The 922,746-nt window shown below is 72.2% G+C and carries 760 protein-coding genes, 11 tRNA genes, 3 rRNA genes, 1 other RNA gene, 23 pseudogenes and 3 riboswitches (2 of these 801 cut by a window edge); of the genes and pseudogenes, 362 read left to right on the top strand and 436 right to left on the bottom strand.

What is annotated here, in order from left to right; genetic code table 11:
* On the top strand, positions 1-2,644 hold the 3' portion of the coding sequence (locus KME66_RS23430; RefSeq protein WP_216325605.1) for an ABC transporter permease. 224 nt of this gene lie to the left of the window's left edge; 2,644 of the gene's 2,868 nt are visible here — the last part of the coding sequence; the start codon falls outside the window, past its left edge; it ends in the stop codon at positions 2,642-2,644.
* Positions 2,641-3,684: an ABC transporter ATP-binding protein gene (locus tag KME66_RS23425; RefSeq protein ID WP_216325602.1), complete on the top strand. Its 1,044-nt coding sequence runs from the start codon at positions 2,641-2,643 to the stop codon at positions 3,682-3,684. Before KME66_RS23430 ends, KME66_RS23425 begins: the two co-directional genes overlap by 4 nt.
* Before the next feature lie 271 nt (positions 3,685-3,955).
* Here the strand turns inward: KME66_RS23425 and KME66_RS23420 are convergent, their stop codons facing one another.
* Genes KME66_RS23420 through ettA form a run of 3 tightly spaced genes read right to left on the bottom strand, consistent with a single transcriptional unit; the run spans position 3,956 to position 6,773 of the window.
* Positions 3,956-4,684 (bottom strand): hypothetical protein, encoded by a 729-nt coding sequence (locus KME66_RS23420; RefSeq protein WP_216325599.1) that lies wholly within the window; start codon positions 4,682-4,684, stop codon positions 3,956-3,958.
* Positions 4,681-5,103, bottom strand: a complete 423-nt coding sequence (locus KME66_RS23415) for a thioesterase family protein (protein WP_073216559.1) — start codon at positions 5,101-5,103, stop codon at positions 4,681-4,683. The genes KME66_RS23420 and KME66_RS23415 overlap by 4 nt, the downstream gene beginning before the upstream one ends.
* A 5-nt stretch (positions 5,104-5,108) precedes the next feature.
* On the bottom strand, positions 5,109-6,773 hold the full coding sequence (ettA, locus tag KME66_RS23410) for an energy-dependent translational throttle protein EttA (protein WP_216325596.1): 1,665 nt from the start codon (positions 6,771-6,773) through the stop codon (positions 5,109-5,111).
* A 211-nt stretch (positions 6,774-6,984) separates the two neighbouring features.
* Here ettA and KME66_RS23405 point away from each other — a divergent pair, with 211 nt between their 5' ends.
* The gene (locus tag KME66_RS23405) at positions 6,985-7,611 is read left to right on the top strand and encodes a hypothetical protein (RefSeq protein ID WP_216325593.1); all 627 of its coding nucleotides are present in this window, start codon (positions 6,985-6,987) and stop codon (positions 7,609-7,611) included.
* Positions 7,612-7,646: 35 nt separating this feature from the next.
* Here the strand turns inward: KME66_RS23405 and KME66_RS23400 are convergent, their stop codons facing one another.
* From KME66_RS23400 to KME66_RS23385, 4 genes are all read right to left on the bottom strand, one after another.
* A complete protein-coding gene (locus KME66_RS23400) occupies positions 7,647-9,137 on the bottom strand; it encodes a Cys-Gln thioester bond-forming surface protein (RefSeq protein WP_216325590.1) in 1,491 nt (496 codons plus the stop codon).
* 197 nt (positions 9,138-9,334) lie between these two features.
* Complete coding sequence (locus KME66_RS23395; protein ID WP_073216550.1) at positions 9,335-9,796, bottom strand: single-stranded DNA-binding protein; 462 nt, start codon at positions 9,794-9,796, stop codon at positions 9,335-9,337.
* Between the two features lie 152 nt (positions 9,797-9,948).
* A complete protein-coding gene (locus KME66_RS23390) occupies positions 9,949-11,808 on the bottom strand; it encodes a GTPase (protein WP_216325587.1) in 1,860 nt (619 codons plus the stop codon).
* Positions 11,805-13,448: an ATP-binding protein gene (locus tag KME66_RS23385; protein ID WP_216329577.1), complete on the bottom strand. Its 1,644-nt coding sequence runs from the start codon at positions 13,446-13,448 to the stop codon at positions 11,805-11,807. Before KME66_RS23385 ends, KME66_RS23390 begins: the two co-directional genes overlap by 4 nt.
* 306 nt (positions 13,449-13,754) lie before the next feature.
* Here KME66_RS23385 and KME66_RS23380 point away from each other — a divergent pair.
* A tRNA-Arg gene (locus tag KME66_RS23380) sits at positions 13,755-13,827 on the top strand.
* A 105-nt stretch (positions 13,828-13,932) separates the two neighbouring features.
* On the opposite strand, the gene KME66_RS23375 is transcribed toward KME66_RS23380, so the two are convergent.
* From KME66_RS23375 to KME66_RS23360, 4 genes are all read right to left on the bottom strand, one after another.
* Entirely contained in the window at positions 13,933-14,691 is a 759-nt protein-coding gene (locus KME66_RS23375; RefSeq protein ID WP_073216543.1) for an ABC transporter permease subunit, read from the bottom strand.
* Positions 14,688-15,680, bottom strand: coding sequence for an ABC transporter ATP-binding protein (locus KME66_RS23370; RefSeq protein ID WP_073216541.1), 993 nt, complete (start codon positions 15,678-15,680; stop codon positions 14,688-14,690). The genes KME66_RS23375 and KME66_RS23370 overlap by 4 nt, the downstream gene beginning before the upstream one ends.
* Positions 15,681-15,767: 87 nt before the next feature.
* Positions 15,768-16,436 (bottom strand): response regulator transcription factor, encoded by a 669-nt coding sequence (locus tag KME66_RS23365; protein WP_216325582.1) that lies wholly within the window; start codon positions 16,434-16,436, stop codon positions 15,768-15,770.
* A 115-nt stretch (positions 16,437-16,551) separates the two neighbouring features.
* Positions 16,552-17,892, bottom strand: coding sequence for a sensor histidine kinase (locus KME66_RS23360; protein ID WP_253208616.1), 1,341 nt, complete (start codon positions 17,890-17,892; stop codon positions 16,552-16,554).
* 353 nt (positions 17,893-18,245) lie between these two features.
* Between KME66_RS23360 and KME66_RS23355 the strand changes: the two genes are divergently transcribed.
* Positions 18,246-19,118: a peptidoglycan-binding protein gene (locus KME66_RS23355; protein ID WP_216325579.1), complete on the top strand. Its 873-nt coding sequence runs from the start codon at positions 18,246-18,248 to the stop codon at positions 19,116-19,118.
* Between the two features lie 82 nt (positions 19,119-19,200).
* On the opposite strand, the gene KME66_RS23350 is transcribed toward KME66_RS23355, so the two are convergent.
* Positions 19,201-20,673 (bottom strand): FG-GAP-like repeat-containing protein, encoded by a 1,473-nt coding sequence (locus tag KME66_RS23350; protein ID WP_216325577.1) that lies wholly within the window; start codon positions 20,671-20,673, stop codon positions 19,201-19,203.
* A 263-nt stretch (positions 20,674-20,936) separates the two neighbouring features.
* Between KME66_RS23350 and KME66_RS23345 the strand changes: the two genes are divergently transcribed.
* Complete coding sequence (locus KME66_RS23345) at positions 20,937-21,602, top strand: GNAT family N-acetyltransferase (protein WP_216325574.1); 666 nt, start codon at positions 20,937-20,939, stop codon at positions 21,600-21,602.
* A 168-nt stretch (positions 21,603-21,770) separates the two neighbouring features.
* Here the strand turns inward: KME66_RS23345 and KME66_RS23340 are convergent, their stop codons facing one another.
* From KME66_RS23340 to KME66_RS23330, 3 genes are all read right to left on the bottom strand, one after another.
* Complete coding sequence (locus KME66_RS23340) at positions 21,771-23,477, bottom strand: von Willebrand factor type A domain-containing protein (RefSeq protein WP_253208455.1); 1,707 nt, start codon at positions 23,475-23,477, stop codon at positions 21,771-21,773.
* Between the two features lie 138 nt (positions 23,478-23,615).
* Entirely contained in the window at positions 23,616-24,524 is a 909-nt protein-coding gene (locus KME66_RS23335; protein WP_216325573.1) for an ABC transporter permease, read from the bottom strand.
* Positions 24,521-27,175, bottom strand: coding sequence for an alpha/beta fold hydrolase (locus KME66_RS23330; RefSeq protein ID WP_216325570.1), 2,655 nt, complete (start codon positions 27,173-27,175; stop codon positions 24,521-24,523). Before KME66_RS23330 ends, KME66_RS23335 begins: the two co-directional genes overlap by 4 nt.
* A 132-nt stretch (positions 27,176-27,307) precedes the next feature.
* Between KME66_RS23330 and KME66_RS23325 the strand changes: the two genes are divergently transcribed.
* Positions 27,308-27,784, top strand: a complete 477-nt coding sequence (locus KME66_RS23325; protein WP_216329573.1) for a GNAT family N-acetyltransferase — start codon at positions 27,308-27,310, stop codon at positions 27,782-27,784.
* A gap of 268 nt (positions 27,785-28,052) precedes the next feature.
* Here the strand turns inward: KME66_RS23325 and KME66_RS23320 are convergent, their stop codons facing one another.
* From KME66_RS23320 to iolC, 6 genes are all read right to left on the bottom strand, one after another.
* Positions 28,053-28,673: a DUF4291 domain-containing protein gene (locus KME66_RS23320; RefSeq protein WP_216325568.1), complete on the bottom strand. Its 621-nt coding sequence runs from the start codon at positions 28,671-28,673 to the stop codon at positions 28,053-28,055.
* Positions 28,674-28,750: 77 nt separating this feature from the next.
* Positions 28,751-30,253 carry a CoA-acylating methylmalonate-semialdehyde dehydrogenase gene (gene mmsA / locus KME66_RS23315; RefSeq protein ID WP_216325565.1) on the bottom strand — a complete coding sequence of 501 codons (1,503 nt, stop codon included), beginning with the start codon at positions 30,251-30,253 and terminating at the stop codon, positions 28,751-28,753.
* Positions 30,254-30,366: 113 nt separating this feature from the next.
* Positions 30,367-32,322, bottom strand: coding sequence for a 3D-(3,5/4)-trihydroxycyclohexane-1,2-dione acylhydrolase (decyclizing) (gene iolD, locus KME66_RS23310; RefSeq protein WP_216325562.1), 1,956 nt, complete (start codon positions 32,320-32,322; stop codon positions 30,367-30,369).
* Positions 32,319-33,392, bottom strand: coding sequence for a 5-deoxy-glucuronate isomerase (gene iolB / locus KME66_RS23305; protein WP_216325559.1), 1,074 nt, complete (start codon positions 33,390-33,392; stop codon positions 32,319-32,321). Before iolB ends, iolD begins: the two co-directional genes overlap by 4 nt.
* Positions 33,389-34,300 (bottom strand): deoxyribose-phosphate aldolase, encoded by a 912-nt coding sequence (locus KME66_RS23300; protein ID WP_216325556.1) that lies wholly within the window; start codon positions 34,298-34,300, stop codon positions 33,389-33,391. Before KME66_RS23300 ends, iolB begins: the two co-directional genes overlap by 4 nt.
* On the bottom strand, positions 34,297-35,598 hold the full coding sequence (gene iolC, locus KME66_RS23295) for a 5-dehydro-2-deoxygluconokinase (RefSeq protein ID WP_216325554.1): 1,302 nt from the start codon (positions 35,596-35,598) through the stop codon (positions 34,297-34,299). Before iolC ends, KME66_RS23300 begins: the two co-directional genes overlap by 4 nt.
* A 159-nt stretch (positions 35,599-35,757) precedes the next feature.
* On the opposite strand from iolC, the gene KME66_RS23290 reads away from it, so the two are divergent.
* Positions 35,758-36,684, top strand: coding sequence for a sugar phosphate isomerase/epimerase (locus tag KME66_RS23290; RefSeq protein WP_073216510.1), 927 nt, complete (start codon positions 35,758-35,760; stop codon positions 36,682-36,684).
* Positions 36,685-36,752: 68 nt separating this feature from the next.
* Here the strand turns inward: KME66_RS23290 and KME66_RS23285 are convergent, their stop codons facing one another.
* A complete protein-coding gene (locus tag KME66_RS23285; protein WP_178378919.1) occupies positions 36,753-37,277 on the bottom strand; it encodes a DinB family protein in 525 nt (174 codons plus the stop codon).
* A 238-nt stretch (positions 37,278-37,515) separates the two neighbouring features.
* Here KME66_RS23285 and KME66_RS23280 point away from each other — a divergent pair, with 238 nt between their 5' ends.
* Entirely contained in the window at positions 37,516-37,707 is a 192-nt protein-coding gene (locus KME66_RS23280) for a MerR family transcriptional regulator (protein ID WP_010064909.1), read from the top strand.
* 45 nt (positions 37,708-37,752) lie between these two features.
* Here the strand turns inward: KME66_RS23280 and KME66_RS23275 are convergent, their stop codons facing one another.
* Together KME66_RS23275 and KME66_RS23270 are read right to left on the bottom strand one after the other, a co-directional pair.
* On the bottom strand, positions 37,753-38,508 hold the full coding sequence (locus KME66_RS23275) for a class I SAM-dependent methyltransferase (RefSeq protein WP_216325551.1): 756 nt from the start codon (positions 38,506-38,508) through the stop codon (positions 37,753-37,755).
* A gap of 230 nt (positions 38,509-38,738) precedes the next feature.
* Entirely contained in the window at positions 38,739-41,117 is a 2,379-nt protein-coding gene (locus tag KME66_RS23270; RefSeq protein ID WP_216325548.1) for an MMPL family transporter, read from the bottom strand.
* 152 nt (positions 41,118-41,269) lie between these two features.
* Here KME66_RS23270 and KME66_RS23265 point away from each other — a divergent pair, with 152 nt between their 5' ends.
* From KME66_RS23265 to KME66_RS23255, 3 genes are all read left to right on the top strand, one after another.
* A complete protein-coding gene (locus KME66_RS23265; RefSeq protein ID WP_216325544.1) occupies positions 41,270-42,025 on the top strand; it encodes a TetR/AcrR family transcriptional regulator in 756 nt (251 codons plus the stop codon).
* 98 nt (positions 42,026-42,123) lie between these two features.
* On the top strand, positions 42,124-42,441 hold the full coding sequence (locus KME66_RS23260; RefSeq protein ID WP_216325542.1) for a heavy-metal-associated domain-containing protein: 318 nt from the start codon (positions 42,124-42,126) through the stop codon (positions 42,439-42,441).
* Positions 42,442-42,542: 101 nt separating this feature from the next.
* A complete protein-coding gene (locus tag KME66_RS23255; RefSeq protein ID WP_216325539.1) occupies positions 42,543-44,975 on the top strand; it encodes a heavy metal translocating P-type ATPase in 2,433 nt (810 codons plus the stop codon).
* Positions 44,976-45,629: 654 nt separating this feature from the next.
* On the opposite strand, the gene KME66_RS23250 is transcribed toward KME66_RS23255, so the two are convergent.
* From KME66_RS23250 to KME66_RS23235, 4 genes are all read right to left on the bottom strand, one after another.
* Positions 45,630-46,928: a citrate synthase gene (locus KME66_RS23250; protein ID WP_010056523.1), complete on the bottom strand. Its 1,299-nt coding sequence runs from the start codon at positions 46,926-46,928 to the stop codon at positions 45,630-45,632.
* A gap of 215 nt (positions 46,929-47,143) precedes the next feature.
* Positions 47,144-49,369 (bottom strand): ATP-dependent RecD-like DNA helicase, encoded by a 2,226-nt coding sequence (locus KME66_RS23245; RefSeq protein WP_216325536.1) that lies wholly within the window; start codon positions 49,367-49,369, stop codon positions 47,144-47,146.
* A 119-nt stretch (positions 49,370-49,488) separates the two neighbouring features.
* A complete protein-coding gene (locus KME66_RS23240) occupies positions 49,489-50,178 on the bottom strand; it encodes a response regulator transcription factor (RefSeq protein WP_216325533.1) in 690 nt (229 codons plus the stop codon).
* 42 nt (positions 50,179-50,220) lie between these two features.
* A complete protein-coding gene (locus KME66_RS23235; RefSeq protein WP_253208454.1) occupies positions 50,221-51,327 on the bottom strand; it encodes a sensor histidine kinase in 1,107 nt (368 codons plus the stop codon).
* A 196-nt stretch (positions 51,328-51,523) separates the two neighbouring features.
* Between KME66_RS23235 and KME66_RS23230 the strand changes: the two genes are divergently transcribed.
* Positions 51,524-52,108, top strand: a complete 585-nt coding sequence (locus KME66_RS23230) for a hypothetical protein (RefSeq protein WP_216325530.1) — start codon at positions 51,524-51,526, stop codon at positions 52,106-52,108.
* Here the strand turns inward: KME66_RS23230 and KME66_RS23225 are convergent.
* Positions 52,068-52,703: an ABATE domain-containing protein gene (locus tag KME66_RS23225; RefSeq protein WP_253208453.1), complete on the bottom strand. Its 636-nt coding sequence runs from the start codon at positions 52,701-52,703 to the stop codon at positions 52,068-52,070. The two genes, KME66_RS23230 and KME66_RS23225, sit on opposite strands and share 41 nt — an antisense overlap.
* 106 nt (positions 52,704-52,809) lie before the next feature.
* Between KME66_RS23225 and KME66_RS23220 the strand changes: the two genes are divergently transcribed.
* On the top strand, positions 52,810-54,006 hold the full coding sequence (locus KME66_RS23220; RefSeq protein ID WP_073216486.1) for an epoxide hydrolase family protein: 1,197 nt from the start codon (positions 52,810-52,812) through the stop codon (positions 54,004-54,006).
* Between the two features lie 100 nt (positions 54,007-54,106).
* Here the strand turns inward: KME66_RS23220 and KME66_RS23215 are convergent, their stop codons facing one another.
* The 3 genes from KME66_RS23215 to KME66_RS23205 all read right to left on the bottom strand — a co-directional run bounded on the left by KME66_RS23215 (position 54,107) and on the right by KME66_RS23205 (position 56,521).
* The gene (locus KME66_RS23215) at positions 54,107-55,576 is read right to left on the bottom strand and encodes a DUF4157 domain-containing protein (RefSeq protein ID WP_216325527.1); all 1,470 of its coding nucleotides are present in this window, start codon (positions 55,574-55,576) and stop codon (positions 54,107-54,109) included.
* A 268-nt stretch (positions 55,577-55,844) separates the two neighbouring features.
* Positions 55,845-56,168 carry a hypothetical protein gene (locus tag KME66_RS23210; protein ID WP_216325524.1) on the bottom strand — a complete coding sequence of 108 codons (324 nt, stop codon included), beginning with the start codon at positions 56,166-56,168 and terminating at the stop codon, positions 55,845-55,847.
* 32 nt (positions 56,169-56,200) lie between these two features.
* The gene (locus KME66_RS23205) at positions 56,201-56,521 is read right to left on the bottom strand and encodes a hypothetical protein (RefSeq protein WP_216325521.1); all 321 of its coding nucleotides are present in this window, start codon (positions 56,519-56,521) and stop codon (positions 56,201-56,203) included.
* 191 nt (positions 56,522-56,712) lie between these two features.
* Here KME66_RS23205 and KME66_RS23200 point away from each other — a divergent pair, with 191 nt between their 5' ends.
* Together KME66_RS23200 and KME66_RS23195 are read left to right on the top strand one after the other, a co-directional pair.
* A complete protein-coding gene (locus KME66_RS23200) occupies positions 56,713-57,537 on the top strand; it encodes a helix-turn-helix transcriptional regulator (protein ID WP_073216478.1) in 825 nt (274 codons plus the stop codon).
* Positions 57,524-57,748 carry a DUF397 domain-containing protein gene (locus KME66_RS23195; protein WP_216325518.1) on the top strand — a complete coding sequence of 75 codons (225 nt, stop codon included), beginning with the start codon at positions 57,524-57,526 and terminating at the stop codon, positions 57,746-57,748. The genes KME66_RS23200 and KME66_RS23195 overlap by 14 nt, the downstream gene beginning before the upstream one ends.
* Here KME66_RS23195 and KME66_RS23190 read toward each other — a convergent pair.
* Together KME66_RS23190 and KME66_RS23185 are read right to left on the bottom strand one after the other, a co-directional pair.
* The gene (locus KME66_RS23190) at positions 57,723-58,931 is read right to left on the bottom strand and encodes an aminotransferase class V-fold PLP-dependent enzyme (protein ID WP_253208452.1); all 1,209 of its coding nucleotides are present in this window, start codon (positions 58,929-58,931) and stop codon (positions 57,723-57,725) included. The two genes, KME66_RS23195 and KME66_RS23190, sit on opposite strands and share 26 nt — an antisense overlap.
* A 116-nt stretch (positions 58,932-59,047) precedes the next feature.
* A complete protein-coding gene (locus KME66_RS23185; protein ID WP_073216469.1) occupies positions 59,048-59,743 on the bottom strand; it encodes a haloacid dehalogenase type II in 696 nt (231 codons plus the stop codon).
* Positions 59,744-60,062: 319 nt separating this feature from the next.
* Between KME66_RS23185 and KME66_RS23180 the strand changes: the two genes are divergently transcribed.
* Complete coding sequence (locus tag KME66_RS23180) at positions 60,063-60,608, top strand: TetR/AcrR family transcriptional regulator (RefSeq protein WP_073216467.1); 546 nt, start codon at positions 60,063-60,065, stop codon at positions 60,606-60,608.
* Positions 60,609-60,631: 23 nt separating this feature from the next.
* On the opposite strand, the gene KME66_RS23175 is transcribed toward KME66_RS23180, so the two are convergent.
* The 3 genes from KME66_RS23175 to KME66_RS23165 form a co-directional block, all read right to left on the bottom strand.
* On the bottom strand, positions 60,632-62,095 hold the full coding sequence (locus KME66_RS23175; protein ID WP_079185526.1) for a helix-turn-helix domain-containing protein: 1,464 nt from the start codon (positions 62,093-62,095) through the stop codon (positions 60,632-60,634).
* 72 nt (positions 62,096-62,167) lie between these two features.
* On the bottom strand, positions 62,168-62,743 hold the full coding sequence (locus tag KME66_RS23170) for a hypothetical protein (protein ID WP_073216463.1): 576 nt from the start codon (positions 62,741-62,743) through the stop codon (positions 62,168-62,170).
* Positions 62,744-62,754: 11 nt separating this feature from the next.
* Entirely contained in the window at positions 62,755-63,366 is a 612-nt protein-coding gene (locus tag KME66_RS23165) for a class II aldolase/adducin family protein (RefSeq protein ID WP_216325514.1), read from the bottom strand.
* Between the two features lie 518 nt (positions 63,367-63,884).
* Here KME66_RS23165 and KME66_RS23160 point away from each other — a divergent pair.
* The 7 genes from KME66_RS23160 to KME66_RS34450 all read left to right on the top strand — a co-directional run bounded on the left by KME66_RS23160 (position 63,885) and on the right by KME66_RS34450 (position 70,257).
* Complete coding sequence (locus KME66_RS23160) at positions 63,885-64,871, top strand: class I SAM-dependent methyltransferase (protein ID WP_216325511.1); 987 nt, start codon at positions 63,885-63,887, stop codon at positions 64,869-64,871.
* A 78-nt stretch (positions 64,872-64,949) separates the two neighbouring features.
* Positions 64,950-65,948 (top strand): PLP-dependent cysteine synthase family protein, encoded by a 999-nt coding sequence (locus KME66_RS23155; RefSeq protein WP_073216453.1) that lies wholly within the window; start codon positions 64,950-64,952, stop codon positions 65,946-65,948.
* Positions 65,948-66,955 carry a DMT family transporter gene (locus KME66_RS23150; RefSeq protein WP_216325508.1) on the top strand — a complete coding sequence of 336 codons (1,008 nt, stop codon included), beginning with the start codon at positions 65,948-65,950 and terminating at the stop codon, positions 66,953-66,955. Before KME66_RS23155 ends, KME66_RS23150 begins: the two co-directional genes overlap by 1 nt.
* Before the next feature lie 67 nt (positions 66,956-67,022).
* The gene (locus KME66_RS23145; protein ID WP_216325504.1) at positions 67,023-67,670 is read left to right on the top strand and encodes a class I SAM-dependent methyltransferase; all 648 of its coding nucleotides are present in this window, start codon (positions 67,023-67,025) and stop codon (positions 67,668-67,670) included.
* Positions 67,671-67,714: 44 nt separating this feature from the next.
* Positions 67,715-68,926, top strand: a complete 1,212-nt coding sequence (metK, locus tag KME66_RS23140; protein WP_073216443.1) for a methionine adenosyltransferase — start codon at positions 67,715-67,717, stop codon at positions 68,924-68,926.
* 136 nt (positions 68,927-69,062) lie between these two features.
* Positions 69,063-70,037: a carbohydrate kinase family protein gene (locus KME66_RS23135; protein ID WP_216325501.1), complete on the top strand. Its 975-nt coding sequence runs from the start codon at positions 69,063-69,065 to the stop codon at positions 70,035-70,037.
* Positions 70,038-70,131: 94 nt separating this feature from the next.
* Entirely contained in the window at positions 70,132-70,257 is a 126-nt protein-coding gene (locus KME66_RS34450; protein WP_301184502.1) for a hypothetical protein, read from the top strand.
* Between the two features lie 93 nt (positions 70,258-70,350).
* Here KME66_RS34450 and KME66_RS23130 read toward each other — a convergent pair whose 3' ends face one another.
* Together KME66_RS23130 and KME66_RS23125 are read right to left on the bottom strand one after the other, a co-directional pair.
* The gene (locus tag KME66_RS23130; protein ID WP_216325498.1) at positions 70,351-71,004 is read right to left on the bottom strand and encodes a peptidoglycan recognition family protein; all 654 of its coding nucleotides are present in this window, start codon (positions 71,002-71,004) and stop codon (positions 70,351-70,353) included.
* Between the two features lie 95 nt (positions 71,005-71,099).
* Positions 71,100-71,981 carry a lysozyme gene (locus tag KME66_RS23125; RefSeq protein WP_216329570.1) on the bottom strand — a complete coding sequence of 294 codons (882 nt, stop codon included), beginning with the start codon at positions 71,979-71,981 and terminating at the stop codon, positions 71,100-71,102.
* Positions 71,982-72,227: 246 nt separating this feature from the next.
* On the opposite strand from KME66_RS23125, the pseudogene KME66_RS34115 reads away from it, so the two are divergent.
* A pseudogene (locus tag KME66_RS34115) lies at positions 72,228-72,531 on the top strand (VOC family protein); the annotation flags it as partial.
* Positions 72,532-72,585: 54 nt separating this feature from the next.
* On the opposite strand, the gene KME66_RS23120 reads toward KME66_RS34115, so the two are convergent.
* Entirely contained in the window at positions 72,586-72,852 is a 267-nt protein-coding gene (locus tag KME66_RS23120; protein WP_216325494.1) for a hypothetical protein, read from the bottom strand.
* Between the two features lie 428 nt (positions 72,853-73,280).
* Between KME66_RS23120 and KME66_RS23115 the strand changes: the two genes are divergently transcribed.
* Both KME66_RS23115 and KME66_RS23110 read left to right on the top strand, forming a co-directional pair.
* A complete protein-coding gene (locus KME66_RS23115) occupies positions 73,281-73,622 on the top strand; it encodes an RNHCP domain-containing protein (RefSeq protein ID WP_032765128.1) in 342 nt (113 codons plus the stop codon).
* A gap of 22 nt (positions 73,623-73,644) precedes the next feature.
* Positions 73,645-74,064 carry an RNHCP domain-containing protein gene (locus KME66_RS23110; protein ID WP_216325491.1) on the top strand — a complete coding sequence of 140 codons (420 nt, stop codon included), beginning with the start codon at positions 73,645-73,647 and terminating at the stop codon, positions 74,062-74,064.
* Positions 74,065-74,144: 80 nt separating this feature from the next.
* On the opposite strand, the pseudogene KME66_RS23105 reads toward KME66_RS23110, so the two are convergent.
* The 5 genes and pseudogenes from KME66_RS23105 to KME66_RS23085 form a co-directional block, all read right to left on the bottom strand.
* Positions 74,145-74,225, bottom strand: a pseudogene (locus KME66_RS23105) (DUF664 domain-containing protein); the annotation flags it as partial.
* Between the two features lie 195 nt (positions 74,226-74,420).
* A complete protein-coding gene (locus tag KME66_RS23100; protein ID WP_216325488.1) occupies positions 74,421-75,257 on the bottom strand; it encodes a sugar phosphate isomerase/epimerase in 837 nt (278 codons plus the stop codon).
* Positions 75,254-76,411: a dihydrodipicolinate synthase family protein gene (locus KME66_RS23095; RefSeq protein ID WP_216325485.1), complete on the bottom strand. Its 1,158-nt coding sequence runs from the start codon at positions 76,409-76,411 to the stop codon at positions 75,254-75,256. Before KME66_RS23095 ends, KME66_RS23100 begins: the two co-directional genes overlap by 4 nt.
* Positions 76,408-76,692, bottom strand: a complete 285-nt coding sequence (locus tag KME66_RS23090) for a hypothetical protein (protein ID WP_216325470.1) — start codon at positions 76,690-76,692, stop codon at positions 76,408-76,410. The genes KME66_RS23095 and KME66_RS23090 overlap by 4 nt, the downstream gene beginning before the upstream one ends.
* A complete protein-coding gene (locus KME66_RS23085; RefSeq protein ID WP_216325467.1) occupies positions 76,689-77,840 on the bottom strand; it encodes a Gfo/Idh/MocA family protein in 1,152 nt (383 codons plus the stop codon). Before KME66_RS23085 ends, KME66_RS23090 begins: the two co-directional genes overlap by 4 nt.
* Before the next feature lie 112 nt (positions 77,841-77,952).
* On the opposite strand from KME66_RS23085, the gene KME66_RS23080 reads away from it, so the two are divergent.
* The 5 genes from KME66_RS23080 (at position 77,953) to KME66_RS23060 (ending at position 88,561) form a co-directional block, all read left to right on the top strand.
* Entirely contained in the window at positions 77,953-79,068 is a 1,116-nt protein-coding gene (locus KME66_RS23080; RefSeq protein ID WP_073216416.1) for a LacI family DNA-binding transcriptional regulator, read from the top strand.
* Between the two features lie 560 nt (positions 79,069-79,628).
* A complete protein-coding gene (locus KME66_RS23075) occupies positions 79,629-82,817 on the top strand; it encodes a type 2 lanthipeptide synthetase LanM family protein (RefSeq protein WP_216325465.1) in 3,189 nt (1,062 codons plus the stop codon).
* Between the two features lie 184 nt (positions 82,818-83,001).
* Entirely contained in the window at positions 83,002-83,199 is a 198-nt protein-coding gene (locus KME66_RS23070; RefSeq protein ID WP_073216411.1) for a hypothetical protein, read from the top strand.
* A gap of 79 nt (positions 83,200-83,278) precedes the next feature.
* The gene (locus tag KME66_RS23065) at positions 83,279-86,209 is read left to right on the top strand and encodes a LuxR family transcriptional regulator (RefSeq protein ID WP_216325462.1); all 2,931 of its coding nucleotides are present in this window, start codon (positions 83,279-83,281) and stop codon (positions 86,207-86,209) included.
* Positions 86,210-86,629: 420 nt separating this feature from the next.
* Positions 86,630-88,561 (top strand): AfsR/SARP family transcriptional regulator, encoded by a 1,932-nt coding sequence (locus KME66_RS23060; protein WP_253208451.1) that lies wholly within the window; start codon positions 86,630-86,632, stop codon positions 88,559-88,561.
* A 380-nt stretch (positions 88,562-88,941) separates the two neighbouring features.
* Here the strand turns inward: KME66_RS23060 and lanKC are convergent, their stop codons facing one another.
* From lanKC to KME66_RS23045, 3 genes are all read right to left on the bottom strand, one after another.
* Positions 88,942-91,563, bottom strand: coding sequence for a class III lanthionine synthetase LanKC (gene lanKC, locus KME66_RS23055; protein ID WP_216325459.1), 2,622 nt, complete (start codon positions 91,561-91,563; stop codon positions 88,942-88,944).
* Between the two features lie 10 nt (positions 91,564-91,573).
* Complete coding sequence (locus KME66_RS23050) at positions 91,574-92,977, bottom strand: MFS transporter (RefSeq protein WP_216325457.1); 1,404 nt, start codon at positions 92,975-92,977, stop codon at positions 91,574-91,576.
* 139 nt (positions 92,978-93,116) lie between these two features.
* Entirely contained in the window at positions 93,117-93,272 is a 156-nt protein-coding gene (locus KME66_RS23045) for a hypothetical protein (protein ID WP_178378912.1), read from the bottom strand.
* 320 nt (positions 93,273-93,592) lie between these two features.
* Between KME66_RS23045 and KME66_RS23040 the strand changes: the two genes are divergently transcribed.
* From KME66_RS23040 to KME66_RS23010, 7 genes are all read left to right on the top strand, one after another.
* On the top strand, positions 93,593-94,765 hold the full coding sequence (locus KME66_RS23040) for a radical SAM protein (RefSeq protein ID WP_216325455.1): 1,173 nt from the start codon (positions 93,593-93,595) through the stop codon (positions 94,763-94,765).
* Positions 94,762-95,487, top strand: coding sequence for an iron-containing redox enzyme family protein (locus KME66_RS23035; RefSeq protein ID WP_216325452.1), 726 nt, complete (start codon positions 94,762-94,764; stop codon positions 95,485-95,487). Before KME66_RS23040 ends, KME66_RS23035 begins: the two co-directional genes overlap by 4 nt.
* Entirely contained in the window at positions 95,484-95,702 is a 219-nt protein-coding gene (locus tag KME66_RS23030; protein WP_216325450.1) for an aroma-sacti cluster domain-containing protein, read from the top strand. Before KME66_RS23035 ends, KME66_RS23030 begins: the two co-directional genes overlap by 4 nt.
* A 153-nt stretch (positions 95,703-95,855) precedes the next feature.
* Positions 95,856-99,512, top strand: a complete 3,657-nt coding sequence (locus KME66_RS23025; protein ID WP_216325447.1) for an adenylate/guanylate cyclase domain-containing protein — start codon at positions 95,856-95,858, stop codon at positions 99,510-99,512.
* Between the two features lie 3 nt (positions 99,513-99,515).
* Positions 99,516-100,439, top strand: a complete 924-nt coding sequence (locus KME66_RS23020; protein WP_073216392.1) for a S8 family serine peptidase — start codon at positions 99,516-99,518, stop codon at positions 100,437-100,439.
* A complete protein-coding gene (locus tag KME66_RS23015; protein WP_216325444.1) occupies positions 100,423-101,040 on the top strand; it encodes a GAF domain-containing protein in 618 nt (205 codons plus the stop codon). Before KME66_RS23020 ends, KME66_RS23015 begins: the two co-directional genes overlap by 17 nt.
* A 190-nt stretch (positions 101,041-101,230) precedes the next feature.
* Positions 101,231-102,019 carry a sugar phosphate isomerase/epimerase gene (locus KME66_RS23010; protein WP_216325441.1) on the top strand — a complete coding sequence of 263 codons (789 nt, stop codon included), beginning with the start codon at positions 101,231-101,233 and terminating at the stop codon, positions 102,017-102,019.
* A 115-nt stretch (positions 102,020-102,134) separates the two neighbouring features.
* Here the strand turns inward: KME66_RS23010 and KME66_RS34575 are convergent.
* The 3 genes and pseudogenes from KME66_RS34575 to KME66_RS23000 all read right to left on the bottom strand — a co-directional run.
* A pseudogene (locus KME66_RS34575) lies at positions 102,135-102,461 on the bottom strand (EamA family transporter); the annotation flags it as partial.
* A 57-nt stretch (positions 102,462-102,518) separates the two neighbouring features.
* Complete coding sequence (locus KME66_RS23005; RefSeq protein ID WP_216325439.1) at positions 102,519-103,853, bottom strand: 4-hydroxy-3-methylbut-2-enyl diphosphate reductase; 1,335 nt, start codon at positions 103,851-103,853, stop codon at positions 102,519-102,521.
* Positions 103,854-104,028: 175 nt separating this feature from the next.
* Positions 104,029-105,522, bottom strand: a complete 1,494-nt coding sequence (locus KME66_RS23000; protein WP_216325437.1) for a hypothetical protein — start codon at positions 105,520-105,522, stop codon at positions 104,029-104,031.
* A gap of 245 nt (positions 105,523-105,767) precedes the next feature.
* On the opposite strand from KME66_RS23000, the gene KME66_RS22995 reads away from it, so the two are divergent.
* The 9 genes from KME66_RS22995 to KME66_RS22955 all read left to right on the top strand — a co-directional run bounded on the left by KME66_RS22995 (position 105,768) and on the right by KME66_RS22955 (position 116,279).
* Positions 105,768-106,889 carry an acyltransferase domain-containing protein gene (locus tag KME66_RS22995; protein ID WP_216325434.1) on the top strand — a complete coding sequence of 374 codons (1,122 nt, stop codon included), beginning with the start codon at positions 105,768-105,770 and terminating at the stop codon, positions 106,887-106,889.
* 88 nt (positions 106,890-106,977) lie between these two features.
* The gene (locus KME66_RS22990) at positions 106,978-108,831 is read left to right on the top strand and encodes an acyl-CoA oxidase (RefSeq protein WP_216325418.1); all 1,854 of its coding nucleotides are present in this window, start codon (positions 106,978-106,980) and stop codon (positions 108,829-108,831) included.
* Positions 108,828-109,907: a 3-oxoacyl-ACP synthase III family protein gene (locus tag KME66_RS22985; protein ID WP_073216365.1), complete on the top strand. Its 1,080-nt coding sequence runs from the start codon at positions 108,828-108,830 to the stop codon at positions 109,905-109,907. Before KME66_RS22990 ends, KME66_RS22985 begins: the two co-directional genes overlap by 4 nt.
* Positions 109,904-110,749 carry an SDR family NAD(P)-dependent oxidoreductase gene (locus KME66_RS22980; RefSeq protein ID WP_216325416.1) on the top strand — a complete coding sequence of 282 codons (846 nt, stop codon included), beginning with the start codon at positions 109,904-109,906 and terminating at the stop codon, positions 110,747-110,749. The genes KME66_RS22985 and KME66_RS22980 overlap by 4 nt, the downstream gene beginning before the upstream one ends.
* Positions 110,750-110,751: 2 nt before the next feature.
* Positions 110,752-111,846, top strand: a complete 1,095-nt coding sequence (locus KME66_RS22975; RefSeq protein WP_216325413.1) for a beta-ketoacyl-ACP synthase 3 — start codon at positions 110,752-110,754, stop codon at positions 111,844-111,846.
* Between the two features lie 10 nt (positions 111,847-111,856).
* Positions 111,857-112,138: an acyl carrier protein gene (locus KME66_RS22970; protein ID WP_216325410.1), complete on the top strand. Its 282-nt coding sequence runs from the start codon at positions 111,857-111,859 to the stop codon at positions 112,136-112,138.
* Complete coding sequence (locus KME66_RS22965; protein ID WP_216325407.1) at positions 112,135-113,376, top strand: beta-ketoacyl-[acyl-carrier-protein] synthase family protein; 1,242 nt, start codon at positions 112,135-112,137, stop codon at positions 113,374-113,376. The genes KME66_RS22970 and KME66_RS22965 overlap by 4 nt, the downstream gene beginning before the upstream one ends.
* Before the next feature lie 133 nt (positions 113,377-113,509).
* Complete coding sequence (locus tag KME66_RS22960) at positions 113,510-115,372, top strand: glycoside hydrolase family 3 protein (protein WP_216325404.1); 1,863 nt, start codon at positions 113,510-113,512, stop codon at positions 115,370-115,372.
* 310 nt (positions 115,373-115,682) lie between these two features.
* Positions 115,683-116,279, top strand: a complete 597-nt coding sequence (locus KME66_RS22955) for a hypothetical protein (protein WP_073217081.1) — start codon at positions 115,683-115,685, stop codon at positions 116,277-116,279.
* Between the two features lie 57 nt (positions 116,280-116,336).
* On the opposite strand, the gene KME66_RS22950 is transcribed toward KME66_RS22955, so the two are convergent.
* From KME66_RS22950 to KME66_RS22925, 6 genes are all read right to left on the bottom strand, one after another.
* Complete coding sequence (locus KME66_RS22950; protein WP_216325401.1) at positions 116,337-117,821, bottom strand: S28 family serine protease; 1,485 nt, start codon at positions 117,819-117,821, stop codon at positions 116,337-116,339.
* A 92-nt stretch (positions 117,822-117,913) separates the two neighbouring features.
* Complete coding sequence (locus KME66_RS22945) at positions 117,914-118,258, bottom strand: hypothetical protein (protein WP_236726260.1); 345 nt, start codon at positions 118,256-118,258, stop codon at positions 117,914-117,916.
* A gap of 250 nt (positions 118,259-118,508) precedes the next feature.
* Positions 118,509-122,282 carry an ABC transporter ATP-binding protein gene (locus tag KME66_RS22940; RefSeq protein ID WP_216325398.1) on the bottom strand — a complete coding sequence of 1,258 codons (3,774 nt, stop codon included), beginning with the start codon at positions 122,280-122,282 and terminating at the stop codon, positions 118,509-118,511.
* 331 nt (positions 122,283-122,613) lie between these two features.
* A complete protein-coding gene (locus KME66_RS22935) occupies positions 122,614-124,296 on the bottom strand; it encodes a thiamine pyrophosphate-binding protein (protein ID WP_216325395.1) in 1,683 nt (560 codons plus the stop codon).
* A complete protein-coding gene (gene speB, locus KME66_RS22930) occupies positions 124,293-125,282 on the bottom strand; it encodes an agmatinase (RefSeq protein WP_073216335.1) in 990 nt (329 codons plus the stop codon). The genes KME66_RS22935 and speB overlap by 4 nt, the downstream gene beginning before the upstream one ends.
* Positions 125,283-125,437: 155 nt before the next feature.
* On the bottom strand, positions 125,438-126,931 hold the full coding sequence (locus KME66_RS22925; RefSeq protein ID WP_216325392.1) for a sodium:solute symporter: 1,494 nt from the start codon (positions 126,929-126,931) through the stop codon (positions 125,438-125,440).
* Between the two features lie 119 nt (positions 126,932-127,050).
* Here KME66_RS22925 and KME66_RS22920 point away from each other — a divergent pair, with 119 nt between their 5' ends.
* Positions 127,051-128,589, top strand: coding sequence for a PucR family transcriptional regulator (locus tag KME66_RS22920; RefSeq protein WP_216325389.1), 1,539 nt, complete (start codon positions 127,051-127,053; stop codon positions 128,587-128,589).
* A gap of 238 nt (positions 128,590-128,827) precedes the next feature.
* On the opposite strand, the gene KME66_RS22915 is transcribed toward KME66_RS22920, so the two are convergent.
* Positions 128,828-129,406, bottom strand: a complete 579-nt coding sequence (locus KME66_RS22915; RefSeq protein ID WP_216325386.1) for a helix-turn-helix domain-containing protein — start codon at positions 129,404-129,406, stop codon at positions 128,828-128,830.
* Between KME66_RS22915 and KME66_RS22910 the strand changes: the two genes are divergently transcribed.
* From KME66_RS22910 to KME66_RS22885, 6 genes are all read left to right on the top strand, one after another.
* On the top strand, positions 129,405-130,502 hold the full coding sequence (locus tag KME66_RS22910) for an NAD(P)/FAD-dependent oxidoreductase (protein ID WP_253208450.1): 1,098 nt from the start codon (positions 129,405-129,407) through the stop codon (positions 130,500-130,502). The two genes, KME66_RS22915 and KME66_RS22910, sit on opposite strands and share 2 nt — an antisense overlap.
* Complete coding sequence (locus KME66_RS22905; RefSeq protein WP_216325383.1) at positions 130,499-131,713, top strand: MFS transporter; 1,215 nt, start codon at positions 130,499-130,501, stop codon at positions 131,711-131,713. Before KME66_RS22910 ends, KME66_RS22905 begins: the two co-directional genes overlap by 4 nt.
* A 339-nt stretch (positions 131,714-132,052) precedes the next feature.
* Positions 132,053-132,973 carry a trans-aconitate 2-methyltransferase gene (locus KME66_RS22900; RefSeq protein ID WP_216325380.1) on the top strand — a complete coding sequence of 307 codons (921 nt, stop codon included), beginning with the start codon at positions 132,053-132,055 and terminating at the stop codon, positions 132,971-132,973.
* Positions 132,970-133,275, top strand: coding sequence for a hypothetical protein (locus KME66_RS22895; protein WP_216325378.1), 306 nt, complete (start codon positions 132,970-132,972; stop codon positions 133,273-133,275). The genes KME66_RS22900 and KME66_RS22895 overlap by 4 nt, the downstream gene beginning before the upstream one ends.
* Before the next feature lie 55 nt (positions 133,276-133,330).
* Positions 133,331-134,017 (top strand): cytidylate kinase family protein, encoded by a 687-nt coding sequence (locus KME66_RS22890; protein ID WP_216325375.1) that lies wholly within the window; start codon positions 133,331-133,333, stop codon positions 134,015-134,017.
* A 390-nt stretch (positions 134,018-134,407) separates the two neighbouring features.
* Positions 134,408-135,325, top strand: a complete 918-nt coding sequence (locus tag KME66_RS22885) for an alpha/beta hydrolase (RefSeq protein ID WP_216325372.1) — start codon at positions 134,408-134,410, stop codon at positions 135,323-135,325.
* Positions 135,326-135,334: 9 nt separating this feature from the next.
* Here KME66_RS22885 and KME66_RS22880 read toward each other — a convergent pair whose 3' ends face one another.
* Together KME66_RS22880 and KME66_RS22875 are read right to left on the bottom strand one after the other, a co-directional pair.
* On the bottom strand, positions 135,335-135,919 hold the full coding sequence (locus KME66_RS22880; RefSeq protein WP_216325368.1) for a GNAT family N-acetyltransferase: 585 nt from the start codon (positions 135,917-135,919) through the stop codon (positions 135,335-135,337).
* A 196-nt stretch (positions 135,920-136,115) separates the two neighbouring features.
* The gene (locus tag KME66_RS22875; RefSeq protein WP_216325365.1) at positions 136,116-136,460 is read right to left on the bottom strand and encodes a hypothetical protein; all 345 of its coding nucleotides are present in this window, start codon (positions 136,458-136,460) and stop codon (positions 136,116-136,118) included.
* 133 nt (positions 136,461-136,593) lie between these two features.
* Between KME66_RS22875 and KME66_RS22870 the strand changes: the two genes are divergently transcribed.
* Both KME66_RS22870 and KME66_RS22865 read left to right on the top strand, forming a co-directional pair.
* The gene (locus tag KME66_RS22870; protein ID WP_216325362.1) at positions 136,594-137,454 is read left to right on the top strand and encodes a helix-turn-helix transcriptional regulator; all 861 of its coding nucleotides are present in this window, start codon (positions 136,594-136,596) and stop codon (positions 137,452-137,454) included.
* The gene (locus tag KME66_RS22865) at positions 137,387-137,608 is read left to right on the top strand and encodes a DUF397 domain-containing protein (protein WP_216325359.1); all 222 of its coding nucleotides are present in this window, start codon (positions 137,387-137,389) and stop codon (positions 137,606-137,608) included. Before KME66_RS22870 ends, KME66_RS22865 begins: the two co-directional genes overlap by 68 nt.
* Before the next feature lie 31 nt (positions 137,609-137,639).
* On the opposite strand, the gene KME66_RS22860 is transcribed toward KME66_RS22865, so the two are convergent.
* The 3 genes from KME66_RS22860 to KME66_RS22850 form a co-directional block, all read right to left on the bottom strand.
* Positions 137,640-140,030 (bottom strand): excinuclease ABC subunit UvrA, encoded by a 2,391-nt coding sequence (locus KME66_RS22860; protein WP_073216300.1) that lies wholly within the window; start codon positions 140,028-140,030, stop codon positions 137,640-137,642.
* A gap of 132 nt (positions 140,031-140,162) precedes the next feature.
* Positions 140,163-140,576, bottom strand: coding sequence for a VOC family protein (locus KME66_RS22855; RefSeq protein ID WP_073217072.1), 414 nt, complete (start codon positions 140,574-140,576; stop codon positions 140,163-140,165).
* A gap of 10 nt (positions 140,577-140,586) precedes the next feature.
* Positions 140,587-141,006, bottom strand: a complete 420-nt coding sequence (locus KME66_RS22850; RefSeq protein WP_073216299.1) for a helix-turn-helix transcriptional regulator — start codon at positions 141,004-141,006, stop codon at positions 140,587-140,589.
* A gap of 216 nt (positions 141,007-141,222) precedes the next feature.
* Here KME66_RS22850 and KME66_RS22845 point away from each other — a divergent pair, with 216 nt between their 5' ends.
* From KME66_RS22845 to KME66_RS22835, 3 genes are all read left to right on the top strand, one after another.
* Positions 141,223-142,380: an acyl-CoA dehydrogenase family protein gene (locus KME66_RS22845; protein ID WP_006124701.1), complete on the top strand. Its 1,158-nt coding sequence runs from the start codon at positions 141,223-141,225 to the stop codon at positions 142,378-142,380.
* 17 nt (positions 142,381-142,397) lie between these two features.
* A complete protein-coding gene (locus KME66_RS22840; RefSeq protein WP_073216293.1) occupies positions 142,398-143,282 on the top strand; it encodes an acyl-CoA thioesterase II in 885 nt (294 codons plus the stop codon).
* 115 nt (positions 143,283-143,397) lie between these two features.
* Positions 143,398-144,375, top strand: coding sequence for a cation diffusion facilitator family transporter (locus tag KME66_RS22835; RefSeq protein WP_216325356.1), 978 nt, complete (start codon positions 143,398-143,400; stop codon positions 144,373-144,375).
* 22 nt (positions 144,376-144,397) lie between these two features.
* Here the strand turns inward: KME66_RS22835 and KME66_RS22830 are convergent, their stop codons facing one another.
* Complete coding sequence (locus KME66_RS22830) at positions 144,398-145,219, bottom strand: phosphatase (protein WP_073216287.1); 822 nt, start codon at positions 145,217-145,219, stop codon at positions 144,398-144,400.
* Between the two features lie 396 nt (positions 145,220-145,615).
* Here KME66_RS22830 and KME66_RS22825 point away from each other — a divergent pair, with 396 nt between their 5' ends.
* From KME66_RS22825 to KME66_RS22810, 4 genes and pseudogenes are all read left to right on the top strand, one after another.
* A complete protein-coding gene (locus tag KME66_RS22825; protein ID WP_216325354.1) occupies positions 145,616-147,334 on the top strand; it encodes a glycosyltransferase family 2 protein in 1,719 nt (572 codons plus the stop codon).
* Between the two features lie 23 nt (positions 147,335-147,357).
* A pseudogene (locus KME66_RS22820) lies at positions 147,358-149,746 on the top strand (acyltransferase family protein).
* Positions 149,728-149,931 carry a cold-shock protein gene (locus tag KME66_RS22815; protein ID WP_073216282.1) on the top strand — a complete coding sequence of 68 codons (204 nt, stop codon included), beginning with the start codon at positions 149,728-149,730 and terminating at the stop codon, positions 149,929-149,931. The pseudogene KME66_RS22820 and the gene KME66_RS22815 overlap by 19 nt, the downstream one beginning before the upstream one ends.
* 212 nt (positions 149,932-150,143) lie before the next feature.
* Positions 150,144-151,241, top strand: a complete 1,098-nt coding sequence (locus KME66_RS22810) for a PP2C family protein-serine/threonine phosphatase (protein ID WP_216325348.1) — start codon at positions 150,144-150,146, stop codon at positions 151,239-151,241.
* Positions 151,242-151,323: 82 nt separating this feature from the next.
* Here KME66_RS22810 and KME66_RS22805 read toward each other — a convergent pair whose 3' ends face one another.
* A complete protein-coding gene (locus KME66_RS22805; RefSeq protein WP_073216280.1) occupies positions 151,324-151,941 on the bottom strand; it encodes a TetR/AcrR family transcriptional regulator in 618 nt (205 codons plus the stop codon).
* A 118-nt stretch (positions 151,942-152,059) separates the two neighbouring features.
* Between KME66_RS22805 and KME66_RS22800 the strand changes: the two genes are divergently transcribed.
* The 11 genes from KME66_RS22800 (at position 152,060) to glmS (ending at position 166,766) form a co-directional block, all read left to right on the top strand.
* Positions 152,060-153,682, top strand: coding sequence for a carboxyl transferase domain-containing protein (locus tag KME66_RS22800; RefSeq protein WP_216325345.1), 1,623 nt, complete (start codon positions 152,060-152,062; stop codon positions 153,680-153,682).
* Between the two features lie 7 nt (positions 153,683-153,689).
* Positions 153,690-155,648 carry a biotin carboxylase N-terminal domain-containing protein gene (locus tag KME66_RS22795; RefSeq protein ID WP_216325342.1) on the top strand — a complete coding sequence of 653 codons (1,959 nt, stop codon included), beginning with the start codon at positions 153,690-153,692 and terminating at the stop codon, positions 155,646-155,648.
* Positions 155,645-156,616: a hydroxymethylglutaryl-CoA lyase gene (locus KME66_RS22790; RefSeq protein WP_216325338.1), complete on the top strand. Its 972-nt coding sequence runs from the start codon at positions 155,645-155,647 to the stop codon at positions 156,614-156,616. Before KME66_RS22795 ends, KME66_RS22790 begins: the two co-directional genes overlap by 4 nt.
* 8 nt (positions 156,617-156,624) lie before the next feature.
* Positions 156,625-157,791, top strand: coding sequence for an acyl-CoA dehydrogenase family protein (locus KME66_RS22785; RefSeq protein WP_216325335.1), 1,167 nt, complete (start codon positions 156,625-156,627; stop codon positions 157,789-157,791).
* 637 nt (positions 157,792-158,428) lie between these two features.
* The gene (locus KME66_RS22780; protein ID WP_216325331.1) at positions 158,429-159,877 is read left to right on the top strand and encodes an aspartate aminotransferase family protein; all 1,449 of its coding nucleotides are present in this window, start codon (positions 158,429-158,431) and stop codon (positions 159,875-159,877) included.
* Positions 159,861-161,138 (top strand): lysine N(6)-hydroxylase/L-ornithine N(5)-oxygenase family protein, encoded by a 1,278-nt coding sequence (locus KME66_RS22775; protein WP_216325328.1) that lies wholly within the window; start codon positions 159,861-159,863, stop codon positions 161,136-161,138. The genes KME66_RS22780 and KME66_RS22775 overlap by 17 nt, the downstream gene beginning before the upstream one ends.
* A complete protein-coding gene (locus KME66_RS22770) occupies positions 161,135-161,743 on the top strand; it encodes a GNAT family N-acetyltransferase (protein WP_073216271.1) in 609 nt (202 codons plus the stop codon). Before KME66_RS22775 ends, KME66_RS22770 begins: the two co-directional genes overlap by 4 nt.
* Positions 161,740-163,518, top strand: a complete 1,779-nt coding sequence (locus KME66_RS22765; protein ID WP_216325324.1) for an IucA/IucC family siderophore biosynthesis protein — start codon at positions 161,740-161,742, stop codon at positions 163,516-163,518. The genes KME66_RS22770 and KME66_RS22765 overlap by 4 nt, the downstream gene beginning before the upstream one ends.
* A 98-nt stretch (positions 163,519-163,616) precedes the next feature.
* The gene (locus tag KME66_RS22760) at positions 163,617-164,501 is read left to right on the top strand and encodes a DUF4429 domain-containing protein (RefSeq protein WP_216325321.1); all 885 of its coding nucleotides are present in this window, start codon (positions 163,617-163,619) and stop codon (positions 164,499-164,501) included.
* Between the two features lie 86 nt (positions 164,502-164,587).
* On the top strand, positions 164,588-164,863 hold the full coding sequence (locus KME66_RS22755; protein ID WP_003968990.1) for a hypothetical protein: 276 nt from the start codon (positions 164,588-164,590) through the stop codon (positions 164,861-164,863).
* Between the two features lie 73 nt (positions 164,864-164,936).
* On the top strand, positions 164,937-166,766 hold the full coding sequence (gene glmS, locus KME66_RS22750; protein ID WP_216325318.1) for a glutamine--fructose-6-phosphate transaminase (isomerizing): 1,830 nt from the start codon (positions 164,937-164,939) through the stop codon (positions 166,764-166,766).
* Positions 166,767-166,872: 106 nt separating this feature from the next.
* Here glmS and KME66_RS22745 read toward each other — a convergent pair whose 3' ends face one another.
* Positions 166,873-167,394: a universal stress protein gene (locus tag KME66_RS22745; RefSeq protein WP_073216260.1), complete on the bottom strand. Its 522-nt coding sequence runs from the start codon at positions 167,392-167,394 to the stop codon at positions 166,873-166,875.
* A gap of 919 nt (positions 167,395-168,313) precedes the next feature.
* Between KME66_RS22745 and KME66_RS22740 the strand changes: the two genes are divergently transcribed.
* The 3 genes from KME66_RS22740 to KME66_RS22730 all read left to right on the top strand — a co-directional run bounded on the left by KME66_RS22740 (position 168,314) and on the right by KME66_RS22730 (position 170,340).
* On the top strand, positions 168,314-169,531 hold the full coding sequence (locus KME66_RS22740) for a helix-turn-helix domain-containing protein (protein ID WP_073216257.1): 1,218 nt from the start codon (positions 168,314-168,316) through the stop codon (positions 169,529-169,531).
* Between the two features lie 10 nt (positions 169,532-169,541).
* Positions 169,542-170,147: an oligoribonuclease gene (gene orn / locus KME66_RS22735; protein ID WP_216325315.1), complete on the top strand. Its 606-nt coding sequence runs from the start codon at positions 169,542-169,544 to the stop codon at positions 170,145-170,147.
* A gap of 120 nt (positions 170,148-170,267) precedes the next feature.
* A tRNA-His gene (locus KME66_RS22730) sits at positions 170,268-170,340 on the top strand.
* A gap of 128 nt (positions 170,341-170,468) precedes the next feature.
* Here KME66_RS22730 and KME66_RS22725 read toward each other — a convergent pair.
* From KME66_RS22725 to KME66_RS22705, 5 genes are all read right to left on the bottom strand, one after another.
* On the bottom strand, positions 170,469-171,506 hold the full coding sequence (locus KME66_RS22725; RefSeq protein WP_073216253.1) for a LacI family DNA-binding transcriptional regulator: 1,038 nt from the start codon (positions 171,504-171,506) through the stop codon (positions 170,469-170,471).
* A gap of 208 nt (positions 171,507-171,714) precedes the next feature.
* On the bottom strand, positions 171,715-173,172 hold the full coding sequence (locus KME66_RS22720; protein WP_073216234.1) for a GH1 family beta-glucosidase: 1,458 nt from the start codon (positions 173,170-173,172) through the stop codon (positions 171,715-171,717).
* Positions 173,173-173,440: 268 nt separating this feature from the next.
* The gene (locus KME66_RS22715; protein ID WP_073216232.1) at positions 173,441-174,361 is read right to left on the bottom strand and encodes a carbohydrate ABC transporter permease; all 921 of its coding nucleotides are present in this window, start codon (positions 174,359-174,361) and stop codon (positions 173,441-173,443) included.
* The gene (locus tag KME66_RS22710; protein WP_073216229.1) at positions 174,358-175,374 is read right to left on the bottom strand and encodes a carbohydrate ABC transporter permease; all 1,017 of its coding nucleotides are present in this window, start codon (positions 175,372-175,374) and stop codon (positions 174,358-174,360) included. Before KME66_RS22710 ends, KME66_RS22715 begins: the two co-directional genes overlap by 4 nt.
* A gap of 92 nt (positions 175,375-175,466) precedes the next feature.
* The gene (locus KME66_RS22705; RefSeq protein ID WP_073216226.1) at positions 175,467-176,789 is read right to left on the bottom strand and encodes an ABC transporter substrate-binding protein; all 1,323 of its coding nucleotides are present in this window, start codon (positions 176,787-176,789) and stop codon (positions 175,467-175,469) included.
* Between the two features lie 340 nt (positions 176,790-177,129).
* On the opposite strand from KME66_RS22705, the gene aspT (KME66_RS22700) reads away from it, so the two are divergent.
* The 3 genes from aspT (KME66_RS22700) to KME66_RS22690 are packed head-to-tail and all read left to right on the top strand — an operon-like array spanning position 177,130 to position 182,205.
* Positions 177,130-178,806, top strand: a complete 1,677-nt coding sequence (gene aspT / locus KME66_RS22700; RefSeq protein ID WP_216325312.1) for an aspartate-alanine antiporter — start codon at positions 177,130-177,132, stop codon at positions 178,804-178,806.
* Position 178,807: 1 nt separating this feature from the next.
* Positions 178,808-180,511, top strand: coding sequence for an aspartate-alanine antiporter (gene aspT, locus KME66_RS22695; RefSeq protein ID WP_216325308.1), 1,704 nt, complete (start codon positions 178,808-178,810; stop codon positions 180,509-180,511).
* 23 nt (positions 180,512-180,534) lie between these two features.
* Positions 180,535-182,205 carry a bifunctional aspartate transaminase/aspartate 4-decarboxylase gene (locus KME66_RS22690; protein ID WP_073216217.1) on the top strand — a complete coding sequence of 557 codons (1,671 nt, stop codon included), beginning with the start codon at positions 180,535-180,537 and terminating at the stop codon, positions 182,203-182,205.
* A 326-nt stretch (positions 182,206-182,531) separates the two neighbouring features.
* On the opposite strand, the gene KME66_RS22685 is transcribed toward KME66_RS22690, so the two are convergent.
* Both KME66_RS22685 and KME66_RS22680 read right to left on the bottom strand, forming a co-directional pair.
* Positions 182,532-183,998, bottom strand: coding sequence for a HAMP domain-containing sensor histidine kinase (locus KME66_RS22685; protein WP_216325305.1), 1,467 nt, complete (start codon positions 183,996-183,998; stop codon positions 182,532-182,534).
* Entirely contained in the window at positions 183,995-184,711 is a 717-nt protein-coding gene (locus tag KME66_RS22680; RefSeq protein ID WP_073216211.1) for a response regulator transcription factor, read from the bottom strand. The genes KME66_RS22685 and KME66_RS22680 overlap by 4 nt, the downstream gene beginning before the upstream one ends.
* A gap of 247 nt (positions 184,712-184,958) precedes the next feature.
* On the opposite strand from KME66_RS22680, the gene KME66_RS22675 reads away from it, so the two are divergent.
* Complete coding sequence (locus tag KME66_RS22675) at positions 184,959-185,525, top strand: hypothetical protein (protein ID WP_216325302.1); 567 nt, start codon at positions 184,959-184,961, stop codon at positions 185,523-185,525.
* A gap of 81 nt (positions 185,526-185,606) precedes the next feature.
* Here the strand turns inward: KME66_RS22675 and KME66_RS22670 are convergent, their stop codons facing one another.
* Positions 185,607-186,557: a spermidine synthase gene (locus tag KME66_RS22670; protein WP_216325299.1), complete on the bottom strand. Its 951-nt coding sequence runs from the start codon at positions 186,555-186,557 to the stop codon at positions 185,607-185,609.
* An 87-nt stretch (positions 186,558-186,644) separates the two neighbouring features.
* The gene (locus KME66_RS22665) at positions 186,645-187,052 is read right to left on the bottom strand and encodes a hypothetical protein (protein ID WP_073216202.1); all 408 of its coding nucleotides are present in this window, start codon (positions 187,050-187,052) and stop codon (positions 186,645-186,647) included.
* Between the two features lie 283 nt (positions 187,053-187,335).
* On the opposite strand from KME66_RS22665, the gene KME66_RS22660 reads away from it, so the two are divergent.
* Positions 187,336-188,733, top strand: coding sequence for a tetratricopeptide repeat protein (locus KME66_RS22660; protein ID WP_216325297.1), 1,398 nt, complete (start codon positions 187,336-187,338; stop codon positions 188,731-188,733).
* 237 nt (positions 188,734-188,970) lie between these two features.
* Here the strand turns inward: KME66_RS22660 and KME66_RS22655 are convergent, their stop codons facing one another.
* The gene (locus tag KME66_RS22655; RefSeq protein WP_073216197.1) at positions 188,971-189,567 is read right to left on the bottom strand and encodes a histidine phosphatase family protein; all 597 of its coding nucleotides are present in this window, start codon (positions 189,565-189,567) and stop codon (positions 188,971-188,973) included.
* A gap of 240 nt (positions 189,568-189,807) precedes the next feature.
* On the opposite strand from KME66_RS22655, the gene KME66_RS22650 reads away from it, so the two are divergent.
* From KME66_RS22650 to KME66_RS22620, 7 genes are all read left to right on the top strand, one after another.
* A complete protein-coding gene (locus KME66_RS22650) occupies positions 189,808-190,812 on the top strand; it encodes a phosphatase PAP2 family protein (RefSeq protein ID WP_216325294.1) in 1,005 nt (334 codons plus the stop codon).
* Positions 190,724-192,070, top strand: a complete 1,347-nt coding sequence (locus KME66_RS22645) for a hypothetical protein (protein WP_253208614.1) — start codon at positions 190,724-190,726, stop codon at positions 192,068-192,070. Before KME66_RS22650 ends, KME66_RS22645 begins: the two co-directional genes overlap by 89 nt.
* Positions 191,958-193,556 (top strand): hypothetical protein, encoded by a 1,599-nt coding sequence (locus KME66_RS22640; protein WP_253208613.1) that lies wholly within the window; start codon positions 191,958-191,960, stop codon positions 193,554-193,556. Before KME66_RS22645 ends, KME66_RS22640 begins: the two co-directional genes overlap by 113 nt.
* Positions 193,557-193,581: 25 nt before the next feature.
* Positions 193,582-194,916 (top strand): AAA domain-containing protein, encoded by a 1,335-nt coding sequence (locus KME66_RS22635; RefSeq protein WP_216325287.1) that lies wholly within the window; start codon positions 193,582-193,584, stop codon positions 194,914-194,916.
* Positions 194,917-195,015: 99 nt separating this feature from the next.
* Entirely contained in the window at positions 195,016-195,357 is a 342-nt protein-coding gene (locus KME66_RS22630) for a hypothetical protein (RefSeq protein WP_073216185.1), read from the top strand.
* 196 nt (positions 195,358-195,553) lie between these two features.
* On the top strand, positions 195,554-196,252 hold the full coding sequence (locus tag KME66_RS22625) for a bifunctional DNA primase/polymerase (protein WP_216325282.1): 699 nt from the start codon (positions 195,554-195,556) through the stop codon (positions 196,250-196,252).
* Positions 196,243-196,316: transfer RNA gene (locus tag KME66_RS22620), tRNA-Lys, on the top strand. The genes KME66_RS22625 and KME66_RS22620 overlap by 10 nt, the downstream gene beginning before the upstream one ends.
* A gap of 68 nt (positions 196,317-196,384) precedes the next feature.
* Here the strand turns inward: KME66_RS22620 and KME66_RS22615 are convergent.
* Entirely contained in the window at positions 196,385-197,626 is a 1,242-nt protein-coding gene (locus tag KME66_RS22615; RefSeq protein WP_216325279.1) for a M6 family metalloprotease domain-containing protein, read from the bottom strand.
* Positions 197,627-198,012: 386 nt separating this feature from the next.
* Between KME66_RS22615 and KME66_RS22610 the strand changes: the two genes are divergently transcribed.
* Positions 198,013-199,977, top strand: coding sequence for a bifunctional diguanylate cyclase/phosphodiesterase (locus tag KME66_RS22610; RefSeq protein ID WP_216325276.1), 1,965 nt, complete (start codon positions 198,013-198,015; stop codon positions 199,975-199,977).
* A gap of 221 nt (positions 199,978-200,198) precedes the next feature.
* Here KME66_RS22610 and KME66_RS22605 read toward each other — a convergent pair whose 3' ends face one another.
* Together KME66_RS22605 and KME66_RS22600 are read right to left on the bottom strand one after the other, a co-directional pair.
* Positions 200,199-201,341, bottom strand: a complete 1,143-nt coding sequence (locus KME66_RS22605) for an LLM class flavin-dependent oxidoreductase (protein ID WP_216325274.1) — start codon at positions 201,339-201,341, stop codon at positions 200,199-200,201.
* 107 nt (positions 201,342-201,448) lie between these two features.
* A complete protein-coding gene (locus tag KME66_RS22600; protein ID WP_216325273.1) occupies positions 201,449-202,213 on the bottom strand; it encodes a decarboxylase in 765 nt (254 codons plus the stop codon).
* 280 nt (positions 202,214-202,493) lie between these two features.
* Between KME66_RS22600 and KME66_RS22595 the strand changes: the two genes are divergently transcribed.
* Positions 202,494-203,501, top strand: a complete 1,008-nt coding sequence (locus KME66_RS22595; protein ID WP_216325271.1) for a D-2-hydroxyacid dehydrogenase — start codon at positions 202,494-202,496, stop codon at positions 203,499-203,501.
* Here the strand turns inward: KME66_RS22595 and KME66_RS22590 are convergent.
* Positions 203,491-203,958, bottom strand: a complete 468-nt coding sequence (locus KME66_RS22590) for a hypothetical protein (RefSeq protein ID WP_216325270.1) — start codon at positions 203,956-203,958, stop codon at positions 203,491-203,493. The two genes, KME66_RS22595 and KME66_RS22590, sit on opposite strands and share 11 nt — an antisense overlap.
* Before the next feature lie 224 nt (positions 203,959-204,182).
* Here KME66_RS22590 and ehuB point away from each other — a divergent pair, with 224 nt between their 5' ends.
* The 5 genes from ehuB (at position 204,183) to KME66_RS22565 (ending at position 208,250) form a co-directional block, all read left to right on the top strand.
* Positions 204,183-205,085: an ectoine/hydroxyectoine ABC transporter substrate-binding protein EhuB gene (gene ehuB, locus KME66_RS22585; RefSeq protein WP_073216163.1), complete on the top strand. Its 903-nt coding sequence runs from the start codon at positions 204,183-204,185 to the stop codon at positions 205,083-205,085.
* 22 nt (positions 205,086-205,107) lie between these two features.
* Complete coding sequence (gene ehuC, locus KME66_RS22580) at positions 205,108-205,839, top strand: ectoine/hydroxyectoine ABC transporter permease subunit EhuC (protein ID WP_073216160.1); 732 nt, start codon at positions 205,108-205,110, stop codon at positions 205,837-205,839.
* Complete coding sequence (gene ehuD, locus KME66_RS22575; protein WP_216325268.1) at positions 205,836-206,477, top strand: ectoine/hydroxyectoine ABC transporter permease subunit EhuD; 642 nt, start codon at positions 205,836-205,838, stop codon at positions 206,475-206,477. Before ehuC ends, ehuD begins: the two co-directional genes overlap by 4 nt.
* Entirely contained in the window at positions 206,467-207,324 is an 858-nt protein-coding gene (gene ehuA / locus KME66_RS22570) for an ectoine/hydroxyectoine ABC transporter ATP-binding protein EhuA (protein WP_216325266.1), read from the top strand. Before ehuD ends, ehuA begins: the two co-directional genes overlap by 11 nt.
* A gap of 167 nt (positions 207,325-207,491) precedes the next feature.
* A complete protein-coding gene (locus KME66_RS22565) occupies positions 207,492-208,250 on the top strand; it encodes an IclR family transcriptional regulator (protein WP_073216151.1) in 759 nt (252 codons plus the stop codon).
* A gap of 335 nt (positions 208,251-208,585) precedes the next feature.
* Here KME66_RS22565 and KME66_RS34105 read toward each other — a convergent pair whose 3' ends face one another.
* On the bottom strand, positions 208,586-208,948 hold the full coding sequence (locus KME66_RS34105) for a transposase family protein (protein WP_253208449.1): 363 nt from the start codon (positions 208,946-208,948) through the stop codon (positions 208,586-208,588).
* A 254-nt stretch (positions 208,949-209,202) separates the two neighbouring features.
* On the opposite strand from KME66_RS34105, the gene KME66_RS22555 reads away from it, so the two are divergent.
* Together KME66_RS22555 and KME66_RS22550 are read left to right on the top strand one after the other, a co-directional pair.
* A complete protein-coding gene (locus KME66_RS22555) occupies positions 209,203-210,117 on the top strand; it encodes a hypothetical protein (RefSeq protein WP_216325264.1) in 915 nt (304 codons plus the stop codon).
* 17 nt (positions 210,118-210,134) lie between these two features.
* Complete coding sequence (locus KME66_RS22550) at positions 210,135-210,311, top strand: hypothetical protein (RefSeq protein ID WP_178378916.1); 177 nt, start codon at positions 210,135-210,137, stop codon at positions 210,309-210,311.
* Between the two features lie 215 nt (positions 210,312-210,526).
* Here KME66_RS22550 and KME66_RS22545 read toward each other — a convergent pair whose 3' ends face one another.
* A complete protein-coding gene (locus tag KME66_RS22545) occupies positions 210,527-211,144 on the bottom strand; it encodes an SMI1/KNR4 family protein (RefSeq protein ID WP_216325262.1) in 618 nt (205 codons plus the stop codon).
* A gap of 732 nt (positions 211,145-211,876) precedes the next feature.
* Here KME66_RS22545 and KME66_RS22540 point away from each other — a divergent pair.
* Positions 211,877-211,950, top strand: a tRNA-Lys gene (locus KME66_RS22540).
* A gap of 129 nt (positions 211,951-212,079) precedes the next feature.
* Here KME66_RS22540 and KME66_RS22535 read toward each other — a convergent pair.
* The 4 genes and pseudogenes from KME66_RS22535 to KME66_RS22520 form a co-directional block, all read right to left on the bottom strand.
* Complete coding sequence (locus KME66_RS22535; RefSeq protein WP_216325260.1) at positions 212,080-213,732, bottom strand: AMP-binding protein; 1,653 nt, start codon at positions 213,730-213,732, stop codon at positions 212,080-212,082.
* A 26-nt stretch (positions 213,733-213,758) separates the two neighbouring features.
* A complete protein-coding gene (locus tag KME66_RS22530; RefSeq protein ID WP_073216136.1) occupies positions 213,759-214,349 on the bottom strand; it encodes a lytic polysaccharide monooxygenase in 591 nt (196 codons plus the stop codon).
* A gap of 201 nt (positions 214,350-214,550) precedes the next feature.
* Positions 214,551-216,417: pseudogene (locus KME66_RS34445) on the bottom strand (SPFH domain-containing protein).
* 929 nt (positions 216,418-217,346) lie between these two features.
* Positions 217,347-218,645, bottom strand: coding sequence for a peptidoglycan-binding protein (locus KME66_RS22520; RefSeq protein ID WP_216325258.1), 1,299 nt, complete (start codon positions 218,643-218,645; stop codon positions 217,347-217,349).
* Between the two features lie 192 nt (positions 218,646-218,837).
* On the opposite strand from KME66_RS22520, the gene KME66_RS22515 reads away from it, so the two are divergent.
* From KME66_RS22515 to KME66_RS22505, 3 genes are all read left to right on the top strand, one after another.
* A tRNA-Lys gene (locus KME66_RS22515) sits at positions 218,838-218,911 on the top strand.
* A 452-nt stretch (positions 218,912-219,363) separates the two neighbouring features.
* On the top strand, positions 219,364-221,289 hold the full coding sequence (locus KME66_RS22510; RefSeq protein ID WP_216325255.1) for a glycosyltransferase family 2 protein: 1,926 nt from the start codon (positions 219,364-219,366) through the stop codon (positions 221,287-221,289).
* Positions 221,286-223,223: a galactose oxidase-like domain-containing protein gene (locus KME66_RS22505; protein ID WP_216325253.1), complete on the top strand. Its 1,938-nt coding sequence runs from the start codon at positions 221,286-221,288 to the stop codon at positions 223,221-223,223. The genes KME66_RS22510 and KME66_RS22505 overlap by 4 nt, the downstream gene beginning before the upstream one ends.
* A gap of 96 nt (positions 223,224-223,319) precedes the next feature.
* On the opposite strand, the gene KME66_RS22500 is transcribed toward KME66_RS22505, so the two are convergent.
* The 14 genes from KME66_RS22500 to KME66_RS22435 all read right to left on the bottom strand — a co-directional run bounded on the left by KME66_RS22500 (position 223,320) and on the right by KME66_RS22435 (position 238,471).
* Positions 223,320-224,366: a glycoside hydrolase family 6 protein gene (locus tag KME66_RS22500; protein ID WP_216329560.1), complete on the bottom strand. Its 1,047-nt coding sequence runs from the start codon at positions 224,364-224,366 to the stop codon at positions 223,320-223,322.
* A gap of 411 nt (positions 224,367-224,777) precedes the next feature.
* Positions 224,778-225,500, bottom strand: coding sequence for a class F sortase (locus tag KME66_RS22495; protein WP_216325251.1), 723 nt, complete (start codon positions 225,498-225,500; stop codon positions 224,778-224,780).
* A 1-nt stretch (position 225,501) separates the two neighbouring features.
* A complete protein-coding gene (locus tag KME66_RS22490) occupies positions 225,502-226,062 on the bottom strand; it encodes a hypothetical protein (RefSeq protein ID WP_216325249.1) in 561 nt (186 codons plus the stop codon).
* 132 nt (positions 226,063-226,194) lie between these two features.
* On the bottom strand, positions 226,195-227,028 hold the full coding sequence (locus KME66_RS22485) for an HAD-IIA family hydrolase (protein ID WP_073216116.1): 834 nt from the start codon (positions 227,026-227,028) through the stop codon (positions 226,195-226,197).
* Between the two features lie 74 nt (positions 227,029-227,102).
* On the bottom strand, positions 227,103-228,680 hold the full coding sequence (locus tag KME66_RS22480; protein ID WP_253208448.1) for an alkaline phosphatase family protein: 1,578 nt from the start codon (positions 228,678-228,680) through the stop codon (positions 227,103-227,105).
* 137 nt (positions 228,681-228,817) lie between these two features.
* Positions 228,818-229,873: a 2-aminoethylphosphonate ABC transporter substrate-binding protein gene (locus KME66_RS22475; protein ID WP_073216113.1), complete on the bottom strand. Its 1,056-nt coding sequence runs from the start codon at positions 229,871-229,873 to the stop codon at positions 228,818-228,820.
* A gap of 29 nt (positions 229,874-229,902) precedes the next feature.
* Positions 229,903-230,700, bottom strand: coding sequence for an ABC transporter permease (locus KME66_RS22470; protein ID WP_216325247.1), 798 nt, complete (start codon positions 230,698-230,700; stop codon positions 229,903-229,905).
* Positions 230,687-231,646 carry a 2-aminoethylphosphonate ABC transporter permease subunit gene (locus KME66_RS22465; protein WP_216325245.1) on the bottom strand — a complete coding sequence of 320 codons (960 nt, stop codon included), beginning with the start codon at positions 231,644-231,646 and terminating at the stop codon, positions 230,687-230,689. Before KME66_RS22465 ends, KME66_RS22470 begins: the two co-directional genes overlap by 14 nt.
* A complete protein-coding gene (locus KME66_RS22460; protein ID WP_216329556.1) occupies positions 231,643-232,737 on the bottom strand; it encodes an ABC transporter ATP-binding protein in 1,095 nt (364 codons plus the stop codon). Before KME66_RS22460 ends, KME66_RS22465 begins: the two co-directional genes overlap by 4 nt.
* Before the next feature lie 124 nt (positions 232,738-232,861).
* Positions 232,862-233,611 carry a phosphonatase-like hydrolase gene (locus KME66_RS22455; RefSeq protein WP_216325242.1) on the bottom strand — a complete coding sequence of 250 codons (750 nt, stop codon included), beginning with the start codon at positions 233,609-233,611 and terminating at the stop codon, positions 232,862-232,864.
* A gap of 5 nt (positions 233,612-233,616) precedes the next feature.
* Positions 233,617-234,741, bottom strand: coding sequence for a TIGR03364 family FAD-dependent oxidoreductase (locus KME66_RS22450; RefSeq protein ID WP_216325240.1), 1,125 nt, complete (start codon positions 234,739-234,741; stop codon positions 233,617-233,619).
* A gap of 154 nt (positions 234,742-234,895) precedes the next feature.
* A complete protein-coding gene (locus KME66_RS22445; protein WP_216325238.1) occupies positions 234,896-235,666 on the bottom strand; it encodes a GntR family transcriptional regulator in 771 nt (256 codons plus the stop codon).
* Between the two features lie 359 nt (positions 235,667-236,025).
* Positions 236,026-237,114, bottom strand: a complete 1,089-nt coding sequence (locus KME66_RS22440) for a peptidase (RefSeq protein ID WP_216325236.1) — start codon at positions 237,112-237,114, stop codon at positions 236,026-236,028.
* Between the two features lie 202 nt (positions 237,115-237,316).
* Positions 237,317-238,471: an ROK family transcriptional regulator gene (locus KME66_RS22435; RefSeq protein WP_216325234.1), complete on the bottom strand. Its 1,155-nt coding sequence runs from the start codon at positions 238,469-238,471 to the stop codon at positions 237,317-237,319.
* A gap of 72 nt (positions 238,472-238,543) precedes the next feature.
* Between KME66_RS22435 and KME66_RS22430 the strand changes: the two genes are divergently transcribed.
* Both KME66_RS22430 and KME66_RS22425 read left to right on the top strand, forming a co-directional pair.
* Entirely contained in the window at positions 238,544-239,767 is a 1,224-nt protein-coding gene (locus tag KME66_RS22430; RefSeq protein ID WP_253208446.1) for a Gfo/Idh/MocA family oxidoreductase, read from the top strand.
* Positions 239,764-240,243 carry a heme-degrading domain-containing protein gene (locus KME66_RS22425; RefSeq protein ID WP_073216090.1) on the top strand — a complete coding sequence of 160 codons (480 nt, stop codon included), beginning with the start codon at positions 239,764-239,766 and terminating at the stop codon, positions 240,241-240,243. Before KME66_RS22430 ends, KME66_RS22425 begins: the two co-directional genes overlap by 4 nt.
* 210 nt (positions 240,244-240,453) lie before the next feature.
* On the opposite strand, the gene KME66_RS22420 is transcribed toward KME66_RS22425, so the two are convergent.
* The 4 genes from KME66_RS22420 to KME66_RS22405 form a co-directional block, all read right to left on the bottom strand.
* On the bottom strand, positions 240,454-241,314 hold the full coding sequence (locus tag KME66_RS22420; protein WP_216325232.1) for a fumarylacetoacetate hydrolase family protein: 861 nt from the start codon (positions 241,312-241,314) through the stop codon (positions 240,454-240,456).
* Positions 241,315-241,452: 138 nt separating this feature from the next.
* Positions 241,453-242,223, bottom strand: a complete 771-nt coding sequence (locus KME66_RS22415; RefSeq protein ID WP_073216086.1) for a YidC/Oxa1 family membrane protein insertase — start codon at positions 242,221-242,223, stop codon at positions 241,453-241,455.
* Between the two features lie 182 nt (positions 242,224-242,405).
* Positions 242,406-242,738 (bottom strand): DUF6412 domain-containing protein, encoded by a 333-nt coding sequence (locus KME66_RS22410; protein ID WP_073217056.1) that lies wholly within the window; start codon positions 242,736-242,738, stop codon positions 242,406-242,408.
* 207 nt (positions 242,739-242,945) lie between these two features.
* On the bottom strand, positions 242,946-243,683 hold the full coding sequence (locus KME66_RS22405) for a class E sortase (RefSeq protein ID WP_253208445.1): 738 nt from the start codon (positions 243,681-243,683) through the stop codon (positions 242,946-242,948).
* A 435-nt stretch (positions 243,684-244,118) separates the two neighbouring features.
* On the opposite strand from KME66_RS22405, the gene KME66_RS22400 reads away from it, so the two are divergent.
* The gene (locus KME66_RS22400; protein WP_216325228.1) at positions 244,119-245,123 is read left to right on the top strand and encodes an SEC-C domain-containing protein; all 1,005 of its coding nucleotides are present in this window, start codon (positions 244,119-244,121) and stop codon (positions 245,121-245,123) included.
* 152 nt (positions 245,124-245,275) lie between these two features.
* Positions 245,276-248,413, top strand: coding sequence for a DUF3427 domain-containing protein (locus KME66_RS22395; RefSeq protein ID WP_216325225.1), 3,138 nt, complete (start codon positions 245,276-245,278; stop codon positions 248,411-248,413).
* Between the two features lie 140 nt (positions 248,414-248,553).
* On the opposite strand, the gene KME66_RS22390 is transcribed toward KME66_RS22395, so the two are convergent.
* Positions 248,554-248,760: a DUF397 domain-containing protein gene (locus KME66_RS22390; protein WP_216325222.1), complete on the bottom strand. Its 207-nt coding sequence runs from the start codon at positions 248,758-248,760 to the stop codon at positions 248,554-248,556.
* 10 nt (positions 248,761-248,770) lie between these two features.
* Positions 248,771-249,634: a helix-turn-helix transcriptional regulator gene (locus KME66_RS22385; RefSeq protein WP_216325219.1), complete on the bottom strand. Its 864-nt coding sequence runs from the start codon at positions 249,632-249,634 to the stop codon at positions 248,771-248,773.
* Between the two features lie 1,099 nt (positions 249,635-250,733).
* On the opposite strand from KME66_RS22385, the gene KME66_RS22380 reads away from it, so the two are divergent.
* Positions 250,734-250,976, top strand: coding sequence for a DUF397 domain-containing protein (locus KME66_RS22380; protein ID WP_216325216.1), 243 nt, complete (start codon positions 250,734-250,736; stop codon positions 250,974-250,976).
* A 90-nt stretch (positions 250,977-251,066) separates the two neighbouring features.
* The gene (locus KME66_RS22375; RefSeq protein WP_216325213.1) at positions 251,067-251,516 is read left to right on the top strand and encodes a hypothetical protein; all 450 of its coding nucleotides are present in this window, start codon (positions 251,067-251,069) and stop codon (positions 251,514-251,516) included.
* Between the two features lie 353 nt (positions 251,517-251,869).
* On the opposite strand, the gene KME66_RS22370 is transcribed toward KME66_RS22375, so the two are convergent.
* From KME66_RS22370 to KME66_RS22360, 3 genes are all read right to left on the bottom strand, one after another.
* Positions 251,870-252,145 (bottom strand): helix-turn-helix transcriptional regulator, encoded by a 276-nt coding sequence (locus KME66_RS22370; protein ID WP_073216027.1) that lies wholly within the window; start codon positions 252,143-252,145, stop codon positions 251,870-251,872.
* The gene (locus KME66_RS22365) at positions 252,145-252,636 is read right to left on the bottom strand and encodes a DUF2975 domain-containing protein (protein WP_073216024.1); all 492 of its coding nucleotides are present in this window, start codon (positions 252,634-252,636) and stop codon (positions 252,145-252,147) included. The genes KME66_RS22370 and KME66_RS22365 overlap by 1 nt, the downstream gene beginning before the upstream one ends.
* A 93-nt stretch (positions 252,637-252,729) precedes the next feature.
* Entirely contained in the window at positions 252,730-254,235 is a 1,506-nt protein-coding gene (locus KME66_RS22360; protein ID WP_216325209.1) for a hypothetical protein, read from the bottom strand.
* Positions 254,236-254,745: 510 nt separating this feature from the next.
* Between KME66_RS22360 and KME66_RS22355 the strand changes: the two genes are divergently transcribed.
* The 4 genes from KME66_RS22355 (at position 254,746) to KME66_RS22335 (ending at position 259,885) form a co-directional block, all read left to right on the top strand.
* The gene (locus KME66_RS22355; protein WP_216325206.1) at positions 254,746-255,108 is read left to right on the top strand and encodes a CU044_2847 family protein; all 363 of its coding nucleotides are present in this window, start codon (positions 254,746-254,748) and stop codon (positions 255,106-255,108) included.
* On the top strand, positions 255,109-256,524 hold the full coding sequence (locus tag KME66_RS22350; protein ID WP_216325205.1) for a serine protease: 1,416 nt from the start codon (positions 255,109-255,111) through the stop codon (positions 256,522-256,524).
* Positions 256,525-256,734: 210 nt separating this feature from the next.
* Entirely contained in the window at positions 256,735-257,640 is a 906-nt protein-coding gene (locus KME66_RS22345) for an endonuclease/exonuclease/phosphatase family protein (RefSeq protein WP_216329554.1), read from the top strand.
* Between the two features lie 1,822 nt (positions 257,641-259,462).
* Positions 259,463-259,885, top strand: a complete 423-nt coding sequence (locus KME66_RS22335; protein ID WP_253208443.1) for an Ig-like domain-containing protein — start codon at positions 259,463-259,465, stop codon at positions 259,883-259,885.
* Positions 259,886-260,123: 238 nt separating this feature from the next.
* On the opposite strand, the gene KME66_RS22330 is transcribed toward KME66_RS22335, so the two are convergent.
* The 7 genes from KME66_RS22330 to KME66_RS22300 all read right to left on the bottom strand — a co-directional run bounded on the left by KME66_RS22330 (position 260,124) and on the right by KME66_RS22300 (position 269,051).
* Positions 260,124-261,398 carry a benzoate/H(+) symporter BenE family transporter gene (locus tag KME66_RS22330; protein ID WP_216325202.1) on the bottom strand — a complete coding sequence of 425 codons (1,275 nt, stop codon included), beginning with the start codon at positions 261,396-261,398 and terminating at the stop codon, positions 260,124-260,126.
* Between the two features lie 45 nt (positions 261,399-261,443).
* A complete protein-coding gene (locus KME66_RS22325; RefSeq protein ID WP_073217046.1) occupies positions 261,444-262,568 on the bottom strand; it encodes a PLP-dependent aminotransferase family protein in 1,125 nt (374 codons plus the stop codon).
* Positions 262,569-262,681: 113 nt separating this feature from the next.
* Complete coding sequence (locus tag KME66_RS22320; protein ID WP_253208442.1) at positions 262,682-263,779, bottom strand: alpha-hydroxy acid oxidase; 1,098 nt, start codon at positions 263,777-263,779, stop codon at positions 262,682-262,684.
* Between the two features lie 251 nt (positions 263,780-264,030).
* Positions 264,031-264,798, bottom strand: coding sequence for a TSUP family transporter (locus KME66_RS22315; protein WP_073216002.1), 768 nt, complete (start codon positions 264,796-264,798; stop codon positions 264,031-264,033).
* A gap of 61 nt (positions 264,799-264,859) precedes the next feature.
* On the bottom strand, positions 264,860-265,789 hold the full coding sequence (locus KME66_RS22310; RefSeq protein WP_079185513.1) for a TauD/TfdA family dioxygenase: 930 nt from the start codon (positions 265,787-265,789) through the stop codon (positions 264,860-264,862).
* Between the two features lie 478 nt (positions 265,790-266,267).
* Complete coding sequence (locus KME66_RS22305) at positions 266,268-267,140, bottom strand: alpha/beta hydrolase (protein WP_216329548.1); 873 nt, start codon at positions 267,138-267,140, stop codon at positions 266,268-266,270.
* Positions 267,141-267,575: 435 nt separating this feature from the next.
* Positions 267,576-269,051 (bottom strand): DUF445 domain-containing protein, encoded by a 1,476-nt coding sequence (locus KME66_RS22300; RefSeq protein ID WP_253208441.1) that lies wholly within the window; start codon positions 269,049-269,051, stop codon positions 267,576-267,578.
* 142 nt (positions 269,052-269,193) lie between these two features.
* Between KME66_RS22300 and KME66_RS22295 the strand changes: the two genes are divergently transcribed.
* Positions 269,194-270,441, top strand: coding sequence for an SGNH/GDSL hydrolase family protein (locus tag KME66_RS22295; protein WP_216325193.1), 1,248 nt, complete (start codon positions 269,194-269,196; stop codon positions 270,439-270,441).
* 198 nt (positions 270,442-270,639) lie between these two features.
* Here KME66_RS22295 and KME66_RS22290 read toward each other — a convergent pair whose 3' ends face one another.
* From KME66_RS22290 to KME66_RS22275, 4 genes are all read right to left on the bottom strand, one after another.
* Positions 270,640-271,362, bottom strand: a complete 723-nt coding sequence (locus tag KME66_RS22290) for a DUF1707 domain-containing protein (protein WP_216329547.1) — start codon at positions 271,360-271,362, stop codon at positions 270,640-270,642.
* A 188-nt stretch (positions 271,363-271,550) separates the two neighbouring features.
* Positions 271,551-272,537 carry an ATP-binding cassette domain-containing protein gene (locus KME66_RS22285; RefSeq protein ID WP_216325190.1) on the bottom strand — a complete coding sequence of 329 codons (987 nt, stop codon included), beginning with the start codon at positions 272,535-272,537 and terminating at the stop codon, positions 271,551-271,553.
* Positions 272,538-272,698: 161 nt separating this feature from the next.
* Positions 272,699-273,586 carry an ABC transporter permease gene (locus KME66_RS22280; RefSeq protein WP_216325187.1) on the bottom strand — a complete coding sequence of 296 codons (888 nt, stop codon included), beginning with the start codon at positions 273,584-273,586 and terminating at the stop codon, positions 272,699-272,701.
* Entirely contained in the window at positions 273,579-274,379 is an 801-nt protein-coding gene (locus KME66_RS22275) for an ABC-2 family transporter protein (RefSeq protein ID WP_216325185.1), read from the bottom strand. Before KME66_RS22275 ends, KME66_RS22280 begins: the two co-directional genes overlap by 8 nt.
* A gap of 187 nt (positions 274,380-274,566) precedes the next feature.
* Between KME66_RS22275 and KME66_RS22270 the strand changes: the two genes are divergently transcribed.
* Positions 274,567-276,924: a transglycosylase domain-containing protein gene (locus tag KME66_RS22270; RefSeq protein ID WP_216325182.1), complete on the top strand. Its 2,358-nt coding sequence runs from the start codon at positions 274,567-274,569 to the stop codon at positions 276,922-276,924.
* Between the two features lie 54 nt (positions 276,925-276,978).
* On the opposite strand, the gene KME66_RS22265 is transcribed toward KME66_RS22270, so the two are convergent.
* The 3 genes from KME66_RS22265 to KME66_RS22255 form a co-directional block, all read right to left on the bottom strand.
* Entirely contained in the window at positions 276,979-277,299 is a 321-nt protein-coding gene (locus tag KME66_RS22265; RefSeq protein WP_006124859.1) for a multidrug efflux SMR transporter, read from the bottom strand.
* 37 nt (positions 277,300-277,336) lie between these two features.
* A riboswitch (guanidine-III (ykkC-III) riboswitch) is annotated at positions 277,337-277,403 on the bottom strand.
* Positions 277,404-277,500: 97 nt separating this feature from the next.
* Entirely contained in the window at positions 277,501-277,803 is a 303-nt protein-coding gene (locus tag KME66_RS22260) for a co-chaperone GroES (protein WP_042498713.1), read from the bottom strand.
* Between the two features lie 130 nt (positions 277,804-277,933).
* Positions 277,934-278,254, bottom strand: a complete 321-nt coding sequence (locus KME66_RS22255) for a DUF3618 domain-containing protein (protein WP_073215974.1) — start codon at positions 278,252-278,254, stop codon at positions 277,934-277,936.
* 143 nt (positions 278,255-278,397) lie between these two features.
* On the opposite strand from KME66_RS22255, the gene bcp reads away from it, so the two are divergent.
* The 3 genes from bcp (at position 278,398) to KME66_RS22240 (ending at position 280,971) form a co-directional block, all read left to right on the top strand.
* Complete coding sequence (gene bcp / locus KME66_RS22250) at positions 278,398-278,865, top strand: thioredoxin-dependent thiol peroxidase (RefSeq protein ID WP_073215972.1); 468 nt, start codon at positions 278,398-278,400, stop codon at positions 278,863-278,865.
* Positions 278,866-279,047: 182 nt separating this feature from the next.
* Entirely contained in the window at positions 279,048-280,544 is a 1,497-nt protein-coding gene (proP, locus tag KME66_RS22245; protein WP_073215969.1) for a glycine betaine/L-proline transporter ProP, read from the top strand.
* Positions 280,545-280,886: 342 nt separating this feature from the next.
* Positions 280,887-280,971 (top strand) — tRNA-Leu (locus tag KME66_RS22240).
* Positions 280,972-281,031: 60 nt separating this feature from the next.
* Here KME66_RS22240 and rdgB read toward each other — a convergent pair.
* The 4 genes from rdgB to KME66_RS22220 form a co-directional block, all read right to left on the bottom strand.
* The gene (gene rdgB, locus KME66_RS22235; protein ID WP_073215966.1) at positions 281,032-281,634 is read right to left on the bottom strand and encodes an RdgB/HAM1 family non-canonical purine NTP pyrophosphatase; all 603 of its coding nucleotides are present in this window, start codon (positions 281,632-281,634) and stop codon (positions 281,032-281,034) included.
* Positions 281,635-281,715: 81 nt separating this feature from the next.
* Positions 281,716-282,105: a hypothetical protein gene (locus KME66_RS22230; protein WP_073215963.1), complete on the bottom strand. Its 390-nt coding sequence runs from the start codon at positions 282,103-282,105 to the stop codon at positions 281,716-281,718.
* Between the two features lie 124 nt (positions 282,106-282,229).
* Positions 282,230-282,967, bottom strand: a complete 738-nt coding sequence (rph, locus tag KME66_RS22225; protein ID WP_216325179.1) for a ribonuclease PH — start codon at positions 282,965-282,967, stop codon at positions 282,230-282,232.
* Between the two features lie 140 nt (positions 282,968-283,107).
* Positions 283,108-283,341: a glucose PTS transporter subunit EIIB gene (locus KME66_RS22220; RefSeq protein ID WP_003968866.1), complete on the bottom strand. Its 234-nt coding sequence runs from the start codon at positions 283,339-283,341 to the stop codon at positions 283,108-283,110.
* A 220-nt stretch (positions 283,342-283,561) separates the two neighbouring features.
* Between KME66_RS22220 and KME66_RS22215 the strand changes: the two genes are divergently transcribed.
* Both KME66_RS22215 and KME66_RS22210 read left to right on the top strand, forming a co-directional pair.
* The gene (locus KME66_RS22215; RefSeq protein ID WP_073215957.1) at positions 283,562-284,821 is read left to right on the top strand and encodes a PTS transporter subunit EIIC; all 1,260 of its coding nucleotides are present in this window, start codon (positions 283,562-283,564) and stop codon (positions 284,819-284,821) included.
* 261 nt (positions 284,822-285,082) lie between these two features.
* Positions 285,083-286,348 (top strand): PTS transporter subunit EIIC, encoded by a 1,266-nt coding sequence (locus KME66_RS22210; protein WP_073215954.1) that lies wholly within the window; start codon positions 285,083-285,085, stop codon positions 286,346-286,348.
* Between the two features lie 68 nt (positions 286,349-286,416).
* Here the strand turns inward: KME66_RS22210 and KME66_RS22205 are convergent, their stop codons facing one another.
* Positions 286,417-287,169 carry an MBL fold metallo-hydrolase gene (locus tag KME66_RS22205; RefSeq protein WP_073215951.1) on the bottom strand — a complete coding sequence of 251 codons (753 nt, stop codon included), beginning with the start codon at positions 287,167-287,169 and terminating at the stop codon, positions 286,417-286,419.
* 238 nt (positions 287,170-287,407) lie between these two features.
* Between KME66_RS22205 and KME66_RS22200 the strand changes: the two genes are divergently transcribed.
* Positions 287,408-287,920, top strand: a complete 513-nt coding sequence (locus KME66_RS22200) for a type II toxin-antitoxin system PemK/MazF family toxin (protein WP_216325178.1) — start codon at positions 287,408-287,410, stop codon at positions 287,918-287,920.
* 79 nt (positions 287,921-287,999) lie between these two features.
* Here KME66_RS22200 and KME66_RS22195 read toward each other — a convergent pair whose 3' ends face one another.
* From KME66_RS22195 to clpS, 10 genes are all read right to left on the bottom strand, one after another.
* Positions 288,000-288,950, bottom strand: a complete 951-nt coding sequence (locus tag KME66_RS22195) for a PLP-dependent cysteine synthase family protein (protein WP_073215946.1) — start codon at positions 288,948-288,950, stop codon at positions 288,000-288,002.
* Positions 288,950-289,237 carry a MoaD/ThiS family protein gene (locus KME66_RS22190; protein WP_073215943.1) on the bottom strand — a complete coding sequence of 96 codons (288 nt, stop codon included), beginning with the start codon at positions 289,235-289,237 and terminating at the stop codon, positions 288,950-288,952. The genes KME66_RS22195 and KME66_RS22190 overlap by 1 nt, the downstream gene beginning before the upstream one ends.
* 99 nt (positions 289,238-289,336) lie before the next feature.
* Positions 289,337-289,465 carry a putative leader peptide gene (locus KME66_RS34440; protein ID WP_269086412.1) on the bottom strand — a complete coding sequence of 43 codons (129 nt, stop codon included), beginning with the start codon at positions 289,463-289,465 and terminating at the stop codon, positions 289,337-289,339.
* A 69-nt stretch (positions 289,466-289,534) separates the two neighbouring features.
* On the bottom strand, positions 289,535-290,332 hold the full coding sequence (locus KME66_RS22185) for an ABC transporter ATP-binding protein (RefSeq protein ID WP_216325176.1): 798 nt from the start codon (positions 290,330-290,332) through the stop codon (positions 289,535-289,537).
* 251 nt (positions 290,333-290,583) lie between these two features.
* Positions 290,584-291,624 carry an iron ABC transporter permease gene (locus KME66_RS22180; RefSeq protein ID WP_216325173.1) on the bottom strand — a complete coding sequence of 347 codons (1,041 nt, stop codon included), beginning with the start codon at positions 291,622-291,624 and terminating at the stop codon, positions 290,584-290,586.
* Positions 291,621-292,625, bottom strand: a complete 1,005-nt coding sequence (locus KME66_RS22175; protein ID WP_216325170.1) for an ABC transporter substrate-binding protein — start codon at positions 292,623-292,625, stop codon at positions 291,621-291,623. Before KME66_RS22175 ends, KME66_RS22180 begins: the two co-directional genes overlap by 4 nt.
* Before the next feature lie 58 nt (positions 292,626-292,683).
* A riboswitch (cobalamin riboswitch) is annotated at positions 292,684-292,801 on the bottom strand.
* Between the two features lie 70 nt (positions 292,802-292,871).
* The gene (locus tag KME66_RS22170; RefSeq protein WP_073215936.1) at positions 292,872-293,294 is read right to left on the bottom strand and encodes a Mov34/MPN/PAD-1 family protein; all 423 of its coding nucleotides are present in this window, start codon (positions 293,292-293,294) and stop codon (positions 292,872-292,874) included.
* 204 nt (positions 293,295-293,498) lie between these two features.
* Complete coding sequence (locus tag KME66_RS22165; protein WP_073215933.1) at positions 293,499-294,950, bottom strand: amino acid permease; 1,452 nt, start codon at positions 294,948-294,950, stop codon at positions 293,499-293,501.
* 381 nt (positions 294,951-295,331) lie between these two features.
* Positions 295,332-295,949 (bottom strand): DUF2017 domain-containing protein, encoded by a 618-nt coding sequence (locus tag KME66_RS22160; protein ID WP_216325167.1) that lies wholly within the window; start codon positions 295,947-295,949, stop codon positions 295,332-295,334.
* Between the two features lie 71 nt (positions 295,950-296,020).
* Entirely contained in the window at positions 296,021-296,338 is a 318-nt protein-coding gene (gene clpS, locus KME66_RS22155; RefSeq protein ID WP_073215927.1) for an ATP-dependent Clp protease adapter ClpS, read from the bottom strand.
* A gap of 79 nt (positions 296,339-296,417) precedes the next feature.
* Between clpS and KME66_RS22150 the strand changes: the two genes are divergently transcribed.
* A complete protein-coding gene (locus KME66_RS22150; protein WP_216325164.1) occupies positions 296,418-297,746 on the top strand; it encodes a nicotinate phosphoribosyltransferase in 1,329 nt (442 codons plus the stop codon).
* A 423-nt stretch (positions 297,747-298,169) separates the two neighbouring features.
* A complete protein-coding gene (locus KME66_RS22145) occupies positions 298,170-298,760 on the top strand; it encodes an isochorismatase family protein (RefSeq protein WP_073215921.1) in 591 nt (196 codons plus the stop codon).
* A 34-nt stretch (positions 298,761-298,794) separates the two neighbouring features.
* Here the strand turns inward: KME66_RS22145 and KME66_RS22140 are convergent, their stop codons facing one another.
* Both KME66_RS22140 and KME66_RS22135 read right to left on the bottom strand, forming a co-directional pair.
* On the bottom strand, positions 298,795-299,220 hold the full coding sequence (locus KME66_RS22140; RefSeq protein ID WP_216325161.1) for a hypothetical protein: 426 nt from the start codon (positions 299,218-299,220) through the stop codon (positions 298,795-298,797).
* 124 nt (positions 299,221-299,344) lie between these two features.
* Positions 299,345-301,747: an immune inhibitor A domain-containing protein gene (locus KME66_RS22135; RefSeq protein WP_216325158.1), complete on the bottom strand. Its 2,403-nt coding sequence runs from the start codon at positions 301,745-301,747 to the stop codon at positions 299,345-299,347.
* Between the two features lie 427 nt (positions 301,748-302,174).
* On the opposite strand from KME66_RS22135, the gene KME66_RS22130 reads away from it, so the two are divergent.
* Positions 302,175-302,498, top strand: coding sequence for a hypothetical protein (locus KME66_RS22130; RefSeq protein WP_216325155.1), 324 nt, complete (start codon positions 302,175-302,177; stop codon positions 302,496-302,498).
* 92 nt (positions 302,499-302,590) lie between these two features.
* Here the strand turns inward: KME66_RS22130 and KME66_RS22125 are convergent, their stop codons facing one another.
* Entirely contained in the window at positions 302,591-303,259 is a 669-nt protein-coding gene (locus KME66_RS22125; protein WP_073215910.1) for an RDD family protein, read from the bottom strand.
* Positions 303,260-303,523: 264 nt separating this feature from the next.
* Positions 303,524-305,191 (bottom strand): RDD family protein, encoded by a 1,668-nt coding sequence (locus KME66_RS22120; RefSeq protein ID WP_216325152.1) that lies wholly within the window; start codon positions 305,189-305,191, stop codon positions 303,524-303,526.
* Positions 305,192-305,449: 258 nt separating this feature from the next.
* On the opposite strand from KME66_RS22120, the gene KME66_RS22115 reads away from it, so the two are divergent.
* Positions 305,450-305,932: an SsgA family sporulation/cell division regulator gene (locus KME66_RS22115; RefSeq protein WP_073215903.1), complete on the top strand. Its 483-nt coding sequence runs from the start codon at positions 305,450-305,452 to the stop codon at positions 305,930-305,932.
* Between the two features lie 22 nt (positions 305,933-305,954).
* On the opposite strand, the gene KME66_RS22110 is transcribed toward KME66_RS22115, so the two are convergent.
* The gene (locus KME66_RS22110) at positions 305,955-307,322 is read right to left on the bottom strand and encodes an FAD-binding oxidoreductase (protein ID WP_216325149.1); all 1,368 of its coding nucleotides are present in this window, start codon (positions 307,320-307,322) and stop codon (positions 305,955-305,957) included.
* Positions 307,323-307,419: 97 nt separating this feature from the next.
* On the opposite strand from KME66_RS22110, the gene KME66_RS22105 reads away from it, so the two are divergent.
* Positions 307,420-309,138 carry a tetratricopeptide repeat protein gene (locus KME66_RS22105; RefSeq protein WP_216325133.1) on the top strand — a complete coding sequence of 573 codons (1,719 nt, stop codon included), beginning with the start codon at positions 307,420-307,422 and terminating at the stop codon, positions 309,136-309,138.
* 54 nt (positions 309,139-309,192) lie between these two features.
* On the opposite strand, the gene hppD is transcribed toward KME66_RS22105, so the two are convergent.
* Complete coding sequence (gene hppD / locus KME66_RS22100) at positions 309,193-310,338, bottom strand: 4-hydroxyphenylpyruvate dioxygenase (protein WP_216325130.1); 1,146 nt, start codon at positions 310,336-310,338, stop codon at positions 309,193-309,195.
* A 121-nt stretch (positions 310,339-310,459) separates the two neighbouring features.
* On the opposite strand from hppD, the gene KME66_RS22095 reads away from it, so the two are divergent.
* From KME66_RS22095 to KME66_RS22060, 8 genes are all read left to right on the top strand, one after another.
* Positions 310,460-310,933, top strand: coding sequence for an Lrp/AsnC family transcriptional regulator (locus KME66_RS22095; protein ID WP_032785294.1), 474 nt, complete (start codon positions 310,460-310,462; stop codon positions 310,931-310,933).
* A 43-nt stretch (positions 310,934-310,976) separates the two neighbouring features.
* Positions 310,977-311,624, top strand: coding sequence for an ABC transporter permease (locus KME66_RS22090; RefSeq protein WP_073215892.1), 648 nt, complete (start codon positions 310,977-310,979; stop codon positions 311,622-311,624).
* Positions 311,617-312,888, top strand: coding sequence for a betaine/proline/choline family ABC transporter ATP-binding protein (locus KME66_RS22085; RefSeq protein ID WP_216325127.1), 1,272 nt, complete (start codon positions 311,617-311,619; stop codon positions 312,886-312,888). The genes KME66_RS22090 and KME66_RS22085 overlap by 8 nt, the downstream gene beginning before the upstream one ends.
* On the top strand, positions 312,885-313,754 hold the full coding sequence (locus KME66_RS22080; RefSeq protein ID WP_073215884.1) for an ABC transporter permease: 870 nt from the start codon (positions 312,885-312,887) through the stop codon (positions 313,752-313,754). Before KME66_RS22085 ends, KME66_RS22080 begins: the two co-directional genes overlap by 4 nt.
* A 47-nt stretch (positions 313,755-313,801) precedes the next feature.
* Complete coding sequence (locus tag KME66_RS22075) at positions 313,802-314,734, top strand: glycine betaine ABC transporter substrate-binding protein (protein WP_216329545.1); 933 nt, start codon at positions 313,802-313,804, stop codon at positions 314,732-314,734.
* 91 nt (positions 314,735-314,825) lie between these two features.
* A complete protein-coding gene (locus KME66_RS22070; protein WP_073215881.1) occupies positions 314,826-315,440 on the top strand; it encodes a transcriptional regulator in 615 nt (204 codons plus the stop codon).
* 46 nt (positions 315,441-315,486) lie between these two features.
* Entirely contained in the window at positions 315,487-315,687 is a 201-nt protein-coding gene (locus KME66_RS22065) for a hypothetical protein (protein WP_073215879.1), read from the top strand.
* A 26-nt stretch (positions 315,688-315,713) separates the two neighbouring features.
* Positions 315,714-317,222, top strand: a complete 1,509-nt coding sequence (locus KME66_RS22060; protein ID WP_253208440.1) for an MFS transporter — start codon at positions 315,714-315,716, stop codon at positions 317,220-317,222.
* 190 nt (positions 317,223-317,412) lie between these two features.
* Here the strand turns inward: KME66_RS22060 and KME66_RS22055 are convergent, their stop codons facing one another.
* Positions 317,413-318,201: a S16 family serine protease gene (locus KME66_RS22055; protein WP_216325124.1), complete on the bottom strand. Its 789-nt coding sequence runs from the start codon at positions 318,199-318,201 to the stop codon at positions 317,413-317,415.
* A 232-nt stretch (positions 318,202-318,433) separates the two neighbouring features.
* The gene (locus KME66_RS22050; protein WP_073215868.1) at positions 318,434-319,078 is read right to left on the bottom strand and encodes an IclR family transcriptional regulator; all 645 of its coding nucleotides are present in this window, start codon (positions 319,076-319,078) and stop codon (positions 318,434-318,436) included.
* A gap of 534 nt (positions 319,079-319,612) precedes the next feature.
* On the opposite strand from KME66_RS22050, the gene KME66_RS22045 reads away from it, so the two are divergent.
* Genes KME66_RS22045 through KME66_RS22035 form a run of 3 tightly spaced genes read left to right on the top strand, consistent with a single transcriptional unit; the run spans position 319,613 to position 323,065 of the window.
* Complete coding sequence (locus KME66_RS22045) at positions 319,613-320,065, top strand: hypothetical protein (RefSeq protein ID WP_216325122.1); 453 nt, start codon at positions 319,613-319,615, stop codon at positions 320,063-320,065.
* Positions 320,065-322,365, top strand: coding sequence for a DUF6571 family protein (locus tag KME66_RS22040; RefSeq protein ID WP_216325119.1), 2,301 nt, complete (start codon positions 320,065-320,067; stop codon positions 322,363-322,365). The genes KME66_RS22045 and KME66_RS22040 overlap by 1 nt, the downstream gene beginning before the upstream one ends.
* Before the next feature lie 40 nt (positions 322,366-322,405).
* Positions 322,406-323,065, top strand: coding sequence for a hypothetical protein (locus KME66_RS22035; RefSeq protein WP_216325118.1), 660 nt, complete (start codon positions 322,406-322,408; stop codon positions 323,063-323,065).
* Between the two features lie 89 nt (positions 323,066-323,154).
* Here the strand turns inward: KME66_RS22035 and KME66_RS22030 are convergent, their stop codons facing one another.
* The 4 genes and pseudogenes from KME66_RS22030 to KME66_RS22015 form a co-directional block, all read right to left on the bottom strand.
* Entirely contained in the window at positions 323,155-324,939 is a 1,785-nt protein-coding gene (locus tag KME66_RS22030; RefSeq protein ID WP_073215865.1) for a DEAD/DEAH box helicase, read from the bottom strand.
* A 169-nt stretch (positions 324,940-325,108) separates the two neighbouring features.
* A pseudogene (locus tag KME66_RS22025) lies at positions 325,109-325,476 on the bottom strand (type II toxin-antitoxin system death-on-curing family toxin).
* A complete protein-coding gene (locus KME66_RS22020) occupies positions 325,476-325,673 on the bottom strand; it encodes a hypothetical protein (protein ID WP_216325108.1) in 198 nt (65 codons plus the stop codon). The pseudogene KME66_RS22025 and the gene KME66_RS22020 overlap by 1 nt, the downstream one beginning before the upstream one ends.
* Positions 325,674-325,718: 45 nt before the next feature.
* A complete protein-coding gene (locus tag KME66_RS22015; RefSeq protein ID WP_216325106.1) occupies positions 325,719-327,224 on the bottom strand; it encodes an MFS transporter in 1,506 nt (501 codons plus the stop codon).
* 229 nt (positions 327,225-327,453) lie between these two features.
* On the opposite strand from KME66_RS22015, the gene KME66_RS22010 reads away from it, so the two are divergent.
* Positions 327,454-327,525 (top strand) — tRNA-Cys (locus KME66_RS22010).
* A 77-nt stretch (positions 327,526-327,602) separates the two neighbouring features.
* On the opposite strand, the gene KME66_RS22005 is transcribed toward KME66_RS22010, so the two are convergent.
* The 14 genes from KME66_RS22005 to KME66_RS21940 form a co-directional block, all read right to left on the bottom strand.
* Positions 327,603-328,367: a hypothetical protein gene (locus tag KME66_RS22005; protein ID WP_216325103.1), complete on the bottom strand. Its 765-nt coding sequence runs from the start codon at positions 328,365-328,367 to the stop codon at positions 327,603-327,605.
* A gap of 64 nt (positions 328,368-328,431) precedes the next feature.
* Positions 328,432-328,590 carry a hypothetical protein gene (locus KME66_RS34085; protein ID WP_253208439.1) on the bottom strand — a complete coding sequence of 53 codons (159 nt, stop codon included), beginning with the start codon at positions 328,588-328,590 and terminating at the stop codon, positions 328,432-328,434.
* Between the two features lie 515 nt (positions 328,591-329,105).
* A complete protein-coding gene (locus KME66_RS21995) occupies positions 329,106-329,795 on the bottom strand; it encodes a hypothetical protein (RefSeq protein WP_216325101.1) in 690 nt (229 codons plus the stop codon).
* Positions 329,796-329,821: 26 nt separating this feature from the next.
* A complete protein-coding gene (locus KME66_RS21990; protein ID WP_216325098.1) occupies positions 329,822-332,164 on the bottom strand; it encodes a hypothetical protein in 2,343 nt (780 codons plus the stop codon).
* Positions 332,165-332,186: 22 nt separating this feature from the next.
* Positions 332,187-332,615 carry a hypothetical protein gene (locus KME66_RS21985; RefSeq protein ID WP_216325094.1) on the bottom strand — a complete coding sequence of 143 codons (429 nt, stop codon included), beginning with the start codon at positions 332,613-332,615 and terminating at the stop codon, positions 332,187-332,189.
* A gap of 386 nt (positions 332,616-333,001) precedes the next feature.
* Positions 333,002-335,356: a xanthine dehydrogenase family protein molybdopterin-binding subunit gene (locus tag KME66_RS21980; protein WP_216325091.1), complete on the bottom strand. Its 2,355-nt coding sequence runs from the start codon at positions 335,354-335,356 to the stop codon at positions 333,002-333,004.
* 58 nt (positions 335,357-335,414) lie between these two features.
* Positions 335,415-337,103, bottom strand: a complete 1,689-nt coding sequence (locus KME66_RS21975; protein WP_216325073.1) for a (2Fe-2S)-binding protein — start codon at positions 337,101-337,103, stop codon at positions 335,415-335,417.
* Entirely contained in the window at positions 337,100-337,996 is an 897-nt protein-coding gene (locus tag KME66_RS21970) for a xanthine dehydrogenase family protein subunit M (protein WP_073215843.1), read from the bottom strand. Before KME66_RS21970 ends, KME66_RS21975 begins: the two co-directional genes overlap by 4 nt.
* 498 nt (positions 337,997-338,494) lie before the next feature.
* The gene (locus KME66_RS21965; protein ID WP_216325070.1) at positions 338,495-340,204 is read right to left on the bottom strand and encodes a beta-N-acetylhexosaminidase; all 1,710 of its coding nucleotides are present in this window, start codon (positions 340,202-340,204) and stop codon (positions 338,495-338,497) included.
* A gap of 4 nt (positions 340,205-340,208) precedes the next feature.
* A complete protein-coding gene (locus KME66_RS21960; RefSeq protein WP_073215836.1) occupies positions 340,209-341,057 on the bottom strand; it encodes a carbohydrate ABC transporter permease in 849 nt (282 codons plus the stop codon).
* Complete coding sequence (locus KME66_RS21955) at positions 341,054-342,040, bottom strand: carbohydrate ABC transporter permease (protein WP_073215833.1); 987 nt, start codon at positions 342,038-342,040, stop codon at positions 341,054-341,056. Before KME66_RS21955 ends, KME66_RS21960 begins: the two co-directional genes overlap by 4 nt.
* A 2-nt stretch (positions 342,041-342,042) precedes the next feature.
* The gene (locus KME66_RS21950) at positions 342,043-343,347 is read right to left on the bottom strand and encodes an extracellular solute-binding protein (protein WP_073215831.1); all 1,305 of its coding nucleotides are present in this window, start codon (positions 343,345-343,347) and stop codon (positions 342,043-342,045) included.
* Positions 343,348-343,586: 239 nt separating this feature from the next.
* Entirely contained in the window at positions 343,587-343,883 is a 297-nt protein-coding gene (locus tag KME66_RS21945; RefSeq protein WP_006124925.1) for a DUF3039 domain-containing protein, read from the bottom strand.
* A 30-nt stretch (positions 343,884-343,913) separates the two neighbouring features.
* Positions 343,914-344,474 carry a YqgE/AlgH family protein gene (locus KME66_RS21940; RefSeq protein ID WP_073215828.1) on the bottom strand — a complete coding sequence of 187 codons (561 nt, stop codon included), beginning with the start codon at positions 344,472-344,474 and terminating at the stop codon, positions 343,914-343,916.
* A 287-nt stretch (positions 344,475-344,761) separates the two neighbouring features.
* On the opposite strand from KME66_RS21940, the gene murA reads away from it, so the two are divergent.
* The gene (murA, locus tag KME66_RS21935) at positions 344,762-346,102 is read left to right on the top strand and encodes a UDP-N-acetylglucosamine 1-carboxyvinyltransferase (protein WP_006124927.1); all 1,341 of its coding nucleotides are present in this window, start codon (positions 344,762-344,764) and stop codon (positions 346,100-346,102) included.
* 84 nt (positions 346,103-346,186) lie between these two features.
* Here murA and KME66_RS21930 read toward each other — a convergent pair whose 3' ends face one another.
* Positions 346,187-347,008: an AraC family transcriptional regulator gene (locus tag KME66_RS21930; protein WP_216325067.1), complete on the bottom strand. Its 822-nt coding sequence runs from the start codon at positions 347,006-347,008 to the stop codon at positions 346,187-346,189.
* Between the two features lie 49 nt (positions 347,009-347,057).
* On the opposite strand from KME66_RS21930, the gene KME66_RS21925 reads away from it, so the two are divergent.
* Positions 347,058-347,513 carry a DUF2000 domain-containing protein gene (locus tag KME66_RS21925; RefSeq protein ID WP_073215823.1) on the top strand — a complete coding sequence of 152 codons (456 nt, stop codon included), beginning with the start codon at positions 347,058-347,060 and terminating at the stop codon, positions 347,511-347,513.
* Positions 347,514-347,638: 125 nt separating this feature from the next.
* Here the strand turns inward: KME66_RS21925 and KME66_RS21920 are convergent, their stop codons facing one another.
* The 6 genes and pseudogenes from KME66_RS21920 to KME66_RS21895 form a co-directional block, all read right to left on the bottom strand.
* Positions 347,639-347,920, bottom strand: coding sequence for an HU family DNA-binding protein (locus tag KME66_RS21920; RefSeq protein ID WP_017237029.1), 282 nt, complete (start codon positions 347,918-347,920; stop codon positions 347,639-347,641).
* A gap of 376 nt (positions 347,921-348,296) precedes the next feature.
* On the bottom strand, positions 348,297-349,733 hold the full coding sequence (locus tag KME66_RS21915; RefSeq protein ID WP_216325064.1) for an NAD-dependent malic enzyme: 1,437 nt from the start codon (positions 349,731-349,733) through the stop codon (positions 348,297-348,299).
* 509 nt (positions 349,734-350,242) lie between these two features.
* The gene (locus KME66_RS21910; protein ID WP_073217035.1) at positions 350,243-352,615 is read right to left on the bottom strand and encodes a UvrD-helicase domain-containing protein; all 2,373 of its coding nucleotides are present in this window, start codon (positions 352,613-352,615) and stop codon (positions 350,243-350,245) included.
* A 101-nt stretch (positions 352,616-352,716) separates the two neighbouring features.
* Entirely contained in the window at positions 352,717-353,715 is a 999-nt protein-coding gene (locus tag KME66_RS21905; protein ID WP_073215817.1) for an anti-sigma factor, read from the bottom strand.
* A complete protein-coding gene (locus tag KME66_RS21900) occupies positions 353,712-354,299 on the bottom strand; it encodes a sigma-70 family RNA polymerase sigma factor (protein ID WP_073215814.1) in 588 nt (195 codons plus the stop codon). Before KME66_RS21900 ends, KME66_RS21905 begins: the two co-directional genes overlap by 4 nt.
* A gap of 288 nt (positions 354,300-354,587) precedes the next feature.
* A pseudogene (locus KME66_RS21895) lies at positions 354,588-355,169 on the bottom strand (ABATE domain-containing protein); the annotation flags it as partial.
* A 92-nt stretch (positions 355,170-355,261) separates the two neighbouring features.
* On the opposite strand from KME66_RS21895, the gene KME66_RS21890 reads away from it, so the two are divergent.
* The gene (locus KME66_RS21890) at positions 355,262-355,903 is read left to right on the top strand and encodes a GNAT family N-acetyltransferase (RefSeq protein WP_216325061.1); all 642 of its coding nucleotides are present in this window, start codon (positions 355,262-355,264) and stop codon (positions 355,901-355,903) included.
* Here the strand turns inward: KME66_RS21890 and KME66_RS21885 are convergent.
* The 7 genes from KME66_RS21885 to KME66_RS21855 form a co-directional block, all read right to left on the bottom strand.
* Positions 355,836-356,399, bottom strand: a complete 564-nt coding sequence (locus KME66_RS21885; RefSeq protein WP_216325058.1) for a GNAT family protein — start codon at positions 356,397-356,399, stop codon at positions 355,836-355,838. The two genes, KME66_RS21890 and KME66_RS21885, sit on opposite strands and share 68 nt — an antisense overlap.
* 283 nt (positions 356,400-356,682) lie before the next feature.
* A complete protein-coding gene (locus tag KME66_RS21880; protein ID WP_216325055.1) occupies positions 356,683-357,825 on the bottom strand; it encodes a uroporphyrinogen-III synthase in 1,143 nt (380 codons plus the stop codon).
* Positions 357,826-358,159: 334 nt separating this feature from the next.
* Positions 358,160-359,491 (bottom strand): NarK/NasA family nitrate transporter, encoded by a 1,332-nt coding sequence (locus KME66_RS21875; RefSeq protein WP_216325052.1) that lies wholly within the window; start codon positions 359,489-359,491, stop codon positions 358,160-358,162.
* Between the two features lie 187 nt (positions 359,492-359,678).
* The gene (locus tag KME66_RS21870) at positions 359,679-360,839 is read right to left on the bottom strand and encodes an acyltransferase (protein ID WP_216325036.1); all 1,161 of its coding nucleotides are present in this window, start codon (positions 360,837-360,839) and stop codon (positions 359,679-359,681) included.
* A complete protein-coding gene (locus KME66_RS21865; RefSeq protein WP_216325033.1) occupies positions 360,836-363,043 on the bottom strand; it encodes a glycosyltransferase in 2,208 nt (735 codons plus the stop codon). Before KME66_RS21865 ends, KME66_RS21870 begins: the two co-directional genes overlap by 4 nt.
* On the bottom strand, positions 363,044-363,742 hold the full coding sequence (locus KME66_RS21860) for a hypothetical protein (protein WP_216325030.1): 699 nt from the start codon (positions 363,740-363,742) through the stop codon (positions 363,044-363,046). It lies immediately after the preceding gene.
* 163 nt (positions 363,743-363,905) lie between these two features.
* A complete protein-coding gene (locus KME66_RS21855) occupies positions 363,906-364,877 on the bottom strand; it encodes a LysR family transcriptional regulator (protein ID WP_073215794.1) in 972 nt (323 codons plus the stop codon).
* 103 nt (positions 364,878-364,980) lie between these two features.
* Between KME66_RS21855 and KME66_RS21850 the strand changes: the two genes are divergently transcribed.
* Positions 364,981-366,417 carry an MFS transporter gene (locus tag KME66_RS21850; RefSeq protein ID WP_253208438.1) on the top strand — a complete coding sequence of 479 codons (1,437 nt, stop codon included), beginning with the start codon at positions 364,981-364,983 and terminating at the stop codon, positions 366,415-366,417.
* A gap of 51 nt (positions 366,418-366,468) precedes the next feature.
* Here the strand turns inward: KME66_RS21850 and ssrA are convergent.
* From ssrA to ftsE, 5 genes are all read right to left on the bottom strand, one after another.
* Positions 366,469-366,855: a transfer-messenger RNA gene (gene ssrA / locus KME66_RS21845) on the bottom strand.
* Positions 366,856-366,952: 97 nt separating this feature from the next.
* Complete coding sequence (smpB, locus tag KME66_RS21840; protein ID WP_073215791.1) at positions 366,953-367,441, bottom strand: SsrA-binding protein SmpB; 489 nt, start codon at positions 367,439-367,441, stop codon at positions 366,953-366,955.
* Between the two features lie 18 nt (positions 367,442-367,459).
* Positions 367,460-368,647 (bottom strand): S41 family peptidase, encoded by a 1,188-nt coding sequence (locus tag KME66_RS21835; protein ID WP_216325027.1) that lies wholly within the window; start codon positions 368,645-368,647, stop codon positions 367,460-367,462.
* A gap of 68 nt (positions 368,648-368,715) precedes the next feature.
* A complete protein-coding gene (gene ftsX, locus KME66_RS21830; RefSeq protein WP_073215785.1) occupies positions 368,716-369,633 on the bottom strand; it encodes a permease-like cell division protein FtsX in 918 nt (305 codons plus the stop codon).
* Positions 369,634-369,688: 55 nt separating this feature from the next.
* The gene (ftsE, locus tag KME66_RS21825) at positions 369,689-370,378 is read right to left on the bottom strand and encodes a cell division ATP-binding protein FtsE (RefSeq protein WP_073215782.1); all 690 of its coding nucleotides are present in this window, start codon (positions 370,376-370,378) and stop codon (positions 369,689-369,691) included.
* A gap of 260 nt (positions 370,379-370,638) precedes the next feature.
* On the opposite strand from ftsE, the gene KME66_RS21820 reads away from it, so the two are divergent.
* A complete protein-coding gene (locus KME66_RS21820; protein ID WP_216325024.1) occupies positions 370,639-370,839 on the top strand; it encodes a hypothetical protein in 201 nt (66 codons plus the stop codon).
* Positions 370,840-371,076: 237 nt separating this feature from the next.
* Here KME66_RS21820 and KME66_RS21815 read toward each other — a convergent pair whose 3' ends face one another.
* The 4 genes from KME66_RS21815 to KME66_RS21800 form a co-directional block, all read right to left on the bottom strand.
* Positions 371,077-372,009 carry a hypothetical protein gene (locus KME66_RS21815; protein WP_216325021.1) on the bottom strand — a complete coding sequence of 311 codons (933 nt, stop codon included), beginning with the start codon at positions 372,007-372,009 and terminating at the stop codon, positions 371,077-371,079.
* Between the two features lie 330 nt (positions 372,010-372,339).
* Positions 372,340-373,446, bottom strand: a complete 1,107-nt coding sequence (gene prfB, locus KME66_RS21810) for a peptide chain release factor 2 (protein WP_032775042.1) — start codon at positions 373,444-373,446, stop codon at positions 372,340-372,342.
* An 81-nt stretch (positions 373,447-373,527) separates the two neighbouring features.
* Positions 373,528-374,772 carry a serine/threonine-protein kinase gene (locus KME66_RS21805; RefSeq protein ID WP_073215768.1) on the bottom strand — a complete coding sequence of 415 codons (1,245 nt, stop codon included), beginning with the start codon at positions 374,770-374,772 and terminating at the stop codon, positions 373,528-373,530.
* Between the two features lie 186 nt (positions 374,773-374,958).
* On the bottom strand, positions 374,959-376,644 hold the full coding sequence (locus KME66_RS21800) for a serine/threonine-protein kinase (protein WP_073215765.1): 1,686 nt from the start codon (positions 376,642-376,644) through the stop codon (positions 374,959-374,961).
* Between the two features lie 474 nt (positions 376,645-377,118).
* Here KME66_RS21800 and KME66_RS21795 point away from each other — a divergent pair, with 474 nt between their 5' ends.
* From KME66_RS21795 to KME66_RS21775, 5 genes and pseudogenes are all read left to right on the top strand, one after another.
* On the top strand, positions 377,119-381,315 hold the full coding sequence (locus KME66_RS21795) for an FHA domain-containing protein (protein WP_216325018.1): 4,197 nt from the start codon (positions 377,119-377,121) through the stop codon (positions 381,313-381,315).
* A 580-nt stretch (positions 381,316-381,895) separates the two neighbouring features.
* On the top strand, positions 381,896-383,260 hold the full coding sequence (locus KME66_RS21790; protein ID WP_216325015.1) for an ABC transporter substrate-binding protein: 1,365 nt from the start codon (positions 381,896-381,898) through the stop codon (positions 383,258-383,260).
* Positions 383,261-383,360: 100 nt separating this feature from the next.
* The gene (locus KME66_RS21785) at positions 383,361-384,647 is read left to right on the top strand and encodes a carbohydrate ABC transporter permease (protein ID WP_216329538.1); all 1,287 of its coding nucleotides are present in this window, start codon (positions 383,361-383,363) and stop codon (positions 384,645-384,647) included.
* Entirely contained in the window at positions 384,644-385,588 is a 945-nt protein-coding gene (locus tag KME66_RS21780) for a carbohydrate ABC transporter permease (RefSeq protein WP_073215752.1), read from the top strand. Before KME66_RS21785 ends, KME66_RS21780 begins: the two co-directional genes overlap by 4 nt.
* A 200-nt stretch (positions 385,589-385,788) precedes the next feature.
* Positions 385,789-388,016 (top strand): annotated as a pseudogene (locus tag KME66_RS21775) (CDP-glycerol glycerophosphotransferase family protein).
* 13 nt (positions 388,017-388,029) lie between these two features.
* Here KME66_RS21775 and KME66_RS21770 read toward each other — a convergent pair.
* The 5 genes from KME66_RS21770 to KME66_RS21750 form a co-directional block, all read right to left on the bottom strand.
* Positions 388,030-389,172, bottom strand: a complete 1,143-nt coding sequence (locus KME66_RS21770) for a glycosyltransferase (protein ID WP_216325012.1) — start codon at positions 389,170-389,172, stop codon at positions 388,030-388,032.
* The gene (locus KME66_RS21765; RefSeq protein ID WP_216325010.1) at positions 389,169-392,030 is read right to left on the bottom strand and encodes a CDP-glycerol glycerophosphotransferase family protein; all 2,862 of its coding nucleotides are present in this window, start codon (positions 392,028-392,030) and stop codon (positions 389,169-389,171) included. The genes KME66_RS21770 and KME66_RS21765 overlap by 4 nt, the downstream gene beginning before the upstream one ends.
* Complete coding sequence (locus KME66_RS21760) at positions 392,027-395,476, bottom strand: bifunctional glycosyltransferase/CDP-glycerol:glycerophosphate glycerophosphotransferase (RefSeq protein ID WP_216325007.1); 3,450 nt, start codon at positions 395,474-395,476, stop codon at positions 392,027-392,029. Before KME66_RS21760 ends, KME66_RS21765 begins: the two co-directional genes overlap by 4 nt.
* Before the next feature lie 217 nt (positions 395,477-395,693).
* The gene (locus KME66_RS21755) at positions 395,694-396,563 is read right to left on the bottom strand and encodes a TylF/MycF/NovP-related O-methyltransferase (RefSeq protein ID WP_216325003.1); all 870 of its coding nucleotides are present in this window, start codon (positions 396,561-396,563) and stop codon (positions 395,694-395,696) included.
* 26 nt (positions 396,564-396,589) lie between these two features.
* Positions 396,590-397,879 carry a CDP-glycerol glycerophosphotransferase family protein gene (locus KME66_RS21750; RefSeq protein WP_216325000.1) on the bottom strand — a complete coding sequence of 430 codons (1,290 nt, stop codon included), beginning with the start codon at positions 397,877-397,879 and terminating at the stop codon, positions 396,590-396,592.
* Between the two features lie 101 nt (positions 397,880-397,980).
* Here KME66_RS21750 and KME66_RS21745 point away from each other — a divergent pair, with 101 nt between their 5' ends.
* Positions 397,981-402,024 (top strand): CDP-glycerol glycerophosphotransferase family protein, encoded by a 4,044-nt coding sequence (locus KME66_RS21745; RefSeq protein ID WP_216324997.1) that lies wholly within the window; start codon positions 397,981-397,983, stop codon positions 402,022-402,024.
* A 179-nt stretch (positions 402,025-402,203) separates the two neighbouring features.
* A complete protein-coding gene (locus tag KME66_RS21740; protein WP_073215733.1) occupies positions 402,204-403,427 on the top strand; it encodes a hypothetical protein in 1,224 nt (407 codons plus the stop codon).
* A gap of 241 nt (positions 403,428-403,668) precedes the next feature.
* Here the strand turns inward: KME66_RS21740 and KME66_RS21735 are convergent, their stop codons facing one another.
* Entirely contained in the window at positions 403,669-404,292 is a 624-nt protein-coding gene (locus KME66_RS21735; protein ID WP_073215730.1) for a TetR/AcrR family transcriptional regulator, read from the bottom strand.
* Between the two features lie 184 nt (positions 404,293-404,476).
* On the opposite strand from KME66_RS21735, the gene KME66_RS21730 reads away from it, so the two are divergent.
* Positions 404,477-405,397, top strand: a complete 921-nt coding sequence (locus tag KME66_RS21730) for an ABC transporter permease (RefSeq protein ID WP_216329535.1) — start codon at positions 404,477-404,479, stop codon at positions 405,395-405,397.
* On the top strand, positions 405,390-406,181 hold the full coding sequence (locus tag KME66_RS21725) for an ABC transporter ATP-binding protein (protein WP_073215724.1): 792 nt from the start codon (positions 405,390-405,392) through the stop codon (positions 406,179-406,181). Before KME66_RS21730 ends, KME66_RS21725 begins: the two co-directional genes overlap by 8 nt.
* A 107-nt stretch (positions 406,182-406,288) precedes the next feature.
* On the opposite strand, the gene KME66_RS21720 is transcribed toward KME66_RS21725, so the two are convergent.
* Positions 406,289-411,295 (bottom strand): NAD-glutamate dehydrogenase, encoded by a 5,007-nt coding sequence (locus KME66_RS21720; RefSeq protein ID WP_216324995.1) that lies wholly within the window; start codon positions 411,293-411,295, stop codon positions 406,289-406,291.
* A gap of 444 nt (positions 411,296-411,739) precedes the next feature.
* Between KME66_RS21720 and KME66_RS21715 the strand changes: the two genes are divergently transcribed.
* The gene (locus KME66_RS21715) at positions 411,740-412,327 is read left to right on the top strand and encodes a DJ-1/PfpI family protein (RefSeq protein WP_073215719.1); all 588 of its coding nucleotides are present in this window, start codon (positions 411,740-411,742) and stop codon (positions 412,325-412,327) included.
* Between the two features lie 149 nt (positions 412,328-412,476).
* On the opposite strand, the gene KME66_RS21710 is transcribed toward KME66_RS21715, so the two are convergent.
* Together KME66_RS21710 and KME66_RS21705 are read right to left on the bottom strand one after the other, a co-directional pair.
* Positions 412,477-413,163, bottom strand: coding sequence for an HAD family hydrolase (locus KME66_RS21710; RefSeq protein WP_216324993.1), 687 nt, complete (start codon positions 413,161-413,163; stop codon positions 412,477-412,479).
* A gap of 51 nt (positions 413,164-413,214) precedes the next feature.
* A complete protein-coding gene (locus tag KME66_RS21705) occupies positions 413,215-413,721 on the bottom strand; it encodes a hypothetical protein (RefSeq protein WP_216324991.1) in 507 nt (168 codons plus the stop codon).
* Between the two features lie 275 nt (positions 413,722-413,996).
* On the opposite strand from KME66_RS21705, the gene KME66_RS21700 reads away from it, so the two are divergent.
* Positions 413,997-414,485: an Rv3235 family protein gene (locus KME66_RS21700; RefSeq protein ID WP_216324989.1), complete on the top strand. Its 489-nt coding sequence runs from the start codon at positions 413,997-413,999 to the stop codon at positions 414,483-414,485.
* A gap of 77 nt (positions 414,486-414,562) precedes the next feature.
* Here the strand turns inward: KME66_RS21700 and secA are convergent, their stop codons facing one another.
* The gene (gene secA, locus KME66_RS21695; protein ID WP_073215706.1) at positions 414,563-417,379 is read right to left on the bottom strand and encodes a preprotein translocase subunit SecA; all 2,817 of its coding nucleotides are present in this window, start codon (positions 417,377-417,379) and stop codon (positions 414,563-414,565) included.
* Positions 417,380-417,618: 239 nt separating this feature from the next.
* Between secA and KME66_RS21690 the strand changes: the two genes are divergently transcribed.
* On the top strand, positions 417,619-418,239 hold the full coding sequence (locus KME66_RS21690; protein ID WP_073215703.1) for a GNAT family N-acetyltransferase: 621 nt from the start codon (positions 417,619-417,621) through the stop codon (positions 418,237-418,239).
* Between the two features lie 65 nt (positions 418,240-418,304).
* On the top strand, positions 418,305-419,492 hold the full coding sequence (locus tag KME66_RS21685) for a winged helix-turn-helix domain-containing protein (RefSeq protein WP_216324987.1): 1,188 nt from the start codon (positions 418,305-418,307) through the stop codon (positions 419,490-419,492).
* Positions 419,493-419,513: 21 nt separating this feature from the next.
* On the opposite strand, the gene KME66_RS21680 is transcribed toward KME66_RS21685, so the two are convergent.
* The 7 genes from KME66_RS21680 to mtnA all read right to left on the bottom strand — a co-directional run bounded on the left by KME66_RS21680 (position 419,514) and on the right by mtnA (position 428,135).
* Positions 419,514-420,269 (bottom strand): response regulator transcription factor, encoded by a 756-nt coding sequence (locus tag KME66_RS21680; protein WP_073215697.1) that lies wholly within the window; start codon positions 420,267-420,269, stop codon positions 419,514-419,516.
* A gap of 183 nt (positions 420,270-420,452) precedes the next feature.
* Entirely contained in the window at positions 420,453-421,142 is a 690-nt protein-coding gene (raiA, locus tag KME66_RS21675) for a ribosome-associated translation inhibitor RaiA (RefSeq protein WP_006124981.1), read from the bottom strand.
* 326 nt (positions 421,143-421,468) lie between these two features.
* On the bottom strand, positions 421,469-422,248 hold the full coding sequence (locus KME66_RS21670) for a ComF family protein (RefSeq protein WP_216324985.1): 780 nt from the start codon (positions 422,246-422,248) through the stop codon (positions 421,469-421,471).
* A gap of 148 nt (positions 422,249-422,396) precedes the next feature.
* Complete coding sequence (locus tag KME66_RS21665) at positions 422,397-424,235, bottom strand: LpqB family beta-propeller domain-containing protein (protein WP_073215691.1); 1,839 nt, start codon at positions 424,233-424,235, stop codon at positions 422,397-422,399.
* A gap of 34 nt (positions 424,236-424,269) precedes the next feature.
* Positions 424,270-426,297 (bottom strand): MtrAB system histidine kinase MtrB, encoded by a 2,028-nt coding sequence (mtrB, locus tag KME66_RS21660; RefSeq protein WP_216324982.1) that lies wholly within the window; start codon positions 426,295-426,297, stop codon positions 424,270-424,272.
* Between the two features lies 1 nt (position 426,298).
* The gene (gene mtrA, locus KME66_RS21655; RefSeq protein ID WP_007448372.1) at positions 426,299-426,988 is read right to left on the bottom strand and encodes a two-component system response regulator MtrA; all 690 of its coding nucleotides are present in this window, start codon (positions 426,986-426,988) and stop codon (positions 426,299-426,301) included.
* 4 nt (positions 426,989-426,992) lie between these two features.
* Positions 426,993-428,135 (bottom strand): S-methyl-5-thioribose-1-phosphate isomerase, encoded by a 1,143-nt coding sequence (gene mtnA, locus KME66_RS21650; RefSeq protein WP_216324979.1) that lies wholly within the window; start codon positions 428,133-428,135, stop codon positions 426,993-426,995.
* Positions 428,136-428,275: 140 nt separating this feature from the next.
* On the opposite strand from mtnA, the gene KME66_RS21645 reads away from it, so the two are divergent.
* The 5 genes from KME66_RS21645 to KME66_RS21625 are packed head-to-tail and all read left to right on the top strand — an operon-like array spanning position 428,276 to position 433,777.
* The gene (locus KME66_RS21645) at positions 428,276-429,487 is read left to right on the top strand and encodes a hypothetical protein (RefSeq protein WP_216324976.1); all 1,212 of its coding nucleotides are present in this window, start codon (positions 428,276-428,278) and stop codon (positions 429,485-429,487) included.
* Positions 429,488-429,491: 4 nt separating this feature from the next.
* On the top strand, positions 429,492-430,181 hold the full coding sequence (locus KME66_RS21640) for a DUF4129 domain-containing protein (RefSeq protein WP_216324974.1): 690 nt from the start codon (positions 429,492-429,494) through the stop codon (positions 430,179-430,181).
* Positions 430,178-431,428, top strand: a complete 1,251-nt coding sequence (locus KME66_RS21635) for a DUF4350 domain-containing protein (RefSeq protein WP_216324972.1) — start codon at positions 430,178-430,180, stop codon at positions 431,426-431,428. The genes KME66_RS21640 and KME66_RS21635 overlap by 4 nt, the downstream gene beginning before the upstream one ends.
* Positions 431,425-432,453: a MoxR family ATPase gene (locus KME66_RS21630; RefSeq protein WP_216324970.1), complete on the top strand. Its 1,029-nt coding sequence runs from the start codon at positions 431,425-431,427 to the stop codon at positions 432,451-432,453. Before KME66_RS21635 ends, KME66_RS21630 begins: the two co-directional genes overlap by 4 nt.
* Before the next feature lie 10 nt (positions 432,454-432,463).
* Entirely contained in the window at positions 432,464-433,777 is a 1,314-nt protein-coding gene (locus tag KME66_RS21625; RefSeq protein ID WP_216324968.1) for a DUF58 domain-containing protein, read from the top strand.
* Positions 433,778-433,916: 139 nt separating this feature from the next.
* Here the strand turns inward: KME66_RS21625 and rrf are convergent.
* From rrf to KME66_RS21605, 4 genes are all read right to left on the bottom strand, one after another.
* Positions 433,917-434,033 (bottom strand): 5S ribosomal RNA (rrf, locus tag KME66_RS21620).
* Positions 434,034-434,114: 81 nt separating this feature from the next.
* Positions 434,115-437,229 (bottom strand): 23S ribosomal RNA (locus KME66_RS21615).
* A gap of 295 nt (positions 437,230-437,524) precedes the next feature.
* Positions 437,525-439,052: ribosomal RNA gene (locus KME66_RS21610) — 16S ribosomal RNA — on the bottom strand.
* The 16S, 23S and 5S rRNA genes sit together here, the layout of an rRNA operon.
* Positions 439,053-439,749: 697 nt before the next feature.
* Positions 439,750-440,757, bottom strand: a complete 1,008-nt coding sequence (locus tag KME66_RS21605) for a stage II sporulation protein M (protein ID WP_216324966.1) — start codon at positions 440,755-440,757, stop codon at positions 439,750-439,752.
* A 119-nt stretch (positions 440,758-440,876) separates the two neighbouring features.
* Here KME66_RS21605 and KME66_RS21600 point away from each other — a divergent pair, with 119 nt between their 5' ends.
* The gene (locus tag KME66_RS21600; RefSeq protein ID WP_216324964.1) at positions 440,877-441,962 is read left to right on the top strand and encodes an RDD family protein; all 1,086 of its coding nucleotides are present in this window, start codon (positions 440,877-440,879) and stop codon (positions 441,960-441,962) included.
* Here the strand turns inward: KME66_RS21600 and KME66_RS21595 are convergent.
* The 8 genes from KME66_RS21595 to KME66_RS21560 form a co-directional block, all read right to left on the bottom strand.
* Positions 441,959-442,621 carry a hypothetical protein gene (locus tag KME66_RS21595; protein ID WP_216324962.1) on the bottom strand — a complete coding sequence of 221 codons (663 nt, stop codon included), beginning with the start codon at positions 442,619-442,621 and terminating at the stop codon, positions 441,959-441,961. The genes KME66_RS21600 and KME66_RS21595 overlap by 4 nt on opposite strands.
* A gap of 194 nt (positions 442,622-442,815) precedes the next feature.
* Positions 442,816-444,270 (bottom strand): adenosylhomocysteinase, encoded by a 1,455-nt coding sequence (gene ahcY, locus KME66_RS21590; RefSeq protein ID WP_216324960.1) that lies wholly within the window; start codon positions 444,268-444,270, stop codon positions 442,816-442,818.
* A 277-nt stretch (positions 444,271-444,547) separates the two neighbouring features.
* A complete protein-coding gene (locus KME66_RS21585; RefSeq protein ID WP_216324958.1) occupies positions 444,548-445,534 on the bottom strand; it encodes a cation diffusion facilitator family transporter in 987 nt (328 codons plus the stop codon).
* 90 nt (positions 445,535-445,624) lie between these two features.
* Positions 445,625-446,800, bottom strand: coding sequence for a mannose-6-phosphate isomerase, class I (manA, locus tag KME66_RS21580; RefSeq protein WP_216324956.1), 1,176 nt, complete (start codon positions 446,798-446,800; stop codon positions 445,625-445,627).
* A 370-nt stretch (positions 446,801-447,170) separates the two neighbouring features.
* Positions 447,171-448,307 carry an SIS domain-containing protein gene (locus KME66_RS21575; protein ID WP_216324954.1) on the bottom strand — a complete coding sequence of 379 codons (1,137 nt, stop codon included), beginning with the start codon at positions 448,305-448,307 and terminating at the stop codon, positions 447,171-447,173.
* Between the two features lie 150 nt (positions 448,308-448,457).
* Complete coding sequence (locus KME66_RS21570) at positions 448,458-448,640, bottom strand: Trm112 family protein (protein WP_216324952.1); 183 nt, start codon at positions 448,638-448,640, stop codon at positions 448,458-448,460.
* A 930-nt stretch (positions 448,641-449,570) separates the two neighbouring features.
* Positions 449,571-450,938 (bottom strand): phosphomannomutase/phosphoglucomutase, encoded by a 1,368-nt coding sequence (locus KME66_RS21565; RefSeq protein WP_216324950.1) that lies wholly within the window; start codon positions 450,936-450,938, stop codon positions 449,571-449,573.
* 70 nt (positions 450,939-451,008) lie between these two features.
* On the bottom strand, positions 451,009-451,386 hold the full coding sequence (locus KME66_RS21560) for a DUF3499 domain-containing protein (protein WP_201790473.1): 378 nt from the start codon (positions 451,384-451,386) through the stop codon (positions 451,009-451,011).
* A gap of 591 nt (positions 451,387-451,977) precedes the next feature.
* Here KME66_RS21560 and KME66_RS21555 point away from each other — a divergent pair.
* Positions 451,978-452,406: a metallopeptidase family protein gene (locus tag KME66_RS21555; RefSeq protein ID WP_073225608.1), complete on the top strand. Its 429-nt coding sequence runs from the start codon at positions 451,978-451,980 to the stop codon at positions 452,404-452,406.
* A 208-nt stretch (positions 452,407-452,614) separates the two neighbouring features.
* Here KME66_RS21555 and KME66_RS21550 read toward each other — a convergent pair whose 3' ends face one another.
* The 3 genes from KME66_RS21550 to KME66_RS21540 form a co-directional block, all read right to left on the bottom strand.
* Positions 452,615-454,153: a DUF5719 family protein gene (locus tag KME66_RS21550; RefSeq protein ID WP_216324947.1), complete on the bottom strand. Its 1,539-nt coding sequence runs from the start codon at positions 454,151-454,153 to the stop codon at positions 452,615-452,617.
* Positions 454,150-457,989 carry a glycosyltransferase gene (locus KME66_RS21545; RefSeq protein ID WP_216324944.1) on the bottom strand — a complete coding sequence of 1,280 codons (3,840 nt, stop codon included), beginning with the start codon at positions 457,987-457,989 and terminating at the stop codon, positions 454,150-454,152. Before KME66_RS21545 ends, KME66_RS21550 begins: the two co-directional genes overlap by 4 nt.
* Before the next feature lie 317 nt (positions 457,990-458,306).
* The gene (locus KME66_RS21540; protein ID WP_003968728.1) at positions 458,307-458,570 is read right to left on the bottom strand and encodes a WhiB family transcriptional regulator; all 264 of its coding nucleotides are present in this window, start codon (positions 458,568-458,570) and stop codon (positions 458,307-458,309) included.
* Between the two features lie 737 nt (positions 458,571-459,307).
* On the opposite strand from KME66_RS21540, the gene KME66_RS21535 reads away from it, so the two are divergent.
* From KME66_RS21535 to KME66_RS21525, 3 genes are all read left to right on the top strand, one after another.
* Entirely contained in the window at positions 459,308-459,808 is a 501-nt protein-coding gene (locus KME66_RS21535; RefSeq protein ID WP_216324941.1) for a cysteine dioxygenase family protein, read from the top strand.
* 13 nt (positions 459,809-459,821) lie between these two features.
* Entirely contained in the window at positions 459,822-460,778 is a 957-nt protein-coding gene (gene cofD, locus KME66_RS21530) for a 2-phospho-L-lactate transferase (protein WP_073225598.1), read from the top strand.
* A 65-nt stretch (positions 460,779-460,843) separates the two neighbouring features.
* Positions 460,844-462,160 (top strand): coenzyme F420-0:L-glutamate ligase, encoded by a 1,317-nt coding sequence (locus KME66_RS21525; protein ID WP_079185726.1) that lies wholly within the window; start codon positions 460,844-460,846, stop codon positions 462,158-462,160.
* 469 nt (positions 462,161-462,629) lie between these two features.
* Here the strand turns inward: KME66_RS21525 and KME66_RS21520 are convergent, their stop codons facing one another.
* The 3 genes from KME66_RS21520 to KME66_RS21510 form a co-directional block, all read right to left on the bottom strand.
* Positions 462,630-463,586, bottom strand: a complete 957-nt coding sequence (locus tag KME66_RS21520) for a DNA-3-methyladenine glycosylase (RefSeq protein ID WP_253208437.1) — start codon at positions 463,584-463,586, stop codon at positions 462,630-462,632.
* Positions 463,587-463,831: 245 nt separating this feature from the next.
* Complete coding sequence (locus tag KME66_RS21515) at positions 463,832-464,923, bottom strand: sugar phosphate nucleotidyltransferase (RefSeq protein WP_073225594.1); 1,092 nt, start codon at positions 464,921-464,923, stop codon at positions 463,832-463,834.
* 80 nt (positions 464,924-465,003) lie between these two features.
* Complete coding sequence (locus KME66_RS21510) at positions 465,004-466,515, bottom strand: peptidoglycan recognition protein (protein ID WP_216324936.1); 1,512 nt, start codon at positions 466,513-466,515, stop codon at positions 465,004-465,006.
* A gap of 137 nt (positions 466,516-466,652) precedes the next feature.
* Here KME66_RS21510 and KME66_RS21505 point away from each other — a divergent pair, with 137 nt between their 5' ends.
* From KME66_RS21505 to KME66_RS21490, 4 genes are all read left to right on the top strand, one after another.
* Positions 466,653-467,405, top strand: a complete 753-nt coding sequence (locus KME66_RS21505; RefSeq protein ID WP_216324933.1) for a TIGR03089 family protein — start codon at positions 466,653-466,655, stop codon at positions 467,403-467,405.
* 177 nt (positions 467,406-467,582) lie between these two features.
* The gene (locus KME66_RS21500; RefSeq protein ID WP_216324931.1) at positions 467,583-469,265 is read left to right on the top strand and encodes an LCP family protein; all 1,683 of its coding nucleotides are present in this window, start codon (positions 467,583-467,585) and stop codon (positions 469,263-469,265) included.
* 225 nt (positions 469,266-469,490) lie between these two features.
* Positions 469,491-471,293: an LCP family protein gene (locus KME66_RS21495; protein WP_216324929.1), complete on the top strand. Its 1,803-nt coding sequence runs from the start codon at positions 469,491-469,493 to the stop codon at positions 471,291-471,293.
* A 49-nt stretch (positions 471,294-471,342) separates the two neighbouring features.
* Positions 471,343-473,067: an LCP family protein gene (locus KME66_RS21490; RefSeq protein WP_367303631.1), complete on the top strand. Its 1,725-nt coding sequence runs from the start codon at positions 471,343-471,345 to the stop codon at positions 473,065-473,067.
* Between the two features lie 96 nt (positions 473,068-473,163).
* On the opposite strand, the gene KME66_RS21485 is transcribed toward KME66_RS21490, so the two are convergent.
* Positions 473,164-474,192 carry a glycosyltransferase family 2 protein gene (locus KME66_RS21485; protein WP_216324925.1) on the bottom strand — a complete coding sequence of 343 codons (1,029 nt, stop codon included), beginning with the start codon at positions 474,190-474,192 and terminating at the stop codon, positions 473,164-473,166.
* A 320-nt stretch (positions 474,193-474,512) separates the two neighbouring features.
* Here KME66_RS21485 and KME66_RS21480 point away from each other — a divergent pair, with 320 nt between their 5' ends.
* On the top strand, positions 474,513-475,901 hold the full coding sequence (locus tag KME66_RS21480; protein ID WP_216329533.1) for an LCP family protein: 1,389 nt from the start codon (positions 474,513-474,515) through the stop codon (positions 475,899-475,901).
* Positions 475,902-475,954: 53 nt separating this feature from the next.
* On the opposite strand, the gene KME66_RS21475 is transcribed toward KME66_RS21480, so the two are convergent.
* Entirely contained in the window at positions 475,955-476,524 is a 570-nt protein-coding gene (locus tag KME66_RS21475; RefSeq protein ID WP_073225579.1) for an acyl-CoA thioesterase, read from the bottom strand.
* Positions 476,525-476,641: 117 nt separating this feature from the next.
* Between KME66_RS21475 and KME66_RS21470 the strand changes: the two genes are divergently transcribed.
* Entirely contained in the window at positions 476,642-477,961 is a 1,320-nt protein-coding gene (locus KME66_RS21470; protein WP_216324923.1) for an LCP family protein, read from the top strand.
* A 79-nt stretch (positions 477,962-478,040) separates the two neighbouring features.
* Here the strand turns inward: KME66_RS21470 and KME66_RS21465 are convergent, their stop codons facing one another.
* Positions 478,041-479,087 carry a DUF5954 family protein gene (locus tag KME66_RS21465; RefSeq protein ID WP_216324921.1) on the bottom strand — a complete coding sequence of 349 codons (1,047 nt, stop codon included), beginning with the start codon at positions 479,085-479,087 and terminating at the stop codon, positions 478,041-478,043.
* A gap of 470 nt (positions 479,088-479,557) precedes the next feature.
* Here KME66_RS21465 and KME66_RS21460 point away from each other — a divergent pair, with 470 nt between their 5' ends.
* Together KME66_RS21460 and KME66_RS34080 are read left to right on the top strand one after the other, a co-directional pair.
* Positions 479,558-480,685, top strand: coding sequence for a hypothetical protein (locus tag KME66_RS21460; RefSeq protein WP_216324918.1), 1,128 nt, complete (start codon positions 479,558-479,560; stop codon positions 480,683-480,685).
* A 52-nt stretch (positions 480,686-480,737) separates the two neighbouring features.
* Positions 480,738-481,047: pseudogene (locus KME66_RS34080) on the top strand (hypothetical protein).
* A 3-nt stretch (positions 481,048-481,050) separates the two neighbouring features.
* On the opposite strand, the gene KME66_RS21455 reads toward KME66_RS34080, so the two are convergent.
* The 4 genes from KME66_RS21455 to KME66_RS21440 form a co-directional block, all read right to left on the bottom strand.
* Positions 481,051-481,653 carry a hypothetical protein gene (locus KME66_RS21455; RefSeq protein ID WP_216324914.1) on the bottom strand — a complete coding sequence of 201 codons (603 nt, stop codon included), beginning with the start codon at positions 481,651-481,653 and terminating at the stop codon, positions 481,051-481,053.
* 154 nt (positions 481,654-481,807) lie between these two features.
* Positions 481,808-481,990, bottom strand: coding sequence for a hypothetical protein (locus KME66_RS21450; protein WP_236726461.1), 183 nt, complete (start codon positions 481,988-481,990; stop codon positions 481,808-481,810).
* Positions 481,991-482,086: 96 nt separating this feature from the next.
* Positions 482,087-482,932 carry a class I SAM-dependent methyltransferase gene (locus tag KME66_RS21445; RefSeq protein ID WP_216324911.1) on the bottom strand — a complete coding sequence of 282 codons (846 nt, stop codon included), beginning with the start codon at positions 482,930-482,932 and terminating at the stop codon, positions 482,087-482,089.
* On the bottom strand, positions 482,929-483,399 hold the full coding sequence (locus KME66_RS21440) for a hypothetical protein (RefSeq protein WP_216324908.1): 471 nt from the start codon (positions 483,397-483,399) through the stop codon (positions 482,929-482,931). Before KME66_RS21440 ends, KME66_RS21445 begins: the two co-directional genes overlap by 4 nt.
* Before the next feature lie 188 nt (positions 483,400-483,587).
* Here KME66_RS21440 and KME66_RS21435 point away from each other — a divergent pair, with 188 nt between their 5' ends.
* Positions 483,588-484,160, top strand: coding sequence for a dihydrofolate reductase family protein (locus tag KME66_RS21435; RefSeq protein ID WP_073225566.1), 573 nt, complete (start codon positions 483,588-483,590; stop codon positions 484,158-484,160).
* Positions 484,161-484,191: 31 nt separating this feature from the next.
* On the opposite strand, the gene KME66_RS21430 is transcribed toward KME66_RS21435, so the two are convergent.
* The gene (locus tag KME66_RS21430) at positions 484,192-484,719 is read right to left on the bottom strand and encodes an AAA family ATPase (protein WP_216324905.1); all 528 of its coding nucleotides are present in this window, start codon (positions 484,717-484,719) and stop codon (positions 484,192-484,194) included.
* Complete coding sequence (locus KME66_RS21425) at positions 484,716-485,402, bottom strand: bifunctional 2-polyprenyl-6-hydroxyphenol methylase/3-demethylubiquinol 3-O-methyltransferase UbiG (RefSeq protein WP_216324902.1); 687 nt, start codon at positions 485,400-485,402, stop codon at positions 484,716-484,718. The genes KME66_RS21430 and KME66_RS21425 overlap by 4 nt, the downstream gene beginning before the upstream one ends.
* Before the next feature lie 95 nt (positions 485,403-485,497).
* Between KME66_RS21425 and KME66_RS21420 the strand changes: the two genes are divergently transcribed.
* Entirely contained in the window at positions 485,498-486,076 is a 579-nt protein-coding gene (locus KME66_RS21420) for a 1,4-alpha-glucan branching protein (protein ID WP_216324900.1), read from the top strand.
* 68 nt (positions 486,077-486,144) lie between these two features.
* Here KME66_RS21420 and KME66_RS21415 read toward each other — a convergent pair whose 3' ends face one another.
* Positions 486,145-487,302: an acyl-CoA dehydrogenase gene (locus KME66_RS21415; protein ID WP_073225560.1), complete on the bottom strand. Its 1,158-nt coding sequence runs from the start codon at positions 487,300-487,302 to the stop codon at positions 486,145-486,147.
* Between the two features lie 207 nt (positions 487,303-487,509).
* Between KME66_RS21415 and KME66_RS21410 the strand changes: the two genes are divergently transcribed.
* Together KME66_RS21410 and KME66_RS21405 are read left to right on the top strand one after the other, a co-directional pair.
* Positions 487,510-488,853 (top strand): UDP-glucose/GDP-mannose dehydrogenase family protein, encoded by a 1,344-nt coding sequence (locus KME66_RS21410; RefSeq protein WP_216324898.1) that lies wholly within the window; start codon positions 487,510-487,512, stop codon positions 488,851-488,853.
* A 326-nt stretch (positions 488,854-489,179) separates the two neighbouring features.
* Positions 489,180-490,367, top strand: a complete 1,188-nt coding sequence (locus KME66_RS21405) for a GDSL-type esterase/lipase family protein (protein WP_216324896.1) — start codon at positions 489,180-489,182, stop codon at positions 490,365-490,367.
* Between the two features lie 270 nt (positions 490,368-490,637).
* On the opposite strand, the gene KME66_RS21400 is transcribed toward KME66_RS21405, so the two are convergent.
* From KME66_RS21400 to KME66_RS21385, 4 genes are all read right to left on the bottom strand, one after another.
* On the bottom strand, positions 490,638-490,964 hold the full coding sequence (locus KME66_RS21400) for a pentapeptide repeat-containing protein (RefSeq protein ID WP_073225555.1): 327 nt from the start codon (positions 490,962-490,964) through the stop codon (positions 490,638-490,640).
* Between the two features lie 249 nt (positions 490,965-491,213).
* Positions 491,214-492,398 carry a dipeptidase gene (locus KME66_RS21395; RefSeq protein WP_216324895.1) on the bottom strand — a complete coding sequence of 395 codons (1,185 nt, stop codon included), beginning with the start codon at positions 492,396-492,398 and terminating at the stop codon, positions 491,214-491,216.
* 10 nt (positions 492,399-492,408) lie between these two features.
* Positions 492,409-492,948, bottom strand: coding sequence for a 5-(carboxyamino)imidazole ribonucleotide mutase (purE, locus tag KME66_RS21390; protein WP_216324893.1), 540 nt, complete (start codon positions 492,946-492,948; stop codon positions 492,409-492,411).
* On the bottom strand, positions 492,945-494,084 hold the full coding sequence (locus KME66_RS21385; RefSeq protein ID WP_216324891.1) for a 5-(carboxyamino)imidazole ribonucleotide synthase: 1,140 nt from the start codon (positions 494,082-494,084) through the stop codon (positions 492,945-492,947). The genes purE and KME66_RS21385 overlap by 4 nt, the downstream gene beginning before the upstream one ends.
* Positions 494,085-494,246: 162 nt before the next feature.
* On the opposite strand from KME66_RS21385, the gene KME66_RS21380 reads away from it, so the two are divergent.
* Entirely contained in the window at positions 494,247-494,780 is a 534-nt protein-coding gene (locus KME66_RS21380; RefSeq protein WP_073225546.1) for a GtrA family protein, read from the top strand.
* Positions 494,781-494,868: 88 nt separating this feature from the next.
* On the opposite strand, the gene KME66_RS21375 is transcribed toward KME66_RS21380, so the two are convergent.
* Both KME66_RS21375 and KME66_RS21370 read right to left on the bottom strand, forming a co-directional pair.
* Entirely contained in the window at positions 494,869-496,134 is a 1,266-nt protein-coding gene (locus tag KME66_RS21375) for an ATP-binding protein (RefSeq protein ID WP_073225544.1), read from the bottom strand.
* A 58-nt stretch (positions 496,135-496,192) separates the two neighbouring features.
* Positions 496,193-496,870, bottom strand: coding sequence for a response regulator transcription factor (locus tag KME66_RS21370; protein ID WP_216324889.1), 678 nt, complete (start codon positions 496,868-496,870; stop codon positions 496,193-496,195).
* 489 nt (positions 496,871-497,359) lie between these two features.
* Between KME66_RS21370 and KME66_RS21365 the strand changes: the two genes are divergently transcribed.
* Complete coding sequence (locus KME66_RS21365; protein ID WP_216324887.1) at positions 497,360-498,859, top strand: peptide MFS transporter; 1,500 nt, start codon at positions 497,360-497,362, stop codon at positions 498,857-498,859.
* Positions 498,860-498,957: 98 nt separating this feature from the next.
* Here the strand turns inward: KME66_RS21365 and KME66_RS21360 are convergent, their stop codons facing one another.
* The 7 genes from KME66_RS21360 to KME66_RS21330 all read right to left on the bottom strand — a co-directional run bounded on the left by KME66_RS21360 (position 498,958) and on the right by KME66_RS21330 (position 505,434).
* A complete protein-coding gene (locus KME66_RS21360; RefSeq protein WP_216324885.1) occupies positions 498,958-499,323 on the bottom strand; it encodes a hypothetical protein in 366 nt (121 codons plus the stop codon).
* A 207-nt stretch (positions 499,324-499,530) separates the two neighbouring features.
* Positions 499,531-500,985 (bottom strand): hypothetical protein, encoded by a 1,455-nt coding sequence (locus KME66_RS21355; protein WP_216324883.1) that lies wholly within the window; start codon positions 500,983-500,985, stop codon positions 499,531-499,533.
* A gap of 14 nt (positions 500,986-500,999) precedes the next feature.
* On the bottom strand, positions 501,000-502,106 hold the full coding sequence (locus KME66_RS21350; RefSeq protein ID WP_216329530.1) for a hypothetical protein: 1,107 nt from the start codon (positions 502,104-502,106) through the stop codon (positions 501,000-501,002).
* A gap of 74 nt (positions 502,107-502,180) precedes the next feature.
* Positions 502,181-503,257, bottom strand: coding sequence for a hypothetical protein (locus KME66_RS21345; RefSeq protein ID WP_216324881.1), 1,077 nt, complete (start codon positions 503,255-503,257; stop codon positions 502,181-502,183).
* A 150-nt stretch (positions 503,258-503,407) separates the two neighbouring features.
* Positions 503,408-504,139, bottom strand: a complete 732-nt coding sequence (locus KME66_RS21340; protein WP_216324880.1) for a peptidase — start codon at positions 504,137-504,139, stop codon at positions 503,408-503,410.
* A 232-nt stretch (positions 504,140-504,371) separates the two neighbouring features.
* A complete protein-coding gene (locus tag KME66_RS21335) occupies positions 504,372-504,863 on the bottom strand; it encodes an ATP-binding protein (RefSeq protein ID WP_073225534.1) in 492 nt (163 codons plus the stop codon).
* A 202-nt stretch (positions 504,864-505,065) separates the two neighbouring features.
* Positions 505,066-505,434: an STAS domain-containing protein gene (locus tag KME66_RS21330; RefSeq protein ID WP_073225532.1), complete on the bottom strand. Its 369-nt coding sequence runs from the start codon at positions 505,432-505,434 to the stop codon at positions 505,066-505,068.
* A 285-nt stretch (positions 505,435-505,719) separates the two neighbouring features.
* Here KME66_RS21330 and KME66_RS21325 point away from each other — a divergent pair, with 285 nt between their 5' ends.
* A complete protein-coding gene (locus tag KME66_RS21325; protein ID WP_216324878.1) occupies positions 505,720-506,688 on the top strand; it encodes an RNA polymerase sigma factor SigF in 969 nt (322 codons plus the stop codon).
* Between the two features lie 146 nt (positions 506,689-506,834).
* Here the strand turns inward: KME66_RS21325 and hutI are convergent, their stop codons facing one another.
* The 4 genes from hutI to hutU form a co-directional block, all read right to left on the bottom strand.
* Positions 506,835-508,007 (bottom strand): imidazolonepropionase, encoded by a 1,173-nt coding sequence (gene hutI, locus KME66_RS21320; protein ID WP_216324875.1) that lies wholly within the window; start codon positions 508,005-508,007, stop codon positions 506,835-506,837.
* Positions 508,008-508,156: 149 nt separating this feature from the next.
* Entirely contained in the window at positions 508,157-509,524 is a 1,368-nt protein-coding gene (locus KME66_RS21315) for a formimidoylglutamate deiminase (RefSeq protein ID WP_216324873.1), read from the bottom strand.
* Complete coding sequence (locus KME66_RS21310) at positions 509,515-510,723, bottom strand: allantoate amidohydrolase (protein WP_216329528.1); 1,209 nt, start codon at positions 510,721-510,723, stop codon at positions 509,515-509,517. Before KME66_RS21310 ends, KME66_RS21315 begins: the two co-directional genes overlap by 10 nt.
* A 131-nt stretch (positions 510,724-510,854) precedes the next feature.
* Positions 510,855-512,513, bottom strand: coding sequence for a urocanate hydratase (gene hutU / locus KME66_RS21305; protein WP_216324871.1), 1,659 nt, complete (start codon positions 512,511-512,513; stop codon positions 510,855-510,857).
* Between the two features lie 136 nt (positions 512,514-512,649).
* Here hutU and KME66_RS21300 point away from each other — a divergent pair, with 136 nt between their 5' ends.
* From KME66_RS21300 to KME66_RS21280, 5 genes are all read left to right on the top strand, one after another.
* Positions 512,650-514,035, top strand: a complete 1,386-nt coding sequence (locus KME66_RS21300) for an APC family permease (RefSeq protein WP_216324869.1) — start codon at positions 512,650-512,652, stop codon at positions 514,033-514,035.
* A 158-nt stretch (positions 514,036-514,193) separates the two neighbouring features.
* The gene (locus tag KME66_RS21295; RefSeq protein WP_216324866.1) at positions 514,194-514,601 is read left to right on the top strand and encodes a hypothetical protein; all 408 of its coding nucleotides are present in this window, start codon (positions 514,194-514,196) and stop codon (positions 514,599-514,601) included.
* Positions 514,598-515,404, top strand: coding sequence for a helix-turn-helix domain-containing protein (locus tag KME66_RS21290; protein WP_216324863.1), 807 nt, complete (start codon positions 514,598-514,600; stop codon positions 515,402-515,404). Before KME66_RS21295 ends, KME66_RS21290 begins: the two co-directional genes overlap by 4 nt.
* A gap of 38 nt (positions 515,405-515,442) precedes the next feature.
* A complete protein-coding gene (locus KME66_RS21285) occupies positions 515,443-515,916 on the top strand; it encodes a roadblock/LC7 domain-containing protein (protein WP_073225513.1) in 474 nt (157 codons plus the stop codon).
* 166 nt (positions 515,917-516,082) lie between these two features.
* Positions 516,083-516,457 (top strand): hypothetical protein, encoded by a 375-nt coding sequence (locus KME66_RS21280; protein ID WP_010059861.1) that lies wholly within the window; start codon positions 516,083-516,085, stop codon positions 516,455-516,457.
* Positions 516,458-516,488: 31 nt separating this feature from the next.
* Here KME66_RS21280 and KME66_RS21275 read toward each other — a convergent pair whose 3' ends face one another.
* On the bottom strand, positions 516,489-517,334 hold the full coding sequence (locus tag KME66_RS21275; RefSeq protein ID WP_216324861.1) for a MurR/RpiR family transcriptional regulator: 846 nt from the start codon (positions 517,332-517,334) through the stop codon (positions 516,489-516,491).
* Positions 517,335-518,236: 902 nt separating this feature from the next.
* Here KME66_RS21275 and KME66_RS21270 point away from each other — a divergent pair.
* Positions 518,237-518,653, top strand: coding sequence for a UbiA family prenyltransferase (locus KME66_RS21270; RefSeq protein ID WP_216324859.1), 417 nt, complete (start codon positions 518,237-518,239; stop codon positions 518,651-518,653).
* Positions 518,654-519,161: 508 nt separating this feature from the next.
* Here KME66_RS21270 and KME66_RS21265 read toward each other — a convergent pair.
* Positions 519,162-520,568, bottom strand: a complete 1,407-nt coding sequence (locus KME66_RS21265; protein ID WP_216324857.1) for a cystathionine beta-synthase — start codon at positions 520,566-520,568, stop codon at positions 519,162-519,164.
* Positions 520,569-520,727: 159 nt separating this feature from the next.
* On the opposite strand from KME66_RS21265, the gene KME66_RS21260 reads away from it, so the two are divergent.
* The 3 genes from KME66_RS21260 to KME66_RS21250 all read left to right on the top strand — a co-directional run bounded on the left by KME66_RS21260 (position 520,728) and on the right by KME66_RS21250 (position 524,327).
* Positions 520,728-521,729: an SGNH/GDSL hydrolase family protein gene (locus KME66_RS21260; RefSeq protein ID WP_216329526.1), complete on the top strand. Its 1,002-nt coding sequence runs from the start codon at positions 520,728-520,730 to the stop codon at positions 521,727-521,729.
* A gap of 220 nt (positions 521,730-521,949) precedes the next feature.
* Positions 521,950-523,170, top strand: coding sequence for an acetyl-CoA C-acetyltransferase (locus KME66_RS21255; protein WP_073225503.1), 1,221 nt, complete (start codon positions 521,950-521,952; stop codon positions 523,168-523,170).
* A 239-nt stretch (positions 523,171-523,409) separates the two neighbouring features.
* Positions 523,410-524,327, top strand: a complete 918-nt coding sequence (locus KME66_RS21250) for a hypothetical protein (protein WP_253208435.1) — start codon at positions 523,410-523,412, stop codon at positions 524,325-524,327.
* Positions 524,328-524,366: 39 nt separating this feature from the next.
* Here KME66_RS21250 and KME66_RS21245 read toward each other — a convergent pair whose 3' ends face one another.
* From KME66_RS21245 to KME66_RS21235, 3 genes are all read right to left on the bottom strand, one after another.
* Positions 524,367-524,684 (bottom strand): hypothetical protein, encoded by a 318-nt coding sequence (locus KME66_RS21245; RefSeq protein ID WP_073225498.1) that lies wholly within the window; start codon positions 524,682-524,684, stop codon positions 524,367-524,369.
* 153 nt (positions 524,685-524,837) lie between these two features.
* Complete coding sequence (locus KME66_RS21240; RefSeq protein WP_073225496.1) at positions 524,838-525,719, bottom strand: Bax inhibitor-1/YccA family protein; 882 nt, start codon at positions 525,717-525,719, stop codon at positions 524,838-524,840.
* A 188-nt stretch (positions 525,720-525,907) separates the two neighbouring features.
* Positions 525,908-525,993 (bottom strand) — tRNA-Leu (locus KME66_RS21235).
* Positions 525,994-526,571: 578 nt separating this feature from the next.
* Here KME66_RS21235 and KME66_RS21230 point away from each other — a divergent pair.
* Complete coding sequence (locus tag KME66_RS21230; protein ID WP_073225494.1) at positions 526,572-527,342, top strand: ABC transporter ATP-binding protein; 771 nt, start codon at positions 526,572-526,574, stop codon at positions 527,340-527,342.
* 115 nt (positions 527,343-527,457) lie between these two features.
* The gene (locus KME66_RS21225) at positions 527,458-529,989 is read left to right on the top strand and encodes an ABC transporter permease (RefSeq protein WP_216324854.1); all 2,532 of its coding nucleotides are present in this window, start codon (positions 527,458-527,460) and stop codon (positions 529,987-529,989) included.
* Positions 529,990-530,085: 96 nt separating this feature from the next.
* Here the strand turns inward: KME66_RS21225 and KME66_RS21220 are convergent, their stop codons facing one another.
* The 14 genes and pseudogenes from KME66_RS21220 to KME66_RS21155 all read right to left on the bottom strand — a co-directional run bounded on the left by KME66_RS21220 (position 530,086) and on the right by KME66_RS21155 (position 547,880).
* Positions 530,086-531,390, bottom strand: coding sequence for a cyclopropane-fatty-acyl-phospholipid synthase family protein (locus KME66_RS21220; RefSeq protein WP_216324852.1), 1,305 nt, complete (start codon positions 531,388-531,390; stop codon positions 530,086-530,088).
* Positions 531,391-531,734: 344 nt separating this feature from the next.
* The gene (locus KME66_RS21215) at positions 531,735-533,120 is read right to left on the bottom strand and encodes an NAD(P)/FAD-dependent oxidoreductase (RefSeq protein ID WP_073225488.1); all 1,386 of its coding nucleotides are present in this window, start codon (positions 533,118-533,120) and stop codon (positions 531,735-531,737) included.
* A 431-nt stretch (positions 533,121-533,551) separates the two neighbouring features.
* Positions 533,552-534,496 (bottom strand): Ppx/GppA phosphatase family protein, encoded by a 945-nt coding sequence (locus KME66_RS21210; RefSeq protein ID WP_216324850.1) that lies wholly within the window; start codon positions 534,494-534,496, stop codon positions 533,552-533,554.
* Positions 534,493-535,107 (bottom strand): DUF501 domain-containing protein, encoded by a 615-nt coding sequence (locus tag KME66_RS21205; protein ID WP_073225484.1) that lies wholly within the window; start codon positions 535,105-535,107, stop codon positions 534,493-534,495. The genes KME66_RS21210 and KME66_RS21205 overlap by 4 nt, the downstream gene beginning before the upstream one ends.
* Before the next feature lie 48 nt (positions 535,108-535,155).
* Positions 535,156-535,635, bottom strand: a complete 480-nt coding sequence (locus KME66_RS21200; RefSeq protein WP_073225482.1) for a septum formation initiator family protein — start codon at positions 535,633-535,635, stop codon at positions 535,156-535,158.
* 94 nt (positions 535,636-535,729) lie between these two features.
* Positions 535,730-537,010 (bottom strand): phosphopyruvate hydratase, encoded by a 1,281-nt coding sequence (gene eno / locus KME66_RS21195; RefSeq protein ID WP_073225480.1) that lies wholly within the window; start codon positions 537,008-537,010, stop codon positions 535,730-535,732.
* A gap of 323 nt (positions 537,011-537,333) precedes the next feature.
* Complete coding sequence (locus tag KME66_RS21190) at positions 537,334-538,041, bottom strand: transglycosylase family protein (RefSeq protein WP_073225478.1); 708 nt, start codon at positions 538,039-538,041, stop codon at positions 537,334-537,336.
* Positions 538,042-538,046: 5 nt separating this feature from the next.
* A riboswitch (cyclic di-AMP (ydaO/yuaA leader) is annotated at positions 538,047-538,225 on the bottom strand.
* Positions 538,226-538,513: 288 nt separating this feature from the next.
* On the bottom strand, positions 538,514-539,587 hold the full coding sequence (locus KME66_RS21185) for a transglycosylase family protein (protein WP_216324847.1): 1,074 nt from the start codon (positions 539,585-539,587) through the stop codon (positions 538,514-538,516).
* A 176-nt stretch (positions 539,588-539,763) separates the two neighbouring features.
* A complete protein-coding gene (locus KME66_RS21180; protein ID WP_253208611.1) occupies positions 539,764-541,044 on the bottom strand; it encodes a cytochrome P450 in 1,281 nt (426 codons plus the stop codon).
* A 56-nt stretch (positions 541,045-541,100) separates the two neighbouring features.
* Positions 541,101-542,105: a nucleoside triphosphate pyrophosphohydrolase gene (locus tag KME66_RS21175; protein WP_216324841.1), complete on the bottom strand. Its 1,005-nt coding sequence runs from the start codon at positions 542,103-542,105 to the stop codon at positions 541,101-541,103.
* Between the two features lie 253 nt (positions 542,106-542,358).
* Positions 542,359-543,012, bottom strand: a complete 654-nt coding sequence (locus KME66_RS21170) for a SurA N-terminal domain-containing protein (protein WP_073225468.1) — start codon at positions 543,010-543,012, stop codon at positions 542,359-542,361.
* A gap of 151 nt (positions 543,013-543,163) precedes the next feature.
* Positions 543,164-544,808: pseudogene (locus KME66_RS21165) on the bottom strand (protein kinase).
* Positions 544,805-545,392 (bottom strand): hypothetical protein, encoded by a 588-nt coding sequence (locus KME66_RS21160; protein ID WP_216324839.1) that lies wholly within the window; start codon positions 545,390-545,392, stop codon positions 544,805-544,807. Before KME66_RS21160 ends, KME66_RS21165 begins: the two are co-directional and overlap by 4 nt.
* Positions 545,393-545,549: 157 nt before the next feature.
* On the bottom strand, positions 545,550-547,880 hold the full coding sequence (locus tag KME66_RS21155; RefSeq protein ID WP_216324836.1) for an N-6 DNA methylase: 2,331 nt from the start codon (positions 547,878-547,880) through the stop codon (positions 545,550-545,552).
* A gap of 242 nt (positions 547,881-548,122) precedes the next feature.
* Between KME66_RS21155 and KME66_RS21150 the strand changes: the two genes are divergently transcribed.
* Positions 548,123-548,851, top strand: a complete 729-nt coding sequence (locus KME66_RS21150; protein ID WP_216324833.1) for a hypothetical protein — start codon at positions 548,123-548,125, stop codon at positions 548,849-548,851.
* 119 nt (positions 548,852-548,970) lie between these two features.
* Here KME66_RS21150 and KME66_RS21145 read toward each other — a convergent pair whose 3' ends face one another.
* On the bottom strand, positions 548,971-549,717 hold the full coding sequence (locus tag KME66_RS21145; protein ID WP_216324830.1) for a GNAT family N-acetyltransferase: 747 nt from the start codon (positions 549,715-549,717) through the stop codon (positions 548,971-548,973).
* Positions 549,718-549,819: 102 nt separating this feature from the next.
* On the opposite strand from KME66_RS21145, the gene KME66_RS21140 reads away from it, so the two are divergent.
* Positions 549,820-550,389 carry a GNAT family N-acetyltransferase gene (locus tag KME66_RS21140; RefSeq protein WP_216324827.1) on the top strand — a complete coding sequence of 190 codons (570 nt, stop codon included), beginning with the start codon at positions 549,820-549,822 and terminating at the stop codon, positions 550,387-550,389.
* 1 nt (position 550,390) lies between these two features.
* Here KME66_RS21140 and KME66_RS21135 read toward each other — a convergent pair whose 3' ends face one another.
* Both KME66_RS21135 and KME66_RS21130 read right to left on the bottom strand, forming a co-directional pair.
* Entirely contained in the window at positions 550,391-551,206 is an 816-nt protein-coding gene (locus tag KME66_RS21135) for an HNH endonuclease family protein (protein ID WP_178379104.1), read from the bottom strand.
* A gap of 189 nt (positions 551,207-551,395) precedes the next feature.
* Entirely contained in the window at positions 551,396-552,265 is an 870-nt protein-coding gene (locus tag KME66_RS21130) for a hypothetical protein (RefSeq protein ID WP_216324824.1), read from the bottom strand.
* A 125-nt stretch (positions 552,266-552,390) separates the two neighbouring features.
* Between KME66_RS21130 and KME66_RS21125 the strand changes: the two genes are divergently transcribed.
* A complete protein-coding gene (locus KME66_RS21125) occupies positions 552,391-552,972 on the top strand; it encodes a TetR/AcrR family transcriptional regulator (RefSeq protein ID WP_216324821.1) in 582 nt (193 codons plus the stop codon).
* A 130-nt stretch (positions 552,973-553,102) separates the two neighbouring features.
* Here the strand turns inward: KME66_RS21125 and KME66_RS21120 are convergent, their stop codons facing one another.
* From KME66_RS21120 to KME66_RS21110, 3 genes are read right to left on the bottom strand one after another with little or no spacing between them, the layout of a single operon-like run.
* Complete coding sequence (locus KME66_RS21120; RefSeq protein ID WP_253208610.1) at positions 553,103-555,163, bottom strand: NACHT domain-containing protein; 2,061 nt, start codon at positions 555,161-555,163, stop codon at positions 553,103-553,105.
* 52 nt (positions 555,164-555,215) lie between these two features.
* Entirely contained in the window at positions 555,216-555,995 is a 780-nt protein-coding gene (locus KME66_RS21115) for a GntR family transcriptional regulator (RefSeq protein WP_216324815.1), read from the bottom strand.
* Positions 555,992-556,534: a GntR family transcriptional regulator gene (locus KME66_RS21110; protein WP_216329522.1), complete on the bottom strand. Its 543-nt coding sequence runs from the start codon at positions 556,532-556,534 to the stop codon at positions 555,992-555,994. Before KME66_RS21110 ends, KME66_RS21115 begins: the two co-directional genes overlap by 4 nt.
* 143 nt (positions 556,535-556,677) lie before the next feature.
* On the opposite strand from KME66_RS21110, the gene KME66_RS21105 reads away from it, so the two are divergent.
* Complete coding sequence (locus tag KME66_RS21105; protein ID WP_216324812.1) at positions 556,678-557,070, top strand: ATP-binding protein; 393 nt, start codon at positions 556,678-556,680, stop codon at positions 557,068-557,070.
* A 78-nt stretch (positions 557,071-557,148) separates the two neighbouring features.
* Here KME66_RS21105 and mfd read toward each other — a convergent pair whose 3' ends face one another.
* Positions 557,149-560,682 carry a transcription-repair coupling factor gene (gene mfd, locus KME66_RS21100; protein ID WP_216324810.1) on the bottom strand — a complete coding sequence of 1,178 codons (3,534 nt, stop codon included), beginning with the start codon at positions 560,680-560,682 and terminating at the stop codon, positions 557,149-557,151.
* Positions 560,683-561,119: 437 nt separating this feature from the next.
* On the opposite strand from mfd, the gene KME66_RS21095 reads away from it, so the two are divergent.
* Positions 561,120-562,127 carry a helix-turn-helix transcriptional regulator gene (locus tag KME66_RS21095; protein WP_216324806.1) on the top strand — a complete coding sequence of 336 codons (1,008 nt, stop codon included), beginning with the start codon at positions 561,120-561,122 and terminating at the stop codon, positions 562,125-562,127.
* Positions 562,128-562,257: 130 nt separating this feature from the next.
* On the opposite strand, the gene KME66_RS21090 is transcribed toward KME66_RS21095, so the two are convergent.
* Together KME66_RS21090 and KME66_RS21085 are read right to left on the bottom strand one after the other, a co-directional pair.
* Positions 562,258-562,536: a hypothetical protein gene (locus KME66_RS21090; protein ID WP_073225430.1), complete on the bottom strand. Its 279-nt coding sequence runs from the start codon at positions 562,534-562,536 to the stop codon at positions 562,258-562,260.
* On the bottom strand, positions 562,533-564,053 hold the full coding sequence (locus KME66_RS21085) for an amidohydrolase (protein ID WP_253208434.1): 1,521 nt from the start codon (positions 564,051-564,053) through the stop codon (positions 562,533-562,535). The genes KME66_RS21090 and KME66_RS21085 overlap by 4 nt, the downstream gene beginning before the upstream one ends.
* A 184-nt stretch (positions 564,054-564,237) precedes the next feature.
* On the opposite strand from KME66_RS21085, the gene KME66_RS21080 reads away from it, so the two are divergent.
* A complete protein-coding gene (locus KME66_RS21080; RefSeq protein ID WP_010059803.1) occupies positions 564,238-564,414 on the top strand; it encodes a thiazolylpeptide-type bacteriocin in 177 nt (58 codons plus the stop codon).
* Positions 564,415-564,491: 77 nt separating this feature from the next.
* Here KME66_RS21080 and KME66_RS21075 read toward each other — a convergent pair whose 3' ends face one another.
* From KME66_RS21075 to KME66_RS21010, 14 genes and pseudogenes are all read right to left on the bottom strand, one after another.
* A complete protein-coding gene (locus KME66_RS21075; RefSeq protein WP_216324803.1) occupies positions 564,492-566,474 on the bottom strand; it encodes a TOMM precursor leader peptide-binding protein in 1,983 nt (660 codons plus the stop codon).
* Complete coding sequence (locus KME66_RS21070; RefSeq protein WP_073225425.1) at positions 566,471-567,226, bottom strand: ABC transporter permease; 756 nt, start codon at positions 567,224-567,226, stop codon at positions 566,471-566,473. The genes KME66_RS21075 and KME66_RS21070 overlap by 4 nt, the downstream gene beginning before the upstream one ends.
* 86 nt (positions 567,227-567,312) lie before the next feature.
* Positions 567,313-568,389: an ABC transporter ATP-binding protein gene (locus KME66_RS21065; protein ID WP_253208433.1), complete on the bottom strand. Its 1,077-nt coding sequence runs from the start codon at positions 568,387-568,389 to the stop codon at positions 567,313-567,315.
* A gap of 43 nt (positions 568,390-568,432) precedes the next feature.
* The gene (locus KME66_RS21060) at positions 568,433-569,650 is read right to left on the bottom strand and encodes a M50 family metallopeptidase (RefSeq protein WP_216324800.1); all 1,218 of its coding nucleotides are present in this window, start codon (positions 569,648-569,650) and stop codon (positions 568,433-568,435) included.
* Positions 569,647-570,699, bottom strand: coding sequence for a lantibiotic dehydratase C-terminal domain-containing protein (locus KME66_RS21055; protein WP_216324797.1), 1,053 nt, complete (start codon positions 570,697-570,699; stop codon positions 569,647-569,649). Before KME66_RS21055 ends, KME66_RS21060 begins: the two co-directional genes overlap by 4 nt.
* A pseudogene (locus tag KME66_RS21050) lies at positions 570,696-572,057 on the bottom strand (lantibiotic dehydratase); the annotation flags it as partial. The gene KME66_RS21055 and the pseudogene KME66_RS21050, both read right to left, overlap by 4 nt.
* 323 nt (positions 572,058-572,380) lie before the next feature.
* Positions 572,381-573,718 (bottom strand): annotated as a pseudogene (locus KME66_RS21045) (lantibiotic dehydratase); the annotation flags it as partial.
* A 14-nt stretch (positions 573,719-573,732) separates the two neighbouring features.
* A complete protein-coding gene (locus KME66_RS21040; protein WP_216324794.1) occupies positions 573,733-575,319 on the bottom strand; it encodes a SagB family peptide dehydrogenase in 1,587 nt (528 codons plus the stop codon).
* Between the two features lie 182 nt (positions 575,320-575,501).
* Complete coding sequence (locus tag KME66_RS21035) at positions 575,502-577,565, bottom strand: TOMM precursor leader peptide-binding protein (RefSeq protein WP_216324791.1); 2,064 nt, start codon at positions 577,563-577,565, stop codon at positions 575,502-575,504.
* On the bottom strand, positions 577,555-580,122 hold the full coding sequence (locus KME66_RS21030; RefSeq protein ID WP_216324789.1) for a TOMM precursor leader peptide-binding protein: 2,568 nt from the start codon (positions 580,120-580,122) through the stop codon (positions 577,555-577,557). The genes KME66_RS21035 and KME66_RS21030 overlap by 11 nt, the downstream gene beginning before the upstream one ends.
* Before the next feature lie 5 nt (positions 580,123-580,127).
* Positions 580,128-582,191, bottom strand: a complete 2,064-nt coding sequence (locus tag KME66_RS21025) for a BTAD domain-containing putative transcriptional regulator (protein ID WP_216329521.1) — start codon at positions 582,189-582,191, stop codon at positions 580,128-580,130.
* An 89-nt stretch (positions 582,192-582,280) separates the two neighbouring features.
* Positions 582,281-582,529, bottom strand: coding sequence for a hypothetical protein (locus KME66_RS21020; protein ID WP_073225413.1), 249 nt, complete (start codon positions 582,527-582,529; stop codon positions 582,281-582,283).
* Positions 582,530-582,799: 270 nt separating this feature from the next.
* A complete protein-coding gene (locus KME66_RS21015; protein WP_216324786.1) occupies positions 582,800-585,385 on the bottom strand; it encodes an ABC transporter permease in 2,586 nt (861 codons plus the stop codon).
* The gene (locus tag KME66_RS21010) at positions 585,382-586,170 is read right to left on the bottom strand and encodes an ABC transporter ATP-binding protein (protein ID WP_216324783.1); all 789 of its coding nucleotides are present in this window, start codon (positions 586,168-586,170) and stop codon (positions 585,382-585,384) included. The genes KME66_RS21015 and KME66_RS21010 overlap by 4 nt, the downstream gene beginning before the upstream one ends.
* Before the next feature lie 587 nt (positions 586,171-586,757).
* Between KME66_RS21010 and KME66_RS21005 the strand changes: the two genes are divergently transcribed.
* The 4 genes and pseudogenes from KME66_RS21005 (at position 586,758) to KME66_RS20990 (ending at position 589,809) form a co-directional block, all read left to right on the top strand.
* On the top strand, positions 586,758-588,260 hold the full coding sequence (locus KME66_RS21005) for an MFS transporter (protein WP_253208609.1): 1,503 nt from the start codon (positions 586,758-586,760) through the stop codon (positions 588,258-588,260).
* 126 nt (positions 588,261-588,386) lie between these two features.
* A pseudogene (locus KME66_RS21000) lies at positions 588,387-588,683 on the top strand (ArsR/SmtB family transcription factor); the annotation flags it as partial.
* A gap of 107 nt (positions 588,684-588,790) precedes the next feature.
* Positions 588,791-589,183, top strand: coding sequence for a VOC family protein (locus KME66_RS20995; protein ID WP_216324778.1), 393 nt, complete (start codon positions 588,791-588,793; stop codon positions 589,181-589,183).
* 71 nt (positions 589,184-589,254) lie between these two features.
* Entirely contained in the window at positions 589,255-589,809 is a 555-nt protein-coding gene (locus KME66_RS20990; protein WP_216324774.1) for an AAA family ATPase, read from the top strand.
* Between the two features lie 3 nt (positions 589,810-589,812).
* On the opposite strand, the gene KME66_RS20985 is transcribed toward KME66_RS20990, so the two are convergent.
* Positions 589,813-590,349, bottom strand: a complete 537-nt coding sequence (locus tag KME66_RS20985) for an ATP-binding protein (RefSeq protein ID WP_216324771.1) — start codon at positions 590,347-590,349, stop codon at positions 589,813-589,815.
* Positions 590,350-590,486: 137 nt separating this feature from the next.
* Here KME66_RS20985 and KME66_RS20980 point away from each other — a divergent pair, with 137 nt between their 5' ends.
* The 7 genes from KME66_RS20980 (at position 590,487) to KME66_RS20950 (ending at position 596,943) form a co-directional block, all read left to right on the top strand.
* A complete protein-coding gene (locus KME66_RS20980) occupies positions 590,487-591,431 on the top strand; it encodes a helix-turn-helix transcriptional regulator (protein WP_216324768.1) in 945 nt (314 codons plus the stop codon).
* Positions 591,394-591,513: a DUF397 domain-containing protein gene (locus KME66_RS20975; RefSeq protein WP_216324765.1), complete on the top strand. Its 120-nt coding sequence runs from the start codon at positions 591,394-591,396 to the stop codon at positions 591,511-591,513. Before KME66_RS20980 ends, KME66_RS20975 begins: the two co-directional genes overlap by 38 nt.
* A gap of 499 nt (positions 591,514-592,012) precedes the next feature.
* On the top strand, positions 592,013-594,133 hold the full coding sequence (locus tag KME66_RS20970) for an ATP-binding protein (RefSeq protein ID WP_216324762.1): 2,121 nt from the start codon (positions 592,013-592,015) through the stop codon (positions 594,131-594,133).
* A gap of 114 nt (positions 594,134-594,247) precedes the next feature.
* Positions 594,248-594,694: a roadblock/LC7 domain-containing protein gene (locus KME66_RS20965; RefSeq protein WP_032767351.1), complete on the top strand. Its 447-nt coding sequence runs from the start codon at positions 594,248-594,250 to the stop codon at positions 594,692-594,694.
* Positions 594,691-595,050, top strand: coding sequence for a DUF742 domain-containing protein (locus tag KME66_RS20960; RefSeq protein WP_073225393.1), 360 nt, complete (start codon positions 594,691-594,693; stop codon positions 595,048-595,050). Before KME66_RS20965 ends, KME66_RS20960 begins: the two co-directional genes overlap by 4 nt.
* Positions 595,031-595,645, top strand: a complete 615-nt coding sequence (locus KME66_RS20955) for an ATP/GTP-binding protein (protein WP_073225391.1) — start codon at positions 595,031-595,033, stop codon at positions 595,643-595,645. Before KME66_RS20960 ends, KME66_RS20955 begins: the two co-directional genes overlap by 20 nt.
* Complete coding sequence (locus KME66_RS20950; protein WP_216324759.1) at positions 595,642-596,943, top strand: cytochrome P450; 1,302 nt, start codon at positions 595,642-595,644, stop codon at positions 596,941-596,943. Before KME66_RS20955 ends, KME66_RS20950 begins: the two co-directional genes overlap by 4 nt.
* A 112-nt stretch (positions 596,944-597,055) precedes the next feature.
* On the opposite strand, the gene KME66_RS20945 is transcribed toward KME66_RS20950, so the two are convergent.
* On the bottom strand, positions 597,056-598,207 hold the full coding sequence (locus tag KME66_RS20945; protein WP_253208608.1) for a cytochrome P450: 1,152 nt from the start codon (positions 598,205-598,207) through the stop codon (positions 597,056-597,058).
* Positions 598,208-598,414: 207 nt separating this feature from the next.
* Here KME66_RS20945 and KME66_RS20940 point away from each other — a divergent pair, with 207 nt between their 5' ends.
* On the top strand, positions 598,415-599,983 hold the full coding sequence (locus KME66_RS20940; protein WP_253208432.1) for a PLP-dependent aminotransferase family protein: 1,569 nt from the start codon (positions 598,415-598,417) through the stop codon (positions 599,981-599,983).
* A gap of 4 nt (positions 599,984-599,987) precedes the next feature.
* Here the strand turns inward: KME66_RS20940 and KME66_RS20930 are convergent, their stop codons facing one another.
* From KME66_RS20930 to KME66_RS20920, 3 genes and pseudogenes are all read right to left on the bottom strand, one after another.
* On the bottom strand, positions 599,988-600,974 hold the full coding sequence (locus tag KME66_RS20930; RefSeq protein WP_216324753.1) for an aldo/keto reductase: 987 nt from the start codon (positions 600,972-600,974) through the stop codon (positions 599,988-599,990).
* 434 nt (positions 600,975-601,408) lie between these two features.
* The gene (locus tag KME66_RS20925) at positions 601,409-602,311 is read right to left on the bottom strand and encodes a cellulose-binding protein (RefSeq protein WP_216324750.1); all 903 of its coding nucleotides are present in this window, start codon (positions 602,309-602,311) and stop codon (positions 601,409-601,411) included.
* 244 nt (positions 602,312-602,555) lie between these two features.
* Positions 602,556-604,855 (bottom strand): annotated as a pseudogene (locus KME66_RS20920) (SUKH-4 family immunity protein).
* Here KME66_RS20920 and KME66_RS34065 point away from each other — a divergent pair.
* The gene (locus KME66_RS34065) at positions 604,791-604,997 is read left to right on the top strand and encodes a hypothetical protein (protein WP_253208633.1); all 207 of its coding nucleotides are present in this window, start codon (positions 604,791-604,793) and stop codon (positions 604,995-604,997) included. The pseudogene KME66_RS20920 and the gene KME66_RS34065 overlap by 65 nt on opposite strands.
* A gap of 163 nt (positions 604,998-605,160) precedes the next feature.
* On the opposite strand, the gene KME66_RS20915 is transcribed toward KME66_RS34065, so the two are convergent.
* The gene (locus KME66_RS20915; protein ID WP_216324747.1) at positions 605,161-606,138 is read right to left on the bottom strand and encodes an SMI1/KNR4 family protein; all 978 of its coding nucleotides are present in this window, start codon (positions 606,136-606,138) and stop codon (positions 605,161-605,163) included.
* A 235-nt stretch (positions 606,139-606,373) separates the two neighbouring features.
* Here KME66_RS20915 and KME66_RS20910 point away from each other — a divergent pair, with 235 nt between their 5' ends.
* Together KME66_RS20910 and KME66_RS20905 are read left to right on the top strand one after the other, a co-directional pair.
* Positions 606,374-606,898 (top strand): YwqJ-related putative deaminase, encoded by a 525-nt coding sequence (locus KME66_RS20910; protein WP_073225373.1) that lies wholly within the window; start codon positions 606,374-606,376, stop codon positions 606,896-606,898.
* A gap of 10 nt (positions 606,899-606,908) precedes the next feature.
* Positions 606,909-607,409, top strand: coding sequence for an SUKH-3 domain-containing protein (locus KME66_RS20905; protein ID WP_073225371.1), 501 nt, complete (start codon positions 606,909-606,911; stop codon positions 607,407-607,409).
* Positions 607,410-607,659: 250 nt separating this feature from the next.
* Here the strand turns inward: KME66_RS20905 and KME66_RS20900 are convergent, their stop codons facing one another.
* On the bottom strand, positions 607,660-608,988 hold the full coding sequence (locus KME66_RS20900; RefSeq protein WP_216324744.1) for a sensor histidine kinase: 1,329 nt from the start codon (positions 608,986-608,988) through the stop codon (positions 607,660-607,662).
* A 156-nt stretch (positions 608,989-609,144) separates the two neighbouring features.
* Between KME66_RS20900 and KME66_RS20895 the strand changes: the two genes are divergently transcribed.
* The 7 genes from KME66_RS20895 to KME66_RS20865 all read left to right on the top strand — a co-directional run bounded on the left by KME66_RS20895 (position 609,145) and on the right by KME66_RS20865 (position 614,829).
* Complete coding sequence (locus KME66_RS20895; protein WP_216324741.1) at positions 609,145-610,017, top strand: hypothetical protein; 873 nt, start codon at positions 609,145-609,147, stop codon at positions 610,015-610,017.
* Positions 610,018-610,028: 11 nt separating this feature from the next.
* A tRNA-Gln gene (locus KME66_RS20890) sits at positions 610,029-610,099 on the top strand.
* A 109-nt stretch (positions 610,100-610,208) separates the two neighbouring features.
* A complete protein-coding gene (gene glmU / locus KME66_RS20885; RefSeq protein WP_216324737.1) occupies positions 610,209-611,657 on the top strand; it encodes a bifunctional UDP-N-acetylglucosamine diphosphorylase/glucosamine-1-phosphate N-acetyltransferase GlmU in 1,449 nt (482 codons plus the stop codon).
* Positions 611,658-611,777: 120 nt separating this feature from the next.
* On the top strand, positions 611,778-612,755 hold the full coding sequence (locus KME66_RS20880; protein ID WP_032767236.1) for a ribose-phosphate diphosphokinase: 978 nt from the start codon (positions 611,778-611,780) through the stop codon (positions 612,753-612,755).
* 220 nt (positions 612,756-612,975) lie between these two features.
* Positions 612,976-613,563, top strand: a complete 588-nt coding sequence (locus KME66_RS20875) for a 50S ribosomal protein L25/general stress protein Ctc (RefSeq protein WP_073225362.1) — start codon at positions 612,976-612,978, stop codon at positions 613,561-613,563.
* A 126-nt stretch (positions 613,564-613,689) separates the two neighbouring features.
* Positions 613,690-614,283, top strand: coding sequence for an aminoacyl-tRNA hydrolase (pth, locus tag KME66_RS20870; RefSeq protein WP_073225360.1), 594 nt, complete (start codon positions 613,690-613,692; stop codon positions 614,281-614,283).
* 75 nt (positions 614,284-614,358) lie between these two features.
* Positions 614,359-614,829 (top strand): hypothetical protein, encoded by a 471-nt coding sequence (locus KME66_RS20865; protein ID WP_216324735.1) that lies wholly within the window; start codon positions 614,359-614,361, stop codon positions 614,827-614,829.
* A gap of 79 nt (positions 614,830-614,908) precedes the next feature.
* On the opposite strand, the gene ppc is transcribed toward KME66_RS20865, so the two are convergent.
* Entirely contained in the window at positions 614,909-617,638 is a 2,730-nt protein-coding gene (gene ppc / locus KME66_RS20860; protein ID WP_216324731.1) for a phosphoenolpyruvate carboxylase, read from the bottom strand.
* 395 nt (positions 617,639-618,033) lie between these two features.
* On the opposite strand from ppc, the gene KME66_RS20855 reads away from it, so the two are divergent.
* The 3 genes from KME66_RS20855 to KME66_RS20845 all read left to right on the top strand — a co-directional run bounded on the left by KME66_RS20855 (position 618,034) and on the right by KME66_RS20845 (position 620,419).
* Positions 618,034-619,020, top strand: coding sequence for a fatty acid desaturase (locus KME66_RS20855; protein WP_216324728.1), 987 nt, complete (start codon positions 618,034-618,036; stop codon positions 619,018-619,020).
* Positions 619,017-619,703 (top strand): TetR/AcrR family transcriptional regulator, encoded by a 687-nt coding sequence (locus KME66_RS20850; protein ID WP_073225350.1) that lies wholly within the window; start codon positions 619,017-619,019, stop codon positions 619,701-619,703. The genes KME66_RS20855 and KME66_RS20850 overlap by 4 nt, the downstream gene beginning before the upstream one ends.
* Before the next feature lie 113 nt (positions 619,704-619,816).
* On the top strand, positions 619,817-620,419 hold the full coding sequence (locus tag KME66_RS20845; RefSeq protein WP_216324725.1) for a Uma2 family endonuclease: 603 nt from the start codon (positions 619,817-619,819) through the stop codon (positions 620,417-620,419).
* Positions 620,420-620,429: 10 nt separating this feature from the next.
* On the opposite strand, the gene KME66_RS20840 is transcribed toward KME66_RS20845, so the two are convergent.
* Together KME66_RS20840 and KME66_RS20835 are read right to left on the bottom strand one after the other, a co-directional pair.
* Positions 620,430-620,810, bottom strand: a complete 381-nt coding sequence (locus KME66_RS20840; RefSeq protein WP_073225348.1) for a VOC family protein — start codon at positions 620,808-620,810, stop codon at positions 620,430-620,432.
* Positions 620,810-621,622: a trans-aconitate 2-methyltransferase gene (locus tag KME66_RS20835; protein ID WP_216324708.1), complete on the bottom strand. Its 813-nt coding sequence runs from the start codon at positions 621,620-621,622 to the stop codon at positions 620,810-620,812. The genes KME66_RS20840 and KME66_RS20835 overlap by 1 nt, the downstream gene beginning before the upstream one ends.
* Positions 621,623-621,710: 88 nt before the next feature.
* Here KME66_RS20835 and KME66_RS20830 point away from each other — a divergent pair, with 88 nt between their 5' ends.
* The gene (locus KME66_RS20830; protein WP_073225344.1) at positions 621,711-622,208 is read left to right on the top strand and encodes a MarR family winged helix-turn-helix transcriptional regulator; all 498 of its coding nucleotides are present in this window, start codon (positions 621,711-621,713) and stop codon (positions 622,206-622,208) included.
* Here KME66_RS20830 and KME66_RS20825 read toward each other — a convergent pair.
* The gene (locus KME66_RS20825) at positions 622,164-622,949 is read right to left on the bottom strand and encodes a response regulator transcription factor (RefSeq protein WP_073225342.1); all 786 of its coding nucleotides are present in this window, start codon (positions 622,947-622,949) and stop codon (positions 622,164-622,166) included. The genes KME66_RS20830 and KME66_RS20825 overlap by 45 nt on opposite strands.
* A gap of 248 nt (positions 622,950-623,197) precedes the next feature.
* Between KME66_RS20825 and KME66_RS20820 the strand changes: the two genes are divergently transcribed.
* Entirely contained in the window at positions 623,198-623,638 is a 441-nt protein-coding gene (locus KME66_RS20820) for a GNAT family N-acetyltransferase (protein WP_073225340.1), read from the top strand.
* A gap of 87 nt (positions 623,639-623,725) precedes the next feature.
* On the opposite strand, the gene galK is transcribed toward KME66_RS20820, so the two are convergent.
* The 3 genes from galK to galT are packed head-to-tail and all read right to left on the bottom strand — an operon-like array spanning position 623,726 to position 626,963.
* The gene (gene galK / locus KME66_RS20815) at positions 623,726-624,928 is read right to left on the bottom strand and encodes a galactokinase (RefSeq protein WP_216324706.1); all 1,203 of its coding nucleotides are present in this window, start codon (positions 624,926-624,928) and stop codon (positions 623,726-623,728) included.
* On the bottom strand, positions 624,925-625,923 hold the full coding sequence (gene galE / locus KME66_RS20810) for a UDP-glucose 4-epimerase GalE (RefSeq protein WP_216324703.1): 999 nt from the start codon (positions 625,921-625,923) through the stop codon (positions 624,925-624,927). Before galE ends, galK begins: the two co-directional genes overlap by 4 nt.
* Complete coding sequence (gene galT / locus KME66_RS20805) at positions 625,920-626,963, bottom strand: galactose-1-phosphate uridylyltransferase (protein WP_216324700.1); 1,044 nt, start codon at positions 626,961-626,963, stop codon at positions 625,920-625,922. The genes galE and galT overlap by 4 nt, the downstream gene beginning before the upstream one ends.
* 224 nt (positions 626,964-627,187) lie before the next feature.
* On the opposite strand from galT, the gene KME66_RS20800 reads away from it, so the two are divergent.
* A complete protein-coding gene (locus KME66_RS20800) occupies positions 627,188-628,858 on the top strand; it encodes a sodium:solute symporter family protein (RefSeq protein WP_073225333.1) in 1,671 nt (556 codons plus the stop codon).
* A gap of 15 nt (positions 628,859-628,873) precedes the next feature.
* Entirely contained in the window at positions 628,874-629,182 is a 309-nt protein-coding gene (locus KME66_RS20795) for a hypothetical protein (RefSeq protein WP_216324697.1), read from the top strand.
* 33 nt (positions 629,183-629,215) lie between these two features.
* Here the strand turns inward: KME66_RS20795 and KME66_RS20790 are convergent, their stop codons facing one another.
* The 5 genes and pseudogenes from KME66_RS20790 to KME66_RS20770 form a co-directional block, all read right to left on the bottom strand.
* Positions 629,216-629,986 (bottom strand): LuxR C-terminal-related transcriptional regulator, encoded by a 771-nt coding sequence (locus tag KME66_RS20790; RefSeq protein WP_073225328.1) that lies wholly within the window; start codon positions 629,984-629,986, stop codon positions 629,216-629,218.
* 252 nt (positions 629,987-630,238) lie between these two features.
* Positions 630,239-632,164: a PQQ-binding-like beta-propeller repeat protein gene (locus KME66_RS20785; protein ID WP_216324694.1), complete on the bottom strand. Its 1,926-nt coding sequence runs from the start codon at positions 632,162-632,164 to the stop codon at positions 630,239-630,241.
* 229 nt (positions 632,165-632,393) lie between these two features.
* Positions 632,394-634,357, bottom strand: a pseudogene (locus tag KME66_RS20780) (PQQ-binding-like beta-propeller repeat protein).
* A 237-nt stretch (positions 634,358-634,594) separates the two neighbouring features.
* On the bottom strand, positions 634,595-636,256 hold the full coding sequence (locus KME66_RS20775) for a PQQ-binding-like beta-propeller repeat protein (protein ID WP_216324691.1): 1,662 nt from the start codon (positions 636,254-636,256) through the stop codon (positions 634,595-634,597).
* A 67-nt stretch (positions 636,257-636,323) separates the two neighbouring features.
* Positions 636,324-638,141 carry an ABC-F family ATP-binding cassette domain-containing protein gene (locus KME66_RS20770; protein WP_073225319.1) on the bottom strand — a complete coding sequence of 606 codons (1,818 nt, stop codon included), beginning with the start codon at positions 638,139-638,141 and terminating at the stop codon, positions 636,324-636,326.
* 147 nt (positions 638,142-638,288) lie between these two features.
* Between KME66_RS20770 and KME66_RS20765 the strand changes: the two genes are divergently transcribed.
* The 5 genes and pseudogenes from KME66_RS20765 to KME66_RS20745 all read left to right on the top strand — a co-directional run.
* Entirely contained in the window at positions 638,289-638,975 is a 687-nt protein-coding gene (locus KME66_RS20765) for a response regulator transcription factor (RefSeq protein ID WP_216324688.1), read from the top strand.
* Entirely contained in the window at positions 638,972-640,201 is a 1,230-nt protein-coding gene (locus KME66_RS34435) for a sensor histidine kinase (protein ID WP_301184501.1), read from the top strand. Before KME66_RS20765 ends, KME66_RS34435 begins: the two co-directional genes overlap by 4 nt.
* A gap of 210 nt (positions 640,202-640,411) precedes the next feature.
* Complete coding sequence (locus KME66_RS20755) at positions 640,412-640,987, top strand: hypothetical protein (RefSeq protein WP_216324684.1); 576 nt, start codon at positions 640,412-640,414, stop codon at positions 640,985-640,987.
* Positions 640,988-641,022: 35 nt separating this feature from the next.
* Positions 641,023-641,442 (top strand): hypothetical protein, encoded by a 420-nt coding sequence (locus KME66_RS20750; RefSeq protein WP_216324681.1) that lies wholly within the window; start codon positions 641,023-641,025, stop codon positions 641,440-641,442.
* Between the two features lie 70 nt (positions 641,443-641,512).
* Positions 641,513-641,671 (top strand): annotated as a pseudogene (locus KME66_RS20745) (Txe/YoeB family addiction module toxin); the annotation flags it as partial.
* Positions 641,672-641,674: 3 nt separating this feature from the next.
* Here KME66_RS20745 and KME66_RS20740 read toward each other — a convergent pair.
* Complete coding sequence (locus tag KME66_RS20740) at positions 641,675-643,111, bottom strand: acyltransferase (protein WP_216324678.1); 1,437 nt, start codon at positions 643,109-643,111, stop codon at positions 641,675-641,677.
* Positions 643,112-643,430: 319 nt separating this feature from the next.
* Here KME66_RS20740 and KME66_RS20735 point away from each other — a divergent pair, with 319 nt between their 5' ends.
* The gene (locus tag KME66_RS20735; RefSeq protein ID WP_216324675.1) at positions 643,431-644,150 is read left to right on the top strand and encodes a hypothetical protein; all 720 of its coding nucleotides are present in this window, start codon (positions 643,431-643,433) and stop codon (positions 644,148-644,150) included.
* Here KME66_RS20735 and KME66_RS20730 read toward each other — a convergent pair.
* From KME66_RS20730 to KME66_RS20715, 4 genes are all read right to left on the bottom strand, one after another.
* Positions 644,128-645,054: a 4-(cytidine 5'-diphospho)-2-C-methyl-D-erythritol kinase gene (locus KME66_RS20730; RefSeq protein ID WP_216324672.1), complete on the bottom strand. Its 927-nt coding sequence runs from the start codon at positions 645,052-645,054 to the stop codon at positions 644,128-644,130. The genes KME66_RS20735 and KME66_RS20730 overlap by 23 nt on opposite strands.
* A gap of 122 nt (positions 645,055-645,176) precedes the next feature.
* Positions 645,177-646,049, bottom strand: coding sequence for a 16S rRNA (adenine(1518)-N(6)/adenine(1519)-N(6))-dimethyltransferase RsmA (gene rsmA, locus KME66_RS20725; protein ID WP_073225305.1), 873 nt, complete (start codon positions 646,047-646,049; stop codon positions 645,177-645,179).
* Positions 646,050-646,275: 226 nt separating this feature from the next.
* Positions 646,276-647,142 (bottom strand): TatD family hydrolase, encoded by an 867-nt coding sequence (locus KME66_RS20720; RefSeq protein WP_073225661.1) that lies wholly within the window; start codon positions 647,140-647,142, stop codon positions 646,276-646,278.
* A 363-nt stretch (positions 647,143-647,505) separates the two neighbouring features.
* The gene (locus KME66_RS20715) at positions 647,506-647,877 is read right to left on the bottom strand and encodes a hypothetical protein (protein WP_073225302.1); all 372 of its coding nucleotides are present in this window, start codon (positions 647,875-647,877) and stop codon (positions 647,506-647,508) included.
* Positions 647,878-648,329: 452 nt separating this feature from the next.
* On the opposite strand from KME66_RS20715, the gene KME66_RS20710 reads away from it, so the two are divergent.
* The 5 genes from KME66_RS20710 to KME66_RS20690 are packed head-to-tail and all read left to right on the top strand — an operon-like array spanning position 648,330 to position 652,503.
* A complete protein-coding gene (locus tag KME66_RS20710) occupies positions 648,330-648,506 on the top strand; it encodes a hypothetical protein (RefSeq protein WP_178379102.1) in 177 nt (58 codons plus the stop codon).
* 10 nt (positions 648,507-648,516) lie between these two features.
* Positions 648,517-649,224 (top strand): hypothetical protein, encoded by a 708-nt coding sequence (locus KME66_RS20705; protein WP_216324669.1) that lies wholly within the window; start codon positions 648,517-648,519, stop codon positions 649,222-649,224.
* Positions 649,221-650,363, top strand: coding sequence for a hypothetical protein (locus tag KME66_RS20700; protein ID WP_216324666.1), 1,143 nt, complete (start codon positions 649,221-649,223; stop codon positions 650,361-650,363). Before KME66_RS20705 ends, KME66_RS20700 begins: the two co-directional genes overlap by 4 nt.
* Positions 650,360-651,301, top strand: a complete 942-nt coding sequence (locus KME66_RS20695) for a hypothetical protein (RefSeq protein WP_216324663.1) — start codon at positions 650,360-650,362, stop codon at positions 651,299-651,301. Before KME66_RS20700 ends, KME66_RS20695 begins: the two co-directional genes overlap by 4 nt.
* On the top strand, positions 651,298-652,503 hold the full coding sequence (locus tag KME66_RS20690) for a serine hydrolase (RefSeq protein WP_216324660.1): 1,206 nt from the start codon (positions 651,298-651,300) through the stop codon (positions 652,501-652,503). The genes KME66_RS20695 and KME66_RS20690 overlap by 4 nt, the downstream gene beginning before the upstream one ends.
* A gap of 342 nt (positions 652,504-652,845) precedes the next feature.
* On the opposite strand, the gene rsmI is transcribed toward KME66_RS20690, so the two are convergent.
* Positions 652,846-653,760, bottom strand: a complete 915-nt coding sequence (gene rsmI / locus KME66_RS20685; protein ID WP_216324657.1) for a 16S rRNA (cytidine(1402)-2'-O)-methyltransferase — start codon at positions 653,758-653,760, stop codon at positions 652,846-652,848.
* Positions 653,761-653,813: 53 nt separating this feature from the next.
* Between rsmI and KME66_RS20680 the strand changes: the two genes are divergently transcribed.
* Together KME66_RS20680 and KME66_RS20675 are read left to right on the top strand one after the other, a co-directional pair.
* Positions 653,814-655,583 carry a phospholipid carrier-dependent glycosyltransferase gene (locus KME66_RS20680; protein WP_216324654.1) on the top strand — a complete coding sequence of 590 codons (1,770 nt, stop codon included), beginning with the start codon at positions 653,814-653,816 and terminating at the stop codon, positions 655,581-655,583.
* 231 nt (positions 655,584-655,814) lie between these two features.
* Positions 655,815-656,378: a hypothetical protein gene (locus tag KME66_RS20675; protein ID WP_216324640.1), complete on the top strand. Its 564-nt coding sequence runs from the start codon at positions 655,815-655,817 to the stop codon at positions 656,376-656,378.
* Positions 656,379-656,684: 306 nt separating this feature from the next.
* Here the strand turns inward: KME66_RS20675 and KME66_RS20670 are convergent, their stop codons facing one another.
* Entirely contained in the window at positions 656,685-656,840 is a 156-nt protein-coding gene (locus KME66_RS20670) for a hypothetical protein (RefSeq protein WP_010059700.1), read from the bottom strand.
* Positions 656,841-657,232: 392 nt separating this feature from the next.
* On the opposite strand from KME66_RS20670, the gene KME66_RS20665 reads away from it, so the two are divergent.
* Positions 657,233-658,873, top strand: coding sequence for a penicillin-binding transpeptidase domain-containing protein (locus KME66_RS20665; RefSeq protein ID WP_216324637.1), 1,641 nt, complete (start codon positions 657,233-657,235; stop codon positions 658,871-658,873).
* A gap of 260 nt (positions 658,874-659,133) precedes the next feature.
* Here the strand turns inward: KME66_RS20665 and KME66_RS20660 are convergent, their stop codons facing one another.
* Positions 659,134-659,790: a response regulator transcription factor gene (locus KME66_RS20660; protein WP_073225279.1), complete on the bottom strand. Its 657-nt coding sequence runs from the start codon at positions 659,788-659,790 to the stop codon at positions 659,134-659,136.
* Positions 659,787-662,174 (bottom strand): ATP-binding protein, encoded by a 2,388-nt coding sequence (locus KME66_RS20655; protein ID WP_253208431.1) that lies wholly within the window; start codon positions 662,172-662,174, stop codon positions 659,787-659,789. Before KME66_RS20655 ends, KME66_RS20660 begins: the two co-directional genes overlap by 4 nt.
* Positions 662,175-662,307: 133 nt before the next feature.
* Here KME66_RS20655 and KME66_RS20650 point away from each other — a divergent pair, with 133 nt between their 5' ends.
* The 3 genes from KME66_RS20650 (at position 662,308) to KME66_RS20640 (ending at position 664,510) form a co-directional block, all read left to right on the top strand.
* Entirely contained in the window at positions 662,308-663,180 is an 873-nt protein-coding gene (locus KME66_RS20650) for a hypothetical protein (RefSeq protein WP_253208430.1), read from the top strand.
* A 329-nt stretch (positions 663,181-663,509) separates the two neighbouring features.
* Positions 663,510-663,662 (top strand): hypothetical protein, encoded by a 153-nt coding sequence (locus KME66_RS34055; protein ID WP_253208429.1) that lies wholly within the window; start codon positions 663,510-663,512, stop codon positions 663,660-663,662.
* Positions 663,659-664,510, top strand: a complete 852-nt coding sequence (locus KME66_RS20640; protein WP_216324634.1) for an EamA family transporter — start codon at positions 663,659-663,661, stop codon at positions 664,508-664,510. The genes KME66_RS34055 and KME66_RS20640 overlap by 4 nt, the downstream gene beginning before the upstream one ends.
* Positions 664,511-664,564: 54 nt before the next feature.
* Here the strand turns inward: KME66_RS20640 and KME66_RS20635 are convergent, their stop codons facing one another.
* The 3 genes from KME66_RS20635 to KME66_RS20625 form a co-directional block, all read right to left on the bottom strand.
* Positions 664,565-666,106 carry a sodium:alanine symporter family protein gene (locus KME66_RS20635; protein WP_073225272.1) on the bottom strand — a complete coding sequence of 514 codons (1,542 nt, stop codon included), beginning with the start codon at positions 666,104-666,106 and terminating at the stop codon, positions 664,565-664,567.
* A 397-nt stretch (positions 666,107-666,503) separates the two neighbouring features.
* Positions 666,504-667,124 (bottom strand): alpha/beta hydrolase, encoded by a 621-nt coding sequence (locus KME66_RS20630; RefSeq protein ID WP_253208606.1) that lies wholly within the window; start codon positions 667,122-667,124, stop codon positions 666,504-666,506.
* A 58-nt stretch (positions 667,125-667,182) separates the two neighbouring features.
* A complete protein-coding gene (locus KME66_RS20625) occupies positions 667,183-667,509 on the bottom strand; it encodes a hypothetical protein (RefSeq protein ID WP_216324631.1) in 327 nt (108 codons plus the stop codon).
* Between the two features lie 542 nt (positions 667,510-668,051).
* On the opposite strand from KME66_RS20625, the gene KME66_RS20620 reads away from it, so the two are divergent.
* Entirely contained in the window at positions 668,052-669,212 is a 1,161-nt protein-coding gene (locus KME66_RS20620; protein ID WP_216324628.1) for a helix-turn-helix domain-containing protein, read from the top strand.
* Between the two features lie 64 nt (positions 669,213-669,276).
* On the opposite strand, the gene KME66_RS20615 is transcribed toward KME66_RS20620, so the two are convergent.
* From KME66_RS20615 to KME66_RS20585, 7 genes are all read right to left on the bottom strand, one after another.
* On the bottom strand, positions 669,277-669,837 hold the full coding sequence (locus KME66_RS20615; protein ID WP_216324625.1) for a GNAT family protein: 561 nt from the start codon (positions 669,835-669,837) through the stop codon (positions 669,277-669,279).
* A 118-nt stretch (positions 669,838-669,955) separates the two neighbouring features.
* On the bottom strand, positions 669,956-670,426 hold the full coding sequence (locus tag KME66_RS20610) for a GNAT family N-acetyltransferase (RefSeq protein ID WP_216324622.1): 471 nt from the start codon (positions 670,424-670,426) through the stop codon (positions 669,956-669,958).
* 41 nt (positions 670,427-670,467) lie between these two features.
* Positions 670,468-671,253 carry an SDR family NAD(P)-dependent oxidoreductase gene (locus tag KME66_RS20605; RefSeq protein ID WP_216324619.1) on the bottom strand — a complete coding sequence of 262 codons (786 nt, stop codon included), beginning with the start codon at positions 671,251-671,253 and terminating at the stop codon, positions 670,468-670,470.
* Entirely contained in the window at positions 671,250-672,413 is a 1,164-nt protein-coding gene (locus KME66_RS20600) for a serine hydrolase domain-containing protein (RefSeq protein ID WP_216329510.1), read from the bottom strand. The genes KME66_RS20605 and KME66_RS20600 overlap by 4 nt, the downstream gene beginning before the upstream one ends.
* Positions 672,414-672,585: 172 nt before the next feature.
* Complete coding sequence (locus tag KME66_RS20595; RefSeq protein WP_178379101.1) at positions 672,586-673,389, bottom strand: energy-coupling factor ABC transporter ATP-binding protein; 804 nt, start codon at positions 673,387-673,389, stop codon at positions 672,586-672,588.
* Positions 673,377-674,138: a cobalt ECF transporter T component CbiQ gene (cbiQ, locus tag KME66_RS20590; RefSeq protein WP_073225259.1), complete on the bottom strand. Its 762-nt coding sequence runs from the start codon at positions 674,136-674,138 to the stop codon at positions 673,377-673,379. Before cbiQ ends, KME66_RS20595 begins: the two co-directional genes overlap by 13 nt.
* A gap of 1 nt (position 674,139) precedes the next feature.
* Complete coding sequence (locus KME66_RS20585; RefSeq protein WP_216324615.1) at positions 674,140-675,213, bottom strand: energy-coupling factor ABC transporter permease; 1,074 nt, start codon at positions 675,211-675,213, stop codon at positions 674,140-674,142.
* A 231-nt stretch (positions 675,214-675,444) separates the two neighbouring features.
* On the opposite strand from KME66_RS20585, the gene KME66_RS20580 reads away from it, so the two are divergent.
* On the top strand, positions 675,445-675,939 hold the full coding sequence (locus KME66_RS20580) for an SsgA family sporulation/cell division regulator (RefSeq protein WP_073225254.1): 495 nt from the start codon (positions 675,445-675,447) through the stop codon (positions 675,937-675,939).
* A 320-nt stretch (positions 675,940-676,259) separates the two neighbouring features.
* Here the strand turns inward: KME66_RS20580 and KME66_RS20575 are convergent, their stop codons facing one another.
* Together KME66_RS20575 and KME66_RS20570 are read right to left on the bottom strand one after the other, a co-directional pair.
* Positions 676,260-678,488 carry an MMPL family transporter gene (locus KME66_RS20575; RefSeq protein WP_216324612.1) on the bottom strand — a complete coding sequence of 743 codons (2,229 nt, stop codon included), beginning with the start codon at positions 678,486-678,488 and terminating at the stop codon, positions 676,260-676,262.
* A gap of 160 nt (positions 678,489-678,648) precedes the next feature.
* Positions 678,649-679,221 (bottom strand): TetR/AcrR family transcriptional regulator, encoded by a 573-nt coding sequence (locus KME66_RS20570; protein ID WP_073225249.1) that lies wholly within the window; start codon positions 679,219-679,221, stop codon positions 678,649-678,651.
* A gap of 170 nt (positions 679,222-679,391) precedes the next feature.
* Between KME66_RS20570 and KME66_RS20565 the strand changes: the two genes are divergently transcribed.
* Complete coding sequence (locus KME66_RS20565; RefSeq protein ID WP_216324609.1) at positions 679,392-682,862, top strand: S41 family peptidase; 3,471 nt, start codon at positions 679,392-679,394, stop codon at positions 682,860-682,862.
* 127 nt (positions 682,863-682,989) lie between these two features.
* Positions 682,990-684,081, top strand: a complete 1,092-nt coding sequence (locus tag KME66_RS20560) for an aromatic ring-hydroxylating dioxygenase subunit alpha (protein WP_216324607.1) — start codon at positions 682,990-682,992, stop codon at positions 684,079-684,081.
* Positions 684,082-684,187: 106 nt separating this feature from the next.
* Here KME66_RS20560 and KME66_RS20555 read toward each other — a convergent pair whose 3' ends face one another.
* The 4 genes from KME66_RS20555 to KME66_RS20540 all read right to left on the bottom strand — a co-directional run bounded on the left by KME66_RS20555 (position 684,188) and on the right by KME66_RS20540 (position 687,930).
* Positions 684,188-684,382 carry a hypothetical protein gene (locus KME66_RS20555; protein ID WP_073225243.1) on the bottom strand — a complete coding sequence of 65 codons (195 nt, stop codon included), beginning with the start codon at positions 684,380-684,382 and terminating at the stop codon, positions 684,188-684,190.
* 142 nt (positions 684,383-684,524) lie between these two features.
* Positions 684,525-685,409: an SDR family oxidoreductase gene (locus KME66_RS20550; RefSeq protein ID WP_216324604.1), complete on the bottom strand. Its 885-nt coding sequence runs from the start codon at positions 685,407-685,409 to the stop codon at positions 684,525-684,527.
* The gene (locus KME66_RS20545) at positions 685,406-686,344 is read right to left on the bottom strand and encodes an alpha/beta fold hydrolase (protein WP_073225239.1); all 939 of its coding nucleotides are present in this window, start codon (positions 686,342-686,344) and stop codon (positions 685,406-685,408) included. Before KME66_RS20545 ends, KME66_RS20550 begins: the two co-directional genes overlap by 4 nt.
* Complete coding sequence (locus KME66_RS20540) at positions 686,341-687,930, bottom strand: NAD(P)/FAD-dependent oxidoreductase (protein WP_216324601.1); 1,590 nt, start codon at positions 687,928-687,930, stop codon at positions 686,341-686,343. The genes KME66_RS20545 and KME66_RS20540 overlap by 4 nt, the downstream gene beginning before the upstream one ends.
* A gap of 168 nt (positions 687,931-688,098) precedes the next feature.
* Between KME66_RS20540 and KME66_RS20535 the strand changes: the two genes are divergently transcribed.
* Entirely contained in the window at positions 688,099-688,740 is a 642-nt protein-coding gene (locus KME66_RS20535; protein WP_073225235.1) for a MerR family transcriptional regulator, read from the top strand.
* Between the two features lie 99 nt (positions 688,741-688,839).
* On the opposite strand, the gene KME66_RS20530 is transcribed toward KME66_RS20535, so the two are convergent.
* From KME66_RS20530 to KME66_RS20515, 4 genes are read right to left on the bottom strand one after another with little or no spacing between them, the layout of a single operon-like run.
* Positions 688,840-689,655: an exodeoxyribonuclease III gene (locus KME66_RS20530; RefSeq protein WP_216324598.1), complete on the bottom strand. Its 816-nt coding sequence runs from the start codon at positions 689,653-689,655 to the stop codon at positions 688,840-688,842.
* A gap of 36 nt (positions 689,656-689,691) precedes the next feature.
* Positions 689,692-691,314 carry a recombinase family protein gene (locus KME66_RS20525; RefSeq protein WP_216324595.1) on the bottom strand — a complete coding sequence of 541 codons (1,623 nt, stop codon included), beginning with the start codon at positions 691,312-691,314 and terminating at the stop codon, positions 689,692-689,694.
* Positions 691,311-691,520, bottom strand: a complete 210-nt coding sequence (locus KME66_RS20520) for a hypothetical protein (protein WP_216324592.1) — start codon at positions 691,518-691,520, stop codon at positions 691,311-691,313. Before KME66_RS20520 ends, KME66_RS20525 begins: the two co-directional genes overlap by 4 nt.
* A gap of 23 nt (positions 691,521-691,543) precedes the next feature.
* Positions 691,544-691,954, bottom strand: coding sequence for a helix-turn-helix domain-containing protein (locus KME66_RS20515; protein WP_216324589.1), 411 nt, complete (start codon positions 691,952-691,954; stop codon positions 691,544-691,546).
* A 244-nt stretch (positions 691,955-692,198) separates the two neighbouring features.
* On the opposite strand from KME66_RS20515, the gene KME66_RS20510 reads away from it, so the two are divergent.
* The 33 genes from KME66_RS20510 (at position 692,199) to KME66_RS20350 (ending at position 710,788) form a co-directional block, all read left to right on the top strand.
* The gene (locus KME66_RS20510; RefSeq protein WP_216324586.1) at positions 692,199-692,447 is read left to right on the top strand and encodes an XRE family transcriptional regulator; all 249 of its coding nucleotides are present in this window, start codon (positions 692,199-692,201) and stop codon (positions 692,445-692,447) included.
* The gene (locus tag KME66_RS20505; RefSeq protein WP_216324584.1) at positions 692,444-692,638 is read left to right on the top strand and encodes a hypothetical protein; all 195 of its coding nucleotides are present in this window, start codon (positions 692,444-692,446) and stop codon (positions 692,636-692,638) included. Before KME66_RS20510 ends, KME66_RS20505 begins: the two co-directional genes overlap by 4 nt.
* Positions 692,639-692,707: 69 nt before the next feature.
* Positions 692,708-693,088: a hypothetical protein gene (locus tag KME66_RS20500; RefSeq protein ID WP_216324568.1), complete on the top strand. Its 381-nt coding sequence runs from the start codon at positions 692,708-692,710 to the stop codon at positions 693,086-693,088.
* On the top strand, positions 693,085-693,462 hold the full coding sequence (locus KME66_RS20495; RefSeq protein ID WP_216324565.1) for a hypothetical protein: 378 nt from the start codon (positions 693,085-693,087) through the stop codon (positions 693,460-693,462). Before KME66_RS20500 ends, KME66_RS20495 begins: the two co-directional genes overlap by 4 nt.
* Positions 693,459-694,721, top strand: a complete 1,263-nt coding sequence (locus KME66_RS20490; RefSeq protein ID WP_216324562.1) for a recombinase RecT — start codon at positions 693,459-693,461, stop codon at positions 694,719-694,721. The genes KME66_RS20495 and KME66_RS20490 overlap by 4 nt, the downstream gene beginning before the upstream one ends.
* Complete coding sequence (locus tag KME66_RS20485; RefSeq protein ID WP_216324559.1) at positions 694,718-695,344, top strand: hypothetical protein; 627 nt, start codon at positions 694,718-694,720, stop codon at positions 695,342-695,344. The genes KME66_RS20490 and KME66_RS20485 overlap by 4 nt, the downstream gene beginning before the upstream one ends.
* Positions 695,345-695,397: 53 nt before the next feature.
* Complete coding sequence (locus tag KME66_RS20480; protein ID WP_216324556.1) at positions 695,398-695,982, top strand: helix-turn-helix domain-containing protein; 585 nt, start codon at positions 695,398-695,400, stop codon at positions 695,980-695,982.
* Positions 695,979-696,212, top strand: a complete 234-nt coding sequence (locus KME66_RS20475; RefSeq protein WP_216324552.1) for an aromatic ring-opening dioxygenase LigA — start codon at positions 695,979-695,981, stop codon at positions 696,210-696,212. Before KME66_RS20480 ends, KME66_RS20475 begins: the two co-directional genes overlap by 4 nt.
* On the top strand, positions 696,209-696,808 hold the full coding sequence (locus tag KME66_RS20470) for a hypothetical protein (RefSeq protein ID WP_216324547.1): 600 nt from the start codon (positions 696,209-696,211) through the stop codon (positions 696,806-696,808). Before KME66_RS20475 ends, KME66_RS20470 begins: the two co-directional genes overlap by 4 nt.
* 74 nt (positions 696,809-696,882) lie before the next feature.
* Positions 696,883-697,812 (top strand): mucin-2, encoded by a 930-nt coding sequence (locus KME66_RS20465; protein ID WP_216324545.1) that lies wholly within the window; start codon positions 696,883-696,885, stop codon positions 697,810-697,812.
* The gene (locus KME66_RS20460) at positions 697,809-698,495 is read left to right on the top strand and encodes a hypothetical protein (RefSeq protein ID WP_216324541.1); all 687 of its coding nucleotides are present in this window, start codon (positions 697,809-697,811) and stop codon (positions 698,493-698,495) included. The genes KME66_RS20465 and KME66_RS20460 overlap by 4 nt, the downstream gene beginning before the upstream one ends.
* Positions 698,492-698,971, top strand: a complete 480-nt coding sequence (locus KME66_RS20455; protein ID WP_216324538.1) for a hypothetical protein — start codon at positions 698,492-698,494, stop codon at positions 698,969-698,971. The genes KME66_RS20460 and KME66_RS20455 overlap by 4 nt, the downstream gene beginning before the upstream one ends.
* The gene (locus KME66_RS20450; protein ID WP_216324528.1) at positions 698,968-699,129 is read left to right on the top strand and encodes a hypothetical protein; all 162 of its coding nucleotides are present in this window, start codon (positions 698,968-698,970) and stop codon (positions 699,127-699,129) included. The genes KME66_RS20455 and KME66_RS20450 overlap by 4 nt, the downstream gene beginning before the upstream one ends.
* A 125-nt stretch (positions 699,130-699,254) precedes the next feature.
* On the top strand, positions 699,255-699,728 hold the full coding sequence (locus KME66_RS20445; protein ID WP_216324525.1) for an HNH endonuclease signature motif containing protein: 474 nt from the start codon (positions 699,255-699,257) through the stop codon (positions 699,726-699,728).
* Positions 699,728-700,228 (top strand): single-stranded DNA-binding protein, encoded by a 501-nt coding sequence (locus KME66_RS20440; protein ID WP_216324522.1) that lies wholly within the window; start codon positions 699,728-699,730, stop codon positions 700,226-700,228. Before KME66_RS20445 ends, KME66_RS20440 begins: the two co-directional genes overlap by 1 nt.
* Before the next feature lie 86 nt (positions 700,229-700,314).
* Positions 700,315-701,478 carry a hypothetical protein gene (locus KME66_RS20435; RefSeq protein ID WP_216324518.1) on the top strand — a complete coding sequence of 388 codons (1,164 nt, stop codon included), beginning with the start codon at positions 700,315-700,317 and terminating at the stop codon, positions 701,476-701,478.
* On the top strand, positions 701,475-701,657 hold the full coding sequence (locus KME66_RS20430) for a hypothetical protein (protein ID WP_216324516.1): 183 nt from the start codon (positions 701,475-701,477) through the stop codon (positions 701,655-701,657). The genes KME66_RS20435 and KME66_RS20430 overlap by 4 nt, the downstream gene beginning before the upstream one ends.
* Positions 701,654-701,941 (top strand): hypothetical protein, encoded by a 288-nt coding sequence (locus KME66_RS20425; protein WP_216324513.1) that lies wholly within the window; start codon positions 701,654-701,656, stop codon positions 701,939-701,941. Before KME66_RS20430 ends, KME66_RS20425 begins: the two co-directional genes overlap by 4 nt.
* Positions 701,938-702,159, top strand: a complete 222-nt coding sequence (locus KME66_RS20420; RefSeq protein WP_216324510.1) for a hypothetical protein — start codon at positions 701,938-701,940, stop codon at positions 702,157-702,159. The genes KME66_RS20425 and KME66_RS20420 overlap by 4 nt, the downstream gene beginning before the upstream one ends.
* A 120-nt stretch (positions 702,160-702,279) precedes the next feature.
* Positions 702,280-702,558, top strand: coding sequence for a hypothetical protein (locus KME66_RS20415; protein WP_216324507.1), 279 nt, complete (start codon positions 702,280-702,282; stop codon positions 702,556-702,558).
* Positions 702,558-703,121 carry a hypothetical protein gene (locus KME66_RS20410; protein WP_216324504.1) on the top strand — a complete coding sequence of 188 codons (564 nt, stop codon included), beginning with the start codon at positions 702,558-702,560 and terminating at the stop codon, positions 703,119-703,121. Before KME66_RS20415 ends, KME66_RS20410 begins: the two co-directional genes overlap by 1 nt.
* The gene (locus tag KME66_RS20405) at positions 703,118-703,948 is read left to right on the top strand and encodes a hypothetical protein (protein WP_216324501.1); all 831 of its coding nucleotides are present in this window, start codon (positions 703,118-703,120) and stop codon (positions 703,946-703,948) included. Before KME66_RS20410 ends, KME66_RS20405 begins: the two co-directional genes overlap by 4 nt.
* A 135-nt stretch (positions 703,949-704,083) precedes the next feature.
* The gene (locus tag KME66_RS20400; protein ID WP_216324497.1) at positions 704,084-704,470 is read left to right on the top strand and encodes a hypothetical protein; all 387 of its coding nucleotides are present in this window, start codon (positions 704,084-704,086) and stop codon (positions 704,468-704,470) included.
* Between the two features lie 236 nt (positions 704,471-704,706).
* Positions 704,707-705,057 carry a hypothetical protein gene (locus KME66_RS20395; RefSeq protein ID WP_216324482.1) on the top strand — a complete coding sequence of 117 codons (351 nt, stop codon included), beginning with the start codon at positions 704,707-704,709 and terminating at the stop codon, positions 705,055-705,057.
* A gap of 93 nt (positions 705,058-705,150) precedes the next feature.
* Entirely contained in the window at positions 705,151-705,720 is a 570-nt protein-coding gene (locus KME66_RS20390) for a hypothetical protein (protein ID WP_216324480.1), read from the top strand.
* 69 nt (positions 705,721-705,789) lie between these two features.
* Positions 705,790-706,062, top strand: a complete 273-nt coding sequence (locus tag KME66_RS20385) for a hypothetical protein (RefSeq protein ID WP_216324477.1) — start codon at positions 705,790-705,792, stop codon at positions 706,060-706,062.
* Between the two features lie 150 nt (positions 706,063-706,212).
* Positions 706,213-706,653 (top strand): hypothetical protein, encoded by a 441-nt coding sequence (locus KME66_RS20380; protein ID WP_216324474.1) that lies wholly within the window; start codon positions 706,213-706,215, stop codon positions 706,651-706,653.
* A gap of 205 nt (positions 706,654-706,858) precedes the next feature.
* On the top strand, positions 706,859-707,068 hold the full coding sequence (locus tag KME66_RS20375; RefSeq protein ID WP_216324471.1) for a hypothetical protein: 210 nt from the start codon (positions 706,859-706,861) through the stop codon (positions 707,066-707,068).
* 40 nt (positions 707,069-707,108) lie between these two features.
* Positions 707,109-707,657, top strand: a complete 549-nt coding sequence (locus KME66_RS20370) for a helix-turn-helix domain-containing protein (protein WP_216324468.1) — start codon at positions 707,109-707,111, stop codon at positions 707,655-707,657.
* Entirely contained in the window at positions 707,647-708,879 is a 1,233-nt protein-coding gene (locus KME66_RS20365) for a PBSX family phage terminase large subunit (RefSeq protein WP_216324465.1), read from the top strand. Before KME66_RS20370 ends, KME66_RS20365 begins: the two co-directional genes overlap by 11 nt.
* 12 nt (positions 708,880-708,891) lie before the next feature.
* Entirely contained in the window at positions 708,892-709,071 is a 180-nt protein-coding gene (locus KME66_RS20360) for a hypothetical protein (protein WP_216324462.1), read from the top strand.
* Positions 709,068-709,289 (top strand): hypothetical protein, encoded by a 222-nt coding sequence (locus KME66_RS20355; protein WP_216324459.1) that lies wholly within the window; start codon positions 709,068-709,070, stop codon positions 709,287-709,289. Before KME66_RS20360 ends, KME66_RS20355 begins: the two co-directional genes overlap by 4 nt.
* 2 nt (positions 709,290-709,291) lie before the next feature.
* On the top strand, positions 709,292-710,788 hold the full coding sequence (locus tag KME66_RS20350; RefSeq protein WP_253208605.1) for a phage capsid protein: 1,497 nt from the start codon (positions 709,292-709,294) through the stop codon (positions 710,786-710,788).
* A gap of 13 nt (positions 710,789-710,801) precedes the next feature.
* Here KME66_RS20350 and KME66_RS20345 read toward each other — a convergent pair whose 3' ends face one another.
* The gene (locus tag KME66_RS20345) at positions 710,802-711,056 is read right to left on the bottom strand and encodes a hypothetical protein (RefSeq protein WP_216324453.1); all 255 of its coding nucleotides are present in this window, start codon (positions 711,054-711,056) and stop codon (positions 710,802-710,804) included.
* A gap of 118 nt (positions 711,057-711,174) precedes the next feature.
* On the opposite strand from KME66_RS20345, the gene KME66_RS20340 reads away from it, so the two are divergent.
* The 17 genes from KME66_RS20340 (at position 711,175) to KME66_RS20260 (ending at position 725,809) form a co-directional block, all read left to right on the top strand.
* On the top strand, positions 711,175-712,983 hold the full coding sequence (locus KME66_RS20340) for a phage minor capsid protein (RefSeq protein ID WP_253208428.1): 1,809 nt from the start codon (positions 711,175-711,177) through the stop codon (positions 712,981-712,983).
* A 4-nt stretch (positions 712,984-712,987) separates the two neighbouring features.
* Positions 712,988-713,161 (top strand): Rmf/CrpP fold protein, encoded by a 174-nt coding sequence (locus tag KME66_RS20335; protein ID WP_216324451.1) that lies wholly within the window; start codon positions 712,988-712,990, stop codon positions 713,159-713,161.
* A 108-nt stretch (positions 713,162-713,269) separates the two neighbouring features.
* Positions 713,270-714,010, top strand: a complete 741-nt coding sequence (locus tag KME66_RS20330) for a hypothetical protein (protein ID WP_216324447.1) — start codon at positions 713,270-713,272, stop codon at positions 714,008-714,010.
* Positions 714,011-714,030: 20 nt separating this feature from the next.
* Positions 714,031-715,035 carry a major capsid protein gene (locus KME66_RS20325; protein WP_216324444.1) on the top strand — a complete coding sequence of 335 codons (1,005 nt, stop codon included), beginning with the start codon at positions 714,031-714,033 and terminating at the stop codon, positions 715,033-715,035.
* A gap of 7 nt (positions 715,036-715,042) precedes the next feature.
* On the top strand, positions 715,043-715,285 hold the full coding sequence (locus KME66_RS20320) for a hypothetical protein (RefSeq protein ID WP_216324440.1): 243 nt from the start codon (positions 715,043-715,045) through the stop codon (positions 715,283-715,285).
* A 13-nt stretch (positions 715,286-715,298) separates the two neighbouring features.
* Positions 715,299-715,679, top strand: coding sequence for a hypothetical protein (locus KME66_RS20315; RefSeq protein ID WP_253208427.1), 381 nt, complete (start codon positions 715,299-715,301; stop codon positions 715,677-715,679).
* Positions 715,676-715,993, top strand: a complete 318-nt coding sequence (locus KME66_RS20310) for a hypothetical protein (protein ID WP_216324434.1) — start codon at positions 715,676-715,678, stop codon at positions 715,991-715,993. Before KME66_RS20315 ends, KME66_RS20310 begins: the two co-directional genes overlap by 4 nt.
* Positions 715,990-716,337 (top strand): hypothetical protein, encoded by a 348-nt coding sequence (locus tag KME66_RS20305; RefSeq protein WP_216324431.1) that lies wholly within the window; start codon positions 715,990-715,992, stop codon positions 716,335-716,337. Before KME66_RS20310 ends, KME66_RS20305 begins: the two co-directional genes overlap by 4 nt.
* Positions 716,334-716,768, top strand: coding sequence for a minor capsid protein (locus tag KME66_RS20300; protein ID WP_216324428.1), 435 nt, complete (start codon positions 716,334-716,336; stop codon positions 716,766-716,768). Before KME66_RS20305 ends, KME66_RS20300 begins: the two co-directional genes overlap by 4 nt.
* Positions 716,769-716,776: 8 nt before the next feature.
* The gene (locus KME66_RS20295) at positions 716,777-717,259 is read left to right on the top strand and encodes a hypothetical protein (RefSeq protein WP_032769831.1); all 483 of its coding nucleotides are present in this window, start codon (positions 716,777-716,779) and stop codon (positions 717,257-717,259) included.
* Positions 717,256-717,777 (top strand): hypothetical protein, encoded by a 522-nt coding sequence (locus tag KME66_RS20290; protein WP_216324426.1) that lies wholly within the window; start codon positions 717,256-717,258, stop codon positions 717,775-717,777. The genes KME66_RS20295 and KME66_RS20290 overlap by 4 nt, the downstream gene beginning before the upstream one ends.
* 221 nt (positions 717,778-717,998) lie before the next feature.
* Positions 717,999-720,434 carry a phage tail tape measure protein gene (locus KME66_RS20285; protein ID WP_253208426.1) on the top strand — a complete coding sequence of 812 codons (2,436 nt, stop codon included), beginning with the start codon at positions 717,999-718,001 and terminating at the stop codon, positions 720,432-720,434.
* A gap of 12 nt (positions 720,435-720,446) precedes the next feature.
* On the top strand, positions 720,447-723,824 hold the full coding sequence (locus KME66_RS20280; protein WP_216324420.1) for a hypothetical protein: 3,378 nt from the start codon (positions 720,447-720,449) through the stop codon (positions 723,822-723,824).
* A gap of 15 nt (positions 723,825-723,839) precedes the next feature.
* On the top strand, positions 723,840-724,172 hold the full coding sequence (locus KME66_RS20275) for an H-type lectin domain-containing protein (RefSeq protein ID WP_216324417.1): 333 nt from the start codon (positions 723,840-723,842) through the stop codon (positions 724,170-724,172).
* A gap of 76 nt (positions 724,173-724,248) precedes the next feature.
* Entirely contained in the window at positions 724,249-725,319 is a 1,071-nt protein-coding gene (locus KME66_RS20270; protein WP_216324414.1) for a peptidoglycan-binding protein, read from the top strand.
* Between the two features lie 2 nt (positions 725,320-725,321).
* Positions 725,322-725,549: a hypothetical protein gene (locus KME66_RS20265; protein ID WP_216324411.1), complete on the top strand. Its 228-nt coding sequence runs from the start codon at positions 725,322-725,324 to the stop codon at positions 725,547-725,549.
* Positions 725,546-725,809 carry a hypothetical protein gene (locus KME66_RS20260; RefSeq protein ID WP_216324409.1) on the top strand — a complete coding sequence of 88 codons (264 nt, stop codon included), beginning with the start codon at positions 725,546-725,548 and terminating at the stop codon, positions 725,807-725,809. Before KME66_RS20265 ends, KME66_RS20260 begins: the two co-directional genes overlap by 4 nt.
* Before the next feature lie 53 nt (positions 725,810-725,862).
* Here KME66_RS20260 and KME66_RS20255 read toward each other — a convergent pair whose 3' ends face one another.
* Both KME66_RS20255 and KME66_RS20250 read right to left on the bottom strand, forming a co-directional pair.
* Complete coding sequence (locus tag KME66_RS20255) at positions 725,863-726,078, bottom strand: DUF397 domain-containing protein (RefSeq protein WP_216324407.1); 216 nt, start codon at positions 726,076-726,078, stop codon at positions 725,863-725,865.
* Complete coding sequence (locus KME66_RS20250; RefSeq protein WP_253208425.1) at positions 726,075-726,932, bottom strand: helix-turn-helix transcriptional regulator; 858 nt, start codon at positions 726,930-726,932, stop codon at positions 726,075-726,077. The genes KME66_RS20255 and KME66_RS20250 overlap by 4 nt, the downstream gene beginning before the upstream one ends.
* 312 nt (positions 726,933-727,244) lie before the next feature.
* Here KME66_RS20250 and KME66_RS20245 point away from each other — a divergent pair, with 312 nt between their 5' ends.
* Together KME66_RS20245 and KME66_RS20240 are read left to right on the top strand one after the other, a co-directional pair.
* Positions 727,245-727,607 carry an ATP-binding protein gene (locus KME66_RS20245; RefSeq protein WP_253208424.1) on the top strand — a complete coding sequence of 121 codons (363 nt, stop codon included), beginning with the start codon at positions 727,245-727,247 and terminating at the stop codon, positions 727,605-727,607.
* A gap of 555 nt (positions 727,608-728,162) precedes the next feature.
* A complete protein-coding gene (locus KME66_RS20240) occupies positions 728,163-728,651 on the top strand; it encodes a GNAT family N-acetyltransferase (protein ID WP_073225230.1) in 489 nt (162 codons plus the stop codon).
* Between the two features lie 234 nt (positions 728,652-728,885).
* On the opposite strand, the gene KME66_RS20235 is transcribed toward KME66_RS20240, so the two are convergent.
* Together KME66_RS20235 and KME66_RS20230 are read right to left on the bottom strand one after the other, a co-directional pair.
* Positions 728,886-729,347 (bottom strand): GNAT family N-acetyltransferase, encoded by a 462-nt coding sequence (locus KME66_RS20235; RefSeq protein WP_216324401.1) that lies wholly within the window; start codon positions 729,345-729,347, stop codon positions 728,886-728,888.
* Between the two features lie 44 nt (positions 729,348-729,391).
* Complete coding sequence (locus KME66_RS20230; protein ID WP_216329500.1) at positions 729,392-730,906, bottom strand: sigma-70 family RNA polymerase sigma factor; 1,515 nt, start codon at positions 730,904-730,906, stop codon at positions 729,392-729,394.
* Between the two features lie 139 nt (positions 730,907-731,045).
* Between KME66_RS20230 and KME66_RS20225 the strand changes: the two genes are divergently transcribed.
* Positions 731,046-732,323: an XRE family transcriptional regulator gene (locus tag KME66_RS20225; RefSeq protein WP_253208423.1), complete on the top strand. Its 1,278-nt coding sequence runs from the start codon at positions 731,046-731,048 to the stop codon at positions 732,321-732,323.
* A gap of 60 nt (positions 732,324-732,383) precedes the next feature.
* Here KME66_RS20225 and KME66_RS20220 read toward each other — a convergent pair whose 3' ends face one another.
* The gene (locus tag KME66_RS20220; protein ID WP_216324399.1) at positions 732,384-733,604 is read right to left on the bottom strand and encodes a S1 family peptidase; all 1,221 of its coding nucleotides are present in this window, start codon (positions 733,602-733,604) and stop codon (positions 732,384-732,386) included.
* Positions 733,605-734,125: 521 nt separating this feature from the next.
* On the opposite strand from KME66_RS20220, the gene KME66_RS20215 reads away from it, so the two are divergent.
* Positions 734,126-735,007, top strand: a complete 882-nt coding sequence (locus KME66_RS20215) for an alpha/beta hydrolase (protein WP_216324396.1) — start codon at positions 734,126-734,128, stop codon at positions 735,005-735,007.
* Between the two features lie 253 nt (positions 735,008-735,260).
* Here KME66_RS20215 and KME66_RS20210 read toward each other — a convergent pair.
* The 7 genes from KME66_RS20210 to galU form a co-directional block, all read right to left on the bottom strand.
* Positions 735,261-735,334: transfer RNA gene (locus KME66_RS20210), tRNA-Ala, on the bottom strand.
* A gap of 108 nt (positions 735,335-735,442) precedes the next feature.
* On the bottom strand, positions 735,443-736,669 hold the full coding sequence (glpR, locus tag KME66_RS20205; RefSeq protein WP_216324393.1) for a gephyrin-like molybdotransferase receptor GlpR: 1,227 nt from the start codon (positions 736,667-736,669) through the stop codon (positions 735,443-735,445).
* Positions 736,670-736,835: 166 nt separating this feature from the next.
* On the bottom strand, positions 736,836-737,456 hold the full coding sequence (locus tag KME66_RS20200) for a GNAT family protein (protein WP_073225220.1): 621 nt from the start codon (positions 737,454-737,456) through the stop codon (positions 736,836-736,838).
* A gap of 17 nt (positions 737,457-737,473) precedes the next feature.
* On the bottom strand, positions 737,474-738,046 hold the full coding sequence (locus KME66_RS20195; RefSeq protein WP_216324390.1) for a molybdenum cofactor biosynthesis protein B: 573 nt from the start codon (positions 738,044-738,046) through the stop codon (positions 737,474-737,476).
* Positions 738,043-738,552, bottom strand: a complete 510-nt coding sequence (gene moaC, locus KME66_RS20190) for a cyclic pyranopterin monophosphate synthase MoaC (RefSeq protein ID WP_073225215.1) — start codon at positions 738,550-738,552, stop codon at positions 738,043-738,045. Before moaC ends, KME66_RS20195 begins: the two co-directional genes overlap by 4 nt.
* A 99-nt stretch (positions 738,553-738,651) precedes the next feature.
* Entirely contained in the window at positions 738,652-739,962 is a 1,311-nt protein-coding gene (gene glp, locus KME66_RS20185) for a gephyrin-like molybdotransferase Glp (RefSeq protein ID WP_216324386.1), read from the bottom strand.
* A gap of 4 nt (positions 739,963-739,966) precedes the next feature.
* Positions 739,967-740,869 (bottom strand): UTP--glucose-1-phosphate uridylyltransferase GalU, encoded by a 903-nt coding sequence (gene galU, locus KME66_RS20180; RefSeq protein ID WP_216324384.1) that lies wholly within the window; start codon positions 740,867-740,869, stop codon positions 739,967-739,969.
* A gap of 93 nt (positions 740,870-740,962) precedes the next feature.
* Between galU and KME66_RS20175 the strand changes: the two genes are divergently transcribed.
* Positions 740,963-741,574 (top strand): 5-formyltetrahydrofolate cyclo-ligase, encoded by a 612-nt coding sequence (locus KME66_RS20175; RefSeq protein ID WP_216324381.1) that lies wholly within the window; start codon positions 740,963-740,965, stop codon positions 741,572-741,574.
* 3 nt (positions 741,575-741,577) lie between these two features.
* Here KME66_RS20175 and KME66_RS20170 read toward each other — a convergent pair whose 3' ends face one another.
* Positions 741,578-744,322 carry a penicillin acylase family protein gene (locus KME66_RS20170; protein ID WP_216324378.1) on the bottom strand — a complete coding sequence of 915 codons (2,745 nt, stop codon included), beginning with the start codon at positions 744,320-744,322 and terminating at the stop codon, positions 741,578-741,580.
* A gap of 278 nt (positions 744,323-744,600) precedes the next feature.
* On the opposite strand from KME66_RS20170, the gene KME66_RS20165 reads away from it, so the two are divergent.
* The 4 genes from KME66_RS20165 to KME66_RS20150 all read left to right on the top strand — a co-directional run bounded on the left by KME66_RS20165 (position 744,601) and on the right by KME66_RS20150 (position 749,439).
* Positions 744,601-746,184: a potassium/proton antiporter gene (locus KME66_RS20165; RefSeq protein ID WP_253208422.1), complete on the top strand. Its 1,584-nt coding sequence runs from the start codon at positions 744,601-744,603 to the stop codon at positions 746,182-746,184.
* 575 nt (positions 746,185-746,759) lie between these two features.
* Positions 746,760-748,040 (top strand): MFS transporter, encoded by a 1,281-nt coding sequence (locus KME66_RS20160; RefSeq protein ID WP_216324375.1) that lies wholly within the window; start codon positions 746,760-746,762, stop codon positions 748,038-748,040.
* A 66-nt stretch (positions 748,041-748,106) separates the two neighbouring features.
* Positions 748,107-748,448 carry an FmdB family zinc ribbon protein gene (locus tag KME66_RS20155; RefSeq protein WP_073225202.1) on the top strand — a complete coding sequence of 114 codons (342 nt, stop codon included), beginning with the start codon at positions 748,107-748,109 and terminating at the stop codon, positions 748,446-748,448.
* A gap of 106 nt (positions 748,449-748,554) precedes the next feature.
* Positions 748,555-749,439, top strand: a complete 885-nt coding sequence (locus tag KME66_RS20150; RefSeq protein ID WP_073225199.1) for an S-methyl-5'-thioadenosine phosphorylase — start codon at positions 748,555-748,557, stop codon at positions 749,437-749,439.
* On the opposite strand, the gene KME66_RS20145 is transcribed toward KME66_RS20150, so the two are convergent.
* Complete coding sequence (locus KME66_RS20145; protein ID WP_216324372.1) at positions 749,426-749,818, bottom strand: hypothetical protein; 393 nt, start codon at positions 749,816-749,818, stop codon at positions 749,426-749,428. The genes KME66_RS20150 and KME66_RS20145 overlap by 14 nt on opposite strands.
* On the opposite strand from KME66_RS20145, the gene KME66_RS20140 reads away from it, so the two are divergent.
* Together KME66_RS20140 and KME66_RS20135 are read left to right on the top strand one after the other, a co-directional pair.
* Complete coding sequence (locus tag KME66_RS20140) at positions 749,817-750,365, top strand: hypothetical protein (RefSeq protein WP_216324369.1); 549 nt, start codon at positions 749,817-749,819, stop codon at positions 750,363-750,365. The two genes, KME66_RS20145 and KME66_RS20140, sit on opposite strands and share 2 nt — an antisense overlap.
* A 113-nt stretch (positions 750,366-750,478) precedes the next feature.
* Positions 750,479-751,012, top strand: a complete 534-nt coding sequence (locus KME66_RS20135; protein ID WP_216324365.1) for an MscL family protein — start codon at positions 750,479-750,481, stop codon at positions 751,010-751,012.
* A gap of 16 nt (positions 751,013-751,028) precedes the next feature.
* Here KME66_RS20135 and KME66_RS20130 read toward each other — a convergent pair whose 3' ends face one another.
* Positions 751,029-751,253: a hypothetical protein gene (locus tag KME66_RS20130; protein ID WP_073225190.1), complete on the bottom strand. Its 225-nt coding sequence runs from the start codon at positions 751,251-751,253 to the stop codon at positions 751,029-751,031.
* A gap of 181 nt (positions 751,254-751,434) precedes the next feature.
* On the opposite strand from KME66_RS20130, the gene KME66_RS20125 reads away from it, so the two are divergent.
* A complete protein-coding gene (locus KME66_RS20125; protein WP_216324362.1) occupies positions 751,435-752,520 on the top strand; it encodes a P1 family peptidase in 1,086 nt (361 codons plus the stop codon).
* Between the two features lie 230 nt (positions 752,521-752,750).
* The gene (locus KME66_RS20120; RefSeq protein WP_073225186.1) at positions 752,751-753,506 is read left to right on the top strand and encodes a DUF6227 family protein; all 756 of its coding nucleotides are present in this window, start codon (positions 752,751-752,753) and stop codon (positions 753,504-753,506) included.
* A 27-nt stretch (positions 753,507-753,533) separates the two neighbouring features.
* Here the strand turns inward: KME66_RS20120 and KME66_RS20115 are convergent, their stop codons facing one another.
* On the bottom strand, positions 753,534-754,931 hold the full coding sequence (locus tag KME66_RS20115; protein ID WP_253208604.1) for an MFS transporter: 1,398 nt from the start codon (positions 754,929-754,931) through the stop codon (positions 753,534-753,536).
* Positions 754,932-755,211: 280 nt separating this feature from the next.
* On the opposite strand from KME66_RS20115, the gene KME66_RS20110 reads away from it, so the two are divergent.
* Entirely contained in the window at positions 755,212-756,255 is a 1,044-nt protein-coding gene (locus tag KME66_RS20110) for a YafY family protein (RefSeq protein ID WP_216324357.1), read from the top strand.
* 130 nt (positions 756,256-756,385) lie between these two features.
* Here KME66_RS20110 and KME66_RS20105 read toward each other — a convergent pair whose 3' ends face one another.
* Both KME66_RS20105 and KME66_RS20100 read right to left on the bottom strand, forming a co-directional pair.
* Positions 756,386-757,387 (bottom strand): sigma-70 family RNA polymerase sigma factor, encoded by a 1,002-nt coding sequence (locus KME66_RS20105; protein ID WP_073225180.1) that lies wholly within the window; start codon positions 757,385-757,387, stop codon positions 756,386-756,388.
* Positions 757,388-757,852: 465 nt separating this feature from the next.
* The gene (locus tag KME66_RS20100; protein ID WP_073225647.1) at positions 757,853-758,635 is read right to left on the bottom strand and encodes a dioxygenase; all 783 of its coding nucleotides are present in this window, start codon (positions 758,633-758,635) and stop codon (positions 757,853-757,855) included.
* A 265-nt stretch (positions 758,636-758,900) separates the two neighbouring features.
* On the opposite strand from KME66_RS20100, the gene KME66_RS20095 reads away from it, so the two are divergent.
* Complete coding sequence (locus tag KME66_RS20095) at positions 758,901-759,413, top strand: MarR family transcriptional regulator (protein WP_216324354.1); 513 nt, start codon at positions 758,901-758,903, stop codon at positions 759,411-759,413.
* Positions 759,414-759,623: 210 nt separating this feature from the next.
* On the opposite strand, the gene KME66_RS20090 is transcribed toward KME66_RS20095, so the two are convergent.
* On the bottom strand, positions 759,624-761,165 hold the full coding sequence (locus KME66_RS20090) for an MFS transporter (protein WP_216324339.1): 1,542 nt from the start codon (positions 761,163-761,165) through the stop codon (positions 759,624-759,626).
* A gap of 198 nt (positions 761,166-761,363) precedes the next feature.
* Positions 761,364-762,035 carry a TetR/AcrR family transcriptional regulator gene (locus KME66_RS20085; protein WP_216324336.1) on the bottom strand — a complete coding sequence of 224 codons (672 nt, stop codon included), beginning with the start codon at positions 762,033-762,035 and terminating at the stop codon, positions 761,364-761,366.
* 428 nt (positions 762,036-762,463) lie between these two features.
* Between KME66_RS20085 and KME66_RS20080 the strand changes: the two genes are divergently transcribed.
* Entirely contained in the window at positions 762,464-763,741 is a 1,278-nt protein-coding gene (locus KME66_RS20080) for a M6 family metalloprotease domain-containing protein (protein WP_073225176.1), read from the top strand.
* Here KME66_RS20080 and KME66_RS20075 read toward each other — a convergent pair.
* From KME66_RS20075 to KME66_RS20035, 10 genes are all read right to left on the bottom strand, one after another.
* Positions 763,728-764,996: a class I adenylate-forming enzyme family protein gene (locus KME66_RS20075; protein WP_216324333.1), complete on the bottom strand. Its 1,269-nt coding sequence runs from the start codon at positions 764,994-764,996 to the stop codon at positions 763,728-763,730. The genes KME66_RS20080 and KME66_RS20075 overlap by 14 nt on opposite strands.
* A gap of 258 nt (positions 764,997-765,254) precedes the next feature.
* Positions 765,255-766,448: a cytochrome P450 gene (locus tag KME66_RS20070; protein ID WP_216324330.1), complete on the bottom strand. Its 1,194-nt coding sequence runs from the start codon at positions 766,446-766,448 to the stop codon at positions 765,255-765,257.
* Entirely contained in the window at positions 766,445-770,158 is a 3,714-nt protein-coding gene (locus KME66_RS20065) for an AMP-binding protein (protein WP_216324327.1), read from the bottom strand. Before KME66_RS20065 ends, KME66_RS20070 begins: the two co-directional genes overlap by 4 nt.
* Positions 770,155-771,285, bottom strand: coding sequence for an aminotransferase class V-fold PLP-dependent enzyme (locus tag KME66_RS20060; RefSeq protein WP_216324325.1), 1,131 nt, complete (start codon positions 771,283-771,285; stop codon positions 770,155-770,157). Before KME66_RS20060 ends, KME66_RS20065 begins: the two co-directional genes overlap by 4 nt.
* A gap of 65 nt (positions 771,286-771,350) precedes the next feature.
* On the bottom strand, positions 771,351-772,346 hold the full coding sequence (locus KME66_RS20055; RefSeq protein ID WP_216324322.1) for a proline dehydrogenase family protein: 996 nt from the start codon (positions 772,344-772,346) through the stop codon (positions 771,351-771,353).
* A complete protein-coding gene (locus KME66_RS20050; protein WP_216324319.1) occupies positions 772,343-773,584 on the bottom strand; it encodes a fatty acid desaturase family protein in 1,242 nt (413 codons plus the stop codon). The genes KME66_RS20055 and KME66_RS20050 overlap by 4 nt, the downstream gene beginning before the upstream one ends.
* Before the next feature lie 90 nt (positions 773,585-773,674).
* The gene (locus tag KME66_RS34045) at positions 773,675-774,277 is read right to left on the bottom strand and encodes a prolyl oligopeptidase family serine peptidase (RefSeq protein ID WP_253208421.1); all 603 of its coding nucleotides are present in this window, start codon (positions 774,275-774,277) and stop codon (positions 773,675-773,677) included.
* A complete protein-coding gene (locus KME66_RS20045) occupies positions 774,160-775,749 on the bottom strand; it encodes a hypothetical protein (protein WP_253208420.1) in 1,590 nt (529 codons plus the stop codon). Before KME66_RS20045 ends, KME66_RS34045 begins: the two co-directional genes overlap by 118 nt.
* Positions 775,746-778,097, bottom strand: a complete 2,352-nt coding sequence (locus tag KME66_RS20040) for an ATP-grasp domain-containing protein (RefSeq protein ID WP_216324316.1) — start codon at positions 778,095-778,097, stop codon at positions 775,746-775,748. Before KME66_RS20040 ends, KME66_RS20045 begins: the two co-directional genes overlap by 4 nt.
* Positions 778,094-779,371 (bottom strand): ATP-grasp domain-containing protein, encoded by a 1,278-nt coding sequence (locus KME66_RS20035; protein WP_216324314.1) that lies wholly within the window; start codon positions 779,369-779,371, stop codon positions 778,094-778,096. Before KME66_RS20035 ends, KME66_RS20040 begins: the two co-directional genes overlap by 4 nt.
* Before the next feature lie 144 nt (positions 779,372-779,515).
* Here KME66_RS20035 and KME66_RS20030 point away from each other — a divergent pair, with 144 nt between their 5' ends.
* Positions 779,516-780,724, top strand: coding sequence for an MFS transporter (locus tag KME66_RS20030; protein WP_253208419.1), 1,209 nt, complete (start codon positions 779,516-779,518; stop codon positions 780,722-780,724).
* A 167-nt stretch (positions 780,725-780,891) separates the two neighbouring features.
* Here KME66_RS20030 and KME66_RS20025 read toward each other — a convergent pair whose 3' ends face one another.
* A complete protein-coding gene (locus tag KME66_RS20025; RefSeq protein ID WP_216324310.1) occupies positions 780,892-782,112 on the bottom strand; it encodes a helix-turn-helix domain-containing protein in 1,221 nt (406 codons plus the stop codon).
* Positions 782,113-782,406: 294 nt separating this feature from the next.
* Between KME66_RS20025 and KME66_RS20020 the strand changes: the two genes are divergently transcribed.
* The 11 genes and pseudogenes from KME66_RS20020 to KME66_RS19970 all read left to right on the top strand — a co-directional run bounded on the left by KME66_RS20020 (position 782,407) and on the right by KME66_RS19970 (position 799,084).
* Positions 782,407-782,634: a hypothetical protein gene (locus tag KME66_RS20020; protein ID WP_216324308.1), complete on the top strand. Its 228-nt coding sequence runs from the start codon at positions 782,407-782,409 to the stop codon at positions 782,632-782,634.
* A 44-nt stretch (positions 782,635-782,678) separates the two neighbouring features.
* Positions 782,679-785,270 (top strand): ATP-grasp domain-containing protein, encoded by a 2,592-nt coding sequence (locus tag KME66_RS20015; RefSeq protein ID WP_216324306.1) that lies wholly within the window; start codon positions 782,679-782,681, stop codon positions 785,268-785,270.
* Positions 785,261-786,538, top strand: a complete 1,278-nt coding sequence (locus tag KME66_RS20010) for an MFS transporter (RefSeq protein ID WP_216324304.1) — start codon at positions 785,261-785,263, stop codon at positions 786,536-786,538. Before KME66_RS20015 ends, KME66_RS20010 begins: the two co-directional genes overlap by 10 nt.
* A gap of 126 nt (positions 786,539-786,664) precedes the next feature.
* Positions 786,665-787,237, top strand: a complete 573-nt coding sequence (locus KME66_RS20005; protein WP_216324301.1) for a hypothetical protein — start codon at positions 786,665-786,667, stop codon at positions 787,235-787,237.
* Between the two features lie 41 nt (positions 787,238-787,278).
* Positions 787,279-789,159, top strand: a pseudogene (locus KME66_RS20000) (non-ribosomal peptide synthetase); the annotation flags it as partial.
* A 181-nt stretch (positions 789,160-789,340) separates the two neighbouring features.
* Positions 789,341-792,601: a type I polyketide synthase gene (locus KME66_RS19995; RefSeq protein ID WP_216324299.1), complete on the top strand. Its 3,261-nt coding sequence runs from the start codon at positions 789,341-789,343 to the stop codon at positions 792,599-792,601.
* Positions 792,598-793,344 carry a thioesterase II family protein gene (locus tag KME66_RS19990; RefSeq protein WP_216324296.1) on the top strand — a complete coding sequence of 249 codons (747 nt, stop codon included), beginning with the start codon at positions 792,598-792,600 and terminating at the stop codon, positions 793,342-793,344. The genes KME66_RS19995 and KME66_RS19990 overlap by 4 nt, the downstream gene beginning before the upstream one ends.
* A complete protein-coding gene (locus KME66_RS19985; RefSeq protein ID WP_216324293.1) occupies positions 793,334-794,734 on the top strand; it encodes an MFS transporter in 1,401 nt (466 codons plus the stop codon). Before KME66_RS19990 ends, KME66_RS19985 begins: the two co-directional genes overlap by 11 nt.
* A gap of 112 nt (positions 794,735-794,846) precedes the next feature.
* Positions 794,847-796,175: an acetyl-CoA carboxylase biotin carboxylase subunit family protein gene (locus KME66_RS19980; protein ID WP_216324290.1), complete on the top strand. Its 1,329-nt coding sequence runs from the start codon at positions 794,847-794,849 to the stop codon at positions 796,173-796,175.
* 401 nt (positions 796,176-796,576) lie between these two features.
* Positions 796,577-798,025 carry a sodium:alanine symporter family protein gene (locus tag KME66_RS19975; RefSeq protein ID WP_216324287.1) on the top strand — a complete coding sequence of 483 codons (1,449 nt, stop codon included), beginning with the start codon at positions 796,577-796,579 and terminating at the stop codon, positions 798,023-798,025.
* A 588-nt stretch (positions 798,026-798,613) separates the two neighbouring features.
* The gene (locus KME66_RS19970) at positions 798,614-799,084 is read left to right on the top strand and encodes a hypothetical protein (RefSeq protein WP_216324284.1); all 471 of its coding nucleotides are present in this window, start codon (positions 798,614-798,616) and stop codon (positions 799,082-799,084) included.
* A 143-nt stretch (positions 799,085-799,227) separates the two neighbouring features.
* Here the strand turns inward: KME66_RS19970 and KME66_RS19965 are convergent, their stop codons facing one another.
* The 3 genes from KME66_RS19965 to KME66_RS19955 all read right to left on the bottom strand — a co-directional run bounded on the left by KME66_RS19965 (position 799,228) and on the right by KME66_RS19955 (position 805,523).
* Positions 799,228-802,599 (bottom strand): ATP-binding domain-containing protein, encoded by a 3,372-nt coding sequence (locus tag KME66_RS19965; protein WP_216324281.1) that lies wholly within the window; start codon positions 802,597-802,599, stop codon positions 799,228-799,230.
* 93 nt (positions 802,600-802,692) lie between these two features.
* Positions 802,693-803,067, bottom strand: coding sequence for a hypothetical protein (locus tag KME66_RS19960; protein WP_216324277.1), 375 nt, complete (start codon positions 803,065-803,067; stop codon positions 802,693-802,695).
* Positions 803,064-805,523, bottom strand: coding sequence for an AAA family ATPase (locus tag KME66_RS19955; RefSeq protein ID WP_216324275.1), 2,460 nt, complete (start codon positions 805,521-805,523; stop codon positions 803,064-803,066). The genes KME66_RS19960 and KME66_RS19955 overlap by 4 nt, the downstream gene beginning before the upstream one ends.
* A gap of 301 nt (positions 805,524-805,824) precedes the next feature.
* Between KME66_RS19955 and KME66_RS19950 the strand changes: the two genes are divergently transcribed.
* The 6 genes from KME66_RS19950 to KME66_RS19925 all read left to right on the top strand — a co-directional run bounded on the left by KME66_RS19950 (position 805,825) and on the right by KME66_RS19925 (position 817,350).
* The gene (locus KME66_RS19950) at positions 805,825-808,038 is read left to right on the top strand and encodes an N-6 DNA methylase (protein ID WP_216329495.1); all 2,214 of its coding nucleotides are present in this window, start codon (positions 805,825-805,827) and stop codon (positions 808,036-808,038) included.
* Positions 808,039-808,129: 91 nt separating this feature from the next.
* Positions 808,130-810,139 (top strand): class I SAM-dependent DNA methyltransferase, encoded by a 2,010-nt coding sequence (locus tag KME66_RS19945; RefSeq protein WP_216324272.1) that lies wholly within the window; start codon positions 808,130-808,132, stop codon positions 810,137-810,139.
* A 227-nt stretch (positions 810,140-810,366) separates the two neighbouring features.
* On the top strand, positions 810,367-811,386 hold the full coding sequence (locus tag KME66_RS19940) for a restriction endonuclease subunit S (RefSeq protein WP_216324268.1): 1,020 nt from the start codon (positions 810,367-810,369) through the stop codon (positions 811,384-811,386).
* 2 nt (positions 811,387-811,388) lie between these two features.
* Positions 811,389-814,586, top strand: coding sequence for a type I restriction endonuclease (locus KME66_RS19935; protein ID WP_216324265.1), 3,198 nt, complete (start codon positions 811,389-811,391; stop codon positions 814,584-814,586).
* 119 nt (positions 814,587-814,705) lie between these two features.
* Positions 814,706-815,374: a hypothetical protein gene (locus KME66_RS19930; protein WP_089115549.1), complete on the top strand. Its 669-nt coding sequence runs from the start codon at positions 814,706-814,708 to the stop codon at positions 815,372-815,374.
* 386 nt (positions 815,375-815,760) lie between these two features.
* Entirely contained in the window at positions 815,761-817,350 is a 1,590-nt protein-coding gene (locus KME66_RS19925; RefSeq protein ID WP_216324262.1) for a serine/threonine-protein kinase, read from the top strand.
* Positions 817,351-817,539: 189 nt separating this feature from the next.
* Here the strand turns inward: KME66_RS19925 and KME66_RS19920 are convergent, their stop codons facing one another.
* Positions 817,540-817,863, bottom strand: coding sequence for a helix-turn-helix transcriptional regulator (locus tag KME66_RS19920; RefSeq protein ID WP_253208418.1), 324 nt, complete (start codon positions 817,861-817,863; stop codon positions 817,540-817,542).
* 578 nt (positions 817,864-818,441) lie between these two features.
* Between KME66_RS19920 and KME66_RS19915 the strand changes: the two genes are divergently transcribed.
* The 4 genes from KME66_RS19915 to KME66_RS19900 all read left to right on the top strand — a co-directional run bounded on the left by KME66_RS19915 (position 818,442) and on the right by KME66_RS19900 (position 822,363).
* The gene (locus tag KME66_RS19915) at positions 818,442-819,422 is read left to right on the top strand and encodes a hypothetical protein (RefSeq protein WP_216324259.1); all 981 of its coding nucleotides are present in this window, start codon (positions 818,442-818,444) and stop codon (positions 819,420-819,422) included.
* Between the two features lie 242 nt (positions 819,423-819,664).
* Positions 819,665-820,594: a hypothetical protein gene (locus KME66_RS19910; protein ID WP_216324256.1), complete on the top strand. Its 930-nt coding sequence runs from the start codon at positions 819,665-819,667 to the stop codon at positions 820,592-820,594.
* Complete coding sequence (locus KME66_RS34040; RefSeq protein WP_253208417.1) at positions 820,591-822,096, top strand: hypothetical protein; 1,506 nt, start codon at positions 820,591-820,593, stop codon at positions 822,094-822,096. Before KME66_RS19910 ends, KME66_RS34040 begins: the two co-directional genes overlap by 4 nt.
* Before the next feature lie 191 nt (positions 822,097-822,287).
* Positions 822,288-822,363 (top strand) — tRNA-Arg (locus tag KME66_RS19900).
* A 44-nt stretch (positions 822,364-822,407) separates the two neighbouring features.
* Here the strand turns inward: KME66_RS19900 and xerC are convergent.
* A pseudogene (gene xerC, locus KME66_RS19895) lies at positions 822,408-823,372 on the bottom strand (tyrosine recombinase XerC); the annotation flags it as partial.
* A gap of 89 nt (positions 823,373-823,461) precedes the next feature.
* Between xerC and KME66_RS19890 the strand changes: the two are divergent.
* Positions 823,462-823,632, top strand: coding sequence for a hypothetical protein (locus KME66_RS19890; RefSeq protein ID WP_216329826.1), 171 nt, complete (start codon positions 823,462-823,464; stop codon positions 823,630-823,632).
* Here the strand turns inward: KME66_RS19890 and KME66_RS34035 are convergent.
* From KME66_RS34035 to KME66_RS19870, 5 genes and pseudogenes are all read right to left on the bottom strand, one after another.
* A pseudogene (locus KME66_RS34035) lies at positions 823,559-823,954 on the bottom strand (mobilization protein); the annotation flags it as partial. The gene KME66_RS19890 and the pseudogene KME66_RS34035 sit on opposite strands and share 74 nt — an antisense overlap.
* Positions 823,849-824,349 (bottom strand): helix-turn-helix domain-containing protein, encoded by a 501-nt coding sequence (locus tag KME66_RS19885; RefSeq protein WP_301184500.1) that lies wholly within the window; start codon positions 824,347-824,349, stop codon positions 823,849-823,851. The pseudogene KME66_RS34035 and the gene KME66_RS19885, both read right to left, overlap by 106 nt.
* Before the next feature lie 122 nt (positions 824,350-824,471).
* Positions 824,472-825,125 (bottom strand): HAD-IA family hydrolase, encoded by a 654-nt coding sequence (locus tag KME66_RS19880; RefSeq protein ID WP_216324253.1) that lies wholly within the window; start codon positions 825,123-825,125, stop codon positions 824,472-824,474.
* 305 nt (positions 825,126-825,430) lie between these two features.
* Complete coding sequence (locus KME66_RS19875; protein ID WP_216324249.1) at positions 825,431-830,983, bottom strand: DUF4011 domain-containing protein; 5,553 nt, start codon at positions 830,981-830,983, stop codon at positions 825,431-825,433.
* 675 nt (positions 830,984-831,658) lie between these two features.
* The gene (locus tag KME66_RS19870) at positions 831,659-832,591 is read right to left on the bottom strand and encodes an aminoglycoside phosphotransferase family protein (RefSeq protein WP_253208415.1); all 933 of its coding nucleotides are present in this window, start codon (positions 832,589-832,591) and stop codon (positions 831,659-831,661) included.
* Between the two features lie 147 nt (positions 832,592-832,738).
* Between KME66_RS19870 and KME66_RS19865 the strand changes: the two genes are divergently transcribed.
* Positions 832,739-833,536, top strand: a complete 798-nt coding sequence (locus tag KME66_RS19865) for an ATP-grasp domain-containing protein (RefSeq protein WP_216324246.1) — start codon at positions 832,739-832,741, stop codon at positions 833,534-833,536.
* A 5-nt stretch (positions 833,537-833,541) separates the two neighbouring features.
* On the opposite strand, the gene KME66_RS19860 is transcribed toward KME66_RS19865, so the two are convergent.
* The 3 genes from KME66_RS19860 to KME66_RS19850 form a co-directional block, all read right to left on the bottom strand.
* A complete protein-coding gene (locus tag KME66_RS19860; protein WP_216329489.1) occupies positions 833,542-834,405 on the bottom strand; it encodes an adhesin in 864 nt (287 codons plus the stop codon).
* 174 nt (positions 834,406-834,579) lie between these two features.
* Positions 834,580-836,673, bottom strand: a complete 2,094-nt coding sequence (locus tag KME66_RS19855; protein ID WP_216324245.1) for an MFS transporter — start codon at positions 836,671-836,673, stop codon at positions 834,580-834,582.
* 304 nt (positions 836,674-836,977) lie between these two features.
* Entirely contained in the window at positions 836,978-839,686 is a 2,709-nt protein-coding gene (locus KME66_RS19850; protein ID WP_216324242.1) for a serine hydrolase, read from the bottom strand.
* Positions 839,687-839,878: 192 nt separating this feature from the next.
* Between KME66_RS19850 and KME66_RS19845 the strand changes: the two genes are divergently transcribed.
* The 3 genes from KME66_RS19845 (at position 839,879) to KME66_RS19835 (ending at position 842,148) form a co-directional block, all read left to right on the top strand.
* Complete coding sequence (locus KME66_RS19845) at positions 839,879-840,598, top strand: GPP34 family phosphoprotein (protein WP_216324239.1); 720 nt, start codon at positions 839,879-839,881, stop codon at positions 840,596-840,598.
* A gap of 298 nt (positions 840,599-840,896) precedes the next feature.
* Entirely contained in the window at positions 840,897-841,754 is an 858-nt protein-coding gene (locus KME66_RS19840; RefSeq protein ID WP_010064569.1) for a helix-turn-helix transcriptional regulator, read from the top strand.
* A gap of 187 nt (positions 841,755-841,941) precedes the next feature.
* Positions 841,942-842,148: a DUF397 domain-containing protein gene (locus KME66_RS19835; RefSeq protein ID WP_006125325.1), complete on the top strand. Its 207-nt coding sequence runs from the start codon at positions 841,942-841,944 to the stop codon at positions 842,146-842,148.
* A gap of 137 nt (positions 842,149-842,285) precedes the next feature.
* On the opposite strand, the gene KME66_RS19830 is transcribed toward KME66_RS19835, so the two are convergent.
* Complete coding sequence (locus KME66_RS19830) at positions 842,286-843,152, bottom strand: hypothetical protein (protein WP_216324237.1); 867 nt, start codon at positions 843,150-843,152, stop codon at positions 842,286-842,288.
* Between the two features lie 85 nt (positions 843,153-843,237).
* On the opposite strand from KME66_RS19830, the gene KME66_RS19825 reads away from it, so the two are divergent.
* Complete coding sequence (locus KME66_RS19825) at positions 843,238-844,020, top strand: SDR family oxidoreductase (protein WP_216324234.1); 783 nt, start codon at positions 843,238-843,240, stop codon at positions 844,018-844,020.
* 325 nt (positions 844,021-844,345) lie between these two features.
* Here KME66_RS19825 and KME66_RS19820 read toward each other — a convergent pair whose 3' ends face one another.
* The 5 genes from KME66_RS19820 to KME66_RS19800 form a co-directional block, all read right to left on the bottom strand.
* Positions 844,346-845,461, bottom strand: a complete 1,116-nt coding sequence (locus tag KME66_RS19820; RefSeq protein ID WP_073225160.1) for an ADP-ribosylglycohydrolase family protein — start codon at positions 845,459-845,461, stop codon at positions 844,346-844,348.
* Positions 845,462-845,646: 185 nt separating this feature from the next.
* Entirely contained in the window at positions 845,647-846,381 is a 735-nt protein-coding gene (locus KME66_RS19815) for a hypothetical protein (protein ID WP_216324231.1), read from the bottom strand.
* A gap of 175 nt (positions 846,382-846,556) precedes the next feature.
* A complete protein-coding gene (locus KME66_RS19810) occupies positions 846,557-848,980 on the bottom strand; it encodes a tetratricopeptide repeat protein (protein ID WP_216324228.1) in 2,424 nt (807 codons plus the stop codon).
* A gap of 81 nt (positions 848,981-849,061) precedes the next feature.
* A complete protein-coding gene (locus KME66_RS19805) occupies positions 849,062-849,886 on the bottom strand; it encodes an NPP1 family protein (RefSeq protein ID WP_073225154.1) in 825 nt (274 codons plus the stop codon).
* Between the two features lie 196 nt (positions 849,887-850,082).
* Positions 850,083-850,754 (bottom strand): trans-aconitate 2-methyltransferase, encoded by a 672-nt coding sequence (locus tag KME66_RS19800; RefSeq protein WP_216324225.1) that lies wholly within the window; start codon positions 850,752-850,754, stop codon positions 850,083-850,085.
* Positions 850,755-850,903: 149 nt separating this feature from the next.
* Between KME66_RS19800 and KME66_RS19795 the strand changes: the two genes are divergently transcribed.
* From KME66_RS19795 to KME66_RS19785, 3 genes are read left to right on the top strand one after another with little or no spacing between them, the layout of a single operon-like run.
* Positions 850,904-851,323, top strand: coding sequence for a hypothetical protein (locus KME66_RS19795; protein WP_216324222.1), 420 nt, complete (start codon positions 850,904-850,906; stop codon positions 851,321-851,323).
* A gap of 52 nt (positions 851,324-851,375) precedes the next feature.
* On the top strand, positions 851,376-853,547 hold the full coding sequence (locus KME66_RS19790; RefSeq protein ID WP_216324219.1) for a hypothetical protein: 2,172 nt from the start codon (positions 851,376-851,378) through the stop codon (positions 853,545-853,547).
* A 1-nt stretch (position 853,548) separates the two neighbouring features.
* Positions 853,549-854,181 carry a hypothetical protein gene (locus KME66_RS19785; RefSeq protein WP_216324216.1) on the top strand — a complete coding sequence of 211 codons (633 nt, stop codon included), beginning with the start codon at positions 853,549-853,551 and terminating at the stop codon, positions 854,179-854,181.
* A 92-nt stretch (positions 854,182-854,273) separates the two neighbouring features.
* Here the strand turns inward: KME66_RS19785 and KME66_RS19780 are convergent, their stop codons facing one another.
* Positions 854,274-856,868 carry a bifunctional FO biosynthesis protein CofGH gene (locus KME66_RS19780; RefSeq protein ID WP_216324212.1) on the bottom strand — a complete coding sequence of 865 codons (2,595 nt, stop codon included), beginning with the start codon at positions 856,866-856,868 and terminating at the stop codon, positions 854,274-854,276.
* Positions 856,869-857,018: 150 nt separating this feature from the next.
* Between KME66_RS19780 and KME66_RS19775 the strand changes: the two genes are divergently transcribed.
* Positions 857,019-857,843, top strand: coding sequence for an HAD family hydrolase (locus KME66_RS19775; RefSeq protein ID WP_216329487.1), 825 nt, complete (start codon positions 857,019-857,021; stop codon positions 857,841-857,843).
* A 146-nt stretch (positions 857,844-857,989) separates the two neighbouring features.
* Here the strand turns inward: KME66_RS19775 and KME66_RS19770 are convergent, their stop codons facing one another.
* From KME66_RS19770 to KME66_RS19750, 5 genes are read right to left on the bottom strand one after another with little or no spacing between them, the layout of a single operon-like run.
* Positions 857,990-858,364, bottom strand: a complete 375-nt coding sequence (locus tag KME66_RS19770; protein ID WP_216324209.1) for a hypothetical protein — start codon at positions 858,362-858,364, stop codon at positions 857,990-857,992.
* Positions 858,365-858,375: 11 nt separating this feature from the next.
* Complete coding sequence (locus KME66_RS19765) at positions 858,376-858,774, bottom strand: hypothetical protein (RefSeq protein ID WP_073228091.1); 399 nt, start codon at positions 858,772-858,774, stop codon at positions 858,376-858,378.
* A gap of 29 nt (positions 858,775-858,803) precedes the next feature.
* The gene (locus KME66_RS19760; RefSeq protein ID WP_216324206.1) at positions 858,804-859,187 is read right to left on the bottom strand and encodes a hypothetical protein; all 384 of its coding nucleotides are present in this window, start codon (positions 859,185-859,187) and stop codon (positions 858,804-858,806) included.
* Positions 859,184-859,390: a hypothetical protein gene (locus KME66_RS19755; protein WP_216324203.1), complete on the bottom strand. Its 207-nt coding sequence runs from the start codon at positions 859,388-859,390 to the stop codon at positions 859,184-859,186. Before KME66_RS19755 ends, KME66_RS19760 begins: the two co-directional genes overlap by 4 nt.
* The gene (locus tag KME66_RS19750; protein ID WP_216324200.1) at positions 859,387-859,647 is read right to left on the bottom strand and encodes a hypothetical protein; all 261 of its coding nucleotides are present in this window, start codon (positions 859,645-859,647) and stop codon (positions 859,387-859,389) included. The genes KME66_RS19755 and KME66_RS19750 overlap by 4 nt, the downstream gene beginning before the upstream one ends.
* 106 nt (positions 859,648-859,753) lie before the next feature.
* Between KME66_RS19750 and KME66_RS19745 the strand changes: the two genes are divergently transcribed.
* A complete protein-coding gene (locus tag KME66_RS19745) occupies positions 859,754-860,581 on the top strand; it encodes a helix-turn-helix transcriptional regulator (RefSeq protein ID WP_216324197.1) in 828 nt (275 codons plus the stop codon).
* Positions 860,578-860,787, top strand: a complete 210-nt coding sequence (locus tag KME66_RS19740) for a DUF397 domain-containing protein (RefSeq protein ID WP_216324195.1) — start codon at positions 860,578-860,580, stop codon at positions 860,785-860,787. The genes KME66_RS19745 and KME66_RS19740 overlap by 4 nt, the downstream gene beginning before the upstream one ends.
* Before the next feature lie 84 nt (positions 860,788-860,871).
* Here the strand turns inward: KME66_RS19740 and KME66_RS19735 are convergent, their stop codons facing one another.
* Both KME66_RS19735 and KME66_RS19730 read right to left on the bottom strand, forming a co-directional pair.
* A complete protein-coding gene (locus tag KME66_RS19735; protein WP_216324193.1) occupies positions 860,872-862,356 on the bottom strand; it encodes a penicillin-binding protein 2 in 1,485 nt (494 codons plus the stop codon).
* 108 nt (positions 862,357-862,464) lie between these two features.
* Positions 862,465-863,310: an LLM class F420-dependent oxidoreductase gene (locus tag KME66_RS19730; protein WP_216324191.1), complete on the bottom strand. Its 846-nt coding sequence runs from the start codon at positions 863,308-863,310 to the stop codon at positions 862,465-862,467.
* Between the two features lie 242 nt (positions 863,311-863,552).
* Here KME66_RS19730 and KME66_RS19725 point away from each other — a divergent pair, with 242 nt between their 5' ends.
* On the top strand, positions 863,553-865,112 hold the full coding sequence (locus tag KME66_RS19725; RefSeq protein ID WP_253208414.1) for a CehA/McbA family metallohydrolase: 1,560 nt from the start codon (positions 863,553-863,555) through the stop codon (positions 865,110-865,112).
* 56 nt (positions 865,113-865,168) lie between these two features.
* A complete protein-coding gene (locus tag KME66_RS19720) occupies positions 865,169-865,654 on the top strand; it encodes a sel1 repeat family protein (protein WP_073228067.1) in 486 nt (161 codons plus the stop codon).
* A 66-nt stretch (positions 865,655-865,720) separates the two neighbouring features.
* Here the strand turns inward: KME66_RS19720 and KME66_RS19715 are convergent, their stop codons facing one another.
* Complete coding sequence (locus KME66_RS19715) at positions 865,721-868,924, bottom strand: GNAT family N-acetyltransferase (protein ID WP_253208413.1); 3,204 nt, start codon at positions 868,922-868,924, stop codon at positions 865,721-865,723.
* Positions 868,925-869,050: 126 nt separating this feature from the next.
* Between KME66_RS19715 and KME66_RS19710 the strand changes: the two genes are divergently transcribed.
* On the top strand, positions 869,051-869,779 hold the full coding sequence (locus tag KME66_RS19710; protein ID WP_216329483.1) for a siderophore-interacting protein: 729 nt from the start codon (positions 869,051-869,053) through the stop codon (positions 869,777-869,779).
* Positions 869,780-869,807: 28 nt separating this feature from the next.
* On the opposite strand, the gene KME66_RS19705 is transcribed toward KME66_RS19710, so the two are convergent.
* The 6 genes from KME66_RS19705 to KME66_RS19680 all read right to left on the bottom strand — a co-directional run bounded on the left by KME66_RS19705 (position 869,808) and on the right by KME66_RS19680 (position 878,003).
* Positions 869,808-871,394 carry an APC family permease gene (locus KME66_RS19705; protein ID WP_073228055.1) on the bottom strand — a complete coding sequence of 529 codons (1,587 nt, stop codon included), beginning with the start codon at positions 871,392-871,394 and terminating at the stop codon, positions 869,808-869,810.
* A gap of 227 nt (positions 871,395-871,621) precedes the next feature.
* Positions 871,622-873,085 (bottom strand): aldehyde dehydrogenase family protein, encoded by a 1,464-nt coding sequence (locus tag KME66_RS19700; protein WP_216324187.1) that lies wholly within the window; start codon positions 873,083-873,085, stop codon positions 871,622-871,624.
* Positions 873,082-874,821, bottom strand: coding sequence for an amidohydrolase family protein (locus KME66_RS19695; RefSeq protein ID WP_073228116.1), 1,740 nt, complete (start codon positions 874,819-874,821; stop codon positions 873,082-873,084). Before KME66_RS19695 ends, KME66_RS19700 begins: the two co-directional genes overlap by 4 nt.
* Positions 874,822-875,049: 228 nt before the next feature.
* Positions 875,050-876,174, bottom strand: coding sequence for an LLM class flavin-dependent oxidoreductase (locus tag KME66_RS19690; RefSeq protein ID WP_073228048.1), 1,125 nt, complete (start codon positions 876,172-876,174; stop codon positions 875,050-875,052).
* A gap of 123 nt (positions 876,175-876,297) precedes the next feature.
* Positions 876,298-877,083: an SDR family NAD(P)-dependent oxidoreductase gene (locus KME66_RS19685; RefSeq protein WP_073228045.1), complete on the bottom strand. Its 786-nt coding sequence runs from the start codon at positions 877,081-877,083 to the stop codon at positions 876,298-876,300.
* Positions 877,084-877,094: 11 nt separating this feature from the next.
* On the bottom strand, positions 877,095-878,003 hold the full coding sequence (locus KME66_RS19680) for an LLM class F420-dependent oxidoreductase (RefSeq protein ID WP_216329481.1): 909 nt from the start codon (positions 878,001-878,003) through the stop codon (positions 877,095-877,097).
* A gap of 197 nt (positions 878,004-878,200) precedes the next feature.
* Here KME66_RS19680 and KME66_RS19675 point away from each other — a divergent pair.
* Together KME66_RS19675 and KME66_RS19670 are read left to right on the top strand one after the other, a co-directional pair.
* Positions 878,201-878,455: pseudogene (locus KME66_RS19675) on the top strand (aldo/keto reductase); the annotation flags it as partial.
* A gap of 217 nt (positions 878,456-878,672) precedes the next feature.
* A complete protein-coding gene (locus tag KME66_RS19670; RefSeq protein ID WP_253208412.1) occupies positions 878,673-879,446 on the top strand; it encodes a hypothetical protein in 774 nt (257 codons plus the stop codon).
* 61 nt (positions 879,447-879,507) lie between these two features.
* Here KME66_RS19670 and KME66_RS34430 read toward each other — a convergent pair whose 3' ends face one another.
* The 5 genes and pseudogenes from KME66_RS34430 to KME66_RS19650 form a co-directional block, all read right to left on the bottom strand.
* The gene (locus KME66_RS34430; protein ID WP_301184499.1) at positions 879,508-879,630 is read right to left on the bottom strand and encodes a hypothetical protein; all 123 of its coding nucleotides are present in this window, start codon (positions 879,628-879,630) and stop codon (positions 879,508-879,510) included.
* A complete protein-coding gene (locus tag KME66_RS19665; RefSeq protein ID WP_216324185.1) occupies positions 879,627-880,190 on the bottom strand; it encodes a hypothetical protein in 564 nt (187 codons plus the stop codon). The genes KME66_RS34430 and KME66_RS19665 overlap by 4 nt, the downstream gene beginning before the upstream one ends.
* Before the next feature lie 215 nt (positions 880,191-880,405).
* Positions 880,406-881,153, bottom strand: a pseudogene (locus tag KME66_RS19660) (phosphotransferase family protein).
* A gap of 65 nt (positions 881,154-881,218) precedes the next feature.
* Positions 881,219-881,440 carry a DUF397 domain-containing protein gene (locus tag KME66_RS34425; protein ID WP_216329477.1) on the bottom strand — a complete coding sequence of 74 codons (222 nt, stop codon included), beginning with the start codon at positions 881,438-881,440 and terminating at the stop codon, positions 881,219-881,221.
* Complete coding sequence (locus tag KME66_RS19650; RefSeq protein ID WP_216324181.1) at positions 881,403-881,921, bottom strand: YceI family protein; 519 nt, start codon at positions 881,919-881,921, stop codon at positions 881,403-881,405. Before KME66_RS19650 ends, KME66_RS34425 begins: the two co-directional genes overlap by 38 nt.
* Before the next feature lie 89 nt (positions 881,922-882,010).
* Here KME66_RS19650 and KME66_RS19645 point away from each other — a divergent pair, with 89 nt between their 5' ends.
* The gene (locus tag KME66_RS19645) at positions 882,011-882,250 is read left to right on the top strand and encodes a hypothetical protein (protein ID WP_143169146.1); all 240 of its coding nucleotides are present in this window, start codon (positions 882,011-882,013) and stop codon (positions 882,248-882,250) included.
* A 22-nt stretch (positions 882,251-882,272) separates the two neighbouring features.
* Here the strand turns inward: KME66_RS19645 and KME66_RS19640 are convergent, their stop codons facing one another.
* On the bottom strand, positions 882,273-882,527 hold the full coding sequence (locus tag KME66_RS19640; protein ID WP_078863092.1) for a DUF6332 family protein: 255 nt from the start codon (positions 882,525-882,527) through the stop codon (positions 882,273-882,275).
* 7 nt (positions 882,528-882,534) lie between these two features.
* Here KME66_RS19640 and KME66_RS34025 point away from each other — a divergent pair.
* A pseudogene (locus tag KME66_RS34025) lies at positions 882,535-882,790 on the top strand (hydrolase); the annotation flags it as partial.
* A 35-nt stretch (positions 882,791-882,825) separates the two neighbouring features.
* On the opposite strand, the gene KME66_RS19635 reads toward KME66_RS34025, so the two are convergent.
* Together KME66_RS19635 and KME66_RS19630 are read right to left on the bottom strand one after the other, a co-directional pair.
* Complete coding sequence (locus KME66_RS19635) at positions 882,826-883,092, bottom strand: hypothetical protein (RefSeq protein ID WP_216324178.1); 267 nt, start codon at positions 883,090-883,092, stop codon at positions 882,826-882,828.
* A gap of 275 nt (positions 883,093-883,367) precedes the next feature.
* On the bottom strand, positions 883,368-884,252 hold the full coding sequence (locus KME66_RS19630) for an MOSC N-terminal beta barrel domain-containing protein (RefSeq protein WP_216324176.1): 885 nt from the start codon (positions 884,250-884,252) through the stop codon (positions 883,368-883,370).
* 120 nt (positions 884,253-884,372) lie between these two features.
* Here KME66_RS19630 and KME66_RS34020 point away from each other — a divergent pair.
* Positions 884,373-884,492 (top strand): annotated as a pseudogene (locus tag KME66_RS34020) (VapC toxin family PIN domain ribonuclease); the annotation flags it as partial.
* A gap of 20 nt (positions 884,493-884,512) precedes the next feature.
* Here KME66_RS34020 and KME66_RS19625 read toward each other — a convergent pair.
* Together KME66_RS19625 and KME66_RS19620 are read right to left on the bottom strand one after the other, a co-directional pair.
* Positions 884,513-886,438, bottom strand: a complete 1,926-nt coding sequence (locus tag KME66_RS19625) for a long-chain fatty acid--CoA ligase (protein ID WP_216324173.1) — start codon at positions 886,436-886,438, stop codon at positions 884,513-884,515.
* Between the two features lie 200 nt (positions 886,439-886,638).
* Positions 886,639-887,925, bottom strand: coding sequence for an acetyl-CoA C-acetyltransferase (locus tag KME66_RS19620; protein WP_216324171.1), 1,287 nt, complete (start codon positions 887,923-887,925; stop codon positions 886,639-886,641).
* A 109-nt stretch (positions 887,926-888,034) separates the two neighbouring features.
* Between KME66_RS19620 and KME66_RS19615 the strand changes: the two genes are divergently transcribed.
* Positions 888,035-889,357, top strand: coding sequence for a 3-oxoacyl-ACP reductase (locus KME66_RS19615; protein ID WP_216324169.1), 1,323 nt, complete (start codon positions 888,035-888,037; stop codon positions 889,355-889,357).
* Positions 889,358-889,362: 5 nt separating this feature from the next.
* Entirely contained in the window at positions 889,363-890,196 is an 834-nt protein-coding gene (locus KME66_RS19610) for a MaoC/PaaZ C-terminal domain-containing protein (RefSeq protein ID WP_073228001.1), read from the top strand.
* Positions 890,197-890,221: 25 nt separating this feature from the next.
* On the opposite strand, the gene KME66_RS19605 is transcribed toward KME66_RS19610, so the two are convergent.
* The 15 genes from KME66_RS19605 to KME66_RS19530 all read right to left on the bottom strand — a co-directional run bounded on the left by KME66_RS19605 (position 890,222) and on the right by KME66_RS19530 (position 914,902).
* On the bottom strand, positions 890,222-890,878 hold the full coding sequence (locus KME66_RS19605; protein ID WP_073227998.1) for a TetR/AcrR family transcriptional regulator: 657 nt from the start codon (positions 890,876-890,878) through the stop codon (positions 890,222-890,224).
* An 80-nt stretch (positions 890,879-890,958) separates the two neighbouring features.
* The gene (locus tag KME66_RS19600; RefSeq protein ID WP_216324167.1) at positions 890,959-892,926 is read right to left on the bottom strand and encodes a N,N-dimethylformamidase beta subunit family domain-containing protein; all 1,968 of its coding nucleotides are present in this window, start codon (positions 892,924-892,926) and stop codon (positions 890,959-890,961) included.
* On the bottom strand, positions 892,923-894,656 hold the full coding sequence (locus tag KME66_RS19595) for a condensation domain-containing protein (protein ID WP_216324165.1): 1,734 nt from the start codon (positions 894,654-894,656) through the stop codon (positions 892,923-892,925). Before KME66_RS19595 ends, KME66_RS19600 begins: the two co-directional genes overlap by 4 nt.
* Positions 894,649-894,939, bottom strand: coding sequence for an acyl carrier protein (locus KME66_RS19590; RefSeq protein ID WP_073227988.1), 291 nt, complete (start codon positions 894,937-894,939; stop codon positions 894,649-894,651). Before KME66_RS19590 ends, KME66_RS19595 begins: the two co-directional genes overlap by 8 nt.
* Positions 894,936-895,139, bottom strand: coding sequence for an MbtH family NRPS accessory protein (locus KME66_RS19585; protein WP_073227985.1), 204 nt, complete (start codon positions 895,137-895,139; stop codon positions 894,936-894,938). The genes KME66_RS19590 and KME66_RS19585 overlap by 4 nt, the downstream gene beginning before the upstream one ends.
* Entirely contained in the window at positions 895,136-898,606 is a 3,471-nt protein-coding gene (locus tag KME66_RS19575) for an amino acid adenylation domain-containing protein (protein ID WP_253208411.1), read from the bottom strand. The genes KME66_RS19585 and KME66_RS19575 overlap by 4 nt, the downstream gene beginning before the upstream one ends.
* Positions 898,606-900,354 (bottom strand): class I adenylate-forming enzyme family protein, encoded by a 1,749-nt coding sequence (locus tag KME66_RS19570; RefSeq protein WP_253208410.1) that lies wholly within the window; start codon positions 900,352-900,354, stop codon positions 898,606-898,608. The genes KME66_RS19575 and KME66_RS19570 overlap by 1 nt, the downstream gene beginning before the upstream one ends.
* Positions 900,355-900,380: 26 nt before the next feature.
* Positions 900,381-906,158 carry a non-ribosomal peptide synthetase/MFS transporter gene (locus KME66_RS19560; protein ID WP_301184514.1) on the bottom strand — a complete coding sequence of 1,926 codons (5,778 nt, stop codon included), beginning with the start codon at positions 906,156-906,158 and terminating at the stop codon, positions 900,381-900,383.
* Between the two features lie 323 nt (positions 906,159-906,481).
* Positions 906,482-906,901: a phosphopantetheine-binding protein gene (locus tag KME66_RS34015; protein WP_253208408.1), complete on the bottom strand. Its 420-nt coding sequence runs from the start codon at positions 906,899-906,901 to the stop codon at positions 906,482-906,484.
* Complete coding sequence (locus KME66_RS19555) at positions 906,877-909,939, bottom strand: amino acid adenylation domain-containing protein (RefSeq protein ID WP_253208407.1); 3,063 nt, start codon at positions 909,937-909,939, stop codon at positions 906,877-906,879. Before KME66_RS19555 ends, KME66_RS34015 begins: the two co-directional genes overlap by 25 nt.
* Before the next feature lie 391 nt (positions 909,940-910,330).
* A complete protein-coding gene (locus KME66_RS19550; RefSeq protein WP_216324163.1) occupies positions 910,331-911,740 on the bottom strand; it encodes a dicarboxylate/amino acid:cation symporter in 1,410 nt (469 codons plus the stop codon).
* Between the two features lie 406 nt (positions 911,741-912,146).
* Positions 912,147-912,440 carry a DUF4229 domain-containing protein gene (locus tag KME66_RS19545; protein WP_073227977.1) on the bottom strand — a complete coding sequence of 98 codons (294 nt, stop codon included), beginning with the start codon at positions 912,438-912,440 and terminating at the stop codon, positions 912,147-912,149.
* 75 nt (positions 912,441-912,515) lie between these two features.
* Complete coding sequence (locus KME66_RS19540; protein ID WP_216324161.1) at positions 912,516-913,055, bottom strand: GNAT family N-acetyltransferase; 540 nt, start codon at positions 913,053-913,055, stop codon at positions 912,516-912,518.
* Positions 913,056-913,189: 134 nt separating this feature from the next.
* On the bottom strand, positions 913,190-914,353 hold the full coding sequence (mqnE, locus tag KME66_RS19535) for an aminofutalosine synthase MqnE (protein ID WP_216329470.1): 1,164 nt from the start codon (positions 914,351-914,353) through the stop codon (positions 913,190-913,192).
* Between the two features lie 93 nt (positions 914,354-914,446).
* The gene (locus KME66_RS19530) at positions 914,447-914,902 is read right to left on the bottom strand and encodes an Lrp/AsnC family transcriptional regulator (RefSeq protein ID WP_216324158.1); all 456 of its coding nucleotides are present in this window, start codon (positions 914,900-914,902) and stop codon (positions 914,447-914,449) included.
* A gap of 121 nt (positions 914,903-915,023) precedes the next feature.
* Between KME66_RS19530 and KME66_RS19525 the strand changes: the two genes are divergently transcribed.
* Entirely contained in the window at positions 915,024-915,170 is a 147-nt protein-coding gene (locus KME66_RS19525) for a hypothetical protein (RefSeq protein WP_164873450.1), read from the top strand.
* 10 nt (positions 915,171-915,180) lie between these two features.
* Here the strand turns inward: KME66_RS19525 and KME66_RS19520 are convergent, their stop codons facing one another.
* Positions 915,181-915,864 (bottom strand): UbiX family flavin prenyltransferase, encoded by a 684-nt coding sequence (locus KME66_RS19520; RefSeq protein ID WP_073227964.1) that lies wholly within the window; start codon positions 915,862-915,864, stop codon positions 915,181-915,183.
* A gap of 121 nt (positions 915,865-915,985) precedes the next feature.
* Here KME66_RS19520 and KME66_RS19515 point away from each other — a divergent pair, with 121 nt between their 5' ends.
* Positions 915,986-916,618, top strand: a complete 633-nt coding sequence (locus tag KME66_RS19515; RefSeq protein WP_216324155.1) for a rhomboid family intramembrane serine protease — start codon at positions 915,986-915,988, stop codon at positions 916,616-916,618.
* A 64-nt stretch (positions 916,619-916,682) separates the two neighbouring features.
* Here KME66_RS19515 and mqnP read toward each other — a convergent pair whose 3' ends face one another.
* Together mqnP and KME66_RS19505 are read right to left on the bottom strand one after the other, a co-directional pair.
* Positions 916,683-917,603 (bottom strand): menaquinone biosynthesis prenyltransferase MqnP, encoded by a 921-nt coding sequence (gene mqnP, locus KME66_RS19510; RefSeq protein WP_073227956.1) that lies wholly within the window; start codon positions 917,601-917,603, stop codon positions 916,683-916,685.
* Complete coding sequence (locus tag KME66_RS19505) at positions 917,600-919,057, bottom strand: menaquinone biosynthesis decarboxylase (protein WP_073227952.1); 1,458 nt, start codon at positions 919,055-919,057, stop codon at positions 917,600-917,602. The genes mqnP and KME66_RS19505 overlap by 4 nt, the downstream gene beginning before the upstream one ends.
* A 154-nt stretch (positions 919,058-919,211) precedes the next feature.
* On the opposite strand from KME66_RS19505, the gene KME66_RS19500 reads away from it, so the two are divergent.
* On the top strand, positions 919,212-919,574 hold the full coding sequence (locus KME66_RS19500; RefSeq protein ID WP_079185776.1) for a PLD nuclease N-terminal domain-containing protein: 363 nt from the start codon (positions 919,212-919,214) through the stop codon (positions 919,572-919,574).
* 77 nt (positions 919,575-919,651) lie between these two features.
* Here KME66_RS19500 and ccsB read toward each other — a convergent pair whose 3' ends face one another.
* The 3 genes in view from ccsB to KME66_RS19485 are tightly spaced (at most 4 nt apart) and all read right to left on the bottom strand, a layout consistent with a single transcriptional unit that may run on beyond the window.
* Positions 919,652-920,731 (bottom strand): c-type cytochrome biogenesis protein CcsB, encoded by a 1,080-nt coding sequence (gene ccsB / locus KME66_RS19495; RefSeq protein WP_073227944.1) that lies wholly within the window; start codon positions 920,729-920,731, stop codon positions 919,652-919,654.
* On the bottom strand, positions 920,728-922,524 hold the full coding sequence (locus KME66_RS19490) for a cytochrome c biogenesis protein ResB (RefSeq protein WP_073227942.1): 1,797 nt from the start codon (positions 922,522-922,524) through the stop codon (positions 920,728-920,730). Before KME66_RS19490 ends, ccsB begins: the two co-directional genes overlap by 4 nt.
* A gap of 4 nt (positions 922,525-922,528) precedes the next feature.
* On the bottom strand, positions 922,529-922,746 hold the end of the coding sequence (locus KME66_RS19485; protein WP_073227938.1) for a cytochrome c biogenesis CcdA family protein. The gene runs 565 nt beyond the window's last position; only the last 218 of its 783 coding nucleotides appear in the window; the start codon falls outside the window, past its right edge — the gene reads right to left on this strand; its stop codon occupies positions 922,529-922,531.

Here is a 922,746-nt window from a genome sequence, read left to right as displayed (position 1 = left end):
ACTCGAACTGTCGCGGGAGGAGCGGGAGGCCGGGGTGCGGAGCCCCGAGCTGAAGCGGATCGGGGGCGCGCTCGTCGAGGCGCTGCCCGCGCCGCTGCGCGTGGACACGTCGGACGTGGCGTACGGCGTGCGCACCACGAAGCCGGTGCTCGCGACCGAGCCGTGGCTGCCGAGGCCCGACGCGGTGCCGCCGCGGCTCTCGTACGCGGCGCAGACGGGGCTGGAGAAGCACGCCCGGCTGGTCTCGGGCGCCTGGCCGGTGACGCCCGCCGAGGTCACCTCCGCCTCGCGTGCGGTGCAGGGCACGGTCACCGAGGAGACCGCGGCCGCGCTGAACATGAAGACCGGCTCGGTCCTGCGGGTGCCCACCGCGGTCGGGGGCCCGCTGACGGTGACCATCACCGGTGTCGTCGCCCCCCGGGACCCGCTCGGCGGCTACTGGTCCGCCGATCCGCTGGTGCGCTCCCCGTCCCTGATCCCGGACCCGGAGAGCCCGTTCCCGCAGAACTACTGGACCGGGACCGTCCTGCTGGCCGAGGACGCCGGCCCCGCGCTCCTGACCACCGCCACCGACCCGTCGCTGTTCTGGCGGTTCCCGCCCGACGCCACGGCCCTCACCGGGCCGGACGGCTCCCGGCTGGCATCGGTCATCGACTCGCTGGAGAGCGGCCCCGGGCTGCTGGAGGTGCGGGCGATCGCCGGGGACACCGCGGCGGTCCTCACCGGGCTCGGCCACATCGTGGAGGCCAACGCGCGGATGCGGGACGCGATCGCGGCGGTGATCGCCGTCGCCGCCCTCGGTATCGGCTCCGTGGCCGCCGTCGTCCTGGTGATGGCGGGTGCGCTGATCGCCTCCCGCCGCAAGGACGAACTGGCGCTGATGCGTTCGCGCGGCGGCTCGCTGCGCGGCATCGGCGGCCGGCTGCTCGCGGAGACGGCGGTGACCGTGGTGCCCGCGAGCGCGCTCGGACTCCTCCTCGCGGTACTCGCCGTGGGCGAGGCCCGGTGGCTGCCGGCAGCGCTGGCAGCGGCGGGCGTGGGGCTTCTGGTGTGTGTCGCACTGCCTCTGCGGACGACGCTCCAGCACATCCGGCCGGCCCTGCACGGCGCTCGCGAGGACATGGTGGATGCCCGGCCCTCGCGTCGGCGGACCGTCGCCGAACTGACCCTGCTCGTCCTGGCGGTGGGCGCGGTGACGGCGCTGCGCCGTCGCGGCACGTCCGGCGGCACCGATCTGCTGGTCAGCGCGGCACCCGTGCTGGTGGCGCTGATCGCGGCGCTGGTGCTGGTCCGCCTCCATCCGCTGCCCCTGCGGCTCGCCGCGCGCCCCGTGGCCCGGCTGCGCGGGGCCATCGGCTTCCTGGCGCTGGCCCGGGCCGGCCGTTCCTCGGCCGGCGGCGCACTGCCGCTGCTGGCCCTGCTGCTGGCGCTGGCCACGGCGGCGTTCGGCGGCTCGGTCGTCGCCGGGATCGGGGACGCGCGGGACGACGCGGCGCTGACGACCGTCGGCGCGGACGCACGGGTCAGCGGCGCAAGCGAACGGGCGACGCTGCCCGACGCGTTGGTCCGTACGGTCCGGGACCTGGACGGGGTACGGAGCGCGGCCCCGCTGCGGGTCGAGTTCGGCGTGGCCCTGCCGACGGCGGCGGCCGGTGACGGCGGTGCGGACGGCAGGGGTACCGAGGGCGGGGGTGCGGTCACGGGTCCGGCCGCGGACCCCGGTGGCGGCACCGCCACCGGGGCGAGGGCGATGACCCTGGTGGGCGTCGACCCGGCCTCGTACACCCGGCTGGCCCGCACGACCGGGGTGCCGGCCTTCCCCGGCGGCCTGCTGAGGGCGACCGGCTCCGCGGCGGCGTCCGAGGGCGCGGAGTCCGGCCCGGAGCGTGTGCTGCCGGTCATCGCCTCCCCGGCGGTGGCGGCCCGGCTGGGCCGGCAGACGCACGCGCTCGACACGCTGTCCGGGAACTTCTCGGTCCGGGTGGTCGGGACCGTCGAGCGGGTGGCGTCGCTCACCACCTCGAACTTCCTGATCGTCGACTCCGCCTCGCTGGAGCAGCGGGCGCCCACCACGCTGCTGCTCACCGGCGCCCCCGACCCGAAGGAGCTGCGCGCGGCGGCCAACGGGGCGGGCGGGGAGTTCGACGTACAGCTGCGGTCCGAGGAGCGCGCGCGGTACGTCGACACCCCGATGCAGGCGGGGGCCCAGCGGATCTACCTGGCGGCCGTCGCGGCGGGTGCCGGATACGCGCTGCTGGCCGTTCTGCTGTCGCTGCTCCGGACCGCGCCTGAGCGCAGAACGCTGCTGGCGCGGCTGCGGACGATGGGGCTCACCACCGGGCAGGGGCGGCGGCTGCTGGCCTTCGAGGCGACACCGCAGGCGCTGCTGGCGGCGGGCGGCGGGCTGCTCACCGGCTGGGCGGCCATCGTCCTGCTCTCCCCCGGCGTCGACCTGGTGCCGCTGGCGCTCGCGGGCGTCGCCGGATCGGACACGAGCCCCGTCGCGGTCCGCGCCGACCTCTGGTCGCTGGTACTGCCGGCCGCCGGGGTGGTGGCACTCACCGCCGCGGTCGCGGGCGTTCAGGCGTGGTGGGCGAGCCGCCGCGGATCGATCACCGAACTCAGGGCAGGAGACTCCCGATGACCTCGTCCACCGAGACGGCAGGCACGGCCCGCGCGGCCGGGACGACACTCGCGGAGCTGGAGCGGCGGGCCGCGGCCCGCCGCGACCGCCCCTCCTACGGGCACGACGCGCTGATCGCCTGCGACCGGGTGGTGCGGATCTTCACCACGGACGGGGTGGAGGTCCAGGCCCTTCAGGGTCTCGATCTGCTCGTCACCGAAGGCGAGTTGATGGCCCTGGTGGGTGCGTCGGGCAGCGGCAAGTCGACGCTGATGAACATCCTGGCCGGGCTGGACGTCCCGACGGCGGGCTCGGCGAAGGTCGCGGGGTGCGATCTGCTGTCGATGGGCCCGAAGGAGCGGCTGCGCTACCGGCGCGACGTGGTCGGGTTCGTCTGGCAGCAGACCGCCCGCAACCTGCTGCCGTATCTCACCGCGATCCAGAACATCACCCTGCCCATGCAGTTGCGCGGCGGGGCCGGAAAGCGCGAACGGGCCTCCCGGGCCGAGTCGTTGCTCGCCATGCTCGACATCGCGGACTGCCGTGACCGGCGGCCCCAGCAGTTGTCCGGCGGGCAGCAGCAGCGGGTGGCCATCGCGGTGGCGCTGGCCAACGACCCGTCCGTGCTGCTGGCCGACGAGCCGACCGGCGAGCTGGACTCGGCCACCGGGGAGCAGGTCTTCGCCGCGTTCCGGCGCGCCAACGAGGAGCTGGGCACCTCGATCGTGATCGTCACCCATGACCAGGCGGTCGCGAACGAGGTCCGGCGTACGGTCGCCATCCGCGACGGCCGTACGTCCTCCGAGGTGCTGCGCCGCACGGAGGTCGACGCGGCGACGGGGCAGGAGTCGCAGGTGGCCCGGGAGTACGCGATGCTCGACCGAGCGGGACGGCTCCAGTTGCCCGCGGACTACACGCAGGCGCTGGGGATGGAGCACCGGGTGCTCCTGGAGCTGGAGCAGGACCACATCGGCGTCTGGCCGGACGCGCACGAGGCGTCGGAGGGCGGCCGGCCGGATGCGTCGGCGGCCGGGCGGGCGGGCGCAACGGAGAAGGAGTAGCGGGACGACACGGCCGACGGCCGACCGGACGGAACCGGCGCATCCGGGAGCCGACCGGTTCTGGCGCGTCCGAGATGCCGACCGGTTCCGGCGCGTCCGAGAACGGCGCGGCCGGGGCGTGGAGGCAGGGCGGTTCCGACGCGCCCGACGGCTCGGCCGGGCCGCCGTACCGCTCGATGGCCGGGGCACCGCCCGACGGTTCGGCCGGGCCGCACCACTCGATGGGCCGGGCGGCACCCGACGAATCGGCCGGGCCGCGCCGCTCGACCGCTCAGCCGCGTCCGACGGAGAGGCTGAGCCCGCCGGGCCCGCCCAGACCGCCGACCGGGTCGCGGCGCAGCGCGATGGAGCCGAAGGGGGTCCGCAGCCGCAGCCAGCCGCCGGCCGCGAGCAGCGACACGGGGAAGCCGGGGTCGGGGCGGAGGAAGCCGAGGGACTGGGCGGCGTGCACGGCGCGCAGCGGCAGGTCCGTCGTGCCGACCGGCCGGGACCAGATCTCGCGGCCGATCCGGTCGCGCTCGGCGCGGGTGCGGGACTCCTCGGGCAGCGCCTCGTCCCGCGTACGGAATTCCGCGACGGCCTCGTCGAGGGCGGCGCGCAGGGCGTCGGGGCCGGGCAGCCCCTCCTGCTCCCGCCAGGGCCCCCGGGGCGGCAGGACCCCGGTCCAGGGGGGCCCGGTGACCGGCGCGGGCAGCACACCGCCCCGCTCCCCCGGGCCCTCGCCGGGACCGTCGGCATCACCGGAAACGTGGAGGGACTCCAGCAGTTCCCCCGCCGACACCGTGACGTCGAGCGTCTCGGGGCGGGCCAGGCGGGCGGTGCGGATGGCGAGGACCTCGAAGGAGGGCGGGCGGCCGAACACAGCCAGCGCGTCGCCGCCGCCCGCCTGCAACCGGACCGCGGCGGCCCGGTCGTAGTGGAGCAGCCGACCGAGGAAGGCGGCGAGATCCGCCGCCTCCCTCGGGTCGGCGAACAGCAGCGACTGCACAGGCACGGTCATGCCGCGGCGGGCTCCTCTGCCAGGTACTGCTGGAGGAAGAGCTTCTCCTCGGCGGAGATCCGCCGGGGCCGCTCCGCCGCCAGGTCGTACGGCACGACGACGGTCGAGGCGCGTACGTACACCTGCTCGGCGTCCTTGATCTCGTAGGCGATCGTCAGGGACGCGGCGCCTATCCTCGTGACCCACGACTCGACGGTCACCGGCTCGTGCCGGTGGACCAGCGGCCGTACGTAGTCGATCTCGTGCCGGGCCACGACGGACCCGCCCGAGAACGAGGGGGAACCGTCCCCGGGCGCCAGCCGGAACATGAAGTCGATGCGCGCCTCCTCCAGGTAGCGGAGGAAGACCACGTTGTTGACGTGGCCGAAGGCGTCCATGTCCGACCAGCGCAGGGGGCAGCTGTAGAGGTGACGGGCCAAGACGATCAGCCTCGCGTGAGCTTCTTGTACGTGGCACGGTGCGGGCGGGCCGCGTCCGGGCCGAGGCGGTCGATCTTGTTCTTCTCGTACGACTCGAAGTTACCCTCGAACCAGTACCACTTGGAGTCACCCTCGTAGGCGAGGATGTGCGTGGCGACACGGTCCAGGAACCAGCGGTCGTGGGAGATGACCACCGCGGCACCGGGGAACTCCAGCAGCGCGTTCTCGAGCGAGGACAGGGTCTCCACGTCGAGGTCGTTGGTGGGCTCGTCGAGGAGCAGCAGGTTGCCGCCCTCCTTGAGCGTCAGCGCCAGGTTGAGGCGGTTGCGCTCACCACCGGAGAGGACCCCGGCCGGCTTCTGCTGGTCCGGGCCCTTGAAGCCGAACGCGGAGACGTAGGCGCGGGACGGCATCTCGACCTGGCCGACGTTGATGTAGTCCAGCTCGTCCGAGACGACGGCCCAGAGGGTCTTCTTCGGGTCGATGTTGGCGCGGGACTGGTCGACGTAGGAGATCTTGACCGTGTCACCGATCTTGACCGTGCCGCTGTCGGGGGTCTCCAGGCCCTGGATCATCTTGAACAGCGTGGTCTTGCCCGCGCCGTTCGGGCCGATGACGCCGACGATGCCGTTACGGGGCAGCGTGAACGACAGGTCGTCGATGAGGACCTTGTCGCCGAAGGCCTTCGAGAGGTTCTCGACCTCGACGACGATGGAACCGAGCCGGGGCCCCGGCGGGATCTGGATCTCCTCGAAGTCCAGCTTCCGCATCTTGTCGGCCTCGGCCGCCATCTCCTCGTAACGGGCGAGACGGGCCTTGGACTTGGTCTGGCGCCCCTTGGCGTTCGACCGCACCCACTCCAGCTCCTCCTTGAGGCGCTTCTGGCGCTTCTCGTCCTTGCGCCCCTCGACCTTGAGGCGGGCGGCCTTCTTGTCGAGGTAGGTGGAGTAGTTGCCCTCGTAGGGGATGGCGCGGCCGCGGTCGAGTTCGAGGATCCACTCGGCGACGTTGTTGAGGAAGTACCGGTCGTGGGTGACGGCGACGACGGCACCCGCGTACTTCGAGAGGTGCTGCTCCAGCCAGTTCACCGACTCGGCGTCCAGGTGGTTGGTGGGCTCGTCGAGGAGGAGCAGGTCCGGGGCCTCGATGAGGAGCTTGCAGAGCGCCACCCGGCGCTTCTCGCCACCGGAGAGGTTGGTGACCGGCCAGTCGCCGGGCGGGCAGCCCAGGGCGTCCATGGCCTGCTCCAGCTGGGCGTCCAGGTCCCACGCGTTCGCGTGGTCCAAGTCCTCCTGGAGCTTGCCCATCTCCTCCATCAGCGCGTCGGAGTAGTCGGTCGCCATGAGCTCGGCGACCTCGTTGAAGCGCTTCAGCTTGCCCATGGTCTCGGCGGCGCCGTCCTGGACGTTCTCCAGGACGGTCTTCGACTCGTCGAGCTTCGGCTCCTGCATGAGGATGCCGACGGTGAAGCCGGGCGACAGGAAGGCGTCACCGTTGGACGGCTGCTCCAGGCCCGCCATGATCTTCAGCACCGTGGACTTGCCGGCGCCGTTGGGGCCCACGACACCGATCTTCGCACCGGGCAGGAAGTTCAGATTGACGTCATCGAGAATCACCTTGTCGCCGTGCGCTTTGCGCGTCTTGCGCATGGTGTAGATGTACTCAGCCAAGAGAAACCGTCCGGCAGCAGTAGAGGTGTGGGCAGATACACCCCATCTTGCCTGACGTCCACCTCCGGAAGGAAACCCGTCCTCGCCGGAGGCCCCTGAGCAGCCAACCTCGCGGTACGGACTCCCAGCCGAATGTCACCGGTTGTAGCCGCCGCGTCGCGGGAAGAATGGCGACGACGTGGTTGTCCCAGCCGGCCCCGGGGGGAGCTCCATGGGAAGTGCTCTCATCGGTTTGGCTGCCGCGGTCGTCGGCGTCACCGGCACGCTCATCGCCTCCGTCCTGTCGCACCGCCTCCTGGCCCGCGTGCAGGCGGAGCAGTTCGATCGTCAGCAGCTGTCGGCGCAGGCGCAGTGGCGGCGCGAGCAGCAGGTGGCTGAACTGAGCCGCCGACGCGACGGGTACATGCAGGTCAACGCGTCGTTCCGGCGCTATCGAACGCACCTCATGGACCTCCTGTGGACCCTCCAGAAGGGGACGGTGACACCAGAGGTGCGGGAGCGGGTCGAGGAGGCCCGACGCGATCATCACGCGACCTTCGCACAGGCTCAGCTGATCGCCTCCGCGGCGGTTCTGGCCGAGCTGGACGGGATGACAGCGGCACTGTCGGAGGTGTACCGCCGGGTCATGTCCCTCGACGAGGGGACTCCCGACCCGGACGGGTCCTTCGAAGGCCTGCGGTCGGACTTCGATCACCTGTGGGAGCGATGGGAGAGGATGCGTGCCGCGATGCGCGCCGACCTCGGGGCGAGGAACGATGACGACGGAGGGCAGCGGATCGGCCCTCCGCCGCTTCCCTCTCTCCCGCCCGACGGCCCGGAGACCACCCCCGCCGCCTGACACGGCGAACGGAATCACCTTCCGCGCGGGCTCACTCACTCACCGTCGGCGCCCGGCTTCTTCCGGCGGAGGACGAAGACCGCGGCGCCTCCCACGACGAGCAGGCCGATGGCGACGGCGGCGAGCATCGGGGTGGCGCTGGAGCCCCCCGTGGCGGCGAGGTCGCCCTCCAGCCCCGAGGAGGCGGAGCCGGTCGTGGCCGGGACGGACCGCTCGGCGCTCCGCGTGCCGACGTCGTTGCCCGCGCCGCCCGCATCCTCTCCCTCCTCCAGGACACTGCCGCTGGTGGCGCAGTCCAGCACGCCGGTGAAAGTGCGGCTGAACCCGGCGGGGCCGGTGACGGTGACGTCGTACGCCTGGTCCTCGGCGACGGGGACGGTGACCGTGCCGGTCGCCCCCGCGGCGACGGTGTGCTCCTCGCCGGCCAGCTCGAAGGTGAACGGCTCGTCGCCCCGGTTGACGGCAGTGACGTCCACCCCGCCCTTCGCGCAGTTCTTCCGTGCGGTCACCGCCGGGGCGGCTCCGGACTCGGCCCAGGTGGAGGTGGCCCGCGCGGAGACGGTCGACTCGCTGGAACCGGCCAGGATCTGGGTCTGGGTGCGGCCCGTCCCGGCGAAGGCCCTGCCGACCGGCACGGAGGTGGTGGCCTGGGCCGCCAGGGACGCGGTGCCGTCGGCGGTGTCCTTCGGCACGGAGAAGAAGAGGCGGTCCCCGTCGGACGCCTCGGTGACCGGGGTGCCCTTCTTGTCGGTGACCTGGATCCCGCTGGCGGCCGCGTCCACCGGGGGCGACACCGAGACCTGGTCCGCGGCGGTGCGCACGGTCACCGGACCGAGCAGTTCCCCGGCCCGGCCGGAGACGGCGGCCGGCTCCAGGGTCAGCGAGGTGCGGGGCTCCTTCTCCCGGCGTGCGCTGCGCTGCAGCCAGTCGGCGAGCTTCTCCGCCTGCTTGTCGGACGCGGTGACGTCGGCGTCGTCCGAGTAGCGCCAGATGGCGACCTGGGTCCCCGCCGCGGCGGTCCGCTCCGTCAGCGGACCGGTGCCGGCCGCCTCGGCGAGCGCGGCCAGGTCGTCGACCTGGGGGTAGGAGTTCTGGAGGATCCAGCGGATCTTCCCGGCGTTCCGGTTGGTGCCGAGGGAGGTCTCGGCCCAGGGGGTCTCCAGGTACTTCGCCTGGTCCTGGGTGGGGTTGTGGAGGTCGATGCAGTAGGTCTTGAGCTTGCCGCCGCCGTCCACGGTCATCTCGAACAGTCCGGCGGGCAGTTCCTGGGTCCGGTCGGGCGCGCCGCCCTCCCCCGCGATGCGGAGCACGGCGCTGTCGAAGGTCTTCAGTCCGTCGAGCACCGCGGCCGCTCCGCCGTGGTGCCGGCTGGAGTCGTCGGCAGCCGCCGGTCCGGCGCCGACGAGCGCGGCGGCCGCGACGAGACCGGAGAGCAGCAGCGCGGCGACCGGGCGGAGGATCCCGCGGCCGGGGTCCGCTCCTGCCGTACTGGACGACGCGGCGGACGCTGAAGGCGCAGAAAACACAGAATTCCCCTCCGGGCGAGGCCCTTGCACATGGTGCGCGCGTGGGGAATGCCTCGCCAGCAGACTCAAGTGACCCGTGAGCACTGGGAATCCTAAGGAACGGGCGGAGGGCGATCCCCCGTACCGCCCTTCGCCAACCATTCCGAATCGGAATCGTTATCGCGGGCTGCCGTCCGGACGCGTCACGAACAGCCTCTTCAGGACACCGCGGCCATTGCGCCGACCTCTTCCCGCTCATTGGGCGGCTCCCCCGTGTCGCCTTCCGTGACGCGCTCCGGACGCTCCGTCAGCTGCGGTTCCATCCGGGGCATTCGGCGGAACGCGGCCGTGCCCCGGCCCAGGTCGTGGCCGACGGCGACCGCCTCGACGTCGACGAACGTCCGGCGCTGACCAGCCTGTTCCTCCTCACGGATTTTCAACCTGCCGTGCACGACCAGGGGTTCTCCGACCGAAACGGAGGCCGCGAGATTCGCGGCGAGCGTCCGCCAGGACCAGACGGTGTAGAAGCTGGTGCGGCCGTCGGCCCAGAGCTGTTTCCCGCGGTCCCAGCGGCGCGGTGTGACCGCGAAACGGAATCGCGCCATTCCTCCGGTGGCCGTCTCCCGGAAGTCCACCGCGGTCGCCGCGTTGCCCACCAGGGTCACCAGGGTCTCGTTCATTTCCCGCCCCGCTTTCCTTGTCTTCCTGTCTTCCTCGCCGTGCCGCATCTCGTGCCGCACCGCACCGCCCACACCCCGTCGTACGGAAGTACGGCGGTGCCGTACGCACTCCATGGTGGGCGCCGGAAAGGAATCGCGTCGGGGCCTGTGGACTACCGGCCGGTTGTGGAAAACTTCGTCACCGTCACGTACCGCTCACGCACTTCCCGGTAGCGCACCAGCTCGGCCGCGACCGGGTCCAGGACCCTGGCCCGGCCGCAGCCGGCCGCGGCCTCGCGCAGCCGCCGCTCGGCGTCCTGCCCGTACCGTCTGGCCGGTCCCCGGATGGCCGCGGCACAGGCCCACTCGACGAGCGGGCCGCCGACGACCCCGGCCAGCATGATGAGCGCGGGGGTGACGAGCCCCGGCTCCAGGACGCCGACGATCTGGCCGACCAGCCACAGGCCGCCGAAGACCTGCAGGAGCGTCATCGACGCCTGGGCCAGCACCGCCGCCGGCCACCACTTCGGCCGGGGCGGCCTGGGCGGCCGCCCGCCGAGCTGGGGGACCGCGCTCTTCCCCGTCTCCGTCCCGCCGCCCCGTTTGGACGCACCGGGGGCCCCGGCCTGGAGCGCCAGTTCGTCCAGCGCCTCGGGCAGCCCCTGCGCACCGGTGGACGCGGCTTCGCGCACCGCCTGCGCCCAGGGTCCGGGCAGCCCGTCCGCGGCGTCGTCCGCGACGATCCGGACCGCCTGCTCGACCCGCTGCCGGGCCGTCAGCTCCTCCTCGGGCGGGGTGAGCGCCTGGCTCATCCGGTCCAGGCTGCCGGGCAGGCCCCGGTTCTCGTACCAGCGCCAGAGCCGCAGCCACGGTGTCCCGCAGGCCCGGCTCGCGTTGCGGCGCCACTCCCGCTCGGCGGCCTGTCCGGCGGCGGCCGCGCCGACGGCCTCGGCCAGCCGGTCGGTGAACTCCTCCCGCGCCCGCTCCCCCAGACCGGGCCGCCCCTCGGCCACGTACACCGTGCGCAGCCGGGCCGCCGCCGCGTCCACGTCGGCGGAGAGACGGCGGGTGGCGGCGGTGCGGTCCGAGACGAACCGGCCGACCATCTCGCGGAGTTCGGGGACTCCGTCGCCGGTGAGCGCGGACAGGGACATGACGGTGGCGCCGGGCTCGCCGTGCTCGCCGAGCGCGATGCCGTCCTCGTCGAGGAGGCGGCGGAGGTCGTCGAGGACGAGGTCGGCGGCCTCGCCGGGCAGCCGGTCGGTCTGGTTGAGGACGACGAAGGTGACCTCCGCGTGTCCGGCCAGCGGGCGCAGGTAGCGCTCGTGGAGAGCGGCGTCGGCGTACTTCTCCGGGTCGACGACCCAGATCACCGCGTCGACCAGGGCCAGGACCCGGTCCACCTGGTCGCGGTGCTCGGTGGCCGCCGAGTCGTGGTCGGGCAGGTCGACCAGGACGAGCCCCTGGAGCGCCTCGTCGGACGCGGCGGGCCCCGGGTGGGGCCTGCGCCGCAGCCGCCCGGGGACGGCGAGCCGGTCCAGCAGTCCCGCCGCCCCGTCGGTCCAGCTGCACGCGATGGGCTGGGAGGTGGTGGGCCGACGCAGCCCGGTGTCGGAGATCGGGGCCCCGGCGAGCGCGTTGAACAGGGTCGACTTCCCGCTGCCGGTGGCTCCGGCGACGGCGATGACCGTGTGCCGGGAGGAGAGCCGCTGCCTGGCCGCCGCCTCGTCCAGGACGCGGCCCGCCTCGGCGAGCGTGTCCCGGTCGAGCCGGGCGCGGGAGAGTCCGACGAGTTCGCGCAGGGCGTCGAGCCGGGTGGGCAGCGGTCCCTCGGCGGCGGCGTACGCCTCGACCTGCGGCTCCGTGTCGTCGGCGGGGGCGTGCGGCGCGGTTTCCGCCGCTTCGCGTGCCTCGGCCGCCGCCGCGCGCCGGGCGATGAGCCCGTCGTCCCAGCGGCCGTTCTCGCGTCCGTCCGGCTTCGCCGCGCTGTCGGCCTTCCCCTTGCCGTGGTCCTCGTCCGTGACGGCAGTCATCGCTGCCACCTCTCCTTCTGCAGTACGGAAAGCGCGGCGATCAGTTCGGCCTGGGGTTCGGGGGCGACGTCGAGCGCGTCGAGCGGGGCGAGGCGGCGTTCACGCTCGGCGCCGAGGATCTGGTCGAGGGAGCTCGTCAGCAGCTCGCCGCCCTTGTCACGGAGGCGCAGGGCGCTCTGGGCTCCGATGCGTTCGGCGAGCTGCTCCCCCGCCGCACGGGCGCGCCGGCCGCCGAGCAGGGCGGCCGCGAGGAGCGCTGCGACGTTCTCGGGGGCGGGCGCCACACTGCGGTCGAGCTGGCGCACCTCCTCCTCGGCGAGCTCTTCGAGGACCCGGCGCCACCGGCGTACGGCGACGGCGATCCGCCCTTCGACGTCCTCGGCGGGCCCCCAGCCCCCGGCGTCCCGTCCGGCGTCCTGGAACCGGAAGAGCGCCCCGGCCGGTTCGCGGCGCCAGTGGGTGCGGATCTGCTCGTCGGCGGCGGAGACCGAGCACTGGAGCAGGGCCACCAGGCTGTCGACGAGGGCGTCGAGGAGTTCCTCGGGCGAGCTGTAGAGGGGGTAGCCGCGCCACCGGGTCCGCGCGTCCCCGGAGAGCACCGCCCCGTTCTTCAGCCGGCGGCGGACCCGGCCGGCTTCCTTGCCGTACGCCTCGTCGACCGCGGCGGTGAGGCGTACGGAGGCGGCGTACTGGGCGGCGACGGCGGAGGCCAGGGCGGGCATCCGCACGTTGAGCGACTCGATGACGCCGGAGGCGGTACGTCCCACCGCCTGCTGCCGCGCGGCGGGGTCCTGGGCGCGGTGGGCGAGCCAGGCACGCAGCGGGGCGACGGCGCTGGTGGGGAGCAGTCCGCTGCCACCGCCGGTGGACTCGGGCAGCTCGGGGATGGTGAAGCGGGGTACGTCCCCGAGTCCGGACCGGGTCAGCAGGGCCGCGTACTGCCGGGAGACCTCGGCGATCACCTGGTGGGGCACCCGGTCGAGCACGGTGACGAGGGCGGCGTCGTACTCCTTCGCGGTACGCAGCAGGTGCCAGGGCACGGCGTCGGCGTAGCGCGAGGCGGTGGTGACCATGACCCAGACGTCGGCGGCGCAGATGAGTTCGGCGGCGAGGACCCGGTTGCGGACGACGAGTGAGTCGATGTCGGGCGCGTCGAGGAGCGCGAGCCCGCGGGGCAGGCTGACGGCGGTCTCCACCCGCAGGGCCGCCTCTCCGTCCTCCCCGCTCGCGGCGAGCTCGTCGAGACCGTCGGGGTCGGGGGCCTGCCCCGGCGGCAGCCAGATCCGGGTGAGCTGCGGCAGTACCCGCACCCCGGCGAACCAGTGGTGGTCGTCCGGGTGGCAGACCAGCACCGGGGTCCGGGTGGTGGGCCGCAGCACCCCGGCCTCGCTGACCCGGCACCCCACCAGCGAGTTGACCAGGGTGGACTTCCCGGCCCCGGTGGATCCTCCGATGACGGCGAGGAGTGGCGCCTCGGGATCCTTGAGGCGTGGCAGGAGGTAGTCGTCGAGCTGGGCGAGGAGTTCGACCCTGGTCTGCCGGGCGCGTTCGGCCCCGGGCAGGGGCAGGGGGAGACGCACGGCGGCGACACGGTCGCGCAGGGCGGAAAGTGCGTCGATGAGCTGAGGCCGTACGTCCATGGTCACCACATGCGAAGAATGCCCAATTTTGAAGCCTTTTTGAAGCGTATAGACCCCTCTGCGCGGCGGTTCCACCCTCTGGACAGAGTCAGGACAGAGGGGACGAGTGGGGCAGGGGCATAACGACTGCACAACACCCGGCGCAGAGCGCGCGAAAAGCGCTGCGGGAATCGCACCTACCTGCGATTATCGGTTCGCTTCACTGAACCTCCACATCGTGCCACGCAGGTGAAGCAACCGGGTCCAGGGGATCGGAGCCCTATCCTTGTCCCGGCACGGCCACGGAACCACCGATCAGGACTCCCGGCCCCCGTAGCTCAGTGGATAGAGCAGGCGCCTTCTAAGCGCTTGGCCGCAGGTTCGAGTCCTGCCGGGGGCGCACCGAGCGCACGACCGTGAGGCCCTCCGCCCAGGAGGGCCTTTCGTCGGTCAGGGGGACGGTAGCGGGCCCGGCGTCATGACGGCGTAAGCGATGAGCCCGGCCTCACCGCACATCCCGGCGCCGGAGCAGCACGAGCGCCCCGAGCGTGAGCGCCGCGGTGTACGCGGCGACCAGGAGCAGGGAGGGCCAGGGGCCCAGGCTGCCCACCGCGTCGGCGGCGGCGTCCGAGGTCTGGGTGAGCTTCTCCAGAGCGGCTGTCGGGGAGAGGCCGGCGATCCAGCGCTCCGCGTCACCGAGCAGCGGGCCGAACAGAGACGGCAGGAGCAGCAGGCCGATCACCGTGGTGACCGCTCCGGCGGAATGGCGTACGAGGGTGCCGACGGCCAGGCCCAGCACGGCGGCCACCGCGAAGGACGCGGCGATCCCGAACAGGGCGGGCAGCGGCTCGCCCTGCGCGTAGCGGCCCTCGGGCAGCAGGGCGTCCCCGACGAGGTAGGCGAGCGTGCAGGAGGCCAGGGCGAGGACGTACATCACGCCCGCCACCAGCGCGGCCTTGGCGGCGAGGACCGTGGAGCGGCGGGGGCGGGCCGCGAACGTCGTCCGGATGGTGCCGCTGCTGTACTCCCCCGTCACCACCAGCACGCCCACCACCGCCGCGAGCATCTGGGCGACGACGGAGAGCGTGAGGCTGCCGCCCAGGACCGTGTCGTCGGGCTGGAGGCTCCCGGTCGTGGCGACGAACACCGCGCCCAGCACGGGGAGTACGGCGGTCGCCACCGTCGTCCACACCGTGGAGCGCACACTGCGGAATTTGATCCACTCGTAGGCAAGGGCCCGGGATCCGAGAGCGGAGGTCGTCATCGGGCTGTCTCCTTCCGGCGAGGCGTTGCGGGCTCATGGCCGGTGCGGTCCTCGCTCCGGCCCCCGGTTCGGCGCTCGGTTCGGCCCGCGCTCCGGTACTCGGCCGAGGACTGCGCGAGCGCCGTGTAGACCTCCTCCAAGGAGGAGCGGGCGGGGGTGAGTTCGTGGACGGCGACGCCGTGGTCGCGGGCCAGGTCGCCGATGGCGGCGGCGTCCGGCCCTTCGACCCGCCAGCCGCCCGTGGCCTCCAGCCGCACCTGGGCCCCCGCCCCTTCCAGCAGGGCCCTGAGCTTCTCCGGCTCTGGAGACCGTACGAGGGTGTGGGCGCGGGAGTTGGCCGCGATGAAGTCGCGCATGGCGGTGTCGGCGAGGAGCCGGCCCTGCCCGATCACGACGATGTGGTCGGCCGTCAGTTCCATCTCGCTCATGAGGTGACTGGAGAGGAACACCGTGCGGCCCTCCGCCGCCAGCGACCGCATCAGCCCCCGGATCCAGCGGATGCCCTCGGTGTCGAGGCCGTTGACCGGTTCGTCGAGGATCAGCACCTCCGGGTCCCCGATCAGCGCCGCCGCGATCCCGAGCCGCTGGGCCATGCCGAGCGAGAAGCCCCGGGTGCGCCGACGGGCCGTCTCCGGGGGCAGCCCGACCAGATCGAGGACCTCCTCGACGCGGCGGCGCGGGATGCCGTTGCTCGCGGCGAGTCCGGCCAGGTGGTGGTAGGCGGAACGGCCGCCGTGGACGCCCTCGGCGTCCAGCAGCGAGCCGACCGCCCGCAGGGGTACGGGCAGGTCCGCATAGTCCTTGCCGCCCACGGTGACCCGTCCCGCGGTAGCGGAGTCGAGGCCGAGGATCAGGCGCATGGTGGTCGACTTGCCCGCGCCGTTCGGGCCGAGGAAGCCGGTCACCCGGCCGGGGCGGACGGTGAACGACAGCCGGTCGACGGCGGTCCGGTCGCCGTAGCGTTTGGTGAGTTCCGTTGCTTCGATCATGCGGCCGACGCTACGAGCGGGCCCCCGGTGGCGAATCCTCCGGCGGGAGTCGGGCGCTGCTCCCGCCGGAGTACCCCCGCCCGCCACTCAGCGGTCGCCCGGTCTCACCAGGCCGGTTTCGTACGCCAGGACCACCAGCTGCGCCCGGTCGCGGGCTCCCAGCTTCGTCATGGTGCGGCTGACATGGGTCTTCGCGGTCAGCGGGCTCATGATCAGCGCCCGGCCGATCTCGTCGTTGGACAGTCCGGCTGCGACGAGCGCCATCACCTCGCGCTCCCGGCCGGTCAGCACGGCGAGCCGTTCGGCGCCCGCCGCCTCGGGGGCCTTCAGCCGGGCGAACTCCTCGATCACCTGGCGGGTGACGGCGGGGGCGAGCAGGCTCCGGCCCGCCGCGACCGTGCGGATCGCGGTGCGCAGGTCGTCCGGCTCGATGTCCTTGAGCAGGAAGCCCGCAGCGCCGTGGCGGAGTGCTTCGAAGACGTAGGCGTCGATCTCGTACGTGGTCAGCATGACCACGCGGACCTGGTCGAGGGAGCGGTCCCCGGCGATCCGGCGGGTGGCCTCCAGGCCGTCGACGCCGGGCATCCGGATGTCCATCAGGACGACGTCCGGGCGGGTCGTGCGGACCGCCTCGACGGCCCGGGCCCCGTCGGCCGCCTCCGAGACGACGACCAGGTCGTCGGTGAGGTCGAGGAGGGCGCGGAATCCGGCCCGTACGACGGTCTGGTCGTCGGCGAGGACCACACGGACGGTCATGGTCCGCTCCGTCCGTCGGTGATCCGGCCGCTTCCTCCGTCGGTGATCCGGCTGCTTCCTCCGTCGGTCATCAAGCCGCCTCCTCCGTCGGTCATCAGGTCGCTCCCTCCGTCGCTCACGGGGCCGTTCCTTCCGTCGGTGGTCCGGGCTCTGCCGGTGGTCCGGCCCTTTCCGTCGGTGATCCGGCTTTCATTGCTGGTCCGGGCTCCGTCGGCCGTCCGGCTTCCGTCGGTGATCCGGCCTCCGCCGGTCGTTCGGCCTCCGTCGGTGATCCGGCTTCCGTTGCTGGTCCGGGCTCCGTGGGCAGTTCGGCGCGGACGCGGAATCCGCCGCCCGGGACCGGACCGCAACGGACGCCTCCGCCCACCGCGACCGCCCGCTCCCGCATGCCGAGCAGCCCGAAGCCCCGCTCGGAGTCCGGGGCCGCGGGCGGCCGCGCCGGTGGGCCCTCGTCCACCACCTCGACGATCAGCCGGCCCCCCTCGCAGGTCACCGATACGGCGGCGTGCCGCGCCGCGGAGTGCTTCACCACGTTGGTCAGCGCCTCCTGCACGATCCGGTACGCCGTGGCCTCGACGACCGCCGGGAGAGCGGCGCCTCGCGTGTCCCGCCGCAGGTCGACCCGTACGCCGCCCGCCTCGGCCCCCGCCACCAGGCCGTCCAGCTGATCGAGGCGCGGAGCGGGGGCCGTGGACTCCGCCGCGCGCAGCACGGACAGCGTGGCGCGCAGTTCCCGTACGGCTTCCTTGCCCGAGGCGCGCACCTGGATCATCGCCCGCCGCGACACCTCCGGCGCGGCGTCCAGCGCGTCCAGGGCCACACCGGCCTGCACGGTCATCGCGCTCACCGTGTGCGCGAGGATGTCGTGGATCTCCCGGGCGACCCGCACCCGCTCCTGGCGGACCCGGCGGGCGGCCTCCCGTTCGCGGTCCTCCTCGGCCCGTGCGGCACGCGCCGCGTACTCCGCGAGCAGCTCCCGGCGGGTCCGTACCACCTCGCCCAGCAGCAGCGGGACGAGCGGCCAGACCATCTCCAGGACGGGCAGCCCCTGGGGGTTGACCACGTCCCGGCCGACCTTCAACGCCACGAGACCAAAGACCGCCGCGGCGATCGCCCCGGTCCACAGGGTGCGCCGACGGTCCCCCAGCACCGCGACCGTGTACAGCGCCACGATCACGGGGAGGTTCAGCAGCTCGCCGATGTGCCCGTGCAGCGCCCACCCGGCGCAGGCCGCCCCGGTCACGCAGACCACCGGAACGGGCCATCGGCGGCGGCCGGCGAGCGCCGCCAGGGAGACCACGAGGAGGGCCCAGGTCAGCGTGTCGGCCTGCCGGTGGCCGGGCTCGTCGGCGGCCGCGTCGGCGGCGGTCAACGCGCCCACCACCGCCACCACCAGCACGTCCGCGACGATCGGCGGCAGCGCCCGCATCCGGGCGGCCCAGCGCTCCAAGGTCATCACCCCCTCACGGTAGGAGGCACGGCGCCCGGCCGCATACGCCGACGGGAGCAGGGCGATACACCCGGGATCCACACCCTTCGAGCGGGAGTTCGGGCGCACTCGGACGGGAGTTCGGGTGCGATGAAACCTTCGGCCCGGCGGGACGTTCATCAGGGCATGGAAACGGGCAAATCGATCGTGTGGGCTCCGAAAGCGGAATCTCTTCCGCGGCACCGGACCCCGCTTCGCCCCGCCCCCTCACCCCCGGCCGGCCTCCGCGGCTCCCTGCCGCCGTCCGTCCGCCCCCTCCCGCCGTCACCCCACCCGAGCGCCTGCGTACAACACGCACCATCAGGGAAAGGAGCGCAGCGATGGCGACGCCGCTTTCCGCCGACAAGCTGCTCAAGGCCCTCCGCGCCGAAGGACTCCACGTCCTCGAACACCGGAGCTGGCGAACCAACAACCGGAATCACAAGGGCCCCTGGGGCCCCACGCACGGAGTGATGATCCATCACACCGTCACCTCGGGCACCGCATCCTCCGTCGAGCTCTGCTACGACGGCCACTCCGCCCTGCCGGGACCGCTCTGCCACGGCGTCATCGCCAAGGACGGGACCGTCCACCTCGTGGGGAACGGGCGGGCGAACCACGCCGGGCTCGGTGACGACGACGTCCTGCGCGCCGTCATCGCGGAGAAGGCGCTGCCCCCGGACAACGAGGCCAACACCGATGGCAACCGGCACTTCTACGGCTTCGAGTGCATCAACCTCGGGGACGGGAAGGACCCCTGGCCGGCGGCCCAGCTGCTGGCGATCGAGCGGGCCGCCGCAGCGGTCTGCCGGGCGCACGGCTGGTCGCAGCGCTCCGTGATCGGGCACCTGGAGTGGCAGCCGGGCAAGGTCGACCCGCGCGGCTTCACGATGAACTCGATGCGTACCCGGATCGGCAAGCGGCTGGGCGGCCCCCCGGACGGCCCCTCCCAGCCGCCGAAGCCCCGGTACGAGCCGTTTCCGGGCTCCGCGTTCTTCAGGGCCGGCCGGAACAGCGCCGTCATCACGGCGATGGGCAGGCGTCTGGTGGCCGTGGGCTGCGGCCGGTACGCGGTGGGCCCCGGCCCGTCCTGGTCCGAGGCCGACCGGAAGTCGTACGCCGCGTGGCAGCGCAAGCTGGGCTACACGGGCGGCGACGCGGACGGCATCCCCGGCAGGAGCAGTTGGGACCGGCTCAAGGTGCCCAACGTGTGACGGGGGCCGTCTCGCGGCGGCCCGGCCCGCACTCCTCCGGAGAGCCGAGCCGGGCTTCCGCACGCGGAACGGCGGTCAGCCGTCAGCGGTTGAAGGCGGCACCCAGGCCCGCCTTCGTGGCGACCGTGCCGAGCGTCCCGTGCCCGAAGCTGAACGAGCCCTTGGCCGCCGGGCCGGAGGCGGCGGCCGGGAACACCCACAGGGCGCCCGCGCCCGCGTTCTCACCCGGCGCACCCACGGCAAGCTCGGTCCGGCCGTCGCCGTTCAGGTCGCGCAGGGAGACCGCCCCGCCGAACCGGTCGTCCTTCTCCACGGCCCCCACGACCTCCGGGGTGCCCTGGTTGAAGCCGTAACTTCCCTTGCCCGCGGGGCCGGTGGCTGTGCCGGGGAGAACGACCGTGCCGCCCGCGTTCACCACCGTGCCCTGGTCCTCGCCGGGGACGCCCACCGCGATCTCGCCGTAGCCGTCGCCGTTGGTGTCCCCGATGGCCACGGACGCGCCGAATCCGTCGCCGTGCTCGGCGGCTCCGGGGACGCCGGGCGAGTCCTGGTTGAGGACGACGGCCCTGGTTCCCTGCGGTCCGGTCGCGCCGCCCGGTACGTAGGTGAGCATCCCGCCCTCGGCGAGCGGCAGGTCCAGATCGCTGTCGTACCCGTCGACGGCGCGCCCGACGGCGAGGTCGGCGTACTGGTCGTTGTTCACGTTGCCGACGGCGAGGTGTTCGCCGCCCTCCAGCGGGTAGCCGTCCTTCCCCTTGACGCGGGTGAGCTCCTGGCCGAGCCCGGCCGGGGTGCCGAGGCCGATGTGGATGCGGCGGGCGTCGAACTCGTCGCCGTCGTTGACGAGGACGGCGAGGTCGTCGCGCCCGTCACCGTTGACATCGCCCGCCGCCGCATCGAGGTAGCGCTCGTCGTCGAGGTTCGGGATCTCGCCCCCGGCCGCCGCCGCGCCGTCCCGGGTGAAGGGTCCGGTGAGCGTGCGCAGGGTGGCGCCGCCCCGGATCACGAGGTCGGGGGCGCCGTCGCCGTTGAAGTCTCCGACGGCCAGCCCGCGCCCGAGGTCGTCGTACTCCTCGCCGGAGAGCAGGGGCGCCCCGCCCGCCAGGCCGCCGGGCCCGCCCCACAGGACGGTGGCGGCGCCGCCCGCGAACTCGGCCGGTCCGATCTTCTCGCCGGGCGATCCGACGATCAGGTCCGCGTAACCGTCCCGGTCGAGGTCGGCTGAGGTGATGGAGCTGCCGAAGGCGTCGCCGGCCTCGGGAGTGCCGGGGACGCCGGCCGAGGCCTGCGTGAACACCTTCTTCGCGGAGTCCTTGACCCCGTTGCGGGAGCCGTACGCCACACCGACGTATCCGGCGCCCTTGAACCCCTTCACGGTCGCCCCGGGCGCGGCGAACGCCAGGTCCGGATAACCGTCGCCGTTGAAGTCGGCGCGGGGGCCCTGCGGGCCGGGGGCAGGGGCCGGGGCGGCGTGGGCGGTCGCAGGCCGTGCGATGACCGCGGTGGCGAGGGCGAGGGCCAGGACCACACCGGTACCGAGTGCTCGGGCTGTCACGGAGACTCCTTCTGTTGGAGCGTTGACTGCGACGGTGACGGGCGGGCGGACAGCGGGAAAGCGCCGTCCGCCCGTCACCGCGGCGTACTTGGCTGACACGGAATCGGGGGGAGTCGAGTGGCCGCTCGTACCCCTTCAGACGGGCTCATCCGACGAAGGGTTGTGCCGGGTACGGCAGTTCGCGCTCGCACCGCCCCCTAGGGTTTCCCCGCGGCGCCGGTGACCTGCCGGTGGTTCGCCGATGGGTGGGGAGGGACGGTGGCATGACGACCGAGGTTCGAACAGCGAGGGCCGGTGAGGTGATCCGGTACGCCGACGACATCCGCGACGTGTACGCGAGCGCCTTCTCCGCCCCGCCCTGGAACGAGGACCCGGCGGGAGCCGACGCCTACGCGGAACGGCTCGCCCGGGACGCGCTCCGGCCCGGGTTCACGGCGGCGGTGGCGACGGCCGGGGGGACGGTCACCGGTTTCGCCACGGCCTGGGTCACCCCGGAGGTCTTTCCGGCCGACCGGAGCTACGGGCAGGTCGCCGAAGCCCTCGGGCCGGCGCGCACGCGGGCGTGGCTCTGCGGGGCGCTGGAGGTGAACGAGCTGGCGGTCACGCCGGAGGCGCACGGCTGCGGGCTGGGCGCGGCACTGCTGGACGCGGTGACGGGGGCCGCTCCGGGCGGCCGTTGCTGGCTGCTGACCTCGGTGCGGGCCGAGGCGGCCCTGCGCCTGTACGAGCGGACCGGCTGGCGGCGGGTCGGCGCGCCCGTGCCGGGCAGGGCCGCCCTGGTGGTGCTGCTCGGCCCCCGGCATCCGGGGCGGGGCCCGGGGCCGGGGAGGAGTCGGGTAGGAGTCGGGGGCGGCGGGGGCGGGGACGAGACCGGGGGCGCGGCCGGGGGTGAAGCCCAAGGGCAGAACCGGGGACGAAGCCGGGGATGAAACCCGGGGACGCGGCCGGGGCTGAATGCCGAACGACGGGTACCGGGCTGAAAGCCGGGGGCAGGGCGGAGGCCGGGGTTGAAAGCCGGAGGGGGGCGGGGGCCGGGGTTGAAAGCCGGAGGGGTGCGGGGGCCGCAGCCCCGCCGCCCCCGGTACCGGTGATCCGCCTCAGCCGATCTCGCCCTCGCTCGGTTCCGGTGCGTCGTCCGGACCGGCTCCGCGCTGGAGCCGGTCCGCCTGTCCGATCGCCGTGGCCAGCTTCTCCACCGCGCTGTCCTCGGTCGCCTCCGCCAAGCCGGAGGCCCGGGAGGCGAGTTCGCCGAGGTTGGGCGCGCCCGGCAGGTCGCCTCCGCGCAGGTGGTCGGCGAAGTAGGCGGCCACGGCCGCGACCTGGAGCCGGTCGTTCCCGCCGCCCCAGAGGGTGCCGTCGAGCGCACCGGTCGTGACGGTTCCGCTCTCCTCCCGGGCCTTGCGGGTCTTGGGGTCGAGCCAGCGCACCGTCGCGCGGGCCACCGTGCCGGACGCGCCCTCGCGCAGCCGTACGGCGTACAGAGCGGTCACGGTGTGGCCGGGGCCGACCTCGCCGCCGTCGACACCGTCGTTGCGGAAGTCCTCGTCGGCGACCTTGCGGTTCTCGTAGCCGATCAGCCGGAACTGCTTCACGGTCTTCCGCTCGAACGCCACCTGGGCCTTGGCGTCGCGGGCCCGGATCTCCAGGTGGGCGGGGAGCTGGTCGACGAACACCTTGCGGGCCTGCGTCTCGTCACCGACGTACGTGGTGTTGCCGTCGCCCTTGTTGGTGAGCTGCTCCATGAACGCGTCGCCGTAGTCGCTGCCGACACCGACGCCGAAGAGGGTGATGCCGTACTCGCGACGGGCGGAGTCGATCCTCTCCAGGATGCCTTCGGCCTCGGTGTCGCCGGTGTTGGCGAGGGCGTCGGAGAGGAGCACCACGCGGTTGGTGGCGCCTTCGCGGTGGCCTTCGACCGATTCCTCGTAGCCGCGGGTGACGCCCGCCTCGACGTTGGTGGACCGGGCGGGCTCCATCTCCGCCACCACGTGCTTGATCCGGTTCCGGTTGCCCTTGACCCGGGTCATCGGAAGCCGGGTCTCGGCCTCGTTGCTGAAGGTGACCAGGGAGAGGGAGTCGTCGTCGCGCAGTTCCTCGGTGAGGAGGGTCAGGGACTTCCGGACCAGGTCGAGGCGGCCCGTCTCGGCCATGGAACCCGAGATGTCGACGACGAACGTGAGCGCGGCGGGCGGCCGTTCGGAGGCGGGCGGTGCGGTCCTCGTGGCCAGGCCGACCCGCACCAGCGACCAGTCGGAGGCTCCGGTTCCGCCGCCCCCGCCCGTCCCGGAGCCGATGCGCGCCCCGTCGACGTTGACCGAGAAGCCGTTGCCCTGGGGCCGTTCGTACCCCTGGCGGAAGCTGTTGACGAACTCCTCCGGCCGTACGTCCTGGGCGTCGGGCAGCCTGCCGTCCCCGAGGGTGCGGCGCGCGTAGCCGTAGCTGGCGGTGTCCACGTCCAGGGCGAAGGTGGAGAGGTAGTCGGGCGCCTTGACGTCCGGCTCGGCGAAGGCGCCGGACTCGGCGTCTCCCCCCGGTGGCGCCGAACGGCCGGTCCCGGGCGCCAGGGCATCGGGCGCGGGCTGTCCGCCGCCGGTCGGCCCCTGCCCCTTGCGCGAGCCGGAGCTGAGGTCGCGGGTACCGTCCGATCCGCTGCCGCCGCCGCAGGCGGTGAGCACCACGGCACCCGCCAGGAGGAGCGCCACGGCCCCCGCCCGGCCCGCCGCCCGGCTCCTCACCGGGTCCCCGGCCCCGCTCCTCAGCGTGCCTCCCGCCCGCGTCTGCCGTCGTCGGCCGGCCTGGTTCATGCGTAACCCCCCATGTCGTCACGGTGTCCTCGACACCTGTGAATGTGACGTACGGGGCGGCCGACCGGAGTCGACGAAAGCGTTGCGGAACCATCTCGATGCGGCAACAGCGGGCGGGACACCGTCGGAACATCAGGTTCAGGACACGATGTCCTTACGACTGAACCCGCGGAAGGCCAGCGCGAACAGGATCAGGGCATAGGTCACCGATACCGCCGCGCCCTTGATCATGCCGCCCCACTCCAGCTGGGGCTGGAGCGCGTCGGCCCAGGCGAACTGCCAGTGCGCGGGGAGGAAGTCGCGCCAGGAGCCGAGTGCGGTCACCGCGTCGAGGACATTGCCGACGATGGTGAGGAAGACCGCTCCGCCGACCGCTCCGAGCGGCGCGTCCGTCTTGGTGGAGAGCCAGAACGCCAGGCCCGCCGTGACCAGTTGGGAGACGAAGATGAACGCCACGACGATCGCCAGGCGTGGCACGGTGTCCCCGGCGGACAGGGCTCCCCCGGTCGGCAGCTTCAGCGGCCCCCACCCGTAGGCCGCCGTGCCCGCCGCCAGCGCGACGACCGGCAGCAGCACCATCGCGGCGAGGCTGAAGCCGAGCGCGACGACGAGCTTGGACCACAGCAGCCGGACGCGCGGCACCGGCGCGGCGAGCAGATAGCGCAGCGAGGACCAGCTCGCCTCGGAGGCCACGGTGTCCCCGCAGAACAGGGCCACCGGGATCACCAGCAGGAAGCCGGCGGAGACGAAGAGCGAGGTGGCGGCGAAGTTCGCGGCGGACTCGGTCGCCACGTCCATCAGGTTGATCCTGCCGCCGCCCCGGCCCCCGCCGCCGTCCTCGCCGTCCGGCGTGCCGCCGATGGCGAAGGCGATGATCAGGATGAACGGGAGGGCGGCGAGCACCCCGCCCATGAGCAGGGTGCGACGGCGGCGCAACTGCCGCATGGCCTCGACGCGGAGGGGCAGCGTGCGCCCGGCGCGGTAGCCCGCGGCCTCCGGGTGCTCGGTCTCCACCCGGGCCCCGGGCGGCTGGACGGGGGCGCTCATGCTGCTCCTTGGGAGATGAGGGTGAGGAAGGCGTCCTCCAGGCGGCGGTGCGGTCCGACACCGGTGACCGGGACGTCGAGCCGGACCAGGTCGGCGACGAGCCGCGAGGTGGCGGCCCCGTCCAGGCGGACCAGGAGCCCGCGCCCGTCCTCGGTGCGGACGGCGGAGCCGATGCCGGGCAGGGCGGCGACCTTCTCCGCCAGCGGCTCGGGCACCTCGTCGGCCGTGGTCACCAGGATCATGTCGCCGGAGCCGGTGATCTCGGCGACCGGACCGGCCTGCACGAGCCGGCCCCGGTCCATGACGACCAGGTGCGTGCAGGACTGCTCGACCTCCGAGAGGAGGTGGCTGGAGACGATGACGGTCCGGCCCCCGGCCGCGTACCGGATCATCACGTCCCGCATCTCGCGGATCTGCGGCGGGTCGAGGCCGTTGGTCGGCTCGTCGAGGATCAAGAGGTCCGGCATGCCGAGCATGGCCTGGGCGATGGCGAGCCGCTGCCGCATGCCCTGGGAGTACGTCCGTACGGCACGGGCGAGCGCGTCCCCGAGGCCCGCGATCTCCAGGGCCTCGTCGATGTGCGCGTCCTCGGCGGGGCGGCCGGTGGCCTGCCAGTACAGGTCGAGGTTGGCGCGCCCGGAGAGGTGGGGCAGGAAGCCGGCCCCCTCCACGAACGCCCCCACCCGGGACAGAACCGGAGCGCCGGGCCGGATGGCCTGCCCGAAGACGCGGATCTCGCCCTCGTCGGGGGTGATGAGCCCCATGAGCATGCGCAGTGTGGTCGTCTTGCCCGCGCCGTTGGGACCGAGGAGCCCGAGCACCTGGCCCTTCTCGACCTGGAAGGAGAGCTCGCGCACGGCGTACCGGTCGACGGACTTCGCGTACTTCTTGGAGAGCCCGGTGATCCGGAGCGGTACGTCGGCGAGCCCGGGGTCCGGGGCGGGCGTCGCGGTGCGCCGCCGGGCGGTGATCAGGAGCGCGGCCGCGATGACGAGCGCGGCGGCCGGGAGGCCCCAGGTCCACCACGGGAGGGCGGCGGCGGCGGTCGTCACGGCGGGGGCGGTGGGGACGGTCAGCGATCCGTCGAGGGTCACGGTGTACGTGGCGGGCTCGGCCGGGGACGCGTAACCGAGGTCCGTCGCGGAGAACACCAGGCGCATCCGGTGCCCGGCGTCGAACGCGTGGTCCACGGCGGGCAGCGCCAGCTCGATGGGCTTGCCCTGCTGGTCGGGGGTGATCCGGTAGGGGGCGACGAGCTGGTGGGGCAGGACCTGCTGCCTGCCGTCCGGCGCCACGTCGTACACCTTGCCGAAGAGCACCGCGTCCCGGTCGCCGTCGGCCTTCACGTTCACCGTGACGGTGGGCGTGCCGGTGACGCGCACGGAGCTGTCCAGCGGGGCGGACTCGAAGCGTCCGGACTGTCCGGGGAAGTCGAGCGAGAGCCCGACGCCGAGGGAGGAGAGCTGGGCGAGTCCGCCGCCGACGCCGGGCACGGCGGAGATGGCGGGCGGCACCGACCCGGCCGGGTTGCGAAAGGTCTGCGTCCCGCCGCGCAGCGCGATGTCCCGGCCGCCGCTGCGCAGCCCCGGGTAGGTGTCGCTGCTCGCCCCGCGCAGAAGGGCGGCGCCGTCGGTGGAGTCGACGCCTCCGGTACGGCTGACGCGGAAGGCGGGCCCGGTGTCGGTGCCGGTGTCCTGCCGGAGATACCGGTCGAACCAGTCCCCGACGCGCCCCTCGACCCGGCTCGTCTCGTTGTCGCCGCCGTCGTGGCCGCCGGAGATCCAGTCGACGGAGACGGGTGCGCCGTTGGCGCTGATGGCCTGCTGCATGGCGTCGGCCTGGCCGAGCGGGAAGAGGGAGTCGGACTGCCCCTGGAGGAGGAGCGAGGGGACCTTGATGCGGTCGGCGACGGCGGACGGCGAGCGCTCGGTGAGCAGCTTTACGGCCTCGGCGTCGGGCTTGCCGCTGACGGCGACCCGTTCGTACATCTCGCAGAGTCGCTGCTCGAACTGCTCGCAGCCGCCGCCGGTGGTGATGAAGATCCCGGCCCAGAGCTTCTTGAAGACCCCGTCCGGGAAGAGGGCGTCGGCGAGGTTCCAGTACGTGATGACGGGGGCGATGGCGTCGACCCGCTCGTCGTACCCGGCGGCCAGCAGGGAGACGGCGCCGCCGTAGGAGGCCCCGGTGAGGCCGACCCGGGGGTCGCCCTTTCCGTCCAGCTCCACCTCGGGCCGCTCCGCGAGCCAGTCGATGAGCCGGGAGACGTCCTCGACCTCGTGGTCCGGGTCGTTGAGCGAGATCTTCCCGCCGGACTTCCCGAAGCCGCGCGCGGACCAGGTCAGCACGGCGTATCCGTCGGCGGCCAGCTTCTCGGCCTGGGCCCGGACGTCGTTCTTGCTGCCGCCGAACCCGTGCCCGATGAGCACGGCGGGCCGCTTACCGGAACCCTCGGCGCGGAAGTACGAGGTGTCGATCGGCACCCCGTCCATGCGCAGGATCCGGTCCTCGCGCTGCACGGCGGGCGAGCCGTCGGCGGCGACGGCGGACCAGGTGCCGCCGCCCACGAGCACGGCGAGCGCGGCGCCGGCCGCGGCCCACCGGCCAGGTGTACGGGGCAGCAGGCGCCGCCATCGAACAGTAGGGGTCTCCATCCCTCGACCCTAAACGGAGGGCGCAAGCCGGTTGCGTGCCGTGAGGGTGACGTGCGCGGCCTCCCTGAGAGGTACGGTGCGCCTCGCCCGTACTCCGGACGCGGTACGGAATTCCTGCCCGAGGAGGCCATGGTGGACATTCGCCCCGCTACGACCGTTACGGAACTCCTGGCCGCCGGCCATCTCTTCGACGCCCCGCCCCGCGAGGAGTGGGCGGCCCGCTTCCTCGCGGCGGACGGCCATGTGCTGCTGATCGCGTACGTGGACGGCGTCCCGGCGGGCTTCGTCTCGGGCATCGAGATGCTGCACCCGGACAAGGGGACGGAGATGTGCCTGTACGAACTCGCCGTCGACGATCCGTTCCGCCGCCGGGGCATCGGCGGGGCCCTGACGCGGGCGCTGGTGGACCTCGCCCGGGAGCGGGGGTGCTACGACGTGTGGGTCGGCGTGGAGCCGGACAACGAGGCGGCGCTCGCCACGTACCGCTCGGCGGGGGCGGGTGACGACGGGCGGTTCGCGATGCTGGTGTGGGAGTTCGGGGGCGGGGCCGGGCAGGAGGAGCCCCCGAAGCCGAGGAAGGGCCGGCCAGACCCGGGGAGTCGGCCCTGACGTCCGAGGGGCGGCTCCCGCCGTTCGGCGGGCCCCCGCACCGGGTGGCGGTCGCCCCTCCGCACGTTCGCCGCGTGGGCACAGCGCGCACATCAACACCACCGGTCCGCCCGGCTGTTCGGAACGTCCGCCCGGCGGTGACGAGGACGGCCGGCGCCGAGTCCGCCGTTCCGGAGGCGGGGGCGTCTTCCGGCGCTGCGGAACGTCACATGGCCGGCTCCGAGTCCGCCGTTCCGGAGGCCTGGGCGTCTTCCGGCGCTGCGGAACGTCACATGGCCGGCTCCGAGGAGCCGTCGGGCACCGGCCGGGGCGCCGCCAGGTCCAACGGCGTCTCCACCGGCAGCAGGGCGGCGGCCCGCTCCCGGTCCCCCGCCCGGACCGCCGCGTGCACCTCGCGGGCGAGGGGGGTGACGTCGCGTACGGAGACGGTCCACTCGTCGGCGTAGCGCCGGGACGCCTCGCCGCTCAGTCCGAGCTGGAGCGAGCGGTACGGGAGCGGGTTCAGGTCTAGGTCGCGTTCGGGGTCCCACTGGACCCGGGCGGGGGCGGTGCGCAGGCTGCGCCGCCAGGCGGCCTGGTCCGCGTGCACACCGCTTGCGTAGTGGGAGAGTTCGGCGTTCGCGAGGGCCCATTCCAGGCCGCTGCAGGAGATCTCGACGGCGAGGACGACCTCCTGCCCCTCCTTGGTGCCCCAGCCGCAGCGGTACATCATCCACAGGAAGCTGGGCTTGATCCAGGTCATCCGGTCCCGCTTCCACTCGGCGGGGAACCGTCCGTCGCGGGCGGCGGGCAGGCCGATGGCCGGCCGGTACGCCTGGTAGACGGTGACCGTCGTGGCGGTGTGGAGCGCGCGGATCTGGTGGCGGGGAGGGACGGGCGGGGTGTTCATGGGTCCCAGGATGCGGGACACGGCCGCGCCCGGGCATCCGGATTTCGCCGGAGGCCCCGGGCGCGGCCGGGGGTGGGTCAGTGGTTGCGCGGGAAGCCGAGGTCGACGCCGGCGGGGGCGTCGGCCGGGTCGGGCCAGCGGGTGGTGGTGACCTTGCCGCGGGTGTAGAAGTGCACGCCGTCGTTGCCGTAGATGTGGTGGTCGCCGAAGAGCGAGTCCTTCCAGCCGCCGAAGGAGTGGTAGCCCACCGGGACCGGGATCGGCACGTTGACGCCGACCATGCCCGCCTGGATCTCCAGCTGGAAGCGGCGGGCCGCGCCGCCGTCGCGGGTGAAGATCGCGGTGCCGTTGCCGAACGGCGAGGCGTTCATGAGGGCGACGCCGTCCTCATACGACTCCACGCGCAGCACGCACAGCACCGGGCCGAAGATCTCGTCCTGGTAGGCGTCGGAGTCGGTGGAGACCTTGTCCAGGAGGGACAGGCCGATCCAGTGCCCGCCCTCGAAGCCCTCGACCGTGTGGCCCGTGCCGTCGAGGACGACCTCGGCGCCCTGGGCGGCGGCGCCCGTGACGTACGAGGCGACCTTGTCGCGGTGGGCGGCGGTGATCAGGGGGCCCATCTCGGAGGTCGGGTCGTTGCCGGGGCCGATCTTGATCTTCTCGGCGCGCTCGCGGATCTTGGCCACCAGCTCGTCGCCGATCGCGCCGACCGCGACGACCGCGGAGATCGCCATGCAGCGCTCACCCGCGGAGCCGTACGCCGCCGAGACCGCCGCGTCGGCCGCCGCGTCCAGGTCCGCGTCCGGGAGGACCAGCATGTGGTTCTTCGCGCCGCCGAGCGCCTGGACGCGCTTGCCGTTGGCGGAGGCGGTGGCGTGGATGTAGCGGGCGATGGGGGTGGAGCCGACGAAGGAGACCGCCGCCACGTCGGGGTGGTTCAGGAGGGCGTCCACCGCGACCTTGTCCCCGTGGACGACGTTCAGCACTCCGTCCGGAAGGCCCGCCTCGGCCGCCAGTTCGGCGAGCAGGTTGGCGGCCGACGGGTCCTTCTCGCTCGGCTTCAGCACGAACGTGTTGCCGCACGCGATGGCCAGCGGGAACATCCACATCGGCACCATGGCGGGGAAGTTGAACGGGGTGATGCCCGCGACCACGCCCAGCGACTGGCGGATCGAGGAGACGTCGACCCGGTTGGAGACCTGGGTGGACAGCTCGCCCTTGAGCTGGGTGGTGATCCCGCACGCCAGCTCGACGATCTCCAGACCCCGGGCGACCTCGCCCAGCGCGTCCGAGTGCACCTTGCCGTGCTCGGCGGTGATCAGCGCGGCGATGTCGTCGCGGTGGGCGTCGAGCAGCGCGCGGTAGCGGAAGAGGACGGCGGTGCGCTGGGCGAGCGAGGAGGTGCCCCAGGTCGCGTACGCGGCCTTCGCCGCCGCCACCGCCGCGCCCACCTCGTCCGCCGAGGCCAGCGCCACCTGCGTGGTGACCGCGCCGGTGGCCGGGTCGGTGACGGGACCGTACTGGCCCGACGTGCCCTCCACTGTCTTGCCGCCGATCCAGTGGTTGACGGTCTTCGTCATGACGTACTCCTTCAGACTTCGGGCAGGCGCGGGCGCAGACGCAGGTTCAGGCGTTCAGGCGTTCAGGCGTTCAGGCGTTCAGGCGTTCAGGCGTTCAGGCGTTCAGCAAGGCTTCACAGATGGCGGCGTCGGGCGGCGACCCGGCGGTCGTACTCCTCCCGGGCCTTCACCGCCGCCGGCCGGCTCGCGGTTTCGGCTACCGGAACATCCCACCACGCCTGCGCCGGAGGGGGGCCCGACACTGTGTCGGGCGTTTCGGTCTCGACGTAGACACAAGTGGGGCCCTCCGCGTCGCGGGCCTCGGAGAGGGCTTTGCGCAGGTCGTCGACGGTGGCGGCGCGCAGGACCCGCAGTCCGAGAGAGGCCGCGTTGGCGGCCAGGTCGACGGGGAGCGGCGGGCCGGTGAAACCACCGTCGGCGTCGCGGTGGCGGTAGGCGGTGCCGAAGCGTTCCGCGCCGACCGCCTCGGAGAGGCCGCCGATGGAGGCGTACCCGTGGTTCTGGAGGATCACCAGCTTCAGCGGCAGGTTCTCCTGGACGGCGGTGACGATCTCGGTGGGGTTCATCAGGTACGTGCCGTCACCGACCAGGGCCCAGACGGGCCGGGTCCGCCGTCGGCTTCCGGCGGCGAGCAGGACGCCGATCGCCGCCGGGATCTCGTAGCCCATGCAGGAGTAGCCGTACTCCACGTGGTACTGGTCGCGGGAGCGGGTCCGCCAGAGTTTGTGCAGGTCGCCGGGGAGGGAGCCGGCGGCGTTGATGAGGATGTCCTCCTCGGTGACCAGGTCGTCCAGGAGGCCGAGGACCTGGGTCTGGGTGGGGCGCGCGGTGGGGTCGGGGGTGGCGAAGGATGCGTCGACCCGTTCCTCCCACGCCTCCTTCGCGCCGGTGTACTCCGTCTCGTACGCCGGATCGACCCGGTAGCCACGTCCGGCGAGGGCCGTCGTGAGCGCCTCAAGGCCCGCGCGGGCGTCGGCGACCAGCGGGAGCGCGGCGAGCTTGTGGGCGTCGAAGGCGGTGATGTTGAGGTGGAGGAAGCGGACGGCCGGGTTCGAGAAGAGGGTGCCGGACGCGGTGGTGAAGTCGGAGAAGCGGGTGCCGATGCCGATGACCAGGTCGGCGGCGCGGGCGAGCTCGTCGGCGGTGGCGGTGCCGGTGTGGCCGATGCCGCCGACGTCGGCCGGATGGTCGTGGCGGAGCGCGCCCTTGCCCGCCTGGGTGGAGGCGACCGGGATGCGCGTCGCGGCGGTGAACGCGGCGAGCGTCTCCTCGGCGGCGCTGTGCCGCACCCCGCCGCCCGCGACGATCAGGGGGCGACGGGCGGAGCGGATCGCCCGTACCGCCGTCTCCAGCTCGTGCGTGTCGGGCGCGGGCCTGCGGACGTGCCAGTCGCGTTCGGCGAAGAACTCCTCCGGCCAGTCGTACGCCTCCGCCTGGACGTCCTGCGGCAGCGCGAGCGTGACTGCCCCGGTCTCGGCCGGGTCGGCAAGGACGCGCATCGCCTGGAGAGCGGCCGGAATCAGAGCCTCCGGCCGGGTGATCCGGTCGAAGTGGCGCGAGACCGGCCGCAGGCAGTCGTTGACGGACACGTCACCGGCGTACGGCACTTCGAGCTGTTGCAGTACGGGGTCGGCGGGCCGGGTCGCGAAGGTGTCGCCGGGCAGCAGCAGGACGGGCAGCCGGTTGATCGTGGCGAGGGCGGCCCCGGTGACGAGGTTGGTGGCCCCCGGCCCGATGGACGTGGTCACCGCGTGCGCGGAGAGCCGCCCCGACTGGCGGGCGTACCCGACGGCCGCGTGCACCATGGCCTGTTCGTTGCGGCCCTGGAGGTACGGCATGCGGTGCGCGGTGCCGTTCCCTCCGTGGCCCGCCTCCACGAGCGCCTGGCCGATGCCCGCGACGTTGCCGTGCCCGAAGATGCCCCAGGTGGCGCTGATCAGCCGCTGCCGGCGGCCGTCGCGCTCGGTGTACTGCCGGGCCAGGAAGGCGACCAGGGCCTGAGCGGTGGTCAGACGGCGGGTGGGGGCGGGGTGGTGCCTCTTCGGGCTCGCGGGGCTCTTCGGGCTCAAGGCGTTACCTCCGGGCCGGGCGACGGATGCGCCGTGTAGAGCGGAAGTCTGGCGTCGATCGGCTCGTCCGGCCAGGTGTCGCGGATCCACCGGTGGTCGGGATGGTCGCGGATCAGCCAGGCGCGCTCCTCCCCCGGCCCGGCCATCACGTTCAGGTAGTAGAGCGTCCGGCCGGGCGGTGCGATGGACGGGCCGTGCCAGCCGTCGGGGATGAGGACCACGTCGCCGCCCCGGACTTCGGCGAGGACGTCCGTACCGCCGTCGCGCGACGGGGAGACCCGGTGGTAGCCGAGCCCGCCGTCCCGCACCTCGAAGTAGTAGATCTCCTCCAGTTCGCACTCCTCGCCCGGCACGTGCTCGTCGTGTTTGTGGGGCGGGTAGGAGGACCAGTTGCCCCCGGGGGTGAGGACCTCGACGGCGATCAGCCGGTCGCAGTCGAAGGTGTCGGCGGCGGCGAAGTTGTTCACCTGGCGGGAGCAGGTCCCGGAGCCGCGCAGTTCGACGGGTACCTCCGGCGCGGGGCCGTAGCGAGCGGGGAGTCGTCGCTCGCACTTCGCTCCTGCCAGGGCGAAGCGGCCTCCTGCGCCGGAGGCGATCTGTGCGTGGGCGTCGCGCGGTAGGTAGGCGAAGTCGGAGACCCCGCTGAACACGCTCTCCCGGCCCCGCAGTTCAAAGGTCTCACCTGCGATACGCACCGTACAGGCACCGGCCAACGGCAGGACGATCCATTCGCTTTCTCCGGTGACGAGCGTGTGAACACCGCCCGGCCCCAGCTCCAGCACCCGCAACGCCGAACGGTCCCAGCCGGCTCGTCCGGGATCGATGTCGACGGCGTACGCCCCGCGCGCGGCACTGCCGGACGGGAGGTGGAACCGGCGCTGTTCCCGGTGCTGGTGCGGGTCCTGCCCCTGGTGCTGGTCGCGTACGTGATTCCGGTGCCGGTGCTGGGGCTGTTCCCGGTGCTGGCCCTGGTGCTGGTGCTGCTGCTGGCCCTGGTGCTGTTCCCGGTCCTGGTCCCGGTGCTGTTCCTGGTCGCGGTGCTGTTCCTGGTCGGGGTGGTCCGTCGTCATGGCCCTTCCCTACCCGGACCGAGCAGCGATACGGCGGTGTCGACGGCGAGCGTCACGTCCCCGTCGGCCGGGTAGAGCAGCGAGCGGCCCACGACCAGCCCCCGGACCGTGGGCAGCCGCAGCGCGTCGTGCCACTTGCCGTAGGCGGCGTCCTGGTCGTCGCCCACCTCGCCGCCGAGCAGGACGGCGGGGAGCGTGGACGCCTCCATCGCCCGCCCCATGGCGTCGGGGTCGTCGGTGACGGGCACCTTCAGCCAGGTGTACGCGGACGTCCCGGCGAGGCCCGACGCGATGGCGATGGAGGTCGCCACGGCGGCGGCCCCGAGGTCGTTGCGGAGGCGGCCGTCGACGCGGCGGCAGAGGAACGGTTCGACGAACACGGGCAGCCGGTGCGCGGCCATCGCGTCGATCGTCCGGGCGGCGGTGTGCAGGGTGTCCAGCGAACCGGGGTCGCCGTGGTCGATCCGCAGCAGCAGCTTCCCCGCGTCGAACCCCTGGCGGACCAGGTCGTCGGGACGGTGGCCGGTGAACCGGTCGTCGAGCTCGAAGGCCGCGCCCGCGAGACCGCCCCGGTTCATCGAGCCCATGACGACCTTGTCCTCCAGGGCGCCGAGCAGGAGGAGATCGTCCAGGACGTCGGCCGATGCGAGCACCCCGTCGACCCCGGGCCGGGAGAGGGCGAGGCAGAGCCGCTCCAGCAGCTCGAAGCGGTTGGCCATGGCGAGGGACCGGTCCCCCACGGCGAGCGCGCCGCGCGCGGGATGGTCGGCCGCGACGATCATCAACTGGTCGCCGGGGTGCCGGATCAGCCGCCGCCTCCGCCGTCGTGCGGCGGCCTCGGCAACGGCCTCGGGGCGCTCGGCGCGCAGCCGGACGAGCGCGGAGAGGGAGGGCGCGAGCGGCGTCACGAGCCGGCTCCGGTCCGGGGGGACGCAGGGACGTCGGGGCCGGGAGCGGGGTCAGGGCCGGGGAGGGCGTCCGGACCGGGACCGAAGTGGGGGCGGGTCCCGGGCCCGGGGTCGGGGTGGCCGTCGGGAACGGGGTGGGCGTCGGGGCTGGGGTGGGCGTCGGGGCCGCCGCGAGTGGCCGGGGGGACCGGATCGCCCGGGGCGGGACACGTGGCGGAGCCCGAGGCGGCACGCGTGGCGGAGCCCGGGGCGGCACGCGTGGCGAGGTCCGGGGCGGCACGCGTCGCGAGGTCCCGCGTTACGGCGCCGGACGCGAGGGCCTCCTCGACCTCGTCCGGGAACGGCATCGCGGACGAGCAGGCAATCCGGGAGGCGACGATGGCGCCGGCCGCGTTCGCGTACCGCACGACGCGGTCCAGCGGCCACCCGGCGAGCAGCCCGTGGCAGAGCGCGCCCCCGAACGCGTCCCCGGCGCCGAGGCCGTTGACCACGTCGACCGGCAGTGGCGGGCAGTCGGCGGTGGTGCCGTCACGGTGCACCGCGAGCACACCCTCCGGCCCCCGCTTGACGACGGCGAGCTCCACCCCGGCCGCGAGCAACGCCCGAGCCGCGGCGTACGGTTCGCGTTCACCGGTCGCGACGGCGCACTCGTCGACGTTGCCGACGGCGACCGTGGCATGGGCCAGCGCTTCGCGGTACCGGGCGGGCGCCTCCGGACTGTCGTCGCCCCCGTCCCAGAACATGGGCCGCCAGTCGAGATCGAAGACGGTCGCCGTGGGCCGTGGGTCTTCCGCCGGGCGGTCGGCCCGCGTGGCACTCTCGCTCCGGGCGCGGAGGGCCGCCAGCGTGGCGGACCGGCTCGGCTCGGCGCTGAGCCCGGTGCCCGTCATCCAGAAGATCCTGGCGTCGCGCACGGCGTCCAGGTCGAGGTCCGGTGCGTGGATCTCCAGATCGGGGGCCTTGGGCCGGCGGTAGAAGTAGAGCGGGAAGTCGTCCGGCGGGAAGATCTCGCAGAAGGTCACCGGGGTCGGGTACTCCGCGACGGCCGTGGCCCAGCGGGGGTCCACGCCGAACCGGTCCAGTTCCTGGCGGAGGTAGGCGCCGAAGGGATCCTCCCCGGTCCGGGTGATGAGGGCCGTGCGCCGCCCCTGCCGGGCCGCCGCCACCGCGACGTTCGCCGGGGAACCGCCGAGGAACCTGCCGAACGTCTCGACCCGGGCGAGCGGTACCCCGGCCTCCAACGGGTAGAGGTCGACGCCGATCCGCCCCATGGTGATCACGTCGTACGGCTCAGGCATGCCCATCCCTTCGCACCACCGGTCAGCACCACCGGTTCGCCCGGCCGATGGCCGGCTGGCCCCAGGTCTAGCCCTCCGCCCGGAACCCTGTCAACATTTTGTCCGGACATTCGGACGAACTCTTGACACTCTTCCGCGCGGGCCAGGAGGCTGGGCGTTATGACCCCTTCCGCCCCGTCCTCGGCCCGCATCCGTATCGGCTCGGCTCCCGACTCCTGGGGTGTGTGGTTCCCCGACGATCCGCAGCAAGTGCCCTGGCAGCGCTTCCTCGACGAGGTGGCCGAGGCCGGATACGCGTGGATCGAGCTCGGCCCGTACGGCTACCTGCCCACTGATCCGGCCCGGCTGGCCGACGAGACGCGCGGCCGGGGGCTCACGGTCTCCGCCGGAACCGTCTTCACCGGATTGCATCACGGACCGGACGTCTGGGACCGGACCTGGGCGCATGTCGCGGACATCGCCGCGCTGACCCGGGCCATGGGCGCCGAACATCTGGTCGTCATCCCCTCCTTCTGGCGTGACGACAAGACGGGCGAGGTGCTGGAGGACCGCACGCTCACCCCGGCGCAGTGGCGGGATCTGACCGCGCAGACGGAGCGGCTGGGCCGGGAGGTCCGGGAGCGGTTCGGGCTGCGGATCGTCGTCCACCCGCACGCCGACACCCACATCGACACCGAGGAGAACGTCAACCGCTTCCTCGACGCCACCGACCCCGACCTGGTCTCGCTCTGCCTGGACACCGGGCACTACGCCTACTGCGGCGGCGACAGCGTCAAGCTCATCGAGACGTACGGGGAACGCATCGGCTACCTCCATCTCAAGCAGGTCGACCCCCGGGTCCTGGCGGCGGTGGTGGCGGACGAGGTGCCGTTCGGCCCGGCGGTGGCCCGGGGCGTGATGTGCGAGCCGCCCGGCGGGGTCCCCGCCCTGGAACCGGTACTGGACGCGGCGCGCGCCCTGGACGTCGACCTGTTCGCGATCGTGGAGCAGGACATGTACCCGTGCCCGCCGGACAAGCCGCTCCCCATCGCACGCCGCACCCGGGAGTTCCTCCGCTCCTGCGGACGGCCCGGCTCACCCCTCTGAGACAGCCCCGGGGCCCGGATCCTGAACGCGGCAGGCGCCGGGCTCCGGAAACACGGTCCAGCAGCGGATCAGAGCCCCGTACGCCCGTCCACGCGTTCGCGGATCAGATCGGCGTGGCCGCAGTGCCGCGCGTACTCGCCGATCATGTGTGTGTAGATCCAGCGCAGCGTGACCCGCGCGCCCATGAACGGGCTGGTGTCGTCGAGCGCCCGCGCAGCGCAGTTCTTCCGGGCCGCCGCCACTTCTCCCTCCCAGCGCGCGAGCGCCTGCGCGTGGGTGGCGTCCTCGGCGAGCTCCCAGCCCCCGTCACGGCCCTGGCTTCCGTCGCCGTCTCCGGCCGGCGGGACGAAGAACGGCGGGGCGTCCTCCTGCGCGAGCACCCGGCGGAACCAGTTCCGCTCGACCTCGGCCAGATGCTGGAGCAGTCCGAGCAGAGTCATCGGGGAGGGCGCCGCCGACGCCTCGCGCAGCCCCTCCTCCGGCAGGTCGGCGCATTTCTGGGCGAGGGTGGCGCGGTAGAAGTCGAGCCAGCTCTCCAAGGTGGTGCGTTCGTCGGCGTCGAGCGGGGGCATCGGGCGTTCGGCAGTACTCATGCTCTTCATCGTGGCACCGGGGTCTGACAGCGGCCGCTCTCCTCGTCGCCCCTCTGTCACCACCAGCAACGCTTCATTCTTTCTGTCACTGCGGTAACCGTTTCGGCACACATATCTCCGTTACGCGGGTTTTCCGTCACAGCCGGGCGACAGCCCCACCCAGCCTGCTGCTCGGGGTCGTTCAACCGGGCACAGGCTGAGCGATCGTCAGCTTGGGACGTGCAGAGAGGTGTCATCGATGACGGACAGAACGCTCTGGTCCTACAAGGACATTGCCGCGCACATCCAGGTCCAGCCGGACACCGTCCGCTCCTATCGCAAGCACGGGCTCCTGCCCCCGCCCGACCAGGTGAAGAACGGCAAGCCGTACTGGTACGGAGACACCGTCCGCGCCTGGGTCGCCTCGCGCCCCCGCAACCGGGGGCGCTGACGCCCGGCCCGGACGCCACGGCGCCCCCGCCGCCCCAGCCTTCCGCTACCCCGGACCGGCGGCCCTGCGGAAGAGTGCCGTCCAGAGGAACGGCTCCCCGAAGAGCGGGGACTCGGGAGGCTCGTCGTTCATCCGGCGCAGTTCGATCTCCCTCAGCCCGGAGAAGACGCTGCGCAGCTCGTCGTCCGTGTAGGCGAGCCCGCCGTGCAGACCGCCCGTCAGATACAGCTCGGCGTCCGGCAACTCCGAGCCCATCCCGCCCTCCCCCGCGGCGAAGCAGGTGAGCGCGAAGTGGCCGCCGGGCGCGAGGCAGCGCTCCAGGAGGGCGAGATAGCTGATCCGCCGGTGGGGCGGCAGATGGTGGAAGCAACCCGAGTCGTAGATCAGGTCGTAGGGACCGGTCAGGGCGGCGCCCGCCGCCGTCAGGGCGAACGCGTCACCGTGGTGGAACCGGATGGAGTCGGCCCCTGCCTTCTCGGCCCGCTCCCGGGCCCACGCCAGCGCCGCCGGGGAGAGGTCGACCGCGTCGACCTCGAAGCCGAGCGAGGCCAGGTGGACCGCGTTGCGGCCGGGGCCACAGCCGAGTTCGAGCGCGCGCCCCGGGGCCGTCCGCCCTTGGCGGATCAGGGCGTCGAGGTTCTCGTCGGGCTTGTCCGCGAAGAACGGCACCTCCCGTGACCGGTCCGCGTAGAACGCGTCCCACCAGGACGCTCCGCCGACCGTCCACCGGTCCGCTTCCGGGGCGAACAGTCCGTCCATCAAAGCCAATACGTCATCCGTCGTACGGACGTTCCGGTCCATTCGGGCCCCCTTTTCCGTTGCGGGAATTCTAGGCCGGACGAGCACGAAAGCCCAGGTCAGAGCCGCTTTGGCGATGCCGTAGACGGGCTTGTGGAGCCTTCCTGGCGGGCGGCGGGGCCGGGCCCTCCGCCCGCCACCCGTTCGGCGGCGGGCGGGCCCGTCCTGTCGCGCCCAGAGGGCACTCCCGGCTTCCCCGGGAGCTCTTTCCGGGCGACTTCCTCTCGGAGGTATCAGCGCCGCGCCGGTTCGCCGAGCTCTCTGCTCGCGCCCGGTATCTCCTCGGTCTCCGCTGCCCGTTCCGCTCCTTCCGGTCCGCCGCTGCCACCCGGACCGCCCGGGGCCTGCGGAGCGGCGGATGCGACGGCCGGGGCGGCTTCCCCTTCGCTCAGGCCGAACCTGCGGTGGAAGGCCCTCAGAGGGGCGGGGGCCCACCAGGTGGAGCGGCCCATCAGCTTCATCACGGCGGGGACCAGCAGACTGCGCACCACCATGGCGTCCATCAGGACCGCGAGGGCGATGCCGAGCCCCAGCATCTTGGTGTTGGTGACCCGTGAGGTGCCGATGGCGACCATGACGACCGCGAGGATCACGGCGGCCGCGGTGATCAGTCCGCCGGTATGCCGGAGACCGAAGGTGACGGAGTGCTCGTGGTCGCCGGTGCGTTCGTACTCCTCCTTGATCCGGGATATCAGGAAGACCCCGTAGTCCATGGAGAGGCCGAAGGCCACGCAGAACATCAGGACGGGCAGCGTCGTCTCGATGTCGCCCGTACTGGTGAAGGAGAGCAGTCCGGAGAGATTCCCGTCCTGGAAGACCCAGACCACCGCTCCGAACATCGCGGTCAGGCTGAGGGCGTTGAGCACGACCGCCTGGAGCGGAATGAGGACGCTGCCGGTGAGCAGGAAGACCAGGAGCAGCGTCACGACCACGATGATCGCCAGGGCCCAGGGCAGCCGGTCGGCTATGGCGTCCTTGGAGTCGACGAGGACCGCCGCCGTACCCGTGACCGAGAGGTCGAGTGAGGAGGGGGACGGCATGGCTCTCAGGTCCCGTACGAGCTGCTGGGTCTCCTCACCGACGGCTTCGCCTTCGGGCAGCACGCTGTAGTAGGCGACGGGGCCGTCGGCGACCGGGCCGTCGACCCGCAGCACGCCGGGGAGCTGTTCGATCCGGTCCCTCAGGGCCGCGTGGTCGGCGGAGGAGGCCTGCCCCTCGGCGAGCACCTCCAGGCCTCCGCCGGGACTTCCGGGGAACCCCTCGCGGATGTGCTCCTGGACGACCCGCGACTCGGCGGTGGCCGGCAGCTGACGGTCGTCCGCCGTGCCGAACCTGACCCCGAGGAAGGGCAGTCCGAGGAGCAGGAGCCCGACGGTGGTGACGATGGCGAAGACGGGAGCCCTGCGCATCACCAGCGCACCCAGCCACGCCCAGCCCCGGCCGGGCGACGCGTCGGCGCCACCGGCGGAATGGGCCCGGAGGCCTCCGGCCACGGTGCCCGCGGCACCCGCCGTGTCGCCCCCGGCCGTCGCGGCCGCCTTCCGGCGGCGGAAAAGCCGGCGCAGGTCCAGCGAATTGATCCGGGGGCCGAGCAGCACGAACGCCGCGGGTAGCAGGATCAGCGCGGCAGCGGCGGCCAGGAGGACCACGGCGATCCCGGCGTAGGCGAAGGACCGCAGGAAGTACTGCGGGAAGACGAGCATGGCCGACAGGGACACCGCCACGGTCAGCGCCGAGAACAGCACCGTACGCCCGGCGGTCCGCAGCGTCGTGCCCACCGCCGTCCGGGTGTCCGCGCCGGCCGCCAGCTCCTCGCGGAACCGGCGGACGATGAACAGGGCGTAGTCGATGGCGAGTCCGAGGCCGAGGGCCGTGGTGAGGTTCATCGCGAAGACCGAGACGTCGGTGAACTCCGTCAGTCCCCGCAGCACGGCGTTGGTGCCGAGGATGGCGACGATGCCGACAGCGAGGGGCAGCATCGCGGCCACGGCGCTGCCGAAGACCATGACCAGCAGGACGAGTGTCACCGGCAGGGCGATCAGCTCGGCCCGCAGCAGATCCTCCTGGATGATCGTCTGCATCTCGTGCTGCACGGCGACGGGCCCGCCGAGGGAGACCGTCACCGGCCCCCGCTCCCCCGCGAAGTCCGGGGCCAGCCGGTCGAGGGTCTCACCCGCGGTCTTCTCGTCGCCGCCGATCCGGGCGGCGATGACGGCCTCCCGGCCGTCCTCGGAACGCAGAGCGGGCGACGCGGTCTCCCAGTAGGAACCGACCCCCGATATCCCCGGCTCGGCCTTCAGCCGCTCCGCCAGGCGGGCGGCCTCGGCGGCCACCGCCGGGTCGTCGACACCCGCGGAGCCGCTGTCCACCAGCAGGAGCAGATTGGGCTGCGAGGCGGGGAACTCCCGGGCCAGCACCTCCGTCGCGTACGTCGACTCGGCGTCGGGGGCCTGCCAGCCGCCGCTGCCCATCCGGTCCGCCACCCCGCTCCCGGCGAACACGGCGAGGGTGGTGATCACCAGCGCGGCCAGCAGCGCGAGCCGCGGTCGGGCGGTGACGAACCGGGTCCAGCCGCCGCCCGGGGGCGGCGCGGAACGGTTGACTTCGGACATGGTGCGGTGTCCCCTTCACCGAGACCCGGGCAGCGCAGGGCAGCATGGGTCGGTCGTTGCCATTCATCCTGGCAAACACGAGTAGTCGCTCGCGTTTCTCTAGAATGCGAGTGACTGCTCGCGTTTGTCAATCGCGTCATGAGAGCTGGGGATTGACCGTGCCGGAGGCCAAAGCCAACAAGACCGCCGCCGAGGCCGCCGTCGAAGCCGCCACCGAGGGAGCCGCGGGAGCCGAGGGAGCCGCGGACAGGACGGCGGGCCCCGCCCGCCCCCGCCGCCGCCAGGCCCGCGGCGAGGCCCGGATCGCGCAACTGCTCCGGGCGGCCGCCGACGTCTTCTGCACCAGCGGCTACACCGCGTCCAGCACCAACGCCATCGCCCGCGAGGCCGGGGTCTCCCCCGGCACGCTCTACCAGTTCTTCCCGAACAAGGAGGCCATCGCCGTCGAGCTCGGGGACCGGCTGCTGGACCGCTGGCGGGACACCTACGGGGCCGCCTTCGCACAGAGTCACACGGAGCTCCCGCTGGACCGGATGCTGGACGCGATCCTCGATCCGCTGATCGCCTTCAACTGCGAGAACCCGGCGTTCTTCGTCCTGATGCACGGCTCGGAGATCCCCGGCCGGATCACCGAGGCGCACGACACGCTGCACGCGACGATGCTGACGCGGGTCGAGTCAGTGCTCGCCGACTACCTCCCGGACCTGCCCGCCCCCGACATCCACCGCATCGCCGAGATGGCCTTCATGGTCTTCAAGGCCGGACTGGACCTGATCATGGCCACCGACGGCGAGGAGCGCACGGCCTACATCCAGGAGCTGAAGACGGTGATGTACCGCTACCTGGACCCCCTGGTCGGCGACGAGGCGGCATGCCCGGCGCCGACAGAGCGCATTGATACCCCCTAGGGGTATAGTGTGGCTGAGGCGGGGACGCCACGAGGGCCTCTGCGGTCCCACGTGCCCCGCCGTGCCGCCCGAAACGTGTTCGCGAAGAGGAGAACGTCATGACCGCCCAGACCGACACCACGCCGTCCACCGGTTCCTGCTGCTCGCCCGCCGGCTCCTGCCACGACGGCGCGGCCGACGTGCAGATCGAGCAGGCCGACTCGGTCACCGCCGTGTACCAGGTCAAGGGCATGACCTGCGGCCACTGCGAGGGGGCCGTGTCGGAGGAGATCTCCGGGATCGCGGGCGTCACCTCGGTCGCCGCCGTCGCCTCCACCGGCCTGGTCACCGTCGCGTCCAAGGCCCCGCTGGCCGAGGACGCCGTCCGCGCCGCCGTCGACGAGGCCGGATACGAGCTTCTCGGCCCGGCCGCCTGAGCGCCGGCCTCCACCGCACCACCCGCCCGCCGTCGGGCCGGGCCGCACCGGTCGATACTGGTGGGGTACGGCCCGATCTGCGTTTTCCAGGAGTTCCGGACATGGCCAGCACAGCAGCCGACTTCCCGGCCACCGGCGTCTCCCGCGCCGAGCTCATGATCGGCGGGATGACCTGCGCCTCGTGCGCCGCCCGGGTCGAGAAGAAGCTCAACCGGATGGAGGGCGTCACCGCCACGGTGAACTACGCGACCGAGAAGGCCCGCGTCACCTTCGGGGAGGGGCTGAAGCTGGGGGATCTCGTCGCCACGGTCGAGAAGACCGGCTACACGGCCCGCCCCGTCACCGTCCCGGCGCCCGCCCCTGAAGCCGCCCAGGACTCCGTCCCGGGCCCCGGACAGGAATGTCCGCCGGAATCCGCGTCGCAGCTCCCGTCGCGGCCCATGCCGCAGTCCACGCTGGAGCCCGGTCCGCAGTCCACGCTGGAGCCCGTGCCGGAACGCACGGCGGAGCCCGTGCCGGAGCCCGCCCCCGGCGTCGTCGCCCGGGACGCCGACGCGGAGCAGGACGCCTCCCTCACCGCGCTCCGGCAGCGCCTCGTCGTCTCCGCCGCGCTGGCCGCCCCGGTCGTCGTGCTCGCCATGGTTCCGGCGCTCCAGTTCGACTTCTGGCAGTGGCTGAGCCTCACCCTCACCGCGCCCGTCGTCGTCTGGGGCGGCCTGCCCTTCCACCGGGCCGCCTGGACCAACGCCAAGCACGGCGCGGCGACGATGGACACGCTGGTCTCGCTCGGCACGCTCGCCGCGTTCGGCTGGTCCCTGTGGGCCCTGTTCCTCGGCGACGCGGGCATGCCCGGTATGCGCCACGGCTTCGATCCGACCGTCTCGCGCGCCGACGCCGCCTCGACGATCTACCTGGAGGTGGCGGCCGGAGTCATCGCGTTCATCCTCCTGGGCCGCTACCTGGAAGCCCGCGCGAAGCGGAAGTCCGGCGCGGCGCTGCGGGCGCTGATGGAGCTGGGGGCGAAGGACGTCGCCGTGCTGAGGGGAGGCAGGGAGGTACGTGTCCCGGCGGACACGCTGGCCGTCGGCGACCGCTTCGTCGTGCGTCCCGGGGAGAAGATCGCGACGGACGGGACCGTGGTCGAGGGCTCCTCCGCCGTGGACGCCTCGATGCTCACCGGCGAGTCCGTACCCGTCGAGGTCACCACCGGCGACACCGTCACCGGCGCCACCCTCAACGCCGGAGGACGCCTCCTCGTCGAAGCCACCCGCATCGGCAACGACACCCAACTCGCCCGCATGGCCCGACTCGTCGAAGACGCCCAGAACGGCAAAGCCTCCGCACAACGCCTCGCCGACCGCATCTCCGCCGTCTTCGTCCCCGTCGTCATCACCCTCGCCCTGGCCACCCTCGGCTTCTGGCTCGGCAACGGCGCCGGACTCACCACCGCCTTCACCGCAGCCGTCGCCGTCCTCATCATCGCCTGCCCCTGCGCCCTCGGCCTCGCCACCCCCACCGCCCTCATGGTCGGCACCGGCCGCGGCGCCCAACTCGGCATCCTCATCAAAGGCCCCGAAGTCCTGGAAACCACCCGCCACGCCGACACCATCGTCCTCGACAAGACCGGCACCGTCACCACCGGCCGCATGACCCTCCACACCACCCACACCACCCACGAAACCGACAAGACCGAAGTCCTACGACTGGCAGGAGCCCTGGAGAACGCCTCCGAACACCCCATCGCCCAAGCCGTCGCCACCGCAGCCACCGACACCACCGGCCCCCTCCCCACCCCCGAGGACTTCACCAACATCCCCGGCCTCGGCGTCCAGGGCACCGTCGAGGGACACGCCGTCCTCGTCGGGCGGCCCCGCCTCGTCGCCGATGCCGGGATCCCCCTCCCGCCAGCGCTGGCGCGGGCCCTGGAGGAGAACGAGGCGCACGGGCGTACGGCGGTCGTCGTCGCCTGGGACTCAGTGGCCCGGGGCGTGTTCGGGGTGGCGGACACGGTCAAGGACAGCAGCGCGGCAGCCGTGGCCGAGCTGCGCGGCCTGGGTCTGGAGCCGATCCTGCTGACCGGCGACAACCGGGCCGTGGCGGAGGCCGTGGCGCGCGAGGTGGGCATCGGCACGGTCCTCGCGGAGGTGCTCCCCGAGGACAAGGTGAACGTCGTGAAGCGCCTTCAGGCCGAGGGCCGGGTCGTCGCCATGGTCGGCGACGGGGTCAACGACGCCGCCGCCCTGGCCACGGCATCCCTGGGGCTGGCGATGGGCACTGGGACGGATGCGGCGATCGAGGCGAGCGACATCACACTGGTTCGTGGAGATCTCAAGGTGACAGCTGACGCAATCCGCCTTTCCAGGCGTACGCTGGCCACCATCAGGGGCAACCTCTTCTGGCCCTTCGGGTACAACGTTGCGGCCTTGCCCCTGGCTGCAAGTGGCCTGCTCAACCCTATGATCGCGGGAGCCGCCATGGCGTTTTCGTCCGTGTTCGTCGTCACGAACAGCCTTCGGTTGCGTGCCTTCACGTAACTTCCACAAAGAGATTTAGATCACACCGATTCCAGGGTAACCATCCGGTGGGTTCGCGAGTCTTAGAGTGCGACTGCCAAGGATGTCTTGGGGGACGTCCGACGGAGTGTCTTGGGGGACGCTCCTGATGGCATGCGTTGGCCGGGGCACGTGCACCGGGGAGCTTTGAGCGGCCCTCCCGTACGTACCCCGGCAGATCGCGGCACAACAGAACAACGGGAGCTTCGGCTCCTGCAGACGCCCGGCCGGATCCCGTGGGGGGAATCCGCTCCGGGATATGGGAAGCGCCCCGTCCGTCGACCCGTGGGGGGATCGACGGCGGGGCGCTTCTCCCTTGGGAGGCCCGCCACAAGCCGCCGGGCCCCACCGGACCGACCGGAGACCACCGCAGGCCGCCAGGCCCGAGGGAGCCCGCCCGCAAGCCTCCAGACCCGACCGGGGCCCACTCCCATCGCGAGCCGTCCGGGCCCGACCGGGGCCGGTCGGGCCGCCAGGGGGACCCGCCCCGGACCGCCGCAGAGCCGTGGCGGTCCCGCCGGACCCCCGTAACGCCGAATCGCCCCGGACACCGCGCTCTGTGCGAAGCGCGGTACGCGGGGCGAAGGCAGTCGGCCGAAGAGGCCGGGGCACTACGGGGCGGTCACGAGGTCCGGGTCAGCGGCCCTCGACCGGGACGAAGTCGCGCAGGACCTCGCCGGTGTAGATCTGGCGCGGGCGGCCGATGCGGGAACCCGGCTCCTTGATCATCTCGTGCCACTGGGCGATCCAGCCGGGCAGCCGGCCGAGCGCGAAGAGCACGGTGAACATCTCGGTCGGGAAGCCCATGGCCCGGTAGATCAGACCGGTGTAGAAGTCCACGTTGGGGTAGAGGTTGCGCGAGACGAAGTAGTCGTCGGAGAGCGCGTGCTCCTCCAGCTTGAGCGCGATGTCGAGCAGCTCGTCGGACTTGCCGAGCGCGGACAGCACGTCGTGCGCGGCAGCCTTGATGATCTTGGCGCGCGGGTCGAAGGACTTGTACACCCGGTGGCCGAAGCCCATCAGGCGGACGCCGTCCTCCTTGTTCTTCACCTTGCGGATGAAGGAGTCGACGTCGCCGCCGTTGGCCTGGATGCCTTCCAGCATCTCCAGCACCGACTGGTTGGCGCCGCCGTGCAGCGGGCCCCACAGCGCCGAGATGCCAGCGGAGATCGAGGCGAACATGTTCGCCTGCGAGGAGCCGACCAGACGCACGGTGGAGGTCGAACAGTTCTGCTCGTGGTCCGCGTGCAGGATGAGCAGCTTGTCCAGGGCCGAGACGACGACCGGGTCCAGCTCGTACTCCTGGGCGGGGACCGAGAAGGTCATGCGCAGGAAGTTCTCGACGTACCCGAGGTCGTTGCGCGGGTAGACGAAGGGGTGGCCGATCGACTTCTTGTAGGCGTACGCCGCGATCGTCGGGAGCTTCGCCAGCAGGCGGATCGTCGACAGGTGGCGCTGCTGCTCGTCGAACGGGTTGTGGCTGTCCTGGTAGAACGTGGACAGCGCGCTGACGACCGAGGACAGCATGGCCATCGGGTGGGCGTCGCGCGGGAAGCCGTCGAAGAACCGCTTGACGTCCTCGTGCAGCAGCGTGTGCTGGGTGATCTCGTTCTTGAACGCCGCCAGCTCGTCGACCTTGGGCAGGTCACCGTTGATCAGCGTGTACGCGACCTCGAGGAACGATGAGCGCTCGGCGAGCTGCTCGATCGGGTATCCGCGGTAGCGCAGGATGCCCTGCTCGCCGTCGAGGTACGTGATGGCGGATTTATAGGCGGCGGTGTTGCCGTATCCGCTGTCCAGCGTCACCAGGCCGGTATTGGCCCGGAGCTTCCCGATGTCGAAGCCCTTGTCGCCGACGGTGCTGTCGATCACCGGGTAGGTGTACTCGTCATCGCCGTACCGCAGTACTACAGCGTTGTTGGTGTGCTCGCTCACGTCATCCCTCACCGACGTAGTGCCTCTTCTTCGAGGTGCCCTGACTGTCTTCCACCCTCCCCCATTCGGCTCAGGAGAGTGCACTCGGGGTCGTCCATTGGACCTACTGACGGCACTGAGTGCCGCCAACTTACTCATCCTGCCCCCTTGACTGCGGTTCCGGAAGGCCTCCGTGATGTTTCCCACCGATTTGATCGATCATTTTTGTGCACGGGTCACGAGAAGTCTGCGCCGGAGCCGCCCCGGAGCCGGAAATCCAGTGCCGTACAGCGCCGGCCTGCGGAAACCGTGCGGACCGCCTGGCCGATCGCCTTACGGGACCCGACGAGGACGACGAGCTTCCTGGCCCGCGTCACGGCGGTGTAGAGCAGGTTGCGCTGGAGCATCATCCAGGCACTGGTGGTGACGGGGATGACGACGGCGGGATACTCGCTGCCCTGGGAGCGGTGGATCGTCATGGCGTACGCGTGGGCCAGCTCGTCCAGCTCGTCGAAGTCGTAGCCGATCTCCTCGTCCTCGTCGGTGCGGACGGTGAGCTTCTGTTCGTCCGGGTCGAGGGCGGTGACGACGCCGACGGTGCCGTTGAAAACGCCGTTCTCGCCCTTGTCGTAGTTGTTGCGGATCTGGGTGACCTTGTCGCCGACCCTGAAAACCCGCCCGCCGAACCGCTTCTCGGGGAGGTCGGGGCGGCCGGGGGTGATGGCCTGCTGGAGCAGCCCGTTCAGATGGCCCGCGCCGGCCGGGCCCCGGTGCATCGGGGCGAGGACCTGCACGTCCCGGCGGGCGTCGAACCCGAATTTGGCCGGAACACGACGGGCCGCGACATCGACGGCGAGCCTGCCCGCGTCCTCCGTCTCGTCCTCGACGAAGAGGAAGAAGTCGCTCAGCCCCTCGGTGAGGGGCGGCTGTCCGGCGTTGATGCGGTGGGCGTTGGTGACCACTCCGGACTGCTGGGCCTGGCGGAAGATCCGGGTGAGCCGGACGGCGGGGACCGGTCCGCCCTCCGCGAGCAGATCGCTCAGCACCTCCCCCGCGCCGACCGAGGGCAGCTGGTCCACGTCGCCCACGAGGAGGAGGTGGGCACCGGGTGCCACCGCCTTCACGAGCTTGTTGGCGAGCAGCAGATCGAGCATCGACGCCTCGTCGACGACGACCAGATCGGCGTCCAGGGGGCGGTCCCGGTCGTACGCCGCGTCCCCGCCCGGCTTGAGCTCCAGCAGCCGGTGCACGGTGGACGCCTCGGCCCCGGTCAGCTCGGAGAGACGTTTGGCGGCGCGCCCGGTGGGGGCGGCGAGCACCACCTTGGCCTTCTTCGCCCGGGCCAGCTCGACGATCGACCGGACGGTGAACGACTTCCCGCAGCCGGGGCCGCCGGTCAGGACGGCCACCTTGCGGCTGAGCGCGAGACGCACGGCCTGCTCCTGCTCGGGCGCGAGATCGGCCCCCGTACGCGTGGCGAGCCAGGCCAGGGCCTTGCCCCAGTCGACGTCCCGGAAGGCGGGCATCCGGTCCTCGCCGGTGTTCAGCAGCCGCCGCACCTGCCCGGCGAGGGACAGCTCGGCCCGGTGGAACGGGACGAGGTAGACCGCCGTGACCGGCTCGCCGCCCTCGGGGGACGGCACCTTCTCCCGTACGACGCCCTCCGGGTCGGCGGCGAGCTCGGCCAGGCACTCGATGACCAGCCCGGTGTCGACCTGGAGCAGCTTGACGCCGTCCGCGATGAGCCGTTCCTCGGGGAGGTAGCAGTGCCCCTGGTCGGAGGACTGGGACAGCGCGTACTGCAGCCCGGCCTTGACCCGCTCGGGGCTGTCGTGCGGGATGCCGACGGCCTGGGCGATCTTGTCCGCGGTGAGGAAGCCGATGCCCCAGACGTCGGCGGCCAGCCGGTAGGGCTGGTTCCTCACGACGGAGATGGAGGCGTCCTCGTACTTCTTGTAGATGCGGACGGCGATGGAGGTGGAGACGCCGACACCCTGGAGGAAGACCATGACCTCCTTGATCGCCTTCTGTTCCTCCCAGGCCGCCGCGATCATCTTCGTGCGCTTGGGGCCGAGGCCGGGGACCTCGACGAGCCGCTTCGGTTCCTGCTCGATGACGTCGAGGGTGTCGACGCCGAAGTGGGTGGTGATCCGGTCGGCCATCACCGGCCCGATGCCCTTGATCAGCCCGGAGCCCAGATAGCGGCGGATGCCCTGGATGGTGGCGGGCAGCACGGTGGTGTAGTTCTCCACGGTGAACTGCTTGCCGTACTGCGCGTGCGAGCCCCAACGGCCCTCCATCCGCAGCGACTCGCCGACCTGCGCGCCGAGCAGCGCACCGACCACGGTGAGGAGGTCGCCGGCTCCGCGCCCGGTGTCGACGCGCGCCACCGTGTACCCGTTCTCCTCGTTGGCGTAGGTGATCCGCTCCAGGACCCCTTCGAGGACGGCCATGTTCGACATGACCCGACGCTACCGGGTGCCACTGACAGGCCGGTTCGGGGGTGCGTGGCGGCTCATCGCCGTCGCGTTGTGCGGGTACGGGACCGGCGTCGGAGTGACCGGAGTGACCGGGATCCGCGCTACTCCCGTGGGACCGGGCCGGCCAGTCCGTTCTCCCAGGACCAGGCGGCTATGCCCACCCGGTTGCGGACCTTCAACTTCGCCTGGATGTTGGCGATGTGGGTCTTGGCGGTGCCCGCCGTGATGAAGAGCTTCTCGCCGATCTCGGCGTTGGTGAGTCCCTCGGCGACCAGACGGGCGATCTCCCTCTCCCGGGTGGTGAGAGGCGACGGAGACGCGGACGCCACCTGGGCGGGGGCGAAGGCGGGGGCAAGGTTCCGGAGCAGCCGGACCGTGATCTGGGGGCTGATGAGCATGTCCCCCGCCATCGCCGCCCTGACCCCCTCGACCAGCAGCCCGGGGCCCGAGCGCTTGAGCAGGAATCCGCAGGCGCCGTCGCGCAGGGCCGTACGTACGTAGTCGTCGTGGTCAAAGGTGGTGACGACGAGGACGCGCATCGGGTCCGGTACGCCAGGGCCCGCGAGGCGTCGGGTCACTTCGAGGCCGTCCACGCCCGGCATCCGGATGTCGGCGAGGACCAGGTCGGGACGCAGGGTGCGGGCGAGGTCGACGGCGGCGAGGCCGTCCGCCGCCTCGCCGACCACCGTCATGTCGGGCTGCGAGCCGAGGATGAGGCGGAACCCGCTGCGGACGTCCTCCTGGTCGTCGGCGATCAGGATGCGGGTCGGGCCACCGGGGGGCGTTGTCATGGCGTCTTCTCCCGCGTCGTCATGGCGTCTTCTCCGGCGTCGTCATGGCGTCTTCTCCTTCGGGGGCGCGGCGGGCAGGACGGCGGTGAGCTGCCAGCCGCCGTCGCCGTGGGGCCCGGCGGTGAGGGTTCCGCCGAGGGCCTGGGCATGCTCGGTGAGTGCGGGGAGGCCGAGGCCGCCGCGCCGGGGGGCGCGGCGGGCGGAGGGGCCCGCGCCACGGTCGTTGGTGATGCGTAGCTCCACCGTGGTGGCCGTGGGGGTGAAGGCGACGGTGGCGCGGGAGGCGTCGGGGGCGTGCCGGCGGATGTTGGTCAGGCCCTCGACGACGATGCGGTACGCGGCGGAGCCGGCCTCGCGCGAGAGCCGCTCCGTGACCGGGTGAGGCAGGTCGAGATGGGCTTCGGTGGCTCCCGCGGCAGTGAAGTTCTCCACCAGGACATGGAGTTGGGACACGTCGGGGAGTGGCTCGGTGGCTGCCGGCTCCGGGCCGTGCAGCATGCGCACCGTCCGGTCCATCGCGGCGAGGGCGCTCAGGCCCGCCTTCTCGATGCGTTCCAGGGCGAGCACCGCGTGGGAGGGGTCGGTGGCGGCGACGAAGCGGGCGGCCTGGGCCTGGACGACGATGCCGCTGATGTCATGCGCGACGAAATCGTGCAGGTCGCGGGAGAGTTGAAGACGCTGGGCGCTTCGGGCCGCGGCCACCGCACGCCGACGCCGCAGTTCCTGGCGTCGGGGGTAGGCGCCAGCCGCCGCCGCGGCGGCCACGGGGAGAAGCCAGAAGGCGCCGATCCCGATGGATTCCGGGAAGGAGTCACCGGTGACCAGCGGCAGCGGCCAGAGAGTCACCGCGAGGGTGGCCGGCGGGAGGGCCCACGCGAGCTGGTCCCCCCGTGACCAGCGGGTGACCACGGCCACGAGGAGCGACAGGAGGGCGACCTCCGCCAGCTTCCAGCCGGAACCGGCCCGCAGCGGGGCGAAGCTGGTGATCAGGGAGAGGACCGCGCACACCGCGGTCGGACGGGCGAGGCGACCGAGCCGCCGCCGCACCTCGGTGCGGCGGCACGCGACGGCCCACAGCAGCGAGCCCGCCGCCGCGAGCGACGGCAAGGCGCCAAGCGCCATGGCGGCCGGGCCGGTTGATTCCCCCATGACGATCAGCGTACGAGGGTGGGGTGAGGCCGGACTCTCTGCCGTTCGGCAGAGAACGGCAGGCCGGCGGCGCGTTCGCGGTGCCGGCTCCGTGCCGATCGGCGGATGGGATCGGGGGGCGGCGGAGAACGAGGCTTGAGCCGTTCGACCGACCAAAGGGTCAACGTAATTCCCCGCCAGAACAAGGGAGTCCACCATGTCCGGCACCGTGAGCAGTCCGAGGCGGCGGGACGGGCGCCCCGGCGTCCCCGCCGCCGGGGCGCCCGTCCCGTCCGCACCCCGGGTCCCTCGCTCCATCCGCCTCGCGGCGCACGCCGCCGCACTGACCCTGGTGCCGTCCGGGCTGTGGCGGATCGCCATCGCCCTGGGCTGGGACTCCGGGTTCACCGACGAGCACCTTCGCCCGGAGAACTTTCCCGGCGCCGAGTCCTTCTACCTCATCGGCCTCAGCCTGCTGGCCGAGGCGGTCGGCCTGCTCACCCTGGGCCTGATCCACCGATGGGGCGAGCAACTCCCTTACTGGGTACCGTTCCTGGGCGGCCGGAGGATCCCCGTCCCGGCGGCGGTGATCCCCGCCTCGACCGGCGCGGCGCTCGTCACCCTCATCACGGTCTCCGGCGCGTTCAACTGGAACGACGCGGACAACATGGGCGCCCCCGGATCCCCCGAAGGCGTGCACTACTGGGTGATGACCGCCTGCTATCTCCCGCTGCTGGCCTGGGGCCCGCTGCTCGCGGTGGTCACGGCTGCGTACTACCGCCGCCGGCGCCGGGAGCGCTGAGGCGGGTGCGGGACGCGGACCGGGGTCGGCGTGGGCCCTCGCCCCCGCCCCGGCCGGCGTTGAAGCGCGCCTTCTTCTGGCGGTTGCCACAGGTGTTCATGTCGCACCACCTCCGCGTACGGCTCCGGCTCGTGTCGAAGAAGGCGGCCCGGCAGGTCGGTGAGGCGCACAGGGCGAGTTTTCCGTCCCGTTCGCCCGAGATGACGTCGACCGCGTCGGCGGCGATCACGCCGAGGGCGTCCTCCACGGAGGCGGAGCCGAGCCGCCAGCGCCGCTCCCCCTCCGGCGTCAGGATCGCCGCGGCCCGCCCTTCGACGCTGCGGTCGTCGATGATCTGGACCGCGGCGGCAGGCAGCGCCTCCCGGAGTGCGGCGGCCGTCGCGGCCGCGTGGATCGACTCCCGTAGCTCCCGGGCGAGTTCGAGCTGCTCGGGGGTGCAGGAGTCCACGGCGAGGCCGTACACCGCCAGCCAGTCGATGAGCCGGTGCGGAACGGGGATGCGCTCCACGGCGTGGCCGTGACGCTCCGACAGCGTCCCCGTGAAGCTCGTCGCCAGCACGTTGCCCAGGCGGAAATCAGGAAAGCCGGCACCCATGGAACCACCATAGCCGGTTGCGGGTGGTTCCGGAGGGCTGCTAGAACCGTCTAAGACGGTTCACGATGACGAGTCGGCTTCGACGCCCCGATCGCCAGGAGGTCCCATGCCCCGCCCGGCCACAGACGCACCCAGGATCAGCGGCCCGCGCGTTCACGCCTTCGAGAGCCGTACGACCGACGCCGACCTCGACGATCTGCGGGCCCGGCTGTCCACGGCCCGGCTGCCGGAGGCCGAGACCGTCCGGGGCGCCCCGCCCGGCCCCCGCCGATGGGACCAGGGCGTCCCGCTGGCCGACCTGGCGGATGTCGTTCAGTACTGGCGTACCGGATACGACTGGCGGGCGTGCGAGGAGCGCCTGAACCGCATGGGGCAGTTCCGTACGACCATCGACGGGCTGGGCATCCACTTCCTGCACCGCCCCTCCCGGCGCGCGGACGCCGTCCCGCTGCTCCTGACGCACGGCTGGCCGGGCAGTGTCGTCGAATTCCTGCACGTCATGGACGAGTTGGCCGATCCGAAGGATGAGGGGGCGCCGGCGTTCCATGTCGTGGCCCCGTCGCTGCCGGGCTTCGGTTATAGCGAGAAGCCGGCCACCACCGGGTGGGGTACGGAGAAGATCGCGGCGGCGTGGGCGGAGCTGATGGGGCGGCTCGGACACCGCCGGTTCCTGGCCCACGGCGGCGACTGGGGCGGCACCATCACCACGGTGCTGGGCGGCAGGTTCCCGGACCGCGTGCTCGGCGTCCACTCCACGTTCGCGCAGGCCCCGCCCGGCCTGACCACGGACGGGCTGACGGAGACCGAGCGCGGGTGGACCGAGGAGACCCGCGACTTCTGGAGCCGCCGCGCGGCGTACGCGAAGCAGCAGGCGACCCGGCCGCAGACCATCGGCTACGCGCTCGTCGACTCACCGGTCGGGCTGCTCGCCTGGATCCTGGACAAGTTCGCCGAGTGGTCGGACACCGAGGACAGCCCGTTCGAGACGATCTCCCGGGACCGCGTCCTCGACAACGTCACCCTGTACTGGCTGACGCGGACGGGCGCGTCGGCGGCCCGCATCTACTACGAGAGCCACGACTCGCTCGATCCCGGACTCCGGGTGGACGTCCCGTCGGCGGTCACCATGTATCCCCGCGACGTCGAGAAGACGCCACGCCCCTGGGCGCGGGAGCGGTACCGGAACATCGTCCGGTGGCGCTCGCCCGACGCCGGGGGCCATTTCCCGTCACTGGAGATGCCCGGCTTCTTCGTCGACGACCTGCGGGAGGGACTCGCGGCGGTGCTGGCGGCCCGGGAGTGAGGCGTGGGGGTGCACCCCGGGGATACGCCGGGGACGGCTGCCCGGGGGGTGAACCCCGTTCACACGCCGGTGGACGGCCCTCGTGGGAGCCGGGCGGTCGTCACCTGAAGGTCCGGCGGCCGGTCTCCCCTCGGAGGCCGCCCACGTTGATCGGCTGGAGGATGACCGTGATCGCCCCGGCGGAGAAGTGCCGCACCGGGCCGCCGGTGTTCCGCCCGTGGAAACTGTTCGGCAACGCCTGCCCGTTGGTCGGGTCCGTGCCCGACGTATACATGTCGACGATGCCCTCGTACCCCTGACGGGCCTTCGCGTCGTTGCCGTCCGCCGCCTGTTCCACGGTGATGCGGTCGTCGCCGTCCACCGCGACCACGGCCGCGACGTGGTAGGGCCAGCCGCTGGTGTTGGCGGGACGCTCGTAGTCCCCCTCCCACGCGGTCTCCACGATGGCGTACGCCTGGCCGGGTCCCGGCCGCTCCTCACCGTTCACGTGCGGGCCGTGCGGCCGGGCCGCCGCGTAGGCCTGGGCACCCTCCGCGTTCTCCCGGTCACCCAGGCCGAACTGTGCACCGCCCAAAGCGAATTCACTGGCATCCTGCCCGAGGGCCAGCCGCTGCTGATGCATGATCTCCTCGGCCGTGTGGGCACAGTCCGCGAGGAACGCCGTCGACGGCTCGTACTCCGCGTACGTACGCCCTCCGATGGCGCCGCTCTGCCCGGTCGGTGTGCAGTACCGGGGGGCGGGGGCACCCTCCGCGACCCAGATGACGGTGGTGTCCGCACCCGGCGTGAGCGGCATGAGGTAGAGGCCGTTCTCCGAGAGCCGCACGTTCCCCAACTCGTCGGTGGTGACCTCGGAGAAGCGCTGGACGGCCGTCGCGCCGGCACCGCGCGCCGCGTCCCGGACCGCCCCGTCCGCTTCCCGCTGTACGGGGGTGTCCCGGGAGCCCTGATCGCCCCGGTCGCCCTCCGCGCTCCGCTCGGGTGTCCTCCGCATCACCCGGACCGCGTTGGCCTCGGCCTCGCGCTCGAAGCGGTCGCCGGGGTCGGAGACGCTCAGCCCGGACCCGTTGTCCGTACCGGCGACCGGGCCCCGGCGCTGCTGGATGACGTGCGTCAGTTCGTGCGCGAGCGTGTGCTTGTCGCCGCCGCCGTCGCCGATGACGACGTGGTTGCCGGAGGTGTAGGCGCGGGCGCCGACCTCGGCGGCGGAGGCACGGGCGGCGGAGTCGGTGTGCAGGCGGACGTCGGAGAAGTCGGAGCCGAGCCGGGACTCCATCTCCTCGCGCAGCGGCGCGTCCAGCGGCCTGCCCGGCGCGCGCAGCACGTCGTGCACGGCGGAGCGCTGCACCGGTTCGCCCGTGGACTGTTGGTGACCGCAGTCGGGGCCGTGCCGGTGCCGGTCGCGCTGGAGCATGCGGAGGACGGCGGCGTTGCCGGTGGTGCGCTGGAGAGCGAGAAGCGCGTCGGGCACCCGGCCGCCCGGGGCCGCCTCCCCCGACTGCTGCTCGGCCGCACCCCTGGCGGTGCGGTGCGGCTCCTGCTCGTTCTCTCTCGACTCGTGCGCGCGCATGGACTTCCGCTCGTAGGGCTGTGCGACAGGACTGTGCTCCTCCTGCCTACCCGGTGCGACGGTTCCGGGTAAGGGCTGTACGGGACACGGCGCGGTGGCCCGCAGGGGCAACACGTCCGCCCGGCGGGCCCGGTGCATGCGCATCCGGGGCCCCCGTGCGGTCGGATGGCCACTCTCCCGCCGCGCCGAAGCGGGTCGACGGGCGCGAGGACGGTACGGGGGCCTCGGCCTGGGCTTCGGCTTCGGCTTCGGCGAGCCGACTACCGGCTCACGGAAGATCTCCGTCAGGTACACGCTCCTCGGTGCGCGGTTCGGGCCGGTCCGGCCGGAGCCCGTCGAGCCGCGAACCCCTGCTCTCCGCGACCCGCACGACCTGGTGCAGCGACTCGGTCAGCCGGCCGGCGAGGAAGCGGACCTGCTGCCCGGTGGACGCTTCGTCGGCCAGCAGGTCCGCTGCGTGGCCGAGCAGTTCGTCCGCCATGTCCAGTTGGATGCTCTCGACCTCGTCGGCCATCCGTGAGACGTAGCCGGTGCCGTCCCCGACGACGTAACAGGGCTTTCCGCCCGTGCCGGTCCACGGGAGCAGCCGCATCGCGGAAGCGTCGGTCCGGTCGCCGCCCAGCTTCACGCCGCGCCCCCGTTCACCCGGTTGAGGCGCACACCCTGGACGGCGATCAGCAGCGCCCCGCCCCGGATACGCCGCCGCCTCGCCTCGGCGTACTGCTCGGCCACACGCTTCTCGTGCGCCACGAAGTACGGGCGCACCAGAGGGCTGTCCTCACCGCGCGGCGGACGCTCACCGGTGCGGTGGGCGGTGGGCCCGCCGACGTAGGCGCAGGAGTAGGGGTAGAGGTACGGGTACGGGTCGAGCGGATGCCGTTGACGCCGTACAGCGGTCAGCAATCGCCGTACCGGCTTCAGGAGCCGGGCGATAGCGTGCTTCATGTCAGCCTGCTTTCTGGGGATGACCATGCCCCCGGGCCGGTTGCGTCGGCCGCGGGGGTCTCGCGGTTTCCTCGTTCGAGGGCGGCCACTTCTTTCCGTAGCGAACCCATCACAGAGTGGGGTCATCCGTCGCTACCCTGCCAGGGGGTCGGGGATGACAGCGCGTCCGTCAAGACGGGGAGTTGGAGCACATGGGCACGAGGCAGGGGCCGCGCACGCCGAGGCAGAAGTACGGCGAGGAACTGCGGCTGCGGCGCGTCGCGGCCGGGCTGACACAGGAGGCCCTGAGCGAGATGGTCGTCTGCTCGCCGACCCTCATCAGTCACTACGAGGCGGGGCGGCGGCTGCCGAGTCCGGAGGATGCACAGCGGATCGATCGGGCGTTGGGGACGGACGGGTTCTTCGAGCGTTGGCTGCGGGATCTGGAAACCAAGTTCAACGATCGCTTCGCAGCCGTGGCCGAGTTGGAGCAGCAGGCTGTACTCATCAAGCAGTTCGCACTGTCTCTCGTACCCGGCCTCTTGCAGACGGACGACTACGCCAGGGCTCTGTTCGAAGCGTATCGACCCAACTACCGCCGGGAAGAGATTGACAAAGACGTTGTCAGCCGAATCGAGCGTGCCCGCCTCCTCGATGGTCCGATGAATCCGGTGGTGTGGAGTCTGCTGGACGAGGCGGTACTACGGCGGCAGGTCGGTGGGCCTCTGGTGATGGCCGAGCAACTGAGGAAGGTTGCGGCTATGGCTGAGGCTGGACGGCTGAGGCTGCACGTGCTGCCGTTCGAGGCTGGGGCCCACTCCCTGCAAGAGAGTCTGCTGACACTGATGAGCTTCGAGGACTCAGCACCCGTCGCCTATGTGGAGGGCTTCCAGACGGGCAACCTCATGGACGATCCACGCTTGGTGGCGTCCAGCAGCGCAGCCTACGATCTCGCTCTGGGCAATGCGTTGTCCCATCAGGAGTCGGTGGCCCGCGTGCGGGCCGCAGCGGAGGAGCACGAACATGATCACCAGTAGGCGGAGCCTTGCGGACCCGTCCGCGCTCACGGGCTGGTTCAAGTCCAGCTACAGCGGCGGAAGCAACGGCGAGTGTCTTGAAGTCGCCCGCGGCCACGCCACCGTCCCCGTCCGCGACAGCAAGGCCGCCCATGGTCCGGCTGTGGTCTTCTCCGCCGACGGCTGGTCCTCGTTCGTCACCGCGCTCAAGAGCGGACGTCTCTCCGCCTGATCGCACGCGCGCCCGGGGCAAGTCCGGCGATGACCTCGACAGCACGGTCGATCTCGGCCTCGGTGTTGTAGTAATGCGGTGAGAGCCGCACCAGCGGGTGGACCCCCCGGTTCTCGGTGTCGAACTGGGACTGCACCGGGTTCGTGACGGTGACGTTGATGCCCTGCGCGGCCAGGGCGGCCGCGGTGTCGGCCGCGGCCATGCCGTCGACCTTGCAGGTGACGATGGCGCACCGCCGCGTGCCGAGATCGTGGGTGCTGACGCCGGGAACGGCGTCCAGTCCGTCGCGCAGACGGGCGCCGAGGGCGAAGGCGCGCCGCCCGATCTCGTCGATGCCGAGGTCCAGAGCCTGCTGGACGGCGGCGCCGAGACCCAGCGCGCCGGCGTAGCCGACCTCCCAGGTCTCGAAACGCCGGGCGCCGTCGTGCCAGGTGAATCCGCGCCCGCCGTCCCAGGTGGCCGAAGCCGTCTCCGCCACGTGCGGCTCCAGATCGCCGAGCATCTCCGGACGGACCCACAGGAAGCCCGTGCCGCGCGGGCCGCGCAGGAACTTGCGGCCCGTGGCGGTGAGCATGTCGCAGCCCACCTCCGCGACGTCCACCGGGAACTGCCCGACCGACTGGGTGGCGTCGAGGAGGAAGGGGACGCCTGCGGCACGCGTGACGCGTCCGATCTCGGCGACCGGGTTGACCAGACCGCCGCTGGTCGGCACGTGGGTGACGCCCACCAGCTTGCAGCGGTCGTCGATCAGGTCCGCCAGGGCGGTGGTGTCGAGCTGACCGGACGCGTCGTCGGGGACGACGACGATCTCGGCGCCGGTGCGCCGGGCCGTCTGGAGATAGGCCAGGACGTTGCTGCCGTACTCGGAGCGGCCGGTGAGGATGCGGTCGCCCGGCTTGAACTCCAACGAGTAGAACGCGGCGTTCCAGGCGTGGGTGGCGTTGTCGAAGAGCGCGATCTCGTCCGCCCGGCCGCCCACCAGCCGGGCGATGTGCTCGTGGACGGCATCGATCCGTTCGCGTTCCTGATCGGCGGCCTCGTAGCCGCCGATCGCGGCCTCCAGTTCCAGATGGGAGGTCATGGTCCGGAGCGTGCTCCGGGACAGCAGACCCGCGCCCGCGTTGTTGAGGTGGAGCCGGTTCGCGGTGCCCGGGGTGTCCCGGCGTAGCGTTTCGATGTCCATGCTCCCCATCCCGATTCCCCTCGGTGCGGCGCCCCGTCCGGTCTGCGGCCCCCGCGCGCCCTCCCAGTGGATCACGGCGCGGTCACCGCGGTCGAGGGCGCCGATCCGCCCACCCGCTACGCGAACGCGGCCATGTCGGCGGCGAGTTCCTCCAGGCTGTCCGCCCGCCAGTCGAAGGTGTCGGTGTCCTTCGGCGGGTCTCCCCCGGGGCGGTGCACATAGGCCGTGCGCATGCCCAGGGCCTGGGCGCCCCGGAGGTCCCAGGCGTGGGCGGCGATCATCACCGTACGGTCCGGCGGGCATGCCGCCGTGTCGAGGGCGAGCTGGTAGACCGCTTCCAGCGGCTTGAACGCGCGGGCGTCCTCCGCCGAGAGCGCCTGGTGCCAGCGCAGCCCGGTGTGGGCGTTGAGGCGGAGCAGATCCGCGCGGGCGGCGTTCGTGAGACCGATGACCGGGAAGAGGCGCGCGAGGGCGGCGAGGCCGGTGAGGGAGTCCTCCCAAGGGGCCAGGCGCTGGGAGGCCGTGGCGAGGCGCCGCAGGGCATCGGGGTCCGTGAGTCCGGCAGCACCGGCCATGCGCTCGACGGCCTCGCCGTCCAGGACCGTGGAGTTCGCGTAGGGCCGCTCGCCGTTCGCGATACGGCGCTGTTCACGGGCGACGTGCTCCTCCCAGTCGGCGAGGAGCCGGTCGGCGCCCGCCTCGTCCGCGGAGGGCAGCGCTTCGCGGATCGCGGCCCGCAGCCCGCCCGGCTGATCGACCATGGTGCCGAGGACGTCGAAGACGGCGACCTCGATCCTGCTTACGGGAGTCATCGACTCGCCCCTCCTCCGTACCGGGCGCCGCGCCGTGCGGTCACCCGTCCCCGGCAGGCTGGCCTGTCGACGGGCGCGGAGACGTGATAGGACCAGTCGAGGGCGTGTCGGCGGTGGAGGAGGCACGGCCGGGGCGTTCCGCTGCCCGGGGCCGGGTCCGCGAAGGGCCTGCGCCGAGGTACCCGCGTTCGATTTCCTGCCCTGCGGACGCTATCGCCTGTATACCGCTGGGTGTACCGTTGGGCGGGTGACCATCAGCAGTGAAACCGACGTGACAAGGACAAAACGCCGGGGTGCGAACCGTCTGACGCCCGCCGGTGTGAGGGTTCTCGAAACGGCCTCCCGGCTCTTCTACGACCTCGGGATCCGGGCCGTCGGCGTGGAGGCGATCGCGGAGCAGGCGGGTGTCACGAAGAAGACGCTCTACGACTGTTTCGGCTCCAAGGACGATCTCATCGTCGCTTACCTCCGGGCACGGGACGGCCTGTGGAGGTCCATGCTCGTGAAGTACGTCAACGGCCACGAGGGGCCGCCGGGGCAGCGGATTCTGGCCACTTTCGGCGCACTGCAGGAGTGGTCGGACGAGCGGAACAAGCGGGGCTGCGCGTTCATCAACGCGTCCGTGGAACTGGCTGAGGACCACCCGGCCCGGGATGTCGCGCGGCAGCAGAAGGCGTGGTTCCTCGGCTTCCTGGAGGACCTCGCGCGGGAAGGCGGCGCCCAGGCGCCCGCCGATCTGGCCGCCCAGGTGCTCATCCTGCACGAAGGGGCCTGCATCGCGGATCCGATGGGCTCGGTCGACCATGCCGTGCGCCGCGCGGAAGAGGTGGCGGCCGTTCTCATCGAGCGGTCGCTCGCCGCTTGACGCCAGGCACCGGGATGAGCGCTTCAGGCGACGAGAGCCGCCTCGGCTCTCGGGGGCGTCCTGGCGATCATCCCGGGCTCGCACGCTCTGGTGCCGCTCTCTGATCCGGCCTGATCGGTGAGACGCCCCCTGGCCCGGCCCTCCCGCCGCGCGGCCGGGGTTCCGCCGTCCAACCGCCGGGCGAGGTCCGCCGCGTAGGCGCGCAGGAGATCGTGCATCAGATAGTGCCGCTCGCCCTGCTGCCGGATCAGATGAGCGCTCGCCAGGTCGCTCAGCAGCCTCACGGCCTCGGCATCGCTGACCCCGGCGGTGACCGCGGTCGCCTCGACGTCGATCACCTGGCCGGGCAGCGCCCCCAGGAGCCGGAAGATCCGTGCGCTCGGCTCGTCGAGAGCCCGGTAGGACGTGTCGAACGTCCGGCGCAGGGTCACGTCCCCTTCGGCGAGGGCCAGCCGGGCCTCCTCCGCCTTGAGCTCCGCGGCCAGCCGGTCCGCGCTGGTGTGCTGGCAGCTCACGATGGTCTCCGCCGCCAGCACCAGGGCCAGGGGCAGCCGCCCGCACCGTTCCGCCAGCACCGACAGCGCGGCCGGGTCGGCGTCCGCGCGGGCGTCCCCGATCATGGCACGGAGCAGCGTGGCGGCCTCCGGGCGGCGGAGTTCCGTCACCGGCAGGGTGGCCGCGTCGACCCTGGACAGCAGACCGGGCAGCCGCGAACGGCTGGTCACCACGACGGCGCTGCCCGGCGATCCGGGCAGCAGGTGGTGTACCTGCTGCGCGTCGGCGGCGTTGTCCAGGACCAGGAGGACCTCGCGCCCGTGCAGATAGGAGCGGAAGGCGGCGGCCCGCTGATGCAGGTCGGACGGCAGCCTCTCGCCGGGCACGCCCACCGCGTGGAGCAGATGCCCCAGGACGTCGAACGGGTCGGCGGCCTCTCCCGGCTCGGGGCCTTCGAGGTCGACGAACAGCTGCCCGTCGGCGAAACGGCCCTCACAGACCGCCTGGTGTGCCCACTGGACGGCCAGGGCGGTCTTGCCGACGCCCGGCGGACCGTTGATCACCACGACGGGCACGGCGAGGGACTGTTCGCCCTCCAGCCACTGGCTCAGCTGCTTCAGATGACGCTGCCTCCCCGCGAAGAAGCGTTTGGCCGAAGGGAGCTGGGCCGGATGAACCCATCCGGCGCTCGGCCGGGAGGCGGCTTCGAGCGCCGTCGCGATGGCGGTGAATCTGCCCCCGGAGGCCAGCACCCGGTCGCAGGCGGCCCCGAGAGCCACCGACGGCGTGCGCTTGCCGTTCTCCACCTTGCTGAGGTGGCCCCGGTTGAAGTGCGCCAGGGTGGCGAACTGGGTGAGCGAGAGCCCGCGCCGCTCGCGGTGGGCCCGGAGCAGGTTGCCGAACGTCCCGGGCGAGGCGGTACCGCCCCAACGGTCCGGGCCGCTCGGTTCCGGCCGGCTTGCCGCTCCGTCCTGCACTGAATTCCGTAACACTGCGAACTCCCTGAAGTCGCGTGACCGCGCGGCGCTTCCGAGCGGCGCAGGTCGGCCGGGTGGTACTGCCGCTCAGGGCAGCTCCAGCAGATCGTCGAGCGTCGGGAACCGGGCGGCGATGTCGCCCGGCTGGAATCGGAGACCGGGCCGGTCGCGCGCCCGGAGGAAGCGGATGGACGTGTAGCGGGGGGCCGCTCCGGCATCGAACCAGTGGCCCGTACGGCTGGGCACCGAGAGGAGGTCCCCGGGCGTGCAGACCAGTGCGTACACCCGGCCCGCGGCGTGGAGGTAGTGACAGCCGATTCCCGCCACCAGGAAACGCACCATGTCCTCCTCGTGCAGATGCTGCCGACGGAACTTCTCGCGGTTCGCCGCCGCCCGTCGCAGCTCGGGACCGGCCGGGGCGGGGGTGAGCCGTCTGATGTCGACCGTCCGGTAGCCGTTCTCGGCGCTCACATGGCCGATATGGCTCCGGTAGGCGCTCAGGATGGTGGCGTCGTCCGCGTCGACGGGAATCCGGCGGGCGGCGCGCCATCGTGAGAAGCGCACCCCGATCCGCAGCAGTTGGACGCGCACGACCTCCGGGTCCTCCGACCGCAGCTGGACCTCGCCGGGGTCGCGGGCCGCCATGACCTGTAACAACGTCATGAGGCCTCCCCTCAGCGCCCGCGGCCCTCGGCCCCCTCCGGGCCGGAGGCGGGCGCCGGCGGCAGGGCGCGGCCGATCTCCCTGATCCGCTCCAGTCCCGACAGCGCCTCGTCCGTGCTCGGGCCCCACGTGAAGACGGCCGAGCCGCCGAGCAGCACGGCGGCCACGGGGGCTGAGGGGACGATGAGCTTCTCCAGGCCGGCCACCGCGTCACTCCCGGACGCGCTCCTCTCGCCGGGGGCGATCGTGAGCACGGCCGCATCGACGGAACGGGCCGCGCCGACCGCCTCCGCGAGCGCGACCGTGGCGGGTTCACGGGTGTGGATCACGGCGCCGCCGCCCGGAAGCTGCCGATGGATCGCGAGATGTACCGGGGTCTCGGGGGGCGGCCAGGCGATCTCCCCGAGCAGCGGCAGCCCCTCCTCCGGGTCGATCAGCACGGCGGTCCGGTCGGTCCCGGGCCCCTCGTCGCCGTCGGCCGAGATGACGACGGCCTCATCCGATCGGAGCGAGGCACAGCCGGAAGCCCGCCCCTGCGGATCGGACCGGTCCAGCAACCGACAGGCGAGCAACACCAGTTCACGGTGCCGTTCGACTTCCTCGTGGACCCGTACGGGCTTCACGGACTCTCCCTCGCTGTCATGGCGGTGATGTCCAGGGACCGTTCAGGCGCCTGGCCCGGGACCGTTCACGTGCCTGGCCCGGGACCGGGCCGGTACGCGTGTCTCCCCAGGAGCGGGGAGAGGAAGCTATACCGACCGGTATAGATACAGGCTAGGGAGTCGCTTCTCAACGTGTCAATGGCGCCCCGGGAGGTGGCCGGAAGGACCCCCTCCGGCCGATCCGCCCGAGCCCCGCGCCCTTGGCGCGCGGAAAGCGCAGATGCGGGCGCCCGGGACGAACAGCGCTCCGCAGCCACGGAATGGCTCTGCTTTCCGGCGGTTCGGTGATGCTGCTGTTGCCAGTCGAGTGGCAACAGCAGCGATCTGTACACGGATTCCGGTGCGGTGCAAAAGTGAACACGCCTTCTCGGGAGGAGCAACGTCTCGCAGGGGCGCTGTCCGGTGCACCGTCCAATTCTCCGGGTGCCGGCCGTAATTCTTTGTACCAGCAGAGATTTCGCCAGTCGCAGGAGGCTGAGATGGGTTCACGTACCACCACCACGGAACTGGTCGTTTCCCCGAGCGAGTTCTTCCAGATCGGAGAGACACAACGGATCAAGCCGTCCGTGGAGATCACGCTGTCGGATCATTCCTATCTTCCGAAGGCGGACGATCCGCGAGCGGACTGGGTCGCCAGCGTCGCCGTACCCGCCTTCAAGACCCTCGCCCAGATGGGCTTCCTCGCGCCGAAGTTCTGCACCGTCGGCACCGGGGCCGGCCTCGACGTCCTGGCCGCCGTGGAGATCCTCCGCTCGCGGTCGGTGGGCTTCACGGACCTGCACGAGGACGTGCTGGAGCACGCGCGGCGGAACATACGCGGCAACCTCCTCGCCCAGGACATCGAACTGACGGGGGCCGCCGGGGACATCCTCGCGCCGCTCGCCGGCAAGGTCGCCCAGGTGGACGTCGTCTACGAGAACCTTCCCAACATCCCCATGGCGGGCGCCGACGACCTCGACGACGGCCAGACGAGTTCGACGTTCATCGAGGAGCGGAGCGAGGAGGTCCCCGGCTTCGCCGAGAAGAACCTCGTCACCCTGCACTACCTCGCGCTGCAGCAGGCACACCCGATCCTCCGGGTCGGGGGCCGGGTCCTCTCGTCGATCGGGGCGCGCGTCCCGCTGTCGGAGATCCTGGCGCTGTCCAGTGCCGCCGGATACAACGGCAGCATCCTGACCTACACCTGGAAGATCCAGTCCGAACCCCTGGACGTCGTCGGCGGCTACGCCCGGTGGGAGCGTGAAGGGCTCGGGCCGTTCCACTTCTACCCGGTCGACGTCCTGCGCGAGGTCTTCGCCGGCCTCACGGCCGCGGCCGCAGGTGCGCAGGCCCTCCAGCTGGAGAAGGAACTCGCGCCTCACGCGATATCGGCGGCGGACGCCCTCGCCCGGGTGGAAAGGGGCGAGAAGGTCGGCCACACCGTGGCCATCCTCGACTCCGTGAAAATACCGGACTCCGCTCTCTGATCCCGGAGCGCAGCGACCGACCGCTCACCGGCCCGATATCCCGTCACCTTCCCGACGCCGCTGATGTAAGGAATCGGAATGCATGTTCAGTCGGTCATCGGCAGAACACCTCTGGTGGAACTGACCACATTCGACGTTCCCCCCGGCGTTCGCCTCTTCGCCAAGCTCGAATTCCTCAATCCGGGCGGCAGCATCAAGGACCGCATCGTCCGTCACATACTCGCCGACGCCGAGCGGCGCGGCCTGCTCCGACCGGGCGGGACGATCGTCGAGAACACCTCGGGGAACACCGGTGCGGCCATCGCGATGATGGCGGCCGCACGCGGATACCGCGCCGTCCTCACCATGCCGGACAAGGTCAGCGACGAGAAGCGGGACGCCCTGCGTGCCATGGGGGCCGAGGTCGTCGTCTGCCCGACCTCGGCCGCACCCGGCTCGGCGAAGCACTACGTGACCTGCGCCCGGCGCATCCACGCCGAGACACCGGGTTCGTTCATGCTGAACCAGTACGACAACCCGCTCAACTCCGAGGCCCACTTCCTTTCTACGGGTCCGGAGATCTGGGAGGCGCTCGGCGACTCCGTGACGGCGTTCGTGGCCTCGGGCAGCACCGGCGGGACGATCTCCGGGGTCTCCCGCTTCCTCAAGGAGCGGAAACCGGACATCACCTCGGTGCTGCTGGACCCGGTCGGCTCCGTCTACCACCGCTACTTCCACGACGGGGTGGTCGATCCCGGCGAGATCGCCCCGTACTTCGTCGAGGGCGTCGGCGAGGACCACCTGGCCGAGTGCATGGACTTCTCGCTCATCGACGACGTCATGCGGTTCACCGACGCCGACGCCTTCGCCGCATGCCATCACCTGGCGCGGCGCGAGGGCCTCGTCTGCGGTGGGACGGCCGGCGCCAACGTCTGGGGCGCCGTGCGCGTGGCCCGCTCGCTGGAGGGACCGGCCACCGTCGTCACCGTGCTCCCGGACAGCGGGAGCAAGTACATGTCGAAGATCTACAACCCGAACTGGCTGAAGGCGAACGGATTCAGCTCCGGGGACACATCCGAACGGAAAAGCGCTCTGTAATGGGAAGCACGCCGAAGAACGTCATCGCCGCACTGACGGCAGCACTCCTGTGGGCTTTCGCCTTCGTGGCCCCGGCCGCTGTGCAGCCCGCGAGTGAACTGCTCCTGGTCACGGGACGCTACTCCCTTTTCGGGCTGTGCGGACTCTACATCCTGTGGCGGGGCCGTAAACAGCTGAAACTGATGCCCCCGCGGAGGGTCTTCTTCGGGCTGTGGATCGGTTTCGTCGGCTACTTCATCTTCTACGTCTGCGTCTCGTACTCGGCGACCATGGACAGCGGATTCATCACGGCCGTCGTCGTCGGGTCGTCGCCGATCACCATCGCCGTGGCCGGGAACTTCGCGGAGAAGCGCATGCCCTGGCGCGAGCTCATCGCTCCCGTGGTCCTGATCGTCCTGGGTCTGGGACTGCTCAGTGTCTCCGACCTCATCTCGGGAAAGGACCTCGAAGCCGCCAACGACTCGTTCTTCGCGATTCTGCTCGCCATCGGCGCCATGCTGACCTGGTCCTACTTCGTGGTCCGCAACGCCCAGTCGCAGCGCACCTGGGAGACCAAGCCCGATCCCACCCTCTGGGCCGGACTCGTGGCCATGGGGGCCGGCGGCGCCTCGATGGTGCTGCTGCCCTTCGCCATCGCCTCGACCCCTCCGGAGACGTTCGAACCGTATCCGCTGTTCAAGATCGTCGCGTGGTGTGTGTTCCTCGGGGTCATCGCCTCGTGGTGGGGGACCCTGATCTGGGTGAAGGCCGCACAGGGGATTCCCGTCCCCCTCGTCGGCCCGCTGCTCGCCACGGAGACCATCTTCGGAGCCATCCTCAGCCTTCCCGTGGAAAACCGCCTGCCCACCTGGTCGGAAGTGACCGGAGCCCTGTTCGTCCTCGCGGGCATCGCCGTCTACATGCTCTTCGACGTGAAGAACTCCCGGCTCCGCGTCCAGGGCGGCGGGAACACGGAAGGCGGCGGCGAAAGAAAGGCGGACGCTTCAGAAGTACCTGCCCCTACCTGAAGGAATGCCGGCGGACGTGACCACCGTGCACACGTCCGCCGGCCCGGCCCGACAGAGAGGTAATTCCATGAGCAGCTCCTTCACGAACATCAAGCAGTCGCACGTCTTCTTCGAGGACGCCCCCGGGCTGAAGAACTACTACGAGAACTGGGCGGCGGGCTACGACGCCGACCTCGCCGACCAGAAGTGGATCGCGCCGAGGGTCGCCGCGAATTTCGTGCACCTGCTCGCCTCCGCCTACGGAACACCCCGGACCGAGATATTCGACGCCGGCTGCGGCACCGGGCTCGTCGGCAGCGTCCTCCAGACGCTGGGCACGTACGAGATCGACGGCGTCGACCTCTCCGAGAACATGGCCGCCGAGGCGCGCAAGACCAACGCCTACCGCAAGGTCTACGGCGGCGTGGACCTCTCCGTGCCGGAGCGGGACGAGCGGCTGTCCCAGTACGGCATCGTGGTCAGCAGCGGGGTCTTCACCCTCGGCCACGTCCGGCCGCCCGCGCTGCTCACCCTGATCGAGTACGCCACGCCCGGCGGGCTGATCCTGGTCTCCACGCGAGGCTCCTACGCCACGGAGACCGGCTTCGAGGAGTTCGCACGGTCCCCGGAGGTCACCGCGCGGGCCACGCTCCGGTTCACCATGCCGGACGCCGGTTACATCGCCGAAGAGGGGGCCGACTACTGGGTGTTCCGCAAGAACACCTCCACGTCGTAACGGCCGGCGCCACCACCCCCATCCGCCACACCTCTGGAGCGCCCATGTCCCGCACCCTCTTCACCTCGGAGTCCGTGACCGAGGGGCACCCTGACAAGATCGCCGACCAGATAAGCGACACCATCCTCGACGCACTGCTCAGCCGCGACCCCGCCGCCCGTGTCGCGGTGGAGACGCTGATCACCACCGGCCAGGTCCATGTCGCGGGCGAGGTGTCGACCACCGCCTACGTCGACATCGCGCACCTGGTGCGGCAGAAGATCCTCGACATCGGGTACGACTCGTCCGCCAAGGGCTTCGACGGGGCGTCCTGCGGTGTGTCGGTGTCGATCGGCGCCCAGTCGCCGGACATCGCGCAGGGCGTCGACACCGCGTACGAGAGGAGGGTGGGGGGCCAGGGGGACGCACTCGGTGATCAGGGCGCGGGCGACCAGGGCCTGATGTTCGGATACGCGACCGTCGAGACGCCCAGCCTCATGCCGCTCCCGATCGAACTGGCCCACCGCCTCTCCCGGAGGCTGACGGAGGTCCGCAAGAACGGCACCGTCTCCTACCTGAGACCGGACGGGAAGACCCAGGTCACCGTCGAGTACGTCGGGAGCCGCCCGGTCCGGCTCGACACCGTGGTGGTCTCCTCGCAGCACGCGGGCGACGTCGACCTGGACGGCCTGCTCGCCCCCGACATCCGCGAGCACGTCGTCGAGCACGTCCTGACCGGGCTGGCGCAGGACGGCATCAAGCTGGAGACGGACGAGTACCGTCTCCTGATCAACCCGACCGGCCGTTTCGAGACAGGGGGGCCGATGGGGGACGCGGGCCTCACCGGACGCAAGATCATCATCGATACGTACGGGGGCATGGCCCGTCACGGCGGCGGCGCGTTCTCCGGCAAGGACCCCTCCAAGGTGGACCGTTCAGCGGCCTACGCGACGCGCTGGGTCGCCAAGAACGTCGTCGCCGCAGGTCTCGCCGCGCGCTGCGAGGTCCAGGTCGCCTACGCCATCGGCAAGGCCGAGCCGGTGGGGCTGCTGGTCGAGACCTTCGGCACGAACACGGTCGCCGTGTCCAGGATCGAGTCGGCCGTCCGGCAGGTCTTCGACCTCCGTCCGGCCGCGATCATCCGGGATCTCGACCTGCTGCGGCCCATCTACGCCCGGACCGCCGCCTACGGCCACTTCGGCCGTGAGCTGGAGGAGTTCACCTGGGAACGCACCGACCGCGCCGACGCCCTGCGGGCCGCGGTCGCGGCGGGCTGAGGACCACCCGGACCAGGTCCCCGGGCGTTCGGCGGGCGGTGCGCGGCTTCCTCCGGGCCGCGCACCGCCCGCCGGCGCCGCACCCCCTCCCCCGTGCCGCGTCCACCACCGGCCACAGCTTCGAGGAGCGCCGTCCATGCGTATCGCCGTCACCGGGTCCATCGCGACCGACCATCTGCTGACCTTTCCCGGCCGCTTCGCCGAACAGCTGCTCAAGGAACAGCTGGAGCGGGTGTCCCTGTCGTTCCTCGCCGACGCCCTTGAGGTGCGCAGGGGTGGCGTCGGCGCCAACATCTGCTTCGGCCTGGGCCTGCTGGGACTGGAGCCGGCTCTCGTGGGCGCCGCGGGGGCGGACTTCGCGGAGTACGACGCCTGGCTGCGGTCGCACGGCGTGGACACCTCCGCCGTCCGGGTCAGCGAGTCCCTGCACACCGCGCGGTTCGTCTGCACCACCGACGAGGACCAGAACCAGATCGCCACGTTCTACGCGGGGGCCATGGCCGAAGCCCGCCGGATCGATCTGGCCGCTCTCCGGAACCGGCCCGACCTGGTGCTCGTCGGCGCCGACGACCCCGAGGCCATGCTCCGGCACACCGCCGCCGCGCACCGCCTGGGCATCCCGGTGGCGGCCGATCCCTCCCAGCAGCTGGCCCGCCTCGACCGCGACCAGGCCCGTCAACTGGTCGACGGGGCCCGGTGGCTGTTCACCAACGCATACGAGCAGGCCCTGCTCGTCGAACGCACCGGGTGGTCCAGGGCCGACCTCCTTCGCCGGGTCGGCACCTGGATCACGACCTTGGGCGCGGACGGGGTCGCCCTGGCCGGTGAAGGCGCACCCGCCCTCCGGGTCCCGGCCGTGCCCGCGGAGCGGATCGCCGATCCCACGGGGGCGGGAGACGCCTTCCGCTCCGGCTTCCTCGCCGGTACGGCCTGGGGGTGGCCGCAGGAACAGGCGGCGCGCCTGGGCTGCGCGCTGGCCACCACGGTGCTCGAAGCGATCGGCACCCAGGAGTACGAGCTGACCCCGGCCGAGCTGACAGCGCGTATGGAGCGCGCCTACGGCCCCGATGCGGCGCGCATCGCGGAACCACGGCTCGCCGGACTCGCCTGACGCCTCGCCAGAATGTTGCTATACAGGTATGTATAGTTGATGTCAGGAGCCTTCCCGTAGCCCGGACCGGGCCACAACCTCAGGGAGATGCCTGATGCGGACGCTGCTTCACAAGGCCTGGAACCTGTTGCGGGACATCGCGTACGGCGTCAACGCGGGGCATGCCATCAGACTGGGGCTGAAAGTCCCCGTCAACAGGCGGTGCGAGACGTCGTCCTGACGGGCCGACGCCATCGAGAGGCAGCACCGGAGGCACGGGCCGGCCGCACGGGACCGTGCGCACCCGGACGCGACGCGACGCGCTTCCCGCCGCTCACCCCATGCTCGCCGCGACCTCGCTCCGGAGCTGCGGCAGCCTGTCGTGCAGGACGCCCGGACAGAGGGTGTCACCGAAGTCCTTGTGCCCGTAGAGGCGGCTGGGCGCGATGCCGTACTGCTCGCAGACGTACGCGCAGAGGGTCACCAGGACCTCCCACTGGGCCCGGGGCGGCTGCGCGCCGTCGTGGTACGCGCCCTCGTTGGCGATGCCGATGGCCTGGTCGTTCTGGCCGGACGTGTGGGCGCCGAGGACGAAGTCGCCGCCGCCGCGCAGGGTGCTGAGGCTGCGGTGGCGGCCCTCGGTGATCCAGCCGCCCCGGCTGACGAGGAAGTGGTAGCCCGTGTCGGTCCACCCGTTCTCGTCCATGTGGAGGTCCTGGACCCAGTGGGCGTGACGGTGGGCCTGGGCGCGGGAGACGTCGGAGGTGTTCGCGCTGACCGTGTGGTGCACGATGATCTTCGTCGGCCGTTTCCCGACCAGGCTCACCGGGGTCCGCGGCGGGCGGGCCCGCCACTGCGCCGTACCGTCGATGTCGGGTTCGACGGCGTCGGCGCCGAGGGCGTGGGCCGCGCCCGGTAAGGCGGCTGCGGCCAGGCCGCCGGCACCGGCGAGCAGGATGCGGCGGCGGGACGGCTGCGGAAGGTTCACGGCGGGCTCCTGGTGTGAGGGGGTGGGCACACGGTGGGGGCGGTGGCCGGGTGGGCCGTCGCCGGGCTCACCCGGCCACCGCACGGGCGGGCAGGCTACGGCGTGTTGTTGGCGAGGGCCTGGAGCCGCGCGAAGCTGCCGTTGAACTTGTTGCGGTCCACGTCACCGGAGACTCCGGCGACCCGGCCGGTGGCCGTGTACTGCCAGATCGTCCAGGTGGGGAAGCCGGCGGGGACCGCCGGGCTGGCGGTGCCCCAGTGGGCCACCCAGAGCGGGGACTTGGCGGACATGCCGGTCCAGCCGCCGGTACAGGTGTTCCACCAGCCGGCCGTGGTGTAGATGACGACGTCCCGGGTGGTACGCGCCTTGTACGTGTTGTAGAAGTCGTTGATCCACGTCCGCATCTGGGTCGTGGAGAGGCCGTAGCACATGGCGCCGTACGGGTTGTGCTCGATGTCCAGCACACCGGGCAGGGTCCTGCCGTCCTTCGACCACCCTCCGCCGTTGCTCGCGAAGTAGCCCGCCTGCGTGGCCCCGTTGGAGACGTTCGGGCGGGCGAAGTGGTACGCGCCCCGGATCAGGCCGGCGTTGTAGGAGCCGGTGTAGTTGGCGTTGAACCGGCTGTCCTTGTAGGACGTGCCCTCGGTGGCCTTCATGTAGGCGAAGTCGATGCCCGCGGCCTTCACCGAACCCCAGTTGATCGCCCCCTGCCAGTGGGAGACGTCGATGCCCTGGACACCGCTGGTGTCCATCGGCGTGATCCCGGCGGCTGCCGAGGACGCGGGGCCCTGCTCGATGCGGGTGCCCACTCCCATCCACGCGTGTCCGGGCCGGACGGGCTCGTCGGGTGAGGGCGGCGCGGCGGCGGCCGTGCCGGTTCCGGTCAGGAGCAGCGCCACGGCGCTGACGAGCGCACCGGCCAGCAGGGCGCCTCTGGGTCTCTGGAGTCGGCGGGACGGAGAACGGTACGCGAGCACGGCCACCTCCGGGCACGTTGACGAGGACGGGATGCGCACGGCACGGCATCCGAGCGGCATCGCGTTGATGCCATGCACATGTCATGAGTAACGCACGGGCCCGGAAAGGCGTAAAGGGACCTTTTGGTCTAGACCTATGCCGCCGCCCTTCACCTGCGAAAACGTGCCGGAACGGCGAGAATTTTCATTTCTGAAGGCCGCGGGTGCCGCTGACCAAGGTATTCAAATTTGACTACAGTGCCGCGCATGACCGAGACGACGGTCCCGATGCTTCCCTGCCGGACCTCTCTGCTCGACTCCGTGATCGCCTTCTGCACCGCTCTCGGCTTCACCACGGTCCACCTGCAGAGAAGCCCGTACGCACGCCGTCGTCGAGCGAGGCTCGGTCCATCTCCAGCTGTACGGGATGGAGGAGTACGACCCCGCGTCCTCCCACTCCGGGTGCTCCATCCGCACCGAGGACGTGGACGGCCTGCACGCGGCGTTCCGCTCGGGGCTCAAGGCGGCCTACGGTCGCGTCCCGGCACGGGGGCTGCCGCGCATCGGGCCTCGGCCAAGGATGCGCCGGCCAGGCCGGCGGAGCTGCGGGGCTGAGCCGCCCGGCTCAGACGGTCCGCGTCAGCTTCTTCGCCGTGCTGCAGTGGACGCCCCGCCCATGCCGCCACAGCTGCACGGCCGTGAGGGCGAACAGGGCCGTGAACGCGAGCAGGAACAGGCCGGCGACCCCGGCCTGCCGACCGCCCGGATCCCCGTCGGCCTGGAGGACGAGAACCAGCAGGGAGATGAGCATCCCGCCGAGGTAGACCGGCCGGATCCGCCGCAACTGCCGTACGGCTCGGGGTGCGAGAGCGACACGCTTCGAGGTGGCCATGTGCGCCGGATACCCCACGTTCGGCCGGCCAGTCACCCGGGCACCCGTTCGCGCCGGCCGCCGCACGTAATTCGGTGGCCCGTCCCCCGGCCCCCTTGTTACGGTGCTCGCTCCTCGACCGCAGGTTCCGACCGCGGGTGACCTCTGGGCGTGAGCCCTGGAAAGCAGTTGACGTATGCCCCGGACCGTGACTCCGAGCCTCCCTCGCCGCACCTGTGGTGCCGGGGTGACCGGGCCCGGGTGTCCGCGGCCGCCGTACGCGACCGACTGCTGACCCCGCACGGCCGGCTGCCGTCGCGCAGCCGTCCGGCCCCGCTCCCCGTACGCCCCCGACGCGAGGGGTGCTCGGTACTTCCCTGCTGCTTCGTTCCTCATCTTCGGCAAGGAGTATCCGGGTGTCTCACGACAACCCCCAGCACCGCTCAGCCATGTCCTCCCTGGACACCTTCACCTGCGTCCGCTGCGGACTGACCGTCGCCGCGTACGCGCCCGACGGCAGCCGGCGCAACCACTGCCCCAGCTGCCTGCACTCGCAGCACCTCGTCGACCACGTCGAGGGCGGCCGCTCCGACTGCGAGGGCCGGATGACCCCGATCTCCATCGCGGTGCTGCGCACCGGCGACTGGATGGTCGTCCACCGCTGCACCCGGTGCGACGAGCTGACCTCGAACCCCGTCTGCGGGGACGACAACCAGCTGATCCTGATGCGGATGGCCGTACGTCCACTGGCCCAGCCGCCGTTCCCGCTCGAAGCCTTCGGTGACCTGTGAACCGGGCGGAAGGGAGGCTCCGATGACGCGACGCAAGCCCCGTCGGGGATCAGGCCGGCGTCCGCAGCGGGCGAAGGACGTGCTGCACGGACCGGCCGGGGCGCGTGGTGACGCGTTCCGGTGCGTCGGCTGCCGGCTCGACGTCCCGCTCGCGGCACCGGGCACCGCGCACCGCAATCACTGCCCGTCCTGCCTGGTCAGCCTGCATGTGGACGGGCGGGTGCCGGGTGACCGGGCGGCGGGGTGCCGTGGACGGATGGCGCCCCTGAGCCTGTCGGTGCGGCAGGACGGGGAGTGGATGCTCATCCACCACTGCCTCGCGTGCGGGCGGCTCAGCGCCAACCGCATCGCGGGCGACGACAACGCGCTGGCGCTCGTCCGGCTGGCGCTGCGGCCGCTCGCGGACGCGGAGATCCCCGTGCGGGCGATGCTCGCACTGTGATCCCGGGGGCCGTCCGGCAACCGCCGGGCGGCCCCCGTTCCGCCCTGCCCTTCAGGCCGCCCCGGGTCCGGCCCGCCAGGTCACCCCGGGTCCTCGCCCGTCAGGCCGTCGACCGACTCGCGGATGAGGTCGGCGTGGCCGACGTGGCGGGCGTACTCCTCGCCGTGCGATGCCGGCCGGGACAGCGAAATGGGGCCCGGCCTCGCGGCCGGACCCCCTCGCTTTCCCCTCCCGTCGGGCCTTCCCGTTCCCCCCGGACCCCTCCCCGGAAGTCCCGACGCCATGTGTGACCCGGGAGGGTACGCAAAGGTTGCAGCCCTTTACCATCTCTTTACCTACGGCCGCGTGCGGGGCTCTCAGCAGGCATGTCGCAGATAGCGTTCCACCACTTCCGCCAGGGCTTCTGCCCCGTCGCGGGCCCACAGCGCCTCGTTGAAGATCTCCACCTCGATCGGCCCCTCGAAGCCGGCGGACTCCACCTCGCGGCGGAACGCCCGGAAGTCCACACTTCCGTCGCCCAGTTGCCCCCGGCCCAGCAGGACGCCCGCCGGGAGCGGGGTGATCCAGTCAGCCAGCTGGAAGGAGTGGATGCGGCCGGCCCGGCCCGCGCGGGCGATCTGCGCGGGCGCCGCGTCGTCCCACCAGAGGTGGTAGGTGTCCACGACCACGCCGACCTGTCCGGCCGGGAAGCGTTCCGCGAGGTCCAGGGCCTGGGCGAGGGTGGAGACCACGCAGCGGTCGGCCGCGTACATCGGGTGGAGCGGCTCGATCGCCAGGCGCACGCCGCGTTCGGCGGCGTAGGGGGCGAGGACCGCCAGCGCCTCGGCCACCCGCTCACGGGCGCCGTGCAGATCGCGGCTGCCGGGCGGGAGGCCGCCGGAGACCAGGACCAGGGTGTCGGTGGACAGGGCGGCCGCCTCGTCGATCGCCGCCCGGTTGTCGTCCAGGGCGCGGGCGCGCTCCGCGGGGTCGAGGGCGGTGAAGAAGCCGCCCCGGCAGAGGCTGGTGACGGTGAGCCCGGCGCCGGCGAGGAGCCGTGCCGTGCGCTCGACGCCGTACGCCCGCACCGGGGCCCGCCACAGACCGACCTGGCCGACGCCCGCCGCGACGCAGCCCGCCGCCAGCTCCGGCAGCGACCACTGCTTGACGGTCTCCTGGTTGATGCTCAGACGTGCCAGGCCGTCGTCGGTCATCGTGCGCCTCCGTGGACCGCGAGCAGCGCGCGCATGCGGTGGGCGGCCAGGCCGGGATCGGGGAACAGACCGAGACCGTCGGCCAGTTCGTAGGCTCGCGCCAGATGCGGCAGCGAACGGGCCGACTGGAGTCCGCCCACCATCGTGAAGTGGTCCTGGTGGCCGGCCAGCCAGGCCAGGAACACCACACCCGTCTTGTAGAAGCGGGTGGGCCGCCGGAAGAGATGGCGGGACAGCTCGACCGTGGGATCGAGAAGGGCCCGGAAGCCGTCCGCATCCCCCGTGTCCAGCACCCGCACCGCGTGCGCCGCCAGCGGTCCCAGCGGATCGAAGATGCCCAACAGAGCATGACTGAAGCCGCGTTCGTCCCCCGCGATCAGCTCCGGATAGTTGAAGTCGTCGCCCGTGTAGCAGCGCACCCCGCCCGGGAGGCGGCGACGGACGTCGATCTCGCGGGCCGCGTCCAGGAGGGAGATCTTGATGCCGTCGACCTTGTCCGGGTGTTCGGCGACGACCTTGAGGAAGGTGTCCGTGGCCCCGTCGAGGCCGCTGTCGCCCCAGTAGCCCTCCAGAGCCGGGTCGAACATCGGGCCCAGCCAGTGCAGGATCACCGGTTCCGACGCCTGGCGCAGGAGATGGGCGTACGTGGCGAGGTAGTCCTCGGGCCCCCGGGCGGCGCGGGCCAGGGCGCGCGAGGCCATGAGGATCGGCTGCACGCCGTGCTCCTCGGCGAGCGCGAGCTGCTCCTCGTACGCTGCCGCGACCTCGGCCAGGGTGGGTGCGGGACCGTCGGGCAGCTGGTCGGTGCCGACGCCGCAGGCGATCCGGCCGCCCACCGCTTTCGCCTCGGCGGCCGAGCGGCGGATCAGTTCGGCCGCGCCCGGCCAGTCCAGGCCCATCCCGCGCTGGGCGGTGTCCATGGCCTCCGCGACGCCGAGGCCGTGCGCCCAGAGGTGGCGACGGAAGGCGAGCGTGGACTCCCAGTCGACGGCCGCCGGGTCGTCCGGGCCGATGTCCGCGTACGGGTCCGCGACCACGTGCGCCGCCGAGAAGACCGTACGGGAGGAGGGGGCCCCGGCGCCGGGCGGCAGATCGAGGGGAGTCGCGCGGGGGGTGTAGGGCCCCTGCGGGAGGTGGATCGTGGTGGTCGTCATGACAGCGGCTCCGGGGTGTCGCGCCGGGCGGTCGCGTACCGGAGTGGGTCCGCGTCGGTGCGCCGGGCGGTCGCGTACGGCAGTGGCTCCATGTCCGTGGGTCGGGCGGTCGCGTACGGCAGTGGCGGCGCGTTGGTGCGCCGGGCGGCCGCGCACCGGAGTGGCTCCATGTCCGTGGGTCGGGTGGTCGCGAACGGCAGTGGCTCCGCGCCCGTGCGCCGGGCGGTCGCGAACGGCAGTGGCTCCGCGTCGGTACGCCACGCCGTCGGGCGGTGCGTCACAGCGTCAGCTCCGGGATGCCGAGGCGGCGGCCCTCGGCGGACGACTTCAGCCCGAGTTCCGCCAGTTGGACGCCCCGGGCCCCGGCCAGCAGGTCCCAGGTGTACGGCGCGTCCTGGACCACGTGGCGCAGGAACAGCTCCCACTGGGCCTTGAAGCCGTTGTCGAACTCCTGGTTGTCCGGGATCTCCTGCCACTGGTCGCGGAACGACTCGGTGACCGGGAGGTCCGGGTTCCAGACCGGCTTCGGGGTCGACGAGCGGTGCTGGACACGGCAGTTGCGCAGGCCCGCGACGGCCGAGCCGTGCGTCCCGTCGACCTGGAACTCGACCAGCTCGTCGCGGTTGACCCGAACCGTCCAGGAGGAGTTGATCTGCGCGACGGCCCCGCCCGCCAGCTCGAAGATGCCGTACGCGGCGTCGTCGGCGGTCGCCTCGTACGGTGTGCCCCGCTCGTCCCAGCGCCGCGGAACATGCGTCCTGACCTGCGCCGTCACAGAGGTCACCCGGCCGAACAGCTCATGGAGCACATACTCCCAGTGCGGGAACATGTCGACGACGATGCCGCCGCCGTCCTCCGCCCGGTAGTTCCACGAGGGGCGCTGCGCCTCCTGCCAGTCGCCCTCGAAGACCCAGTAGCCGAACTCCCCCCGCACGGACAGGATCTCGCCGAAGAAGCCGCCGTCGATCAGGCGCTTCAGCTTGCGCAGGCCCGGCAGGAAGATCTTGTCCTGGACGACACCGTGCTTGATGCCGGCGTCGCGCGCGACCCGGGCCAGGTCGAGGGCCCCCTCGACGTCCGTGGCGGTCGGCTTCTCGGTGTAGACGTGCTTGCCCGCCGCGATCGCCTTCTTGACGGCCTCCACCCGGGCCGAGGTGACCTGGGCGTCGAAGTAGATCTCGACCGACTCGTCCGCCAGCACCGCGTCCAGGTCCGTCGACCACTCGGTCAGACCGTGGCGCTCGGCGAGTTCCTCCAGGGCGTGGGCGCGCCGGCCGACGAGCACGGGCTCGGGCCACACCACCTCGCCGTCGCCGAGATCCAGGCCCCCCTGTTCGCGGATCGCCAGGATCGAGCGCACCAGGTGCTGCCGGTACCCCATGCGTCCCGTGACGCCGTTCATGGCGATGCGCACTGTCCTGCGTGTCACGAAAGTCCCTCCGTAAAGTCGTAGCAAGCGCTTTCTATCGGCAAGGACGCTAGCCTGCCGACAGCGGCCGGACAAGAGGGGGCCGCACGTGACCTCACGGAGGACAGCAGCGATGACAGTCACCCTGGCGGATGTGGCGGCCCGCGCCCGGGTGTCCCCGGCCACCGTCTCCCGCGTGCTGAACGGCAACTACCCGGTGGCGGCGTCGACCCGGGAACGGGTGCTGCGTGCGGTGGACGACCTGGACTACGTGCTCAACGGGCCCGCCAGTTCGCTCGCGGCGGCCACGTCCGACCTGGTCGGCATCCTGGTCAACGACATCGCCGACCCCTTCTTCGGGATCATGGCGGGGGCGGCACAGACGCAGATCGGCGGCCCCGGGGACGGCTCGGGCCGGGCGGGCGGCGAGAAGCTGGCCGTCATCTGCAACACCGGCGGCTCCCCGGAACGCGAACTGACCTATCTCACCCTCCTCCAGCGCCAGCGCGCCGCCGCCGTCGTCCTCACCGGCGGCGCGGTCGAGCATCCGGAGCACCAGGCCGCGATGACGGTGAAGCTGGCGAAGCTGGCGGACGCGGGCACCCGCATCGTCTTCTGCGGGCGGCCCCCGCTGCCCGAGGGGGACGCACTCGTCGCCGCCCTCACGTTCGACAACCGGGGCGGCGGCCGACGCCTGACCGAGCACCTGCTCTCGCTGGGCCACCGCAGGATCGGTTACGTCGCCGGGCCCCCGGAACGCACCACCACCCGGCACCGCCTGGAGGGGCACCGGGAGGCGCTGCGCGCGGTGGGAGCGGATGGCCTTCCGGCGGGGGGCGCTCCGGCGGCCGGTTCCGGTGACCAGGGGGCCGACGACGAGGACCGGCTCGTCGTGCACGGGCCCTACGACCGGCGTTCCGGGTACGAGGCCACCCTCGAACTCCTGCGCAGGGCACCGGACGTGACGGCGATCGTGGCCGCCAACGACACGGTGGCGCTGGGCGCGTGCGCGGCGGTACGGGACCGGGGGATGCGGATCCCGCAGGACATCTCGGTGGCGGGCTTCGACGACCTGCCGTTCTCGGTGGACGCGGTCCCGGCCCTCACGACGGTCCGGCTGCCGCTGTTCGAGGCGGGCGCCCGAGCGGGACGGCTGGCGATGGGCAAGGAGAACCCGCCGCCCGGCGGCATCGCGACCATCGCGGCCGAGCTGATGATCCGGGGGTCCACCGCCGCCCCGAGGAGCTGAGCCGGTTCACCGGGCGGGCCCTCGGGGCGGTCCGGCCGCCACCGCCGCCACCGCCGCACCCGGTGGGCGTGCGCCTGTCGCGGGTCGTGAGCCTGCCGTGGGGCATGCACCTGTCGTCGGGCCTGCACCCGTTGTGGGGTGCGCCCGCCGTGGGGCGTGAGCCTGCCGTGAGGGGGCACCTGTCGTAGGGGCGGGCACCTGCTCGTAGCGGCGACTGCGGGCCGGAGGGCGTGCACCCGCCGTAGGGCTGCGCCTGCCTGGGGGTGCGCCCGCCCTGGGGCGTGAGCCTGCCGGGGGCACCTGTCGTAGCGGCGGCTGCGGGCCGCAGGGCGTGCACCTGCCGTGGGGGATGCGCCCGCCGAGGCGCGTGCGACTGCCGTGGCGCGTGCGCCCGCCGTGGCGCGTGCGACTGCCGTGGGGCTACGCCTTCCGTGGGGCGGCTGCGGGCCGGAGGGCGAAAGATGGGGGCGACTCCCCCATGCGCCCGGCCCCCGTCCCCCGCCACGATGGTCGCGGGCGGCCCGCACGGGGCCGGCCCGGGACCGGGGAGGTGCGGTGCGATGGCGGAGAAGAACCTGATCGACAGAGGTACGAACCGCCGCCTCGCCCCCGGTGACGCCGCGCCCACCCTCGGCCCCCTCGCCCCGTTCGGGCGGGCTGCCTCGGAACCGTGGTGGCTGCCCGGTGTCGTCGGGGGCAGCACCTCCGGCGAGCCCGCCTGGGCGGTCTTCGCCCGGGAGGCCGTCGCCGCCGCCCCGCGCGATGTGGTCGTCGCCGACCGCGCGTACCCGGGGCTCAGCGGCTTCGAGCCGATCGTCGCGCCCTTCGTCGAGGCGGCCGTGGCGCGGCTCCGGGACGCGCTGCGAGGGCCAGGGCACGCGGCGAACGGCCGGGCGGCATACGGACGAACGGATGGCGGGCCGGACGCCGGAGGCCGGGCGGGGCTCGGACGAACGGCAAGCGGGCCGGGCACTGACGGCCGGGCGGCAGGCTCCCCGGGCGGCGGCCCGGAGGTGGACGGCTCCTCCCCCGTACTGGCCGATTTCCGGCGGCACTTGACCCGGCGGCTGTCCCGGATCGCGGCGCGCACGCTCGTCACCGAACTGCACGAGGCCCGTCGGCTGGGCCGGCTGAACGGCGAGGGGCCCCAGGAGCGCTTCCGGGACTTCGTCGCGCTGACCGCCCGCCGGGACGGGCTGGACCGGCTCGTCACCAGCTACCCCGTGCTCGCCCGCCTCCTGGCGACGGCCTGTCTCACCAGCGCGGACGCCTTCGCGGAGCTGGTCACACGACTCGCCGCCGACCGGCATCTGCTGGCCCCGGCAGGGGTGTTCGGGGACCGGGCAGGCTCCCCGGACGGTGCGCTGCGCACGTACGCGGGGCCGGGCGCGCTCACCGGGGTCGAGGCCGGTGCGGGCGACAGCCATCGCGGCGGCCGGTCGGTGATGCTCCTCCGGTTCGCCGACGGCACGCGGCTGGTCTACAAGCCGCGTCCGCTCGCGGCCCACCGGCACTTCAACTCCCTGGTCGAATGGTTCGGTTCACTGCCGGGCGCCCCCGGACTCCGGGTGCTGCGCATCCTGGACCGGGGGGACTACGGCTGGGCCGAGTTCGTCGAGGAGCGGCCCTGCGCATCGGAGGCGGAGACCCGGCAGTTCTACCGGCGCCAGGGTGCGCTGCTGGCCCTGCTGCACACCCTGGACGGTACGGATCTGCATCACGAGAACCTGATCGCCTGCGGCCCGCACCCGGTCCTGGTCGATGTGGAGACCCTGTTCCACCCGCCGCTGGGGCCCGCCCGCTCCGCCGACCCCGCCGCCCGCGCCCTGCACGACTCGGTCCACCGGGTGGGCCTGCTCCCCCAGTTGCTCGTCGGGGACACCACCGCGCTCGACATGTCCGCCATCGGCGGGGGCCGGGCCTCCTCCTCGCCCATCGAGACCGCCGACTGGGCGGAGGCCGGCACCGACCGGATGCGGCTGGTACGACGGGCGGGCCGGTTCACCGAGTCCGCCAACCGGCCCCGGCTCGGCACCGAGGCCGCCGACCCCTCCGCGTACACCGAGGACCTCTGCGACGGGTTCCGCGCCGGTTACACCGTGATCCACGACCACCGCAACGAACTCCTTTCCGCAGAGGGGCCGTTGCGGCGATTCGCCGAGGACGAGGTGCGCGTCGTCCCCCGCCCCACCTGGACCTACACGACCCTGCTGGACGAGTCGACCCACCCCGACCTGATGCGGGACGCCGCCGAACGGCACCAGGTCCTGTCGCTGCTGCGCACCCCGCTCCTGGGCGTGCCCGCGCTGTCCGGCGTGGAGGACGAGGAGATCGCGGAGCTGTGGTGCGGCGACGTGCCGGTGTTCGCCACCCGGCCCGGCTCCACGGAGCTGTGGAGCGGCACCGGCCGTGCGGTCGCGGGGCCGGCCCCCGACGGAGCCGCGCCCGGGGCGGACGCCCCCTCCGGTCTCGCACGCGTCGAGGCGAAGGTGCGCGCGATGGACACCGTCGACCGCCAGGACCAGGAACGGATCATCCGGACCGCCATGGTGAGCACGTCTCCCCGGCTGCCGCACCGGCCCGGTCCGGGCGGCAGGCAGAGTGCGGCGACCGCACCGGAGCCGGAGCAACTGCTCTCCGCAGCACGGTCGGTGGGCGACCAGCTCGTCTCCCTCGCCTACCGGCACGCGGGCCGGACCAACTGGATCGGGCTCGAACTGCTCGGCGAGCGCTACTGGCGGCTCACCCCGATGGCGGCGGATCTCGCGGGCGGATACACCGGTCCCGCGCTCTTCCTGGCCCAACTGGCGGCGCTCACCGGCGTGTCCCGGTACGCCGAAGCGGCCCGTGAGGCACTCGCCCCCGTCCCGGGACTGCTGGACGCCCTGCACGGGCGGGCCGACGAGCTCGGGGCCCTGGGCTCCGGCGCCTACGCGGGCCTCGGCGGCATCGCGTACACGTTGACCGAGGTCGGCACGCTGCTGGGCGACCCGGAGGTGCTGGACCTGGCCGGTCCGGCCGTCCGGCTGAGCTGCGCGGCGAACGCGGCCGAGGACGGGTACGGGGTGCGCGGCGGAGCGGCGGGCGGGCTGGTCGCGCTGCTCGCGGTCTACCACGCCACCGGCCGCCCGCAGGCCTGGTGGGGCGCAGTGCGCTGCGCCGACCGGCTCGCCGACGCCCCGGTCCCCGACACCGGGGGCTTCGCCGACGGGGCGGCCGGGATCGGCTGGGCGTTGCTGCGCCTCGTCGCGGCCGGGGGCGACGCCCGCCACCGGAGCGCCGGACTGGCGGCCCTGCGCCGGGCGACCGTGCTGACGGACTCCACGACCGCCCACGGACCCGCCTGGTGCGAAGGGGCGGCCGGAGTGGCGCTGGCGATCGCGGACAGCCCCGCCGCGCGGGAGGACCCGGAGCTGTCCGGCTGGCTGACGGCGCGCTCCGGCGAGCTGGCCGGCACCGGGCCGCTCGCCGACGACAGCCTGTGCCACGGGGAGTCCGGGCTGCTCGAACTCCTCGCCCACAGCGCCCTGCCCGCCCTCCTGCCCGACATCCGGGCCACGTGGGTACGCCGGGCCGGGACGCTCCTGGCCTCCGCGGACCGGGCCGGGCCGCAGTGCGGGACGCCCGGTGGCGTACCGCACCCGGGGCTGCTCACCGGGCTCGCGGGCATCGGGCACGGTCTGCTGCGGGCGGGGTTCCCCGACCGGATCGGCTCCGCCCTGCTCCTGGACCCTTCCCGCGCCCCCTGATCACCTGCCTTCCGGCATCCGCCACCCGGCACCCGTCCCCCGCTCCCCACGCCCGTACCAGCACCCAGTGCCGAGTACCAGCACCAAAGCACGAAGGCACGAAGGCACCAAGGCACCAAGGCACCAAGGCACCAACAACGCAGTACCCCGCTCCCATCACCGATCAGCAGAGGATGAAGCAGAGATGAAGCAGTTCGGCGAATCGGCCCTGCAGGTTTCCGGCGACATCGCTCACGAGGGCGCCCCGGAGCACCCGGCCGGGCAGATCTCCCTCGGGTCCACCGGAGGACTCGGTGCCCGCAGCAGACTTCTCAGCGCCTCGGAGGGCGAGAGCGGCTTCAGCCACGATCTGCCCTGGACCACCATGACCGCCCCCTGGTAACCAGATTCGGCCAACTCGACGAGAAATGAGCCGAATTGGCACACTGCCTCGGCAGTTGCCACTCAAGTAATCTGCGGCCATGCGAGCCACTTCGCCGGTCATCGTCGGGCGGGACGAGGAAATCGGACTGCTGAGCAGCGCCCTGGACGCCGTGCAACGGCGTTCGGGGCGCGCGCTGTTCCTCCTCGGGGAAGCCGGGATCGGAAAGTCCCGGCTGGTGGGCGAGTGCGCCTACCGGGCCTACGGGCTCGGCATGCCGGTGCTGCGCGGCCGGGCCACCTCGACCGGCCTCGTCGTGCCGTTCCGCCCGCTGGCCGAGGCGCTGGCCTCCCGGTTCCGGGCGGCCGGCACCCCCACCGACCCGGAGCTCGCCCCCTACCATCCGGCACTGGCCCGGCTGGTCCCGGAGTGGCGCAGGGCCGGGTCGCCCGGGTATCCGGAGACGGTCGTGGAGCTGGCCGAGGCGCTGCTGCGGCTGCTGTCCGTGCTGGGCAGGGAGGCGGGCTGCACGATCCTGCTGGAGGACCTGCACGACTGCGACACGGAGACCGTCGCGGTCGTCGAGTACGTCATCGACAACCTCGCCGATCTCCCCATCCTGTTCCTCGGCACCCTGCGCCCCGAGCCGGGCGCCGCCCTGGACCTCGTACGCTCCGCGGAGCGCCGGCACGTGGCCGCGGTCCGCGAGCTGCGGCCGCTCCACGACGACCAGGTGCGGGCACTCACGAGCGCCTGCCTGGACGCGGGGCCGCAGGAGATACCGGAGGCGGTGCACCGGCGGCTGGCCGAGCGCGCCGCGGGCAACCCGTACCTGCTGGAAGTGCTCCTGGCCGACCTCCTCGACACCGGCAGGCTCCGGCAGGCCGACGGGGGCTGGGAGGCGGTCGAGCAGCCGGGCGGGTCCATCCCCTCGGACATCGTGCGCAGTTGGGCCCGGAGGCTGGAACGCCTCGACGAGCCGGTACGGGACCTGCTCCTGGCCTCGGCCACGCTGGGCAGCCAGTTCTCGGTCACCGTGCTCCAGACCGTCACCGGTTTCGAGGACCGGGCCCTGTTCACGCATCTGCGCTCGGCGGTGGAGGCCGGGGTCATCGCTCCCGACGGCGCGGCCCCCGACCGCTACGCCTTCCGCCACTCGCTCACCGCCGAGGCCCTGATCTCCTCGCTCGTCCCGGCCGAGCGCGCCTCCCTGGCCCGCCGGGCCGCCGCGGCCATCGAGCACTCCGGGGAGCCGCTGGACGAGGACGGGCGGCAGCTCGTGGCCTCGCTGCGGCTGGCGGCGGGCGACCGGGCGGGCGCGGCGCGCCAGTTCGCGGAGGCCGGAAGACGGATGCTCGCTTCGGGAGCGCACGGTTCCGCCGTGGTGCTGCTGGAGCGGGCGCACCCCCTGGCCGCCGAGTCCGACCGGGCCGCCGTGGCCGAGTCGCTGGCGGTCGCACGGGCCGAGGGCGGCGATCTCGACGGCGGGCTGGCGCTGGCGGACGCGCTGCCGCCGGTTCCGGCGCGTTCCGAAGCCGCGGCCCGGCGCGGACAGTTCCACATCGACCTGGCCTGGGCGGCGGTGATGGCGGAGCGCACCGCCGATGCCGTGCTCCAGGTCGAGGCGGCCCGCGCGCTCCTCGGCCCCGCGCCGCCCCCGGGCCGCCGGGCGGCGCTCGTGGTGGTCGACGGGTATCTGGCGCTGCTGCCCGAAGCGCCCGGGAACAGGCGGCCGTACCGGGATCCGGTGGAGACCGAGCAGGCCGTCCAGAAGGCCGCCGAGACCGCCGAGGCTGAGGGGCTGCCCGTGGTCGCCTGCCAGGCCTGGCAGTTGCTGGCGCTGCTGCGGCGTGAGGAGGGGTTCGACGCGGCGGACGCCGCACTGGAGCGCATGCTGTCGCTCTCCACCGAACACGCCCTGCCGGTCTGGCGGGTGGAGGCGCTGGTGCGGCTGGGCGCGAACGCGTTCATGCGGACCGGGGACGCGTCCCGGCTGCTCTCCGCCCGGTCGGCGGCCACCGACCTGGGGGCGCTGCTGCTGACCCGTACGGTCGACGGGCTGCTCGCGATGAACGCGGTGCTGTGCGCCCGGTGGGAGGAGGCGCAGGAGATCATCGACCGATCGGCCGATGCCAGTGCCCGGGTCGGCGACCTGTCCGCCCACCGCTATCTGCTGCTGGCCGGGGCGACGATGGCCGCGCACCGGGGGCGGCGGCGGGACATGGACCGGGCACTGGCCGCGTTCCGGCGGGCCGGGGGTGAGCAGTCGCTGCTGGTACCGCTGCGGTCGGGGCTCTGCCGGGCGTTCGGGGCGCTGCTGGAGGAGGACCGGGAACGGGCGACGGCCGAGCTGGACGAGGCGCTGGCCTGGGAGCTGGACCACCCGAGCTACTACTACCTGAGCGGGCGGTACGGGCTGCGCCCGCTGCTGCGGGTGCTGGCGGGGCAGGCGGACCGGGCCGAGCTGGAGGAGGCGCGGGCGGCTCCCGGGGGCTGCCTCGCCTGGAACCGGCAGTTCCTGGAGCTGGCCGACGCGGTGCTGCTGGGCCGCACGGGGGACCCGGCCGGGGCCGCCCGGCTGGTGGCGTCCTTCGCGCGGTGCTCCGCCCCGTTCCCGGTCGCCCACCACCTGGGGCTGCGGCTGGTCGCGGACGCGGCCCGGACGGACGGGTGGGGCGAGCCGGTGGCGTGGCTGCGGACCGCCGAGGAGTTCTTCTACGGGGCCGGGGTGCAACCGGTCTCCGCCGCGTGCCGGGCGGCGCTGCGGCAGGCCGGGGCGAGCGTGGGCCAGCACCGGGGCGGCTGGGACCGGATTCCGTCGCCGCTGCGGACCAGCGGGGTGACGCCGCGTGAGTACGAGGTGTTCGTGCTGCTGCCCGAGCGTCCGGGGAACCAGCAGATCGCCCGTCGGCTGTCGATCTCGCCGCGCACGGTGGAGAAGCACATGGCCAGCCTGCTGAACAAGACCGGTCGCGCGGACCGGGCGGCGCTGTGCGAGTTCGCCGCCGAGTGCGCAGCCGAGCCGGTCTGAGGGACGGCGGGCGGGACGTACCGCGTACCCGGATCGCGCCGTGGCGGGGAGGACCTGCCGCCGTACCCGGATCGCGCCGTGGGCGGGCGGGGCGTGGCGCGTACCGCGTGGTGGGTGGGCAGGGCGTGCCGCGTACCCGGATCGCGCCGTGGCGGGCAGGACCTACCGCCGTACCCGGATCGCGCCGTGGGCGGGCGGGGCGTGGCGCGTGGCGGGTCGGCAGGACGTGGCGGGTCGTGGGCGGGCGGGGCAGGGCGTATGGGGGCCGGGGCGGGCAACATGGGGGTGCGGGGCTGTTTCGGTCGGGTGTCCGGGCGGAAAATGCGGGCGGGGCCCCGATGTGCGGGGGCCGGGACGGCAGCAGGATCAGAACTGCGCACGGTCCAGTCCGCCGCCCGTCCCCCTCCCGGAGGCCCGCTGATGACCCGACCTCCCGTCCGTACCGGCACCGCCGGTGCCGTGCACTTCTCGCTGCTCGGCCCGCTGACCGCGCGGCGGGACGGCCGCGAACTCCCGCTCGGTCCGCGCAAACAGCGCCTGGTCCTCGCCACCCTGCTGGCCCGGCCCAACACCCCCGTCCCGGTGGACGTGCTGACCGACGCGGTGTGGCCGGACGACCCGCCGCGCACCGCCCGTAAGAACCTCCAGGTGTACATCAGTGCCGCCCGCTCCCTCCTGGGCCCCGCCGGAAGCGACGGGGCGGACCGGGTGGTGCACGGCTGCGGGGGCTACCTCCTGCGCATCGCCGAGGGCGAGCTGGACACCCTGCGCTTCGGGTCGCTGGCACGCGCCGGGCGGGCGGCGGTCGGGCGGGGCGATCTGCCCGGCGCGGCCCGGCTGCTGCGCGAGGCCCTCGACCTGTGGGAGGGGCCGCCGCTGCACGATCTGCGGGACTCGGCCGGGGTCGCCGAGGAGGCGGACCGGCTGGAGGCGCGCTGTCTGACGGTGTTCGAGGACTGGACGGAGGCCGAGATCGAGTTGGGCCGGGCCGCCGTCGCGGTGGACGGGCTGCGGGATCTGGTGGAGCGCCATCCGCTGCGGGAGCGGCTGCGGGCCGCCTGGATGAACGCCCTGCACCAGTCGGGCCGGCAGGCCGAGGCGCTGGCGGTGTACGACGACTACCGGCAGCTGATGGCCCGGGAACTGGGCCTGGAGCCGAGTCCGGCGATGACGGCGCTGTACCGGTCGATGCTCGGCCGGGGGCGTGAGGCGCGGCGGCCCGCCGCCCCCCGGGAGGCGGCGGGCCCGGTGGCGCTGCCCGCCGGTACGGGGGCGTTCACCGGCCGCCGCGAAGAGCTGCGGGACCTGCTCGACGTCCTGGGCGGCGGCGAGGAGCGCGTGGTCGTCGTGTCGGGTCCGGGCGGGTCGGGGAAGTCGGCGCTGGCGGTCCGGGCGGCGCAGCTGCTCGCCGACCCGTTCCCCGACGGCCGCTTGCACGTCCGGGTGCGCGGGGAGGACGGCACGGCGCGCAGCCGGGCGGAGATCCTCACCGAGCTGGGCCGGTGGTGCGGGGTGGCCCAGGCGCGCCCGGACGTCTCCTCGGCGGCGGGTGCGGAGGTCCCCGGGACGGCCCGGGGCCTCGCGGTCCTCGCGGAGGCCTGGCAGGAGTGGCAGGCCCGGCACCGGGCGCTGGTGGTCCTGGACGACGTGCCGGACGAGGCGTCCGTGCGGGGGCTGCTGCCCCGGTCGGGGAAGTGCGCCGTACTGGTCACCGCCCGGGGGCAGTTGCCCGGACTCGCCCCGGTGCACCGGATCGCGCTGCCCGCCCTGGCGGACGGCGAGGCGCTGGAGCTGCTCGGGAAGCTGATCGGGGCCGGGCGGCTGCGGACGGACCCGGGGGCGGCGCTGCGGATCGTCCGGGCCTGCGGGGGGCTGCCGCTGGCCGTGGAGGTGAGCGGGATGCGGCTGGCGGTCCTGCGGCATCTGCCGCTGGCGGAGTACGCGGACCGGCTCGACGACCCGTCGTCCGCGCTCGACGAACTGGTGGCCGGGGACGTCTCCGTACGGCACCGGATCGCGTCCGGCTGGCAGGACCTGACGGACCGCGACCGGTGGGTGCTGGGGCGGCTGGCCGGGCTCGCCGAGGACGGGTGCTTCACCCTGGACCGGGCCACGGCCGCGCTGGGGTGCGGTGAGCGGGCGGCGATCCGGGCCGTCGAGTCGCTGATCGACGCCGGTGCGGTGACCTCACCCGCCGGGGAGGTCACCGCCCACGCCGCGCTGTACGAGGTGCCGAGGCTGCTCGGCCTGTACGCCCGCGAGCGGGAGGTTCCCGCACACCCGGCCGAACCGACCGGGCGGGAGATCCACCGCCACCCGGGGGTCCAGGTGTCCGTCCTCAGCGCGGGGTGAGCGGTACCGGCCTCCGCCCGGGGGGGGAGCGGTAGCTGCCTCCGCCCGGGGGAGCGGTAGCTGCCTCCGCCCGGAATGAGCGGCACCGCGACCGGGGTGAGCGGCACCGCGACCGGGGTGAGCAGCACCGGCCTCCGCCCGGAGTGAGCAGCACCGCAACCAGAGTGAGCGGCACCGCGACCAGGGTGAGCGGCACCGGTTGAGCCGTGCCGGCCTCGCCCCGCCCCGCCCCGCCCGGGGTGAGCGCCGCCGGCGTCAGTCCGGCGTTCGCAGCTCCGGCGTCGCCCCGGGGCGACGCCACCGGCCTCCGCCCGGGGTGAGCCGTACCGGCCTCGCCCCGGGGTGAGCCGTACCCGCGCCCGGAACGAGCAGCCCCGGCCTCAGCCCAGCGTGAGCAGTTCCAGCAGGTCGTGCGGTCCGTCGCCGGCGGGAGTCCCGCGGGAGGGTCCGCCGGCCTCCGCGCCGGACAGGAAGTGCAGGGACATCAGCAGTCCCGCCGCTCCGGTGGCCAGGTCGGCGGAGCAGCGCAGCAGCCTCGCCCCCGGCACGAGCAGCCGGTCCTCGTCGGCGACCAGGTGCCAGGACAGGTTGCGTACGGAGGCGAGGACTCCGGGAGCCGTGCGGCCCTGCGGCAGCAGGGCCCCGGCGGCGGCCATCAGCCCGGCCCGGCCGGTGAACAGGCCCGGTTCGCGGACGAACTCGAACGCGCAGCCGCGGGCGACTCCGGGCAGCAGGGCGGCCAGCTCCGGGGAGTCGCGGCGGGCCAGGTACGTCCGGGCCACCAGGGCGAACCCCCCGCTCCCCTGGTCGAGGTAGAGCAGGTGCCGCCGGCCGTCCTTCACCTGGACGGTGCCGTCCGGCATGGTCACGCAGCGGGCCGCCTCCGCCGCCAGGGCCCGGCCCGCGGCCGCCAGGAACTGCTCGTCGCCGGTCAGGGCGTGCAGTTCGAGGTGGAGCAGCGCCGCGCCGCTCAGCCCGCGCAGCAGCCCCGCCGACGCGGGCGCGCGCAGCCCCGGCACGGACTCGCCCCGCGCCAGCCGGTCCAGGTCGTGGGCGGTTCGGGCTGCGGCGTCGACGAGGTCGTGGTCGATCTTGGCGTCGCCGCACGCGTCCCCCGCGCGGTCCGTCCGGGCCAGGCGCAGCGCGGCGAGCGCGACGCCCGCCCGGCCGTTCAGCAGGTCGGCCGAGGCGGACGGGGGCGCGGCGGCGGACCGTTCGTAGAGTTCCCGGCCCTCCTCCCGGCGGCCCAGCGCGGACAGCACCACCGCGGTGCCCGGCAGCCCGTCGTAGAGGCCGCCCGGCGCCGCGGGGTCCCGTCGGCGGGCGGCGTCGGCGAGCCAGTCGATCCAGCCGGCCGGCACCGGGGCCCCGGTGCGGTGCAGGGCGTGGAGCACCCCGGCCGCCCCGTGCGCGACGTCGCTCCCGCCGGTCGTGAAGACCTCGGGGTCCCCGGGGAAGAGCCGGTCGGCACGCTCGGGCGTCGCCCCCGCGTGGATGCCCCGCAGCAGCCGCCCCCGCAGCCCGGCCCAGTCCGGCTCGGGGCCTTCGAGCAGCGCGGCGGTCTCCTCCTCGTGGCCGGCGGCGTCTTCCGCGGCCCGCAGCGCCGCGGGCCGGCGCGGTCCCGCCGCGGCGTCGAGGCCGTACCGCCGTCGGGCCCACCGTTCCAGGGTGAGCGCCTTGGCCCGGTCGTGGCCGGCCATCTCCATGATGGGCATCAGCATGTAGAGCCAGGTGGCCCAGAGCGCGTAGGCGTCGGCCTCCATGCCGATGGTCCCGGCGGGCGCCTGGAGTCCCGGGGCTCCCGCCACCGGGGTGTCCGGGTCGTCGAGGGCGGTGGCGTACTCGAAGTCGATCAGGGCCACGCGGCCGTCCGGACGGATGATGATGTTGGAGGGGTGGAGGTCGCCGAAGCGCAGTCCGCGCCCGTGGACGGCGTCCAGCGCCTGCGTGAGCCGCTCGGTCACCGACTCCACCCAGGCGGTGTACGCGGCGAGTTCGGCTTTCGTGCCGGTGCTGTGGAGCAGGGCGAAGCGGCCGACGATCTCCTCCAGGAGGGTGACCCCCTCGATGTGCTCCTCGATCAGGAAGTGGTGCTCCCAGACCGTCCGTACTCCGTACACCTCGGGAACGCAGTCCAGCCCGGCCAGCGCGGTCAGGGCCCGGTGCTCGCGGTGCAGCCGCGTCACCGCGTCGTCGCCCGCCTCGTCCAGCCCGCTGTGCGGCCGGGCCTCGCGGAGCACCACCTGCCGGCCGGTCTCCCGGTGCCGGGCCAGGTAGATGCCGCCCGCGTTGGAGAACTGCAGGGACTCGGTCACCTCGTAGGGGAAGGCGGCGTCCCCGGCGGCGGCGCGGGCCGCCAGGTGCGGACGCAGCGCGTCGGGCACGGTGACCCACGGCGGGACCCGGAACACCACCCCGCGCTCGTCGGGCACCAGTTCGCCGGAGGAATCGCGCAGGGCCAGCACCCGTTCGCCGTTCTCGTCGGTGCACCAGAGGGAGACGAACGCCCCGTACCGGACGTACACCGGGGCGTCGCCGATCCGCAGGTCGCTGAGGATGTAGGGGCCGCGGCGGCCGGCGAGGGCGCGGGTCAGCTCGTCCAGCACCCGCAGGAAGACGCTCTCGTTGGGCGGGTAGACCGTGATGAACTTCCCGGCGCCGGAACGGGCCATGTACTTGCCGGACATCAGCAGGAGCGCCCGCTCGCTGCGGAGGAACTTGAACGGCACGCCGTGGGCCCGGCAGATCCGGGCGGTGTCGCGAAGGGTCTCCTCGGCCTCCTCCGGGACGGTGGAGACGTGGATCTTCCAGCCCTGCCCGGCCGGTTCGCGGCCCTCGGGCAGCAGGGAGGTCCACAGGCCGCCGGCGACCCGCCGCCAGCCGTCGCCGGGCGGTTCGGAGTCCAGCGGGTAGCGGGTACCGGCGTCCTGGAGCCGGGCGGGGGTGTCGTAGTACGTACGGTCGGCGAGGCAGTAGAGCTGGGTCTGCTGAAGACCGGGCACGGGTTCCTCCTCAGGGGGTGCCGGGACCCGCGGCGCCGGAGCCCGGCCCGGCCGTGGCCCGGCCCGGATCGGCTGCCGGGCGGGTGCGTGCGGTTGCGGCCGGCTCCGGGTCCGAGCCTTCGGGCGGCTGCGGCGCCACCGTCTCCTGCGCCGCCTCCGGTGCTCCGGTCCCCTTCGGCTCCCCGGCCGCCGCCTGCGGCTTCTCCCGCGACGCGCCCGCCCCGGCGCGGACGGAGGGGGCGAGCGTCACCACGGCGGCCGAGACGCCCAGCACGCAGCCGATCACGCCGAAGGCGGCGCTGCCGCCCAGCGTGGTCAGCAGGAGTCCGCCGGCGAGCGGTCCGAAGGGCTGGACGATCGAGGAGAGGAAGCCGGCGGCACTCTGCACCCGGCCGATCCGATCCTCGGGAGTGACGACCAGCAGGGTGGCGAGGAAGCCGATGCTGGCGACCGTCGAGAGGCACATGCAGAGCGCGCAGAGCAGTCCGGCGATCACCGGGCTGCTGAGCCAGGCCAGTACGGCGGCCGTCCCCACGCAGCTCCAGCAGGTGGTGACCACGAGCGCGCGGACGTGGCGCTCCGCCGCGAACCGGGGTGCGATCAGCGCGCCGACGAGGGCGCCCGCCGAGACGCAGGTGATGACGAAGCCGCCGCCCAGGCCGGAGCGCCCGCTGTCGGAGAAGACGGCGAGGGCCGTGAAGGTGAGGGCGCCGAACGAGAAATTCATGCCCAACCCGAACACGAGCAGCACGGTGCGCAGGTAGGGAAGCCGCCACAGGAAGGAGAGCCCCGCGGTGAGTTCCCGGCGGCTGAACACGGAACCCGCCCGGGACCTGGCCTGCGAGCGGGTGCGCACGAGCGCCACGCAGAGGGTGGAGAGGAACAGTCCGAGGAACTGGGCGGTGAAGGGCAGGGCCGGGTGCACGCCGAACAACGCGCCGCCGACGAGCGGGCCGACCAGCCGGGCGGTGGCGGTGCGCGCCTGGAGCCGGGCGGTCGCCGTGCTCATCTGGTCCGGCGGCACGACCGCGCGCATCAGGCCGAACGCCGCGGGGGCGTAGACGCTGTTGAGGACGGCGCCGGAGGTCGCGACGAGCAGGACGAGGGCCATCGGGGCGTGCCCGTTCCACACGGCGACGGCCAGAGCGGTGACGGCCGCCAGGCTGCCCGCGTCGCACAGCCGCATGAGCCGGCGGCGTTCGACCCGGTCGGCCATGACCCCGCCCGGCAGCATCGTGATGAGCACGGCGCAGACGGCCACCGTTCCCACCGCCCCGGCCCGCACGGCGGAGCCGGTCTCCTTGAGGATCAGCAGGGGCAGCGCGACGGCGGTCATCTGGCCGCCCAGGGCGGCGAAGAGGCCGCTCAGCCAGAGCAGCCGGAAATCCCGGTTGGAACGGAGCGGCTCGGCCATCGGGGCTCCTGTCGTGGCGTGCTCGTCGAGTACGTGGGACGGGGCGGCCTCCGTGGTGCGCGGAGGCCGCCCCGGCTTCGGCCGGCGTCACGGCCGGGCACGCCCGCCCGAGCCGGATCCGACCGCGTGGTCCGTCCGGTCAGCCCAGGACGAGGGACACGGTGCTGACGCAGTTCCCGGGGGGCTCGACGATGTCGTGGTTGTTGGCCGTCTCCTGGAGGTCCAGCACGGAGTGCGCCTCGACCTCGGCGTCCTCGTTGGTCCCGTCGTCGGCCGGCTTGGTGTTCTCGGACATGGTGGTCTCCATCCACGTGTCACTGCGGGACCGGAACGCCCGGGGGATTGCCTCCGGTGTCCGGTGCGACGGGCCGGTGCCTGCCGTTGCCGAGAACGTTAGGAAGCCGGGCCTGGCCATCGCTTCGCCGCCGGTATGACATCGGTATCGCCCCGGCTCGCGGCGGCCCGCACGCCCCCGGCGGGATCGGCCGGCCCCCCGGAACCTGCTGCGACCTGGGCCCATACCGCTGTCGAAGCGCCTTCGGACCGTCCTCGAACCGGCCGCCCGCAGCCTGGGTACGCGCCCGACGCGCCCCGGCCCCGAAGGAGGCGGCCCGCATGGAACTCGCCGAACTCGTCGCACGGCGGCCCTTCCCCGCCGCAGGTCTGCTGCTCGGTCTCACCCGGCGGTGCCCGCTGAGCTGCGCGCACTGCTCGACCGGGTCGGACCTGTTCACCCGCGAGGAGCCGGACGCCGGTCATCTGGAGCGCTTCGTGGGCTCGTTCACGACGGAGAACCGGCCGGACGTGGTCATGCTCACCGGCGGGGAGCCGCTGCTGCGGCCCGCGCTCGCCGAACGGCTGAGCACCCTGGCACGGGGCGCCGGATCGCGTACGGCACTGCTCAGCGGCATGTTCTTCGCCCGAAGCGGGGGCGGCCGGAGCGGGGGTGCACGCGGCGGCCGGAGCGGGGGTGTGCGCGGCGGCCGGGGCGGACGCCGTGGAGCGATTCCGCCCGCCGTCCTGCGCGCCATCCGCTCCGTCGACCACTTCTCGGCCTCCCTCGACGTCCACCACGAACGCGAGGTGTCGCGGGCCGACGTGTTCCGTGCCCTGCACCTCGTCCGGGAGGAGGGGGTGGCCGTGAGCCTCCACCTCACCGGGACGGGCGGGTCGGACCCGTATCTCGCCGATCTGACACGGGCGGTGGAGAAGGAGTTCGGCGGCCGGGTGCCGTGCCTGGTCAACGAGGTGCGGCCGTTCGGCCGGGCCGCTTCCTGGGCGCGGGCGGCCCGCACCGGCCCCGACCCCGAGGCGGCGTCCCCGTGCGCGATGGCGGCCTGGCCGGTGGTCGCCTTCGACGGCCGGGTGCTGGCCTGCTGCAACCAGGACGCCGTGGACCGCCGCCCCGCTCCGGCCCATCTGGACCTCGGCCACATCGCGGAGGACGACTGGGCGACCGTGCGCCGCCGGGCGCTGGAATCCCCGGTGCTGCGCATGCTCCGCACGGTCGGGCCGGCTCATCTGGCCGCCCGGTTCGGCTCCGGCCCCCGGCCGGGCTCCTACTGCGACGGGTGCCGGGCGCTGGGCGGTGACGCGGCGGTGGCGGCCGGGGCGCAGGCGGTCGCGGGCGGCGCGGCCGGGGAGCTGCTGGACCTGACGGCCGCGATGCGCGGTTCCCGGGAGGGGGCGCAGGGCGTCGTGCGCCGCCACGGCTGCGCGGCGTACGCGCCGTTGGTCGTCGCGGGCGGGCCGGCCCTGCCGGAGGCCGGCGAACGGGACATCCGGTGAGCGCCGGGACCTCTGCCCGGCTGCGGACCAAACTCCTCCTGCTGGAGCCGGAGTTCCGGGGCGCGACGCACCAGATGTGGCGTGCCGAGGGGCTGTTGCCGCGCTACCGGACGTATCTGTGCACCATGCACGCCGTCATCCGGGCCTCCGTCCCGCTCATGGAGCTGGCTCTCGACCGCCTCCGGCCCCGGGCCGCTGCCGGTGATCCGCTCGCGGCGCCGGTCGCCGCGTATCTGGCGGAGCACATCCGGGAGGAGGAGGGGCACGACGCCTGGCTGCTGGAGGACCTCCGGGCGGCGGGCGGCACGCCCGGGGACGCGCTCGGGCCGTTTCCCTCTCCGCTGGTCGCCTCGCTCGTCGGGTCCCAGTACTACTGGATCGAGCACCACCACCCGGTCGCCCTGCTGGGCTACATCGCCGTACTGGAGGGCTACGCGCCCGCCCCCGGCCTGACCGACCGCATCGCCCGGCGCACCGGGCTGCCCGCCGCGGCGCTGCGGACCGTACGGGAGCACGCCGCGCTCGACACGGAGCACCTGGACGAGTTGTACGCGCTGCTGGACCGGCTGCCGCTCGGCCGGGACCGGGAAGCGGCCGTGGCGGTCAGCGCCCTGCACTCCCTCGACGCGCTCACCCGGCTGTTCGTCCGGCTCGGGCGCTCCGCGCCGGCGCCGTCGCCGCGGGGAGCCGGACTCGTCTCACCGATGGGAGTCACATCATGACCGGACCACCCGAGTACGGCGAACGGCCTTCGCTGCCCGACGCGTTGTACGAGGCGGGCTTCCCCGTCGACCTGCTCACCGAGGAGCAGCGCGAGGTGCTGAGCGGGCTGACCGAGGAGGAACTGGCGCTGCTGCTCGATGTGAAAAGCCGGCTGGACGCCGTGGGGCCGGAGGTGCAGGCGCACGGCGAGATCGCCGGGGGCGCGCTGTTCTGACCCCGGACCGACCCGGTTCCGACCGGTCTGCGGTGCGGGCCCGGCGCGGCGATCACCGCCGCCGGGCCCGCACCCGCCCGACATCGCCAAGAGCCCGACCTCCCGGAGAGCCCAACGTCCCGGAGCCCGGCATCCCGGAGAGAAGGACCCGTCATGAACTGCCTCTCGTGCCAGCAGGACCTGCCGCCGACGGCCCGGTTCTGCTCGTCCTGCGGGACGCCGTGCGCGACCGCCCAGGAGGCGGCGGCCGGCCCCGCCGCCGCGGCCGGGCCGGGCGCCGACGCTCCCCCGCCCGGTGACGAACGCAAGCCGGTGACCGTGCTGTTCTGCGATCTCGTCGGGTCCACCGCCCTGTCCGGCGTGCTGGACCCGGAGACGCTGCGCACGGTGACCCTGCGGTACTTCGAGGCGATGAGCGCGGAGATCGTGGCACGGGGCGGCACCCCGGAGAAGTTCATCGGGGACGCGGTGATGGCGGTGTTCGGCGTCCCGGTGGTGCGGGACGACGACGCCCGCCGGGCGCTGGCGGCGGCGCTCGGGATGCGCCGGGCGCTGGCCCGGCTGAACGAGGAGCTGGCCGCCACCCTCGGTATCGAGCTGGCCATCCGGATCGGAGTCAACACCGGTCAGGTGGTGGCCGGTTCGGACCGGACCGCCCGGCAGGCGCTGGTCTCCGGGGAGACCGTGAACATCGCCGCCCGGCTGGAGCAGAACGCCGGCCGGGGCGAGATCCTGATCGGTCCCGGGACCCTGCTCGCCGCCGGTCCGACGGTGAAGGCCGAGCCGACCGGGCCGCTGCGGCTGAAGGGCAAGCGGGACAGCGTCGAGGCCCACCGGCTGCTCGCGCTGGGCGCGGACGACCCCGAACTGCTGCGCCGCTTCGACGTCCCCTTCGTCGGGCGGGACGCCGAGCGGCGGGCGCTGGACGCCGCACTGGCACGGGCGGTGCGCCGGGACGCGGCCGAACTGCTGCGGGTCACCGGGGAGGCGGGGATCGGCAAGACCCGGCTGGTACGGGAGTGGCTCGCGGGGCGTTCGGCGTCCGGCGGGCTCGCGTACGGCGCGGGGCGGTGCCGCAGTTACGGGGACCACGGCACCCTCGCGCCGCTGGCCGACGCGGTGCGTTCCCTGCTGGCCGCGACGGACCCCGCCGGGACAGGCGCCGAGGGCACGCGGGAGGCGGCCGAGGGGCTGGCGGTCGACGACGCGATGGCCTTGCTGTCCGGGGGTCTGCTGAGTGACGGTACGCCGAACGCTCCCTTCGAGGACATGTGCGCGGCGCTGGCGACGGTCCTGGAGCGGGTGGCCCGCGCCCGCCCGGCCGTCCTGGTGCTGGACGACTGGCACGCGGCGGCCCCCCTGCTGGTCCGCACGGTGCACCGGCTGACGGACGGCTCGGGGTGCGGGGGCGTGCTGGTGCTCTGCGCCGGGCGGCCGGACGGGCCGGGCGAGGACGGCGACCCGCCCGCCGGTGCGGGGCCGCTGCTCCAGCTCACCGGGCTGCCGTACGAGGAGGCGGCCCGGCTCGCCTCGCTTCTCGCCGGTCCTGGCGGCGGGCCGCCCCCGTCCGGCGACCGGCTCACGGCGCAGGGCGCTGCCGCACACCCCGACGACGGCGACCCGTCGGACGACGGCGACCCGTCGGACGACGGCTTCCGGTCGGACGGCGGCGGCCGGTCGGACGGCGGCGGCCGGTCGGGCGACCACGCTCCGACGGACGCTCACGCCCGGCCCGGCCACCCCACCCCTGCGGACGCTCATGCTCTGCCCGGCGACCACGCGCCTGTGGACGCTCACGCCCGGCCCGGCAGCGCCGTGCGCTCCGGCGACGACGTCCCGCCCCACGGCGACGCCCGCTCCCACGGCGACGCCCGCTCCCCCGGCGACGCTCCGGCTCAGCCCGGCGACACCCACGCTCGGCCCGGTGGGCACCTGCCGCCCGGCGACGACGTGCTCCTGGCGCGGGCCGGGGGCAACCCGCTCTACCTGGAGCAGCTCCTGGTCGGCGGCCGGGCGGAGCCCGGGGGCGGAGTGGCCGGCGAGGATCTGCCGCCCACGCTCCAGGCCCTCCTGGGCGCGCGGATCGGCGCGCTGGCCCGCGCGGAGCGCGAGGTGGTGGACCTGGCCGCCGTGATCGGCCGGGAGTTCACCGCATCGGAACTGATCCGGCTCCAGTCGTCCGTACGGGGCACGGAGGGCCACGGGAGCGCAGCGCCCGCCGGAACACACCCGGCCGCCCGCACCGGCACGCACGCGGGCGGCCCGGAGGCGCCGGCCCCCGACCAGCAGCGGCGCGTCACCGAGGCGTTGGCGGCCCTGGCCCGCCGCCGGCTGGTCGAGTCGGGCCCGTCGGGACAAGGGGCGGCAGCGGCGCACCGCTTCAGCAGCGGACTCGTGCACGAAGTCGCGTACGCCTCGCTCTCCAAACGGGCCAAGGCCGAACGCCACGCCTGGGCGGCCGAGTTGCCGAGCGTGCTGCGCAGCGGTGACGGTGCGGTCGGCGGCCACCTGGAGCGGGCCTACCGCTATCGTGCGGAGCTGGGCCTGCTGGACGACCGGGCCCGGCGGCTGCGCGACCGGGCCGCCGCGGCACTGGGCCGGGCCGGGGCGCAGGCCGCCTCCCGGTCCGACCTGCACTGGGCGCACGGCCTGCTGGAGCGGGCGGTGGACCTGCGCCCCGGTGACCCGGCGGCGACCCGGCGGCTGGGCGAACTGCGGGTGGCGCTCGGCCGCGCCGCCGAGGGCGCCGAACTGCTCCTCCAGGTACGGGACACGGCCGACGACCCGGTGGAGGCCGCGCACGCCCGCCTCGCGCTCGCGGTGCTGAACCCGGACGGGCCCGGACCCGGCCCCGCCGCCGTGGCCCGGACCGTGCTCCCGGTGTTCGAGGCGGCCGGGGACTCGGTCGGCCGGGCGCGGGCCCATCTGCGGCTCGCCCAGCAGTTCCAGCGGTCCGGACGGCACGAGGAGGCGGAGCGGGACCAGGCGCGGGCCCTGGAGCACGCCGTACTGGCCGGCGCGGAGCCGGAACGGGCCGGGGCGCTCGGCGCGATCGGCATCTCCCTGTGGCGCGGGCCGGTCCCGGTGCCCGCGGCGGTGATCCGCTGCCGGACCCTGCTGGCGACGCACGGCGCGGGCCGCCCCACGGTCCGGGTCACCCTCAACTGCCCCCTGGCGGTGCTGTACGCGCTCCAGGACGCGACCGAGGACGCGTACGGCTGCCTGGCCGAGGCGGAGCGGCTGGCCCGGAGGCTGGGGTTCGCCGAGGCGGAGGTCTTCCTGCCGATGTTCCGGGCGACGGTGGAGGCGCTGTCCGGCCGGAGTGCCGCAGCGCTGGACCTGCTCGGTCGGGCGGACGCGGCGGCCCGGCGTACGGGGGCGGCCGGGATGCGGACGGCAGTGGCGCTGGACGCGGCCCGTCTGGAGCTGGACGAGGGCCGGGAGGACCGGGCGGCCGAACGGCTGGCGGGCGTCGGTGACGCGCCGGGGCTGAGCCGGGCGGACGCGGTGGACCTGGCGGGGCTGCGGGCCCGCCTGACGGCACGGGACCGGCCCGAGGAGGCGGCCGGATACGCGGAGCAGGCCGTGCGGGCGTCGCTGCTCACCGATTCCCCGCTGGTGCAGGCGACGGCCGAGCTGGACCGGGCGCACACGCTCGCCGCCCTGGGCCGGCTTCCGGAGGCCACGGCGTCGGCCGGGGCGGCCGCAGTGCACTTCACCGGCAAGGGACATCTGCCGGGATTCCGCCGGGTCTCCGGGTTCCTCGCGCACCCGCCCCTGCCGATGGCCACGACGAGGGAGAGGAGCTGACCGATGACGACCACGGAACCGGCACAGGCGCCGGCGGATTCGGTGCGGCCCCGGGCGCGTACGGCCCCGGGTCAGGGGCTGACCTGGAGTCTGCGCGGGCGCGGCCCCGACGACGTACCGGTGCTGGCGGACGCGGGGCCGCCGCTCGGCCGGCCGGCCGGGCCCGCCACGGGGCGCGGCGTCCGCGTGTGCGTCGTGGACTCGGGGGTCGAGCGGGACCATCCGCTGGTCGGCCCGCCGGCCGGGTCCTGGGTGGCCGTCAAGGACGAGGAGACCGGCAGGATCACCGTCGAGCCGACCACGACCGGGGACACCTGCGGCCACGGCACCGCGTGTGCGGGCATCATCCGCCGGACCGCCCCGGAGTGCGAGATCCACAGCGTGCGGGTGCTCGGGGAGCGGTTCTCCGGCACCGGCGACATCCTGATGGCCGGGCTGCGCTGGGCGGTGGAGCAGCGGTTCGACGTGGTCAACCTCAGCCTGTCGACAACCCGTACGCGGTTCGCGCAGGAACTGCACAGCCTGGCGGACAGCGCCTACTTCGCCCGTACGGTGATCGTCGCCTCGGCGCACAACACCCCGGTGGAGAGCTTCCCGTGGCGGTTCGCCTCCGTGATCTCGGTGGGGAGCCACCAGGAGGACGACCCCGAACTGCACCTGTACAACCCCGATCCCCCGGTGGAGTTCTTCGGACCGGGCCAGAACGTGACCGTGCCCTGGCTGGGCGGCCGGACGATCCGCACCACGGGCAACAGCTTCGCCACGCCGTACGTCGCCGGGCTCTGCGCCCGGGTGCTGTCCGCGCATCCACGGATGACGGCCTTCCAGCTCAAGAACGCCCTCTATCTGTCCGCGGCCAACGTCCGTCACGCGCCGCGTCCTTCTTCCCTTCCGGCAGGAGATACCCGTGATGACTCCGAGAACTGATTCCGCCGCCGCCTTCTCCGCCACCGCCACGGTCGCCGACGCGCCGCGCAGCGAACTGCTCCAGTCGGTCGTCGACGTGGCCCGCGCCATCTTCGGGGCCGAGGCCAGCTCGGTGTTCCTGCTCGACGAGGAGGCGGACGAGCTGGTCTTCCAGGCCGTGTCCGGGCAGGGCGAGGAGTTCCTCGTGGGCCGCCGCTTCCCGGCCGGGCGCGGGATCGCCGGGTGGGTGGCGACCTCCGGCGAGCCGATGGTGGTCGACGACCTGAGCTCCGATCCGTCCTTCGACCGCTCGCTGGCGGAGTCGACCGCGTACGTGCCGAACGCCCTGATGGCGGCCCCGCTCATCAGCGACGCCCGGGTCCTGGGCGTCCTGGAGGTGCTGGACCCCTCCCCGCAGGCCCGTTCGGGGGTACGGGAGCTGGACCTGCTCGCGATGTTCGCCCGGCAGGCGGCCGCCGCGCTGCGGGTGATCACCCCGGAGCGGGTGCGGGAGGCCGAGGATCGCGCGGCCCTGGCCGGGCAGACACTGGCGGGCGCGGAACGCGAGGACGCGCTGCGTCTGCTGGGTAGCCTGGAGCGACTGCTGCGAGGCGTCGGCTGAGGCTCCGCGGTACCGGCCCGTGCAGGAGCCGACCGGCCCCCGCACGGGAGTAGCCACCGGCCCGGCGGGCAGGAGCGGGGCGACGGCACATCGGCACGGAACACCAGGCGCGGGACGTCGATCGCAGGGACAGGGCACCGGGCACAGCAGGCAGGGCGCAGGGCACGAAGCGCAAGGGAAGGACACGCACATGAAGCTCGCTTTCTCCACTCTCGGGGTGCCGGGGACGCCGGTCGCCGAGGTCGTCCGGCTCGCCGCCGGGAACGGCTACCAGGGGGTGGAGCTGCGGGTCCACCCCGAGGAGCCCGTGCACCTGGGGCTCTCGTCGCTGGAGCGGGCGGACGTGGTCGAGGCGTTCAAGGCGGGCGGGGTGGAGATCGCGGCCCTCGCCGGGTACGTCAAGGTGGCCGCCGAAGGGGACGACGAGCCGGTCCTGGCGGAGCTGTCCGAGCTGGTGAAGCTCGCCCGGGACCTGGGCGCGCCCTTCGTCCGGGTCTTCCCCGGCGGCGGCGACCAGGAGCAGGCGGAGGCGGACGCGACGGCCGCCCGGCGGCTCGGCGCGGCGGCCCCGGCCGCCGCCGACATGGGCGTGAGCATCCTGCTGGAGACGCACGACTCGCACCCCGCGGGCCTCGACGTCGCCCGGGTCGTCGCCACCGTCGGCCACCCCCGGGTCGGCGCGATCTGGGACGTGCTGCACACCTGGCGCGCCGGTGAGGAGCCGACGGCCGGCCGCGCGGTGCTCGCCCCGCACCTGGGCTACGTCCAGGTGAAGGACGTCGCCTCCGCGGACGACCTCACTCCGCTGCCGCTGGGCTCCGGGGCGCTGCCGCTGGCGGAGTGCCTGGACGGGCTGGGTCCGGACACCTGGGTGTGCTGGGAGTACGAGAAGCGCTGGCACCCGGGGGCGGCGGAGCTGCCGGGTCTGCTCGGCGCCGGACGCGAGCACCTGCTGCGACTGGCGGCCCCGAAGCAGTAGCGGGCGCGGGGGCCGTCGCGGGTTCCCCGGCGCCGGTCGCGACGGGCGCCGCGGCGGCCGCCTCCGGCCGGGACGCCCCGGTCCGCATCCCGACGCCCGAGGCCAGCGCCACCCCGCCCAGCAGCGGCAGCACGGGAACGGCCGAGACCCAGACCATGAAGGTCAGGGCGTCCCTCGGCACGGCCCGGCGGGTGAGCACGTTGGAGGCGCCCCAGCAGGCCGCCGCACCGACGACGAGGACGAACGCGAGGACCGGGCCGCCCGCTCCCTCGTCCACGGCCGGCCGCCCCACCAGGAACACGGCGGGCAGGGCGGCGGCCGGAAAGCGCAGGGCGGAGAAGAGCAGCAGGGGGAAGTGTCCGAGCCCGACCTCGCTCGCGACGAAGTTCACACCCCGGACCGCGACGATCAGCACCGTCAGGGCCGTGTGGAGAGGACGTATGCAGAGAGCGTCGATCAGAAGGACCGCGTAGCGCCAGCACCTGTCTTCAGGGTGCGCTCAAGCGTTGCTGACGAGTGGTGGGCCCTTGAGTTCGGAGGGCAGAGATGCCGAGCGGACCGTGCGGCAGACGTGGCCCGTGGGGCCCAGGCCGTCCAGGACCCGCGACACGTCCCCGCCGGCGCCCTCCTCCCGGTGGCCGGGGCCGTCGTCGGGCGCGCCCTCGCTGCGGTCGGGGGCCGGGGTGTGCAGTACGGTGATCGTCGCCCCGTCGACGTCCTGGGGACGGAGCCGGTCCAGGCTCGTGACCTTGCGGACCCGGAGCCCGGAACGGGCCGCCCGGGCCAGGGCGGTGCGCACCAGGGGGCTGTCGCCGTTCCCCGTGACCAGGAGGGCATCGGACTGGCCGAGGACGGAGCCGACCGCCGTGTCCAGGTCGTCCGTCGTATAGCACCACTCCCAGGGATGCTGGCCGCGCAGGCGCGGGAAGCGGCGGCGGAGCACGCGGAGGACCGCGGTCGCCTCGGAGACCGCGGCCCCGGGGGTGACCACGAAGGAGAGGCGCTCCGGGTCCAGGACCGCGATCTTCTTGGCCTCCGCCTCGCTCGCCGCCCGCTTCACCGCTCCGGCCGGTCTCCGCCGCAGCCATCCGCCGCCCGTCCCTGCCATCGGCGCGCCCACGATCACGACCTCGTCACCCCGGGCCAGCGACCGGTGCAGCGAGCGTTCCGCCGCTGCGGCGGACGGGCAGGCGGAGGCGCCCGGACAACCGCAGGGCAGCCAGGCCGCCCCCCGTGCTCCCGTTCCCTGGGGCGGTACCGCGGAGGAGCGGGGGTGGGACGGTGACGGTGTGGTGTGGTGTGAAGTCTCAGGGGTGGGGAGGTGGGGGGCCGACGTGTGCAGGCCCCCCGGGGCCCACGTTGTGGGGGCCCACGGGCCCTGTGCGTGGGGGGCCGGGGCGTGGCCTGCACGCGACGGGCCGTCGGGCGGGGCTCCCGGCAGGGACGTCTCCTCGCTCACGTACAGCACCCGCCGCGTCCGTAACACCGCCTGCCAGGACTCGATCTGCCGGTGGGCGAACGCCATCGCCGCGCTGTCCTCGCTGTGGGCCGCCAGCGCGATGCCTCGGTGTCCGCCCTCCGGGCGTTCGTACGAGACCGCGACGACGGTCGTGCCCCCCGGCCCCCGGTCGTCGCCGTTCACCGCGGACTCCTCCCACGGGCGGACGTCGACGGTGAAGCCGGCCTGCCGGGCGTGGGCGGTGAGCAGGGGGTGGGCGGGGCAGTCCATCGGCCCGCGCAGGGGGTGCCACCACCGGGTGGCGACCGCGACCGTGCCGGGTGGGACGGGGAGGGATGTGGAGAGGAACAGGTCGGAGCGTTTACTGCGGTTCATTCGTTCCTGCCGGTGGGTCCAACGAAGGGGTGGAGACGGGGACGGGGACCGGAAGTCCCCGTGGCAGGGCGTACAACCCTGTGGCCTGTGCCGTTCTTCCGGCCCCCTCCGCTCCTCACTCCGATGGCCCAATGCCCAGAATATCGGGGCCGCCTGACGCTCCGCCCCCGGCGGATCAGGCCCGGGGGCCCCGGGACGTCGGCGGGTGTCGCCGGTGCGTCTCGTGTACGCGGCCGAGCAGCGCGTTCACCGCAGGATTCCCGCTGTACGGGCGGGTCCTGGCGATCAGCAGGCGCAGCCGGTCGTCGGCGCGGGCGCTGTCGACCACCGGGTGCCCGTCGAGGAACTCGTGCCAGGTGCGGCAGGCCTGTTCCAGGTGTCCCATGGCCAGCTGGGTCTCCGCGAGTTCCGCCAGTGACAGGGCCCGGGATCGGCGCTCGTCGGCGGGGCGGTGGCGCAGGGAGAGGTCCAGGGCCCGGGCGGCGGCGTGCCGGTCACCCAGGCTCACCGCGACGGCCGCGCGCTGGAGGGCGAGCGAGCCGGGGTGGAAGGCGCCCACCGGGGTGCTCCCGCCCGACGACGACCGCTCCAGGCAGCGGTCCGCCAGCGAGAGGTGGCGGGCGTGCCCGGCGTCGCCTCGGCCCGCCAGTGTCACGGCCAACTGGCCGTGGAAGAAAGCCCTTTGGTGAGGCGGAACATGGCGCAGCGCAGCGCTCGCCGCCTGTTCCGCCAGGCGGAGCGCCTCGGCGAAGTGCCCCAGCGCGTGGGCCTGCACGCTCAGGCCGCGCAGGGCCAGGCCGCGGCCGACCCGGTCCCCCGCCTCCCCCGCCAGCTCGGCGCTGGTGAGGTAGAGGCGCTGGGCGGCGGCGTGCCGGTTCATGTCGAAGTGGGTGAAGGCGCAGAGATAGGTGAGGCGGGAGGCGACCGTGAGCAGTTCGCGCCGGACGGCCGGTCTCATGTCGTGCTTCAGCCAGGGGAGGACCGTGGCGGCCAGATACTGCCGCAGGGGCTCGTACACCGGCCCGCCCCCCAGGACCGCGTCCTCGCGGGAGAAGAGCGCCAGCAGTTCCTGCGCGGACGCCACATGGGCAGCGTTCACCCGCCCGGACGGAAGGGAGGGGTGTGTGGTGTGCGTCGTAAGCACGGGTGGGGCGTTCCTCGGGAACGGCGGGCCGTGCGCCCCCGCCGGCGCCCCGGACACTCCTGGCCGCGACGCGTGCGGCTTCGCCTGCGGCCCGTACGGCTGCGTCAGCGGTCCGCACGGGAGCGTCAGCGCGGCCAGCGAGTAGGCGCCGGCCAGGGTGACCCGGCGTCGGCCGGTCGTCCGCAGCGCCTCGTCCAGGCTCTCCACCGCGTCCCGTTCGCCCTGCGCCGTGCCGCGCCCGGGGCCGAACCCGGCGTCCCTCTCCCGCACCGGGCGGCCCAGACCGCGCGAGAGGGCCTCCGCGACCAGGGCGGGTGCGGGGCGGCGGGGGCGGCTGCCGGCCAGCCAGTGCGCCACCGCCGTGCGGTCGTAGGACAGGGGCGTCCCCTGCGCCGCGCCCAGGGCGTTGACCTCGCGGGCCAGGCGCGCACCGCTCCACCCCGCCTCCGTCAGGAGGAGCCGCAGGGCCTGGTTCGGGGTACGGCGGGCCCGGCCGGCTCCCGTACGGCCCGCTCTCCTTCCCATCACCCTCTCCCCCGTTTCTCCCTCTCCCCCTCGGTCCACTCCGTTCCCCCTTCTCCCTCTGGTTCGCGCCGCCGTTCAACATGCTTGCGTGTTCAACATGTCTGGAACCGGCCCACGGCGGTACCGGCCCGCATCCCGCACAGACTCAGAGTGAAGGCCCTCCCCCGGGCTCCCACAGTGCGCACGGCGTAGCGCGCCCCCCGCATGGCCTGCGCCCCCGCGCTCCCCCCCGACTGAGGAACATCATGTGCCCCGGTTCTGTCCCCCCGCCCGGTCCCGGAAGTCCCGCAGCCCCCGGAGACACCGTCACCCCGGCGGCTCCCGCAGCCCCCGGAGACCTCGTCCCTCCGGCAGCCCCCGAAAGCCCTGTAGTCCTCGAAAGCTCCGCGCGTCCGCTGTTCCTCTGGCGGCGGCCCGTCCATCTCTTCCCCGGCCAGGGCGACTTCTCCGTCAGCACCCTGGTCGCCTCGGCCCACACCCACCCCGGCCTGCGCAAGGCCGTCCGTGAGGTCTTCGAGCAGGTCGACACCGTGACCGCCGAACGCGGGCTGCCCCGGCTCGGGCCCTGGCTGCTGGGGCCCGAGCCGCCCAGCGGGCGCGCCCTCGCGAGCGCCACCACCGGGACCACCCAACTGGCCCTGTTCGGGGCGTCGACCGCCGTGCACCGGGCGCTGAGCGAGGCGTACGGGGTGCCCGCGGCAGCCGTCGGGGTGAGCTTCGGCGAACTCGCCGCGCTCACGGCCGCCGGAGTCTTCACCGTGGCGGACGGCGCACGCGCCGCGCACGATCTCGCCCTGGCGCTCACCTTCTGCCCCGGCGCACTGACCGCGCTCGCCTGCCCGGAGCGGTCGGCGCACGCACTGCTGGAGGAGGCGGGGGTGGCGGGGACGGGAGCGGCGGACACCGTCGTGGCCGTGGTCAACGACGAGCGGTCCGTGGTGGTCTCCGGGCCGGTGGCGGCGCTGGCCCTGGTCGAGAAGGCGGCAGCGGACCGGCGGGTGGCGGCGGTACGGCTCAGGCTGCCGTTCTCTTCCCACCACCCGGCCCTGGGCCACGCGGCCCGGGAGTTCGCCACCGCCGTACGCGCCTATCCGCGCGCCGCCGCCCGGTTCCCGGTCCACTCGGCCGTGGCGGGCCGCCGGTACGGGCCCGCCGACGACCTGGCCGCCCGGCTGGCCGACTGCCTGGTGCGGCCGGCCTCGGTGCCGCCCGTGCTGCGTCAGGTGCTGGCGTACCGGCCAGGGGTGCTCTTCGAGGCCGGTACGGGAAGCGCCCTGGCCTCCAGTGCCCGCACCGTGCTCGCCGCCGACATCGACCCGGCGCCTCCCGTCCACGCTCCGCTCGCGGACACCGCGTTCCCGTGGTGAACCGGCGCCTGCCGGCGCCTTCCTCCGCGACTCGCCTGCCCCCCCTTTCGCGAGCCATCCACCAACCCCTCCTCCACAAGGAGAACGTATGACGACCCTCGCCCCCACCCTCTCCGGGAACGCCCGTGCCGAGATGCTCCGGCTCCTCCACGGCCCCTGCGACCCTGCCGCCCTCGCCGCCCTCGCCTCGCTCCGCGAGGCCCTCGCGGACGGTGACTCCGGGCCGGTCCACGGCCCCGGCCGAGGGGTCGCTCTGCTGGGCCGACTGCGGTCGCTGGCCGACGCGTTGCCGCCCGGGGACGGAATACTCGACGACCCGGCACGGCTCGCCGCCGTCCACGCACATGCCGCCGCCGCCGACCCGTCCCTCTGCCTGGCGGGGCTCGTCCACCATCTGCTCTGCCTGGGCTCCCTCACCGAACTCTCGGACGATCAGAACGGGCTGGAGCCCCGGCTGTCGGCCCTGCGGGAAGGCCGGGCCAAGGGCGTCTACCTGATCACCGAGGTCGGGCAGGCCAACAGCCACCTCGACACCGGCACCCGCGCCGACTTCGACCCGGCCGACGGCTCGTTCGTCCTGCACACCCCCGGGCCGGGCGCCGCCAAGTTCGGGAGCGCCGGTACGCGAGGCGTCGAGCAGACGGGCGTGGTCCTGGCCCGGCTCTTCGTGGGCGGGGCCGACCGCGGGGTCTTCGCCTTCATGGTCGGCCTGACCGACGAGCAAGGGCCGCTTCCCGGAGTCGAGTTGTCGGACCCGATCGCGCTGGACGCCCTGCCGCTGGACTACGTGCAGGTGCGGTTCCACCGCGTCCGGGTGGCAGCCGCCCACTGGCTCTCCGACGGGGCCCGGATCGCCCCCGGCGGTGAAAGCAGTGGCACGGCGGCGATGTTCCACGACCCCGCCGGGTCCCCGGAGCAGCGCCTCCAGCGCACCCTGCGCGTGGGCCAGGGGCTGTGGGCGGCCATGCCCGCCGTCGCCGCCGCCACCTCCCGGCACACCGCCGTCCAGGCCGTCCACTACGCCCGGACGCGGCGTACGCAGAGCAGGCTCGCCCCCGGGGTGCCGCTGCTCGCCTACCGGAGCCAGCAGACCGTGGTGCTCGGCGCGCTGGCCGACGCCTTCGCCCTGACGTGCGCAGCCGACGGCGCCCTGGCCCTACGGACCGGGGTCCGGGCCGCCGTACCGGCCGGCCCGGAGCGCGAGGAGGCCATGGGGTTCACGCCCTGGGCGGCCGTCAGCCGGCCGCTCGCCGCCTACAAGGCCGTGACCGTCCGGATGGCCGCCCGGCTCACCGCCGAGTGCCAGCACCGGTGCGGCTTCTCCGGCCAGTTGACCTCCAACCGCCTTGCCGGATACCGGGACTTCCACCACGCCTTCGACACGGCGGGCGGCGACAGCCAGCTGATCTTCTACGACATAGGCCGCTCCCTCGTGGAGGAGGGGCTCGGCCGGGAGCCGGAGCTGCGGGAGCCCCTGGAGCCCACCTCCCCGTACTGGTGGCCCGCCCTTCTTCGACGCCATAAGGCGGCTCTCGTGAGGGAGTTGCTGTGGCTCGGCGGGGCCGACGCGTCCCGGGACCCGTTCGAGCGGTGGAACCCGCTGCTGGAGCGGGCCGGGCTGCTGGGCGAGGCGCACGCCACGCTGCTCATGGCCGATGACGTCGTCCGGGTCCTGGACGGGCTCCGCGACCCCGGTCTCGAACGGGCTCTGACTCCGCTGGCCGCCCTGCACGGCGCGCTCTCCGCCCGCCGCTGGGCCGGTTCGCTGCTCACCCTCGGCCCCTTGGAGGCAGCGGAGTCCGCGACTCTGTCCGCTGCCGTCGACCGGCTGTGCGATGCGGTGCTGGAGCAACTGCCGCTGCTGCTTGAACTGTTCGGGGATCCGGAGGACCACCGTGTCCAAGGCGCCACGCTCACCTGGACGCGCGGGGCCGCCTCATGACCGCCGTCCGCCGCATCGGAGTCCTCGGCCTCGGCACCCACCTCCCGGCCGGCGTCCGGGGCAACGAGGAGGTGGCCCGCGACACCGGGGTGACCGCCCAGTGGATCGGGGAGCGTACCGGCGTCCTGACCCGCCATGTCGCCGGCCCCGACGAGGCGGCTTCCGATCTCGCCGCCCACGCCGTCCGCTCGGCGGTCACGGCGGCGGGCGTCGACATCGCGGACGTCGGGCTGCTGGTCTGCGCCACCTCCACCCCCGACGAGCTGGGACCCTCCACCGCCTGCCGGGTCCAGGCCCTCGTGGGCGCCCACCGGGCCGTCGCGCTGGACGTCGGCGCGGCCTGCTCGGGCTGGCTCTTCGCCGCCAAGGTGGCCTACGACTGGCTGCGCGGGTCCGAGCGGGACGGCTGCGCGGTGGTCGTCGGCGTGGAGGCGTATTCCAAGTTCCTCGACCCCACCGACCGGGGCACCTCCGTCCTCTTCGCCGACGGGGCGGCGGCCACCGTCCTGGGGCCGGTGGCCGAGGAGCACGGGTTCGCGGACTTCCGGCTCGGCTCCGACGGGACGCAGGCCGGGCTCGTCCTGATCCCCGGCGGCGGCAGCCGGCTGCCCGCCGCCCCGGCCACACTCGCCGCCGGGAGCCACCGCATCCACATGGACGGGCGGAGCGTCAGCCGGTTCATCACCGACGTGCTGCCCCGGCTGATCACCGAGGCCCTGGACCGGGCCGGGCTCGGCGTTGAGGACATCGCGTCCTTCGTCTGCCACCAACCCAACCCCGTACTGCTGCGGCGGCTCGGCGGCGAACTCGGCATCCCGCCGGAGCGGCTGGTCGTCGTCGGTGACGAGGTCGGCAACATCGGGGCCGCCAGCGCCGCCTACGCGCTCGCCGCCGCTGCCGCCCGGCACGGGCTGCGCCCCGGGGACCGGGTGCTGCTGACCGTCTTCGGCGCCGGGATGACCTGGGGCAGCGCGCTCCTCACCTGGAGCGGGGCCGACGCCCTGATGCCCGTACCTGCCGCCGCCTCCGACCGATCCGCACCCCGACCCCGTACGCCGGAAAGGAACCTGTCATGAACGCTCTCGACCTCTTCCGCCTCGACGGTGCCCGCGCCCTGGTCACCGGCGGCTCCCGGGGCATCGGCCGGGCCGTCGCCGAAGCGCTCGCCGACGCCGGGTGCGACCTGGCCGTGACCGCCCGCACCCTGCCCGCGCTGGACGCCACCGTGCGGGCGGTGGCGGAGCGGGGGCGCAAGGCCGTGGCGCTCGACGGGGACCTGGCGGAGCCGGGGGTGGCGGCGACGCTCGTCGACCGGGCCGCCGCCGCGCTCGGCGGACTCGACGTCGTCGTGCACAACGCGGGGACCCTGCCCACAGCCGGGGACGGCAGCCCGCTGCTGGTGCCGCTCCAGCACGCCGAGCAGCGGGACTGGGAGACCGTCGTCTCGGTCAACCTCAACGCCACGGCCGCCGTCTGCCGGGCCGCCCACCCGTATCTGGTGGAGTCGGAGCGGGCCAGCCTGGTGCTGATGTCGTCGATCGCCGGAATCGTCGGCACCCCGATGATGGAGGCGTACGCGGCGACGAAGGCGGCCCAGTTGTCGCTGGCGCGGAGTCTGGCGGTCGGCTGGGCCCGGAGCGGGGTGCGGGTCAACGCGCTCTGCCCAGGGTGGACACGTACGGACATGACCGCGTTCGCCAGCGAGGCCGACGCCCTGTCGGAGTGGCTCACCAGCCATGTGCCGCTGGGACGTTGGGCCACGGTGGACGAGGTGGTCGGGGCGACGCTCTTCCTCGCCTCCCCCGCCTCCTCGTTCGTCACCGGGCACGCGCTGGTCGTCGACGGTGGCCTTGCCGTACCCGACGGTGGGCTGGCCGGGCACCCGAAGCCGCCCTCCCCCTTCGCGGCAGCGGTCTGAAGATGCCGCCCGACGACACCACTGCCGTCATCTCCGGCATCGGCTCCTGCCTCCCGCCGCGCGTGGTCGACAACGACGCCGTCATCGCGCGCGGCGCGCTGCTCACCGACCCCGGCTGGATCCGGGCCCGTACCGGCATCGAGCGCCGCCGCCACGTCTCCCACGGCACCAGCACCGGCGACCTGGCGGTCGGCGCGGGCCGGGCGGCGCTCGCGTCCGGAGGCGGCGTCCGCCCGGACCTCGTCCTGCTCGCAACCTCCACCCCCGACCACCCGTGTCCGGCCACCGCCCCGGAGGTGGCCCACCGGCTCGGGCTCGGGACGGTGGGCGCGTTCGACGTGTCGGCGGTCTGCTCGGGGTTCCTGTACGCCCTGGCCGTCGCGGCGGGGCTCGTACGGGGCGGGGTCTGCGGTGCGCCCCTGGTCATCGCGGCCGAGACCTACACCGCGATCGTCGACCCCGCAGACCGGACCACCGCCCCGATCTTCGGCGACGGGGCCGGGGCCGTGCTCCTGCGGCCCGGCGGGCGGGACGAGCCCGGGGCCGTCCTCGCCACCGACCTCGGCTCGGACGGCACCGGGCGGGGCGCGATCACGATCCCGGGCGGCGGCGCCCGACACCCACGCCGGCTGCCGCCGCCCGGCCCGGACGCACACTTCTTCCGTATGGAGGGCCGTGCCGTCTACGCCCACGCCGTACGCCGGATGACCCGGTCCTCCGAGGCCGTGCTGCGGCGGGCGGGCTGGGCGGCCCCTTCCGTACGGGCGTTCATCGGCCACCAGGCCAACCAGCGGATCCTGGACTCGGTCGGCGACCGGCTGGGCATCGCGCCCGCCCACCGGTACGGCAACATCCGCGAGCTGGGCAACACCGCTGCCGCCTCCGTCCCCCTGGTGCTGGCCGACCCGGCCGTGCACCGGGCGGTGGTGCCCGGCAAGCGCACCCTGCTCACCGCGTTCGGCGGCGGCTTCACCTGGGCGTCCACCGCCCTGACCTGGCCCGACGTCACGCCGCTGGCCGAGGAACCGGACGCCGCCCCTGCCTCCGCATCCGCCCCTGCCGCTTCCCCCGCGTTCGTACCGTCATCACCCCTGTGAGGAGCCCCCGATGGAACACGTCTACACCCACCTCGTGACCCTGCTCACCGACAAGTTCGAGGTCGCCGCCGATCTCATACGCCCCGACGCCACCCTCGGCGACCTGGAGCTGGACTCCCTGGCCGTGGTGGAGCTGTACGTCACCCTCCAGGAGGAGTGGGACGTCCCGCTCGGCGACTCCGAGGCCTCCGCCGAGCTGACCGTGGACGAGGTGGCCCGTTCGGTGACGGCTCTGCTCGATTCGGCCACAGCCGCGAGCACCACCACGAGCACGGCGAACGGCACACCGTGAGCGACGACATCGCCGTCACCGGCATCGGGCTGGTGACACCCGGCGGCACCGGCACCGAGGCCACCTGGGAGACGGTGTGCGCCGGGCGGGCGACCGCGCGTGTCGATCCCGTGCTCACGGAATCGGGTGCGCCGGTGCGGCTCGCCTGCCGAGTGGCGCCTCCGGCGGAGGAAGGGGTACGGGGGCGGCTGTGGCGGTTCGACCCCGCCACACGGTTCCTGCTCACCGCCGCCCGCGAGGCCCTCGCCTCCGCCGGGCTGGAGCCGGGGCGGTGGGACCCCGCGCGGGTCGCGGTGGTCGTGGGGACGGCGGCGGGCGGGGTCGCCACGCTGGAGGCGCAGCACCGCAAGCTGCTCGCCTCCGGCCCCCGCGCGCTCTCCCCCATGACGCTCCCGGCCTTCCTGCCGAACATGGCCGCCGGTCAGCTCGCCCTCGAACTCGGCGCCACCGGGTCCGCGTTGCAGACCTCCACGGCCTGCGCCTCCGGGGCGACGGCGATCATCACGGCGGCGCTGCTGTTACGGGCCGGGGTGTGCGATGTCGCCGTGGCGGGTGGTACGGATGCCATGGCCACGCCCCTGTGCGCCTCGGCCTTCGCCAAGCTGGGCGCGCTGTCGCGGCGGGAGGACGATCCGGGTGGCGCCTCGCGCCCGTTCGACCGGGACCGGGACGGGTTCGTCCTGAGCGAGGGGTGCGGGGTGCTCGTCCTGGAACGTACCGGCCGTACGGACCGGCCCCTGGCGTTCCTGGCCGGCTTCGGGGCCACCGGCGACGCCCACCACGCCACCGCCCCGCACCCGAAAGGCGCCGGCCTGCGGGCGGCGACGGCCCTGGCGCTGGCCGGGGCGGGCCGCACGCCGGGCGAGGTCGACCACATCAACGCGCACGGCACCTCCACCGCGCTCAACGACGCCGTGGAGGCCACGGCGATCCGCGAGCTGTACGAAACAGGCGGCGACGGCCCCGGCCCCGCCCCCGAAGGCCCCTCGATCACCTCGGCCAAAGGGGTCCTCGGGCACACCATGGGCGCGGCCGGGGCGATCGAGGCGGCGCTCACCGTGCTGACCGTCGTCCACGGGACCGTACCGCCCACCGCCGGGTTCACTGCCCCGGACGAGGCCACGGCGGGCATCGATCTCGTCCACGGGGCCGCCCGGCCGCAGCGCGTGCGGCTCGCGCTCAGCCACTCGCTCGGCTTCGGCGGGCACAACACGGTGCTGGCGTTCACAGCCGTCTGACACGGGCCGGGGGGAGGCCACTCCTTCGCGCGCGTGTCGCACCCGGTTCTCTCCCCACCCCTTGACCGAAAGTTACTTCCCCTATATCCGTATCATCTTGGAAGTTTCTTTCAGTCAAGGAAGGAGCTAACACGTGCCCCACCCCATCTCACGACGCACCCTCCTCACCGTCACCGCCGCCGCCACGGTGGCCGCGGCCACCGGTGCCCTGGCCTCCGCAGGCCCCGCCTCCGCACAAGCCGCTTCCGGACGCCACCCCGCGGCCGGCCGCCACGACGCCGCCACCGACCGCCGGCTGCGGCGGATCATCGCCGGAATGAGCCTGGAGGAGAAGGTCGGCCAGCTCTTCGTGATGCGGGTCTACGGGCACTCCGCCACCGACCCCGACCAGGCCGACGTCGACGCGAACCTCAGGGAGATCGGGGTCCGTACGGCGGCCGAGCTGATCTCCACGTACCACGTCGGCGGCATCATCTACTTCACCTGGGCGCACAACACCCGCGACCCGCACCAGATCGCCGACCTCTCCAACGGCATCCAGCGCGCCGCGCTCGCCGGGCGCCCCCGGGTGCCGCTGCTCGTCTCCACCGACCAGGAGCACGGCATCGTCTGCCGGGTCGGCGAACCCGCCACGCTGCTGCCGGGCGCGATGGCCCTCGGCGCGGGCGGCTCGCGCTCCGACACCCGGCGGGCGGCCTGGATCGCGGGCACGGAGCTGGCCGCGCTCGGCATCAACCAGAACTACGCGCCGGACGCCGACGTCAACGTCAACCCGGCCAACCCGGTCATCGGCGTACGGTCCTTCGGCTCCGACCCCGACGCGGTGGCCGGCCTGGTCGCGGCGCAGGTGAAGGGCTACCAGGGCGCGGGCGTCGCGTCGACCGCCAAGCACTTCCCGGGCCACGGCGACACGAACACCGACAGCCACACCGGGCTGCCCGTCATCCACCACACCCGTGCCCAGTGGGAGGAGCTGGACGCCCCGCCGTTCCGCGCCGCGATCCGGGCCGGGATCCACTCGGTCATGACCGCGCACATCGTGGTCCCCGCACTCGACCCGTCCGAGGACCCGGCCACGCTCTCCCGGCCGATCCTCACCGGCATCCTCCGCGAGGAGCTGGGCTACGACGGGGTGGTGGTCACCGACTCGCTCGGCATGGAGGGGGTGCGCACGAAGTACGGCGACGACCGCGTTCCGGTCCTCGCACTGCTGGCGGGCGTGGACCAGCTGCTCAACCCGCCGAACCTCTCCGTCGCCTGGAACGCCGTCCTGGAGGCGGTCCGCGGCGGCGAGATCGGCGAGGCGCGCATCGAGGAATCGGTCCTGCGGATCCTGCGGCTGAAGAGCCGGCTCGGCCTGTTCCAGGAACCGTTCGTGAGCCACCGGGGCGTCGAGCGCACGGTGGGCAGCCGCGCCCACCGGGCCACCGCCGACCGGATCGCCGAGCGCACGACGACCCTGCTGGCCGACCCGGGCTCGCTGCTGCCGCTCTCCCGGCGCAGCCACCGGAATCTGCTGGTGGTGGGGGCCGATCCGGCCTCCCCCTCCGGGACGACGGGCCCGCCGACCGGCACCCTGGCCGACACCTTCGGGGAACTCGGCTTCACCGCACAGGCGTTGTCCACGGGAACGGCTCCGAGCCGGGCGAAGATCGACGAAGCCGTCGCCGCCGCCGAGGGCATGGACGCGGTGGTCGTGGCGACGTACAACGTGACGGCGAGCAGCTCGCAACGCACGCTGGTGGCCGCGCTCGTGGCGACCGGGGTCCCCGTCGTCACCGTCGCGATCCGCAACCCGTACGACGTGGCGCACCTCACCGGGACCGGTGTCGCGGCGAGTCTGGCCGCGTACTCCTGGACCGATGTCGAACTGCGCGCCGCGGCCCGGGTGATCGCGGGCCACGCGGAGCCGGAGGGCACCCTGCCGGTCCCGGTGCAGCGGGCGGACGACCCGACGCGGGTGCTGTACCCGGTGGGACACGGACTGTCGTACTAGCCCTACGGCGGCCGGACGGCCCCGGCCTCCGGTCATCGGCGCAAAGCACCCCCGCACCTGGCGTGGCCCCCGCTCCGGAGGGCCACGCCGGGTGTACGTCTTCGGTGACGTATTGGGGGGTTTCATGGATGAACGCACGTCCTCGGGGGCCCGGACCAGGCGGCCCGCCCCGTTACCGGCCCGCGTCGCGGACCCGGTCCCGTCCGCCGTGCCGGCCCGCGCCGCTCCGACGGCCCGTGCGGTCCCTCCGGCCCGCCCCGCCCCGCCGGCCCGCCCCGCCCCGCCGGTCCGCGCGGTCCCCGCGGCCCGGGTGCTCCTGGCCGTCGCCGCCGTCGTGGTCGCGCTCGTGCTGACGGCCTGTGAGGCCCCGGGCCGTGCGGTCACCGACGACCGGGGGCCCGTCCCCGCCCCGCCCGGCCCGTCCCCGTACGGAGTGGTGTTCCTCGGCCCCGGGGACTGCAGTTCGCGGGGCCCGGTGATCCGGGAGGTGTTCTGCCGCAGCGAGAAGGCCGCGGCCACCGTCCTCACCCGGCATCTGGGCACCCCGTCGTCGGGCCCGCCGTGCCCGGACGCCACCGACTTCGTCCTGCACATCTCCGAGACGGGCACCGGGGCCCGCTCCCGCCTCACCACCGGCTACGCCTGCATGCGCAACCTGGAGCCCCCGCACCCGGGCGACCCGGGGCAGGGCGGCGGGCCGCTGACCGTCGTCGGCGACTGCGTCACCGCCTCCCGCGCGGGCGAGGTCACCGAGACCGCCTGTGCCGACGCGGGGGGCCGCGCCCCGCGCTACCGGGTGGAGTCGGCGGTGCGGCGGCGGGCCCAGTGCCCGGACGACACGGACCTGTTCGTCTCCCTGCGCGGGGAGCGCCCGGTGGGCTGCGCCCGGCGGTCCACCGGCTGGTGACGGTGGCCGACGGACGCAGCCCGGCCCGGACGGCCGTGTGCGGCTACGGGCGGGCGGCTACGGGCGCAGCGTGGCCCCGTCGCGCCCGACCTCGCCGTTGCGCTGGTCCAGCCGGGTGTCGAACTTCGCCAGCGGCTTCGCCTTCGCCGGGTCGTCCTCGACGGCCGCCGGGGCGACGCCGGCCCAGCGCAGGATGTCGGCGGTGGCCTTCGCCCTCTGGGCCTCGGGGAGACCGGAGACCTTGGCGCCGTGGTTGCCGCCGGGGACGGTGTAGACCGCGCTGTCCCTGGCACCCCGGCCGAGGCGGAACGGCTCCGCGCTCCACGGGTCGTTCTCGCCGTTGACGTACATCATCCGCCGGGCGTTGCGCTTGACCCAGCGGTCGATGTCCCGCATGGCGCCCCGGTCGAAGGTCATCGGGATGGAGCGGGGCACGAAGGTGCGCGGGGGCTGGTAGCCGTAGCGGCTCAGCTTGCCGAGCCAGGGCTGCTTGATGTCCGGCGAACCGAGCTGGGTGCCCGCCTGGTAGTAGTACGGGGTGTACCGCTCCAGGCCCTGGTCGACGTAGGCGGAGAAGCCGGAGATGGCGTCGACGGAGTTCCAGATGTCGTCGTCCGTGGCCTTCTTGGCGTCGGCCGGGATGTCCACGCAGTCGGCGACCAGGCTGTACTGCCAGAACGCCCACACGTAGTCCATGACCGTGGCCTCGTAGGCGCGGTCCAGGGAGCCGACGGTGTTGAAGGTCCAGCCGTTGGCGGCGGCCTGCTCCTTGTACTTCTTCTGGAGCGGGGCCCGCCGGATGAGCGCCTCGCGCTGCACCCCGGCCAGCTTGTCGCGGCACTCCTCGGTGCCGACGGTGCGGAAGAACCGGTCGTACGCCGAGTCCTCCTTGTCCTTGACGTCGTTGGGCGCGACGTAGGCGACGACGCCGTCCATGTCCTTCGGGTAGAAGCGCTCGAAGTAGGTGGCGGTCATGCCGCCCTTGGACCCGCCGGTGGCCAGCCACTTCCTGTCGTAGATCTTCTTCAGCGCGGTGAACACCCGGTGCTGGTCGCTGGCGGCCTGCCAGATGTCCAGCTTGGACCAGTCGGCCGGGGCGGGGCGGGACGGGGTGAAGAAGCGGTACTCCAGGGAGACCTGGTTGCCGTCGACGATCTGCGTCGGCTCGCTGCGGCTGGGGTTGGTCGAGACGTTGTAGCCGCTGGTGAAGAAGACCGTCGGGCGGCTCACGTCCTTGTGCAGCAGGGTCAGGCGCTGCTGGAACGTGCCCTTGGACGGGCGCCGGTGGTCGACCGGCTGGGTGTAGTTGAGGACGAAGTAGCGGTACCCCGCGTACGGCTTCTCCTCGATCAGGCTCATGCCCGGGATCGCCAGGATGCGGTTCCTGATGTCCTCGGTGCTCGCTTCGCCGCCGACGGCAGTTCCGCTGCTCCGCGTCGCGGCCGGCTCAGCGGCGGTGGCCGCACCGGCCGAGGCCCCCGTGGCTCCGACCGTGCCTATGAGCACGGCGAGCGAGAGAACCCCTGTGAGTGACTTGCGCATGCACGCTCCCCTTGATTCACGACAGTCGCCGTGAACTTATCGGGGGCAACACACGCCACGCCAGACCCGGTTGTGCGTGTCAGCACGGGATGTCAGCAGAGGATCCATCCGGTGGAGACGGACTTCCCGCCGATCGCGCCCGTGGCCCGGACGCAGCGGTTCAGCGCGTTGACCGTGACCGGGCCCGCCATCCTCGTGTACGAGCCCTTGTCGGAGACCGCGCGCCCGCCGCGCGCCTGGAGCGTGACGCTCATCGTCCGCCGCTTGCCGGGCTTCTTGGCGACGGTCACCGCACAGGCGTGGGCGCGGGTCTTGTAGACGCGCAGTTCTCCCGTGGAGAACGCGACCGTCTTCGCCGGGCGGCCGGAGCAGCCGGAGGCGGCCTGGGCGGTGCCGGGGGCGGCGAGGAGCGGGACGAGCCCGCCCAGCAGGGGCAGGACGAGGAGGCCGACGAGCGGCAGCCGCCGGCGCCGCGTCCGTATCGCCTCTCCGGCCGCTCGCCCGGCCCCGTCCGGCCCCGCAGTCCTGTCGAACACGTTCGCCCCCACCTGACCTCTGTACGCCCTGCGTCCCTGGCTACGACGCAGCAGGCGCCCGCGGGGTTGCACGGGCGCGTCAGGCCGCGGCCACAGGCCACCCGGGGCCGGGCCTGGGGACAGCCAGCCCCGGGTCGCCCGGAGCGGGCCCTCAGACGGCCGCCGGCTCGTCCTCCCCTATGCCCTCGCCTATGAACGTGCGCCACAGCCGGGCGTACAGCCCGTCCAGGGCGAGCAGCTCGTCGTGCGTCCCGTCCTCGGCGACGCGCCCGTGGTCCATCACCACGACCCGGTCGGCGCGGGCGGCCGTCGTCAGCCGGTGGGCGACCACCAGCGTGGTCCGGCGGCCGGTGAGCCGGTCGGTCGCCTGGTTCACGAGCGCCTCGGTGGCGAGGTCGAGAGCGGCGGTGGCCTCGTCCAGGAGCAGGACGTCCGGGTCGACCAGCTCGGCGCGGGCCAGGGCGATCAGCTGGCGCTGACCGGCGGAGAGGTTGCGGCCGCGCTCGGCGACCTCGTGGAGGTAGCCGCCCTCCAGCGTGGCGATCATCTCGTGCGCGCCCACCGCGCGGGCCGCGGCCTCCACCGAGGCGTCGGTGGCGTCGGGCAGCCCGTAGGCGATGGCGTCGCGGACCGTCCCGGCGAAGAGGTACGCCTCCTGCGGGACGACGCCGAGGCGGTGCCGGTAGGCGGTCAGGCCGAGCTCGCGGAGGTCGGTGCCGTCGGCGGTGACCCGGCCGTCGGTCGGGTCGTAGAACCGGGCGACCAGCTTGACCAGCGTCGACTTCCCGGCCCCCGTCTCCCCGACGAAGGCGACGGTCTGCCCGGCCGGGATGTGCAGGTCGATCCCGGTGAGGGCCTCCTCCTCGCCCCCGTACGCGAAGGAGACGTCCTCGAACGCGATCTCGCCGCGCAGCGAGAGCACGTCGAGCGGCTCGTCCGGATCGGCGGTCGAGGTGGGCTCGCGCAGCAGCTCCTGGATGCGGCCGAGGGAGACGGTGGCCTGCTGGTAGCCGTCGAAGACCTGGGAGAGCTGCTGGACGGGGGCGAAGAACAGGTCGATGTAGAGGAGGTAGGCGACCAGCGCGCCGACGGTCAGCGTGCCGTCGTCGATCCGGCCCGCGCCCACGATCATCACCGCGGCGGCGGCGACGGAGGCCAGCAGCTGGACGAAGGGGAAGTAGACGGAGATCAGCCACTGGCCGCGTACCCGGGCCTGCCGGTAGCTGTCGCTGCGCTCGGCGTAGCGGGCGGCCCCGTCGTGCTCGCGGCCGAAGGCCTGGACGATCCTGAGACCGGCGACGGACTCCTGGAGGTCGGCGTTGACGGCGCTGATGCGGGTCCGGGCCAGTTCGTACGCCTTGACGCTGCTGCGCCGGAAGAAGACGGTGCCGATGATCAGCACGGGCAGGGTGGCGAAGACGACCAGGGCGAGCTGGATGTCCAGGACGAGCAGCGCGACCATGATCCCGAAGAAGGTGACCACGGAGACGAACGCGGTGACGAGACCGGTCTGGAGGAACGTGGAGAGGGCGTCCACGTCCGTCGTCATCCGGGTCATGATCCGGCCGGTCAGCTCGCGCTCGTAGTAGTCCAGGCCCAGGCGCTGGAGCTGGGCGAAGATCTTCAGCCGGAGCGAGTAGAGCATCCGCTCACCGGTCCGGCCCGTCATCCGGGTCTCGCCGATCTGGGCGGCCCACTGGACGAGGACGACGACCAGCGCGAGGGCGGAGGCGGCCCACACCGCGCCGATGGAGATCCGGCTGACGCCCTCGTCGATGCCGTGCCGGATGAGGACCGGGAGCAGCAGGCCCATCCCGGCGTCGACGGCGACGAGCCCGAAGCTGAGGAGCAGGACCGCTCCGAAGCCGCGCAGCAGCCGGCGCAGCCCGTAGGACTCCTCCGGCCGCGCGGCGGCGGTCTCGTCGATCTCGGGGGTGTCGGTGGCGGGTGGCAGCGCCTCCACCTGGGCGAGGAGTTCGGGGGTGGCGGGCGTGCCGGCCACGGTGGTGTCCCGCTCCTCCTCCCGGCGGATCCACAGCTCGGGGGTGATGCCGCGCTCCGCGTCGAACTCGGCGTCCAGCTCCTCCAGGAGTGCGCGGTCGTCCTCGGGGGCGGCCTCGGGGCTCGGCGGCCGGTGGCCGGGCGAGGTGGCGCCCAGCTCGTCGGGGTCGGTGAGGAGGCGGCGGTAGAGGGCGGAGGTGCGCTCCAGCTCCGCGTGGGTGCCGACCGCGGCGACCTTCCCGCCGTCGAGGACGGCGATGCGGTCGGCGAGCTGGAGGGTGGAGCGGCGGTGGGCGATGAGGAGGGTGGTCCGCCCCGCCATGACCTGCTTGAGCGCCTCGTGGATCTCGTGCTCGACCCGGGCGTCGACGGCGGAGGTCGCGTCGTCGAGGAGGAGGAGCCGGGGGTCGGTGAGGATGGCGCGGGCGAGGGCGACGCGCTGGCGCTGGCCGCCGGAGAGGGTGAGCCCGTGCTCGCCGACGGTGGTGTCGTAGCCGTTCGGCAGGTCGGAGATGAACCCGTGGGCCTGGGCGGCGCGGGCGGCCGTCTCGATCTGCTCCTGGGTGGCGTCGGGGAGGCCGTAGGCGATGTTGGCGCGGACGGTGTCGGAGAAGAGGAAGCTGTCCTCGGGGACGAGCCCGATGGCGGCGCGCAGGGAGGCCTGGGTCAGCTCGCGGACGTCGTGGCCGCCGATGAGGACGGCCCCGTGGGAGACGTCGTAGAAGCGGGGCAGCAGGAGCGAGACGGTGGACTTGCCGCTGCCGGAGGCGCCGACGAGGGCGACGGTCTCGCCGGGTTCGACGGTGAGCGAGAACCCGTCGAGCACCGGGCGGTCCGCGGCGCCGCTGCCGCGATCCGCGTCCGCGTCCGAGCGGAGCGGGCCGTATCCGAACCGTACGTCGTCGAACTCGATCCCGGCCGGGGCGTCGGCGGGCAGTTCCTTGGTGCCGTCCCGCAGGGAGGGTTCGGTGTCGATCAGCTCCAGGACGCGCTCCACACCGGCGCGGGCCTGCTGGCCGACGGTGAGGACCATGGCGAGCATCCGGACGGGCCCGACGAGCTGGGCGAGGTAGGTGGAGAAGGCGACGAACGTGCCGAGGGTGATCTCGCCCCGGGTGGCCAGCCAGCCGCCGAGCGCGAGCATGGCGACCTGGCCGAGGGCGGGCACGGCCTGGAGGGCGGGGGTGTAGCGGGAGTTCATCCGGATGGTGCGCAGCCGCCCGGCGAAGAGCCGCCTGCTGACCTCGCGGAGCTTCCCGGTCTCCTGGTCCTCCTGCCCGAACCCCTTGACGACCCGGACGCCGGAGACGGCCCCGTCGACGACTCCGGCGACGGCGGCGGCCTGGCTCTGGGCGTACCAGGTGGCCGGGAAGAGCCGGGTCCTGGAGCGGCGGGCGATGAACCAGAGCGCGGGGGCCACGGCGAGGGCGACGAGGGTGAGCGGGAGGGAGAGCCACGCCATGATCACCAGGGAGATGAGGAAGAGCAGCACGTTCCCGATGGTCATCGGGAGCATGAACAGCAGCCCCTGGATCAGCTGGAGGTCACTGGTGGCCCGGCCGACGACCTGCCCGGTGGACAGCTCGTCCTGGCGTCTCCCGTCGAGCCGGGTGATCGTCGCGTACATGTCCGTACGCAGGTCGTGCTGGACGTCCAGGGCCAGTCGGCCGCCGTAGTAGCGGCGGATGTAGGTGGCGATGTAGACGAGGACGGCGGCGCCGATGAGCAGCCCGGTCCAGACGGCCAGGGAGCGGGTGTGATCGGTGACCACGTCGTCGATGATCACCTTGGTGATGAGCGGCACGAGGGCCATGACGGCCATGCCGCCGAGCGACGAGCCGAGGGCGAGCACGACGTTCCGCCGGTACCGCCACGCGTACCCGGTCAGCCGCCGGCCCCACCCCTGTCGCTCTGCGCCCGTCACGCGTTGCCTCCCCGTCCCGGTCGTTCCCGTCCCGATCGATCTTCCGGAAGGCTCCAACGCGCTGGGGGGCGGATTTCATCCCGCCGCAGCACAGGGGGGCACTTCGGGAACACGGCAACCGCCGAAAGGAGAGCACCCCTTCGGGTGAGACCGGCGGACCGCTCCCGGCGTCTCGCGGACCGGGCCGGCCCGGAACCGCCCGCCACGGAACGGGCGTCCGCGCCCGCCGCCGAAGCGACGACGGGCGCGGACCGGGACCCGGCATCGGCCCCAGGCTCGGGCCCGGGCCCGGAGAGGACGGCGGCCACCGGCTGAACCACCAGGCCCCGGCCTACAGATGCGTCGGCTCGAACATCCGCAGCAGCGCGGGAAGCACGACGACCGACGGCCCCGGGGTCGCCAGGGCCTTCGACAGGTCGGCGGCGAGCGAGTCCGGGCCGGTCCGGACCGCGGGGACGCCGAAGGACTCGGCCAGGGCGACGAAGTCCGGGCGGGCCAGCTCGGTGCCCGTGGACTCGCCGAAGGCTCCCGTCATGTACTCGCGGAGGATGCCGTAGCCGCCGTCGTCGACGATCAGCCAGGTCAGCGGCAGATCGTACTGGCGCGCGGTGGCCAGCTCCGCGATGGAGTACATCGCACCCCCGTCGCCGGAGACCGCGAGCACGGGCTTCGTCGGGTCGGCGGCGGCGGCTCCGATGGCGGCCGGGAAGCCGTAGCCGAGGCCGCCGGCGCCCTGGGCGGAGTGCATGGTGTTGGGGCGGCGGGCGTCGAACGCGGACCAGGCCCAGTACGCCAGGATCGTCATGTCCCAGAAGCTGGGCGCGGCGTCGGGCAGCGCCTCGCGGACGGCCGCGAGGACCTGCTGCTCCAGGGTGAGGTCCTGGGCCTCGATCCGGACCCGTACCTTCTCCAGCACCGTACGCACGCGCTCGGCGGCGCCCGGGTCCTCGCGGCGCTCGACGGCCTCCAGGAGGTCGGCCAGCGCCTCGCGGGCGTCGGAGTGGATGCCGAGGGCGGGGTGGTTGGACTCCAGCTTCCCGGCGTCCGCCTCGATCTGGATCACCCGGCCGCGCGGGCGGAAGGTGTGGTAGTTCGAGGAGAGCTCGCCGAGGCCGGAGCCGACGACGAGCAGGACGTCCGCGTCCTCCAGGAAGTCGGTGGTGTGCCGGTCCTCCAGCCAGGAGCGCAGGGACAGCGGGTGGTCCCAGGGGAACGCGCCCTTGCCGCCGAAGGTGGTGACGACCGGCGCGTCGATCTTCTCGGCCAGCGCCCGCAGCTTGCCCGACGCGTCGGAGCGCACGACGCCGCCGCCCGCGATGATCACGGGCCGCTCGGCTTCGGACAGCAGGTGCGCGGCGGCGATTGTCAGCTCGGGCCGCGGGTACAGCTCGCGCGGGGTGGCGTCCATGGCGCTGACGACGGGGAGCGTCGTCCCGGCCAGCAGCACGTCCTGCGGGATCTCCACCCAGACCGGCCCGTGCGGGGCGGTCAGCGCGGACTCCCAGGCGGCGGCGATCGCGGACGGGATCTGCGACGCGGTCCGCACGGTGTGCACGGATTTCACGATGTCCCGGACGGAGGCCTGCTGGTCGCGCAGCTCGTGCAGATAGCCGTGCCGCCCGCCGCCGAGCCCCGCCGTCGGGATCTGGCTGGAGATCGCGAGGACCGGCGCGGAGGCGGCGGCCGCCTCCTGGAGCGCGGCGAGCGAGGTGAGCGCGCCGGGCCCGGTCGACAGCAGCAGCGGGGCGACCTCGCCCGTGATCCGGCCGTACGCGTCGGCGGCGAACCCGGCGTTGTTCTCGACGCGGAGCCCGACGTACCGGAGCGAGGAGCGGCGCAGCGCGTCGAACATGCCGAGCGCGTGCTGACCGGGCAGGCCGAAGACGGTGGTCGCGCCGAGCCCCTGGAGGGACTCGACGACGAGGTCACCGCCGTTGCGGCCGGCCGGCGGGTTCAGCACGGCGGCGGCCTGGGCGGCGGCGAGCTGCGGCCGGTCGTCGTGGTCGTGGCTCACTGGGCGTCCCCGGCGCTCTCGGAGCTCCTGGAGGCCGCGATCTGGCGGGACATGATCGTCGTCAGCTCGTACGCGGCGTGGGAGGCGGCCACGGAGGTGATCTCGGCGTGGTCGTACGCGGGGGCGACCTCGACCAGGTCGGCGGAGACCAGGTGGCAGGAGGAGAGCCCGCGCAGGATCTCCAGCAGTTCGCGGGAGGTGAGACCGCCGGCCTCGGGGGTGCCGGTGCCCGGGGCGTGCGCGGGGTCGAGGACGTCGATGTCGATGGAGATGTACAGCGGCCGGTCGCCGATGCGCTGACGGAGCTGGTCGGCGACCTCGTCGACGCCGCGCCGCATGACGTCGGCGGAGGTGACGATGCCGAAGCCCATCTTCTCGTCGTCGGTCAGGTCCTGCTTGCCGTAGAGGGGGCCGCGGGTGCCGACGTGGGAGAGGGCGGAGGTGTCGAGGATGCCCTCCTCGACGGCCCGCCGGAACGGGGTGCCGTGGGTGTACTCGGCGCCGAAGTAGGTGTCCCAGGTGTCCAGGTGCGCGTCGAAGTGGAGCAGGGCGACGGGTCCGTGCTTCTTGGCGACGGAGCGCAGGAGGGGCAGGGCGATGGTGTGGTCGCCGCCGAGGGTCATCAGGCGGGCGCCGGTGCCCAGCAGGTCGTCGGCCGCGCCCTCGACGGTCTCGACGGCCTCGTTGATGTTGAACGGGTTCGCCGCGATGTCGCCGGCGTCGGCGACCTGGGCGAGGGCGAACGGGGAGGCGTCCTGGGCCGGGTTGTACGGGCGCAGCAGCCGGGAGGCCTCCCGGATGGCGTTGCCGCCGAAGCGGGCGCCGGGCCGGTAGGAGACCCCGGTGTCGAAGGGCACGCCGACCACGGCGACGTCGGTGCGCCCGACCTCGTCGAGGCGGGGCAGCCGGGCGAACGTCGCGGGCCCGGCGTACCGGGGGACGCGGGAGGAGTCGATGGGGCCGCGCGGCGTATCGGTGCTGCTCATGAGGGGGGTTTGCCTTTCCTTCGGTTTCGTACGGTGTCAAGTGTGCGGGCACTTCGGCCTGCCCGGCGACGTTCGGCCCGTGCGGCCGGTCTCGGCCCGTCCGGCGTTGGAGGACGTCCTGGAGGCCGGCCGGGACCGGCCCGAGGGTTCCGTCCTCACGCCCTCGCCGGGCTGGGGTGGGCCGGGTCCTGGTCCGGGGTCTCCGGGGCGGGCTCGCCGCGGCCCGCCAGCCGCTCGCGCCACTCGGCCAGCACGGCCGCGTCCGTCGGCGGCGTCGCCAGCGAGACGACGACGTACACGGCCAGCGACGCCAGCAGCCCGTAGTAGATCGGCTGGTTGGCGAGGATGCCGTAGTGCCACATCAGCCCGATCACCGCGACACCTCCCACGCACACCGCCGACAGCGCCCCGGCCGCGGTGCCGCGCCGCCACAGGAGTCCGCCGATGATCGGCACGAGCAGCCCGCCTACCAGCAGGTTGTAGGCCACGGTCAGGGCCTCGACCACGTCGTTGAGCGCGATGGCGATGACGATGACGGCGAGGCCCATGATGAGGATGAACGCCCGGTTCCCCCTGACCTCGTCGTGCGGCTCGTCGCCGCCGCTCTCGCCCCGGCCGACGACGCCCCGCAGCCGGGACCAGATGTCGTTGTTGGCGACCGTGGCGCAGGCGATCAGCGCGCCGGAGGAGGTCGACATCACGGCGGCCAGCGCGGCGGCCAGCACGAGCCCGCGCACCCCCATCGGCAGCTGGTCCTTGACGATCGTCGCGAAGGCGGTGTCCGCGCTCGCGAGGTTCGGGTACATCACCTTGGCGGCGGTGCCGATGACGGCCCCGGCGATGGCGTAGACGAGGCAGTACGTACCGGCGACCGTCCCGCCCCACCGCGCCGTCGAGTCGCTGCGCGCGGTGAAGACGCGCTGCCAGATGTCCTGCCCGATGAGCATGCCGAAGGTGTAGATCAGCACGTAGGTGAAGATCGTCTCGCCGCCGATGCCGAGCGGGTCGAAGTACTCGGTCGGCAGCTGGGCCTTCATCTCGCTGAAGCCGCCCGCCTTGACCACCGCGATGGGCAGCAGGAGCAGCAGCAGTCCGATGGTCTTGACGACGAACTGGACCATGTCGGTCAGGGTGATCGACCACATGCCGCCGAGCGTCGAGTACGCGACGACGATGGCGCCGCCGAGGACGATGGCGACGGTGCGGTTCACGTCGAACAGGACGTCGAAGATGGTGGCGTACGCGATGGTCGAGGTGACCGCGAGCATCAGGGTGTACGCCCACATCACGACGCCGGAGATGATTCCGGCCCGTCCGCCGTAGCGGAGGTCGAGCATCTCCGAGACGGTGTAGACCTTCAGCCGGGCGATCCGCGCCGAGAAGAAGACGGACAGCGCCAGGAGCCCCAGGCCGATGGTGAAGACCATCCACGCGCCGGAGAGCCCGTACTGGTAGCCCAGGCCGACGCCGCCGATGGTGGAGGCGCCGCCGAGGACGATGGCCGCGATGGTGCCGGAGTACATGGCGGGCCCGAGGCGGCGTCCGGCGACCAGGAACTCGCTCTTGGACTTGGCGCGGCGCATGCCCCACCAGCCCATGGCGAGCATGCCGGCCAGGTAGACGACGATCACGGCGTAGTCGACAGCCATGGGCTTTCCTCCGTCTCGGGCAAACAGATGTGCGTGCGAGGAAGACGGTAGGTGGCCGAAAGCCGACGCTGAAGTGTACGTTTCCTCCATTCTCGTCACACCGAATGGATGAACCGTCCATGCCGATCCCGCCCGCAGGCACCACTCCCCCACTGCCCCCGGCCCCGGGGACGCCGTCCCCGCCCCCCGGCCCGCCGACTCCGCCCATCCCCCTGGCGGAGCTGCTGGCGATCAAGGACCTGGGGCTGCGCCGGATCGCGGGCCCGGCCGAGGCCGAGCTGCTCTGGGTGCACACCTCGGAGATGGCGGACCCGTATCCGTACCTTCTCGGTGGCGAGCTGCTGCTGAGCGCCGGGGTGCTGCTGACGGACCCGGACCACTACGTCGGCCGACTGGTGGAGGCGGGGGCCGCGGCGCTGGGATTCGGGGTGCGCCCGGTGCACGAGACGGTGCCCGGGGCACTGACGGAGGCGTGCGACCGGCAGGGCCTGCCGCTGCTGGAGGTGCCGCCGGAGACCCCGTTCACGGCGATCGCGCGGGCGGTGTGGCGGCTGATGGCCGAGGCGCGCCACCGCGAGCTGCGCCGGGTGACCCGCGCCCAGCAGGCCCTGGCGACGGCGGCGGCCCGCCCCGACCCCGTACCGGCGGTCCTGCACCAGCTCGCGGCGCAGCTCGGCGGCCGGGCGGTCCTGCTGACGGCACGGGGCGAGGAGGTCCACGCGGCGGGCCGTCCCCTGCCCCCGGAGACGGCGGTAGCCCTGTCCCGCCTGACCCGTGTGGTGGCGCGCGAACGCCCCGGCTCCCCCGCGTCGGCCACCGACACCCACGGCGGCACGCATCTGTCGGCGTACGCGCTGGGCGGCGGAGAGGGCCTGGTCCTGGCTCTGGCGGCCGGGCAGCGGGAGTCGGGCGACCACACCGTGGCGGGCATCGCGGTGGTCCTGCTGTCGCTGCTGGCCGCCCCGCACCAGGGCGCGGACGCGGCGGGCCGTTCGGCGGCCCTGGTCCGCATGCTGCTGGGCGCCGACCCCGCCGCAGTGGCCCCGCTCCTCGGAGCGGCCGGCCCCTGGAGGGTGGTCCACGCCCGCCGCACGGACGGCACCCCGGCGGACGCGTTGACGGCCGGCGCCCTGGGCGCGTCGCTGGGCACGGCCCTGGTCGACGCGGGACGCGGGGGCCCCGAGGCCGTACGGCTGCTCCTGCCGGGCACGGGGGCGCAGGGCGAGGCGGTCCGGCCCCTGCCGGAGGCGGGCGGGATCACCCCGCAGCCCGGCTGGACGCTCGGCGTGTCCGCCCCTACCCCCGTCACCGCGCTCGACGCCGCCGACGCCCTGGCCGCCCGCGCCCTGACCCACGCACAGGCGACCCGCGCCCCCCTGGCGGTGGACGCCCCCGTGCGCGGCCTCGCCGCCCTGGTCCCGCCCGAACAGGCGGCCGCGCACGCCCGCGCCCTCCTCGCCCCCCTCACCGAGCCGCTGGCCGACACCCTGCGCTGCTGGCTCTCCCTGCACGGCAACTGGGACCGTACGGCGGTGGCGCTCGGCATCCACCGCAACACCGTGCGCCAACGCGTCGGGCGGTGCGGGAAGTTGCTCGACGCCGACCTGGACGACATGGACGTACGGGCGGAGCTGTGGTTCGCGCTGCGGCGGGGGTGAGCGGCGGAGGAGCAACCCGGCGCGTGCCCCAGGGCCCCCGGTCTGCCGCAGTGACCCGACATCCCGTCTCAGGACACCGGCGGCAGCCGGTTCCCCGAACCCGACGCACGTGACTTCGACGCGCCGGCTGCCGGGGTGAGCGTCGCCCCCTGCCCCTGCCGGACCGGAAAGCAACTCCTCGGCGAGGCTGCCCCGCGCCGCCCGCCGCCTCGGATCACGGCGCCCACGTGCTCCTGCGTCAGCGCCGGGGCGTGCGGAGGTGAATGCGTTCGCCCTGCTTTCCGAAAAGGCTGAGCACGTCCACGCTGCCGCGTCCGGCGGCACCGAACCAGTGCGGCAGCTGACAGTCGAACTCGGCGGCTTCGCCCTCGCCCATGACGAAGTCGCGGTCGCCCAGCTTCACACGAAGTCGCCCGCGCAGCACGTACAGCCACTCGTACCCTGCGTGGACCCGCAGGTGCGGCTCTTCGTCGTGTGCGGGGATGACCATCTTGTAGGCGCGCGGCTCTCCCTGATGGCGCGACAACGGAATCAGTTGCCGGCCGTCTCTCGTGGTGGGGCGCTGCGGCACACGGGGGTCATGGATGCGGGGTGCGGCGACGATCTCGTCGAGGGGGATGCCGAGCGCCGCGACGACCGGCAGAAGAAGCTCGAGGCTCGGCTTGCGCTGCGCCGACTCCAGCCGGGACAGGGTGCTGGTCGAGATGCCCGTGGCGCGTGCGAGGTCGGCCAGGCTGACGCCCTTCCTGTCGCGCGCGCTGCGCAGGCGGGGGGCGATCTGCTCGATCGCCGCATCGACACTCGGTTGACGGCCCATGGGAGGCAGCCTGCCCATGCGTCCCGGAATCGGCAAAAGTATTTGTCGAAACCGACAATCCGTTCCGATCCTGGCGATGGAGGTGATCCGAATGGACACAACAACGCAGCCGGGAAGCGGATCGGCGCCGGAGGGCCTGTGGGACGCCGTCGTCATCGGCGGTGGGGCCGCGGGCCTGACGGCAGCAGTCGTGCTGGCGAGGGCGCGGTTCGCCACGGTGGTCGTTGACCGTGGCGAACCGAGAAACCGCCTGGCCGACCACATGCACGGGTACCTGACCCGGGACGGCATGGCGCCCGGGGAGTTCGTGACACAGGGCAGGAAGGAGTTGGCTCGTTACGGCGGGACGATCCTGCCGGCCTCGGTGGCCGAAGCACACCGGATCCCGGACGGCACGTTCCGCCTGCGCCTGGACGACGGCCGCACCTTGCGTACCAGATCGGTACTCGTGGCGACCGGGCTGACCGACGACCTGCCTGCCATCCCGGGCCTTGCCGAACGGTGGGCCTCGCAGGTGCTCCACTGCCCCCATTGCCACGGCTGGGAGCTTCGGGGTCGCGCCGTCGCGGTGATCGGCGGTGCGGCGGGAGCCGTCTCCGCTCACCACGCGGCGCTGATGCGCCGGCACAGCTCGTCGGTGACGTTCTGCGTGAACGGCTCCGAGATCAGCGACGCCGCACGGCGACGCCTCACCGCGTACGGCGTGCGACTGGTCGACACACCCGTCACGCGGGTGTCGTCCGCCGCCGACCCCACGGGCGGGGAACCGATGACGATCGAGTTCGACGGCGGCGAGGCGTTGTCGTGCGGGGCCGTCTTCGTCGCACCACGCCCGGTCCCGCACGACGCGGTCCTGAAGATGGTGGGCGCGGGCGAGAATCCCGAGAACGGACTGGTTGCCGTCGACCAGCAAGGTGCCACGGATGTACCCGGGGTGTGGGCGGCGGGGAACGTCGTCCATCCGCGAGCCCAGGTCGTCGCCGCTGCGGGCGCGGGATCGACCGCCGGCATCGGCATGGCCGGCTGGCTTCTCGAACAAGAGCTGTCCGCCGCCGTCCCGGACCAGCACCGTGACGCCGGAGGGGTGCACCGATGACCAGTGGCACCGCGGTGACATCCCGAAAGCCGACGTCCGACGGCCTGCCCGCCGGTGTGTACGTGCTCGGCTTCAGCCTCTTCGCCATGGGCACCGCCGAGTTCCTGCTGGCCGGCATCCTGCCGGAGGTGGCGTCCGATCTGGACGTCACGCTCTCCTCGGCCGGCTTCCTGATCACAGCGTTCGCGCTGGGGGTCGTGATCGGCGGTCCGCTCTTCGCCATGGCCAGTCTGCACTGGCCCCGCCGCACCACGCTGATGGTGACCCAGGGTGTCTTCGCAGCCAGCATCGTCGTGGGACTCCTGGGCGACTACCAGGTCCTGCTGATGAGCAGAGTGGTTGCCGGCATCGCCTATGCGGGCTTCTTCGCCGTCGCGACGGTGACGGCGATCAGTCTGGTGACACCGGACCGGAACGCCCGGGCTTCGGGAGTCGTGGTCAGCGGGCTCAGTGCGGCCATGGTCGCCGGTGGTCCCGCAGGGACGCTGATCAGCCACTTGACCCAATGGCAGGTGGGCTTCTGGGTGGTCGTGGCCCTGACGCTCGCCGGGATCCTCGGGTGTCTCCTCCACCTGCCCGCGGCCGAGTCGGGCCACGCCCGGCTCACCGGACCGAACCTGTCGCGGGAGCTCTCCATCCTGCGGAGACCGATGCTCTGGGGCATGTTCGCGGTCACCATCCTGACCACCGCGGCCTACATGATCACCTTCAACTACCTGGCCGCCATGCTGGAAGAGATCACCGCCCTGCCCGAGGTCTGGATCCCGGCGATCCTCGCTCTCTTCGGGATCGGCGCCTTCATCGGCCTGTCCATCGGCGGCCGCATCTCCGACCAGCGCCCTCACCTCGCACTTCTGACCGGGGCGTCGGCGATCGTGATCCTCTCGGCCGTCATGGCCGTCGCGATCGAGCACGTCTGGGCGGTGGTTCCCACGGTCGTTCTGATCGGCATCGCCGCGTTCGTGGTGAACCCGGCCATCTACGGGCGCGTCTTCACCGTCGCGGCCGACGCACCGACCCTGGCCGGCGCCGCTACCGTGTCGGCGTTCCAGCTGGGCATCAGCATCACGCCCGCCCTGGCCGCCGTCTCCCTCACCCAGGGCGCGGCTCTCAACTCGGTGTGCCTGATCGGGGCCGCCCTCGGTGCGGCCGCCGTGCCGCTCATCCTCCTTGACCGGGCACGCCAGGCCCGACCGGCTGCCGGCGTCTGACCTGCTTCCTCAGCGAGGTCGGGGCCAGGAACAAGGAGTCCGTACGCGCGGGCCGTCCGGGAGCGCATCTCCAGGACGAGCCCCGGCCGGGACCGCCGTACCGGAGAGACCGGTGCGGCGGTCGCCGTGAGGGCGAGCGGGACGAAGCCGCCGGAGCGGTACGGAATCAAGAGGTGCGCAAGGGCCGTCCCCCGGATGCGCACGAGGCGGCCCGCCGGTTGCCCGGAGGCCGGCTGCGAGTCGGCCGCGCATTGCCTGCGCGGTCGGCTCCAGCGCCATCTTCTTGCGTTATCGGCAAGAAAGAATGCGCCAAACGCAGGAGGCCGTACGCTCGATCGCATGGCTCACGCACACCAGCACCAGCACCAGCACCAGCACCAGCACCAGCACGGAAAGCCTTCCGCGCATGCCCACGACCACACCCACGCCTCCGACACCACCCCGAACGGCCTTCCCGAGATCCTCGACCTCGACGCCGCCCTCTTCGCGCCTCACCTGACCGCGCTCACCGGGCGCATCGCCTGTCTGGCCGGTGACGACGTCCGGCACATCGTCGACCTCGGCTCGGGTACCGGGACGGGCACGTTCGCCCTGCTGGAGCAGTTCCCGACCGCCCGCGTGACCGCCGTCGACAGCTCCCCCGCGATGCTGGAGCGGCTCGCCTCGGCGGCCCGCGACCGGGGGCTGGGCGACCGTGTGCGCACGCTGGAGGCCGACGCCGGTGCCGGCCTGCCGGGAGTGGTCGGCGCCGACCTCGTCTGGGCGTCGGCCTCCCTGCACCATCTGGACGACCCCGGGACCGCCCTGGCCGGCATCCGCGCCGCACTGCGCCCCGGAGGGCTGCTGGCCGTCGCGGAGGTGGACGGGATGCCGTCCTTCCTGCCCGAGGACGGGGAACCGGGCAGGCTGGAGACCCGCTGCCGCGCCGCGCTCGACGGCCTGCACGCCGAGCGGTTGCCGCACCGGGGCGCCGACTGGGGCTCCCTGCTGACGGCCGCCGGCTTCTGCGTCGAGCAGGAGCGGGCCGAGCCGTGGGAGCTGCGCGCCCCGCTGCCCGAAGGGGCGGGCCGGTACGCCTTCCTGGTCTTCGAGCGGATCCGCGGCTCGCTCGACGGGCGCGTCGGCGCCGATGACCTGGCCGCGCTCGACCGGCTCATCGGCGGCGGGCCCGAGGACGTACGCCACCGCGACGACCTCGTCGTACGGTCCGTGCGCCGGACCTGGATGGCCCGCCCCGTCGAGGACGGTCCGAAGGCGTGAGGAGGCGGGCCGCCGAGATCTCCCCGGCTGCCCGGCACCCGCGGCGCCGGGTGCAGCTGCGGACAACGAACCCGGTCGAGCCGGCATGCTCCACGGTCGGACTGCGGACAGGGGGCACCCGCGGCGTCGGCAACCCCATCGTGGCCCTCGCGACGGTGTTCACGTTGGCCGAGTCCGCTCAGGAACACCGGCGCGCGATCGCCAGAGCCCACTTCGTCGCCCTCGTCCGCGCCGGTGCCAGGTGCGGAAAGGTGCGGAGAACGGGCTTCCTGATGGAGCGTGAGGAGGCCGCCGCAGGCTGACACACGTGACCGGCCGTAGTGTGTTCTCACATCACGGGACAGGAACGGTGGAGTCATGGACAACGGCCCGCGCAGTGAACTCCTCAGCCGCCTGGCCGAGTCGATCGAGGCCGTCCCGGTCGCGCACCCGGTGCGCGTCGCCATCGACGGGCCGCCTGCCGCCGGCAAGACGACACTGGCCGACGAACTGGCCGTTGTCCTGCGCGCACGGGGCCGCGACGTCATCCGCGCGACGATCGAGGGCTTCCTGTTCCCCCAGGCGCAGCGCTATCAGCGCGGCAAGTACTCGCCCGAGGGCTGCTACTTCGACAGCCACGACCACGACACGATGTGCCGGGTCCTGCTCGACCCACTGGGCCCAACCGGTGACCGAAGGTTCCAGCCGTCGGTCTACGACCGGGGGACCGACACCCCGCTGCGCCTCCCCGTGACCGAAGCACCCGCGGACGCCGTGCTGCTCTTCGACGGCGTCTTTCTCCTGCGCCCCGAGCTGGTTGACCGCTGGGACCTCAGCGTCTTCGTGTCTGCCGCGTTCGAGCGGACGCTGGACCGCGCCCGGACCCGAGGTGAGGCGCTGGCCGGATCCGCGGCCGACGCGTCCGAGATCGAGCGTGCCTGGCACCAGCGTTACATCCCGTCCCAGCAGCTCTACTTCGCAACGGCCGGCCCAACAGACCGCGCAGACATCGTCGTCAACAACGACGAACTCCAACGGCCGGCCTGGGACATCCGAACGCGCTGACCAGATCCACGGGATGGGGCCGTTGCTCTGCGCATGCCCCGGGAACGGCGGGAGGAGTCGGCGCGGCCCGACGGGACGGGAGCCATAGGACGGGGGCGACCACACGCACGGGACCCCGACCACCCCGGGCCGCACCTCACGGTGGACCGGGCCCTCACCGACGAGCACCACGAGACGATCTTCCGGCCCGACCGATCCGGGGAGCGCGTGATCCACCGGTCAGCATCCGCGTCACAGCGAACGGCGCCTCCGTCCCGGTGGGGAACCGCCGGCTCGCCGCGAACACCCGCGAACGCCGCGCCCACGCCCCGCGCTTGATCGTCCGAGCGCCTGCCCGGTCGGCGGCACCGATAGCATCCGGCGGAGACCCGAGCGGATGAGGAGCGGCCCATGCGATTCGCCCTGGAAGCACTGGTGGCGGACGTGCCCGCCGAACAGATCGCCGCGGCCCGGGACTTCTACCGGTCGCGGGCGCCGGGCCGGGGGCCCGCCGACTTCGCGGAGCTGGAGGAGGCACGGGCGAAGAAGCCCGCGCCCCGTTCCGTCGTTCCGCCGCCCCTCGAAGAGACGGTCGAGGCCGCCGGAGTAAGCGTCCCGGTCCGCATCTTCCTGCCGTCCGGCGGTCCACCCCGGGGTGTCCACCTGGACCTCCACGGCGGCGGCTTCTTCATGGACTCCGCCGCGCACAGCGACGTACGCAACCGGGCTCTCTCCGAGGCCCTGCACTCCGCCGTCGTCGCCGTCGACTACCGGCTCGCGCCCGAACGCCCCTGGCCGGCCGCCCCCGACGACTGCGAAGCGGTGGCGCTCCGGCTCGTCGAGCAGGCCGAGGCCCGCTTCGGGACCGCGCGGCTCACGATCGGCGGGAGCTCCGCCGGAGCCACCCTCGCCCTCGCGACCCTCGTCCGGCTGCGGGACCGGGGTGTCGCCGACCGGTTCGCCGGGGCCGCGCTGCGCTTCGGCACCTGGGACCTGAGCGCGCGGACCCCGAGCGGGCGCCTCATCGCGGACGAGTACTTCATCCAGGCGTACGTCGGCCACGTGCCTGACCACGACCGCACCCGTCCCGACATCTCACCTCTCTACGCCGACCTGAGCGGCCTTCCTCCGGCACTCCTGGTCGTCGGCAGCGAGGACATCCTGCTGGAGGACAACCTGACCATGGCGGGGCGGCTGTCGGCGGCCGGTAACGACGTCGAGCTGCGCGTCTACCCCGCCTCCCCCCACGGCTTCACCGGCCATCCCACCGCACTGGCCGCGACCGCGCTCGACGGGATCAACTCCTGGCTGAGCGAGCGGTTCGGCTGAGCGGACGCATCAACGGTCGCCCCTGACGCGGGCGTGCAGATGCATGTCGTGCCGTCCGTCGTCGTGCACGGCCGCGTTGCGCTTGGTGCCCTCCAGCCGGAAACCGGCCCTGGTCGCGACCCGGCAGGAGGCGTCGTTGCGCGTCGAGTGGTCCAACTCCAGCCGCTGGAAGCCGATGCCGTCCAGCGCCCACGCGCTGACCGCCGCCAGGGCACGGGAGGCGACCCCGGCCCCGCGTGCGGCCGGGAGCACCCAGTACGCCGCGTTCGCGGCGCCGTCGGCGAGGTCCACGCGACGCAAGGCCATCCGGCCGAGCACCTCTCCGCTGTCGCGCGCGACAGCCCAGTGGCAGCCCTTCTCCCGCTCCCAGTCCTGGCGATACCCGTCGAACCACTCCTCCACCTGGGCCACCGTCGTGGGGCGGTGCGTGTGCCAGCGGCGAGTCTCCTCGTACGCGGAGAGGAACGCCCGCGCGTCGGCCCGCTCCCACGGACGCAGCAGAAGCCCGTCACCGGCTACCGGGATCACGGGTTGCGGGGCTCCGGCGAGGCAGCCGGAGGCCAGGGTGGGTGGCGTCGACAACGTACGGGCCATGACCTCATGATCGCCTGCGGATGAACCCGTACGTCAAGGTCACGCCCGGCCCGGAGGACGCCGCGACGGCCTCGCGCGCACGCCACCGGGTGCTGGACCCGCTGCCGCATGGGGCGGAGTGCGTGTTGTGCGCGGCCGAGGTCCGGGGGTCCGTGTCCTGTGGCCTCTCTGCCAACTCTGCCGCCAACCAGCAGTTCTACAGCCGCAGCCGGACCAGCCCCGGGCCCGACGGATGGTCCGGCTCGAAGGCGTCGGGAATCCCCAGCCGCAGGCCACGGCTCCGGGCTACCCGGTGCACGTCCCGCAGCGAGTGCGCGAGGGCGGCGGCTACATGGCGGAGCTGGACGGCCGTGGACCCGTCGTCCGCGACCAGGTCGTCGGCGTGGTCGAGGAGGTCGTACGCCATGCCGAGCTGCATGGCCTCGACCTTGTCGGCCTCACGCGAGACCTTGCCGTCGCCGTTGCCGACGACGTAACAGGGCCTGCCGGCCGTGCCGGCCCAGGGGAGCAGGCGGACGGTGTTCATCGGCTGTTCTTTCATGGGGGCGTCAACTCCGTGAGCAGTGGGGGTGAATTCTTCGCTGCGTAGCGATCCACTCACAGCGTGCGAGCAGCGTGGCTAGGCTCGCCAGAGGGTTTGTGGTGACATCGCGTTCGTCGCACGGGAGTTAGCTGTGAGTAATACCTATGGCAAATGGTTGAAGGCGCAGCGGGAAGCGGCGGGCCTGACCCAGCAGCAGCTCGCGGAGCTGGCGTTGATGACGCGGTCGCACATCTCGCACATCGAGGCGGGGCGTCGCATGCCGAGCGAGGAGGATGCCCGGCGGTTGGATTTGGTACTGGGCACGGGCAATGTGCTCACGAGTTTCCGGCCGGGAGCGGAGGACGACGGCGTCCTCGCGGACTACTTCGGCGCGGCGCGGCATCTCGAACAACAGGCGACGATGATCCGCGAATTCGCCCTGTCATTTCTCCCGGGCATCCTCCAGACCGAGGCGTACGCACGCACCGTCCTCGGCATGGCGTTCCCACCGTTGAGCCCGACGGAGTGTGACAAGGCCGTCGTCGCACGGCTGAATCGCGCGAAGATCTTCCAAGGCGCCAAGCCACCTGTGGTCTGGGCGATCCTGGACGAAGCATCGCTCCGACGTCCGATCGGTGGACCGAAGGTCATGGCGGAGCAGCTGGAGCACATCGTCGAGCTCACCGAAGCGAAGCTCATCCGCACGCACGTGCTTCCCATGTCGACCGGGTTCCACTCGTTGCTGGAAAGCATGCTGACGTTGTTGTGGTTCGATGACCAGCCGCCGGTCGCCTACAGCGAAGGAGTGCGGGTAGGGAAGTTGCACGACTCGCCAGCCGTAGTCGAGGCACTTCAGAGCCGTTACGCTCTTGCCCTGAGCGACTCCCTGTCACGAGACGACTCTTTGGCAGTGGTGAAGGCAACAGCGAAGGGCTACAGAGAACATGGCCAGGCGGAACACCCCGACCGACTTCTCGCCCACCCGCTGGCGCAAGTCCTCCTACAGCGGTAGCGAGTCGGGCAGCTGCCTCGAAGTCCAGGACCACCACCCCACCGCCATCCCCGTCCGCGACTCCAAGGTCCCCGGCGGGCCCGCCCTGCTCATCCCCGCCGCAGGGTGGACCTCCTTCGTGGACGCGGTCAAGCGCGGGGCCCTCTCCGCCTGACCCGCGAGAGCAGGCGGAGAGGGCGCGGGCCTCACTCCCCCACGTACTCCGCCAGGTGCTCGCCCGTCAGGGTCGGGCGGGCGGCGACCAGGTCGGCCGGGGTGCCCTCGAAGACGACCTTGCCGCCGTCGTGGCCCGCGCCGGGGCCGAGGTCGATGATCCAGTCGGCGTGGGCCATGACCGCCTGGTGGTGCTCGATGACGATCACCGACTTTCCGGAGTCGACCAGGCGGTCCAGCAGGCCGAGGAGCTGCTCCACGTCCGCGAGGTGCAGGCCGGTGGTCGGCTCGTCGAGGACGTAGACGCCGCCCTTGTCGGTCATGTGCGTGGCCAGCTTCAGGCGCTGGCGTTCGCCGCCGGACAGGGTGGTGAGCGGCTGGCCGAGGCTCAGGTAGCCGAGGCCGACGTCCACGAGGCGGTCGAGGATCTTGTGCGCGGCCGGGAGGGCCGCCTCGCCGGAGGAGCCGAAGAACTCCTCGGCCTCCGTGACCGACATCGCCAGGACCTCGCTGATGTCGCGGCCGCCGAGGTGGTAGTCCAGGACCGAGGGCTGGAACCGCTTGCCCTCGCAGTCCTCGCAGGGGCTGGAGACACTCGCCATGACGCCGAGGTCGGTGAAGATGACGCCCGCGCCGTTGCAGGTGGGGCAGGCGCCCTCGGAGTTGGCGCTGAACAGGGCGGGCTTCACGCCGTTGGCCTTGGCGAAGGCCTTGCGGATCGGCTCCAGGAGGCCGGTGTACGTGGCCGGGTTGCTGCGGCGGGACCCCTTGATGGGGCTCTGGTCGACGGAGATGACGTTCTCGCCCGCCGGGATCGAGCCGTGGACCAGCGAGCTCTTTCCGGAGCCGGCGACGCCGGTGATGACGGTGAGGACGCCGAGCGGGATGTCGACGTCGACGTCCTGGAGGTTGTGCGCCGTCGCACCCCGGATCTCCAGCGCGCCGGCGGGCTCGCGGACCTCGTCCTTGAGGGCCGCCCGGTCGTCGAGGTGGCGGCCGGTGACGGTGTCGGAGGCGCGGAGCCCTTCCAGGGTGCCTTCGAAGCAGACGGTGCCGCCCGCCGTACCGGCCCCGGGGCCGAGGTCGACCACGTGGTCCGCGATCGCGATGGTCTCCGGCTTGTGCTCGACGACCAGGACCGTGTTGCCCTTGTCCCGCAGGCGCAGCAGCAGGTCGTTCATGCGCTGGATGTCGTGCGGGTGGAGGCCGATGGTCGGCTCGTCGAAGACGTACGTGACGTCGGTGAGCGAGGAGCCGAGGTGGCGGATCATCTTGACGCGCTGGGCCTCGCCGCCGGACAGGGTGCCGGCAGGCCGGTCCAGGGCGAGGTAGCCGAGGCCGATCTCCACGAAGGAGTCCAGGGTCTGCTGGAGGGCTTCGAGGAGCGGGGCGACCGAGGGTTCGTCCAGGCCGCGGACCCACTCCGCGAGGTCGCGGATCTCCATCGCGCAGGCGTCGGCGATGGAGATCTTGTTGATCTTCGAGGAACGGGCGCCCTCGGTGAGCCGGGTGCCCTCGCACTCGGGGCAGGTGGCGAAGGTGACCGCGCGGTCGACGAACTCCCGGATGTGGGGCTGCATCGCCTCGCGGTCCTTGGACAGGAACGACTTCTGGATCTTGGGGATCAGACCCTCGAAGGTGAGGGTGGAGCCCTCGACCTTCACCTTGGTCGGCTCCTTGTAGAGGAAGTCCTGCATCTCCCGCTTGGTGAACTTGGCGATCGGCTTCTTCGGGTCGAGGAAGCCGGACTCGGCGTAGATCCGGACGGTCCACCAGCTGTCCGACTTCCAGCCGGGGATGGTGAACGCGCCCTCGGAGATCGACTTGGAGTCGTCGTAGAGCTGGGTGAGGTCGATGTCGGAGACCGAGCCCCGGCCCTCGCAGCGGGGGCACATGCCGCCCGTGCGGCTGAAGGTCGCCTTCTCCGTCTTCTTGTTGCCGCGTTGGACGGTGATCGCGCCGCTGGCGGTCACCGAGGGGACGTTGAAGGCGAACGCGCCGGGCGGGCCGATGTGCGGCTTGCCGAGCCGGCTGAAGAGGATGCGCAGCATGGCGTTGGCGTCGGTGGCGGTACCGACCGTGGAACGGGGGTCGCTGCCCATGCGCTGCTGGTCGACGATGATCGCGGTCGTCAGTCCGTCGAGCACGTCGACGTCGGGGCGTGCCTGGGTGGGCATGAAGCCCTGGACGAAGGCGGGGTAGGTCTCGTTGATCAGCCGCTGGGACTCGGCGGCGATGGTGGCGAAGACCAGCGAGCTCTTGCCCGAACCGGAGACCCCGGTGAACACCGTCAGCCTGCGCTTCGGCAGCTCGATGCTGACGTCCTTGAGGTTGTTCTCCCGCGCGCCGTGCACGCGGATCAGGTCGTGGCTGTCGGCAGCGTGCGGCGCGGGCGGCTGCGGGGTCTTCGTTCTCGGAGCCATGCTCGTCGTCTCTCCATTACCGGATTGCTGGTGCGCACGGGACTACTGGATCACTGGTGCGGAGCCTACGGTCCGTGCGCCGGGGCCGGGGCCGGAATGCCTGGCTCCGGCCCCGGAGTCCGACGGCGGGTGCTACTTCTTGGCCTGGGTGATGCGCAGCATGTTGCCGGAGGGGTCACGGAAGGCGCAGTCGCGGACCCCGTACGGCTGGTCGATCGGCTCCTGGAGGACTTCGCCGCCTGCGGCGCGGACCTGTTCGAAGGCCGCGTCCACGTCCTCGGAGGAGAGGATGACGCCGCGCAGCATGCCCTTGGCGAGCAGCTCGGCCATGGTCTGCCGGTCGGCGGCCGGGGCGTTCGGGTCGGCGAGCGGGGGCTCCAGGACGATCTCCACGTCCGGCTGTGCGGGAGACGCGACGGTCACCCAGCGCATGCCTTCGAACCCGACGTCGTTGCGCACCTCCATTCCCAGGGCGTCGCGGTAGAAGGCGAGCGCCTTGTCGTGGTCGTCGACGGCGATGAAGCACTGCGAGAGCTTGATATCCATGGGACTCACGCTACGGGCGGGGCTTTCGATCCGCTTCTCCATTCCTGACAGGTCGCGTCAGCATCTTGGCGACGCACGCGGGAATGGCCTCGCCGGCTTCGTGGGGGCGGGCCCGGTAGGCGCTGGGGCTCTCCCCGACCAGCTCCGTGAAACGCGAGCTGAACGAGCCCAGCGACGTACAGCCGACGGCGAAGCAGACGTCCGTGACCGACAGGTCGCCCCGGCGCAGCAGTGCTTTGGCCCGCTCGATGCGGCGGGTCATGAGATAGCTGTACGGGGTCTCGCCGAAGGCGGCACGGAAGCTGCGGGAGAAGTGGCCGGCCGACATCAGGGCGTCGCGGGCCAGCGAGGGGACGTCGAGCGGTTCGGCGTACTCCCGGTCCATGCGGTCACGGGCCCGCCGCAGCCGGGCCAGGTCCTCCAGCCTCACTCCCACCATCCTCCCCGTCACCGCCTCGGTGCCTCGGTCTCCCTCCGATACTGCCCCACGCCACCGACATGAGGGCCGCCGCCCGGTCCGTCGCGTGCCGAGCGTCACCCTGGACAGCGGCCGCAACCGGCGGGTAACTTCGAAGGAAGTCTGAGCAAGCGCTTAGCCATGTTCCGCGAGTTTCCGCGAACCAACTGCCGACCTAGGAGGCATCCCGTGCGCCGTACGGTATTCAACGAGGACCACGAGGCGTTCCGGGAGACCATCCGCGCCTTCATCGCGGCCGAGGTCGTGCCGGTCTACGACGAGTGGTTCGCCGCGGGCCAGGCTCCGCGCGACTTCTACCTCAAGCTCGGTGAGCTGGGCGTCTTCGGCATCGAGGTCGACGAGGAGTACGGCGGCGCGGGCATCGACTCGCACAAGTACGAGGCCGTCATCTACGAGGAGACCGCTCGCGCGGGCGTCTCCTTCGGCGGCTCCGGCGTGCACACCCTGCTCGGCCTCCCCTACATCAAGATGCTCGCCACCGACGAGCAGAAGAAGCGCTGGCTGCCGAAGTTCGCGACCGGCGAGGAGATGTGGGCCCTCGCGATGACCGAGCCGGGCACCGGCTCCGACGTCGCGGGCATGAAGACCACCGCGAAGCTCTCCGAGGACGGCACGCACTACGTCCTCAACGGCGCGAAGACCTTCATCACCGGCGGTGTCCACGCCGACCGCGTCATCGTCTGCGCCCGCACCGCCGCCCCCCGCGAGGACGACCGCCGCTTCGGCATCTCCCTCTTCGCCGTCGACACGAAGTCCGAGGGCTACTCGGTCGGCCGCAAGCTCGACAAGCTCGGCCTGAAGGTCTCCGACACCGCCGAGCTGGCGTTCGTCGACGTCAAGGTCCCGGTCGAGGACCTCATGGGCGAGGAGAACAAGGGCTTCGGCTACCTCGGCACCAACCTGGCCTCCGAGCGCTGGGGCATCGCCTTCGGCGCGTACGCCCAGGCCGCGGCGGCCGTCCGGTTCGCCAAGGAGTACGTCCAGGACCGCACGGTGTTCGGCAAGACCGTCGCCTCGTTCCAGAACACCAAGTTCGAGCTGGCCGCCTGCCAGGCCGAGGTGGACGCGGCCCAGGCCGTCGCCGACCGTGCGCTGGAGGCCCTGGACGCCGGTGAGCTCACGGCGGCGGAGGCCGCCTCCGCGAAGCTGTTCTGCACCGAGGTCGCGCACCGCGTCATCGACCGCTGCCTCCAGCTGCACGGCGGCTACGGCTTCATGAACGAGTACCCGATCGCCCGCCTGTACGCGGACAACCGCGTCAACCGCATCTACGGCGGCACCAGCGAGGTCATGAAGTCGATCATCGCCAAGTCCATGGGCCTGTAAGGGATTACCTTCCCTCCATGAACGAGAGTCCCGATCCCCTGCTCGATCTGCTCCACCTGCTCGACCTGGAGCAGATCGAGCGGGACATCTTCCGGGGCGAGAGCCGCAGCGCCCTCGTCCCCCGGGTGTTCGGCGGCCAGGTCGCGGCCCAGGCGCTCGTCGCCGCGGGCCGCACCGTCCCCGCCGACCGGGGAGCCCACTCCCTGCACTCCTACTTCCTGCGGGCCGGCGACCCGGGCGCGCCCATCGTCTACACCGTCGACCGCATCCGCGACGGGAGGTCCTTCACCACCCGCCGTGTCGTCGCCGTCCAGCACGGGCAGCCGATCTTCCACCTCTCCGCGTCCTTCCAGACGCACGAGGAGGGCATGGAGCACCAGGCCCCCATGCCTGCGGCGCCGGACCCGGAGACGCTGCCGACGGCCGCCGAGATGCTGCCCCGCTACGCGGACCGCTTCAGCGATCCCCGTGTCGTGGACCGGCTGATCGAGGCGCGGCAGGCGGTGGACCTGCGGTATGCGGACGCGCCGCCGTTCGGCACGGTGGGCGAGCAGCGCGAGCCCCGTTCCCAGGTGTGGTTCCGGACCAACGGCAAGCTGGCCGACGATCCGCTGCTGCACGTCTGCATGGCGACGTACGTCTCGGACATGACCCTGCTCGACTCGGTGCTCCTCGCCCACGGGCGGGGCGGCTGGGCGGTCGGGGACGTGGTGGGGGCCAGCCTGGACCACGCGATGTGGTTCCACCGGCCGTTCCGGGCGGACGAGTGGCTGCTGTACGACCAGGAGTCGCCGTCGGCCTCCGGCGGCCGGGGGCTGGGCCAGGCCCGCATCTACACCGCCGACGGCAGCCTCGCGATCACGGTCATCCAGGAGGGCGTCGTCCGTATCCCGCGGGGATGACGCACACCTCGCGGGGATGGGCACCTCGCGGGGATGACGCGCATCCCGCCCGGATGACGCGCATCCCGCGGGGATGAACAGCCTCCGAAGCCATGATTCCGACATACTCCCCACCATGAGCGACGCGCAGGCGAGCGGGGAGACGGGCGGGGAATCCGGCGGCGGGGAGTCCGCCTTCACCGTGATCGTGGCGGCCCTCGCCAACCTCGGCATCGCCGTGGCCAAGACCGTCTCCGGTCTGGTCAGCGGCTCCAGCGCGATGCTCTCCGAGGCGGCGCACTCGGTGGCCGACACCGTCACGGAGCTCATGCTCCTCACCGCCCTCAAGCGGAGCGGGAAGCCGGCCGACGAGGACCACCCCCTCGGATACGGCCCCGAGCGCTACATCGGGGCGATGCTCGCCTCGATCGCCACCTTCGTCGGCGGGGCCGTCTTCTCGGTCTACGACGGGGTGCACACCCTGGTCGCGGGCGAGGAGCTGGGCGACCCGCTCCTCTCCTACATCGTCCTGGCCGTCGCCTTCCTGCTGGAGGGCTGGTCGCTGCGCACCGGGGCCAAGCAGGTGCGGCGCGAGGCGTCCCGGCTGCGGGTGCCGGACGCGTACTACCTGCGCCACACCCCCGACACGGCCGTGAAGGCCGTCGTGATGGAGGATTCGGCGGCCCTGATCGGGCTGCTGCTGGCGGCGGGGGGCCTGCTGGGCGGGCAGCTCTCCGGCTCGGGCGTCTGGGACGGCATCGCGTCCTGTCTGATCGGCCTGCTGCTCGTGTACGTCGCCTGGGTGCTCGGCCGGTCCAACGCCCAGCTGCTGATCGGGCGGCCGCTGCCTCCGGCGCTGCGGTCCGGGGTGCGCGAGGAGCTGCTGTCGGTGCCGCACGTCGTGGACGTCCTGGAGCTGACCACGCTGATCCAGGGGCCGGACGAGATCCTGATCGCCGCGAAGGTCGACTTCCGGGACACGGCCACCGCGGCCGAGGTCGAGGGGGCCTGCGAGGAGGCGGAGGACCGGTTGCGCGCGCGGTTCCCGTCCGTCCGGCGGGTGTATCTGGACCCGACGCCGGGGCGGGCGCGGCGGCGGCCTCCCGCGCCCTGACCGCCCGGCCCCCGGGCACCCCCTACGCCGTCGGCTCGGGCTCCCGCACCGGCGCGCCGTCGTCCTCCAGCAGCCCCGCCGCGTGCAGCAGGTAGTCCGTCATCGGGTCGTAGAAGCGCGGGTCGGTGACATGGTCGTCCAGCGGGACCGTGACCTGGAGGGTGCCCTCCGACTCGGCGAGGAAGAGGGCCGGGTCGTTGCAGTCGGCGTAACCGATCGCGTCCAGCCCCCGCTGCCCCGCGCAGCCCGCCCAGCCGTGGTCGGCGACGACCAGGTCGGGCAGCGGTCGGCCCAGATCGGCCATGGCGTCGAGGATGGCGGCCATCGGGGCCGGGGAGTGGGTGTGCCAGAGGGTCGCGCCGCGTTCCAGCATCGCGACGTCGGCGAACTGGAAGACCATGCCCTCGTCCGCGATCAGCCCGGACGGGATGCGGACGATCTCGCAGCCGGCCCGGCGCAGCGCGTCCGCCGTCTGCCGGTGCACGTCCAGCAGGCCGCCCGGGTGCCCGGTGGCGAACAGGACCCGCTCACGGCCGTCGGCGGCCTTGCGCAGGCGGGCCGCCATCCGCTCCAGGGCGTCCACCGTCAGCTCGGGGTCGATGGTGTCCTGGCCCTGCCGGTGTGCGGGATCGTCGATCACCCCGCAGCGCTCGGCCATCACGGCGAGGACGTCCTGCTCGTCGGTCCAGCGGTCGCCGAGCTCCAGGCCGAGCCAGTAGTGGCGGTCGCCGTTGGCGAGCTTGCGGTAGTGGGAGAGGTTGTTGTCGCGTGGCGTGGCGACGTCCCCCGCGATACGCGTACGGACGAGGTGGTCGACGAGGGCGGCGCGGCTGGGTATCGGCATGGACCCATTGTGCCGCCCGGTGTGCGGGGTGTGCCCGGTGTCCTGATCAACGGACGGGACCCACCGGGCGGACGGTCCGGCCGGCGGATCCGGCGGAACGCCCGGCGCAGGGGCGCCCTTCGGCGCGAAGCCCTCCTCCGACGGTCGGCCCGGGGCAGCCCCCGTAAGTCTTCCGGGACTGTTCACCCCCGCGTGACCTGGCCCTTCCTTCGCCGGGCGGGCGCCGGGCTCGAATGGAACCACCCAGAGGTCTGGACCAATCGAGTCGCGCCAATCCACTGTCCGATTCCCTTCGTCGCCGCACTCCAGGACAAGTGGTCTATACCTTTGGCACTAGGGTGGGTCACCGGAAACGGGAACCGAAAAACGGGCAGATACACAGCCGTGGGGGGCTTTATGACCGTGCATCACCTTCCGCAACCTCCGTCCGACGACGAGCTGTACTGGTACTTCGGGCCGCAGCGCCGATGGGTGCTGGTGAGCAGCTCCCTGGCCTTCGTCTTCACGGCGGCGACGATGCTCACCTTCGCCTTACGGACCCCGGCGCTCTGGGCGTTCCTCGCGGTGCTCGGGCTGAACGTGGTGGCGTTGCTGCTGTCCTCGCTGAACAGCCTGCGCCAGCGGCGGCTGACCCGGGCCTCGCACGACGTGCTGGTCCGCGCCTGGCGGCCGGCCGCGCTGCCGACCATCGACCTCTACCTGCCGACCTGCGGCGAACCCCTGCCCGTCCTCGCCAACGCCTACCGTGCCGTCGCCGCCCTCGACTGGCCCGACACGCTCACCGTCTGGGTGCTGGACGACGCCGACCGGGCCGAGGTGGCGGCCCTGGCGGCGGAGCACGGCTACCGGTACGTCGTGCGGCCCGACCGGGGCCGCCTGAAGAAGGCGGGGAACCTCAACCACGCCCTCACCCTGTCCGAAGCCGAGTTCATCGCGATCCTGGACGCGGACTTCGCGCCCCGGCCGGACTTCCTGCGCCATCTGGTCCCCTACCTCGCGGACCCCGCGGTCGGCATCGTGCAGAGCCCGCAGTGCTTCGACACCGACGCGGGCATGGACTGGATCCAGCGTGCCGCCGGGGCCGCGCAGGAGTGGTTCTTCCGCTGGATCCAGCCTTCCCGGGACGCCGCCGACGCCGCGATCTGCTGCGGCTCCAACGCCCTCTACCGGCGCTCCGCGATCGACCTGGCGGGCGGCTTCGCGCGGCTCGACCACAGCGAGGACCTGTACACCGGACTCGCCCTGCACGAGCGGGGGTTCCGCACGCAGTACGTCCCCGTCCTCGTCGCCAAGGGCACCTCGCCCGACACCGTCACCTCGTTCGTCAACCAGCAGTACCGGTGGGCGATGGGCAATCTGCACCTCCTGGGCACCCCGGTCCTGCAGCGGATGGGCGCGCCCTGGCGGATGCGGCTGTGCTTCTACGAGGGCGTCGTCGGCTACCTGACCACGGCCGTCAACACCTTCGCCGCACCCCTGCCGCCGCTGGTGATGATGTTCGGGTATCCGGACGACGTCCGCCCCTGGCACGTCCTGCCGCTGCTCGCCCCGCTGTGGCTGTGGCACGTGCTGATGCCCCGGATCAGCCGGACCCGGTGGCGTGTCGAGGTGATCCGCGCGAACGTCCTCACCAGCGTGGCCGCCGCCACCGCGTTCTGGCACACCCTGCGCGGCCGCAGCGCCGCCTGGGTGCCCACGGGGGCGCGGAGCAACGGGAGTTCCGGCTCGATGGCCCGCCGGGTCGTCGGCGTCTCGCTGGTCTGGCTGGTCCTGTCCAACGGGGCAGCCGCCGGCGGGCTCGCGCTGACCGTGGCCCGCAACGGCTGGCAGCCCGCCTGGGGGCTCGGCCTCTACCTGCTGGTCCAGCTGCACATCAACGTCCCCCTGATCCGGGACCTTCTGGTCGAGCTGCGTCCGTCCGGGCGCACAGCCGCCGGAGCCGGGGGCGGTGCCGGGGTCCGGGCCGGGAAGCGGCTCGCCGGTCTCCGTCAGCGGACCGGGGCGGGCGTGCTGCCCCGCCGCTGGCCCGAGGCCCTCGCCGCTTCCGCCGTCCTCCTGCTCACCGGCCTGCTCGCCTCCGGGTGGGTCGACCCGATGCTGCCGTGGCTGAGCTGAGCCGTCCCGAAAGGCGCCACCACATGTCCTTCCTCCTCGCACCCGGCCCCCGCCGCAAGCGGTCCGCCTCCCCGCCCGCCCCGCCGAGCCGCCCGGCCGGCGAGTCCGGGCCCAGCCCGCACCGGGCCGCGTTCCGCCCCGACATCGAGGGGCTGCGCGCGGTCGCCGTCCTCGCGGTCCTCGCCTTCCACGCCGGGATACCGGGGGCGGCGGGCGGCTTCGTCGGCGTGGACGTCTTCTTCGTCATCTCCGGCTACCTGATCACCGGGCTGCTGGTCCGGGAGGCGATCACCACCGGCCGCATCCGGCTCGGCGCGTTCTTCTCCCGGCGGGCCCGACGCCTGCTGCCCTCCGCCGCCGTCGTCCTCGCGGCGGTCGCCGTCGCCGGGGCGTGGCTGACCGTACCGCTGCTCCGCGCCGACCTGGAGCGCGACGTCCTCGCCGCCGCGCTCTCCGTCGCCAACTGGCGGTTCGTCTCCCAGCAGACCGACTACCTGGCCGCCGGACACGACCAGAGTCCGCTGCTGCACTTCTGGTCGCTCGCCGTCGAGGAGCAGTTCTATCTGGTGTGGGCCCCGCTGCTGGCGGTGATCGTCCTGGCCGCCGCCCGCGCGGTCCGCCGGGGCCGGGCCGTGCGCACGGTCGTGGCGCTGCTCACCGCGGGCGTGGCCGTCGCCTCGTTCGCGCTGTCCCTGCACTGGACGCGGGACTCGGTCTCGCTCGCGTACCTCGGAACGCCGTCGCGCATCTGGCAGTTCGCGGCCGGCGCGCTGCTCGCCCTGCTGCCCTGGCATCTGCTGCGCGGGCCGCGTCCGCTGCGGCTGGTGTGCGGATGGGCGGGGGCCGCGGCGATCGTCTGGTGCGTCACGGCGTACGACGCGTCGACCCCGTACCCCGGTTACGCGGCGCTCGTCCCGACCCTCGGCACGGCCGCGGTGATCCTGGCGGCGATACCCGGGCGGGGCGAGCGGAACGTCCAAGGCGCTTACGGAGTCGGCCGGTTGCTCGCCGCCGGGGCGCCCCGGGCCCTGGGGCGGCTCTCCTACACCCTCTATCTGTGGCACTGGCCGGTGCTCGTTCTCGCCGAGGCCCGGCTCGGGGCGCTCGGCTGGCCCGCGAAGACCGCGCTGACGCTGGCGGCGGTGCTGCCCGCCTTCGCCACGATGCGCTGGGTCGAGCGGCCGCTGCGCCGCAGCCGTACGGTCTCCGAACTCCCGCGCCGGGGGCTTGCGGTGGGGATATCCGCCGTGGTCCTGCCCGTCGTGCTGGCGCTGGTCGTCGGCACCACGACCCTTCAGCTGCTCGGCCCGGCCACCCCCGTCGACGTCCGCAGCCTCCCGACGGGCGCGGCCGCCGGGCCGTCGCTGCTGGCCCGCGCAGACGGCTCCGCGCTCGCGGACGGGCCCGTGGTGCCGGGGCCGGCCCAGGCCCGCGAGGACTTCCCGCCGGACGGCGGCTGCCAGGTGGCCCCGGCGGTGACGAGCAGCCCGCCGTGCCTCTTCGGGGCGGTGGACAGCCCGGACCGTGTGGTGCTGCTCGGCGACTCCCACGCCGGCCAGTGGTTCTCCCCGCTGCTCGCCCTGGCCTCCCGGCGCGGCTGGGCACTCCAGGAGCTGGTGAAGCAGGGCTGCCCGCTTCCGGAACTGACGGTGAAGAGCCCCCAGTTGGGCCGTACCTACCGGGAGTGCGACACCTGGCGGGACGACACCCTGGACCGCCTGCGTACGGGGCCGAAGCCTCGGCTCATCGTGGTCGCCTCGCTCAACCGGTACACCGCCGACCGCGAACTCCTCCTCGCCGCGTGGGAGAAGACGCTGAAGCGGCTGCGGGCGACCGGCGCGCCGATCGTGTACGTCGAGGGCACGCCCGTACCGGGGACGGACATCCCGGCGTGTGTCTCCGGCGCTCCGGACAAGACGGCGGCCTGCGCGTTCGACCGGAAGGACGCGCTTCCCCCGGACCCGCTGGCGCGGCGGATCGCGGCGGGCGCGGTGCCGGGCGTGCGGTCCGTCGGCGTCAACGCGGCGCTGTGCCCGGACGACGGCGCGACGTGCCCCGCCGTGCGGGACCGGATCCTGCTGTACCGGGACGACACCCACCTGACGAACGTGGCGGCCGTCGTCCTGGCCCCGAGGCTGGAGCGGCTGCTGACGGAGTCGGGCGCGCTGTCACCGCCGGGCGCGGCTCACGGCGCCTCCGCCCGCTGAGGGACACGCGGGAGCCCGCCCGGCAGCATGGCGGTTTCCGCCAGGATCTCCGCCTTGCCCTCGCCTTTCGGCCAGATGGGGACTTCGGGGGCGCGTACCGGGGGACAGTACGAGCGCTGGAGCGTCATCCGCCCCGGCGACCGGGGCGCGGCACCGTACGACGGACGGAAGCGAGGAGAGGCACGGATGGCTACAGGCACGGTGAAGTGGTTCAACACCGAGAAGGGCTTCGGATACATCGAGCCGGACGACGGCGGAAGCGATGTCTTCGTCCACTTCAACGCGATCACCGGCGATCAGTTCAGGGACCTCACCGAAGGGCAGCGGGTGAGCTTCGGGATCGAGGAGGGCAGCAGGGGCCCCATGGCGACCGAGGTCGTGAGGCTCTGACCGGTGTTCCGGGTGGGGAACGTGCCGCATCGGTCGTGCTGGTTCGGCCGGGCGCCGAGGGGGACGGCCGAAGGCCGGACCGGCGCCGACCGATGACGGGCGCGGGACGGCGCATCGCCGGGGCGCCGTCCCACCCGGAACCTTTCGCACTGTTTGTGCCATCCTGATCTGGATCGAGAGCTTCCCGAACCGGCGAGGTCGGAGGTGCGGCCATGGGACGTCGCTGGGTCAGGGCCGTCGCGGATTCGCCGAACACGCCGCCGCTGGCCACCATGCTGGGCATCGCGCTCGTGGACGTGTCGACGGGATCGGAGTACAACCTGCTCCCGGTCTACGCGGCCGGCCCCGCGATCGCCTCCGCACGGGGATCGGTGCGGAACGTCTTCGCGGTGGGAGCCGTCGCCGTCGCCCTCTGCCTCCTCTTCGCGTGGAAGGCCGACCGCTTCGGCGAACTGCGCATGACGGTGGCCTTGACCGCCATCTGCTACGTCACCCTGGCCGCGGCCTACGCGGCCCGGTCACGCCGGAAGGTCGAGCGCCGCCTCGTCGACGTCCGGGACGTCGCCCGCACCCTGGAGGACGTCCTCTTCACTCCCGTCCCGCCGGCCATCGGCCCCGTCCGCATCGGCGCCTCCTACGTGTCCGCGAGCCGTGCCACCCGCGTGGGAGGAGATCTCTACGAGGTCGAGCCGTGCCCCGTCGGCGTACGCCTGGTCATCGCGGACGTCCAGGGCAAAGGGCTCGAAACGGTCCAGTGCGCCTCCGTGGTCCTCACGGCCTTCAGGGAGGCCGCCCCGGATGCCGGGGAGCTGGCCGACGTGGGCCGCCGCATCGAAGCGGCTCTGGAGCGCAAGACGGACGGTCAGCGGTTCGTGACCGGTATCCTCGCGCAGATCACCCGGGACGGCAGCCTCCTGGCGTTCAACCACGGCCACCCCCCGCCCCTCCTGCTCGGCCACGACGGCACGGCCGCCTTCGTCGAGTCCGACGATCAGGTTCCCCCCTTCGGGCTCACGGCGCTGACCGGCCCCACCGACCTGCACGACAGTGTCACCCGCATCCCTCTGGGCGTCGGGGACCGCATCCTCTTCTACACCGACGGCCTGAGCGAGGCCCGCGACACGGAGGGAGCCTTCTACCCCGTGCTCCACCGGGCGGCACCCCTGCTGCGGGACGGCCGACCCGAAGACGCGCTCACCCGGCTCCGCGCGGACGTCGCCGTGTTCACCGGCAAGGCGCCCGACGACGACTCCGCGCTCCTCCTGATAGAGGTCCGCGGGCCGCTGGCGGCGCCCGCCGGCGGGGTGTGACCGACCGGCCGGGTATCGCACCGGAGACGGGCCCGCTCGTCCCTGGCCGCGACGAGCCGGTCACCTCACGGCGGGCAACGGCTCAGGAGGGCTCCGCCGCCGCGAAGGCGCCCCGGGCCAGCCGGTGCAGCAGGGCGGCGGTCGCCGCGCGGCCGGGCAGGGCGTCGGGGCGGGCCAGGTGCGGGGTGGAGTTCAGCAGGCCGAAGACGGCGTGCACGGTGACGCGGGCCCGGTTCTCGGCCAGCGACGGGTAGAGGGCGCGGACGACGCCGACCCAGACCTCGACGTACTCGCGCTGGAGCCGGCGCACCCGCTTGCGGTCCGTGTCGCGCAGACGGTCCAGCTCCCGGTCGTGGAGAGTGATCAGGGGACGGTCGTCGAGGGCGAAGTCGATGTGGCCCTCGATGAGCGCGTCCAGGAGCGCCTCCGGGGAGCCGCCGCCCCGGGCCGCGTCCTCCGCCACCCGCAGCCGCCCGCCCTCCAGCAGACGCTCGCTGATGCCCACCAGCAGTTCGGCGAGCATCGCGTCCTTGCCGGGGAAGTGGCGGTAGAGGCCGGGTCCGCTGATCCCGACGGCGGCGCCTATCTCGTCGACGCCGACTCCGTGGAAACCGCGCTCGGCGAAGAGGCGGGCGGCCTCCCGCAGGATCTGCTCGCGGCGAGTGGGGGCCGGCACGCGGGCGGCGGCATGGGTGCTCATGAGGATTCATTCTAGACAGGGTCGTTAGCGGTCGTTAACCTGAGGGAAACGCGTTAACGCTCATTAACAACACGTCAACGCTTTCACCACTGCGGTACGGGCAAGGGGGCTCGACACGATGCAGCAGGCACCGGTCCTGGCGAGCGCGGCCGATCCCGCCTCGGAGGCCTGGCAGGCCAACGAGGCGGCGCATCGCGCGCTCTCCGACGAGCTGGCGGAACGCCTCGCCACGGCACGGCTGGGCGGAGGTGAGAAGGCACGGGCCCGCCATGAGGCGCGCGGCAAGCTGCTCCCCCGGGACCGGGTGGACACCCTGCTCGACCCGGGCTCGCCCTTCCTGGAGCTGGCCCCCCTGGCGGCGAACGGGATGTACGGCGACCAGGCCCCGGCCGCGGGCGTCATCGCGGGCATCGGGCGGGTCTCCGGCCGGGAGTGCGTGATCGTCGCCAATGACGCGACCGTCAAGGGCGGCACGTACTACCCGATGACCGTCAAGAAGCACCTGCGCGCCCAGGAAGTGGCCCTGGAGAACCGTCTCCCCTGCCTCTACCTGGTCGACTCGGGGGGCGCGTTCCTGCCGATGCAGGACGAGGTCTTCCCCGACCGGGACCACTTCGGGCGGATCTTCTACAACCAGGCCCGGATGTCGGGGGCGGGCATCCCGCAGATCGCGGCGGTGCTGGGCTCCTGCACGGCGGGCGGGGCGTACGTCCCGGCGATGAGCGACGAGGCCGTCATCGTCCGCAACCAGGGCACGATCTTCCTCGGCGGCCCGCCCCTGGTGAAGGCCGCGACCGGCGAGGTCGTCACGGCGGAGGAGCTGGGCGGCGGCGAGGTCCACTCCCGTACGTCGGGGGTCACCGACCATCTCGCGGAGGACGACGCGCACGCGCTGCGGATCGTCCGCACCATCGTCGCGACCCTCCCGGACCGGTCCCCGCTCCCGTGGTCGGTGGAGCCGGCCGAGGAGCCGAAGGTGGACCCGGCCGGGCTGTACGGGGCGGTCCCGGTGGACTCCCGCACCCCCTACGACGTGCGCGAGGTGATCGCGCGCGTGGTGGACGGCTCCCGCTTCCAGGAGTTCAAGGCGGAGTACGGGCAGACCCTGATCACCGGCTTCGCCCGGATCCACGGCCATCCGGTCGGGATCGTCGCGAACAACGGCATCCTGTTCTCCGAGTCGGCCCAGAAGGGCGCGCACTTCATCGAGCTGTGCGACCAGCGCGGCATCCCGCTCGTCTTCCTCCAGAACATCTCCGGCTTCATGGTCGGCCGGGACTACGAGGCGGGCGGCATCGCCAAGCACGGCGCGAAGATGGTCACGGCGGTGGCGTGCACCCGGGTGCCGAAGCTGACGGTCGTCGTCGGCGGTTCGTACGGCGCGGGCAACTACTCCATGTGCGGCCGGGCCTACAGCCCGCGATTCCTGTGGATGTGGCCGAACGCCAAGATCTCCGTGATGGGCGGCGAGCAGGCCGCCTCGGTCCTCGCCACCGTCAAGCGCGACCAGCTGGGCGACGACTGGAGCGCCGAGGACGAGGAAGCGTTCAAGGCCCCGATCCGCGCCCAGTACGAGACCCAGGGCAACGCGTACTACGCCAGCGCCCGGCTCTGGGACGACGGCGTGATCGACCCCGTGGACACCCGGCAGGTCCTCGGCCTCGCCCTGACCGCCTGCGCCAACGCCCCGCTGCCCCAGAAGGACCCGGCCGGGCCCGGCTTCGGCGTCTTCCGGATGTGAGGAACAGATGACGACGATGTTCGACACCGTTCTGGTCGCCAACCGCGGCGAGATCGCGGTCCGGGTGATCCGGACCCTGCGGGAACAGGGCGTGCGCTCGGTCGCGGTCTTCAGCGACGCGGACGCGGACGCCCGGCATGTCCGGGAGGCGGACACGGCGGTACGGATCGGCCCGCCGCCGGCCACCGAGAGCTATCTGAACGTGCCGGCGCTGCTGGAGGCGGCCCGCCGCACGGGAGCCCAGGCGGTCCACCCCGGGTACGGATTCCTGGCGGAGAACGCGGAGTTCGCGCAGGCGTGCGCGGACGCCGGGCTGGTCTTCATCGGCCCGCCCGCCGCCGCCATCGCGCTCATGGGCGACAAGATCCGGGCCAAGGAGACGGTCGCGGCCTACGGCGTCCCGGTCGTGCCGGGCTCCTCCGGCAGCGGCCTCACCGACGCCCAACTGGAGGAAGCCGCCCGGGAGATCGGCACCCCGGTCCTGCTCAAGCCCTCGGCGGGCGGCGGCGGCAAGGGCATGCGCCTGGTCCGCGACGCGGCGGTGCTGGGCGAGGAGATCGCCGCGGCGCGGCGCGAGGCCCGCGCCTCCTTCGGCGACGACACGCTGCTCGTCGAGCGGTGGATCGACCGGCCGCGCCACATCGAGATCCAGGTGCTGGCCGACGCCCACGGCACCGTGCTCCACCTGGGCGAGCGCGAGTGCTCGCTCCAGCGCCGCCACCAGAAGATCATCGAGGAGGCGCCGAGCGTCCTGCTCGACGCGCAGACCCGGGCGGCGATGGGCGAGGCGGCCGCGCAGGCGGCCCGCAGCTGCGGCTATGTCGGGGCGGGGACGGTGGAGTTCATCGTCCCGGGCAACGACCCGTCCTCGTACTACTTCATGGAGATGAACACCCGCCTCCAGGTCGAGCACCCGGTGACCGAGCTGATCACCGGCCTGGACCTGGTGGAGTGGCAGGTGCGGGTGGCGTCGGGCGAGCGGCTCCCCTTCACGCAGCAGGACATCACGCTCACCGGCTGGGCGATCGAGGCCCGTGTCTGCGCCGAGGACCCGTCCCGCGGCTTCCTGCCCTCCGGGGGTACGGTGCTGGCGCTGCGCGAACCGCAGGGCGGCGGGGTGCGGACCGACTCGGGGCTCAGCGAGGGCGTGCCGGTGGGCAGCCTGTACGACCCGATGCTGTCGAAGGTCATCGCCTACGGCCCCGACCGCGCGACGGCCCTGCGCAAGCTGCGGGCGGCCCTGGCGGACACGGTCATCCTGGGCGTGCCGACCAACGCGGGTTTCCTGCGCCGGCTGCTGGCGCACCCGGACGTGGTCGCGGGCGACCTGGACACCGGTCTCGTGGAGCGCGAGGCGGAGGGCCTGGTGCCGGACGGCGTCCCGGACGAGGTGTACGCGGCGGGCGCGGCGGTCCGCCGGGAGGCGCTGGAGCCCCGGCCGGACGCGGGCGGCTGGACGGACCCGTTCTCCGTGCCGAACGGGTGGCGTACGGGGGGTGTGCGGGCGCCGCTGGTCTTCCCGCTGCGGGTGGCGGGACGTGAACCCGTCCAGCAGAGCGCCCCGGGTTCCGCGACGGTCGCACCCGACCGGGTCACGGTCGAGCTCGACGGTGTGGCCCACCACTTCCACCGCTCGGGCGACTGGCTCGGCCGGGACGGCGACACCTGGCACGTCCAGGACCACGACCCGGTGGAGGCGTCCCTGAGCGGGGCGGGCCGGAGCGGGGCGGACACGCTGGCGGCCCCGATGCCGGGCACGGTCACGGTGGTGAAGGTGGCCGTCGGGGACGAGGTCCTGGCGGGTCAGAGCCTGCTCGTGGTGGAGGCGATGAAGATGGAGCACGTGATCTCCGCCCCGCACGCGGGGACCGTGACGGAGCTGGACGTCGCGGCCGGCGCGACGGTGGCGATGGACCAGGTCCTGGCGGTCGTGGTCCCGGCGGCGACGGACGGGGAGGACGCATGAGCGCGCGAGGACTCCCCATGACGGTCCCGGCGCCGGGTCTGCCCTCCCGGGTCCGCATCCACGAGGTGGGCGCGCGGGACGGCCTGCAGAACGAGAAGGAGACCGTCCCGACCGAGGTGAAGGCGGAGTTCATCCGCCGCCTGGCGGTGGCGGGCCTGACCACCATTGAGGCGACGAGCTTCGTGCACCCGAAGTGGGTGCCCCAACTGGCCGACGCCGAGGAGCTGTTCCCGCTCCTCGGTGACATCGCGGACGTGGGCGACGTGGCCCTTCCGGTCCTCGTGCCGAACGAACGGGGCCTGGACCGGGCGCTGGCGCTCGGGGCGCGGTCGATCGCGGTGTTCGGCTCGGCGACGGAGACGTTCGCCGCGCGCAACCTGAACCGTACGGTCGACGCGTCGCTGGCGATGTTCGAGCCGGTGGTGGCCCGCGCGAAGACGGACGGGGTCCGGGTGCGCGGGTATCTGTCGATGTGCTTCGGCGACCCGTGGGAGGGCGCGGTCCCGGTCGCCCAGGTGGTGCGGGTGGCCAGGGCCCTGCTGGACCTGGGCTGCGACGAGCTCTCCCTGGGCGACACGATCGGGGTGGCGACGCCGGGCCATGTCACGGCGCTGCTGTCGGCCCTGAACGCAGCGGGCGTGCCGACACCCGCGATCGGCGTCCACTTCCACGACACCTACGGCCAGGCGCTGTCGAACACCCTGGCGGCTCTCCAGCACGGGGTGACCACCGTCGACGCCTCGGCGGGCGGCCTGGGCGGCTGCCCGTACGCGAAGAGCGCCACGGGGAACCTCGCCACCGAGGACCTGGTCTGGATGCTCGAAGGACTGGGCATCGAGACGGGCGTCGACCTGGCCGAACTGACCGCCACCAGCGTCTGGCTGGCCGGACACCTGGGCCGGCCGAGCCCGTCCCGGACGGTCCGCGCCCTGACCCCTCCCCCTTCTCCCGCCTCCCACAAGGAGTGAGTGACCCCATGTCCCTGGACCACCGGCTGACCGCCGAGCACGAGGAACTGCGCCGCACGGTCGAGGAGTTCGCGCACGACGTGATCGCGCCGAAGATCGGCGACCTCTACGAGCGCCATGAGTTCCCCTACGAGATCGTGCGGGAGATGGGCCGCATGGGCCTGTTCGGGCTGCCGTTCCCGGAGGAGTACGGCGGGATGGGCGGCGACTACCTGGCGCTCGGGATCGCCCTGGAGGAGCTGGCCCGGGTCGACTCCTCGGTGGCGATCACCCTGGAGGCCGGGGTCTCGCTGGGCGCGATGCCGCTGCACCTGTTCGGCACCGAGGAGCAGAAGCGCCGGTGGCTGCCGAAGCTGTGCGCGGGCGAGGCGCTGGGCGCGTTCGGCCTGACCGAGCCGGACGGCGGCTCGGACGCGGGCGGCACCCGGACGACGGCCGTGCTCGACGAGGCGACGAACGAGTGGGTGATCAACGGCTCGAAGTGCTTCATCACCAACTCGGGCACGGACATCACGGAGTTGGTGACCGTCACCGCGGTGACCGGCCGCAAGGAGGACGGCCGCCCGCTGATCTCGGCGATCATCGTCCCGTCGGGCACCCCCGGCTTCACGGTGGCCGCCCCGTACTCCAAGGTCGGCTGGAACGCCTCGGACACCCGCGAGCTGTCCTTCACGGACGTCCGCGTCCCGGCCGCGAACCTCCTGGGCGAACAGGGCCGGGGCTACGCCCAGTTCCTCCGCATCCTGGACGAGGGCCGGATCGCGATCTCGGCCCTGGCGACCGGCCTGGCCCAGGGCTGTGTGGACGAGTCGGTGAAGTACGCCGCCGAGCGCCACGCCTTCGGCAAGCCGATCGGCGCGAACCAGGCCATACAGTTCAAGATCGCCGACATGGAGATGCGCGCCCACATGGCCCGCATCGGCTGGCGCGACGCGGCCTCCCGCCTGGTCGCGGGCGAACCGTTCAAGAAGGAGGCCGCGATCGCGAAGCTGTACTCCTCGACGGTCGCGGTGGACAACGCCCGGGACGCCACACAGATCCACGGCGGCTACGGCTTCATGAACGAGTACCCGGTGGCCCGGATGTGGCGCGACTCCAAGATCCTGGAGATCGGCGAGGGCACGAGCGAGGTCCAGCGGATGCTGATCGCCCGGGAGCTGGGGCTGCCGGGCTGAGCCGGCCGACGCTTCGACCGCCGACCGGTCGCCGTGGAGCCCTTCCACGGCGACCGGATCGCGTCGGATACGCACCGCGGCCCACGGCCCACGGCCGAGGTCCCGCACCGTGCACCCGCCCCCTGCGCCCTGCGCCCTGCGCCCCAGCCTCCACTCCGTCAGAGCGTCCGCCGCCGGCGAGGCCGCGTGTGACTTCTCGCCCTCCGGTTTGTGGCATTCCCGTTCTTCTCCGGGCCGGACGGACTGGCCACCGAGGACGGGGTCCTGAACACGCGCCCGGCAGCGGCGGTGCCTCCCGGCCGCCCCGGCGAGCGCCGCCCACGAGCGCGATGCGCCCCGCAGCACGTGATCTCCACCACGTGTCGGACGCGCGGACCGGGCGAGCGGGAGGCGCGACAGGCGGAAGCAGGGGGACATAACCGCCAGAAACGGCTGAAGGGATCACCGTAAAGATGACCAGGTACCTCAAGTGACTCGATAAGGGCGGCAAAGCGGACAACCCGCACAGCCGCCAGGGGTGGAAGGGATGAGCGAATCCCGTTTAGGTTAGGCTCACCTTACTTCTAGATCGCGCCCCTCGTCCCCTCTTCCTGCCCGGAGGGACGCGATGACGTCCCCTCACCGGGAGGACCCCTTCATGCGTGCGCACCTGCTCAACAACACGACTGCGGAGCACTACAGGAGCACCGTCTCCGCAGGCGTGGAACGGGTCGCGGCCACTCTCGCCACCACCGAGCGCCCCTTCAGCGGGGTCGGGGTCGACGAACTCTCCCCCGTCGTCGACGCGATCGACCTCGACCGGCCGCTGGGCGACGCCGCCGCCGCCCTCGACGAGCTCGGCGAGGTCTACCTCCGCGACGCCGTCTACTTCCACCACCCCCGCTATCTGGGCCACCTCAACTGCCCGGTGGTCATACCCGCGGTGCTCGGCGAAGCCGTGCTCTCCGCGATCAACTCCTCCCTGGACACCTGGGACCAGAGCGCGGGCGGCACGCTCATCGAGCGCCGGCTGATCGACTGGACCACCGGACGGATCGGACTCGGCCCGGCAGCCGACGGGATCTTCACCAGCGGGGGGACGCAGTCCAACCTCCAGGCCCTGCTGCTGGCGCGCGAGGAGGCGAAGGTCCGGCCGGAGCACTTCACCCGGCTGCGGATCTTCACCTCCGAGTGCAGCCACTTCAGCGTGCAGAAGTCCGCCAAACTGCTCGGCCTCGGCCCGGACGCCGTCGTCTCCGTCCCGGTGGACCGCAATAAGCGCATGCAGACCGTGGCGCTCGCCCACGCGCTGGAGAGCTGCGTCGCCGAAGGAGCCGTCCCGATGGCCGTCGTCGCGACCTCCGGCACGACGGACTTCGGCTCCATCGACCCGTTGCCCGAGATCGCCGCGCTCTGCGAGCAGTTCGCCGTCTGGATGCACGTGGACGCCGCGTACGGCTGCGGGCTGCTGGCCTCCCGGAAGCGGCGCGGGCTGCTCGAAGGCATCGAGAAGGCCGACTCCGTGACCGTGGACTACCACAAGTCCTTCTTCCAGCCCGTGAGTTCGTCGGCCGTCCTGGTCCGCGACCGGGCCACCCTGCGCCATGCCACCTACCACGCGGAGTATCTGAACCCGCGCCGGATGGCCGAGGAGCGGATCCCCAACCAGGTCGACAAGTCCCTCCAGACGACCCGCCGGTTCGACGCGCTCAAGCTCTGGATGACGCTGCGCGTCATGGGCGCCGACGGCATCGGCGAGTTGTTCGACGAGGTCTGCGACCTGGCCGCCGAGGGCTGGAAGCTGCTCGCCGCCGACCCGCGCTTCGACGTGGTGGTCCAGCCGCAGCTCTCCACGCTCGTCTTCCGCTACGTCCCGGCCGGGGTCACCGCCCCGGACGAGATCGACCGCGCCAACCTGCACGCCCGCAAGGCGCTGTTCGCCTCCGGCGAGGCGATCGTCGCCGGCACCAAGGTGGGCGACCGCCAGTACCTGAAGTTCACCCTGCTCAACCCCGAAACGACCGCGCACGACATCGCCACGGTCCTCGACCTGATCTCCGGCCACGCCGAGAAGTACCTGGGAGACTCCCTTGACCGCGCTTCCTGAACCCCACGACTTCATCGGGATCGGCCTCGGCCCGTTCAATCTCGGCCTCGCCTGCCTCACCGAGCCGGTCGACGAACTGAACGGCGTCTTCCTGGAGTCCAAGCCGGACTTCGAGTGGCACGCCGGGATGTTCCTCGAAGGGGCGCATCTCCAGACGCCGTTCATGTCGGACCTGGTCACCATGGCAGACCCGACCTCGCCGTACTCCTTCCTCAACTACCTCAAAGAGCGCGGCAGGCTCTACTCGTTCTACATCCGGGAGAACTTCTACCCGCTGCGGACCGAGTACAACGACTACTGCCGCTGGGCCGCCGGGAAGCTGAGCAGCATCCGGTTCGGCGAGACCGTGGCGACGGTGACGTACGACGAGGGCACCGAGCTCTACACCGTGACCACCGTCTCCGGCGAGTCGTTCCGGTCCCGGCATCTCGTCCTCGGCACCGGCACGCCGCCGCACATCCCCGAGGCCTGCCAGGGGCTCGGCGGGGACTTCATCCACAACTCCCGCTACCTGGAGACGAAAGCCGAACTCCAGAAGAAGAAGTCGATCACCCTGGTCGGCAGCGGGCAGAGCGCGGCGGAGATCTACTACGACCTGCTCTCCGAGATCGACACCCACGGTTACCGGCTGAACTGGGTGACGCGCTCCCCGCGGTTCTTCCCGCTGGAGTACACGAAGCTGACGCTGGAGATGACCTCCCCGGAGTACGTCGACTACTTCCACGCGCTGCCCGAGGAGACCCGCTACCGGCTGGAGTCGGGGCAGAAGGGGCTGTTCAAGGGCATCGACGGGGAGCTGATCGACGCGATCTTCGACCTGCTCTACCAGAAGAACCTGCCGGGCCCCGTGCCGACCAGACTCCTCACCAACTCCGCCCTCGTCAGCGCGCGTTACGACGAGGAGGGCGGCGCGTACCGCCTGGGGCTGCGCCAGGAGGAACAGGGCAAGGACTACGAGCTGACCACCGAGGGGCTGATCCTCGCCACCGGGTACCGGTACGAGGCTCCCGCCTTCCTGGACCCGGTCCAGCACCGGCTGCGCCACGACAGCCGGGGGCGCTTCGACGTGGCCCGCAACTACAGCATCGACACCACCGGGCGCGGGGTCTTCCTCCAGAACGCCTCGGTGCACACCCACTCGATCACCTCGCCCGACCTCGGCATGGGCGCCTACCGCAACGCGTACATCATCGGCGAGCTGCTCGGCCGTGAGGTCTACCCGGTCGAGAAGTCCATCGCCTTCCAGGAGTTCGCCGTATGAGCCGCCCCGACACACCGCGCCCCGCCACCATCGGCACGTTCACCGTCCGGCCGCTCGATCCCTCCCCGAGCTCTCAGCTCCGGTCGAGCAGGGGAGGCCCCGTCTCCGACGTCGAGCTGGTGCACGGCTGGGTGACCCACCCCAAGGCCGCGTTCTGGCTGATGGGCGACGCCTCACTCGCCGACGTGGAGCGGGAGTACCGGTCCATCGCCGCCCACCCGCACCACGAGGCGTTCATCGGGCTGCACGACGGCGAACCCGCCTTCCTGATCGAGCGGTACGACCCCACCGAGGTCGAGCTGAAGGGGCTGTACGAGGCGGAGCCCGGCGATGTCGGGATGCACTTCCTGGTCGCCCCCACCGACACCCCGGTCCACGGCTTCACCCGGGCCGTGATCACCGCCGTGATGGACTTCCTGTTCGCCGACCCCACGGTGCGCCGGGTCGTCGTCGAGCCCGACGTGACCAACAGCGCCGTCCAGGCCCTCAACAAGGCCGTCGGGTTCGAGGTGCTCCGCGAGATCGCCAAACCGGAGAAGGACGCTCTGCTCAGCGCCTGCACCCGTGAGCAGTTCGAAGCAGCAACCGGAGGTAACGACCGATGACGACCGTCCTCACCGACAGCGTCGCCCACCTGTCCCCGGGGCGCTGGGCCACCGCAAACCGACTGCTGGTCCGCAAAGCACTGGCGGAATTCAGCCATGAGCGGCTGCTGACCCCCACGCCGGTCGGCGACGACCGCTACACCGTCCGCAGCGACGACGCCTCCACCGAGTACCGTTTCACCGCGCGCACCTTCGCCCTGGACCACTGGCAGGTCGAGGCGGACAGCATCACCCGGCACCGGCACGGATCCGAACTCCCTCTGGACGCGATGGAGTTCCTCACCGAGCTGCGGCACACACTGGGGCTCTCCGAGGAGATCCTGCCGGTGTACCTGGAGGAGATCTCCTCCACGCTGGCCGGAACCGCCTACAAACTCACCAAGGAACCGGCCACCTCGGGCCGGCTCGTCGCCGCCGGTTTCCAGGCCATCGAGACCGGGATGACCGAGGGCCACCCCTGCTTCGTCGCCAACAACGGGCGGCTCGGCTTCGGCGTGGACGAGTACCGGGCGTACGCCCCCGAGGCCGCCTCCCCGATCCGGCTGGTGTGGCTGGCCGCCCGCCGGGAGCGGGCCACCTTCACCTCGGGCGCCGGGCTCGACTACGAGGCACTGATCAAGGAGGAGCTGAGCGAGGCGACCCGGGGCCGGTTCGCCGACGCGCTGCGCGGGCTCGGCCTCGACCCGGACGACTACTTCCTGCTGCCCGTCCACCCCTGGCAGTGGTGGAACAAGCTCGCGGTCACCTTCGCCGGCGAGCTGGCCCAGCGCCACCTGGTGGTGCTCGGGGAGGGCGAGGACGGCTATCTCGCCCAGCAGTCGATCCGCACCTTCTTCAACACCGACCACCCCGAGAAGCACTACGTCAAAACGGCGCTGTCGGTCCTCAACATGGGCTTCATGCGCGGGCTCTCCGCCGCGTACATGGAGGCCACACCCGCGATCAACGACTGGCTGGCCGGTCTCGTCGAGCGCGACGACCTGCTGCGCGGGGCCCGGTTCTCGATCATCCGCGAGCGGGCCGCCATCGGCTACCACCACCGCGGTTACGAGGCCGCCACCGCCAAGGGCTCCCCGTACCGGAAGATGCTCGCCGCCCTGTGGCGCGAGAGCCCGGTGCCGGGCCTCCAGCCGGGCGAGCGGGTCGCGACGATGGCCTCGCTGCTCCACACCGACCACGAGGGCGGCTCGGTGGCCGGGGTGCTGATCGCCGAATCGGGCCTGGACCCGCAGGTGTGGCTGCGGCGCTACCTGGACGCCTACCTGGTGCCGGTGCTGCACAGCTTCTACGCGTACGACCTGGTCTACATGCCGCACGGCGAGAACGTGATCCTGGTGCTGGAGGACGGGGTCGTCACCCGCACGATCTTCAAGGACATCGCCGAGGAGATCGCGGTGATGGACGCGGAGGCGGTGCTGCCGCCGCAGGTCGAGCGGATCCGGGCCGAGGTGCCCGAGGACATGAAGCTGCTGTCGGTCTTCACCGACGTCTTCGACTGCTTCTTCCGCTTCCTGGCGGCGGGCCTGGCCACCGAAGGGCTGCTGGACGAGGACGACTTCTGGCGGACGGTCGCCGCCTGTGTGCGCGACTACCAGGGATCGGTCCCGTATCTCGCGGAGAAGTTCGCGCAGTACGACCTGTTCGAGCCGGAGTTCGCGCTCTCCTGCCTCAACCGCCTCCAGCTGCGCAACAACCAGCAGATGGTCGACCTCAACGACCCTGCCGGAGCGTTGCAGTTGGTGGGCAGCCTGCGGAACCCGATCGCCGGATTCTGAGCCCGGCCGCGCGGCGGCCGCCGGACGGTGAGCGCCCGAGGACGGTCCCTCGGGCGCTCACCCCTTCCCCGGGGCGGGCGGCTGGCAGAATCGGGGCCATGGCGGACATCATCCAGCGGGACGGAACGTGGACGTTCGACGGCGACACTGTGCGCATCGTGCCGGGTGGAAAGGCGCATCCGGTCCGGCAGGAGCTGGGTGAGGTCGCCGTCCCGCTGGAGGCGGTGGCGGGTGTCTCGTTCGAACCGGACCGCAGGGGCGGGCGGCTGCGGCTGCGGCTGCGCGGGGGCGCCTGCCCGGTGCTGCGGGCCGCCGACGGACGGCTCAAGGACGGCGCCGACCCCTATGTGCTGACCGTGGAGAAGGACCGTACGGGGGTCGCGGAGTACTTCGTCGACGAGGTCCGCAACGCGCTGCTGATCGAGCAGGTGCCGGACACCCCGGTGGACCGGTTCCTGCTGCCGGGGCCGGCCCTGCCGGTCTCCGGCGGCGGCGGCGACGGCACGGCGTCCTTCGACGGCGAGAGCGTCCGGCTGACCTGGAACTGGAAGGCCGAGGAGTCCAAGACCGCCGGGGGCGCGTCCACCTTCCCGCTGTCGCGGATCGCGGGGGTGCGGTGGCTGCCGGCGATCGGCCTGGAGAACGGCTACCTGCGCTTCGAGCCGGTGGAGGGGCCCGTCTCCGCGCCGCCGAAGTACGACCCGTACGCCCTGGACCTGTGGGGGATGTCCAAGAAGGAGCACACCGCGGTCCTGGTCGCGGCGGCGGTGCTGACGCGGCTGCCCGGGGCCCGTGCGGCCCTGGACGCCCCGCAGGCGCCCCCGGCGGCCCCGACCGAGGCGGCCGAGCCCGCCGCGGCGCCCGCGGGCGACCACGACGCGCTGCTGCGGCGGCTGCGGGAGCTGGGCGAGCTGCACCGGGCGGGGGTCCTCACCGATGAGGAGTTCAGCACCGCGAAGCAGGCCGTTCTGCGCAGCATGTGACGCGATCGGGCGACGTTCCCCACACTCCCTGCCCGATATCGGGCAGATTTCTTGCGTAAGCACGTCCCGGCACGCACTATCTACGGGTGCTTGAACGCCGCTCGTCGCACGACGACCTCATCGATCACCTCGTACGCTCCACCGCGCTCCAGCGCGGCGAGGCGGCCCGGGTGATCCTCGACGTGCTGGCGTACTTCGACGAGAGCACCGACGACTTCGTCCGGCGCCGCCACCGCGAACTGCAGTCCGGCGGCCTGGTCAACACGGAGATCTTCGAGCGGATCGCGGCCGAGCTGCCGCACCGCGCCGTGGCGCCGCCGGAGCTCTCGCTCCGCCAGCTGCGCCGCATCGTCTACGGCTGAGCGGGCCGGGCGCCCGTGCGCGGGGCGCCGTCACGCATGTGTACGTGTACGTCGATGGAGGGGCAGAGAACTCATGTGCGGGATCGTCGGATACATCGGGAAGCGTGACGTCGCTCCGCTGCTGCTGGAGGGCCTGCAGCGGCTGGAGTACCGGGGGTACGACTCCGCGGGCATCGTCATCACCGGCAAGGCGGCGGCGGGCAGGCCGGGCACGCTGAAGATGGTCAAGGCCAAGGGCCGGGTCCGGGAGCTGGAGGCCAAGGTCCCCAAGCGGTTCGCGGGCACCACCGGCATCGCCCACACCCGCTGGGCCACCCACGGCGCCCCGAGCGACGAGAACGCCCACCCGCACCTGGACGCGGAGAGCAAGGTCGCCGTCGTCCACAACGGGATCATCGACAACGCGGCCGAGCTGCGCACCCGGCTCACCGCGGACGGCGTCGTCTTCCTCTCGGAGACCGACACCGAGGTGCTGACCCACCTGATCGCCCGCGCCCAGGCCGACACCCTGGAGGAGAAGGTCCGCGAGGCGCTGCGCCACGTCGAGGGCACGTACGGCATCGCCGTGCTGCACGCCGACTTCAACGACCGCATCGTGGTCGCCCGCAACGGCTCGCCGGTCGTCCTCGGCATCGGCGAGAAGGAGATGTTCGTCGCCTCCGACGTCGCCGCCCTGGTCGCCCACACCCGCCAGGTCGTCACCCTCGACGACGGCGAGATGGCCACGCTGAAGGCCGACGACTTCCGTACGTACACCACGGAGGGCTCGACCACGACGGCCACGCCGACCACCGTGGAGTGGGAGGCCGAGTCGTACGACATGGGCGGCCACGACACGTACATGCACAAGGAGATCTCCGAGCAGGCCGACGCCGTGGACCGGGTGCTGCGCGGCCGGATCGACGACCGGTTCTCCACCGTGCACCTGGGCGGCCTCAACCTGGACGCCCGCGAGGCACGCGGGGTGCGCCGGATCAAGATCCTCGGCTGCGGCACCTCCTACCACGCGGGCCAGATCGGCGCCCAGCTGATCGAGGAGCTGGCGCGCATCCCCGCCGACGCCGAGCCGGCCTCCGAGTTCCGCTACCGCAACCCGGTCGTGGACCCCGACACCCTGTACGTCGCGGTCTCCCAGTCGGGCGAGACGTACGACGTGCTGGCCGCCGTCCAGGAGCTGAAGCGCAAGGGCGCCCGGGTCCTCGGCGTGGTCAACGTGGTCGGCTCCGCCATCGCCCGGGAGGCCGACGGCGGTACGTACGTCCACGCGGGCCCGGAGGTCTGCGTCGTCTCCACCAAGTGCTTCACCAACACGGTGGTCGCCTTCGCGCTGCTCGCGCTGCACCTGGGCCGCATCCGCGACCTGTCGGTCGCGGACGGCAAGCGGATCATCGACGGGCTGCGCCGGCTTCCCGAGCAGATCAGCGAGATCCTGGCGGGCGAGGACGAGATCAAGCGGCTCGCGGCGGAGTACGCGGACGCCAGGTCGATGATGTTCATCGGCCGGGTGCGCGGCTACCCGGTGGCCCGCGAGGCCTCGCTGAAGCTGAAGGAGGTCTCGTACATCCACGCCGAGGCCTACCCGGCCTCCGAGCTGAAGCACGGCCCGCTCGCGCTGATCGAGCCCGCGATGCCGACCGTGGCGATCGTGCCGGACGACGACCTGCTGGAGAAGAACCGCGCCGCGATGGAGGAGATCAAGGCCCGCAGCGGCCGCATCCTCGCGGTGGCCCACCAGATGCAGGAGAAGGCCGACCACACGATCGTCGTGCCGAAGAACGAGAACGAGCTGGACCCGATCCTCATGGGCATCCCGCTCCAGCTGTTCGCGTACCACACGGCCCTCGCGATGGGCCGGGACATCGACAAGCCGCGCAACCTGGCGAAGTCCGTGACGGTCGAGTAGCGAGACGGACGGCCGCACAGGCGCCGGAGACGGACGTTGGGCCCCGCACCGCGACGACGCGGTGCGGGGCCCAACGCGTGCTGCTGTGCGACCTTCTGGCGGCCTCTCAGGGAATGACGACGACGGGGCGTTGCGCGCGGCGGGCCAGGCGGCCGGCCACCGAGCCGAAGATCCGGCCGACGATGCCGTGCGTGGAGCCGACGACGATGGCGTCGGCGGCGTACTCCCGGCCGACCTCCTCCAGCTCGTGGCAGATGTCGCCACCGCGCTCGACGAGCACCCAGGGCACCTCGGAGAGGTAGTCGGCGCAGGCCAGCTCCAGACCGAGGACCTCGGTGCGGTGGTCGGGGACGTCGACGAAGACGGGGGGCTCGCAGCCGGCCCAGACGGTGGTCGGCAGCCGGTTGGCGACATGGACGATGATCAGGCCGGAACCCGACCTGCCGGCCATGCCGATGGCGTAGGCGAGGGCCCGCTCACTGGATGTGGAGCCGTCGAAACCGACCACGACTCCGTGCCGGAACGCGGGATCGCACGCGTGGCGTGATTCTTCGACCGTCCGCGGCTCCGACCCGGGGTCGGCGAGCGGCTTGCGGTCCTTGGGTTCAGGGATTTCGTGACCGGCCATCGGTGTCTCGGCGAAGAGAGTCCTCGTGAGGAGGGAACGGTTTCGATGTGCGTCGGGTGCGTCAGCTGGTGGTGAAGCTCTGTCCGGGAATCATCTTCCCAACCCCATACCCCCAAGGGTACGGCGTCACTCCTCCATCGCCCAGACCCCCGCAAAAGCGTGCGTGACGCTGGAGGGAGCATGCACGAGCCCGTCCGGTATGGCAATGCCGGTTGTGTTGTACACGGGACTTCGCGGGGGTGAACACCGTCGGGCGTCCTGTTTTTCGCGCGGCTTCGCGACACCCCGCCAGGGGCGGCGAGTGGAGCCGCACCCGGTCCCTGTTGGCCACGCACCGGAACGCCGCCCACAGCCCGTCGCTCGCACGTTCCCCGGCGCGGCGGCCGGTGACGCCGCGCCGGGGAGCCCTGGCCCCGTCCGCGCCGCAACGCCTGCCGTCACCGTCCTTCCTGACCCGAGCACGCCACACGCCCACCGCCGCGAGGGAGCGCATCGGCGCGGCGGTCTCACGGCGGTTGTGCGCCCGGCGTGACCGGATCCAGCACACACAACCGATGATTTTCAGCCAACTTCACCCAGGGGTCGGACCCTTCCCGGGATGGCCGGACAACCCACCGCCCACCAGGCAGGAACGGACCGCGCGGTACGCTTTCACCCGACGCGGACGGGCCACGTTGGCGAAGGGCACTTCCCTGTGCGCTTCGCGGGTGGAACGCTTCGTGATCGAACGCTTCACGCCACGTTTCCTTATCGACATTGAGCTGGTGGGGGAAGGTGTCACGGCGTAACCACGCGACGCAGTAGATTCGATCTTGAAAAATCGGGGGCTGGGGAACCGTGCGAAACCGAGGGGAAACGTGCAGGAGCGGCAGGCCCGTAAGGACCAGGGAGACGCGAACACCGAGGGGGGCTTAGCGTCATGAGCCAGGACTCCGCCACCGCGACGGAGGCCGCACGCAAGCTGACCGGGCGGCGACGCCGGGAAGTCGTTGCCGTGCTGCTGTTCAGCGGCGGCCCTATCTTCGAGAGCTCCATCCCGCTCTCCGTCTTCGGAATCGACCGGCAGGACGCGGGAGTTCCCCGCTACCGCCTGCTGGTCTGCGGGGGCGAGGAAGGACCGCTGCGCACCACAGGTGGGCTCGAACTCACCGCACCGTACGGCCTGGAGGCGATCAGCAGGGCCGGCACCGTGGTGGTGCCCGCCTGGCGGTCGATCACCTCGCCGCCGCCCGCCGAGGCACTGGACGCGCTGCGGCGCGCCCACGAGGAGGGCGCCCGCATCGTCGGTCTGTGCACGGGAGCCTTCGTGCTCGCGGCCGCCGGCCTGCTGGACGGGCGGCCGGCCACCACACACTGGATGTACGCGCCGACGCTGGCCAAGCGCTATCCGTCGGTGCACGTCGATCCGCGCGAGCTGTTCGTGGACGACGGGGACGTGCTCACCTCCGCCGGTACGGCGGCGGGTATCGATCTCTGCCTCCACATCGTCCGCACCGACCACGGCACGGAGGCGGCCGGGGCACTCGCCCGCCGGCTCGTCGTGCCGCCGCGGCGCAGTGGCGGGCAGGAGCGCTACCTGGACAGGTCTTTACCGGAGGAGATCGGGTCCGACCCGCTCGCCGAGGTCGTGGCCTGGGCCCTGGAGCATCTGCACGAGCAGTTCGACGTGGAGACGCTCGCGGCGCGTGCCTACATGAGCAGGCGGACCTTCGACCGCAGGTTCCGCTCGCTCACCGGCAGCGCTCCGCTCCAGTGGCTGATCACCCAGCGGGTGCTGCAGGCGCAGCGGCTGCTGGAGACCTCCGACTACTCGGTCGACGAGGTCGCGGGCCGCTGCGGCTTCCGCTCCCCGGTCGCGCTGCGCGGGCACTTCCGCCGCCAGCTCGGCTCCTCCCCCGCCGCGTACCGGGCCGCCTACCGGGCCCGCCGTCCGCAGGGGGTGGCGGAGACCGCCGCGACGGTGGTCGAGACGATGGTGCCCAGCCAGGGGCCGCCGTCCGGACGCCGGGGCTCCCCGATGCCCTCCGCACCGGTCGTCGTGGCGGCTTCGACGGGGCCCGGGGAGCACTCCCTGCCCGGCCCCGACGCGTTCGTTCCCGGACGCCCGGCCCTGCCGGGACAGCGGAGTGCCCCGTAGGGTGGGGCCCATGAACGACCGCATGGTGTGGATCGACTGCGAGATGACCGGGCTCTCGTTGACGGACGACGCACTCATCGAGGTGGCCGCCCTGGTCACCGACTCGGAGCTGAACGTGCTCGGCGAAGGGGTGGACATCGTGATCCGCCCGCCGGACGCGGCCCTGGAGACCATGCCCGAGGTGGTGCGGCAGATGCACACCGCCTCGGGCCTCCTCGACGAGCTGGCCGGGGGCACCACCCTGGCGGACGCCGAGGAACAGGTCCTGGCCTACGTCCGCGAGCATGTGAAGGAGCCCGGCAAGGCCCCGCTCTGCGGAAACTCGGTCGGTACCGACCGCGGCTTCCTGGCGCGGGACATGCGGGATCTGGAGAGCTACCTGCACTACCGGATCGTGGACGTGTCCTCGGTCAAGGAGCTGGCCCGGCGCTGGTTCCCCCGGGCGTACTTCAACAGCCCGGACAAGAACGGCAACCACCGGGCACTGGCGGACATCCGTGACTCGATCACGGAGCTCCGCTACTACCGGGAGGCGGTCTTCGTCCCGCAGCCCGGCCCGGACTCGGAGCGCGCCAAGGAGATCGCGGCGCGCCTGGCGGCCCCGGCCGCACCGTAGGAACCCGCTGTTCACGGGCGCGAGAGCGCCCGCGGACCGGCGCCCGGAAACGTGGGCGCGAGCACCCTCCCGGACCCTGTACACTTTTTCTCGGCCGGTCGGAAACGACCGGACGACATGGTGGGTATAGCTCAGATGGTAGAGCACCTGGTTGTGGTCCAGGATGTCGCGGGTTCAAGTCCCGTTACTCACCCTGAAGCAAGGGCCCCGGTCTTCGGACCGGGGCCCTTGCTGTTTCTCCGGGCGCTTCCGGTTCTCTCCCGGCCGCCTGGCCGGCCCTGTGCGGCAGGCGGCCGTGCGACGACGAGCCCCCGGGCCGTCTCACGACGAGTCGCGGACGACCAGTTCCGTGGGGAGGACCAGCGAGGGGCGCTCGCCGCCCGGGACCCGGCCCGCGATCTCGTCCAGGAGGAGGCGCGCCATACGGCGGCCCATCTCCTCTATGGGCTGGCGGACGCTGGTGAGGGGCGGGTGCATGTGGCGGGCGACGACCGAGTCGTCGAAGCCGACCAGGGCCACGTCCTCGGGGATCCGGCGGTCCGCCTCGCGCAGGACCTGGCGGGCCCCGGCGGCCATCACGTCGGAGGCGACGAAGACCGCGTCCAGGCCGGGGCGGCGGGCCAGGAGGTCGCGCATGGCCGCCGCGCCGCCCTCCTCGGTGAAGTCGGCGGGGGCGATGAGGCGCTCGTCGGGGGCCAGCCCGGCGGCGGAGACCGCGGCGCGGTAGCCGTCCAGGCGGCGCTGGGCGCCGTACACCTCCAGACGGCCGGTGATCGTGGCGATCCGGCGGCGGCCCCGGGAGACGAGGTGCTCGACGGCGGCCCGCGCGCCCTCGAAGTTGTCGGAGTCGACCGAGGGCAGCGTCTCGGCCGCGTGCCGGGCGCCGCTGATCACACACGGCATGCCGAGCTGCTCCAGCAGCTCCGGCAGCGGGTCGTCCGCGTGCACGGCGACCAGCAGGACCCCGTCGACGCGGTGGGCGGTGAGGTACTGGGCGAGGCGGCGGCGCTCGCGGTCGTTGCCGACGAGGGTGAGGAGCAGCTGCATCTCGGTGTCGGCGAGGGCCGCCCCGACGCCGCGCACTATGGCGGAGAAGTACGGCTCGGCGAAGAAGCGGGTCTCCGGCTCGGGCACCACCAGGGCGATGGCGTCGGTGCGGTTGCCCGCCAGGGCCCGGGCGGCACGGTTGGGGACGTATCCCAGCTCGGCCACGGCCGCCTCCACCGCCTGCCGGGTCGCTTCGCTGACCCGGGGCGAGCCGTTGATGACCCGCGAGGCGGTGCCCCGGCCGACACCGGCCCGTGCCGCCACCTCTTCGAGCGTGGGCCGCCCGCCGCTCCGTACTCGCGCTGCCGCCATGGCCGCCTCCCCGTTCCCGGTCAATTTCTCACAGCCGTTACGTCAATCCAAGTCCTGGATCGATCACCTCGACGAGCGTACGGACAGCCTAATGGGAGCGCTCCCAGAAGAGGTGACGCAACGGCGGTGGGCCCGGCCGGGGCAGCCGGGCCCACCGCTTCCGCGAGGTCAGGCCCACGGGGGGAGGCGGCGCGGGACGGCCGGTCCGTCAGGCCTCCGGGGGCAGCGCGTGACGGGCGATCACGTCGCCGTACCAGTGGGCGCTGGACTTCGGCGTGCGGCGCTGGGTCGCGTAGTCGACGTACACCGCGCCGAAGCGCTTCGCATAGCCGTAGCCCCATTCGAAGTTGTCCATCAGGGACCAGAGGAAGTAGCCCCGTACGTCGGCGCCGTCGGCCACCGCCCGGCGTACCGCCTCCAGGTGGCCGTGCAGATAGGCGATCCGCTCGGGGTCGTGGACCCGGCCGTCCGCGTCCGGGGCGTCCTCGAAGGCGGCCCCGTTCTCGGTGACCATCAGCGGCAGGCCGGGGTGCTCGCGCGCGACGTCCATGAGGAGGGCGTGCAGACCGTCCGGGTCGACCGACCAGTTCATGGCGGTGCGCGGCTTGCCCTCCGCCAGGTGGAAGGCCACGTGCTCGGAGCCGGGCCACGGGGAGTGGTCGCTGCTGCCGTGGCCGTCGTTGCGGGTGTCCCCGGCACCGTCGGCGGGGGTCGAGACGATGGTGGGCGTGTAGTAGTTGACGCCGAGGACGTCGATCGGGGCGGCGATGGCGGCGAGGTCTCCCTCGTGGATCAACTCCGCCCAGTTCACGATGCGTTCGGTATCGGCCAGCAGGTCTTCCGGGTACGCGCCCCTCAGCATCGGACCGGTGAAGATCCGGTTGCCCACCGCGTCGATCCGGCGGGCCGCGTCCGCGTCCTGCGCGCTGCCGGTCAGCGGGCGCACCTGGTGGAGGTTGAGGGTGACCGAGGTCTGCGCGGCGGCGGGGAGGTTCGCGCGCAGCGCCTCGGTCGCCCGGCCGTGGGCGAGGTTCAGGTGGTGGGCGGCCCGCAGCGCGGCGGCCGGTTCGGTGCGGCCGGGGGCGTGGACCCCGGAGCCGTATCCGAGGAAGGCCGAACACCAGGGCTCGTTCAGCGTCGTCCACGTCGAGACCCGGTCGCCGAGCGCGCGGGCCATGATCGCCGCGTAGTCGGCGAACCGTTCGGCCGTCGCCCGCTCGGGCCAGCCGCCCGCGTCCTCCAGCTCCTGCGGCAGGTCCCAGTGGTAGAGGGTGGCGACGGGCTGGATGCCGGCCGCGAGCAGTTCGTCGACGAGGGAGCGGTAGAAGTCCAGGCCGCGTTCGATCGCGGGGCCGCGGCCGGTGGGCTGGACCCGTGACCAGGAGACGGAGAAGCGGTACGCCTGGAGGCCGAGGCGCTTCATCAGGGCGACGTCGTCGCGGAAGCGGTGGAAGTGGTCGGCGGCGACGTCCCCGGTGTCGCCGCCCAGGACCTTGCCGGGGGTGTGGCTGAAGGTGTCCCAGATGGAGGGGGTGCGGCCCTGCTCGGAGGCCGCGCCCTCCACCTGGTACGCGGCGGTGGCCGCGCCCCACAGGAAGCCGGCCGGGAAGGGGGCCTGGGCTGCGGGTGCCTGCTGAGGGACCGTGTCGGGTCGGACGGCTGTCATGCGGAAGCGCTCCCTTGGAGGACGTGAGGGGTGAGGGGTGACACGTGAGGAAGAAGAGTCGGTGGCCGGCCTCGGCCGTGGAGGGTCGTCAGCACCGGCCGTGGAGGGCGGTCAGCCCCGGCCGTGGAGGCGGTCGGTCTACCGTGGAGGGTCGTCAGCCCCGGCCGTGGAGGGTGACCGGCCTCGGCGGTGGAGGGCGGTCGGCGTGACCGGCCGGGGCGGCCCCCTCGACCACGCCGGGCGGACCGCCCTCGACGGGGCGGGGCGCTCACCCCTTGACGGCGCCGGACATGATGCCGCCGACGATCCGCTTGCCGAAGAGGACGAACACCACCAGCAGCGGAAGCGTGCTGATCAGCGCGCCCGCCATCACGATGGACTGGTCGGGGGTGTACGAGGCGCTGAGCTGGCCGAGCGCCACCTGAAGGGTCGGGTTCTGCTGGTTGAGGGCCAGGTAGGGCCAGAAGAAGTCGTTCCACGCCTGGACGAAGGTGAGCATCCCGAGCACCATCATCGCGGGGCGCGCCACCGGCAGCACCACGCTGCGCACGATGCGGAAGTTGTTCGCCCCGTCGATCTTGGCCGCCTCGATCAGCTCGTACGGCAGGGCCTCGATGAGGTACTGGCGCATGAAGAACACCCCGAAGGCGCTCACCAGGGTCGGGAAGATCACCGATTCGAGCCGGCCGCCCCAGCCGAGGCCGGACATCATCATGAACAGGGGGACGACGCTGAGCTGCGGCGGGATGGTGAGGGTCGCGATGACCGCGGTCATCAGCCAGCCGCGGCCCCGGAAACGCATCTTGGCGAACGCGTAGCCGGCGAGCGTGCAGAAGAAGAGGGTGGCGAGGGTGATCGAGGACGAGACGATGACGCTGTTGACGATCGCCTTGCCGAGGTTCGCCTGTTCCCAGGCGCTCTGGACGTTCTCGATCAGCTTTCCGCCGGGGAGGAACGGCGGGGTGGAGTCGAGGACTTCGTCCTGGGTGCGGGAGGCCGCGACCAGGGTCCAGTAGAGCGGCAGCAGCGAGCCGAGGCCGACGACGGCGAGCGCCGCGTAGGCGAAGGGGCCGCCCTTCAGCTGTTGCCCGGCGCCCATCCGGAAGCGCCTGCGGCGCGCGGGGCCGTCGCCCGGCGGGGGCGGCGCGAGCTTGACGGGGGCGGTGGGAGTGGGGCTGGTCAGGGTCATGAAGGCGCTCCCGGTCGGACCGCGGACGTGCGGGCGAATCGGCCGACGATCCAGTTGGCCGCGGCGATGAGCAGCAGGAGGGCGAGCATCGCCCAGGCGACGGCGGCGGCCGGGCCGAGATGCCCGAGGTTCCAGCCGTAGTTGTAGAGGTAGATGCTGAGCGTCTCGTACTGGTTCTCGTTGCCGCCGGTGGCGCCCAGCGCACCGCCCTCCAGCAGCAGCGGTTCGCCGAAGAGCTGGAGGGAGCCGATGGTGGAGATGACGATCGTGAAGAGGATCGTGGGCCGCAGCGAGGGGATGGTGACCTTGCGGAACTGCTGCCAGCGCGAGGCGCCGTCCAGCGAGGCCGCTTCGTAGAGGTCGGCGGGGACGGCCTGCATCGCCGCGAGGTAGATCAGCGCGTTGTAGCCGGTCCACCGCCAGATGACGATGACCGAGATGGCGAGCTTCGACGTCCAGTGCCCGTTGGCCCAGTTGACCGGATCGAAGCCGACGAGGCCGAGCGTCCAGTTGAGCAGTCCGCCGTCGGCCCGGAACACCAGGGCGAAGACGAGGGCGGCGGAGGCCACGGAGGTGGCGTACGGGGTGAGGATGACCGTGCGCCAGAACGTGCTGGCTCGCAGGCGGTAGTTGAGGAGATGGGCGATGCCCAGGGCCATCAGGAGCTGCGGGACGGTCGAGATGACGCCGATGAGGAAGGTGTTGCTGACGGAGGTCCAGAACTCGGGGTCGTGCAGGATCGTGTCGAAGTTGTCCCAGCCCACCCACTCCGCCGAGTCCAGGCCGGTCATCTCCACCCGGTGCAGGGCGATCCAGCCGGTGTAGAGCAGCGGGTAGAGGCCGAAGGCCCCGAAGACGAGGAAGAACGGGGCGATGTAGGCGTACGGGGACGCCTGGTCGTCGAACCGCCACAGCCGGCTGCGCCACCACTGCCGTCGCTCGTCGGTCGGTTCCTTCTTCGGTGCGCGGGGCGCCTTCGCGTCCGCGTCCCGGGTGGGGGCAGAGGTTGCCACGGGCGGGGAGTCCTTCCCTGGGTGCGGCTGGGGAGTCGGGCGGGCCGGGGCGGGCGGACGGGTCGGCCGCCCGCCCCGGGGGCGGACCGAGGTCAGCCGATGGCCTTGTCGATCGTCCGGACGGCCGCGTCCCAGGCGTCGTCGGGGCTGGTGCCGCGCTGTTCCATGTTGTTGATCTGGGTGGAGATGGAGTCCTTGATCACGCCGTCCTTCGGGCCGAGGACCGCCTCGGGGATGGACTTCGCGCCGTCGGCGTAGATCTGGCCGATGGGGGCGTCGTTGAAGTACGGCAGGGTCGCGTTCTTCACGTCGGGCAGCTCGTAGGCGCCCTGGTTGGACGGGAAGACGCCGATCGCCTTGAAGACGGCGGCCTGCTGCTCGGGGGCGGTCAGCCACTTGACGAGCTTGGCGGCCTCGTCGACGTGCCGGCCGGACTTGGGGACGGCGAGGAAGGAACCGCCCCAGTTGGCGGAGGTGTTGCCGGGGGCGCTGGTGATGTCCCACGTGCCCTTGTTGGCGTCACCGGCGTACGTGGAGATCTGGCCGGCCATCCAGGCGGGACAGACGACGGTGGCCACCGTGCTCTTGCGCAGGGCCGCCTGCCACTGGTCCTCGAACTGGGCCAGGCCCTGCGTCAGCTTCCTGTCCGCGGCCCGGGCGGCGAGCTGCCAGCCCTTCTCGACACCGGCGCTCTCCCGGTAGACCGGCTTGCCGCTCGCGTCGTAGTACTGCTCGGGGCTGGAGCTGACCACGGCGTTGAACATGGCGCTCGCGGAGTCCATGAAGTACGTGCCGGAGGGGGCCTTCTTCTTGTACTGCTCGCCGAGGGCGAGGTAGGCATCCCAGCCGCCCTCGGTCAGCTTCGCCACCTCGTCCCGTTCGGTGGGCAGCCCGGCCTTCTCGAAGAGTTCGCGGTTGTAGCAGAGGGACATGGGGCCGATGTCGGTGCCCGCGCCGATGACCGCGCCGCTGGGGGCGGTGGCCTGCTTCGCCTTCCACGACACCCACTCGTCCACGGCGATGACCTCGGAGAGGTCGGCGAAGGAGTCCGCCTTCGTGTCGACGATCTCCTTGATCCGGCCGACCTCGATGCCCTGGACGTCGGCGAGACCGCTGCCGGAGTTCAGCTGCTGGAGGAGCTTGGGGTAGTAGTTCTTCTCCTCGGCGGTGGTGTCCTCCTTGACCGTGATCTTCGGGTTCAGCTCGTGGTACTTCTCGAAGAGCCCGGCCTCCTTGTAGCCGAACTGCCCGAAGTCCGCGACGGTCAGGGTGATGGCGCCGTCCGCGTCGGCCCCCTTGTCCGAGTCGGACGAGCCGCCGCATCCGGTGAGGAGGAGGGCGGCGAGCGTGAGGCCCGTGGTGGCCGTGGCGGCGGTTCTCGGGCGTCGGCGGGCGACGCTGCGGGTGATGCGCATTCCACTGCTCCTTGTTCCGGGGAGTCCTGGGGAAGGCAGGACGGAAAGACAGGAAGGAAGCGCGCGAGATCTCCTCCCATCCCTGTGGGAGCGCTCCCATGCGCCGATGCCGGAAGGTTCCTGCCTCAAGGGGGCAGGTGTCAAGAGTTGAAGACGATTCCGTTGCCGAGGGATGTCCGGCGCGTCACGGAGGGGTTCGGGGCGCCTCTCCCGTCGGAAGGTGAACGGGAGGCACCCCGGGCCGGGTGAGGTGCCGGTACACACCACCCCTGTTAATTTCTCCCTTATGCACCTTTTGATCACCCTGTTCGCCGACACCCGTCCCGGTGAGTGAGGCGGGATGGGCGTTCTGCGCGACCATCCCGAACTGGCCCTCTTCTTCTGCATCGCGGCCGGCTACCTCGTCGGCAAGCTCCGCGTCGGCCCGATCACGCTCGGCGGCATCTGCGGCACCCTGATCGTGTCGCTGCTGATCGGGACCCGGCAGGTGAGCGTCGACGACGACGTCAAGACGGTCTTCTTCGCGCTGTTCATCTTCTCGCTCGGCTACCTGGCCGGGCCGCAGTTCTTCGCCAACCTCAACCGCGGGAGCCTGCGCTTCTTCACGCTCTGCCTGATCGAACTGGTCTGTGTCCTCGGGATCGCCTTCGGACTGGCCAAGGCCTTCGACCTGGACGTGGGCACGGCCTCCGGGATCCTGGCCGGGGCCGCCACCGAGTCCGCCGTCGTGGGCACCGCCACCGAGGCGATCGGGAAGCTCGGCGACCTGACCCCCGAGCAGATCACCCAGTACCAGGGGCACGTGGCCACCGCCTACACGGTCTGCTATCTGTTCGGCCTGATCACCATCGTGCTGTTCACCAGCCAGATCATGCCGATGCTGCTGCGCATCAATCTGGCGGACGCCTCGCGCGAACTGTGGGAGAGGATGCGCGGCGGGCAGGCCGGGCTGGAGTCCGACGAGCGTGAGGCGCTGCCCGGCACGGTCGGCCGCACGTATCTGGTGACGCGTGCCGACGGCCGGACCGTCGCTGGTCTCCAGAGCGCCATGGGCGGGCGGATCACCGTCGAGGCGGTCAAGCGCGGCAGCAGGCTGCTGACGCCCTCCCCCGGTCTGGAGCTGACGCTCGGCGACCTGGTCCAGGTGGTCGGGGAGCGGGCGGCGATCATCGAGGCGGGCCGGGAGATCGGCCCGGAGACACCGGCCGTGCCGGGGCTGGACACCCCGCTGGCCACCAGCCAGGTCGCCGTCACCGAGAAGGAGACGATCGGCGCGAGCATCGACCGGCTGGAGAAGCGGCACCCGGAGTTCCGCAAGGACGGGGTGTACATCACCGATGTGCTGCGCAACGACCAGCATCTGCCGGCCAGCGGGGAGACGGTCCTCGCGCGCGGCGACGTCCTGACCCTGGTCGGCGCCCGGGGCGGGCTGACCCGGCTCGTCGCCAAGCTCGGCGCGGTGGTGAAGAACGACGCCACCGACTTCGTCTACCTGGGCTTCGGCATCGTGGCGGGCTCCCTGCTCGGCCAGATCGTGGTCGAGCTCGGGGACGTCCCGATGTCGCTCGGCACCGGCGGCGGCTGTCTGATCTCGGGGCTGGTCTTCGGCTGGTTCCGCTCCCGCAGCCAGACCTTCGGAGCGTTCCCGCCGCAGGCCGCGACCACGCTCAAGGACATGGGCCTGGCCGTCTTCATCGCCTGTACGGGACTGGCGGCGGGCCCGCAGGCCTGGCCGCTGCTGAAGGAGTACGGGGCGCTGCTGCCGTTCGCGGGCATCGCCATGGTGCTGGTCCCGGCGACGATCTCGCTGATCGTCGGCCGCAGGCTGCTGAAGATCGAGAAGCCGCTCCTGATCGGCGCGATCGCCGGCCAGCAGTGCTCGACCCCGGCGATCACCTCCATCACCCAGGTGGCCCAGAGCTCCGTCCCGCTTCTCGGCTACACGATCACGTACACGCTGTCCAACTTCCTGCTACCGCTGACCGGACCCGTCCTGGTCGGCGTCCTGGGGGCCTGACGTGGTCGACTTCCTGAACCGGAACATCTTCCAGCCCCATCCCGAGCTGCTCGTCTTCCTCGTGGTCGCGTTCGGCTTCCTGCTGGGCAGGATCCGCTACCGGGCGATCGCGCTGGGCGCGGTGACGGGCTGTCTGGTGGCGGGGCTCCTGCTCGGGGCCCAGTTCAAGGTCCAGATCGACGACACGGTGAAGAACCTGTTCTTCATCATGTTCCTGTTCGCCCTCGGCTACCGGGTGGGCCCGCAGTTCTTCCGGGGGCTCAAGAAGGACGGTCTGCCGCAGGTCGTCAACGCGGTGGTCGTCTGTGTGACCGGGCTGCTGGTCTCCTGGCTCTTCGCCCGGCTGCTCGGCTACGGGCCCGGTCTCGGCGCCGGACTGATGAGCGGGGCGCTGACCCAGTCGGCGGCGATCGGGGTCGCCCAGGACGCGATCGGCACGCTGCCGGGGCTGTCCGGCGACCAGGTGAAGACCGAGGAGAACCTGGTCGCCGTCGGCTACGCGGTGACGTATCCGCTGGGCACGATCCTGTGCGCGTTGCTCCTGGCCAACGTGCTGCCCCGGCTCTACCGCCGTGATCTGGCGCGGGAGAGCGCGGAGCTCGCGGCGGAGCTGGACGCGCCGGACGAGAGCCCGGACGAGGGCGAGGGCTACTACGAGGTGGTCCTGCGCGCGTACACCGTCCAGCGGCCGGATCTGGTGGGGCGCTCGGTGGCGGACTTCGAGGACCAGCAGAAGGCGCTGGGCCGCCGGGTCTACCTCACCGGGATCCGCCGCGACGGCACGGTGCTGGAGCACGACCAGTCCCGCACCCTCCAGCTCGGCGACACCGTCGCGGTCAGCGCCGTCCGGGGCGACCTGGTGGCCTTCGACGCCCGTACCCGCATCGGGGCGGAGGCCGACGACGTCGCGCTGCTGGGCTACCGTACCGAGACCCTGCACGTGGTCGTCGCGGAGAAGGCGCAGATCGGCCGGACCATCGAGGAGGTGCGGCGGGAGCCGTTCATGGTCGGGGTGTATGTCGACAAGCTCTACCGGGCCGGGGCCCTCTTCCCGTACCGGCTGTCCACGAAGCTGGAGCGGGGCGACACGCTGGTCCTGACCGGTCCCGAGCGGCTGGTCGGTCCGGCGGGGAAGGCCCTGGGCACGCCCGTTCCGACGAGCTTCGCGACGGACATGATCTGGGTCGGTCTCGGCATCTTCCTCGGCGGCTGCATCGGCATCCCGGCGCTGACGGCGGGCGGGGTGCCGATCTCGCTGTCGACCTCCGGCGGCGGACTGATCATGGGCCTGGTCTTCGGCTGGATCCGCGGCAAGTACCCGACGTACGGGAATGTGCCGCCGGGCGCCCAGTGGTTCATGGACACCCTCGGGCTGTGCCTCTTCGTCGCGGTCGTCGGGATCAACGCCGGGCCGGGCTTCACCAGCGGTCTGTCGTCGGCCGGCTGGGGTCTGCTGCTCCTGGGGGCCGTCGCCACCGTCGTTCCGCTGGTCGTGGGCTTCCTGGTCGGCCACCACGTGCAGAAGATCCGGTTCCCGGTCCTGATGGGCGTCCTGGCGGGCGGCCAGACCACCACGGCGGCCATCGGCGCCGTCAACGAGACCTCGAAGTCCCAGATCCCCACGCTCGGTTACACCATCCCGTACGCCGTCGGCAACGTGCTGCTGACGGTGTGGGGCGCCGTGATCGTCCTGCTCAACCACTGACCTGTTACGGAACGGACACCGCCATGCCGAAGACCAGCCTCAGCCGTGAAGAGATCCGGTCCTACGCCCAGCTCTCCCCCTTCGAGCTGAAGGACACCTTCATCCGCATCGCGACGGACGCGCAGAGCGGCCGGCCGGGCCAGAAGGGGAAGACGACCCGGGCCATGCTCAACGCCGGTCGTGGCAACCCGAACTGGGTCGCCACCGGCCCCCGCGAGGCGTACCACGCGCTCGGCTACTTCGCGATCTCGGAGTCCCGGCGGGTGTGGACGGCCGACAACCTGGGCGGCATGCCGGAGGAGGCCGGGTGCGCGGAGCGCTTCGACCACTTCGTCCGAACGCACCCGGAACTGCCGGGGATCGAGCTGCTGAAGGCGTGCGTGGACCTGGCGGTGAAGCGGTTCGGCTTCGACCGGGAGGCGTTCCTGCACGAGCTGACGGACTCCTCGATCGGGGACAACTACCCGGTGCCGGACCGGATCCTGCGCCACACCGAGGAGATCGTGCGCGGCTACGTCGCCGACGAGATGTTCGACCACCGGCCGCCGGAGGGACAGACGCTGAGCCTGTTCGCCACCGAGGGCGGCACGGCGGCGATGTGCTACATCTTCGACTCGCTGATGAAGAACGGGATCCTGGCCAAGGGCGACCGGATCGCCCTGATGGTGCCGGTGTTCACCCCGTACCTGGAGATCCCCGAGCTGGACACGTACGACTTCGACGTGGTGCACGTGGAGGCGAGCCTGTTCACCGAGACCGGGGTGCGGCAGTGGCGCTACCCGGAGGAGGAGATCGCCAAGCTCGCGGACCCCTCGATCAAGCTGGTCTGCTGCGTCAACCCGAGCAACCCGCCCTCGCTGGCGCTCTCCCCGCGGGTCTGCGAGCAGATCGTGTCCGTCGTCGGCGAGCGGAACCCGAACCTGATCATCGTCACGGACGACGTGTACGGGACGTTCGTGGAGGGCTTCCGCTCGCTCGCGGCCGACCTGCCGCGCAACACGCTCCTCGTCTACTCCTACTCCAAGCACTACGGGGCGACCGGCTGGCGGCTCGGGGTGATCGCGCTGCACGACGACAACGTGATCGACGCGATGCTGGCGGAGCAGGACCGGGCGCAGAAGGACCGGCTCGGCAGGCGTTACGGATCGCTGTCGCTGGAGCCGGAGAAGATGCGGTTCATCGACCGGCTGGTGGCGGACTCCCGGCAGGTGGCGCTGAACCACACGGCGGGGCTCTCGCTGCCGCAGCAGGTGATGATGGCGCTGTTCTCGCTGTTCGACATGCTGGACGAGGGGCAGGCGTACAAGCACCGGATCCGGGCGATCGTCCGGCAGCGGCTCGACCTCCTGCTGGAGGGCGCGCACATGAAGATCTCGGAGGATCCGAAGCGGGCGGCGTACTACATCGAACTGGACCTGCTGGCCGAGGCGGAGCGGACCCACGGAAAGCCGTTCGCCGACTTCCTGGAGCAGAACTACGAGCCGGTCGACCCGCTGTTCCGGCTGGCCGAGCAGACCTCGGTGGTCCTGCTCAACGGCGGTGGCTTCGACGGCCCCCAGTGGTCGGTCCGGGTGTCGCTGGCCAACCTGGACGACCTGGACTACCTGAAGATCGGCCACCATCTGCGGGCGATCTTCGACGCGTACGCCGAGGAGTGGCGGGCGGGTGGCGCTGCCGGCCCGTCCGGAGTCTGAGGACGTCCTTCGGGCGCGGGGCGGAACGCGCCCCGGCCGGAGGTGGGGTGGGGTCCGGCCGGGACGCGCGGCTGGGGGACGGTGCGCGGCCGGCACGGCGGTGGGGGGCGCCTGTGCCGCACGGAGGTCGGGAGCCGGTGTCCCCGCCGCCACCGGGGCGAACGGTGGCGGCGGGGGCCGACGTGGGGGCCCCGGGGGAGGTGGGGGTTCGACGACGTCCCCGGGTTGCTTCACGAGCACGCTATCGGCCGCACAACCGGCGAAAGGGGCGATCCGGACAGCGGGCGGTGTTCTTAGGTTCCGCTTAAGGAACGCATCGGAGCGGGTTAATGCGGCGACTCGGCGGCGGCCCGGTTCTGCTCGCGCCGCTGCCGGCCGACGCGGCGGCCCACCCGGCGGCCGTGGCCGCGCCGGCCGCGCTCGGGGCGGTCGCCGTGCAGCCCGATCCAGATCCGAACCTCGGTGCCGCCGAGGACGGACCGGCCGATGCGCAGGTCACCGCCGGTGGACTCGGCGACCCGGCGCACGATGTCCAGGCCGAGGCCGGTGGAGCCGACGGAGCCCCGCGCCCCGGCACGCCCGCTGGCGCCCCGGGCGAGGGCCGCCTCGGGGTCGTCGATCCCCGGGCCGGCGTCGGAGACGAGCACGATGACCGCGTCACCGCTGTGGTGGACGTCGACGGCGAAGGCCGTTCCCTCGGGGGTGTGGCGGAAGACGTTGCCGAGCAACGCGTCGAGCGCGGCCGCCAGTTCGGGCCGGGCAACGGGGATGCGGGCCGTACGGTCGACTCCCGCGAGGCGCACTTCGCGGCCCTCGTCCTCGGCGAGCGCCGACCAGAAGCCCATGCGTTCGCGGATCACCTCGGACACGTCGCAGCCCGCCTCCGCCTGTCCGCCCTGGGTCTGCGCCTGTTCGCGGGCCGTGCGGATGATCGTGTCGACCTCGTGCTCCAACTGCTCGACCGCAGCCCGGGTCTGCTCGGCCGCCGGGCCCTCGCCGAGGGACGCGGCGTTCAGCCGGAGCACGGTGAGCGGGGTGCGCAGCCGGTGCGAGAGGTCGGCGGCCAGCTCGCGTTCGTGGGCCAGCAGCTGGACGACCTGATCGGCCATGGAGTTGAACGCGACGGCGGCGGAACGCAGTTCGGTGGGCCCCTCCTCGGGGACCCGGGTACCGAGGCGCCCCTCCCCCAGGTCCTGGGCGGCCCCGGCGAGGCGCTGGGCGGGCTGCACCATCCGTACGCCGAGCCGGTCGGCGACCGCGACCGAGCCCACGATCAGGGCGAGGCCGACGCCCGCCAGCATCAGCCAGGCGGTGGCGACCCCGTTGGACACCTCTCCCTCGGGGACGAACACCTCGACGACGGCGATCTCCCCGGTGCTCAGCGCGGTCGGCTGGAGCAGCGCGAACCCGCCGGTGACCTCGGTGATCGAGGCCCGCCCGGCCTTGCGCACGGTCTCCACGTCCTCGGGTGCGGCGCGCCGGGTGCCGATGTCCAGGGGCCCGTCGGCGGCCCCTTCCGCGTCGGTGTCCTCGGACCGGGCCCGGTCGGGGGCCGGGACGTGGACGGCGAGGTGGCCCCGGTCGCCCGGTTCGGTGGACAGGACGGCGCGGGTGAGCTCCTCGCGGTCGGTGGTGATGGAGAGGGTCGGGGCGATGGTGCCGGCCTGGCGTTCGGCGTCGGAGAAGGCCCGGTCGCTGGCCATCTCCCGGATGACGAGTCCGAGCGGTACGGCGAAGGCGATGACGACCATCGCGGTGACCGCCAGGCAGACCTTGACCAGGGCCCATCTCATGCGGGCGGCTCCACCGCGGGCGCGTCGGCGGGCGGTTGGAGCTTCACACCGACGCCGCGCAGGGTGTGCAGGTAGCGCGGGCGGGCGGCGGTCTCGCCCAGCTTGCGGCGCAGCCAGGACAGATGGACGTCGATGGTCTGGTCGTCGCCGTAGGACTGCTGCCAGACCTCGGCCAGCAGCTCCCTGCGGGCGACGACCACCCCGGGCCGCCCGGCCAGGAAGGCGAGCAGGTCGAACTCGCGCCGGGTGAGGTCGAGTCCGGCCCCGTCCAGCTCGGCGCTGCGCCGCAGCGGGTCGATGGAGAGCCCACCGACGCGGATGACCCGGGGCGGGGGCGCCTCGCTCCCGGCGGCCCGCGAGCGGCGGAGGACGGCGGCCATCCGGGCGGAGAGGTGCTCGACGGAGAACGGTTTCGTCAGGTAGTCGTCGGCGCCGTCGTTGAGCAGCCGGACGATCTCGCTCTCGTCGTCCCGGGCGGTGGCGATGATGACGGGCACGTCGGTGATGGACCGCAGCATCTTCAGCGCCTCCGCGCCGTCCAGATCGGGCAGTCCGAGGTCGAGGATGACCACGTCGAAGCGGAAATGCGCGACCTCGCGCAGCGCTTCGAGCGCGGTGCCCACGCTCCGTACCGTGTGGGAGGCCTCACTGAGGTGCCGGATGAGGGCGGAACGTACGAACTGGTCGTCCTCGACCACGAGCACACTTGCCATGGGCGGCACCGTACGCCATGGCGGCGGGCCCGGTCCCGGCCCCGTCGGAATCCTCCGCAAAGGCCGGAGAAGGGCGTTGGCCCGGCCGGGCCGGGCGGAACGGGAGGCGGCCCGGGGCGGGGCGGGAGCCGGCGGGTCGGGGCGGGGCGGGAGCCGGCCGGGCGGGCGGGCGGGGCGGGAACGGGCCGCGTGGGCCGAGGGACCCGGGGCGGGGCGGGAGCGGGCCGCATGGGGCAGGATGTGCCCGATGCAACGAGGACTCGTACACGCGCTGGCGTGGACGCTCGCCACCGGCGCGGCGGTCACGCTCTCGTGGTGGGGTGTGCACACGGTCATGACGGGGACCGCGTACGCCCCGCCCCGGGCCGTACCGATCTCGGTGGGCGCGGGGGCTCCCCAGCGCATCGGGCAGAGCACCGAGGCGCCGCTCGTCTCCTCGACGCACCGGACATCGCCCTCCCCCTCCGCCTCGTCGGACACCGGTGACGCGCGCCCGTCGGCGTCGGCGCCGCGCCCCTCGCGTACGCCGTCGGCGACCCCGGAGAAACCGCCCGCACGGTCGGCTCCGGCGAAGGCTTCCGGGCAGGTGAAGAGCTATCGGACCGACGGTGGCCGGGTGGTGTTCGAGCTGGGCGCCGACTCGGCGAAGCTCGTCTCGGCGACGCCCGAGCCGGGCTGGTCGATGCAGGTGTGGAAGAACGACGCCTGGATCCGGGTGGACTTCAGCGACGGGGGCGGACAGGACGGCACGACGTTCTCGGTGTTCTGCACCTGGAACGGGACGCCGCCGATGGTGCAGATCGTCGAACCGTAGGCTGCGGCGGCCTCCTGATCAGGGGTTCCGGTCAGGCGTCCCGGCCACGCTCCGGTCGGGCCCTCCGGCCTCGGGGCCCGGTCACGGGTTCTCGAAGACCGACGGCGGGGGCGCGGGCGACGGCTTGGCCGCCGCGTCGGTGACGACGGCCGCACCGCCGGTGAAGTCGGTGAGCGCACGGCCGTGTTCGACGCGGCCGGGGTGCGGATCGCCCGCCACCCGCCGGGTGAACTCCGCGACCGGGAGCGGCAGGGCCGAGGCGAGCAGCACCGCGTTGCCGAAGCGGCGGCCCCGCCACACCACCGGGTCGGCGGCCAGCGCCAGTTCGGGGAAGACGGCGGCGGCCGTGGCGACCTGGCCGCGCAGATGGGCGAGCGGGGGCCCGTCGGCGAGGTTGGCGGCGTAGCGCCCCCCGGGCTTCAGCACCCGGCGTACCTCGCCGAGGAATTCGGCGGAGGTGAGGTGGGCGGGGGTACGGGCTCCGCCGAACACGTCGGCGATGACCAGGTCCGCCCAGCCGTCGGGGAATCTGCCGAGCCCTTCGCGGGCGTCGGCCGCCCGGACCCGGACACGGGCCTGGGGGTCCAGCGGGAGGTGGTCGCGGACGAACTGCACGAGGGGCGCGTCGAGCTCGACGATCTGCTGGGTGGAACGGGGGCGGGTCGCGGCGGTGTACCGGGCGAGGGTGAAGGCGCCGCCGCCCAGGTGCAGGACGTGCAGCGGCTGGAGCGGGGGTGCGGCGAGGTCGATGATGTGGCCGAGGCGGCGCTGGTAGGCGAACGCGAGGTGCGTGGGGTCGTCGAGGTCCACGTGGGACTGCGGGGCGTCGTCGATCAGCAGCGTCCAGCCGTGCGGGCGCTCGCGGTCGGGTATGAGCTCGGCCACGCCGCCGCCGACCGGCCGGGAGACGGCTTCGCGCTCGGCCCGGCCGCCGCGCCCGGAGCCCTGGCGGCCCTGCGGCGCGGCACCTTTTGCGGCGGCCTTGTCCGCGCCCTTCCCCTTGCCTCGGCCCGGCGTTCCTCGACGTGCCACGTTCGCTGGTCCTTGCTGCTGGGGGCCCGGGTTCGCCGGTCTGACGGAGCTGTGCGGAAAGGTTCCGCCCGTCCGGCCATTATGGGCTCAGCAGCAGCTGTCGGCCGCCTCGATCAGCCGGGCCGCCTGGTCGAGGGCGGCGCGGAGCACGGCCGGGTCGGTGACCGGGGCGTCCTCGGCCGGCGGGAGCAGCCAGCCGGATCCGGAGACCGGCGGCTCGGCGGGGATGCGCAGTCCGCGGCCGTCGGTCCGCGTGCAGGCGCTGCCGGGTACGTCCCAGCCGTCGGCGGTGCCCGGCGGCACGAGGAAGCCGAGGGTGTCGCAGGCCCCGTCGTGCAGGACCGGGCCGACGGCCTCCTGGTCGCCGCCGCGGCGGAGGATGTCCACGGCTTCCAGGCCCTGCCGCGCCGGGACCGTGACGAGGTCCAGGGGCGGGTCCGCCGGGGCGGGGGTCGTCGTGGTCGTCCCTGAGCCGGTCTCCCTGCCGAGGTGCAACAAGGGAACCCCTCCTCTCATCGCCGAACGGAGCCACGCTCCGTCTCCACGTGGACCAACGCCGGGGGCGCGTCAAGGGCTACGGCCCCACACCGCCGCAAAGGGTGGCAGTTCATGGCGGATCGCGGTCGGTATGCCCCCTTTCGCAACGAAACGCTGTGTGTGCGTGCCGTCACAGCAGGTACGTTCTTGCTCCGCCGGGACACCGGAACTCCGGGGCGACCGGGGAGGCCCGGGGGACGCCGGGTGGCACGAGCCCCGGCTGCACCAGAGAGGGGCCGGCATGGCGTCGACAGGGGCAGTTCCCAACCTCGCCTTCCGTCAGCTGCGCGGACAGCGCTCCGCCGGGGAGTTCGCGGCGGCCGTCCGCAGGGCGGCCCGGGAGATCGGCGAGCAGGTCGCGTGCGACGCCCGGTACATCGGGCGCGTGGAGTCCGGGGAGATCCGCTGCCCCAACTACGCCTACGAGCGCGTCTTCCGGCACATGTTCCCCGGGGCTTCCCTGACCGACCTGGGGTTCTCGGCCCGCGAGAGCGTACGGGGGCGGGGCGCCCGGGTCGTGTCCGAGCCCCCGCCCACGGACGCGTCCCGGGCCGTCCCACCGGGGCCCGCCCCCTCGCACCGCGACACCGATACCGACGACATCCCCGAGGAGAGCGACGTGCTGCGTCGCGTGTTCATGACGAGCGGAACCGCCACGGTGGCGGCCGCTTCCCTGGGTCTCGGCGGGGCGCCCGCCTCCGCCGCCCGGGTCTCCCTGCCCACGCAGCGCCGGGTCGGCGAGGCGGAGGTGAGCGCCGTCGAGAAGGCGGTGCGGCAGATCCGGCTGCTGGACGACCGGCACGGCGCCGACGGCCTCTACCGGCGGGCCGCGCAGCCGCTGCGCGCGGCGTACGAGCTGCTGGACGCCGGGAGCACCGCACGGCGATCCACCTCGGACCGGCTGCACACCGGCGCGGGCGAGCTGGCCATCTCGGTGGGATGGCTGGCCCATGACTCCGGCCGCTTCGACGACGCCCGCTCGCACTACGCGGAGGCGCTGGCCACGGCGCGGCTGGCGGGGGACGCGGGCCTGGAGGCGCACGCGTTCTGCAACACGTCGTTCCTGGCCCGGGACGCGGGACGGCCGCGCGAGGCGGTCCGGGCGGCGGAGGCCGGTCTGCGGGCCGCCCGCACGCTGGGGTCGCCCCGGCTGCTGGCGCTGCTGGCACTCCGGGAGGCGGGCGGCCGGGCGGGGCTCGGCGACCGTACGGGGTGCGACCGGGCGATCGGGCGGGCGCGGGCGGCGTTCGAGCGGGGGCCCGCGGCGGGCGATCCGGAGTGGATGAGCTTCTTCCGGGAGGCGGAGCTGGAACTGCTGGAGGCGCAGTGCTGGTCGGCGCTGGGCGACTGGTCCCGGGCGGCGCGGCACGGACGGCGGGCGGTCGTGCTCCAGGACGCGCACTTCACCCGCAACCTCGCGCTGTACCGGGCCCAGCTCACGGGTGACCTGGCCCGCGCGGGCCGGGCGGACGAGGCGGCGGTGACGGGGCACCAGGTGCTGGATCTGCTGACCCGGGTGCAGTCGTCGCGGATCCGGGGGATGCTGGCGGGCGCGGCCCGGGTGCTGGGCCCCCGGACGGGGGCGACGGAGGTGTCGTCCTTCCTGACCCGCCACGCGGCCGGCGCTTCCGGCGCGTAGGGGGGCGCCCCCTCCTTCAGCCCGTCCGGCGGCGACCGCCCGGCCCGGTGGGCCCGGGAGTCCGTGAGCGCCGGACGGCTGGGAGACCGCCCGGCGATCTTCCGAGTGCCGGACGGGCTGCAACGTGCCCGGGGATTCCCCGAGTGCCGGACGGGATGGATGCGGCGCGGGGAACCGTCCGGCCGACGCCCGCCGGCCGGACGGCTGCGTCCTCGGACGCCGGACGGGCCGGGGTGGTCAGCGGTCCAGGTGGCCCGTGTCGTTCCAGCGCTCCACGGCCGGCAGGCCGTACGCCCAGCCCAGGACCGACAACGACGTCGGCTCCAGGCGGATGCGCGCACCGAAGGACAGGTCCTCCCCCAGCCACCGCGCCCCCAGCGCCCGGAGGATGTGGCCGTGGGCGAAGACCAGCACGTCCCGGTCCGCCGACCGCGCCCAGGCGACGATCTCGTCCGCGCGGGCGGTGACGGCGGCGACGGACTCCCCGCCCGGCACCCCGTCGCGCCAGATCAGCCAGTCGGGCCGGTCCGCCTTGATCTCGGCCGGGGTCAGCCCCTCGTACGCCCCGTAGTCCCACTCCATCAGGGCGTCCCACGGCTCCGCCCGCTCCCCGAACCCGGCGAGTTCGCAGGTCTCGGCGGCCCGGACCAGCGGGCTGGTGCGGACCTCGACGCCGGGCAGCCCCGCCCAGGGCGCCCGGTGCAGCCGCTCGCCGAGCAGCTTCGCGCCCTCGCGCCCGCCGTCCAGCAGCGGGATGTCCGTCCTGCCGGTGTGGTTGCCCCGGACCGACCACTGGGTCTGGCCGTGCCGGGCGAGCAGGATGCGCGGTGCCATGAAGGCTCTCCCTGGAACGCTGGTGCTGGGTTCCTCCATCATCCCGCACCGGGCCGCCAGGCAACCTCCCGGCCCCGGCGGGCGTCCCCTCCTGCGCAGTCCCGGCCACGGAATCGGACCACGGCGGGACCGCTGCGTACGGGACGTCCGGAAGAGGACCCCCGGGGGATGCGGCGGCACGGCGCCGCCGTACGGTTGAACGTTCGTCGTCGGCCGCATGAACAAGGGGAGAGCTACCGGATGCCGCACGCCACCGCGCCGCCCGCGACCGGCCACCGGCCCCGCTGGTGGACGGAGCTGCCACTGATCGCGGTGGTGTACGCGCTGTACTCCGCGGGCCGCCTCCTGGTGCGCGGCGACGTGTCGACGGCGGTCGACCACGGACTGGCGATCCTCCGGCTCGAACAGGCGCTGTACCTCAACGCCGAGGAGCCGCTGAACCGTCTCTTCACGAGCACCCCGTCCCTCGGCATACCCGCCGACTTCGCCTACGCGTCCCTGCACTACCTGGTCACCCCGGCCGTCCTCGTCTGGATGTTCCGGCGCAGGTCGGCGGCGTACCGGGCGGCCCGGGTCTGGCTGATGAACTCCACGCTGCTGGGGCTCGTCGGCTTCACGCTGATGCCGACCTGCCCGCCCCGGCTGCTGGACGCGAGCCACGGCTTCGTCGACACGATGGCGCAGTACAGCGCCTACGGCTGGTGGGGCGAGGGGGCGAGCGCGCCGCGCGGCCTGAGCGGGATGACCAACCAGTACGCGGCGATGCCGAGCCTGCACGTCGGCTGGTCGCTGTGGTGCGGCATCCTGCTGTGGCGGCACGGCCGCCACCCCCTGATACGGGCGGCGGGGATCGCCTATCCGCTGATCACCACGATCGTCGTGATGGGCACCGCCAACCACTACTTCCTGGACGCCGTCGCGGGCGCGGCCGTGATGGGTCTCGGGGCCCTGCTGGTGAAGCCCGTCGTCCGGTTCGCCGACGGGGTCAAGGCACGGCTGGCCGGCGTCCTGCCGGGCCGCCTCCCCGGCGGCCGGAAGCGGGGCGGCGCGAGCACCGTCGCCGCGTCGATTCCGGCAACCGTGTCCCCGGATGTCAGTACCGGGTGCAAGACTTCCACGGGTGAGCGCATCCCCGGCCAGCGGACCACCTCCGCAGATCCCCCCGGCACGGCAGTCGGCGGCCCGGCAGTCGGAACCGCCGCCGACGCGGACGCGAGCGACGACGCTCCGGCAGCGGCTCTCTGAGCTGCGCGGCCCGTCCGTCGCACCGCACCCGCTGGACGCCAGAGCCCTGGCCGCCCTCGCCGCCAACCCGGGCTGCAAGCGGCGGGCCCTGCTCGACGGCGCCGGGGTGGACAAGGGCGTGCTGGCCACCGCGCTCGGCTCCCCCGCGCCCTTCGGGCAGTCCCAGTTCGCCTTCATGCGGGGCAACGCCTTCGAGGCGAAGGTCAAGGCCGACGGCGGCGCGGAGCTGCTCCGCCTGCTGTACGAGCGCCTGGGCGGCTCCTTCGCCCCGGGCCCGGACGTCGCCACGCCCGATCTGAGCGCCGCCGGGCCCGAGGGCCGTGCCGCACGCACCGCGCTCGCCCTGCGGGAGGCCACGGCGGCGGGCGGCTGGGCCCTGCTGGACCACCCGATGCTGGCCCTGGAGGTGGCGGGCTCCCCCGCCTATCTGGAACCGGACGCGGTGGTCGTGCACCCCGACGGCCGGTGGACCGTCGTCGAGATCAAGTCGTTTCCCATGATCGACGCCTCCGCCGACGCGTCGAAGGTCGGTGCCGCCGCGCGGCAGGCCGCGGTGTACGTGCTGGCGCTGGAGCGGGTCGCCGCGGTGACGGAGGGTGCGCACGTGGCGCAGCGGGTGCTGCTGGTCTGCCCCAAGGACTTCTCGAACCTGCCGACCGCCTCCGTCGTGGACGTCCGCAAGCAGCGTGCGGTGACCCGCCGTCAGCTGACCCGGCTGACCCGGATCGAGGACATCGCGGCGGAGCTGCCGGAGGGGACGACGTTCGACCCGGCGTGCTCGTCCGAGGAGCTGGACGCGGCCGTGGCGGCGGTGCCCCCGGCGTACGCCCCGGAGTGCCTGGCCGCGTGCGAGCTGGCCTTCCACTGCCGGGCGAAGTCCCGGGCCGAGGGGGCGGTGGAGGCGCTGGGCCGCGGTGTGCGCGGCGAGCTGGGCGGGCTGACCACGGTGGCCGGGGTGCTGGCCGCCGCCGCGGGCAAGGAGGGTGATCCCGCCGATCCGACGGTCGCGGCGCTGCGCCGCGCCGCCGCGCTGCGGGCCGAGGCCCTGAGAGCGCCGCCGTCCTGCGGGCCGGGGCGCGGGAAGCCTCCTCCGTCGCGGGCGCCGGGGCCCCGGAAGGGGCGGCCGCGTGTCGCTGATCACCACCCTGGCCCGGCTGGAGGCCGTCGACACCGGCCGCGCCCAGCCGCTCGCCACCGTCCGCCACCGCCATCTCACCGACCGGCCGCTGGTGCTGGTGCCGCTGACCACCGCCGGTGAGGCCGGGGCCCCGCTCGGGGCGCTGGTCGGCACGGACCGGGAGGCGCCCCGGCTGCTGGCCGTCGCGCAGCCGCGCGACCGGGACCTGCGGTTCGCGTTCCTGGCCGAGCTGGCGGAGGCGGTCCTTCCGCACATCGAGGCGTACGCGGACGTCGTCGAGCCCGCCGAGCGCAACGAGACCGATCCGGCGACGGGCAGGAAGACCAGGGTCGAGGTCGAGCTGTGCACGGACGCCGGCCAGCTGATCGTGCCGAGCCGGGCCGGCGTCGAGTTCGTCCGGCTGCTGGGCCGGTCCATGCGGTTCCGCCGTACCGCCGAGGACGATCCGGACACCCCGTATCCGGCCCCGGCCCGGGTGCCGCTGCTCGGCCGCTGGCTGACGCACTACGGGGAGCGGGCCCGGGTGCCCGGCTCCTCGCTCCTGCTGGCCGCCACCGATCTGCTGAACCGGCACTGGGCGACCGGGCAGAGCAGTCTGGAGGACCAGCACCTGGGCGCGCTGCTGTCCTGGATCGACCCGCCCGCCGGCTCCTCGGGGGCCGAGGCCGCGCTGCGGGCGGAGCTGGCGCGGGACGGGGAGGGCCAGTTGCTCTGCCCGCCGGCCGGTCCGGCCACCGACCCGGACTTCGACAACCGGCTGCTGGCCCCGGCGGTCGAGCGGTACGACCGGGCGCGCACGGCGCTCGCGTCCGCCGAGGACGGACTCGCCGCGGATGCGCGCCTGGGCGAGCTGAGCGCCGCCGAGCGGGAGATCCGTTCGCTGCTGGCTCGCGTCATGCTGCCGACCTGGGACACGGTCTGGCGCGGTCTCGACCTGCTGCGGGAGCTGCCCGAGGGGTCCCGGGCCGAGGACCGCTGGACCCGGGACCGCTGGTCGTTCACCGGGCACCGCGACCGGGTCCGCTCGGGCGAGCCGCCGCAGCCGCGGCGTGACGACGCGGTGACGGCGGCCCAGAAGCTGGCCTCCCGGGAGACCGCCCAGGCCCAGTTGGAGGCGCAGGAGGCACTCGACGATCCGCTGGTGCTGGCGGGGCGGCGGCTGGCGGGCGAAGCGTTCCTCGGCACGGTGACGGACGTGACGATGACGTACACCGAGTCGAAGCGGCCGTCACCGCGCCCGCTGGTCACCGTCCGCACGGACGAGCGGCCGCATCTGGGCGAGCGGACGAAGGTCTACCGCTCACTGGAGGGCAAGCCGCAGACGGCGGAGTTCGTGCGGGCCGAGGAGGAGACGGAGCCGGGCGGCGCGATCCTGCTGGTGCTGCGGATCCTGGACCGGATGGGCCGGGGCAAGGAGCCCGCGCCCGGTTCGGTGCCCGAGCCCGGGGAGCGGATCGCCTGGACCCTGTTCGAGCACGACCAGCGCGGCGGGCCGAAGCTGCCGGACCCGGAGGAGACGCCGTGGACCCACGGCGGGCCGCCGGGCGCGGACGCCGCGGCGCGTGCGGAGCAACCCGACCCCGTGACCCCGGAGGACCTGCTGTGACCATCGCCCGTCGGGAGGACCTTCCGTGAGCACCGTCTTCGACCCGGGCGCGGCGGCGGCCCGTGCGACCGGCGCGATCCTCGACGACACCCTGCACGGCGCCAGCCGGGGCGTCGTCGTGGACTCGCCCCCGGGCGCGGGCAAGTCGACGCTGGTGGTCCGGGCGGCGCTGGAGCTGGCCGCCGCAGGGCACCCGCTGATGGTGATCGCGCAGACGAACGCCCAGGTCGACGACCTGGTGGTCCGGCTCGCGGAGAAGGACCCGGAACTGCCCGTGGGGCGGCTCCACAGCAGTGACTCCGACCCGTACGACAAGGTGCTGGACGGCCTCGCCAACGTCACGAAGTCCGCGAAGGCCGCCGATCTGGCCGGGCTCGACGTGGTGATCTCGACGGCCGCCAAGTGGGCCCACGTGAAGAACGTGGAGCCGTGGGGGCACGCCATCGTCGACGAGGCGTACCAGATGCGGTCGGACGCGCTGCTGGCGGTGGCCGGGCTGTTCGAGCGGGCGCTGTTCGTCGGCGACCCGGGGCAGCTGGACCCGTTCTCGATCGTGGGCGCGGACCAGTGGGCGGGGCTGAGCTACGACCCGTCCGCGAGCGCGGTGTCCACGCTGCTCGCGCACAACCCGGAGCTGCCGCAGCACCGGCTGCCGGTCTCCTGGCGGCTGCCGGCGTCGGCGGCCCCGCTGGTGTCGGACGCGTTCTACCCGTACACGCCGTTCCGCAGCGGTACGGGCCACGGGGACCGGAAGCTCTCCTTCGGGGTGGCGTCGGACGGGTCGGGGCCCGACCGGGTGCTGGACGAGGCGGCGGAGTCCGGGTGGGGGCTGCTGGAGCTGCCCGCCCGGCACACCCCGCGCACCGACCCCGAGGCCGTGCGGGCGGTGGCCCTGGTGGTGCGGCGGCTGCTGGACCGGGGCGGCGTCGCCACCAGTGAGCGGGCCGAGCAGCCGGTGCCGGTGACGGCGGACCGGGTGGCGGTCGGCACGGCCCACCGGGACCAGGCGGCGGCGGTGCGGGCGGCGCTCGCGGAGCTGGGCGTCACGGGGGTCGCGGTCGACACGGCGAACCGGCTCCAGGGCCGCGAGTTCGACGTCACGGTGGTGCTGCACCCGCTGTCGGGCCGTCCCGACGCCACAGCCTTCCACCTGGAGACGGGCCGCCTGTGCGTGCTGGCGTCCCGGCACCGGCACGCGTGCGTCGTGGTGTGCCGGGAAGGGGTGGCGGACCTGCTGGACGAGCACCCGTCCACGGAGCCGGTCCAGCTGGGCGTCACGGTGAAGTTCCCCGACGGCTGGGAGGCCAACCACGCGGTGCTGGCCCGTCTCGCGGAGCACCGGGTGCGCTGGCGGCCGTAGCGGAGCCCGGGGTTCGGCCGCAGCGGAGCCCGGGGCCCTCTTGCGCGGGGTTGGACAATGGAGGGTGGCCGTCCCGGCCGTGCGAGGGAGGAACAGCACATGACAGAGTCCGAGCGGAACGAACGGCAGCGGCTGCGCCCCGCGCCGCTGCTCTTCGAGCCGTCTCAGGCCACGGCGGACCCGGAGCACTTCTTCGACCTGGAGTCGATGGAGGACCCCCGTGAGCTGCTGGCCCGGGCGACCGAGCTGACGCAGGCCTTCCGGGCGGCGACGGACCGGTCGGTGGAGTTCCAGGCGATGGCGGCGGCGCAGCTCGCGGACCCGCGCCGGTTCGACCGGCTGACCGCGGCGGACGTCGCGGAGCGTGCGGAGTGGACCGAGGACTACGCGAAGAAGATGATCGAGTTCGGCCGCTCGCTGCTGGACTCCCCGAGAGCCTGACGGACCTGACGGTCCCGCGGGGCCTCTGGGACAGGGGTGGTCCGTGGGGCGGCCGGGGCGGGTGCTGCGCCATCAGGCCCCGGGTCAGGTCCCGTGGCATATTCCGGCGGGCAAGATACCCCTCCCCCTCCCCACCTGTCCCGGTTTCCGGCAACTCTCGGAATCAGTTCCGTCACTCCCGGTAGACCTTTGCTTCATGAGCGCATGGCTGAAAGACGCAACGACCCTGCAGGCCGGTGCCGCCGTCGCGCACCACGGCGTCGACCTCTTCGCCCTGCTGCGCGACCAGTCCGGCTCCCAGGCCGCGCAGGTCACGGCGGCCGGTGCCGCCTGGCTGGCCGGGGCCTCCCCCTACCCGCGCAGCACGCTCGCCCAGTGGGAGGAGCACCCCACGGCCCCCGGGGTGCTGCCCTGCGGTTCCGCCTTCGACGTGGTGAACGTGCCGGCGCTGTTCGGGCGGCGGATGCTGGAGCGGCTCTGGGCGGAGGGGCCCGGCTCCGGGCCGGTCGCCACGCACCGGGGGCGGATGCTGCTGTTCGCGGCCCCGGGAACGGCCCAGCGGCTGCCCTCGCTGCTCGCCTGGGAGGAGTGGGGAACCGACGGTCGCGAGGGGGCCGGAGGCTCCGGGGACGCGCTCGGCCCGGTGCCGCCCCTGCTCTGCCACGGCACCGGGGACGCCGTGACCGTACCCCCGCTGACCTGCGCGTCGTCGGAGGGCGGGCCGCGCTGGCTGGTCGCGCCCGACACCCGCAACCCGTGGCTCCCGGGGCCCGATGTGCTGCTCTGGGCCTGTGTGCGGGTGAGCCGGTCCGCCTCCCCGCGGGCTGCCGCACCGTCGATTTTTCCTCGGGCGGATCAGGGTGCTAGTGTCTACGACGTCACCAGGCGCCGTTAGCTCAGTTGGTTAGAGCAGCTGACTCTTAATCAGCGGGTCCGGGGTTCGAGTCCCTGACGGCGCACAGACAGAAGAAGCCCTCCGCGACAGCGGGGGGCTTCTTCGTGTTGCGCCGGGACCGGCGGGGAGGTTTCAGACCCCGGCGGTGATCCGGACGGTCCAGGAGCCCGACGGGGTGCGGTCGGCGACCTCGACACGGGTCGCGTCGCCGGGGACGGTGAAGGTCTCGCCGACCCCGAGCGGGGCGTCGGCCAGCGGCGGGTAGACCGATCGGTCCCAGCACGCCCCGGTCTCCGGATGCGTGTCGACGACCTCGACGGGTCCGCCACCGGAGGCCGTCTCACTGCGGACGCGGTAGATCAGGATGCCCTCCGCGCAGGTGCCCCGGTCGTTGCCGGTGGCACTGCGGGCCTCGATGGCCAGGGCGCTGTCCGAGCCGGTACGGACGACGGCGAGCCGGGTCCCGATCGAGCCGCCGGGCACCGGGGCGGCGGCGACCGGTTCCAGGGTGAGGTCGGCCGAGCCCTGGACGCAGACGACCTGCCGGCCGCCGAGCCAGCCGAGCTTCCACTTGTGCCAGCCGAACAGGTCGGGGGCGAGGCCGAACTGGCTCCCCATGACGTCCCAGTCGCCGACGTAGGTGTCCCAGTCGCCCTCGCCGTCGGTGGGCCGGTGGTAGAGATCGGCCAGGTCGAAGACGTGGCCGGTCTCGTGGGCGAGGACGTTGCGGTCGGGCGGGTGCTGCTCGAAGACCGTGACGACGCGCCGGATGTCATGGCCGTCGGCGCGCAGCGGCCGGTCGAAGTTGACGACTTTCGTGGCGTCGGAGTCGACACCGGGGGCGTCCGGGTCGGCCACCAGGTAGACCACGTCGTACCGGGAGAAGTCCACGTCGTCGTCGGCGGCGGCGATGGCGTCCCGGAGGTAGGCGGTGCGCCGCTCGGCGTTCCAGTCCCGCTTTATGGCGTACCAGGTGGAGTCGCGCGGCATCCGCGTCCAGCTCCGCTGCGGGTGCGGGCGCAGGGTGAACCGGCCGTAGCTGGCGCGCTCGAAGAAGCGGGTGGTGGCGGGGAAGTGGTCGGCGGTGAGCACCTCGGGGGTGAGCACGGGTTCGGAGTCCGGGAAGGACAGGAAGATCATGACCGCGTCGAGGCTCTGATCCGGGCGCGGGTAGGCCGCGTTCCAGGTGTTCAGCCCGAGCGAGTGGTGGGCCGCCGTCCGGGGCAGGGCGCAGGAGGTGGCGTCACCCGTGGCGGCCGCGGCGGGGCCGGCGACGAGGGACATGGCGGCGAGCGCCAGCAGGGAGGTGGCGGCGGCGGCCAGACTGCGCAGGGGCGGCCGTTCCGCTCCCCCGGGCCCGCGACGGGACGGCACATCGACCTCCGGGTGGGGAAAAACGCTCCATCCCGTCCACCCTGTGCCGCTTCACCACGCCACGCCCTGTTGTGCTGCCCCACACGGGTCAGCGGTCAAAATCGCCACCCACACCTTCACGGAACGTCACCGTCAGTCAGTCCAGCCGCCCGATGAAACAGATCCGCGCAGAATTGACCAGGACCGGGCAAAGCGGAACGACTGATGCCGCTCACTTCCGGCCGCGCACGGTGGCCCGGACCGAACGGTGAGCTGGAACGGCCGACGCGGCACCCTCTATGCTTCACCACGCTTTCCCGCGTGGAACGGGCCCCTTCACGGGACCACCACCCGGCGGCCAGTCCGACCCCACCAGTTCACAACGACCTTCACAGCGGGAGCGAGCGGTGAGCGGAACCTCCGAAGGGCCGAGGGCCTCGGCAGGCACGGCCCCGGGCGCGCCCGCCGCGCCGGTCACGGAGCGTCATACGACGGCCGCGGCCGGGACCGGCCCCACCCGGACCGATCCCGCCGGCGCCGATCCCGCCGGGGCCGATTCCTCCCGGAGCGACGCCGCCCGGGCCCGTCCCGCCGGGGCCGGACCCGACTCCACCGCAGCCGAGCTGCGCGACTACCGGGCCGCGTTCAACGCCGCCACGCTCCCCATGGGCGTCGTCGACGGCCGGGGCCATGTCGTACGGGCCAACGAGGCGCTCGGCGGGCTCCTGGGGACCGCGGCGGCGGTCCTCGCCGGGCGGCAGGCGTGCGAACTGCTCGACCTCGCCGGCGACGAGCGCACCTGGCACGCCTACCGCGAGGTCCTCCTCGGCCGCCGTTCCCGGTTCCGCTGCACGCGTCGGCTCAAGCACCCCGACGGGCGCTTCCTGTGGGCCGAGATCACCGTCGTACCGATGACGGGAGCCTCGGCGGCGGAGTCCGCGCGGGTGCTCCTGACGGTCACGGACATCAGCGACCGGCGGGAGCTCCAGGAGCGGCTGCGCCATCTCCAGATGCACGACCCGGTGACCCGGCTGCCCAACCGGACGCTGTTCTTCGAGCGCCTCGCCTCGGCCCTGGAGACCCCGCCGTACCAGGACGACTCCCTGCCGTCCCGGCAGGGCGCCCGGATCGGCCTGTGCTACCTGGACCTGGACGGTTTCAAGGCCATCAACGACACCCTGGGCCACCGCACCGGGGACCGGCTGCTGGCCGCCGTCGCCGCGCGGCTCACCGACTGCGCCGAGAACGACGCCTCCCGCAACGCCGGGGGCAACCGGCTGGTGGCGCGGCTGGGCGGCGACGAGTTCGCGATCCTGGTCGAGGACTCGGCCGGCACCCGGGAGCTGACGGATCTGGCGCGCTCGGTCCTCGCCGCGCTCCAGCAGCCGTTCGACCTGGCGGGCCAGCGGCTCTCGGTCTCCGCGTCGATCGGGGTGGTCGAGCGGTCCGCCGCGGGCACCTCGCCCACCGGTCTGATGCAGGCCGCCGACACCACGCTGTACTGGGCGAAGGCGGACGGCCGGGCCCGCTGGACGGTGTTCGACCCCGAGCGCAACGCCCACCGCATGACCCGCCAGTCGCTGTCCTCCACGCTCCGGCCCGCCGTGGAGCGCGGCGAGTTCACGTTGGAGTACCAGCCGCTGGTCGGCATGGCGGACGGAGTGCTGCGCGGGGTCGAGGCGCTGGTGCGCTGGAACCACCCGCAGTTCGGCGTGCTGCCGCCGAATCGGTTCGTCCAGATCGCCGAGGAGGACGGCTCGATCGTCCAGCTCGGCCGGTGGGTGCTGCGCACCGCGTGCCGGCAGGCCCGCCGCTGGCAGCTGGACCATCCGGACGAGCCGCCGCTGTTCATCAGCGTCAACGTCGCCGTACGGCAGGTCTGGGACTCCGACCTGGTGTCCGACGTGGCGCAGATCCTGGCCGAGACCGGACTCGCCCCCGGGCTGCTTCAGCTGGAACTGACCGAGTCGGCGGTGATGGGCTCGGGGGGCCGCCCGCTGAGAGCGCTCCAGGCGTTGAGCGACATGGGCGTCCGGATCGCCATCGACGATTTCGGGACGGGGTATTCGAACCTCGCCTACCTCAGCCGGCTGCCCGTCTCCGTACTGAAGCTGGACGGGGCGTTCGTGAAGGGCTTCCGGTACGAGGACGGTACGCATCCGAGCCCCGCCGACGAAACGATTGTGGAGGCCATGGTGCAGCTGGCGCACCGCCTGGGCCTGACCGTCACCGCGGAGTGCGTGGAGACGGCCGGGCAGGCGGAGCGGCTGCGGCGGATCGGCTGCGACACCGGGCAGGGATGGCTGTACTCGCGGGCCGTGGCGCCGGAGCAGATCGCCGGACTGATCGGGTCCCGGCCGCTGGAGGGCTGAGGCCCGGGACGGCCGGTGCCACCCCGCGCGGCGGGGCTACCGGGGCCGTACCGCGCATCGGGGCGCCCCGGGGCCGTCCCGCGCCTCGGACCTACCGGGGCCGTCCCGCGCGTCAGGGCGCCCCGGGACCACCGCCGCAAGCCCGTGCCCCCGACGCCCCGGGACGCCCCCGGGACGGCCACCGCAAGCCGACGCCCCCGGGGCCCGTGCGACGGCCGGTCCTACGCGGCGTTCGGCAGGCCGTACGCGTCCGCGATCAGCCCGTAGCTGCGAAGCCGCGCGTCCCCGCCGTGCGCGTTGGCGGTGATCATCAGCTCGTCGGCGCCGGTGCGCTTGGCCAGGTCGTCCAGACCGGTGCGGACCTCGTCGGCGGTGCCGTGGATGACGTTGGCCAGCCAGCCGTCGACGAACTCCCGCTCCATCGGGGAGAAGTCGTAAGCCGCCGCCTCCTGGGGGCTCGGGATCAGCCCGGGGCGGCCGGTGCGCAGCCGGACCATGGACAGGGCCCCGGTGAGCACCTGGCGGCGGGCCTCGCGCTCGTCGTCGGCGGCCAGCGCCGAGACCCCGATCAGGGCGTACGGGGCGTCCAGAACGCCGGAGGGCCGGAAGGACTCGCGGTACAGGTCGAGCGCGGGGACGGTGTTCCGCGCCGAGAAGTGGTGCGCGAAGGCGAACGGCAGCCCCAGCGTCCCGGCCAGTTGCGCGCTGAAGCCGGAGGAGCCCAGCAGCCAGACGGGCGGCCGGTGCGCGGACTGCACGCCGCCGGGCGACGTCGCCTGGACCGGACCCGGTACGGCGTGGATGCGGGCGTACGGGTGCCCGTCGGGGAAGTCGTCGTCCAGGAAGCGGATCAGCTCCATGAGCTGCTGCGGGAAGTCATCCGCGCCCTCGTCGAGCCGGTCGCTGCGCCGCAGCGCCGCCGCCGTCGCGCCGTCCGTGCCGGGGGCCCGGCCGAGGCCGAGGTCGATCCGGCCCGGCGCCATCGCCTCCAGGGTGCCGAACTGCTCGGCGATCACCAGCGGGGCGTGGTTGGGCAGCATCACCCCGCCGGAGCCGAGGCGGATGCGCCCGGTGTGGGCGGCGATGTGCGCGAGGATCACGGCCGGGGAGGAGGAGGCGACCCCGGGCATCGAGTGGTGCTCGGCGACCCAGAAGCGGTGGAAGCCGCGGCTCTCGGTGAGCTTCGCGATCTCCACACTGGTGCGCAGGGCCTGGCTCGCGGTGCGGCCCTGGCCCACGGTGACCAGGTCGAGAACGGACAGCGGAACGGCGGCGGTTCCGGCTGCGGTGCCCCGGATCCCGTCGCCGTCGGCCGCCCGGCCGCTCGCGTCGCCGCTGGTCTCGTCGCCTCGGATGTCGTCCACGTGTCGGCCTCTCCCGGTGCTGCTGTCGTACGTCTGCGTATCGGAGAGCAACAACAGGAGGGCGGCTCCGTTTTATTCCCGCCGGGGTCCGGCACCGGTCCGGCGGGCTACTCCCGTACCTCGATGCCCTTCGGCTCCAGCTGCCGCAGCACCGGCTCGCGGCTGGCGAACAGGGTGCCGAGCGTGGGGGCCCAGGTCCGGCGGTCGGCGAGGCGCAGCCCCTCCCAGACCGTGACCTGGTTGGCGGTGAGCACCGGCTTGCCGAGCAGTTCCTCCAGCTCGGGGACGTACGCGGTGGTGTGCAGGGAGGTGTCCGGGACCAGCACCACCTCGGCGTCCGGGTGGTCCGCCTCCCGCACCAGCCGCTTCACCTCGTCCGGGCCCCAGGCTCCGGCCTCGGCCGACGAACCGGCCCCGCCGGACGCGGCGGCCACCACCTCGATACCCGCCGACGCCAGGAACGCGGCGAAGAGCCCGGTGACGTCGTCCGGGTAGGGCCCGGCGACGGCGACCCGGCGGGCCCCCAGCTCCCGTACCGCGTGGCCGAAGCCGATGGAGGTGCTGGAGGCGGGCAGCCCGGCCGTCCGGGCGAGCGTGGCGACCTGCTCGTGGGCGCCTTCCCAGCCCTGCCCGAAGCTGCCGCCGCTGGAGGCCCAGACGAGCGCTTCGGCCCCGGCCAGGCGCAGCTCGTCGATGCCCTCGGCGATCCGGCCGGGGGCGCCCTGCTCGCGCAGCGCGTCGGCGCGGTAGACATCCTCACCGGTCTCGGTGGAGAACAGGGGCAGCCGGATGTCGGTGTCGAGCAGGATCTCGGTCCGTGGGAAGTCGTCCTCGGCGGCGTGGCCCGGGTAGAGAAGTCCTACGGTCGTCATGTCCACCCTTCCTGTGCGTCGACGGCTCGCCGCGCGGCGGGCGGGCCCCTCGCCCGCTCGCGGCGGGCGGCCCGACACGGGGCTGCCCCGGGGCCGCCGCGGCCTTCCGGACGCTCCGGTGGCCGTGACCGCGCGACCGGTCACTCTTGCCCCGACTTGTTCCCAGTATTCCCCCGCCCGGCCGCCGGGGCGCGCGGCCGGGCGTCGTTGACGCGGCGGTGACCTGCTGCGAGCGTGGGCGGTCGATCTTGTCCGTTCCGTCGCGGAGGGCCGACCACCCATGCCGGATCCCGTGCTGCTCGTTCTCGACGCCGCCCCCTCCCCGCGGCTCGGCCGGCTGACCGGACGGGCGGACGTGCGGTACGCGGACGCCACCACGCTCGCCGAGCGGCTTCCGGCCGCCGACGTACTGCTGGTGTGGGACTTCGCGTCGGACGCCGTACGGGAGGCCTGGCCGGGGCCGGGGCGGCGGCCGCGCTGGGTGCACACGGCGAGCACGGGCGTGGACCGGCTGCTCTGCCCGGAGCTGGTCGCCTCCGACACCGTGGTCACCAACGCGCGGGGCGTCTTCGAGCGGCCGGTCGCGGAGTACGTGGCGGGGCTGGTGCTGGCGATGGCCAAGGACCTCCCGGGCACCCTCGCGCTCCAGCGGGAGCGGCGCTGGCACCACCGCGAGGGGCAGCAGGTGGCCGGTTCCCGGGCGGTGGTCGTCGGCGCGGGCCCCATCGGCCGGGAGATCACCCGGCTGCTGCACGGCCTGGGGGTCACGGTGGCCCTGGTGGGGAGGACCGCCCGGCGCACCATCCACGGGGCCGCGGATCTGGACCGGCTGGCGGCGCGCGCGGACTGGGTGGTCGCGGCGGTCCCGCTGACCGGCGCGACGCGCGGGATGTTCGACTCCCGCTTCTTCGGCCTGCTCCAGCCCTCGGCGCGTTTCATCAACGTGGGGCGGGGAGCGAGCGTGGTCCAGGCCGATCTGGTGGACGCGCTGGACCGCCGCTGGTTCGCGGGCGCGGCGCTCGATGTGTTCGAGGACGAACCGCTGGGCCCGGACAGCCCGTTGTGGGACGTACCGGGGCTGCTGGTCTCACCGCATCTGAGCGGGGACACGGTGGGGTGGCGCGACCGGCTGGGCGAGCAGTTCGTCGCGCTGTACGAACGCTGGGCGCGGAACGAGCCGTTGCCCAACGTGGTCGACAAGGCGCGCGGTTACGTCCCCTCCGCCGACCTCGACGCGTCCCCCGGTGCCGGCAAGTCCCCCGGCCGGCCCGGCCGGCTCAGCGGGTGAGCGGCGCGGCCCGGACGACGAACGCCTCGATGGCCTCCCTGGCCGCGGTGTCCAACGCGTCGTGCTCGGCCTGCTCCCGGGCGGTGGAGACGTCCCGCGTGCACCGGTAGGCCTCTTCCGCGGCGCCGACCACCTCCGGGTCGTCGGTGAGCAGTTTGACCCGGTAGAGCACCTGCCGGGTGGCGGTGCGCAGGCGGTGGGCCTCGTCGCGCGCCTCGACGAACTCGGCGTCCGTCCGGCCCCGCTCCTTGCGGTACCAGCGGCCCGCCTGCCCGTGCCGGTACTCCTCCGCCGCGGCGGCGAACGAACTGTAGGTGGCGGTGCGTTCCTGCCGCAGCGCCTCCGACCGGGCAAACCTCTCCGTGCGCGCGGCGGTGAGGCGTTGGAAGAGGTGCGTGACCACGGCTCCCAGGAGCGTGCCCCCGACCGCCACGACGCTTGTCCATAGGGGAACCATGGCACCAGCTGATCACAGAAGTGACGGACGTGGAGTCATGAACCGTCCACCGACGGGGAACACGCGCCGCACATCCCCGGTCGCGCTCCGCCCTCCCCCGGGCACGGGAAGGTCTCCTTCCGGCCACTGTTGGGTTACATGCCTCCGCCTGCCCGCATAGACGTACGGAATCGGGCAGGCGCTCACCCTGTCCGGACTGTTCGACCTCCAGGAGATTGCGAACCATGGCTGAATTCCCGAACCTGTCCCGCCGGGGTTTCCTCAACGGAACGGCGGCCGTGGGGGGCCTCCTCGTCGTTCCCGGCCTCCTCACCGCGTGCAGCAAGACCGACTCCGACTCCGCGACCGGCGAGGGCGCCCTGGACAAGCTCCGCAAGCAGGGCTTCGTGCGGGTCGCGTACGCCAACGAGGCCCCGTACGGCTACCTGGAGGGCGAAGAGCTCAAGGGCGAGGCGCCGACCCTGCACCGGGAGATCTTCAAGGCGCTCGGGGTGGACGAGCTGAAGCCGACGCTCTCCGAGTGGGACGGGCTGATCCCCGGGCTCCAGGCCGGGAAGTACGACGTGGTCAGCGCGGGCATGGCCATCACCCCGGAGCGCTGCGGCAACGCGATCTTCTCCGAGCCGGAGTTCATATCGCCGACCGCGCTGATGGTGAAGAAGGGCAACCCGAAGAAGCTCACCGACCTGGAGTCCGCGAAGGAGGCGGGGGTCACCATCGGCGTGATGTCCGGTGCGGTCGAGGGCAGTTACGCCAAGGGCGCCGGCATCTCCGAGGGCAGGATCAAGACGCTCCAGAAGCCGCAGGACGGGGCCGACGCGGTCAAGGGCGGCCGGATCGACGCGTTCCTCCTCACCGGCATCTCGCTGCGCTGGCTGGCGAAGACCAACCCGGACACCGAGGTCACCGAGGCGTTCGTGCCGAAGCTGGACGGCAAGGATCAGTTCTCCCCCGGCGGTGCGGTGTTCCGCAAGGGCAACGAGGACCTGCGGGACTCCTTCAACCGCGAGCTGAAGAAGATCGTCTCCGACCGCTCGCGCTATGTGCAGCTGCTGGAGCCGTACGGGTTCGGGGAGACGGAGATCCCGCCCGCCGACCTGAAGACGGCGGACCTGTGCAAGGGCTGACGGGGCGGGCGGGCGCGCACGCATGAACGACTTCTTCTCCCTCCTCGTCGAGGAGCTCCCCCGCGTCCGGTCCGGCCTGTGGGTGACGCTCCAGGCCACGGTCCTGGGCGCGCTGCTGGCCGGAGCACTGGCGTTCGCGCTCGGGCTGCTGGCGGGCAGCAGACTGCTCCTGGCCCGCGGGTTCTCCCGGGTGGTCGTGGAGTTCTTCCGGGGCACCTCCCTCTACGTCCAGCTGTTCTGGCTCTACTACGCGATGCCGCTGGTGACCGGCTACGAACTGACCCCGGTCATCTGCGGGGTGGTCGCGTTCGGCCTCAACTTCGGTGCGTACGGCGCCGAAGTGGTGCGGGGAGCCATCAACTCCGTTCCGCGTGGACAGTACGAGGCGGCGATCGCCCTCAACCTCAGCCCGGCCAGGCGGCTGTGGAAGGTGATCCTTCCGCAGGCGTGGGTGCAGATGATCCCCAGCTTCACCAACCTGCTGATCCAGCTGCTCAAGGCGACCCCGCTGCTGTGGCTGATCTCGGCGGCCGACCTGATGACGGTGGTGCAGCAGCTGCGCGACCGCACCGGCGAGACGGTGACCGCCTATCTGACCCTGCTGGCCGCCTACTTCGTGCTGGCGTACGCCCTGACGATGCTGATGAATCTGCTGGAGCGGAGCGCCAAGCGGCGGCTCGGCCTGGACACCGGAGCGAAGGGCCTGTTCAAGAGCCGTAGCGCGGCCACGACCGCTGTGGGAGGTACCCGGTGAACGGCTTCAACTGGAATGCCGTCGGGGAGTCCCTGCCCGAGCTGCTGAACGGGTTCAAGATCACCCTGCTCGCGACCTTGCTCGGCACCCTGGTGGCGGCCGTGCTGGGGCTCGCCGTCGCGATGGCCGGGCGCGCGCCCAGCAGGTTCGTCACGGTCCCGGTGCGCCTCGTCATGGAGTTCGTCCGCTCCACCCCGCTGCTGGTGCAGCTGGTCGGCGCGGCGGCCCTCTTCAACACGATCGAGCCGCTCTACATCGGCATCGCGGTGCTCGGCATCCACTACGCCGCGTACACCTCCGAGGTCTACCGGGCCGGGATCGACGGGGTGCCGAAGGGCCAGTGGGAGGCGTGCCGCGCGCTGTCGCTGTCACCGCGGCGCACCTGGCAGGCCGTGATCCTGCCGCAGGCGGTGCGCAACGTGCTGCCCGCGCTCGGGAACTACGCGATCTCGATGTTCAAGGAGACGCCGTTCCTCGCCGTGATCACCGTCCAGGAGATGGTCTTCGAGGCCCGGTTCTACGGGGCCGCACACTTCGCGTACACCGAGGTGTTCACCCTCGCCGGCCTGATCTTCCTGGTCGCGAGCTACCCCACGTCGCTGTTGATGAGAAAGCTGGAGAAGCGCCTTGGCCACTGAACCCCTCCCCCTGAAGAAGACGGATACGTCCGGGCCGGCCGACGCTCCCGAGGACGCCGTCCCCGCGTCCTCCCGCACCGGCGAGCCGCTGGTGCGGTTCGACAAGGTGGTGAAGCAGTACGGCGACCACGTGGTCCTGGACGAGCTGGACTTCACCGTCGACCGCGGCGAGCACGTGACCCTGATCGGGCCCAGCGGCTCGGGCAAGACCACGATCCTGCGGCTGCTGATGACGCTGGAGAAGGTCAGCGGCGGGGTGATCTGGGTCGACGGCGCACCCCTGACCCACATACGCACCCCGGACGGTTCGCTGAAGCCGGCGGGCGAGAAGCAGCTGCGCGAGTCCCGGAAGAAGATCGGGATGGTCTTCCAGCAGTTCAACCTCTTCCCGAACATGAAGGTGATCGAGAACATCACCGAGGCCCCGGTCAGCGTCCTCGGCAAGAGCCGCGAGGAAGCGGAGACCCGGGCCCGGGAGCTGCTGGACCTGGTCGGGCTCTCGGCGAAGGTCGACGCCCACCCCTCCCAGCTCTCCGGCGGCCAGCAGCAGCGGGTGGCGATCGCGCGGGCGCTGGCGATGGAGCCGGAGATCCTGCTGCTGGACGAGGTCACGTCGGCGCTCGACCCGGAGCTGGTCGCGGGTGTGCTGGAGCTGCTGGAGGACATCGCCCGGAACACCGACATCACCATGCTCTGCGTGACCCACGAGATGAACTTCGCCCGGGACGTCTCGGAGAAGGTTCTGATGTTCGACGCGGGACGGGTCGTGGAGTCCGGATCTCCGGAAAAAATCTTCTCCGATCCCTCGCACGAACGTACGCGCGAGTTCCTCAACGCGGTGCTGTGACCTCGCCGTTGGCGCAGGGCTCATGACAGTGGCATATGCCAGACGGGTGCGCCCCAGATGACAGCTCCGGGGCGCCCCTACTGACTCGTCAACTGCCGCCCCGCGAGGGCCTTGTGGGGGCTATCGTGGGGCGAAAGCTTGCGGTCACAACCTGGTAGGGGGACACCGTGGCGTTGAAGCCCGAGCCGACCGCGCCGTTCCACTCGGTGCAGTACGCCCTGCGCGTACTCGAATCGGTCTCCGAGCACGGCGACGGCGTGACCGATACCCAGCTCTCCCGCGAGACGGGGCTGCCGGCCGGCCACCTCGCCTCCCTCCTGCTCACACTGCGCCGCGAGGGGTATGTGGAGCAGGTCAGCGACGGCGCGTACGTCATCGGGGCCTCGCTGCTGCTGCTCGGCTCCGGAGCCGTCCGCCGCCGGGCCCTGGAGGACCGCCTCCAGCTCACCCTGTCCGAGCTGCGCGACTCCGTCGGCGCGGCCGTCTACCTCAGCCGGTATGTGGACGGCGAGGTCAGCGTGACCCAGGTCGCCGACGGGCCGCTCACCCCTGCGGTCAACGAGTGGGTGGACTTCCGCTCCTCGGCACACGCCAGCGCGGTCGGCAAGTGCCTGCTGGCCCAGCTCGACCACGACGGGCGGCGCGACCACATCTCCCGGCACCGGACGGCCCGGCTCACCTCGCGGACCATCACCGACGAGAAGATCCTCTTCTCGCAGCTGGACGCCCAGTCCGCCACCGTCCCGGTGCTGGATCTCCAGGAGTACGCGGTGGGCACCGTCTGCGCCGCCGTGCCGCTGACGGCCGGCTCCGCCGCGGGCTGCCTCGCCCTGTCACTGCCGATCGAGGAGGCGCACCGGCTGCGGTCGGCGGCCGAGACACTGAGCCGCCGGGCGGCGCCGGTACTGCTGTCGCTGGCGCTCTGAACCTGGCTGGAGCCGTGGCAGCCCACACCCGGGACAGAGCTGGAGCTACGTCAGACACTCGGAGCACCGAGGCCGGCCTCCCGAACTCCCTTTCCTCACGACGCCCAGGCGCTTCAGGAAAGACTCCTTCGCCCAGCAAGATCATCGCGCCGGAAGCCCACAGCCCTTGCAGCACCCGCAGATCGCGGGTGCTGAGAGCAGGTGCCTGCGGCCTGCGGACAGGCGGGCCGAACCTCTCAGCGACTTGCCGTCGACGGCGATCACCTGCCATGGCCCACAAGCCGTTCGCGAAGTTCCTGTCGGCCAGGTAGGCGCCGATGGCCCGGTCCAGGGCGTCACCGTCGACGGCCGCCGGCACAGGGCCGATCGTGGTCCGCGGGGGAGAGAGGCGCCACCGCACGGATACCTTCGGACCCGACGGCCGTCAGCACGGTGTCCGAGGCCCGCACCGCCCACTCGGCGATCTTGTCGAAGCTTCTCGCTCCCGGCACGAACGCGCAGGCACAGTCGAGGAGGGTCGCGGTCAGCGAGTGCCAGCGGCCCCGCGTCGCACGCGGGTCGGACACCAGGCCCAGGAAATTCCGCAAGTCGGCGACGTGACCGATGTCCAGCGGACCCAGCCTCACCAACACCGACGGAATGAGAATAGAGATACCGCGGCAGGCACAGGCCACTTCATGATCGTTGAGCTTCGACACCCCCATGACCACGAAGCCCGTGCCTGTTCTGCTTTGCACCCCGACCGGTCGCGGCCCGACCGACCGCCCACCCCCGGAACTCGCTCAAGCCCTGGCAGAACCCCCTTGTCCTGAGCACTCCTATCGGTCGATATGATCAACCGATTGCTGTCGCAACTGACCTAGACAGCAGTTGCACAATTCTTTGCCAGAAAAACGGGAGGGTGACAGTGCGTCACCAACGTAGGAAATTGTCGAGTGCGATAGTCGCGGCCGTGAGTAGCACAGTGCTACTTGCGGCTGCTGCTCCGGCGCCGGCTGAATCGACCGGGCCGCAGGAGGAAGTGGCACAGGCCATTGAGGCAGCTACGGGTACGGGAGATATCGCCCTGTCTGTCGCTGCCGGAGGAAAGGCCTCGGTCGCGGTGACGGAGACCGGGCAGGGCGCGACCCGTGTCGTTGTTCCGTCCGCTTCCTCGGAAGCGGTGGAGATTACGGCTCCTGGTGGCAAGACGCTCCGGCTGGGGTTGCCGGACGAGCAATCCGTCACGGGTGTGAAGTCGCCGAGCGGCACCGTCGTGTACACGGGGGCCGGGCGTTCCACCGATGTGGCGGTCCAGCCGACGGCTGACGGTGGAGCGCGTGCGCTGGTGGTGCTGAAGGACGGCTCCGCTCCGCAGGAGCACCGCTTCGAGCTCGGTCTTCCGGAAGGCTTCGGTCTGCGCGCCGCGGAGGACGGCGGCTACGACATCGGCTTCGTGTCGGAGGGTGTGGAGGCGATGGTCGGCCACATCGATCCGGCGTGGGCCAAGGACGCCAATGGGCGCGCTGTCGATACGAGTTACCGCGTTGACGGTGGCACTCTCGTGCAGTCTGTGGAATACGAGGACAGCACCGCGTTCCCCGTTGTCGCTGACCCCAAGGTCACCTGGGGTTGGGGGATCTACGTCAAGTACAACCGTGCTGAGACCAAGCGCATGGCCAAGGGCATGTCGAAGTCGAAGTACGCTGCGGCGCTCTGCGGCTTCTTGCCCGGTGTTGTCGGGGGCGGCTGTGCGTTGGTTGTGTACGACTCGCTGGGCAGCATCACCAACACATTCAAGAATGCCGGCAAGTCCGGCAAGTGCGTGAAGATGAAGTACTCGCTGCCGCCGCCCGTCCCGCTGCAGTGGAACACGACCAAGTGCTGACCAGGAGAGCCGAGCCCATGAATGACACGATCAAGAAACTCGCAGGCTTCGCGGCACTGGTGTGTGTGGTCTTCGCCGCCTGGGTGCTGATTTCCGGCAAGAGCTTCAGCGACTACTGGGTGCTGGGTGTACTGCTCATTGCTGTGCGTGGTGTGGTCCTAGCCATTTCTGCGGGTATCCACCGCGATCAGTAGGACCGAGGGAGCGGGGATTTTCCTCGCGCTTCGACCACGCGCGTGTTCCCGCTTCAAGGGCAGAGGCCTCCGGAAGCCGATTGCTTCCAGGGGCCTCTGCGTTGCTCCTGTTGGGCTCCTCCGCAAACGCCGTCACAGCCACGGCGTGTTCGCGTGCCATGGCCTCTCCCTGCCTTGCAGGCATTGGCTGAGAGGTCGTCTCAGTTGGTGCGGGATCACATTCCGCGGTCTGGGCCGTACGCCTCGCGAGTGGGCTGGCCTGGTCCTGCAGGCGGGTACTCCAGCCTCACGGGGCCGGGGTAGAAGACCGCGCTGTCCCAACCGGTCATCTCCTCACCGACGAGGTGGCGGTACAACCACTCGGCGAAGGTCATGGGGTGTCCGACCCAGTCGCCCTCTGCCCCTTGGACCACCACACCGTCGGAGAACCCGTGGACCGACGAGGCTACGAAGACCGCAGCTCCTTGATCGGTGGCGGCGATGGGTATGAGACCTGCGGTGGTTCCGAAGCTGAGCTGGGGAAGCTGGCAGAAGACGCGAGGATCGTCGTCCGGCCCAGTGATGCAGGACTGCCAATTGCTGTCAGCCCAGTCTTCTGATGCAGAGCGGATCTCCTCGCCCAGGTTCCACCAGCTTGACGCAGGGTGAGACAGGGTGAGGTGGCCGTTGATCTGCACTGGCGCATACGCGTCGACGATCTGTTTGTAGTCCCCCGGAAGCGTCCTGCCGAGTTCTTCCTCCAGGCTGAGCCAGGCCGCAGGGTCGGCGTAGCGTTCCTCTCCGGGCCCCAGCATCGCGAAGACGGCCTGCAGGTAGTCGGTCATGGCGGTCATGCCTCTCGAAGATGCTTGCCGGGAGTCGTTCGAGCCAGCATCGAGCACCATTCCTGGCGACGGCTGGCCGGGGTCCTCGTTGCCACATGGCATGGGGATGGGGCGGCAACTGGTGCCAGACAGGTTGTGGGAGCTTTTCCTTCGCGTGATGCCCGAGGCACCTGTGCGTCCGCAGGGCGGTGGTGGACGAGCAATGCCCGGAACCTGTGGATCGGCGCTGGGAGGAGCGCGGAGGGCATACCTTCCCGGTGATCCCTTGAAGGTCTCCGAGGAGGCCCGCGTTCGCAGCGCGGGTCGGTCACTCGAGGCGCCGGCAGCCCCGCCGTGGCCCTGGCCATGGTGTTCAAGCTCGTCGAATCCACCCTGGCCCGCCGGCGGGCGATCACCGGAGCCCACCCGGTCCAAGAACGCCCACGACATCGCCATGATCAAGCGCAACCAGCCCGCCGCCCTGCCCTGGCCCGTCGCCGCCGTCCGGCACACCGCCCCCTCCACCGGACACGGTCGCCACGAATCCCGCTCGACCAACACCTGCGGCAAGGCCCGCCCGGAAGGCTGCGCCACGGGGGGCAGACGGCACGTGCTGCCACGCCGAACACACACACGCTTCCGCCTGATGATCGCGAGGACCGCCGGTACTGCTGTCGCCGGCGCTGTAGCGGCCCCCCGCGGGCCCCGGCGGCGGTGGTCATCAGCACCCCTCGGGACCAGGTATTATTTTCGAGTCAGCAGGCGCCGTTAGCTCAGTTGGTTAGAGCAGCTGACTCTTAATCAGCGGGTCCGGGGTTCGAGTCCCTGACGGCGCACGACACGCAGTGGCGGTCTCCTTCGCGGAGGCCGCCACTGCGCTTTTCCCGGAAGCACCTCCGGGAAGGCGCTTCCTGTGAGCTTTCGCCGGGAAGCACGCGCGGGGTGGACGCCGACCGGGGACGGCCTCACAGCACCGTCCCCCGCTCCTCGTACCGGGCGAGCAGAGCCGCCAGCCCTGCGGCCTCCAGCGGTGCGTACGTCCCTTCGCCCGCCCGGTCCCACCAGACCGGGTCCGGGCAGCGAAAGCCCTCCCTGCGCAGGGCCACCCGGTGGATCTTGTTGGTCGCTGTGACCGGCATCCGGCCGAGGACCCGGACGAACCGGGGCGCCATCTTCGTCCCCAGGTCCGGCTGGGCCCGCAGGAACGCGGCGAAGGCCGCCGGGTCGAAGGCCGCGCCCGCCCGGAGCACGAGGGCGGCCATCACCTGGTCGCCCGTGACCGGGTCCGGGACCGCGTAGACGGCGGCGGCCGCTGCCTCCTCCCAGCGGGCCAGGATGTTCTCGATCGTCGCGGCGGCCAGGTTCTCGCTGTCGACGCGGAGCCGGTCGTCGGCGCGGCCCGCGAAGTAGAGGAAGCCCTCGGCGTCCCGGTAGAAGAGGTCCCCGGTCCAGTACCAGCCGCGCCGGGCCCGTTCCGCGTCCGCCGCCGGGTTGCGCCAGTAGCCCTCGAAGGGCGTCGGGCCCCGGTTGACCAGCTCGCCGATGGCCTCGTCCCCGTTGAGCAGCCGCCCGCCCGGGCCGAACCGGGCCGGGGGCCGCTCCTGGCCGCTCTCCGGGTCGACGACGGCGAGATCGTCGCCGGGGGCGGCCCGTCCGATCGCGCCCGGCGGGGTGCCCGGCGTGTGCTGAACGGCCGCGCCTCCCTCGGACGAGCCGTACCCCTCCACCAGCCGCACCCCGAACCGCTCCCGGAACCGGGCCGCGTCCACCGCCCCGGCCTCGGTGCCGAAGCCCAGGCGCAGCGGGTGGTCCCGGTCGTCGGGGCGTTCGGGGGTGGCCAGCAGGTACTGCACGGCGCGCCCCACGTAGGTGAAGTACGTCGCACCGTAGCCGCGTACGTCGTCGAGGAAGGCGGAGGCGGAGAAGCGCGGGCGGAGCGCTACGGCGGCTCCGGCGGCGAGGGCGGGGGCCCAGTCGGCGAGGACGGCGTTGCCGTGGAACATCGGCATGCAGATGTAGTGGGTGTCCGTGGGCCGTACGCCGAAGTGCGCGGCGAGCGACGCCCCCGCCCCGGCGAGCCGGCCCTGGGTGCAGATCGCGGCCTTGGGTGCGCCGGTGGAGCCGGAGGTGAAGTACAGGAGCATGCGGCTGCCGGGGCCGACCGGGGTCAGCACGGCGTCGCCGGGGCGCGCGCCCGTGTACGGGGCGAGCAGGGCGTCGTACGCCTCGGTGCCGGTGACCAGGACCCGTACGCCCGGGAGCTCCAGCTCCGCGAGGAGCGGCAGGTGGGCGCGCTCGGTGATCAGGAGTGGGGCTTCGGTGTGCAGGATGTCGCGGGCCAGCTCGGGGCCGCGCCGGGTCGGGTTGATCCCCGCGACGGCGGCCCCGGCCAGGGCCGCCGCGCTGAGCCACAGCGGGAACTCGGGGGTGTTGTCGAGCAGGACGCCGAGGTGCGGTTCGCCGCCGCGCGGCAGCAGATCCGCGAGGAGCGCCGCCCGTGCGGCGGCGCCCTCGACCACCTGGTGATGAGTGAGCACGGTGGGGCCGTGCTTCAGGGCGGGCCGGTGGTCACCCCATTGACGTCGTACGAGCTCCGCGACGGTGCCGGTACTCCTCATGGCGCCGCACGATAACTGATGAAGCGTCAGAACTTAACGTCGGAGCAGGCGTAGAACGCGTTGGTGGTGTCCGCGACGTTCCACACGGCGAGGATGATGTGCTTGCCGGTCTTCAGGGTGGGGATCGTGCCCTGGTGGGTCAGGGTGGACGGCGGCTGCTGGTTGCCGTAGGGCACGGTCATGAAGGGCTGCGATTCGAGCGCGGCCCGGGTGAGCGGCTTGGTGGGGTCCCAGCCGTTCTTGGTGATGTAGTAGCGGAAGTCGCTGGTCCGGTGGCGGGCGGTGAACTGCCAGCGGAAGCTGTAGCCCTGCCCGCCGGTGACCTGGGTGGCGGGCCAGTTGCCGCCGCGCGGGTCGTCGAGCTGGGCGAACTGTCCGTTGCCGCCGGAGCAGATCTTGCCGTCCGCCGGTCCTGCCGCCGGGAAGCCCTTGGGGCCCTCGACGCTCTGCGGCTCCCACTGGATGTTGCCGCAGCCGGTCACCGTGCCGTTGGCACAGAGCTTCTGACGGCTGATCGGGGAGTCCGTGTAGCCGTGGCTGCTGGCGCTGGGGACCGCGAGCACCGAAGCGCCCGCTATCGCCAGGCCGATCACGGCCGCGCTTGCCTTTTTCCGCATGGGCTGTCGCTCCTCTAGAACGTGGGGGAGGTTCCATGAGCATTGCTCGACTGCTGCGCGCTTGGTACGGAGTGCTGTGCGTGACACGGTGCTGCGGTCTAGACCAAGTCTTAGATTATTGACGCGGCGTGAACATGTCCAGACCAATGAGCGTCGTATTCCGGCGGCTCTCCGGGGCGCCCCGGAACCTCCCCCGGGCCCTCAGGCCCCGTCCCCTCCCCCGCTGCGTCCGGTGTAGAAGGCAACCGTCAAGTCCTTGACGAGCGCCTTGCGTTCGTAGTCGTCGAGCTCGACGATGCCGCGCGTGGTGAGCCGGTTGACCGTGTCGTCGACCGCGTCCACCACGGAGGTGAGCACGCTGTCGCGGTGCCGCGAGTCGATCGCGGCGATCCGCCGCCGCTGCATGGCCGCCGCGACCTCGGGGGCGTACTCGATGCCGGTCGGCTGCGCGGAGTAGACCTCGACGCCGACCGGTTCGCAGTCCGCCTTCAGCATCCGGGTCAGCGCGTCGCCGACGGCCTCCGCGTCACGCAGGGTCGGGGCGTCCTCGTGGAACGCGTCGGCGGGCAGTTGCGACAGGACCCGGGCCATCGCGGCCTCCACCTGGGCGCTGAGGTACGCCTCGTGGTCCTCGATGCCGAGGACGGCCCGGACGGAGTCCTTGATCCGCCACACCACGAGGACGACCACGCGCAGGGCGGTGCCGTTCGCGTCGACGGCGGGCAGCGGTTCGCTGCGCCAGTGCCGCAGCCGTACGTCGACACGGCGGCGCAGCAGGAGGGGCGAGACCCAGACGAGGCCGGTGCGCCGGACGCTGCCCCGGTAGTCGCCGAAGAGTGTCAGCACCCACGCGTATCCGACCCGGCCGCGGCCGAGGCCGCCGAGCGCCAGGAGCACGAGCGTGGACAGGAGCGCGAGGGCGGCCCCGGCGCCGACGCCGATGCCGAGGTCGGGCCGGGGGGTGAGGCCCACGCCGCTCTGCCAGCCGGCGGGCAGCACGCCGCGCCACCACAGGACGGCGAGCGCGCCCGCGGTCCCCGCCGCACCCGCGAGGAGGGCGGCGTAACCGGACAGGGCGGGCCCGGGGCGTTCCGTGAGGCGGGGTCGGCGTCCGGGGCGGGCCGGGTCGACGGCCGCACCCGGGTCTGCGGCGAGCGCGGCACGGGGGCCTGGTGGCGGGCGCGCGGTCGCCGCCGGGCCGCTGGACGACGGCCCCGGGTCCGGGCAGCGTCGCCGCCTCGGCCGGCTCCCGGTCGTCCCGGAAGAGGAGGTGGACGGGGATGGAGGCGGTGGTCTCGTTGGCGATGACGGAGTGGCGGCGGCCGGGGTTCGCGGAGGCCGTCGCGGTGGCGGGCGCGGGCACGGAGAAGGTGGCCGAGGCGGTCCGGCCGCCGGGGGCCAGGTCGAGCACGAGGTCCAGCTCGGTGTCGGGCCCCGTGTCGTCCACGGCCCCCTTGCCTGCGGCGCCCCGGGGCTCACGCTTCGGGCTTTCGGGCTCGGCACCGTAGGAGGGGTGCGGGGTCCACTCCGCCGCGGGTTCCGTCCTCGTCCGCCGGACGGGCTTGAGATACAGGTTCCCGTCGAGAGGGGCGGGCCGGGCCGATGCGGTGTCGTCTCCGGCGGTCCGGCCGGGGCCGAGGGCGGGCCCGTCGGCGCCGGTTCGCGCGGACACGGGAGCGGGCCCGGCGCCGCCGGGGCCGGCGGGGTGGGGCCGACGGGGTGGGGCCGACGGGGGTGGAGGAGGTGGCGGCCGGGCGGTCAGCGGCGGCGCGACCAGAGGCGGAGCCCCGGGCGTCGGCGGTCGAAGGCCCGCGTCAGGGGCGGGCCCCGCGGCGGCCGGGGACGCGGGCGAGGCGGCCGGACCGTCTCCGGTGGCACGGGTGGGGAGGGGACGACGATCGTCGGCGGGGCGCGCCGAGGTGGCCGCGCGGCCGGGGGCGGGGGCTGCGGCTGCTGTGCGCCCGGGGGTGGGGGCCGGGCGCCCGGGGGTGGCGGCCGTGTTCCCGGGGGTGGCGGCTGGGCGGTCGGTGTCCGGAGCCAGGCGGTCCGGGACCGGCCCCCCGGGCATGCTCACGCCCGGGGACTCCGGGGACTCCGGGGACTCCGGGGACTCCGGGGCAAGCGGCCGGGGCGCAACGGACGCAGCCTGGTCGCGCCCGGAAACCCGGGCCGGCTCGCTCTCCGACCCCCGTACGGGCCCGGCACCCGACACCCGGGTAGGCGTGCCCTCTGGCCCACGCACAGGCCCGGCATCCGACACCCGGGTCGGCGCGTCCTCCGGCCCACGCACAGGACCAATCCCGGACACCCGGGCCGGCGTGCCCTCCGCCCCCCGTACGGGCCCGACACCCGACACCCGGGCAGGCCCGTCCTCCGGCCCACGCACAGGACCGACCCCGGGCACCCGAGCAGGCGTGCCCTCCGACCCGCGCGCAGGCTCGGCCCCGGCCCCCCGGGCCGGCTCAGCCGACGGCGGGGTCTCGCCGCCCACCGGGCGGAACAGGGGCGGCGGAGTACGGCTCCCGCTGCCCTGCTGCGGCGCCACGGGCCCACGCCCGGCCTCCGGCAGCGGGGCCTCGTCAGCCACCGGGACCCTGTCAGCCACCGGTCGGAACAACGGCGGCGGAGTACCGGCCCCGCCGCCCCGCCCCGAACGCTCGGGCCCGGTCACCGCCTCGGGCGCGCGCCGTTCGGGCGCGGGCGCGGGCTCAGGCGCTCGTCCTTCGGACGTGGGCGTGGGCTCAGCCGCGCGGCGTTCGACCGCGGGCTCAGGCGCTCCCCCTTCGGGCACGGGCGCGGGCCCCGACGTGGGCTCGGGGTCCCGTCGTGCGGGCTTCTCCGCGACCGGGCCGAACAGCGGTGGCGGGGTTCCCCTGCCGGGTGGGGCGAAGAGGGACGGGGGGAGCTGGTCGTCCAGGGTGTCCGGGGAGTGGGGGGTGTGGTCGTTGTCGGTGGTCACCGGTTCCCGATTCCTTTCCGTCACGTCGTGCGCGTCCGTCACGCGAAGAGCCGGCGCCAGGTCTCCGGCCCCGGATAACCGTCGGCCGCACCGCCGCGCCAGCCCTGGGCCCGCTGGAACGCCTCGACGTTGCGGCGGTCGGCCTCGGTCCAGAGCGGACTGGGGCCCGACACGTAGTGCTTGCCGTATCCCTTCTTGACCAACTGCCTGCCGAGCCGGTCGACATGGCTGTTGGACTGACCCGGCTTGAAATAGCCGCGCCCGGGGAACGGGACGGCCGTATTCGGGCTGCCGCCCGCACCGGCGGCCGGAATGTTCCGGCCGCCGCCGGAGGTCAGCAGGCGCCAGGTGTGCGGGCCGGGGATGCCGTCGGCCTCCTTGCCCTTCCAGCCCTGGGCCTGCTGGAACGCCTGGGTCGCACGCTTGTCCGCCGTTCCCCACACGGGCCCGGGGCCGACCGCGTAGAACCGCCTGCCGCCCCGCTCCACCAGCATCCGGCCGAGCTGGGTGACGTATTTGTTGTTGGCGCCGGGGCCGAACTGCTTGGCCCCGGGGAAGGCCGTGGAGGACCCGGAACCGGGCGATCCGCTCGTGACCCCCTTGTAGCGGTACGCCACGTAGCGGTCGGAGTTGTTCCAGTACGCCAGGGGCGTCGACTGCTTCCGGGTCCTGGGGCGCGTCTGCTCGTAGGCGACGTACTGGGTGCGCGCGCCGGAGGTCCAGCCGCCGAAGATCGTGACGTGCGAGCCCTTGGCGGGGTCGGCGGGGTTGTGGAAGAGGAGGATGTCGCCGGGCTGGAGGTCGGCGCGCGCGATCCGGGTGCCGTACGCGGCGAGGCTGCCGGTCCACTCGTTGGTGCCGAGGTTCCAGGCCATCGACACATAGCCGGAGCAGTCCTGGCGGTACCCGTCCGACCAGTACTTCTCCATGCTGTACGGAACCTTCGCGGTCACCCACCTCTGCGCCCGGTCGATGATCGCGGCCCGGGTCGTTCTGGGCAGCGTCGCCGCTCCGTCCGACGGCGGACCCGAGGCGCCGGCCCCTTGCAGGGGCCCCTTCACGCCCTGCGGGTGGGGGGCGGGCTGCGGGTCGGATCCCCCGTCGGCCCGCGGGGCCCAGGGGCTGTGCCCCGCGGCGGCGGCCGCACCCGCGGCCCCGCAGGAGAGCACCACCCCGGCGGCCGTGGCCAGCACCAGGGCGCGGCGTGCGCCGTGCGCGGCGGGATGGCCACCGCGCCGCACCGGCAGGGCCCTCGCGGCGGAGCGCCGCCGCACCGCGCATCCCGCGCATCCGCAGTCAAGGGCGGGTTCGTACTCCTCGAAGACCGGAACAGACATGCGATTCCCCTCCGCACTCGTCATTCGTCAAGATCTTTGGGCGCAGCCGCAACGGACGTCGGCGTCTTAACTCTCCTGACATATCGCATTTTGACGGAACAAAGGAAAAAAACGACTATCTGACGGGGCGTGGCGTCCGGTAAATGGTTCGGAGCACCCCGGCGCGTCGGGTAGAGTTCTTCAGGTCAGCAGGCGCCGTTAGCTCAGTTGGTTAGAGCAGCTGACTCTTAATCAGCGGGTCCGGGGTTCGAGTCCCTGACGGCGCACGCACAGTCAAAGCCCTCTCACGGAACGTGAGGGGGCTTTGATCATTCCCCGTCCGGTATCCGGTGACACGCGGGGGCGCGAGCGCACATCCGTGCTTCGTCACACCCTCTCCACAACCTGGCACTAAATCGTTCATATGGTCGGTAAACCGGATATTTCACCCTTGCGATCGTGTTCGGTGTCGGACAATCTGTCTGGGGGCCGTCGGCCCAAGGGGGCCGCTCATCCGTACGGCTGGCGCGGCAGAGCGTGACGTTCCGGTTGTCCGTGCGCGGGGTGGGGGCCCGCTCGGCGGACACCGGGGGTGTCATGCAACCGGAAGGCTGCCGATCCGTGTCTGTGGGGACGGTGGCCTGCCACCGGGTGCGCGCCCGGTGACGAACGGGCCGACCGCGCACGACGAGAGAGACCGAACAGTCACGCACCAGCATGCGTGCGGGGGGATGTACCCATGACGTCGACGCCGCCAGGCGACCGGCAGGAGAACGACGCTTCCCGGACGACGCAGCTCCGGATACTGCCGCGGGCGGGCGCGGCACGGCGGCGTGCCGAGAAAGAGCTGCCCCGCTACGACTACGAGCACTACAGCCGGCTCGCCGGACCGCTGACGCAGCCCCCCGCGGGCAAGCCGTACAAGGTCCAGTACCGGTCGCTCATATCCCAGGAGCCGCACCGTGTGCGCGCGGCGCTCCTGCTCGGGGCGGCTCCCCTCGTCTCGCTCGGCCTCTTCGCCTGGCTGATGCAGCCCAGCCACTGGACGGACCGCGATCCGAACCTCGACGACGACCTCCTGCTCGTCCTCGACGTGATCATGCTCGTCTCGATCGGCCTGATCGAGCTGTTCCGCACGATGAACGTCCTCTCCAACGCGCACGCCACCCTCGTCGCCCGCGACCCGGTCCCCGTGGTCCCGGAGAGCGGCACCCGGGTCGCCTTCCTCACCTCCTTCGTGCCCGGCAAGGAGCCGCTGGAGATGGTGACGAAGACCCTGGAGGCGGCCGTGAAGATCCGCCACCGCGGAGTGATGCACGTCTGGCTGCTGGACGAGGGCGACGACCCGGCGGTCAAGGAGGTCTGCGCCCGGCTCGGCGTGCACCACTTCTCCCGCAAGGGCGTCGCCCACTGGAACCAGGCCAAGGGCCCGCACCGCGCCAAGACCAAGCACGGCAACTACAACGCCTGGCTGGACGCACACGGCGGCGACTACGACTTCTTCGCCTCGGTCGACACCGACCACATCCCGCTGCCGAACTACCTGGAGCGGATGCTCGGCTACTTCCGCGACCCGGACGTCGGTTTCGTCATCGGGCCGCAGGTCTACGGCAACTACGACACCTTCGTCACCAAGGCCGCCGAGTCGCAGCAGTTCCTCTTCCACGCGCTCATCCAGCGCGCGGGCAACCGCTACGGCGCCCCCATGTTCGTCGGCACGAGCAACGCGGTCCGCATCTCGGCGCTGAAGCAGATCGGCGGCCTGTACGACTCGATCACCGAGGACATGGCCACCGGCTTCGAGATCCACCGCCACCGCAACCCCTCCACGGGCAGGAAGTGGCGCTCCGTCTACACCCCGGACGTGCTGGCCGTCGGCGAGGGCCCGACCGCGTGGACGGACTTCTTCACCCAGCAGCTGCGCTGGTCGAGGGGGACGTACGAGACGATCATCGGGCAGTTCTGGAAGGGCTTCGGGACCATGCCGCCCGGCAAGCTCTTCAACTACACGATGATGATCATCTTCTATCCGATGTCGGCGCTGAACTGGATCCTCGCGGCGCTCAGCTGCGCGCTCTTCCTCGGCATGGGCGCCTCCGGCGTCCAGATCGACCCGACGATCTGGATGATGCTGTACGGCAATGCCTCCGCGCTCCAGATCGGCCTGTACATCTGGAACCGCCGCCACAACGTCTCGCCGCACGAGCCCGAGGGCTCCGGCGGCCTGGCCGGCATGGTGATGTCCGCGCTCTCCGCGCCGATCTACGCCCGCTCGCTGATGGACGCGGTACTGCGCCGCAAGAGCTCGTTCGTGGTGACCCCCAAGGGCGATTCGTCCAGCCCGGACACCCTCTTCGGCACCTTCCGCATCCACCTGTTCTTCATCGTCGTCTTCGGCGCCTCGATGATCTCCTCCTTCTTCCTCGGGCACAGCCACCCCGCGATGGTCACCTGGGCCTCGCTGGCACTGCTGATCACCGCGGCGCCGATCATCGGCTGGCGCTACACGATCCGTACGGAGAAGAAGAAACGCCGGTCGGGCGGGGGATCGCACCGCAGCGGCGGGCCGGCCCCCGAGCCGGCGCCCCAGCCCCCGCCCGGTGCGGCGGGCAACGACCAGACCATGCAGATCGCCCGGATCGCCCTTGGGGGACGTAAGAAATGAAGTACCGTCCGAGCCGCCGTACCCGCCGCCTGGCGATCAGTACGGCGGTGGTTCTCGCGCTCGCGGGGGCGAACGGGCCGTGGCTGTACCGTTTCAGCACCGAGCGCTACCACGAGTACAAGATCAACCAGCCGGAGTACAAGGCGGCCAACGGCCACTGGGACCTCCTGGACGTGCCCTCCGAGCACCGGATCAACACGATCCACGCGGCGCTGCTGCACACCGGCAAGGTGCTGCTCGTCGCGGGCTCCGGGAACAACCAGAAGAACTTCGACGCGAAGAGCTTCCGCTCGGTGCTGTGGGACCCGAAGACCAACGTCTTCAAGGACATCCCCACCCCCAAGGACATGTTCTGCGCCGGGCACACGCAGCTGCCCGACGGCAAGCTCCTCATCGCCGGCGGCACCAAGCGCTACGAGAAGCTCCAGGGCGATGTCACCAAGGCCGGCGGCCTGATGATCGTCCACAACGAGAACCCGGACAAGCCGATCACCCTGCCCGCCGGCACCCGGTTCACCGGCAAGGAGAACGGCAAGACGTTCGTCTCCAAGGACCCGGTCCTGGTCGAGAAGGCCACCAAGGTCTTCGACGAGGAGACCGGCGCGTTCCTGCGCAACGACCCCGGGCTCGGCCGGATCTACGTCGAGGCGCAGAAGACCGGCAAGGAGTACGAGACCGGCACCGAGGACAACTACCGGGTGGCGGGCCTCTCCGGCTCGGACACCCGCAACGTCTACGGCATCGCGCAGAAGCTGGCCCTGGACAAGAAGGACTTCCAGGGGATCAAGGAGGCCTTCGAGTTCGACCCGGTCGCGGAGAAGTACATACCCGTCGACCCGATGAACGAGGCCCGCTGGTACCCGACCCTGACGACGCTGGAGGACGGGAAGGTCCTCGCCCTGTCGGGTCTGGACGAGATCGGGCAGATCGTCCCCGGCAAGGACGAGATCTACGACCCGAAGACCAAGGAGTGGGAGTACACCGGCATCGAACGGCGCTTCCCCACCTACCCGGCGGTCTTCCTGCTGAACGACGGCAAGTTGTTCTACTCCGGCTCCAACGCGGGATACGGTCCGGCGGACGTGGGCCGCGACCCGGGTGTCTGGGACCTCGCGACGAACAAGTTCACGAAGATCCCCGGGCTCAGCGACCCGGACCAGTTGGAGACCTCGGCCACCGTGCGGCTGCCCCCGGCCCAGGACGAGAAGTTCATGGTGATCGGCGGCGGCGGGGTCGGCGAGTCGGAGAAGTCCAGCGAGAAGTCCCGGCTGGTCGACCTCCAGGAGAAGAACCCGGAGTTCACCGACGGCGCGTCCCTCTCCGAGGGCACCCGCTACCCCAGCGCCTCCCTGCTGCCCGACGACTCCCTGCTGGTCACCGGCGGCTCCAACGACTACCGGGGGCGCAGCGACTCCAACGTGCTCCAGGCCCGGCTGTACGACGCGAAGACCGACACCTACCGGCGGGTCGCGGACCCGGGGGTCGGCCGGAACTACCACTCGGGTTCGGTGCTGCTGCCGGACGGCCGGGTCATGATCTTCGGCTCGGACTCGCTCTTCTCCGACAAGGCCAACACCCGGCCCGGCGTCTTCGAGCAGCGCATCGAGATCTACACCCCGCCCTACCTCTACCGGGACTTCCGGCCGGAGCTGACGGCCGGGCCGAAGACGATCGAGCGCGGGGGCACAGGGCTGTTCACCACCCGGCACGCCGACCGGATCACCTCGGCGAAGCTGATGCGGCCCTCGGCGGTCACCCATGTCACCGACACCGACCAGCGCACGGTGGCGCTGGAGATGAAGAAGTCGAAGGACGGGATCACCGTCACGGTGCCGGAGAACCAGGCCCTGGTGCCGGCCGGCTGGTACATGCTGTTCGTCACCGACGACCAGGGCACCCCGTCCGAGGGCATGTGGGTGGAGGTGCCCGAGTAGGGGCTGTGCGGCGGGGCGCGTGGCGCGTACCCGCACGGCCGGAGGCCGCGCACCGGGAGAGCGGGGCTCCCGGTGCGCGGCCTCCGGCCGTTTCCGCTACCGCGTGGCGCCCGCCAGGCCCAACGCGTACTCCGGCCACCAGTCGCCGGCCTTCGGACCGCCCTTGCAGTCGCCGTCGGACTCGCCGGGGCGCTTGATCCACAGATAGGCGTCGACCCGTTCGTCACCGGTCTGCGTGGTCGGGACCTCCCCGAGCGCCCGGCCCGGGGGGTTGCACCAGGTCTCGGCGGGGTCGCCGCCGGTGTAGGGGCCGTTGCCGTTGCGGCTGGTGTCGATGACGAAGGGCTTGCCGCCGATCTTCTCCGACAGCTTCTTGCCGAACTCCGTGGAGACGGCCGTGGTCTGGAAGTTGGAGACGTTCAGCGAGAAGCCGTCGGCCTCGGCGATCCCGGCCCGCTGGAGCGGCTGGAACAGGGCGTCGGGCGACTGCCAGGCGGCGTTGCCCGCGTCGAGGTAGACCTTGGCGGCGGGCTGCTGCTTCAGCCGCTGGATGGCGCCCTTGAGGAGGTCGTAGCGCTCCTCGTGGAACTCCTGGGGCGTGCAGCCGTCGACCAGGTGGAGCAGGGCGTCCGGCTCCAGGACCACGGTCGCGCTGCGGTCCCCGATGCCCCGGGCGACGCCGTCCAGCCAGGCGCGGTAGGCGGCGCCGTCGGCGGCGCCGCCCTTGGAGAACTGGCCGCAGTCGCGGTGGGGGATGTTGTACAGGACCAGCAGGGCGTCCCGGTCGGCCGCGGCGGCGGCCTCGGTGATGCCCCGCACCTGGGACTCCGGATCGTCCGGGGTGACCCACTCGCCGACCGGCTGCCGCGCGATCTTCCGGATCAGCGCCGCCTTCTCGTCGTCGCCGGCCTCGGTGTACGCGGCGACCTGGCGGGCCGCGTTGCCGTCGGGGTTGACCCAGTACGGGTCCTTGTCCTTGGGCTGCTGTTCGACGGTCGGCGCGCTCTCCTTGTCACCGCCGTCCCCGTCACCGGAGCAGCCCGCCAGCAGCAGGGCCGCGCCGAGCGCCGCCGCCGTACCGGACGTCCGCAGGCCCGCCACGCGCCTGCGCGTCCGGGACAGGCCGGTGTAACTGCCGTACATCCACTCCCCCTTGGGTGCACTGCCTGCACTGTTCGTCATGGGTTGCACCGATGTGCTGCCGGTCCGGTCCATCCTGGCACAGCGGCCGGGGCGTCCACGCTTCACCCGTACAACGCGCCCACCCGGGCACCGGTTCCGGACATCCTGTTCGAAAGCCGGTCATCCGCCGGGCCGCTCCCCCTACGGTGGCGAGGACCGGAGCCGATGCCCGCACCGACCTCCCGTACCGCGCCGGGCGACTCCCGCGGCCGGGCGCACGCGGTCGAGGACCGGCCCGGCGGGCGCGCCCCGTGAGAGGCGGCCCGCCGGGCCGGGTGGCGGCAGGCGGTCGGGTCCTGGCTCCGGAGGGTTCCCGGGCGGCGGCAGGCGGTCAGTACGGGTTCCGGAGGGTTCCCGGGCGGCGGCAGGCGGTCAGCCGGGGCTCCGGATGGCCGCGGTCCGGGCGCGCTCCCCGCCGTCCCCGGCCGCCGCGCCCCGCGCGCCGGTGAGGTAGGCGGAGACGATGACGTTGGCCGTGTAGGAGCGGGTCTCCTGGTCGTACGTCCCCCCGCAGGTGATCAGCCGCAGTTCGGCCCGGCCGTCCTCGCGGGGCCCGTAGGCCTTCTGCGCGTCGAAGCGGGTCCGGGTGACGAGCTGGACGTCGTCCACGGTGAACTCCGCGACGCTGCCGTCGGCCCGGGTGACGTCGACGCGGGCGCCCGGCTTCACCGCGCTGAGCCCGTAGAAGACGGCGGGCCTGGTGTCGGTGTCGACATGGCCGACGAACAGGGCCGTGCCCTGCGCCCCGGGCCGGGTGCCGTCGCCGTACCAGCCGGCGGTCTTCGGCATCCCGTACGGGGGCGGGTCGATGGCCCCGTCGCCGTCGAGGCCGCGTGCGACGACGGGGGCGTCGATCCCGGCGGAGGGGACTTCCACCCGCTCGGGGGCCGCCCCGTCGAGGGGGTCGTGGGCGGGAGGCAGCGCGGCGCCGAAGGGGCGGCCCACCGCGGCCACGTCACCGGTGGTGGGTCCCGACAGGCCGCCGAGCCCGCCGCCGGCCTCCTTGCCCCAGAGCCACAGGGCGAGCAGCAGCACGGCCCAGGTCACTCCGGTGAGCAGTCGCCCGTTGCCCGCCGGGCGGTCCGTGGCTCCCACGTCAGCTGCCGGCCGCTTCGCGGCGCCGGCGCGAGGTGCGCAGGGCGACGGCGACGGCCGCGACGGCGGCGAGCACCAGACCGGTCACCGCGTGCCGGATGCCGGGGCCCTGGTCCTCGGCGGACCGTTCGGCGAGGGTGGCGGTGCCTCCGCCGCCCGCCTTGACGGGTGCGGCGGGCGAGGGCCGGCCGTGGTGGATGACGGTGAGGGTGCCGGTGGCCTTGCCGCCGCCGTCCTCGCACGTCACCCAGACGTCGTAGGAGCGGGGTTCGGCGTCGGACCGGATGCGGGCCTCGGCGAAGAGGCCGGCGGCGTCAGCCGGGCGGAAGTGGGCGGCCGAGGTGAAGGCGTCGGAGTTGCCCTTGGCCCGGCGGCCCTTGCCGCAGACGTCGACCCAGAGTTCGACCCGCCCGCCCGGGGCGATCGTGGACGGGGTGATCGAGACGGTGCCGGTGCGCCGGTCGTCTCTCCCGGCCGGGGCGGCCGGGGACGCGAGCGCGGCGGGCGCGGCGATGAGCGCCACCGCGGCCGCCGCACAGAACGTGAGGGATATGGAACGCATCGTGAACCTCCTACGGGAAGGTTCGCGGCTGCGGTGACGGCCCGCATCCGCAGTCCTCCGTTCGGGCGACGCCGAGGGGCGCCCGGAGTGCCGCGGATGCGGGCCGCGCGGGTCAGCGGCGGTCGGCCGGGGTCAGCCGCGCTCCGCCGGGGCGGGCTGGTCCGCCTGGTCGGCCTGGTCCGGCAGGTCGATGAGGTCGACCAGGTCGGCGATGGACTCGACGACGTGGGACGGGCCGAAGGGGTAGCGGTCGATGTCGGCGACGGTGGTGAGCCCGGTGAGCACCAGGAACGTCTGCATGCCCGCTTCCAGGCCCGCCAGGACGTCGGTGTCCATCCGGTCGCCGATCATGGCGCTGGTCTCGGAGTGCGCGCCGATGGCGTTCAGTCCGGTCCGCATCATCAGGGGGTTGGGCTTGCCCGCGAAGTACGGGTCCTTGCCGGTGGCCTTGGTGATGAGGGCGGCGACGGAGCCGGTGGCGGGCAGCGGGCCCTCGGCGGACGGGCCGGTCTCGTCGGGGTTGGTGCAGATGAACCGGGCCCCCGCGTTGATCAGCCGGATCGCCTTGGTCAGCGCCTCGAAGCTGTAGGTCCGGGTCTCGCCGAGCACCACGTAGTCGGGGTCGTGGTCGGTGAGGACGTACCCGATGTCGTGCAGGGCGGTGGTGAGTCCGGCCTCGCCGATGACGTACGCCGTACCGCCCGGACGCTGGTCGTCCAGGAACTGCGCGGTGGCGAGCGCGGAGGTCCAGATGTTCTCCACGGGCACGTCCAGGCCCATGCGCTTGAGCCGGGCGTGCAGGTCGCGCGCGGTGTAGATGGAGTTGTTGGTGAGGACGAGGAAGGGCAGCCCGGAATCCCGCAGCCGCTTGATGAAGGCATCGGCCCCGGGGATGGGGGTGCCCTCGTGGATGAGGACGCCGTCCATGTCGGTGAGCCAGGAAGTGATGGGCTTGCGCTCTGCCATGTGTCGGGACTCCTGCCGTACGCACTGCGTGCTGGGGGTGCCCGGACCACGCCGTCCCGGCACCCCCAGCATAATTAGCCGGTCGTGACCTTGACCCCGTCGATCACCCAGTACCAGTTGTTGCTGCCGGTGTAGTGGAACCGGAAGCTCACGTTGGCGGCCCCGGAGGGGACGTTCAGGGTCAGCGACTGGGGCTGCGAGACGACGTCGGAGGTGTAGCGCTTCACCTCGACGGGCGTCCCGCCGTTCCAGGAGGCGAGGATGCGGGCGCTCTGGCTGCCCTCCTGCCGGTAGAGGGTGGTGAGGCCGAGCGTCACGGTGGACTTGCCCGCGACGGCGTACGCCGGGGTCACCAGCGTGGAGTCGTACGGTCCGGAGGACGCCCTGTCGTCCCACTCGTCGGAGTCGGCGACCGCGAAGACGCCGCGCGAGCGGACGTTCAGTTCGCGGTGCTGGTCGCGCTGGGTGCGGCTCCAGAACTCGTCGGTGGCGAAGGCCCAGCCGCGCCACTCGGCGACGCCCCCGGTGCCCATCGCGGAGTTCACCACGGACCAGCCGCTGGGCGCGGTGTGCGTCCAGCCGAGGACGCCCGCCGGGATGCCGGTCTCGTCGGCGCGGCCGGCCAGGACGGGGTGGAGGGCTTCGAACGGGTCGGTGGAGCGCTCCTGGATCGGCTTGCCGTCCAGGCCCCAGGCCGGGTCGGGGACGATGCCGAGCTGCCGGAAGACGGTGGCGGCGACGTCCACGAGGCGGGTGTCGGCGGGGCGGGCGCCGGCCGCGATACCCGGGCCCTGGGCGAGGACGAAGGTGCGCCGTTCCTCGATCGCGCTGCCGCCGTGGCCGCCGGAGTCGGTGTGGCCGTGGTCGGTGGCGACGATGACGGTCCAGCGTTCGGCGGCGTACGAGGGACGGGCCCGGATCGCGGCGAGCAGGCGGCCGAGATGGCCGTCCTGGACCTCGATGGCGCGGCGGTAGGCGGCGCTGGCGGCACCGGAGTTGTGCCCGGCGATGTCGGTCTGGCCGAAGTAGACGAAGAGGACGTCCGGGTTCTGGTTCCGGAGGATGGACTCGGTCTCGGCGGCGATGGTGGCGTCGTGGCCGGTGTAGCCGTCGCGGTCGCCGTCGAGCACCAGCTTGGCGTCGGCGCCCGGGGTGACCGTGCCCTGGGTGTCCAGGGGCTTCCAGTCGACGGCGGCGTAGGTGGAGAGCTGGGGGCGGACCTGCGCGAGGCGGGCGAGGAAGCCGGGGTACCGCCCGTAGTTCTTCCCGGCGAAGGAGTTCTCCCGGACGCCGTGCTTGTCGGGCCAGACCCCGGTGGAGATGGTCGACCAGCCGGGGCCCGAGGAGGTGGCGGCCATCGGGTTGGCGTACAGCAGCGAGGTGCCGTACGTCCCGTTCGCCATCATCGACGTGAGGTGCGGGGCGTTCGCGGTGGCGATGACGTCGTGGCGCAGTCCGTCCATGCCGACGACGAGCACCTTGTCCTTGCTGGTGCCGTCCGGGAGCGTGGGCGCGGCCGCGGCGGCGTGGGACGGGGCGGCGGTGGCGAGCGGGGCGACGACGGCGGCCGTGGCCGCGGCGGCGGTGGTGGCGAGCACGGAGCGCCGGGAGACGGGCGAGGACGGGGGCGGCGACGACAGGGACCGGGACACGTGATCCTCCAGGGAGAGGGCGGGTCGAGCGGGGGTGGGTGGGCGTGAACTGCTGTCCGGACCAGACCCGTTACCATGACGAGATATCCGGGCCGGGTCCAGACCTTCGCAGGAATCCGTGGCCGAGAGGTGGCCGGTCAGCTTCCGGTGGCCGACTTCCAGGCGTCGATGTACGTGTCCAGGTGGGCGCCGATGTCCGCCCAGTCGGGCTCGAAGATCTCCACGCCGTCCATCAGCCGGGCCAGTTCGACGGCGTTGGCGTCGGTGGCCTTGATGTCCTTGCGGGCGGCGAAGCCCCCGCCGACGGCGCTGACGTCGCGCTGGGCCTGCTCGGAGAGCATGAAGTCGAGCAGCTTCTTGCCGTTCTCGCTGTGCGGGGCCTTCGCGACGAGCCCGGCCGCGTACGGCAGGGCGAAGCTGGTGGGCTTCCCGTCGCCCCGGGCGGGGAACCAGATGGCGAGGTTGGGCATGTCCCTGGACTGGGCGAAGTTCATCTGGACGTCCCCGTTGGCGACGAGGAGTTCACCCTTGTCGACCTTGGGGGCGAGCTTGCCGGTGGAGGCGGACGGGCCGACGTTGTTGGTCTGGAGCTTCTTCAGGTACGCCATGGCCGGCTCCTTGCCGCCGAAGTCGTGCATGGCCTTGATGAGGACGGCGGTGCCGTCGCCCGCGACGCCGGGGGTCGAGTACTGGATCTTCTCCTGGTACGCGGGGTCGAGCAGCTCTTCCCAGGTGCGGGGCGGGCTCGCCAACTTCTTCTTGTTGTGGATGAAGCCGAAGTAGTTGTTCACGACGGAGGTCCACGTCCCGTCGGGCGATCGGCCGGCCCCGTCGACCTGGTCGGCGCCCTCGGGCTCGTACGCGGTCAGCAGCCCCTTCTCGTCGGCCTGCTGGATGAAGGGCGGGAGGGTGACGAGGACGTCGGCCTGGGTGTTGGACTTCTCGCGGGCGGCGCGCTGCACCATCTCGCCGGAGCCGCCCTCGACGTACTTCACCTCGATGCCGGTCTGCTTCTCGAAGTCCTCGAAGACCTTGTCGTACCAGCCGTCACCGTTCTCACCCTTGAGGCCGTCGGCGCTGTAGACGGTGACGGACTTCGCGTCGGACGCGGCGGAGGAACCGCCGCAGGCGGTGAGGGTGAGGGCGGTGAGGGCGGCCAGAGGGAGGGCGAGGGTGCGGGCGGGGATGCGCATGGAGTGTCTCCGAAGGGTCGTGGTGGGGATCAGCGGTAGGAGGCGCGGGTCCGGATGCGGGAGACGACGGCCAGGACGAGGAGCGTCGACGTCATCAGGACCACGGCGAGGGCGGCGCCGGTGAAGAGCGAGCCCCGGTCGGTGGCGGCGAAGATCCGCACCGGCAGCGGGGTCCAGTCCGGCGGATAGAGCATCATCGTGGCGCTCAGCTCCCCCATGGACAGGGCGAAGCAGAGCCCGGCCGCCGAGGTGAGCGAGGGCAGCAGCAGAGGCAGCTTCACCCGCCACAGCACGCGTGCGGGGCTCGCGCCGAGGCCGGCGGCGACCTGTGCGTACACCGGGTCCAGACGGCGTACGGCGGCGGCGACCGACTGGTGGGCGAAGGCGGTGACGAGGACGGTGTGGGCGAGGATCACGATCCACGGCGTCCCGTTGAGCAGCACGGGCGGCCGGCTGTAGGCCACCAGCACCGCGAGTCCGACGACCACCGGGGGCACGGCGACCGGCAGGACGAACAGGGCGTCCAGAAGCCGCTTTCCGCGCGTGCGGAGGGAGGCGGCGGCGAGCGCGGCCCAGCCACCGAGGGTGAGGGCGAGCACGCTCGCCGCGAGGGCCGTGGCCAGGCTGGTGGTGAGCGCCTGGAGCGCGTCGCCGCTCGTCGCGGCGGCGTAGCGCTCGACGGTGGGCCCGGAGGGGAAGGCCCCGGACCAGTTCGTGGCGAGGGACGCGGCGAGGACGACGAGGAGCGGCACCGCGAACAGCGGGACGAAGAGGAGCAGGAAGACGGCCCAGGTGGCCCACTTCCCGGCCCGGCTATGCACCAGCACGACGGCTCACCACCCGGTAGAGGCCGTACAGGCCCACGGAGATCACGATGTTGACGACGGCGACGACGCAGGCGGCCGGGTAGTCCGCCTCCAGGATCGCCTTGCTGTAGACGAGCATCGGCAGCGTGGTGACGTCCTTCGCCCCGGTGAACAGGACGATCCCGAACTCGTTGAGGCACATCACCAGCACCAGGCTGCCGCCCGCCGCGAGAGCCGGGAACGCCTCGGGGAGGATCACCTGCCGGACGATCCGGACCGGACCGGCGCCGAGCGACGAGGCCACTTCGAGCTGTCCGGTGTCGAGTTGGGAGAAGGCGGCGAGCAGCGGGCGCATCACGAACGGGGTGAAGTAGGTGATCTCGGCGAGCAGTACGCCCCAGGGGGTGGTCAGGAAGTGGAAGGGCCCGTCGGCCGCCCCGGTGACGCCGGTCCAGACCCCGTTGGCCATGCCTGCCGAGCCGTAGATGAACAGCAGGGCGAGCGTGATGAGGAAGGACGGGAAGGAGAGGAAGACGTCGACGAACCGGGCGACCGCCTTCCCGCCGGGGAACGGGACGAACGCGATGACCAGCGCGAGGACGAGGCCCAGGACCAGACAGCCCGCGGTCGATCCGACGGCGAGCCACACGGTGGTGGTGAGCGCGTCGCGGAAGACCTCGGAGGCGAAGACGTCGGCGTACGGGGCGGGGGAGGGACCGCCGCCGCCGTCCGGGGTGACGGACTGCCGGCCGACGAGGGCCAGCGGGTAGAGGAACGCGAGGGCGAGGACGGCGACGGGCGGCAGCGCCCAGACCCAGGCGGGGGCGGTACGGGAGCGGGCGGGGCCGGGTGCTGCGGGGGCCGGTTCGCCGGGGGTACGGGGCACGGCGGTGGTGGCGCCGGGGGCGGGGGCGGTGGCGCCGGGGGCGGTGGCGGTGGCGCCGGTGGCAGGAGCGGTGGCGGTCATGGGCCGACCCCCGCCGAGCCGCCCGTCCTCGACGAGCCGCCCGTCCCCGCCGTCTCTCCCGCCCCCGCCGGGAGCAGGACCGCGTCCTCGGTCGCGAAGTGCAGGGTGACGGGGTCGCCGACGGCCGGGGGCTCGCGCAGTTCGCGGAGGTCGGCCATGACGCGGTGGCCGTCGACGTCGGCGTGGACGCGGTGGGTGGAGCCGCGCCACTGGACCTCGGCGACCCGGCCGGTGAGCACGTTGGGCCCGCCGCCGAGGCCGACCAGGTGCGGCCGGACGCAGAGGGTGGCGGTGGCGCCGGGGGCGGCGGTGCCGGTGGGGACGCCGAGCGGGCGGGCGCCGAGGTCCACGGCGCCCTCGCCCGTGACGGTGACCGGGAGGAGGTTGGCGTTGCCGACGAACGAGGCGGTGAACTCCGTACGGGGCCGGCGGTAGAGCTCCTCGGGAGTGCCGCAGTCCTGGAGCCGGGAGCGGTCCATGACGGCGATCCGGTCGGCCAGCGTCAGCGCCTCGATCTGGTCATGGGTGACGTACAGAATGGAGACGTCCGGCAACTCGCGGTGCAGCCGGGCCAGTTCGGCGAGCATTCCGGAACGGAGGCGGGCGTCGAGGGCGGAGAGCGGTTCGTCCAGGAGCAGCACACCGGGCCGGATGGCCAGCGCGCGGGCGATGGCGACGCGCTGCTGCTGGCCGCCGGAGAGTTCGCGGGGGTGGCGCTCCGCGTACCCGGCCATGCCGACGAGTTCCAGCACCTCGGTCACCCGGCCCGGGATCTCGGCCTTCGGGGTGCGGTGGGCCTTGAGCCCGAAGGCCACGTTGTCCTTGACCTTGAGGTGCGGGAAGAGGGCGTAACTCTGGACGACCATGCCGATGCCGCGCCGGTGCGGGGGCAGGGCGGTGACGTCCCGGCCGCCGAGGAGGACCCGCCCGGCGGCGGGCCGGACGAACCCGGCGACGGCGCGCAGGGCGGTGGTCTTGCCGGAGCCGGAGGGCCCGAGGAGGGCCATCACCTCGCCGGGTTCGACGGTGAGGTCGAGGCGGTCCAGGACGACGGTCCCGCCGTACGCGACGGTGACGCCGTCGAAGCGGATGCCGCTGGGGGCGGACCGGTCGGCGGCGGGGCGCGCGCCGGGCGCGGCACCGGCGGGGTCGCGCCGGGGGCCGGGGCCACGCCGGAGACGGCACCCGCGGAGGTCGCGCCGGGGGCCGGGGCGCTCACGCCTCGGCCCTCGCGATCACGTCGGGCAGCCCGGCGGCCTCGGACCGCGCGATCAGGTCGGGCAGTTCGGCGACGGACCCGAGGACGTGGGTCGCGCCGTGCCGGACCAGCTGGTCCTTGCCGTGGGCGCCGGTGAGGACCCCGGCGACGATCCCGGCGCCGGACCGTACACCGCTGAGCATGTCGTAGGCGGTGTCGCCCGCCACCACGGTCCGGCGGACGTCGTCCACGGCCCCGGTGCGCAGGAAGGCGGCCAGCACCATGTCCGGGAAGGGCCGGCCCCGGCCGCCCGCGTCGGCGGGGCACAGGGTGAGCGGGACGAGGTCCTGCCAGCCGAGGGCGGCGAGGATGGCGTCCTGGGTGGTGCGGGCGAAGCCGGTGGTCAGGACGACGGTACGGCCTTCGGCTGCGAGACGTTCGACGGCCTCGCGGGCGCCGGGGAGCGGGGCGACGCGGCCGCCGTCGACGAGTTCCCCGTACGCCTCCTCGAAGGCTTCACTGGCGTACCGCGCCCGGTCCTCGTCACCGAACAGATGCCGGAAGACGGAGATCTTGGACTCGCCCATGGTGGCGCGTACGTAGCTGAGTTGACGAGCGTGCTCGTCGGTTCCGGGGCGCACGCCGAGGCGTTGGGCGGCGGCGGAGAAGGCCTGCTCGACGAGGCCGCCGTCGGCGACGGTGGTCCCGGCCATGTCGAGCACGACGAGGCCGAAGGGGTTGGCGTGCGTGGTGGTCGTTGACGTCATGTGGTTCACCAGCCCAGTTGGTCGGCGGTCGTTTCGGCGATGGCGGGCGAGCACGTCATGCCGCGCCCGCCGGGTCCGGTGACGAGCCAGACCCCGTCGCGCACCTGCTGCCGGTGGACGACGCGTGCGGTGTCGGTGCACTGGGCGTAGACGCCCGCCCAGCGGTGGCGGATGCGCGGCAGCGGGCGGCCGAGGAAGGCCTCGACGACCCGGGTGAGGTGCTCGTACGGCTCCTCGACGGTGTCGAAGGCGAAGGGGTGCTCGTACGCGTGGGTGTCGCCGATGGTCAGCCCTCCGTCGCGGCGCTGGACCATGAGGAGTTGCATGCGGTGCTCGGCGGCGACGGGGTCCTGGGCCTGTCCGGCGTTGAGGGCGTCGAGGGCCTCGCCCCGGTAGGCGGGGTAGTAGCGGAAGCTGTCGGCGTCGGCGACGGAGGTGGGGAGGGGTTCGCCGAGCGGGTCGGTCTGCATCATCTGGAGGCGGACGCGGCGCACGGGCAGCGCGGGACCGGCGAGTTCACGGACGAGCCCGCCGAGCCAGGCGCCGGTGGCGAGGATGACCGCGTCGCCGGTGTGGACGTCCCCGTGGTCGTCGCGCACCGACGCGGTGCCGACGACCTCCCGGACCTCGCGGCCGCCGAGGTAGGTGTACCGCCCGGAGGCCAGCAGCTCCTGCTTGAGGGCGAGTTGGGCGGTGCGGGGCTCGACGGCCGCGTCCCGTTCGCACCACAGGGCGGCGTCGAACGCGCCGCGCAGGGCCGGGTTGACCGCCCGCGCTTCACCGGCGGTGAGCAGCTTGTAGCCGCGCGCCGCCGCGTCGCTCCGGGCGACGGCCGCCTCGGCGACGGCGACCTCGCGTGCGGTACGCAGCGGAGTGAGCGAACCGCAGGCACGGAAGCCGAGCCCGGGCACCCGCTCGCCGATGCGCTCCCACAACTCACGGGCGCGCAGGGCGGTTTCCAGCTCCTCACCACCGGCCCGCCCACTGATCCATATCTGTCCGAAGTTGCGGAGCGACGCCCCGCGCGCCTCGCTCTCGCGCTCGATCTGTACGACCTCGTGGCCGCGGCTGACTGCGTGCCAGGCGTGCATGGTTCCCACCACGCCGGCTCCTACGACGATGACTCTCACGCCGGCCACGCTCCTGGGGGCGGGTGTCCCGGACGCGTCCGGTCGTCGACGGAACGGTGAACGACCCCGCAAGTTTGGACCAGACCCGTTACGTTTCCGTGACCAAAGGGAGGGGTCGCACGGAAGGGAGAGCGAGAGGGGGTGAGGGTCCCTCTCAGCCCTGCGCCCCGCCCCGCAGATGCGCCGAGAAGGAGAACCGGTCGCCCCGGAACAGCGTCCGCACGCGCTCCAGCGGCCGGCCGTCCGTGTCCCGGGAGAGGCGGTGGATCAGGAGCATCGGCAGGGCCGGCGGGGTCCCGATGAGCAGGGCCTCGCGGGGGGTCGCGAGGACGGTCTCGATCCGTTCGTCGGCATCGCCGAAGGTGATCCGGAGGGCGTCGCGGAGGTAGGCGTAGAAGGAGGAGTCCGGGTCGAACCCGGTGTCCAGGTCCGGGACGCGGGCGACGCCGACGAACGTGCTCTCCAGGCCGACGCGCTCGTCGTCGGCGAGCAGTACCCGCTCCAGGTGCCAGACGGGCTCGCCCCGCTCGACGCCGACCTCGGCGGCGAGCGCCTCGGGGCAGGGGAAGCGGTCCAGGCCGATGAGGTTGCGTCCGGGCCGCCGGCCCTGGCGGCGGACGCCCTCGGTGTAGCTGGCGAGCGAGAGCGGCTGCTCCAGCTTGGGCCCGGCGACGACGGTGCCGCGCCCCTGGCGGCGCAGCCGCCCCTCCAGGAGGAGTTCGCGCAGGGCCTGGCGGACGGTCTCGCGCGAGACCTCGTGCAGGTGGGCGAGTTCCCGCTCGGTGGGCAGGAGTCCGCCCTCGCCCAACTCGTCCAGCAGGACCGCGATGCGGGCCTTGACCGCGTAGTACTTCGGGATGCGGCCGTGCTCGGGGATGCCGGAGCGGATCGGTGCGCCAGGTGCCTGGTCGTTCGGGTAGTCCACCGCCCGATGGTGGCAGACGCGGGTGAACGGACCGGAACGGGCCCGCGCCCGCGTGCACCGTCGGGCGTTGCGGCGGTCCGCCGTCCCGGGGGCCCTCCGGCTCAGCCTCCTCGTTGCGGTGGCCCGCCTCCCTCGGGGCTCTTCGGCCCGGCCCCGCGTGGCCACCTGCCGCGCCGGGCCCTCCGGTTCAGCCTCCCCGTTGTGACGTTCCGCCTCCCCGGGGCCCGCCGGCCCAGTCCCCGTGCGGCCGCCTGCCGCGCCGGGCCCTCCGGCTCAGTCCTCCGGTGCGGCGGTCCGCCTCCCCGGGGCCCTCCGACCCGGCCCCCGCGTGGCAGGCCGCGACCCCGCCGCTCTCCGGCTCAGCCCTCGGTGCGGCGGGCCCGGCGGGCGTACCGCAGCAGGGCAGCCCCGGTCAGCAGGAGCGCCCCGGCGGCGGCCCCGGTCCAGGCCGTCGACGCCGTTCCGGTGCGGGCGAGTTCGGGGAGCGGGCGGCCGAGTCCGTCGCGGGCCGGCAGCCCGGGGCCGACCTCGCCGCGATCGCCGTGGCCGTCCTCGCCGTCGCTCCGCTGCCCGGTGTCCGGGCGAGGGCTGGAGGAACCGTCCGGGGCCGGGTCGCGGCCCGTGCCGGGGTCCGTACGGGGGCGCTCGGGCCGTTCGGTGCGGGTGCCGGGAGCGGTGTGCTCCGGATCGGGGCGTTCGGTCCGGGGGCCGTCCGGCTCGCGGATGCCGCCCGTGGCGCCGTCGACGATCACGAAGGGGTAGTCCCGCGACTCCCCCACCCACTCACCGTCCTCGCGCCCGCCGCCCTTGCCCCTGCCCTGGTGGTGGCGCTGGACGACGGCCGCGTGCGCGGTGACCGGGCCGGGTGCGGTGTCGGAGGTGAAGGCCATCCGGACGCGTACGGAGACGGTCGCTCCGGCGGGAACGGTGAATCCGGGGAACGGGTCGCCGAAGACGCCGATCTGCTCGTCGCGATCGGTGCTCTCCCAGGTGACCCGGTGCTCCTTCTCGGGGCTGCCGGATTCGGAGAACTCCAGCTGGATCTGGTCCGACGTCAGCCTGCGGTCGCGGTCGGCGAGCACGAGCACCGGGTGCAGGGCCTGGCAGGACGCGTCGGTGGTGTTGGTGAGGTCGAGGAACCAGGTGCCGTATCCGCCGCCGGAGGCGTACCGGTCCGGGGCGCCCTGGATCCGGGTCTCGATGGGGAAGTCCTTGGCCTTCGGGTCGCCGCACACCGGCAGTTCGTCGTCCGGGCCCGCAGCGCGTCCGGCCGTGGCGCGTGCGTCCGTGGCGGCGGCGCGGGCTAAGGACGCGGAGGCCACCGGTGCGGGCAGGGCGGCGGCCTGCGGACCGCCCAGGAGCGCGGCGGGGACCGTGATCCCGGCGGCCAGCCCGGCGGCGGCCAGTGCACGGGCGTCGCGCAGCCGCGCGGAGGAGGTGGGGGGCATGGAGGACACCCTTCGCTGCTCGCGGACGACCGGTGCCCCCGGCGGGGCCACCGGTGATGGCCTCCGACGGAATCACGCGCGCGCGGACAGGGAGAGTCGACATGCCGACATCATTCATACGATCACCCGACTGCGCTTCACCCGGGCCTCTTCGCCCGGCTCGGCGGCGGCCCGCTCCCCGCCCTCGCCCCTCCCCTTCCTCTCACCCCTCTCGCTCCCCCTTCTCCTCTTGCTCCTCCTTCTCCTCCCCCACCCGACCGAACACCGGCGCGAGCACCAGCTGGGCCGCGCCCTCCGCGACCGGCCGGTCCCCGCCTCCGGCGACCGTGACGGTCACGCCCGCGCCCGCGCCCGCCCCGCCCCGGGCCGCCCGCTCCTCGATCACCGCCCGGACGCCCCGTACGTACGCGCGCTCGTCGGCGGCCACCGTCCGGCCGCCCAGGACCACCCGGTCGATGTCGAGCAGGCCGACCAGGTTCGCCGCGCCCGTGCCCAGCACCCGGGCCGCCTCGTCCCGGTCGCCGCGTGCCTCGGCCGCCAGGCACAGGGCCTCGATGCAGCCGCGCCCGCCGCATCCGCACAGCGGGCCGTCCATCTGGAGGGTCTGGTGCCCGAACTCGCCGGCCCCCGTCCGCGCCCCCCGGTGCACCTCACCGCCGAGGACCAGGCCCGCCCCCAGCCCCGTACCGAGGTGGAGATAGGCGAAGTCCCCGTCGCCGCCCGTGCCGTTGAGGGCGAGGGCGAGGGCGGCGGCGTTGGTGTCCTTGTCCAGGGTGACCGGCAGCCCGGTCCGCTCGGCCAGTGCGGCGCGCAGCGGATAGCCGTCCCACCGGGGGAATCCGGTGACCCGGTGCAGCACACCGCCCCGGTGGTCGAGCGGGCCGGGCACCGCGACGCCCACGCCCAGCACCGGCTTGTGCGGTTCGGCCGCGCTCAGGTCCCGTACGGCGTCGGACGCGTCCGCGAGGACCCGTTCCGCCGGGGCGCCCAGGTCGAGGGGCGCGGTGGTGACCGCGACGGGCCGGCCCGCGAGGTCGACCAGGACGGCGGTGAGGCCGTCGCGGTCCAGGTGCAGACCGACGGCGAACCGGGCGTCGGGCACCAGCCGCAGCACCGTGCGCGGCTTGCCGCCCGTGGAGGGGCGCAGGCCCGCGCCGACGGCCAGCCCGTCCTCGCGCAGCCGGGCGGTGATCTTGCTGACGGCCTGCGGGGTGAGGCCGGTGCCCTCGGCGAGCTCCAGCCGGCTGATGCCCTCCGCCCCGGCCGCCCGCAGCAGGTCCAGCACCAGCGCGGCGTTGTGGTGACGCAGGGCCGGCAGGTTGACCCCGGCCTGGGTCCTGGTCCGGTTCCGGTTCACGGCTCACTCCTCTTCACCGCCCTATTGTGCCGCTCGCTTGCACTTCGGCAACAGCGTTGCTTAAGTGGCCGTATGACCCCCACCGTCTCCGGCGCCCCTCTCCGCGTCGCTCTCGTCGGCTACGGCCTGGCCGGCTCCGTCTTCCACGCTCCGCTGGTCTCCGCGACCGACGGCCTGGTCCTCGACACGGTCGTCACGTCGGACGAGGAGCGGCGGGCCCAGGCCCGTGCCGCGTTCGGCGACGTCCGGTTCGCCGCGTCGCCGGACGAGCTGTGGGGGCGCGCGGACGCGTTGGACCTGGTCGTGATCGCGTCCCCGAACAAGACGCACGTCCCGCTGGCGACCGCCGCGCTGAAGGCCGGCCTCCCCGTCGTCGTGGACAAGCCGATCGCCGGGACCGCCGCCGAGGCGCGTGAGCTCGCGGCCCTCGCCGAGGAGCGCGGGCTGCTGCTCTCGGTCTTCCAGAACCGCCGCTGGGACAACGACTTCCGCACCCTGGCCGCGCTGATCGCCGACGGCGAGCTGGGCGAGGTGCAGCGCTTCGAGTCCCGGTTCGAGCGCTGGCGGCCGCAGCTGAAGGGCGGCTGGCGCGAGTCGGGCGACCCGGACGAGATCGGGGGTCTGCTGTACGACCTGGGCAGCCATGTCGTCGATCAGGCGCTGGTGCTGTTCGGCCCGGCCGTCCAGGTGTACGCCGAGTCCGACGTACGGCGTCCCGGTGCGGCGGCGGACGACGACACGTTCATCGCGATCACGCACGCGAACGGGGTCCGCTCCCATCTGTACGTCAGCGCCACCACGGCCCAGCTCGGCCCGCGCTTCCGGGTGCTCGGCTCGGCGGCGGGCTATGTGAAGTACGGCCTGGACCCGCAGGAGGCGGCCCTGCGCGAGGGGCTGCGCCCGGCGGCCGGCCTGCCGTGGGGCGAGGAGGCGGAGGAGCTGTGGGGCCGCCTCGGCTCCGGCGAGTCCCCGCTGACCGGCGGCGGCACCCCGGTCCGCACGCTGCCCGGCGACTACCCCGCGTACTACGCCGCCGTCGCCGCGGCGCTTCGCGGCACCGGCGACAACCCGGTCACCGCGCTCCAGGCGGCCGCGGCGCTGGACGTCCTGGAAGCCGCCCGCCGCTCGGCGCGCGAAGGCGTCTCGGTCACCCTTCTCCCCCGCCACGACGGACCCCGGCACGACGGACCGCGCCACGAGGGACCGCACCACGAGGCGCCCCGGCACGACACCTCGCACCACGACCGCCCCGGGCACGACGCACCGCACCACGACGCAGAGGAGCGGCACGCATGACCACCCCCTCCCCCACCCTCTCCGAGTTGATCGCCCAGGAGCGCCGGCTCACCCTCCCGCGCTTCTCCCACGACGACGCCTTCGCGCTCGGCAGCCTGCTGGTCGAGCTGGCCCGGGAGCGGCACGCGCCGGTCGCGATCGACATCCGGCGCGGCGCGCAGCAGCTCTTCCACGCGGCGCTGCCGGGTTCGAGTGCGGACAACGACGCGTGGATCGACCGCAAGCGCAAGGTGGTCGAGCGGTACGGCGAGAGCTCGTACCTGGTCGGCACCCGGTTCCGGGCCAGGGGCACGACGTTCGAGGAGTCCTCGCGCCTGGACCCGGACACGTACGCGGCGCACGGCGGTTCGTTCCCGATCGCGGTGAAGGGCGCGGGCGTGATCGGGTCGGTCACGGTCTCCGGCCTGCCGCAGGCCGAGGACCACGCGATGGTGGTCGAGGCGCTGGAGCGGTTCGCGGCGACGCCGGGGGCCTGAGCGCGGGTACGGGAGCGGGGCTACGGGGGCCTGAGCACGGGTACGGGGGCGGGGGCACGGGGGCCTGAGCGCGGGTACGGGGCGGGTGGCGCGGGTACGGGGGCGGGTGGCGCGGGTACGGGGGCGGGCGGCGCGGGTACGGGGACGGGGCGCCGTCACGTACGTCCACGCGTCGGAACGCCACGGCGCCCCCGCCCCTCCTCCCCCGGGCTACGCGTCCTTCAGCTCCTGCCGCTGCCGGCCGAGCCCCTCCACCTCCAGCTCCACCACATCGCCCGCCTTCATATACGGCTTGGGCTCGGGCTGCCCCATGGCGACCCCGGCGGGCGTACCGGTGTTGATGACGTCGCCCGGGTAGAGCGTCATGAAATGGCTGAGGTAGCGGACGACCTCGCCGACCGGGAAGATCTGGTCGGCCGTGGTGCCGTTCTGCTTCAGCTCGCCGTTGACCCACAGGCGCAGCGGCAGGGCCTGCGGGTCGGCCACCTCGTCGGCGGTGACGAGCCAGGGGCCCAGCGGGTTGAACGTCTCGCAGTTCTTGCCCTTGTCCCAGGTGCCGCCGCGCTCGATCTGGAACTCGCGCTCGGAGACGTCGTGGGCGACGGCGTACCCGGCGACATGGGCGAGCCCCTCCTCGGCGGAGCCCAGGTAGCGGGCGGTGCGGCCGATGACGACGGCGAGCTCGACCTCCCAGTCCGTCTTCCGGCTGCCGCGCGGTACGAGGACCGTGTCGTCGGGCCCGACGACGGTGTCGGGCGCCTTGAAGAACAGGATCGGCTCGGCCGGAATCTCCGCACCCGTCTCCGCCGCGTGGTCGTGGTAGTTCAGCCCGATGCACACGATCTTGCCGATGCGCCCCAGCGGCGGGCCGATCCGCAGCCCCGTCGCGTCCAGGGCGGGCAGCACACCGGGGGTCCCGGCGGCCGCCCGTACGCGGGCGAGCTCGGAGGCGTCGGCGAGCAGTTCGCCGTCGATGTCGCGGACGATTCCGGACAGATCACGCAGAGTCCCGTCGCGGTCGAGAAGTGCGGGGCGCTCGGCGCCCGCCGTACCGACTCGAAGCAGCTTCAACGGTCCAACTCCTCTTGATCGAGGTGGAGAGCCCGTCGGCGGGGTGCGGCCGCCGAGGGGCTTGGCTGATCGTCCAAGAGATCGGATCACTCCGCAAGACCGCGTTCACACACTGGACCGGCACATCGGCCGCGCCGATTACGCCGCGGTGGCCATGGCGCCGCCGCCCACCGGCAGGTCGCGGTAGAGCCAGGCCCGCTCGGCCGCGGTCCAGGTGGTCGTAGTGACGACGTAGAGCGCGGCGGCCAGCGGGACGACGGCCACGGTGATCAGGGTGAAGAAGGACAGCAGCGGCATGAGCCTGGTCATCGCGCCCATACCGGGCACGGGCTGTCCGTCGGGGCCGGCGGCGGGCGTCATCGGGTTGGCGGCCATCTGCCGCTTGGTCCGTCCGTAGGTGAACGTGGCGACGGCGGCGACAAGCGCGAAGAGGCCCAGGTAGACCAGCCCCTGCCCGCCGAACGGGCCGCCGTGGGCGAGCGCGTCGTGCCAGCGCCCGCCGAGCGGCGCGCCGAGCAGGTCGTGGCTGAGCAGCGCGTTGGGCTCGCCGCCGATCGAACGGCTGGAGAACAGGTGGTAGAGCAGGAAGAACGCGGGCATCTGGAGCAGGCTCGGCAGGCAGCCGGAGAGCGGCGACACCTTCTCGGCGGCGTGCAGCTCCATGATCGCCTTCTGCATCCGCTCGGGGTTCTTGCCGTGCTTCCTGCGGAGCTCGGCGATCTGCGGCTGGAGCCGGCTGCGGGCCTTCTGCCCGCGTGCGGCGGCCCGGGAGAGCGGGTGGACGGCGAGCCGGACGAGCGCGGTGAACAGGATGATCGCGGCGGCGGTGGACGCGGTCTGGAAGAGCGGCTGGAGCAGGTCGGCGAGGGAGCCGACCAGGCTCGCGAAAGCGGACATGAAGGCGGACATGGGTGAGCCCTCCGGGGGTCTCGTCGTGCCGGGAGGTACCTGCGCAGAAGGCGGCGAGGTACGAGGTGGGGTTGCTCGGCGGCAGGACGACCGGCGCGGGAGAGGTGCCCGTCACGGGCTCCCGACGCGTACGCAGGGTCGCGCGTACGGGACGAGAAGACGTGCGGGTGGGCGGGAACTGCCTACGCGGCGGCCGTCAGGAGGGCGTGCCCGGGTGCCCTGGGCCTGGTGCGCCCCCGGGCGTCGGGGTCGCGTTGCGGGAGGAACGCGGTGCGCCGCTCCCGGTCCCTGATGGCGGTGCGGACCCGGGTGCGGGGCACCGGGGGCGCGCAGCGGGCGCTGATGACGGCGCAGGCGAGGAGGGCGGACCCGGCCGCGGCGGTGGCGGCGAACGCGACGGCGGCGGAGAGGCTGCCGCCCTCGGCGAGGAGGACCTCGGTGAGGAAGAGAAGGAGGAGCCCGGCGGGCCGGAGCAGCCGGGCGAAGGCGCGGCGCAGGGTGTTGGCGTCCCGCACGATGCGCACCTCCCGTTCCTCGAACCGTTCCGCGGTCCCTCGTGCCGTTCCGCGGTCCCTGGTGCCGGCCCGCGGTTCCTCGTACTGATCCGCGGTTCCTCGAACCGTCCCCGCGAGGTGCCGCCCATCGGAGTGAACGGCACTCTTTCGTTATACACGATGATCCGAGCGCCCTCCGGGTTCGCCGGACGGTTGCGGGATCTCCGTTCAGCGGGGGCGCATCGCGGTGAGCTGCCCCCAGACGACGAGCCGGTGGCGGGAGCTGAATTCGGGGGTGCAGGTGGTGAGGGTGAGGTAGTAGCCGGGCTCGCTGTAGCCGACGGAGGTGTGGATGTTGCTGCGCGGCACGGGTGCGATGACCCCGCTGTCGGAGGGCGCGGTCCGGTCGAGGCGTTTGCCGACGGTGTACGTGTAGACCGCGTCGCGGGTCTCGACGGTGATCCGGTCGCCACCGCGCAGCCGGTCGATGCGCCGGAAGGGTTCGCCGTGGGTGTTGCGGTGCCCGGCGAGCGCGAAGTTCCCGGCCTGCCCGGCCTGCGCGGTACGGGTGTAGTGCCCGACGTACCCCCGGTCGAGCACCCCGCCCTTGCTGGTGCCCTCGGCGACGGGGGCGGTGAGCCCGATCCGGGGGATGCGCAGGACGGCGTACGCCTGGTCCCAGCGGGGGGCGGGGGCGCTCGGGCGCGCGGCGGGGACGGGGCGCTGGTCACCGCCCGCTTCCGGTCCGGGGCGCTCCGAGGGCCGGGCCGTCGCCTCCCCCGCAGGAGGCCCGTCACCGCCGTCCGCCTCCGCCGGGTTCGCCGGCGCGTCGGCCGCCCACTCCCGCTGAAGGCTCCGGACGGTGCGCCCGGCGTCGGCGCGGGCCTCGTGGTTGGTCCACCAGAGCTGATGGGCGACGAGGAGGAGCAGGACGACACCGAGGGTCACGACGGCTTCGGCGGACACCCAGAGCCCTCGGGCGAGGAACCGTGGCGCGCCGCGGCGCAGACGGCCGGAGCGGCCGGACCTCCGTACCCGGGCCGGTAGGACGCCAGGGGCGGCTCCGGCTCGCCGCCTCAGCATGGACGTATCCCTCCCGCAAGGGCGCACGGCCCAGACGACCGCACACCACCTCCCACCGGAGCGCACGACGAACCCGCCCGCACACCGCTTCCCGCCACAGCGCACGCCAAGACCACCTGCGCGTCATCGCCCGCCGGAGCGCACGACAAGACCACCCGCACACCACCTCCCGCCGGAGCCCACGGCAGACCCGCCCGCGCGTCACCTCCCGCCGGAGCGCACGGTAAGGGCAAAGGCCGCAACTCTCCAGGCTTCTCCCGCCTCTCCTCCTCCGCCCTCTCCTCCACGCCGTCACCGTCCGGCAGTACCGTGTGGTCCATGCGCCCCGACACTCCTGCCGATCACACGACCGAAGCCGAGCGTCTGCTCCGCACCGCGGCGCAGTACCCCGAGGACCACGAACCGCTGATCCTCCAGGCCGCGGCCCACCTGGAACTCGCGGGCGACCGCGCCCGCGCGAGCACGCTCTACGACGACCTGCTCGCCGCCCCCGAGTCCACCGTCGACAACCCGCACCTGATCAAGGCCCTGAAAGCGGCCAACCTCTGGGAGTACGGGCACGAGGCCGAGGCCCGGGCGATCATCGACGGGATCCGCACGGCGGGCCCGCTGAACGCCGCGCCGTGGCAGGTGGCCGCGGAGACCCTGGAGGCGCACGACGAGCTGGAGTCGGCGCACGACTTCTTCTCGACCGCGCTGACCCTGCTGCTGGCCCCCGGCGAGGAGGTGCCGTACACCACGCAGTCCCTGCTGACCGGCCGCCACCGGGTGCGCCGGCTGATGGGCCTGGAGCACGACGCCTGGGACGAGCTGGCGGGCGAGCTGCACACGGCCGCGGTGCCCCTGGACGAGCTGCACGACCCGAAGCGCCTGTGGTCGCTGGGCTCCTCGGACCCGGTGGAGCTGAAGGCCGAGATCGCCCGCCTGCGCGCGGAACTGGGCACGTACCGCACGGCCCTGTCCCGCCCGTTCCCGGTGGCCGTGCTGCACTGGCCGGAGAACGAACTGCGCGAACTGCTCACCGCGTACCCGGCGTTGACCGAGGAGTACGTGGACCACGCCACCCACCTGAACCGCCTGGAGGCGTCCCTGCGCGACCTCCACGCCACCGGCACCCCGAACCTGGGCATCGTCACGGGCACGGTCCCCTCGTACGAGGCGTTCGCCGCCTCCGAGGCCGCGTCCCCGTCCGACCCGGGCCTCCTCCCCCAGTACGCCACCACCCTCGCCGCCCGAGGCCGCGCCATCCCGTGGCCCCCGTCGCGCACGGCCGCCTGCTGGTGCGGGTCGGGGGAGGCTTACGGGGGGTGCCACGGGGGCTGAGGCCCCTGGTGTACCCCCCTGGCAGGGGCCGCCGCCCACGACTTCCCGGGCGGCGGCCCCTGCTGCTTTTCGCCAGCCATACGGCCCGGCTGTCAGACCTCCTTGATACAACTGCATATGCAGTACGCAGCCAAATGAGGGGGACTCGGGGCATGCCCAACGACTTTCCGGTTGAAGCGCCAGTTGCTGGGCTCTATGAATCACTCATCACGCATCGGCTCGCCGAGCGGATGAAGCAGCTCGACTCCGCGGGCTGGCACTCCATCGAAGCCTCAGTCGGCACAGAGTCGGCACCCCAGGTCCTCTCCCGCCATATCGGTGCCACAGTGCGCCGGGCGCTCCAAGGCCTCTCCCCTGCCGAGCAGGTGATGGCGGCCAATCACATCCTGGAATCGCTCAATACGATCGAGGGCGCGACCGAGTGGGTCGACCTCGTCACCGACGGGCCGCGTCAGCTGTTGGCCGTCGCGGAGCAGGAAGCGCCGGGTGTGTACGCCATACGCCCAGCGACCCCGCTGTCCGAGACGGCTCTCATCACGAACTCTCCCGAAGACCCCAGTCTCGGCTTCGAACTGCGCTCCGAGTTGGCCACCGCCGACCGAGTCGACCTCCTCTGCGCGTTCGTAAAGTGGCACGGACTCCGCGTCTTGGAGAAGTCTCTGTCGTCGGCGCGCGAGCGCGGCATTCCCATCCGCGTACTCACGACGACCTACATCGGCGCTACCGAGCGCCGCGCGCTGGACCGGCTAGTGCGAGACTTCGGCGCCGAGGTGAAGGTCAACTACGAGCTTCGCTCGACCCGCCTTCACGCCAAGGCGTGGCTCTTCCGCCGCGACAGTGGTTTCGACACGGCGTACGTCGGCAGTTCGAACCTCTCCAAAGCCGCCCTCCTCGATGGGCTCGAATGGAACGTCCGGCTCTCCTCCGTTGCGACGCCCTCGGTGATCCGCAAGTTCGAGGCGACCTTCGACGCGTACTGGAGTGAGCCGGCTTTCGAGTCGTACGACCCTGACAGGGATGCCCTGCGGCTGGACGATGCCCTCTCCCGCGCTGGTGGGAGTGGCCGCCCCGGGTCTACGAGCATCAGCCTCTCCGGCCTGGAGGTACGCCCGTACCCGCACCAGCGGGACATGCTCGAACGCCTCGAAGTCGAGCGCACGGTGCACGACCGTCACCGCAATCTTCTCGTCGCGGCAACGGGTACGGGCAAGACCGTAATGGCGGCGCTGGACTACAAGCGTCTGCGGCAGACGCTCGGCCGTGACCCACGCCTGCTCTTCGTAGCGCATCGCAAGGAGATCCTGGAGCAGTCCTTGCGCGTCTACCAGAACGTTCTCATCGATGCGAACTTCGGTGAGTTGCTGTTCAGTGGCGAGATCCCACGCCGATGGACCCACGTGTTCGCCAGCGTCCAGTCGCTCACGACGCAGGCTCTGGACCGTATCGCCCCGGACCACTTCGACGTCATCGTGATCGACGAGTTCCATCACGGCACGTCGCCCACCTATCGCAAGATCGTGAACCACTTCCAGCCCCGGGAGCTCTTGGGGTTGACGGCGACCCCGGAACGTATGGATGGCTTGAACATCCAGGACGAGTTCTTCGACGGTCGCATCGCGGCGGAGATGCGGCTCTGGGAGGCGCTGGAGAACGAACTCCTCAGCCCGTTCCACTATTTCGGCGTCACCGACAACACGGACATGAGCGCTGTCACATGGAAGCGTGGAGCTTACGACTCAACAGCGCTGAGCAATCTGTTCACGGGCAACGACGCACGAGCCCGCCTCGTGGTGCAGGCGGTGAAGGACAAGGTCACCGACCCTGACTCGATGCGTGCCCTGGGGTTCTGCGTGTCGGTCGCGCACGCTCACTTCATGGCCGACTTCTTCCGACGCGCGGGCCTCAACGCAGTCGCCCTGTCTGGTGAGACTCCAGCACATGACCGCAAGGCAGCACTGGATGACCTGCGCTCGGGAGCACTCCAGGTCATCTTCTCCGTCGACCTGTTCAACGAGGGACTCGACATCCCCGACGTCGACACCTTGCTCCTGCTGCGCCCCACCTCCAGTGCCACGGTCTTCCTTCAGCAGTTGGGTCGGGGATTGCGTCGGACAGAGAACAAGGCAGTCCTCACCGTCTTGGACTTCATCGGTCAGCACCGCAAGGAGTTCCGGTTCGAAGAACAGTTCCGCGCTCTGACGAACCTGACGCGCAACCGCCTCCTCGACAGCATCGAGCAGGACTTCCCCCAACTTCCCTCGGGCTGCCAGATCATCCTTGAGACGAAGGCCAAGGACCTGATCATTGACAACATCCGCACGCAGATCGCGGTCAACGTCACGCAGTTGGCCCGCGAGGTCGCTTTCTACGCGCAACCACGCCTTGCGGACTTCCTCAAGGAGAGTGGCCGGGAGCTCAAGGAGCTCTACCGAGGCAAAGAGAATTCATGGACGGGCTTGTTGCGTCGAGCGAAGCTCCTGGACGCGGTCGGCCCTGAGGGCGAGTTGTCCCTCCTCAAGCGAGTCTCGGCCTTCCTGCACGTCGATGACCCGCTGCGGGTTGCGGCGTACAGCAAGTTGCTAGCCGACGACGCTCCCTCCTACGACGACCTGAACGAGCAGGAACAGGGGTACGCCCGCATGTTCTTCTTCTCGCTCTGGCCGTTGGGCGGGGACTTCCCCAGCTACCGAGCCGGGCTGGACTCGCTGCGCCCCCAGCATGCGTTCCGGGACGAGTTGCTTCAGGTGCTCGCGCACGTCCTCCAGCAGGCCGACCACGTTCCGGTGCCACTCCTCGGGGCGCACGCCGCCATCCCGCTGACCATCCACGCTTCGTACAGCCGTGAAGAAATCCTGCCCGCGCTGGGGCAGGCCGCTGTGGATGGCCGCAAGCCCGGGCACTTCCGCGAAGGCGTGATGTGGTGCGAGAACATCCAGACCGATGCCCTGCTCGTCACCCTGGAGAAAGACGAGAAGGACTTCTCCCCCGAGACCCGCTACAAGGACTACGCCCTCAATGACTCCTTGTTCCACTGGGAGTCACAGAACCAGACTTCGGAGACCTCACCCACCGGCGTCCGCTACCAGACCCACAAGGAGAAGGGCACGCACGTCCTGCTCTTCGTACGCCGATACAAGCAGACGGATATCGGTGGGCCTCAGCCGTGGATGCTTTTGGGTCCGGCGGAATACGTCAAGCACACGGGCAGCAACCCGATGGCGATCGTGTGGAAGCTCTTCCATCAGATCCCGGCCGACGTGTTGACATACTCGGCAATCGCCGCTGGCTGACAGCCTCTTGCGTCCCGGCTCCAGCGGGCCACACCCGCTGAGCATTCCACACATCGGGAGTTGGGACGGCAAGCGGGCGGCCACGTTCCGCTGCACGGAGGGACCGCCCCGACAGAGGCCGCCAGGGCTACGGATACGAACTAGAAGCCGCTGCCGCTCTTCACTCCGGCCACGAACGTCCCCCACGCAGAAGACGGGAAAACGAAGGCTCCACGATCACGGTCCTTCGAGTCGCCCACCGCGACAGCTCCGTCCGGTGCCACCTGGTACTCGACACACTGGCCCTGTGTGTCGCCGCTGTAGGACGACTTGATCCATGCTTCGGTCGGGAGATCGTGCCGCATCATCGTGAGCCTCTTACTCGTTCTCAAGATCCCGCGCAACGCGTGAGATCACATCCATGGACTGTCGCGAAGATAGAGCGGCTGCACGTAGCTGGTCAAAGGCACTGCGGTAGTTCTCCACAGCCCCCGTCTCTTCGAGGTACAGGCCGCCGTCGAGATTGTCGAGACCGACGACGTCCAGCTCCATCGGGTCCGGATACGAGTACACGGTGAACGGACCGTCCATGCCTACGTACGCGCCCTGCGAGTAGGGGATCACCTGTACCGCGATGCCAGGGCGGTCGGACACCTCGACGAGGTTGCGTAGCTGCGCAGCAGTCACGGCAGGACCACCCACCTGACGATGAAGCACCGACTCGTCCAGTATGCAGAGGTATTGAGGCGCATCATCTCGATCAAAGATCGCCTGCCGGGCCAGGCGAAGGTCGACAAGCGTCCGCACTTCCTCATCGCTCATCCGCTTGCTCCCTGTACCGCGGATGACCGCCTCGGCGTACGCGTCGGTCTGAAGCAGGCCAGGGACCACCACACTCTGGTAGGCGTAGATCCGGACGGCGTCCGACTCCAGCGTGAGTCGCTCTTGGAAGTCTGGTTTGAGCTTGTCCGAGTGCTGCGACCACCAGCCCTTCTGCTTGCTCTGCCGCTGAAGGGCGAGCAGCGCTTCCCTCATGGGCGGATCAACCTGGTACATGTCGAGCAGGGTCTTCAGCTCCAGGGGCCGCAGCCCTTGCCGCCCGTTCTCGATGCGACTCATCTTCGTCTTGTCGCCGTCGACGGTCTCACCGGCCTGTTGAAGGCTGATGCCGGACTCCTCCCGAAGCCTGCGCAGTTCAGACCCGAGCCGCTTCTTTCGCACCTTCGGTTCAGGATGTGCCACCCGTCGCTCCCCTCCTTCTCCGCGGACCAGTGTGCCGCATGAGCCCGTTCAGGGTTTCGTCATATGCCTGTTGAGTTTTCCAATGCTAAAAAATCTCAACGTTGCACTTAATCGTGTTGCACACAGTCGCCAGTTGGGTGCAGTCTGTTGAGAAGCAGCAGCCGACAGCCCGACTGGTCATGAACGCGGCTTGGTGACGGAGCTACATGGCTGCGCTCAGTCCCCGCACGGGTGTTCGCGAACTGAACTCGCCACCCATGTGTGCACATCAAGAGCGCTACGCGCCTGGGCACAGGAGATCGTGATGACTCACCAACCGGTCAACAGTCCACCGGAGATGGCTGGCAATACGGCAGCCGAAGGATTACCTCAGGATGCGATCAGCGCGGAGCTCGACGTACGCCGCGCACTTGCGTTCCGGTTGGGTACGACGACCCGTTCAACGCTGGACGAGGCAGTCTCTTTGCTACGTGGCAGGATCGTCACCTTCGCAGACGAAGTCTTCGCCGTGGAAGCAGACCTGACCTCGTCCGATCGCAGCTTCCGACTCGAAGTAACCCACCTCGTCGACAACCCGCCGCGCCGAGCTGCCTACTCTCACGAGGTATACGCGCACGTCCGCGCTCAGGCACGTGTACTGCGGAAACTCATCGCCATGAGGGGGCAGCCCGAGGAGTCGTCTGCCGATGCAGCCGCAGATCGACCTCCGCTCCCCGTTCGGCCCCGACCCAGCCGCGCGCCAGAGTTCACCGAGCGCACCGGAACGTACGTGGTGCCTACCGGACTCGCTTCACCCTTCCCGGAGGGGGACGGATGAGTGAACGGGCCCGGCAGATCGCGTACGTCATCTGCCTCGCCGCCATCGGCTCATCGATCGTGGCGGCGGTGTGGTTCGAGCGTTGACGTCGTCGGCGTACGTACCAACAGACCCCGTTCGCAGGCCACCTCGGGTCCGCCTCAGCTTGCGCAAAGCTCGGGCGAGCCCGCCACAAACCCCCGCCCGGCTGTCTCCATGGACGGTCGGCAGCCGGGCGGGTGCAGGAGCACGACGGTGCGGAGACCGAATCTCCGCGACATCAGCACCGGAAGGAACTTTCCCATGGACGGGAACCTCTACGCCCTGTCGGCCCCCACGGCCGACGCCTTCGCCGACTTCTGCGGGGGCAACGCGGGCGGCCCCCACGAGACCTGTGTGAGCCTCGCCGCGATCCCCGGCACCGAGGCCTCCTTCGTGGTCCGCGACAGCAAGCCCGAGGGCGCGGGCAAGGAGCTGCGCTTCACCGGGAGCGAGCTCGACGACTTCGCCACCGGGTGGGTCAGGACCCGGGGCCTGAGCCTCTAGTCTGGCCCCCTTCCTGAGCACGAAGCACCACGTAAAGGGCCGGACCGGACATGCTCCGGGCCGGCCCGTCTCCCCCAACGAAGGGCGCAGATGACCTGGTCAGGACACTGGCACGGATACGGTCCGTGGACCGGCAGCAGGGACGCCTACGGCCAGGAGGCCCTACGCCGTCCGGGTGCGGAACTGAACTCCGAACAGACCCGCGCGTTCGTCGCCTCGACGCTGCCGCCCCTCATGACCGGGCATTGGCTCCTGCGGCGGGACCAGACCGCGGTGGAGCGCACCTGGACCCGTGTGGTGGGCGCCGTCACCTGGCTGAAGAGCACGTACGAGGCGAATCCCCCCGCCGACCGGGACGACGGCGGCCGGGCCCACATCGCCCTTGAGGGCAAGATCGAGTACGCGATGGACGCTCTCCCCCGGGGCGTTGACGTCTGCTGGGTCCACTACACGAAGTCCCAGAGCCTGATCTCCTTCTCGGTGGTCTGCTGCCTCAGCCACCACCATCCGGGGCTGCCCTGCCCTCTTCCGCCCGCCTGACCGAGAGGAATGCAGGTCCTGGCCCGGGGCAGCGCCACCCTCGCCCAGCGCCCCCCCCCGGCTGTGACTGGGTACCCACGTTGCGGGACCGGTCAGCGGCAGCCTCGGCGCCCGCATACGCGAAGCCCCGGTTCCCCACCAAGCCGTCACGGGCACCGAGGAAGCCACTGACGATCACGTGACACCGCGCTCGCCCCGTAGCGGCGGACGCCCTCCGGCCTCTCGCGCGGCGGCCCGGTCATCCGGGGCAGCCCCGGTCCAGCACAGGGGGGTGAGCCCGGGGTGCCGCTGTTCGTGCGGGCGCCCGGCCGTGCCGGTCGGCGCACCGCCTCGGGCCTGTCGGCGGAGACCGTTCACTCGGCCGGGGCGCCCACGGCCCCGTCGGCGCCCACCACTTCCTCGGCATCCACCGCGCCCTCGGCGTCCTCCGCCTCCCAGCGCAGCAGGTCCCCAGGCTGGCACGTCAGTACCTCGCAGAGCGCGGCGAGCGTCGAGAAGCGCACCGCCTTCGCGCGGCCGTTCTTGAGTACCGCGAGGTTGGCAGGGGTGATCCCCACGCGGTCCGCGAGTTCACCCACGGACATCTTCCGCCGGGCCAGCATCACGTCGATGTCGACGACGATCGGCATCAGATCACCTCGTCCAACTCGGCCTGCATCTCCGTCGCCTCGACGTCACGGGCGACGGCCTGGGCGAGCAGCGTCCGCAGGACGAGCACGATCAGCGCGACTCCCAGGATGGCCAGGCCCACCCCGCCCATGATGAGGGTGACACCCGGGTCGTCCCGCTGGCCGGGTGCGTTGACGGCCGTGACCGCGAACCATACGAGAGCGGCCGCGACGATCGCGCCGATGATGGCGTCCACGTACCGGAAGGCGGCGTGGGAGAACACGGTGCCGCGGCGCACCATCGTCACCAGTCGCCAGACGCAGACCATGGCGACCTGGGCCGTCCCGATGCCCAGGATCGTGATCACGCGCAGCGGGGTCAGCGGGAGCGAACCGTCCTCCGGGTCGTTCCCGCTGATCAGCGCCCACGCCATGAAGGCCTGCACGAACACGGTGCCGGCAAGCACCACCACGAGCACGGCGCGCAGCGCCCGCACGGTCAGCTTTCCCATGACCTCTCCCTGTCCCATCGACCCACGATGGGAATCTATCGAATTTCGATAGTTCAGGCAACGGTGGGACGAAGATCGGGGGCGGGATCTCTTCTACTCCGGCGGCCTTGCCCGCCATCCGCCCGTTCGGAGAAGCCGGCGGATCGTGTCCGGGGGAAGTGCCGCGTTCGCCGCCGCATGGTGGGCCAACTCCTCGTCGTCGAGGAGTGCCGCCAGCCGGGGCTGCGGAAGGTTCGGGTGGCGGGCCGCCGCGGCCCTCACGGCAGGGTCCGGGTCCTCGGTGAGCCGGGCCACGGTTGTCGGCCCGGTTTCGGGGGCGCGAGCGGTCAAGGCCCGGACCTCAGGGTCCTCGTGGTCGGCGAAGACGGCCAGTCCCTCGGTGGGGAAGTTCGGCCGGGTGGTGAGGTGGCTGCGCTCGGGGCCGGTGTACTCGATGAAGCTGCGCAGCAGCAGTGACGCGGGGGCGTCCGGGTGGTTCTGTGCCAGCAGGACGCGTACGCCGAGGTCGTCGTCCGAGGCCAGGCGTGCGACGAGGTCCGGTGGCAGCACATGGTCACTGGCCGCCCGCCGGCGCAGCAGCGGGTGGCGGGAGAGCGCGTCGCGCCGGACGGCCCTTGGATCCCGGGGCGCCTCCGGCGCAGGGCAGTGGACGAAGAAGTGGTCCATGGGGACCTGGTAGTCGATCCGGGCCCGTTCCTCCTCGCTCAGCGCGGGGTGGAGGGACACGGCCAGCCGGACGTCAGGGTCGGGGTCCGTCATGAGCGTGCGGCGCTCGGCGGGGCCGAGATCCGCGCGTTCCGCGATCCGGGCCCGTACCTCCGGGTCCGGATCGGCAGCGAGGAGGACCACCGTGTCGGGAGGAAGCGTGGGGTTGACGGCGATCATCGCCTTGTCCTCCTCGCCCACGGGCCGCGCGAGGACGCCCTCCACCACAGCCCGGGTGAGGGGGCGGTGGAGCAGTAGGTCGGTACGGCCGTGGCACGGTCGGTCAGGAAGCGCGCTCTCCACCCACGCCGGGTCCTCGTACCGGACGTGTTGCTGAGCCGCTTCCCGGACCCCTGCGTCCGGGTCGGCGAGGAGGGCGGCTCGGGTGTCCGGGGCCAGTGACCTCCACTCGCCGACCCCCCAGTGCCGAACGTCCGCCACGGGATGGGTGGGCATGGAGCGACGCAGCCCGGCGGAGATCTGCTGGTAGAAGAAGCCGCCCAGGAGCTCGTTGTCGTAGGTGCTGATCATGTGGACGACAGCCTCGTCGGGCAGCGGCCTGGGCCGGGCCGGGCCGGCAACCCGCGGCCCATCAGCCAAGTGGGCGCGGACGAACCACTCGGGATCGTCCACGAGCCGAACGCGCTGGGCCGGATCGACATGGGGGTTGCGGGCGAAGAAGCTGCGGGTGCGGGTGTCAGGGTGCTGGATCACGGCGTCGACGACGGCGTCGGGCAGGGCCCTGTCCCGGCAGAGCACCATCCGTGCGGCGAGCGGAGCGTCGGAGAGCAGCCGCAGCAGGACGTCCTCCGGCGCGGCCGGGTTGAGCGCCAGCCCGGCGAGCCGACGGGTCAGGAGATCAGCGTCCGCCCAGATCTGCTCAGGCGCTGCCATGCCCGGTACCCCCAAGGTGTCGCCCCGTCTCGTGAAGACATGATCCACCACTCTCTCCGCCGTGCACAGCCGCACGTCTGGGCACGGCGTCGAGGATCGGTCATCGGCCATCGGTCATCGGTCATCGGTCATCGGCGTCGCGTGTGATCGGCGGGGGACGGGGGTATGCAGACTTCCCACATGGGGTGTCCCGACAACGCTTACCCCAAAGGGGGTTAGGTGAGGACTCCGAGGACTGCACACTGCGGGGAAGACCCCGCACAGTCCGCAGGAAGCAGCCCGAAGCCTATGATCCGCCGCCTTCGGGATTCGGGATTCCTCGCTCCGTCCTTCACCGCCACCTCTACCGTCGGCACCAACCGCCGGCAACGGTCCCCGTGGTCAGCGGTGGTCGGACATGCCTCATCTCCCCTGCCCCGACCCGCTCCCGCCCTGCCCCCGCCCCTGCCCCCGCGCAGCACGGCCCCTGCTCGCGTGCGGTCCATCACCCACCAGTGGAAGCGAGTTGCCATGACCGACGATGAGCAGCCGATTCCGGGACCGGCCCCGGAGGACATGTTGTGGGACGTCTCGATCCTTGTGCAGAACCCGGACGACGGACGCCAGATCTCGACCACCGAACAGCTCACCGACCGGCTGCGCGATCGGCTGGACGACGTCCGTCAGGGGGTCCGCGCCGGTACGGCGGCCGCGCTGGCGAGCATCCGCGATCTGCCGAGCGCGTCCGGGTGGTCGGCGCAGGAGGTCGAGGTCGAGTTCTCGCTGACCCTCCAGGCGGAGGCGGGGGTCGTCATATCCAAGATCGGCGGAGAGGCCGCGCTGGGCATCACCGTGCGGTTCGCCCGGTCGGCCGGCGAGCAGCAGGAGGCCTGAGTGCAAGGCAGAGTCGTCATCAACCGGAACAGGCGCGGTGAGGCCCAGGGCAGCGGAGTGGTCATCGCGCAGCGCAGGGCCGTCACCGCAGCCCACGTCGTCAAGCACTACGCCCCCGAGGACATCGTGCTGCGCCTTGAGGGAGGCGCCGGGGACATCGGCGTGGTCCAGGTCGAGTCGGACCAGGAGCTCGACATCGCGATCCTGCACCTGGCCGCGGACACACCGGCCGTCTCGCCCGTCACCACGCTCGCCGACGGGGAACGCTGGCGGGTCTCGCTCCCCGTCACCACCACCGACCCGCAACTCACGGGGCGGGTCTCCTCTGCCGGTCGGCCGTACCGCACACGCAGCGGCGACGGCAACATCTTCGCGATGCAGCTCCACGTCAACGAGACGATCAAGGACTACAGCTCGTATTCGGGCAGCGCGGTCCTGCTCGACGGTGGGCAGGGGCGGGTCGCTGGAATCCTCGTCGAGCAGCAGTTGATCCGGTACCGGGGCGGCGGCACGAGCCGTCCGGCGGCCAACGTCCTCTACGCCGTCCCGATGGTGGCCGTCCTCCTGCGCTTCAACATCCTCGTACCGTCGGGACGAGTACCGGAACCGGGCGGGACGCCGACCGAGTACGACGTTCTGGACCAGGCGACCAACCTCTTCCGGCAGGCCGCCGAAACCGTGGAGATGCCGGCACTGCCGCCCCGGGAGGCCATCGTCCAGGCCGCGGTGGCCCTCCAGGATGCCGAGGCCTTCATGCGCGGCCAGAACTGGGACCCGCGCGTTCTCCTGGTGCCGCATCTGACCTCGGCACAGTGGTACGGAGTGCTCAGGAGCTACCAGGACGAGAAATGGTCCGCGCTGTCCCCCATCCTCGCCGCGGTGAACTCACTGGTGCGGGACGGCAAGGAGGACGGCACCGCGCGTTGGCGTATGTGGGTCGTCTCCGGACGGGAGACCACCCCCTTCACCGGGTTGGCCATCTCCGGGACCCGGGTGTACAACCAGCGGCTCGCGGACGCCCTGACCCGCTGCCAGCGCATCCCCGGCGTGGTCAACAAGCGCACGGACCAGGGGGGCATCGCACGCGGCGTGAGCCCCAGCGTGGGCGCGTACCTGACTCTCCAGTGGGCACGTCTGCATTACGGGGAAGGGCCGGTGGACTTCGGCTCCCCGACGCTCCTCAGGCCCGAGCCCCGGCGCACCCTCCTCTACGGCACGCGCCATCTGTTGGCCAAGTTCGACTCAGGAGAACGGTCCTACACCGTCGGCGAGGGCGACTTCCTCGATCGCACGTACTACATCGACGCCAGAGTGACCATCTTCGAGTCGACCCCGGGCTACCGGCGCTTCGGCATCCGTCCAGCCGTTCCCGGTACGGCACTGGAGTCGGCGCCGACTGACCGGCCGAACGATTGACAGCGAGGGCACGCCGACACAGACAGCACAGACGGCACAGCTGAATCGATCTGGCCACCTCGGGCTGTCCGGCAACTGATCCCTCCCGTCCACTCGTCCTACGGAGCAGGGCCGAGTGGACGGAAAGACATGGTGGAGCGAGCAGGAAGCGGTGCGGGGCCGGCGGAGACGGCGGTGGTGCCGGGGGCGGGGGGTCGGCGGCGGGGGTGGGTGATCGCCGGGGTTGCCGCCGTGCTGGGCGGAGTGCTGGGGTTCCATCGGCTCGTCCCCAACTGGCCCGGACGGATCGGGAGTCTGGTGGAGTCCTTTCTGCCGTGGGGTGGCGTCCTCGTCGTCGTTCTGCTGGTCCTCGCCCTCGTCCGGCGGTCCGCCGTCGCCCTCGTCGCCCTGCTGCTGCCGGTGGGCGTGTGGGTGGACACCTTCGGCGGGCTGCTCCTGCCCGGGGAGGAGCACGGCGGGCGGGAGCTCGTCGTCGTGCAGCACAACGCCAGCGACGAGAACCGGGATCCCGCCGGGACCGCCCGCGCGCTGATCGGCTCCGGGGCCGACCTCGTCGCGCTGGAGGAGCTGGTGGATCCGCAGGTGGCGGTGTACGAGAAGAGCCTCGCCGCCGACTACCCGCATCACGTCGTCCGGGGCACCGTCGGGCTCTGGTCCAAACACCCGCTCAGCGGCGAGCGGATCGTGGACATCAAGCCCCCGGGCGTCGAGGAGGGGTGGAGTCGCGGCGTGCGCGCCGTGGTCCACTCCCCGGACGGGGATCTCGCCGCGTACGTCGCCCATCTGCCCTCCGTGCGGGTGGGGTTGGGCGGACTCGCGTCCCAGCGGCGCGATGAGAGCGCCACGTTGCTGGGGCGCGCCATCGCGGACGAGAGCGTCGGGACGGTGATTCTGCTCGGCGATCTCAACGGGACCGTCGAGGACCGGGGTTTGCGACCTCTCACCTCACAACTGAGCTTCGCAGAGAGCGGGTTCGCCTTCAGCTTTCCCGCCGCCTTCCCGGTGGCCCGGATCGACCAGGTCATGGCCCGTTCCGCCACCGTGGGCCGCATCCGCACCCTGCCCGCCACCGGCAGCGACCATCTGCCCGTCGTCGCCCGCGTCGCCCTGGAGTGAGCCGCCCCGGAGCGAGCCGCCTTGAAGTGAGTCGCCCCGGAGTGAACGGCTCGCGGCCCGCAGCTCGTCCGCCTTCCGTACGGCCGCCACGCGTTGCCGCCAGGTCATGTCCTCGGGGAACTCGTACGTGTCCGTGTCGACCATCCAGCTCGCGTACGCCGTCGCCCTGCGGCAGTCCGCGCACTCCTCCTCGTCGCCCAGCGGGCGGAAGACATGCTCCTCCCCCGGGCCCGTGCACGCGATCAGCTCCCTGACCGGGGGCGGCGGAGGCGGAGCCGGCAGCGGGACCACCGGCGCCACCCGGGCCACCGCGACAACCGGGGTCACCGGGACCACCGGGCACTTCTGGATCAGGCGATGGCGCAGGAAGCCGACCGCCGAGCGGACCCCGCCCTCCGGCGGGTCGGCCAGGAGTGCCTGGCGCAGGTCCCCTTCCGGCAGGCCGCCCTCCAGCCACTTCACGGCCTCCACCGCCAGCGCCCTCGCCTCCCTGACGCCCAGCAGCAGATCCCGGCGCGCGTGGCGCAGGGACAGCAGCAGGCCTTCGGCCTTGGCCAGTTGGCTGGTGGGATGCGGGGCCGGTGCCCCCGCCTGTCGAGGATCCGGGGCCGCTCCGGCCGAAGTTCCCGTCGGCTCGGGAGCCGCCTCGGCCGGGGCCCTCTCCGGTTCGGGGTCCGGCCCCGCCCCCACCGGACCCGGGTCCAGGTCCGGCTCAGGGTCCAGATCCGGGGCCGCCACCCGCGTCCGCCCGCGCCCCGCTTCGGAGGGTGGGTGGGGAGTGGTCCTATCACCGTGGTCTTCCTCGGGTTGATAGCCACCGACCGACCGAGGAGTCGGTGCACCGACGGTCGGATACCGCACACCCGGAGAGCGTCCCGCGTCCGGCTCCAGGTCCGCCCAGACCGCCCTGGCCTCCGCGTCCGTCAGCGGCGTGTTCGTGAACAGCTGGGCCGTCCTCCAGAGCCCGTCCTCCCGCTGGGTCCGCCACTCATGCACGTAACCCTGCTCCACCAGGTGCTTCTTGGCCTGCTGGTACGGGCGGCCCTTGATGTCCAGCTTCAGCGCCATCTCGCCGAGCGGGCGGTTCGTGGCGGAGCCCGGGAGGCCCTGGACGTACAGGATGAGGATCTTGGCGTCGCTGTTCATCCGCCGGTCGCGTACGACCCTGTGTGACGCCTTCGTCCAGCCCGAAGAGGGCGCGATAACATGACGCAGCATTTCTGGTGGGTCCGATCCACTGGGGGTGTAGGCCCTCGGGTGGTGTTCGCGCACCTCCGGGGGCCGCCCTTTGCGCGCGAGCGCGCACTGAGCGTGATGACCTCGTCACCGTATCCCACGGTTCTGACGCGTCGCCAGATCGAAGATCAGTTCGCCTGACCACCCTCGCGACGCCGTCCGTAGCATTCCCCCATGATTGCTCTGGTCGTCACCATCACCCTCGCCTTCGTCGGGTACGTCGCGGCCTACCTCATACGAGATCACGGCCGCCCGATGGGCGCAGGGGCGGTTCGACCAGCACCAGTCCGTCGTGCCCTTCCCGAGCCAGGACCTCGCCGACTACGCGCGGGAGGGGTTCACCGCGCTGAAGGCGGAGCAGAGCCGGCTGCTGGGGCGGCGGCGCACCGCCTGAGGTCCTCCGCTTGAAGCCCTCCACGCCTTGCACACGCTCTCATCACAATTCCGCTTCGCTTCCCGCATGACCCTGCTGCGCGCCCGTACGCGCTGCGAACATCGGCTGCTCCACCGCACAGAGTTCGGGCCTTGGGGGCACCACATGCAGACGAGGAAGCAGGCACGACGGTCCATGCCCGGAGCCCTCCGGATGCGCATGTCAGCCGGAGCGGGCGCACTGGCTCTGGTCCTGACGGGGTGCGGGGGCGGTGGTGCGGACGACCAGGACGAGAAGGGCACCGTCGAGCGGACGCTGGCGCTCATGGACGACCGGCAGAGCGTGACCGCGGGCGACAGCCTGGACGTGGAAGTGCTCGACAACGACTCCGTCACCCTGGAGAGCAACGAGCGGGCGGGGCTGCTCGCCGCCTACGACCCCGCCGAACTGACCCTGGCGATCGACACCGAGCCCGGCCACGGGTCCGTGTCGGTGTCCGCGACCACCGTGACGTACACCGCCCGGGACGGGTACGTCGGCGAGGACGAGATGACGTACGAGGTCCGCGTGAAGGGCACCGACGTGCCCGCCGCCACCGCCGTCGTCCGCGTCACCGTCAGCGCGCCCGCTCCCTGACCGGGCGCGGTACCCGTTGGGCACGCCGTCGCCCAGGCCGGTCGTCCCGGCGCGACAACGGCCGGGCCGACGGTCCGGGCGCGACGATCGGCCGGGCCGGCCGTCCAGGGCCGACACCACCCGGGCCGGCCGTACGGGCACGACAACCATGCAGGCGCGACATCGTGCAGGCGCGGCACCATGCAGGCACGACATCGTGCAGGCGCGGCACCGTCCGGGCGGCCGTCCGGGGCCGGTGTCACGCCGTCTTCCGCCGTTCCCGTCGGCCGCCGCGCCGTCGCCGGGCGGTCAGCGCCAGGTGGGTCGCCAGTCCCAGGACCAGCCCCCAGCACGCGGAGCCGACGCCGCCGAACGTGACACCGGAGGCCGTGGTGAGGAAGGTGACCACCCCCGCGTCGCGGTCCTGTTCGTCCGCCATCGCCTGCGCCAGGCTCGTGGAGAACGTGGCGAGCAGGGCCACCCCGGCGACGACGGCGATGAGTTCGGGCGGCAGCGCCGTGAACAGCCCCACGAGCGCGGCTCCGCAGACGCCCGCCAGCAGATAGAAGATCCCGCACGCCACCCCGGCCACATAGCGGCGTCGCGGGTCGCGGTGAGCCTCCTCGCCGGTGCTGATCGCGGCGGTGATCGCCGCGAGGTTGACGGCGTGGCCGCCCAGCGGGGCGAGCGCCGTGGAGGCGAGTCCGGTGGCCGTGATCAGCAGCCGGTCGTCCGGGCGGTAGCCGCAGGCCGCCAGCACAGCGAGGCCGGGCGCGTTCTGCGAGGCCATCGTCACCACGGCGAGCGGCACGGCCAGGCCCACCAGCGCCGAGCCGGTGAACTCCGGTGCCGTGACGACGGGAAGGGTCAGTCCGATGTCCACGGACGAGGCGTCAACGCCCGGGACGACGGCGGTGACGAGCACGGCCGCGAGCAGGGCCCAGGCCACCGCGTATCTCGGCGAACGCTGCTTGACGGCCAGATACGTGGCGAGCGAGACCAGGACCGCGACCGGTGCGCCGTCCAGCGCCGAGAACAGCCCGACGCCGAAGGAGAACAGCACGCCCGCCAGCATGGCCGCCACGATTCCGGGCGGTATGCGGCGCATCACCTTCCCGAAGACGCCCGTCAGGCCGACCAGTGCCATCAGGAGACCGCTGACCAGGAAGGCGCCGACCGCCTCGGGATACGTGTAGTCCCCGAGGCTGCCGACGAGGACCGCCGCGCCCGGCGTCGAGAACGCGGTGATCACCGGTATCCGCGTCCACCAGCTGAGCACGACACATGTGACGCCGCTGCCCACGCACGCCGCCCACACCCATGAGGCGGTCTGCTCATCGGTGAGGTGACCGGCGGCCGCCGCCGCCAGGACCACGAGGAGGGGGCCGGAGCACGAGACCACGACCGTGATCAGGCCCGCGAGGACGGCGGAGAGCGAGGCGTCCGCCAGGAGGCCGCGCCGCTCGGAGGGCGCCGCATCCGGCCCGAACGCCTCGTCCCTGTCGTTCTCGGCGCCCTGTTCGGCCGTGGCCATCGTGCCCCTTCCCCCCGTCCGTCGCGCTCCCGCCCATCCTCCGCTCTACTCCGACCGCTGCGCCACCGCGGCCAGCCGGGTCACGCCCTCGGCGAACTCCTCGTCGCTCAGGGCCTGGAAGGGCAGCCGGAGGAAGACCGTTCCGGACGGCGGCGACGAGTCCGCCGGGTAGAAGGCCGAGCCACGGGTGAGGGCGAGCCCCTCGGCGGCCGCGGCGGCGAGGAACGTCTCCTCCGTGGTACGGACCGGGAGATGCACGCTGATGTAGTAGCCGCCCTCGGGGACGCACAGCGCGACCTCGCCGAGCGCCTTGCGCACCGCCTCGACCGCCGCGTCGTGCCGCGGCCGGAGCAGTTCCCGGACCTCGTCGATGTTGCGCCGGACCAGGCCGCTCGCGAAAGCCCGCGCGGCGACCGCCTGGAGCAGGGGGGCCGGCGAGAGGTACGTGCTCTCCGCGAGCGCCGCCAGGGCGCGCGGCGTACCGGCCGGGCCGATGACGTAGCCGACGCGCAGTCCCGGGCTGAGGACCTTGCTCAGCGAGCCGATGGTCAGGACCCGGGCGCCGTCGACGGAGTCGGCGAGGTCACCGAGGAGCGTGGGGGCCTCGCCCGCGAAGCGGAGTTCCCGGTACGGGATGTCCTCCAGGATCGTGAAGCCGAACTCGGCGGACAGGCGGACGAGTTCGCGCCTCTTCTCCTCGCTCGTCGTGACCCCGCCGGGGTTCTGGAAGTCCGGGATCAGATAGACGAACGCGGGTACCTCCGCGCGCAGGCGCTCCCGCAGGACGTCCAGGTCGAGGCCGTCCCCCCGCAGCGGCACTCCGGAGACCTGGCCCCCGTGCCGTTCGAAGATCTGGACGGCACGGTCGTACGTCGGCGCCTCCGCGAGCACCTTCGTGCGGGGTGCGTCCTTGAGGAGGTGCGCGGCGAGCAGGTCGAGTGCCTGGAGGGAGCCGTTGGTGACGAAGATCCGGTCGGGGTCGACCGAGTGGAACGCCCCCAGCTGGTCCCGGAGTTCACGGTCTCCGGTGTGGTGGCCGATCGGCGCGTACTGGAAGACGCGGTCCGGTTCGGAGGAGAGGACGGCCCCGGTCAGCTCGGCGATGCCGGCGGAGGGGATCGCTTCGAGCGGAGGGATTCCCCGCGAGAAGTGGACGGTGGAAGGGGTCACAGCGTCCTTGGAGGTCGGAGGGGTCACAGCGTCCTTCGGGGTCGGGGAGGTCACAGAGGTCTCCTGGAGAAGGAAACGGAAGGAAGAGTCGGGCGGGGACGCCCACGGGTGGTTCAGAGGGCGCCCGTGGGCGTGGCCCGGTGCGCGCTGACGGCGAAGTCGGGGCCGATGCCGGCGACGGAGTCCGCGCCGAGCTGGAGCAGCGTGTCCTCGATCTCGCTCCGGATGAGGTCGAGGACCGCCTCGACACCCTGCTGTCCGGCCAGGCCGAGGCCCCACAGGTAGGGGCGGCCGATGCACACCGCGTCCGCACCGTACGCGAGGGCCTTGACGACGTGGACGCCGGAGCGGATGCCGCCGTCCATGAGGACCAGGCCCCGGCCGGCGACGGCGGCCGCCACCTGCTCCAGCGCGACCAGGCTGGGGACGGCGCCGTCGAGCTGGCGGCCGCCGTGGTTGGAGACGATGACGCCGTCCGCGCCCAGGGCCACGCAGCGTTCGGCGTCCTCGGCCCGCAGGACGCCCTTGACCACGAGCGGCAGCCGGGTACGGGACCGTATCCATTCCAGGTCGTCCCAGGTCAGCGGCAGGCGTTCGATGCGGGCACCGTCCGGAATGGCGCCGGTGAGCACGCCCAGCGCGCGCAGGTTGCCGAAGTCGACGTGGCCCGGAGTACGGAAGCCCGCCCGCCGGGTGCCGATGCGGCGGGCGGCGTAGCTGGCGTCGACCGTGACCACGAGCGCGGTGGCGCCGCCGTCCTCGGCCAGGGCGATCGTCGCGGCGACGTCGTCGCGCGAGCGGTAGGCGTAGAGCTGGAACCAGCTGTCACCGCCGACCGCACCGGTCACGTCGGAGAAGGCGTAGTGGCTGTCGGTGCTGACGATCGCCACGGTGCCCGTGGACTCGGCCGCACGGGCGGTCGCGATCTCGGCGTCCTCGTGGAGGAGGCGCTGGGGGCTGGTCGGGGCGAGCAGGACGGGCAGGGCGAGCCGCCGCCCGAGCACGGTCACGGACGTGTCGGGCTTCGCGCCCGTGCCGCCGAGGGCCCGGGGGCGCAGCCAGACCTGGTCGAAGGCGTCCGTGTTGGCACGGACCGTGAGCTGGGTGTCGGCGCCGCCGGCCACGTACGCCCAGGAAGCGGCGTCGAGCAGGGATTCCGCAGCCCGCTCGTAGTCGGTCAGCGTCAACAGCCCGGATAATTCCCTTGTCATGGAACCTCTTCCGTCGTCGGATGAATTCCTCGGGCCTTTCGGCCCGTCAAGCGAATCGGCGCGTCAGGTGAATGTTCGCCAGGTGAACGGGTTCGCGAGGTGAACAGGTTCGTCAGGTGAACGGGTTCGTCAGGTGAACGGGTTCGTCAGGTGCACTGGCCGTCGGGTGCACTGGTTCGTCGGGGGAAACGGCCCGCCGGGCGAATTCGTTCGTTCATCGGGAGGACGGGCGCGCCCGGTGGACCGGCTCGTCAGGTGAACTGGTCGAATCCCATCTTGGCCACCATGCCGGTGACCACGAGCACGAGGACGATGCGGACGAATCCGGATCCCCGTTTCATAGCGGTGCGCGACCCGATCATCGCGCCCGTGATGTTCCCCACGGCCATGCCGAGGCCGAGGGCCCACAGGACGTTTCCCTGCCAGGCGAACACGGCCAGGGCTCCCAGGTTGGAGGAGGCGTTGATCACCTTCGCCATGGCCGCGCTCTCCAGGAACTGCGTCGCCAGGAGCGTGGTGAAGGAAATGATGAGGAAGGTGCCGACGCCCGGACCGAAGACACCGTCGTAGAAGCCGATGCCGACACCCGCGATGAGGATCGCCGTGGTGCGGCGGCGCGGGGTGACGAGGATGTTCCGCTGCTGGACCCCGAAGCTGGGCTTGAAGGCCACGAAAAGCGCCACGGTGATCAGCAGACCCATGATGACGGGCCGGAAGTAGGTCGTGGGGACGCTCGACGCGGAGAGCGCGCCGAGGGCGCCGAAGGGGACCGCGAGTCCGGCGGCCGGCAGCAGGACGGAGCGGTCCAGCTTGGTGCGCCGCTGGTACATGTACGCGGCGGTCGTGGTTCCCATGATCGCCGCGATCTTGTTCGTGCCCAGCGCCACCGCCGGCGAGTACTGGGGAAAGGCCAGCAGGAGCACGGGGATGAGCAGCACCCCGCCGCCGCCGACGACCGCGTCCACCCAGCCGGCCGCCGTCGCGGCCGCGAGCAGGCCGAGCACTTCGTACAGTTCCACTCTTCCTCATTCACGTGACATGGCCCCGGCTCCCGGGGCCGGGACCTGCCGCCACCGCCGGTCAGACGACCCCGCGGATCTCCGTCATCGCCGGCAGCACGCGCGGGTGCCGCATCATGCGCTGGGCCCACAGCGGGGCGGACCGCAGGGAGTAGAAGCGGCGCAGCCAGCGGTCCTGGCCGTCGTAGCGGGGGGTGAAGGCGGTGCGGCCGTGGACCACGACGTGGTTGTCCAGGACGACGAGGTCACCCGGCGCGAGCACCAGGTCGCGGCAGACCCGCTCCAGCGCAGCGGCCAGGGCCGCCAGCGCGGCCCGCGCCCGCGGGTGGTCGCCCTGCGTGTTGTGCGAGTTGAAGCGCATGAACGGCCGGTCCGCCGGGCCGAAGATCACCGGATGCGGGCCGGCCGAGGGGCGGGGGCCGGTGCTGCCGCGGGTGAAGGAGGTCGGGTACAGGCTGTGGAACTGCGGCTTCCGCAGCTCCGCCACCTCGTCGTCCGTGAGCAGCGGCAGCGCGTCGCGCACGGAGGAGACGCGGGTCGCGGCGATCTGCTCGTGGTCCTGGCGGAGGCAGAGCAGCCCCAGGTAGTCGGGGCGGAGCGGATGGTGCACGTTCTCGGTGTGGAAGTCGAAGGCGACCGATCCGCTGTTCTCGATCCGGCTCTCCTCGCCGCGTACGGGATGTACGTCGTGGAAGAGCGCGCCGGACTTCTCGTCCTGATAGCCGGTCAGCGAACCGAGGAGGTCCGCGACGAGCATGAGTGTTCCGTTGGTCCGGTGGCCGTCGAGGACACCGCCCTCACTCGCCTGCGGAGTCTTCGGCACTTCACCCACCGAAACTCCGCGCAGCATGCAGTATCCACTGGATTCGGCGTCGGAACCGAAATCGAGGATCATCTTGCGCATGCCGTCCGGGAGGTCCATGAGGAGCCCCGAGACGACAATGGGTATCGAGTCCGACAAGCGTGCGGCGAGCGCCGAGAGCTCACTCACCTTCTCCGCCTCGGACTCGCTTAATCGGTAATGATTCAAAGTCTGGGCAAGCATTCCCATAATCCCTCGCCGATTCCCGAATGCAGGGTTGATCATTACGGTGAAAACGTATCCCGGCCCCATTCTCTCCGTCAACAATCGGTTTCGGACAGTGACTTCTCCGGTTAACGGGTCAGGCATTCGAGAGATAGCTGGCGAATGGTTCGATTGCGCTCGGAAGCGCATCAAAATCCCCCATGCGGCCAGGAGCGCGGGCCCGGCCGTCTCTTCTCGTTCACCGGGGGTGAGCCGCCTCTCCAGGCCGAGATGACGGGGAGATGAACGCGCCGGATCGCCCCCTGGGATGCCTTCGGCCGCCGCTTCCCGGCCCCTTCGGGAGCGCCCGAAGCCGGTTTCGCGCCATCCGGACGGCGGATACCGGGGTGGTGAATCGTGTGAAGGGGGTCACATGCGGCGGTGTCGCGCTCCGCCGGGTGGATCAGGCCGGGCCGGGTGAGGGAAGGGGCGCGGCTCCCGGGTCGGGCCGCAGTTCGCGCAGATACCGGGCCATCTCCCCGTACACCGCCGGGGTGTTGTCCAGGTGGACGTCGTGGCCCGCCTCCGGGATCACGGCGATCCGCGTCGCCGGATGCCGGTCGCGCATCCGTTCCGCCTCGTCCGGCTGCATGTCGCCCCGCTCGCCCCGCAGCACCAGCACCGGGCAGCCCACCCGATCCCAGGCGTCCCAGTAGTCCCGGTGCGCGTTCTCCCGGACCGTGGCCACCATCACGTCCCGGTCGACGCGGGGGTGCAGTCCGCCGGGTCCCGGTGCGAGGCCCGCCGCCCAGGCCCGGCCCGCCGGACCGCCGCCGAAGAACGCCTCGGCCGCCTCCGCGTCCCGGAACGGCACCGGCCAGGAGTCGAGCCAGCCCCCGATCCGCTCCGGCAGCTCCGGGCTCGGGCCCGCCGGGCCGGCCTCGATCAGGACCAGCGCGCGGCACACCTCCGGATGGGCCGCCGCCGTCAGCAGTGCGGTGAGCCCGCCCATCGACTGGCCGACCAGCACCGTGTCCTGCCCGGCCAGACCGAACCGGCGCGCCACGGCCAGGACGTCACGCACGTGCGCCGCCCGTGTCACGTCCCCGGGGCGGCGGGTGCTCGCCCCGCTGCCGCGCGCGTCGAAGGCGATCACCCGGTGGGTGGCCGCGAACCGGGCGGCCAGCGCATCCCACTCACCGCGGTGCCCGGCCAGCCCGTGCAGCAGAAGCAGGGGCGGGCCTTCACCGCCGTGGTCGGTGCAGAAGAGGCGTACGGGACCGGCCCCGGGCACTGCCGCTCCCCCGTCGTCCTCGTCCGTGACCGTCACCGTCACCGTCGCCCTGACCGCTCCCACCGGACCCCCGTCTCGCCTGCCGCCCACTGTCCCGCCTTCACGGCACCTGCCGCCCGCCGTCTCCGCCTGCACGCCGCCTTCGCCCACAGCCACCGGCTCCGCCTACCGCGCGCGCCGTCTCCACCTGCACGCCGCCTTCGCTTACAGCCCCCCGGCTCCGCCTACCGCCCGCCGGTCGCTCCACCCCCGGCTCCGCCCCCGGCACCGGCACCGGCCCCCGGGCAGAACGGCGGTCCGAGCGATCCGCATCCGGCCTCGCGCCCCCGGCCCGAAGAAAATCCCGCGCCGGGCTGAACGCCCGCCGCTCCGCGACCGTACTCTCCGGCAACTCCCCCGCGTAGGCCGGGTGCGTACCCGTACGGGACACGACAGGACGGTACGGGTACGCACCCGGAGCGAGGGCACGGGCCGCGCTCAGCCGCCCAGCGCGTGCGACACCGTGTAGATCGCCAGGCCGGCCAGCGCGCCGACCACCGTGCCGTTGATCCGGATGAACTGGAGGTCGCGGCCGATGTGCGCCTCGATCTTCTTCGAGGTCTGGTCCGCGTCCCAGCCGGCGACGGTCTCGCTGATCAGCGAGGTGATCTCCGTGCGGTACGTCGTCACCACGTAGACCGCCGCGTCCTCCAGCCAGCCGTCCAGCTTGCCCTGGAGCCGTTCGTCGCTCGCCAGCCGCGCTCCCAGCGACATCAGCGAGGCGCGTGCCCGCAGCCGCAGTTCGCTGCGCTCGTCCTCCGCCGCCGAGATGATCATCGCGCGGACGGAGGACCAGGCCGAGGCGATGACGTCCTGGACCTCGCTCCGGCCCAGGATCTCCGACTTCAGGCGCTCCACCCGGGCCCGGGTGTCGGCGTCGGTCTGGAGGTCGGCCGCGAAGTCCGTCAGGAACGTGTCGATCGAGCCGCGCGCCGGGTGCTCCGGCATGTCCCGCATCTCCGTGACGAACCGCAGCAGTTCCTTGTAGACCCGCTCCCCGACCCGCTTGTCCACGAACCTCGGCGTCCAGCCGGGGGCCCCGCCCTGCACCGCGTTCATCACCGAATCGCCGTGCTCCACCAGCCAGTCGTGGGCCCGTACGCAGATGAGGTCGACGACCTTGCGGTGGCCGCCGTCCGTGACGACCTTCTCCAGCATCTTGCCGAGGCCCGGACCGACCTCCACCGCGTCCGCGCGCCGGGTGATCGCCTCGCCGACCACCGCCTGGACGTCGGAGTCCCGAAGGACCGTCAGCGCACCGCGCAGCGCCGTCGCCAGCTCGGCGGTGACCCGGTCCGCGTGGGCCGGCTCCGCGAGCCACACACCGAGCCGCCGGCCGACCCCCAGAGCGTGAATTCGGTCACGAATGACCTCTCCGGAGAGAAAGTTCTCGCCAACGAAGGAACCGAGGGACTGTCCTAGCTGATCCTTCTTGGTGGGGATGATGGCCGTGTGCGGAATGGGCAGACCCAGCGGGCGCCGGAAGAGCGCCGTCACCGCGAACCAGTCCGCCAGCGCGCCGACCATCCCCGCCTCGGCAGCCGCTGCGACGTAGCCCGGCCAGCCCCCCACACCCGAGTTCTTCGCCCAGGTGGCCAGGACGTAGACGAGCGCGACGAGCAGAAGGAGTCCGGTCGCCGTGAACTTCATGCGCCGTACGCCGCGCTGCTTCTCCGCGTCGGCCGCCGTGTACGCGAACGAGGCCAGCGGGCCCGCGCCCGCCCCCGGCTCCCCCGCCCGCCCCGGCGGCAGCACCGGCCGCCGTGATCGCACCGACGCCGGGGCCTCCGACGCCGGAGCCCGGGACGCCCGCGCCTGCGACGCGTCCGGCTGCCCCGGCCCTTGCGCCGCGTCCTGCCGCGCCGCGGCCCCGGCCTGCTCCTGCTCCTGCCCGTCGGATCCGGTCCGTTCCATCCGCTCCACCCGTCCGCGTGCGCCTCGCCCCCGTGACGTAGGCATTGTCCCTGCCTCCCCTACTCCTGGGCCGCATGAGGAGTTCCCGACGGCCTGTCGCATCATGGGACCAGCACGATCATCACGAGGAGAACCACCGCACATGCCAAGGCGCCAGGGGTATGCCCTGCTCATCGCCCTCGTGGCAGGCACCGCCGCGCTCGCCGCCGCCGTCGCCTTCGCGACGACGCTGCTCTCCGGCCCCCGGCCGACGCCGCTCCCGCCCGCCGAGACCCAGGCGGCGGCCCGCAATCCGGTCGCCCCCGCCACCTCGGGCGGCGCGTGGGTCGCCACGTGGACCGCCGCGCCCGTCGGCGCGGAGAAGGGCACCGAGGGCGGGCTCCCCGGACGCACCGTCCGCAACGTCGTGCACACGAGCATCGGCGGGGAGGTCGCCCGGATCACGCTGTCCAACCTCTTCGGCACGACCCCCCTGGTCGTCGACCGAGCCACCGTCAACACCCGGCCGGTGACCTTCAAGGGCGCCGGGACCGTCACCGTCGCCGCGGGCGGACGGGTCGTCAGCGACCCGGTCACCGTGCCGGTGGCCCCCGACTCGGACCTCCAGGTCAGCTTCCGCACCCCGCAAGGCGGCGGGCCGGTCACCTACCACGGTCACACCCACCAGACCTCGTTCCTGATCGACGACCGCGGCACCTTCGCCACCGGCAACTGGCGCTATCTGACCGCCGTGGACGTCCGCAGCGAGCAGGCGCTCGGCGCGGTCGTCGCCTTCGGGGACTCCCTGACCGCGGGCAGCGGCTCCAGCACCGACGCCAACGCCCGCTGGCCCGATGTCCTCGCCGACCGGCTGGGCGGCCGGTACGGGGTCGCCAACGCCGGTATCGCGGGCAACCGGATCGCGGGCATCGGCCGCGGCACCGGCGGCCAGTCGGGCACCGACCGGCTCGACCGGGACGTCCTGGGGGTCGCCGGGGCCCGGACCGTCGTCATCGCGCTCGGCATCAACGACGTGCAGCAGCACCCGCAGGAGTCCGACCCCCAGCGCGTCGTGGACGGCCTGCGCGCCCTGACCGAACGGGCGCACGCCCGCGGTCTGCGGGTCGTCGGCGCGACGCTGACCCCGTTCGAGGGCTTCCCCACGTGGACGCCGCAGCGCGACGCCGTCCGCCACGCGGTCAACGAGCAGATCCGGGCGGGCACGGTCTTCGACGCGTACGTCGACTTCGACGCGGCGGTACGCGACCCCGCGGCGCCGAACCGGCTCCTCGCCCCGTACGACTCAGGCGACCACCTGCACCTGAACGACGACGGGTACCGCGCGCTGGGCGACCGGGTGGACCTGGCCTCCCTGGACCGGGACCGCACGCCCCGATCCGACGCGCTGTGACGCGGTGAGGGGCGCCGGGAGGCACTGAGGCGGACCGGCGGCCGGGCCGGGCCGAGCCGGGCCGGAGCCGGGGAGAGCCGGAGCCGGGCCGGAGCCGGGCCGGAGCCGGGCCGAGCCGGGCCCGGGGAGAGCCGGAGCCGAGCCGGGCCGGGCCGGGGAGATCCGGGCCGAGCGAGCCCGGGGAGATCCGGCGGGCCCTCAGAGCTTCTTGCGGCCGTCGCCGGGGCCGCCGTCGTCCGGGCCCTCCAGCTCGCGTCGGCGGCGCGCCTCCAGCTCCGCCTTCTCCGCCTCCTTCGCCTCCTTCAGCCGGCGGCGCTCCGCCTTCGTCCGCTTGCGCTCCACGCCCACGCCGCCCATCAGGGCGAAGCCGGTGATCCGCACCCGCGGGGAGTCCGGGGCGATCTCACCCTCCTCGTTGGAGCCCTCGCCGAAGCCGCCCATGATGCCGATGCCCCGGACCTCGACGTTCAGCTCCGGCGGCGCGGTCACATGGATGCCGCCCATGATCGTGAAGCAGCGGATCACGGTCTCGCGGTCCTCGAAGTTCGCCTCGCGCAGATCGATCTCACCGCCACCCCACATCGCGAACGCGGTGAACTTCCGGGCCACCGTCCAGCGGCCCTTCCGGTTGAAGCCGCCCCAGAGGGCGAAGCCGCCGGTGGAGGTCGCGGGACCCCCGATCCGCGCGGGCCAGTTCGCGGCGGAGCCCCGCAGCGGGGCGGGCGCGGACGACCCGACCGGGGCGACCGCCGAGCCCGGCGCCGGCAGGTCCTGGACGAGCGGCTCCAACTCCCCGTGCGTACGGGCCTGGTAGGCCTTGTCGAGGCGCTGGTCGAACTCGTCCATATCCAGTCGGCCCTCGGCCACGGCCTCGCGCAGCAGTTCCGCGATCCGCTCACGCTCGGCGTCGGAGGCACGCATGTCCGGTCGTTCACTTGTCATACCGCGCAGCCTATTGAACACACCCGTTCCCGGCACAGACCCGCAGGTCCACGACCTGCGCGCGCCGCCTGCGGAGGACGCCGGGAGGCCCTGTCACGGCGCTCGCCCCACGTCGACGGCACGGCGCCCGCCCCGTGTGCGGCACGGCGCCCACCGCCCCGCGTACGTCACGGCGTCGACGCGTACATCCTCGCGATCACGGCCTCGATGTCCGGCTCCCGTACCGACAGGTCGACCAGCGGGTAGTCCGCGGCGATCCGCGCCACCAGCGGGGCCGCCGACGCGGCGGCGGGGAACGCCAGCCACTGGCGCGGGCCCTCCACCTTGACCGCCCGCAGTGCCGGGGCACCGCCGGCCGCCTCCGACGGCAGCACGATCGGCGGGAGTTCGCGCTCCAGGTCCACCACCAGCATGCGTTCGCTCTCACCCACCTCGTGGAGGCCCGAGAGCGAACCGTCGTACATCAGACGGCCGTGATCGATCACCATCACCCGGCCGCACAGCTGCTCGATGTCGGTGAGGTCGTGCGTCGTCAGCAGGACCGTCGTCGAGCGCTCGGCGTTCAACTCCTTGAGGAACTGCCGCACTTTCGCCTTGGAGATCACGTCCAGCCCGATCGTCGGCTCGTCCAGGTACAGCACCTCCGGATCGTGCAGCAGCGCCGCCGCGATGTCACCGCGCATGCGCTGTCCGAGCGAGAGCTGCCGTACGGGAACCTCCAGCAGCGCTCCCAGGTCCAGGAGTTCGACGCAGCGTTCCAGGTTCTCCCGGTAACGCCGGTCGGGAATGCGGTACATGCGGTGCATCAGCCGGTACGAGTCGCGCAGCGGCAGGTCCCACCAGAGGGTCGTCCGCTGGCCGAAGACGACACCGATGCGCTGCGCCAGGCGCGTACGTTCGCGGGAGGGGTCGATGCCCGCGACGCGCAGCCGGCCGCCGCTCGGGGTGAGGATGCCCGTCAGCATCTTGATCGTGGTCGACTTCCCGGCGCCGTTCGGGCCGATGTAGCCCACCATCTCGCCGCGCGCGACCCGGAAGCTGATCCCGTCCACGGCCCGCACCTCGTGGCGCTCCCGGCGCAGCAGGCCCGCCCGGCGGCGGACCTCGAAGACCTTCTCGACACCGTCGAGGCTGATGAACCCGTCGTCCGCCATGTCCGTGCTCTCCCGCGTAGTCCTGTCCGAGCCGGCCGGCTCCTGGTCCCTCTGATCCCTGCGGCCCCCAGGGCTCCTGCGGTCCACCTGACCCGCTGGTCCTTGGTCCTTGGTCCTTGGCCCTTGGCCCCTGGCCCCTGGCCCCTGGTCCCGGTGGAGGCTCAACTGCCCGTGCTCCGGTAGGACCGCAGCCCCGCCCGCCAGGCCAGGCCCACCAGGCCGCAGGCGCCCGCCGCGACCAGCGGCGGCAGGAACGCCACCCACTCCGGCAGATCCACCGGGTACTCCCGCCCCAGCACGTACAGCGCGGGCAACCAGCTCGCGAAGGCCAGCGGCACCACGAACGTCACGCCGCGCACCAGGTCCTTCGCGAAGACCGTGGGCGGGTACTGGAGCAGCGTCGTCCCGCCGTACGTGAAGGAGTTCTGCACCTCCGAGGCGTCCTGCGCGACGAACTGGAACGCCGCCCCCGCGATGAAGACCGCCCCGAAGATCGCCGCCCCGCTGATCACCGTCATCGGCAGCATCACCGCCTTCAGCGGCGTCCAGGCGATGTCGAGGGTGACGAGCGCGTAGCCGAGGACCAGCAGCCCCTGGGTGATCCGGCCCAGCCGGCGCAGCGCGAACCGGTCCGCCGCCACCTGTGCCAGCACCGGCACCGGCCGCACCAGCAGGGTGTCGAACGTCCCGTCCCGTACGCGCCCGCCGACCCGGTCCATCGACCCCAGCAGCAGGTCGCACACCCCGAACGCCGTCGCCGACAGGCCGTACAGGAGGGCGATCTCCGGCAGGGAGTAGCCGCCGAGCGCGTCGACGTGCGTGAACATCAGCAGGATCGTCACGAAGTCGAAGGCCGTCACCGCGAGGTTCCCGAACAGGGTCATGGCGAACGAGGCCCGGTACGCCATCGTCGAGCGCACCCACATCGCCATGATCAGCCCGTACGCCCGGACGCCCTCCAGGGGCCGGGGCCGGTCCTCGAAGGCGAAACCGGCCGGCTCCCGCTCCCCGTCCTCCTCACCGGGCGGTGCCGCCACCGTGTCAGCCACCCTGCACCACCACCCTCCTGGTCGCCGCGGTCTGGAGCAGCCGGCCCGCCGCGAGCAGCACGAGAGCCCACCCGGCCTGGAACACGTACGCCTCCACCAGCCCCCAGCCGGTGTGCCGGCCGAGGAACACATCGGCCGGCACCTGGAGGAGCGAGGACCACGGCAGGGCCCGCGCCACCTCGCCCAGCACACCGGGGAACAGGTTCAGCGGCAGCAGCATCCCGGAGAAGAACAGCCCCGCCAGCATCGCCATCTGCATCGCGCCCGCGCCGTCGAGCAGCCAGAACGCCGACATCGCGACCAGATAGCGGATCGCGAAGCTGACCACGACGCCCAGGAACACCGAGAGCAGGAACGCCGGCCAGGTCCAGAACGATCCGGGGAACGCCAGGTCGAAGGCGAGCGCCCCCAGCAGCATCGGCGCCACCCCGCGCCCCAGCAGATGGAACGCCGCCCGGCCCAGATCCGCCGCCAGCCACCACAGCTGGAGGTCGGCGGGCCGGTACAGGTCGACGGCGACGTCCCCCGTACGGATCCGCTCGACCAGCTCGCTCTCGAACCCGCCGCCCATCAGGGCGCTGGTCATCAGGAGGGCCTGGCCGAGCCAGACGTACGTCAGCGCCTGCGAGGTGTCGTAGCCGCCCAGCTGCGGACGTACGTCCCACAGGGCGGTGTAGGTGTACGCCATGATGAAGCCGAAGACGGTGTTGGTGAACACGCCCGCCGCCGTCGCCGTCCGGTAGGTGGCGTAGCGCCGGAACCCGCCCGCCGCCACCACCGCGTACAGCCGCACGCCGCCCCCTCTCCCCCGCCGTCCCCGGCTCCTGGCACCAAAGCGCTCGACCCTAGTACAGGCGCGAAGGCCGCGGCGAGTTCTTTTCCCACGACCGGAGGAGGGAACAGAACAGCAAGAAACGCAGATTTTCTGATGAAACGGGCACTATGGGAGAACTGACCACGTCTCAGGAGCCCCCACCGACATGAGCGACGAGCCACAGACCTGGGCCCCCCGCGACTCCTCGGGCGCGGGAGCCTCCCCCGGAAACGACCGGCCGACGACGTCCGCGGAACAGGACGGAGAGCAGCCCGGGAAGCCCGGAAAGCCCGGCAGGAAGGCACGGCCCCGGCGCACCGGCTGGCGGCGCGCCGTCCCCACCTGGCGGATGACCCTCGGCACCCTCCTCGGCCTCGTCGTCCTCCTCGGCGCCGGGGTCTTCGCCGCCTACCGGTTCGTCGACATCCCGGCCGCCAACGCCTCAGCCACCGCCCAGTCCAACATCTACCTCTACAGCGACGGCAGCGTCATCGCCCGGGACGGCGACGTGAACCGGGAGAAGGTCAAGCTCTCCCGGGTCCCCCCGGCCGTCCGGCACGCGGTCCTGGCCGCCGAGGACCGGGACTTCTACGCCGACGACCACGCCGTCGACGTGAAGGCGATGATCCGGGCCGGCTGGAACACCGTCACCGGCAAGGGGAAGCAGGGCGGCTCGACGATCACCCAGCAGTACGTCAAGAACTACTACCTCGGGCAGGAACGCACCCTCCTGCGCAAGGCCAAGGAAGCCATCATCGCGGTCAAGCTCAACCGCGAGGAGACCAAGGACGAGATCTTCGAGGGCTACCTCAACACCAGCTACTTCGGGCGCAACGCGTACGGCATCCAGGCAGCCGCCCAGGCCTACTACGGCAAGAACGTCGAGGAACTCAGCACCGCCGAAGGCGCGTACCTCGCCGCCCTGCTGAACGCCCCCAGCGCCTACGACGTCGTCACCGACCCCGGCAACAGGCCCGCGGCCCAGCGCCGCTGGGACTACGTCCTCGACGGCATGGTCAAGGAGCGCTGGCTCACCTCCGACGAGCGGGCGACGACGCGGTTCCCCACCCCCGGCGAGGCAAAACCGCCCACCGGGCTCTCAGGACAGCGCGGCTACATCGTGCAGGCCGTCGAGGACTACCTGGACCGGCGCGGCATCCTCGGCCCGAAGACCCTCGCCACCGGCGGCTACCGCATCACCACCACCCTCGACAAGGCCAAACAGGACTCCTTCGTCAAGGCCGTCGACGACAACGTGATGGCCCGGACCAGCGACGACCGTGCCGCCGACCGCAACATCCGCGTCGGCGGCGCCTCGATCGTCCCGCAGACCGGCAAGGTCGTCGCCCTGTACGGCGGCATCGACTACACGCAGCAGTACGTCAGCAACGCGACCCGCCGCGACTACCAGGTCGGCTCCGTCTTCAAGCCGTTCGTCCTCACCTCCGCCGTCGTCAACGACTCCACCACCCAGGACGGCCGGCGCATCACGCCCAACACCGTCTACGACGGCAGCAACAAACGCACCGTCGTCGGGGTCGGAGGCTCCACCGACTACGCCCCCGCCAACGAGGACGACGTCGACTACGGAGACATCACCGTCCGCATCGCCACCGACAAGTCCGTCAACTCCGTCTACGCCCAGATGGCCCAGGACGTCGGCCCCGCGAAGGTCCGGGACACCGCGATCGCCCTCGGCATCCCCGCCGACACCCCCGACCTCACCGCCGCCCCCTCCATCGCGCTCGGCACCGCCAACGCCAGCGTCCTGGACATGGCCGAGGCGTACGCCACCCTCGCCGACCACGGCCGCCACGGCGGCCACGTCCTCGTCGAGAAGGTCACCAAGGACGGCGCGGAGCTCCGGCTCCCGCAACGCTCCACCGAACAGGCCGTCAGCCGCGAGGCGGCCGACACCACCACCGCCGTCCTGCGCGGCGTCGTGGAGGGCGGCACCGGCACCGCGGCCCAGGCGGTGGGCCGCCCGGCCGCCGGCAAGACCGGCACGGCGGAGGAGGACCGGGCCGCCTGGTTCGCCGGGTACACCCCGGACCTCGCGAGCGTCGTCGCCGTCATGGGCCAGAACCCCGAATCCGGCGCCCAGACCTCGCTGTACGGCGCCCTCGGCCTGTCCCGCGTCAACGGCGGCGGCGCCCCGGCCGAGACCTGGGCCGCCTACACGGAAGCGGCGCTGCGCTCGTCCCCGGCCCGGGAGTTCGACCTGCGGCCGGCACCGGGGTCCGACGAGGGGGACGAACTCCTGGTCGACGAGAACGCCGACGGGGGCACCGACCCCTCCGCCACCTCGGCACCCGACGCCAGCCCCGACGCCACGGACGGCGCGACCCCCGACACCAGCCCCGCCGGCAGCCCCCCGCCCACACCCGGCACCGGCACGAGCACCGGCGGGGGCACATCCGGGGGCACGACCGGGAGCACCGGCGGCACCGGCGGTGACACCGGCGGTGACGCGACGGGCGGGGCGGACGAAGGAGCCGCGCCCGTCCCGGACGGAAACGGCTAGAACAGGCAGCGCAGGGCAGGCAGGAGGCAGGCGGGCAGGCCCCGGGACGGCCTCTCAGTGCCCCGAGGTCGCCTTCAGGCCGACCACGGCCACCAGCAGCAGACAGACGAAGAAGATCCGGGCGGCGGTCACCGGCTCGTTCAGCACGACCATGCCCAGGATCGCCGCACCGGCCGCGCCGATACCGACCCACACGCCGTACGCCGTACCGATCGGCAGCGTCTTCGCCGCATGCGACAGCAGCACCATGCTCGCCACGATCCCGAGGCCGGTGAACACGCTCGGCCACAACCGGGTGAACCCCTCGGTGTACTTCATCCCGATCGACCAGCCGACTTCGAGCAGACCGGCGACGACCAGCAGAACCCACGCCATGACAGAACCTCCGACGACACACACGGACCACTTCACGGGTGCGTCGTCTTTGCCAACCCGGTACGGCGCGTCTCGTCGGGGTGGTTCCACCCTAGCAACACATACGGAAAGGACCTGGTGACACCGGTCACCAGGCCCTCACGGCCATCGTCAGGAAACCACCGACGGGAAACCCGGGGTGGACAACCACAGGCGGGGGGCCTACAGATACAGCCCGGTCGAATCCACCGACCCCTCGAACCGGTCGGCGGCCACCGCGTGCAGATCGCGCTCCCGCATCAGGACGTACGCCACGCCCCGCACCTCGACCTCGGCCCGGTCCTCGGGGTCGTACAGCACCCGGTCGCCGGGCTCCACCGTCCGCACGTTCTGCCCGACCGCCACGACGACGGCCCAGGCAAGCCGACGGCCGACCGCGGCCGTCGCCGGGATCAGGATGCCCCCGCCGGAACGCCGCTCGCCCTCGGACGCGTCGTTCCGCACGAGCACACGGTCGTGCAGCATCCGGATCGGCAGCTTGTCGTCGTGCGGGGCGCCGGGGGTGATGGTGCCGGGGGTGGTGTTCCCGGGGGTGTTCTCGCTCACGCCCGCAACCTACCTGCCGCGGGCCGGACCGTACGCCTCCGGGTTCGGATCACGCGCGGCGGCGGCGCTTCGCCGCGGCCAGCAGCCCCACCACGCCGACCACGACCAGCGCCGCGGGGATCACCCGCTCAAGCCGCGGCGAGCCGTCCTCCGCCACGAACCGGTCCTTCACCTCCGACACCGAGCGGTTCACCGCGACGAAGGCACGGCCGGCGGTCCGGTCCACGGTCTGGGCCGCCTTCGCCTTGGCATCTCCGATGATCGTCTTCGGGTGTACGCGCACCCCGATCTCGTCGAGCACCACAGCGAGCTGCTCCCGCCTGCTGATGATGTCCGCCTCGATCTGCGCAGGGGTCCTGGCATCCGACACTGCGCCGCCTCCGTGGTCGTCGTCCGTTGAACCTTCGTCTGAAACCTTCGTCGACAGTCTGTCAGCTCGAACCTCCGCACACCCGGCGGCACCCCTATTACCCTCGGTCCCGTCCGACCCGCGCACCACCCGAGGAGAACCACATGAGCGAGCGACTGAAGCCCGGCGACCCCGCTCCCGCCTTCACCCTTCCCGACGCCGACGGCAACGAGGTGTCGCTCGCGGACCACAAGGGCCGCAAGGTCATCGTCTACTTCTACCCGGCCGCTCTTACCCCCGGATGCACCAAGCAGGCCTGCGACTTCACGGACAACCTCGACCTCCTGGCGAACGCCGGGTACGACGTCATCGGCGTGTCCCCCGACAAGCCGGAGAAGCTCGCGAAGTTCCGCGACACGGAAAACCTCAAGGTCACCCTGGTGGGCGACCCGGCCAAGGAAACTTTGGCCGCGTACGGCGCCTTCGGCGAGAAGAAGCTCTACGGCAAAGTGGTGACGGGCGTGATCCGTTCCACCGTCGTCGTCGACGAGGACGGCAAGGTCGAACACGCGTTCTACAACGTCAAGGCCACCGGCCACGTGGCGAAGATCATCAGGGACCTGGGCATCTGACGGTCCCCCGAGCGGGACCCGTCCCCTCACACGATCCCGGCACCCCGCTCCGACAGCGGAACACGCCCCGGGATGTCGAGATCGTGTGAGGGAGATCGCATCGACCCATGAAGTCGGTTTGCGGCCGTCAACTCCGCGCAGAAGCCTTTCCTGGAACACCCTTCGAGGAAAGGACCCCGGCCATGGCGGCCCCCGACCCCCACCAGGCGGCCGACCCAGCAGCGGTCAAACGCCACCCCGCGCTCTTCCGGGCCATCCGGAAGCGCCAGAATCCGCGGCTGCGCCGGACGGACATCACGGTCACGGACGACGCCGCGGTGAAGCGTGCCGTGAAGGCGGCCTCGCTGGGCAACGCCATGGAGTGGTTCGACTTCGGGATCTACTCCTACCTGGCCGTGACGATCGGACACGTGTTCTTCCCGTCCGGCAACGACACCACCCAGCTGCTGTCCTCCTTCGCGACCTTCGCGGTGGCCTTCCTCGTACGCCCGCTCGGCGGGATGTTCTTCGGCCCGATGGGAGACAAGCTCGGCCGCAAGAAGGTCCTCGCACTGACGATGATCCTGATGGCGGTCGGCACGTTCGCGATCGGCCTGATCCCCTCGCACGACACGATCGGCGTGTGGGCCGCGGTCCTGCTGATCTTCTTCCGGATGCTCCAGGGCTTCTCGACCGGCGGTGAGTACGGCGGCGCCTCGACGTTCATCGCCGAGTACGCCCCCGACAAACGGCGCGGCTTCTTCGGCAGCTTCCTGGAGTTCGGCACCCTGGCCGGCTACGTCGGCGCGGCGGGCCTCGTCACGGCCCTGTACGCCCTGCTGAGCGACGCCCAGATGGAGGCCTGGGGGTGGAGGATCCCGTTCCTCGTCGCGGGCCCGCTGGGCCTGGTCGGCCTCTACCTGCGACTGAAGCTCGACGAGACCCCGGCCTTCCAGAAGCTGGAGGGCGGCACCGCGCACGCGACGGAGGCGGCCGACGGCGTCGAGGCCACGGCCAAGGGCGACCTGGCGAAGATCTTCCGGCAGTACTGGCCGACCCTGATCCTCTGCATCTGCCTGGTCGGCGCGTACAACATCACCGACTACATGCTGCTGTCGTACATGCCGACGTACCTCTCCGACGAGCTGGGCTACAGCGAGACGCACGGGCTGCTGATCCTGCTGGCGGTGATGGTGTTCCTGATGACGATCATCGCCCAGATCGGCAAGCTCTCCGACCGCTTCGGCCGCAAACCGCTGCTGATGACCGGCATGCTGGGCTTCCTCTTCCTCTCCCTGCCCTCCTTCCTCCTCATCCGGATCGACGGCATCCTCCCGATCACGATCGGCATGCTGCTGCTGGGCCTCTCGCTGGTCTGCATGCTCGGCACGATGTCGGCGGCGCTGCCGGCACTGTTCCCGACCCACGTGCGCTACGGGTCCCTGTCGGTCGGCTACAACCTCTCGGCGTCGCTCTTCGGCGGCACGACACCGCTGGTGATCACGGCCCTGATCAGCTGGACGGGCTCCAACCTGATGCCGGCGTACTACGCGATGGCGGCGGCCCTGATCGGCGTGATCGCGGTGGCCTGCATGAAGGAGACCGCCCAGAAGCCGCTGATCGGCTCCCCGCCGTCGGTGGAGACGGACGAGGAGGCGGCGGAACTGGTCCAGGCACAGGCCCCGGAACCGAAGTTCTGACCTTGCCCCGTCCGGGCCCCCTTCCTCGGTGAACGGCCCGTACCGCCCGACGTGGGCGGTACGGGCCGTTCACCTGCGCCAGGGGCTCCTTCGCCGTCCTCGCCGGAATTCGGGCGAGACTGTCCGATAAACGATTCGTGGCAGCGGACCTCAACGGCCCCTGTTGGAGCGGCAGATCGCCGGAGACGAGAGCGATGGCCGCGCCGAGAGTCTTCGGCGGTTGTGCCCGCGTCACCACGCCGTCGTCAGCACCGGGCGCCGAGGCGGAAGGACGCACCCTCGCCCAGGAACGAAAGTCGCCCATCACCTCCGCGACCCGCCCGGTACGATGACATGCGTCTGGCGGCGGTGGTGCAACTGGCGACACAGCAGACTTAGGATCTGTGGCCCGTGAAACGGCTTGAGGGTTCGAATCCCTTCCGCCGCACCGAGAACGGCCTGCGCATCGGTGCACTGATGCGCAGGCCGTTTCACGTCGTCGGCCTCCTCAGCCCACCAACTCCCCCACCACCGGCGCCAACGCCCGGAACGCCTTCCCGCGGTGGCTGATCGCGTTCTTCTCCGCCGGGGTCAGTTCCGCGCAGGTGCGCCGCTCGCCCTCCGGCTGGAGGATCGGGTCGTAGCCGAAGCCGTTCGTGCCGGACGGGGTGTGGCGGAGGATGCCGTTCAGGCGGCCCTCGACCACGCGTTCCGTGCCGTCGGGGAGGGCCAGGGCGGCGGCGCAGGCGAAGTAGGCGCCCCGGTGCGGGGTGTCGATGTCGCCGAGCTGGGCCAGGAGCAGGTTCAGGTTGGCCCGGTCGTCGCCGTGGGTGCCGGACCAGCGGGCCGAGAAGATGCCGGGGGCGCCGCCGAGGACGTCCACGCAGAGGCCGGAGTCGTCGGCCACGGCGGGCAGGCCCGTGGCCCGGGCCAGGGCGTGGGCCTTGAGGAGCGCGTTCTCGGCGAAGGTGACGCCGGTTTCCTTGACGTCGGGGATGTCGGGGTACGCGTCCGCGCCGACGAGGTCGAGGTCGAGTCCCGCGTCGGCGAGGATGGCGTGGAGTTCGGTGATTTTCCCGGCGTTGCGGGTGGCGAGGATCAGGCGCTTCATGGGGGGATTATCGCCGGGCCGGCACGTCGGATGCTTCGGCCGGCCCGGCCCCTCCCCTTCGCCCTTCTTGTGCCGGTGGCCTTACGGGCTGCAGACCTTGCCGATCTCCGTCGCCGCGTCCGTCACCGGGGTGATGTCGGGGGTGGCGTCGCCCGCCTCGATGGACGTGCGGACCTGGGAGACGCCCTGCTGGAGGTCGTCCACGGCCTTGGAGAGGTCGGCGTTGTCCGTGGTGTCGTCGAGCGCCTTGAGCTCGCGGTCGATCTCGTCCAGGGACTCGGAGGCCTGGGTGATGTCGTCGGAGGCGTTGGAGACGGCCTGCTGGAGGTTGTTGACGCTGGTGGCGATGGCGTCGGCGGTGCGGACGCAGTCGAGCGCCTTGTCGAGGCCGGCGCAGCCCGCTGCCGTGGTCAGGGTCAGCAGGGTGGCGGCGGTGGCGAGTGCGATACGTCGGTGGCGGCGCGATGCCATGGTGCGGGTCCCTCCCCGGGGGTCGGTACGTGGACGGACGCACGGTTCGACCCGTGCGTCCGTATCCGTAACGACGCTCTGTGGTGCGTATTTGGTTGCTTCTTTACCCGGGGAGGGCGAGTCGCTACACGTTGAGCGAGGTGGCGAGTGCGTCGCGCTGGACTGCGGCGAGGTCGACGCAGCCCGCGGTGGCCAGGTCGAGGAGGGAGCCCAGCTCCTTGCGGTCGAAGGGGGTGCCTTCGGCGGTGCCCTGGACTTCGACGAAGCGGCCGTCGCCGGTGCAGACGACGTTCATGTCGGTCTCGGCCCGGACGTCCTCCTCGTAGCAGAGGTCGAGCAGCGGGGCGCCGTCGACGATGCCGACGCTGATGGCGGCGACGGTGTCGGTGAGCGGCTTGCGTCCGGCCTTGACGATCTTCTTGCCCTGGGCCCAGGCGACGGCGTCGGCGAGGGCGACGTAGGCGCCGGTGATGGCGGCGGTGCGGGTGCCTCCGTCGGCCTGGAGGACGTCGCAGTCCAGGACGACGGTGTTCTCGCCGAGGGCCTTGTAGTCGATGACGGCGCGCAGGGAGCGGCCGATGAGGCGGCTGATCTCGTGGGTGCGGCCGCCGATCTTGCCGCGTACGGCTTCGCGGTCGCCGCGGGTGTTGGTGGAGCGGGGCAGCATGGAGTATTCGGCGGTGACCCAGCCTTCGCCGCTGCCCTTGCGCCAGCGCGGGACGCCTTCGGTGACGGAGGCGGTGCAGAGGACTCTGGTGTCGCCGAAGGAGATGAGGACGGAGCCTTCGGCGTGCTTGCTCCAGCCGCGTTCGATGGTGACGGGGCGGAGCTGTTCGGGGGTGCGGCCGTCGATGCGAGACATGGGCCCGACTTTATCCGTTGGCGGGGGTGGCTCCGTTCGGGTGTGGCGCAGGCCCCGTCCGCCTGCGGTGGGGGTACGGGGCCTGCGGGTGCGGGCGCCTCGTGGAGGCGTGGCCGCGGGGTCCGGCGGGGGTCAGCCGGTCACATCATGTCTTCGATGTCGGCGGCGATGGGGTCCGCGTCGGTGCCGATGACGACCTGGATCGCGGTGCCCATCTTGACGACGCCGTGGGCGCCGGCGGCCTTGAGCGCGGCTTCGTCGACCTTCTCGGGGTCGTGGACCTCGGTGCGGAGGCGGGTGATGCAGCCTTCGATCTCGTCGATGTTGTCGATGCCGCCGAGCCCGGCGACGATCTTCTCAGCCTTGGTGGCCATGTCCTTCTCCCTGTTTCACGCGCAGACGGCCGCCCGCTGCGGGTCCGTTTCGTCACGGTAACGCACGGTTGGCCCAACTTCGCGGGCGGGTAACCGGGCGATCCCGAAAGATGACGATCACCGGTCCCCTGCCTTCAGGGGCGGGGCCCGAACCGTGACGCAACTGGTCTACACCAGTTTGCAACGCCCGCCAAACGCGAAGTGTTCCGGGAGGACGCCCATGAGTTCGAACGCCGCTGCGGCACCGCAGCAGAAATGGTGGAACGGACCGGTTCAGGGCCTCCAGAAGGTCGGACGCAGTCTCCAGCTCCCCGTGGCCGTCCTCCCCGCCGCCGGCCTGCTCGTCAGCCTCGGCAACCTGTTCGGCTCCTACCTGCACGGCGCCTTCTGGGACAAGACGTCGAAGCTCCTGCTCAACGGCGGCGGCGCGATTCTCGACGGCGAACTCGGCCTGCCCCTGCTGTTCTGCATCGGCGTGGCCATCGGTTTCGCGAAGAAGGCGGACGGGTCCACCGCGCTGGCGGCGGTCGTCGGTTTCCTCGTCTACCGGGGGGTGCTGACCGCCTTCCCCATCGACGGCACCGTGACGGACGAGCTGCCGGACGGCGAGCCGCAGAACCCGGGCGTGCTCGGCGGCATCCTGATCGGCCTGCTGACCGCCGTCGTCTGGCAGCGCTACCACCGGACCAAGCTGGTGGACTGGCTGGGCTTCTTCAACGGGCGCCGCCTGGTGCCGATCCTGATGGCGTTCCTCTGCGTGGTCCTCGGCGTCCTGTTCGGGCTCCTGTGGCAGCCGGTGGGCGACGGGCTGACCTGGTTCTCCAAGCAGCTGATCGACCTCGGTTCGTGGGGTGCGGCGATCTTCGGCTTCGCGAACCGGCTGCTGATCCCGATCGGCATGCACCAGTTCCTGAACACGTTCTTCTGGTTCCAGGCGGGCGAGTACACCGGGACGGACGGCCAGACCGTCCAGGGCGACATCTCCCGCTTCTTCGCCCAGGACCCGTCGGCCGGCCAGTTCACCTCGGGCTTCTTCCCGATCATGATGTTCGGCCTGCCGGCCGCGGCCCTGGCGATCACGCACTGCGCGCGGCCCGAGCGCCGCAAGGAGGTCGGGGGCCTGATGGTCTCGGTGGCGCTGACCTCGTTCGTCACGGGCGTGACCGAGCCGATCGAGTTCTCGTTCATGTTCGTCGCGCCGCTGCTGTACGGCGTGCACGCGGTGCTCACCGGGGCCTCCATGGGCATCACCTGGCTGCTGGGGGTGCATGCGGGGTTCAGCTTCTCGGCCGGGCTGATCGACTACGTCGTCAACTGGCATCTGGATACGAAACCCTGGCTGATCATCCCGATCGGCGCGTGCTTCGCCGTGGTCTACTACGTGATCTTCCGCTTCGCGATCACCAAGTTCGACCTCAAGACACCGGGGCGCGAGCCCGAGGAGATCGAGCGGGAGATCGAGAAGGATCTGACGAAGTAGCAGCACAGCGGGGCCTTGACCCCGGCTGAAGAAGGCCCTCGGACCGCCCGGTCCGGGGGCCTTCGGCATGTCACCGAACGTGCCGAGTCTGCTACTGCGAATGAGATGGGAATTGAAGGTTCCTTATCTAACCCTCACCGTGCTAAAACTGGTCTACACCACTGAGTGGTCCAGACCACGGCGCTCTGCCGCAGGGTCTGCCGAGTCGCCGCCTCCCCGCATCAACGTCCCGGGCGGCACCGTGTCCCATGGAGGAAGTTGATGACCACGGCTGAGACCGCACCCGCGGCCGAGAAGAAGAAGGGCGCCGGCGCCATGGCCGTCATGCAGCGCATCGGCCGCAGCCTCATGCTGCCGGTCGCCGTGCTGCCGGCCGCCGCGCTCCTGGTTCGCTTCGGCCAGGACGACATGCTGGGACGCGACTCGTTCCCGACCTTCATCACGAAGCTCGCCGGCTACATGGCCGCGGGCGGTGGCGCTCTCCTCGACAACATGCCGCTGCTCTTCGCCGTCGGCATCGCGATCGGCTTCGCGAAGAAGTCGGACGGCTCGACCGCGCTCGCCGCCGTCACCGGCTACCTCGTGTTCCAGAAGGTGCTCGCCACCTTCACGGACAGCAACCTGCCGCAGGTCGCCAGCGTCGCCGACGGCAAGATCGTGATGAACGACGCCCCCGTCAACGCCGGTGTACTCGGCGGTGTCGTGATGGGTATCGTCGTGGCGCTGCTCTACCAGAAGTTCTACCGGACGAAGCTGCCCGACTGGGCGGGCTTCTTCAGCGGCCGCCGCCTGGTCCCGATCCTCTCCGCCTTCGCGGGTCTCGTGATCGGTATCGTCTTCGGTCTGATCTGGCCGGTCCTCGGCACCGGTCTGCACAACTTCGGTGAGTGGCTGGTCGGCTCCGGCGCCGTCGGCGCGGGTATCTTCGGTGTCGCCAACCGTGCCCTGATCCCGGTCGGCATGCACCACCTGCTGAACTCCTTCCCGTGGTTCCAGGCGGGCGAGTACAACGGCAAGCACGGCGACATCGCCCGCTTCCTGGAGGGCGACCCGAGCGCCGGGCAGTTCATGACCGGCTTCTTCCCGATCATGATGTTCGCCCTCCCGGCGGCCTGCCTCGCGATCGTCCACTGCGCCCGCCCCGAGCGCCGCAAGGTCGTCGGCGGCATGATGTTCTCCCTCGCGCTGACGTCGTTCGTCACCGGTGTGACCGAGCCGATCGAGTTCACGTTCATGTTCATCGCCCCGGTGCTGTACGCGGTCCACGCGGTGCTGACCGGTGTGTCGATGGCCCTGACCTGGGCGCTCGGCATGAAGGACGGCTTCGGCTTCTCCGCCGGCCTGATCGACTTCCTGCTCAACCTGGGTATCGCGTCGAAGCCCTGGATGCTGGCCCTGGTCGGCCTCTGCTTCGCGGTGCTCTACTACGCGATCTTCCGGTTCGCGATCATCAAGTTCAACATCCCGACCCCGGGCCGGGAGTCGGACGAGGAGCTCGCCGAGCTCCAGAAGGCCGAGGCGAAGTAGCCCGCCCGCAGGCCCCTGCGACGAGACCCCCCGCCTCCTGGAGGCGGGGGGTCTCGTCGCAGGCGCGCTCAGATCTCGTACACCGCTCCCGGTACGGCCAGCTCCACCGGGCCCGGGTAGGCCGCACGGGCGTCGGCGGCGTTGCGGTCGGCGTCGGTCCACGGCGGGATGTGGGTGAGGACGAGCCGGCGCGCTCCGGCGCGGGCCGCCGCCTCGCCGGCCTCGCGGCCGTTGAGGTGCAGGTCGGGGATGTCCTCCTTGCCGTCGACGAAGGACGCCTCGCAGAGGAAGAGGTCCACGTCCCGGGCCAGCTCCTCCAGCGCGTCGCAGGTCCCCGTGTCACCGGAGTAGGCGAGTGAGGAGCCGCCGTGCTCGACCCGGATGCCGAAGGTGTCGACGGGGTGGCGGAGCTTCTCCGTACGGACCGAGAACGGGCCGATCTCGAAGGACCCCGGCTTGAGGGTGTGGAAGTCGAAGACCTCGCTCATCGCCCGGTCCGAGGGGGTGTCTCCGTGGGCCGCGGTCAGCCGCTGCTCGGTGCCCTCGGGGCCGTAGACCGGGAGGGGCCGGGGGCGGCCGCCGCCGTGGGGGTAGTAGCGCACGACGAAGTAGGCGCACATGTCGATGCAGTGGTCGGCGTGCAGGTGGCTGAGGAAGATCGCGTCGAGGTCGTAGAGACCGACGTGGCGCTGCAGCTCGCCGAGGGCGCCGTTGCCCATGTCGAGGAGCAGCCGGAAGCCGTCGGCCTCTACGAGGTAGCTCGAGCATGCCGAACCCTTGGAGGGGAACGAGCCGGAGCAGCCGACGACGGTGAGCTTCATGGAGCGTGAACCTCCGGGGCGCGGGAACGGGGAGGGTTCGGGCGAGTCCGCCGGAGCCTGGTGGTGGTTCCTGCGGGATCGGTTTTGCGGTTCGTCGAGCGTAAGGCGCGAAACTCCACGTCGCTCCTCCGCTGCCCTCCGTTGTGGGGGAACTCACCTGCTCTGTCACCGGTTCGATGGAAGCGCGTCCACGGCCGGGCCCTCGGGGGCGTGCCGCGCCCGCCGGTACGGTCGGGGGATGAACACGTTCTGGTGGGTGGCGCTGGTCGCCGTGGTTCTGCTCGCGCTCGTCGCCGCGGTGGTGGACGGCCGGGGCCGGTCGGACCGGGGGCCCCGGTCCCGGCGGCCGGGACGGCGGCCGGCGGGGTCGTCCCGGCCGCCGTCCCGGCCGTCCCGTCCCTCGCGTCCTTCGCGGCCGGATGGGCGGGGGCCGCGGGCGGGCGAGGTGTGGTGGGCCGATGTGCCGTACGAGGACGGGCCCGGGTCGAAGGACCGGCCGTGTCTGGTGATCTCGGTACGGGGGCGGGGCGCGGGGCGTACGGCGGTGGTCGCGAAGATCACCAGCAAGCACCACGAGGAGCGGCCCGGGGTGATCGCGTTGCCGGCCGGGACGGTCGGGGACCGGCAGGGGCGGCGGAGCTTCCTGGAGACGGACGAGCTGCGCGAGGTGCGGGTCGACGCGTTCCGGCGGAGGGTGGGGGCGGTCGATCCCGGGCTGTGGGAGCGCGTACGGAAGCTGGGGGCGGGGTGAGGGGCGGGGCCCTTGCGGGGCGCTGCCCCGGGCCCCGCTCCCCCGTCGCCGCAGGGCTCAGAGGATCGCGCTCAAGGGCTCAGGCCCAGAGCTGGCCCTGGAGGGTTTCGATCGCGGCTTCCGTCGTCTCGGCCGTGTAGACGCCCGTCGACAGGTACTTCCAGCCGCCGTCCGCCACGACGAAGACGATGTCGGCGCTCTCCCCCGCCTTGACCGCCTTCTTCCCGACGCCGATCGCCGCGTGGAGGGCGGCGCCGGTGGAGACGCCCGCGAAGATGCCCTCCTGCTGGAGGAGTTCGCGGGTGCGGGTGACCGCGTCGGCGGAGCCCACCGAGAAGCGGGTGGTGAGGACGGAGGCGTCGTACAGCTCGGGGACGAAGCCCTCGTCGAGGTTACGGAGACCGTAGACCAGGTCGTCGTAGCGCGGTTCGGCGGCGACGATCCGGATGCCGGGGCGGTGCTCGCGGAGGTAGCGGCCGACGCCCATGAGGGTGCCGGTGGTGCCGAGGCCCGCCACGAAGTGGGTGATGGACGGGAGGTCGGTGAGGATCTCCGGGCCGGTGGTCGCGTAGTGGGCGCCCGCGTTGTCCGGGTTGCCGTACTGGTAGAGCATCACCCAGTCGGGGTGCTCCTCGCTCAGTTCCTTCGCGACGCGGACCGCGGTGTTGGAGCCGCCGGCGGCCGGGGAGGAGATGATCTCGGCTCCCCACATGGCGAGCAGGTCGCGCCGTTCCTGGGAGGTGTTCTCCGGCATGACGCACACGATGCGGTAGCCCTTGAGCTTGGCCGCCATGGCGAGCGAGATGCCGGTGTTGCCGCTGGTGGGCTCCAGGATGGTGCAGCCGGGGGTGAGCCGGCCGTCCTTCTCGGCCTGTTCGACCATGTGGAGCGCGGGGCGGTCCTTGATCGAGCCCGTGGGGTTGCGGTCCTCCAGCTTGGCCCAGATGCGGACGTCCTCGGACGGGGACAGCCGCGGGAGGCGGACGAGGGGGGTGTTCCCCACGGCCGCCAGCGGGGAGTCGTACCGCATCAGCGCATGCCGCCGGCGACGGCCGGGAGGATCGTGACGTTGTCGCCGTCGCTGAGCTTGGTGGAGATGCCGTCGAGGAAGCGGACGTCCTCGTCGTTGAGGTAGACGTTCACGAAGCGGCGCAGCTGTTCGCCGTTCGCGCCGTCGACGATGCGCTCACGGATGCCGGTGTGGCGGCTGTCCAGGTCGGCGAAGAGGTCGGCGAGGGTGTCCCCGGTGCCTTCGACGGCCTTCGCGCCGTCGGTGTAGGTGCGGAGGATGGTCGGGATGCGGACCTCGATGGCCATGGCGTGGGCTCCTGTCGGAAGCGGGAGGTGGCGTGGGGCGCGCGTGTGATGGCCCCCGCGCGGGGGGTGGTGCGTGTGGGTGGGCGCGCGGACCGCGGCTCAGGCCGGGCGGCTCACGGGCAGGGTGCGGGCGGGACAGATCGCGCTCGCCAGCCTGCACAGGTCGACGTGCAGCCGCGCGACGAGCAGCGTGCCCGGCGTCTTGTTGCTCACGTCATGGGGAACCATGCGGGCATCGTATCGATTCCCTGTGCGGAAACCCGAGTGTGATCCCACATCGTGGATGGATGATGGCCGCTATGTGGACAGGGTGGGGTGTCCGGATCCTTCCGGGAGGTAGACGACCGTGGGTGCGCCGGTCTTCGGGTGGGCGCTGACCTCGGCGGCGACGCCGTACACCTCGCCGAGCAGTTCGGCCGTGAGGACCTCCTCCGGGGTGCCGGACGCGACGACCCGGCCGTCCTTGAGGACGTAGAGGCGGTCGCAGTAGTAGGCGGCGAGATTGAGGTCGTGCAGGGCGAGGAGGTTGGTGGTGCCGAGTTCGCGGACCAGGGAGAGAATCTCCAGCTGGTAGCGGATGTCCAGGTGGTTGGTGGGCTCGTCCAGCACGACGAGCGAGGGCTGCTGGACGAGGGCGCGGGCGACCAGGGCCCGCTGGCGTTCGCCGCCGGAGAGGGAGGTGAACGTCCGGGCTTCGAGTGCGGCGATCCCGACCCGGTCGAGGGCCTCGGTGACCAGAGCGGTGTCCGCGGCGGTGTCGGACTCCCAGAACCGCTTGTGCGGGGCGCGGCCCATCGCCACGACCTGCCCGACGGTGAGCTCGAATCCGGCGTGGCCGTCCTGCGGGACGGTGGCGATGCGCTGGGCGCGGGCCTTCACGGGGAGGGTGGCGAGGTCGTCGCCGTCGAGGAGGACGCGGCCGTGGGTGGGGCGCAGGGTCCCGTAGACGCAGCGCAGCAGGGTGGTCTTGCCGCTGCCGTTGGGGCCGACGAGGCCGACGGTCTCGCCGTCGGCGGCGGTGAGGTCGACGGCGTCGACGAGATGGCGGCCCTCGCCGGTCCCGAACGAGAGGCCCTCGGTGCGCAGGGTGGTCACGGGCGGGCTCCCTCAGCCGTGCGTACGGTCGTCATGCGGCTCCTCCAGCCGTGCGTACGGTCGTCGTGCGGCTCCTCCAGCCGTGCGTACGGTCGTCGTGCGGCTCCTCCAGCCGTGCGTACGGTCGTCGTGCGGGTGCTCCCCCGGGGCGCGGCGTGATCGTGCCGGTGCTCCTTCGGACGGGGGCGTGCCGGTGCTCGACCTCGGCCCGGGGGCGTGCCGGTGCTCGCCGGGCCCGGTCGCGGCGGGCCTCACGCCGGTGCTCCTTCGGGCCTGCGCCGCAGCATCCAGAGGAAGAACGGGCCGCCCGTCAGCGCGGTGAGCACCCCGACCGGGATGTCCTGCGGGGCGGCGAGCGTCCGGGCCGCGAGGTCGGCGAGGAGCAGGAAGACCGCGCCGCCGAGTGCGACGACCGGGAGCAGCGCGCGGTGGGCGGCGCCGACCGCCATCCGGGCCATGTGCGGGACCATCAGGCCGATGAAGCCGATCGCCCCGCTGTACGCGACGAGCACCCCGGTCATCAGGGAGGCGAGGACGAAGACGGCGGCCCGGAAGCGGGCGGTGTCGAGGCCGAGGACGGTCGCGCCCTCCTCGCCCACCAGGAGCAGGTCGAGCGGGCGGGCGAGGGTGAGGAGGACGGCGGTGCCCGCGGCCAGGGTGACCGCGGGGAGCGCGAGCATGTCCCAGCGGGCGGCGCCGAGGCCGCCGAGGGTCCAGTAGAGGACTTCCTGGAGGTGGTCGGCGCGGGCGGAGGTGACGAGGATCAGGCTGGTCAGGGCGGACAGGACGTAGGAGACGGCGACCCCGGCGAGGACGAGCCGGCTGGTGGTGATCCCGCCGCCGCCGCGGGCCAGGGTGTAGACGAGCAGCAGCGAGAGCAGCGCGCCGGCGAAGGCGGCGGCGGGGATCGTGACGGTGGTGGCGAGGGACGCCCCGATGCCGAGGACGATGACCAGGACCGCGCCGGTGGAGGCCCCGGAGGAGACGCCGAGGAGGAACGGGTCGGCGAGCTGGTTGCGGACGAGGGCCTGGAGGACGGTGCCGATGACGGCGAGTCCGGCGCCGACGACGATGCCGAGCAGGACCCGGGGCAGCCGGACGTCCAGGACGATCGTGCGGAACGGGCTCGCCTCCGCCCGCCCGGTCAGGATGTCCAGCACCTGGCCGGGCGGGATGCGGACGGAGCCGAGGGCGAGGGCGGCGAGCACCGCTACGGCCAGGAGCGCGGCGAGGACGCCGAGCACCAGGACGTAACGGAGCGGCCGCCGCGGTGCGGGGGCGCGGCAGGTCACGGGGTGGTGGCCGCCTCGACCGCCTCCGGGTGGAGCTGGGCCGCGAGCTTGTCGACGGCGGCGGGGACGCGGACGCCGAGGACCGCGTCGGACAGCGGCATGACGGCGAAGCGCTTGTTCTTGACGGCGGGGACGTCGGCGAGGGCCGGGTCGGTGAGGAGGCGCTTCTTCTTCTGTTCGACGGTGGTGGCGCCGTAGTCGTAGATCACGATGACCTCGGGCCTGCGGTCGACGACGTTCTCCCAGGAGGCGTCGCCGAAGGGCTTGTCGAGGTCGGCGAAGACGTTGGTGCCGCCGGCCCGTTCGATCAGCTCGTTGCCGATGCCCTCGCCGCCCGCGGTGAAGGCGGTCTTGTCGCCGCTGTCGTAGACGAAGACGGAGAGCGGCTTCAGGTCGGCCAGCTTCTTCGCGGTGGCGGCGTTGTCGGCCTTGGCCTGCTTGATCCAGGCCTCGGCGCGGTCGCTGACGCCGAAGGTGCGGCCGACCTCGCGGATCTCCTCGTAGAGGGTGTCCATGGGCTGGTCGCCCTGGGTGCAGCTCTCGGCGTTGAGGCGGGTCCGGATGCCCGCCTTCTTGAACGCCTCGCGGCCGCGGCCGTCGCCCGCGGTGAAGGCGCTGGCGTAGCCGCCGTAGACGAAGTCGGGGTTGGCGGCGAGGACTTGCTCGTAGGAGGGGTACTCCTTGGCGAGGACCGGGACGGAGGCGTAGTCCTTCGCGTACTTCGGCAGGACCTGGTCGTCGAGGTAGGCGGTGCCGACGAGGGACTTGGTGAGGCCCAGTTCCAGCATGATCTCGGTGACGTGCTGGTTCATGGTGACGACGCGCTTCGGCGGGGCCTTGTACGTGGTGGTGACACCGCAGTTCTCGACGGTGTACGGGAAGCCCTCGCCCGCTGCCTCGTCCCCGGTGGCGGTGTCGCCGTCGGAGGAGGTGGAGCAGGCGGTGAGGGTGAACGGGAGCAGCACGGCGGCGGCTATGAGCGCGGGGGTGCGCCAGGACATGGCGGGGCCTCTCCGGGGGATTTCCGCGTCCCCTGGTCGATGCGAGAAGGCGGCGGGCCAGTTCCTGGCTTCCGGGCCGCCCTCCGGTGCGGTACGTCCGGTGGGGGACGCGTGCGCGGGGAGGGGGCCCGGTCACAGTGGCGGGACCGTGCCGGATTCGCACCGGCTTCCTGGTTCCCACCGCCTTGATGGGTTCGGGGTGCAGTGTGCCAGACCGCTCCGGCGGCTCCGTGCGGTACCCGGGGCTCAGTACGCCTCGACGACCTGCACGTCTTCCTCGGTGATCTCGCCGTCCACGATGCGGTACGAGCGGAACTGGAAGGGGCCCGATCCGTCGGTGTCCGCGGTGGAGACGAGGACGTAGTGGGCGCCGGGCTCGTTGGCGTACGTGACGTCGGTGCGGGAGGGGTAGGCCTCGGTCGCCGTGTGCGAGTGGTAGACGATCACGGGTTCCTCGTCGCGGTCGTCCATCTCGCGGTAGAGCTTGAGGAGGTCGGCGGAGTCGAACTCGTAGAACGTGGGCGAGCGGGCGGCGTTGAGCATCGGGACGAAGCGTTCGGGGCGGTCCGTCCCGGCCGGGCCCGCGACCACTCCGCACGCCTCGTCGGGGTGGTCGGCGCGGGAGTGGGCGACGATCCGGTCGTAGAGCGTCTGGGTGATGGTCAGCATGGCGCCAGGATATGCGTGCGGGCCGTCGCGTACCGGTGGGTGGTACGCGACGGCCCGCATGCTGGACGCCTCCGGCCTTTGGGGCGGCCGGGGCGGTCCGGGAGGAGGGCGGTCGTGGGGCCCGCCCTCGGGTCGGTGGGGCTTGCCGGGGCCGGTGAGCGGTCCGGGCCGGCGGGGCCTTCCGGGGCCGGTGGGCCGTCCGGGTCAGCGGATCCCGGTGGCGTCCTTCTCCGGCTCCGGGGTGGGCGACGGGAGCACCCGGTGGGCGACGAAGAGGATGAGCGCCCACAGGGGTGCGCAGTAGAGCGAGATCCGGGTGTCCGCGTCGATCGCCATCATCACGATGACCAGGCCGATGAAGCAGAGCGCGAACCAGCTGGTGAACGGGGCGCCCGGGGCCCGGAACGAGGACTGCGGCAGGAGGCCGGCGTCGGCCTTGCGGCGGTAGCGGATCTGGCTGATCAGGATCATGATCCAGGCCCACATGCCGGAGATGGTCGCGAAGGAGACCACGTAGGTGAACGCCTCACCGGGCCACTGGTAGTTGATCCAGACGCCGACGAGCATCAGGGCGGCGGAGAACGTGGTGCCCACCAGCGGCAGGCCGTTCTTCGTCAGGCGGGTGAAGGCGCGGGGTCCCTGGCCGTTGAGGGCGAGGTCGCGGAGCATGCGGCCGGTGGAGTACATGCCGGAGTTGCAGGAGGAGAGCGCCGCGGTGAGGACGACGAAGTTCACGATGGCGGCGCCGATGCCGAGGCCCATCTCCTCGAAGGCCTTCACGAACGGGGAGACGCCGGGCTTGAAGGTGGACCACGGCACGACCGAAAGGATCATGATCAGCGCGCCGACGTAGAAGACGCCGATGCGCCACGGGACGGTGTTGATGGCCCTGGGCAGCACGGTCCTGGGGTCCTTGGACTCCCCGGCGGTGACGCCGACGAGTTCCACGGCGAGGAAGGCGAACATGACGATCTGGAGCGTCATGAGGGTGCCGGTGATGCCGTTGGGGAAGAACCCGCCGTCGTTCCAGAGGTTGGAGACGGTCGCGGCGTCGCCGGCGTCGGAGAAGCCGAGGGTGAGGACGCCCGCGCAGATGAGGATCATGCCGATGATGGCGGTGACCTTGACCATGGAGAACCAGAACTCCAGCTCACCGAAGAGCTTCACGGAGATCAGGTTGGCGCCGTACAGGACGACGGTGAACACCAGGGCGGACAGCCACTGCGGGATGTTCCACCAGTACGTCATGTAGGTGGCGGCGGCGGTGACTTCGGTGATGCCGGTGACGACCCAGAACAGCCAGTAGGTCCAGCCGGTGACGAATCCGGAGAACGGGCCGATGAATTCGCGGGCGTACTCCGAGAAGGAGCCCGAGACGGGCCGGTACATGAGCAGTTCGCCCAGAGCCCGCATGATGAAGAAGATGACCAGGCCCGCGATGGCGTAGGCCAGGATGAGGCTGGGCCCGGCCCGGTCGATGGCCTTGCCCGCGCCGAGGAAGAGCCCGGTGCCGATGGCTCCGCCGATGGCGATCATCTGGATCTGCCGAGCTCCCAGGCCGCGCTGGTATCCCTCACCGCCGGCCCCGGCGTCCCCGGCGTCGCCGCCGGGCCGACCCTTGTCGACCTGTCCCTCGTCGACCTGCGCCGATGTCATGGTGGTGCGCCTTTCTCCACGCCGACCCGCGCCGTACAAGGCCGCGGATCAGGTCCTGATCCCCCCGGATATGGATGGAGTGCGACCGGCGGTCGGCCGGTGTGCAGCGCCCCCGGGAGACAGGGGTGGCGCCCCCCGGCGGTCGTGAAGATCTATCACGGCCGCCCTGGGACAACCCGGGGCATTCTGTGGCACACATCACAGCCATACGAGGGGAAAGCACCCCTCTCCGGACGAATGACACAGATGACTTGGGGTGATCGTTATGCGGATCTGAGCGTCCGTTGAGCGAACGAGAGCCGCCCTCCAGGACGCGGAGGGCGGCTCTCGTTCGCGGCACGGCGGGCGGCCCGGCAGGCCCGGAGGCCGTTCGGGCGCCCCCTACGGCATGAGCGTCTCGACCAGGGACTCCTGGAGCGCTCCGAGCCAGAGGTAGGCCATCACCATGGGCTTGCGCGGATCGGTGTCGGGGAGCCGGTAGAGCGAGCCCTCCTCGCCCTGGTCCTCGTCGGAGACCTCCAGCCGGGTGCCGATGGTCAGGCGCAGGTCGTTGAGGGAGCGGAGCCAGTTGAGGCACTCGTCGCCGGTGAGGGTGAGGACGGCGCCGCCGTCCGGGGCGGGCGAGAGGGCGTCCAGGGTGCGGACGACGGCGAGGGCGTCGTCGCGCTTGCCGGAGCGCAGGTCCATCTCGGTGAACCGGCGGAACTCGGCGGACCGCTCGCGCAGTTCCTGCTCCCCCTCCGGCTTCGCGGCGCCCCCGGCCCACTCCGGCCCGCCGTAGGCGTCGGGGAAGAGCCGGGCGAGTGCCGGGTCGGCGGGCGGCTTGCTGGGGCCTTCGGCGAAGAGGGCGGCGAGCGGGTCCTCACCCTCGGCGGGCTGGTCGCCGGGGCCGATCAGCTCCAGCAGCTGGACGGCGAGGGAGCGCAGGATGGAGATCTCGACCTCGTCGAGCGCGACGGCCGCGCCGCCGCCTGGGGTGGCCTCGAAATGGCCGGCCATGGATTCTCCGATGGTGGGTCGAACGGGGCGGGTGGCAGCGAAGCGGGGCGGCGCCCCGGGGGAAGGCGGGACTAGGTGCGGTCCTGGGTGAGGGTGGCCCACAGCCCGTAACCGTGCATGGCCTGGACGTCGCGCTCCATCTCCTCGCGGCTGCCGCTGGAGACGACGGCGCGGCCCTTCTGGTGCACGTCCAGCATGAGCTTGTGGGCCTTGTCCTTCGAGTAGCCGAAGTAGGCCTGGAAGACGTAGGTCACGTAGCTCATCAGGTTGACCGGGTCGTTGTGGACGAGCGTCACCCACGGGACGTCCGGCTCGGGGACCGCGAAGGCCTCCTCGGCCGAATCGGGACGTTCGATCTCTAGCGGGGTAGCAACGCTCACCTGTCCCATGCTGCCACCCGGGCGGGCACGGCGCACAAACGGACCCCACATCTCGTCACTTTGACGAATAGGGGGTAGCATCCGAGCCATGAACACAGCGGACCTCGGTCGGCGGGTCGGCGTTCCGTCGACCGCGCTCTTCACCGACCAGTACGAACTGACCATGGTGCAGGCGGCCCTCAAGGCCGGCACCGCCGACCGGCACTCGGTCTTCGAGGCGTTCACCCGCCGGCTGCCGGAGGGGCGGCGCTACGGCGTCGTCGCGGGCACCGGACGGGTGCTGGACGCGGTGGAGAACTTCCACTTCGACGACGAGATGATCGGCTTCCTGCGGCAGCGGGGGATCGTGGACGAGCCGACCCTGGAATGGCTGGCGGGCTACCGCTTCAGCGGCGACATCTGGGGCTATCCGGAGGGCGAGGTCTACTTCCCGGGCTCACCGGTCCTGCGCGTCGAGGGGTCCTTCGCCGAGTGCGTGCTGCTGGAGACGGTGATCCTCTCCATCCTCAACCACGACTCCGCCATCGCGGCCGCCGCCTCGCGGATGTCGGCCGCCGCCGGGGGCCGCCGGCTGATCGAGATGGGCGCCCGCCGCACACACGAACTCTCCGCGGTCGCCTCCGCCCGTGCGGCGTACGTCGGCGGCTTCGACGCCACCTCCGACCTGGCGGCGGGGTTCCGCTGGGCGATCCCGACGGTCGGCACGAGCGCGCACGCCTTCACCCTGCTGCACGACAGCGAGCGCGACGCGTTCCGGGCCCAGGTGGACTCGCTCGGCCGGGGCACCACCCTGCTGGTCGACACCTACGACGTGGCCGAGGCGGTCCGGGCGGCCGTGGAGATCGCCGGGCCCGAGCTCGGCGCCGTACGGATCGACTCCGGCGACCTGCTGCTGATCGCGCACCGGGTGCGGCAGCAGCTGGACGAGCTGGGGGCCACCGGCACGAAGATCGTGGTCACCTCGGACCTGGACGAGTACGCCATCGCCTCGCTGGCCGCCGCTCCGGTGGACGCGTACGGGGTGGGCACCCAGCTCGTCACCGGCAGCGGGCACCCCACCTGCTCGATGGTCTACAAGCTGGTGGCCCGCGCCGGCTCGGCGGAGCCGGACGCCCCGCTGGTGCCGGTGGCCAAGAAGTCGCTCGGCGCGAAGTCGTCCGTCGGCGGTCGCAAGTGGGCCGCGCGCCGGACCGACGAGCACGGCGTCGCCGAGGCCGAGGTGATCGGCACCGGCCCGGTGCCCGACGGGCTGGCGGACCGGCAGCTGCTGGTGGAGCTGGTGCGGGGCGGCGAGGTGATCGCCCGCGAGCCGCTGGACACGGTCCGGGAGCGGCACGTGGCCGCGCGCGCCGGACTGCCGATGTCGGCGATCCAGCTGTCGCGGGGCGAGCCGGTGCTCCCGACCGAGTACGCCTGAGACCGACCGCAGCCGTCCGAGACCGTCCGCGTCCGTCCGGGCCCGACCGCACCCGTCCGAGCCTCCCCCAGTACGCCGGAGCCCGGCCCAGTACGCCGGAACCCCACGCAGTACGCCGGAGCCCGACCGTACGCCGGAGCCCGGCCGGATACGCCGGAGCCCGCCCGGCGCGGACCGGGACCTTCCGGCGCGGACCGGGGCCGAGCGGCACGAACCGGGGCCGCGGCGGGCGCTCGGAGCGGGCAGGTCCGGGGCTCGGGTTTCGCGGACGGGGCTTGATTGTGCCGTTCCAGTGCCTAGGCTCGAACCCCCGGCAACCTCCCGGAGCCCCCGGGCCCCGGACCGCCGGGCCGGGGCCTCCCTCCCGGACCCCCGTCCCCACCCCGCTCCCTCCGTTCCCGCCCCCACCGAAGGACACCCGCCATGCACCGCGCATTGATCGTCGTGGACGTTCAGAACGACTTCTGCGAGGGCGGCAGCCTCGCGGTGGCGGGCGGTGCCGACGTCGCCGCCGCCATCACCGACCTGATCGGTGACGCCCAGCCCGCCTACCACCACGTGGTCGCCACCCGCGACCACCACATCGACCCGGGCGGCCACTTCTCGCCGAACCCGGACTACGTCGACTCCTGGCCGGTGCACTGCGTCGCCGGTACGGAGGGCGTCGGCTTCCACCCGAACTTCGCGCCCGCCGTCGCCTCCGGCGCCATCGACACGGTCTTCGACAAGGGGGCGTACTCGGCCGCGTACAGCGGGTTCGAGGGCTCCGACGAGAACGGGACCGGTCTCGCCCAGTGGCTGCGCGACCGCGAGGTCACCGAGGTCGACGTGGTCGGCATCGCCACCGACCACTGCGTCCGGGCCACCGCCCTGGACGCGGCCCGCGAGGGCTTCGTCACCCAGGTGCTGCTCGACCTGACCGCAGGCGTCTCCGGGGCCACCACGGAACGGGCCCTGGCGGAACTGCGCACGGCGGGCGTGAAGCTCTCCGGCACGCCCGTCGTCGCGCCGTAGCCCCCGTCCGGCAGAGCCGCCGCCCGTCCGGGCCCTACGCGGCCGGGCGGGCCGGTCCCGCGTATCCGCCGGGACCCAGCAGCGCCCGGATCGGGTGCCACAGCTCCTGGCACGACGACACCGGCCCGGACGCCTGACGCGGCGGGCCACCCGGGCGGGCGACCGGGCCGGGCTGCGGGGCGGCCCGCCAGAGCAGGCCGTCCGGGTGGTGCAGCACCGCCGTGACCTCGTCCGGTGTCGGCGGCTGGTCGTTGCCGCGCAGATAGACCGCCCGCAGCCCCAGATTGCGCAGCCTGGTCAGGGCGCGCGCCCGGTTCACCGCGTGCACCAGCACCCGTACCGGAGCCCCTGGCTCCACTCCCGTACCGCTGCCGGGACCGGCTCCGTCGGCCGGTCCGGCGAGGGTCAGGGCGACCACCACCGTGCCGTTCGGCAACCTGCAGAAACCTCCGCCTGCCATGCTCCACGCTCCCCCGTGAGACGTCGTGTCAATAAGGATGTGAACAAGACGCACCTAAACACGATCGGCCGCCGCCCGCTAGGGGGCGACGGCCGATCATGGCTTGACCTGCGGTTTTACGTGATCAGCGACCCGAGGGGCTGACCAGGACGGTCATCGTCCGACCGTTGCGGGGCTCGTGGAGGATGGAGATGCGGGTGTTCGTGTCAGAAACCTTGACACTGCCCGTGGGGTTCTCCTTGTACCAGTACGTGCCCTTGCGGTCGTCGAAGACCGGGTTGCCCAGGCTGGGCTTGATGTACAGCGGCACGTCCGCGTTGTGGAGCGTGAAGCCCTTGTTCGGGTACCAGCTGAACGGGGCGTCGAACGGCTGGATCTTGTTGCGCACGAGCGAGCCGTCCTTCCACTTGAGCGGCTTGGCGTGCGCGTCGATCGGCAGGATCAGACCCTGGCCCGGGTGGACGGAGGTGTTGTTGTCCTTCTGGGAGGTGTCCCAGAGCCAGACCAGCAGACCGGTCTGGTACGAGTAGTGCTCGACCCAGTCCGGACGGGTGGTGGAGAAGCCGAAGTTGTACGGGCCGACCTTCAACGTCTGGTCGTAGGAGACGTACTGGCGGTTCTCCGCGATGTAGTACTGCGGGTAGTCCTGGGTGAAGGACTCACCGATCCGCGAGAAGCCCTTGGCCGTCCAGCCGTTGTCGTCGCCCTCGGCGTTGTCCGCGAAGACCTCGGCGCCGTCGGCCGTGATGGTGATGGCGTCGGCCGCGAAGCCCTTGCCGCCCGCGCCGCCGTCCGTCTGGTAGCGGAAGCGGAGGTCGAACTTCTTGCCCGCGTAGGCGTCCAGCGAGTACGAGAGCTTCTTGTACGCGCCCGAGACGTCGGTCAGGGCCGGCTTGTCACTGGCGTCGCGCGGGATGGCCTTGCCGTCGGCGGTGCCGTCGAGCGCGGTCCAGCTGGTGCCGCCGTTGTCGGACACCTCGGTGTAGAGGTAGTCGTAGTCGGCCTCGATGTCGTACCAGCCCGAAAGGTCCAGGTCGGCCTTCGACTTGCCGGTCAGGTCGACCGAGCGGGTCAGGGTGTTCGACAGGTCGTCGCCCATGTCGCTCCACCACTGCTTCGAGCCCTCGGCGGGCTTGACGACGGTGGTGGTGACGGCCTTCTTCGGCAGCTCGACGACGAGCGCCTGCGGGTTCTTGGTGTTGTACTCCGAGACACCCAGCTTGTGCAGCGAGGTCTTGCCGGCCTTGGCCTTGTCGTAGTCGAGCCAGCCGAGCTGGAGCTTGTCCCACGAGGTCATGTCGCCCGGCAGGTCGCCGATCTCGCCCTTGCCGGTGCCGAGCCAGGAGCCCGCCGACATCAGGGACCAGAAGCCGACCGAGTTCTCGCCGCCGCCGGAGGTGTCGTACAGGTCCGGCAGACCGAGGTCGTGGGCGTACTCGTGGGCGAAGACGCCCAGGCCGCCGTTCTCGGGCTGGACGGTGTAGTCGCCGACCCAGATGCCCGTGTCGCCGATCTGGGCGCCACCGGCCTTGTTGTCCGCGGGGCCGGTCGAACCGGCGTTGGTGCCGTAGGCGTACCAGCGGTGCGCCCAGATGGCGTTGGGGCCCTCGGCGCCGCCGCCGGCCGACTCGTCCTCACCGGCGTGGACCAGCTGGAAGTGGTCGATGTAGCCGTCGGGCTCGTTGAAGTTGCCGTCGCCGTCGTAGTCGTAGCGGTCCCACTGGTCGTACTCGGCGAGGTTCGCCTTGATCTCGGCGTCGGTGCGGCCCTTGGCCTTCTGGTCGGCGACCCAGGCGTTCACACCGTCGCGGACCGCGTCCCACACGTTGGCGCAGTTGGACTGGCCGCAGTAGTTGGAGCCGTAGCGGGCCTCGTTGTAGGGGACCTTGACCCAGTCGGAGACCTCGCCCTCGACCGAGTAGCGGCCCGAGGAGGTCTTCTCGTAGTAGGTCTTGAGCGAGTGAACGCCCTTGCCCTCGCCGAAGTAGAGCTCCTGGAAGTGCTCCTGGTTGTAGTCGTCCTTCCAGGCGGTGCTGTTGTCCTTCTTCGGGTCCGGCTTGGCGATCTCGTTGTGCGCCGGTCCCGGAGTGCCGCCGTACTTCTTGACGGGCGGCTTGGGGCCGTCGCCGTCCGGGTCGTACATCGTGGTGTCGTCGACCTGGTCGCCGAACTCCAGCAGGATGGTGAAGATCTTGTCGGTCTTCTCCCGGCCCAGCTCCACGTACTTCTTGTCGCCGAGCTTGACGACCTTGGAGCCGCTCCGGTTCGCCACCTTCTTGTCCCCGGCCAGCACCTGCTCCAGCGCGGCCTCGCGGTGCTCGGCCTGCTGCTCGCTGAAGGGGCCCTCCAGGTTGTGCTCCACATGCCCCTTGGCCGGCGCCGGGTCACGGCGGTCGACGGTGGAGACACCGGAACCTGATGAGCTGTCATGCGCCTGGGCGGTGGCGAAGGTCGACGCCGTCGCGGCGGTCGCGGCCATGGCCACGACAACGGCAGCGGCGCGAAGCGCCCGTCTCTGATTGGTCACTTGAAGCAGTCCTCCCCGGGCGTCCGCGCAGCGGCCAGGGGGGTATGAAGAGGGCCGTGCGCGTAAACGCGTCACAAGTGACGACATTCGATCGAAGTTATGAGAGAAAAGACAGACCTTGACTTGCACAGACCAAGTGCACTATGCGGAGCGCTCATCCGGTATACGGACGGTATGAGACGGGCATGGGAACGGCAAAGGAACGGCCACCGGCCCGAACGCGTCCGGAGCGCCCCCTCAACGGGCGCGCCCCGTTGTCCGGTTGGTGAGAACCGTGACTCCGTGCGCCCTCCGTGCACCGGTACCGTGCGTTAGGTCACGCTTACTACCGGTCCGGTCCGGGCATCCACCGTCGTAGGGTCGTTCGGCGTGCACGACCGCACCGAACGCCGCCCGCCCATCCGACGTCCCGAGGACGGAATCCGTCATGCCGCGTCCGACTGCCGCACAGTTCGCCTATGGTTCGGCCACCGTCGTCGCCACGACGCTCGCCCTGCTGCTGCTGTTCCGCACGGAGTCCGGTGTGGGGGTGGCCGCCATCGGCACGGCGGCGCTGGCCCTCGGTCTCCTGGTCGCCGTACGTCTGGCGCGCCCCGGCCACCGGACGGCACAGGGGGCCGGGCAGACCGCGGCCGACCGGGCCTCGGCCGCCGCCCGAACGCACCACGCCCTGGAGGGCATCGGGGCCGGGGAGCGGATCCCAGCGCCGCGTTCGTCGGCGCGGGCCGACGAGCACTCGCTGCGCCACTAGCGGGCTCGGGCTCACCAGCGGGCTCTCGATCGGCCTGGGGCGCGGGCTCACCAGTGGGCTCGGGCTCCGGCTCACCAGCGGGCTCGGGCTCATCAGCGGGCCACCACGACGACCGTCTTGGCGGCCTTGTCCTGGAGCCCCTGCCGGTAGGGCTTGTCGGTGAACATCAGCACGATGTTGATCAGCCACCACAGGCACGGGCAGCACAGCAGCGCCGGGGCCCACAGCACGACCGCCCGCATCAGCGCGGCCCCGGTGTCGGGCACCCGGCCGTCGTTGAGCATCGCCACGCGCAGCTTCAGCAGCCGCTTGCCCGGCGTGCGGCCGTCCTTGTGGGTGAAGTAGGTGTCGTAGGCGACGTAGACCACCAGGCCGATGATCGACCAGAGCAACTGGTGCCCGCTGTACCCGTCGGCGACCGCGTCGCCGAACCCGTCGCCGCCGTCCCCGTTGACGTCGACCGCGCCGCCCCAGGGCAGCGAGATCAGGTACAGCGGGATCGAGATGATGAGGAAGTCGATGAGCCGCGCCAGGATCCGCTTCCCCGGCTCCCCGAGCGGCGGCATCCCGGCGAGCGGATCGGGTGCGCCGAACCCGCCGCCGCTGCCGTACGGATCGTTCGGCGGGGGCGGAGGCGGCGGGGGCGGCGGAGCACTGCCGTACGGCTGACCGTCGGACGGCGGCGGAGGCTCCTGCGGCTTCTTGAGGAACGGATCGTCGTCCTCGGGCGGCTGGCCGGGCGTCGGCTGGTCGTTGCTCATGGGGGCAGTGCATCCCGCACCACCGGGGGCCGCAACGGCTCAGGTGCTTTCGGGGGACGCGGGGCGGCATACGAGTCTAGACCGGCATGTCGCCGCCCGCTCGGCCGGTTTTTCCGATAAGCGGGCTACCGACCTCGGTTCACCGGACCGGCGCGGCCCCTCCGCCGCTCGGCCGGTCGGCTGCTCAGCCGGTCGGCTGCTCAGCCGGTCGGCCGGTCGGCCCTCGATCCCGTCATCCCGTCATCCCGTCAGCCACTCAGCCGCTCAGCCGGCGACGAACGTACGGGCGGCCTTGTCGTGCCAGCACTGGCGCCACGGGCGGTCGAACAGGCACCAGAGGACGTTGACCGCGCCGAGGACGAGCAGCCCGAGCACGCCGTAGACGAGCCAGCGGCGCAGGGCCGCTCCCAGGGACGGGGTGTCATGGGACTCGATGTCCCGTACGTCGAGCCCGAAGAGCTTCTTGCCCAGCGTCCGGCCCCACTTGGCCGTCGGCAGGGCCTCCAGGAGGAAGCCGAGGAGCAGGAACGCGGCGAGCAGCGCCCCCAGCAGGACCCCGGTGGTGGAGTCCAGCAGCCAGACGGTGACGGTCTCCCCCGTCTCCTTCGCCGCGGTGATCTTCCGGTCGATGTGGTCGATCGCCCGGACCGACAGCGGGACGGCCACCGCCCCGACGACCGCGCCGAGCACGAGGTTGTCGACGAGCCGGGCGGCGAACCGCTTGCCGAGCCCGGCGGGGCGGGCCGAGGCCTGGTTGCGGGCGAGTTGCTGGAAGGGGTCGTCGGCCGGCGGCTTCCACGGCACGACGGGCTGGTCCGCGCCCGCCGCCGCGCCCTGGTGCTGCTGGGGCAGTTGCTGCGGTTCAGGCTGGGCGAGTTGGTGGACCTGCTGCGCCCAGGACGCGGAGCCGCCGCCCGGACCGGGCGTCAGGGGCGTGCGCAACGCGGCCGAGGGCCCGGGGGCGGGAGACGGGGTGGACGCGGCAGCGGCAGCGGCAGCGGGCGACTGCCCCTGCTGCGCCTGCTGGGGCTGATGGGGCTGATGGGGCTGATGGGGCTGATGGGGCTGATGGGGCTGATGGGGCTGATCGAATGGTGCCGACGCCTGCCGACCCTGCTGCGCCCGCGGCGCCGGGGCCTGCGCCTGCGGTACCGGGGCCTGTGCCTGCGCCGCTGCCTGCGGCGCCGGGGCCTGCGCCGGAAGGCCCCGGGGCGTCGGAGCCGGTGCGGGGCTGTTCCGCGCCGCGCTCACGTCCGGTGCCGTGCTCACGTTCTGCGGCCCCTGGGGCGTACCGGCGTCGGACGGCGCCGGGCCGGGCCGCGCGTCACCGGACGCCGCCGCGCCCCGTACCGCATTCGCCCGGGGGCCCTCCGCGCGGATGGTGACCGTCCCGTCCGTGGGCGGACGTGTCCCGGCCTCATCGGCGGGCCGGCCGCCACTCCCCCGCATACCCGGCAGCGCGCCGCCGGTGGGGTCCTGGGCCAGCGGCGCCCTCGCGTCGGCCGACGGCGACGCGTGTCCGGGGCTCGCGGGCTCCGGGGCCGGCCCGCCCCACTCGACCCGGCGGTCCCGCTCGCCGCCGAAGCCGTTCTGGCGTGCGGCGTCCGCCTGCCACACCGACGCGCCGTCAGCGGGCGCCGCCGACCCCTCCGCGGCGGATGCGCCGGAACCCGGCGGGTCCCCCGCGCCGTCCTGGCCGCCGTCCTCCTCGTCGAAGAAGATCGGCCCGGTCTCCTCCACCGGCGCGGTCCGCGCACCGGCGGCCGGGGCGGGGGCGGTTGCGGCCGGACCCGTCTGGCGGGGCGCGGGGCGGCTCGTGCCCGGGACCCAGGAGGCGCCGTTCCAGTACCGGACGTAGCCGGGGATGGAGGGGTCGGGGTAGTAGCCCTCGCGGGGGCTTTCGTCACCGGGTGCCGGAGTTGGCGCGCTCATCAGCGGGTCCCGTATCTCTTCGAGGCCTCAGGCCGTCCCGCCGGGCGGGCGGACGGCCCCCATACAAGGGTCCACATCTACCAGACCGCCGCCCGGCCCCGGGCCGGTCCACCCGTTCGGGCCCCCTTTCGAGACGGCTTCCGCAACCGCCCGAAGTTTTTTCCGGAAGTCGCGTAATAGGGGGCGGGGAGGGCGCTCTCTCCTAGTGCGGGACGGTCACGGGACCGGCCCATGAGCACCGGAAGGTCGTGCAGGTCGATGATGAGCATCGTGGAACGTGAGCTGGAGCTGAAGCTGGTCCTGTCCCCCGAGCGGTCCATCCCGGTACCCGCCCGGCTGACGTATCGAACGAACGATCCGTACGCCGTGCACGTCGCCTTTCACATCGGCTCCGAGTCGCCCGTGCACTGGACGTTCGCCCGGGAGCTGCTGGTGGAGGGCGTGTTCCGGCCGTGCGGGCACGGGGACGTGCGGATCTGGCCGACGAAGGTCGCGGGCCGCAGCGTCATCTGCGTGGCCCTCACCTCGCCCGACGGCAACGCCCTGCTGGAGGTTCCCTCGGCCGCCGTGGCCGCCTGGGTGGAGCGGACCCTGCGGGTGGTGCCGCCGGGCACCGAGAGCGAACGCCTGGGGATGGACGAGGCGCTGGCGGAGCTGCTGGCCCCACTGCCGGCCGACGACCTGTGGCTGAGCGACCCGTGGGCGGCGGACGAGTCACCGTCCTCGGACGGTGAGGCGTGAGGGCCCCCACCTCAAGCGGGGTTCAGAAGAGCTTGCCGGGGTTGAGGAGGCCGAGCGGGTCGAAGGCGGCCTTGACGGAGCGCTGCAGTTCGACGCCGGTCTCCCCCAGTTCGCGGGCGAGCCACTCCTTCTTGAGGACACCGACGCCGTGTTCGCCGGTGATGGTTCCGCCGAGTTCGAGACCGAGCGCCATGATGGCGTCGAAGGACGCGCGGGCCCGGCGGGACTCCTCGGGGTCGTGGTGGTCGAAGCAGACGACGGGGTGGGTGTTGCCGTCGCCCGCGTGCGCGCAGACGCCGATGGTGAGGTCGTACTCCTCGGCGATGGCCGCCGTGCCCGCGAGCATCGCGCCGAGCCGGGAACGCGGTACGCAGACGTCGTCGATCATCGTGGCGGGCTTGACGGCCTCCAGCGCGGTGAGGGACATGCGGCGGGCCCGGAGGAGGAGTTCGGACTCGGCGGGATCATCCGCGGGAACCACCTCGGTGGCTCCGGCGGCGGTGCACAGCTCGCCGACGGCGGCCAGGTCGGCCGACGGGTCCGGGGTGTCGAAGGCGCAGAGCAGGAGCGCCTCGGTGGTCTCGGGCAGTCCCATGGAGGCCATCGCGTTGACGGCACGCACGGTCGTACGGTCCATCAGTTCGAGGAGTGACGGGGTGTGACCGCGCTCCATGATCCGGCACACGGCGTCACAGGCGGTGGCAGCCGAGGGGAACTCGGCGGCGAGGACGAGTTGCCGGGGCGGCTGCGGTCGGAGCGCGAGGACGGCCTTGACGACGATCCCGAGGCTGCCCTCGGAGCCCACGAAGAGCCGGGTCAGGTCGTACCCGGCGACGCCCTTGGCGGTGCGGCGGCCGGTGGTCAGGAGCCGCCCGTCGGCGAGGACGACCTCCAGGCCCAGCACGTACTCGGCGGTGACCCCGTACTTCACGCAGCACAGGCCGCCGGACGCGGTGCCGATGTTGCCGCCGATGGTGCACGTCTCCCAGCTGGAGGGGTCCGGCGGGTAGTGCAGCCCGTGCTCGTTCACCGCGCGTGAGAGCACCGCGTTGACGACGCCCGGTTCGACGACGGCGATCCGGTCGACCGGGCTGATCTCCAGGATCCGGTCCATCTTCACCAGGGAGAGCACGATGCAGCCGTCCGAGGCGTTGGCCGCGCCGGACAGGCCGGTACGGGCGCCCTGCGGGACGACGGGGACGCGCAGCGCGGTGGCGGTGCGCATGACGTGCTGGACCTGCTCGACCGTGCGCGGGAGCACGACGACGGCCGGCGTTCCGGCCGCGCAGAAACTCGCCATGTCGTGCGCGTAGGAAGCGGTCACGTCCGGATCGGTGATCAGCGCCTCGGGGGGCAGTTCCGCGCGGAGCCGTTCGAGGAGATCGCTCATGATCCCAGCGTGTCACCCGGGGCCAATGGTGTGAACCCGTGGGCGGGAGCGATCCCAAGGCGCGGTGTGCTCGTATGACTGACGCAGAGTGATGGCCATGGATGTCATGCCGCAGCAGGACCCGGAGTCCCGCCAGCCGCCCGAGCCGTCCCCGCAGGACCCCTGCGTGCTGCCCGCGGAAGGCGCCACCGCGCTGCCCCCGCCGCCGCCCACGCTGCGGACGACGCTGCGCCGGGCCGCGTTCGGCGCGGTGGCCGCCGGGGTGCTGCTGGCCGGGGCGCTGGTGGCGGTGGACGACGGGGCCGAGCGGCCGAAGGAGCCGGGCCCGGTCGAGCGGGCCGAGGCGGCGGCGACCGCGGGGTCCCCCGCCTCGCTCTCGGACCTCACCGCGCTGATCGGGGACCGGCAGAAGTGGGTGGAGTCCCATCCGCAGGACGCCCCGTCCCTGGCGTCGCTCGGTACGGCGTACGTGGAGTGGGCGCGGCGTACGGCGGACACGTCGTACTACGCCCGCGCCGAGCAGGCCCTGAAGCGTTCGCTGGAGGCCCGGCCCGGCGAGCGCGGGAACGGGGAGGCGTGGGTGGGCCTGGCGGCACTGGCCAACGCCCGGCACGACTTCCTCGCGGCGAAGCGGTGGGGCGAGACGGTGAAGAAGCAGCAGCCGAAGGCCTGGAGCGTGTACCCGGCCCTCATCGACGCCTACACGGGGCTCGGCGACCGGAAGGCGGCGACCGCGGCCACGGAGAGGTTCGGCGAGCTGCGCAAGGGGGTGCCCGCGCTGGCCCGTACCGCCGACCTCTACCGGGGCCAGGGCTGGCGCGAGGACGCGCTGGCCACGGCCCGGGAGGCCGCCGACCGGGCGACCCGGCCCGCCGAGAAGGCCGAGGCGCTGCACCGGCTCGGCGAGCTGGCGTGGGAGCGGGGCGAGCCGGAGGAGGCGGTGGCGCAGTTCGACGCGGCGCTGAGCACGGACGCCCATCAGTACGCATCCCTGGCGGGCCGGGCCCGGGCCCTGGCGGCGCTGGACCGCACCGATGAGGCCGTGGGCGCCTACCAGAACGCGCTGGAGAAGCTGCCGCGCCCGCAGTACGCGCTGGAGCTGGGCGAGCTGTACGCGTCACTGGGGCTGGACGGGGACGCCCGCACCCAGTACGCGAAGCTGCGGGAGATGGTGGCCGCGGCGAAGAAGGACGGGGTCGACGAGTCCTTGGTGCTGGCCCGGTTCGAGGCCGACCACGGGGACCCGGAGGCGGCGGTGGAGCTGCTGCGGGCCCAGTGGCGGGGGCAGCACCGCAGCGCTGCGGTGGCGGACGCGCTGGGCTGGGCGCTGCACCGGGCGGGGGAGTCCGAGGAGGGCCTGGAGTACGCGCAGCGGGCGGCCGACACGGGCGTGCGGAACGCGTCGTACGCCTACCACCTCGGCGTGATCCAGCGGCGGCTGGCGGACTACGGGGCGGCGCGCCGGAATCTGGAGGAGGCCGTACGCACCAACCCGGCCTTCTCACCGCTCGCCGCACCGCTCGCGCGGGAGGCCCTGGACGCCCTGGGCGAGCCGCCGCCGGGCGGACCGGGCGCGATCCAGCCGCCGGCTCCCGAGCCGCGGCCGGAATCGAAGCCGGAGCAGGAGCAGGAGAGGAAGCCCGAGGCCCCGGCTCCGGCACCGTCCCGGTCGGCCCCCGCGGCGGCGCCTTCGCCGTCCGCGCCGAAGGATTCCGCGGAGGCGAAGCAGCCTCGGGAACCCGAGAAGACGGAGGAGAGGGCGGAGAAGGCGGAGGCCGGGGCGGGCGGTGCGGCCCCCGCGGCGACGGGCGCGTAGCGACTCCCTCCAGCGGGGCGGGAGGGACGGCGTTCCGGCGTCCGAAGGCGCGGGTCAGAGGTTGCCGCGCTTCTCCTGCTCGCGCTCGATCGCCTCGAACAGGGCCTTGAAGTTGCCCTTTCCGAAGCCCATGGAGCCGTGCCGCTCGATCATCTCGAAGAAGACGGTCGGCCGGTCCTGGACCGGCTTGGTGAAGATCTGCAGCAGGTAGCCGTCCTCGTCGCGGTCGACGAGGATCTTCAGCTCGCGCAGGGTCTCGACCGGCACCCGGGTCTCGCCGGCCCACTCGCCGAGGGTGTCGTAGTACGAGTCGGGGGTGTCCAGGAACTGCACACCGGCGGCGCGCATCGAACGGACCGTGGAGACGATGTCGTTGGTGGCGAGTGCGATGTGCTGGACGCCCGCCCCGCCGTAGAACTCCAGGTACTCGTCGATCTGGGACTTCTTCTTCGCGATCGCCGGCTCGTTGATCGGGAACTTGACCTTGAGCGTGCCGTCGGCGACGACCTTCGACATGAGGGCGGAGTACTCGGTGGCGATGTCGTCGCCCACGAACTCCTTCATGTTGGTGAAGCCCATGACCTCGTTGTAGAAGCCGACCCACTCGTTCATCCGGCCGAGCTCGACGTTGCCGACGCAGTGGTCGATGGCCTGGAAGGTCCGCTTGGCGGGCGGCTCGACGATCGGCTTGGCCGCGGCGAAGCCGGGGAGGTAGGGGCCGTCGTAGCCGGAGCGCTCCACCAGGGTGTGGCGGGTCTTGCCGTACGTGGCGATGGCGGCGAGAACGACCGTGCCGTGCTCGTCCTTGACCTCGTGCGGCTCGGTGATGCCGCGCGCGCCGTGCTCGACGGCGTAGGCGTAGGCGGCGCGGGCGTCCGGCACCTCGATGGCGAGGTCGACGACACCGTCGCCGTGTGCGGCGACGTGGTCGGCGAGGAAGGTGCCCCACTCGGTGGACGCCTTGATCACGGAGGTGAAGACGAAGCGGGCGGAGCCGTTGGTCAGGACGTAACTCGCGGTCTCGCGGCTGCCGTTCTCCGGTCCGGAGTAGGCCACGAGCTTCATGCCGAAGGCGGTCGAGTAGTAGTGCGCGGCCTGCTTGGCGTTGCCCACGGCGAAGACGACCGCGTCCATTCCCTTGACCGGGAAGCGGTCGGCCTGCGCTGCGGTGTCGGGGCTGGTGTGCAGAGTCTCAGTCATACGGGAAGGCTCTCCCCGCATCGCAAGGTGCGCAATAGTTCGCGTAATCACTGGTCATTGTGTGCAGTCAATCGCCAGGATGACCGGACCATCTGTACAGGCTGACCATCGGAGCAGGCCCATGGCGATCGATCATCTGGACGGGCGGCTCATCGTGCTGCTGGCACGCGAGCCCCGCATCGGCGTCCTCGAAGCGTCCCGGCGACTGGGGGTGGCGCGCGGGACCGTGCAGGCGCGGCTGGACCGCCTTCAGTCGAATGGCGTCATCCGGGGCTTCGGCCCCGACGTGGATCCGGCGGCGCTCGGCTATCCGGTCACCGCGTTCGCCACGCTGGAGATCAAACAGGGCCAAGGCGCGGTCGTGCGGGCGCATTTGGGTGGCGTACCGGAGGTGCTGGAACTGCACACCACGACGGGGCACGGCGACATGCTGTGTCGGCTCGTCGCCCGTTCCAACGCCGATCTCCAGCGGGTGATCGACCGGGTTGTCGGATTTGATGGCATTGTCCGGGCCTCCACGGCGATCGTCATGGAGAACCCCGTTCCGCTGCGGATCATCCCGCTGGTGGAACAGGCGGCCGAGGACACCGGCTGAGCCCGCGGGCCCGGCGACACCGATGGAGCCGAGGGAGTGCCGTGTGAGCTTCTGGGAGTATCTGATCACCCGCCACCAGCAGCTCCTCACGGACGCGTTCCAGCACGTCAGCGCGGTCTTCCAGTGCATGGTCATCGCCACCGTGCTCGGTGTGGTGATCGGGGTGGTGAGCTATCGCAGCGGCTGGGGAGGCTCGCTGGCCATCACGTCCACGGCGACGATCCTGACCATTCCGTCCCTCGCCGCGATCGGTCTGCTGATCCCGCTGGTCGGGCTCGGGGTCGCCCCGACCGTGATCACCCTGACGCTGTACGGGCTGCTGCCGATCGTCCGGAACGCGATCGTGGGGCTGCGGGGCGTCGACCCGTCGCTGGTCGACGCGGCGACGGGCATCGGGATGTCGCGCACGGCGCGGCTGCTGCGGGTGGAGCTGCCGCTCGCCTGGCCGCCGATCCTGACCGGTATCCGGGTCTCCACCCAGATGCTGATGGGCATCGCCGCCATCGCCGCGTACGCCTCCGGGCCCGGTCTCGGCAACGAGATCTTCCGGGGCATCGCCTCGCTGGGCAGCGCCAACGCGATCAACCAGGTTCTCGCGGGGACGCTCGGCATCGTGATCCTCGCTCTGCTCTTCGACGCCGCGTACGTCCTGCTGGGACGGCTGACCATCCCGAGGGGGATCCGTGCCTGAGACCGAGACCGACGCCGGCGCGATGACGGAGGAGAGGTCCGCGGCCACGTCCGGGGCCACCATCCAGCTGGAGAACCTCACCAAGAGCTATCCGGGGAACCCGAACCCGGCCGTCGAGAACGTCTCGATGGAGATCAGGGCGGGCGAGACGGTGATCTTCGTCGGCCCGTCCGGCTGCGGGAAGTCCACCACCCTGAAGATGATCAACCGGCTGATCGAGCCGACCTCGGGCCGGATCCGCATCGACGACGAGGACGTCACGGACATCGACCCGGTGAAGCTGCGCCGGAAGATCGGATACGCGATCCAGTCCTCCGGGCTCTTCCCGCACATGACGGTCGCGGACAACATCGCCCTGGTGCCGAGGATGGTCGGCTGGTCCAAGTCCCGGGTGAAGAACCGGGTGGAGGAGATGCTCGACCTGGTGGGCCTGGACCCGCGCGAGTTCCACGGCCGCTATCCGCGTCAGCTCTCCGGCGGGCAGCAGCAGCGGGTGGGCGTGGCGCGGGCGCTGGCCGCCGATCCTCCCGTCCTGCTGATGGACGAGCCGTTCGGGGCGGTCGACCCGATCACCCGCGACCATCTCCAGGACGAGCTGATCCGGCTCCAGCACGAGCTGCACAAGACGATCGTGTTCGTCACCCACGACTTCGACGAGGCGATCAAGCTGGGCGACCGGATCGCGGTGCTGCGGGAGCGGTCGCACATCGCGCAGTTCGACACCCCCGAGGCGATCCTGACCAACCCGACGGACGACTTCGTGTCGGGTTTCGTCGGGGCGGGCGCGGCGCTCAAGCGCCTCAACCTCACCCGTGTACGGGACGTGGGCATCGCGGACTTCCCGACGGTGACGGTCGAGGACCCGCTCCAGACGATCTTCAACAAGCTGCGCCACGGCCCGCACAACGAGCTGCTGATGCTGGACCGGAGGAACCGCCCGTACAAGTGGCTGCGGCGCGGCGACCTGATGCGGGCGCGCGGTTCGCTGGCGCGGGCCGGGCAGCTGGTGCACGACACGGTGACCCGGGACGCCACGCTGCACGACGCGCTGGAGGCGGTGCTCACCGACAGCGGGGGCCGGGTCGCGGTGACCGGGCGGCGGGGCGAGTTCATCGGGGTCGTCGACATGAAGACGCTGATGGACAACGTGCAGGAGTTGCTGGAGGCGGACCGCCTGACCGCGATGGAGCACCAGCACGAGCTGGAGGAGCAGCGCGTCCACCAGACGGAGCAGGAGCTGGAAGGGGGTGGCAGCGGAGTATGACCCCCAGCCATCAGTCCGGATCGGGCAAGCGCCCGGCCGCCCCGACGCGGCCGCCGGGCGAACACGACGTCAAGGGCCACGCGTTCCACGACGAGGAGAGCGACCCCTCCCCCACGCCCGCCACGCCGGAGCGGCGGATCACCTGGCGGAAGCTGGTGATCCTGCCCGCGGTGCTGGTCGTCATCCTGGTCATCACGTACGTCTGGATCACCAACATCGATCTGGACTCGATCGCGGAGAACTCCCTCTCCGGCGGAAACGTCCAACTGCGCTGGTGGCAGCACGTGCGGCTGACGGCGATCTCGACGTTCTGGGTGCTGATCATCGCGATCCCGCTCGGCATCGCGCTGACCAGGCGGCGGCTGCGGAAGGCGGCCCCGGCGTTCACGGCGCTGGCCAACATCGGGCAGGCGACACCCGCGATCGGCCTGCTGGCCCTGCTGGTGATCTGGCTGGGCATCGGCCCGCGTACCGCGATCATCGGCATCGTGATCTACGCGGTCCTTCCGGTGCTCTCCAACACGGTGGCGGGCCTGCGGGCGATCGAGCCGAACATGGTCGAGGCGGCGCGCGGCATGGGGATGTCCGGGCGGGGCGTCCTGCTGAAGGTGGAGCTGCCGCTCGCGGTGCCGCTGATCCTGGCGGGCGTCCGTACGGCCCTGGTCCTGAACGTGGGCACGGCGACGCTGGCGACGTTCGGCGGGGGCGGCGGGCTGGGCGACCTGATCACTTCGGGGATCCAGACACAGCGGATGCCGGTGCTGGTCATCGGCTCGGTACTGACGGTGGTGCTGGCGCTGCTGGTGGACTGGCTGGCGTCGCTGGCCGAACTGGCGCTGACGCCGCGCGGGCTGGAGGAACGGTGAGGAGTACGTACGCCTTCCGGCACCGGGCCCTGGCGGCCGCGTCCCTGATGCTGCTGCTGGGCGGCTGCGGGCTCAAGAGCGGTTCGCCGATGGTGGACGACGTGTCGCCGGGGTCGGTCGGTCAGGGCGAGCCCCTGAAGGGCGCGACGCTGACGGTGACGTCGAAGAACTTCAGCGAGAACATCATCCTGGGCCAGATGACCGGGCTGGTGTTCAAGGCGGCCGGGGCGGAGGTCCTGGACCGGACGAACCTGCCGGGTTCGATCAGTGCGCGCGAGGCCATCATCAACGGTGACGCCGACGTCCAGTGGGACTACACCGGCACGGGCTGGATCACCTTCCTGGGCCACGCCGAACCGATCGTCGACCCGAAGAAGCAGTACGAGGCGGTACGGGACGAGGACAAGGGCAACGGGGTGATCTGGCTGCCGCCGGCTCCGCTCGACAACACCTACGCGCTGGCGATCAGCAAGAAGAACAACGCGAAGTACCGGCTCAGGACCCTCTCGGACGTGGCCGCCCTCGCGAAGAAGGACCCGGGCGCGGTGACGATCTGCGTGGAGAACGAGTTCGCCTCGCGCGACGACGGCCTGCCGGGCATGGAGAAGAAGTACGGGATGACGATTCCGGCGGGCAACATCCAGAAGATGGACGCCGGGATCATCTACACCCAGGTGTCCGCGTCCGACTCCTGCCTGCTGGGCGAGGTGTTCACCACCGACGGCCGGATCAAGGCGATGAACCTGGACGTCCTGGAGGACGACAAGCACTTCTTCCCCAACTACAACGCCTCCCCGGTCGTCCACGAGGCCACCTTCGAGAAGTACCCGGTGATCGCGGAGCTGCTGGACCCGCTCGCCCGGAAGCTGACGACGGAGGTCGCGCAGACGCTCAACGCCAAGGTCGACGTGGACGGCGAGGATCCGCACGAGGTGGCGAAGGAGTGGCTGGTGGAGGAGGGGTTCATCGAGGAGGGGTGAGGCGCCGGGAGGCCGTCGCCCGGAGCATGTTGCAAAGAGAGCGTTGCAAAAAACCCTTGCAAAGCATCCTTTGCATCTCTACGGTTGCAGCATGCCGGAGAACGAGAAGACCCCTCGCCCCTACGAGCCGGGCGGCGACCGGAAGCTCCACACGGTCGACGCCCGCACCCTGCGCGCCATCGCGCACCCGCTGCGGATCCGCCTGCTGAACGCGCTGCGCGAGTTCGGACCGGCGACCGCCTCGAAGCTGGGCGAGCGGCTCGGGGAGTCGAGCGGCGCGACCAGCTACCACCTGCGCCAACTGGCCGAATCCGGCCTCGTCGAGGACGCCCCCGAGCTCGGCAAGGGCCGGGAGCGCTGGTGGCGGGCGCTCCACGACGGCTCGACCTTCGACAGCGCCCTCTTCCGGACGCACGAGGACCCGGAGGTACGCGGGGCCATCGACGTCGTCCTGCACGAGACGGCCACCACCCACGCCCAGGAACTGAACACCTGGCTGGGCACGATGGGCGACTGGCCGGAGGAGTGGCAGCACAGCTGGGATCTGAGCGACTTCAAGATCCGCCTCACCCCGGAGCTCGCCCAGGAGCTGTCCCGGAAGATGCACGAGCTGGTGGAGAGCTACCGGGACGCCGTCCCCGAGGACACCGAGGGCTCGGCCGTCGTCCGCACCCACCTGCACGCCTTCCCGCGCCCCTCCGCATGACCGCACCGCACGCCTCGACTCCTCACGTCTGGAAGGGAATCCCGTTATGCATGCCGACGTCCACCACCTCCTGCACACGGTCCAAGCAGCCGAACTCCACGCCGGGGCAGGGGCCGTCCGCCTCCCCCGCGCCGGCCTGCGCACGCGGGTCGGCTGGGCCCTGGTCGAGGTGGGCCTGCGGCTGACCGCCCAGAGCCGGGACACGGCCGCGGCCGCGCACCGCGCCGCCGCGTTCCATCCGGCGTAACCACCGGCTCGGGGGAGGAAGAAGACATGGGGAACCGCACCCCGCTCGCCGCCGTACTCGCGGCCAACTCCATTTCCACCGCAGGCACTTCACTGACCCTGATCGGCGTCCCCTGGTTCGTCCTGGAGACCACCGGAAGCGCGGGCCGGGCCGGGTTGGTCGCGTTCTGCGCCACTCTGCCGATCGTCGTCGCCGCGCTGATCGGCGGACCGGTCGTCGACCGGTTCGGCCGCCGCCGGACGGCCGTCGTGTCCGACGCCGTGTGCGCGGCGGCCATCGCCGCGATCCCGCTGCTGCACTTCACCGGCGTCCTCCACTTCTGGATGCTGTGCGTGCTCATGGCGCTCAACGGGTTCGCCCACACCCCGGGCAACACCGCGCGCTACGTCCTCGTCCCGGACCTGGCCGAGCACGCCGGAACCACGCTCCCCCGGGCCGCGAGCCTCTTCGACGCGGTCTCGCGCGGAGCCAGGATGGTCGGCGCGGCCCTCGCCGGGCTGCTCATCGCGCTCGTCGGGGCGGAGACGGTCCTGCTGCTGGACGCGGCGACCTTCGGGCTGTCGGCCCTGCTGGTCGGCGCCGGGGTGAGGGGGGTGCGCGCGGCGGAACCGCGGAGAACGCAAGCCCCGGTCTCGCTGCGCGCCTACGGCACCGAACTGCGCGAGGGGTACGCCCATGTGCTCGGCAACCGGCTGCTGCTGGCGGTCGTGGTCATGGTGATGTTCATGAACGGCACCGACCAGGGCTGGAACGCGGTCCTGCTCCCGGTGCACGCCGAGGCCGAGTTGGGCGGAGCGCCCGCCATCGGGCTGCTCACCGCGCTGTTCGGCGCGGGCGGTCTGACCGGGGCCCTGCTGTACGGGGCGGTGGGGCACCGGTTCTCGCGCCGGGCGGTGTTCACGGTGTGCGTGATCCTGTGCGGCGCGCCGAGGTTCCTGGTCGCGGCGGTGACCGGGACGACGCTGCCGCTCGCGGTCACGATGCTGCTCGGCGGGGTCGCGGGCGGCGTGCTGAACCCGATCCTGACGACGGTGGTCTACGAGCGGGTGCCGGACCGGCTGCGCAGCCGGGTGTCGGGGGCGCTGACGGCCGGCTGCGAGTTCGCGATGCCGGTGGGCGGGCTGGCGGCCGGGCTGCTGGTGGAGGGCGCGGGGGCGACGGGGGCGCTGCTGGCGATGGGCGGGGTCTTCTTCCTGGCCACGCTGAGTCCGCTGGTGTTCCCGTCCTGGCGGACGCTGGACGACGCGCCGGGGGCGGGGACCGCACGTGAGGGGCAGGGGGTGCGGCCTGTACGTGAGGGGCCGGGGGTGAGGCCCGTACCGGACGAGCCGGGGGCGGAGCCGAAGCCGGCACCGGACGGACCGGGGGTGAGGCCCGTACCGGACGAGCCGGGGGCGCGGCCCGTACGTGAGGAGCCGGGGACGGAGCCCGCACCGGACGAGCCGGGGGCGGAGGCGAAGCGCGCACCGGACGGACCGGGAGCAGGGGCGAAGCCCGTACCGGACACGCCCAAGGCGAAGGCCGGCGCTCAGTGATCCGTGCCTCCTCGGCCCGGAAGCCCCTCAGCGACCATGCTGCCGGGGCCGGGGGCGTGCCCCACAACCACGCCGCCGCCGGGGCCGGGCGCGTCACCCGAAACCATGCCACCGGAGCCGGGGGCGTGCCCCGAAACTGTGCGCCGGGGCCGGGGCCGGGGACCTCCCCCCGAAGCCATGCCGCCGCAGGTCAGCAGCTCGGTACCCTACCGCCCGACTCCAGGGCCTTGAGCGAGCCGACCGCGTCCTCCAGCGTGGAGACGGGCACGATCCGCAGTCCGTCGGGAGCCTCGGCCTCCGCCTGACGGCACTCGGCCTTCGGGACGAGGAAGACGCTCGCCCCGTCGCGGTGGGCGCCCTGGACCTTCATCGACACGCCGCCGACCGCGCCGACCGCGCCGACCGCGGTGATCGTCCCCGTACCGGCGATGGTGCGGCCGCCGGTGAGATCGCCGCCGGAACCGTTGCCGTCGAGCTTGTCGATGATGCCGAGGGAGAGGAAGAGCCCCGCGCTCGGGCCGCCGATGTCGCCGAGGTCCACGTCCACCCGCATCGCCCCGGGTTCGCGGTCCAGGTAGTTCAGGGCGGCGTCGACGGCGACGTTCTGCGACTCCTTCATGTCGTCGAGGTTGTGCTTCTCGATCTCCTTCTCGGAGCCGCCGGTGGGGTAGACCGCGTCGCGCGGCATGACCGCCCGGTCGGTCCGGAACCAGCTGTCGAACACCTCACCGATGCGGACGTCCGCCTTCGGCCCGGTGGCGAGGATCGTCGTCATCCGCAGCTGCCCGTCGGTCGGCCGGGTCTCCGCGCCGGTGATGGTGATCACCGGCCGCCCGTCGTCCTTGCCGAGCACGTCCGCGGTCACCCCGGGCCGCGCCAGGGTGAACGGCAGCGGCGCGAGGGCCGCCGTACCGAACAGGGCGAGGACGGGGAGTGCGCAGAGGGCGAGGACGCGGGGGCGCGAGAGACGAGAGGACACGCACCCAATCTAACCGCCGCGCCGGAACCGGAACGCGCCAGCCGTACGCCGCCCCATACGCTCCCGCCCCGCACGCTCCTTCGCGAACCGGCGGGACGCGCGCCGGACGGACCCGAGACCTGCGGGTGCGGGCACGGGCCCACGAGCACCGGCACGCCCCGGACGGACGCACGCCCCGGGATGCCCGTTCGGGCGGAACTCACACCGGACGCAATGCAGGCGCGGGCACCGCCTACCGCAGCGCGTCCGCCACTTCCCGGGCGGCGTCGAGCACACGGGGGCCGACCCGTTCCGGTACGGCGTCGGCGAGCATGACGACACCGACGCTGCCCTCGACACCCGAGACCCCGACCAGGGGCGCTGCCGCCCCGCTGGCGCCGGCTTCGAGTTCGCCGTGGGTGAGGGTGTAGCCGGGGTGGCCGGACTCCGGGGCCTGCCGGGCGGACAGGATGGCCCGGCCCGCGGCGCCCCGGTCCAGGGGATGGCGGAAGCCGGCCCGGTAGGCGACGTGGTAGTCGGTCCAGGTGGGCTCGACCACGGCGACCGCGAGGGCGTCGCTGCCGTCGACGAGCGTGAGGTGGGCGGTGGCCCCTATGTCCTCGGCCAGGGAACGCAGCGCGGGCAGCGCCGCTTCCCGGACGAGGGGGTGGACCTGTCTGCCGAGCCGCAGCACACCGAGGCCGACCCGGGCGCGGCCGCCCAGATCGCGGCGTACCAGGGCGTGCTGCTCCAGGGTGGCGAGCAGCCGGTAGACGACGGTCCGGTTGACACCGAGCTTGTTGGACAGCTCGGTCACGGTCAGGCCGTGGTCGGTGTCGGCGAGCAGTTTGAGGACGCGCAGTCCTCGGTCGAGCGTCTGGGAGGTCTCCGCTGTCACGACGCCCTCTCCTCTTCGGGGTGAGCGACGACGGCCCTGCTCCGGCGGTAGCGACGCCGGTCCCAGCGGCGACGCACGGAGAGGCCGCCGGTCTGGCAAGGCACCGGCTGCGCTCCGCGGCGGCGTTGCCACGGGGCGTTCATATGGCGGGGACAGTAGCGAGCCAGTCCGCTCAGCGGAAGTCCTCGTCCAGAATCCGGTCCCCCGACGCGGCCCCCGGAACGGCGCGCGCATAAGAGCCGGTCAGCGGGACGGCGTCCGGAAAGCGAACATCTACGCGCGTTCACGTGTCACGACACCGCCGGGCGAACGCATCCGCGGAGGTGAACCGGCGTTAACGGTGCGTGGAGGATTTGGTACTGGATTCCTTGCACTTCCTTCTCGCACCCCGAGCCCGGGATGCCGGGGATGCCGCTTGTTCGGAGTCTGTGACGAACAACGGTTCGGGCGCGTGCGGGTCCACCTGGTTGGTAGCTTCCCCGACACGCGGCCGTTCACGGTGAACAGCCGGGCTCACGGGAGGCGTTCGGATCCATGGCATGGGACGAGTGGGAGCGGTTGAAGTCCGAGGCGGCCGACCGGCGGCCCCTCCGGATGCAGCTGAATCAGGTGCCACCGGAACCGAGTGGCGGGGGCATTGACCAGCAGGGGGACCTGGCGGTCAACCAGACGGACCTGGCCGCGATCGGAAACGCCGCTTTCGAACTCCATCAGGATTTCGGTCAGGTCAGCAAACACGCCCGAGCAGCCTCCCAGAAGGCTGCCGAAGGATTGAAGACCCAGGGGTTCGCACTCGGTGGCGCCTTGGATCACGTGGCCTCGCGCTGGGTCGACCAGTCCAGGTCCTTGCTGGACGCCACCGCGCACATCTCCAACCACCTCGACTTCACCAAGGGCGCCCACGCGGGCGACGAAGTCCACATCGCGGGAACCGTCAGCAGCATCGCCACGCTCGATGCGGGCTTCAACGAGAGGAAGGGCACCTGATGGATCTCGACGCCCTCCGCTTCGGCAACTTCTCCCAGCTCGGTGAGGCGATCGCCGACTGGGAGCAGATGGTCAAGAAGCTGGCGAGCCTCAAGAGCGATGCCAAGGAGAATCTTGGGGGCAAGGCGGCAAAGGCACGGTGGGCCGGGGAGAACGCAACCGTCACCCGGTCCTTCGTGGACAAGACCGCAGCGGAGTTCGCCGACGCACACACCCAGGCGCGTACGGTCGCCCGCATCCTCAGCGACACCCGGGACGAACTGGTCGCCTTTCGCAATGAACTCACCGAGGTGATCTCGCAGGGCGCGAAGAAGAACCTGACGGTGAGAGACACCGGCGACGGGTCGTTCACCGTGACGATGAACATCCACCCCGACCGCGCCGCCGAGGGCACCACGCTCCCCGAGCACAGCCAGGGCGACGTGGACAGCCTGCGCGACCGGGTCCAGGCGATCCTGCAGAAGGCCACGCGCAGCGACACCACCGCGTCCGAGGCGCTGCGGCTCATCGTGGACCAGGCCAAGCACGGGTTCTCCGGGGCCGACTATGCAGACAGGGATTCCGCAGCCAAGGCGATCGCCAAGGCCAAGGCACTCGCCAAGATCCTCAAGAAGGATCCGACCGACGTCACGACGACCGAACTGAACACGGTCAACACCACCCTTGCCAAGTACGGCAAGGACCCGTTGTTCGCGGAGCGGCTCGCCACCTCCACAACGCCCGACGGGCTGCTGACGTTCTACGCCGGCGTAGCCGACCCGTACCAGGGCTACGGCGCCGACCCGAAGCGGCTGGAACAGGCCAAGCTCCTCCAGAAGAACCTGGGCGTCGCCCTCGGTACTGCCACGCTCTCCGACAGCGCCGCCATGCGGTCCTGGGAGCAGAAGATGATCAGGATCGGGCCGGAAGAACTCGGCACGGACCACGCGAACAATCCCCGTGGATTCGCCGTCATGAGCAATCTCATGCGGTTCGGCGACTACGACGACCAGTTCCTCAACGACTACGGCGAGAGGCTCGTGGCGTATGACCAGGAACGCAACGTCAAGAACATGAGCCCCTGGATCAACAACTGGAACAACGGCGACCTGAACTTCTACAGCAAGAACGACCGGGGCCGCGACCCCATGACCGGCTTCCTGGAAGCCCTCGGCCACAACCCCGGCGCCGCGACGGACTTCTTCGCCCAGCCGGACGGTGCCGGAGCGGGTGTCGACAAGGAAGCCGAACTCAACGAGAACCTGAAGTACCTGACGAAGGACCGCATCTGGCTGTCCGACGCTTACATCATGGGCGGCGACGACAAGGTCATCGCAGGTCATGACTCCCTCGGCCACGCCCTGGAGGCAGCCACCACCGGGTACGCCTACGACGCTGATCCCATGACAGCCAAGGATCCGATGATCCCCGGCAATCGCGATATGCGCACCGCGGAGACGGCCGGTGTCATGGAGCAGGTCGTGTTCCTGTACGGAAGCGAGGACGGGCCAAAAATGCTCCACGAGCAGTCCCGACTCGCCGACAGTCTCGGCAAGATGGGGGCGGCGTACATCGATGACATCGATTACAGCATGTCGGGGGTCGGGGACCGGGCGAAGGATGACGGGCTCTTTCCGCCGAAGTATCAGGGGCGCGCGGACTTCGGCGAACAAGGAGCCATCAACTTCCTCAGCGTGATCGGCCAGAACGAGACGTCTCACGGAGCCGTCTCGGCGGCGCAGCACCTCTACACGCTGAGCATGCTCGACGCCCACCCGCCCACCAGCGAAGCGAACATGAACAAGGCGCATGATGCCTTGACGACAGGCGGCGAGGTGCGGGGCATTCTCGATCACTCTCGCGTGCAGCAGGCGGAGACGACGTACAAGGACGAGGCGGAGGAGAAGAACAAGTCGCTGGGGCGCTCCGGCGACTGGGTCAAGCTGGGAGCCGGGGCCGTGGTGGGGGGCGGCATCGCCGCCATCCCTCTGCCGGGTTCGACTGCCGCGGCGCTGGTGGTCGCACCGCTGGCCGCGGACACGGTCGGCAACGCGGTCAACACCTTCATCGGGCACGAGATCGACAAGGGAATCGACAAAGCCGAGGACGATCCGACGGAAAAGGCACAGGCCACCAGTCAGGAGTTTTACTCGCAGGGGATCCGGCAACAGGCCGATGCCTACGCGACCTACGTAGGCGCGGACCCCGATGTCAAGAATGACACGAATCTCCGGGATTGGCCGCAGCACATCGAGAGCAGCTATTTCGGCACCGGGTCCCAGCAGAACGACTACCGGGGACGCCCTGCCTACAAGGATTGACACCCGCCCATTCCCCATCTCCTTTAAGGCAGCGAATGCCATGCGCAACAGATCGCACCGGTTGCTCTGCGGGGGCCTGGTACTCCTCCTGGCCACCTCCTGCACCGACGACGAGAGTGGCGAGGAAGCGACGCTCTCGGCATCACAGGTGTGCGACAGCACACTGACCCCGCCTTCGGCGAAAGCCCTCGAGCGCCTCGCGGCAACCGAGCGATTCACAGAGCTCACCGGAACCAACCAGCAGGGAGACGCCAACAAGTTCTCTCTGGAGATGGCCGCGAAAAGGCTCTACGGAGGAGCGAAGGACCGCAACACCTGCATGGTCTACAAGGCGGGCGATGACAGCGGAATCCCGCTGCTCAAGATCGAGTTCGAGCCCACCAGGAATCATCCCGCCCCGGGGGCGGAAGCACGGAATACGGACAGGGACCGGCTCGTCTTCCCTCTGGGCGTTTATGCCGAAATCAACGGCGACAGCGGCGCGAACCTGTATTTCACCTGCTCGACCAAGGGGCCTGAAGGCACCTCACCCTATATCTGGGCCAGGATGTACTCGTCCGGGGGCCAACTGAGCCCAGGCTCCTCGCCCGAGGACCGACTGGCCGTCCTCAACGACGTAGCCCGCGGCTTGGCCGATCAGCTCGGTTGCGCGGATGAGGCCGCGCTGCCCGACCGAGTCCCCGAGCCCAGCAACGGCTGAAGGCCGGAACGGACGGCACACGAGCGGGAAGGGCGGGACGCGTACGTGTACGCGTCCCGCCCTTCCCACCCCACTGACTCACCCTCCACTCACTTCATCCGCGTAGCCCACTCCTGGACCTTCGCGATGCGCGTCTGGATCTGGTGGGCGGTGGCCTCGGCGCTCGGCGGGCCGCCGCAGACGCGGCGCAGCTCGTTGTGGATCACGCCGTGCGGCTTGCCGCTCTGGTGGGTGTAGGCGGAGACCATCGTGTTGAGCTGCTTGCGCAGGCTCAGCAGCTGCTTGTGCGTGACCACGGGCCGGGCCTCGGCGGGCTTCTCCAGGAGGTCGGCCTCCTCGGCCGGCCTCTGGCGGCTGTGCGCGATCTGCCGGCTCTGCCGCTTCTGGAGGAGCAGCTGCACCTGGTCCGGCTCCAGGAGCCCGGGGATGCCGAGGTAGTCCTGCTCCTCCTCGGAGCCGGGGTGGGCCTGCATGCCGAACTCGGCGCCGTCGTACAGCACCCGGTCGAAGACGGCGTCCGACTCCAGCGCCTCGAAGGGCAGCTGGTCCTCGGTCTCCTCGTCCTCCAGCTTCTCGGCGTCGGCGAGGAGCTTGTCCTCCTCGGAGAAGGGGTTCTCCTCGTCGCCGCCCTTCTTCGGCTTGTCGAGGACGTGGTCGCGCTCGACCTCCATCTCGTTGGCGAAGTCGAGGAGCATCGGGATGGTCGGCAGGAAGACGGAGGCGGTCTCACCGCGCCTGCGGGAGCGCACGAAGCGGCCGACTGCCTGGGCGAAGAAGAGGGGCGTCGAGATGGTGGTGGCGTACACCCCGACGGCGAGACGCGGCACGTCGACGCCCTCGGACACCATCCGGACCGCGACCATCCAGCGCGACTCGTCCCCGCTGAACTGGTCGATCTTCTTGGACGCGGCCTTCTCGTCGGAGAGGACCACGGTCGCCGACTCCCCGGTGACCTTCTTCAGGATCTTGGCGTACGCGCGGGCCGAGTCCTGGTCGGTGGCGATGACGAGGCCGCCCGCGTCGGGGATGCCCTTGCGGACCTCGGTGAGCCGCTTGTCGGCGGCGGCGAGGACGTTGGGGATCCACTCGCCGGTGGGCGAGAGCGCGGTGCGCCAGGCCTGGCCGATGGCGTCCTTGGTCATCGGCTCGCCGAGCCGGGCGGCGATCTCGTCCCCGGCCTTCGTACGCCAGCGCATGTTGCCGCTGTAGCTGAGGAAGATGACCGGGCGGACGACGCCGTCGGCGAGCGCGTTGCCGTAGCCGTAGGTGTAGTCGGCCGAGGAGCGGCGGATGCCGTCGTTGCCCTCCTCGTACTGGACGAAGGGGATGGGGTTGGTGTCCGACCGGAACGGCGTACCGGTCAGGGCGAGCCGCCGGGTCGCCGGGTCGAACGCCTCCTGGCAGGCCTCGCCCCAGGACTTGGAGTCACCGGCGTGGTGGATCTCGTCGAGGATGACGAGCGTCTTGCGCTGCTCGCAGCGGTTGCGGTGGAGCATCGGGCGTACGCCGACACCGGCGTAGGTCACGGCGACCCCGTGGTACTCCTTGCTCAGCGGACCGGCGCTGTAGTCGGGGTCGAGCTTGATCCCTATCCGGGCGGCCGCCTCCGCCCACTGCTTCTTGAGGTGCTCGGTCGGGGCGACGACGGTGACCTGCTGCACGACATGGTGGTGCAGCAGCCAGGACGCGAGGGTCAGCGCGAACGTTGTCTTGCCTGCGCCGGGCGTCGCGACGGCGAGGAAGTCGCGCGGCTGCTCCTGGACGTACCTCTCCATGGCGCCTTGCTGCCAGGCTCGCAGCTTGTTGGCGGTACCCCAGGGGGCACGGCCAGGGAAGGCGGGTGAGAGGTGGTGGGAGGCGGTGGTAGTAGTCACGGTCTCCGGTTCGGGGCTCTCGGGTACGTGGGGCGCTGCCCGTACCGCACCCGGCCCGAAGGACCCGGCCCGCGATACGACAACCGGGCCACCTTACCGGGGGCCCGGCTGAGAACCCGTACGAACGAGTCACGGTTCGAGTCCGTTGAGACGCTCTTCACAAGTGCGGCTACCGCGCGAACCCCGGTAGCCGCTCAGCGATCTTGGGCATGTCCAGGGCGCCTTGGCACGCGGCCAGCACGAACCGCTCCGCTTCATCGACGTCGAAGTCCGGGTCGAGCAGATGGCCGTTCAGATGGAGGAAGACCCAGGTCGCGTACCACGCAATGCGCTTGTTGCCGTCGACCAGGCCGTGGTTGCGGGCGAGGGACTCCATCAGGGCCGCAGCCTTCTGCCAGACGTCCGGATAGGCGTCCTGCCCGAACACGCTCGCCTGTGGTCGGGCCAGCGCCGACTCCAGAAGCCCGTAGTCGCGCACCCGGCAGCGCCGAGCCGCTCCGCCAGATTCAACAACTCGGGCAGGCTCAGGTACTGCATCAGGCGAGCCTCCGGTTGAGCTCCTCACTCGCCCTCAGAACATGGTCGGCAGCTTCGTCGAAAAGCCGTGCGTGCTCGTTTACGGCAGTGATCACCGCGTCGTGAGCGAATGCCTGCATGCTCCTGCCCTCCGCCTCGGCACGGGCGCGCAGGGAATTCAGCTCTTCCTCGGTGAACCGCAGATTCAGACCGGCCATGAGCCCATGCTACCGCGCGGTACCAGGAGGTACCTCAGGATGCCGCTACTTCTCCCGTACGAGGACTCTCGTCGCCACCCACACCCCCACCAGCGCCACCCCCGCCATCGGCAGGAACACGGCCGCGAACGCGCCCGGGTGCGAGCCCGCGGACCCCGCCTGGACCGCCCCGTGCGCGGCCGCGCCCACCGCGCCGCCGCCCAGCGCCGCGAAGGCCGCGCCGCCGGAGGCCAGGAGCAGCACGTTGGAGAGCCCGTCGGAGATCTGGAGGGCGGCGGAGTTGGAGCCCGCCTCCTCGGGGGCCGACAGCTTCAGGAGCAGCACGCTGGTGGAGGCGATCACCATGCCCATCCCGAAGCAGCCGAAGGCCCAGGCGACGGCGACGATCCAGACGGGGACCCCCTCGATCAGCACGGAGGGCGCGACGGCGATCGAGGCCGCGACGAGGAGCATGCCGGTGACCATCAGCCGCTCGCGGTACGGCTCCATGCGCGGCCGGGACTGGACGAACGAACCGAGCGCCCAGGTCGCCCCGCCCACCGCCAGCGACAGCCCGGCCATCGTCGGGGACAGCCCGCGCTGGGTGACCAGCATCAGCGGTACGAACGACTCGGCGGCGATGAACGACCCGGCGGCGATCCCGCGCAGCAGGACCACCGAGGGCAGCCCGCGCGCGGCCCGTACGGTCCCGGCCGGCAGCAGTCCGCGGACGGCGGGCACGAGCAGGGCGGCCCCGACGGCGGCGGGCAGCAGGGCGAGCCAGTTCAGCTCCTGACCCGCGTACTGGAGCAGTCCCGCCCCGGCCGATATCCCGAGGGCGAGCCGGATACGGCGGCGGTCGTACGGCTCGGCGGCGGCAGCCGGGTCGGCGGGCCCGGAGGCCGTGCGCCGGATCGCCGGGAGGGCCAGGGCGAGCGGGATCACGATGAGGACGGGGATGCCGACGAAGACCCAGCGCCAGCCGAGCTGCTCGGTCACCGTCCCGGAGGCGAGCGGTCCGACGACGGAGGGGATCACCCAGCTCGCGGCGAAGGCGGCCAGGATGGCGGGCCGGATGTGCTCGGGGTAGGCGCGCCCGATGACGACGTACAGCGCGACGATCACCAGCCCGCCGCCGAGCCCCTGGACGGCACGGCCCGCGATGAACACCCACATGCTCGTGGCGGCCCCGGAGAGCAGCAGTCCGACGCCGAACGCGGTGATCCCGGTGGCGAGCGGCTGGAGCGGGCCGCGCCGGTCGGCCCACTGTCCGGAGAGGACCATGGCGAAGAGGCTGGTGGTGAAGTACGCGGAGAAGGCGAACGCGTAGAGGGGAATCCCGTTCAGCTCGCGGGCGGCGACCGGCATCGCCGTACCGACCGCCGTGGCCTCGAACGCGATGAGGAACACCACGGACACGATGCCGATGCTCAGCGCCCGGTAGGTGCGCCCGAGGACCCCTTCGACGGCCGCGGCGGGAAAATCGGACAGCGGGTCCGGGGAGGGGGCGCCGGTCGCGGGCGACGCGAGGTGTGCGGCGTCGGTGCCGTCACGGGGTTCGAGGGCGGTCATGGGGTCAGCGTAAGGGGCATGGGCCGGTGTGGACCCTGTCTGTGTACGGTCCTGGGCTCGGCCCTTGGTCGTAGGTCCCGGGCCCGGGTTCCCGGCCTGCCCCTCCGGCCCCGGACATGAACGGCGTATGGCGGTCACGTTGCACCCCGGCCGGATTCCTTGAGGCGGCGGACGGGTGGCCGTAGCGTCGTGGTCAGCAAGGAACCGCGGAACACCGGCACCACCACCCGACCGTGTGCCCGAGAGGCTCAGGGGCTCGACTGCAACTCGAGATACACCGGTTCGAATCCGGTCACGGTCTCCGGAACGCGGATGTGGCCGCCCCAGGACAGGGGCGGCCACATCCGCGTTCGCGAGCACGGCGGCCCGCCCGGTCGGTCAGCCGGTCTTGAGCGCCTTCATCACGGCGCGGGTGTCGCTGATCAGGTCGGCCCGGTACGCGAGCGTCTCGGGCTCCTCCGGCGCTTCCGGCATCTCCTCATCGCCCTCGGTGTAGGACATCCAGGCGGACAGGGTGAGCGTCACGACGGCACCGCCTTCCACCACCCGCACACTCAGCGCTTCGTCCTCCATGACCAGCAGATACGCCAGGTCGCCGAGGTCCGGTACCCGCTCCACCCGCTCCACGCCCGAGCCGTCGACCTCCGTCAGCGTGCTGCTCGCCTCGAACTCGGGGCGCGGATCGGTCTCCTTGTGCAGCTCGGCCGTGAGGGACGCGTGGTAGCCGGTGGCCCAGCCCGTCTCCTCCGCGCTGCCCGGTCCCCGGCGCACCGCTGTCGTGAAGTCGACGGTGCAGCGAATGCGATGGAGGGCGGGGTGCTCGATGCCGTCCAGTTCGGTAGCGGGCTTGGCCGCGGGCACCCCCAGCGCCCCGGCGAGCTCCTTCAGCTCCATCGCCGCGCAGGAGTCGGACTCCACGCGGTAGCCACGCGCATCGGGCTTCCCGTCGCCGCCGATCCCGTAACCGAAGACCGCCGCGGCCCACACCGCCGACGCGGTCAGCGCCCCGGCGACACCCCAGAGCGCCCCGTGCCACCGCCGCCGTCCGCCGTCCCCGGGCCCCTGCTCGGGGTCGAACCCGCTCACGACGTCCGGGGACGAGCGCGGCCCGTCCTCCCCCACCAACTCCGGCTCGGATATCACGCCGACACCTCCCCCTGGTCAACGGCCACGGTAGCGGGTGGACTTGTCGTCGCGGCTCCGCACGTCACGCGGGGTCGAGCACCGGGCGGGGCTCCAGCCCTGCGTCGTTCTCGCAGCGCAGTTCCTTCGCCATGGCCAGGGCGAAGGAATGAGCCACGGTCGCGTAGGCGTCCTTCAACTTCTCCGGGTCTCCCTCGGGGTCCTTGGGCGACCAGCGCTCCACGCCGATGTCGATATGAGCCGGTGTGACGAGGTGAACTCATGGCTCAACGACTTCGCCGCGTACGCGACGGTGGACGTTTCGGCCGACTCCTCAAACCGCGACGACCCCGTGATCTCTTCAGCGCCTTGCCCGCCTCCACAAAGTCCGCTGCACCGCCGCAGAGTTCCGTGGGCCCCGCAGTCCGGTCATGCGCTGCGTCGGCGTTCTCCCCGTCCGAACAGCCAACCGCGCCGACTGCCAGAGAAAACGCAATGACCACGCAGACGAGACCGGCACGGCTGCGGCCGGCGACCCACCTCATGCGGCTGCCACCAACGCAAGGGGAAACGACAGGGGGCTGGTTGTGATCCATCTCTGCCACGACCGGCCAGGCCAACGAACTGAGCAGCTCCCGCCGGAGCTCCGTTCCCAGAGTCACCTCCGTCGCGTCGGACTGGAGCGGCGGATCGAGTGGTTGGGCGTCGATGACCGGAGCCGCAACGGCCCCGACCGGTCCTTTCTGTGCGACATCATCATCAGGAGTCGATCTCTGCCGGGCGGCTGACCGGCGGAAGTTGCCGCAGCCCCGGGTCCAGCTTCTGAGGGAGACCGGCATTGCCCTCGCACTCCAGCTCCTCGGCCACCGCCAGGGACGCAGAATGGACAACTCGAAGATTGTCCATCAAATTCTCCAGGGAATCGCCTCGGTCATGGGCTCTACTCAACCCTCCGTAGATCCGCACCGGCCGACTCTTCGAGCCATCGAACCTGGGACTGACGCATTCAAAATAGATGCCGGCCGAGCGGACGTTGGCTATCGCCTCCTTGCCCAGGGAGAACCGCTTCGCCCTTTCAGGGATCCCCGGGTAATTTACGTCATGTGGAGCATACATATGGAAAGCCAAAGTCGTCTCTTCATCGCTGGAACTTCCCTTCGCAGCCATCTCGCAGAGCTCTTCCCTTGGCGACCAACTACGGCCGGATGAATACCCCTTCTCGATCTCTTCGATCACCTGGCCCATACCGCCGCTCGCTCGCCGCTCGAAGGACTTCGCTCCTGTTACGGCTTCCACCGTCTTCTCCAGGTCGCCAGCGAACACCCCATCGCACACCTCCGACGCATTGACATAGGGCGACTGAGGCTCCGGATCAGATGCGCATGCGGTAGCACAGACGGCCAGGAGCAGGCCACCAATCAGCGTCTTTGCGTTCCGGTTCACACCCATGCCTTTCATCGCAGCCCGGGGCACCCTCAGCCCGTCTCCGGATCCGCACCCTGTTGATTCTCTCGTTCGTTGCCGACGCCGTAGCCCAGGAGCATCGATTCGTTCAGATCCTCTCGGAGCTTTGTGTCTTCCTTGGTCGCATGAAGAGCCAGGAAAGCCTCCATCGGAGCCTCCGCCATCGACTCACCAGATCGATAGATGCTGTTCCATTCCTTCCTGGTGAGTTCCTCCGCCTTCTCCTTGCTCTTGTCGACCGAGTTATCCGAGATATCTCCGACGGCCTGGCCGATGACCTGCTCCGCCGCGCCACCGACTGTGTCGGTCGCCAGAGGGATCAGCACGGCGGCCGCACCCACCGCAGCAGTCGCCGGCAGGAATGCAACCCCGGCGGCGATCCCCACCCCCGCGCCGAACTCCACCCAGCCCGCGCGTTCGGCCACCGCCTTCTCGTAGTCCTCGTGCTTCTTCATGTTGTCCGCCTGGACCTGGTCGGCTCTGGACTGGTCGAGCATGCCCTGCACCTCTGCGCCAACCCGGACGGTCGTGCGTGCGGCGCCCTCGTCAATGGCTCCGTCGGAACCCACGTGCGTCTCCAGAACACTTCTGGTGTACGCCTGCTCCGCCGAGGAAAGAGTGGCGTAGGCGTCGGGGTGCTGGCCAAGAGCACTGAGGAACTGGCGAACGTTCGAGCGGGCCTCGTCCCCGTCATCACCGAAGGGTATATGCCCTTGGCTATTCTTGGTGGGGGCGAAGACGCTGTTCGCATCACCCTTGTTCAAAGCCCAGTTGATGTCGTCGATATATCCCGCACCCATGACGCCCATGCTGTCCGCCAAGCCCTCCTGGTGCTTGAGCAAGCCGGCGTCCGACCCGTACTTCTCCATGACCCTCTGCATGATCGCGGCATTGTCGGCGTCCCGCTGCACACGCGCGTCCGGCTCGCCCGCCGGGTAGCCCAGGGTCGCCGCCTCCAGGGCATGGCCCAGCGCGTCCGGCATGTACTGGAGAGTGGGCCCCAGCTTGTCCGGGTCGGTGGAGTTGGAGTCCGGGAACGACTCCCACTTCTCGTTTCCGAAGAAATCGAGGTAGTTGTCGATGGCTTCGCCATCCTGCTTTCCGAGGTCGGCCGTGGCGCCCCGGTTGACCGTGCCGTCCTCGTTGTAGGCCGTCGGGTCATCGGTGAAGAACCTCTTCGCCGCGTCCGGACTGTTTCCCAGAGCCTCCAGCATGGCGATGGTCGGGTCGTAGCCGGACCCGTTCTTCCCCGAGGGGTTGTACGGGTTGTCCAGGAAGCCGTTCACCTGCTTGTTACCGGCGAACCGGTACGGATCCTGCTGGTGCAGCTGCGCCACGTGCTCGGCGATCGGGTTGAGGAACTTCGCGTCATAGTTCCCGTATCGCATGATGCCGCCGAGCAGCTGGTAGCCGTACGGGCCGCCGCTGTTGTCGTACTTGGACAACGGGATCTGCTGGGTGCCCATCGTGCGGAGCTCCGGTCCCCACTCCGCGGTGAACGCCTTGTCGTGCGAGGCGGTGGCCAGGTTGAGGCCGAGATTGCGCTGGAGCGCCTGGACGTCCGCCAAGCGCTCCTTGTCGACCTTGGCGTAGTCGTTCGTGTCCGTAGCGAGCTGCCCGAAGAAAGCGAGCGCCTTCTCCGGGCCAAGCTTCTCGTAGAAGTTCTTCGCGAACTCCACCGAATGGGCATTGTCGCGCAGCAGTTCGTTCAGCGCCTGCAGTTGCGCGTGCGTGATGTCGCGGCCCTTGGCCGCCAGGGCAACGGCGCGGGCGGCCTCTTCCTGGTCGAACTTGGTGTACTTCGGAGCGCTGAAGTCCCTGCGGTCGGTGACGTTGGCCTCAAGGGAGTTCTTGAAGGTCACATCGGTGTCGTTGCAGGTTTCGACGATGTCGTCGATCTTCTTCTGCCACGACTCGATGTTCTCCCGCTCCTGCTGGAGGTACGTGGCGAAGTCGGGATCGTGACGCGCCGTGTAGTTATCGGAGATCGGGGACCGCGCCGTCACCTTGCCTCGGCCGTCCACCAGAATCCCGGCAGCCGGCCCCTCATGGTCCCGGATGCTGACGAGGTCGTCCTTGGCCTTCTTGAAGGCCGCGTACCCCTCTTCCAGCAGCGTCTTCACGCCCTTGGCCTCGGCGGCGGCGTCCGCGAACTCCTTGACGGTCTTGCCGACGAACGCCTTGGTGACCCCCGCGTTGACGCCTTCCCAGCTGGCCTTGTTGGCCTTCGCCTTCATGCCGTCCGACGCGTGATCGGCGAGCCTGTCCAGCTTCGCCGCCATGTCCGACCAGTCGTCGGCCGCCGCCTTCAGCTTCCCCAACGGGGCTTCGACGATGTCCTCGTAGCTCAGCATGTGCGCGCTCCCCCGAGCCTTATTACTTCATGTATTCCGACAGCTTGGAGATCGGCGCCAAATCTCCACCGATCTTCACGTCGTCCTTCGCATGCTGCGCCTTGGTGTAGTCCAGGTGGTTCGAAATGTGCGCGCAGGAATCCAGCAGCGTCTTGAGGTGCTTCTGCCACAAGTCGTGCACCTTGAGAACCGCCGAGCCGCTCGCGAAGTTGCCGTTCGTCAGCGCGATCGCCGCATCGAACGTGGCTGGGCGGGCGTGGTCACCGTCCTTCGACAGTCTCGTCCTGAGCTCGTAGGCGTCATTCCCGATAGCTCCGAGATCGTCCCGGTTCACCACCAGATCCGGTGCACCGGAACCGCCACCGGCTTCGGCCGGGGCGCTGTTGATCTGCATGGCACTTCGCTGAGCCGCGGTCGAACGCAGTTCCGCCCATTCCTGGTCGAATGTCACGTGTTCCCCCGGGTATCGCCGCGTGGTCAGCCTCCGCAGTCACCCTAAGATCCCGCGTGCAGCGCGAACGAGTACGATCTGAGCCGTTTTCGGGCACGAATTCAGCGAACACCGTGGGCAGTTCCTGCGTCCGTTGTCGCATTCCTGTGCCCCTTGCCGCGGTGTCGATCGTCGACACCCTCGCCGGGCCGGACCGGCTGTTCTGGCGGCTCCGTTCCCGGGCAGCGGGGCAACGTCGGAAGCGGCGCTCGTGTCGGGGCGGGCCGCGGCGTCCGGGATCGCCGGGGTGTTCGCCTTCGGCGGGCGTTCGGCCGGCCCTGGGCGACAACGCCCAGGGAGCGTCGGGGTGCGCCCCTCAGCCCTTGGGCGCCGTCGCCCGGTGCCCCTCAGCCCTTCGGGGTCGTCGCCACCGCTGCCTGCGGCCTGATCGGGAGGCGGTTCACCGGGCGGCCCGTCGCCGAGCGGACCGCTGAGGCCACCGCGGCGGGGGCCGTGACGACCGGGACGGCCGACGCGGGCTTCGCGCCGAAGGGGGCCACCACGTCGCGTTCCTCGACCAGTTTGACGATGCGGATGTCGGGGACGTCCAGCGCCGTCGGGAGCGCGTAGCCCGTCAGGTCGGGGTGGCGGATCAGGCCCTTCGCGGTGCGGAGGTTCTCCGTGAGGGCCGCGCCGAGGCCCTGGGCGATGCCCGCCTCGATACGGGCCGCCAGCTGGGTCGGGTTCAGGACGCGGCCCACGTCCTGGGCCACCGCCATCTCGACCACGCGGACGGAGCCGAGCTCGATGTCGACGTCGACCACCGCCCGGACCGCGCAGAACGCGAGGCCGACGAACGCGTCGCCCTGACCCGCCTCGTCCAGCGGTTCCGTGGGGTGGGGGCGGCACTGGGCGGTGGCCCAGAGCTCCTTGCCGTCCATGGCCTCCGTGACCGTCGTGGAGAGCACCCCGTCGTACGAGGTGATCTTGCCGTCGGCGATCTGGAGCAGCTCCGTGGACATGCCGAACTTGTGGGCCAGCGGCTGGAGGAGCTGGGTGCGGACCATCTTCGCCGCCCGCTCCACCGCCCCTCCGGAAACCCAGGTGTGACGGCCGTGCGTCGCCGGGCCCGCGGGGGGCTGGTCGGTGTCGACCGCCGCGACATGGACCTCTTCGACGCCCAGGGTCTCCTGGACGATCTGGCGGGCGAGCGTCGTGAAGCCCTGGCCCGTCTCCACCGCCGCGCAGATCACCGTGGCCACCCCGTCGTGGACCCGGACCGTGGCCGTCGAGACCTCGTCCGTCCCCTCGGCGCCGAGCATGTGCACCATGCCCAGGCCGTAGCCCACACCCCGGCGCACCGCCCCCGGCTCCCCCGCGCCCTCGGGACCGCCCGGCAGCAGCCAGTCGTCCTCCGGGGCGTCCTTCGGGAGGGCGGGGAGGGGGAAGTCACGTACGGCCTGGAGCAGTTCGGCGACCGGGGCCGGGCAGGTCACGGTCTGGCCGGTGGGCAGGATGTCGCCCGTGGCGAGCGTGTTGCGCAGGCGCAGTTCGGCCGGGTCGATGCCCAGCTTGGCGGCCAGTTTGTCCATCTGGCCCTCGTACGCCGCGCAGACCTGCATCGCGCCCTCGCCTCGCACATGGCCCGAGGGCGGGTTGTTCGTCCGGACCGCCCAGCCCTCGATGAAGGCGTGCGGGACGACGTACGGGCCGCAGGCGAACGACACGGCCGCGGCAAGGGATTCGGAGGAGGCGTCGGCGTAGGCGCCCGCGTCCAGGAGGATCTGGGCCTCCACCTTGACCAGCCGGCCCTCCGCGTCCGCGTGGTGGCGGTAGCGCAGGAGGGTGGGGTGGCGGTGGGTGTGGCCGAGGAAGGACTCCTCGCGGCTCGCGGCCAGCTTGACCGGGCAGCCGGTACGCAGCGCGAGCAACCCCAGCGGGATCTGGAAGCCCGGGTCCTCGCGGTCGCCGGTCGCCCCCGGCACCCCGGTCACGACGACCTTGACCCGGTCCGGCTCCAGCCCGAAGCAGGCCGCGATCAGGTCGCGGTCGGTGTGCGGGTCGGTGGAGGCGGTGTAGATCTCCACGCCGCCGTCGGGCCTCGGCACGGCGAGGCCGGCCTCCGCGCCGATCGGGGCCGGGTCCTGGCGGCCGATGCGGTACAGGCCCTCCACCACGACCTCGCCCGTCGCCTCCGCGTCGCCGTAGCGCAGCGGGATGTGCCGGATCAGGTTGCCGTCCGGGTGCAGCGGCTCCGCCTCGAACGCCTGCTCCGGGTCCGTGACCGGCTCCAGCACCTCGTACCGTACGGCGATGGCGGCGGCGGCCAGCCGGGCGGTGTCCGGGTGGTCCGCCGCGACCGCGGCGATCGCCTCGCCGTGGTGGCGCACCAGGTCGGAGGCGAACACCGGGCGGTCCACGACGTGGCGGCCGTAGTTGCTCTCCCCGGGCACGTCCTCGTGCGTGACGACCGCCCGCACCCCGGGCATCTCCTCGGCGCCCGAGGTGTCGATGGACAGGATCCGCGCGTGCGGGTGCGGGGAGCGCAGCACGGCCGCCCACAGCAGGCCCTCGGCCCAGAGATCGGCGGCGTACGGGAAGGTGCCCTCGGTCTTCGCCCGGGAGTCGGCGGCGGGGAGCGACGAACCGAGGCCCATCCTGGGCTGCTCCTGGTCCTGGTCCGGGCCGCCGCCGGGTCCGCCGCCCAGCGCGTCGATCCTGGGCAGGCTGGTGCTGGTCGCGTTGGCCGCGTCGCCGCTCACGCCGCCTCCTTGTCGGTCGCGTGGTGTTGCTGTCGAACGGCGGGGCCGCCGGCGTACCTCACAGCGCCTCCCCCTCGTGCGGGTGCGGGCCCTGCTGCTCGCCGCGGGCACCCGGCTCGGCCTGGTGCGGGATGCGCACCTCGTCCGGGGCCGCCGCCTCGGCGTGCGTCTCGCGGGCCGCGATGACGTCCGCCACCGCGTCGAGCACGCCCCGGTAGCCGGAACAGCGGCAGAGGTTGCCGCAGAGCGCCTGGCGGGTCTCCAGCTCGGTGGGGGCGTGGTTGCCCTCCAGCAGGTCATGGACGGTCATCGCCATGCCGGGGATGCAGAAGCCGCACTGGACGGCTCCGCGGGCGGACAGGGCGCGTTGCACGTCGGAGGGTTCGCCGTCGACGGCCAGGCCCTCGACCGTACGCACCTCGCTCCCCGCCGCCGTGGCCGCGGGGACCAGGCAGGAGGCGACCAGCCGGCCGTCGACCTGGACGTTGCACGCGCCGCACTCGCCCTGCGAGCAGCCGTCCTTGGCCCCGGCGAGGCCCAGGCGCTCGCGCAGCACGTAGAGCAGGGACTCGCCGATCCAGGCGTCGCTGACCGGGCGGTCCACGCCGTTCACGTGGAGCAGGTACGACTTGGCGGGGTGCTCGCTGGGTACGTCGGGGAGGGCGGGGGCCTCGTGGAGGAGGGCGGAGGCTTCGCCGGGGAGGTCGGGGACACCGGCGTCGGGGGCCGGGGCGATGTCCGGTCCGATGTCCGGGGCGGTTTCGGGGGCGGTGAGGTCGGTGTCCGCCGGTGCCTCCGTCCCCGCCTCCGCGTTCGGTTCTGGTTCCGGTTGCAGTTCCGGTTCCGGTTCCGGTTCCGGTTGCGCAGGTGCTTCCTCCGGCGCTGCCCCTTCCGGGGCTGCTTCCGCTTCGTTCACCTCGGGCGCCTCCGGCCGGGCCTCGGGCTCGGCTTCGGGTCCGGGCGTCGGTGCTTCCGCCGCCGGTTCGCGTTCCGGGGTCTCCTCCGGCCCGGGTACGGGAACGGCTTCCGGTTCCGGGGTGGCCCAGGGGGCGGGCGCGCCGCCGGGCAGCGTGGCCGGGCGGGCGCTGTCCGCGTACCACTGCGAGGTGTGCGCCGACGCCAGGAACTCGCCCGATTCGTCCGGGAGATCCCCGTCCGCGACCGGGATCGTCCACTGGCCCGTGTGGCCCGCGTGCGTCGTGTGGGCGTGAGCCGAGGGGTCGGCCTCTCCGGCCGCCTCCGGGGCCGTCGGCTCGGGGGGCGGCGCCTGCCCGTCCAGGGCCTCGGTGAAGTTCCACTGGGCCGTGGCGTGCGAGGTGTCCTGGTAGGGGCCCTGGTATCCGCCCTGCCCGTCGTGGCCGTCCGGCCGGTTCGGGTCCGGCCAGTGGACGACCCCGGTCTCCTGCGCGGCAGCGGCGGCCTCCTGGGCGCGCTGCTCCGCCTGTGCCTGCTGGGCCTGCGTCTGGATCACCCAGCTGCCCGTCGCCGCCGGGTCGAGTCCGGCGGCCGGGGTCAGCGGAACGATCATCGGCGGGACGTACCCGTGGCCGGGCGCGGCCAGCGGGATGTCCGCCAGGTCCTCCGGCGGCAGCTGGACGAAGGCGGTGGCGTCGGCCGCGGTGGCGTCGGCGTCGAAGCCGTCGCCCTGCGGGGTCGGCTCCCAGCCGCCGTAGCGGGGGTCCGGGCCCGCGGAATGCCCCTCCCCCCGCTGCCCGTGCTGCTGGTGGGGGTTCTCCTCATGGCTCACGACAGTGCCCTCCCCAGCGCGCGTCGGGCGAGCGCGGCGACGGTGCGCCGCAGATGCAGGACGGCCGGGGACAGCGGCGGGGCCTGAGACCCGTCGGCCGGTGGTGCGTGGTCCGGGATGCAGGCCGCTGCGACGTAGTCGCCGAAGGCGGCCAGCGCGTCGGGGGCCAGGCCCCGCTCGCCGTCCCAGTCGATCAGCGAGGCGATCCACTGCTCCGCCTCCAGCGGGCGCAGCGGCATCGGGGCGATGGCGCCGACCGCACAGCGCACCCCCCGGCGGGCCGGGTCCAGGACGACGGCGACCGAGGCGGTGGCGCGGCCGGGGCCGGTGCGCCCGGTCGCCTTGAGGAAGACCTGCGGGGCATGCAGCAGCGGTACGCGGACGAAGCCGATCAGCTCCGCGGGCTCCAGCAGTTCGCGGCCGGCCAGCAGGTGCGAGACGGGGATCTCGCGGCGGGCGCCGTCGGGGCCGGCGATGACGAGGTCGGCCTCCAGCGCGGCCAGCACCGGCAGGGCGTCGCCGGTGGGCGCGGAGGTGACGATGTTGCCGCCGAGCGTTCCGGCGTTGCGGATCTGGGGCGGGCCCGCGGCACGGGCGGAGGCGGCGAGGGCGGGGATGAGGGCGGCGAAGTCGGGGCGCCCCATCCTGGCGTGGGTGAGTCCGGCGCCCAGGAGCGCGTGGCCGTCCTGGTAGTGCCAGCCGCGCAGCTCGCTGATCCGGCCGAGGCCGACCAGGCCCGAGGGGCGCAGCAGCCCCTTGTTGACGGCTGCCATCAGGTCCGTGCCCCCGGCAACCGGAACGGCTGCGGGCATGGCGCCGAGAGCCGCCACGGCCTCGTCCAACGAGGTCGGCAGCGTCACCGACTGCATGGCCTGCGGTGCGTGCGTGGTCAACCCAGCTGCCCCTTCCCGGTGTCCCGGCGCTCTGGCCTGTTCCGCCGTACGGTACGTGTTCACAGCCCGGACGTGGCAACTCTGGCACATCTTCCGATCGGACCGGAGCGAGGGTCCGCGAAGGGTGGTTCCGTCCCTGACCTGCGGGATGTTCCGGTTTCGCATGTCTTCGGCGAGGAAGGCGAATTGCCACTCTTCAGCGAGGCTTGTACGACTTATGCTTTTCGTTCCCTCAGCCCGTCCGACGCCGCGTCCGGCGTCCGCGGGCGGGCGGGTGGGCGGGGGGCAGGGAGCCGGACGGACGTCTGCGGGCGAACGGTCGCGGACATGCGTCGGCGGCCGACCGGTTCCGGACACGCTGCGGCCGGCAAACAGTCCCGGACACGCTGCGGCCGACGAACCGTTCCGGACACGCGAGGGCGGCCGATGGGTTCCGGACACGCGTCGGCCGCAGCGGTCCCGGAGGACGGCTGCGGCCGACAGGGGCCGGGGTGCGGGTCACACCACCGGGGGCTCCCCCTCCAGCGGGCGGCCGAGGACGCCGGGGCGCTGCTGGCGGGGGTACGGTCCGCCGGGCGGGCGGTAGTCGACGCCGAGGGCGTCGAGGCGGGCGTAGTGGGCCCGCATCCGGGCGTCGAAGGCGGCGAAGTCCCGGTCGGCGGGGGCGGGCAGATCGGACCAGGCGACCTCGGCGAAGGCGGCGAGGCGCGGGAAGACCTGGTAGTCGACGCGGTCCCGGTTCTGCATGACCTCGGTCCACACGTTGGCCTGGGCGCCCAGGATGTGACGGGCCGCCTCCTCGCTCAGGCCCGGCGGGACGGGCTCGAAGCGGTAGACGTCCTCCAGGGTCCGTACGTACCCGATGGGCATCGGCTCGTCGGGGCCGCCGTCCTGACGGTGGTCCAGATACACCTGCTGCTCGGGGCACATGACGACGTCGTGCCCGGCCTCGGCGGCCGCGATGCCGCCGCCGTAACCGCGCCAGGAGGAGACCGCGGCCCCGTCGGCGAGGCCGCCTTCGAGGATCTCGTCCCAGCCGATGAGGCGGCGGCCCCGGGCGGTGAGCCAGGCGTCGAAGTGGCGGATGAACCAGGACTGGAGACCGTCCTCGTCCTTCACGCCGAGTTCGGCGATCCGGGCCTGGGCGAGCGGGGACTGCTTCCACTGGTCCTTGGGGCACTCGTCGCCGCCCATGTGGACGAAGGGCGAGGTCGCGGCGGGGAAGAGTTCCAGCACCTCCTCCAGGACGCCCTCGAAGAAGCGCAGGGTGGTGTCGGTGGGGGCGAGGACGTTCGGGTTGACGCCCCAGGTGTCCCAGACGGAGAGGGCGGAGGTGTCGACGACGTCGGTGTTGCCCAGCTCGGGGTAGGCGCTGATCGCGGCCTGCGAGTGGCCCGGGATGTCGATCTCGGGGACGACCCGGATGTGCCGCTCGGCGGCGTGGGCGACGATCTCGCGGATGTCGTCCTGGGTGTAGAAACCGCCGTGGGGGGTCTCGTCCCACAGCTCGGAGGCCCGGTGGCCGTATTTGGTGCGCGAGCGCCAGGAGCCGGCCTCGGTGAGACGCGGGTAGCGCTTGATCTCGATACGCCAGCCCTGGTCGTCGGTGAGGTGGAAGTGGAAGACGTTCAGCTTGTGGGCGGCCAGCAGGTCCAGGTAGCGCAGGACGTCGTCCTTGGGCAGGAAGTGCCGGGAGACGTCGAGCAGCATGCCGCGCCAGCCGAAGCGGGGTTCGTCCTCGACGACGACCGGCGGGACCTCCCAGGTGCGGCCGGGGGCGAGGGGCGCGCGGCGGAAGGCGTCGGGGCCGAGGAGCTGACGGAGCGTCTGCGCGCCCCGGAAGACGCCCGCCGCGGTGCCGCCGGTGAGGCGTACGGCGTTCGCCTCGACGGCCAGGCGGTAGCCCTCGGGGGCGAGCGACGCGTCGAGCGCCAGCACGATGCCCTGCCCGGTGGAGCCCCGGCCGGAGCCGTCGCCCGCACGCGTGCCGGTGCCGTCGCCCTCGGGCAGGGGCAGTCCGGTGGCCGGGCCCACCGTGGCGCGCAGCCAGCGGGCGACGCCCTCGGTGCCCGGTCCGGCCGTCAGCGGGGTCCGGTAGCCGAGTGGGTAGGGCCCGGCGGCGGCCGCGGTCAGGGTGCGCGGGGCCGGGACCAGGCCGAGGGCGGCGGCGTCCACGGCGCCCGGGGAGGGGGAGTTCTCGGGTGTCATGACGTCAGTCCTTAACCGCTCCGCCCAGTCCGGAGACGAGGCGTCGCTGTACGAGGACGAAGAAGACCAGGACGGGGATGGTCATCACGGTCGAGGCCGCCATGATCCCTCCCCAGTCGTTCTCGTCCGGTTTGAAGAACACCAGCAGCGCCATCGGCAGCGTCGACTGGGAGGTGTCGCTGATGATGAACGACTTCGCGAACAGGAAGTCGTTCCAGGTGGTGATGAAGGAGAAGACGCTGGTGGCGACCAGGCCCGGGAAGACCAGCGGGAAGAGGATCTGCCACAGGAAGCGGGTGCGGCTCGCCCCGTCGATGTAGGCGGCCTCCTCCAGGGCCTCGGGAACGGCCTTGACGAAGCCGCGCAGCATCCAGATGGCGAAGGGCAGCGAGAAGGCGAGGTGCGGCAGGATCAGCGAGCCGAGGGTGTTCAGCTGGCCGAAGTCCCGCATGAGGAAGAACAGCGGGATGGTCAGCGCCTCCACCGGCACCATCTGCGCGACCAGGAACATGATCAGCAGGGTGGTGCGGAACCTGAAGCGGAAGCGGGTCACGGCGGTGGCGGCCAGGAAGGCGATCAGCGCGGAGAGGACGACGACCGTGCCCGCCACCAGCAGGCTGTTGAGGAAGTAGCGGCCGAACTCCTGCTGTTCGAAGACCCGGCGGAACGAGTCGAGGGACGGGGAGAGCGTCCAGGGGCGGGCCTCGGTGGACTGGATCTCGCCGGCCGGTTTGAAGGCGGAGAGCACCATCCAGTAGAGCGGGAAGGCGACCGCGACGGCGATGAGCAGGGCGGCGGCCTCGGCCATCAGCCGGCCGGGCCGCTTGACGCCCAGAAGCGTGCGTGCGCTCACAGTTCCTCCCCCTGGCGCCTCACCAGGCGCAGATAGACCAGCGTGACGGCCAGCAGGATCACCAGCATCACGACGCCGATCGCCGATCCGAGGCTGTACTGCGAGGACGCGAACGCCTTCTGGTAGGCGTACACGTTGAGCACCAGGTTCTGGCCGGCGATGCCGCCGCCGCCCGTCATGACGTAGATCTGGGTGAAGACCTTGAAGTCCCAGATGATCGACTGGATGGTGACGACGATCAGGATGGGCTTGAGCATCGGCGCCATGATGGTGCGCCAGATCCGCCACTGCGACGCGCCGTCCAGCGAGGCGGCCTCCAGCACCTCGGTGGGGATGGCCCGGATGCCCGCGTACACGGTGACCATCACGAACGGGAACGAGCACCACAGGACTTCGAGGAGCACGAGCGCGAAGGCGCTGTAGCGGCCGTACGTCCAGGAGAAGTCGCCGAGTCCGAGCACCTTGTTGACCGGTCCGAAGTCGGGGTCGAAGAGGAAGACCCAGACGGTGGAGCCGGTGATCGCGGGGGTCGCCCAGGCGCCGAGCGCGGCCATCATCAGCGCGAGCCGGGGCAGGGCGCGGACGCGGGTGAGCAGGACGGCGAGCGCGCAGCCGACGAACAGGGTGGAGACCACGCAGGCCGCCGCGAAGAGCACGGTGGCGAGGAGGACCTGCCAGAACTGGCTGTCGTTGAAGAGGGTCGCGTAGTTGCCGAACCCCTGGAAGGTGGTGGGTTCGCCGCCGCTGACCTGGGCCTGGGTGTATTCCAGGAACGAGATCAGGCCGAGCTGGTAGATCGGGTAGACCAGCAGTCCGGCGAGCAGGACGAGCGCGGGCAGGAGGTAGAGCCAGGGGGTCCAGCCGGAGCGGTTCGCGGGTGAGACGGACCGGGGGCGCCGGGGCGGGCGGGCGGCCGGGGTGGCGCCGCCCGCCCGGGCCCCGCCCGCGGGCGGGGCCTTGAGCGGAGAGGTGTGCGTGGTCATCGTCAGCCGGCTTCGGAGAAGGCCGCGTCCATCTTCTTCGCCGCGTCGTCCGAGGCCTTCGCCACGTCCTTACGGCCGGAGACGATCTCCTGGAACATCGTCGGCAGGACCAGCGAGGCGTCGATCTGGCCCCAGGCGGGCGAGGCGGGGACGAACTTGGCGCCCGCGCCGAGGGTCTGGACGAACGGGGCGACGAAGGGCTCCTTCTTCGCGGCGTTGTCCAGGACGTCGGTGTAGGTGGGCAGGAAGCCCATCGCGTCGAACATCTGGGCCTGGGTCTTCTTGCCGGACAGCGACTTCATGAGGTCGACGGCGAGGGTGCGGTGCGAGCTGCTCTTGAGGACACCGAGGTTGTTGCCGCCCGCGAAGGCCGGGGCGATGGAGTTCTGCGCGACGCCGGGCAGCGGCACGACGGCGTACTTGCCCTTGACCGCGCCCGCCTCGACGGCCGCGTGGCTGAAGTCGCCGCCGATGGCCATGGCGGCCTTGCCGGAGGCGAAGGCGGTCACGGTGGCGTTGCCGCCCATGGAGGCGCACTTGGCGGCGGGGCAGTTGTCGTCGCCGAAGAGGGAGGTGTACGCCTCGATGCCCTTGCGGGACTTCTCGCTGTTGATGCCGGAGGTGAACGTCCCGTCGGTCTCGCCCGCGAGCTCGCCGCCGTTGGCCCAGATGAAGGGCATCGCGCCGTAGGTGTACGCACCGCCGACCGCGAGACCGTAGAGGTCCGGCTTCGCCTTGCGGATCTTCTTGGCGGTGGAGATCAGCTCGTCCTGGGACTTGGGGGGATCGATGCCGAGGTCCTCGAAGACGTCGGTGCGGTAGTAGAGGGCCCGGACGCCGACGAAGAAGGGCGCGCCGTAGACCTTGCCGTCCACGGTGACGGACTGCCGGGCGATCGGGTCGGTGTCCTTGGCCTCGTCCCAGGCGCCGAACTCCTCGGTGATGTCGGCGAGTCCGCCGTCCTTGACGTATCCGGCGGTGTCGCTGTTGCCGTACTCGATGAGGTCCGGGGCGCTCTTGGGGTCGTTGAAGGCCGCCTTGATGCGCTGGGCGCGGGTGTCGACGGGTATGTACTCGACCTCGACCTTCGCGCCCTCGTGGGCCTTCTCGAAGTCGGCGACGGCCGCGTCGACGACCTTCTCCTTGGGCTTGTTGCCGACCTCCTGGAAGAGCCAGACACGGAGCGTGCCGCTCTTGTCGTCACCCTTCGCACTCGTGTCGGAGGTCTGCGGCGCACAGGCGGTGGCGGTGAGGCCGGCCAGCACAAGCGCCGCGACGGGAGCGGCAATTCGGGCAGAAAGCTTCATCCGGAACCCCTACCGGTCAAGTGTTGCATCATGTGCAACGTGCGTTTCGTTCTGCACAACTGGCAGGAGAGTAGATCCGCGCTCCGGCGACGACAAGTGGTCTCGACCACTCTGTGACCAGCGGATGCAGCCCGTGCAACGCGACCGCGCGGTCACCTTCCGTGAGGAGGCGTGCGAAAGGCCCCCGGGGCGTGCGGTGTCGCACGCCCCGGGGGCCTTCGGCAGGGGTGGGGCCGGACCTACTTCTTGTCCTTGCCGCCGCCCTTGCCCTTGTCCTTGTCGCCGCCGGCGCCCATGGACTCGTAGATCTCCTTGCACATGGGACAGACCGGGTACTTCTTGGGGTCGCGCCCCGGCACCCAGACCTTTCCGCACAGCGCGACCACGGGAGTGCCCTCCAGGGCGCTCGCCATGATCTTGTCCTTCTGGACGTAATGGGCGTAGCGCTCGTGGTCGCCGTCGCCCCTCGACACCTGCGGCGTCGGCTCGACGAGGGTCCCCGTACCTGCCCCGCGATCGGGCTCAAGAGTGCTCATAACCGCCAAGGGTACTGAAAGAGACGGGGATCAGTTGAGCGAAGGGTCGTCCGGATACGTGGCGATCATCGCCAGCTCGCTGCGCTGGCGGCGGAGCACCGCGCGCCAGAGCCGTTCGGGGCGCGGGGAGGAGACGTCACCGGGCTCGGACTCGACCACGTACCACGCCCCCTCGGTCAGCTCGCCCTCCAGTTGACCGGGACCCCAGCCGGCGTACCCGGCGAAGATCCGCAGCGAGCCGAGGGCGGGGCCGAGCAGCTCCGGCGGGGTCTCCAGATCGACCAGTCCGATCGCCCCGTGGACCCGCCGCCAGCCGAGCGGGCCCTCGTCGCCGGGGATCACCGCCACGCCGAGCGCGGAGTCGAGCGAGACCGGACCCCCCTGGAAGACCACGTCCGGCTCGCCGGCCAGGGCGGCCCAGGACTCCAGGATGTCGCCGACGCCGACCGGGGTCGGGCGGTTGAGGACCACGCCGAGGGAGCCCTCCTCGTCGTGGTCGAGGAGCAGCACCACCGCGCGGTCGAAATTCGGGTCCGTGAGGGCGGGTGCGGCCACGAGCAGTCGCCCTGTGAGCGAGGACACCTCGGTCATGGCACGAATGATCCCGCATCCGCGGCCTTCCCGGGAGGTGAGTGCCCGTGATGCCGCCCTCAGAAGAGCGAGCGCAGCTCAGGGCGCACGGAGGCACGGGGAGCGCATCGTCCGGCGGGGGCGCCGTGGGCCATCCGGACGGTAACCCTCCGCAAGATCGGGTGCGCGGAGGGTGTTGTGGCGGATTCATGACGTTCGTACACCCCCCTTCGTCTTACGGAAGGGGGGTAGGAGGCCATTACCCTTTTCGTTGGCCCCCTGCCCGACCACTCCGGAACGCGAGATACATGACCGGCACAGACGATGTCCTGCTTGTCCACGGCGGCACCCCGCTGGAGGGCGAGATCCGCGTCCGAGGCGCCAAGAACCTGGTGCCGAAGGCCATGGTCGCCGCGCTGCTCGGCAGCGGGCCCAGCCGCCTCCGCAACGTGCCCGACATCCGTGACGTACGGGTGGTGCGGGGGCTCCTCCAGCTGCACGGCGTCACCGTCCGCCCCGGCGACGAGCCGGGCGAACTGATCCTCGACCCCTCGCACGTCGAGTCGGCGAACGTCGCCGACATCGATGCCCACGCGGGTTCCTCGCGCATCCCGATCCTGTTCTGCGGCCCCCTGCTGCACCGCCTCGGCCACGCCTTCATCCCGGGGCTGGGCGGCTGCGACATCGGCGGCCGGCCGATCGACTTCCACTTCGAGGTGCTGCGCCAGTTCGGCGCGACCATCGAGAAGCGGGCCGACGGCCAGTACCTGGAGGCCCCGCAGCGGCTGCGCGGCACCAAGATCCGGCTGCCGTACCCCTCGGTGGGCTCCACCGAGCAGGTGCTGCTCACCGCCGTCCTCGCCGAGGGCGTCACCGAGCTGTCCAACGCGGCCGTCGAACCGGAGATCGAGGACCTCATCTGCGTGCTGCAGAAGATGGGCGCGATCATCTCCATGGACACCGACCGGACCATCCGGATCACCGGTGTCGACAAGCTCGACGGCTACACCCACCGGGCGATCCCGGACCGCCTGGAGGCGGCTTCCTGGGCGTCGGCGGCGCTGGCGACCGAGGGCAACATCTACGTGCGCGGCGCCCAGCAGCGCTCGATGATGACCTTCCTGAACACCTACCGCAAGGTCGGCGGAGCCTTCGAGATCGACGACGAGGGCATCCGCTTCTGGCACCCGGGCGGCGCGCTCAACGCCATCGCGCTGGAGACGGACGTGCACCCCGGCTTCCAGACCGACTGGCAGCAGCCGCTGGTGGTGGCCCTGACGCAGGCCGCGGGCCTGTCGATCGTCCACGAGACGGTGTACGAGTCGCGGCTCGGCTTCACCTCCGCGCTCAACCAGATGGGCGCGCACATCCAGCTCTACCGCGAGTGCCTGGGCGGCTCGGACTGCCGCTTCGGCCAGCGCAACTTCCTGCACTCGGCGGTCGTCTCCGGACCGACGAAGCTGCAGGGCGCCGACCTGGTCATCCCCGACCTGCGCGGCGGCTTCTCGTACCTGATCGCGGCGCTCGCGGCGCAGGGCACCTCGCGGGTGCACGGCATCGACCTGATCAACCGCGGTTACGAGAACTTCATGGAGAAGCTGGAGAAGCTCGGCGCGAAGGTGGAGCTGCCGGGCGGTTCCCTGGTCTGACCCCGCACAGTGCTGCCGCACACAGCACTGCGCCACCGGCGCCCCGGTCCCCCGCGGAGGGGGCCGGGGCGCCGGCCTTCGCCCTCACGGGCCCCCGGCGAGCCCGCGCGAGCGCGCGAACCGGCCCGGGGTGGTGCCCGCGATCCGCCGGAAGTGCCGGGTGAGGTGGGACTGGTCGTGGAAGCCGACCGCGGTGGCCGCCTGTCCCGGCGGCACGCCCTCCAGCAGGAGCCGGCGGGCGAGGTCGACCCGGCGGGCCGTCACGTACTGGTGGGGCGCGATCGCGTAGGCCGCGCTGAAGGCCCGTACGAGATGGGTCGGGTGCGCGTGGACCAGCCGGGCGGCCTCGGCGAGCGTGACGCCCTCCCGCAGCCGCTCGTCCAGCAGCTCGCGCAGGTCCCGGGCGACGCCGGGACCGGGCCGCGGGGTCTCCGGGGCCGCCAGGGGCCGCAGGTGGCCGCGCAGCCGCTCCCCGACGAACGCCAGGCGGCTCTCCGCCTCCAGCGCGTCGCCCGGGTCCGCGAGGGCGGTGTGCAGCCGCGCGACGCGGGCGCGCAGGAGCGGGTCGGCCAGATCGGGGGTGTCGACGGCGGGGCCGATGAGGCTCGCGTCGAGGTGACTCATGTCCAGATAGAGCACCCGTTTGCGGAACCCGTCCGGGGTGGCGGGGGAACCGTTGTGCGGTACCTGCGGCGGCAGCAGGCTCACCGTGCCGTCGGGGGTGCCGTGCCGGTGGCGGTCCAGGTCGTAGCGGACGGCGCCGTCGTCGACGATCAGGAGCGTCCAGGCGTCGTGGACGTGCATGGGGTAGGCGTGCTCGGTGAAGCGGGCGTGGAAGACCTCCACGACACCGGCGACGGACGGCCGCCAGGCCGAGACCTCCTGCGGGCGGCTCACGCGGGTCACGCCAAGAACGTACAAGACGCCGCGGCGGGGCGGCGGCCAGTCTCGCCCCATGGGAAACACGCACGAGAACGCGGGCGGCGGCGAGAGCGCGCCCGTCCGTTTCGACACGAAGATCGCGGTGCTGCTCCGCGACGACCTGGAGACCTGGCAGCGGCTGAACGTGACCGCCTTCCTGGTGAGCGGCCTGGGGACGGTGGCGCCGGAAGTGATCGGCGAGCCCTACGAGGACGCCGACGCGACCGCGTACCTGCCGATGCTGCGGCAGCCGGTGCTGGTCTTCGAGGGGGCGAAGGAGACGCTGACCGCCGCGCACACGAAGGCCCTCTCCCGGTCCCTGACGGTGGCGGTGTTCACCTCGGACCTGTTCGGCACGGGCAACGACCGGGACAACCGCGCGGCGGTACGGGCCGTGGGGCGCGACGCGCTGGATCTGGTGGGTCTGGCCGTGTACGGGGCGCGGAACGCCGTGGACAAGGTGCTGAAGGGCTCACGGATGCATCCGTGAGCCCCGGGGGCCCCGGGACAGCGGCAGGGGCTGTACGGGGCGCATGTGCCCCCGTCATAAGCGCCCCGGCATGCGGAAGGGCGGCCCCTCCCCATCGGGAGTGGCCGCCCTCGTCGCGCCTGGGGTTACTTGCCCTTGGCGGCTTCCTTGAGCTTCGAGCCCGCGGAGACCTTCACGCTGTAGCCGGCGGGGATGTTGATCGGGTCGCCGGTCTGCGGGTTGCGGGCGGTGCGAGCGGCACGGTGGGTGCGCTCGAAGGTCAGGAAACCGGGGATGGTGACCTTCTCGTCGCCCTTGGCGACGACCTCACCGACGGTCTCGGCGAGCGCGGCCAGCACGGCGTCGGCGTCCTTGCGCGTCACCTCGGCGCGGTCGGCCAGGGCGGCCACCAGCTCACTGCGGTTCATGTTGTTACTCCCGTGTTCTTCTTGCCTGTGAGGCGTGAGATCGAAGCCGATGCTGCCAGGGCCCTCTGACAGTCCCCGGACCCGGGTCTGATGTCAGACCCTCTCGCCCGATTACGCATCCTGCCCCCACCAGCGGCGGGAAAGCCAATCCGGAACCCTTCGGGGTCAATGAAAAGCGCCACGGTCTGCTCGTGGTGACGCTCCGTCGACTTGGCCGAGCGGTCCGCAGCGGATGCCGGGCCCCGCGGGGCCCGCTGCCCGCCCACCCTAAAGGGGCGTTTGGGGCGCCGCGACCCGCGACGCGCCGTACGGCACGGGCGGGTGCGGCCCGGGGTACCTCGCGCGTACCCCCCGAAAGGACCCCGAAACGACCGGGTCAGACGGTCGTGGCAGGGTCGACCGCGGTGACCCCGGCGGCCTTCGCGGCGGCCCGTACGGCTCCGGCGACCGCGCCCGCGACCTTGTCGTTGAAGACCGAGGGGATGATGTAGTTCGCGTTGACCTCGTCCTCCGCGACCACGTCGGCCAGGGCGCCGGCGGCGGCGAGCATCATCTCCGTGTTGACGGTGCGGGACTGAGCGTCCAGCAGACCGCGGAAGACACCCGGAAAGACGAGTACGTTGTTGATCTGGTTGGGGAAGTCCGAGCGGCCGGTGGCGACGACCGCGGCCGTCTGACGGGCGATCGCGGGGTCGACCTCCGGGTCCGGGTTCGCGAGCGCGAACACGATCGCGTCGTCCGCCATCGCGGCGACGTCGTCGCCGTTGAGCACGTTCGGGGCGGAGACGCCGATGAAGACGTCCGCTCCGACGACGGCCTGCTTGAGGGTGCCGCTGACCCCCTCGGGGTTGGTGTTGTCGGCGATCCAGCGCAGCGGCGAGTCGGGGTCGGCGGAGACCAGGTCCTCGCGTCCGGCGTGCACCACTCCGTGGATGTCGGCGACCACCGCGTGCTTGACGCCCGCGGCGATGAGCAGCTTCAGGATGGCCGTTCCGGCCGCTCCCGCGCCGGACATGACGACCCGTACGTCACCGGTGTTCTTGCCCACCACGCGCAGTGCGTTGGTGAGGGCGGCGAGCACGACGATCGCGGTGCCGTGCTGGTCGTCGTGGAAGACGGGGATGTCGAGGGCCTCGCGCAGCCGGGCCTCGATCTCGAAGCAGCGGGGGGCGGAGATGTCCTCCAGGTTGATGCCCGCGAAGCCGGGGGCGATGGCCTTGACGATCTCGACGATGGCGTCGGTGTCCTGGGTGTCCAGGCAGATCGGCCAGGCGTCGATGCCGGCGAAGCGCTTGAAGAGGGCCGCCTTGCCCTCCATCACGGGCAGCGCGGCCTTCGGGCCGATGTTGCCGAGGCCGAGCACCGCGGAACCGTCCGTCACAACTGCGACGGAGTTGCGCTTGATGGTGAGGCGGCGGGCGTCCTCGGGGTTGTCGGCGATGGCCATGCAGACCCGGGCGACGCCGGGGGTGTAGATCATCGAGAGGTCGTCACGGTTGCGGATGGGGTGCTTGGACGCCATCTCGATCTTGCCGCCGAGGTGCATCAGGAACGTACGGTCGGAGACCTTGCCCAGCACCACGCCCTCGATGTCGCGCAGACCCTCGACGATCTCGTCGGCGTGCGCGGTGGAGCTGGCGGCGATGGTGACGTCGATCCGCAGCTTCTCGTGGCCGGACGCGGTCACGTCGAGGCCGGTGACCGAGCCCCCGGAGGACTCGACGGCCGTGGTGAGCTGGGAGACCGCGGTGCCGCTCGCGGGCACCTCCAGCCGGACCGTCATCGAGTACGAGACGCTGGGCGCCGTTGCCATGGCCGAGTCCTTCGCTTTCCTTAGCTTCATTGCCGCACATCCGGAGCAAGGGTTCCGGATGTGCCTTCCGATCGTCGCACCTACCGACTGGTAGCCGGTAATGACTGCCGTCTTTCGGAAAGTGTTTTCCACCATACGAGAGACCACCCGTTCGGCGGAACCCCCAACGAGCCGGAAAACGGCCGGCGGGTCCCCGTGCAACGAGAACAGACCCGCGTCACCGGGAGGTGACGCGGGTCTGTCTTCTTCGTTTGAGTGGCACCGACCCGCCATGCTCGCCTCGCGGCAAGTGGTCGCTCGAAGCGACGAAGGTTGGGCCCGGGGGCTTGGATCGAGCCGGTGCCAGTACCACGGTAACAAAGACCCCGGAAAAGTGATTCCCGTGCGCCGGGTTGACTCGCGGGACCGTGCGGCACCGGTTTCCGGGCGCTGCCGGCACCGGCCCCCCGGCACCGTCGGCGTCCGCCCCCCGGCGCTGTGCGGCACCGGCCCCGAGGCACCGTGCGGCGTCACTCCCTGAGCAGGTCGGGCACCCCGTCCTCGTCCGGCAGGTCCCGCTCCCCCGAGACCACCGTCAGCTGCTGCGTCGCCCGGGTCAGCGCCACGTACAGCACACGCAGGCCGGCCGGGGACTCGTCGGCGATCTCCGCCGGCGAGACGACCACCGTGGCGTCGTACTCCAGCCCCTTGGCCTCCAGGCTGCCCAGCGCCACCACCCGCTCCCCCAGCTCCGCGAGCCACTCGCGGGCCTGGGCGCGCCGGTTCATCGCGACGACCACGCCGACCGTGCCGTCCACCCGCGCCAGCAGGCGTGCCGCCTCCTCGCGGACCGTGGCGGCCAGGTCCCCGTCGCGGACCGGCTGGAAGCGCGGCACCACCCCGGTCGAGCGGACCGCCGCCGGGGACTCCATGCCGGGCATGGCCAGTGCCAGCACCTTGGCGGCCAGCTCCGCGATCTCCGCCGGGTTGCGGTAGTTGACGGTCAGGGTGAAGCGGCGGCGCGGCCGGGAGCCGAGCGCCTCGTCCCGGGCCGCGGCCGCCTCGTCCGGGTCGGACCAGGAGGACTGGGCCGGGTCGCCGACGATCGTCCAGGTGGCGTGCCGGCCGCGGCGGCCCACCATGCGCCACTGCATCGGGGTGAGGTCCTGCGCCTCGTCGACGATGACGTGGGCGTACTCCGTGCGCTCCGCCGCGAGCCGCTCGGCCCGCTCCCACTGGGTCTCCTCGCGCTGCGGCATCAGCTCCTCCAGACCCGTGAGCTGGTCCAGCGGATCGGCCTCGCGCTTGCGCCTGGGCCGGTTCGGGGTGCCCAGCAGGGCCTGGAGCTCGTCCAGGAGCGCCACGTCGTGGACGGAGAGCGGGCCGCCGCCCTCCGCGTCCAGGCGCCGCAGGGAGCGGGCCAGGCGGCGCACCTCGCCCTGGTTGAGGATGCGCCGGGACCAGCGGGCCAGCCGCCGCTCGTCGGCCATCGCGGCCAGCACCCGGCGGGGCGTCAGCTCCGGCCACCATGCGTCCAGGAACTCCAGGAACGGGGTCTCGGTGGAGACGTCCTCGTCGAACGAGGAACGCAGCTCGGCGACCAGCTCCGGGTCGGTGTAGCGGCCGCGCCCGGAGGACTTGTTCCACAGGGCGTCCAGCAGCAGCTTGCGGGCGCGCGGGCGCAGCAGGTTGACCGGGGCGGTGCCACCGAGCACGTTGTGCCGGATGCGCTTGAGTTCGTCGGCCTCCAGCTCGATCCGGGCTCCGAAGGCGACGACGCGCAGCCGGGTCGGGGTGGCCGCGGCCGTCGCCGGTGCGGGCTCCTCCCCGAAGGCGAGCTGACCGCTCTCCCGCGCGGGCCGCGGCGCCTCCAGCGCGCCCCGGGCCGCCTTGCGCAGGACGGGGAGCATCCGGGAGGAGCCCTTGATCCGGGCGACGGCCGGTTCGTCGTAGGCGGTGGCGCCCTCCGGCCCGGTCGCCTCCTCGGTGAGCGAGCCGATCGCGCGGATCGCGACCTGGCCCTCCTCGCCGAGCGAGGGCAGCACGCCTTCGGTGTACGCGACCAGGAGCGGGGTGGGCGAGACGATCAGGATGCCGCCCGCGTACCGCCGCCGGTCCTGGTAGAGCAGATACGCGGCCCGGTGCAGGGCGACGGCGGTCTTGCCGGTGCCGGGGCCTCCGGTGACCTCCGTGACGGAGGCGGCGGGGGCCCGGATGACCAGGTCCTGTTCGGCCTGGATGGAGGAGACGATGTCCCGCATGGTGTGGCTGCGGGCCTGGCCGAGCGCCGCCATCAGCGCGCCGTCCCCGATCACCGGGAGTTCCTCGCCGCCGAGGAACGCCGTCAGCTCCGGGCGCATCAGGTCGTCCTCGACGCCGAGGACCTTGCGGCCCTTGGAACGGATGACCCGGCGGCGTACGACACGGCCGGGGTCCTTCGGGGTGGAGCGGTAGAACGGGGCGGCGGCCGGGGCCCGCCAGTCGATCACCAGCGGCGTGTAGTCGGAGTCCAGGACCCCGATCCGCCCGATGTGCAGCGTCTCCGCGATATCGGCGGTGGCGTCCTCCCGTACGGAGTCGTCGGCCGGCTCCACGGAGGTGTACGCGCCGTCCGGGCCGCGCTCCCCGTCCTTGCCGAGCAGCAGGTCGATCCGCCCGAAGAGGAAGTCCTCGAACTCGCTGTTCAGCCGGTTGAGGTGGATCCCCGCCCGGAACACCTGGGCGTCCCGCTCCGCGAGCGCGCCGGGGGTACCGACCTGGCCGCGCTTGACGGCGTCGTTCATGAGGAATTCCGCCTCGTCGATCTTCTCTTCGAGGCGGTGGTAAACACGGTCGAGATGCTCTTGCTCGACACCGATTTCCCGGTCCCGCAGCGATTCGACAGCGGCATCCTGCGCGGCCACCGAGGCCCCCTTCTTCACGGCACTGGGCAGCCGTCAACCCTATAGCGAAGGGGGCCCGGGCGCACCTGCCGACCAGCCTCCGGCCGCGCGTCGCGCCCGGCTCAGGCCCCGATCTCCACCAGCCGCTCCCCGTCGAAGGTCCGCACCTCGAAGCGGGCGATGTCCTCGCGGTCCATCGCCGCCCCGCCGTGCACGTACAGCGGAGCCTTCGCCGTCGGGTTCGTCGCCCCCTCGATGCCGTATCCCCAGCGCGGGACGGACCAGGAGGTGACGACCTCCTCCTCACCGGTCCTGGAGACGGCGACCAGGGTGCACTTCTGCGGCCCCTTGACGTTCTTCAGCTCCAGGACCGTGTGGGTGCCCCAGGCCTTCTCCTCCATGCCGACGGTCGCGCCGACCCGGGTGGTGGGGTCGGTCGCCGAGACCTTCTCCGTCATGTGCTCGAAGAAGGCGTCCTCGGCCGGGCTGGTGGGGTGCGGTTCACCCACGGCCACCGACCCGCCGCCGCGGTCGTCGCCCCCCGTGACGGCGAAGGCGGCGACCGGCCCGCCGACGATCAGGGCGGCGGCCGCGGCGATCCAGTACCGGCTGCGCCGGGTGCGGCGGTGGCGTTTGCGCGCCACCTCGTCCATCAGTCCGCCGAGCAGGCGGGGCGCGGGCTTCTCGGGCGCGTGCGCTGCGGGGCGGGCACCGGGCACGGCGGACGGTGCCTCGGCGAGCATCGCGAGCATCGGCTCCATCCCCGCGAACTCGTCGAGATGCGCGGCGCACCGGGCGCAGCCCGCGAGGTGGGCCTCGAAGTCGGCGGCCTGCGCGTCGTCGAGGATGCCGAGGACGTACGCGGCGGCCGCGTCGTGCTCGGAGCCTTCGGCGCCCGCGGGGCCCGGGACGGAACCGGGACCGGGACCGGAGCCGAAGCGGCCGGCCGGACCGCTCGGAACGGTCGGGCCGTTCGCACCGGACGGGCCGGAGACGCCGGCGAGGTGCGCGGGTCCTGAGGGGTGCGCAGGACCCGCCGCATACGGGGGACGTGAGGGACCGGACGGCGTGCGGTGGCCGGGAGGCCTGGGCCCGAACGGCTGCCACTGCTGGTCGCTCATGCCGTGATCCCCCTTTCTTCGAGTGCGAGCTTCATCGAACGCAGTGCGTAGAACACCCGGGACCGCACGGTCCCGCTGGGGACACCGAGTACTTCGGCGGCCTCATTGACCGTACGCCCCTTGAAGTAGGTCTCGACCAATGCTTCCCGGTGCGCGGGGGTCAAATCTTCGAGCGCGTCCGAAAGCGTCATCAGCCACAGCGCCTTGTCGATCTCGTCCTCCGCGGGAATGACCTCCAGCGGCGACGGATCGACCTCGCGCGGCCGGGCCTGCCGGCTGCGGTGGTTGTCGATGACGATGCGCCGGGCGACCGTCACCAGCCAGGGTCGGACGGAGCCGGTGGCCCTGCCCAGGCGACCGGCGTTCTTCCAGGCACGGATGAGCGTCTCCTGCACCACGTCCTCGGCCCGCTGGCGGTCGCCCGCGACGAGTCGCAGGACGTACGCGAGCAGCGGCCCGGCGTGTTCGCGGTACAGCGCCCGCATCAGCTCCTCGTCCGGTATCCCGGAGGAGGACGGGGCCGGCTCACTGCGATGTCGAGCCCTGTGCGGACGGTCATCGGCCACGGCCGCATCCTTGCGCACCCGAACCTCCCGGTCGAGACCTCTGAAACGAGCTCCTGGACCATCGATACGGGGGTGGGCGCCGGTTCATTCAACGGCGGGCGGATTTTCTTTCTCCGGGCCGTGCGGGCCGTGCGGACTGGGCGGGCCGTGGGGGCCGTGGGGGCCGTCGGGACCGTGCGGGCTGTAGGGGGTGTGCGGGCTGTGGGGGCCGCCCGGACCGTCCGGGTTCTGGGGGCCGTGCGGGCCGGGCTCTCCCGGGCGGGACGCCCCGGGTGCCGCCGGGCCGGCGGCACCGGCCGTCCCCGAGGTTCTGCGCCGGTGGCGGGCGACGCGTTCGCGGTTGCCGCAGACCTCCCCGGAGCACCAGCGCCGCCGCCCGCCGCGCGAGGTGTCCAGGTAGAGCCGGTGGCAGGCCTCGCCCTGGCAGCGGCGCAGGGCCGCCCGCGCGACGGGGTCGGTGAGCAGGTCCACCGCGTCCCGGGCCACGGCGGCGAGGAGACCCGCGCAGTCGGGCACGGCGCTCAGGGCCCGCACCAGGTCACCGTCCGCTCCGCGCACCGCGCGGGGGCCCGGAGGGGCTCCGGACGCCAGGGAGTTGACCCGCTCCAGCGCACCGTCGGCCGGAGGCCCGCCGAGCTGAGCGGCCATCAAGCACGCGATATCGCAGCGCAGTTCGCGGAAGCGGACCACCCAGGTGTCGTCCAGCGCCGCCAGCACGGTGTCCGGCGGGACGAGCCGGGCGTCGGTCAGCCACTGGGTCAAACAGCCTGGCCCGTCGAGCTGTTCGCTGGTGCCGGGCACCCCGCCCGCGCGTTCCGTGGCCACCAGATCGAGGCAGATCCGGCCCGCGTCGAAGCGCCACATCCGCGCACCTCTGCCCGCCGCCATGCTCACGTTCACCGCCTCGGATCTCCGGGGGAACGGCCCTCCCCAGAGTGCTCCTGTCGGGGCCCGGCCGGAACCCCGCTACCGTGACGGTCATGAGCGATCTCGGGGGATGGACGGCCCACGGGGATCTCGCCCTCACGGCCGATGGCTTGCTCCTGCGGCCCTGGCGCGAGGAGGACGTACCTGAGCTGCTGAGGGCGTACGACGATCCGCTGATGCGGCAGTGGGTGCGGCGGCCCGTGGACACGCCCGAAGAGGCCGCCCGCTGGCTGGAGTCGCAGCGTGCGGGGTGGGCGTCGGGTACCCGGTTCGGCTTCGCGGTGACGGACCCGGGCCGGGCCGGGGAGCTGGTCGGCAACCTGACGCTGAAGCGCCCCGGCCCGGGGGCCGAGCGGGCCGAGCGGGCCGAGGTGGGGTACTGGACGGCGGCGTGGGCGCGGGGGCGGGGCGTGGCGCCCAGGGCCTTGGAGGCGCTGAGCGCCTGGGCGTTCACGACTTTCGCGGAACAGGGCGTGCAGCGGCTGGAGTTGCTGCACCAGTTGGACAACGTGGCCTCGTGCCGGGTCGCGGAGAAGTGTGGATACCCGTTGGCACGGGTGATCCCGGCGCTGCCGCCCGACTACCCGCTGGACGGCCATGTGCATGTGCGGGAGGCTCCGGCGGCGGTCACCCGGCCGGCGGGTCGTCGTGGAGGAGCCGCTGGTACAGGTGGTGGTCGCGCCAGCGGGCGTTGATGTGCAGATAGCCGGGTGCGGTGCCGACGTGCTCGAAGCCCGCCTTCGCGAGCACCCGCTGGGACGGGGCGTTGTCGGTGACGGTGGCTGCCTCGACCCGGTGCAGGCCCAGCCGGTCGCGGGCCGCGTCGCAGACCGCGCGGACGGCCGCGGTGGCGAGGCCGCGTCCGGTGTGGCCCTCGTCGACCCAGTAGCCGAGGCGGCCGTTGCGGAACGGGCCCCGCTCGATTCCGGAGAGCGTGAAGGCGCCGATCACCTGGTCGTCGGCGTCCGCGAGCACCCAGGGCATGGCCCGCCCGGCGTCCCGGTCTGCCAGCAGGGTGGTGAGCCGGGCGGTCTGGCCCTCGACGGTGTAGAAGGCGTCGGGGCGTACGGGGTCCCAGCGGCGCATGTGGGCGCGATTGCGGGTCAGAGCAGTGGCGAAGGCGGGTGCGTCGGAGAGTCCGGCGGGGCGGAAGGCGACGTCCGGGGCGAGGAGGTGGGTGCGGTCGGTCATCCGGTCACGCTAACCGGGACGGTCCGGCTCCCGGGGAAGGGGCCCGGCGAGAGACCTGCTCCCGGGGCGGGGCCCGGCCGGTCCGGCCGGCCTGACCGTACGGGCGCGAGCAGGGTCCGGCTCCCGGGGAAGTGCGTCCGGCCGAGGTCTGGCCGGACGGGCCGTACGGGCGCGAGCAGGGCCCGGCTCCCCGGGGCGGGGAGTGCGTCCGGCCGCCCCAGGCGTACGCCCGCTGTTCCCCCCTGTGGCATGCGACCGCACTGCCGTCCGCCGCAACAGGCCCTCAGCGCCCGTACTTCGTGTCCGCCGACGGGTCCAGCGCCAGTCGGTAGCCGCGCTTGACGACCGTCTGGATCAGCCGGGGCACGCCCAGCGCGGAGCGCAGCCGGGCCATCGCCGTCTCCACCGCGTGCTCGTCGGATCCGCTGCCGGGCAGCGCCCGCAGCAGGTCGGCGCGGGCCACCACCCAGCCGGGGCGGCGGGCCAGCGCGCGCAGGAGGGCCATCCCCGCGGGCGGCACCGCGCGCAGTTCGGCGTCGACGAGGACGGCGTGCCCCCGGATCTCGACGCGGTGGCCGGCTACGGGCAGGATGCGGGCGGCCGACGGGAGTTGGGCGCACATCAGCTGGACGAGGGGGCCCAGCCGGAAGCGTTCCGGCTGGAGGGTGTCGATGCCCCGGGCCTGGAGCGGGAGGGCGGTGACCGGTCCGACGCAGGCGACCAGCACGTCGTCGCGCAGGGCGCCGAGGATCTCCGGGAGCAGTCCACGGGTCTCGGCCCGGCCCAGGAACGAGGCGGCGGCGGGCGCGCTGGTGAAGGTGATCGCGTCCAGGCCCCGGGCGGCCGTGACGTCGAGCATCCGGTCGAGCGGGGCGATGTCCTGCGGCGGCGTCCAGCGGTAGACGGGGACGACGACGACCTCGGCGCCCGCGGCCGTCAGCGACTCGACGAAGCCCGGCAGCGGTTCGCCGTGCAGCTGGAGGGCGATCCGGCGCCCCGCGACGCCCTCGGAGAGGAGCCGGTCGAGGACCTCGGCCATCGATTCGGACCCGGGCGACCAGGTATCGGTGAGTCCGGCTGCGCGGATGGCGCCCTTGACCTTGGGGCCCCGGGCGAGGAGTTCGGCCCCGCGCAGGGTCTCCAGAAGAGCGTCGCCGACCCCCCAGCCGTCGGCCGCCTCGATCCAGCCGCGGAAGCCGATCGCGGTGGTGGCGACCGCCACGTCGGGAGCGTGGCCGATCAGCTCCTTGGTGGCGGCGAGGAGTTCGCTGTCGTCGGCGAGCTGCACGATCCGCAGCGCGGGGGCGTGCAGGACGGCGGCCCCGCGGCGTCGGAGGAGCGTGCCCAGTTCCTCGGCCCGTCGGGCGGCGGTCACCCCGACGGTGAAGCCCGCGAGGGGGCCGTGCGCTGTGTCGTCGACCTGCATGGCGTGTTCCCGGCTCCTGTGTTCCCGCTGATACGCACGTGTTCCCGCTCGTACGCGGTGGTTTCGGTTGGTCGGCGATGGCTCCCGCTCGTACGCGGTGGTCTCCGTCGGCAGGCGATGGCTCCCGCTCGTACGCGGAGGATTCCGTCGGCAGGCGATGGCTCCCACTGGTACGCGGTGGTCTCCGTCGGTCGGCGACGGCTCCCGCTCCTGCGCGGCCCTTTCCGTTGGTGGCGCGAAGTGCGGAGGCCCGAGACTGCCAACGGTGCGTGACAGGCTCGGTTCCCCCGTATTTCCCGGCCGTTACGGCGCACGACGCCGGACCGCGCCGTTTCTACACCTCCGCGTAACCGAGCTGGGCCCGGGCGGGCGCCGGTGCCGGGCGGCGAAGGTATACCGCCCAGGTGAGCGCGGAGCACACCCCGTAGAAGGCGAGGAAGGACCAGAAGGCCGCTGTTCCGGTGCCCGAGGTCTGGAAGGACTGGCGGAAGGCGAGGTTGATCGCCAGGCCGCCGAGGGCGCCGACGGCCCCGATGAGGCCCATGGCCGCGCCGGAGAGCCGCCGTCCGCGGGCGGCGGCCGCCTCGCTCTCCAGGCCCCGGGCCAGCGCCTTGGTGTGGAAGATGCCGGGGATCATCTTGTACGTCGAGCCGTTGCCGAGACCCGTCAGGACGAACAGGGCGGTGAAGCCGGTGAGGAAGAGCGGCAGCGAGGCGGTCCCGGAGGCGTGGATGACGACGCCGGTGGCGGCGGCCATCGCGACGAAGGTGGCCAGGGTGATGCGCGCGCCGCCGTACCGGTCGGCGAGCCGGCCGCCGACGGGCCGGACCAGGGAGCCCAGCAGCGGGCCGACGAAGGTGAGCGAGGCGGCCTGGAGCGGGGTGCGGCCGAACTGGGTCTGGAGCACCAGGCCGAAGGCGAAGCTGTAGCCGATGAACGAGCCGAAGGTGCCGATGTAGAGGATCGACATGATCCAGGTGTGCGGGTCGCGCACGGCCTCCAGCGCGGCGCCGGTGTCGTTCTTCACGGGCCGCAGATTGTCCATGTACAGGGCGGCGCAGACGGCGGCCAGGACGATCAGCGGCACGTAGACGCCGAGGACGATCCGGGGGTGCGAGGCGCCCAGGGTGCCGATGACGAGCAGACCGACGAGCTGGACGACGGGTACGCCGATGTTGCCGCCGCCCGCGTTGAGGCCGAGCGCCCAGCCCTTCTCGCGCAGCGGGAAGAAGGCGTTGATGTTGGTCATCGACGAGGCGAAGTTGCCGCCGCCGATCCCGGTGAGCGCCGCGACCGCCACGAATGTGCCGTACGACGTTCCGGGTTCCATCACCCAGAACGCGGCCAGGGTCGGGACGAGCAGGCTCACCGCGCTGAAGACCGTCCAGTTGCGGCCGCCGAAGCGGGCGACGGCGAAGGTGTACGGCACCCGGACCAGTGCGCCGACGAGGGTGGCGGTCGAGATGAGGAAGAACTTCCCGGCCGGGTCGATGCCGTACTCCGGTCCCATGAACAGGACCATCACCGACCACAGGGTCCAGATGGAGAATCCGATGTGCTCGGAGAGCACGGAGAACCAGAGGTTGCGGCGGGCGGTGCGTTCGCCCTTCTCCCGCCAGAACGTCTCGTCCTCCGGCTCCCAGGTCTCGATCCAGCGGCCTACCATCACGCGCCTCCACAGGGGGTCGGGGTGTTGTTCCCGACGCTAGGGAGCCCGCGTTTCGGTGCGGTGCCGCGAGGTGACCGGTGCGCAACCTTGCTCTCACCGGGCCGGGAGCGGCCCGGTGAGATGCGGTGCCCGCCCGCCCCTGCCCTCCCGTCACCGGGGCGGGAACGGGAGGGACCGACGGGTCCTACCGCCTGCCGTCCGGCCAGAGGCGGGGCCGGCGCTTGGCCGCGACGTCCTCCACCCAGCCCACGGCGACGATCACGAGTGCGATCAGCGGCCAGATGAGCAGGGTCATCAGCAGGGTGTACCCGGCCTCGACCGTCGATCCCAGGTGTGCGTCCACGTACGGGATCTCCCAGAGGAGGTCGAGCAGCGGTATCGTCGCCAGGATCAGCAGGTTGTGCCAGAGGTAGATCGTCACGGCCCGGTTGTTGGCGAGCGTGACCAGGCGGTCGAAGCGGGCCAGCCGGCCGGGGAGCTCCTGCCAGGACGGGGCGTACTGGAGCAGGATCACGCAGAAGCCGAGCGACCAGGCGGCCTGGGCCATCGGGATGTCGTTGAGGTCCCAGCCGTCCGCGGTGAGGTGCCCCGAGGCCCACCAGAGCCCGAAGCCCATGACGATCGACGCCACCGAGACGGCGAGGTAGCGCGGCACGTCCTTGAACAGGCCGTCGTGGTGGGCGAAGCCGAGGATCCAGCAGGAGCCGAACACCGCGAAGTCGCTGAGCGCGTTGCCGGTCTCGCCCGGGATCGTCACCAGGCCGGTGCCGATCACGGCGGTCAGGCCGAGCGGGGCGAGCAGCGTCACCCAGGGCAGCTTCCGGAACGCCCGGAGCAGCAGGGGCGAGGCGAGGACGAACCAGAGGTAGGCGCGGATGTACCAGAGCGGGCCGGCCGCCTGGACCGCCCAGGTGTCCTCCAGCAGCCCGGCCTTGTCACCGCTGGACCAGGGGAAGGGGGGTGCGCCGACCGGGAAGACGTACCAGGCCAGCTTGACGAACCACCACAGGCCCTCCTCCTTCACCGGCCGCCAGCTGAGCGCGAACATCATCGGTACGGCGATGAGCGAGAACACCCACATGGGCGGCAGCAGGCGGCGGATGCGGCCCCGGATGACCCCGGCGGCGGGGCGGGCCAGCGACCGGGCCATCAGCGAGCCGGCCAGGGCGAACATCACGCCCATGGAGGGGAAGACGATGGTCAGCCAGGCCCAGCCGAAGATGTGGTAGATCACCACGCGGACCAGGGCGATCGTCCGGAGCAGGTCGAGATAGCGGTCCCGGCCGGGCCTGCCCGTCGCGGCGGGCGCCGCGGGGGTGCCGGCGGGCACGGTGGCGGCGCTCATCCGACGGGCCTCCTCTCGGGGACGGACCCGGTCCCGCGCCGCTGGGCGGAGACGGCTCCGGGAGCCTCCACCGCGCCGGTGCGGCGCAGCTTCTGCCAGCGCAGCCGGCCGCCGGTGAGCGCGGTGATCCAGGACTGGAGCAGCACGACGTACATGAGCTGGCGGTAGAGGATCTGCTGGAGCGGCAGCGAGAGGAGGTGCGTCATGCGTTCCTTGTCCAGCCGGAAGGCGTACGCGGCGCAGACGGCCTGGACGACCAGGACGCCGAACCACGCGGCCACCGTCTTGCCGGTCGGGCCGAAGACGAGCCCGTACAGCAGGAACACGTCGATGAGCGGTGCGAGCAGCGGGGCGACGACCATGAACAGGGAGACGAACGGCAGACCGACCCGCCCGAAGCGGCCCGAGGGGCCGCGTTCGACGACGGCCCGCCGGTGCTTCCAGATGGCCTGCATGGTGCCGTAGCTCCACCGGTAGCGCTGCGACCAGAGCTGCTGCACGGATTCCGGGGCCTCGGTCCAGGCGCGGGCGTTCTCCGCGTAGACGACGCGCCAGCCGTCCCGGTGCAGGGCCATGGTGATGTCGGTGTCCTCGGCGAGGGTGTCCTCGCTCATCCCGCCGACCCGTTCCAGGGCCTCGCGGCGGAACGCCCCGACCGCGCCGGGGATGGTGGGCATGCAGCCGAGCATGTCGTACATACGGCGGTCCAGGTTGAAGCCCATCACGTACTCGATGTGCTGCCAGGCGCCGATGAGGGAGTCGCGGTTGCCGACCTTGGCGTTGCCCGCGACGGCTCCGACCCGGGGGTCGGCGAAGGGCTGGACCAGTTCGCGGACGGTGGACGGTTCGAAGACGGTGTCGCCGTCCATCATCACGACGATGTCGTAGCGGGCGTTCCGGATGCCGTTGTTGAGGGCGGCGGGTTTGCCCGCGTTCCGCTGGCGGACGACCCGGACGCGGGGCAGCCGCATGGCCTCGACGAGGTCGGCGGTGCCGTCCGTGGAGCCGTCGTCGATGACGATGATCTCGATCGGGTGGTCGCTGGCGACCAGGGAGCGCACGGTCGCCTCGATGCACTCGCGTTCGTTGTACGCGGGGACCAGGACGGAGACCGGACGGGCGAGGGGTTCGCCCCAGCTGAAGTCCCTGCGGCGGACCTTGCGGGCGTGCAGGAAGGAGAGCAGCAGCATCAGGCCGAAGCGGGCCAGCACCAGGGCGCCGATGGCGGCGAGGCCGACGACCAGGACGCCGGTGATCCGCTCGGAGACGGCGACGGCCAGGACGAACGCCTTGCCCTTCCACAGGGCGAACCCGGTGACCGGGGTGTGCGCGCTGGGGGCGTCCAGGGCCGTGGTGAGGCGGGTGAAGGTGTAGCCGCGCTCCGTGAGGTCGGGCAGCAGGGTGTCGAGGGCGGCCACGGTCTGCGAGCGGTCGCCACCGGAGTCGTGCATCAGGATGATCGCGCCCTTGTGGCCCTTGGGCGTGGCCCGCTCGACGATGGCGCGGACCCCGGGGCGCTTCCAGTCCTCACTGTCGGTGTCGTTGACGACGGTGAGGTAGCCGCGGCTGCCGATGTACTCCGTGACCGGCCAGGACTTGTTGTCCATGGCGTCGGAGAAGGAGGAGTAGGGCGGCCGGAAGAGCGAGGTGCGGACGCCCGCCGCGCCCGCCAGTGCCAGCTGGTTCTGCGACAGCTCCCAGTCGATGCGCCCGGTGGACTGGTAGGAGAGGTCGGGGTGGTTGAAGGTGTGCAGCCCGAGCTCGTGGCCCTCCTCCACCATCCGCCGGACCAGGTCCGGGTGGCGGGCGGCCATGTTGCCGGTGACGAAGAAGACGCCGTGGGCGTCGTACTCCTTCAGCTTGTCGAGCACCTTCGGCGTCCACACCGGGTCGGGCCCGTCGTCGAAGGTGAGGACGATCCGGCGGTCGGGTATGCGCAGGGTCTTCGCGTGACCGGAGCGGATGTCGATCACGGGCCCGCCGTCCAGGACCTTCTCCGGAACGTGGTTCTGGCGGGCGGCGTCACGGACCCGGTGGTCGGCGAGGATCTCGCTGTGCACGTATCCGCGCAGCATCAGCATCGCGAGCAGGGCGACGAGAAGCGTCGTCGGCAGGAGGTAGCGCATGGGGAGCCTGAGCCGGCTCCGGCCGCGTGACGCCGTCCTCTTCCTGCCGTTCCTGCCCCGCGTGGCGGGGAAGTTCATCTACGGGGCGCTCTCTTCCTGCACCGGCTGTTCGGGGTCCTCGGCGGGCGGGGTCGTCGGGTCGGCCGGCTCCGGCTCGGGGGGCGGCGTGGGGTCGGCCGGCGGTTTGGCGGTCGAGGTGGTGGGGGCCGGCTTCGTGGCTCCGCCGCTGCTGCCACCGCTGCCACCGCTGCCTGCGGTACGGGACGGGGCCGCGGAGGCGGACGCCGAGGGGCGGTCCGCCGAACCGGCGGGCACGATCACGGAGGTGGCCGAGGGGGTGGCGGCCACGGGCGCGCCGGACTCGACGACCACCGGGGAGCCGGAGGCGCCGGGCCCCGGCTCGGGGGCGTCGTCGGCCGGGTCGTCGTCCTCGGTGCCGGCGCTGGGCTCGGGGAGGTCGTCGACCTGCTCCGCCCGCGCCTTCTCCTCGGGTCCGGACAGGGGCAGCCAGGGGGCGCTGGAGTTGCCGCCGAGGACGGCGAAGACCAGCGTCACGGCGTAGCCGGCGCAGACCGTGGCCAGGACCCAGCCGAGGCGTCGGAAGGTCTTGCTGCGGCGACCGCTCTCGTCGACGAAGACGGGGCCGTCGGAGCCGTCCGGCGGAGCGGGTTCGCCGGGCAGCTCGGCGAGCTGACGGCCGAGTCCGTCGAGTTGGATCGTCGCGTCGTTGGGCTCGTGCGTGTGCCCGGTCCTCGTGCCTTCGCGCCAGTTGTCCACAGGTGCAGCCCATCCCCCAACTCAATGAATCAGGCGCACTCATTTTGACTGGTTCTTTACTGTCGGACTGGGCCCCCACCCGTCCACGAACCCGGCGTCCATGCACCCGGACGATGAATGTAGCGCACGATGTTGACGCCCAAGGGCTCCTGAACGGAGTTGATCAGGAACGGTTTCGCATCAGTGACAGATCGGACGCGGGCAGCCAGGATCCGGACGGTCGCAGCAGCCACCCCTCCGCTAGGGCCAACTGGTCAGTAGCGTTGCGCAGCGCGTCCACGCCGGGGTGCCGCAGCCCCTTCCGCCAGACCAGCGAAACCGGCGAAAGCGGAATCGGGTCGACGAGCGGGCGCAGGACGGTCCCGGGCATCGGCGGGAAGTCGACGACCGCCAGTACGGGGTGCCCACCCTTCTCCATGACCCGTTGAAATTCGGCCACACCCACGGCGAGGGGGACGGGCGGGGCCAGCACGATGTCCCACTCGGCGAAGAGCGACGCGGCGAGGTCGGTCCACTCCCGTGTCCGCTCGTTGCCGGCCCCCGCGTAGACGGTCTCGCCGGACAGCTCGGCCAGGGCGACGGTCTCGCGCTCGGCGAGGGGATGGGCCAGGGGCAGCATCAGGGCCATCGGCTCGTACCGCACCGGGTGCAGGGAAAGCCCGGCGCGCACGGCGGGGGCCAGTCCGGCGGCCCGGCCGAAGGAGACGTCGAGCCGGCCGGCCAGGATCTCGGCGGCGGCCCAGGTGAGCCCCGACTCGAAGCGGGCCATCAGCTCGCACGCGGGCACCAGTTCACGGGCGCGCGCCAGCACCCGGGCGGCGGTCGCCCCGTCGCTGTTCAGGTCCACGAGCAGCGGCCGGGCGGGCGCGCCGCTGAAGGCCCCGGCGAGCTCGGCGTGCGCGTCGAGGACCCGGCGGGCGTACGGCAGCAGGCGTTCGCCGTCCGGGGTGAGCGTGACCTGCCGGGTGGTCCGGACGAACAGCTCGGCGCCCAGCTCGCGTTCCAGTCGGCGGACGTCCCGGCTCAGCGCCTGCTGGGCGACGAAGAGCCGGGCGGCGGCCCGGGTGAAGTGCAGTTCGTCGGCGACGGCGAGGAAGGCGCGCAGCAGCCGGGGATCGGTGTCGGGAGGAGGCACGCCGCGAATCTACCGGGCGGGGCCTGATTCACAACAGGACCGCGTGAATCGGTACGGATCAGGTGTTGGACCCGGGCGGCGGGGCGCGGCGAGCCTGGTCCGTATGCCGATATCCCCTGCCGCCCGCCCGGAGACCCCGCCCCGGTCCGCCCCGCACGTCCTGACGGATCCCGCCCTCCCGGCGGGACCGGCCCCCGGACCGGGGCGGTCCACCCGGCCCGGTCCGGGGGCCCGGCCCGTGGCCGCGCCCCGGCCCGTCCGGGCCCCCGCTCCCCCGTCCACGGCCCTGCTCACCACCTCCGGCGGCCAGTTGGTCGCGGCCCCGCGCTCCGCGCCGACGGACGCCGGGACCCGGCGGACGCGTCCGCCGTCGCATCCGTACCTCCGGCTGCTGGCGGCCCCCGGGGCCCGTGCCTTCACGGCGGGCAATCTGATCGCCCGGCTGCCGATGGGGATGCTCAGCGTCAGCGCGGTCATCATGATCGCCGGGTCCCGGGGCTCGTACGCCCTGGCCGGGGCCGTCACCGCGACCGGCCTGGCCGCGACGGCGGTGGTCGCGCCGTTCACCGCCCGGCTCGTGGACCGCTTCGGGCAGGCACGCGTCGCCGTGCCCGCCACCGCGCTCGCCGTGCTGGGGTCGCTGGCCCTGGTGCTGTGCGTGCACCACGACGCCCCGGCCTGGACCCTGTTCGCCGCGTACGCCGCGACCGCGACGACCCCGAACACCGGCGGGATGTCACGGGCCCGCTGGGCGCATCTGCACCGGGGCGATCCGGCGGCGCTGCACACCGCGAACTCCTTCGAGCAGGCCGCCGACGAGCTGTGCTTCATGCTGGGCCCGGTGCTGGCCGCGACGCTCTGCGGGGCGCTGTTCCCGGAGGCGGGCACGCTGGCCGGGGCGGCGCTCCTGATGACCGGCGTCCTGATCTTCGCCGCCCAGCGCGCCACGGAACCGCCCGTCACCCCGCGCACGAAGACGGTGGCCTCCCCGCTGCGCGCCCCCGGGATGCCCGCGCTGCTGGCGGTCTTCCTCGCCACGGGGGCGGTGTTCGGGGCGCTGGAGGTGGTCTCCATCGCGCATGCCGGGGGCGCGATCCTGGCACTCCAGGCGGCGGGCTCGTGCGTGGCGGGCCTGCTCTACGGCTCGCTGCGCCCGGCCCGCAACGTCCGTCTCCGGTTGCTGCTGTGCCTGGCCGCGATGACGGCCCTGATGTCCCTGCCGCTGCTGGCCGCCACCGCGTCGGCCACCCTGCCGGTCCTGGCGCTGTGCCTGCTGCTGGCGGGGGCGGCGACCGCGCCGACCATGGTCACGGGCATGACGCTGGTCCAGCGGGCGACCCGCCCGGAGCAGCTGAACGAGGGCATGACGCTCTCGGTGACCGCGCTGCTGGGCGGGGTGGCTGCCGGGGCGGCGGCGGGCGGCCGACTGGTCGAGCACGCGGGGACGGTCCCCGGCTACGCGGTCCCGCTGTCCGCAGCGGCCCTCGCACTGGCCGTCGCCGCCGCGGGCTTCGGGTACGACCGGTGGCGGCGGACATGAAAAAACCGCCGCCCCGCGAGCGAACTCGCGGGGCGGCGGCCTACATGGGAATTGTGGAGATGGCGGGAATCGAACCCGCGTCCAACGGTGCGGAACCAGGGCTTCTCCGAGTGCAGTTCGCTGCGCTTTTCTCGGCCCCGGAGGTCACGCGAACAAGCCTCCGACAGGCTCAGCCACTGTTTGATTTCCTTCTCGGACCCGTGGCCGGACCGAGAAGTTTAGATCCCTAGCTGATGCCAGGATCCGGGTCGGGATCACCCCCGGGCTGACACTCCGCAGAGTCTTCGCTAGCTGCTAATTAGGCAGCGAGGGCGAAGGCGGAGGAATCGCGCTTGGAATTGGCGATTATTGTTTGCGACATATGGTTTACGAGATCATTGCCGCTTCCTCGACTCGCTTCCCCTGCTTCGACATCCGCTGTCGAAACCGATCATCCCCATGTGGTGTTGTCAAAACGCGCACCCTCGTCGGGGTGCACGGCCCATCGTACGTGACCAACGCGGGACGATGCCAGCGTATTCCCCGTGCGGGGTGATCAGGCGCTGCGCTGCCGCCGGCGGGCCGCCGCGATGGCGCGGTTCGTCTCGCGCGTGTCCTGCTTCTCGCGGAGCGTCTGCCGCTTGTCGTACTCCTTCTTTCCCTTCGCGAGCGCGATCTCGACCTTGACGCGGCCGTCCTTGAAGTACAGCGCGAGCGGCACGATGGTGTGGCCCGTCTCCTGCGACTTCGACTCCAGCTTGTCGATCTCGGCCCGGTGCAGCAGCAGCTTCCGCTTCCGCTTGGCCGCATGGTTGGTCCAGGTGCCCTGGACGTACTCGGGGACGTGGATGTTGTGGAGCCACGCCTCGTGGCCGTCGATCTGCACGAAGCCGTCGACCAGGGAGGCCCGTCCCATGCGGAGGGACTTGACCTCCGTCCCCATGAGAACGAGGCCGCACTCGTAGGTGTCGAGGATCGTGTAGTCGTGCCGCGCCTTCTTGTTCTGCGCGATCATCTTGCGCCCGGTGTCTTTGTCCTTCGCCATAGTGCGGTCATTTTCGCACTACGACCCACCCCCGAGGCCACTCAATACCGTCTCGGCCCGCTGCTGGGCCCGCTCCCCCACCACGAGGTCCGGGGTGATGCCCTTGCCGTCGACGTTGCGGCCGCCCGGGGTGCGGTAGTGGCCGACGGTCAGCTCGGCCACCGAACCGCCCGGGAGCCTGCTGGGCATCTGGACCGAGCCCTTGCCGAAGGTGGGCGAGCCGACGGTGACCGCGCGGCCCCGGTCCTGGAGGGCGCCGGTCAGCAGCTCGGCGGCGCTCATCGTGCCGCCGTCGACCAGGACCACGACCGGCCGGTCCGTGTCCCCGCCGGGATCGGCGTACAGCGCGTGCTCGTCCCCGCGTACGTCGTACGTGGCGACCAGCCCACCGTCCAGGAAGGCGGAGGCGGCCACGACGGCCTCGGCGACGAGCCCGCCGGCGTTGGCGCGCAGATCGAGGAGTATCCCCGCCCCGGCGGGGGCGTCGCGGACCGCGTCCCGCACCTCGGCCCCCGCGCCCTTGGTGAAGGCGGCGACCTTGACCAGGACCGCCGACGAGGGCGCGTCGCCCAGCCGCCGCACGGTGACCGGCTCGGTGGTCAGCCGGGCCCGCTCCAGGGTCTCGGTCCAGCTCCGGCCGTCCCGGACGAGCCCCAGCCGCACCCGGCTGCCCTCGGCCGCTCCCGTACCGTCGCCGCGCAGTAACGCCACGACCTCCGCGACGGGGCGCTTGCCGATCGCCCGGCCGTCCAGGGTGCGCAGCAGGTCGCCGGCGCGGATGCCGGCCCGGTCGGCGGGGCCGCCGGGCTGGACGCGGGAGACGGTGACGTCCCCGCCGCCGGTGCGCCGGGCGGAGAGCCCGACCCCGGTGTAGGTGCCGTCCAGCGCCTGCTCGAACTCCTCGTACTCCCGCTGGTCGTAGACCGCGCCCCAGCGGTCCCCGCTGCGGCTGACGACCTCCTCGGCGGCGTCCTTCACGGACTTCCCGTCCGCTTCCGCCTCGGCGGCGGCGTCCTCGATCTCCTCGTGGTCGACCGGGGCGAGCGTGGAGGAGACGGCACGGGTCTGCGGACCGGGCTCGGGACCGGCCTCCCGCGGCAGCGAACCGGTCGCGGCGGCGGTGGCGAGCGCACACCCGAAGACCAACGTCAGGGCCGCCCCGCGGCGAAGACCGCGGGGCCCGAAGAGCTGAGCGGAGCCCGACATGGCGACGAGTCTAGGACAGACCCCCTGGGGCGCACGGGTGATCGTCCGTGCGCCCCAGGGGGCACATGTCACACCTTCAGGTACTTGCGCAGCGCGAAGAGAGCGGCAACGGCGGGCATCAGCAGACCGATCGCGAGGACCAGCGGGAGCTTGGTCAGGACCGCGTCCCAGCCGATGAAGTTGATCAGGTTCAGCTTCTCCTGGAGCGCGAGGCCGCCGTCGATCAGGAAGTACCGGCCGCCGAGCAGCATGGCGCAGGCCAGCACACCGCCGATCAGACCGGCGACGGCGGCCTCCATGATGAAGGGGGCCTGGATGTAGAAGCCGGAGGCCCCGACGAGGCGCATGATGCCCGTCTCACGTCTCCGGCTGAACGCGGAGACGCGCACGGTGTTGACGATCAGGATCAGCGCGATGACGAGCATGAGGATCATCACGTAGATCGCGACGACGTTCATGCCGTTCATCAGCTCGAAGAGGTTGTCCAGGATGGACCGTTGGTCCTGGACGGACTGGACCCCGTCCCGCCCGGCGAAGGCCGTCGCGACGACCTTGTACTTCTCCGGGTCGTCCAGCTTCACGCGGAACGACTCCTGCATCTGGTCGGGCGTGATGTTGCCCGCCATCGGGGAGTCGCCGAACTGCTCCTGGTAGTGCTTGTACGCCTCGTCGACCGTCTCGAAGTGGACCGTCTCGACGGCGTCCATCTTCTCCAGGTCGGCCTTGATCTCCGCCTTCTGCTCCTTGGTGACAGCCCCCTTGGCGCACTTGGGCATGTCCTTGGCGTCGTTCTTGTTGCAGAGGAAGATGGAGACGTTGACCTTGTCGTACCAGTAGTCCTTCATCGTGCTGACCTGCTCGCGCATCAGCAGCGCGCCGCCGAAGAGGGCGAGCGAGAGGGCGACGGAGACCACGACGGCGAAGGTCATCGTGAGGTTGCGGCGGAGACCGACGCCGATCTCCGACAGGACGAACTGGGCGCGCATGGCGTCCTTTCAAGTACTCGATGCTCGAAATGCGCGAAGGGCCGGGGCCCCTCGGTCAGTGCTGGTAGCCGTAGACGCCGCGTGCCTGGTCGCGTACGAGACGGCCCTGCTCGAGCTCGATGACGCGCTTGCGCATCTGGTCGACGATGTTCTGGTCGTGGGTCGCCATGATCACGGTGGTGCCGGTCCGGTTGATCCGGTCCAGCAGCTTCATGATGCCCACCGAGGTCTGCGGGTCGAGGTTGCCGGTCGGCTCGTCCGCGATCAGCAGCATGGGGCGGTTGACGAACGCGCGGGCGATGGCCACACGCTGCTGCTCACCACCGGAGAGCTCGCCGGGCATCCGCTCCTCCTTGCCGCCGAGGCCGACGAGGTCGAGGACCTGCGGCACGGCCTTGCGGATCTCGCCGCGCGGCTTGCCGATGACCTCCTGCGCGAAGGCCACGTTCTCGGCGACCGTCTTGTTGGGCAGCAGGCGGAAGTCCTGGAAGACCGTCCCCAGCTGGCGGCGCATCTGCGGCACCTTCCAGTTGGACAGCCGCGCGAGGTCCTTGCCCAGCACATGGACCATGCCCGTGCTGGCACGCTCCTCGCGCAGGATCAGCCGCATGAAGGTCGACTTGCCGGAGCCGGAGGACCCCACCAGGAAGACGAACTCACCCTTCTCGATGTCCAACGAGACATCGCGCAGAGCCGGTCGGTTCTGCTTGGGGTAGGTCTTGGAGACGTTGTCGAATCGGATCACGGGTGCACCACGGTCGGCCGGGAGTAGGTGAGCGTGACCATACGCGAACCGGGCTCACGCGTGCATGCGGCGTCCGGCAATGGGTGGTATGCGGCGAATCGCCCCATGGTACGAATCGGGTCGTGCCGGACCTTGTCCGGCGGGCCGCGCCGAAATCGCCGCGAGCTGGCACAGTGGTGGGGGGAACGGTTGCGTTTCCGTGAGCGTTGTGCGGAGAGAAAGCAGGCAAGCGGCTCCGCCGCGCGGGAGGAGGAATGCGCATGACCTACGACCGACTGGTGTGCGCGAACTGCGCGGCGCCCGTGAGCGAGGGCCGTTGCCGCGTCTGCCGTGCCGTACGGCAGCAGATGCTGGAGGAGCAGGGCCAGGGCCCGCTGGCCGGGATGAGCCCGGCGACGCTGATCGCCCTGATGGTGGTGTTGCTGACGGCGCTCACGCTGCTGGCGCACCAAGCGGCCTGATCGGTCCCGCGCGGTCCTGGCGACCGCCCCTCACCGCCCCGTCGGGGCTCCATGAACGCAGGCGTACGCCCGGCTGAGCGGTCCGGACGCGCAGAAGGGCCCGGGAGGCGTCGTACGCCTCCCGGGCCCTTCGTCATACCGTGCAGCGCCGCTCACGGGCCCGATACGGGCCCTCTGTGCGGCGGCAGGGTCCGCCCCGGCCCGCGGCGGCCTCCGCCGCGGGCCGGGCTGCCCGGCCTAGGCGGCCGCGCGACCGCCGCCGACCAGGCGCGGCAGGATGCGGAAGCCGATGCCGCCCGCGATCATCGTCGCGGCGCCGACGACCAGGAAGGTCGTCTCGGCGGCACCGGTCTCGGCGAGCTCTTCCTTGCCCTTGCTCTGCTCGACCGGCGTGTTGCCGACGCTGTCGGTGTCGGTGTTGTCGGTGCACTGGGCGCCGTCGAGGTCGACGGTGCAGCCGGCGTCGTCGCCACCGGTGGTGGAGCCGGTGGAGCCGGACGTGGCCGAACCGTTGGTGCCGGTGCCGCCCTGGTCGCCGCCGGAAGCACCCGAGGTGCCGGTGGAGCCGGAGGTGCCGTTCGAACCGGTGGCGCCGGTGGTGCCGTTCGAACCGGAAGTGCCGGTGGTGCCGTTCGAACCGGAAGTGCCGTTCGAACCTGAGGCGCTGGCTTCGCCCGTGGTCGCTTCGCCGGTCGTCGCCTCGCCCGTGGTCGCCTCGCCCGTGGTCGCCTCGCCCGTGGTCGCCTCGCCGGTCGTGGCCTCGCCGGTCGTGGCCTCGCCCGTCGTGGCCTCGCCCGTCGTGGCCTCGCCCGTCGTGGCCTCGCCCGTCGTGGCCTCGCCCGTCGTGGCCTCGCCCGTGGTCGCCTCGCCCGTGGTCGCCTCGCCCGTCGTGGCCTCGCCGGTCGTAGCTTCGCCCGTCGTAGCTTCGCCCGTCGTGGCCTCGCCCGTCGTCGCCTCGCCCGTGGTCGCCTCACCCGCCGCGCCGCCCGGGTCAGCTCCACCGATGGGGTTCGGCTCAACCGGGCCCGTCTGGACCTCGACGCCCGCGGCGCCGGAGTCGACGCCGATCTCCAGTGCCTGCGCGGCACCGGCCGCAGTCAGCGAGGCACCCGCGGCGATCACCGCACCCGCGGCTATCCGCGCGACGCGAACACGCGTCTTCTTCGTCATGTGTTGCTACCCCCAGTAGCTGAATCTCGTCATGGAGCAGCGGTACGGGGACCGTGGGCCCTGGGGGACATCTCTCTCGGCGAGGCCACGTCTGCCGTGGTCATCTCACCCGCCCCCCGGTTCGCACCCGTCCCAGACATACGCATGCTGCTGTAGCACCCTGGCCAGAGTTGAGGAATACGTCAAGGAGCTTCCGTGCACTAGGCACCGATTTGGGGGGTGTTGACGGCTATTCAGAAGCGTGAATGTGACGCATCGTGCACAGTTCCTCCCCACGAGCAGAAGGGCCCGGACAGTTTCTGTCCGGGCCCAACCTCCGTATCTCCGAAGCTACTTCTCCCGCTGCTTCCGCCAGCGGATGCCCGCCTCGACGAAACCGTCGATCTCGCCGTTGAAGACCGCTTCGGGGTTGCCCATCTCGAACTCCGTACGCAGGTCCTTGACCATCTGGTACGGGTGGAGGACGTACGAACGCATCTGGTTGCCCCAGGAGTTGCCGCCGTCGCCCTTGAGCGCGTTCATCTTGGCCTGCTCCTCCTGGCGGCGGCGCTCAAGGAGCTTCGCCTGGAGGACGTTCATCGCGGACGCCTTGTTCTGGATCTGCGAGCGCTCGTTCTGGCAGGAGACGACGATGCCGGTGGGCAGGTGGGTCAGACGGACCGCGGAGTCCGTGGTGTTGACGCCCTGTCCGCCGGGGCCCGAGGAGCGGTACACGTCCACGCGCAGCTCGGACTCGTCGATCTCGATGTGGTCCGTCTGCTCGACGACCGGGAGCACCTCGACACCCGCGAAGGAGGTCTGCCGACGGCCCTGGTTGTCGAAGGGCGAGATGCGCACCAGACGGTGGGTGCCCTGTTCGACGGAGAGCGTGCCGTAGGCGTACGGGACCTGGACGGCGAAGGTGGTCGACTTGATGCCGGCCTCTTCGGCGTACGCGGTCTCGTAGACCTCGGTCTTGTAGTTGTGCTGCTCGGCCCAGCGGAGGTACATGCGCTGGAGCTTCTCGGCGAAGTCGGCGGCGTCGACGCCGCCGGCCTCGGCGCGGATGGTCACGAGGGCCTCGCGCGCGTCGTACTCGCCGGAGAGAAGCGTGCGGACCTCCATCTCGTCCAGCGCCTTCTTGACCGACTCCAGCTCGGCCTCGGCCTCGGCGCGGGCGTCGGCGTCGCCCTCGGCCTCGGCGAGCTCGAAGAGGACTTCGAGGTCGTCGATGCGGCCGCGCAGGGCCTCGGCCTTGCGGACCTCGGCCTGGAGGTGCGAAAGCTTGCTGGTGATCTTCTGGGCCGCGTCCGGGTCGTCCCACAGGGACGGCGCCGCTGCCTGCTCCTCGAGCGCGGCGATGTCCGCCCTCAGCGCATCCAGGTCCAGGACGGCCTCGATCGACCCCATGGTCGAGGAGAGGGACTTCAGCTCTTCGGAAATATCGACGACTGCCACGGGTCCAGCGTAACGGCTGGGCGGATGAAGCTCGCCCTCCCCCGGGAACCGGCCCGCTGACGGGCCCGGGAAAGGGGTGCGCTACGGGGTCGCCGGGGCCGAGTTCTCGCTGTCCTGGGGCACGTCGTCCCCGTCGCCGCCGCCGACGGCCAGCCAGCCGCCGACCCCCAGGGCCGCGCAGAGCAGCACGGCGGCGGCTCCCAGGGTGATGCGGCGCTTGCGCACGGCCGCCGCTCTGCTGCGGGCCGACCCGGGCCGGGGCTCCCCCGGGGCGCGGGGGGCGCGGGCCGTGCCCAGGGGGCCGCCCGCCAGCTCGTCCGGGGCCGGGACGCGCATGCTCGTGTGGGTGTCCCGGTTGGAGTCGGGGGCGGAACCGGGCACCAGTGGGACCGCCCCGCGGCGACGGGGCTCGTCGGCGGCCGGGGTGTACTGCTGCTCGTCGTAGGCCGGGGCCCGCTCGCTCTCCTCCGGTCCCGGCTCGTCCACCTCCAGCGGCGGTATCCCCGCCAGCAGGGGCAGCAGGTCGCGCAGCCGTACGGCCAGCTCCGAGGCGCGCAGCCGGGAGGCGGGCGCCTTGGCCAGGCACTGGACCAGGAGCTGCCAGAGCTCCTCGGGGATGCCGGGCAGCGGGACGACGGTCTCCGTGACGTGGCGGCGCAGGACGGCTCCGGGGTGGCCGCCGCCGAAGGGCGTGAACCCGGCGAGCAGCTCGTACAGCACGGTGGCCAGGGCGTAGATGTCGACGGCGGCGCGCGGCGGGAGGCCCTCGACGATCTCGGGGGCCAGATAGTCCGGCGTACCGATGATCTTCGTGGCCTTGGTGCGGCGCGGGGTGTCGATCAGCTTGGCGACGCCGAAGTCGGTCAGCAGGGCGGGGTGCGCGCCACCGGGGCCGAGCGGGCCCTCCATGTCGAGCAGGATGTTCTCCGGCTTGACGTCGCGGTGGACGATCTGGGCCTTGTGCGCGGCGGCCAGTCCGTCGGCGACGTCCGCGATGATCGCGACGGCGGCCTCGGGGGCGAGGCGGCGCTCGCGGTCCAGGCGGGTGCGCAGGTCGGTGCCGCGTACGAGGGTCATGACCAGTGCCAGGTCGTTGCCGTCCACGACGAGGTCCCGGACGGCGACCACCTGCGGGTGGTCGAGTCCGAGCAGGGCGGTGCGCTCCTGTACGAAGCGGCCCACGAGCTCCTGATCGGACGCGAGGTCCTCACGGAGCAGCTTGATGGCGACCGGGCCCTCGGGCCCTTCGCCGAGCCATACCGTGCCGGCGCTGCCGCGCCCCAGGATCTGGTGGGCCGTGTACCGGCTGCCGATGTTCCGTGCCAAGACTGCTCCCTCAGCGGCTGGCGGTGGGCCCCCGGTCGACAAAGTTACGCGGCGTTCGGGGTGTCACGCGCCCAGGATGGCACCCGCGGTCGGCTTCTCCGGACGGAATGCCCTCGGAGAAGCCGACGGGAAGTCGACAAAGAGACAGCACTGCGGTCCGGGCCGTCCCGCGTCAAGCCTGACGGGTCAGGCGCCGCCCGAGCCTCCGGCGCTGTTGCCGAGCTCGGAGAGCCACTCGGTGACCGTACCGATCGCGTCGCCGATCGCTTCCCAGTAGCCCTTGCCCTGGGCGACCCAGTCCTGGAGCGGGGTCAGCTCCCAGATCAGCCAGCCGGCCACGACCAGGAGCACCAGGGTGAACAGACAGCCCTTGAGGCAGCCGAGCCCGGGGATGCGCATCGGGTTGGCGCTGCGCTGCCGCGGCGGACGCGGCTCGCGCGGCGGCCGGGCGGCGGGCTGCTGGGGCTGCTGCGGCGGCGCGTACTGCTGTCGCTGCGGCTGCTGCGGCTGGTAGCGCTGCGGCTGCTGCTGTTGCTGCTGCTGATACGGGTACTGCTGCTGGAGCGGCTGCTGTCGGCGCTGCGCGGGCTGCTGCGGGCGCTGGGAAGGCTGCTGCTGCGGCGGCGGCTGCTGGCGCTGGGGGCGGCGGCGCAGCGGGTCCTGGCTGGGGTCCAGGTACTGCACCTGGGTCTGCTCGTTGCGGTCGCGGGCCGCCTGGAGCTGCGACTGCCAGGGGTGCGGGCCGTCCGGCTGCGGGGGCCCGTCGGGGCGCTGCGGGACGGGCGGCATGACGGCGGTCGGGTCGGCGTGGCCCTGGGGGCCGCCCGGACCCTGGCCCTGGCCGCCGGGGCCGGTCTGCGGGAGCACGCTGGTGGCCGCGGCGGGGTCGTAGGAGCCCGCGTTGCTCGGCAGCACCTGCGTGGGGTCGGCCGCGCCCGGGGTGTCCGGGACGGCCGTGGGCGCCGGGTCGGGGGCGAGCAGGGCGCCCACACCCTCGGCGGCGGCGATCTGGGCCGAGTTGGCGTGGACACCGATGCCGGCGGCGACCGTACGCAGCGCACGGGCCAGGTTCTCGGCGCTGGGCCGCCGGTCCGGGTCCTTGCTCAGGCAGCGCTCGATGACGGTCCAGAGCGGCTCGGGGACGGTGGAGGGGCGGCGGGGCTCCTCGCTGAGGTGCCGGTGCAGGACTTCGAGTGCGGTGCCCCCGGCGAACGGCGGACGGCCGGTGACCAGCTCGTACAGCAGGATCCCCGCGCCGTACACGTCGACGGCGGAGGTCTGCGGGCGGCCCTCGGCGGACTCCGGGGCCACATAGGCGGGCGTCCCGACGAACTCGTGCGTCCGGGTCAGCCCCGGGGAGTCCGCCAGCCGCGCGATGCCGAAGTCGGTGAGCATCGGGGTCATGCCGCCGTCGCGCTCGTCGAGCAGCACGTTGGCGGGCTTGAGGTCGCGGTGGACGACGCCGTCGGCGTGGCTGGCGGCGAGCGCGTCCGCGATCTGCGCGGTGAGCAGGGCGGCGGCGACCGGGGTGAGCGGGCCGTTCTCGCGGAGGTAGCGGTGCAGGTCGGGGCCGTCGATCAGGTCCATCACCAGGGCGAGGAGATCGCCCTCGACGACGAGGTCGCGGGTGCGCACGATGTTCGGGTGCGTGAGCCGCAGCAGGACCGAGCGCTCCCGGAGGAACCGCATCACCACGTCGGCGTCGTTGGCCAGCTCCTCCTTGAGGACCTTGATGGCCACGGTCTCGCCGGGCTGACCCGCGACGGCTGCCTCGGCGCCCGCGGTCTCCCGCTGGCGGGCTCGCCAGACGGTGCCCGTGGCGCCGCGCCCGAGCGGCTCCTCGAGCAGGTACTTGCTGCCTACCGGCCGCACGTCATGCGCTCCCTGCTGATCGTGGCTTGCGGTCCCCCCGGTCCGCCCGAATGTTCCGGCCCACTGTAATGCCGCCGAACGAGGCACCGGGGGCTCACGTTTCGAAGGGAAGACGCCGAGACCCGGCGGAAGGTTGCCGTACGGCTGATCACGGGTCGGGCGCACGTTCGGTGATCCGGGGCGGGATTCCGTCCGGCGTGCGGCGGACAGCACCCGGGAAACCCCTCCGGGCGACGGGATCCGGACGCAAGCGGGCACTTTTGCGCCCACAGCCGACCATTCAAGATCATTTGAAGGTGACCGCCGGGCGTGTTGTCAGTGGCAGGTGCGAGGATGCCTGCAGCACGGTTCTGCGGACTCGGAGTCCCACGGTCCGTGACGACCTGTACGGACGACGTGTCCGTGCCGGGTGGGGGGAATCACAGGGCGTTTCCCCTGCCGGGCACCCCCGCGCAGAAGGGACCGCTGACGGCGATGCAGATCCGGCTGACCGTCCTCGCGCCGCGCAGCGGCCAGACCCCGGCGCGCTCCTGCGACGTGCTCGTGACCGCCCCCGCCGGGACGGCGCTGGCCGCCGTGGCCTCCCAGCTGGCCGCCGCCGTGTCGGGGCCCGAGAGCTCGCAGGGCGGCGGGGCGGTCGTCCTGTTCGCCGGGCCGGAGCGGCTGGACGGGCACCGCATCGCGCTGGGCGAGCCGCCCCTGGTGGACGGCGCGGTCCTCTCGCTCCAGGTCCCCGGCGACGACGAGGCGACGGACGACGCCGTTCCGGCCCAGCTCCATGTGGTCGCGGGCCCCGACGCGGGCGGCGTCCACCTGCTGCACGGCGGGCAGATCCGGATCGGCCGCTCCGCCGAGGCGGACGTCCCGCTCGACGACCCGGACGTCTCCCGGCTGCACTGCGCGGTGACGGTCGCCGACGACGGCCGGGTCTCGGTCGCCGATCTCGGATCGACGAACGGCACCTCGCTGGACGGCGTCGAGGTGCGCGAGCGGCCGGTCCGCCTCGCCCCCGGCGCGCTGCTCCGGCTCGGCGAATCCACGCTCCGCCTCACCTCGGGCTCCCGCCCGGCGACGCTGCCGACCGCCCCGGACGGCGAGGGACACCTGCGGGTGACCCGCGCCGAGACGGTGACCGCCGCACCGGGGCAGCCCGCCGAAGCGCCCCTCGCCGCGTGCGCCCCCGACCAGGCCGGCCATGGCCCCGCCCCCGCGTACGGCGCGCCCGCGCCCTCCGGGGTGTACGGCGGCCCGGAGTCGTCCCCCGCCGAGGCATCCCGGCCGGAGTCCGTCGGGGCCGGTCCGGGTGCGTACGCGGGCGGCGGTGCCCACGCGCTCGACGAGGAGTCCGCCGCGGCCCCCGCACCCCGGCGCGGCATAGGGGCCTGGGCGAGGCGGCTCAAGGGCGGCGCGAAGGGCGGGCCGGCGGCGGGCTCCGGAGGCGCGTCCGGCGAGCGGCCCGGCGCGTACGGGGCTGCCCGCACCCCGGCCGGTCCGGGCAGCCGGCCGGCGCACGGATCGCTGCCGTACGGCGCCGGGGCATCCGGCTCCGGGGCACCGGGAGCAGGCGCGCAGGGCTCCGAGGCCCGCGGAAGCGATGCCCACGGAACCGGTAGGTACGACTCCGGGACACACGGCTCCGGCGGGCCCAGCGCAGGTGAGCACGGCTCCCGCGGGCACGGAACCGGCGGGCACAGCGCAGATGGGTACGGAACCGGCGGGCACGGAACCGGCGGGCACGGCTCGAACGCGGGCGTCTCCAGCGCCCCGGGCGGATCCATCGATCCGGCCGGCGGGCCGTCGGGGGCCGGGCACCTCGCCTCACCGGCCTCCCCCGGCTCCCCCTTCTCCGCGCTGCCCTCCGCCCCCGAGGGCACCTGGCCCGACCCCGCGGCCGTGCTGCTGACGGCGCTCGGCCCGGGGCCCCGGCTCTGGGAGCGCCATCCGGCCCACCCGGAGGCCCTGGTGGTGCGGCTCGGCACCACGGACCGGGCCGAGGTGCCCGCCGTGCCGGTGACGGTGGGGCTGCGGGAGGCCGGTTCGCTCGGGCTCGCCGGCCCACGCGCCCGGCTGGCGGGGCTGGCCCGCGCGACGGTGGCACAGCTCGCCGCGTTGCACTCCCCGTTCGACCTGGAGATCGTGCTGATCTCCACGGACCGCTCCCGCACCCTGGAGGAGCGGCGGCGCGAGTGGTCCTGGCTGGGGTGGCTGCCGCATCTGCGCCCGACGCACGGGCAGGACTGCCGGCTGCTCCTCGCCTACGACCGTGAGCAGGCCGAGGTCCGCGCGGCCGAGCTGGTGCGGCGGCTCGACGAGGGGCCCCTCGGTCCCGGCTGGCCGCATCTGGAGCGGGCAGCGGTGGCCGAGGCCGCCCGCGCCCACACGGGCCCGCACACGGTGGTCGTTCTCGACGGCGACCCGGGCACGGCGTTCCTGCGCGAGACGACGGCACGGCTGGCCGGGGCGGGCGCGGCGGCCGGGATCCATCTGATCTGCCTGGCCGAGACCCCGGCCGCCTCCCCCACCTCACCGGTGGCCGCGACGTACGAGACCGCCTGCCGGGCCTCGGTCGCCTTCCGGGAGTGCGGGGCCGTCGCGATGCTCAGCGGCGACGTCGCCACGGCGTTGCGCCTGCTGCGTACGGCGGGCGGACAGGCCGCGGGGCACGGGACGGTGGCCGCGGTGGACGCGGTGTCGGCGGCCTGGGCCGAGCGGTTCGGGCGGGCGCTCGCGCCGCTGCGCGAGGAGGGATCGGCCGCGCTGGCGGGCCGCCCGACCACTGCGGCGCTGCCGCCGTCCGCCCGGCTGCTGGACGAGCTGGGGCTGGCCCGCGCCACTCCGGCGTCGCTGATGGCCCGCTGGGCGTCCACGGCGGAGGCCCAGCCGGGCGCTTCGGCGCCCCGGGCAGCCGCCGCCTCACCGGCCCGCGCGGACCTGGACAGCCTCAACTCCGGGCGCACCCTCAGCGCGGGCCCGCGCGTCGGCCCCCAACGCACGGCGGCCTCCCCCCACCACGACTCCGGCCGCACGCCGTACCCGGCCGCGGGCGCCCCCGACCCGGACCGCACCCCGTACCCCCCGCTGGAGGCCCGCGACTCCAGCCGCACGCCGTACCCGTCCCCGGACTCCCCCGACTCCGGCCGTACGCCCTACCCCTCACCGGACTCCCGCGGCTCCGGCCGCACGCCCTATCCGGGCCACCGCCCCGACCCGGACCGCACCCCGTATCCCCCGCTGGAGGCCCGCGACTCCAGCCGCACGCCGTACCCGTCCCCGGGCTCCCCCGACTCCGGCCGTACGCCCTACCCCTCACCGGACTCCCGCGGCTCCGGCCGCACGCCCTATCCGGGCCGCCGCCCCGACCCGGACCGCACCCCGTATCCCCCGCTGGAGGCCCGCGACTCCAGCCGTACGCCGTACCCCTCACCGGACACCCCCGACTCCGGCCGCACCCCGTATCCGCACCCGGACAGCCGCGACTCCGCCCGTACGCCCTACCTGGGGCCCCAGCGCTCCGGGCCGGGGCGCGGCTCCGGGGCCGACGCCCGGGAGCGGGGCGACGCCACCATCCCGGCACCCGGCTCCGGTGAGGCCTCCACCGTCGGCGCCCCCACCGGGCGGCCCGTCCTCGTGCTCGGGGCGGGGCCCCGCGGCCCCCTCAGCGTCGATCTCGCCGACGAGGGCCCGCATCTGCTGATCGAAGGCCCCCCGGGCAGCGGCCGCACGGAGCTGCTCCGCGCCGTCGCCGCCTCGCTCGCCTCCGCGGCCCGGCCCGACCGGCTCGGCCTGCTCCTCGTCGACGGCTCGGGCGGCGAGCAGGGCGAGCGCGGCGAAGGCCTGCTGCCCTGTACGGAGCTGCCGCATGTCTTCGCGCACCTCGTGGCGTCCGACCCGGTGCGGATGCGGGAGTTCGCGCAGGCCCTGGGCGGCGAGCTGAAGCGGCGCGCCGAACTGCTCGGCGATCTGGACTTCGCGGCCTGGCACGAGCGGCACGGGCAGCAGGCCGGGCAGGAGGCCGCCCCGCGCATCGTGGGCCAGCGGCCGCCGAGCGGGGCCGAGCGCCGGGGCGATCTGGACTCCCCGGCCAGCGGCACCCTGCGGCTGCGCCCGGCCGCCGCCCGGTCTGCGGACCCGGGGCCGTCCCCGCTGCCCCGTCTCGTCGTCCTGGCCGACGACTTCGACGCGCTGGTCGCCCCGGCGCTCGGCTCCCCGGGCCGGCCCGCCGCCGGTTCGGTGGTGCGGGCGCTGGAGGCCGTGGCGCGGGACGGCGGACGGCTCGGGGTGCATCTGGTCGCCACGTCCGCGCGCCCGGACCGCACCGAGGACACCGAGCTGGCCCGGGGCGCCCGACTGCGCATCGTGCTGGACGCGCCGGTGCTGCCGCCGTCGCCGGACGAACCGGCCCCGGGCCGGGGCAGGCTGGGGCATCCGGACGGCCGGGTGACGCCGTTCCAGGGGGGCAGGGTCACCGGCCGCATCCCGCGCACGGCGACGCTCCGTCCGACGGTCGTCCCGCTGGAGTGGGAGCGGATGGGCGATCCGCCGACCCGGCGCCCGGTCCGGGAGCTGGGCAACGGGCCGACCGACCTCGCGCTGCTCGCCAGCGCCCTGGAGCGCGCGGCCCGCTCGGTGAACGCCGAACGGCTGCCCGCGCTGGTGCCGTTCACGGCCTGAGCCCGCCCGGTCACGGGGCCCGCTGCACCGGGCCCCGTGACCGGCCCGCCCTCGGCGAAGCATGCCCCGGCCCGTACCCGCCCTCGGCCGCGCACGGCACGGGCATACACCGGCCCCGCTTCGGTGGCGGCTGGCCGCCCCCTGCGCCGGGCCCCCGACCACGCCCCCCCCGGCGGCCACCCCCGCACCCGGGGGCCGCCCCCTGCAACGGCCGACCCCGTGCCCGCTCCGTCCAGACGTCCACTCGTCCCGGCCCGCCCCGGCATCCACTCGCCCCCGGGTCCACCCCTGCGACGGCCGATCCGGCGCCCGGCCCGCACCGGCCCACCCGCCCTCGGCCACGCACCGCCCCGGCACGCTCCGGCGTCCGGCTCCGCCCGCCCACCGTCCCGGGCCGCTCACGCTGCCCCGGCACGCTTCCGAAATACCCTGACACGACGTCACGAGGCGATCACGATCGGTGCGTTGAGCCCTCCGGCGGTATTGCGGGCCTCGTGCGCCGGGCGTAGGACTGTGCGCACGGACGACGTAGTCCGGGCATGCCACGTGGCCGGGCGCGGACGGAAGAGACGGGGCAGGAATGCGCACAACCTTCTCGATACGCAGGGCCGCAGTCGTGTTCGCGGCGGTCGGCGCTCTCGCGCTCACCGGATGCGGGGGCGACGGCGACGGCAAGAAGAAGACGGGCGACGCCTCCGGCAAGGGCACGGACAGCGCATCCACGGTGCAGCTGCCGAAGCTGGACGGGGAGAGCGTCTCCGTCGCCGCGGTCTGGACCGGACCCGAGCAGGCCAACTTCACCAAGGTGCTGGACGAGTTCGAGAAGCGTACGGGCGCGGACGTCACGTTCGTCCCGGCACAGGACCCGATCATCAACTTCCTGGGCACCAAGATCGCGGGCAAGCAGCCGCCGGACGTGGCGATGATCCCGCAGGTCGGCGCGATCCGGCAGGCGGCCGCGAAGAAGTGGGCCAAGCCGGTGGGGCCCGAGGCGCGGGCCCAGCTCGGGCAGAACTACGCCCAGGTCTGGCAGGACCTCGGCGCGGTCGACGGCACCCAGTACGGGGTGTATTTCAAGGCCGCCAACAAGTCCCTGATCTGGTACAACGCAGCCGCGTTCGACAACGCGGGAGCGAGCGAGCCGAAGACCTGGAAGGACTTCCTGGCCACCGCCGAGACGGTGGGCGCCTCCGGCGTCACCCCGGTCTCGGTGGGCGGCGCGGACGGCTGGACCCTCACCGACTGGTTCGAGAACGTCTACCTCTCGCAGGCGGGCCCGGAGAGGTACGACCAGCTGGCGCGGCACGAGATCCCGTGGACCGACCCGACCGTCGGGGAGGCGCTGACCACGCTGGCCGAGCTGTTCGGCAAGCCGGAGCTGATCGCGGGCGGGGCGGACGGGGCGCTCCAGACGGAGTTCCCGGCCTCGGTGACGCAGACCTTCACCGGGGGCGACCAGCCCAAGGGGGCGATGGTCTTCGAGGGCGACTTCGTCGCCGTCAACATCGCGCAGACCGAGGCGGAGATCGGTACGGACGCCAAGGTCTTCCCGTTCCCGGCGGTCGGCGCGGACTCTCCCGTGGTGACCGGCGGCGACGCGGCGGTGGCGCTGAAGGACAGCAAGGGCGCGCAGGCGCTGCTGACCTGGCTGGCGTCGGCGGACGCGGCGGGGATCTGGGCCGAGGCGGGCGGGTTCATCTCCCCGAACAAGGGCCTGGACCTGAAGGCGTACCCGAACGAGGTGCAGCGCACGATGGCGCAGGCGCTGATCGACGCGGGTGACGACGTCCGGTTCGACATGTCCGACCAGGCCCCGCAGTCGTTCGGCGGGACGCCCGGGGCGGGCGAGTGGAAGATTCTCCAGGACTTCCTGAAGAACCCGAAGGACATCGCGGGGACCCAGAAAAGGCTGGAGTCCGAAGCGGTCAAGGCGTACAAGAGCTGACGCCGTGACGACAGCGACCGCGGGGGGCGCCGGTGCGGCGCCCCCCGCCGACGACACGAGTCCGCATCCGTCCCCCGGCCCGGAGAAGCCCGGCCGGAGTGTGACCGGCACCCGCAGGGTCGTCGCGGCGGTGTTTTTGCTGCCCGCGCTGGTGCTGCTCGGGGCGCTGGTGCTCTATCCGATCGGGTATTCGGTCTACCGGTCGTTCTTCGACCAGGCCGGTACGGGTTTCGCCGGGTTCGACAACTACACCGCGCTGTTCACCGACGACACCATCCTCACCGCGGTGAAGAACAACGCGATCTGGGTGGTCTTCGCGCCCACGGTCGCGACCGCGCTGGGACTGATCTTCGCGGTGCTGACCGAACGGATCCGCTGGGGCACCGCGTTCAAGCTGATCGTCTTCATGCCGATGGCGATCTCGATGCTGGCGGCGGGCATCATCTTCCGGCTGGTGTACGACCAGGCTCCCGAGCGCGGGGTGGCCAACGCGGTGGCGGTGAGCGTGCACGACACGTTCAGCGAGTCCGCCGGCTTCCCGAAGGCGCGCCCGCTGCCGGTGCACCCGCTGGAGAAGGCGGCCGGCGGGACGTATCTGTCCAAGGAGCCGATCCGGGCGGGCGAGCCGCTGCGGGTGCCGCTGGTCGGTGTGGCCCCGGCGAAGATGCCGGGCGACGCGCGGCCGGCCGAGGGCTCTCCCGCGGTCTCCGGGGACGGGATCTCCGGCACGGCGTGGCTGGACTTCACCCGGGGCGGCGGCGGGAAGCCGAACGTCGTCGACCCGCAGGAGCTGGGGCTGAAGGGCCTGAAGATCGAGGCGGTGCGGGACGGCGAGGTCGTCGCCACCGCGACGGCGGGAGCGGACGGGGTGTTCACCCTGCCCGCCTCGGCGGACGGGGCCCGACTGCGGCTGCCCGCCGACAACTTCCGCGAGCCGTACAACGGCGTCGACTGGCTCGGCCCGTCCCTCGTGACGCCCGGGATCATCGGCAGTTACGTGTGGATGTGGGCCGGGTTCGCGATGGTCCTGATCGCCGCCGGGCTGGCCGGCCTGCCGCGCGAGCTGCTGGAGGCGGCCCGGGTGGACGGGGCCAACGAGTGGCAGGTGTTCCGCCGGATCACGGTGCCGATGCTGGCGCCGGTGCTCGCGGTGGTCCTGGTGACGCTGATGATCAACGTGCTGAAGGTCTTCGACCTGGTGTTCATCATCGCGCCGGGCTCGTCCCAGGACGACGCGAACGTCCTGGCGCTCCAGCTGTACCGGTCCTCGTTCGGCACGGACGCGGACCTGGGGATCGGCAGCGCGATCGCGGTGCTTCTGCTGCTGCTGGTGATCCCGGTGATGCTGGTCAACATCCGCCGGATCCGGAAGGAGGGACGGCGATGAGCAGCGCACCGGACACCGGCACCGCGCGCATCGGCCGTCAGAGGGCGGTCTCCCGAAGGACGGGCGACGCCCCTGGCGCACCCGGGGCCGGGCAGTCCCTCGGAGCCAGGATCGCCGCCCGCGCGGGCGGCGGGGTGATGCGGGTCTTCCTGATCCTGGTCGCCCTGTTCTGGCTGATGCCCACGATCGGTCTGCTGCTGTCCTCGCTGCGCGGTCCGCGGGACATCGCGGCGACCGGCTGGTGGACGGTCCTCACCGCCCCGTCCGAGCTGACCTTCGACAACTACCAGCGGCTGCTGGACAATTCCACGATCACCGGCTCGCTCGGCAGCACCATCATGATCACTGTCCCCTCCACGGTGCTGGTCGTGGTGATCGGGTCGCTCGCCGGATACGCCTTCGCCTGGATGGAGTTCCCCGGCCGGGACTGGCTGTTCCTGCTGGTCGTCGGTCTGCTCGTGGTGCCGGTGCAGGTGGCGCTGATCCCGGTCTCCGAACTGTTCGGCACCATCGGGATCTTCGAGACGACGCTCGGGGTGGTGCTGTTCCACACGGCGTTCGGCCTGCCGTTCGCGATCTTCCTGCTGCGGAACTTCTTCGCGGAGATCCCCCGGGAGCTGCTGGAGGCCGCCCGGCTCGACGGGGCGGGCGAGATCCGGCTCTTCACCCGGGTGGTGATGCCGCTGGGCGGTCCGGCGATCGCCTCGCTGGGGATCTTCCAGTTCCTGTGGGTGTGGAACGACATGCTGGTCGCGCTGATCTTCGCGGACTCGGGGTCGCCGCCGATCACCGTGGCGCTCCAGCAGCAGGTACGCCAGTTCGGCAACAACATCGACGTGCTCGCGCCCGGCGCGTTCGTGTCGATGGTGATCCCGCTGGCGGTGTTCTTCGCGTTCCAGCGGCAGTTCGTGTCCGGTGTGATGGCGGGCGCCGTCAAGTAGCCCGCGCCCCGCGGCCGTACGCCCTCGCAGACCGGCCGAGCACGGACGCCGTCCGTCAACACGGAGCGGCCCGGTTCCCCGGAACCGGGCCGCTTCGGCGTCCGCGTCCCCCGATTGGCGCGTCCGGCGTAACCCTGTCATTCCATCCGACGTTTGCGCTCTGCCTGGATTTCCGCGAACGATCGACCCATGGATGTGTAGTGCCCCGGTTCTCCGTCATCGTGCCCGCATTCCGGGTCCAGGCGTATCTGCACGCGTGTCTGGACTCCGTGCTGGCCCAGTCCTTCAAGGACCACGAGATCATCGTGGTCGACGACTGCTCCCCGGATGCCTGCGGACCGATCGCCGACGAGTACGCCCGCCGGGATCCCCGGGTCACCGCGCTGCACCTGCCCCGCAACATCGGCCTCGGCCCGGCCCGCAACGCCGGGATGGACCGGGCGTCCGGCGACTACCTGGTCTTCCTCGACGGCGACGACACCCTCCTGCCGGACGCCCTCCAGGCCATCGCCGACCGGATCGACACCACCGGCGAGCCCGACGTCCTGATGTACGACTACGCCCGTACGTACTGGACGGGCCGCAGCGTCCGCAACGTCCTGGCCGCCCATCTCGACGAGAGCGGACCTGAGCGCTTCCGGCTCACCGACCGCCCCGAGCTGCTGCGGCTCCTCATGGTCGTCTGGAACAAGGCGTACCGCCGGGCGTTCGTCGAGGCCGAGGGGTTCACCTTCCCGCCCGGCTACTACGAGGACACCGCCTGGACCTACCCGGTCCTGATGTCGGCCGGTTCGATCGCGGTACTCGACGCGGTGTGCGTCTCCTACCGGCAGCGGCGGCGCGGCAACATCCTCTCCACCACCAGCGAGCAGCACTTCGACGTCTTCGACCAGTACGACCGGGTCTTCGCGTTCATCGACTCCCGCCCCGAACTCGCCCTGTGGCGGCCGGTGATGTTCCGCCGCATGCTGGACCACTTCTCGGCGCTCTACGCCTCGCGGGACCGGCTGCCGCTGCACAGCCGCGCCGCGTTCTTCCGCCGGGCGTCCGCCTCCTGCCGCCGCTACCGCACCCCCGGTGCCCCGGCCCCCCGCCGCGCGCTGCTGCGGCACGGCCTGATGCGGCTCGGCGCGCGGCGCACCTACCGGGCCCTGTCGGGGCCCAGCGCCTCGGCGGCCGGCTGCGGAGGGGAGCGGCGGTGCTGCGCGGGGCGGTGCGGGGTGCGGCGCTGCGGGCCCACTACCGCGTCCAGCTGCGGCTGCCGCTGCGCACCCGGGACGCGGTGTTCACCGCGCGGGGCGGCGGGTACGCGGGCAGCCCGGCCGCGATCGAGGCGAAGGTCCGGGAGCTGGTCCCGGGGGTGCGGACGGCCTGGATCTGCCGGCCCGCCGACGCCCACACCGTGCCGACCGGCACCCGGCAACTGGCGCCCGGCACCTTCGCCCACCGGACCGCGCTGGCCCGTTCGGCGTATCTGGTGAACGACGGCTCCTTCGACCGGGGGCTGGTCAAGCGACGGGGCCAGGTCCTGCTGCAGACGCACGAGGGCACGCCGCTGCGGACCGAGGGCACCGATCTGCTGGACCGGCCGGCCGCCGCCCGGGGCACCGACTTCGACGAGCTGCTGCGCACGGTCGACACCTGGGACTTCTCCCTCTCGGCCAACCCGCACTCCACCCTCGTACGGGAACGGGCCTTTCCGTCCGCGTACACCACGCTGGAGTACGGTTCACCGCGCAACGACGTCTACCACCGCACCGGTCCGGCGGACGTGGCGCGGCTGCGCGAGACGCTGGGCGTCCCCGAGGACAGCACGGTCCTGCTGTACGCCCCCGTCTCCCGCGACTACCGGCGGGTCCAGCGGCCCTCTCTCGACCTGGAACGGCTGGTCCGGGTCCTGGGCCCGCGGTTCGTGATCCTCACCCGGGCGCCCCGCCGCACCGGTCCCGCGGACGGGGGCCGGGCGGCGCACCCCCGGATCATCGACGTGAGCGCCCACCGGTGCGTGGAGACGCTGGCACTCGCCTCGGACGCCCTGGTCACCGACTACGCCTCGCTGATGTTCGACTACGTCAACCTGGACCGCCCGGTGGTGCTGCATCTCGACGACATCGAGGCGTACGAGGCGGCCCGGGGCACGTACTTCGACATCACGGCCTTCCCGCCGGGCGTCGTCGCCCACAGCCAGGACGAGCTGTTCGACATCTTCGCCACGGACCACTGGCGGGGCTCCCGCTCGGCGCAGCTGCGCGCCGCGTTCCGGGCCCGGTTCTGCCCGTACGACGACGGGTACGCCGCCGAGCGGGTGGTGCGCCGGGTCTTCCTCGGGGAGACGGACGGGCTGCCGCTGCCGGTGCCGTTCCCGGCCCGCCGGACGCCCGCGGCCCGGCCCACGCAGGACGGGGCCGGGGCGACCGTGCGGGCCTGAGACGACGGCGGGATCAGCGTTCCAGGAACGCGAACAGCTCTTCCCAGCGGCGCAGGGTCTCCGGTTCGGAGAACCGCTGGACGCCGGAGCGGGCCCGCGTGCCCATCGCGTCGCGCAGCCGGGGGTTGCCGGTGAGCCGCAGCAGCCGGTCGGCGAGGGCGGCGACGTCCCCGGCGGGGGCGAGGAGCCCGTCCTCCCCGTCCCGGACGATCTCGCGCACCCCGGGCGCGCAGTCGAAGGCCGCGCACGGCAGTCCGGCGGCCATCGCCTCCAGCAGCGCGAGCGGGAAGCCCTCGCCCCGGGAGGACTGGACGAAGACGGAGGCGTCCGCGAGGGCCCGTTCCACGTCGTCGGTGCGGCCCATCCACTCCACGGACCCGTCGAGGCCGAGGCCGGTGCACTGCTGCCTCAGGGCTGCCTCGTCCTCGCCCGCCCCGTGGATGCGCAGCGTCCAGTCGGGGCGGGCGGGGGCGACCAGGGCCCAGGTGTCCAGGAGCAGGTCGATGCCCTTCTGGTCGCTGAGCCGGCCGATGCTGGCGACGGTCCTGGCCGTGCGCGGGGAGGGCACCAGCGGGAGGTGGGAGAGGGCGTTGGGCAGGAAGCCGACGTTGTCCATGCCGTCACCGGCCCACAGGTCCGCGTCCTCCTCGGTGAGGACGAGCCAGTGGTCGAGGTCCTGGTAGTGGTTCCTGATCCAGCGGTAGCGGTGGCTCGCGCGGGAGTAGTCGTAGGACTCGTGGCTCATCCCGATGACCCGCAGACCGGTGGTGTCGGCCTCGCCGACCCATTCCATCGCCCAGACCTGGGTGACGATGACGACCGCGCCGGGCCGGGCGGTGGCGAAGAGCTCCGAGAGCCGTCCGACCGCCTGCTTCTTGGCGGCGACCCGGGCTGCCTCCCGGCGCCGGGTGGGGATGCGGAAGCGGTCGCGGAGGCCGTGGGGCGTCCAGGGGGTCGGGGGGTGGGCCGGGTAGAGGGCGGTGACGGGGTGGCCGGTCGGCCGGGGCAGCGTCATCGTGAGGTCGGAGGCGTGGATGCCGACGGTGTGGACCCGGTGGCCCCGGTCCGCGAAGAGGCGGGCGGTCTGGTGCATCCAGGCAGTGACGCCGCCGAGTTCGTCGGTGCTGTTGGAGACGATGAAGATGTCGCGGCTCATCGGCCGGCCCCCCGGGCGTGGTCGGTGCTGTGGCGGACGCCCCGGGAGGCGGTGGTCCCGAAGACGGCGTCGACGGTCGCGCGGGCCGCGTCGCCCCGGTCGTAGGCGCCGAACCGCTGGGCGAAGGAACGGCGTTGCTCCGCGTACCGGGTGTCGGACTTCTTGAGTTCCGCGAGGTGGTTGAACAGCTCGTCCCGGGTGGCGGTCACCGGGCCCGGGGCCTGCTCCCGCAGGTCGAAGTAGCTGCCGCGCTCGGCCTCGTACGCCTCCAGGTCGGGGGCGAACAGGACGACGGGCCGGTCGAGGAGGGCGAAGTCGAACATGATGGAGGAGTAGTCGGTGACCAGCACGTCGCTGATGGCCAGGAGCTCGCTGACGTCGTGGTGGCGCGAGACGTCGACGACGCTGCCGGGCGGGCAGACCGGCAGCCGGGCCGACTCCAGGTAGTGGGCCCGCACGAGCAGGGTGTGGGTGTCGCCGAACCGCTCCGCGAACTCCCTGACGTCCAGCAGGAGTCGGCTCTTGCGCTGCTTACCGGGGCCGCCGCGGAACGTCGGGGCGTACAGCACGGTCTTCTTGTGGTCGTCGAGTCCGAGCGCGGCGGCGAGCGGCGGGCGCGGCAGCCTTCCCTCGGTCTCGGCCCGGGTGCGCTCCGCGATCAGGGCGTCGTTGCGGGGGTAGCCGGTGCGCAGGAGCCTGTCCTCGGGCAGCCGGTAGGCGCGGGCGAGGGTGGTCACGTCGTGCTCGGAGCGGACGAGGAAGTGGTCGAAGCGGTCGACGGCCCGCTGGAGCCGTTCGCGCTGCGGGGCGTTCTGCAGCCGTACGCGGTTCTCGTCGAGGCCCATCCGCTTGTACGCGGAGCCGTGCCAGGTCTGGAGGTACGTGGTGCGGGCGGGCTTGCGCAGGTGCTGCGGGAAGCCCTGGTTGTCGACCCAGTACTCGGCGCGGGCCAGCGCCCACAGATAGCGCCAGGACCAGCGGCGTACGAGGCGGGCGTCGTCCGGGAATCCGGCCGGGGAGGCGTCGTAGGACCAGGTGGCGTGGAGCTTGCGGCCCTGGCGGCGGATCTCCTCGTACAGGGCGCGCGGGCTGTCGCCGTAGCAGGTGCCCATGTGGCTCTCGAAGACGACGGAGCCCCGGCGCACCGGGAGGCGGGTGAGCCAGGTGTTGTAGGCGGGGGCCTTGAAACCCCGGGAGCGGTAGCGCTCCAGGCGCTTGCGCAGGGCGCGGACGAGGAGCTTCGCCTTGCGGGCGGGCCGGAAGCGGGTGGCGTAGCGGATCAGGCGGTGGGCGGTGCGGGCCGGGCGGTGGCGGGCGGCCAGCCGGAGCGCGAAGTGGTCCTTCAGGGTGATGTAGGGCTCCCAGGTGTCCCCGGCGAGCCGCCCGAGCCGGGGCCGCGCGGCGAACCGCACCGCTCCGGCCACCTGGTCCTGCGGGGCGAACAGGTCGCTGACGGACCGGACCCCGTCGGCCTCCAGGACCAGCCGCGCGTCCCACGCCGTGTCGCGGACGCCGACGGGGCGCAGGCGGCGCGAGACGTCGGCCCGCGCGCGCCAGATGATCCTGTGCGGCTCGTGCCGGACCGCTTCGGCCGGGAACGCGACGGCGCGCGCCCCGCCCCGGGCCCGGAACTCCACCGTGGCGGTGAGCGGGGCGCCGGGGTCCGGCCCGCTGTGCCCGGGCAGCACGAGAGCGCCTTCGAGGAGCAGACGGCCCTCGGCCGCCGTGCAGCGGGTGAGCCGGTTCATCAGCCGCATCTCGCCGAACCTGCGGTGCTGATGCCCGAGTTCGGTGATGTCGGCGACGGGCGCCTCCCCCTCACCGCCCCAGGTGACCCGCCCGCCCGCACCCGCCGTCAGCGGCGCGCACACGGTGGCCGGGCGGCTCAGCGCGTAGGCCGCCGCGAGGGCCCCTTCCGCGTCGCCCCGGCCCAGCAGGGTCACGGCGACCCGCTCCAGCGGCGGCAGGTCCGGCGGGACGGGCCCGGTCAGCGTGCGGGCGGCGGCGGCCGCGACCTTGTCGCGGCGCACGGCGGGCAGCCCGGGGAAGGACCGGACCAGCGGCACCAGATGATCCCGGGCGAACGCCTCCTCCCGCTCCGCGCGCAACTCGGGCAGCCCCCGGGCGAGGAGGGTGTTGGCGACCCGGCGGTGGACCTCGACCAGGGCGGTCAGGTCACGGGCCCGGTCGGGGACGGCCCGGCCGGTCACCACGAGCCGGCGGACCAGGGCGATCCGGCCGACCGATGCGGCGGCGAGCGGGCCGAAGAGGATCTCGCCGTGCGCCAGGTCCTCCTCGTACCGCAGGCCGTGCCGCCGGACGGCCTCGCGGCGCAGACAGAATCCGGTCACCAGGGCGTCCCGGACGACGAGTTGGGGGGCCTCGGTGAAGTGGGTGAGGGTACGGGAGCGGGCGAACAGCTCACCCTGCCACGACGGTTCCCGTTCCTTGCCGCTCTCGTCGGCGGTCCGGCTCCAGCGGCCGGCGACCAGGTCGGCGCGGCTGGTCTCGCCCGCCTGCCAGAGGTTGCGGCAGGCGTGCTGCTGGAGCCGCTCGCCGCTGCCGAGGACCAGGACGTACCGGCCGGTCGCGGCGTCGAGCCCCGCGTTGCGCAGGGCCCCGGTGGTGCGGGCGGCCGGGTCGGCGTGGACGAGGCGGACCCGCTCGGGTGCGCGGTCGGCGAGGGCGCGGGCGGCGGTGCGGACGGCCGGGGCGGCGGCGGAGGCGAGGACCACAAGGGCCTCGGCGGCACGCATCGACTGACCGAGGACGGACTCCGCGGAGGCGTGCAGGGCGTCGGCCCCGCCCGTGCCCTCGCCGTCCCCTCCGCAGGTGATCACGCAGCTGACGTCACTCATGCCCGCTCCCCCTTGAGCATCCGGTCCACGACCCGGGCGGCGGCGGTCCCGTCGTCGAGGTCGCAGAACGCCTCCCGGAACTGGGCGTAGGCCTCCCGGTGCCCGGCGGTGGCGGCGGACGGGTCGCGCAGGGCGGCCACGATCCCGGAGGAGTCGGGGATCAGCGGGCCGGGGGCGCGACGCTCGAAGTCGAAGCAGAAGCCGCGCAGGGTGTCGCGGTAGTGGGCCAGGTCGTGGGTGTGGAAGAGCATGGGCCGGCCGGTCTGTGCGAAGTCGAACATGATGGAGGAGTAGTCCGTGACCAGCACATCGCCGACCAGCAGGAGTTCGGCGGCGTCCGGGTGGCGGGAGACGTCGCGGACGAAGTCGGTGTCGGGGACGCTGCCGCCGACGAGGTAGTGCCGCCGGACCAGCAGGACGTGGTCGTCACCGAGGACGTCGCGGGCGTGGTCCAGGTCGAGGTGGAGGTCGGGGGCGTACCTCCCGCCCGCCCTGGGCCGGTCCTCGCGCCAGGTCGGGGCGTACAGGATCACGCGCCGCCCCTCGGGGATCGCGAGCCGTTCCCGTACGGCGGCGGCGACCTTGGACCGGTCGGAGGCGTACAGCAGGTCGTTGCGCGGGTAGCCGCACTCCAGGACCTCGCCGCCGTAGCCGAAGGCGCGGCGCAGAACGGGGGTGGAGAAGCTGTTCGGCGAGACGAGCACGCTCCACTGGGCGGACCGGCGTTCCATCGACGCCATGTACGCGGCATCGGCGTGCGGGGTGCCCGCGAGGTCGCGGCCGATGCGCTTGAGGGGGGTGCCGTGCCAGGTCTGGACGACGCACTGGCCCTCGGCCCGCTCGAACCACTCGGGGAGGTGGGTGTTGGTGACGATCCAGTGGCTGCGGGCCAGCGCCTGGTACCACTCGGCGCTGTGCAGGGCGACGGGCCGGACCCCGTCGGGCACGGCGGCCTGCTGGTCGCGGACCACCCACAGGTGCTCGATGTCCTGCTTCCTGGCCGCGAGTTCGCGGTGGATGGCGCGGGGCGAGTCGGAGAACTGGCGGCCGTCGAAGCTGGAGTAGAGGACGGCGGGGCGTGTGGCGGCCGGGGCGACAGTGCGGAGCAGGGCGTACCGTTCGCGCCGGACGCGCTGCCCGTACGGTCCCCGGTCGGCGGCCGCAAGCGCGCTGCCGGACTCCAGGACGAGCCGGTCGTGATGGCGGCGCTGGAGGGTGAAGTCCCGTCCTTTCTCGCACCGTTGGCGGGGCAGGGCGCTGTGCAGGGGGGTGCCCGGCCGCAGCGGGCGGTACGCCTCCGGGTCCCGCTCCCCCGGTTCGCGCAGGAAGAGGTACCAGCGTCCCTCGGCGAGCGGCAGCGCTCCGCCGGGCCCGTCGACGGCGGCGGGTGCGATGACGGCCCGGAAGCCGTCGCCCTCCCGCTCGACCCCGACGACGGCCTCCTCGTGGTGGCCGCTGTGGCGCAGGACGAGTTCGTGGGCGGTGCCGGTGAGGCCGGGGAAGGCCCCTTCGAGGACCAGCTCGCCCGACTCCGCCCAGCGGGCGGAGGTGACGACGGGCTGGACGGACCGGTCGGTGAGCACGAGGTCGCCCGAGGGGTTGGGGGACGCGTACACCTCGCGTCCGCCGGGCAGGGCATAGCGCCCGTCCTGGCCGCCGGGCCGGGCGGCCACGGTCAACGGCGCTCCCTCTCCGACGAGTTGGACGCCCCAGACGTCGTCCTCCCCCCGGAACGCGCTGAGCGGGATGTCCGCCGCCCGGCAGCCGGGCGAGCCGCGCAGGGCGAACTCCCGGGTCTCCTTGGTGCGCCACTCGGTGAGCCGGAGGGCCACCGGCCCGGCGTCGCCGAGGACCTTCACCTCCAGGCGCAGCGCGTCCTGGACCGCCGACTGCCCGGTCAGGACCGCGGCGACGCGTTCGGTGCGCAGCTCCAGCTTGTTGCCGGACAGGACGGGGACGACACGGGTCCGCTCGTCGGTGTGCACCACGGCGGGCGGGGCCGGGGTGCCGACGAGGCGCAGGGGCCCCCGGCGCGGCCGGCCGGCGCCGAAGACGACCGCCTCCAGCTTCCACGTCGTCCGTCCGCCGCCCGCTTTCCCGGCGAGCCTGCGCGGATCGACGACGGCGGTGAACCCGGCGCGGTCGTAGCGGTGCAGGGAACGGCCGGACCGGGCGGTGGCCTCGTCGCCGCCGACGGGCCGCAGGCGCAGCGGGATCAGCCGCCTCCCGGACCGCAGCCAGCCGAGCCGCGGGGGGCCGCCCGGGGCGTTGCGCACATAGGCGTACCCGGTCAGCCGCAGCAGCCCGTCCCGCCAGACGGCCTCGGTCAGGTGGGCGTGGACGGGCAGATCGGCGGAGGTCAGCGCGGTCGCGGCGGGTGGCAGCGGGTCGCGTACGGCCGCGTGGTGAGCGCGGGGACGGAGCGGTCCGCGTACGTGGAAGGTGTCCCGGTCCTTCTTCTCGTCGGCGAGGAGGGCGAGGAGTTCGGGGAGCCGGCGTTCGCGGATGAGCTGCCACTTGACCCGCAGATGCAGGGGCAGCGAGGCGAGGACGCCGGGTTCGACGGTGGAGGCGAAGGCGCCGGCGTGCTCCAGGAAGGCTTCGTGGAACTCCGCGTCGCCGTCCGGGAGGGCCTCGATGAACAGCCACAGGTCGCCGGAGAGCGCGTGGGCGTCGTAGCGGCGCTTGGCCTCGGCCGCGCCCGGTGCGTCACCCCGATCGGCGAGGAAGCGGCTGACGGTGGTGACGGCGGTGACCCGGTCACGGATGCCCCGGGGGACGGCCCGCCGCGTGGTGATCGAACCGTCGCGGTCGCGCCAGTGGTAGACGGGTTCCTCGACGACGTCGACCGAGCGGGCCAGGAAGTGGGCGGGCAGGACGACGGCGATGTCCTCGTACAGCACGCCCGTCGGGAAGGCGAAGGCGTGCTCGTCCCAGAAGGTGCGGCGGAAGACCTTGTTGCAGGCGATGCGGTCGCCGAGCAGGATCCAGTCGCGGGTGACATGGGTGGCCGGGCGGGCCTTCTCCATCGGCTTGCGGAACATCGGGGACTGTTCGAGATCCCCTCCGGCCCGCAGCCGCAGGACGTTGCCCGTGGCGAAGTCCGAGCCGGAGCGGTCGAGTTCCTCCAGCATCCGGGCGTACGCGCCGGGCGGGACGACGTCGTCGCTGTCGACGAACGTCAGGAACTCCGCACCGGGGTGGGCCTCACGGACCCCGGCGTTGCGGGCCGCGCCGAGTCCGGCGTTCTCCTGCCGGAACAGCCGGAAGCGCGGATCGCGTTCGGTGAACTCCCGTGCCAGCTCCGGCCCGTCGTCCGTGGAGCCGTCGTCGACGAGGACGACCTCCAGGTCCGCCATGGTCTGTTCGGCGAGCGAGGACAGGCAGGCGCCGAGGTACTCCTCGACGTTGTAGAGGGGGACGACGACGGTGAGACGGGGTGCCATCGCAGCGCACGATCCTTCCGGGGACGGGGGCTTCGGGGGCGTGGAGGGGCCGCCGGGGCCATGGAATACAACCCGGGCCGTGGTGACCGGTCACCCGAGGGGGCCCGTTCGGGTGACGGGAGGGGCGGAGTCGGGCGCCCCGGGGGCGCGCCGCCGACGCGTTCGAGCCCCGGGCCGGGGAGGGCACGGGGCTCGGCACGGCGGCGCAGGGCGCGGGTCAGGGCTTGACGGCGATCCGGCCCTCGTCCATGCGGAGCAGGAGGAGCCGCTCACCGGTCTTCTCCAGGAACTCGTCCACCGCCTGCCGCGATCCCTGCCAGTAGCCGTAGTCGTCGATCAGGAGGACCCCGCCCGGGACCAACCGCTCGTACAGGTGGTCCAGTTCGTGCTTCGTGGAGGCGTACCAGTCGGTGTCCAGGCGCAGGATCGAGATCTGGTCCGGGGCCTGTCCGGGGACGGTGTCCTCGACCCGGCCGCGTACGTAGTGCACGCGCTCCTTCGGGTACGGGACGGTGTCGAAGCCCGCCTTGACGTCCTCCAGGGAGGCGACCGCCCAGATCGGCCGGTCCTTGCCCTGGGCGTCGAGCAGTTCCTGGGCCGGCCGGCCGTCGCGCCGCAGGTCCTCGGCGGTGGGCGGAGTCATTCCCTCGTAGGTGTCGAAGAGGTAGAGGTCGCGCTCGGTCTCTCCGACGGACAGCAGGGTCCGGGCGCACGCCTGCATCGAACCGCCGCGCCAGACACCGCACTCGACGATGTCGCCGGGGATGGCGTGCCGGGCGATGTACCGGGTGGCGAGGATGAAGGCGTTCAACCGCTCCGGCGAGGTCATCGAGTACGGCTTGACCGCGCGGATGATCTCCTTCGCCTCGTCGTCGTAGTCCTCCGGGAACGCGGGGGCGGACTTCCTCGCCGGGGGCTTCGGAGCGGGCGCGGGCACCGCCGGGGCGTCCGGTGCCGGGGCGGGGGCGGTGCGGGCGGCGGGCACCGTGACACGCCTGAGCTGGTATCCGGTGAGCTGCTGAAGGACGCCGTTGACGGCGTTGCGCCAAGCCATGCCCCGGGACAGTACGCGCGGTTTACGGCTCATGTCACCTTTCGTCAACCTGTCATTGATTACGGTTCGCGGGGAATGCCGGGGCGGACGCGGACGTGGGGCCGGAGTGCCCAGGCCGGTCGCGGACCGGGGCCGGCCTCGTCCCGCCCGGCCGGGGCGAAGAACCGCCGCACGACACGTTCCGCGGCGTGCCCGTCGTCGTACGGGCAGAACCGCTCCCGGAACGCGGCGCGCAGCGCGGCCGATTCCGGGGAGCGCCACCGTCCCGTCCGGAACACGTCGGCCAGTTCGTCCGGGGTGGTGGTGACGGGGCCCGGGGTGTCGCCGGGCCGCCCGGAGAGCAGGTCGAAGTAGGTTCCGCGCGCGGCCCGGTAGGCGGCCCAGTCGGGAGCGTGGACGACGATCGGGCGGTCCAGGCAGGCGTAGTCGAAGATCAGGGAGGAGTAGTCGGCGATCAACGCGTCGGCGGCCAGGCACAGTTCCTCGACCCGGGGGTGCCCGGTGACGTCGATGACCTGCCCGCCGCGCGCCGCGTCGCCGACCCCGGCGGACCGCCCGTAGAAGTAGTGGGCACGCACCAGTACGACGTAGTCGGGGCCCAGCCGGCGCGCCAGCCGGTCCGGGTCGAGGTCGGGGGCGAAGCCGTCGCGGTAGTCGCGGTGGGTCGGGGCGTGGAGCAGGACGGTCCGCCCTTCGGGGATGCCCAGTCCGGCGCGGATCTTCGCGATGTCGTCCGCGGTGGCGGTGAAGTAGACGTCGTTGCGGGGGTATCCGAGGTCGAGCCGCTCGTAGGAGGCGCCGCGCGGGGCCGGGTAGACGCGGTCCCAGATCTCGGTGGTGTGCGGGTTGGCGGAGAGGCTGAAGTCCCACTGGCCGACATGGGCGAGGATCTTGCCGAAGTCGGTCTTGCGGGCGAGGACGGGATAGGCACGCTGGTCGAGCCCCATGGTCTTGAGCGGGGTCCCGTGGTGGGTCTGGAGGTAGCGCTGGCCGGGGCGTTTGGTGAACCCCCCGGGGAAACTGGAGTTGTTGACCAGGTAGGTCGCCGTGGCCATGGCCCGCCAGTAGGGGCGCGAGCCCTCGATGACGTACGGCACACCGTCCGGCATCCGGTCACGGTGGCGGGACGAGACGACCCACACGCCCCGGATGTGCGGGACCAGTTCGCGGGCCTTGGCGTGGATCGCGGCCGGGTTGCAGGCGACGCCCCGGTTCCAGTACGCCCCGTAGACCGCGAGGTGGGGGTCGAGCGGGCGGCGCAGGTCGGTGCGGTAGACGGCCCGCAGGGCCTGGCGGCGGACGGCCCTCTTCACTGACGCTGCGAAACCTGCGGATCCTCGGGTCGGCATGGCCGTTGAGCGTAGCCGCGGGGCCGGGAACCGGACGGCCCGCGTTCACCCGTTCGGGGCAGCGCCGGTGACCCGGGGGGCCGCCCTCTGTTGACCAGGACATGAAGCCACCGCTCCTCAGCGTCGTCGTCCCCGTCCACAACGTCGAGGCCTGGCTGGAGGACTGCCTGCGGTCGGTTGCGGAGCAGACCCTCGACACGATCGAGGTGGTGGTGGTCGACGACGGTTCGACGGACGCGAGCGGCCGGATCGCGGCGGAGTTCGCCGCCCGGGACGAGCGCTTCCGGCTGGTGCGGCAGGAGAACGCCGGGCTGAGCGCCGCCCGCAACACCGGCGTCCGGCACACCACGCCCACCGTCCCCTACCTGGCGTTCGCGGACAGCGACGACGTCGTCGTGCACGACGCGTACGAGCGGATGACGGCCTCGTTGGAGGCGACCGGTTCCGATCTGGTGACCGGCAACGTGTGGCGGCTGACCGGCCAGGGGCGGCAGCAGGCCTGGCAGTACCGCTGGCTGACGGGGCCCCGGCCGCGGACGCACATCACCCGGGATCCGCGGCTGCTGGCCGACCGGGTGGCGTGGAACAAGGTGTTCCGGCGCTCCTTCTGGGACGCGCACGCCTTCGCCTTCCCCGAGGGCAGGCTGTACGAGGACACCCCGGTGATGATCCCCGCGCACTATCTCGCCGAGTCGGTCGACGTCCTGGCCGAGCACGTCTACTACTGGCGGGTGCGGGAGGGCTCGATCACCCGGCGGCGTACGGACGTCCAGGGCGTACGGGACCGGATCGCCGCGTGCGAGCAGGTCAGCGCGTTCCTGGGCGAGCGGGACGCGGCCCAGCGGCGGGCGTACGACGTGTCCTGCCTCCGCGACGACTTCGGGTACTTCCTGGACGGCCTGCCGATGGGCGGCGAGGCGTACCGGGGGGCGTTCCTGGAGGGCGCGGGGGCCTTCGTCGACCGCGCGGGTCCCGAGGTGCTGAAGGGCCTGCCGGTGGAGCTGCGCATCAAGTGGCGGCTGGTGCGGGAGCGGCGCCTGGCGGACCTGCTGGAGGTCCTCGCCTGCGAACGGGCCAACGGGGCGGGCACGTTCGCCGTCGTGGGGCCGCCGGGGCGACGGCGGGCGGTGTACCCCGGCGTGCGCGGCGCGGACGCGCGGCTCGCGCGCCCGGACATCCCGGCGGTCGCACGGCTCCTGGAGGCGCGGTGGGGCGCGGACGGGAAGCTGCGGCTGCGTGGGTACGCGTATCTGCGCAACCTCCCCGCGGGGTCGGCGCGCGGGCGGATGACGGTGGGGATGGTCCGGGCGGAGCGGGGCCGCCGGGTGCGGCCGGTCCCGGTGCGGTCCGTCCCCGCCCCCGAGGCGACGGTGAACTCCGCTCAGGAACTGCACGGCTACGACCACGCGGGCTTCGAGATGGTCCTCGACCCGGACCGGCTGCCCGCGACGGCCGAGGGCGGCGGCGGGCTGGTGGGCCTGGTCCTGGCCGCGCCCGGAACGGTGCGCCGGGTCGCGGTGCGTGCGCAGGACGCGGGGGCGGACCAGCCGCTGGTGCACGACCTGGGCGACGGGCGGCGGGCGGTGCTGGACTTCCTCGGCGGCCGGCTCCGGCTGACGGTCTCGCGGCTGCGGGCGCGGGCCGAGGGGCACCGGACGGTCGCCGTCGGGACGGCGGGGACCGCGCTGGACATCGCGGGCCGGCTCCTCGACGGGACGACGAGGCCCACGGCGCTGGTGCTGACCCGCGAGGACGGCGGGGAGCGCTCCTGCACGGTGGCGTACGGGGAGGGGGGTCCCGGTCCGGAGGGGGACGCGTCCGGACCGGGCGGGATCGCGTTCACCGCGCGCGTGCCCCTCGCCGAGCTCGCGGATGTACCGCCCGCCGTGCAGCGGGCCCCCCGCGAGGTCGAGACGGCGGACGGGACGCGCTGGCAGGTCAGGCTGCTGCTCGACGACGGCACCCGGATCCCGCTGCCCGCCGCCCCGCACCTGCCGCCGCCCGCGTACGCGGACCCCGCCGGCCACCTGGTGCTGGACCTGGCGGGGCCGCCGTGCGCGAACCGGGTGGAACCCACGGCGGAGGGTGGCCTGCGGATCTCGGGTACGTACGCCCCGCCGGCTCCGGGGACGAGGGCGGGGGGAGCGGCGGCGGACGCGCCCACCGGGCGTCTCGTCCTGCGCCACGAGACGCTGCACGAGGTGATCCCGGTCGCGGAGGTGCAGGTGGCCGACGCGGCGCGGGACGAGGGCTCGCCGGGCGGTTCCGGGGCTCATGGGGGACCGGGCGGCTCCGGGGCTCATGGGGCTCCGGGCGGCCCCGGGGCTGCGGGCACTTCCTGCGGCCAGGGCAGTTCCGAGGCTTCCAGGACTCCGGAAGGTCCCGAAGCTCACAGCGCTCCCGGCGCCCCCGAGACTGCGGGCGCCTCCGGCGACCAGGGCGGCCCCGGGATCCTGGGCTCTCCCCGGGCTCAGGGCGGCCCCGGGGCCGTGAGCGATCACGGGGCTCACCGGGCTCCGGGCGGCTCCGGGACTCACGGGGCTCCGGGCGGCCCCGAGGCTGCGGGCAGTCCCGGGGGTCCGGGCGGCCCCGGGGCTCATGGGGCTCCGAACGCCCCCGAGGCTGCGGGCACTTCCTGCGGCCAGGGCAGTCCCGCGGCTCCCGGAGCTTCCGGCGATCCCGGCGCTGCGGACCAGTCGGCAACTCCGGGTACCGGCCCCACCCTCCGCTTCTCCGCGCTGATCGCCCCGCCGCTCCCGGAGGGCCGCTGGGAGGTCCGCCTGGACGGCCGCCCGGTCCGCGTCCTCGGCTCGGCCGCCGCGATGCTGCCGTGCGGGGGCGAGGACGGGGGCGCGCTGCGCCTGGAGCGGCGGCACGGCGACCGGCTGTCCGTCGTCGCGCCGCCCGATCTCCCGGCCGCCGGGCGGAGTGCGTACGGCAGGCGGCTCCTGCGCGCCGCGCACCACCCCGGCCGGCGCACGCCCGGCACACCCCGAGCGCTCCCGCTCCCCTCCGCACCGCGCACGCCCCGCGCGCTCCCGCTCCGCGACACCGTCCTGTACACGGGCGGCGACTCCCCGCGCGCCGTCCACGCCGAGCTCATGCGCCGGGGCACGGACGCCGAGCACCTGTGGGTCACCGGTACCACCCCCGGCCGCACGACCCACGTCCCGCCCGGCGCGCGGGCCGTCCCCGTGCACAGCGCCGCCTGGTACGAGGCGCTGGCCCGTTCGCGCCGCATCGTCACGGACGACCACCTGCCCGCCTGGTTCGAGCGGCGGGCCGGGCAGACGGTCGTCCAGACCTGGCACGGCACCCCGCTCGGCCGGTTCGGCTCCGGTCTGGCGGACTCCCTCTACGCCGACCACCAGCATCTCGCCACCCTGCCGCAGCGGTCGGCCCAGTGGTCGGTACTGATCTCCCCGAGCAGGTTCGCCACCCCCGTGCTGCGCCGGTCGCTCTCGTACGGGGGTGAGGTGCTGGAGGCCGGGTCGCCCGCCAACGACCTGCTGTTCCCGCCGGAACGGGACAAGGCCGCCGAGGAGGTCCGGCGCGGGCTCGGGATCCCGGCGGAGCACCGCGTCGTGCTGTACGCCCCGACCTACCGCGACCACCTGGCCCATCCCCCGGCCGCCGCGTCCGCCGACCGTACGGCCCCCGGCCCGTACCGCTGGGACCCGGCCCTCGACCCGCACGCCCTGGTCCGGGCGCTCGGCCCCGGGCACACCCTGCTGGTGCGCCGCCACCCCCGGGTCACCGGCAGCGTCCCGGCCGGGCCCGGCGTGCTCGACGTGTCGCACCACCCGGGGGCGGCGGGGCTGCTCCTGATCGCCGACGTCCTGGTGACGGACTACGCGGGGCTGATGTTCGACTTCGCGCTGACGGGCCGGCCGATGCTCTTCCACACGTACGACCTGGAGCACTACCGCGACACCGTGCGCGGCTTCTGCCTGGACTTCGAGACCCGGGCGCCGGGACCGCTGCTGGTCACGACGGAGGAGGTCGCCCAGGCGCTGCGCGACACCGACACGTCGGCGGCCCGCCACGCGGACGCGTACGAGAGCTTCCGCCGCGACTACTGCGATCTGGACGACGGGGGCGCGGCGGCCCGGGTCGCGGACCGGCTGCTCTCCGACGCGGAGTAGCCGCGTGGCGGATGCCGGGTCGCGTCGCCCGGTATCCCGGCGATCTACCTGGATGCAGACGGCCCCCACCGTCCCGCGCGCCCCTCGCCGTCCGCGTGGTCCCTGGGAATCCCTCCCCCGGATTCCCTCGGACGGGTGGCGGCGGGGAGAACGGGGCCACCGCACGGAACTCATGAGGTGTGCCTCTCTTCTCCGCCGCCTCCGCCGCGTCCTCCGCCGCCGACCTCCCGCCCGCCGCGACCGCGGGCGACGGGACCGACGAGGCCGCCCGGCCGTCCCTGTGGCTGCCGTCCCCGTACCTCGTGCTGGGCGGCCTGCTGTGGGCGGTGCTGTCGGCGGCGGCCTGGCGGGCGCCGCTGTGCTGCGAGGCCGGGCTCCAGGCGGCGGTCGTCGAACGGCTGCGGGTGAACCTGCTGCACCCGGCGTTCCCGATGACCGACCTCCCCGCCGTGGCGAGCGCGCACTACTCCCCGTACGCGCTGCTCCAGGGGCTCGCCGCCCGCGCCACCGAGCTCTCCGGCCCGTCCGTCGTGGCTCTGGCCGCGTCGGTGAACCTGCTGCTCCTGCTCACCGGGATCGGCCGGCTGACCCGGCTGCTGACCCCGAACCGCTGGGTTCCGGTGCTCCTCCTCGTTCCGCTGGGCCTGATCCACTGGGCGGACCCGGCCCGCTGGAGCGCGCCGACCACGTTCGCGGTCGCCGTCACCCTGCACGTGTGGGCGTGGACCGGTCGTATCGCCGCCCGGGTCGCCGAGCCGGGCGATCCGGCACCCGGCCGGACGCCCCGGTGGCGCGAGGCGGCCGGAATCGGGGGGCTGCTCGGGGTCGTCCTGCTGGTCCACCCGCAGACGGCGGTCGGCGCGGCGATCGGGTGCCTGACCCTGATCGTCTTCCGGACGCGGATCCGGATCCGGCCGACCGTGTGGCGGTGGGCGTTCGCCGCGGTGTGCGCGGTGGCCGTGGCGGCACTGTGGCCGTACTACAACGGGCTCACCGCACCGCGCGCCCCCTCCGACAGCCTGACGGCGGCGCCTTCGGCGGCGGAGGGCGTCGAGGCGGCCGGGGAGCCGTACGCCTGGGCGACCGCGTACGTGCCCCGGGGCGAGGTGGTCCTGACGGACAGCCGCCCGGCGATGTACGCGCTGGCCGGACACGGCGCGTACGTCCTGGCCGACGCGCTGCCGGACGCGGGGCTCGCGACCACGGAACGACGGGAGCGGAGCCGGGCGGTGGCCGCCTACCTCGACGCGTCGACCCCGCAGGCCGGCCGGGACGGGATCACCGCCCGGTACGGGGTGCGATGGCTGCTGCTGACCCGCCACCAGCGGCTGCCGGAGAACGCGACGGTGCTGGCGTTCAGCCCGCGCACGGGAGAGGTGCTGGCGCGGGTGACGACGGGCTGAACCACTCCCCCGCCTGCTCCTTGGCGGGGTGGGGGTGGTGCGGGAGTACGGCTCCCGGCGCGGCGCTCACCGTCCGGGCCGGACGAGCCGAGGCCCAGGAGCACGGCACCCTGGGCACGGCACTCTTCGTCCGGCCCACCCGGGCCGAGGCCCTGGATCACGGCACCCCGGGCACGGAACTCACCGCCCGGCCCACCCGAGCCGAGGCCCTGGAACACGGCACTCACCCACCGCACCGCTCTCAGCCGGAATGCCGGAGTGCGGCCACCGCCGAGGCGGCCAGGTCGTCCAGGTAGCCCTGGGGAAGCTCGCCGCGGACGACGACGAGCCGCCAGTACAGCGGGCCGACGATGAGGTCGAGCGCCCGGTCCGGATCGCTTCCCTCCGGCAGTTCCCCGCGGGCCACCGCCTCCCGCACCACCACGGCGGCGACACCCTGCTGCTGGTCGAGGAGGGCGGCCTTGATCGCCTCGGAGATCTCCGGATTGCGGGCCGCCTCGACCAGCAGGTCCGGGATGACCTGCGAGGCGACCGGGTGGCGCAGGGCGTACGCGGCCAGCTCCAGGACGGCGCGCACGTCCCCGTGCAGCGAGCCGGTGGCCGGGGCGGGCATCCCCTGGGCGGCGACGGCCGCGACCAGGTCGAGGACGAGCGCCAGCTTGGACTTCCAGCGGCGGTAGACGGCGGTCTTGCCGACCCCCGCGCGCCGGGCGATGCCCTCGATGGACATCCGGGCGAACCCCACCGCGGCGAGTTCCTCGAAGACCGCCGCGCGGATGGCGTCGGTCACGTCCTCCCGCAGGACGGCGGCGCCTGCGGGGGCGCGGCGGCGGGTTCCCCGTTCGGTGGTCATGGCCCGCAGCATAGTCGGCCACGACGAAACGGTTGCGTTGCGGCGTAGAAGCGTCCTACTCTCGGCGTTACGACGATACGGTCCCGTCCCAACGAGGGCGTCCCTACGGGACCGTGCCGTCCCGCCCTCCCTCCCCCGTCGCTCCATCGGTGTCGAAAGCGGTCGATCGTTGAGCCAGACAGCAGCCCCGCCCCCGGTGACCACCCCCTCCGAGGGCGCCCCGCCCACCGCCGTCCCCGTCTACGCCCCCGGTGAGCTGGCGGCCCTCGCGGCCCGGCACGGCCTGCAGGTCAGCGGCGCCCGGCCGTCGCTGCCCGCCTACGTCCGGCAGCTCTGGGGGCGCCGGCACTTCATCACGGCGTTCGCGACGGCCAAGCTGACGGCCCAGTACAGCCGGGCGAAGCTCGGCCAGATCTGGCAGATCATGACGCCGCTGCTGAACGCGACGGTCTACTACTTCATCTTCGGCGTCCTGATGGACACCAAGCGCGGGGTGGAGGACTTCGTCCCGTTCCTGGTCACCGGGGTCTTCATCTGGACGTTCACCAGCAGTTCGATCACCGCGGGCACCCGGGCGATCAGCGGCAACATCGGCCTGGTGCGAGCCCTGCACTTCCCGCGCGCCTCGCTGCCGGTGGCGCTGGCCCTCCAGCAGCTCCAGCAGCTGCTGTTCTCGCTCGGCGCGCTGGCCCTGATCCTGCTGGCGTTCGGCCAGTACCCGCGCCCCGCCTGGCTGCTGGCCGTCCCGGCTCTGGCGCTCCAGGCGCTGTTCAACACCGGCCTGTCGATGGCCGTGGCCCGCCTGACGGCCAAGACCCCGGACATCGCCCAGCTGACCCCGTTCGTGCTGCGGACCTGGATGTACTCGTCCGGCGTCATGTGGAGTCTGGACCACCTGCTGGCCGGCGACCGGGTGCCGCGGGCGGTGCTGCTGGTGCTGGAGTACAACCCGGCGGCGCTCTTCATCAACCTCATGCGGTACGCGCTCATCGACAGCTACACCGGGGCGCAGCTGCCGCACCTGGCCTGGGCGGCAGCCGCGGGCTGGGCGCTGCTGTGCGGCGTGGCGGGATTCGTGTACTTCTGGAAGGCCGAGGAGACGTACGGACGTGGCTGACGACAGGAACACCCCCGGGGACCAGCGCGTCCCGACGGTCGTCGTCGACGACGTGCACATCACGTACACGGTCAACGGCGCGCGTACGGGCCGGGGCAGCGCGACCTCGGCGCTCAGCCGGCTCACCTCGCGCCGCCGCGCCCCCGGCGCACGCCAGGTGCACGCCGTGAAGGGGGTCAGCTTCGCCGCGTACAAGGGCGAGGCGATCGGCCTGATCGGCTCCAACGGATCGGGCAAGTCGACGCTGCTCAAGGCGGTCGCCGGCCTCCTCCCGCCGACCCGGGGCAAGGTCCACACCCGGGGCCAGCCGTCGCTGCTCGGCGTGAACGCGGCGCTGATGGGCGACCTGACCGGCGAACGGAACGTGATCCTGGGCGGGCTGGCGATGGGCATGACGCGCGAGCAGATCCGCGCACGCTACGACGAGATCGTCGACTTCTCCGGCATCAACGAGAAGGGCGACTTCGTCACGCTGCCGATGCGCACGTACTCCTCGGGCATGGGCGCGCGGCTGCGCTTCTCCATCGCGGCCGCCAAGAGCCACGACGTCCTCCTGATCGACGAGGCCCTGTCCACGGGCGACGCGAAGTTCCAGCGCCGTAGCAAGGACCGCATCAAGGAACTGCGCGCGGAGGCGGGCACGGTCTTCCTGGTCAGCCACAGCAACAAGTCGATCACCCAGACCTGCGACCGGGCGCTGTGGCTGGAGGCGGGCACGCTGAGGATGGACGGCCCGGCCGAGGAGGTGGTGAAGGCCTACGAGGCCTTCACCCGCCGCACGTAGCCGAACCCGCCCGGCCGCGTCCGGCCGTCCGGCGCTTGAGGACACACCCCCACGCCGAGGGGCCGGCACCCACCGGGTGCCGGCCCCTCGGACGTACAGCGGGTCTGCTACGCGTGCGTGCGCAACAGCGTCCGCATCGTCCGCATGGCCACCGACAGGTTCGCCAGATCGAACGCGTCCGACCCCTGGATCTCCTCCAGCGTCGAGCGCGACCGGGCCAGGATCGCCGCGTTCTTCTCCTCCCACGCACGGAACCGTTCCTCCGGCGTGGCGGACCCGTCGCCCACGCTCAGCACGTCCGACGTGAGCGCCGCGTGCGCCGCGTACAGGTCCTCGCGGATGGAGGCGCGGGCCATGGACTGCCAGCGGTCGGCCCGCGGCAGCTCGATGATCCGGTCCATCAGCTGGGTGATCCGCAGCCGGTCCGCGAGGTCGTAGTAGACCTCGGCGACCTCCAGCGGCTCCCTGCCCGTACGGTCGGCGATGGCGACGATGTCCAGCGCCGGGAAGGCGGAGGAGAAGCCGGCCACCCGGACCGCCAGTTCGTCCGGCACCCCCGCGGCCGTCAGCTCGTCCAGGATCGAGTGGTACCAGTCCAGGTCGGCGCCCCGGACCAGCTTGGGCAGTTCGCTCCAGACCTGCTCGACGCCGTCCCGGAACAGGTCGATGGTCTCCGCGATGGCGACGGGCTGCGGCCGGTTGCCCAGCAGCCAGCGCGAACCGCGCTCGACCAGCCGCCGCGAGTGCAGCCGGATCCGGGTCTGGACGTCGGCGGCGACCTTGTTGTCGAGCGCCTCGACCGCGTCCCACACCTGCGACAGACCGAAGATCTCCCGGGCGGTGAACTGGGCCCGGACGATCTCCTCGATCGACGCCCCGGTCTCCTCCCGCAGCCGGTGCAGGAACGTCGAACCTGCGGTGTTCACCGTGTCGTTGACCAGGACCGTCGTGATGATCTCGCGTCGCAGCGCGTGCCCGTCGACCGCCTCGGGGAACCGCTCGCGCAGCTCGCTCGGGAAGTAGGCGTGCACCAGCTTCTGCAGATGCGGGTCGTCCGGCAGGACGGTCGAGACCAGCTCGTCCGCCGTCGTGATCTTGGTGTAGGCGAGCAGCACGGCCAGCTCGGGCTGGCTGAGCCCCTTCTCGTTGCTCAGCAGCTCCCGGATGTGCCGGTCGGCGGGCAGGAACTCCAGCGCCCGGTCCAGCGCGCCGTCGCGCTCCAGCCGGCGCATGAAGCGCTGCTGGGCGTGGAGCAGCGAGGGGGCCTGCGCGGAGGCGTTGGAGAGGGCGACGTTCTGCGCGTAGTTGTTGCGCAGGACGAGCGCGCCGACCTCTTCGGTCATGTCCGCGAGCAGCTTGTTGCGCTGCTTGACGGTCATGTCGCCGTCCCGGACCAGGCCGTTGAGCAGGATCTTGATGTTCACCTCGTGGTCGGAGGTGTCCACACCGGCGCTGTTGTCGATCGCGTCGGTGTTGATCCGGCCGCCGTTGCGGGCGAACTCGATCCGGCCGAGCTGGGTGGCGCCGAGGTTGCCGCCCTCGCCGACGACCTTGGCCCGCAGGTCCTCGCCGTTGACGCGGATCGCGTCGTTGGCCTTGTCGCCGACGTCGGCGTTCGACTCGGAGACGGCCTTGATGTACGTGCCGATGCCGCCGTTCCACACCAGGTCGACGGGCGACTTGAGGATGGCCTGCATCAGGTCGGCGGGCGTCATCTTGCTGACCGACGCGTCGATGCCGAGCGCCTCGCGGAGGTGCGCGTTGAGCGGGATCGACTTGGCGCTGCGCGGGTGGATGCCGCCGCCCGCCGAGAGGAGGCCGGTGTCGTAGTCGGCCCAGGAGCTGCGCGGCAGGTCGAACAGGCGGCGCCGCTCGGCGTACGAGGTGGCGGCGTCCGGGTTCGGGTCGATGAAGATGTGCCGGTGGTCGAAGGCGGCGACCAGGCGGATGTGCTCGGAGAGCAGCATGCCGTTGCCGAAGACGTCACCGGACATGTCGCCGACGCCGACGACGGTGAAGTCCTCGGTCTGGGTGTCGTGGCCCAGCTCCCGGAAGTGCCGCTTGACGGACTCCCAGGCGCCCCGGGCCGTGATGCCCATGCCCTTGTGGTCGTAGCCGGCCGACCCTCCGGAGGCGAACGCGTCACCGAGCCAGAAGTTGTAGGCGACGGCGACCTCGTTGGCGATGTCGGAGAAGCTCGCGGTGCCCTTGTCGGCGGCGACGACGAGGTAGGTGTCGTCCTCGTCGTGGCGGACGACGTCGGTGGGCGGCACGACCTGGCCGGCCACCATGTTGTCGGTGATGTCGAGCAGGGCGGAGATGAACGTGCGGTAGGCGGCGATGCCCTCGGCGAACCAGGCGTCGCGGTCCGCCGCCGGGTCCGGGAGCTGCTTGGCGACGAAGCCGCCCTTGGCGCCGACGGGCACGATGACGGTGTTCTTCACCATCTGCGCCTTGACCAGGCCGAGGATCTCCGTACGGAAGTCCTCCCGCCGGTCCGACCAGCGCAGCCCGCCGCGGGCGACCTTGCCGAAGCGCAGGTGGACGCCCTCCACGCGCGGCGAGTACACCCAGATCTCGTACGCCGGCCGGGGCGCGGGCAGATCCGGGATGGCCTGCGGGTCGAACTTCATCGAGACGTAGGAGTGCGGCGTGCCGTCCTCCGCCTGCTGGAAGAAGTTGGTGCGCAGGGTCGCCTTGATGACGGTGAGGAAGGACCGCAGGATCCGGTCCTCATCCAGCGAGGCGACCTGGTCCAGGGCCCCGTCCAGTTCCTCCAGGAGCCCGTCGGTCAGCTCGGTGCCGGCGCTCTGCCTGCCGGGCGACATGCGGGCCTCGAAGAGCGAGACGAGCAGCCGGGTGGTGTGGACGTTGTTGCGGAGCGTGGACTCCATGTAGTCCTGGCTGAAGGTCGAACCGGCCTGGCGCAGGTACTTCGCGTAGGCGCGCAGCACCATGGCCTGGCGCCAGTTCAGCCCGGCGCCGAGGACCAGCGCGTTGAAGCCGTCGTTCTCCGCCGCGCCCTTCCAGACGGCGGCGAAGGCCTCCTGGAAGCGGGTGCGGGCGTCGTCGGCGAGGTAGCCGCCGGTGCCGCCGGTCTGCGGCATCCGCAGCCCGAAGTCGTAGATCCAGGCGTGCGTGCGGTCCGCGCAGCGCAGCTCGTACGGCCGCTCGTCGACGACCTCGACACCGAGCTGCTGGAGGGCCGGGAGGACGGCGGAGAGGGAGACCTGCTCGCCGGTCCGGTAGATCTTGAAGCGGCGCTCGCCGGGGCCCGCGCCGACGGGCTCGTACAGGCTGAGGGCGAAGTCCTTCTCCCCCTCGCGGAGGGTTTCGAGGTGGACCAGGTCGGAGACGGCGGCGCGCGGCGAATGGTCGGCCTTGTAGCCCTCGGGGAACGAGTGGCCGTACTGGCGCTGGAGTTCGGCGGCGCGCTCCTCGCCCAGTTCGGCGGTGAGGGCCTCTCCGAAGCCGTCGGCCCAGGAACGGGCGGCCTCGACGAGACGCGCCTCGATACGGTCGGCGTCGGCGTCCGTGAGGTGCGGCAGTTCGGTGCCCGGGGGGACCCGGATGACGAAGTGCAGCCGGGAGAGGATCGACTCGGTGTTCCAGGCGGTGAAGTCGACGCTGGTGCCGCCGAGCTCCTCCTTGAGGATGTCGATCAGCCGCAGGCGTACGGCGGTGGTGTACCGGTCGCGCGGGAGGTAGACGATCGCGGAGTAGTAGCGCCCGTACTCGTCCTGGCGCAGGTAGAGCCGCAGCCGGCGGCGCTCCTGGAGGTAGAGGACGGAGGTCACGATGGAGCGGAGCTGGTCGACGGGCGTCTGGAACAGCTCGTCGCGCGGGTAGGTCTCCAGGATCTGGAGCAGGTCGCGCCCGTCGTGGCTGTTGTACGAGAATCCGGCGCCCTCGACGACCTCGGCGACCTTGCGGCGGATGACGGGCACCCGGCGCACGGACTCGGTGTAGGCGGCGGAGGAGAAGAGGCCGAGGAAGCGCCGCTCGCCGACGACGTTGCCCTTGGCGTCGAACTTCTTCACGCCGACGTAGTCGAGGTAGCTGGGGCGGTGCACGGTGGCGCGGCTGTTGGCCTTCGTCAGGACGAGGAGCTTGTGCTCGCGGGCCTTGGCGCGGACGTCGGCGGGCAGCCGGTCGAAGGACGGGCTGACCGGGTGCGCCTCGTCCTCGCTGTGCTGCGGGTCGGAGCGCAGGATGCCGAGCCCGGTGCCCGGTACGGCGGCCAGCGCGTCGCTGTCCTTCAGCTCGTACTCGCGGTAGCCGAGGAAGGTGAAGTGGTCGGCGGCCAGCCAGCGCAGCAGCTCGCGGGCCTCCTCGACCTCCTCGTCGGCGAGGTCGTCCAGCGGCTCGCCCGGCAGATCGTCGGCGATCCGGAGGGCGGCGTCGCGCATCTTGCCCCAGTCCTCGACGGTCTCCCGTACGTCGGACAGGACGCGCAGCAGGTCGGCGGTGATCTGCTGGAGGTCGGCGCGGTCGGTCTCGCGGTCGATCTCGACGTGGATCCAGGACTCGACGAGCGCGTCGTGCGGCAGCCCGGCCTTGTCGTCCTGGGACTTCTTGCGGGCCTGGGAGGTCTTCGGGGTGCCGGGACCGCCGGAGAGGACCTCGATGAGCTTGCCGGTGACATCGCGGCGGACGATGACCTGCGGGTGGATCACGAGGTGGATGCCGCGGTCCTGCCGGGACAGCTCGTTGGTGACGGAGTCCACGAGGAAGGGCATGTCGTCGGTGACGACCTCGACGACGGAGTGGCTGCAGGCCCAGCCGTTCTCCTCGACGGTCGGGGTGTGCACCCGGACGTTCGCCGTGCCCTGGGGGCGGTTCTCGGCCAGCCGGTAGTGCGAGGCAGCCGCACCGAAGACGTCGACGGGGTCACGGCCGCTGAGGTCTTCCTGAGCCGTGTGCAGGTAGTAGCGCTGGAGGTAGGCGAGCACCGTGTCCTGACCGGTGGAGGCGCCCGCGTCGGCCCCGGCGGCGGAGACCCGCGCCCGGGGGGCGCCTCCCGGGCCACCGACACCACCGCCCGGACCGTTGTCAGCTACCTTGGCGGCCCCTGCGAGCAGCTCGGCCTTGGCTTCGTCCAGCTTGGTCTGCATGTCCTCTGGCTCCTGTCGCGCGCCGTTGCGTGACGTAGGTGAGAAAAGCGACGTACCGCCACGACGCGGGGTTTCCGGTCTGGGTCGACGCTATGCCGCTTCGAGAGTTCCCCGGGACCACATGGGCCATTCTTGACGGCCGGTCCGGGGTCGGAAGATCGCGGATCGCCCGGGTGCTGTGGCACTCCGGGCGGCGGCCGGGGGCTTCGCTGCCCCCGAGGCATATCGCGCTGATCACGGCACCAGGCTATCTCTCCTGCACCCCACCGCGTCATGAGCTGCTTGTGTACAAAAGAACCCCCCGAACTTTGACACTCTGGACAGTGCGCCGCGCCGCCTTGGCGAACTTCCGGAACCGGGGCAATCTGTGGACAACGCCCGAACCAGGCCACCGGCAGACCGCGCGCCGACCCGCCGGGGCCGATCGCCCCCGAGGAGTCCGCCATGCCGCAGAAGATCCTCATCGTCACCGGCGACGCCGCCGAGTCGCTCGAAGTCCTCTACCCGTACCAGCGGCTGCTGGAGGAGGGGTACGAGGTCGACATCGCGGCTCCCGAACGCAAGACGCTGCGCTTCGTGATCCACGACTTCGAACCCGGCTTCGACACGTACACGGAGAAGCCCGGCTACACCTGGCCCGCCGACCTGTCCTTCTCCGAGGTCGACCCCGGGGCCTACGTCGCGCTGGTGATCCCCGGCGGCCGGGCCCCCGAGTACCTCCGCAACAACGCCGAGCTGCGGAAGATCGTCGGCGCCTTCTTCTCCGCGGACCGCCCGGTGGCCCAGATCTGCCACGGCCCCCTGATCACCGCGGCCACCGGCAACCTGAGCGGCCGCACCGTCACGGCGTACCCGGCGCTGGAGCCGGACATGCAGAGCGCGGGCGCGACGTTCCAGGACACGGAGGCCGTGGTGGACGGCCCGCTGGTCTCATCGAGGGCCTGGCCGGACCACGCGTCCTGGATGAGGGAGTTCCTGAGGGTGCTCCGCTCAAGCCGGTCGGGCACCCCTTCAAGCCCGTCCGACGATTGAGGACATCTTTCAGCTCAGCCACGCCCGGCCCGCAGGGGGGCCACAGTCCCACCCCGCCCGAACGCCCCTCCAAGCCCGCCCGGCGCTTGAGGACCGGGGCCCGGGGCAGCGCCCCGAAACCCCCACCAAGGCACCCCGCACCGCACCCGCTACGCGGAAAACGTCTCCGCCAACGCCACCGCCTCCCCCAGGCTGTCCACCACCGGCACCCCCGCCCCCTCCAGACTGCTCCGGCTGTGCGACCCCCCGGTGTACAGCACTGCCCGCGCCCCCACATGCGCGGCTGCCACCGCGTCGTCCAGCGCGTCCCCGATGACCACCACGTCCTGCGGCGAGAACCCGTCCACGCCGCCCGCCCCGGCCAGTGCCGCGAAATGCCGCTCCATGTGCAGCGCCTTGCTCCCGCCGGACGGGCCCGTGCGCCCCTCGACGCGGACGAACCGCGGCTCGATTCCGTACCCCCGCACGACCGGCACCAGCTGCTCGTGCCCGTACATGCTCAGCAGCGACTGGCTGCGCCCGGCGCGCTGCCACTGGTGCAGCAGCTCCTCCGCCCCGGCGGTGAGCCCGCAGGCCGCCCGCTGCTCCGTGTAGGACCGGTGGAACACCTCGTCCATCCGCTCCCACTCGGCCTCCGTGGGCAGCCGGCCCAGAAAGCGCTCGTAGAACCGGGGTATGGGGATGGTGTACATCTCCCGGTACTGCTCCAGCGTGATCGGCGCCAGCTCGACCTGCGCGAACGCGGCGTTCGTGGCCCGGATGACGGCGTGCGTGTCGTCGAGCAGCGTGCCGTTCCAGTCCCAGACCAGATGAGTGCGTGTCGTTCCGGAAGCCATACGGAGAAAAATACCCGCCGGGTCCGACAACGCCGCCGGCCCGGCGCGGACTCAGCGGATGAGCTGCGGAATCTCCTGGACCCCGAACCAGAGCAACTCGTGGTCCTCCGCCCCGTCCACGGTGAACTGCGCGTCGTCGTCACCGAGGTCCGCCGCCCCCAGGGCAGCCGCCGCGGCGGCCACGTCCTTCTCCGCGTCGTCGGCGTCCACGTGCACCGCCGCGGCCTTGGCCAGCGGCAGCGCGGCGGCGATCCGCACCTCACCGAGCGACGACGCGCTCAGCCCCTGATCCGGGTCGGCGACAGCGGACCCGTCCGGTACGTCGACGGCGACGACCACCCTGCGGCGTACCTCGTCCGGGCTCTGGGCGATCATCCGGAGCGAGGCGGCGGCTGCCCGGCTGAGCGCCGCGTACTCCAGCTCCTCGATGTCGTCGGAGACGTACCACTCCCGCAGCCCGGGGGTCACCGCGTAGGCGGTCAGCGGCCCGGGGCCGACCTCGCCCGCACCGTGCGCCGCTGCGAGACCGGAGAGGGTCAGGGGGACGTACACGCGCATGGCAGGCCGCTTTCGTAGGGGGAAACGTTCTCAGGATACGTGGGAGCGTCCCCTTTCGGGTTTCGGCAACCGGGGGCGTCCGTCCACGGCCGGCGCCCCGTCACCCCCGCCGTTGCCCTTGCCCCGCAAGGGCCGAACCACGGATAGGTGAAACCGTTCGCGCCCGATCGGCGCCGGAAGGCCCCTTGCGTCGCTGACGACCGCCCCCGTAGAAGATCCCCAACAAAAGTTACCGCCCGGTAGAAGCCGGGCCCGGTCATCGGGGGCGATGGATCATGAGCACGGACAGGACGAGGCCCGCCGGACGGCGCGACCAGAACGGTCCCCGATCAGCACCGGGCGGCCGCCGACCGGCCCCGAGCGGCCCCCGGTCGGTGCCTCCGCAGCGGTCCCGCAGGCTCCAGCCCCACCGGCCGCAGCGACCGCACCAGTGGTTCGCCGAGCGTCTGCTCGCGGTCCTCAGCGGCCAGCGCCCGGTGCACTGGATGCTCGGCCACACCATCGGCGAAGCCTACGACCAGCTCGCCGAACTGGCTCCCAGCACCCCGCTGAGGGCCACCCACGGAAGCCGCCCGGTCCTCCGCCACTGCCGCGGGGCCCAGCCCGTCACCGGGGTCGTCGAGGCGTTCGCCAGCATCGCGGCGGGCGACCGGGTGCGGGCGATGGCGTTCCGGCTGGAACAGGGTGCCGACCAGCGCTGGCGCTGCGCCGCCGTGGAGCTGGGCGGCGAACGTCTCACCGCCCGCGCCCCGGGCCCCCGGTGACCCCGCAGGGGCGGCAGACACGGCAGGGGCCGGACACCGCGTGGTGTCCGGCCCCTGCCGGGCTGCTGCCCCTGCCGCTACTTCTTGCGGCGGCGACCGCCGCCACCGCTCTTCTGGGCCTTGCGGCGCTCCGCACGCGTCATGCCGTCGGCCGACCGCGTGGCGCCGGGGACATCCCCGTTGGCGAAGTCGCCCTCGACGACACCGCCCTCACCGTCCACCGTGGGAGCGGAGAAGTGGAGCCGGTTCGGCCGCTGCGGGGCCTCCAGACCCTTGGCGCGGATCTGCGGGGCGGCAGCGGCGCCCTCCTTCTCCAGCGAGGGACGCTCGGCGCCCTCCTGGACCGGAACCTCCTCGACCTGCTGCTCGACCTGGACCTCCAGGTTGAACAGGTAGCCGACGGACTCCTCCTTGATGCCCTCCATCATGGCGTTGAACATGTCGAAGCCCTCGCGCTGGTACTCCACCAGCGGGTCCTTCTGCGCCATGGCCCGCAGGCCGATGCCCTCCTGGAGGTAGTCCATCTCGTAGAGGTGCTCGCGCCACTTGCGGTCGAGCACCGAGAGGACGACGCGGCGCTCCAGCTCACGCATGATGTCGGAGCCGAGGGTGTTCTCGCGCTCCTCGTACTGCTCGTGGATGTCGTTCTTGATCGACTCGGCGATGAACTCGGCGGTGACGCCCGCCAGGTCCCCGGCCGCCTCCTCCAGCTCCTCGACGGTGACCTTCACCGGGTAGAGCTGCTTGAAGGCGCCCCACAGCCGGTCCAGGTCCCACTCCTCGGCGAAGCCCTCGGCGGTCTCCTGCCGGATGTAGTCGTCGATCGTGTCGTCCATGAAGTGCCGGATCTGGTCCTGGAGGTCCTCGCCCTCCAGCACGCGGCGGCGCTCCCCGTAGATGACCTCGCGCTGCCGGTTGAGCACCTCGTCGTACTTCAGGACGTTCTTACGCGTCTCGAAGTTCTGCTGCTCGACCTGCGACTGGGCGGAGGCGATGGCACGGGTGACCATCTTGTTCTCGATCGGGACGTCGTCCGGGACGTTCGCCATCGACATGACGCGCTCGACCATCTGGGCCTTGAACAGGCGCATCAGGTCATCGCCCAGCGACAGGTAGAAACGGGACTCGCCCGGGTCGCCCTGACGGCCGGAACGACCGCGCAGCTGGTTGTCGATGCGGCGCGACTCGTGGCGCTCGGTGCCCAGGACGTAGAGCCCGCCGAGCTCCTTGACCTCTTCGAACTCCGCCTTCACGGCCTGCTCGGCCGCCTCCAGCGCGGCGGGCAGCGCGGCCGCCCACTCCTCGACGTTCTCCACCGGGTCGAGACCGCGCTGGCGCAGCTCCGCCTCGGCGAGGTCGTCCGGATTGCCGCCGAGCTTGATGTCGGTGCCTCGTCCGGCCATGTTCGTCGCGACGGTGACGGCGCCCTTGCGGCCGGCCTGGGCGACGATCGTCGCCTCCCGGTCGTGCTGCTTGGCGTTGAGCACCTCGTGCTGGACTCCGCGCTTGGAGAGCTGCTGCGAGAGGTACTCGGACTTCTCGACCGAGGTGGTGCCGACCAGGATCGGCTGGCCCTTCTCGTGCTTCTCGGCGATGTCGTCGACGACCGCGGCGAACTTCGCGACCTCGGTGCGGTAGATCAGGTCCGACTGGTCGGCGCGGACCATCGGCCGGTTGGTCGGGATCGGCACCACGCCGAGCTTGTAGATCTGGTGGAACTCGGCGGCCTCGGTCATGGCCGTACCGGTCATGCCGGAGAGCTTGTCGTAAAGGCGGAAGAAGTTCTGCAGGGTGATCGTGGCGAGGGTCTGGTTCTCGTCCTTGATGTCCACCCCTTCCTTCGCCTCGATCGCCTGGTGCATGCCCTCGTTGTAGCGGCGGCCGGCGAGGATACGGCCGGTGTGCTCGTCGACGATCATGACCTCGCCGTCGATGACGACGTAGTCCTTGTCCTTCTTGAACAGTTCCTTCGCCTTGATGGCGTTGTTCAGATAGCCGACGAGCGGGGTGTTCACCGACTCGTAGAGGTTGTCGATGCCGAGCCAGTCCTCGACCTTGGCGACGCCGGACTCGTGGATGGCCACGGTCCGCTTCTTCTCGTCGACCTCGTAGTCGCCGGTCTCCTCGATGCCCTTGAGCTGGTTGCCCGCCTCGCCCTTGGTGAGGCGCGTGACCAGCTTGGCGAAGTCGCCGTACCACTTGGTGGCCTGGTCGGCCGGGCCGGAGATGATCAGCGGCGTACGGGCCTCGTCGACGAGGATCGAGTCGACCTCGTCGACCACGGCGAAGTTGTGGCCGCGCTGGACGAGCTCGTCCTTGGACCACGCCATGTTGTCGCGGAGGTAGTCGAACCCGAACTCGTTGTTCGTGCCGTACGTGATGTCACAGCCGTACTGCTCGCGGCGCTGGGCCGGGGTCATGTTGGCGACGATGCAGCCGACGGTCAGGCCCAGGAACTTGTGGACCCGGCCCATCAGCTCGGAGTCACGCTGGGCGAGGTAGTCGTTGACCGTGATCAGGTGCACGCCCTTGCCGGAGAGCGCGTTCAGATACGTGGGCAGGGTGCCGACGAGGGTCTTGCCCTCACCGGTCTTCATCTCGGCCACGTAGCCGAGGTGCAGGGCGGCTCCACCCATGATCTGTACGTCGTAGTGGCGCTGCCCGAGGACACGCTTGGCGGCCTCGCGGATCGTGGCGAACGCTTCGGGAAGCAGGTCGTCCAGGCTCTCGCCGTCCGCGTACCGTTCCTTGTACTCGTCGGTGAGCGCCCGCAGCTCGGCGTCGGAGAGGTTGACGAAGTCCTCTTCGATGGAGCTGACCTGGTCCGCGATGCGGTGCAGTTTGCGCAGGATCTTGCCTTCGCCTGCACGCATGAGCTTGTTGAAGACGGACACTGAGGCTGGTCTCCTTGCCGGTCGGGCCTGGCACTGGGTCGTGTATGGACTCTGGCGCGGGCACGGCAGGTCGGCCCCACCGCAACGGCCATCGTAAGCGAGGACACCACCGCGTCGGGAGGGCTGCCGTCGCGTGGACCTCGCCGCACCCTTACAGGACAACGGTCCAGAGGCACGGAAGGTGCCGGGAAGCCCGAAAGTGCTCGCATCACGGCGACGGGCTCACGGACAATCGGCTCATGGAGCCGATCACCCTCACCACGGAACGCCTGGTCCTGCGGCCTTTCGGCCCGCAGGACACCCACCGGGTGCACGCCGCCTGCCAGGACCCGGACATCCAGCGCTGGACGGTGATCCCCTCCCCGTACCGCCTCACCGACGCGGAACTGTTCACCACGACGCTCTCCCCGGCAGGCTGGCAGGACGACTCCGCCTACGGCTTCGCCCTGACCCTGCGGGAGACCGGGGCCCTCGTCGGGGCGCTCGGCATCGACCGCCGCAGCCGCCCGGGGACGTACGAGGTGGGCTACTGGTCCGCCCAGGAGCACCGCGGCAACGGCTACGTCACCGAGGCGGTGCTCGGCTCCGCCCGCTGGGCCTTCACGTCCCTCGGGGCGGACCGGCTGGAGTGGCGGGCCGAGACCGGCAATCTCGCCTCGCGGGCCGTCGCCCTGCGGGCGGGGTTCCGGCTGGAGGGCGAACAGCGCTCCGGGCTGCTCAACAAGGGCGTGCGGCGCGATGCCTGGACAGCGGCCCTGCTCCCCTCCGACCTCGGTCTCGCGGGCGCCCACCCGTACGTCCCCGGGCGGCACGCGCCCCGACCCGACGGAGCCCCGGATTCCGTACGCCGGCCCGCCTGACCACCGTGATGTCAGGGGCGGATTCCGGGGCCGGACTGTCAGTGGCGCCGTCTAGGGTTCGACGTATGACGCCTGTGCCTCCTCCCGCAGTCGAACTCTCCGCCGACCAGGCCCGCCGCATAGCCCTGCGCGCCCAGGGCTTCCTGGGGGCCCCGGACCGCCGGGCAGGGGTGCCGGGGGTGCTGCGCCACCTCGGCGCGGTCCAGCTGGACACGATCTCGGTGCTGGCCCGCTCGCACGAGCTGATCCCCTACGCCCGGCTCGGCGCGGTGGGCCGCCGGACGGTGGAGGACGCCTACTGGTCGGGGGGACGCACCTTCGAGTACTGGTCGCACGCCGCGTGCATCCTGCCCGTCGAGGAGTGGCCGCACTTCGCGTTCCGCCGCCGCGCCTACCGCTCCCGCCCGCACTGGCACCACGATCTGCCCGACGGCGTGTACGACACCGTGATCAAGCAGCTGCGCGACGAGGGCCCGCTGACCGCCACCGAGCTGGGCGGCGCGAAGAACGGCGGCGAGTGGTGGGACTGGTCGGCGTCCAAGGTCGCCGTCGAGCGGGCCCTGATGTACGGCGAGGTGGTGTGCACCGAGCGGCGCGGCTGGAAGCGGATCTACGACCTGGCCGAACGGGCGATTCCCGACACCCTGCTGCACGACGATCTGAGCGACGCCGAGTGCCGACGGCGGCTGGTGGCGCTGGCGGGCAGGTCCCTGGGCGTCGGCACCCGGAGCGACATCGCGGACTACCACCGGCTGAGGGGCGAGGAGTTCGACGCCGTGGTGGCGGATTCGGGGCTGGTCCCGGTCGCGGTGGAGGGCTGGACGAAGCCCGCCTGGGCCGACCCCGAGGCGCTGGCCACGGAGCCGCGCGGCCGCCACCGCACGACGCTGCTGTCGCCGTTCGACTCCCTGATCTGGGAGCGGGCGCGCACGGAGCGGATCTTCGATTTCACGCATCGGCTGGAGGCCTACGTGCCCAAGCAGAAGCGGATCCACGGCTATTTCGCGATGCCGTTGCTGGCGGGCGGGAAGCTCCAGGGCCGGGTCGACCCGGCACGCGAGGGCACCACGCTGGTCGCCAAGCAGGCGTCACTGGCCGGCCCGAAGGCGGTGGCCCCGATGGCCCAGGCGCTGGTGGAGGCGGCGGCCTGGGTGGGCTGCACGGACGTCCGGGTCGACCGGGTGGACGCGCCGGAGCTGCGCGAGCCGCTCCGGACCGAGATCGGCCACGCGTTCCGGCGTGCCGGCCGCTGACCTCCTGCCCGCGCCCGCCGGCTACCGGATCTCCAGGATCTTCTCCCGCATGGCATAGACCACGGCTTCCATCCGGGAATGCAGCTGCAGTTTCTCCAGGATATTGCGGACGTGGTTCTTCACCGTGTTCTCGGAGATGAACAACTGCTTGGCGATGTCCCGGTTGTTCATGCCGGTCGCCACGAGTTTCAGCACTTCCAGCTCGCGTTCGGTGAGCCGGGGCGCCGGCACGAGCCGCCGCTCGTCGGTGCGCTGGATCATCGATTTGAACTCGGTGAGCAGCTTGGAGGCCATGGAGGGACTGATCTGGGACTGGCCGTCGGCGACCGCTCGGATGGCCGTGGCGACCTCGTCGGTGGAGATCTCCTTGAGGAGGTATCCGGTCGCGCCCGCCTTGATCGCCTCGTAGAGGTCGGCCTCCTCGTCGCTGATGGTCAGCATGATGATCTTCGCGCTGGGAGCCACCTCCTTGATGGCGGTGCAGGCCTCGATCCCGCCGCGCTTGGGCATGCGGACATCCATCAGAACGATGTCGGGCAGCAGGTCCGCGGCCTTGTCGACCGCCTCGGCGCCGTCCCCGGCCTCACCGATGACCTGGATGTCCTCCTCCTGCGCGAGGACGATCTCCAGGCCCCTGCGGAAGAGCGCGTGGTCATCGACCACGAGGACCCTGATGGGCTCCTTGCGTGCGGCGTCGTCCGTGTCCGCGCCGGTGTACGCACCGGCCTCGTCGTCGGAGTCGTTCGCATCACGCACGGGCCCGAAGGTGTCCGCCATCGTTCCTCCCCCTGAAGGCCACGGCCTGAAGTGTCGGTCGTTCGCCAACGGCACGTCACGGAACGCCGATTGGCTCGGTCCGCCATGATTCCATGCCCCGGCCCCGGCACGGTGGTCCTGGGCCCGTGCGCGGGTGCCCCCGGTGGCGTGAAAACGCCCCGGGGGCACCCGCGCGATGTGGCCTCAGCCGCCGAGCGCACCGCCCGCGCCGCCGGCCTCGTCCGCGGCGAGCGGGTCGGTCCTCAGGTGGATGACGCCGTAGTCGTAGGCGTGTCGCCGGTAGACGACGCTGGGCTCCTTCGTCTCGGAGTCGACGAACAAGTAGAAGTCGTGGCCGACCAGTTCCATCTCGTAGAGCGCCTGGTCGAGCGACATCGGTGCGGCGGTGTGGGTCTTCTCGCGCATCACGAGCGGCCCTTCGCCCTGCACTTCGAGCGAGCCGATCTTCGTGGTGGGGACGGGCGCCGGCGACTGGTCGCCGACCAGCTCACCGTCCTCGTCGAACGAAGCCACGCCGGGGACGACGTCCCCGACCTCGGCAGCCGACAGACGGCCGTTGCCACGGCGGCTGTAGCGCTTGTCGTGCTGCTTGCGCAGCCGGGCCTCCAGCTTTCCGGTGGCCAGGTCGAGCGCTGCGTAAGGGTCGCCCGCCGCCGCTTCCGCCCGGATGACCGGCCCCCGGGAGCGGAGCGTGATCTCCACCCGGTCGGAACGGTCGGCCTGACGGGGATTCGGCTCCTTGGACACCTCGACGTCGAGGCTGATCACCTTGCCGTCGAACTTCTGGATCTTGTCCAGCTTCAGCTTCTCGGCCACGTGCTTGCGGAACCGCTCGGGCACCTCGGTCTTGCGGCCCTTGACGACGATGTCCACGCAGAACTCCGTTCCCGGATCGCCCCGCCCAGAGGCGGAGCATCTCCCTTTTGCACCAGGCCCCGGAGATCCCCAGGGCCTCGGACTCGGTGGCTTTCGCCTCCTCCTCCCCCGTCGGAGGGGTCGCAACCCCACCGACTTTGCGTGCTTCTCGTACCGGTGAGTTACCTGCCCGAAACCTGATGGTGCATTCATCGAGGTCCGGCATTCACCGTCCTCACAACCGAACATAGCCTGCGCACCAGGTTCTCGGCACCCGCTACTGGCACGTACCTCCGTTCAGGGGGTATTGCCCTCTCATTACCTGCAACGATGCGGATTCCCGGTCAGTTCCGGTTTATTTCGAAGGCGGAGGGAGAGGCCGCGACGACCACCGCCCGGCACCCTCCGCGCGCGGGAGGCTCCGGAGCGGTTCCGTGCCCCGCGCCGACAGCCCGTGCCGCCTCCGCCAGGGTCGATCCCGTCGTCAACAGGTCGTCGACCAGGATCACCCGGTCGTGACGGAGAGCTCCGCGGCGGAGGAGTCGCTCCCCCGCTGCCGTGAGCTCCAGGGCGCCGGCCAGGTTCACCCGCCTCTGCCGCGCCCCGAGCCCCGACTGGTCGGCGACCGCGCGCCGCTGCCGGAGCACCGGAAGCACCCGGGCCTCCCGCCCCGTACGCCAGAGCTCCCGCGCGGCCGCGACGGCGATCCTGCGCACCGGATCATGACCACGCGCAGCGGTCGCGGACCGCGCGGAGGGCACGGGAACCAGAAGCAGCGGCGCCGCCGACGGGAGCCCCGCCCCGACGGACACCGCCGCCGCGCCGCCCGGCTGCCCCGCCACGGCCCGTACACAACCCGCCAGGGCCCGTCCGAGCGGCCCCGCCAGCCCCAGTGCCCCGCGCTCCTTGTGGGCCAGCAGAACCGCGCGTACGGCGTTCTCGTACGGCGCGGCCGCATACACCGTCGGGAGTCCCGGTGGCGCGGGCGAGGGGCGGACCCGGCGGGCCGACCCGCCGTCCAGCGCGGCCCCGCAGGCCGCGCACAGCTCGACGCGCGGTCCGCCGCAGCCGACGCAGCTCACCGGCAGGAGCAGACCGGACAGCTCCTGCCACACGTTCCGCATGACCCCACTGTGCCGCGCCCGCCGGGACCGGACCACTCCTGTGGAAAACCCCGGAATCCCGGGCGCGGACCCGACGCTCGGCCCGGATGCCCGAGCCCGACCCGACGCTCGGCCCGGGGCCCCGGGCGCGGACCCGCCGGTTCCCGGATCAGCCGGGGTAGACCAACGCCTTGCCCTTCTTGAGGACCGTCTGCCAGTTCTCCCCCGGAGAGAGCTTCACGATGCCGTCGCCGACGGTCTCCGCCATCAGCGGAAGCTGTTCGTCGTCCGCCGCGGCGACCGACTGGACCTGGTTCACCCCGGGGAGCGCCCCCGAAGCGGACGAGGAGCCGTCAGCCTGCACGTAACGCACCTGCTGGACACCGCCCTCCTCCTTGCCGACCACCACCAGACGGCTGCGCCCCGACCAGGAGATGGCCGAAACGTCCGCGAGCTGTGGTGCGGCCTGGCGCAGGTCCTCGACCGAGATCTCGGGCGACACGGTGGAGCCCCGCCGCTCGACCCGACCGATGTTCAGCGTCGTACGGCCGTCCTTCGTCAGCAGCAGAGCGATCCGCACGCCGTCCGCGGACATCCGGAGTTCCTCGATCCGGGCGCCGTCGAGGCCGGGTACCCGGACCTCCTGCGGCTCGCCCGTGCCCCCGGCCAGCCGCAGCAGCCTGGGTCCCGCCGGATCACGGTCGGCGACCCACAGGTCGCCGCGGCCGTCCCAGCTCGGCGGCGACAGCCGGTCGGCGGACTTGTTCGCCGTGCTGGTGACGAGGGGCTCGGCCAGTTCGCCCTCCGTCTCCAGGGAGGACACGTAGAGGTGCTGCCCGGAGGAGGAGACCGCGGCGGCCCGCTCCTCGTCCCGGGACACCCCGACGGATCCCATCGGGACGATGCCCGCCCCCAGCGGTCCGGTCACGGGCTCGGGCGTACCGATGGCGCCGGTGGCGACCGTGGCGCCGAGGATCCGCTCCACCTGGCCCTTGTCATTGATGAAGTACTGGCTGTCGTCCCCCTGGGACCCACGCTCGGCGGAGAACTGCGGCGCGTCGTCGGCGTCCAGCGCGCAGAGCCGTTTCTCGACGCCTTCCAGCTGCACCCGCTCGACCCGCGCCGAGGTGAGGTCCCGGAGCGTGAACAGCACCTGCGCGGCCATCATCCGGCACGCGCTGCGGTCCACCGCGTCGGCCTTCAGGCTGAGCGGCACCTTCAGAACGTTCTGATCGTCCGGGGCCAGCGCGGTGACGCCCTTGCGCAGGACGGTCCCCGCGGGGAACCGGGAATCGACGACGGGCCGCAGCCAGTCCGTCGGCCCGGCCAGCAGCGTCCTGACGGTCTGCGTCACGGTGTCCATCCGCGTGACGGGATCCGTACGGTTGCGCACGTAGACGGGGTCGGCGACGAGCGTCGACCGGCCGTTCCTGGCCCCGGTGGCGTAGTAGTACTTGTTCACGGAGCGGTAGAGCCGCTTGAAGTCGGACTGACCGAGGACCAGGCCGTCCGGGACGACGTCGATGCGCCACTCCTTCTTCCCCTCCGCCACCTGTTCCAGCACCAGGTGCAGGCTCTGGGAGTAGTCGGTGGGTGCGAGCGGCCGGTAGGAACTCTGTGCGTCGACCGTCGCGACCTGCTCCCCGGTCAGCGTGTAGGTCGCCTCCCGGTCCCGGGTGGCCCGGTTGTCCTCGTCGTGGAGGAGGGGGCCGCTGCGGTTCGGGGCCTGGGCCAGCACCGTCGTGCTCCCGCTCGGCCGCCAGGTACTCCGGGCGTCCGCGCTCAGGTACTTCCGGGTGGTCGCGAACGCGGGATCATCACTGGTCATCGACTCCAGGAAGCCGTCGACGATCTCGCTGGGCGGCGCTCCTTCCCGGGGCGCCACCGCGTACACCTGCACCTGGGAGTCACCGGGCTGCGAGGCGTCGACCGCCTTGACATCCCCGGTCACCGGCATCGAGCCGCAGCCGGCCAGCACGACGGCACCGCAGCCGAGCAGCGCGGACATCCGCACCGCCCGTACACGGCCGCCCGGACGGCGGTCAGTAGCCACGAGTGGTGTCCTCCTGGTCGGATTTCTGTACGCCCCCGCGCCCGCCACCGGAACGCTCCGGGGCCTGGCGTGCCACGACGCGGGCGCCGTTGCCGGGCAGCGCGGCGGGGTGCACCGACGCGGGCGCGCCGCTCCGGGCGACGGGGCCGCGGCCGGGCACGGGCAGCGGGGAACGGGCGCCCGCACCGGACTGGGGCGGCACGGACGTCAGACGCTGGTCGCCCGGCCCGGCCTCGTCGCGCTCCCGGTTCTCCCGGTTACGCCGGGAGTCCTCGGGCTCCAGCGGTATCGGCGAACCGCGCAGGGGCTCGTCCGCCGTACGCGGCAGGGTCAGCCGGAACTGGGAGCCGCCGCCGGGCTCGCCCCAGGCCTGGAGCCAGCCGCCGTGCAGCCGGGCGTCCTCGACCGCGATGGAGAGGCCGAGACCGGTCCCGCCGGTCGTCCGCGCGCGCGCCGGGTCGGCACGCCAGAACCGGTTGAAGACGCGGGTCGCCTCGCCGGGCTTGAGCCCGACCCCGTAGTCCCGGACGGCCACGGCGACCGCGCCCCCCGCGACGCCCATCCGCACCACGACGTCCCGGCCCTCGCCGTGCTCGACGGCGTTGACCACGAGGTTGCGCAGGACGCGTTCGACACGGCGGGCATCGGCCTCGGCGATCACGGGCTGGCCGTCACCGACGACGAGGATGCGGGTGCCCTTGCGCTCGGCGAGCGGCTCGGCGCCGCCGATCACCCGGTGCACCACCGTCCGCAGGTCTATCGGCTCGGCCTCCAGGGCCGCGGCACCCGCGTCGAAGCGGCTGATCTCCAGCAGATCGGCGAGCAGCGACTCGAACCGGTCGAGCTGGTCGCCCAGCAACTCGGCGGAGCGTGCGGTGACGGGGTCGAAGTCGGCGCGGGCCTCGTGGATGACATCGGCGGCCATCCGCACAGTCGTCAGGGGGGTCCGCAGCTCGTGCGAGACGTCGGAGACGAAACGCCGCTGCATCCGGGAGAGCTCCTCCAGCTGCTGGATCTTCAGCTGGAGGTTCTGGGCCATCTTGTTGAACGCCTCGCCCAGCCGGGCGATGTCGTCCTCGCCGGTGACCTTCATCCTCTCCTGGAGCTTGCCCGCGGAGAGCCGCTCGGCGATGCCGGCCGCCATCCGCACCGGGGTGACGACCTGCCGCACCACGAACCAGGCGATGGCCCCGAGCAGCACGACGACGAAGAGGCCGGCGGTCGCCAGGGTCGTCTTGACCAGGGTCAGGGACTTCTCCTCCTGCGTGAGCGGGAAGAGGTAGTACAGCTCGTAGGGCTGCTGATCGATGTCGTAGAGCCGCTTCCCGACGACGAGCCCCGGTTGCGACTCGTTGCCGTACGAGTACTGGATCAGCGAGTACGTCTGGAAGGCGCCCTGCCCCTTGCTCACGTTCTGCCGCAGGCGTTCGGGCACGCTGGAGGCCTCGACGCTGCCGGAACCGCGCGCGGCACGGCTTCCCGCACCCTCGGTGACCGAGTCCACGCTGAGCGCCACCACGTTGAAGGCGTTCTTGCCGCCGCTGGCGAGCTGGTCGACGAGCTCGGTGCGCCACGAGGTGCTGCCGGCCATGCCGTCGGCGCCCTCGCTCCCCTGTCCGCCGGGGGCGAGGGGAGCGTTCGCCTTCTCCTGGGCTGCCGCGAAACCTCCGGCGGCCTGGGTCTGGGCGGCCTTGCCCTTGGCATCGAGCAGACCGTTGCGCACCTGGCCGATGACGACGAAGCCGAGCAGCAGCACGACACCGATCGACATCAGGAGGGTGCCCGCGACGACACGGAGCTGCAGGTTGCGCCGCCACAACCGGACGGCGGGCAGCAACGGACGGCGAACCCACCGCATCAGCAACCGCGGTACGGGCCCGCCGGGCGTCCGGTCCTCGAACAACCGGCCGCCCTGCAGGAAACGGCTCATACGTGACGCCTTCCGACCCGGGCCGGCAGCCCGCTCCGTACGGACTCCCGGCTCGCCGGGCCCCGGAGCAGCGCTGCCTCGGGCCATCTCAGCTCGGTCCGGCCTTGTAGCCGACGCCTCGGACCGTCACCACGATCTCCGGCCGCTCCGGGTCCTTCTCGACCTTGGAACGCAGACGCTGGACATGAACATTCACCAGACGGGTGTCGGCCGCGTGGCGGTAACCCCACACCTGTTCCAGCAGGACCTCACGGGTGAAGACCTGCCACGGCTTGCGGGCGAGCGCGACCAGCAGGTCGAACTCCAGCGGAGTCAGGGCGATGGACTGCCCCTCCCGCTTCACGGAGTGGCCGGCCACGTCGATGACCAGGTCACCGATGGTCAGCTGCTCCGGCGCGGGCTCTTCGGACCGCCGCAGACGTGCCCTGATCCGGGCGACCAACTCCTTCGGTTTGAACGGCTTGACGATGTAGTCGTCGGCACCTGATTCCAGGCCGACCACGACATCGACCGTGTCGCTCTTGGCAGTGAGCATGACGATCGGCACACCGGACTCGGCCCTGATCAGCCTGCACACCTCGATGCCGTCCCTCCCGGGCAGCATGAGGTCGAGCAGCACCAGGTCCGGCTTGGCCTCACGAAATGCGGCCAGTGCCTTGTCGCCGTCCGCTACGAACGACGGCTCGAAACCTTCTCCACGCAGCACGATCCCGAGCATCTCGGCCAGTGCGGTGTCGTCGTCGACGACAAGGACGCGTCCCTTCATAATCGACATCATCCCATTAGCTAATCGTTACCTGCGATGACCTGGCACACAGCTCGGCCAGTCCGACCCCCGTGACCGGGGAAATCGCCCCCTCCTCGGTGACGATCGCCGTGATCAGTTCCGGCGGTGTGACGTCGAAGGCCGGGTTGTACGCCGGGGCTCCGAGGGGTGCGACGACGATCCCGCCTCCACCACCGGCCGACACACCTTGCGGCGATGTGAGCTCCGTCACTTCTTGCCCGGAACGCTGCTCGACGATGATCGATGTGCCGTCCGGGGTCTCCAGATCCACCGTCGTCGTCGGCGCCACCACGATGAACGGCACGTGGTGGTACTTCGCGAGCACCGCCAGCGGATAGCTCCCCACCTTGTTGGCCACCGAGCCGTCCGCGGCGATGCGGTCGGCGCCTATGAGTACCGCGTCTACCTCTCCCGCCGCGAACAGGGACCCCGCCGCGTTGTCCGTGAGCAGGCTGTACGCCAGCCCGTTCCGTGCCGCCTCGTAGGCGGTCAGACGCGCCCCCTGGAGCAGCGGCCGCGTCTCGTCCACCCACAGCCGTCGCAGCCGACCCTGCCGGTGCACCCGCAACGCCACCGCGAACGCCGTCCCCTCGCCCCCCGAGACCAGCGCCCCGGTGTTGCAGTGAGTCAGCAGCTGGTACGCCCGGCCCGGCAGCAGCTCCTCCAGCAGCGCCTCGCCGTACTCGGCCATACGCCTGCTGGCCTGCGCATCCTCCCCGTGCAGCACCCGCGCCTCGGCCAGCGCCGCCGCGGCGGCAGCCTCGTCGCCCTCTCCCTTCCCGGCGGCCGCCCAGTAGGCCGCCGCCACCCGCCGCACCCCGTAACCGAGGTTCACCGCGGTGGGCCGCGCCCCCTCCAGCAGTCCCGCCGCCTCCGCGACGTCGAAGCCCCTCGCCGCCGCGAGCGCCACCCCGTAGCCCCCGGCGATCCCGAGCAGCGGGGCTCCTCGTACCGCCAGCGTCTGGATCGCCCGCACCAGCGCGGGCACATCGGTGCACACCAGCTCGACCTCCTCGGCGGGCAGCCGCGTCTGGTCGAGAAGCACCAGCACGGGGCCTTCCGGAGGCTCGTCCCAGCGGAGTACGGAAAGCGCGGGAGGCTCGAAGCCCACCGATGATTGCGCGTCCTGATCAGCCATCCGTCCAGTCTGCCCGGTGAGTCACCCGCATATGAAGGTGCCAACGAGAAGGAGCGGCTGGTCCACCTCCAACCGGCGCGTGGCACGATGGCTGCCAACCTGCCGCCCCGATGAGCGGTCAGGACGGTGAAGGAGCGACAATGAACGACTCTCCGGGCTGGGCGTCGCCCGGATCTGCCCCCTCCGACGGCAAGGAGAGGGCGATCCCCCGCCCCTCCGACCCGCAGGACGGAAGCGGCCCGACGGGACAGTGGTCCCCCGAGCAGCCGCCCCCCGGGCAGTGGTCCCCACCGAGCAACCCCGTCGGCGGCCCCGGAAGCCGGCCCCCCGCTCCGGGCTGGGGCGGCGGCCCGCAGCGACAGGGCTGGGCAGGACCGCCCCCGGCAGCGAAGCCCGGCGTCATCCCGCTGCGCCCGCTGAGCCTCGGCGAGATCCTCGACGGCTCGGTCTCCGCTCTGCGCGCGCACTGGCGTACGGCGCTCGGCTTCAGTCTCGCGGTCTCGGTGGTCACCCAGATCGCCGTCGTCCTCATGCAGCGCTATCTGCTGCCGGAGCCGACCTCCATCGACCCGAACGCCACCGGTTCCGAGGCCCTGCGCCAGACCGCCGATTCGGCCCGATCGACGCTGATCTCCCTGGCCCCGGTCTCCCTCGTCTCGATGATCGCCACACTCTTCACGGCCTCGGTCGTCACCGTGATCATCAGCCGCTCCGTGCTGGGCCGCCCCACCACGCTCGCCGACTCCTGGGCCGAAGCCCGCCCCCGCGTCCTTCCCCTGCTCGGGCTGACCGTGCTGGTCGCCGTGATCATGGCCTCCATCATGGCCGTGGGGATCGGCCCCGGCCTGTTGCTCGGCTCCGAGGCCGGAGCGGCCCTGGCCTTCCTCGGCTTCGCCGTCGCCTGCGTCGTGATGCTCTGGCTGCAGGTCAGCTTCGCCCTCGCCGCCCCCGCACTGATGCTGGAACGACAGAGCATCGTGGCTGCGTTGCGCAGGTCGACGAAGCTGGTCCGGGGCGCCTGGTGGCGCACCTTCGGGATCCTCGCCCTGACCTACCTGCTGACCTTCCTCCTGACGTTCCTCGTCTCCATCCCGTTCGGCATCGTCGCGGTGATCGCCGACGGAACCGAAGTCAGCGACCTCTTCGGTGGTACCGCTCCCTCCGTCGGCTGGCCCTTCCTGATCATCACCGGCATCGGCGAGGTGATCGTCTCGACGTTGATCTACCCCTTCGTCGCCGGAGTGATGGCCCTCCTCTACGTGGACCAGCGCATCCGCCGCGAGGCCCTGGACCTCGACCTCGCCCGCGCCGCCGGCCTGCCCGGCTACGGCGACGACACACTCAGGAGCTGATGCGGTGTCGGGGGCGGGGGGCATCACCACAGCACGGCAGGACATCGCAGCGGGCGACATACCCGTGGACACGCCACGGCTGCCCGCACGGGAGGCGGCCGAGAGCGAGCTGTCCAAGCCGATGTACCACGAGAACGATCCGAACTTCCTCCAGCGCGCCCTGAACCAGTTCTGGGACTGGGTCGCCGGAGTGTTCGACGCCGCCGCCGGGGCAGCCCCCGGCGGCCCGGCCGGGCTCGCCGTCCTGGTCGTCATCGTCATCGGCCTGGCCGCCGCCCTCTGGTGGCGGCTCGGCACCCCACAACGCTCCTCCCGGAGCACGGACACGCTCTTCGACAGCGCGGGCCCCCGCAGCGCGGCCCAGCACCGTGCCGCCGCCGAAGCACACGCCGCGGCGCTGCGCTGGACCGAGGCCGTCCAGGAACGCATGCGCGCCATCGTCCGGTCCCTGGAGGAGCGCGCCCTGCTCGCCCCCCGCCCGGGCCGCACCGCGGACGAAGCCGCAGCCGAAACAGGCCGTACCCTCCCCGAGCACACGGCCCGGCTGCACGCCGCCGCCCGAAGCTTCGACGACGTCACATACGGCGGGCGCACGGCGGACCAGTCGGCATACCTGTCCCTGCGCACCCTCGACCTCGAACTCGACGAGGCGAAGCCGTTGCTGCCCGGAACCTCCCGAGGAGCCACCGGATGACCACGGCGACCACCTCTTCGCCCACCTCGACCGCGCCCTCCCCCGGCCAGGTCTGGACCCGCGCCCGAGGCATTCTGGCCGTCGTCCTCATCCTCGTCGTCGCGGGCGTCACGTTCGCAGCCGCCCGCTCCGGCGCGAACCACGGGCAGCTCGACCCCCGCTCCGCGGACCCCAAGGGCAGTCGTGCCGTGGCCGAACTCCTCAAGGCACGCGGCGTATCCGTCACCGTCGCCACCACTCTCGACGAGGCCACCGCCGCGACCGGCCCCGACACCACGCTCCTGGTCGCCGGCCCCAACCTCCTGACCCGGTCGCAGCAGCTCCGGCTGGAAGACGCGACGTCCGCCTCCGCGGGGCGCACTCTTCTGGTCGCCCCAGGGCGGGAGGCCACGCCACGCCTCGCCCCCGGCATCCGCGCCGAGTCGCACGAGGCTGTCAGTGCACTCGCCCCTGCGTGCGACCTCCCCGCCGCCCGGCGGGCCGGCACAGCGGACCTGGGCGGCACCCGCTACACGACGCAGACCCCCACCGCCGTCGCCTGCTACCCGAGCGCGGGCCTCCCCAGTCTGGTCTCCCTCCCAACCGAAGCGGGCGGCAACACCGTCGTCCTCGGCTCCCCGGACATCCTTCACAACGAACGTCTCGATCAGCAGGGCAACGCCTCGCTCGCCCTGCAGCTCCTCGGCTCGCGTCCTCATCTCGTCTGGTACCTCCCTTCCCTCACCGATCCATCCGCGACAACCGATGACAGCACCCCCGGCGATGGCGACGAAGAGCAGTCGGAAGGCGGTGTCAGGGACGACGCGCCCGACGAAAGCAGCTTCCTCGACCTCATCCCGTCCGGCTGGCTGTGGGGAACACTGCAACTCGCCCTCGCCGCAGTCCTCGCCGCCGTCTGGCGCGCACGCCGACTCGGTCCCCTGGTGACGGAACGACTGCCGGTGGCCATCCGCGCCTCCGAATCCGCCGAAGGCCGGTCGCTCCTCTACCGCAAGGCCAACGCCCGTGACCGCGCCGCCGACGCCCTGCGAGCCGCCAGCCGTACGCGTCTCGCCTCCCTTGCCGGGGTGCCCGCCAGTGACGCGCACACCCCCGATGCCCTACTCACCGCAGTGTCCGCACGGGTCACCGCCCCGGACCGCGACCTGAACGCACTGCTCTTCGGTTCGGCTCCTTCCACCGACGCCGCCCTGGTCCTCCTCGCCGATCAACTCGACGCCCTCGAAAGAGAGGTACGCACTTCATGAGCGCCCCGACCCCCGAGCCGGCCGAGCCCTCGGCGCCTGCGGCATCCCCTGCGATATCCGCGGCCCCGGAGCCGTCCGACAGCGCCCGCGCCTCCTTGGAAGCCCTGCGCTCCGAGATCGCCAAGGCCGTGGTCGGGCAGGACCCCGCTGTCACCGGACTCGTCGTCGCCCTGCTCTGCCGAGGTCACGTACTCCTCGAAGGCGTGCCGGGAGTGGCCAAGACGCTGCTGGTCCGTGCGCTCGCCGCCTCCCTCGAACTGGAGACCAAGCGCGTCCAGTTCACCCCCGACCTGATGCCCAGCGACGTCACGGGTTCACTGGTCTACGACGCACGCACCGCCGAGTTCTCCTTCCAGCCCGGACCGGTCTTCACGAATCTGCTGATCGCCGACGAGATCAACCGCACCCCTCCCAAGACCCAGTCATCCCTTCTTGAGGCGATGGAGGAGCGGCAGGTCACCGTCGACGGCACGCCGCGTCCCCTGCCCGAACCGTTCCTCGTCGCCGCGACCCAGAATCCCGTCGAATACGAAGGCACCTACCCCCTCCCCGAAGCCCAGCTGGACCGATTCCTGCTCAAACTGACAGTTCCGCTGCCCTCACGGCAGGACGAGATCGATGTCCTCTCCCGTCACGCCTCCGGCTTCAACCCTCGCGACCTTCAGGCCGCCGGAGTACAGCCCGTCGCCGGACCCGCCGATCTGGAAGCAGCACGTGACGCCGTCGCCAGGACGACCGTCTCCCCCGAGATCGCCGGCTATGTCGTGGATATCTGCCGTGCCACGCGTGATTCCCCCTCGCTCGCCCTCGGTGTCTCGCCCCGAGGGGCCACAGCACTGCTGTCGACCGCCCGCGCCTGGGCCTGGCTGACCGGCCGGGACTATGTCATCCCGGACGATGTGAAGGCATTGGCGCTCCCCACGCTCCGCCATCGCGTCCAACTGCGGCCCGAGGCGGAAATGGAAGGAGTCACTTCCGACTCCGTCATCGCCTCAGTGCTCGCCCACGTGCCCGTACCCCGATGAGGCGGTGACCATGGCCCTCACCGGACGTACCGCGCTGCTGGCCGCCCTGGGGTCACTCCCCGTAGGCATCCTCGCTCCCAGCTGGACCGGGATGCTGGCAGTCAATGCACCGCTCTCACTGGCAATTCTGTGCGACTACGCCCTCGCAGCGCCAGTGCGTACGCTTCGATTCACTCGATCCGGCGATACAAATGTTCGACTCGGTGACGCGGCCGAAGTGGAACTGACGGTGACCAACACCTCGCGTCGGCGTCTGCGCGCCCAGCTGCGGGACGCCTGGCCCCCCAGCAGCTGGGTATCGGGCACCGAACACGGCGCTTCCCGTCACACGCTGAAGATCCCCGCCGGGGAGCAGCGGCGCCTGGTCACCGCTCTGCGCCCGACGCGTCGCGGCGACCGGCAGGCGGAACGCATCACGGTCCGCTCGTACGGCCCGCTCGGCCTGGCCGCACGCCAAGGGCAGCATCGGGCCCCCTGGACGGTGCGGGTTCTGCCGCCGTTCACCAGCCGCAAGCACTTGCCCTCCCGACTCGCCCGGCTCAGGGAGCTGGACGGTCGCACCAGCGTTCTGACACGTGGTGAGGGCACGGAGTTCGACAGTCTGCGGGCGTACGTGCCCGGAGACGACACACGTTCCATCGACTGGCGGGCCACCGCGCGCCAGTCGGCCGTGGCAGTCCGGACATGGCGCCCCGAGCGTGACCGGCACATCCTGATCGTTCTCGACACCGGGCGAACGTCGGCGGGCCGGGTCGGCGACGTCCCCCGCCTGGACGCCTCGATGGATGCCACGCTTCTTCTGACCGCGCTCGCCACGCGGGCGGGCGACCGGGTCAGCCTGCTCGCCTACGACCGTCAGGTCCGCGCTCGCGTCCAAGGACGAACGGCCTCGGGTGATTTCCTGGCCAACGTCATCAACACGCTGGCGACACTGGAACCCGAGCTCGTCGAGACGGACGCACGCGGCCTGAGCAATGCCGCCCTGACCGACGCACCGCGCGGTTCTCTGATCGTCCTGCTCACAACGCTGGAGGCCGCCCCCATCGAGGAGGGGCTTCTGCCGATGCTGCCTCAGCTCACCCAGCGCCACACCGTGCTCGTGGCCGCGGTCTCCGATCCCCGGATCGAGGACATGGCCGACGGACGAGGGAACGTGGGCTCGGTGTACGACGCGGCTGCCGCCGGCCAGGCCCAGGCGGACCGTCGCCGCACGGCCGACCGGCTTCGGCGCCATGGCGTCGTCGTGGTGGACGCCACCCCGGACAATCTCGCTCCCGCGCTGGCCGATGCGTATTTGGCTCTGAAGGCCGCAGGTCGTCTCTGAGGGACCTGCGGGCCGGCCCGGAGGGGGACGGGCCGCCGAGCGGGGCCGGCGGTGCCGTGCCGGTCTGCGCGACCGGGACCGGGCCCGGAACGCAGAAAAGCCCCGCACCATCACGGTGCGGGGCTTTCCCACAATAATTGTTCGGCGGCGTCCTACTCTCCCACAGGGTCCCCCCTGCAGTACCATCGGCGCTGAAAGGCTTAGCTTCCGGGTTCGGAATGTAACCGGGCGTTTCCCTAACGCAATGACCACCGAAACACTATGAAACAATCAAACCAACCGGGCAACAACACAGCCGTTCGTTATTTCAGAACTAACACAGTGGACGCGAGCAACTGAGGACAAGCCCTCGGCCTATTAGTACCAGTCAGCTCCACCCGTTACCGGGCTTCCACATCTGGCCTATCAACCCAGTCGTCTACTGGGAGCCTTAACCCTCAAAGGAGGTGGGAACACTCATCTCGAAGCAGGCTTCCCGCTTAGATGCTTTCAGCGGTTATCCTTTCCGAACGTAGCCAACCAGCCATGCCCTTGGCAGAACAACTGGCACACCAGAGGTTCGTCCGTCCCGGTCCTCTCGTACTAGGGACAGCCCTTCTCAATATTCCTACGCGCACAGCGGATAGGGACCGAACTGTCTCACGACGTTCTAAACCCAGCTCGCGTACCGCTTTAATGGGCGAACAGCCCAACCCTTGGGACCGACTCCAGCCCCAGGATGCGACGAGCCGACATCGAGGTGCCAAACCATCCCGTCGATATGGACTCTTGGGGAAGATCAGCCTGTTATCCCCGGGGTACCTTTTATCCGTTGAGCGACAGCGCTTCCACAAGCCACTGCCGGATCACTAGTCCCGACTTTCGTCCCTGCTCGACCCGTCGGTCTCACAGTCAAGCTCCCTTGTGCACTTACACTCAACACCTGATTACCAACCAGGCTGAGGGAACCTTTGGGCGCCTCCGTTACTCTTTAGGAGGCAACCGCCCCAGTTAAACTACCCATCAGACACTGTCCCTGATCCGGATCACGGACCCAGGTTAGACATCCAGCACGACCAGAGTGGTATTTCAACGACGACTCCACAACCACTGGCGTGGCCGCTTCACAGTCTCCCACCTATCCTACACAAGCCGAACCGAACACCAATATCAAACTGTAGTAAAGGTCCCGGGGTCTTTCCGTCCTGCTGCGCGAAACGAGCATCTTTACTCGTAGTGCAATTTCACCGGGCCTATGGTTGAGACAGTCGAGAAGTCGTTACGCCATTCGTGCAGGTCGGAACTTACCCGACAAGGAATTTCGCTACCTTAGGATGGTTATAGTTACCACCGCCGTTTACTGGCGCTTAAGTTCTCAGCTTCGCCACCCCGAAGAGCAGCTAACCGGTCCCCTTAACGTTCCAGCACCGGGCAGGCGTCAGTCCGTATACATCGCCTTACGGCTTCGCACGGACCTGTGTTTTTAGTAAACAGTCGCTTCTCGCTGGTCTCTGCGGCCACCCCCAGCTCAAGCAGCACGTGCTATCACCAGAAATGGCCCCCCTTCTCCCGAAGTTACGGGGCATTTTGCCGAGTTCCTTAACCATAGTTCACCCGAACGCCTCGGTATTCTCTACCTGACCACCTGAGTCGGTTTAGGGTACGGGCCGCCATGAAACTCGCTAGAGGCTTTTCTCGACAGCATAGGATCATCCACTTCACCACAATCGGCTCGGCATCAGGTCTCAGACTCCATGCACGACGGATTTACCTACCGTGCGTCCTACACCCTTACCCCGGGACAACCACCGCCCGGGCTGGACTACCTTCCTGCGTCACCCCATCGCTTACCTACTACAAGTCTGGTTCATCGGCTCCACCACTACCCTCAACTCCGAAGAGATCGGGCCGGCTTCACGGACTTAGCATCGCCTGATTCAGTACTGGGCGTTTCAAAGCGGGTACCGGAATATCAACCGGTTGTCCATCGACTACGCCTGTCGGCCTCGCCTTAGGTCCCGACTTACCCTGGGCAGATCAGCTTGACCCAGGAACCCTTAGTCAATCGGCGCACACGTTTCTCACGTGTGTATCGCTACTCATGCCTGCATTCTCACTCGTGAACCGTCCACAACTCGCTTCCGCGGCTGCTTCACCCGGCACACGACGCTCCCCTACCCATCCATACTCCCGTTGAGGATATGTGTATGAATGACACGACTTCGGCGGTACGCTTGAGCCCCGCTACATTGTCGGCGCGGAATCACTTGACCAGTGAGCTATTACGCACTCTTTCAAGGATGGCTGCTTCTAAGCCAACCTCCTGGTTGTCTCTGCGACTCCACATCCTTTCCCACTTAGCGTACGCTTAGGGGCCTTAGTCGATGCTCTGGGCTGTTTCCCTCTCGACCATGGAGCTTATCCCCCACAGTCTCACTGCCGCGCTCTCACTTACCGGCATTCGGAGTTTGGCTAAGGTCAGTAACCCGGTAGGGCCCATCGCCTATCCAGTGCTCTACCTCCGGCAAGAAACACACGACGCTGCACCTAAATGCATTTCGGGGAGAACCAGCTATCACGGAGTTTGATTGGCCTTTCACCCCTAACCACAGGTCATCCCCCAGGTTTTCAACCCTGGTGGGTTCGGTCCTCCACGAAGTCTTACCTCCGCTTCAACCTGCCCATGGCTAGATCACTCCGCTTCGGGTCTAGAGCGTGCAACTCAAACGCCCTGTTCGGACTCGCTTTCGCTACGGCTTCCCCACACGGGTTAACCTCGCTACACACCGCTAACTCGCAGGCTCATTCTTCAAAAGGCACGCAGTCACGACTGACAGCACAAGTGCTGCCAGCGACGCTCCCACGGCTTGTAGGCACACGGTTTCAGGTACTATTTCACTCCGCTCCCGCGGTACTTTTCACCATTCCCTCACGGTACTATCCGCTATCGGTCACCAGGGAATATTTAGGCTTAGCGGGTGGTCCCGCCAGATTCACACGGGATTTCTCGGGCCCCGTGCTACTTGGGTGTCTCTCAAACAAGCCGCTGATGTTTCAGCTACGGGGGTCTTACCCTCTACGCCGGACCTTTCGCATGTCCTTCGCCTACACCAACGGTTTCTGACTCGTCTCACAGCCGGCAGACCATGACAGAGAGATCCCACAACCCCGCATACGCAACCCCTGCCGGGTATCACACGCATACGGTTTGGCCTCATCCAGTTTCGCTCGCCACTACTCCCGGAATCACGGTTGTTTCTCTTCCTGAGGGTACTGAGATGTTTCACGTTCCCTCCACACTGCCTATGTGTTCAGCAGCGGGTGACAGCCCATGACGACTGCCGGGTTTCCCCATTCGGAAACCCCCGGATCACAGCTCGGTTGACAGCTCCCCGGGGACTATCGTGGCCTCCCACGTCCTTCATCGGTTCCTGGTGCCAAGGCATCCACCGTGCGCCCTTAAAAACTTGGCCACAGATGCTCGCGTCCACTGTGCAGTTCTCAAACAACGACCAGCCACCCATCACCCCGCCCTTGCAGACGAGTTCACTGGGACCGGATCAGAAGGCTGCCTTACGGCCGTACCCTCAGATACCCAACAACGTGCCCGACACGACCGATCCCTCACCACGTTCCACGCCGAAGCAGTACTAGTGACAACCAGATCATCGTGCCGAATAGTCAACGTTCCACCCATGAGCTGACCACCGTCGGACATCTGCCGACGTAGTGGCTCTGGATTCCTTGCGGAATCTAGATGCTCCTTAGAAAGGAGGTGATCCAGCCGCACCTTCCGGTACGGCTACCTTGTTACGACTTCGTCCCAATCGCCAGTCCCACCTTCGACAGCTCCCTCCCACAAGGGGTTGGGCCACCGGCTTCGGGTGTTACCGACTTTCGTGACGTGACGGGCGGTGTGTACAAGGCCCGGGAACGTATTCACCGCAGCAATGCTGATCTGCGATTACTAGCAACTCCGACTTCATGGGGTCGAGTTGCAGACCCCAATCCGAACTGAGACCGGCTTTTTGAGATTCGCTCCGCCTCGCGGCATCGCAGCTCATTGTACCGGCCATTGTAGCACGTGTGCAGCCCAAGACATAAGGGGCATGATGACTTGACGTCGTCCCCACCTTCCTCCGAGTTGACCCCGGCAGTCTCCTGTGAGTCCCCATCACCCCGAAGGGCATGCTGGCAACACAGAACAAGGGTTGCGCTCGTTGCGGGACTTAACCCAACATCTCACGACACGAGCTGACGACAGCCATGCACCACCTGTATACCGACCACAAGGGGGGCACCATCTCTGATGCTTTCCGGTATATGTCAAGCCTTGGTAAGGTTCTTCGCGTTGCGTCGAATTAAGCCACATGCTCCGCTGCTTGTGCGGGCCCCCGTCAATTCCTTTGAGTTTTAGCCTTGCGGCCGTACTCCCCAGGCGGGGAACTTAATGCGTTAGCTGCGGCACCGACGACGTGGAATGTCGCCAACACCTAGTTCCCAACGTTTACGGCGTGGACTACCAGGGTATCTAATCCTGTTCGCTCCCCACGCTTTCGCTCCTCAGCGTCAGTAATGGCCCAGAGATCCGCCTTCGCCACCGGTGTTCCTCCTGATATCTGCGCATTTCACCGCTACACCAGGAATTCCGATCTCCCCTACCACACTCTAGCTAGCCCGTATCGAATGCAGACCCGGGGTTAAGCCCCGGGCTTTCACATCCGACGTGACAAGCCGCCTACGAGCTCTTTACGCCCAATAATTCCGGACAACGCTTGCGCCCTACGTATTACCGCGGCTGCTGGCACGTAGTTAGCCGGCGCTTCTTCTGCAGGTACCGTCACTTGCGCTTCTTCCCTGCTGAAAGAGGTTTACAACCCGAAGGCCGTCATCCCTCACGCGGCGTCGCTGCATCAGGCTTTCGCCCATTGTGCAATATTCCCCACTGCTGCCTCCCGTAGGAGTCTGGGCCGTGTCTCAGTCCCAGTGTGGCCGGTCGCCCTCTCAGGCCGGCTACCCGTCGTCGCCTTGGTAGGCCATTACCCCACCAACAAGCTGATAGGCCGCGGGCTCATCCTTCACCGCCGGAGCTTTCAACCCCGTCCCATGCGGGACAGGGTGGTATCCGGTATTAGACCCCGTTTCCAGGGCTTGTCCCAGAGTGAAGGGCAGATTGCCCACGTGTTACTCACCCGTTCGCCACTAATCCACCACCGAAGTGATTTCATCGTTCGACTTGCATGTGTTAAGCACGCCGCCAGCGTTCGTCCTGAGCCAGGATCAAACTCTCCGTGAATGTTTACCCGTGATCGGGTGCACACACACGAGAGCGGAACAACCGGTCGGAATAAGACCCGTTGTTCACAGCGTCCTCGCTGTGTATTTCAAAAGGAACCGCGTCCCGACCAAAACGGCCGGAGACGGGGTATCAACATATCTGGCGTTGACTTTTGGCACGCTGTTGAGTTCTCAAGGAACGGACGCTTCCTTCGGTCCCGTATCACCGGGCCCCTCCGGGCGCTTCCCTTCATTTTTTCTTTGTCCTGCTGTCTTGCGTTTCCGACTCTATCAGACTCTTCCGTGTCCGATTCCCGGTCGAAGCGGGCCGTGCAGTTTCGCTTTCCAGGTCCACCGCTTTCGCGTTTTCCCTTTCCGGCGGTTCCAACTTACCAGACTCTTTTCCGTTCCGTTTCCGGTCCGAATTCGATTTCCGGTGGCCTGTGGAGTGGCCTTGCCTTTCGGCGGACTCGACTTTATCAGAATCTCGCGGGGCGTAAGAACAACCCGAGTGATGTGAAGAAGAGGAATCATTTGGCTCGGCGGAGTCAAGAATCAAGAACTCCTGCACGAGCGGGATAGACATTATGCGCTCATCTCGAACCTGTCCAGTCCGAGGCAACCGTTCAAATCTACCTCCCCACATCTGCCGTGTCAACGGTTTTGTGGGCGAGGGAGACACTAGCAGCTCAGCAGCGGTGAAAGCACATCGGTGGTCAGGCTGCGGTGGGAAGTTCGGCGCTGCGTTCGACCGCTGCGAGGTCGCCCGTGTCGCCGGCGCGTGCCGCGCGTCCGCCCAGGATGTAGACGTACGCAAGAAAGGCCAGCTCAGCGGCGATGCCGATGGTGATCCTGGCCCAGGTCGGGAGACCGGACGGGGTCACGAAGCCCTCGATGAGCCCGGAGACGAACAGGACCAGGGCCAGGCCGATGGCCATGCCCAGTGCGGCGCGGCCCTGCTGAGCCAGAGCGGTCCGGCGTGACAGGGGGCCCGGGTCGATCACCGCCCAGCCGAGGCGTAGTCCCGTGCCCGCGGCCACGAACACCGCGGTCAGTTCGAGCAGGCCGTGGGGCAGCACGAGGCCGAGGAAGACGTCGAGCCGGCCCGCGGAGGACATGAGGCCTATGCCGACGCCGAGGTTCAGCATGTTGAGGAAGAGGATCCAGATCACCGGTATGCAGAGGAACGCCCCCAGGACCAGGCACAGGGCCGCTGCCTGCGCGTTGTTCGTCCATACCTGTGCGGCGAACGACGCCGCGGGATGGCTGGAGTAGTAGGTCTCGTACTCTCCGCCCGGCCGGGTCATCGCGCGCAGGTCTTCCGGCGCCGCGATCGCGGCCTGCACCTCGGGGTGCGTACCGATCCACCAGCCCAGCAGTGCTGCCACCACGGTCGAGAGCACCGCCGTGGGCACCCACCAGTGGCGCGAGCGGTAGACGGCTGCCGGGAATCCCGTGGTGAGGAACCGGGCCGCGTCCCGCCAGGAGGCCTTGCGGGTGCCCGTCACGGTCGACCGGGCGCGCGCCACGAGCTGCGTGAGGCGTCCGGTGAGGAGCGGGTCGGAGCTGCTCGACTGGATCAGCGAGAGGTGCGTCGCCGTGCGCTGGTAGAGGACGACCAGTTCGTCCGCTTCCGCACCCGTGAGGCGGCGCCCTCGGCGCAGGAGGTGTTCCAGGCGGTCCCACTCCGTGCGGTGGGCGGTGACGAAGACGTCGAGGTCCATGGGCGTCTGTTGCTCCAGGCGAAGGGGCGTACGGGTCCGTACTGCTGCGGCGCGCTGGCGGCCAGCTTGGCAGACTGGGCCCGGCTGGGGCAGGGAAGGTCGGCGAAGGGTGGGGTTCGATGAGTGAGCTGGTGACCGGTGACGCGGTCGTTCTGGGCTTGAGGCCTGCTCGGCTGCCCAGCCGGGCGCTGGCGTGCGCCATCGATCTGGCGGTGACGCTCGCCGCCTTCCTTCTGGTGTCGATGGTGCTGGGCATCGCTTCCGCCGCCCTCGATGAGGCGGCCGTCGCGGCGATCGGGGTCGCCTCGTTCCTCCTGGTCCTGATCGGCGGACCCGTCGCGGTGGAGACGCTCAGTCAGGGGCGCTCGCTGGGGAAGCTGGCCTGCGGACTGCGGGTGGTGCGGGACGACGGCGGGCCGATCCGGTTCCGGCACGCGCTCGTGCGGGGGGCCATGGGGCTCGTCGAGATTCTGCTGACCTTCGGCGCCGTGGCCTCCATCGCGTCCCTGGTGTCGGCGCGGGGGCGCCGGATCGGTGATGTGTTCGCCGGAACGCTGGTGATCCGGGAGCGCGTCGCCGCGACGGGACGGTCCGTCGCCGTGCCGCCTCCCCCGCCCTGGCTGGTCGGCCGGTTCGCGGAGCTGGATCTGTCGGGCGTACCGGACGAGCTCTGGTCGGCGATCCGGCAGTACCTGACGCGGATGCAGCAGCTGGACCCCGGCGTGGGTCGGTCGATCGCGGAGCGGCTGGCCGGTGAGCTGGTCGCGCGGACGGGGGCGGCCGCGCCGCAGGGCGTTCCCGCGGCCGCGTTTCTGGCCGCGGTGGTGCACGAGCGGCAGTCCCGGGATGCTCGGCGCCTGTTCGCGGGTTCACGGGCCGGGGGGTACGTCGAGGGCTCCGTGGCTCCAGGGGCCGCGGGGGCCGGTGGGTTCGGCGGGGGTGCCCGCGTTGGTGGGGGGAACCGGGTGGTCGGTACAAGCGGGTCTGTCGGTGGGGGGCCCTCCGTCGGTGGGGGCCAGTTTGCCGCGGGGGACCGCTCGCCCGCCGGGGTGCACCCTGTCGGTGGGAACGAATCTGTGGATGGGAGGGGATCCGGCGGTGGGAGTCCCGCCGGGGCCGGTTTCCGGTCGGGAGCCGATGGCGTCGGTGATGACCGGCAGCGGCGTGGGGGTGCTGCCTCGGGCGGATTCGCTCCGCCCGGCTAGTCGTTCGCCGGCCTGTCCCTGTCCGTCGCGTCGGGGTCCGACCCGTGAGCGCGCGGGGACGGGGGTGTCTCCAGGTGTTCGAGCTCGATGCCGGGGGCCGCGAGGACCACGTCGCCGGCGATGTGGACGGCGTGCCGCTCTCCGGTGTCCAAGGCGCTGACCTGGTATTCGTCCACGATCAGGGGGCCGTTGTCAGTGGCGTGCGCTTCACTGTTCATCAGGGCCCAGGACTGGTCGACGGTCCTGGGTGCGAGGACCGGGTCCGTGAAGGTGACCACGCGGACGCGGGTCGTGGGGGAAGCGGGGGTGAGGCGCAGAAGGCGGGTCATGGCGATGAGGAATGCGGGGGACGTGCCGGCGAAGGTGTGGGCACGGACGTTGCCTTCGGTGGCGTGGCTGCCGGTGGGATCGGTCCGGACCCAGGTGACCCCTTCCAGGGCCGCTCCTCGTACCTGCCAGCTCGCGGCATGGAGTTCGAGGCGGATGGGCCGGCCCAGTTCGTCCAGGGCGAGGTCGACGGAGCCGAGATGGTCTCCGGAGGGGGATGTGGTCTGGGAGACGTAGCGCCAGCCGGAAGGGCCGGGGGCGCAATGGAAGTGTTCTTCGCCGAGGGGGGTGTGATCGTGAAGGTCGTGGAGCGAATACCTGCCGCGGGGCATGGGGTCCTTCGGGTTCCTCGGGCTGTGCGGGGGCGGTAACGGGTGCAGGCCCCCGGCACGGGGGTGCGGGGGCCTGCACTCGGATCTGCTGCGGACGGCGACGCATCTGCCGCGGGACTGCTGCGGAACTGCCGCTGGATGCTGTGACGCCGCTCGGCGTTCGGAAGGCCGGCCTTCCGAACGCCGGGAGTGGATCAGTAGCGGTAGTGGTCGGGCTTGTACGGTCCTTCGACCTCGACGCCGATGTACGCCGCCTGCTCGGGGCGCAGGGCCGTGAGCTTGACGCCGAGGGCGTCGAGGTGGAGACGGGCGACCTTCTCGTCGAGGTGCTTGGGCAGCACGTACACGTCGGTCGGGTACGCCTCGGGCTTCGTGAACAGCTCGATCTGCGCGAGCGTCTGGTCGGCGAAGCTGTTCGACATCACGAACGAGGGGTGCCCGGTCGCGTTGCCCAGGTTCAGCAGACGGCCCTCGGACAGCACGATGAGAACCTTGCCGTCGGGGAACGTCCAGGTGTGGACCTGCGGCTTGACCTCGTCCTTGACGACACCCTCGATCCGGGCCAGACCGGCCATGTCGATCTCGTTGTCGAAGTGGCCGATGTTCCCCACGATCGCCTGGTGCTTCATCCGGGCCATGTCCTTGGCCATGATGATGTCCTTGTTGCCCGTCGTGGTGATGAAGATGTCCGCCGTCTCCACCACCTCGTCCAGCGTCGTCACCTGATAACCGTCCATCGCCGCCTGCAGCGCACAGATCGGGTCGATCTCCGTGATGATCACCCGGGCGCCCTGCCCCCGCAGCGACTCCGCACACCCCTTGCCCACATCCCCGTACCCGAACACCACAGCGGTCTTCCCGCCGATCAGAACATCGGTGGCACGGTTGATCCCGTCGATCAGGGAGTGACGGCACCCGTACTTGTTGTCGAACTTCGACTTCGTCACCGCGTCGTTCACATTGATCGCCGGGAACAGCAGAGACCCGTCACGGTGCATCTCGTACAGGCGGTGCACACCCGTCGTCGTCTCCTCCGTGACACCACGGATCTCCGACGCCAGCTGCGTCCACTTCTGCGGGGCCTCACCCAGAGTCCGGTTCAGCAGAGTCAGGATGTGGGCGTACTCCTCACTGTCCGCCGTCGACGGGTCCGGGACCGCTCCCGCCTTCTCGAACTCCACACCCTTGTGAACAAGGAGAGTGGCGTCCCCACCGTCGTCCAGGATCATGTTCGGGCCCCCCGTGGGAGTACCCGGCCAGGTCAGCGCCTGCTCCGTGCACCACCAGTACTCCTCCAGCGTCTCCCCCTTCCAGGCGAACACCGGGACACCCGCAGGAGCCTCCGGAGTACCCTCCGGACCGACCGCGATCGCGGCAGCCGCGTGGTCCTGGGTGGAGAAGATGTTGCAGGACGCCCACCGGACCTCCGCACCCAGGGCGACGAGGGTCTCGATCAGCACAGCGGTCTGCACCGTCATGTGCAGCGAACCGGTGATCCGGGCACCAGCCAGCGGCCGGGCAGCGGCGAACTCCTCACGGATCGACATCAGACCGGGCATCTCATGCTCGGCAAGCGTGATCTCCTTACGCCCGAACGGGGCGAGGGAGAGATCGGCGACCTTGAAGTCCTGGCGGTTGGTCGTCGTCATAACGGGCTGCTCCTCGTGATGGGTCGAGGGTGGGCTTGGCTGGGCTGACTCTGCGGCGCGACGGGCACAGGAATGCCCGGGCGATTCGCAGTGCAGTCCGTCGGAGGCCCTCTCTCCCTCGCCCGGCTCGCTGGTGCCAGCCGGTCGACCGCCATCAGCAGCGACGTCTGTGTTCCTATCCGAATCTACACCGAACGGCCCAGTGGGCCCCAGCCCCTTCGGAGAGAGGGGCCTGTGTGCGGGGTGACCGGGCCGATCGGGGCTGGTGTGGGGTGGGTCAGTGGCCGGAATCGCTCGGGTTCTCGGCCGGGCCGTCGAGCGTCCTGCCCGGGTTGGTTCCGGTCGCGGCGGCCTGCGCGTTGTAGATGTCCGGCTCCAGGTAGATGACCCGGGCGATCGGGACCGCGTCGCGGATGCGGTGCTCGGCCGCGTTGATGGCCTCGGCGACCTCGGCGGCGGTCTCGTCGTGCCGGACCGCGATCTTGGCGGCGACCAGCAACTCCTCGGGGCCGAGGTGCAGGGTGCGCATGTGGATGATGCGGGTGACGGTGTCGTCGTCCACCACGGCTGCCTTGATCTTCTCGACGTCCTCGATACCGGCGGACTCGCCGAGCAGGAGGGACTTCGTCTCGACGGCCAGGACGATCGCGATGAGGATCAGCAGGATGCCGATGCAGAGGGTGCCGATGCCGTCCCAGACGCCGTTGCCGGTGGCGAGGGCGAGGCCGACGCCGCCGAGCGCCAGAATCAGGCCGACGAGGGCGCCGAGGTCCTCCAGCAGGACGACCGGCAGTTCGGGGGCCTTGGAGCGGCGGACGAACTCGGTCCAGGAGCGGTTGCCGCGGGTGAGATTGGACTCTTTGATCGCCGTACGGAAGGAGAAGAGCTCGGCGATGATCGCGAAGACCAGGACCCCGACCGGCCAGTACCATGCCTCGATCTCGTGCGGGTGCTTGATCTTCTCGTAGCCCTCGTACACCGCGAACATGCCACCGACCGAGAAGAGGACGATGGAGACGAGGAACGCGTAGATGTAGCGCTCACGGCCGTAGCCGAAGGGGTGTTCGGGGGTTGCTTCGCGCTTCGCCCTCTTGCCGCCGAGCAGCAGGAGTCCCTGGTTGCCCGAGTCCGCGAGCGAGTGGACGCTCTCCGCGAGCATCGACGAGGATCCACTGAAGAGGAACGCCACGAATTTGGCCACGGCGATCGAGAGGTTGGCCGCGAGTGCCGCCACGATCGCCTTGGTTCCGCCTGACGCGCTCATGAGTGTGTGCTGTCCCTTCGTCGGTGCGCGGCGCTGCGTGCCGCCGCGGCGAGGCGGCACATTGTTGCAGCCGCCGCAACGGCCGGTGGGTCAGACCGCCACGGTGGCCCGGAAGAGTGTGCCCGGTCCCGTCGCCTCGACACGCTCGCCGGCCGGGACGTAGGCCGACTCTCCTGGTGCCAGGGCGAGTTCGCCGACCGTGACGGTGTCCGCCGTGCAGAGCAGGATCTGCGGGGTGGAGGCGGTCAGATCGGTGGGGGCCGCCCCGGAGGCGAGGGTGTAGCGGGACAGGGCGAACTCGTCGGCCGGGGTGTCGTAGCGCTCCTCGCCCGACGGGGTGGCCTCCGGGCGCAGCACGCCGGGCTCGGTGGCCTCGAAGCGGACGATCCGCAGGAGTTCGGGGACGTCGATGTGCTTCGGGGTCAGGCCGCAACGCAGCACGTTGTCCGAATTGGCCATGATCTCGACGCCGAGGCCGTCGAGATAGGCGTGCGGGACGCCCGCCCCGAGGAACAGGGCCTCCCCCGGCTGGAGTTCCACATAGTTCAGCAGCATCGCCGCGAGGACCCCCGGGTCTCCGGGGAAGTGGTGGGCGATGCGGGCGTACGGGGCGTGGGCGCCGCCGAGGCGTTCGGCGGCGGCCGCCGCCTCCGTCACGGTCTCGGACATCTGCGCCGGGTCCGCGCCGAGGATCGCCGTGAGCACCTCGCGGAGGGCCGCCTCCTCGGGGTGGGCGCGGAGGAGGTCCACGTACGGCTTGAGGGAGTCGACTCCCAGCGCATCCATCGCGTCGGCCGCCTCGGCGGGCGGGCGGAAGCCGCACAGACCGGCGAAGGGGGTGAGGGCGCAGATCAGCTCGGGCTTGTGGTTGGCGTCCTTGTACGTGCGGTGGGGGGCGTCGATCGGGACGCCCCGGGCCTCCTCGTCGGCGTACCCCTCGCGGGCCTGGTCCAGGTCGGGGTGGACCTGCACGGAGAGGGGGGCGCCGGCGGCGAGGAGCTTCAGGAGGAAAGGGAGGCGGGGGCCGAACCGGGTGACGGTCGGCGCGCCCAGCTCACCTTCCGGGTCGGCGTCGATGGCTTCGGTGAGGGCCAGTTCGGTCTCGCCGGAGGCGGTGGTGCGGGTGATCCGTGAGGGCGCTCCGGGGTGGGCTCCCATCCACATCTCGGCCTGCGGTTCGCCGGTGGGCGCGATACCGAGCAGGGCTGGGATGGCCGTGGTGGACCCCCAGGCGTAGGGGCGCACGGTGTTGGACAGCCGGTCCATGGAGTCGTCCTCGGGTGGAGCTGGGCGGGTGGGTCGTGCACCAGGGGTATCAGAGTTGGGTGAGGCCCTGGCGTCGGTGGGGTGGCCGGGGGGTGAGGGACGGGTGGGTGGGTGAGGTGGGGTGGGGGTTCTGGGTGGGCCTGTGGGGTGGCCTGAGGGGCCTGTGACCCGTGGGGCCCGTGAGGCTTGGGGCCTGGGGTGCGTGGGGCCTGGGGGTGCGTGGGTGGGTGGTCGGGTGCGCCTTGCCAGGTGTGGTCAGCCTCGCCGAGTGCGGTTCGCCTTCCCGAATGCGGGTGCGCCTTGCCGGGTGCGGTGCGCCCCCGGCGCGGTTCGCCTTGCCGTACGGGGGCGGCTCGGCGTGTCCTGCGTGTCAGGGCTGGGGTGCCGAGGCCAGCGAGAGGTAGACCGCAGCGAAGTCGGTGATCGCGAGCAGTTCGGCGACGGCTTCCAGGTCGCCGCCCTCCTCCGGCTCCAGTTCGCTGACGGGTGTGTCGTGGCCGAGCGCCAGCTCCCGGGCCGCCGGGTAGGCGCTCAGGCCTCCCGTCGCGCGGTCCCGGAGCAGGACGACCCGGGCTCGCAGCGTCTCGCCCTCCTCGACCCGGTCCCGGAAGAAGTCGTCGGGGTCCGCGCCGGCCGCGAAGTCCCCGGCGAGAAGGGTGCCGTGCGAGGGCAGCGCCTCGGGGAGCTGCGCGGTGAGAGCGGGCCGGCCCGCCAGTTCGGCCAGGACGGCGGCGAAGCGGCGACCCACCGGGCCCGCGGCCTCGCCCTCCGTCCACAGCAGCGGCAGACTGTCCGCGAGCTCGGCGGCGAGTGTCTTGGCCGGGTTGCTGTACGTGGCGACGGCCGGGCCGCAGCGTTCCGCGGTGCGGTCCAGCCGGTCCGCCACCTTCTGCAGGTCCTCGGGGGGCGCGGTCACCAGGCCGACCCGGTCCAGGAGCGCCAGCAGGGGGGTGAGCAGCGCCCACAGCGTGCCGGGACCGGCGGCCGAGGTCTCCGCGTCGTACTCACCGTGCGGGGCGGCCGCCATCGGCACGACCAGACCGTGTACCCCGTCGACCGCCTCGCGCAGCGGTGATCGGGTGGGGGCGACGGCGACGACGGTGCAGCCCCGGCGGTAGGCCTGCTCGGCGAGCAGGGCGAGTCCGGGCTCGGAGCCGTCGGCGGTCGCGATGAGGAGCAGGTCCACGGATCCGGCCCAGCCGGGCAGAGCCCAGCGCAGGGCGCCGGGGGCGGGGGCGACGCCCGTGGGGTGGATACGGATGACGGGGGCGGCCGCGCCCGCCAGGGCGCCGATCAGGTCGGCGACACCGGAGGCGGCGGTGCCGGGGCCCGCGACGAGGACGGCGCGGGGCCGGCCCTCGGGGGTCAGGCCGCCGATGCCCGCTTCGGCGGCGTGCCGGGCGGCGGTACGGACCCGGGCGCCGGCCTCGGCTGCGCCGCGCAGCAGTTCACGGCGGTCGGCTCGGGCCAGGGCCTCCGGGGCGTCGAGCAGGGACTCGTCGAGCATGGCGGTGGGCCTCCGATCACCGGGTGGGGTGCGGGCTGCGGATACAGGGGCGGGGCAACCCCGGCCTGGCTTGCCCCGGTGCGGCGCCGGGGCGGGCCGCCCGCGCCTGCGGTCTGCTGCCCCGCCGTCCCGTACGGGTGTCGCTCGCGGTCAGACGGGCCGGCGGGCCTCGTCGACGAGAAGAACCGGGATGCCGTCCCGGACCGGGTAGGCCAGGCCGCAGTCGTCGCCCGTACAGACCAGTTCGGGGGTGTCGGCCGCCGAACGGTCGTCGAGCGGGGAGTGGCAGGCCGGGCAGGCCAGGATCTCCAGGAGGCCGGCTTCGAGCGCCATGGGGTGAGTCCCTTCGAGCATGCGAGTTCCGATCCGCGTGGATCAGGCGTCGTCAGCCTACCGCTGGGGTGGAGGGGGCGCGGCCTGGCCCGGGGGAGGAAACGGGGGATGGTGGCGGAGCGGGGCGGGTCGGGGGTGCTGGCTGGGCCGGGCGGGCTGGGTGGGCCGGGCGGGCTACGGCTTGAGGCCCCGGGGGCGTGGTCGGCCGGGCGGGGCCGGGCTTGACGGCCCCGGGGGTCCGGCCTGAGGGCCAGGGGGTGAAGTGGGCCGGGCGGGGCCGGCTTGCGGCCTGGGGCGGGCCCAGCGGGGCGAGGCGGGCCCGGCGGGGGCGAGGTAGGTCGCGCGGGGCCGACTTGAGGGCCGGGGGCGAGGTCGGCCGGGCGGGGCCGACTTGAGGCCTGGGGGCGGGCCCAGCGCGGGCGACGCGGGCCGGCGGGGTCCGGCTTGAGGGCCAGGAGGTGAGGTCGGCAGGGCGGGCCCGGCGGGGGCGAGTTGGGCCCCGGTGGGGTCCGGCTTCAGGCCCTGAGAGGGCGAGGTCGGCCTGGCGGGGCAGGGCTCGCGGTCCCGGGGGGCCCGGCGGGGTCCGGCTTGAGGCCACGGGCAAGTCCGGGCTTGAGGGCCGGGGGCGGGGTGGGCCAGCGGGTGGGTGCTTCCGGTGGGCCTCTTCTCTGCCCCTTCTTCCCTGCCCGCCTCCTCCCAGTCCGCCTCTTCCCTGCCCGCCCCCCCTTCCCGTGACCGGGCCCCGCCCCTGGCCCCCTTGTCCGCAAGCGCCGGACGGGCTGATCCTCGGGGCCTCCGCCCCGGGCCCCGTCCCTCGAACCCGCAGGGGCGGGAAGGGGCCCGGACCGGCCGGCGGAAGCGCCGGGAAGCCGGAGAGCCAGAGAGTCGGAAAGCGCCCTCGGGCGGGCCGGAGTCCGTGTTCCGTGCGGGTCAGGCCCGGATCAGGCCCAGGACCTCGTCGCGTACCGCTGCCATGGTCTTCTCGTCCCCGGCCTCCACGTTCAGCCGCAGCAGCGGTTCCGTGTTCGAGGCCCGGAGGTTGAACCACCAGTCGGAGGCGGTCACCGTGAGGCCGTCCAGGTCGTCGAAGGTGATACCCTCGCGGGTGCCGTACGCCTCCTTGACCTGGGTCAGGCTGGCGGTCTGGTCGGCGACGGTGGAGTTGATCTCGCCCGAGCCGGCGTACCGGTCGTACTCCGCGACCAGCTCGGACAGCGGCTTCTGCTGGCCGCCGAGTGCGGCAAGCACGTGGAGCGCGGCGAGCATGCCCGTATCCGCGTTCCAGAAGTCGCGGAAGTAGTAGTGGGCCGAGTGCTCGCCGCCGAAGATCGCACCGTGCTCGGCCATCTCCGCCTTGATGAACGAGTGGCCGACCCGGGTGCGGACCGGGGTGCCGCCGTTCTCGCGGACCACCTCGGGGACGGACGAGGAGGTGATCAGGTTGTGGATGACGATGCCCTCGCCGCCGTTGCGGGCCAGCTCGCGGGCGGCCACCAGGGCCGTGATCGCGGACGGTGACACCCCCACGCCCCGCTCGTCGACCACGAAGCAGCGGTCCGCGTCGCCGTCGAAGGCGAGGCCCAGGTCGGCGCCCTCGGCGCGTACGCGGGCCTGGAGATCGACGATGTTCTTGGGGTCGAGCGGGTTGGCCTCGTGGTGGGGGAAGGTCCCGTCCAGCTCGAAGTACATCGGTACGAGGTCGAGCGGGAGGCCGTCGAGGACCGTGGGGACCGTGTGGCCGCCCATGCCGTTGCCCGCGTCCACCACGACCTTCAGGGGGCGGATCGTCGTCAGGTCGACCAGGCCGAGGAGGTGGGACGCGTAGTCGGTGAGGGTGTCGCGTTCCGTGATCGTGCCGGGGGTCGTGGCCGCGGCGGGCCGGGGCTCTCCTTCCGACCACTGCTCGACGAGTGTGCGGATCTCGGCGAGGCCGGTGTCCTGGCCGACCGGGGCCGCGCCCGCCCGGCACATCTTGATGCCGTTGTACTGCGCCGGGTTGTGCGAGGCCGTGAACATCGCCCCGGGGAGGTCCAGCGCCCCCGACGCGTAGTAGAGCTGGTCCGTCGAGCAGAGGCCGATGAGCGTGACGTCCGCGCCGCGGGCGGCCGCGCCGCGCGCGAACGCCCCGGCCAGGGCAGGTGAGGTCGGGCGCATGTCGTGGCCGATCACGATGGCGTCGGCGGCCGTGACCTGGACGAACGCGGACCCGAAGAGCTCGGCCAGCGACTCGTCCCACTGGTCGGGCACCACTCCGCGCACGTCGTACGCCTTCACGAGCTGCGACAGATCAGCAACCACGGCCGGTCCTCCTGGGGGTCTCTGCGGACCGCCCAAACTACCCGGCCGGGAAGTGCCCCAGGAGGCGGCCTCAGGAGTCCGGGGAGCGCAGCACTCTCAGGTGGCCGCGGCGGGCCACCTCCACCGGGTCGGCCGAGCGCCGGCCCCGGTCTCCGCCGTCCGGACCGCGGTCGTGCGGGCGTGCCGCCTCGCGGACCGCGTTGGCCAGTGCTTCGAGGTCGTCGCCGCTCGGGTGCGCCGGTGCGGAGCCGTCGGAGAGGCGCACCACTTCCCAGCCCCGTGGCGCGGTGAGCCGTTCACTGTGTTCGGCGCACAGGTCGTAGCAGTGGGGCTCGGCGTAGGTGGCGAGCGGGCCGAGGACCGCAGTCGAATCGGCATAGACGTACGTCAGTGTCGCGACGGCAGGGCGGCCGCACGCGGTGCGCGAACAGCGACGTACAGGGCTCACGATGTTGGACGGTACCGCACTCTTGAGCGGGCCGCGACGACTCCCCCTCGGGTCACTCCACCGTGTCGCCCTGTGACCTGCGGCACAGCGAGACTTCCGGTGGCTGCCCTGACCTGCGCCGGGGCGGGAGTCTCCTGATCGCCGGCCGGTCGCGCCGGTGGCGGGCGGCGTGCATGACGGTCTGAAGAACAGGGTCAATGATCGGATGTCGGGCCTGAAATGGGCTCAACCTTGGCCGAAATGTTCAACTGTGGACATCCGGAGGCGGGGTGCCCGCCTCTCGATGTCGGGTCCGGAAGCGGCTGTCCGCCTCTCGACGCCAGGTCCGGAAGCGGGGTGCCCGCCTCTCTGCCTCGGGGCCGGGAGCAGGGGTGCCGGCTTCTCGGTCTCGGGGCGGTGAGCGGAGCGCCCGGCGCCCCGTACGGAGCCTCCACCGCCCCCTCCGGGGACTCCGCCGCTCCGTCCCCGGTGAGGTTCCCGTCGAGAACCCGGCGAGGGTCCCGGCAAGGATCCCGTCGAGGCGAGAACGTCGGCCCCGCCGGGTCGTCTCTCCGATCGCCTCGGTCCCCGGAGCGTTACGCTGCGTCGGTGATGGACAGCCCCGTACCTCCCCCGCCGTTCGAGCCGCGGCCCCGGCGTCGTGACCGTCATGGCCGCGGTATGCGCGGGCCGGTCGCGCCGCCGCAGGTGCCGCTGTCGGCCAGCCGGGGCGAGACCTTCCGCGATCTGGTCCAGGACTCGGTGGAGCGGCTGGAGCGGCGCTGGCCGCAGCTGGCCGAGGTCGACTTCGTCGTCCTCGATGTGCCCGGCACTCCGGAGGAGGTTGTTCCGCTCGGCAGCGCGGTCTCCGCGGGGAAGGGACGGCCCGCGCAGATCGTCGTCTACCGGCGGCCCGTCGAGATCCGCACCAAGAGCCGCGACGAGCGCGCCCTGCTCGTGCACGAGGTCGTCGTCGAGCAGGTCGCCGAGCTGCTGGGGCTGGCCCCCGAGTCGGTCGACCCCCGGTACGGGCAGGACTGAGTCCCCTACGGACGGGACTGAGTCCCGGAACCCGGGACGGGCGGGCCGGCCAGGGCCGTCGTCCGGTACGGCAGGGCCGCCGCCCACGGCAGGGCCGGCCCCGGACATCCGTCCGGTACGGGCGGGACCGGGACTGCCCCGCGCCTCCGGTACGGGCAGAACCGCCCCGGCCCCCGGCCGCTGCGGCCCTGGCCGCGAGGCCGCGCCCTCAGTCGTCCAGCACCGAGAGGTCCTGGCGTGCCGACGGGACCTCGACCATCCCGCCGCCGTCGGGGAGCGTCTGCACCGTGAACATCTGCACGCCGTCCGAGGTGAGCGCCAGGGAGCGCGACGCGTGGACCGGGCCGCCCGACGTCGTCTCGACGGTCAGGGCGTAGGAGCCCTTGAGGCCTTCCGGCGCCTTCGGGGTGACGGCGAGGGTCGTACCGGCCTTGACCGTGTACGTCTCGACGGCCGGTTCGCCGCCGTCGCTGCCCGCCGAGGCGGTGACCTTCACCTTGGCCGTGGCGCCCGGCGCGGTCAGGGACAGCGTCGAGCCCTTGGCCCGGTTGTCGGGGACGCTCGCCCGCGCGCCGACGGGACCGGTGGCGGGGATGTAGGCGATCTCCTGCTGGTCGCCCTTGCCCCGGGCCACGCGCAGCGCGGCCACGATCGGGGTCGCCCGGTCCTTGCGGACGGGGGTCAGGCGCAGGGACCCCGGCTCGCCCCGGGTGAGGTCCTTGAGGTCGACGGAGGCCGTCATCGAGGACTTGATGTGCAGGGTGGCGTTGCCGGCCGGGGAGAACGTCGCGTTCTTCCCCATGAGCTGGACCTTCACGTCCGCGTCGTCCTCGCCGGGCGCGAACGCCACCAGGTGCACGGAGGTGGCGTCCGCCGGGATGCCGGGCATCACGAGCGTGCCGGAGGGGTCCGCGGAGGCGGTGATCCAGTCGCTGCCCGCGTTCTCGTCGGCGCTCATGACGACCGCCCCGATCCGCCCCGAACGGGTGGTGACGTGTGCGGTCAGGTCGTCGACCGCCTCGGAGGTGAGGGTGGACAGCAGGACGGCGACGCTGGAGCGGGCGGGCACGGTGATGCCGTCGCCGACGTCGGACGCGAGCGTGCCCTTCGGGCCGTACAGCTCGATGTCGGCCACGGCACCGGTGTCGTCGGGGTTGGTGAGGTGGATGTAGTCCTGGCGGGACTTGGCGGTGCTCGCGCCCGGGAACCAGAAGTTCGTGTCGGGTGCGGTGCAGGTGACCCCGAGGAGGCCGCGGGAGCCGCCTGCGGTGACCTCCGTGGTCTGCTGTGCGGTCCAGCCGGGGGCCAGCGCGCCGGTGGCCAGGCCGACGAGGGCCGGGGCGTCGGAGCCGTCCGCCTCCGCGACGGCCGGCTTCCCGGGCTCCTGCACGGCGAGGACCGGCTTCTCGGCCTTCTTCCTGGCCTTCTCCGCCGCTTCCTCGGCCTTCTTGGCCTTCTTCGGGTCGCTCTCGTCCTCGTCGTCCACGATCGGCAGGGCCGGCTTCAGCTCGGCGGCGCCCTTGGCCTCGCCGCCCTCGCCCGCCGGGGTGAACGCGGTGTACCGCGTCTCGGCGAGGTCGGAGCTGCTGGGCGCCGGGCAGACCAGACCGGCCCGCTCGACCGGCAGCAGCGCGGCGGGCTTCGCGGCGGGCTCGGCCGGGGCGCCGGGCGCGGTGACCGTGGCGAATCCGGTGACGGCGGCCAGGACGGCGGCGCCCGCGATCAGGGACAGGTGGGTGGACTTCACTCGGACTCGCCTCGCGATGCGTTACCGGTCTGCCACGGGGCCTGGCCCGGGGCCTGGGGGTCGGTCTGTTCGCCGTTCTCGGTGTACGGGTGGTGCTGCGGGTGCTGCTGCCCGCCGACGTACCGGCCGTACTCGTCGTACGCGCCCTGGCTGTCGTACGCGGCGTTCTGGCCGTGGTAGGCGCCCTGGTCGCCGTACTCCTGCGCGTACGGGTCCTGGACGCCGTAGCCGCCCTGGTAGCCCGCGTCCTGATGCCCCTGCTGATGCTGCTGGGCGTACGGGTCCGGCTGCTGGTACGCCGTGTAGGACTCCGCGGCCTGCTGCTGCCCGTCCCACTGCGCGTAGGTGTCGTACTGCTGGGGGGCTTCCTGCTGCGGGAGTGCCGCATAGCCGCCGGTGGCCTCCTGCGGGTCGTGCGGGGCCCGCGGGTCGTGCGCCGGCGGGTTCTCGGCGTACGGGTCGGCGGACTGCTGCGCCGGGATGTACTCCCCCGGGTCCACGGCCCGCGACCGGTCGTCGTTCCCTGCCTCATCGGCGGTCGCCGTCTCGGCCTGGGCAGCCTCTGCCTGGGCCGCGGCGCGCAGCCTGCGGGCACGGCGGCCCTCCCCGTCGACCGGCTCGGCGGCGACGGCGAGCGCCTCGTCGGGCAGGTCGTCGTCGATCTCCCGGCGGCGGCCCGGCAGAGCCATGACCACCAGGACCAGGAGCAGCCCGGCCTGGGCCCAGATCCACCCGGTGTGGGTGATCGGGGCGTCGTAGGTGAGGTCGAGGCGGCCGCCGTCGGCGGGCAGTTCGAAGCCCTGGGCCCAGCCGTCGACGGTCTTGCCGGGCAGCGGCTTGCCGTCCAGCGTGGCCGTCCAGCCCGGGTCGGCGGCGTCGGCGATCCGCAGCACGCGGCCCGCCTCGCCGGACGGGATGTCGGAGTGGGCCTCGACGGCGGCCGAACCGACCGCGACACGGTCGCCCTCACCGGAGGCCGGGGTGATCATGACGCGGGCGACCTGGCGGTCCACCCGCCACAGGGCGCTGCCGTCGAGCTGGCTGAGGCGGCTCAGGCCCGGGGTCGCGTCGAGGACCCGGCTCATCTGGCGCGGTGCTCCGTCCCGGACCAGGACGTAACGGATCGCGAAGCCGCTGAGCTGGCCGCCCTGGTCGGCGCCGGAGCCCGCGACGAGGTTGGCGACGACCTTGTCGAGGCGGCTGTTGCCGCCGCCCGCCTCGGTCAGTTCGGCGTCGCCGAGCCGGGCGCCCGAGCCGCGGACCAGGCTGTAGGAGACGGTGTCGGGCGAGGTGCCGCCGAGGACGAGGGTGCGGGGCTGGTCGCGGGTGGTGCTCTCCTCCGCGACGAAGGCGGGCACCTGGACGGGGTCGCGGCGCTCCAGCGGGCCGTCGGCGCCGCCGATCATCCAGCCGAGCGCGGCCAGGACCGGGGCCAGCCCGGCGGCCAGCGCGATCAGGGCCGCCACGGGCTGGCGCCAGCCGAAGCTCTGCTCGGCGACCCGGATGCGGGCCCCGTCCGCGCCGACCAGGGCGGCGGCGATCAGGGCGGCGCCGTAGACGAGGGTGGCCGGTCCGGCCCAGGTGGACCCGTTGGCGAAGGCGGCGAAGAGGAAGCCCACGAGCGCGACGGCCCAGGCGGTCCGGACGGCAAACTGCCGCTCCTCGCGCAGCAGGGCGGCGAGCGCGGCCAGCACGATGCCGAGCAGCAGGACGCCGCCCGCCGCACCGGGACCGCCGGGGCTGATGCCGAGCAGGTCGAGGCCCGACGCCTGGCCCGTCCCGAGGTCGAGGCCCGCCTCGGTCAGGAGCGCGGACGGGTTCGTCAGGAGGCTCAGCGACCAGGGAGCGAGGACCAGGACCGGGGTGGCGACGGCGGCCAGGAAGCGGAGCGCGTACGCCGTGATGTCGCCGCGCCGCAGCACGAGCACACCGAGGCCGAGGACCACGGCGAGCGGCCAGACGACCGGGGTGAACGCCATGGTGACGGTCAGCAGCAACGTGTACGCCCAGGTGGCGCGCCAGCTGCCGCGCTCCCCGGCCGCGCTGTCGGCGCGCAGCCCGTGGGCGGCGACGCCCGCGCGGGCGATCAGCGGGAGGAGGACGAGGAGGACGGCGGTGCCCAGGCGGCCGGTGGCCAGCGCGCCGGTCGCGGCGGGCAGGAAGGCGTAGGCGACGCTCGCCCAGGCCCGCAGCAGCCGAGAGGGGAGCAGCGGGCGGGATGCGAAGTAGGCGGTGGCGCCGGCCAGCGGGATGGAGCAGACCAGCAGCACGCTGACGGCGAGCCCGGTCGAGCCGAGGAACAGGGCCGACAGGGCGGCGAGCAGGGCCAGGTAGGGCGGTGCGGTCTGGGTGCCGCCGGTGCCGACCGTGTGCCAGGCGTCCGCGTACCGACCCCAGAGCGAACCGAGCTCGGCGGGGACGGGCAGCAGCGCGCCGCCCGCCAGGGCGCCGCCGGTGAGCAGGTTGCGGCAGGCGACGAGCGAGACGACGAGGAGCAGGGCGAAGAGGACGGGGCCGGGCTTGCGGCCGATGCGCTTGAGACGGGCGAACTGGTCGACTTCGAGGAAGTCGGCGTCGTCGCCGCCGGGGCCGGATTCGACGGCCCCGTGGCGTGAGCCGCCCGTGTCGGCGTCCGTTCGGCGGCCGAGGTTGCCCGCGACCTGGTCGACCGTGGCCCGGACGGTGGCGCCGGGCGGCGGGAAGAGGGCGCGCAGCTCGGCGGCGTCGACGACGCCCTTTCCGCGGGTGCGGCGGGCGGCGAGGACGCGGCCGGGGCGCAGGAGGGTGCCGAGCAGTCCGGTGACCTCGTCGACGGCCTGGCCCGGCACCTTGCCGACGAGGTAGGCGAGGGTGCGCAGGAGGGTGCCGACGACGAGCCGGAGCAGGACCCAGGGCAGGGCCTTGCCGCGGGCGTTGACGAGCATCGTGTAGGCCGCGCCGGCCTTGTCGACGCGGTGCGGGCTCGCGACGGAGCGGCCGGCGCAGTCGATGGGGCGGCGCTCGCGGGCGGAGGCCTCGGCGTGCCGCAGGACGGCGTCCGGGGCGACGAGGACCCGGTGGCCGGCGAGGTGGGCGCGCCAGCAGAGGTCGACGTCGTCGCGCATCAGGGGGAGCCTGCGGTCGAAGCCGCCGAGCTCCTCGTAGACGTCGCGGCGGATGAGCATGCCGGCGGAGGAGACGGACAGGACGGTACGGACCTGGTCGTGCTGGCCCTGGTCCTGCTCGCGGCGGTCCAGGCCGGTCCAGCGGCGTCCGCTGTTGGCGATGGAGACGCCGACTTCGAGGAGCTGCTTGCGGTCGTACCAGCCGCGCAGCTTGGGGCCGACGATCGTGGCGTGCTTGTCGGTGTCGACGACGCGCAGCAGCTCGGCGAGCGCGTCCGGCTCGGGTGCGCAGTCGTCGTGCAGCAGCCAGAGCCACTGGACCGGCTCGCCGTGGGGAAGCTCGGGGAGGTCGTAGTTCTCGTCGACCCAGGTCCGGGTGTGCGGGTCCCAGCCGCCGGGGCGCTTGAGGTAGGGCAGGTCGTCCGGGGTGAGGACGCCGGCCGTGCGGGCCGCCTCGTCGACGGCCGTGCCGAAGCTCGTACGGCGTGCGAGGTGCAGGACGCGTTCGTCGCCGAGCGCCTCGGTGACCAGCCGGGCCGAGTCGTCGGCGCTGCCGGTGTCGGCGGCGATGACGTTCTGTACGGGGCGTTCCTGCCCGAGCAGCCCGGCCAGCACGTCGGGCAGCCAGCGGGAGCCGTCGTGGGAGACGAGCACGGCGGTGACGACGTGCCGGGGGAACTCAGGGGCGGCGGCGGCCGCGTTCGGCGCCGCCGAGTGGCTGTGCACGGACATCGAGGTACGGGCCCTCCGGCCGGGTCCGGGGGGCGTCCCCGGGGGCTGCATCGGTGTACACGCGTGCCCCGGCGGGGCGTTGGCGCGTCTCGGACGGGGCCCCACACTAACGGTACGGACAGGCGGCGGCGCCCGCGCCGGTTCGGGGGCGGGCCCGGGACTGCCGACGGCCCGTCCGCCGCCCCGGGGAGGGCGGCGGACGGGCCGTCGGAGACGAGCGGGGCTCTGCGTGGCTGTCCGGGGCTCGGGCCTGCGGGGAGCCGGGGCGGCGCCCGGGATGAGCGGGGGCCGGTCGCCGGACGCGGGGCGGCCTCGTGTCAGATGGCGGCCTTCTTGAGGCGTCGCCGTTCCCGCTCGGAGAGCCCGCCCCAGATGCCGAAGCGTTCGTCGTTGGAGAGGGCGTACTCCAGGCATTCCGATCGCACCTCGCAGGCGAGGCAGACCTTCTTGGCCTCGCGGGTGGATCCGCCCTTCTCCGGAAAGAAGGACTCGGGATCGGTCTGGGCGCACAGTGCGCGCTCCTGCCAGCCGAGTTCCTCGTCCGCGTCCTCGACCAGCAGTTGCTGGAACAGCTCGGTCATGTGCGCCCCTCGTCTGTCTCTTACGTCCCGTGATGCAGCCTTTTGCGGCCGAACGACACGAGTGAAATTACAAAGCTGTAGCTCTGGGGCAGTCAAGCGAGGATCTGCTATTGACCCAGGGATTCACTCTGCGGAACCAAGCGTATGCACTAAGTGTTCAAAACAACAAAAATCTGACATATGCCACGACCTCCACAGCGTCACACCTTCTCCCGGTGAGACGAACGAGGCCGGTTCCGTGTTGCGATTCGATCACTGAAGCGATCAAGATCACAGTAAGGTCACGGAGCGTCAGTCACGTTTGAGGGCGCGCACGATGCGCCACGTGTCCCCGCCGCGGGTGCATAAACCTTTCTCCGGACCCGATGACCGGAAGGAGTGAAGCAACGCCCCCATATCGGGCATCGAGTTGACAACGGACGGCCGAGCCGGTTCTCCTTGACTCCATGTCGGCGACCGGAGCTCTGCACGTCACCCACCTCCGTGGGTTCCGTAGTGCTGTCCAGGCCCGCTGTTGCTGTTCCAGCTGTCACAGCTGTTGATGCCCCCGCGCTCCAGCTTCTGATCCAGCCTCTTTCCGGCCACCGGCCGGTCGGCCTGCCCGGCTCCTGAGCCCTCCGGCTCTCCGGCCATCCGCCGGCCCCCGCGCCTCCGGTACTCCCCCGCAGCTCCCGCCGAGCTGCTGACGCGCCCCGCGACTCCCCGCACGCCCCCCATGCCGAGGAACCACCGCAGCCATGAACAGCGACAGCGACCTTCAGATCGCCGGCGACATCCTTGAGGTCCAGCACCTCCTGCAGCCCGCCCGCGAGCACCCCTCCACCGTCTCCGAGTTCGTCGGCCTCGCGCGTTCCGTCGCGGCCGACCGCGCACGGTGGGCCCCCATCGTCCGGTACGACTCCGTCTCCCGCTGGTACCACCGCCTGCACCAGGGCCCCGGCTACGAGGTGTGGCTGCTCAGCTGGGTGCCCGGACAGGGCAGCGGACTCCACGACCACGGTCTCTCCGCCGGCGTCCTGACGGTCCTGGAAGGCGAGTTGACCGAGCACACCGAGCGCGGGACGCGGTCCCTCGGCGCGGGCGCGCAGCGGTCCTTCGCCCCGGGGTACGTCCACGAGGTGGTCAACGATTCGCTCGAACCGGCCGTGAGTCTGCACGTCTACTACCCGGGCCTGACCGAGATGCCGATGCACCCGGGCCAAAGCGCCCCGACGGCCGTGGACGCCGTACCCGCCTGACAAACTGCTGTGCATGCGCATTGTTGTTCTGGCCGGTGGCATCGGCGGTGCCCGCTTCCTTCGCGGCCTCAAGCAGGCCGCGCCCGACGCGGACATCACGGTGATCGGCAACACGGGTGATGACATCCATCTGTTCGGGCTGAAGGTCTGTCCCGACCTCGACACCGTGATGTACACCCTCGGCGGTGGCATCAACGAGGATCAGGGCTGGGGGCGTACCGACGAGACCTTCCGGGTGAAGGAGGAACTCGCGGCGTACGGCGTGGGCCCCGAGTGGTTCGGTCTCGGCGACCGTGACTTCGCGACCCACATCGTCCGTACGCAGATGCTCGGCGCGGGCTACCCCCTGAGCGCGGTCACCGAGGCGCTCTGCGCCCGCTGGCAGCCGGGCGTGCGGCTGCTCCCCATGTCCGACGACCGGGTCGAGACGCATGTCGCCGTCGAGACGGACGGCGAGAGCAGGGCGATCCACTTCCAGGAGTACTGGGTGAAGCTGCGCGCCTCCGTCGAGGCGCGGGCGATCGTGCCGGTCGGGGCGGAGCAGGCCAAGCCGGCTCCGGGGGTGCTGGAGGCCATCGGCGCCGCCGACGTCATCGTCTTCCCGCCGTCGAATCCGGTGGTGTCCGTCGGCACCATCCTCGCCGTGCCCGGGATCCGCGAGGCCATCGCCGAGGCGGGCGTGCCGGTCGTCGGCCTCTCCCCCATCGTCGGGGACGCTCCCGTGCGCGGAATGGCGGACAAGGTGCTCGCCGCGGTGGGCGTCGAGTCGACGGCCTCGGCCGTGGCCCGGCACTACGGGTCGGGGCTGCTGGACGGCTGGCTGGTGGACACGGTGGACGCGGGTGCGGTCGACGAGGTGGAGGCGGCGGGGATTCGCTGCCGGGCGGTGCCGCTGATGATGACGGACCTGGACGCGACCGCGGAGATGGCCCGGCAGGCGCTGACGCTGGCCGAGGAGGTACGGGCGTGAGTGCCGTCCCCGGGGCAGGGGGCGCGGTCGGCGCCGATGAGGACGAGGGCGTGGGCGGGGGAAGCGTGAGTGGCCCGGCCGGGACCGTTCCCTCCTTCCGTGTGTGGGCCGTGGGCGGGATGCCCGAGGTACGGGACGGTGACGATCTCGCCAAGCTGATCGCCGCCGCCGAGCCGGGGCTCGCCGACGGGGACGTCCTGCTCGTCACGTCGAAGATCGTCTCCAAGGCGGAGGGCCGGATCGTCGAGGCCGCGGACCGCGAGGCCGCCATCGACGCCGAGACCGTGCGGGTCGTCGCCCGGCGCGGGACGCTGCGGATCGTGGAGAACCGGCAGGGGCTGGTCATGGCCGCCGCCGGGGTCGACGCGTCCAACACGCCCGCCGGGACCGTGCTCCTGCTGCCCGAGGACCCCGACGCCTCCGCCCGGACCATCCGGGACGGACTGCGGGACGCCCTCGGCGTGGAGGTCGGCGTCGTCGTCACGGACACCTTCGGACGGCCCTGGCGCAACGGTCTGACGGATGTCGCGATCGGTGCGGCCGGGGTGCGGGTGCTGGACGACCTGCGGGGCGGGACGGACGCGCACGGCCATCCGCTCAGCGCCACGATCGTGGCCACGGCGGACGAGCTGGCCTCGGCCGGGGATCTGGTCAAGGGCAAGGCGGAGGGCCTGCCGGTGGCGGTGGTCCGGGGGTTGTCGCACGTGGTCGCCTCCGACGACGGGCCCGGAGCCCGGGCGTTGGTGCGGAGTGCCGCCGACGACATGTTCCGGCTGGGTACGTCCGAGGCCGTGCGCGAAGCGGTGACGCTGCGGCGTACGGTGCGCGAGTTCAGCGACGAGCCGGTGGACCCCGGGGCGGTGCGGCGCGCCGTGGCGGCGGCCGTCACCGCGCCCGCGCCTCATCACACGACGCCGTGGCGGTTCGTGCTGCTGGAGTCCGCCGGGGCGCGGACCCGGTTGCTCGACGCGATGCGGGAGGCGTGGATCGAGGATCTGCGGCGCGACGGGAAGAGCGAGGAGTCGATCGCCAAGCGGGTGCGGCGCGGGGACGTGCTGCGCAACGCGCCGTATCTGGTGGTGCCGTGCCTGGTGATGGACGGCTCCCACACGTACGGGGACGAGCGGCGGGACACCGCGGAGCGCGAGATGTTCGTGGTCGCGGCGGGGGCCGGGGTGCAGAACTTCCTGGTGGCGCTGGCCGGTGAGCGGCTGGGGTCGGCGTGGGTGTCCTCGACGATGTTCTGCCGGGACGTGGTGCGGGAGGTGCTCTCGCTGCCGTCGTCCTGGGATCCGTTGGGGGCCGTGGCGGTGGGGCACGGGGTGGGGGTGCCTCGGGAGCGGGGGGCCCGGGAGGCGGAGGCGTTTCTCACCGTGCGGTGAGGTGGGGTGAGCGGGCGTGGGTGGGCCCCGGGCCTCGGTGGGGCCGGGGGCGACGATGAGCCTGCGGGTGATCGTGGGGACCGGGGCCTCGGTGCGCGCGGGGCGTGGGTGCGCGCGGGGCGTGGGTGCGCGCGGGGTGTGTGCCGCTGCGCGGGGCTTGTCCCCTCCCCGCCCCTTCCCGAAACCGGGGCTCCGCCCCGGGCCCCGCTCCTCAAGCGCCGGAGGGGCTGAGTTTGCCCGGTGAAGGCTGGGATCGCCCGGAGGGGTAGGGCTTCCCCGGCTGGGGATGAGAGGGTCCGGCGAAGGCGGGGCAATGCCCGGACCGGAGGGGCGGGGCTTGCCCGGACCGGAGGGGCTTGGCCGGAGGGGCGGGGCTTGGCCGGAGGGGCGGGGCTTGGCCGGAGGGGCGGGGCTTGGCCGGAGGGGCGGGGCTTGGCCGGCGAAGGCGGGGGTCGGGGCCTGGGCGCGGTTACAGGTTCACGATGTTGCCCGGGCGCATCCTCGGCGCTCTGCGCTGCGGACCGCGGCCCGAGAGCAGGATCAGACGGGTGGCCCGGTGGCGTTGGCCCTCGTAGGGGGCGAGCAGGGTCAGCATCTCCTCGTCGTCCGCGTCGCGGTTGTCCGCCAGGGCGTGGCCGACGATGCCGGGGAGGTGCAGGTCGCCGACCGTGACCGCGTCCGGGGCGCCGTTCGAGCGCTGGAGGGTCTCCGCCGCCGTCCAGGGGCCGATTCCCGGGATCAACTGGAGGCGGGCCTGTGCCTCGGGCAGCGGCATCGTCGTCGCCTCCTCCAGCCGGCGGGCCACCCGTACCGCTCGCAGGATCGTCGACGAGCGTTTGGCGTCCACGTTCGCCTGGTGCCATTCCCAGGACGGGATCATCGCCCAGCCGTGCGGGTCCGGCATGACGTGCAGGCCCAGGTCGGAGGTGGGGCCGGGGGCGGGGGTGCCGTAGCGGCGGACCAGATGGCGCCAGGCGCGGTACGCCTCGTCCGTGGTGACCTTCTGTTCCAGGACCGAGGGAATCAGCGACTCCAGCACCAGGCCCGTGCGCAGCAGCCGCAGGCCCGGTCGGCGGTGCCGGGTCAGGGCCAGCAGGCGGTGGCGCGGGACGAACGCGTCCGGGTCGTCCTCCGCGCCCAGGAGCGCGGGCAGGCCCTCCAGCAGCCAGTCCGCGCCGGGGCCCCACGCCGCCGCCGCGATCCGTTCGCCGCGCCGCGCGATGCGCAGGGTGCCGGGGCCCGCGGGTGTGCGGGTCGCCCGCCAGAAGGTTCCGTCCCCCGCCATCCGGAACGTCGGGTCCGCCGGGCCCCGGCGCAGCGGTCCCAGCACCAGACGGAGGTCCAGGGGGCCCCGGGGCGTCCACTCCCGGGTGAAGGGAGCGGCGGCCTCGGGCACGGCGGCCTCGGACACGGTGGCTCCGGACACGGCAGACCCGGACACCGTGGCTCCGGACACGGCAGACCCGGACACCGTGGCTCCGGACACGGCAGACCCGAGCGTGACGGCCTCAGCCGCAGCAGCCCCGGGCGCAGCAGCCTGCTGGGGCAGCGCTGCCCGCGGGGTGCGGGGGGCGAATCGTCCTGCCACGAAGTCTCGGTGTCCCTGGATGCTCGTCGGTGCGGGAGGGCTGCTGCTCCTCCCGCGGCTCTTCGAGGGTACGGGCAGCAGCGCTACTGGTCCGAGGAGAAGCGGACCGAGGCGTCCGGCAGCGTCGCCCCGCACCAGATCCTGATCCCGTCACGGAGTTCGTTGTCCGCGCCCACCTGGGCCCCGTCGCCGATCACCGCGCCGGCCAGGACCGTACGGCTGCCGATCCGCGCGCCCGCCCCGACCAGGGAGTCCGTGACGACCGCGTTCGGTTCGACGGTCGCGTTCTCCAGGACCGTGGAGCCGTCCACCCGCGCGCCCGCGCCGATCACCGCTCCGGCGCCGACGACCGTACCGCCGGTGAGCTTGGCGTCCGGGGCGACGGAGGCGGTCGGCAGGACCAGGCGGTCGCCGCAGCGGCCGGGGACCGCCGGGGACGGGGCCCGGCCCAGGACGAGGTCGGCGGAGCCGCGCACGAAGGCTCCCGGGGTGCCGAGGTCCAGCCAGTACGTGGAGTCGACCATGCCCTGGAGGTGGGCTCCGGAGGCGAGCAGTCCGGGGAAGGTCTCGCGTTCGACGGAGACCGGGCGGCCGGACGGGATGGTGTCGATGACCGAGCGCCGGAAGATGTACGCCCCGGCGTTGATCTGGTCGGTGACGATCTCCTCCGGCGTCTGCGGCTTCTCCAGGAAGGCGGTGACCCGGCCCGTCGGGTCGGTCGGCACGAGCCCGAAGGCGCGCGGGTCCTCCACCCGGGTCAGGTGGAGGGAGACGTCCGCCCCGGAGTCGGTGTGCGAGGTGACCAGGGCCCGGATGTCGAGCCCGGTCAGGATGTCGCCGTTGAAGATCAGGACCGGTTCGTCCGGCCCCGACGACAGCTTCGCCGCGACGTTGCGGATGGCTCCGCCGGTGCCGAGCGGCTCCTCCTCGGTGACGTACTCGATGTGCAGACCGAGCGAGGAGCCGTCCCCGAAGTACGGCTCGAAGACCTCGGCCAGGTAGGACGTGGCAAGCACGATGTGCTCCACCCCGGCCGCCCTGGCCCGCGCCAGCTGGTGGGTGAGGAAGGGGACCCCCGCCGCCGGGACCATCGGCTTCGGGGTGTGCACCGTGAGCGGACGCAGCCGGGTGCCCTTGCCCCCGACCAGGAGGATCGCTTCTTTTGCCTCTGTCACAGCACCGTCTCTGCTTCCTGCCGGGGCCTGGCCTCGTTCGTGACTGGTCAGTTAAGCAGACCGGCCGAGCCCCGCTCCGGTCAGCGACCCTGCAGTTTGGCGGAGGTGGTCCGGGCCGTGCCGAGCTTCTTGTAGAGACGCGCTCCGGGGCATTCGGTTGCGAAGCCGTCCCGATGGCCCGAGATGACGTTCATCCTGACCTTCGCGCCCGCCTTGTACTTGTTGCTGCCGCCGGAGGTCAGGGTGACCTTGCCCTTGGGGTTGCGCCCGAAGAGACCCAGTTTCCAGGCGGTGAGCTTGGAGACGGCCGTCACGGCGGCGGCGGGCGGGTTGGTGGAGGAGTAGGAGCCGAGGACCGCGATGCCCATGGTGTTGGTGTTGAAGCCCAGGGTGTGGGCGCCCAGGACCGCCTTCGTGACACCCCCGGCCCGGCCCTCGTAGATGTTTCCGCACTTGTCGACGGCGAAGTTGTAGCCGAAGTCGCGCCAGCCGCTGCTCTGGACGTGGTAGCGGTAGATGGAGCGGAGCACCGAGGGCGCCTGCTTGCAGGTGTAGTTGTTCCCGGTCGCGCTGTGGTGCACGAAGGCCGCCTTGACGGTCTTGGTGTAGGCGAACTGGCGCTCGCGGAGCCTCTCGTCCGCGCCCCAGCCCTTGCGGGTGATGATCCCTGGCCGGGGGCCGATGTACGGCTTGGCCCCGGCCGCGATGGTCGCCGCATCCTCCGTCTGCGCCTTGGTCAGCGCGGGGATGAAGGTCGCGCCGAGCGGCGCCAGCTCCGCGTTGACGGCCGAGGCCGCCTCGGACTCGGCGGTGAGCACCTCCGGCAGGACGACCGGCGTCGTGGGCGGGGCCGGGTTGACGGCGAACGCCGCCACGGCGGCGCTCCGGCCGGCGGGGGCGGCCCGGGCGGGCTCGGGCGCGGTCTCCGCGGCGGGCTCGGGCGCGGTCTCCGCGGCGGGCCCGGGTGCGGGGTCCGGGCCGGGGTCGACGAGTTCGAGGCGCATCCCCTCGGGAAGCGGCGCGGTCGCGGACCGGCCCCGCGGACCGGCCGGCTCCGGCCGTACGCGGACCTCCACGCCGTCGGAGTCGCCGACCCAGAGAGGGGCGGTCGCCCCGCGCACCCCGCCCGAGGACCGCTCGTCGCTGCCGAGGTCGGCGGCGTGTTCGGCGTTGTGGGTCTCGACGTCCTGCCAGTCCGACCAGTCCGCGGAGCCGGTCGCCCGGGTACGGACCTGGACCGTGCCGTGGAGTTCGGCCTTCGCGTCGTCCCAGACCACCCCCACGAGGGAGAACGGCCGGGCCGTCCGGCGCTCCAGCCCCTGACCGGCCGCCGCGCCCGCACCCGCGACCCGGTCGGACGGCGCGGCGAGGGACTCCAGGGGCAGGGACTGCGTCGAGCCCGCGGAATCGGCCGCGGGGAGTCCGGCGGTCCGTACCGCGGGCGGGCCGGCACCCGGTGACTCGGGGGACAGGGAAGGCGGCCCGGCCGAGACGGTGTGCGGGGGCGGGGCGGCCAGGGCGGGAGTGGCGAGCGGCAGGATGAGGGCCGCCGCGCAGGTGACACCGACTGAGGTGACCAATAGTGCACGCATGTGAACGATAGTGGACATAGAGTGATGAGTCCGGCTACCCGGACATCGGCCGCTTCATGACGCACCGTCTGCCGAACCGGCGTACGTGACACCCGTTCAGCCCGCCCCGTACCGCGCCCCCGCGTACGCTTGCGCGGATGAACTCCAGCGACCGCACCCCCGCCGACCTGCTGCGATCCGCCCTCTCCGCGGACCCGGCCCGCCCCCTGGTCACCTTCTACGACGACGCCACCGGAGAACGCGTCGAACTGTCGGTGGCCACCTTCGCCAATTGGGTGGCCAAGACCGCCAATCTGCTCCAGGGCGACCTGGCCGCGGAGCCCGGCGACCGGCTCGCCCTGCTGCTGCCCGCGCACTGGCAGTCCGCGGTCTGGCTGCTCGCCTGCTCGTCCGTCGGGGTCGTCGCCGACGTCCAGGGCGACCCGGCCGCCGCCGACCTCGTGGTGACCGGCCCGGACTCCCTGGAACGGGCACGGGCGTGCCGGGGCGAGCGCGTCGCTCTGGCCCTGCGTCCGCTGGGTGGCCGGTTCCCGCAGGCGCCCGAGGGGTTCACGGACTACGCGGTGGAGGTGCCGGGCCAGGGGGACCGCTTCGCGCCCTTCGCCCCGGTGGACGCCGACGCCCCCGCGCTGGCCGTGGGCGGCGTCGAGCTGACGGGTGCGCAGCTCGTCGCCCGGGCCCGCGAGGACGCCGGCGCCCTCGGCCTCGTACCGGGGTCCCGGCTGCTCACCGGGCGTACGTACGACACGTGGGAAGGGCTGAGCGCGGGGCTCTTCGCGCCCCTGGCGGCGGGTGGGTCCGTGGTGCTGTGCCGCCACCTCGCACAGCTCGACGCGGACGGGCTGGCCCAGCGGACCGAGAGCGAGCGGGTCACCAACACCGCGGTATGACAAGCGCGCTGAGGTCCACTCGTCCGGCCCACAGCGGGCCGAGTCCCCGGTGAACGGCCCGGGAGCGGGTAGATGATCGAGCGGTACAGACCACTCTCCTGGCCGTGCACAACCAAGCGCGAGTTTCAGCCGTCTACTCCTGCGACCGGCGGCCCCTCGCGCCGCCGAACGTGAAGGATGGACGCAGACGTGACCGACAGCGCTGGCCCGCCGTCCGACCCGGACCGCCCGGCCGAGGACAGGCCGCAGGACAGGTCGCGGGAAGAGTCCGGGCGGCCCGAGGACGCGGCCCCCGGGGGAACGGCTTCCGAGGCCTCCGAAGGGGCGGCTTCCGAGGCCCCCGAGGCAGCGGCTTCCGGGGGCGGGGCCCCGCAGGGCGGTTCGCCCCGGAGCGACACCCCGCAGGGGGACGCCCCGCAGGGGGACGCCCCGCAGGGGGACGCCCCGCAGGGGGACGCCCCGCAGGGGGACGCCCCGCAGGGGGACGCCCCGCAGGGGGACGCCCGGCACGAGGACGGTCCGCCTCAGGACGACGCCCCGCACCAGGCCGGTCCGGCCGCCGGCGAAGCCCGCGAAGCCGGCGGGGAGAGCGGTCAGGCCCGTCGGGCCGGGGGAACCGGCGGCGGCGCCGATGCTTCCGGCGCCGCCGCGGCCGTCCCCGCCCGGGATGGCGACGGCGGCGTGCAGACCTGGGCGGACCAGCCCAAGGACGGCATCGTCGCCGCCCGCAGGAGCCACTGGCTGCGCTGGACCGCGCTCGCCGCCTCGTTCCTCGTGCTGGTCGCCGCCGGCGTCGGGTGGTGGATGTACCAGAAGCTCGACGGGAACATCACCACCGACACGGGCGCCGCCGCCGAACTCAAGCAGTACGAGAAGGAGCGGCCGACCCCGGTCGTCATGGACGCCCAGAACATCCTGCTCATCGGGTCCGACAGCCGGGCCGGGGAGAACAGCGAGTACGGGCGGGACGACGGCGGCAGCCAGCGCTCGGACACCACGATCCTGCTGCACCTCGCGGCGGACCGGGAGAGCGCGACGGCCGTGTCGATCCCCCGCGACCTGATGGTGGAGGTCCCCAGCTGCCGCACCGCGGACGACAAGAAGACGCGGGAACGGTTCACCCAGTTCAACGCGGCGTTCGAGCTCGGCGGCACCGCCTGCACGATCCGGACCGTGGAGCGGATGACCGGCATCCGCGTCGATCACCACATGGTCGTCGACTTCAACGGCTTCAAGGACATGGTCGACGCGGTGGACGGGGTCGAGATCTGCCTCAAGGAGCCGATCGACGACGAGGACGCGCACCTCAAGCTCCCGGCCGGCCGGCAGACGCTGAACGGCGAGGAGGCGCTCGGTTACGTACGGGCCCGCAAGTCCCTCGGCAACGGCAGCGACACCGAACGCATGGAGCGCCAGCAGCAGTTCCTCGGGGCGCTCGTCAACAAGATGCAGAGCAACGGCGTCCTGCTCAACCCGGCGCGGCTCTACCCGGTGCTGGACGCGGCCACCAAGTCGCTGACCACCGACCCGGGGCTGGCCTCGCTGCGCGACCTGTACGACCTGGTGCGCGGGATGCGCGACGTACCGACCGAGCAGGTGCAGTTCCTGACCGTGCCCCGGCAGCCGTACCGCAACAACCCCAATCGGGACGAACTCGTCGAACCGGACGCGGGAGACCTGTTCCGGCAACTCCGCGAGGACAAGCCCGTCGCCGTGGTCCCGGCCGATGAACTCGAAGAGGCGGAACGGGAGCAGGAAAGCGGGCAGGACGGCAAGCCGGACGACGCGGGATCCGAAAGCCCCACACCCACGCCCACCTATTCGGGTTCGAGCGCGGCGGACGACCTGTGCAAGCAGTAAAGCAATTGCCAAGACATAGAACACAATCGGCGCGCAATGGGAAGAATGCCCGGTTGTAAAGGGGGTGGAATGTGTCACGCACGTCGCTCGACCTGGAATCGGCCGGATAGTGTGACGCGATCCGGTGCTTCCGGCCGTCAGGGTCGTGCACTGCTGGAGCGAAGGAACGAGCGCCTCGCCGGGGGAGGGCGCCTCGCGTGGCACCGACGGAGGACGCAGGCAACCGTGGACGCGCACAGTCGTGGACGGGCGGACGATATCGACCCCGCCGACCAGTGGGTACTCAACCCGCACACCGGTAATTACGAATTGCGACTGGACCACTCCGCTGGGGAGTCGAGCAGTTCCACCCGTACGGCGAGCAGTTCCGCGCGCACGGCGACGGCCGAGGAAGCCGGACGCCGCGGGGAGTCGTCCCGGAGCGGCGCCACCCGCGAGGGTTCGGGCCGCCGCGGGGCCGGATCGCGCGGGGCCGCCGCGGACGGGACGCGCCGCGAGGTTCCGGGCCAGCGCAGCCGCCGCAGCTCCCAGGGGGCCCGGGGGGCCGCCGAGCCGCCCACGTCCGGGCGCCGGAAGCGCAAGCCCCCGAAGTCGCGCAAGAAGAGGGCGCTGCTGTGGACGGGCGGGGTGATGGCGTTCGTCGTGGTGGGCACCTCGGTCGGCGCGTACGCCCTCTACCAGAAGTTCAACGGGAACATCGACTCCATCGACGTGGGTGACGCCGGCAGCAAGAACGTCGTCACCGAAGGCCCGATGAACATCCTGGTCATCGGCACCGACAAGCGCACCGGCAAGGGCAACGAGGGGTACGGCGACAAGGGCAGCATCGGCCACGCCGACACCAACATCCTGTTCCACGTCTCCGAGGACCGGACCAACGCGACGGCGATGAGCATCCCGCGCGACCTGGTGACCGACATCCCCGAGTGCGAGACGAAGAAGCCGGACGGCACCACCGACGTCATCCCCGGCACCCCGAACGAACGTTTCAACACCAGCCTCGGCCAGAACGGCCGCGACCCCGGCTGCACCATGAAGACGGTCGAGGCCATCACCGGCCTCAAGCCGGACCACTTCATGATGGTCGACTTCAACGCGGTCAAGGAGCTGACCACCGCGGTCGGCGGCGTCGAGGTCTGCATGGCGAAGCCGGTCGACGACCCGAAGTCCCATCTGGTGCTCCCGCAGGGCAAGTCGACGGTCCAGGGCGAGAAGGCGCTGGCCCTGCTGCGTACGCGCGACAGCTTCGGCAACCGGAGCGACCTCGACCGGATCAAGGTGCAGCAGCAGTTCCTCGGCTCGATGATCCGCGAGATGAAGTCGAGCGACACCCTGACCAACCCGAAGAAGCTCTACAAGCTGGCCGACGCCGCCACCAACGCGCTGACCGTCGACTCCGCCATCGCCGACGCGAAGAAGCTGATGACGCTCGCGCAGGAGATCTCCAAGGTCGACACGAAGAACATCACCTTCCTCACGATGCCGGTCATCGACAACCCGGCCGAGCCGAAGCCCGTCACCGTGGTCGTGGACCCGGTCAAGGGCGAGCAGCTCTTCGCGATGATGCGCTCCGACACCTCGCTGACCGAGGTGAAGCAGAAGGAGAAGGACGCCAAGAGCAAGCAGGCGGCCCTCCTCAAGGGTCCGAAGGCCGATCCCGCCGACGTACGGGTGGACGTCCTCAACGGCGGCGAGATCCCGGGAGCGGCCGGTTCGACCGTCACCTGGCTCCAGAACGAGCAGGGGGTGCTGAAGTCCACCAACAAGGCCAACGCCCCCGAGAAGATCAAGAAGACGACCCTGGAGTACGCGCCCAACCAGGCCGATCAGGCCCGGACGCTCGCCGAGATGATGGGGCTTCCCGCGTCGGCCATGAAGCAGGGCACCACCGACGCCGAGGGTCTGGAGGCGATGGTGCTCACGCTGGGGGACGACTTCAGGGGCGCGGGCCAGCTCATCACCGGGCCGGCGAAGGCCCCGGAGGACGTCGAGCAAGTGAGAGCCGACAAGGCGGTATGCGCCAAGTGACATCGGGTCACCGCGCCACAGCGGAAATCTGAACAACATGGGGGGTCCGGTGGGACGCAGCAGCATGCCCGGGGAGGAGACGCGCTCACGCGTCCGCCGCGCCGATCGGCCCGGCGGGGACGAGAGCCGGGACGAAGGCCGGGCCGACAGCCCGGAGGGCCGAGGGGACGCGGCCGGTAGCGGTGACGCGCCCGCGCGCGGCAGGAGCGGGGAGCGCGGCCGTCGGGCCGAGGGGACCCGGCGCGGCACCGCGGGCGGCGCCCGGGGGCGCAGCGGCCGCCGCGCGCCGAAGAGCGGCAAGCGTCGCGTCCTGCGCTGGAGCGCCTCGGTGCTCGCCGTGCTCATACTCGTCACCGGCGGCGCCGGTTATCTCTACTACGAGTACCTGAACAGCAACATCAAGAAAGAGGATCTGACCCTCGGCGACAAGCAGATGGCCGATCACAAGGCCAACGCCGCCGGGCAGACCCCGCTCAACATCCTGCTCATCGGTTCCGACGCCCGGGACTCCGCGGCCAACCAGAAGCTGGGCGGCGCGAAGGAGACCTTCGGCGCGACACCGCTCGCCGATGTGCAGATGCTGCTCCACCTCTCCGCGGACCGCAGCAATCTCTCCGTCATCAGCATGCCGCGCGACACCATGCTGAAGATGCCCAAGTGCACGGCCCCGGACGGCGAGGTCTTCGCCGCCAGCACCCGTGACGTACAGACCAACGAGAGTCTGGGGCGCGGCGGTCCGGGGTGCACGGTGGCCACCTGGTACGAGCTGACCGGCATCCGGATCGACCACTTCATGATGATCGACTTCTCGGGTGTGGTGTCCATGGCCGATGCCATCGGCGGTGTCCCGGTCTGCGTCGACGCCAACATCCACTCGCGCAGCGCCGACGGCAAGGGCTCCGGGCTGAAGCTGGAGGAGGGCACCACGTACGTCAAGGGCGAGCAGGCCCTCCAGTGGCTGCGCACCCGGTACGGCTTCGAGGACAACACCGACCTGGGGCGGGCCAAGGCCCAGCACCAGTACATGAACTCCATGGTGCGCGAGCTGCGCAAGGGCACCAAGCTCACCGACCCGGCGAAGCTCATGAACCTCGCCGAGGCGGCCACGAAGGCGCTGACGGTCGACAAGGGCCTGGACACCGTCAAGAAGCTCTACGACCTGGCCGAGGAGTTCAAGAAGGTCCCGACGAAGCGCATCACGATGTCGACCATGCCGAACGTGTACGGCACCGGCGTCAACAGCGGCCGGGTGTACCCGAAGGCGGGCGACGCCGAGCAGTTGTTCCGGATGGTGCGGGACGACGTACCGCTGGACGGCAAGGCCTCCCAGCGCAAGAAGCCGGAGGAGCCCAAGGACCCGTCCGCGCCGGTGGGCGAGATCGCCGTCTCCGTACGGAACGGGACCGCCACCGACGCCCTCGGGCCGGCGTCGGGACGGGCCGGTCAGGTCGCGGACCAGCTGAAGGACGCGGGCTTCGGGCGGACCAGCATCGACTCGGGCAACGTCACCGGGGTGGCGCGGACCGGGATCCTGTATCCGAGCGCGGATCTGGAGGGCGACGCGCAGGCGGTCGCCAAGGCGCTCGGGGTTCCGCTGTCGCAGGTGAAGCGGTCCACCGACGTGTCGGGGATCTCGCTCGCGGTGGGCGCCGACTGGCGCGAGGACGGGGCGTATCCGGTGTCCGAGGGCACGGAGAAGACCCCGGAGTCGGCGGGCGCCCTGAACGGCGAGGAGGAGGCCTGCATGAAGGTCAACCCGAACTACACCTGGTGACCGTGCAGCGGCACGCTCGTGCGTCCGCGCGAAGGGCCCCGCCGCCGGATTCGGTCCGGCGGCGGGGCCCTTGGCGAACGCCCGGGGCGCTCGGTCTCAGACGGTCTCGCTGCTGCCCGTCATCGCCGGACGGCGGCTCGCGATGACCCGCTTGGCGAGGGACCGCGGGCTGGTCAGGAAGCCGAAGCCCCAGCACATGTGCATGGTCGCCAGCGCCACCGGGATCTGCGCGCGGGCCTTCAGCGAGAGCCCCTTGCCCGCGGGCAGCGATCCGGCGACGATCGCGGCGACGTAACCACCGGGGACGACGAGCGCCCACGGGGTGACGGCCGCGCCGAGGACCAGGCCCGCGGCGATGGCGACGACGGCGGTCGGCGGGGCCAGGTAGCGCAGGTTGATCGAGCCGGAGTGGTAGCGGGCGACGACATGGCGCCAGCGGCCGTAGTCCTTGTACTGCTTGGCGAGCGCCTTGACCGTGGGGCGCGGGCGGTACTGGACCTTCAGCTCGGGCGAGAACCAGATCAGCCCGCCGGCCTCGCGGATGCGGAAGTTGAGCTCCCAGTCCTGGGCGCGGATGAACTCGACGTTGTAGCCGTCGGCCCGCTCCAGCGCCTCGCGGCGGAAGACGCCCAGGTAGACGGTCTCGGCGGGGCCCGCCTGACCGCCGGTGTGGAAGGCCGCGTTGCCGACGCCGATCTTCGAGGTCATCGCGGCGGCGACGGCGTCCTCCCAGGCGTTCTCGCCCTCGGCGTGCATGATGCCGCCGACGTTCTGGGCGCCGGTCTCCTCCAGGAGGCGGACGGCGGTCGCGATGTAGTCCGGCGAGAGCATGCCGTGGCCGTCGACGCGGACGACGACCGGGTGGCGGGACGCCTTGATCGCCGCGTTGAGGGCGGCGGGGGTGCGGCCGGTGGGGTTGGGCACCGTGTGGACGCGGGAGTCCTCGGCGACCAGCTCGGCGGCGATCTCGTCCGTCCGGTCGGCGGAGGGGCCGAGCGCGATCACGACCTCCATCTCACCGGGGTACTCCTGCTCCAGGATGTGCCGGACCGAGTTCCTGAGATGGCGTTCCTCGTTGAGCACCGGCATGATCACGGAGACGGCGGGGTACTGCGCGGCAGACATGTGGTCCTCGGGGGGTCCTCGGGGGCGCCGGGGGTTGCGTACCCCAGGAGGCGGCTCGGTTTTCGGCCGCCACGTTACCGCGAATGGGGGACACGGGTGCGCGCCGCCGGGTCGCGCCCGGGGACGGTGGTCGTATGGGCCTACCGTGCGATGGTCCCCTTGCACCGCAGAGGTGTCTCCCTTGCACCCCGGAGGTGTCTCCCCCCGTGCCCCCACCGCAGCGACCGCAGCGCCCCCGCACCACTCCCCCGCGACGCCGTCCGCCCCAGGGCGCCCGGCCGGTCCGCAGCCGCAAGCAGGACGAGCGCCCGCGCTGGGGCATGCGGGTGGCGACCGGTCTGTCGGTGCTGGTGCTGGGGGCGGGCGGGATCGGTCACGCCGTGGTGAGCAGCCTGGAGGGCGGGATCGGCCGGGTCGACCCGTTCCAGAACATGAAGAACCGCCCCGAAGGGGGCCGCGGCACGAATCTGCTGCTCGTCGGCACGGACGGCCGGGACACGATCACCAAGGCCGAGAAGCGGAAGTACCGGCTCGGTGGGGCGCCCTGCCACTGCACCGACACGATCATGCTGGTCCACCTGTCGGCCGACCGGCAGCGGGCGAGCGTGGTCAGCCTCCCCCGGGACAGTTACGCCGAGATGCCCGCCCACACCGACCGCACCACGGGCAAGCACCACGCGAGCCACCCGGTGAAGCTGAACGCCGCCTACGCGGAGGGCGGGCCGACCCTGACCGTGCGCACCGTCGAGGACATGACGGGCGTCAAGATCGACCACTATCTGGAGGTCGACTTCACCAGCTTCATGAAGACGGTCGACGCGGTGGGCGGGGTGAAGATCTGCACGGCGCGGCCGATGAAGGACTCGTACACCGGCCTCGACCTGCCCGCGGGCACGCACGAGCTGGACGGCGGCCAGGCGCTCCAGTACGTCCGCTCGCGCCACGTGGACGTGGCCTCCGACCTGGGCCGGATGGAGCGCCAGCAGAAGTTCATGGCGGCGCTGATCAAGCAGGCGACGAGCAGCGGGGTGCTGCTGAACCCGGTGAGGTTCCAGCAGGTCTCCGCCTCGGTGCTCGGCTCGGTCCGGGCCGACGAGGGCTTCGGTACGGAGCAGATGCTGGCGCTCGGAAAGGCGATGAAGGGCTTCGGCCCCGCCTCGTCGGAGTTCGCGTCCGTGCCCGTCGGCAACCCCAGCTTCCCGGTCAAGGGCATCGGCTCGACGGTGCAGTGGGACGCGAAGAAGGCGAAGAAGCTGTTCCAGGCCCTGCGCGAGGACAAGCCGCTGGCCCCGGCGAAGCCGGAGCCGAAGCCCGCGCCGGGCCCGCGGCAGCCCCCCGCGAAGCTGGTCGACGTGGCACCCGGGGAGATCCGCGTCCAGGTCTACAACGGGACCCCGAAGGACGGCCTGGGCCGGACCGCGGACGAGGCGCTGCGCGCGACCGGGTTCGCCACCACCCAGGCCCCGCTCAACGGGGAGGTGCGGGAGCTGGAGCGGACGCTCGTGGAGTACGACCCGCGCTGGGACCGGTCGGCGAAGTCCCTGGCCACGGCGCTGCCCGGGAGCGAGCTGAAGGCGGTGAAGGGCCAGGGCCCGCAGATGCGGGTGACGGTGGGCTCGGACTTCACGAAGGTGCAGCGGGTCAAGGCGGAGCCCCGTCAGGCGGGCGAGTTCTCGACGGTGAGGGGCGACGAGGTGGTGTGCCCGTAGGGGCTCGGCGGCAGGGATGACGGCCGGGCTCCTCACCGGGCCCGGCGCCGGTCTCAGTCGTCGATGCCCTCGGCGGCGCGCTTCTCCCGCAGTTCCTTGATCGCGCGGCGGCGGGCGAGCCGGTGGGTGCGCCGGATCTGCGCCTCCTGGTAGCGCCGCTTGTCGCGCTCGGTCTCGGGAACCACCGGCGGCACGCGGCGCGGCTTGCCGTCCGCGTCGACGGCGGCGAAGACCAGGTAGGCGCTGCCGACCTGCTGTGCGGGGGTGGACTCGTTCCAGCGTTCGGCCATCACCCGGACGCCGACCTCCATGGAGGACCGGCCGGTCCAGTTGACCTGGGCCTTCACATGGACGAGGTCACCGACGCGGACCGGCTCCAGGAAGACCATCTCGTCCATCGACGCGGTCACGGCGGGGCCGCCGGAGTGCCGGCCGGCCACCGCGCCCGCGGCGTCGTCGACCAGTTTCATGATCACACCACCGTGCACCGTACCGAGGAGGTTGGTGTCGCTGCCGGTCATGATGTGGCTGAGGGTGGTCCGGGACGCCGCGGTCGGCTTGCCCGGAATCTCTTCCTCTGCCCGGTTGGCCGGATCTGTTACGCCCGTGGCCTGATCTGTCATACCGTCTACCTTATGCGGGGTCCGCGATCCCGCAGAATGCATCAGGTTCGCAACAGCCCTGGTGCGATTTTCCTTACACCCTGTAAGAGCCGTGTGCCCGGACGGCACACTGTCGGAATGAACGATTGGCCCGATCGACGGACCGGCGACCGCAGCGAACGCTACGGGCGGGGCAGCGCCGACCCCCAGCCCGAGGGCGCGCGGTCGATGCCGCACATCCAGCGCCGCCCGGCCCCGCCGCAGCGGCCGCAGGTGCCGCCCCGGCGACCGCAGGTACCGCCGCAGAGCCCGGGCTACGACGACCGCTACCAGGACGGCGGGCACCAGGGCGGGGGCTACGGCCCCGAGCCCGGGTACGACAGCGGCTACAACACGGGCCAGGTCTACGGATCGGGCAGTGGCGGCTCCGGCGGCCGGCGCGGCGGCGGTGACGGGGGTTACGTCCAGGGCCGCCCGGCCCCGGACTGGCGCCGCCGGATCAAGCTCGGCGCGCTGACCCTGGTGGTCGTGGTGCTCGCGGTCTCGGTCTCGACGTACTTCTGGGCCGACTCGAAGCTGAAGCGCGAGGTCGACCTCTCCAAGGTCATCGAGCGGCCGGAGTCCGGCGACGGCACGAACTACCTGATCGTCGGGTCCGACAGCCGCGAGGGCATGTCGGCCGAGGAGAAGAAGCGGCTGCGCACCGGTTCCGCCGAGGGCAAGCGCACCGACTCGATGATGATCCTGCACGACGGCTCGAACGGCCCGACGCTGATCTCGCTGCCGCGCGACTCCAACGTCGAGATCCCGACCTTCAAGGGCTCGGAGTCCGGGAAGATGTTCCAGGGCACCGGCCGGCAGGTGAAGCTGAACGCCGCCTACGCCGAGGACGGCCCCGAACTCCTGGTCCGTACGGTCGAGTTCAACACGGGCCTGCGTATCGACCACTACGTCGAGATCGGCTTCGGCGGCTTCGCGAAGATCGTGGACGCCATCGGCGGGGTCGAGTTGGACATCCCGAAGGCGTTCAAGGACAAGAAGTCGGGGGCCGACTTCCAGGCGGGCAAGCAGACGCTAAACGGCGAGCAGTCCCTCGCCTTCGTCCGCACGCGCTACGCGTTCGCGGGCAGCGACCTGGACCGTACGAAGAACCAGCAGAAGTTCCTCGCGGCGCTGGCGAGCCAGACGGCGACCCCGTCCACGATCCTCAACCCGTTCAAGCTGTACCCGACGATGGGCGCGGGCCTGGACACGCTGATCGTGGACAAGGACATGTCGCTCTGGTCGCTGGGCAACATGTTCTTCGCGATGAAGGGCGTCACGGGCGGCGAGGGCACGTCGATGAACATGCCGATCTCGGGCAGCATCGGCAGCAACCTGGTCTGGGACAAGGCCAAGGTGAAGCAGCTGGTGCAGCAGCTGAACGACGGCGAGAAGGTCACGGTCAAGGGCAACTGAGAGCGCGCAGAAAGCCGTTGAGGGCGCCGGGCCACCAGCCCGGCGCCCTCCTTTCGCCCTCGCGGTCCTCGGACGCCCGCTACGTGCCGTAGGTGATGGTGCCGTGCTCGTCCATGAGGGGATGGATCTGGGACGGTCCGTACTGGTCGACGTCGGACGGGCGCGGCTTCTCCGGACCGTCGGGCCCGATGCGCATCATCCGCTCGACCCGGACGACCTCGAACCGCTTGCCCCGCACGATGAGTTCGTTGGGCCTGCGGCGCGCCATGAACTTCTTCGCGGCCCGCTCGTTGACGGCCGCCTCCTTCTCGTCCACCTTCATCCACGCGGGCAGCTCCGGCATGTCCGGGAGGTCCGGCAGCTCGGGGAAGGGCCGGGTGAGGTGATCGACGAGGGCGCGCCGGGCACCCTGCGGGGTCGAGGACTGCCCGGTCACCATCGACCAGGACAACTCCTTGCGCTGCACCACCCGGAACGTCGTCGGGAGGAGCACGACCCCCGGGTGGGTGGTCACCGCCCGCTGGGAATCGGCCCGTACGTCAGCGGGGAAACGGTCGGCGGTGTAAGCGAGTTGGAGCAGCTCGGCGCGGCCGATCCCCTCGCTCAGCCCGACGGCCGCCGCGTGGTCGACCACGAAGCCGTCGGTGCGGCAGGGTTCGGCCCCGTCCAGATCCCAACTGTCGTCGTCCGGGTCGGTGGCCCGGGGCGGCTCCAGCCCGCCGTCGCCGATCCGGGCGAACTCGTCGGCGCGCACGACCCGGTAGCGCACACCGCACGCCGAGACCTCGTCGACCTTCTCGGTCTCCAGCCGTGCCACGGCAGCCAGCAGCGACCGCCGCTCCGCCGGGTCGTCGGTCTCGTCCTTCGCCTTGAACCAGAGGTGCGAATTCAGCTCGTCCCGGACCATCTGCGGGAAGCCGGAGTCGAGTTCACCCATCAGCCGCCAGCGCGGCCGGTCCCCGCGCCGCTGCTCGGCGAGCCCGAACAGCGGCCCGCGGACGACGATGTTCGGATACTTGCGGGCCGAGGCGAACGCGTCCGCCTCGGTGACCTCGAAGACCGGATCGTCGCGGTGGGTGACATTGATCGTGAGGTGATCCGGCGACTTCCCCGAGTGAACATCCATGCACTCAGTGTGCCGAAGGGGTGTTGCCGGTGTCAGGGATTCCGGGGATTCCCGGGCTTCCGCCGCGCGAAGGCGGGTGGCTCACCTGCCGCTGGAGGGGTACGGGAGGAAGTCGGTCCCCGCGAGGAATCCACCCGAATTCGCTGCTCACACCGGATCGTGGTGCTTCACGACCCGGTCGTGGCCCACCGGGTCGCGGCCGACCGCGACCTGGTGGGCCACGACGTCAACTACGGAAAGAACCAAGAGAAATAACCCCACCCCACCCCACCTGATCCCGGTGGTCAGCTGCGGGAGGGCTCGTCACTCGCGCGGGTGAGGTTTGCCGACTGAGCTGGATTTCAGACCGGTTGGCAGGCATATGCTCACGCTGATCCACCTTCGATCCACCTCCAGACATCGAACAGCCCCCGGCCGGGACGGCAATCCCGAACCGAGGGCCTAGCCACCAAGGAAGAAGCCACTTCCCGATGGATACCCAGCACGATAACGCCCTGGCCCATGCCCTGGCCGCAATTCCCGGGCCCGTCCCGCCCTCCGGCGTCATTCAGATCGTGATCCCGCACACCAACCGGTTCACGGTCGTCGGCAACCACCTCGCCCAGCACGCCGGGCTGTCCCTCGTCGCGATCGGGATCGGCGTCCACATCCAGTCGCTGCCCGCCGGATCGGAGATCAGCATCAAGACGCTGGCGGCCCGCTTCCCCGAGGGCGAGGTGAAGATCGCCTGCGCCCTGCGTGAGCTGGAGGCCCACGGCTACCTGCGCCGGACGCGCGTCAGGCTGGCAAAGGGCCGGGTCGCCACCCGCACGGTGTTCTGCAACCAGCCGGGGGCGGTGCTGCGGGGCGGGGTGGTGCCCGGGGCGCCTGGTGCGCCTGTCGTGGCGGCTGCGGTACGCAACCCTGCGCCCGCGCCCGGCCTCGTACGGGAGCACCTCCACGTACCGGAGCCCGCCCGCGTAAGGGAGCCGGAGCCCGCCCGCGTGCCGGAGCACCTCCGCGTAACGGAGCCGGAGCCCACCCGCGTACCGGAGCCCACCCGCGTACGGGAGCCGGAGCCCGGCCTCGTACCGGAGCCCGCCCTCGTACGGGAGCACCTCCGCGTACGGGAGCCGGAGCCCACCGCCGTAGCGGGAGCGCGCCCCGCGCCGGTCCGCCTGCCGGCACCGACCGCGCCCAAGCAGCCCCGTCGGCCGCTCCCCCACCCCCACGCGCTCACCCCTGAGCGCCGGCAGGCCGCCTCCGCCCTCCTCGCGGATCTGCGGCGTCACGCGGTGGAACTGGTGCTCTCGGAGGAGGCCGTCGAGGAGCTGGTGCCCGGCGTGGCCGCCTGGCTCGAACGGGACGCGACCACCGACGCGATCCGGCACGCTCTGACCGCCGACCTCCCGAAGCCGCTGAAACACCCGGCGAGGCTCCTCAGGCACCGCCTCACGGCCCTCCTGCCGCCCCCGCTCCCCGGCGTCCACGACCTCACGGCACCGCGCCGTGCGCCGGTCCCCCCGTTCCAGACCTGCGACGGCTGCGAACGGGCCTTCCGCTCGCACGAGCCGGGGCACTGCCGCGACTGCCGGGCCCCGTACGGGGAGGCGGCCTAGCACGAAGGGGACGATCCTGGCCACCGGGCACCCACGACAAGGAGTGGGCACGATGTCCATCGCCCCGGACGACGTACAGCGGGACACAGCCCGGTTTCGGGCCAGGCGGGACGTCGTGGGGCAGATACGGGAGCGCGTTCCGGGCGAGTTCGAGATCACCGAAGAGGGGATCGTGCACGACAGGATGGCCCCCGGACGCCCCCACGAACTCACCGCGGCCCAGGTGAGCCGGCGTCTGGAGAAAGCGATGCCGGACGCCGGAGGGGCCGCGTTACGCGGCCCGCAAGGACTTCCAGCACGGCGAGGACGTCACGATCGCCGAGTGGACGATCTCGACCGACGGTCTGCCGCGGTACGCCTGATTCTCAGGGGGCGCAGCCGTACCGCTCGGCAAGCCTGGTGGCCACTTCCCGCATCACGGTCACGTTGTTGCGCAGGGCAGTGTCTGCGTCCACCGGCCGCTTCTCCTCCAGCCTGGCCAGGTTCTCGCCGTCCTGCGAGGGCACGTCGAGCGACACCCTGATGTACGGGGCGGTCGAGCCCATCCGGACGGGGCAGGCGGCAGGCAACGTGACCTCGGCCAAGTCCGGGCGCGCCCAGCCCGTGAACCCGGGGCCGAGAGGGACAGAGCCCTTCTTGTTGTACGGTTCGCTCCGGGTGTCCGCGATGACCAGTTTGTAGACCCCGCGAGGGTTGTCGTTCTCGTCGTACGGGTTGGCGCGCAGCACGCGGCACGCTTTGAACACCGCGTAGTCGGTGGTGCTGCCCTTGCTCTCCCACTCGTCCGTGCTGATCTCACCGCCCTGGCCGTCGTCGATCAGCTCCGCCGTCTCCCGGCTGAGCGCACCGTGACACAGGCTCTGCGGCAACGGCGGCTTCTCCACGTCGTCGGGCCAGACACTCGCCACCACCACCGCCACCCCGGCGACGCCGAGCGTGATGGTCAACGGCAGCCACTTCCTGTCCATCGCTTGCCTACCTCGTCGACCGTGCGGCCTCATCCAGGCCGCTCAGATACCACTCCTTGGCCCTCGCCCGGAGATGGTTCTCGAACTCGCTGGGGCTCACGTCCAACTCCGCTTTCGTCAGCCCTCGTTCCAGCGCCACCCTGCGCACCATGCCTCAGCCGGTCGGCTCCAGGTTGTTGACCCGTCCGAACGCGGTGTGACCGATGCCCCCGAGCTCGTCGTCCTTGACCACGAGGTCGGCCAAGCCCTGCGGCCCGGAACCGCCGGCGCCTCCGGCCTGGTTCAGTCTCATCGCGGCGGCGGCCTTGAGCTCGCCCCACTCCTGTTCGAACGACATGCTCCAGACCCCGTGCACTACCTAGAGAATCGTTTCGCGCACGTCACCCTATCTGTGCGAATAAACGAATCTCCCGTCTGGTCTCCGGCCGCCCTCCTACGCGGCGCCCGTCGCCAGCAGCGCACGATGGGGCAGCACCAACAGGCCTTCCGGGGTGCGGAATTCGGCGCAGAGGTCGTCGTACGCGCGTCGCGCCGCAGCCCTCCCCTCCGCGCCGCCGCTGTTGAGCACCTGCCCGATCGCACCGATCCCCCGCTCGGCCCCCGCCCACCACGTGTCCGGGTCGCAGCGGTGCTCCCAGGCCACCTCGGAGCACTCCGCGCCGAAGAGCCCGGCCGCTTCGAGCAGGGCCGCGAGGCCTTCGGGTGTACGGGGGAAGTCGTCCTCCGGTGCGAGGGCGGGGAGCCAGGCGGGGCGGGTGAGGCCGGCGGCCTGGGCGGCGCGGCCGATCAGGGTCTGGCCGGGGGCTCCGGGTGACCGCCAGATGGTGACCGCGACCCGGCCGCCGGGACGGGTGATCCGGCGGAGTCCGGCCAGGGCGGCGAGGGGGCGGCCCACGTGGTTGAGCACGAAGTTGCCGACGACGGCGTCGAACGTGTCGCTGGCGTACGGCAGTTCGGGGAGTCGGGCGATCTGTGCCGTGGCGCCCGGCACGGCTCGGCGGGTCGCGGCCACCATGCCGGGGTCGGCGTCGGCCGCGTACACGGACGCTCCGCGCGCCACCGCCGCCGCGCTCACGGTCCCGCTGCCGCAGCCCACATCGAGGACGCGGGCACCGGGACCCACCTCGGCGGCGTCGAGGAGGGCCGTCGCCGGGTATGCGCAGAGCCGGGCGTAGGTAGCGGCGTACGCCTCGGCCTTGCCGGACCAGATGCGGCGCTCGGCGTGGTCGAAGGGGGTGGTCCGGGCGACCCCGTCCGTGGGAGCGGCCGCATCGGTCATGGCGTGGTGCCCTTTGGTTCGAGTTCGGCGAAGTCCTCGTGGAGGGCGTCGAGATGGCGCCCGGTCGGTGCGCCCGCCGCGTTCAGCTCCGCCAGCCGCCAGCCGGGCAGTTGCGCCTCCACGTCGGCGGGGAGCGAGCCGTCCGCCGGGTCCGCCAGTGCGTGCAGCACCCCGAACGCGGTCTCCCTGGCGATCTCGCGGGCCAGCGTGCCGAGGTCCTCGGGGGTGAGCCCGGCCGCGAGGGCGCGGTCGACGGCGTCGGCCGCAGATCCGTCGACGCGGTAGGCGTCCACCCACTGGCGGGCGGCCGTGCCCCAGGCGTCGACGTCCTGCCACACCGTCCGCAGGAGCCGGTAGCGGGCGAGCTGCGGCAGCCCTTCCTCGGCCTCGGACTCCGCCCAGTCCCGGGCGTCGGCGTCCGCGCCCAGGGCGCTGAAGAGGGCGGTCAGCCTGTCCAGTTCGGTCATGGGGAGGGAGGCTACCGGGCCGTGGCCGGGCGGCTGTCCCGAGCTTCGACGGGACAGGGCGACGCGGCCGGCGCGCTTCGGTGGCGTGGGACCGATGAGTTTTCGCCTGGCACGCGGTCAGTACATCCGTAAGAGTGAGCAGCGACGCCGGGCACCGGACGGGGCCCACCACACACCCAGGAGACCTGATGCGCACCCTGATCAGCACCGCCTTCGTTTCGCTCGACGGTGTCATGGAGGCCCCCGGCGGCGAGCCCGGCTACCGGAACTCGGGGTGGACCTTCAAGGACATCGAGTTCCTGCCGGAGGCGTACGAGCTCAAGTCCCGGGAGCAGGACGAGGCCGCGGCCCTGATGATGGGCCGGGCCAGCTACGAGGCGTTCAGCCCGGTGTGGCCGGGCATGGAGGAGTTCACCGGGTACAAGGCGATGCCGAAGTACGTCGTCTCCACCAAGCTGACCGAAGACGACCTGGTGTCGGACTGGGGCGAGACCACGATCCTGCGGTCGCTCGACGAGGTCGCCGCGCTGAAGGAGACCGAGGGCGGCCCGATCATCGTCCACGGCAGCACCGAGCTGAACCGGAACCTCGCGGACGCGGACCTCATCGACCGGTACCACCTGCTGGTCTTCCCGCTCCTGCTCGGCGCGGGCAAGCGCCTGTTCAGCACGACGGACAAGGACCAGCAGAAGCTGAAGCTGGTCGAGCACGAGGCGTACGCGAACGGCATCCAGAAGAACGTGTTCGACGTCGTGCGCTGACGGGACGGGCCGGTCAGCCGGTGCGCGCCCCTCACCGGCGGGTGCGGACGCCCCGCAGGACGGTCTCCGCCACCTCGGCGGGCACGACGCCCGTGGTGTCGATCACCCGAGCCTCGCGGCGGAGCCACGGCAGGGCCTGTTCGTAGTCGGTCAGGTGGTCCAGGCGCCACTGCTCGGCACCGGCGCTCTCGGGCTGGGTGTCGGTCTCGATCCGTTCGACGAGGGTGTCCCGGCCGGTGTGGAGCAGGACGTGGTGCACGGGGACACCGGCCCGGGTCAGGCCGTCGTGGATCTCCTGCCAGTACGCCTCGACCAGCACGGTCTGGGGCACCACCAGCGTTCCGCCGACATGGTCGAGCAGTTGCCGCGCGGTCTCCACGACCAGGCCCCGCCAGGGTGGGAAGTCCTGGAAGTCCTTCTCCGGCGCGCCCAGGACGTGCCGGAGCATCCCGCCGACCGTCTCGGTGTCGAAGAGCCGGGAGTCCGGAAGGAGTGAGGTCACCTCTCTCGCGGTGGTGGTCTTGCCCGCGCCGAAGGTTCCGTTCAGCCAGATGATCATCGGTCGCCCCCGGGGGACGGCCCACGAACCCCGGCAGGCCGCCGATGCCAGACCAGCGTGTAGCGCCAGAACAGGCGTCGGCGCAGCCGGGCACCGGGCAGAACGCGGCGGGCGTCACGGACGATCTCGGCGAAGCTCATGGCCGCCGGACGGGTGGGGGCGGTCATGGACACCGGCCGTGGAACCCGGCGCCCCTTGTTCTTGATCAAGGCCAGGGCGATGTTCAGCGGGATCGCGGCGGCCCCGAGGAGATGATCACCGGGGGATGCCGCCCGGGAGACACCGACGACGACCAGGGTCCCGCCCGGCGCCAGGTGCCGGCGGAAGAGGTCGAGGGCTTCGGTGAACGGCAGGTGGTGGAGGGTGGCGACGCACGTGATGACGTCGTAGGGCCCTGGCGGTGTCTCCGTCAGAGCGTCTCCGGCGGTGAACGTCACGGGGACGGCGGGACCAGTGAGTTCCCGGGCCCTCGCGACGATGGCGCGGTCGGCGTCCAGGGCCCTCACCTCCGTGGCTCGCGTGGCCAGGAGCCGGGCCAGGTCTCCGCTGCCCGATCCGACGTCCAGGGCCCGGCCGAAGCGCCGGGGGAGCTGCCGCATGATCCACGGATGGTGGTGAGCGTTATGGTCCCACGGGTGGACGTCGTGGAATCGGTCGATCGCCCGGAAGGCACGGGTCGTCATGGTCGCCACGGCACGAGTCCATCATCCCGGGACCGTGACGGCCAGAGTGTCTCCGGCCGAAGTCCACGGCCGGAGACCGACGACAGGGAGCTCGCATGGCATCCATCCACCGCACCACCATGTCGCCCGGCAAGCTGGAGCTCATCACCGGCTGGCTGCCGAAGCAGAGTTGGTACGCGGGTACCGGCGGGACGCCGGACCTGGTCAACGCCGGCGGGTTCCGCCTGGACGATCCGGACGGCGCGGTCGGGATCGAGTTCATGGTCGTGGTGGACTCCGCCGGGCCGGAACCGGTGGCGTATCTCGTACCCCTGGGCTACCGCGGCACGGCGCTGGAGGGCGCACCCGACGCCGCGCTCATCGGGACCCCCGAGCACGGTGTGCTCGGCACCCGATGGGTCTACGACGGCGTCCACGACCCGGTGGTGGCGGACCGGTTGAGTGCCCTGCTGAGGGGTGGGGCGGACCCGCAGCACCAGAGCCTGAGCGACACCCCCGACCCGACCGTCATCGTGCACGGGGCCGGTGGAGACGATGAGCCGGACGTGCGGATCAACCGCGTCCTGCGGGCCGGGGAGAACGAGCAGCCGTCGTCGGCGCACCTCGTCGCCGGTTGGACCTGGCCCGACGGAACGGCCGCGCGGGGCGTGTTCGCGATCGTCGCTCCGCGGTAGGGGCTGTACGCGTACGGCCCCCGGCAAGGTTCGCCGGGGGCCCGGGAAGGCGGTGATGCCGCGAGGTGCTACGGCAGGTTGCGCGCCATCACGATGCGCTGGACCTGGTTCGTGCCCTCGTAGATCTGGGTGATCTTGGCGTCGCGCATCATGCGCTCCACCGGATAGTCCCGCGTGTAGCCGTAGCCGCCGAGCAGCTGGACGGCGTCCGTGGTGACCTCCATCGCGACGTCCGAGGCGAAGCACTTGGCCGCCGCACCCTGGAAGGTCAGGTCGGCATCGCCGCGCTCCGACTTCGCCGCCGCCGCGTACGTGAGCTGGCGGGCCGCCTCGATCTTCATCGCCATGTCCGCGAGCATGAACTGGATGCCCTGGAAGTCCGCGATCGGCTTGCCGAACTGCTTGCGCTCCTGGACGTACCCCTTGGCGTAGTCCAGCGCGCCCTGGGCGATGCCGAGCGCCTGGGCGGCGATCGTGATGCGGGTGTGGTCCAGGGTCTTCATCGCGGTGGCGAAGCCCGTGCCCTCCTCGCCGATCATGCGGTCCGCGGGGATGCGGACGTTGTCGAGGTAGACCTCGCGGGTCGGGGAGCCCTTGATGCCGAGCTTCTTCTCCGGGGCGCCGAAGGAGACGCCCTCGTCGGACTTCTCGACGACGAACGCCGAGATGCCCTTGGAGCGCTTGGCCGGGTCGGTGACCGCCATGACCGTGTAGTAGTCGGAGACGCCCGCGTTGGTGATCCAGCGCTTCACACCGTTGAGCACCCAGAAGTCGCCGTCGCGCACGGCCTTGGTCTTCATGCCCGCCGCGTCGGAGCCGGCGTCCGGCTCGGAGAGGGCGTACGAGAACATCGCGTCGCCCTTGGCGAGCGGGCCCAGGTACTTGGCCTTCAGCTCCTCGGAGCCGGAGAGGATCACCGGGAGCGAGCCGAGCTTGTTCACGGCCGGGATCAGGGAGGAGGAGGCGCAGACGCGGGCCACCTCCTCGATCACGATGACCGTGGCGAGCGCGTCGGCGCCGGCCCCGCCGTACTCCTCCGGAACGTGGACGGCGTGCAGGTCCGACGAGACCAGGGCGTCCAGCGCCTCCTGCGGGAAGCGGCTCTCCTCGTCGACCGCGGCGGCGAAGGGGGCGATCTTCGACTCGGCGAGCGCACGGATGGTCTCGCGGAGCATGCCGTGCTCCTCGGCCGGACGGTACAGGTCGAAATCGGTCGAACCCGCCAAGACGCTCACTCCCCAGATGCTAACTACCGTTAAGTAACTCAATTTTAGTGCGCGGACCGCCCGACGGCATACGTGACGAGCACGTGAGCTTGCCGACAGGGGTGGGACATGGGGGAGGTACCGGGCATATCGATCGGTGAATTCCGGCCTCCGGGTCCCCGACTATGCTCGGTCCGCACGTTCGCCCGCACCTCCCAGGAGCACTCCATGGCCCTCAGGATCACCGTGATCGGCACCGGCTATCTCGGCGCCACCCATGCCGCGGCCATGGCCGAGCTGGGCTTCGAGGTCCTCGGGCTCGACGTGGTCCCGGAGAAGATCGAGCTGCTGTCGAGCGGGCGTGTCCCGATGTACGAGCCGGGGCTGGAGGAGATGCTCCAGCGGCACGTCGCCGGGATCGAGGGGTCCAGCGGGCGGCTGCGCTTCACCACCTCCTGGGAGGAGGTCGCGGAGTTCGGCGACGTCCACTTCGTCTGTGTGAACACTCCGCAGAAGCACGGCGAGTACGCCTGCGACATGAGCTACGTGGACAGCGCCTTCGAGGCGCTCGCCCCGCATCTGACCCGGCCCGCCCTGGTCGTCGGCAAGTCGACCGTCCCCGTGGGGTCCGCCGCCCGGCTCGCGGACCGGCTCGCCGAGCTGGCTCCGGTGGGCGACGGGGCCGAGCTGGCCTGGAACCCGGAGTTCCTCCGTGAGGGCTTCGCCGTCGAGGACACCCTCCACCCCGACCGGATCGTCGTCGGCGTCACGAGCGAGAACGCCGAGAAGCTGCTCCGCGAGGTGTACGCCGTGCCGATCGGTGAGGGCTCGCCGTTCGTGGTGACCGACTTCCCGACCGCCGAGCTGGTGAAGACCTCCGCCAACTCCTTCCTCGCCACCAAGATCTCCTTCATCAACGCGATGGCCGAGGTCTGCGAGGCCGCCGACGGGGACGTCGTGAAGCTCGCCGAGGCCATCGGGCACGACGACCGGATCGGGAAGAAGTTCCTGCGGGCCGGGATCGGCTTCGGCGGCGGCTGCCTGCCCAAGGACATCCGCGCCTTCATGGCCCGCGCCGGCGAGCTGGGCGCCGACCAGGCGCTGACCTTCCTCCGCGAGGTCGACTCCATCAACATGCGCCGCCGCGGCCACATGGTGGAGCTGGCCCGCGAGGCGGTGGGCGGCGGCTCGTTCCTCGGCACGCGGGTGGCGGTGCTGGGCGCCACCTTCAAGCCCGACTCCGACGACGTACGCGACTCCCCCGCGCTCAACGTCGCCGGGCAGATCCACCTCCAGGGCGGCCAGGTGACCGTGTTCGACCCGAAGGGGATGGACAACGCCCGGCAGCTGTTCCCGACGCTCGGTTACGCGGACTCCGCGCTGGAAGCCGTGCGCGGCGCGGACGTCGTGCTGCACCTGACGGAGTGGCGCGAGTTCCGCGAGCTGGACCCGGCCGAGCTGGGCGAGGCGGCCGCCCGCCGGATCATCCTGGACGGGCGCAACGCCCTGGACAGCGCGGTGTGGCGCGAGGCGGGCTGGACCTACCGGGCGATGGGCCGCCCGAAGGCCTGACGCGTACGTGCGACGCATGCATGCGCGTACGTCGCGTGCGTGGCGTGCGTCGCGTGCGAGGCGTGCGTCGCGTGCGTGGCCACTTGCGGCCGGGCGGGACGTGGCCGGGCGGCGTGTGCGTGGCGGCACATGGCCGGGCGGGACGTGGCCCGGCGGCGCGTGGCCCGGCGGCGCGTGCGTGGCGGCACGTGACCAGGTGGCGCGTGGCCGGGCGGCGTGTGCGTGGCGGCGCGTGGCCGGGCGGCGTGTGCGTGGCCCCGCGTCCGTGACGACACGCGTGTCGTCCGCTGCGCTTCGGTCCCGCCTCCGGCGGACAGGCTGAGCCCATGGACGACGCGCGCGACTGGATCACCACCCCGCTCACCGGCGGCCTCCTGCGCGGTGCGCTCGACCTGGAGCGCACCGAGCGCGGGGGGCTCCTCCCCCACCGGCTGCCCGCCACCGCCCGCGCCCGGTCCGGCGGCGACGCGCAGGTGGCGCAGGCGGAGTCGCAGCCCTCGGGCGTGCGCGTGGCCTTCCGTACCGCGGCCACCGCCGTGCGGCTGGACGTCCTGCGCACCGTGACGGCCCACCGGGGGCTCGCACCGCTCCCGGACGGCGCGTACGACCTGTACGTCGACGGCGAGGCGGCCGGCCGGGCCTCGGCGAGCGGCGGCCACGTCCTGATGGTCGATCTGTCCGACGGGTCACGGGAGCTGTTCCCCGGCAGCGTCGGGGCGGTGTCCTTCACCGGGCTGCCCGCGCGCGAGAAGACCGTCGAGATCTGGCTGCCGTACACCGAGACCACCGAGCTGATCGCCCTGCGCACCGACGCGCCCGTGGCGGCCCTGGAGCCGGGCGGGCGGCCGGTCTGGCTGCATCACGGCAGCTCCATCAGCCAGGGCTCCTCGGCCGACAGCTCCGCGACCGCCTGGCCCGCCCTGGCCGCCGGGGCGGGGGGCGTGGAGCTGGTCAACCTCTCGCTGGCGGGCAGCGCGCTGCTCGACCCGTTCACCGCGTGCGCCCTGCGGGACACCCCAGCGGACCTGATCAGCGTCAAGATCGGCATCAATCTCGTCAACCACGACGCGATGGGGCTGAGCGACTTCGGCCCGGCCGTGCACGCCTTCCTCGACACCGTCCGCGACGGGCACCCCAGCACGCCGCTGCTCGTCGTCTCACCCCTCCTCTGCCCCGCACAGGAGGACACCCCCGGTCCCGCCGCCCCCGACGTCCGCGACGGGCGGGTGGGGTTCACGGCGCTGGGAGACCCGGCCGACGCAGCTCGCGGCAGGCTGACCCTGCGCGTCGTACGGCGGGAGCTCGCCCGGATCACGGCGGAGCGGGCGGCATCGGACCCGTACCTCTTCCACCTGGACGGCCTCACCCTGTACGGCGAGGCCGACCACGCCGAACTGCCGCTGCCCGACGGGCTCCACCCGGACGCCGCCGCCCACCGCCGCATCGGCGAGCGCTTCGGGGCGTTCGCCTTCGGTCCGGGGGGACCGTTCGCGGGGGCGGCGAAGCACTCCTGAAACCGCTCAAGGTTCCGAGGCCCGCTCCGGCGCCCGAGTCCTCTTCCGCGCCTGAGGCCCGTCCGGTGCCCGGGTCCTCTTCCGCGCCTGAGTCCTGTCCCGGCCCGGGTCCTGTGCGGCGCCCAGGTCCTGTGCGGCGCCCGGGTCCTGTGCGACGCCCGGGTCCTGTGCGGCGGCTGAGGCCGTCCGGTGTCGACCGCCCGGGGACCACAGCACGCGGGCCGGCCGCCGGTGGAGCGGGCGGCCGGCTCGGGGTGCCCGGCAGGCGATTCAGTTACCGATGCCGGAGCTGCCCACGCCGGTGTTGCCGATGCCGGAGCTGCCGAGGCCCGAGTTGCCGTGACCGTGGCTGCCGATGCCCGTGTTGCCGATACCGGCGTTGCCCCAGCCCCAGTTCCCGAGGCCGGCGTTGCCGATACCGCCGTTGAAGGCGCCCGCGTTGCCCAGGCCCATGTTCTCGATGCCCGCGTTGCCCACGCCCTTGTTCCCGATGCCCGCGTTGCCCACACCGTCGGCGGCGGCCACGCCCGCGCCGCCGATGGCCAGTACGGCCGCGGCACCGAGCGCGGTCGTGATGCGGAGAAGATTCGTGCGCATCGTTGCGTACCTCCTGTTGGGGGAATTCTTGCCCGCTATCCCTAACACGAGGTTGCATCAGATTTCGGGATGACTGACCGAAATATCCGTGTCGTCAGAAAGATCGCACCGGTCAGCGCGTCCGCTGCCCGACGGGCCCCACCCGGACGCCGCCGCCCACCGCCGCATCGGCGAGCGCTTCGGGGCGTTCGCCTCCGGTCCGGGGGACCGTTCGCGGGGGTGGGCGGCGGGAGGAGCGGCCGGCGGGCGTCAGCCGTCCAGCTCGGTGATCGTCGCGTGGGACGGGCCGCGCACGCTCTGCTCGGCGCGCGCCACGGCCTCCGCGTCGCGCAGCACCCGTACGGAGTTCTGCCAGGTCAGCTTGGCGAGGTCGCCCTCGGACCAGTGCCGTCGCAGCAGTTCGGCGATGAGGTTCGGGTAGCCCGCGACGTCCTCCAGGCCGCGCGGGGTGAACGCCGTGCCGTCGTAGTCGCCGCCGATGCCGATGTGGTCGATGCCCGCGACCGCGCGCATGTGGTCGAGGTGGTCCGCGATGGTGGCGACCGTGGCCTCGGGGCGCGGGTGGGCCGCCTCGAAGTCCTCGTGGATGCGCATCGCGACCGGGGTGGTGTCGAGGTGGTGCAGCCCGTGCTCGCGCATGTTGCGGTCGGCGGCCAGGGTCCAGGCGACCGCCTCGGGCAGCACGAACTTCGGGACGAAGGTCGCCATCGCGACACCGCCGTTGGCCGGGAGGGCCGCCAGGACGTCGTCGGGGATGTTGCGCGGGTGGTCGCAGACGGCACGGGCCGAGGAGTGCGAGAAGATCACCGGCGCGGTGCTGGTGGCGAGCGCGTCGCGCATGACGCCGTCGGCGACGTGGCTGAGATCGACCAGCATGCCGATGCGGTTCATCTCGCGGACGACCTCGTGGCCGAAGGCGGAGAGCCCGCCGAGGCGCGGCAGGTCCGTGGCGCTGTCGGCCCAGTCGATGTTGTCGTTGTGGGTGAGCGTCATGTAGCGGACGCCCAGGTCGTGCAGGGCGCGCAGGGTGCCCAGCGAGTTGTTGATGGAGTGGCCGCCCTCGGCGCCCATCAGGGAGCCGATCCGGCCCTCGGCGCGGGCCTTCTCCAGGTCGTCGGCGGTGAGCGCCCGGCGCAGATGCGCCGGGTAGCGGGCGATGAGCTCGCCGACGACGTCGATCTGCTCCAGGGTGGCGCTGACGGCCGCGTCCCCGGTGAGATCGGTGCGGACGTACACCGACCAGAACTGGCCGCCGACACCGCCGGCCCGCAGCCGGTTCAGGTCGGTGTGGAGCAGGCCGCGCTGGTCGGCGGCGATGTCCCGGGCGTCGAGGTCGTAGCCGACCTGTTCGCGCAGGGCCCAGGGGAGGTCGTTGTGACCGTCGACGACGGGGTGGGCCGCGAGGAGTTCGCGGGCGCGCTGCACGTGGTCCATCGACCGTTCCCTACTTTCCGAAGCCGAAGGAGTCCGAGCCCTGGACCTTGGAGCGCAGTCGCTTGCCCTTCTCCGTGGCCTGGTCATTCAGCTCCTGCTGGAACTCCTTCATCCGCTCCTGGAGCGCGGGGTCCTGCGTGGCCAGGATGCGGGCGGCGAGCAGGCCCGCGTTGCGCGCTCCGCCGACGGAGACGGTGGCGACGGGGACCCCCGCGGGCATCTGGACGATGGAGAGCAGGCTGTCCATGCCGTCCAGGTACTTGAGCGGCACCGGTACGCCGATGACCGGCAGCGGGGTGACCGAGGCCAGCATCCCGGGCAGGTGGGCGGCTCCGCCCGCGCCCGCGATGACCGCCTTCAGGCCACGGCCCGCGGCCTCCTCGCCGTACGCGATCATCTCGCGCGGCATGCGGTGGGCGGAGACGACGTCGACCTCGTACGGGATCTCGAACTCGTCCAGCGCCTTGGCCGCCGCCTCCATGACGGGCCAGTCGGAGTCCGAGCCCATCACGATGCCGATCACGGGCGCCTGGGCGGAGGGGGAAGTCATTCGGTGATCGTTCCTCGCAGGTAGTCGGCCGCGTGCCGGGCGCGCTCCCGCACGTCCGCCAGATCGTCGCCGTAGGTGTTGACGTGCCCGACCTTGCGGCCGGGCTTCACGTCCTTGCCGTACATGTGGATCTTGAGCTGGGGGTCGCGGGCCATGCAGTGCAGGTATCCCTGGTACATGTCCGGGTAGTCGCCGCCCAGGACGTTGCACATGACCGTCCAGGGGGCGCGGGGGCGCGGGTCGCCGAGCGGGAGGTCGAGGACGGCCCGGACGTGGTTGGCGAACTGCGAGGTGATCGCGCCGTCCTGGGTCCAGTGGCCGGAGTTGTGGGGGCGCATCGCCAGCTCGTTGACGAGAATGCGGCCGTCACGGGTCTCGAACAGCTCCACCGCGAGGTGGCCGACGACGTCCAGCTCGGCGGCGATGCGCAGCGCGAGCTGCTGGGCCCCGCCGGCCAGCTCCTCGGAGAGGTCCGGGGCCGGGGCGATCACCGTGTCGCAGACCCCGTCGACCTGGATGGACTCGACGACCGGGTAGGCGACGGCCTGGCCGTGCGGCGAGCGGACGATGTTGGCCGCCAGCTCCCGCAGGAAGTCGACCTTCTCCTCCGCGAGGACCGGAACGCCCGCGCGGAACGGGTCGGCGGCGTCCGCCTCGGAGCGCACCACCCACACGCCCTTGCCGTCGTACCCGCCGCGCACGGTCTTGAGGATGACGGGGAAACCCCCGACCTCCTCGGCGAACGCGGCGGCGTCGGCCGGGTCGCTCACGATGCGGTTACGGGGGCAGGGGGCGCCGATCTCCGCGAGCCGGGCGCGCATCACCCCCTTGTCCTGGGCGTGGACCAGGGCATCGGGGCCGGGGCGCACGGGGATGCCGTCCGCCTCCAGGGCGCGCAGATGCTCGGTCGGCACATGCTCGTGATCGAAGGTGATCACGTCGCAGCCGCGCGCGAAGGCGCGCAGGGTCTCCAGGTCGCGATAGTCGCCGATGACGACCTCGCTCACCACCTGGGCCGCCGAGTCCTGGGGAGTGTCACTGAGCAGCTTGAATTTCAGGCCGAGGGGGATACCCGCCTCGTGGGTCATGCGGGCGAGCTGACCGCCGCCGACCATGCCGACTACCGGGAACGTCACGTACCCAGGGTATCCGCCGCGCCGGTGGTCCCCGGACGGCCGTACGGATGGGCGCACAGCGGCCGCCCCGCTGAGGCACGGGCGGCCCACGGGCGGGCTGGTTAGCATGGCCGGGTTGACGGAACCGTCGACGCCATCGAACGGACGGACTGGGCGATCACCATGAGCGAACGGGGCGCACTGCGGGCCCGGCTTGATCTGCTGGCCCGGGAGGTCGCCAAGTTCGGCGCGGTCGGCGCGGTGGGGCTGCTGGTCAACATCGCGGTCTTCAACCTGCTCCGGCACGCCACCGACCTCCAGGTCGTCCGGGCGAGCGTGCTGGCGACCTTCGTCGCCATCCTGTGCAACTACGTGGGCTTCCGCTACTGGACCTACCGGGACCGCGACAAGACCGGCCGGACCCGCGAGCTGACGCTCTTCCTGCTGTTCAGCGCGGCGGGCGCGGTGATCGAGAACGGCGTGCTCTACCTGGCGACGTACGGCTTCGACTGGAACAGCCCGGTCCAGAGCAACGTCTTCAAGATCCTGGGCATCGGGCTCGCGACCCTCTTCCGCTTCTGGTCCTACCGGACGTGGGTCTTCAAGGCCCTCCCCGCCGAGACCCCTTCCGCCGAGGAGGCCGCCCGCCCCGCGGAGCGGTTTCTGGAACAGCGGCGGCCCACGGAGACCGTAGAGCGCGATCCGGTACGGAACTGACGCGCCGCGTCGTCGCCGTCGAGCGCGCACCGGGCACTCAGGGGCCCGCACTGCTCAGCGCACCGAGCACTCAGGGGCCCCGCACTGCTCAGCGCACCGGGCGCTCAGGGGGTCTGCGCTCGACCGGGACGCGGCTGAGGAAGAGTGCGAAGACCGCCGGGTGCTGCTGGAGCAGTTCCAGGCGCCCGCCGTCCGCTTCCGCGAGGTCGCGGGCGACGGCCAGGCCGATGCCGGTGGAGTTGCGGCCGCTGATGGTCCGCTCGAAGATCCGCGCCCCGAGTTCGGCGGGGACGCCGGGCCCCTCGTCGGTGACCTCGACGACGACCTGGTTGCCGGTGACGCGGGTGCGCAGGGCGACGGTACCGCCGCCGTGCATGAGGGAGTTCTCGATCAGCGCCGCCAGGACCTGGGCGACCGCCCCCGGGGTTCCGACGGCCCGCAGCCCGTGCTTGCCGGAGCAGACGAGGGCCCGGCCGGTGGAGCGGTAGGCGGGCCGCCACTCCTCGATCTGCTGCTTGATGATCTCGTCGAGGTCGAAGACGACGGCGGAGCCGGTGCGCGGGTCGCGGGAGTTCGTCAGGAGCCGCTCGACGACGTCGGTGAGGCGCTCGACCTGGGTCAGGGCGATGTTCGCCTCCTCCTTGACCGTCTCGGGGTCGTCGGTGACGGAGATCTCCTCGATCCGCATGGAGAGCGCGGTCAGCGGGGTCCGCAGCTGGTGCGAGGCGTCCGCGGCGAGGCGCCGCTCGGCGGTCAGCATCCGGGCGATCCGCTCGGCGGAGGAGTCCAGGACGTCCGCGACGCGGTCCAGCTCGGGCACCCCGTACCGCTTGTGGCGCGGGCGGGGGTCCCCGGAGCCGAGGCGTTCGGCGGTCTCGGCGAGGTCGGTGAGCGGGGAGGTCAGCCGGTTGGCCTGGCGTACGGCGAGGAGCACGGCCGAGACGATCGCCAGCAGCGCCACCGCGCCGATGATCAGGAGTGTGCGTCCGACCTCGCGGGTCACGGCCGAACGGGACTCCTCGACGACGACCTTCTCCCCCCTCTCGCCGGTCTCCGTGGCGCGCAGGACGCTGCCCTCGGGGCGTTCGCCGACGGCGATGGGCTCACGGCCGGGGATCTCGATCAGCGCGAACCGGGCCGGGTCGATCTGCTCGGCCAGCACGCCGGAGTTGATCGTCTCCTCCCCCAGCAGCCGGCTGTCGACCACGCTGATCAGCCGCAGCGCCTCGGACTCGACGCTCTCCTGGGCGCTGGCGCTGATGGTGCGGGTCTCCACGATCACCAGCGAGACGCCGAAGACGGCGACGACGACGAGCACCACGGCGAGCGTGGAGTTGATCAGCCGGCGGCGCATGCCCGCCGCCTCAGGGGGCCGTGGGGACGGTTCTCAGAGCGCATGGGAGCTTCGTACGTCAGCTCTTCTCGAACCGGAAGCCGACGCCCCGGACGGTGGCGATGTAGCGCGGATTGGCGGCGTCGTCGCCGAGCTTCTTGCGCAGCCAGGAGATGTGCATGTCGAGGGTCTTGGTGGAGGACCACCACGTGGTGTCCCAGACCTCGCGCATCAGCTGGTCGCGGGTGACGACCCGGCCGGCGTCCCGGACGAGAACCCGCAGCAGGTCGAACTCCTTGGCCGTGAGCTGGAGTTCCTCCTCACCCATCCAGGCACGGTGCGATTCGACGTCGATCCTGACGCCGTGGGTGGCGGGCTGCTGCACGGGCTCGGCGGCACCGCGGCGCAGCAGGGCGCGGACCCGGGCGAGCAGCTCGGCGAGCCGGAAGGGCTTGGTGACGTAGTCGTCGGCGCCCGCGTCCAGGCCGACGACCGTGTCGACCTCGTCCGCGCGGGCCGTCAGCACCAGGATCGGGATGGCGTGGCCGCCGGCCCGGAGCCTGCGGGCGACTTCGAGGCCGTCCATCCCGGGCAGCCCCAGGTCGAGGACGACCAGGTCGATTCCGCCCTGGAGTCCGGCGTCGAGCGCGGTCGGACCGTCCTGGCGGACCTCGACCTCGTAACCCTCCCGACGCAGTGCGCGGGCCAGTGGCTCCGAGATGGATGCGTCGTCCTCGGCGAGCAGTACAAGGGTCATGGGCTGATGGTAGTCCGGTCGGGGGGCTCGCGGTGAGGCCCGCGGCGTCACCTGCGGGTCAGCGCCACAAAGCGGCCGGAGACCTTGGAATATGGGAGTCTGGTTCCATCAGGACCTGTGATCCATCTCTCAAGTCCTTTCATATCCTGCCGTGTCGTGTCGTATGGTGTCCCGACGCCTGTTGCACTACTCAAGGACCTTTGGGCAGCCATGAACGCCAAGGGTCCCTTTTGTGTGCGGGGCCGGTGCTCGCCGGCCCGCTCAGAGTGAATGACCTGTGAGCCGGGCCCGGAGCACGAGAACGCGCCCCGGGTGTGGATCCCGACGCGGTTCTTCCCCGCTCCGCCGCCGAGCCCCCGCCAGGAGCCCGGCCGCCCGGAGCACGTCCCCTCAGGCGTGGGGACGGGGCATGCCGCGCCGGTGCCGGCTGCCCCCCACCGGGCGCGTACCGCTCACGAGGCGGCGCGTCCCGACCAGCAAGGATCGACCATGGCGTCCAGCCTGACGAAGGACTCGCCGAGTTCCGGCGAGAAGACCTTCTTCGGCCACCCCCGCGGTATGGCCACCCTGTTCATGACGGAGATGTGGGAACGCTTCTCCTGGTACGGGATGCGCGCCATCCTCACCCTGTACTTGGTGGCCGCTGTGCTCGACGGCCCCCTTGAGGGCCGGGAGGCGCTCGCCGCCTCCATCTACGGTGTCTACAACGCCGTCGTCTACATGGCCGCGATGCCCGGCGGCTGGGTCGCCGACCGTCTCTGGGGCGCCCGCAAGGCCGTTCTGGTCGGCGGGATCATCATCGCGCTGGGCCACTTCACCCTGGCACTGCCGAGCGACATCGCGTTCTTCATCGGCCTGGCACTGATCGCTGCCGGTACGGGCCTGCTGAAGCCGAACATCTCGGCGATGGTCGGCGGCCTCTACCAGGGCCAGCCCAGTGCCCGCCGTGACGCCGGCTTCACGCTCTTCTACATGGCCATCAACATCGGTGGCCTCGCCGCCCCGCTGCTGGTCGGTTACCTCGGCGAGCACGTCAACTGGCACCTCGGCTTCGGTGTCGCCGGTGTCGGTATGACCTTCGCGGTGATCCAGTACGCGATCGGCTCCAAGCACCTCGGCGACGTCGGCAAGCTGCCCGCGAAGCCCATCTCCCCCGAGGAGCGGCGGAAGACGCTGCGCAAGGTCGCCCTGTGGGCCGGCATCGCGGTCGCCGCGCTGCTGATCGACCTGGCGCTGGGCACGTACGACATCGAGCACATCGTCAACGTCCTGGCCGTGCTGGGCGTCGTCGTGCCGGTCGTCTACTTCATCACGATCTTCCGGGACCCGGCGCTGACCAAGGAGGACCGGCCGAAGATCAAGGCGTACGTGTGGTTCTTCATCACCGCCGTGCTCTTCTGGATGATCTACGACCAGTCCGGTTCGCTGCTGACGATCTTCGCGGACAACAAGACGGACCGCTTCATCGGCGGCTGGGAGTTCCCGGCCTCCTGGCTGCAGTCGGTCAACCCGGCCATGGTCATCATCCTGGCTCCGATCTTCGCCGCGCTCTGGGTCAAGCTGGCCACGCGCAACCGCGAGCCCAGCACCCCGATGAAGTTCGCCCTGGCGATGCTTCTCATCGGTGGCTCCTTCGGCATCATGGGTCTGGCGGGCGCCGCCGCGGCCAACAGCGACACCGGCAAGGTCACCGTGTTCTGGCTGCTCGCGGTCTACCTGGCGCAGACCATGGGTGAGATGTGCCTCTCCCCGGTCGGCCTGTCCCTCTCCACGAAGCTGGCGCCGAAGATGTTCGTCGGCCAGATCATGGGTCTGTGGTTCCTGGCTACCTCGACGGGCAACGCCCTGAACGGCTGGACCACGAAGCTCAACGCTCCGCTGGGCGACGCTGCGTACTACACGCTGCAGGCGGGCGTGGCGGTGGCCGCGGGTATCGCCTTCATGGTGGCGGGCCGCAAGATCCGCGCCCTCATGGGCGGCGTGAAGTAACTCCCCCAGGGACGTACATACGGCAGCGGGTCCGCACGAGAAAGCTCTCGTGCGGACCCGCTGCCGTATGCCGTCAAGCCGGCGCTTCCGGGGCCCGACTACTTCTTGGTCTCGACCTTGACGCTGCGCAGGAAGCTGCTGAACCCGCACTTCACCGAGGACTTCTCACCGGGCTTCTTCCAGTCGCCGAACACCGTCCACGGGATGGTGTGCTCGGCGCCGCGGCCGCGCACCACGTCACACACGAGCACGGCGCGGTGCTTCTTGACGGCCTTCCCCTTGGACGACTTCTTGCAGGACGACGTCGAGACCGGACGCCCCAGCGAGAGGCTGGGCGTGGCCTTGCAGGTGTACTTCGCACCGGCCGCGGCGGCCGGCGCCGCGGTGGCGAGCGACAGCCCGGACGTCACCAGCAGGCCGGCGAGCACGCCCGTCACAGCCTTCTTCCCCCAGGTCACCTTCATGATGTTCCTCTTCTCCAGCAGCGCGGCGCCGGCAGGTGGTCAAGCCTGCCGGTGAACGCCGCACCCAGACCCTTCCCTTCGCTCCTGCGAAGAGATACCTGAGGAACCTAGCCTTATCGATCTTGTTCGAGCAAGGCGTAGTGGGCGAATTGAGCTAGTTCTGAGCTTGGACCGGGCAGCGGCCCGGTCCAAGCTCGCGGCCCGCGCTCAACGCGGGCCGAGCAGCCTCCGCCACGGGGTGAACGTGAACACCGCGCCGCCCAGGAGGATCGCCGTGCCGGCGACCAGGCCGAGCGCCCTCAGCGCACCGCCGTCCTCGGCGCCGGTGGCGGCCAGGCCGCCGCCCGAGTCCGTGCCGCCGCCGGACGCCGCGGCTCCGCCCGAGGCGGCCGCGCCGCCGCTTCCGCTGCCGCCGGACGCGCCGCCCGGCTGGGCGGAGGTGTCCAGCTCCAGGGAGACGGCCACGTCGGCGGGCGGGGTGCAGGTGGTCGTCGTACCGGCGGCCATCACCGTGAGGACGCCGGGGCTGAGCGTGGACTTCCCGCTCGCGCCGGGCTTGTACGTGCCGGTGAGATCGGGGATCTCGATCGGGGCGCCGGTCTTGATGACCTCCTTGTTCAACGGCCCCTCGACCGCGACCGTGCCCTGGTCCGCCCCGCCGAGCCGGACCTCCATGGACGGCTTGACCTGGCCGGCCGGGATGTCGATCGGGCTGTCCATCACGGACTTGCTGAACTTCACCGTCAGGTCGTAGTCGCCGCCGCTCTTCCTGGCGCTGATCCGGACCGGTGAGGTGGCGTTCTTGTCCCCGATGGGGGTCTTGCACGCATAGGCGACGGACACCTCCTTGCCGGGGAAGTCGGTCGCGCCGCCTCCGCCGCCGGTGCTTCCGCCGTCACCACCCCCGGAAGCGGTGCCTCCGGAGTCCGCACCGCCGCTGCTGGCGCCCCCGCTGTCCGTGCCGCCGCTGGTCGTGCCCCCGCTGTCCGAACCGCCCGTCGTGGTGCCGCCGGAGTCCGTTCCGCCGGTGGTGGTTCCGCCGGTGGTGGTTCCGCCGGAGTCCGTGCCGCCCCCGGACGTGGTTCCGCCGGAGTCCGTGCCGCCGGTGGTCGTGCCGCCCGTGGTGGAGCCGCTGCCGTCGGTGACCTTGATGGTGGCGCCCGGCCGCACCTCCTCGGTCGGCGCGCACTTGGTGTCCGTGGAGATCGGCCTGGACACGTTGATCTTGTAAGCGCCCGGCGTCAGCGTGATCTCTCCGGCCTTCTCCAGCTTCAGCGTGCCCTTCATGTCGGGCAGCACCATGGGGCTGTTCTTGGGGATCGGCGGATTCTGCCGAGGGCCCTCCAGCTTCAGTTCGCCGCTCGCCGCACCGCCCAGGGTGACGGTTCCGGTCGGCTTGACCGTGTCCGCACCCAGGTCCAGCACGTCCGGGTTCTTGGACGCGGCCTCGACCGTCTTCCAGACGACCTCGATCTCGTCGCCCACCTTCGCCTCGGCCGGAGCGGTCAGCTCCACCTTCGTGGTGCCCTGCACGGCGGGCAGCCCCGAGATCGGCGGCGGAACGCACTCCGTCGCATAACTGACCTCGGCGGCCCGGGCCGGGCTCGCGGCCATCAGGATGCCCGCGCCGCCGAGCATCAGCGCGACTCCCGCCGCGCTCATCCTCCGTTGCGTTCTCACGCTTGTCCCTTCGTCGTGGGTCGGGGTCGGTTCTCGGACGGTGCGGAATCCGGGGTGAACCACGGCAGCGCGGCGGTGGCCGCGCTCGTGGTCGCGTTGGTGGTCGCCTTGCTGGCCGTCGTGTCCGGGTTCGTGGAGACGCTGGAGGTCGCGGTGGGGGCCGCGTTCGGTCTCCGCATGCGGTGGGCGCCGGCGGGGCGGGGCCGGACCTTGTCCACGACCGCCATGCCGATACGGAAGACCGCCGCCGGGACGACCACGCAGAGCAGGATCCAGAAGAGCGTGACGCCCCAGGGCCGGCCCACCCCCCACGGCTGCTCGGCCAGCACCTTGTCCCCGTACCGCAGGGAGACCTGGTAGTCGCCGTGCGCGCCCGCGGACAGCTCGACCGGCAGTTCGATCCGCGCCCTGCCACCGGGCGGGACCGTGCCGCGCCACGGTCGCTCCTCCCACTGCGGGGCGTAGACGCCGTGCGCGGTGCCGATCTCGAAGACGGGGTCCGTGACCGGGGCCGACCCGGGATTGCCCACGGTGAGGACGAGCCGGCGGGCGGGCGGGGCCCCGAACCAGGTGAGCAGGGAGCTGTCGCCCTCCAGGCTGGTGGTGGCCAGTACCGCGAGCCTCCCGTCGCCGCTCTGCCGCGGGAGATCCGCCGTGGGGTGGCCCGCCACCGTGAACACCGCGTCGACCAGCTCCTGTTCACCCGTCACCGTGACGACGTGCACCACACAGGGGCACGGTTTCGGCGGTTCGCTCACCGGCAGCTTCTTGCTGAAGGCGCCCTTCTTGTCGGTCGTGACAGCCCGGCCGTCGGCGTTCGCGCAGGAGTTGGTGCCGCCGATGACGCCCCGCTCGGGCGTGGACTGACCGCAGATCAGCAGCATCAGCAGCGCATCGGGCCGCCAGCCGCTGCCGCTCACGGTGATCGCCCCGCCCTTGCCCGCCTCCTTCTTGGAGAGGCTGACAGCAGGGTCACCCTCGGCCGCCCGCGCGCCCGGCGCGTTCAGGACGAACAGAGCGGAGAGGGCGGAGAGGGCGCAGAGGAGTGCGAGGAGTGCCGGGAGGGCGGTCAGGGGCCGGGGTTCGGTCGGCCGGGTGGGCAGGGGCCCGGTCGGCCGGGTCGACGGGTGCCGGGTCCGCCGGGTGGGGCGAGAGGCTTCGGGTCCGAGCTGCCGCGTCACGTCTTCGCTCCCGCCTTCAGCAACGGTTCGGTTTCCACCGGGCGTTCCGCCATCGCCGTGCGTCCCGACCCGACCGGGCCTTCCTCCTTCGCCGTACGTCCCGGCTCCACCGGGCTTTCCTCCTTCGCCCTGCCTCCCGGCTCCGCCCCAGGGCCCGGCTCCGCCGGAGGGCCGGTCCGCTCACGGGGTTGGGGCCGCGCCGAGGACCCCGTGTCCGGGGGCGGTTGCGGGGCCGCACGCCCGGTGCGCCGTCGCCGGTACGCGCCGGAGGCGATCGCGGCCAGGCCGCCGAGGACCAGCAGCCCGGCGCCGACGGCCGGGGCCACCGGGATGTACGTCGCCGACGCCTCGGCCTCGTCCCGGACACCGCCCGACGCGGTGACCCGCAGCCGTACGGTGACCGCGTCCAACGCCGGTGCGTCGGGCCAGGGTTCGGTCCGCTCGGCCTTCCGTCCCGGGGCCAGCTCCAGCGGCAGAGGGCGTTCCGGGCGGTCCAGCAGCGTGCCGAACACCCCCTCGGCCCGCACCGCCAGCCGGGGCCTCAGCATCGCGTTGCCCCGGTTGACCAGGGTGTACCGGATGCTCCCGCCGGAGATCTCGACGTCCTCGACACTGAGCGCCGCCAGTGTCGGGCCGACGGTGCGGACCCGGACCGGCACGCGGATCTCCTCGCCGCCGCCGACGGCCACGGCCGCCCCGGAGGCGTCACCGGGAACCGTGTCGGGCGGCACCGTGACGGCGAGCGGCACCTCCGCGCGGGTCCGGGCCGGGACGCTGACGGTGTCCTCGGCGAACCTGATCCAGGCCCCGGCCCGGCCGTCGCCCCGGAGCCGTACGGTCAGCGGGGTCCGGCCGGAGTTGGTCACCGCGAGGCGGTCCTGGAGGACCGTTCCGGGCGCGCCCTCCAGATAGACGTACGGCCGGGCGTCCTGGCCGGTGCCGCCCGCGGGACGGGCCGTCCATCCGGCCGGACCGTCGGCGGCGGCCGGGGGCGCGAGCCCGCACAGCAGCGCGGCGAGCGCCGCCACGAGGACGGGCAGCGCACGGCACCGGTGCGAGGTGGGTGGCGACATGGGGGCTCCTCTGCCTTCCGGCGGCGATGGCGCTGCCGTGCGGGCCGTCCGTACGCGCGTACGGACGGCCGGGGTCGTTCCGCAGGCCACCGGCCGTGCGACCGCACGGAACGCACGGGCCACACGACCGCACGACCGCACGGGCCGTGGTCAGCCTGTGGAGCGCTGCCCGCGCCGGGTCAGCCAGAGCACTCCGGCCGCTCCCGTCAGCAGCACGGTGCCGCCGAGCGTGCCGAGCGCCGCCGCCGAGTCCAGCGGGCCGGTGCGGGGCAGTTCCCCGCCGCCCGACGCGCCTGTCGAGGCACCGCCGGTGGAGCCGCCGCCCGTGGACCCGCCGGTCGATCCCCCGGTGGAGCCGCCGCCCGGCGAACCTCCCGCCCCCTGGACGTCGAGTTCGAGGGACGGGCCGGGGCTGTTCTTGGGCGTACAGGTGGTGGTCGTACCGAGGGCCTTGATGGTGAGGACCCCAGCGGTGAAGGTGACCTTGCCGCTCTTCTTCGGTGTGTACGTCCCCGACAAGTCACTGATCCTGATCGGGGTGTTGGCGGGAATCGCCTCGGTGTTCGCCGGGCCGGAGACCTGGACCCTGCCCGTCTCCGCGCCGCCCAGCTCGATCACGGCGCTCGGGTTCATGGCCCCCTTCCCCAGCTCGACCGGGCTGGAGGAGACGCCTTTCCGGAAGGACATCGTGAGTTTGTGGCCGTCACCGCTCCTGACGGCCTTGATGTCGATGGGCGAGACCGCCCCCTTGGGCCCGATGGGCGTCACGCACTGGTAGTTGACGTCCACGACCTCGGCGTACGCGGCAGGCGCGCCCGCGACCACGATCGGGCCCGCCAGCGCGGCCGCCAGCGCGAGAGTCGTCCGTTTGCGGTTCGGCACCTCGTGTTCCCCTCTTGCCGGACGTCGCCGCGCGCCACGACCCGTACGGGCGCGCACTGCTGACGGCACATCAGATTGGGCGCTCAAGGTACGCCCGGGGCCTGATGGAGGGAAGACAAAGAGCGCGCCGATCCGGCGCGCTCTTTCGGTGCGGTGGTGCGGGTGAGGGGGGGCGGGCCCGGGGCCGCTCGGCCGGACCGGGCCCTGATCGGCAGGGCGGCTCCGGCAGGTCCTAGGCGGGAGCGGCGAGCTCCGCCCAGACGGTCTTGCCCGGGGCGTCCGGCGCACGCAGTACACCCCAGTCGAGGCAGAGGCGCTGCACGATGAACATGCCGTGCCCGCCGGGGCGGCCCGCGCGGTGCGGCGTACGGGGTGCGGGCTGCCCGGCGCCCCGGTCGACGACCTCCACCCGCAGCCCCTTGGGGGTGCGGCCGATCCGGATCTCCTCGGGGCCCTCCGCGTGCAGGCAGGCGTTGGTCACCAGCTCGGAGACGACCAGCAGGACGTCCTCGGCGGCGGCCCTGCGGTCCGCGGTGGACGCCGGGAGCCAGCCCCAGTCGTGCAGCGTCTGCCGGGCGAAGTCCCGGGCCGTCGGAACGATGCCGCTGGCCTGCGCGAGCGAGAGGGTGCGCCACTGCCGCTCGGCCGGGACGGGCGAGGCTGCGCCCGCTTCGTCCGGCTCGCGACCGAGGTCGCCCGGCGGATGCTGCCGGGTGGTGCTCATCAGCGCTTCACCTCACCGATTCGCCATGTCGCCATGTCGCCGTTGAACAGATAGTGATCAGTTACCGAGTGTGCCGGAGCCCTTGCGGGGCACCGCCGGGGTGTCTCCTGCCCTGCCATGTCGCAACAACACCCACTTGAGGCACACGATTGCACGACACAGCCGACACCAGGGATGCCGGCGGCCGCACGGCCGCGCCGGGTCAGGCGGCCAGGGCCTCTTCGAGAGTGGCGTGGACGGTGAAGACCGCTTCCGCCCCCGTGATCTCGAAGACCCTTGCCACGACAGGCAGCATTCCGGCCAGATGAACGCCTCCGCCGGCCGCCTCCGCCTTGAGGCGGGCGCCGAGCAGCACGTTCAGCCCGGTGGAATCGCAGAAATTCAGCCGGGAGCAGTCGACCACCAGGCGCGAACGCCCCTGCTCGACCGCATTCTCCAGGGGCTCGCGCAGCAGATCCGCGGTGTGGTGATCGAGCTCACCCACCGGGGTCACCACCTCGCTGCGCCCCTCGGTCCGGGCCTCGACCTGAAGTCGACCCCGGTTCGCACTGCCGACCGTCCCGCGGTCCATGCCTGTCCCTCTTCGCCGTTCGTCACTGTTCGCGTCACTGCCTGTGCGGCTGTATGCGTAGCTGCCGCCGACGTGCGTAAAACAGTACGCGTTCCGAACGCCACACGGTAGTCGGAGACCTCAACAAACCGGACATATAGCAGCAATTGGCGCTTGTCACTGCTGGTCAAGACCGGGTATGGGTAGAGGGACACCAAAAATGCGACCGGCTTTGGAGGCGCCGCTTCACCGCAGGAACACGTATGGGCATCGGCAGCCATATGCCGAGAACGATGGAGGAGAACCATGTCACCCCGGCTCGACGGAGCGCGTACCCACAACGCGTCGTCGGCATGTCCTCAGGGACCGACCAATTCCGACTCCCCCGCCGCGAGAGCCGTCCCCGGCCCGCGCGCCGGCACCAGCATCACCTCAGACTTCTCCGGCGAGGGCCTTGACGGGCTCGAAGGGCTCGAAGGGCTTCCCGAGATCCCGCCCTACGCCGAAGTGGGCGCTCTGGACGCCAGGGCCCTGTCGAAGACGCTCTTCGAGCGTCTGGAGTCCCTCGACGAGGGCACTCCCGAGTACAGCTACGTCCGCAACACCCTCGTCGAGCTGAATCTCGCGCTCGTCAAGTTCGCGGCCTCCCGGTTCCGCTCCCGCAGCGAGCCGATGGAGGACATCGTCCAGGTCGGCACCATCGGCCTGATCAAGGCGATCGACCGGTTCGAGCTGAGCCGCGGTGTGGAGTTCCCCACCTTCGCGATGCCGACGATCGTCGGCGAGATCAAGCGCTTCTTCCGTGACACCAGCTGGTCCGTGCGCGTGCCGCGCCGGCTCCAGGAGCTGCGGCTCGACCTGGCGAAGGCCGGCGACGAACTCTCCCAGCAGCTGGACCGCGCGCCCACCGTGGCGGAGCTGTCCGAGCGTCTCGGCATCACCCCGGACGAGGTCGTCGAGGGCATGTCCGCGAGCAACGCGTACACCGCGAGCTCGCTGGACGCCAAGCCCGAGGAGGAAGACGGCGAGGGCGCCCTCGCGGACCGTATCGGCTACGAGGACCACGGGCTCGAAGGCATCGAGTACGTCGAGTCGCTGAAGCCGCTGATCGCCGCGCTGCCCGCCCGGGACCGGATGATCCTCTCGCTCCGCTTCGTCAGCAACATGACGCAGTCGGAGATCGGCGAGGAGCTGAACATCTCGCAGATGCACGTCTCGCGGCTGCTCTCCCGCACGCTGACCAAGCTCCGCAAGGGTCTGACCCTGGACGAGTGAGCCACCTCACCCGGCCCGCCGCCCCGCCACGGGGCTCCGGGGCCGTGAAGCACCGCGGAAGGACCCGCCCCGGATCGCCGGGAGCGGGTCCTTCCGCGTGTCGGGGCGGGGCGGGGCAGGGGGCCCTGCCCCGCCCCGCCCGGGACCTACGCCACCCGCTCCCCGCTCCGCCACACCGCGCTGACCAGCGGGACGCCGGGGCGGTAGGCGAGGTGGACGTGGCTCGGGGCGTCGAGGAGGACCAGGTCGGCGCGGGCGCCCGGGGTGATCCGGCCGATGTCGTTACGGCGCAGGGCCGCGGCTCCGCCCGCGGTGGCCGCCCAGATCGCCTCGTCCGGGGACATCCCCATGTCACGAACGGCCAGCGCGATGCAGAACGGCATGGACGAGGTGAAGGAGGAGCCGGGGTTGCAGTCCGTGGAGAGCGCGACGGTGGCCCCGGCGTCGAGGAGGCGGCGGGCGTCGGGCCAGGTGGCGCGGGTGGAGAACTCCGCCCCCGGGAGCAGTGTGGCGACCGTCCTGCCCTGGCCGAGCGCGTCGACGTCCGCGTCGGTGAGGTGGGTGCAGTGGTCGGCCGACGCGGCGTCGAGCTCGACGGCGAGCTGGACACCGGGGCCGTAGCTCAGCTGGTTGGCGTGGATGCGCGGGTGCAGCCCCCGGGCACGGCCCGCGGTGAGGATGGCGCGGGCCTGGTCGCCGTCGAAGGCGCCCTGCTCGCAGAAGACGTCGATCCAGCGGGCGTGCGGGGCGCAGGCCTCCAGCATCGGGCCGGTGACCAGGTCGACGTATCCGGCGGGATCGTCGGCGTAGTCGGGGGACACGATGTGGGCGCCGAGGTAGGTGACCTCGTCGGTGTGACGGCCCGCGACGCGCAGGGCGCGGGCCTCGTCCTCGACGGTGAGGCCGTAGCCGGACTTGGTCTCGAAGGTGGTGGTGCCCTGGCGCAGGGCCTCGGCGAGGTAGCGGGCGACGTTGGCGGACAGCTCCTCGTCGGTGGCGGCCCGGGTGGCGGCGACAGTGGTGCGGATGCCGCCCGCGCGGTAGGGCTGCCCGGACATGCGGGCGTTGAACTCCTGGGTGCGGTCGCCCGCGAAGACCAGGTGGGAGTGGGAGTCGACGAAGCCCGGGATCACCGCGCGGCCGGCCGCGTCGAGGACGTTGTCAGTGGCGGGTGCTTTGCTGGATTCACCGGTCCAGACGATGCGGTCGCCCTCGATGACGACGGCCGCGTCCTGGATCAGGCCCAGGGGGGTCCCGTTGCCGAGGGAGGGGTCATTGGTGACCAGGCTGGCGATGTGGGTGACGGCGGTGGTCGTCATCTGGAGCGTGTTCTCCTTGCGTTCCGAAGGGGCCGACGGGTCCGGGGCTGCGCGGGACTCCGGCAGGTCCCGGGCTGCCCGGGACTCCGGCAGGTCCGGGGGTGCCCGGGGACCCGGGAGCGGTGGTGCGGGGCGGCGGGGTCCTGCGCTCAGCCGTGCAGGGCGGCGACAGCCGTCTCCAGCGCCCGGGGCACGTCCTCGATCCGCGTGTGACGGCCGTCGCGGACGATGTGCCGCCCCGCCACGACCGTGTGCCGCACATCAGCGGCGGAGGCGGCGAATACGGCGGTCTCCGCTGCCAGTCGGGGCGCCGGTCCCGCCGTTCTGACGGAGTCCAGGGCGACGGTGGTCAGATCGGCGGGGGCGCCCGGCTCCAGCACGCCCGCGTCGGGGCGGCCCAGTGCGGCGTGCCCGTCGGCGGAGGCGGCCCGGAGCAGGGCGGCGGCCGTCCAGTGGCCGCGGATGTGGGTGCGCAGCCGCTCGTTGAGCTCCATCGCCCGCGCCTCTTCGAAGAGGTCGATGACGGCGTGGCTGTCGCTGCCCAGCGAGAGCGGCGAGCCCGCCTTCTGGAGGGCGGCGGCGGGGCCGATGCCGTCGGCCAGGTCGCGTTCGGTGGTGGGGCACATGCAGGTGCCCGTCGCCGAGGAGCCCAGCAGCTGGATGTCCGCCTCGGTCAGGTGCGTGTTGTGGATGCCGGTGGTGCGCGGGCCGAGGACCCCGTGGTCGGCCAGCAGCCGGGTGGGGGTGCGGCCGTGTGCGGCCCGGCAGGCGTCGTTCTCCGCCGTCTGCTCCGAGAGGTGGACGTGGAGCGGGGCCTCGCGCTCCTCGGCCCACCGCACCACGGTGGCCAGCTGGTCCGCCGGGACCGCCCGGACGGAGTGGACGGCCGCGCCGATCAGCGTGTGGTCGTCGCCCTTGAGGAGGGCGGCGCGCTCGGCCCATGCCTCGGCGGTCGTGTCGGAGAAGCGCAGCTGGTGCCGGTTGGGCCGCTCCCCGAATCCGGCGGCGAGATAGGCGGTGTCCAGCAGGGTGATCCGGATCCCGGCCTCGGCGGCGGCCGCGATGAGCGCCTCGCCCATGGCGTTCGGATTGGCGTAGGGGGTGCCGCCGGGGGCGTGGTGCAGATAGTGGAACTCACCGACGGAGGTGATGCCGGCCAGGGCCATCTCGGCGTACGTGGCGCGGGCCAGGTCGAAGTAGGTGTCCGGGGTGAGCTCGGCCGCCGTGCGGTACATCAGCTCGCGCCAGGTCCAGAAGGTCCCGGTGCCCACCTGGACGGTGCCGCGCAGGGCCCGGTGGAAGGCGTGGGAGTGGGTGTTGGCGAGGCCGGGGAGGGTCAGGCCGCGCAGCGCGGTCGCGCCGGGCGGCGGTGCCCCGGCCCCGGTCCTGATCCCGGCGATGCGGCCGTCCGCGACGTCCAGGACGACGCCCGGCTCGACGTGCGTGCCGAGCCAGGCGTGCTCCATCCAGTAGGACGCGGTGACGGGAGCGCCCGCCGTCCGTGGTGTCAGCTGCACGCGAGACCTTCCAGTACGTCGGCGAGCGCCTCGACCCCGGCCGTGCAGTCGTCCTCGGCGGCGTGCTCGGCGGGTGAGTGCGAGATGCCGGTGGGGTTCCGTACGAAGAGCATGGCGGTGGGCACCGAGGCGGACAAGATACCCGCATCGTGGCCCGCGCCGGTGCCGAGGACGGGCACGGGGCGCCCCGTGTCGCCGGAGCCCTTCAGGATCTTCGCCAGTTCGTCGCGCAGGGCGTGCTCGAACTCGACGACGGGCGTGAACGATTCGCGCACGACGTCGAGGTCGATCCCGGCCCGCTCGGCGTACTCCCGGGCGGCGCGCTCGACGCCGGTGACGACGGCGTCCAGGGTGGCCTGGTCGGCGGCGCGGGAGTCGAGCCAGCCGCGGACGAGGGAGGGGATGGCGTTGACCCCGTTGGGCTCGACCGCGATCTTGCCGAAGGTGGCGAGCGCTCCGGTCAGGTCGGCCTCGCGGCGGGCGGCGAGCACGGTCTCGGCGTACGTGAGCATCGGGTCGCGGCGGTCGACGAGCCGGGTGGTGCCCGCGTGGTTGGCCTCGCCCCGGAAGTCGAACCGCCAGCGGCCGTGCGGCCAGATGGCGGAGGCGATGCCGACGGGGTCGCCGGTCAGGTCGAGGGCGCGGCCCTGCTCGACGTGGAGTTCGACGAACGCGCCGATCCGGGCGAGCCGTTCCGGGTCGGGACCGATGGTCGCGGGGTCGTGTCCGGCCGCCTCCATGGCGGCGGGCAGCGTGGTCCCGTCCGCGTCCCGCAGGCGGTGGGCGTCGGCGACGGTGAGCTGTCCGGCGGCGAGCCGGGAGCCGACGCAGGCCAGTCCGAAGCGGGCGCCCTCCTCGTCACCGAAGTTGGTGATGGCCAGCGGCCGGGTGAACTCCGCGCCCCTGCGGTGGAGTTCGTCGAGCGCGGCGAAGGAGGACACCACTCCGAGCGGGCCGTCGAAGGCCCCGCCGTCCGGGACGGAGTCCAGATGGGAGCCGGTGACGACGGCGTCCCCGGCCAGAGGGTCGCCGAGCCAGGCCCACTGGTTGCCGTTGCGGTCGGTCTCGTACGCGAGACCGCGCGCCTCGGCCTGCGCACGGAACCAGGCCCGGCAGTCGCGGTCGGCCGCCGACCAGGCGTAGCGCCGGTAGCCGCCGCTGTCGGGGTGGCGTCCGACGGGAGCGAGCTCCCGCCACATCGAGAGGAAGGAGTCACCGGCGCGCCACGGCTGCCGACCCGGGCCGGGCGGCGTGGGCCCGTCGCCACCGGCCGCTCCCCGCCCCGAGGCGCGCCCGGCCGGTGCGGGGGTGCCGGGGGTGCCCGACGGCATCAGTTGCCCTCCGTCATCGGGACGCGTACGCCCTTGTCCGCGGCGACGGACTCCGCGATGTCGTAGCCGGCGTCGACGTGGCGGATGACACCCATGCCGGGGTCGTTCGTCAGGACGCGGCGGATCTTCTCGCCGGCGAGCTTCGTGCCGTCGGCGACGGAGACCTGGCCCGCGTGGATGGAGCGGCCCATGCCGACGCCGCCGCCGTGGTGGAGGGAGACCCAGGAGGCGCCGGAGGCGACGTTGACCATGGCGTTGAGCAGCGGCCAGTCCGCGATGGCGTCGGAGCCGTCGAGCATGGCCTCGGTCTCGCGGTACGGGGAGGCGACCGAGCCGCAGTCGAGGTGGTCGCGGCCGATGGCCAGCGGAGCGGCCAGTTCGCCGCTCGCGACCATGTCGTTGAAGCGCTCGCCGGCCTTGTCGCGCTCGCCGTAGCCGAGCCAGCAGATCCGGGCGGGCAGGCCCTGGAAGTGGACCCGCTCGCCGGCCATCCTGATCCAGCGGTGCAGCGACTCGTTCTCCGGGAAGAGGTCCAGGATCGCCTTGTCCGTCTTGTGGATGTCGGAGGCCTCACCGGAGAGGGCCGCCCAGCGGAAGGGGCCCTTGCCCTCGCAGAAGAGGGGGCGGATGTAGGCGGGGACGAAGCCGGGGAAGTCGAAGGCGCGGTCGTACCCGGCAAGCTGGGCCTCGCCGCGGATGGAGTTGCCGTAGTCGAAGACCTCGGCGCCGGCGTCCATGAAGCCGACCATGGCCTCGACGTGGCGGGCCATCGACACGCGGGCGCGCTGGGTGAAGTCGGCGGGCTTCTCGGCGGCGAGAGCGGCCATGTCGTCGAAGTCGACGCCGAGCGGCAGGTAGGCGAGCGGGTCGTGGGCGCTGGTCTGGTCGGTGACGATGTCGATCGGCGCGCCCTCGGCGAGCATCCGGGGCAGCAGCTCGGCCGCGTTGCCGAGGAGGCCGATGGAGAGCGGGCGGCGGGCGTCGCGGGCCTCGACGGCGAGCTGGAGGGCGTGCTCCAGGCTGTCGGCCCGCACGTCCAGGTAGCGGTGCTCGATGCGGCGCTCGATGGCGCGCGGGTCGACGTCGATGCAGATCGCGACGCCGTCGTTCATGGTGACGGCGAGCGGCTGGGCGCCGCCCATACCGCCGAGTCCGGCGGTCAGGGTGATCGTTCCGGCCAGCGTCCCGCCGAACTTCTTCGCGGCGACGGCGGCGAAGGTCTCGTAGGTGCCCTGGAGGATGCCCTGGGTGCCGATGTAGATCCAGGACCCGGCGGTCATCTGGCCGTACATGGTCAGGCCCAGCTGCTCCAGGCGGCGGAACTCCTCCCAGTTGGCCCAGTCGCCGACCAGGTTGGAGTTGGCGATGAGCACGCGGGGCGCCCACTCGTGGGTCTGCATGACGCCGACGGGCCGCCCGGACTGGACGAGCATCGTCTCGTCCTGCTTGAGCGTCTCCAGCGTGCGGACCATCGCGTCGAACGAGCGCCAGTCGCGGGCCGCCTTGCCCGTGCCCCCGTAGACGACGAGCTTGTCGGGGTGCTCGGCGACCTCGGGGTCGAGGTTGTTCTGCAGCATGCGCAGGGCGGCTTCCTGCTGCCATCCCAGGGCGGTCAGTGCGCTGCCGCGCGGTGCCCGTACGGGGCGGGGTCCTGACATGGCGGTGCCTCCTCGCGACGGTGGAAAACTATTCACATCCTGATGCTCTGAATAGTCGTAGTCAACAGGTGCGGTTCGCGTCGCGATCGGGCAAGCGTGATTCCTGTCCGCCCCAGCGGCCGTCCCGGAGGCACCGATGAGCACTCCCGACCCACCCGCAAGCGCCCGGCCGCCCGCGAAGGACGGCGGATCGCCGCCGCTCAAGCGCGCACTGGGCCCCAAGCTGCTGGTCCTCTTCGTCATCGGCGACATCCTCGGCACCGGCATCTACGCCACCACCGGGGACGTCGCGGGCAAGATCGGCGGCGCGCTGTGGCTGCCGTTCACCATCGGCTTCGCCGTCGCCCTGCTCACGGCAGCCTCGTACGTGGAGCTGGTCGGCAAGTACCCGAAGGCGGCCGGGGCCGCGCTCTACACCCAGAAGGCGTTCAAGGTCCCCTTCCTGACCTTCGTCATCGCCTTCATGGTGATGTGCTCGGGCCTCTCCTCGGCGAGCGCGGCGGCGCGGGCGTTCAGCGGCGACTATCTGGGCGAGTTCACCGACGCGGTGCCGCCGACCCTGATCGCGATCCTGTTCGTCCTCGCCCTGGCCGCGATCAACCTGCGCGGGGTCGCCGAGTCGGTCAAGGCGAACGTCGTCCTGACCCTGGTGGAGGTCAGCGGGCTCGCGGTGATCCTCGCGATCGGCGCGTACGCCGTGTTCAGCGGCGGGGGCGACCCCTCCCGGCTGACCCGGATCGAGACCGGAGGCACCGGATACGCCCTGCTCACGGGCGTCCTCGGCGCCACCGCGCTGGGCTTCTTCGCCTTCGTCGGTTTCGAGGACTCGGTCAACATGGCCGAGGAGACCAGAAACCCGGCCCGCAACTTCCCCCGCGCCATCTTCATCGGCGTGGGCGTCACCGGCACCGTCTACGTCCTGGTCGCCGTGATCTCCTCACTCCTGGTGGACTCCCGCACCCTGTCGGGATCGAGCGGGCCGCTGCTGGAGGTGGTGAAGGCCGGAGGCGTCGATTTCCCGCCGAAACTCTTCGCGCTGATCGCCCTGTTCGCCGTCACCAACTCGGCGCTGATCAACATCATGATGGCCTCGCGGCTCTGCTACGGCATGGCCGCCGAGCGCATCCTGCCGCCCGTGATGGGGAAGGTGCTGGCCCGCCGCCGCACCCCCTGGGTCGGGATCGTCTTCGTATCCGCCCTGGCGATCGGCCTGGTCTCCACCGGTGAGATCGAGGGGCTCGGCGACACCACCTCGTTCCTGCTGCTCTGCGTCTTCGCCGTGGTCAACATCGCCGTACTGGTGCTGCGCCGGGACCCGGTGGACCACCACCACTTCCGCACTCCCACAGCACTGCCGGTGCTCGGCGCGCTCAGCTCGCTGGTCCTGGCGAGCCCGCTGGCCGACCGGGGCGCGGACGTGTACGTACGGGCCGGAGTCCTGCTGCTCGTCGGGGCCGGGCTGTGGGCGCTCAACAAGGCGGTGATGAACGCCCGCGAGAAATCCGGCGCGGCCGTGGACTGACCGGGCGCCGGCGCACCTCCCGGCCAACACTTTTCAGCCGCTCCTTTACACCCCGGAGGGCATGTACCAAGGGAAAATGCCAGAACCTCCACCAGCCGTGAGCACGATGCGTAGCCTCTGCGTTACAGCCGTACGCCACGTCGGGAGGGGAAATCCGCGTGCCCGGAATCGACGAGTGCCTGCTCGAAGTCATGAGGCTGCCCGGTGCCCGGGGCGCCTCGGTGGTCGACTGGACGAGCGGTCTCGCCCTCGGCACCATCGGGGACTCCCCCAACGGCGACCACGAGGCGACCGCCGCCGAGACGGCGGAGGTCGCGCGGATGACCGCCGAGCAGCCCGCCTTCGCCCACCTCGGCGCGGAAGGCGAGCAGTCCGCGGAACCGCCGGGCATCCCGGTCGAGGACGTCATCGTCACCACTCATGACGGATACCACATGCTCCGATTCGTGGAGACGGCATTCGACAGCAGCGTCTTCCTGCATCTGTGGCTGGACCGGTCGGCCGGGAATCTCGCGCTCGCCCGGATGCGGCTGGGCGAACTGGCGGAGCGGCTGGTGCTGGCATGAGCGCGATAGCCGCAGACCCCGACGCCCCGGAGACGGACCGGCTCCCGGTCCTCTCCCCGATGCTCCAGCGCCTGGCCGCCGAGCGCGCGACCGGCGCCCTGATGCGCGACCACGGCACGCTCTACCTCGCCGACGGCCAGGTGGTCCACGCCGAGAGCCCCGCCACCCCCGGTATCGACGTCCTGCTCACCGCCGGCGGAACCCTGCGGCACGAGGGCTGGTGGGACGCCGTGGCGCAGGCCGGGGCGGGCCACCGGGTCGGCCGCTACCTCGTGGACAGCGGCCATGTGCCGGGCGGCGCCCTGGAGTTGTGCCATCTGGGCGCGCTGTACGACGCCGCGTTCTTCGCGCTCGCCCCGACCGGCACACCCGCCCGCTTCCGTTACGGGGTGGCGCACTGGATCGGTCCGGTGCGGCCCGTCCCGGTCGCCGCCGTGGAACGCGAGACACTGCGCAGACGGGAGTTCCTGGACCGGATCTGGCCCGACCCCGCCTGCGACAGCGCACCCCTGCTGCGGACGGCGCACCGGGCCGACGCCCCGGTCCCGGCCCGGCAGCGCCGGCTCCTGGAGCTGGCCGACGGGGCCCGTACGGCCTCGGACATCGCGCAGGCGCTGGGCCGTTCGGCGTTCCACATCCTGGTCGACCTACGGCGTCTCGCGGCGGCCGGTCTGGTGGAGGCGGTCCGCGCCCAGCCCCTGCCGGCTGCCGGGACCTCCGGCCGGATCACGCTCCCCGAGGTCACGGCCGACCCCGATATCGCCCTGCTGCGCCGACTCCGAGACGCATTGGAGGCCCTGTGATACGCGCGCTCAGACAGCGTGCCGGGAGGAGACAGCCGATGGTGCCCGAGGCCGAAACACGCGATGTCCTCGACGAGCTCCAGCGGTTACGCGCCCGGGTCCCGCTGCTCTCCGGGGCGCTGGCCGCCTCCACCGACGGGCTCGTCCTGGCCCACGACACCCCGGGCGTCGAGGCGGAGGGCGTCGCCGCCCTCACCGCGGCCGCCCTCGGCGTCTCCATCCGGATGACCGACGCCACCGGCCGGGGCGGCTTCCGGGAACTGCTGGTCCGCGGCGGCAGCGGCTACATCGCCACCTACGCCGCGGGCTCCTCCGCCGTCCTGACCCTGCTGGCGGAGGACCGCATCAACGTCGGACGGCTCCATCTGGAGGGCCGCCGCGCGGGCGCCCGGATCGGTGAACTCGTCGACGCCGCGCTGGAGCGCGTCGACCGCCCCGCCGCCACCCCCCGGGCCGCGCCGCCGCGCCCCGCCACCGCGCCCGACCGCGCGCTGCCGCAACGCCCCACGTAACGCGCCGTCGCGCAGCGGTCTCGCCCCCCACCTGTACCGCCACAACCACCGGGACTCAGCCATCACGCAGAAGCCCGCGCACCAGCCCGCACGGAAACCGGCCGAGCGGCCGGCACAGAAACGGACCCGGTCACCGCGACCGGGCAAGGAAAGGAAACGAGCCCCCATGGCGAACACCGAAGCGACACTGAAGGAAGCGATGAGCTCGATCGAGGGCGCCACCGGTGCCGCCCTCGTCGACTACACCAGCGGAATGGCCCTGGGCACGCTGGGCGGCGGCAAGGACTTCAACCTGGAGGTCGCCGCCGCGGGCAACACCGACGTGATCCGCGCCAAGCTCCGCACCATGGAACACCTGGGGCTCAAGGAGGAGATCGAGGACATCCTCATCACCCTGAACACCCAGTACCACCTGATCCGGCTGCTCAAGACCCGTGGCGGCAACGGCCTGTTCCTCTACCTGGTGCTGGACGCGAGCCGGGCGAACCTGGCGATGGCCCGCCACCAGCTGAAGAAGATCGAGGCCGAGCTGGAGGTCTGACGCGTTCGGGGCGGCGCGGGGCCCGGGGCTCTCACTCCACGAACAGGCCGCGTGCCGCCGCCCGTACGTCGAACTCCTCCAACCGGGCCTGGGCGTCGGGCAGCCCGTCGCACATCGCCTCCAGCAGCACCCGGCCGAGCAGCATCGGCGCACAGACCGTGTCGAAGGAGAGCCCCGAGCCGATCGCCGCCGGGAGCAGCAGATCGCTGTACTTGGCGACCGGCGCGAACGCGGAGTCGGCGACCGTCACGACGGTCAGCCCCTGGCCCTGGGCGTACGCGAGCGCGTCCACGCTCTCCTTGGGGTGGCGCGGCAGCGCGAAGCACATCAGGGCGGTGGCCCCGGCCCGGCGGGCGGAGTCGATCCGGTCGGCCAGCATGCTGCCGCCCTCGTCGAGCACCCGGACGTCGGGGTGCACCTTGGCGGCGAAGTAGCCGAACCCGCGCGCCTGCGAGGAGGCGGCGCGCAACCCGAGCACCGGCAGGGGCCGGGAGCCGGCGAGCAGCCGCCCGGCCCGCTCGACGGGAGCCGGGTCGGCGAGGACGTCGGAGAGGTGCTGAAGGTTCTCGATCTCGGCGCGGACGGCCTGCTGGTACTCGTTGTACCGCTCCCCCGCCTCCTCCTGCTCCGCCTCGGCGGGCGCGACCTCGCGCAGGTGCCTGCGCAGCGCCGGATAGCCGTCGAAGCCGAGGGCGACGGCGAAGCGGGTGACGGAGGGCTGGCTGACCCCGGCCAGCTCGGCCAGCTCGACGCTGGAGAGGAACGGCGCGTCGGCGGCCCGGCGGACCATGCAGTGCGCGATGCGCCGCTGGGTGGGCGTGAGCCGGTGGCCCTCGAAGAGCCGCTGCAACCGTGCGGCGGGGCTGCTCCCGCTCATGGTGTCCCCTTGCTGGATCCGTCGCGCCATGATCGGCGCCGGTCGTTCTATTCAGCCAGGAAGGTTGCTGTATGTCCATATGCAGTGCGGCGAGGGCGGGCGGGGAGGGGTGCTCCGGTTCGAGAGCCGAAGTCCGGGAGGTAGGGCGCCCAGGGTTGACCGGGCCGCCTCGGCCCGGTCAACCCTGCGAGAACGACACCATCGATCACAAGAACACGCCAGAACGGATGGCGCATACTCCCCGCCGCTAACGCCATTCCGCTGGAATGCGGGCCAGTTGCTCGAGGATATGCCAGTCCCGGGGCCTGAAGGAGGGGGAGTGCCACGCTGCACCATTCCCCACCCAGTAGCCGCGGTAGTTCCGGACCCCCATAAGGCTGGTGTCGGACACATCTGACTCGTTTCCGCAGCACACGCAGATGAGCGCTGTGGGCCATCCGTCTTCCCAGAACAGGTCGCCGTCGTCGTGTCCGCACACCCGGCAGGCAGATTCTTCGTCCGGGCCGGGAGCAACGAGGCGTTCTGGTGGCATGGAGTCGCCTTTCATCCCTGTCAGCGTCCTCGCCGGCCTTGCGCCTTGAGGTCATCATCAAGCGTAGGCAGATGAGGGTGCGGGCGCCCCGGCGGACCGGAGACCGGCGGCAACTGCCGCCAGGCGCGGCCAGCGCTTCGCGGTCCCCGTACCTGCGCCGGCCACCGCGCTACGGTCGAGTCGGAGCAGGCGGGACCACCCGCCGGAACAGCTCCCCCAGCTCATCCGGCACCATGCGCTCGACCATCACCGCACAGCGCAGACTGCTCAGCCCACCAACGGAGACGACGTCCAAGAAGGGGGCCGGCCCGACGATATTCGGGGGTTAGCCCCACTGCCACCACGCTGCTGCCTCCGTACCGTGGTCGGCATGGAAGCCCGTGACCACGAGCTCAAGAAGGAGCTCGCCGCCACCCTCCAGGCCCGCGGCGAGCTGGGCGCGGAGTACGAGTCCGTGCTCGTCGAATCGTTCCTGGAGAAGGTCGAGCAGCGCCTCGACACCACGCTCGACCGCCGGGTCCGCCGCCAGCTCGCCGAGCAGCAGATGGCCGACGCCCGGGGCGGGCGTCCGGCGCAGCCGGAGACCTTCGGGGAACGGCACGCGCTGGGGATCGTCTCGCTGATCCTGGCCGTCCCGCTGTCCGCGATCGGCGTCGTGAACGCCGGGCTGGGAGGTCTGGTGGTGGCCTGGCTCGGCATCGTCGGCGTCAACGCGTTCCAGGCGGCGCGGAGCGGCGGGCTGTTCCGCCGCGGGGACGAACGGAGGTCGTCCGACTGGAAGGACTGAGCCCGCCGCAGGGGCGGAGCAGGGGCGGGCCCGAACGTCAGCGAGCCCGGAGGTTATGTCGCGGGGACCGCCGCACCCCCGGTTGCCGGGGGGCGGGACGACGGCGGTCCCCGCGAGGGACGCGGTCCGGGTCAGGGCCGGTTGCCCGCGTCCGGGCGACGGTGGAGGTCCGGGAGCCGCTCCGTAGTCCGGTGTCGCCGTTCTGGGTGCCGGCGGGTTTCCCTGCCGACACCCACCAATGTGCCGGAGCCGTGTTAAGCGGGTGCTGCGCGGACGTGACGCGCTCGTACCGTTTCCGCGAAGCCCCGCGACCGGCCTCCCCGAAGCTGCGCGCCGGACTCTCGGATGCCCCGCGCCCAGCTCTCCCGAGGCCCGCCGCCGGACCGTGGGGCAGCGGCCCCGGACCGGGCCGGACGTACCGGCCCGGTCCGAGGCCGGGGCCGGGAGCCGGGCGACCGGCCCGTCGGCGGCCTCGGCCCGGCCCCGGCCGGGCGACGGAGACGTCCCGTCAGGCCTTCGCCGTGCCCGCGTCCTTGGCGAGGAACGCCAGCAGGTCCTGTCGGCTCACGACGCCCTTCGGCTTGCCTTCCACGAGCACGATCGCCGCGTCGGCCCCGTCCGTGCCGCTGAGCACGGCCATCAGGTCCTCGACCGGTTCGCCGGAGCCGACCTGCGGCAGCGGGGCCGACATGTGCTTCTCCAGCGGGTCGGTCAGCGCGGCCCGCTGGGTGAACAGCGCGTCCAGCAGCTGCCGCTCCACGACGGAGCCGATGACCTCGGCGGCCATCACGTCGGGGTGGCCGGCGCCCGGCTTCACGATCGGCATCTGGGAGACGCCGTACTCGCGCAGCACCTCGATCGCCTCGCCGACCGTCTCCTCCGGGTGCATGTGGACGAGGGAGGGCATCGGGCCCTCCTTGAAGTCCAGGACCGCGCCCACGGTGGCGGAGGTGCCGGAGTCCTCCAGGAAGCCGTAGTCGGCCATCCACTCGTCGTTGAAGATCTTGCTCAGGTAGCCGCGCCCGCTGTCCGGGAGCAGCACCACGACGACGTCGTCGGGGCCGAGCCGCTTGGCGACCTCCAGGGCGCCGACGACCGCCATGCCGCAGGAGCCGCCGACGAGCAGGCCCTCCTCCTTGGCCAGGCGGCGGGTCATCTGGAAGGAGTCCTTGTCGGACACCGCGACGATCTCGTCCGTCACGTCGCGGTCGTAGGCGCTCGGCCAGAAGTCCTCGCCGACGCCCTCGACCAGATACGGCCGCCCGGAGCCGCCGGAGTAGACCGAGCCCTCCGGGTCCGCGCCGATGACCTGGACCACGCCGTCGCTGATCTCCTTGAGGTAGCGCCCGGTGCCGCTGATGGTGCCGCCGGTGCCGACGCCCGCGACGAAGTGGGTGATCTTCCCCTCCGTCTGCTCCCACAGCTCCGGACCGGTGGTCTCGTAGTGCGAGCGCGGGTTGTTCGGGTTGGAGTACTGGTCGGGCTTCCAGGCGCCCGGCGTCTCGGTGACCAGCCGGTCGGAGACGTTGTAGTACGAGTCCGGGTGCTCGGGGTCAACGGCGGTGGGGCAGACGACGACCTCCGCGCCGTACGCCCGCAGCACGTTGATCTTGTCCGTGGACACCTTGTCCGGGCAGACGAAGATGCACTTGTAGCCCTTCTGCTGCGCGACGATGGCGAGGCCGACGCCGGTGTTGCCGCTGGTCGGCTCGACGATCGTGCCGCCGGGCTTCAGCTCCCCGCTCTGCTCGGCCGCCTCGATCATGCGCAGCGCGATGCGGTCCTTCACGGACCCGCCGGGGTTGAAGTACTCGACCTTGGCCAGGACCGTCGCCTGGATACCTGCCGTGACGTTGCGCAGCCTCACCAGCGGGGTGTTGCCGACAAGACTGATCATCGAATCGTGGAATTGCACCGTGTACTCCGGGATCTCCGAGATGGTCCGGCCCAGAGTATGCGTACGGGACGCACTGTGCGTACGGGAAGGAGTACGCGGAGCCCCGGGCGGGGCAAGTAGGTACGTGTACGGCTGTACGGCGAGGAGGAGGTGGACCGGACTGTGTCGAGAGCAAGGGTGGCACGGCGGATCGCGGCGGGCGCGGCTTACGGCGGTGGCAGCATCGGGTTGATCGGTGCGGCAGCCGTGGGCGTGTTCCTGGCGGAGGTCCAGCTCGCGAAGAGGCAGGTCGGCGGCGGGACGGCTCCGGTTCCGCCGAGCGCGGACGGGCGGTACGGAGTGGCGTTCGCCGGGCCGAACGACGCCATGCGGCTCGGGCTGCTCGGGGATTCCACAGCCGCGGGCCAGGGAGTGCGGCGGGCCGGGCAGACCCCGGGGGCGCTGCTGGCCTCGGGGCTCGCGGCGGTGGCCGAGCGGCCGGTGGATCTGCGGAACGTGGCCCTGCCCGGAGCCCGGTCGGACGATCTGGAGCGGCAGGTCTCGCTGCTGCTCGCGGATCCGGCGCGGGTCCCGGACGTCTGCGTGATCATGATCGGGGCGAACGACGTCACCCACCGGATGCCCGCGACCCAGTCGGTGCGCTGTCTGACGACGGCGGTGCGCAGGCTGCGGACGGCGGGCGCGGAGGTGGTCGTCGGGACCTGCCCGGACCTGGGCACGATCGAGCCGGTCTACCAGCCGCTGCGCTGGCTGGCCCGGCGGGTGAGCCGGCAGCTGGCGGCGGCGCAGACGATCGGCGTGGTGGAGCAGGGCGGGCGCACGGTGTCGCTGGGCGACCTGCTGGGCCCCGAGTTCGCGGCGAACCCGCGCGAACTGTTCGGCCCGGACAACTACCACCCCTCCGCCGAGGGCTACGCCACGGCGGCCATGGCGGTGCTGCCCACGCTGTGCGCGGTGCTGGGCCTGTGGCCGGAGACCGACCGGCTGGACGGCACCCGGCGCGAGGACATCCTCCCGGTGGCGAAGGCCGCGTCCCAGGCGGCCCGGGAGGCCGGTACGGAGGTCACGGGGGCGCGTGCTCCCTGGGCCCTCCTCAAGCACCGCAGGCGGCGGCGCCTGCCCGCCTCCACCGAGCCCACCCCGCACGCCCGTCCGGACACCGCCCACGGGCACGCGTAGCGGGAGGCGCCCGGCGGCGGACGCCACTGAGCAAGCGCTTAGAAAAGAGTCCCGCATCACACGGCCTGCCGGGTGACCCCGGCGATACGTCCGGGTAACTTCCAGAGGAGTTCCGCCTGTCCACCCCGGCGTGCGGCCGTTCAGCCTCGACAGCCCGAACAGCCCCGCAAGCCGTACAGCCTCACAGCCCGTACAGCCTTCCAGCCCTTGGAGCCGCGTGATGCCCGAAGCCGTGATCGTCTCTGCCGCCCGTTCGCCGATCGGCCGCGCCTTCAAGGGGTCCCTGAAGGACCTGCGCGCGGACGACCTGACCGCCACGATCATCCAGACCGCGCTGGGCAAGGTCCCCGAGCTGGACCCGAAGGACATCGACGACCTGATGCTGGGCTGCGGTCTGCCCGGTGGCGAGCAGGGCAACAACCTGGGCCGCATCATCGCCGTACAGATGGGGATGGACCACCTTCCCGGCTGCACGATCACCCGTTACTGCTCCTCGTCGCTGCAGACGAGCCGGATGGCGCTGCACGCGATCAAGGCGGGCGAGGGGGACGTCTTCATCTCGGCCGGTGTCGAGATGGTGTCCCGCTTCGCCAAGGGCAACTCCGACAGCCTGCCGGACACGCACAACCCGCTGTTCGCCGAGGCCGAGGCCCGTACAGCCGCCCGCGCCGAGCAGACCGGCACCGACTGGCACGACCCGCGCGAGGACGGCCTGGTCCCGGACGCGTACATCGCCATGGGGCAGACCGCGGAGAACCTGGCCCGGCTCAAGGGCGTCACCCGCCAGGACATGGACGAGTTCGGCGTACGGTCGCAGAACCTCGCCGAGGAAGCCCTGAAGAACGGCTTCTGGGAGCGGGAGATCACTCCGGTCACGACCCCCGACGGCACGGTCGTCGCCAAGGACGACGGCCCGCGCGCGGGCGTCACCCTGGAGGGCGTGCAGGGCCTGAAGCCGGTCTTCCGCCCCGACGGCCTCGTCACCGCGGGCAACTGCTGCCCGCTGAACGACGGCGCGGCGGCCCTCGTGATCATGTCGGACACCAAGGCGCGCGAGCTGGGCCTGACCCCGCTGGCCCGGATCGTCTCCACCGGCGTCTCCGGCCTCTCCCCCGAGATCATGGGCTACGGCCCGGTCGAGGCCAGCAAGCAGGCGCTGAAGCGGGCCGGCCTGACCGTCGGCGACATCGATCTCGCCGAGATCAACGAGGCGTTCGCCGCCCAGGTCATCCCCTCCTACCGGGACCTCGGCCTGCCGCTGGAGAAGGTCAACGTCAACGGCGGCGCGATCGCGGTCGGCCACCCCTTCGGCATGACCGGCGCCCGCATCACCGGCACGCTGATCAACAGCCTCCAGTTCCACGACAAGCAGTTCGGCCTGGAGACGATGTGCGTGGGCGGCGGCCAGGGCATGGCGATGGTGATCGAGCGGCTGAGCTGAGCCTTCTCGCGTCCCGCGCGGCGGGGTTGTCGAACCCCGTCGAGCCCCGACCGTGACCGAATCTCCCCCAGGATGTGATCTGCGTCCCGGGGGAGCGTCGTTTCTGCAGGTCAGGGCTGTTTGAGGCGAAACATCGGACCGAAAGACCTGTCCATTTCGTGACGTAATGCACTGACAGCGCGTACCGGTACAGGCCAAGCTGATGTAGGAAGTCGGGGGTATCGATAGAGACCGGGAGTATGTCAGTGAGCGCCATGTCATTTGCCCTGTTGCTGACCACCGCCGCTGCCACGGCCGTCGGCGCCGCCGCACTGCACGCCGCTCACGGGCTGCGCAAGCAGGTCGTGGCGCTGCGCACGGAGCTGTCCGCGAGCCGCGCTCCCGGCGCCTCCGTGCCGCCGCAGAGCCGCAGTACAGCCACCCCCGCCGAGGAGATACGCGCGGCCGTGGCCGAGGCGCTCGCCGAGGAGCGGGAGCGTGAGCTGGCCGAGGCCCGCGCCTTCTGGGCGGCCCAGGAAGCCCGCGACGCCGCCGACGCCCCCTCCCTGCTGGGCGGTCTGCCCGGCCTGGGCGACGACGCCCCGTACTACCTGCCCCGGCAGACCGACTTCGCCGGGCTGGAGTCGCTGGACCTGGAGGCGGCCGAGGCGATGGAGGAGCTCGTCGAGCTGAGCGAGCGGACCCTCGCGGAGCACGACGCCGGTGAGCTGACCGATCTGCCGACGGAGCTGTCCGCGGACATGGCGACCGGGCTTCCGGAGGCCTCGGAGTTCCCCGAGGACTCCCCCGAGCTGGCCGCCGCCCGCCGCCGGCACCCCTCGCACCCGGACTTCGTCCCCGTCCAGACGCCGGTGGTCACCGACCACGAGCGCACGGTGAACCGGCTGGAGGAGCTCGCCGACACCGCGACCGAGCTGACCGATGTGCGGCCCGGCCCGCTGGGCACGCTCGATGTGTACGTCTTCGCCGACGGCACCACGCTCTGCATGACCCCGGGCCACCGCGAGACCGCCGAGCGGCTCGCGGACGCGCTGCAGGCGGGCCGGCAGCCGGTGCTGCTGGGCGGCTCGGGCGTCTCGGGCGCCTATGCGCTGACCTTCTCCTGCGGCGAGGACAACGTGTACATCCTCGCCGACCGCGTCATCGCCTCGTTCTGACCGCCGGGCGCGGGCCGCTCGCAGGCGTTCCCGCGCCGCTCACGCGAAAGCCCGCACCGCCGCTTCGTCGACGTACCGCACGGCCTCGTCCAGCTCCTGGGACGGGGCCGTTTCCAGTGCCACGGCCAGGTCCCGCCCGGCGACGGCGAGCTGGTCGCCCACCGCGAACATCCCGGCGTCCGGCAGCTCCCGCGGCTCGGCGGCCGGGTTCTCCAGCCGCTGGGCGCGTCCGGCGAGCTCCCGGGCGGCGGCCAGCGCCTCGGCGGCCGCACCGCGCTGGAGGCGGCTCTGCGGGGCCGAACGCAGCCGGTCGGCGAAACGGTCCACGGCCAGGATCAGGGGCGTCGTATCGAGCACCCGGCCGACCCTACGCGCCTCTCCCGCGCCCCCGCCAACGGCCCGATCCGCACACCGTGCCCCGCACCCGCCCCCCACACGCGGAACGGCCCGCGGGCGCGATGCCTGCGGGCCGTTCCGGTACTGCCGGTGCTACGGGTACTGCGGGAGCGGTCAGTCGTCGCCGCTGAGGATCGCGACCAGGCGCAGCATCTCGATGTAGATCCACACCAGGGTCACGGTGAGGCCGAACGCGGCCAGCCACTCCTCCTCACGGGGGGCGCCGTACGCGATGCCGTCCTCGACCTGCTTGAAGTTCAGGGCGAGGATGGCGGCGCCGATGACGATGGCCACGATGCCGAAGACGACACCGAGGGCGCCGCTGCGGAAGCCGAGGCCGTCACCGCCGCCGAACACGGCGAACAGGAGGTTGACCATCATCAGCAGCATGAAGCCGATGGCGGCCGCCATCACGAAGCCGTAGAAGCGGCGCGTGACCCGGATCAGCCCGGTGCGGTACGCGATCAGCACACCGGCGAAGACCGCCATGGTGCCGAGCACCGCCTGCATCGCGGCGCCGGGGGCCACGTACATGCTGACGATGTTGCTGACGATGCCGAGGAAGACACCCTCGAACGCCGCGTAGGTCAGGATCAGCGCGGGCGAGGGCCGGCGCTTGAACGAGTTGACCAGCGACAGGACGAAACCGATGAGCGCGGCGCCGATGGCCACGCCGTAGGCGGTGCTCAGGTTCGCCTGGTCGACCGGCATGATCCACCACGCGGCCGCGGCGGCCACGATGACGGTGCCGAGTGTCATCGCCGTGCGCGTCACCACGCCGTCGATGGTCATCGCGTCCGTACGGGCGGGCGCCTGCGGGGCACCGTGCAGGTCCGTCTGCGCGTAGGGGTTGGTGGCGTACGGGTTGGCGGCGGTGCCCTGCGCGTACGGGTTGCCCGTCGCGGGGGCCCCGGCCTGCGGCGCCGCGTTGAAACCCGCGTGGCCGTTGTCGCGGCTGAAGCCCCGTCGCGAGAAGACCGGGTTGCTGCTCCTCATCTCACTCCTCCATGGCCACACTGCGTGGCCTTGCCCTAAGAGTAATGGGTAGGCAAAAGAATCACTCTAGTGCTCGGGGAGGATCTTTCCTGCATCCATGATGGAGCGCCCGCCGGGGACCGGCCGGGTTTCGGGGGTGGCGGGGAGGTCACGGTACGGGCCGTGAGGGTCACGCAGCGTGCGGTGCGTGGTGCCCGGAGCCGGACTCGAACCGGCACGCCCCCGAGGGGCAGCGAGGTTTAAGCTCGCCGTGTCTACGTTCCACCATCCGGGCGTGCCGCGCGGCTCCGCGTCTGGCTACCGACCCTATCCGGGACCGTCCCTCGATCAGCGGAACAGTGGCGCGATGTTGTCTTATTTTATTGACCGCTTGAGGGCCCGTCAGCACATCGGGCCGGTCTGACCACATGCCCGCGGCGGTTCCCGGGCGGTGTGCGCGCCGCATCGGAATGACGGAAAGTCGCCGCACTCGTACGGCCCAATCCGCCAGGTCCGCGCCATGCTTCGCCAGGGCGTCCGCCACCCTCGGCCGCCGCCCCGCTCCGGACCTGCGGGCGGTGCCCCTCCGGGACGGCCCGACAGTCGCCGCGACCGCCCTCCGCCCCCGCCGTCGTCTCCTCACGCTGGGTCACCGCACCGCCCCGGCGGGACTCCGCTCAGGGTCGGTGTCATACCCGAGGAGGACGGATACACGCCCGTGGTGCGACTCAAGGGGGCCCCGGGAACGGGCTTCGGGGGTGACGACCGGAAGCGGGGAAGCCGTAAGGATGGAGTAAGTCCCCGAGGCATGGCGCCGGCGCACCGCCTCACCACGGCCCAGGCCATCCGCATCACCGAATCAGGAGCGTCCCAGTGACCACCACCCCCACCGTTCACCGCGCCACCGCGGTGGCTGCCCGCGCCACGGAGCTGTCGAAGGTCTACGGCGAGGGCGAGACACAGGTCGTCGCCCTGGACCGGGTGACCGTGGACTTCCCGCAGGGTGAGTTCACCGCGATCATGGGCCCGTCGGGCTCCGGCAAGTCGACGCTGATGCACTGCGTCGCCGGGCTCGACAGCTTCACCAGCGGATCGGTGCGGATCGGCGAGACCGAGCTGTCCACCCTGAAGGACAAGCAGCTCACCCAGTTGCGCCGGGACAAGATCGGCTTCATCTTCCAGGCGTTCAACCTGCTCCCGACGCTCACCGCGCTGGAGAACATCACCCTGCCGATGGACATCGCGGGCCGTAAGCCGGACGCCGAGTGGCTCCAGAAGGTGATCGACATGGTCGGTCTCTCGGAGCGGCTGAAGCACCGCCCGACCGAGCTCTCCGGCGGTCAGCAGCAGCGCGTCGCCGTGGCCCGTGCCCTGGCCGCCAAGCCCGAGATCATCTTCGGTGACGAGCCCACCGGGAACCTGGACTCCCGCTCCGGCGCCGAGGTGCTGGGCTTCCTGCGCAACTCGGTGCGCGAGCTGGGCCAGACCGTGGTGATGGTGACGCACGACCCGGTGGCCGCCTCCTACGCGGACCGGGTCATCTTCCTCGCGGACGGCGCGGTCGTCGACCAGATGATGCGCCCGACCGCCGACGGCGTCCTCGACCGGATGAAGGCGTTCGACGCGAAGGGGCGCACCAGCTGACGCCCGCGGCCGGTCACGCCGACCGGCCGACGCCCGGCTGACGCGTACGGCCGCCGCCCCGGCCCCGTACCCGCGCCCCCGCCCTCCCCTTCCGGACCCATCCCAGGACACAGACATGTTCCGTACCGCCCTGCGCAATGTGCTCGCGCACAAGGCCAGGCTGCTGATGACCGTGCTCGCCGTCATGCTCGGCGTAGCGTTCGTCTCCGGCACGCTGGTCTTCACCGACACCCTCGGCAACGCCTTCCGCAACCAGTCCGCCAAGAGCTACGACAACGTCGCCGTCTCCATCGAGACGTTCGCCGGCGACGACGAGAAGACCCCCGGCATCGACGAGGCCACCCTGGAGAAGATCCGGGGCCTGGACGGCGTGGCCTCCGCCACCGGCCGCGTCAGCGGCTTCGCCGGGGTCGCCGACCCCGACGGCAAGCTGATCGGCAACGGCTGGTCCAACACCGGCGCGAACTTCGCCCCCGGCAAGGACGGCAAGGACGCCACGTACGACTTCACCGAGGGCACGGGCCCGGTGGACGGCGACGCGGTCGCGCTCGACAAGGACACCGCGAGCAAGGGCGAGTACCAGGTCGGCGACCCGGTGCGGGTGGCGACCAACGGCCCGGTGAAGGAGTACACCCTCGCGGGGATCTTCACCACCGAGGACGGCGCGGTCAACGCGGGCGGCAGCCTCGTGCTGTTCGACACCCCGACCGCCCAGCAGCTCTACCTGAAGCCCGGTGTCTTCCAGAGCGCCACGGTCAGCGCCGCGGGCCAGGTCTCCGACCGGAAGCTGCTGGACGAGATCGAGCCGCTGCTGCCGGAGGACGCCACCGCGCAGACCGGCAAGGCGCTGGCCGACCAGCAGGCCAAGGACATCGAGTCCGGTCTGAGCGGCCTCAACACCATGCTGCTGGCCTTCGCCGGGATCGCGCTGTTCGTCGGCGTGTTCCTCATCGCGAACACCTTCACGATGCTCATCGCCCAGCGGACGCGTGAGCTCGCCCTGATGCGGGCCATCGGCGCCACCCGCCGCCAGGTGAAGCGCTCGGTGCTGCTGGAGGCCGCCGTCGTCGGCACCCTCGCCTCCGTCATCGGCTTCCTCCTCGGTCTCGGCCTCGCCACCGGTCTGCGGTCCGGGATGAGCCTGCTGGGCGGCAAGATCCCCGCCGGTCCGCTGGTCGTCTCGCCGACCGCCGTCGTCTCCGCCTTCGCGGTCGGCATCCTGATCACCGTGCTGGCCGCGTGGCTGCCCGCCCGCCGGGCCGCGAAGATCGCCCCGGTCGCCGCGATGAGCAGCGTCCACGCCACCGCATCGGTCAAGTCCCTCGTCGTACGGAACTCGATCGGCGGCGCGATCACCCTGCTCGGCTCGGCCGGCATCGTCGGCGGTGCGGCGACCGGCGGCACCTCCGGCCGGCAGCTGGTCGCGGCGGGCGCGTTCTTCGCGCTGATCGGGGTCATCATCCTGATCCCGCTGCTCTCCCGCCCGGTGGTCGCGCTGTTCCGGCCGCTGCTGACGAAGGTGTTCGGCGTCTCCGGGAAGCTGGCCTCGCAGAACGCGGTCCGCAACCCCCGGCGCACCGGAGCCACCGCCTCCGCGCTGGCGATCGGACTGACCCTGGTCACCGGGATCTCGGTGCTCGGCGTCACGCTCGGCCAGGCCATCGACAAGGTGACCACGGATCACATCAAGGCCGACTACATGGTCTCGATGGCCAGCGGCAGCTCGCTCGACGAGTCCGCGCTCACGGCCCTGTCGAAGGCCGACGGCGTCACCGCGCTCTCCCCGCAGCAGTCGGCGTGGTTCGAGGTCGACGGGGAGGGCTTCTCGGCCTCCGGCGTCACCCCGGGCGATGTGGAGAAGGTCTTCTCGCTGACGGCCGAGTCCGGTTCGCTGGCCTCGCTGAAGGACGGCCGGGTCGCGGTCGCCTCCGAGACCGCGAAGAAGTACGGCTGGAAGACCGGCGACACGCTTCCCGTCGAGTTCGGCGACGACAAGAAGGGCGAGCTGACGGTCGGGGCGACCTACAAGGAGAACGCGTTCCTCCAGCCCTTCGTGATCCCGAAGGAGCTGGCCGACCGGCACAGTTCCTCCGCCCGCCCGGAGATCCGCGACATCTGGATCACGTCGGACGGCGGCGCGAGCCAGGCCAACGAGCAGGCCATCGTGGACGCGCTCGGCGACAACCCGGCGATGAGCGTCATGGACCGGCAGGACATCCGCGACATGTTCGGCGGCTTCATCAACACGGCGCTGAACATCATGTACGGGCTGCTCGCCATGGCCCTGCTGATCGCGGTCCTCGGGGTCGTCAACACCCTCGCGATGTCGGTCTTCGAGCGGCAGCAGGAGATCGGGATGCTCCGCGCGATCGGTCTCGACCGGGGGCGCGTCAAGCGGATGATCCGGCTGGAGGCCGTCGTCATCTCGGTCTTCGGCGCGGTGATCGGGGTCGGCCTGGGCGTCTTCCTCGGCTGGGCGATCGGCCGGACCCTGTCCGCCGACATCCCCGGCTACGCCCTGGTCGTCCCGTGGGACCGGCTCGGCATCTTCCTGCTCCTGGCCGGCCTGGTGGGCGTCCTCGCCTCGCTGTGGCCCGCCCGCAGCGCCGCGAAGCTCAACATGCTGACGGCGATCAAGACGGAGTAGCCGGAAGTCCCGGACCGGAACGCAGGGGACGACGAGGGGCCGGTGCACCGCTGGGGAGCGGTGCACCGGCCCTCGCCCGTGCCGTACGCGTACGGGTCAGGCGTCCGCGCCCGCCGTCCACGCACGGGCGCGCAGCGGCAGCCGGGAGCCGCCCCCGTCGAGCGGGCGCACCGCGAGGATCTGGTTGACGCCGATCTTGTTGCGCTCGAAGGAGAGCGCCGACGCGGCCATGTAGAGCCGCCAGATCCTGGCCCGGCCCGGGGAGGTGGCGCGGACGGCGCGCGCCCAGTGCCGCTCCAGGTTGGCCACCCACTGGCGCAGGGTCAGCGCGTAGTGCTCGCGCAGCGCCTCGACGTCCCGGGCCTCGAAGCCGGCCTCCTCCAGGGTGGCCAGGGTCCGGCCGACCGGGGCCAGTTCCCCGTCGGGGAAGACGTAGGCGTCGATGAACGCGTCGATGTGGTACGCGTCCTCGTCCTGCTCGGGGCGGCGGGCGATCTGGTGGTTCAGGAGACGGCCCCCGGGCTTGAGGAGGGCGTAGAGGTCATCGGCGTACTCGCGGTAGCGGACCGAGCCGACGTGCTCGGCCATGCCGATGGAGGAGATGGCGTCGTACGGGCCGTCCGCGACGTCCCGGTAGTCCTGGACACGGATCTCGATCCGGTCGGTCAGGCCCTCCTCGGCGATGCGTTTGCGGGCGTGGGCGGCCTGTTCCCGGGAGAGGGTGATGCCGGTGACCCGGGCCCCGTAGTGGCGGGCGGCGTGGACGGCCATCGAGCCCCAGCCGCAGCCGACGTCCAGGAGCCGGTCGCCCTCCTTCAGGCCGAGCTTGCGGCAGACCAGGTCGAGCTTGTCGCGCTGGGCCTCCTCCAGGGTGCCGCCGTCCTGCCAGTAGGCGCAGGAGTAGACCATGGAGGGGCCGAGCACCAGGGCGTAGAAGTCGTTGCCGACGTCGTAGTGGTGGCTGATGGCCTCCTTGTCCCGGCGTCTGGTGTGCAGCGGGCCGGTGCGGCGGCGCACCTCCTCGGCGGGCGGGGCGGGCGGCGGCCAGGGGCCGGCGAGGCCGAGGAGGCCGCGGGCGAAGGCGCGGACCCGGGGGTCGCGGACCGGGTGGACGGTGTCCTTGGCGTCGGCGCCGCGGTCCCAGAGCAGCCCGGCGATCCGGTCGAGCACCTCGTACAGATCGCCCTCCACGTCGATCTCCCCGGCCACCCAGGCGCGGGCCAGGCCCAGTTCGCCGGGCTTCCACAGAAGGCGGCGCAGGGCGCGGCGGTGACGGATCACGAGGGCCGGGGCGTCGGGCGGCCCCGACTCACTGCCGTCCCAGGCCCGGATCCGGACCGGCAGGGGTTCCGCGAGCAGTTCCTCGGCGAGAGCGGTCAGCCGCGACGCGGCGTCTGCCATGGCGCACACCTCCGTGGTGTTTCCCCGACAAGCACGACAAGCACAGGCACGACGAGCACAGGCGACAGACATGCCCGTGGCCCCGCGACGACACCCCGGGTGCCGTCGCGAGGTACACCTGCGTCAACTCTTCCCGCACCCCTCGTCATCCCGCTACCGGGCCATGGATGGGCAAAGCGTGTGCGGGGCCCGCCCGCACCGGCGGGACCGCGACACCGCCGCCCGCCGCGCCCCGGCCCCGATACGCGCCCCGGGTACGCCGAAGGGGCCGTCCGCACCACGGATGGCGGACGGCCCCTTCGGGCGTCGTACGGGCGCTCCTCGCGGAGCGGGTCACCGGAGGGTCAGGAGGCCTTGGCCTTCTCGCCCTCGGGCTTGGCGGCGGCCGGAGCCGGGGCCGGCTTGGCGGCCTCGTAGAACTCCTCGCGCGGCGTCTCCATGGCGCCGAGCGAGACGACCTCGCGCTTGAGGAACATCGCCAGCGTCCAGTCGGCGAAGATCCGGATCTTGCGGTTCCAGGTCGGCATGGCCATGCCGTGGTAGCCGCGGTGCATGTACCAGGCGAGACGGCCCTTGAGCTTGATCTTCACCTTGCCCATGACGATCATCGCGACGCCCTTGTGCAGGCCGAGACCGGCGACCGCACCCTTGTTGGCGTGGCTGTACTCCTTCTGCGGGAAGCCCCGCATACCGGAGATCACGTTGTCGCCGAGGACCTTCGCCTGACGCAGCGCGTGCTGGGCGTTGGGCGGGCACCAGGCGTTCGGGTTGCCGGCGCGGCGGCCGACCATGTCCGGCACCTGGGCGTTGTCGCCCGCGGCCCAGATGTAGTCGGTGCCCTGCACCTGGAGCTTCTCCGAGGTGTCCACGTGGCCGCGGGGGCCGAGCGGCAGGCCGAAGCGGGCGAGCGCCGGGTTCGGCTTCACACCGGCGGTCCACACGATGGTGCTGGAGTCGACCTCCAGGCCGTTCTTCAGGACCACGTGACCGTCGACGCAGGAGTCCATCGAGGTGGAGAGGTAGATCTCCACACCGCGGCTCTCCAGGTGCTCCTTGCCGTAGGCGCCCAGCTTCGGGCCGACCTCGGGAAGGATCTTGTCGGCGGCGTCGACGAGGATGAAGCGCATGTCCTCGCGCTTCACGTTGGTGTAGTACTTCGCCGCGTCGCGGGCCATGTCCTCGACCTCGCCGATGGTCTCCGCACCGGCGAAACCGCCGCCCACGAAGACGAACGTCAGCGCCTTGCGGCGGACGTCGTCGTCGGTCGTGGAGTCGGCCTTGTCCAGCTGCTCCAGAACGTGGTTGCGCAGGCCGATGGACTCCTCGATGCCCTTCATGCCGATGCCCTGCTCGGCGAGGCCGGGGATCGGGAAGGTGCGGGAGACCGCGCCCATCGCGATGACCAGGTAGTCGAAGGGCAGCTCGTAGGCCTCGCCGACGAGCGGCGCGACCGTGGCGACCTTGCGGTCCTGGTCGATGGTCGTGACACGACCGGTGAGAACCTCAGCCTTGGGCAGCACGCGTCGCAGCGGGACGACGACATGCCGAGGCGAGATGCTGCCGGCAGCAGCTTCGGGGAGGAAGGGCTGGTAGGTCATGTACGACCGCGGGTCGACGACCGTGACGGTCGCCTCGCCGTATCGCATCTTCTTCAGAATGCGACGAGCTGCGTACAGGCCTACGTACCCACCGCCTACAACGAGGATCCTGGGACGCTCCGTGGTGCTCATGCCATCGAGTATCCACCCCGCCCCAGGGGGGTGCTCGTGAGCCCCTTCACAAGGATTGACCGACCCTCTGCTACACTTCGCCGCCCACGTGACCCAGGTCATGGGTACGAAAGGGAACCACGACACCGCCGGAAACGTTGTTCACCGCTTGTGAGCTGGCCCTTGACCCTTCGGGCGGGGTGAACCGCCGGCGCCCTTCACCCGGGCGTAACATCCCGGGAACGGGCCTGCGACACTCCTCCTGGCCCCCGGGAGCGCCTCATCGTGGCGCACAGGGCGCGAACTGCGCCCGACAGGGCCTGATTCCTTGTGAAGAAGTTCACGAACTTTCCCCCGTGCGACGCGCGCCGCACGGGGGCCCCGAGCCGCCCGCCGAGGCCGGTGGGCGGCTCAAAGGTGCAGGTGACCGAGCGCCTGAGCGCGGGACCCCGTCAGCCCGCCGCGCTCCAGGCGATCCCGTCGAGGATGTCGTGCTCGCTGACGACGACCTCGTGGGCCCCCGTCCGCTCCATCACCGCCAGCAGGACGAGCGCCCCGGCGCCGATCACGTCGACCCGGCCCGGGTGCATCACGGGGATCGCGGCGCGCTCCTCGTGCGTCGAGCGCAGCAGGTGCTCGGTGATCGCCCGGACCTGGCCGCGGGAGACGCGGGAGTGGTGGATGGCCGCGGAGTCGTACTCCGTCAGTTCCAGCGCGATCCCGGCGATCGTGGTGACGGTGCCCGCGAGGCCGACGAGCGTCCCCGCCCGGGTGAGCGGCACGGTCTCCTCGGCGACGTCGAGGGCGGCGTCGATGTCCGCCCGGATCGCGGCGGCCCGCTCGTGGCTCGGCGGGTCGACGACGGACCCGTCCACGACGAGGTGACGCTCCGTCATCCGTACGCAGCCGACGTCGACGGACCGGGCCGCCTCCACCTCGTCCGCGCCGAGGACGAACTCGGTGGAGCCGCCGCCGATGTCGACGACGAGGTAGGGCTTCGTCAGACGGTCGCTGCCGGCCAGTTCCCTGGTGGCCCCGTCGAAGGAGAGCTGGGCCTCCTGGTCGCCGGTGATCACCTCGGGCTCGACGCCCAGGATGTCCCGCACACCGGCCACGAAGTCCGCGCTGTTCTCGGCGTCGCGGGAGGCGGAGGTGGCGACGAAGCGGATCCGCCCCGCGCCCAGCTCCTCGATCACGGCCGCGTACTCCCGGCAGGCCGCGAAGGTCCGCTCCAGTGCCTCGGGGGCGAGCCGGCCGGTCCGGTCGACGCCCTGGCCGAGGCGGACGATCGTCATCCGCCGGTCCAACTCGGTGAAGGAGCCGGTGGCCGGGTCCACGTCGGCGACGAGCAGCCGGATGGAGTTGGTGCCGCAGTCGACGGCGGCGACCCGGGTCATGCGCCCTTCCCGTCGGCGGGGCCGTCGAGCGGGCGGAAGGCGAAGTGGCCCTCGTCGCCCTCGTCCACCGTCCAGCCGTCGTCCTCGCCCGTCGGCGCGCACGGCGTGACGCAGGGGCCCTTCTTCCACCACTCGGGCAGCATCGCGATGGCCTCGTCGCCCAGCGGGTTCACCCCGGGGCCCGCCGCCAGCGAGTGGCCGACCAGGACGTGCAGGCACTTCACCCGGTCCGGCATGCCGCCCGCGCTCGGGAAGCCCTCCAGGACCTCGATGGCGTCGCGACGGGCGAGGTAGTCCTCGTGCGCGGCCCGGTAGGCCTTCGCCAGCTCCGGGTCGGTCTCCAGACGGGCCGTCATCTCCTTCATGACCCCGTTGGCCTCCAGCGTGCCGATCGCCGAGGCCGCCCGGGGGCAGGTCAGGTAGTACGTCGTCGGGAACGGCGTGCCGTCCTCCAGACGGGGCTGGGTCTCCACCACGTCCGGGTTGCCGCACGGACAGCGGTGCGCGATGGCGCGCAGGCCGCGCGGCGGGCGGCCGAGCTGCTGCTGGAACGCGGCGATGTCCGCGTCGGTGGGCTGGGTGGACTCGGTCTGCGGAGGGGGCGTTTCCATGCCTGCCTTGGTTCTGCTCGAAGCTCGTGAAGGGGGGTCGCGGGTCGGTCAGTCGCGGTCGTCACGGTCGGCGCTGTCCACGCCGTCCCAGAGGTTGGAGTGCCAGGGACGGTCGCTCGCGCCGGGCTCCGACCGGCGGTCCTTCGCCGCGTCGGGGTCGGCCACGGTGTAGGCGGTCTCCCCGGGAAGGACGTAGTGGAGGTGCTGGCGGGCCAGGCGCATGATGTACGCGTCGTCCTGGAGCCGCGCCTTCTCGTCCCGCAGCTCCTCGGTGCGCCGCTGCGCCTCCTGCGAGAGCCGCTCCTGCTCGGCGATCTCGTCGCGCTGGGAGACGTACTGCCGCATCGGGTAGGCGAGCGCCACCACCAGGGAGCAGACGACCAGCGCCAGGAACGCGGCCCGGCCGGTGAGCCGGGAGCGGCGGGCCTGGCGGCGGTTCTGCGACCGGTACACGCGGGCCGCGGTCTGCTCGCCGAGCAGCCGCAGCCTGGTCGCGGTGGAGAACCGGTCGCGGTCCTTGCCGGCCATGTCTGCCCGCCTCCCCGTTACGCACGTCCGTCCCCGCACACGGTACGGGACCGGGTGCGGGGACGGGCGGAGGCCACCGGCCTGGCGCTGCGGGTCAGCCCTTGAAGCGCGGGAAGGCGGAGCGCCCGGCGTACACCGCGGCGTCGTCGAGGATCTCCTCGATGCGCAGCAGCTGGTTGTACTTGGCGACGCGGTCCGAGCGGGCCGGGGCGCCGGTCTTGATCTGGCCGCAGTTCACGGCGACGGCGAGGTCGGCGATGGTGACGTCCTCGGTCTCGCCGGAGCGGTGCGACATCATGCACTTGAAGCCGTTGCGCTGGGCCAGCTCGACGGCGTCCAGGGTCTCGGTCAGCGAACCGATCTGGTTGACCTTGACGAGCAGGGCGTTGGCGGAGCCCTCCTCGATGCCGCGGGCCAGGCGCTCGGGGTTGGTGACGAAGAGGTCGTCGCCGACGATCTGCACCTTGGAGCCGATGCGGTCGGTGATGACCTTCCAGCCGGCCCAGTCGTCCTCGTACAGCGGGTCCTCGATGGAGACCAGCGGGTACGCGGAGACGAGCTCCTCGTAGTACTCGGTCATCTCGGCGGCCGAGCGGGACTTGCCCTCGAACTCGTAGGCGCCGTCCTTGTAGAACTCGGACGCGGCGACGTCGAGCGCGAGCGCGATGTCGCGGCCCGGGACGTAGCCGGCCTCCTTGATGGCCTCGACGATGAGGTCCAGGGCGGCGCGGTTGGACTCCAGGTTCGGGGCGAAGCCGCCCTCGTCGCCGAGTCCGGTGGACAGGCCCTTGGTCTTGAGGACCTTCTTCAGCGTGTGGTAGATCTCCGCGCCCCAGCGCAGGGCCTCGGAGAAGGACTCCGCGCCGATCGGCGCGATCATGAACTCCTGGATGTCCACGTTGGAGTCGGCGTGCGAGCCGCCGTTGAGGATGTTCATCATCGGAACGGGCAGCAGGTGCGCGTTCGGGCCGCCGAGGTAGCGGAAGAGCGGCAGGTCGGACGCCTCGGAGGCGGCGTGCGCGACGGCCAGCGAGACACCGAGGATGGCGTTCGCGCCGAGCGAGGCCTTGTTCTCGGTGGCGTCCAGGTCGAACATCGCCTGGTCGATGAGGCGCTGCTCGGTGGCGTCGTACCCGACGAGCTCCGGGCCGATCTGCTCGATGACGGCGAGGACGGCCTTCTCGACGCCCTTGCCCTGGTAGCGGTTGGGGTCACCGTCGCGAAGCTCGATGGCCTCGAACGCACCGGTGGAGGCGCCGGACGGAACGGCAGCACGGCCCGTGCTGCCGTCGTCGAGGCCGACCTCGACCTCGACCGTGGGGTTGCCCCGGGAGTCGAGGATTTCCCTGGCTACGACGACGTCGATGGACGGCACGAGGCATCTCCTTCTGGGATCTGACACTGGTTGTGCAGGGTCACTGTGGCCTTGCGACACGAGCCTATCCGGCCCGGCCGCGTCCGTCGGCCGCCCGCCCGCCTCCTGGGACGAAAAAGGACCCAAGAGCCTGCATAACGGGGCAGAACTCTAGAAATCTACTGGGCGGTAACAACAAGAGGTGAACGCACGCGGCCCTCCGGACGCCCACCGCTCACGAAGAACCCGGCCCGGCGCGCTGGGGGGAAGAGCGCGCCGGGCCGGGAAGCCGTGCGAGGGAGGATGCCGCCGGACACCCTCCCTCCGAGGAGGAGAGACGGCGATTACTTCAGGTGGAGCTGCTGACCCGGGAAGATCAGGTCTGCGTCCTCGACGATGTCGTCGTTGAGCTGGAAGAGCTTGCTCCAGCCGCCCTTGACGCCTTCCTTCTGAGCGATCTTGCTCAGGGTGTCGCCGGACTTGACCTTGTACTCGCCGTCGCCCTTCTTGACCTTGTCGCCGGTCGGGGTGGTGACGGTCTTCTTGCTCTCGGCCTTGGGGGCCTCGCGCTGCTCGCTGCGCGTCGTGGGCTGCTCGGCCTGACGCTGCGGCTGCGCCTGCTCGGGCTTGCTGGCGGACTGGCCGGAGCCGCCGGGGTTCACGCCCGGGTCCACACCGTCGTTGGTGAGGCCGCCGGCGCCGGCGCAGGCCCAGGCGCCCGGACCCTGCATGTCGAGAAGCTTCTCGGCGGTGGCGATCTGCTGGTCCTTGGAGGCCAGGTCGGCGCGCGCGGCGTACTGCGTACCGCCGGCGGCGGCCCAGCTGGACTGCGAGAACTGCAGCCCGCCGTAGTAGCCGTTGCCCGTGTTGATGGACCAGTTGCCACCGGACTCGCACTGGGCGACGGCGTCCCAGGTCTCGACGGAGGCGGCGGAGGCGTTGGTCGCACCCATCAGCGGGACGGCGACGGCGGCACCGGCGACACCGGCGAGGGTCGCGAGACGGGTGGCCTTGGACGGGCGGCGGTGCTTGCCCTTGCTGTTCAGCAGCATGGAACGAATCTCCTCACCGACGCCTACGAGGTGAGCTGTCGGGTTCGGGCTGATGAGTTGCCCGGCCGTGCGTCCTTGCGCACGGCTCCACCCCAAGCCGGTCCCGTACGCCCCCCGGAAGGGGATCGTGCGGACCCGGCGGCCTACCTGGGTCCCCCGCTCCTGCCTACGGCGCTTACGCGTCTGTTCCCTCCGACCGACGGCAGGATTCGGCGTGACGGTCGACGGGGCCCGCGGTGCGAGCGGCTTAGACCGTAAACACAGGCAAGCCCGACATTCAAAGACGGACATAGGGGGCAATCGACTCGAACTCGCGGCAACCGATGGGGCGTTTCCGCAGGTCGGGGGCGATGTGCGCGAAGGGACCGGAAGGGGCGCGTGAGTTGAAGCAAAGAGACCCATGTCTCACTTACGCAAAGTGGACATAGGTCTCTTAACTGCCTCTGTTTTCGGGGTGTTTTCCCGAATTGACTCAGTTGGCGGCAGGCGCCTCGGCGGACGCGTCGGCATCCTGCGGCGCGGCCTGACCGGCCCCCTGCCCCTGCCCCTGCCCCTGCCCCTGGCTCCGCTCCAGCCCCAGATCCAGGTTCTGGCCGGGCAGGATCAGGTCCGGGTCGGAGCCCAGGAGGTCCTTGTTGGTCTCGTACAGACCGGTCCAGCCGCCGGGGACTTCCTGGGCGTCGGCGATCGCCCAGAGGTTGTCGCCGGGCTGCACTGTGTACGCACCGGCGACCGCCGCACCGCCGTCCCGGGCGTCACCGTCACCCCGCGAGGCGTGCCGGCCGGATCCGCGCGGCCCCTCCTCCTGCCCGGCACCGGCCTCCTCGGGCGCGGGGGCGCCGCGATGCTTGCCGCCCTTGCCCAGGGAGGCGTCGGGGGCGGCGGAGGGGTCGGCGGCGTCGGGGGCCTCGGAGGAGGGCGGGGCGGAGGGCGTCACCGCGGGGTCGGGGGCTTCGGCGCCCCGCTCCGCGCCGGCACTGTCCCCCTTGCCCGCCGGGCCGCCCTTCTCGGCCTTCCCGCTCCCGTCACCCTTGCCGCCCTTGCCGGACTCGCCGGCTTCACCGGACGTGCCGGATTCATCCGCTTCACCGGACGCGTCCGCGTCGTCGGTCGGGGTGGCCGTCGGGTCGGGGGCCGGCGCGGTGCCCGGGTCGACGCCCGGCAGGCTGCCGTCCACCGCGAGCCCCGAGATCACCGCACAGCTCGGCCATGCCTTGGGGCCCTGGTCCGCCAGGACCTTCTCGGCGACGGAGATCTGCTGCGACCGGCTGGCGAGGTCGGCGCGGGGTGCGAACTCCGTTCCGCCGTACGCCGACCAGGTCTCCTGCGAGAACTGGAGCCCGCCGTAGTAGCCGTTGCCGAGGTCGGCGCTCCACATGCCGCCGCTCTCGCACTCCGCGACCCGGTCCCAGGTGGTGGCCTCGGCGGCGGTGGCGCCGCTCGCCCCGAGCAGCGGGATGGCGATGGCCGATCCCGTCACGCCTGCGGCGACGACGATGGCGGGTGCCTGGCGAGGGCGGCGGTGTCTGCCGTTCGCGGAGCCCATGGGTATGCCTTCCGTGCGACTGACAAGCGAGTGACCTGAGCTCCGCGCAGCGGGATTACGTGCCTGCGTCGGTGCACCAGTGACGCGTGAGCACCATGCGGCCGACGCGTCGAACCGTGAACCTAGCGGGACTCGAACGTGTGTCACAAGTCGATGCAGCGCAGATCACGTAAAAGTCACAGAGTTGACAGCGTGTCACTTTCCTCGGAACGGTTTCCCGGCTCGAACGCGACCGGAAGCGTGCGCAGTCCGCGCATGATGAGCCCGCCGCGCCACCGCAAATCGGCAGGTTCTTCAGCAAGTCGCAGGTCAGGCAGGCGTCTCAGGAGCGTGGCCAGCGCGGTCCGCCCTTCGAGGCGGGCCAGCGGGGCCCCCAGGCAGTAGTGGATGCCGTGCCCGTAACCGAGGTGCTGATTGTCACTCCGTGCAAGGTCCAGTGTGTCCGGATCCGTGAAGCGCTCCGGGTCGCGGTCGGCCGCCGCGAGCACCACGAGTACGGGGTCCCCGGCGGCGATCTCCTGGCCGCCCAGGGTCAGCGGCTCGGTGGCGTACCGCCAGGTCGCCATCTCTACCGGCCCGTCGAACCGGAGCAGTTCCTCCAGCCCGGTCGCCAGCAGGTCGCTCTCCTCCAGGTCCGGGGACGCCGCGAGGGACGCCTCCAGCCGGGCCCGCTGCTCGGGGTGGCGCAGGAGCGCGTAGGTGCCGTTGCCGATCAGGTTGACGGTCGTCTCGAAGCCGGCGAAGAGGAGGATGAACGCCATCGCGGCCGCCTCGTTCTCCGTGAGGTGCTCGCCGTGGTCGCTGGCCCGGATCAGTCCGGAGATCAGGTCGTCGCCGGGGTTCTCCCTTTTGCGGTGGATGAGTTCGGCGAGATAGCCGCGCATCTTCTTCACCGACCGGGCGACCCCGCCGCGCGGCCCGCCCCCGTGCCGGATCATCATGCCCGCCCAGTCCCGGAAGTCGTCCTGGTCCTCGCGGGGAACGCCGAGCAGGTCGCAGATGGCGTAGATGGGGAGCGGGAAGGCGAGGTCGTGGATGAGATCGGCCTTCCCCTCCTCGATGAACCCGTCGATGAGCCGGTCCGTCAGCTCCTGCACGCGGGGCGCGAACTCCGCGACCCGGCGCGGGGTGAACGCCTTGGACACGAGCCGGCGCAGCCGGGTGTGGTCCGGGGGGTCGATGTTGAGCAGATGCGTCATCAGCTCCGCCTTGCGCTCCCCCGGAATCCCCGTCTTCCCCTTGGCGTGCGGCGACTCGGCGTGGTGGGCGGGGTTCTTGGAGAGCCGCGCGTCGGCGAGCGCCTGCCTGGCATCCCCGTACCGGGTCACGAGCCAGGCCTCGACCCCGCTGGGCAGCGCGGTGCGGTGCACGGGGCGGTGCTCGCGGAGCCAGGCGTAGGCGGGGTAGGGGTCGGAGGCGAACTCCCAGGTGAAGAGTTCGGGGGCGCTGTCGGGGATGGTGGCGCTGTGGGGGCAGGCGGAGCGCTCGGGGGCGCGGGTGTCGGGGCTGTCGTTCACGCCTCCTCCGCCGCCAGGATCGCGTCCCGGTACGCCCGGGCCGCCGCGCGCAGGGCGGCTTCCGGGTCGGTGCCGTTCGCCTCGGCGGCGACGGCGAGGGCGAGGAGGTCGTAGCCGATGGCGTTGCCGGAGGACGGGTCGCCGGTGGGAAGGGGGACGTCGAGGCCGGCCGTGCGGGCGCGGCTGCCGAGCTTCGCGGCGAGGGCCAGGCCCGGCTGGCCGAGCGGGACGCCTTCGGTGACCGAGGTGCGCTGCTTCTCGATCGCCTTGGTGCGCAGCCAGTGCGCGTGGACGTCCTCGGGGGTCTCGGCGGTCTCGTCGCCGAAGACGTGCGGGTGGCGGTGGATCAGCTTCTCGACGAGGCCGCCCGCCACGTCGTCGATGGCGAAGGGTTCGTCGGGGTCCTCCTCGGCGATGCGCGCGTGGAAGACGACCTGGAGGAGGACGTCGCCCAGTTCCTCGCGGAGTTCGTCCCGGTCGCCGTCCTCGATCGCCTCGACCAGTTCGTACGCCTCCTCGATGGCGTACTTGGCGAGGCCCCGGTGGGTCTTCTGCGAGGTCCAGGGGCAGACGCGGCGGATCTGGTCCATGACCTGGACCAGGTCGAGGAGGCGGGCGCCGGGGAGGTCGTACGAGCCGGGGAGCAGTTCCAGGTCCGGCATGGCCACCCGGCCCGAGCCGCCCAGGCGGGCCAGGCCGTCGGTGAGGGGGGCGTTGCCCTCTCCGCCGGTCAGGACGACCACCGTCCGGCCGCCCGCGCAGTCCGCGACCAGTTCGTCCGCGGAGGGGGCGGCGTGTTCGACGCGTACGCCCGCCTCGCGGAGGTAGGGCAGCTGCGGCTGGTCCGGGTCCGCGGTGAGGACGCGGTCGGCGGCGCGCAGGGTCTGCCAGGCCGGCCAGGACAGCAGACCGGGCGCGACCCGGTGGCTGGCGGTGAGCAGGACGATGCGGCCGGGGTCGGCGGGGGTCTCGACGGGAGTGTCGGGGGCTTCGGCGTTCACCCTGCGAACCTACCTCCGGCGGCGGACCCGGCCGGGCGGCGGACCTGCCTCCGGGCGGAGGCCTGGCCGGGCGGGGCCTGGCCAGGCGGGGCCTGGCCGGGCGGAGGACCCGCCTCGGGGTGTGGCCCGCCTCTCGTGGCGGATCAGGTCCGGCGGCGGACCCGCCGTCGGCCTGCCTCCCCGGCACGGATCGCCTCCGCCGTCGGTCTGCCTCCGGCCGTCGGGCTGCCTCCGGGGCCTTCGGCCCGCCCGCTCAGGCGCCCGTCGGCTGTTCCGGCGTGAACTCGGTGCGCTGGGTGATCCAGGGCGCGCTGTAGTTGCCGAGCTGCATCTTCTGGTCGTCCCAGGTGCCGAAGCGCGGGTTGACGTCGATGTCGAGGGCCTTGGACGCCTTCGTGAGGGCCTCTCCGACGACCTGCTGGCCGGCGGGCGTGCCCAGATCCGCGCCGAGCGCCCGGGCCAGCTTCGGGAGCTGGACCTCCTGGCGCATGTCGCCGTCGATCTGGTCCGGGGCCACCCAGCGCTGCTGGAGCATCATCGCCTCGAACTGCTCCTCGCCGCCCTGCTGGGCGAGGCCGGCCTGACGCATCTCCTGGATCTCCTTGCGGGAGACGGTGACCCCCGCGTCCTCGGCGGCGCGGTCGAGGATCCGGCCGAAGATCAGACCGTGCAGCTTGGCGCGGTTGAGCTGGCCCGACTTGTTGACCAGCTGGGCGGCCTGCGGGGAGCTCTCCTGGGCGGTGCGGACCTCCGCGGCCCGCTCCTGGACCGCCGACACCTCGATCCGCTCGCCGCCCACGACGGCCGCGGCACCGGGGTGGGCCTGGTTGCCGCAGGCCGACAGGAGCGGTGCGGCGACGAGCGTTGCGGCGAGGACGGAGAGCGCGGTGCGACGACGGCGGTGCAAAGGAGCCTCCCGGGGAGAGTTTGTGCATCGGTGCACAAAGCCTTGCGGTGATCGATGTTAGGCAGTGGATGTGGGCTGTGCCACTGATTCGACCAACGATTCGGGAGGAGTTGGGGATGTGGTCGGCGACGAGCGGCCCTCCGGCGTCCTGTCAGCCTCCGCGGACGTCCCGCTGGTGGCTGAGCCGGCGGCGCAGGTCCATGGGCAGCGGGTGGTGCGGCCCGTAGGTGCGCTCGGCGTCGTACAGCAGCGCCTGGAGCTGGGCCCGGCCCGCGGTGTGGTCGCCGACCGCCAGGAGCAGCTGCCCGATGCGGTGCCGGATGTCGAGGGCGCGGCCGGGATCGGAGGTGACCGACCCGTAGGCGTTCTCGTAGTACGGGAGGACCGCGCGGTACTCGACCAGCGCCGCCCCGGCCTCGCCGAGCTGTTCCAGGCACTGGGCCGCGTCGTGACGGAACTGGAGGGCCTGGGCGTCGGCCGGGCCCGCCTCAGCGGTGCGGTCCTCGGCGAGGCGGCGCAGTTCGGGCAGGGCTCGGCGGTACTGGCCGTCGTCCATGAGCGTCGCCGCGTACTGCTTGCGCAGGATGCGCACGACCGGTGAGTGCTCGCCGTGCTCGGCCGCAGCGGCCGGGAGGGTGGCGCCGAGGACGTCCACGGCCTGGGTGATCCGGCCCTCGCCGAGCAGCTTCTTCACCTCGTCCACGGCCCGCGCCACGTCCAGCCGGCCGGGCGGCGGGGTGGCGGGGCGGGCGGGAGCGGCAGGGGTGGAGCGGGCCGGGGACGGGAGGGCGGCCGGGGCCGGGTGAAGGACGGCGGGCCGACGGGGCCGGCGGCGGCCCGGCGAAGGCGGCGGGCGCGGGCACGGGGGCCGGGGTGGCGGCCCGGTCCGGCCAGGGGGCGTGCGGCCGGAGGAAGGGGCGGGTCGGGTCGAGCGGCCCGGCGGGGGTCCCCTGCTTCGGCAGCAGCGGGGCCAGCTCCTCGTACACCTCCTGGGCGGAGGCGGGCCTCTCCTGGGGGTCCTTGGCCAGCAGGCGCAGGACGAGGGCCTCCAGCGCGACGGGCACCTCGGGGCGCTGCTGCCGGACCGGGACCGGGGCTTCGTAGAGGTGGCGGTGCAGGACGCCCAGCGCGGTGGACCCGGCGAACGGGACGTCTCCGCTGAGGAGTTCGTGCAGCAGGACTCCGAGGGCGTACAGGTCGGTGTACGGGCCGACCGCGCCGCCCATCGCCTGCTCGGGGGACATGTAGGCCGGGGATCCGATGGGCGAACCGGTGTGGGTGAGGCGGGTGGTGTCGGTGTCGAGCACGGAGGCGACGCCCAGGTCGAGGACGGTGACGGTGCCGTCGGGGCGGACCATCACGTTCCGGGGCTTGAGGTCGCGGTGGACGATCGGCACGGCGTGCACCGCGCAGAGGACGGCGCAGAGCTGGGCGGCGATCGCGACGGCCCACGGCCAGGGGTACGGCTCCTGCTCGGCCAGATGATCGGCGAGGTCGGCGCCCTCGACGTACTGCATGACGAGGTAGAGGTCGGCGCCGTCGCTGCCCGCGTCGTGGACGGTGACCAGGCCCGGGTGGTCGACCTGGGCGGTGACCCGGCACTCGCGGACGAACCGGCGGCGCAGTTCGTCGGCCGCGTCGCTGCCGGTGGGCCCGGCGACGCGGTCGGGGCGCAGCAGCTTGACGGCGACGCGGCGGTCCAGGCGCCGGTCGTACGCCGTCCACACCTGGCCCATGCCGCCCTGGCCGAGTACGGTCGCCAGCTCGTAGCGGTCGGCGATGGTCCGCCCGCTCACCGGCCCTCGCCGTCCCTGCTGTCCTTGTTCTCCTTGCGGAGGTAGTCGCTCAGCTCGTCCAGCTCGGCGCGGACCTGGTCGAGGCGGCGGGGCGCGGGCGTGGGGATGGGCGGGGTGGCCGGGGCGGTGTACGGGTTGGGCGGCTGGTGCTGCTGGTGCGGGGCGAGGTGCTGCTGGTAGGGGAGCGGGGGCACCGGACGGGAGGGAGCGCCGTACGGGGCCGGGGCGCCGAGGGCGCTGTAGTGCCGTATCTCCGCGTACAGGTAGTAGGTGATCACCCCGGCCAGCAGGCCGCCGATCCAGAGCATCATGAGCAGCGCCGCCGCGTCCGACATCTCGTCGGGGTCGTCCGGTGTGGCCATGATGAAGGCGAACAGCCCGATGTTGAGGGCGATCACGACCACCAGCAGGACCCAGTCGCGCGGCCTGCGGGTGACGATCGCGAGCCGCAGCATCGGCGCCCAGCCCAGCAGGCCGCAGCTCAGCACGGTCACCGCCACGAGGATCACGCGCACCGTCGTGAGCGCCGCCGGGGACGGCCGCGATGGCGTCGGCTGCTGCGGCATGGGGCCGTAGCCGTGCATGTGCTGCTCCTGGGAGGCGTATGTCGGACGTGTGGGGTGAGCGTATACACCTCCGCCGACCCGCTGTCCCCGGTTGCCCCCAAGGTTGTCCTCACCGTTGTGCGCGGCCGTCGCCCAGGGGCCGGTCACCGCGGCCGGGACGTCCGGCGCGGCCGGCTCATCCGGGCGTGACCGTGCCGTCCGCCAGGCCGTCGTACATCCCCTGGACCAGTTGGCCGCCGAGTCGCCCCGCCGTGCGCAGAGCGTCCTCGAAGGCGGCCAGCTGACGGAACCGCTCCCCGTACCGCTGCTGCTCCGCGAGCGGCATCCGGGGCAGGTGGAGGCGTCGCGCGTCCAGCCGGGCGGCGGTGGACGCGTAGCTGCTGGCCTGCCGATGGTTGGCGGTGCCGCGCAGGAATCCGGCGAGGAACCAGCAGTCGACGGCGGCCGGGTCGGGCCGCAGGAGCTGGAGGTTGCGGCCGAGCGCGGCTCCGGCCGTCGACGCGTCCACGACCCGGGCCGTGGTGGAGCCGCCGAGCACGGGCACGACGACGTCGCCGGGCTGGAGGAGGACCGGGTCGTCGGCGGCCGCCCCGCCCGGGTCCTCCTGGCCGGCGGGCGGGAGGGAGGTCGGGGCAGCGCCGGTGAGGACGTCGTGCTCGGTGAGGACGGGGACGGCCGCGCTGCCGGGAACCGCCGTGCCGCTGTGCAGGAACAGCGCTCCGGCGCGGGCGAGTTCGCCGACGGTGGTGAGCGGGCGGTGCGCGGGCGCGGCAGGGTCGGCCGCGGGCGGGACGAGGCCCGAGGCCAGCCGGAGCGTATCGGTGAGGCGTTCCCGGACCTCGCCGAGGCCGGACGCGCCGCCGCCGGACGCGGGGCGCGGCAGATGGCGGGCCGGGGCCAGGTCCACGTCGTCGTCGAGGAGTTCGATCACGGGCACGACGCGGCTGACCCCCTCGGCGTCGGCCCGGTCGCGCCAGGCGCCGAGGACGGCGGAGCGCACGGCGGGCCAGTCGATCCGTTCGCGCCCACCCCCGGGGGTCTTGCCGCCGGGGGGACGGCCGGGGCCCCCGGACGCGTCCGGGGCCGGTCCCGAGAGGCCGGCGGTGTCGGCCAGCAGGAGATCGGCGGCGGGCCGCACGCCGGGCTCCGGCTTGCACAGGATCCAGAGGTGGAGCGGAATGCCGTACGGAGGGGCGGCGCCGGCCGGCAGCGCGATGACGGCACGCAGGGCTCCCCGGCGCAGAAGCCCGGCGCGGATGCGGCGGCCCGAGCGCCGGGAGGCGGCGGCGGGCGGCATGAGCAGCACCGCGGTGCCGCCGTCGCGCAGCCGGGCCAGGGCGTGCTGGACCCAGGCGAGTTCGGATTCGGTGCGGGCCGGGAGGCCGTACTCCCAACGGGGATCGTAGGCCAGTTCGTCGTGCCCCCAGGTGCGTTCGTTGAACGGCGGGTGGCAGAGCACGGTGTCGGCGGCCAGCTCGGGGAAGGCGTCGGCCCGCAGCGTGTCGCCCGTGCGCACGGTCGGCCCGGGGGCGGCGCGATGCGTGCCGTCGGCGGCGCGGCGTGGTCCTTCGCCGGCCAGGGCCAGACGCAGGGCGGTGAGCGCGGCGAGCGCCGGGTCGGCTTCCTGGGCGTACAGAGCGGCGGGCCCGCCGACCGCCCGGAGCAGGGCGCCGGTGCCGGCGGCCGGGTCGAGGACGCTGCGAACGGGCTGCTCCCGGGCCGCCCGGTCCGTGTGCTTCGGCGGTTCGGCGATCTCCGCCATCAGCTCGGCGAGCTGGGGCGGGGTCAGCGTGTACTGGCGGGGGTTGGCGTCCAGCTGCCGGCCGAGCAGGAACTCGAAGGCCTGACCGGCCCCGATTCCGGCGGCCAGCTCGGCGGCCGCGCGCAGCAACGGTACGGACGGGAGGAGGTCCTGCGCGGTGGGCGCGTGAACCCGTGCCGGCTCCGGCGCACTCGCTCCGTGAACACCTCCCGGACGGGGCGTACCCGTCGCGCGCCCACCTCCCGGCTCCTGCGTACCGGCCGTGTGAACATCTCCCAGCGCCTGCGCACCGGCTGTGTATACACCTCCCGACCCCTGCGCACCGGCTGCGTGAACACCGTCGGCCTCGGGCCCGAGCCTCGCGGTGAGGACGTGCTCCATGGCCTGCGGCAGCAGGGCGGCCATCCGCTCATCAGGGGCTCCTGCGAGCTCCAGCCAGGCGGTGGGCCGGTCACGGACGAGCAGCAGGGCGCAGCCGACGTGGACCAGCGCCCGGCCGGCGCCGGCCGGATGCCCGGCGACCGCTTGCCAGACACGTTCCCGGAGGGGCACCTCAGCGAGTTTCCCCTGGTCGCGCAGCCATTGCTCGACCTCGGACAGCGCGAAGGACGGACTGGCTCCGGTCCCGCCGACCGGCTGCGGGAAGTCGGCGTACCGACGGCGCCAGTTGCTGACGGCGGCGCGCCCCACGCCCGCGAGGCGGGCGATCCCGGCCGCGGTGACCTCGGTCGCGTTCTCCGGCACTGGCTCTCTCCTCGGTCGGTACGCACTGCCTGCGACGCCTGCCCGCGAGCATAGCGACTCTCCCGCGCACACCCACAGGGGCCGTTGCCCGACACATCTGACGTGAACAGTGTTGACTCGGTTCACAAGCTTTGCTCTTATTGACCCGCCACCGCAGGGAATCCCGAAAGGGGTGTTCCTCCAGGGGCGTTCCTCATCCGCTGTCCGGCGCGCCTCGCGCCCCTCCTTCCGGAGCCTGACCCATGCGTCTCGTCACCCGTATCTCCGTCAACACCCTCTGCGCGCTGACCCTGGCCGGTCTCGCCGCCTGCGGCACGGACTCCCCGAAGGAGACCGGACCGTTCGCGGGCCAGTCGGGTCCGGAGGTCGTCAACAAGGCCTTCGATCAGACGAACGGGGTGAAGTCCCTGCGCATAGGCATCGACATGACCACCCCCGAGGGCCGGATCAAGGCCGACTTCGCGTCGAGTCTCGGCGGCGACTGCACCGGGACGATGAGCATGGGCGGCGAGGGCGTGATGGACGTCGTGAAGACCGGCGACACGGTCTACACGAGGTTCGACGAGGCCCTGCTGCGCGAGCAGGCGGAGGGCGAGCCCAAGGAGGACGTGGATGCGGCGGTCGAACTGCTCGCGGGCCGCTGGACGGAGTCGAAGGCGTCCGACCCGGACACCGAGGACTCCATCGAGTTCTGCGACCTGAAGGGGCTCCTGAAGGAGTTCGAGGCGAGCGACAACGCCGCGAAGAAGGAGGGCCCCACGAAGGTCGCGGGTGCGCCGGCCATGCGGCTGACGGAGAAGGAGGGCAAGGAGACCTACACCATCGACGTCGCCACCGAAGGTGACCCGTACGTCCTGCGCATCACGTCCCGGGGCGGCGAGGAGCCGATGACGATGAACCTGTCCGACTTCGACGTGCCGGTCGTGGCGGAGAAGCCCGCCGCGAAGGACATCGTCGACCTGGAGCAGTAGGCCTCAGCCCGGAGCTGTCCGGGGCGGGAGCGCCCCGGGCCGTGCGCGCGGGGGGGGGGGCTGCCTGGCGATGACGAGGAGCGCGGAGGCGGGCGACGCCCCGGACGCGCGGTTCGCCGTCAGAGCCGGTGCCGTACCCAGACGTTGGGCTCGACGTACACCGCGTACCCGTGGGCGAGGGCGCAGTGCACCGGGACGAGTGCGCCCGGCACCTCCACCGGACCGTCCGTGTCGAACGGCAGCCCGGTCCATTCCCGCCACTGCGCGAGCGTGCCGCTCACCGTCATCGACACGGTGGCGACCGAGTCCACCGTCCCGCCCGCCCGGACGTGGACCCGCAGCCAGGGGTCCTCGGGCAGCCCGTCACCGGCCCGGGTCAGCCGGGCGTACTCCTCCATCGACAGACCCGACACGAGGTGCTTGCCGCTCGGCCGCACGGGCGCGACGACCTCACGGAAGCCGTGCCGCCGCGCGTTGTCCCGCATCGCGGCGAGCATCCGCCCCGATATCCCCTTGCCCTGGTGGCCGGTGGCCACCGTGATCTCGATCGCGCCGACCGTGTCGGGCGTCCGCCCGCGCCGGAGGTCGGCGAAGGCCCACAGCAGCATCCGGTCCCAGCCGCTGACGGGCAGTTCACCGCGTCCGGGGGCGTCCAGCGCGAAGGGCACGCTGTAGGCACGGGCGATCACGGCCCCCTCGGGGTCGGTGGCGACCAGCACGAACTCGGGGAACTCCACCGCGATCCGGGCGAAGTTGGCCCAGCCGACGATGTCCTCCAGCACGAACTCCGGCCAGGTGTCCGGCATTCCGTCCAGGGCGCCGGCGAGCTCGGGACGCTCGGCGAGGGTGGTGATGTTCAGCTCCATGCGCGTGACCCTAGGCAACCCGTACCGCTCCGACCAGCGATTATCGGTGCGGGGAACATAATCTCCGGTGGGCCGCGGCGGCCCGGGTTACGCTCTCGCCGCATGACGACGACCTCACCGGGCTCCCCCGGATCCGTGCGTGTCCGGCTCTGCCGGGCGGCGGACCTCGATGTGCTGGAGCGGCACATGCCCTCGCCCGGCCGGACCCGGCGGCACGCGGCCCGGTTCGACCGGCAGGAGCAGGGACTCAGCGCCTTCCTGACCGCCTGGGCCGATGACGACGTGCCCGTGGGAACGGCGCAGGTCCTGTGGCAGGGCTGCGCGGCTCCCGAGGTGCAGGCCCGCTTCCCCGGCTGCCCGGAGCTGAACGGCCTCGGTATCTGGCCGCCGGAGCTGCGCTCCCGGGGCATCGGCACGGCGTTGATCCGGGCGGCGGAGGAGCGGGTCCGGGACGCCGGGCACGCCCTGGTGGGCCTGGGCGTGGACGACGACAACCACCGGGCGGCCGCGCTCTACCTGCGGATCGGCTACCGGGAGACCGGCTGCCGCTATCTGGACCGGTACGCGTACCTCGACGACAACGGCGTCCGCCACGAGGTCGCGGACCCGGCCCGCTTCCTGGTCAAGGAGCTGGGCGGGGACGCTCCCGGCCGGGCCGTGCGCACGCCCTGACTCAGCCGCCGCACTGCGCGAGCATGGTCTCCTTGTCGGCCGTCGTGACCGGGAGTTCGTACTTCAGCGAGACCTGCGCGAACCGCACCGCGTACGAGCAGCGGATCGGCTTGTACGGCGGGAGCCAGGAGGCGGGACCGGAGTCGCGCTTGGCGTTGTTGGCCGGGCCGTCCACCGGGAGGAGGTTGAGCGGGTCGTTGGCGATCTGCTCACGCTTGGACTCGTTCCAGCGGGCGGCACCCATCTGCCAGTCGTAGGACAGCGGCATCACATGGTCGATCTGCACCTTGGTCGCCTGCTGCTTGCGCCAGTCGATGGTCTCGCCGGTGTAGGGGTCCTGGAGCGTCATCGCCATGACGATGCAGTCGGAACCCGCCTTGTGCTCGACGTCCTTGCCGTCGCGGGCGAGCAGGTCGTTGCGGGTGTCGCAGCCGTTGCGGGCGAGCGGGATGCCGTCGACGCCGTCCTTCCAGGCGTAGCCGAACTTGTCCCGCTCGTAGCCGGTCTTCGGGCCGCGCCCCTTGGTTGCCACCTTCTCGATGAGCTTCCGGGCGGCGGCCCGGTCCGCGTCGCCGGTGAGGGGCGCCAGGCCCGGCTTCGTACCGTCCGGGTTGTCCAGCGGGCTGGCGCCGAAGCCCTCGGCGGACTGCGCTCCGCCGTTGGTCCCGGCGCTCGCGCCGCCGCCCTCGGCGGAGAGGTCGTCGGGGTCGCAGCCCGCCAGGGCGAGCACGACGAGGGCGCCGACGGCGGGCAGGGCCGCCGCTCGGTGTGTACGACGGTGGTGTGTACGGCGGTGGTGCGTACCGGGAGCTATCACGTGAAGCCGTCCTGACGGGGAGAAAGCCGAACGCGGAGAATCCTATGGGCGTCTTCCCCGTCGGTGCGGATTCCATGACTGCGCTTCACCGCACAGTCCTCTGCGGCCGGGTCACCTTCGCGACGCCGAGGGCGTTCTCCACGACCGGGTCACACCTTCCCGACACCGAGGACGTGCTCCGCGGCCGGGTCACACCTTCCCGATGCCGAGGGTGTTCTCGGACGGCAGCAGCCCCGAGCCGATGACCTTCAGCCACGGCTCCCCCAGCAGCTCCACCAGCCGCTCGCGCCCCGGCTCCCCCAGCGCCCGCCACGGCGCGGCGGCCTCCTCGTCGGTGCGCCGTTCCACCTGCGCGCGCAGTTCGCGCCCCGCGTCCGTGGCCGTCCCGTCCGCCGCGAGCAGCCCGCGCTCCTGGAGCCGCAGCCCGGCCGCGTCCCACTCCCGGGAGCTCCACCCCCGGCTCGCGAAGACCTCCGTGGGGGCCGCGCCGATCGCCGCGAAGGACACCAGCGACTCGACCGGGTCGAGGCCGGCCCCGGCCAGCGCGGCGATGTGCCCGTCGCCCCGGTGTTCGCGCAGGACGGTCGCCGCCTGCCAGAGCGCCAGATGCGGGGCGTCGGGCCAGGGCAGGGCGGAGTTGGCGGCTCCGAGGCCACCGGGGATGCCCGGGGCAGCCGCCTCCGCCGCGCGACGGGCCAGGGCGGCGGCCTCCGCGAACTCCGGCCCCTCCACCTGGTCCCCGAACAGCGCCCGGTAGGTCCGGTCGACCGCCCGCAGCCGGGCCGCGCGCACGGCGTCCGGGCCGGCGACCGTCCAGGCGGCCGGCACATGCCGGCCCACCATCTCCGGGGCGAAGCTGTGGAACGTCCGTACCGCCTCGCCGGCGCCCGCCGCCCCCAGCGGAGCCGCCCGCCAGGCGAAGTAGCTCGCCCAGCGCTCCCCGGTGTCGTACCCCAGCGCGGCGGCCTCCTCGAAGGCTTCGGGGGCGTAGTACAGGACGGCGTGCAGGGGCTCCACGAGGTGCCACATCTGCCGCACGCGAGCCGGTTCTCCGGTCATGATCTGCGCCTCTCCCGGGCGTCCCGGACGGGAATCACCCATCTAGTCAATGTCTAGATCTGACCTTCAGCATGCGCACTCCACTCGAACTTGTCAATGTCTAGATGGCGGGTAGGGTGCTGTCCATGACCAGCGAGCGCACCTACCACCACGGCGATCTGCGGCGCGCCATCCTGACCGCCGCCCTCGACGTCATCGCGACCGAGGGCCCCGCCGCCCTGAGCCTGCGCGATCTGGCCCGCAGGGCGGGCGTCTCGCACGCCGCGCCCGCGCACCACTTCAAGGACCGGACGGGCCTGCTGACCGCCGTGGCCGCCGAGGGGTACGCCCTGTTCGCCGACGCGCTGGCCGGAGCGCCGGACCTGCGGGAGCGGGGCGTGGCGTACGTACGGTTCGCGACGACGCACCCCGCGCACTTCCAGGTGATGTTCCAGCCGGACCTGCACCGCGCCGACGACCCGGACCTGCTGGCCGCCCGCGCCCGGGCGACCGAGGCGCTGCGCTCCGGCGTGGTGGATCTCCCGTCGGCCGGGCGGGGCGAGGACGACCGGCTGACGGGGGTGGCCGCGTGGTCGCTGGCCCACGGCTTCGCGACACTGCTGCTCACCGGCAACCTGGCGGACGCGATGGCGGGCCGGGATCCGGAGGAGGCGTTCCGGTCGCTGGCCTCGTCGGTCTTCGCGCCGGAGAGGCGTCGCGACGGTTGAAGAGCCCCTGATGGACTGCCCCACCATGCCGGGCGCGACACCGAGGCCCCCCCGGGTGGAGGGCGTCCTTCTCGCCGGTACAGGCGCCCGGCGGCAGCCCGATGGGGTGAGCGGCCCACCCGAAACTCCGCTACGGAGTCCGGACCGTAGCGGAGTCATGCGCGGGTTCGGTGGGACGCGTGAGCGGAACGGGATGGCGCGCGAGCCACTCCTGGAACTCACGGTGCCGGAACTGGTAAACGCCGCCCGTGATCCGGATCAGCCCCGCCGCATGGCACCAGTCCAGGAAGCGGCTCAGTCTGAACGGGACGCGGCGGAAGTGGACCAGCAACCAGCACAGGTACAAGGCCGCGTCACCGATGACTGCACAGGAGAGCAATCCGAACACCGCCAGAAGGGGCAAGCAGTCGGTCGGCTCAAGACCCACCCTCAGGCCCATGGCCAGAAGAACGACAGCAGGCCACCACAGGACGAGTGCAGCGAAGGCGCCCCCGCGAGGCCAGCCGGAGGGGCCGACGGCAGCGGCATCCAGGACGTTCCCCGCGAGGAGCCCGACAAACAGCGTAGGCATGGGCAGCACGGCCAACGCCAAGGCCCAGTCGCCGACTCCGCCAAGCTGATCCGGGGCCCACGATCGCCAAAGGATCATGACGGGCAGGATGGCCGCCACCAGCGCGCCCCAGCAGTTACGTCCCGTCAAGGCCGTCTTCGCCGCCACCGCCCACAGGGGGCTGCGCCACGGCGGCAACCACATGTCTGATCGTTCGACCAAGCGGAAACCACAGGGACGCAGGTGCATCAGGGCCAGCACCGCCATGACGGCAACGAACAACGAGACGCCCCACTCCCCGCCCCCACGGGTTCCGTTCACAAGGAAGGCCCACAGCGTGAGCAGGGTGAGGAGGCCAACTGTCGCGGCGTACAGCATCCGGGAAGGCAGGGCTCCAGGGGACCGCGCCACATCCGGCAGCACAAGGGTGCTCGCCCCATTGCCCTGCGACTCCAGTTGCAGGGCCAGCCGGTGCAACCAGACGTGCACCCTCTCCGGGGAGTGCCGAGGCTCCTCGTCGACGGCGTGCACGGACGCCGGGGCGAAATGAGCGAACACCCTGTCCGTGACTTCCTGTTCCGTCCTGGCTTCCAGCAACTCCGCAGGATCGTTCACCCGTTCGTAAGCCGTCGCCATCGCCACCAGCCGCCACGGCGTTGAGAGCGATCGAGCCAGGACTCCGTGCGGATGTGCACGCAACTCGTCCAGAACCGGGCGCCAATCCTCCTCTCGGTGAACGGCGCCCTGGCGCATCGCGAGGAAGCGAACCGCTTCCTGCGCCTCCACCGGATCGATCTCCACCCGGGCGGCGTCCAGCACGGGCCTGCCGGATGCCTCCAGGACCTCGTACAGGTCGGTTCGGCAGGTCAGCACCACCGGCGCCGGCTCCAACCCCCTCTGGTAGCCGGTCAACGCGTCCAGCACCTGCTGCGCTCGTGACTCCGGGATCGGCACACCCGGCTCGTCCAGCTCGTCGAGTCCGTCGAGGACGGGGAGCACCAGGCCCGAGTCCATCAACTGGGCAGCGTGCGCGGAGGTGCTGCCGTAGTCCCGCACGAGATGCCTGACGACCCAGTCGCGGAAGAGCTCCTGCCGCCCCCAGTCACCGAGCGGCAGCAGCACAGGCACCGGTTCCCCCTCCGCGCGGTTTCCGTTGAGCTCCGCGACGAACGCGCGCGCCAGCACGGACTTGCCGGCCCCCGGCTGTCCCGTGATCACCAGACGGCGGGGGTGGACGGCCCGGTAGTCCGCGACCAGCCCGTCCAGCGTTCCGTTCGGAACCAGGGGCCTCGTCGCGCTCCTCGCGTGCGAGGAAGCCCGGAAAGTGAACGAGACGCGCACGGGAATCCGGTCGTCGCCGATGACGCGCCGCGACAACAGCTCCGCACCCGTCACCGCCTGCGCGAGTCTCCCTGCCAGGACCGCTCCGTCCTCTGCGGGAACAGCTCCCGTACCTCGCCAAGAGGTGAGGGCCAGCGTCAGGACACCCAGCGCTGCACTGACCACGACCGCCCGGTCCGCCAGGTTCTTGGCCCCCTCGCCGAAGCCCAGTACGTACGTCAGGCAGAGCACCAGCACGGCGCACGTACCCAGGATGAAAGCGGTTCGGGCTCGCCGCCCTGCCTGCCGGTTCCCCTTCATCCATGCCACTCTGCCATCCCCCGCCGACATCCAGGGGGAGAGCGCCCGGGCGTCACTCAGGCGTGAGCTCGTACTGAACCTCGTACAGGTGACCCGCCTTGACCATCACCGTGGCCTCAATGGGACGGTCGTCGTCGCTGAACACCACCCGCAGCGTACGCAGGACCGGCAGATCCCCGGGAAGCCGGAGCAGCCGGTACTGCTCCTGCGTCGCCACGCGCGCCGAGACCCGGTCGACGCTGAGCCGGGGCGGGTAGCCGAGCGAGGCCAGGAGGGTGGGTGTGCCTCCCGGGATGCGGCGGCGTTCGGTGATGGCCGTGCCGTCGGCGATGCCCAGCGGGTAGTAGGAGGAGACAAGTTCGGCGGGTTCGTCGTCGATCGACAGGAGTTGGCGACGGAGGATCGCGGTGCCGCCCGGTGGGAGCCCCAGCGCGTCCGCGACATCCGCCGGAGTCTCGGCCTCCGCGACGTCCAGGAGGGTGCTGCGGGCGCGCGTGCCGGAATTCGCCGCCTCGGTCAGCCAGCGGTACGGCTCTCCCGACGCGGACGGGGCCATGTACGCGGCGGGCCGCATCGTGCGCTGGCGATGTTCGCGTACGGTCACCGACGCGCCTGCCCTGCCGACCACGAGGTGCTCACTCTTGAGGAGTTGCAGAGCCTTCTGAACGGTGGCGTTCGCGGCGCCGAACCGCTCCCTCAGCCGCGCTGTGGACGGCAGGCTGTCACCCGGAGCCACGTTCCCGGACATGATGTCGTCCCGCAGATCGGCAGCGATCCGCTCGTGCAGCGGACGGCCGTCCGCCTCTTCCGTCTCCGGTCCGTGCACCGTCATCCGATCCTGATCTCGTACCGCAGCTTCTGGCCCCGGGAAGGCATGACCATCACATCGACCTGGATGGGCCGACCATCGGCGTCCAGGGTGAGCCGGGTCAGTTCGAGCACCGGCTCGTCCCCCTTGAGCGACAGAGACGCCCGCTCATTTTCGGACGGCATGCGGGCTGCGACGTCCTCCTGCGCCCGGGTGCCGACGTAACCGAGTTCGGCGAGCAGCCGGACAGCCCCTCCTCGGATCTTCGCCGTGCCGGCCAGCCCCGTACCCCGCGCGATCTCCACGGGGTAATAGGTATCGGTCAACTCGCACGGTTCGCCGTCGAGATACATGATCCGCCGCCGCACAACCACCTGTCCGCCCTGTTCCACCGCGAGCAGGTCGGCCACGCCCTCCGGGGCGGAGATTTCACCGGCACTCACGATCTTCTGCGCGCCCCGCCGCCCCACCGACGCCGCCTCGGCGCTCCAGGCGTCACCTCCGTCCGCCTCCGTCGGCGCCAGGTAGCGAGTAGACGCGCTGATCACTTCACCCTCGCCCATGGACTCCTCCTTCACCGACGACGGACCTTGCCGGTGCACACGGTAGGCGACTCCGTCGAACACCCCAAAGAGCACCTTGCCACCTTTCGCGAATAGCAGTACGGTCGCTTCGTTGCGACCCACGAGCAAGGCGGTGAACCACCGTGTCCTCTTCGCAGTTACGGCGCTTCCCCCGACGGCGCACATCCGTCGGTGCCTCACGCGATTTCGTCGTCCACGTCCTCCGGGAATGGCAGCTCACGGATCTGATCGACGACATAGAGCTCTGCGCCTCGGAACTGGCTACCAACGCCCTGCTCCACGGCGCTCCACCGGGACGGGAATTCGCCGTCCGGCTCGATCTGACGGACGACCTCGTACGGCTGGAGGTCCGGGACAGCGGCGACGGGCGGCCGGAGGTTCAGCACGCTGACGCGAGCACTTGCTCAGGGCGCGGGCTGTTCCTCGTCAGCGAACTCACCGCAGACTTCGGCATCGACCAGCACGTCGCGGGCAAGACGGTGTGGGCCGCGTTCAAGCGGCCCGCGTCGCCGTAGCGGCCACGGCAGACGCATCGGGCCCCGCCGGGTGAGCTAACCCGGCGGAGCCCGATCGTTCGCGGCGCCCCCGGAGAGCTACGACCCCAGGATCGTCGTCAGGAACTCCCCCGTCCACGCCAGCAGTTCGCGGCCGATGACCGGCTTGCCGCCGATCTTGCCCGTCGTCGGGCGCGGGACCAGGATCTGGTGGGCGGCCGGCTTGATGACCGTCTTGGGGTGCAGGCGCTTGAGGCGCAGCTCCTGGGACTCGCGCAGTTCCACCGGGGCGAAGCGGATGTTGGAGCCCTGGAGGACGATCTCGCCGACTCCGCAGGCGCGGGAGAGCATGCGCAGGCCGGCGACCAGGAGGAGGTTCTCCACGGGTTCGGGCAGGGGGCCGTAGCGGTCCGTCAGCTCCTCGCGAACCGCCCGGATGTCGTCCTCCGAGGAGGCCGAGGCGATCGCGCGGTACGCCTGGAGGCGCAGGCGCTCGCCGGGGGCGTAGTCGTGCGGGACGTGCGCGTCGACCGGGAGCTCGATCTTGACCTCCAGCGGCGGCTCCTCCTCGACTCCGCCCTCCATCTGGGCCCGGTAGTCGGCGACGGCCTCGCCGACCATACGGACGTACAGGTCGAAGCCGACGCCGGCGATGTGGCCGGACTGCTCGCCGCCCAGCAGGTTGCCCGCGCCACGGATCTCCAGGTCCTTCATCGCCACGTACATGCCCGCGCCCATCTCCGTGTGCTGGGCGATCGTGGCCAGGCGCTCGTGGGCCGTCTCCGTGAGGGGCTTCTCCGGCGGGTACAGGAAGTAGGCGTAGCCCCGGTCGCGGCCTCGGCCCACCCGGCCGCGCAGCTGGTGCAGTTGGGAGAGGCCGAAGTTGTCGCCGCGCTCCACGATCAGGGTGTTGGCGTTGGAGATGTCGATGCCCGACTCGACGATCGTCGTGGAGACCAGGACGTCGAACTTCTTCTCCCAGAAGTCCACCACCACCTGTTCCAGGGCCTGTTCGGACATCTGGCCGTGTGCCGTGGCGATGCGCGCCTCGGGGACGATCTCGCGGAGGCGGGCGGCGGCCCGGTCGATGGACTCGACCCGGTTGTGGATGTAGAAGACCTGGCCCTCGCGGAGCAGTTCGCGGCGGATCGCCGCGCCGATCTGCTTCTCCTCGTAGGGGCCGACGAAGGTGAGGACCGGGTGGCGCTCCTCCGGCGGGGTGGTGATCGTGGACATCTCGCGGATGCCGGTGACCGCCATTTCGAGCGTACGGGGGATGGGGGTCGCGGACATCGTGAGCACGTCGACGTTGGCTCGGAGCTTCTTCAGCTGCTCCTTGTGCTCGACGCCGAACCGCTGCTCCTCGTCCACGATGACCAGGCCGAGGTCCTTGAACTTCGTCTCGGAGGAGAACAGGCGGTGCGTGCCGATGACCAGGTCGACCGAGCCGTCCTTCAGGCCTTCCAGGGTGGCCTTCGACTCCGATTCCGACTGGAAGCGGCTCAGGGCCCGGACGTTGACCGGGAACTGGGAGTACCGCTCGGTGAACGTGCCGTAGTGCTGCTGGACCAGGAGGGTCGTGGGGACCAGGACCGCCACCTGCTTGCCGTCCTGGACCGCCTTGAACGCCGCCCGGACCGCGATCTCCGTCTTGCCGTAGCCGACGTCGCCGCAGATCAGCCGGTCCATGGGGACCGTCTTCTCCATGTCCTCCTTGACCTCGGCGATCGTGGACAGCTGGTCGGGCGTCTCCGCGTACGGGAAGGCGTCCTCCAGCTCCCGCTGCCAGGGGGTGTCCGCGCCGAAGGAGTGGCCGGGGGCCGCCATGCGCGCGCTGTACAGCTTGATCAGGTCGGCGGCGATCTCCTTGACCGCCTTCTTCGCCCGCTGCTTCGTCTTCGTCCAGTCCGCGCCGCCCAGCCGGTGCAGCGTCGGGGCCTCGCCGCCGACGTACTTGGTGACCTGCTCCAGCTGGTCCGTCGGGATGTAGAGGCGGTCGCCGGGCTGGCCGCGCTTGGCCGGGGCGTACTCGACGAGGAGGTACTCGCGGGTCGCGCCCTGGACCGTGCGCTGCACCATCTCCACGTACCGGCCGACGCCGTGCTGTTCGTGGACGATGTAGTCGCCGACCTCCAGCGTCAGCGGGTCGATCGTCTTCCGGCGGCGGGCCGGCATCCGGCCGAGGTCCTTGGTGGCCGTGCGCTGGCCGGTCAGGTCGGTCTCGGTGAGCACCGCCAGCTTCAGCGCCGGGTCGACGAACCCCTGCTCGATGGCCCCGCAGGAGACGTGCACCAGGGACGGGGCGATCTCGGTGAGGTCCGCGTCGAGGCGGGCGGCGATGCCCTCGCCGCTCAGCACCTCGACCGTACGGGAGGCGAGCCCCTGGCCCTCCGTGACGTACACCGTGCGCCAGCCGTCGGCCAGCCAGCCCTTGGTGTCGGCGAGCGCCCGGGCGGTGTCCCCCCGGTACGCCTCGGGGGCGTGCATGGAGAGCTGGAGGGTGTCGTCGTCGTGGTCGGCGGCGTCGGCCGCGAACGGGGAGACCGTCCACCACATCATGCCCAGCTCGCGCGCCCGGTCCCGGACGTCCGCGATGCCCCACAGCGAGGCCGCGCCCACGTCGATCGGGGCCTCGCCGCCGCCCGCGCTCGCCGCCCACGACGCCTGGAGGAACTCCTGGCTGGTGGCGACCAGGTCGGCCGCCCGCGTCCGCACCCGCTCCGGGTCGCAGACGATCGCCATCGCGTCCTTCGGCAGCACGTCGAGCAGCAGTTCCATGTCGTCGACGAGGACCGGGGCGAGGGACTCCATGCCCTCGACCGCGATGCCCTCCGCGATCCTGCCGAGCAGTTCGCCCAGCTCCGGATGGGCCTCGGCGAGGGCCGCCGCCCGCTCCCGCACCTGGTCGGTCAGCAGCAGCTCGCGGCAGGGCGGGGCCCACAGCCCGTGCGCGGCGACCTCCAGCGACCGCTGGTCGGCGATCTTGAAGTAGCGGATCTCCTCGACCTCGTCGCCCCAGAACTCCACCCGCAGGGGGTGTTCCTCGGTCGGCGGGAAGACGTCCAGGATCCCGCCGCGTACGGCGAACTCACCGCGCTTCTCGACCAGTTCCACCCGGGAGTACGCGGCGGCCGCCAGCGCGTCCACCACCTCCCCCAGGTCCGCGCTCTGCCCGCTCGCCAGGCTCACCGGCTCCAGGTCGCCGAGCCCCTTGACCTGCGGCTGGAGCACGGAGCGGATCGGGGCGACGACGACCGAGACCGGGCCGGTCTCCGGGGCGTCCTCGCGGGGGTGCGCCAGGCGGCGCAGCACGGCGAGGCGGCGGCCCACGGTGTCCGAGCGGGGCGAGAGCCGCTCGTGCGGCAGGGTCTCCCAGGAGGGGTACTCCGCGACCGTGTCCGGCGGCAGCAGCGTACGCAGGGCCGCGGCCAGGTCCTCGGCCTCGCGGCCCGTGGCGGTGACGGCCAGGACGGTCCGGCCGGTCCGCCGGGCCAGCGCGGCCACGGCGAACGGGCGCGCGCCGGGCGGGCCCACCAGGTCGACGTGGGCCCGGTGCCCGTCTCCGGCGGCCTTCACCGCCTCGGCGAGCGCCGGGTCCGTAACGACGACATCCAGCAGACCGTGCAGGCTCATGAAGTTTCCGTCCGGGGTCAGATCAGCGGTGGTTCGGACGCTGCCGGCAGCCGGCTGCTGCCCGGACAACGCGAAGGGCCCGACACGTGGGACGCACCGGGGGTCTCCAGGTTACGACCCGGGGGTGACAGCCGCGCCCGCAACCGGCCAGGACGCCCCGGCCGCCCGCGCTGCCGGGCCCGCCGCTCATCGACGACCCTCCGCCGCTCGTCGACGGTCGCGCACCGTTCATCTCCGTATCGCACACAGTTGTGCCGGGGCCCCTCACAGGAGTGAGCGCAGCGTCTAGTCTGTGCCCGACCCTTCACGGCAAGGTGTTCCGAGAGCGTCACACAGGCAGTACCGGGCACGGGCGGAACGGGCAGCGGCCGGGGCGGGCGGCACGGGGCGATCCCCTCGGTGCGCGGCCCCACGGAATTCAGACATCGGGGGCGTACGTGGGCGAGAACGAGATGTCTGTCTTCGGGGTCCCGGAGGCCGAGGAGGAGATCTACCGGCACTTCCTCCGCAACCCCGGAACCCGCACCGACGACCTCCACCTCCTGCTGCACTCCCGGCCCGGCGAGACCCGGGCCCGGATCACCCGGCTCCAGGAGATGGGGCTGCTGCACACCGAGGACGCGGAGCGGCGGATCTTCCCGGCGGACCCCGAGGTGGCACTGGCCCGGCTGGTGGACGTACGGCTGGCCGCGCTCCACCGGGAGCTGCAGCGCGTCACCCGGTCGCGGCACGTCATTGACGGTCTACGCGCGGAGCAGGGGGCCCGCACACCCCACCCGCAGGGCATCGAGCAGTTGGAGGGGCTCGCCCAGATCCGCAACCGGATCGACGATCTCGCGTTCTTCGCCCGGGACGAGATCCTGTCCGTGGAACCGTACGCCCGGCTGTCTGCGGAGAACATCGCCCGCTCCCGCCCGCTGGACCTGCGCTGCCTGCGGCGCGGGGTGCGGATCCGCAACGTCGTCTCCAGCACGGCGCTGAAGGATCCGCCGACCGCCGCCTATCTGCGGGAGCTGGCCGAGCACGGGGCGGCGATCCGGGTGACGCCGGACACCACGGAGCGGCTGCTCGTCTACGACCGCCGGGCGGCGCTCGTCCCGCTGGACCCGCGCGACACCGCGCGGGGCGCGCTCCTGGCCCACCGCAGCGGGCTGGTCTCCAACATCATCTCCCTGTTCGAACGGATCTGGGACCAGGCCGACGACCTGTCGCGGGCCGTCGGCGACGCGGAGAGCGGTGAGGACGCGGCCGCCCCCCGCCCTTCCGGCATCGAGCGCCGCGTGCTCGTGTCGATGTGCACGGTGGGCAAGGACGAGGCGGGCGCGCGGGAGCTGGGGGTGTCGGTGCGGACCTACCGGCGCCATGTCGCCGACCTGCTGCAGACGCTCGGCGCGGCGAGCCGGGCGCAGGCCGCGCTGCTGGCCCGCGAACGCGGCTGGATCTGACCGGCGGGCGGTCCCGGGACCGCGGCCCGGCACCTGACCGGCGGACGGCTCCCGGGACCCGTGGGCCGGCACCTGACCGGCGGACGGCTCCCGGGACCCGTGGGCCGGCATCTGACCGGCGGACGGCCCCCTACGCCCCCGGCTCCTCCGCCCAGCCGCACAGGGCCGTGTCGGCCAGGACGCGGGACACCGCCCGCCGCACCGCCGACGCGTCCGCCGCCCCGGTCAGCTCGAACCGCAGCACCACCCGGTCCTGCCCCACCTCGGGGTGGCAGGCCCAGTGCCCCGGGAGCAGTCCCAGCAGCCGCACGACGGTGGTCCACCCGGTGGGGGCCGCGCGGTCGCGGCGTACGACGACGATGCGGGCGACCCCGGCCGGGGCGGTCCGGGCGGTCCGGCGGGCCGTCATGGCGCCGTCCTTCGGCCGGGCCCCGGGTCCGTGCCCTGGCCCGGCGCACGGCCCGTCCCGCAGTCCGCCTCCTGGCCCGGCACACGACCCGTCCCCCGATCCGTCTCCGGGCCCGGACCGCGGCCCGGTCTCCGGTCGCCGGCGGGCCCCGGGGCCAGCACCTGCCGGGCCGCCGCCGCCAGGGCCGTGATGCCGACGGGCAGGGCGGCCCTGACGTCGGGGGCGAAGCCGGGTGCGTGGTTGGGCGGTACGGGGTCGCCCCCGGCGCGGGCCGCCCGCCAGGGGCCGGCCCCGGTGGTCCCGAGCATCCAGTACGCGGCCGGGACGCCGCCCGCCGCGAAGTGCGGGAAGTCCTCGGTGGCCGCCGACCCGGCGAGGTCCAGCACCCGGCCGGGGCCGAGGAGCGCCTCGTGGGCCCGGCGTACCCGGGCCGTGAGCGCCGGGTCGGGGCGCAGGGCGGGCGAGCGGGCGGTGACGGTGAACCCGGGGACGCGCGGGGCTCCGGACGCGTCGGCCTCGGCCCGGACGGCCCGTTCGGCGGCGGCCACCAACCGGTCGAGCGCCGGTTCCGTGAACGCCCGGATGGTGAGCGAGAGTTCGGCGTGGTCCGGGGTGATGTTGCCGCGATCGCCCGCCCGCACCGAGCCGACGGTGAGCACGGCCTGCTCGGCGGGCGCGGTCTCCTCGGCGACCACGGTGCGCAGCCGCAGCACGGTGGCGGCGGCCATCAGGACCGGGTCGAGGTTGAGGTGCGGGGTGGCCGCGTGGCCTCCCCGCCCGTGCAGGACCGCCTCGACGGCGATGCTGCCCGCCATCAGGGGCGGCCCGCCGGCCGGGGCGTGGGCGAGGGTCCCGGCGGGGAGCGGGGCGGCGTGCTGGGCCAGGACCGCGTCGGGGACGCCGAACCGCTCGTACAGCCTGCCGTCCTCCAGCAGGGACCGGGCCCCGCTCAGCGTCTCCTCCTCGGGCTGGCCGACGACGAGGACCGTGCCCCGCCAGGCGTCCCGGGAGGCGGCGAGGAGGGCGACCGCGCCGGTGACCGCCGCGATGTGCAGGTCGTGGCCGCAGGCGTGCATGGCGCCGGGCACGGTGCTGGCGTACGGGAGTCCGGTGGCCTCGGTGACGGGCAGCGCGTCCAACTCGGTGCGCAGCAGCACGGTGGGTCCGGGGCCGTTGCGCAGGACCCCGACGAGTCCGTGGCCGCCGCCCACGGAACGGGTGACCGTACAGCCGTGGTCCGCGAGCCGGGCGGCGAGGCGGTCGGCGGTGCGGTGCTCGTGGCCGGAGAGTTCGGGGTGGGCGTGCAGGTCGAGGTAGAGCTCGACGGCGGAGCGGAGCAGGGGGCGCGGCAGGGGCCCGGACGCGGGGGCCGCGCTGCCCGGGGTCCCCGCCGCCTCCGTCCCACCCGCCGTGTGCGCGTCGCCCGACGCCGTTCCGCTCCCCGCGCGCCCGTCCCCGTGCCTGCCGTCGTCCGCGTTCTCCGCCGCTCTCGCCGCTGTGACCACCGCGCACCTCATCTCTGCTCAACGAGCCTGTTCCGTACGGCTGTCACGTGCCACGCCGTCGCCCTGCCACCGGATGTCAGCGATGTGACAGCGAAACCGCGGCCGATCTGACAGCGGCCGCCCCTGCAATGGGTCCTGCACCCGGGCACCGGACCGGAACGGCCGGCCGGGCCCCCACGGGACCAGGGAGACCGCCATGACGCCCAAGACCGAACTCGCCACCCTCGCCGACGAGATCCTGGAGCTGGAGTCGGAGACCTTCGAGATCTCGGACTACTCCGACGCCTCCGAGGTCGTCCTCGCCGGTTCCACGTCGTGCTCCTCGACGTCGACCTGCTCCAGCACCACCAGCACCACCTCCTGCAGCGCCTGAGACCACTGCTCGGCCCGCTCGTGCGCCGGCCCCCTCCGTCGGTCGGAGGGGGCTGTCGCACGTGGTGCGCGGGCCGCTCACGGGAACGGGTGCGGGACGGCCCGGATCTCCGCCTCCGGCAGGTCGTCGGTCCGCCGGCCCGCCGCCCGCGGCGCGGTCCGCAGCCGGGGCAGGTGCAGAGCCCGCTGCCTGCTCCAGCCGAAGTCCAGCGGCAGCAGCCCGGGGACGACGGTGGAGACGGTGTGCAGGCCCATCCGGTGCTGCTCCGGCGTCGTCTGGTCGACGGCGATGACGTCGTACCCCGTCCCCGTCAACTCGTCCCGCAGCAACCGCAGGTCGTCCAGCAGATCGCCGGTGCGGGGGCGCAGCGGCTCCCAGTCGGCGAACACCTCCGCCGCCGGGAGCACGGCGGCCGGCTCCAGGTACTCGGCGGCGTGCCGGGCCATCGACGGCAGTCCGTAGAGCTGGGCGTGGTCCTTGAGGTGCCGGACCTTGGTGAAGTCCTTCTCCATCTCCTCCAGTTCGGCCCGGCGTTCGGCCACCTGGTAGGGCAGGTGCGGGATGTAGGTGAGCACTTCGGACAGGGCGGCCTCGACCGTGTCCGCCGGGTCGAAGCCGGCCGCCGCGCTGAAGGACAGGGTGCCGGGGCCGCCGTCCCGGCGTACCGCGAGGGCGGTGACGACGGGGACCGCGAGGTCCATCCGGGTGTCGAAGGCGTGTACGTCGTAGCCGTGCAGGGCCGCCCGGTCGAGCATCGGTCGGACGGCGGGGGCTGTCGCGCCGGTGAGGTCGATCTCGGTGAGGCGTGCCCGGCCGTACCAGGCGAGGAGGAAGGCGTCCCGCTCGACGAGTTCGAGGAGTCCGAAGAGGATCGCCTCCTCCAGGCTGCCCCCGGTGGCACAGCCGTTGGAGCATTCGAAGACGAAGTTGTCCGCGTCGACGCCCGCGCTGTAGTGGGCGAGCCGGGCCGGGACGAGGATCGGGGCGTCGTCGCGCAGGGAGTGGCCCCAGACCCACGGGATCGGCCGGTCCGGGGCGAAGGGGCTGACCAGGGGGTCGGTGGCGTACGTCCGAGGAGTGTAGAAGCCGCAGTCGGCGGGGTTCAGGGCCTGGCCGGCGAGGTTGCGGTAGCTGTCGAGGACCGGGGTCGTGCCGCGTCGGCGGTGGGTGCCCGCGTACCGCTCCAGGCCCTCCAGGTGGGCGAGGGTGCGGCTGGTGGCGTACCGGTTGGCCTGGCCGCTCCAGGTGACGTCGTTGAGACCGGCGTAGCCGCGGACGAAGTGGGTGCCGGCGACCGGGGCGGTGGTGGTGGACGTGGGGTTGATCCAGATGTCGGAGCCCAGCGCGCCGCACACCGGGTTGGCGAGGGCGGCGGTCGGCAGCGGATAGGAGTCCAGAGTGCGCAGGCGGTAGGTGCCGGGGTCCGGTTTGGGCGCGGGGGCCAGGGTCATACGGGCAGCCTCCGCCGTGTCCGGGACCTCGTGGACGCAGGCGGGGCACAGGGGTTCGGGCAGCAGCGGGAAGGTCGCCGTGGCGAGGGTGACGAGGTCGACCCGGGTGACCCGGGGAAGCGCCCGGTCGGCGGGGGTCGCGGTGGCAGCGGCGGAGGCCTCGGGGCCGGACCGCCCCGGGGCGCCGGGAAGGTCCGTGAGGACCGCGCGGTACGTCGCCCACACAGCGTCCACCGCGTGGTCCGTGAGCACCGGCCAGGCCACGGCTCCCCGCGGCTCGTACCCCACTTCCAGGGCCTCCCGCTCCGACCGGCTCCGCAGCCGCTGCCAGCGCATCGCCAGGCACTGGCCGCAGACGGCGGCGTCGGGTGCGCCGCCCCAGGGGCCGATGAGGACGGCCCGGGAGGTCAGCTGCACGGTGGCGGCGGGCCGGGTGGCGGCGTACGGGTCCGGGAGGCCGAAGCCGAGGACGTCGGCGGCCCCGAGCGGCACCACGTACGGCGCGGGCGGGCCTCCCCCGCCGGGCGTCTCCGCGTGGCGCGCCGACAGCGCGGACTGGAGCCGGGCGCGTGCCGCGTCCAGCGGGGTCGGGGCGGTGGCCGTCGTCATGACTTGTCGCTCCAGCGGAAGGTCTTCAGCGCCACCGCGCCGAGGACGAGGGCGAATCCGGCGAGGACGGCGCAGGCGACGCCGATGTCCGTCAGGGAGCCGTCGCCGGTCAGCGCGCCGGAGATCCCGTCGTTGAGGTAGCGCAGGGGCAGGATCCGGGAGAGGGACTGCATCCAGCCGGGCATGGCGTCCAGCGGGAAGAACGAGCCGGACAGGAACGCCATGGGAATCATCAGGCAGTTGGCGACGGCGGCGACCGCCTCGGGGGTCTTGGCATAGCTGCCGACGATGACGCCGAGCGCGAGGAACGCGGTGATGCCGAGCACCAGCACGGGCAGGGCGAGCGGCCAGCGGCCGTCCAGCCGCAGCCCGAAGGAGGGCAGCAGGGCCACGGCGACGAAGAGGGCCGCCTGGACGGCCCCGATGGCCAGGGCCAGGACGTAGCGGGAGGCGAGGACGGCGGACACCGGGGTGGGCGTCATCCGGATCAGCCGGAGGATGTCGTCGCGCCGCCACTGCATGAGCACGAACCCGACGCCGAAGACGGCGGCGTTGGCGACGCCCCAGGACAGCACGCCGGGCGCGATGTAGTTGATGTAGGGCTTGCCGCTCTCCTCGACCGTCTGGCCGTGGAAGATCAGCCCGAAGACGACCAGGAAGATCAGCGGGAAGGCGAAGGTGAAGAAGAGGGTGGTGCGGTCGCGGGTGTAGGCCCGGTACCCGGCCTGGCTCAGCGCGGTGTAGGCGCTCATGGGGTGTCTCCGTATCGCTGGAACGCTGGATCGCTGGATCGCTGTACGTGCGTCGGGGGGGGGGGAGTGAAGCCGACCGGCCGGGGTCAGGGCTGCGGGGCGCCGGGGCCGGATCCGGGTCCGGCGCTCGTGCCGGGGCCGGGGCCCGTGCCTGTTCCGGTGCCGGTGCCGGGGCCGGTGCCGGTGCCGGTTTCGGCCACGGTCCCGGTTTCGGTGCCGCTTCCGGTTCCGGTGAGATCCAGGTACACGTCCTCCAGGCTCGCCGTCCTGGTCTGTACGCCCTGGAGCCCCGTGATCGCGTCGACGGCGGCCAGGACCCGGCCCGCGGCGAGGGTCTCCAGCACGAGCGAGCCGCCCTCCTCGGTCACCCGGTCCACGTCCTCGATGGCGCGGGCCTGTCCCGGCGTGAGGCGGCCGGCCGGGACCAGCAGCCGGGTCGTCGGGGCGGCGGCGGCGATCAGGCTGCCGGGGCTGTCCAGCGCCGCGACCCGGCCCGCGACCATGATGGCGACCCGGTCGCAGAGCGCCTCGGCCTCGTCCAGGTGGTGGGTGGTGTAGACGATGGTGCGGCCCTGGCCCTTGAGGTCGCGCAGGACCTGCCAGAGCGAGCGGCGGGCCTGCGGGTCGAGGGCGGCGGTCGGCTCGTCCAGGAAGATCAGTTCGGGGTCGTGGACCAGGGCGGAGGCGATGGCGAGCCGCTGCCGCTGCCCGCCGGAGAGGTCGTCGACCCGGGTGTCGCCCTGCTCGGTGAGGCCGACGGAGGCGAGCGTGCGTTCGGCGGCCGCCGCGTCGCACCGGTAGAGGGCGGCCACGGTGGCCAGGTGCTCGCGGGCGGTGAGCCGGACGAAGAACGCCGAGGCCTGGGTCTGCACACCGAGCCGGGGCAGCAGGGCGGTGTTGCGCGGCCAGGGGCTCGTCCCCAGGACCGCCACCGTGCCGGAGTCGGCCCGCCGCTGCCCCTCCATGATCTCGACGAGGGTCGTCTTGCCCGCCCCGTTGGGCCCGAGCAGCCCGAAGAACTCCCCGCGCTCGACGGTCAGCGAGACCCCGTCGACGGCCCGGGTGGCCCCGTACGTCTTGCGGACCTCGGTCAGGGCGACGGCGGGACCGGCGGACGGCCCGGCCGGGGGGTCCTGGGGGAGGCGGGGGGCGGTGGACGTCATGGAACTCTCCTCGATGGGGAACAGCGGTCCCGGGATTGGGACTTCAGGCGGTCAGCAGGTGGTGGACGCCCGCGACGACCGCCGCGGCGGCGGCGGCCAGGACCAGGACCGTGACCGCCGCGTAGACGGGGTAGGCGATACGGGCCCGGCGCGGGTAGGCGGCCGCCTCCGGGGCGCGGCGCAGGGCGAGCCGCAGGTAGCCGCCCGCGGAGGCGGCGAGGCCGGTGGCTCCGGCGAGCTGGCAGGCGATCCTGTAACCGTCCAGCGGAGGCAGGGGCACGAGCATCGTGAACGCCTGGACGCTGCCGAGGAGCAGGAGGGCGGCGAACGCCTCGTGCGTCGCGTCGTCGAGCGGGGCGAACAGCCACAGCGCGCAGAACGGGAGCAGGAAGACCAGGTTCATCACCGCGCCGGCGGCGGCCGTGGCGATGCGGTGCCGACGGGTGCCGAGGTAGAGGTAGTCGTCGACCGTGCAGTACATGATGACGGCGGGCAGCCGCCACCGCAGCCCGATCTCGGCGACCCGCCCGCCGTGGTGCCGCGCGACCACGCCGTGCGCCAGCTCGTGGAGGGCGGTGCTCACCCAGAGGAGGACCGCCGTGCCGGTCAGCAGGACGGGGTTGGTCAGCAGCCCTTTCACCGCGAGCAGCAGGTCACCGGAGCGCGCGACGACCACCGCCTCCATGGCGAGGACCAGCCCCAGCAGCGGCACCAGGACCACGGGCGCGAGCAGGAAGCCGCAGACCCGGTGGAGGCGGGCGGTGGTGGCGTCGGCGTCGGCCACCAGGGGGAGGGAGCCGCGCAGGAGGGTGCGCTTCTCCGGCGGCGCGGAAGCGGGAGCAGGCTTCGGCGGCGCAGAGGCGGGAGCAGGCTTCGGCGGCGCGGAAGCGGGAGCAGGCTTCGGCGGCGCGGAAGCGGAAGCCGGCTTCGGCGGCGCGGAAGCGGAAGCCGACTTCGGTCCGGGGGCTCCGGAGAGCAGCCCCTTCGCCCCCAGCAGGGCCAGGAGCCGTTGCCAGTGGGCGTCGGCCAGCCGTCGCCCGTACTCCCCCGCGTACGCCTCACCGATCTCCGCGAGGCTCCGCTCCCCGTCCATGCGGGCGATGAGGAAGTGCTCCTTGGCCCCCACCTTGAAGGAGTTCCCGGACTCGGCGTCCTTGATCAGGTGGACGGTCGCGGCCCCGTCCAGCAGCGGCCCGCTGAGCAGCACACGGGGTCGCAGCGCGGGGCGGTAGGCGGCGAGCGCACCGGGGGCCGGGCTCACGCGGACTCCCGGAGGACCCGCCCCAGGACGTGGCTGAGGTAGGCCTCGTCGCGGATGGTGACGTGCAACCGGTTGTTCGTCATGTGCATGTACGGGGAGAGCAGCAGGGGCAGGGCCACCGCGGGGTCGGTGACCCGCTCGTCCCGCTCCCCGTCCCAGGAGCGGAAGACCAGGTCCCCGTCGACGGCGAGTTTCCGTGCCCGGTCGCGCAGTTCGGCGCAGTGCCCGGCCCAGCCCGCCAGGGACCCGGGCAGCGAGCGGGCGCTCCCGGGCGGGGCCGTGGCGGCCCGGACGCGCGCGAAGCGGTCCCGCAGCCCGTCCGCCGTCCGGGCGTAGTTGGTGTCGTACTCCTCGGTGCCGATGAAGCCGGTGCCGGGGAACGCCCGGTGCCAGAACGTGTAGTAGTCGTCCAGGTACTGGGCCAGCTCCGCCCGCTCCGGCAGGAAGGTGGAGGACATCACCATCATCAACTGGGCGGCCGTGCCCAGCAGTACGGTGCGCAGGTGGAGGTTCTTGGTGGCGAGGGCGTCGATCACCAGGTCGCTGGAGTGCCGGAAGTGCCACTCGGCCAGCTCGATCCCGGCGGGCCCGCCGTACTTCCCGAACTCCGGTTCGTACGGCTCCCGGTGGCGGGAGTTGTTGGGGCGCAGGTTCATCCGGCCCCGCTCGTCCGTGTAGTGGCCGCGCTCGCTGCCGGGGAACTCGATCTCGAAGAGGGTGTTGTAGAAGTCGTTGAGGAACCCGGAGTCGACCTCGTACAGCGCCGGCCGCTCGGCCAGGAACGCGTCCACGGCGCGCTCGGTGCGGCGGGCCACCTCCGGCTCGGCGGCGGTCGAGGACGGCTTCAGGCGCAGCCGTACGTGAGGGCCCTCCAGCCAGTAGTTGATGAAGAAGTACCCGGCGAGCAGGCCGTCCGCCTCCAGTTCCGCCACCAGCGGCCGGACGCAGTTCAGCAGGAAGGGGCGGGGGTTGGCGGCGTAGAAGACGTGGGTGGCCTGCCAGGCGCCGGTGAGGGGCGCGGCCGGTACGGCGGGCGGATGGGGCGTCATGAGGTGGTCCTCCTGCGGACGGGTACGGCCGTCTCCACGGCCAGTTCGGCGACATGCCGGCCGGGGCCCGAGACGGTGGGCAGCGCGTCCTCGTCCGGCAGCATCTCCCGGAACACCACGCGCGCGTCCGGGGACTTGACCAGCGCCTCGAAGGCGGACAGGGACAGCGGGCTGTCGAAGTCGAGGTACTGCGGTTTGGCCCCGGTGGCGCCCCGGACCCCGGTGTCCGACACGGTCGCGAAGACCCGGTCGGGCAGGCCGTGGGTCCGCCGGAAGGCGTGCCAGTCCAGGAACCAGCCGTCCTCCGGCGTGCCCGGCCGGTGCAGCGGCAGGACGGTGGCCGGGGCGCTCCAGCTGCGCCGGCTCAGGACGAGCGAGCCGTGCCGCACCCGGGGCCGCCCGGTGACCCCGCCGCTCGGCTCGCCCTCGGGGACGCCCGCCCACACGTTGAGCGGGGCCATCGAGGTCGGGGAGAGGAGCAGCAGGGTGCGGGGCAGTTCGGGCAGGGCGAGGGGGACGAGGTAGCCGAGGTAGACGGGGATCACTTCGCGGTCGAGGCGGGACGAGCGCAGGGCGAGCCGGTCGGCTGCGGGGTCGTGCACGAGGTGGAGGTCGTCCAGCTCGATCCTGAACTCATCGTCCAGGGTGCCGCGTTCGCCGGGGCAGACGATCTCGTACGGGGTCAGCCTGCCGTGCAGGTTGAGGTTGCTGGTGACCGGTCCGCCGGTGACCTCGGCGAGGACCGCCCCTTCGGGCACGAGCGTCCCGGTGTTCGCGAGGAGCCGTTCGCCGAGGCCGTCGAAGAGCTGCGTGAACCGGCTGAACGGGAACGAGACTCCGCCGTAGGACCGGTTGAGGACGACGAGCGGGTCGTCCGGGCGGTCGGCGATCTGGACGTGGTGGCTCATCGGGGCGAAGTCGGTGGGTGGCAGGTCGAGTTCACGGGAGACCGCGTCCAGGAACGCGTCGTCGATCCGCACCTCGGCCGCTCCCGGCTCCGCAGCCTCCCACAGTGCGGCCATCCGGGCGGTGAAGGTGCGGCGCGCGGCGTCGAGGGCCCGCAGCCGGGGCAGGCCGAGCCAGTTGACCTCCGGGACGTAGGCGCCGTCGGCGTCGTACGGGGTGCGGGAGGCGGTGAACGTCAGGTACTGGTCGAAGAAGTCCTCGTGGAAGTCGTGGACCAGCTTCAGCAGGTCGTCGCAGCGGCCCCCGCGTCCGTAGCGCGCCAGGAAGAAGCCCTGGAAGGTGATCCGCTGTGGGAGGGTGAGGTCGAAGGCGGGCAGCACCCGCTCCACGGCCGCCAGCGGACCGGCGGCCAGCTCCCGCCAGGCGTCGGGATCCAGGGCGACCTCCGAGCCCGCGCCACCCGGAGCCGGGTCGGCCGAGGGGGAGGAACCCGACGCCGGGGCGCCTTGGGCCGGGCTGCCCGAGGCCGGGGCGCCGGAGGCCGCGCCACCCGGCGAGCCGCACGCGTCCGAGCCCCGAGGGCCGGGGCGCCCGAGGCCGGGTCGCCTTGGGCCGGGTCGCCCGACGGCGCGCCGTCCGACGCCGGAGCACCCAAGGCCGGGTCCCCGAGGGCCGGAGCACCGGAGGCCGGGTCACCCGAGGGCGCGCCTTCCGACGCCGGGGCGCCATGGGCCGGGTCGCCCTGCGCAGCGCCACCCACGGCCGGCGCGCCCCCCGCCGCCGCGTCCTCGTACAGCACCGTCCGGGGGACCTTCGCCCGCGCGAGCCCCAACTCCTCCTCCTGCACCGCCCGCAGCCCGGCCCGCACGGCTTCCAGCAGGGCGCGCCGCTCGTCCGGGGCCGCGTCGGGGAAGCGGGCGGCGTGGGCGGCGGGTTCCTCCAGCCGGTCCGCGAGCCGGTCGGCCCAGGGGCGGTCCAGTCCGCGCAGCGCGTCCTGGAAGGCACGGAGCGGGTCGGTGTCGTGAACCTCGGTCCGCAGACACGGCACCTGGACCATGCCGACGTCCAGGAGCGCCCCGAGGTACTGCGCGCACTCCTCTCGTGCCGCTCCCCGGTCCCGCTCCAGCCAGGCCGCCAGCTCGCCGTAGCGGATCGTGCCGCGCTCCTCGAACAGGCCGAGCAGCCGTTCCAGGGTGCCGCTGCGGCGCAGGAAGAACAGCCGGTCCTTCACGGCGTCGAAGGTCACGGCGGTGTCGTCGTCCCCCGCCGTGACCCAGCGCCGGACATAGCGGACCCGGTCGTCGTCGCGCCCCCAGCCGGAGGCGAGGGCGAGCGGCAGATCGGCCCGGCGGACCGGGTCGGCGATCACCGCGTCGGCGATCCGGCCGAGCGCGACGACGTTGAGCCGGGCCTGCGTCCGCCATTCCTCCCCGACCCGCACACGCAGCCCGTCCGACCCCGCGAGGACTCCGGGGGCGACGCCGGTGAAGGTGGAGAAGGGGCTGGTCTTGCACGCGGTCCGGTACACGTAGGAGAGCAGCGAGCGTTCGATCTTGCGCTGCTTGCGGTCCGGCCGCGCCCCGGGGCCGGACGCCTTGGCGCGGTAGGCGTCGAGCTGGGCGTCCAGGGCCGGCGAGGCGAGCAGCAGCCCTTTGCGCAGCCGCTCGTGCCCCGCGATCCGGGCCAGCTCGGCGCGGGTGCGACCTGTCTCGTCCGCCAGCAGGGCCGCGCCCGCGTCCCGCTTCCCGGCGAGGGCGCGCCGGCCGGTCAGCCAGTCGGCGAGGGCCCGCGCGGCGGCCGGGTCGAGGGCGCGGACCCGGGTCAGGGCGTCCTCGGCGGCGACGGGGTCCGGCAGCCGGTTGTTGAAGACGTCGCGGCGCAGCTTCAGCAGGGCGCGCCGCAGCGGTTCGTCGTCGCTGCCGCCGATCAGCCCGTGCAGCAGGTCGGCGGCCTTCCCGGCGAGCAGGGCCAGCTGGTCGGTGGTGTCGAGGACGTCGTCGGCCCAGCGCCGGCTGTCGGGGCAGCGCAGGGACCGGACCTCGTCGATCGGGAGCCCGGCCACGCGCAGCATGAACGCGGGCGGACGGGAAGGGGAGTTCGGAGTGTCGGTCATCGTCGTGTCCCCGCTCAGGCGATCTCGTAGCGGAAGTCGGCCGGCGCGGGGCGCTCGTTGCCGATCATCATGATCAACAGGGGTGCCTCGCCCGTTCCTTCGAGCCCCAGCTCCTCGATGTAGGAGATGTTGTCGAAGCCGAGGGCGACCCCGCAGCCGAGCTCCACGGCCGCAGCGGCGGTGTAGACGGACTGGGCGACGGCCCCGACGGTGGCGTTGACCAGCCGGTATCCCCGGTCTCCGACGGCGTCGAGGACGGCGGTGGTGCGGACGGTCGGCACGAGAACGGCCCCCGCCTGCTCCAGGTTGTAGTTGGCGAGGAAGTAGTTCCGCTGGAGGAACTCCCCCGGCCGCCCCTCCTTCACCCTGCGCAGGCTCCGCCGCCCGGGGTCGTAGACGTACGCGCCGGGGTCGACGCCCTCGACATGGCTCACGAACGCGTACGTCCGCGCCAGCCGGGCGTCTCCGGTGTCGCCGCCGAGCCGCGATCCGGCCGAGGCGGCGGCCAGGCAGGCGGCCAACTGCTCGGCGGTGACCGGCTTCTGTGCGTCGAACCGGCCGAAGCTGCTGCGCCGGGCGCGCAGCGCGGTGCGCACGTCGGTGTCCAGGGGCCGGGCCGCCGGCAGCACGACCTCCGGCAGTTCCGGGTCGACGGGATGCGCCGCGGCGGGTCCGAGGGCGTCGGGGGCGGGGCGGGCGGTGGCATTGGCGGAGGTGGCCGCCTGCATGCGCAGCAGGGCGTCGAAGGTGAGGACCGTGCGGGAGCGCTCAACGTCCGCCCGCCGCACGGAAACGTCCGCGATGGCACCACCCCGGCCCGAACCCGCATGCGCATCGGCCCACTTGAGCGGCACGACGGCGAAGATCCCCTCCTGCGCCGGGTCCACGCCGAGCAGGGCGGCCAGGCGTTCCTCGTCGAACCAGAGGGCCGGTTCGACGGCCAGGCCCCGGGCGGCCGCCCACATCCGCCAGGTCTGGACACAGGCTCCGAGGTCCATGGACACGGCGTGGAAGGAGAAGCTGTTGTACTTGAAGGAGTTCTGCCAGTACTTGATGCCGAGCACCAGGTACTGATCGGTCTCGGGCCCCGGGGCGCCGTCGCCCAGCGCCTCGCGCACCTGCCCGGAGACATCCCCCGTCAGCAGCCGTTGCATGGTGTGGTGCCGGGTGGAGTAGTAGTGCACCCCCGGCGGTACGGGGGCGCTCGGCCCGGACACCCAGTGGATGCTGACCGGATAGAGCCCGCCGCCGGAGGCGGAGCCGCGCGACCAGTTGGCCAGCGGGTAGAAGGGCAGGGCGTTCAGGTCCGTGTTGGCCTGGACGCCGAGGCGGCGGCCGGTCAGACCGTAGGAGTCGCGGAGCATGCCGGAGAGCGAGGTGAGGTCGAACTCCCCGTGCGCCGAGCCGCTTTCGGGGAACAGCCCCCGGCCCAGCGTCGCCCCGGCCGGATAGGGCGCGTCGGGCAGCGGGAAGCCGTCCGCGCCCGGGTGGTACTTCGCCTTGCGCGGGCCGTCCTGCCAGTTCGGTACGTAGTCGGCGGGGTCCATGGGGACCCGGCCGCGGTGCATGATCGCGGCGGCGTATTCATGGGCGTATCCCATGGCGGGCTCCTTGGTCACGGCAGGAGGGGGAAGGGGAAGGACGGTCATGGGATCGGTCGGGGGGTCGGGCACGGGCGCGGGAGCGGGCGAGGGGCCGGTCGGAGGATCGGTCACGGGCGCGAGTGCGGGGCCGGGCGGAGGATCAGGCGCGGGCGCGGGCGGGGGGCCGGTCAGGGGTTCGGTCACGGGAACGGGTGCGGGGCCGGGTTGAGATCCGCGTCGGTGAGGTCCGCCGTCCGCAGCCCCGCCTCGCGCAGGGCGGTACGGAGCCGGGGCATGCCCAGCGCGCGCTGACGGGTCCAGCCGAAGTCGATCGGCAGCAGTCCGGGCACGATCACGCTCACCGTCCTCAGCCCGAGATCCCGCTGCTCCGGCATGGTCTGGTCGACGACGACCACGTCGAACCCGGCGGCGGCCACGGCGTCCACGCACCGGCGGAGGTCCTCCGACAGATCGTCGGAGACCGGCAGCACCGGATGCGCACCGCCCCGGCTCCCTCCTCCCCTGCCCCTTCCGCTTCCGCCTCCGCTTCCGCTGCCCCTCGCGGGGTCGCTCCCGTACAGGTCGTCGAAGGAGCGGGTCGGCGGGCGTACGCTCCCCGGCGCACCGAGCAGGAAGTCCGCGTGATCGCCCATCTCCGGGATGCCGTACGCCAACGGGTGGTCATGGAGCGCCTCGACCTTGGCGAAGTCGGTGGCCATGGCACGCAGCCGCTGCTCGTCCCGCTCCGTGCGGCCCTGGAGGTTGACGGCGTCGGTGGCGATCTCGCAGAGCGCTCCGGCGAGGGCCGCCTCCGGGTCGAGCCCGGCCCCCGCGCCGAAGCACATCCGGCCGGGCCCGCCGTCGGGGCGGACGGCGACACCGGTGACGACGGGGATCGGGAAGGTGATCCGGGTGTCGAAGAACCGCGCCTCGTAGCCGTACATCTCCAGCCGGTCCACCATCTGCCGGGTGGCGGGGCGGCTGCTCGTGCGCGGGTCGATCTCGGGCAGCGCGGCCCGCCCGTACCAGGCGAGCAGGAACGCGTCCCGTTCGACGACCTCCATCAGCCCGAAGTAGGCGGCCTCCTCCCACGCGCCGCCGGAGGCACAGCCGTTGGAGCTCTCCTGCACGAACCGGTTCTCCAGGCCAGGCGCGTGGTAGTACGTGAGCACCTCCGGAACCAGGACGGTGCGGGAGTCACGGAGCGACCAGCCGCGCACCCAGGGGATCTCGCGGTCCGGGGTGAAGGGCCTCACCCGGGGGTTGGTCCGGTGGAAGGCGTCGGAGTAGAGGCCGCAGACGCGCGGATCCACTGCGGCCCGGCCCTCGGCGCGCAGGGCGTCCAGGGAGGCGTGCACCTGGGCGTGACGGGCCCGGGGCCGCATGCCCGCGTACCGCTCCAGGCCCTCCAGCACCCCGATGCGCACACTGTCGGCGAAGGTGTCGGCGTGGCCGCCCCAGAACGTCTCGCGCAGATACGGTCCCGAGCGCAGGGAGAAGCAGCCGATGGTGGCGGAGGTGGACGTGGAGGACACGTCCTGGACGACGGAGGGGCCGAGCGACCCGCAGACGGGGTTGGCGTACGGCTCAACGGGCAGTTCGTAGTCCCGCAGGTCCCGGACCCGGAAGCCGCCGGACCGCAGCTTCGGCGCGGGCTTCAGGGTGATCGCGGCGGCCTCGTCGCTGTCGGGTTCCGGCTGCCCGCAGCCGGGGCACTCCGGGTCGGGGACGAGCGGGTAGTGGCGGACGGCGAGGGTCTGGAGGTCGACGAGGTGGACGGCGGGGAAGGCTCCGGTGTCCGGTCCGCCGCCGGCCAGCCTGGCGGCGATCACCCCGGCGACGGCCTCGGCCGCGAACGGGGTGACGTAGGGGGACGGGCCCGCCGCCCGGGTCCCCGAACCGAGCTCCAGCGCCTCGCGCAGGGCGACGGACCGCACGGCCTGCCAGCGGCGCTCCAGACAGCGGGCGCAGGGGCGCCGGGCAAGGCCGGACGGAGGGGGCAGGGGACCGATGACGACGTGCCGCCCGTAGTGGCGCACGGGTACGGCACCGGCCCCGGGCTGCCGCCCGTCCGCCGCGAAGGCGTCCCGTACGCCGAGGGGCCGGACGTCCGGCGCGACGGTGACCGCCGCCCCCGCGTGCCGGGCCAGTGCCGCCCGCAGCAGTTCCCCGAGCAGCCGGGTGGACTCCTCCAGCCCGGATACGTCCGGCGCGGGGGGCGCGGTGGGCGCGTCCGGCGCGCTCCGCAAGGTCTCAACGGCCATCGGTGCCGCCCTCGCCGTCCACCGTGAGCAGCACCCGGGCCGTGGCGATGGAACCGGAGGACAGGTCCGCCGGGGTCGTCGGCACGTACAGGGCGTCGCGCCCGGCGGACCGCAGCGCCTCCAGCACCGCGTCGAACGAGGTCTCCGCCGCGTCCGCCACCACGGACCCGCCGCTCACCGCGATCGCCCCGGGGGCCAGGTCGGCCACCAGCGGGTCGCCCGTGTCGACCGGCGCCGTCGGGTCCTCGGCGGCGAGCTGCACCTGCCCGAGCAGGTCCCGCAGGGCGGCGGCCGCCGCCCCGCGCCGGGACAGCCCGGACCCGACCGCCCAACGAGCACCGGCGGCGGGCCCGTTCGCCTCGCGGGCCAGCACCACGTGGGCCGAGCTGCGGTCCGTCTCGCCCAGGTCGAGGAGGTCCGCGGCGATGTCCAGGTTGGCGGCGGACTTCAGCAGGAACACCAGTTCCAGGTCGTCACCGCCGACGGCCAGCGGGCTCACCCGGGTGGCGCCCCGGACCGCGCGGAGCAGCGCGTCGTGGGCGAGCGCGGACAGCAGTGCCCGGCCCGCAGCCTCCGCCGCGCTGCCGCCCGCCCCGGCTCCGGCGGTGGTCGCCAGGTGGACCCGGTCGCGGTTCTCCGGCCCGAACGGGCGCAGGGCGGCGGCCGGTACGCGCACCGGGTCCTTGCCGATCAGGGAGGTCGCCACCGCCCAGGCGGTGGGCACGGCTCCGGTCCCGCCGCCGGTCGTCAGGGCAGCGGGCCCCAGCGTCCGCGGCTCCCGGGCACGGCTGCCCGCCGGGGCGCCGGCCTCGACGCCTCGGGCACCCTCCACGCCCTGGACGCCCTCGACGCCGCCGATGCCCTGGACACCGCCGACGCGGCCGGCCTTCTCGACGCCCGTCAACGGAACCATGTGCTCCACGTACGCCTCGGCCGCCGCGTACAGCGCCCGGGTCCGCGCCCCGGCCAGGTGGTGCACGTCGAACGCGGCGATCCGGCGGCGTGCCCCGCCCCCGAGCGCCACCTCGACCCGGCTGAGCTTCAACGGGGTCTGGGTCAGCTCCTCGTCGTCGTAGCGGCGGAAGGTCCCCGTGTACGGGCGGACCAGCGCGGTGCTGACCCGGTTCAGCTCCTCGACCAGCTCCTCCGCGTCCCGGGCGGTCTCCACGGTCGCGGTGACGGGGAGAGCGAGCGCGGTCGGCAGCGGGGCCGACTCGCCGGCGGACAGCGGGGAAGGACCGGAGCAGCGGGTGCACCGGGGGTGGGGCCGCACCGGCTCGGCCATCACGTCCAGCGAATCCAGGTCCTGGACGAGAACCTGGCCGGCCGTCTCGGCGGGCAGCGCGCCGGTGGCCAGGCGGAAGACCTCGTAGCCGACGAGGTTGCCGACCATCGCGGCGACCGGGCCGGACAGCGCGGCCCCGTCGGACCGCACGGCGCCGGCCGCCTCGCTCCACAGCTCGGCCGCCGTGCCGGGGTCGACGTTGCCGCCCAGGCGCAGCAGGGCGCAGGACCAGCAGCCGGTGGAGCCGGCGGTGGTGAGCGGGCCGACGACCAGGCGGTGGCCGAAGAGCCAGACGGGAATGAGCGTCACGCCCTCGGGCACCCCGGCGGCCAGCAACCGGTGCGTGCGCGCCCCGGCCCCGGCCCCGCTGACCACGACGACGTCGTAGCCCTCCAGGTCGGCCCAGCCCGCGTCCGTCCCGGCGGTGATCGTGTCGACACGCGCCCCGTTGGCGGCGGCTTCGGCCACGACACCGCCGGAGGACGCGACGGGATCGCCGGAGGGCGCGACTGCTCCGGGCCCCGTGCCGCCGCCGTCCGGTCCGGCAACGCCGCCGCCCGGCCCTGAACCGCCGCCCGGCCCCGTACCGCCGTCCGGTCCCGTGCCGCCGCCCGGCCCCGTGACACCGTCCGGTCCCGTGCCGCCGTCCGCAGCCGCGACCGTCCCCACGCTCGCGCATCCGTTGCGCACCAGGCTCAGCGCGCACCAGCGGGCCGTCTCGTCGTCACCGAGGACGGCGACGCGGGTGGCGCGGTAGCGGGCGAAGCGGGCGGGGGCGTCGTCGGCGTAGTGGTCGACGTAGGCGATCTGCGCGGCGAACCGTTCGGTGGTCTCCGGGTCGAGTGCGTCGCCCGCGGGGCCCGCCTCCGGGATGTCCCGGGCGAAGCCGCGCGCGTACAGCGTCTTGACCAGTTCGGCGGCCATCGCCCGCTGCGCGGGCCCGAGCCCGGCGCAGAGTTCGGCCATGCGGTGCTGTCCGGTGAGGTGCGGGACCACGAGCGAGGCGAAGCGGTAGGCGGTGCGGCCGGTGAGGTGGAAGCCGCCGTCGGCGTTGTGGAACAGCACCCCGCCGGGCGTCTCGGTGAACAGCACGTCGCGGCGGATGCGCGGCCGGGTTTCCGCGAGCGCGTCGAACGTCGTCGCCGCCGTGGTCGCTGTCACGGTCGCGGTGTCAGCGGTGCTCGCGGTGTTCGCGGTGCTCGCGGGCGTCGGTGCGGGCGTACCGGGTGCCCCGGGCGCGGCGGGCGGGACGGGGGCGGCGCTCTCGGCCATGGGGATCACACCTTCTCTGTGCGGCGGTCGCGGATCCGGGCGGTTCTTCGTACGTGGGCGCGGAGCAGATCGTGGATGCGGTACGGACCCGGCGGGCCGTCCTCCAGCAGTCCGGCGTCCGCGAGGCGTTCGCGTACGGCTTCGGGAACGGGTCCCTCGTCCTCGGGGCCCTGGTCGTCCAGCAGCGCCGGGGGGCCCTGGGCGAGGTGGGTGAACGCCTCGGACAGCCGGGGGTCGAGCCGGCCGAGCGCCCGGTCGAAGAGGCCGTCTACCGAGTGGTCCGGGGAGTCGGTCAGGGTGAGCCGGGCGAGCGGGTCCTCGCCCAGCCAGTCGGCGGCGTCGGCGAGCCGCAGGCCCGGCCGGGTGAGCAGCCGGGCGGTGAGGATGCGCAGAGCGGCGGGGAAGTGGCCGCACAGGGCGGCGAGCCGGTGGGCGGCACGGGGCTCGGCCTCCACCCGCTCGGCGCCCAGGGCGGTCAGCAGCAGGGCGTACGACTCGGCCTCGGTGAAGGTCGTCAGGCGCTGCACCCAGCCGCCGTGGGTCGCGATGAGCCCGCCGAGGCCCATCCGGCTGGTGACCACGACGGCGTGACCGGGCAGGGCCCCGGCCTCCCCTCTCGGCGTGAGCAGGGGGCGTACCTGGTCGGCGTCGATCACGTCGTCGAGGATCAGCAGCGCGCGCCCCTCACCCGACGCCCCGAGCGTGGCGGCCACGTCGGCGGCCACCTCGTCGGCCGGGCGGGGTTCGCCGTCCGCGCGGGTCATCGGGACGAGGAGTTGCCCGGCGGGGAAGGCGTCCCGGACGAGCCGGGCGGCGTGCTGGGCGAGCGCCGACTTGCCGATGCCGGGGGCTCCGGAGACCAGGACGGTGAGGGGCCGGTCGTCCTCGGGGGGCGACGTCGCGGTGAGCCGGGCGGTCATGGCGGCGGTCTCGGCGGCGCGCCCGGTGAAGTGCGGAACGGCGGGGACGGCCCCGATACGGGAAGCGGCGGCCGGGGCGTCGGTACCGGCAGGTGGAGCGTCGGTCCCGGCGGCGGCGACGCGTGCCGCGACCGGCGTGGCGCCCGGAGACGCGACGGGCACGGCGGACCGGTCCGCGACGGGCGCGGCATGGGCGACGGGCGCGGCTCCTCGGCCACCGACGGGCGGGGCTGCTCGGTCACCGACGGGCGTGGCTCCTCGGTCACCGGCCGCCGCGGTGCCCCGGTCCGTTACGGGCGCAGCCCCCGGGTCCATGGCGGGCACGGCACCCCGGTCCGTGCTCGGCCGGGTGGCCGGGAGGGGGACGGTCTCGCCCCGGATGACGTGGGGGGCCGCCGGGCCCGCCGGGCCGAGGTCCTCGCCGCGCAGGATGGACAGTTCGAGCCGGCGCAGGGAGGGCGAGGGGTCCACGCCCAGCTCCTCCAGCAGGAAACCCTTGACCCGGCGGTATTCGGCGAGCGCCTGCGCCTGGCGCCCGCTGCGGTAGAGGGCCTCGATGAGCTGTTCGTGGAACCGTTCGTGCCCGGGGTGGACGCGCGTGGCGGTCCACAGGTCGACCAGCGCCTCTCCGCATCGGCCGAGCCCCAGCAGCAGGTCGCAGACCCGCTCGACCGCGCGCAGCCGTTCTTCGGCGAGCCGGGGCACCTCGTCGCGGTGCAGCACGACGGACCGCACGTTGGCGAGCAGCGAACCCTGCCAGAGCGCGAGGGCGTCCCTCAGCGCGCAGAGCTCCGCCTCGGGCTCCCGGGCCAGACCGGCGGCCCGGCGCACCCGGTCGCGGAAACCGAGGAGGTCCAGGGTGGGTGGTGCGGCGGTGATCCGGTAGCCGCCGGGCACCGCCTCGATGGAGGTGGTGACGCCGTGCCGGGAGAAGAGCCGGCGGAGCCGCAGCACGCACGTCTGGAGGGCCGCCTTGGCGGTGGCGGGCTGCTCCTCGCCCCAGATCGCGCGCTGCAGATACTCGGCGGAGACCGCGGAGTTGGCGTGCAGGAGCAGCGCGGCCAGCAGGTTCGCGGGCTTGGAGGGCTGCAGGACCACGGTGTCGGTGCCGTCCGCGAGGGCGAGCGGCCCCAGGAGCTGGAACCGCATCCCGCAGGACGCCCCCGCCAGGTGCCCTGCGGCGCCCGGGTCTCCGGCCGGACCGGCCAGTCCCGGCGCGGCCGCTGAACTCGGCACGTCTAATCCCAGCCGTTGACCAGCTTGCACATCCGGACGGGCGGTGAGTCCGGGGGCAGTTGGCCGATGACCCCCGCCAGCTCCGTACAGATGACCCGGGCGACCCGGTCGGCGGCGGGCGGGGGGCCGGGCGGAGGGGTCGCGGAGGCGGGGGCGGTGGAGAAGGTGAGGGCGGCGAGGACGATACCGGTGACAAGAACGGCGGCTCTGGCCGGGCGGCGCTGCTTCTGCGCGAGCGGAGACCTTGACACGTGTTCCCCTTCGACGGTGGCGTCGGAGCCGGGGGTCGTCCCGGCACGGGAGACGATGCCAGCGCGGAACGCGCCACAAGAGAGGCCGCGATGTCAGCTTGCTGCACGGAGGGCCGCCGCCCCGTGCAGCAAGCTGACAGGGTCCACCGTGACCGGCCGCCCGGGGCGGGGAACAGGCTCGGCCCCGGAACGTTCGGAGGAACGCCCCGGGGCCTGCCGGTCATCCTGGGGTGACGCCCTCGGGCTCACCCCCGCCGGGCGGGTGGCCGCTCACCCGTCCGTCGCGATGGCGTTCAGGACGTTCATCCGGCCGGCCCGGAAGGCCGGGACGAGGGCGGCGAACAGACCGACCAGCGCGGAGCAGGCGAAGACGGTGAGGATCGTCGGCCACGGGATCTCCAGGACCTCAAGGCCCTCCAGCGCCAGCAGCTTCTGTGCCGCGGTGCCCCAGCCCATCCCGAGTCCGAGTCCGAGCAGTGCCCCGAAGAGGGCGATGACCACGGACTCCAGCCGGATCATGCGGCGCAGTTGGCGGCGGGAGAGCCCGATGGCACGCATCAGGCCGATCTCACGGGTCCGTTCGACGACGGACAGGGCGAGGGTGTTCACCACGCCGAGCACCGCGACGATGATCGCGAGGGCGAGCAGGCCGTACACGATGTTCAGCAGCTGTCCTATCTGGTCCTTCAGCTGCTCCTTGTAGTCGGCCTGGTTCTGGACCTTGTAGACCGGGTACTCGGCGATGGCGCTCTTGAGGGCCGCGTACGCCTCCTTCTCCTTGCCCTCCTCGGCCTTGGCGAACATGACCACGTTCTGCGGCATCCGGTCGGCCGGGACGTAGGACGCCGCCGTCGTGAGGTTGGCGTACATCGCGCCGCGGTCGATGTTGGTGTCGTCGGAGGTGATGGCCGCGACCTTGAGCTTCGCGGTCCCGCCCGCCTTGAAGGCGACGGTGAGGGTGTCGCCGACCTTGACCCCGTGCCGCTCGGCGTACTCCTCGCCGACGGACATTGCGTCCTTCCCGTACGCCTTCGCGAGGTCACCGGAGACGACCGCGCGGCGGACGTCCTGCTGGTACGTGGGGTCGGCGGCGGTGATCCCCTCGTCCTCGGTCCTGCCGTCCGGGGCGGTGATCTTCGCGCGGAGGAAGGTGTAGTCGGTCATGTGCTCCAGGCCGGGGACGGCGCGCACGGCGTCGGCGGCCTGGGGCACGATCGGGCGGCCGGTGCCGCCGTCCTGGACGATGAAGTCCGCGCCGACCGACCGGTCGAGCTCGTCGGTGGCCGAGGCCACCATGGAGGCCCCCACGACGGACAGGCAGGCCACGAGGGCGAGGCCGATCATCAGGGCGGCGCCGGTCGCTCCCGTACGCCGGGGGTTGCGCAGGGCGTTGCGCTCGGCCAGCCGGCCGACCGGGCCGAAGAGCCGCAGGACGACGACGCTCAGTCCGCGCACCACGACGCCGGCCAGGAGCGGGCCGATCACGATGAAGCCGATGAGGGTCAGCAGCACGCCGAGGGCGAGGAACATGGAGCCCTCGGTGGCCTTGTCCGCCTGGGTCGTCGCCCACAGGGCCGCGCCGCCCGCCGCCGTCAGGAAGAGACCGATACCGGCCCTGATCCAGCCGGAGCGGCCGTCGGCGGGGGTCCCGGCGTCGCGCAGGGCGGCCATCGGGGAGACCTTGCCGGCCCGACGGGCCGGGATGTACGCGGCGAGGACGGTGACGACGACACCGAGCACGAGACCGAGGGCGGGGGTCGTCCAGGCGACGGTGAGATCGTCGGTGGACAGCTCCATTCCGATGGCGCCCATCAGCTCCATCAGCCCGATGGCGAGGCCGACTCCGGCGGCGACGCCCAGCACCGAGCCGACGATGCCGAGGAGGACGGCCTCCAGGAGGACGGATCGGTTGACCTGCTTGCGGCTGGAGCCGATGGCCCGCATCAGGCCGATCTCGCGGGTCCGCTGGGCGACCAGCATGGAGAACGTGTTGACGATGAGGAAGATGCCGACGAGGAAGGCGATCCCGGCGAAGCCGAGCATCGCGTACTTCATGACGTCCAGGAAGGCGCCCATGTCGTCCTTGTTGGCGTCGGCGGCCTCCTGCTGGGTCTGCAGCTTGTACGCGGAGGCGCCGTCGAGGGCGGCGGCCACGTTCTTCTTGAGCTGGGTGTCGCTGACGCCGCTCTCGGCCGTCACCAGGATCTGGGTGAACACGTCCGGGGCGCCCAGCAGGTGCTTCTGCGCGGTGGCGGTGTCGAGGTAGACGACGGCCGCGCCCGGGTTGGTGACGGTGAAGGACGCGATGCCGCTGATCTTCGCCGTGAGGTCACCGGTGACGGCGATGGTGCGCAGCTCGTCGCCGATCTTGAGCTTGTGCTTCTTCGCGGTGTCGGCGTCGATCATCACCTCGGTGGGACCGCGGGGCGCGTGCCCGGAGGTGATCTCCATCGAACGCAGGTCGTTCCCGGTCCAGTTGCTCGCGATGGTGGGGGCACCTGTCTCGGAGCCCATGTTCTTGTTGTCGCTGTTGACGACGGTGACCGCCATGGAGAAGGCGGAGCCCTCGGCCCGCTCCACCCCGTCGGCCTTCTCGACCTGCTGGACCACGGAGGCGGGCAGCGAGACCGGCTTGCCGTCGTCGGGCTGCTCGCCCTCGTCGTCCGAGCCCTTCGGGCTGACGGTGACATCGGGCGCGGAGACGGTGAAGAGCTTGTCGAACGTGGTGTTCATCGTGTCGGTGAACACGAGCGTGCCGCAGACGAACGCGACGGAGAGCAGCACCGCCACGGCGGAGAGGGCCATCCGGCCCTTGTGCGCGAAGAAGTTGCGCACGGAGGTCTTCCAGACAGTCATGACGTCCGCCCACGTGCGTCGAAGTGCTTCATCCGGTCGAGGACCTGCTCGGCGGTCGGATTGAGCATCTCGTCGACGATGGAGCCGTCGGCGAGATACAGCACCCGGTCCGCGTAGGAGGCGGCCACGGGGTCGTGGGTGACCATGACGATGGTCTGGCCCAGCTCGTCGACCGACCGGCGGAGGAAGGAGAGGACTTCGGCTCCGGCGCGGGAGTCCAGGTTTCCGGTGGGCTCGTCGCCGAAGATGATGTCCGGCCGGGCGGCGAGCGCCCGGGCGACGGCCACACGCTGCTGCTGGCCTCCGGAGAGCTGGGTGGGGCGGTGCTGGAGACGCTCGGCGAGCCCGACCGTCTCCACGACCTGCTGGAGCCAGGCGGCGTCGGGCTTGCGGCCCGCGATGTCCATCGGCAGCGTGATGTTCTCGATCGCGTTGAGCGTCGGGAGCAGGTTGAACGCCTGGAAGATGAACCCGATCCGGTCGCGCCGGAGCTGGGTGAGCTTCTTGTCCTTGAGCTTGGTGATCTCGGTCTCGTCGAGGAAGATCTCGCCCGACGTCACCGTGTCGAGCCCGGCCAGGCAGTGCATCAGGGTCGACTTGCCGGAGCCGGACGGGCCCATGATCGCCGTGAACTGCCCGCGGGCGATGTCCACGTCGACATGGTCGAGCGCGACGACCCGGGTCTCCCCGGTGCCGTAGGCCTTCACGACCTGTCGCGCCCGTGCCGCGACGGCCGTACGCCCTCCAGTGCCCCCGTGCCTGGGAATGGTCACAGCCGTTGTCACGGTTTTTCTCCTATGTCGGTCGATGAGTTGACGTCGCTGGCTACGTTCCGAGTCTGCGGCGCGGACCGTCTCCCGCGCGATGGTGCTCAGCGCAGTCTTCAGGTGGGGTTTTCCCCACCCACCCCCCTGCGGTGAGCCGTAGCAGCGACGTAAGAAGAGGTTAAGAAGAGGCCCCCCGCCACCACGTCCTCCGCCGGGAGGAACGGGCCCTGGCCACGATGAGGGGGCGCCCCCTAGGGGAAGTCGCCCCCCCCCGGGCGGAGGCGGGGTCAGGGGCTCCCCCTCCGCCTCCCCGGATGAGACAGTGCCACGGGGGATAGGTGCATAGGGAAGGGACCTCGGTGAGCGACACGGACGCGGACGGCACGGGCCGGAGCGGCGGCTCGGCCGACCCGGGCCGGGGCGGCACGGACGGCGAGGGCGGCACGGGCCGGAACGGCGGCTGGCCCGACCCGGGCCGGGGCGGCACGGACGGCGAGAGCGGCACGGACGGCGGGAGCGACGCGCACACGGGCGGCGGCAGGGCCGGGGCTCCGCCGCCCGCCGTCACCGCCCCCGGAGGCCGCCGCCCCGTCGTGGCGGCGCTCATGCTCGGCATGGCACTGGCCGCCATCGACGGCACCATCGTCTCCACCGCCGTCCCCCAGATCGTCGGCGACCTCGGCGGGCTCACCGTCTTCTCCTGGCTGTTCTCCGGCTATCTGCTGGCCGTCACCGTCACGCTCCCCCTGTACGGGAAGCTCTCCGACACCTTCGGCCGCAAGCCGGTCCTGATCGCCGGGATCGTCCTCTTCCTGGCCGGCTCGGTCCTCTGCGCGGCCGCCTGGAACATGGCCGCGCTCATCGCCTTCCGGATCGTCCAGGGGCTGGGTGGCGGCGCACTCCAAGGCACGGTGCAGACCATCGCGGCGGACCTCTACCCGCTCAAGGAACGCCCCCGCATCCAGGCGAAGTTGTCCACGGTATGGGCCACGTCCTCGGTCGCCGGTCCGGTGGTCGGCGGGCTGCTCGCCGGGTACGCCGACTGGCGGTGGATCTTCCTGATCAACCTTCCGGTCGGGGTCGTGGCCCTCTGGCTGGTCGTCCGCCACCTCCACGAGCCCTCCCGCCCCCGGCCCGCCTTCCCGCCCCGGGTCGACTGGGCGGGCGCGCTCGCCGTCTTCGCGACCGGCAGCCTGCTGCTCACCGCGCTGGTGCAGGGCGGTGTGGCCTGGCCCTGGCTCTCGGCGCCCTCGCTCGGCCTGTTCGGGGCGAGCGCGGCGCTGGCCGCGCTCACCGTCGTCATCGAGCGACGGGCGGCGGAGCCGCTCATCCCGGGCTGGGTGTGGCGGCGGCGCACCATCGCCTCGGTCAACCTGGCGCTCGGCGCGATGGGGCTGCTGATGGTCGCGCCGACCGTCTTCCTGCCCACGTACGCCCAGTCGGTGCTGGGGCTCGGCCCGATAGCCGCCGGGTTCGTGCTCTCGGTGATGACGCTGAGCTGGCCGGTGTCCGCCGCCCTGTCCGACCGGGTCTACAACCGCATCGGCTTCCGGCGGACCGCGATGACCGGCATGAGCGCGGCGCTGCTGATCCTGCTGGCCTTCCCGCTCCTGCCCTATCCCGGCGAGCCCTGGCATCCGGCCCTGCTCATGCTGCTGCTCGGCGCGGCCCTCGGGCTGTTCCAACTGCCGCTGATCGTGGGCGTGCAGTCGACGGTCGGCTGGTCGGAGCGCGGTACGACGACGGCGTCGGTCCTCTTCTGCCGCCAGGTGGGCCAGAGCATCGGCGCGGCGCTCTTCGGGGCCGTCGCCAACGGCGTCCTGGCCGCCCGCCTCCTCGACGCCCCGGCGGACGGGCTCCCCGGCGACCTGGACGCGGTGACCCGCGCGCTGGAGGACCCGGGCGCGTTCTCCGCGGCGGCGACGGATCACCTGCGCCGGGCGGTCGACGCGGCGGTGGACCACGTCTACATCGGCGCGGCCGGAGCCGCGGCCCTGGCCCTGCTCGCCCTGATCACCCTGGCCCCGCGCCGCTTCCCGGTCATCACGGAGGCGACGGACGCGGCCGGGACGACAGGCGTGCAGGGGCGGCAGGACGCGGCTCCCTAGCCAGGACCTGTCGTCAAACTGCCGCCTGCCGCGCGGCTTCTGGGCGACGGCGGCAGTTTGACGACAGACCCCAGAGCCGGCGACCTCCGCTTGATAGGCAAGTCGCCACTTGCCTATCGTGGAGTCATGGCGGACGATGTCTTCAAGGCCCTGGCCGACCCCACCCGGCGGCGCATCCTCGACGAGCTGACCGACCGGAACGGCCAGACGCTGTTCGAGATATGCGGACGGCTGACGACCAAGCACGGCCTCGGCCTGTCCCGGCAGGCGGTCAGCCAGCATCTGGCCGTGCTGGAGGCGGCGGGGCTGGTCATCACGCGCCGCGAGGGCCGCTACAAGTTCCACGACCTCGACACCGGCCCCCTGGAGCACGTCGTCGGCCGATGGCTCGGACCGCGGACACCACAGACGCCGCGGACACCACTGAGTCCGCAACCACCCCAGCCATCACAGCCACCGGCACGACAGCCACCACGGACACAGCAGACGCCCAAGGCACCGCAGACACGGAAGGCACAGGAGAACACCCCATGAGGATCAACCTGACCAGCGTCTTCGTCGACGACCAGGAGAAGGCCCTGCGCTTCTACACGGACGTCCTCGGCTTCACGAAGAAGCACGACGTCCCGCTCGGCGGCGAGGACCGCTGGCTGACCGTGGTCTCGCCGGAGGACCCCGACGGCACCGAACTGCTCCTGGAGCCGGACAAGCACCCCGCCGTGAAGCCGTACACGACGGCCCTGGCCGAGGACGGCATCCCGGCCACCGCCTTCGCCGTGGACGACGTACGGGCGGAGTTCGACCGGCTCAGCAAGCTCGGCGTCCGCTTCACCCAGGAGCCGACGGAGATGGGCCCCGTCACCACCGCCGTCCTGGACGACACCTGCGGCAACCTGATCCAGATCGTGCAGAGCGGCGGCTGACGACGCACCCGCCGGCGGCGGCAGCCGAATTCGGATCGCGTGGCGGAGGTGCCATCCGCCACGCTGGCCCCATGGACCACGCGGAAGTGCTACTCATCGGCGGACGAGCCGGGGTCGGGAAGACAACGGTGGGGTGGGAGGTTTCGGCGCTGCTGCGCGCCGAGAGCGTCGCCCACACCGTCATCGACGGCGACTTCATGGGGCAGGTCCATCCGGCTCCGGACGGAGACCCCCGCCGCGCGAAGATCACCGAGAGCAATCTGACCGCCGTGTGGGCGAACTACGCCCGGCTCGGCCACCGACGCCTGATCTACACGAACACCATGAGCGTGCTGCCGGAGACGACGGGCATGTTCGAACGTGCCATGGGGGCAGGTGTGAGGATCGTACGGGTCCTGCTCACCGCCTCCGACGCCACCGCCCACGAGCGGCTGACCGGACGCGAACTCGGCTCGGAGCTGGAGCACGAGCTGCAAGCCAGTCTCCGTAAGGCACGGCTTCTGGACGAGCGGGCCCATGTCAACACCGTGCGCGTGGCGACGGACGGACGGCTCATCACCGACATCGCACGGGAGGTGGCCGACGCCACGGGCTGGACCGGGCCCGGCCCCGTCGGCAGCTCCTGATCGTCACCGGGGCACCCGGTCCCCACCGGCAGGTGGATCCGCCGCCACCTCCGCCCACACGATCTTCCCGATCGGGTTCCGGGGCTCCCACCCCCACCGCGACGCCAGGCACTCCACGAGGAACAGGCCGCGTCCCGACTCCTGATCGTCCGGCGGCAGCTTCGGGTCCTCGGGGGTCCGGCCGAGCACGGCGTCCGAGACTTCGATACGGAAGCGGCTCGCCGGGCCTTCGTAGTCCACCCGCACATGGAAGTTCCGCCCCCGCAGCCGCCCGTGGCACACCGCGTTGGCGGCCAGCTCCGCCACCACCAGGGCCACCGAGCACGACGCGTCCGTCATCGGCCCGAACCCCCAGTACCCCAGCTGCCGCACCACCGTGCGACGGGCGAGCCGTGCGCCCCGGGGCGTCGAGGGGAACTGCCGCGACAGGCTCCCGTAGCCGTTGGAGGTCAGCCCGAAGCGGTGCGGGAGGGGTGGGGCCCCTTCCCGTCCGCCGGCCCCCGTCGCCGCTGGCGTCTCCTTGCCGGTCATGCCGACCATCCGTTCACTCGACTCCTCTCACGTCACCCACACGTGCAGGTTCCGTGACGTTCCGTACTCAAGAGTCGGCCGTGCCTCCTAGCCTCGGAAGGTGACAGCGCCTTACCCCGCAGGTCGTAAGAATCGGAAGTAGCCCCATGGCCAAAGCAATCGACCCGCAGGCCTCCATGGCCGCCCTCTTCGGATCGCGCCTGCGCAAGCTCCGCGTCGCGGCCGGGCTCACCCAGTCCGAAGTGGGCGCGCTCGCGCACGTGGTCAGCAGCCGGATCGCCCAGCTGGAGCGGGCGACCGGAGCGAAGCCCACGCTGGAGCTGACCCGGGTCCTGGACAAGGAGCTGGTGGCGGACGAGTTACTGATCGACCTCTGGCCGTACGTGTACCGGGAGGCGTACCCGGACTGGTCGCGGGCGTTCATCGCGTACTCCGCCCGCGCGACGGTGATTTACGAGTACTCCTCGCACGCCGTGCCCGGTCTGCTGCAAACACCGGAGTACGCGCGGGCCCTGCTGAGCATGGGCCACTCACTGCGTGATGCAGAACATCTGGAGGAGCGCGTCGCAGCCCGGCTCGACCGCCAGGTGAGGCTGACCGGTCCGGACCGGCCGGAGCTGTGGATCGTCCTCGACGAGGCCGTGCTCCGGCGGCCGGTCGGTGGCGCGGCGGTGATGCGCGGCCAGTTGGAGAAGCTGCTCAGGATGGCGGAGGAGCCCAACATCACCCTTCAGGTCCTGTCGTTCGACCAAGGCGGGCTCGGCGCGCTGGCCGGTTCGCTCTCCGTGCTGGTGATGCCGGACGGCACCAAGATCGCCTACACGGAAGGGGCGCACCACGGCCAGCTGACCGAGGAGCCGGACGAGGTCGAACAGTTCGATCTGACCTACGATCAGCTCAGGGCGATGGCACTGCCACCCTTGATGTCGCTCGACCTGATCCGATCCGTGCTGGAGGTTGAATACCGTGCAGGGAGCATCCCGTCCCGATCCGACCGCCGCCGCCTGGCGCAGCAGCAGCTACAGCAACGAGGAGGGCGGCAACTGCGTGCAGGTGGCGGACGGACTCCCCGGCGTCGTCCCCGTCCGTGACAGCAAGAACCCCACCGGACCCACCCTCGTCGTCCCCGCAGCCGCCTGGAGCGCCTTCCTCACCGGGCTCGTCGCCCGCTGACGCATTGCGCGGCGCCACCCCACGTGTGACGACACCACTCCGCTTACTGGTGTCACTGAGCATTTAACGGTGCCATAGCGGATTTACCGCCACCCCGGCCTCGCCCGATATGATCCGGCGAGGCTTTCCACTTTGGCCGAAAAGAATTCCTCGGCCCCGGGGCGGCCTCCCTTCGCGGCGTACGTCGAGGCCGACCTACGGACGCGGTACATATGCCCCGACCATTCCCCCGGGGCTCATTCCGGTCCGATGCCGGTCAACGCCGCGCACGGCCAAGCGAATACCACAACATCCCTGTTCCGCTGGCTACTTCCCGACAAAATCACTCTGCCCACGGACTATGCCGCTGACCGGATCAACCGCCGCACAAGCATGTCTACGATGTGGTCAACCCCTGACAGGAAAGGCTGCTTCCGCTTTTCTCCGGTTCGCCAGGTGATCTGCACCTTCTCGGAGCGGCCGCACACCTTCTGCTCGGTAGAACTGAGGGACCGCATCCATGCCAGAACCCGTACCAGCCAGTCAACGGCGGAGGCCGACGAAAGCGCCCGGGGCGGCGACCGCGCCCCTTGTGGCCGTACTGTCCGTACTCGCCGTCGCCGCAGCCGTGGCCGTGGTCCTGGCCCCGTCCGGGGCGCGCGGCTGGGCGGTGGCGGTGGTTCTCACCGCCTGGGTGGTTCTGGCCGTCACGCTCGCCGTCGCGCACACCCTCGCCCGGCGGACGCAGCGCGCCGCCTCGGCCAGGACCGCGGAGGCCGAACGGCTCAAGACCTCGCTGACCGCACTCGAAGCGGACACGGCCCACACGGTCGACGTGGCGCTCCCCGCCCTGCTCCGCCTGGTACGCGGCGGAGTACCGGCCGCCGAGGCCCTCGGCCGCGTCCCGCTGCCGCGCGGACCACGGCAGCGCAAGCTGCTGCACGTGCTCGCGGCCACGGTCGAAGGGCAGGAACAGCAGACCGCCGCCCTGCGCACCGAAGGCACGCGGATCCACGACGAACTGGGCAGGGAGAACGCCCGGCTCCGCGAGGAACTGCACGCCTTCACCTCCGAGGTGGAACGCTTCACCCGCGAGACGCTGCCGGGGGTGGCCGCCCGGCTCCGTGAGGGCGAGTCCGGCACCACGGTGCAGGCCGAGGTGTACCTCCCGGAACAGCCGATGCTGCGCGCGTCCGTCGAGGCGGTGCTCCGGGAGCTCGCGCTCAGCGAACGCCGCGCCCTCGCCGCGCAGACCGCGTCCGCCAAGGCGCTCAGCCGCGTCCAGGCGAAGTCCGTCAGCATGCTCGCCGATCTGCGCAGCATGCAGGAACGTCACGGCGAAGAGGTGTTCGGCGATCTGCTGAAGCTGGACCACAGCACCTCGCAGCTCGGCCTGATGACGGACCGCCTCGCGCTGCTCATGGGCGGCCGGCCCAGCCGCGCCTGGAACAGGCCCATCGTCATGGAGAGCATCCTGCGGGGCGCGGTCGGCCGGATCGCCGCCTATCAGCGCGTCCGGCTGCACTGCTCGTCGAACGTCGCCATCTCCGGTTTCGCCGCCGAAGGCGTCATGCACCTGCTCGCCGAACTGATGGACAACGCCGCGAACTTCTCGCCGCCCATCGACGAGGTGCACGTGTACGTCGAGGAGCGCGGCACCGGCATCGTCGTCACCATCGAGGACAGCGGGCTGAAGATGGCCGACGCGGCGATGCGACGGGCCGCGGACTCCGTCGCCGGGCGGACGACCGACCTCGCGGCCCTCCAGGGCACGCGCCTGGGGCTCGCCGTGGTGGGGCGGCTCGCGCTCAAGCACCGGATCAGCGTCAACTACCGGCCGTCCTCGCGCGGTGGCACCGGCGTGGTCGTCCTGCTACCGAGGCATCTGATCGCGCAGGAGTCCCGCGAGAACCATGCGAGCGCCCCGAACCTCCGGGAAGCCGCCGCAGCCGCGTCGCCGGCGCCCGTCCCCGCGGCCGTACCCACGCCCACGCCCGCTCCCGCTCCCACTCCCACGCTCCCGCCGGAACCCGTGCCACCGGCCCCGGCGTCCCCGGAATCCGTGTTCCAGGAACCGGCGGGACCGGTGGCCCCGCCCGTTCCTGGAACGACGCCCGCACCAGCGGCGCCGTTCCTCCCGGAATCCCCTGCCGCCGCACCCGCTCCCACGCCACCGCCCTTCCCGGAGCCCCCCGCCGCCGCGCCCACACCCACCGCACCGCACTTCCCGGAGCCCCCCGCCGCCGCACCGCCCTTCCCGGAGGCACCCACACCCGCGACGCCCTCCCTCCCGGAGGCCCCCGTGCCCGCCCCGGCCGCCGAGCCCTTCGTCGTCCGTCCCCGGGAGCACGAGCAGCCCGCGCCCCGACCGGCGGCTCCCGCCTCCACCCCCGGCGGCCTGCCCGTCCGCACCCCCGGCCGCACCATGGGCGAGGCGGAGCGCGAGCGCGGCCGGCACCGCGGGGCGCCCGCTCCCGCCTCCCCGGCCAACCCGCGGGGCGACACACCCCGGGCCACCCCGCCCCGCACCGCGGGCCAGCAGTTCGGCGCCTTCCAGCGCGGCCGACGGCCCCAGGGCGAGGCGGCGGCAGCGGAGCGGCCGGACGCCGGGACCGTACCGCCGCCGCCCTCCGCGCCGTAGCCAGGAACGCCATCCACAGGGTGTCCGGGGCCACCGGACGCGCTCGCCCGAACATCCGAGATTGGAGGTACGGGCCGTCGGCCGGTTCCCGGCGCCACGGTCCCGTCACTCATCATGCAGACAACGGACAACAGCCTCACCTGGCTCCTGCAGAGGCTGCTGGAGCAGACCCCCGGAACGCGGCACGCCCTGGCCCTGTCCCGCGACGGGCTCAAGCTCTGCTGGAGCGAACACCTCACCCTCGACCAGGCCGACCAGCTGGCGGCCATCTGCTCGGGCATGCAGGCGCTGGCCCAGGGAGCCTCGATCGAGTTCGGCGACGGCTCCGGAGGCGTACGGCACTCGATGACCGAGTTCCACGGCGGCCTGCTCTTCATCGTCGAGGCCGGTGAGGGCGCGCATCTGGCCGTCGTCGCCACGGAGGAGGCCGACCCCAGCATCGTGGGCAACCAGATGACGCAGATGGTCGAGCAGATCGGCGAGCACCTGCGCGCCGCACCGCGCGGCACCGTACCGGGGAGCGCTTCTCCGGGACGTACGGCCCCGGGGAGTCCCTCGTGACGCCCCGGCGCCCCGTCGACACCGGGGCCCCCGACCGGCTCTACACGGTCACCGGCGGACGCAGCCGCGCCGCGGACTCCTTCGACCTGGTGACCCTGGTGGTCAGCGAGAGCCGGCCGACCCCCGGCATGCAGTCCGAGCACGCACGCATCCTCGAACTGTGCAGCCACCCGACCGCCGTCGTCGAGATCGCCGCCGAACTCGCCCTCCCGGTCACCGTGGTCCGCATCCTGCTCGACGACCTCCACGTCATGGGCCGGATCACCGCCCGCCACCCCCGCGTGGCCGCCTCACCCGCCGAACTCCCCGACTCCGAACTGCTGAAGGAGGTTCTCCATGGTCTCCGGAAGCTGTGAGCTGCCCGCCCGGCGCACGCCGCTGGCCGACGCGGCCGAGACCGGTCTGAAGATAGTCGTCGTCGGAGGGTTCGGCGTCGGCAAGACCACCCTCGTCCGCTCGGTGAGCGAGATCCGGCCGCTGAACACCGAAGAGGTCATGACCCAGGCCGGTGTCGGCGTCGACGAGACGAGCGGCGTCGACGCCAAGACGACCACCACGGTCGCCTTCGACTTCGGGCGCATCAGCCTCAACGAGCGGATCGTGCTGTACCTGTTCGGCGCCCCGGGCCAGGAGCGCTTCTGGTTCCTGTGGGACCGGCTGTTCTCGGGCACGCTCGGCGCGGTCGTCCTCGTCGACACGCGCCGGATGGACGACTCCTGGTACGCGATCGACCGGCTGGAACACCACGGCACCCCGTTCGTGGTGGCGGTCAACCGGTTCGACGACGACATCGCCCACCCCCTCGAAGAGATCCGTCAGGCCCTGGCCCTGCCCGAGCACATCCCGATGATCGACTGCGACGCCCGGGTGCGGGCGTCCAGCAAGAACGTCCTGATCACGCTCGTCGACCATCTGCGCACCATGGCCATCGCCCGGGAGACGACCCCATGAACACCTCCGACCCCTTCCACGACATCGCCGTCGGCCCGTCCCCGTCCTTCGACGTGAACGCCGCCCCGGCCCCCTCCGGCTGCCCGGTCGCCCCCGGTGCCGTCCGGCTGTCCGGAGCCTCCTACCAGCAGACGCCCACGGAGCTCTACCGCTCGCTGCGGCGGGAGCACGGCGCGGTGGCGCCGGTCCTGCTGGACGGCGACGTACCGGCCTGGCTGGTCCTCGGTTACGCCGAACTCTCCTACGTCACCACGCACGACGAGTTGTTCGCCCGGGACTCGCGCCGCTGGAACCAGTGGGACAGCATCCCGCCGGACTGGCCCCTGCTGCCGTTCGTCGGCTACCAGCCGTCGGTGCTCTTCACGGAGGGCGACGAGCACCGGCGCAGGGCCGGCGTCATCACCGAAGCCCTGGAGGGCGTCGACCAGTTCGAGCTGGCCCGCGACTGCCGCCGCATCGCCGAGCGGCTCATCGCGGACTTCGCCGGGAGCGGCCGGACGGAACTGATGAGCAGCTACGTCCACGCCCTGCCGATGCGGGCCGTGGTCCAGATCTGCGGGATGCCGGTGTCGGGCTCGGACACCCAGCAGTTGGTGGACGACCTGCGGATCTCGCTCGACGCCGGTGAGGGGGACGACCCGGTGGCCGCCTACGGGCGGGTCGGCGACCGGCTGCGCCGGCTCGTCGAGGACAAGCGGGCGGCCCCCGGGCCCGACGTCACCTCCCGCATGGTGACCCACGGCGCGGGGCTCACCGACGAGGAGATCGTCCAGGACCTGATCTCGGTGATCGCCGCCGCCCAGCAGCCCACCGCCAACTGGATCTGCAACACGCTGCGGCTGCTGCTGACGGACGAGCGCTTCGCGGTGAACGTGTCCGGTGGCAGGCTCAGCGTCGGCGAGGCGCTCAACGAGGTGCTGTGGCTGGACACCCCGACACAGAACTTCATCGGCCGGTGGGCCGTACGGGACACGCAGCTCGGCGGCCGGCACATCCGGGCGGGCGACTGCCTGGTCCTGGGGATCGCCGCGGCCAACACCGACCCGGAGATCTGGCCGGAGTCGTACGTCGGGGCCGAGAACTCCGCGCACCTCTCGTTCAGCAGCGGCGAGCACCGGTGCCCCTACCCCGCGCCGCTGCTGGCCGACGTGATGGCCCGTACGGCGGTGGAGACGCTGCTGGAACAACTGCCGGACCTGATGCTGGCGGTCGAACCGGAGGAGCTGAGCTGGCGGCCCTCCGTCTGGATGCGCGGACTGTCGACGCTGCCGGTCCGGTTCAGTCCAATGGCGCAGTAGCGCGGCACCGCGGATGAGGGGCCGGGGCGGGGCGGCTTCCGGGAGCGGAGTCCGTCGGTCCCGGAAGCCGCCCCGGCCCCTCACCTTCCCGGCCGGCCCTGCCGCCCCGGCGTCAGCCGGACACCGGCGTGAACCGGACCGGCAGGCTCTTCGGCCCCCGGGTGAAGACACCGTGCTCGACCGGGTCGAAGCCGTCGGCCAAGCGCAGATCGGGCATCGCGTCCAGCAACTGGCCCACCCCGATCTCGACTTCGGACCGCGCCAGCAGAGCTCCCACGCAGAAGTGCCGGCCGAGTGCGAAGGCGAGATGGTCGGCCGCCGCCGAGAACGCGTTCGTGGCGCTCAGGTCCTCGCGGAAGATGTCGAAGGCATCGGGGTCCCGGTAGCGGTCCTCGTCGCGGTTGGCGGAGCCGATCAGGCAGGTCACCGTGGAGCCCTTCGGCACGGTGCCGCCGCTCAACTCCACTTCCACCGCAGCCTGACGCATGATCATGTGCACCGGTGGCGTGCAGCGCAGCGTCTCCGCGAAGGCGCGGTCGATCAGACTCCGGTCCGCGCGCACCGCCGCCAACTGCTCGGAATGGGCCAGCAGGTTGGCGAAGATGCCGGCGATGGCCTTGTCGGTGGTCTCCCCGCCCGCCGCCAGCAGCAGACTGCAGAACGCCTTGACGTCCTCGTCGCTCATCCGGACCCCGTCGACCTCCGCGGTGCACAGCGTCGACAGCAGATCGTCCCCCGGCGCCTCCCGCCGTGCGCGGATGATCGGCAGCATGTACTCGGCGAACTCGACGCGCGTACGCTCACCGGCCCGCGCCACATCCTGATCGCCGGAGAGATTACCGAGAAAGGCGATGACAGCCGTGTACCAGCCGTGAAAACGCTCATAGTCGGACTTGTCCAGACCGAGCATGTCGGCAATGACGTTCACCGGAAAACGGGTGGCGTAGTCGGCGACCAGATCGACGGAACCGGAGTGGCGGAACCGGTCGATCAATTCGCGTGAATTGCGCTCGATGACCGGTAAGAACTTGTCCCGCAGGTCGGCTCCCCGGAAGGCGGGCGCGACGAGGGCCCGGCGTACGGCGTGCTCACGCCCGCTGAGCTGGAGAATCGTCCGCCCGTGCACGGGCTCGATCTGCCAGTCGTAGTTCTCGGTGGTGAACTCACCGGCCTTGTCCTTGAAGACGCGCTCCACGTCCTCGTAACGCGAGACGATGTAACTCTTGGTGGCCTCGTGCCACAGGAGCGGCGCTTCCTGCCGCATCCGGCGATACGCCGCATAGGGGTCTCTCTCGAACTCTGGCGACAGAATGTCCGGTGCTCGGACGGTCATGACCACTCCCTTGCAAGCAGAACGGGAACTGCGAGGTGCATGACTCATTCAGCTGGTGCCGGCGGATATATGCAAGAGCCACGGGGTCGCGAAATCCCCTGGGCCGGAACGGCATCGCGCCCGCTACGATCTCCCGCTGTGACGCATGACCGTGAGCGGACCGGGCCCGCGTGGGGGACCTTCCTCGAACTGGAGGATCCCGCCGGCGGTCCTCTGCACGCGCGGCTGACCCGGGCGCTGCGGTCCGCCGTCGCCGGCGGACGGCTCGCCGCGGGCAGCACCCTGCCCCCGAGCCGTGTCCTCGCGGCGGATCTGCGCTGCTCCCGCTGGGTGGTGACCGAGGCGTACGCCCAACTCGTCGCCGAGGGCCACTTCGAGGCGCGCAGCGGGTCGGCCACCCGGGTGCGGGCGCACACCGGCGCCACCGCGCGCCGGGACACGGGCGCGGGCGCGTCGCGCTGGACACCCCGGTTCGACCTGCTGCCGGGCGTCCCCGACCTGCGCGCGTTCCCGCGCAAACGCTGGGCCGACATGGTCCGTGCCGCCACCACCGAACTGACCTGGGACGAACTGGGCTACCCCGATGCGGCCGGGCTGCCGCGGCTGCGCCGGCAACTCGCCTCCTATCTCGCGCGCGGGCGCGGAGCCCGAGTGGAGGCGGAACACCTCGTCGTCTGCGCGGGCACGCTGGACGGTGTCCTGCGACTGTGCCGGACCCTGCGGGCCGCCGGGCACACCCGCGTCGCGGTCGAGGACCCCGGCTGGACGCAGCTGCGCCTCACCGTGGCGGCGGCGGGCCTGACCGCGGTGCCGATCGCGGTGGACGCACAGGGTCTGCGGGTCGACCTGCTGCGCCGGGCGAGCGCCGTGCGGGCGGTGATCGTGGCCCCGGCGCACCAGTTCCCCACCGGCGTCGTCCTCGCGCCCGCCCGCCGCGCGGAACTGGCGGACTGGGCCCGGGAGGTGGACGGTCTGATCATGGAGGACGACTACGACGCCGAGTTCCGCTACGACCGCCACCCCGTGGGAGCCCTCCAGGGCATGGCGCCGGACCATGTCGCCCTGCTCGGTTCGCTGAGCAAGACGCTCTCCCCCGCCGTCCGGCTGGGCTGGGCCGCCGCGCCCGGCCGCTGGACCAGGGCCCTCGTCGCCAGGGACACCGGAGGCGCCCCGCCCCCCGTCATCGACCAGGACGCCTTCTCCCGCTTCGTCACCTCCGGCGCCTACGACCGGCATCTGCGCGCCTCCCGGCTGCGCTACAAACGCCGCCGGGACCACCTCCTGCGCGAACTCGCGACGCGCCTGCCCGGCGCTGCGGTCGGCGGAGCGGCCGCCGGATTCCATCTGCTGCTCCCCCTGTCCGACGGCTGCCCGGCGGGCGCCGTGGTGGCGGAAGCGGCCCGCGACGACGTACGCCTGGCGAGCCTGGACGACTACCGGATGACACCGCCGACCCCGGCCCCGGACCCGGACCTGAATCCGGACCCGGGCCGGAGCTCGGACCCGGGCCGGAGCTCGGACCCGAACCCGGTCCCGGACCGGAGCTCGGACCCGGATCCGGGCTCCGGCCCCCGCCCCGGGGTGGACGTCCCGTCCTCGACCCTCGTCATCGGCTACGGGAACCTCACCGACCAGGCGGTACCGGAAGCCGTCCGGCGCCTGGCCCGGGCCGTCGAACGCGTACGGAACGGACGGACGGCCGCGTAGGGGATCAGTCGTCGGCCCGACGCATATCCGCCGCGTCCAGACGGACCCGCAGCTCCTCGGGCAGCCGCAGCTCCGCCGCCCCCAGGACCTCGTCCAGCTGCTGGACCGAGCTGACGCCCACGATCGGGATGACCGGCGGGTCACCGCCCATCAGCCAGGCCAGCACCACCTGGTTCGGCGTCGCCCCCAGTTCGTCGGCCACCTCGCCGAGCACCGCCAGACGCCGTGCGCTGCCCGGGTGGTCGTACGCCTCCGGCAGCGGCTTGTCCTCCCGGGTGTACGCGCCCGAGATCAGCGACGAGTAGGCCATCAGCGTCAGGTCGGACTCGGCCCGCAGATAGTCGAGCAGTTCCGGTGTGACGTGCACGTGCGCGGTCTCCGGCAGGCTCAGGTCGAAGCGCGGCTGGAGGTAGGAGTAGCGCTGCTGGACGCAGGTGTAGGGCGTCATCCCGCCCGCGCGGGCGGTGGCGCGCGCCCGCTCGGTGCGCCAGGTGGCGTGGTTCGAGCAGCCCAGGACGGTCGCCTTGCCGTCCTTGACGAGGGAGTCGAGGGCCCCGACCGTCTCCTCCAGCGGGACGGTCCGGTCCTCGACGTGGGCCCAGTACACGTCGATGCGGTCCGTGCCCAGCCGGCGCAGGCTGTCCTCGGCGGCCTTGGTGACGACCGCCCCCGACAGCCCCTCGGCCGTCTCCAGGCCGGTGCCGGGCACGGTGGGCCGCGCCCCCGCCTTGGTGGAGATCAGCACTTCGTCGCGCACGCCCCGGTCGGCGAGCCAGCGGCCGATGGTCGCCTCGCTCTCGTCCCCGGTGCCGCCGGGAACCCAGAACGCGTAGGCGTTGGCGGTGTCGAGGAGAGTGCCGCCCGCCTCGACGAACCGGTCCAGGATGGCGAAGGACGTCTTCTCGTCCACCGTGGTGCCGAAGGGCAGGGTACCCAGGGCCAGGGCACTGGCCAGGGGGCCCGTGGACCCTCCGATACGACGTCGCAGCATGCGGAACTCCTCAACAAGGGGGCTGTCGTGCCCTCCTGGACGTTCTCCGGGAGGAACGATCACCACCGTAGGCCGCGAGCGGATCGGTATCCCGGGCCAATGCGACGACGAAAAACCGGACCGCTTCGCCGCACCCGCCCCCGCCCCGCACCCGGCGACACCTGAGCACCGGGCAACGCCGGGACAGCGGAACACAGGCGAGACGGGAACACCGGACGACGCCTCAAACACGGGAGCACGGGCGTCACGGGGACAGCGGGGACACCGAGACACCGGGACACCGGGACACCAGGTGACGCCGGGACACCAGGTGACGCCGGGGCAGCGGGGCACCGGGACACCAAGCGACACCGGGGCAGCGGGGCACCACACGTCACCGGGGCAGCGGGCACCACACGTCACCGGGGCACCCAGGCGCCCGAGTGCCCAGCCACTCAGGCGCCCTCGTCCTCCTCCGGCGCCACCCGCCCCGTCAGCGCGGCCAGCGAACTGCGGACGTGCGCCATGTGCGCCTGGAGCTCCTCGCGGGCCTCCTCGTGCTCCCGCAGGATCCGCTCCGTCTCGCGGACCACCCGCTCCTCCCGGACCCGGGCCTCGGCCAGCAGCTCCGCCGCCCGCGCCTCCGCGTCCTCCTGGCCGTGCCGGGCGGCCTCCTGCGTGGCGGCGAGGTGCCGGCCCGCCTCCGTGAGCAGCGCCTCGGCCCGCTCGATCAGCTCCGTGTGCCGGGCTTCCGACGCGGCTTCCCCGGCGGCCAGTTCGGCCTGGACCGCCTTGAGGCGCTCCGCGTGCTCCTGCTCCTGGTGGGCCAGCACGCTCGCCGTACGGTCACGCGTCGCCGCCATCGCCGAAGCGGCGGCCGCCCGCACCTCCTCGGCCTCCTGCCGGGCCGCCGCCAGCAGCCCTTCCGCCTCCGCGACCGCCGCGGCCACCCGCTCCTCCGCCGCCCGGCCCGCCGCCGCACGCACCTCCCCGGCCGCCGCGCGCGCCGCGTCCCCGGCCGCCCGGCCCGCCTCCTCCGCCTCGTCCCGCACCGCCTGGCCCGCCGCCACGGCCTCGGCCTCCAGGCTCTGAGCCTCGCTCTCGGCCAGGGCGAGGATGCGCTGCGCCCGCTCCCCCAGCTCGGCGTAGTCCGGCACGGGCAGCGCGGCGACGGTCTCCGCCAGCCGGGCCGCCTCGGCGCCCAGCTCCTCCACCCGGGCGGTCAACCGCGCGGCCTCCGCCAGCGCCCCGTCCCGCTCGCCCGTCAGGGCGGCCACCATGCGGTCCACCTGCTCCGGGCGGTACCCCTTCCCCCGGACACCGACGACGTCGAACGCGGACACCGGTCCAGCACTCATCCCTGAAGCCCTCTCTCCGACACCGGCATGCTCAGCCGCACCACGACACACCGCGATACGTCAAGGATGCGGCAATTGGTGCCGGAAGTCGGAATCGATCAGCCGCATTCCGGCCGGAAGCGACCGGCATCACAGACCCGGGCGAACCGGCACACAGCGAGGCGCCCGAACCCGTGAGGGGTTCGGGCGCCTCGGCCGGACCGTGCCGCCGGACCGCCGGAACGGGCCGACAGACCGGGCCGGATCAGATCAAGCCGTCCCACATCTGCTCCAGCAGGACCGACCACCAGCTCTCCGGCGACGCCAGCGCCGCCGCGTCCAGCGCCACCAGCTGTGCCTGGAAGTCGACGGTCCAGCGGCCCGCCTGCTCCGGGTTCAGCCCGTACCGCAGCCGCCACATCCGGCCCAGCAACGCCATCGACCGCACGAACTCCGGCAGCCCCGTGTTCACGAACTGCGGCGGCACCGGCTGCCCGCCGGGCCCCGCCTCGACCGGGACGGCCACGATGTTCGCCGTCCCGTACTGCACACAGATCGCCCGGCCGAAGTCCGTACCCATCACCAGGTACGAGCCCGCGTCCGGGGCCGGCTGCACCTGCCGCTGCGTCGCCAGCTCGGCCAGCGTCGGCACCACCGGTTGCCCCGGCTGCGCCCAGAAGAACGGCCCGAAATCGGCGGGCAGTCCCGCCCACACCAGGGTGCGGGCGACGATCTCGGGCACACCCTGACGGGACACCGCCCGCTGGTCGAACCGGAGAATCCCCTGCGGGCCGAACGCCTGCGCCAGCTCCTCCGCGACCGCCTCCGGCGGCAGCGCGGGCGCGGGCGGCATCTGCGGCAGCGGCGCCCGCACGGGCGCGGGCCGCGCCGGTCCGTCCGCCACCTGGTGCAGCTCGCCCTGGTGCGTCAGGAGATGCTGCATGCCCTGCTGACGGCTGGCGTGATCCGTACCGTACGGAGCGACGCTGGTGATCCGCACCTGCGGCCAGGTCTCACGGATCATCCGCGCGCAGTACCCGCCCGGCAGCTCGCACGACTCCAGCTCCGTGTGGAGCTCGATGACCTGCTGCGGCGGCACGTTCATCGCCCGCAGCTCGTGCAGCATCTGCCACTCGGGGTGCGGGGTGCCCGGCGCCGAGCGGCGGATCAGCTGCTGCTCGCTGCCGTCCGGAGCCCGGAACCGCAGCACGGCCTGGTAGCCGGGGCCCACGGTCGGCTGCCCCGCGGGCTGCTGCGGATAGCCGTACGCCGGAGGCGGGGTGTGCCCGCCGGGCGGCGCGCCGGGCGGACCCGGCGGCTGCGGTACGGAACCGGGCGGACCGGCCGGTGAACCGCCCGGAGCCCCGGGCGGACCAGGAGGACCGGGCGGGCCGACCTGGCCCGGAGCCGCGAACATCGTCTCGGCGTGGTGCACCCCGCCCCCCGGAGGCGGCGTGGAACCCGGCGGCGGACCGGGCGGACCGGGCGGCTGCGGGGCCCCGGCGCACCGGGCGGACCGGGCGGCTGCGGAGCACCGGGCGGACCGGGCGGGCCGGGAGGCTTTGGCGCACCCGGGACGCCCGCGCCGATGCTGCTCCCGTCGGCGAGCATCGTCGCGGCGTGGTGCACCCGCCGCCCGGAGGCGGCGTGGAGCCGGGAGCCGGGGGCGGGCCGGGGAGCGGGCGGCGGGGTGGAACCCGGCGGCGGACCGGGCGGGCCCGGCGGGGTGGCCCCGGGCGGGCCGAGCTGGGACACCAGCTGCGTCGGGACGTACCCGCCCGCAGGAGCGCCGGGCGCGCCCGGCTCCGAAGGCGGCGGCGTCGCACCGGGAGGCCTGCCGGGAATCCCCGGGGCACCGGGCGGCGGCGGAGTCGACGGACCGCCCCCACGCGCCCCGCGCGGCGGCACCACGGCCTTGCTGGTGGCCGCGTCGGCGATGTCACCGGCCTCGTCCGGCGCACCCGGCTCCGGCCGGAGCGCCGGCGCCACCTGCGTACGCGGGAGCTGACTGCCCCCCGACATCAGCGCCGTGGGCGCCTCCGCCGGGACGACCGGCGGCGGGGTCCCCTCGTCGTCCGTCCCCGACAGCGGCGGTGCGAACACCGTCGCGGGGAGCGGAACCGCCGCGTCGTCGGAGTCGGAGTTGGTGTCCGTACCGGCCCACGGGGTCGCCCCGGCGGGCACACCGTCGGAAGCCGTGGGCTCGTAGGCCGCGCCACCGTCGGCGGCGGGCCACATCGCGGCGGAACCTCCGGCGGAATCGGCGGGGGGCGGCGTCACGTCCGCGGCGGCGGGAGGGGCGACAGGGGTCCGGCCCGACGCCGACGGGTCCGCAGACGGAGTCGGGGAGGAGGTCGAGGGCGGGGACGAGGACGACGGGTCGGGAGAAGAAGACACGGACGGGCTCTGCGAAGGCGAAGGCGACGGCGACGGCGGGACCGGCCCAGCCGCCTCCGCCTCCGCCTCCCGCCGCTCCGCACGCCGATCCGGAATCCCCAGCTTGTCCGCCGCCTCCTGGAGCCACTCCGGCGGCGTCAGCAGGAACGACGTCTGGTTCAGATCCACCCGCTGCGGCGGCTCCGGAGCAGCGGCCGGCGCACCCGCCGGAGCCCCGTACTCCTCCTCGTACCGCCGGATCACCTCACCCACCGGCAGCCCCGGCCACAGCGTCGCCTCACCGCTGTCCCGGGCGATCACCAACCGCTGACGGCCCCCGTCCGACACGGGCCCCTCCGGCCGGTCCTCGGCCCACACCACGAAACCCAGATCGAACTCACGGACACGCACCTCACGGTGCTGATACGCGGGCACGTCACCGTTGACCCACTCGTCCGCCCGCTCCTGCGCCTGCGCGAACGTCACCATCGCGCTCACCCCTCCACCGGGACGGCGCGCGCGAAGCCGCCGTCCACCATCAGGTTCGCCACGGTCTCCAGCTCCGGCGGATTGCCCGCCAGCCGCTCCAGGAAGGCGTCGAAGTCCGCACCACAGGGCAGCAGCAGCCGCTCCACGCGCTCCTGGACACTCCAGCCGTCCCGGTCCCGGGCGTCGTCGTACGGGCAGAACCACACCGAACCGACGTCCCGGCCGCGCACCTTGACGGCGAGAATCCCGCCCTGGACGAACGCGACACCCAGGAAGTCCTTGGTGAAGTGGTCCCGCAGACACTTGTTCACGTACACCAGGTCGTTCATCGCGGCCTCGTCACGCACCGTGAAGAACGGCTGGTCCACCAGGAGCCCCAGTTCCGCGTCCAGCGCCGCGCCCACGGGGGCCGAACCGCCCGCCGCCTTGAGGAACGAGCGGTACGCCCCGGGCAGCCGGTAGCCGAGGTCCTCCTCGACACCCTGAACCTGCTGCTCGGTCACCGAGCCCGCGCCCTTCGGCAGCCGGAAGTGCACCGGACGGGTCTCCTGCAACGGGCGCGTGCCACGCCGGTCCTGGTCCACGTCCGTACCCGCGACACCGCCGTGGTGACGCAGCAGCGCCTTCACCTCGACCGGCACCAGCTCCATCCGCCGGCCGCCCGGCACGTGGTGCCACGTCCAGCCGTGCGGGGTCGCCACCGCGGGAATCGTGTCCCACAGGTCGTGTCCGCTCGCCGCCATCGCCGCGTTCGCCGACACGTAGTCGGTCAGCCGCAGTTCGTCGACACCGAAGCCCGGAGGCGGATCGGCGATCTCGGCCGCGGCGCGCGCGTACGGGGAGAAGACGGGGCGCCCGCTCCCGTCCATCCGCACCCCTCCGGGGTGCCGGGACGCCCGGACCGGGTCCGGGAAACGCACGACCTGCCCGGCATAGGCGGCGTTCGGTGGCGCGGCTTGCTGCCCGAGCCGGCCTGTCGTCATGGCTGATGCCCCCTGCTGCGTCCGGTGTTCCGCACAGCCTAAGCGGTGGGGCACCAGGGGATCCCGCCCCGCCGGAACCGTCACGAACGGTCACAGGCGCGTGACGGTGAGGCGGCAGTCTCGCACCTTCGGGCGACACGCAGACACGTTTCCCCGACCCAGCTTCCCCACCACCTGGCACATTTGGCAGGCTGTCCCCGCAACTCGGGGGATTGCAGGGAGGGACGACAGCACGATGCATTCCACACAAACCGCCACATCAGGGGACCCACGTCTCAGCTGGAGCAGCGCCGAAGCCGGCCGCACACCCCGACTCATCCACCGCCGCGACGGGATCCTCCCCGCGGTGGCCGCCGCGCTGTCGGTCCGCGGCGAGACGCTGACCTGCACCGCGGGCAAGGGAGACCAGCCGCCGGTGCTGCACCCGCTCGTCCAGGACTTCCTCGACACGCTCACCAGCGGCCAGCGCGAACGCTTCACCGGCCGCTGCCCCGAGGCGATACTGCTCTCCCGTCAGCTCACCGCCGCCGAGACCGGGCGCTCCAAACGCGCCCAGCGCAAACCCCTGACCAACGGGGAGGCGCGGCGCGCACTCAAGCACGCGCGGATCACCGCCCGGCGCATCCGCGAGGACGGCGACCCGCTCCACGGCAGCTACGCACCGCCCTGCCGGTCCTGCTCCGCCCTCCTGTCCCACTTCGGCGTACGCCCCGTCGACCTGACCTCCACCGGCGCCGCGACCACCGCCGAGAAGGGCTGACCGCCCACCGATGCACGACCGCCAGCAGCACACCTCCACCACCCGCTTCTCCGTCGCCGTCGACGCCGCCCTGCGCGCGGCCGGCTGGCAGCCCGGACGCTGGGACATCCGCCAGGCGGAGGAGTGGGCCGACGCCCTGCGCTCCCACGCCTCCCCGGCCGGCCACCGGCACGCCGTCTTCCCGGCCGCGGTCGAGGCGTGGGCGGAGTTCGGCGGCCTCCGCATCACCGCGTCCGCGCCCGGCCGGCACATCGCGCCCCCGGCGGTACGCATCGATCCGCTGAGCGGACTGCACCTGGCCCGTACGCTCGGGGACCTCGGCCGGGCCCTGGAGACCGAGGTCAGTCCGCTGGGAGCGGAGGGCGCGGAGCAGGCGGTGCTGGCCATCGACACGGAGGGGCGGGTGTACAGCATCGATCACACCGGCGACTGGTTCCTCGGCCAGGACATCGACGAGGCCCTGTCCACCCTGGTGACCGGCACCCAGCCGCCCCGCCTGACGTCGGCCTGATCCCGTCCCGGCCGACGGCAGGTGTTCGGGGACGGACCCACTGCCCGGCGGCATCCCCCTCCCCCGGAGAAAACCGGACCGAACCCCTCCCCTCCCCCCCGGACACGACCGGAACGAACCCGTCCCCTCCCGTCGAACACGAACGGGCCGAGCCCGCGCCGTCACCCCGGACACGACCGGAACGAACCCGGCACCGCGACCACCCCGGACAGGAGCGGACCCTCCGCTCCCCACCACCGGGGAGCCGCCCTCAGTCGCCGGACGGGCCGGAGACCGGCAGGACCGCCGAGACGCGGAAGCCCCCCGCGTCCGTGGGACCGGAGACGAACACACCGCCCAGCCCCAGCACCCGCTCCCGCATCCCCACCAGCCCGTTCCCCCCGCTCGGCAGCCCCGCGTCCGCCACGGCCGCGTCCGACGGACCGTTCTCCACCTGCATCGCCACCTCGGCCTCGCGATGCGCGAGCCGCACCCACGTCTTCGCACCCGCCGCATGCTTGTGGACGTTCGTCAGCGCCTCCTGCACCACCCGGTACGCCGTCTGCTCCACCTCCGGCGGATACGGCCGCAGCTCGCCGTGGACCGCCAGCTCCACCACCATCCCCGCCTGCCGGGACTGCGCCACCAGCGCCTCCAGCTCGTGCAGCCGGGGCCCGTCCTCCGTCGCGGCGGAGGCGGCGGCCACCGCGGCAGCCTGCCGCACCGACGCCAGCGGAACCCCGCCCGCCGCGGGCGACACGGTCAGCGCCTCCCCCGTCCGCAGCACCCCGAGCATCTCTCGCAGCTCCGTCAGCGCCTGCCGGCCCATGTCCCCGACCAGCGCCGCGTTGCGCACCGCCTTCGCCGGATCCTTCGGGGCGACGGCCTGGAGGGCGGCGGCGTGCACCACCATCAGGCTCACCCGGTGGGCGACCACGTCGTGCATCTCCCGGGCGATCCGGGTCCGCTCCTCCGCGCGCGCCCACTCGGCCCGCTCCTCGGCCCGGTCCGCGAGCAGCGACAGCTCCCGCTCCAGCGAATCGGCCCGCTCCCGCAGGCTCTCCATCAGACGGCGCCTGGCTCCTATGTAGAGGCCGAGGAGTACGGACGGGGCCGTGAGCCCCACCGCCATGAAGACGGACATCAGGGGGACATACCAGTCCCCCGGTCCGAAGTCGGTCTGCTCGGCCACGCTCTGCCGCAGCCGCACGTACGTGACGATGAACGTGCCCACCAGCGCCATCCCCGCCAGCACGACGGTGATCCGGCGCGGCACCTCGGAGGCGGCCAGCGTGTACAGGCCGACCAGGGCCATCAGGAAGCCCATCTCGGCGGGCGTCAGCGCGATCGTCAGCAGCACCACGGCGATCGGCCACCGCCGGCGCACCAGCAGCACCGACCCGACGAGAAGACCGAACACCACGCCCACCGGCACCGGAATCCCGGTGTTCCGGGCGAACTCCACCCCCTCCAGGCCACACTCCAGCGCCGACACCAGCGCCAGCCCCACGTCCAGGGCGACACTCCGTCGCCGTTCCCACCACCAGTAGCCGCGGGTGGTCGATCCCGCCGCCTCCCGGTCTGCCCCCGTTGCGGTCATGGCATCCAGCCTACGGGCGGACGCATCTCCTTTTCGGGTGACCGGCAGCAGCACGTTCCGCGTTCGAACATGCACGAAACGCACACCGATCGCCTGAAATGGCGAATCGACCACGCTTTCGACCCGGACGTTCGCATTCCGGACGACGATCCTCGTATGACGGAAACCACAAGCAAGTACGCCGACTTCGAGGGCTTACGCGCCCGGGCCGTGGCACTGCGCCGAGAAGGACTGAGCCGCCGCCAGATCCGCGACCGGCTCCACGTGGACAACAACGACCTCCTCAACCGCCTCCTCCGGGGCGAACCGGCCCCGGAGTGGACGAAGCGCCCCCGCGCCAAGGACGACGTACGGGCGAAGGCCCGCGAGCTGCACCTCCAGGGCATGACGTACGACCAGATCCAGGTGGAGCTGGGGTGCTCGAAGAGCTCGATCTCGCTGTGGGTGCGGGACCTGCCGAGGCCGGAGCGCACACGCACCCGCGAGCAGTCGTCCGCCATCGGGCGGCGCGGCTGGGAGGCGACCCTCCAGCGGCGCGACGCCGAGCGCCGGGCGGCGAGACAGAGAGCCGAAGAGGAGGTGGGCACCCTGAGCGACCGGGAGCTCTTCCTGTTGGGCGTCGCCCTCTACTGGGCGGAGGGCTCCAAGTCCAAGCCGTACCGCACACAGGAGCGCGTCACCTTCGTCAACAGCGACCCGGGCATGATCGAGGTCTTTCTCGCGTGGCTCCGCCTCCTCGGAGTGGCCGACGACCATCTTCGCTTCCACGTACACATCCATGAGACCGCGGATGTCACGGCAGCCGAGCAGTTCTGGGCGGCCCTGACAGGCGCCGGGCCCGAGGCGTTCGGCAAGACGTCGCTCAAGCGGCACTCCCCCAGAACCACTCGGAAGAACGTGGGCGCGGAGTACCGCGGCTGCCTCGTGGTGCGCGTCTTGAAAGGCGCTGATCTGTACCGTCGCATCGAAGGCTGCTGGTGCGGCATAGTAGGGGCTGCAGCACGAGCCGATCATCGCAATCGGACATAGGCGGCACTCCATCCCGGGTCGTCTAAAGGCAGGACAAATGGTTTTGGTCCATTGAATGAGGGTTCGATTCCTTCCCCGGGAGCCCAAGGGGGCGGGCCCCGACCACACCGGTCGGGGCCCGCCCCCGTTTCCCGCCGAAACACCCCCGGTATCCTGCGGATGACCACCACCCGAAGCCGAAGGGCACATCCGTGAGCGCAACCAGCCCGGCAGCCGTCGTCGTCCTCGCAGCGGGTGAGGGCACCCGCATGAAGTCGAAGACCCCCAAGGTCCTGCACGAGATCTCCGGGCGCTCGCTCGTCGGACATGTCGTCGCCGCCGCCCGTGAGCTGGACCCCCAGCACCTCGTCGTGGTCGTCGGGCACGCCAGCGAACAGGTCACCGCGCACCTGAACGCCGACGAGGCCCCCGTGCGCACCGCCTTCCAGGCCGAGCAGAACGGCACCGGCCACGCCGTCCGCATGGGGCTCGAGGAGCTCGGCGGGGCCGTCGACGGGACCGTGATCGTCGTGTGCGGCGACACCCCGCTGCTCTCCGGCGAGACGCTCGGCGCGCTCGCCGCCACCCACACCGCCGACGCCAACGCGGTGACCGTCCTGACCGCCGAGGTCCCGGACTCCACCGGCTACGGGCGCATCGTGCGCGACCCCGCCACCGGCGCGGTCACCGAGATCGTCGAGCACAAGGACGCCACCGACGAGCAGCGGGCGATCCGGGAGATCAACTCCGGGGTGTTCGCGTTCGACGGCCGGCTGCTGGGCGAGGCGCTGGGCAAGGTGCGCACCGACAACAGCCAGGGCGAGGAGTACCTCACCGACGTGCTGTCCATCCTCCGCGAGGCCGGGCACCGCGTCGGGGCGTCGGTGGCGGGCGATCACCGCGAGATCCTCGGCATCAACAACCGGCTCCAGCTGGCCGAGGCGCGTCGGCTGCTGAACGAGCGGCTGCTGGAGCGGGCCATGCTCGCGGGGGTGACGGTGGTGGACCCGGCGTCCACGCTGATCGACGCGACCGTGACGTACGAGCGTGATGCGGTCGTGCACCCGGGGACGCAGCTGCTGGGCTCCACGCATCTGGCCGAGGACAGCGAGGTCGGGCCCAACTCGCGGCTCAAGGACACCGTCGTGGGGGCCGGGGCCCGGGTGGACAACACCGTGACGGACTCGGCCGAGATCGGGCCCGGGGCCTCGGCCGGCCCGTACGCGTACCTGCGGCCGGGGACCCGGCTGGGGGTCAAGGCCAAGGCCGGTACGTACGTGGAGATGAAGAACGCCACGATCGGGGAGGGGACCAAGGTCCCGCACCTGAGCTACGTGGGCGACGCGACCATCGGCGACCACACCAACATCGGCGCGGCGAGCGTCTTCGTGAACTACGACGGGGTGGCCAAGCACCACACGACGATCGGCTCCCACTGCCGCACCGGTTCGGACAATATGTTTGTGGCACCGGTCACGGTCGGGGACGGGGTCTACACCGCCGCCGGATCGGTCATCACGAAGGACGTGCCGTCCGGTTCGCTGGCCGTGGCGCGGGGCCAGCAGCGGAATATCGAGGGTTGGGTGGCCCGGAAGCGTCCGGGCAGCGCCGCCGCGCAGGCCGCTCAGGCGTCGTCGCGGGAGCCCGACGGGCAAAGCTGACCGGAAACAGGTGCGCCGGTGACGGCGTACCGTGATAGATGCTCACCCCATTTCGGCTGGCTCGTTGCACATCGGGACCTATGCGTGCAGCGCCAGATACATGTCTGAGGAGACTGTGCTGTGACCGGGATCAAGACGACCGGCGAGAAGAAACTGATGCTCTTCTCCGGCCGCGCCCACCCCGAGCTGGCCGAGGAGGTCGCCCATCAGCTGGGAGTCGGTCTCGTGCCGACGAAGGCCTTCGATTTCGCCAACGGTGAGATCTATGTGCGGTTCCAGGAGTCGGCCCGCGGTGCGGACTGCTTCCTGATCCAGAGCCACACGGCCCCGATCAACAAGTGGATCATGGAGCAGCTGATCATGCTGGACGCGCTGAAGCGCGCGTCGGCCCGCTCCATCACGGTGATCGTGCCGTTCTACGGGTACGCCCGCCAGGACAAGAAGCACAAGGGCCGCGAGCCGATCTCGGCCCGTCTGGTGGCGGATCTGATGAAGACGGCGGGCGCGGACCGCATCCTCACCGTCGATCTGCACACGGACCAGATCCAGGGCTTCTTCGACGGCCCGGTGGACCACCTGTTCGCGCTGCCGATCCTGGCGGACTACGTGGGCGCGAAGGTCGACCGTTCGAAGCTGACGATCGTGTCGCCGGACGCGGGCCGGGTCCGGGTCGCCGACCGCTGGTGCGACCGGCTGGACGCGCCGCTGGCGATCGTGCACAAGCGCCGGGACAAGGACGTGCCGAACCAGGTCTCCGTCCACGAGGTCGTCGGCAACGTCGAGGGCCGGGTCTGTGTGCTGGTCGACGACATGATCGACACCGGTGGCACGATCTGCGCCGCCGCGGAGGCCCTGTTCGCGCACGGTGCGGAGGACGTCATCGTGACGGCGACGCACGGGGTGCTGTCGGGTCCGGCGGCGGACCGGCTGAAGAACTCGAAGGTGAGCGAGTTCGTGTTCACGGACACGCTGCCGACGCCGGGCGAGCTGGAGCTGGACAAGATCACGGTGCTCTCGATCGCTCCGACGATCGCGCGTGCGGTGCGTGAGGTGTTCGAGGACGGTTCGGTGACGAGCCTCTTCGAGGAGCAGGGCTGAGAGGGGCAGGGCTGACCGCCTGAGCGGTCCCTGTTGATCCACTTTGGGGTGCGGCCTCCCCGCCGGGTAGACTCAGCGAGTTGCTCGGCGAGGGAGGCCGTACCCGTGTGTACGGCGGTCCGTTATCGACGCGCTCTTCGTAGCAGGCCTGTCGTGGGCCGGGTGACCGTTCGAGTTCCGTCACCCCCGACGGCTCTCCGTACCTGACGAGGAGTGCACCATGGCCGAGATCAAGCTCGCCAGCGAGGTCCGTACCGAGTTCGGCAAGGGCGCCGCCCGCCGTATCCGTCGTGCCGACAAGGTCCCCGCGGTCGTCTACGGCCACGGCGCCGAGCCGGTCCACGTGACGCTGCCGGGCCACGAGGTTCTGCTCGCCCTGCGTACGGCCAACGTGCTCATCGGTCTGGAGATCGAGGGCAAGGACGCGCTGGTCATCCCGAAGTCCGTGCAGCGTCACCCGCTCAAGGGCACCATCGAGCACGTCGACCTGCTCACCGTGAAGCGCGGCGAGAAGGTCCAGGTCGAGATCGCGGTGCACGCCGAGGGCGACCTGGCGCCGGGCGCCAACCTGCTGGAGTACGTCCAGTCGACCCTGCTGGTCGAGGCCGAGGCCACCCACATCCCCGAGTCCGTCACGGTGTCCGTCGCGGGCCTGGACGCTGGTGACTCGATCGTCGCCAAGGACATCGCGCTGCCCAAGGGCTCCACGCTGGCCGGCGACGAGGACGCGATCGTGCTCCAGGTCGTCGCCGCGCAGGCCGAGGAGTCCTCCGACGAGGCCGCCGAGGACGAGGGTGCCGAGGCCTGAGCCTCTCCCCTCCCTGTTCCACCTGCTTGACTGACGGGGTGGTGGTTCCCTTCCCCGGGAGCCGCCGCCCCGTTCGCCTGCCATCCCCCGGTGCGAGATGTACGAGTACGAGGAGACCGAGCGCTGATGTCCGACGCCACCGACCCCTGGCTCATCGTGGGCCTGGGCAATCCGGGTCCCGACTACGCGGCGAACCGGCACAACGTCGGCTTCATGGTCGCCGATCTGCTGGCGGCACGGATCGGCGGGAAGTTCAAGCGGGCGCAGAAGGCGCAGGCGCAGGTCGTGGAGGGGCGGATCGGTCCGCCGGGTCCGGCGAGCCGGCGGGTGGTGCTGGTGAAGCCGATGTCGTACATGAACCTGTCGGGCGGTCCGGTGACGGCGCTGCGGGACTTCTACAAGGTGCCGACGGACCATGTGGTCGCGGTCCATGACGAGCTGGACGTCGATTACGGGGCGCTGCGGCTGAAGCTGGGCGGCGGGGACAACGGGCACAACGGGCTGAAGTCGATGACGAAGGCGATGGGTCCGGACTATCACCGGGTGCGGTTCGGGATCGGGCGGCCGCCGGGGCGGATGCAGGTCGCGGACTTCGTGCTGAAGGACTTCTCGTCCACGGAGCGCAAGGAGCTGGCGTTCCTGGTGGACCGGTCGGCGGACGCGGTGGAGTGTCTGCTGGCGGAGGGTCTTGAGCGGGCGCAGAGCGCGTACAACTCCTGACATTCCCGTCCCTGGTGGGGCGTTTTCCGGCCATGGGTTGACCGCGGGTGCGGGTCTGGCCAAGGATCTGCCCCCATGAAGCGGAGCTCTTCCCACCGGGCGGCGGCAGCGGGGCGGCGACTGGTCATGGGACTGGTCGTCCTGGTGCTGCTGGTCGCGGGTGCGTGGGCGTCGTGGGAGACCGCGCACCACATCGTTCTGGCCAAGGGCCGTGATCACGGGACCGTGACGGTGACGGGGTGCGGCGAGGAGAGGTGCACCGGGGCGTTCACGCCGGACCCGGTGTCGGGGGAGCGGCCGCGGGTGACCGTGGACCGGTCCGTCGCGGCGCGTGAGGGGGATCGTTTCCCCGTGGTGGTGAAGCCCGGTTCCGATGCGGTGGTCCGCACGGGGTTGCCGGGCTTTCTGCATGCCTGGGTGCCGCTCGCCGGGGCGCTGGTGCTGGCGGCGTTCGTGATCGGCGGCGGGCTGCGGATGGCGCGTACCGCCTGGGGGTTCGGAGCAGCGGGGGCGGTCCTGCTGGTGGCGACGTTCGTCGCGCTGTAGCGGGACCGCCCCGTTGCGGCGTGCAGACCGTGTGTACGGCCGGCCGCGTGTACGGCCGGCCGGGTGTTGCGCGGGCCGGTCAGCCGGTGTTGCGCAGGCCCGCGGCGACGCCGTTGACGGTGAGCAGCAGGGCGCGGGAGAGCAGCGGGTCGGGCTCCTCGCCGCGCGTCGCGGCCTGGCGCTGGCGGGCGAGCAGGGAGACCTGGAGGTAGGAGATCGGGTCCAGGTAGGCGTCGCGGATGGAGAAGGTCTGCTGGAGCACCGGGTTGGTGTCGAGCAGCTTCTCGCCGCCGGTGATCCGCAGGACTTCCTGCACGGTGAGGGCGTGTTCGGCCTCGATGACGTCGAAGACGTGCTTCAGCTCGTCGGGGACGAGCGTGTCGACGTAGTGGCGGGCGATGCGCAGGTCGGTCTTGGCGAGGGTCATCTCGACGTTGGAGATGAAGTTGCGGAAGAAGTGCCAGTGCTCGCGCATCTCGTCGAGGACGGTGCCGAGTCCGGCTTCGCGCAGGGCCTTGAGGCCGGAGCCGACACCGAACCAGCCGGGCACGATCTGCCGCGACTGGGTCCAGCCGAAGACCCACGGGATGGCCCGCAGGCCGTCGAGTGAGACGCCGGAGCCGGGGCGGCGGGCGGGCCGCGAGCCCAGGTGCAGGTCGGCGAGCTGGTCCACCGGGGTGGAGGCGAGGAAGTACGCGGGCAGGTCGGGGTCCTCGACGAGCTTGCGGTAGGCGCTGTGGGCCGCGTCGGAGGCGGTGTCCATGGCGGCGTCCCAGCGGGCGAGGGCCTCGTCGGACTGGCGGGGCGCGGTGTGCAGGGCGGAGGCCTGGAGGGTGGCCGCGACGGTCAGTTCCAGGTTCTCGCGGGCGAGGGCGGGGATGAGGTACTTGTCGGAGATGACCTCGCCCTGCTCGGTCACCTTGATCTCGCCCTCCAGGGTGCCCCACGGCTGGGCGAGGATCGCGTCGTGGGAGGGGCCGCCGCCGCGGCCGACGGTGCCGCCGCGGCCGTGGAAGAGGCGCAGGCGTACGCCGTAGCGGTGGGCGACGTCGCGCAGTCGGCGCTGGGCGCGGTGGATCTCCCACTGGGAGGTGGTGATGCCGCCGAACTTGGAGGAGTCGCTGTAGCCGAGCATGACCTCCTGGACGTCGCCGCGCAGGGAGACGAGGCGCCGGTAGGAGGGGTCGGCGAGCATCTCGTCGAGGATGGTGTCGGCGGCCTTGAGCTCGTCGGTGGTCTCCAGGAGCGGGACGATGCCGATCTTGGCCCAGCCGGCGTGCAGGTCGATGAGTCCGGCCTCGCGGGCGAGGACGGCGGCGGCGAAGACGTCGTCGGCGCCCTGGCACATGGAGATGATGTAGGACTCGATGACTTCGGGGCCGAAGCGTTCGAAGGCCTGCTTGATGGTGTGGAAGACGCCGAGGGTCTTCTCGCCGGCCGCGTCGAGCGGGGCGGGGGTGGGGGCCAGTGGCCGGCGCGAGCGCAGTTCCTTGGCCAGCAGCTTCTGGCGGTAGTCGCGCGGCATGTCGGCGTAGCGCCAGGATTCCTCGCCGAGCCGGTCGAAGAGCTGGCCGAGGGTGTGGTGGTGGGCCTCGGCGTGTTCGCGCACGTCCATGGTGGCGAGCTGGAGGCCGAAGGCGGCGAGGGTGCGGATGGTGCGGTCCATCCGGCCGTCGGCGAAGAGGCCGCCGCGGTGCTCGCGCAGCGAGGTCTGGATGAGCTCCAGGTCGGCGATGAGTTCGGCGGTGCCGAGGTAGTCGCAGCCGGGGCGATGGGGGGTGCCCTCGGCGAGGCGCTCGCGGGTGTTGACGAGCTTCTGCCGGATGCAGGTGGCCTTGAGGCGGTAGGGCTCCTCGGCGTTCAGCCGCTTGTAGCGGGGGCTGATGCCGGGGAGCTTGTCCAGGTCGGCCTGGAGGGAGGCGAGGAGTTCCTCGGTGGCTCCGGCGTAGCGGATGGAGTTGGAGAGGAGGCCGCGGAGGTAGTCGATCATCTCCAGGGCGTCGGTGATGCCGTGCTCGTGCTGGAGGATCAGGACGTCCCAGGTGACGGCGGGCGTCACGTTGGGGTTGCCGTCGCGGTCGCCGCCGATCCAGGTGCCGAAGGTGAGGGGGCGGGTCCCGGCGGGGAGTTCGACGCCGACGCGGTCCAGCTCGGCGGCGAGGTCCTCCAGGACGTCGCCGACGGCGCCGGCGTGCAGTTCGTCGAGGTAGTAGATCGCGTTGCGGGCCTCGTCGGCGGGCTCCGGGCGGACGACGCGGAGTTCGTCGGTCTGCCAGATGAGGTCGATGTTCTCGGCGAGGCGGAGGTCGAGGCGGCGGCGGTCGGCCTCGATGACCGGGGTCTCCAGGAGTTCGGCGATGCGGCGCAGCTTGTTGAGGACGGAGCGCCGGGCGGCCTCGGTGGGGTGGGCGGTGAAGACGGGCCGGACGTTGAGGTTCTTGACCGTCTCGCGCAGGTGCTCGGGGTCGGCGTCCTTGAGGCGGTCGGCCGTGCGGGCCAGGAGGCCGCCCTCGGCCGAGCGGCGGTCGCGCATCTCGTGGGCGCGGTGGACCTGCTCGGTGACGTTGGCGAGGTGGAAGTAGGTGGAGAAGGCGCGCACGAGCTGTGCGGCGGTCTCCAGTTCCGTGTCGCCGAGGAGCTCGGCGGCGGCTTCGCCGTCGGTGCGGGTCAGGGCGCGTACGCGTTCGACGAGGTCGAGGAGTTCCTGGCCCTCCTGGCGTACGAGGGTCTCGCCGAGGAGGTCGCCGAGGCGGCGGATGTCGGCGCGCAGCGCGGGGCTGGCGGCAGGGTTCTGGTCGGCACTGCTCACAGTGTGCGGCTCCTTGCAGTGAATGAGGAGGTGCGTTCGCTTCGCCGTCCCCGCGGGGTGGTGGCGGGAGCGGGTGGCGGGGTCCGGGGCCCTGCGGCTGGCAGCGGTGCTGTCGCCACGCCCCGACGAGCGGGTGCGGACCGCGCTGTCCGACCCTCCCAGGATAGGTGTCCTGGCAGGCGGCGTGTCCGTCGACCCGAGGGGGCGCGGCCGCCGCCCGGGACACCCGGGCGGTTACCCCCTACCCCGGGGGCGGGCGGGCTACCGCGTGGGATGGGCTGGAGCGGCCTCTCGTGTTGTGGGGCCCGTCACTGCCATACTTACCAAGCCGTAGGTTACGGGACCGTAGCCACGGCGGTCCGAGCCTTCTCCCTCACCCTCAGAGGTATCCCCCCATGCCGAGCACTCCTCCTGTGATCGACGAGACCGAGCCGCCGAGGGCAGCGGCGGCGCCGCTGCCCTCGGCCACGCTGGGCGGCGACAGCAAGCGGTCGATCGAGCAGTTCGCGCTGCTGGCGTTCATCGTGGTGCCGTTCGTGGCGCTGGTCGCGGCGGTGCCGCTGGTGTGGGGATGGGGGGTGAGCTGGCTCGACCTCGGTCTGCTGGTGGCGATGTACTTCATCGGCTGCCACGGGATCACGATCGGTTTCCACCGGTACTTCACGCACGGCTCGTTCAAGGCGAAGCGGCCGTTGCGGATCGCGCTGGCCGTGATGGGCTCGCTGGCGGTGGAGGGGCCGCTCGTGCGGTGGGTGGCCGATCACCGCAAGCACCACCGGTTCTCGGACGCGGAGGGCGACCCGCATTCGCCGTGGCGGTTCGGGGAGAGCCTGCCGGCCCTGATGAAGGGGCTGTGGTGGGCGCACATCGCCTGGATGTTCGACGAGGAGCAGACGCCGCAGCAGAAGTACGCCCCCGATCTGGTGAAGGACCCGGCGATCCGGGCGGTGTCGCGCCACTTCATGACCTTCACGATCGTCTCGCTGGCGATTCCGCCGCTGGTGGGCGGCCTGGTGACGCTGTCGTGGTGGGGTGCGGCGACGGCGTTCTTCTGGGGGTCGCTGGTCCGGGTCGCGCTGCTGCACCACGTGACCTGGTCGATCAACTCGATCTGCCACGCGGTGGGCAAGCGGCCGTTCAAGTCGCGTGACCGGTCGGGGAACGTGTGGTGGCTGGCGGTGCTCTCGTGCGGCGAGTCCTGGCACAACCTGCACCACGCGGACCCGACGAGCGCCCGGCACGGGGTGATGCGGGGGCAGATCGACTCCAGCGCCCGGCTGATCCGCTGGTTCGAGAAGCTGGGGTGGGCCCATGACGTGCGGTGGCCGGATGCCGCGCGTATCGCCGCCCGGCGCACGTCCACCCCCGTTGACGCGGCATGATTGACGACGTGGCGACCGACCCCAGCACGAGCAGCGACAAGAGCAGGACTTCCCCCTCCCGCCGGGCCCGGCGGGTCCGGATGACGGGGAAGGAGCGCCGCGAGCAGCTGCTGGACATCGGGCGCACCCTCTTCGCCGACAAGGGCTTCGAGGGCACGTCGGTGGAGGAGATCGCGGCGCGCGCCGGGGTGTCCAAGCCGGTGGTGTACGAGCACTTCGGCGGCAAGGAGGGCCTGTACGCGGTGGTGGTCGACCGCGAGATGCGCCGGCTGCTGGACATGGTGACGGGGGCGCTCACGGCGGGCCATCCGCGGGAGCTGCTGGAGCAGGCGGCGTTCGCGCTGCTGGACTACATCGAGTCGTTCACGGACGGTTTCCGGATCCTGGTGCGGGATTCGCCGGTGGCGCAGTCGACGGGCACGTTCGCGTCGCTGATCAGCGATATCGCCACGCAGGTGGAGGACATCCTGGGCCTGGAGTTCAAGGCGCGCGGCTTCGACCCGAAGCTGGCCCCGCTGTACGCGCAGGCGCTGGTGGGGATGGTGGCGCTGACGGGCCAGTGGTGGCTGGACGTGCGCAAGCCGAAGAAGGCGGAGGTGGCCGCCCACCTGGTGAACCTGTGCTGGCACGGGCTGGAGAACCTGGAGTCGAAGCCGCGGCTGATAGGTCACCGGAAGAGCTGATGCGCGGCTGATCGCGTAAGCCTTCCGCACGTCGTCACCCGTTGTGATGACGCGTGCGGTTTTCCCGCCGTAGGGTGGTCGGGAGGGCAGAGGATTCGTCCATGGGAGGAACCATGACCGCCGAGCCGACCACCGCGCACAGCTCCCGCTGGCCGGTGCCCCCGCAGGACGGATACACCGTGGACGATCTGTTCACGCTGCCCGATCTCCCGCCGCACACCGAGCTGATCGACGGGAGCCTGGTTTTCGTGAGTCCGCAGCGACGCTTTCACCAAAAGACGATCGACCTGTTGGTGAATGGCCTGCGCAGTACCGCTCCGGCGGATCTGAAGGTGGAACGAGAGATGACGGTCGTTCTGGATCAGCGCAACGGTCCGGAACCCGATGTGTCCATCGTCAAGGCCTCAGCCACAACAGGCCTGGAGCAAACGCATTTCGCAGCCGCCGACGTCCTCCTCGCCGTCGAGGTCGTCTCCCCCGACTCCGAGGCCCGCGACCGTGAGGCCAAGCCGCACAAGTACGCGACCGCCGGCATCCCGCACTTCTGGCTGGTCGAGATGACCGGCACCGACCAGCACCCCGTCGTGCGGGTCTACGAGCTGGACCCGGTGACGAAGGCGTACGCGCTGACGGGGATCCATCACGACCGGCTGAAGACGGGCGTGCCGTTCCCGGTGGACGTCGACATCTCGGCGGAGGCGCTGGCAGCGCTGTAGGGCGGCTCGGTCACGCGTCCGGCTCCAGGAACTCCAGGCGGTTGCCGACCGGGTCGTGGGCGTAGAAGCGGCGGTGGCCGGGGAGGTTTCCGTCCCAGGTGACGCCCACGCCGTGGGACTCCAGGCGGGCCGCGTACGCCTCGATGCCGGTGACGCGCAGGCCCGGGTGAGCCTTCTTCGCGGGGCGGAAGTCCTCCTCGACGCCCAGGTGGAGCTGGACCGGTCCGGCGGCGAACCAGCAGCCGCCGCGGGCGGCGAGCACCGGGGGCTTGGGGATCTCGGTCATGCCGAGCGCGTCGGCGTAGAAGGTGCGCAGGGCGTCCTCGGAGCCGGGCGGGGCAGCGAGCTGGACGTGGTCGACGGCGGCGAGGCCAGAGGCGGGGGCGGTCATCACTTCTCCTTGCGGGCTACGGCGAAGATGCGGCGGAACGGGAAGACCGTGCCGTACGGGCCGGGCGGGTAGGCCTCGCGGAGCAGGTCGCGGTAGGCGGCGAGGAACGCCTCACGGGCGGCCGGGTCGTCGGCCAGCGCGGTGAGGACGGGGCGCAGGGCGGTGCCCTTGACCCAGTCGAACACCGCGTCGTCGCCGTGCAGGGTCTGGAGGTAGGTGGTCTCCCAGACGTCGGCCGTGCAGCCGAGGCCGCGCAGGCGGGTGAGGTAGTCGACGGGGTCCAGGACCGAGGCGGTGCGGTCGCCCACGCCGTGGAGCAGAGGGCGCCAGCGGTCGGACTCGCGGAGGCCGGCCAGGAGCGTGTGGCTGGGGGCGGTGAAGTTGCCGGGGACCTGGAAGGCGAGGGTGCCGCCGGGGGCGAGGGCGTCGAGCCAGCGGGGGAAGAGGTCGGCGTGGCCGGGGATCCACTGGAGTGCGGAGGTGGAGACGATCAGGCCGTACGTCTCGGTGGGCTCCCAGGCCGCGGCGTCGGCCTCGGCGAAGTCGAGCAGGGGCGGCCGGGCGTGGGCGGCGGCCTCGGCGAGCATCGCGCGCGAGGTGTCGTAGCCGGTGATCCGGGCTTCGGGCCAGCGGTCGGCGAGGAGCGCGGTGACGTTGCCCGCTCCGCAGCCGAGGTCGGCGACACGGGGTGCGGGGCGGCCGGGAAGAGCGTCGCCGATGCGGGCCAGGAGGTCGTGGAAGGGGCGGGTCCGGTGGTCCGCGTGACGCAGGTACTGCCGCGGATCCCAGGAGGGCCGGTCGGGTGCGGTCATGGGAACAGGATCACGCCAGATATCTCTTGATGTCAAGACACTTCAATTCAAGAGACTTCACATCGAGGGACCCTCTACACTGATCGACATGGAGGACGAGGTCGACCGACTGGTCGCTGCATGGCGCCGCGAGCGCCCCGACCTCGACGTGGAACCACTCGAGGTGCTCAGTCGCGTCTCCCGCCTGGCGCGCCACCTCGACCGGGCCCGCCGCATAGCCTTCTCCGAGCACGACCTGGAGCCGTGGGAGTTCGACGTGCTCACGTCGCTGCGCCGGGCCGGAGCGCCGTACCAGCTCTCCCCCGGGCAGCTCCTCACCCAGACCCTGGTCACCTCGGGCACGATGACCAACCGTATCGACCGGCTCACCAAGAAGAACCTCGTCGAGCGGCTCCCCGACCCGAACGACCGGCGCGGCGTCCTCGTCCGCCTCACGGCCGAGGGGCGCGACAAGGCCGACCAGTCGCTGGCCGGGCTGCTCGCCCAGGAGCGGGCCATCCTGGGCGAGCTGTCCCGCGCCCAGCGCGGCGAACTGGCCGGACTACTGCGCCAGTTGACCGCCCCGTTCGACAACATCCCGACCTGACGGGCCCGCCTCCGCGTCGACCGGCCCGACCCCCGCCCGGCGGGCCAGGGCCACGGCGGCCAGCGTCGAGTGCACCCCCAGCTTGCCCAGCACGTTCTGCATATGGGTACGCACCGTGTGCGGGGACAGGAACAGCCGCTCCGCGACCGCTTTCCGCCCCAGGCCCGCCACCATGCAGCGCAGCACCTCGCGCTCCCGGGGCGTCAGCGACTCCACCAGCCGCTCGCTCTCGCTGCGGTGCTTGCGGGCGGCGGTCAGCTCCCGCAGCACGCCGGTGAGCAGGGCGGGCGGCAGGTGCGTCTCGTCGCGCAGCACGCCCCGGATCACCGACAGCAGCCGTTGCAGCGAGCAGTCCTTGGCCACCCAGCCCGAGGCCCCCGCCTGGAGCGCCCGGGCGGCGGCACGCGGGTCGTCCTTCTCGGCGAGCACCACCGACCGCACGGCGGGCCGGGCCGTGCGGACCCCGGCGACCAGCGCGATGCCGTCGACGGCGGCCGCCTCCTCCTGCCGGGGCGCGGGGAGGGCCGACGGCTCAGCGTTCGCCAGGGCGCCCAGCTCGGCGTCGACCAGGAGCACGTCGTAACCACGCCCCTCGGCGGCCGCGCGCTCCAGGGCGCGCAGCGCGGCCGGGCCGCTGCCCGCCGCGGAGACGTCGACGTCCGGTTCGGCCGCGAGGGCGGCCGCGAGCGACTCGGCGAAGATGCGGTGGTCGTCCACCACGAGAACCCGGATACGCGTCACAGAACCCCCATCGGTGGGGGCGGATAGCTGCGGGTACGGCGTCCGGGGCCGCACTGCGGCCTGCCGCGCCGACGACCGCCGTCGTCGAACCGCCTGCCGCCCTGCCCCGGACGCCGTACCCGGCTTTCTCGCTCCCCTGAATCGACACCGGCCCCCACCGGTGCTGAGCATCAGCGTACGGGCGGGGGCAACGGAGGGAGGGCGATTCGGTGAACTGGTCGGCTCCGGTGGGTTTTAGGGTGTGCTGCATGTTCCGTCTTGAGACAGAAGTAGACAAAGAACGTCGCATTCTGCTGAGCGGGCGTCTGCACGAGGACAACGTCGCCGGGTCGGCCGGCCTGCGTGCGCTGCTCTCCACCTCCGGCGAGCACGAAGTACCGCTGGAAGTGTGGGCGTTGGACGAGCACGGGGACCTGGCCGGCGGGCTGACCGGGCGGACCTGGGCGTACTGGCTGCATGTCGACCTGCTCTGGGTCGACGCCCCGCACCGGGGCCTGGGCCTCGGTGCGGGGCTGCTCGCCGAGGCCGAGCGGACCGCCCGCACCGAGCGCGCCTGCACCCGCTCGCGGCTGGAGACCTGGGACTTCCAGGCCCCCGGCTTCTACCGCGGGCAGGGGTACGAGGAGATCGGCCGGGTCGCCGACTACCCGCCCGGGGTCACCGAGTTCATCCTGGTCAAGGAGTTGTGACCCCGGACCCCGGACCCCCAGGCCCGGACCCCGGCGACGGCTTCGGCGCCCTCACGCCCGGCCGGGACGGCTCCCGCTCCCCCGGGCTCAGCGCAGCCGGCCCGCTCCGGCGGACGGGACGGCGTCGAAGACGCCCGGGGCCGCGTGTCCGGCCGCCGCGAACGCCTCGCTGACCGCCCGGGCCACCGCGCCGGCCGCCGCCGTCTCCACCAGGACGACCGCGGAGCCGCCGAAGCCGCCCCCGGTCATCCGCGCACCGAGCGCCCCGGCCGCGTTCGCCGTCTCGACCACGAGGTCCAACTCGGGGCAGGAGACCCGCAGATCGTCGCGGAGCGAGAGGTGGCCCTCGGTCAGGACGGGGCCCGCGGCGCGGACGTCCCCCGCGTCGAGCAGGGCGATGATCTGCTCGACGCGGTGGTTGTCGCCGACGACATGGCGTACGTAGCGGATGACGGACGCGTCGGCCCCGGCGTCGGCGAGGGTGGCGAGCGCCGCGTCGAGACCGGCGTACGGCAGGTCGCGCAGCATCGGTATGCCGAGCAGCCGGGCGCCCTCCTCGCAGCCGGCCCGGCGCTCCGCGTACGCCCCGTCGCCGAGCGCGTGCGTGACCCGGGTGTCGACGACCAGGAGCGTCAGCCCCTGGGCGGCCGGGTCGAAGGGGACCTGGCGCAGGGAGAGGTCGCGGGTGTCCAGGTGGAGGGCGTGGCCCTCGGTGCAGCAGGCCGAGGCCATCTGGTCCATGATCCCGCAGGGCACGCCGACGAAGTCGTTCTCGGCGCGGCGGCCGGTGACGGCGAGTTCGGCGGCGCTCAGGCCCAGTTCGAAGAGGTCGTTCAGGGCGAGTGCGGTGACGACTTCCAGGGCGGCGGACGAGGAGAGCCCGGCGCCGGTGGGCACGGTGGAGGTCAGGGCGATGTCGGCCCCGGTGACCGGGTGCCCGGCCTCGCGCAGCGCCCAGACGACGCCGGCGGGGTAGGCGGCCCAGCCGTGGCCGGAGTGCGGGGCGAGGGCGTCGACGCGCAGCACGACGACGCCGCCGGGCACGTCGGTGGAGTGGAGGCGCAGAAGGCCGTCGTCGCGGCGGGCGACGGCGGCGACGGCGGTGTGCGGGAGGGCCAGCGGCAGGACGAAGCCCTCGTTGAAGTCGGTGTACTCGCCGATCAGGTTCACTCGTCCGGGTGCGGCCCAGATGCCGTCGGGCTCGCTCCCGTACAGCTCGGCGAAGGTGACGGCGGGGTCGGCGCGGTGCCCCTCGGCGGCGGTCACGGTCGCTTCGGCGTGCTGGGTCATGGGGCGGTCGTGTCCTCTCGGCGGGCGAACTGCCAGGCGTCGGCGATGATTCCGGCCAGGTCGGCGCGGGACGGCTGCCAGCCGAGGCGCTCGACGGCGGTGGCGGCGGAGGCGACGAGGACGGCCGGGTCGCCGCCGCGCCGGGGGGCGGGGGTCTCGGGGACGGGGTGGCCGGTGACCTTGCGGACGGTCTCGATGACCTCGCGGACCGAGAAGCCGTTGCCGTTGCCGAGGTTGCAGACCAGGTGCTCGCCGGGGGCGGCGGCGGTGAGGGCCAGCAGGTGGGCCTCGGCGAGGTCGGCGACGTGAATGTAGTCGCGGACGCAGGTGCCGTCGGGGGTGGGGTAGTCGTCGCCGTAGACGTTGATCGACTCGCGCCTGCCCAGGGCGACCTGGAGGACGAGGGGGATGAGGTGGGACTCGGGGTCGTGCCGCTCGCCACAACTGCCGTAGGCGCCGGCCACGTTGAAGTAGCGCAGCGAGACGGCGGCCAGGCCGTGGGCGGTGGCCTCGCCGCTGATCATGTGGTCGACGGCGAGCTTGGAGGCGCCGTAGGGGCTGGTGGGGGCGGTGGGGTCGGTCTCGGTGATGGGGCTGGAGACCGGTTCGCCGTAGGTGGCGGCGGTGGAGGAGAACACGAGGGTGCGGACGCCGTGTTCGCGCATGGCGGCGAGCAGGGCGGTGGTGCCGCCGACGTTGTTGACCCAGTACTTCTCGGGGTTCACGACGGACTCGCCGACCTGGGAGAACGCGGCGAAGTGCAGGACACCGTCGTAGGAGGGGTCCAGGTGACGGGCGGCGTCCTGGATGCGGCCCTCGATGAACGCGGCCCCGGCCGGGACGGCCTCGCGGAAGCCGGTGGACAGGTCGTCGAGGGCGGTGACGGTGTGCCCGGCCTCCAGCAGGTGCTGGGCGACGACGCTGCCGACGTATCCGGCGCCGCCGGTGACCAGGTACTTCTTGGGCAGGTGGGATGTGTTCCGGGGAGTGCTCACTGGCTCGCTACCTCTCGCAGTCGCTCGGCCGCGGCCTCCGGCGGCACGTCGTTGATGAACACGCTCATGCCGGACTCGGACCCCGCGAGGAACTTCAGCTTGCCGGAGGTCCGGCGAATGGTGAAAAGCTCCAGGTGCAGGGCGAAGTCCTCCCGGCCGTCGGCCTCGAACGGCGCCTGGTGCCAGGCGGAGATGTACGGGGTCGGCGGCTCGCCGGGGCCGAAGATCCGGTCGAAGCGCCTCAAGAGTTCCAGATAGACCTGTGGGAACTCTGTCCGCGCGCCCTCGTCCAGCCCCCGCAGGTCCGGGACGCGGCGGCGGGGGTAGAGGTGGACCTCGTAGGGCCAGTGCGCCGCGTAGGGGACGAAGGCGATCCAGTGGCCGGTGGCGAGGACGACGCGTGAGCCGTCCTTCTCCTCGCGGGCGACCACGTCGTCGAAGAGGTTGCCCCCGGTCTCCTCGCGGTGCCGGGCGGCCGAGCGGAGCATCAGCCCGGTGCGCGGAGTGACGAAGGGGTAGCCGTAGATCTGGCCGTGCGGGTGGCCCAGGGTGACGCCGATCTCGGCGCCGCGGTTCTCGAAGCAGAAGACCTGGGTGACCTGGTCGAGGGTGGCGAGGGCGGCGGTCCGGTCGGTCCAGGCGGCGAGGACGAGCGCGGCCTGTTCCTCGGTGAGGTCGGCGAAGGACGCGTCGTGGTCGGAGGTGAAGCAGACGACCTCGCAGCGGCCGGAGTCACCGGCGAGCGAGGGGAAGCGGTTCTCGAAGACCACCACGTCGTAGTGGTCGTCGGGGATCTCGGACGGCCGGCCCTCCCGGGTGGGGCAGAGCGGGCAGGCGTCGGCCGGCGGGTGGTAGGTGCGGGCCTGGCGGTGCGAGGCGATGGCGACCGCGTCGCCGAGCAGCGGATCGCGGCGGATCTCGGACGAGGTCGAGACGGGGTCCAGGGGGCGGGGGTCGACGGCGTCGCGGACGGTGTCCCGCGCGGCGTCGTAGTAGATCAGCTCACGGCCGTCGGCGAGGGTCGTCACCGTCTTCTTCACCAGGGTCCTCCACCCGATCCCTCCAACATAATCGCACACAAGAAATCACAAGCAAACATCTTCGTCAATGACCCAGTTTGCTGCGGCGGCGCGACGCCATACCCGGACATTCACCCACACTCGATCACGATCAAACAAAGAAGCCCAACGAGACTGTTCATTTCTCGAACATGACGGCGTAAGTTCCGTCGGGTTACGTTCGCGATACGAAGCGAGTTCCCCCCATGCAGACACTGGCCGAAGGGCTTCGGCTCCCCACGAACGGGCTCGACTACGCCATCCTGGCGATCTACTTCGTCGTCGTACTCGGCATCGGCTTCATGGCCCGTGCCAGCGTGAGGACGAGCCTCGACTTCTTCCTCTCCGGGCGCTCACTGCCCGCCTGGGTGACCGGGCTCGCCTTCGTCGCGGCGAACCTCGGCGCCACCGAGATCCTCGGCATGGCGGCCACCGGCGCGGAGTACGGCGTCGCGGTGGTGCACTGGTACTGGATCGGCGCGATCCCCGCCATGGTCTTCCTCGGCCTGGTGATGATGCCGTTCTACTACCGCTCCAAGGTGCGCTCCGTGCCGGAGTTCCTGCTCCAGCGGTTCGACCGGTCCGCGCACCTGCTGAGCTCCGTGCTCTTCGCGTTCGCGGCGATCCTCATCGCGGGCGTCAACCTCTACGCCCTGTCGATCGTCGTGGAGGCGCTCCTCGGCTGGCCGCAGTGGGTCGCGATCGTCGTCGCGGGCCTCTTCGTGCTGGTCTACATCACGATCGGCGGGCTCTCCTCGGCGATCTACAACGAGGTGCTCCAGTTCTTCGTCATCCTCGCCGCCCTCATCCCCCTCACCGTCCTCGGCCTCAAGCGCGTCGGCGGCTGGGACGCCATGAGCGATGCGCTGTCGCAGCAGCACGGCGGGGACTTCATGACCGCCTGGGGCGGCACCGGCATCGGTGACCCCAACCCGCTGGGCGCCAACTGGCTGACGATCATCCTCGGCCTCGGCTTCGTGCTGTCCTTCGGCTACTGGACGACGAACTTCGCCGAGGTGCAGCGCGCGCTGTCCGCGAAGAACCTCTCCGCCGCCAGGCGCACCCCGCTGATCGCCGCCTTCCCGAAGATCTTCATCGTCTTCGCGGTGATGATCCCGGGCCTGGTGGCCGCCGTGATCGTGCCGAGGATCGGCACCCCGGACTCCGGCCTGACCTACAACGACGCGATACCCCTGCTGATGCAGGAGCTGCTGCCCAACGGCGTGCTCGGCATCGCGGTGACCGGTCTGCTGGCCGCCTTCATGGCGGGCATGGCGGCCAACGTGTCCTCGTTCAACACGGTGTTCACCACCGACATCTGGCAGCGGTACGTGGTCAAGGACCAGCCGGACACGTACTACCTGAGGTTCGGACGGCTGATCACGGCGATCGGCGTGCTGGCCTCGATCGGCACGGCGTTCATCGCCGCCAGCTTCTCGAACATCATGAGCTACCTCCAGACGCTGTTCTCGTTCTTCAACGTCCCGATGTTCGTCGTCTTCATCATCGGCATGTTCTGGAAGCGCGCCTCGATGAAGTCCGGTGTCTGGGGCCTGGTCGCCGGCACCACCGCCGCGATGGTCAACTACTTCTGGATCTACCGGGGCGGGGTCATCGACATCCCCACCGACCAGGGCGCCAACTTCGTCTCCGCGATCGTCGGCTTCGTCGCCGGAGCCGTCGTCATGGTCGCCGTCACCCTCTTCACCGCCCCGAAGCCCGAGGCGGAGCTGGCCGGTCTGGTGTACGGGACCGAGTCGCCGAGCCCCGACGAGGAGCTGGAGGAGGCCGACCGGGCCTGGTACCGCAAGCCGGCGCTGCTCGGCTGGGGCGCGATCGTGCTCGCCGCCGCCTGCTATCTCCCCTACTCCTTCTGATCGGAGGCACTCACCATGTCCGACCTGCGCAAGGAAGTCTCCGAGCTGGAACGCACGTCCGCGACCGCCGCCCGTCTCTTCGACATCCGGCGGATCATCGGCGGCCTGTTCGTGGTCTACGGAGTGATCGTCACCATCGCCGGACTCGACCCGTCCGACGCCGACCTGGAGAAGGCCGAGGGCGTCCACATCAACCTGTGGACCGGCCTCGCCATGCTGGCGCTCGGCCTGTTCTTCCTGGTCTGGATGAAGCTGCGCCCGGCCGAGGCCCCGCCGGCCCCGGAGGCGGAGCAGGAGCGGGAACCCGGGTCCGGCGCGGACTGATCAGCCGCCCGCCCCGGCTCCCCGGGCCGTACGTCACCCGCGCCGTCCGGGAACGTACGGCCCCGCCCCCGGGGAGGCGTTCCCCCGGGGCGTACCGGGCACGTCGTCGGGGGCGTACGGTCCGTGCGGCGCGCCGCCGTTCGCCGCGGCGCGCTCCAGCAGTCCGGTACGGGCGGCGAGGGCGGCCGCCTCCAGCCGGGAGCCGACCCCGAGCTTCATCAGCACCCGCTGGACGTGGGTGCGGGCGGTGCTGGGGGCGATGTCCATGCCCGCCGCGATCAGCCGGGTGCCCTCGCCCTCGGCGACCCGCACCAGCACCTCGGCCTCGCGCGGGGTGAGCATCCGCAGCAGCCGCCGCCCCTCGTCGTCGGGCTGGGCCGCCGGGTTGAGCAGCTCGCCGAAGGCCCCCCGCAGCAGCTGCGGGGCGATGGCGCTCTCCCCCGCCCGCGCCTTGAGCATGGCCCGCTCGACGCCCTCGATGCGCTCGTCGTGCCGCACGTACCCCACGGCCCCGGCGGCGAACGCCGCGGCGATCCCGCGCGGGCTGGGCACCGGCCCGAGGACCACCACCGCCACCTGCGGGCGCTCGTGGCAGATGCGCGTGATCGGGTCGAAGACACCGGGGGCGGCGGGCGAGGCCGTGCCGAACAGGCAGACCTCCGGGACCCTGCTGACGACCAGCTCCGCGGCACCCGAGGTCGGCGCGGCCGCCGCGAGCACCCGGTGCCCGCGGAGTTTCAGTGCCGAGGCGAGTGCCTCCGCGAGCAGACGGTGATCGTCGACCACCATGAGCCGCACGCCCATCGGTCCTCAGCCCCCAAAAGCCCTGTCCGCCCGGCCCCCCGGACTCCTGACCCGGCAAGGTACACGCTCGCCCGGCGCAGCGCGGCACTTACGTCGCAGAAGATCCCGGGATTGCCGCATTCCGTACTGTTCGGACCTCGTTGACCTGCGGTCGATGATCACGTCACGACCGAGCCGGGCGGAAAACGATCGGCCCCGCCGGTCGGGAGATCGACCGGCGGGGCCTGTGGGCGCCCGGGAGGGGCGGGGTGATCAGTCGGTGCCGTAGGCGAGGACGAGGTAGACCTTCTCGTCGGGGGTGACCGTGCTGGGCTTGTGGACCGATCGGGCCGCCATGTAGAACTGCCCGTCGGAGTACAGCAGTTCGGCGGAGCCGATGTTGAAGCGCTTCTCCGCCTTGCGGGTGGCCTCGTCGTCCGGGTTCTTCATCAGCGTGGTCTGCTTGAAGGTCTCGCCGTCGATGGAGACGACCTCGCCGCCCTTGTCGTAGGGGGCCTCCTTGTAGGCGATGATGCTGGTGCCGTCCATCCGGAGCGGGGTCAGGATGTGGCGGTCGCCCGCGTCCGCCCGGCCGCCGAGGAGCTTTCCGGTGTCCAGGTCGAAAGCGACGACCTCGTTCGTGTCGCCGTACTCACTGGTTCCGTCGTGGCGCTCGGTCGGCAGGTAGAGCCGGTTGTTGCCGACGGTCATGTTCCGGCACTTCTCGACTTCGGTGGAGTCGCAGTCGCCCGCGTACTTCTCCGCGTCTGCGGGGATACGGACCTTCAGCTTGCCGGTCGCCGCGTCGATCGAGAAGAAGTCGGAGATGCCGCTGCCGTCGCCGGCGGTGTCGCCGACGTCGGCCGCGACCACCAGCGGCTTGGTGGAGACGATGTGCGCGTACTCGACGCCGGCGGGCATCTGGTACGAGGACAGGGGCGCGCCGGTCGTCGGGTTCAGCGCCTGCACGGTGAGCTGCGGGCTGTCGTACGTACCGCACTTGCGGACCACGGCCAGGGCCTCGCCGCCCCCGTAACCGCGGTCGTAGCAGCCGTCCGAGCCGACCTTCGGCTTCCAGAGTTCGGCGCCGGAGTCCAGCTTGAAGGCCGCGCCGCCCGAGGTGCCGCCCGCGGCGACGGTGGTCCCGCTGAGCGTGACCTCGTCGAAGGTGACCGGCCGGTCGCCACCGGTGGCGGAGGTGATGCTCTTGCTCCACAGGAGCTTCCCGGCGGACAGGTCGACCACGCCGACCTGGTTGCACGCCGGGTACTTCTTCTCCTTGGTCGGCTTCGACTCCCGGAAGACGATGGGCGTCCTGTAGTCCTTGCTCACGTGCGGGGACGTGGTGCAGATCTCGCCGGCCAGCGGGAAGGACCAGAGCTTGGTGCCCTTGTCCCGGTCGTAGCCGTTGATCTCGTCGATCCCGGTCTTCACGTACGCCTTGTCCGTGAGCCAGGAGCCCGCGACCGTCACGATGTCCTTGACCACCGGCTCCGGCACCTGGAAGGCGACCTTGGACTTCGTGTTGGCGGGCACCTTCTCGCTGCCGCCGGCCAGCCCGCTGCCCTCGCCGCCCTTGCCCTCGCCGCCGGTGGAGCCGGACGAGGACGCCTCGTCCCTGCCCCCGTCGCCGTCACCGCTGGTCGCGGAGTAGATGACCCCGGCGCCGATGATCAGCACCACGGCGACGGCCGCGGCGACGATGATCTGCATCTGGGTGGAGAACTTCTTGCCGCCGCCGCTCGGCTGCGGGGCGCCGTACTGCGGCTGCATCGGCTGGGTCGGGTAGCCGTACCCCGGCTGGGGCATCCCGGGCTGACCGTGCTGCCCGGGGGGCGCCTGCGGGTAGCCGTACCCCGGCTGCGGGGCCTGGGGGTAGCCGTACCCGTTGGGCTGCGGCGCGGGCGGGGTGGGGTAGGCGCCCGGCTGCGGGGGCGGCGGGGCGCCGTAGCCCCCGGCGGGCGCGTCCTGCGGCGCGGCGGACGGCTGCTGGGGTGCGGTGGGCGGCTGCGGCGGCTGCTCGGGCTGCTTGCCGAAGGGGTCGGCGGGCGGCGGCGTCGGCCGGCCGAAGCCTCCGGGCGGCGGGTCCTGCGGGGCGCCGAACCCGCCGGCGGGCGGCGCCGGGGGCGTGTTCGGCGCTTCCGGCGGCGTGTTCGACGGCTCGTCGGGCTGGGGCGGCTGCTGCGGCGGCTGGGTCATGGCGTGCGTACCTCGGGGGACGAGTGGATGTGGGGGCGCGGGGAGCGGGGAGCGGCCGGCTCCGCGCGGAGATCGGGAACGGCCTGCCCCGTACGGGAAGCGGGAGCGGACATCCCCGTACGGGTGCCGGGAACGGCCTGCCGCGTGCGGGGACCGGGAACGGCCTGACGCGTGCGGGAAGCAGGAGCGGGAACGGGCCTGCTGCCCGTACGGGTGCCGGGGCGAACCGTCACTTCTCGAACACCAGCATCGTCGTCTGCTCCAGCTCTTCCTTGTCGTTGCTCGCGCTGACGCGCTGGCTGAAGACGAAGGAACGGCCGCCCTCGTACACGACCTTGGAGGAGAAGAAGCCGTTCTCGACCCGGCCGGCCCCCGCCGGGTGCTGGAGCAGCGTCTTGGGGGTGCCGCCGGTGGGCGGAAGGGTCACGATGGCGCCGGCGCTGTCGTACTTCGGCCGCATGTAGAGCAGCACGTCGCCGCCCTCCATGCCCAGCGGCTTCAGAACGCGTTCGGCCGGGGCGGGCGCCTCCCACTTGGGCTTCCCGGTGTTCAGGTCGAAGGCGATGACCTTGTTCGTCCGGGCGGTGCCGCTGGTGTCGTCGGCGGTCGCGATGTAGAAGGTGTCGGCGTCGGCGGCGACGCCGCTGCACCCTTCGAGCTTCTCGCCGAAGACCGAGAAGCTGTTGCCGCAGTCGGCGGTCAGCTTGGCTCCCTTGGCGGGCGCGAGCTGGGAACGGAGCTTGCCGCTGTCGGTGAGCGCGACGATGGTGTACTCCTTCTTCTCCTGGTGCTCCAGCCGGACGACGAGCGGGGTCGAGGAGTAGACCTTGCTGACCTCCCAGCCGCGCGGCGGCGCGTACGTCCACCGGGGCTTGCCGGTGTCCGCGTTCAGCTCCTGGACCTGGTGCTGCGGGTTCTTGACGTCGTCGGTGCGGCAGCTCGCTGCGGCGATCAGCTTGTCGCCGCCGGAGAAGGCGAACGGCTTGCAGTTGCCCTCGGGGTTGCCGAACAGTTCCTTGCCGTCGCTGACCCGGTAGGCGTTGGAGTTGCCCGTGCGCCCGACGGCGACGGTGTCCCCGCTGATCGCCAGACCGATGTCCGAGAGGAAGTCCCAGTTCCCGTTCTTCTTGATCTCCTTCTTCCAGCCCGCCTTGCCGGTGTTGAGGTCGATCATCTGGAGGACGGAGCACTTGGCGCGGTCCGTGGTGCCGTTCTTCACCCCGATGACGATCTTGCCGTCGGGGGTCGGGGAGTTGGGCGCGGAGCACACATCTGCGGGCAGATCGAGCTTCCACTGCTGCTTGCCGTCGGCGACGGAGTAGCCGGACACGCCCCGGTACATGGCCTTGGCGACCACGTCGCCCGCGAACCAGGGGCCGTGGACGGACGCTCCGTTGCGCGGCAGGTCGACGTCGTTCTTCTGGACCCAGGCGACCTTCGCCTCGCCCGGCTTGCGCCCGGCGTTGAGGTCGTCGCCCGCCTCGCGCCCGTCACCGGTGCCGTCGCCCTCGTCGACCGTCGGCGACTCGCTGGGGGCCTCGGGGTCGTCGCTGCCGGCGGCGACGGGCTTCTTCGGGTCGTCGTCACCGCTGCCGCTCACGAGGAACCAGGTGCCCACCCCGGCCGCCAGGACCACGGCGAGCGCCGCCGCGACCACGATGCCGGTCTTCCCCTTGAGGAACCCACCGCCGGAGCCCGGCCCGCCGGGCGCCGGGGCACCGGGGTACTGCTGCGGATGGCCGTAACCGCCCTGGGGCTGCTGCCCGTAGGGACCGGGAGCCGGCTGGCCGTACGGCCCCGGCGCCTGCTGACCGTAGGGTCCGGGCTGCTGGCCGTACGGTCCCGGCGCCGGCTGCCCGAAGGGGCCGGGGGCCTGCTGACCGTACGGACCGGGGGCCTGGCCGGGCTGCTGCGGGTAGCCGTAGCCGGGCTGCGCCGGGGGCTGCTGCGGGTAGCCGTACGCCGGGGCGCCCGGCGGGGCGTCTGCGGCGGGCCCGCCGGAGGCGCGGGCGGCTGGGCGGACGGCGGCGTGCTCGGCGGCCCGCCCGGGTCAGGACGGCCCGGCGACGCCTGGTCCTGGGGCGCCGGGTCCTGGGGCGGCTGGCCCTGGGGCGGCTGAGGAACTCCGTTCGGCGGCTCCTGCGGAGCCCCGAAGCCTCCCTGCGGCGGTTGCTGGCTGGGCGGCTGGCTCATATCAGCACGTCCCCCTTCGTGCGGTCCGGTGCGCGATCCGGTCTCCCCCGCTTTCCCAAGAAGGTGGATCCCCCTCGGAAAGGAGCGAATCGGGCATGGCTTCCGCGGTGTTACGACAGTCTGGCGGGGCTTCTTTGTACCACCCGCCAAGCGCCGGGCACCGATTCGGGCCAAGCCCTGTTCCCAAGGGAGAACCGCCTCGTGATGCCGCCGTTACGCCTCGGCCGGAGGTGAGGGTCAGTCACCGAAGGCGATCATCGTGCGCAGCTCCAGCTCCGCCCGGTCGTCGACCCCGCTGACGTACGGCGACAGGAGCAGGGAGCGCCCGTTCGCGTAGTGGACCTGGGGGTCCTGGAACGTGCGCTCGGCGTCGACGGCCGGTGTCGGGTGGCGCAGGACCGGCTGCGGTGTGCCGCCCCGGGGGCCGAGCGCCATGATGCCGCCGCTCACCTTGTCGGTCCCGAGAGGGGACGGACCGAGGTGCAGCAGGACCTTGCCGCCCTCGACCCGCAACGGCATCAGGGTCTGGGTCGCGGGCGAAGCGGCCTTCCACTTCCGCTTGCCGGTGCTCATGTCGAAGGCCACGACGGCGTTGGCCGGGCGGGCCTCGGAGGCGGGCTTGGTGGCGAGGTACAGGGTGTCGGCGTCGGCGGCCACCCCGTAGCAGTTGTCGAGGTTCCCGCTCTCGTTGCGCATGTCGCCGCCGCACCGGGTCCGGTAATCGTCGGTGCCGGGGTCGGGCTGGGAGCGGAAGGTGCCGTCGTCGTTCAGCATCGCGATGGCCCACTTCCCCTCCGCCCCGCCCTGCCGCAGGGAGACGACCGGCGGGTTCGTGGAGTAGAACTGGTCGACCTCCCAGCCCTTCTTCACCTGGTACGTCCACACGGTCCGGCCGGTCGCCGGGTCGATGCGCCGCACCTCCTGCTGGGCCGCCTCCCCGTCCCCCGGGTCCTTCCGGCACTCCAGGGCGGCGAGCGGGACGGCCCCGCCGGCAAGCCCGAACGGCTGGCACGGGCCCGGCAGCCGGTCCCACAGGTGCTTGCCGTCGCTGATCCGGTAGGCGTCGGTGCGGGTCAGCCGTCCGACGGTCACCACGTCACCGTTGACGGCCATGACGATGTCGGAGAGCCCGTCCTGGAATCCCTTACGGTCCAACTCGGCCTTCCAGCCCGTCTTCCCGGTGGTCAGGTCGATCATCAGGATCCGGTCGCACTGCGCCTCCTCCGACGTGTCGGACCGCACTCCGACGACGATCTTCCCGTCCGTGCTCGGCGTGGTGGGCGCGGCGCAGATGTCGGCGGGCAGGCGCAGGCTCCACCGGCGCGCGCCGTCGTCCAGCGCGTGGCCGGACACCGTGCGGTACAGGGCCTGGACGGCGATGCCGCCGGTGATCCAGGGGCCGTAGGCGTTCACCCCGCCCTCGGGGAGGTCGATCCGGTTGTTCTCGACCCAGCGGACGGGGGCTTCACCGTCCTTGCGGCCCTTGCTGAGTTCGGCTGCCCCGGGTATCCCGGGTCCCTTGCCGTCCTCCGGTCCGTCCTCCGGTCCGTCCTCCGTGTCGGGCGGCGTCGGGGCGGTGCTCTCCCGCGCGACGGGCTTCCCGTCGTCCGAACCGCCGTCGCCGCCCACGACGAGCCAGACGCCCGTACCGACGGCGAGGAGTCCGGCGAGCCCGCCGGCGACGAGCCCGGCGAGCCGGCTCCGCGAGCGCCCGCCGCCCCCGGGCCCGCCGGGGACGACCGGGGCCGGCTCGGCCGGGAACTGCGGTGAGCCGTACGGCGGCTGGGGCGGCTGACCGTACGGGCCGGGCTGCGGGCCCGGCCGGCCCGGGTCTCCGTACACACCGGGCCGCGGTTCGTACGGAGCACCGAAGCCCTGCTGCGGCGGCGGTTGCGACATCGGTGTGGTCCCCCTCGAACGTACGGTCTCTGCCGCCCCGTTCTACCACCCGCCCCGCGGGGCCCGGTCAGGCGTCTTCGGCCAGCTCCAGCCAGCGCATCTCCAACTCGTCCCGCTCGGTGACGAGTTCACGCAGTTCGGCGTCGAGCGTGGCGACCTTCTCGAAGTCGGTGGCGTGGTCCGCGATCTGCTGGTGCAGCGTGGTCTCGCGCGTGGCGAGCTTGTCGAGCTGCCGCTCGACCTTCTGCAGCTCCTTCTTCGCGGCGCGGGACGCCTGCGCGGAGACGGCCGGGGCGGCGGGGGCCGAGGGCGAGCGGGGCGCGGCGGCGGCGGAGGGGGTCGCCGTCTCCTCCAGCTTCTGCCGGCGTTCCAGGTACTCGTCGATGCCGCGCGGCAGCATCCGCAGGGCGCGGTCGCCGAGGAGGGCCATGACCCGGTCGGTGGTCCGCTCGATGAAGAACCGGTCGTGGGAGATGACGATCATCGACCCGGGCCAGCCGTCGAGGAGGTCCTCCAGCTGGGTCAGGGTCTCGATGTCGAGGTCGTTGGTGGGCTCGTCGAGGAAGAGGACGTTGGGCTCGTCCATCAGCAGCCGCAGGATCTGGAGCCGGCGGCGCTCACCGCCGGAGAGGTCTCCGACGGGCGTCCACTGCTTCTCCTTGGTGAACCCGAACTTCTCGCAGAGCTGACCGGCGGTCATCTCGCGGCCCTTGCCGAGGTCGACCCGGTCGCGGACCTGCTGGACGGCCTCCAGGACGCGCAGGTTCGGGTTGAGCTCGTGGACCTCCTGGGAGAGGTAGGCGAGCCTGACGGTCCGGCCCACGACGATCTTCCCGGCGGCGGGCTGTTCCTCGCCCTGGGTGCGGGCGGCCTCGGCGAGCGCGCGGAGCAGGGAGGTCTTGCCCGCGCCGTTGACGCCGACGAGGCCGATGCGGTCGCCGGGGCCGAGCTGCCAGGTGAGGTGGGTGAGGAGGGTCTTGGGCCCGGCCTGGACGGTCACGTCCTCCAGGTCGAACACGGTCTTGCCCAGACGGGCGTTGGCGAACTTCATCAGCTCGCTGGTGTCGCGCGGCGGCGGCACGTCGGCGATGAGTTCGTTGGCGGCCTCGATGCGGTAGCGCGGCTTGGAGGTCCGGGCGGGGGCGCCGCGGCGCAGCCAGGCCAGCTCCTTGCGCATGAGGTTCTGCCGCTTGGCCTCCTCGGTGGCGGCGATGCGTTCGCGCTCGGCGCGGGCGAACACGTAGTCGCTGTAGCCGCCCTCGTACTCGTGGACGACGCCGCGCTGCACGTCCCACATCCGGGTGCAGACCTGGTCGAGGAACCACCGGTCGTGGGTGACGCAGACGAGGGCGGAGCGGCGGGCGCGCAGATGTCCGGCGAGCCAGGAGATGCCCTCGACGTCGAGGTGGTTGGTGGGCTCGTCGAGGACGATCAGGTCCTGCTCCTCGATGAGCAGCTTCGCCAGCGCGATGCGGCGGCGCTCACCGCCGGACAGCGGGGCGATGACCGTGTCGAGGCCGTGCTCGAAACCGGGGAGCGCCAGCCCGCCGAAGAGCCCGGTCAGCACGTCGCGGATCTTGGCGCTGCCCGCCCACTCGTGGTCGGCGAGATCGCCGATGACCTCGTGGCGGATGGTCGCCTCCGGGTCGAGGGAGTCGTGCTGGGTGAGCACGCCGAGGCGCAGCCCGCCGTTGTGGGTGACGCGGCCGGTGTCCGCCTCCTCCAGCTTGGCGAGCATCCGGATGAGGGTGGTCTTGCCGTCGCCGTTGCGGCCCACGACACCGATCCGGTCGCCCTCGGACACCCCGAGGGATACGCCGTCGAGCAGGGCACGGGTGCCGTACACCTTGCTGACCTGCTCGACATTGACCAGATTGACGGCCATTTCACTCCTGTCCGGGGGATCGATCGACCTTCCCAGGGTACGGCGCGGCGGACGGCGGCCGGTCGTGCGGCCTCGGGCCGGTCCGGAGCCGCACGGATGCCGGGATAGCCTCGTGCGGGTGCTTTTGCCGATCGACGGGGGAAATCTATGGGTTCGGTCCCGGTGACCGTTCTGGTGGTGGACGACGACGCGCTGGTACGCGACGGCCTGAGGCGCATCCTGGAGTCGGCCGACGACATCCGGGTGCCTGCGGTCTGCGGTCCCGGGGAGGCGTTGGCCCTGGCCCGCCGGCACCGGCCCGACGTGGCGCTGGTGGATCTGCACATGCCCGGCGCGGACGGCATCGAGGTGCTGCGCGGCCTGCGGTCGTCGGCGCGGCCTCCGAGGGTGGCGGTGCTGACGGGCTTCGGTGCGGACGAGCACGTACGGCGGGCCCTGCGGGCGGGTGCCGCCGGGTTCCTGCTCAAGGACTCGGCGGTGGACGAGCTGATCCCCGGGGTGCGGCTGCTGGCCGCCGGGGGCAGCGCGCTGTCGGAGCGGGTCGTCCGCTCGCTGCCGGGCGGCGGGCAGGACGCCGCGCCCGCGGAACCGCCGGGGGCCCGGCTGCTCACCGCGCGGGAGCGGGATGTGCTGGAGCTGCTGCCCTCGGGGATGTCCAACGAGGAGATCGGCCGTCGGCTCTTCCTCAGCCGGACCACGGTCCGCGACCACGTGAGCTCGCTGCTGGCCAAGCTGGGCGCGGCCAACCGCGTTCAGGCAGCCGTCCTCGCGTCCGGGATGCGCCGGGAGCGGCGTACGGACTCCGCCGCCGCCCGGGACGCGGCCGAACGGTGAGCGAAGCCGCCTCCCGGCCACGGCGGTTCCGGCGGACCAGGGGGGTCCGGCAGCGTCAGTGCCTCCGGCGGTTCCAGCAGCTCCGGCAGCTCCGGCGGTTCGGGACCGGGCAGGTCCTGACGGACGGCGCGCTGGTCGCCGCCGCCGGGGCCGAGCTGCTGACCGTGGTGGACGAGGTCGGCCCGCTGACGCTGGCCGGTTACGTGCTGGCCGTGGGCGCCCTGGCCGTACGGCGTCGGCGCCCCCTGCTCGTCGTGCTGGCGACGGTGCCCGCCGCGGCGACCGGCTACCTCTGGCTCGCCCCGATGTTCGCGCTCGGCACGGCGGCCCGGCTGGTGCACAGCGGAGCGCTGGTCGGCGGGGCGGCGGCCACGGTCTTCGTCACCGCCGCCACGCCGCTGGTGCACGAGATCCAGCACACGGGCCGGGCCGGATCCCCGGCCGTCCTCGCGGCGGGCCTGCTGGGACCGGCACTGCTGGCCTCCGGGCCGACACTGCTGGGACGGGTGGCCCGCAGCCGTCGGGCCCTGGCCGACCGGCTGGCCGAGGCGCGGGCCGCGCCGGCCCGGGAGCACCGGCTGGCCGAGGAACGGGCGGCGGCGGCCGAACGGGCCCGCCTGGCCCGGGAGATGCACGACATCGTCTCGCACCACGTGAGCCGCATCGCCGTCGAGGCGGGGGCGCTGAGCGTCACGGCGGACACGCCCGAAGCGCGCCGGGCCGGGGTCCGGATCGGCAGGATCAGCTCCCTCGCCATGACCGAGCTGCGCGACACGCTGGGGGTGCTGCGCGCCCAGGAGGCGGCGGACAGCGGTCCCGGATCCCTCGCGGACCTGCCGTCCCTGGTCGCCGGAAGCGGAGCCGACGCGTCGGTCACCAACCGGGTGCCGCCCTCCGCCCAGCTCGGCGCCGAGACGGAGTACGCCGCCTACCGAACGGTGCAGGAGGCGCTGACGAACGTCGTGCGGCACGCTCCGGGGGCCCGGACCAGGGTGGCGCTGGGGCTTCGGGGCGACGTCCTGCTGGTCGAGGTCGTCAACGGTCCGCCGGCCGGCGGTGCCCCGGTGCCCGGTGCGCTCGGCTCGGGGGAGGGGCCGGGACTCGGGCTGGTGGGGCTGCGGGAGCGCGCGGCGCTGCTGGGCGGTTCGCTGGAGGCGGGTCCGGCCGGCGGCGGCTTCCTGGTCAGGGCCCGGCTGCCCCGGTCGGGACCGGTTTCCGGCGGGTGAGGGGAGCGCACCGGCCCCCCGACAGCCGTCGGGGGCACTCCCCCGACACCAGGACGGAGAAACCGGACGAAAAACGGCAGGCGCGACGCATCCCGTCCATCGGTCTTGCGGGTGTTCGCGGCGCTTCGTTACAACTCGACCCGCGCCGAACGGCGTTCGCCCCACCGGGCGTCATCCTTTTCCGAGCACCACCAGAAGGAAACACCTCACGTGTCTGTCTCGATACTCAGCCGCACCTCCCTCCGCCGTACGGCCGTCGCCGTCGCGGGCCTGACCGCGACGAGCGTGCTGCTCACCGCGACCTCGGCGCAGGCCGCCCCGGCCGAGCGGCCCGCCCAGGCGGCGCCGGTGGCCGTCACGACGGACGACGAGGCGCTGGGCCGCGCCTTCGAGGAGGCGCTGCGGATCATCGACGCGCTCCCCGAGGAGGTCCTGGCCGAGGGCGAGGAGGCCACGGTGCGGTGGCTGGAGGCGCACGGCCGGGGCACGGCGACGGCGGACGGCACGCCGGTCCTCTACGCGTTCAACCTGGGCGGCTGCGCGCGGGGCATCGCCCTGGCGGTCGGCTCCAACATCTTCGCCATCGCCAAGGTCTACAAGGTGAAGAAGGCCATCGACAAGCTCGGCGGCGTGACCAAGGTGATCCAGAAGATCCAGTCCAAGAAGAAGAAGGGCAAGACCTTCAAGAAGGGGATCATGGAGGTCTTCGAGGAGGCGGGCGGCGGCATCGGCGCCATCGCCGCCGAGATCCTCGGCATCGACGGCGTCATCAAGAACTGCTGGTAGCCGGGAATCAGGAGACAGGAGAGAGGCATCTGCAGATGACCGTCGTCGCGAGCGTGCTGCGCTGGGTCTTCCTCGTGGCCGGAGCGGCCGTTCTGGCCGCCTTCCTCGTCAGCGCCGTCCGGGCCCGGATCGCCGGCACCGGCTTCGGTGAGCTGGTCGACCTGCTGGAGAACCGGTGGTTCGCCCCGGGCCAGGTGTTCTTCGCCGTCCTGGCGGGCCTCGCCGGATCCTGGGCGGCGGGCCGGCTGGGCGGGACCCGCCCGCCCCTCCTGGAGTCCGTGCCGCTGCTGTTCCCGCTGGGCATCGTCGCCGCGTTCGTCGTCCGCCGTACGGGCGGGGGCGCGGGCGGCCACGAGAACGAGGACGCGGACCGGGACGGCAGGGCGTTCCTGGTGAAACTGCTCGCCCTGCTGGCCGCACCGCTGCTCCTGGGCGGCGTGATGGCGGGCTGGTGAGGGTGAGTCCGGGGAACCGGTGAGCCGGGCCTGCGGCGGCGAGGCACACGGGGGGGCCTCACCGCCGCGGGCCCGGAACGGCAACGAAGGGATGGGCAAGCCGGAACCTCTGAAGCACGGCTTCCAGGGGTACTGGTCGCGCCGCATCACCGATGAGCACCGGCTCATCCACAAAGTGGTGGGCGACGAGGTCCGCATCGCCGCCTGCCGCTACCACTACGGTCGCTGACGCCTACCGCGTGCCCCGCCCCGCCCGCTCCACCAGCAGCCAGCCGCCCAGCGTCATCGCGACGGCGGCCGGGGCGCTGACCGGGATCGCGATCAGCAGGGCCGTACGGCCGTCCAGCAGGCCGCCGAAGCCGACCATGGACAGGCCGAGGACGCCGAGCAGACAGAGCGTCGCGCCGAGGGCCGCGAGCGGGCCGGATCCGGGGGCTCCGGTCACCGCGAGCGGGCCGGCCCCGGGATCTCGGGTCACCGTCGGCCGGCCGACCCCGGACCCCCCGGCACTGTCGAGGGCTCCCCGCCGTCCGGGGACCCCCGGGTTCCCGGGTTCCGCGGGAGCGGCCGGGCGTTCGAACGTGCGGAAGGCGGCGACCAGGGCCGCGGTCAGGGCCGCCGCGAGGGCGAGGCGCGGCGGGACCTGGACCCACCAGGCGGCCGACGCGGGCTCGGGCAGGGTGACGTCGAGGGCGAGCAGCGCCCCGTACACCCCGAACATCGCCGTGAGGTGCCAGAGGAACGCGGTCATCGCCACCCCGTTGGCCGCCACCACCGTCCGCCAGACGCGGGGGCGCTCCAGCAGCCGGGCGGCCGGGGCGCGGAGCAGTTCGACCGCGCCGACCAGCCAGAGGCCGTGGGCCAGCAGGGCGAGGGTGGGCGGGGCCATGTTGCTGACCTTCTCGCCGGGCATCCCGACCATGGACAGCGGGTACGGGCCGAACGCCACCAGCGCGGTCGCGGCGATCAGGCCGCCACCGGCGAGCAGGGCGGGGCGGCGCAGCCGGAGGTGACCGTCGGCGCGCAGGAAGCCGAGCTGGTGGACGGCCAGCCAGACGAACGCGAAGTTCAGGAACTCGACGTACGGGACCCCGGCGGCGAACCGCAGGACGTCGACCGACACCGCCGCACCCGCGAGACCGGCGAACGCCCCCCAGTCGTACCGCTCGTGGAGGCGCAGCAGCGGCGGGGTGAACGCGACCATCGCCAGGTAGATCCCGATGAACCACAGCGGCTGGGTCACCATCCGCAGGGTCACCCCGGTCAGCCCACCGCCCCCGCCGAGGAGCTGGACGAGCAGCGCCGCCGCGCCCCAGACGAGGACGAAGACCATGGTCGGGCGCAGCAGCCGCTGGAGACGGGCGCGCAGGAAGGCGGAGTAGACGGAACTCCCGGCCCCCTCGGGACGCTTGCGGAGCAGGGAGCGGTAGGACAGCGCGTGCGAGAAGCCGCCGACGAAGAAGAACACCGGCATGACCTGGAGCAGCCAGGTCAGCGGCTGGAGCGCCGGGACGACGGCGAGCAGGTTGCCCACCCCGTCCGGGGTGACGGCCGCCATCAGCCAGTGGCCGAGCACGACCGTGCCGAGCGAGGCGACCCGCAGGAGGTCGACGTAGCGGTCCCGGGTGGCGGGCGTCGCCCCGGCCAGTTCGCGAACACGTGATCCCATGTGCATACGGTCACGGCGGACACGGGTCGCGCGGCAGGGCGCACGTACTCAATTCGGCTCCTGAGTAGCCGATTCGACGGACGGGACGCTTCGGAATCGTTCGGAATGTTCCGGAAAGGCCGTACTGCGGAGTAGATCTGGACAGGGTGGCCATCGGCCAGTAAAACAAGCACAAAAGCTGCTCTTCGGGGAGACGACGCGTGCCGTCAGGGGGTTCGTAGCTCCGTGCGGCCTGTCGGCCCGCAGGGCAGCGACACCGGCCGCGATCCGGCGATCTGCCGCGGCGCCCGCCGTTCCCGAGAACCGGAGTACCAACACCGTGCGGATTCCTCACCGCTTCATCCCTGTCGTCCTGCTCGGCGTGCTCGCCCTGGCGGGTTGCGAGGGCGGCAGCCAGACCGACGACAGCGCCCCGGCGCCCCCGCCCACCACCACGCCCACCGCCTCAGCCACCCCCACGCCGACTCCCACCGCGACCGCCACGCCCGATCCCGTCGTGCCCGCCCTGCACAGCCGGACCTATGAGCAGGCGCGGGCGGAGTTCACCCGGCAGGACATATCCACCGCGCGCCTGACGGCCGCCGCCCAGCACAAGGACGTCACCCTCCCCCGGGACCACGACGGCTGGTACATCTGCGACACCAGTCCCGGGCGCGGCACGCGGCTCACCGCCGACACCACGGTCACCGTCCGGCTCGCGGAGGACTTCAGCGACTGCACCACCAGCTTCCACGGCTATCTGCACCAGAAGAACGACCCGGCTTACGTCCCGCCCAGAACGGCCGCCCCGAAGCCGCAGCCCGCCGCCACCCGCGCCCCGGCTCCGGCCCCCACGAAGGCGACGCCGAAGCCCGCGGGCGGCTCAATGATCACCTGCTCCGACGGCAAGCCGGGCTACGCCTGCACGTCCAACGGGCACCCCGTAGTCGACGGCCAGTTCTGCCCGAAGGCCGACCGCGGTCGCACCCTCATGGCCACCAACAGGACGATGGTCACCTGCTCCTACGACCCCAGCATCACGCCGTATCGCTGGCAGTGATGCACGAAGTCGCCGTGGCCCCCGGCGCCGGCGACACCGCGACGCGCGCGTTCCGGCAGGTCCCCGAGGTCAGCAGCGCGGCCGCCACCTTCCCGGCGGTCTCCTCGTCCGGGACCAGGAACGCCGTCGTCGGCCCGGAGCCGGAGACCAGGGCGGCCAGCGCCCCCGCGTCCGTGCCCGCCGCCAGCGTGTCCGCGAGGGACGGGCGCAGCGAGAGCGCGGCGGGCTGGAGGTCGTTGCTCAGGGCTCCCGCGAGTGCGGCCGGGTCGCCGGAGCGCAGGGCGGCCAGCAGGGCGGGGGACGCGGTCGGCCCGGGGACCTCGGTCTCCGCCGTGAGGCGGTCGAACTCCCCGTAGACGGCGGGTGTGGAGAGGCCCCCGTCCGCCACCGCGAAGACCCAGTGGAACGTACCGCCGACCTCGATCGGGGTCAGCTTCTCGCCGCGCCCGGTGCCGAGCGCGGCCCCGCCCACCAGGCTGAACGGCACGTCGCTGCCCAGCTCCGCGCAGATGGCCAACAGCTCGTCGCGGCTCGCGCCGGTCCCCCACAGGGCGTCGCAGGCGACCAGGGCGGCGGCCCCGTCGGCGCTGCCGCCCGCCATGCCGCCAGCGACCGGGATGTCCTTGGCGATGTGGAGGTGGACGGCGGGGTCGATGCCGTACCGCTCGGCGAGCGCCAGGGCGGCGCGGGCAGCGAGGTTGGTGGCGTCCAGCGGGACCTGCGCGGCGTCCGGCCCGGAGCAGGTGACGCGCAGCTCGTCGGCGGGGGCCGCGGTCACCTCGTCGTACAGGCCGACGGCGAGGAAGACGTTGGCCAGGTCGTGGAAGCCGTCGGGGCGGGCGGCGCCCACGGCGAGCTGGACGTTGACCTTGGCGGGGACGCGGACGGTGACGGCCGGACGCACGGGGGCCGTCCTCGCACTGCTCACAGGGGACTCTCCGACTTCTGCGCGACTCATTCCGACGCCTCCGGCCTGTACGCGGCTCATTCCGGGACTCATTCCGACGCCTCCGGCCTCTGCGCTGCTCATGCCGGCACCTCCGGCTTGTGCTCCGCGATCGCCGCGAACTCCTCCACCGTCAGCGACTCGCCCCGGGCCTGCGGGGAGATCCCGGCGGCGACGAGCGCGGCCTCGGCGGCGGGCGCGGAACCGGCCCAGCCGGACAGGGCGGCGCGCAGCGTCTTGCGGCGCTGGGCGAAGGCGGCGTCCACCACCGCGAAGACCTCGGCGCGGGAGGCCCGGGTGGCGAGCGGCTCGGTGCGGCGGACGAGCGAGACGAGGCCGGAGTCGACGTTCGGGGCGGGCCAGAAGACGTTGCGGCCGATGGCCCCGGCGCGCTTGACCTCCGCGTACCAGTTGGCCTTCACCGACGGCACGCCGTAGACCTTGTTGCCGGGACGGGCGGCGAGGCGGTCGGCCACCTCGGACTGGACCATGACGAGGGTCCGCTCGATGCTGGGGAAGCGCTCCAGCATGGTGAGCAGGACGGGCACGGCCACGTTGTACGGGAGGTTGGCGACGAGCGCGGTCGGGGCGGGCCCCGGCAGCTCGGTGACCAGCATCGCGTCGGAGTGGACGAGGGCGAAGCGGTCGGCGCGCTCCGGCATCCGGGCCCGGACCGTGGCGGGCAGCGCGGCCGCGAGGACGTCGTCGATCTCGACGGCGGTCACCCGGTCCGCCGCTTCCAGCAGCGCCAGGGTCAGCGAGCCGAGCCCGGGGCCGACCTCGACGACGACGTCGTCCGGTCGGACCTCGGCCGTCCGCACGATGCGGCGCACGGTGTTGGCGTCGATGACGAAGTTCTGACCGCGCTGCTTGGTGGGGCGTACGCCCAGCTTCGCGGCCAGGTCGCGGATGTCTGCGGGGCCCAGGAGGGCGTCGGGCTCTGTGCTGCTCACCCGGTAAGCCTACGGCCGCGGCGGGACCGGGGACCCGCCCCCCGCTGCGCGCACGGCTTCTCCGCCCGGTACGTCCGTCCGGCGGCGGACGCGCCCCGGGAGGCGACCGCCGCCGCCCCGGCGTGCGCGGGGACGGCGGCCCGGCTGTGGGCGGCCCTGCGGGACGACAGGGCCCCGCAGCATGCGGGGCGGGGGCTCAGCAGCGGAGCAGCATGCGGGGCGGGGCTCAGAAGCCGAACGCGCGTGCCGTGTTGTCGTAGACCGCCGCGGCCAGCGTGTCCTCGTCCAGCCCCTTCACCTCGGCCATCGCGCGGAGGGTGACGGGGATGAGGTAGGGCGCGTTGGGCCGTCCCCGGTACGGGGCGGGCGTGAGGAAGGGGGCGTCCGTCTCGACGAGGACCAGCTCGGCCGGGGCGACGGCGAGGGCGTCCCGCAGCGGCTGGGCGTTCTTGAAGGTGACGTTGCCCGCGAAGGACATGTAGTACCCGGCCCGCGCGCAGATCCGGGCCATGTCGGCGTCGCCCGAGTAGCAGTGGAACACCGTCCGCTCGGGCGCGCCCGCGTCCGCCAGCACCCGCAGGACGTCGGCGTGCGCGTCGCGGTCGTGGATGACCAGGGCCTTGCCGTGCCGCTTGGCGATCTCGATGTGGGCCCGGAAGGACTCCTCCTGTGCGGCGATGCCCTCGGGGCCCGTACGGAAGAAGTCGAGGCCCGTCTCGCCGACCCCGCGCACGTGGTCGAGGGCGGCCAGCGCGTCGATTTCCGCGAGCGCCTCGTCCAGCGCCGCCTTGCCGCCGGGCTCCCGCGCCCCCTGCCGCGCCGTGCCGTCCGGGTCGCCGTGGACGATGCGCGGGGCCTCGTTGGGGTGCAGGGCGACCGAGGCGTGGACGGCGGGGTGGGCGGCCGCGGTCTCGGCGGCCCAGCGGGACCCCGCCACGTCGCAGCCCACCTGGACGACGGTGGTCACGTTCACCGCGGCGGCCCGGGCGAGCGCCTCCTCGACGGTGGCGTCCTGCATGTCCAGGTGGGTATGGGAGTCGGCGACCGGAACCCGCAGGGGCTCGGGCAGCGGCGGGGCTTCGGTACGGCTCATGCCGACGATCGTACGAGGGCCCGGTCCCCGTACGACGTCGGCGTCCGCCCATCGGGGGCCGCCCGGCGGGCGGGCCGGGAGAGCCGGGAGGTGCCGCGCGCCGGGCGGGTCACCCGCGGTGGGGCGGCGGTCCGGGGCACCCATGGCGGGGAGGCCATCCGGGGCGCCCACGGAGGGGAGACCGTCCGGGGCACCCACGATGGGGAGGCCATCCGGGGCGCCCACAGCGGGGAGGCCGTCCGGGCCGCCCACGGTGGGGCGGGAGGTCGCGCCGGAGGACCGGTGGAGTCACCTGGGGAGGACCGGTGGACGCCCGCCGGACGGGGCACCTGCGACGGAACCGGAGGCCACCCGCCGGACGCGTCACTTCCGGTGAAACGGGTGGAGCAGGTCGGACAGCCGCCAGTGGCGCTCCGGGGTGGCGGCGGCCGGCACCGTACGGTCCTTCGCGCCGGTCTCCGCGTCGTGCGGCGTCTGCTGCTTCCGCAGCAGCTCCTGGACGCCCGCCACCCGCCCCGCGCGCATGATGCGCACCACATGTCCGCCGCAGTTGCCACAGGTGGGCGTGGAGAGCGGCGACGGCACCCGCTCGCCGTCCGCCGTGTAGACGACGAAGGCGTGGCCGTGCACGTCGACGTGGTGCTCTATCTCGTAGGACTGCTCCCAGCCGTACCCGCACTTCATGCAGGCGAAGGCGTACGCCTCATGGACAGTGGTCGCTGCGATCTCGCTCATGCCTGCTCCTCTTGTCCTCCGGTCACACACGCCGGGAAGGGCCGGCCCGCCCGAGGGGTTCGAACAGGTGGCCCGTCCCTTCCAGTGGACACCTGCGCCCGGACGGACGCACCAGCTCAGAGGCATTGTTGATGCGTTCTTGGCCTCTTTTGGCCGCCCTTTGCCGACGCATGGCCCGGGAGGGAAGCGCGGCAGGACAGCGCGTGACCGCCCGCCCACCGAGCGCCCCCGAGCGCGCCGCGTGCCGGTCGTGAACGCGCCCGCGCACCACCCCCGTCCGCCCCCTCCCTTTTCCTTGAATTACCGGGCTTTTGACCCCACCCGCACCTCATGAATTCACCATTCAATTGAATTAACTATTTCCCCGGATGTCGCCCCCGATTTGCGGCGTCCCCACACGTCCTTTTCACTCGTTACGTCCACCCCATTTCCCACAGGACGGGGAACAACCCATGTTCACCACGGACACCACTGCCACCGACATCGAGCTCGACCTCGACGCCGCTCTCAACCCGGGCGAGGCCGAAGGCCTGTACCGCGACTCCCGTGAGTGCGCCTACCTGGCGCTCCTCGCAGGCGGCGGAGCCCTGCTGCTCTCGCCTCCGACCCCGCGCCCGAAGAAGGGCTAGTCGCCGGCACATGGACCAGACACATGCTTCGTCGCCCCTGGCGGGTGCCGTGCATGACCTGGCAACAGAGGTGGTCCTCGCTCTTCGGAGCGGGGACCACCTCGCCACGGTGTGCGGCGCGGCGGGAATCGACGAGGAGAATCGGACCGGAATCGCGGCGGTACGGGTCATCGGGGCCGACCTGCTGCTGCCGAGTGTTCTGTACGGACGTCATCCGCATCCGGGGGACGTCGCCGTACTCGACCGGGCGGTACGGGAATTCCCGCCCAAGCCCGACGCTCCGGCCGCCACGGCCTGGAGCCACTGGCACATGATCTCCACGCTCCAGCGGATGGCGCCGCCCGCACCGGGAGCGGCCGCCCCCGGCCCGTACGCGGAGCCGGACGCCGCCTGGCTGGAGGAGGCCCCCTGGCAGGCGTTCACCCACCAGCTGTCGGTCCTCGCACCGCTCGCCGTCCCGGCCGCCCCGTCGGCCGTGCGGCGGGCCGCGGCGAACCGCGCCGTCGACCTGGCGCGCGGCTTCGTGCGCGCGGTGCGGCGGCGCGACTGGCTCCAGGCGGCGGGCGCGGGCCGCTGGCTCGCGGCGATCGGCGGCGAACCGGCCTCCCTGGGCCTGGACCGCGGCCTGGACTTCGTCGAGCTGATGGGCGGGCACGACCCGCGGGTGACCCTGCATGTGCGGGCCGCCCGGCTGATGGGCGAGGCGGGGGTCCGGTGACGACGACCGCGACCCAGGACCCGCAGGGCCGCTCCGGGCCGGGACCGGGCCCGGAGGGCCGCCCGGCCCGCGAGCGCGGCTCCTTCCCCGGGGCCGCGCTCGCGGTGCTCCCCGGCGTCCTGAGCTCCGCCCTCGCCTGGACCGACGCGCACCGCCCGCGCTTCGCGCTCCCCGACGACGTCCTGGAGCCCCACACCCAGGTCAACGCCACGCTGAAGCCCCTGGGCGAACTGGCCCAGCTCTGCTCGACGATCCGCCGCACGACCGCGCCCGGCACCCCCGAGCACGAGAGGGCCGGGGACCTCGTCGCGTACGCCTGGGAGCAGGTCCACGAGGGCGCACTGCTCCTGGAGCTGCTGCGCGCCGAGCCGTTCGCCGCGTACCCGTACGAGATCTACGCCGCCTTCGCGGGGTACGGGCTGCGCCACGAGGGCTTCGAGGCGCTGGCCCGCCCGCTCACCGCGACCCGCGCCTGGGCCCACACCGAGCAGCACGCCAACCGTCAGCTGGGGCTGGTCAACTCCGAGCGGCGGGTGGGGGTGGTGACCCACACGGACGCGGGCGGTGTGCTGTCCCGGACCTGGCTGGGCGGTCTGTCCGAGCCGTGGATGTTCGAGGGCCCCTCCGGCTACGCGCTGACCCACACCGTCTTCCACCTCACCGACTGGGGCCGGATGCCCGACCGGGTGCCGGGGAGGATCGACGGCTATCTGCGGACCTGGCTGCCCGCGTGGGCGGACGGCTGCCTGGAGAGCGGCCAGTGGGACCTGACCGGCGAGCTGCTGGCGGTGGCCGCGTCGCTGCCGGGCCCGGCTCCGGCGGAGCTGCTGGACGCGGTCTGGCCGGTGCTGGCCGACGTCCAGCATCCGACCGGCTGCGTCCCGGAGACGGGTGTGCCGGCCGAGGACCCGTCGCCCGACCCGTACCCCTTCATCGACTGCTACCACTCCACGCTGGTGACGGCCTTCGCGGCGGCCCTGTCCCTCGACTCACTGCGGCGGGCAGGCGAGCGGACAGACGAGCGGACCGGCACCCGGGCCGACGAACAGACCCGCGAACAGACCCGCGAGCAGACGCGCGAGCAGACCGGCGAGCAGACCCGCGAAACGACTCCCGGCCGGGAAAGGCACACCCCATGAGCAGCGGCACCACCACCGGCATCCAGCAGATCCACGACGTCGGGGCGAAGGCCCTGGGCTGGCTGTACGAACACCGCGAGGGCTTCCGGCTGGAGGCGGATCCGTCCCCGGAGGCGGGGATGCTGGACCGGTTCAAGCCGCTGGGCGAGCTGGCGCTGATCGGGAAGGTCATCTTCCGCGAGGGGGTGGCCGGCTCGCAGCAGTCCTCCCTCGCCCACAAGCTCCTGGACCACGCCTGGCACGAGCTGCTGGGCTCCGGGAAACGGCTGCTGGAGGGCCAGCGGCGCGAACCGCTCTCCCCGGTGCCGCTGGAGGTCTACGTACCGTTCCGGGAGCTGGGCTACCGGCAGCCGGACCTGGAGTCCGCGATCCGGCTCAACCACCGCCTGGCCAGCTGGGCGGCGCTGGAGGTGCTGCCGGTGCGGCGGCTCGGCCTCAGCGCCATCGAGCGGCGGTTCGGGGTGGAGCCGAGCGTTCCGGAGACGGCGGCGCTGGCCCACACCTGGCTGGCGCACCGGGCCGAGCCGTGGACGGTCGAGGGACACATCGGCTACGACATCACGCACACGGTCTTCCACCTCACCGACTGGGGCGAGAAACCGGCCGGGCTCCCCACCGACATCGCGGAGTACCTGACCCTCTGGCTGCCGGTCTGGCTGGACGACTGGCTGGACCTGAAGCGCTGGGACCTGCTCGGCGAGCTGCTGGTGGTCGACGCCTGCCTGCCCGAACCGACGCTGGACCCGGCGGCCTGGGCCGGGTTCGCGCAGGCCCAGGAGCCGGACGGGGCGATGCCGGTGGTCGGCGGGATGCCGGAGGGGGACGCGGAGTCGGTGTTCGACCTGGTCTACCACCCGACGCTGGTCGCCGCGTTCGCCTCCGCGCTGGCGATGTCCCGCGCCCTGTCCGGCCTCTCCGCCTCCCCGGCCCCGGCATGACGGACACGACGGCGGCCCCGGTGACCGCCCCCGGCTCCCCGGCCGCCACCGCCCGCCTCCTGGCCGAGGCGGCGCGGGCCGTCGACGCGCCCGACCTGGTGCTGGCGGTCAGCCGGAACGGGGTGCGCACCGTGCACACCGGCGGGAGCGCGGAGCCGGGCCCGGTCCCCCGCGACCTCCTGGCCTACGAGCTGGGCTCGGCGTCGAAGCCGTACGCGGGGCTGCTGCTGGCCCGGCTGGTGGCACAGGGCCGGGTGCGCTACGAGGACCGGGCGGCGGACCTGCTGGCCCCCGGCTTCCCGGTGCACCCGGCGGTACGCCGGATCACCCTGCGCCACCTGGTCACCCACACCTCGGGGCTGCCGGGCCTGCCCGCCGACTTCTACCCGCAGGCGGTGCCCCGCTGGTCGACCGACCCGTACGGCGGCTACCGGGCCGACCGGGTGGTCCGGGCCTTCCTGCGGGCCCGCCCGCGTCACCGCCCCGGCACCCGCTGGCACTACTCGAACTTCGCCGTCTCGGTCCTCGGCCACACCCTGGTGGCGGCCACCGGAACCCCGTGGGAGGTCCTGCTGCACCAGCAGGTGCTGGCCCCGCTGGGCCTGGGCGCGACCCGGTTGCGGACGTGCCCCGACGGCACGGACGCGGTGGGTCACCGCCGGGACGGCACCCCGGTGCCCGCGCTGGACACCGGCGGCTTCGGGGCGGCGGGCGCGGTCCGGGCGACGCCGCTGGACCTGCTGACGTTCCTGGAGGCGCATGCGGGCGTGGCGGACACGCCCGGCACCCGGGACGCGGCGTTCACGGAACGGGCGCTCACGGACCCGACGTCGGCAGACCTGGCGTCGGCAGACCTGGCGTTCACGGAACGGGCGTCGACCGATTCGGCGTTGCCTGGATGGGAAGCGTCGGCAGGTGGCGCACCCTTGGACCCCGCGCTGGCCGGCCCGCTGGCGGAGGTGCAGCGCCCGGTGCTGCGACGCGGATGGCGGCACGCTCACACCCACACGCTCACCTGGTTCCACCACCCGTCCCCGTACGGCCCGGTCCTCTTCCACGCCGGGGCGACGCTCGGCCAGCAGGCGTTCCTGGGCTTCCGCCCGGGGACGGGGCTCGCGGTGGCGGCGACGGCGACGCGGCGGGTGCACCGGGCGGACACGTTCGTGGCGACGGCGTACGACCTGCTGACCCGGACACCCTGAGCGCCGGGGGAGATGCGGGTGCCGACCGCGATCCCGGCGACGTCGACAGGCGGCAGGCGGCAGGCGGCAGGCGGCAGGCGGCAGGCGGCAGGCGGCAACGCAGTGGGCACCACCGCACGCACCACCGCACGCACCACCGGCATCCGGCATCCGGCATCCGGCATCCGGCATCCGGCATCCGGCATCCGGCAAGAGGGCACCACAGCAGGCACCGCCGCGGCCGCCACAGCAGGCACACACAGCCGCAGCCAGGGCCGTGCGGCCCGCAGTGGGCACCCCACGGCCGCCCCGCCCGTACGCGCAAAGCCTTCGGGCTGCTCCCGGCCGCCCCGCCCGTACGCGCTAAGCCTTCGGGCCGCTCCCGGCCGCCTTCTCCGCGTTCTTGGCGGCGACCTTCTCTGCGTTCTTGGCGGCGACCACCGCGTCGAACACGTCCCGCTTCGGCAGCCCGGCCGCGGCGGCGACGGCGGCGATGGCCTCCTTGCGCCGCTCCCCCGCCTCCTCGCGCACCCGTACGCGCCGCACCAGTTCCTCGGCGTCCAGTTCCTCGGGCCCGGAGTCGGCCGCGCCCTCGACGACGACGGTGATCTCGCCGCGTACCCCGTCCCCGGCCCACACCGCCAGCTCACCGAGGGGGCCGCGCTTGACCTCCTCGTACGTCTTGGTCAGCTCGCGGCAGACGGCGGCGCGGCGCTCGGCGCCGAAGACCTCCGCCATGGCGGCGAGGGTGTCGTCGAGCCGGTGGGGGGCCTCGAAGAAGACCATGGTGCGCCGCTCGTCGGCGTTCTCGCGGAGCCGGGAGAGCCGTTCACCGGCCTTGCGCGGCAGGAAACCCTCGAAACAGAACCGGTCGACGGGCAGCCCGGACAGGGCGAGGGCGGTGAGTACGGCGCTCGGCCCGGGGACGGCGGTGACCCGGATGTCCTGCTCCACGGCGGCGGCGACGAGCCGGTACCCGGGATCGGAGACGGACGGCATCCCGGCATCCGTGACGAGCAGCACGCGCGCACCGCCGGTGAGGGCCTCCACCAGCTCCGGCGTCCGGGCGGACTCGTTCCCCTCGAAGTAGGAGACGACACGCCCCGAGGTGTGGATGCCGAGCGCCTGGGTGAGACGGCGCAGCCGCCGGGTGTCCTCGGCGGCGACGACGTCGGCCCGCTCCAGTTCGGCGGCGAGGCGGGGCGGGGCGTCCGCCACATCGCCGATGGGGGTCCCTGCGAGCACGAGCGTTCCAGTCGTTCCAGTCACAACAGCCATCCTCGCAGCACGGGCAACACCCTTCGCACAGGTGCGTTCCCTACGATGGCGCGGTGACGAGTACCGCACCCGAGACCCAGCGGGGCCACGACGCCGGGGACGCGCCCGGCGAACAGCCGACCTCCTGGCAACGGCGGCTGCGCCGCTTCGGCCATGTACCGCGCCCGGAGACCTCGCTCCGCGACCGGCTGGACCCGCCGTACACGCGGCCCGGACGGCAGGTGTGGTCGGTGCTCGCGATCCCTCCGCACATGGCCGACCGGCTCGTGCGCTGGTCCGGCTGGGGCGGCCCGCTGCTGGTGACACTCGTCGCGGGCCTGCTGCGCTTCTGGAAGCTGGACCGGCCGCACGCGGTGATATTCGACGAGACGTACTACGCGAAGGACGCGTGGGCGCTGGTCAACCAGGGGTACGAGGGGTCCTGGCCCAAGGACGTCGACAAGCAGATCCTGAACGACCCGTCCTCCGTCCCGATCCCGACCGACCCGGGTTATGTGGTGCACCCGCCGGTCGGCAAGTGGATCATCGGCTTCGGTGAGCAGCTGTTCGGCTTCACGCCGTTCGGCTGGCGGTTCATGGTGGCGGTGCTCGGGACGCTCTCGGTCCTCCTGCTCTGCCGGATCGGCCGGCGCCTGTTCCGCTCGACGTTCCTGGGCTGCCTGGCGGGTCTGCTGCTCGCGGTGGACGGTCTGCACTTCGTGATGAGCCGGACCGCGCTGCTGGACCTGATCGTCATGTTCTTCGTGCTGGCGGCGTTCGGCTGCCTGGTGGTGGACCGGGACCACGCCCGTCGCAGGCTGGCCGGCGCGCTGCCGGTGGACGAGGAGGGCGTGCTGCGCCCGCACGCCCGGGTGGCGGAGACGCTGCGCCTGGGGTGGCGGCCGTGGCGTCTCGCGGCGGGCGTGATGCTGGGTCTGGCCTTCGCCACGAAGTGGAACGGCCTGTACGTCCTGGCCGCGTTCGGCCTGATGACGGTGGTGTGGGACGTGGGGGCCCGGCGGACGGCCGGGGCCGTGCACCCGTACCAGGCCGTGCTGCGCCGCGACCTGATCCCCGCCTTCGTCTCCACGGTGCCGGTCGCGATCGTCACGTACGTCGTGTCCTGGACCGGCTGGATCGTCACGGACAAGGGCTACTACCGCGACTGGGCGGCCACCGAGGGCAAGGACTCCTCCTGGAGCTGGCTGTTCCCGGACTGGCTGCGCAGCCTGTGGCACTACGAGAACCAGGTGTACGACTTCCACGTCGGCCTGACCTCGGGCCACACGTACGAGTCCAACCCCTGGAGCTGGCTGGTCCTGGGCCGCCCCGTCTCCTACTTCTACGAGGAACAAACGGGCTGCGCGGAGTCGTCCACGGGCAAGTGCGCCGCCGAGGTCCTGGCCATCGGCACCCCGCTCCTGTGGTGGCTGGCGACCTTCGCCCTCGCGTACGTGCTGTGGCGCTGGTTCTTCCGCCGCGACTGGCGGGCGGGCGCGATCGCCTGCGGGGTGACGGCGGGCTGGCTGCCCTGGTTCTTCTACCAGGAGCGGACCATCTTCCTCTTCTACGCGGTGGTGTTCGTCCCGTTCCTCTGCCTGGCGGTCAGCATGATGCTGGGCGCGATCGCGGGCCCGGCGGCAGGCACGGGCGCCCGCGCCGAACTGGGCCTCACCGCCCACGACCCCACCGGCGAACGCCGCCGCACCCTGGGGGCGATCGCGGTGGGCGTGCTGGTGCTCCTCGTCATCTGGAACTTCATCTACTTCTGGCCGCTCTACACCGGGACGTCGATCCCGGAGGACCTGTGGCGGGACCGGATGTGGCTGGATACGTGGGTGTAGCGGGGAGAACGGCGGGCCCGGCACCTGATGGTGCCGGGCCCGGTCGGTGACGGTGCCCGATGGACCGTCACCTGACGTCCCACAGGCGGCTCCCTCGGCGCCGTCGCCCTTCATGTGCCATCTATGCGCAATCAGGCTTCTTCGACGTCCGAACACGCCACGCGCACAAGGCTGTCGGGAAGATCCGCGAAAGTATCCCCGGCGGGTCCTGACGGGCCTAACGTCTGCGCTATGGACGGGCAGTGGGCAGTAGTCGTAGGGGCGGCGCTCGGCGCCAGCGGGGCCGTCGTCGGAGCCCTCACCAGCTGGGCCAGCGCCCGTCTCCAAGCACGCGCTCACGTCGAAGTGGCCCAGCTGCAACAGAGCGCCGCTCATGCCGCTGAGACCACAGCGCGCAGGCGCGCGGCCTACTCCGATCTGATCCTGTCCGTTGATGCTGCACGCCGCCAGATGCGGATCGTGCGGCAGCACGTGCACACCTCTGCCCCGGGTGTGGACGAGCTCCGGGCCGAGCAAGCCACCGTCCACGATCGGATACGGGAGATGCAGGCGGCTGAATGGGTCCTGCGGCTCATGCTGCCCGACGACGAACAGACAGCCGTCACTGATCTCACGAACGCCGTCTACACCAGCCATCATGCGCTGATCGAGGATGTTGACGCGTGGTTGGAGCAAGCGCCGACAGACGGAGCGCGCACGCCGAGTGGAACACCCCGCTATGACGGAAGGACCTCCGCCCTGCAATCTCAGATGATGAGTTTCGCCGGTTCCGCGCATGCCCGCCTGTACACCTGACGTAGCCGTCCGGACGGCCTGACGGCCCGGAGACGGCCCGGCGTAGCCATCAGGGTCAAGGGGCATCTGGTCCGCTAGATGGCCTCCGAGGTAGAGCGCGAGAGACCTCGTCCAGCTCTGGCCACTCTCCACCCGGACGTCGATCCCGGAGGACCTGTGGCGGGACCGGATGTGGCTGGATACGTGGGTGTAGCGGGGAGAACGCGAACATGCGGGCGGGCCGCGACGACTACACGTCGCGGCCCGCCCGCATTTCACGGAATTCCGCCTCACCGGCAGAATTCCCGCTTTTCCGGGAGCGGCGGCTCAGAAGAAGTGCTTTCGCCCGCCGACGGCACGGCCGGTCGCACCCAGAATCCACAGGATGGCCCCGACCAGGATGAGGATTCCACCTATCGTCGTCAGCAGCCCCATGCCGACGAGCAGGCCGATGATCAGCAGAATAAGCCCAAGAATGATCATTTTTCGTTTCCCATCGTCAAGTCGGTTCAGACGCGTATGCGCCTGCACTCCACAACGGCCTCGTGCACCCCACCGGAATGTCCCGGCTCCGAATATCGCCAGGATCTCGTTGCGAAGATCCGTGTTCCCAGCAATTCGGCTCTCACACACGCCGCCCACACAGATCTTCGAAAACCCTCTCGCGATCGCGCACCGGAGGCCCGCAGCCCCCGGCGGCACCGGGGGCTGCGGGGCCGCCCCGTCATCGAAGGGAGACCCGCCAGAGAGCGCTTTCCAGCCAAGCATTCCGGTCCGGTAACAACCCCCTCGCCGCCTGCCGCAATCCCTTAGGGTTCCTCACAGTTGCCCCTTGAACGCGTTCAAGGGGGCTCCTGGGGAGGGGGGACTGCGAGATGCGCAGTGGAGCGAAGGTCGGCGTCGTCGGCGGCGCGTTCGTACTGGTGGCCGGCGGGATCGGTTACGGGGCGTACAGCATGCTCGGGGACACGGGCGGCGGGGGCGGTGCGGGTACGCAGAGCGCGTCCGAGTCGTCGAAGGTGAGGACGGGGCCGCCGAGTGCGGAGGAGATAGCGGAGACCTCGAAGGAGTTCTTCGAGGCGTGGGCGGCCGGGGACGCGTCGGCCGCGGCCCTCCTGACGAACAACGAGGCAGGCGCGGAGCCGGTGCTCGCCTCGTACGGCGAGGACGCCCACATCGGCAAGGTGAAGATCACTCCAGGCCCGGCGACCGGCACGAAGGTCCCGTACACGGTCAAGGCCACCGTCGCGTACGAGGGGAAGTCGAAGCCCCTGTCGTACGCCTCGGAGCTGACGGTCGTCCGCGGCCTGACGACGGGCAAGGCCCTGGTGGACTGGGAGCCGACCGTCGTGCATCCGCAGCTGACGGAGGGCGCGACGCTGAAGACGGGCGAGTCCTCGACTCCGGCGATCGAGGCGGTCGACCGCAACGGGACGGTGCTGACGAAGGAGAAGTACCCCTCGCTGGGGCCGGTCCTGGACACCCTGCGCAAGAAGTACGGGGAGAGCGCGGGCGGCTCGGCCGGCATCGAGACCTGGATCGAGCCCGCCGACGCGTCCCAGCCGGACGTCAACCTGCTGACCCTGGCCGAGGGCAAGCCCGGCAAGGTCCGGACGACGCTCGACGCGAACACGCAGGCGGCGGCCGAGCGGGCGGTGAAGAAGTTCTCGGAGGCGTCGGTGGTCGCGGTGAAGCCGTCGACGGGGGCGATCCGCGCGGTGGCCAACAATCCGGTGACCGAGTTCAACGTGGCGCTCCAGGGCAAGCAGGCGCCCGGCTCGACGCTGAAGATCGTCACGGCCGCGATGCTGCTGGAGAAGGGGCTCGTCACGGCGAACGGGGCGGCCGAGTGCCCGCCAGACGTCAGGTACTACACCCGTACGTTCCACAACCTGGACCACTTCGCTCTGCCGGACGGCTCCACCTTCACCCAGAGCTTCGCCAAGTCCTGCAACACCGCCTTCATCAAGCTGATCGACGACACGAAGGACGACGCCGCCCTGCCCAGGATCGCCCGGGAGGTCTTCGGGATCGGCCTGAACTGGCAGACCGGTGTGGTCACCACGGACGGCAGCGTGCCGGAGGAGGTGGGTGGCGAGGCGGCCGCCCAGTACATCGGGCAGGGCACCGTCCAGATGAACGTCCTCAACATGGCGTCCATCACCGCGACGGCCCGCACCGGCACCTTCCGCCAGCCCGTCATCGTCCCGCAGTCCCTGAACGACCGGGAGCTGGCGAAGGCCTCGCGCTCGCTGTCGCCGTCCGTCACCCAGCAGCTGAACACGATGATGCGCGCCACGGCCGCCTGGGGCACCGGCGCGAAGGCCATGGCAGGCGTCGGCGGCGACAAGGGCGCGAAGACCGGTTCGGCGGAGGTGGGCGGGCAGGCCACGTCGAACAGCTGGTTCACCGGCTTCAGCAACGACCTCGCGGCGGCGGCGGTCGTCCAGGCCGGCGGCCACGGCGGCGACGCGGCGGGCCCGGTCGTGGCGGAGGTGCTGAAGGCGGGCGGCTGAGACCGGAACCGACACGCGCCGGGTGCCGGGGACCGCGCCCGCGCCCGCGCCCGCGCCGGGGCATCCGGGTCGCACGGCCCGCCGCGTCCCCGAGCACGCCGACCGCAGACCGCAGACCGCAGACCGGATCAGGCTGGGTCGGGCTGGGTCAGATCGGAGCGGGGCAGCGCGGGGCACGTCAGGGCGAGTCAGAGCCGGGCGGGGCGAGGCAAGGCCGGACGGGACGGGTCAGAGCCGGGCGAGGCAAGGCAAGGCGGGCCTCAGAGGTCGTCCACGTCGACGAGCCCGTCCTGGACCGCTCGGGCCACCAGGCTCGCCTTCGTGCGCGCGGGGCGGCCCACGTTCGCGTACTTGATCCGCACACGGTCCAGGTACGAGTTGACCGTCCGCACGGAGATGCCGAGGCGCTGCGCGACCAGCTCCTTCGACTCGGACTGGAACCACTCGATCAGCACGTTCTCCTCGCGCGAGGAGAGCTGCGGGCGGTCCGCACGGGCGTTCGCGCCCAGCGCGCCGGCCAGCGCGGGCGGCATGTAGGGCCGCTCGTCGGCTGCCGCCAGCGTCGCCTCGACCAGGTGCTCCTGGCCCTCGCTCTTGGTCAGGAAGGTCGCGGCTCCGAGATCCAGGCAGGTGAGCGCGGTCTTCTCGTCGTCCCGCATCGAGTAGACGATCACCTGCCGTCCGGCGTCGACAAGTCTCCGGAGACTGCTGAAGGCGGGGACGGTCTCGCCCAGCTGCAGATCCAGGACCACCACATCGGCCGCGCTGCCCGGAGCCGTCCAGGCCTCCCGGACGGAGGCTCCCGCCGCGACCACGGTGATGGGCCGTGGTGAAGCGCCGTACCACATCTCCACGCCCGAGAGGATGGCGGGATGATCGTCGATGACGACCACGCTGACCGGTATGTCGTCGCTCATGGCAGGTCAACTCCTGATGGCACCGGTCTGCTCCAACTCGCTTCTGCCCACACGCTTTCACCGTGTCTGGTTCTTACCACGGACACCCGCCGGTCCGCGCCACGGCCGGGCGACGGGACGGCCGCCGGCCCGGTGCGCTCGTCCGCGCAGTCGACGCCCACGACGCTCACCCGGACCGCGCCGGGGGTCCAGACGACCGTCACGCGGGCGGCCGAGCGGGTACGTCCCAGAGTCACCGCCACCGGGTCGACCAGCTCCCTGCGTATCTCCACCGGCACCTCGCCCGGCCGGCCGCGCACGGCCAGGCTCACCTTCACCCCCTGGTGTTCGGCGACCTCGACGCAGGCCCGCAGCTCGTTCAGGAGCGGGTCGGCGACGGCGTCGCCTTCGGCGAACAGGCGGCGCATACGGGTGCCTTCCACACCGCATCGCAGTCTGACCTCCTCGTCGTGCGGGCTCAGCACACCGTGGCCGAGGCCCACCAGCAGCGGCACCGTCGTCGCCGTCAGCGCGCGGTAGCGCTCCTTGTGGTCGTTCTGCAGGTGCTCGTGGATACGTTCCCGGGTCCGCAGTTCCTCCTCCCGCGCGGCCGCCGAGCCCGCCGCCGGCGCCGTGTCGCGCAGCAGACGGGTCATCAGGACGCCGACGGAGAGCTGGAGGCCGCAGCTGCCGACCGTGGCGATCCCCAGGACGGCCGCCTCGGCCGCGGTCGGCGTCCCGTGCCAGAACACGGCGGCCGCGTTGATCCCGATGTGCGCCCCGAGGAAGGCCGCGTACACCCTGACCCGCAGGTCCGCCAGCAGGAACAGCGCGTGCCAGCCGACCACTCCGAACGCCCAGTCCGCCGGGCCCGTCGCGTGATGCGGCGGAAGCGTGTACGCGCTCACCGCCGACGCGGCCAGGACCGCACCCAGGCACCAGCCGCGCACCGCCGGCGGGATCCGCCTGCCACGCAGCAGGGAGGCGCCCCCGGTCGCCGCCACGGCGACGAGGCAGACGAAGCCAGCGTCCTGCGCCCACGCGGGGTCGTAGACACCCTGGTGGGCCAGGAGCCGGCGCAGCGAGATGGTGAACTGCCAGACCAGGCAGATCAGCAGGGCAACCAGCTGGGCCCCGTAGAGGAGCTGTCCGCGGATGAAGCGGATCGCGGCCGTGTGCTGCGCCGGGGTGCGCGGCGGGCGCGGTACGCCCGTGTGCTGCTCCCCGTTCCCGGTCCGCGGCGCCCGGTCCCGGCCCCGGTCCTGCCAGTGCCACTGCACGCGGGTTCCGGCGCCCGGACGCGAGGTGACGGTCACGGTGCCGCCGACCGCGCGCATCCTGCCGACGATGGAGCCGGAGATGCCCCGGCGCCGCGCCGGTACGGTGTCCGGGTCGAAACCCCTTCCCCTGTCGGACAGTTCGACGAGGACACCGTTCGCCCCCTCCCGCCACGCGCTGAGTTCCGCCTCCCGCACCCCGGCGTGGCGTGACACATTGGTGACGGCTTCCCGGACACCGTTGAACATCGCGAGCCCCGGGCCGGACGGCATCGTGAGCGGGCCCTCGATACGCGTCGTGAGCCGCACCCTGGCCCGCCCCTCCCCCTCGGGCACACAGCGCAGAAGCGCCGCGAGGTCGACACTCCCCGTCTCGAAACCGGGCATGGCGGACAGCGCCTCCAGATCCTGCCTGGCCCGCGGGGGAAGCCACGACCAGTCCTGGCTGTCGCCCTGGGAGACCATCAGCAGGGTCGCGCTGGCCGTGTCGTGCAAGGTCGCCAGGTACTCGCGCTCGGTCGCCCGCCGTGCCGCCGCGACATCGGCCTCCCGGCGCAGGGCCGCTCTCACCGCGGCCGACCGGTCGGCCGCCCTGGCCCGCGCCCGGACGATGAGGTACCCCGCCCTCGACAGCCCCACCTGGATCAGCATGCGTACCAGGGGCACCAGGTCGGGGGCCTGCGCGGGCGAGGAGAGCAGGTCCCCCAGCACGCAGGCGACGCCTCCCGCCACCGCCAGGGCGGCCCCGGCCACCGGACGCCTCGCCCACTCGAACTGGAACGCGATGACGCTGATGCCGACGGCCACTTCCACCATCGCGTTCGCGCCCTCACCCCCGAGGGCCGGCTGAGACAGTCCCACCAGCAGCACCAGCGCCGCGTCCAGTGTCCAGAGCAGCGCCGACGGGAGCGGCCGGCGAAGCGCCCACAGGCGCACACCGCAGGCCAGGGCGGCGGGTGCCAGCAGCGACACCGCCGCACCCACATCCGCGTCATCCACGTCACCCGCCCAGACGAGGCCCAGGACACCGCACAGACCGACCACGGCGGACCGGAGCCACACCCCGTACCGCTCGACGGTCCGGTTCACCAGGCGCTCGCTGTTTCCCTCGTGCCCCCCACCCCGCATGGGGGTGAGGTTAGTTGCCCGGCGAACGAGTGGCACCGGATGTGGGGCGAACGACCGTCACACCCCCCGACCGGGCCGGGCTAACGTCCCGGCGAGAACCACACACGAAGACGGGGAATCGGGGAAACCTTTCATGCAGAGAACTCAGAGGCGGTTCACGCTGCTTCTCGCCGCGGCGCTGTCAGCTGTCCTCACCATGCTCGCCGTCGCACCGGCCGGTGCGGCGGGCAAGCCGTCCCGGTCGAACGGCACCGGCAACCGGGTCATCTTCGTCCACGGGCACGCCCCCTTCGGCAAGCACGACTGCACCAAGACGTTCAGCGCCGCCCGCAAGCACTTCACGAACAAGAAGTGGAAGGGGAACCTGCTCACCTTCGGCTACTACTCGGGCAACACGAAGTGCTCGGCCAATGTCACCGGCAGCCGTGACACGGCCATCAAGGACGTGGCCAAGAAGTTCGCGAACTACGTCTCCAGGAACTACACCTCGAAGAACATCAAGGTCGACGTCGTCGCCCACTCCATGGGCGGTCTGGTCGTCCGCGCCGCACTGCACTACACCCACCAGGGCGCCGCGGGCTTCCCGAAGAAGCTCTACATCGAGGACGTCGTCACGCTCGGCACCCCGCATGCCGGAATCACCAAGAGCAGGGCGGTCCTCTGCGGAAAGGCCCGGCAGTGCACGGACATGAAGCCGGGGAGCAGTTTCCTCAAGGCGCTCGGGAACAAGATGCCGAGCACCACCAGGAACGGCAACATGAGCACTGACTGGACCACGGTGTCCTCGTTCGACGACGGAACCGTCACCGAGTCCTCCGGCATCGCCGGCACCGCGGACCACGAGGTCCAGTACAAGGCCGGGATCAACCACGGCGAGCTCATCACGACCACCTCCGGCAGCCACAACGGCCGGATCAAGTACTCCACGAAGTGGACCAGCTTCCACAAGCGCGTCTCGCCCGTGGAACAGGCACGCCTGGCCGTGTTCTGGCACGCCACGACCTGATATCCGCTGAACCGCGGAGCGCGGATGCGGTGCGGTCGCCCCGGGCGGGGCGGCCGCACCGCTGCCGTCGTGGGGCACCCGAGGCGCACGGCCCGCTGCCGTGGAGGGCCACCCGGTCTCGCGGCCCGCTGCCGTCGTGGGGCACCCGAGGCGCACGGCCCGCTGCCGTGGCGGGCCACCCGGTCTCCCAGCCCGCTGCCGTGGCTGGCCACCCGGTCTCACATCCCGCTGCCGTGGAGGGGCATCCAGGTCGCACGGTCCGCTGCCGTGCCGCGTCACCCGGCGGAACTCCCTCGCGTGCATCATGCACGGACCGCTAGCGTGCAGCCATGAGCGCACCCGAAACCGCGGAGACGACTCCCGCCGCCCCCGCCTCCCCCGCCCACCCCCGCTTCGCGGAGGCGCCGGCCGAGCTGGGCCTCCGGGGCGGGGCGCGCCGCTCGGGGGCGACGGTCGCGGATGTGCGCGAGACCTCCGAGTGACCCCGCTGGTCGCCCTCGCGGTCCTCGTGGCCGCGATCACGCACGCCGGCTGGAACGCCATCGCCCACGCGATCAAGGACCAGCTGCTCTCCTTCACCCTGATCTCCGGCGGCGGCCTGCTGATCGGCGCGGCCCTGGCCCTGTTCGCCCCGTTCCCGGCGGCGGACGCCTGGCCGTACCTCCTGGTCTCGGCCGTGCTGCACGTGGCGTACATGCTGCTGCTGATGCGTTCGTTCACGCTGGGCGACTTCGGCCAGATGTACCCGATCGCCCGGGGCACGGCCCCGCTGGTGGTGACGGTGCTGGCGGCGGTGTTCGTCGGCGAGCGTCCGGACGCCTGGGCCGCGGCGGGCGTGGCGGTGGCGTCGGCCGGGCTGGTCGGCCTGGCCCTGTGGGGCATCCGGGGCTCCGGGAAGCGCCCGCACTGGCCGGCGATCGTGGCGGCCCTCGGCACGGGCCTGGCCATCGCGGGTTACACCACGGTGGACGGGGCCGGGGTCCGCGCGTCCGGCACCCCGCTGGGCTACGTCGCGTGGCTGATGATCCTGGAGGGCCTGGCGATCCCGGCGTACGCGTACTACCGCCGCCGCGCCGCACTGCGCACGCAACTGAGGCCGTACGCGGTCCGCGGCCTGCTCGGCGCGGCGCTGTCGGTGATCGCGTACGGCCTGGTGCTCTGGGCCCAGACGAGGGGGCCGCTCGCCCCGATCGCGGCGCTGCGCGAGTCGTCGATCATCGTGGGCGCGGCGATCGGCACGCTGTTCTTCAAGGAGCGTTTCGGGGCTCCGCGGATCGCGGCCGCGGGGCTGATGGTGGTGGGCATCGGGCTGATGCTGCACACGAGTTGATGCCCCCCGCTCCTCCGTACGGGGAGGGGCGAGGGGCATCGGGAGCTGCTGGGATCAGACGGTCGCCTTCGTCGTCTCGTCGTCCGTGTCTCCGCCGGTCGTGCCGGAGCCGCCGGCCTTCCGGACCCGCACGTACTCGACGAAGCTGTTCAGCTCGCGCTTGACGATGGGGGCGAGGAGGTACAGGCCGATGATGTTGATCACGGCGAGGGTGAAGAGCACCGCGTCGGCCAGGTCGATGAGGGTCTGCAGGGTGAGCAGGGACCCGGCGACGGCGAACAGGGTGTAGAGGGCCTTGTAGACGGTCTCACTGGTACGGCTGCGGCCGAAGAGGTGCGTCCATGCCTTGAGGCCGTAGTAACCCCAGGTGAGCACCGTGGAGAAGGCGAAGAGGATCACCGCGATGGTCAGGATGTACGGGAACCAGGGCAGCACCGTCTCGAACGCGTCCGAGGTGATCGTCACGCCGCCGATGGACTCGCCGGAGCGGGCCTCGCCCCAGCTGGCGGGGTTGGCGATGACGATGGTCAGGGCGGTCATGGTGCAGACGATGACCGTGTCGATGAACGGCTCCAGCAGGGCGACCAGGCCCTCGCTCGCGGGGTGCTTGGTCTTGACCGCGGAGTGGGCGATCGGGGCGGAGCCGAGACCGGCCTCGTTGGAGAACGCGGCGCGCTTGAAGCCGATGATCAGCGCACCGAGGATGCCGCCCGCGACGCCTTCGGGGTTGAAGGCGCCCTCGATGATCGTGCCGATCGCGGCGGGCACGGCGGTGACGTTGACCAGGATGACCACGAGGCACGCGGCGATGTAGATGCCGGCCATGGCGGGGATGAGCCGGCTGGTGACGGAGGCGATGGAGCGGATGCCGCCGAGCAGGACGATGCCGACGAGCGCGGCGACGAGGATGCCGAAGAAGAGCGCCCCGCCGGAGGAGCCCATCGCGCCGTCCTCACCGCCGGTGACGGAGACGAGCTGCGCGTAGGACTGGTTGACCTGGAAGAGGTTTCCGCCGAAGAGCCCGAAGAAGAGGATCATGATCGAGGCGAGGACGGCGAGGACCTTGCCGAGGGACTTGCCGTTCTTCCCGAAGCGCTCGGCGAGCCCCTTGGGCAGGTAGTGCATCGGCCCGCCGGAGACGGTGCCGTCGGCGTGGATCTCGCGGTACTTCACGCCGAGGGTGACCTCGACGAACTTGGTGGCCATGCCGAGCAGGCCGCAGAGGATCATCCAGAAGGTGGCTCCGGCGCCGCCGATGGAGACGGCGACGGCCACACCGGCGATGTTGCCGAGGCCGACCGTGCCGGACACGGCGGCGGTCAGCGCCTGGAAGTGGTTGACCTCGCCGGCGGAGTCCTTGTCGTCGTACTTGCCGCGTACGACGTCCACGGCCAGACGGAACTTGCGCACCTGGACGAAGCCGAACCAGCCGGTGAAGACCAGGCCCGCGAGCACCAGCCAGGTGACGATGAGCGGCACCTCCGCCCCGGCGATGGTGACGGAGAAGAAGACGATGTCGCCCAGCCAGCCGGCTATGGGCTCGAAGAACCCGCTGACGGCTTCGTCGATGTTCTCGGTGATGGAGTCGAGTGACACGTTGGCTACCTCGATGGCGATGGAGCGGCGGACTTGGGGGTGCCTTCGCCGGTCGGTGTGCGATGGGGGGATGAGCGAACGTCGTTGTCCGGTTCGGTGACCTGGTGTGTCACGCGGTACGGACGACGACGCTGATCACCCTGGTCTGGCTGCCGGATCGGATCCGGCGCTTCGCCTCGGTGGTCCTGCCACCTGCGAAGTTGGGCATTTCTACCACGGTGTTCACCGAACGTTTAGTGAGCTGGGTCACATTATGCAGAATCGGCGCTGAAGTCACTGCAGAGGTGACGGCATCGTTATGCGGGGCGCGAGATACGTTTATCGGACACCTATCGGAGGGCGGAGCACTCCCCGCTCGTCTACCCCGTCGGACCCCGGGCAGACGCGCTCGTTCACGTCACGTGTCCGTCGTACGCGCGGCGCAGAACTCCCGCACCGCACCGAGGACCGCTTCCGGTGACTCGTCGAGCAGGAGATGCCCCGCCCCGTCGATCACTCTGACCTCCGCCCCGAGCCGGCGCCGGGCGCCCGGCCCCAGGATCTGCGGGGGCAGAAACGGGTCGTAGCGTCCCGAGACGGCCAACGTGGGTACGGAACGCCGCAGTTGGAGCAGACCGGACGGAAGGGGAGGCGGAGCGAGACTGCTGCGGCAGCAGCGTCCGACCAACGCCATCCACTCCCCCAGATCACCGGGCACCCGCCCCTGCCCCGGAGCGGCCATGCGACGGACCAGCGCCGTCGAACGCGCCGGAGTGGGCCGCAGCAGCCAGGGGACGGTGGCGGCCAGGACGGTGGCGGGGACCCTCAGCCGGACGATGCCCGCGCTGGAGAGCAGCACCCGGCCGACGATCTGCGGGGCGTCACAGGCGAGCGCCACGGCTCCCCCCAGGGAATGCCCCACGACGACGACCGGCCCCGGCGCCACGTGCGCGAGCGCCTCGCCGAGCCACCTGCCGTACCAGGACATGCGCCGCGTGCGAGGCCGCCGACCCTCGCTGAGCCCCGGCTGACCAGGCAGGTCGAGGCTTGCGGGAGACGTTCGTCCGGCCGGTCCGACCGCGAACTCCGCGGCTGTCTCAGGTCACCGAGCGGCCCGACCGCCCGGCGATCCTGCGGATCATGTCCAGGAGCAGCAATACGGCGTGCAGGACCAGGACCACGACCGCCAGCGTCAGGCAGACCCGTGCCGCACCCCAGGACCCGGCAGCGACGGCGCGCGCGTACGACGCCACCCAGGGCCCTGCGCTTCCCAGGTCCCAGACGGGTCGCTGCGGGAAGTCAGCGCTGACCAGCTCGCTCACGGACCAGCTCGAAACGGCGAGCACCGTCAGGCCGAAGGCCGCGATCGCAAGCCTTCCCAGAACCGGACGTCGCTTCAGCACCTCGCTCATGACCCCGCTCATGCCCTCCCCTTCGTCAGCGCCGGTCACTATACGGACCGCCGCACGCTCGAACCGCCGCACGCTCCGGCCGCCGGACACTCGGACCGCAGCAGGCTCCGACCGCCGCACCGGGCCGGATGCCCGCTGCGGCACCAAGCTCGGCGCGCCCCTGCGACACCCGCCCCAGCCGGTCCCGCGCAGGACGGTGCGGGCGGAGATCGGCCTCGTACGGTGACGCCCCGGCCGGGTCGCGCGCGGGCGCGATCCGGGACGGCCCCACCGGGTCGTGCGTCGGCGCGACCCACGGCGGCGCGACGTCAACTACCCAAAGAACCAGGAGAAAGAACCCCACCCGACCCACCCCCGGTGGTCATCCGACGGACGCGCGGGGGCTGTCCGGGCTCCATCACTCACATGGGTGACATTTCCCAACTCGGCTCGCTTTTGAGCAGGTTGCCCGGCATATGCTCACGCCAGAACACACCCCACACATACGTCGGCCCCCGACCGGGACTGCCATCCCACCCGAGGGCCTGACCACCAAGGAAGAACGGACTTCCCCGATGGATACCCAGCAGAATACTGCCCTGACCCGCGCCCTGGCAGAGGTTCCCGGACCTCTCCCCACCCGTGGCGTCATCCACGTCGTCATCCCGCACACCGACCGCTTCACCGTCGTCGGCAACCACCTCGCCCAGCACCCCGACCTCAGCTGCACCGCCATCGGGATCGCCGTACTCATCCAGTCCCTGCCCCAGGGAACCGAAGTCAGCATCAAGGCACTCGCCGCCCGCTGCCGCGAAGGCGAGAAACGCATCGCCGCCGCCCTCCGCGAACTCGAAGCCCACGGCTACCTCCAACGCATCCGCCACCGGCTCACCGACAAGAAAGTCATCACCCGCACCGTCTTCTGCAACCAACCCACCGCTCTCCCACACCCCCACCACCCGGCAGCACAGCCACACCCACGAACCACCGCGCCGGCGGACGCGGCCGTACGTGGGCCCGCCCGGGTGGCCGTCGCCGCGCCGGTACGGGTCGACGTGCCCGTGGCCGTCCCGGCCCCCGTCCCGGCACCCGTCCCCGTATCCGCGTCCGTACCGGCGGCTGCGCCTCCCGCGCAGAAGGCCACCCCGGCACCGCCCGCGCCGGGGACCACCACAGCACCGCCCGTGCCGGGTCCCCCTTCGCCGCCGCCCGCGCCGGGGACCTCCCCCACACCGCCCGTGTCTCCCCCGCCTCCGCCCCCGCTCTTCGTACCGCGCGTCCCGCCCCCGACCGCGCCCAAGCCGCCGCGTCGCCCTCTCCCCCGGCCTGGCGAGCTCACCCCGGAGCTGGACCGCGCGGCCACCGCGTTCCTCAGCGATCTGCACCGCCACGCACCCCAGTTCACCCTCTCCGAGGACGACGTCAGGCGGCTGGTCCCGGGAGTGGCGGCCTGGCTCGAACGCGCGGCCCGTCCGGACGGCATGCGCCGTGCCCTCACCGACGACCCGCCGCACCCCCTCAAGCACCCGGCCAAGCTGCTCACCTACCGCCTCACCGAGCTGCTGCCGCCCGCGCCTCCCGGCGCCGACGACCTCGCCACGCTCGCCCGCCCCCGCGTCACCGTCACGCCCTTCCAGACCTGCGACGACTGCGACCGCGCCTTCCGCTCCCCCGCCCCCGGCCACTGCCGCGACTGCCGCGAAACCCGCGCCGCCCACGCACAGGCCGCAGTCTGAACGACCGCGCGCCGAGATCACCGGGTGCGCGAGGCCCCCGCCACCACGAGGTTCCGCATCGGGCTCAGCGGCCGGCCGTTGCCTCCCAGTCGCGGCGGAGCAGGCCGAAGACCCAGGAGTCGGAGACGTCGCCGTTGACGACGCAGTCCTCGCGGAGGGTGCCCTCACGGACGAAGCCGAGCTTCTCCAGGACCCGGGCGGACCCCGCGTTACGGGTGTCGGTCTCGGCCTGGACGCGGTTCAGGTCCAGGGTGTCGTACGCCCACCGCAGCACCGCGTGCGCGGTCTCCGTGGCGTAGCCGTTGCCCCACGCGGCGGCGTCGAAGACGTAGCACAGGGACGCGCTGCGGAAGTCCGGGTTCCAGTGGAACAGGCCGCACCAGCCGATGAACGAGCCGTCGGAGACGCGCTCGATGGCCAGCCGCGCCCCCGAGCCCTCCTCCTCGATCCTCCGGCAGGTCGCGAGGAAGCTCTGGAAGCGGGCCGGATCGGTCCACGGCGGAGAGTCCCAGTACCGCAGCACGTGGGCGTCGCTCTGCAGTGCGTAGAGCGGTGCCGCGTCGGCGTCGGTGAACGGCCGCAGCCGCAGGCGCTCGGTCGTCAACTCAGGGGTGGGCAGGGTCATGCGGGCATCCTGCCGCGCGCCGACCGCCCCTCGCCATTCGTTTTTGATGCCGGTCGGCCGCAGGCCCGCAGGGCAACCGGGAGCAGGTGCCTCCCTGCCCCTCAGCCCGCCCCTGCTTCTACTTCTCCCGCTCCGCCACGATCTCCCCGTCCTCCTCCGCCCCCGTGGGCCGGAAGCCGAGCGCCGTGTACAGACGCGCGGCCGCCTCGTTCTCCGGGGCGTACGAGAGACGTACGGCGGTGCCGTCCTCGCGGGCGGCGAGCCAGTCGGCCAGGGTGTGCACGGCTGCGCGGCCGATGCCCGTGCCCTGGTGGGCGGCGTCGATCAGCATGCCGCCGATCCAGTGCGAACCGTCCTCGTCCCGGCCCCACATGATGTGGCCGGCCACCTCGCCGCCCGCGAGGACCGCCAGGGAGTTCCAGGTGTCCTCGCGGCTGCTCAGGACGAGGTAGCGGGCGGCCAGGGCCGGGACCCAGTCGCGCTGGTCGTCGCGGGGTGCGCAGTCGGCGACCGCCCGCCAGTTGTCCGCGTCCACGGCGTGGAGGGTGACGGGACGGCCGCTTCTGTCGGTGTGTCCGTGGTTGATCATCCGCGCAGGGTAGCCCGCCCGGACCGGCGCGGACAGCGGGTTTACGGCTGTGCCATCGCCTGCCGGAAGCCGGTGTTCACCGCGAGGATCCCGCCGTCCACGCGCAGCGTCGTGCCCGTGATCCAGGCCGCGTCGGCGGAGGCGAGGAAGGCGACGGCGGACGCGATGTCCTCGGGGGCGCCGACCCTGCCCAGGGGGTAGAGGGCCGCCGCACGCTCCAACTCCGCGTCGCGGCCCGCCCAGGCGTCGGTGCGGATGGTGCCGGGGGCGACCAGGTTGACCCGGACGCCGCGCGGGCCCGCGTGGCCCGCCAGGGTGCGGGTCAGGCTGGCCAGGCCCGCCTTCGCGGCGCTGTACGCGTGGCCGCCGAAGTCCTGTTCGCCGTTGACCGAGCCGATGGTGACGATCGCACCCCGGCCCGAGGCGACCAGGTGCGGCAGGGCGGCCCGGGCGCAGCGGAACGGGCCGGAGAGCGTGATGTCCAGGTCGCGTTCCCACGTCTCGTCCGGCTCGTCCTCGAAGAGCGCGGCGTCCTCGCTCGCCGCGTACGCGTTGTTGACCAGGACGTCGAGCCGGCCGAAGGTCTCGACCGCGTACGCCACGGCCGCCTCCACCGCCGTCCGGTCGGCCACGTCGCAGGCGAGGGACGCGGCGGTGCCGCCCGCCTCGCGTATCGCCGCCGCCGTGCCGGACGCGCGCCGCGCGTCCAGGTCGGTGACGAGGACCGAGGCCCCTTCCGCCGCCAGGCGGTGGGCCGTTGCCGCGCCGATGCCCTGGCCGGCGGCGGTGATCAGGACGCTGTGACCATCAAAACGGGGTGGTGTCATAGCGCCGACCGTACTGCCCTGACCAAGGCCTGGGCACGGGGGTCGGCGGTGACTCCCTTCTGGAGGCCGTTGGTGACATAGCCGAGCGCGACGCCGGATTCGGGGTCGGCGAAGCCCAGGGATCCGCCGCGCCCCGGGTGGCCGAAGGAACCGGGGCCCAGCAGCGGGGAGGCCGGGCCGTGCAGCATGTAGCCGAGCCCGAAACGGGTGTTGACGACCAGGACCCGGTCCGGGCCGGCCGACTCCTCCGTGCGGGCCAGGGTGAGCGTGGCGGGGGCGAACAGGCGGTGGCCGTCGACCGGGCCGATCATCGCGGCGTAGCAGCGGGCCAGGCCCCGGGCGGTCGCGATGCCGCCCGACGCGGGGAGTTCGGCCGCGCGGTAGGCGGGGTCGTTCTCGTCGGGAAAGGGGTCGATCGCGCCGAACGCCCGCCGGGTGAGCGACTCCGGGTCGCGGTAGGCCTCGACGACGGAGCGCTTGGGGCGGACCCGCAGGGCCCCCGACGCGGCGGCCGCGGCCGGGGGCTCCACGGGGCCGATGCGGCCGATGCGGTGGGCCTCGTCGGCGGGGAGCCCGAACCAGAAGTCGAGGCCGAGCGGGCGGGCGATCTCCTCGGCGATCCAGCGGCCGATGGTGCGCCCGGTGGCGCGGCGGACCAGTTCGCCGATCAGCCAGCTGTAGGTCTGGGCGTGGTAGCCGTGGTCGGTGCCGGGCTCCCACTGCGGGCGCTGCGCCGCCACGGCCGCCGGGCCCATGGCCCCGTCGGCGGCCTCGGCCGGGGTGAGGGGGCGGTCCAGGGCCGGGACCCCTGCGCGGTGGGCGAGGAGGTCGCGGACGAGGACGCGTTCCTTGCCGCTCGCCTTGAACTCCGGCCAGTAGGTGGAGACCGGGGCGTCCAGGTCCACCTGCCCGCGCTGGTGGAGCAGCAGCGGGACGGCGGCGGCGATGCCCTTGCCGGCGGAGCGGACGATCTGGACGGTGTCGACGGCCCACGGTTCGCTGCCGTCGACGTCTCTCGTACCGGCCCAGAGGTCGACGACCTTGCGGCCGTCGCGGTAGACGGCGACGGCCGCGCCGCGCTCGCCGCGCTGCTCGAAGTTGCGGACGAAGGCGTCCGCGACCGGTTCGTAGCCGGGGGCCACCGTGCCCCGTACGTCCACGGTGGAGGCCTCGTCCGCGCCCATGGTGACGGCTGCCGCCGTGCCGGATTCCGCTTCCGCTCCCGTACCCGTCGTGCTCACTGCCGCGTTCCCGCTCATCCCCCCATGGTGCACGCCCCGGCGGGGTGTTCGGGGAGCGGGTCCGCGTGACCACCGGGCTGTCACCATCCGTTCACGGCGCTGGAACGTCGACGGCTCCCGGGTCGAAGCCGAAGGGCAGCTCCAGCCGGTGGGAGCGCATCAGCTCCTCGTCGCGCAGGAGGTCCTGCGTACGGCCGTCGGCGGCGATGACGCCCTCGCTGAGGACGACCGCGCGCGGGCAGAGCTCCAGGGCGTACGGCAGATCGTGGGTGACCATCAGCACCGTGACGTCCAAGGAGCGGAGGATGTCGGCCAGTTCGCGCCGGGAGGCCGGGTCCAGGTTGGACGAGGGTTCGTCCAGGACGAGGATCTCCGGGTCCATCGCCAGGACGGTGGCCACGGCGACGCGGCGGCGCTGCCCGAAGGAGAGGTGGTGCGGCGGGCGGGCCGCGTACTCCTCCATGCCGACCTGCTTCAGCGCCCGCAGCACGCGTTCCTCCAGCTCCGGTCCGCGCACTCCGGCGGAGGCGGGCCCGAAGGCGACGTCCTCGCGGACGGTGGGCATGAACAGCTGGTCGTCCGGGTCCTGGAACACGATGCCGACCCGGCGGCGGATCTCGGCCAGATTCCGCTTGGCCACCGGGAGGCCCGCGACGCGGACCGTGCCGGAGCCCGCTTCCAGGATGCCGTTGAGATGCAGGACGAGCGTGGTCTTGCCGGCGCCGTTGGGGCCGAGCAGCGCGACGCGCTCGCCGCGTCCGACGGTCAGGTTCACCCCGAAGAGGGCCTGGTGGCCGTCGGGGTAGGCGTAGGCGAGGCCGCTGACGTCGAGCGACGGGGCGGTCGGCGGGGTGGGCGGCGCGGCGTCTTCCATGGCAGGGGTCACAGGGTCCATCCCAGCAGACAGACGGCGAGCGCGAGGACGGGGAGCGTCGCCGCGTACGCCCATTGGGCCCGGTCCGCCGTCACCTCGTCGATCACCGGCATCGTGCCCGTGTACCCCCGGCTCACCATGGCGAGGTGGACGCGTTCGCCGCGTTCGTAGGAGCGGATGAACAGGGCCCCCGCCGAAGCGGCGAGCACCCGCCACTGGCGAACGCCGCGCGCCTCGAAGCCCCGGGAGCGGCGGGCGATGGCCATGCGCCGCATCTCGTCGGTCACGACGTCCCCGTACCGGATCATGAAGGAGGCGATCTGCACGAGCAGCGGCGGCAGCCGCAGGCGCTGGAGGCCGAGCAGGACGGCGCGCAGTTCGGTGGTGGAGGCGAGGAGCACCGAGGCGGCGACGCCGAGGGTGGCCTTGGCCAGCACGTTCCACGCGCCCCAGAGGCCGGGGACGCTGACGGAGACTCCGAGGACGCTCGTCTGCTCGCCTGGCACCACGAACGGCATGAGCAGGGCGAACACGACGAACGGCACCTCGACGACGAGCCGTTTCAGCAGGAAGCCGGCCGGGATCCGGGCGACGGCGGCGACCGCGGCCAGCAGCGCCGCGTACAGTCCGAAGGCCCACATCGCCTCGCGCGGGGTACAGACGACCACGAGCACGAAGCAGAAGACCGCGACGAGCTTGCAGTGCGGGGGCAGGCCGTGGACCGGCGAGTGCCCGTGCCGGTAGAGCTTGTGGGCGTGGCCCGCACCCATGTCAGACGCTCTCGTTGTCGCGCGACCGGTCGCGCGGTGTGTCGTTCCGCTCGTCCTCGCGGCGGCGGATCACCCAGAACACCCCGGTGCCCACGACGACGGTGGCGCTGACGCCGATCACCCCGGCGAGGCCGCCGGAGAGCCGGGCGTTCGCGATGTCGCCGACGCCGTAGTCGGCGAGCGGGGAGTCGGCGGCCCCGTGCTCCTCCGCCTTCTCGTCGAATCCCTGGTCGGCGGCGACCCGCTCCAGGCCGTCCGGGTCGGCGGAGGCGTAGAAGGAGACGAACCCGGCCAGCAGGAACGCCGAGACCAGCCCGGTGACGAGGAAGCCACGGGCGGACCGGTGCGGGGCGGCGGGCTCGGGGTCGCGGGTGGCGGCGGGCGCGTCGACCAGTTCACCGTCGACCCGGAGCTTCAGCGGGGCGGCGAGGCCGCCCCGGACGCCGTGGACGAGGTCGGGGCGTACGGCCAGGACCGCACCGACCGTCAGGGCGGTGATGACGCCTTCGCCGATGCCGATGAGGACGTGGACACCGACCATGGCCGTGAAGACCTTGCCGATCGGGATGTCGGTGGTGCCGCCGGTCCAGTAGAGCAGCGTGAACGCGGCGGCCGCCGCCGGTACGGAGACGAGCGCGGCGGCGAACGCCGAGGCGGTCGCGGACCGGCGGGTGCGCGGCAGGAGACCGGTGAGCAGGCGGAACACCCCGTACGCGACGATGACGGTGACCACGCCCATGACGGTGATGTTCACACCGAGCGCGGTGAGCCCGCCGTCGGCGAAGAAGATGCCCTGGAGCAGGAGCACCACGGACAGGCACAGCACGGCGGTCCAGGGGCCGACAAGGATCGCGGCGAGCGCCCCTCCCATCAGGTGGCCGCTGGTGCCGGCGGCCACCGGGAAGTTGAGCATCTGCACGGCGAAGACGAAGGCGGCCACGAGGCCGGCGAGCGGGGCGGTGCGCTCGTTCAGTTCGCGGCGTGCGCCGCGCAGGCTGACGGCGACCGCGCCGACCGCGAACGCTCCGGCGGCGACGGAGACGGGTGCGTCGATGAATCCATCGGGTACATGCATGACAGAGACTCCGCTTCCTGCGGTTCCGCGACGTGTCCGCGTCCGCTCGGGCACGGACCTGCGGGCGGGGTCATGAACCCATCAATAATAGTGCTCTGTTGCGAATAGTACGCAAGAGAGGAAGTCCGGCAGCTGAGATGTACCCACGGTCACCGTGGACTCTCACCGTGCCACTTCCGTGAAATATGGGACATTGGATGACAGAGCGACACATAGAGGAGGAGCCGGCCCATGTCCCCTGTGATCGAAGAACACGCACGCGCCCGGCTCATCACCGACGGCCCCCTCACCCGCCCGGTCCCCGTCGACCTGCGCTACGACCCGGCCGATGAGCGGCGCACCGTCCACATCGGGCTGCCCGACGGCACCGACTGGTCGTTCGGCCGCGACCTCCTGGAGCGCGGCCTCCGCACGCCGATCGAGCGCGGCGCCGTCCGCGTCTGGCCGTGCGGGCGGACGCAGCTGATCGTGGAGCTGCATTCGACGGACGGGGTCGAGGTGTTCCAGTTCGAGATCCGGACCCTGATGCGCTTCCTCGCCCGCACCCGGGCGCAGACACCGGCGGCGGCAGCGGACGCGGACCGCGAACCCCGGCCGCCGTCCCGCACGACGCGCACGCCCCGCTCCGAGCCGCCGTCCCGCACGCCCCGCTCCGACCGGGGCGCCGGGCAGGAGGGCGCGCCCAGCCGGCCCGCGGCCGAGGACGCGCGCCCGGCACTCGGCTGAGGACCCGCGCCCGGGAGCACCAGGCCCCGGCACTCGGCACTCGGCACTCGGCACTCGGCTGAGCTTGGAGGTCGCCCCGGCGGCACCCTCGCGCGAGCGGCGGGGCGCGCCGAGCAGCCGGGCGGCCCAGCGGGCCCACCGGGCCCAGCGGCCCAGGAGCGCGGGCAGCCGCCCGCGGGGAGCGCTCAGCGCGGAAGGCCCCCGTGCCGTTCGCACGGGGGCCTTCGCTGCGCCCCGGCCCCCGTCCCCACAGGTGACCGGCGCTTCCGGGGCCGCGCTCCGCTCAGACGCGGACCCCGGAGTCTCACCGTCCGGACGGGTCAGACGCGGACGAGCTCCCGCTCACCCTCGCCACCGTCACCGGAGCCCGCGGAACCGGGCTCGTCCGCCAGCTGCTGGTGCAGCTTCTCGCCCTCCACGTCCACGTTGGGCAGCGCCCGGTCCAGCCAGCGCGGCAGCCACCAGGCCTTCCGGCCGAGCAGGGCCAGGACGGCGGGCACGATGGCCATGCGCACCACGAAGGCGTCGAAGAGGACGGCGATGGCGAGCGAGAAGCCGATCATCTTGATCATCTGCTCGCTGGAGCCGATGAAGCCGGCGAAGACCGCCATCATGATCACCGCGGCGGCCGTGACCACCCGTGCGCCGTGCTTGAAGCCGGTCACGATGGCCTGGCCCGGGGTCTCGCCGTGGACGTACGCCTCGCGCATCCGGGTGACGAGGAAGACCTCGTAGTCCATCGCGAGACCGAAGACCACACCGACCATGAAGATCGGCATCATGCTCATGATCGGGCCGGTCTGCTCGACGCCGAAGAGCGAGCCGAGCCAGCCCCACTGGAAGACCGCGACGACCGCGCCGAGGGCCGCGACCACCGACAGCAGGAAGCCCAGGGCCGCCTTCAGCGGGACGAGGATCGAGCGGAAGACCAGCATCAGCAGCAGGAAGGCGAGGCCGACGACGAGCGCCAGGTAGGGCAGCAGCGCGTCGTTCATCTTCTGCGAGAAGTCGATGTTCATCGCGGTGGCGCCCGTGACCAGGACCTCGGCGCCGGTGTCGGCCTTGATGGCCTCGCCCGCGTCACGGATGTCGTGGACGACCTCCTCCGTGGCGTGGGAGGAGGGCCGGTCCTTCGGGATGACCGTGATCATCGCGGTGTCGCCGGCCTTGTTGAACTGGGCCGGGGTGACGGCGGCGACGCCGACGGACTCGATCTCCTCGGAGACCCGCTCGGCGGCGGCCTTGCCGTCGGAGCTGTCCTTCGTGTCGACGACGACCATCAGCGGACCGTTGAACCCGGGGCCGAAGCCGTCCGAGAGCATGTCGTACGCCTGGCGCTGCGTGGTCGACTTCGGCTGGGCGCCGTCGTCGGGCAGACCCATCTCCAGCGAGGCGGCCGGTACGGCGACGATGCCGAGGCCGAGGACGCCGACGAGCATGACCCAGACCGGCCTGCGCAGCACGAACCGCGCCCAGCGGGTGCCCATGTTCGGCTTGGCCTCGGGGCTCTTCTCCGCCTCGGCGGCCTTACGGGCCTTGCGGCCCATGACCCGCTTCCCCGCGAAGCCCAGCAGGGCCGGGACGAGGGTGAGGGCGATGACGACGGCGATCGCGACCGTTCCGGCGGCGGCGAAGCCCATCTTCGTCAGCATCGGGATGTTGACGACGGCGAGGCCCACCAGAGCGATGACCACGGTGAGCCCGGCGAAGACGACGGCGGACCCGGCGGTGCCGACCGCGCGCCCGGCGGCTTCCTCGCGCTCCCGGCCCTCGGCCAGTTCGGCGCGGTAGCGGGAGACGATGAACAGGGCGTAGTCGATGCCGACCGCGAGGCCGATCATCATGGCGAGGGTCGAGGTGGTCGTGCCGAGATCCAGCACGTTGGCCAGCGCGGTGATCGTCGAGACCCCGATGCCGACCCCGATGAGTGCGGTCAGCAGCGGCAGCCCGGCGGCGACCAGCGACCCGAAGGTGATGACGAGGACGATCGCGGCGATGATGACACCGATGATCTCCGCGGCCCCGGTGTGCGGCATGACCTGGAGGGCGTCACCGCCGATCTCCACCTTCATGCCGCTCTTCTGCGCGTCCTTGCCCACGTCCTCCAGGGCGTCCCGGGTCCCGTCGGTCAGCTCCATGGAGTTGACCTGGTAGGAGACCGAGATGTACGCGGTCGAACCGTCCTGGCTCACCGCCTTCTGCTGGAACGGGTCGGCGACCGAAGCGACCTGCTCCGATCCGGACTCCAGCTTCTTGACGATGCCGGTGATCTCGCGCTTGTTCTCGGCGTCGGTCACCTTCTCGCCCTCGGGCGCCTTGAAGACGACCCGGGCGGTCGCGCCGTCGGCGCTGTTTCCGGGGTTGCGCTCTTCCAGCAGGTCGAAGGCGCGCTGCGCCTCCGTACCGGGGATCGAGAAGGAACTGGAGGTGGCGGTGGACGCGGTGGCCGCACCGATGACGGCCACCGCCAGCAACGCCAGCCAGATCAGGGCGACGAAGCCGCGGCGGCGGAAGGTGAGCCGTCCGAGCTTGTAGAGGAAAGTGGCCACGGGGGCGTACTCCCGGTCAGGTCGTATGAGTGGAAATTGGGCGTGAGGGACCAGCCCGACGACGAGAGCGGCGCGTCAGGTGGAGCTTCGGGGAGAGGGCCGTGCGGGCGGGACGTGCCGTACGCGGGGACGAGCCGTACGGGCAGGTGGTGCGGGGACGTCAGACGCCGAGAGCGGGGAGAATCACGGAGTCCACGTAATCGGTGAGGAACGCCTGGTCGAGCGGGCGGTCCTCGATCAGCTGCCGGGCGGCCAGCGCGCCGACCAGCATGTGCGGGATGTACTTCAGCGCCGGATTGTCCGGACGCAGCTCGCCCCGGTCCACCGCCCGTTGCAGCAGCTGGTCGAGGCCGGTCATCTCCGGTTCGATCAGCAGGTCGCGCAGGGCCTGGAGCAGCTCGGGGTTCTCGTGGACGGCATGGCTCAGACCCCGCATCAGCGCGGCGTCCTTCTCCATCTGGCAGTCGTCGGTCCGGCTCAGCGCGGCATGGAAGTCACCGCGCAGCGAACCGGTGTCGATGTCCGAAAGGCTCCCGGGCTTGTTGTGCCGCAGCGCCTTCACGACCAGCTCGGGCTTGGAGCCCCACTGGCGGTAGAGAGTGGCCTTGCTCGAACGGGTGCGGGCGGCGACGGCGTCCATGGTCAGGGCGTCGTAACCGACCTCGCGGAGCAGATCGAGGACGGCCTCGTACAGCTCGCCCTCACGCTCGGGGGTCAGCCTGGTGCGTGCCATGTGCCGACCTCCTTCGCCTGCCTGTCACCGGTCCAGCGTTCCGTTCACCATCGAACGAAACTGTTTCGTACACCTGAACCGTACCCCCACCTCCCAGCGAAACGAAATCGTTTCGCTTGTGTCCTGCACCACAAGTTGCCCCGGGCTCCGCGCACCGAAAACATTGGGGGGTGAGTGACGACGTCGCGTATCTCCGTTTCCCGCACCTCCACCAGGACTTGCTGTGCTTCGCGGCCGAGGACGACCTGTGGGTCGCCCCCCTCGCCGCGCCGGGGCACCGGCCCGGACGCGCCTGGCGGGTGACCGTCGACCGGACCCGGGTCAGCCACCCCCGCTTCTCGCCCGACGGCACCGCCATCGCCTACACGACCTGGCGGACCCTGGACCCCGAGATCCACCTCGCCCCGGTGGACGGCGGCCCGGCGCGCCGGCTCACCTACTGGGGTTCGACGGACGCCCGGGTCTGCGGCTGGAGCCCCGACCCGGGCGAGGCCTGCCAGATCCTCGCCGTCTCCTCGCACAACCAGCCGTTCTCCTACTTCTCCTGGGCCTACAGCGTCCCCACCGACGGCAGCCCCGGAGGCAGACTTCCCTGGGGCCCGGTCTCCGACATCGCCGTCGCCGACATCGACGGCGAGCGCCGCACCCTGCTGCTCACCGGCACTCCCCCGCACGAACCCGCCGCCTGGAAGCGCTACCGGGGCGGGGCCACGGGCCGCCTGTGGCTGCACGGCGAGCGGCTGCTCCCGGACATCGACGGGCACCTCGCCAACCCGATGTTCGTCGGCCGCCGCATCGCGTTCCTCTCCGACCACGAGGGCGTCGGCAACCTGTACTCCTGCCGGGCGGACGGCACCGACCTGCGCCGCCACACCGACCACGACGCCTTCTACGCCCGCAACGCCTCCAGCGACGGGCACCGGGTGATCTACCAGTGCGCGGGCGAGCTGTGGCTGGCCGAGGACCTGGAATCGCCCGGGGCCACCCCGCGCAAGCTGGAGGTGCGCCTCGGGGGCCCGCGCACCGGCCGGCGCGTCCACCAGGTGCCCGCCGCCAGCAACGTCGACTCGCTCTCCGTCGACGAGACCGGCCGGGCCAGTGCCGTCACCGTACGCGGCAGCCTCTACTGGCTCACCCACCGCGACGGCCCCGCCCGCACCATCGCCGACACCCCGGGCGTGCGCGTGCGGCTGCCGGAGATGCTCGGCAGCGGCGGACAGGTCGCCTACGTCACCGACGCGGACGGACCCGACGCGGTCGAGATCGCCTATCTGCCGCGCGCCAGCGGCGACCGCCCGCCGCGCAGACTGGCCTCCGGGCTGCTGGGCCGGGTCCAGGAGATGGTCGCCGACCCGGACGGGCAGCGTCTGGCCATCGCCTCGAACGACGGCCGCCTGCTGCTCCTGGACACGGGCGAGGGAGAGGCGGAGCCGCCCTCCAGCGCAGTGCAGCCCGCCTCAGGCACTGCGGAGCCCCCCTCAAGCCCGGCGGAGCCCGCCGGGACCGCGCCGGAGCCCCCTCCGGCAGCGCCGAAGCCCCCCAGCGGCTCGACCCGCGCCGACCTGCACGCGGCCACCGGCGCGGCGGCCCCGGACAGCGCCGTTCCGGTCGACGAGCACCCCGGGCTCACCGAGCTGATCCGCTCGGTCAACGGCCCGGTACGCGACCTGGCCTTCTCCCCCGACGGCGACTGGCTCACCTGGTCGCACCCGGGCGTCGGCCGCTCGCTGCGGCAGATCAAGCTGGCCCGGATCTCCGGCCCCGGCGCCCCGGCGATCGTGGACGTCACCAACGGCCGCTTCGAGGACGAGAACCCGGTCTTCACCGAGGACGGCCGCTATCTCGCGTTCCTGTCCTGGCGCGGCTTCGACCCGGTGTACGACGTGCACACCGGCGACCTGTCCTTCCCGCTCGGCTGCCGCCCCTATCTGGTCCCGCTCTCCTCCGCGACCCCGTCCCCCTTCGCGCTCTCCCCGGACGGCCGCCCGGCGGCGGGCGGCCTGGACCCGGTGGACGTGCCGGACGGGGGTACGGGCGAGGGGTCCACGGTGATGGTGGAGTTCGAGGGGCTGGAGAGCCGGGTGACGCCGTTCCCGGTCTCCGCGTCCAAGTACTCGGCGCTCGCCCCGGTGAGCGGGGGCGGTCTGGTGTGGCTGCGCTGGCCGATCTCCGGGGCGCTGGGCGAGACGTTCGCGAACCCGGCCGACATGTCGGGGCGGCCCACCCTGGAGCACTTCAGCATCGCGAAGGCCCGCAGGACCGAACTGGTCGACCACCTGGACTGGTTCGCGGTCAGCGGCGACTCCTCGCGGCTGGTGGTGATGGACGACGGCGACCTGCGCGCCGTCCCCGCAACCGAGCCCGGCGACGGCGACTCCACGGTCTACCTCGACCTGCGCCGCATCCTGCACGAGGTCGACCCGGGGGCGGAGTGGCGGCAGGCGTACGGGGAAGCGGGCCGGATCATCCGGGACTACTTCTGGGAACCGGACATGTGCGGCATCGACTGGGACGGGGTGCTGGACCAGTACCGCCCCCTGGTCGAACGGGTCGCCTCTCCGGACGAGTTCGCGGACCTGCTGCGCGAGGTGCTGGGCGAGCTGGGGACCTCGCACGCGTACGTCTCCCCCGCCCGCCGCAACGAGGGCCCGCCGCACTACCAGCGGGCGATCGGCCTGCTGGGCGCCAACCTGGTCTGCCGGGACGGGGCGTGGACGGTCCAGCGCATCCTCCCCGGCGAGTCCTCGGACTCCAAGGCGCGTTCACCGCTGGCCGGTACGGGGATCAGGGAGGGCGCGGTCCTCACCCATGTCGACGGCCGGCCGGTGGACCCGGTGGCGGGCCCGTACCCGCTGCTGACGGCGGCGGGCGGCACGACGGTGGAACTGACCTTCTCCCCGGCGGGCGGCGGCCCCTCCCGCCGGGTGGCGATCATGCCGCTGGTCGACGAACGCCCGCTGCGCTACCAGGACTGGGTCGCCAAACGCCGTGACGTGGTACGGGAGTTGAGCGGCGGAAAGTGCGGCTATCTGCACATCCCGGACCTGGGCGGCTCGGGCTGGGCCCAGTTCAACCGGGACCTGCGCCTGGAGGTGGCCCGGCCCGCGCTCATCGTGGACGTACGGGGCAACGCCGGCGGCCACATCAGCGAGCTCGTCGTGGAGAAGCTCACCCGCACGATCCTCGGCTGGGACCTGACCCGTGACGCGCAGGCGGTCAGCTACGCCTCCAACGCTCCGCGCGGCCCGGTCGTCGCCCTGGCCGACGAGGCCACGTCCTCGGACGGCGACATGATCACCGCGGCGTTCCGGCTGCTGAAGCTCGGCCCCGTGGTGGGCCAGCGCACCTGGGGCGGCGTGGTCGGCATGACCGGCCGCCACCGGCTGGGGGACGGCACGTCGATCACGGTCCCGATGAACGCCGCCTGGTTCGACACGTACGGCTGGTCGGTGGAGAACCACGGGGTGGAGCCGGACGTGGAGGCACTGCGCACCCCGCTGGACTGGGCGGAGGGGCGGTACGCGGTCCTGGACGACGCGGTCCGCCTGGCGCTGGACCTGCTGGCGGCCCACCCGGCGGCGACGCCGCCCTCGTACGACACGGTCCCGGACCTGCGCAGGCCGCCGCTGCCGCCGAGGTGACGGGCGGTCGACCAGCCCTCCGTCCCCCGTGCGCGCGGAACGGGCACCCGTCCGGGCGCGCCGGGCGGGCGCCCGTCCGCGGGCGGCGGACACGATGGGAGGGGCTGGCCACGTACGAGGGAGAAGCATGACCGAGAACCGCTCGGACCGGATCGCGCGCGGCCGGCCCGGCAACGGCCCCGGCCCGGCCCCCGCCCCGCACGACCTGCGGCGGATCGGGGCCGCCCCGGACTTCTGGTATCCGGTCGCCCTCTCCCGGAACGTACGGAAGGAAGGGGTGGCGGCGGCCGTGTTCGCCGGGGAGCGCATCGCGCTGTACCGGGCCCGGAGCGGTGCCGTCCACGCACTGGAGGACCGGTGCGCGCACCGGCAGGTGCCGCTGAGCATGGGCGTCGTCGACGGTGAGACGCTGCGCTGCTGCTACCACGCCTGGGCCTACCGCGGCGACGGCCGCATCTCGCAGATCCCCTACCTCGCCAAGGGCGACGCCCGGCCGCCGCGCGGAGTGCGGGCCTATCCGGTGCGCGAGGCGTACGGCCTGGTGTTCGTCTTCCCGGGCGCCCCGGAGAAGGCGGCGCTCACCCCGCTGCCGGACATCCCGGCCCACGCCTCGCCGCGGTACCGGACGATGACGTTCTCGCGGACCGTGCGCTGCCACTACTCGTTCCTGCACGAGAACCTGCTCGACATGAACCACCAGTTCCTCCACCGGGGCGTGGTCGGCAGGCTCCAGCCGAAGCTGCTGGGATACGAGAGCGGCCCGGCCTCGGTGGAGGCCCGCTACCTCTTCACCCACACCGGGGGCAAGCGCAACCGCAGCGCGGGCCTGCTCGCCGCCGAGGGGCTCGGCGGCCGGCCGTCCAGCGACGTCATGACCATCCGCACCGAGTACCCCTACCAGACGCTGGACCTGGTTCCGGAGAAGGCCGACCACCCGGCCCTGCGCCTCTGGGCGGTGTACGTCCCCGAGGACGCCCAGCAGCGCGTCTGTCACGCGTACGGACTGCTCATGATCGAGAAGCCGAGGGTCTCCGCCGCCCTGACCGTGGCCTGGCCGTTCATCCGGCACTTCACCGAACGGGTCTTCGCGGAGGACCGCATGGCCGTCGAGGCCGAGCAGCGGGCGTGGGACGAGCAGGGCGAGGACCGCAACCACGAGGTCTTCTCACTGATCCTGGACGTCCGCGACGTCCTGCGCGCGAACGGCGTCCCGCTGTAACCGCGCACACAAGGAGGAGGCGCACCCGATCACCCGGGTGCGCCTCCTGACGCGACGCGTACGCACGCGCTGACCGCAGCACGTACGCGTCACACCTCAGCGACCGTCAACGGTCAAAACGCTCGCGCGCCTGGTCCGCGGCGTCCTGGGCACGGTCCTTCATGCCCGAGGAGGAGTCCTGCCGCTGGTCGCGGGCCCGGGAGGCCCGGTCCTGGGCCTCGTCCTTGCCCTGACCGGCCTTCTGCTTGGCCTGGTCGGCGAGCTCCTGCGCCTTGTCCTTGAACTGGTCTGCGATACCCATGCTGTTCACTCCTGGGGTGTCCGTGGGACGGATGGAGGTGGCCCCCAGCGGGGCCGTGCTCAGCGTTGCATGCCCCGACATCCCGCGCATTTCGGACTGCTACCCACCGTGACATGAGCCTCGTCCGCCCGCCGGACACCCCTCAGGTCCGGTCCGCGCGCGCATCCTGGTCCGCCGCGCCCCCGGCCCCCACCAGGCCCTTGGGCACGGTGTGGAGGCGCGGTTCGAAGCGCCGCATCTCACGCTGTCCGCCGAGCGCGATGACCGAGGGCAGGTAGCCGCGGACCGACTGCATCCCGCGCAGCCACCACTGGGCGTACACGTGCGGGGAGCGGCGCGCGATGCCGTCCACGATCCGGTCGACGGCCGGGCCGAGCGGGTAGGTGCGGTTCATCGGCCACGGCAGCCGCTGCCGCAGCTCGCGCATCACGTCGTCCTGGTCCGCGCCGCGCACCATGTCGGTGTCGGTCCAGGAGAGGTAGCCGACGCCGACCTTGACGCCCTTGTAACCGACCTCGGCACGCAGGCTGTGCGCGAAGGCCTCGACGCCCGACTTGGACGCGCAGTACGCGGTCATCATCGGGGCCGGTGTGATCGCGGCCAGAGACGCTATCTGCAGGAAGTAGCCGCGGCTCTCCGTCAGCACCGGCAGGAAGGCCCGGCCCGTGACGGCCCCTCCGATGAGGTTGACCTCGATGACTCGCCGCCAGGCGTCCGGGTCGGACTCGGCGAACGGGCCGCCCGCGGCGACGCCCGCGTTGGCGACGACCACGTCGACCTTGCCGAATCGTTCCTTGACCTCCTGTGCGACCCGGGCCATCGCCGCGTGGTCGGTGACGTCGGCGAACCAGTGGCCGCTCTCGCCGTGCAGACGTGCCGACACCTGCTTCAGCTCGTCCGGCTCCAGGCCGACGAGCGCGAGGGTCGCCCCGCGTGCGGACAGCTTGCGGGCGAGCAGTTCGCCCACGCCCCGGGCCGCGCCGGTGACGACGACGACCTGGCCCTCCAGATTCCGCTTGCCGCTCATGCGACATCCTCCTTCTCCGCCGTGGCGGCCGCGCCCGTGGCGACGTACCGGATGACCAGCTCCCTGATTTTCGCCGAAACGGCCTCCGGGGCCTCGACCGGCGTCATGTGTCCCATGCCCGTCAGCTCGGTCAGGCCGAGGCCGGCCGGCAGGGCGTCCGCGATGGCGCGGGCGTGGACCGGCGGGGTCAGCCGGTCGTCCGTGCCGGCGATCACCGCGGTGGGCACCCGCAACGCCCGTACGCCCGCGGCGAGATCCAGCTCGGCGAGCACATGCCCCCACTCCACCCGGGCGCGGCGCGGACAGGCGTGCACGACACGGGCGCAGGCGTCGACCCGGTCCGGGGCCGAACCCCGCCCCATCGTGGCGTACTTGAGGATCTTCCTGGAGACCGGGTTCACCGGGCCGAGGGGGGCTTTCGCGCCCAGTACGGCGGTGGTGAGCCGGGTCCGCAGCGCACCGGCGCGGAACGGCAGGACCCGGGCCTCGGCGGCCAGCCGCTCAGCCCCGGTGGAGCACAGCAGCACGGCGGCGGCGTGCTCGCGCAGCCCGGGGCGCTCGGCCGCCGCCATCACCGTCATCCCGCCCATGGAGTGCCCGGCGAGCACCGCCTTGCGGCCCGGGGCGAGCGCCGCGGCGAGGACCGCTTCGAGGTCGTCGGCGAGCGCGTTCGTGCTGTAGCCGCCGGGGCCGGGCTCGGGGGTGAGCCCGTGGCCGCGCTGGTCGTAGGCGATGACGCGGTGGTCGGCGGCCAGGTCGCGGATCTGGGCGTCCCAGAAGCGGGTGTTGCAGGTCCAGCCGTGGGCGAGGACGACGGCGGGCGCGTCCTCGGGGCCGTGCAGTTCGACGTGGACGCGCGAACCGTCGGCGGAGCGGGCGGTCAGCTCGGCGGCGGGCACGGGCGGCACGGTGTCGCGGTGCAGGAGCCGGCTCATCGCGCGGCCTCCTCGGCGACGGGTCCGGCCTCCGCGACCGCGGTCACGGTCTCGCGGTCGGCGCGGCCGGGCTGCTCGGGGACGCGGCCGGCCCCGGCGGCCCGCTGCCCGCCGCCGGCCCGGACGACGTCGTACTCCGCGAGGTCCACCGACCGGGTCTGCCGCCGGAACTCACCCGTCGTCCCCGGCCAGACGGTGGTGTTGCGGCCCGCCTCGTCCAGGTACCAGCTGGTGCAGCCGCCGGTGTTCCACACCGTGCGCTTCATCCGCTGCTGGACCTTGTCGTTCCACGCGGTGACGGACGCGGCCCTGGCGTCGAGCGCGGCGCGTCCGCCCAGCACGTCCAGCTGACGGAGGTAGTCGGCCATGTAGTTCAGCTGGGACTCGATCATCAGGATCATCGAGGAGTTCCCGAGGCCCGTGTTGGGGCCGATGATCGTCATCCAGTTGGGGAACCCGGCGGCCGTCGCGCCGCGCAGCGAGTTCATCCCGTCCTTCCAGGTCTCGGCGAGGGTGATGCCCTCCGCTCCGACGACCCGTTCGGCGATCGGCATGTCCGTCACGTGGAAACCGGTGCCGAAGATGATCGCGTCGACCTCGGCCTCGGTGCCGTCGGCGGCGATCACCGTGGAGCCGCGTATCTCGCCGAGCCCGGAGGCGACCACGTCCACATTGGGCTGGGCGAGCGCCGGGTAGTAGGTGCTGGAGAGCAGGATCCGCTTGCAGCCGATGCGGTAGTCGGGGGTCAGTTTGGCCCGCAGCGCCGGGTCCTTGATGGCCCGCGCCATGTTGGACTTGGCTATCTTCTCCACCAGCCCCAGCTGGTCGGGGTGCTTGGTGAAGGCGCTGACCTGCAACTCCCTTATGCCCCAGAGCAGTCCGCGACGCGCGGTGCCGGTGGCGGGGACCGCCCGGTGCAGGGCCCGCTCGGCCTTGCTGATGGTGCGGTCCATCCGCGGCATGACCCAGGGCGGCGTGCGCTGGAAGAGCGTGAGCTTCGCGGTCTTCGGCTGTATCGCGGGGACGATCTGGATCGCGGAGGCGCCGGTTCCGACCATCGCGACGCGCTTGCCGGCCAGGTCGTAGTCGTGGTCCCAGCGCGCGGAGTGGAAGACCTTGCCGGGGAAGGAGTCGAGCCCGGGTATGTCGGGCATCTTGGGGTCGGAGAGCGGACCGGTGGCGGAGACGACGACATCGGCGTGCAGCGTGGCGCCGTTGGCCGACTCGATCACCCAGTACAGGTTCTCCCGGTCCCAGCTCATCAGCTTCACCTCGTGGTTCAGCCGGATGTGCGGGCGGAGCCCGAAGGTGTCGGCCACCCGCTCCAGGTAGGCCCGGATGTGCTCCTGGCCGGAGAAGGTGCGCGGCCAGTCCGGGTTGGGCGCGAAGGAGAAGGAGTAGAGGTGGGACGGTACGTCGCAGGCGCAGCCGGGGTAGCTGTTGTCCCGCCAGGTCCCGCCGACCGAGGCGGCCCGCTCCAGGACGACGAAATCGGTGATGCCTTCGCGGCGCAGCCGGACGGCGGCCCCCAGGCCCCCGAATCCGGTTCCGATCACCGCCACACGTACGTGCTCCTGCTGGGCCATGCTGCCGCCTCCCGCGGTACGTCACACGACTTTGCCAGCAATCACTGGCATGGTTCGGAGAGTAGAGCAGGACCGTACTGATGGGTAGGGGGCGGACCGAGGAAAGTTACCGGCGGTACAACATAGGGTGCCCCTGTGGCTGAAGGACGCGAGCACCGCGAATACCGCATGGAGGAGCTGGCCAGGGAAGCCGGCATCACCGTGCGGACCCTGCGCTTCTACCGGGAGCGCGGGCTGATCCCGCCACCTCGCCGCGAGGGCCGGATCGCCTGGTACGACGACCACCACCTGGCCCGGCTGCGGACCATCGCGGGCCTGCTGGAGCGCGGCCACACACTCAACGGCATCGCCGACCTGGCCGCCACCTTCGAGAGCGGCCGCGACGTCGCCGAAGTGCTGGGCCTGGGCGAACCGACCGAGGAGACCCCGGTCCGGCTCACCCCCGAGCAGCTCGCGGACTACTTCGAGGGCGAGGTCACGCCGGAGAACCTCGCCGCCGCACTGGACCTGGGCTATCTCGCCACCGACGGGGACGAGATCGTGCACATCAGCCGCCGCCTCCTGGAGGTGTCGGCCGAGCTGGTACGGGAAGGGGTGCCGCTGTCCACGGTGCTCTCCTCGGGCCGCCGCGTCCGCGAGCACGCGGAGGCGCTCGCGGAAATCTTCGTACGCGTACTGCATGCCCACGCACAGGAGACCGAACCCGCCCAACTCCGGCCCTTGGCCCGCGCGGTGGTGGACGCGGAGCTGTCGATGGCCCTGGACCGGAGGCTGCGCCGCGAGGACGGCACGCAGCCCCCGAAGACGTAGGCGCCCCCGGGAGCGCGGGGCGTCGGCGCAGGCGCGGGACGTCGGCGCAGGCACGGGACGCTGGCGCAGGCACCGACCCGGGCGCCCCCGAAGCGGAGGCTACCGCTCGTAGACGACGGTCACCGGCGCGTGGTCGCTCCAGCGCTCGCCGTGCGTGGCCGCCCGCTCGACCCAGGCCTTCACCGCACGCCCGGCCAGCCCCGGAGTGGCCATCTGGTAGTCGATGCGCCAGCCGCTGTCGTTGTCGAAGGCCCGCCCCCGGTAGGACCACCAGCTGTACGGCCCCTCGACGTCCGGGTGCAGCGACCGCACGACGTCCACGTACGCGGCCTCCTCCAGGACCCGGGTCAGCCAGGCGCGCTCCTCGGGGAGGAAGCCGGAGTTCTTGCGGTTGGCCTTCCAGTTCTTCAGGTCGGCCTCCTGGTGGGCGATGTTCCAGTCACCGCAGACCACGACCTCGCGGCCGTCCGCGGCCGCCCGCGCCTTCAGCCCCTGGAGGTAGGGAAGGAACGCGGCCATGAAGCGCTCCTTCTCGTCCTGCCGCTCGGTGCCGACCTCACCGGAGGGCAGGTACAGACTCGCGACGGTGACCCCCGGGAGGTCGATCTCCGCATACCGGCCGCTCGCGTCGAACTCCTCGGCCCCGGGCACCCCGTGGCCGCCGAAGCCGATCTGCACCCGCTCGGGGGCCTGCCGCGCGTAGACCGAGACGCCCGCGCGGCCCTTGGCGGCGGCGGGCGCGTGGACGGTGTGCCACCCCTCGGGGGCGCCCACTCCCTCGGGGAGCTGGGCGAGCTCGGCCCGCACTTCCTGGAGGCAGACCACATCGGCCTCGGTCTCCGCCAGCCACTCGACGAAGCCCTTCTTGGCGGCGGCCCGGAGCCCATTAACATTCACAGAAGTCACTGTGTACAAAACATGCCCCTAAAGCGCATCGTTCCCTGAGACCTCCTACGCGCGAGGCTCCCAGGGGTCAGCCTCCCATACGGGGTGCGCCTCGATGCCGACCACGCCGTTCTGCCGGAAGACGGCGACGCGGCGCAGCACCTGCTTGAGTAGTGCGTTCATCTCCACCGGCTTCATGTCGTTCCACGCATCCAGAAGCCCGATGAGCAGAGGCTCGTAGTCCTTGCGGTGAGGCGCTGACTCGATGCTGGCCACACGCTCCATCGCAGAGACGTTCACGCTCTGCTGCTGCCGGATCTTGTCGCGGGCGGACTCGTATTCCCCGGGCCCGTAGTCGTCAGGGTTCACGGCACGGTCCGCGCGAAGGTTGGTGAGCGCCTGGGCAAGCTTCGCGGCCTCGGCCTCCAACCGCGCCCGCTCGCGGGCCGCGGTAATGCGAGGGTCGGGGGCAGAGCTGCGGGGCGCCGGAACCGAGGGGCTGTCGTCAACGTCGTCGGCCACCTCTCCAGCCACCCAGTCACGCACGAGCCCTTCCAGGTGCTCGCGCGTGGTCCAGATGCCATCGCAACCCGCGCGGCCGGTGTTGTGCCTTCGCCCGCAGGCGTAGGAGTAGCCCAGCACATTCGCCGTCTCCCCCTCGACGACCCGTTCGGCGCTCTGCGCTGGCATCGTGCCTTTGCAGTCGCGGTGCTTGAGCAGATTTGTCAGTGCGTAGAGCGGAGTCCTCGCTCGCGGCGGGGTCCTCTTCATCTCCTCCCGTCGCTCGCGGTAGCTCTGCCACAGCTCCGCGCTGATCAGTTCCTCTTGAGCGCCGGGGATGAACACGGTGTTCGTGCAGTTGCTGCGCTTTTCCTGCGGGCAGGTGCACGCCGGGTCGTGGATACGCAGGAGTCCGGCGGCGAATCCCGAGTCCATATAGCGGATGAGGGTCTGCACGGTCCACAGCCCTCCGCGTACCGTGCGGTGACCGGCCCCGTTGATCTGCCCCACAAGTTCGTAAAACGTCTCCCCGTCTACATAGGCCCGGTAGCAGTTGGCCACGGCGGGCCCCGCTTCGGGTTGCGCCTTATAGCTCTCCTCCTGGAGCCGCCAGCCGGTCGGCGAGGTGGCGTCGGGGACGCGGCGCGGTGCCCAGATGTATCCCCAGCGAGGCCGGCCGGTGGCGGGCAGGTGCAGCTTGTAGCGGCGAAAGTCGTGGGTCTCCCGCCATTGCTCGCCACGTACGTCGGACTCATAGGCGGCAAACTCGAACAGGATGCCGCGCTGGAGTCGGCCCGTCGCGGTCCGGGCGTCAACTTCCTCAGTGGCGGAGGCGAGTTGCCCGCCTGCGTCCTCCAGGCGCTTGAGGTTGATTGGTACGCCATCGCGTGTACGGCCAAAGCGGCTGTACTTCCACACAGCGATGCCCTTGGCCTCGCCACGCTCTACGGCGGCGATACCCTTCATGATCTTGCGCTTGAAGTTTCGGCCGGTCTGGTCAAGATCCTCGATCCAGCCGACGATGCGGTACCCGGCGCGTCTGGCCAGCGCCTCAATTGCCGTGCGCTGAAGCTCCGGCGAGATCTTCTCTTCTTTCCAGGTCGAAACCCTGATGTAACCGAGCCAGGGCTCGCCGTCGGTGTCGACGGGCGAGCCCTGGAAGGTGGCTGGTGCCTGCTGTGGTGTCACGGCTCCTCCGGCGCGGCCGTGAGTAGGCCGCGCGATACGTGGGTGAGTGCGAGGGCGTACCCGGCGCGGTGTGCGTCGGTCAGCTGCTGAGCGGTGGGTTCCTGCGGTGTTCTGCGGGTGACCCGGTATGCGCTCAGGAGGCGGGCACCGATGGCGACCCCGGCCGCGACGGCGATGGTGGCCGGGGTGATGGTGATGTGGTGCATGTGCCCTCCGTGGTGGCGCTGCGCTATCCGGCGGTGGGGTCACCGGGGGGTGGTGATTTTGGTGTGAGTGTGTCGACGACCCCTCGTAGCACCTGCCGTGCAGTGGGGTCGGTAATGCCAAGCGCGTCGGCTGCTTCGTCGGCCGTCATATGGCCTTGCGGTCGTTGGGCGCCCCCGAGTTCGTCGGGGGCGATGACGCCTGCTTCGACGAGCATGACGCCGAGTCGAACGCCTAGGGCGTCACCGACCTTCTCCAGGACGGCAATGTCGGTGCTGCCCTCGCCGCGCAAGATGCGGCTGATGGTGGCCTTGCTGACTCCAGCTGCTTCGGCGAACCGGACCTGACCTCCGCCGCGCGGGCTAAGGGAGTAGCCGCGGGCGGTCAGTTGGTCATGGAGCCAGCCGGCGAATTCGTGGGGCGTCCGTCGTCTCATGAGTGAAACGTATCTCGCGTGAAACGGGCACGCCATCCGGTCTTGCCGTTCGACCGAAACCGGGTTGACACAGCATGACAAAACCCCCCGCCTGTGTAAATTTGCTCGAACGTTCAATCGATCGTCGCGCACCTGGCTGCACGCGTCAAGCGCCTTCGCTTGTGAAGGAACTGTAAACCAGACCGGTGATCCGGTTTCCAATGACATCTCACGTCCCACCACTCACACGTGCTACGTTTCTCTCGTGAAACATACGTTTCGCAACCGAGAGGAACGCACCGCCATGTCGTACGACCGCACCGCACTGCTCGCCGCCGCCCAGGCACGCGGTGACCAGCACTATCGCGAGATGGGCCAGCGGCTCGGCATCAGCCGCGCTACCGCGTGGCGACTGTGGACCGGGCGCACCGCGCCGTCCGCCGTCACCGCCGCCGCCTGCGAACGCGAGTACGGAGTACCCGCCCGCCAGCTGATCGCCCCGGCTGCCGCATGACCAGCACCGCCATCCCCCGTGACCAGGCCATCCGCAACGCCCGCGCCGTTCTCGACCGCGCCCTAGACCGGATCGCCCGCGACCGCGCCGAGGGCCGCCTCGCCCCCGACGCCGTGGCCAGGCTCCAGCTTGCAGAAGCCAGGTATGCCCGCCGCCATCGGCAGCAGGAACCCGCCCCCCGCGCCGCCTGAAAACGACTTCGGGCCGCCCCGGATTGCGCCCGGGACGGCCCGACCACGACCCGTGAGGAGACACGACTCGTGAACACCCAGCACAGTACCCGCCGCCCGCTCCGCGCCGCCCAGGCCATCCGTGGCGGGCAGGCCGGCCGCCGCCACATCACCCGCGCCGGTGTCATCCGCCGCCAGCTCGACCAGATCGCCCCCGGCGTCGCCGTCGTCTGCATGGTGCCCGTGACGACCGCTGGGGCGCACGGCATGCACGTGATGCTGCTGAACGACCTCGCGCAGCCGATCGGCGACGACGACGCGCACCGTGCCGCCGGTCGTCTGCTCCGCCACGCGTTCCCCGCCGCCCGGGACACCGCCCACGACTACTACGTGCAGTCCGGGTGCATGGTCGACGCCACCCCCGCCGCCCCGGCCGCGCTCGGCACCGACACCGCCCCGGCCGCCCTGTGATCCGCCCCGGCATCACCGCCGCCGGTGACCGCGTCTGTCTGCCCGTCGGCGAGCAGCTGTTCGTGCCGTTGGTCGATGCCCTCGCCGTCGCCTACACCGAGGACCCCGAAGCGGTCGGCCGGCTGCTCGCCGGGCACGCCGTGCGCGTGCTCGCCCTGGACTTCGCCGAGTGCTCCCTCGACATGCCGGAGCACGAGCGGTCGATGCGCGCGGCCGAGGCCGACGGCACCCGCGAGGCGCTGCTCGGCGAGCTGCCCGACGAGGTGCAGCGGGACCCGCTGCTCACCCCGGACGACGCGATCACCCTCGGCACCCGACTCACCAAGATCGCCGGATTCATCCGACTGCACCCCCGAAAGGCACGCCGCGCATGACCGTCACCGCACTCCCCACCGCACACACCCCGGCCGCCGTCGCGCCCGCTCGCGGCGGCGCGCTGTCCCTCTCGCACATGAGCCCGTACGAGGCGTGGCAGTTCTGCGAGTCCCTGGCCAAGACGCCGTTGCTGCCCGACGTCTACCGCAAGAACCCCGCATCCGTTCTGTGGGCACTGGAGTACGGCCGCGCCCTCGGCCTCGACGTCGTCACCACCATCACGACCATCCACGTCATCAAGGGCAAGCCGTGCCAGTCCGCTGACCTGATGTTGGGCCGCACCAGGACGGCCGGCCACCGCGTCCGCATCAAGAGCGAGCGCACACAGTGCGTCGTGTCCATCCAGCGGCACGACGACCCCGACGACGAGACCGTGATCGAGTGGACCCTTGACGACGCGGTAACCGCCGGTCTGTGCACGCTGCGGGACGGCCGCCCGTACTCGCGGGACCAGAAGAACCAGCCGCAGCCGTGGGAGAAGTACCCGCGGGCGATGCTGCGGTCCCGCGCCATCGCCGAGGCTGTGCGCTCCGCGTGCCCCGAGGTGCTTCACGGGGCGATCTACACGCCCGAGGAGTTGGGCGAGGTCGTCGACCAGGACGGTAACCCCGTGGTCGTCGTCGAGCGCGACACCGACCCGGTGCAGCAGACCGCGACCGTGGTGCAGTCGACGCCGAACCAGCCCCCGGCACCAGCCCGCGACTACCTTGCCGAGGCCGTCGCGACCGCGGACGCGGCCGAGCTAGACGCGATCGAGGCCGCCGCCCGTGAGAACGGCGCACCGGCCCCGTACCTCGCCGCTCTCGCCGACATCCGGACAGCGCACGAGGCGCAGAACGTCGAGGCTGTGCGGGAGCTGCACCAGCGCCTCACGGAGGCCGGGGCCGAGTCCGCGCACCTCGCCCGTATCGCAACGATCGGCGCAACGAAGCCGGGGGCCAAGGTCCCCGGGCGAAACGAGCAGCCGAGCGGCCCCGCCCCCTACTCCGTGTCCGATGCCGTCGCGGCCGAGGGTGCCATGGGGGCCGAGCCCTCCGCCGAGCAGCCCCCGCGCATGGAACGGGCGAAGGACCCGGCCGACGAGGCTGCCGAGGCTGCCGAGGCCGAGAACGCGCTCCGGCTCGCCGCGTCTCGCGCCAACCTCCCGACCCTGGACGCCGACTTCCAGACCGTCTACGGCATCCCCCTTGAGCAGGCGACCGCCCAGCAGCTCAACACGTTCCGCGCGAAGATCGAGGCCGCCGGGGGTGCTCAGTGACCGCCGTCGAGCCGAAGCCGCAGGCCCCTGACCCGGCGTATCTCGCCGCCGTGCTCCGGCACCGGCAGGCCATGGCTGCCCAGCTCGACCGCGCCAAAGCCATGTTCGCCGAGGTCGACGCCGACGCGTCCGCGCTGCTCGCGCAGCAGTACAAGGCCACCAAGAGCACCAAGTCCGAGGTGACGCTCCCGGACGGCGAGACGAAGTTCGCGACCGTGACCCGCGTCGGTGGCGAGGCCGAGGCGCAGGTTACAGACCGCGAGGCGTTCACCGCGTGGGTTCGGGACACGTACCCGGAGTTCTGGAACTTCAAGATCGTTCCGGCCAGCACCGTGACTGTGGTCGATGACGCGTTCGTGGACCGCGTGTTGGCCTCCGTGAGCGCCGCCAACGGCCCGGAGTACGCCGACCCGGAATCGGGCGTCGTGCACACCGTGCCGGGCGTCGCGATCCGGCCCACGCGCCGCGCCTACTTCCGATGGCTGTTCACCCGCTCGACCAAGTCGCAGCCGCTCGACGGCCGGGAACTCGCCGCGCAGGCGATCAACGCCGGACTGATCAGCACGGACACACCGCCCGCTCTCCCCGCCGCCCCGGCCGACGATCAGCCGGCCGCCGCATAGCCACCCCGCAGGGCCCGCCCGACCCAACCGGGCGGGCCCGGAAGGACCACCCCATGCGCATCATCACGGACGCCGAGCGCGCCCAGATCATCGAGAAACTGGAGAGCGGCGCAACCGACCGCGCCGTTGCCGCCACGTGCGGCATCGACCGCAACACCGTCGCACGCTTCCGCCGCGACCTCCGCATCCCGCCCGCCCCGCGCCCCGTGCCGCCGAACCGGTCGACGCTCACCGTCGAGGAGAAATGGCGGACGTTCGTCACCCCGGCCGACGAGCGCGGCCACATGAAGTGGACCGGCCGACTCGCGAGCGGCACCACCCCCGTCATGACGCACGCGGGCCGCACCATCACCGCCCGGCCGATCGCCTACCGCATGCACGCCGGCCGCGACCCCGTCGGGTACGTCCGCCCCGGGTGTGGGCAGTCGGACTGCGTCGCCCCGGAACACCTGGAGGACGAGCAGGACCGGGTGCGCGAGCGCGCCGACCTCGGCGTCATGCTCGGCCGCCGGACACGCATCACCGAGTGCCGCCAGGGCCACCCCGTCGCCACCCACCGCAAATACCTTCCGAACGGGGCCGGGTACTGCGCCACCTGCCACCAGGAGGCCAAGCAGGCTCGGCAGGCCGCCGCGTGACGGCCGCCGCCCGCCTCGACCGGGCCCGCCGCCACCTCGACACCCCGCCGCCCGCCACGGTGCCCGGACAGCTCGCCGTCGAGGTCGAGCGCCCGCCGCGCCCGTGCGAGGACGGCAACCCGCCGTGCCGGGCGCTCCCGACCCGCCCGTACCCGTGCGGCCCCCGGTGCGACGACCACCAGCCCGGCAACACCCGCCCGTACTACCAGCCGAGGAGGTCGACCGCGTGACCGTGACTTTGCTGCCGCCGGTCTCATACGGCCTTGCCGCCCACATCAACGACCAGGCCCTCACGGAGGGCCCGCGGTTCGTGCGGACGGGCGGCATGTCCCGCTGGCACCGCCCCCGTTCCGGCGTGCTCATGGCCGACGGCCGCACCATCTACACCGTGTGGTGTGGGCAGCAGGCCGGAGGGAGCAGCCAGGCCCGCCCGCTGCTCACCGCCGAGGCCGTGCTCGACGATCTGCCGGTGTGCGCCACGTGCGACGGGCGGGCCGTTGGTGCCGGGCAGGAGTCGGACGGTCCGGCCGGCCGACGGCTGCTGTTCGGGCCGCGCACCCTCGCGCCGCCCCGGTGGTGCCCCGGCTCCCGGACGGACCTGTACGAGCCCCTGCCGGGCGGTACGGCCGCCGAGTGCCTTGCCTGCCGTGACGTGCACCCCATCCGGGCCATGGGCGGCCCGTATGCCTCCCGCGCCGCGATCGTCCAGCACCCGCCAGGCGAGGCCCTGTTCGCCCCCTGCGAGTTCCACCGCTGGAAGCATCCCGCCCGCAACCGCGAGGGCCGCCTCGCCTGCGCCTGCGGACGCCCCCTCACCACCCCCTGACGGCCCGGGGGCGAGGACGAGCCGCCGCGCCCCTCGCCCCCGGCGCCCACCCCCGAGCAAGGAGCACAACCCCAGTGCCATGGTTCAAAGTGGACGACACCGCCCACGCACACCCGAAGCTGCTGAAGGCCGGTAACCCCGCTGTCGGCTTGTGGATGCGCGCGGGGGCGTACGCCGCGCAGCACCTCACCGAAGGCACCGTTCCCGGTGTCGTCGCCCAGCTCTACGGCACCGCGCCCCAGGCCCGGAAGCTGGTCGCCGCCGGTCTCTGGCACGCGGCCGGCCACGCCTGCCCCCGGTGCCCGCAGCCCGCCGAGGGCGACTACGTCATGCACGACTTCTTGGTCTACAACCCGACCAAGTCGGCCGTGGAGAAGGACCGCGAGAAGGCCGCCGACCGCCAGCGCCGGGCCCGCGAGAAGGCCGCGGAGCGACAGAACCAGACGCGTAATCGCTCCGATCAGCCGCGCGAAAGCGACTCTTTCGCGGGTGAAAGGTCGGCCGAAAATCTCGAAAGCGGTTCGGAAAGCATCGCGTTTCCGGATCTCTTTGCAGGTCAGGAGGGGTCGTCACAGCGTGACGGTATGGACCCGTCACGGTCCCCCCGACCCGACCCGTCCCGTAGTACCTCCTTCGGAGGTACACCCCCTAACCCCCAAGGGGGGAAGGGCGCAGCAGCCACGCTGGTCGATGAGTGGTGGTCGTCGTACGGCTGTGGGACGGCGCAGTCCCGGAAGTCCGTACACCGTGCGGTTGAGGATGCGCTCGGCAACGGCCTGGCTCCGGAGCTGCTGGCTGCCGCGCTCGACCGGCTCGGCCAGACCTCGAAGCCGGTCACGGGCGGAACGCTCCAGTTCGCGCTATCGGACATCCGTCGTCCGGCTGCCGGTGCCGCTGTGATTCCGCTGAACCCGAATGCCCCGCGCCCGCTCGGCCGTGCCGCCCAGGCTGCCGCGTGGATGGCCGCCGCCGTCGAGAACGACCCGCAGGAGAACGTCCGATGATTCGCGCACATGTCGCCGCTCTGCTGGCCTACGTCGACAAGCTCGACCCGTCCCGCGCCCCGGCAACGCAGGAGGCCGCCCTCGAACGCCTCGACGCATGGGCCGATGTGCTGCTGGATGTGGCACCCCGGGCCCCGCACCCGGAGGGCCATGACTGGGACGCGTCGCACGTGGTACGCCGCCACATCGCCAGCAGCCCGTACCCGATCAAGCCGTCCGACGTGTCCCGCCCCTGGTACGCGTTCCGGGCGGACGTGATCCGCCGTCACGCCGGGACGTTCGAGCCGGGGCTCCACCCGGAGATCGACCCGGACGCCGCCCCCGGTCGCGCCTACTTCGCCGCGCTCCGTGGGTCGTTGCAGGCCGTTGCTGCCGGGGAGCAGCCCGCGGTGACCAGTCGAGCCATCGGCCCGGCCGCCCTCGCCCCGGAGACCCCGCAGCAGGCGTACCAGCGTGAGGAGTTGGTGCGCCGGATGAAGGCCGGGCATCGGGCCGGCCGCGACGAGAACGCCCGCCGCCTGGCGCTTGTCAGCCAGTTTCCCGACTTGCTCGCCGCGATGCACCGCTTGCCCGGTCACCGCATGTGGCGGGGGTCCGTCGGCGGCAACGCCCGCGCCGCCGCGATCGTCGCCGAGGCCGAAGCGCGAGCCGCCAGCACCACCCGTGAGGAGCAACCCGTATGAACCGCATGAAGCACGGCCGTACCCACCGCCGCCGGGCCGACGGCCGGGAGCGCACCCGGAACGCCACCGCGTGGCGCGTCACGGCGAGTTGGGACTCACGTCCGGACCGCCCGGCGGTGCGCACCACGTCGGACCGCAAGGCCCGCGACCGCATGGTGCGCCAGTGGGCCGCCGACGGGGCGTACGTCATCGTCGAGGAGGCCCAGGGGTTCGGGTGGCGGACCCTCCGCGAGGTGAACGGGGCCGAGCAGCAGCTTGCCACCGAGCGGGCCGCCCGGGAGCAGGCGGAAGCCGCCGCCCGCGACGCACGGCACCGCGCCGACTACGACCGACAGGCCGCGGTAAACCGGGCCGCCGCCGTGCTCGCCATCGCCGCCGAGCGCGACAACCTCGCCGCCCTGATGCGCCGCCCGCCGATCGCCCGCCAGGCCACCGGCCAGACCACCGCCCGCCACATCACCGGCAGCCAGCGGTGATCCCCGACGCCGTGGCCGCGATCATCGCCGCCACCATCCGGGAGCACCCGACCAACACCCCCGAGGAGCAAGGCCGCAGGGCCGTGCGCGACCTCCGCGACGCCGGGTGGACCATCGCCGCCCCCGACGCCATCGCCGCCGCCCTGCGGGCCGCGTAGGCCCTCACGAAGGGGGGTGCCGCACAGGCGTAATCGGGCACTCCCCTTCGTGTTACGTTTCTCTCCAGAAACATACGTACGTTTCTAGACCTGCGAGCCGTCGCTCAGACCGGAAGGACCCGCCCATGCCGCCCAGGCCCCGCCCTACCGCAGCATGGCGCTACTGGTCCCGCGTCGCGTTCGATGGCCCCCTCCCCCTCGTCCGCGGAGTCCTCGGCCACTGCCACGAATGGACCGGCGCGACCAACGAGAAGGGCTACGGCACGTTCTGGCTCGGCCGCACCGTCAAGGCCCACCGGCACGCGTACCGGCTCGCCGGTCTCCCGCTCCCGGCCGACCTCGACGTTGACCACCGCTGCCGCAACCGCGCCTGTGTCCGCCCGAGCCACCTCCGCGCCGTCACGCACCGCGTGAACCTCCTCGCCTCGACCAACCACGTCGCGTTGCGCGCCGCCCAGACCGCATGCCACCGCGGCCACCCATTCGACGCCGAGAACACCATCCGCGCGAAGAACGGCACCCGGAAGTGCCGGGCGTGCAAGAACACCGCCGCCCGCGCCGCATACCGCACCACCACCCCCGAAAGGCAGGCCGCCTGATGGCAGGCGAAACCGTAATCACCATCGTCGGCAACCTCGTCGACGACCCCGAGCTGAAGTTCACCCCGGCCGGCCACCCGGTCGCGAAGTTCCGCATGGCGTCCACCCCCCGCACGTTCGACCGCCAGACGAACGAGTGGAAAGACGCCGAGTCCCTGTTCCTCACCGTCACCGCCTGGCGCTCCCTCGCCGAAAACGTCGCCGGATCACTCCAGCGCGGCATGCGCGTCATCGTCCAAGGAGCCCTGAAACAGCGCTCGTACGAGGACCGCGAAGGCGTCAAGCGCACCGTGTACGAGGTCGAGGCCGAGGAAGTCGGCCCCTCGCTCAAGAGCGCCACCGCCGCCGTCACGAAGACCAACGGCAATCAGAGCCGCCAGCAGTCCCAGCAGTCCAACACCGGCGGATACGGGGCACAGCAGCCCGCCCGCGACCAGTGGACCACCGGCCAGCAGCAGAACGGATGGGGACAGCAACGCCCCGGAGAGCCCCCGTTCTGATCTCCCCCGCGCGGCGACCGGTCGCACCGCCCGCCGCGCGCGTGAGCAACCCACGCCCCCCCTCGCTCCACATTCGAGAGGACCCCATGAACACCCAGCCCGACCAGTGCCGCACCGCAGAGTCCGCGTGCGGCCGCCAGTGCCTCGACCTCGCAGGGCACGACGGCGACCATACGTACGAGCGTGCCCGCACCGTTCCGCAGCTCGCCGACATTCAGCCGGCCGAGCCCCCGCTCCTCGACCCGTTCACCGAGGCCGCCGTACGCCGTGGCGCGCTGCTCGGCGGGGCCGACGCCATCGAGGCCCTTCCCCAGGACCACGAGTGCGACCCCGGCCGCGGTGACGCCGTGAAGCTGCTGCGCCGCCTCGCCGGACTCACCACGACCACGGAGCAGCCGACCGGGCTCACGTGGGAAGCACGCGCCGATCACGCCGTCCGCCTGTACGCCACGACCGCGATCGAGCTGGAGGACGCCCGCCGCGAAAACGGCCGGCTCCGCGAGCGCCTGGCCGAGCTGGAGCAGGGCCAGGCCGACGCCGACCACCTCGCCGCCGAGCACCCCGACACCATCACGGCGCTGGTCGACGAGATCGCCGACGACATCCCCCACCGCCGCGCCCCGCAGATCGCCGCCGACTACCTCAACCGGCACGCACGGCTGCTCGCCGAGCAGATCACCGCACTCGGTCAGGCCCGCGGCTGGTCGACGTGGGCCGCCGCGCTCATCCACCCCGACCGCGAGTTCGTCGACCCCGGCGAGGACGACGACCAGGCCGCCGCCGAGCAGCGCGACAACCTCGACTTCAACCGCGGCGACACCGTGGCCGCCGTCCGTGACGCGTTGCTCGACCCTGCCGAGCACACCCCCGAGACCGCCCTCGCCGCCTCCCGCGTGCTCCTTGCCGCGCACACCCGCCTGCTCGCCGACGAGGCCAGCGAGCGCCTGACCGACCGCGACGCCGAGATGCGCGCGGACAGATACCGGGGCCGCGTCGCGTGGTGCAGCGGCATGCGCGAGGTCGTCAAGCTGCTCGGTGGCCGCGCCGCCGCCCTTGCGCCCGAGCCCGCACCGCAGCCCGACGCCGCCGAGGAGCAGCCGCTCGCGTTCCCGCAGCTCGCCGTGCCGTGCCCCCGCTGCAAGGCCCCCGCCCGACAGCTCTGCACCAGCCACAACGGCACCCGGACGCGTACCAACGACACCCACCAGTACCGGACCCGCGCCTACCGCGACCAGCAGGCCGGCCGATGAGCACCCCGCCCCAGGCGCCCGCCGCCGTACGGGTGCTGCAACCCCACCTTGTCGGCCGCACCAACGCCGCTCGCGACGCTGCCGACTACCTCGCCGCCCAAGGCCACCACGTCCACTACGTCGCCAGCGGCGAGACCCGGTGCCACACCGGCCACTGCACCAGGAAGGGCACCCTGTGACCACCCGACACATCCACTGCGCCGACCGCCGTCTCTTCGCCGTCGCCGGTCTCAGCGCCGCCGCCTACGTCGGTATCTGGCCCGCGTCCACCGACGACACCGAGCCGACCAGGGACAACGTCGTGGACGCCGCTCACCCGGGCATGAGCCCGCGTGAGTTCGCGTACGCCCTGCGCCAGCTCGCCGACCGGTTCGACGAGAGGGCCGACGCCGTGGGAGAGCCGCCGTTCGACGCCGACGCCCTCGCCGAGGCGAACGCCCGGAACGCCGAGGCCGGCCGATGAGGGCCCGCGCGTACCGCCCCCGGTGGCGCTACTGGGCGCACCGGGCGGGGCTGCTCCGCTCCCCGTCGCTGCTGTACACCGACGTTCCGTTCGGCACCGCCGGGCAGCGCCGCCGCCGACGTGATCGCGCCCTCGCCCGCCTCGCCCGCACCGAAAGCACCGGGTGCACCCCCGGCTGCACCACGTGCCGGGTCCTCGCCGACCGGGCCCGCGAGTGAGCGACGAGCGAGACCCGAACTACTGCTTCACCTGCCGCCGCGTGTGCGGCTCCCAGCCCCACCGCTGACCGTTCCGGGGCCCGCCACCACGGCGGGCCCCACCACCCCGGAGAACCATCCATGGCCCGCAGACTCGTTTCCGACGACCAGGCACTGTTCCGCGTTGTCGTCATCCGCAAGGAGCGCCGCAACAACCCTGACTGGGAGCGCGGCAACGTCGCCTCGCCGCGGTTCCTCTGGGACGGCCCGGAGTACACCACCGCATACGGCCCGTACAACACGGTCGGTGCTGCTCACGGACAGCTCACGCACCACACGACGGACGCGTACGGCGAGCCCGTGAAGGGTGTCGTGTCCGGCCACATCGAGCAGGCCACGACGACTTGGAAGCGTGTCTGATGACCCGCCGCACCAGGCCGAGCAAGGAGCGCCGCGCCCGCAAGCGCGCCGCCGCCGAGCGCACTGCCCGCCGTGACTCCCTGCTCGTGCTGCTCTCCCGCATCCAGCGCACCGCCCCCGTCACCCCGGCCGAAGCGGCACTCCTCCGCGCGCACGTCGATGCCGAGCTGGCCGACGCCGACACCGCCCGCGCCGCGCTCGGCCGTCAGGAGGCGCAGCACCGGCAGCAGCTCGCCGCCGCGCACGCCGCGATCCGCGAGGCCGAGCAGGACGCCGCCGACCTTGCCGAGCAGCTGCTCGCGTACCGGGCCGTCGAGGCGCAGCGCCAGGCCGCCGCCGACACGTACGCCGGACGCCTTGACGCACTCCGCCAGCAGACCGGCGAGACGCTGCTCGCCGGGGCCGAGAGTGCGTTGCACCGCGCGGCCACCGCCGAGGCCACCCTCGGCCGCGTACGCGCCCTCGCCCACCGCATGCGCGCCGGATCACCACAGGGCGCAGCAGCGGTCTACGCCGACCGCATCCAGCAGATCCTCGACACCACCCCGGAGCCGCAGCCATGACCACCATCCCCACCACCGCCGTCCGCCAGGCCCTCGACGACACCGAGGCCGCCCTCGCTGCGCAGGTCGCCGACGACCTCGCCGCCGTCCGTGAGCAGTGGGGCGACCTCCTCGCCACGATCGGCCGGCCCCCGCGCGGCGAGTGGCCCCCGCGCGACTCCCGCGCGCTTGGAGCAGTGCCCGACGACGAACCGACCGTCGGCCGTCTGCCACTCGTACTCCGTGAGCACCCCGCCCCGGCCAACCTCACCGCGCTGGACGCCGCGACCACCACGGAACGCGAGCTGTTCGAGTTGTGCGACACCGTGGCCGCCGCCGTGCAACGCCCCGTGCGCCGCCACCTCGTAGGCCGCCGCGCCCCGGACGCCACGCTCATGCGGTGGGCGCCCGACGCAGCCGACCGCGACGACCCCGCCCGCTGGAGCTACGCCTCGCCCACCGACCCGGGGAGCCGGGCGTACGGGCTGCACTGGGCCGCCGTGTGGCTGGAAGGACGCGCCCTCGGCGAGGAATCCGGCGACCTGTTCATCCCCGTCCGGCCGCTGCTCGCGGACGAGATTGCCGCGACTGCCCGCCGCGCCCGCGCCCGGGTCGAGCGGGCCCTCGGCCGCGACGGGCAGCCCACCGTGCTCGACCGGCCGTGCCCGTGGTGCCGGGGGCAGCTCACCGCGTACACCCGGAGCGGAGACCCGGCCGCCGCGACCGTGGTGTGCGGGACAGGGGGGAGCTGCACCGCGCCCGTACTGCTGTCCGCGCGGGGCCGCCGGGAGTGGGCCGGGGCTGATCTGGTGGCGCTGTTCGTGGCGCTGGAGGCCGCCGCCAGCTGAACGGGCCAAGGAGCACCGAGAGTTGACCGGTGCCCTCTCCCACATCCACTTGCGGTACTGAGTACCGCTTATGTACGGTACTCAGTACCGGCAAGGCTCCACACCTCGCCACCACCAACCACGGGAGCAACCCCCATGGACAAGATCTTCAACCGCACTGAGAACGGCACCACCACCACCATCAGCATCCGCGAAGGACTGGCCGAGCTGAATCACGCGATGATGGGCGGAAGGCGCGAGGTCCGCTCAATGTCCTCCGGCCGCACCCAGCACAGCATCGAGTACAAGGACGGCCGCAAGGTCACGCTGACCCTGACCGACGCCCCGGAGCCGGACACCGAGCCCGCCGAGTGGGCCACGGCACACAGCGGCTTCACCGCCCACCGCTTCCGCGACGGCCGAGCGCTCTGCCGGAAGAACATCCGCCCCCGCTCCCACAGCCTGATCCACGGCGAATACCGAACCCGCTCGTGGGTCGTGAACTCGACGTTCACCCTCTGCCCGAGATGCGGGGCCCTGTGAAGGGCCGTTGCGCGGCCACCACATCGGCCGGTTACGGCTGCATCAACCCGCCGCAGCGTGACCGGGCAGTGTGTGCCAGCCACGATCCTGGACGGCAGTGCGGGGCCGCCACCCGGAGCGGCGGGGCGTGCAAGCGGATGAAGGTCACGGGACACGCCCGCTGCTCGAAGCACCTGTAGCGATCAGGCCCCCGCTCCGGCGAGGGCCGTTCACCGGCCACAACTAGGGGAAGCCCCATGGACACCCACGCAGTACAGGGCGCAGCACACCAGGCCACCGGCCACTACCGCCGCCCCGGCACCCGCACCCTCTACTGCGGACGCCCCACCGGCCCCCGCAACGCGATCTTCCGCACCGTCCGCGGCTGGAAGCTCTGTCGGCCCTGCGTTGCCGCCGAGCAGCGCGACCGCGCCGCAGCCGCAGCCGTCGCCGCTCAGCACACCACCGAACGGCCGGCCGCCATCACCCCGGCCCCCGCTCGCCCCCGCCACACTCCGCCCGCGCCCACGTACGTCTACGGCGCTCAGCAACTCGTACTCATCGGCACCCCGCGCCCCACACAGGGCGCACTCTTCGCCGCCCACTGAAAGGCCACCATGACCCGCCCACCCCTGACCGTTGCAGAACTTCGCGCGACCATCACCGCAGCTCTCGACACCGCCCCCGCAATGCAGGCCAGCATGATGCGTGCCATCGTCGCCCTGCTCGACGACGCCCTCACCGAGCATGACAAGACCGGCAGCACCCTCGATAACTCCGGGCTGCTCGCCCTCGCCCAGGGGTACGCCCGCGCCGTCACCCCCGAGCAGCGTGACCAGCTCGCCGCAGGTATCGCCACCCGGCTCACTGTGGACGAGGCCGGGGTCATCCTCCGTGCCGCTGCCGCCGTCCGCACCGCCGTGCCCGGCGTTGTCCTCCGCGCCAAGGCCAACGGCGACAGCACCGCTGAGATCGCTCGCGAGCTGGACATGACCGACTCCTACGTCCGGCGGATCGCCCGCGAACACCGACTCGTCTCGTGGCGGCTCGACCTGTACGACAGCGAGGCCGGGCCCGGATGGCAGTCGTGGGAGTCCGGTGACGACATCATCCCCAGCACGCGAACCGAGCCGGACCTCGCCGAGCACATTCTCGCCGCGGCCGGCCGAGGGCCCCGCGAGCACCGCGCCCGCGTGCTGATCTGGAACGGCACCGACGAGCAGCCCGACACCGCTGCGGTCTACACCCACGAGCAGTCCCCGACCACCTGACACACAGCGGGCCCGCCCAGCACTCCACATGCCGAACGGGCCCTCACCACCACGGGAGCAACCCCCGCCATGGCTGACCAGCACCCTACCCGCCGCCCCACCCGACGCCGCCCGAGCCCCGTCTCGGTCCCCCGAACCGACGCGTTCGACGCCGCCCTCACCACCATCATGCGCACCGGAATGACCAAGGCCGACGCGGTACGACTCGCCGTCGAATTCCTCGCCAGCGGCCTGGAATCCGCATGGTCCGCCGGAGCCGTACCGGACGCCACAGTGCCGCACCGCATGCGCGTGACCGTACAGCGGCAGGACACCCCGCAGCCCGCCGACCAGCGGGTATGACACCCGTACGACCAGCCGCGCCCCGCTGTACGACACGGCGGGGCGCAGCCGTGCGACCGGTCGTACGGTTCGTCGCGCGCGGGTAGGACTACAACCCTCCGGCCGCCTCGCCTGTCTCACACGGCACAGACCTACGTACGGAGTGTCACCGTGAGACGAACCACTGTCCTGCCCGCCGCGCTGCTCGCCGCCGCGCTGTTCACGCTCACCGCATGCGGCACCGAGCCCGAGCCTGACGCGCCCGCGGCGGGCCCGAGCGCGTCCGCCCAGGCCGCGCAGGAGCAGCCGGCCGACGACGCCGAGAGCGGGGAGAGCAGCGACGCCGAGAAGGCCGCGGGCATCCCGGACGCACCGACCGGAGCCGACCGCGCCGCGTACCTCGCCGCGATCAAGGCCGTCGACCCGCGCATCGTCGAGGACGAGGAGAAGGCCATTGACGCCGGGCGGAACCAGTGCTCGCACCTGGCCGCGCCGAACGACAAGAGCGACTGGCTCGCCGCGCAGCGCTTCGGCAACGACACTCGGCCGCTCACGGACGAGCAAGGGAAGCAGTTGAACGCCGCGCTCCGGGCGACGCTCTGCCCCGCATGATCCCTGTTGCCCACCGTTATCGATCTGTGATCTAATCAGGGCGACCCCGGCGTGCCCGAAAACGGCCGCCACGAACACCCCCATCGCACACAGCGGCGGGGGTGTTCTGCATGCCCGGGGCGGGCCGGAAGAGTCGGTAGCGACGACAGGCGGCGGGAAGTGGCAACCCGCCCGGCCCGCTCCCACCCGACCGTCGAGGAGCAGCATGTTCAAGAACCGCCCCACCACCGAGAGCATCGGCCAGGCCGCCTTCAAGGCGTACGCCGAGGCCGTCGGCAACCGCAGCGTGAACGGTGACGACCTGCCCGACTGGGACGACCTGCCCGACTGGGACGGCCTCACCGTGGCCGTGCGCAACGCCTGGCAGCTTTCCGCCGAGGCCGTCCGCCACAAGGTGGAGCTTTCCACCACCTGACACACCACAGACCACCGCGGCAAGGGGGTGACCCGTACCCATGGGCCGACCCATCACTGAAACAGACCGGCGAGCGGTACGCCGCCACCACGCCGCGGGCCTCTCCCGCAACGCCATCGCGAAGAAGATCGGGCGCAGCGCTAGCACCGTCTCGAAGATCGCCGGGGACTTTGAGCCCCCGCTCAGTTTCGACCGCGCCGCCGAGGTAGCCACCGCAACCGCCGTACGCAAGGCGGACCTTGATGCCCGGCGCACCGAGATGGCACATCGGCTGCACGACGTGGCCGAGCGCGAACTCGGCAAGATGACCGCCCCAACTCTCTACTGGGAGTGGGGCGGCAAGGACCACACCTACGCGCAGAAGCAGCAGCCCGAGCCGACGCCGGCCGACCGCCGCACCATGATGGCGACCGCCGGGGCCGCGCTCGACCGCTCCCTCAAGCTGCTGCCGCCGAAGCAGGACCCGGGCGAGCAGGGGCGCAGCGTGGTCGGCGAGCTGATGGCGGGGCTGGCCCGGGACTACGTGGCACGCCACGGCGGGCCGCCCCCCGAGGCCGACGACGACCAGGCCGCCGCCGATGAGCCGTAGCCTCGCGCTCTCCCCGAAGCAGATCGATTCGATCATGGAGGCGCGCGCCTTCCAGAACATCTGGGAAGGCTCGGTTCGATCGGGCAAGACGATCGCCAGCCTGCTCCGCTGGCTCGACTTCGTGTCGGACCGGCCCGAGGGCGGCGAGCTGGTCATGGTCGGCCGCACCCGCGACAGCCTCGCCCGTAACGTGTTCGGCCCCCTGACCGATCCGTCGATCTTCGGGCCGCTCGCCCGCGACATCATGTACACCAACGGGGCCCCCACCGCCACGGTGCTGGGCCGCGTCGTGCACACGTTGGGCGCCAACGACGCGCAGGCCGAACCGAAGGTCAGAGGTTTGACGTGCGCGGGCGCGTACGTGGACGAGCTGACCACCCTGCCGCGCACCTTCTATGACCAGCTCAACGCCCGTTGCAGCGTCGAGGGTTCGAAGATCTTCGGGACGACCAACCCGGACAACCCGAACCACTGGGCGCGCAAGGAGTACCTACTCCGCCCGCGCGAGACCCGGCTCCGGTCCTGGCACTTCGTCATGGACGACAATCCCGGTCTGTCGGACGCGTACAAGGCGCGCACCAAGGCCAGCTATCGCGGCCTGTTCTACAAGCGGAACGTGCTCGGCATGTGGGTTATGGCCGAGGGCGCGATCTACGAGGCGTACGACGAGGCACAGCACGTCGTCGACACCCTGCCGGAGATGCGCCGTTACTGGATCGGCGTGGACTATGGCACCGTGAACCCGACGAGCGCGATCCTGCTCGGTCTCGGTGTCGACGACCGGCTGTACGCGGTCGCCGAGTGGCGGCACGACTCCCGCGCCGCGCAACGTCAGATGACCGATGCGCAGTACAGCGCCGCCATCCGCGAATGGGTGGCGGACCTGGGCATTCGGCCGGAGTGGACGTTCATCGACCCGTCGGCCGCGTCCTTCATCACGCAGCTGTGGGCTGACGGCTACCCGAGCATCGCCCGCGCCTCGAACGAGGTCAGCGACGGAATCAGGAGTGTGGCGTCCGCGCTCGCGGCCGGCCGACTCCGCATCCACCGGTCCTGTACCGGGCTGCTCGACGAGATCCCCGGTTACGTCTGGGACGAGAAGGCAGCGGAGAAGGGCGAGGACCGCCCGGTGAAGCTCAACGATCACTCCGTGGACGCGCTCAGGTACGCCGTGCATTCCGCCGCCCACGAGTGGCGGCACATCCTCGCCCTAGCCGCATAGGAGGCCGTCACCGTGGCGCACACCCCCGCCGTCAGCATCACCCTGCCCGTCACGATCACCGTTGGGGAGCTGCCGTGCGAGGCCGGAACGATCACCATCGACCCCGGCGACGTAGCGGGCAGCATCCGCAGCGAGTTCGCCGCGTTCCTCCGCGAGGCCGCCGACATCGTCGAGGGGGTGACCGACACGTGACGACCATCCCGACCGAGGTCACCCTCGATCAGCGGCGCGCAGCCTGCCGTGCGCTGGGTCTGCCGCCCGCCATGGTGGCCGATCTCCGGCTCGCCCGCGAGGGCGTCCGCGCCTCCCTGTACGTCCTCGACCGCGAGGGCCGCCGCATCGCCCACGGCGAGCAGCCGCTCACCGCCGAAGTCCACATTCCCGCCGCCGAGGAGGTGACCACGCCGTGAGTATGCCTGCACCCGGGTCCGCATGGCCGCCGCCGCGCATGGCCGCCGTTTATCGCGAGATGCGGCGCGACGCCATGTGGTACGCCGGAGACCCCGAACGGCTTGCGTGGGCACATGACCGCCGGGAGACCACTCCACGCCGTGCCGACAGGTACGGCCGCGACGGACGTAACACCCGGTGGGGACGGCAGCCGGCCGACTACCCCCGCAAGCGCGAACGGCGGCTGCACATCCCGCTGCCGGGCGACATCGCCACCAAGAGCGCCAATCTGCTGTTCGCGGAGATGCCCGCGATCACCACGCCGAACAAGGACACGAACCGCTTCCTTGGCGACGCGCTCGACACGATGCACCTGCACGAGGTGCTGCTCGGCGCAGCCGAACAGGCCGCGGCCGTGTCCGGGATTTTCCTCCGGCTTACGTGGGACCGGGACATCGTGCCGGACCGGCCGATCCCGACGACGATGCAGCCGGACAACGCGATCCCCGAGTACACGTTCGGCGTCATGCGGGCCGTGACGTTCTGGCGGGAGCTGGACGGCGGCGACACCCAGACCGTCTACCGGCACCTGGAGCGCCACGAGCCCGGCCGCATCGAGCACGCCCTTTACGAGGGCACCCCCGACAACTTGGGCCGCGCCGTGCCGCTCACCGAGCACACCGACACGGCCGGGCTGATCGGCTCACTCGGCCCCGACGGGGTGTCGGTCGAGACCGGTATCAAGATGCTTACCGCCACGTACGTGCCGAACATGACGCCGAACCGGCTCCACCGAGCGAGCCCCTACGGGCGGAGCGACTACGCCGCGCCGATTCACGACCAGTTCGCCGCGCTCGACGACGTGTGGACATCGTGGATGCGGGACATCCGCCTCGCCCGCGCACGGCTGATTGTTCCGGACGGGTACCTCACCAGCATGGGCCCGGGGCAGGGCGCAGCGTGGGACGACGACCGCGAGGTCTACAGCGGGCTCAACATGCCGCCGAATGAGACCGGCGGGCTCACCCTCGCGCAGTTCAAAATCAGGGTCGACGAGCACCAGAGGACGGCCGAGGCCCTGACCCGTAAGGCCGTCGAGTCGGCCGGCTACTCCGCGCAGTCCTTCGGGTTGGAGGGCGGAGGGCAGGCAATCACCGCGACCGAGGTTGACGCCCGCGACGAGGACAGCACCGTTACCACGAAGAAGAAGGCCGGATACTGGCGCAGCCGCCTGCCTGACTTCCTCCTTGCCTACCAGCTGCTCGCCGTCGAGCAGTTCGGGGCCCGGGTCGCCCCGGAGCGTCCGGCCCTTGAGTTCCGGCTCGACGCGGCCGAGAGCGAGCAGTCCAAGGCGACCACGTTGGAGCTGTACGCGCGCGCCGGAGCCGTGAGCACGGCCACCAAGGTCAAGTACAGGTCACCTGACATGCTCGATGAGGACGTTGATGCCGAGGTGGCCGCGATCCTTGCCGAGACCGGGGCGGGCGCACCCGACCCCGGCGACACCTACCCGCTATGACCAGACCCGTTCGTCATGTACACCAGTCCATGACGGACGGGACCATTTCGGCAGCCTGGTCCTCGCTCATCCCGACGTCGCTGAGAGCGCTGGCCAATCCCTGGTCACGGCCGGCCTCTGCGTCGTAGTGCGAACACACCTCTTCACGCTGGTCAACGGTCAGCAGACTCCAGCGCTTCTCTACTGCGTCAAGGTCGGCTGTGCCGACCGATGGCGACGCGGCGGCGGTCTGTTCTTCGCTGCCGCCGCATGCCACCAGCGACGCCATTAGGGCGGCCCCTACTGCGAGTCTCGACCACTTCCGTATCAGTGTCATCGTCCCTCTCCCCCCTGTCTGCACGTCCCTTCGACGGCTACGCCAGCGTATGCATTCAGGAGGTACATCGGTGCCGATTCATCCGGGGATGGTCGAGGAGTTGGCCGCCGGTACGCGGGACCTGTATGCGTCCGCCGAGGAGCGCCTACTCCGCATCATCGCGAAGCAGCTGGAGGCCGGTTACGACTCGCCCCAGTGGGCCGAGAGGAAGCTCGCCGCCATGACGGCACTGCGCCGGGCGGCGACCGCTGTCACTGACCAGCTTGACCAGGCCGTGCGCCTGGAGGTGTTCGAGGTGACGGCGAAGGCGTACAGCACCGGGCACCGCGCCGGGGTCGCCGAGTTGGGCGCGCTCGACGACGACGCCCGCCGTCTGGTTGACGAGATCGCCCCGCAGGCGCAGGCCGTCGACCGGCTCGCCGAGCAGGCCGTGACCCGCGTGACCGACACCCACCGCAGCATCCTGCGGACGATTGTGGACCGCTTCCGGGCGATCGTCGGGCAGGTGGCCGCGTTGCCGCTACTCGGCACAAGCACCCGCCGCCAGGCCACACAGGACGCGATGCGGATATGGGCAGACGAGGGAATCACCTCGTTCGTCGACCGGGCCGGCCGAAGGTGGAAGCTGACCAGCTACGCGGAGATGGCGGTACGCACCGCCGTGGGCCGCGCCGCAACCGAGGGCCACATGCGGACCCTGGAAGCCGCCGGGGTCGAACTGGTCATCGTGTCCAACAGCCCGCGCGAGTGCCCGCTCTGCCGCCCGTGGGAGACCCGCGTCCTGACCATCGGAGGCCCTGACGGGGCCCGTACGGTCGAGGTAGAGCACGGCACCCGCGACGGCGAGATGGTGCCCGTACGGGTCGCCGGATCGCTCGACGAGGCCCGCCGCGCCGGGCTCCAACACCCCAACTGCCGTCACAGCGTGTCCGCGTACACGCCGGGCATCACCCGCACCGAGACCGCCCGGCCGGACCCCGAGGGATACGAGGCCGGGCAACGACAGCGGGAGATCGAACGGAAGATCCGGCAGTACAAGAACCGGGCCGCCGCGGCGACGACGCCGGAGGAGAAGCGCGCCGCGAACGCCAAGATCCGGCAGTGGCAAGGCAGCATGCGCGACCACCTCGCCGCGCACCCCGACCTGCGGCGGCTCCGCGCCCGCGAGCAGCCCGGGGCATCGAACCTCCCCGCGAGCACCACCGAGCCGAGCAGCCCGTACGTTCAGGCCGCCCGCGTACGGTCTGGCGATGACGGGATCATGCGCGAGATGACCGACGATGAGATGGGCACCGCCATGCGGGCCGCCTCGCTCGACGACCGCGACCGGGCCCGGATTGCCGCCGAGCTGGACCGCCGCTACGCGCCTCCGCCGCTCCCGGCCCCGGCCGCGACCGGCGACGCCGTCGAGGATCTGCTAGCCGACCGCGCCGCGCTGGACGACGCACTCAAACCGCTTCCCGTTCCGGAGGAGTGGGGGGCGCTCGCCCGTGACGCGAAGTTCGCAGACGACCTCGCCGCGGCGGTGGCCGCCGCCGAGCGACGCACCGGGGGCACTGAACCGCGCGAGCGGATCACCCGGGCGCGGGCGCGGGAGATGTACGCCGAGTACGTCTACCGGCAGTACCTCGACGCCGAGGCAGCGTGCCGCGGCTACTTGCTCAACAAGAAGGCGCAGGCCGACGGGGTCGACCCCATGTCGCTGTTTTCCGGCCCGGCCCGGATTGCTCATGCGCGAGCGAGCGACGAACTGCGAGAGTGGTGGGCTGCCAACGGGCGATTGACGCAGGCTGAGTTCATCGAGCAGGCGACCGGAGAGCGCCAACGACACGCGGCACAGGCCCGGTTGAACGAGTCCGCCCACCAGAACAAGAGGTGACGACGTGGGAACGCGCGAGGACATCGCACAGGCAGTGTCGGAGGGGGCCGAGGCCGGGCGCCGGGGTGAACCTCCGACCGTCTGCCCGTACCCGCGTACGTCGCTGCTGAGGGGGGCGTGGGTACGCGGGTACGCCCGCGCCCGCCCGCTCACCACCATCAAGGACGACGCCGAGTAGGCGCACAACAGACCAGCACCAACCCAGGGGCCCGCCAGGCGCGGGCCCCTTTCGCATGCTCACACGGCCCGCCAGGCGCGGGCCCGACCCGCACCAGGAGTGCACACCATGAACACCTCCGACGCTTTCCGTCACCCGCTCGCCACCCACCCGGCCGGGGCCATCCTCGGCTACCGCGCCGACGGCCGGCCGATCCATGTCATTGCCGGAGGCGACGGCACCGGGGAGGGCGGTTCCGGGGGCGACCAGGGCCAGGGCGCGGCCGGTGGCGACACCGGCCAGCAGGGACAGGGCGGGCAGGACCCCAACGGCCAGCAGCCCGCCGAAGGTGACGTGTCGACGCTGCCCGTATGGGCGCAGAAGGCCATCAGCGACGCGCGCGCCGAGGCGGGGAAGTCCCGGACCGTGGCCAAGGCCAACGCCGCTCAGGCCGCTGAGCAGGCCCTCGCGCAGAAGATCGGGCGCGCGCTCGGTCTCGTCAAGGACGACCAGCAGGCGACGCCCGAGCAGCTGACGCAGCAGCTTGCCGAGTCGCAGAAGGCCGCCCGCGAAACCGCCGTTCACCTCGCCGCGTACAAGGCCGCGCAGACGGAGCAGGCGCGCGCCGACCGGCTGCTGAACTCCCGCTCGTTCACCGACCGCCTCGACCAGCTCGACCCTGCCGCCGCCGACTTCGGCGAGCAGCTGAAGGCCGCGATCAAGGCCGAGGTCGACACGGACCCCGACCTGTACAAGGTTCGGCCGGCCGGGGCCGTCAAGGGCGGGGCCGACTTCAGCGGAGCCGGTACCGGCGACCGGAAGCCCGCCAACCTCACCGACGCCGTCGCCGCGCGCCTCGCGCGCGGCTGATCAGACAGGAGCAACACCCCATGGCTGTAACCCTCGCCGAGGCGAAGAACAACACCACGGACGACGTGGACGTGATGGTGATCGACGAGTTCCGCAAGGAGTCGGCGATCCTCGACGCGCTCACCTTCGACGACGTGGTCAACCCGGCCGGTGGCGGAGCGACGCTCACCTACGGCTACCGGCGACTTGTCACCCAGCCCACCGCCGCGTTCCGCAAGATCAACACTGAGTACACGCCGAGCAACGTCACCACGCAGAAGTTCTCCGTGGATCTTGCCGTTCTCGGTGGCAGCTTCGAGATCGACCGCGTGGTTGCGAAGCTCGGTCCGGCCGCGTCCGGCGCTGTCGCGCTGAACATGAACCAGAAGATCAAGGCCGCACGGACTACCTTTCAGAACGCCGTGATCAACGGTGACACGGCGGTCGAGGAGGACGGTTTCGACGGCCTCGACAAGGCCCTGTCCGGCAGCAGCACCGAGTTTCGGCTCGGCGAGGTCACGGACTGGACCGACTTCGACACCGACCCGCGGGCCGAGCAGAAGGCGCTTGACCTCCTCGACGAGTGGCTGTCTCAGCTCGACGGCGCGCCCACGATGGTGTTCGGCAACTCCAAGGCTCTGGCCCGTGTGCGGGCCCTCGCCCGCCGCGCCGGGCAGTACACGAAGGACCCGGTGGACGGGCTGATCGGTGCCAACGGCCGGCCGATCGTCCGCGAGTCGTACGGCGGTGTCACCTTCGTGGACCCCGGTGCGAAGCCGGGGACGAACGACCCGATCATCCCGACCGAGACCCGCACCGTCGCCACGGTCTCGACCACCGGCCTGACGGACCTGTACGCGGTCCGTATGGGTCTCGACGGTTTCCACGGTGTGAGCACCGTGGGCGGTGAGCTGGTCAGCACGTGGCTGCCGGACTTCACCGGGTCCGGTGCGGTCAAGAAGGGCGAGGTCGAAATGGGCCCCGTCGGTGTCGTGCTCAAGAGCACGAAGGCCGCGTCCGTGTTCCGCAACATCAAGGTTCAGTGAGGCAGGCGTGACGTACAAGATCAGCACCCCCGTCAGCGAGTTCAACGGCCAGGTGGCCGGTGTGTGGTTCGTGAACGGCGAGGCCGAGACCGACTCGGAGGGGGCCGTCGCCTACTTCGAGCGGCACGGCTACACCGTGGAACCGGTCGGCTCCGCCCCGGCCGACGACGGCGACCAGGGCGACGGCGACAAGCAGGCCCCGGCCGAGCCGAAGCCGAAGCCTGCCACCCGCGCGGCCAAGGGCGGGTAGTCCGGTGCCCCGTGTGTACGCCACTCCTGAGCAGCTGGCGGACGCCACGGGGCAATCGGCCCCGGTCGACGCCGTACGGCTGCTGACCCGGGCATCCGAGGATGTCGAGGACGCTCTCCGGACCGCCGTCTACGACACGGACGCCACCGGCATGCCGACCGATCCCGCTGTCCGCGACGCGCTCGCCGCCGCCACGTGCGCGCAGGTCGAGTACGTGCTCGCCCAGGGCGGGGACGACACCGGGGCGGCCGGGCGGTGGGACTCCGTCAGCATCGGCCCGGTTTCCATGTCCGGCCGCCGCGACGGGCCGACCGCGCCGGACGCCGTGGACATCGGGCCGCGGGCCCTTCGCACGCTCAAGCGGGCGGGGCTGCTGCCGGGGGTGATCTGGTGAGGGTGCCCACGTGGCTGCTGCCGCACCTGATCGTCATCGAGCGGTACCGCGGTGAGGGCCCCGTGGGGCCCGTCTACTGGCCGCCGGGTGAACCGGTGCGCGCGCTCGTCTCCGAGAAGGTCCGCACGGTACGGGACCGGACCGGCCGCGAGGTGACGAGTACCGCACAGATCATCGCCGCCCCGGATCTCGACTGCCCCGCGCAATCGCTCATCACGCTGCCGTCTGGCCGCAAGACGACCGCGCTGCACATTGCCCCGCATACCGCGCCAGGTCTCCCCCTGCCTCAGTCGTCGGAGGTGTTCTGCGAATGACCCGAGCACGCTTGACGTGGAACGGGGACGCGGTGATCCGGGGCACCCGGGCAGGCGCGGCGCGCGGGCTACGGCTCGGTGCCGAGCACGTCCTACAGGTGTCCCGGGAGAGGGTGCCCATCGAGGAGGGCACCCTCGAACGGTCCGGCATCGCCACCGTGGATGAGGACGAACTCCGTGCCGCCGTCGCGTACGACACCCCGTACGCGGTCCGGCAACACGAAGAGATGGACTACCGGCACGACGCCGGGCGTACCGCTAAATACCTCGAACAGCCGATGTCCGAGGAGGCCGACACGGTCGGCGAGATCATCGCCGCCGAGATGCGCCGGGCCCTGCGGTGAGCTACACCGCCGACGTAGTCGAGGGCCTGGCCGAACTCCTCGCCGAGCAGGGGCTCGGCACCTACGGGCCGCCGGATGAGCCGTACCCCACGACGGGAACGGCGATCGTGCTGGGCGTCATGCCCGCACAGCCGGACCGGGTGTTGTGCCTGACCCCGTACCCGATCACCGACACCGGGGGGCCGGAGGCGATCACCGCCGTCCAGGTCCGCATGCGCGCCGGCCGAGACCCGCGCGCCGTCTACGACCTCGCCGACGACGTGTTCGGCGTCCTCGACGGACGCGAGCACTACCGGCTGCGCGAGGTCTCGGTGTCCCTCTCCTGGCGACAGTCCGAGGCATCCCTCGGGCTCGACGGCTCCAACCGCATGGAGCTGACCGCCAACTACTACTTCCGCACCCTGCGCCGCACCGCGCACACGCACGAATAGGACTGCTCATGAGTACACCCGTAGAGCCGGAGGAGATCGCTCTCGCCCGGCAGTGGCGGCTTGAGGTCAACGTGGGCACGGCCGCTACGCCGGACTGGAAGCTCTGCCCCGGCATCACTGCCTTTCAGCCCGCGTCCGAACCGAACATCGAGGACAGCGGCGACTACGAGGGCGACGGCTGGGCGGGCAACACGAAGACCGGCCAGGCGTGGGAAATCAGCCTCACGATCAACCGTCGAGTCGCCCCGACCGCGAAGACGTTCAACGCCGTGCACGAGGCCATCCGGCTCGCGCACTTCGCCTACGGCAACGCCAACAAGGTGCACCTGCGGTACATGGACCGGACCGGTCTGCCGGAGGCGTACGAGGGCCACGCGATCCCGACGTGGGCCCCGGCCGGTGGTGAGCGTACGGCGCTGGGGCAGGTTGAGGTGACCCTCACGGGTGACGGCCCGCTCCTGCCGATCGACAACCCGCTGGCGACCCCGTGAGCGGCGGCGAGTTCGCCGCGCTCGGCGACTTCCTTGACGATGCCCTGGAACTGCCCGTGCCGGGCAAGGACGGGGAGACGCGCACGTACAGGATCATCGGGCCCAACGCCCGGGACGGCCTGCGAATCGAGCGCATCACCACCCTGGCAGCGCGGCTTGCCGCCGGGGGCGAGGCACCGACGGCCCCCGTCCTCGACGATGACGAGGAGCTGGACCTCTACCGGATGTGCCTCGGCTCAACGTACGAGCAGTTGCTCGACGACGTGTCGTGGGCCGCGTTCCGGCACGTGGCACTCACGGCCATGATGTGGATCACCGCCGACCGTGAGACCGCCGCCGCGTACTGGGCGACGGGCAACGCGCCGGGAAAAGCGAATCGGGCGGCGAGGCGGTCGGCGTCGCGCGGCTCCTCGGCAAAGGGTGCGGCGAGTACGACCCGGAAACCGGGCTCTACGAGTGGTACGAGGGCGGGCTCGGCTCCCCGCAAGGGCAAGACCAAGGCCAAGGGGTCTCGCTGACGTGGGATGCCCTGCTGGACCGGTGGGAGCTGATCGAGGCCGATCTCCACCAGGTCTACGGCATTGACGCCGATTCAGGGATTCTCGACGAGCGCTCATGGCGCTGGCTCCGGCTCCGTATCACCGGTCTGCTCTCCACTGAGTGCCGCATTCACCGCACCTTCGCACCGCCCGAGTCCGGGCAGAAACGGGGGCGGTAAGTGGCTCTCACCGTAGGTGAGTTGACCGGCTTCATCACGATGGACGACAGGGAGGTCCGCCCCGCGCTCCGGCGTGCGGAGGGCGCTCTCCGCACGTCCGGGCAGCGGATGACGCGGGACTCGGAGAACGCAGGTGCGGCGGCCGGGCAGGCGCTCGGCGACGGCTTGGTGCGGGCTGCGGACGGTTCGATCCGGGACGCGCGCGGTCGTTTCGTCGCGGCCGGCCGACGCGTTGGCCAGGCGGCCGGGGATGCGCTCGGCGATGGGCTGCGGCGCGGTGCTGACGACGGTGCCGACGGGGCCGCGCAGTCTGCCGAGAGCGGGTTTTCCCGTATCAAGATGGCGGCAGCTGCGGCCGGTGTCGCGGCGGGCGCGGTGCTCATGCAGGGCATTGCGCAGCACCTGGAGCAGACGCAGGTTACCGGGCGGCTCGGTGCGCAGCTGGGGGCGACTCCGGCCGTGGCGCAGAAGTACGGGAAGATCGCCGGTCGCATGTATGCGGACGCGGTGACGGCCGATTTCCAGTCGGCTGCGGATGCGATTTCCGCGACGATGCGGGCGGGTCTTTTGCCGACTGGCGCGACGGATGCGCAGATTCAGGCGATCAGTACGAAGGTCAGCGACCTTGCGTCGACTTTTGAACTGGATCTCGGCCAGTCTGCGAATGCGGTCGGGCAGATCATGAAAACTGGTCTGGCCCCGAACGCGAAAAGCGCGCTGGATGTCATCACCAAGGGCCTGCAAAGTATGGGTCCTCGCGCGGATGACATTATGGATACTTTTAACGAGTATTCTGTCATTTTTCAGCGCCTCGGCCTCGACGTGCAGAGCGCCACGGGACTTATGTCGCAGGGCCTGAAAGCTGGTGCACGCGATACCGACGTGATCGCCGACGCTTTCAAAGAGTTTACGATCGAGGGTGTTGCCGGGTCCGAGAAGATGGCAAACGGATTCAAGACTATCGGTCTGAATTCCAGCGACATGATCAAGATGATTTCGGCTGGCGGGCCGCAGGCCACGAAGGCGTTGCAAATGACGCTCGACAAGCTGCGGTCGATGGACGACGAAGTCAAGCGCGATGCGGCATCGGCTGAGCTTTTCGGTACCAAGAGCGAGGATCTCCAAAAGGCTTTGCTCGCCCTCGACCCGTCGAAGGCCACTGCGTCACTTGGCACTTTCAAGGGCGCATCCGACAAAATGGGGGACTCCCTTCGGGATAATGCGGGCGTCCGGCTGGAGCAATTTAAGCGCGGAATGCAACAGGGCGTCGTAAATCTGATCGGTGGGCACGTTGTGCCTTCACTGATGCGGTTCGGCCAGTGGACGCAGAAGAACAGCGGCACCGTCAAAGTGGTGGCGGCCGTGGTTGCTGGAGCACTCATCCCGGTGCTGGTTCTCATGGGTGTGACTGCCACGGTGCGCGGCGCTCAGGTCGTGGCCGGCTGGGTGATGTCGGGGGCCGCGTCTCTGCGGTCGGCCGGCACGCAGGTGGCTGCTGGCGGGCGTGTGGTCGGTGTGTGGCTCCTCATGGGCGGCCGTGCCCTGCTGTCTGCTGGGCAGGTAGTGGCCGGGTGGGTGATGTCCGGCGTGTCTGCCGGTGCGTCGGCTGCCGGGCAGGTGGCTGCTGGTGCGCGTGTGGTGGGGGCCTGGCTTTTGATGGGCGCCCAAGCGCTCATGCAGGGGGCCCGGATGGCTGCCGCGTGGGTGCTGGCAATGGGCCCGGTGGGATGGGTAATCGCCGCGATCGTGGCCCTGGGAGTCCTGATTTGGAAAAACTGGGACAAGATCATCTCATGGACCACTAAGGCATGGGGTGCAATCTGGGGGAAGATCAAGCACTTCGGTGGAGCAATTCTCGGATTCTTCATCAAATGGAGCATCGTCGGGATCTTCCTCCGCCACTGGGATGCCATCAGAAAGGGCGTCGCGACCAAGGGCGGACAGCTCGTCTCCTGGATATCAGGGCTCCCCGGGCGCATTGCTCGCGGGATCGGCTCCCTGAATAGCCTCCTGTACACGAAGGGTAAGAACGTCGTACAGGGCCTATGGGCCGGTATTCGCGACATGGGCGGTTGGCTCCGCTCAAAAGTCATGGGCTTTGCGCGTTCAGCAATTCCCGGACCGATCGCTAAGGCTCTTGGGATTCATTCCCCCTCTCGCGTGATGCGCGATCAGGTGGGACGCCATATCCCGTCAGGGATTATCGCAGGAATCGAGGCAGGGACACCGGAGCTGGACCGGGCCATGTCCAACCTCGTCGACCCCACCGCGAATTTCTCTCCCATGGGTGGAGCCCCCGCGTATGGGGCGGGCCCACATCAGGCGACCGGCGGACGAACAGTGATCGAGATCAGGTCGTCCGGCTCACGCCGCGACGACTACCTATTGGAAGAACTGCGGCACGCAATTCGCGTGCGCGGTGGTGACGTGCAGCTCGTACTTGCGGGCAAGAGGTGAAGGAGGCACGCCGTGGCGTTCCCGGAGAGTCCGCTCGGTCTGCGGGGCGAGTTGCTGCTCGGCGGTTCCTGGGTGGATATCACCCGGGACATCTACACGCGGGAGCCGATCCGGATCGCGCACGGCACGGCCAACGAGGGAACACAGCCTGACCCCGCGTCGTGCTCTCTGCTGCTCAACAACGCAGGCGGGCGGTACAGCCCGCGTAACGCGATGGGCCCGCACCACGGGCGGCTGCTCCGTAATACGCCGCTGCGCATCACGGTTCCGGCTGAGGAGTCCTGGCTCCGCCTTGACGGCGGCCATGCCTTGACCCCGCACTCAGCGGCTCTCGCCACACCCGGTGACCTCGACCTCCGGGCGGAGATCACCCCGGACGACTGGGTCGTGTACGGGCGGGTCTGGCCGATCATCTCCCGATGGGAGGGTGCGGCAATCGGCTATCGGCTGTCTGTGCTCCTGGACGGCACGCTAGAACTCGCGTGGTCGTCAACCGGCACGTCGGCCGGCCTCCGGGCCGCGGTGAGCACCGCCCCGGTTGACGGCCAGGGCGGGCAACTGTGCGTGCGCGCGGTTCTGGACGTGGACAACGGCGCGGGCGGCTGTGCGGTCACGTTCTACAGCGGGCCCACCGCGGCGGGCCCATGGACCGCGATCGGCGAACCGGTCGTGAGCGCTGGCACCACGAGCGTGGCCAACCCGGCGACTCCGCTCGTGCTGGGGACCATGCTCGGTCTGCCGTACCCGGGTATCGCCCTCGCGGGCCGCGTGCACCGGGCTGAGGTCCGCGCGGGCATCAACGGCACGCTGGTCGCTGCCCCGGACTTCACCGGCCTGCCGGACGGTGCCGAGGGCATGACGGACTCAGCCGGCCGGACCTGGACTCTGACCGGCGCGGCCGCAATCAGCCGCCGTGAGGCCCTGTTCACGGGCGAGGTGCCCGACTGGCCCGCGCGGTGGACCGGGGCCGGGCACGACGCCTACGTACCTGTACGCGCCGCAGGCATCCTCCGAAGGCTCGGCCAGGGGCGCCGCCCGCTGGAATCCACCCTCCGCCGCCGAATCCCGGCCGCCCCGGGCCTGCTGGCGTATTGGCCGATGGAGGACGAACAGGGGGCCACGCAGCTCTACTCCCCCACTCCCGGGGTGCGCCCGCTACGGGTATCCGGTATGACGATGGCCGCGGACGACAGCCTGCCCGGATCGGCTCCACTGCCGACCACGGGCACGGTTGCGACGTTGGCCGCAACGGTGCCCGCCGCTGCGGCTGCGGGGTGGCACGTCGAGATGGTCTACCACCTGCCCACACTGCCCACCGTGCCTACCGAGATTCTGCGGGTGAACATCACGGGCAGCTCGGCGCGGTCCGCGCATGTGCTCGCCTCGACCACCGGAATCCGGATCGAGGCCCGTGACGCAGATGGCGACGTGCTCGCGTTCTTCACCTTCACCACCCCCGCCGCCATCACCGATTTCGCCGGGGTCTGGAACCGGCTGGCCGTCTACGTCGCAAACGACGGCGGACAGACGCGCCTTACGGCCGCGTGGCGGGACATCACGACCGGCGGACGGTGGCGCGCCTCGACCACCTACAGCGGGGCCATGGGCACGGCCGCGACAGTTGTCGGCAACTGGGGCGGCAGCATGCAGGGGCTTGCCCTCGGCCACCTCGCCGCCTTCAGCGTGCCCGGGACGCCGAACGGCGGGGGCGCGGTGCCCGGTGTGACGATCTATGACGGTGCGGATGGCGGGTACGCCCGTGAGTCGGCCGTCGATCGCGTGCGCCGCCTGGCCGTCGAGGAACCGCTCCTGCATCTCTCGGCACGGGACGGCGATATCGGCACCCCGTCCGAGCGTATGGGCCCGCAGGGGCGTGCGGAGGTGCTGACGCTGCTCGGCGAGATCGTCGACACGGACGCCGGAATCCTGGCAGAAACCATGGACCGGCTCGGGCTCGTCTACCGCGACCGGGCCACCCTCTACAACCAGGAACCGACGCTCGTCCTCGACTACGCGGCCGGCCAGGTCGCACCGCCGCTGGACCCCGCCGAGGACGACGCCGCCCGGCCCAACGACGTGACGGTCACCCGGGCAGGCGGAAGCTCTGGCCGCGTCGTCATCGAGGAGGGCCCGAACTCGGCCCTCCCGCCGGAAGAGGGCGGAATCGGCGCGTACGAGGAGGCCGTGACGCTGTCGCTCGGCAGCGACGACCAGGCCCGCCCGATCGCCGGGTGGCGCGCCCACCTCGGTACGTGGGACGAGGCCCGATACCCCACGGTCCGCGTCGAGCTGCACCGCCGCCCGGAGCTGATCCGGGACGCGCGTCGGCTGCGCGTGGGGGACCTCGTGCGGATCACCAACCCCCCGATCTACACGGGGCCGGGCCCGCTTGACCTAATCGTGCGGCGTATCGAGCACGAACCGCGCCCCCGGGCGTGGGTTCTCACCCTCGGCTGCACACCGGCCGGGCCGTACGCCGTCGGGGTGGTCGGCGATACGGTGCGCGGCCGGGTGGATACCTCCGGCACCGTACTGGCCGCGCCAGTGTCGGGAGACGCTACGGCGTGGCCGGTCACCGTGACTGCTGGCCGCGCCTGGATCACCAGCACCGAGCACCCGGACGACTTTCCGTTTGCTGTGACGGCGGGCGGTGAGATCGTCACGGTGGCAGGGATCAGCGGCGTGGCCGAGGACGATTTCGGTCGGACGGTGGCGTCAGGATGGGGTATCGCACCGTCAGGGCAACCGTGGGCCACTGAGGGCGGTTCGGACGCCGATTTCGCGGTGAGCGGCGGTGCCGGACTGCACAGCATCACCACCAAGAACGTCTTTCGGATCACCAGCGTGCCAGTTGCCACCAGGGATGTTGACCTGGGCGTTGACTTCGCCTTGGACCAGGTGCCCGCGGGCAACAGCGCCTACGTCTACGCGTGCGTGCGCCGTACCGATGACAATCACATGTACTTCGCTCGCGTCCAGATCTCGCAGTCGGGCGCGATGTACCTGAACCTGCGGAAGCGCAACGGTGGCGAGACCTTGCTCGCGTCGTATACGACCCCGTACACGTTCAGTGCGGGTACCCGGTATCGGCTACGGCTTGCCGTGGCAGACACGACCATCACCGCGAAGCTATGGCCGCAGTCGGCCTCCGAGCCCGGGACCTGGCAGGTCACCGGTTCGGACGCCGACCTCACGGCGGCAGGCAGCATCGCCGTGCGCTCGTTCCTGTCGTCTGCGGCTACCAACCCGCTGCCAATCCACGTCTCGTGGCGGGGCCTGTACGTCGGCCCGCAGCAGATGGCGGTAACCCGGTCCGTCAACGGCATCACGACATCGCACGCCGCCGGGGCAGACGTTCGGCTTGCCCGGCCCACCATCGTGGCCCTGTAGAGAGGAGGCGCGCCCATGCCCGTACCCGCGACCCTGTGGCGGCCAGGAATGCGCATCACCGACGCCCGGATGAACGCCAAGGACTACCAGGCCGGAATCATCCTGGTCAGCTTCACCAACCAGACCAGCCACACCGAGTTTGTCCCGTTCCCGGAGCCGTTCCCCGTCACACCGATGATGAGCGTAGAGATTGCTTCGGGCTCGGGCGTGACGGGCCGGTTCGAGGCCCGCCCCATCAGCGTCAACGCGAGCGGATTCACGCTCTTCGTGCTGGTCACGGACTCTTCCGAAGGGCCCGACACCTGGGCGTCCCAGCCCGTGCACTGGATCGCCCACATGCCCACCTGACGCTGACCTCACTTCCCCGAACCTCATGCCCCGAGCCGATCCGGCCGGGGCCTTTTGCATGTCTGGAGACCTGCCCATGACTGTGTCGATCATCAGCCGAGCTACGTGGGGCGCGCGGCCCTGGAACGGCACCCCGGCCACCGTGCCGCTCAGCTCCCGAACGGAGTTCTTCGTCCACTGGTTCGGCGGCGTTCCTGGCAGCCCGACCGGGGCCGCTCTCGCCCGCGAAGTCGAGCGCCTGCACATCGACGGGAACCGCTGGGCAGGCGTCGGCTACAACTTCATCGTGGACCAGGACGGCGAGGTCTTCGAGGGCCGCGGCTGGGACCTTCAGGGGGCCCACTGCCCTGGCCACAACATCAGCGGTCTCGGCGTGCTCATCGCGGTCGGCAAGGGCGGCCCGACTGCATCCGCCAAGGCCCTCTCTGCGGCTCGCGCCCTGTACGACGAGGCGTGCCGCCGGACCGGCCGGACGCTGGCCCGGCGTGGTCACCGCGACGGCATCGCCACGGAGTGCCCCGGTCCGGACCTGTACGCATGGGTGAAGGCCGGTATGCCTGCCAAGGGCTACCAGCCGCCCACGAGCGGGACCGCGCCGACGGGCGCCGCCCGCTACCGGGTGACCATCAACGGTGTGCCGTACGGCTACGGGGCCAAGGGCAGCCACGTGACCCGCGTCGGCGAGGCCCTGGTCAAGAAGGGGTACGGAGGCCAGTACAAGAACGGCCCGGGGCCGACCTGGACTGACGCCGATACCCGCTGCTACGCCGCTTGGCAGCGGTCCCTGGGCTACTCCGGGGCTGATGCCGATGGCGTACCGGGGGAGTCGAGTCTCCGGAAGCTGCTCGGCACCCTGCCGGGCAAGCCGGCTCCGAAGCCCTACGCACCGCCCGCATTCCCGAAGGGCCTCGCCCCGGGCCACAGGTCGCCCTCAGCGCGCGGCCTTCAGCGGGCACTCAAGGCCGCTGGCTTCATGTCCAGGGCCATCCCGGAAGCCGACAACTACGGACCTGCCACGCGGGCGGCGACCGCCCGGTTTCACCAGGCGCACCCCGCGTATCGCGCCCGCGGACTGCACTACGACCCCGCCATCGGCCCGCGCGGGTGGGCCGCTCTCCACACCATCGCCTACGGAAAGAAGAAGTGACCGTGAAGCAGAGCACGAAGCGCACAGTCCGCACCGGTATCCAGGCCGCCGTAGCGCTCGCCGTAGCGCTCCCCGCGATCGTCGCCGCGTCCGGCATCCCCGAGACCCTGCCGTGGGTGGCCGGGGCCCTCGCCATCGCGGCCGGCCTCGCCCGCGTCATGGCGCTCCCGGCCGTCGAGCAGCTGCTTGACCGAGTCGGGCTCGGCCTCTCCGAGGACGGGCGCCCGTGACTATCCCGCCCCCGTCCGACCCGGCCGCGGTAGCGGTTGAGCTGGAGCGGCTACGCGGCACGATGGAGACCGGATTCGCCCGCGTAGATGGCAGCCTGGCGCTGCTCGTACAGCGAGGAGACCAGACAGACCGGGCCATGGCCGACCACGAGAAGCGGCTCGATGCCCTTGAGCGGGCCCGCTGGCCGCTGCCGTCGCTGGCCGCGCTGGTCGGTGTGATCGGACTTGCTCTGACCCTGTGGCAGCTTTCCCGGAACTGAACCGCCCCCTCCCGCACAGTGCGGGAGGGGGCGGTTTCGCCGTGTCAGGGGTACTACAGAGTGCCGTCCGACACCGCGCCGACCATGGCGGCGAGGGCTGCGCGGCTGACGACGATGGCGGGGCCATGCGGGACCTTGCTGTCGCGGACGGCGACCGGGCCGCCGTCGAGGAGGCCGCACTCCACGCAGTCGGACTGTGCAGCCGAGCGCGACGACTTCCACCACGCTACGGGCAGTGCGGAGGCGTCGGGAGCGGTGCGAGTGGTCATATCTGGTCCCTAATCTCAGTGATCAATTCGGCAGACGCGTCAGGGGCGAGTGCTTGCGTCCGAAGGGTGCCGATGGCGTCCTGGTAGGCGGACACGTTTTCGCGCCCCTCGACGTAGAGAGCCTGTGTCAGCGACTCGATGTGCACCACGTCCAGGCTGGCATGCGCCCCGTACCCCAGGATGGAATAGGCACCGGTCTGGCCCACGTGCGGCGGCTCGTCCAGGGGCAGCACTTGGATCGTGACGTTCGGCCACGAGGCTGCCGCGAGGAGCTTGCCGAGCTGGTCAGACATGAGCCGCGGGTCCTCAGTGCGCGTACGCAGAGCGGCTTCCCCGATGATTGCCCAGAGGGTCAACGGGTTGTGCTGCGTGAGCACCGATTGTCGCGCGAGGCGCACCTCGACGAGAGCGGTCACCCGCTCTGCGACGGCGTCGCCCATGGCGGTAGCGGAGATTATCCGGCGAGCGTAATCGGCGGTCTGGAGCAGGCCCGGGATCATCACCGGCTGCCATGTGCTGATCTGCTCGGCTTCGGATTCCAGGCTGATCAAGTCTTCGTATGCCGGGGTGAGAACGGAGCGGTACGACTGCCACCATCCACGCCGTGCGCCCTCGCGGGTGAGCCGAAGAAGCCCCGCGCGGGTCTCTTCGTCGTCGATCCCGCAGGCGTCCAAGATCAGTTTGACGTCTGCGGCGGTCGCCGCGGTTACAGCCGTTTCAATCCGGCTGATCTTGGCCCCGTTGAGCTTGCCACCCGATCGGCTTGCTACCTCGTCCTGCTTGAGTCCCAAGGACTCGCGTAGGGCCCGCAGCGTACGGCCGAGCTGCCGCCGTCTCACTGTCGGTGCGCTCACGAACCCCTGCCCTCTCGCTGTGTTGTCGGGTCCAGTCTGCCGCGCCCCGCGCCGCCCTGTCATCTTTCACCACCCCTTCCTACAGCCGTTCTACACGGCATATGCAAATTCTTATTTCGACAGTGAGACACTTGCAATCGCCACTGTATGGGACGCACGATGATTCCAGATTTCCATCCGCGCCGACACGGTCGGACGAGGTCCGGATCGGCCACAGCGTCAGGGGTCCGCATGATGTCCATGCATCCGCATCGAGCTTTACCGCCAGGGGATCGGAGGCGATTCGTTCCGCCGCAGCTGATCTGCGGGGCCATGCCCGAGTCCGTCCGGGCAGCACGTCGGTACGTGCGCGAGGCCGCGGCCTACCAGGAGCCGGACACTCCGGAGGATGCCCTCGGCACACTGGAACTGCTCGCGTCCGAGCTGGCCACGAACGCGATCCGGCACGGAGCACGCATGAGTCCGGGCACGTCCATTCGGGTGGTTGTCGACGCCAAGCCGGGGCGTACGAGGGTCGAGGTTCACGATGAATGCCCGACCCTGCCGTACCTTCGGCCGGCCTCGACCCTCGCCGAACGCGGACGCGGTCTGCTGCTCGTGTCGCTGATGGCCGCCGCGTGGGGGTGCGCCGATCGCGACGGCGGGAAGGTCGTATGGGCGGCGGTGAAGTGGTGAGCAGACCTGCCACACAGTGGGGGCCCGTGACTGATGACATGGTTCTGTACCGGGCGGTCATAGACCACACGGCGCGGTGCGAGTGGTGCCAGGCCCGTCCCGGATCGTGCCCCTTCGGCATCCGGCTCGGCCAGATGGCCAAGGAGGCACGAGACATCGTCCAGAAGGCCCGGGGCGAGCAGAACGGCCGCGAGAGCGCCGTCAGGGTGGGCACGGACACGGGGGCCCCTACAGGTCCGCACTGCCGGGCGGCGAGCTTGTCCGGCCAGGCAGCCGTTCACCTGGACTGCCGCCGCCCGGCAGGCCGCTGCGCCTGCTACTGCCACGTGGACGGGCCGCCAGCAGAGTAGGGACCGAGAGCAGTGGACCCCCGGGACGGCCAAGGCCCCGGGGTCCACTGCGTTCTGTACCGTATTCGACGAGCCCGCTTCGGCTTGACGTGCGGCATACCCACAGGTCAAGGGCACCATGTTTTAGACACATTGTCTGAAGTAACGGTCAGCATCCCCGAACAGTACCTACTCCACCCCAGCGCACAGATATACGATACAGAGCATGCTTATTCACCCTCGGCCTTTCGACCACCCCGACGCCGTCAAACTCAACGACCAGGTGCAGCTCGAATACGCCGAGCGCTACGGCGACGAGGGCGATGTCACACCGCTCGACCCGTCGATGTTCGTCCCGCCGCACGGTCTGTATCTGCTCGCCTACGACGAGCAGGAGCGCCCGGTGGCGACCGGCGGCTGGCGGACCCAGAACCTCAACGCCGAGGGCTACGAGGACGGCGACGCCGAGATCAAGCGGATGTTCGTGATCCCCGAGGGCCGCGGCCGGGGCCTGGCCCGCCGGATGCTCGCCGCCCTGGAGGAGGACGCCCGGGCCGCGGGCCGGACCAGGATGGTCCTGGAGACCGGCGACCAGCAGCCCGAGGCCGTCGCGCTGTACGCCTCGTGCGGCTACACCGTCTGCGAGGTGAAGTTCGGGCACTACCGGACGTACGACAGCAGCATCTGCATGGCCAAGCCGCTGCGGCAGCCGTAGCAACCGGCCGCCCTGGCCCCGGCCGGGGCCAGGGCGGTCCGTCACCCGCTCCGGGCGCGCGGGGCGTCGCCCGCCTCGGGCGCCGAGGGCATCATGCGCCCCGGACGGCAGGGAGATCGCGCACCCCGGACGGCAGGGAGATCGCGCGCCCCGGGGCGCCGCAGCCGGCCACGCGCCCCGCCTCCGGGCGCCCGGTCACGCAGGCCGTCACGCATCCCCCTCCAGGACGCCCGGTCACGCACCCCCGCCGAGCACCAGGAGCACATGCTCCTCCTCGCCGTGCCGCACCGTGCCGGCCGCCGTGAACCCGCACTTCTCCAGCAGGCGCACCGACCCGGTGTTGCCGGCCGCCGGGTCCGCGTACAGCGGGCGGGCCGTCTCCCGCTCCAGGAACGCGGTCAGCGCCCGCGTACCGATGCCCCGGCCCCAGTACGCACGGCCCAGCCAGTAGCCGATGAAGCGCCGGTCCCCCTCCCACCAGGCGACGATGCTCCCCGCGGTCTCCCCGTCCACGACGACCGTCTGCACGAAGTTGGCGGGATCCCCCAGCACCCGCGTCCTCCAGTGCGCCATGAACGCGTCCCGCTCCCGGGGAACGAACCGCGACCGCCGGACGGCCTCCGGATCGTGCTCGTACGCGAGGAAGGCCTCCAGGTCCTCGGGCACGACGTCTCTGAGCTGCACGCTGTTGTCCATGCCGACCGAGTCTGGCACCCGCCACTGACAACCGGCCCGGCCGCTCACCTCGGGGTGGCCAGCACCTGGGTCCAGTAGGGGCCGCGCGGGGAGTCGGCGAGGCCCACGCCCACGTGGACGAAGGCGCAGTTGAAGATGTCGTCGTCGCGGCCGGGGCTGTTGCGCCACTCCTCGACGACCGCCGCCGGATCGCTCATGCCGGTCGCGATGGTCTCCCCGACGGCCGACCAGGCGTAGCCGGTGGCGCCGACCCGGTCGCCCGCGCCCCGGCCCGAGGAGTCGGTGTGGCCGAAGTAGTTCCGCGCGGCCATGTCCTCGGAGTGCCGCTGGGCGACCTCGGTGAGCCGGGGATCGGTCTCCAGCTCCGGGCAGCCGTTCGCGGCGCGCAGGGTGTTGACCCGGGTGACCACGCGGGTGTCCGGGCGGGGAGACGGCTTCGGCGCGGGGGAGGCGGAAGGTGACGGGGGGACGGCCGACGGCCGGGTGGCGGGGGTCGGGCTCGGGGCGGGCGTGGACGGGACCGCGGAGGGGCTGGGGCTCGGCCCGGCGGAGGCGGAGGCGGTCACGGCCGGGGGCGCGGGCGCGGGGCTGTGGGTGACACCGCCACCCCGGGCCTCGGGCTGGGCCGGGGTGGAGGGCCAGATCAGTACGGCGAGGGCGGTCACGGCGGCCGCCCCGGCTATCAGCCCGGCCGCCTTCCCGGCCGAGAAGGCGGCCGGGGCGGCGTGGGCCGCGCCCGGGGACGCGGCGGCGGTGGCCGGGGCGGCCGATGAGGCGACGGCCGCCGCCACCTGCTGCCCGCTGTCGTAGAGCGGCACCACGAGCGCGAGCCCGGAGAGCAGGCCCTCCGCCGGAACCAGTCCCGTACTCCCGGCGGAGCAGGAGGCGCAGCCCCGGACATGGCGGGCGATCCGCTTGCGCCACAGCGGCGTCGCCGTGCCGTCCCAGTCGCCGAGCAGGTCCGCCAGGGCCGGGCAGCGGGGGTCGGCGGCCAGGGCCCGGACGACCGTACGGCCGACATCGAGCTGGTTCTTCACCCGCTGGACGCGGACGGCGGCGTGCTGCGGGGAGAGGCCGAGCGCCTCGGCCAGCTCGGACCGGGTGAGGTCGCCGGTCGTCTCCAGCCACCACAGGGACAGCACGTCGCGCTCGGCGTCGTCCAGCCAGCGGGTCGCCTCGGCGGTCTCGCGCCGCTGCCCGGAGAGTTCCAGGCGCAGGATCGTCAGATCGACGAAGTCGGCGGCGGGGTCGGCCGGGTCGTTGGTCTCCTCCAGCGGGGCGGGGCGGTGGCCGAGGTGGGACCAGCGGCTGCGGACCTGGTTCATGGCGATGGCGACGAGCCAGGAGCGGAAGCGGGCCGGATCGCGCAGGGCGGGCAGACCGGAGAGCGCCCGGAGCATGGTCTCCTGCACCACGTCGTCCACGTCGGGGTGGCCGTTGAGGGCGCGGCCGACGACGTTGTAGACCAGCGGGAGGTACTGGGCGGCCAGCCGCTCCCCGGCGGCCCGGTCGCCGTTCCTCGCCGCGATGACCAGAGCGGTGCTGTCCACGCCGTCCACGCCCTTCGTTCGGTTCGCCACCGGAATGTGGGCCGGATCACCCCTGGGGGTTTTGTTATCCGTCCCCCGTCCGGTGGTCAACCAGTATGCGGGGGCCGGCAGGCAGTCCCGCCGGGAGAGTGCGGGAGCGGGGAGAGACATGTCGAGCGACACGGACACCGACGAGGCGCAGGCCACCGGTCCGGGCTCCACCGGAGCGCGGACCACGGCCCCTCGCACCACCGGAGCGCGGACCGCGGCCCCGGGCTCCACCGGTGCGCAGGCCACGGATCCGCGGGCCACGGGCCCCCGGGCCACCGCACCGCGCCCGCTTCCGGCGCAGCACACCGAGGCGCACGCCACCGCGGCGCGGACGGGCGAGGCCATCACCACCTCGGCCCTGCACGCGGCGGCGACCGGCGCGGACACCTTCCCCGGGGTCCTGCGGGAGGCGCTGAACCGCCGCGGGCTCTCCCTGGAGCGGGTGAGCGAACGGCTCAGGGTGCGCGGCATCACCATCAGCCAGGCCACCCTGAGCAGCTGGCAGCGCGGCCGCAGCCAGCCCGAACGGGCGCGTTCCCTCCGGGCCGTGGACGTGCTGGAGGAGATCCTGGAGCTGCCCGCCGGGTCCCTGCGTTCGCTGCTCGGCCCGCGCCGCCCGCGCGGCCGGACCACTCCGCCCGACGCGGAAGGGGCGGCGCTCCAGATCCTCGGCGAGGACTCGGTGGTGGAGAAGGCGCTCGGCGCGCGCTTCCGCCACTTCAACCAGGAGACCAGTTCGCTGATGGTCCACGACATCGTCAGGGTCGGCGAGAGCGGCACGCTGAGCGGGATCTCCACCACGAACGTCCTGCGGGCCAAGCGGGCCGGGGCCGACCGGGCGGTCTTCGTCCTCAGCTTCGACGACGAGGCGGCCGAACCCGTCGACATCAGGGTCACCTGCGGCCGCCTGGCGGAGGCCACGTACCTGAAGGGGCTCAAGTCCCTGGTGATGGAGATCCGCTTCGGCCGGGAACTGGCCAAGCTGGACACCACGGTGGTGAGTTACGCCGTCGAGGTGAGCCCCTCGGAGACCCCGGCCACGCACTACGAACGCTGGTCGCGGACGAACCTCCACGAATACCTCCAGCAGGTCTTCTTCCACCCCGGCGCCCTGCCGGTGGACTGCCACCGCTACGTCCGGGAGAAGGTCGGCGCCCCACCGCGCGGCCGCCGTCGCATTCCGCTGAGCGAGGCGCACGACGTCCATGTGCTCACCTCCCGGTGCAAACCCGGCGTCCACGGGGTGGCGTGGGAGTACGGAGCGGACGGCCCGGGTGGTACAGGCGGTCCGGGCGGGACGGCCCGTCCAGGCGGTCCGGACGGCCCAGGCGGTCCGGACGGCCCAGGCGGTCCGGACGGTCCGGGAACGTGGAGAACGGGAGACCGCCCAGGATGAGTGGACGGTCTCCCGCGTCTGGGGGGTGGCCTTGTCTGCCGGTCCGTTGCCGCGGAGGGACTACTTGGTGTTGAGCGTCAGCCCGTAGTAGGCGAGGGCGTCGTCGAGCGGCTGGAAGTACGACGAGCCGCGCGAGTTGACCCGGCCGGTGCACCGCTGGCCGATCGGTCCGCCGGAGGTCATGCCCTGGGCCTGGTCCCCGGAGACGTACGCCCCGCCGCTGTCGCCGCCCTGGGTGCAGACGGAGGAGCTGGCGAGACCGGTCACGACGGTGTCGGGCCCGCCGTTCTGGTCGCTGTAGGTGACGCTGACGTTGTACGAGCCGACCTTGCCGCAGGTCCAGCCGGTGGTCTGGCCCGACTTGCACAGCGCCGCACCGGAGGGGGCCCGCTTGCTGCCCCGGACCGGGACGGTGCCCGCCTTGCCGTACGTGGTGATGTCGAGGCCGATGGAGTTGCCGGCGTCGACGGCCGCGATGCCCATGTCGACACTGCGGGTGCCGAGCGCGAACCGGGTGTGGGTGCCCTTGGCGAAACGGGTCCCGTTGTAAGCCAGTTCGGGCAGATCCTCGATGCAGTGCCCGGCGGTCACGAGCACCTGCCGGCCGTTGCGGTCCTGGGCGCCGTACCCGACGGAGCAGAGGTAGCCGTTGAAGGTCATCCGGCTGCCGGGCGGAACGACGGCCTGGGTCTCCAGCTTCTCCTGCCCCTTGACCACGCGCACGGCGTCGCCGTTGCTCTGCGCGGCCTTGAGGAAGCCGCGGGTGGCGGCGTCCGTGGCGCCGTTGACCTCGACGGTCACGGTGTCCGACGCGAGGTCGACGGACCAGGCGGAGACGCCGGCCGGGGCGCTCTTGAGCGCCTTGGCGTCGAGCTGCGCCTTGATGCGGTCGAGTTCGCTCTCGCCGCGCTCGGGCACCCGGACCTTCAGACCCGCGGCCCGGACGTTCTTCGCCGCCTCGGCGTCGGCGGCGTTGACGACCAGCGAACCGTCCTTGGCGAAGAAGGCCCCGAGCGTGTCGACCCGGTCCTTCCGCAGCTGCGCGAACCGGTCCTGCTGCTCGGCCTCACGGTCCAGCCGCTCGACGGCGGCCTTCTCGCTGACGCCCAGGGTCGCGGCGAGCGCCTTGACCATCTCCGGCTGGTACGCCGGCGCCGCCGCGGGGGCCGAGGGCTCACCCACCGTACCGGCGTAGGCCCCTGTGGCGACTCCGGCCGACAGGAGGGCGCCGATCGAGGCGGCCACGATGTATCTGCGCGCGTTCTTCTTTCCGTGCTTCACGCGATTCCTTCCGCTACGCAGGCGAGCGTCCAGACAATGGGGGGGGGTGGCCACACCGCGCCTGGGGAAGCGCGGTGTGTTCCATGGACACTGCCCGGCGGCGATGACATGTTCCTGTCGCCGCGCCTCGAACTCTGGCGCAGCCGGAACTCCCGCGACAAGAAGTGGCGGTGGGGGTCTTTTCTACAGAACTGGCCGAGAACTGTAGAGAAGACGGCCTGTTGGGAGCAGTACCGGAAACGTTCTCGACGGCCTGCTCCAGCTCGTCGAGCGCCCGGGAGCGGGAAGCGATCCGGATCACCGCGGCGCGCGGTCCCCACCGCAGGGGTGGGCGTGCACCAGGCAGTCGGGCGTGAGCTCCAGGCCGCAGTTCCCGGCCCGCCGCCCCGTACTCCTCGTACTCCTCGACAACGCCTGCGCGCCCCGGGTTGCCGTGCACGGCCATGGCCACAGGAGAGGCGCGGGGCACGCGCCGGATATATCGCTACGCCCGGTGGGCGACCCCGTGGCAGGATCCGCTTATGCCGAGTGTCGCCGTGTCTTCCGATGTGTCCATCGCGTACGAGAGCTTCGGCGACCCCGGGGATCCGCCCGTCCTGCTCGTGATGGGTTTCGGTGCGCAGATGCTTGCCTGGCACGAGGACTTCTGCCGGGCGCTGGCGGACCGCGGCCGATATGTGATCCGCTACGACAACCGCGACTGCGGACTGTCCACGAAGTTCGACGAACACCCAGTCGACATGGGCAGGTTCATCGCCGCCGTCAGCTCGGGTGACATTCCCGCCGCGCTCGCGATGGTTCCCTATCGGCTTCGCGACATGGCTGATGACGGACTGGGTCTGCTCACCGCGCTCGGCATCGAACGCGCCCACGTCGTCGGGGCCTCGATGGGCGGGATGATCGCCCAGACGATGGCCCTCTCCTTCCCGGAACGGGTGCTGACCCTGACGTCGATGATGTCCTCGACCGGCGAGAGCGCATACGGCCAGTCCAGCCCGGAGGCCCAGGCGGTGCTGTTCGCCCCGAAGCCGGCGGACCGCGCGGGGTACGTCGCGGCGGCGGAGAAGGAGCTGGCGTGGGCTTCCCAACGCTACGGCGACGCGGCGGCGTTGCGCGAGCTGGCCGCCGCGAGCTACGACCGCGCGTACTACCCCGCGGGGATCGGACGGCAACTCGGCGCAATGGTCCTCAGCGGTTCACGCGCGGACGCGCTCCGTGAACTGCGGGTGCCCACACTGGTGATCCACGGCCTGGACGACACACTGATCGACCCCAGTGGCGGAAGGCGCACCGCGGAGCTCGTGCCCGGTGCGGAACTTCTCCTGGTCCCCGACATGGGCCACGACCGCCCCCGGGAGCTGTGGCCGGACCTCATCGACGCCGTGGTGTCCCACACCGCCTGACGAGGCCGTCAGGGGGCCCGCACCGGCACCGCGGGCTGAGGCTGCCCCGTTCCGCGAGGAAGGGGCCCTGCTCGACGACGGTCGAGAGGGTGAGGAGGGTTGACGCCCCGGCACCCCGCCGGATCCGCTACGCCGCCGTCCCCCACGCCGGACAGGCACCGAGCGGCCCCTCAACGACGAAGATCCCGCCCGATCTTTCGATCGGACGGGATCTCGTCACCGTTCTCGAGAGCTACTCGCGAACTGTCGTTTGTGGACCTGTGGGGATTTGAACCCCAGACCCCCTCGATGCGAACGAGGTGCGCTACCAGACTGCGCCACAGGCCCTTGCGACGTGTGAAACTCTAGCACCCTCACAGGGGTGCTTGGAAATCCGTTCCTCCGCTGGTCAGCGGTGCCGGGTTTCCGAGCGCCCCCCGGCGCCGCCGGGGGGCCTCACTCATTGGCCGCGCGCGGCCGGCCCTCGTCGTCGTACTGGTCGAAGAGCGGGGTCCGGCCCCGGTCGCGGTTGCGGCGGGACTGGTTCGTGCGCTGGCGCGGGGCCGGGTCGACCGCGGGGGCCGTCGGGTGCGACGTGCCCGTCTGGGTGGGCTCGGCGGTGCTGGAGCGGGCCGCGCTCCAGGTCTCCGGGTCGCCGACCTCCACACCGCCCGTGGCCCGGGGGGCGACGGGCGCGGTGACATAGGTGGGCAGCGGTACGGGAACGGGCTCCCAGCTGTCGCCCTGGGCGCGGCCGCGTTCGCGCTGCTGGTCCACCCACTCCGCGTGGTCCGTCTGCTCGACCAGCGCGCGGCGGCCGGCCTCCTGGGGGGAGACCGTCGGGGTGGGTTCCGGCTCGGCGCGGTGCGGTTCGGAGTCGTCGTCCGGCTCGGCCGGATCGGAGGCCGCGGGCTGGTTCCGGCGCGGGCGGTTCTCCCGCAGCCGCTGTGCCGCGTCCTCGGCCCGGCGGCGGTCCATCGTGAAGGCGAACCGCCTGCGCTCCTGGGCCCGCAGATGGACGATGTACGTGCTCAGCAGCACGGCCGGCACCGCGGGGGCCCAGAGGAAGCCGAGGCCGCCGACCGCCGCGACGATCGCGCCGAGCGTGAAGGCCAGGAAGAGGACGATGGTGGTCCGCCTGCGCCGCGCCAGGACCTGGGAGCGCTGGGCGCGCCGGGCCCGTTCGGCGTCGGCCGCACCGGAGCGCGGGCGCCGCCGGGCGGGGGGCACCTTCTCCGCCGGGCGCTCGCCGGACCGGCGCTCGTGCGCCGGGCGGTCCGGGTGCCGGCGGTCCGGAGGCTGAGGCGCCGGGCGGCGGTCGTGCGCCGCACGGTCGGACGCATGGTGCCCCGGGGTGCGCTCAGGCGCGTGCGCCGGGTCGCCAAGCCGGGCTTCCGTGTGCGCCGGAGGCGCGGCAAAGGCCCGGACGTCCACGGACTCCATACGGTCCGTTTCCCGGTCCGGGTCGACCTCGGGCCCCGCCTCCTCGGCGGTGCGCTCCCGCAGCTCCTTGGCGTAACGGCGCTCCATCGCCGCCCGGCCGGACAGCAGCCGGATGGCGGTGCTGAAGCGTTCCGTCGGACGTGCTTCATTGAGCTCGTCCTGCCTGCGGAGCCACATCGGCACCAAGTAGGCGGCCCAGGCCCCGACGATGACTGCGTAGATGAGGCCGCTGCTGCTCACGGTCACACCGTAGAGGGGTTTGCGCGGAAGGATCCGCCAATTGGCCCGGTGTGTCGCACGATCCGGCTGATATCACGGACTTTTTTTGTGATTGTTCGGATCAGCAGACGCCGATAGTCCTTTCGGACGCGGTCACCCGGCGATCAAATTCGAACACTTATTTTATTTACCCGGTCGGTCCGGGGCCTTCCGGCGTCACGGGCCGCGACCGGCGCCAGCGCCGGATCATCCCCTCGGGCACTTCCTCGGCGGTGAGGGCGAAGATCAGGTGATCGCGCCAGGCGCCGTCGATGTGGAGATAGCGCGGGCGCACGCCTTCCGAGCGGAATCCGAGTTTCTCCACCACCCTGCGGCTGGGAGCGTTCTCCGGGCGAATACAGACCTCGATCCGGTGCAGGCCCACCGTGCGGAAGCAGTGGTCCACCGCGAGCGCCACCGCCGTCGGCATGACGCCCCGCCCCGCGACGCTCCGGTCCACCCAGTAGCCGATATGACCGGAACACATCGAGCCCCAGGTGATGCCCGCGACCGTGAGCTGGCCGACCAGCCGGCCCTCGTACTCGATGGCGAACGGCAGCATCCGCCCCGCGTTCGCCTCGGAGCGCAGGTGGCGGACCATCTGCCGGTAGGTGGGGCGCTGCGCGACCGGGCCGCCGGGGGCGGGTGGCGGGACGGTGGCCTCCCAGGGGCGCAGCCAGTCGCGGTTGCGCCGGTTGACCTCGCGCCAGACCCGCTGGTCGCGCATCTTCATCGGACGCAGGACGATCTCGCCGTCGGTCAGCGTCACCGGCCAGGTCGCGATGTTCAGCTCGGGCTCCCCGGTCGGGGGTGGTCGCCGCCGCGAAGCTGGTCGACGGCGTGCACCAGCAGCCGGCCGAGGACGGCCAGCCCGTCCTTCACCCCTCCGGTGGAGCCGGGGAGGTTGACGATCAGAGTGCGGGCCGCGACGCCCGCGAGACCCCGGGAGAGGGCGGCGGTGGGGACCTTGGCGAGGCCCTCGGCTCGGATCGCCTCCGGGATGCCGGGAATCTCGTGGTCGAGCACCCGGCGGGTGGCCTCGGGGGTGGCGTCGGTGGGCGAGATGCCCGTACCGCCGGTGGTGACGATCACGTCGTACCCGGCGGCGACGCCCGCACGCAGGGCCGCCTCGACCGGATCGCCGTCGGGGACGACCTGCGGGCCTTCGACCGTGAAGCCGAGGCCGGTCAGCGCCTCGGCGATCAGAGGGCCGCCCTTGTCCGCGTACACCCCGGCGGAGGCCCGGTTGGAGGCGGTGACGACGAGGGCGCGGTAGGGGGCGGGGCCGCCCGGCGCGGCTCCGGCGGGCTCCGGCCCCCGCTGCTCGTGGGCGGCTCCGGCGGGCTCGGGCGGCGTCACGCGTCCGGTCCCGTCGGTACCGCGGGCGTGGTGCGCCGGTAGTCGCCGGACTTGCCGCCGGACTTCGCCTCGACCCGTACGTCGGTGATGACCGCGCTCTTGTCGACCGCCTTGATCATGTCGACGACCGTCAGGGCCGCCACCGACACCGCCGTCAGGGCCTCCATCTCGACGCCCGTGCGGTCCGTCGTCTTCACGGTGGCCGTGATCTCCACCGCGTCGTCGGCCACGCTCAGGTCGACCTTCACACCGGAGACGGCCAGCGGGTGGCAGAGCGGGATCAGGTCCGGGGTGCGCTTGGCCCCCATGATCCCGGCGATCCGCGCGGTGGCGAGGGCGTCGCCCTTGGGCACTCCCTCGCCGCGCAGCAGCTCGATCACGCGCGGCGCGACGAGCACCCGGCCGGATGCGCGGGCGACGCGGGTGGTGACGTCCTTCGCCGACACGTCGACCATGCGGGCCGCGCCCGCCTCGTCGATGTGCGTCAGCCTGTTCTGCGTACTCAACTCACTCCGCCTAGCGGTAGGGGCACCGATGGGCCTCGGGCCCGGAGGAGGTCCTCCGGAAGGCACGGCGGCAGATACCGTACCGCCACGGGGCGGCGGTCAGCGGAGCAGGACCACGTCCGTCTCCGTGCCGGGCTCGACCGAGGTGACGTCCTCGGGCACCACGATCAGCGCGTCGGCCCGGGCCAGTGCGGCGACCAGATGCGAGCCGGAGCCGCCGACCGGGGTGACCGTGCCCGCCTCCGCGTCGTAGCGGGCCCGCAGGAACTGACGGCGGGCGGGCGGCGAGGTGAGCGCCTTGTCGGCGCGCAGCTCGGCGCGAACCGTGGGGCGGTGCACGTCGGGGAGGCCCATCAGGGCACGGATGGCGGGGCGGACGAACAGCTCGAAGGAGACGTAGGCGGAGACCGGGTTGCCCGGCAGGGCCAGCAGCGGGGTGTGGTCCGGGCCGATCGAGCCGAAGCCCTGGGGCTTGCCCGGCTGCATGGCGAGCTTGCGGAACTCGACCCCGCCGCCCGGCTCGTCCGCGTCGCCGACGGAGGACAGCGCCTCCTTGACGACGTCGTACGCACCGACGCTGACACCGCCCGTGGTGACGACGATGTCCGCGCGGATCAGCTGGTCCTCGATGGTCGCGCGCAGCGTCTCGGCGTCGTCGGTGACCGCGCCGACGCGGTAGGCGATGGCGCCGGCGTCCCGGGCCGCGGCGGTCAGCGCGAAGCTGTTGGAGTCGTAGATCTGGCCGCCCGTCAGCCCCTCGCCGGGCTGGACCAGCTCGCTGCCGGTGGACAGGACGACCACGCGGGGGCGGGGCCGTACGACGACGGTGGAGCAGCCGATCGCCGCGAGCAGCCCGATCTGCGGCGGGCCGACGACCGATCCGGCGGCCAGGGCCGGCTCGCCCGGCTGGACGTCGCTCCCGCGCTCGCGCACATGGGCGCCCGCGACGACGGGCCGGTGCACCCTGACCTCGCCGGTGGCGCCCTCCGGCGCGTCGGCGTGGGCGCGCATCCCCTCGGCCGGGCCACCGCCCGTACCGCCGTCCGTCCACTCGACCGGGACCACGGCCTCCGCACCGGCGGGCAGCGGGGCGCCCGTCATGATGCGGGCGGCCTGCCCCGGTCCCACGACCTGGTCGTCGGCGAGCCCCGCGCTGCCCGCGGCGACGTCACCGATGACGGTGAGGACCGCGGGGAACTCCTCGCTCGCGCCCTCGACATCGGCGACGCGGACCGCGTACCCGTCCATGGAGCTGTTGTCGAAGGGCGGCAGGGCCACCTCGACGACGACGTCCTTGACCAGGACGCAGCCCTGGGCGTCGGGCAGTTGCAGTTCGATGGGCTCCAGCGGCCGCACCGAGGCGAGGATGTCGTCCAGATGCTCGTCGACCGACCAGATCGTGCTGCTCACGGGGCTACATCTCCTCAGCGACGTACTTGCGCAGCCAGGTCCGGAAGTCCGGCCCCAGGTCCTCACGTTCGCACGCCAGTCTGACAATGGCGCGCAGATAGTCGCTGCGGTCCCCGGTGTCGTAGCGGCGGCCCTTGAAGACGACGCCGTGCACGGGGCCGCCGATCGTCTCGTCCGCGGCGAGCAGCTGGAGCGCGTCGGTGAGCTGGATCTCGCCGCCGCGGCCCGGCTCGGTGTGTCGCAGTATGCCGAAGACCGCGGGGTCCAGGACGTACCGGCCGATGACGGCGAGGTTGCTGGGGGCGTCGGCCGGGTCGGGCTTCTCGACCAGGTCGGTGACGCGGACGACGTCGCCGTCGACGGTGGCGTCCGCGGCGGCGCAGCCGTACAGGTGGATCTGCGCGGGGTCGACCTCCATCAGCGCGACGACGCTGCCGCCCTCACGCTCCTGGACCTCGACCATCCGGGCCAGCAGCGCGTCGCGCGGGTCGATGAGGTCGTCGCCGAGGAGCACCGCGAACGGCTGGTCGCCCACGTGCGGGGCCGCGCACAGCACGGCGTGCCCGAGCCCGCGGGGGTCCCCCTGGCGCACGTAGTGCATGGTGGCCAGGTCGCTGGACTCCTGGACCTTGGACAGGCGTTCGGCGTCGCCCTTGCGGGTGAGGGCGGACTCCAGTTCGTAGTTGCGGTCGAAATGGTCCTCCAGGGGACGCTTGTTGCGACCGGTGATCATCAGCACGTCGGAGAGGCCCGCTGCCACGGCTTCCTCGACGACGTACTGGATGGCCGGCTTGTCGACGACAGGCAGCATCTCCTTGGGAGTGGCCTTCGTGGCGGGCAGGAACCGGGTGCCGAGACCCGCTGCCGGAATGACAGCCTTGGTGATCCTGGAGGGCGACTGAGTCATGAGCTGACCTTAACGGGTGCACACGGCCGGAAGCCGATTTTCCGGTTAACTTCGTCCTTAAATATGCCCATACGAGAACCGTGTGAGTCGCCCATGAACACCGACAAGTCCGGAAAGACCTCCGCGAAGGGCTCTCTGCGGCGCGAACTGCTCGCCGCACGGGCCCTCCTGACGAAGGAGGACGCACTCCGCGCCGCCGCGGTTCTCGCCGAGGCCGCGCTGCGCCTCCCCGAACTGGCCGACGCCCGTACGGTCGCCGCGTATGTCTCCGTGGGCCGCGAACCGGGCACCCGCGCCCTCCTGGAGGCGCTGCGCGGGCGCGGCGTGCGGGTGCTGCTGCCGGTCCTCCTGGCCGACAACGACCTGGACTGGGCGGACTACGAGGGTCCGGCGCACCTGCTCCCGGCGGGGCGGGGGCTGCTGGAGCCGGACGGACCGCGCCTGGGCCCCGGGGCCGTCCTGACCGCCGACGCGGTGCTGCTGCCCGGCCTGGCGGTCGACGGGGCCGGGATGCGGCTCGGGCGGGGCGGCGGCAGCTACGACCGGGTGCTCGCCCGGCTGGCCGCCGCCGGTGCGCACCCGTCGCTCGTGGTGCTCCTGTACGAGGACGAGGTGGTCGCGCGGGTCCCCGCGGAACCGCACGACCACCCCGTGGACGCCGTGGTGACACCGGCCGGAGCGCGGCGTTTCGGGAACCCCCGGTAGGGCCTACGGCTTCAGCGTCAGCGTGTCGGAGGTGGACGCGTCGACCGCTTCGGCCCCGAAGGACCAGTCGAGCAGTTCACCGTCGACCCACTTGTCGGTCTGGTCGGTGTAGTGCGCGCTGAACGCGTGTCCGGAGGCCCCGCTGAGGTTGATCCAGCGGGACTTGTCCCAGTCCCCCACGTTGACGACCATGCGCATCGACGGCACCCAGACGACCTCGTAGCCGCTCGCCGCGTTCCAGCCGGTGGCGTTGACCGCCGCCTCGCCGCCGCCGAGGTTCCAGGGGCCGCGGTTGAGCGCGCGCTGGAGCAGGCCGGGCCCCTCGGTGCCGAGCGTCTGGTTCTTCAGCGTGAGGCGGTGCAGCCGGCCCCAGCTCCAGGTGGAGATGTTCTTGCCGAGCTTGGAGGTCAGCTCCCAGCGGGCGTCCTCCATCGCCCGGGCGAACAGGTCGTCCCGGCTCTCCAGCGCGTCCTCGCGGCCCCGGGCGGGCGCCTTCCACCACGCGTTGTCCTGGTCGTCCATGATGTCGCGGACGACCTGGAACCAGCGGTCGCCGCCGTCCGGCTGCGCGGTGTCGCCGTCACGCTGGCCGCACTCGCGGACGAGCTTCCTCTGCTGGTCGGCCGGGCCGCTGTTCTTGGCCGGCGGCACGTTGATGCAGTCGCCCTCGACCCGCATCTCCTTGGGCAGCTTGTTGCCGAAGGCGAGCTTCAGGATGTTGCGCCAGACGCCGTTGAAGTACGCGGCGGCGGCCGAGTCGGGCTCCTGGGTGTAGTCCCAGCCCTCCAGCAGCTTCTGGGCCTCGCGGACGCTCGGGTCGGAGATGTTGATCTTCTTCAGCTCGGGCACCAGCAGCGCGGCGATCTCGCTGAAGTTGTCCATCTGCATCTTCTGCATGTCATCGGTCGAGACCTTCTCGCCGCCCTTGATCTTCTGGGCGAGCAGGTCGTTGATCCGCTGGCTGCGGGCGCCGTAGCCCCAGTCCTTGGTCAGCAGGTACGGGTACTTCTTCTCGTCGATGACGGCCTGGTTGGCGGTGACGATGTAGCCGCGGTCCGGGTTGTACTCGTAGGGCAGCTCGTCGAAGGGGATGTAGCCCTTCCACGCGTAGTCCGGGTCCCAGCCCGGGGCCGGGACCGTACCGTCGAAGCCCTCGGAGCGGACCGGGATCCTGCCGGGGGCCTGGTAGCCGATGTTGCCCTCGGTGTCGGCGTAGATGAGGTTCTGCGAGGGCACCTCGAAGTTCTCGGCGGCGGCCCGGAAGGCCGTGAAGTCCTTGGCCCGGTTGATGGCGAAGACGGCGTCCATGGACTTGCCGGGCTGCAGCGCGGTCCACTTCAGCGCCACCGCGTACCCGTCGGCCCGGTCGGGGGCGGCGTTGCTGACGGGGGCCTTCTGGCCGACCTTGTCCAGCTCCTTGCTGCGGTCGGAGACCAGGGGGCCGTTGTCGGTCTCGCGGACGGTGATCGTCCGGTCCCGCCCGCCCGCGACCTTGATCGTCTCCTCGCGGGTCGTGAACGGCTTGGTCTCGCCGTCGTACAGGTAGCCGTCGTCGGAGACCTTCTCCAGGAAGAGGTCGGTGACGTCGGCGCCCAGGTTGGTCAGGCCCCAGGCGATGTCCTGGTTGTGCCCGATGATCACACCGGGCATGCCGGAGAAGGTGTAGCCGGCCGTGTCGTACTGGCAGCTCGCCGAGAGCTTCCGGCAGTGCAGACCCATCTGGTACCAGAGGGAGGGCAGCATCGGAGCGAGGTGCGGGTCGTTCGCGAGCAGCGCCTTGCCGGACGTCGTGTGGTCCCCGCCGACGACCCAGGAGTTCGAGCCGATGCCGTTGCCGTTCGGGCCGAGCAGCGCCGGGATCTCGTCGAGGGTGTCGGAGAGCGCGGCGAGCTGCGTGGTCAGGCCCTCGCCGGCGCCCTGGGGGGTCGCAGAGCCGACGGAGTCGGACGGGGTCGCCTCGGGGTCGAACTTCCCGGTGACCGGGGAGACCGCGCCCTGCTCGACGATCGGCTTGTGGTCCTTGTACGGGTAGCCGGGGTACAGGTCCTCGATCTCGTCCTGGTCGAGACGGCTGGTCAGCAGCGAGCGGTCGATCTCGTCCTGCATGTTGCCGCGCAGGTCCCAGGCCATCGCCTTGAGCCAGGCCACCGAGTCGACCGGGGTCCACTCGCCGGGCTTGTAGTCGTTGGTCAGGCCCAGCGCCGCGTACTCGACCGAGATGTCCCGGCCTTCCTTGCCCTTCAGGTACGCGTTGACGCCCTCCGCGTACGCCTGGAGGTTCTTCTTGGTGCTCTCGTCGAGCTCCTCGTCGTACTCCTTCTGCGCGACCTGGCGCCAGCCGAGCGTGCGGAGGAAGGAGTCGGTCTCGACCTGTCCGGAACCGAACATCTCGGAGAGCCGGCCGGACGTCATGTGCCGGCGGACGTCCATCTCCCAGAAGCGGTCCTGCGCCTGGACGAAGCCCTGGGCACGGAAGAGGTCGGCGTCGGAGTCCGCGTAGATCTGCGGAATCCCGTAGGAGTCGCGCTTGACCTCGACGTCACCGGACAGACCGTCGAGCGTGAGCGACCCGGTCGTCTGCGGGTACGAGGCCCGCACGGTGGACACGGACCAGTACGCCCCGTACCCGACACCCGCGACGAGCGCCAGCACCAGGACGAGCACGATCAGGCGGGCGCGTCGCCCCTTCTTCCTGCCGGGCTTCTTCGCGTCGGAAGAGCCGGAAGAGGCGGTTGTGTTGGCGGGCATCGCTGTCCTTCGAGGGGGCAGGGTGGTCCTGGGAGTGCAGGAGCAACCATAGGCGCAGCGGAGAAGCCACTCGGACGCGGTATACGGATGCACCCATCTGCGTCTTCCTCGTACGAACACTCGAAGCCGTCAAGGAACCGTTAACGATTAGGTAAGGTAACGAAGTACCTGGCTGCCGGGGGCCGGTCCGGCAGACGCACGCAGGGAAGGAACGGACCCTGACTGTCCACGCGCTCAACGAACTCCTGCTCGTCTGCTCGCTCGTCCTGCTCGTCGCCGTGGTGGCGGTACGGGTCTCCTCGCGCAGCGGGCTCCCCAGCCTGCTCCTGTACCTGGGCATCGGGATCGCCCTGGGGCAGGACGGCATCTTCGACGTCGAGTTCGACAACGCCGAGCTGACACAGGTCTTCGGCTACGCCGCCCTCGTCGTCATCCTGGCCGAGGGCGGACTCGGGGCGAAGTGGAAAGAGGTCCGCCCGGTCCTCCCCGCGGCTGCGGTGATCTCGACCGTCGGCGTGGGCATCAGTGTCGGCATCACCGCCTCGGCCGCGCACTACCTCGTCGGCCTGGAGTGGCGCCAGGCGCTCATCATCGGCGCGGTCGTCTCCTCGACCGACGCGGCGGCCGTCTTCTCGGTCCTGCGCAAAGTGCCGCTGCCGCCACGGGTCACCGGTGTCCTGGAGGCCGAGTCCGGCTTCAACGACGCTCCGGTCGTCATCATGGTCGTGGCGCTCTCCGCGGTCGGCCCGGTCGAGCACTGGTACGTCCTGGTCGCCGAGATCGCGATGGAGCTGGCCATCGGCGCCGCGATCGGCGTCACGGTGGGCTGGCTGGGATCGCTCGGGCTGCGGCACGTGGCGCTGCCCGCCTCCGGGCTCTACCCGATCGCCGTGATGGCCATCGCCGTCTCGGCCTACGCGGCGGGCGCCCTGGCCCACGGCAGCGGGTTCCTCGCCGTCTACCTGGCCGCGATGGTCCTCGGCAACTCCAAGCTCCCCCACTGGCCCGCCACGCGCGGCTTCGCCGACGGGCTCGGCTGGCTGGCCCAGATCGGCATGTTCGTGCTGCTCGGCCTGCTGGTCACCCCGCACGACCTGATCGACGACTTCTGGCCGGCCGTCGTGGTGGGCCTGGTGCTGACCGTGGTGGCGCGGCCGGTGTCGGTCTTCCTCAGCCTCGTGCCGTTCCGGATTCCGGCCCGCGAGAAGATCCTCATGTCGTGGGCCGGACTGCGCGGGGCGGTGCCCATCGTCCTGGCGACCATTCCGATGGTGTCCGGCGTGGCGGGCAGCACGCGCATCTTCAACATCGTCTTCATCCTGGTCATCGTCTACACCCTGATCCAGGGGCCGACGCTGCCCTGGGTCGCGAACAAGCTCGACATCGCCGAGGACCCGGCCGAGGCCGACGACCTGGGCATCGAGTCGGCCCCGCTGGAGCGGCTGCGCGGCCATCTGCTGTCGGTCGCCGTCCCCGCGAAGTCGAAGATGCACGGTGTCGAGGTCAGCGAGCTCCGGCTCCCCGCCGGTGCCGCCGTCACGCTGGTGGTGCGGGAGAACAAGAGCTTCGTGCCCTCCCCGACGACGGTGCTGCGGCGCGGGGACGAGCTGCTGGTGGTGGCCACCGACCCGGTGCGCGACCGGACGGAGGAGCGCCTGCGGGCGGTCGCCGAGGGGGGCAAGCTGGCCGGCTGGCTGGGCACGGGCACCTCCCCCGCTTCCCGCACTCCCGGAGCCGCGGGCCCTCAGGGCGGGTCGGCCATCCCCCAGGCGATGAAGCTGGCCAAGAAGCTCGGCGGGGCGGGCACCGGCACCCGTACCGGCCTCAACGGGAGCGGCAGCGGTACGAAGACCCGTCCCTGAGCCCCGGAGGGCTCATCGCGAGCGCCCGGGGGGGCACCGGCTCGGGCCCGCTCCCGAGCCCGTTCCGGGGCCACGACGCGGGACGGCTGCCGAGCCCCTGCGGGCAGGGGCAGCGGCTTGGGCCGGTCCCCGCCCCTGCGGGGGGAGCGACTCAGGCCCGTTCCCGCGCCCATTCGGGGACAGCGGCTCAGCCCGTTCCCGAAGGGGCGCTTCGGGGACAGCGGCTCAGCCCGTTCCCGCGCCTCTCCATGGGTGACAACCAAGGCGACCTGCGAGGAACGCGTCGTAGATCACAGGCCGGCACGGAAGCTCTGTGCGCAATCACAGGCACACAGGACTTCCTGCCTGTAGCATGAAGGCAAACCTGATCGACCAACTCTGTCTGATGCAGAGCTGGCGCGACCGTATGGCGGTCGTGGTGTCTCTTCGCCCGGCGCTTCTCCGCCGATGGCAGCGAGCCGCCCGGCATCTACCGCAGTTCCGCGCGAAGAGGACAGCTCTCGGCCGCTTCCGTCCGGCCCGCCCCACAAGGGCGCCGGGAAGCACGGCCACCAGGCGGCAGAAAGGCAAGGACCGTGGCGACCACGGTCTCCGACCGCCCCGGATACGGGCAACTGCTGCGCACCCCCGGTGCGTGGACCTTCCTCCTCCCCGGCTTCGCCGCACGGCAGCCCTTCGCGATGCTCACCATCGGCATCGTGCTCCTCGTGCAGCACACGACCGGTTCGTACGGCAGCGCGGGCGCCGTCGCGGCGGTCGCCGGCGTCTCCATGGCGCTGTTCGCCCCGCAGGGCGGCAAGCTCGCCGACCGGTTCGGCCAGCGCGCCGTCCTGGTTCCCGGGGTCCTGCTCCACGCCGTCTCCGTGAGCGCCCTGACCGTACTGGCGCTGGCGGACGCACCCCTGTGGGCGCTGTTCGCCGCCGCCGTGCCGACCGGTGCGTCGGTCCCGCAGATCGGCCCCATGGTGCGGGCGCGCTGGGCGGCGATGCTGGGGGCGACCCCCGACCGGCCCGCCTCCCCGCTGATGCCGACCGCGGCCGCGTTCGAGTCGGTGACGGACGAGTTCACGTTCGTCCTGGGCCCGGTGATCGCCACCGCGCTGTGCACCGGCGTGCACCCGGCGGCCGGACTCATCACGGAAGCCGCCCTGACGCTGGTCGGCGGCCTCCTCTTCGCCGCGCAGCGCGCCACCCAGCCCGCCCCGCGCGCCAAGGCCACCGCGGCCGAACCGCACGCCTCGGCGCTCTCCGTTCCCGGCGTGCGCGTCCTGGCCGTCACCTTCCTGGGCATCGGCGCGGTCTTCGGCGGGATGCAGGTCTCGCTGACCGCGTTCTCCGAGGAGATCGGCCACCCCGGGGTCAACGGGATCCTCTACGGCATCTTCGCGGCGGGCAACATGCTGGCGGGCATCGCCTGCGGCGCCATCGCGTGGAAGAGCAGCCCGCGCCGCCGGCTGATCGTCGGGTACGTGGCTCTGACCCTGACCGCGTCCGGCCTGTGGGCCGTGCACTCGGTGCCCCTGCTGGCCGGACTGGGCCTGCTGGTCGGCCTGTGCATCGCCCCGGCCCTGATCAGCGGCTACACCCTGGTGGAGGCGCTGGTGCCCGCCACGGCCCGCACGGAGGCCTTCACCTGGCTGACGGGCGCGGTGGCACTCGGCCAGGCGGCGGCCGTGACCGTGGCGGGGCGACTCGCCGACGTCCACGGCGCGAGCACCGGTTTCCTGGTCCCCCTGGCCGGAACGGCACTCGCCCTGCTGACCCTGCTCGCGCTGCGCTCCCGGCTGACTCCGCGGTCCCAGGGACGCACGGTGGCACGTGGGATCGGTCACCGCGAGCCGGTCACGGTGGACTGATCCGACGGAATACGTCAGTATGGAGCGTCGTTAGCACTCACTGAGTGAGAGTGCCAGGAGGAGCAAGTGCCGACCTATCAGTACCAGTGCACCGAGTGCGGCGAGGGCCTCGAGGCGGTGCAGAAGTTCACCGATGACGCCCTGACCGTGTGCCCGAGCTGCGACGGACGCCTCAAGAAGGTGTTCTCCGCGGTCGGCATCGTCTTCAAGGGTTCCGGCTTCTACCGGAACGACAGCCGCGGCTCCTCGTCGAGCAGCTCGCCGGCGTCGACGGCCTCGAAGGCCTCCGACTCGGGTTCGTCCTCGTCGTCGACGGGCTCGGACACGAAGTCGAGCGCCGCGTCGTCGTCCTCCTCCTCGTCGTCGACCCCCGCGTCGGCCTCGTCGAGCGGTACGTCGGCCGCCTGAGCCCGCGTCCGCCGCGCCACCCGCCCTTTCACCGGACCCCGCCGAGCCCGCTCGGCGGGGTCCGGTCGCTTCCCGTGGGCGAGACCTCTGCGGATACGGTGACCGCATGGTGAACGCAGATACGGAAACGAACTCCGGCACGGCTACGGCGGGGGCCGAAGGGTCCGCGGAGATCGGTGTCATCGGCGGCTCGGGCTTCTACTCCTTCCTGGAGGACGTCACCGAGGTCTCCGTGGACACCCCTTACGGCAGCCCGAGCGACTCGGTCTTCATCGGTGAGCTCGGCGGCCGCCGGGTGGCCTTCCTGCCCCGCCACGGCCGCGGCCACCACCTGCCGCCGCACCGCATCAACTACCGGGCCAACCTGTGGGCGCTGCGCTCCGTCGGCGTCCGGCAGGTGCTGGGGCCGTGCGCGGTGGGCGGGCTGCGGCCGGAGTTCGGTCCGGGCACTCTGCTCGTCCCCGACCAGCTGGTGGACCGGACGAAGGCCCGCGTGCAGACCTACTACGACGGTGAGACCCGGGCCGACGGGGCCGTCCCGAACGTCGTCCACCTGGGCTTCGCCGACCCGTACTGCCCCGAGGGCCGCAAGGCCGCGCTCGCGGCGGCCCGCGGACGGGACTGGGAGCCGGTGGACGGCGGCACCCTGGTGGTGGTCGAGGGCCCCCGGTTCTCGACCCGTGCGGAGTCGCGCTGGCACGCGGCGATGGGCTGGTCCGTGGTGGGGATGACCGGGCACCCCGAGGCGGTCCTCGCCCGGGAACTGGGGCTCTGCTACACCACGATGACGCTGGTGACCGACCTGGACGCGGGCGCGGAGGCGGGCGAGGGCGTCTCGCACGAGGAGGTGCTCCAGGTGTTCGCGGCCAATGTGGACCGGCTGCGCTCGGTGCTGTTCGACGCGGTGGCGGGGCTGCCGAAGACGGAGAGCCGCAACTGCACGTGCGCGCACGCGCTGGACGGGATGGACACGGGGATCACGCTGCCGTAGCCGGGACGGCCGCCCCTCGGGGCGGGCGGAACTCCACGATCCGGTGACGGAGTTGTCCACAGTGCGGGGGCTGTCCACAGGCATCTGCGGGATCTGCCCGGACAGGGGAGAGTGAGGGGAGTCGGGCCGGGTCATACCGGTCCTGGCTCCCCTTTCCCTTGCGCTCGTCGGCACGGACGTACCTGTCGGCACGGACGCACTCGCCGGTACGGACGCCCTCGTCCGCGCTGACGTCCGCGTCCGGGCTGACGTCTTCGTCCGCGCTGACGCCTTCGTCCGCGCTGACGCCTTCGTCGTCCGCGCCGATGTGAGCGTCCGGGCTGACGTCCTCGTCCGCACCGATGCGCTCGTCCGCACTGATCCCAGGTGGTGCTGCCATGTCCTCCTCTTCCCCTCCTTCCGCTCCTTCCGCTCCTCCCCCTCCCTCCTCCTGCTCCGCGCCGGTGCCCGCGCCGTGCGGGGTGGGGCCGTTCGGTCCGCTGCACGTCCGGGCCGGTGGCGCGGAACGGCTGCGGCGGATGCTGCGCCGGCAACGGCGTGCGGCGGCAGCGGGGCTCGCTCTCGCGGGCGCGGCGCTGGCCACCACGGGCCTGAGCAGCGCCGACGGAGGGGCCGGTCCTCCGGACGATCCGCCGGGGGCGGGACGGCCGCCGGTGCGGCTGGTGTCCGCGCCGGTCCGGATCGCCGATCCGGAGACGGTGCGGCTGCTGCGTCCGGGCGACCGGGTCGATGTGATCGCGGTGGGCGGCGCGATGGGAGGCGAGGCGCGCGTGGTGGCCCGGGGGGCGCGGGTGGCGGAAGTGCCGCGCACGTCCGCGGGGACCGGGGCGCTGGTGGTGCTGTCGGTGGAGCGGCCGACGGCCACGGCGCTGCTCGGGGCGGGCACGTCGGGCCGGCTGGCCGTGGCGGTGTCCGATGCGCACTGACGTTCTGTCACCGCGGCTGCGGGAATCAGCGGATTGGACAGTACGGCCTTGTGCCGCCTTGGGTGGTGGAGCAGTGTGCTCCCCCCACCGTCCACACGAAAGAAGGCTCACCCGTGAGCGAGAAGAAGGTCAGTGTGCTGGAGGGCTTCAAGGCCTTCCTGATGCGCGGCAATGTGATCGACCTCGCGGTGGCTGTCGTCATCGGTGCCGCGTTCACCAACATCGTGAACGCGGTCGTCAAGGGCGTCATCAACCCCTTGGTCGGCGCGTTCGGCACCCAGGACCTGGACAACTACCGCTCCTGCCTCCAGGGACCGTGCACCACGGACCCGGAGACCGGGGAGGTGGACGGGATCGAGATCCTGTGGGGCTCGGTGCTCAGCGCCACCCTCAGCTTCCTGATCACCGCTGCCGTCGTGTACTTCCTGATGGTGCTGCCGATGGCCAAGTATCTGGCCAGGCGGGCGGCGATGCAGGCCGCCAAGGAAGGCGTGCAGGAAACGATCGAGGTGAGCGAGCTGGAGGTGCTGAAGGAGATCCGCGACGAGCTGGTCGCCCAGCGCACCGGTGGCACGTCCGCGCCGGAGTCGGGCGACGCCCCGGGCGGAGCGGGCGGGGCCGCGGCCGGTCCGCGCGAGGACCGGTAGCCCTCCGGGCGACCGTTCAGATGTGGTGGGGCGGCTTCTCGTCCAGGAAGCGGGCGAGGTCCGCGGCGCTGTTGCCGGCCGGAGGCCGCTCGCCCCACCCCTGGTCCGTATCGTCCGCGGACTGCCGGTCCAGCGGATCGTCGAAGACCAGAACCGGCTTGGGCTTCGGTTCCCGGTGCGGCTGCTCCTGTGGCTGCTGCTGCTTCGCATCACGCGGGCTGGGGGCGGGGGCGGCACTCATGTCTCCAGGGTACGGCGGCTCGCCCCCCCCGGCAGGAGAGACAGCGGGGCGCTCACCGCCGAGCCGGCGGTTGGTGGCCTCGTCCCGGGACCTCGCGCGTCGGTTCCGGCTCGCCGGTACGTTCGAGGCGTAGCGGCCCGTGCTCCCTGCGGGCCCCGATCCCGACCGGAGGAGCCGCAGGATGACGCGTGAGGACCAGGACCCCGAGCACCCGCCGCTGCTGGACGCGCTGACCGATGTGGCCGGTGTCCGCGTCGGCCACGCCGAGGTCGCCGGTGCGGGCGCGCTGAGCGGCACGACCGTCGTCCTGGCGCCCGAGGGCGGGGCCGTGGCCGCCGTGGACGTACGGGGCGGCGGGCCCGGTACGCGGGAGACGGACGCCCTGGATCCGCGCAACCTGGTGCAGCGGGTCGACGCCGTCGTCCTCACGGGCGGCAGCGCCTTCGGGCTCGACGCGGCGGCCGGTGTGATGGCGTGGCTGGAGGAGCGGGGCCGGGGCGTCCGGGTCGGGCCCGGGCCCACCCAGGTGGTGCCGGTCGTTCCGGCCGCCGCCCTCTTCGACCTGGGCCGGGGCGGCGACTGGCGGGCCCGCCCCGACGCGTCGACCGGCCGCGCCGCGGTGGAGGCCGCGGCTGCCACGGAGCCCGGGGAGCCGGTCGTCGAAGGCACGGTGGGCGCGGGCACCGGTGCGCTGGCCGGGCAGCTCAAGGGCGGCATCGGTACGGCGAGCGTTCGCCTCGCCTCCGGGGTCACGGTGGGCGCCGTCGTCGCGGTGAACGCCGCGGGCTCGGTGATCGACCCCCGCACCGGGGTGCTGTTCGGGGAGTACGGGGCCGGGGCGCCGCCGGCCCCTCCCCCGGCCGGGGTCCATGCGGCGGCGGAGCGGCGTCTCGCGCAGGAGCGGGAGGCGACGGAGGCGGCCGGCGGCGGGGTCCCGCCGTTCAACACGACGATCGCGGTCGTCGCCACGGACGCGGACCTCACCCGGGCACAGGCCCAGAAGCTGGCGGGCACCGCGCACGACGGCCTCGCCCGCGCCGTGCGCCCGGTCCACCTGCTGACCGACGGAGACACCGTGTTCACCCTGGCCACCGGGCAGGTGCCGGTGCCACCGGGGGACCCGGCCGCCGTCAACGCGATCCTGGCGGCGGGCGCCGACGTCCTGGCGCGGGCCGTCGTGAAGGCGGTGCGCGCGGCCCGCGGCACCGAGGGGCCGGGCGGCAGGCTCCTCTCGTACACCGACCTGTACGGAGCTCCGATGCGGTGACACCACGAGATCCCGGGGGGCGTGCGGGGTGAGCCGGGGGCGCGCACGGGCGGCCGACTCGCCCTCTGCGCAAGGGAGTTCCCCCCAAGCGCCCGATATGTACCGGGAGTGAGCCGGGAACTTTCGGCGCCCGCCCTACGTTTTCACGCAACCCCGGTCACGATGTCGGACCCAGGGACTACGTTAAGCACGCATCGAGTAACACGCGGCGACGGCCTGGAGACACCACCTTGAGCGATCCGTGCGAGACAACCGAGCACCACCTCGACCGACTCCTGCGACGCGCCCTGAACTCCTTCGACCTTCCCGACAGCACGGTCGACCGCCTCGGCACGGCGCTCGCCCACAGCAGTTCGCTGCACTCGTCGCACCACAGCTCCGTGCTGCACCGCGAGACCTACCGTCACACGTATCTCCTCGCCGACGGCTCCGCCCTCACTCTGTGGGAGCTGGTGCACAGCGGCGGCCGGGACGTGCGGAGCACCCGCCGGCACGAGCTGTACGACGACGAGGCAGACGCCCGTATCGCCGCGTCCCGGCTGGCCGGGAGCTTCTCCGACTCCCCGGCCTTCGGCGACGAGGGAATGCCGGAGGCGCCGGTGGACCTGGAGATGCTGACGATGCTGATGTCCGCCCCGCCGGCCCCGCTCCCCCGGATGTACGCCCCCGACAACTCCGCGGACCACGCCCGCCGCGTGCTGCGCCGTGCGGAGAACGCCGACCGGCCGGGCGAGCAGAAGGCCCTGCTGCTCCGGGCCGCCTTCGCCCACCACATCACCCAGATCTTCGGGCGGCAGTGCGATGTCGACGGCCGGCCGGCCGGATTCACGCTCTACGAGCACGCGTTCCTGCTGCTGGACGGCAGCGAGACGAGCCTGTGGGAGGTCGAGCACACGGCGACGCCCGACGGCCGCCACATGTGCGAGGTGTACGAGGACGAACCCGCCGCCCGCGCGGCGATGGAGAGCCGCACCCGGATCTGCTGACCCGGGCCCGGCCCCCCTCCGTGCCGGTCAGTGCGGGCCGGCCTCCCCGTGGGCGCGCGGCCGGGCGGGCAGCGCGAACATCACCAGGAAGATCAGCGACAGCACCCCGGCCACCCACCACAGCGACTGCTGGAACGCGTCGACGAACGCCGGGCCGACCGCCGCGGGAGCCAACCGGTCACCGACCGCGCCGAAGAAGACGACGGACACCAGACCGAGGCCGAGCGCCGTCCCCATCTGCTGCACGGTATTGATCAGGCCGGACGCCGAACCGGCGTGTTCCTTGGGCACTTCGGAGAGCACCGTGTCGGTCAGCGGAGCCACGATCAGGCCCATCCCCACGCCCATGACCACCAGCGGGACGGCCATCTGCCAGGAGCTGATGCCCATGCCGTACCGCTCGCTCTCCCAGAGGTAGACCAGCAGTCCGGCGATCATGAGGAGCGCACCGGCCTGGAGGACCTTGCGGCCGAAGCGGGGCACGAGCTTCTGCACGGAGATCCCGGCGGCCACGGAGACGGCGACGGAGAAGGGGACACCCGTCACGCCGGCGCGCAGCACGCTCCAGCCGAGGCCCATCTGCATGTAGAGGGTCCAGACCAGGAAGAAGACGCCGAGGCCGACGCCGAAGGTCAGCTGCACGGCGATGCCGGCGGCGAAGCTCTTCACCCGGAACAGGGACAGTTCGATCAGCGGCGAGCCGTCGGCCAGGGCCTTGCGCCGCTGGTGGATCACCAGCGCCGCGAAGACGAACAGACTGCCCGCCATCGAGAGATGGCCCCAGAGCGGCCAGCCCAGCTCGTGTCCCCGGGTGAGCGGATAGATGAGCATCAGCATCGCCAGAGTGATCAGGGCGACGCCGGTCAGGTCGAGACGGACCGCCTTGGGGGCCTTGGACTCGCTGATGAACTTCGCGCCGAGGACCAGTCCGGCGATGCCCACAGGGAGGTTGATCAGGAAGATCGGCCGCCAGCCGAGCCCGAAGAGGTCCCACTCGGTGAGCAGGGCGCCCAGCAGCGGACCGGAGACGGCACCGAGTCCGACGACCGCGCCGAAGAGACCGAAGACCTTGCCGCGCTCGTGGGCCGGGAAGGTGGCGTGCACGATCGAGAGGACCTGGGGCACCATCAGGGCCGCCGTCGCGCCCTGGAGGATGCGTGCGGCCACCAGTATCTCGGGGTTGGGAGCCAGGCCGCACAGGGCCGAGGCGAGCGTGAATCCGCCGATGCCGATGAGGAACAGCCGTTTGCGCCCGTAGATGTCGCCGAGCCGGCCGCCCGTGATCAGCCCGGCCGCGAACGCGAGGGCGTAACCGGCGGTGATCCACTGGATCGCGGAGACGGAGGCTCCGGTCTCTCGCGTGATGCTGGGAATCGCGATGTTGACGATCGTGACGTCGACCAGGTCCATGAAGGCCGCGGTCATCACGATGGCGAGCGCGAACCAGCGACGCCGGTCCGCCGGGGCGGACACGGGTGCGGAAGCGGCTGCGGACGCTCCCGGCGTCCCCACCGCCTCGGCCGGCGCCTCCACGGGTGCGACCGGCGTCTCCACGGGTGCGACGGGCGGCGTCTTCACCGCCGTGGGCGATGGGGGCGGGTCGAGGTGCGGGGCCGCGGGCGGCGGCGGTGCGGAAGAAGGCATGGGAGGAACCTAGGAGGCGTTTAGGTCAGATCATGACCTGATGGTCCGCCATCCTGGAGCCATGTCCGACACCCCGGCACGTCTGCTGAAGTTGCTGTCCCTCCTCCAGACCCCGCGCGAGTGGCCCGGCGGCGAACTGGCCGAACGGCTCGATGTCAGCCCGCGGACGATCCGCCGCGACATCGACCGGCTGCGCTACCTGGGCTACCCGGTCGAGGCCTCGCGCGGCTCGGTCGGCGGCTATCGCCTGGTCGCGGGCGCCGCCATGCCGCCCCTCCTGCTGGACGACGAGGAGGCGGTGGCCATCGCGGTGGGGCTGCGGGCCGGGGCGGGGCACGCGATCGAGGGGGTCGACGAGGCTTCCGTAAGGGCGCTGGCGAAGCTGGAGCAGGTGCTCCCTTCCCGGCTGCGCCACCGGGTCGCCGCGCTCCAGAACGCCACGGTCCCGTTGACCCGGGGCGACGGCTCCACCATCGATCCGCGGACGCTGACGACGCTGGCCTCGGCGGCCACCGCGCGGGAGCTGCTGAGGTTCGCGTACCGCAGCGGCGACGGTTCCCGGACGAAGCGGCAGGTCGAGCCGTACCGGCTGGTGAGCACCGGGCAGCGCTGGTACCTGGTGGCGTACGACCTCGGCCGGACGGACTGGCGGACGTTCCGGGTGGACCGGGTCGGCGAGCCGTACGCCACGGGGGCCCGGTTCACCCCGAGGCCGCTGCCCGTCGGGGGCGAGGGGGGCGGTACGGGCGGTGAGGCGGGGAGCGGGGACGCGGCGGCCTTCCTGGTCCGGTCGATGCGGCGGATGCAGCCCGAGCTGCGTCTCGACGTGTGGTTCGGCGCGCCGGCGGAGTTCGTGGCGGCGCGGCTGCCCGCGCATCTCGGGGTGCCGGAGCCGGACGGGCGGGGCGGCTGCCGGCTGCGGGGCTCGTGCGCCGACTCGCTGGAGTGGGTGGGGCTACGGCTGGCGCTGGTGGACTGCGAGTTCTCCGTGGCGGGTCCACCGCAGCTGGTGGCGTACCTGGAGGGCCTGGGAGCCCGGCTGGCACGGGCCGCCGCCGGGGCCGGCCCGGAGCCGCGCCAGGAGGCCGGCCCGGAACAGGGATGAGCCCCGACGCCGGGGGGGGTGGGCGCCGGGGCTCAGCTCGTGGACCGGCGGAAAACCGGTCGGTGACCGGAACGACCCGGTCGGTCAGCCGGTGCGAACCGGCTTGATGGGGAGATTACGGGTTATTGGCTCACGCCGCAGCGTCAAAGCCCGTGTCGTGAGCCATTCGCTTCAATTCGAGCAGTGCGTGCTTCTCTATCTGCCGGATCCGCTCCCGTGTGAGGCCGTGCTGCTTGCCCACTTCGGTCAGGGTCCGCTCGCGCCCGTCCTCAATGCCGTACCGCATCTTGATGATCGAGGCGGTCCTGTTGTCGAGCTTGCCGATCAGGTCCTCCAGCTCCTCGCTGCGGAGCAGGGTCAGCACCGACTGCTCGGGCGAGACGGCGGAGGTGTCCTCCAGCAGGTCGCCGAACTGGGTGTCGCCGTCGTCGTCGACGGACATGTTGAGGCTGACCGGGTCGCGGGCCCAGTCCAGGACGTTGCCGACGCGCTCGGCGTTGGAGTCGAGCTCGGCGGCGATCTCCTCGTGCTCCGGGTCGCGCCCGTGCTCGCGGTTGAACTCGCGCTGGACCCGGCGGATCCGGCCGAGCTCCTCCACCAGGTGGACAGGGAGCCGGATCGTGCGGGACTGGTCGGCGATGGACCGGGTGATGGCCTGCCGGATCCACCAGGTCGCGTACGTGGAGAACTTGAAGCCCTTGGCGTAGTCGAACTTCTCGACCGCGCGCACCAGGCCGGCGTTGCCCTCCTGGATCAGGTCGAGCAGGGGGAGCCCCGCGCGCGGGTAGCGGCGGGCCACGGCGACGACGAGCCGGAGGTTGGAACGGATGAATATGTCCTTGGCGCGCTCGCCCTCGGCGACCAGCGCCTCCAGCTCCTCGCGCTTCGCGTCACCGGCATCGCTCTCCACCTCGCCGTCGAGGATCTGCTGGGCGTAGACGCCCGCCTCGATGGTCTGGGAGAGGTCGACTTCCTTGGCGGCGTCGAGCAGCGGTGTGCGGGCGATCTCGTCCAGGTACATGCCGACCAGGTCGCGATCGGCGATCTCCCCGCCCACGGCGCGAACACTGCTTGCCCGGTCGGTCTCACCGGAGGCGGCGGACGTACGACGGGCGACGGCACGGGTTGCCATGCGTGCTCCCTTGCTGAGTAGGTCGTCGCGACACCCTTCCGGGTGCCCTGCATCCGATGGAAACAACGACTGGAATCCGGACAGAATTCCCATGCGGCACATTCATTTTCGTGATCATGCAGTACCCTGTCCCGTTTCGACCGCCGGACACCGCTGCCGGATTCCATCGGACGCGCAGGTCAGAGCCGGTACGGAGGAGTTCGGGCCCCTCGCCCTCCTCCCTGGCGGCTCTCCGGCCGGGTACCCGGAATCGGCGCGTCCACCCGAAGCGCCCCGCTCCCACTCCGGGAGACGGCTGCGGGGGCGTTCGGGTTGCTCAGGGTGCACGCGAGGGGACGGCTCGGCCGGGGGCCCGGACCCGGGGGACGGGGAGAGGCGCCGGACGCCACCGGCTCGCCCGCCCCTCAGCGCCTCCTCAGTACCTCTCAACGCCTCTCAGTACCTCTCGGCGCCTCTCAATGCCTCTCAGCCGAACTGCACCGAGCGCTTCGCCAGCCCCATCCAGAATCCGTCGATGACGCTCCGCCCCCGGTCCAGCTCGTCCTCGGCCGCGCCCAGGGTCACGAACAGCGGCGCGAAGTGCTCGGTGCGCGGATGGGCGAGCTTTCCGGCCGGGGACGTGTGCTCGAAGTCGATCAGCGCGTCGACGTCCTGGGCCCGCAGCGCGCGGTCGCCCCAGTCGTCGAACTCCGCCGACCAGCCGGGCACTCCGCCGCCCCGGTGGCGCAGGGCGGCCAGGTTGTGGGTGAAGAAGCCGCTGCCGACGATCAGCACGCCCTCGTCACGCAGGGGGGCGAGCTTGCGCCCGACGGCCATCAGCTTCTGCGGGTCGAGCGTCGGCAGGGAGATCTGGAGCACGGGGATGCCGGCGTCCGGGAACATCTCCACCAGCGGGACGTAGGCCCCGTGGTCGAGGCCCCGGTCCGGGATGTCCTGGACGGGCGTACCGGCCCCGCGCAGCAGCTTGCGGACGCTGTCGGCGAGCCGGGGCGCGCCGGGGGCCTCGTACCGCACCCCGTAGTAGTGCTCGGGGAAGCCCCAGAAGTCGTACACGAGCGGCACGGTCTCGGTGGCCCCCAGGGCCAGCGGGGCCTCCTCCCAGTGGGCGGAGACCATCAGGATCGCGCGGGGGCGGGGCAGGGTCGCGGACCAGGCGGCGAGTTCGCCGGGCCACACGGGGTCGTCGGCCAGGGGCGGCGCGCCGTGCGAGAGGTAGAGGGCGGGCATGCGCTCCGCGGTGGCTGTCATGGCACTCCCCATCCACTGGACGCCGGGTTCCGGGCGGCCGGGCGCCACGCCGGGCGGCCGGGTCACCGAATCCGGTCACGAGTTCGTCAGAGCGGTAGTTCCCCGAGGTCATCCGGGGGATCGTTGTGTAGGGGCCCTACGGAATTCCGCGGGAGTTCCGCCGGGCTTCCGGGCGAAAACCTCCCGAGGCTTCTTGAAACTTCAAGGGTCCTACCTGTGGAGACCTTAGCCCTATCTAGTTCAACTTTCAAGAAAAGGTCGTACAGTGGAGTCCATGACCACGGCATCCACCAGCGCACCGCGTTGGCTCACCGACGAGGAGCAGCGCGTCTGGCGCGCCTATCTGCATGCCACCACGCTGCTGGAGGATCACTTCGACCGCCAGTTGCAGCGCGATGCGGGCATGCCGCACACCTACTACGGGCTGCTCGTCCAGCTCTCGCAGGCCCCCCGCCGCCGGATGCGGATGACAGAGCTGGCCCGGAACGCGAAGATCACCCGCTCCCGGCTCTCCCACGCCATCGCCCGGCTGGAGAAGAACGGCTGGGTCCGCCGTGAGGACTGCGCCTCCGACAAGCGCGGCCAGAACGCGGTGCTCACCGAGGACGGCCTCGACATGCTGCGCCGTTCGGCGCCGGGCCATGTCGAGGCCGTACGGCAGGCGATGTTCGACCGGCTCACGGACGAACAGGTGAGCAGCCTCGGCGAGATCATGCGGGTACTCGCCACGGGGCTGGAGCCCGAGGGCACGGACGCGGATCTGCCCTGGCTCCGCTGAGACGCGAATCCGCCCCGGGTCCGTCGAGACACGGATCTGTCCCGGGTCCGTCGGAACGCGGAGCTGTCCCGGGTCCGTCGGAACGCGGGGCTGCAACGGCTCCGTCGAGACGCGGAGCCGCCCCGGCTCCGCTCAGCGGGACGGTCACCGGCCGGAGCCGGGCGGTCGATCGCGGAGCGGAGCCGGGGCGGATCAGGGGACGGCCATCCGTCAGTGGGCGACCACCGGAATCTTGAACTCCTCCTCGGCGCCCGCGTCGGACGCGTTGCCCGGGCCGCCCGGCGCCGCTCCGGGGCGGCCGGTGTTGATGAGGGTCATCGCGATGGCCGCCGCGGCGACGAGGATGCCGACCGCCCACCAGATCGCGGAGGCGAAACCGCTGACCATGGCCTGGAGCTCCAGGAGCTTCGGGTCCGTGGCACGGGCCGCGTGATCGGCGACGTACGCGGTGGTGGCGCTCGCGGCGATGGTGTTCAGCAGAGCGGTGCCGATGGCGCCGCCGACCTGCTGGGAGGTGTTGACCATCGCGGAGGCCACACCCGCGTCACGCGGCTCGATGCCGTGCGTGGCCAGGGACATCGCCGGCATGAACGCCGTACCCATACCGAGGCCGAGCAGCAGCATGCCGGGCAGGATGACGCCCGCGTAGCTGGTGTTCAGGTCCAGCTGGGTGAGCAGCAGCATCCCGACGGCGGCGACCAGGAAGCCCGGACCCATCAGCAGGCGCGGCGGGATGCGGGTCATCAGCCGGGTGCCTATCTGGGTGGAGCCGGTGATCATGCCCGCGATCATCGGGAGGAACGCGAAACCGGTCTTGACCGGGGAGTAGCCCTTCACGACCTGGAGGTAGTAGGTCAGGAAGAGGAACAGCCCGAACATCGCGATGATGGCGAGGCCCAGCGAGAGGTAGACCCCGCCGCGGTTGCGCTCGGTGAGGACGCGCAGCGGCAGCAGCGGCGACTTCACGCGCGACTCGGTCACGACGAAGGCCAGCAGCAGCACGGCGGAGGCGATGAACATCGAGACGGTCAGGGCGTCCGACCAGCCGGCCGACTCGGCGCGGGTGAAGCCGTAGACCAGGGCGACCAGGCCGAGGGTGGAGAGCACGACGCCGGGGATGTCCAGCGGGGCGCGGTTGCGGGTTCCGGAGGGCTCACGGATCACGAAGTACGCGCCCGCGGCCGCGACGACGGCGAACGGGATGTTGACGAAGAACGTCCAGCGCCAGTTCAGGTACTCGGTGAGGAAGCCGCCGAGTATCAGCCCGACCGCGCCGCCGCCACCGGCGATGGCCCCGTAGATGCCGAAGGCCTTGGCGCGCTCCTTGGCGTCGGTGAACATCACGGCGAGCAGCGAGAGCGCGGCCGGGGCGAGCAGGGCGCCGAAGACACCCTGGAGGGCCCGGGAGCCGAACATCATCGCCTCGTTCTGGGCGGCCCCGCCGAGCGCGGAGGCCAGCGCGAAGCCGATCAGGCCGACGACGAAGGTGCGCTGACGGCCCCAGAGGTCGGCGATCCGGCCGCCGAAGAGGAGGAGACCGCCGAAGGCGAGGGCGTAGGCGGTGATGACCCACTGCTTGTTGCCGTCGGAGATGCCGAGGTCGGTCTGCGCGGAGGGCAGCGCGATGTTCACGATGGTCGCGTCGAGGACGACCATCAGCTGGGCGAGGGCGATGAAGCCGAGCGCCTTCCAGCGACTCGGATCGGGAAGGGCGGTGTCGGCTGTCCGGGACAGTCCGGCCGTTTCTGACATGGGTGTAGCCACCTAAGGACGTGCGAGGGCGCCGAGGCGTCGCGAAGTGGGCGTCGGCGGTACGCGCTGCGGCGTACGCGCGACGGTTGCGTGGGTCCGCCCGTGCGTGACAGGGACGTACGGGCCGGTGTTCGGGTAAAGCGGGACGGTGGGGCCGATGGAGCCGGCGGGTCCGGAAGGTTCAGGTCGGTGCGGCCGTCAGGAGCGCCGCAGGTCCTCCAAGGTCGCCGCCGATCCGGGCAGTTCGGAGCGGGCCGGGGTCTCCAGGCCGTCCAGGAACAGCTGCAGATGACGGTGGGTGAACCGGTCGATGCCCTGGCAGGCGATGCCGGGGAGCGGCCGGGTGAGCTGGGACAGGGCGACGAGTACGTCACCGACGGCGATGTCGGTACGCAGCCGCCCCGCGGACTGGGCGCGCGACACGAGTCCCGCGACGGCCTCTTCGAGGCGGTCGCGCTCGGCGAGCAGGTCGGGGTGGTCCTTGTCGAAGACGCCGGAGATCATCGGGCACAGGGCGCCGATCCGTTCGTCCGCGGCCGCGTGCACGAAGCGGCTGAGCGCGGCGAACGGGTCGGACTCCGCGGCGACGGCCTCCTCGGCCCTCAGGGTGGTGCGGGAGGTGACCGCGAGGACGACCTCGTGGGTGAGGGCGGCGCGGTCGGGGAAGTTCCGGTAGAGCGTGGCGTTGCCGACGCCCGCCCGGCGGGCGACGTCGTCCAGCGGCACGTCGGGCCCGGCCTCGACGAACAGCTCGCGCGCGGCGGAGACGATCCGCTCACGGTTGCGCAGCGCGTCGGCCCGGGGACGGGCGGTGCGGCACGATGCCGTCGGCGCGGCGCCCTTCCCGGCGGCGGCCTCCGTGACACGCACGGTGCCGGGCTCCGCGGCACGGCCACTGCCGGACTCCGGGACACGCGCGGCACCGGGCCCCGCGACGCTTGCCGTGCCGGGCTTTGTGACGCTTGCCGTGCCGGACCGCGCGGTGCCGCCGGTGGCGGTCGGTGCGATCCCCTGGGCGACGGTCTCCACGGCAACCCTCACCTCCCCTTTCCCCTGCGTAGCCGGGCGGACCCCGTTCGTAACCGGGGACCGCGTCCCCGGTTAGCGGGGACGTGTATGCAAACGGGGAGAGGTTCCCCGGTTATTTCCCACCCTCGATGTGACCTGCATCACAACACCCCGAGACGGAAACCCACCGATCGGCGCACCCAGCGAGCGGCCCCGGACCACCCGGCGGAGGCTGATCGCCAGAGCGCAGTCAGGGTCGGCCGACTGCCGCGGACCCCGAAGGCGCCTCTATGCAGCAGCCCCGCCACCGGATACGCAGACATCGCCGCCCGGTCGCCCTGGCCGGAGCGACCGCGCTGGTCATCGCGGCCATGGCCTCGGCCAGCACCACGCTCCACTCCGGCGGCCACACCACCGCGGGCCCGGCGGCCACCACCCAGGACTCCGCCCTCGCCCCGTGCCGGATCTCCACGACCATGGGCGTACAGATGTCCGAGGGTCTGCCGACCCCGCCCGGCTACGCGCGGTCGATCGGTGAGATCAGGGCGCTCAACCTGATGATCGACTTCCCGGACGCGGAGGGAACGGAACCGGCGGAGGACCGGTTCGCGGAGTTCTTCCCGCAGACCTCCGAGTGGTTCCGCACCAGCTCCTACGGCCGGCTCGTCTACCGGCCCGAGGCCCCCGTCAAGGAGTGGCTGCGGATGCCGATGGCGTTCACGGAGTACGGGATAGAGCGCGGCTCACCGTTCGAGCCGGGCTACCGCCAGCTGGTGAAGGACATCGTCGCTGCCGCCGACCCCCGGGTGGACTTCTCGGAGTACGACCTGGTGAACATTCTGGTCAGCCCGAACGCCGGGCCCTCCGCGCTGGACACCGTGCTCTCGGTGACCTTCTCCGGCAACGGCGAGGCCCCGGAGGCGGACGGCGTGCCGATCGCCAACGCCTCGTTCGTCTACAGCCGCCAGGACGACGGGTCGGGGTCGTACGCCGAGACCGGTTACCGCGTCCTGCCGCACGAGAACGGCCATGTCTTCGGGCTGCCGGACCTCTACACGATGGAGGGCGGCGGCTCGGTCGGGCACTGGGACATCATGTCCGAGGACTGGGGCGCCAACAACGACTTCCTGGCCTGGCACAAGTGGAAGCTCGGCTGGCTCGACAACGAGCAGATCAGCTGCGCTTCCCGGCCCGGCGTCAGCGAGCACACGCTCGGCCCGCTCGCCACGGAGGGCGGCACCAAGCTCGCCTTCGTCCCGCTGAGCGCCCAGTCCGGCTACGCCGTGGAGGTCCGCACGGCGGCGGGCAACGACGAGGCGGTCTGCCGGCCCGGGGTGCTGGTCTACAAGGTGAGCTCCGACGTGGACACCGGCCAGGGCCCGGTCTCCGTCGCCGACGCCACCGAGGACAGCGGCGGCTGCACCCGGCGCCCCAACGTGCACGCGGAACTGTCCGACGCCCCGTTCCGGCCCGGCCAGACCTTCACCGACCGGGCCAACGGCGTACGGATATCCGTGCTGGACGAGGACGACGACGGCACCTACCGCATACGGGTCACGCGCCCGTGAACGGGCCCACGACGAGGACCCGTCCCTCGCGGCGTACGGCACGGTCCCCGGTACGGAACCAGCCGCCGTCCCGGAGGGCGGCCCCGGTCGCCGGCGCGTCGCGCCAGTAGCCGCGGAACAGCGACTGGCCGCGCAGCCACAGCTCGCCCTGCTCCCCGTCGGGCAGCTCACCGCCCGACGGCCCGGCGATCCGCACCTCCGTGGCCGGGGTGGGCCGGCCGCCCGCGACGCCCGGCTCGGCGCGGCACGCGTCGCCGAACGGCGCGAGGACGACGCCGCAGGTCTCGGCGAGGCCGTAACCCGCGTCACGGCCGTCGGCGGGCAACGGTTCGGGGCCCTCCGGTCCGGCCCCGTCGGCGGCACCGTCCGTCAGGGCCAGCGCGCCACCGGCCGCCATCGCACCGTAGACGCAGGTGAACGCGGCGGCATCGGAGAACGGGACCGTCATCGGGGAGACCGGGGCGGGCTCCAGACCGGGGATGGCGCCGCGTGCGCGGGCGGAGGCCGCCGCGTGGTAGCGGGCGTTGAGCGCGGCACCGGCCTGGGCGAGATGGCGGGCCACCGCGCCCCGGGTGCGGCCGGTGGCGCCGGAGGTGTAGAGGATCGTCGCGTCGTCCTCGGGCCGGGGCTCCACGTCGGGCGGCGCGGCCAGCGGATCGGGAGCGGGGAAGTCCTCGTACCGCTCGATGCGCAGGCCGTCCGGAACCCGCCCCTCAACGGGGAAGCGGACGACGCGCGTCCGCGTCCGCCGGGCCCAGCCGGCGACCCGCCCCAGCCGCGCCCCGTCCACCAGCAGCACCCCGGGCTCGCAGTCCTCCAGCGCGTACGTGAACGCGTCCTCCGTCCACCGGGCGTCGAGGGGTACGGCGACGAGACCGGCCAACTGGGCGGCCCAGAAGGCGATCTGCCACTCGGGACGGTTCCCCGACGCGATCACGGCCCGGTCGCCGGGGCGCAGGCCGTACCGCTCCCGCAGGCACACCGCGAGGGCGGATGCGGCGGCGAAGAACTCCCCGTAGGCGCAGGTCCGTTCGCCCGCGATCAGGAACGGCGCGTCCCCGTAGGCCCAGGTGGTCTCCACGAACTCCCGGAGCGTGCGCGGGCCGTCGGCGTACTCCGGCGTGCCCCGCTCGCCGGGCACCACGGCGAAGGGCGCGCCGGGCGCGGTGAGGGAGGCCTCGATACGCGCGGCGCGCCGGGCGGGCTCAGCCGGTGCGGCTGCTGCGGGGTCCGGGGACGGGACGGTGTGCGGCACGGACGGCCTCTCTCGCAGTGGCTCTGACGCTGACGGACACCCGAGACGCTATGCGGGCGGTCGCCCGGCGCCAAGGCCGTCGCCGGGCCTGCGGAGTGGTGGTCGGGGGCTGCGCGCTCGCGACGGCAGGCCGGCGCGACACGCCCGCGACGCCAGGCGGGGGCGGGGCGCCCGCAGAGGCGGGCGAGCGCGGGACGCTCCCGGCGTCGGGCGGGGGCGGGGCGCTCGTGGCGGTCAGGCTCATGAGGGTGTAGAGGTTCACTTCGCCGTGATCCTCACCGGGAGGCTCTCCAGGCCGTTCACGACGATCGAGCTCAACGGCACGGCCGGACCCGTCTGTTCGATGGCGCGCACCGAGTCGAGCAGTTCGGTGAACAGGATGCGCATCTCGGTGCGGGTCATCATCGCCCCGAGGCAGAAGTGCGTTCCCGCGCCCAGTGCCAGATGACGGTTGGGGCGGCGGGCGATGTCGAAGAGGTCCGGGTCCGCGAAGTGCCGCTCGTCCCGGTTGGCCGACGGGGTCCACAGCACGACGCGGTCGCCCGCCTCCAGGGGACGGTCCCGCAGCATCACCGGTTCGGTCACCGTCCGCATGATGTGGGTCGCGCTGGAGGTCCAGCGCAGCACCTCCTCCACCGCCGTCGGCATCAGCCCCCGGTCCGCGCGCAGCCGCTCCCAGGCGTCCGGACGGTCGAGGAAGGTCTTCATCCCGCCGGCCACCGCCAGACGGACGTTCTCGGTGCCGCCGACCAGGAGGTTGTCGCAGTTCAGGAGGATGTCCTCCTCGGTGAGCAGTTCCCCGTCGACCTCGCCGTTGACCAGGGCGCTGACCAGATCGTCCTCGGGCCGGTCCATCCGCCGGTACATCAGCTCGACGAAGTACGCCATGATCTCCTGGTGCGCGCCGCTGCGGGCCTCCGGCTCGCCCGCCCCGAACGCCCTGCTGGTGAGGGCGAAGAGCATCTCCTGCTCGTGGTCCGGCACCCCCATCAGCCGGCAGATCACATAGAGCGGCAGCCGCGCCGCGACATCGGTGACGAAGTCGCACGTGCCCAGCCCGGCCGCGCGCGTCACCACCTGGCGCACCGCCCCGCGCATCGCGTCCTCCAGGGCCCGCACCGAACGGGTGGTGAACCAGTCGGCGACCAGCGACCGCAGGGCCTTGTGCCGGGGCGGGTCGGTGAGGGCGAGGGTGCGGCCGCCGCCCGGGTCCCGGCCGTGCGACCGGGGGCGCAGCAGGATGCCCTGGGCCGAGCTGAACACCTTGGCGTCCTGGTAGACGGTGCGGACGTCCTCGTACCGGGTGACCGACCAGAACGCCGGGTACTCCCCGGCCTCGTGGCGGCGGACCGGGTCGTGGTCGCGCATCCACCGCCAGACGGGGTGCGGGTCGCCGGTCGCGTACAGCTCGGGGTCGACGAGGCTGACCCCCTCGGGGGCGAGGACGTTCATGACGGGTCTCCTTCGTGCGACGGCAGGGTGTGGACGAGGCCGGCGAGCCGCTCGGCCAGCTCGTGGGCGGTGGCGCGCCCGACCGCGTCGGGGCGGTGGTTGACGGCGAGCCGGAGCCGGCCGTCGGGCAGCGGCCAGAACTCGGTCTGGACCTCCAGCGGGATGTCCAGATAGGGCGGGCGCAGCAGTGTGGTCCCGAGACCGGTCAGGGGCAGACGCGGGATCGCGTTGTCCTGGAGCACCAGCAGGGTCTGGAAGAGCGGGGGCCGCCCGGTGCGCGGCGGGTTGAGCAGCCGCACCAGCTCGTGGAAGGACACGTCCTGGGCGGCGAACGCCCGGTCGAGAACGCGGCCCGCTTCGGCGACGGCCGCCGGCCCGCCGTCGAGGACCGCGCCGCGCAGCCGCAGGCACGCCATCTCGATGTGGCAGCCGACCGCGTCGTCGAGGCGGGGGTCGAAGCGCTGGGCCACCGGGACGCCGACCGCGAAGTCCCGCTGCCCCGTGAGCTCGGCCAGCACCTGCCCGTAGCAGGCCAGCAGAACGGCGTACCGCGTGACACCGGCGCGGGCGGCGGCCGCGTCCAGACGCGCTGCCGCGTCCGGCTCCAGCAGGCGCTCCGTACGGAGGACGGACGGGGCGGGCCCACCCGGCGGGCGGGCCGGGTCCGCCGGATCGACCTCAGCCGGGGCCACCGGGCCCGCCGGGGCCACCGGGTCGTGCCGGTCCGGCCGGTCCACCGGGGCCACCAGATCCGGCCGGTCCACCAGGGCCGACCGGTCCGCCGGGCCCGCCTGATCGGGCAGGCGCCCCTGGTCCGGGCGGTCCGGCCAGGTCAGTTCCGGTACGTTCGCCAAGGCGTCGAGCAGCGTGGCGCGGTGGTGCTCCGGATCGGCGTGGGCCAGGCGTTCCGCCCGCAGGCGCGCGCTCGCGGCAACGGAGAGCGCCGGGGGCGGGGACGGCGCGGGGGCCGTGCCGTCGGCGGCGGACCGGGCGGCGTTGTAGGCCGCCGCCAGGTCTGCGGCGAGCACCGACTCCGACCACCCGTCGAACGCGATGTGGTGGACCACGCAGCCGAACACCCAGGACCGGCCGGGCTCCAGCGGGACCAGCGCGGTCCGCCACACCTCGCCCTCGTCGAGGCCGAGGGGCGCGCCCAGGGTCGCGCGGAGGGTCCCGACCGCACGGTCCGCGTCCGGTTCCGGCTCCAGGACCTCCAGGACCGGGGCGGGGAGATCCGTCACACGGGCCACGGGACGCGGGGCGGCCGCGTAGGCCGTCCGCAACGTCTCGTGGCGCTCGTGCACGGTCTCGACGGCGCTGTCGAGAGCGTCGAGGTCGAGGTCCCCGTCGATGCGGAAGAGCACCAGGCAGTGCGCGGAGCGGTCCTCGGGGCGCAGGAGGTGGTTGGTGAGGTAGCCGGTCTGCATGGGCGTCAGCGGCACGTCGTCCCCCGCGGCCACCGGGGCCGGTGGGACGGGCACATCCTTCGCGAGCCACTGGCCCAGGCCCCGGGCGGTCGGATGCTCGTACAGCCGCGACACGGGTACGGGACGCTCCAGTTCCGCCGCCAGGCGCGCGCAGACGCGGCCGGCGGCCAGGGACGAGCCTCCGAGGTCCGTGAAGGGGATGTCGAGCGGGACGTCGGGCAGGCCGAGGACGGCCGCGAAGACGGCTGCGGTGCGCAGGACGCATGACGGCGGTCCGTCGTGCACGCCGTGCACCGCTCCCCCGTCGCGCGACGACACGGGCTCGGTGCCGGACGACGACGCGGGCGCGGTCCCCGCCACCGCGTCGGACGACGTCCTGGCGCAGGACGTCGTATCGGCGGCGGTCTGGGCGGCCACGGCCGGGGTCCCGGTCGACGTTCCCTCCGGGGTCCCGGGCAGCGGAACGGTCGGTGTCCCGGCCGACGTTCCGCCCGGGGTCCCGGGCAGCGGTGCGGTCGGCGTCCCGGCCGAGGATCCGGCGGCGGTCGCGAGGGGCGCGGCGGTCGCGACCGTCGGCCGCCTCGCGCCGTCGGCCGTCTCCGGGGCCCACAGGTCCAGCAGCGCCCGTTCGTCCAGCTTGCCCTGGGCGGTCAGCGGGAACCCGGCCACCGCCAGCACGGCGTCCGGCCGCTGGTAGGCGACCAGTTCCGCCGCCAGCGTCGCGGCGGCCCCGCTCAGCGGGTCCCCCGGCCGCTCGGGCACGCAGAACGCCACCAGGCCCTCGGTGTTGCCCGCGGCGTTGCGGTGGGCCACCACCCGGCAGTCGCGGACCGCGGGCAGCAGCTCCTGGATGCGGCGTTCGACCTCGGCCGGTTCGACGCGGTGACCGCGCACCTTCACCTGGCGGTCCGCACGCCCCCGGTAGTGCAGCACACCGTTCTCGTCCAGCCGTCCGAGGTCGCCCGTGCGGTAGACCCGTACGTCCTCGCCGTCGACCCGCACCCGGGGGAACTTGGCCTCGGTGAGCTCCGGTTCGCCGAGGTAGCGCAGGGCGAGTCCGTCGCCCGCCACGCAGATCTCGCCGTCGATGACGTGGATACGGGTGCCGGGGACCGGGCGGCCGACGGGGATGCCGCCGGGCAGGTCGCAGTCCGCCTCCGTGATGCGGTGCGTGGTGGCGAAGACGGTGCTCTCGACCGGTCCGTACCCGTTGATCAGGGCGATCCCGGGGTGACGCCGGACGAAGGCGCGCACGTGGGGGACGGAGAGCCGTTCGCCGCCGGTGATCACCTGGGCCAGCCCGAGGAAGGCGTCCGGGTCCTCGTCCACGACCATGTTGAGCAGACTGCTGGTGAGCCAGACCGTGTCGGCCCCGTGGACGGCGACCACCTCACGCAGCGCCTGGCCGGACAGATACGGCTCGTCGACGACGAGGGAGGTGCCACCGCTGAGCAGGGCGGCCCACAGCTCCAGCGAGAACGCGTCCCACGGCAGCGCCGCCGCCAGCGGGATCACGGTGTCGGGGCCGAAGCGGGCGAAGGTGTCCGGGCGCACCAGGCGGGCGGTGGCCCGGTGCGGGCTCAGCACCCCCTTCGGGCGGCCGGTCGTCCCGGAGGTGAAGAAGACACAGGCCGGCGCGTCGGAGGAGACCTCGCCGCCGGCCGGGCCGGGCGGGTGAAGCGGTACCTCGCCGGCGACCGCGGCCGACGGGTGGCAGGAAGCCGCACGGCCGGCCGGGACCGGCACCGTGGCCGGGGCCTCGGCTGCGGCCCCGGCCGGTGACCAGACCGGCAGGCCGGACCGCGCGCACTCCGGGTCCGCCGTGACGATCAGCCGCGCGCCGAGGCGGTCGGTGACCTCCCGGATCCGCCCGTCCGGCCAGGCGGGGTCGAGCAGGGCATAGGCCGCGCCCAGCTTCAGGACGGCCAGGACCGAGACGATCAGCTCCGCGCCCCGGGGCAGCAGTACGGGGACGAGGTCGCCGGCGACGACGCCCCGGCGCGCCAGCGAGGCGGCCCGCTCGCCGGCTGCCCGGTCAAGCTCGGCGTAGCTCAGCCGGTGCGCGCCGTGCACGACCGCGGTGGCAGCCGGGGTCCGGGCCGCCCACCGCGCGACGGCTCCGTGCAGCGTCTCGTGCGAGCCATCGTGCAGCGCCTCGTGCGGGCCCTCGCACGGGATCGCCTGCGGGCCATCGCGCAACGCCTCGTGCGGGCCCTCGTCCGAGGTGGCGTGCGGGCCCCCGCGCAGCGCCTCCTGCGGGGTCGCCGCCGTGGCCGCGCTCATGCCCCCGCCCCCAGCACCTCACGCAGGGCGCGTCCGAAGAGGTCCATCTCCTCCAGGGTGTTGTAGTAGTGGGCCGAGACCCGCACCGCCGTGTCCACTCCCCGGTCCGCCAGGTAGATCGGGGTGTGGTGACCGACGATCTTCCAGACGTTGATCCGCTGCTCGGCGAGGCGGGACATCACCGTCGCCGCCTCCACGTCCGCGTGGCGGAACGTGAGGATGCCGGACTGCTGCGTGCCCGGAGCGACGAGTTCGACGCCCGGGGCGTCGGCCACCGCGGCCCGCAGGGCCCCGAACACGTCCTTGTGGTCGAACGGGGTGCCCTCCTCGAAGAGGGTCAGCGCCGTGTTGAGCCCGGCCACGGCGGCGGTGCTGCGCTCGGCCAGTTCCAGGGACCGCGCGCTGCGGTCGTCGATCCGGTAGCCCGTGGCCGAGTCGACGTGCGCCACGTGCAGGTCGTGGAAGCCCGGCAGGAGGGCGGCGCGCAGTTCGGGCGCGACGTAGGCGAAGGCCGTGCCGCGCGGGCCGCGCAGGAACTTGCGGCCCGCCCCGGTGAGCAGCTGGCAGCCGATCCGGGCCGCGCTGACGGGCACCTGGCCGATCGACTGGCAGGCGTCGACGGCGTAGAAGCAGCGGTGGGGGGCGAGCAGCCGGCCGATCTCCTCGACCGGGTTGACGATGCCGCAGCCGGACGGGATGTGCGTCACGGAGACGAGGGCGACGTCGTCGTCGATGTGGGCGGCCATCCAGTCGAGGTCGAGGTCGCCGCTCGGCAGGAGGGGGACGACCTCGATCGTGCAACCGGTCCGGTCGCGCAGCTCGAACAGGGAGATGAGGTTGCCCGCGTACTCGTAGGGCGTGACCCAGATCCGGTCGCCCGCCCCGAGGTTCAGCCGGGGCACGACGGCGCACCAGGCGCGGGTGGCGCTGTCGAACAGGGCGACGTCGGCGACCGGGGCGTCGAGGATCCGGGCGAGGCGGCGGTAGACCTCGTCGTTGACGACGCCGTCGTAGAAGCTCTCGGTCTCGTAGCAGCCGGCGGCCGCCTCCCGGTCGAGGACCTCGGCCATGGTCCGCCGTACCTCGGCGGGGACGAGACCCGCTCCGGCGGTGTTCAGGTGAATCATGCTGTGCGCTCGCTCCGTTGGTTTCGGTGACGTGGTCGGGGGCGGGAGATCCGGTCGGACGGGCCTCAGTAGCCGGCGCCGGCCGTGCGGCCCTCCGCACCATCGCGTCCGGCGATGTCGGCCAGGGCGGTGAGCACCATCGGGGGGTGCTCGGCGAGGCGGTGCAGCAGGTGCAGCCACCAGTTCTCGCCGTAGGTGGCGTAGATGCGGCAGGCGTGGCCCGACTCGCGGTAGGAGCGCAGCAGTTCGGGACGTACGCCGTGGAGCATCTCGATCTCCTCGACGCGGTCCAGCAGCCCGCTCGTCGCGGCGGCTGCGAGGATCGCCGGATCCTGGGTGGCCAGGCTGAGCCGGGCGCCCCGGTCCACCAGCGCGGCGGCGAGACGGAGGTAGCGGGCGTCGAGGGCCGGGCCCCGCCCCAGGGCCACCTCGGGGGGCGCGGCGAAGGCCCCCTTGACCAGGCGGATCCGGCGGCCCGCGATCGGTACGGCGTCGAGGTCGGCCTCGGTGCGGTGCAGATAGGCCTGGAGGGTGACGCCGAGATTGGGGTGATCGGCGGCGAGCTCACGGTAGGTCGCGAGGACGTCGTCGACGGCGGGGGCCCGTTCCATGCTGAGGACGACCTCGCTGCCCCGGGCCGCCGCGGCCGCGGTGATCCGCGCGGTGTTGGCCGTGCAGAGCTCCCGGGAGAGGGCGAGGCCGACGTTGGAGAGGTCGAAGCCGAGCTGCTCGGGGACCGGTTCGTGGGCGAGGACCGCGAGGTACTCGCCCACGACCCGCTCGACCTCGTCGGGGTCGGCGGCCTCCTCGCCGACGAACTCCACCGCGGTCCGGTACGACTTGGCCCGCAGCACGCCGAGGTGGTCGAGGAAGGCGTCGCGGTCGGCCGCGAGCACGTACCGGTGCGCGGCGGGCGACAGGAGGTCCTGGAGGAGTGACCCGGGTGCGGTGAACGCGCTGCGGCACCGGGGGTCGGCGGCCAGCAGCCGCAGGCCGCGGCCGGCGGCCTCGTGCAGCGCGCGCTGGGAGACGGCCGTGGGCTCGGAGAGTGCCGTGTTCATGAGAGGACCTTGGCCTTCGTGTCGTCGCCGGAGGAGTCGTGGGCGTTCTCGCCGATGCGGCCGAGGGGATCGCCGGTGCCGATCGGGCCGGTGCCGTCGGCGGGGCCGTCGGCCGGCGGGGTGGTCTGCGCGAGGACGAGGGCGGCCGGGTCGGGAGCGCCGGACCTGGCGGCGGCCACCATGAGCTGGGCGAAACTGGGTCCGGCGGCGGCCGGGTCGCCGCCGCGCTGTCTCCAGGTGCGGTACGTGGCGGCGTAACTGATCACGGTCTCCTTGTCGCGGCGGTCCCGCGGCCGGGTGAACGCGCCCGCCCACAGGCCGTCCCAGGCGGCGTAGCCGGGATCGCCGAGCAGCACCTGGTGCGCGCGGCCCAGGTTCCAGAACGGGATGCCGGCGTTCATGTGGTGGACCAGGTGGTAGCGGTCGTTGTGACGGCTGAGGAAGAAGCGCTCCAGGAAGACGCCGTGCCGGTTGCGGGTCAGCAGGATCTGCTTGTTCTCGCTCTCCGGCATCGGGTAGTGCTCGGACAGCTCGGCGAGCCAGCCGATGGCCACGTTGGTGGTGAACAGCGGGACGAACCAGAACAGCAGCAGTTCGGGCAGCACACCGAACCAGGCGCAGACGCCGAGGATCACGGCCCACTGGGCGACGAAGGTCTTCTGCTCGGTACGGAGCGGGACGGGCACCGAGACGGTGATCTGCGAGCTGTCGCAGAAGACCCGCTCGCGGGCGATGTATCCGAGGTAGGTGAAGGTGCGCAGGCCCAGCGCGGAGGCGACGACCTCCTTCAGGAAGAAGTGGCGGTCGGAGCGTTCGGCGTCGTAGAGGCCGCACTCGATGTGGAAGCTGTAGTCCGGGTCGTTGACCGCGTCCCCGAGATTGCGGTGGTGGTTGCCGACATGGGAGCTGCGGTAGGGCCCGTACAGGTGCCCGACGAGGTAGCCCGAGAGCAGGGTGCCGCCGACCAGGTTCAGCGTCCTGTTCCGGGCGAACACCTTGTGGCTGGACTCGTGCAGGAAGTGGGCCAGGAAGCGCTGTACGGAACCGATGACGAGCAGGGCCAGCGGATAGAACGCGTACGAGACCTGGGTGCAGAGCACCACACACACGGCGATCAGCGCGTATTCGAAGAGGATCGCGAGCGGTGCGTGGTGGTTGTCCAGGGTCCGCAGATGACGCAGCTCCTTGCGGATGTCCGGGGCGAGCCGGTCGAAGTTCAGCTGCTCGAAAGTGGACATGACGAAGCCTCCGTTCGGTACGGAAAGGGCGAGACGTTCGGGGAAGTCAGGAGGGTTGGGGAAACCCGGGAGGAACGGTGGTGCGGGACCTCAGGAGGAGGCGGGGGTGAAGCCCAGCGCATCGGCGTACAGGCGCAGTTCCGCCCGCAGCGAGGCGGCGACGGTCGCGGAGCGGCGGAAGCCGTGCCCCTCACCCTCGAAGGTCAGGAAGCGGTACGGGACCGTGTCGGGGTCGATCCGCCGGAGCAGGCGTTCCGCCTGGGCGGGCGGGCAGACGGTGTCGTCGAGGCCCTGGAGGAGTACGAAGGGGGTGCGGATGCGGTCGGCCTCGCGCAGCGGCGACTGGCGCGCGTACCGGTCGGCGGTGTCCGGCCAGGGGCCGATCAGGCCGTCGAGGTAGCGGGATTCGAAGTCGTGGGTCTCCTCACGCCAGCTCACCGGGTCGAGCACCGGGTAGTAGACGGCGGCGGCCCGGTAGAGGCCGGGTTCGGCGGCGATGGACGCCACGGCGGTCCAGCCGCCCGCGCTGCCGCCGCGGATCGCGATGCGGTCCGGGTCGGCCAGGCCCTCGGCGATCAGTCCGCGTGCGGCGGTGGCGCAGTCCTGGACGTCGGTCCGGCCCCAGCGGTGCCGGAGCCGTTCGCGGTAGGCCCGGCCGTAGCCGGTGGAGCCGCCGTACTGGACGTCCACCACGCCGATGCCCCGGCTGGTGAAGTACGAGATCTCCTGGTTGAGCACCAGGTGGGAGCGGCTGGTGGGCCCACCGTGCGCGAGGACCAGACAGGGCGGGAGTTCGTCGGCGGGACCGGTGACCGCCGGGTGGTGGGGCGGGTACACGTGGACGTGGACGGGTTCGCCGTCGTCGGCCCGGTAGGTGCGCCGGAACGGGGTGGTGGCGTAGGCGTCGGAGGGCACGCTCTCCGCCGACGGGGCGGGCGCCTCGGCACCCGCGGCGGGCATCCGGGCGTCCGGAGCCGGCGCGTCGGCGGCCGCGGCGGGCATCCAGGCGGCCGGGGCAGGCGCGTCGGCGGCCGGGAGCCGGCCTCCGCCGACGGGGCCCGGACGGTCCTCACGCTGCCGTCGGCCGGGTCGGCCAGCACGACCGTGCGCCGGCGGCCGGGCGAGGAGGCGACGGCGGCGATCCGGCGGCCGTCGGTCGCGGCGAAGTGCCATTCGGTGGCGGGGTCGGCGAAGTCGGTGAGGGCCCCGTCCGCCCCGAGGATGCCGAGACGGCGCTCGCCCACGCCGTGGATCACCGCGAGCGTGCCGTCCAGCAGCGGGAGACACCAGCGCAGGCCGATCCGCCACAGCGCCTCGCCGAACTCCTCCGGGCGGGGGCAGAGCGACCGGGTCCCGCCGTCCCGGTCGACGGCGTGGACGTTCCACCAGCCGTCCGGGTCGCTGACCGCGTACAGCGTGCCCGAGCCGTCGGTGGCCCAGTCCGCCTGGGTCACCGCTTCGCCCTCGCCGCCCATGCGGACCGACGGAGGGCCGAGCGTGCCGTCGGGGAGGACCGCGGCGACCATCAGCCGGGTGGAGTCCCAGGGCATGTCGGGGTGGTCCCAGCCGAGCCAGGCCACCCGGCCGCCGCCGGGTTCGATGCGTGGTCCGGTCATGAAGTGGTGGGTGGCGGCCAGTTCACGGACCCGGGAGGGGTCCTCGGCCGCGCTGCCGTCCAGCGGGACCGCCACCAGGTGGCGCACGGCGCTGCGGGCGGTGTCGTCCGCCACGGTCTCGCGCAGGCACCAGACCTCGTCGCCGTGGACGGCGAAGTCCGCGTACCTGAGCTCGCCGGGCCAGGCGCCCGGAGGGCTCAGCGGTACCGGTTCGGAGCCGGGCCGCCAGCGGTGGAGACGCTGGTCGGGGCCGTGTGTGAAGACCAGCCCGTCCGCCGCCCGGCCGGACAGAGCCAGCCAGGGCCGGCCGCCGTACTCGATGACCCGGGTGCGGACGTCCCAGCCGGGCGGCAGCACCTCCTCGACGCCGTCGGCGGTCCGGCGCATCAGACCGCTGCGGCCGTCCTCCTCGGGGAGCACCTCGGTCCAGCAGACGTCGTCGCCGAGGAAGCCGGCCCACTCCAGCAGGGCGTCGCCCCGCGCGGCGTCGTCGGCTGTGATCGGGGAGGGCCAACTCCCGTACGGCAGGACAGCTTTCGTGCCGCTCATATCGCCAGCGCCTCCCCGCGTGCGGGCTCCGGGGTGTACGCGATCCGGGGGATGCCCGGGGCGGAGCTGTCCAGCCCGTAGGAGGGGACGGGGCGGTCGTCGCTGACCCAGAAGTGGCCGTCCAGATCGGACCAGTCGCACAGGCCCGCGAGCTGGGCGGCGTACGCGATGGCCCGGGGCGGCTCCAGGAAGCAGCCCAGCATCCGGGCCGCGCCCCGCTCGGTGGCGTCCGTGAGGGCGTCGAGCGCGGGAAGGATGCCGCCGAAGCGCATCAGTTTGACGTTGAGGCCGCCTGCCGTGCCGACGGCGAACGACGCGTCGTCGGCGGTGGCGATCCCCTCGTCGAGGACGACGGCGGTGCCGGGCAGTGCGGCGCGGATCGCGGGCAGCAGCGCCGGATCGCGCACCGGGTCCTCCAGGACGGCGGGGGCCAGTTCGGCGAGCAGGGGGCGCAGCCGCTCCCAGTCCTGCCGGTCCCAGCCCCGGTTGGCGTCGAGGATCAGCGGCGCCGGGACGCCGAGCAGTGAGCGAAGAATCCGTTCGTCGTCGGCGCCACCCAGCTTGATCTTGAGCGGGCGGCCGTCGAGGGGGATGTCCTCCCCGATCGGCACGGTGTGCAGGAGCCGGACGCGCCCCGGCTCCGGCAGCCCGAGCAGCCGCCACACCGGCACGCCGGCCCGACGGGCGGCGCGGTCCAGGAAGGCCATCTCCACGAGCATCCGGGCGGGTGCGCCGACCCCGTCGGCCGCCGCCTTCTCCAGCCCGGCGCGCAACGGCGCGACCGGGTCGGACCCGTCCGCCCGGTGGTGGGCGTCGTCGCAGGTCGCGGCCAGCGTACGGGCGAGCACCTCCGCCTCGGCGGCGATGGCCGGGCCGTCCTGGCCGTAACCGCTGTCGGCGGTGATCTCGCCCTCGCCGACGGTCCGGCCGGCCTGCACGAGCCGCAGCCGGAGGTGGTCGACCGTCTCGATCGTCATGTGGGAGATACGGAACGAGCTGGTGAGCGGCCGGGGTTCGAGATCGACGCACACCTCGGGCCTGCCGGGAACGCCGGGCGCCGCATCCACGCCCACCGCGCCCACCGGCTCAACGGTCTCCACCGGCTCCACCGTGAAGCGGACCGACGCGACCAGCTCGCGGGCGAGTTCCCGTGCCTCGGCCGGGGTCGCCGCGCCGACGACCACCGCGCCCACCCGGTCGCCACCGCTGCGGAAGCCGGGGACGACGTCGCCGGGGCCGACGCGCAGTTCGGCGTGGAGGACGGCCGGGTGCGTGCGGACCGCGTCCCAGCCGGTGACGGCGGTGACCCGGCCCTCGGGCGGCGCGAAGTAGCGTGCGGCGGCGGCCCGTTCGGGGGCGGGCAGGGTGGCGGGGAGGTCGACGGAGAGGCCGAGTGCGTCGTCGTAGACGGTCCCGTACAGCTCCAGACCGGGCCGGACGTGGGGCAGCATCCGGTGGATCCAGCCGCCGCCGATCCGGACGTGCACCTCCCCGAGGACGATGCCCTCGGCGGTGAGCCACAGCTCGACGTGGAACAGGCCGAAGCGCAGTTCCAGGGCGGTGAGCGCGGCGGTGACGGTCTCCTCGACGCTCCGGCGGGTCTCCTCGGAGATGTCGGCGGGCAGGACGTGCCCGATCTCGACGAAGTACGGCGGCGGCAGCTTCTCCTTGGCCGTGACCGCGAGCACGCGCGGGCTGCCGCCGACGAAGACGCCCTCGACGCTGAACTCCCCGCCCTCGACGAACTCCTCGACGAGGAACGGTGCTTCGCGGTCGGGCAGCCCGGCGAGCGCGGCCGGCAGATCGTCCGGTCCGGTCACCTTGCGGACGCCCGCGCTGTCCGCGCCGTCACGCGGTTTGACCACCCAGGGGCCCGCCGTGGCGGCGAGGAAGGCGCGGGCCTCGGACGCGTCCCGGCACACCCGCACCGCGGGCTGGCGGAACCCGGCGGCGGCCAGCGCCGCCCGGCAGGCGTCCTTGGTGCGGATCCGGCGGACGGCGGCGGGCGGATTCCCGGGCAGCCCCAGGGCGTCCGCGGTGGCGGCGACCGCCTCCTGGGCCATCTCCCGCACGCCGAAGACGAGGGCCGGGCGCTCCCCCTCGGCGGCGCGCCCGGCCGCCCAGTCGGCGGTGTCGCCGGGGCGGGCGAAGTCGACCGCGGTCGCCGCGTCGGCGGCGGCGGTGACGGCCGGGGTGGCGGCGAGGGTGTCGGCCCGGTTGGTGACATGGGTGCGCAGGCCGCGGGCGCGCGCCTGCTCCACCGCCTGGACGGCGACGTCGACGCTGAGGGTCATCTCCCCGCCGCCGCCGATGAGCAGCAGTTCGCGGGGAGGGGGCGCTGCGCTCATGCGGCGGCCCCCGAGACGTCGCGCAGGCGGTAGACGCGGTCCTTGAGCTCCTGGATGCGGGCGTAGTCCCGCTCCACGGCCTCGGCCGACGCGTCGCACAGGTGCACGGCGAAGGTGGCGGTGTACAGGTCGACGGTCGGGCGGATGCGCTTGCCGGGGGCGAGCTTGGGAACGAACGTGTGGACCGTGGGCAGGGCCTCGATCTCCGCGACGACGTCGGCGTCGATCGACTCGACGATCCCGTCGAGGTCGGTGGCGGCGAGGATCCACGTGGCGTGGGTCAGTTTGCGGTACGTCCCGCCGGCGTACCGGTCGAGGAACTCCTGCGGCCGGGCGTAGGCGAGCGCGGTGACGTCGGCCTGGTTTCCGCCGAGGCAGATGTCGTGGAAGGCGGGCAGCAGTCCGCCGCTGAGCCGCGCCCCGACCTCGACCAGGGTGGGGCCCTCAGGGGTGACGATGACCTCGGCGTGGGTGGGGCCGTACTGGATGCCCAGGGCGTCGAGCGCCTCGTGCATGTACGCGATGATCGCGGGACCCGGGCCGGAGTCCGGCGGGGTGATGGAGTCGCGGTCGTAGATGCGGTGGGTGCCCTTGAGCCGCTTGTGGTACTGCCAGATGCCGCAGGCGTGCCGCTCCCCGCCGTACGAGACGAAGTCGACCATGTACTCCTCCCCCTGGAGGAAGGACTGGATCAGGACTTCGTCGTTGCGCTCGTGGAAGATGTTGACGGTGCCGAGGACGGCTTCGGCCGCCTTGCGGACCTCCTCGGGACCGTTGCAGATGGCGACGCCGTCACTGGCGGCGGACGACATCGGTTTGACGACGACGGGATAGGCGCCACGGCCCTCGGCCCAGGCGACGAGCTCCTCGGCGTCGTCGCTCTTGAACTGCTCGGCACAGCGGACGCCCGCCCGGCGCAGCGCCTCGATCATCTCGTACTTGTCCCGGCGGGCGACGGACTGAGCTGTTCCGTTTCCTGGCAACGCGAGCAGTTCGGAGAGTTCGTCGGCAAGCGGTACGCCCGGTTCCTGTCCGGCGACCACGCAGATCGGGGCGAATTCCGCCAGACGCGCGGCGGTTTCGGCCGGGGTGCCGTACGGCACGACCGCCCGGTATGCGGTGAGATCGGGCAGTCTCATCGAGGTCATCAGCTCGGGGCTGCTCTGGACGTGCACCACGTCCACGCCCAGCTTGGCAAAAGCCGGAGGCAAATGATTACCCGTGGTGTACGCATCAACCAGCACCGCCACAGGGCGTGATCCGGGGCTCCTCATGTTCTTCACCTTGCGCTCAGGGGTCATCCACAGCCGGTTTCGGCCAGGGTGGGTCGCGGGGGTTGGCAAAACATTGCCACACGGTTGACATCAATGGCAATGTCTCAGGCATCATTCGCAGCGCCAGCCCCGGGAGGAGAGGCCATGACCTCCGCCGCACCGTCCGCAGCACAGCCCGCCGCACCGTCACGTTCCGGACTGGGGCGACCCGCCGCGCTGGCGCTCGCGACCGCGAGCGCGCTCACGGTCGCCAACATCTACTTCCCGCAGCCCCTGCTGGACGCCGTCGCCTCCGGACTGGACGTCTCCGGGTCGGCCGCGAGCCTGATCGCCACCGCCGCACAGGTCGGGTACGCACTGGGCATCGCCCTGGTGGTGCCGCTCGCCGACGTGGCCCGGCTGCGACGGCTCACGACGGCACTGCTGCTGCTGACGACGGGCGGACTGCTGGTCGCGGCGGCCGCGCCCAACCTGGCCACCCTGGCCGTCGCCACGCTCGCCCTGTCCACCACGACCGTGCTGCCGCAGATCCTCGTGCCGACGGCCGCCTCCCTGGCCGGGCCCGGCCACAGCGGGCGCGCCGTGGGGGTGATCGGCATCGGGATCACCCTGGGCTCGACGCTGTCGCGCACCCTCTCCGGGGCGGTCGCCGGGCTGAGCGGCGACTGGCGCAGCGCCTATCTGGTCGCGGCGGCGCTCACCGGCGGCCTCGTGTTCGTCCTGCCGCGGCTGCTTCCGGCGCACGGCAACGGCCGCTCGGTGCCGTACCGGCAGCTGATCGGATCGCTGCCCCGGCTGGTCCGCACCCATCCCGGGCTGCGGTTCTCCGCGTTCCTGGGAGCGACCGTCTTCGCCGCCTTCAGCGCCTTCTGGGCGACGCTCGCCTTCCACCTGGCCGGGCCGCCGTTCGACCGGGGGGTGGCGTGGGCGGGGCTGTTCGGCCTGTTCGGCCTGCCCGCGGCGCTGCTCTCCTACACGGCGGGCCGGCTGAGCGACCGGCGCGGGCCCCGGTACGTCAACACGGTGGCCCTGCTCTGCGTCGGCGCCGCGTTCCTGGTCATGGGGGTGGGCGGCGAGTCGCTGACCGCGCTCGTCATCGGCACGAACCTGCTGGTGTACGGGACCAGTTCCTCGCAGGTCGCCAATCAGGTGCGGGTGTTCCGGCTGGGCGAGCAGGTCCGCGCGCGACTCAACACGCTGTTCATGCTGGCGAGTTTCACGGGCGGCGCGGTGGGTTCACTCACCGGCGCGGCGCTGTACGCGCGCTGGGGCTGGACCGGAATGGTCCTGGGGTGCGGAGGTTTCCTGCTGCCCGCGGCCGTGGCGCTGGCGCGCGGACGGCACCTGGGCTGAGTCCGGCCGCCCCCGTACGCCCCACGGGGCGCACACCGGGAACCGCCGGGCGGGCCACGGCGAGCGTGCCGGCCGGGCGTGGCGGCCGGCGGCCCGGGGCGGGCGGCCGTTCGACGCCGGGCCCCGGGACCCGGCGCGCCCCCGTATGCAGCGCGGGCCGCGGGGCCCTAGGATCCGGCGCGGGCGGCGGCCAGCGTCTCGGCCAGCAGGCGCCAGATGTCGGCGGCGAGATCGATACTGGAGGCCGCCTGGGCCTCCTCCGCCAGCGCCCGCATCCGCTCCAGCCCTTCCTGCTCCCGGCCCTCGATGACCAGCAGCCGGCTGTCGAGGATCTCCAGACGCACCCGGTTGCGGTAGGTCATGCGCGGTTCGGTCGCCCGCACCTGGTCCAGCAGGACGCGCGCGTCGGCGAACCGCCCACGCTGGAAGGCGATCTCGGCCTTGATGAAGCTGACCTCCTGCTCCAGCGCGGGAATCCCGACGAAGACCATGCCCGTCTCGGCCTGCTCGGTGTACCGCTCCGAAGCATCCAGCTCCGGCGGGGACTTCTGCAGGTGCAGCCGGGCCGCCGCCACCCGCAGCCGGGTCCAGAGCGTCAGGTTCTCCGCTCCGGCGAAGCCGTCGAGCGCCTCCCCCAGCAGCTTCTGCGCGGCGTCGAGGTCTCCCTGGCGCACCCGCACGGCGGCCGCCGTCCACAGGGCCTCCGCCCCCAGCGGTTCCGACCTCGGCACGTTCAGCGCCGTCAGCTCGTCGGCGTGGGCCCGGGCCTCGGCCAGCCGGCCCGCCTCGGACTCGGCCGACACCAGGGCCAGCAGGCCGGCCGCCACGTCCGGCACCGGAAGATCGTGCTCGCGGGCCAGCCCGTGGGCCGTCGTGGCCGCCTCGACGGCGGGGACGATCTCCCCGCAGGCGCGCAGGCAGCGCGCGAGCTGGGTGAGACCGCGGGCCCGCAGCGCCGGCAGGCCGAGTTCGTCACCGAGCGCGACGAGCTCCTCCAGGACGACCCGCTCCCTGGCGTGGTCTCCGTGCTGCCGCCGCCCCTGCGCCACGAGCCAGAGGCCCTGCCAGCGCAGCAGGGGGTCCTGCCCCTCACCCGGGTACAGCGCGCGCTCCAGCGCCTCGATGGCCGTCTCGGACGTGGCCGAAGCGGCGATGGCCAAGGCCTGCGCCAGCGAGTCGGCGGGGCCCTCCTCCTCGAAGGCCGCGACGCCGATGCCCAGCCGGGAGGCCAGGTGCTGCACGGCGCGCGCGGTCGGCTGCCGTGCGCCGGACTCCAGCCGGGACACATAGCCGGTGGACATGCCATCGCCGGCGAGCGCGGCCTGGGACAGGCCCTGCTCACTCCGCAGCTGCTTCAGTCGCCGCCCGAAGTAAGGCTGTTCCAACACGTGATCAACCCCAAAGGTCGCACCGGGAGGGGGGAAGCGGAAGGGGGGTGCCCGCATGCGCGCCTTGGTCCGGTGATTGATGACGAGGCTAGCCAGAGTCGGGTGGGGCGGGCAAATTCTTGCCCCAGATGTAGACGGAGTTGGCGGGGATTGTGCGCCTCAACGGCCGAGGATGATTGCCAAGCTTCTGGCAATATCTTGCCAAGCCAGTGACCGCTGGACTAGCTTCCTCGGCAAGCGGCGCTGCCCACTGCGCGCCGCACCTGGTTCTTTCGCTTCCGCCTAGGAGTCCTTGTGCAGTCCTTCCTGCGTGTCACCCGGATCCGTATCACCGCCGGCGTCTTCGCCTTCGTGGCCCTGTTCGCCGTCGCGGCCGGGGTGACGTCGGACCTCCACCGGCCGGTTCCGCCCGCCGGGTCCGTCGTCGCGACCGACATCGGCTGGCCCGCACCGACTCCGGGCACGGACGCGCGCGCCCTCGCGGACGGCGACATCGGCTGGCCCGTTCCGCCCACCGTGTGACCGAACGCCCCATGCCCGCCCCCGCACAGAGAGTGATGGATTCGATGGCTTCCGACTCGCCCCCCGCTCAGGCGGGCAGGACCGCGGTGATCGTGGACGGGTACTCGACCGGTACCTTCCTGCCCCCGGCCTTCGCCCGCCTCGGCATCGACGTGGTGCACGTCCACAGCACCGCCGAGCCCATGACGACGATGCTCCAGCCGGACCTCGGCGCCTACCGGACGGGCCTCACCTGCCCTCCCGACGCCTTCGAGCGGACGGCCGAGGCCCTGGCCCGGCTCGCTCCGGTGGCCGTCCTCGCCGGCCAGGAACCCGGAGTCCCGCTCGCCGACGCGCTGGGCGAACGCCTGGGGCTGCCCGGCAACGGCACCGCGCTGTCCACCGCCCGCCGCGACAAGTACGAGATGATCGAGGCACTGCGCCGGGCCGGGGTGCGCTGCGCCGACCAGTGCAAGAGCGACGATCCGCAGGCCCTCGCCGACTGGGCCGAGCACAACGGCTCGTACCCCGTCGTCGTCAAGCCCCTCAGCTCGGCCTCCACGGACCACGTCTACCGCTGCCACGACCGGGCCGAGGTGCTGGCCGCGGCCCGCGCGGTGATCGGCTCCACGGACATCTTCGACCGGCCCAACACCGAGGCCCTCGCCCAGTCGTTCCTGGACGGCACCGAGTACATCGTCGACACCGTCAGCGTCGACGGCGAGCGCTACGTGTGCGGGGTCTGGGAGTACGAGAAGCGGATCCTGCCCGGTGGCAAGAACATCTACGACCTCGACGTGCTCCTCGCGCCGGACGCCGACCCGGTCCCCGAGCTGATCGCCTACGTGGACACGGTGCTGGAGGCCCTCGGCATCCGCCTCGGCCCCGCCCACGCCGAGGTCATCATGACCCCCGAGGGCCCGGCCCTCGTCGAGATCGGCGCCCGGCTCAACGGCAACATGAACCCCGGCTTCCACGACCGGTGCCTCGGCACGAACCAGGCGGACCTCACCGCCCTCGCCCACGCCCGCCCAGAGGAGTTCACGCGCCGCTACGCGGGCCGCGTCTACTCCCCGCGCGCCGCGGCCGCCGTCCACAGCACCCGGACGGACCGCGACGGCGTCGTGGAGTCCGTGGACCAGGAGGCCGTCGACCGTATCGCGGCCCTGCCCAGCGTCCACCTGGTCGGCGTCAAACTCACGCCGGGCAAGCGGATCAGCCCCACGGCCGACCTGCTCACCAGCCCGCTGCGGATCTTCCTGACCGCCCCCGACCTCGCGACGATCCGCGCGGACCACGCCCGTATCCAGGACCTCAAGGACGCTGTCTACCGCGTGGCCGACGCGGGCCCCCGCATCCTGCTGCTGGGCACCGACAAGTACGTGATGCAGGCCTGCGTACGCCACGGCATCCCGGCGGTCGTCGTCCAGGGACCCGGCGGTTACGACCACGGCCTCGCCGAGATTCCGCCGCAGCTCGACCGGCTCTTCGTCGACGACCAGAACAGCCCGGAGGCCATCCTGATGGCCCTGCACCGGGCCGGACTCGGCGAGCACCGGTTCGACGCCGTCCACACCTCCGACGAATGGGGCCTGGTGACGGCGGGCGTCCTCGCCGCCCACCTGGGCTGCCGCGCCCTCGATCCGGCGACCGCCGTCCACTTCCGCGACAAGTCCCTCCAGAAGCGGAAGGTCTCCGAGGCCGGGGTGCCCACCGCCCGCGTCACCGTCGTCGACGACGTGCACGACGTCTCCGGCGTCCCGTGGGTGTACGAGAAGGCCGTGCTCAAGCCGGTGGCAGGCGCGGCGACCGCGCGGACCGCCGTCGTCGAGAGCCCCGAAGCCCTCGCCGCGCTGAGCCGCCGCTACCGCACCGACCGCACCGCGCAGCGCACCTTCGTCCTGGAGGAGTACGTCGGCGGCGAGGAGTGGATCGCCGACGGCTACCTGTACGAAGGCGAACTGCGCTTCCTGGCCGTCGGCCGGTACGGCGCTCCCTGCCTCACCATGATCGACGAGCAGACGCCGCTGTGGATGCGGCACTTCGACCCCAAGTCCGAGACCTGGGCCTACGACCGGGCCGAACCGGTGGTCCGCCGCTGTCTGGAGGCGCTCGGACTGCGGGACGGCGTCTTCCACATGGAACTCTTCCACGACCCCGGGACCGGCCGCCTCACCTTCAGCGAGTGCGCGGCCCGGCGCGGCGGCGCACTGCTGCACGAGCAGGTCCGGGCGAAGTTCGGCGTGCACCTCGGCGAAGTCGCCCTGTTCAGCGCGCTGGGCGAAGAACCCCGCGCCGAAGTCGACCACCATCAGGGCCTGTTCGGCACCACCTACCTCAAGGGCCGGGCCGGGACGCTGTTCTCCTGCCCCACCCCGGCAGAGCTGTGCGAGCTGCCGGGCGTCGAGTTCGCCCGGGTGGAGTTCCCGGCGGGCGGCACCTTCCTCGGGGACATCGACAACACCAACCACCGGATGGGCCAGGTCCTGGTGTCGGCCGCCGACGAGGACGAGCTGGCCGCCCGGTTCGACGAGGTGCGCGCCTGGTTCGACGCCCGTCTGGTCGTCGCCCCGCAGAACGTCACCGGCCGCGAACTACGGGCCTGGGGACGCGAGACCCGCCCCGACGCCGACTTCCGGGACCCGCTGTGGCACTGACCGCGAAACCGCCGGCGGAAGCACCCGCCGGCCGTCCCGGGCCGATCGCCCGTCTCCTGCCCGACCGGGGCCCCCGGCGCGTCCTGGCCGGAGCGACCTTCGTGAACGCCCTCGGCAGCGGCATGTTCATGTCCTCCAGCGCCCTCTACTTCACCCGGGTCGTGCACCTGCCGATGTCCCAGGTCGCGTTCGGGCTGTTCGCCGGGGCGATGGTCGGCCTGGTCGCGGGCATCCTCGGCGGCCGGATCGCCGACCGCTGGGGCGCCCGGGAGACCCAGATCGGGGTCATGTCCGCGGGCACGGTCTTCATGGGCTGCTTCCTGCTGGTCGACGCCTTCTGGTCGTTCGTCCTCATCTCGGTCCTCACCGGGGTGGTCTTCGCCGCCGACAAATCCAGCCGGGCGCCCCTGATCCGCGCCTTCGGCGGCGAGGACCCCGCCCGCTTCCGCGCCTACCTGCGGGCCGCCACCAACCTCGGCATCTCGCTCGGCGCGCTCGGCGCGGGCGTGGCCATCCAGCTCGACACCGCACCCGCCTACCTCAGCCTGGTCGGCGGACGCGCGCTGGCCTTCGCGGGCTGCGCGCTGGCCCTGCTGCGGCTCCCCCGCCCGCCGCGCATCCCCGTACCGCCGCTGAGCGGCCGCTGGGACGCCCTGCGGGACCGCCCCTACCTGGCGGCGACCGTCCTCAACTGCCTGATGTCCCTGCACTTCGCGGTGCCCACGTTCCTCCTGCCGCTGTGGATCGTCGAGCACACCGACGCGCCCCGCTGGATGGTCTCCGGGGTGCTGGTGCTCAACACCGTGCTCGTCATCACGCTCCAGGTCGCGGTCAGCAAGAACGTCTCCGACCCCGCCTCCGCGGGCACCCGGATGCGCTGGGCGGGCCTCGCCGTGGCCGCCGGGCTGCTGCTGATGATGGCGGCCGGATCCGTCTCCACCTGGGTCGCGGCGGCCCTCCTCGTCGCGGCCACGGCCGTCTACACGCTCGGGGAGCTGTGGCACGCCGCCGCAGCCATGGAGTACTCCTTCGGACTCGCCGCCCCGCACGCGCAGGGCCAGTACTCCGGAGTCTTCGGACTCGGCAGCGGCGTCGCGGAGGCCCTGGCCCCCGCCCTGCTGGGGCTCCTCGCCCTCAGCATGGGCCGGCCCGGCTGGTTCCTGCTGGGCGCGCTGTTCCTCCTCGTCGGCCTCGTCAGCCGGCCGCTCGTCGCCTGGGCGGTCCGCACGTCACCGCTGCCCAGGACGTACGAGGTCAGCTCCGCCTGACCCGGCGACGCACCGCGCCCCGGCGCGCCCGCCGCCCTTCCCGCCCCGCCCCTCGTCCCTCCCCCGGCCTCCCGGGCCTTCCACCACCGTCCGGGCGACCACCGCCCGGAGAACTCGGAGATCACCATGGCCACGCCCACCCTCAGCACCGTCGACACCGACCTGGTCGAGATCGTCGACTCCGTCCGGCTCGACCACGACGAGATCGTCAGGGCCTACGCGCAGTACCTCGACCGCCTCCCGGACGCGCCGTCGGGCAAGCCCGAGGACCGGCTGCGGCGACTGGGCCTGACCCACCGCGCCGGGGCCGAGGACCCGTGGCGCGACGCGGGCACCGGCCAGTTCAACCAGCAGACCGGCGAGAAGAACTTCGAGGAGCGGGAGTTCGCGTTCTTCAACGAAGCGCTGAAGGACACCTACTTCTACGAGCTGTACCGCCAACTCCCCTTCCGTGCGGGCCGGATGCGGCTGGTCACGCTGAACCCGGGCGAGATCTACCACATGCACACCGACCACTCCCGGGTCGCCCATGTGTCGATCACGACCAACGAGGACAGCCGGCTGCTCTTCCGCAGCGGCCACACCTACCACGTGCCCACCGACGGCCGCATCCACATCCTCAACACCCTGCGCCACCACTCCGCCTACAACGCGGGCGGCACCGAGCGCATCCATCTCACGATGACGCTGGCCGACTGACCCCGCCGCCCCGCGTCCCGACCGTCACCCAAGGAGTTCAGATGTCATCGCCGTCCGCCGCAGACCACGGACGGCCCCCGGCCGGGGGCCGCAACGAGGAGTTCCGGCAGGGAACCGACGAGGCCCTCGCCACGACCGACCGGCGGGCTCCGCTCGACCTCGGGACCGGGGCCCCGTTGCCGGAGACCGGCCGCACGGCCGTGCCCGCCCAGGTGGCCGCGCTCGCCGCCGCCGCCCCCGGCCGCGCCGCCGTCGTCTGCGGCGAGGACCGCATCGGCCGGGGCGAACTCGACGCCTGGGCCGGGCGGATCGCCGCCCGGCTGGCGAGCGCCGGGATCACCGCCGGGGAGCGCGTCGGCATCCTCGCCGACCGCTCGACGGCGATGGTCGCCGCGGCGCTCGGCGCGATGCGCGCCGGGGCCGCCTACGTCCCGGTCGATCCGGCGAACCCGGACGAGCGGATCGCCGCGGTCCTCGCCGACGCCCGTGTCGCCGCCGTCCTGGTGACCGGGGACACCGCGCACCGGGTGCCCCGGGACTCCCCCCGGGTGCTGCGTGTCGACGGCGCGGACGTGCGCGACCACGGGGACGTCATGCCTCCCGCACCGGCCGCCCCGCAGGACGCGGCGTACCTCATCTACACCTCCGGATCCACCGGTGCGCCCAAGGGCGTCGTCGTCGAGCACCAGCAGCTGTCCGCGTCCACGCTGGCCCGTCGCGAGGTCTATCCCGGCGAGCCCGTCTTCCTGCTGCTCTCCCCGCTCGCCTTCGACTCCTCGGTGGCCGGCCTCTGGGGCACGCTGACGGCGGGCGGGCTGCTGGTCGTCGCCGGACCGGACGAGTACCGCGACCCCCGGGCCCTGCTCGGCCTCGTCGAGCGCCACGGTGTGACGCATCTGCTGGGCGTCCCCTCCCTGTACGACGCGCTCCTCGCCGCCGCCGAACAGGACGGCCACCCCCGCCTCGCCTCGCTCACCACGGTCGTCACGGCCGGGGAGCCGCTGCCCGAGGCCCTGGTCCGGCGTCACTTCCGGACCTTCGGCTCCGGCACCGCCCTCGTCAACGAGTACGGGCCGACCGAGGCGACCGTATGGTCCAGCTACCGGCGGTTCGAGGAGCCCGGTCCGGTCGACATCGGCGGTCCCGTGCCCGGAGTCCGGCTGTACGTCCTGGACGAGGCCGGCCGTCCGGTGCCGCGCGGCACCACGGGCGAGCTGTACATCGGCGGCGCCGGAGTCGCCCGCGGCTACTTCGACCGCCCCGAGGCCACCGCGCGCGTCTTCACCCCGGACCCGTTCGCCGAGGCCACGGCGTCCGGCGCGTCCCCCCGGATGTACCGCACCGGGGACATGGTGCGGTGGAGCGCATCGGGCGGACTGGAGTTCCTCGGGCGCCGCGACAACCAGGTCAAGATCCGCGGCCATCGCGTCGAACTCGGCGCGGTGGAAGCCGCGTTGCGATCCTGCCAGGGCATCCGGGACGCGGTGGCCGTGGTGGACGCGGCAGGGTCGCGGCTGACCGGGTTCGTCGTCACGGACGCGCCCGACGCCCTCCCCGCCGTACGCGAGAGCCTGGCACGGGTGCTGCCGGAGGCGGCCGTCCCGGCCCGGCTGCGGGCGCTGGACTCCTTCCCCCTCACGGTCAACGGCAAGGCGGACCGCGCGGCCCTCGCGGCCCTCCCGGACCCGGCGGCGCGCTGCCGCGGCGGCGAACCCGGCCCGGCGGCGCCCGGCGGCCCGGCCGGCGGGGAACCTGCCCCGGCAGGCAAGGCGCCGGTGGCGGACCCCGTCGCCCAGGTCTCCGCCGCGTGGGCGGAGGTGCTGGAGATCGCCACCGTCCCCGCCGATGTGAACTTCTTCGACCTCGGGGGCCACTCCCTGCTGATCATCCGGCTCCAGGAAGCACTCGGACGGCACGCCGGTGTGCAGCCCTCCGTGGTCGAGCTGTTCCGCCGCACCACCGTGACCGCCCAGGCCGAACTGGTCCGCGAGGGAGCCACGGCGGGCACGGGCCCCGCCACCCCGGACACCGGCCGCGCGCAGCGGGCCCGGCAGGAGCGCGCCGCCCGCGCCCGCCGCCGCCGCGTCGAGCAGGAGCAGCCTGATGACCGCCGCACCGCCCGCACTCGACGGGCCCACGCCCGACAGGCCCGGCGCACCGCACCCCCTCACCGGCCCGGACGCCTTCCCCGCACCGCCCACCCCCGCCGGGGCGGGCCCCCTCCCCGGTCCGCACGCCGCCCCCGGTCCGGCGGCCGACCTGACCGCCGGACCGGACCCGGACCGCGACCGCTCCCTGGACATCGCCGTCACCGGCATGGCCGGACGCTTCCCCGGCAGCGCCGACATCGCCTCCTGGTGGCAGGCGCTGCTGCGCGGGGAGATCCTCACCAGTCGCCTCGACCGGGCGGGCCTGCTGGCCGCGGGCGAGGCCGCCCCGGTGCTCGACGACCCGGACTACGTACCGGTGCGGGGGCTCCTCGACGACGCCGACCGGTTCGACCACGAGCTGTTCGGGATCAGCCCGCGCGAGGCCGAACTCATGGACCCCCAGCACCGGTTGATGCTGGAGGCGGCCTGGACGGCACTGGAGGACGGGGGGTGCGACCCGACCTCCGAGTCCCGGGTCACCGGGGTCTACGCCTCGGCGAGCAGCAGCGCGTACCTGCGCGCGATGCTCACGTCCGGCACGCTGGACGCGGCCGGGGTCGAAGAGGCCCTGCGCGCCAACGAGCCCGACTACATGGCCACGCGCATCGCCTACCGGCTCGGCCTCACCGGCCCCGCCCTCAGCGTCCTGACCGCCTGCTCCTCCTCCCTCGTCGCGGTGCACCTCGCCGTCCAGGCGCTGCTGAACGGCGAGTGCGAACAGGCCGTGGTCGTCGCGGCGGCCGTCGACTTCCCGCAGACGGGGCACGTGCATCTGCCGGGCGGCATCCTGTCCGCGTCGGGCGAGTGCCGGCCCTTCGACGCGGAGGCCGACGGCACGCTCGCCGGATCGGGTGTGGTCGCCGTGGTGCTCCGCCCGTACGAGGACGCGGTCGCCGAGGGCGCGGACGCCTACGGGGTCATCCTCGGCACGGCCGTCAACAACGACGGTTCCGCGAAGGCCGGTTACCAGGCCCCGTCGGCCACCGGCCAGGAGGCGGTCATCCGTTCCGCCCTCGCCGCCGCCGGCATCGACGCCGCCTCCCTCGGCTATCTGGAGGCGCACGCCACGGGAACGCGGGTCGGCGACCCCATCGAGTGGTCGGCGGCCTCGGCCGTCCTCGGCGAGCTCGGCGCGGGACCGGGACAGATCGCGCTCGGCGCGGTCAAGGCCAACATCGGCCACCTCGACGCCGCTTCGGGCCTCACCTCGCTCGTCAAGGCCCTGCTGGTCGTGCGCGACGGCCAGGTGCCGCCGGTGGCCGGGTTCCGCACGCTCAACCCTCTTCTGGAGCAGGCGGGTTCACCTCTGCGCCTGCCGACCGAACGCCAGGACTGGTCCGGCGGACCGGCCGGCCCCCGCCGCGCGGGAGTCAGCTCCTTCGGCATCGGCGGCACGAACGCCCATGTCATCGTCGAGCAGCCACCACCCCGGCTTCCGACCGGCGAGGCGGAGCCGGACCGCGCGGGCGACCGCCTCCTCCTGCTCTCGGCCGCGAGCCCCGAGGCTCTCGGCCGGACCACCCGGCGGCTCGCCGACCGGCTGCCCGAGGAACTGGCCGCCGTGTCGCTCACCGACGTCGCCCACACCCTGGCCACCGGGCGGCCCCGTCTCCCGTACCGCACGGCCGTCGTGGGGCGCACGCACCGCGAGCTCGCAAAGGCGCTGCGGGCCGCCCCCGTCCGGGCGGCCGGGTCACCGCCGCCCGTGGTCCTCCTGCTGCCCGGCCAGGGCAGCCAGTACCCGGGCATGGCCCTGCCGCTGCGGGACGCGCTGCCCGGGTTCGCCGAGGCGCTGGAGGAGTGCCTGGCGCACTTCGGCCCCGCGCCGGCGGCAAGGCTGCGGTCCGCCCTGTTCGCGACGGACTTCCCGGCCGGTGAACTGGCCCGTACGGAGCTGGCGCAGCCCGCGCTGTTCTGCGTCGAGTACGCGGCGGCGACGGCGCTCACCGCACTGGGCCCCGCCCCGGTGGCGCTCGCCGGACACAGCCTGGGCGAGATCACGGCCGCCGCGCTGTCCGGTGTCCTGCGACTCGCGGACGCCGCCGAGCTGGTGACCGTACGGGGCCGGGCCATGCAGGAGTGCCCGCCGGGCGCGATGGTCTCCCTGGCGACGGGCGAGCAGCGGGCGCTGGACCTGGCGGAACGGTTCGCCTCCTCGACGGCGAGCGGTCACGCCCACGGCCGCCTGGAGCTCGCCGCCGTGAACACCGACGAGAGCGTGGTGCTGGCCGGCCCGGTGGAAACCGTGGACGCCTTCGAGGCATGGCTGGGCGACGGGCGGACCGCGCGCCGACTGCGTACCAGCCACGCCTTCCACACCGGCATGCTCGACCCGGCCGCCGTCCGGCTGCGCGAGGCGGTACGGGGGCTCGCGCTGGGCCGGCCCACGCTGCCCTACCTCTCCAACGTCACGGGCGGACTGCTGCCCGCGGGCAGCACGGTCGAGCCCGGCTCGTTCGCCGAACAGGCCCGCGCCACCGTACGGTTCGCGACCGGGCTGGCCGCCGTGGCGCGGGCCTTCCCCGGTGCCGTGGCGATCGAGACGGGCCCCGGCAAGGCGTTGAGCGGCATGGCGGAGGCGGCCGGACTGACCGCGGTCCCGCTCGCTGCGGGACGTACCGGGCGCCCCGCAGCGGAGACCGCGCTCGCCCTGGCAGACCTGTGGTCCCGGGGCCTGCCGCTGGACCCGGCCGCGCTGACCGCACCGGGCCGCCCGGCGCACCTGCCCGGCCATGTGTTCGCGGGTCCGCGTCTGCTGGCCGCGGCGGCCGGGGCACGCAGGAGCCCGGCCGCGATGGCACCGCACCCGCCGACGGCGGAGGGGCAGACGCCGCCTCCGGCCCCGACGGCACTTCCGGCTCCGGCCCCGGTTCCGGCAGCGGCATCGGCATCAGGGGCGACGTCGGCGGTGGCGGTGGCGGTGGCGTCCTCGCCCACGCCCACGCCCACGTCCGCTTCCGCTTCCGCTTCCGCTTCCGCTTCCGCAGCGACGGTGGCCGCCCGCTGGACCGAACTGCTGGGCTGGTCCGACCTGTCGGCGGACTCCGACTTCTTCGACCTCGGCGGGGACTCACTGCTCGTGGTCCGGCTGGCCCGGCGGCTGGGAGAGGACCTGGGCGTCCGCGTCCCGGTCCGCGCGCTGATGACCGCGTCCACGCTGGCCGGGCAGACGGCCCTGCTGGATTCCCTCGTCCCGGCGGGAGAACGCCGATGACCCCCTGGCTGCAGTGCCCGGCCCCGCGCCCCGACGCGGCGTACCGGCTCGTCTGCTTCCCGCACGCCGGAGGCTCGGCCGCCTTCTTCCGCGCCTGGACCGAGGGCCTGCCGGGCCACGAGGTGCACGCGGTGCGCTACCCGGGACGCGCGGCCCGGCTGGAGGAACCGCTCCCCACCGGCCTGCTGACGCTGGCCGCAGACATCGCCACCGCCCTGCGGCCGTTGCTGGACCGGCCCGTGGCCCTGCTGGGGCACAGCATGGGGGCCGTGGTGGCCTACGAGACCGCGCGCCTGCTCCAGGCGGAGGGCACGCCCGTGGCGCACCTGTTCGCTTCCGGGGCCCGCGCACCGCAGCTCGCGCACCCCGAGGGGACCGGCGCGGCGGACATGGACGACGACGCCATCGCGGACGCCCTGATTCAGCTGGGCGGGACGGACGCGGAACTGCTGGCGGATCCCGACTTCCGCGAGCTGGTCCTCCCCTACGTCTGCGGGGACTTCCGGATGTTCGACGCGTACGTCCACCGTCCCGGAACACCCCTGACCTGCCCCGTCACCGCCGTGGCGGGGGACGCGGACCCGCAGGTCCCCGCGTGGGCCGCGGCAGCGTGGGCGGAGACGACCGAGGGCCCGTTCACGCAGCACACCGTGCCGGGGGACCACTTCTACCTGACGCCTCGTCCGCCGTTCCGGCTGATCGAAGAGGCCCTCTCGCACCCGGGGGTGCAGCATGCTGGCTGATCTGCTCCCGGCGTCCCGGAACGGCCGGATCATCGCGGCGGGTTCGGCGGTGGAGGCGGTCGCGGTCGGCATGTTCCTCGCCGCCGCCACGCTCTACTTCGTCGGTATCGTCGGCATCCCGGCGGTGGCGGTGGGCGGCGCGCTCACGGTCGCCAACGTGATCGGGCTGCTGAGCCCCGCGCCGACCGGCGCACTGGCGGGCCGGATCGGGCCCCTCCCGGTCTATGTCGGCCTGACGCTGCTCCGGGCGGTGGGCTTCGTGGCGTACGCCTTCGTGGACGGCTACGCCGGGTACTTCGTCGTCACCTGCCTGATCACGGCGGCCACCCGCGCGGCGATGCCGCTGCTCCAGGTGATCGTGGGCGAACTCGAACCGGCGGACCGCCGCACCCGGACGATGGCGTCGCTGCGCGCGGTGAGCAACATCGGCATGACCGCGGGTTTCCTGCTCGCGGCCGTCGTCCAGGCATCCGGCTCCCGTCCCGTGTTCATGGCGCTCTTCGGCTTCAACGGCCTGGCGTTCGTGGCGGTGGCCCTGCTGATCGGCAGGGCGGCCCGCGACACGTCCGGGCTCCGGGCCCCGCACCGGAGCCCGGCGCCGCCCCAGGCCGGCCCGGTCCCGGACGCCGCAGTCGCACGGGACGCCGCCGATCCGGCTCCGGCCGGTCAGCCCGCGACCGGCCCGACCGCCGAAGGACGGGAGCCGGCAGCGGCCCACCCCGCCCGCTCCCCCTACCGGGACCGCAGGTTCCTGACGGCCGCGCTCGCCAACGCCGTACTCCTGCTGCACGATTCGATCCTGTTCATCCTCGTACCGCTGTGGGTCACCCAGCAGGCCGGCCTGCCCGGCGGGGCCAGCTCCGTGGTCCTCGCCGTCAACACCGTGCTGACGGTGGTGCTCCAGGTGTACGTGTCCCGCTTCGCCCAGGGCGTCACCAGATCGCTGCGCCTGCTGCGGCTGTCCTGTCTGCCGCTGGTCCTGAGCTGTGTGCTGTTCGCGGCCGCGGACGGCCGGGGGGTGGCCGTCGCCCTGGTGGCGGTCGGCCTGGCGGTGGTGGCGCTGACGGTCGGCGAGAACCTGCACGCGGTGGCCGCGTGGGAGCTGTCGTACGAGATGGCCCACCCCGCGTCGCGGCCGCAGTACCTGTCCGTGTTCGGCATGGGCATGAGCGCCCAGCTGATCGTGGGGCCCTTCCTGATGACGGCGTTCGTGCTGAAGGCGGGGACGGCCGGCTGGCTGGTGATCGCCGCGCTGTTCGCGGCGGCGACGGCGGCGTTCTCGCTGGCGGCACGACCGTACGCCAGGAAGCCGCCCGCGGCGGAGCCGTCTGCCGCGCCCCGGGGCGGCACCACGAGCCGGCCGCAGGCACACCCCGTCCCCACCCCCTGACCACAGACACCCGACACCCGACACCCGACCACAGAACACAGTCCACAGAGCACAGAGCACAGCCCGCAGCCCGCAGCCCGCAGCCCGCAGCCAAGAAAGGCAGGCACCCGCCATGTCGGACCCCACCGCCCCCACCGGCCCCATCCCCCTCACCGACCTCGCTCCGGCGGCGGATTCCGCTCCGACGCCGCCCTCGGACCACTTCCTGATGTTCGCGATCGGCCCGAAGCTCGACTTCGCCGCCCGTCTGCGCGTCCTGGACGAGTCGGCGCGGATCTCGGTGATCTGTCGTCCCGAGCACCTGGCCAGGATCACGGAGTCCGGCAACTACCGACGGGTCGTCGCCGTGCGCCAGGACGGCCCGATGGACGAGGTCCTCGCCCTGGCGCGGGCGGTGCACGCCCTGGAGCCGGTGACCCGGATCACGACGTTCTGGGAGCACGACCAGGACCGGGCCGCCGCCGTGGGGGCCGCGCTGGGCGTCGCGACGCACCAGCCCGAGACCGTGTCCCTGGTGCAGGACAAGCACGCGATGCGCGAGCGGCTGCGGGCGACGGGCGTCGAGGACACGGCGGCCGGCCGGGCCTACGGCGAGGAGGACCTGCTGGCCTTCGGAGAGCGCGCCGGATACCCCTTCATCGTGAAGCCGACGGCGGGCACGGCGAGCTTCGGCGTCACCCTGGTCCACTCACCGCAGGAGGCGGCGGAGGCGTACCGCAGGGCGACCGGGGACTTCCCGGGGATCACCCGGCTCGGCGTCCTGGCGGAGCAGTACCACGTGGGGCCGCAGTACAGCGTGGAGGCGTTCTCGGAGGCCGGCGAGCACGTGGTCGTGGCGGTCACCCGGAAGTACTCGGACCCGGAGAACATGGTCGAGCTCGGCCACGTCCTGCCGGCCCCGCTGGAGAACGCGGACCGCGAGGCGATCGGGTCCCACGTCACCCGGGTGCTGGACGCCCTGGGGGTGGAGTTCGGTCCGACTCACACCGAGATCGTGCTGACCGACGAGGGTCCGAAGATCATCGAGACGCATCTGCGGGTGGGCGGCGACGACATCTTCAACCTGGTCAAGGATGCCGTCGGCGTGGACATGCTCGACTTCCAGACCCGGCAGACGTTCGGCGAGAAGGTGCTCCCGGACATCCGGGCCATCCTGGGGTCGGACCGCGCGCCGCGGTGCGAGGCGATCTGGTACACGGCCCCGAAGGCCCAGGGCACGTTCGTCGGCCCGGCGGACGCGGAGGCGGTCACCCGCAACCCGGACATCGCGGTGCTCCTGACGCCCGGTTCGGAACTCACGGGCCACGGCTCCTTCGCCCGCATCGCCCGTGCCAGGGCATCAGCCCCCACGGCCGCCGAAGCCCTGGAGAAGGCCCGCTCGACGGTGAACGCCCTCTCGTTCCTGTTCACCGTCTCGTCGGACGAGCCCGGAACGGTGTGACGGCCCCGGCCGCCGGTGGTCGCGGCGGCGGCCTCCACCGCGGCGAGGCCGTCGGCCGCGGCCGCAACCGATGCGCGGCCCCGGACGGCGGTACGCCTCGACATCCTCCGCGGTCCGCTCGTGGACCAAGCCGGCACCGGTTCCGGGCGGCGGAGCGGGCATCACTGACCAGCCCCGACGAAGGCCGCGGCGAAGGACTTCCCCCTCATATCGGCCCTGTATGAGATAGGCCACTTCGGAGGCCGTAGGCAGCGGCAGCCACCCCGGCCTACAGTCCTTATTCGTTTGCGGAGTATTCGGCTCCGCGCCGTCCGGCCCACCCCTCCGCTCCGTACACGACCTGTACGCGTACGCGGAGACCGGGCCGATTCCCCGACTCACAAGGAACCGGGAACATCCGCATGGGCACGTTGGAAAACTGGGTCGTCGAGCTCAACGACGTCTTCTGGACATACCTGCTGATTCCACTGGTCGCCGTCGCCGGCGTCTGGTTCACGCTGCGCTCCAAGGGCGTGCAGATCCGCCTGATCCCGGAAATGTTCCGGGTCTTCGGGGACAAGCCGCAGTCCGGCGTCAGCCCCTTCGGCGCCTTCACCATCTCCGCCGCCGCGCGGATCGGCACCGGCAACATCGCCGGTGTGGCCACCGCGATCACCATGGGCGGCCCCGGAGCCGTCTTCTGGATGTGGATGATGGCCCTGATCGGCGGCGCCTCGGCGTTCGTCGAGTCGGTCCTGGCCCAGCTGTACAAGGTGCGCGACACGGAGCCCGGTACGTACCGAGGCGGCCCGGCCTACTACATGCAGAGGGCGCTCGGAATGCGCTGGCTCGGCGTGATCTTCGCCGTGCTGATCACGCTGACGTTCGGGTTCGTCCTGACCGCGGTGCAGTCCAACACGATCACGGTGGCCACGAAGGGCTCCTTCGGCTCGGACGCCTCCTGGTTCAACCCCGTCCTCGGCGTCGCGCTCGCCGCGCTGCTCGCGCTCGCGGTGTTCTTCGGCGTGAAGCGCCTGACGGCCGTCACCAAGGTCATCATCCCGGTGATGGCCGCGCTCTACCTGCTGGTCGGCCTGGTCATCGTGCTCCTCAACCTCGGCAACGTGCCCGGCATGCTCGGCGACATCATCGGCGGCGCCTTCGGCTTCCGCGAGGTCGCGGGCGGTGCCGTGGGTACGGCCATCCTGCAGGGCGTGCGGCGCGGCATGTTCTCCAACGAGGCGGGCATGGGTTCCGCCCCGAACGCGGCCGCGGCCGCGGAGACCACGCACCCGGTCAAGCAGGGCCTGGTCCAGACCCTCGGCGTCTACTTCGACACCCTGGTCATCTGCACCATGACCGCCTTCGTGATCCTCTCCGCCAACCCGACCCTCGGTGAGCGCGGCGGCGCGGACGTCACACAGGCCGCCTTCACCAGCGCGCTCGGCGACTGGGCCGGTCACCTGCTGACCCTGGTGGTCTTCATGGTCGCCTTCAGTTCCATGATCGGTAACTACTACTACGGCGAGTCCAACATCCAGTTCATCACCCGCAGCAAGGGCGTGATGAGCACGTACCGTGCGCTGGTCATCGCCTGCGCCGTCCTCGGCGCGATCGGCTCCGTCCCCCTGGTCTGGAGCCTCGCGGACGTCACGATGGGCGCGATGGTCCTGGTCAACCTGATCGCGATCATCCCCCTCGGCGCGGTCGCCTTCCGCCTCCTCGACGACTACCTGGACCAGCGCCGCCAGGGCCTCGACCCGGTCTTCCGCAAGGACCGGGTTCCGGGCCTGCGCGGCGAGGTGGAATGCTGGGGCGCATCGGACCAGGACGCCACACCGCGGGAGCGGATGCCGGCCGGCTCGCTCTGACACGGACGCGTCCCCGCGCGACCGTACGCATCGACGGGCGGCATCCCGGGAGGGGTGCCGCCCTCGGGCTTTCCGAGGCCGGGCTCGAACCCCAGGAGCCGTACCGACGGGCGGCGCGAGGGGATTGCGGCGCACAGCGGCAACAGGGGGGCGGCCTCCGCGATCCCCATCCGCTACGCTGTTAGCGGTCAGTCGACCTCCAGTGCGCCTGCCCGGGAAGGCATCCTTCGGGATCTCTGCCCCGGCACCGCCAAAGGCTCGCATGACCAGGGCGTTTGCCTCATCCCGCCCGGCATCCTCACGGGGTTTCCGGCACGGTTTTCGGCAAGCCCCCGCCTTCGTGGGATCTGTAGGAAATTAGATCGCCGCAGATCAGGGCGAATGCGCTGGAAGGCCACCGAACGCGCCAGGGCGTTTTTCCCAACGCGTTTCCAGGTTCGCGCAGGTAGCGCCAGGTCTCACGCCGTTCACAGGCTGCCACTCGGAGCGCTGGCTGAAGCACCTCAGCCCATCCCGTTGAATACGCCAGCTCACCCATCCGACGGCCCAGAAGTTGCTACTCAAATAGCGGCTCGTGAGGCTTGAGATGTGACCCTTCCTGCTGCCCCTTGGGTGCCCTGGCCCCGCTTCGACCGCCGCGTCTATCTCCTCCTACTGGACGACCAGCGCCAACTCCTGCTGTGCGGCGGGTGCTGCGGCGGCTGGACCGTCCCGCAGGTCCGCATGACAAGCGGAGCCCGGTACATGGAGTCGGCCGTCCGATTCCTTGACGAGCAGTTCGGGTTGACGCATCCGCGCTTTGGCTCCGTCTACGGGTTCCGACAGTCGCGCGCCGGCGACAACTGGGAGTTCGATCGCGTGACGGCGGTACGCGTCTTCATCGTCCGCATCAGCGACGCCGAGGGGTCGGCAATCGAGCAGAGATCACCCACACACGCTCGATGGGGTGTCACGGACCTACGAAGACGGAGGCGGGAGATCCACCCTGAGGGCATCGTCCCGCTGACCACCGGATACATCGAGGGGTGGATTCCCGACGGCCCCATCTCTCTTTGTTGAGCGCCTGCGAGTTGTGCCCCTGGTTGCCGGGGCCAGCACTTAATCGGGGCATCAGGACTGCTCTACTTCACTCCCAACCCACGCGGTATCACCTGCGCCCGCTTCATCTGTTCCAGCAGGCACAGGAGCGAACTGAACGACGGCTACTGGTGATCACTCGCCCCGGAGGAGCCAAAGGCGGTGTCCGCGTTCTCGCCGCCCCAGCCGGTCGGGCTGCGCCAGATGACATTGACGCGGAAGACGTCACGAATCGTGTCCACGGACCAGTCCTCGGCGGGCGGTTCGGAGAGAACGAGGTAAAGACCGTCGGCCGGCGCGGGCAGCGTGTGGTTGATCTCGAGCAGGCGGGTAGCGCCTGATCGCAGGTCCGCGTAGGTGGAGCGGCCTGCGCCCAGGGCCTCGTAGAGGAAGAGACCGTGCTGGGTGACGCAGCTTACGTCGACGACCGAGGAGTCGGCCGGCTGGAGGCCCGCCCAGAGAAGTGCCGACTTCAGCGCGTGGCGGACCGCCTCGTGCTTCTTGCACGTACGGTCGGCATCGGCAGCCGCTTCCAGCACGCGGAGGAAGCCGTCCTTCGTGGTCACGGCCGGTGTTGCGGCGGTGGTGTCCGCGGTGGTCATCTGTGCTTCTTCCTTCTGATCGGGTTGCGGCGGGGCGACGGGGACCGCGCCGTCGGAGTTCGGTTTCGTCTCCGTGCCGAAGCGCTCCTGAAGCTCTCGTCGTGCTTCGGCGAGGGGCCCTGCCCAGCCGGAGGCGCCCAGTTCCTCCGCGAGCCGACCTGCGTCGAAAGTTCCCTCCTTGAGCGCACGGTTGGTTGTCGCGGCAAGGTCTCGAAGAACCCCGAGTCGTTCTCTGTCCGGATCACCGAACAGGTGAAGTACGTCGACCCAGTCGGCCTGGTCACGTCGGAGGATGCGGTTGGCCATGCCCTGGAGTTCGGAGAGGTAGCTGCGGGCCTCGGGAATGTCGCCGTCGCTGCCGGTCAGCTCTCCCAGCACGGCCAGCGCCGCGAGATAGCGCCCCGCCATCCGCTCCGAGATGGGCGACCGGCCACGCTGATCGGCGGTGAGCACCGTCTGACTCGTGTCGTTCGCGAACACCCAGCAGTCCAGCTCGTCACCCCGGCGCGGGGGAACCGAGCCCTGGCGGACGGTGAGCACGAGCGGCCGACCGATCACCGGAGACAACGGCCTGACCTTGTACCGGCCGCCGGAGACGTGGCCCACGACCTCGACCCGGACATCGCTGCCGATCCGGGGAAGGCTTTCCGCCGCGCCCGTCGGCCGGGCGTCCGGTGCCGCGGGTTCGGTGTCGTCCGCGGAGGCGGTGAGCGCCGCCGGCAGCGGGGCGGTGTGCAGGACAGTGAGGCTCTGGGTGCTGCGAGTGAGGGCCACATACAACTGGCGCAGTCCTGCGGGGCCGCGGTCGGCGATGGTGGCGGGCTCGATGACCAGGACGTGGTCGTACTCCATGCCCTTGGCCTGGGTGGCGGCCAGTACGGACACGGCCTCGCGGTGCTGCTCGCCGATGGCGTCGCCCTCGGCGATCCTGCGGCTGATCGCGTCCAGCCAGTCCGAGTCGTCGGGGACGATGACGGCCACGGAGCGGGGGTTGCTGCCGTCGCTGGTGTCGACGAGTCGGGCCACCTGGTCGACGGTGTCGTCGAGCAGCTTCCACGGCTCGGTCGCTACGGTCCGTACGGCGTCCGCTCCCGCCTCACGGACGGCCTGCGGGTACGGCAGGGACGGGGCGATCGCGTGCGCGAGAGGGGCGACGAACTCCATGATCTCGGCGGGGACGCGGTAGCTGGTGGTGAGCTGGGCCACGCTCCAGTCGCCGTGGTCGGAGAGGAGTGCGCCGAGCAGATCCCAGCTCGTCGGGATGTGGGCGCCCGTCGCCTGCGCGAGGTCGCCCAGGACGGTCATGGAGCCGCCCGCGGCACAGCGCCGCCGCAGGGAGCGGGCCTGCATGGGCGTGAGGTCCTGGGCCTCGTCGACGACGATGTGGCCGTAGCGCGGTGGGGTGTCGCCGCTGATCAGCACGCGGAGCTCTTCGAGGCAGACGTGGTCGTCGAGGGTCCACGGATCGGCGTCGGCGCCGTCGGCGCAGTCCCGCAGGAGGTCGGCCGAGTCGTAGAGGCTGCGCAGGGCCTCCCGGGGGCCGGGGGACGGCCAGACGCGTTCGACGAGGCGCTCGACCCGGTGGTTGCGCTCCAGGTCGCGGCGGATCGTGCCGGCCTGCCCGCGGCGCGGTGCGATGTCGGCGAGCCCCTGCAGGAGCCGGTCGACGAACAGGCCGCGGAAACGGTCGCGCCGCTCCCTAAAGGGCCCCTCGCCGGCGTGGGCCCGGTCGAGGAGGGCGAGGACCTCGGACTTCGGCACGCGCAGGGTCGTACTGCCGGCGGTGACGACGATCGCGGGCTCGTCACCCTCGAAGGAGGGCTCGACGGTGAGGGCGTCGAGCGCCTCGGGGCGGTAATCGCTCTCGACGCGACGCCGCAGCACGGCCGCCATGCGGTCGTCCGACTTCACGAGACGCGCCTTCGGCGAATCGACACCGAGGATCTCGCCCTCCCACAGCCGGTCCAGCTGGACGGCGTTGACGTCCCGGGTGCCGAGGGTGGGCAGGACCTGCCCGACGTAGTCGAGGAACCGCTGGTGGGGGCCGATGACGAGGATGTCCTGGGCCTTGAAGTGATCGTTGTTGACGAGCCAGGTCACCCGGTGGAGACCGACCGCCGACTTGCCGGTACCGGGGCCGCCCTGCACGACGAGGATGTCCGAGGGCGAGCCGGTGACCAGCTCCATCTGGTCACGGCGGATGGTCTCGACGATGTCCCGCATCCGACCGCCGCGCGACCGCTGGAGCTCCCGCAGCAGGAAGTCGTCCGGCTGGAACGCCTTCCGCCGCTGCCGCCGCACGACGTCACCGGGGGTGGGGGCGGGCGCGCGCTCCGGGCCCTGGAGCGCCTCCGTCTCCTCCGCCACGCTGTCGTCGGCGGCTTTGCGGGGTTCTGGTACGGCGGCGAGTTCGGGCTCGGGCTCGGGCATGACCAAGGGCGCGGGAACGGACGCCGACGAGGAGATCTCGTCGAAGTAGCTCTCGACGACCTGCCGCACGCAGCGGAGCTGCCGGCGCAGGACCACCTCGCCCGGGTCCTCGGGCCGGGCCTCGATCCAGGTCTTCGCCAGGGGGCTGGTCCACGGCAGCACCACCAGCTCGTGCGAGGCGTCATGCACGCTGCGGCGTCCGATGTACCAGGGCCGGGCCTCTCCGCCCGGGTCCTCCGACGCGTCGACGCGGGCGAAGACCAGCGCCTCGTCACCGAGCCCTCCGTACGCCGCTGCGCGGGCCTCCGCCTCGGCCCGGTTGGCGATCCCGTCCTTGCCGCTCGCCGAGGCGGTGGCGGCCGAAGTGCCGCTCATTTCGGCCAGTTTCGTGGTGTAGCAGTCGTACGCGTGGTCCACCGCCCGCTGCTCGCCGGCGAGGATCTCGTCCCGAGTGGTGGTGCTCATGTGCGTCCTCCCTGCGGTGCCGGGGGACACCGCCACGGGCATGTGCCCGTACCCCGCTGAAACAACTATCAGAAACCGGACGGTGACGAACAGTCAGTGGATTAGTTCTCGGACGAGGTCGTCAGCCTCGGTCCGCCAGGCCTGCACCTGGTCGTACGTGGGCCCGAGCTCGTACAGGTGGTAGTGGCACCCCAGACTCAGCTGGGACCAGAGGGCCTTCGCCCGTCGCGCCGTCTCCGCCGGCACGACGGAGTGCAGGAGGAGCAGCTTGGCGCGCCCCGTGGTGCGGGACAGCCCGGGCGTCGCGGCTTCCAGCACCCGGTCGACGCGGATCTCCAGCGCGGTCCGCAGCGCGAGGCAGGCGCCGCGGTGCCTGCCGGCGGTGGTGGCCTCGGCGAGTTCACCGTCAAGGAGGCGGTCGGCGGCCAGCAGCAGACCTTCGACGGAAACAGGAGAAGGGGTGGTCATGCGGTCACCTCCGACTTGCGGATCTTCTGCGCCAGGTTGTCGACGTCCGTGACGAAGCGGTGGGGGTTGGGGATCGAGGCGCCGTCGGGATGGGCTCCCTTCTGGCACTGCTGGATCAGGGAGCATGCCGGGCTTCCGTAGCGGCGGCGCATCTCCTCCTTGACGTCGCCACCGCGCCTCACGTCGCCGAAGAGGGCGAAGGCCGCGACCTCCTGGAACCTCTCCGCGCTGTCGATCGCGGCCTGGAGGTCGTGTTCCGATCCGCCGGTGCGGTGGTGGCGGATCCACGCGGCCTCCAGGAAGGCGTTCTCCAGGGCGATGCGGCACAGGCCGGGCAGCACGTGGCTGTGCGTCCCGGGCGGAAGGTCCGGGGTGGCGGCGATGGCCCGGGCGTCGCCGATGGCCTGTGCGACTGGGTCGTCGACGCAGGCGACCTTCACGCGGGACCCCTCGCCCCGCGTCACCTGGAAGACCGTGACCGGCAGTTCCTGGTCGGTGAACGCCTTCTGCAGACGAGGGTCGTGGGTAAACACGACGATCTGCCGGTGCCGGCCCATCTCGTGCAGCACCTGGGCAAGTCCGTGCACCTTGGTCGGGTCCATCGACTGCACGGGGTCGTCGATGACGAGGAAGCCGAACGGGCTGTCCGCGGTCGTGGCCCTCGGCAGGAAGAGGGAGAGCGCGAGGGAGTGCAGCTCCCCCTGGCTCATGACGTCGAGCGCCGGGGCGTCCTGGCCGTCGACGGAGGCCGCCATGACGAGCTTACGGACGTTCGCCTTCTCGCTGCCCTTCAGGCTCACGGCCGTGAGGTCGACGTTGCTCTCCTGCCGCAGGCGCTCCCAGATGCCCTGCGTGGCGTCGGTGAAGCGCTCCATGCGCTGCTCCCGCAGCTCGGTGGAGAGGCTCTTGAGCCACCTCACCGCCTTGCCGAGGTCGGTCCGCAGGGACTTGTCCCGTTCGACCTCACGCGCCTTGTCCGCCCATGCGGCGAGCCGGGTGACGAGCGCGCGCCACCGCTCGTCGCGCTCCTCCAACTCGCGGACCGCGTGCGTCCTGACGGTGTCGCAGGCGTCGGCGAGGACCGTGGCGGCATCCTCCGCGCTCCTGGCGAGCTCGACGGGGTCGGTGATCTGCTGGCAGTCGGTCCACGCCTTCCACGGGTCGGCCAGGGCAGCGGGGATCCGCTTGGGGTTCTCGATGAGGTTCTGGAGGTTCCGCTTACGCGTCCGGACGGCGGCGTGCGCGTCCTCGGCGGTCTTCGCCTCGTGGCGCAGCTCCGCCACCTGCCGGGAGGCGCGGTCGTACCACTCCCGCCCGAGAGTCCGCTCCGTTCCGCACGTCGGGCAGACGTCTTCGTCGGGGTGCCGGTCGACGTGGGCGAGGGCCTTCTCCAGCAGGTCGGCGCGCAGCCGGGCGTTCTCGGCGTCGGTGCCGTGGAGGTCCTCCACGTCGGCGAGGGCGATCCGCAGCCGCTGGACGGCCTCCCCCACCTCCGCCAGGTCGGGCCCGTGTGCCCCGGCCTCGATCTGGAGCTCGGCGAGCCGGCTGTCGTCGGCCGGGGGGAGACCGGCGACGAGCTGGTCGAGGGTGTCGAGGTCCAGGGCTCCCGTGGTGTCCACGGCGAGCAGGGCCCGTACGGCGCGGTCGTCGTCCTCCAGCGCGTAGAGGGCGTCCTTCAGACCGGGCAGGGCGTCCTTCGTCTCCTTCACGGCGGCGGTGAGGGCCTTCTCCCGTGCGCTCAGCCTGTTGGTCGCGGTGGAGAGCAGGTCCATGCCGAGGATGGTGGCGATCGCGTCGTACCGCTCGGACGGCTTGCCGTTGAGCATGAGGTCGAGGTCGGTGTACGAGAGGAACGGCCGGTGGTCGGCGAGGGCCGTGTCCCAGCCGGCCTCCGCCAGGGGGACGGCTCCGTGGCCCGGGCGCTTGAAGGTGGCCTCGGAGCTGCCGAACTCCTCGCTCGTCCAGGTGCGGGTGAGGGTGCTGTTACCGGTGTCGCCCTGGATCGCGAGCTTGAGCTCGATCTTGGGGCTTTCAGCGTTGTGGAGGTTGGCCCAGTGGCCGCCACGCGTGGCGTCCTGGCCCGGCCGGTGGGCCCGGGAGCCGGTGAAGCCGACCTCGATGGCGTCGGCGAGGCTGGACTTGCCGGAACCATTGCGGCCCACGACGAGGTTGACGCCCGGGCGGGGGCTGAGGCTCAGCCGGGCACGAGGGCCGATGCCGCGGAAGCCGTTGACGGTGAGGGAGTCGAGGTAGACGCACCCGACCGGGGAGGTTCCACGGATCTCGTCCTCGCCCAGGGCCTCCTTCAGAAGCGCCTTCACGGGCTCGGTGAGTGCCGCCGCGCCCAGACGGGTCCGCACCAGATCGGCCAGGGGCGGAGGCTGGTCGGCGGGGTTCGGCCGAGTGGGGTCGGTGGGTTCGTCCGCGTTCGGCTGGGGCTGTTCCGTCACGGTCATGTGCTGTCTCCCGGGGGTCCGGATGCTGCTGAGGAGGACGGGGCGGACACCGACACCTGCCGGTGGGGACGTGCCGCTGTACGGCGACAGGGCGCGCCACAGTGCAGTTCACGCGGTCAGCATCACGCTTCCACTCGGAACCACAACCAGATAAGCACAGCCGTGAAAGCACCGTCAAACGACTTGACGGGCTTGGCAACTGTTGTAAGGTGTTAACCGTCCCCGTCCGACTGGCCCGAGAGGTGCGGAACCCCACGCCATGCCCCAGCAGCCACCCGCCCGACCGGCGCCCTCAGCGCATGTGACGGCCGCCGAGATCTCCCGTATCGCAGGGGTCACGCGCGCCACCGTCAGCAACTGGCGTCGCCGCCACGACGACTTCCCCGCCCCCAGCGCGGGTACGGAAACCAGCCCGCTCTACGACCTGCCGGCCGTCCAGGCATGGCTGCGTGGACGCGGTCACACCTCCGCCGCCGCGCCGACCGAGGAACTGCGTACGGCGCTCCGGTTGCTGGGACCCGGCTCGGGAGTGGCCGCACGGCTGTTCCCGCTGGTGGCGGCCGTGTCCCGCCGCGCACCGGAGGAGCTGGACGAATTCGCCGCCCTACCCGACGACCAGTTGATCGCCCGAGCGGAGAAGACCGCGGGCGAGCTTCCGGCCTCCCTGCCCGAGGCGGAACCGGTCCGCTACGGTCCGGACGACGCGGGCGCGGTCCGCGCGCTGCTGGGTTGCGTCCGCGAGGCGGGGCCACAGGCCGCCGCCGACGTCCTGGCCGAACGCGAACTGGATGAAGGCGCCGCCAGCGGCGTCTACCAGACCCCTAAGGGCCTGGCGCTGCTCATGGCACGACTCCTACCCGCCGACACGTCCCGCGTTCTCGACCCCGCCTGCGGCAGCGGCACGCTCCTGGCGGCCGCCGCCCAGCAGGGCGCGCGGGAGCTGTTCGGTCAGGACTCCCTCCCCGTCCAGGGCCGACGCACGGCAATCCGGCTCCTGCTCGCCGCACCCGAGGCCGAGACGGCGATCCGCGTCGGCGACAGCCTGCGCCACGACGCCTTCCCCGACGTCACCGTGGACGCCGTCCTGTGCAACCCACCGTTCGCCGACCGGGACTGGGGCCACGACGAGCTGGCCTACGACCCGAGATGGGCGTACGGACTTCCGCCGCGCTTCGAGTCCGAACTGGCCTGGGTACAGCACGCCCTCGCGCACCTGGAGCCCGGCGGCCACGCGGTCATGCTTCTACCGCCAGCGCTCGCCTTCCGTTCCTCAGGCCGCCGCGTCCGCGCGGAACTCATCCGCGGCGGGGCCCTGCGCGCCGTCGTCTCCCTTCCGGCACGTGCCGCGTATCCGCTCCACATCGGCCTTCAGATCTGGGTGCTTCAACGTCCCGAGCCGGGCGGCACGGACCGTACGACGGTGCTGTTCGTCGACGGGGAGGGCGAGCAGCGGGACGGCACCCCGGGCACAACGCCCGCCACCGACACGGCCACGGCCGACGCCGGCACGCGTGGCTGCTCACGCCCCCGCCGCTCCGGCTCGTCCTCTTCCGCTGCCTCTTCCTCGACCGCCGCCTTCGACTGGGCGGGGCTGACCGACCGGGTCCTTGGCCAGTGGGCCGCGTTCACCACCGCACCCGACACCTACGCCGACGAGCCCGGCATCGCCCGCGCGGTGCCGCTCGTCGACCTCCTCGACGACGTCGTCGACGTCACCCCGGCCCGCCATGTCCGGGCGACCGCGGCCGACATCGACCCGGCCGCCCTGGCCCGCCGCGTTGACGACCTGCACAAGCAGCTGGCCGAGCAGGTCGCCGCGCTGGCAGCCTCCTCCGCGTCCGATGGGTGGCAGCCGTCCGGGGCCTCGGCCCGCGAGTGGCGTACGGCGACCGTCTCCGACCTGGCACGCGGCGGAGCCCTGACCGTGCTCCGGGCGGCGACGCCCGGCACACGAGGCTCCAAGGGCTCCAGCGCCCCCACCGTGGAGCGGCCGGTCCTCGCCGCCCGCGACATCGCGGCCGGAAGCCCGCCGTCCGGTACGGCTGTCGACATCCACGCGGACGCCGCGCAACCCGTAGCAGCCGGGGACGTCCTCGTACGCGCCGTCGCGGGCGGCGGCGACGCGGCCGCGATGACCCGGGTGGCGGACGACCAGGACGCCGGGGCCCTGCTGGGTCAGCACATCCACCTCCTGCGCCCCGACCCCGCCCGCCTCGACCCGTGGTTCCTGGCCGGGTTCCTCGGCGCCGAGGACAACATCGCCTCCGCGTCGACCGGCAGCACCCATGTGCACATCACACCGGGCCGCCTACGCGTGCCGCTGCTGCCCCTGGAGGAACAGCGGCGCTACGGGGAGGCCTTCCGCCGCGTGCACGAACTGCGCGCGGCCGTCCGCCGAACCGCCGACCTGGCCGCCGACACCGCGACGGCCCTCACCACCGGCCTGACTGCCGGCGTGCTCCTGCCACCGGACAGCCCGGGCGGCCCGGCCAAACCGGGCAGCCGTTCTGTCTGAAACGCCCCACGCGTCCCACCGCACACGACCACACTGAATCCCTGCCGTCCCACGCCCGGACGGTGCTCTTTCGGAAGGAAGCCAGGACCTCTTGAACAGCAGCAAGCACACGGAGCTGGCGAACCACGCCTGGTCCGTCGCAGATCTCCTGCGCGGTGACTACCGACAGTCCGACTACGGCAAGGTCATCCTGCCGTTCACCGTGCTGCGCCGCCTGGAATGCGTCCTGGAGCCGACGCGCGACAAGGTGGTCGAAACCGTCGAAAGGTTCGCGGGCCAGGAGATGGACATCGACCACTTTCTGCGCAGGGCCTCGGGCCACTCCTTCTACAACAAGAGCGACCTCACGCTCAAGAAGATCGCGGCCGACCCGCAGAACGCGGCGAAGAACCTGCAGATCTACATCGGCGCCTTCTCCGACAACGCCCGCGAGGTCCTCGACAAGTACGAGTTCAGCCAGCAGGTCAGGAAGCTCGACGGCGCGAACCTGCTCTACCGGGTCATCGGCCGGTTCACCGACCTCGACCTGCACCCCGACATCGTGCCCAACCACAACATGGGCTACATCTTCGAGGAGCTGATCCGTCGCTTCTCCGAGCAGTCCAACGAGACCGCGGGTGAGCACTTCACCCCGCGCGAGGTCATCAAGCTGATGGTCGACCTGCTGGTGGCGCCCGACGCGGACGCTCTCAGCCTGCCGGGCGTCGTCCGCACGGTCCTGGACCCGGCCTGCGGCACGGGCGGCATGCTCAGCGCCGCCGACGACCGCATCCTTGCCCTCAACCCGGACGCAACGGTCGAGGTCTACGGGCAGGAGCTCAACCCCGAGTCCTGGGCGATCTGCCGGTCCGACCTCATGATCAAGGGCCAGGACCCGGACCATATCGCCTTCGGTAACTCCTTCTCCGACGACGGCCACGCCCGCCGGAAGTTCGACTACATCCTCGCCAACCCGCCTTTCGGCGTGGAGTGGAAGAAGGTCAAGGAGGAGGTCGAGTACGAGCACAAGTCGCTCGGCGACGCCGGCCGCTTCGGCGCGGGCCTGCCGCGCATCAACGACGGCTCGCTGCTGTTCCTCCAGCACATGATTTCGAAGATGAAGCCGGTGGACGTGAACGGCGGGGGCGGCTCCCGCCTCGCCATCGTCTTCAACGGGTCGCCGCTGTTCAGCGGCGCGGCCGAGTCCGGCGAGTCCAACATCCGGCGCTGGATCCTGGAGAACGACTGGCTGGAGGCAATCGTCGCCCTCCCGGACCAGCTCTTCTACAACACCGGCATCTCCACGTACTTCTGGATCCTCACCAACCGCAAGGACGCCGACCACAAGGGCAAGGTCGTCCTGCTCGACGCGCGCGACCAGTGGGTGAGGATGCGCAAGTCGCTCGGTGACAAGCGCAAGGAACTGGGCGACGGGACGAACGGCCGCCCCAACCACATCGGCGACATCACCCGACTGTACGCGGAAGCCCTCCAGGTCGTGAAGGACCCCGAGCACCCCCTGTACGGCAAGGTCAAGGTCTTCAAGAACGAGGACTTCGGCTACCAGCGCATCACGGTCGAACGTCCGCTGAAGCTCCGCTTTGAGGTTACCGAGGAGACGCTGTCCGCGCTGGCGGAGGCCAAGCCCGTGGCCAAGCTGGAGCGAAGCAAGGATTTCGTCGCGGCGGTGCGTACGCTGCTCGGCTCGTCCTGGACGACGAAGTCCGAAGCGTTCATCGCCCTCAAAGACGCGGTGGTCGTGGCTGGCCTGACGTGGCCGACGGGAGCGCCGTTCGCGAAGGCGGTACGGGAGACTATCGGCGTCCGGGACCCGGAGGGCGAGGTCCAGAAGGTCAAGGGCGCGCCGGAGCCGGATGGGGACCTGCGGGACTACGAGAACGTGCCGCTGAGCGAGGACGTCGAGGAGTACCTCAAGCGCGAGGTACTGCCGCACGTTCCGGACGCGTGGATCGACCACACGAAGACGAAGATCGGTTACGAGATCCCGTTCACCCGGCACTTCTACGTGTACAAGCCGCCGAGGCCGTTGGCGGAGATCGACGCGGAGTTGAAGTCGCTGGAGGCGGAGATCCAGGCGCTGCTGGGTGAGGTGACAGGATGACGACAATTCCCGGGCTGGGCGTAATCCCTGATCACTGGGGTGCAGAGCGTGCCCGATGGCTACTGCATCGACAGCGGCGAGACGTGCGCCCCGAAGACGGAATCGTGACCGCTTTTCGTGACGGACAGGTGACCCTCCGAGAGCGGAGGCGTACCGGGGGCTTCACAAATGCAATCCAGGAGATCGGGTATCAAGGAATTCGCGTTGGAGACCTTGTAGTACATGGCATGGATGGGTTTGCCGGGGCTATCGGCGTGTCAGACTCCGACGGAAAGTCATCGCCAGTCGTCCACACCTATCGAGCCAACGCAAGCATGGATGCGCGATACATTGCATACGCATTGCGCACTATGGCGCTCAACGGATACGTGAGCACTCTCGCAAAGGGAATTCGTGAGCGTTCGACAGCCTTTGACGCATCTACGTTGGCCGACGTACTCCTCCCCGCCCCAGCTCTGGATGAGCAGCGTCGCATTGCCGACTTCCTCGACGTCGAAACCACTCGGATGAGCCAGATTGAAGGCCTAGTGAGAAAGGCTGGGCAGCTGGCATCGGCTCGCCGCACAGCCGTCATTGACGCGGAACTTGGGGCACTTTCTCGTGATTGTGTTGCACCTGTGACCAGCGCATGCGAGTTGGTCTTGGACTGTGTCAACAAGACTGCCCCCATCGAAGTCGGCGAGACTCCATACCGCATGCTCCGGACATCTAACGTCCGGGATGGGCAAGTAAGCCTCGACGATACCTATCGGGTCTCAGAAGAGACGTTCAAAAAGTGGAATCGGCGTGGCGCCCCTCAGGTCGGCGACGTTCTGTTCACCAGGCAAGCTCCCGTCGGTGAAGCTGGACTCCTCACTTCTGATGCGCCTGTATTCCTTGGGCAACAAGTCATGTTGTACCGCCCAAACCCACTTCGCGCGATCCCCGAATTTCTCTTGTTCAACTTTTTGAGTTCTTTCATGAAGCGGCAGTTCGAACTAGCAAGTGATGGTGCCGCGCACTCGCACATGCGAGTTCACGACTGCTTGAAGCTGCGCATCTACTATCCGAATCTCGATAAGCAGCGTCGAATCGTTGATCGAGTAAGTAGAGCGCTGGATCATGCTGACAGGCTACGGGCAGCTACGGCGAAGCAAGCTGACTTGCTCGCCGAACGCCGCCAAGCCCTCATCACCGCCGCCGTAACCGGCCAATTCGACGTATCCATCGCCAGCGGCCGCAACGTAACGGACGGAGTCTCCGCCTAACCATGAGCCCCATCCACACGGAGTCCGCCTTCGGTGACGCCATCGTCGCCGCCATGGTCGAGCACGGCTGGCGCGAGGCGCGGCCACAGGACTACCAGGCCGACCTCGGCCTGGACACCAACGAACTCTTCACCTTCATCGGTGCGACCCAGCCCGACGAGTGGAACGAACTGCTCACCGTCTACGGCGGCGACCCGAACGAGGCGCAGCGCGGGTTCGCCGGCCGCCTCGACCAGGCCATCGCCACCAACGGGCTCCTTGATGTCCTCCGCAATGGCGTCAAGGACCGAGGCGTCCTGCTCCGCGTCGCCTACTTCAAGCCAAACCTCGTCGCCCACGACTCCGTGCTCGACGGATACCGGGCCAACCGCCTCACCGTCGTCCGCGAACTCGTGTATGCGACGAAGCAGGCCGACTGGGGCAACAAGCTCGACCTCACTCTTTTCCTCAACGGAATCCCCGTCGCCACGGCCGAGTTGAAGAACCCGCTCACCAGGCAGGGGGTAGAGCTGGCCAAGGAGCAGTACCGCACCGACCGCGATCCCACCGAGCTGATCTTCACGCGCCGAGTCGTCGCGAACTTCGCCGTAGACCCGGACCTGGTCTTCGTCGCCACCCAGCTCAAGGGCAAGAACACCCGCTTCCTGCCCTTCAACACCGGCTCCAATGGCCCCGGTCAACCGGGCGGGGCCGGCAACCCGGCCCCCACCGCCTACGGCACGTACGCGACCTCCTACCTCTGGGAGCAGGTCTGGCAGCCGGACAACTGGCTGGACCTGCTCCAGCGATTCGTGCACCTGCACAAGAGCAAGACGCCCGGCGGCGGCACCACCAAGACGATGATCTTCCCCAGGTTCCACCAGTGGGACGTGGTCAAGAAGCTCACCACGCACGCCGCCACCCACGGCGCCGGGCACGACTACCTGGTCATGGCCTCCGCCGGCTCGGGCAAGTCGAACACCATCGGCTGGCTTGCGCACCGCCTCAGCGACCTGCACACCCCGACCGACCCGCGCGAACTCGATCCCGAGGCCATCGCCAAGGGCCTCAAGCCGGGCGTGCCGGTGTTCGACAAGGTCATCGTCATCACAGACCGCCGCAACCTGGACGCCCAGCTCCGAGAAACGGTCGGCAATTTCGAGCAGACCGCGGGTCTCGTCGTGAAGATCGACGAGAAGTATGGGGCGAAGGGCGAGCAGCTCGCCAAGGCCCTCTCCCGCGACACTGGGAAGGTCGTCACCGTCACGCTGCACTCCTTCCCGGCACTGCTGGACTACCTCCAGCGCAACCCCATGGAGATCCAGGGCAGCCGATTCGCGATCATCGTGGACGAGGCGCACTCCTCGCAGTCCGGCGACGCCGCCACCGCCGTACGGTCCGCGCTGCGCGACCTCGGCCTGGACTCCGACTCAGACGACGCGGGCGCGACTACCGTCAAGACCAACGCCGCCACCCTCGACGAGCAGCTTAAGAAGAGGGCCGAGCAGCGTTCCCGCGCCGCGAACCTCTCCTACTTCGCGTTCACCGCGACACCGAAGGCCAAGACCCTCGAACTCTTCGGCACACTGCAGGACATCGACGGCAAGGCGGCCTACCGGCCCTTCCACACGTACTCCATGCGGCAGGCGATCGAGGAGGGCTTCATCCTCGACCCGCTGCGGAACTACGTCACATACAACACGTACTGGAAGCTGGTGAATCAGAACCCCGACGAGCGGGAGGTCGACCCGTCGAAGGCGAACGGCCTGCTCGCCCGGTACGCGCTCACCCATGACTCCACGGTCGCCCAGCACGCCCAGGTAATCGTGGAGCACTTCGTGGCGCACAGCCGGGGCCGTCTCGGCGGCCGGGCCAAGTCCATGGTGGTGACCGCCTCCCGGCAGTCCGCCGTGCAAATGGCGCGCGCGATCAAGAGCTACATCAAGGACCGGGACTACGACACCAAGTACCCCGACCTGGGGGTCCTCGTCGCCTTCTCCGGCTCGCTCACGGTCGACGGCGAGGAGACCACCGAGCCGAAGGAGAACGGCGGGCTGTCGGAGAGCGCGCTGCCGAAGGCGTTCGCGTACACGCGTGCCGACGACAAGGCCGCCCGGACCGGCGGTGCGGGCCAGCGCGAGTACCGAATCCTGGTCGTGGCGGAGAAGTACCAGACCGGCTTCGACCAGCCGCTGCTGACGACGATGTACGTCAACAAGTCACTGACCGGCATCTCCGCCGTCCAGACCCTATCCCGGCTGAACCGGACCGCCGAGCGCAAGACCCAGGCGGACCTGGCAGTCCTGGACTTCGTCAACGACGCCAACGACATACAGGACTCCTTCCGCCCGTACTTCGAGGAGGCGAACACCCTCCCCTCCGACCCCAACCTGCTCTACACAGCGCAGAGCCGGGTCATGCAGGCGGCGATCCTGTCCGGGCAGGAGATGGACGAGTTCGCCGCGGCGTACTTCGCCGCCAAGGAGAAGGCCGCGGGCTCACAGTCCAAGTGGGAGAAGCTGCACGCCGAGCTGTACCGGCTGCTCTCCCCCGCCGTCGCCCGCTTCACGCCCCTGCTCGAAAGCGAGGACACGGACGACCAGGAGGCCGCGGAGGACTTCCGCGCCGCTCTCAACGACTACGTCAGGAAGTACGGCTTCCTCGCGCAGATCGTTCCGTACCAGGACGCTGAGTTGGAGCGACTGCACCTCTACGGCCGCTACCTCCTCAACCGGCTGCCGCGCCGGGCGGACGGCGGCGTGGACATCGGCGAGATCGACCTCAGCCATATGCGGGTGGAGAAGACTGGCGAGTACGACGTCTCCCTCACTTCCGAGGGGCCGACGACGATGCAGGGCTTCGGTGACGGCTCGGGCGGTGCCAAAGAGGCGGAGAAGTCGCTGCTCTCGCAGTTGATCGACAAGTTCAACGAGCGCTTCGGCACCGAGTTCACTGAGCAGGACGTCATTCGGCCGTTCGAGGAGGCCAAGGCCGACCCGAAGGTGCGGGCGGCGGCCGTCGTCAACGACGAGGAGAACTTCGGCCTCGTCTTCGACAACGTCTTCGCGGACAAGATGGCCGACCACATCGACACCATTGCGGGCATGGGCCGCCAGTACTTCGGCCCCGACAAGGGCTTCAAGTCCAGTCTGGACCGCAGCGCCCGCAAGGCCGCCTGGCGGATGATCCGCCGCGAGGAGGGTCTGGACGACGACGTCTGATGTGTACGCCCCGGCCGGAAGTGCCGGCCGGGGCGACCTGCTGGAGCGGCAAGACGCTCCTTGACGATGGGGCAAGGGATCTTCCGCTGCCATGTCGCAGCGGATCGGGAGGGGAAACGATGAACCACGCGCAGGACGAGCTCGAAGAGTCTCGGCTTCAGAAGGCCGTCGAGCTGATCGCCATCACACCGCAGGCGGCCGCTGAGATCGTCGGCGGGTACCGTACGGCGTTTGAGGGCAAGTTCGAGCGGGAGCCTGAGACCCTGGAGGACAAGCGCCGGATCGCAGCCAAGATAATTGGCCGGTACTCCAAACTTTCGGCAGTCACCGGTGCGGTCACTGCAGCCCCGAGTGTGATTCCAGGAGTCGGGACAGCGGTCGCCGTCCTGGGCGGCGGTATCACCGATATCGCCGCGGCACTCAAGCTCCAGATCGACATGTGCATGTGCCTGGTCGAGGTCTACGAGACCGAGCTGAGCGATGAGGACAAGAAGCACCTCGCCTTCGTGCTCGCCTTGGCAGGTTCCGTGGAACAGATGGCGTCAAAGGGTGGCAAGGCAGCGGTCATGAAGATCGCCGAGAAGTTGGTCTATCAGTACCTGCGAGGGCCGGCCTTGGTCACGATCAAGCAGTTGTTCAAGCGGGTGTCGATCACTTTCACCCAGAAGGCGATGGCCAAGGCGATTCCCGCCGGCGTAGGTGTCGCATTCAGCAGCTCAACCAACTACGTCCTGACGACGGTGGTGGGCAAGGTAGCCGTCGCCGTCCTGGCCAAAGATGTGAAGTAGCCACGCTGCATCGGATTCGGCACTGCCGACACAGTTGCCAGACCGTACTGCAGTCGCACGTGACGATCTGCCGGAGCGGCAGGTCTTGTGAGGGCGTTGGAGCGTCTGATCCGGCGGTGGGTCCCCGATTCCTCGGAGCGGGGACGGTGTTTCCGTCTCGGCCAACCGAGCAAAACGTGGGGCCCAGCCGCCGGTGCGACCGGGCTCCCCAGGGTGGGGCGCAGTACGCCCTGCCGGCGGGAGGCGGACCGGCCGCCGCACTCTCCTGCCCGTGGTCACCCACCACGACCAAGCCCCGATCGCACCAGGCCGCTGGACGACAGATCAACGCAGCGGTCACACTTGACCCCTGACCGTGACTGTTCATCACGCACACCGGGGGCAAGGTGCCGCAGGAGGCGATCTCCGACCGTTACGAACTCCTGGAGGAGCTCAGCCACGGAGGCATGGGCGACGTGTGGCGCGGCTACGACGCCGTGCTCGACCGGCCCGTCGCCGTGAAGCTCATCCGGCAGGCATCGGTCTCCTCTCCGCAACTGGCCGAGGAGTTCGCCAAGCGCTTCCGCCGCGAGGCCCGCATCACCGCGCGCATCCAGCACCCCGGTGTGCCGCAGGTGTACGACGCGGTGCTCGACGCGTCGTACGAGCGGCTGTTCCTGGTGATGGAACTAGTCGACGGTGTACCGCTGTCCGCCTACCTGGACCCCGGCCGGCCGCTACCGGTCAGCTGGGCGGCTGCCGTCGCCGCGCAGGTTGCGACCGTGCTGTCGTACGCGCACGACGTCCCGGTGATCCACCGAGACCTCAAGCCGGGCAACATCCTCGTCGCACGCGACGGCACCGTGAAGGTCCTCGACTTCGGCATCGCTGCGATCCTGCGCACCGACGTCACCAAACTGACCGCCACCGGTAGCCCCATCGGCACTCACCAGTACATGTCGCCCGAACAGGTCCGCGGCGGACGCATCACCCCGCAGACCGATCTGTACGCGCTGGGCTGTGTGCTGCACGAACTCCTCAGTGGACGACTCGCGTTCGAGGCGGAGGACGCGTACCTGTTGATGTACCAGCACGTCAACGCCGCCCCCACCCCGCTGCGACAGCTGCGGCCCGACGTCCCCGAGGCGCTGGAGGAGCTGGTCCTGCACCTGCTGCGCAAGGCGCCCGAGGCACGGCCCGCCGACACGCAGGAGGTGTACGCGCGACTGCTGCCGTTCCTCCCACCTCCGGGCCAGGAGCCCGGCACGACTGGCGCCGGGCCGGCTGGACCACCCGACCCGACGGGCGTGTTCCGTCGCCCATTCGCGCCCCGTGCCCGCGCCCAGGCGCTCGCACCTGATGGTTTGCCGCCCACGGCCGTCCTCCCGGGGGCCCAGCCGGTGCCCGTTCCCGCCCAACTGCGCGAGGACATCAAGGAGGCGTACGCCCATTCCGACGCCCTGTTGGAGGAGGAGCGGTTCGCTCAGGCCGCCGAGGTGCTCGGCGAGATCATCGAACCCGCGGCCCTCGCTCTCGGCTCCGAGAGCAAGGCCGTTCTGGCGCTGCGCCGCCAGCAAGCGGCAATCCGCCTCCTCGGCGGCGACTACCGGGCCGCCCTGCCCGAGTTCGAGGCCCTTTCCGATGCCTACGCCCGCATCACCGGCCCCACCGGCGAGCAGTCCCGCGCCTGCCGTGCCCAGGCGGCCCGGTGCCGCGCCGAACTGGGCCAGGTCACCGACGCGCTCGCCGCGCTCCAGGGCGTGCTGAACGTCGTGCGGGCCGTCGATAGTGACGTAAGTGAGGAAGCGGTGGAGCTACGACACAACATCGGGATGCTGCTGCTCGCCCAGGGCCGAGCCGCCGAAGCACGGCAGGTCCTCGAACCGCTCCATCAGGACATGTGCATGGTGTTCGGCCCCGACGACGAGATGACCATCGAGATTGCCACGGCGCTGGCCCTGATCCGCCTGGACCTCGACGGCGACGCTGCCAGGTAACCCGCTCGTACACCTCGCAGGCCGGCTGGAGTCACTGAAGCAGGCCAAGGCCCCGCACATCCGCACCATCCACATCACCCAGGGGGTCCAGCTCCGTGACGACCGCCTTCGAGCCGCTGGCCGCCGACTGCCACATTCCTCAGGCGTTCCCCCAGCGTGCGGCCGTCAATCGAGGTCTGGCGACCTCGCTCACCCCACGCTGTCCGGTGCGCTCGAACCTTCGGCGGGTGTCCCTTCCACCTCATCGTTGTAGCCCTCGGGAGCCTCGCCGGCGGCAGGGATGCGCCACTGCACGTGATCAGGCCACAGGATCACACCAAGAGCACCTTCCAGGTCGATCACGGTGAGCGTGTCGGCCCAGACTGTGCCGTTCAGGACGTTGGTGATCACCTGCCGATTGACCCCGCTTCTGCGAGCAAGGGCATTGGCGCTCAGTCCTTGGTCAGACATCGCCTGGGCGAGCTTCCGAGCGATGGCCTGTGCGACGAGGGCACCACGGTGCGGCTCCATCATGGCATGCGGCCATTCGCCGCCGACCACGTATGTGTTCGGCCTCTGCGCACGTCTCGTTCCTCCAGGCACCTGACAAGTGTGACGGAAGGGCGCTCGGAATGCGGACCCACCTCACCCATGCTACTGATATAGCACCCCTGGAGGGGCGGGTCCGGAAAGGAATCTCCAGTGATCTTTCGCGAGCGACCGAGCTGCGCCTCACGCTTGGGACGGCCACTCCAAGCGGCCTATCCACAGCGGCACAGATGGCACACAAAACTCACCGCCAGCGCTGGCGTGGATCAAGTTATTAGCGTCACGCCTCGCCCCCTACAGCACCGCCGGGCTGCGCCATGAGGACGTCGCCAGGGGCGCCGCCCTGGCGAGTGCAGGTGCCGAAACGCCAGCGCAGCTCCAACTCCGTCTGCTGGCAGACGTGTTGCTCAGCAACAAGATCCACAGTTTGCCTGCGCCAGGCGACGACCGTGTTCTACGCTGCGCACGCGCCAACTCTCGCACGGCCCCTGGAGGACGCCTTGGCTGGCAAAGGTCACCACTCGGCACAGGCCGAGCCGGCGAAACCGCTGCCTCACCCTCGCGTGCCTGCGTCGACGTACTGCGACCTGATCCCCACAGCAGGGAGGTTCACCGAGCAGTTCCACGTCAGCGCGATGGATGAGGCAACTGACATCGGTCCGTGGCGGATCGGGATCTCCATGAAGTTCCTGACCGACTGTGGTCTGGTCGAGAAGATCTCCGCTCGGGGCATCTACAGGCCATCACTGAGCGCTCAGGAGATCGCCCGCGCCTGGGCAAACGGCCGGACAGAGGGGCTGAGCGCCCTCCGCACGGACTGGCAGAAACTGTGGTTCGTACGATCCGCACGAGAGCGTCTCGAGCAGGGACCCGCACCCCGGGTCGCACTCAGGCTGAAGTTCCTTCGGCAGGTACGAACTCGTGGTCATGAAAAGGCGGTCGACCGTCTCCTCGATCTGATGGTCGCGACGGGCTTTCTCATCGAGGAGCCCGACGGTCTCATCCGGTGGTACGAGCACGTTGCCCCTGCCTCGGGCAGCACCGCAGCGTCCGAGGAGCCCACCGCGCAGACGGGTCCAGGGCAATCCTCCACGACCGAAGAGCCTCAGACAGGCGGGCCGGCTGGCGACGCCGGATTCTCGTGCTCTTCGGCCCCCGACGCCGAGGCCTCTCGCCGTTCAGACAAGGACGAGCCAACCGTCCCCGGCCCTCGCAGAGAAGGCGAGGCCGACCACCGCCTGGGCCCCGACGTGGACGTCGAGAAGCTGCTGTCGGCACACCTCGGCATGGGGGAGGCGTGGCACATGAATCCCGATGAGGCCGCCGCTCTGCATGACCACGTGACCGGGCTGGTCACTGTGTTGTCTGCGGTGAGCGCTCGCGCACAGAGGAGCGAGGCGCCGCTGAAGGCCGAACTCCTCGTCCCGCTGTGGCCACTGGCTGCCATCGCGGCGATGGACCGTGGCGAATGGCTCGACACCCACCGGCTGATCCAGCAGCTGGGTTCCGCCGCGCCGCTGCGAAAGGAGTCCATGAACAGCTGAGAGCTGGGTCCGGAGGCGCTATCTCCTTGGCCGGTTCGGCGCCTCCGGACCCCCCACCGAAAACCCACCACTTCCCCGCGGGCAAAGAGCCCACGAGAGAGGGGGCTTTGGCGTGCCCTCACACGAGGCGAGAGCCACCAGTCACCGTAGCGCGACTGAGCCGCGCACCCCACACGTTTCGTCGAATCCAGTGATCATGACCACTGTCCAGCAGCGCTCCGGCGAGCGAGCGGGAGGTCTCCATGCCTAGGATCACCCTCCGCTCAGCCTTCCTCCGGGTCGTACGCGAGTGGGACACGGCTGTCCGGAACGGGCGCCTGAGCGCCCAGACTGCCGAGTCCTACATCAAGGTCGGCGAGCGCCTGCTGCGGTTCACCACGGCTCTGGGCGTCACTCGGCTGGACGACATCACAGACGCCGTCGCTCAGACCTTCGTGGACGCGCCAGGACGCGACCGGCAGGGGCGGCTGATCACCACACCCGCCGACAGCACGCGCCGCGTCCGCAAGTCAGGCGTCGACGCCCTGTTCGCGGAGGCCCGGCACCTCGGCCTGACGACAAAAGCCCCGTTGCTCGACCTTCCGCCGATCCCGCGGTCCGCGCCCCGGCCCGCGGGCGCGCTCTCCGACCGCGACATTGAAGCGCTACGGTTCCACGCCGAACGCGGCATGCCCCAGACTCGGCACGCCACCGTCCTCGGCCTCCTGCTCTCCGGCCTGCACACCGGCGAGATCGGCTACACCACCGTCAGCGACCTCGATCTCCCGCACGCCCGGGTCTGGGCCTGCGGCACCACTCACACCACAGCCCGCTACTGCCCGCTCGACGACGACTGGAGCACCAGAGTCCTGCGCCTGCGCGCCGAATGCATCCTCAAGCACTCAAGCGCGGACGGCGCCGAAACCCTCGCCACTATCGCCGACTCACCCGCCTACCGGCGCCAGTCCAGCGTGTGCACCGCCTTCGGTGAGATCGTCCGTAGTGGTGCTATCGCGGCTGAGGGACGCTCGGCGGCTCCGCGAGACGTCTCCAGCTGGCTCGCCGCGAAGATCTTCGAGCAGACCGGTCAGATCGCCGACGTCGCGCTCCGCTTCGGCCTCTCCTCCCTCGATGGTGCAGCCCGGCTGGCCGGCTACCAGTGGCGGCCCTCCGTAGAGGAGGCCGACACGTGAGCCCATCCACCAGTGCCCCGCGCAAACTCAAGAAGGCCGCGAAGGTCAAGAAAAAGCCCGATTGGATCCTCGGCCCCACACCCCGGGACATCTTCAGTCCGGCCGGCTTCGATCCCGAACCCAAGGGTCCCGAGGCCCGGAACATCCCGGAGATCGAACGGCTGGAACTCGTCGTCGCCAACCCTGCCCTGTACGAGGTGGCCACCGCTGTCCTCCCCCGAAAAGAGCCGGGAACACGCGGACGCACCCCTCACTATCCGCCCTACGTCTTCCTCATCTACGTCTGCGCCATCTCTGTCTTCAACACGGCCCGCTCCACCGAAGCCAACCTCCAGCACAAGACGATCTGGGAGATCGTCCGCGAAGGAGTACGCCGGTGCCTGGGCGACGAGGAGGCCGACTCCCTCCCCAAAACCGGCCCTCAGCGTCATCACTGGCTGCAGTACCGGCACAAAATGCTCGACGCCCTCCCTCAGCTCCGTGAAGCTTCCCGGGACGCCTGGATCCAGCAGGCGATCGCTCTCGGCTACCTGTCGGAGGAGAGACCCCGCGGCTGCTGGTTGCGCCCGGACCGTAGCCAGGTGATCAACGGCGACGCCACCGTCGTCAGACCCCCTTCGGACCAGACCGAGCAGTTCACCCGCGACGAGAAAACCGGCAAGATGCGACGGCGCAGAGTCGATCCGGACGCCGGAATCCAGATCGAGGGTGGCGACAGGGCCGTCTACGGAAAGAAGATCGTCTCCTTCTCAGTACGCCTGCCGGAGAGAGCTCACAGCCGGATCATCCTGAACGCCGACGGCGCCCGCCACCGGTCCCCGGAAGAGGATCCGGACAGGGAGGAGGAGGCGAGCACGGCCCTGCGCCTCGGCCACGAGATCCTCGACCGCGCGCCAGGCGTCATCGCCGCCGTGTTCGACACCGCCTGGCGCGGAACCCACCGGGCCAGACTCGTCGCCCGGGGAATCGTCGTCTACACACCACAGCACGACGGAATCAGCCCCAAGCCACTGAACAAGTACCGCTACGACCACTGCATCCACGACGTCTACGCGGCAGCGGGCCGGTCATGCGAACGGCACATCTCCGTCGACGGGCAGACCATCTACATGCCACTCCCCGTCCGAGAACTTCCGGTGCGCCCCGGAGTGAACAGCTACCGCTTCTACCACGCAGTCGAAATTCCCTGCAGGAACGGACCGCACATCGAGCTGATCCCCGTCTACGAGACGAAGGAGGACAGGACACTCGACCCCAGAACCAAGCGACCGAAGCTCAACCGCTGCGAGCACCTCCGCCAGATCCCGCCGAACACCGACCTCGGGGACCGCCTCAAGGGATTCCGCCAGGACAGCGAGTCCACCAACTGCACCCTCGACTACTCCCACTGGGACAAGCGCCTGCCGGCCTACGGCGCCCCCGGAGCCCTGCTCATCTACATCGGCTTCGCCTGGATGATCAACTCCATCGCCCTCGGCACCGTAGGTGAGCCACATAGGTAAGCCGCTGCCTGGCTGGCGGCTGGACCTCTGTCCTCCAGGCGCCGGGCGGGTAACCCCCTCGCCTGCGCACCCCCACCCGCTACACTGACGGCGGCGCGCCAGTCCGCTGGCGCACCGCTGGATCAGTGGATCGATGTGTCCGGGATCGCGGCTTCCGTCGCAATTTCCAACACATTTTCCTACAGATCCCCGCCTTCGTAGCTCAGGGGATAGAGCACCGCTCTCCTAAAGCGGGTGTCGCAGGTTCGAATCCTGCCGGGGGCACCATGCAGTACCACTCTGACCTGGGGTTTATTCCTCAGGGAGGGGTCTCACTCGGCCTCGGACGTCCCGTCCGAGGCCGTTTGCGTGAGCGCTGCGTGAGCGGACGGGGCGGCAGCCCCCGAAATGGCCCCCAAACGATCAGCACCGTCCGGCATGTCGCGAAGGGCGCGCGCACGCGGAACGAGACGGGCCGCGGCCTCGGCGATCGCGAGATCCGCCTCGGGGAGCAGACTCGTGTACGTGTCCGCCGTGATGGTGATCGAGGAGTGGCCGAGCATCTCCTGGATGTCCTTCAGATCGGCGCCGGCCGCGTGGGCGAGGGTCGCCGCGCCGTGGCGCAGGTCGTGGAGCCGGACTGGCTGGAGGCCGATCTCCTCGTACAGCTCGATGAAGCGGCGGGTGACGTTGGCCGGGTGGAGCAGTTCCCCGTTCTCCCGCGTGAAGACGCGGCCGGTCTCAACCCAGGCGGTCCCCCACTTCTCACGCTCCTCGTCCTGCCGAGCCCGATGCCGGCACAGGACCTCGACCGTGTCCGCGTCCAGGGCGATCGTGCGCGCACCCGCATCGGTCTTGGGGTCGTCCTCGTAGACCTCCCAGCCATCGACGACGAGCTGCTTGGCGACGGTGATGAGGCCCGCGTCCAGGTGGGTGTCGGTCCACTTCCGCCCGCACGCCTCACCGCGCCGGAGCCCGCGGAACGCGATCAAGTGGAACAGGGCGTACAGGCGGTCGTACGCCGCGTGGTCAAGGAAGCGCCCTGTGTGCTCCGGCGTCCAGACCATGACGGGCGAGGACTTCTCGCCGGTGCGCTGCCAGTGCAGGACCCGTCCTCGGTCCACACGAGCGCCTCGGGGCGCTTGCCCGCTTCCAGTTCGACGTGCGCGGTCGGATTGAAGATGATCATCTGCTGCGCGATCGCGGAGTTCAGAGCGGCACGCAGGGTGGAGCGGATGCGCTGGAGCGTCGCCAGCCCGACGATGCGGCGGTACGGCTCCATGTCGGCGATGGCCGCCGGAGGGCGAGCCCGTGAAGGAGAAGGCCCCCGAGCCGACCATCTGATCAGTCCTCCTGGCCGAACTGCGTTGGCAGATAGCGAAGTTCGTGATCCTCCCCTCACTGGAGGCGCTGGACGCCGTCACGCTGTGGGTGGCGGCCACGCACCTACAGACGGCGTGGCAGCACGCCCCGCGCCTCGCGGTCAACGCCGCCGCACCTGCGGCTGCTGTACGGCGGCCGGTGTGGCCGCCGGCGGATGGACCGGGGTGGCAGTGAGTCGTGTGGTGCTGCGGGCCATGGCTGCCTGGGCGAGGGGGCCGGGTGCGTGGCGTTGCCCGAGGCGGTGGATGCGCCAAGTCAGGGCACGCGCTGGGTTGTGGGCGTCATTGAGAGCGCGTTGGCCGAGGGCCTGGTCGAGGAGGGCGGACGGGTTGTGGCCGGCTGTCTCCGCGTTGGCCAGGACGGTGGCGAGAGCGTCCCAGGCGGGGTTCTTCAGGATGCGATCGGCGTGCTCGGGGACGGTCTGCTGGAGGTGGCGAGCGTAACGCTGCTTGGTCTGGATACCGGGGGCGCGACGGGCGAGATCGTCCAGGACCGGGAGAGCGACCTGGCTCGCGCCTCGGGTAGGTGCCGTCCAAGGAGAGTGCCGAGTTCGGTGTACCGGCCTCCCCAGTACGTGGTATCCGCACGACGGACGACGATGCGGAGCTCTTCGACGGTTCCCGGCTCGACTTCGGCTGGGAGACCGACGGCCACGTCGTGGGTCGCTGCGGAGACCAGGCGTAACGCGGCCCGCTCGTCGCGGTCCATGGACCGCCGTGGCGCCTGCTGGCCGAGGAGCACGGCGATGTCCGTGCCGAGCACGTCGGCGATCGACAGCAAGGACGGCAGGGGAGCCGTCCCGCCGCGTTCGAGCTTGCGAACCACACCGACGGACACGCCGGCCGCCTCCGCCAACTGCTCCTGTGTCATGCCGCCCCGCAGCGCCTTCAAGCGCTCAGAGGTGGTGTACTCCGACCACTACATGCTCCAGAACCTCCGCGTGATGGACCCCACACGGACAGTACTGGTTGGAGCGGTGGAGCCGACAGCCTTTGGACAGAGCGCAGTTGGGTTCACGCGGCGAGCACCGCCGTGACGCAGAGGAGGGCCTCCAGCTCCGCCACGGCCTCATCCTCGTCCGTGACGTGGACCGTGGCGATGCCCAGATCGGCGGCCGGCGGAAGGTTCACCGCATGATCGTCCACGAACACGCACTGCTCAGCGGGCAGCCCGATCCGTTCCAGGACGAGTTCGTAGATCGCCGGATCGGGCTTCGCCATGCCGACCAGCCCGGAGACGACGTGCACATCGAACATGTCCCAGATGCCGACGTGTTCGTACGGGTTGAACGGGTCGAGCCCGAAGCTGTTGGACAGCAGGGCAAGCCGGTGACCGGCGGCACGCGCGGCACGCGCGAACGCGACCATCCGGCGGGCCGCGGACACCCGGACCCAGGCCCGCCCCATCAGGTTCACCGGATCCACATGCGCGCCCAACAGCGGGGCCGTGCCCTCGTTCCACTCGGCCTGCCCGATCTCCCCGATCTCCAGAGCCGCGTATAGACGCCGGCCGTCAGGGTGATCGTTGAGAGTCCTGCGCCACGCGCCCGGAGCCAGCCCTTCCGACACGCACCAAGCGCGGTGGACATCGATCGGGCTGGCGGTAAGCACCCCGGCGAAGTCGAGGATCAGGCCGCGCCTGTCGGCGACATCAGTCCTGTGCGGCATCCGGTGGTCGCTCCATTCTCCGATGGGGTATCCCCGGCGATTCCCCGATGGGGTATCCCCTGCGACGCTACCGCGCATCGACGACGCGGACCGGCGAAGCCTCCCTCACCTATTCGCACGAGTACTTGGCGCCCTATCCGAAGGAACGCCTGGGCTGAAGAACGCTCGATAGCGGCCAGGGGCTGTTCAGCCGCGTACTCGACAACCAGATGCGGAGACTTCCTCCTGGACCAAGCCGCCCGCAGCCTCGCCCTGATTGCCGGCCTCCCCAGCACGGCCGCTACTTCGATCGTCTGGCGTTTCCTTCAGTCACGAACGTGTCGGATTTTGGCGGTCCGCCGCTTCCCTGATCCGTCTTCGTACTCGACTGTGGAGTCGGCCATGCGCCACAGCAGGGCAGCGGCGAGGGGCGAAGACGGGCTGAGCACCTCACCCTCCACCGTTGCGGGGTTCTGAGAAGTGATCTCGTACTCCTCGACGTCCTTGGATCCGCCGAAGGTCACGCCGATCAGACGACCAGGTGCGACCATCTTTCCACCAGTCGGGCGATGAGTGGAGGGCACTGCCTTGAGGAAGGTCTCCAGGAAGGCCGCGCGCTCCTTGAGCTGTGCACAGCGCTTCTCCCAATGGCGCCGGTTATCGGCGCGCACCCGGTAGTCCGTGGCGGGGTCCACGGACTCCGGCTGCTGCAGATACTCGCGGATCTGAGACAGTTCGTTCTCGATACGGCGACGGGAGGTCTCGGCCAATACCGATACCGGATACCGGGGGGCAGGAGTAACTTCGTCGCGCCGCGGGGCTGGCACGGTTCCGCTCCGCCGCGCGGAGAGCGGGGCGGCGGCGGTCCGGGTTCCATTGCTCCGAGCCGCAGAAGGCCGCTGTGCGGCCCCGCTCCGCGATTCGGCTCGCGGCGAAGGTGCATCCGGTTCCGCTGTGCCGCCCGCAATCGCGCGCGGGCTACTGGGGCTCGCCCTGACGAGAGCCACCGCGCGATCGACCGCGGCACGGAGCCGGGCTTCGGATCCCGATCGGTCGCGGTACCAGTCGGTGCCCCAGATCCGGTGCAACTCCCAGCCGAGTCCTCGCAGCACTCCTTCGCGCAGGCGGTCACGGTCGCGTGCCGCCTTCGAGGAGTGGTACATGGCACCGTCGCACTCCACGCCCAATGCGTACAGGCCCGGTCGGCCCGGATGCCGGACGCCCAGGTCGATGCGGTAGCCCGCTACACCGACCTGAGGCTGTACGTCATAACCCCAGTTGCGGAGCACCGCCAGTACGGATTCCTCGAACGGGCTTTCCGGCTGGGCGTCCGGGTCCACCGCCTCCTGGGACAGCACGGACGGCCCGCTCTGCGCGTACCTCAGATAGCGGCTGAAGTGCCGGAAACTCTTGCTACCGGTGTCTCCCACTTCACCCGGTTCGAACGAGGCCACGACCTCCACACGGTAGCGCGCTCGGGTCACGGCGACGTTCAGTCGGCGCCAGCCATCGGCTTTGTTCATCGGACCGAAGTTCTTCGAGAACTTGCCCTGGGCGTCAGGGCCGTAACCGACGGAAAGGATCATGACATCCCGCTCGTCGCCCTGCACGCTCTCCAGGTTCTTCACGAAGAATCCGTTCAGCCGGTCCTCGGAGAAGCACTCGTCGAGGTCGGGGCGACTCTGCCTGGCCGCGTCCACAGCGTCCTGGATCGCGACGGCCTGCGACTGGGACAGCGCGACGACACCCAGTGACCTGCCCTTGCGCGTACTGAAGTGGTGGATGACCCGGCGGGCCACCGCTTCGGCCTCCCTGGGGTTGTTCCGGGCCGCTGCCCCCGAACGGTAGACGCCCTCCGTGGCACGGTAGAAGGCGACACCGACATCCTCACCCTCAGCATGAGCGCCCGGGAAGGTCGTCATCGACTCGTCGTAAAACTCACGGTTACTAAAGGCGATCAGGTCCTCGTGACGGCTGCGGTAGTGCCAGCGCAGGGAAAGACTTTCCAGCAGTCCGCTCGCCTTGCAGAGGTCCAGCACGGAGGCGAACCTGTCCGGGGCCTCCTCGTCCTCGCGGTCCTCCTCGTCGTCGTCCGCAGAGGAGAAGAACGCGGTGGGCGGAAGCTGCTTCTGGTCACCAGCGACGATCAGTGCCCGTCCGCGATAGACGCAGTTGATGGCGTCCTGCGGCAGGACCTGCGACGCCTCATCGAAGATCACCACGTCGAAGACAAGGTCGGACGGCAGGAAGCGGCTCACGGTGAGCGGACTCATCATGAAGCATGGCTTGACTCGTGACACCGTGTCCCTGGCAGCCTCCAGCAGCTCCCGCACGGGCTTGTGCCGACTCTTCTTCTCGCCCTCGCGCTTGAGCAGCGCCGCACCCGGCGTACTCGTACCCCGCGGGCGGCGGCCGTCACACGCCTGGACGACGCGCAGACGGGCATGGCCGGCCAGTCTCGCGTCCGCCTTCCGGAAGCCGGCCACGAGATCGTCACGGTCAGCGGACCGGGAGGTGGCCAGCCGCCGGTCGTCTGCCAGTTGGACATCCGCCCATGCTCGGAGCACCGCACGTTCGACCACGACTGGGAAGTCTGCCGGAGCGACCCCACGGCGCACCGCCCGGTCCACCAGGTCCCCAAGGCCCAGGTCGTCGAGGGAACTGCATCCGATGTCGTAAGCGCGCCACTCGTCAGGACCGCCCCGGTCGTTGTCCAGGACGGCCAGCGCCTTTACGGCCGCGTCCTGGCCATCGGCGAACGACTGACGCAGCTGCTCGGCGCGTTCCGGACGGAACAGATTCGCCAGCGCCCCTGTGGCACGTGACCATGCGTCCGCAGCGGCTTCCAGTTCCTTGTCGGATTCCGCGCGGTAGAGGATCTCTGCGACGGATGCGCTCAGGAGAATCTTCTGCTGAAGCCCGCACGACTCACGCAGAGCGGCGATCCAGTCCAGGCCGGCGGTCAGGTCGGGCACCTTGGTGCTCCTGGCCATGTAAAGGTCACCGAGGAGTTCCCGGTCCGCGTCTTCCTTCGACAGGAACTCCGACACGGCCGCACGCGTCGCCCGTGCGGTACGGACTGCCGCGCGTGCGGAGGCGAGCGTCCAGGTGCCGGGCGCCACGGCCGCGCCTCCGTCCGCGACGGCCGTCCGCTCCACGATCCGCATCAAGCGCTCCGCGGTTCGCAGCGGCGCCACATGTGCGCGACTCCACTGCGCGGCGGCGCGGAGACTTCCCGGTTCCAACTCGTACGACGGCCCAAGCATGGGCGGCAGCACGAGAGAGTCCCGCCATTCGGTCAGCCGGGCGGCAGCTTGCTCCGCGGTGTTCCTCGCGGCAACACGCGGCTGTCCCCCAGAAGCCACCTCGCGTGCCAACGCGTCCTGGTTGACCACCCGGGGAGCGAGCGCCAGAATTCCATCGGCCCGTGCTATAAGGGAGTCCAGGCCATCGAAGTCGGTGTCCTCGCCCCGCCAGTGCTTGCCAAGGGCCGCTGCGTGGTGACCGACCTCAGCGTGCAGAGTCCGTGCTGCCTGCTGCCAGGCCACCGCCGCCGGCAGCGTGGCGAGTACCTCCTTGGTGCACTTGCGACCGTTGGGGAGGAGTGACCTCACCAACCGCCGGTCGGCACGACATGCTGCTGTCAGCCTGGCAGCGATGGACCGGTGCACCGTGGCGAACCGGTGCGACACGTCTTCGAGGGAGTCTTCCTGCAATACCCGGTCCGTGAAGATCCCTTCGGCCTTCTTCCGCGCCGCACTCAGGCGGTCCACGGCTTCGCGCAGGGCCTGTGCGGCGGTCCTCGCACCAGCGGCGCCCTCTCGGGTGAGCCATGCCGCCAGCGGCTTGGCATCGTCGGAGTCCCCCGCCAGGTCGGCGAGGCGGCCCAGACGAAGGGCCTCGTCGCAGGTCTCAGGGGCCGGCAGACCGTACATCGCAGCAACCGCCGCCAGCGACTTGACTGCCTCATCGAGTGCTATGGCGTCGGCTTCGAGGCGGTCCCCGAGCTCGCGCGCGGCATCAGTGGTGAGCGCACTGATATCGATAGCCGGGGGCAGCAGAGTCGCGAGAGCGGTCTCTTCAGGACTCGACGTGGCGTCCACTTCGGCCGGCAGCTGGTCCCATGCCCTGCCGAGTGTCCGCTCCGCCGACTGCTCGGCGTCGATGACCGCTTCCAGGCGGCGTCGGAACTCTGCCACCGCTGTGGTCAGACCGTGGTACTCGGCGGTCAGCCACGGGAACGGCAGAGTCGGCCGCGCACCGGCGCTCCGGAGAAGAGCGGTCAGCCTGGATACGTACCGAACTCCCGGCCAGCCGAGGTCGGCGAGGAGATCCGCGTGCGGCAGCAACCTCGTCTCCAGCTCGACGAGGGTCTCGGTGGCGAGGTCGAGGGCCTGCAGCGGCTCTCCGGTGGCTGTCAGCCCGTACCAGGAGAAAGCGGTGCCTTCCGCAGCCGGCCGCCATGACCTGCTGACCTGGCGGGCCGCCACCGTCGCCTGGCCAAGTCGCTCGGCGCTGAACGCCGCCGCGTCGAAGGCGGGGGCCGGGGGCAGGGGGTGGGAATCGTCGAGCAGGGAGATCCGTCCCAGGACATCATGCAGGCTCGCGTCGAGACCAGGCCGGATCTCGTTCATCGCCGCCGCGTATCCGGAAAGTTCCTTGCGTAGCTGGCGAGCGCGGTTGAGGTCCGCCTGGGCACTGCCGGGCGAGGTACGGCGGGGTGCCTGCAATGCCTGACCGAGTTCCTGCGCCACCTGCTTCCGGCCCATGTTGTTGCTGTGCAAGGCCAGGACGTAGTCGTCGAGACCGAGATCGCCGAGTCGGTTGCGGACCACGTCGAGCGCTGCCGCCTTCTCGCTGACGAACAACACGGTGCGGCCCTGCTCCAGCAGACCCGCAATCATGTTGGTGATCGTCTGGCTCTTGCCGGTGCCGGGCGGTCCATCCATCACGAAGCTGCGGCCTTCGAGCGCGGCAGCGACGCACTGTCGTTGGGAGGAGTCCGCGTCGAGCACAAGGGGGGCGTTCTCGGGCGGCTGGACCTCGTCGATGCGATCCGTGTCGACGGGGTCGAAGGCAAAGGTTCCGGACGCAATGCCGGAGTCGGCACCGAGCCCGATGGCTCGCACGAGGGCGCTGGCCTGCACACGGGCGGCATTGTCCAGGAGGTCCCGATACATCACCTCCTTGCTGGAGTTGAACGTATCCAGCACGACCCGGTTGGTGACTTTCCAACCGCGCACACCGGCTACCGCGTGACGTACCCGCGCAAGCAGCTCCGGAATGTCGCGGTGGTCCACCTGGTCGACACGCGGCCATTCGATGCCCAACTCGCCCATCTTGATGGCAAGGGCTGGGTTGAGGACTGGCTCCTCATCCGTATTGATCTTCAGGACGTACGAGTCCCCACGGCGCCGTTCCAGGACGACCGGCACTATCACCAAGGGTGAGCTGAAGCTCTTCTCGGCGGAGGTGGCCGGCGTCCAGTCAAGGAAGCCCACGCCGAGTTGGAGAACCCACAGGCCGTAGTCGTTGAACTTCTCCCGCGCGACCAGAGCCAGGCGCCGCAGGTGCCTGACCTGCTCGGCCTGGGTGGTCTTGGAGGTCTTGAGCTCCACACCAGGTCGACCACCTCCGGCTCCGGCCCGAGACCCGGGGGTGTCGATCGCCCTCGCGCCGGCGATGGAACCCGCCGGGTTCGCCACGATGGCTGGCGCCGAACCGGGGGTCTCGCCATCAGGCTCTTCGTCGCGCACGACAGAGAAGGTGCAGCCGCGGGAGAGCCCTTCCAGCACGCCAGCCAGCCCGGGCTCGACCAGATCCATGCCGGCGGACGAGGAGCGGCGCTGATAGTTGAGCAGCCGGTTACGGAAACTCAAGTCAATGAGTGAGTCCCGCCATGAGGCAAGCAGCTTGTCCAGCCGAGCGCGGTCCGCGGAAGGCAGCGAGCCTTGACGGGGCATACAGAGCAGCTCCCTCACTGATGAAGATGCCGTGAAGGCACTAGACGAAATGGGTGAAGCATAGCGGCGCGCCGCTATGACGTCTGGCGGACAACTCCAGACGTCTCTCCCGTCTCAGTACGCATCAGGGCGAAGAATTGGGCCCCTGCGTGCGGATAGGAGAAGAGTCCATCAAGTGCCTAGACCACCTGCGACCATCGCCAAGACGAGCGGAACCGGCCTCGAACTGGGTCATGCATCCCAAGCGGAGGGTTCATACGTGCGCGATGCGTGAGCGGACGGGTCAGCACCAGGCGTCACACGCAGGATCAGGCGCCGTGTCGCACAGCGCCGATCAGGCAGAACAACACCGCGCGGCACGGTCTGGAACCGTCCGGCACGGATTCGATCCCACTCCTAAAGCGGGTGTCGCAGGTTCGGATCTTGCCGGGGCACAACGCAATATCGCTCTGACCTCGCTCTTCTCCCTCAGGGATGGGTATGGTGCGGCCCCGGTCCTCGCGTCCGGGGCCGTTCGCCCGAGCAGAGCGTGCGGCGACGAGGAGTTGACCTCCCGCCCGCCCGCCCCCGGCGGATCGGCGCCAGGCGTCGTCAGCGGTGCTGTCCGGAGTGCGTGGTGTCAGCACTGGACCGAACACCCGGGGGTGGGAGGGGCGCGCCGTCGACGATCTCCTCGACCACCCGCGCCGCGATCCGTGCCATCACCGGGTTCGACTCCCGGTAGTGGGCCAGTTCCAGCAGGGCGATGGACAGCGCCCAGCCCCTCCCTCGCGCCCAGGTGGCGTCGTCGGCCGCCACCGCCGTGCGGAACGTCTCCCTGGCCCCCGCCGTCAGCAGGTACCAGGCCGCGATCAGGTCGACGGCCGGGTCGGCCAGGCCCGTGCAGCCGAAGTCGATGACCGCGGTGAGGCGGCCGTCCGCGACCAGGACGTTGCCCGGCTGGAGATCCCCGTGCACCCAGACGGGGGCGGCCGTGCAGGGCGGGGCGGACAGGGACGCGTCCCAGGCGGCGGTGACGGCCTCCGCGTCCACGATCCCGGCCAGGGTCGCCAGCGCCTCCCGGGTCGCCGCGTCGCGGGAGGCCAGGGGCTCGCTGCGGTACGCGGGCGGGGCGCCGTCCGGGGCGATCCGGCGGAGCGCCAGCACGCATTCCGCCAGGTCCGCCGCCAGGAGGTCCGAGGACGAAGAGGCGTCGCCGGGGGCCGGGTTCGTGCCGTCCAGCCAGGTGCAGACCGACCAGGGGCGGGGGAACGTCTCACCCGGGGTGCCCTGGGCGAGGGGGAGCGGTACGGGGAACGGCAGCCGCTCCGCGAGGCGCGGCAGCCAACGGTGCTCCCTCGCCACGTCCGCCGCGCTGCCCTCGGTGCGTGGCAGCCGTACGGTCATGTCGTCGCCCAGGCGGTAGATCGCGTTCGCCGTCCCGCTCGCGTCGACCGCCTCCACGGGCAGGTCCGCCCAGTGCGGGAACTGGGCGGCGATCAGCCCGCGCACAAGCGTCGGCGTCGGCGTCGGATCAAGGGTCATGCGGCGATCGAACCAGGTGGCCCCGGAGTCGCACAACGTTCCGGTCCGGGTCCTGCCGGGTCGCCCCTCGCCGCCGCTGCGCGGGCCGGCCCCGACCGTCCGAAAATCGGTGCGGTGCCGCGCACCCGTACGAGAGGATCTGCGGCCATGACGTATTCATCGCGCACCCTGGTGCTTCCACCCCAACTGACCGACTCCGCAAGGAGGTTACGCACCACCGCACTGCGGCGCGGACTGCGGGTCGTGGAGGCGGCGGCCTCCGCCGTGTCGCCGGGGGCGGGGAGACCGGGGTGGGCGGCGGGCGCCGGGGGTGAGGCGCACGCCGTGCACCTGCATGCCGGACCCTCCTTCGCCGATGTCGTGGCCCCCGCGCTGGGAATCGCCCTCCTGGAGGCCCCCGCCGACTGGCTCGCCCGCCTCCCCCAGGCGCTCACCCAGCGGGACATCCGGGCGATGCCCATCGGTGAGGCGTACCGGCTGCGCCGCCCCGCGTTCGTCAAGTCGCCGAACGACAAGAGCATTTCGGCACTGGTGTACGCGGACGGGTCCCGGCTGCCCGGACCGGATGCCGTGGATCCGGGCACCGTGGTGCTGGTGAGCGACGTGATGACCTTCGCCGTCGAGTACCGGCTGTTCCTCCTCGACGGCGCCATCCACACGGCCGGGCGGTACGCCGAGGCCGGCCGTCTCCGGCCCGGGCCGCCGGACCTCGCCGCGCTCGCCTTCGGACGCGAGGTGCTCGCGGCCGCCGGGGACAGCCTGCCCTCGGCGGTCGTCGTCGACATCGGCCGGGACGACGCAGGCCGGTGGGCGGTGATCGAGGCCAACGCGGCCTGGGCCAGCGGGTGCTACGAGGTCGATCCGGGCCGCGCCCTCGACACCGTCCTGCGCGCGGCCGGGCCCGTCACGGACCTCCTGCCGCACGACCGTGCCTTCGTGCGGTGACCGGCTCAGTGGCAGGACGCCCTCATCTGCGCCGCCGCGTGATGCGCGCCGACCCGTCGCGCGTCGCCCCAGTCCCGGCCCCGGTCGATGAGCTGGACGGCGAAGACGTCCCCCTTGACCGGGTAGCTGCGCACCGGCACCTCGCTGCCCCGGTGTTCCGTCTGGAGCACCGCGAAACCCGTGTACGCGGAGTCCGCGTCGTCCGGGTCCGACAGCACCCGGTAGACGGTCGGCTCCCCCGCCGCGTCGCGGGGGCGGCCGCTGTCGGGCACGAAGACGGTCAGCGCGCACGCGCTGAAGCCCCGGCCCAGGTGCCAGGACCAGGTGGCCGTGGAACCGCGGTCCTCGGTCGGGCTGCCCGACATCGGGATCGCGCTGAACCGGCCGTCACACCCGTCGCCGTCGAAGCCGCCGTTCTCGACCGTGTACCAGCCGGCGTCCCCGCTCTCGAACCGGCCGCGCTCCTCGTACGTCCCCGTGGCACAGCCGGGACCCGCCCACTGCGTGAAGCGGCCGCCGTCCACCGGAGGCTCCGACGAGGTCTGCGAGGGTGCGGGGGCGTCCGTCGCCGTGCCGGGGCCGGGGCCGGGGACGATCCTCGTGGGGGCCGCGCCGCCGATCCGGTCGGGGACCGCGCCCGCCCGGCCCGCCGTGTCCGTCCGGCCGCCGCCCACACTCCCGCCGCCCGGCACCAGCAGCAGGGCGACGGTGACCAGCCCTGCGGCCGCCACCACGGCGCCCGCCGCGAGCAGGGCCCTGCGGCGGCGCGGCAGCGTGGAGAGGCGGCCCGTCAGCGTCTCGCGGGCGACCCAGGAACCGTCCGCCCCCGCCGTGCGGGACGCGCCCGCCCCGCAGCCGGGGCAGATCATTCCGGGCAGCGGCCCCCGGCGCCCTCCGCCGCAGTACTGGCACGTCGTGGCGTTCATGGCCGGACAGCTTGCCAGTGCGACGCCCGCGAAGGGAGATCCCGCACCCGGTGGCCCGTACACGGGACAGCCGCGAACGGGCCGGAGGAGCATCCGCGAACAGCGGAGGAGGACCGGTCAGCTCAGCTCTTCCGGGCAGGGTGTGCCCGGCTGGAGCTGGTAGGGGGCCGCCAGCCGGTACACGCCCGGCCGCGGCGCGAGGAGTTCGGTCCACTCGTCGCCGTACGGACCCTCCTCGACCTTGTTCAGGCAGCCGTGGGTGTTGATGTACGTCTTCGGCGCGGTCTCGTCCAGCTGCGACCGCTCCTTCGACTCCTCGGTCTCCACCGGGCGTTCCACGCTCTTCCCGTCCTCGTCGACGAGCGCGAGCCAGCGGGTGTACGGGATCCGGATCAGCACCCGGCCCGCCGACTTCACCGTGATCGTCAGCTCGTCCGCGCCCGCCCGCTCCACCGTCGCCGGCGGGTCGGCCATCGGCACGGGGTCCAGCACCGCGAAGAGCTTCCAGTTCGCGTCGCCCCAGATCTGGCGCAGGTACGGCTGCCCCTGCTCGACCAGTTCCGCCTCCTGGACCGCCCCGTTGTCCGGCCGGTCCTTGGGCAGCACCACGTAGTGCACGGCCCAGCGGTCCAGCCACTCCCGGTAGTTCACCGGGTCGAGCGTGTCGTCGTAGAAGAGCGGGTTGCGCTTCATGTCCGCCTGGCGGTTCCAGCCGCGTGCCAGGTTGACGTAGGGGGCGAGCGCCGACGATTCGCGGTGGCTGCTCGCGGGCACCACCTCGACCCGGCCGCGCTCCGCCTTCACCTGCTGGAGCTGGTGGATCAGCGGGGCCAGTTCGCGGTTCCAGGACGCGGCGGGCGCGGTCCGGACGATGTCGTCGACGCCCTTGAAGCCGATCCAGAAGTTGAGGCCCACGAAGGCGAGGACCAGGGCGTACCAGCGGCGGCTGCGCGGCACGGTGTACGGCAGCGCGGCGAGCAGTGCCACCCCGGCGAACAGCATCGCCATGCGCGTGATGTTCGAGCCGATCTGCGAGTCGATGACGTACGTGAGCAGCGTCCCGAGCCCGTAGACGGCGGCGGCCGTGCGGACCGTGCTCCAGTCGCGGGGAACGAGGACGAAGACCAGCACCGCGAAGAGGAACGGCAGCGAGAGCGTCCCGAGGGACATCGGCTGCGTACCCGAGAACGGGAACAGCCAGGCGGAGAGCCCGACCACGGCCACCGGGGCGAGCCCCACGGCGTACGCGCCGGGGCGCCGCTTGTGCAGGAACAGCGCCGCCGCGACGACGCCCAGGAAGAGTCCGGCGACCGGGCTGGACGCGGTCGCGATCCCGGCGAGCGGGGCGGCGACGGCGGCCTTGGCCCATCGCTTGTACCGCCACCGGTGGGGCCAGCAGAACACCGCGGCCACCGAGCCGACGGCGAACATCATGCCGAGCCCGAACGTCACCCGGCCCGAGAGCGCGTTGCACAGGAACGCGAAGACCCCGGCGAGCGAGCAGGCCAGCGGATTACGGACGGCGGGGACCCGCACGAGGATCAGCGCGGTCAGCCCCGAGGAGACCGTACCGACGATCATCATCGTGGTACGGACGCCGAGCAGGGACATCAGGTAGGGCGAGACCACGCTGTACGAGACCGGGTGCATGCCCCCGTACCAGGCCAGGTTGTACGCGGTGCCGGGGTGCCGGCCGACGAACTCGGCCCAGGCGTCCTGCGCGGCGATGTCGCCGCCGGTGTTGGCGAAGAAGAAGAACCAGAGGAGGTGGAGCACGGCGGCGGCCGCGGTCGCGATGGTGACGGGGTGGCGCAGCAGCCGGCGGGCTCGGGCCCGCGATGTCTCGGCGGACTCGCTGGACCCGGCGGTCTCGCTGGACACGCTGGACCCGGCGGTCTTGGCGGACTCGCTGGACCCGGTGGGCTCGCTGGACTCACCGGCCGGGGCGGACCCGGTGGGCTCGGTGGTCCGGGTTGCCTCGGCGGACCCGACGGACCCGACGGACCCGACGGTCTCGGCGGACCCGACGGCCTCGGCGGACCCGACGGTCTCGGCGGGCCGATCGGAGAAGCCCGCGGCGGAGCTCTCGGCGGAATTCTCGGTGGGGGGCTCCGGAACGCGGGGGGACGGCACGCGCGGGGCCAGGGCGTCGCCCCCGGCACCGGTGGTCCCGTCCGCCTCGCGGCCGGGTTTCGGCTCCGCGGTGGTCACTACGGCTCTCCCCGTCCTCCGCCGGCCCCGACCTCTGCGTACCTGTTGGTACGTCCTCAAGGACGCGTCCCGGCATCCTTGAGTTGTCCGGGGACGCTAACACGTACCTTCGGCACACTTCTCCGTCATCAGCGGCACGGGGACGGTGGCCGCCGCCGGGACGGTGACCGGCGGCGGGGCGGCCCCACCGCCACCGGCCCGTAGCCCCGTCGACCCGGCGCCCACCGTCCCGCGACCGGCGTCCCGGCGACCGGCGTCCCGACGCGCACTGCCCCGGCGCCCCGGCGCCCCGGAGCCGCGGCGGTCAGCCGATCCTGGTCAGCTTGTCGCCGAAGGCCGCCTCGGGCAGATCGCTCTGCAGGACCACCGGCGCCGTGACCTTTCCGGTGCCGGTGCCCACGGTCACCGAGCCGACCTCGGTTCCGGCCTTCGCGGCGTGGCCGATGCTCTCGCCGTTGTCCGTGACCTCGAGCTCGACCTTCAGACCGGCCCAGCCGACCGCCTTGAGGTTCTTGGTGGCGACCACCGGGGCCTGCCCGCCGAATCCGTTGTCCACGTACCCGACGACATCGCCCTTCTTCACCACCGTCGCCGAGGTGGGTGCCTCCTGCGCGTCCTTGATCAGCTTCAGGCTGTTCTGGAGGGAGAGCTCCAGGCTGTCGTAGACCCGGCCGGTCCCCGCCTGCTGGCCCATCACCGCCCCGTAGATCCACAGCAGCTTGCCGTCGACCTTGGTGTTCGCGGACCAGAGCAGATTGCCGCCCGCCGGGGTGGAGGACCCGGTCTTGATGCCGCTGACGCCCGGCTGGAGCAGGATGTTGTTGTTGTTGTAGATCTTTCCGTCTATGCCGTCGATCTCGACCTCGGGCATGTCCACGATCTCCCGGAAGACCTCGTTGCGCATGACCGCCTGCGCCAGCTTCAGCTGGTCGGTGGCGGTCGAGACGGTGGTCTCCTTGAGCCCGCTCGGGTCCGTGTACGTCGACCCCGTCATGCCGAGATCCTCGGCCGCGTCGTTCATCTTGTCGATGAACTTGTCCTCGGAACCGGCGTCCCAGCGGGCGAGCAGCCGCGCCGCGTTGTTCCCCGAGGGGATCATCAGCAGCTGGAGCAGCTGGCGCTGGGTCAGCTCCTGTCCCTTGGTCAGCGGGGCCGTCGACTCGTCGGGCCGCTTGGACTCGTCCTCCGCCTGCTGGTCGACGGTGATCTTCTCGCCTCCCTCGTCGCCCTTGAGGGGGTGCTCCTGAAGGATCACGTAGGCGGTCATGACCTTCGCGACGCTGGCGATCGGGGCCGGCTTCTGCGCGCCCTCGGTACCGAGCGACCCGACGCCGTCCACCATCACGGCCGACTGCCCCTGGCCCGGCCAGGACAGGTCCGTCCCGCCGCCCTCGAAGGTGTACGTCGGCTTCGCCGTGAGCTCCAGCGAGGGCTCCGGAAGCGGGCGCATCACCTGCACGATCGCAAAGACGATCAGCAGGAGGAGCACCAGCGGGGTCCAGATCTTGACGCGTCGCACGGCGGTCCGGACCGGGGTCTCCGGCGGCGGAGGCGTGTTCGTCAGCTCGGCCAGCAGGTCGAGCGGCGGCTTCGGCGGCAGCGGCTGCTGCCGGGTCCGCTCCGCCTTCGCCCATGACGGCACGGCGGCCCCCGGTGAGGCCGGAGAGCCGGCTTCCGGAGTACGCGCCGACGCCCCGGACCCGGCTGCGGACCCGGCCGACGCCCCGGCCTCCGGCTTGCGGGGCGCGGGGGCGGTCCGTCCGTCGTCGGAGCGCAGCGGAACGAAGGTGCTGGTGCTCTCGGTCTCGCTCTCGGGCTTGGCACCGGCCCCGCCCTTGCTCGTGCCTGCCGGCTTGCCGTCGGGCTCGCTCTCCGGCGTGCCCCCGGGCTTGCCCGTGCGGGACGGGAGCTTCAGCGCGGTCGTCGCCTGGTCGACCCGGTCGGCCGGCTTGACCGCCGTGAAGACGGCGGTGGGCTGATCGATTCCTCGCAGGTCGGACGTGGCGCCGGCAGCCGGCTCGGCGTCGGAGTCCGACGCGGGTGCGCTCTCGGCTCCGGCGTCGGACGCCTCACCGTGCGCGGTACCGGACGCCTTACCTCGCTCGGCGGAGGACGTCTCGTCCCGCTCGGCGGCGGACGTCTTGCCCCGCTCGGCACCGGCCTTCGGCCCCTCGACGGCCTTCGGCTCCGGACCGGAACCAGGCTCCGGCTTCGGCTCCGACGCGTCACGCCGCCCGGCCTTCGCCCCCGGCTCCGACGCGGAACCGGCCTCGGACCCCGGCTTCGACTCCGGCCCCGGCCCCGGCTCCGGCTTCGTGGCGGGCTCGCTACCGGCGTCCTCCGCGCCCCGCGCCCCCTCCGTCTCCGTCTCCGTCTTCGGTTCGTCCTCGGCCGCGGCGTCGACCCAGGCGGCCACGGCGGCACGCAGCCGACCGTCCCCCTCCTCCTCCCGGGCCTCAGGCTTCCCAGGCTCGGGCTCGTCCCCCGGACCCTGCGCAGGAGTGCCGACCGCGGAGGAACCGACCGCAGAGGTCACGGGCTCGGAGGTACCGGGCTCGGAGGTCACGGGCGCCGAGGCACCGGCCGACGGATCGGCCGACGTCTCCGCGCCCCTCTCCTCCGCCCCGGGCGCCTCCGTGTCCGGCTCTGTGCGGCCCTTCACGGCGTCCGCGGCCCGTGAAGGCGTGCCAGAGCCGCCGGAGGCCGCGGAGGCCGTCACAGGCGCGCTCCCGGAGTCGGGCTCGGCGTCACTCCCGGGCGCGGCCCCGGGCTCGGGAGCGTTCTCCCGCCGGGCAGCGTCCTCCGGCAGCCGGGGACGGAACACCGCGGTCGCCGTGTCGGACACGGCTTCCGAGTCCGCACCCGCACCCGTGCCCGTACGGGCCTCCGCACCGGCCTCCGTGTCCGCGTCCGCGCCGGGATCACGGAAGACGGCGAAGCGCGGGTCGCGTTCCTCCGGAGCCGTCCCCGACGACTTCTGCTGCTCCGTTTTGTCGGGGGACTCGCCCGCCACCGATGCCTCCTCATGCGCTGCGGGGCCACCCCGCGCTGTCCGAACCATCTACCAGTGTCCTGTGTGAACCCCTGGCCGAGGTGCTAGACGAGAACGACATACCTACTGGTTCCCGTACAAAGCGGCCAGGCACTCTCGACAGATGAATGTGAGAGGGGTCACCCTGTCAGACATCCACGCGGGGAGGCATGGATGGGCAGGAGCCGCAGAACAATCCCGGAGGAGCTTCTGTTGCTCGCTCTGGACCCGGCCACGGGTACCACAGCGCAGCCGCAGTCGCTCGACCTCGGCCTGGCCGGGGCACAGCTAGTGGAGCTGGCTCTGGCAGGACGGATAGCCCCTGACGGGGATCGTATCGCCGTGGTGATGCCACGGCCGACAGGAGATCCGACTCTGGACTCCGCACTGGAGCTGCTGCGCCGTCGTGGCAGCCCGGTCCGGGCGGTCCACTGGATCGGCGGGCCCCGGCTGGGGCTGCGCCAGATCTATCTCGCGCATCTGGAGCGGTGCGGCATGGTGCATGCCGTGGCGGGCCAGATGTGCGGGGTGCTGCCGACGACGCGCTACCAGGCGACGGAGACGGCGATCAGCCGGGACATCAGGAACCGGCTGGACAATGCGATCCGCACCGGCGTACCGCCGGACCCGCGGACCGCGGCGCTCGCCGCGCTGGCCCACGCGGTCGGACTCGGCAAGCACCTGTATCCCGGGAACGAGGGGCGCTCGTCGCGCTCCCGCCTCCGGGATCTGATCAGGCACGACCCGATGGGCGGACTCGTGGCGCACGCCGTGATGGACGTCCAGAACGGAGTGGCGGTCCAGCCACGCCGTTCGCAGCAGGCAGCAGGCGTTCCGTTGCAGCCGCAAGCACAGACCCGTCGCGGGAGCATGGCGCACACCGCCGCGAGCTGACCGCACGGACCCGGTGCACCACGGCAACAGCCGGGGGCAGCGGGGAACAGCCTGGAACAACAGCACACCGCCGTACCGTCGTCAGTCGTCACAGGACCCGGTCCGGGAGCCGCACCACGCACGGGGCAGCCGGTAGTCACCATCACCGGCTGCCCCGCGCGCGTGCGCGCCGCCCCGTGCGCCGATGCGCACGCCCCCGGGCTCCGCGTGTGGCCATTTCCCAGCGCGGCCGGGGCAAGGGGTGGCAATCTGCTGAGCAGTAGATACGCACAGCTACATAGCCGGAGGTGCCGTTTCCGTGCCGTCCAACGTCAATCCCACTGTCAGGCGACGCAGGTTGGGCCAGGAATTGCGCCGCCTGCGCGAACTCAAAGGCATGACGGCCGAGGAAGTGGCGGAGCGGCTGCTGGTCTCGCAGTCGAAGATCAGCCGCCTGGAGAACGGCCGCCGCTCCATCAGCCAGCGCGACGTGCGTGATCTCTGCGGGGTGTACGAGGTCGAGGACCACCGCATCGTCGACTCGCTGATGCAGATGGCGAAGGACTCGCGCCAGCAGGGCTGGTGGCACGCCTTCGGCGACATCCCGTACAGCGTCTACATCGGCCTGGAGACCGACGCGGAGTCGCTGCGCGTGTACGAGCCCCAGATGGTTCCGGGACTGCTCCAGACCCGGGCGTACGCCGAGGCGCTGATCAGCGGCGCGCTGCCCGAGGCCCCGCCGTCGGACATCGAGAAGCGCGTCAACGTACGGTCGCGCCGGCAGGACCGGGTCAACGCGCCGGAGAACCCGCTGCGGCTGTGGGCCGTGATCGACGAGTCGGCGCTGCGCCGGGTGGTCGGCGACAAGCAGGTGATGATCGACCAGCTGGAACACCTCGTCGAGCAGTCGCACCTGCCGCACGTCACCGTGCAGGTCCTGCCGTTCGACATGGGCGCGCACCCGGGCATCAACGGCCAGTACGCGATCCTGGAGTTCCCGGACGCCGCCGACTCCAGCGTCGTCTACATCGAGGGCGTCACGAGCGACCTCTACCTGGAGAAGGCGAACGACGTGCAGCGCTACAGCGTGATGTACGAGCACCTGCGGGCGCAGGCGCTGAACGTGGAGCAGACCCGGGAGTTCATCAGCAAGATCGCCAAGTCGTACACCAGCTGAATCCGGACAGTGGAGCGAGAGGCGGCGGAATTTTACACCGCCGCCCAGGCAAAGCAGCAGGCCTTCCAGGGAAAGACCATCCGGTCGAGTGAACGGCCATCTCATGGACGGAGCTTGGCGAGTAGCGTCGATCACGCCAATCGGAATCAGGTTGGTGCGACTCCCAACTCTCTGAACCGGAGTGAACATGGCAATTCTTCAGGGTGCTACGGACCAGTGGACGAAGTCGTCGTACTCCGGGGGCAACGGCGCGTGCGTCGAGGTCAAGTCCCCGGTGGCGCTGTCCATCGCCGTGCGTGACTCGAAGGCCCCCGAGGGCCCCTCGCTCACCTTCGTCCCCGGTGCGTGGAACGCGTTCGTGCGCGATGTCGCCACGGGCTCGATCAACGCCTGATCAGCCGACACCGTTCCCGTATCGCCGCACCACCGCGCTATCGCACCACCCGCACCACCCGCACCACCTGATGGAGCCCTCTCGACCGGTTCGCCGTCCTGGCCGAGGGGGCTCGGCATGGTCCGGACGATCCGGCGTCACCGCAGCCGGTCGACGTAGCGGTCCGTCCCCGGCACGGTCGGCACGAACGGGGCGACCAGCTCGACCCGCCCCTGGCCGGCCTCCGCGAGCGCGGCGTCGAGGCCGGTGAAGTGCTCCGCCCAGCAGCTCCCCGGGTCCTCCTGGAGGAACCACAGCAGCGTCAGCCGGGTGTCGACCCCCTCGACCTGCTTCACATACGTCATCCGGTCGCCCGGCAGCGGCGTCGGCCGGAACACGGTGACCATCGCCGCGGGCGACCCCTTCAGCCGCTTCGGGAGATGGCGCGAACGCAGCCACTCCAGCAACTCCGCCCGCTGTTCGGGCCCATCGGTGTCGACGACCTGGAGGACGAGGCCCGCGTACGGGTGGTCGAGGGCGTGGAAGTCCCGGGGGCCGGCGGCCCCGTCGCGGTAGACGGTGGCCTCGTGGTCCTGGAACGCCGTGAAGACGTGGGTCCGGTCCTGGTAGACCCGGCCGTCCCGGTTCAGCCGCCGGTTGATCGCGACGGTCCACTTCATGTGGTCGTCGTAGCGCCCCTCGGTCACCCAGTACGTCGACAGATAGCACCCCGCGCCCACCGGCCGGGCGACCGCCGACTTCTCCGGGTAGCGCAGCTCCTGGAGGTCCTTGGTGGCGACCCAGCGGCGTCCCGCGAAGATCCACGGCATGGCCGTCGCACCCGCGTAGTAGTGGTCGTCCTCGTACCAGCGGTTGTAGGCGTACTCATGCCCCGGATGCGGTTCGACCAGGGTGATCAGCGCGTGCCCGGGGCGGACCCCGTACGGCCCCGTCCCCGCCAGCTCCGCGTACCGCTCGCTGCCCGTTCCGGCGGGCCCGCCTCCCGTTCCGGCGTCGTCGCTCATCGGGCCTCCCCTCCCCTTCCATCGGATCCCGGTCACCTCTACCCTGACGGACCGTCAGGTCAACTGCCAGAGCCGGGAGGCGCCGATGTCGCTCACGGGGAAGACCGTCATCGTCTCGGGCGTCGGACCGGGGCTCGGGCACCGGGTCGCGGAGACCGTCGTCCGCGACGGCGGACGCGCGGTGCTCGGCGCGCGTACGGCGGAGAATCTGGCCAGGTCGGCCACCGGGATCGACCCGGAAGGCGGCCGCACGGCCTTCCTGCCCACCGACATCACCGACGAGGCGCAGTGCGAGGCGCTGGCCGCGCTGGCGCTGGAGCGGTTCGGGAGAATCGACGCGGTGGTGCATGTCGCCGCCTGGGACAGCTGCTTCGGCGGGCTCCAGGACGCGGACTTCACCACCTGGCAGTCGGTCATCGACGTGAACCTCCTGGGGACGCTCCGGATGACCCGGGCCTGCCTGCCCGCGCTCAAGGAGCGGGGCGGCTCGGTGGTGGTGATCGGCACGCAGTCCGCGGTGGCCGCGCCCTCCGAGGTGCGGCAGGCGGCGTACGCGGCGTCCAAGGGGGCGCTCACCTCGGCGATGTACTCGCTGGCGCGGGAGCTGGGGCCCGACCGGATCCGGGTCAACACGGTGCTGCCGGGCTGGATGTGGGGGCCGCCGGTGCAGGCGTACGTGCAGTTCACCGCGGACTCCGAGGGCGTACCGGAGTCCGCGGTGCTGGCCCGGCTCACCGAGCGGATGGCGCTGCCCGAGCTGGCCACGGACGGGGACGTGGCGGAGGCCGTCGCCTTCCTGGCCTCCGACCGGGCGCGGGCGATCACCGGCCAGTCGCTGCTGGTCAACGCGGGCGAGCTGATGCGCTGACGGAGCCGTACCCGCGGCCGGCCCGCGACGCCGGTCGACCGGACTGCCGAGAGCGGGGCACCACTCCGGTACCCGGGGTCCGTACCGCCCCCGCCGTGCGGGCCCCAGCCGCCCCGGCCGTACCAGCCGCGCGGACAACGGGCCGTCCGGGGCGGTGGCGCCGGTCCCGGTCCGCTCGCCGATGGCCGATGGCTGATGGCTGACGGCTGACGGCTGACGGCTGACGGCTGACGGCTGACGGCTGACGGCTGATCGTCTCAGCGGCGCGGCTGATACGGCCGCGGTGGTGGCGCAGGTCCCGGTCCCGGTCCGCTGCCCGATGGTCTCAGCCGCGCGGGTAGCGGGCCAGCCACCCCGGGGCGACGGCGGCCGGGCTGTGCAGAGCGGGGCCCTGCGTCATCTCCATCGCGAAGTCGTCGGCCAGTTCGAGGAGAGTGGCCCGCCCCTCCAGCTCCGCGAGCCAGGCCGGCGGCAGCGCGGTCTCCCCGTGCAGGGCGCCCAGCAGCGCCCCGCAGACCGACGCCGTGGCGCGGGAGGGCCCGCTGTGGTTCACCGCGAGCCGCAGCCCGTGCCGGATGTCCTCGCTGACGAGCGCGCAGTACACGGCCACCGCGAGGACCTCCTCCGCGGCGTCGCCCGAGCCCAGCGCCTCGATCAGGGCCGGCCCCGGAATCCCCTGGCGCACCGAGCCGAGAGCCTGACGCAGGGCCTCGGTCACCGGCTCGTGGCCCGGACGTCCGGCGAGGAGGGCCAGCGTGTTCTGGACGGCACCGTCCAGGCTCTCGCCGCGCGCCAGGCCGTGCACCAGTACGGCGAAGGCTCCGGCGGACAGCTGGGCGGCGGGATGGCCGTGGGACTGGGCCGCGCACTCGACGGCGAGCTGGAGCACGAGCCCCGGCTCCCAGCCGACGAGGAGCCCGAAGGGCGCGGACCGGGTGAGCGCGCCCGCGTCCCGGGCGGCGGGGTTCTTGGGCCGGTCGAGGGTGCCCATGACGGTGTCGCCGAACCCGGCCAGGCATTCCCGGGCGGGATCGCGGCGGGCGTAGAGCCACTCCTCGGCGGCCAGCCACCCGTTGTCCGCGCGCCGTTCGTCGGGCCCCCAGTCGTGCTGGGTGGCGGCCCAGCGCAGATGGGCCCGGTGCACGTCGGTGGGCGGGTGCCAGGCGCCGGTGTCGCGGCGGACCTGGGCGCGGATCAGGCCGTCGACGGTGAACAGGGTGAGCTGGGTGAGCGCGGTGACGGCACCGCGTCTGCCGTGCGCGGGGACGTAGTCGACGACCCCTTCGGCCCCGTGGGCGGAGCGGATCTCCTCCAGCACGAGGCCGCTGACCCCGGCACCGAGCGCGTCCCCGACGGCCCCGCCGAGCAGAGCCCCGCGGACCCGGCTGCGGAAGTCCTGCTGCTCGGCCCGGCCCCAGACCGCCGTGGTCCCTGTGCTCACCCCGCCGCCTCCCCGTCACCGCTCCCGGCACCACGTGCTCGCCTGCGCGCGGGGCCCCTGCGGGCGACCGCGCAAGCACTGTAATCGAACGGGAACGGGCGGTAGAGGGGGCGACCGGGGTACGTACGGGTATGTCGACGGACGTCCCGCAGGTCGGTTTTGGGCGGTGGGCGGACGGCCCCGTTCTAGGGCTTCTCCCCCGCCCGGGTTCCTTCGGTCATGCTCCGGCGCTCGTCCTCGCGCGTGATGGGCCCAAGGTCGCGTTCCTGCTCGCCGGCGAGGAAGGGGCTGCCCCCGGTCCCGCCTCCACGTCCCGGGCGCACCTGGGCCGTCGCTGCGGCGAGCACGGCGTCGGCCGACTCCGCCACCGTGCGTCCGCCGGTGTCGACCCGGTCCAGGCCGAGCGCCTCCACCGCGTCCAGCATCAGCGCCTGATACCGGCCGGTGCGCGCCAGAAACCGGTCCATGAGGAACCGCTCCCCTTTTGTCGCCTGCGCGTACCGTCCCGCCGCCCGCACCCGATCACGTACGACCGCGTCGTCGGCAGTGAGCCACACGGCGGCCGTACGGCGGACCGTCAGCCGGGCAACCCACTCTGGCCACAGGGCCGAGCCCTCCAGGACGAGGCCCGGTGCCCCGTACCGCGCATGACCGGTGACCAGGTCTTCGACGCGCGGCCAGAGCCGTTCGTAGTGCGCGAGAACCGAGGTGACGAGCTCGTCGGTGGTCAAGGTCCCGTAGTGCTCGGCAACGTGCGGTGGCACCTCGTGCCCCGGGGTACGCCAGGGCCGTCCCGGATGCCGGGCCAGCCCGTCCGTGGAGCGGTGCTCGAACCCGAGCCTCTCCGCCACGGCCTCGGCGACGGCGGACTTCCCCGTGTTCGAAGTCCCGCCGATCAGCACCACCCTCACCTCGCGCATGCCTCCGACCCTAGGGGGTGTCGGGCCACTGGGCGCGGATCGGCGGGCGGCGTCAGGTCCGGTGCATCGCGATGCACCGGAGAGTCCTCGTAGCGGAGCCGGCAGGGCTTATCGGCAACGCCGCGAGGTGCCGTGCCGGGCGTCGCCCGCCCGCGCGGAATGGGTTCAGACACCCCTAAGGCCCGCCCCCCGCACTCGGTCTGTCCGCCGCCCCCAGCCGCTCCCGCCGCTCCCGGGCCCACGTGTATCCCGGATCCAGCTCCAGGGCCCGGTCCAGGTCCGCCCGTGCCTCGGGCAGGCGTCCCAGGGCTTCCAGGGCGAGGGCCCTGCTGCCGTGGGCCCAGGCGTACTCGGGGTCCAGGGCCAGCGCCCGCCCGTAGCAGGCGAGGGCCTCCTCGTACCGGCCGGTCGCCCGGTACACCTCGCCCCGCTCCCCCTCCGTCCCGGCCCGCCCCGGGTCGAGCTCCTCGGCCCGGTCCAGGTCGGCGAGAGCGCCCACCGGGTCGCCCAGGACCGTGCGGACCCGGGAGCGCCGCACCAGCGCCCAGGCGTACTCCGGCCACAGGGCGATCGCCCGGTCGAAGTCGTCGAGCGCCTCCTCGGACCGGCCCAGGACATGGCGGACCAGGCCCCGGCCGGCGAGCGGCACGGCGTCGGACGGGTCCAGGGCGTGCGCCCGGTCCAGGACGGTCAGGGCCTCCTCCAGGCGGCCCATCCGCCGGTACGTCTCGCCCCGTTCGCGCACCGCCCAGGCCCAGGCGGGCGCGATCTCCTCGGCACGGTCCAGGTCGGCGAGGGCCTCCTCGTACCGGCCGAGCGACCGCAGGATCACCGCCCGGCCCTGGTGGGCGCGTTCGCTGCGCGGGTCGACGGCGACGGCCCGCCCGTGGTCGGACAGCGCGGCCTCCAGCTCCCCGGCCCGGAACCGGTCCCAGGCCCGCGCCACCAGGGCGGCCGCCCGGTCCCGGTCGGTCAGCTCGGCCCGGGTCAGCAGGAGCCCGAGGGCGGCGGTGGGGCGGGGGCCGTGGTCGGTTATGGCCGCGAGCAGGTCCCGGCCCCACTCCCGCAGTACGGCGTCGTCGGCGTCCTCCCCCGCGTCGACCAGGGTCCGGGCCCAGTGCCGGGCACGGGACGGCCGCTGCGCCAGCAGCTCGATCCCGGCACGCAGGGCCTCGGGCAGTGCGGTGCGCGGGCGGGCGCACAACCGGTGGTAGAGCACGTCCAGGGCCGCCCGGCGCCAGGGCTGCTCGGCCCAGAGCCGTTCCGGGTCGATGCCCTCGGCCGCCGCGTCCCGGCGGGCGGCGAAGGCCTCCGCCAGCCGGTCGTGCGCCGCCTTCCACCGCCGGGGAGAACCGGTGCGCTGGAGGCGGAGCATGGGGGCCCGGACGACGGCGTGATAGCGGGACCGCCCGCTGTACGGCTCGGCGACGAAGGGCAGTCCGAGCAGCCAGTCGTAGAGCAAGGGAACGTCGTGCGGCCCGTCCTGCGGTACGGCGACGGCGACCAGGTCCTCGTCGAACCGGCGGGGCAGCGCGCAGGCGAGCGCGGCCGCTCGGCGGACCGGGTCGCTCTCCCCGGCCAGGAAGCGTTCGACGGCCGTCGCGTTGGCCTCACCGGCCGCGCCGGGGTTCGCGGCGAGCGTCGACACCAGGACCGGCAGCCCGCCGGAGAGCCGCAGCACCTCCCGTACGACGGTCTCCGCCACCACGCCCCGCTCGTTGAGGAGTTGGCGCGATTCGGCTTCCGTGAACGGCCCCAGCGGCACGTCGGCGACCAGTCGGCCCCGGTCGCCCCAGTGCGCGGGGTCGAGTCGCCGCCGGCCGGCCAGGGTCAGGACGAGGTTGGCGGGCAGCTCGCCGTACCGCCCGGGGGTGAACAGGTCCGCGAGCCACCGGTCCAGCTGGGGTGCGGTGCGCTCGTAGGTGTCCAGGAACAGGGCGATCCAGGGCACGGCGTCCGCGACCCGGTCCAGCTCGGCGACGAACACCGGGGTGAGGATCTGGACCGGTTCCGCCAGCAGCCGGGCCTCCTCCTGCTGCCGGGCCCGCCCGCCGAACACCGCCCGCAGTCCGCCCGCGCCGCGCGCCACGACCGCCGGGTCGATGCCCCCGGCCAGCGCCCCGACGACCGGTATCGCCCCGGCCGCGAGCAGCCCGGCCTGCGCGGCGGCGAGCGCCCCGGGCGAAGGGCCCCCGGCGGCGGCCTCGTTGTCCGCCGCGAGCCGGCTCGCCGCCTCGTGCAGGGCACGCCGATAGGTGGCGAGCAGCCGGTCGAGCGCCTTGAGCGGATACCCCTGCTCGGCGAACTGCGCGGCGAAGGCCGCGAGTACGTCCGCCACGGAGTCGGCGCTCTCGTCGGCCGCAGCGGACAGCGCGCCGAACTCCCCTGCCGCCTGACGCCATTCGCGTAACAGCGAGGTCTTGCCGACCCCGGCGTTGCCCCGCACGTGAAAGACGAAGCGGTGCCGGGGATCTTCGGGCGGCCGTGTGAAGTTGGCGCGGAAGAGGTCGAGTTCGGCCTCCCTCCCGACGAAGGCGGCACGCCGCCGGCTCTCGACGATCTGCTGGAGGGAGAGGCGGCGGGGGCTGGACGGCGGCATGGGGGTCAGTCTGTCAGCGGCCGTGGTCCTGTGGGAGTCGCCGCCCGCGCACCGTCATGCTCGCCCGGAGGCGACGGGCCCTCAGGCCCAGGGGTCGAAGGGGATTCCGGCCGGCTTGGAGTTGTTGAGGAGGTTGCGGAAGCGGTTGTCCTTGTCGGTCACCTTGATGGTCGCGGCCCCGAAGTCGGCGTTCATGAGCCTGTCGCGCAACTCCGTGCTGGGGAAGCCGTTCCAGTCGACGATCGGCGGGTAGCGCCAGGTGCCGTAGTGGTTCTCCGGCGGCTCGTCGTTGCCGTTGGCGAGGCGGAAGAAGTGCGTGCTGAGGCCGTCCTTGTGATAGACGGCCTTGGGGTGCGAACCGTCGAACCGCACCTGTGAGCGCGGGTAGGTCCGGACGGTGCTGTGCTGGGTGGTCGAGACGTAGTCCACCTGGTTGGAGGCCTGGTTGACCCAGGAGATCACATGCTCGAAGTCGTGCCGGTGGCCGCCGAGTCCACTGCCGTGGACGGCCTGGTCCTTCTCGAAGTAGCTGGCGTAGACGATGCCGCACCAGCCGTTGTTGCACTGGGAGCGGGCGTACGTCTGGGAGTTGTCCAGGTCCCACTGGTCCCGGCAACTGCCGTTGACGGCCCCGGTCGTCCTGAGCCCGGGAGCGAGGGTGCCGTCCGGCCCGATGGCGGGAGTGGCGTAGCAGCCGTCGCCGTCGTAGTCGTAGGCGGGCGAGAAGGTCTGCTCGTAACCGCCGGCGTTCTGGGGGAGATTGCCGGGCGGGTCGGCGTGGGCGGCGGACGCGGTGGCCAGCACGAGGATGCCCGCGGCGGCGAGGGTGGCGGCGGTGCGGGTGGCGCGAGGGAGAATGCCGGTGCGCTTCCGGGGCGCGGGCGGCGGTATCGGCGGAGTTGGCATGGCTTCTCGCTCCTGACTGGTCGTCGGGCCCGTCAACGCGTGACCGTGAGGGCCGGTCCCGCAAGGATTGCCCGGGTCATGACAAGAGGAAACGCCACCCGCGAGTACGGGCCGGGCGGCGCGCTTGCCATCGGGTCCGCTCGACGCCCTCCCGTGCCCGCACGGTCCGCATCCGGTCCGGCTCTGCCCGCGCCCTCTACGGCACGGTGTCGACGCCGGGCTTCCGGGCCAGGAAGCCCGCCACCGGCCGCCTGGCACCCTCCTCGGGTGCTTGCAGCGTCTGCGCCGTGATCGCGAAGCCCGCCCGCTCCAGCAGTCCGGCGATCCGGTCCGCGGGCAGCCGGTAGCTGTCGAAGGGGGCGGGGTCGCCGTCCCCGTAGCCGTACGTACGGCGCTGGCGCCCCTCCTCGCCGACCCGGGTGACGAGGAGCAGGCGGCCGCCGGGAGCCAGCGTCCGGTGGAACTCCCCGTACACCGCCGGAAGTTCCGCCGGAGGCAGGTGGTGCGTGGAGTAGAACGCCAGGACGCCGCCGAGTTCGCCGTCACCGGCCGCCAGTGCGGACATCGACCCCACGTCGAAGCGCAGGTCCGGGTGGGCGGCGCGGGCCAGCGCGATCATCTTCGGTGACAGGTCGACCCCGAACGCGGAGACGCCGAGTCCGGTCAGGTACGCGGTCACCTTGCCGGGCCCGCAGCCCACGTCAGCCGTCGGGCCGAGGCCGGACGATGTCACGAGTTCGGCGAAGGCGGACAGGACGGCACGTGACACCGGGTCCAGCGCGCCGGGGTCCTTCACGCAGCGGGCGTAGTCGGCGGCGACGGTGTCGTACGACTGTCGGATCTCGTTCAGGTGCGAGGGGTCGGTCACCCCGAGACGGTATGCCGACCCGGGACGAGGGCCCAGAGGTGTGACCGAGTTGTGCTGATCCACCTCTCAACGGTTCACCCGTCAAGCAGGTTGCTCACGTGCAGGGCGAAGGATCCACAGTCGGGCGAGCACCGGGGGACGGTCGGTTCATGGCATGGGACGAATGGGAACAGCTCAAGAGCGACGCGGCGCAGCGGGCCTCGGCCCCGATGCAGCTCAATGGGGCACCGCCCGGCGACGGCGGAACCGGCGACCTGGTCGTCCATGACGACGAGCTGGGCAGGATGGGCAACACCGCCTACGAACTGCGCCAGAAGTTCGGCGTCGACAGCGATCACGCCCGCCCCAGCACATTCACCGCGTCGGTCGACCTGTTCAACGACGGGCTGGACATGGGTGCGGCTCTGACCGAGCTGCACGACGCGTGGAACAGCCAGACGAAGACGCTCAAGGACGCCTGCGCCCACATCTCCAACCACTTCGACTACACCCGCGCGCAGCACGCCAAGGACCAGGTGCAGGTCGCGACGAGCATGCCGGTGTCCAAGATCGACAGCTACATAAAGTAACTTCCGCAAACCGGGAAGATCCGGTGAACAGCACACGGGGGCTGCGCAGCACATGGCGACCGAGACGATGACCGCGCAGGAACTGACGGATCTGCGCCTGGGCACACTCGACACGGCGGTCACGGACTGGGAGGCCATGTCCAAGCGCCTCAAGACGCTCTCCACCGGGGAGGGCGGCGGGGTGAACGCCAAGCGGCTCCAGACGGAGGCGAACGCCGCCGACTGGAACGGCGTCAACGCCACCGTCACCAAGAGCTTCGTCACCAAGACGGCCGTCGAGTTCCAGGACGTGGCAGGTCAGGCCACGAGCGTGCTCGGTATCCTGCGCGACGCCAGCGCGGCGTTCAAGAAGCACAAGGCCGACCTGCGCACGGTGATCGACGACGTCGCCAAGCGGAACATCTACATCAACGCCAAGGGCGGGGCCGTCGCCTCCGTGCCCTCGGGCGCCGCAGCGGGCAACGGGGACATCCCCACCCCCAGCGACGAGGAACTCGCCGTCGCGGAACGCCGGGTGAAGCGGGTGCTCTGGGAGGCGAGCGAGACCGACCGCATCGCGGCCCGCGCCCTGCGCGCCCTCGCCAGGAACAAGCACGACTTCACCGGCGACGGCCCCGGCGGGCTCAAGGAGGCCGACGACCGCCAAGGCAGGGCAGACGCTGACTACTGGGCCAGGAAGGTGCAGCGGAGCGACCCCGGAGAGTGGAGCGACAAGGACGTCGAGCGTTTCAAAGAGACGCTGGCCGATCAGCGTGACAACCCGGCCTTCAGCGAGCGGTTCGCCACCACACTGGGCGCGGAGGGCACACTCCAGTTCTGGCGGGATCTCGCAGCTCCACCCGGTGGCGCGGTAGAGGGTGAGCGGGCCAAGGTGCTGGCCCAGGTCCAGGACAACCTGAGCATGACGCTCGCCACCGCATCACACAGCGACAGTCCGGCCATGGAGAACTGGAAGCGGGACGTGATCGCCGCCGGGGACAAGCCGTTCCCCATCCAAAGCCTTCCCATGGGGCCGAACGGCTTCCAGGTCATGAGCAGCCTGATGGGCAAGGGCAAGTTCGACGACGCCTTCCTCAGCGACTACGGCACGGCGCTGGTCAAGCACGAGCGTGAGTTCCCCGGCGACCCGGAGGTCGCCTGGCGCGACACGGCCAACCTGAACTACCCACCGACCGACGAGCCCAATGATCCCTTCGCCGGCTTCATGGAGGGCCTCGGACACAACCCCGAGGCCTCGCTCGAATTCTTCAACGACTCCGTCGAGGCCAAAGGCAAGGACCTCGACAACTGGGACTACCTGGTGGCCAAGGGTGACGGCGCACGGGAATGGCCGGTGGGCGAGGACGGCAAGCCACTCGGCCATGACGCGTTGGGCCATGCTCTCGAATCGGCGACGATCGGCGTCCCGCACGGCTCGGACGCGACACCGCCCGAGCACTCGGCCGGCAGCGCTGAGCTCGTCCATCGGATTGTTTCGGAGTTCGGCAGGAACTCCGACCGGTTGGACGAGTCCCCGATGAACGACAGCTTCGGGAACATCACCGCGGAGTACATGCGGGATGTCCAGGACGGGATGAACGGCGATCGCGAGATCAAGACCTACGGGAACAACGCTCATCTCGGCGACCTGCCCCGTGGCCAGCTCAAGGACTTCATCGCGCAGGTGGGCAAGGACCCCGACGCATACGGCGCGATCATCAACTCTCAGCAGGCGGTCACCACCGAACTCATCAACGAGGGCTACCACGACAAGGCCAAGTACGCGGAGTTCTCCGAGGAGATCGCCAACCGCGTCACACCCGGCGCCGAGATCGCGGGCATCATGGCCGAATCCCGTACCCAAGCCGTGTACGACGACAAGATCGCCTCCGACGCGGAGTTCAACGAGAGCCTGACGACCGCGGACAAATGGGCCGGACGAGCCATCGACATGGGCCTGTCCCGGTTCCCCGTCGCGGGCGATGCGGCCGGAATCATCATCGAGGACATCCGGGAGGCAGTGATCGAGCACTACACCCGCGATTCCAGTGAGCAGGCCGGGCAGGACCGCAGCGACTTCCTCGAGGATCAGCGGAGCAAGTCCGCAGATGCGATATATGACGCCACTTACCAGGCGGCCATCGAATCCGGAACCGATCCGGAGAACGCAAGGAGCCAGGCCGATTCGGCGGCCCGCGAAGTGCGGGTCGGCTACGGAATGGGCCGGCAGCGAGCAGGGAGCTGACGTGGAAGACAGTTCCGGGGGGACGACCCCGAGGAGCAAGGGCCACAAGGCTCTCGTCGTGGCCTTGGGTGCCCTCGTCGCCGCCGGGGCGGGAGTGGCGCTGTTCCTGCCGGACCAGAAGCCGCAGGTCGCCGTCCCGGACCGGGTCTGTCAGGGCACTGTGCCCGGTGAGCATGTGACGGCGTTCCTATCGCCTACCGGCGAACCGTTCGAGGAAGTGCGCTCGACCAACTTCGCCGCGGGCGCTTCTCAGGGACTCGGGACGTGCGAACTGTCGGCCGGGGGCCAGGATCTCGCGATCAGCTACCGTCGTATCCAGGACCCGGAATTCACCACCGAGACCGTTGCGCGCCATGCCTCCAGACCCGGCAATGCCCCGATCTCCCTGGGGTCGGCGACGGGCTATGTCGGCCGGTACAAGGCCGCGCTCTTCGCCCCTTGCCCCTATTCCGAGGGCAGGGACGATCTGCTGGAGGTCTCCATCCAGGTCGGGGAGACATCGGAGATCAAGGGGCGGACCGCGAGGGTGGAGGCCTCACAGCTGACGGCCGACGCAGCACGAGCAGTCGTCCGCCACGTGGTGGGCTGCGAGGGAGGCACGGAACTTCCGGACTCCACGCCGGAGTTCGACTGACGCCGACGCGATCGCCGCCATGGGCTGCTAAGCGAGGAGGAGGGGGCGGCCCGCGCGGGGAAGCGCAGCCCCCGCCCCCTCCCCCAAGCTCCTCAGCTCGGCAGCACCGGCAGCAGGTCCGGCAGGTGTCCGTCCGACGCCGTGGCCGCCGCGACGCGTTCGGGCGGGACCTCGCCGTAGAGCGTCGTCCGCGGACGGGACGGGCGGCCCGCCAGGTCGGCGATGGCCTTCAGGTCCTGGATGGAGCGGTACGAGCCGTAACTCGACCCCGCCATGCGGGAGATGGTCTCTTCCATCAGCGTGCCGCCCAGATCGTTCGCGCCCGAGCGGAGCATCTCCGCCGCACCCTCCGTGCCGAGCTTCACCCAGCTCGTCTGGATGTTCGTGATGTGCGGGTGGAGGAGGAGTCGCGCCATCGCCGTCACCGCACGGTTGTCGCGGTCCGTCGGCCCCGGGCGGGCGATGCCCGCCAGGTAGACCGGGGCGTTGGTGTGGATGAAGGGGAGCGTGACGAACTCCGTGAACCCGCCCGTCTCCTGCTGGAGTCGGGCCAGTGTGCGGAAGTGGCCGAGCCAGTGCCGGGGCTGGTCGACATGCCCGTACATCATCGTCGAGGACGAGCGCAGGCCCACCTCGTGCGCCGTCCTGATGACCTCCAGCCAGGTGGCCGTGGGCAGTTTGCCCTTCGTGAGGACCCAGCGGACCTCGTCGTCCAGGATCTCCGCCGCCGTCCCGGGGATCGAGTCGAGTCCCGCTTCCTTGGCGGCGGTCAGCCAGTCGCGGATCGACATGCCGGTGCGGGTGGCCCCGTTGACGACCTCCATGGGGGAGAACGCGTGGACGTGCATACCGGGGACGCGCTCCTTCACCGCCCGCGCGATGTCGAAGTACGCCGTCCCGGGCAGGTCCGGGTGGATCCCGCCCTGCATGCAGACCTCGACCGCCCCGACGTCCCACGCCTGCGCCGCCCGGTCCGCGACCTGGTCCAGGGAGAGGGTGTACGCGTCGGCGTCCGTGCGGCGCTGGGCGAAGGCGCAGAAGCGGCAGCCGGTGTAGCAGACGTTGGTGAAGTTGATGTTCCGCGTGACGATGTACGTGACCTCGTCGCCGACCACGTCCCGGCGCAGCGCGTCCGCGATCCGGCACAGCTCGTCCAGCGCCGGGCCGTCCGCGTGGAGCAGGGCGAGGGCCTGGTCGTCGGTGAGCTTCGTCGGGTCGTCGGCGGCCTGGCTCAGCGCCTGGCGTACGTCGGCGTCGATCCGGGACGGGACCATCCCGGGGGCCGCCGCCTCGCGGAGCGCCTCCCAGTCCCCGTACACCTCGTCGAAGTCGTCACGGCGGTCGCCCGTGCGGCCCTCGGTGTCGATGGTGGCGTGCAGGTCGGTGCGGCCGGAGGAGGTGAACCCCTCGTCCGGCTCCTGCCAGGGCAGGCCGGTGGGCAGTGCGCCTTCCCGGGCGAGGCCCGTCTCCGGGTCGGCCAGGGCGCGGACGTGCGGGAGGAGCCGGGGGTCGAGCCACGGCTCGCCGCGCTGGATGAACTCCGGGTAGATCGTGAGGCGTTCGCGGAGCTGGAAGCCCGAGTCCGCCGTCTTCCGGGCCAGTTCGTCGATGTGCGGCCAGGGGCGCTCGGGGTTGACGTGGTCGGGGGTGAGCGGCGAGACCCCGCCCCAGTCGTCGATGCCCGCCCCGATGAGGAGCGCGTACTCGGCGTCCACCAGGTTCGGCGGGGCCTGGATGCGGGCGGAGGGGCCGAGGATGTGCCGGGCCACGGCGATGGCGGCGGCCAGCTCCTCCAGCTCGGCGTCGGGCATCCCGCGCATCGCCGTGTCCGGCTTGGCGCGGAAGTTCTGCACGATGACTTCCTGGATGCCGTGGTAGGCGCGGGCCGTCTTCCGCAACTCGAACAGGGAGTCGGCGCGCTCCTCGTACGACTCGCCGATCCCGATCAGGATGCCGGTGGTGAAGGGGACGTTGGAGCGTCCCGCGTCCTCCAGCACCCGCAGCCGTACGGCCGGTTCCTTGTCCGGCGAGCCGTGGTGCGGGCCGCCCGGCTCGGACCACAGGCGGGTCGCCGTCGTCTCCAGCATCATCCCCATCGAGGGGGCGACCGGCTTGAGGCGCTGGAGGTCGGTCCAGGTCATGACGCCCGGGTTGAGGTGGGGCAGCAGGCCCGTCTCCTCCAGGACCCGGATCGCCATGGCGCGTACGTACGCGAGGGTGTCGTCGTACCCCTCCGCCTCCAGCCACTCCCGCGCCTCCGGCCACCGGTCCTCGGGGCGGTCGCCGAGCGTGAACAGGGCTTCCTTGCAGCCCATCGCCGCACCCTCGCGGGCGATTTTCAGCACCTCGTCGGGGGACAGGAACATCCCGTGGCCCGCGCGGCGCAGCTTTCCGGGGACGGTGACGAAGGTGCAGTAGTGGCACCGGTCGCGGCAGAGGCGGGTGAGCGGGATGAAGACCTTGCGGGAGTACGTGATCACGCCCGGCCGGCCCGCGGCCTCCAGGCCCGCGTTCCGGACGCGGGCGGCGGACGCGGCCAGATCCTTCAGGTCGTCGCCGCGCGCCTGGAGCAGGACGGCGGCCTCGGTCGCATCGAGGGCGACACCGTCACGGGCGCGTTTGAGCGCGCGCCGCATGGCGTTGGAGGTGGGACGTCCGCTCTGAGGGTCGGGATCGGGATCGGTCATGAACCGAGCATACGAGCGAGGCGCCCGCTCCGGATCAGGGCCTCGGTGGAGACCCCGCAGGCCGGGAGGTGGCCGTGGTCACCCGTGCGGGCCGACTCACCCGGACGTTCACCGGTGGACGGCCTCCGCGCGCCTAAGGTCGGGACGATGATGGAAACGATCGTCCTCGACATCGGCGAAACCCTCGTACGCGACGACCGGCACTGGGCGTCCTGGGCCGACTGGCTCGGCGTACCACCCCACACGCTCGGGGCACTGGTGGGCGCGGTCGTCGCCCAGGGCCGCGAGGCCACGGACGCGCTGCGGATCCTGCGGCCCGGCATGGACGTCGAGGCGGCCTGCCGCGCGCGGGCCGCCGCCGGGCGCGGGGAACACCTCGACGAGTCGGACCTCTACCAGGACGTCCGGCCCGCACTGGGCGAACTGCGCTCCGCGGGCGTGCGGGTCGTGGTGGCGGGGGACGGCACGGTCCGGGCCGGGGAGTTGCTGCGGGCGCTGGACCTGCCCGCCGATCTGGTGGTCACCGCCGACGAGTGGGGCGTGCGCAAGCCGGACCCGGAGTTCTTCGCGCGGGTGGCGGAGGCGTCCGGCGCGGCCCCGGAGGCGACGCTGTACGTGGGCGACCACCCGGCCGACGACCTGTTCCCGGCCGCCGCGGCGGGGCTGCGGACGGCGCATCTGCGGCGCGGACCGTACGGGCACTGGTGGGCGGACCACCCGGACGTGGTGGAGACGGCGGACTTCCGTATCGACGCGTTGACGGAGTTGGCGGGGCTGGCGGGGTCGGCGGAGCCGGCGGGCTCCGGTGGTACGTCCTCGGGTCCGGCCTCCGTGGAGCCGGACGCACCGGCGGCCCGGGACGCGGCGGAGGACTCGTGCGCACCCGCGGCCCAGGACACCGCGACAGCCCCGGACGCCTCGAAGGACGAGGGCCTGAAGGTCGTGCGGCGGGGAGCGCTGAGGTCGGTTCGCTAGCTCGCCAGAGGGTGCCCCCGCACTCCCCCGCACCCGGTCAAGGGCGACCGGGCGGCGAGGGCCGCGACCGGGCGGCGGCTGCGGTCGGGCGGCGGGGCACAGACCCTCGGCTGTGCGAGGGGGCGTCCGTCGCTCCAGCGGTGCGGCTAGCGGAACAGGTGGGGATGCTGCCGGGCCAGGTCTTGTGTGATGGCTTCGTCGGTGGGATCGGTGATGTCCCAGCTGTGGCCGGGTGGGTGTCCGGCGAAGAGTCCGCATGCGTGGTCGGTGTCCCGGGGGTCGAGGGCTGCGCACCAGGAATGCGGCAGGAGCCGGGCCCGGTGCGTGTGCCAGTGGGCCCAGACGGCGCTTCCCGGCCGTCCGCCCTCGTCCCAGAGCATGGTGGCGTGGTCGCCGTCGTGGTGCTCGCCGAGTTCGCAGAGGATGTGTCCGGCCTCCGGGCGGTGGTGGCCGGGGGCCGCCGTCAGGGCGAGGACGTGCGCCGGGGGCGGCAGCAGGGCGATGGCGGTGCACTGGTTCATGGGGTGCGGGGTCACCCTTCGGGGGAGTCGTCGGTGGTGAGGTGCTGTGCGAGCAGGTCGCCGAGCGGGTCGGTCACGTCCCAGGAGTGGGGCGGGGTGTGGTGGTCGGCGTAGGCGCAGCGCTGGAGGGGGCCGGAGTCGAGGTGGCGCAGGACGGCGGGGCACCAGGGGGCGAGGGTGGTGCGGTGGGTGCGGTCGGGTGCGCTGCCGGTCCAGAAGAACCACAGGGCCGGTGCGTCGGGTGTCCGGCCCGGGATGAGGTGGGCGGCGTGTTCGGGGTGCCGGTCGTCGTGCGTGCCGAGTTCGCACAGGACGTAGGGCTCGGGGTTGTCGGGGGTGTCCGTCCCGGGGGCCGTGAGGCGTGCCACGGCGTCGGGCGGCAGCAGCGTGACGGCGGTGCACTGGAGCACGGGAGTCAACTCCGTTTCGTGGCAGGGGTTTACCGGTCGGCGGGCGAGCCGCGCCATCCTGCGAGGGTCAGGCTCAGTCCGACGGCGGGGTCGAGCACGGTGAACAGGGCGGGGAACCCGGCCTCCAGGGCCCGTATCGCATGGTCCTGGCACGGGCCGTGGGTGGCCCAGCGGCGCAGCGCTTCGGGGGCGTGCGCCCCGTGGAAGCGGACCGTCCGTACGTCGCCGGCCGGCAGCCGTACGGGCTCGGGTGCGAGGGGCAGCCCGTGGCTGTTGGCCAGGCGCAGGGCCTGGCGCCGGAGCCAGAGGAGGGCAAGCCGCCGGTTCCGTACGGTGACCCCGCCGAGCGAGGCGGACCGCTGACCGTCGGAGACGGTGACCTCGGCGGCGTACCCGGTGACGCGCCGCGTCATGTGGACGGCCCGGGTTCGCCGTGCAGGATCAGCGCCCGCAACCGGTCGGCCGCCGCCTGGACCTCAGCGACGACGGCGGCGCGGTTGGCGAAACGGTCCCGGATGGCCGCGTCCAACTCGGCGCAGAACAGCGCTCGGTAGGCCGGATCGGACTCGATGCGCACGAGTTCGGCGAGGGGGTGCGGGTGGGGGCGCGGGTTCACAGGACCTCGCCCCGGCTGCGGGCGTTGAGCCGTGCGGTACGGGCGCGGAGCTGCTCCATCAGGAGCGCGGGGCGCAGGTGGCGGGGCTCGGCCTCCCACTCCGCGCCGCCCCCGACGGGCCTCAGGGACCAGTAGGGGCCGGCGGCCCCCCGGAACTCGCCCACACGGTCGGCGCGGCTGGTGTCGACCATGAGGGTTCCGGGGGCGGGAAGACCAGAGGGTTCCTGGATATTCGGGCACACGTTCTCGCCGTCCATCGATCGCTCCTCTCCGTAGCTGTTCGGCTACCGGGGCGATTCAGCGTGACCTAGGGTCGATACGTCTTCAACCTGCGAGTTTTGCTCAGAGAGTTAGGGCTTCGGCATGGTGAATCGCAAGCAGCTCGATCCCGAGGACCCGGATGCTTCCTTCGGGTTGCAGTTGAGGCAGGCCAGAGATGCGCGTGGCTGGACGCAGGATGAGTTAGCCGGTCGCATGGGGTGCTCGGGGACGCATATCTCGGCCGTGGAAACTGGTCGGCGTTCTCCGACTCCACGCTTCGCGAGAAGTGTTGACAGGGCGCTGGGGACCGGCGACAAGTTCAGCCGCATGGTCCAGGCGATGAAGGACCTGACCTTGCTGGAGGGCTTCCCGGAGTACGTGAGGTACGAAGGCCGGGCGGTGGAGATCAGGCTCTACGAAGTCGGCATCATCCCTGGGCTGTTGCAGACCCCGGAGTACGCGCGGGTCCTGGCCGACAGTGCCGTACGGCGGGGAGCGATCACACCGGAGCAGGCCGATGACCGTGTGTCCTACCTGGCGGAGCGCCAAGCGGCCCTGGTGCGGCCGAATCCGCCCATGCTCTTCGTCACCATGGACGAAAGCTGCATTCGCCGCCCGGTGGGAGGCCCCGCCGTCATGAACGCCCAGCTGGACCGGCTGATGGAATTGGCCGAACTGCCCAACACACTGCTTCAGGTGGCTCCGTACGAGATCGGAGAGCAGAGGACGTTCGATCTGCCGGTCAACATCCTGACGCTGCCGGACCGGTCAGTGGTCTGCTACGCCGAGTCGCAGACTCAGGGGCATCTTGACCGGGAAAGCTCGTTCGTCCTCCCCATGTTGACGGCCTACCATCAGCTTCAGGGCGCGTCGCTGTCGCAGACGGCGTCGGTGGCCAAGATCAGCCAGCTGCGAAAGGGCACCCCGTGACGACCGAATCCCCCCGATGGTTCACGTCCTCGTACAGCAACAACGGCGGCAACTGCGTCGAGGTCGCCGCCGACCTCACCGCCACGCACGGCATCGTCCCCGTCCGTGACTCCAAGGTCGTCGACGGCCCCGTGGTCACCGTCCCCGCCACCGCCTTCGCCGCGTTCGTCGCAGGCGTACGGAGCGGGACGTTCGACACCCTCTGACACACGGAACAGCAAGATGCCCCACCGTGCACGCCAGGTGGGGCATCTTGCTGCTCGGCCGCCCGTCTCCAGAACGGGCACGGCTCAGTCCCCCAGCACCGCCTGCATCACGCTCTTCGCGATCGGGGCGCCGAGGCGGCCGCCCGAGATGTCCGAGCGGGAGATGTCCATGTCGGTCGGGTCGATGAACACCGCGACCGCCACCGAGCGGCCGTCGTCCTTCTTGCCGTAGCTGACGAACCAGCCGTACGGGACCTTGTCGCGGACATCCACACCGCGCTGGGCGGTGCCCGTCTTGCCGCCGACCGTGACACCGTCGATCAGGGCGCGCTGGGCGCTGCCCTCCTTCGCGGTGTGCTCCATCATCTCCTGGACCTTCTTCGCCGTCTCCGGCGAGACGGCCTGGCTCATCTCCATCGGCTCGTTCTTCTCCAGCGTGGAGAGGTCCGGGCCGCGCAGTTCGTCGACGATGTAGGGCTGCATCAGCTTGCCGTCGTTGGCGAGGGCCGCCGTGACCATCGCCATCTGCATCGGGGTGCTGGTCAGACTGCCCTGGCCCATGCCCGTGAGAGCCGTGCCGGGCTTGTCGAGCTTCTCCGGGTAGAGGCTCTTCGTGGCGAGCATGTCGCCGAACTCCTCCGCGTACACGTCCTCGTTGAAGCCGAACTTCTCCGCCGTCTCCCGCATCCGTTCATCGCCCAGTTCGGCGGCGGCGTCGAGGAAGACGTTGTTGCAGGAGTACTGCATGGCGGTCTTCATCGAGGCCTTGTCGCACACGGCGTCACCCGCCTCGCTGCCGATCTTGTTCGAGGAGAGCGGCAGCGGGTACGGCGAGACGGCGTCCGTGCGGGCGTCCACATCGGTGACCACGCCGTGCTCCAGCGCCGCCGCGGCCGTGAGGATCTTGAAGGTGGAGCCCGGCGGGTACGTTTCGCGCAGCGGGCGGTTGGCCAGCGGCTTGCCCTTCTTCTTCTCCAGCGCGGTGAAGCGGTCGCTCTCCTTGAAGGAGATGCCGGCGAAGACCTCGGGGTCGTACGAGGGCGTGGAGACCAGCGACAGCACCTTTCCGGTGCTCGGGTCCAGGGCGACCACCGCGCCGCGGGCGCCCAGGTCCGTCAGCCCCTTGTAGGCGGCCTTCTGCGCCTTGGCGTCGATCGTGGTGATCACGTCACCGCCGCGCCGGGGCTGACCGGTCAGGACGTCCTTGGCGTGCCGGAAGGCGAAGCGGTCGTCCTGGCCGCTGAGGACGCTGTCGTAGGTCCGCTCCAGCAGCGAGGTGCCCCGGGACTGGGAGGCGTACCCGGTGACGGGCGCGTACATCGGACCGTTCTTGTAGGTCCGGATGAACGCGTAGTCCCGGCTGTCGGTCTCCTTCGACCCGGTGATCGCCTTGCCGCCGACGATGATGTCGCCGCGCGGGGTGGAGAACCGCTCGAACCTCACCCGGGCGTTGTGCTCGTGCTGCGCCAGCTCCTGGCGGTCGACGTGCTGGAGCCAGTTCGCCCGCAGCAGCAGGGCCAGCACCAGCAGCCCGCAGAAGATGGCTATGTGCCGCAACGGCCTGTTCATTCCACTCCCCACCCGGGCGGGCCTGCGGCCCGCGTATAGCGATCCCCGGTGAACAAGGATGCCCTGTACCCCGGCGCGGTTGCACCGCTGGCCCCTGGGAGGCCTTTCTCACAGGTACGCGGCGTACGCGTCCAGGGTCCGCAGCACCTCCGGTTCGTCCGCCGAGGGCAGCTGGAGCACGACCTCCCCGATGCCCAGCTCCGCGTAGTGGGCGAGCTTCCCGGGGCTCGGCAGGACCGCGTACGGAACCACCTGGAGGCCCTTCGGGTCACGCCCGGCCTCCTCCCAGGCCGCCCGCAGCTTCGGCAGGGACTCGGTGAGGCCCCCGCCGCCGATGGGCAGCCAGCCGTCCGCGTACTGGGCGATGTGCGTGAACAGCTTCGGGCCCGCCCCGCCGCCGATCAGCGTGCGCGGGCCGTTGACCGGGCCGCGGGGCCGCTGGACCGGCTTCGGGTGCGCCTCGCTCGGCTGGACCGACCCGAACGCCCCCGCGTACCCGGCCGGCTCGTCCGCCCACAGGGCCCGCATCAGCGCCATCCGGTCCCGGACGCGGTCCCGGCGCGTCGGCCAGTCCACCCCGTGGTCGGCGGCCTCCTCGACGTTCCAGCCGTAGCCGACGCCGAGGGTGAACCGGCCGCCGGAGAGGTTGTCCAGGGTGGCCGCCTGCTTGGCGAGGTCGATCGGGTCGTGCTGGGCGACCAGCGTGATGCCGGTGCCCAGGGCCAGGCGCTCGGTGACGGCGGCGGCCTGGCCGAGGGCGACGAACGGGTCCAGCGTGCGGCCGTACTCGCGGGGCAGCTCGCCGCCCATCGGGTACGGCGTGCGGCGGCTCACCGGAATGTGCGTGTGCTCGGGCAGGTACAGCCCGCCGAACCCCCGCTGCTCCAGCTCGCGCGCGAGCCTGACCGGGGTCACCGTCTCGTCGGTGAGGAAGATCGTGGTGGAAATCCGCATCGAAGCCGCCTCCGTGACACTCCGTGGTCGCCGCCGTCGTCTCGCTCGGCGTCCTGTACGTCGTCCTGCTGTCCTCTACGTCGTCCTGCTGCTCTGCCGCCCTGCTGTCCCGCTGTTCTTCTGTCTGTCCTTCTGTCCTTACTGTCTGTCCTTCTGCCCTGCTTACGTCGTCCCTCTGTACGTCGTCCCTGCGAAGCGCCAACGTAAGCCGTATGCCGTCGAAATCCGAGACCGTGTCGGCCATGAACGCCACCACGAACACCGCCATGAACCGGCGCGGCCTCCTCGCGGCGACCGCGGCCACCGGCTTAACCTTGGCCCCCGTGAGCTTCGCCCGAGCCGAGGACCGTCCCGGTCCCGAGGGTCTCCACCGCACCCGGACCGTGCGTGGGACGCTGCCCGTCGGAGCACCCGACTACGTGTACCTCCCGGTCGACGTCCCGCGCGGGGTGGCCGAGCTCGCCGTCTCCTACGCGTACGACAGGCCGCCCGTCCCGCCCGGCACCCAGGGCAACGCACTCGACATCGGCCTCTTCGACGAACGCGGAACGGCCCTCGGCGGGCGCGGCTTCCGGGGCTGGTCCGGCGGGGCGCGCACCTCGTTCTTCGTCCGGTCCGACGCCGCCACGCCCGGCTATCTCCCCGGTCCCGTACGCCCCGGGACCTGGCACATCGCCCTGGCCCCCTACACCGTCGCCCCCGAGGGCCTCCCGTACGAGGTGACGATCACCCTCCGTTTCGGCGAGGCGGCCCCCGCCCCCGCACCGGCCCACCCGCCCGAGCGGGCCAAGGGGCGCGGCCGGGCCTGGTACCGGGGCGACTGCCACGTCCACTCCGTCCACTCCGACGGGCGGCGCACCCCGGCCGAGGTCGCGGCCGCCGCGCGGGCCGCCGGGCTCGACTTCATCAACAGCAGCGAGCACAACACCACCTCCGCGCACGCCGCGTGGGACGGGCTGTGGGGCGACGACCTGCTGATCCTGACCGGCGAGGAGATCACCACCCGCAACGGGCACGTGCTCGCCGTCGGCACCGATCCGGGCGTCTTCGTCGACTGGCGCTACCGGGCCCGCGACCACCGCTTCGGCCGGTACGCGCACCAGGTCCGCCGGGCGGGCGGACTCGTCGTGCCCGCCCATCCGCACGCCACCTGCATCGGCTGCGCCTGGAAGTTCGGCCTCGCGGAGGCGGACGCGGTGGAGGTGTGGAACGGGCCCTGGACGCCGGACGACGAGGTCGCTCTCGCCGCGTGGGACAACACGCTGGTGGCCGCCGTACGGGACAGAAGCGACGGCGACGGCCGGCCGGGGCGCTGGCTTCCCGCGATGGGCAACAGCGACGCCCACCGCGAGCCGGACCGGGTGGGCCACCCGCAGACCGTCGTCCTGGCCGAGTCGCTGTCGCGGCGGGCGGTCCTCGCGGGCATCCGGGCGGGCCGCTCCTACCTCGCCGAGTCCGCCGCCCTGAGCCTCTCCTTCGCCGCCGTGGACGGGCGCGGCCGGCACGCGGGCATCGGCCGGCGGCTGCGGGCGGCGGCCGCCGCGCCCGTGACCGTCCGGCTGGAGGTGTCGGGGGCGGCCGCCGGCTGCACGGTACGCCTGGTCACCGACCAGGGGGTCCTGCTGACCACCCCGCTGCCCGCCTCGGGCGCGGGCGTGGTGGAGTGGCGTACGACCCCCGCCCACGCCGCGTACGTGCGCGCCGAGGTCCGGCACGCCCCGTCCGTTCCGGGGCTGCCGGGCGCGTTCGCGGCGCTCACCAATCCGGTCTTCCTCGACGCGGACGCCGGTACGGCGGGCTGAGGAGCGGGAAGGGTCGAAGCACGGGCGGCCACGAGGCCGGGCGGAGAGGAGCGGGCATGGGACCGGGAGTGGGGCCGGGACGGGGGCTGGGGTACTTCCTGTTGCCCGCGGGCGGCGCGCTGAGCCTGACCGGCGTCGTCACCGGCAGCGGCACGCTGATCAGCCTGAGCTGGATCATGTGGGTGCTCGGGATCCTGCTGGTCCTGGGGAACCGCTACCGCCGCCCCGCCGATCCGCGCGAGCTGGCGGCGGCGGCCGCCGCCGGGGACGCGCGGGCGGTGCGGAGGCTGCGGACGCTCGCCCTGACCGCACGGGCCGAGGGCCGTCCCGACACGGCCGAGCGGCTGCTGCGGCAGGCGGTGAAGGCCGGTGACACGGAGTCGATGTGGGAGCTGGGCCGCCTGGTCGAGCAGCGCGAGGGCCTGGCGGCGGCGCGGCCGTGGTTCCGGATGGCGGCGGAGCGCGGGCACGCGGTGGCCAAGCGGCTGTTCCGGCCGGGCGGCGCCCTGCACCCGGACGGGGCGGAGGACCCGGCGCCGTAGGGCCGGGTGCGGCCCTACGGTCCGGCGGGGGCGGGTCCGTCCCCGCCCCCGTGCGAGCGGTTCCCGTTACGCCAGTCCCAGCGCCGCCCGCGTCAGGAACGCGAGCCGGGCCGTCTTCTCCGGCTTCCGGATCTCCGGGCCCAGCTCGAACCCGACCCGGACCATCCGGGCGATCGCCTTGTCGTTGCGGGCGTCCGGTTCCACGACGACCCTCAGGTGGGCGGGGTCGCTGAAGACGTAGCCGATGAACGCGGCGAGCAGGGCCTCCGTGTACCCCTTCACCGCTCCCTCGCCCTCGGCGGGCGCGATCAGCAGGTGGACGCCGAAGTCCCCGGGCTGGACGTCGTAGCACTCGCCGACCGGGTCGGCGTCGGGCTCGTACGTCTGGAAGAGCGCGGCCGGAACCCCGTCGCGCAGGGCGAGGTAGGCGTGGTGCGTGGGGAGCGAGTCGACGAACGCGTAGATCTCGCGGACCTGTTCACGGGTGTGGTCGGCCATGCCCCAGAAACGGGCCCGTTCCTCGGTGACCCAGCCGTGCAGCAGCTCGGCGTCGGCCGCCGGGTCGACGGGGACCAGGCGGACGGTGCCGAAGCCCTCGATCTTCTGGTCGTGGACGGCCGGGCGCAGGGCGGGCGCGACAGGTTCGGCGACGGTCATGGCGGGGTTCTCCTCGGGGTGGTGCGACGTGCGGTGCAGCAGGTTCCAGTCCGTGACGACCGGGGCGAGCGCGCCCCGGACCCACAGGGGGGTCTGGTCGCGGTGGTGGGCGGACCCGGGGACGCCGGACGCGCCGAAGGGGACCGCCCACCGGCTGTCCTCGCGGCGGGCCAGGTCCCAGACGTAGCGGGCGGCCGGCCCCCGGGCGAACAGGTCGGTGATGCCGGGGACGCTGGAGGTGGACAGCACGCAGTCGTGGTCGCCCGCGACCCCGGGCCGGATCGCCTCCGCGTCGGGGCCGTCGGACGTGAGGTCCGGCAGGGCCTGCCAGGGGGACAGCCGGTGGAGCTCGCCCCAGGGGGCGGGCGGGGTCTCCTCGGCGGTCGCGGCGACGGCCTCGGCCGCCGCCGCGACGAGCGCCACCCGGTCGTCGTCCGGCAGGAGTCCGACGGTGAGCAGGCTCTCCAGGGCGTAGCCGATCCGGGGGACGGCGGCGAGCCAGGGGCGGAAGAGGGCGGGGTAGGCGGGCGAGCGCCAGGGGTCGTCGTCGCCCGTGACGCCCTGCAGCGCCGGGTGGGCGGCCAGCCGGTGGACGACGTCGGTGCGCAGGCGGGCGTAGAGGGTCGCGTCGGTGCTGTCCGCGTCCATGTGGCGGTCCCAGCTCAGCAGCCGGTCCCGGAGCCGGCCGGCGGCGGGGCCGAGGCCCGAGGTCCGGGCGAGCAGGGACAGCAGCGGGCGGGAGGAGGCGAGCAGGGTGTCGGTGTGGACGGCGGCCTGGGCGTCGGGGGTCCAGTCGCTGCCCGCGCCGAGCAACTCCCCGATCCGGCGGGCCCGGTGCGGGGGTGCGAACTCGACGCCGAGCGGGGCGGCGAGCCCGCGCTCGTTCGCCATCACCGCGATCCCGCGCGCGTTCGCCGTCGCCGCGATCCCGCGCTCGTTCGCCGTCGCCGCGATTCCGCCGGGGCGGTCGGGGCCCTCGGAGGCCCCGGATTCGGTGCAGCCGCCGGTGCCCTCCGGGCCGGCGGCGCCCTCGGGGTCGCCCGAGGCCGCGAAGCCACCGGGGCCCCCGGCGTCGTCGGAGCCGTCGACCTCGGTACGGGGCAGGGGGACGGTCTCTCCCTCGCGCCAGGCGTACGCCGGGTCCTCGGCGGGGACGACCCGCAGCCGGTTGGCGTACGGGCGCACCGGGACGTGCCCGGCGACCCGGTGCAGGGTGGACCCGGCGGTGTCGGCGGCCAGGACCACGTTGACGGGTTCGACCCAGCGGTCGAGGGCGGTGTCGACATCGGCGACCGTACGGGCCCGGAGCAGCGCGGGCAGCGCGTCGAAGCCGAGCTCGCCGGTGACGCGGGGCGGGTAGCGCAGGCTGATGAAGGTCCCCTCGGCGGCCCCGCCGGTGCGGGAACGGCCTTCCGTCGCGGGCTCATCACCCCCGGAACGGACGTCCCCGACAGGTTCACCGCCCCCGGGGCGGACGCCCCGGGCAGGCTCACCGCGAGCGGAACGGACGCCCTCAGCAGGCTCGGCGGGCCCGGAGCGGGCGTCCTCGGCGGTTCCACCGGCCCCGGGGCGGGCCTCTTCGGTGTCTTCCCCGGTCCGGGGGTCGCTTCCGATGATCACCGGACCCCGGTCCGTCTCGATCACCTCGACCTGCTCCGGGTCCGCCCCCGCCACCTCGATCGTCTCGGTGTGGGCGTGGGCGCGGTACCAGCCGTCCGGGCCGAGCGCCTCCACTCCGCCGTCCGGGGTGCGGCGCAACCGCTCCCGGTAGAGGTCCTGGTAGTCGGCCATGGCGTTGGTGATCGCCCAGGCGACGTGCCCGGTGTGGCCGAAGTGGGCGATGCCGGGGATGCCGGGGACCGCGAGGCCGACGACGTCGAACTCGGGGCAGGCCAGACGGATCTGCTGGTAGACGCCGGGGTCCTCGATGAAGCGGTGCGGGTCGCCCGCCAGGAGCGGGGCCCCGCTGGCGGTGCGGGCGCCGGTGAGCAGCCAGCCGTTGCTGCCCGCCGTGCCGGGGCCGTCGGTGGCGAAGAGGGTCATCAGGTCCTCGCCGAGCCGGCGGGCCACCTCTTCGCGCCAGAGCTTGGTCGGGAACCCCGCGAACAGGATGTGCGTGGAGAGCCAGACGCCGAGCGGGGTCCAGGGCTCCCAGCGGCCGGGCGCCAGGCCCACGGCGGCGAATTCGGGCGTCCGGCCGGCCCCTTCGGCGAGGCCCTCGTTGACGCCGTCGACGTACGCCGTCACCCAGGCGGCGGTCTCGGGTGCGAGGCGGTCGAAGCAGCGGCGGGCGGTGTCGGCGATCCGGGCCCGCCGCACGAACCGGTCCCACTCGACGGCCTCCGGGCCGAGGTGGGAGGCGCTGGTGCCGAGCACCCGGTGCCGTTCGGTCTCCAGCTGCCAGGCCCGGTCGAGGGCGGTCGCACGGCCCTGGGCACGGGCCAGGGTGAGCGCGTCGGCGGCCCGCAGGTGGGGTATCCCCCAGTCGTCGTGGAAGACCTCGTAGCCGCCGGATTCCGCCCCCGGCGCCCGGTCCCGCACCCGGCCGGGCGCCTCGTCCGGCCCCTCGGCCGGTCCCGCGCCGGATCTCTCGCTGTCGACGTCAGCGGTCATCGCCCTGCCCATCTTCCGATCCCGGTGGTTTTCAGCCACTCCCCCTGCACCGAGATTTAGGTTAGCCTAACCTAAAAGCAACGCTCAGGCAGTGGGTCGGGGCGGCAGGAGAGGGTGGGGAGCACCGTGGGGCATGGCTGGGAAGGCGTCGTTCTCAAACTGTTCCGGGGGCGGGATTTCACGTTCACCGTGACCGGCGCCGAGCAGGTCACCGAACGCTTCCGCCGGGTGCACCTGACCGACGGCGGGCTGCTCGCCGCGACCGGCGGGGCGCACCCCACGATGTGGGTGCGGCTCTGGTTCGAGAAGGCCGGCAAGCCGCATCAGCGCGCCTTCACCCTGGTGGACCCGGACCCCGAGGCCGGGACCTTCAGCCTGGAGTTCGCTCTCCACGAGGGCCCCGCCTGCGACTGGGCACGCGGCGCCCGGCCCGGCGACACGATCGAGGCGACGCTCCAGGGGACCGGGTTCACGCTGCCCGACCCGGCGCCGAAGCGCCTCTTCGTGATCGGTGACGCGGCGGCGCTGCCCGCGATCAACTCCCTGCTGGACGCGGTCCCTTCGACCCCGGCGACGATCTGGTTCGAGACCGCGCACGAGGAGGACCGGAAACTGCCCTTCCGTCTCGACGAGGCCCATCACACCCTGCACCACGTGGAGCGCCGCGAGGCCGGTGCGCACCTGGTCTCCGAGGTGAAGGCGGCCCTGCCGGAGGCACTGGGCGCGGACCACTCGGACGCGTACGTCTGGGTCGCCTGCGACACGTCGACGACCCGGGCGCTGTCGGCGTACCTGCGCAAGGAGCTGGGCCTGCCCAAGGACCGGGTGAACGCGCTGGGCTACTGGCAGCCGTAGCCCGGCGACGTCGCACCGCGCGGAGACCTCAGTCCTCGACCACGAGGGCCGGGGTCTCCTTCGTGAGCACCTCGCCCCGGAAGAACGCCGGGCTGCGGCGCCCCATCGCGACCATCAGCACCGCACCGAGGAGCAGCAGCCCCACCCCGATGACGAACACCGAGCCGACCCCGAGGACCGAGGAGCCGGACCCGTACGCCGGGTCCCACATGTCGTAGAGGGTCTTGGCGAAGACGGCGGCGAGCAGGATGCCGCCGAGCAGCGGGAAGAGGCCCTTGAAGACCAGGTCGCGGGCGGAGCGGGTCAGTTCGGCCCGGAAGTACCAGGCGCAGGCGAAGGCGGTCAGCGCGTAGTAGAAGCAGATCATGAGGCCGAGGGCGTAGATGGTGTCGATCAGCACGTGCTCGCTGACCAGCGTCATCACGGTGTAGAAGACCCCGGTTCCGATGCCCGCCACGACCGTCGCCCGGCCGGGCGTCTTGAAGCGGGGGTGGACCTTCGCGTACGACGCGGGCATCGCCTCGTACGTCGACATCGCCAGGACCGTGCGGGCCACCGGGATGAACGTGGTCTGGAGGCTGGCGGCGGCCGAGGCGAGGACGGCGACGAAGAGCAGCACGCCGAGTCCGGAGCCCATGACCGGTCCGGCCAGGGCGGCGAAGACGTTCTCGCCGGTCTCCGGGTTGGCGAGGCCGAGGCCGGTGGTGCCGGAGCCGACGGCCATCTGGGCGGCGACGGCGGTGGCCAGGTAGGAGCCGACCAGGACGACCATGGCGACGAGCGCGGCCCGGCCGGGGGTCTGGCGGCTGCCGGCGGTCTCCTCGTTGGTGGTCAGACAGGTGTCCCAGCCCCAGAACATGAAGATGGAGAGGGAGAGTCCGGCCGTGAAGGCGGCGAAGGACTGGACGGCGAAGGGGTTGAGCCAGGACCAGGAGAAGTCGAGGGAGGTGGCGAAGTCCGCGCCGCCGCTGCCCGCCTTGTTCACGGCCATCGTCACGAACAGCGCGAGAACGGCGAGCTGGAGGGCCACCAGGGTGTACTGGATGCCCTTGGTGGCGGTCATCCCCCGGTAGCTGATGGCGGTGGCGGCGGCGATCAGGACGAGACAGGTGCCGATGTGGACGAGCTTGCTGTCGTCCAGGGCGGCGACCGACGGGTTGCCCGTGACCTCGCCCGCCAGCAGCCAGAAGAACGAGGTGGCGACGCCCGCCAGGTTGGACAGGACGATGATCGTCGCGATGACCAGTCCCCAGCCGCACATCCAGCCGACGCGCGGGCCGAAGGCCTTCACCGTCCAGGTGAAGGAGGTGCCGCAGTCCGGCATGGCCTTGTTCAGCTCGCGGTAGGCGAAGGCGACGAGCAGCATCGGCAGGAAGCCGGCGAGGAAGATGGCGGGCATCTGCACGCCGACCTCTCCGGCGGTGGAGCCGAGGGTGGAGGTCAGGCAGTAGACGGGCGCGACGGTGGAGATGCCGATGACGGCGCTGCCCACGAGCCCGACGGAGTTGCCGCCGAGCCCCTTGCCGCGCACGTCGCCACCGCCACTGCCACCGTCGGCCGGGGAGCTTCCCCGTACCGTGTCTCCGGCCCGTGGCCGCGCGTCCAGCTGAGTCATGAGGAGGACGCTATGCGCTGCGATATCCACATCCGGAGCGTGAGACTCCAACGTCTCAACCTTGGATACAGCGAGCACTATTGCGCCAACACTTCATGAATTCAAGGTCACTTCCGCGTGAAGACTTGCAATCCATGCCATGCGACCAAGCGTGACGCCGTACGGTAACCGTAGCCCTGTCCGTTTTGGGTAGGTTCAAAATTTTCCCGCGGCGCTCGGCCGCGGGTCTATCCGGGCCACACGATCGCCTGTGTCTCGCTGTAGGCGTGCAGGGCGTACGAGCCCACGTCCCGCCCCACCCCGCTCTTCCGGAACCCGCCGAACGGGGCCTCCATGTTCCGCCCGACCGTGTTGACGCCGACCCCGCCCGAGCGCAGCCGCCGGGCGACGCGGAAGGCGCGGGCGACGTCGCCGGACCAGACGTAGTCGATGAGGCCGTAGTCGCTGTCGTTGGCCAGCGCGACGCCCTCCTCCTCGTCGTCGAAGGGGACGACCACGACGACCGGCCCGAAGATCTCCTCGCGGACCACCCGCATGCCGGGGGTGCAGTCGGCCAGCAGGGTGGGGGCCACGTAGAAGCCCCGGTCCGGACGCGCGGGGCGGGCGCCGCCGGTGACCACCCGCGCGCCCTCCTTCCGGCCCAGCTCCACATACGCCTCGACGCGGTCGCGGTGGGCGGCGGAGATGACCGGGCCGACCACGGTGGCCCGGTCGGCCGGATCGCCGACGGTGAGCGCGTCGGCGTACGCGGCGAGCCGGGCGATCAGCTCGTCGTACCGGGACCGGTGGACCAGGACGCGGGTCGGAGCCGTACAGATCTGTCCGCTGTAGAACGAGAAGGTGGTCCCGATCCCCGCGACCGCCGAGCCCAGGTCGGCGTCCTCCAGCACCAGGGCCGCCCCCTTTCCGCCCAGTTCCATCAGCTGCCGTTTCATCCCGCGCCCGCACACCTCCGCGATGCGCTGCCCGACGGCGGTGGACCCGGTGAAGCTGACCATGTCGACGTCCGGGGAGTCGACGGCGGCCTCCCCGGCTTCTGCGCCCGAACCGGTCACGACGTTCACCACGCCCGGCGGAACACCCGCCTCCGCGAGGGCGGCGGCCATCCGGAGGACGGACAGCGGGTCCTGCGGGGCGGGCTTCACGACGACCGTGTTGCCCATCGCCAGCGCGGGCGCGACCTTGCCCGCCGGGTTGGCCCACGGGTTGTTGTACGAGGTGACGCAGGTGACCACGCCGACCGGCTGGCGGACGGCCAGCGCCCCGAAGATCCCGGCCCGCCCCATCGGCCCGGCCTCGTTGACCTGGGGGGCGACGGCCTCCTCGACGGGCTCCAGCGCACCGCGCGCGTACCGCCGGAACCGGGCGATGCCCACCCCCACCTGCATCCCCCGGGCGGTGGCGGCGGTGGCCCCGCTCTCCCGCCGGGCGACCTCGGCGTGGGCGGGGAGGTCGCGCCGGACGATGTCCGCCGTACGGTCCAGGATCGCGGCGCGCTCCTCGGGCCGGGTCCGCGACCAGGCGGGAAAGGCCGCTCTCGCCGCCGCTGCCGCCTCGTACACCTGGGCGCGGCTCGCCTCGGGCGCCAGAGCGACGGTCTCCTCGGTGGCGGGGTCGACGACCTCGTAGTGCCCTCCGGCGGGCTCGGCCCACTCCCCGGCGATGAACAGCCGCTCCGCTGCGGGGTTCACGCGGTACTCACCGTCCGGGTGTCGCGGCCCGAGCGCAGCACCGTCCCCGGCACGGCCCCCGTCACCTTGTCGTCGCGCAGGGTCTCGACGCCGTTGACGCGTACGGAGACGATGCCGATGGCCCTGGAGTCCAGGCGCGGGCTGTCCCCGGGCAGGTCGTGGACGAGGGTGGCGGGTCCGGCGTCGATCCGCGCGGGGTCGAAGAGGACGAGGTCGGCGTGGAACCCCTCCTCGATCCGGCCGCGTTCGCGCAGCCCGAAGAGCCGGGCGGGATCGTCGGTGAGCATCTTGACGGCGGCGGTCAGCGGGAGGAGCTTGCGCCCGCGCAGACAGTCGCCGAGGAAGCGGGTGGTGTACGGGGCCCCGCACATCCGGTCCAGGTGCGCGCCCGCGTCGGAGCCGCCGAGCAGGACGTCCTCGTGCTCCCAGGTGTGCTGCCGCAGCGCCCAGGAGCCGGGGTCGTTGTCGGTGGGCATCGGCCACAGGACCGTCCGGAGGCCGTCGGCGGCGCAGATCTCGACGAGGCAGTGGAAGGGGTCCTGGCCGCGCTCGGCCGCGATGTCGTCGACGACCCGCCCGGTGAGGCCTTCGTTGGCGGCGCTGTAGGTGTCCCCGATGACGTACCGGCCGAAGTGCGCGAGCCGCCGGAAGACCCCGGCCTCCTTGCTGTCGGCGCGGCGCAGCATCTCGGCACGGGTGCCGGGGTCCCGGAGGCGCTCGATGCGCTCGGGGACGGGGAGGGCGAGGATCTCGCCCCAGCCGGGGATGAGGTTGAGGGCGCAGAAGGTGCCGAGCGACATGTTCATCGGCGTGAGGATCGGCATGGTGAGCGCGACGATCCGCCCGCCGGCGCGGCGGGCGCGTTCGCTGGGGACCAGCTGGCGCGGTACGCGTTCGGGGACGGCGGCGTCGATGGTGAGGACGTTCCAGTTGAGGGGGCGCCCGGCCGCGGCGGTCATGTCGACGAGGAGGTCGATCTCCTCGTCGGAGAACTGGTCCAGGCACCCGGCGACGATCGCCTCCAGCTGGGTCCCCTCGTGCTCGCCGACGGCCCGGGACAGCGCGAGGAGTTCCTCGGGGCGGGCGTGCCGGGACGCGACGGGTTCGCCGTCGCCGTCGGAGTGGGTGGCGGACTGGGTGGTGGAGAGCCCCCAGGCCCCGGCGTCCATCGCCTCGTGGAGGAGGGCCAGCATGGCGTCCAGCTGGGCGGGGGTGGGCTGCCCGCCGACGGCGTCGGGGCCCATGACGTGCCGCCGCAGGGCGCAGTGCCCGACCATGAACCCGGCGTTGACGGCGATGCGCCCTTCGAGGGCGTCGAGGTACTCGCGGAAGGTGGACCAGGTCCAGTCGACGCCCTCCTCCAGCGCGGCGAGGGCCATCCCCTCCACCCGCGACATCATCCGCCGGGTGTAGTCGGCGTCCTCGGGCCGGCCGGGGTGGAGCGGGGCGAGGGTGAAGCCGCAGTTTCCGCCCGCGACGGTGGTGACGCCGTGGTTCATGGAGGGGGTGGCGTAGGGGTCCCAGAAGAGCTGGGCGTCGTAGTGGGTGTGCGGATCGACGAACCCGGGGGCGAGGACGAGCCCGTCGGCGTCCTCGCCGGTGACGGCCTCCTCGGTGACGGTACCGGGCTCGGCGATGACGGCGATCCGGCCGCCGCGGAGGCCGACGTCGGCGGTGTACGCGGGCCCGCCGGTGCCGTCCACGACGGTCGCGCGGCGGATGAGGTGGTCGAGCATGACGGTTCCCTTCGGGGGTTCCTTCTTCGGCTCGGTCGGGACAGCCGGGGTGCGCACGCCGGTGGCCGCGGTGCGCACCCCGGCTCACAGGGCGACGGTCCGGGAAGACGCCGCCCGGCCTGCCGGCGGGGGCTCCGCCCCCACACGCCCGCCCCTCAACCGCCGGAGGAGCTGGGTGGTCGAGCCCCTCCGGCGATGGAGGAGCGGGGTCCGGGGCAGCGCCCCGAATCAGTTCGCGGCGGCCCGGAAGCGGGAGGTCCGGTGCACCGGATCCGTGTCGATCCGCGGAATCACGTGCTCCCCGATCAACCGGATCGTGTTCATCGTGTGCTCGGGGCTGATCCCGATCGGCAGCCCGAAGCTCAGCTGGTCCGCCCCCGCCCGGTCCCACCGCCGGCACTGCTTCAGCACCTCGTCCGGATCACCGCAGATCATCAGCTCCTCCGCGATGAGCAGTTCCACGATCTCCTCGGTGTACTCGGGAAGCAGCTCCGGCCACTCCGGAACGCCCTCCGGCCGCGGAAACGTGTCGTGGTAGCGGAACAGCAGCGACTGGAGGTAGTTGAGCCCCCCGCCCACCGCGATCTGCACCGCCTCGGCGTGCGTCTCGGCACAGATGGCCGTGGACGTCACCATCACGTTGTCGTTGACGAACGCCCCCACCGGCTCCGCGTCCTTGACCGCGTTCTTGTAGGACTCGACGACCCACTCCATGTCGGAGACCTTCTGCACGCTGAAGCCCAGGACCCCGAGCCCCTTCCGGCCCGCCATGGCGTACGAGGACGGCGACCCGGCCGCGTACCACATGGCCGGGTGCGCACCCCCGTACGGCTTCGGCAGGACCTTGCGCGGCGGCAGCGACCAGTGCTTGCCCTGGAAGCCGGCGTACTCGTCCTGGAGCCACATCCTGGGGAACTCCGCGATCGTCTCCTCCCACAGCTCCTTCGTGTGGTTCATGTCGGTGATGCCCGGCATGAACCCGAGGATCTCGTGGCTGCCCGCCCCCCGCCCGGTGCCGAACTCGAAGCGGCCTTCGGAGAGATGGTCGAGCATCGCGACCTTCTCGGCGACCTTCACCGGGTGGTTGACGGGCGCGAGCGGGTTGAAGATGCCGGAGCCGAGGTGGATGCGCTCGGTGGCGTGCGCGAGATAGCCGAGGTAGACGTCGTTGGCGGAGAGATGCGAGTACTCCTCCAGGAAGTGGTGCTCGGAGGCCCAGGCGTACTTGAAGCCGGACTTGTCCGCCTGGATGACGTACTCGGTCTCCTCGATCAGCGCCTTGTGCTCTGCCTCGGGGTCCACCTTGGCACGCGCGGCGGGCACGTACCCCTGAACAAAGAGCCCGAATTCCACGGAGGTTCACCGTCCTCAAGTTTCCCGGCAACTCATCTGACGATCCGTCAGATAGCGGTGCGACCGACTGTTCCACCGCGACCGCACCCCGTCAATAGCTGACGCCCAGTCAGAAACGCCGCTTCAGAAGGGACTGACGCCCGCCAGCCACCCCCCGTCCACGACGAAGGGCTGCCCCGTGATGTACGAGGAGTCGTCGCAGGTCAGGAACAGCACCAGCGCGGCGACCTCCTCGGGCCGCCCGATCCGGCCCAGCGGGAGGAGCTTGCGGTAGTACGCCGCCAGAGCCGCGTCCGAGGCCGCCAGGTCGGCGTCCGGGTCCAGCAGCGCCGGGTTGGTCATCGCGGTGTCGACGGCCCCCGGGCAGACGGCGTTGACCCGCACCCCCTTCCCGGCCAGCTCCATGGCGGCGACCCGGGTGAGCCCCAGCACCGCGTGCTTGGTCGCGGCGTACGCGCCGACCAGCGGCATCCCGGTCAGGCCCGTGTACGAGGAGGTGTTGACGATCGTCCCGCCGCCCGCCGCCGCGATCTCCGGCGCGACGGCGCGGATGCCGAGGAAGGCTCCGGTCATGTTGACCCGCACCACCTGCTCGAACTCCGCCAGCGGGGTGTCGACCAGTTCGTTGAAGCGCAGGATGCCCGCGTTGTTGACCAGCCCGTCGATCTTCCCGAAGGCCTCCCCGGCCGCGGTGACGGCGGCGGCCCAGTCCCCCTCGCTCCCCACGTCCAGCCGCACGAACCGGGCGACGTCCGCGCCCAGTTCCTCCGCCAGCGCCTCCCCCTGCTCCACCAGCACATCGGCGACGACGACCCGCGCCCCCTCGGCCGCGAAGAGCCGCGCCGCCTGCTCGCCCTGCCCGCGCGCCGCCCCGGTGACGAGGACGACCCGCCCGTCCAGCTTGCCCATGACGCACTCCCCTACTGACCGAGGTGCGGGGCCACGTCCGCACCGAACGCCGCCATCTGGTCCGTCAGCTCCGCCACGCTCCGGCTCCGGAAGCGCACCTGGATCTGGTGCACGCCGATCGCCGCGTACTCCCGCAACGACTCCGCGAGCGCTTCGGGCTTCCCGGAGAGCGTGCGCCGCCCCACGGACCACCCCGGCTCACCCACGTACAGCGGCTCGGTGATCGCACCGACGACGATCGGCGCCTCGACGCCCGCCTCCTCCCGCAGGGCGTGCAGCCGGGCGATCTGCGCGGGCAGCCGGTCCCGGGGGTCGCCCTGCGGCAGCCACCCGTCACCCCGCACGGCGGCCCGGCGCACGGCGGCGGGCGACGAGCCGCCCACCCAGACCGGCACCCGCTCCTGGGCGGGCCGGGGCAGCTGCCCGAGCCCGCCGAACGAGAACCGCTCCCCCGCGAACTCCGGGTACTCCTCCGGCCCGAGCGCGGCCCGCAGCGCGTCGATGCTCTCGTCGAGGACACCGCCGCGCCCGTCGAAGTCCGCCCCGACGGCCTCGAACTCCTCCCGTACGTGCCCGGCCCCGACCCCGAGGATCAGCCGGCCGCCGCTGAGGTGGTCGAGGGTGGCGTACTGCTTGGCGGTGACCAGCGGATGCCGCAGCCCGACGACGGCGACATGGCTCATGAGCCGCACCCGCTCGGTGACCCCGGCGAGGAAGGAGAGCGTGGCGACGGGGTCGTACCAGACGGTGCTCATCCCCTCCGCGAGCCGCCGCGGGATGGCCACGTGATCGCAGCCGGCGATGTAGGCGAACCCCCCGCGATCGGCGGCACGGGCGACGCGGACGAGATCGGCGGGGGTCGCCGCCGCCTCCCAGGGCTCCGCGTAGAGGGCGCTCTGCGACTGGACCGGCAACTGCATCCCGTACGCGAGCGGCCCGTCGGGCCGTACGAACGGCGTGGACGGCGTGGGCGGTAGCGGCACGGCGGCCTTCCTTCCCCTCCGGCCCGGGGCGCTCCCGCCCCGGGTGACGGCCGCCATCGTCATACCTGACGGGTCATCAGACAAGGGGGTTCGGCGCCCGGGCCGCATCGGGCACATCGGAAGCGTCCACGGCCATCGCGTTCCTGCCCTGGCGCGCGGTCGCCCGGGACAAGGCGGGCGACCGCGCGGAGGTGGCAGCCATCGCCGCCGAACCGAACGCCACCCCCACCAAGGTCTGCCCGGCCTGGCTGCTGAACCACTCCCCGGTCATGCTCCCGATCCCGGGCACGTCGAGCATCGCCCACCTGGAGGAGAACACGGCGGCGGCGGGCCTGGTCCTCACCCCGGGGCTGCGCGCGCGACTGGACGGGATCGCGGGGGTCGCATGACCTCCTCGGCCGACCGGCGTTCCCCGACACAGGAGGCTGAGAGCCGCTTGGAGGGGCTGATGGCGCCGACGCCGCCGCTGGGTGGACCCGCACACGTGGGACACCGGAGCCCGGCACCGTTCTCAGGTCCTGGGCCCCCGTAAGTGCACGGAGGCTACCTCCGGGCCGTCCGCTCGTTACCAGACCACGAACACTTCACCTCGTAGACAGGAAGCCCATGGGAAGGAAGAAGCCCGGCAAGCCGCGACGCCCCAGGAACCGCGTCCCCCGCCAGTACACCCTCCAGGAACTCCGGCCGCCCGGAGTCGCCTACGACGAGTGGTACCAGGTCGTGCCTGGCACGGACGCCTCGACGGTGGACGATCCGCGGCTGGGCCCGGAGGCCATCGACCTGATGCGCCGCCTGGCTCTTCTCGGCCCCTCGTACGACCACGAGGTGCCCCATGCCGCCTTGCTGCTCGACACGATCATCGACACCGGTCAGCTCCCGGTCGCCTCACGGAGGGGCGCCACCGAGGCGACGCTCGTGCCGATCGACGAAGTGGCCTCCGCCCGGCCGGGAATGAACGCGGCGGCCGTACGGGAGTCGCTGCACAACCTCCACGCCCATGGCGCCTTCCTCGTCGTCCCCGATGAGGAATACGGCGTGCCCCTCATCTGCTTCGTCGCGAAGAAGCCCACCGAGCCCGGCGGAACCTGGCACTTCCGGGGCGAACCGGGTCTGCCCACTCGCCAGGTCTGCATGCCCGCCGAGATGTGGGACGAGTTGCCCACCGAAGTAGCGGCGGCCGTGGGCTTCATCCGCGCCCACGAGGCCCAGCTCAGCGAACCCGACCCGGAGGTCTACGGAACCCACACCGGCGTCGACGGCACCCGGCACGCCCGTGAGCTGTTCGCGGCCGCACGGGCTTCCGGATACGTCGAGTACGCGGGCTGCGACGCCTGCCCCACCGGCCACCTGTGCACACGAACCGCCGAGGACGACGACTAGCTGCTACGCCAGTGCGGCGCGGCCGGCCTCCGCAGACTCCGACTCCACGAGGTCCGGCCGCTCACCGGTCGATCCCGCAGAACGACCAGCCGAACGGGACCGGCGCCTGGCCGCACTTCGCGACCTGCAGGACGTCGCCCGGCATGGCGGTCTGGGCATGGGCGTCCTCCTCGACAGGCGTCACCACCGAGGTGGCCGGCCGACGTGACGGCTGCTGGCCGTGTGACCGTCCCCGGGCCCGCCGGGGACGGTCACCACCTCCCGGACAACCCCGTCCGGATCGGCGGCCGCGTCCTCCACGAACTCCGGGAAGTCCACGTTGGCGAGCTGGAGGTTCCCGTGGACCATGTGCACGGCGTCCGGCGCCACACGCACCTCGCGGGGCTGCGGGGAGTGGATGAGCTCCTGGTAGTACATCGGGTCGAGGTCCTCGTCGTCATCAGCGCCGAGGTCGAGGGCGAGCAGCGGCCGCAAGGGCGAGCGCATGGTGACACCGTCGGCGAGAAACACGACGCTCAGCTCCTCGTCCCGCGCCGCAGCGGCTACAGCCTCGTCGCCGGTGACACCGTCCCACCGCCGGTCCTCGACGAGATGCACCGCCGCCTCCCACTCCCGCTCCCCCTCGACGGCACGCTCCAGCGCGGCGACGACCTCCCGCCACGCGGCGTCATCGGTGTAGTCGGTCCGGATGACGAGAGGTACCCACTCATCGGCCCGAACGATCTCCGGCAGCTCTTTCCCCATCAGCTCCCCAGCCCCTTGCCCTCCGGTCGGCTCGCTCCCCCGCACGGACCTTCTCACGTCCTACTGACACAACCGGCGTACTCGGGAAGCCGGGAGAGCCAGGTTGGCGGATCATTCCCGCTCGGAAGCCGCGGCGAGGTGACGAAGGCAGGAGTCGGAGGCCGGCCCGACGCACCAGAACCTACTCCGGCGGGGCGGCCGGGCCCGCCGCTGCCTCACATCCGGGATCTCAGCACGTCGACCTCACAGCCCGGCAAGAACGGGTCGAAGCCGTGCTCGACCAGCCAGCGCACTGCCAGCAGGCTGCGCAACGCCCACCACCCGCGGATCACTTCGCGATCCACATCGGCGTCGGGGCCGTACCCGGCGAGGACGTCGTCGAGGTGCTCCTCGTGCCCGAGCGTGAAGGTGGCAAGGTCGTACAGCGCATCGCCCCGGCCCGCCTCGGACCAGTCGATGATGCCCGTGACCTCGTCACCGTCGACGAAGACGTGTGCGATCTGCAGATCACCGTGCGTGAACGCCGGGGTACACGGCCTGAGCGCGCCCTCGGCGACCTCGCGGTTACGGGTGACCAGGCCGGAGGGCAGAAGGCCTTCCGCTACGAGCACCTGGCACTCGGCGTCGAGCTCCGCCGCAAGCTCGCCGACGCCTCTGCCCGCCCGGCCGGGCCGGGAGCGGCGCGTCGTGCAGCTTCCGGATGGCGGCGCCCGCCGCGGCCCACGCCCCCGCCGACCCGGTCGACGGCCCACCGAGGCGGCCGAGCGTCGTCCCCGGCACTGCGGCGATCGCCAGCACGGGCGGCTTGCGCCACAGGACTTCCGGAGTCGGAACGGGCGCGAGGGTCATCGCCTCGACCTCGACGTCGATACGCGCCTGATCGGCGTCCACCTTCAGGAACACATCACCGACGCGCAGGGTCGCGCGCTCGGAATGGGCGACGACGACGTGAACCTCATCCATGGACGACGAGTATCCCGGCGACGGTCGCGAACGTCGCCGGAATGGTCGCGTACGCCTGCGCGGCTTCAGGAGCCCTGGAGAGAGCCGTCCTGCACGGCGGCGACGAAGGCCCGCCACTGCTCAGGGCCGAAGGTGTGCGCGCCGAGAGCGCGGTCCTTGGTATCGCGGACCGCGTGTCGGCCTGAGACGAGGACAGCGTGCTCGATGCAGTTGTTGTTGGTGCCGCTATGAGCTCGTAGCACGATCGGTTCAGCGGTGCGCGACGACTTCCAAAGAAATCTTGAGATGCCGCCCCGTCATGCCCTTGGCCTTGGTGATGCCGAAGGCGTACCTGTCGATCGTGGTAGTGCCGCTCGCCGTGATCCGCTTGCCCTCGTGGGCAACCGTGCCGAGTGTCACGGCGATCGGCTGAGTCACCCCGCATACCGTCAACTCGCCGTACACGGTGGCATCAGCGCCGGATCGTTCCAGATGCTGGCTCCGGAAGCCGATCTCGGGATGCCGTGTCACGTCGAGGTAGTCAGAGGACCTGACGTGGTCATCACGCTGCTGATTGCCTGACTCGAAGCTTCCTGCCTCTATTGCGACGTGCACCAACGACTCTTCTGCCGGGTCCGCCACAGTGATGCGGCCATGACCGATGGCGAAGGTACCTCGGACTGGGAGCAGCCCGAACACGGCACGTGTGTCGAAGCGGACCGTTGATGCCGCCTGATCGATCTCGTATGCACCTGCTGCTGGTAAGAGCTGGTTCCCTGATGCTGCCATGAGCTCGTAGCCTCCGTGTGCTGAAGATCAACCCGCGATGGGTCAGCCTCTCGCAGCGGCGGCGGGTATGCCAGCCCCCAAGTGCAGGCGTGGCTGACAAGGAGGTCCTGGCAGCGGCCAAAGCGTTGTCGGCTCTCGTCAACATTTCTGCGGCGTTGATCGCCAAGGTGCTGTCCGAAACCGTCGACAAACGTTGTCCGCTCTCGCTTACGAAACCAGGCGGCGGCACCATCCCCGTATCCGTACGGGAAAGCACCCCGGACCTTCTGCACCCGGGCTCGATCGACGCCAGGGCCGCCCGGCGCCTGATCCGCGCCCTCCAGTTCTGAACGGCCTTCCGACCCCCGGCCGTCAGTGGCCTTTACGGCGCTCCACGTCGAAGCGGTACAGCACCCGCACCAGTCGCCACACTCCGGCCGCCCCTCCCACCAGGGCTCCCCCCGTCAGCACACCTTTGGACGCCGAACCGGAGAGATCGAAGGCGAGAGTGAGCACCAGCGCGGGGGCGAAGACCGCTGCGGCAAGAACGACAGCAGTCACCAGGGCGAAGACGATCTCCACCGTCATCGCGTCCTTCTCCCACCGCGACTCGCGTCCCATGTCCATGCCGGAAGTCTCGCAGCCACGCGAGAGCTGGGAGCGGTGGTCGGCAACCCGTTCATCCACGAGAGCCCCAAGACGATCAAGTATCCGAAAGGGCAACTGCCCATCGCGTATTCCGCCAACGGCAGTCGGAGCGAGCAGTGCTGCCTGGCGGACCCGTGCCTGCGCAAGGGTGGCGACCCCACGTACGCAGGGGCCAGTACAAGTCGAACGGCTGCCTGTTCTGCTCCAACCTCGCGATGCTGAGAGCTGGTTGGGACTCGACGCTGAACGGCGTCGAGACCGTGAGTTCGCCGATAGGTCAGGAACTGGCGACGGGCCTGAGACGCTGCAGGATCCACCGGAATACGGGCGGAGTAATTCCGGCCCCCACGATGAATCCGATCGCCACGCTCTGGCTCGCGTCGGCGATCGTCCCGACGAGCGCGCACAGAATCATGCCGACAACAACCAGGCCCGCGAACTTCACGCCCGAGGCCTGCCGGTTCAGCCATGTCACACCCGAGAGGGTGGTGAGATACGCGGTGGAACCGAACGCGGCCGACGCCAGGACGGTCAGAGCATCCATTCCGCAACCTCAGCTTCCTGTGGTGCTCCCCCGTAGCTGGAGCATGGTGGTCGGTTGATCAGAAGGAACACTAACGATCTTGACCGGGTGGTCAAATCCACCTGAGAAAACTCTGAGGTATGTCACTCAGCCATGCGGCGAACGAGCCCGAAGAAGTGACCGCTTTCAAGCCATAGCGCCGTCATCAATACCGCCATACCCGCCACGGCCCGGCGGTCTGTCACTACGCAGACTTTGCGCACCGCCCGCTCGGGGTCGCACCCCGTGATGAGGCGTCACCCCTCCGCCTCGCCCCACTCCGCCACCGCCACCTCGTCCCCCACCGACAGCTTCCCCGGCCGCGTCACGGCGAACTTCGCGCCGAACACGATGCCGAAGGGGGCCCGTCGATAGGTGGCGAGCGTCCGCAGCGGCTCCGGACCGCCCCGGGCGCCGGCCTCCTGGTCGACCAGGGTGACCGCGCAGCGCACGGCGAGCTTGGCGTAGCCCAGTTCGGCCGCGCCGATGGCCGCGCGGCGGATCCGGTCCTCGACGTGGGGCTCCGCCGCCCAGTCCGCCCCCTGTGCACCCCGGTCCCCCTGAGCGCCTTCGGGGAGGCTGTCGATGACGATGTTCGGGCGGAAGCGGTCCATGGCCAGCAGCGGGGCGCCGCGCTCGGTCAGCCGCGTGTGCAGAAGGTCCACGGAGGCGCGGGAGAGCAGGTGGACGGCGCTGCTGTCGGCGTAACCGGAGGTGCCGGGGGTCACGCCGTCGGTCTTCCGCCCGTGCTCCGGCGGCACACGGACCAGACGGCTCGGGGCGCCGAGGAAGTCCGTGAGCCAGGCCGCGGCCTCCTCGCCCTGGTCGATGCCCTGGTACGTCGTGCCGAACAGGTCGACGTCCCGCCGGGGCGCGGCGGTGGTGACGTCGAGGTGCAGCGCGCCGTGGCCGTCCTCCGGCTCGGCTGCGGCGAGCGTGAGCCTGCTGCCGTCGGCGCTGACGGTGGGCCGGACGAGGGCCAGGCGGGGGTCGCGGCGCTGGGAGCGGTAGACCCCGTCGGGGCCGACGACCATGAAGCTGCGGTCGTGGGCGAGACCCGCCGGGGTCAGGTGCGACCCGTCCACGGACGTTCCCGCGCAGCCCTTGACGGGGTAGGTGATCAGGTCGACGACCGTGGCCATGCGGACTTCCCTTCGCAACACCCTGCCCGCGGATCAGCTGCCGTCGGGCCCTTGTGCTCAGGGTGCCAGGACGCGCGGACGATGATCGACGGGTTTTGCGCCACACCACGGAGGTGTCGCAACGTCGCCCCGGCCGCCGCGTACCGGACCGAGGTCGTCTTCACCGCGGACCGCCGCTTCCGTACGGTCCGGCCCCTGACCGGCCACAAGGCGTTCAGGTTGCTCCCCGCGGACAGGTGACAAGGGCCTCCACCGAAGCCCTACCTCCGGTACAACCCCTCGATCTCCTCCGCGAAGTCCCGCGCGATCGCCTCCCGCTTCAGCTTCAGCGACGGCGTCAAGTGGCCCTTCTCCTCGGTGAAGTCCACCGGAAGGACCGTGAACTTACGGATCGACTCGGCACGGGACACCAGGCGGTTCGCCTCGTCCACCGCCTTCTGCAAGGCCGTGCGCAGGTCCTCGTCGTGGACCAGGTCGCGCATCGGGATGTCCTGCTTCTTGGTCATCCGGCGCCAGTGCTGGAGGCCGTCCGGCTCCAGGGTGATCAGGGCGGTGACGTACGAGCGGTTGTCGCCGACCACCATGCACTGGCTGACCAGGGGATGCGCGCGCAGCCAGTCCTCCAGCGGGGCGGGGGTGACGTTCTTGCCGCCCGACGTGATGATGATGTCCTTCTTGCGGCCCGTGATCGTCAGGTAGCCGTCCTCGTCGAGCGTGCCCAGGTCGCCCGTCGGGAACCAGTCGTCCGCCAGCAGCGCCGGGGTCACCTCGGCCCGCTCCCCGTCCCAGTAGCCCCGGAACACCTGGCCGCCCTTGAGCAGCACCTCGCCGTCGTCCGCGATGCGCACCGAGGTCCCGGGCAGCGGCCATCCCACCGTGCCCAGGCGGGGTTTGAGGGGCGGGGTCACCGTGTGGGCGGCCGTGGTCTCGGTGAGGCCGTAGCCCTCGAAGATGCCGATGCCCGCGCCCTCGTAGAACGCGGCGAGGCGTCGGCCCAGCGGGGAGCCGCCGCAGATCACGTACCGGACCTTGCCGCCCAGGGCCGCCCGGATGCGGCGGTAGACCAGCGGGTCGTACAGCGCGCGGGCCGCGCGCAGGCCGAGGCCCGGACCCGGGCCCGTCCCGTGTTCGGCCGCCTCCACCGCCTTGCCGTAGCGCTGCGCGATCCGTGCCGCGCGGTCGAACGACGCGGCGCGGCCCATCTTCTCCGCCGTCGCCCGGCCGGTGTTGTAGACCTTCTCCAGGACGTACGGGATGGCCAGCAGGAACGTGGGGCGGAAGCCCGCCAGGTCGGCCAGGAGGTCGTCCGTCTGGATGGAGGGGGCGTGGCCCAGGCGGACCCGCGCCCGCATGCAGCCGATCGCGACCATCCGGCCGAAGACGTGCGAGAGGGGAAGGAAGAGGAGGGTGGAAGCCGGGTCCTTGGAAACCGACGTGAAGACCGGGTGGAGGAGTTCGATGGCGTTGTCGACCTCGGCGAAGAAGTTGCCGTGGGTCAGGACACAGCCCTTCGGGCGGCCGGTCGTGCCCGAGGTGTAGATGAGGGTCGCCGGACTGTGCGGTTCCAGGGTGGCCCGGCGGGCCGCGACCGCCGCGTCCGGGAGGTCCTTGCCGAGGGACTTCAGGTGGCCGATCGCCCCCGTGTCGAACTGCCACAGGTGCGCCAGGTCGCCCAGCTGCTTGCGCTCCTGGCTGATCAGGCGGCCCTGCTCCTTCGTCTCCACCGCACACGCCACCGCGCCGGAGTTCTGGAGGATCCAGCGGGCCTGGAACGCGGACGAGGTCGGGTAGATCGGGACGGTCACCAGGCCCGCCGCCCACGCCGCGAAGTCCAGCAGCGTCCACTCGTACGTCGTCCGGGCCATGATCGCGACCCGGTCCCCCGCCCGCAGCCCCTCCGCCATCAGCCCCTTCGCCACCGCCAGCACCTCGGCGGCGAAGTCGGCGGCGCTCACGTCCTGCCACGCGCCCTCGGCGTCCTTGCGGCTGAGGACCGGGTCGGCCGGGGCCTCCCGGGCGTTGTCGAACGGGATCTCGGCCAGCGAGCCGCGCTGCACCGTGGGCGCGAACTCCGGTACGGAGACCTCCTGGACCCTGCCGTCCGGGCCGCGCTTCTTCGTCGGCTCGATCAGGACGGGGCCGGGGGGCGTGGTGGACGCGGATACGGCGGAAGGTGGCGTTGACACGTGCGGCTCCTCGGTTCGGGGGTCGGGCGGGTCGGTTCGCCGGGTCGTCCGTCCGGCAGAGGGAAGGGAACAGCGGAGGGAGGAAAGAGCAGCGGGGGAAAGAGCGGCGGGGGCGGGGACAGCGCGGGCGTCGGGGGACGGTGGGGAGGAGGGGAACGGTGGCGCGGGAAGGGGCGGCGGGCCGGCGCGGAACAACCCCGTCACGGGCGTTCCAGGATCGCCGTCACCCCCTGGCCTCCCGCCGCGCAGATCGAGATCAGGCCCCGGCCCGGCCCCTCCCGCTCCGCCAGCAGCTTCGCCAGCGTCGCCACGATCCGGGCGCCGGTCGCGGCGAACGGGTGGCCGGTGGCCAGGGAGGACCCGGCCACGTTCAGGCGGCTGCGGTCCACCGGGGCGAGGCCCTGCTTCTCCCAGGCGGCGAGGGTGGCCAGCACCTGGGAGGCGAACGCCTCGTGGATCTCGTACAGGTCGAAGTCCTCGATGCCCAGCCCGGCCCGCTCCAGTAGGCGCGGCACCGCGTACGCCGGGGCCATGAGGAGGCCGTCGTCGCCGTCCACGTGGTCGACCGCGCCCGTCTCGTGGAGGGAGAGGTAGGCGAGTGGTTCGAGGCCCCGTTCCCCGGCCCACTCCTCGCTCGCCAGCAGGACCGTCGCGGCCCCGTCCGTCAGCGGCGTCGAATTGCCCGCCGTCATGGTCGGGTCGGGGCCGGACGTGCCGAACACCGGCTTCAGGCGGGCCAGTTTCCCGGGGGTCGAGTCGGGGCGCAGGTTCTGGTCGCGGTCCAGGCCCCGGTACGGGACCACCAGGTCGTCCAGGAAGCCCCGTTCGTACGCGGCGGCCAGGCGCTGGTGGCTCGTGGCGGCCAGCTCGTCCTGGTCCTCGCGGGTGACGGCCCAGCGGCGGGCGGTGACGGCGGCGTGCTCGCCCATCGACAGGCCGGTGCGGGGTTCGGCGTTGCGGGGGATGTCCGGGACGAGGTGGCGGGGGCGGACCGCCGAGAGCGCCGCGAGGCGGGCGCCCGTCGTCTTCGCGCGGCGGGCGGCGAGCAGGATGCGGCGCAGGTCGTCGTTGACGCCGAGGGGGGCGTCGCTGGTGGTGTCGGAGCCGCCCGCGATCGCGGAGTCGAGGGCCCCGAGCGCGATCTGGTTCGCGGCGGCGATGACCGCCTGGAGGCCGGTGCCGCAGGCCTGTTGGATGTCGTACGCCGGGGTACGAGGATCGAGGGCGGAGCCGAGGACCGTCTCCCGCGCCAGGTTGAAGTCGCGGCTGTGCTTGAGGACCGCGCCCGCGACGAACGCCCCGACCCGCTCACCGGCCAGGCCGTGCCGCTCGACCAGGCCGTTCAGCGCGGCCGTGAGCAGGTCCTGGTTGGAGGCGGTCGCGTACGGGCCGTCGGAGCGGGCGAAGGGGGTGCGGCTGCCGCCGAGCACCGCGACGCGGCGCGGCCGGGGCGGGGAGAGCGGTACGAACGGGGTCCGGCGCGTCATCGTGACCCTCTCGTCTCGGTCGGTCCGGGATTGTTCATCTCGACCAGCTCCTGACTTTTCAGTAACCTTACTCCAGAGTAAATCTACGACCGAGCAGGGAGTCAGGACAATGGCCGATCGCTATCTGCACCTCACCGGCACAGCACCCGGCCGCTTCCTCACACGCCGGCTCGGCCTGCCGCAGCCCGCCACGCTGCGCCGCTGGAGCCCGCAGACCCCCCGCCTGGACGGGCCGCTGCTGCATCTGACGGCCGGGGACTCCGCGATCACGGACGAGCTGGCGAAGGCGCTGGCGGCGACGGGCCTGACGGTCGACGCCCAGGCGGCCCGGCCCGCCGGAATCGTGCTGGACGCCACGGGGGTCACCTCCGCCCGGGGCCTCGCCGAGGTGCACGCGGCCCTCCACCCTGTCGTACGGTCGCAGGCTCCCGGGGGCCGGATCGTCGTCATCGGCACGCCCCCGTCCTCCGAGGACCACCATCAGGCCGCCGCCCAGCAGGCGTTGGAGGGTTTCGTCCGGTCCCTGGGGAAGGAGACCGGGCGCGGCTCCACCGCCCAGCTCGTGCGGATTCCGGCCGGGGCGGCGCCGGGGGCCGCCGAGTCCACGCTCCGCTTCCTCCTCTCCCCCCGCTCCGCCTACGTCAGCGGCCAGGTGATCGAGCTGACCACCGCCGCCCCGGAGCCCGAAGCCGACCGGGACGCCCCGCTGTCCGGCCGCACCGCCCTGGTCACCGGCGCCGCACGGGGCATCGGGGCGTCCGTCGCCTCGGTGCTGGCCCGCGACGGGGCGCACGTGATCGTGCTGGACGTCCCCCAGGCCCAGGACGACCTGGTGCGCACCGCCGACCGGCTGGGGGCCACCGCGCTGCCGCTGGACATCACCGCGCCCGACGCCGCCGCCCGCATCGCCGCCGCCGCGCCGGACGGGCTGGACGTCCTCGTCCACAACGCGGGCATCACCCGCGACCGCCGCCTCGCCAACATGCCGGCCGACCGCTGGGCCCAGGTCATCGACGTCAACCTCGACAGCGTGCTGCGCACCACCGACGACCTGCTCACCTCGGGCACGCTGAACCGGGGCGGCCGGATCGTCACCACCGCCTCCATCGCGGGCATCGCGGGCAACGACGGCCAGACCAACTACGCGGCGAGCAAGGCCGGCGTCATCGGCCTCGTCCGCTCCCTCGGCCCGCGCGCCGCCGCCGAGCACGGCGTGACGGTCAACGCGGTGGCCCCCGGCTTCATCGAGACGAAGATGACCGCCGCCGTACCGCTGTTCATCCGCGAGGCGGGCCGCCGCATGAACTCCCTGTCCCAGGGCGGGCTTCCGGTCGACGTGGCCGAGGCCGTCGCGTGGTTCGCGCAGCCCGGCTCCGCCGCCGTCAACGGCCAGGTGCTGCGCGTGTGCGGCCAGAGCCTGCTGGGGGCGTGAAAGCGATGACCTCACTCAGCGCCTCGCTCGTGCGCGGGGCCCTCACCTCACCGTTCAAACGCGCAGGACGGCCGGACGCCACCGTGCCGACGGACCGCCTGACCCGCCCGGCCGCGCCCGTCGCCCCCCGGCCACTCGCGGCCTACCGGAAGATCTGCGGGTTCGCGGAGTCCGGCCCGCTGCCACTGACGTATCCGCATGTGCTGGCCTTTCCGCTGACCATGCGGCTGATGACCGCACGCGGCTTCCCCCTGCCGGTCCTCGGGCTCGTCCACACGTGGATCGAGATCACCCCGCTGCGGGCCGTGCGGCCGGCGGAACCCCTCGAACTGAGCGTCCGTGCGGAAGGGTTGACCCCGCACCGGCGGGGCACCGAGGTCACGATGGCCACCGAGGCACGGGTGGACGGGGAGCTGGTGTGGGAGTCGCGCAGCGGCTACCTGTCCCGGCACGCGACGACGGACACGGCCGCCTCACCTCGCTCGGGCCCGGACGCCGTCGGCGACCCGCCCGCCGTCGCCGAGTGGCGGCTGCCCGGTGACCTCGGGCGGCGTTACGGGGCCGTCTCCGGGGACCGCAACCCGATCCACCTCCACCCGCTGACCGCCCGGCTGTTCGGCTTCCCCCGGGCCATCGCGCACGGCATGTGGACGGCCGCCCGCTGCCTCGCCGAGGCCGGGGACCCGGCCGGAATCCGTTCGGTGCGGGCCGAGTTCAGGGCCCCGGTCCTGTTGCCCGCCACCGTGACGTACGCCGCCGACGCCACGGGCGACGCCTTCGCGCTGCGCGGGGCGGAGGGGCGCGTGCACCTGGTGGGCGCGGTGACGCGGAACGTCTAGGACCTGTCCGGCCCCGGGGCAGCGCCTACGGCAGGTCCTGGTCGGCCGGGGGCGTCCAGGGCCGGGCGTGCATCAGGTTCTCCAGGCCCGCCCAGGCGAAGTTCATCAGCGTCGCCGCCGCCTCCCTCGCCGAGACGTCCGGGGAGTCGTTGGCCCAGCCCGCCAGGGACTCCGCGGCCCCCACGAGCGCCTGGGCGAGGCCCGCCACGTCCCGGTCAGCGAGGGCGGGGTCGCGGTGGGCCTCGCGGGCGGCGGCGCCGATCAGGCCGGTCACGAACGCGACGATCTCGTCCCGCATCCCGCCGACCTCGCTGACGAACGGCTCGCCCTGCGAGCGGGCCTGACGGTGCAGCACCGACCAGGCGTCCGGATTCTCGGCGGTGTGGACGAAGAACGCCCGCAGCCCCGACCACAGTTGGGCGTCGGCGGGCAGACCCGGCTCCACCCCGGCCCGCACCGCGTCCAGCAGGGCCTGCGCCTCGCGGCGGATACAGGCCGAGAACAGGTCCTCCTTGGAATTCAGGTACAGGTAGACCAACGGCTTCGAGACGCCCGCCAGCTCCGCGATCTCGTCCATCGAGGCGGCCCGGTAGCCGCGCTGCCCGAAGGTCCGCACGGCGGCGTCCATCATCTGCTGCTCGCGCACGGCGCGCGGCATCCGCTTGCTCTTCACAGCACCCACGTCCGGCTTCCTCCCCGCCCCCACTGCCCTGCTCTCCTTCCACCCTACGGCGGCGGACGGCCCGGCGTCGCAGGGAGTGATCAGCGGGGAGGGGCGGCCGGCCGCGCGCACAGGAGCAGCGGGCCCCCGGCCACGGCCGCGTACAGGGTCCCGGCCCGGCCGGCCAGGCCCGTACAGCCGCCGGGGGACGTCCCGGCCGGTGGCGGACCCGGCACGCCGGTGTCGGTGAAGGGGGCGGGCCCGTCCGCCGGGCCGGCCGGGAGCCGGGTGCGCAGCCGGCCGTCCCCGGTGACCGCCCACAGTCTGCTGTTCAGCGTGGTGAGCGCGACCGCGCCGCCCGCGTCCCCGAGCACCTGCCACGGCCCGTCGGGGGCGAAGGCGGAGAGATGGTGCAAGGTGTCGTCGTGCGGGGTGACGGCGAAGATCCCCGCGTCGCAGAGCGCGATCGCGGTCGTGCCCGGCGGCACCGATCCCGCCTCGGCCCACTCCTCCCGCTCCTCGACCGGCCCCGGGACCGGGGCGCGGCGCAGCAGCCTGCCGTCCTCGGTGGCCGCGTACAGGTCCTGCGGCAGCCCGCCCGACGCCTCCCGCGCCGAGGCCAGCGCCCGCACACCGGGGGCCTGTCCGACGGGCCGCCACGGCAGGTTCTGCCCGGACGGCTCCCGGCACAGCAGCCGTCCCCGGGCGTCCACGCCGAACAGGACGGACGCGCAGACCGCGAGCGCGTGGACCTCGTCGGGGGCCCCGGCGGCCTCCCAGCCGTCACCGGGGGCGGCCCCGCCCAGCCGGTCCAGCACGTTGCGCGTGACGCGGTCCACGACCGGGTCGTCCGCCAGGACGCTGCCCCAGTTGATCGTGCCCGCGTTGAAGACCGTGCCCGCGCCCAGCCGGAAGACGCCCATCGTGGCCGCCCCGCCCTGCCCGTACTCCCGCCAGTGCCGCAGATCGGCGGTGGCCAGGACGACGAACGAGGCCGGGGTGCCGTCCACGCCCGTCGCCCGGGGCACCCCGCCGGTCCACTCCAGGGCGCAGGAGTCCGTCTCGTAGCCGAGGGCGCCCCGCGCGAAGGGTTCGCCGTCCGCCAGCCCCGTACCGGCGAAGGCCCAGTGCCCCGCGAAGCGGGCCGTGTAGGCGTCCTTGCGCATCACCGCCATGCCCTCGCCCCACGCGCCCGCGCCCCGGCGGAAGCTGAGGCCGGTCATCGTGTTCTCCGGGCGGTCGACGGGCGAGCTGGACCACTCGACGGTCGTGCGGCGCGGGTCCGTCGCGGTCATCGGGTCGGTGAGCGCGTCCCGGTGGCAGACCATCGTGCGTCCGTCGTCCTCCAGCCGCATCTGCCACCAGGCGGTGTTGGCGGCGAAGAAGGCCACGTTGCCGCCGCGCCGGGCGAACGTCTCGACGCTGTCGCGCATCTCCATCGACCAGTACTCGTCATGGCCGTTGATCACCAGCAGGCGGTAGTGGGAGAGGAGTTCGCCGCCGTCGTGCAGGTCGAGGCCGGAGCAGAGGTCGACCGGGTACCCCGCCGTGGGCAGCCAGCGCAGCAGCCCCTCCTCCCAGCGCTCGGGCGGCGGCCCGCCGCCCGGGGAGGCGAAGGAGACACGGGCGGCGCGGTGGGGCTGCTCGGTGTAGTACAGGCCCCGGTGCGGCAGGCCCGCGTGGGTGTACGCCCGCCAGGTGGCGAAGGGGATCGAGACGAGGATGCGGGAGGCCGTGCCGGGGCGGGCGGCGCGGACGACGAACCAGACCTCGTGTCCGGCCTCGTCGGTCGTGGGCCGCGTCTCCCCCGGTACGTCGAAGGCGGCACGGCACAGGGAGCTGGGCCACTGGGGCGGCACGTCCAGGGTCCAGTCGGGGGCGGTCACCGCGGCGGTGAGCAGCGGTTCGCCGCTGACCCCGTCGGTGATCCGCACCCGGACCGGGGTCGACGGGTCGACGCCGGTCAGGTGGAACGGGAGCCGCCCGCCCTGGACGCAGGAGGTGCGGTCCGCCCAGGCCCGCAGGGGTACGCCCGCGGCCGGGCGCGGGGCGGGCTCGACGGTGGTCACGGCCGGTCGCCTCCCGCCGTCTCCAGCAGGGTGCGGAGCCCCGTCAGGGGAGGTGGCGCACCTGCCGCGCTCGCCACGACCAGCTCCTCCAGCGCGTAGAGGTGCGCGCGGATCGCCTCCGGCGGCAGATACGCGGTGTCGGCGGTCAGCGAGACGGCGAGCGCGTCGCCCTCCTCGGTGACGTGCAGGCAGTAGCGGCACGCCACCCGGTCCTGGGTCGCCGGGAAGCCGAAGACGGTACGCCGCCGGGCCTCCGCCAGCTCCTGCGGGGTGGCCGGCGGGCCCGCGGGCAGCACCCGTTCGACCAGGCGCATGTCGTTGAAGCAGCAGTACGGGTGCACGTCGGTGCCGTACTCCGCGCTCAGCCGCTCCCCCAGCGCGTCCCACTCCACCGGGTCGTACACGGCGGCCCGGTACCCGCGCAGGGCGGCCCGGTAGGCGGCGGGGAGGAGGTCGGTGAACGTGGGCTCCCGGCCCCCGGTGACCGGCCCGGGGCCACCGGCCGCCTCCGCGCGACCGGACGGCTCCGCGAGACCGGACGCCTCTGCGAGACCGGACGCCTCTGGGAGACCGGCTGCCTCTGGGAGACCGGACGGCTCCGGGAAGCCTGCCGTCCCCGTGGAATCCACCGCGTCCCCGAGGCCGGACGGCTCCGTCGGGGCTGCCGCGTCCGCCAGGTCGAGGACGAACAGGCCGTCCTGCGACAGCGTCGAGACCAGGTCGCGCAGCGCCCCGGTGGTGCGGTTGCCGACGATCGGCATCACGGCCGCCGTACGGTGGCCCTCTCCGGCCGCGACCAGCGCGGCCGACGCGGTGAGCAGCACGGTCGACCCGCTGACCCGGTGCGCCGCCGCCACCGCGCCGACCGCCCGCGCCAGGGCGGGGGACACGATCCGCCCGGTCCAGAAGCGCGGGGAGCGGGGCTCCGCACGCGGGTCGGGGAACATCGTCGGGGGCGCGGCCCGGTAGCCCGCCTCCCAGTGCGCCAGGGCCGCGGCGCCCCGCCGCCGGCCCGCCGCCGCGTGCTGGTCGCGGGCCAGGTCCAGCGGGGTGGTGGCCGGGGGCCGGCCGGCCGAGCCGCGCCGGACCAGCAGCCGCAGATCCCGTACGAGGATCTCGGCGGCGTGCCCGTCGGCGGCGAGGTGGCACAGGACCAGCACGACGTGGGTCACCCGGTCGCACACCGTGACCAGGGCCACGCGCACGGGCCACTGGGCCGAGTAGTCGAAACGCGTCGCGGACAGCCGCCCGAGCAGCACCTCGGCCCCGGCCGCCGCCTCCGGGAGGCCGGCGGCCCGGGTGATCGTCACGGACAGGGTTCCGGCGTCCGTGAGGATCTGGCCGGGCTCCCCGCCCTGCGGGGACAGCAGGAGGCGGGTGCGCAGGGACTCGTGCCGCTCCATCAGCCGTGCCAGCGCGCTCAGCGCCTCGGGCACGGTCGCGGGGCGGCCCCGGTCGGCCAGCGGCAGGACGCGGCCGATGTTGAAGTAATGGTCGTTGGGCGCGGTGCGGCGGATCGCGTGCCAGATGGCCCGTTGCCCCCACGTGAGCGGGGCCCGGCCGGACCGCTCGCCGTGGAAGGCGACTTCGGAGCGCGTCGCGGAGAGGCCGGGGGCGGCGGGGCCACCGGGCGCCCCGGCCGGCTCCGGCGACCCCGGCGGTGCCACCACGGCGGTCGTCGGCACCGCTGAATCCGCCCGCTCCGCCGCCGGGGCCGTCCCCTCAGGCATGGGTCCCGCCCTCCGCCGCCGCGCCCAGCTCCGCGAGATGGCCGACCAGGCCGTCGAGGTCGTCCAGGAAGCGGAACGGCCCGTCCAGGTCGAGGACGATCCCGAACTCCTCCTCGACCGCGTCGATCAGTCGCAGAAGCGCCAGCGACGTCACGCCGAGAGCGGTCAACGAGGCTCCCGCACCCAGCAGTTCCCCCTCCGTGACCTCACCGTCGGTGGCGTGCGAGACCAGCGCGGCGACCCTGCTCCGCAGCGCGGCCTCCTCGGCGGCCGGGGCGGTCACCGGCCCTGCTCCGCGAGGCGGCGGCGCAGGCTCAGCGGGCGGATGTCCTCCCAGACCCGGTCGACATGGGCCATGCACTCCTCCTCCGACCCGGTGAAGCCCTCCGCCCGCCAACCGGCCGGCGGCTCCGTCCGGGCGGGCCACAGCGCGTGCTGCTCCTCGTCGTTGACGACCACCTGGTACGGCGTCGCGTCGCTCATCGCTGCTCTCCTTCTGGTGCTGCCTGGGTCGTCCGTGCCGTCCCCGTCGCCGGCCGGCGGAGTTCGCCCACCACGGCCGAGATCTCGCTGAGCGTCGGGGTGTCGAAGAAGGCGTCGAGGGGCACCTCGACGCCGAGCCGCTTGCGGATGCGGGCGGCGATGGCGGTGATCGTCAAGGAGTGCCCGCCCAGGTCGAAGAGGTCCTCGTCGGGGCCGATGTCGTCGAGCCGCAGCACCTCCTGCCAGATCTCCCGCACCACGGCCGCGTCCCCCTCGGGGGCGGCCGGGGTGCCGTCGGCCCCGCCCGGCTCCGGCGGGCTCGCCCCGTCGGGCCGGGTCCTGGGGACGGCCGGCAGCCGGGCCCGGTCCACCTTGCCGTTCGGGGTGAGCGGCAGCGCGGCCAGCGGAACCCATGCGGCCGGGACCATCGCTGCGGGAAGCGAGCGGGCGAGATGGGCGCGCAGTTCGTCGGCGGCCGGGGCAGCCGGGGCAGCCGGGGCAGCCGGGGCAGCCGGGGCAGCCGGGGCAGCCGGGGCCACGGTGGCCAGGGCGACCGGCGGCGCGGAGTCCTCCCGCGCCGCCGCGATCGCCGGAGCCTCCGGGCCGCCGAGGCCGTCGGCGCCCCCGGGCCCGTCCGAGATCCCCGGGCCGGCGACGAACTGCGGACCGCCCGTGGCTCCCGACACGTCCGGAACGCCCCTGGCCGCCAACGTCCCCGGGCCGTCCGAGATCCCCGGGCCGGCGACAAACTGCGGACCGCCCGTGGCTCCCGACGCCTCCGAGCCGTCCGGCGCCCCGACCACGTACGCCACCAGCCGCTCCTGGCCGGCCTCTCCGGCGCTCTCGTCCTCACCGGGGTCCAGCACCACCACCGCCTGCGCCACCCCGGGGTGCTCGGTGAGGCGTGCCTCGATCTCGCCGAGCTCGATCCGGTGCCCCCGCAGCTTCACTTGGGTGTCCAGGCGCCCCGCGAACTCCAGCCGCCCGTCGGGCAGTCGGCGCACCAGGTCACCCGTGCGGTACATCCGGGACCCCGGCGGCCCCCACGGGTCCGGTACGAAGCAGCGGGCGGTCAGCCCGGGGCGGCCCCGGTAGCCGTACGCCACGCCCGCACCGCCGAGGTGCAGTTCGCCGGGCAGCCCGTCGGGGACGGGACCTCCGTGCTCGTCCAGCACGTACGCCCGGGTGGCGGCCAGCGGGCGGCCGATGGTCACCGGTTCGCCCGGGGGCAGCTCGGCCAGCAGGGACCAGACGGTGGTCTCGGTCGGCCCGTAGACGTTGAACAGCCTGTCGACGGCGGCGTGCAGTCCGGCGGCCAGGGGCCCGGGAAGCGCTTCGCCCCCGGCCAGGGCGACGAGTCCGGGGCGGTGGAGTCCGGCGGCCAGCATCAGCCGCCAGCCGCTCGGCGTGGCCTGGACGTGCGTGACGCCGTGGGCGTCGATCAGCTTCAGCAGGGCCGCGCCGTCGCGCTGCCGCTCCTCCGGCACCAGGACGACCCGGCCGCCGGTGGTCAGAGGCAGCAGGAGTTCCACGGTGGAGATGTCGAAGGACAGCGAGGTGAGCCCCAGCCAGCGGTGCTCCGGGGCCGCCCCCAGCCGGTCGGCCAGCGCGCCGAGCAGGTTGGCGAGCGCCCCGTGCGAGACCTCGACCCCCTTGGGCCGGCCGGTGGAGCCGGAGGTGTAGAGGACGTAGGCGGGGTGACCGGCGGTCGGGACGGCCGTCCGCCCGACCGGCGGCGCACCGGCGGCGGTGGAAGGCTCCGGGGAGAGCACCGGGAGCCCGCTCGGCAGCCCCCGGGGCACCGGCCCGTCGACCACGAGGGCGGACAGCCCGGCATCCGCCCGGACGAAAGCGAGCCGGTCGGCCGGGTAGCCGGGATCCAGTGGTACGTAGGCCGCTCCGGCGGTCAACGTTCCGAGCAGGGCGGTCAGTTCGGCCACCGAACGGCCCACCTGGACGCCGACGAGGTCTCCGGGGCCGATGCCCTCGGCAGCCAGTCGGGCGGCGAACTCGGCAGCTGCCGCGTGCAGTTCGGCGTAGGAGAGCTCCGTGCCGTCGGCCGCCACCACGGCCACCGCATCGGGTGTCGCGGCGGCCCGCTCCGCGAACATCCCGGTCACCGTGGCGTTCGCCGGGCGGGCCGCAGGCGTCCCGTTCCCCGCGTAGAGCGCCCGCTCCCGCTCGTCGCCCGCCAGCAGCGGCAGGTCGGCGAGGCGGATGCCGGGGTCGGCGAGCACCGCGTCCAGGAGGGCGCGGAAATGGCCGACGATCCGGGCGGGCGCACCGGGAGCGAAGGCGTCGGCCCGGTACTGCAACGAGGCGTCCAGCCGATCCGGACCGGACACCAGCTGGAGGTGGGCCAGGTTGCGTACGGCGTGCGGGAAGCCGATCCAGTCCACCTCGACGTCCGCCGCTTCCAGCGCCTCCCAGCCGGTGCGCCGGCGGTAGCTGACCGAGAGCGGGGTGAGCGCCGTGCGCGGGGTGAGGCCGCGCACCGCCCGGCCGAGCGGGACCGGGCGGTGGTCGTAGAGGGCGTCCAGCTCGGAGCTCACGTCCCGGGCGAAGTCGGCGAAGCTCCGGTGCGGGTCGGGGCGGGTGAGGACGGGCAGCTCGTTGACGTACAGGCCGATGTGGTCCGGGCTTCCCGGGCGGCGGGTGGACAGTTCCACGGCGGTGGCGGGAGAGCTGTTGCCGTAGCGGAGCAGCAGGGTGTGCCAGAGGGCGAGGAGCAGTTCGAAGCGGGTGACGCCGAGGGTGCGCGCGGTGTCGGCGAGGCGGGCGAGGGGCGCGCCGTCGAGGGTGAACGGCACGGCGCCACCGGGGGCGGGCGCGGTGGCCTCCCGGGCGTCGACGAGGAGGCCGGGCAGCGCGGGGACGGGCGGGTCCGACCAGCGGCCGTCCCAGAACGCACCGGCCGCTGCCGCCTCTTCGGCGGTGGGCTCGGCGGGCTCGGTCCTCGGGAGGCCGGCGGACGTCTCCACGCCCAGGATCTCGGCGAGCAGGACGTCCTTCGACGTGCCGTCGAACACCAGGTGGTGCGCGACGGCGTGCAGGACCGGGTGGCCGTCGCCGGTGCTCACGAGCGCGAACCGGACGAGCGGGCCCCGGGCCAGGTCGAAGGGGCGGGTGGTCTCCGCCGCGAGCAGGTCGTCGAGGGCGTCGGGCGCGCAGGTCAGGCGGCGCAGCCCGGGTGCGGGTCCGGTGGCCGGGGCGAGCGCGGGTCCCTCCGGGTCCACCCGGGACAGCAGCACCGGGTGCCGGGCGAGGAGCCGGGCGCACCCGGTGTCGAGGGCCGTCGCGTCGGGCGCCGTCGCGCCGGTGAACCGGGCGGCGAGGACCAGGTGGTGGGCGGCGCCGGGGCTCAGCACCTGTTCGGTCACCCACATGCCGTGCTGAGCGGGACCGAGCACCGCCGGGAGGGAGGGGGCGGAAGCAGCGGGAGAGGAAGGGGAGGTCGGGTTCGTCATCACAAGGCCTCGTCGTCCAGGAGCAGGCGCAGCTCGCGCTTGAGGATCTTGCCGCCCTCGTTGCGCGGCAGGGAAGGGCGGAACAGCAGGCGGGCGGGGAGTTCGTGGGCGGCGAGCCGGTCGAGCAGGAAGGCCCGCAGGGCGGGTGCGGTGAGCTCGCCGCGCGGCACGACGACGGCGGCGACGACCGCCCCCAGGACGGGGTGCGGTACCCCGAACGCCGCCGCGTCGGCCACCGCCGGGTGGGCGTGCAGCGCGTCCTCCACCTGGAGCGTCGAGACCTTGTACGCACCGGACTTGATGACGTCGCGCTCCCGGTCGAGGAGGTGCAGACAGCCGTCCTCGTCCACCCGCCCGAGGTCGCCCATCCGCACCCAGCGGCCCCGGAAGACCTCCGCGTCGCCGTTCGCGGAGCCGCTGCCGGCTCCGTCGAGGTAGGCGCGGGGGGAGGTGGGGGTGCGCAGCCAGACCTCACCCGGTTCACCGGGCGGCAGGGGCGTTCCGTCGGGGGCCGTGATCCGCAGGTCGCGCAGGTCTGCGGGACGGCCCGGGGAGTCGGGGCGGCCGGGGTCGAAGAGCAGCGTGATCTGGGCGGGCGCGGCCTCGGTGGAGGTGTAGTAGTTGACGATGTGGGCGCGCGGGAAGGCCCGGGTCAGGCCGAGCGCCACGGGCCCCGGCAGGGCGGCGGCGGTCGAGCCGACGAGCCGGACGCTGTCGGCGGCGTACCGGCGGGCGGCCTCGGAGCCGAGCAGTTCGATGGCCATGGCCGGGACGAGGAACACGCTGCCGATCCCGTACTCCTCGATGAGCCGCGCGAACCGTCCCGGGGTGAACTGCGGGGCGGCCACGGCGGTGGCGGCCGAGTCGAGGGCGTTGACCAGCATGGTCTGCCCGGCGTTGGTGCCGACGGGGAAGGCGTGCAGGAAGTGGCGGGAGTGCCGCAGTGGGCGGCGGCGTTCGTCGGACGTGCAGCCGTGCACCAGATTGGCGTGGGTCGCGGTGACGCCCTTGGGGGTGCCGGTCGTGCCGGAGGTGTAGAGGATCTGGGCGAGGGCGGCCGGGTCGGGGTTCTCCGGGACGCCCGGGGAGGCGGAGGGCTCCGTGCGACCGGGCACGGCGGCACCGGGTTGGCTGCCGGGCGCCGGGACGCCGCCGCCGGCCGTCCCGCTCGCCGCTCCCGCGCCGGCTCCGGCTCCGGCTTCCGTCGCGGTGACGGCTCCGGCTCCCGCCCGGACCTCCTCCTCCGCCTGGATCTCCTCCTCGGTCGCCGCCCAGACCCCGGCCGCAAGCAGCTCCGGCGGCAGGGTCGCCCCGTGCGGGTGCAGCAGGGCCGCGGCCCCGCTGTCGGCGAGGACGTGGGCGGCGGTCGCCGGGGACTGCCGGTCGGACAGGGGTACGGCGACGCAGCCGGCGCGCAGGACGGCGCAGTACGCCACGGCGTACGCGATCCAGTCGCCGCCGCCGTAACGCAGCACGACGCGCGCCCCCGGTCGCAGGCCCCGGTTCCGCAGTCCGGCGGCGAGGACCCCGGACCGGGCGTGCCACGCGTCGAAGGTCAGGCCGCGCGTGCCGCAGATCAGCGCGGTGTGCCCGGGGTCGGTGGCGGCCCGGAGGCCGAGCAGGGCGGGGAGACTGCGGGGCGGCGGGGCGGCGGTCCTCGACCGGCCCCCGGGGGAGGCGGGGTTCGCCGTACGGCCTCCGGGCGTCGTGGACTGCGCCGAACGGCTACCAGAGGTGATGGAGTTCACCGGACGGCTCCCGGGCGTGGCGGCGTTCACCGGGCGGCCTCCAGCGTGGCCGGTGCGTCCTTCGCCGCCTCGGTCCCGTCCCGGTGCGCCGCCCGTGTCCGGCGGTCGCGTTCCTGGATGCCGACCAGGTCGTCCGGCAGCGCGTCCGGCACGTCGAGGTCGAAGCGGGCCAGCACCGGGAGCCGGAGGCCGATGACCACCAGCGCCAGCATGGCCGCGCCGAACAGGAGGTACATGAAGCCGATTCCGCGCCCCGGCCCCGTACCGATCAGGGCCCCCACCGTCGAGGCCAGCGAGCCGCCGTCCTCGAACATCGGGCCGAAGACCGCCGAGCCCACCGGCGCGATGACACCGTGTCCGATCGGCAGGGTGGACCAGGCGACCAGCGTGTTCAGCGCGAACACCCGGCCGTGGAAGCGCTGGGGCACCTTGATCTGCACGATCGTCGTGTAGACGCCGTTGACCATGGACAGGGCGCAGGACATCCCGAACGCGCCGATGCCGATGATCCACAGGTCCGCCCGCACCCCGACCAGCGCACAGGCGAGCGCGAGCAGCCCGGCCAGGCCCAGCATGCCGCGCATGCGGTGGTCCTTCGGGCCGCCCCAGAAGCCCATCGCGATACCCCCGAGGATGGCTCCCGCTCCCCCGGCCACCGAGATCCGCGCCACCGCCGCGAGCGAGTCGAACGACAGCACCAGCGGGGTGATCAGCAGGAACAGCGGGGACAGGAAGATGTTCAGGGCCGCGAACCACAGGAGCATCGCCCGGAAGCCGCGGTTGCGCCAGGAGTGGGCGAATCCGTGCTTGATCTCCGCGACCAGCGATTCCTTCCGCTTCCAGGGCAGGGTCTTCGGGAACTTCACGAACGACAGCACGCCGACGGCGATGGTGTAGCTGACGACGTCGAGGATGAGGATGCCCTTCAGACCGATCCCCGCCATCAGGGCCACCGCCGCCAGCGGGACGATGAACTGGGCGAACCCGAAAGCCATCTGGGTGACCCCGTTGGCGTGGCCGAGGTACTGCTTGGGCACCAGCTGCGGCACGGCGGAGGCGTAGGCGAGCCGCTGGAAGGTGAGCGCCACCGACAGCACGCCGAGCAGGACGTAGATGTGCCAGGAGGCGAGGTTGCCGCTCAGCAGGAGCGTGAGCAGCGCCGCCTGGGTGGATCCGGCGACGATGTCGCTGGTGAGCATCACCCTGCGGCGGTCGAGCCGGTCGACGACCGCTCCGGCCAGCGGTCCGACGAGGATGCCGGGCAGCATGCCGATGACCGCGTAGAGGGCGTACTTGCCCATCGAGCCGGTCTCCATGTAGATCCACACCGGCAGGGCGAACTCGGTCAGCGCGGACCCGGTGATGGACAGCAACTGGCCGAAGGCGACGGCCAGGAAGCGGCCCATGCCGGGGGCCGGGCCTGCGGCGGAGGACCCGTCCGGCGCGGGGGCGCCGCCGCGCGGTCCGTCACCGGGCCCGCCGGGCGCTCGTGCGCTCGGCCGGTCGGCGGCCCCGTTCCGCTCCCGGTCCTCCGCGCCGTCCCGCACGCCGTCGCGCGGACCGGTCCGTACGCCGGTGGCCCCGGCCTGCTCCGCGCCCTCCACGCCGTCGCGCGGACCGCCCGGCCCGCCGGGAGCCCCGGCCCGCTCCCCGCCCTCCGCGCCGTCCCGCACGCCGTCGCGCGGACCGGTCCGTACGCCGTCGCGCGAAACGGTCCGTCCGCCGTCCCGTCCGCTCGCCTCGTGGAACCACCAGGACGGTCCGTCCGCCTCCCGGGGCAGCCCGCGCTCCGCGTCCGGGCCGGCCAGGAGCGCCGGATGCGTGCGGGTGATGATCTCGACGAGTTCCCGCGCCCGGTACTTCAGGAAGAAGTGGCCGGCTTCGTCCAGGACCACCAGCGCCGAGCGTTCCGCGAGCATCTGCCACTCGCGGTACCGCTCCTCGTGGAAGTCGGTCGCCGGGTCCCGGTTGCCGATCACCGAGATCACCGGGGCCTTCAGCAGCGCGCCGCCCGCCCCCACCTCGGCCAGCGCCTCGGTGAAGTAGACCTCGGCAGCCCGGGAGTCGGCCCGCATGTTGCCGATCATGAACTTCATCTGCTTCTCGTCGAGATCGCCGACCTCGGCGCCCATGGAGCGCAGCCAGGTGAAGTAGACGCGGTCGCTCAGCAGGGGGTCCAGGGCGGAGATCCGGCTCAGCAGCCCCAGGACCCGGCCGCGCGGGCGGGCGAAGGGGAACTGGGCCCCGATGTAGACGGCCTCCACCTCCCGGTCCGCCGCTTCGAGGAGGCGGGAGACGGCGACGGTGAGCGCGCTGCCGACAGCGCAGTGCCCGTACAGCGCCACGGGGCCCTCGACCCGTTCGCGAATCTCGGCGGCGATCTTCTCGGCCAGCTCGTCGAAGGGCAGGTGCTCCTCCGTGACGCCCATGTCGTGGCCGGGTATCGCGACGGACCACAGGTCGTATCCGGCGGGCAGTTCGTCGGCGACCGGCTGGTAGACGACCGCGCTGCCGCCGCCGTACGGGACGCAGACGAAGGAGAGCGTCCGTTCCCCGGGCGGGGCGGGCCGGGTCAGCCGGTGGAGCAGGTGGCGGGGGCCGCGCTCGGACTCGTCCAGGTCGGCGAGGGCGGCGAGTTCGCGGACCGTACGGGAGGTGAAGAGGTCCATGACGCTGACCGGCCGCGCCCCCGCGTCGGGCAGCCGTTTGCGGGCGCGGGCGATGACCTGGGTGGCGAGCAGTGAATGCCCGCCCAGGTCGAAGAAGTCGTCGTCGACGCCGACTTCGGGCAGGTTGAGGATGTCCGCCCAGATCGCGGCCAGCACCTGCTGGGTGGCGGTCTCCGGGGCGGCGAGCGCCGCGCCGGTACGACGGGCGGCCTGCGGTGCGGGCAGGGCGCGGCGGTCGAGCTTGCCGTTGGGGGTGCGCGGGAGTGCGTCCAGGGCGACGAAGGCGGCCGGGACCATGTAGTCGGGCAGCGTGCGGCGCAGGGCGGTGCGCAGGGTGGCGGGGTCGGGCCCGGCGTCCCCGCTCCGGTCCGGCACCACGTACGCCACCAGGCGTTTGTCGCCCGGATGGTCCTCGCGGACGATCACCGCCGCGGCGGCGACCCCGTCCTCGGCGCGCAGGGCCGCCTCGATCTCGCCGGGTTCGATGCGCAGGCCCCGGATCTTCACCTGCTGGTCGATCCGGCCCAGGTGCTCCAGCTGCCCGTCCTCCCGCCACCGGGCCAGGTCCCCGGTGCGGTAGAGGCGCGTGCCGGGCGGGCCGTAGGGGTCGGGGACGTAACGGGCGGCGGTCAGGCCGGGGCGGCGGTGGTAGCCCACGGACACCTGGAGGCCGCCGATGTGGAGCTCACCGGGTGTGCCGACGGGTACGGGGCGCAGTTCGGCGTCGAGGACGTACAGGCGGGTGTTGTCGACCGGTGCGCCGATCGGCACCGACGCGAGGTCGCCCGCGCACTCCCAGCTGGTGACGTCGACGGCCGCCTCGGTCGGCCCGTACAGGTTGGCGAGGGCGCAGTGCGGCAGCCGGGCGGTGAACGCGCGGGCGGTGTGCGGGGCCAGTTCCTCGCCGCTGCACACGACGCGGCGCAGGGTGGTGCAGCGCTCCACGTCGTCCTCGGCGAGGAACACGTCCAGCATCGCGGGCACGAAGTGGGCGACGGTCACGCCATGCCGGCGGATGGTGTCCCGCAGGTGGGCGGCGTCCTTGTGGCCCCCGGGCTGCGCGAGGACCAGCCGGGCCCCGGTGATCAGCGGCAGGAACAGCTCCCAGACGGAGACGTCGAAGCCGGTCGGGGTCTTCTGGAGTACGGTGTCGGCCGCCCCGACCCCGTATCGGCGGGCCATCCACAGCAGGCGGTTCACGATCGCCCGGTGGGTGTTGGGCACCCCCTTGGGCCGCCCGGTGGAACCCGAGGTGTAGATCATGTACGCGAGGTCGTCGGGCCCGGGGCCCGCCGGGTCCGCGCCGTCCTCGTCGCCGTCCCACTCGGCCGGGTCGTCCAGGACCAGGACGCGGGCCGCGCAGCCGTCCGGCACCGGCAGCCGGCGCTGGGTGAGCAGCACCTCGGCCGCGCTGTCCGCGAGCATGAACGCGAGCCGTTCGGAGGGGTATTCGGGGTCCAGCGGGGTGTAGGCCGCTCCGGTGCGCAGGACACCGAGGAGGCCGGGGAGCAGGTCCGGCGACCGCTCGGCCATGACCGCGACGAGGCTTCCCGGGCCGACGCCCTCCCGGGCCAGCCGCCGGGCGACGCGCGCGGCGGCCCGGTCCAGTTCGGCGTACGTCAGGGTCTCGTCGCCGAAGCCGACGGCGACGGCGTCGGGGGTGCGGACGGTCTGTGCGGCGACGAGGCCCGGCAGGGTCGCGCCGTCCGGCAGGCCGGCGGCGGTGTCGTTCCATGCGTCGAGCAGCCGGTGCCGCTCGTCGGGGTCCAGCGTGTCGTGAGCGGAGACCGGCAGATCGGGCCGGTCGGCCACGGCGTGCAGCAGCCGGTCCAGGGCGTCGGCGACGCGGGCGACAGCGGACTCGTCGAAGAGGTCGGTGTTGTAGTTGAACGCGCCCCGCAGCCCGCCCGGCCCCTCCATCAGGAACAGTTCGAGGTCGAACCGGGTCCCGGCGGCGTGCAGCCCGAACGGCTCGACCTCCAGGGGGATTTCGGCGTCCGGTACGGCCGAGGCGTAGTTCTGGACGGCGAGGACCGCCTGGAACACCGGGGAGCGTGACACGTCGCGTTCGACGTTCAGCTCGGAGACCAACTGGGCGAAGGGCAGCTCCTGGTGGGCGTACGCCTCCAGGCAGGTCTCCCGGGTCCGGGCGAGGAGTGCGGTGAACGCCGGATCGCCGTCCAGGCGCGCCCGCAGCGCCAGGACGTTCACGAACATGCCGACGAGACCTTCGAGTTCGGGCTCCGGCCGGCCCGCGACGGGTGATCCGACGGCGAAGTCCCGTTGTCCGGAGAACCGGGACAGCACCAGCTGGAACGCGGCGAGCAGCACCATGTGCACGGTCGCGCCGTGTTCCCGGCCCAGGGCGGTGAGCCGGTCGAGGAGGTCCCGGTCGACGTCGAAGCCGTAGCCGGCCCCGTCGAAGGTCTGGTGTTCGGGACGCGGGCGGGCGGTGGGCAGCTCCAGCGGCCGGACCCCGGACAGCTCCCGCCCCCAGTAGGCGACCTCGTCCGCCAGCCGGCCGCCGGTCAGCCGCTCGCGCTGCCACAGCGCGAAGTCCCCGTACTGAACCGGGAGCGGGGGGAGCGGATCGGGCTCGTCGCGGACGTGGGCGGCGTAGCCGCGCAGCACCTCGGACACCAGGACCTCGCTGGACCAGCCGTCACTGACGCTGTGGTGGACCACCAGGAGCAGGACGTGGTCGTCGTCGGCGATGCGGACCAGCAGACCGGTGATCAGGGGGCCGGTGACCAGGTCGAAGGGGAGGGCCGCCCGTTCGTCGACCAGCCGGGCCGCGTGCTCCTCGTCGTCCGCCTCGGCGGTGGACAGGGCGAACGGGGCCGGGTCGGCGATGTCCAGGGCCGGGCGCCCGTCGTCGGTGGCCGGGTAGCGCGAGCGCAGCGTCTCGTGGCGGGCGGTCACCGCGTCGAGGGCGCGTTGCAGGGCGGGGCGGTCGAGCGGGCCGCGCAGCCGGCGGGCGACCGGGATGTTGTACGCGGCGGTGCCGGGCGCGAACTGCTCCATGAACCACAGGCGTTCCTGGGCGAACGACAGCGGAGGCACGGTGCCCCCGGGCCGCCGGGGCACGGTCTGCGCGGCCGGGCGGGTGCGTCCGCGGAGCCGCTGGGCCAGCAGGGCGCGCTTGGCGTCGGAGAGCGCCCCGGCGCCGCGCCCGCCCGGTCCCCCTGCGGGGGGCGGGGTTCTGCCGTCGGGGCCCGAGGGGCTGCCGCCAGGGCCCGAAACTCTGCTGTCAGGGCCCGGAGCGGGCTCCCGGGTGCTGTCCGCGGGGCTGCCGCCAGGGCCCGGAGCACTGCCGCCAGGGCCCGAGGGGCTGCCGCCAGGGCCCGAAACTCTGCCGCCGGAGCCCGGAGCACTGCCATCCGGGCCCGGAGGAGCGCTGCCGTCAGGGCCCGCGGTGGGCTCCCGGGTGCTGTCCGCCGGGCGGGTCTCGGTGCTGCTCATGCGGTGGTGGTTCCGTTTCTCTCCGGGCCGGACTCGGCCGCGAGAAGCCGCTCCGCGTCCTCGTCGGTCAGCGCTTCGATCTCAGCGAGCAGCAGGTCCTCGACCGCCGCGGCGAACGCCTCGACGGTGCGGTGGGCGAACAGCGTCCGCAGCGGCACCGCGACCCCGGCGGCGGCCCGGATCCGGGCGACGACGCGGGTGGCGAGGAGCGAGTGTCCGCCCAGGTCGAAGAAGTCGTCCAGCGCGCCCGCCCGGTCCAGCCCCAGCACCTCCGTCCACACCTCACCGACCAGCGCCTCCGCATCGGTGCGCGGGGCGACGTAGCCGGGTCCGAGGTCGGGCCGCCGCTCGGGCGCGGGCAGGGCCGGGCGGTCCACCTTGCCGTTCGGGGTCAGCGGCAGGGCGTCCAGCACCACCAGCGAGTTCGGGACCAGATGGGCCGGGAGCCGGGCGGCCAGCGCGGCCCGCAGAGCCCCGGTGGACAGGCCGCCCGGGGCGTGCCCGGCCTCCGGCGTCCCCCGCCGCGCCGCTCGGGCGGTCCGCCCCCGCCGCGCCGCTCGGGCGGTCCGCCCCCGCCGCGCTCCGGGACCACGTACCCGACCAGCGCCTCGTCCCGTACGGTCACCACCGCCCGGCCCACCCCGTCCAGGGCCAGCAGAGCGGTCTCCACCTCGCCGGGCTCCACGCGGAAGCCGCGCACCTTGACCTGGTCGTCGATCCGGCCCAGGAACTCCAGCCGGCCGTCCGCCCGCCAGCGGACCAGGTCGCCGGTGCGGTATCGGCGGGAGCCGGGCGAGCCGTAGGGGTCGGGCACGAAGGCCCGCGCCGTGGCCCCCGCCCTGCCGCCGTAGCCGTACGTCACCCCGGCCCCGCCGACCAGGAGCTCACCGGCCGCCCCCTGCGGCATCAGCCGGCCCAGCGGGTCGCAGACGGTGAGCGTGGTGCCGCCGATCGGGCTGCCGATGGGCGGGCGGTGCAGCGCGTCGGCGTGCCCCAGTTCGGCGGTCGCGGCGATGACGGTGGTCTCGGTGGGGCCGTAGGAGTTGACCACCCGCACGGTGTCCCCGAAGCGGGCCCGCCACGCGGCGACCGCCCCGGGCTGCACCTGGTCCGCGCCGAGGATCAGGAGCCGCAGGCCCGGGGGCCAGGCGACGGTGTCGAGGTCGTCGGCCAGCTCGTGCCAGTACGGGGTGGGCAGGTCCAGGACGGTGGGGCCCGTGCCCTGTCCGGCGGTGAGGTGGAGGTGGTCGGGCAGGGTGCTGCCGGCGTCGGCGACGACGAGGCGGGCCCCGGCGGCGAGGGCGGGGAAGACCTCCTCGGCGTGGGTGTCGAAGCTCAGCGACGCGAACTGCAGCACCTCGTCGTCCGCCGTGATCCCGTAGTGCTCGCGCATCCAGCCGACCCGGGCCGCCAGTGCGCGGTGCGGGACGACGACGCCCTTGGGCCTGCCGGTGGAGCCGGAGGTGTGGATGACGTACGCGGGGTGGTCCGGGCCCGCCGCCCAGCGCGGATCGGGGACACCGGCCGGACCGGGCGCCTCGGGTGCGAGCACGAGGGGGGCGCTCCCGGGGCCGCCCTCCCCGTCGCCCATGGCCTCGCAGCCGGTCACGGGGACACCCTCCCCCGCACCCGTGAACCCGCAGCCGGTCACGGGCACACCCTCCCCGGCGCCGGTCACCTTCTCCCCCGCGTCCGGGTCGGCCACGACCACCCGCACGCCGCTGTCCGCGACCATGAGGTCGAGGCGGGCCCGGGGGTAGGCCGGGTCCAGGGGCAGGTAGGCCGCGCCCGCCCGCCAGGCGGCCAGCATCGCGGTGATGGCCCGCGCACCGCGCGGCAGGCGGATGCCGACGGTGTCGCCGTCCCGCACCCCCGCGTCCCGCAGCCGCACCGCGAGCGCGCCGGCCGCCTCCCACAGCTCCCGGTGGGTCAGCGCCCCGGACGCGTCGCGCACCGCGGTCCGGTCGTCGCCGTACGTCCGCGCCACCCGGTCCAGCACGGCGGGCAGCGCTTCGGCCCCGGCCTCCGGAACGGCGCAGCCGGTCCCCAGGGCCAGCAGCTCTTCCTCCTCCTCGCCGGTGAGCAGCGGCAGTCCGGACACCGGGGTGTCCGGGTCCGCCAGCGCTCCGCGCAGCAGCGTCTCGAAGTGCCGGGCGAACCGGGCCGCCCACGGGGCGTCGAACAGGTCGGTGCGGTAGCCGAACACGGCGATCAGGTCGTCGCCCTCGCGGCGCAGGTCGAGCATCACCTCGAACTTGCTGGCCGCGTGGCCGCCGTCCGCCTCGGTGCACTCCAGTCCGGCGAACTCCGCCGCGTGGCGGTCCGGTTCGTCCTGGGTGTGGACGGTCAGCAGGGTCTGGAAGAGCGGGCTGCCGCCGAGCCGCCGCTCGACGCCCAGTGCGTCGATGAGCCGCTCGAAGGGGACCCGGTCATGGGTGAATCCGGTCAGCACGGAGCGGCGTACCCGGCGCAGCAGCTCCGCGAAGGACGGGGCTCCCGCGAGTTCGGCGCGCAGGACGAGGGTGGTGGAGAAGTAGCCGATCACCTCCTCCAGTTCCGGCTCGCCCCGGCCGGCCGCGGGGACCCCGACGCAGAAGTCGTCCTGGCGCGTCCAGCGGTGCAGCAGCACCTGGTAGGCGGCGAGCAGCACCATGAACGGGGTGCACCGCTTCTGACGGGCCAGGGCGTCCACCGCGGGGCCCGCGCCCGTGAGCCGCCGGGTGTGGAAGGCCCCGCCGGCGCCTTCGCCCGCCTCCGTGACGGTCGGGCGCAGGTCCAGCACGGGCGCGCCGGCCAGCCGCTCCCGCCAGTGGGCCACTGCCGCGTCCGCCTCGGGCCCGGCCGCGAACTCCCTCTCCCTGCGGGCGTACTCGGTGTACGCAAGCGGCTCGGGCAGCTCGGCCGTGCGGCCGTCCAGGTGGGCGGCGTACCGGGTGGCCAGCTCGCTGCGCAGCAGGTTCAGCGACCAGCCGTCGGCGACGATGTGGTGGAGGACGAGGCACAGCAGGTGCTCGTCGTCCGCGGTCCGCAGGAGGGTCACCCGCAGCAGCGGACCGCGGGCGAGGTCGAAGGCGGCGTTGGTCCGCTCGGCGAGCAGCCGGGGCGCGTCCCCGGGGCGGCGGCGCAGATCGGCACGCTCGACCGGGACGGGAGCGGGCGGCTCCACACGGGCGACCGGGCGACCGTCCCGGCCGGGGAAGCGGGTGCGCAGGGCCTCGTGCCGGGCGGCCGTCGCGTCGAACGCCGCGCGCAGGGCCGGTTCGTCGAGCGGGCCGGTCAGGCGGAGCACGAGCGGGATGTTGTACGAGGCGTCGTCGGGGTCCAACTGCCCCAGGAACCAGAGGCGTTCCTGAGCCGGGCTCAGGGGGAGGCCGGGCCCTTCCCCGCCTCCCGCCCCCGTCGGATCGAGGGCGTCGCCCGTGCCCGCCGTGGCCCCACCTGCCGTACCGATCATGTGCGGTGCTCCCCTGTGTACCGACCGTCGGCGACGCACCGCCGAGGACGGCGGGCAGCACCGGACGCGTGTGCCGACGGGTCGTCAGAAAGCAGCGCAGGGGGCGGCAGTGGCGCGTTCCGGCCTCCCCGCGATCTCGGCCCCGGGCAACGGTCACGCTAGGAGGAGCGGGCAGGTCAAGTCAATGGTCTGGACCACGCAGAGGTGGCCGGTACCGGTCGCACGCCGAGGGACATATGGGCAGGAAAGGGGCCTCGACTCCCGTTCCGCTGGCTGAAACCACCGTTCTCACGGCCCGAGGGGCAGCCGGGGACGGCCGGGAGACAATGCAGCGCCCCCGGGCCACGTCACGGGGACGTGGCCCGGGGGCGCTGCCGGCTCGGCCGGGGCGCTACGCGGTCGCGGGCACCGCGGCCCTCGGCTCCGTGTCGCGGACCTCGTCGCGGTCGGCGCCGTCCCGGCCGGCGTCGTCGCCGAAGGAGTCCACCGGGGAGGACGAGGCGGAGTTGTACGCGTCGTGGTCGAGGATCTTCTCGCGGGCCGCGACGATCACCGGGACCAGCGCCTGGCCGGCCACGTTGGTGGCGGTGCGCATCATGTCCAGGATCGGGTCGATCGCCATGAGGAGGCCGACGCCCTCCAGCGGGAGGCCCAGCGTGGACAGGGTCAGCGTCAGCATGACCGTCGCGCCGGTGAGACCGGCGGTGGCCGCCGAGCCGATCACCGAGACGAAGGCGATCAGGAGGTAGTCGCCGATGCCCAGCTGCACGTCGAAGATCTGCGCGATGAAGATCGCCGCCAGCGCCGGGTAGATCGCGGCGCAGCCGTCCATCTTGGTGGTCGCGCCGAACGGCACGGCGAAGGAGGCGTACTCCTTCGGAACGCCGAGGCGCTCGGTGACCCGCTGGGTGACCGGCATGGTGCCGACCGAGGAGCGGGAGACGAAGGCGAGCTGGATCGCGGGCCAGGCGCCCTTGAAGAACTGCAGCGGGCTGATCTTGGCGACGGTGGCGAGGAGCAGCGGGTAGACGCCGAACATCACCAGGGCGCAGCCGATGTAGACGTCGGCGGTGAACGTCGCGTACTTGCCGATGAGGTCCCAGCCGTAGTCGGCGATGGCGTAGCCGATGAGACCGACGGTGCCGATCGGGGCGAGGCGGATGACCCACCACAGGGCCTTCTGGAGCAGCTCCAGGACCGCCTGGCTGAGCGTGAGGATCGGCTTGGCCTTCTCGCCGAGCTTGAGGGCGGCGATACCGGCGACGGCGGCCATGAAGACGATCTGGAGCACGTTCAGCTCGGTGAACGGCGTGATCACATCACCCGGGACGATGCCGGTCAGGAAGTCGATCCAGCTGCCCTTCGTCTCGGAGAGGGCGCCGTCCTTCGGTGTGAGGCCGGTGCCGGAGCCCGGGTTGGTGATCAGGCCGATGGTGAGGCCGATCGCGACCGCGATCAGCGAGGTGACCATGAACCAGAGCAGGGTGCGGGTGGCCAGCCGGGCGGCGTTGTTGACCTGGCGGAGGTTGGTGATCGACACCAGGATCGCGAAGAACACCAGCGGGGCGACGGCCAGCTTCAGCAGCTGGACGAAGAGCGAGCCGATCTCGTCGAGGGTGGTGACGAGCCAGCCGAGGTCCTGGCTGCGGGCCAGCCAGCCGAGCAGCACACCGAGGACCAGACCGGTGACGATCTGGGCCCAGAACGGGACCTTGGGGATACGGGGACGGGACCCGGCCCCGGAGCCGGAGCCGGTGGGCTGCTCGGCCTCGGGGGCGGTGGACGCGGGATTCGCGGACACGGACACACTCCAGTGAGGACGCATCGGGACGCACGGACGTCATCCGTGCGGTCGTGCGGTGGAACGGGGACGGGGTCGCGGCGCCCGCGTCGAGGGGCGGCGCCGCCGCATGATGCCGAATCAGACCTCGCGGCAACAGACCGCGGACATACAGCGGCAGAGATCGACATGCCGGCGCGCCACGAGCGGGATGCTCGCGGCATGGCGGAGGCGCACAGCTGTCTTCACGTCGAACACGTTAACACTTGAACTTTGAGAAGCTCAAAGTCTTTCTTTTGGCCCCGGGGCCCGCGGTCCCGCCCGCACGGGTGCCCGGACAACGCCGCGGTCCCGGTACCGGAGCGGTTTGCTCCGGTACCGGGACCGGCGGAGAGGGAGGGGGCGCGCGGGGCGCGTGTGAGGAACCTTACTGAACGGCGTCCTCGCGGGTGCGGTTGGCGTCCAGGCGCGCCTTGGTGCGGTCGACGCCGGCGACGATCTGCTCGGACATCTCGTCGCGCTGCTTGCGCAGCAGCACATAGCTGAGCGGCGCGGAGAGGACGAGGCCGAGGAGGATCACCCAGATCGCGTTGGAGCCGCCGAGGCCCGACGGGATCAGCCCGAAGTGGACGGCGACACCGGCGACGAGGAAACAGCCGACGAAGATCAGCAGGCGCAACGCCGTGTAACGGATCAACGCGCTCGGCTTGGCAGCGGACACGGCTGGCCCTCTCTTCCCGTGGACGGTCGGCACACTTCTGCCCGTCCAGTGAAGCATGGCCCGAATTCTCTCGGTTCAGGGGGTTGCCGGGCTTCCGAGCGGCAGCAGCATGATGATGTCGTCGCGGTCGTCGCCGGGAGCGACGCGGATCGCGTCCGGGACCCGGCCGACCTCCTTGTAGCCGCAGGCGGTGTAGAAGCGGTCGGCCCCGACACCTCCCCGGCAGGTGAGCCGGATCGCCTCGATGCCCTCGATGGAGCGCGCGGCGTCGGCGGCGGCGGCCATGAGGTCGCGGCCGTGCCCCTGGCCCTGGAGGCGGGGGTGGACCATGACCGTGTAGAGCCACAGCCAGTGCTTCATCAGCCGGTGGGTGTTGAGGGTGAGGAACGCGGTGGCGACGACCGCGCCGTCCTCGTCCCGGCCGACCAGCAGCCTGACCGTCCCCTTCTCCATGGCTGCGAGGTGCTTGAGCAGCTCGGGCCGGATCTCCCCGGGGGTGACGGGCGGGACGAAGCCGACGGCCCCGCCCGCGTTGGTCACCTCGGCCCACAGGGCGGTGATGCCGTCGCGGAGGGCGGGAGTGAACGAGGGGTCCAGCTCGAAAGTAAGGGCCATAAAGCAACCCTAACCATTACGCCGGACGCGGCTCAACCCCGTCCGGAGCACGACAAAGCCCCGGCCGGGAACGGCGGCCGGGGCTTTTCGCACCCAGGGGTGCGGTCCCGTGACGAAGGGTCCGGGCGTACGGGTCAGACGCGCATCGGCTGCGGCGACTCGCGCAGCCCGGCGTCCGGGCCCGGGTACTCGCGCAGGATCTCGTACCGGGTGTTGCGCTCGACCGGCCGGAAACCGGCGTCGCGGATCAGGTCCAGCAGATCGTCACGGCCGAGCTTGTTCGGCGTACCGAAGTCGTCCGCGTCGTGCGTGATCTTGTACTCGACGACCGAGCCGTCCATGTCGTCCGCGCCGTGCTGGAGCGCGAGCTGGGCGGTCTGCACGCCGTGCATCACCCAGAACACCTTGACGTGCGGCACGTTGTCGAAGAGGAGACGGGAGACCGCGAAGGTCTTCAGGGCCTCCGCACCGGTCGCCATCGTCGTGCGCGCCTGGAGCTTGTTGCGGACCTTGCCGTCCTTCATGTCCACGAAGTCGTGCTGGTAGCGCAGCGGGATGAAGACCTGGAAGCCGCCGGTCTCGTCCTGCATCTCCCGCAGCCGCAGCACGTGGTCGACGCGGTGCCGGTGCTCCTCGATGTGCCCGTACAGCATCGTCGCGGGGGTCTTGAGCCCCTTCTCGTGCGCGAGGCGGTGGATGCGCGACCAGTCCTCCCAGTGGGTGCGGTGGTCGACGATGTGCTGGCGGACCTCCCAGTCGAAGATCTCCGCGCCGCCGCCGGTCAGCGATTCGAGACCGGCCTCGATCAGCTCGTCGAGGATCTCGGAGGCCGAGAGCCCGGAGATCGTCTCGAAGTGGTGGATCTCCGTCGCCGTGAACGCCTTCAGCGCCACGTCCGGCAGGGCTTCCTTGAGCGCGCTGAGCGAGCGCGGGTAGTAGCGCCACGGGAGGGTCGGGTGCAGGCCGTTGACGATGTGGAGCTCGGTGAGGTTCTCGTTCTCCATCGCCTTGGCGAGGCGGACGGCCTCCTCGATGCGCATCGTGTACGCGTCCTTCTCGCCCGGCTTGCGCTGGAACGAGCAGTACGCGCACGAGGCGGTGCACACGTTCGTCATGTTGAGGTGCCGGTTGACGTTGAAGTGCACCACGTCGCCGTTCTTGCGCGTGCGCACCTCGTGGGCCAGACCGCCCAGCCACGCCAGGTCGTCGGACGCGTAGAGGGCGATCCCGTCCTCGCGGGTCAGCCGCTCGCCGGCCCGGACCTTCTCCTCCAGCTCGCGCTTGAGTCCCGCGTCCACCCGTCCGCCTCCCATGGTTCCGTGTATCAGGCTCCGACCACGGTACTCCCCCGCCTTCCGGGCGGGCGGAGCCCCCTGCGCGGCGCTCCGCCGCTACGCCTCTTCCGGGAGTTCCCCGACCCGGTCCTCCCACTTGGTGGAGAGCACGATCGTCGTCCGCGTCCGCGAGACGCCCTTCGTGCCGCTGAGCCGGCGGATCGTCTTCTCCAGGCCGTCCACATCACCCACCCGGACCTTGAGCATGTACGAGTCGTCGCCCGCGATGAACCAGCAGTCCTCGATCTCCGCGAGGTCCTTCAGCCGGTGCGCCACGTCCTCGTGGTCGGTCGCGTCCGAGAGCGAGATCCCGATCAGCGCGGTGACGCCGAGCCCCAGCGAAGCGGAGTCGACGGTGGCCCGGTAGCCGGTGATGACACCGGCGGATTCCAGCCGGTTGATGCGGTCGGTGACGCTGGGCCCGGAGAGCCCCACGAGCCGTCCCAGCTCGGCGTACGAGGCCCTGCCGTTCTCTCTCAGGGCCTGGATGAGCTGCCTGTCCACCGCGTCCATATGACTGAAACCTTCCATTGTTCAGCAGTACCGCGAGTTTACGTGTAGAATCTAAGGCATGCAGGGTCGACACCCTGCAAATCTTCTAGAACATCCAAGAAACGCTTTCGAATCTTCAGGAGTGAACTTCACCGTGTACACGATCGAGATGGCCTACGCCCGGATGCGCGAGCTGCAGGACCTGGCCAACCGCTCGCGTGCCCACCAGCCCGCCGCCGCGCACCGCGTCGACAAGACCCGCTCCCCGCGCTCGCACAAGAAGCGCTGACCCGGACCTCTCAGCCCTCCGGGCTGCGGGAGCCGCCACCGAGCTCTCCCTCCCAGCGGCGGTACAGGCGATGCGGCACGTCCGCCGCGTCCAGCACCCGCCCCGCGACGAAATCCACCAGGTCCTGGATGTGCGTCGCGCCCGCGTAGAACGCCGGAGAGGCGGGCAGCACGATCGCGCCCGCCTCGTCCAGGGCCACCATCTGCTTCAGCGTCTGGCCGCTCAGCGGAGTCTCACGCACCGCGACGACGAGCGGGCGGCGCTCCTTGAGCGTCACGCTCGCGGCCCGCTGGAGCAGATCCTTCGACAGACCGAGCGCCACTCCGGCCACACAGGCCGTCGAGGCCGGCACGATCAGCATCCCCTTCGCCGGGTACGACCCGGAGGACGGTCCGGCGGCCAGGTCACCGGCCGGCCAGTGGCGTACGCGCTCCAGCTCCGCGTCCCCCACCGCGAAGGCGTCCGGCTTCCCGTCGGCGCCACGATCCAGCCAGGCCCGCAGGTCCTCGCGCCAGTGCCCGTCCCGGAACGCGATGCCGGTCTCGTCCAGCAGCGTGAGGCGCGAGGCCCGGCTGACCACCAGGTCCACGCTCTCGCCGGCCGCCAGGAGCCCGCGCAGGACGGCGGCCGCGAACGGGGTACCCGAAGCACCCGACACCCCGACAATCCAAGGCCGCCGCCGCTGCTGAGTCACTGAAGTCCTGGATTCCACATCCGCGAGCCTATCCGGCGGCCCTCCGCGCGCGGCACCCGGAACCGGGCGGGCGCCGCAGACGTTCTCCGGATGACGGGCAACCCGGGGGCAGGGGCAGACCATGGGCGATTTCTGGACCACCGACCGCACCGCGGACCGCGGCACCACCGGCAGCGCGCGTGCCCTGACCGCCGGGCTCCTGATGGCGGGCTGGGTGGCCCTGCTGTGGGCCCTCGAAGGGATCGACGTGGCCACGGGCCACGCGCTGGACACGTACGGCATCAGCCCGCGCGAGCTGTCCGAGCTGCGCGACGTGGTGCCCGCCGCGTTCCTGCACAGCGGCTGGGAGCATGTGGCCTCCAACAGCGTCCCGCTGCTGGTCCTCGGCTTCATAGCCGCCCTCGCGGGGCTCCGCCGGTTCGCCGCCGTCGTGTGCACGATCATCGTGGCCAGCGGCCTCGGCGTCTGGCTGACCGCCCCGCAGAACACGATCACTCTCGGCGCGTCCGGCGTGGTCTTCGGGCTGCTGGGCTATCTGCTGGTCCGCGGCTTCGTGGACCGCCGCCCCTGGGACATCCTCATAGGCATCGGCGTCGCCGTGGTCTACGGCTCGCTGCTGTGGGGCGTCCTGCCGACGCAGTCGGGCGTCAGCTGGCAGGGGCATCTGTTCGGGCTGATCGGCGGGGTGGCGGCGGCGTTCCTCTTCCGCCGCCCGCCCACGCGCCGGGGCCCGGACAACCTGGTCACGGTCTGAGCCGACCCGCCGGTCCTCGGGGCGTCAGGGGGCCAGGGCGTCAGGAGGCCAGGGCGTCAGGGGGTCAGGGGGTCAGGCCCCGCACCAGCAGGTCCAGCAGCGCGCAGGCGAACAGCGCGATGCCGATGAAGCCGTTCACCGAGAAGAACGCCCGGTTCAGCCGGGACAGGTCGTGCGGCCGCACGACCCGGTGCTCGTAGACGAACGCCACGGCGACGATCACCATGCCGATCCAGTAGAAGAGCTCGGCGTCCGTGGCCAGGCCGAACCACACCAGCAGCCCGGTCGTGACCGCGTGGCAGACCCGCGCGCCCCACAGCGCGGCCGGGATCCCGAAGCGGGCCGGGAAGGAGAGCACCCCGTGCGCCCGGTCGGCGGACACGTCCTGGCAGGCGAAGATCAGGTCGAAGCCGCCGATCCAGATCCCCACCGCGAGCCCGAGGATCACCGCGTCCCACGACCAGCTGCCGGTCACCGCGAGCCAGGCGCCGACCGGTCCGATGGCCTGCGCGAGCCCCAGGATGGCGTGCGGGAAGTTCGTGAACCGCTTGCCGTACGGGTAGACCACCATCGGGACGACGGCCACCGGCGCGAGCACCAGGCAGAGCGGGTTGAGCAGAGCGGCGGCGCCCAGGAAGACCGCCAGCGCGACGATCGCGCCGGTCCACGCGGACCTCACCGACACCGCGCCGGTCACCAGCTCGCGGCCCGCGGTGCGCGGGTTCCGGGCGTCGATCTCCCGGTCGATGATCCGGTTGGCGGCCATCGCGAACGTCCGCAGCCCCACCATCGCCAGCGTGACCAGCAGCAGGACACCCCAGTGGATCGTTCCGTCCAGCTGGAACATCGCGGTCAGCGCGGCGATGTAGGCGAAGGGCAGCGCGAAGACCGAGTGCTCGATCATCACGAGCCGCAGGAAGGCCTTCACCTTGCCGCTGGAGGGCGCGGGGCCCTGGACGGACGCCGCCTCTGCCGCACTGCTCACAGCCCGTATTCCTTCCAGCGGCGGTCGACCTTCGCCGCCGTCTCGGGGTCGGAGACGACCATCTCCGGCCAGCCGCCGTCCCGCGTGTAGCCCTCGGTGGGCAGCTTCTTCGTCGCGTCGATGCCCGCCTTGCCGCCCCAGAACTGCTGGTAGGAGGCGTGGTCGAGGTGGTCGACCGGTCCTTCGGCGACCGTGAGGTCGCGGGCGTAGTCGGTGTTGCCGAGCGCCCGCCAGGCCACCTCGTGCAGATCGTGGACGTCGCAGTCGGCGTCGACGACCACGATCAGCTTGGTCAGCGACATCATGTGCGCACCCCAGATCGCGCTCATCACCTTCTGGGCGTGCTTCGGGTACTTCTTGTCGATCGAGACGATCGCGCAGTTGTGGAAGCCGCCCGCCTCGGGGAGGTGGTAGTCCACGATGTCCGGCACGATGATCTTCAGCAGCGGCAGGAAGAACCGCTCCGTGGCCCGGCCCAGCGGCCCGTCCTCGGTCGGCGGCCGGCCCACCACGATGGACTGGAGCAGCGGCCGCTTGCGCATGGTGACGCAGTCGATGGTCAGCGCGGGGAACGGTTCCTGCGGGGTGTAGAAGCCGGTGTGGTCCCCGAAGGGGCCCTCCGGCAGCATCTCGCCCGGCTCCAGCCAGCCCTCGATGACGACCTCCGCCTGCGCGGGGACCTGGAGCGGCACGGTCTTGCAGTCGACCATCTCGATCCGCTTGCCCTGGACGAACCCGGCGAAGAGGTACTCGTCGATGTCCCCGGGCAGCGGCGCGGTGGAGGCGTACGTGACGGCCGGCGGGCAGCCGAAGGCGATGGCGACGGGCAGCCGCTCACCGCGCCTCGCCGCGACCTGGTAGTGGTTGGCGCTGTCCTTGTGGATCTGCCAGTGCATCCCGATGGTGCGCTTGTCGTGGCGCTGGAGCCGGTAGAGGCCCAGGTTCCGGACGCCGGTCTCGGGGTGCTTGGTGTGGGTGAGGCCGAGGTTGAAGAACGAGCCGCCGTCCTCGGGCCAGGTGAACAGCGCGGGCAGCTGGTCCAGGTCGACGTCGTCGCCGGTCAGGACGGTCTCCTGGACGGGCGCGTCGCCGGACTTCACCTTCTTCGGCGGCACGTGCACCATCGAGCCGAGCTTCCCGAAGGCCTCACGTACGCCGACGAAGCCCTGCGGCAGCTCCGGCTTGAGGAGACCGCCGATCTTGTCGCTGATGTCGCTGTACGACGTCAGCCCGAGGGCCTTGAGCAGGCGCCGGTCGGTGCCGAAGACGTTCATGGCCAGGGGCATCGAGGACCCCTTGACGTTCTCGAACAGCAGGGCCGGGCCGCCCGCCTTGTTGACCCGGTCGACGATCTCGCCGACCTCCAGGTGGGGGTCGACCTCGACCTTGACGCGCTTGAGATCACCATCGCGCTCGAAAGCCCGGAGCAGGGAGCGAAGATCGTCGTAAGCCATGCGGTCCAGTTTGTCATCCCCGCCCCCGCGGGCCCGCCGGGGCTCCCCCGTACCGCGCCCCGGATCCGCGCCGACGAGCCGGTACCCTGGCGGCGATACGGGGCAATCGTCCCGCCCGCCGCCACTTCCTGGGGGACGCACCATGAGAGCCCTGATGTTCATCGTCCCGCTGGCTCTGACGATCTACGCGTTCATCGACTGCCTGAACACCACGGAGGAGGACACCAAGCATCTGCCGAAGATCGCCTGGGTCTTCATCATCCTGCTGTTCTGGATCGTCGGCCCGGTCGTCTGGCTCGTCGCCGGCAAGAACCGGCGCGGCCGGGCCGGGGGAGCCGGGCCCTCCTCGTGGCAGCGCGGCAGGCGGCAGCAGTGGGTGGCCCCGGACGACAACCCGGACTTCCTCAAGTCCCTCAAGGAGGACCGGAAGCCTGCCCCGGAATCCGAGGCCGAGGAGGAGCCGGGCCGTCGCGACGGCGGCACGAGCCCGGACGACAGGACCCCACCGGCGTCCTGACGGCGCACCGCCACGGACGCGGAAGGCTCCCCGGACAGATGGTGTCCGGGGAGCCTTTCGCGTCGTGCGCGGGTCGCTCAGACCCCGGCGTAGGAGTGCAGGCCGGAGACGAAGATGTTCACGCCGTAGTAGTTGAACAGCCAGCAGGCGAAGGCGACGAGCGCCAGGTAGGCGGCCTTGCGGCCCTTCCAGCCGGCGGTGGCGCGGGCGTGCAGGTAGGCGGCGTAGGCGACCCAGGTGATGAAGGACCAGACTTCCTTGGGGTCCCAGCCCCAGTACCGGCCCCAGGCGTCGCCCGCCCAGATCGCCCCGGCGATGATCGTGAACGTCCACAGCGGGAAGACGGCCGCGTTGATCCGGTACGCGAACTTGTCCAGCGAGGCCGCCGAGGGCAACCGCTCCATCACCGAGGACGCGAACTTCCCGGGCGTGCCGCCGGAGGCGAGCTTGTTCTCGTAGCTGTCGCGGAAGAGGTAGAGGATCGAGCCGACCGCGCCGAGGTAGAACACGGCGCCGCAGAGGATCGCGGTCGAGACGTGGATCCACAGCCAGTACGAGTCGAGGGCCGGCACCAGCTGGTCGCTGTCGGTGTAGAGCGTGGTGACGGCGATGCCGAGGTCCAGCAGAACGGTGGTGACCAGCGGAAGGCCGATCCAGCGGACGTTCTTCTTCAGCGCGAGCAGCACCAGGTAGGAGCCGACCGCCACCGTGGAGAAGGTGATGGAGAACTCGTACATGTTGGACCAGGGGGCCCGCTGCACGGACAGGGCGCGGGTGATGACCCCGCCCGCCTCGACGACGAAGGCCACCACGGTCAGCGAGACCGCGATCCGGCCGTACAGGTCGCCCTTGAACGTGCCGCCCGCGGCACCCGGCCCGTCGGGCACGTCCCGCATGCCGGCGGCGGAGCGGGTGATGACCTCGGGCCGCTCCAGCACGGCCGTGCCACCGGCCTGCGCCTTCACCGCGGGGGCGGCGGAGGCCGCGGCCGGGGAGGCGGACAGCGCGGCGGCCGTGCGGCCGACCTTGCTGCGGCTGCCGAAGACCCACTCCGCGATGTGCGCGAAGAAAGCCAGGGTGTAGACGGCCATCGACGAGTAGATGAGCACGTTGCTGGCTTCGGCCAGGCTCTCGTTGGTTGCGGCGGCGAGATTCACTTCTCAGCCCCTTCGGCAGGTGCTTCGGCAGGTGGTACGGGCCGGCTCCCGGCCTCGTTGGTGGCGTCGGTCGCGCCGGACCCGTCCGGCGTGTCCGCTTCGTGAGCCGCGTCCGCTTCCGGGGCGGCGGGGGCGACGGGCGCCGTCGTGACGAGGGCGGCCGCCAGGTCGCCCAGTTCCTCGGGGAGCTTCGCGGACTCGCTGCGGCCCAGGCCCGCCATCTCCACGACCGTGACGCCGTCGGCGCCCCGGACCGCCCGCACCCACACCCGGCGGCGCTGGATGAACAGCGATCCGGCGAGTCCGGCGATGGCGGCGACCGATCCGCCCAGCGCCCAGCCGTTGCCCGGCTGCTGGGAGATCTGGAAGCTGGCCCACTCCTCGACGCCGTCGAAGGTGATCGATCCGCCGCCGTCGGGCAGGTCGAGCTTCTCGCCGGGCATCAGCAGCTTCTTGAGGAGTTCGCCGTCCTCGTCCTTGAACTCCTTCATCTTGGACGTGTCGAGCTGGTAGACGTTCTGCGCGAGCCCGGAGTCGACACCGAGGGAGCCCTGGTAGGCGCTGAGTGCCAGCACGGGGAAGTCCAGCGCGGGGAACTGCGAGAACATCTGGCCCTTGCCCTGGCCGGCGAAGGTCGGCACGAAGAACGCCTTGAAGCCCAGCTGGGTCTTGTCGCCGTTCTTGTCCTTGTAGCCGTCCATCACCTTGATCGCGCCGGACGAGGTGATGTTGTTGTCGATCGGCAGCAGCGGGACGGCGGACTTCGAGACGACCTTGCCCCTGCCGTCGCGGACGGTGACGACGGGCGCGTAGCCGTGGGCGATGAGATAGACCTTGGTGCCGTCCACGACGAGCGGTTCGTTGACCTTGATGACGTCCTTGCGCTCGGCGCCCTCGGCCCCCTCGGTGTAGGTCACCCGGGCCTCGAAGGTGCGCGGGGTGCCGCGCTGCGGGCCGCTCTTCTCGTACGTACCGACGAACTCGTCGAGGACGAAGCTGAACGGGGCCAGCGAGTCGGAGTCGTAGAGCGAGCCCGACCTGAAGTCGTCGTACTGGGTGAGCGTGTTGGAGAAGCCGTCGCCCTCGACGACCAGCTTGCCGCCCTCGGACTTGAAGAGCTGCCCGGCGGCGAAGGCGATCAGCATGACGATCAGGGCGACGTGGAAGACCAGGTTCCCGGCCTCGCGGAGATAGCCCTTCTCGGCGGCGACCGCGTCGCCCGCCTCGTGGCTGCGGAAGCGCCGCTTGCGCAGGACCGCGAGGGCCGCCGCGCGCACCTCCTCGGGCTCGGCCTCCGTGCGCCAGGTGGTGTACGCGGGCAGCCGGGTCAGCCGCTTCGGCGCGCCCGGCGGGCGGCTGCGGAGCTGGCCGACGAACTGGCCGGTGCGGGGCACGATGCAGCCGATGAGCGAGACGAACAGCAGGATGTAGATCGCGGAGAACCACACCGAGCTGTAGACGTCGAAGAGCTGGAGCGCCTCGTAGACCGGGGTGAGCGTGGGGTGCCGCCCCTTGAAGGCCTCCACCTTCATGTCGTCGACGCTGGTCTGCGGGATCAGCGACCCCGGGATCGCCCCGAGGGAGAGCAGGAAGAGCAGGATCAGCGCCACCCGCATCGAGGTGAGCTGCCGCCAGAACCAGCGCACCCAGCCGATCACGCTCATCGCGGGTGCGCCGCCGGGTCCGGCGTCGTTCTCCGGCGCCTCCTCGCGGGGGGCGGTGGAGAGCCGTTCAGCGGCCGTGCCGTGGGCGGACTCCCGCTCGCGCTCGTCGGTGCTGTTCGTGTTGCTCATGAACTCAGATCCCTACAACGAAGCCGCTGGACCAGCTCTGCATGTGCTGCATGAGCGTGGCCCACGCACCGGTCAGCAGCAGGATTCCGGTCACGATCATCATGCCGCCGCCGATCCGCATCACCCATGCGTAGTGGCGCTTGACCCAGCCGAACGCGCCGAGCGCCTTGCGGAAGGCGACCGCGGCCAGGACGAAGGGGACGCCGAGTCCGAGACAGTACG

The organism is Streptomyces sp. YPW6, assembly GCF_018866325.1.
GTDB lineage: Bacteria > Actinomycetota > Actinomycetes > Streptomycetales > Streptomycetaceae > Streptomyces.
The sequence above is the reverse complement of the archived record's forward strand: the minus strand, read 5'-3'. Positions and strand labels throughout refer to the sequence as shown.

Coding starts and splice junctions, on each gene's coding strand:
- KME66_RS21750 (WP_216325000.1), bottom strand. CDS start 397,879: ATGCCGACCCGAGGATCCGCAGGTTTCGCAGCGTCAGTGAAGAGGGCC.
- KME66_RS23010 (WP_216325441.1), top strand. CDS start 101,231: ATGAAGCTCGCTTTCTCCACTCTCGGGGTGCCGGGGACGCCGGTCGCC.
- KME66_RS23200 (WP_073216478.1), top strand. CDS start 56,713: ATGGGCACGAGGCAGGGGCCGCGCACGCCGAGGCAGAAGTACGGCGAG.
- galK (WP_216324706.1), bottom strand. CDS start 624,928: ATGACCCAGCACGCCGAAGCGACCGTGACCGCCGCCGAGGGGCACCGC.
- KME66_RS21150 (WP_216324833.1), top strand. CDS start 548,123: ATGCGTCTCGTCACCCGTATCTCCGTCAACACCCTCTGCGCGCTGACC.
- KME66_RS20740 (WP_216324678.1), bottom strand. CDS start 643,111: ATGGGATCACGTGTTCGCGAACTGGCCGGGGCGACGCCCGCCACCCGG.
- KME66_RS22355 (WP_216325206.1), top strand. CDS start 254,746: ATGACCGACGATGAGCAGCCGATTCCGGGACCGGCCCCGGAGGACATG.
- KME66_RS19695 (WP_073228116.1), bottom strand. CDS start 874,821: ATGCTCGACCACCTCATCCGCCGCGCGACCGTCGTGGACGGCACCGGC.
- KME66_RS21115 (WP_216324815.1), bottom strand. CDS start 555,995: ATGACGGTGCACGGACCGGAGACGGAAGAGGCGGACGGCCGTCCGCTG.
- KME66_RS20270 (WP_216324414.1), top strand. CDS start 724,249: ATGACTGTGTCGATCATCAGCCGAGCTACGTGGGGCGCGCGGCCCTGG.
- KME66_RS23365 (WP_216325582.1), bottom strand. CDS start 16,436: ATGACCGTCCGTGTGGTCCTCGCCGACGACCAGACCGTCGTACGGGCC.
- KME66_RS19730 (WP_216324191.1), bottom strand. CDS start 863,310: ATGCGGATTTCCACCACGATCTTCCTCACCGACGAGACGGTGACCCCG.
- KME66_RS22395 (WP_216325225.1), top strand. CDS start 245,276: ATGCCCAACGACTTTCCGGTTGAAGCGCCAGTTGCTGGGCTCTATGAA.
- KME66_RS22740 (WP_073216257.1), top strand. CDS start 168,314: ATGAGCCAGGACTCCGCCACCGCGACGGAGGCCGCACGCAAGCTGACC.
- KME66_RS22970 (WP_216325410.1), top strand. CDS start 111,857: ATGGAACACGTCTACACCCACCTCGTGACCCTGCTCACCGACAAGTTC.
- KME66_RS21865 (WP_216325033.1), bottom strand. CDS start 363,043: ATGAACTTCCCCGCCACGCGGGGCAGGAACGGCAGGAAGAGGACGGCG.
- KME66_RS23205 (WP_216325521.1), bottom strand. CDS start 56,521: ATGAAGCACGCTATCGCCCGGCTCCTGAAGCCGGTACGGCGATTGCTG.
- KME66_RS21510 (WP_216324936.1), bottom strand. CDS start 466,515: ATGCGTGCACTATTGGTCACCTCAGTCGGTGTCACCTGCGCGGCGGCC.
- KME66_RS23120 (WP_216325494.1), bottom strand. CDS start 72,852: ATGGCCACCTCGAAGCGTGTCGCTCTCGCACCCCGAGCCGTACGGCAG.
- KME66_RS21310 (WP_216329528.1), bottom strand. CDS start 510,723: ATGTGGCGGGAGCTCGCTCCCGTCGGACGCCACCCCGACAGCGGCGGC.
- KME66_RS23020 (WP_073216392.1), top strand. CDS start 99,516: ATGACGACCACGGAACCGGCACAGGCGCCGGCGGATTCGGTGCGGCCC.
- KME66_RS21080 (WP_010059803.1), top strand. CDS start 564,238: ATGACGCCCAAGACCGAACTCGCCACCCTCGCCGACGAGATCCTGGAG.
- KME66_RS20145 (WP_216324372.1), bottom strand. CDS start 749,818: ATGGCAGCACCACCTGGGATCAGTGCGGACGAGCGCATCGGTGCGGAC.
- KME66_RS21500 (WP_216324931.1), top strand. CDS start 467,583: ATGGACGCAGACGTGACCGACAGCGCTGGCCCGCCGTCCGACCCGGAC.
- KME66_RS22790 (WP_216325338.1), top strand. CDS start 155,645: ATGAGCGCGCGAGGACTCCCCATGACGGTCCCGGCGCCGGGTCTGCCC.
- KME66_RS21200 (WP_073225482.1), bottom strand. CDS start 535,635: ATGGCCGGCAAGGACCGCGACCGGTTCTCCACCGCGACCAGGCTGCGG.
- KME66_RS22920 (WP_216325389.1), top strand. CDS start 127,051: ATGCCGATCCCGCCCGCAGGCACCACTCCCCCACTGCCCCCGGCCCCG.
- KME66_RS20100 (WP_073225647.1), bottom strand. CDS start 758,635: ATGACAGCCACCGCGGAGCGCATGCCCGCCCTCTACCTCTCGCACGGC.
- KME66_RS19795 (WP_216324222.1), top strand. CDS start 850,904: ATGGCATGGGACGAATGGGAACAGCTCAAGAGCGACGCGGCGCAGCGG.
- KME66_RS20585 (WP_216324615.1), bottom strand. CDS start 675,213: ATGCATGTACCCGATGGATTCATCGACGCACCCGTCTCCGTCGCCGCC.
- KME66_RS20040 (WP_216324316.1), bottom strand. CDS start 778,097: ATGAGCGCAGCGCCCCCTCCCCGCGAACTGCTGCTCATCGGCGGCGGC.
- KME66_RS20715 (WP_073225302.1), bottom strand. CDS start 647,877: ATGAGCGAGATCGCAGCGACCACTGTCCATGAGGCGTACGCCTTCGCC.
- KME66_RS22330 (WP_216325202.1), bottom strand. CDS start 261,398: ATGGCCACGGCCGAACAGGGCGCCGAGAACGACAGGGACGAGGCGTTC.
- KME66_RS20105 (WP_073225180.1), bottom strand. CDS start 757,387: ATGGCAACCCGTGCCGTCGCCCGTCGTACGTCCGCCGCCTCCGGTGAG.
- KME66_RS21455 (WP_216324914.1), bottom strand. CDS start 481,653: ATGGACAGGAAGTGGCTGCCGTTGACCATCACGCTCGGCGTCGCCGGG.
- KME66_RS23220 (WP_073216486.1), top strand. CDS start 52,810: ATGCCCCGCCCGGCCACAGACGCACCCAGGATCAGCGGCCCGCGCGTT.
- KME66_RS22805 (WP_073216280.1), bottom strand. CDS start 151,941: ATGAGCACCCATGCCGCCGCCCGCGTGCCGGCCCCCACTCGCCGCGAG.
- KME66_RS20390 (WP_216324480.1), top strand. CDS start 705,151: ATGATGCGTGCCATCGTCGCCCTGCTCGACGACGCCCTCACCGAGCAT.
- KME66_RS22115 (WP_073215903.1), top strand. CDS start 305,450: ATGATGAGCATCGTGGAACGTGAGCTGGAGCTGAAGCTGGTCCTGTCC.
- KME66_RS20035 (WP_216324314.1), bottom strand. CDS start 779,371: ATGAGGAGCCCCGGATCACGCCCTGTGGCGGTGCTGGTTGATGCGTAC.
- KME66_RS23285 (WP_178378919.1), bottom strand. CDS start 37,277: ATGAGTACTGCCGAACGCCCGATGCCCCCGCTCGACGCCGACGAACGC.
- KME66_RS22765 (WP_216325324.1), top strand. CDS start 161,740: ATGACGACCGTCCTCACCGACAGCGTCGCCCACCTGTCCCCGGGGCGC.
- KME66_RS21995 (WP_216325101.1), bottom strand. CDS start 329,795: ATGGGTGTGAACCGGAACGCAAAGACGCTGATTGGTGGCCTGCTCCTG.
- KME66_RS23155 (WP_073216453.1), top strand. CDS start 64,950: ATGCATGTTCAGTCGGTCATCGGCAGAACACCTCTGGTGGAACTGACC.
- KME66_RS22045 (WP_216325122.1), top strand. CDS start 319,613: ATGGCATGGGACGAGTGGGAGCGGTTGAAGTCCGAGGCGGCCGACCGG.
- KME66_RS22075 (WP_216329545.1), top strand. CDS start 313,802: ATGCTGCTGCTGGGCGGCTGCGGGCTCAAGAGCGGTTCGCCGATGGTG.
- KME66_RS20015 (WP_216324306.1), top strand. CDS start 782,679: ATGGCTTCCGACTCGCCCCCCGCTCAGGCGGGCAGGACCGCGGTGATC.
- KME66_RS21945 (WP_006124925.1), bottom strand. CDS start 343,883: ATGAGCACTCTTGAGCCCGATCGCGGGGCAGGTACGGGGACCCTCGTC.
- KME66_RS21925 (WP_073215823.1), top strand. CDS start 347,058: ATGGGAAACACGCACGAGAACGCGGGCGGCGGCGAGAGCGCGCCCGTC.
- KME66_RS20330 (WP_216324447.1), top strand. CDS start 713,270: ATGAACACCTCCGACGCTTTCCGTCACCCGCTCGCCACCCACCCGGCC.
- KME66_RS19770 (WP_216324209.1), bottom strand. CDS start 858,364: ATGAACCAGTGCACCGCCATCGCCCTGCTGCCGCCCCCGGCGCACGTC.
- KME66_RS21435 (WP_073225566.1), top strand. CDS start 483,588: ATGCGCACCCTGATCAGCACCGCCTTCGTTTCGCTCGACGGTGTCATG.
- KME66_RS22150 (WP_216325164.1), top strand. CDS start 296,418: ATGAACACAGCGGACCTCGGTCGGCGGGTCGGCGTTCCGTCGACCGCG.
- KME66_RS20625 (WP_216324631.1), bottom strand. CDS start 667,509: ATGAGCGGGGTCATGAGCGAGGTGCTGAAGCGACGTCCGGTTCTGGGA.
- KME66_RS19980 (WP_216324290.1), top strand. CDS start 794,847: ATGTCGGACCCCACCGCCCCCACCGGCCCCATCCCCCTCACCGACCTC.
- KME66_RS19735 (WP_216324193.1), bottom strand. CDS start 862,356: ATGAACAGGCCGTTGCGGCACATAGCCATCTTCTGCGGGCTGCTGGTG.
- KME66_RS21445 (WP_216324911.1), bottom strand. CDS start 482,932: ATGACCGATGCGGCCGCTCCCACGGACGGGGTCGCCCGGACCACCCCC.
- KME66_RS22655 (WP_073216197.1), bottom strand. CDS start 189,567: ATGGCACCGCGCATCCTGCTCGCCCGGCACGGCCAGACCCAGTGGTCG.
- KME66_RS19860 (WP_216329489.1), bottom strand. CDS start 834,405: ATGATCTGCCCCGGCTGCGGGGCGGGCGCGTCCCGCACGGCGGGGGCG.
- KME66_RS20925 (WP_216324750.1), bottom strand. CDS start 602,311: ATGAGTGCTGGACCGGTGTCCGCGTTCGACGTCGTCGGTGTCCGGGGG.
- hutI (WP_216324875.1), bottom strand. CDS start 508,007: ATGACGACCACCGCCGTCACCCACATCGCCAGCCTGGTCACCAATGAC.
- KME66_RS20795 (WP_216324697.1), top strand. CDS start 628,874: ATGTCCGACCTGCGCAAGGAAGTCTCCGAGCTGGAACGCACGTCCGCG.
- KME66_RS22425 (WP_073216090.1), top strand. CDS start 239,764: ATGACCACCCCCTCCCCCACCCTCTCCGAGTTGATCGCCCAGGAGCGC.
- KME66_RS22510 (WP_216325255.1), top strand. CDS start 219,364: ATGACGTCGACGCCGCCAGGCGACCGGCAGGAGAACGACGCTTCCCGG.
- KME66_RS22415 (WP_073216086.1), bottom strand. CDS start 242,223: ATGTCCGCCTTCATGTCCGCTTTCGCGAGCCTGGTCGGCTCCCTCGCC.
- KME66_RS20460 (WP_216324541.1), top strand. CDS start 697,809: ATGATTCGCGCACATGTCGCCGCTCTGCTGGCCTACGTCGACAAGCTC.
- KME66_RS21280 (WP_010059861.1), top strand. CDS start 516,083: ATGGCGAACACCGAAGCGACACTGAAGGAAGCGATGAGCTCGATCGAG.
- KME66_RS20865 (WP_216324735.1), top strand. CDS start 614,359: ATGAAGCGGAGCTCTTCCCACCGGGCGGCGGCAGCGGGGCGGCGACTG.
- KME66_RS23425 (WP_216325602.1), top strand. CDS start 2,641: ATGACCTCGTCCACCGAGACGGCAGGCACGGCCCGCGCGGCCGGGACG.
- ehuB (WP_073216163.1), top strand. CDS start 204,183: ATGGCTGAATTCCCGAACCTGTCCCGCCGGGGTTTCCTCAACGGAACG.
- KME66_RS22550 (WP_178378916.1), top strand. CDS start 210,135: ATGAATGACACGATCAAGAAACTCGCAGGCTTCGCGGCACTGGTGTGT.
- KME66_RS20540 (WP_216324601.1), bottom strand. CDS start 687,930: ATGGCCCAGCAGGAGCACGTACGTGTGGCGGTGATCGGAACCGGATTC.
- KME66_RS22900 (WP_216325380.1), top strand. CDS start 132,053: ATGGCTCACGCACACCAGCACCAGCACCAGCACCAGCACCAGCACCAG.
- KME66_RS19865 (WP_216324246.1), top strand. CDS start 832,739: ATGACGTATTCATCGCGCACCCTGGTGCTTCCACCCCAACTGACCGAC.
- KME66_RS22320 (WP_253208442.1), bottom strand. CDS start 263,779: ATGACAAGGGAATTATCCGGGCTGTTGACGCTGACCGACTACGAGCGG.
- KME66_RS21055 (WP_216324797.1), bottom strand. CDS start 570,699: ATGACGCCCCATCCGCCCGCCGTACCGGCCGCGCCCCTCACCGGCGCC.
- KME66_RS23225 (WP_253208453.1), bottom strand. CDS start 52,703: ATGGGTGCCGGCTTTCCTGATTTCCGCCTGGGCAACGTGCTGGCGACG.
- KME66_RS20395 (WP_216324482.1), top strand. CDS start 704,707: ATGGACACCCACGCAGTACAGGGCGCAGCACACCAGGCCACCGGCCAC.
- KME66_RS19505 (WP_073227952.1), bottom strand. CDS start 919,057: ATGGCTTACGACGATCTTCGCTCCCTGCTCCGGGCTTTCGAGCGCGAT.
- KME66_RS20515 (WP_216324589.1), bottom strand. CDS start 691,954: ATGAGACGACGGACGCCCCACGAATTCGCCGGCTGGCTCCATGACCAA.
- KME66_RS23145 (WP_216325504.1), top strand. CDS start 67,023: ATGAGCAGCTCCTTCACGAACATCAAGCAGTCGCACGTCTTCTTCGAG.
- KME66_RS23080 (WP_073216416.1), top strand. CDS start 77,953: ATGACAGTCACCCTGGCGGATGTGGCGGCCCGCGCCCGGGTGTCCCCG.
- KME66_RS23290 (WP_073216510.1), top strand. CDS start 35,758: ATGACCCCTTCCGCCCCGTCCTCGGCCCGCATCCGTATCGGCTCGGCT.
- KME66_RS22165 (WP_073215933.1), bottom strand. CDS start 294,950: ATGACATCGGCGCAGGTCGACGAGGGACAGGTCGACAAGGGTCGGCCC.
- KME66_RS21575 (WP_216324954.1), bottom strand. CDS start 448,307: ATGCTCGACGAGTCCCTGCTCGACGCCCCGGAGGCCCTGGCCCGAGCC.
- KME66_RS22270 (WP_216325182.1), top strand. CDS start 274,567: ATGAGCGACGAGCCACAGACCTGGGCCCCCCGCGACTCCTCGGGCGCG.
- KME66_RS23045 (WP_178378912.1), bottom strand. CDS start 93,272: ATGTCCGAGAACACCAAGCCGGCCGACGACGGGACCAACGAGGACGCC.
- KME66_RS23260 (WP_216325542.1), top strand. CDS start 42,124: ATGACCGCCCAGACCGACACCACGCCGTCCACCGGTTCCTGCTGCTCG.
- KME66_RS21665 (WP_073215691.1), bottom strand. CDS start 424,235: ATGTCCGCGCTGCTCGGCTGCGGTGCCGTCGTGCTGGCCGGCTGCGGC.
- KME66_RS20995 (WP_216324778.1), top strand. CDS start 588,791: ATGAGGATCAACCTGACCAGCGTCTTCGTCGACGACCAGGAGAAGGCC.
- KME66_RS21345 (WP_216324881.1), bottom strand. CDS start 503,257: ATGTCGCCACCCACCTCGCACCGGTGCCGTGCGCTGCCCGTCCTCGTG.
- KME66_RS22200 (WP_216325178.1), top strand. CDS start 287,408: ATGAACACGTTCTGGTGGGTGGCGCTGGTCGCCGTGGTTCTGCTCGCG.
- KME66_RS22925 (WP_216325392.1), bottom strand. CDS start 126,931: ATGGCTGTCGACTACGCCGTGATCGTCGTCTACCTGGCCGGCATGCTC.
- murA (WP_006124927.1), top strand. CDS start 344,762: ATGACCGGCACAGACGATGTCCTGCTTGTCCACGGCGGCACCCCGCTG.
- KME66_RS22035 (WP_216325118.1), top strand. CDS start 322,406: ATGCGCAACAGATCGCACCGGTTGCTCTGCGGGGGCCTGGTACTCCTC.
- KME66_RS21250 (WP_253208435.1), top strand. CDS start 523,410: ATGTCAGTGAGCGCCATGTCATTTGCCCTGTTGCTGACCACCGCCGCT.
- KME66_RS20930 (WP_216324753.1), bottom strand. CDS start 600,974: ATGCTGCGACGTCGTATCGGAGGGTCCACGGGCCCCCTGGCCAGTGCC.
- KME66_RS22915 (WP_216325386.1), bottom strand. CDS start 129,406: ATGGGCCGTCAACCGAGTGTCGATGCGGCGATCGAGCAGATCGCCCCC.
- KME66_RS21370 (WP_216324889.1), bottom strand. CDS start 496,870: ATGACCCTTGTACTGCTCGCCGAGGACGACGCATCCATCTCGGAGCCA.
- KME66_RS20840 (WP_073225348.1), bottom strand. CDS start 620,810: ATGACCGCCCCCGCCTCTGGCCTCGCCGCCGTCGACCACGTCCAGCTC.
- KME66_RS21005 (WP_253208609.1), top strand. CDS start 586,758: ATGCTCGGCATGGCACTGGCCGCCATCGACGGCACCATCGTCTCCACC.
- KME66_RS20325 (WP_216324444.1), top strand. CDS start 714,031: ATGGCTGTAACCCTCGCCGAGGCGAAGAACAACACCACGGACGACGTG.
- KME66_RS22995 (WP_216325434.1), top strand. CDS start 105,768: ATGTGCCCCGGTTCTGTCCCCCCGCCCGGTCCCGGAAGTCCCGCAGCC.
- KME66_RS21145 (WP_216324830.1), bottom strand. CDS start 549,717: ATGGAGCTGAACATCACCACCCTCGCCGAGCGTCCCGAGCTCGCCGGC.
- KME66_RS19805 (WP_073225154.1), bottom strand. CDS start 849,886: ATGCCAACTCCGCCGATACCGCCGCCCGCGCCCCGGAAGCGCACCGGC.
- KME66_RS23345 (WP_216325574.1), top strand. CDS start 20,937: ATGACGACCGAGGTTCGAACAGCGAGGGCCGGTGAGGTGATCCGGTAC.
- KME66_RS21325 (WP_216324878.1), top strand. CDS start 505,720: ATGTCACCCCGGCTCGACGGAGCGCGTACCCACAACGCGTCGTCGGCA.
- KME66_RS20615 (WP_216324625.1), bottom strand. CDS start 669,837: ATGACCCTGCCCACCCCTGAGTTGACGACCGAGCGCCTGCGGCTGCGG.
- mmsA (WP_216325565.1), bottom strand. CDS start 30,253: ATGACGAAGACCGTCAACCACTGGATCGGCGGCAAGACAGTGGAGGGC.
- hutU (WP_216324871.1), bottom strand. CDS start 512,513: ATGTCAGGACCCCGCCCCGTACGGGCACCGCGCGGCAGCGCACTGACC.
- KME66_RS23420 (WP_216325599.1), bottom strand. CDS start 4,684: ATGACCGTGCCTGTGCAGTCGCTGCTGTTCGCCGACCCGAGGGAGGCG.
- KME66_RS22400 (WP_216325228.1), top strand. CDS start 244,119: ATGCGCCCCGACACTCCTGCCGATCACACGACCGAAGCCGAGCGTCTG.
- KME66_RS22300 (WP_253208441.1), bottom strand. CDS start 269,051: ATGGAACGGACCGGATCCGACGGGCAGGAGCAGGAGCAGGCCGGGGCC.
- KME66_RS23100 (WP_216325488.1), bottom strand. CDS start 75,257: ATGACCGACGACGGCCTGGCACGTCTGAGCATCAACCAGGAGACCGTC.
- KME66_RS20965 (WP_032767351.1), top strand. CDS start 594,248: ATGCAGACAACGGACAACAGCCTCACCTGGCTCCTGCAGAGGCTGCTG.
- KME66_RS22070 (WP_073215881.1), top strand. CDS start 314,826: ATGCCGGAGAACGAGAAGACCCCTCGCCCCTACGAGCCGGGCGGCGAC.
- KME66_RS22905 (WP_216325383.1), top strand. CDS start 130,499: ATGACCAGTGGCACCGCGGTGACATCCCGAAAGCCGACGTCCGACGGC.
- KME66_RS19825 (WP_216324234.1), top strand. CDS start 843,238: ATGTCGCTCACGGGGAAGACCGTCATCGTCTCGGGCGTCGGACCGGGG.
- KME66_RS23355 (WP_216325579.1), top strand. CDS start 18,246: ATGGCGACGCCGCTTTCCGCCGACAAGCTGCTCAAGGCCCTCCGCGCC.
- KME66_RS21835 (WP_216325027.1), bottom strand. CDS start 368,647: ATGTCGGGCTCCGCTCAGCTCTTCGGGCCCCGCGGTCTTCGCCGCGGG.
- KME66_RS20570 (WP_073225249.1), bottom strand. CDS start 679,221: ATGGCACGCACCAGGCTGACCCCCGAGCGTGAGGGCGAGCTGTACGAG.
- KME66_RS22825 (WP_216325354.1), top strand. CDS start 145,616: ATGACCGTGCATCACCTTCCGCAACCTCCGTCCGACGACGAGCTGTAC.
- KME66_RS21225 (WP_216324854.1), top strand. CDS start 527,458: ATGTTCCGTACCGCCCTGCGCAATGTGCTCGCGCACAAGGCCAGGCTG.
- glmS (WP_216325318.1), top strand. CDS start 164,937: ATGTGCGGGATCGTCGGATACATCGGGAAGCGTGACGTCGCTCCGCTG.
- KME66_RS19650 (WP_216324181.1), bottom strand. CDS start 881,921: ATGGCAGCATCAGGGAACCAGCTCTTACCAGCAGCAGGTGCATACGAG.
- KME66_RS22855 (WP_073217072.1), bottom strand. CDS start 140,576: ATGGATATCAAGCTCTCGCAGTGCTTCATCGCCGTCGACGACCACGAC.
- KME66_RS21270 (WP_216324859.1), top strand. CDS start 518,237: ATGGAAGCCCGTGACCACGAGCTCAAGAAGGAGCTCGCCGCCACCCTC.
- KME66_RS19705 (WP_073228055.1), bottom strand. CDS start 871,394: ATGACTCAGCTGGACGCGCGGCCACGGGCCGGAGACACGGTACGGGGA.
- KME66_RS22815 (WP_073216282.1), top strand. CDS start 149,728: ATGGCTACAGGCACGGTGAAGTGGTTCAACACCGAGAAGGGCTTCGGA.
- KME66_RS21820 (WP_216325024.1), top strand. CDS start 370,639: ATGACCTACGACCGACTGGTGTGCGCGAACTGCGCGGCGCCCGTGAGC.
- KME66_RS22375 (WP_216325213.1), top strand. CDS start 251,067: ATGACCTGGTCAGGACACTGGCACGGATACGGTCCGTGGACCGGCAGC.
- KME66_RS20910 (WP_073225373.1), top strand. CDS start 606,374: ATGCATTCCACACAAACCGCCACATCAGGGGACCCACGTCTCAGCTGG.
- KME66_RS22260 (WP_042498713.1), bottom strand. CDS start 277,803: ATGCTGCACGACCGTGTGCTCGTGCGGAACGACGCGTCCGAGGGCGAG.
- KME66_RS23005 (WP_216325439.1), bottom strand. CDS start 103,853: ATGAACCGCAGTAAACGCTCCGACCTGTTCCTCTCCACATCCCTCCCC.
- KME66_RS20945 (WP_253208608.1), bottom strand. CDS start 598,207: ATGCGGCAGGAAGCGCCGCTCCTGTGGCACGAGGCCACCAAGAGTTAC.
- KME66_RS22265 (WP_006124859.1), bottom strand. CDS start 277,299: ATGGCGTGGGTTCTGCTGGTCGTCGCCGGTCTGCTCGAAGTCGGCTGG.
- KME66_RS21555 (WP_073225608.1), top strand. CDS start 451,978: ATGGACAGCCCCGTACCTCCCCCGCCGTTCGAGCCGCGGCCCCGGCGT.
- KME66_RS21685 (WP_216324987.1), top strand. CDS start 418,305: ATGACGCCTGTGCCTCCTCCCGCAGTCGAACTCTCCGCCGACCAGGCC.
- KME66_RS20895 (WP_216324741.1), top strand. CDS start 609,145: ATGACGGAAACCACAAGCAAGTACGCCGACTTCGAGGGCTTACGCGCC.
- KME66_RS20445 (WP_216324525.1), top strand. CDS start 699,255: ATGCCGCCCAGGCCCCGCCCTACCGCAGCATGGCGCTACTGGTCCCGC.
- KME66_RS23050 (WP_216325457.1), bottom strand. CDS start 92,977: ATGGCCGAGCCGCTCCGTTCCAACCGGGATTTCCGGCTGCTCTGGCTG.
- KME66_RS20070 (WP_216324330.1), bottom strand. CDS start 766,448: ATGAACGTCCTCGCCCCCGAGGGGGTCAGCCTCGTCGACCCCGAGCTG.
- KME66_RS22285 (WP_216325190.1), bottom strand. CDS start 272,537: ATGGCGGACGACGGGTTCATCAGCCTCGACGGTGTCGAGAAGGTCTTC.
- KME66_RS20675 (WP_216324640.1), top strand. CDS start 655,815: ATGGACGGGCAGTGGGCAGTAGTCGTAGGGGCGGCGCTCGGCGCCAGC.
- KME66_RS21440 (WP_216324908.1), bottom strand. CDS start 483,399: ATGACCGAACTGGACAGGCTGACCGCCCTCTTCAGCGCCCTGGGCGCG.
- KME66_RS20345 (WP_216324453.1), bottom strand. CDS start 711,056: ATGGCGTCGCTGGTGGCATGCGGCGGCAGCGAAGAACAGACCGCCGCC.
- KME66_RS21595 (WP_216324962.1), bottom strand. CDS start 442,621: ATGCCCCGCGGCAGGTATTCGCTCCACGACCTTCACGATCACACCCCC.
- KME66_RS21705 (WP_216324991.1), bottom strand. CDS start 413,721: ATGCGCGTGTACGTCCCCCTGACCCTCTCCGGTCTCGCAGCGGCGCAC.
- KME66_RS21585 (WP_216324958.1), bottom strand. CDS start 445,534: ATGAGCGCGTCAGGCGGAACCAAGGCGATCGTGGCGGCACTCGCGGCC.
- KME66_RS20850 (WP_073225350.1), top strand. CDS start 619,017: ATGATTGACGACGTGGCGACCGACCCCAGCACGAGCAGCGACAAGAGC.
- KME66_RS23060 (WP_253208451.1), top strand. CDS start 86,630: ATGACCCGACCTCCCGTCCGTACCGGCACCGCCGGTGCCGTGCACTTC.
- KME66_RS21300 (WP_216324869.1), top strand. CDS start 512,650: ATGAGCACTCCCGACCCACCCGCAAGCGCCCGGCCGCCCGCGAAGGAC.
- KME66_RS22290 (WP_216329547.1), bottom strand. CDS start 271,362: ATGCGTGCCTCCGACGCCGAGCGTGAGCGGATCGCGGAACTGCTGCGC.
- KME66_RS23040 (WP_216325455.1), top strand. CDS start 93,593: ATGGAACTCGCCGAACTCGTCGCACGGCGGCCCTTCCCCGCCGCAGGT.
- KME66_RS21125 (WP_216324821.1), top strand. CDS start 552,391: ATGACCAGCGAGCGCACCTACCACCACGGCGATCTGCGGCGCGCCATC.
- bcp (WP_073215972.1), top strand. CDS start 278,398: ATGAGCGAGCGACTGAAGCCCGGCGACCCCGCTCCCGCCTTCACCCTT.
- KME66_RS20060 (WP_216324325.1), bottom strand. CDS start 771,285: ATGATTCACCTGAACACCGCCGGAGCGGGTCTCGTCCCCGCCGAGGTA.
- KME66_RS22110 (WP_216325149.1), bottom strand. CDS start 307,322: ATGAGCGATCTCCTCGAACGGCTCCGCGCGGAACTGCCCCCCGAGGCG.
- KME66_RS23405 (WP_216325593.1), top strand. CDS start 6,985: ATGGGAAGTGCTCTCATCGGTTTGGCTGCCGCGGTCGTCGGCGTCACC.
- mtnA (WP_216324979.1), bottom strand. CDS start 428,135: ATGGCTGATCAGGACGCGCAATCATCGGTGGGCTTCGAGCCTCCCGCG.
- KME66_RS23390 (WP_216325587.1), bottom strand. CDS start 11,808: ATGACTGCCGTCACGGACGAGGACCACGGCAAGGGGAAGGCCGACAGC.
- KME66_RS19585 (WP_073227985.1), bottom strand. CDS start 895,139: ATGAGCGACGCGACGCCGTACCAGGTGGTCGTCAACGACGAGGAGCAG.
- KME66_RS22990 (WP_216325418.1), top strand. CDS start 106,978: ATGACGACCCTCGCCCCCACCCTCTCCGGGAACGCCCGTGCCGAGATG.
- KME66_RS19815 (WP_216324231.1), bottom strand. CDS start 846,381: ATGCGCGAGGTGAGGGTGGTGCTGATCGGCGGGACTTCGAACACGGGG.
- KME66_RS20005 (WP_216324301.1), top strand. CDS start 786,665: ATGGCCACGCCCACCCTCAGCACCGTCGACACCGACCTGGTCGAGATC.
- KME66_RS20505 (WP_216324584.1), top strand. CDS start 692,444: ATGACCAGCACCGCCATCCCCCGTGACCAGGCCATCCGCAACGCCCGC.
- KME66_RS19555 (WP_253208407.1), bottom strand. CDS start 909,939: ATGATCGGTACGGCAGGTGGGGCCACGGCGGGCACGGGCGACGCCCTC.
- KME66_RS22490 (WP_216325249.1), bottom strand. CDS start 226,062: ATGCGTTCCATATCCCTCACGTTCTGTGCGGCGGCCGCGGTGGCGCTC.
- KME66_RS22465 (WP_216325245.1), bottom strand. CDS start 231,646: ATGACCGCCACCGCTCCTGCCACCGGCGCCACCGCCACCGCCCCCGGC.
- KME66_RS22210 (WP_073215954.1), top strand. CDS start 285,083: ATGACCACGGCTGAGACCGCACCCGCGGCCGAGAAGAAGAAGGGCGCC.
- KME66_RS23245 (WP_216325536.1), bottom strand. CDS start 49,369: ATGTCGAACATGGCCGTCCTCGAAGGGGTCCTGGAGCGGATCACCTAC.
- mtrA (WP_007448372.1), bottom strand. CDS start 426,988: ATGATGTCGATTATGAAGGGACGCGTCCTTGTCGTCGACGACGACACC.
- KME66_RS22530 (WP_073216136.1), bottom strand. CDS start 214,349: ATGCGGAAAAAGGCAAGCGCGGCCGTGATCGGCCTGGCGATAGCGGGC.
- KME66_RS19720 (WP_073228067.1), top strand. CDS start 865,169: ATGGGACCGGGAGTGGGGCCGGGACGGGGGCTGGGGTACTTCCTGTTG.
- KME66_RS20980 (WP_216324768.1), top strand. CDS start 590,487: ATGGCCAAAGCAATCGACCCGCAGGCCTCCATGGCCGCCCTCTTCGGA.
- KME66_RS23110 (WP_216325491.1), top strand. CDS start 73,645: ATGACGCGACGCAAGCCCCGTCGGGGATCAGGCCGGCGTCCGCAGCGG.
- KME66_RS21710 (WP_216324993.1), bottom strand. CDS start 413,163: ATGGCTTCCGGAACGACACGCACTCATCTGGTCTGGGACTGGAACGGC.
- KME66_RS20990 (WP_216324774.1), top strand. CDS start 589,255: ATGGACCACGCGGAAGTGCTACTCATCGGCGGACGAGCCGGGGTCGGG.
- KME66_RS21635 (WP_216324972.1), top strand. CDS start 430,178: ATGACCACGGCGACCACCTCTTCGCCCACCTCGACCGCGCCCTCCCCC.
- KME66_RS23135 (WP_216325501.1), top strand. CDS start 69,063: ATGCGTATCGCCGTCACCGGGTCCATCGCGACCGACCATCTGCTGACC.
- KME66_RS21330 (WP_073225532.1), bottom strand. CDS start 505,434: ATGGACCGCGGGACGGTCGGCAGTGCGAACCGGGGTCGACTTCAGGTC.
- KME66_RS20695 (WP_216324663.1), top strand. CDS start 650,360: ATGAGCAGCGGCACCACCACCGGCATCCAGCAGATCCACGACGTCGGG.
- KME66_RS22715 (WP_073216232.1), bottom strand. CDS start 174,361: ATGACCCTGACCAGCCCCACTCCCACCGCCCCCGTCAAGCTCGCGCCG.
- KME66_RS22705 (WP_073216226.1), bottom strand. CDS start 176,789: ATGCGCATCACCCGCAGCGTCGCCCGCCGACGCCCGAGAACCGCCGCC.
- KME66_RS19515 (WP_216324155.1), top strand. CDS start 915,986: ATGGGCGATTTCTGGACCACCGACCGCACCGCGGACCGCGGCACCACC.
- KME66_RS19500 (WP_079185776.1), top strand. CDS start 919,212: ATGTTCATCGTCCCGCTGGCTCTGACGATCTACGCGTTCATCGACTGC.
- proP (WP_073215969.1), top strand. CDS start 279,048: ATGGCGGCCCCCGACCCCCACCAGGCGGCCGACCCAGCAGCGGTCAAA.
- KME66_RS19780 (WP_216324212.1), bottom strand. CDS start 856,868: ATGACCGATCCCGATCCCGACCCTCAGAGCGGACGTCCCACCTCCAAC.
- ehuC (WP_073216160.1), top strand. CDS start 205,108: ATGAACGACTTCTTCTCCCTCCTCGTCGAGGAGCTCCCCCGCGTCCGG.
- KME66_RS21950 (WP_073215831.1), bottom strand. CDS start 343,347: ATGAAGCTTTCTGCCCGAATTGCCGCTCCCGTCGCGGCGCTTGTGCTG.
- KME66_RS19935 (WP_216324265.1), top strand. CDS start 811,389: ATGAGCCCCATCCACACGGAGTCCGCCTTCGGTGACGCCATCGTCGCC.
- KME66_RS21880 (WP_216325055.1), bottom strand. CDS start 357,825: ATGCAGGTCGACGACACAGCGCACGGCCCCCTCGCGGGCTTCACCGTC.
- KME66_RS22370 (WP_073216027.1), bottom strand. CDS start 252,145: ATGCCGATCGTCGTCGACATCGACGTGATGCTGGCCCGGCGGAAGATG.
- KME66_RS21130 (WP_216324824.1), bottom strand. CDS start 552,265: ATGACCGGAGAACCGGCTCGCGTGCGGCAGATGTGGCACCTCGTGGAG.
- KME66_RS22365 (WP_073216024.1), bottom strand. CDS start 252,636: ATGGGAAAGCTGACCGTGCGGGCGCTGCGCGCCGTGCTCGTGGTGGTG.
- KME66_RS20905 (WP_073225371.1), top strand. CDS start 606,909: ATGCACGACCGCCAGCAGCACACCTCCACCACCCGCTTCTCCGTCGCC.
- KME66_RS20750 (WP_216324681.1), top strand. CDS start 641,023: ATGACCGTCGTCGCGAGCGTGCTGCGCTGGGTCTTCCTCGTGGCCGGA.
- KME66_RS22785 (WP_216325335.1), top strand. CDS start 156,625: ATGTCCCTGGACCACCGGCTGACCGCCGAGCACGAGGAACTGCGCCGC.
- KME66_RS21915 (WP_216325064.1), bottom strand. CDS start 349,733: ATGGCAACGGCGCCCAGCGTCTCGTACTCGATGACGGTCCGGCTGGAG.
- ahcY (WP_216324960.1), bottom strand. CDS start 444,270: ATGACGACGACCAACCGCCAGGACTTCAAGGTCGCCGATCTCTCCCTC.
- KME66_RS21570 (WP_216324952.1), bottom strand. CDS start 448,640: ATGGCGCTCGAAGCCGGCCTCCTGGAGATCCTGGCCTGCCCGGCCTGC.
- KME66_RS20150 (WP_073225199.1), top strand. CDS start 748,555: ATGGTGAACGCAGATACGGAAACGAACTCCGGCACGGCTACGGCGGGG.
- KME66_RS20970 (WP_216324762.1), top strand. CDS start 592,013: ATGCCAGAACCCGTACCAGCCAGTCAACGGCGGAGGCCGACGAAAGCG.
- KME66_RS21395 (WP_216324895.1), bottom strand. CDS start 492,398: ATGGACCACGTGCAGCGCGCCCGCGAACTCCTCGCGGCCCACCCCGTC.
- KME66_RS34450 (WP_301184502.1), top strand. CDS start 70,132: ATGCGGACGCTGCTTCACAAGGCCTGGAACCTGTTGCGGGACATCGCG.
- smpB (WP_073215791.1), bottom strand. CDS start 367,441: ATGGCGAAGGACAAAGACACCGGGCGCAAGATGATCGCGCAGAACAAG.
- KME66_RS20305 (WP_216324431.1), top strand. CDS start 715,990: ATGACCCGAGCACGCTTGACGTGGAACGGGGACGCGGTGATCCGGGGC.
- KME66_RS21600 (WP_216324964.1), top strand. CDS start 440,877: ATGAGTGAGCTGGTGACCGGTGACGCGGTCGTTCTGGGCTTGAGGCCT.
- KME66_RS20415 (WP_216324507.1), top strand. CDS start 702,280: ATGGCCCGCAGACTCGTTTCCGACGACCAGGCACTGTTCCGCGTTGTC.
- KME66_RS22885 (WP_216325372.1), top strand. CDS start 134,408: ATGCGATTCGCCCTGGAAGCACTGGTGGCGGACGTGCCCGCCGAACAG.
- KME66_RS22835 (WP_216325356.1), top strand. CDS start 143,398: ATGAGCGACGCGCAGGCGAGCGGGGAGACGGGCGGGGAATCCGGCGGC.
- KME66_RS21430 (WP_216324905.1), bottom strand. CDS start 484,719: ATGATCATCTGGCTGAACGGAACCTTCGGCGCGGGCAAGACCACCACC.
- KME66_RS22880 (WP_216325368.1), bottom strand. CDS start 135,919: ATGGCCCGTACGTTGTCGACGCCACCCACCCTGGCCTCCGGCTGCCTC.
- KME66_RS20765 (WP_216324688.1), top strand. CDS start 638,289: ATGGGTTCGGTCCCGGTGACCGTTCTGGTGGTGGACGACGACGCGCTG.
- KME66_RS20400 (WP_216324497.1), top strand. CDS start 704,084: ATGGACAAGATCTTCAACCGCACTGAGAACGGCACCACCACCACCATC.
- KME66_RS23025 (WP_216325447.1), top strand. CDS start 95,856: ATGAACTGCCTCTCGTGCCAGCAGGACCTGCCGCCGACGGCCCGGTTC.
- KME66_RS20620 (WP_216324628.1), top strand. CDS start 668,052: ATGGATACCCAGCAGAATACTGCCCTGACCCGCGCCCTGGCAGAGGTT.
- KME66_RS19750 (WP_216324200.1), bottom strand. CDS start 859,647: ATGGACGGCGAGAACGTGTGCCCGAATATCCAGGAACCCTCTGGTCTT.
- KME66_RS21940 (WP_073215828.1), bottom strand. CDS start 344,474: ATGACCGAGGTGTCCTCGCTCACAGGGCGACTGCTCGTGGCCGCACCC.
- KME66_RS22910 (WP_253208450.1), top strand. CDS start 129,405: ATGGGAGGCAGCCTGCCCATGCGTCCCGGAATCGGCAAAAGTATTTGT.
- KME66_RS21140 (WP_216324827.1), top strand. CDS start 549,820: ATGACGACGACCTCACCGGGCTCCCCCGGATCCGTGCGTGTCCGGCTC.
- KME66_RS19725 (WP_253208414.1), top strand. CDS start 863,553: ATGAACGCCACCACGAACACCGCCATGAACCGGCGCGGCCTCCTCGCG.
- KME66_RS20790 (WP_073225328.1), bottom strand. CDS start 629,986: ATGGGCGTGCGGCTCATGGTGGTCGACGATCACCGTCTGCTCGCGGAG.
- KME66_RS20055 (WP_216324322.1), bottom strand. CDS start 772,346: ATGAACACGGCACTCTCCGAGCCCACGGCCGTCTCCCAGCGCGCGCTG.
- KME66_RS22120 (WP_216325152.1), bottom strand. CDS start 305,191: ATGAGCGCGCCAACTCCGGCACCCGGTGACGAAAGCCCCCGCGAGGGC.
- KME66_RS21240 (WP_073225496.1), bottom strand. CDS start 525,719: ATGAGGAGCAGCAACCCGGTCTTCTCGCGACGGGGCTTCAGCCGCGAC.
- cofD (WP_073225598.1), top strand. CDS start 459,822: ATGCGCATTGTTGTTCTGGCCGGTGGCATCGGCGGTGCCCGCTTCCTT.
- KME66_RS20365 (WP_216324465.1), top strand. CDS start 707,647: ATGAGCCGTAGCCTCGCGCTCTCCCCGAAGCAGATCGATTCGATCATG.
- KME66_RS23330 (WP_216325570.1), bottom strand. CDS start 27,175: ATGGAGACCCCTACTGTTCGATGGCGGCGCCTGCTGCCCCGTACACCT.
- KME66_RS21540 (WP_003968728.1), bottom strand. CDS start 458,570: ATGACCGAGCTGTTCCAGCAACTGCTGGTCGAGGACGCGGACGAGGAA.
- KME66_RS20845 (WP_216324725.1), top strand. CDS start 619,817: ATGACCGCCGAGCCGACCACCGCGCACAGCTCCCGCTGGCCGGTGCCC.
- KME66_RS20655 (WP_253208431.1), bottom strand. CDS start 662,174: ATGCGGGGTGGGGGGCACGAGGGAAACAGCGAGCGCCTGGTGAACCGG.
- KME66_RS22195 (WP_073215946.1), bottom strand. CDS start 288,950: ATGCGGTACGACTCCCCGCTGGCGGCCGTGGGGAACACCCCCCTCGTC.
- purE (WP_216324893.1), bottom strand. CDS start 492,948: ATGACTTCCCCCTCCGCCCAGGCGCCCGTGATCGGCATCGTGATGGGC.
- KME66_RS21355 (WP_216324883.1), bottom strand. CDS start 500,985: ATGAGCGCGGCGGGAGTCGCGCTGATGCTCGGCGGCGCGGGCATCCTG.
- KME66_RS21765 (WP_216325010.1), bottom strand. CDS start 392,030: ATGAGTGACGTCAGCTGCGTGATCACCTGCGGAGGGGACGGCGAGGGC.
- KME66_RS20835 (WP_216324708.1), bottom strand. CDS start 621,622: ATGACCGCACCCGACCGGCCCTCCTGGGATCCGCGGCAGTACCTGCGT.
- KME66_RS21545 (WP_216324944.1), bottom strand. CDS start 457,989: ATGTCCGTGCACAGCCACTCGGCGGCGCCGAACGCGGCCGCCGCCGCC.
- metK (WP_073216443.1), top strand. CDS start 67,715: ATGTCCCGCACCCTCTTCACCTCGGAGTCCGTGACCGAGGGGCACCCT.
- KME66_RS19835 (WP_006125325.1), top strand. CDS start 841,942: ATGGCAATTCTTCAGGGTGCTACGGACCAGTGGACGAAGTCGTCGTAC.
- KME66_RS21465 (WP_216324921.1), bottom strand. CDS start 479,087: ATGGATGTTCACTCGGGGAAGTCGCCGGATCACCTCACGATCAATGTC.
- KME66_RS19680 (WP_216329481.1), bottom strand. CDS start 878,003: ATGCAGTTGCCGGTCCAGTCGCAGAGCGCCCTCTACGCGGAGCCCTGG.
- KME66_RS23170 (WP_073216463.1), bottom strand. CDS start 62,743: ATGACGTTGTTACAGGTCATGGCGGCCCGCGACCCCGGCGAGGTCCAG.
- KME66_RS20225 (WP_253208423.1), top strand. CDS start 731,046: ATGTCGAGCGACACGGACACCGACGAGGCGCAGGCCACCGGTCCGGGC.
- KME66_RS21850 (WP_253208438.1), top strand. CDS start 364,981: ATGCCGATATCCCCTGCCGCCCGCCCGGAGACCCCGCCCCGGTCCGCC.
- KME66_RS22215 (WP_073215957.1), top strand. CDS start 283,562: ATGAGTTCGAACGCCGCTGCGGCACCGCAGCAGAAATGGTGGAACGGA.
- KME66_RS21075 (WP_216324803.1), bottom strand. CDS start 566,474: ATGACGACGGCCACCGCCCCGACCCCGCTGGACGCGGCACGCGCCCGG.
- KME66_RS19760 (WP_216324206.1), bottom strand. CDS start 859,187: ATGACGCGGCGCGTCACCGGGTACGCCGCCGAGGTCACCGTCTCCGAC.
- KME66_RS20255 (WP_216324407.1), bottom strand. CDS start 726,078: ATGACCACTCGCACCGCTCCCGACGCCTCCGCACTGCCCGTAGCGTGG.
- KME66_RS23185 (WP_073216469.1), bottom strand. CDS start 59,743: ATGACTCCCGTAAGCAGGATCGAGGTCGCCGTCTTCGACGTCCTCGGC.
- KME66_RS22675 (WP_216325302.1), top strand. CDS start 184,959: ATGCAACGAGGACTCGTACACGCGCTGGCGTGGACGCTCGCCACCGGC.
- KME66_RS22390 (WP_216325222.1), bottom strand. CDS start 248,760: ATGATGCGGCACGATCTCCCGACCGAAGCATGGATCAAGTCGTCCTAC.
- KME66_RS21990 (WP_216325098.1), bottom strand. CDS start 332,164: ATGCTGAGCTACGAGGACATCGTCGAAGCCCCGTTGGGGAAGCTGAAG.
- KME66_RS19665 (WP_216324185.1), bottom strand. CDS start 880,190: ATGGGGAAAGAGCTGCCGGAGATCGTTCGGGCCGATGAGTGGGTACCT.
- KME66_RS21035 (WP_216324791.1), bottom strand. CDS start 577,565: ATGGCCGTTGAGACCTTGCGGAGCGCGCCGGACGCGCCCACCGCGCCC.
- KME66_RS20175 (WP_216324381.1), top strand. CDS start 740,963: ATGAACACCGACAAGTCCGGAAAGACCTCCGCGAAGGGCTCTCTGCGG.
- KME66_RS22795 (WP_216325342.1), top strand. CDS start 153,690: ATGACGACGATGTTCGACACCGTTCTGGTCGCCAACCGCGGCGAGATC.
- KME66_RS21285 (WP_073225513.1), top strand. CDS start 515,443: ATGGTGCCCGAGGCCGAAACACGCGATGTCCTCGACGAGCTCCAGCGG.
- KME66_RS23230 (WP_216325530.1), top strand. CDS start 51,524: ATGTCCGGCACCGTGAGCAGTCCGAGGCGGCGGGACGGGCGCCCCGGC.
- KME66_RS20240 (WP_073225230.1), top strand. CDS start 728,163: ATGCTTATTCACCCTCGGCCTTTCGACCACCCCGACGCCGTCAAACTC.
- KME66_RS20490 (WP_216324562.1), top strand. CDS start 693,459: ATGACCGTCACCGCACTCCCCACCGCACACACCCCGGCCGCCGTCGCG.
- KME66_RS19775 (WP_216329487.1), top strand. CDS start 857,019: ATGGAAACGATCGTCCTCGACATCGGCGAAACCCTCGTACGCGACGAC.
- KME66_RS21700 (WP_216324989.1), top strand. CDS start 413,997: ATGAGCACGGACAGGACGAGGCCCGCCGGACGGCGCGACCAGAACGGT.
- KME66_RS21505 (WP_216324933.1), top strand. CDS start 466,653: ATGAACTCCAGCGACCGCACCCCCGCCGACCTGCTGCGATCCGCCCTC.
- galU (WP_216324384.1), bottom strand. CDS start 740,869: ATGACTCAGTCGCCCTCCAGGATCACCAAGGCTGTCATTCCGGCAGCG.
- KME66_RS23070 (WP_073216411.1), top strand. CDS start 83,002: ATGAAGCAGTTCGGCGAATCGGCCCTGCAGGTTTCCGGCGACATCGCT.
- KME66_RS22600 (WP_216325273.1), bottom strand. CDS start 202,213: ATGACGACCGTAGGACTTCTCTACCCGGGCCACGCCGCCGAGGACGAC.
- KME66_RS21735 (WP_073215730.1), bottom strand. CDS start 404,292: ATGCTGCGGGCCATGACCACCGAACGGGGAACCCGCCGCCGCGCCCCC.
- KME66_RS20235 (WP_216324401.1), bottom strand. CDS start 729,347: ATGGACAACAGCGTGCAGCTCAGAGACGTCGTGCCCGAGGACCTGGAG.
- KME66_RS20440 (WP_216324522.1), top strand. CDS start 699,728: ATGGCAGGCGAAACCGTAATCACCATCGTCGGCAACCTCGTCGACGAC.
- KME66_RS20550 (WP_216324604.1), bottom strand. CDS start 685,409: ATGAGCGGCAAGCGGAATCTGGAGGGCCAGGTCGTCGTCGTCACCGGC.
- KME66_RS20455 (WP_216324538.1), top strand. CDS start 698,492: ATGAACCGCATGAAGCACGGCCGTACCCACCGCCGCCGGGCCGACGGC.
- KME66_RS22015 (WP_216325106.1), bottom strand. CDS start 327,224: ATGACCGCCCTCGAACCCCGTGACGGCACCGACGCCGCACACCTCGCG.
- KME66_RS21745 (WP_216324997.1), top strand. CDS start 397,981: ATGAAGCCACCGCTCCTCAGCGTCGTCGTCCCCGTCCACAACGTCGAG.
- KME66_RS19640 (WP_078863092.1), bottom strand. CDS start 882,527: ATGGACATGGGACGCGAGTCGCGGTGGGAGAAGGACGCGATGACGGTG.
- KME66_RS22190 (WP_073215943.1), bottom strand. CDS start 289,237: ATGGCCATCGAGGTCCGCATCCCGACCATCCTCCGCACCTACACCGAC.
- KME66_RS22430 (WP_253208446.1), top strand. CDS start 238,544: ATGACCCCCACCGTCTCCGGCGCCCCTCTCCGCGTCGCTCTCGTCGGC.
- KME66_RS22205 (WP_073215951.1), bottom strand. CDS start 287,169: ATGAAGCTCACCGTCGTCGGCTGCTCCGGCTCGTTCCCCTCCAAGGGT.
- KME66_RS23190 (WP_253208452.1), bottom strand. CDS start 58,931: ATGGACATCGAAACGCTACGCCGGGACACCCCGGGCACCGCGAACCGG.
- KME66_RS20370 (WP_216324468.1), top strand. CDS start 707,109: ATGGGCCGACCCATCACTGAAACAGACCGGCGAGCGGTACGCCGCCAC.
- KME66_RS21670 (WP_216324985.1), bottom strand. CDS start 422,248: ATGCGGAACGTGTGGCAGGAGCTGTCCGGTCTGCTCCTGCCGGTGAGC.
- KME66_RS21885 (WP_216325058.1), bottom strand. CDS start 356,399: ATGACCGACCGCACCCACCTCCTCGCCCCGGACGTCGCCTTCCGCCCC.
- KME66_RS21085 (WP_253208434.1), bottom strand. CDS start 564,053: ATGAGGTGCGCGGTGGTCACAGCGGCGAGAGCGGCGGAGAACGCGGAC.
- KME66_RS22725 (WP_073216253.1), bottom strand. CDS start 171,506: ATGGCGGCAGCGCGAGTACGGAGCGGCGGGCGGCCCACGCTCGAAGAG.
- KME66_RS21335 (WP_073225534.1), bottom strand. CDS start 504,863: ATGAGCACCACCCGGCAGCATCCGCCGGGCGACCTCGGTCGCGAGCCG.
- KME66_RS22535 (WP_216325260.1), bottom strand. CDS start 213,732: ATGAGGAGTACCGGCACCGTCGCGGAGCTCGTACGACGTCAATGGGGT.
- KME66_RS21365 (WP_216324887.1), top strand. CDS start 497,360: ATGGCGTCCAGCCTGACGAAGGACTCGCCGAGTTCCGGCGAGAAGACC.
- KME66_RS20090 (WP_216324339.1), bottom strand. CDS start 761,165: ATGTCAGAAACGGCCGGACTGTCCCGGACAGCCGACACCGCCCTTCCC.
- KME66_RS19975 (WP_216324287.1), top strand. CDS start 796,577: ATGGGCACGTTGGAAAACTGGGTCGTCGAGCTCAACGACGTCTTCTGG.
- KME66_RS20125 (WP_216324362.1), top strand. CDS start 751,435: ATGACGCGTGAGGACCAGGACCCCGAGCACCCGCCGCTGCTGGACGCG.
- KME66_RS20915 (WP_216324747.1), bottom strand. CDS start 606,138: ATGACGACAGGCCGGCTCGGGCAGCAAGCCGCGCCACCGAACGCCGCC.
- KME66_RS20295 (WP_032769831.1), top strand. CDS start 716,777: ATGAGTACACCCGTAGAGCCGGAGGAGATCGCTCTCGCCCGGCAGTGG.
- rdgB (WP_073215966.1), bottom strand. CDS start 281,634: ATGAAGCGCCTGATCCTCGCCACCCGCAACGCCGGGAAAATCACCGAA.
- KME66_RS20080 (WP_073225176.1), top strand. CDS start 762,464: ATGCAGCAGCCCCGCCACCGGATACGCAGACATCGCCGCCCGGTCGCC.
- KME66_RS20710 (WP_178379102.1), top strand. CDS start 648,330: ATGTTCACCACGGACACCACTGCCACCGACATCGAGCTCGACCTCGAC.
- hppD (WP_216325130.1), bottom strand. CDS start 310,338: ATGACTGAGACTCTGCACACCAGCCCCGACACCGCAGCGCAGGCCGAC.
- KME66_RS20665 (WP_216324637.1), top strand. CDS start 657,233: ATGCGCAGTGGAGCGAAGGTCGGCGTCGTCGGCGGCGCGTTCGTACTG.
- KME66_RS21755 (WP_216325003.1), bottom strand. CDS start 396,563: ATGAGCCGTAAACCGCGCGTACTGTCCCGGGGCATGGCTTGGCGCAAC.
- KME66_RS34055 (WP_253208429.1), top strand. CDS start 663,510: ATGAGCGCACCCGAAACCGCGGAGACGACTCCCGCCGCCCCCGCCTCC.
- KME66_RS20595 (WP_178379101.1), bottom strand. CDS start 673,389: ATGGACCCTGTGACCCCTGCCATGGAAGACGCCGCGCCGCCCACCCCG.
- KME66_RS20775 (WP_216324691.1), bottom strand. CDS start 636,256: ATGTCGCAACCGCCGCCGCAGCAGGGCTTCGGTGCTCCGTACGAACCG.
- speB (WP_073216335.1), bottom strand. CDS start 125,282: ATGAGCAGCACCGATACGCCGCGCGGCCCCATCGACTCCTCCCGCGTC.
- KME66_RS23320 (WP_216325568.1), bottom strand. CDS start 28,673: ATGAACACCCCGCCCGTCCCTCCCCGCCACCAGATCCGCGCGCTCCAC.
- KME66_RS21210 (WP_216324850.1), bottom strand. CDS start 534,496: ATGACCCGGGTCGCCGCCGTCGACTGCGGCACCAACTCCATCCGGCTG.
- KME66_RS22335 (WP_253208443.1), top strand. CDS start 259,463: ATGCGCATGTCAGCCGGAGCGGGCGCACTGGCTCTGGTCCTGACGGGG.
- KME66_RS19490 (WP_073227942.1), bottom strand. CDS start 922,524: ATGAGCAACACGAACAGCACCGACGAGCGCGAGCGGGAGTCCGCCCAC.
- KME66_RS22130 (WP_216325155.1), top strand. CDS start 302,175: ATGCCGCGTCCGACTGCCGCACAGTTCGCCTATGGTTCGGCCACCGTC.
- KME66_RS21255 (WP_073225503.1), top strand. CDS start 521,950: ATGCCCGAAGCCGTGATCGTCTCTGCCGCCCGTTCGCCGATCGGCCGC.
- KME66_RS22230 (WP_073215963.1), bottom strand. CDS start 282,105: ATGGCATCGCGCCGCCACCGACGTATCGCACTCGCCACCGCCGCCACC.
- KME66_RS22080 (WP_073215884.1), top strand. CDS start 312,885: ATGACCCCCAGCCATCAGTCCGGATCGGGCAAGCGCCCGGCCGCCCCG.
- KME66_RS22625 (WP_216325282.1), top strand. CDS start 195,554: ATGAGCGCATGGCTGAAAGACGCAACGACCCTGCAGGCCGGTGCCGCC.
- KME66_RS20430 (WP_216324516.1), top strand. CDS start 701,475: ATGAGCACCCCGCCCCAGGCGCCCGCCGCCGTACGGGTGCTGCAACCC.
- KME66_RS22890 (WP_216325375.1), top strand. CDS start 133,331: ATGGACAACGGCCCGCGCAGTGAACTCCTCAGCCGCCTGGCCGAGTCG.
- KME66_RS21680 (WP_073215697.1), bottom strand. CDS start 420,269: ATGGCGGACACCTTCGGGCCCGTGCGTGATGCGAACGACTCCGACGAC.
- KME66_RS19630 (WP_216324176.1), bottom strand. CDS start 884,252: ATGGCCACGGTCGTCGACCTGATCACCTACCCCGTCAAGGGCTGCGCG.
- KME66_RS22170 (WP_073215936.1), bottom strand. CDS start 293,294: ATGCTGACCATCACCCAGACGCTCTACGACCGGATCGTCGCCCACTCC.
- KME66_RS20115 (WP_253208604.1), bottom strand. CDS start 754,931: ATGACCGCGGCCTTCATGGACCTGGTCGACGTCACGATCGTCAACATC.
- KME66_RS23270 (WP_216325548.1), bottom strand. CDS start 41,117: ATGTCCGAAGTCAACCGTTCCGCGCCGCCCCCGGGCGGCGGCTGGACC.
- KME66_RS21870 (WP_216325036.1), bottom strand. CDS start 360,839: ATGAGCGCCGCCACCGTGCCCGCCGGCACCCCCGCGGCGCCCGCCGCG.
- KME66_RS23115 (WP_032765128.1), top strand. CDS start 73,281: ATGTCCTCCCTGGACACCTTCACCTGCGTCCGCTGCGGACTGACCGTC.
- KME66_RS21450 (WP_236726461.1), bottom strand. CDS start 481,990: ATGTCGTTCGAACAGGAGTGGGGCGAGCTCAAGGCCGCCGCCGCGATG.
- KME66_RS20170 (WP_216324378.1), bottom strand. CDS start 744,322: ATGCCCGCCAACACAACCGCCTCTTCCGGCTCTTCCGACGCGAAGAAG.
- KME66_RS21425 (WP_216324902.1), bottom strand. CDS start 485,402: ATGACGACCCGTGCCTTCCGGGCGATCGACCGATTCCACGACGTCCAC.
- KME66_RS20610 (WP_216324622.1), bottom strand. CDS start 670,426: ATGATCAACCACGGACACACCGACAGAAGCGGCCGTCCCGTCACCCTC.
- KME66_RS19955 (WP_216324275.1), bottom strand. CDS start 805,523: ATGACCGTGACGGAACAGCCCCAGCCGAACGCGGACGAACCCACCGAC.
- KME66_RS20855 (WP_216324728.1), top strand. CDS start 618,034: ATGCCGAGCACTCCTCCTGTGATCGACGAGACCGAGCCGCCGAGGGCA.
- KME66_RS21110 (WP_216329522.1), bottom strand. CDS start 556,534: ATGGGCGAGGGTGAAGTGATCAGCGCGTCTACTCGCTACCTGGCGCCG.
- KME66_RS20690 (WP_216324660.1), top strand. CDS start 651,298: ATGACGGACACGACGGCGGCCCCGGTGACCGCCCCCGGCTCCCCGGCC.
- KME66_RS22800 (WP_216325345.1), top strand. CDS start 152,060: ATGCAGCAGGCACCGGTCCTGGCGAGCGCGGCCGATCCCGCCTCGGAG.
- KME66_RS19870 (WP_253208415.1), bottom strand. CDS start 832,591: ATGACCCTTGATCCGACGCCGACGCCGACGCTTGTGCGCGGGCTGATC.
- KME66_RS23375 (WP_073216543.1), bottom strand. CDS start 14,691: ATGACGACCTCCGCTCTCGGATCCCGGGCCCTTGCCTACGAGTGGATC.
- KME66_RS22380 (WP_216325216.1), top strand. CDS start 250,734: ATGGACGGGAACCTCTACGCCCTGTCGGCCCCCACGGCCGACGCCTTC.
- KME66_RS21410 (WP_216324898.1), top strand. CDS start 487,510: ATGGCCCTCAGGATCACCGTGATCGGCACCGGCTATCTCGGCGCCACC.
- KME66_RS19715 (WP_253208413.1), bottom strand. CDS start 868,924: ATGACCGCTGACGTCGACAGCGAGAGATCCGGCGCGGGACCGGCCGAG.
- KME66_RS23160 (WP_216325511.1), top strand. CDS start 63,885: ATGGGTTCACGTACCACCACCACGGAACTGGTCGTTTCCCCGAGCGAG.
- KME66_RS21090 (WP_073225430.1), bottom strand. CDS start 562,536: ATGACGGCCCGCCGGACCGCCCGGACCGCCCCGGCCGGGGTCGCCCGC.
- KME66_RS22545 (WP_216325262.1), bottom strand. CDS start 211,144: ATGACCGCCATGACCGACTACCTGCAGGCCGTCTTCGCGATGCTGGGG.
- KME66_RS22745 (WP_073216260.1), bottom strand. CDS start 167,394: ATGGCCGGTCACGAAATCCCTGAACCCAAGGACCGCAAGCCGCTCGCC.
- KME66_RS19620 (WP_216324171.1), bottom strand. CDS start 887,925: ATGACGCGCCGGACCCCGTTCGTACCGCTCTCCCCGCCCCGGCCGCGC.
- KME66_RS20605 (WP_216324619.1), bottom strand. CDS start 671,253: ATGACACCACCCCGTTTTGATGGTCACAGCGTCCTGATCACCGCCGCC.
- KME66_RS20130 (WP_073225190.1), bottom strand. CDS start 751,253: ATGAGTGCCGCCCCCGCCCCCAGCCCGCGTGATGCGAAGCAGCAGCAG.
- clpS (WP_073215927.1), bottom strand. CDS start 296,338: ATGGGACAGGTGAGCGTTGCTACCCCGCTAGAGATCGAACGTCCCGAT.
- KME66_RS21015 (WP_216324786.1), bottom strand. CDS start 585,385: ATGACTGTCTGGAAGACCTCCGTGCGCAACTTCTTCGCGCACAAGGGC.
- KME66_RS21160 (WP_216324839.1), bottom strand. CDS start 545,392: ATGCACGGCTACGGCCCCATGCCGCAGCAGCCGACGCCATCGCGGCCG.
- KME66_RS19810 (WP_216324228.1), bottom strand. CDS start 848,980: ATGCCGCCGTCCAGCCCCCGCCGCCTCTCCCTCCAGCAGATCGTCGAG.
- KME66_RS22980 (WP_216325416.1), top strand. CDS start 109,904: ATGAACGCTCTCGACCTCTTCCGCCTCGACGGTGCCCGCGCCCTGGTC.
- KME66_RS20720 (WP_073225661.1), bottom strand. CDS start 647,142: ATGAGCCGTACCGAAGCCCCGCCGCTGCCCGAGCCCCTGCGGGTTCCG.
- KME66_RS21290 (WP_216324863.1), top strand. CDS start 514,598: ATGAGCGCGATAGCCGCAGACCCCGACGCCCCGGAGACGGACCGGCTC.
- KME66_RS21420 (WP_216324900.1), top strand. CDS start 485,498: ATGGCATCCATCCACCGCACCACCATGTCGCCCGGCAAGCTGGAGCTC.
- KME66_RS19960 (WP_216324277.1), bottom strand. CDS start 803,067: ATGACCACCCCTTCTCCTGTTTCCGTCGAAGGTCTGCTGCTGGCCGCC.
- KME66_RS19685 (WP_073228045.1), bottom strand. CDS start 877,083: ATGGGCAAGCTGGACGGGCGGGTCGTCCTCGTCACCGGGGCGGCGCGC.
- pth (WP_073225360.1), top strand. CDS start 613,690: ATGTCCGACGCCACCGACCCCTGGCTCATCGTGGGCCTGGGCAATCCG.
- manA (WP_216324956.1), bottom strand. CDS start 446,800: ATGGACCGGCTGTCCAACACCGTGCGCCCCTACGCCTGGGGGTCCACC.
- KME66_RS21460 (WP_216324918.1), top strand. CDS start 479,558: ATGGATACCCAGCACGATAACGCCCTGGCCCATGCCCTGGCCGCAATT.
- KME66_RS22505 (WP_216325253.1), top strand. CDS start 221,286: ATGAAGTACCGTCCGAGCCGCCGTACCCGCCGCCTGGCGATCAGTACG.
- KME66_RS21920 (WP_017237029.1), bottom strand. CDS start 347,920: ATGAACCGCAGTGAGCTGGTGGCCGCCCTGGCCGACCGCGCCGAGGTG.
- KME66_RS21780 (WP_073215752.1), top strand. CDS start 384,644: ATGAGCAGCGCACCGGACACCGGCACCGCGCGCATCGGCCGTCAGAGG.
- KME66_RS20050 (WP_216324319.1), bottom strand. CDS start 773,584: ATGTCCACTTTCGAGCAGCTGAACTTCGACCGGCTCGCCCCGGACATC.
- KME66_RS22690 (WP_073216217.1), top strand. CDS start 180,535: ATGCCGAAGACCAGCCTCAGCCGTGAAGAGATCCGGTCCTACGCCCAG.
- KME66_RS21605 (WP_216324966.1), bottom strand. CDS start 440,757: ATGGACCTCGACGTCTTCGTCACCGCCCACCGCACGGAGTGGGACCGC.
- KME66_RS23195 (WP_216325518.1), top strand. CDS start 57,524: ATGATCACCAGTAGGCGGAGCCTTGCGGACCCGTCCGCGCTCACGGGC.
- KME66_RS20410 (WP_216324504.1), top strand. CDS start 702,558: ATGACCCGCCGCACCAGGCCGAGCAAGGAGCGCCGCGCCCGCAAGCGC.
- KME66_RS21760 (WP_216325007.1), bottom strand. CDS start 395,476: ATGGCACCCCGTCTCACCGTCGTCGTCCCCCTCTACAACGTCGAGGAG.
- KME66_RS23210 (WP_216325524.1), bottom strand. CDS start 56,168: ATGCGGCTGCTCCCGTGGACCGGCACGGGCGGAAAGCCCTGTTACGTC.
- KME66_RS21275 (WP_216324861.1), bottom strand. CDS start 517,334: ATGAGCGGGAGCAGCCCCGCCGCACGGTTGCAGCGGCTCTTCGAGGGC.
- KME66_RS20545 (WP_073225239.1), bottom strand. CDS start 686,344: ATGAGCCGGCTCCTGCACCGCGACACCGTGCCGCCCGTGCCCGCCGCC.
- KME66_RS23385 (WP_216329577.1), bottom strand. CDS start 13,448: ATGGACGTACGGCCTCAGCTCATCGACGCACTTTCCGCCCTGCGCGAC.
- KME66_RS19995 (WP_216324299.1), top strand. CDS start 789,341: ATGACCGCCGCACCGCCCGCACTCGACGGGCCCACGCCCGACAGGCCC.
- KME66_RS22650 (WP_216325294.1), top strand. CDS start 189,808: ATGCCGCACGCCACCGCGCCGCCCGCGACCGGCCACCGGCCCCGCTGG.
- KME66_RS20245 (WP_253208424.1), top strand. CDS start 727,245: ATGCCCGAGTCCGTCCGGGCAGCACGTCGGTACGTGCGCGAGGCCGCG.
- KME66_RS21905 (WP_073215817.1), bottom strand. CDS start 353,715: ATGAGCGACCAGCAGTGGCAGCCGTTCGGGCCCAGGCCTCCCGGCCAC.
- KME66_RS21405 (WP_216324896.1), top strand. CDS start 489,180: ATGGACGACGCGCGCGACTGGATCACCACCCCGCTCACCGGCGGCCTC.
- iolB (WP_216325559.1), bottom strand. CDS start 33,392: ATGACGACGGACCACCCCGACCAGGAACAGCACCGCGACCAGGAACAG.
- KME66_RS23255 (WP_216325539.1), top strand. CDS start 42,543: ATGGCCAGCACAGCAGCCGACTTCCCGGCCACCGGCGTCTCCCGCGCC.
- KME66_RS21025 (WP_216329521.1), bottom strand. CDS start 582,191: ATGCGGTTCCAGCTCCTGGGGCCGCTCGCCCTCGCGGACGGCACCGAC.
- KME66_RS20785 (WP_216324694.1), bottom strand. CDS start 632,164: ATGACCCAGCCGCCGCAGCAGCCGCCCCAGCCCGACGAGCCGTCGAAC.
- KME66_RS21215 (WP_073225488.1), bottom strand. CDS start 533,120: ATGAGCACCACGGAGCGTCCCAGGATCCTCGTTGTAGGCGGTGGGTAC.
- KME66_RS22720 (WP_073216234.1), bottom strand. CDS start 173,172: ATGACAGCCGTCCGACCCGACACGGTCCCTCAGCAGGCACCCGCAGCC.
- rph (WP_216325179.1), bottom strand. CDS start 282,967: ATGTCTCGCATCGACGGCCGCACCCCCGAACAGCTCCGCCCCGTCACC.
- KME66_RS23095 (WP_216325485.1), bottom strand. CDS start 76,411: ATGACGACCACCACGATCCACCTCCCGCAGGGGCCCTACACCCCCCGC.
- KME66_RS22685 (WP_216325305.1), bottom strand. CDS start 183,998: ATGAGATGGGCCCTGGTCAAGGTCTGCCTGGCGGTCACCGCGATGGTC.
- KME66_RS22220 (WP_003968866.1), bottom strand. CDS start 283,341: ATGGCCACCAAGGCTGAGAAGATCGTCGCCGGGCTCGGCGGCATCGAC.
- KME66_RS22660 (WP_216325297.1), top strand. CDS start 187,336: ATGGCGTCGACAGGGGCAGTTCCCAACCTCGCCTTCCGTCAGCTGCGC.
- KME66_RS22500 (WP_216329560.1), bottom strand. CDS start 224,366: ATGTACGGCAGTTACACCGGCCTGTCCCGGACGCGCAGGCGCGTGGCG.
- KME66_RS21360 (WP_216324885.1), bottom strand. CDS start 499,323: ATGAAGGTGACCTGGGGGAAGAAGGCTGTGACGGGCGTGCTCGCCGGC.
- KME66_RS22840 (WP_073216293.1), top strand. CDS start 142,398: ATGAACGAGAGTCCCGATCCCCTGCTCGATCTGCTCCACCTGCTCGAC.
- KME66_RS22875 (WP_216325365.1), bottom strand. CDS start 136,460: ATGAAAGAACAGCCGATGAACACCGTCCGCCTGCTCCCCTGGGCCGGC.
- KME66_RS22780 (WP_216325331.1), top strand. CDS start 158,429: ATGCGTGCGCACCTGCTCAACAACACGACTGCGGAGCACTACAGGAGC.
- KME66_RS21120 (WP_253208610.1), bottom strand. CDS start 555,163: ATGAAGGGGAACCGGCAGGCAGGGCGGCGAGCCCGAACCGCTTTCATC.
- KME66_RS21690 (WP_073215703.1), top strand. CDS start 417,619: ATGGAGCCGATCACCCTCACCACGGAACGCCTGGTCCTGCGGCCTTTC.
- KME66_RS23030 (WP_216325450.1), top strand. CDS start 95,484: ATGACCGGACCACCCGAGTACGGCGAACGGCCTTCGCTGCCCGACGCG.
- KME66_RS23075 (WP_216325465.1), top strand. CDS start 79,629: ATGGCGGAGAAGAACCTGATCGACAGAGGTACGAACCGCCGCCTCGCC.
- KME66_RS21645 (WP_216324976.1), top strand. CDS start 428,276: ATGAACGACTCTCCGGGCTGGGCGTCGCCCGGATCTGCCCCCTCCGAC.
- KME66_RS22485 (WP_073216116.1), bottom strand. CDS start 227,028: ATGGCAGAGCGCAAGCCCATCACTTCCTGGCTCACCGACATGGACGGC.
- KME66_RS21030 (WP_216324789.1), bottom strand. CDS start 580,122: ATGGCCGAGAGCGCCGCCCCCGTCCCGCCCGCCGCGCCCGGGGCACCC.
- iolC (WP_216325554.1), bottom strand. CDS start 35,598: ATGCCTGAGCCGTACGACGTGATCACCATGGGGCGGATCGGCGTCGAC.
- KME66_RS19615 (WP_216324169.1), top strand. CDS start 888,035: ATGGCCGATCGCTATCTGCACCTCACCGGCACAGCACCCGGCCGCTTC.
- KME66_RS21205 (WP_073225484.1), bottom strand. CDS start 535,107: ATGGAAACGCCCCCTCCGCAGACCGAGTCCACCCAGCCCACCGACGCG.
- rsmI (WP_216324657.1), bottom strand. CDS start 653,760: ATGGCTGTTGTGACTGGAACGACTGGAACGCTCGTGCTCGCAGGGACC.
- KME66_RS21190 (WP_073225478.1), bottom strand. CDS start 538,041: ATGCTGCTGAACAGCAAGGGCAAGCACCGCCGCCCGTCCAAGGCCACC.
- KME66_RS20875 (WP_073225362.1), top strand. CDS start 612,976: ATGGCCGAGATCAAGCTCGCCAGCGAGGTCCGTACCGAGTTCGGCAAG.
- KME66_RS22065 (WP_073215879.1), top strand. CDS start 315,487: ATGCATGCCGACGTCCACCACCTCCTGCACACGGTCCAAGCAGCCGAA.
- KME66_RS20670 (WP_010059700.1), bottom strand. CDS start 656,840: ATGATCATTCTTGGGCTTATTCTGCTGATCATCGGCCTGCTCGTCGGC.
- KME66_RS22125 (WP_073215910.1), bottom strand. CDS start 303,259: ATGAGCAACGACCAGCCGACGCCCGGCCAGCCGCCCGAGGACGACGAT.
- KME66_RS21720 (WP_216324995.1), bottom strand. CDS start 411,295: ATGCAGACCAAGCTGGACGAAGCCAAGGCCGAGCTGCTCGCAGGGGCC.
- KME66_RS19790 (WP_216324219.1), top strand. CDS start 851,376: ATGGCGACCGAGACGATGACCGCGCAGGAACTGACGGATCTGCGCCTG.
- KME66_RS20560 (WP_216324607.1), top strand. CDS start 682,990: ATGACCGAGAACCGCTCGGACCGGATCGCGCGCGGCCGGCCCGGCAAC.
- KME66_RS22175 (WP_216325170.1), bottom strand. CDS start 292,625: ATGTCCTGGCGCACCCCCGCGCTCATAGCCGCCGCCGTGCTGCTCCCG.
- KME66_RS19540 (WP_216324161.1), bottom strand. CDS start 913,055: ATGGCCCTTACTTTCGAGCTGGACCCCTCGTTCACTCCCGCCCTCCGC.
- KME66_RS21535 (WP_216324941.1), top strand. CDS start 459,308: ATGAACAGCGACAGCGACCTTCAGATCGCCGGCGACATCCTTGAGGTC.
- KME66_RS22360 (WP_216325209.1), bottom strand. CDS start 254,235: ATGGCAGCGCCTGAGCAGATCTGGGCGGACGCTGATCTCCTGACCCGT.
- KME66_RS22160 (WP_216325167.1), bottom strand. CDS start 295,949: ATGGCCGGCCATTTCGAGGCCACCCCAGGCGGCGGCGCGGCCGTCGCG.
- KME66_RS23370 (WP_073216541.1), bottom strand. CDS start 15,680: ATGATCGAAGCAACGGAACTCACCAAACGCTACGGCGACCGGACCGCC.
- KME66_RS22475 (WP_073216113.1), bottom strand. CDS start 229,873: ATGCGCATCCCCGCCCGCACCCTCGCCCTCCCTCTGGCCGCCCTCACC.
- KME66_RS19910 (WP_216324256.1), top strand. CDS start 819,665: ATGCCTAGGATCACCCTCCGCTCAGCCTTCCTCCGGGTCGTACGCGAG.
- KME66_RS20420 (WP_216324510.1), top strand. CDS start 701,938: ATGAGGGCCCGCGCGTACCGCCCCCGGTGGCGCTACTGGGCGCACCGG.
- KME66_RS21040 (WP_216324794.1), bottom strand. CDS start 575,319: ATGGGATACGCCCATGAATACGCCGCCGCGATCATGCACCGCGGCCGG.
- KME66_RS19745 (WP_216324197.1), top strand. CDS start 859,754: ATGGTGAATCGCAAGCAGCTCGATCCCGAGGACCCGGATGCTTCCTTC.
- KME66_RS21630 (WP_216324970.1), top strand. CDS start 431,425: ATGAGCGCCCCGACCCCCGAGCCGGCCGAGCCCTCGGCGCCTGCGGCA.
- cbiQ (WP_073225259.1), bottom strand. CDS start 674,138: ATGGGTGCGGGCCACGCCCACAAGCTCTACCGGCACGGGCACTCGCCG.
- KME66_RS19595 (WP_216324165.1), bottom strand. CDS start 894,656: ATGCCTGAGGGGACGGCCCCGGCGGCGGAGCGGGCGGATTCAGCGGTG.
- KME66_RS19635 (WP_216324178.1), bottom strand. CDS start 883,092: ATGGATGCTCTGACCGTCCTGGCGTCGGCCGCGTTCGGTTCCACCGCG.
- KME66_RS21480 (WP_216329533.1), top strand. CDS start 474,513: ATGCGGGTGGCGACCGGTCTGTCGGTGCTGGTGCTGGGGGCGGGCGGG.
- KME66_RS20950 (WP_216324759.1), top strand. CDS start 595,642: ATGAACACCTCCGACCCCTTCCACGACATCGCCGTCGGCCCGTCCCCG.
- KME66_RS20800 (WP_073225333.1), top strand. CDS start 627,188: ATGCAGACACTGGCCGAAGGGCTTCGGCTCCCCACGAACGGGCTCGAC.
- KME66_RS23215 (WP_216325527.1), bottom strand. CDS start 55,576: ATGCGCGCGCACGAGTCGAGAGAGAACGAGCAGGAGCCGCACCGCACC.
- KME66_RS21470 (WP_216324923.1), top strand. CDS start 476,642: ATGAACGATTGGCCCGATCGACGGACCGGCGACCGCAGCGAACGCTAC.
- KME66_RS19575 (WP_253208411.1), bottom strand. CDS start 898,606: ATGACGAACCCGACCTCCCCTTCCTCTCCCGCTGCTTCCGCCCCCTCC.
- KME66_RS22440 (WP_216325236.1), bottom strand. CDS start 237,114: ATGCCCCCCACCTCCTCCGCGCGGCTGCGCGACGCCCGTGCACTGGCC.
- aspT (WP_216325312.1), top strand. CDS start 177,130: ATGGGCGTTCTGCGCGACCATCCCGAACTGGCCCTCTTCTTCTGCATC.
- KME66_RS22145 (WP_073215921.1), top strand. CDS start 298,170: ATGCACCGCGCATTGATCGTCGTGGACGTTCAGAACGACTTCTGCGAG.
- KME66_RS19920 (WP_253208418.1), bottom strand. CDS start 817,863: ATGATGGAGCCGCACCGTGGTGCCCTCGTCGCACAGGCCATCGCTCGG.
- KME66_RS23015 (WP_216325444.1), top strand. CDS start 100,423: ATGACTCCGAGAACTGATTCCGCCGCCGCCTTCTCCGCCACCGCCACG.
- KME66_RS22020 (WP_216325108.1), bottom strand. CDS start 325,673: ATGGCCGGTCTGAATCTGCGGTTCACCGAGGAAGAGCTGAATTCCCTG.
- KME66_RS20900 (WP_216324744.1), bottom strand. CDS start 608,988: ATGACCGCAACGGGGGCAGACCGGGAGGCGGCGGGATCGACCACCCGC.
- KME66_RS19845 (WP_216324239.1), top strand. CDS start 839,879: ATGGGCAGGAGCCGCAGAACAATCCCGGAGGAGCTTCTGTTGCTCGCT.
- KME66_RS19930 (WP_089115549.1), top strand. CDS start 814,706: ATGAACCACGCGCAGGACGAGCTCGAAGAGTCTCGGCTTCAGAAGGCC.
- KME66_RS22060 (WP_253208440.1), top strand. CDS start 315,714: ATGGGGAACCGCACCCCGCTCGCCGCCGTACTCGCGGCCAACTCCATT.
- KME66_RS20985 (WP_216324771.1), bottom strand. CDS start 590,349: ATGGTCGGCATGACCGGCAAGGAGACGCCAGCGGCGACGGGGGCCGGC.
- KME66_RS21715 (WP_073215719.1), top strand. CDS start 411,740: ATGCCGCAGAAGATCCTCATCGTCACCGGCGACGCCGCCGAGTCGCTC.
- KME66_RS22105 (WP_216325133.1), top strand. CDS start 307,420: ATGGATGTCATGCCGCAGCAGGACCCGGAGTCCCGCCAGCCGCCCGAG.
- KME66_RS22040 (WP_216325119.1), top strand. CDS start 320,065: ATGGATCTCGACGCCCTCCGCTTCGGCAACTTCTCCCAGCTCGGTGAG.
- KME66_RS22095 (WP_032785294.1), top strand. CDS start 310,460: ATGGCGATCGATCATCTGGACGGGCGGCTCATCGTGCTGCTGGCACGC.
- KME66_RS20045 (WP_253208420.1), bottom strand. CDS start 775,749: ATGAGCGGCACGAAAGCTGTCCTGCCGTACGGGAGTTGGCCCTCCCCG.
- KME66_RS23280 (WP_010064909.1), top strand. CDS start 37,516: ATGACGGACAGAACGCTCTGGTCCTACAAGGACATTGCCGCGCACATC.
- KME66_RS20555 (WP_073225243.1), bottom strand. CDS start 684,382: ATGGGTATCGCAGACCAGTTCAAGGACAAGGCGCAGGAGCTCGCCGAC.
- KME66_RS20030 (WP_253208419.1), top strand. CDS start 779,516: ATGACCTCCGCCGCACCGTCCGCAGCACAGCCCGCCGCACCGTCACGT.
- KME66_RS22975 (WP_216325413.1), top strand. CDS start 110,752: ATGCCGCCCGACGACACCACTGCCGTCATCTCCGGCATCGGCTCCTGC.
- KME66_RS22810 (WP_216325348.1), top strand. CDS start 150,144: ATGGGACGTCGCTGGGTCAGGGCCGTCGCGGATTCGCCGAACACGCCG.
- KME66_RS23395 (WP_073216550.1), bottom strand. CDS start 9,796: ATGAACGAGACCCTGGTGACCCTGGTGGGCAACGCGGCGACCGCGGTG.
- KME66_RS21065 (WP_253208433.1), bottom strand. CDS start 568,389: ATGACGTCCACCGCCCCCCGCCTCCCCCAGGACCCCCCGGCCGGGCCG.
- KME66_RS20405 (WP_216324501.1), top strand. CDS start 703,118: ATGACCACCATCCCCACCACCGCCGTCCGCCAGGCCCTCGACGACACC.
- KME66_RS21790 (WP_216325015.1), top strand. CDS start 381,896: ATGCGCACAACCTTCTCGATACGCAGGGCCGCAGTCGTGTTCGCGGCG.
- KME66_RS19940 (WP_216324268.1), top strand. CDS start 810,367: ATGGATGGGTTTGCCGGGGCTATCGGCGTGTCAGACTCCGACGGAAAG.
- KME66_RS22985 (WP_073216365.1), top strand. CDS start 108,828: ATGACCGCCGTCCGCCGCATCGGAGTCCTCGGCCTCGGCACCCACCTC.
- KME66_RS21400 (WP_073225555.1), bottom strand. CDS start 490,964: ATGCGCACGAATCTTCTCCGCATCACGACCGCGCTCGGTGCCGCGGCC.
- KME66_RS19830 (WP_216324237.1), bottom strand. CDS start 843,152: ATGAGCGACGACGCCGGAACGGGAGGCGGGCCCGCCGGAACGGGCAGC.
- KME66_RS23360 (WP_253208616.1), bottom strand. CDS start 17,892: ATGACCTTGGAGCGCTGGGCCGCCCGGATGCGGGCGCTGCCGCCGATC.
- KME66_RS22590 (WP_216325270.1), bottom strand. CDS start 203,958: ATGGTTCCCCTATGGACAAGCGTCGTGGCGGTCGGGGGCACGCTCCTG.
- KME66_RS22860 (WP_073216300.1), bottom strand. CDS start 140,030: ATGGCTCCGAGAACGAAGACCCCGCAGCCGCCCGCGCCGCACGCTGCC.
- KME66_RS20215 (WP_216324396.1), top strand. CDS start 734,126: ATGCCGAGTGTCGCCGTGTCTTCCGATGTGTCCATCGCGTACGAGAGC.
- KME66_RS20065 (WP_216324327.1), bottom strand. CDS start 770,158: ATGAGCGCGGCCACGGCGGCGACCCCGCAGGAGGCGCTGCGCGGGGGC.
- KME66_RS20650 (WP_253208430.1), top strand. CDS start 662,308: ATGCAGAGAACTCAGAGGCGGTTCACGCTGCTTCTCGCCGCGGCGCTG.
- KME66_RS21890 (WP_216325061.1), top strand. CDS start 355,262: ATGAGCGATCTCGGGGGATGGACGGCCCACGGGGATCTCGCCCTCACG.
- mfd (WP_216324810.1), bottom strand. CDS start 560,682: ATGAGCCTGCACGGTCTGCTGGATGTCGTCGTTACGGACCCGGCGCTC.
- KME66_RS20955 (WP_073225391.1), top strand. CDS start 595,031: ATGGTCTCCGGAAGCTGTGAGCTGCCCGCCCGGCGCACGCCGCTGGCC.
- KME66_RS22595 (WP_216325271.1), top strand. CDS start 202,494: ATGCCGGATCCCGTGCTGCTCGTTCTCGACGCCGCCCCCTCCCCGCGG.
- KME66_RS19880 (WP_216324253.1), bottom strand. CDS start 825,125: ATGCCGCACAGGACTGATGTCGCCGACAGGCGCGGCCTGATCCTCGAC.
- KME66_RS20275 (WP_216324417.1), top strand. CDS start 723,840: ATGCCCGTACCCGCGACCCTGTGGCGGCCAGGAATGCGCATCACCGAC.
- KME66_RS20535 (WP_073225235.1), top strand. CDS start 688,099: ATGGAGGAGCTGGCCAGGGAAGCCGGCATCACCGTGCGGACCCTGCGC.
- KME66_RS21380 (WP_073225546.1), top strand. CDS start 494,247: ATGAGCGAACGGGGCGCACTGCGGGCCCGGCTTGATCTGCTGGCCCGG.
- KME66_RS21815 (WP_216325021.1), bottom strand. CDS start 372,009: ATGACGAAGAAGACGCGTGTTCGCGTCGCGCGGATAGCCGCGGGTGCG.
- KME66_RS21965 (WP_216325070.1), bottom strand. CDS start 340,204: ATGACACCCGAGAACTCCCCCTCCCCGGGCGCCGTGGACGCCGCCGCC.
- ftsX (WP_073215785.1), bottom strand. CDS start 369,633: ATGCGCGCCCAGTTCGTCCTGTCGGAGATCGGCGTCGGTCTCCGCCGC.
- KME66_RS20480 (WP_216324556.1), top strand. CDS start 695,398: ATGCGCATCATCACGGACGCCGAGCGCGCCCAGATCATCGAGAAACTG.
- KME66_RS21485 (WP_216324925.1), bottom strand. CDS start 474,192: ATGTCTGCCGCGCAGTACCCCGCCGTCTCCGTGATCATGCCGGTGCTC.
- KME66_RS21770 (WP_216325012.1), bottom strand. CDS start 389,172: ATGAGCCGCGACATCTTCATCGTCTCCAACAGCACCGACGAACTCGGC.
- KME66_RS23275 (WP_216325551.1), bottom strand. CDS start 38,508: ATGGACCGGAACGTCCGTACGACGGATGACGTATTGGCTTTGATGGAC.
- KME66_RS20580 (WP_073225254.1), top strand. CDS start 675,445: ATGTCCCCTGTGATCGAAGAACACGCACGCGCCCGGCTCATCACCGAC.
- KME66_RS21795 (WP_216325018.1), top strand. CDS start 377,119: ATGCAGATCCGGCTGACCGTCCTCGCGCCGCGCAGCGGCCAGACCCCG.
- KME66_RS22865 (WP_216325359.1), top strand. CDS start 137,387: ATGGCCAGGCGGAACACCCCGACCGACTTCTCGCCCACCCGCTGGCGC.
- KME66_RS20660 (WP_073225279.1), bottom strand. CDS start 659,790: ATGAGCGACGACATACCGGTCAGCGTGGTCGTCATCGACGATCATCCC.
- KME66_RS23150 (WP_216325508.1), top strand. CDS start 65,948: ATGGGAAGCACGCCGAAGAACGTCATCGCCGCACTGACGGCAGCACTC.
- KME66_RS20385 (WP_216324477.1), top strand. CDS start 705,790: ATGGCTGACCAGCACCCTACCCGCCGCCCCACCCGACGCCGCCCGAGC.
- KME66_RS22760 (WP_216325321.1), top strand. CDS start 163,617: ATGGCGGACATCATCCAGCGGGACGGAACGTGGACGTTCGACGGCGAC.
- KME66_RS22455 (WP_216325242.1), bottom strand. CDS start 233,611: ATGACGTCAACGACCACCACGCACGCCAACCCCTTCGGCCTCGTCGTG.
- KME66_RS20520 (WP_216324592.1), bottom strand. CDS start 691,520: ATGCACCACATCACCATCACCCCGGCCACCATCGCCGTCGCGGCCGGG.
- KME66_RS20110 (WP_216324357.1), top strand. CDS start 755,212: ATGTCCGACACCCCGGCACGTCTGCTGAAGTTGCTGTCCCTCCTCCAG.
- KME66_RS19985 (WP_216324293.1), top strand. CDS start 793,334: ATGCTGGCTGATCTGCTCCCGGCGTCCCGGAACGGCCGGATCATCGCG.
- KME66_RS22830 (WP_073216287.1), bottom strand. CDS start 145,219: ATGCCGATACCCAGCCGCGCCGCCCTCGTCGACCACCTCGTCCGTACG.
- KME66_RS21220 (WP_216324852.1), bottom strand. CDS start 531,390: ATGGCAGACGCCGCGTCGCGGCTGACCGCTCTCGCCGAGGAACTGCTC.
- KME66_RS22680 (WP_073216211.1), bottom strand. CDS start 184,711: ATGGCAAGTGTGCTCGTGGTCGAGGACGACCAGTTCGTACGTTCCGCC.
- KME66_RS21875 (WP_216325052.1), bottom strand. CDS start 359,491: ATGGTAGGCCGCTGGATCGAGACCTGGGAGCCGGAGGACGAGACGTTC.
- KME66_RS20350 (WP_253208605.1), top strand. CDS start 709,292: ATGCCTGCACCCGGGTCCGCATGGCCGCCGCCGCGCATGGCCGCCGTT.
- KME66_RS23235 (WP_253208454.1), bottom strand. CDS start 51,327: ATGGGGGAATCAACCGGCCCGGCCGCCATGGCGCTTGGCGCCTTGCCG.
- KME66_RS23240 (WP_216325533.1), bottom strand. CDS start 50,178: ATGACAACGCCCCCCGGTGGCCCGACCCGCATCCTGATCGCCGACGAC.
- orn (WP_216325315.1), top strand. CDS start 169,542: ATGAACGACCGCATGGTGTGGATCGACTGCGAGATGACCGGGCTCTCG.
- KME66_RS19610 (WP_073228001.1), top strand. CDS start 889,363: ATGACCTCACTCAGCGCCTCGCTCGTGCGCGGGGCCCTCACCTCACCG.
- KME66_RS23065 (WP_216325462.1), top strand. CDS start 83,279: ATGCGAGCCACTTCGCCGGTCATCGTCGGGCGGGACGAGGAAATCGGA.
- KME66_RS20140 (WP_216324369.1), top strand. CDS start 749,817: ATGTCCTCCTCTTCCCCTCCTTCCGCTCCTTCCGCTCCTCCCCCTCCC.
- KME66_RS23000 (WP_216325437.1), bottom strand. CDS start 105,522: ATGGGAAGGAGAGCGGGCCGTACGGGAGCCGGCCGGGCCCGCCGTACC.
- mtrB (WP_216324982.1), bottom strand. CDS start 426,297: ATGGCCCGAGGCAGCGCTGCTCCGGGGCCCGGCGAGCCGGGAGTCCGT.
- KME66_RS22295 (WP_216325193.1), top strand. CDS start 269,194: ATGCCAAGGCGCCAGGGGTATGCCCTGCTCATCGCCCTCGTGGCAGGC.
- KME66_RS20435 (WP_216324518.1), top strand. CDS start 700,315: ATGAACACCCAGCCCGACCAGTGCCGCACCGCAGAGTCCGCGTGCGGC.
- KME66_RS22630 (WP_073216185.1), top strand. CDS start 195,016: ATGACAGAGTCCGAGCGGAACGAACGGCAGCGGCTGCGCCCCGCGCCG.
- KME66_RS21375 (WP_073225544.1), bottom strand. CDS start 496,134: ATGCGCCGCCGGCTGATCAACTCCACGCTCGCCGTGGTGCTCGTCGTC.
- KME66_RS21185 (WP_216324847.1), bottom strand. CDS start 539,587: ATGGGCTCCGCGAACGGCAGACACCGCCGCCCTCGCCAGGCACCCGCC.
- KME66_RS21625 (WP_216324968.1), top strand. CDS start 432,464: ATGGCCCTCACCGGACGTACCGCGCTGCTGGCCGCCCTGGGGTCACTC.
- KME66_RS19965 (WP_216324281.1), bottom strand. CDS start 802,599: ATGAGCACCACCACTCGGGACGAGATCCTCGCCGGCGAGCAGCGGGCG.
- KME66_RS23335 (WP_216325573.1), bottom strand. CDS start 24,524: ATGAGCGCCCCCGTCCAGCCGCCCGGGGCCCGGGTGGAGACCGAGCAC.
- KME66_RS34440 (WP_269086412.1), bottom strand. CDS start 289,465: ATGGTTCCCCATGACGTGAGCAACAAGACGCCGGGCACGCTGCTCGTC.
- KME66_RS19670 (WP_253208412.1), top strand. CDS start 878,673: ATGGGAAGGAAGAAGCCCGGCAAGCCGCGACGCCCCAGGAACCGCGTC.
- KME66_RS21475 (WP_073225579.1), bottom strand. CDS start 476,524: ATGACAGATCAGGCCACGGGCGTAACAGATCCGGCCAACCGGGCAGAG.
- KME66_RS21955 (WP_073215833.1), bottom strand. CDS start 342,040: ATGACCACGCACACCTCTCCGCTCAAGGCCCCGCCCGCGGGCGGGGCC.
- KME66_RS19990 (WP_216324296.1), top strand. CDS start 792,598: ATGACCCCCTGGCTGCAGTGCCCGGCCCCGCGCCCCGACGCGGCGTAC.
- KME66_RS20820 (WP_073225340.1), top strand. CDS start 623,198: ATGTTCCGTCTTGAGACAGAAGTAGACAAAGAACGTCGCATTCTGCTG.
- KME66_RS22770 (WP_073216271.1), top strand. CDS start 161,135: ATGAGCCGCCCCGACACACCGCGCCCCGCCACCATCGGCACGTTCACC.
- KME66_RS20375 (WP_216324471.1), top strand. CDS start 706,859: ATGTTCAAGAACCGCCCCACCACCGAGAGCATCGGCCAGGCCGCCTTC.
- KME66_RS22140 (WP_216325161.1), bottom strand. CDS start 299,220: ATGGCAGGCGGAGGTTTCTGCAGGTTGCCGAACGGCACGGTGGTGGTC.
- KME66_RS20830 (WP_073225344.1), top strand. CDS start 621,711: ATGGAGGACGAGGTCGACCGACTGGTCGCTGCATGGCGCCGCGAGCGC.
- KME66_RS19530 (WP_216324158.1), bottom strand. CDS start 914,902: ATGGACGCGGTGGACAGGCAGCTCATCCAGGCCCTGAGAGAGAACGGC.
- KME66_RS22520 (WP_216325258.1), bottom strand. CDS start 218,645: ATGTCTGTTCCGGTCTTCGAGGAGTACGAACCCGCCCTTGACTGCGGA.
- KME66_RS20705 (WP_216324669.1), top strand. CDS start 648,517: ATGGACCAGACACATGCTTCGTCGCCCCTGGCGGGTGCCGTGCATGAC.
- KME66_RS20770 (WP_073225319.1), bottom strand. CDS start 638,141: ATGGCCGTCAATCTGGTCAATGTCGAGCAGGTCAGCAAGGTGTACGGC.
- KME66_RS23340 (WP_253208455.1), bottom strand. CDS start 23,477: ATGAACCAGGCCGGCCGACGACGGCAGACGCGGGCGGGAGGCACGCTG.
- KME66_RS22950 (WP_216325401.1), bottom strand. CDS start 117,821: ATGCGCAAGTCACTCACAGGGGTTCTCTCGCTCGCCGTGCTCATAGGC.
- KME66_RS21070 (WP_073225425.1), bottom strand. CDS start 567,226: ATGAGCGCCTACACCGCGCTGAGCCAGGCCGGGTACCGGGCCTACACC.